Raw genomic sequence first — 922746 nt, 5'->3', positions numbered from 1 at the left:
CTTGCGGTCCAGTTCCAAGTCCACTTCCGGTACGCCGAATACGGTTGGGTAGGGCTGCACCATCACCACTTTGATCTTGTCCAGCACACCTTGTTGCCGCCAGTAGTCGCACGCCAGATACATCGGCTTTTGTGCCGCGCCCGCACAGGAGGCCGGTCCTGACGGCATGGTGAACACCGCCGTGCCTGAGGTGAGCCCGGCAAGCAGCGTCCACGTCTTGTCAACGAGCTCCAACTCGTAGTGTGACGTTCCCTGCGGTGAGTGTACGGCTTCGAGGAGCCCCGGAACGGCGTCCCAGTCGTACTGCATCCCGGGGCAGACCACCAGATGGCTGTAGGCGAGGGAGTCGCCCGAGGCCAGGTTCACGGTGTTGGATACGGTGTCTATACCGGTGGCGGCGTCCTGGATCCAGGTCACCCCTTTGGGAATGACTGATTCCTGAGGCCGTGAAGCCTCTTGGATTGAGGCCCGGCCTCCGGCTATGTGTGAGAACAGCGGCCGGAAGAAGTGCCGGTCCCCGGGTTCCACAAGGCCAATATCCTTGACGCCGTAGCGCCGGAGGCGTGCCGCGAGGGACACCCCGGCATTGCCGCCGCCGATAATGAGGACCTCATACTGGCCAGCCACCACGTTATTTCTTCTTCTCAGTGAGAGCCCGGGCTTTGTGGGCAGCGCGGGCGCCGGTCTTAGCCGATTCCACTACGTATTGGGGGTCTTCCTCGCTGGCACGGTGGGTGAGTCCATCGAGTTCGAAGTCGCTGGTTTTAACCTCCACGATTTCGCCATGCGTCTTGCCTTGCGGCGTGTTCCATTCCACGGCCGTTCCCTTGCTCAATGACATGAACTCTCCTTAGCTGGACGAAACGCTGGCTGGCAAGACGGGAGGCCACGGTTCGGAACCGGGGCTGTGCCCCAGTATCCGCTGTTCATGGCTATGGCTCAATGGGTGAGGATGCGGCTTGCTTTACTTCAAGCCAGCTCCCGGCAGCAGGCCAACAGAATTCAGGGAGTCGGCAATAAACGCGTAGTCCCAGGCCCGTTCGCGCCACTGCACGTACCGGCCTGACGCGCCGCCGTGGCCGCCGTCCATCTCGATCTTCATCACTACAGGTTCAGACCCCGTGGACACGGCACGCAATTGCTGCACCCATTTGGCAGGTTCGACGTACAGCACGCGCGTGTCGTTGAAGGACGTGACGGCCGCGATCTTGGGGTAGGCCACCGCGCGAACGTTTTCATATGGTGTGTAGGACTTCATGTACGTATACACCTCGGGGTCCTGGATCGGGTTGCCCCATTCTTCCCACTCCAGCGCGGACAGCGGCAGTTCGGGATCGAGGATGGTGGTCAGAGCGTCCACAAAAGGCACCTGCGCCAGAATGGCAGCGTATTTTTCCGGTGCCAGATTGGCCACCGCACCCATCAGCAGCCCGCCCGCAGACCCGCCCATCGCGGCAATCCGCGACGGCGAAACCCACCCGGAGGCCGCCAACCAGTCCGTCGCGGCGACGAAGTCGGTAAAGGTGTTTTTCTTCTTGAGTTTCTTGCCGTCCTCGTACCAGTGCCGGCCCAGCTCGCCACCGCCACGGATATGCGCAATGACGAACACTATCCCGCGGTCCAGCAGGGACAGTCTGGCGATTCCGAATCCGGGGTCCATGCTCATCTCGTATGAGCCATAGCCGTAGACGAGTCCGGCAGTCGAAGAGTCGCGCTGCACGCCCGCGTGGCGCAAAACAGACAGCGGAATGCGGGTACCGTCGGCCGCCGTCGCCCATTCCCTGGTGGCCACGTAGTCGCTGGCGGAATAGCCGCCCAGGACCGGACTTTCCTTGCGGAGCAGGAGTTCACCGTCAGGCATTCCAGCGGTCGGCAGCACGAAATCGTACACGCGCGACGGCGTGAAGTAGGACGTGTAGCCCAGGCGGATTACGGGCGCGTTGTAATCGGCACCGCCCACACCTGCCGTGTAGAGCTCCTCGTCGAAGGCAGGTTCCACCGGTGCCTGCTGCGCATCCGTCCCCAGGCCGTCCAGTGTGATCACCTGGACCCGCTCTATGGTGTCCTTGCGGACTGAGACGATCAGGTGGGTGGCAGTAACGCCGGCACCGTTGACGCGGACGTCGTCGGAATGTTCGACGACGGTTGTCCAGGCCTGCTCCGCCGACGGCTTCGCGAGTTCGGCGGGATCAACAATGGACACCATGGAGTTCACGGCGTTGCGGTTGTGGGTGATCAGGATGCGCTCAGTGGTGCCGCCGTTGGGGGTGGGGAGCAGGAAGGGCTCTGCCTCGTAGAGCACGCGTTCGTCGCGGGACAGCACGGTGGTGAGTCCGGCGGAGGGATCGTCGAAGCGCAGCAGCCGGGTCTCGCTGTATTCGGAGCAGCCGATGCTGAGCACCAGGTAGCGGCGGTCCGAGGAGAGCTCGAAACCGAGCCACATGGCGACGTCGTCCTCCTGGTAGATCACCTGGTCCTCGCTGACCGGCGTGCCCAGGACGTGGGCCTTCACCTGGTACGGGCGCCAGGAATCATCCACCACGGTGTAGAAAATACGGCTGCCGTCAGGGTCGAAGGAGACGCCATAGAAGACGTTCTCGATCACGTCCGGCAGGAGTTCGCCGGTCCGGAGGTCCTTGATGCGCAGCGTGAAGCGTTCGTCACCGGCGTTGTCCACCGCGTAGGCGTACAGGTTGCCGTCTTTGGTCACGGCAGAGCCGCCCACCGAGAAGAACGGCTTGCCCTCCGCCTCGATGTTGCCGTCCAGCAGGATCTCTTCGCCGGGAATCTCGACGCCGGCAACAACCGTGGGCGGGGTCCAGTCGGCTATGGGATTCCCGGTGTTCTGCGCGCGGACGCGCGAGGAGATGCCGTACTCCTTGCCCTCCACGGACCGGCTGAAGTACCACCATTCGTCCTTGCGGTGTGGGACTGAGAGGTCAGTTTCCTGGGTGCGGCCCTTGATTTCCTGGAAGATGGCATCGCGGAGCGGTTCCTGGTGGGCCGTGAGGGCCTCCTGGTAGGTGTTTTCCGCTTTGAGCAGATCGACGACGTCGGCAGACTCTTTATCCCGCAGCCATTCGTAGGGATCAACGAAAGTATCTCCGTGGTGCGTCCGTTCCTTCGGCACCTTTCGTGCCACCGGAGGAACGGCGTTTGCGGCGGAAGCGGTCGCCGGGGAGGGCTGCAGGGGAGTCTGGGTCATGCTTCCCAATATATGGGGATGGGCGGACAACCGGGCCCGACGTTCGCTACCGGGGTAGCGGGTACGAGGGCAACGTCCGGCCAGGCACGACCTCTGTTGCCTTCCCACCCGTCCGGCGTATCGTGGGAATGCGTCCAGAAACCCGATCAGCTCGGAAGGATTACTATGACAATCCCACCGGTACATGAGCCTGAGCCGTTTCCGCCGGACCCGGGGCCGGAACCTGGTTCCCCGGATCCCTCAACGCCGCCGAACCCAAATCCTCCGCCAGGTCCTTTTCCTAATCCCGGCCCGCTGCCGGTGCCCGACCCCGGTCCGGCCCCGCTCCGGCCATCCCCGCCGGAACGGTTCGAAAGTGCCCGCGTGGAAACAGGCGGAAGCCTATAGGCCACAACAAGCGACGCCGGCAGCCAGGCGTTCCCCGTAGTTGGAAACGTTGGCAGCCGGCGTCAGTTGGAAGTAGCCAATCGACGGGCAGGGCAGGAGCTACCGTGCTGCTGCTCCCCGTCCGACGTGGTCGCGCTTGCCGGACAGCAGGATGGCGAGGGCAATCATGCCGATGCCCAGGACCAGGTGCAGCCAGTTGTCGGCGCTGTTGAAGGGCACAAAGTTGACCGGTGAATCAAGGTTCACAATGAGGCCATACAGCCACAGAACCAGGTAGATCAGGCCGCCGTACAGCAGGTAGGCCCGGGCCTGGCTTGCCGACCTTGCCATCAAAATACCGGCCACGCCGAAGAGCAGGTGCACGATGTTATGCAGGATGGAAACCTGGAACAGGCCGAGCAGAAGCGCTTCGGATTCCGGTCCGGCAAATCCCATTGTCCCGTAGTTGCTGGTGACGCCCGGGATGAACCCGAGGACGCCTACCAGCAGGAAGACCGCTCCAACCACCTTTGCGGCAGTCTGTAGGCGAGAGTTTGTGGTGTGGGCTGTGGTTGCCATGGAAAACTCCTTTTTATAGACGTTCTTGGTGCCGGCGCCGCCGCCAGAGAATTGCGGCCGAGATCAGCACGATGACAAGGATTGCGGTGATTACCAGTGGTGCCCAATTCAGCCGGTTTGATTCCTGCTCTTCCGTTTCCCCGGTTCCCGGATTAACCGGGTTGGTGGGCGTGTTGTCAGCCGTAGGCGCCACGCTGGTGGCTGTGGGAGCTGGTGTTGACGGCGTCAACCCCACTTCCCCTGGCAAGTTTCGGGCCACTTGGTGTCCGGCGGCCGTAGCCATCGGAGCACCGCCTGAACCTACCGCTAAAACCAATGCGGCGGTGAGGGCTGCGAACATTGCCAGCCAGACTTTCAGCATGCGTACTCCTACCTTTTGATTGGTCCTTCGAAATAATACTAAGCATGCTTATTCTAAAAAAGTAAGCATGCTTTATAAATATTCGATTAATAAAGCTAGGGCTTCATCTCCAGAAGCAGTGCCGGCAGCTCGTCGGCCAATTCGCGGGCGAGGAAACCGAGGGGGCCCATCCGGCTGGCGAGCCGGTCTGCCGCTGCGGCATGGAGATGGCTGGCCCAGCACGTTGCCTGTTCATTGGTGGCGCCGCGCGCCCGCAGGCCAGCTACAGCTCCGGCGAGGACATCCCCACTCCCGGAGGTGCCCAGCCCGCCGCCGCCGGTGCCCAGACGCCAGCGGCGGACGCCGCCGTCGGAGCCGGGTTCCGGGGGAGCTGCGATGATTCCCTGGCAGGTGACCACCGCTTTGAAGCGGTCGGCTATGGCTTCGATGCCGGCGTCGAGGTCCTCTGGTTCTTCGCCCAGCAGGATGCCTGCTTCGCGGGGATTGGGGGTGAGGACAAGGCGGCCGGCCCACTGTTCAAACTCGCGGCGCAAATCAGGAAGGCAGGCCAGCGCGTACGCGTCCAGCACCCAGGCGGGCCCGGAGTCCTCCCGCCCCGAATCGGAGCCATCCCACTCAAGTAACCCGAGCAGCAGCTTTCTGGCCTCGTCCACGTCATCGAGGCCAGGCCCGACCAGCACCACATCCGCATGCTTCAGTTTGCTGCCCAGCCGCTCCAGGGCCTCTGGGGAACCGAGAACCGAACCGCCGCTGTTCTCGGGAAGGCCGACGACGCCGCACTCGGGGAGTGCGACCGCCGCGTTCGGTGCCACGGATTCGGCCATCGCCAAAGTCAGGTGCCCGGCGCCGGCCCGGAGCGCGGACGTCCCGGCGAGGAGCACGGCGCCCGGCGTGGGCCGGGCCCCGCCGATCACCAGTACGGAGCCGCGAGAATATTTGTCCTCGCCAGCGTCCGGCAAAGGCCAATCCCGCAGCAGCAAAGGAGTGACAGTTTGGAAGCCGGGGTTACTGGGGTTGGACACTTGCATCGCTTCCATGTTCGGTGACTGTCACGCCTTCGGTGCTGAGGTGCCCCGTCTGGTTGAAGTCCTGAAGCTTCCAGGGGCCTGCTCCCGAGGGGCGGACGAAGACCGTCGTCGAGGCATTGGCGACTGTACTGGTGGACGCGAGGTCAAGGATTTCCTGTTCGGACATCCCCTCGAGGATGTACCGGACGAGCAGGATGACGGCGTCGTGACACACAAGCATGACCCGATGACCATCACCTAGCGTGTTCAGCTCGCCCATGATCGATCGGAGCCGTAGGGCCACGTCCGCCCAGGACTCGCCACCGGGCGGACGGTGATAGAACTTGCCAAGCCAACGCCGCCGCTCGGCCTCCTCAGGAAAGCGGCGCTGCACGCCCAGTTGGGTCAGCGTGTCCAGGATGCCGAGCTCCCGGTCCCGGAGTCGCTCGTCAGAGAGTACCGGGACTTCCAAGGCCGCGGTTTTTGCGGCAATCTCCGCTGTTTCCCGTGCCCGGGCATAGGGAGAGGAAAAGATCATGGTGGGCAACCGGTCCGGAGCCATATTCGCCAGGGCCCGGCCGAGCGCAGCTGCTTGTTCCCTTCCGGTGGGGGAGAGCAGCACATCCGGATCGCGGGCCGGCACGGCAATGACCTCAAGGCCGCTTGTCCGCGCAGCGGACGCAGCCACATTGCCTTCGCTTTCGCCGTGCCGGACCAGGACCAGTTCAACGGCGCCGGCAGACCGGCCTGAAGGCAATGTTTGATCTGTATCCGTGGCCAACCTCGATCACCCCAGTTTTCGTCAGTGTGCTTAGTATCTGCCTACTGTACTACTGGCGGCGGGTGTGGGGCTGGAGATCAGGACAATACGAAGTCCCAGACCAGGACGGCTATGGTGGCGACAACGAGCAGGCCCAGTGCGATATTTCCGACCAAGCGAAGCTTCTTCTGCCGTTGAGTGTCAGTCTCGTATCTGTTCCCCATAGGCCCCATTGGCCCCATAGTAGGTGCTGAAACCGAACGCTGGCTGGATGGGCTTTAACGCTGAGGGTTCAGTTGCCTTTTTCGAAGTTGTTCGCCGCTATGTACTCGCCCAGCGTGTCATTGGCCAAAGCATCGGAGATCTTGGCGATGGCGTCCGGGTTCGTGAGCACGATTGACTGCCCATCGGAGGAAGTCCCGGTGCCGTTGGTGGGCAGCGTGAACATAGCGATGTCCGCCTGCCGGATATCACGGAGCTCCAAGCCAAGGCCGGCGAGGGCGCCCGCGTCCAAGGTCCTATCGACGCTCACGAAGGGCAACATGGACTGCACCATATTGTTGATGGTGACCGGATTGGTGAGGGTTTCGGCGCTGATGGTCTTGCCTATGAGGGCTTTCAGGAAGGCCTGTTGGTTGCGCACCCGCTGGTAGTCACCGTCCGGAAACGCATAGCGCTCCCGGACGAATGCCAGGGCTTGATCACCATTCAGGATGTTCGGGCCCGCCCTGTAGGCATAACCTGCTTCGTGACCGGAAGTGAAGGCAATACTGGAATTCACTTCCACTCCACCCAATGAGTCGGTCAGGCCTTTAAACCCTTCGAAATCCACCATGGCCACGTGGTCGATCCGCTGATTCAGGAGTGACTCAACGGTCTGCACCATCAGCGGAACTCCGCCGTAGGCCAGGGCGGAGTTGATTTTTGACTTTCCATGGCCTGGGATGTCGACCCAGAGGTCCCGCATGAGCGAGACGCTGTAGACGTTCTTCCGGTCAGCAGGGATGTGGAGGAGCATCAATGTGTCTGCTCGCTGGTCTGTCGCTGCGCCGTTGACGCCATCCAGCTCAGTGGCTCCGCGGCTGTCGCTGCCCATCAGCAGGATGTTCTTAGGAGCTGTGCCGTTCACCGGCTCTACGGCCTTGGGCCGTGTGGATTCTTCAGGAAAAGCCTGTTCTATCTTGTCGGTGTTGGAGTCAAATGTATGGGCAAGGTTGAAAAGGTAGCCGGTGGCCACCAACGCAGCGACCAAGAGCATTGCCGCGATGCCGATGAGGACAATCCGGCCTTTGTGACTCTTGCGCTCTTTCCGGGGCCACTGCTCAGGTGCGGTGGCTTTTTCATCGGTATCGAGCGGGTGCGTCATGAGTTCCTTGAGATTTTTGAGTTTGAGGGCAGCTTTGTGGATACTATCAACAGGTCGCGCTGTTGCCTTTATTGCGCTAAAGAGCCGACCCACGCTGGCGCTGCACGCGCGACAATTTTTTTGGGGGACACAACTGGGCAATAGATCGGGAAGCATGCTTCGTTGGTCGCAGAAGTCAGCACGGAACCAGCGGACAGGGTTGCATTGCTGCCCCTGGATGCCCATCAGCCGATTGTCCTCACGGGCGCTGCCGCGGCAGTTTGGACCCTTATCGACGGTCGCAGAACCCAGACGGCGATCACAGCTGAGTTGAATAAAAAATACGATGACGCTGAGGGCCAGATGAGCACTCACTCGCTTCATTTTTTGACAGTCTTGCCAGCCAGAGGCTCATTGAGCCGGCAGCAGCTGACAGGTGAGCGGGGACACTTGGCTCGGCATTGAGGTTCTGGGGACTAGGTTCAGTGTCCGCTGCGGTTCTCACGTCACAGCGGAGCAGCGGGCGGCCATGCGGCGGGCCTGGAGCCGTTGCATCGTGGAGACAACCCGCCCGTCCTCATCATCGGAACCGGATGTACCCGCTCCGCCCACGGACTCGCTCCCGTTTACTGCGCTGATCACCTTCGATTCAAAACTCCCCGACGGCGGCAGGCGCCATCTCGCTGCTCCCAGTTTCGAGCGCCTGGCCGAGTACCTGACCTCAGAACTCACCTTGGCCGCGATCCTGGAGCAGGCAGGGGAGTTGACCATGCTCCACGCCTGTGGCGTGGCAGATTTGCAGACTGGGGCAGTGGTTGCCCTTGTTGCAAAATCCGGAACCGGGAAGACCACCGCGTCCAGGGTTTTGGCAATATCCCGTGGTTATGTGACGGACGAAACTGTTGCCATCAGGCCCGCCAAGCTGGGCGCGACGTTGGATTCGGGCGGCCACTGGTACTTCACTGAGCGGCTTGGCATGCACCAGACCTTGGATCTGATCTACACTGCGGAATTGATGAACGGGGCGGAAGCTGTGGCGCAGGGACTGTTCAGCCGTGCCATGTCCGCCGGTGAGTTGTTGGAGACGATTCGCGGCATTGTGACCAGGGTGACCGTTGGTGCTACGGGTCCCTTCACCGCCAGCAAGGAGCTGGTGGCCTATATCCGTGACCAGCGCCTGGGGCTGTGGGAATCCACGGAAGAAGAGAACGCCGAACAGGCCCGGCTGTGTTGGATAGACGACTACGCTGAAGGCTTTAAGGCGTTCCAAGAGAAGAGGGCCCGGAGTTCAAGGGGTAAAACTGTTGAAACGGGGCTATTCGAGGGGACAAGCGGCATAACCTGGCATGTGAGCTATTGGTTACTGCACCTCGACATCCTCAAACACCAGGAATGTTTGAGTGTCCACGACGCCCGGCATGGACTGGAGCTGGTCAAAAATGACCCGCCTTAGGTCGATGTTGTCGATGGCGCGTACCAGGAGGATGACGTCGAAGTCACCGCCTACCAGCGCGACGTGATGCACCTCGGGCACCTGCCGCAGCTGCTCCCGCAGTTCCCGCCAGGAGTGCTGCTGCACCTTCAACGTCACATAGGCAGATGACCGCAGGCCCGCCTTGATCGGGTCCACTACCGCCGTGAAGCGAGTGATCACTCCGTCGCCTGTCAGCCGGGCAATGCGTGAATAGGCATGTGCGCGGGAAATGTGGACGTTCTCGGCCAGCTGCGTAACCGACATCCTGCCGTCCTTCTTCAGCTCGGAAATAATTGCGCGGTCCACAGTGTCCAAGGGTGCCGAAGAAGTCTCCAGCGCGGTGTCGTTCATTCGTCCACATCTCCTGCCAGTAACCTGCGTCACTTTTGCGATTTGTCTTTCAGATTAGGCTCTTTTCTGCAGCTCTTCCACGATTGCCGCAACTGCTGGATACGAAAACGCTCCCAGGGCCATACTGAAAGCAACTAGTGGCTTAAGGAAGGTGGACCAATGACGGTCTCCGCACACGAGGTAGTCCAGAAGTTCGGGATCTCCGTTGAGGACTACATGCTCCCGGCCCGCCATCCCATTCAGATGGTGGACCAGGACGGCCGGCTCAATCCGAAGGAACGGCAGGGCACAGAGCCCGGCCATGAATATGCCCTTCCGGATGACGCCGAATTGCTGGCGGCCTACGAGCGCCTGGTTATCGGCCGTCGGGTGAATGACCAGAACTCCTCCCTGGTGCGCCAGGGCCGAATGGCCGTCTATCCCTCCAGCCACGGCCAGGAGGCCTGCCAGGTTGCCGCAGCGCTCTGCCTCAACGAGCAGGATTGGATGTTCCCCACGTACCGCGACTCGGTAGCCGTCATGACCAAGGGCGTTGACCCTGTTCAGGTCATGACCATTTTTCGTGGCGACTGGCATGGCGGTTACGATCCCACCCAACATAAGGTGGCGCCACAGTGCACTCCGCTGACCACCCAACTTCTTCACGCAGTCGGCGTGGCCCACGCAGCCAAGCTCAAAGGCGAGGACACGGTGGTGTTGGCAATGTGCGGTGACGGCGCTACCAGTGAGGGCGACTTTCATGAGGCCCTGAATTTCGCCGCGGTCTTCCACCTGCCCGTCGTCTTTTTTGTCCAGAACAACCAGTACGCCATCTCGGTGCCGCTGGCGCATCAGTCCGTGGCGCCGTCGTTGGCGCATAAAGCGGTTGGTTACGGTATGGCCGGGGAACGTGTTGATGGGAACGACGTGGTGGCCCTGCTTGCCGTCCTGGACCGCGCAGTCACGCTGGCGCGGGAGGGATCCGGACCTCTCCTGGTAGAAGCCCACACCTACCGCATGCAGGCGCACACCAACGCCGACGACGCCACCCGCTACCGGGAGGACAGTGAGGTCGCGCAGTGGCTGGCTAAGGACCCCGTCGCCCGCATGCAAACGTACCTGCGCGAATGCGGCCTGCTCGATGCCGGGGCCGAAGAGGCAATCGCGGCGAAGGCCGAAGACGTTGCCCGTCAGCTCAGGAACGGGTTGAGTGAGGAGGTGTCGGTCGATCCGCAGAACCTGTTCCGGTACGTGTTTGAGAACCCGACGCAGCAACTTCGGGAGCAGTCAGACCTGCTCGCTGATGAACTGGCGCGGGACGCCGCAGCCAAGGAGGACGCACGATGAGCACCACTATCACCACCTCTTCCGAGGCCAACGGCAACGTCAGCGCCGCCACTGCGCGCGCCGCAGCCAAGGCAGCTGCCACCACGGCGGACAAGCAGCCCCAGGCAACTATGGCCAAAGCGCTCAACACCGCCCTCATGGACGCCATGGCCGCCGACGACACCGTTCTGGTCTTTGGCGAGGACGTGGGCAAGCTCGGTGGTGTTTTCCGCATCACCGATGGACTCAACGCAACCTACGGGGAGCAGCGCTGCTTTGACACTCCGCTTGCCGAATCGGGCATCGTCGGCATGGCCGTAGGCATGGCCATGAACGGCATGCGCCCCGTCGTCGAGATGCAGTTTGATGCCTTCGCGTACCCTGCCTTTGAGCAGATCTTCAGCCACGTGGCCAAAATGCACAACCGTACCCGCGGCGCCGTCAAACTGCCCATGGTAATCAGGGTCCCCTACGGCGGCGGCATTGGCGGCGTGGAGCACCACTGCGATTCCTCCGAGGCCTACTATGCCCACACCGCCGGCCTGAAGGTGTTCACACCGGCTACGGTTGCTGACGCTTACCGGATGCTGCGCGAAGCCGTTGATTCGCCTGACCCTGTTGTGTTCATGGAGCCCAAGAAACTGTACTGGTCCAAGGAACCTGTGGACCTGGATCTCCTGCGTTCGCAGTATGAGGCAGACAAGGCCGCAGGGCGCTCCAGCGAAGGGACGGCGGTCGTGGCCCGGGCTGGAACTGATGCCACGCTGATCGCCTACGGACCCTCAGTTCCCACGGCACTGGCCGCGGCGGCAGCGGCTGCCGCTGAAGGCAGGTCGCTTGAGGTGGTGGACGTCCGGACCATCGTCCCCTTCGACGACGAGACCGTGGCCGCCTCCGTCCGCAAGACCGGCCGCGCCGTGGTCATTGCCGAGGCGCATGGCTTCGCGTCCGTGTCCTCCGAGATCGTCGCCCGGGTGCAGGAACGCAGCTTCCATTACCTGGCGGCCCCTATCCGGCGGGTCACCGGCTTTGACGTGCCTTACCCTGCGCCCAAACTCGAGCACTATTACCTGCCCGGCGTCGATCGCATTCTCGACGCCGTTGACGATCTCCAGTGGGAAGACTGACCATGACCACCGAAACAGGCACTGCAAACACCAAAACCTTCCTCCTCCCGGACCTCGGTGAGGGACTCACCGAAGCCGAGCTGGTCAACTGGCTGGTAGCAGTTGGTGATGAGATAACAGTGGACCAGCCCATTGCTGAAGTGGAGACCGCCAAGTCCATGGTTGAGGTGCCGTCACCGTATGCCGGGACCGTGGAGGTGCTGCACGGAGAGCCGGGGGAGATGCTCGACGTCGGCAAACCACTCATCACCGTCCGCGCCGCCGGTGCCGCTCCGGCTGCCGAAAGCCCTACTGAACACATAGCGGAACAGGCGGCTGAAGCTTACCGGGAAGAGGAGAAGGCGGGCTCGGGCAATGTCCTGATCGGTTATGGAACGTCCGGTGAAGGAGCAACAGGCCGTCGGACCCGTGTGCGGAAAACACCACCGCAGGACACCTCAACCCCGGATGACCTCACGCTGCTGCGCACCCGCGTCCCAGGCAAGATCGGCGCGGTGATTTCGCCGCTGGTGCGACGAATGGCACGCGAGAACGGAGTCGACCTTGGGGCTCTTCACGGCTCCGGAGACAGCGGGCTCATCATGCGCCGCGACGTTGAGGCCATCATCGGCGGAACAGGCACCGATGAGAAGCAGCCAGTGCCGGAAGGCAACGCTGCCAGTGCTGCCGATGCCCGTACGGGCTTGGGAATCGTGTCCCGGACGCCGTTCAGCGGGGTGCGGAAGGCTGTGGCCACCAACATGTCCCGCAGCCGTTCTGAGATCCCGGAAGCCACGGTCTGGGTGGACGTCGATGCCACGGCTTTGGTTGACCTGCGCCACTCCCTGAAGAAGTCCCCCGGCGAGGCGCCTGGTCTGCTGGCCTTCATTGCCCGTTTTGTTACCGCAGGCCTGAAGAAGTATCCGGAGCTGAACACCCGTGTTGAAACTACTGCTGACGGCGGCCAGGAACTCGTGGCCTTCGACGGCGTGAATCTCGGCTTTGCGGCGCAGACCGACCGCGGCCTGATGGTGCCTTCGATCCGCTCCGCCGAGAACTTGAGTGCCCGGGAACTGGACACGGAGATCCGCCGCCTGACCGCCGTCGTACGCGATGGGAAAGCAACGCCCGCGGAGCTGGGCAGCGGGACTTTCACGCTGAACAATTACGGGGTGTTCGGTGTGGACGGTTCGGCAGCCATTATTAATCACCCGGAAGTAGCGATCCTGGGAGTCGGCCGGATTATTGACCGTCCCTGGGTGGTAGACGGCGAGCTGGCCGTCCGAAAGGTAACGGAACTGACTCTCGCCTTCGATCACCGGGTCTGTGACGGCGCTACGGCCGGAGGGTTCCTGCGGTTCATTGCGGACGCGATCGAGAACCCGGGGTCGGTGCTGGCGGACGTATGAGTTGGCGACCCATGCTCGGTTGCTGTCCGGAGTCTCTTCGCCCACACGAGTAGAATCGGGCCCAAGCAATCGCGCCACCGAGGATGGAGAATCGAATGTCACGATGGACAGAAGCAGGCCCGAACAACTACGTGTTGGCGACGGAGGGGGCTCTTCTGAATACCGGCCTGGTGGTTGGCCAGGACCGCGCCATGGTGATCGATACCGGCTGTGGGCCGCATCAGGCGAAGGGGATTCTCGCCGCCGTCCGGGAAATCACCACGCTGCCTCTGGTGGTGGTGAACACGCACGCCCACTACGACCACTTCTTTGGCAATGCAGTGTTTGCTGACGACGGAGTCACCGAGTTCTGGGCGCACGCCAACTGTGCGGCTGCTATTGAAGAAGCGGGGGACGCGCAGCGCTTTGAAGTCGCCGCCACGGAACCTGAGATGGCAGCTGGCGTTGGTGACGCCGTCGAGCTCGTGGTTCCGAACGCGCTGGTGCGCGACCAGCCCGTGCTGGTGGACCTGGGTGGACTGACCGCAACCCTCTTCTCCCTTGGCCGCGGTCACACTAACGGAGACCTCCTGGTGGGCACCAGCAGCACATTGTTCGTGGGTGACCTGGTGGAACACGGTGCCTACCCGTCCTTCGAAGACTCATACCCACTGGAGTGGGCAGACGTCCTGCGGCACATCTCGGCGCTTCGTCACCGCTACGAATTCCTGATCCCGGGCCACGGTGGGCCCTGCGACGACGAGTTCGTCCGGACCATGGCGAACACCATGACAACAGCAGCACGCCAGGCGCGACAGTCCCTGCGGGACACGCCAAGCGATGCCACCAAAGCGATTCCGATCCTGCCCTACGGCCCGGAGCAGTCCCGCTGGTTCATTAAGCGGCTGAAGGAAACTGCCTACTAGGAGCGGAAACACGGAGCATTTGGCGGCATATCTTGTAACGGTCCGGCGCGCGGTCTTGTAAAGTCGGTTAGGTGCCGTACACCAATTTGCCGAACGTCCGGGGGGAAAGACATGAACGATCCGGCGGATTACCGAGCACATGCCCTTGCGCCCGATGCATTTGAAGGACAACCGCAGCCGCTCCGACGCCGCGACCTTCGTCGTAGTCCGACCGAATCCGCGGATGCCCGGACAGGAACCATGCCAGCCGTAACCCCCGAACAGTCCGGCCCCTCAGACGCCACCTTGCGCACATCCACGCGGCGCTCCTGGGCTGAACAGTCATCAACACCGCCGATCCCGGAAGCCCCTGCCGAACCGCCCCGTAATTCCCGCCGCCAGCGGCCAACTGTCGCCGATGAAATTGCCAGTATCCCGATGCCGGACTTCACCAGCTCGCCGGCTCTGTTCGTCCGGGAGCAAAAGCCGCGGCCCCTTGGCGGCGTCCGCGGCGCGCTCTACTCCCTCACGGGCGGGGCCCTAAACATGGGTCCCAGTGCCAGGCAGCGCGAGGAAGATGAACTGGGCCGACGCATATCGCGCCAGTTGCAGGGCAGCTTTAACACCGCCGTGTTGAGCCTGAAGGGTGGCATCGGCAAAACCTCAACCACGGTTGGAGTCGGCCTCACTCTCGCCGAATATCGGGGAGATCCGCCCTGCGCCATCGATGCCAACCCCGACTCCGGCGACCTGGTGGAACGCGCCCTGGGCGAGGGCATCTACCAGCAGGCTACCCCCAGGACCATCACGGATCTCCTCAGGAACATTGAATCCGTTGATTCCCTCACTGCGCTGTCCCGCTACATGCACCATGCCGGCCGCCTGCACCTCATCGCCGGCGAGCAGGACCCGGAAGTTTCGGATTCACTGACTGCCGCAGAGTATCTGCGCATCCGCAAACTGATCTCCAACTACTACGCCGTTGCCCTCACCGACTGCGGAACCGGGGTTACTCATAACGCGATGAGCGGCATCCTGCAGTCCGCGGATAATCTCATCATCGCCGCCGGTTATGCGGTCAGCGGCGCCAAGCGGGCACGCAGTACCCTCCACTGGCTGGCCAGCCATGGCTACGAAGACCTGGCCCGCAACGCCATTGTGGTTATCACCGACAAGGACGAGGTCTCCTCACGGGTGGATAAGGATGCCATCGAGGATCACCTCGCTGGCATCTGCCGGGAACTCATCGCTGTGCCGCATGACAGGGGAGTGGCCGACGGTGACCTGGTCACCCTCGACGTCCTCAAGCCCGCCACCCGACGCGCGTACAAGGAGATCGCGGCCGCCATCGTTGACGGCTACCGTTAGGGCCAGCAGTGAAGTGAAGTCATAGGATAAACCCGATGACTTCACCGAATCAGCCCTTCAACCTGTGGAGCATCTCGGTACCCGCTTTTGGTCCGGCCCTGCTGTTCTGTATTGGCGAAGGTGCTGTTCTGCCGGTCATTGCCCTGACAGCCCGGGACCTTGGCGCCTCGGTGTCCGTGGCCGCGCTAATTGTCACGCTGATTGGACTGGGCTCCTGGTTCTTCAACCTGCCGGCTTCATTGATCACCCTCAGGTTTGGCGAACGCTGGTCCATTGTCGGTGCCGCAGGGCTGTCTGCCCTGGCGCTCGCAGCTGCGGCGGTTTCCGGAGCAGTCCCCAACGGGCTGTGGCTGCTGGCGGTGGCGATGGTGGTGGTCGGGATGTCCGCGAGTGTGTTCAGTCTGGCGCGGCAGAAATACCTCACCGAAGCGGTGCCGGTGGAATTCCGCGCCCGGGCGCTGTCCACCCTGGGCGGTGTGAGCCGGATCGGCATCTTCATTGGCCCATTCATCGGCGCGGCCGTGATGCAGTTCGGCGGACTGCACAGCGCGTACTGGGTAGGTGTCGCCGGCATGCTGGCGGCGGCCGTGCTGGGTGCCACGGTCCGCGACCTTGAGGTGCGGTCCGGGCGGGGCGGCGCCTATGACTCCACGCCGGAGCCGACGTTGTGGGGCATCGCCGTCTCTCACGCTCCCGTGTTCCTGAGCGCGGGCTTCGGCATCTTGCTGCTCAGCGCCCTGCGCGCTTCGCGCCAGGTGGTGATCCCGCTGTGGGCGGACCATCTTGGCCTCGACGCCACCCAGGCCTCGCTGATCTATGGGCTGTCCGGCGCCGTGGACATGCTGGTGTTCTATCCGGCAGGTAAGCTCATGGACCGCAAGGGCCGGCAGTTTGTGGCCATCCCGTCCACGCTGCTGATGGGTATTGCCCTGCTCCTGATTCCGTTATCTGCCGGCTTTACCGGATTGCTCCTGGTTTCGCTGCTGATCGGCTTTGGCAACGGCATCAGTTCAGGCCTGGTGATGACGCTGGGCGCAGACTTTTCACCGGACCGGGGGCGCGGGCAGTTCCTGGGCGTCTGGCGGTTTATGGCCGACGCCGGTGCAACCGGCGGACCCGTCCTGCTCTCCGGGGTGACAGCCATATCAACCCTTGCCGCAGGGGTCTCGGCCACCGGCATCCTGGGCTTCACCGCCGCAGCCGTGTTCGCCGTCGTCCTCCCACGGCTGAAGCATCGCCGGAATTACTGAGCGAGGGCGGCGTCGTCCGTCATGGCGGGCGTCCCTGCTTGGGTTTCAAGGCCGACTCCGGCGTCAATGGCACTCCGGTGGTCCCGCCGTCGTAAGTCCTCGGTCCTTGCGGCTTCCTGTTTAGCGGCGGCGGCGGACGGCATAGGAGAACAGGGACGTGGTGGCAACGGTAGCCAGGTACCCCGTGATGACAATCAGCGCTATCCCGGCCCAGAAATAATTGGTGGTGCTCACAACCTGCCCGGCACCCGGGGCGATCCGGGCCAGCGAGTACACCGCCACGATCGCCGATCCCACGCCCAGGACCACGGGAAGCGTCAGCCAGATCCGGGCGGAACCCCAGTGCCGGCCTAGTCCGCCCTCCACGTTCCAAGCGCGCCCGGTGCCCACAATCAGCCATCCTGCCGGAATCATAAAGATGCCCACCAGGAGGAAGGCCGCCACCACGTCCGCCGGCCGGTGCCACTGGTTCAGCACCGTTGAGGCGCCCGAGACGATCGCGAAGGTGCCTCCCAGGAACCCGGCCAACGGACGCCACCGCGGTGATGACATCAGGAACACCGCCGACGCCGCCGACGCCGCCAGCGTGGTATGCCCGGACGGCAGCGAGTTAAGGCCTATGGTGACCACGCCCGTGTCCGGCCGCTCCGGCAGCATGTTCTTCAGCACCTGGGCAGACACATTCGCGCAGATGCAGGCACCGACGGCGATCCCCGCAGCCTTCCAGCGCCGCCGCGCAAGGGACACGAATAGTACGACGGCGGCAGCCACCACCAGCGAAATGGTGGGCATCCAGTCCAGGAACCTGGTGGAGACCTTGCCGGCCGGGCCGTGGATGTCCACGGCTTCCACCAGGGCGGACTCGTCGATGTACTGGCCCGTGGCGGTTTGCACGAAAAAGTAGTACGTGGCGAGCAGGCCGGCGGCGCACGCCAAAGTGGCCGTAAGGAACAGCAGGCCGGAAACGGCCCGCTGCACGGCGGGAGGTCGCACCGCAGCAGCCGGCTGCGCTCCACGTGAAACAGTCATTACGTCAAGGGTGTCACAAAAACATGGGAGGCCGCTGCACGGAAGGTCTTCGCCAGCCTGACGCCGTCGTTCTGCTCGTTCGCTGACGGAATGCGTGACTTTTAGGCCTCGTGCGCAAGCCGGCCCGCGCCAACTCAAGAGCGGACGCCAGGAAGCTGGCTAATAACTACGCATTCCGGTTCGGCAGTGCGCCGTAGCGGGACCGTGCGGCGGGCCGGCGCAGCGGCTTGTACAGTGAACGCATGCCTGTGGAAGCCCAGCCGCCGCTGACCCTGCCGCCCGCCGTCGCGTTCCCCGTGCCGCCGCTGGAGGAGCTCCTGGACTCCGCACACGTGGTGGCCCTGCCCATGCGGGTGAAGTTCCGCGGCATCATGGAACGTGAGGCCCTGCTGTTCCGCGGGCCGGCCGGCTGGGGCGAATTCTGCCCGTTCCCCGAGTACAACGACGCTGAGGCTTCCCGTTGGCTCGCCGCCGGGATCGAAGCCGCCTACCAGGGTTTCCCCGCGCCGCTGAGGACCACCATCCCCATCAACGCCACCGTCCCCGCCGTCCCCGCCGGCCGGGTCGCCGAAATCCTGGCCCGGTTTGGCCGGGTGGACACTGTAAAGGTCAAGGTGGCTGAGCGCGGCCAGGACCTTGCGGACGATCTGGCCCGCGTAGAAGCTGTCCGTGCCGCGCTTCCAGACGCCTACATCCGCGTGGACGCCAATGCCGGCTGGTCCGTCCCGGAGGCGGTGGAGGCACTCAGCCTCCTTGCCGCCGTCGGACTCCAATACGCGGAGCAGCCCGTGCAGGATATAGCCGGACTGGCAGAGGTGCGCCGCCGCCTCCGGGACGCCGGCGTGCCGGTGCCCATCGCCGCTGACGAGAGCGTCCGCAAGGAGGACGATCCCCTCCGCGTCGCGCGGGCAGGCGCCGCTGACCTGATCGTGGTCAAGGTGGCGCCCCTGGGCGGAGTCCGCCGCGCCCTGCAGATCGTGGCAGCTGCCGGACTTCCCGCCGTCGTGAGTTCTGCCCTGGACACCTCGGTGGGCATCCGGGCCGGCCTGGCCCTCGCCGCCGCCCTGCCGGAGTTGCCGTACTCGTGCGGGCTGGGGACGGTCTCGCTGTTCTCCTCTGATATCACCCGGGATCCGCTAATCCCCGACGACGGCGCCATCACCCTCCACGATGTCTCCGCTGACGCCGGACTGCTTGAGCAGTTTGCAGCTTCGGGGGAGCGCCGGGACTGGTGGCTGGAGCGCCTCAGCCGAGTGCACGCCCGCCTCACTGCAAACGTTCCCTCTGGCGTACATCGACCGGCTGCGCCTTGAGTTACTTCTCGCAGACCTGGGAGTTCACTGTTCGTTAACCCGGTTGTCGGGTGAATGTCGGGCCGTGCTGCAAGGCTCGCCTGCGACAGTGTTTGAACCCTGGAAGGCACCCCCATGACTGAAACTCCCAGCCGCATCCGTAACCTCCTGCCTATGCTCGGCCACACCAAGGGAAAGCGCAGTGCAGTAACCTGCGCCCTCAAGTGTGACAACGCGTGCTCCGGCGACGTGTGCAACACCAGCAAGAACAGCTACTTCCGCGACATCGCCTCCGCCACCATGTCCCGCCGTGCCGCCCTCGGGTTCGGCGCCGCCGGTGCGCTCGCCGTCGCACTCGGTGGAAACCTGGCAACCGCAGAAACCGCCACGGCCGGGCCAGGGCTGGCACCTGCTGCGAAGGCAGGCTTCAACAAGTCGAAGCTGAAGTTCACCGCGATCGCGCCGGTTGATGCAGCTGTAGACGCCGTCACGGTTCCCGAGGGCTTCACCTGGCAGCCGGTTATCCGCTGGGGTGATCCCATGTTCAACGGCGCACCGGACCTGGACCTGTACAACCAGACCGTCGCCGCGCAGGAACAGCAGTTCGGTTACAACAACGACTACACCGACATCCTGGAAATCCCGGGCACCAAGGGCCGCCGCGCGGTGCTCTTCGCCAACCACGAGTACACCAATGACGGCATCATGTTCCCGCCCTCCATGCCGGCTGACCAGATGCGCGCCGTGGGGGCAGCAGCACATGGCCTGTCCGTGGTGGAGCTGGAGCGCAAAAACAAGAACAAGCCGTGGACCTACGTCAAGGGTGCGCCGCTGAACCGCCGCTTCCTTAACAACACGGTGTACGAACTGACCGGCCCGGCTGCCGGTTCTGAGCTCGTGAAGACCGTGAAGGACCCCGCCGGCCGCTACATCGAGGGCACCCTGGGCAACTGCGCCGGTGGCACCACGCCATGGGGCACCATCCTCTCCGGCGAGGAAAACTTCCAGGGCTACTTCGTCTCGGAAGGCACCTCCGCTGCGGACAAGCGCTACGGCCTGACCTCCAAGCCCACCGCCCGCCAGTGGGAACTGGACGACCCGCGCTGGGACACCCGCAACCAGGGCTACCGGAACGAAGCCAACCGCTTCGGCTACATTGTTGAAGTTGACCCGTTCGACCCCAACTCCACCCCCAAGAAGCACTCCATGCTGGGTCGCTTCAAGCACGAGGGTGCCAACGTCATCATCGCCGAGTCCGGCCACGTTGTTGCCTACTCGGGCGACGACGAGCGCTTTGACTACCTGTACAAGTTCGTCTCGAAAGACAAGTACCGCGAGGGAGACCGGGCGCACAACATGACGCTGCTGTCCGCCGGCAGCCTCTACGTCGCCAGGTTCACGGGCAACTCGCCGGCCGCGGAAATCACCGGCACCGGCCAGCTCCCCTCCGACGGAGCTTTCGACGGCACCGGCGAATGGCTGCCCCTGGTGGTTGACGGAGCCTCCGCTGTTCCGGGCATGAGCGTCGAAGAAGTGCTGGTCTACACCCGCCTCGCCGCAGACAAGGTTGGCCCCACCAAGATGGACCGCGCCGAGGACGTGGAGCCGAGCCTGCACACCGGCAAGGTTTACGTTGCCTGCACCAACAACTCCAACCGCACCGTGGCTGACGAGGTCAACCCGCGCAACCAGAACCGTGACGGCCACATTGTGGAAATCACCGAAATCGGCGGTCAGGCATCCACGAAGTTCGCCTGGAACCTGCTGATGGTTTGCGGCGATCCGGCCCAGGGCGACGTCACCTACTTCTCCGGCTTCCCGGTTGACCAGGTTTCGCCGATTTCCTGCCCGGACAACCTCGCGTTCGACTCCGTAGGCAACCTGTGGATCTCCACCGACGGCGCCCCGTCCGGCATTGGCAAGGCTGACGGCCTGTTCAAGGTGACCCTGGAGGGGGCCGAGCGTGGACGCGTGGAGCAGTTCCTCGCCGTTCCGCGTGATGGCGAGACCTGCGGCCCCATCATCCACGATGAGGAGCGCACCGTGTTCGTCGCCGTCCAGCACCCGGGTGAGGACGGCACCTTCGAGAAGCAGCTCTCCTTCTTCCCGGACTACGTACCGGCAGGGTCGACGCCGGCCCCGGGCAAGGTGCGCGCACCCCGCCCGTCGGTGGTACAGGTGTTCCGCACGGACGCCTAGCCTTCTCTTCCGCTCCCGCACCGCTCAACCGGCCCGGGGACACCCAATTCAGGGCGTCCCCGGGCCGATTTGCGTCCGGCTGCCGGCGGTACCTTGGGAAGCAGTGGTTGATGGCAAACTGGTTTGGTGACTTCTCCCGACGATTCCGCACCGGACGCCCTGCCCACTGAAGACACCCCTTCCCGGCTTGCCATCAGTTCCCTGGCAGCCGCCCGGATCACCGTTGACGCCCTTATCGACGGCGGCGTCCGGCACGTGGTGGTCTCGCCGGGATCGCGGTCTGCGCCCATGGCTTACGCCCTTGCGGAAGCCGAGGCAGAAGGCCGGGTGGACCTGCTGGTCCGGATAGACGAGCGCAGTGCGGGATTCACCGCCCTGGGCCTGGCGATGTCCACAGGTTCCCCCGCGGCCGTCCTTACGACCTCCGGGACCGCCGTCGGAAATCTTCTTCCCGCGGTGATGGAAGCCAACCACGCAGCCCTTCCGCTGGTGGTGGTGTCCGCGGACCGGCCCGAGGAACTGCGCGGGACGGGCGCCAACCAGACCACCATCCAGCTTGACCTGTTTGGCGACCACGTCCGGTTTGCCACGGATGTCCCCGCGGGCAGCAGTCCACGCCGCGCCGTTGACACGGCGATTTCCGCTGCAACCGGAGCGTTGCAGGGCGTGGCTCCCGGCCCGGTCCACCTCAACCTCGCTTTCCGGGACCCGCTGGTCCCGGCCCCCGAAGAGGAACTCCCGACGGCGGCCGGCAGGCAGCGCTTCCGCATCGGCACGGAGCCGCTCACCATGGACCTCCCGGCGGCTTCGATGGACCTGCCGGAGCGGCGCACGGTGGTGCTGGCCGGGCACGACGCCGGTCCGGTTGCCGAGGCCTTCGCCCGCGCCCACGGCCTGCCGCTGCTGGCCGAACCGTCGTCCAATGCGCGCTTTGGCCCCAACGCAATTGGGCCCTACCGGTTGCTGCTGGAGCATTTTGGGGCCGCTTCCGCGCAGCCGATCGAGCGGGTTGTCCTTTTCGGCAGGCCCACCCTCTCCCGCCCGGTAGCTGCTTTGCTGGCCCGCGCCGACGTTCTGTCCGCGCTCTACCAGCCCGTGCCTGTGGCCTGGTACGAGCCGGGCCGCCGCACCGAGCTGCCGCTGGAAAGCCTCGCCGATCTAGCGGATTTCGCCGGCCGCGGCACCGCCGAATGGCTGGACGCCTGGCTGCTCGCCGGAACTGCTGCCCAGCACGCGCTCGACAACGTCCTGTCGGCCGGGGATGCTCTGACAGGTCCGGCGGTGGGAGCCGTGGTGTGGGAGCATACGCGGGGTCAGCTGCTGCTGGGCTCCTCAAACGGGATCAGGGACGTGGACCTGGCCGGCCTTCCTGCTGCCGGGCCTGCCGCCACGGTGTATGCAAACAGGGGGCTGGCCGGAATCGACGGCACAATCTCCACGGCTACCGGCATCGCACTGGGCGGCCTCCAAGAGACCACAGTTCTGCTGGGTGACGTAACTTTCCTGCATGATGTGGGCGGCCTGCTTCTTGGCGCCGGGGAGGAAGAACCCCGGCTGCGGATTGTGGTGCTTAACGATTCAGGCGGCGCCATCTTCGGGCTCCTCGAACACGGCGCGGTGGAGGAAGCAGGCCGTTATGGAGACGCCGTCGAACGCCTCTTTGGCACCCCCCACAGCGTGGACATCGCAGCCCTCGCTGCAGCGTACGGCGTCGGGCATTCATCGCTAGGCAGCACGGCGGCTCTTGCGGAAGCGTTGGCCCAACCGGTCAAGGGCCGCAGCATCATCGAGGTGCGCACGGACCGGCACAGCCTGCGGCAGCTGCATGCGCAGATCAGGGAAGCGGTAGCGGCCGCAGCCGGGGGAGTGCTGGCACAGTAAGGCATCGGCCGTTGGCAGGGCTATGACCCGTTGTTGCTTTCCTTGATTGCCGCTTCGAACGCGGGCAGGCTTCGTTCGATCATGTCCTCGTTGGCTGTCAGGGAGATCCGGAAGTAGCCTGGCGTTTCAAACAAAGTGCCGGGAAAAACGAGGACGTTGTGGCGGGCGAGCGATTCGGTGAACGCCTCGTCGTCGGGGCCGGGAGTGGTGACAAACAGGTAAAAGGTGCCTTCAGGCGGCTGCATGGTGTAGCCCATGCCGCCAAGGGCATCCACCATGCGGTCCCGCCGGCGCTCCAGCTGGCCAATATCGATGGTGAACTGCTCCAGCTCTGGAAGCGCATGCTGGAGCAGTGCGTTCGGGTACACCCAGCCCATCGCCACCTGCAGGCCACTGATGGCCGGCCGCATGTCCTCCCGCTGCTCCACGGTGGGCGGCAGCGCCAGGTAGCCTACCCGCTGGCCGGGCGAAAGGTGAGTCTTGCCGTAGGAGTAGGCAAGCAGCGTGTAGGGGTAGAACTCCGCCGGGCTGTGGAAGCGTACGCCGTCGAACACGATCCGGTTGTAGGCCTCGTCGGAGATGAGGTAGATCCGCCGGCCGGTCCTGGCCGAAGCCTCCTCCAGCAGATCGGCCAGCCGGCGCAGCAGGTCCGGAGGATAGATCCGTCCGGTGGGGTTGTTGGGCGAGTTGACGATCACCACCCGGGTCCGCTCCGTGATGGCCGCGTCGATTGCGCCGAGGTCAAGATCAAATGTGGCGGGGTTGACCTGCACTTTCGTCGGAACCAGGCCCGCCTCCAAAATGAGCGGCTCGTACAGGAACCATGGCGGCAGGCTGAAAATAACCTCGTCACCGGGATCTGCCACAGTCTTCAGTGCAAGGGCAATCGCGGCGAAACCCCCGGTGGTGAGGAAGATGTCCTCGGCCTTGAAGGGTACCTGCAACAGCCGCTGAAGGGATCGGGCGGCGGCCTCCTGCGCAGTGTCCACGTTGGTCTTATAGGCGAACCACTGGTCATTACGGGGAGTCAGCGCGTCGCGGAGGGTATTGACGTAACGGTCCGACGGCGCCTGGTGCGGATTGCCGAACGTAAAGTCGCAGACGTCGGGCTGGTCCGGTCCCCGTCCGCGGGCAACGTACTTTCGGATGTACGAGTCAACGCGCTGGAAAGAGGGGATTGATGCCAGCCGTGCGGCACGTGCTGATATTGCTGCAGACGGGGAGTGCCTTGACTGGAGATTCATGTCCGCGCTCCTTTGCAGGCCCCCCGCGCGGGACGGCCGTTAGTGGGCAAGCGCGCTGCTGAGCCAGGGCTGTGATGCTACATATTCTCGGCTTCAGGACGGCCGGAAGTAAAGGACTTTTAGGTTCCCGGAATACGCGAAATGCCCTGCCACTACCGGTGCTTTCCGGTAACGGCAGGGCATCGACGCTTCCAACGGGCGTGCGGACGGTCGCTTACTCTTCGATCTCGATGTGCGTCGGATCCAGGACCCGGCGCAGGAACTCCTTGGTGCGGGGCTGTTGCGGCGCGCCAATGACGTTCTCCGCCACGCCTTCCTCAACCACGACGCCACCGTCCATGAACACAACACGGTCGGCGACTTCGCGGGCAAAACCCATCTCGTGCGTGACCACCAGCATGGTCATGCCCTCCTTGGCCAGGTTGCGCATGACGGACAGGACGTCGCCCACGGTTTCCGGGTCAAGCGCCGAGGTTGGCTCATCGAAAAGCATCAGTTCGGGGTCCATGCTCAGCGCGCGGGCAATGGCCACACGCTGCTGCTGGCCGCCGGAAAGCTCGTCCGGGAAACGGTCCGCAAGGTGTCCCAGGCCCACGCGGTCCAGGTTGCGCTGGGCCACCTGCTTCGCTTCCTCCTGGCTTCTCTTGAGCACCTTGGTCTGCGCGATGGTGCAGTTGCCAAGGGCGTTCAGGTGCGGGAACAGGTTGAACTGCTGGAACACCATTCCCACCTTGCGGCGCATCCTGTCGATGTCCACATCCGGGTCCGTGGCATCAAAGCCGCCCACGTGGATGCTGCCCTGGTTGGGCTGCTCCAAGAGGTTGACGCAGCGCAGCAAGGTGGACTTGCCCGAGCCCGACGGCCCGATCAGGCAGACGACTTCGCCCGGAGCGACCTCCAGGCTGATACCCTTGAGGACCTCGTTGGAGCCGTAAGACTTGCGCAGATCCTTGATGGAAACACCGGCAGCGTGGATGGTACCGGTGCCGCCGCGGGAGTTGTTGACGACGTCGTTCATGTTCTGCCTGCCTATCGCTTGGTCCGCGCGGAGCGGCTTTCGAACTTCCGGGCCAGGAGGCTCAGCGGGATGGTGATGACCAGGTAGAAGGCGCCGGCCACCAGCAGCGGAGTCAGCCCCGCGCCCAGGCTGGAGATGCCGTCCCGGCCGAATTTGGTCAACTCGTACTGCGACGCCGCGAGGCCGAGCACGTAGATCAGCGAGGAATCCTTGGTGAGCAGGATGACCTCGTTGGTCAGCGGTGGAAGGACAATCTTGAAGGCCTGCGGAATCACGATGGACACCATGGCGCGCCACTGCGGCATGCCCAAGGAGCGGGCAGCTTCCATCTGGCCCTTCGGCACGGCCTGCAGCCCGGCACGGAGGGTTTCAGCGATGTAGGCTGCCGCGACCATGCCGAGCGACACCATCACAATGACGGTCACGTTCCACTGGACGCCGAACGCCAGCGGAACGCCGTAGCCGAACGCGATGAACACCAGAAGCGCCGGAATGCCGCGGAAGAATTCAATGTAGCCGGTGGCGATCCAGCGGTAGAGGGGAAAGCTGGAGAGCTTCATGAGGGCCAGCAGCAGGCCGCCGGACAGGCCGACGACGAAGCCCAGGAAGGTGTAGATCAGGGTGTTCTTCAGGCCCACCAGGACGATGTCCGGGAAGATCGGACCAAGCTTGCCGAAGTTGAAGACGCTGTTGGCCATCGTCTTCCAGTCCGTGGCCAGGATCATTGCGGCGACGGCCACAAGGAAGATTCCCGCCTGGACATACAGACTGACTCTGGCCCGTTGACGTGCGGTCATTGCCATGGTTGCTCACATTTCGTTGTGCGTGGCGGAGGCCCCGGACGGACTGGGAGTCAGTTCGTGCGGGGCCTCATGCCAGCTGGGTTTAAGGCCACCCGGCTACGTCACCGGGGGAAAGGCGGTTACTTGGTGGTTTCGCCGAACCAGGCGGTCTTGAACTTGTCCATGCTGCCGTCTTCGGTGAGGCGCTGAAGCGTGGCGTTGACCTTCTCCAGCATGGCGGTGTTGCCCTTCTTCACGGCGATGCCCAACTGCTCGCCTGTGGCAAAGTCCTCAACGCGCTTCATATCAGTGGAGTCCTTGATGGCGTAACCCAGGACGGACTGGTTGCCCAGTGCGGCTTCGATGGTGCCGGCTTCGAGGGCCTGGACCAGGAGGCCGGTGTCTTCGAACGTCACTGCGTCCAGGCCCTGCTCCGTGGCGTAATCGGCGCCGGTGGTGGCCTGCTGCACGCCAACCTTCTTGCCCTTGGCGCTGTTGATGTCCGTGATGCCGGAATCGTCACTGGCCACGAGGGTGAGATCGTCATCCATGTACGGGTCAGAGAAGTCCATAACGGACTTGCGGGTTTCGGTGATGGAGACGGAGGAGATCGAAACGTCGCACTGCGTCAGGGCTGTACCGGTTTCGATGGCTTCAAAGGAGCTGTCCACAATGTTCAGCTCGGCGCCGAAGTCCTTGGCGAGTTCGTTGGCGATGTCGATGTCGAAGCCGACGGTCTTGCCGTCCTGCTGGAATTCGAAGGGCTCGTAGGGGACATCGGAGCAGACGGTGAGCTTCCCGGCGTTAATGAGCTGGATTCCGCCCTCGGATGCAGCCGGGGTGCTGCTTCCGCCACATGCGGTGAGGGTCAGGGTGCCGGCGGCCAGGATCGCCAGCGCCTTGGCTGCAATTTTGGCCGTAGCCGGGGACATAAGCTGCATGATTCTTTACCTTTTGTTGCGGGGTATGCGATGGGAGATCGGGAATTAGTGTACCGCTCCGAAGGAGATGTGCATCACAGGAAACTAAGTTTCACTATTGGATAACAAATCTACGGTAAAAAGCAAGGGGAATCACTCGCGTGTTGTCTGATATCCCGGATGGGCCGGACACTGCGGGTCCTTGAGGAGACAGCCTGTCCCTTGGCCGCCTCTTCCGCAGCCTATGCGCTGTCGATACTCTGGGGCGATGGAATCCGCGCTGTCCTCCTGGGGGGAATTCAACGTAGCAATCGCGGGAGCCGGTGCGGCGCTGGGCGGATTGCTCATCGTGGCTCTGTCGGTGAACATCAAACAAATCGCAGAGTCCCGCGGCCTCGCGGCCCGCGCGGGTGCTGCTATTTCTGCGCTGATCCTCGGCGTGGTCCTGGCATGTGCGGCCCTCATCCCGGACCAGCCGCTGTGGGCCTTTGGAATAGAGGTCCTTGCGGGCACCTTCGTCGGAGGATTGATCGCGTTCCTTGCCGCCCGCGCAATCCTGCGGGACGAGACCCCTGGCCATCGGCATGACTGGGACAACCGGCACATCGCGTCGTTCGTGTTTCCGCTTGCCATTTTTGCCGTCGGTGGCCTGATGCTCGTACTTTCAGTGGCTGCGGGGCTGGGTGTAGTGGCCCTCGCGACGATCGTGGCACTGATCGGGGCCGTTGTCTTCTCCTGGGTAGCGCTCGTCGAAATCCTGCGCTGACCCGATGTCCGGGGGCTGTGTCAGCCCTACGGGCAACCGGCTCGAGGTGGCACGGAGCTAGTTTGTGGGAAGGCCCAGCGATTCAAGCATCGGCCGGAACTTGGCCCACGTCTCTGCAAGCTCAGCCTCCGGAACGGAACCTTCAACAATTCCGCAGCCGGCATACAGGCGCACCCGGTCAGGTGCCTCGATCACGGCGCCACGCAGCGCAATGCCCCACTCGCCGTTTCCGGCCGCGTCCAGCCAGCCCACCGGTCCTGCATATGGCCCACGGTCCAGGTGCTCCAGCCGCCGGATCAGCGCGCCGGCTACTTCGGTCGGCGTGCCGCATACCGCCGCCGTCGGATGAAGGGCGTTGATCAGTGCAAGGGAGGTGGGCACGTGGCCTTCGACTTCGGTCAGCTCGGCCTTCACGTCCGACGCCAGATGCCACACGTTGGGCAGTTCCAGAATGAAGGGTTCATCGTGCGCGTTCATGGCGTCGGAGAACGGCGCCAGCTGCGACGTCAGCGACTCGATCGCGATCTGGTGTTCGTGCCGCTGCTTCTCCGAACCCGCCAGCACCCGTTCGGCATAGGCAAGGTGAGCCCCGCGCTCCGCAACGGCGTCACGACGGTCCAACGTTCCCGCCAGCACGCGCGCCTGTGCCGTCCGGCCTTCCACCTGAATGAGCATTTCAGGGGTGGCCCCCACCAGACCATCGACGCCGTAGGTCCAGCATTCGCGGTATCGCAGGGCAAGTTCGCGAAGCACGTTCGCGGCCTTCACGCCCGCCGGGACCGTGGCCACCACGTCGCGCGCCAGCACCAGTTTTTCCAGCGCGCCGGTGCGGATCTCCGCAACACCAGCTCTTACGGCAGCCATCCAGTCCGCTTCGCCGAGCGAGCCGGTTTCCAGCCTGGGAACTTCGGACGAACTGTACGACGCCGGACTGCCGTAGAGCGGTGCCTCTCCGTGCTCAGCAAACCGGCCGTCGGCACCGGACGATTCACCACCCAGCCAGCCCTCCAGGGCGAGGAGGGCGCGCTCCTCGGTGAGGTCGCCGTCGTCGAACAACAGGTGAGTGAGCCATACCTGGCCGTCGCGGACTCCCACTACGAGTTCGGGCACGATCAACCGGGACTCGTGCGCTGACTCTTTGGAAAATGCGAAGGAGCCGAAGGCCACAGGCCCGGAGCCGGGTACGGAGACGGCGTCGTCGATGTCCGCCTCCAGCACCAGATGCCGCCACCAGATGTCCGCCTCGAGGAAACGGTCAGGTCCCGTGGACGTAAAACGCGCGATTTCACCGAAGCCCACCAGGCCGGCCTCGCGGCGCATCCAGCACAGCACGTCGTCCCTAACCAGGAAAGACGGCAGCCCCCCGGGAAATGATTTTCCGTCCAGGGGGATCGTCAGGGCGTGGAGCGTGCTTGTCATAATGTGACAACAGTACTCCGCCGCAGAGTTGGACTTATTTCGAAAACACCTGGCACGTGCCGCCCCAAGAGCACCTGGTTCGTGACCCTGCCCAACATTTGAGACAATGACTGGGTGAACCGAGCATCCTTGGAAAAGCGTCCGGACGAAGTAGCCACGATGTTTGACGATGTCGCCCCTAAATACGACGTCGTCAACGATGTCCTTTCCATGGGACAGAGCCGCCGCTGGCGCAAGGTCGTGGTGGGCGCGGTGGATGTTTCCCCAGGCCAGTGGGTCCTTGACCTTGCCGCCGGAACGGGTACCTCCAGCGAACCGTACGCCGATTCCGGTGTAAACGTGGTGGCCTGCGACTTCTCCCTGGGCATGCTCAAAGTAGGCAAGCGCCGCCGCCCGGACATCGACTTCATCGCCGGGGACGCCACCGCCCTCCCTTTCGCGGACAACACCTTCGACGCCAGCACCATCTCTTTCGGCCTTCGCAACGTCAATGAGCCCAGGAAGGCGCTGGCCGAGATGCTGCGGGTCACCAAGCCCGGCGGCAAGCTGGTCATCGCCGAGTTCTCCCAGCCCGTGGTCCCGCTGTGGCGCACCCTGTACACCGAGTACCTCATGCGCGCCCTGCCGGCCATCGCCACCAAGGTCGCCTCGAACCCGGACGCCTACGTGTACCTGGCCGAGTCCATCCGTGCCTGGCCGGACCAGGACCACCTGGCCGCGTGGCTGCAGGAATCCGGCTGGGAAAACGTCACCTACCGCAACCTCAGCGGCGGAATCGTGGCTGTGCACCGAGCCTTCAAGGCGCCGGCAACCACTCCCGACGGCGCTGCCGCCGCCATCGCCGCGAACAAGGGGCCGGTAGCCAGGCTCCGTCGCACCATCCCGCGCCCCACGCGCTAACGAGTGCGGACGTACTGACACTGTGAATGTACTGATCGTCGGCGCGGGACCAGCCGGTTCCACCGCCGCGTATTACCTTGCCGAGGCAGGCATCGACGTCACTGTCCTGGAGAAAACCAGCTTCCCGCGCGAGAAAGTCTGCGGCGACGGGCTCACTCCGCGCGCCGTCCGCGAGATCCAAAAGCTGGGCCTGCCGCACCCCGAGTCGGACGGCTGGCGTCGCAACAAAGGGCTGCGCCTGATTGCCGGCGGCCGCACGATGGAACTGCCCTGGCCCGAGGTTTCCGACTTTCCAGAGTATGGCCTGATCCGCACCCGCCTGGGCTTCGATGAGGAACTTGCCCGGCATGCCCAGTCCGCCGGTGCCACCGTCCTCGAGCGGCACAGCGTCACTGATGCACTAAGGAACGACGACGGCCGCGTCGTCGGCGTCCGGGCAGCGCTTCTGGACGAGTCCGGACGGAAGACGGGGGAGACGCGCGAGTTTCATGCCGACGTCGTACTGGCTGCGGACGGTAACTCCACGCGAACCGCAGTGTCGCTGGGCATCCGGAAGCGCGACGACCGACCCCTGGGCGTGGCCGTGCGCACGTACTTCGAATCGCCGCGCACCAATGACGATTGGATGGAAGGCTGGCTGGAGCTTCCGGGCCGCGACGGAAAACTGCTGCCCGGCTACGGCTGGGTGTTCGGCGTAGGCGACGGCACGTCCAATGTGGGCCTGGGCATCCTGAACTCCTCCAGGGAATTCGGCAAGCTGGACTACAAGCAGGTGCTCCGCCAATGGACCGCCGGCATGCCGTCCGAATGGGGGTTCACGCCGGAAAACCAGGTGGGCGAGATCCGTGGCGCTGCGTTGCCCATGGGCTTTAACCGCACGCCGCACTACTCGCCGGGCCTGCTGCTGCTGGGCGACGCCGGAGGCATGGTGTCCCCGTTCAATGGCGAGGGCATCTCCTACGCCATGGAATCCGCACGGTTCGCGGCCGAGTTTATTATTGACGCCTCGTCGCGCTCATCCGCTGCAGGAACTCCCGACGCCGACGCGCACTTGTCGCGCTACGCAGATTATGTGCGGGAACAGTGGGGATCGCACTTCACGCTGGGCAGGGCGTTCGCTGCACTGATCGGGAAGCCTGCGGTGATGAAGATCGCACTGCGGACCGGTATGCCGATTCCAGTACTGATGCGCTTTGTGGTCCGGTTCCTTGCCAACCTCACAGATCCGGCGGCGAAGGGCTTCGAAGACAGGGTTATCCGCGTCCTGGAATCCCTGGTGCCTGCCACCTCGAACACATCGCCCGTCCGGGCAGCATCAAACCAGCGGTATCCGCAACAAAAAGTTAGGGTTAACCCGTGACCAACCCCGCAGACCACAGCTGGACGCACGCCGGACACGGCCTGACGGACTCTGACCCCAGCCTGAACACCACCGCCATCGCCACGGGCCTCCAGCTGCCAGCAGGCTTTGCGGCCATTGCGGAGGACGCCGAGCTGGGCCCTGCCATTACCAAGAACCTGGCCCGTGTGGAGAAGAAGCTGCGCGAAGCAATAGCCAACTCGGACCCGCTGGCTGACGCAACGTCGCGTCACCTGGTGGAGGCCGGCGGCAAGCGCATCCGGCCCCTGCTCACCCTGCTGTGCGCGCATCTTGGCGACGCCTCGCTGCCCGCAGTGGTGCAGGCGGCGGTGGTAGTGGAGCTGACGCACCTGGCCACGCTGTACCACGACGACGTCATGGACTCTGCCCCGTTCCGCCGCGGCGCCCCTACTGCCCACGAGGTCTGGGGCAACTCGGTGGCCGTGCTTACCGGCGACCTCATCTTTGCCCGCGCCTCCATTCTGGTGTCCGAGCTTGGCACGCGTGCGTTGGGCATCCAGGCCCGCACGTTCGAGCGGTTGTGCCTGGGCCAGCTGCACGAGACCGTGGGGCCGCGCCCGGACGAGGACCCGGTGGAGCACTACCTGTCCGTCATCGCTGACAAGACGGGTTCGCTGGTGGCCGCTTCCGGCCAGCTCGGCGCGATCTTCTCCGAAGCCGATCCGGCCTTCGAGTCCGTGCTGGTGGAATACGGCGAGAAGGTGGGGGTGGCCTTCCAGTTGGCTGACGACGTCATCGATGTCACCGGGATCAAGGTCAAGTCCGGCAAGTCGCCGGGAACGGACCTCCGCGAGGGCGTCCCAACGCTTCCTGTATTGCTGCTCCGGCGCAATGCCACGGCAGGGGACCAATCCGCCGTCGAACTCCTGAAGCTCATCGACGGTGACCTCAGCTCCGATGAGGCGCTGGCTGCTGCCGTGACCGGGCTCCGCGAGCACGCCGTAACGGCTGAATCCTGGGTGGTGGCCCGCGAGTGGTCTGACGCCGCAATTGCTGCCCTTGCGCCGTTGCCGGAGGGAGTCGTCAAGGACTCGCTGTCCAACTTCGCTGTTGCCGTGGTGGACCGCGCCAGCTGATTTCGCCTTCTGGGCCACGGACGGACGCCCCTCGCCGGCCTTGGCCTGGTTAAGATGCAATGGCCCCGTTTCCTTTGCAACGATACGAGTCATACGTCGCGCGGAACCGGGGCCATTTCTCCGTTCGCATCAGGTCCGCCGGAGGCGTTTAGCGAACCCGGAAACAGTGTATGACAGTTTTGTCACAAGATGCAAGTCCCTTGTACGGCCGCTTGTCACGTCCCGTTGCGCCAGATACTGCGAGCCTTAAGACAAGTAGGTAGCAATAGTTGCCGTTGACAGGGATGTAAAGGGCAACCAATGCTACCTAGTTGGGAAAGCTAACGGTCTTAGTCTTCGTCGTCGTCGTTGAACGCCCAGTCGAACATGTCGAACACGAACTCGGAGAAGGTGCCTTCCTCGCTCTTCCATTGGCCCCGGGCGTTGTTGCGGCGGTACACGATCGGGTCCGGGATGCTGAGGTCGCCAGCGCGGATGCCCCAGGTGAACTGCTCTTCCTCGTCCTCGAGGAACATCAGGAAGCCTTCATCATCAACTTCGAGCTCTTCAGGATCCCAGAAGTAGTGGTAAGCCTCCATGAGGTCCTCGCAGCCGCCAACAGCCAGGTAGAACTCGCGCAGCACCAGCGGGACGGTGAACTGGTGGCCGGACAACGCTTCGTCCAGCTCCTCGACTGAAAGACCGTCCTCTTCCTGCCATTCATCCTCGAGATACTTCGGAACAAGCGCGCGGAACTTCTCGAGGAACATGTCAGTCATGCTTCATATCCTAGCTAATCCCGGCCGGCCCCAGAGCCGCCGGAATGGCCGCCGCCAAAGCCACCGCCGGAGCCGGAACGCCCTTCCAGTCCCAGCCGGTGCCAGCCCCGCACCGCCAGTGGAACATGCCAGGAACGCCGCCAGGCCAGCACGCGGAACGCAAACACCAGGGCCGCCACAGCGCAGGCAGTCAGCGCGTCGAAGGTACCGGTTGTCCACAGCACTGTGGTCAGCGTGGCTCCAAGAAAAGCCGGCAGCGCGTACAGGTCCTTCGGGTTGAACAGCTGAGGCACCTCGTTGGCGGTGATATCGCGGAGCAGCCCGCCGCCCACGGCCGTCGTCACGCCCAGCAGGACCGCTGCTATGGGGTTCATCCCAAGGGACAGGGCCTTCAACGTACCGGTGATGCAGAACAGTGCCAGCCCTCCGGCGTCGAACAGCACCAGGAGTGAGGTGAATCGCTGGACGCTGGAGAACAGGAAGTACACCAGCGCGGTGGCCAGCAGCGGCGGGGCCAGGTACGCCGGGTTGGTGAAGGCGGCCGGTGTGGTGTTGAGGATGATGTCGCGGATGACGCCGCCGCCCAGCGCGACCAGTGAAGCCAGGAGCAGGGATCCCACAATGTCGAACTGTTTCCGGGCAGCCAGAAGGGATCCGGAAACAGCGAAGAAGAACACGCCGGCCAGGTCAAGCCACACCAGGGCGATGTCAAAGGGGAATGTCATGGGGCGTCCCGGCTGTTTCTGGGGTTCGGACAGGGCGGCTCCAACGTTACGCTAGCCCGTATGAACAGCCCCATCCTGATCGCCTGTGCCCACGGAACGTCCAGCAACACCGGCTCCGCCGAGGTCAATGCGCTCCGCGCTGCGATCGCGGCCCTGCGCCCTGGCCTGGATGTCCGGGAGGCCTATGTGGACGTGCAGCAGCCGGACCTGGTGGACGTCGTGGCCGGGTTACCGGAAGGCGAAGCGGCGGTGATCGTGCCGCTGCTGCTGAGCGTCGGGTACCACGTGAAGGTGGACATCGCGAAGGCTGCGAAGAGGCGCCCCGGCTCGTTCGCTGCGGCCCCGCTGGGACCGGATCCGCGCCTGGCCCAGGTACTTGACCGGCGGCTGACAGAAGCAGGTGTCACCGACCGTGACGCCGTCGTACTGGCTGCGGCAGGTTCTTCGAACGCGAACGCCGCGGTCAGCGTGGAGGAACTGCTCACCCAGCTCCAGGCGCTGCGGCCAAACCGGATGGTGGCCGCCTACGGAGCGTCTGCCGCACCTTCTGTACCCGACGCCGTCGCCATGCTGCGCACCGAACTGGAGGGTGGTGCCGGGGCGGGGGAGTCAGCCGGAGCAGTCGACGACGGCGGCAGGGTAGTGATTGCGTCCTACCTGTTGGCGCCGGGGTACTTCCACGACCAGCTTGCAAAGGCTGGCGCGGACCTCGTGACTGCACCGCTGTTGCCGGCGCCCGAGCTCGCGGAGATTGCACTGGAAAGGTACGACGCCGCCGTCGCAAAAGCTCTGTGACGAAATGTGTCCCTAGGTGACCTAGGGTTTCCAGACCTTTGTAACGAAAATCCGGTGGCACTTACAGTCGAGACATGACTGATACAGCTCTAGCCGGAGCAGGCGCGGACTCTGCTGGCACCAAGCGACCCGTCCGGGCCAACCGTCCTGCCGCCAAGCCGCACGGCCAGTGGAAAGTGGACGGCACCACCCCGCTGAACGCCAACGAAACCTGGAAACAGGAAGACGACGGCCTCAACGTGCGCGAGCGTATCGAGTCCATCTACTCTAAAGAGGGCTTCGACTCGATCCCCGGCCAGGACCTTCACGGCCGCTTCCGCTGGTGGGGCCTGTACACGCAGCGCAAGCCCGGGATCGACGGCGGCAAGACCGCAACGCTGGAGCCGCACGAGCTCGAAGACAAGTACTTTATGCTGCGGGTGCGTATTGACGGCGGCGCCCTCACCACCGAGCAGTTGCGGGTCATTGGGCAGATCTCCGTCGACTTCGCCCGCGACTCCGCGGACCTCACGGACCGCCAGAACATCCAGCTGCACTGGATCCGCGTTGAGGACATCCCGGAGATCTGGACGCGTCTGGAAGCTGTGGGCCTGTCCACCACCGAAGCCTGCGGTGACGTCCCGCGCGTCATCCTGGGCTCGCCCGTGGCCGGCATCGCCAAGGACGAGATCATCGATCCCACCCCGCTGATCCGCGAGCTGGGGGAGCGGTTCATCGGCAACCCGCTGCTGTCCAACCTGCCGCGGAAATACAAGACCGCCATCACCGGCCACCCCAGCCAGGACGTGGTCCATGAGATCAACGACTTCGCCCTGGTAGGCGTGCGCCACCCTGAGCTGGGCGTTGGCTACGACCTTTGGGCCGGCGGTGCGCTGTCCACCAACCCGATGCTGGGCAAGCGCCTCGGTGCGTTCGTCCGTCCCGAAGAGGCCGCCGAAGTCTGGCTCGGCGTCACCAGCATTTTCCGCGACTACGGTTACCGCCGCATGCGCACCAAGGCCCGCCTGAAATTCCTGATGGCCGACTGGGGCCCGGAGAAGTTCCGCCAGATCCTCGAGGACGAATACCTGGGTTACAAGCTGGCCGACGGCCCCGCCGCGCCCAAGCCCACCACCCCGGGCGACCACATCGGCGTGCACGAACAGAAGGACGGCAGGTTCTTCATCGGTGCCACCCCGCTGGCCGGCCGGCTCTCCGGTTCGCAGCTGGTGAAGCTCGCGGACACCCTTGAAGCCCGTGGTTCGAACCGCCTGCGCACCACCCCGCATCAGAAGCTGGTGGTGCTGGACGTGGCCAAGGACGAAGTTGAGCCGCTGGTTGCCGAACTGGACGCGCTCGGCCTTTCTGCCCGGCCGTCCGTGTTCCGCCGCGGCACCATCGCCTGCACCGGCATCGAGTACTGCAAGCTGGCAATCGTTGAAACCAAGCACACCGCGGCGAGCGCCGTCGCCGAGTTGGAACGCCGCCTGGCGGACCTCGTGGTGTCCCGCGAGCTCCCCGAAGCACTGTCCCTCCACATCAACGGTTGCCCCAACTCCTGTGCCCGCATCCAGACGGCGGACATCGGGCTCAAGGGCATGATGCTTCCAACGCCCGACGGCGACCCCTCTCCGGGTTTCCAGGTCCATTTGGGCGGCGGGCTGGCGTCCAACGAACGCGAGGAAGCAGGCCTGGGACGGACTGTCCGTGGCCTCAAGGTGTACGTCGAGGACCTGCCGGACTACGTGGAACGCGTCGTCCGCAGCTACGTGGCCCAGCGCGCCGAAGGCCAGACCTTCGCCGAATGGGCCCACGCAGCAGATGAGGAGGCCCTCCAGTGAGCAAGCACGCCCTCGGAACAACCCCCGTTGCGGCTCCGGACGTCGTCGCGGCGCAGGTCGCGACGATCGCGGCAACCGCAGCTCCCGCTAAGCCGGCCCTCCGGACCCACGAAGAACTGAAGGCCATCGCTGAGTCCGGTGCTGCCGAGCTCGGTTGGGACGCCCCGGCCGCCGACGTCATCGCCTGGGTGGCGCGGAACTTCGAGCTGCCCGCGGTAGCCGTGGCGTGCTCCATGGCCGACGCCGTCCTGCCGGCCTTGGTGGCGGACCAGCTTCCCGGCGTCGACGTCCTGTTCCTGGAGACCGGCTACCACTTCCCGGAAACCTACGCCACGCGGAATGAGGTGGCCGCCAACCTTCGGGTCAACGTGGTGGACGTTCTCCCGGAGAACACCGTGGAACAGCAGGACCGGCTCCTGGGCAAGGACCTGTTCGCCCGCGACGCCGCCCAGTGCTGCGCGCTCCGCAAGGTAGCCCCGCTCCGCCGCACTCTGGCCACCTACGAGGTCTGGTTCACGGGAGTTCGCCGCGACGAAGCCCCCACCCGTACCAACACGCCCCTGGTCACGTGGGACGAAACGAACGGCCTGGTCAAGGTCAACCCCGTGGCCGCCTGGACCTTCGATGAGCTGGTGCAGTATTCCGATGACAACCTCCTGCCCGTCAACCCGCTGCTTTCCCAGGGTTATCCCTCGATCGGCTGCCAGCCCTGCACCCGCAAGGTAGCACCCGGCGACGATCCCAGGGCCGGCCGCTGGGCAGGTACCGACAAGACAGAATGCGGACTACACGTATGAGCACACAAACAAGCAACGAGGAACTGGAGCTGTCTGTGCTGGAACTTGACGCTGATTCTCCGAAAGCGGCGCATCGCGCGAGCGAGGAACGAGCGGGTGTGTCTAAGCCGCGTGGAGAAACAGTGCCAAGGCTCTCCAGCCTTGACACCCTCGAGTCCGAGGCCATCCACATCATCCGCGAGGTTGTTGCCGAGTTCGAGAAGCCTGCGCTGCTGTTCTCCGGCGGCAAGGACTCCGTGGTCATGCTGCACCTGGCCACCAAGGCGTTCTGGCCCGGTAAAGTCCCCTTCCCCGTCCTGCACGTGGACACCGGGCACAACTTCCCCGAGGTTATTGACTTCCGCGACCGGACGGTTGAGAGGCTGGGGCTTAAGCTCGTCGTCGGCAGTGTCCAGGAGTTCATCGACAGCGGCGAGCTGGCCGAGCGTGCCGACGGTACGCGCAACCCGCTGCAGACCATTCCGTTGCTGGACGCCATCCAGAAGAACAAGTTCGACGCCGTCTTCGGCGGCGGCCGCCGTGACGAGGACAAGGCCCGGGCCAAGGAACGCATCCTGAGCCTCCGCGACGAGTTCGGCCAATGGGATCCGCGCAACCAGCGTCCCGAGCTGTGGAACCTTTACAACGGCCGGCACACCGTAGGCCAGCACGTCCGCGCGTTCCCCATCAGCAACTGGACCGAACTGGACATCTGGCGCTACATCGAGCGCGAGAACATTGAACTGCCGGGCCTGTACTACGCCCACGAACGCGATGTCTTTGCCCGCGACGGTATGTGGCGTGCGGTGGGTGAGGTTTCGCAGCCGCGCCCCGATGAGGAAGTCATTACCAAGCTCGTCCGCTACCGCACAGTGGGCGACATGTCCTGCACCGGCGCCGTCGAATCGGACGCCCGCGACGTCGCGGCTGTTGTCCTGGAAGTTGCCGCCTCCACCATCACCGAACGTGGCGCCACCCGTGCAGATGACCGCATCTCCGAGGCAGCCATGGAAGACCGCAAGAAGGACGGGTATTTCTAATGAGCACGATTTCGAACACTTCGGTGGTCGAGCCTGCCGAGACCGGGATTTCGACAAGCTCAATCAACGAGAACCTGCCCACCACACTCTTCCGGTTTGCTACCGCAGGGTCCGTCGACGACGGGAAGTCCACCCTGGTGGGCCGCCTCCTGCACGATTCCAAAGCCATCCTGGCGGACCAGCTCGACGCCGTCGCCCGCACCTCAGCAGACCGCGGCTTCGGTGGCGCAGGTGCCACCGGGACGCAAGCGATCGACCTGGCCCTGCTGACCGACGGCCTGCGCGCCGAGCGTGAGCAGGGCATCACCATCGACGTCGCCTACCGCTACTTCGCCACGGACCAGCGCAGCTTCATCCTCGCGGACTGCCCCGGGCACGTGCAGTACACCAAAAACACGGTGACCGGCGCATCCACTGCGGATGCCGTCGTCGTACTCATTGACGCCCGGAAGGGTGTGCTGGAGCAGACGCGTCGGCACCTGTCTGTGCTGCAGCTGCTGCGGGTGCCGCACGTGATCGTTGCCGTGAACAAGATCGACCTGGTGGACTTCAGCGAGTCAGTGTTCCGCCAGATCCAGCAGGACGTGCAGCAGGTGGCTCGTGAACTGGGCATCGGTTCCGCAGAGCTTGGTTCGGCAGAACAGATCGAAGACCTGCTGGTCATTCCGGTGTCCGCGCTGGAGGGCGACAACGTGGTTGACCGCTCGGAGCGTACCCCCTGGTACACGGGACCGGCGCTGCTGGAGGTCCTGGAAACCCTGCCCGCCGCGGACGAAATCGACGCCGAGCTGGAGAGCTTCCGCTTTCCCGTGCAGCTGGTTATCCGGCCGCAGGGAGCGCTGGCTCCGGACGCGGTTGCCGGCGGATTGGACGTGGAGGCCTACCGCGACTACCGCGCCTATGCGGGCCAAATCACCGAGGGCTCCGTGAAGGTTGGTGACTCCGTTTCGGTGTTGACGCCGGGCCAGGAGCCCCGGACCACCACAGTGACCGGGATCGACTTCGCCGGTGCCTCACTGGAGGAAGCAGCCGCCCCGCAGTCTGTGGCCATCCGCCTGGCTCAGGAGTTCGACGTCGCCCGTGGGGACACGATTGCCGCCGCCGGCAGCGTGCGCGAAGCCTCCGCTGATCTTTACGCCGCGCTGTGTTGGCTCTCGCCCAAGCCGCTGCGCGAAGGCGCCAAGGTGCTGGTCAAGCACGGCACCCGCACAGTTCAGGCCATGGTCCGCAACGTCAACGGCAAGCTGGACCTGGCGTCCTTCAAGCTGGAACCGTCCTCCAGCCTTGAGCTGAACGACATTGGTCACGCGCAGCTCCGGCTTGCAGCGCCGTTGCCGCTGGAGAATTACCTGCACCACCGCCGCACGGGCGCGTTCCTGGTGATCGATCCCCAGGACGGCAACACGCTCGCCGCGGGAATGGTCAAGGACCACCCCGGCGACCACGAGGACGAGCGTTACTCGATCTGATCCACGGTAGATGCCCCGCACTGGAGAACTCCGGTGCGGGGCATCTAGTTTCCGGGGTTAACCCGGAACCCGATTAGTGGTACCAACCGACCGCACGGTCGTAGCTGCACTCGAGCGCTCCGGAGCCGGGTTTGGTGCCGCCTCCTGCGGGAAAGTAGATGGCCCCGAACTCGGCACCTTCGGCTTCGATTCGTTCCTGTGCCCAAATCTGGGCTTGCTCAAGGTCCTTTTCCGGAATAGCTTCCCGGGTACTGTGGTCGGCGCTGACATGGATGTCCAGCTGGTATTTCCCCGACTGGGACGTTCCAGCGTGGCGGACGGGGTCCTCTTCATCCCGCCTGCTGATCAGGACCTGGGCGGAGGCATGGAGAACGGACGGCGCACTGGCACGGCCCCCATCCTGTTGCTGCTTGATCCGCAGCTTCGACACGACGCTTTCCACTGTGTCTTCGTCGCTGACTACGAAGTCGGAGCCACTGACGTCAGATTCCGTTCCTCCGACGCTTTTCAGATGTTGGCCGAAGTGCTCGGAGCTGGATTGGCTGGATTCCATGCACCCTCCTTGAGGGTATTCGCGGCAAGGTGCCTGCCCCTTCAGACTAGACCCGAAAGCCTCCTTCAAACCGGTCAAACCCCGAATGGTTTCACTCCTCCGGCCGGCTCTCCGGATGGAAGGGACGGCCGGGCGGGCCCGGGGTTAGCCTAGGAGCCAGGTTAGTCCTCATACGGCGGTGGGAGGCGGGCATGGAGACCATCAACAGCAAGCTCATCAACTGGGCCTCGATCCTGGACGGGAAAACGCGCGAGCAGGCTCTAACTACCGCGCAACTGCCGTTCATCTATCCGCACCTTGCGCTGATGCCGGACGCGCACCTGGGCAAGGGCGCAACAGTGGGTTCGGTGATTCCCACCCTCGAGGCGGTGATCCCGGCTGCTGTGGGCGTGGACATCGGCTGTGGCATGATCGCCGTGCGGACGCAGTACTCCTTGAAGGACCTGCCGCGCGACAGGAGAAAGCTGCGCGAAGGAATTGAACGGGCCGTTCCGCTCTCTGCCGGCCACAACAACCGGACCGTACTGGCCACCGCCGCTCCACGGGTTGCCGAGCTGAAGACGCTTGCCGCCAAAGCCGGTTTTGATCCCGCGCAGTACCTGGCCAAATGGGACCTGCAGCTCGGATCGCTGGGTTCCGGAAACCACTTCATCGAAGTCTGCGCCGATGAGGGCGAAGACGTCTGGCTGTTCCTGCACTCAGGGTCGCGGGGCGTCGGCAACAAGATCGCCCAGCATCACATCGGCGTCGCACAGCGGTACATCCAAAAGAAGGGAATCAGGGTGCCGGACCCGGACCTCGCCTATCTGGAGGAGGGCACGTCCGAGTTCAAAAGATACATCGAGGAGCTGCGCTGGGCCCAGCACTTTGCCCTGCTCAACCGTGAGGAAATGATGGACCGCGTGATCAGCCAGTTCTCGCATTGGGTGGCCGGTCCGGTCCAGGAACGCGAGCGGATCAATTGCCACCACAACTTCACGCAACAGGAAACGCATTACGGCAAGTCGGTGTGGGTATCACGCAAAGGCGCCATCAAGGCCGGGCCCGGCGATCCGGGACTGATTCCGGGCTCCATGGGCACGGCGTCCTACGTTGTGGAAGGCCTCGGAAACCCGGTCTCGCTGAACTCCTCGCCGCACGGGGCCGGCCGCGAGTACTCCCGCAACGCGGCGCGGAAGACCTTTACACTGGCCGAGCTGAAAACAGCCATGCAGGGCATCGAGTTCCGTGCCTCTGAAGCGTTCATTGATGAAATCCCTGCGGCGTACAAGCCGATCGATCAGGTAATGCGCGACGCTGCTGACCTGGTCAGCGTTCGCCATAAACTGCGCCAGCTGGTCAATGTGAAGGGGAACTGACGGGCGCAATGTGACGTTGCATGAACCCGCGTGACCCCCCGTTTCCGCATCATTGAACGCGTTTCGCCGGACTCCCTATGGTGAAACAATGACTAGCTCCAAGCCCGGGATGATCCGCATCGTGGCAGGCGAAGACACCACGCCGAAGCACAAGCGTGCCATCGAGGCTGCCCTGGCGATCGGGTTGGTCCTGCTCATCGCCGTAGGAGCTGTTGTCGCGTCCACTGTTTCCCGCAGCACCACGGAGGCGCAGGCCGCTGAACCCACCCCGGCGGGCGAGCTCAGGCTGGGCTACTTCGGCAACGTTACGCATGCCCCGGCATTGGCGGGTGTGAGCGAGGGATTCTTCGCGGACGAGCTGGGCTCAACGAAGCTCAGCACTGAAACTTTCAACGCCGGGCCGGCAGCGATCGAGGCACTCAACGCCGGTGCCCTGGATGCCGCCTACGTTGGCCCCAATCCGGCAATCAACTCGTTCTCCAAGAGCCAGGGCCTGTCCGTAAACATCGTTGCCGGCGCTGCTGCCGGTGGGGCCCAGCTGGTGGTCAAGCCGGAGATTACTTCCGCTGCTGATCTCAAGGGCAAAGCCATTGCCTCGCCGCAGCTCGGCGGCACCCAGGACGTCGCCCTCCGTGCGTGGCTGTCCTTGCAGGGGTTCAAGACCAACGTGGACGGCAGCGGCGACGTAGCCATTAATCCCACTGAGAATGCCCAGAGCCTGAAGCTCTTCCAGGACGGAAGGCTCGACGGCGCGTGGTTGCCTGAGCCGTGGGCCTCACGATTTGTGCTGGAGGCCGGAGCGAAGGTCTTGGTTGACGAAAAGGACCTATGGGATGGTGCTGAGACCGGCAAACCGGGAGAGTTCCCCACCACGGTCCTGATCGTGAACCAGAAGTTCGCCGCGGAACACCCGGAGACTGTGGAGGCTTTGCTTCGGGGCCACGCCAAGTCCGTGGCCTGGCTCAACAGTGCCGCTGCCACGGACAAGGCCGCAGTCATCAACGACGCCCTGAAGGAATCAGCCGGCGCCGCTCTGCCGGTAAACGTCTTGGAACGCGCACTGGCCAACATCACCTTCACCTTGGACCCTCTGGCCGCTGCCTACCCCCGACTGCTCGAAGACGGCATTAAGGCAGGAACCACCAAGCAGGCTGACCTCAACGGGCTCTTTGACCTTCGTGCACTCAACGGAGTCATTGCGGGTTCCGCCGGCGGGGATCCCGTTTCCGCCGCCGGGCTCGGCCGGGACTGACAACAATCTCCGCCAACGCCAGATCGCACACCAACTCAAGCTAAGGACGGCACCATGCCAGTGGTACTGGAACACCTGGGCAAGCGCTTCGGCGACGGCGCCCCGGTACTGGAGGACGTCAACGCCACCATCGGCCGTGGCGAGTTCGTTGCCCTCCTGGGCGCCTCCGGCTGTGGAAAGTCCACCCTGCTGAATATCATCGCGGGACTGGAGTCCCCGTCGTCGGGCGCTCTTGAAGTCCCCGGCGACGGCGCGGCCTTTATGTTCCAGGACCCTGCGCTGTTTCCGTGGCTGACCGCCCGCGAGAATATCGAACTGGCCCTGAAGCTGCGCGGCGTGGGCAAGGCAGAACGCCGGACCAAAGCCGACGAGCTGCTGGACCTCGTTCACCTTGGCGGCGCAGGGGACAAGCGGCCTCACGAACTCTCCGGCGGCATGCGGCAGCGTGTGGCACTGGCACGTTCCCTGTCGCAGGACCGGCAGCTGTTGCTGATGGATGAGCCCTTCGCTGCCCTGGACGCCATCACCCGCGATCTCCTGCACGACGAACTGGAACGTATCTGGAAGGAAACCGGCCGCACCATTGTGTTCGTCACGCACAACGTCCGCGAGGCCGTGCGGCTGGGCCAGCGCGTCCTGCTGCTGTCTTCCCGCCCCGGCCGCGTGGTCCAGGAATGGGCCGTCTCAGAAGAACACAGAACCGACGCCGGACTTGCCGGCCAGCTGACCGGGGTCATCACCACCCGGCTGCGTGAGGAGATCCGCCGCCATGCCAAGTAACTCTGTATCCGAACCGGTGGTCGACCCCGTCGAGAACCAGATTTCGACAAGCTCAATCACCGCGGCCCTGACCCGAACCTCCTCCGGTCACGAGGACCTGCGCGAGTTGGAGTCGGGTCTGGATTCCTTGCAGTCCGACGCCGTCCGCAAGGCGCGGATCGACTGGAGCCGGGTGCTCCTCCCGGTTGCAGCCCTGGTGTTCCTGATCCTGATCTGGCAGTTCTACGTGTCGCTGGGCCTCAAGCGTCGCGACCAGGTTCCCGGGCCGCTGGACGTCGTAAATCAAATGGGCGTGCTTTGGGGAGAAGGTGCCCTGCAAGAGTCGCTGTGGACTTCCATGCAGCGCGGACTTCTGGGGTTCGTCATCTCCGTCGCTATCGCCACGCCAATCGGTTTGCTGTTGGCCCAGGTTGCGCCCTTGCGTCGTGCCTTCGGGCCGCTGATTTCCGGGCTTCAGGTCCTGCCGTCGGTCGCTTGGGTTCCGGCTGCCATCATCTGGTTCGGGCTCAGCGATGCCACCGTCTACTTTGTGATTTTCATGGGCGCCATCCCCTCCATCATCACTGGCCTGATCTCCGGCGTGGACCAGATCCCGCCGCAATACCGCAGGGTTGGCACTGTCCTTGGAGCGTCTCGGATCCAGTTGACGCTGCAAATTATTCTTCCTGCCGCGTTGCCGGGCTACCTGGCAGGGCTGAAGCAGGGCTGGGCATTCTCCTGGCGTTCCTTGATGGCCGCAGAAATCATCGCAGTCGGCGGCACCATCGGCTTTGGTTTGGGTTCACTGCTGCATCAGGGTCGCGAACTGTCCGATATGTCGGTAGTGATGTCGGCAATCCTGCTGATCCTCGCCGTCGGCATCCTGATTGAACTGCTGGTGTTCGCGCCGATCGAAAAGCGGCTCCTGCGCAGCCGCGGCTTGCTCTCCGGCAGCACCCGTTGACGGAACGGCCGAACCGATTGCGTAACTTTTAGCGGCACTCAGCCGTGGGAGGCCCGACAGTCCAGGGAACAGGGATCCAGCCCGGCCTATAAATCACGCATTTGCGTCATCGGTTCACGCCCGGGCGTCTGAAACACTGGCCCCATGACCGTCAGCTTCGTTTGCCACACTGAAACAGCCTTGCCGCGCGAAGTGCTGTTCGATCTTGCCCGCAGCATTGACGTCCATGTGAAGTCGCAGAAGAAGGCGGGGGAGCGGGCGGTGGGCGGCGTGACGTCCGGGCTGATCGGCGTGGGACAGGACGTCACATGGAGGGCACGGCACTTCGGGATCCCGCTCACCATGACCAGCCGGATCACCTCACTCGAATTCCCGGCCCGCTTTGTGGACGAGCGAGTCAAAGGGCCCTTCAAGAGTTTCCAGCACGTCCACGAGTTCGAGGTAACGCAACACGGCTGCATCATGACGGACAGCGTCGAGTTCAGCGCGCCGCTGGGGATAGCGGGCCTGCTCGCTGAACGCCTGGTGCTCCGCCGGTACCTGGAACGGCTCATCGCGGGGCGGGGGCGCTTCCTCGCGGGACTTGCTGAGGTACGGCAGTAAATAGTATGTGACGCACGGTTACCTTGCGTGAACGGGTGTTGCTGCGGCGTTGTTGGGATATGTGACGCGGCCCTACCGTTGTTCCATGGCAATTCAGGACATTTACCCTATAGCGCTGCGCCTCCTCGGCCGCCCGGTGCTGGTGGTGGGCGGCGGCCCCGTGGCTGCGCGCCGTGCCAAGGGCCTGCTGGACGCAGGCGCCAGGGTCACGGTGGTCTCTCCGGTAGCCTCGCAGCCGCTCCTTGAAATGTCCGACGCCGGCCTCCTCACCTGGGAGCCGCGCACTTACGTAAGTACCGACGTCGACGGCGCTTGGTTCGTCCAGACCGCCACCGGACTTCCCGAGGTGGACACCCAGGTGGCGGCCGACGCCGAAGCCCAGCGCATCTGGTGCGTCAACGCCTCTGATCACGAGTCCTCCGCCGCCTGGACTCCGGCGGTAGCCGTCGTGGACGACGTGCATATTGCTGTCAATGCCGGGGGTGATCCCCGCCGCGCCATGGCCCTCCGAGACGCTGTTGCCACTGCCCTGGACAGTGGCGACCTCCCCCTGCGCCGCCGTCGGGTCTCGACAGGCCCGACCACCGGCACGGTGGCCTTGGTGGGTGGCGGCCCCGGCGATACCGGCCTGATTACCGTTCGAGGCCGCCGCCTCCTGGGGCAGGCAGACGTTGTGGTGGCGGACCGGCTGGGCCCACGTGAGCTGCTCAAGGAACTGGCCCCGGACGTTCAGGTCATCGAGGTCGGCAAGACCCCCGGCCACCACCCGGTGCCGCAGGATGAGATCAACAGGCTCCTGGTGGAGAAGGCTCTTGAGGGCAATCGCGTTGTCCGGCTCAAGGGCGGCGATCCCTATGTCCTGGGACGCGGCGGCGAGGAAGCGGAGTACTGCCGGCAGCACGGCGTCGAGGTTGAGGTTGTAGCGGGCGTGACTTCTGCGATTTCCGTCCCCGCGGCCGCCGGAATTCCTGTCACGCACCGTGGCCTGGCCAAAGGCTTCAGTGTTGTGACAGGCCACGAGGAACTTTCCGAGGTTCCCGCGCGTGCTGACCATACTGTGGTTTTGCTCATGGGAGTGGGCAAATTACGCGAATCCGCGGCAGCACTGGCCGCCGCCGGTTTGCCTCAGGACACTCCGGTTGGCATCGTTGAGAATGGCTATTTGCCGGACCAGCGCGTAACGATCGGCACGCTCGGTTCCATTGCGGACCAGGCGGAAGCAGTCGGCGTCGCAAATCCAGCGGTGATCGTCATTGGTGACGTCGTCCGTGTGAGCCCTTTCGCACCATCGCATTTCAAAACAGCCGATTACAGCACCACCACCCCGAACCACCCGCGTACGTCCAGAACTTACAGCCAGACGAAAACCCGAGTCAGCACCCCGTAGCCCCGACTAAGTAGCAGTTGTTGCCCTTTAGAGCCCTGTAAACGGCAACAACTGCGACCTAGTTGGGGAGAGCCAGAAGAGAAGGAACACAGCCGTGTCACACAGCACCACCGTAGGAACTGCAGAGCGTCCGCTGCGCGTCGCCGTCGTCGGCTCCGGCCCCGCCGGTGTCTACGCGGCAGACATCCTGACCAAGAGCGAGGCCGTCAAGAGCGGCGAGCTCACCGTCAGCATCGACCTCTTCGACCGCTATCCGGCACCCTACGGCCTGATCCGCTACGGTGTTGCCCCGGACCACCCGCGCATCAAGGGCATCGTCAACGCCCTTCACAAGGTCCTGAACCGTGGCGACATCCGCTTCTTCGGCAACGTTGATTACGGCACCGACATCTCCGTCGAAGACCTACGCACCCACTACGACGCTGTAATTTTTGCAACCGGCGCCATCAAGGATGCGGACCTGAACATCCCGGGCGTTGAACTGGAAGGTTCCTTCGGCGGCGCAGACTTCGTCTCCTGGTACGACGGCCACCCTGACGTTCCCCGCGAATGGCCGCTGGACGCCAAAGAGATCGCCGTCATCGGCAACGGCAACGTGGCCCTGGATGTGGCCCGCGTCCTGTCCAAGCACGCCGACGACCTGCTGGTTTCCGAAATTCCGGACAACGTCTACGCCGGGCTCAAGGCTTCCCCGGTCACGGACGTCCACGTCTTCGGCCGGCGCGGTCCCGCCCAGGTGAAGTTCACCCCCTTGGAGCTCCGCGAGCTGTCCCACTCCAAGGACGTGGACATCATCCTGTACCCGGAGGACTTCGAGTTCGACGAGGAATCCGACCGCCAGATCCAGACGAACAACCAGACCAAGACCATGGTGGGCACGCTCACCAACTGGATCGCCGAGCAGCCCGAGGATCTTTCCGAGCTGAAGGCTTCACGCCGCCTGCACCTGCACTTCCTGCACAGCCCGGTGGAGATTTACGACGCGCCGGAGACTCCCGGTCGCGTCGCGGGCATGCGGTTTGAGCGGACCGAGCTGGACGGCACCGGCAACGCCCGCGGCACCGGCGAGATGGTGGACTACCCGGTCCAGGCCGTGTACCGCGCCATCGGCTATTTCGGTTCCGCCTTGCCGGAGATCGAATTCGACCACAAGAAGGGTGTCATCCCGAACGACGGCGGCCGCGTCCTGGATGCCTCCGGCACCCACGTGCCGGGCATCTACGCCACGGGCTGGATCAAGCGCGGACCCGTCGGCCTGATCGGCCACACCAAGGGTGATGCCCTGGAGACGGTGACTTACCTTCTGGAAGACCGCGAAAACCTGCCGGTTGCCGTGGTCCCGGAGGCAAGCGCCGTCGTCGATCTCCTGGAGAGCCGCGGCGTAAAGTACACCAGCTGGGAAGGCTGGCTCGCCCTGGACGCCCACGAACTGGCTCTAGGCGAGGCCGCCACCGAGGCCGGCGGATCGCACGGTGTTGCGGTCAAGCGCGAGCGCATCAAGGTGGTGCCACGCGGGGACATGGTGCAGATCTCCCGCGATGGGGTCTCAGCCGAAGTCTGAGGACCGTCAAGGGCCGGACGGGCTACCGTCCGGCCCCGCCTGCTGCCATCAGTTCCAGGCGCCTCAGGGTTTCATGGTTCCGGAGCGTGATAATAGGGGTCCTCAGGAATTTCGGGATTGCCTTTCCGGGGCCGCGGCTGGCATCTTCTGAAATTGTTACCAGGCACTGCCCGCCCCGGTCTTCCAGCGCGATCACCACTTTGGCTTCGCCGACGGGCCAGCCGCGTGCGATGAGTTCCAAGGATTTTCCAGGATCGACGGCGGTGACTACGGTGCTGTCGTCGATCACCAGGGGCCAACCGCCGACGGAGTGGTGGAGGCGGCTTCCCACCCCCGGCCAGAGGGCGTCCACGGCGCGGATTCTGGACGTTCCCACGACCCACCCTGAGTAGAGCCAACCATCGGCAATTACTTTCCACACATCAGAGGCAGGGGAATTGAATAGTTGGGACACGCTGGGCATTGAAGTCCTTTCTGAGGCGGGCGGGGGCGAAACGTTTCCGGCATTTGGGATTACGACGGCGGCGGCATTGGTTGCTGTGCGACACGGTAGGAGCGTTCCCGCAGCCGGCGGGTCCAAGGATATATTCGCGCTCCGGGCGGCGGGTTTTCCAGCGGATTGAAGCGCAACGGCGTATCGCGGGCATCCTGGAAAGCCCGTAGGCGAAGCTCGCCGCACGGCCGCCATGGTCCGGCCGGTTTAGCCCAGTGCAGTACCAGTTCCCAGTCAGCGTCAGCGAGGGGTCCGGCTGCCAAAGAACCGCCTTCAAAGGCCCCTGGCGGGATGCTTGTGGTCCGCAGGCCCAGCAGTACCGGCCCGTTCAGCCCCTGATAGGGCATGAGAGTGGTGAAGGCGGCGCTGGCGGCATTGTGCTTGAAAACCAGCAGGAATCTGCCTGTTGGCCGCCATCCTGTGGAGGAGAACAATATGTCTGCGAAGCCTCCCGTTTCGGCGGCGCCGTCAAGAAGTGCATCCGATCCCGGGAGCTGTGCGGACGGGGTGACACGCAGCGCCAGGCCCAGGATGTCCGGGAGCTTTTGCGGGAGCCCCGCCGAACGGGAAAACCGGGCGTGGACGGTGTCAGTCCCCGGGATGTCCAGCCATTTCACGCCGCTTGGCTCTGCCGGACTTCCGGTCAGGATCAACCTGCCATGCAGGGCAACGCCGTCCGGATGGATAGGTCGGACCGGACGCGCAGCTTTCATGATGCGAAACAGCCCGCCAAGTGCCCGTCCCGCTGTTTCCGTGGCGACTGCGCCGGCTTTCCCAGGGGCCTCATGCGTCATGGCGTTCCTTTTCTCCATTGGCTCTCTACATCCGCCCGAATCGGGAGCGAATAAGGGCAAAAACTCCGTAAGCAATGAAACCCACGGCAATGGCCATGAGCAGGTACGGGCCATAAGGATGTTCACGCAAAGCCTTAAGGCCGCCATCGAGCCCCGTGGACTCCTGCGGATTGTGCTTCGCGGCAGCGGCGACGAACAGCAGGCCGGTCAGCCCCAGCGCCGCCCCTTTCGCCATATGGCCGACGACGCCCAGTGTATCGATGACTTTCCCTCGCCTTGTGCCTTCGAAATGAAACAGTTCTTCCTTGAATCCCCGGCGGACGCCCTTAATGACGAAATAGATTCCAATGCCCATGATCGTCAGGCCTACAAGCGCCAGCAGCCAAGGACCAGCAGCTGTTGCCATGACTTTGCTGCTCAAGTCGCGGGTGTTTTCGCTGGAGTCACCCCGCCGTCCCAACGCGAAGCCTGCGAAGGTCAGCCCCACACTGGCGTAGGCCACAGCGAGGAAGCCGGAAGATATCAACTTGGACAATCGCTCCTTGCGGGGCAGGTGGCGGGCGCGCAGCGTCGCTTCGCTGGCCTGCCACACGGCGAGTCCCATACAGGAGACCAGGCAGGCCCACATGACTGCCGGCCCCCACGGGTTGGCAGCAAGCTGCTCAATAGCGCCGGTGGCTTCGGCTTCGCCGGGCCGGCCCAGGGCTACGGCGACGGCGATGCCACCCACGATGATGTGCAGCAAAGCCATGACGGCGAAGCCTGCTCGGGCTAATACGTCCAGAGCCTTCTTATCGGTTGCCTGCTCTACGGCATCTGCGGCTGCGGTGATGCCGGAGTCACCGTCTGTCAAGACCGTCAGCCGTTCATCGGACCTTCCGCGCGTTGTTTTTCAGCGCCGGGTCCCGTGACCTTAACGGTGCAGCGAATGATCAGGCCGTCCGGGGCGTTGTCCAACTCCAGCACGGTGTCATGGGCGCTGACCACGGTGTACGCTGCGGAGCGGTCGAGCACTTCCAACCCTCGGGAAGATGCCACGCTTCTGGCGTTTTCCAACGCCTGATCTTTGAGTTCCTGGACGTAGGCGGTGTCCTCCCGCCTCCCCTCGTCACCGAAAGCCCAGCCAAAGATTGTCCCCGTCTCCGTGGAGCCGGGGCTGTCTTCTGCGGTATGTTTCGCCATGGTCTGCCTCCTGTTCTTTCGGAACCATAGTAAGTGTGCTTAGTATGGTTCCACCATATTCCCTGTGGAGCACCGACCGTGATTCGGCGGGATTGCACCACGCACAACTGTAAGGAGCTCAACATGGCAGGTAACCTTTTTGCCCGGTCAGTTCACGATCTCACGGCAGCGGCGTGGTTTGGCGGCACCCTGATGGGTGCAATTGGACTTAACGGCGCAGCGGCTGCGGCCAAGGATCCAAGCGAGCGGACGCGGCTCTCCAGTCTGGGCTGGATGCGTTGGGCGCCGGTCCAGGCAACTGCGCTGATCTCGCATCTCGCCGCAGGCCTTGCTGTCACCCTGGAAAACAAGGGGAGGGTGGCAAAGCAGGAGGGCGTGGCCCGCGATACCGCCATCAAGACGGCCGTGACGTTGGCAGGTGCGTCCCTCTCCCTCTACTCGGGCATTCTGGGCAAGAAGGTGGAGAAGCTTGCAGACGAAGGTGCTCAGGGAGCCACGGAACCCCGTGCGGGTGCTTCCGATGAGCTGAAGGCCGCGCAGAAGCAGCTGCAGATCCTTCAGTGGGTTATCCCTGTCTTTGCTGGCACCGTGGTTGTCCTTGGCGCCAAGCATGGCGAAATGCAGCGGCCCAAGAACGTACTCCACGGTCTTCGCTCCTGAGTAGTTCCCTTCCGGACCTGCCGGGAGTCAGGCCATACGGCCACCTGCTGAGCTGAAGTCCACAACCGCACGATCAATGATGCAAAGATGCCGGGACGCGCATAACGCGACCCGGCATTTTTCCTGCCCTGCGCCCTATGGCTCGTCCGCGGGCGCGTTACGTCGGTTGGGTCTTCGCTGGCGGAAGGTCAGGGTTCATGTCCTGGACCCCGGGGTCTTCAGCGGTCCAGACCTGAATGACCGCCCAGGCCACTGCCGTGAGTGGAACAGCCAAAACTGCGCCCACTATGCCGGCAACAATGGTGCCGGCCGTCAACGCCATCAGGATCACCAGGGCGTGTAACTCGAGGGCCTTGCCCATAACGATTGGTTGCAGCAGATCGCCCTCGAGTTGGTTTACGGCTATCACCACGGCCACCACAATCAGCGCAACTACCGGACCATTGGCTACCAAGGCCACCAGGGCTGCGAGGATGCCGGCAACGGTGGCACCAACCAGCGGGATGAATCCGCCGATGAAAACGATGATGGCCAGGGGAACGGCCAAGGGAACCTGCAGGATCAGCAGTGCGGCGCCGATCGCAACAGCGTCAACGAAGGCCACAACAGCGGTGCCCCGGACATAGCCGCCCAGCACTTCCAGGGTGCGGCTGCCCACCCGGCGCAGCCTGGCCTCCCGGCGGCCGGTGAACGGACGTAGAAGGAAGTTCCAGATTTTGGGGCCGTCCTTGAGGAAAAAGAACAGGATAACCACCATCAATGCGGTTCCGGCAAGGAACTCTGTCACCACGGAAAGCCCGGTTACTGCACCGGACCGTGCCTGGCTGCTGGTAGCGAAGTCAATGACGGATTCCCGGGCCTGGGTGAGCTGATCCTGTTGAACCGGAATTGGGCCGGTCAGCAGGAACTGCTCGAGTTCGTCCAGTCCGGTTGCGGCCTGCTGAATGAGCTCCTCCCACTGGTTCTGTACCGAGATAACGATCAGGTTGTACACGCCGGTAAGCACCACCAGCAGCCCGACGAAGGCTACCGCCGTGGACACTCCTGGACGGAAGCCCCGGCGGCGGAGCATGTTGACGAAGGGCCCGATCGCAGCGGCAAGGATTAGTGCAATAAGCGCCGGGATCACCAGCAGCTTGATCTGGATGAGGACGTAGATGGACACTGCGGCGACCGTCAGGATCAGCAGGACCTGGGCAGCGCGCGTTCCTACCCTGCCCAGTCCGTCGGTCCACATTGCCCGCGCTGTGGCGTTGGGCTTTGTTGCTTCGGCCATGGGTTGCTCCTTGGAAATCGGCTGGCATCATTGGCGCCCTCGGATAGGACTACCTTTGTCAAGTGCTAAGCCTACTGACTAGCTTGAGAGCTCAGCACGTTTTTCAGGTTTATGAACCACTGGCCGGGGTCAACGGCTGCCGTCCAGCGCCGGTTCAGACCCGCCGGCCCGGTTGTCCGGCCGGCCGGGCCGGGGCGCCGGGGAGTACCCCATTGCCGGTGAGCAGGTGTCCCATGACGATCTGGGCCACGGCCAGCACCAGCAGGACAATGAGCGGGGGCGTCCAGCTGCCGGTGGAACCATGCAGCAACCCGACGCCGAACGGACCCATGGACGCCAGGAGGTAGCCGACGGACTGGGCAAGAGTGGACAGCGCCGTGGTTTCGGCTGTGTTCTTGCCGCTGCGGCTGATCAGCACCATGACCAGTGGGAAGATGCCGATGCCAAGGCCCGTCAGGCAGGCCGGAAGGATGGCCAGCTCCACTGGCAGCAGCAGTTGGCAGAGCAGCCCGGCGGCCATGCAGAGCCCTGCGAGGTAAAAGGCGGGCCGCAGCATGCCTCGCCGTGAGCCGATCGCGATCAGCAGCATTCCGGCCGGAACTGAGACGAGTTGCAGCAGGCCGTACATGAGTCCGCTGTCCGCAGCGTCCAGGCCCTTGGTGATCAGCTGGTATGGGAACCAGCTCAGCACCGAATACGCGAGCAGTGCCTGCAGCGTGAAAACAGCGGTGATCAGCAGGCCTTTGCGCGTCTTAAGCAGCGGCCAGGGCCGGATCCGTGCCTCCGTGACCCGGACGCCGTGCCGATGTGAGTGCAGCGCCAGGGGCAAGAAACCAAGGAGCGCGGCCGCGGCCAGGAAACCAACGGAGCCCACAGCTGACGACGGCGAACCCAGAGCCTGTGCCACGGGTACCGCCAGGATGGAGGCCGCGGTAGCCCCGGTAGTCATGGTGAGGGTGTAGACGCCGGTCATCAGCGAGATCCGGCTGGCGAAGTGCTCGCGGATGAAGGAGGGCATAGCCACGTTGCAGATGGCCAGGCCGCACATGCCAACAACCGTTCCGCCCACCAGCATCCCGGTGGCGGGGATGCCCCTTAGCAGCAGGCCGCCGGCAAGCATGGCCAGCGCAAGCACTATCGCCTTCTCCACGCCCAGTTTTCCGGTCAGCCAGGACGTTGCCGCGCCTGCCAGGGCGAAGCACAGCGTGGGGATGGACGGGATCAGCGAGGCGATGAACGGGCCGTAGCCCAGGGTGAGCTGGAGATCGTGCAGGAGGGTGGAGGCGCTGGTGATTCCCGCGCGGAGGTTCAAGCCGATCAGGACCAACGCCATCACACCCATGACCACCACCGCACCGCTGCGCTGCGGTTCCAGCCGCGCTGGCGCAGCGGCAGGCGTGGTGGAGGGGTCCATAGTTACAGCGTAGAGCTTCGCAAAGCCTCTGCTACCCGGGGTGCCGCGCTCCCAGCCGTGATACTGCTAACGCCAGCCACAGCTGCACACGGTCCGCTGTCACCGAGGGGTCATAGCCGGTCATCTCCGTGATCTGTGCCAGTCTGTAGCGGACGGTATTTCGGTGCAGGGTCAGCGCTTCCGCCACGGCTGCCACCGAGCCGTTGTGGTTCAGGTAGCTCTCAAGCGTCAACATCAGTTCTGATCCGTGCGCCGTGTCGAAGGCCCGCAGCGGATTCAGGCATTCCTTGGCCATGTCTGCCAGCGGCACATCCTCGCTGGCCAGCAGCAGCGAGGTCAGGCTGAGCCGTTCGGGTTCGTTGACGGGCAGCCCATGTCCGGCGGCCTCCCGCGCCTCGAAGTAGCTCCAGCGAAGTCCGTTCGGCTTGGTGTAGGCGCCGCCGATGCCGATGTTCGCGTGGATGCCTGCCTCGGCCAGGTGGTCACTGAGCTGGCGGGCCAGGGCAGGCGCTCCCGTGCCGTCGTCGGGAATCACCAGGACCAGGTCCTTACCCACGACGGCGGCAACCGCCTCCGCGAGCGATGGCGGCACGGAGGTGGTTCCGAGCGTTTTGTGATGGGCGGCGGAGACGGCCAACAGGGCGACGTTGCGGCGGGTGCTGTTGACGCCGATGCCGGCGAGCCGGCGCTGGGCTTCGCTGATTTCCAGTGCTCCGTGGAATATGTCTTCCAGCACCTGGCCGGCGAGGGCGCGCTGCGACTGGCGCTGCTTGACCATGTTATTCAGTTCGACGCTGATGAGGTTCTGTGCGTAGCCCACAATTCCGGTGTCCTCGAAGGGCTGCCGGATCCATAATGTGCAGGCGTCGCGCCGGCCGGTGGGGATGGGAAAGGATCCCCATTCAGGGGCCGACGGCGGAAGGTTGCCGGTGTTGTGCAGCAGCGCCGTGAACTGAGTGAGGGCTACGTCCGTTCGCAGCATGCCGCCCAGGTGCTTGAGCAGTTCGCCCAGGCCGCCGCCGGTCAGCAGCGCGCGGGCCAGTACCTGGTGGCCGGCGATCAGGCGTTCCAGTTTGGCGTAGTGGTCCGAGGACTGGGCATCCGCGACGATCTTGGTGATGGCGATGAACGGGGTGTCATAGGGAACCTCCACCACGGGGATGTTCCAGCGGTTGGCCTCGGCAATAAGTGCCGGCGGGACGGTCTCGTGCGTCAGCCCGGTGCCAAAACCGATGCCTACAGCTCCTGCCCGCTGGACCTGCCGCACAAACCGGCGCTGGTCCGGGGCGGACTTGAGACGCAGGCCGGTCGTGAGAATCAGTTCGCCGCCATCCAGGAACCGGTGCGGGTCCTCCAGTTCGGACACGGCGACCCACCGGATGTCGTGGGTCCAGGTGCTCTCGGAAAGCCCGGTTTTCTTCAGTTTCAGCGGGCTGGCAGCCACCAGGGCAGCAAGGGAAATGGCCATCCTCCAACCATAGGACGACCCTGGGCAACCGCACTAAACATGCTGGTGGCAGGTGTGCACATGACTATTCCTTCGTTAGGTGACGTGGCCTACGCTCGGAGCAGTAGCTCATCAGCAGAAAGAGGTTGCACACCGTGGTTCAGACCTTGCAAAACTTCATCAACGGCCAGTTCGTCACGCCGGCCGGTACCGGTCTGCTGGACATCGTTAATCCCACCAACGGGGAGGTTGTGGCTAAGGCGCCCGTCTCCGTCCAGGCTGACGTGGATGCAGCCATGTCCGCTGCCAAGGATGCTTTCAAGAGCTGGAAGCACGTGACGCCAGGCCAGCGCCAGCTGATGCTGCTCAAGCTGGCGGACGCCGTGGAAGCGAACAGCGATGAACTCGTCGAGGCGCAGCACCGCAACACCGGCCAGGTCCGCTCCTTGATTGCTTCGGAGGAGATTGCTGCCGGCGCAGACCAATTGCGCTTCTTTGCAGGTGCCGCCCGGATCCTCGAAGGCAAGTCCGCCGGTGAGTACTTCGAGGGCCACACCTCCTACGTCCGCCGTGAACCCATTGGCGTCGTAGCCCAGGTTGCGCCCTGGAACTACCCGTTCCTGATGGCCATCTGGAAGATCGGCCCGGCGCTCGCCGCCGGAAATACCGTGGTCCTTAAGCCCTCGGACACCACTCCCGAATCCACGCTGGTCCTGGCCCGCCTTGCCGGCGAAATCCTCCCCGCCGGCGTCCTCAACGTGGTGCTGGGAACCGGCGAGACCGGCGCGATGATGGTGGACCACAAGGTCCCCGGGCTGGTCTCCATCACCGGATCTGTCCGCGCCGGAATCGCTGTTGCCAGCGGGGCTGCCAAAAGCCTCAAGCGCGCGCACCTTGAACTGGGCGGCAAAGCGCCCGCCATCGTCTTCAAGGACGCCGACATCAAGAAGAGCGCCGCGGCCATTGCCGAGTTCGCATTCTTCAACGCCGGCCAGGACTGCACGGCCATCACCCGTGTGCTGGTTGAAGACTCCGTGCACGACGACGTTGTCGCCGCAATGGTGGAACACACCAAGACCCTGCACACCGGCTCCCAGAACGATGAAGACAACTACTTCGGTCCGCTGAACAACGTCAACCACTTCAACCAGGTCAAGTCCGTGGTGGACCAGCTCCCGGATTACTGCCGGATTGAAACCGGCGGCCACCAGGCAGGGGAGAAGGGCTACTTCTTCGAGCCCACCATCGTCACCGGCGCCAGGCAGACCGATGCCGTGGTCCAGCAGGAAACGTTTGGCCCGGTCATCACCGTGCAGAAGTTCAGTACAGAAGCCGAGGCGCTTGAACTGGCCAACGACGTCGACTACGCGCTTGCATCCAGCGTCTGGACCACCAACCACGGCACCGCCATGCGGATGTCCCGCGACCTGGACTTCGGAGCAGTCTGGATCAACACGCACATCCTGCTGACCGCTGAAATGCCGCACGGTGGATTCAAGCAGTCCGGCTATGGCAAGGACCTCTCCATGTACGGCGTGGAGGACTACACACGCATCAAGCACGTGATGAGCGCGCTGGACGCCTGACCTGATCATTCACCGGTGGTTGAGCTTGTCGAGATCATCTCGACAAGCTCGATCACCGGAGACAGGCTCGATCACCACATACTGAAAGGCTTCGCCATGACCACCACCGCCCCCGAACTCAGCTACCGGCTGGAGCAGAAGCGCTCGATCACCGGTGCCTTCCCCGGACCCAAGTCCCAGGCTCTGAATGAACGACGTAAGAGCGTCGTCGCCGCCGGAGTCGCTTCCGGCGTACCCGTCTATGTTGAAGACGCCGACGGCGGAATCATCCGCGACGTCGACGGCAACTCCTTCATCGACCTCGGCTCAGGCATCGCCGTTACCAGCGTCGGCGCGTCCGACCCCGCCGTTGTGGCCGCCGTTCAGGACGCTGTCGCTCATTTCACCCACACCTGCTTTATGGTCACCCCCTACGAGGGCTACGTCGCCGTCGCCGAACAGCTGAACCGCCTCACCCCGGGCGACCACAAGAAGCGGACCGTCCTGTTCAACTCAGGCGCCGAGGCAGTGGAGAACGCGGTGAAGGTGGCCCGCCTGGCCACCGGACGTGACGCCGTCGTGGCTTTTGACCATGCCTACCACGGCCGTACCAACCTGACCATGGCGCTGACCGCCAAAGCCATGCCGTACAAGACCGGCTTTGGCCCGTTCGCCTCCGAGGTCTACCGGGTGCCCATGAGCTACCCGTTCCGTGAGGAAAACCCGGAGATCACCGGTGCGGAGGCCGCAAAGCGCGCCATCACCATGATCGAGAAGCAGATCGGCGGCGACCAGGTTGCCGCGATGATCATCGAACCGATCCAGGGCGAAGGTGGCTTCATCGTCCCGGCCGACGGCTTCCTGCCGGCGCTGGCTGCCTGGGCCAAGGAAAAGGGCATCGTCTTCATCGCTGATGAAGTCCAGTCCGGCTTCTGCCGCACCGGCGAATGGTTCGCCGTCGATCATGAAGGCGTCATTCCGGACATCATCACCATGGCCAAGGGTATCGCCGGCGGCATGCCGCTTTCCGCGATCACCGGCCGTGCGGACCTGCTTGACGCCGTCCACCCGGGCGGCCTGGGCGGCACCTACGGCGGCAACCCGGTGGCGTGCGCCGCAGCGCTTGCCTCCATCGGTACCATGGAGCAGTTCGACCTCATTGGCAGGGCCCGGCACATCGAAGAGCTGGCTGTTGGCCGCCTCACCGCACTGCAGGCGGAACTGAACGACGCCGGGACCGGCGTGATCGGCGACGTGCGTGGACGCGGTGCCATGCTGGCAATCGAGCTGGTCCAGGCGGGCTCCAGGGAACCCAATCCGGAACTGACCAAAGCCGTCGCCGCGGCCTGCCTGGCCGAGGGCGTCATCATCCTCACCTGCGGCACCTACGGCAACGTCATCCGCCTGCTGCCTCCGCTGGTCATCAGCGACGAGCTGCTCAATGACGGCCTGGACGTATTGGCGAAGGCCATCAAGGCCGGCGTCTAACCCATAGTTGTCCAGGCGTTCATCAACGCGCCTGGCCTCGCAACAGAGCGGACACGGTGATCCCGTGTCCGCTCGTGGCGTTTAAAGCTCCTTTGCAGCGTCTTGCCGGGCTGCTCGAACTTTGCCTCCCGCGGTTCGCGAGCCCAGCATGTCCACGGTCAGAACCAGGAGCGCCAGCCACACCACGCCGAAGCCGATCCAGCGGTCCAGCGGCATGGTCTCCTGAAAGACTGCCACCGCGACGATGAACTGCAGCACCGGGGCGAGGTATTGCAACAGGCCGATGGTGCTGAGGGGCAGGCGGCGGGCAGCGGCGCCAAAGAACAGCAGCGGAACGGCGGTGATGACACCGGAAGCGGCAAGCAGCCAGAAGTGCCCCGGGCCCTCGGTGGTCAGCGTGGCAGTTCCGCTGGCAGCAAGGAAAACCATGACGATGGCCGCCAGGGGAGCGAGCACGATGGTTTCTACGCTGAGGCTGGTCACGGCGTCGACCTTGGGTCCAACACGTTTTTTCACGAAGCCGTAGAAGCCAAAGCTGAACGCCAGGGTCAACGCGATCCAGGGCAGCTTTCCATAGGAGAACGTCAGGACGCCGACGGCGATGAAGCCGATTCCCACCGCGGCCCACTGCAGCGGACGCAGCTTCTCACGCAGGACAAAGACGCCCAGCAGCACGGAGACCAGCGGGTTGATGAAGTAGCCCAGCGCGGCCTCCACGGCTTGGCCTGTGGTTACGCCATAGGTGTAGGTCAGCCAGTTGACGGCAATGAGGCTTGCGGCCAAGGCCAGCGGACCCAGGACGGAACGGTCCCGAAAGGCGCCGGTCAGCGCGGCCCAGGAACGCGTGACGGCTATCAGCAGCAGGCAGAACAGCAGCGACCACACCACACGGTTGGCCACGATTTCGACGGCGCCCGCGGGCATCAGCGCAAGGAAATACAGGGGCAGCATCCCCCACAGGCCGTAGGCACCAATGCCGAAGATGATTCCCGCCGTCGTTTCCGTATCAACGGCCTTGAGGCCGGAACCTTTGCCCGATCCGCGCCCGGTCTCCGGTGCGGCCTTCCCGGCCCGGGCCACACCAGCGGCGGACGCAGGCGGAAACTGTCCGGGTGGGGATGATGACGAGGGATCGGGAGTAGGCACGCAACCAATAACACCAGTGGGTAGGCTCATATTCCAGTCGGGGAACTCGGCGCCCCCAAAAATAGTCAGTAGGCTTGCCGTTATGACCATTAGCAGTGGCGCGAGGGCGGCCGGATGAGGCTGCGGCGGAGCAAGGCGTCCGGACGCGGTTACCGCCGCGTTCGTGCCGGGACGGGTTTTAGTTACCGGGACCTGGACGGTTCCACGCTGCCTCCCGGGCCGATCAGGGACAGGTTGGAAAGCATTGGCATTCCGCCGGCTTGGGACGACGTCTGGATCGCGCCCTTCGAAAACGGGCACATCCAGGCCACCGGCGTCGACGCGGTGGGCAGGCGGCAGTACATCTACCATCCGGAGTGGCGGGAACGGAAGGACCGGCTGAAGTTTGACCGGTCACTCCAACTCGCAGAGTCGCTTCCAGCTGCCCGCCGGAAGGTCACCATGGAACTGCGAAGTGAAGGCTTCACGCGTGAGCGGGTACTGGCGGCGGCCTTTCGAATGCTGGACAGCGGCTCCTTGCGGGTGGGGTCGGAGCGGTATACGAACGAAAACGGCAGCCATGGCCTGGCAACCCTCCTCTGCGCCCACGTCAAGGTCCGTAACGACCACATATCGTTGAAGTTCCCGGCCAAAAGCGGCAAGGACTGGGAATCCGAAATACGCGACGCGGACCTTGCGGCCCTGCTGCGGCTGCTCAAGCGGCGCGGTCCTAATGCCAGGCTGCTGGCCTACAAAGAGGGCAGGACCTGGCGCCCGGTCACCAGCGCGGACATCAACGCCTATGTGAAGGAGCTGACGGGCGCAGACTTTACGGCGAAGGATTTCCGCACCCTGCACGGGACGGTGGCGGCCGCCGCCAGCCTGGCGCGGACAGGCGTCCAACGCACTGAGGCAAAACGGAAAAGGGCCATCAGCCGCGCCATGATGGACGCCGCCGAGGTCCTGGGAAACACTCCGTCCATAGCCCGCAAAAGCTACGTGGACCCACGGGTACTTGACCATTTTACCGATGGTGAGACCATCGATCTCAAGAGGCTGCAGTCTGCGGAGTCTGAACTCCGTGCACTGCTGTACCGGGAAGGCACCGTGGTGCCGCTGCAGGAAAGCGGCTGAGCAAGCAGCAGAACAACGGCAGCGCCACTTAGAATGGGACACCGGGCTGCCGTTCCGGCTTAGAGAAGCAGCAGAAGGGCTAACGTGTCCACTCCAAGCGAGTCCACAGGTGAAGTTTTTGCACACCGTCCGCTTCGTATCGCCATTATCGGCGCCGGACCGGCCGGAGTGTACGCGGCGGACATCCTGACCAAATCAGGCGCAGTCAAGGACGGTGGCCTGGAGGTGAGTATCGATTTGTTTGATGCCTACCCCGCTCCTTTTGGGCTGATCCGTTACGGCGTGGCACCAGACCATCCCCGGATCAAGGGAATCGTCAACGCCCTGCACAAGGTGCTGGACCGCGGCGACATCAGGTTCCTGGGCAACGTGACGTTTGGCCGCGACCTCACGCTGGCAGACCTGCGCACCTTCTATGACGCCATTATTTTCTCCACCGGCGCCGTGCTGGACGCGGATCTCGATATACCGGGCATCGACCTGCAGGGTTCCTTCGGCGGCGCCGAATTCGTCTCCTGGTACGACGGCCACCCGGATGTCCCGCGTGATTGGCCGCTGGACGCCAGGGAGATCGCGGTGATCGGGAACGGGAACGTGGCCCTGGATGTGGCCCGGATGCTGGTCAAGCACGCCGATGAACTCCTCAGCACCGAGATCCCTGACAACGTGTACCAGGCCTTGAAGAAGTCCCCGGTCACCGACGTCCATGTCTTTGGCCGCCGCGGCCCGGCCCAGGTGAAGTTCACGCCGCTGGAGCTGCGCGAACTCAGTCACATGAACGATGTGGACATTGTGCTGTACCCCGAAGACTTCGAGTTTGATGAAGCCTCTGACGAAGCGATCCGCACCAACAACCAGATCAAGACCATGGTAAATACCCTCACTAACTGGCTGGTGGAGGAGCATGCGGAGTCTGAGCAGCCGTCTTCCCGCCGGTTGCACCTGCATTTCCTGCACAATCCCGTCGGGATTTACGACGCCGGTACGCCCGGCAAGGTGGCAGGTATCCGTTTTGAGCGCACCGAGTTGGACGGCACGGGCAACGTGAAAGGCACCGGAGAGTTTGTGGATTATCCGGTGCAGGCGGTCTACCGGGCGGTCGGCTATCACGGCTCGCCCCTGGAAGGACTCGAATATGATTCCAGGCGCGGGGTGATCCCCAACGACGGCGGCCGGGTGCTTGACGGCGAGGGGCACCACCTTCCGGGGCTTTATGTCACCGGCTGGATCAAGCGCGGGCCGGTGGGCCTGATAGGCCACACCAAAGGCGATGCCCTGGAAACGGTCGGCTTCCTGCTGGAAGACCATTTGCACCTGCCGCAAGCTGAAAATCCTGACCCGCAGGCCGTCATCGATCTCCTGGAGGACCGCGGCATCAGCTTCACCACCTGGGAAGGGTGGAACCGGCTGGATGCGCACGAAGCAGCCCTCGGAGCGGCATGGACCGCGGAGAACCCGGCCTCCGGCGTCGTGCGTGAACGCGTGAAAGTAGTGGACCGCGAACACATGATTGCGATCTCCCGGGAGTAGCGCATCTGCCGTTAAGGTGCCAGCCTTGGCAAGGACCTACAGTAAGCAGGAGTTCAATGGGGAACCTGATCCGCCCGGCGTCCGTTGACGATGCCCAGCTGCGCCAACGCCATGCCCTTGCCGGCCACGAACAGCTCGACGCGTACGCCGGGACCCGTGAGATCCCGGGACTGCGCCGGCTCATCCGCGAATCCTGGCAACGTTCGGCACGCCTGCAGGCCAACCCGGATAAAAGCGAAGCACCACTGGCGCTGGACCAGGACGAACTTGAGGAGTACCGCCGGCAGCACCCGCTCGCCAGCATCATGCCGGTGATCCGGAAACTGCTGGTACGGCCCAGCCATGACAGCGGCCTGCTGATTGCCGTGGGCGACGAGCTGGGACGGCTGCTGTGGGTGGACGGGGATCCTGAGCTTCAGCGCCGCGCCGAAGGGATGATGTTCGTGGCCGGCGCCGACTGGTCCGAGGCCACGGTGGGTACCAGTGCCCCTGGAACCGCGTTGGCACTGGACCGCAGCATCCAGATTGCCGGGGCCGAGCATTACCAGCGGGCAGTCCATCCGTGGAGCTGCACGGCCGTGCCTTTCCACGATCCCGATTCCGGAGCGCTGTTGGGGGTTGTGGACATCACGGGTACCGAGCTGGCCGTCGCCCCACATACGCTCTCCCTGGTGGAAGCGACCGTGGCGGCCGCCCAGGCGCAGCTGCGGGTGGAGCGGTTGCAGGTGGCCGCCTCAAAACCCGCACGGCGCCGCAGCCGGACTTCCGCGGCGGGGACCCCCAGCAGGGACAGCACGCTGTACCGCAACAGCCTCCAGGTGCTGGGCCGGGACCAGGCGCTTCTTAGTATCGCCGGACGGACTGTGCCACTCTCCGGGAGGCACAGCGAGATCCTTACCCTGCTGAGCATGCACCCGGACGGGCTGAGCGCGGAGGAGCTCTGCGCGCTGGTGTACCAGGGAGAGAATGCGTCAATGACGCTGCGGGCGGAAATGGTGCGGTTACGCAAGGTCCTCCACGAGCTTGATCCCGCCGCAGTGCCGCTGTCCCGCCCGTACCGGCTCGCCATCGATGTAGCTCCCGACGCCGGCCAGGTCCTGAATTGCCTGCAGCGCGGTGCGCATCGGATTGCCCTGGAAATCTACCGCGGTGCCGTCCTGCCACGCTCCCAGGCGCCCGGTATCGCTGAACTGCGCAACCGCGTCTCCTCGCTGTTGCGCGAGGCGGTACTGACCGACGGCAGTGCCGAATCCCTGCTGAAGTACGCCGCGCTACCGGAGGCAAGTGACGACGTCGGCGTCCGGATCGCGGCACTGAAGCTGCTGCCGCCGCGCTCACCCAGGCGTGCCGCCGTCGTTGCCGATATTGAACGGCTGGAAGCGGAACTGGGCGCGTAACGGCCGGTGGTTGAGCCTGTCGAAGCCGGCTGGTGGTTGAGCTTGTCGAAACCGGCCGGTGGTTGAGCCTGTCGATACCCGAAGATGTGCTTGCAACCTGACTGCAACCTGCCCGCTCCTACGCTTGCTCCAACGGCGAAAGCCTGAACTGCACAGCAAAGGAGCTAGCAATGACTGTTTACGCGCAGCCTGGTACCGAGGGTTCGAAGGTTACCTTCAAGGACCGGTATGAGAACTGGATCGGCGGCGAGTGGGTTGCCCCGGTCAAGGGCCAGTACTTCGAGAACATCACCCCGGTGACCGGTAAGGCCTTCTGCGAGGTTGCCCGCGGAGCCGCCGAGGATATCGAACTTGCCCTGGACGCAGCCCACAAGGTGGCGCCTTCCTGGGGCAAGACGTCTGTGGCAGAGCGCGCGGCAATCCTGAACAAGATCGCGGATCGTATGGACGAGAACCTTGAGCTGTTGGCCGTCGCGGAGACCTGGGACAACGGCAAGCCCATCCGCGAGACCATGGCCGCGGACATCCCGCTTGCTGCTGACCACTTCCGCTACTTCGCGTCCGCCGTGCGGGCCCAGGAAGGCCGGCTCTCCCAGCTGGACGACGACACCACGGCCTACCACTACCACGAACCGCTCGGCGTGGTGGGCCAGATCATTCCCTGGAACTTCCCCATCCTGATGGCCGTATGGAAGCTCGCCCCCGCGCTCGCGGCCGGCAACGCCGTGGTCCTGAAGCCCGCCGAGCAGACGCCGTCCTCCATCCTGGTGCTGATGGAACTGATCAGCGACCTTCTGCCCGCCGGTGTCATCAACGTGGTGAACGGCTTCGGCGTCGAGGCCGGCAAGCCGCTGGCGTCCAGCCCGCGGATTCGCAAGATCGCGTTCACCGGTGAAACCACCACCGGGCGGCTGATCAGCCAGTACGCCAGCCAGAACCTGATTCCGGTTACCCTCGAGCTGGGCGGCAAGAGCCCGAACATCTTCTTCAACGATGTTGCCGAATCACATGATGCCTTCTACGACAAGGCTCTGGAGGGTTTCACGCTCTTCGCCTTCAACCAGGGCGAAGTCTGCACCTGCCCGTCCCGCGCCCTGGTCCAGGAAGGCATCTACGACTCCTTCATGGCGGACGCGCTGGCCCGTACCCAAAAGATCATCCAGGGCAACCCGCTGGATACCGACACCCAGCTCGGCGCCCAGGCCTCCAACGACCAGCTGGAGAAGATCCTGAGCTACATGGACATCGGGAACCAGGAAGGTGCCAAGGCCCTCACCGGCGGCGCCCGTGCAGAGCTGCCCGGCGACCTGGCCGGCGGCTACTACGTCCAGCCCACCATCTTCGAAGGGCACAACAAGATGCGGATCTTCCAGGAGGAGATCTTCGGCCCGGTGGTATCAGTCACCAGCTTCAGCGACTACCACGATGCCATGGGCCTTGCCAACGACACCCTGTACGGGCTGGGCGCCGGCGTCTGGTCCCGCAACGGGAACGTGGCCTACCGCGCCGGCCGGGAGATCCAGGCCGGCCGTGTGTGGGTCAACAACTATCACGCCTACCCTGCCGGGGCAGCGTTTGGTGGCTACAAGTCCTCCGGCATCGGACGTGAAAACCACTCCATGATGCTGGACCACTACCAGCAGACCAAGAACCTCCTGGTCAGCTACAACGAGAACAAGCTGGGCTTCTTCTAGGTCGATGGGATCCAGGGAGCCAGAGCCAGAGGGGGAGGGCAGATGCCCGACGACCGGCTTCACGCCGCGGTAACGCTGCCTGGGGAAGACTTTTCTCGGGTGGCGCTCACCGCCACCGCCATTGAACTGCTCCACAAACTCTGGGAGCAGCACGGTCCACTGATGTTCCACCAATCCGGGGGTTGCTGCGATGGTTCCTCGCCCATGTGCTACCCGGCCGGTGACTTCATCACTGCCGAGGCCGATGTGCTGCTGGGCAGCTTCGACCTGGGTTCGTCCCTGGAACCTAAGCCGCTGGACTTCTGGATGTCGAGGGAGCAGTTCAATTACTGGAGCCACACCCACCTGACCGTGGACGTGGTGCAGGGCAGGGGGAGTGGCTTCTCCGTGGAGGCGCCCGAAGGCAAGCGCTTCCTGATCAGGTCAACGCTGATGGACTGGCCGGTGTAGACAGTTCGAATATCGCAATTCCGGAAGAGTCCTGACGCCATGGAGCGGCGTCCCGCTAAAAACAACACCGCCCCGCCACGGAAACCGTGGCGGGGCGGTGCGGTAAGAGCACCCTGAAGGGTGAGAGCGAAGAAACTAGCCGATCTTGTTGGCAGCCTCAGCATCGGAGGACGGAGCGCCGAAGGCTACTCCGGCACCCAGGTTGGCCCGCAGCTTGGCGCCGAGTTCGGCATCAACGTTGGTCCAGTACTGGATGGCGCGTTCCTTGATGCCGGGGCTCTTGACGCCACCCACGGCACCGGTGATGGTCTCAAGCAGACGGGCCTTGGCACCGTCGTCGTAAACCTCGCGGTACAAGGTACCGGCCTGGACGAAGTCGCTGTCCTCGGCGTGCAGGGAATGCGCAGCGAGGGTCAGCTCGCCGTCATTCTCCCAGCCGCCGGCCGGGTTCTGCGGCTCAACGGCTGCGGGACCACCCAGCGAGTTCGGTGCGTAAACCGGGACCGAGGGGGCGTTGAACAGGTAACGTCCGGCGCCGTCCTGGCTGTAGTTGTTCACCTGGTTCTTCGGCTGGTTCACCGGGATCTGGGCGTGGTTGGTACCCACGCGGTAGCGGTGCGCGTCTGCGTAGGAGAAGATGCGCGCCTGCAGCATCTTGTCCGGGGACGCAGCGATGCCCGGCACGAAGTTCGACGGCGCGAAGGTGGCCTGTTCGATCTGCGCGAAGTAGTTCTCCGGGTTTCGGTTCAGCTCCATGGTGCCGACCTTGATCAGCGGGTAGTCCCCGTGCGGCCAGACCTTGGTGAGGTCGAACGGGTTGAAGCGGTACGACTTGGCATCCTCGTAAGGCATGACCTGGACGTGCAGGTCCCAGGACGGGAAGTTACCGGCGGCAATGTTTTCCTGGAGGTCGCGGATGTAGAAGTCTGCATCCGCGCCGGCCAGCTCTTCCGCCTGCTCGCTGGTCATGGACTTGACGCCCTGGTTGGACTTGAAGTGGTACTTGACCCAGAAGCGCTCGCCCTCGGCGTTGATCCACTGGTAGGTGTGCGAGCCGTAGCCCTGCATTTCACGCCAGGAAGCCGGCAGGCCGCGGTCGCCCATGAGCCAGGTGACCTGGTGGGCGGACTCGGGGGAGAGGGTCCAGAAGTCCCACTGCATGTCAGCGTCACGCAGGTGGCTGCCCGGAAGGCGCTTCTGCGAGTGGATGAAGTCCGGGAACTTGATGCCGTCACGGATGAAGAAGACAGGGGTGTTGTTGCCTACGAGGTCGTAGTTGCCCTCGGTGGTGTAGAACTTGACCGCGAAGCCGCGCGGATCGCGCCAGGTGTCGGGGGAGCCGTTTTCGCCGGCGACGGAGGAGAACCGGATCAACATTTCGGTGTCGACGCCCGGCTGGAGGAAGGCTGCCTTGGTGTATGCGGAGACATCTTCGGTGATCCTGAAGGTACCGAATGCGCCGCCACCCTTGGCGTGCACTACGCGCTCCGGAACCCGCTCACGGTTGAACTGGGCGAGCTTTTCAATCAGGTAGTGATCCGTCAGGACGATGGCACCGTCGGCACCTACTGACTTCGAGTGTGCGTCGGACGTGACGGGGGCACCTGACTGGGTTGTTGAAATGGCAGTCATTGTTCTCCTATTTCTCTATTACTTGTGAGGGACGTTCAGAAGGAAGTTGTTGTTTGCGCTGGCAGTCGGCGCAGATGCCCTGGTACATCACGTCGGCGATCTGAATAGTCATCGGCGTGGTGTTTTCGTTCCAGTGCGGGGTGAGGCAAGGGGCATGTCCGACGGCGCAATCGACGTCCTCCACGCGTCCGCAGCTGATGCAGATGGCGTGGTGGTGGTTGTCATTGACCCGTGTTTCGTACAGGGCCGGGGAGTGCGGAGGCTCAAACCGGCGCAGCATATGCAAATCCGTCAGGTCGCCCAGGACCACGTAAACGGACTGCGCGGTGAGTTCGGGGAGCTCTTGACGGGCGGCTGCAAGGACGTGCTCAGCCGGTGAATGCGGGTGGCGCTCCACGGCGGCAAGAACAGCCAGCCGCTGCTTGGTGACCCGGCGGCCGTGGGCGCGCAGGGCATTGGCCCATGCTTCCTGGCTCTCCGGGTATTCGCTCATGGATCCATTGAAGCACTTATTATGAGTACTTCACAATAAGGCTTGGCTAACTTTTGGTGTGTCCAACAGCCGGGCCAGTGGATTGAACGCCTCACCAGCCGATCGCGCCACCGCATGGATCTCCAGCTGACCGCCGGACGGCCCTTCTGCCACCAGGCAGCTGAGCCCGTTTACCGAGCCGAGGTCTGCGATCTGTTGCAGCTCAGCCGCCAGGGCCAGCAGTTCCTGTGCCGTCAGGTCATCAACAGAAGAGACCTTGCGGCCGGTGGACAGGATGGCATGGTGCGGGCCCGCTGGCGATTCAGGGCTCAGCCGGGTAATCAAGGGATCCGACGGCGGCACCCCCTTAGGTGCAGCGCCTCGGGCAGCACCTCCGGCAGCGGCGCGCCGCAGCGCAAGCCGCAGCCCGCCGTCGTACTGCTGCAGTTCCCCCGCACTGAGCGGCACCCGGCGGTGGGCCGGCATCGCCAGTTGTTGCCCCGGCGTCGTGGTTTCCCCGGAAAACCGGCCGAAAATGTGGAAGGTGGGCGTGGACGATTCGGCCTCGGGCTCGGCGATGGCGGTGCCGAGCGGATGCCACTGATAGGCGAAGAACAGGCAGAATGTGCGGGTGCCAAAAACTTCGGCGAGCGCGGCGCGGGCTGCCCCGAAGCAGCGGAGCCAATCGGCGGCGGAGGCGGTGTCGAAGGCCACGGCGGGATCGGTGAGCCGGATGGTCAGGTGACCGGGGGTGAGGGTAGTTGCGGGACGCGTGACCTGCCAGAGTGTGGAACCAAAAAGCAGCCGCCGCGACACCCCCATGCCTCAACCCCTTCCCCTCCGCCCTGACCCTACCAACAGAAGCGGGGTGTGTCAGTGTTGAAGGAAGGGCACAGGCCCGGGGACCCGGCGCCGGAACCCGCCGCGCGGCAGATCCGTTCAGCACGGTAGAAGGGCCCAAGGGCTTCGCCCAAACAGCAGAACCAGCAGCAGGAGGCGCAGTGCACCGGCACTACAACGGCTTGAAAACAGCGGCACTTTTCGGGGTCCTTTGGGCCGTGCTGCTGGGGCTGGGTGCTTTGATTGGCGTTGGCACCCGCAGTTCCACACCCATCTGGATCATGGCGGTGGTGGGCGTGGCCACCACCTTCTATGGCTACTGGAACAGCGACAAGATTGCCATCCGGTCCATGCAGGCGTACCCCGTGAGCGAGTTGGAGGCACCACAGCTGCACCAGATGGTCCGTGAGCTGTCCGTCCGGGCCAACCAGCCCATGCCGCGGATCTACATATCGCCCACCATGACGCCCAATGCCTTCGCCACCGGCCGGAATCCGAAGAACGCCGCCGTTTGCTGCACCCAGGGCATCTTCCAGCTCCTGGACGCCCGCGAACTCCGCGGCGTCCTGGGCCATGAGCTGATGCACGTCTACAACCGGGATATCCTCACTTCTTCCGTGGCGGCGGCGGTGGCGGGCGTGACCACTTCGGTGGGCCAGATGCTGCTGTTCTTCGGCGGCGATCGGCGCAACGCCAACCCATTGGCCATGATCGCCATGGCGCTGCTGGCACCTTTTGCAGCGTCCCTGATCCAAATGGCCATCTCCAGGACCAGGGAGTACGACGCCGACGAGGACGGTTCGCAACTCACTGGAGATCCGCTGGCACTCGCCTCAGCCCTGCGCAAGATCGAGCAGGGTGTGCGGATCGTGCCGCTGCCCAGGGAGCAGGACCTGGTCAATTCCTCGCACCTGATGATCGCCAACCCGTTCCGTGGCGGTGCTATGGTCAAGCTCTTCTCCACGCATCCGCCCATGCAGGAACGGATTGCGCGGCTGGAACGGATGGCGGGCCGGCCAGTCGCCCCGCGCAGCTTCGGTACCCGGACACAGAACCGGCCCGGGGATATCCGCTAAGGAATTCCCGGACCGGTCCCAACGGTGTGAGGGCGCAGAAGGCCGCCTTCGCTGAAGGCGGCCTTCTTGTGTCTGCCGGGAAACACCGCAACAGTCCCGCGGGAGAAGCGGTGCTAGCTGCGGAAGTTCACGAACTGAAGGTCCGCCTCGTCGAAGTCCTTCAGCAGGGCCATAGTGGCCTGGAGGTCGTCACGGGACTTGGACGTGACGCGCAGTTCGTCACCCTGGATCTGGGACTTGACTGACTTGGGGGCTTCGTCCCGGATCAGCTTGTTGATCTTCTTGGCAAGATCCTGCGCGATGCCTTCCTTGATGGTGGCTTCCAGCCGGAATTCCTTGCCGGAGGCGTAGGGCTCGCCGGTGTCCAGCGACTTCAAGGAGATACCCCGGCGGATCAGCTTGGACTGCAGCACATCCAGGACAGCCAGAACCCGTTCCTCAGAGTTGGCCTTCATCAGGATTTTCTCGCCGCTGAAGTCCACCTCTGCGCCCACGCCCTTGAAGTCGTACCGCTGAACCAGTTCCTTCTGTGCCTGGTTCAGTGCGTTGGCAACCTCCTGCTTGTCTACCTTGCTTACGACGTCGAACGTTGACTCGCCTGCCATGACTCTCCTTCGTTGGGGTGTCCGGGTGATCCGGCTCGGTTTCTGTGAGCCGGCGCTGGGCCGGCGATTCTGCATTCCAGACTAGTACGGATGCCCGGCGGGTGGGCAGTGGCAGGACGCACAGTTTGCTCACAGCAGAGGCACTGCGGGAATGAAGTTACGCAAGGCAAAGTTGGAGCTGTTGATTCAGTCGCCGGAAAGGGAACAGCATGCACCGCGAGGCAGCCCGATATGTCACAACGACCACAGCAGCGGCCGCCGGTGCGGTGGCTTCCGCAGCCACTGCTGCGATCCTTGCAGCGTCGGTGATTCTTGCGCCTGTGCCGGATGCCACCACCCGGATTCAGGGCATCAGCGAGGACCTCCTCAGGGCCGTGCAGTTGAACCAGATGACGGAAGAGCAAGCCGTCAAGTTCCAGGCCAGGCTTGCGGGACGGATCCTTGGTGAAGGTGGCGCGGGGTCCACCCTTACCTGAGCCGAGCCCCGTCTCCGCCCGGAATACAGGGCATTTTCCGCCGATTCGATTCTTCGGCCTAAGTTCTGTAAAGTTGTCTTGCCCGCGGTTCACGGATGCGGATCGGCCCGGAAACGGACTTATTCCATCACGGCGCAGCGGGTGATCTTCTTTTTGAAGTTCGGCAGATTACCCGAGCGGCCAAAGGGGGCTGACTGTAAATCAGCTGGCAACGCCTACGGGGGTTCGAATCCCTCATCTGCCACCAGCCAGTAATGGCAAGGAATTTAGCCCTTCTGGGACCTCTTATGAGGTTCCGGAAGGGCTTTTTTTATTTTCGGTGATCACACTTGTGAGCACACCTTGACGCTTGCGTGACACGGGCAGCAGCGCGGAGGCTCCTTCAGCGGCGTTCCTGGCGGCGTTACCCACCATATGCGCGTACAGGTCCCGCGTGATCTGACTGTTGCTGTGGCCCATAGTTTTGGACACGATGCCCAAGTCCTGACCTGAGGCCAGCATCAGCGACGCGTGCAGGTGCCGGAGGTCATGGAAGCGCATCGGCGGCAAGCCCAACTTCTCCACCATCAGCTCAAAGAGCTTCGAGGGGTAGCCCGGCCGAAGCTGGCGGCCATCCTCATAGGTGAAGACGCGCCCGGAGTTTCGGTAAGCCTCACCCCATGCTTCCCGTTCACGCGCCTGCTGGAACTGCCACGTCAGGAGAGCGGCAACGGCGCGGTCGGAGAGGGCAACAACCCGGTTCTGTCCGGCCTCTGTTTTGATGGTGCCCTCAAGTATGTCCCTGCCTACCTGCACAAGCTGGACACGGCCGACCAGCCGCCGGCCTGCAAGGTCTACGTCCTGCCAGCGCAGTCCACATAGTTCCCCACGGCGCATACCGGACAGTATTGCAACCTCAAACAACGCCCCTAGTCGGTGCTCAGTGGCGGCATCAAGGAATGTCCCGGCATCGGCGGGCTCCCATACCTCGATCTTGCTCTTCTCCACGCGGGGGAGCCGGGCACCGGCGGCCGGATTCTCCCCGAGAAGACCGTCCTGGACAGCATCGGTTAAAGCGCTGGAGATTGTGGCGTGGATGCGCTTTATGGTGACGGCACCACGGCCAGCCGCCTGAAGGCCAGCTATGAGAATGGCTACGTGCTGGCGGCGGAGTTCCCTGAGGAGGAGCTTCTCTCCGAACGCGGGGGCGATGTCGTTCTCAATGTAAGCCCGATACATGCGGAGCGTGGAGGGCTTGAGCTGGGAGTGTTCCTCCTGGGAGGCCGGCCATGTGCGGAGATACCCGGCTACCTTCGTACGCTTGAAGTCATGGACCTGATTTGTCAGCGACCTCTCCGCCTCCCGCAGGGCTGATTCTGCCTCTTCGGCCGAGGGGTACTTGTAACCGCTGATGTAGCGGCGCTTTCCCGTGGCCGGATCAAAACCGGCGGAAAGCCTGAATCCCCACGTGCCATGGCGGTAGCTCTTGAGCTTGGGGCACTGCGCCCCGTATTGCTTGCCCGTTTCGTCACGGCACCCGCAGCGGCGGCTAACCTTTGCCATTTACATCCTCCGGTTGGTGTCTACGACGGACCTCATCCGTGTAGCGGATGAGCCCATTAACATCCAAGGTGCTGTCACCCTGGGACGGGACACCCCCCGTTTCAGTAGAAAGGCCCGAATTCGTCCTGGAGCCACTGCTGGTAGGCGGCTCTTTGGGTCTCTTGTATCGCTTCCTCTCTCACGTTGTCGATTGTGAGGTCTAGGTGAAGGAGGGGGAATGTCCAATCACGGGCAACGGTCTTGCCGGCCTTTGTGCGGGCAAGCTTGAATTCCTCGTGGGCGGAGGGATCAACGCCTTTCAGATCCTTGCTATAGAGCTCGTTCAAAATCTTGACATTCAGCTTCGTGCAGACGTCCCATCTCGATGATTCGTCGAACTTGACGCCTTTCCACGTGTGGGCGACGACCCTGATTCCTTCTGAGGTCAGCGGCCCTGAGGCCTTCATAGCGAGGACGAGGTCTGTCACGGGTTGATGAGCGCTGAGATATTCGAGGTGTCCGCCGCCCCCTCCAGTTCCATATCAGACCCGGCCGGCCCAAGAAAAATGTGACCAACGGACTCCGGGACAGTCATCTTCGAGCAGCTCCAGGTGTTACGAAATCCACCGGTCAGAGTGTTTAGAGTTGCTTGGCAAGTGTGATTACCCGGGTCAGGAATAGCTTTCTAAGTTCCTCGTTTGGGGCTACTGAGGTAAAAACGACGGCGAGCATCACTGCGGTGTCCAACCGCAGGATCGGCCATGCTGGGGTTTCTGTCGCGACGGTTCCTCCCTCACGTGCGTAGCCTGCACGGAAGGCCTCGTAGTCCAGTCCGTTCTCTGCAATGGCTGCGTACTCTTCGATACGAGCAATCTCCAGTTCGGGTGCGGCTCCCAAAGCATTGCTCCAGTCGAAAATGGACTGCGGCTGGCTGTTCAAGACACGGACGTTCTGGCGTCTAATGTCCAAATGGGTAACCCGCGGGCCGCTCAGGCTCTTGTCCAGATCGCGTAGCATCCGTGTAGTTTTTGGGAGGGTGGGCAGGTCGGCATGTTTGCCCAGTTCGGCGTAGCGCTGTTCCACTCGCTGCACAATGCGTGGATTGACCGGCATACCGTTTTGCGCCACGAATTCCATATCGGGCAGCGGCAGCTGATGCATCCTGGCAACAATACCGCCCAATGCTGCCGCGTCGAGTGCCGATCCGTCATCTTCGATAACGTCGACGATGAGGACTGGGAAACCGTCTTGGTCGATGAGATCCAGGGGTTGGGCGCTGGGTATTCCGTTAGCAGATGCCCACGCTGCCAGGGCCATCTCCTGGCGCTGAAGGCCAAGGGCCGATACTCCTGGATTGTTCGCTGTGTTGAACTCGGGTGTACGCGGGATGCGGTATCCCTCCTGGCGCCCGTCGCGGATGGCAGTGTAGAAGAGAAACTCTGTGCCGGAGCCGGAGAGGGTGAGCTCGTGCGCGTCTCTGCTTGCGGCGATACCTTGCGCCGCTTCGGAAGGTTCGCGCCGGGTTTTGGTGCTCATGCTCCTACCGAAACTGGTGAGGCTGACCATGTTCGGTGCAGCCACCGCTCGTACGATTCGCCGCTTGCCTGGGGAACCGTCAAGTAGAAGGGATGCAGTACTCGAGAGCTGCCGCCTTCCATGCCTGCGTGCATGGAGCCGATGTTGTTTGTGACGAGCAGGTCGAATTGCTCGCTGACAAGGCAGGTTTCGTATTCTGCCTTGAATTCAGAAGCTGACAGGCCCAACCCTTGGTGAACAACGTGGCAGAACAGGCGCAGGGTCTCCCCGACGCAGTTCCCGCATGGGCACTTAGCGATGAGTAGTTCAAGGTCGGGGAAACGCGTGCGGTGCTCGCACGAAATGTCTGCTTCTGCACGGATCAAGGGTGTTCCCCTCAAACTTGCTGTGCCTACGCCCAGCATGCCGGCGAGGGTGGGGTAGTTGCTGCCGTGGATGGAGCGTTCTTGGAAAGCCGATCTCAGGTTGGCCGCGTACCACTGGGCGACGTCCTGGACTCCGGAGCGGCCGTGCCGTGCTGCGGCATCTGTCACCACACGCACCAAGTCAACGTGCGGAGTGACGCTCAGCCCCTGGCCCGGATCGGAGATGAATATCCCTTGGTAAAGCTTATGAGTATGGGTTGTGGTGAATCCTTCTGACGAAAAGACCCTCTCAGTCTCTTGCCAGTCGTTGACCAACTCTCTACTTGGCGTCAGATATGACGAGTGCTGCCCGTCGTGGTGCATAAGCATGTTTCGTGTCGGGGCATCGGTTGGCATGATCGTAGTTTGAGGGCGATCGACTTCCACATATAGCTGTTCCGGTGCCCCGTTTCGAATCATTGTCGAAGCAAGTGCGCGCATGATTTGCTCGGCGATATCGCGGCTTTCATTGTGAGAAAGCCGGAGACGTCCGATGCGGAAAACGGCGTATCCGTTCCTGTCGAGAGCCGTCGCGCCTTGCTCGGCAGCATCAGCAATTGAAGAGGCGCTGACCGACCCACCGTCGGCCGGGTGGATCACGGATTCTGGACTAGCGAACTTCATTGCATTCCCTTTCGATGATTGGACAACTAGACAGTCACGGTGCCGGGGACCGACTGCCACCGGTAGCCCCGCACTGAAGGCGAGAGAAGGAGGATGAGGATCGTAATGACCGTGCCGACAACCGAGGCGGCAAAGACGGACTGGACATTGGTCAGCGATGCGATAATCGGCGCGACGATGAAGGATGCGGGCAGCAGGCTGAACGAGATGAACGCGTTCAGGGATGCCACCCGGGCAAGTGAGCCAGGTGCTACGGCTCTCTGCATGGCTGTCGTTACAGTGACCTGATAGAAGCCCAGGGCGACTCCGGTGGCGGCCTCCGCCGCCACAAACCAGGCCGGGTGCCACTGCATTATCAAGCATATTGGGGGAAGGGCTAAGGCTGCCACGCCATAGGAGGCCCATCTCAGGACGGGGGCTTGGGGCGGGACACGACCTCCAGCGACGGCTCCTAGTATCTGTCCAAGCCCGAAGACGGCCAGCGCGATCGGCCAAAGGGACGGGCTTCCAAGCGCAGCCGCGGCAGCCGGTCCCAAGACCAGGAACGGCCCGGTCACTGCGAAGAGCAAGATGGAGGAGGCGCACATTTCCGAAACCAGCCAAGGGAGCGACGATAAGTCCTTGGCTCCCGATTTGATGGCCTTCCAAGCTGACGTCGCCTTCGTTATGGTGCCCCGTGATGAGGGGAGTCCCAGCAGAAGCAGCGCAGCGGTGAAGAATGAGAGCCCATCTGCTACAAGCGCCCACGGTGATATCCCGAACAGGACAAAGAGAGCACCTATAAGGGGGCCGGCTGTTGAAGCAACACTGGAAGCTGTAGACAGTGCAGCGTTAGCCGACCCGATGCCCTCGGGGGTGGTGATGCTTGGGAGATAAGCCGTACTGGCGGGCCTGGCAACGGCAACGGCAGAACCAAAAATCACTTGGGCAGCCACGAGGAGCAAGACCGAGCCCTGCCCTATGAGCATCACCCCCGAGAAGACTTGAGCCAGACCGGCCACGAAGTAGGAGATCATGAGGAGCGTACGGCGTTCATATCGGTCCCCGGCCACACCTCCCCATATCAATACAACGCACTTGGGCACGGCCGAAGCAGCGAGAATCCATCCAGTCTCGACAGCTGAGTATCCTGCGATACTGGCCGCCAGGGCCATGACAGCGAGGGTGGCGCCATCGCCGATTATTGAGATGGTGCTGCTGGTGAGGAACCGTCGCCGGTGTGCCTTTTGAATAGGCTTCTCGATTTGAAGAGTCGTCAATTGAGGTCCAATGCGGCGGGTAGTTGGTCGAGGCTGGAGAGGATCGTTGCCCCTGAGTAACTCAGGCTTCCTGTTCTATCGATAAGGACCAGCTTGATCCCGGCGGCGTGTGCGGCGCCGCCATCCACGGCTATGGAATCGCCTATAAGCACAGTTTGCCGCGGATCGGCGTTCAGCGCCGATGTTGCGTGATGAATGGCTTGAGGGTCTGGCTTGGCGTACCCCGTTTCACCGCTGATGGATAGATGGTCGAAGTATTGCGTGAGACCAAGGATGTCCAGTATTTCCCGAAGCCAAGGGTCGAAATTTGAGACGAGACCAATCGCTCCGACTCTTTCGTCTTTGCGGAGCTTGTCGAGGCATGGAAGTACGTCGGGGAAGTCTGTGTAGTTTGCAGGGTCGAGAATGGCTTTTGCAGCGGCCAGGCATCTGGTGGGGTCGGGTGTTCCGTCGGACCTAAGGATGGTGGTTTCCAGGAAGCTGTACCAGCCTTTGAGGCGAAGGTCGGGGTCTGGTTCGTCGTCAGGCCAGAGCGCGTCCGTACCCATGCTCGACAGGGCGTGCTGGATGCTGTCCTCTGGGTTTGATTCTGTCCAGGTGCCGCTGGAGAGGAGCAGTTCGTGGAATGTCCGCCGAGGTGTCACGAGAGTGCCGCTAGCGTCGAAGAGCACAGTTAGTCGGGACATTTAGAGCACTCCTAGCGCGATGAGATCGGTCCGGACTTCCAAGTTGCGTTGGGTCCAGTAGGCATGGACTTTTTGATTGTCCGTTGAAATGAAGTTCACCAATGGCTCGATGCGGCAGCCTCGTAGTTGCTTTACTTTCAGGGCTTCGGGTCCGTAGTTAATGGTCTTCACAGCTGTGCCATGCAGATGTTTGATAAGTGCGTAGAACGCCAAGTTGAAATAGAGCCCAGCGCTGCGAGTCTGTTGGGTTTGAATGATCCCTAGATGTCGTGGCTGGGCTGAGGAGTCCCCTCGGATGAAGCTTAGGAAACCAACGGGCGACTCGTCAGGCCCGGTTGCCAGGAGAATCCCGTAGGAATCTCCAAAGTCTTCTATGGCTTTCTCGTGGCTTCTCATGACGTGAGAAGTTGAACCTCCGGCGAAGCCGTGCCGAGAGTACGTGTCCAGCTGCAGTTGAGCCAGATCTTCATTGAATTCGGTCACCTCGATGGCTCTTACGCCGAAGCCGGCGCTTTCGAAGATTCGCATTTCCTTCCGCGCACGTCTTCGGTGGTGTGCTGTTAGGTCATCCTGGTAGCTTGCGGGGCCGTTGGGTAGATCAAGTACGCCTTGTGCGCCGCTGAGGTATTCGACGTACCCGGCCTCGACCAGCAGGTCACGGACTTTTCCTGCTTTGCTCAGCTCGACATGGAGCATTCCGCGCGTTCTGTAGCCATTACGGCCATGATTGATCCAAATTTGCAACGCCTCACTGACGTCTTCGCCGACGAAGCCCGCCATGTATGCGTTTGGGATGGCACAACCTAGTGCTGGATAGTCGGAAGTTTGCCAGTCTTTTCCGGCAGGGTCGAAGGCGCCATAGGGCGACGGTTCCATGAGGTCATAGCTCACAAGTGCTCCGTCATGTCCGGCGACTATTGATTCCGGGCTTCCAATGCGGCTGGACATGCAGCTAAGCCACGTCAGGGTTCTGGTCACGTACTCACCGCGGCTCAGCCTCCCCCACAGCAATTGGGCTGCGGGGTCGTTCAAAGCCAGAAACTCTCTGGGCTGCAGGTTCAGCTCTTGGGGGATTCTAGGGCTTGATTGCAAGGTATCCCTCGAATTGGAGCGACTTGTGGATGATTCCGACGGTTCCAAATCCGGCTGTCCTCAGCCTTGCCAGGTTCTCTGCGCTGGAACTTGGGGCGAGAACGCTCTTGAGGCTGCGGGTTTTGGAAACAATTTGGTGCGGCGAAAAGCCCTGTTCGAGTTTGAAGTCAGTGTGCAGCTGCGTGAGCATGTCCTGAATGACGCTGTTGCTCTCTATTACCTTCTCGAAGAGCATGAATCCGCCGCCCGGACGCAGGGAGTCGAAAATCTGGTTGATTGCTTCGACTCGTCTGCTGGGTTCGAGGAACTGCAGGGTGTAGTGGCTGGCGACGAAATCGCAGCGGTTATAAGGGAAGGCTGTTATGTCCCCCAGTTCGAACGCCAGGTTCAGTTTGGTGTGCGAAGTCGCGGCATGCCTGACCATCTCATCTTCGACGTCGATACCGACAACGTTGAGTCCGAGACTTCGGTGCTCATCTGCCAAACGCGAGCTAAGTGTTCCTGTAGAACACCCGAGTTCGTACATTAGGCCGTTGGGCTTGGCGAAATACTTGGACATGGCAACAGTCAGATCATGGCCCCAGCTATACCCCGGCACGCTGCGGGCAATGTGACTGTCGAAGGTCCCCGCAACACCCTGCCCGAAAGTCCACTGCCCGGCCTTCGCCGCTATATCGTCGCCGACGTCGTTGCCGACGGTATCAATTCCTGATGTCATTACCGCGGCTTCCTCGTTGATTCTTGGAATGATTCGATCTCTATCCTGTGTTGCGCAGCATGGCTTGTGGCCAACTGCAGCGCTTCGGTAGGAGTGGGGGCCGTAGCTACCACATACGCAAGCCGCGATTGTCTCGTAACTGCCATCCGGTGCGGTAAGGGGCGATAAACCACGTCGACACCACCTGGCCACGGGTAGTCTGGTTGTTTCATCGATAGCAGCCGGCCTTCTGTGGTCGGGGAGATAAACCAGATGCTCCCGGCACCGCGGACTGGCTGGAGATCGATATCTGCAGATTGTCCGCAATGAAGAGCGACGTAATGGGCCACGAGGTCGATATTTGTGGAGTGCTGAACTATTCGCGGGATGTCGCCTCCAGCAACACGAGGGTTAATCTCTATCAAGGCCGGGCCATCACGGGTCAACTTAAGCTCCACATGAGCCACGGTGCCCTTCAAGCCGACAACCTCGAGCCACCGCTGAAGGACACCTTCAATCTCCGGTGCAACCGAATTGTCAGGCATGCCTGGGAACACAACCCCCAGTTCTCTGCGGTGAGGTGGCGGACTGATATGCGTTTGAGTCAGCCCGACGAGCTTCCATCGACGGCTGCTGTCCTCCCACGCGAGTTCTGCGCTGTACTCGGGCCCGTCCACCGCTTCTTCGACCATCAGGGAGACGCCGTCTCCTGGCCCGATGACTCTACCTGCGTCGACCAGGGCCGTCTGGAATGTTTCATCGTCGGGACAGAGGTAGACACCTACAGACGAGCTACCTGTGGATGGTTTGACGATCACTGGATATCCAAGGGGGGATTGCCGGGTCTCGGGCGTAACCGCTGCGAACTGGACGTCCCGACCAATTCCGGCCACAGCTAGCCGCGTTTCCCTCTTGTCTTGACACTTGGCGATGGCATGAGAACTTGCTCCTGGCAAGCCCAGGATCTCTCTAACAATGGCAGCCAGACCCTGATTATGGTCATCCAGAGCGAGGACTGCATCGATCCCACGCGCTCGACACGCCGCAGCTATCTCCTCTGCGTGCAACTTGTCAGTGCCAACTTGAACTACTTCGTCAACAACATCCAAGTTGATGTCCGCGGTCTCATACCGGACCTCATCCTCAGTAAAGAGCACGATTCGGCGACCGAGAGCCCGCGCCGCTTCAAGCGCATAAGGTGTAGCACCTGTCAACGTTAGTTCGATAAACGCGATTGCCGGTGAACCTTTGTAGTGGTCATCGTTCCGAAACGTCATTTGTCAATATCCCCCAAAAAAGGCTCCGACCCTTCACAAGGGGCGCCTGTGTTCCACTTCACTAACTAAACCGGATGCAGGCTACCACTTGGATCTGGGGGACGCTTGTCATACCGAACTGGCGTCTGCACTTTCTCCCTGTCTGGTTCCTGTATGGGAATGCCACGGTGGTAGATGGCTTGTGTATCAAGCGAATCGCGCGGCTTCCCGGCTGACGTTCTTGGGCTTCATCCTGCCAACCAGAGGGAAGGTCTCAGCAAACCCAACTTTCCCTTCAACCTGAACTCACGATGCAGAAGCGCCGGACCCTTAAGCTGCACTTTGCTGCGATAACCGCCTTTCGAGATTTCGGCCGCACGGGGCTCTGCAGCGAGAGCTCATCCATGTTCTCGGCCTTATCGTTGGATTTATGAGCAATGAGGTGAGCGAGGCGTACTCACGCCGAGCAGCGGAGTACACCGGTCTCTTTGGGTCGATGAGTGCCGTGCATCCATCAGACAGTCAGATCGTGTCTACCTGGGCCGACGCTATCGAGGGTAGCGTCATCGATGTGGGCTGTGGTCCAGGCCAATGGACGAACTTCCTAACAGAGCACGGGCTTGCTGCCTGCGGACTGGATCTAGTACCCGAGTTCATCGACCGCGCGCGCAACACATATCCTGGCGTACCGTTCGAGGTTGGCAGTCTAAACACCCTTGATTTCGAAACAGGAACGTTAGGCGGGATCCTTTCCTGGTACTCACTCATTCACCATGAGCCCGGCACGATCAGGATTCCACTGTTGGAGTTCAGCCGCGTGCTAAGAACCGGCGGTGCGCTGCTCATCGGGTTCTTCGAGGGCCCCGTGGTCGAAAGGTTCGCTCACGCGGTTGCCCCGGCATATCGCTGGCCGGTGAGCGACCTCAGTGACGAGCTAACCTCGGCCGGCTTTGATGTGGTCGAGACCCACGTCAGAAAGGCCACAGGCCAGCGGCCCCAGGCGGCAATCATCGCTCAACGTTCCTAACCGACAGTTAGAGGATCCTTGGAGGCGTGTCCCACCACCAAAGGCGTCCCAGTTCTAAGGAACTGGGACACTTGTCATTTTCAGGAGCTGATTGCACCGAATGTTCCGAAGGCCCGGAAGACGAAGGGAGAGGGCGTACAAGTTCAAGCCCAGCGCACCGGGCTAGGTCGCCGAAATCGCTGAAAAAGCGCAGTAGGTACCGGCAGTGCTGGGTTTTCCAGATGCCGGTACCTACTAAAGAGGACGATCCGTTTTACTGATTCGTTTCGTGCTGCGTCTTATTGAGCTTCCGACGCTGTGCGCTGCGGCCGACGAAAAATACTGTAAAAAGTGCGACGGACAACACTGCAAGCGCGACGGCACGCCAGGCAAAATCTTGCGCGTTGGTTACGTCTCCTCGGCTCTCAATCTCCTGAAAAAGGATCGAAGTCAGGCCAGCGAGTAGCAGCGCCAAGGCTCCGCTGGCGATGGCACCAATAAGAGATAGTCTCAGCCAGTTTCGCTGTTTGCTCATTCGATATGACTCCTCATGATCATGTTTCAATAGAGATTTGCTGTTTTCCAGTTGCAATGGTGAAAAGCCACGCCGTTGGTCCAGACTGTTGTGCGATCCGGGCGGAACCGTTCGAGATTCCAGGTGCCGGCAAAAGCGTTTCCGAACGCATGGCAGTCGAATTGCTGTCGCAGCGTCGCCTTGCTCCACAAAATTGGGCCAATTGGAACTGGGTCTTACCTGTGTGTACCACTACCAAGGAAATGGGACACCTCGTACTCGTTACTGTGCGCGCTGGCGGTTTCAGGCCGCTAGGGTGAAGCAACTACCAATCTGCGACGGGAGTAGGTTTCAATGGCAGTAGCCCGACAGCACCATACCGTGCCGAACTTTTACCTCAAGGGCTTTGCGACGGAAGCCCAGCAGATAGGGGTTGTGCAGTTGCCTGGAACGCGTCGATTTGTCCAGGCCACTAGTGATGCGACTACCAAAAGGATTTTTACGCTATTCCCGGTCATGTCGACGGCCCTGACGTATTTGAAAAAGGCCTGTCGGATCTCGAAGGTGACGCAGCCAAGGTCTGCAAGAAGATAACGGAAGACGGCGTTTGGCCCTTGGCTCAAGCTGATAGGGAAGTATTGGCTACATTCCTGACCATTCAGTTTCTGCGGGGGCCAGACCAGCGCCGCCACATGGAGCAAACAATGGGGTTGATGACTCGGCTAGAGGTCGGAGTGCGCGGAAGGCAGGTGTAAAAGAGTGGGCGGAGAGGGAACTCGGTTTGTCGGTTTCCTCAGACCAAGCAGAGCAAATCTGGGAAGAGGTAACTCAACCAGGAGGGCCGCCCATCAAAGTTGCACCTGTAGGTCATATTCGGCAGATGCTCGAACTAACCCCGGAACTGATTAGGTACTTCGCGGCAAGGCCGTGGCAGATCTACCAGTTTTCCCGACGTAGCTTGTTGACTTGTGACGCCCCTGTCAGTCTCATCCCACCCCAGCACGCGCATGGGTACGAAGGAACAGGTCTCATGAATGCGTGGGCTATAACTGTGCCGCTTTCAAGGAGAACAGGCCTGCTACTGGGAGACCCTACGGCCTTTTTTGGGGAAGTCAGTGGAGCTGAGGTATCAACTGGACAATTCGACCACCGCGGGGAACCCTCAACAGCCGTAGCCCGAATGTTCAACGGGGCGACCATTGGAAATGCTCGACAGTGGGTTTACCACCATCCGGATGATGCAGCGCTTGTGCCCGAGAAGTTGCCGGAGCCAAGAGCAATGGAGATAGAAACCAGTGGGGTGCCAGAACGTTTTTCAGGTGAGCCCTTTTTCGAGCGTTCGATTGAAACCCCGCCCGACTAGCTGCGCCTTCCCACACCTACCCGACCGGGTCTACGCATGTTCAGGATATGAGTACAGCTAAAGACCCTGAACGTTCGGCCCGCTCGCTTCGCGCCCGTGCCTTGGATGCTTTTGTGATTGCTTTTGTTACGGCATTCGGCGGAGCGGCGCCGGTCTACTTCTTGAACTGGATTGGAGTTACCTCAGGGCTTGCCTACCCTTAGACGGAGAGTGGAGCGCCTTGGAGTAGGTTTGGGCCATGCCAGTACAGGACCCGGATGCGAACTTGCTTGTTCGCCGAATTATCAAACAGCAAGGGCTGTTGGTCGAGAGCGTCGCCAAAGGTGTGCTTGAGGACTTTGCTTCTCCGCCAGTCGGTTCGCCTGCCTTGCAGGATCGCGAATGGGCCGAGCAAGCAAAGCATGCAGACCTAGTACGGGGTACGTATCTCACCGCTGCAGAGTCCGTGGCCACACTACTGCAGACCATGGATGAATACAGGCGGGCAATCCTCGCACTCCTGTCCGACGACCAGATGCTTCTTCATCCCATCATGAGCTGTGTCAGGGCAATCCATGATGCTGCGCTCCGAATCTGTTCGCTAACGGACCCGACGCTTTCACCCCACGAACGGCTGGCCCGGTCAGCTGCTGATTTTTTAGCGAAGGTTCAGGGCGGAGTCCCAGTACTTCACACATTGGAAGGGTTGATGGATGACGGCAGCGGAGACCTGAAACGAGTTACGGAGGCCAGAACGGGAGCCATAGACTTATTCAGGAAGATTGGTTTGGCGGTGCACGTAAAGGAGAGTACGGGCCAGGCCGCTAAATGTCCGTTATCAAGACAAAGTCGCCAATGTCGATGTCAAAAGTACAGACTTGAGCCGAAAATACACACCGACAGTGCACTTCGCATGGACTCTCAACTCAGGTGCCACACATTCAAACATTTGGGTCACCCATGGGCTTTCCGGACCCTGGACCGAGTTACTGGTATCTATGGTGTTCCCGCTGCTCGATATCTCCGATGCCCTGACAACAAACCTTCTGGGCTATGTCGGGCTTCCAACAACCGAGATCCATAAGAAAACACACTTCCGCAGAGTGATGCTTCTGCGGAGGACGGGTGTCCCGGGTCCGTACGCAGATCACAGAGAGTACGCCGATAACCAGATGACTCCGTAGCGGCGCACGATCACTTTCTGATGCAGCGATGGACCCGGCGAGGGTCGCTCGACCGGACGCCTTTACGATGGTGTCAGCCGGTCAGCTGGCCACATGAGCGTGTTCAGGATCAGGGCGGAGGTGGGTTTGAGGAAGCGAAGGCATGACGCGGCTCCGAATGAGGAGTGGGTTCTGATGTACCGGAAGGGCCTTAGCGGCCAGCGCGTGGCGGACCTGGTCGGGCGGCCTGAAAGAACCGTCGCATATCACCTCAGGCTTGCAAGGGCCGCTGACCCCGGACTGCAGCAAGAACATGAGGCAGCCAAAGCAACTCCAGCCGCCGACACGGCCGCGATGCAAGCGCTCATTACATACGTCCAGGACAACGGAACATTTCCCACGGCCGGGGCACCCGCCCCGAAATCCGAAAATTGGGCCGGTGGCTGTCGAGCCGCCGCCGCGAAAACCGGCTGGGGATCCTGCAGGAGAGGTACCGCACAGGGTTGGCAGTCTTACCCGGTTGGGATGCCCCAGGACCAAAGAGAAGCCGCGAGGACGCGCAGTGGGCCAGGAAGCTGGACGCCTTGGCTGCTTACCTGCAGGCCGGTAACGACTGGCCTCGCAACGGCACAGGCGAGGACGATGAAGAGCGCGCCCATGGCCGATGGCTGGGGACCCAACGCCATCTGCGCAGTACCGGGAAGCTAATACCGTCCAGGGCCCAGACCCTTGACGAGCGGGTGCCGGGCTGGGTGCAGGGCAGAGAAGGCGGAACCAGGACTAAGGGGACTGGATCAGAACCGCCGCGGACACCTCGTGGCGTGCTGCCGCGTGGTTCCTTGAACGCACAAAACCGGAACGGCATGGGCCGCGGCAGAACGTAAACCTGGCCGAATCGCCAGGGAGCCCAGTCGAGATTCAAGGGGTCAGCGTCAAGGAACTCGAAGCGAAAATCGCGGAGCTCGCCAAACGGCAAGGCTACTGACGGACGTCCCCCTTGGTAGGAGGTCCTCTCCTCGTAGGAACATCTGCCATTTTGTCCCGATCCACCTGACACCAAGTTCCATATTCTACGCAGGGGCTTGCCCGATGCACTGATGGGTGCGATCCTGCCCAGCTGCCTGCCCGATACCTGTCCTGCTTAGTACCAATCCAGACGCGCCCCTAGGGCTTTCCCTGCTCATCGCCGTCGCTTTCCAGCGGGTCAGCGGCGTTTACAAGCTCCCCTAGTTGCTGCCCGGACAATTCCCCGCCCAGGAGTTCCTCGACCGCGAACGTAGCGAGGCTTTCTCTCAGATGAACGGTTTGGAACGCAGATAACGCCGGACGTGATCACCCCGTGAGCACACAACGCCGATGATATCTGGTTACGGGCAGTGACAGCGGCCTTGGTCGAGCAACCAAAATGGCTTGAACGACGGGCTGAAAGGTCCGGCCAGTTACGACAGGGTAACCATGTCAGATCACTGAAAATCAGCTGGCAACGCCTACGGGGGTTCGAATCCCTCATCTGCCACCCAAGGAAAAGCCTCCGGAACCAACAGGTTCCGGAGGCTTTTTCGTGCCCGGCTTCGGCGCAGCGGCGGTGAAGCGGGCTCTGGTGCCGCTATGTTACTGACGGGTAGCATAAGGGGATGCACCTGATCCTGCGCACCCTCCTGATGCTCTTCACCTCCACCCGGCGCTCGGCGCTCACCGTCTGGGACTCTGCCTCCCTGCCGCTCCGCGTTCTGCCGACGGACATAGACATCGCGATGCACGTGAACAACGGGATGTACTTTTCGTTGATGGACCTTGGCCGCTTCGACCTGATGGTCCGAAGTGGCGTGTGGAAGCGGATGCGCCAGCGCGGCTGGAGCCCGGTAGCCGCGGGGGAGACCATCGCCTTCCGCAAGTCCCTGCAGCTCTGGCAGCGGTACGCCATAGAAACGAAGATCATCGGCCTGGACGCTAAAGCAATTTACTTTGAACAGCGGATGGTGGCCGATGGCGAGATTTACGCACGTGCCTACATCGCCACGCGCCTGGTCAGCAAGGGCAAGCCGGTCAGCCAGGAGGAGATCCTCCGCGAATTCGGTGAACCGCCAGCTGATGTCCAGCTGCCTGAGTGGATCCATGAATGGCGCGAAACGAACTCCCTGCCGGGCAGCCGGCGTCCCGCTCCGCACCTCTGGTAGACCCGCTCTGCCAGTAGGCTCCCGGTCAAAGCAGCAGAAAAAAGGGACTCCGGCACTTATTCCCTATGACGCGGGAAGCGAACATCCGGGGTTTGGCCGCGACATCAGCGGCGGCCTCGCGTACGGTTAAATCATGGCTACCGTAGACATCACAGGTGAACAGTTCGCATCAACCATCCAGAACAACGACATCGTTCTTGTCGACTTCTGGGCAGAATGGTGCGGTCCCTGCAAGCAATTCGGGCCTACTTACGCCGCCGTTTCGGAGAAGCACCCTGACGTCCTCTTCTCCAAGGTGGACACCGAGGCGGAGCAGCAGCTCGCCGCAGAGGCAGGCATCACCTCCATCCCCACGCTGATGGCGTTCCGCGAAAAGGTGCTGGTGTTCTCGCAGCCCGGCGCGCTTAACGCCCAGCAGCTGGAGCAGGTAGTGGACGCCGTGAAGGCACTGGACATGGACGAAGTCCACGCCCACGTTGCCAAGGCGCAGGCCGAAGCCGGCCAGGCAGGTTCAGACCAGGCCTAACCCACAAGGCTTAACCACAGCGCGGGGTCACGTCGCGTCCAACAACTGAGGTTATTGGACGTGATGTGACCCCGCGTTTGTTAAGGGACTTTGGGTTAGAGCCGCTCGAGCTTCACCGGCTCCGCCAGCAGCGCGCTCAGCGATTCGTTGAGATCCTGCACGGCCGTGCCCTTGGAATGCTTGTCCAGATCCTCTTCGGACGCCCACTGTTCGGTCAGCACCAGCTTTTCCTCGGTGGCCTCCGTCAGTTCATAACGGATGCAGCCAGGCTCATTCACCACTTCGTCGATGGCGATTTCCAGGGCCAGCTTCACACGGAAAAACTCGCCTTCGTTGGGGATGAACGTTGCCTGCAGGTCAATGGGTGCACTCATGAATTTCACAATACCGCCGCTGCATGGCAGTGCCCGGCAAATCGATGCGGCACAGCCCCTCGCCGGTTCATTTAGCTTCATTTGAGGCATTCCTGTTGATAGCGTGCCACCATGCGCGCTTATACAGCCGGGAACACTGACGTTCCACTGCTCGAAGAGACCATCGGCCACAACTTTGAACGGGTTGCGGCCCGGTTCCCCTTCCACGACGCGCTGGTGGAGGCCGCTCCGGTGCCGGGCGGTGATGCCCGCCGCTGGAGTTACACCAAAATGAACGACGACGTCGACCGCCTGGCGCGCGGACTCCTCGCCTTGGGCATCGGCAAGGGTGAGAGGGTGGGCATCTGGAGCCCTAACTGCGCGGAGTGGACATTGCTTCAGTACGCCACTGCGAAGGCCGGTGCAGTTCTGGTCAACGTGAACCCCGCCTACCGCAGCCATGAGCTGGAGTTTGTGGTCAAGCAGAACGGCATGCGCCTGCTGGTCGCGGCGCCGTCGGACCGGAGCAGTGACTACGTCGGCATGGCCAGGGATGCCCTGGCAAAATGCCCTGACCTTCAGCAATTGGTCTTCCTGCCGGACGCCGGAGGAGAGGGACTCGACGCCGGAATTCCTTTCAGCGAGGCGGAACTGACGTACGCCGAGCTGCTCAAGCGGGCTGACGCCGTCGGGCATTCCGCCTTGAAGGACCGCATGGCCGAACTGAACCCGCACGATCCCATCAACCTGCAGTACACCTCCGGGACCACCGGCTTCCCTAAAGGCGCCACGCTCACGCACCACAACATCCTGAATAACGGCTTTTCCATCGGCGAGCTGCTGGGTTACACCGAGCACGACCGAGTGGTTCTGCCGGTGCCGTTCTACCACTGCTTTGGCATGGTGATCGGCAACCTTGCCGCCCTGAGCCACGGCGCAGCCACTATCATTCCCGGCCGCGGATTCTCGCCGGCGGCAGCCTTGGAAGCCGTCCAGGACTTCGTCGGGACCTCGCTGTACGGTGTGCCCACCATGTTCATCGCCGAGCTCGCGCTACCGGACTTCGCCTCCTACGATCTATCCACGCTGCACACCGGAGTGATGGCAGGCTCCCTGTGTCCCATTGAGGTGATGAACCGGGTGATTTCGGAGATGAACATGAAAGACGTGGCCATCTGTTACGGGATGACCGAGACCGCCCCGGTATCCACCATGACCCGTGCCGACGACACCATGGCGCAACGCACCCAATCCGTGGGACGGACCATGCCGCACCTGGAGTCCATGATCGTGGACCCGGGCACCGGCGAGCTGCTGGAGCGCGGCCAGATCGGCGAGCTGTGCACGCGGGGCTACGCCGTGATGCAGGGGTACTGGGACCAGGCGGGGAAAACGGCGGAAGCCATCGACGCTGATGGCTGGATGCACACCGGGGACCTCGCGCAAATGGATGAGGACGGCTACGTGGTGATTGAAGGCCGGATTAAGGACATGGTGATCCGCGGCGGCGAAAACATCTATCCGCGTGAGATCGAAGAGTTTCTTTATACCCACCCGGACATCCAGGACGTCCAGGTGATCGGCGTCCCGGACGCCAGGTACGGCGAGGAACTTATGGCCTGCGTGATCCTCAAACCGGGCGCGGAGCCGTTGGAAGCCGGCAGGCTGGCGGAGTTCTGCCGCGGCCGCCTGGCACACTACAAGATCCCGCGCTACGTGGAAATCCGCGACATCTTCCCGATGACGGTCTCCGGGAAGATCCGGAAGGTCCAGCTGCGCGAGGAAGCAATCGCCCGGCTGGGCCTGCAGGGCGTGGGTTAGGCGTCCACGTTTAGTGCCGGCGGTGATCCTGGATGGTCATCCGGGGCCCAAACGTGGGCTTGCGAAAGCCGCTGCTCTGAATCATCCGGACCACCCGCTGCCGCTGGCCCGCCCACGGTTCCAGGAGCTTGAGCATGCCGGCGTCATCAGTCCGGCGTCCGGTCAGTGCAGCACCCACATATGCTGCCAGGTGGTAATCACCCACCGCGATCGAGTCCGGGCAACCGTGGGTGCGCTGCACCACTTCGGCCGCCGTCCAGACTCCGATCCCGGAAAGAGTCTGCATTTTGGCGGCAGCTTCCGCGGCGGGCAACCCGGCCAGGCGTTCAAGCGCGACGGCGGCACGCAGCGTCCTCATGACGGTTGCCGACCGCTGGGGACCCACTCCTGCCTTATGCCATTCCCAGGACGGAACGCGCAGCCACTGCTCCGGCGTGGGCTGGACCAACAGGCCGGTGGGCGCAGTGCCCGCCCCCATTCCGGCGGACGGCGCCGGCGAGCCGAACCGGTACATCAGGTAGCGGTAGCCGCGCCGCGCCTCAATAACGGTGACTTTCTGCTCAAGAATGGTGGGTACCAGGCAATCAGTTATCCGCCCGGTGGAGGGTAGTCGGATGGCTTTGCTCCGGCGTCGTGCTTCCCGGACCAAGTGCGGGAGGGTGGCGTGGAAGGCGGGCTCGTCAAAGCCGCGCCAGTCATCCTCAGCCCCCAGCAGCCGGGGGACCGTGGCAACTGCGCACTCGGCGCCCGGACCCCAGGCCTGCGCATCAACGAAAGCTTCAGTGTCCGAGCCGCCACCCACCCCGGTGAGGCGCAGCGTGACCGGACCTGCCGGCGTCGTAAAGGCGCTCCACACCACGTTCCCCTGCACCGCAAACGAGGGGTCGCCGGCACCACGGAACAGTGGGCCCAGAGTCTGGACCAGACTGTACGGGCCGTCCGGATGCCACCGGAGGGACGCGTCCGCTGCGGCGGCAAGCCGGGCAGGGGCGTCTGCAATGGTCATAGGAATATGGTCCCACGGCGGACTGACAAGCACTGAAAAATCAGCCCTTATCCTATAGCGCGCGGAGGGCTACACTGCCACTTGTGGCGCGGAGCCGCGCGTCTTCCAAATTCAAGGTGACAGGAGAATGCAATGGGTGGAGTAGTGCATTTCGAAATCCCGGCGGACGATCAGGAACGGGCGCGGAAGTTTTACCAGGACGCCCTGGGCTGGCGGATCGAGCCGATCCCAGGCATGGATTACAGCTCGGTCTACACGGTGCCTTCTGACGAGACAACAGGGATGCCCAGCAGCCCCGGCGGCATCAACGGGGGAATGATGGCGCGGACCAGCGATTTGAGCACCCCGGTGATCACCGTGGACGTGGAGGACATCGACGCCGCGCTGCAGACGGTGGAGCAGAACGGGGGAGCGGTGGTGCAGCCCAGGCAAGAGATTCCCGGCATGGGTTTTTATGCCTACTTCAAGGACAGCGAAGGCAACATCATGGGGCTGTGGGAGAACCTTCCGGCGGACGAGGGCGGGCAGCAGGCACAGTAGACCAGCCAGGGGTCCGGGGAGGCGGTAACTTTGTAGCTATGAAGTACGCCCAGTCCGTTGTGGACCTCATCGGCAATACCCCTTTGGTCAAGCTCAACCACGTCACTGACGGCATCAAAGCCACGGTCCTGGTCAAGCTTGAGTACCTCAACCCCGGCGGATCCATCAAGGACCGCATCGCGGCCAAGATGGTCGAAGACGCTGAACGGGACGGCAAGCTCCAGCCCGGCGGCACCATTGTGGAGCCCACCTCGGGGAACACCGGCGTCGGCCTGGCACTGGTGGCCCAGCAAAAGGGCTACAAGTGCATCTTCGTGGTGCCGGACAAGGTAGGCGAGGACAAACGCGCTGTCCTGCAGGCCTACGGCGCGGAAGTTGTAGTGACGCCCACGTCCGTGGCGCCGGACAGCCCGCAAAGCTACTACGGCGTGTCCGACCGGCTGGTCACCGAGATCCCAGGTGCCTACAAGCCTGACCAGTTCTCAAACCCGGCCGCCCCGGGCAGCCACTATGAGAGCACGGGTCCGGAGATCTGGCGGGACACGGACGGTACGGTCACGCACTGCGTGATCGGCGCCGGTACCGGCGGCACCATCACGGGCACCGGACGGTTCCTCAAAGAGGTCTCCGCAGACCGTTCAGAGTCCGACGGCGGACGGGTCAGGATCATCGGGGCAGATCCGGAAGGTTCGGTCTACTCGGGCGGCACCGGCCGCCCGTACTTCGTTGAAGGTGTTGGCGAGGACATGTGGCCGGACAATTACGACAAGACGGTTCCGGACCAGGTCATTGCGGTATCCGATGCCGATTCCTTCGAGATGACCCGCCGCCTGGCCCGCGAAGAAGGACTGCTGGTGGGCGGATCCTCGGGCATGGCTGTTGTGGCCGCGCTGAACGTGGCCCGCGATCTGCCCGAAAGCGCCGTCGTCGTGGTCATTTTGCCCGACTCCGGCCGCGGCTACCTGGCCAAGATCTTCAACGACCAGTGGATGCGTTCCTACGGGTTCCTCTCCGGTGGTGAGGAAGCTTCGGTGGGCGAGGTCATCAAGTCCAAGACCGGGGAACTCCCGGACCTGGTCCACATCCACCCCAATGAGTCCGTCCGCGACGTCATCAACATCATGAACGAGTTCGGTGTAAGCCACATCCCCGTACTGTCGCAGGAGCCGCCCGTGGTGATGGGCGAGGTCCTTGGCGCCGTGTACGAGCGGACCCTGACCTCCAAGCTGTTCCGCGGCGAGGCCAAACTCACGGACAAGATCTCCGAACACATGGGGCCCCTGCTTCCTATCATCGGTTCGCTGGAGACCATCTCCGCGGCCAGGGAACTGCTGTCCGACGTGGATACCGTGATGGTCACCTTCGTGGGCGCCCCGGTGGGCATCCTGACCCGCCACGACCTGCTGGCCTACCTCAGCAACTGACCGGTGGTTGAGCTTGTCGAAACCAGGACCTCGACAGGCTCGATCACCAGCAACTGACCCAAAAGGAGCATCATGTCCGTCTCTGAAAACCACGGTTTCAACACCCGCGCCGTACACGCCGGCCAGGCCTTCGAACCCCGCACCGGTGCAGTGGTTCCGCCGCTGCACTTCAGCTCCACGTACGCGCAGGACGGTATCGGCGGACTCCGGGACGGTTACGAATACGGTCGCGGCGGCAACCCCACCCGCGATGCCCTGCAGGAACAGCTGGCAGCACTGGAACGTGGCACGCACGCTTTCTCGTTCAGCTCGGGCCTCGCCGCGGAGGACTCCCTGATCCGTGCCCTGACCCGACCCGGCGACCACATTGTGCTGGGCAACGATGCCTACGGCGGCACCTACCGGCTGATCAGCCGCGTCCTGGGCGAGTGGGGGATCGGCAATACCCCCGTGGACATGGCAAACCTGGAGGCCGTCCGGGACGCCGTGGCCGCGAACAAGACCCGTTTCGTGTGGGTGGAGACGCCCTCCAACCCGCTGATGAAGATTACCGATATCGCGGCGCTCGCCGAGGTGGCGCACGACGCCGGGGCCATCCTGGTGGTGGATAACACCTTTGCCTCTCCCTACCTGCAGACTCCGCTCGCCCTGGGTGCCGACGTCGTGGTTCACTCCACTACCAAGTACATCGGCGGGCACTCGGACGTGGTGGGCGGCGCCGTTGTGGTCAAGGACGCCGAGCTGGCAGAGAAGATCGGCTTTGTGCAGTTTGCCGTGGGCGCTGTTTCCGGTCCGATGGATGCTTTCCTCACCACGCGCGGGTTGAAGACTCTCGGCGTGCGGATGGACCGGCACAGCGAGAACGGGCAGGCTGTAGCGCAGTGGCTGCTGGAACGGCCCGAGGTGGAGGCCGTGCTGTACCCGGGACTGCCGTCGCACCCGGGCTATGAGCTCGCGAAGAAGCAGATGAAGAGCTTTGGCGGCATGGTGTCCGTGCAGTTCAAGGGCGGCGAGGCAGCCGCCCGCAAGGTGGCCGAGTCAACGTCCGTGTTCACACTGGCCGAATCCCTGGGCGGCATCGAATCACTGATGAACTACCCCTCCGAAATGACCCACGCGTCTGTTAAAGGCACCGAACTGGCGGTTCCCGTGAACCTCCTCCGGCTCTCCTGCGGCATCGAGGACGTGGAGGACCTGATCTCGGACCTGGAGCACGCCTTCACCTTCATCCAGTAGCCCGCCAGCCCAACTGGGTAGCAGTTGTTGCCCTTAACAGGCCTGTAAAGGGCAACAACTGCTACGTAGTTGGGGAGGGGCTGCCCTTCCTGTTCGCGTTGGTGAAGTAGCCCCGGGTTGAGGGCAGGAAACGGCAGACGACGGCGAGCACCACGCCGAGTGCCAGCAGCACCACGCCGCTCATGAACGCGCCGCCGACGCCGAGGATCTGGGTGTCGCCGTAGGCCGGGTCCCACATCTGCACGGCAGAGATGAAGAACGCTGCAGTCAGGAGCAGCGCACCCGCCAGTGGCAGGATGCCGCGGAACCACAGATTCCGGGCCGACTGGCGGAGCGTGTCCCGGAAGAACCAGAAACACGCGAAGCCCGTCAACGCGTAGTAGAAGGCGATGAAGAGACTGATGGCACTGATCGAGTCGGAGAGCAGGTTCTCGCTGACGAGGCTCATCACCACGTAGTAGGCCACGGCGGCGACGCCCATCACCCGCGTGGAGAAGCCGGGGGTCATGTTGCGGGGATGGACCTGGCCAAACCTGGGTGGCAGTGCGCCGTGGACGCCCATGGACAGGGTGCCGCGGGCAGTGGGGAGGATGGTGGTCTGGGTGGAGGACAGGACGGACGCCAGCACGGCGACGATGATCAGCCAGCCCCAGGGCCCCAGGACCACGTCCTTCATGGCCAGGAACACGTCGTCCTGGTTGGCCTCGTTGCCCAGTCCTAGGCCCTCGGTGCCCACGGACGCGTACATCATCACCAGGACGGCAACTAAGACGTAGATGGCCACCAGGACAAAGGCCGAGATGACGGCGCCCCGGCCTGGGGTGGTGGCGGGATTCTCCGTCTCCTCATTGACCGCCAGGCACGTGTCCCAGCCCCAGTAGATGAAGAGTGCCAGCAGCATGCCGTGGACCACGGCGCCAGGATCGGCAAAGGCGCCAACAGGGTTGAACCACTCGAAGCTGAAGGGCTCGTAGCTCGCAGCTCCACCCACGGCGCTCCCTGCCGCGCTGCCTGCAATCCCAATAATTATGGCCACCGCGAAGATGCCCAGAGCGATGTACTGCACGTAGGTCAATACCCTCTGCACCTGTTCGCCCAGCCTGATGCCCCGGTAGTTGATCATGGTCATGAAGGCGATGAAAAGAACACCGGTTGCTGTCACGACCAGCTTGTTCTCCGCCAGGGAGCCATCGCCGATCAAAAGCCACAGGTATTGCCCGGCAACCTGTGCCAGGTTGGCCAGCACCACGATCCCGGCCAGCGCCACTCCCCAGCCGCCCAGCCAGCCGGCCCACGGACCGAAGGCCCGGCGGGACCATGTGAACGTGGTGCCGCAGTCCGGAATGGCGCTGTTCAGCTCACGGAACGCGTAGGCAATGAACAGGACTGGAATAAAGCCGAGCAACAGGATCAGGGGAGTGTAGCTGCCGTTAACCGCAACGATGAACCCCAACGTGGCGGCCAGCGAATACACCGGCGCAGTAGAGGCCAGCCCCAGCATCACCGAGTCTCCGAGATCCAGGATGCCGGCGTGCAATCCCTTGGACGGAACACCGGTTCCCGACGGTCCCGGGCTACCTCCCGCCGTCGTGGTCTCTGTGCTCATAGTGCGATACCTTCCTTGCTGGATGCGGCGTCCGGGGGAAGGGGAGCCGGGGCGTCAATGGTGTTGGGCACGAACCTGCAGAAGTAGTCAGTGATGGGACCGTCCGATTCGCGGATACCGCAGCCCACGGACTCACCGTCCACTACCCAAAGGCCCAGTACGGGACGGTTGCCATCGAAATCGGGCAGCGGATGGAACTGCTGATAGCACCAGCCCTCACGGCCGTAATCGCCCGGCTGTTCGAGATTGATTCCGGCCGCGTGGATCTTGATGTTGTCCCCTTCGCGGCCGTGGAGCGGCTTGGCCACCCACTCCTTGAGCGGACCGGGCTCGTTCAGGTAGGCCGGCAGCAGGTTGGGGTGGTTGGGGTAGAGGTGCCAGAGTGCGGCCAGGAGCGCCTTGTTGGACAGCAGCATCTTCCAGGCCGGCTCCACCCAACGGGGATTGTGGGCGCGTTCCAGCAGGCGCTGCCCGAACGGTTCCTTCATCATCAGTTCCCACGGGTAAAGCTTGAAGATGGTGCTGATCATGAAGTTGTCCAGGTCCACAAAGCGGTTCAGGTTGGGGTCCCAGCCGATGTCGGACATGTTGATGCCGATGGTGGTCCAGCCCGCCTGGCTTGCAACGTCGCGCATGTAAGCGGCCGTCATCCAGTCCTCGCCTGATTCCTCAAGCTCGGAGTGCGCCACGTGGAGCGTGCTCATGCCGGTGCGGTACTGCATCTTCTTCCACTGCCGGATCAGGGCCTCGTGGATACCGTTCCACTGGTCCTTCTCCGGAAAGACGTCCTGCAGCCAGAACCATTGGGCCACGGCAGCTTCGATGAGGCCGGTGGGGGTGTCGGCGTTGTATTCGAGCATCTTGGCAGGACCGCCCTGCCCGTCATAGATGAAGTCGAAGCGCCCGTAGATATCCATGTCGCCGGCCTGCAACGATTCGGCGGCGAGCTCAAGCGCCTGTGGGCCAATGCCGATGTCTCCCATAGCACCGGTAGCCAGGAATTTTGCTGCTTCGAGGCACATCCTGTGCATTTCCTCGGCAGTTTCCTCGAGGGCTTCCACTTCATCCATGGTGAATTCGTAATATGCGGCCTCATGCCAGTACTCGATCTTCTCGCCGCCGGGCATGGTGGTGGTTGAGAAGACCAGGCCCTGCTCTTGGATTTTCTCTTTCCAGTCAGGCCTGGGCGCCGACAATAACCGTTTCACGCCTAGCCCCCCGTGCTTCCGCCCTTGGAGCTGCTGCCGAAGCCACCCCTGCTGACTGTTCCGCCCTTGGTGCTGTACCCGGTGGACGCCTTGGCGCCGGACGGCACGGTCCTTGTGAAGTCAGGAGCGCTGGAGCGGTTCTGGCCGACGGCGGGGACACTGGAGCCGCGCGAGTAGAAGTACCAGGCGTAGAGGGCGCCGCTGCGTCCGGCAGAGCTGTTGCACTGGGTGTCCTCCACGCGCTCGCCGGTTTCATCATTGAAGCAGACCTGGGCGTACTCCGGCTCCTGGTTGCTGGACACCACGGCGGCGAGGGTCCCCGCCAGTAGTGCAGTGACACCCAAGGCAACCACCACGGTCCGCCTTTGGGAACGTTTCCTGACGTGCGCTCTTTCGCGGAGGTCCCCCTCGGATCGCGGTAGATAGGGGCTCGCACCGGGGAGCGGCTGGTTTAAAAGTTCCGGGTGGAGCTCGGGTCGGGGCACCTGCCACGGTGGCGGCTTCGGGCTGCCGGTGCCGGCGTTGCCGCCGCTGCTTCCGGCGTTGCCGCCGTCGTTGCCGCCGTCGTTGCCGTCGCTGCTTCCCGGCGCCGGATCTTTCTCCGGATCATTGCTCGGAGCCATGGCGTCCCCCCTCGGTAGTCCACGAATTTGGGCATAAATCCGTACCACGGTGTGCAATCCTCAGCCCAGCGTAGCCGGTGGCTGCAGCGCCAGCGAGCCGGAACGGGTGCAGAACTGCCCATGGCGGAAAGCTTCTTTTGCAGCCTCCACGCCAGGAGTGCCGGAGCCGGGGCCGGGAACCTACACTGGAGCAATGAAAACCGCATCAGTACTGGCCGTCTGCCGCGTAAGCCAGCTCCTTCCCGATACGGGCAGCGTGGGCGTCACCGCCATTGACAAGCGGCCCGTCGAGGGCCCGGTAAAGGTACACAAGCTGGGCCTGCACGGCGACGTCCAGGCAAATCGGATCCACCACGGTGGTGAGGACCAGGCGATTTACGCGTACTCCCAGGCCGACGCAGACTACTGGGCTGCGGAGCTCAACCGCGACCTCCAGCCCGGGATCTTTGGTGAAAACCTCCGTGTCTCCGGAATTGAGGCAACCGGCGCCGTGATCGGCGAGCGCTGGAAGATAGGGACCGCCGTCGAACTTGAAGTCACGTCGCCGCGCACACCGTGCGCCACTTTCCAGCGCCGGTTGGGCGAACCCCAGTGGGTGAAGCGATTCACGGAGGAAGGCCGGGTTGGCGCCTACCTGAGAGTGGTGCGCACAGGGACCATCCAGGCGGGAGACCATATCCACCGGACCTTCGTACCGAAACATGGCATCACCATTGGCCAGTGGTTCAGTGAGGCGGACCTGGAAATCATCGAGGCACTCCGTGATGCCGAGGCGGACGGCGAAATCCGGCTCCAGCCAGAGTTCCACGACACGTTTGCGGCCATGGAACGCCGGCTTGGTCGGTAGCTGCCGCCAGATCCGTGGCCAAGTGGGACGTGTGGGCAAGCTCACCGCCGCCGATTTTCCTTGCTTGGGGTGTGTGCATTACACTGGAAATATCCCCCACTCCGGAAATCCCTTATTCCTGCCCAATTTTTGAGGCAGGACTGGCAAGTGTTGGGGCCCGCTATTGCGATGCGGGCATTTTCATAGGGAGAGCCGGCTAAAGAAAACGCTGTACAGACTGCTGGGATAGCAGCCAAGAGATGCAGCGGGAAGTCCTGCCACGGGATTGCGAAAGCGCCGGACTTCTATGTGACCGGCCGGTCAAGGATTGCCCGGCAATCCAAACGGCACATGTACTGCGGCTCCGCTCACCTCGGGTAGTGCCGCCTGGCCCCCTATGGATGAGGAAATTTCCCTATGCCCGAAAATCAGAACGACTCCGTCGAGACCGAAAACACCGTGAACGACGCCGAGACTCCCCAGAACGACACCGCAGCCGAAGCAGCTGCTCCCGCCGCTGAAGAAGCCCCCGAGGCTGAAGAGGCTCCCGCCGCCGAAGTAGCCTCCGTCGAGGAAGCGCCCAAGGCTGAAGAGGCTCCCGCCTCTGAAGAAGCCCCGGTCGCCAAGGAAGCCCCCAGGGCTGAAGAAGCGCCCGAAGAGGACGTTATCCGCTTCGTGGACCTGGGTATCGATCCCCGTGTCCTGGCCGCCCTGCAGGACGTCGGCTACGAAAAGCCGTCACCCATCCAGGCAGCAACCATCCCGCTGCTGCTCGAAGGCCGCGACGTCGTGGGCCTCGCCCAGACCGGCACCGGTAAGACTGCAGCATTCGCAGTACCGGCACTGTCCCGCCTGGCCGAGCTCCACGACCTCAACGGTCCGTCCCGCAAGACGCAGGCACTGGTCCTGGCTCCTACCCGTGAACTGGCGCTCCAGGTTGCAGAGGCTTTCACCTCATACGCCAAGCACATCGACGACTTCACCGTTCTTCCGGTCTACGGCGGGTCCGCATACGGCCCTCAGCTGGCCGGACTTCGCCGCGGCGCCCAGGTTGTTGTGGGCACCCCCGGCCGCGTGATCGACCACATTTCCAAGGGTTCCCTGGACCTGTCAGAACTCCAGTACCTGGTGCTGGATGAGGCTGACGAAATGCTCCGCATGGGCTTCGCCGAAGATGTGGAACAGATCTTCCAGCAGACCCCGTCTGACCGTCAGGTCGCGCTGTTCTCCGCCACCATGCCGAGCCAGATCCGCCGGATGTCCAAGCAGTACCTGAACAACCCTGCCGAGATTTCCGTTAAGTCCAAGACCACCACCGGCGCCAACACCCGCCAGCGGTACCTGCAGGTCATGGGCCCGCACAAGCTCGATGCCTTGACCCGCATCCTCGAAGTTGAAGAGTTCGACGGCGTCATTGCCTTCGTGCGCACCAAGATGGCCACCGAGGACCTGGCTGACAAGCTGAAGTCCCGCGGTTTCCAGGCTGCCGCGATCAATGGTGACATCCCGCAGCAGCAGCGCGAGCGCACCGTCGAGGCGCTGAAGGAAGGCCGCATCGATATCCTCGTGGCCACCGACGTCGCCGCCCGTGGCCTTGACGTGGAGCGCATCAGCCACGTCATCAACTACGACATCCCCCACGACACCGAGTCCTACGTCCACCGCATTGGCCGCACCGGCCGTGCAGGCCGTTCGGGTGACGCCATTTTGTTCATGACACCGCGTGAGAAGTACCTGCTGCGTTCGATCGAGAAGGCAACCCGCCAGCCGGTCGAGCAGATGCACCTGCCTACTGCGGAGACGGTGAACACGCTGCGTCTGGGCAAGTTCGCGGAGAAGATCACGGAGACCCTCGCTTCCGAGGACGTCTCCGCGTTCCGTGACCTCATTGCTTCCTACGAGGAAGAGCACAACGTTCCGGCTTCGGAGATCGCTGCAGCCCTCGCCGTGATGGCGCAGGGCGGCCAGCCGCTCCTGGTCAAGGAGCTGCCTGCGGCTCCCGAGTTCCAGAAGCGCGACCGCTCCAAGGATGGCTTCGGTTCCCGTGGCCCCACCCGCACGCTCACCGAAGGCAACGCCACCTACCGGATCGCCGTCGGACGTCGTCAGCGCGTTATGCCGGGTTCCATCGTTGGCGCCATTGCCAACGAGGGCGGCATCTCCTCTGCTCAGATCGGCGGCATCGACATCCGCTCGGACCACTCCCTGGTGGAACTGCCGGCGAACCTGAGCCCGGATCAGCTGCGCGCCCTGTCCCGTACCCGGATCGGCGGTGAGCTGATCCACCTCGAGCTGGACAACGGCCGTAAGCCTTCCGGCGGCGGCGAGCGTAGCAGTTACCAGGGCAACCGCGGCGGAGACCGTGGTGGTTACTCCGGTGGCGGCGACCGCGGTGGCAACTTCAAGGGCGGCGGCGGATTCAAGAAGGATTTCCGCAAGACCGACGGCGAGCGTTCCTCTGCTGACCGTGGCGGGCGCTCCTACAGCGATCGTTCCGAGCGCAGCGTCGGCGGCGACAACGCCGGCCGTGGTGCAGCCGGTGACTCCCGCTCGGCCGGTCACGGCGACGGCGCCCGCAAGCCCCGCGGCGGCAGTGAAGGCGGCCACCGCGACTTCAACCGCAAGGGCAAGTGGTAACCGTCAGCTAGCCTGACGACTACGCGCTCCCTTTAGAAGGGCCCTGTACGGATTATTCCGGACAGGGCCCTTCTGCGTACCGGAGGCTTCGGTCAGAGACCGTTGGAAAACCATGGAGCACGCCCGGGCCCTTCCTCCGGGCTACGGCCGCTTGTAGGCTGTGGACCGTCACGGTTCGAGGGACGGAAGCATCATGAAGGCAGTTACACCTCCAGTCATCGAAACGACCGGGCTGGTGAAGGACTTCGGCCGGACCCGGGCGTTGGATGGCCTGGACCTGAGTGTCGCGGCGGGGGAGGTGCACGGCTTCCTGGGGCCGAACGGGGCCGGGAAATCCACCACGCTGAGGGTGCTCCTAGGGCTCGTCCGTCCCACATCCGGAACTGCCACCGTGTTCGGCCTGGACCCCTGGCGGGAGCCGGTCAAGGCGCACCGGGACATCGCCTATGTCCCAGGCGACGTGAGCCTCTGGCCCAACCTTTCCGGCGGCGAAATCATTGATCTGTTGACTGGACTCCGTGGTGGCGCAGACGAACGCCTACGCAGGGATCTGATCGACGAATTTGAGTTTGATCCGCGGCGCAAAGCGCGGACGTATTCAAAAGGCAACCGGCAGAAGGTGGCCTTGATTGCGGCATTCGCCCGCCCCGCAAGGCTCTACCTCCTTGATGAGCCCAGCTCCGGCCTGGACCCTGTCATGGATTCAGTCTTCCGCAGGCAGGTACGGCGGGTCAGCGATGACGGCGCCACCATCCTGCTGTCCAGCCATATTCTCAGTGAGGTAGAGCAGCTCTGCGACCGCGTCACTATCATCCGCTCCGGCCAGGCTATCGAGTCCGGTTCCCTGTCTGAGCTGCGGGTGCTGTTGCTGACCCGCTTCCGGGTCGAGGGCGCGGCGGACCCCGCCGCCCTGGCTGCGCTGCCTGAGGTGATGCACGCCCACGTCAGTAACGGGACGATTGAATTTGATGTCTACGGCTCTAATCTGGCGCCTGTCCTGGCAGCCGTTGCGGCGTCGGGAGCCTCCGGCCTTACGGTCTCGCCGCCGTCCCTCGAATCGCTTTTTCTTCGCCACTACAGCGACCCGGACGGACAGGCCCGCTGATGCGTGCAGTCATTCGTCTTGCATTGCTGCAGGCGTGGCGGGATCGGTTCCTGCTGCCGGTCTGGATCCTGGGCATTGCTCTCTTGGGATTTGTGACGGCCACGGCGATTGGGCGTGAATTCGGTGCTGAAAGCGACAGAACTGTCCTCATGGCCGTTGCCGCGGCCAACCCCGCCTTTCTCTTCCTGCGCGGGCTGCCCGACGGGCCGGGAGTGGGGGCGGTTACCTTCTTCCAGGGCTATGCGTTCACGGCCGTTCTGGCAGGATTGATGAGCACATTCCTGGTGGTCCGGCACACCCGGGCCGATGAGGAACTCGGCAGGACAGAGCTTGTTGCCTCCAGCCCGCTTCCCCGGGCGGCATCCCTGGTGGCAGCTATCCTTGTGGGCACGGCAGCGAACGTGGCGCTGCTGGTGTTTGCGACAGCAGGATTCGCGGCTGCAGGACTTCCTTGGTCCGGCTCGCTGACCGCCGGGGCCGCGGTGGCCGTTGTGGGCCTCTTCTTCGTTGCAGTAGCAGCGGCAACGGCCCAAGCCATGCCATCTGCACGGGGAGCCAACGGACTGGCAGCCGGCTTGGTCGGCGGAGCTTATCTGCTGCGCGGAATCGGTGACGCTCTCGGCACCCCGAATGCTGACCTGTCCCGGGTTACCAGCGGGTGGGTTTCGGCATTCTCGCCGATAGGCTGGGGCCAGCGGTCCCGGCCCTTTTCCGCCGCGGATCCCGTGCCGCTGCTGGGGGTGGCAGCTGTCGCAGCCGTCCTGGCAATTGCTGTGGTGATCGCTGCGGGCCGAAGGGACCTGGGCGCCAGCCTTCTGGCGGAGCGCAGGGGGCGGTACCGTGGCACCGCCTACGGGTCCAAGCTGCTGGGACTGGCCTGGCGGCTCCAGCGAGCAAGCCTGCTGGGCTGGTGCCTGGGCGCAGCCGTCCTGGGAGGGTTCGCCGGCGCTCTTGGCCCACTGGTTTCCCAAGCCGTGGCAGGCAATGAGTCGCTTGCGGAGCTGATAGGCAACCTCGTACCCGGCGGCTCGGTGCAAATCGTCGATTTGCTGATGGCGGCCATGCTGGGCATAGCGGGAGTCCTTGGGGCCGCCTCCGGTATCCAGGCGGTACTGCGGCTTCGGGCAGAAGAAACGGAAGGCAGGTCCGAGCTTCTCCTGGCTGTGCCCAGGTCCCGCGCACGCTGGTTTGTTGCGAACCTGGCCGTGGCACTTTTCTCGGTTACAGCAGTGTCTGCTGCTGCCGGAACAGCTGCCACTGCCTTCCGTTCCGTCGCAGGCCCGGACGCTGGTTCTGGCCAGCCGGTGGCCGCGGCTCTGGCACACGTTCCTGCGGCGCTGGTGTTCGTTTCGGCAACCGCGCTGGTTTTTGCGGTGCTGCCCAGGGTTGTCATATGGCTGAGCTGGGGGTTGCTTTCCTTGGGCCTGATCCTCGCGCAGTTCGGTGAGCTTTTGGGCCTGCCGGTATGGCTTCGGAACATCAGTCCGTTCAACCATTCCTCCGCCGTTCCTGCTGAAACTTTCGACGCCGGAGCGGCCCTTTGGATGGTCGTCATAGCGATTGCAGGGGCAGGATGTGCTGTGGCGCTCCTCCGTCGGCGTGACCTTGCGGGATGACCAGTTCCCGCCTCGTAGTCCACCGGTTGACTCGCCGTGACGCCGATTTGTTGGGTGCAGAATCATCGGGTAGAGTATTTACTCGTTGCCCCCCTAGCTCAGTGGTAGAGCGCGTTCTTGGTAAGAACGAGGTCACCGGATCGATTCCGGTGGGGGGCTCTGAATGAGAGCCTGTGTCAAGGCGGTTTTTGGCCGGCTTGGTGCGGGTTTTTCTCATTCGTGGCGGTGTAGCTCAGTTGGTTAGAGCGCACGACTCATAATCGTGAGGTCGGGAGATCGAGCCTCCCCACCGCTACAGATAAGACCCCCGGAGCCCGCAAGGATTCCGGGGGTCTTCTTGGTTTTAGACCGAGATTGAGTAGAGAGGGCGTTCTCCTTCTTCCTTAGAAAATTCCGGCTTTTGTCTGGCATGTGGCAAAAATGGCTGCGAGGGCAGGTCTGGGAAATGGCCGACGGGTATTCAGCTCCTCATTGTGCCTCCAAGTGCAGTTGGTAAAGTTTTTTGGAGAAGATGCCAAGTTCACCGAAGTCACTGGCGTCGACGCAGGTCTTGTCTATGCCGGTCCGGTCCTCGCATCCTCCACTGCCGCGCTCGTCGATAGTGGCCTGATCGAGACCACCGGTAGTCGTTATCTCCGACCCCGCTTCGAGGCTCCCTGAAGTTAGTCAACGTTCCCGTCGCGGGCTTCACCGCAGGATTGCCGTGGGCCAGAATGATGCCCGGATTGGAGGCTACCTGTTCCCTCCGTTCTGCTTGCAAGGGCCAAGCCGAACGGCGGGGCCGGCAGAACAGAGCGACGCCTGCTGTATTCCTTGAGCACTATTGCTGCCCATCTTTCCAGTGCTACTATTCCGCCATTCCCTGAGGAGCGGAGACCTAATCATGGGAGCACTGGAGTCATTCAAAAAATCGTTGTTCGGCGACAAAGCAAACGAAACTATCAAATCTGGAACCCTGGTGACGACGCGGGGTACGGGAATTATCGCCGTCGGCCTCATAGGCACATTCCTTCTGATGGATTGGCTAAAGGCAGCCCCTTGGGAAGGGCTACAACCTGACCAGAAACTGAATTTCATCTTGGCTACGGGAGCCATCTGGGCTGTAGTCGCTGCCGCTGATTCAATAGCACGTGGTCTGGCCGCAAGGTCGTCGCTACCAGCCATCGTCAAACTTCCAGCCGGCCTGTTAGCCACCCGGACAATTGGCAGAGATAGCGCAGGATGGTCAGTACTGGCTGTTGAAGTTACTCCGAACGGCAAAACGGAAGCTATGCAGTTTCTGGTTGTCAAGGGCTCAGAAACAGCATGGGTGGGCAGCGATGACCTGGAGTTTCAAGATGACTGACCGATCTTCCGCTAAGCGTGGTCCGCAGTCTCCAGTGGGCTCAACTCCCGGCCTTCTCGTTTATGTTCCCAGCATGACTTTGGACCGTCGAGGCCGAAGGTATAAGCGTTTTCTGAACAGGCTTAGGTCCGAACCGAAGTTAGAAGGTTGGGCCTTTCGTACCTTCGATCATCGGATCAAGCCATGGAGTCATCTGCGAATGAACGCTGTTGCTGGGCAACTTGCGGTACAGATTCGAACGTGGGCCGGGGAGCCTTTCGGGCCTGAAGGACCGAAGGAAATCATCTTGATCGGTCACAGCGTCGGGGGGTTACTTTTACGACAGGCTTTTTTGCTGGAGCTGGAAAAGGCGCTTGAAACAAGAAAACGCGCCAACAGTTGGACAACGAGAGTTACGCGCATTACGCTCTTGGCGACTCCCAATGCGGGATTCCAACGCAACAACCTCCCGTGGCACCTGAAGGGCGTGATGGCCTTAGCGTCGGTAGGACCCTACTTGACAGCTGAAGACATTGAGACCGGATCGGACTTCATCACAGAGTTGCGGCTGCGATGGTTCTCCCTTTGGGCCGAAGAAACCCATACCGACCCAAACAAGGACCATACCCACCCAGAGGATAGCGCTAAACTCCCACTCGTGGTGCAGGTGCTGGGGGATCGGGATGGCCTGATCAGCTCCGAAGACGTCTTGGACGTTAAGTTTCTTCCCGGTACGGCGCAGATAGCTGTTCCAGGGGCGGGACACGGCGACCTCGTTGATCTCTCATTGTGCGCCACTGGTGACCCCAATCTTCGATACGAGCTTTTACGGCACGCAATCCTCGGAACGCTTGATGATGCGGAATTCGCCGCTCAGGCTCTCAAGAAGGAGCCCGTCTACTTCTTGTTGCATGGTATCCGATCGTCACGCTATGGCAATTGGGTGAGAAAGCTGGCGGACGCCCTCTCCAACAGTCCTTCTTCCACCGCCGCGCCCATCGTCTACACACCTTCGTATGGCTATTTCAGCGCCATAGAATTCGCAGTCCCCTGGACTCGAAAGAGGAACATGCGTCATTTCCTGCACTGGTACGGCAACTACTTCGTGACCCATGATTCGGACAACATGTACTTTGCCGGGCACAGTAACGGCACCTATATGCTAGGCCGCGCGCTGCTGCAAGTTCACTCAATCCGCTTCAGGAGAATTTACCTGGCAGCATCAGTCCTCCCACGAAACTTTCCATGGTCCACTGTCGTTGAGCGTGGTCAGGTAGGCCTTGCCAAGGAAACAAACCCCGTAAACGTGATTCATTGTGACCGAGCCAGCAAGGACCGACCTGTTGGTTGGCTATGTTCCGCTCTCAACGGGCTGGGCATGCAGGACATTGGAACCGGTGGATATGATGGATTCGACCAGTCCATGGCGGCCTTATTTGAGCACGACCAGCCTTTCCCTGGCGATCACGGAGCCGCGTTTTCTCCAGAGATCCCACGACTTCGGGGTCTTAGACGACGGAACTCCAGAGCGGTAAAACAACACCGAGAAGAATCCGAACGGATAAGCCGTGCGCGTATTCGCGCCATCTCCGACTTTCTAAAATACGGGGAACTCGAAGCAGAAGGCAGCGATGCCCTTAAAACCGTGCAAAGTGTGCGGTGGTTCGGTCGTGTCAGTCGGCTGCTGGGAGCGGTTTCACGTCCCGCGCTAGTAAGTACGGGCGCTGCCATGGCCTACCTATTAGTTCGTGCACCCTGGAAAACGAAGAACAGGCTCATTTTGGGAGTCATAGCTGCTTGGATAGCAGCCAGGACCTTGTGACAAGGCTGCTACAACCGCACCGTACTACCGCCACGTACCCCCTTCCGGCTCCGTGGGGTTACGGTGAACGGGCCTGATTGTGTGCGTTTGCACGGGCTGGCCCCTCGGCGGTTGCCACGACTGCGGCGCTGTCACGATCGCCCACCGACGCAGGCGCGTCCAGCTTCGTGACATTCCCTGTTTCGGCACGTTCCCCTAAGGCCTGACGCTCGGAACCGAGTTTCCGGCCGTTTTCGGGCTGCCCCGGTGGATGCTGCGGTTCGCATGGATCCGGGTAATCACACCCCCAGCTGGACCCGGGTGTTCTAACGCAGGTCATGTTGCGCGCAGGTCAGAGGGCGTCCGTGGGTGCAGCCCGGTGATCTATCTCGGCTGTGAGCCTGTCGATCCGGTCCAGTGCCTCGTTAAGCCGCTCAACCGTCTCCCACAAGGCAGGGTGCTCGTGACGAATCTGCTCCAAGCTTTCGCCGGCCGAGGTCAGGGTGGAGAGATCGTAGCTGACGTTGGTGCGGGCACCTGTCAGTGCAGCCCTTAGTGCTCCAAAGGCGACGACCACATCGGCGATCAGCGCAGGGTTGCCGTTGACAGCCAGCCATTGCAGGTCCGTTATGGCGTCAATAGCGTGTTCGCCGAGCACGGCCGATGCTTTGGCCGCTTCGACGGAGGCTTTGTGTATTGCGTCGTCGCGCTCGGGTCCGGGTTTGAGGCGGAAAGCGGCTCCGAACGCCTTGGACGCTGAAGCGTCGTCGTCGGCCAGCTGGAGAGCGGATTCCCGGAGGGACCACGCCCGGGCGTGGACATTGTCCAGTTCGCCGCGGTGGTGTTCATCAGCCTTGGTGTACCCTGCCACCATCGATGTCAGTGACGCGGCTATGGCAAGCATCAACCCGGCTCCGGCGCCACCGCCGGGTGAACCCACCGATTCCGCTAATGCCCGGGTCCACTCCTCAACGGTGGAACTCTGGGTGGTCACTGCCTCCGAATCAGCCATGACACCAGTTTGCCCTAAAGGTGTGCCGTCCCGGGGACGGGGTGACAAGCGGCCGGTTTCACCGTAGCTTTGCGGCATCCGGCGAACAGGGGGATGGCGAATGGATTTCTTGGAAACAATCATGTTTCCGTTCCAGTGGGTGGTTTCCGCCATCATGGTGGGCTTTCACCAGGGCTTCAGTGCGTTGGGCATGCCTGCGGCGGATGGCTGGACCTGGACGCTTTCGATCATCGGGCTGGTGTTGGTGATCCGTGCCGCCCTGATCCCCGTGTTCGTCAGGCAGGTCAAAGCGCAACGCCAGATGCGGTTCCTCCAGCCTGACCTGATGAAGCTCCAGGACAAGTACAAGGCTAAGACTGATCCGCTGTCCCGCCAGGCCATGGCTCAGGAGCAAATGGCGCTGTACAAGAGGCACGGTACCAACCCGTTCTCCGCGTGCCTGCCCATGCTGATCCAGGTGCCGTTCTTCTTTGCGCTGTTCCAGGTCCTTTCCGGAATCAGCACCAGCGCCAGGGAGGGGGAGGGGATTGGTGCGATGAGCCCCGGCCAGGTGGAGCAGTTCAACCAGTCCGGCATCTTTGGCGCCCCGCTGACTGCGTCCCTGCTCCAGGGTGGCGGCGGTGACCCGGCCGCGGTCACGGTACTGACCATCGTGATGATCCTGGTCATGACGGTGGCACAGTTCGTCGCGCAGAAGCAGATCATGGCCAGGAACGTCCAGGAGGAGGCAAGCCAGAGCCCGTTCATGCGCCAGCAGAGGGTGATGCTCTACATCCTGCCCGTGGTGTTTGGCGCCGGCGGCATCATCTTCCCCATCGGTGTCCTGATCTACTGGAGCGTCACCAACATTTGGACCATGGTGCAGCAGTTCTTCATCATTGGCCGGAGTCAGCCAGGCCAAGGCCCTGGTGAAGTTCAGGCGCAGCCCTACGCTTGAGGATCCCATCCCAGCCTGCGGCTCAGTTCGCGCGTTGCAGGGCTGAGGGCGGCAAGAATGCTGTCCTGCAGCGCGGCCTTCCCCGCGGGCCCGGCGGGCGTTGCCTGGACACTGTACGCGTGCGTGACGGCGATTGCCGCCACGGTCCTTCCGCTCCTGTCCCGGACTGGTTTCGCGATCGAAGCCAGACCTTCAGTCACCTCACCGAATTCACGGGCGAAGCCCTGCCGCCGAGTCGCGATCAGTTGCAGGTTGAGTTCCGCGAACGTAGCGGGTCCCCGGCCGGTTCGTAGTACGAAAGCGAAATTCGGCGGAAACAGTGCGCGCAGTTGCTCATTCCCCAGGTTTGCCAGAATCACTCGACCGGATGCTGTCAGATGGGCCGGCAGGCGCACGTCCTTTGCGGTCACGAGTGGAGCCCGCGACGGTGCCGGCTGCTCGTGAATGTACAGCGTCTCATGGCCGTGCAGGACCGCCAGGTGCGCTGTTTCGCCAAGCTTGAGGACCAGCCGTTCGAGGACGGGCCGTCCGTACCTTGCCAGCGGTGCCTGGATGGCGAAGGCCTGGCCGATCTCCAAGGCCGCAACCCCCAGGGCGTAGGCCTGTTCTTCGGGAATGTGCGTGACGTAACCGAGCGATTGCATGCCCCGCAGCAGGCGAAACGTCGATGATCGTGGGGCGTCCACGGCCTCGGCGATCCGGGCAGCTGAAACGGGTGTTGCCTGCGTGGCGAGGTAGCTCAGGATGCGCAGTGAACGCAGGGAATTGTCCGTTTCGCTGCCCACCACGCCTCCTGTGACCTGAATCTCATATCTGAGACTGCATCCGCCGGATTTCCATTGTCCCCTTTATCGCGTCGCGGTGTGATTGATCTAGTCGATGAAACCGCCGCACTCCACCCTTGGAACGCAGCAAAAATGTCAGGAGAAAAACCGATGGCCATTACCTCCGAGGCGCCGCGCACAGCCTCGCGCCACATGTGGAAGCTGTTTGTCTATAGCGGGATCGGCGCCTTCATGTTCTTCGTCCCGATCACCATTGCGGGCAAGAACACCATCATGCTGGACCACATCGTCACGTTCCTCCAGGCGAGCATCGGGCCGGTGTTGCCTTTCTACGCATTGGCCGTGATCGTGGCCGGCGCCGTGTATCCCTTCGTGACGGGCACGTGGAAGAAATCCGCTGTGGAGATGGTCTTTTCGCTCCTCAAGGTGGTGGGCATGGCCGTCGGCTTCATGATGGTCTTCCGGATAGGCCCGGCATGGCTGTTCGAGCCGGGCATGGGGCCCTTCCTTTTCGAGAAACTGGTGATCCCGGTGGGCCTCCTGGTGCCCATCGGCGCCGTTTTCCTGGCCCTGCTGGTCAGCTACGGGCTCCTTGAGTTCATCGGGGTGATGGTCCAGCGGGTCATGCGTCCCATCTGGCGCACTCCCGGGCGTTCTGCAATCGACGCAGTCGCCTCGTTCGTGGGCAGCTATTCCCTGGGCCTGCTCATCACCAACCGGGTCTACAAAGAGGGCAAGTACACCGCCCGTGAATCGGCCATCATCGCCACCGGCTTCTCCACCGTTTCCGCGACCTTTATGGTCATTGTGGCCAAGACGCTGGACCTGATGGGCCAGTGGACCGCCTACTTCTGGGTCACCTTCCTGGTGACGTTCCTGGTTACTGCCATCACGGTCCGCATCTGGCCTTTGAACAGCATTCCGGACGACTACCACCCGGATGCCACTGCGCAGCCGGAGGAAGAAATCACCGAACGGCGGCTTTCCGTCGCCTGGCGCGAAGCGCGGGAAACGGTCGCGTCAGCGCCTTCCCTGGCCGTCAACGTCTGGGTCAATGTCCGCGACGGCGTGCTGATGACCATGGCAATCCTGCCGTCGATCCTGTCTATCGGCCTCCTGGGCCTGGTCCTGGCCACCTACACCCCGGTCTTTGACTGGCTGGGCTACGTCTTCTATCCCTTCACCTGGGCCCTCCAGTTGCCCGAACCCATGCTCGTGGCCAAAGCCAGTGCAGTGGGCGTTGCTGAAATGTTCCTTCCAGCGCTCCTCGCAGCGGAAGCTGTTCCGGTAGTGAAGTTCGTGGTGGGCGTGGTCTCGGTCTCCGGCATCATTTTCTTTTCAGCCCTGGTGCCCTGCATCCTGGCGACGGATATCCCGATTTCACTTTGGAAAATGGTGGTCATCTGGTTCCAGCGGGTTGTCCTCACCCTGATCCTGGTGACTCCCATCGCATTCCTTCTCTTCCCTTCCTAGGGGCACAATGGGTCCATGACTCGTATCGCCATTATCGGCGGCCACGGCAAAGTGGCCCTCAAGTTGTCCGGACTCCTCACGGCCCAAGGCCACAGCGTCACGTCGTTCATCCGCAACCCCGACCACAGCGCCGACGTCGCGGAAACCGGTGCAACGCCGTCGTACCTTGACGTTGAACACTCCACGACGGCGGAACTGGCGACGGTCTTCAACGGCCACGACGCCGTGGTGTGGTCAGCGGGAGCCGGGGGAGGCAGCCCCGAGCGCACCTACGCGGTGGACCGGGACGCCGCCATTCGATCCATGGACGCGGCGGCGGAGGCCGGGGTGCAGCGCTACATTATGGTGTCCTATTTGGGTGCCGGACGGGATCACGGCGTACCGGCAGATCACGGCTTCTTCCCCTACGCGGAGGCAAAGGCAGCCGCCGACGAACACCTCCGCGGCACCGGTCTGGACTGGACCATCCTTGGCCCCGGTTCCCTGACCGACGGCCCCGGCACAGGAAACATTGAGATCGATCCCGGGCCGGAGGGTGGGAGCGAGACCTCCCGCGTGAACGTGGCGCTCGTCGCCGCAGCGGTGCTGGCCCTGCCGGAGACCGCGCAGCGGACCATCGCTTTCCGGGACGGGAACACTCCGGTAACTGAAGCGCTGAAGGTGGAACCGCAGTAAGCCGGTGGCATCCGGGCAGCCGGCTGTCCGGACGGCACTTCAGACGGTTGAAGCCATTGATCGCGCCTGCCAGATGTCCAGCGCATGGTCCTTGGCCAGAAGCCCTGCAGCGGTCACGGCGCCCTGTACAACGACGTCGGCTCCAAGTTCCGAGACGATGATTTCCGGTGCCGGCAGATGAAGGTCGCGGGGGAGTGCGTCACGGGCTGCTGCCACTATTGAGCCCACGCCCACCGAAACCGCCCCGCAGATGACCACCCGCTGGGGGTCATACATGCTGCCAAGTACGCTCACTACCCGGGCGAGCACAGCACCGACATGCGCGACGACCCGGGCGGCGTCCGGGTCCCCCTGCGCAGCCAGCTCCAACACCAGGCGCCCGTCAATGGACGCAGGCGGGATCCGGGCCAATGCACCGTCAGGATCCACCTCTCCGGCGGTGACCGCATTGCGGGCCCATTCGGCAGCCCGGTGGCCAAGGCCCTCGGGACCTTCCACCCCGGCAACGTGGTTGAAGGCGATCATTTCACCTACCCCGCCGTGGGCACCGCGGAGAAGGTGACCGTCTATGACCACTCCTGAGCCAAGACGGGTTCCGGCCAGCAGAGCAACATAGTTATCGCATCCGGTTGCTGCGCCAAATTTGCCCTCAGCCACCGCCGCCAGCGATGCGTCGTTGTCTACCCTGACCAAGGGAGCCCACCTGGCCAGCACGTCGGTAAGATCCGGGTTCATACGCTCCCAGAAGCCCTCCGGGTGAACAGGAGACCGCCCGTGGCGGTCAACCGGGGCAGGGACGCCTGCGCAGATGGCTAGGACGTCCCCTGGTGACCGGCCCGCCTGGCTGAGCGCTGCACCAATCGCGGCATCGATCGAAGCCCGGCGCTCTTCAACGGAGTCATGGCCGGGCTCCAGGCCCTGCCGAAGCTGTGCCAGTTCTGTGCCGCCGAGGTCTGAGACCCGGACTGCCAGGTGTTCGCGGCCGGCGTCAAGGCCCACCACGACGCCGGCGGTGCTTCGCAGGCAGAACCGGCGCGATGGCCGCCCCGTCCGGTATTCCCCGGCTATCCGGGCATTGGGGAGTTCCATCAGCAGTCCTAACTCCACCAGCGCGTCAAGAGCCTCGATGGTGGTGGAGCGCGTAAGGCCCACGTCTTCCAGGGCGTCACCTGCTGTGAACTCGCCGGCGTCCCAGGCGTAGGCAAGGACTGTGCCGCGGCTGGTCGGGCGTCCACCGCCATCGTGGGATTTTTTCGACACAGGTATTGCCCTTTCTCGTTCTCTTCTGCCAGTATCTCTTATTGAAAGTTTATTCGAGGTGTAAATTTACTCACCGTATCAACACGGCCGCTAGGCCAACTGTCGGAAGGACAAGGGTGTCTTTGAACTTATTGCGCTCAAAACGCATGACTGGGGTGGGCCTCTGCCTGACCCTCCTCGCCGGCTTCCTCTCGGGGTGCACAGGCGATTCCGGCAAGGAAACCATCCGATTTACGTTCAGCAAGCGCGAAGCCATCCCCTTCATGACGCAGCTGGTTGACGACTACAACTCGTCCCAGGATGCTGCCCAGGTTGTGCTGGATACGTCAGGCGTTGACGTTGTTTCCGCGAGCTTCGTCCGCGGCAACCCACCGGATATTGCGCTGGCGAACTACAACATGGAATCTGCCAGGTTCGTGCAGCGCGGCGCGCTCAGCGACCTGTCCGGTACAGATGCTGCTGCCCGTATCCGCGAGGACCTGCAGCCGCTTATGGATCAGTACGGGACGTATCCGGACCGGACCAGCGCATTGCCGTACTCGATCATGGCGTCCTCGGTGATCTACAACAAGGAAATTTTTGCTGCCCACGGCCTCGAAGTTCCGAGGACCTGGAGTGAACTGATCAGGGTCTGCGAGACCCTGAAGTCCTCAGGCGTAACACCGTTCTACGCTACGTGGAAGGACGACTGGACTGTGGGCCAGGGATGGTTCGATTACTCAGTGGGCGGCCAGCTGGATACGATCGACTTTTTCCATAGGCTCAGCGGACAGGGCGTCGACGTTGGCGCCGGGTCAGAGGTCTCCTTCCAAAAGGACTTCATCCAGCCTGTCGGGAAGATGATGGAGCTCGCAACAAGCTACGTGAACACGGACGCGGCGAGCCGAGGTTACGGCGATGGCAACCTGGCTTTCGCGCAGGGCAGCGCCGCCATGTATTTGCAGGGCCCCTGGGCGTTCAGCGAAATTGCCAAGACGGCTCCAGACCTCGAACTCGGTACCTTTCCGTTGCCCATGACGGATAATCCCGAGGACTCGCGGGTCCGCGTCAACGTTGACCTCGCAGCGTGGATCCCGGAAGCATCCGAGCACAAGGAAGCCGCCCGCAACTTCCTTGAGTACCTCTACCAACCGGAAATCATCAACGCCTACAACAAGTCACAGCTGGGCTTCTCGCCGTTGAAAGATGCGGCAGGAGCCCTGGATCCCCGGGTTGAAGGGATGGTCGATTACGTAGATGCCGGAAAGGTCTATCAGGGGCCATCGGTACTGGTGCCCCGCACCATTCCCGTCTTCAACTACACGCAGGCGCTGGTACTGGGCGAAGATCCTGCATCCACCCTCCGAACACTCGACGCAGACTGGGCGCGGCTGGCGTTCCGCCAGTAACGCAGAATAAGGGAGCCAGCCACATGTCCACCACCACACTCACCAGGTCAGGAAAGGACCGCCTTGCACGCCATAGCGGGCGTCGGGTCGAGCCGATCTACTACCTTTTTCTCCTGCCCAGCCTCGTACTGTTTACGCTCGCCATTGCGGTGCCCGCAATCGTCGGAATCTTCTTCAGCTTCACCGACTCCATAGGAATCGGAGACTGGGACTTCATCGGTTTCACGAATTACATAGCCACCTTCAGCGATCCTGCCATCCTGCAGAGCTACCTGTTCACCTTCGGATTCTCGACAGTCACAGTGGTTGCGGTGAACGTCATCGCCTTCCTCCTCGCCGTCGGGCTTACTTCACGTATCCGGATGAAAACGGCACTGCGCACCATCTTTGTCATCCCGATGGTGGTCTCCGGCATCATCATTGCCTACGTCTTCAACTTCCTCTTCTCGAACTCACTGCCATCAGCCGGTACCGCGGCAAACCTTCCCTGGCTGGAAACAAGTCTGCTGGCCAATCCTGACCTCGCCTGGACAGCCATTGTGCTGGTGACGGCCTGGCAGGCGGTGCCCGGCGCCTTGCTCATCTACATCGCAGGGCTCGTGTCCATACCGTCGGATGTGTACGAAGCCGCCGACATCGATGGTGCCGGCAAAGTCCAGCAGCTCCTGAAGATCACGGCTCCCCTCATGGCGGGCTATGTGGTTATCAACATCATCCTTGGCTTCAAAGGCTTCCTCAACGCCTACGACATCATCGTCGGCCTCACCGGCGGCGGTCCCGGTACTTCAACCAGAAGCATCGCGATGACCGTCATCGCGGGCTTCAACGGCGGCGACTACGCCTACCAGATGGCCAACGCGACGATCTTCTTCGTCGTTGCCATTCTCATCTCCCTCGTACAGCTTTCGGTGACCCGCGGACGGAGCACACTCTGATGTCCAAACAATCCACTCTCGTCGCTGGTCTTGTTCCAGCTGCCCGGGCCACGGGCACCAGGAGCAGCAAAGCTTCCACGAACGTCAAGGCTGAGCGGGTCAACTGGTCCGGCACAACGATCCTCGTCCTGTGTGCAGTCACCGTGCTGTTGCCGCTGTACGTAACGGTTTCGATGGCTTTCAAGAGCCAGGGACAGGCCGTAGACGGCAATGCCTTTTCCTTTCCGTCCCCGCTTAGCTTTGACGGGTTCGTTCAGGCCTGGACACTGACCAACTTCCCTGTTGGTGCCGCCATGTCAATGCTGGTCACAGCAGGCACCGTAGTCGCCACGATCGTCCTGGCCGCATTCGCGTCGTACGCGATCGTGCGGAACTGGGAGCGGAAGCTGTTCCGGTATTCGTTCTTCTACCTGCTCGGGGCAATGTTCATTCCGTTCCCGGTTGTCGCGTTGCCGCAGATCCAGCTCACCGGCCGCCTCGGCCTGGACAATCCCATGGGCGTGATACTGCTCGCCACCATGTTCCAACTGAGTTTCAGCGTGCTGCTGTTCACGGCATTCCTGCGCTCGATTCCCATGGAGCTTGAAGAAAGCGCCCGCATTGACGGCGCCACGACGTGGCAGACATTCTGGAAACTGATCTTCCCTCTGCTGGCACCAATGAGCGCAACGGTTGGTATCTTCGCGTTCCTTTATGCCTGGAATGACTTCATGATGCCTTCGCTGATCATGTCCGACCCGGCCCTGCAAACCCTCCCGGTACGGCAGAACCTCTTCCAGACGCAATTCAGCAACAACTACCATGTGTCCTTCGCGTCCTACCTGATGGCCATGGCACCGGCAATCGTCGCCTATCTGTTCACGCAGCGCTGGGTCATGGAAGGCGTCACCCAGGGAGCAGTCAAAGGCTGACCTCTCATCACCAGGCAACAACCAACACCAAGAAAAGGATCATCCCTTGTCCACTACCGCCACCCTGGCAACTCTGTCCGGCTCCAGCCTTTCCACCGACCCTAACTGGTGGCGCCAGGCCGCCGTCTACCAGATCTATCCGCGCAGTTTCGCCGATTCCAACGCAGACGGCCTGGGGGACCTCAAGGGCATTACCGCGAAGGTCCCGTACCTGAAAACGCTGGGGATCGACGCCGTCTGGCTGAGTCCGTTTTATCCCTCGGCGCTCGCCGACGGAGGGTACGACGTTGACGATTACCGCAACGTCGACCCCAAGCTGGGCACCCTGGACGATTTCGATGAAATGGCATCAGCGCTGCACGGAGCAGGTATCAAGCTGATTGTGGACATTGTGCCCAACCACTCCTCCGACCGCCACGAATGGTTCAAGGAAGCGCTGGCCTCTCCGAAGGGCTCGGCGGCCCGGGACCGCTACATCTTCCGCGACGGCCTGGGGCAGGACGGCGGGTTGCCGCCGTCGGACTGGGATTCGGTCTTCGGCGGCCCGGCGTGGGAGCGCATCACGGAACCGGACGGCACGCCCGGCCAGTGGTACATGCACATCTTCGCCAAGGAACAGCCGGACTTTAACTGGGACAACCCGGAGGTCCGCGAGGACTTCCTGAAGACCCTGCGCTTCTGGTCAGACCGCGGCGTGGACGGCTTCCGGATCGACGTTGCCCATGCATTGACCAAGAACCTCGAGGGCACCCTGCCCACCAAGGCAGACCTTGAGGCAAGGAGCCACGGAACGGATGGCTTCGTCGACGGCTCACACCCCTATTGGGACCGCGACGAGGTCCACGCGATCTATGCCGAGTGGCGCAAAGTTTTCAACGAATACACCCCGCCGCGCACCGCCGTCGCGGAAGCCTGGGTGCATGCGGACCGCCGCGCCCGCTACGCCAGCCCCGAGGGCCTGGGCCAGGCTTTCAACTTCGACCTCCTGCAGGCCGACTTCGACGCCGCCCAGTTCCGGAAGATCATTACCAAGAACCTGGCTGAAGCAGCATCATCCGGGGCATCCTCCACCTGGGTGTTCTCCAATCACGACGTCGTCCGGCACGCCACGCGCTACGGGCTGCCGGCCACGGAAGCTCCGGCCGAGGGCGAAATCATGGCCGGCCAGGCCGGCAAGCAGTGGTTGCTGGACGGCGGCCGCCAGGAGGAAGTCGACGTCGAACTCGGCCTGCGCCGTGCCCGCGCCGCCTCCCTCCTGATCTTGGCCCTGCCGGGCTCCGCATACCTGTACCAGGGCGAGGAACTGGGTCTGCAGGAAGTGGGCAGCGAAATCCCCGACTCCGAGCGCCAGGATCCTGCCTTCTTCCGAAACAAGGGAGTAGACGTCGGGCGCGACGGCTGCCGGGTGCCGCTGCCGTGGAAAGCTGAAGGGACCTCCTTCGGATTTGGCGGCGACGGCGCGCACCTGCCGCAGCCGGAATGGTTCAGCCGGTACGCAGTGGAATCCCAGGACGGTACGGATGGCTCCACCCTGGAGCTGTACCGTGCCGCCCTGAAGCTGCGCCGCGAACTTCAATCTGCCGAAACCCTGGAGTGGCTGGAAAACCCCACTCCGGGAGTCCTGCACTTCACCCGCCCCAATGGCTGGCAAACGGTGACCAACTTCGGGGACACCGCCGTCGAGCTTCCTGAAGGAACGGTGCTGATCAGCAGCTCCCCGCTGGAGGACGGCAGGCTTCCCGGCAACTGCACCGTCTGGCTTCGCTGACAGCCGATTGTGACCGAGCCGGCGAGGCATCCTTCTATTTCCCCTGGAGGCTGCCCGCTGGTCACAATCGGTAAATAGTGACTTTTGTACTTATTGGTCTCTTCGGATCGGCTGCTGGCTTAGCCTTTGCCCAGCGCGGAAAGATACGGTAGTAGCATGACGTCTATTTCCACGGCCGCAACCACCCGGCTTGATCGCAACATCCCCGCTGACATCGCCCGTTCCTGGCTTCTGGTTAATGCCATGAAGACTGAGCTTTTTGACCAGTCGGCGGTCTCGCGTGCGGATTCGATCATCCTGGACATCGAGGATGCCGTGGACCCGTCGCAGAAGGACGAAGCGCGCGCCAACGTCATTGACTGGCTGACTGCCGGCGGCAAGGCCTGGGTCCGCATCAATGACGCCACCAGCCCCTTCTGGGCCGACGACCTCGCAGGCCTGCGCGGCACCCCGGGGCTCCTGGGCATAATGCTGGCCAAGACCGAATCTGCGGACCAGGTCACGGAAAGCTTCCACCGCATGGACGGCAAGACTCCCGTCATCGCACTCGTGGAGTCCGCGCTGGGCATCGAGGAAGCCAACCACATCGCCAAGGCCCAAGGCGTGTTCCGGCTGGCCTTCGGGTCGGGTGACTTCCGCCGCGACACCGGCATGGCAGCCACGCCGGAGGCCATGGCCTACCCACGCGCCAAACTGGTTGTTGCCAGCCGCGTCGGCAACCTGCCCGGCCCCATCGACGGCCCCACGGTCGGCACCAACCACCCGATCCTCCGCGAACAGACCGGCATCACTGTCATGATGGGCATGACCGGCAAGCTGTGCCTCGCCATCGACCAGACCAACGTGATCAACGAGGTCATCAGCCCCACGCCTTCGGACGTCGCGTGGGCCACCGACTTCATGGCAGACTTCGAGGCCAACGGCCGCGTCATCCGTGACGGCTCGGACCTGCCGCGCCTGGGCCGCGCCGAAAAGATCATGAAGCTGGCCGTAGCGTTTGGCGTTCAGCCCGCGCTTTAACGCCCACCGTCAAGAGAAGTGCCGAGGACCCCGTGACCGATACCCGTTATCTGGTCCACGGGGTCTCTTGGGATGGACCGCCTGCACAATCGCCGGAGTACGACGGCGGTACGCCGGCCTTGCGGATCCAGTCACCTGCCGGGGCGGCCCTCAGCAGCGTCAGCCTTCAGCCAGGTTCCCGGCTCGGGTTCCGGCCCGTGGTCCAGGGCAGGTTTTGCCTGGGGCACCACAGGGTGTTCTCCGCCTCCAAACGTGAGCACGTCCTCTGCCCGGGCAACTCGCCGGCCGTCAAAGGCAAACAGTGCGAACCGTGTTTTGCCATGGACCATTCCCGGCTCATCCATGACTTCCACCGTGGCGGCCAGGTCCCGGATGGGCTGCGTAGCTACCTGATGCAGGAACACTGGCTGTATGTCGCCACTTTTGCGAACGGCACCAGCAAGGTAGGTACTGCCTCGAACCTGAGGAAATGGAACCGGCTGGCCGAACAGGGCGCCGTGGTTGCCAGGTACGTCGCACGCGCGCAGGATGGTGGCGTGGTGCGGGTCCTGGAGGACCTGGTCACGCAGGAGGCCGGGCTGACCCAGCAGGTGCGGTCGGCGGCTAAGGCGGAGGCCCTGACGGTGCCGAGGCCAGGTGTTGAGCTGGACTCCCTCAACCGGAGCCATGCGTCTACGGTCCGTGCCCTGCTGGGCGAGGCCGCCGTCGTGGATTTTGAGTTGGTGGACGAGCCCTGGGTGCGCCCGGCTCAGGCGGCATTACTGTGCGGGGCCGGGGAGCGGCACGCCTATCCGCATCCACTGGACGCCGGGCAGCATGGCTTCGGCATAGTGGCGCTCTGCGGGGCGAATGCGCTGGCAACCCTGGAGGGCAGCGAGGCGCAGTTTGTGGTGAACCTCGGCCAGTTGGCAGGCACAGTCATCCAGCTGGGGGACTTCATCTCCGAGGTGCCCGCCGTCCAGGAACCGTTGTTCTAAGGCCGTGCCGCGAAGTCTCGGTAGACTGGCTCGGTGCTGAACGAATTCTGGGCCACCGCGCCCAAGTCCTACAAAATCCTGGTCTTCACGGCTATGGGTCTGATCGCTGGCGGTATCATTCTGAACCTTGCAGGCAACACCAGCGGCAACTCCGCCCTCGCTACGGCTTCCCTGCCGCTGATCGGGTTGGGACTTCTCCTGCACATCATCGGGATAGTTGTCCGCGGCCAGGCCATCCGGAAGAACCTGCGCCGGTAACCTTTCGGGCAAGCCGGAAGCCTGCAGCTAGGCTTGAGACCATGAGTATTAATCCGGACCTGCAGGGCCGCAGCTACCCTGCCGCAGAGGTGTACGACGTCGGACGCGAAAAAATCCGCGAATTCGCCCACGCCGTCAAAGCCACCAACCCAGCACATTTCGACGTCGACGCGGCCACCGCGCTGGGCCATCGCGACCTCGTTGCACCGCCCACCTTCGCCATCATCGTGGCGCAGCGCGCGGATGCGCAACTGATCGCGGATCCGGCATCCGGAATAGACTTTTCGCGAGTGGTCCACGCGGACCAGCGCTTCACCCACCACCGGCCTATCGTCGCCGGCGACCAGCTGGTAGCCGAGCTCCACGTGGACGGGGTCCGTCCCATGGGCGGCGGCGCCATGATCACCACCCGATCGGAGATCCTTGCGCTTGCCGAAGACGGCAATCGCGAGAAGGTCGCCACCACCACCTCATCACTTTTGGTCCGCGGAGAGGGGCAGTAGCCATGAGCTCAAAGATCACCGAACTCAGCGTCGGCCAGGACATCGGCAGCCGCACCATCGATGTCACCCGCCAGGACCTGGTCAAGTACGCCGGTGCCTCCGGAGACTTTAACCCCATCCACTGGAATGAGGCATTCGCCACCTCGGTAGGCCTGCCCGGCGTCATCGCGCACGGTATGTTCACCATGGGTTCCGCCGTGCAGTTGGTCAGCGACTGGGCAGGCGACCCCGCCGCCGTCGTGGATTACCAGACGCGTTTCAGCAAGCCCGTGCCCGTGGCAGACACCACGGGAACTCCCGACGCCGGCACGCAGATAGAGGTCAGCGGTACCGTCGGTGCACTCGATCCTGAGGCCGGAACGGCACGCATCGACCTGACCGCCACTGCCGGTGGAGTGAAGGTGCTGATGAAGGCCCAGGCCGTCGTCAGGCTGTCCTGACCAGGAAGCCTGCCCGCCGGCCGCGGGATGGCGAGGCTGCGTCCGGTTCAGCGTCCACGGCTGCCGCTGACAGGCAGCTCTCACTCTGGCGCACCGGAGTGGTCATTGCCTACGCGGCCAGCGGCCTCGCCTTCTCCTCCTGGGTCTCACGGCTTCCCGCCATCAGGGACAGCCTTGACCTGACGCCGGCCAACATCGGACTCCTGTTGCTGTGCCTGTCGCTGGGTTCGTTCGCCTCGGTGTCAGCATCCGGCCTGATCGTGCTGCACTTTGGATCCAAGGGGACTATCCGCATTGGCAGCCTTATGGTGGGCTCTGGTCTGGTCCTTGCCGGCCTCGGAACCACCGTCCTGGCGCATCCGGTGGCCGTGGCGGCGGGGCTGGCCATCATCGGGCTGGGAACAGGCAGCTGGAACACGGCCTCCAATGTGGAGGGCGCCGCCGTCGAACGCGCCCTTGGCCGGCACATCATGCCCCGGCTGCACGGTGCCTTCAGCCTGGGAACAGTGGCCGGTTCCGGGCTGGGTGCCTGGGCAGCGTGGGCGGGCCTTCCCGTCATGTGGCACCTGGCCGCTGCCGGTGCCGTCGTCGCGCTCTCAGTTTCCACGGCGTCGGCCTGGTTCCGTGCGGACATCGAACCGGTCCCGACGGAACGCGTATATCCGCCGGATACTTTGGAAGATCCGCAGACCGGCCCCATCCCCCTCCTCCCGCTGGCAGATTCCGCGGATGTGCCGCTGGACAACAAGCGCATGATTGCCCAGGCCTGGCACGACAAGCGGACCCTGTTGATCGGCGTGATGGTGCTGGGGCTGGCGCTGGCCGAGGGAGCCGCGGCAGATTGGGTGGCTTTGGCTCTGTCCGACAGTTACCACCAGTCAGACGCCGCCGGAGCGATGGGCTACGGATTGTTCGTGACATTCATGACCGTGGGGCGCTTCGCCGGCACCCATCTGCTGGACCGCTATGGCCGCGTTCCAGTGATGCGGGCCTGCGCCACCCTGGCAGTGGCCGGCCTTGCACTTTTCGTCTTCGCACCCGCCCCCTGGGTGGCGTTCGTTGCCCTGGCGCTGTGGGGGTTGGGTTCCTCGCTCGGCTTCCCGGTGGGCATGTCGGCCGCCGCCGACGATCCCGCCAAGGCTGCCGCCCGCGTTTCGGTGGTCTCCACCATCGGATACGGCGCATTCCTGTGCGGCCCCCCGTTGCTCGGACTATTAGCCGAACACGTTGGCATCCTGCACTCGCTGCTGGCCGTCCTGGCCATGCTGGTGGTCAGCTTCCTGTTGTCACCGGTGGCACGCAAGACGGGCTGACCTGGCGTCGTCCACGGACTAGGCTGGTGGGGTGACCCAGACTTTGCTTTCCCAGCTGACCACTGCCGCCGTCGGAGGCCCCGCAGCTACCTTCATCGAAGCCCGTACGGAGGCGGAAATTATCGATGCGGTCCGCTCGGTGGATAACGCCGGCGGGGAGTTGCTGATCGTCAGCGGGGGCTCCAACCTGTTGATTTCCGACGACGGGTTCCCCGGTACTGTGGTCCGGCTGGCCTCCGAGGGATTTACCGTTAATGCGGAAGACTCGTGCGGCGGTGTTGCGGTGGTGGTCCAGGCGGGCCATGACTGGGATTCGCTGGTGAAGCACGCCGTGCTGCATGCCTGGTCCGGACTGGAAGCACTGTCCGGCATCCCCGGCTCCACCGGCGCCACTCCCGTGCAGAACGTGGGCGCCTATGGCTCGGATGTCTCCCAGACCATCGCGGCAGTCCGGACGTGGGACCGTGAGCAGAACGCCGTCAGAACCTTCACCAATTCTGAGCTGAAGTTTGGGTACCGTGATTCCCTGCTGAAGCAGACCACGGTCAAAGGCTCGCCGCGGTATGTGGTGCTCACCGTGGAATTTCAACTGCCGCTCGGGCGCATGAGCGCGCCCATCCGGTACACCGAATTGGCCCGCTCCCTGGGCGTCGAGCCCGGTAAGCGGGCGTACGCCACCGACGTCCGGCGCGAGGTACTGCGGCTCCGCGCTTCCAAGGGCATGGTGCTGGATCACTCGGACCGGGACACGTACTCCACGGGTTCGTTCTTCACCAATCCCGTGGTGTCCGCTGCTGTTGCCGACGGGCTTCCGGACGATGCGCCACGCTATCCTGGAGGATCCGAGGGCATGGTCAAGTTGTCCGCTGCATGGCTGATTGAGCATGCGGGATTTGCCAAGGGATACGGCCTGGACGCGGACAGCGCATCCGGCGGGCGGGCGTCATTGTCCACCAAGCACACGCTCGCCATCACCAACCGGGGTTCCGCCACCGCCAAGGACATGCTCGCAGTGGCCCGCGAGGTCCGGGACGGCGTTCGTGACGCCTTCGGGATTGCCCTGCACCCCGAACCGCTGCTGATTGGCCTGGAACTCTAGCTCCGTGTGGCGTGCCCTCACCCGACGGTGGCGCCTCAGCGGAGGCGTTCCCGGCAGATCCTAGGATGGGGGCATGGCTAAAAATTCGGGGGATCAGCTGAACGGCAAGGTCATGGGCAGGCTCAGGCTCATCAGCCAGGGCATGCTTGGATCCGGCTTCAGCAGTGTTCCCGATGCTGTCCGGTGGATGACCGCAATGCAGGCCCAGGACCTTGCTGCAGCCATGTGGGCCGTAGGCTGCCGGGTTCCCGGGCCCCGGCTCAGCGACGTCCGGACAGCGATCGACGCCGGCACCATCGTCAGGTCATGGCCCATGCGTGGAACGCTGCACCTGGTGGCGCCGGAAGACCTCCGCTGGATGCTGGACCTGACTGCCGAGCGGCTGCTTCGCTCGGTGGCGTCACGGCACCGCGAACTTGGCATTACCTGGCCGGACATTGAAAAGTGCCGTGATATTGCGCTTGGGCTGATTGCGGCCGGCGGCCCCGCTAGCCGGGCAGGGTTGTTCTCGGCGTTCGAGGCGGCCGGCCAGTCAACCCAAGGCCAGCGGGGCATCCACATCCTGGGGACCCTGTGCCGTCACGCCTGGCTGGTGCTCGGCCCGCTGGCAGGCAACCAGCAAAACTTTGCGGCCTTCGACGACTGGATTCCGGTCTCCCGCAGACTGGAACGGACTGAGGCCCTGGCCGAATGGATGTTCCGTTACTTCAGCAGCCACGGCCCGGCAACCATCCGTGACTTCGTCTGGTGGACACAACTGCCCTTGACCGAGGTGCGGGCGGCCTTCGAAGCCGTGCGGGGCCAGCTGGCACGCCTGGAACTCGAAGGCACCGAATACTGGATGTCACCCCGGGTTGCTGCATTGCTGGAGGAAGGAGTCCCCGGCCAGCGGTCAGTCCTGCTGCTGCCCGGATTTGATGAGTTTGTCCTGGGTTACCAGGACCGGAGTCTGGTCCTGGCATCCGAGCATGCCGGCAAGATTGTGCCCGGCAACAACGGGGTGTTTAAAAAGACGCTCGTTGCCGGGGGAGAGGTCATTGGCACGTGGGCGCTCCAAGGCACGGGCACGAGTGTCGGCGTCGTGCCTGTGCTTTTTGACGGGCGCAAGCCGCCGGTCTTCAGCAAGGCGGCGCGGCAATACCTGGACTTCCTCGCCGGTTAAGCCGCACGAGCGGCCCTCCCTGGCCCGCAAAGGCGGTGCTGGGCAACACCGCTTTTGCGGGCCAAGGCCGCTTGTATCCTCAGGTCCTTGTCCGATCAGTTGTCCACATAAGCTGTTATGCCACTTTCGCTGCCCCTGATCGCCACAGAGCCTAGGAAGATGACTCCTGAGAAGCTCCGGGAATTGGTGAGCGGTCACTGGCCGGGCAACGTGATCGCCTCAACGGCCCAGTTGGTTGCGGCCGGTATGGACGAACGTACTCTGACTTCGGCGGTCCGCAGTGGTGTAATCGTGCGGGTGAGGCGTGGAGCATATGTTCGTAGTTCGGCGTGGAACGGACTCAAACCATGGGAGCGGGACAGAATGCTCGTCTGGGCGCATTACGAGTCCACGTGTGGCGGGTCGCTGTACAGCCATGTCAGCGCAGCCCGGCTGCACAATTGCCAGGTATGGAATGTCGGGCGGCTCATCCACGTCACCACCGGCTACGCCAATTCGTCCAAGAGTTCCGGGCCTGATGTCAGGACGCATCGCCTGCCCCTGGCCGATGCGGATACAGTTGCTTGGCCGTTGAAAGATGGGAGGCAGATCCGGGTAACCAGCCTTGAGCGGGCCGTGTTGGATTGCGCCCGCATCCTGCCGTTGGAACAGGCCGCGGTGATCGGCGATCATGCCCTGCAGAAGGGAGTTGATCCCGATCAACTGGGTCGGCTGCTGGCCGGAAGTTCCATAAAGCGTGGTGCCCGCCGGGCCGCCCTGCTACTGGGTGCCCTCGACGGGCGTTCGGAGTCGGCAGGGGAGACCCGGACCAGGCTCCAACTTCAGTCCTTCGGTATCAGAATTTTGTCCCACAGGTTTCCGTGGACACGCGGAAAGGGCTGTTTCGAGCGGATTTTGCTGATCGGGAGCAACGGATCATCATCGAATTCGATGGGCAGGGCAAATACTCGGACTACCGGCCCACGGCAGACGTACTCCTTGCCGAGCGCAGCCGGGAAAGCGCCCTGATCGAAGCAGGCTGGCTCATCCTACGTCTCGACTGGGACCAGTTGGCCCGCCCGGCCGAGTTCCGTGCACGGCTGCTGGCCATGGTCGAGCGTTCACGACGCCTCGCTGGAAAAAGCGGCCCTGGCCCGCAATAACGGTGCTGGGCAGCAACGCTATTGCGGGCCAGGGCCGCTTATGACGCTGGGCTAGAGGTTGCCGGTGGCGATGTTGAGCATGCGGCGCAACGGCTCGGCAGCGCCCCAGAGGAGCTGGTCGCCGACGGTGAAGGCACTGATGTAATTCGGACCCATTTCCATCTTCCGGATCCGGCCTACGGGAATGTCGAGGGTGCCGGAGGCAGCAACAGGGGTCAGCCCGGCCATGGAATCTTCCTTGGTGTTGGGGATGACCTTGGCCCACTCGTTGTCTTTGGCCACGAGATTCTCGATCTCGGCGACGGACAGGTCCTCGCGGAGCTTCAGGGTCAGTGCCTGGGAGTGCGAGCGCATGGCACCGATCCGGATGCAGAGGCCGTCCATGATGACGTGGTTTTCGGCCGAGGTGCCCAGGATCTTGTTGGTTTCCACACCGGCTTTCCACTCTTCCTTGGACTGGCCGTTGCCCAGGTCTGCATCGATCCAGGGGATCAGCGAGCCGGCCAGCGGCACCCCGAACTGGGTGGCGTCGATGGCAGTGCGCTGGTGGGCAAGGACCTTGCGGTCGATGTCCAAAATGGCCGATGCGGGATCGTCCAGTTCGGTGCTGACCTCTGCGTTCAGCGTGCCGAACTGGCTGAGGAGCTCCCGCATATGCCGGGCGCCACCGCCGGAGGCCGCCTGGTAGGTCATGGAGGTACCCCACTCCACCAGGTTGTTCTTGAAGAGTCCGCCAAGGCCCATCAGCATGCAGGAAACGGTGCAGTTGCCACCGATGAAGTCCCTGGTGCCGTTGACGAGGCCCTTGTCGATGACGTCGCGGTTGATCGGGTCCAGCACGATGATCGAATCGTTGTTCATGCGCAAGGTGGAGGCGGCATCGATCCACAGGCCGTCCCAGCCTCGGCTGCGCAGCTCGCTGTGCACCTGCTTGGTGTAGTCGCCGCCCTGTGCGGTGACAATAATGGGCAGCTTAGCCAGGGTGTCGACGTCGAACGCGTCCTCGAGCTTGCCGGCACCTTCGGCAAAGGAAGGCGCGGCACCTCCCGCGTTGGACGTGGAGAAAAACACCGGGTTGATGTTGGCGAAGTCGCCCTCGTCCTGCATGCGCTGCATGAGGACGGAACCGACCATGCCGCGCCATCCGACCAGGCCGACGGAAGGGGTAGCTGCTGTAGTCATCCGCCCAGTTTAGTCGCCCCATCGGGCACCGCGCAGTCGGTTACGTCACTCATTTGGCTGAAAGGGCGTAACGGCGATGCCGACCCAGTATAGGCGGGCCTTGTGTCCTCGGCCCTGTATTAGTCGAATTGCCGGGAGGTAGGATCCGGAATTCCACGTTCCCGTCGGATGCGCTTGGCCCGCGCCGCGATTGCGGCCAGACGCCCGGCGTAAACCGCGCCGCCCAAACCCACAACGGTCAGGGCCAATGCACCCCATAGCGGTTCTTCGCCGCTGGCGGTGGGGCCGGTGACGAGCAGCAGCGAAAACGCGGCGAGGGCCGCGAAGAACACGGCCATGACCGTAAAGCCGCCGGCCGTACGCACGGTGGGATGCGAGCTCGCCGTGAGGACTCCGATCTCGTCCCGGGCGTAGCTGTGCAGGCCGCCCTCAACCGTGCGGCAGAGGACGCGCTTTTCGCCACGCGCCATTGCCTGCTCATGGTAAGCACGGACGTCATTGTCGTGGTTGGTTGGGTGGGCGCCGTTGTTGCCCGGAATCCGGTTCTGCACTTTTAATCCTGTCGAATGAGCCGGATCTGGTCCAGCACCTGGTCGTCGGAGAGGCCTGAGAGCTCCTCGATGGGTTTCGCAGGAGTGTCCAAGGCTCCATGCCCTACGGTCCATGTATCGCCGGTGCGCTTGATCAGCAGTTGCTGACGCGCGGGATCCTCCAGGAGCCGCACCGTGACCCCGCCGGCGGGGTTGTCCTCGAGGTGCTTGCGGACAATGAAGAAGTTGGCCTCGGCCGGGCTGACATCGGGGCGCTGCGCCATGGCAAACCAGCTCAGGTAAGCCCGGGGTTGTAACAGGATCCGGTACTCCGTGGACTCGACAGAGAGGACGTTGTCCACCGAATCGGCAGTCAGGAGATTGAGCTGGACCCGTTTGGTAGCTTCGGTGAGGGCTGCTGTGACTGCGGCAACCGGCCCCGAAACGGACAGTTCCCCTCCTTCGGCCACTGTTGCCGCGCCACGCGCCACCAGCGATGACGCTCCCGCGGAGAGCAGGCCGGCGTCTTCACGTTCCTGCCCCAGCCTTAGGGCTTCGGCGGACGCTGTGGAGGCCGGACCCGGACGGAGGTTCAGGAGCACCAGAAGTTCGGCGAAGCCAAATCCCAGGGAGTCCGGATATACCTGCCCGGGGGCCTGCGGCACGGAAGTAGTCGATTCAGTCACTGGAGTTTCTCCTCAGTTCTCAGAAGCCAAAAAAGTCGCCGACAGCATCCGCGCCGTCGCTCAGTGCATCACCAACGGCTTCCGCTCCGTCGGCGATCTTATCGCCCACGTAGTTCACCGAATCGTGGATGACGGGGACATTGTCGTAAAGTGCGAGCGCGCCGCTGGCGACCATGCAGACAGTACCGGCAGGCGGCGGCAGGAAGGACCCGGCCCCCAGCAGGGCTTTGGTGGTGGAATAAGCGGCCGAACCGTAATCGCCATCACGGACCGCATTGTAGGCGTCCAGACTGTCCAGGCCCACGCCGAGGACACCCAAACCCTTGCTGGCGACATCCAGGTACTTGAAGGCCTTGGTGGCGTCGTCGAGGCTCAGGACCTCGTGCAGTTTGCCCTCGAAAAGGTTGTTGGACATGTTGAAGAACTTGCTGAACTCGCTCGAGTTCTGGAACGCCCGCCAGGCTGCGGGATCCAGGAAGTCACCCACACGTGACTTGTGGAGCATGGCACCAATGTCGAAGAGTCCCGCCCGAAGGTTGGGGAAGGCTTTCGTGAGGGAGTAGATGTCCCAGCCGTCGCGGAACGGCGAATCCGGGTCTGCCAGCCAATCCGGGCCTACCGGACTGTTGCCGGATCCGCCGGAGCCGTTTCCAGACCCGCCCGAGCCGTTGCCGGACCCGCCGGATCCGCCGAGGTTGCTGGCCCTGTCCTGTTCGTCGGCGTTCTTAAGGAGCAGCTTTGATTCCTGCTTGAGCCGGGTGGCGGCCTTTTGCAGGAGCATCCGATGGTTCTTGTTCCACTCGGACTGGAAGCGCTCCGCATCGGCGCCTTTCCAGGCGCGCGTGTTGTTGATCTGACTGCTCAACTGCGTTGACTGCTGGAGCAGCAAATCAGCGGACTGGCCGAACTGTTGGGCAAGCGTCCGTAATTGGGCGACGTCCGCGCCCCACATGTCTCCAGCCAATAGCCTGCCCCGTAATTCCTGGCGCGGATGAAACGCGCAATCCGTTGTGATTCTGCCTCAGAGTACCCGGCACGGGCGTCTGTCGCGATGGGTACACCTGCCCATCGCACAAAGCCGGAAGAATTACTCTGTGCGGCCTTCCTGCAGCAACGCGGCCTTCCGCGCCCGCAGGGCGAAGAAGGCGCCGAAGGCAAACACCTGGGTGACCACAACGAGAACGATGATGCCCACCATCTTGTTGCCGCCCAGGATGGTGGTCAGGCCGACGATGGCCGACAGCAGGGCAAGCAGGGGCAGCAGCATGTAGCCAAGGAAGAAGAGGGTCTCTGGTTTCTTGAGCATGTCAGCTTTCGGTCCTGGTCCAGTGGGTGAATTTGTAGCGGGTGCCGTTCGCGCCGGTGAGCCAGCCTTCGGCCGGTTCAGTGGCAACCGGGGACCAGTCGGCGTCGAGTTCCGGGGCGTAAGTGTCGCCGTCGGCGTCGACGTCGATGGTGGTCACCACGGCGGTATCGGCGAGAGGCAGGGCCTGGCGGAACACCTCGCCGCCGCCAAGGATCCAGACCGTCCCGTTACCTTCCGCGAAGCGGGACTCGATCAGCGCCTCATCGAGTGAACCGACCACGACGGCGCCATCGGACTCGGGCGCCGTGGCCCAGTCCGGATTGTGGGTAATCACAATATTGGTCCGGTTGGGCAGGGGACGGTACTTTTCCGGGAAGGACAGCCATGTTTTGCGGCCCATCACGACCGGATGCCCTTGGGTGAGCCGGGTGAAGTGCCTAAGGTCCTCGGGGAGGTGCCAGGGCATATCGCCCTCCCTGCCGATGACTCCGGCGGGGGTTTGCGCCCACACCATCGCGACGCCGGTGATGCTGCCGGCCAGGTTCTCCGTGAAATCAGGTGTGGTGTTCATACCGCGATCGGCGCCTTGATCGTGGGGTGGTGCTGGTAGTTGACTACGCTGAAATCGTTCAGTGTGTAGTCGAAGATGGAGCCCGGCTTGCGGGTGATCTCCAACTGAGGGTACTCGTATGGGTCACGTTCCAGTTGTTTGAGCACCTGGTCCACGTGGTTGTCGTAGATATGGACGTCGCCCCCGGTCCACACGAACTCACCCGGCTCCAGCCCGGCCTGCTGTGCCACCATGCGGGTGAGCAGTGCGTACGAGGCGATGTTGAACGGTACGCCCAGGAACATGTCTGCGGAGCGCTGGTACAGCTGGCAGGACAGTTTTCCGTCAGCTACGTAAAACTGGAAGAACGCGTGGCATGGCGGCAGCGCCATGTCCTTGAGCTCAGAGACGTTCCAGGCCGAGACAATGTGCCGGCGGGAGTCCGGATTGGCTTTAAGGTTCTCCACCAGTTCCGCGATCTGGTCGATGTGCCCGCCGTCCGGGGTGGGCCAGCTGCGCCACTGCACACCGTAAACAGGGCCGAGTTCACCCTGGGCGTCAGCCCACTCGTTCCAGATCGTCACGCCCTGATCCTGCATCCACTTCACATTCGATTCACCGCGCAGGAACCACAGGAGTTCTACCGCCACGGACTTGAAGTGGACCCGCTTGGTGGTCATGAGCGGGAAGCTCTGTGCCAGGTCGAACCTCAGCTGCCGGCCAAAGACACTGGTGGTTCCGGTGCCGGTCCGGTCCGACTTGTGCGTGCCGTTGGCCAGGACATCGCGCAACAGATCTTCATACGGGGTTGGGATAGTCACGGCTAAAGTCTACGGCTTTCCGGCCGTACGCGTCCGGCGCAGCTGGCTGCGGAGCAGATCCAGGAGAAGCTCGTCGCTCAGGCGTGCCTCGAGGCCCGCCGAGATCAAAAGGTCGACGGCGTCAGTCACCTTGGACGGCACCGTGACCCCGGGCTTGCCGCCGCTTCCGCCCGCTGTTGGGGCAACCACCGTTCCGGCCCGCCGCCGCGACTGGATCTGCCCGGACGCCTCCAACTCCTTGTAGGCCCGGGCTACGGTTCCGCTGGCCAGGCCGAGGTCGGCCGCCAGAGCGCGCACAGTGGGCAGTCGACTGCCCGGGGACAACGCTCCGGTGGCGATCAGCGCGCTGATCTGTGAGCGGATCTGCTCATAGGGCGGGGTCGCGGAGGTGAGGTCAACAGACAGCAGGGGATCCATCAGCGGTGCTGCACCACTTCGACGGGGGAGTCCTGATGGCGGGGGACGAAGGACCGTACAGGGATCAGCACCAGGACAACCGCCGCTGCACACAGGAGTGCGCCGGCGATCATGGCCGGATCCCATTTCAGGTACGCGTCGGTTGGTGCCAAGGGGTTGCCCAGGCCGAAGAGCCAGCGCCAGGCGAAGCTTTGGCTCGACATCAGAAGACCGCCCTGGGCCAGAAGGAACGCGGCGACGGTGCGTACCAGCCGGTAAATGCTGATGCCACGTAATGCCGTATCGAGCCCGGCAACGTGCCCGCCACAGTTCTGCCGGTGCCGGATGAGCAGCAGCGGCGCAAGTGCCAGCACCATGACCACGGCAGTGGCGATGGCCGGAGCAACCCATCGGTATTCCGGCCCGTACAGCATCGCGCCGGCGGTGAAGTCACCGTGAATGGTAACTGCCAGGACCGTCAGGAAGACGGCCGCAGCCACAACAGCCACCGTGAAAAGCGCCGGGCTGATCGGCTGGCGGGGCATGGCCTTTTCGGTGCCAGGCCGGCCGTAGTTTCGCTGGAGCAGGAGTTCACCGAACGCGATGGTGAGCAGGACTGCCCCTGCCATAACGGCAACCAGGATGGCTGGCTGCGTCAGCACGACCACGCCGAACGGCAGAACCAGAAGAAGCAGGGCTGCCCCGACTGCGGCCATAGGCAGGGCAGCGCCCATGGAAACGATCAGCCGGGTTGCCGGCTGGGCGGCCTCTCCGGGCGCGGTGAGCGAACGGTCCGGACGGGTAGCCAGCAGCGAAGTGAGCCGGGGTGGCCGCCACCCCCACATCACCAGCAGGATGCCCATGGAAATGAAGCCCGGATAGTTGACCCAGACGCTGGGCCGGGGTAGAGCAGGATCCGGGAGGGCGGCGTAACTGCCGGCGATGGCAAGCAACCCGCCGGCAACAGTTGCCACGGTGCGCAGCAGCCGGTTCATGGCGATGGTCCGCAGGAGGTCGTTATCAGCAGGATCGAGGGTCTCCAACTGCCGACGCCGCGCAATGAGCGCCAGGACCGCCCATGTGCCCAGCGCCAGGACAGCGAGGGCGCCGCCGAGGTAAGCGGCCAGCAGGTACCCCGGGATCCGCCCATCCCTCCCGGCGTCCCGATACATAGGACCGGATGAAGGATTCGCGTTCGGGTCAGGGGAAATTTCTGTGGGCGGGATGGCTCCATAACCGGGAAGTGTCGCCGTGTAGCAGATAGCTAAAGCCGTAGCAATAAAGATTCCAGCGGTGATCCATGCAAGATTGCGTGGCAGGAAGTCGGCAATGCGCCTGACGGAAAGGGGTGCTGTCCGGTGGGTCTTCAGCGGCTCCGGATACGTGACTTGACCAACGGCATGAATTGCCAGCACGGTCAGGATCGGCAAGGCCAGGGCGGTGAGTATCTCGGAAGTGCTCGAAGGCGTGTGGCTGTCGTACGGCGTGCTGCGGAGGATGCCGGCGTTCACCGCGCCCTGCAGCGAGCTCCCCATCCAGCCCATGATGCCGATCCAAAGCGCGTGCTGCGAGATGGATTCCGCTGTGGCCCTGCCGCCTGGCGCAACAATCACCCATCGCAGCAAGACGTACACGCCAACTGCCAGGGCCAGGGGCCACAACAGCACCAACGGAGGCACACCGGCAAAGGTGACTCCGAGTTCCGGAAAGCCCACATGTCCCCCAACGCCCGTACCAGGTTTTGTATCAATGTATCAAGTATTTGATACAAAACGGCGGCGGTCAAGCGATCGGTCCCCGGGAAGGGAAAAGGACTCAGTCGTCGAACGGTTTGAACTGCTCCACGGAAACGATCCGCTCCTTCTTTCCGATGGCTATGTGGCAGATGATCATCTCACCCGGAGCAAGGTACGGATCCGAGTGAGGAAGAAGCGACCGGAGCCGTGGCGGCATGTGTTCCCCCAACTGGCTTAGCACTGTAGGCAACGCCGGTCTGTGGGTGCAGAGGACCACGGGCCGCTGCTTGTCGAACAACCACTCGACGACCGCTGCCGTCTTCTTCGGGTTTCGGGCGTGCCGGTGCTCGGTGAGCGCCTCAATCCGTTTGATCTTCGCATCCACCGCTTTGGCATAGGGCGCCACAGTGGCAATGCAGCGCACCCACGGGCTGGTGACCACACGCAGGGGCCGCCACGCCTGAAGCAGGCGTTTGACGGCCTGCGCCTGGCGGACGCCGGTGGCAGCGAGAGGACGTTCGCCTTCTGCCCTGGTCCAGGAAGAACGCGGCTTGGCTTTGGCGTGCCGGAGGATGATCAGCGGCCACGTTAGCAGCTCATCGCGTTCATGGGCTGCTGCGAGATACCGAAGAGGCCCGACGTCGGACGGATTGGACAGCATGGCGGCGGCCGATTCCGGTGAGCACCATTTCACGGCATCCACTTCCTTGCCGTCCGGGCGCAGCAGCGTCCCTTCAACCCGGACAGCCCAGTAGTGGACCACCTTAAGGCCGGATGCCACCCGGTAACGGATGGAGGGCAGGGGGATGCCCAGTGGCGCCCGCAGTCCGATTTCCTCTTCGATTTCCCTGACGGCGCATTCGGGAATGGTCTCGCCCGGGTCCAGCTTGCCCTTTGGCCAGGACCAGTCGTCATAGCGCGGCCGGTGGATCAACAGCACCTCGAGCCGGTCCTTGACGATGCGCCACGGAAGGGCGCCGGCGGCAGTGACTGCCACCGGTTCATCCAGGAGTTCGGCCTGGTCTGTTATCGGTTTGTCGCTGACCAAGTCCACGGTCCTAGCGCCGGGTCAGGGACCGCTGGCGTGAACGGGACCGCAGAAGCCAGGACTGGATGTCAGCCAGCGGGGTTTTGTCCTCGGCAAGGTGATGCCTTGTCCAGTTGCCACCGTTGTCCAGGTGCCAGCTGGACGTGGCCGGGTCAACGTACCGTTCCAGGAGGTCATGCACATACGTGATGTCCTCGGCGTTGGTCAGCTGGACCAGGGCCTCCACGCGACGGTCAAGGTTCCGGTGCATCATGTCCGCCGAGCCGATGTACACCACAGGATCGCCGGCATTGGCGAAGGCAAATACCCGCGAGTGCTCGAGGAACCTGCCCAAGACGGAGCGGACCGTGATGTTGTCGCTCAGGCCCGGCACGCCCGGGCGAAGGGAACAAATGCCGCGGACCACTACATCAACGCGCACGCCGGCCTGGGAGGCACGGTAGAGCGAGTCGATGATGGCTTCATCGACCATCGAATTAACCTTGATCTGCACCCGTGCCGGCAGGCCGGCGCGGGCATTCCTGATCTCGGTTTCAATCCGGTCAATCAAGCCGGAACGGACGGAGCGCGGCGCCACGAGCAGCCGCTTGAAGGTGGATTTGGGCGCGTAGCCTGACAGCTGGTTGAACAGCTTGGAGAGGTCCTCGCCAACCTGTTCGTTAGCAGTCAGGAGACCGAGGTCCTCGTAATATCGTGCTGTCCGTGGGTGGTAGTTACCCGTGCCGATGTGGCAGTAGCGACGGAGGCCGTCAACTTCCTGCCGGACCACCAGGGAAAGTTTGCAGTGGGTTTTGAGGCCCACAATTCCATACACCACGTGGACGCCGGCCTGTTCCAGCTTGCGGGCCCAGGAAATGTTGGCCTGTTCATCAAAGCGCGCTTTGATTTCCACCAGCGCCAGGACCTGCTTACCGGCCTCAGCGGCGTCGATCAGGGCATCAACAATGGGGGAGTCGCCGGAGGTGCGGTACAGCGTCTGCTTAATTGCCTGGACCTTGGGATCGGCTGCTGCCTGCTCAAGGAAAGCCTGGACCGAGGTGGAGAACGAGTCGTAAGGGTGGTGCAGCAGGATGTCCCGGCGGCGCATCGCTGCGAAGACGTTGGCCGCCTTGGACGTCTCGGATTCGTTGAGATAGCGGGAAGTGTGGGGAACCTGCTTAGGGTAGTGCAGGTCCGCGCGGTCGATTCCGGCGATAACCGAGAGCCCGCGCAGGTCGAGGGGCGCCGGAACCGAGTAGACCTCTGACTGTTCAACGCCGAGCTCCCGGATCAGCAGGGCCAGGATGTTCGGGTTGATGTCGTGGGTGACTTCGAGGCGGACGGGCGGGCCGAACCGGCGGCGCAGCAGTTCCTTTTCCAGCGCCTGCAGCAGGTTCTCGGCGTCGTCCTCTTCCACCTCGACATCCTCGTTGCGGGTAACCCGGAAGATGTGGTGCTCCAGGACTTCCATGCCAGCGAACAGCTTGTCCAGGTGGACGGCAATAACCTCTTCGAGGGCAATGAACCGGGCCACCCGGCCGGCCACAGCACCGGCGCGCGGACCATCGATGGAAATGAGCCGGGGCAGCTGGTCCGGGACCTTGAGGCGGGCGAAGAGTTCCTTGTCGCTCACCGGGTTGCGGACTACCACGGCGAGGTTCAGGGAGAGTCCGGAAATATACGGGAACGGGTGTGCGGGATCGACGGCCAGCGGCGTCAGGATGGGGAAGACTTTCTCGGCAAACATCTCGCTCAGCTGCTGCTTGGCTGCGTCATCAAGTTCATCCCAGTGCATCAGGTGGATGTGTTCGTAGGCCAATGCGGGGCGGATTTGTTCGGCGAAAACCTGTGCATGGCGCTGCTGCAGGCGGTGTGCTTCCTCGCTGATCTTCTCGAGGACCTCCACCGGGCTAAGGCCGGCCGGCGACGGGACCGCCAGGCCGGTAGCGATGCGGCGTTTGAGCCCGGCCACCCGGACCATGAAGAACTCGTCGAGGTTGGACGCAAAAATGGAGAGGAAGCTCACCCGCTCCAGCAGGTGGAGCTTAGGGTCTTCGGCAAGCTCCAGCACGCGGGCGTTGAAGGACAGCCAGCTCAGCTCCCGGTCCAGGAACCGGTCCGGGCGGATGTCGCCGTCGGGTTCGAGGTTCGGGGCGAATTCCGGGATATCGATCCGGTCCTGGGTGGCACGTGACGCCGGGACTTCGGAGGAACCAAAGCGCGCCCGGGCAGGAGGTACTGCGACCTCCGTCATCGCTGCATCGGCGGTATCAGGTTGCATGGTGTCTCCTTTTGGTGGCACGGGCTGGTGCGGGACCGGCAGCCGGCGCGAGTCTGCTTCAACCTTACAATCATTCGCTGCGCCCGAGGCCCTGGTATCCGGCAAGCCATGGCGCATTTTGAGGCTAGAGCATTAACCTTTGGCAAACGCTTACTGACGCTCCGCCAACCGCCCATAGAGGACATCCATATCCCAGCGTGTGAAACCCAGCTTGCGGTACAACGAAACGGCGGCGGCATTGTCCGCATCGACGTACAGCATGATCGCCTGGAGTTTCCGTTGTTGGAGGTACCTGATGCCCGCGATGGTCAGGGCCTTGCCCAGGCCCAGGCCCTGGGCCGCCGGGGTGACTCCGACGACGTACACTTCGCCGATCGGCGGGTGACCGCCGTGGGCCGGATGGATCTTGGTCCAGTGGAATCCCACCAACGTGCTAGAGGAGTCCTCGGCAAGGAGGAAGCCTGCCGGATCGAACCAGTCCTCAGCCATCCGGGCTTCCAGGTCCGCGCGGGTCATGGAACCCTGCTCCGGGTGGTGCGCGAAGGCCGCGCTATTGGCGGTCAGCCACGCATCCTCATCCTGTCCGGGCACGAAGCTGCGCAGTGTCACCCCGTCCGGGAGGCCGACGTCGGGCAGCCCCGCAGTGCCGTCCGTCAGCCTCATCTTCCATAGTTCCCGGACCGGGCCGAAGCCGTAACGGGTGGCCAACTCAGCCGCTGCCACATGACTGCCGTGGGCCCATGCCTGCAGGCCGGACAACCCCCTGGTCCTCTGCAGTTCGCCGATCAGGCGGTCTGCTGCGCCCAGATTCCGGTAACTGGGATGGATGGCCACCTCCAGCGTCCCGGTCCCGTCCGGTTCTTCAACCACGACGGCGGTACCGGCCAGATCAGAGCCGCCCGCCTGATGAACGTCCGGGCCGGCGGAACTGCCGGCGCGGGAGCTGTCCTCGGGCGCGTACAGCAACAACGAGCTGACGCCGGCAGAACCGGCTGCCTCGGTACTGAGCGTGATGACTGTTTGTTCGGACAGCGGAGGATTGCCGTCGGATTCCTGGACGGCTGCCAGGAGATCGCGGACGTCGTGAAGCAGTGGAGCATCCAGCCCGCCTTTAATGGACAGGACTGGCCAGGATTCCGGATGTGCGGGACTCATAGCCCAAGGCTATACGCACGCCGGCAGGTCAGGCATGGCAACCGGGCCAGGCAGATCAGGCCTCGGTGAGTTCGTCTTCCTGATGTCGCACCAGCGTCAGCCGGTAGCCGACATTCCTGACAGTGCTGATCAGGTTTTCGTGGTCTGCGCCCAGCTTTGCCCGCAGGCGCCGCACGTGGACGTCGACTGTGCGGGTGCCGCCGTAGTAGTCGTAGCCCCATACTTCAGTGAGCAGCTGCTGGCGGGTGAAGACCCGCCCGGGGTGCTGGGCCAGGTACTTGAGGAGCTCGAATTCCTTGAAGGTCAGGTTCAGCGGCGTGCCGTTGACCCGTGCGGTGTAGCTGGCTTCATCGATGACGACGCCGGCGGCACGGATTTCGGAGGGGGTGTCCTCTGCTTCCGGTACGGCACGGGCTATCGATAGGCGGATTCGGGCCTCAACCTCTGCAGGACCTGCCGAATCGAGCACGATGTCGTCCACGGCCCAGGCAGAGGAGACGGCGGCCATACCGCCTTCGGTGAGGATCAGGACCAGGGGAGCGCTGAGGCCGGTAGCCTTCAGGAGCTGGGTCAGTGAGCGTGCTCCCACCAGATCCTTGCGGGCATCGAGCAGGACGATGTCGCAGGGATCGGTTTCCAGGAGTGCCGTGGGCTCGGCGGCAAGAATGTGGACCCGGTGGTTCAGCAGCTCAAGGGCAGGCAGGATATCAACCGAAGAGCCGGTGCTGTTCGTCAGTAACAGGATGTGCGACATTATTCCTCCAAGGGCCGTCCGCGCATCATTGAGCGTCTGAACCGGGTTTTCACCGGCCGGTACTGGCAGCCTGCACAGGATTGCGGTTTGGGTGATCGGAAGTTGCTGCGACGTTTCCACCGCAACCGTTCACCGTCCGGCACCTGCACAGAATGCTTAGCTGAAGAACGAGTATACCCAGCAAGGTGCCCTGAATCACTGCAGCAGGCCTCACGACAGGCTGGTTTAGGACATATGCAGGTCACATAGGGCAGGATTGGAGGGACAGGGCCCGAACTCCCTTGCGGGGCGCAATTGCATGCAAACTACAGTCAGCGAAGTACAGCCAGGATGGGAATGCAGCGAAAGTGAGTCCAGAAGTGAAAGCGGACGCCGCCAGTTACGATTCCGCCGGAGATGACGGCCCTTCCGGAGGGAACATGCATCACGGCCAAGGTCCGGATGACGATGTACGCGGAATATCCGTGCAACCGTGGTTGATCGGTCTTGCCGGACTGTTGTGCCTGGGCGCCATACTTGCTGGCGTCTACACCTCACCGCAAGTCCTCCTGGGTGTAGCCGTCGCGGCTGCCCTGGTGACGGGCTACGGCTGGCCGCACTTCCTCGAAGTACCTGCGCGGAAAACCCTGGCAGCCGTGATCGCGCTGCCGGGTGTCGGCTCCGCCTGGGCTGCCCATACTCTTCCCGCCCCCGGCTACCTGGACGCCACCCCGGCCTTTATGGCCATGGGTTTCATCGCCGTCTTTGTTGTGCAGCTGCTGCGCGGGACGGGGCAGGCCAAGCGCCTTGAATCCACGTTGGGAAGCTGCGCCGGAGTGCTGCTCTCCTGCCTTGGGGCCGGCTGGATCGCCGGGGCAAGATTTAACGGGGTCCGGGAGATGCTGGCCATTGCTGCCGTCAGCGCCGCCGTCGCACTCCTCGTGTGCCTGATCCGCTGGCCAGACAGGATTGTGGCGCCGCTGGGCATTGTCGTGGCCGGCCTGTCCGGCCCGCTGGCCGGGCTGGTGTTTTCAGATATTGCCGTGCTGCCCACTGCAATATTCGGCGTGGTAGTAGGCGCCGTCCTGGTCAGTTTCCGCAGATTGGCCACCCTGCATACCGGTCCGATAAGCGTTCCGGCGGGGCTCAGTGTAGGGATTGCACCTGTCCTGGCAGTGGGTTCCCTGGCCTACTTCATAGACAAACTTCTTATCTACTAACACGTTAGGATGTCAGCATGTCTGTTCTCGCATTCGAAATTTTCTTCCTTGTCCTGCTTGGCATCGCCGGCATCGCCATGGCCTGGTTCGCCGGTTACGTCGTTTACCGCCTCTTCAAAGGCCAGAAGTAACGCCTGCAGGCGCCCCTGAATTCGCTAGAGGTAATTGCTGTGCCTATTGAGATTCCCACAGACCTGACCCCTGAACTGGTCCCGCTTTCCTGGCTCATCGGTGAGTGGGAAGGCAGCGGGCGGCTTGGCAGCGGCGACGAGGATTCCGAGCACTTCGTCCAGAAGGTTTCCTTCACCCACAACGGCCAGCCCTATCTTCAGTACCGCGCGGAGAGCTGGCTGACGGATGAAGAGGGCACCATCCTGCGTCCGTTGTCAGTGGAGATCGGCTTCTGGGCACTGGAGCGCAAGCAGTTGGACGCGGACGTCGGCCCGGGGCTTACTCCAGCGGACATCGTTCCGGCACTGAAGAGCGCTGACGAGGTGGAAGCACTCCGCAATGCAGAGGGCGGCTTCGACATCTCCGTCTCCATCACTCACCCGGGCGGCATCACCGAGCTGTACTACGGCCAGATCAAGGGCCCGCAGATCCAGCTCGCGACAGACATGGTGATGCGGGGCAGCCACTCCAAGGAGTACTCAGCAGCCACCCGGATTTTCGGCCTGGTGGATGGCAACCTGCTGTGGCGCTGGGATGCAGGAATAGAAGAAGGCAAAGGCCTGGAAGCACACGCTTCCGCCTTCCTTAAACGCGTTGCGGGCTGACCTTGGGAATACTGCCGGCAGGACAGGACGTTCTTTCGGTTATGAACTCTAAAAGCCCTCTGTTGCTGCGCCCCGGCGCCGTCGAAGCCGCCGGCCTGGACACCGGAGTGGCCTCCCACTATGGTGAGCCCCTGCGGGAACAGCGCGCACTGGCTAATGGCAGTGCCGTCGTCGACCTTTCCCACCGCGGTGTGGTCACGGTCAGCGGTCCGGACCGCCTCAGCTGGCTGAACACACTATCCTCACAGCAGCTCACCCAGCTGCCCCCGGGACAGTCCACCGAACTGCTGTTGCTCAGTGTGCAGGGCAGGATCGAATATGACGCCAGGGTAGTGGACGACGGCGGGACCACCTGGCTGCTGGTCGAGGCCGCCGAGGCTGCACCGCTGGCTGAGTGGTTGAACCGGATGAAGTTCATGCTCCGGGTTGATATTGCGGACCTCTCCGGGGACTGGGCAGTGGTTGGTTCAACGCGTCCTGTGGAGGAATGGTCGGGCCTGACGGTCTGGCAGGACCCATGGCCCAATGTCACCACGGGCGGCTATTCGTACTCGATCATCAGCGAGGACCAGCACCCCGGCCTTGAACGCCCCTGGTTCGAGTACCTCGTTCCCGCGGCAGAGCTGGAAACCACGGTGGGAGACCGCCAGTTGGCTGGGGCGTGGGCAGCGGAAGCCCTGCGGATCGCCGCGTGGCGCCCACGCTGGGGTGCCGAAACCGACGATCGCACCATCCCCCACGAACTGGATCTCCTCCGCACCGCCGTGCACCTGTCCAAGGGCTGCTACAAGGGCCAGGAAACTATCGCCCGCGTGCACAACCTGGGCCATCCGCCGCGCCGCCTGGTGTTCCTGCAATTGGACGGTTCCCAGCACACCCTTCCGTCGGCCGGCAGTGAGGTCATGGCCGGCGGCCGCAAGGTCGGCACGGTCACGTCCGTCAGCCAGCATTACGAGATGGGCCCGGTCGCATTGGCTGTTGTTAAGCGTTCCGTTGCCCCGGATGAAACACTGACTGTGATGGACGGCGACGAACCCTACACCGCCGCCCAGGAAGTGATCGTTGCCCCCGACGCCGGCCAGGTAGTCGGGCGCCAGACAGGATTCCTGAGGGGGACCCGATGACCGATTCCCAGCCTGCCCCGGATGCAGACGCCGTCGACCTTGCCCATACGCTCTTCGATGGCGCCCGGGCCGGTGACGCTGCGCTGCTTGCCCGTTACCTCGAAGCCGGGGCGCCGGCGACATTGACCAACGCCGCCGGCGACTCCCTGCTGATGCTTGCGGCCTATCACGGACATGCAGATACGGTTCAGCTGCTCCTGGGCCACGGTGCTGACGCGAACGCCATCAACGACCGTGGCCAGACCCCCTTGGCCGGGGCCGCCTTCAAGGGCTACACCGACGTCGCCCGGGTGCTTCTTGGAGCCGGCGCGGATCCGGATGCCGGAACACCCTCGGCCCGCGCAGCTGCCGGGATGTTTGACCGCAAGGACATCCTGGAGCTGCTGGGCTAGTTTGGATTACATCCGGCGCCGGCCGGCATTGCAGGGGGAGTTGGTTGTGGAAGAAGTGAACAGGCCGTGGGCTGCGCTGTGGGCTCTGGTGATCGGGTTTTTTATGATCCTGATCGACATCAACATTGTCTCGGTGGCCAATCCCCGCATCATGGAAAGCCTTCAGGCAGACATCAACGCGGTGATCTGGGTGACCAGCGCCTACCTTCTGGCGTACGCCGTGCCGCTGCTGGTCAGCGGCCGGCTGGGCGACAGGTTCGGACCCAAGAACCTGTATCTGGGCGGGCTGGTGCTGTTCACCCTGGCCTCACTCTGGTGCGGCCTCTCTACCGATATCGGCATGCTGATCGTAGCCCGCGTTTTCCAGGGACTCGGTGCAGCGCTGATGACACCACAGACCATGGCCGTCATTACGCGCATCTTCCCGCCGGACCGCCGGGGCGCAGCCATGGGGCTCTGGGGTGCCACAGCAGGCGTTGCCACCCTGGTGGGGCCCATCTTGGGCGGAGTCCTGGTGGACAGCCTGGGCTGGGAATGGATCTTCTTCATCAACGTGCCCATTGGGATCGTGGGCTTCGTCCTGGCCTGGCGCTTCGTCCCGTCGCTGTCCACGCATCCCCACCGGTTCGATATCCCCGGCGTGGTGCTCAGCGCCGTCGGGCTCTTCCTGCTGGTGTTCGGCATCCAGGAAGGGGAGTCCTACAACTGGGGCACCATCGTCGGACCCATCTCTGTGTGGTCCCTGATCATTACCGGAGCAGTGGTTCTGATCGCCTTCGTCGCCTGGCAGAAATACAGCAAGGGTGAGCCGCTGCTGCCCCTGGGGCTCTTCAGGGACCGGAACTTTTCGCTGGCGAACATCGGCATCACGGCCGTAGGCTTCGCCGTCACCTCCTTCAGCCTGCCGCTCATTTTTTACTACCAGATGGTCCGCGGACTGACGCCCACCCAGTCGGCGCTGCTGATGGTGCCGATGGCCCTCATCATGGCCGGGCTGGCACCGGTCGTGGGACGCTACCTGGACCGCGTCAACCCCAAGTTCATAAACTGCGCGGGGCTGGTCCTGATGGCCGTCGCGCTGGCCTGGAACTCCCTGTTGATGAGGCCGGACACCCCCATCCTGATGTTCCTGCTGCCCAGCGCGGTCCTCGGCTTTGCCAACCTGGGCATCTGGGCGCCGCTGGGTACCACAGCTACGCGCAACCTCCCGCCACGGCAGGCCGGTGCGGGATCGGGCGTCTACAACACCACCCGGCAGATCGGTTCCGTGCTGGGCAGCGCGGCCATCGCCGTGCTGATCCAGGCGCGCTTGGCCGCCGAGCTGCCGGCAGGGGCAGGCGGCGGGGCGTCCGAGTTCTCCGGGCAGTTGCCTGAGGCACTGCACGCAGGATTTTCGACGGCGATGGGCCAGTCCATCATGCTGCCGGCCGCCGTGGTGCTCCTGGGCGCGGCCGTGGTGCTGTTCTACGAAAAGCCTAAGGCCGCCATCGATTGGGACAAGCCGGAGCTGAGTCGCGCCCGGTCCGCTCAGCAGGGCTGACCAGGTTCCTCCAGACCACTACCTTTTCGAAGCCGGGCTGCCCAGCAGCACGGTTGTATGGATGCCGCCGGTGACGAATCCCAGACTTCGGGCTATAGCCAGCGAACCTGTGTTGCTGACTTCGGCGCGCCACTGCAGGGTGAGTCCCGAGGCCAAAGCCTCATGGGCGGCGATGGAGGCAGCCAGGGAGCCCAGGCCCCGGCGCCGCCAATCGGGGGCCACCAGCACGCCCAGCTGCGCCAGCAGGCCCTCCCATTCGGTATATCCGGCGCTGGCAATGGGCACCTTGCGGCCATCGTCGTCGTGGATCACTGTGTAATGGTGGGTCAGCTCCGCCAGGCCAACTTCATTGACGTCGTCCGGTGGGCACCGCGACTCCAGTTCGATTGCGTCCCGGTCCGCATGCGAGACGGTCAGCTCCCCCGACGGCTGCTGAAGCGGCAGGTCGTCTGCGAAGAAGAGCGCGGTGGCACCCAGGCCGTGCCCGCCATGGCCGCGGGCGAGCGTCATCAGGGTGACATGCTGTGCCAGGTCCTCGTCCGGAATCGTCGCAGCGGCCTCCACCGCCCAAGCCGGGCCTACCAGGGCAGATGCGCCAAAAAGCCGGACAAACTGGACGCTGGAGGCCGAGTCATCAACCCGGACAATGCGTTCGCCGCTGCTGAGCGCTTCACCAAAGGTGTGGTCAGCCAAGCCAAGATGCCGGGCCCAGGCGAGTTGGATGATCTCTGCGCTGCCATGGTCCAAAGTCATGGTCCCAGCCTACCCACGTCCGGGGCCCGGCTTAGCGCCGGCCCGGCGCCCGGTGCGGGCCGCCGTTCAAGGCAGAAGGCCTAGCCGAACAGGACAGCGGCTTCGTCGTACCGGTGCTGTGGCACGCTTTTGAGCTTGCCCAGCGCCTGTTCGAAGCCGACATGGGCGATGTCCGTACCATTGAGCGAGACCATGGTGCCCCAGCGCTCCTCCACAACGGAGTCCACGGCAGCCATGCCCAGCCGGGTAGCAAGGACACGGTCGAAGGCGGAAGGCACGCCGCCGCGCTGGATATGGCCAAGGATGGTGGCACGGGTTTCAATTCCCGTGCGGGCCTCGATCTCCGGCGCCAACTGGTCCGCGATGCCACCAAGACGGGGACGGCCGAAGGTGTCCAGGCCACGCTCCGAGTGCGGGGTCTCCATGGACGCCGTAACGAAACCCTCAGCGACTACCACCAGCGGCGCGCGTCCGCGGTCGTGGGCTTCCTGCACCCATTCGCAGATCTGTTCAATGCTGGTGCTGTTTTCCGGGATGAGGATGGCGTGGGCACCGGCAGCCATGCCGGCGTGCAGGGCAATCCAGCCGACGTGCCGGCCCATGACCTCGGCGATCATGCAGCGGTGGTGGGATTCACCCGTGGTGCGGAGCCGGTCGATGGCCTCGGTGGCGATCTGGACGGCCGTATCGAAGCCGAAGGTGTAGTCCGTCGCGTCAAGATCGTTGTCCACGGTCTTGGGCACGCCAACGATCTTCAGCCCAACGTCCGTGAGCCGCTTGGCTGCGGCAAGGGTTCCTTCGCCGCCGATGGCGATGATGGCGTCAATGCCCATGCGGTCCATGTGGGCCTTAATGGTTTCCGGACCGCCGCCGTTTTCGAACGGGTTGGTGCGGGAGGTACCAAGGATGGTTCCGCCCTGCTTGGCGATGCCGCGCACCATGGTCCTGGGGATGTCGATGACGTCACCTTCGACCACGCCGCGCCAGCCATCGAGGAAGCCCACGAATTCGTGGCCCTGGATGATGCCTTTAAGTACGGCGCCGCGGATGACAGCATTCAGCCCGGGGCAATCGCCGCCGCTGGTGAGGATTCCAATTTTCATTATCTCTGGCTCAATCCTGGTTGGAAGGAATACAGGCAGAGCGCCACGCTGAGCTCACATAGAGTCTAGTGGGGAGTGTGGGGTACGACACAAACCGGTTACACGAGGGCTGCTATGGACGCTCCGGCGGAAGGCTATTTTTAAGGGCGCCCGCTCCCTGCCGTCATGGGGTCTTTGGCGCTGGGCGAGAGGACCCGGGCGAAGATGATTACCAGCAGGCCTGCGACGGGGACCACCAGGAGTCCGAGTCGCAGGGATGAGGCATCAGCAATCGCACCCACCAGCGGCGGCGCGAGGAGGAAGCCGAGGCGAAGCAGCCAGCTGACGATGGTGAGGCCTGCGCCTGGCCGGAACCCCGGAAGTTCGTCGGCGGCGTGCATTGCTGCAGGGATGAGCGTGGCAACTCCGAAACCGGCGAGTCCAAACCCGATAATGCTTCCAATTACGGTCGGGAAAGAAAGGGCCACGCCCATTCCCAGCAGGACAATGAAGCCCCCGGCCTGTGCAACGGCGCGTTGGCCGAAGCGGTCCACCATCCGATCGCCAAGTATCCTGCCCACAAACTGCATCCCCTGGAGAGCGATAAAGCCTGCGCCGGCCAGAAAAGCAGATGTCCCAAGGGAGCCGGAGAGGTAGATGGCCGACCAGGTGCTGCCCGAATCCTCGACGAGGGCTCCGGCCGAGGCAATAATCACCAGGGCCAGAAGCGCCCCGTACTTGGCCATTGACTGGCGAGCTGGATGTTTAGGGTTCCCTCCGGCCACCTTGACTTGGTCTGAGGCGCCCTCGACGTTGGATTCAAGCGGTTCCGGGCCGGCAAGCAGCAAGCGGTGGGAAAACACGGCCATGAGGCTGAAAATCAGCGCCGTCAGACCTAAGTGGAAGGGCCTCGTTATCTCCATCCCGGCAGCGGCAGCGCCCAGGGTGCCTCCCAGGACGGCGCCGACACTCCATACGGCATGGAACGAGTTGAGGATCGACCTTCCGTAAAGCCGCTGTACGCGAAGGCCATGGGAGTTCTGTGCAACGTCGGTGATCGAGTCCATGGCGCCGGCAATAAAAAGGCCGGCAGCAAGGACCGCCCAGACGGGCGCGTTTCCGGCCAGGAGTATCCCCACGGAGGACAAGACTGCGGCTGCGATTGCCACCCTGGAGGACCGAAACCGGCGAACGAGCGGGCCGGCGCTCAGTCCGGCCAGAATGGCACCAACAGGAAAAGCCGCAATGGCGAGCCCGAAAGCGGCATTCGTGAGGCCGAGCTCTGCTTTGATGTCCGGATATCTCGGGAGAAGGCTGGCGAAGATAGCGCCGTTCGTGAAAAACAAAATGTTCACGCCAAGGCGGGCACGTCGTGTGTCGCGCGTGGGCCGCCGGTCCAGGAGTGGCGCAATGGTCATAAGGGTCTCTAGTCTCATCTTGGGAAGGCCGGACGCCTTGGGCGAAGCCTGCGAATTATCGTGAACGTTCACGATTTTAGGTCAACGTTAGGGGACAGTGCAGGTTTTGGCCAGGGCAGACGGCAGAAGGCCGCCGCTCCCTTACGGGTGCGACGGCCTTCCAGATGAGGTCGTGAACTGCGCTCAGTTAATCGACCGCTTGTCCAGGAACGACTCCAGGACGATCCTGTTGTTCTTCGAATCCGGCAGGACCAGCCAGGCTGCCAGGTAGAAGATGATGGCCGGGCCTGGCAGCAGGCAGAACAGCAGGAAGGCGATCCGTACGTAGGCCACTTCCACGTTGAGCTTGGCGGCGATCCCACCCAGGACGCCACCGAACCAACGCTGCGGTCCACGGTTCAGGCCAAGGCCCCTGACAATGCTGAAAAACTTGTCCATGGCTCAAGCCTTCCCTGTTGAGGTGCCATTGTCACGCTTTCGGGCGGAAATGATGCCGCCGATCACCAGAGCGGCTCCGGCGCCGATCATCAGGCCCACCAGGACGTACGTTCCGTTCAGAGTAACGATGCCCAGCTGTGAGATGACGATGAGGACCGCGAGGGCGACGATAATCAGCCCCCACACAATGGTTCCGACTCGGCCGCGGGGAGTGCCGCCGTCGTGATTCTCGGGGGCCCCGGCAGCGGGATCCGGCTCGACTGTAGACATGTCAGTTTCCTTCCTTGATGGTCACGTTGCTGAAGGTGCCATCAATGCTGACCACCAGGGCTGAGCCTGGAAGTTCGGTGTTGTAGCTGCTTTCCCTGGTGGAAATCCCGCCGCGGTCGCCGCCACGTTCCTGGATGTTGCCCATGGTCATGTCTGCGCTGATCCGCACCGGCACGTCGTCGGGGATGATCACGGTGAAGTCGCTGGCTGTGATGTCCAGGGGGACCTCGACGTCGGAACGCAAGGGGGCGTCAAGGTCCAGATCGGTGAGGTTGATGGTTCCCCGTGCTCCCGTAATGTCGTAGCCCTGCCTGGCTTCCTGAACGGTCGCGGGGGTCCAGACCACGCCGTTGGTAGCAAAGCGGTTGTTGTGGTGGGAGACATTGAATGCGGCGCTCACCAGGAGGGCGATGACGGCGAGGAAGCTCAGCAGCCCGGAGGTTTTGCCCCGGGCTCCGGAGAGGACAATCCCGATACCCAGCACAGCGGCCGCTGCGGCCAGAGCCACTGCGGTTACTCCATGGGTTGATCCGTTGGGTGCATCGCCCAGGTTGATCATGTTGGTGGCGTCGAGGAGTTTCAGGCCGCCGGCCACCAGAAGTGCGATCCCTGCAGTGATGGCCACGGCCGGCGCCCCGGGGCCGGACGGGCGGGGCTTGGCAGGTGGTGCCGGGCGCAGCGGCGTTCCTGCCGAACCCGGACCATGAGGTTCTTCGCCATAGGGTGCCTGGTAGGGGGCGCCGCCCGAAGCCACATACGGAGCGGCATAGGGCGCCGTGTAAGGCGTTGGCGTTGTATAGGGTGCCGAACCAGCGGAGTAGTCGGGGGCGCCGTAGCTGGTAGTTCCATAGCTGGTAGTTCCGTAGCTGGTAGTTCCGTAGGAACCGCCGGTGTGGCCGGCAGTTGCGGTATGTCGGCGGCCCCTGTCGACCAACAGATAAACCACCAGGACAACGATGCCCAGCCAGAAGCAGGCCCACAGGAAGCCACCGAGCCCGCGCTCGCCGCCCCAATAACCGCCACCCAGCCCGCCGAAGCCCAGCAGGGTTGTAACGAGGGACCCTGTCATTCCACCTGTCCACCGGCCCGCGGCGGCTTCCTGAACATGGATACGGCCGTCCGGTTCCGGCAGGAAGGCCCAGCCGATGCCGTAAAGAAGGACCCCGATCCCTGCGAACAGGGCAAGCACGATGAAGATTCCGCGAACGATGATCGGGTCGATGCCGAGCCTCGCTGCGACGCCACTGGAAACGCCGCCTACCCAGCGGTTCGATCCGCGCTGGATGCCACGGCTGCGGACCCAGCTGAAGAAGTCCTGGGGAGGCGGTGCCATGGTTGGCGGCGCAGGAGGCGTGGGCCCGGCGGATCCGCCGGCGTCCTGTCCGGTACGGTAGCCGCCACCGGGCTCCCCGCCTGGTTGTCCGTCCGTGGACCGGGGGAGGGGTTCTGTGGGATTGGTTGAGGAACCGGCGCCTGGCTCCGGCGTGTGGCCCGCGCCGGCACCTTCCGGGCCGGCGGGGTCTTCAGGGGTGGGGTGCTGAGTGTTCATGCCTCAATCCTTCCCTGGTAGGGGTATCCGCTCTACTGGGGGACACCCTGAACGCGCCCTGAGTCACCCCCGGTTGGCGGCTGATTCCGCTCCGGGGTGCCCTGATCCGTGTTTGGATTGGATCATGACCGCCGCTCCCCTCCGCCCTCCGTTGACTCGCAGCGGAGACCGCATGATTGCCGGGGTGTGTTCGGGCCTCGCCCAGCACCTTGGCTGGCCGGTGCGGAACATCCGGATCGCCATGGCGCTCGCGGCCGTGTTGGGCGGCTCGGGTGCTGTCTTTTATGCGTGGCTGTGGATTATGGTTCCCACTGCTGATGAAGCGGCCCGGCGCAATGCCCGCCGCCCGGCGTCGCCCATTGCTCCCGCCGTCAGTCAGCCCTTTGATCCCAGCGTTGGTTTGTGGCCGGCCGGGCCCCCAGCACCCGGCGCTGGCCACGAAACTGGTGCCCGGCAGGGCGGCGCGGGCTCTGACGGCCGCAGAGAGCCCAGCAGTCCCACCGACTTCAATGGCCGCACAGTGGATGGCAGCGTCAACGGGAGCCTCCGCGGCTGGTCCACCATTTCCTACGGCAAGGAAATCCTCCTGGGCTCCGGGCTGCTCCTGGTGGCAGGGATCCTGATTGCACAAATGCTCGGTGCCAATGTCCCGTTGGGCACCATCATTCCGGCGGCTGCAGTGCTGGGCGGGGCTGCCATCGCATGGATGCAACTGGACGAAAACCGCCGCACTGGCCTGCTGGAAAAGGCCGGTGCACGCCAGCAGGGCGGCTGGGTGCGGGTGGCTGCGGGGTTGGCCCTGGTAGTGGCCGGCGTGCTGGTAACGGTCTCCGGCTCGGGGTCATGGGAGCAGACCTGGCTGGCACTCCTCGCATCCGTGGCCGTGCTGGGGGGAGTAGCCCTGGTACTGCTGCCCTGGGGCCTGAAGTTCTGGCGCGATCTCGAGATCGAGCGGGCCGGCCGGGTCCGTGAAACCGAGCGGGCAGAGATTGCCGCCCACCTTCACGACTCTGTCCTCCAGACCCTCGCCCTGATCCAGCGGCGGGCAGGCAACGAGCACGACGTCGTCCGGCTGGCCCGTGCCCAGGAACGGGAGCTGCGTGCCTGGCTGTATCGGGACACGGCCGCGGATCCCGCACAGCTATCCGAGCGGATCAAGGCAGCAGCGGCCGAGGTCGAGGATGCCTTGGGTAACGCCGTCGAGGTGGTGACCGTTGGGGACACCCTGGTGACCGAACAGCACGAAGCCCTGGTCCAGGCTTCCCGCGAGGCCATGTTCAACGCCGCCCGCCATGGGGGTGGAACAGTATCCGTCTATGCGGAGATTGCCGGGAACGGCGCCGAAGTCTTTGTCCGCGACCGCGGGCCGGGATTCGATCCGCAGGCCCTGCCGCCTGACCGTTATGGAGTACGGGAATCGATCATCGGCCGCATGAAACGCCATGGCGGAGAAGCGGTTATCACCAGTTCAAGTGAAGGTACCGAGGTCCGCCTGACACTGCCGGCCGGTACGGAAAATGTGGAGGCAAAGCCATGACACAGCAATCTGCACGGGTGGTCATTGTGGACGACCATGCGATCTTCCGGTCCGGGCTCAAGGCAGACCTGGGCGAAGGGATCGACGTCGTGGGCGAGGCCGCAACCGTTGAACAGGCCATCGCCGTCATCGCGCAGATGCGTCCCGACGTCGTGCTTCTCGACGTCCACCTGCCCGGCGGGCTGGGCGGCGGCGGGCGCGAAGTCATCGCCGGTTCCGCTCCGCTGCTGGGCAGTACCAAATTCCTGGCCTTGAGTGTCTCGGACGCCGCGGAGGATGTCGTAGCTGTCATTCGCGCCGGTGCCCGCGGCTACGTCACAAAAACCATATCCGGGGCGGAAATCACCAGCGCGGTGTTCCGGGTGGCCGGAGGCGATGCGGTGTTCTCCCCACGGCTTGCAGGGTTCGTGCTGGACGCCTTCGGCACGGCACCGGCCGATATCGCCGACGACGAACTTGATCGCCTTTCAGCCCGCGAGCTCGAAGTGATGAGGCTGATCGCCCGGGGCTACAGCTACAAGGAAGTAGCCAAGGAACTGTTCATCAGCATCAAGACCGTGGAAACCCACGTCTCGGCAGTGCTTCGCAAGCTGCAGCTGTCCAGCCGGCACGAGCTGACCAAATGGGCAGCAGAACGCCGCCTCCTCTAGCAGCTCGTGAGAACCCTTACTTGGCTTTACCCAGGAAGTCCTGGAGCCGCGCAACGCCGGTGGCCAGGTCCTCGTCACCGAGCGCGTACGACAGGCGCAGGTAGCCGGAGGGGCCGAATGCCTCGCCGGGTACAACAGCCACCTCCACCTCATCAAGGATCAGGGCGGCAAGTTCTGCCGAGGTCGACGGCGTGGCAGAACCGGCCGCCGTCGGGAATTCCTTACCCAGCAGCGCGCGGACGTCCGCGTAGACGTAAAAGGCACCTGTCGGCGTCGGGCATTCGACACCTTCGATCGCGTTGAGTCCGGCAACGATCGCCTTGCGGCGGCGGTCAAAGGCCACCTTCATCTCGTCGACGGCGGTCAGCGGACCGGAGACCGCTGCCAGTGCCGCGACCTGCATGATGTTCGAGACGTTGGATGTTGCGTGCGACTGCAGGTTGGTGGCTGCCTTGATGACGTCGGCCGGACCGATCATCCAGCCAACCCGCCAGCCGGTCATGGCGTAGGTCTTGGCAACACCGTTCAGGATCACAACTTTGTCCCCGAGTTCGGGAGCGGCGGTGGCGATGGAGGTGAACGGGACGCCGTCGTACGTGAGGTGCTCGTAGATTTCATCGGTGACCACCCAAAGGCCCTTGGCCGCGGCCCACTTGCCGATCTCCGCGACCTGCTCCGGCGAGTACACCGAGCCGGTGGGATTGGACGGCGAGACGAACAGCAGGATCTTGCTTCGCTCCGTCAGCGCGGCTTCCAACTGCTCAACGGTGACCAGGTAGTCCTGTTCAGGGCCCGCGAAGACCTCTACGGGTACACCGCCAGCCAGGCGGATCGCCTCCGGGTAGGTGGTCCAGAACGGGGTGGGGACAATGACTTCGTCGCCCGGATCCACCAGGGTGGCGAAGGTGTTGTAGACGGCCTGCTTGCCGCCGTTGGTCACCAGCACCTGGGACGGGTCCACGGCGTAACCGGAATCGCGCAGCGTCTTAGCGGCAATGGCCTTCTTCAGTTCGGGCAGCCCGCCCGCGGGGGAGTAGCGGTGGTACTTCGGCTGGCCGGCCGCCTCAACGGCTGCCTTGACGATGTAGTCCGGCGTGGGGAAGTCCGGCTCGCCGGCGCCGAATCCGATGACAGGCCGGCCAGCGGCCTTCAACGCCTTGGCCTTGGCATCCACGGCGAGGGTGGCGGATTCGGCGATGGCGGAGATTCGGCGGGAAACGCGGGCGGCAGACATGGCAGGTCCGTTCGTCACTGGCAGCACGGGGCTGGTTTGGTGGATTGGTTCGGCTCCTACTCTATGCTGTTCGCCAGATATTCCAGGCTTTGCCGGATCAAATATGAACCCCCGGAAAACGCGCGAACGCCCATCAGGTTCCGCTCCAACATGCCGCAGAAACACGCCCGGGGACGCTGGTTCGACGTAAGGCAAGTTCTTGCGTAGACTGGTTCACCGGTGTTGAAAACACGGACGATGCGTTATGCCTTTCGAATTGTCTCGGTAATTGCCCTGGTAATTGCCTTGGTATCTGCTGGGCCGGCGCACCTCCGGAAGTGTTTTTGATCCATAGGGTAGTGGCGCAATTGGTAGCGCAGCGGTCTCCAAAACCGCAGGTTGCAGGTTCGAGTCCTGTCTGCCCTGCGCAAGCTGTTCCGGCGGGTAGCCGGAGCCAGCGCAGCAACATGGTCCGGCTCCGGACCGGGTAAACCGACATCGCAAAGAAGAGTGAGGCTCTGGTGACCGAAACGGCTGCGGGCAGCTCCAAAGGCAGCCCGGCTAAAAAGGCTGGATTCTTCGCCCGCATTACTCTCTTCGTCCGCCAGGTTATTGGCGAACTGAAGAAAGTGGTGTCTCCCACCCGTAAAGAGCTGATCAACTACACCATTGTGGTGCTGGTGTTTGTGGCCATCATGATGGTCATCGTCAGCCTGCTTGATATCGGGTTTGGAACCGCCGTCGGCTGGGTCTTCGGCAGCTCGGGTTCAACGGACCAGTAGGGCTATAGCTCCGCAGGCTGCGTGAATCTCCGGTAACCGGAGCAATTTCACGGGGTCTGTGGAATTGAGCCATTTAAATAGCATGTTTAGCAATGAGGAAGCAGGAGACCAAGTGTCTGAGCAGGAGCTCGAGGTAACCGGGACTGAGCTGGAAGAGTCCACGGACAACACGGCAGAGGCTACGGCTGGCGCCGGCGATGAGTCCGTGGCTGAGTCTGCTGCGCCCGCCGGCGAGTCCGACGAAGACGTCCTTGCAGGCGAAGACGCCGAGCCCGCGGAAGACGCGGACGACTCCGAAGGTGCTGCCGATACAGAAGGCGCGGAAGGCAGCGAAGCAGATGCCCTCGCTGCTGCCGCGGCAACTGCTGCTGCCGATCCCGCTGAAGAGTTCAAGGCCAAGCTGCGCCGCCAGGAGGGTGACTGGTACGTCATCCACTCCTACGCAGGTTACGAAAACCGCGTGAAGGCAAACCTTGAGACCCGCATCCAGACCCTGGACATGGAAGATTACATCTTCGAAATCCAGGTGCCCATGGAAGAAGTCGTTGAGATCAAGAACGCTCAGCGCAAGGTCATCAACCGCGTCCGCATCCCCGGCTACGTCTTGGTCCGGATGGACCTGACGGATGCTTCCTGGGGCGCCGTCCGCCACACTCCCGGTGTCACCGGCTTCGTGGGCAACGCCCACAACCCGGTCCCGCTGCGCCTTGACGAGGTCTTCTCCATGCTCGCTCCCGTCTTCGAAGAAGAGCAGGCCGAGAAGGGCAAGCCGGTCAACAAGCAGAGCCAGGCTCCCGTGGACATCGACTTTGAAGTTGGCGAATCCGTCATCGTCAAGGAAGGCCCCTTTGAGACCCTTCCCGCCACGATCTCCGAGATCAAGGTCGATTCCCAGACCCTGGTGGTCCTCGTGTCCATCTTCGAACGCGAAACCCCTGTCACCCTGGCGTTCAACCAGGTCAGCAAGATCTAGCACCATCACAGAATTCGTTCCGCAACTGCCCGCTTAGCAGCGGCGGAACGGCCGGCCGCCTCGCCATGGCGGCCAAAAACCTGAGGCACGCTCCTGTGCCCCAGGACGTAATTGAGAGAAGGACCCTACATTGGCTCCCAAGAAGAAGGTCACCGGCCTCATCAAGCTGCAGATCCAGGCAGGTGCCGCTAACCCGGCCCCGCCGATCGGTCCTGCGCTTGGCCAGCACGGTGTCAACATCATGGAATTCTGCAAGGCGTACAACGCTGCGACGGAATCCCAGCGCGGCAACGTCATCCCCGTGGAAATCACGGTCTACGAAGACCGTTCATTCACATTCATCACCAAGACCCCGCCGGCTGCGGAACTCATCAAAAAGGCTGCCGGCGTAGCCAAGGGTTCCCCCACCCCGCACACGGTCAAGGTTGCAAAGCTCACCCAGGCCCAGGTTAACGAGATCGCCACCACCAAGATGGAAGACCTCAACGCCACCAGCCTCGAAGGTGCAGCAAAGATCATCGCCGGTACCGCCCGTTCGATGGGTATCACCGTCGAATAGTCGCGGAATGAACGGACGGTGAGGGCTGAGGAACGAAGCACTCGCCGGAAGTGAGTCCTACAGACTTTCGAGCATTAGGCACCGTGGAAGGCTAAAAGCCTTCCCCGCCGGGAAACCGGCACCACCGAAACATTAAATTGTCGCAAGATCCGGGCTGGATAAAACAGCCGGAACGGCGACTGTGGCAGGGCCCAGCGCGGTCCGCAGACCACAACTGCACAAGGAGAAATAAGCAGCATGGCAAAGCGCAGCAAAGCATATGAGGCAGCAGCCGCCAAGATCGGGACAGACAGCGTCTACACCCCGTTCGAAGCAGTAACGCTCGCCAAGGACACCAACCCGTCCAAGTTCGACGCCACTGTAGAGGTTGCCTTCCGTCTGGGCGTTGACCCCCGCAAGGCTGACCAGATGGTCCGCGGCACGGTTATCCTTCCGCACGGCACGGGCAAGACTGCCCGCGTCCTGGTGTTCGCGAACGGTGACAAGGCAGAAGCAGCAATCGCTGCCGGCGCCGACTTCGTTGGTTCCGATGACCTGATCGAAAAGATCGCAGCCGGCTGGACCGACTTCGACGCAGCCGTGGCTACCCCCGACCTCATGGGCAAGGTTGGCCGCCTCGGTAAGGTACTGGGTCCCCGTAACCTGATGCCGAACCCGAAGACCGGCACCGTTACCGCTGACGTCGCGAAGGCTGTCAACGACATCAAGGGTGGCAAGATCGACTTCCGCGTCGACAAGCACTCCAACCTTCACTTCATCATTGGCAAGGTTTCCTTCGACGCCCTCAAGCTGGCCGAGAACTACGCCGCGGCACTGGAAGAGGTGCTCCGACTGAAGCCGTCCGCTTCCAAGGGCCGCTACATCCAGAAGGCCACCGTGGCCACCACGTTCGGCCCGGGCATCTCCGTGGACCCGAACGTCACGAAGGTCCTGACCGAAGCGTAAGCTTCTTCGAACAAAGCAAAGCCGCCCGGCATCACGGGCGGCTTTGCTGTTTAACTGCCGATTGATCCATCCCTGGTTTTCGTCGCGGCCGGGCGGGCAGAGGCTTAGGCTGGCAGGATGAGCAAGCGGACGGGCAGCCTGGACATCACCGCCGTGGCGGTTCCTCCCCTGCACATCGAACCAGGGGAGCCCGTCGGCACTCCGGCCGACGTGCCGCCGTCGGATGATTTCGTTGCTTGCCAGGCACTGCGCGAGGCGGTGGAGCTGGAGCGCTGGGGTGACCTGGACCGGTGTCCTACCCGCGCGGAGAGCCTGGTGCACTGGCAGGGCACGCCCTACGAGGATCGGCGGCTGTTCCTGGCGCGGATGGACGGTGAGCCTGCCGGGATGTGCTCGGTTGAGCTGCCGCTGCGGGAGAACACGGCGACGGCGGGAATCCAGGTGATCGTGGCGCGGGCCTTCCGCATGCAGGGGCTCGGAACAGCCCTGCTGGAGTTTGCCGAGCACGTGGCCATGCGGGAACGCCGTACTTCGCTGGACGGATATGTGGAGATCCCGGCCGGACTGCTCGACGGCGCCACTGACCTTTTGCCCGCGAATTCCGGCTCCGGGGCCCTGCCGCTGTCCGAGCCGGCCATTGCCTTTGCCTCGGCAGCCGGATATCAGCTGGAGCAGGTGGAACAGTCCAGCCGAGTGGACCTTGAGGAGATTGAACCGAGGCTGGCCGAGCAGGAAGCAGCCATCCTTCCGCAGGCGTCCGGATACGAACTGGTCTGGTGGCGTGGATCCTGTCCGAAGGAGCTGCTGGACGGATTTGCCGCACTCAAGCGTCGCATGAGCACTGACGTCCCTACTGCCGGCCTGGATTGGGAAGAGGAAGACTGGGACGCCGAACGGGTGCGGCGCGCAGAAAGGCAGCTTGCCCTCAGCGGGTATGAGTCGTTACTGACAGCCGCCAAGGACCCCGTCAGCGGGCAGCTTGTGGCCTACACCGAGCTGAATTGGCGGCCCGGCTCGAGGACGGCGTTCCAGCAGGACACCCTCGTCGTTTCCGGCCATCGGGGGCGCAACCTCGGGATGCGCGTCAAAATCGCGAACCTTCGCCGGGCCAATCGGGAATGGCAGGACGCGCGGCATGTCTTGACGTGGAACGCCGTGGAGAACCGGCATATGCTGGCGATTAACATCTCGCTTGGTTTCAGGCCCGCCGGGTATCAAGGTGAGTGGCAAAAACGGCTGAATTGAGTCCCATGGCAGATAACGTACGGATTGAGCAGCTTTGGATTCCTGACTCGCTGGAAGCGGAGGATGCGGTGGACTTCCTCGCCGCGATCGAGGTGGGGCGCAAGGTCAGGATGCAAACGTGGGGGAGCGATGACCTGGCCTATACCCCGCAGGAAAAAATGCTGGAGCTGGCGGACCCGTATGAGCGCCAGATCATTCTGATCGCGCGGGTGGACGGCGAAATCATCGGCACGGCGGACATTGCCTTACCCCTGACCGAGGACCTTGACGTAGCAGAGTTCACGCTGGATATCCTGCCTGAGTTCCAGCGCAGGGGAGTTGGCCGCCGCTTGCTGGAGGCCGCCGAGCACCTGGCCAGGAGCGCGGGCCGCAGCCGCATCCTGGTAGACACCAACCATCCGGGGGCCACCCTGGATGAGTTCTCACGCGGTCAGCTGGTACCCGAATCCGGGCAGGGATTTGTGCCCCTCGAAAGCCGCGAGGTGGACTTCGCACAACGCACCGGATATACCTTGGAGCACATTGAACAGTTCAGCTCCTGCCTGCTGCCATTGGATACCAAGCTCGTTGGGGACCTCACTACTGAGGCCGAGGAAGCCAATGCGGGAAGGTACCGGCTGCACCATTGGACGGACCGCTGCCCTGACGAGTGGCTGGAGGCTGTAGCACTCCTGGAAAACCAGGCCGGAGCGGACCTGGATGAGGACCTTCAAGGCGGCATGGAGCAGGGCTTGGTGTTCGACGGCGACATGTTGCGTGAGGCCGAAGACGTCACCATTGCCCAGGGCCGGCGTACGGTGGTCACCGCCGTTGAGGAGATCGCCAGCGGGGCGCTGGTGGGGCTGACAACAATAACCGTCCTGGCCCACCGCCCGGACATCGTCTTCCAGGACGACACCCTAGTACTGCAGGGGCACCGAGGCCACAAGCTGGGCCTGCTGATCAAGGTGGCCAACATGGTCCGCCTCACCGAACAGTTTCCGGATGCCCGGGTCATCTACACCTGGAACGCTCCCGAGAACAGGTACCTGCTGACAGTCAACCGGCAACTGGGCTTCACGACCGCCGGCGTCACCGGAACGTGGCTGAAGGAACTGCCTGACATGGGGTCCAGCAGCAGCTGAGGGCGGATTTGGTTGTAGCCGGGCTTGTCCCGTAAGCTTGAACTACCAAAGACCGTCGGTTGTTGGAAATCCACTCCCTGAAGATCAACTCACTTCTGCAGTTGCGCGCCAGGGAACCAGTGGGTCTCCGGACGAAGGCCCCTCAACGCAGGGCGGCCGGCGCAGGTGAACGAAGCAAAAACTCCGCAGGTTTGTTCTGCGTTGAGCCAAGCCCCGTGCATCTGCGCGGGGCGTTTTTAGTTTTAGCCCACTTGGGCGGGGACCTCCGAATACCGGCACTATTCCCGGAAGGAGGGTTATGGCAACGCCTACCAAGGTTTCAGCAGTAGCTGAGATCACTAACGATTTCAAGGAATCGAACGCCGCTGTCCTGACCGAATACCGTGGGCTCACCGTTGCACAGCTCAAGCAGCTGCGTGTTTCTCTCGGCCAGGACACCAAGTTCTCGGTCGTCAAGAACACCCTGACCGCAATTGCAGCCAAGGAAGCAGGCGTTGAAGCTTTCAACGACCAGCTCTCCGGCCCTACTGCAATTGCTTTCATCAAGGGTGACGCCGTTGCAGCTGCCAAGAGCCTGACGGATTTTGCCAAGACCAACAAGCAGCTGGTTATTAAGACCGGTTACTTCGAGGGCAAGGCACTGAACGCCAGCGAAGTTGTTGCCCTGGCAGCACTCGAGTCCCGCGAGCTGCAGCTCGCCAAGGTTGCAGGCATCCTCAAGGCTCCTGCTGCCGCCGCTGCACGCACTATTGATGCCCTGCGCCTCAAGCTTGAAGAAGAGAACGGTGCACCGGCAGCTGCCGAGGCTCCCGCCGCTGAAGAAGCCCCCGCAGAAGCTGAAGCTCCGGCTGAAGCTCCTGCAGCCGAAGAGAACTGATTTCTCTTCCACCCAACAGACTCTGGTGTGTGAGGCCCCAGGCCGCATGTCACCACTAAAGGAAGGACGCCAACCATGGCGAAGCTCACCAACGAAGAGCTCATTGAAGCTTTCAAGGAACTGACCATCATCGAGCTCTCTGAGTTCGTAAAGCTCTTCGAAGAGACCTTCGAAGTTACCGCTGCTGCTGTAGCTGTTGCTGGCCCCGCCGGCGGCGGCGCTGCAGAAGAGGTCGAAGAGAAGACCGAATTCGACGTCGTCCTCGAATCTGCCGGCGAAAAGAAGATCGCGGTTATCAAGGAAGTTCGTGCAATCACTTCCCTGGGCCTCAAGGAAGCCAAGGACGTTGTTGACAGCGCTCCCAAGGCCGTCCTCGAAGGCGTCACCAAGGAAGCTGCCGAGAAGGCCAAGGATCAGCTCGAAGCTGCAGGCGCCACCGTTACCGTCAAGTAACACACGCCTCCTGCTGCAAAGCAGGAAACCCCGTCCACTTCGGTGGGCGGGGTTTCCTGCTTTAAATCGCGCGGTGGCAGTGGAACGAAACCTCGGGGCTTAGCCGGGCTCGGAAATATCCGCGACGACCGCATTCAGTGCGGCGATCAAGGCGTCGGAGTCTACAAAAGCGCTCACGCCGTGTTCACCGGCGCCCATGGAAATCCGGTGCCCGGCCACGGCACTGTCCGCGTAAACCGGCCACGCCATGCGGCTGCCCAGCGGCGTGATGGTACCGCGTTCGTAGCCTGTAGCTTCGAACGCGGCATCAGCCGGCGGCAGGGACAGTTTGTTGACGCCCACCAGCGCCCGAAGTTTGGGCCACGAGATCTGCCGGTCACCCGGAATCAGGGCGAAGAGGAACGTGCCGTCCTTGTGCTTGACCACCAGGGACTTCACAATATCCGACGCCGGGATCCCCAGGATCTGCGCCGCTTCCGGCAGGCTGCGGGCGCCCTGTCGCTCCACCAGGTGCACTTCCAGGCCGAGCGCGCGTGCTCCGGCCAGGAACCTGTCCCGTCCGCCGGGGCCGGCGGCGGTTTCCGCTGAAGGCTGACCGGTCATGGGCACAGTCCCATCAGCGGCGTCGCACTGGCGGCGCCCACTAGTCGCGGTACAGCAGGAGGGCTTCGCCCTGGCCGCCGCCGCCACAGAGCGAAACTGCCGCCTTGCCCTGGCCACGCCGCTTCAACTCGAAGGCGGCATGCAGCGCAAGCCTGGCTCCTGACGCGCCAATTGGATGGCCAAGGGCAATGGCGCCGCCGTGGATATTGCATTTGTCCAGCGGCAGCTTCAGGTCCTGCAGCGACTGCACGGCCACGGAACCAAAGGCCTCATTGATCTCCACGAAATCCAGGTCCGCCGGAGTCCAGCCTGCCTTGTCCAGGGCGGCAAAGATGGCATTGGCCGGCTGGGAGTGCAGCGAGTTGTCAGGACCTGCAACCTGGCCTGGTTTACCCACTACAGCCAGGTACTCCAGTCCGTTTGCCTCGGCGTAGGCGCGGGATGTCAGCACAAGTGCGGAGGCGCCGTCGGAAAGCGGTGAAGAGTTGCCCGCCGTGATGGTGCCGTCGGTGGCAAAGGCCGCGCGCAGCCCTGCCAATGTGTCCACTGTGGTCTGGGGACGGATGCCCTCATCCGTAGCCACGAGGATGGGATCGCCCTTGCGCTGCTTGACGCTGATCGGCGTGATCTCTGCCGCGAGCACATCCGCGGCCGCCGCCGCGCGCTGGTGGGAGGCTGCTGCTACTTCGTCCTGCGACGTCCTGTTGATCCTGCGGGAAATGTTGCCGCTCTCGGTGGAGAGGCCCATGGACTGTCCGTCGAACGCGTCCGTCAGGCCATCATGGGCGGCCACATCCAAGGCCTGGATGGCGCCGTAGGTCCAGCCCTGGCGGGATCCGGGCAGCAGGTGGGGCGCCCTGGTCATGGATTCCTGGCCACCGGCCACCACAACCTGGGCATCGCCGCTGTGGATCAATCTGGCGGCGTCGATGACCGCCGTCAGACCGGACAGGCACACCTTGTTGATAGTGACGGCCGGGACGTCCCAACCGATTCCCGCACCGATTGAACTTTGCCGCGCAGGGTTCTGTCCGGCCCCTGCCTGCAGCACCTGGCCCATAATCACGGCGTCAACCTGCCCGGTGCTGATTCCGCCCGCCGCCAGGGCGCCCCTGATGGCGTGGGCCCCGAGTTCGACAGCGGTGAAGCCGGCGAGCTGGCCGTTCAACTTCCCCTGAGGGGTGCGGGCTGCTGAAACGATGACAACGTCAGTGTTGTCTACGGTGTTGGTCATGGCTATCTTCCGTCCGGAGTCAATGTAGGCCTAGGCTACCGTGGCCTTGAACGCCCTGCGCTGAAAACGCCCTGCATTCAAGGCCTCCTTATTAAACGTCCGGCACCCGGCTGTAATTCCTGCAAGGGCACAATTCCAAGTACTGCCGAGGGCGTCACCCTTCGCCTCCAGGGGAGCTGCGCAACAGGTGCTTGCAATACGCCGGGATGTGGGGTAGACAGGACGCGCAGCTTGCCGTATTGTGGATATTTGCGTCTTCCCTGTTTACCTTCAGCCTTCATATAGCGGTGGGCTTAGCCTGGCACCCGGTTAATTAACGCGCCGTCAACACGGCGTTGGACCGGAACCAGGTCTCCGGGTCATATAGCGGAACCGGAAAGGTAGCACTGCGGAGTCACTCCACAGGTGCACAACGGGGGAGATCTGAAAACGCCTGAAGGTCTGTGGAAGGATCCCTCTTGGTCGCCTCGAGCACCTCTAATAACGAAACCGCTAACACCGCCGACAGCACTGATGGTGCCACTCGTCGGCTCTCATTCGCAAAGATTCACGAACCTCTTGACGTTCCGAATCTCCTTGCCCTGCAGACGGACAGCTTTGACTGGCTGGTCGGCAACGAACGCTGGCAGGCACGCGTAGCGAAGGCCGTCGAAGAAAACGATCTCAGCGTCGCCACCACGTCCGGCCTGTCGGACATCTTCGAAGAGATCTCCCCGATCGAGGATTTCCAGGGCACCATGTCCCTGAGCTTCTCCGATCCGGAGTTCGCTGACCCGAAGTACACCATGGCTGAGTGCAAGGACCGGGACGCAACGTACTCGGCACCCCTGTACGTCAAGGCCGAGTTCATGAACAACAACACGGGCGAAATCAAGCAGCAGACCGTGTTCATGGGTGACTTCCCGCTGATGACCGAGAAGGGCACCTTCGTCGTCAACGGCACCGAGCGTGTCGTTGTCTCGCAGCTGGTCCGTTCGCCGGGCGCCTACTTCGAGCGCACCGCTGACAAGACCAGCGACAAGGACATCTTCACTGCCAAGATCATCCCGTCCCGCGGTGCATGGTTTGAACTCGAAATCGACAAGCGCGACCAGGTCGGCGTTCGCCTCGACCGCAAGCGCAAGCAGTCCGTCACGGTACTGCTGAAGGCCCTCGGCTGGACCGAAGGCCAGATCCTCGAGGAATTCGGCCAGTACGACTCCATGCGCGCCACGCTGGAGAAGGACGCCACAGAAACCCGCGAAGACGCCCTCCTTGACATCTACCGCAAGCTTCGTCCAGGCGAGCCGCCCACAGTTGAAGCCGCAGAAGCGCTGCTGCGCAACCTGTACTTCGAACCCAAGCGCTACGATCTGGCCAAGGTCGGCCGTTACAAGATCAACCGCAAGCTGGGCATCGACCGCTCCCTTGGTGACAAGGAAGCTTCGGTCCTGCACGTTGAAGACATCGTTGCGATGATCAAGTTCCTGGTAGCCCTGCACGCCGGCGAGAAGACCCTCACGGGTAAGCGCGACGGCCAGGACCACGAACTGCGCGTCGAAATCGATGACATCGACCACTTCGGCAACCGCCGCATCCGCGCCGTCGGCGAGCTCATCGAGAACCAGGTCCGCACCGGCCTGTCCCGTATGGAGCGCGTCGTCCGTGAGCGTATGACCACCCAGGACGTCGAAGCGATTACGCCGCAGACCCTGATCAACATCCGCCCCGTGGTTGCAGCGATCAAGGAATTCTTCGGAACCTCCCAGCTGTCACAGTTCATGGACCAGAACAACCCGCTGTCGGGTCTGACCCACAAGCGCCGCCTGTCGGCCCTTGGCCCGGGTGGTCTGTCCCGTGACCGCGCAGGCATGGAAGTCCGTGACGTTCACCCGTCCCACTACGGACGTATGTGCCCCATTGAAACCCCTGAAGGCCCGAACATCGGCCTGATCGGTTCCTTGGCCTCCTACGGCCGCATCAACCCGTTCGGCTTCATCGAGACCCCGTACCGGCTGGTCGCCGAAGGCGTTGTCTCCGACGAGGTCCAGTACCTCACGGCAGACGACGAAGCCGAAGTCCTCATCGCGCAGGCAAACGCCCCGCTCGACGAGAACAAGAGGTTCGCCGAAGAGACCGTGCTGGTCCGCGCCCGTGGTGGTGGGGGAGAGCCCGTGCTCGTCCCGGCTGCCGACGTCGAGTTCATGGACGTGTCCCCGCGCCAGATGGTGTCCGTGGCAACCGCCCTGATCCCGTTCCTCGAGCATGACGATGCAAACCGCGCACTCATGGGTGCCAACATGCAGCGCCAGGCCGTGCCGCTGGTCCGTTCCGAGGCCCCTGTTGTGGGAACCGGCATGGAACGCGCAGCAGCCGTCGACGCCGGTGACGTTGTCATCGCGAAGAAGGCAGGCGTTGTCACCGAGGTCTCCGCTGAGCTGGTCATCATGCTTAACGACGACGGCACGGAAACCAACTACCGCATCAACAAGTTCGCGCGCTCCAACCAGGGCAACTGCTACAACCACCGCGTACTGGTCAGCGAAGGCCAGCGCCTGGAGGTTGGCGGCATCATCGCTGACGGCCCGGCAACGGACCAGGGCGAGCTCGCCCTCGGGAAGAACCTGCTCGTGGCATTCATGTCATGGGAAGGTCACAACTTCGAGGACGCCATCATCCTCTCGCAGCGCATTGTTGCTGAGGACGTCCTTTCCTCCATCCACATTGAGGAGCACGAGATCGATGCCCGCGACACCAAGCTTGGTGCCGAGGAAATCACCCGTGACATCCCCAACGTGTCCGAGGAAGTCCTGGCGGGCCTGGACGAGCGCGGCATCATCCACATCGGTGCCGAGGTTGAAGCCGGCGACATCCTGGTTGGAAAGGTCACGCCCAAGGGCGAGACCGAGCTGACCCCGGAAGAGCGCCTGCTCCGTGCCATCTTCGGTGAGAAGTCCCGCGAAGTGCGCGACACCTCCCTGAAGGTTCCCCACGGCGAGTCGGGCACCGTCATCGGAGTCCGCGTCTTTGACCGCGACAACGACGACGAACTGCCGCCGGGCGTGAACCAGTTGGTCCGCGTCTACGTGGCCGCCAAGCGTAAGATCACCGACGGCGACAAGCTCGCCGGCCGTCACGGCAACAAGGGTGTTATCTCCAAGATCCTCCCGATCGAGGACATGCCCTTCCTTGCCGACGGTACCCCCGTTGATATCGTCCTGAACCCGCTGGGTGTTCCGGGCCGTATGAACGTCGGCCAGGTGCTGGAAACGCACCTCGGCTGGGTTGCCAAGACCGGTTGGAAGATCGAAGGCGAGCCTGAATGGATGAAGCAGCTGCCGAACCTGCCCCGCGAGTCCGGTCCCACCACGGTGGCCACCCCGGTCTTCGACGGTGCCCGCGAAGAGGAAATCACCGGTCTGCTCGACTCGACCAACGTGACCCGTGACGGCGATCGCCTGATCAACTCCTCCGGCAAGACCCGCCTGTTTGACGGCCGCTCCGGCGAGCCGTTCCCGGATCCGATCTCGGTCGGCTACATGTACATCCTGAAGCTCCACCACCTGGTGGACGACAAGATCCACGCGCGCTCCACCGGCCCGTACTCCATGATCACGCAGCAGCCGCTGGGTGGTAAGGCGCAGTTCGGTGGCCAGCGCTTCGGTGAAATGGAAGTGTGGGCGCTCGAAGCTTACGGCGCCGCCTACACGCTCCAGGAGCTCCTCACGATCAAGTCGGATGATATCCACGGTCGTGTGAAGGTCTACGAAGCAATCGTCAAGGGCGAGAACATCCCCGAGCCGGGCGTTCCTGAGTCCTTCAAGGTCTTGATCAAGGAAATGCAGTCGCTGTGCCTGAACGTGGAAGTACTTTCCACGGACGGAACCACAATTGAAATGCGTGACTCTGATGACGCAGTCTTCACGGCTGCGGAAGAACTGGGCATCGATCTGTCTCGTGCAGAGCCCAGTTCCGTAGAAGAGGTTTAGTAGAGCGTCCGGGAAAGGCAGACGGTGCCGCCGCGCTGCCTTTCCTGGGCCTCTCCCTCTTCCCGTAACCCAAGACTTCAGAATTTAGAGAACAAGAGAGAACAGGGACCATATGTCCAGCGAATCCTCCTTCGGCCTCATGCAGATCGGCCTCGCCACCGCGGAAGACATCCGTGGTTGGTCGTACGGCGAGGTTAAGAAGCCGGAAACCATCAACTACCGCACGCTCAAGCCCGAGAAGGACGGCCTCTTCTGCGAGAAGATCTTCGGCCCTTCCCGTGACTGGGAATGCTACTGCGGTAAGTACAAGCGCGTCCGCTTCAAGGGCATCATCTGTGAGCGTTGTGGCGTTGAAGTCACCCGCGCCAAGGTACGCCGCGAGCGGATGGGCCACATCGAGCTTGCCGCTCCCGTTACCCACATCTGGTACTTCAAGGGTGTTCCGTCCCGTCTGGGCTACCTCCTTGACCTGGCACCGAAGGACCTCGAAAAGGTCATTTACTTCGCCGCCTACATGATTACCAGTGTTGACGCTGATGCCCGCCACGAAGAACTGCCCAACCTCCAGGTTGAGCACGACATCGAGAAGAAGCAGCTGATCGACAACCGCGACTCCGACATCGCCACGATTGCCCGTGACCTCGAAAACGAGATCGCGCGCCTCGAGGGTGAAGGAGCCAAGGCTGCCGACAAGAAGAAGGCCCGCGACTCCGCCGACCGCCAGATGGCGAACGTGCGTAAGCGTGCTGACGCCGAAATCGAGCGCCTCGAGCAGGTCTGGGACCGCTTCAAGAACCTCAAGGTCGCCGACCTTGAAGGTGACGAAGGCCTGTACCGCGAACTGCGCGACCGCTACGGCATGTACTTCGAAGGCTCCATGGGTGCCGAAGCCATCAAGAAGCGTCTTGAGAACTTCGACATGCAGGCCGAGTCGGACCTGCTCCGCGACATCATCGCCAACGGCAAGGGCCAGCGTAAGACCCGTGCCCTCAAGCGCCTGAAGGTGGTCAACGCGTTCCTGACCACCAACAACAGCCCGCTTGGCATGGTTCTTGACGCCGTCCCGGTGATCCCGCCGGAACTGCGCCCCATGGTCCAGCTGGATGGTGGCCGCTTCGCGACCTCCGACCTCAACGACCTCTACCGTCGTGTGATCAACCGCAACAACCGGCTCAAGCGCCTGCTTGACCTCGGTGCCCCGGAGATCATTGTCAACAATGAGAAGCGCATGCTTCAGGAAGCTGTTGACAGCCTCTTCGACAACGGCCGTCGCGGCCGCCCGGTCACCGGGCCTGGCAACCGTCCGCTGAAGTCCCTGAGCGACATGCTCAAGGGCAAGCAGGGCCGGTTCCGCCAGAACCTCCTCGGCAAGCGCGTTGACTACTCCGGCCGTTCGGTTATCGTCGTCGGCCCGCAGCTGAAGCTGCACCAGTGTGGCCTGCCCAAGCAGATGGCACTGGAGCTCTTCAAGCCGTTCGTGATGAAGCGCCTGGTCGACCTCAACCACGCCCAGAACATCAAGTCGGCAAAGCGTATGGTCGAGCGTTACCGTCCGCAGGTCTGGGACGTGCTGGAAGAGATCATCACCGAACACCCGGTGCTGCTCAACCGTGCACCTACCCTGCACCGCCTTGGTATCCAGGCATTCGAGCCGCAGCTTGTTGAAGGTAAGGCAATCCAGCTCCACCCGCTGGTTTGTGGCGCCTTCAACGCCGACTTCGACGGCGACCAGATGGCAGTCCACTTGCCGCTGAGCCCGGAGGCCCAGGCCGAGGCACGCATCCTGATGCTTTCCTCGAACAACATCCTGAAGCCTTCTGACGGCCGTCCGGTTACCCTGCCTTCGCAGGATATGATCATCGGCCTCTACCACCTGACCACCAAGCGTGTTGGTTCGGCTGGTGAAGGCCGCGTGTTCGGTTCTGTCGCGGAAGCCATCATGGCCTACGACCTGCACGAGCTGCACCTGAACTCCAAGGTCAAGATCCGGCTTGAGGGCTTCGTGCCCTACGCCGGCTGGGAAGCTCCGGAAGGCTGGGAGCCGGGTCAGACCACACTGGTCGAGACCTCTCTCGGGCAGGTTCTGTTCAACCAGACGTTGCCTGAGGACTACCCTTGGGTTGAGAACGTTGCTGACAAGGGCGAACTGTCCACGATCGTCAACGACCTCGCCGAGCGCTACCCGAAGGTGGTCACGGCGGCAACGCTGGACAACCTGAAGGATGCAGGTTTCTACTGGGCAACCCGCTCCGGCGTGACCGTGGCCATCTCTGACATTGAGGTGCCCAAGGACAAGCCGAGGATCCTCGCCGGTTACGAAACCATGGCAGCCAAGATCCAGGGCCAGTACGACAAGGGCCTGATCGACGACGACGAGCGTCGCCAGGAACTGATCGAGATTTGGAACAAGGCAACCAACGAAATCGCCCAGGCGATGCGTGACAGCCTGTCCCCGATGAACACCATTAACCGCATGGTGTCCTCGGGTGCACGTGGTAACTGGATGCAGGTCCGTCAGATCGCGGGTATCCGTGGCTTGGTGGCTAACCCTAAGGGTGAGATCATCCCGCGTCCCATCAAGTCCTCCTACCGCGAGGGCCTGTCGGTGCTGGAATACTTCATCGCCACCCACGGTGCACGTAAGGGCCTGGCCGATACCGCGCTGCGTACCGCCAACTCGGGTTACCTGACCCGTCGTCTGGTGGACGTCTCGCAGGACGTCATCGTTCGTGAAGAGGACTGCGGCACCGAGCGTGGCCTGGTCACGCCGATCGCCATCGCAGACTCCAACGGCGAGCTTGTCCTGGACGAGAACGTCGAGAACAGTGCCTATGCACGTACCCTGGCTGTCGACGTCGTTGATGCCAAGGGCAACGTACTGGCAGCTGCCGGAACCGACTGCGGCGACGTCGTCATTGACCAGCTGTTCGCAGCCGGCATCACCGAAGTCAAGGTCCGCTCTGTCCTCACCTGTGAGTCCAGCGTCGGCACCTGCGCACTGTGCTACGGCCGCTCCCTGGCCACGGGTAAGACCGTGGACATCGGCGAGGCCGTGGGCATCATTGCCGCGCAGTCGATCGGTGAGCCCGGTACCCAGCTGACCATGCGTACGTTCCACACCGGTGGTGCTGTTTCCGCCAGCGGTGGCGACGACATCACCCAGGGTCTGCCTCGTATCCAGGAGCTCTTCGAAGCCCGTACCCCGAAGGGTGTCGCCCCGATTGCAGAAGCAGCCGGCCGCATCACCATCGAGGAGACGGAACGCCAGATGCGTCTGGTGATCACGCCCGACGACGGCTCCGAAGAGATTGCCTACCCGGTCCTGCGCCGTTCACGCCTCCTCATTGAGGATGGCGAGCACGTCAGTGTCGGCCAGAAGCTGATCAACGGTCCGGTCGATCCCAAGCAGGTGCTGCGCATCATGGGTCCCCGGGCCGCGCAGAAGTTCCTGGTTGACGAGGTCCAGGGCGTGTACCGCAGCCAGGGCATCGGTATCCACGACAAGCACGTCGAGGTTATCGTCCGCCAGATGCTGCGCCGCGTCACGGTCATCGAATCCGGTGAATCGGATCTGCTGCCCGGCGAGCTCGCCGAGCGCAGCCGCTTCGAGGACGCCAACCGCCGCGTTGTATCCGAGGGCAAGACGCCGGCTTCCGGCCGTCCGGAGCTCATGGGTATCACCAAGGCGTCGCTGGCGACCGAGTCCTGGCTGTCTGCAGCTTCCTTCCAGGAGACCACCCGCGTCCTGACGCAGGCGGCCATGGAAGGCAAGAGCGATCCGCTGCTCGGCCTCAAGGAGAACGTCATCATCGGTAAGCTGATCCCGGCCGGCACGGGTCTCCCGCGCTACACCGAGGTCACCGTTGAGCCCACTGAGGAAGCAAAGGCCAATCTTTTCACCGGCCCCAGCGCCTTCAGCGACTTCTCCTACGACACGCTGGGCGGCGAGGGAGCTCCTGAGTTCCACGCCATCCCGCTTGACGATTACGATCTCGGCAACGATTTCCGCTAATCGCGGGGAGGGCGGGCCCTTTCGTGTCGCGTTCCGCGCCACGTAGAGGAACCCGGCCGCCCTAACCTTAGAAAGGCCCCGTTTCCCACTGCTGCAGTATGGCGGTGGGGGACGGGGCCTTTCGTATACACCCGATTAAGGTCCGCGAGCAAGCCGTGCTAGAATTTTGGTAATTGTTCTGTGTGGCAGTGGATGAAGGCCGCCGCAGCATCATTTTGGTTTTGTTCTCATGATGCTGGGCGTGAGCTTGTTTCCGGGTTGCGGGTTAGGTGCGCAACGAATGCCACACTTTTGCACGCCCATGCACTTGCTCCAACCCCCATGGCTGCAGGAACAACGCCAAAACCAGTGCAGCGACGGCCGACGCCTGACTGCTCCGGTAGAGATCAAACCAACGGAGAACACGAGAGTGCCTACGATTAACCAGCTGGTCCGCAAGGGCCGCACGCCTAAGGTCTCCAAGACCAAGGCTCCAGCCCTTAAGGGCAGCCCGATGCGCCGCGGTGTTTGCACCCGCGTTTACACCACCACCCCGAAGAAGCCGAACTCGGCACTCCGTAAGGTCGCACGTGTGCGCCTCAACGGTGGCGTTGAAGTGACCGCTTACATCCCCGGTGTGGGACACAACCTGCAGGAGCACTCCATTGTGCTCGTCCGCGGTGGTCGCGTTAAGGACCTCCCCGGTGTGCGCTACAAGATCGTCCGTGGCGCCCTTGATACCCAGGGTGTGAAGAACCGTAAGCAGGCACGCAGCCGCTACGGCGCAAAGATGGAGAAGAAGTAATATGCCTCGCAAGGGTCCGGCCCCGAAGCGGCCGCTAGTAGTAGATCCCGTTTACGGCTCCCCCCTGGTCACACAGTTGATCAACAAGGTGCTGGTCGACGGCAAGAAGTCCACCGCCGAGCGCATCGTTTACGGTGCCCTTGAAGGTGCACGCGCAAAGTCCGGCGGCGACCCCGTCGCAGCCCTCAAGAAGGCCATGGAGAACGTCAAGCCTTCGCTTGAGGTCCGCTCCCGCCGTGTTGGTGGCGCCACATACCAGGTTCCGGTTGAGGTCAAGCCCGGCCGCTCCACTGCCCTCGCACTGCGTTGGCTGGTCGGCTACTCCAAGGCCCGCCGTGAAAAGACGATGACCGAGCGCCTCCAGAACGAAATCCTGGATGCCTCAAACGGTCTCGGTGCCGCTGTGAAGCGTCGCGAAGACACCCACAAGATGGCCGAGTCCAACAAGGCCTTCGCACACTACCGCTGGTAATACTTCCGTGCGCCGCCGGCTTCTGCCGGCGGCGGACGCGTAGTTCATCCGAAAGGGAGACCCCGTGGCACAGGACGTGCTTACCGACCTCAGCAAGGTCCGCAACATCGGCATCATGGCCCACATTGATGCCGGCAAGACCACTACTACCGAGCGCATCCTGTTCTACACGGGTGTGAACCACAAGATTGGTGAGACGCACGACGGCGCCTCCACCACTGACTGGATGGAACAGGAAAAGGAACGCGGCATTACGATCACGTCTGCCGCCGTGACCTGCTTCTGGGAAAACAACCAGATCAACATCATCGACACCCCCGGCCACGTTGACTTCACCGTCGAGGTTGAGCGCTCCCTGCGCGTCCTCGACGGCGCCGTTGCCGTGTTCGATGGCAAGGAAGGCGTTGAGCCCCAGTCTGAGACCGTATGGCGCCAGGCTGACAAGTACAACGTCCCCCGCATCTGCTTCGTCAACAAGATGGACAAGCTGGGCGCTGACTTCTACTTCACCGTAGACACCATCATCAGCCGCCTGGGTGCCAAGCCGCTGGTCATGCAGCTTCCGATCGGTTCCGAAAACGACTTCATTGGCGTTGTGGACCTGCTCGAAATGCGCGCACTGGTCTGGCCTGGCGATGCCAAGGGTGACGTCACCATGGGCGCCAAGTACGAAGTTCAGGAAATTCCGGCTGATCTTCAGGCGAAGGCCGACGAATACCGTGCCGCCCTGGTGGAGACGGTTGCAGAAGCTTCCGAAGAGCTCATGGAGAAGTACCTCGAAGGTGAAGAACTCACCGTTGAGGAACTGAAGGCCGGCATCCGCAAGATGACGATCAACTCCGAGCTGTACCCGATCTTCTGTGGTTCGGCGTTCAAGAACCGTGGCGTGCAGCCCATGCTGGATGCCGTCGTCGATTACCTGCCGAACCCGCTCGACGTCCCCCCGATGATCGGTCACGATCCTCGCGACGAAGAGAAGGAGCTTACCCGTAAGCCTTCTTCCGAAGAGCCGTTCTCAGCACTGGCGTTCAAGATCGCCGCGCACCCCTTCTTCGGCCAGCTCACTTTCATCCGCGTGTACTCCGGTCACGTGGAAGCAGGCGCACAGGTGGTCAACTCCACCAAGGGCAAGAAGGAGCGCATCGGCAAGCTGTTCCAGATGCACGCCAACAAGGAAATGCCTGTTGATGGTGCTACCGCAGGCCACATCTACGCAGCCATCGGCCTGAAAGACACCACCACGGGTGACACCCTGTGTGATTCGGCCAACCAGATCGTTCTTGAGTCCATGAGCTTCCCGGAGCCCGTGATCTCGGTTGCCATCGAGCCGAACACCAAGGGTGACCAGGAGAAGCTCTCCACGGCCATCCAGAAGCTCTCCGCTGAGGACCCGACCTTCCAGGTCTCCCTCAACGAAGACACCGGCCAGACCATCATCGCCGGCATGGGCGAGCTCCACCTGGACATCCTGGTGGACCGCATGCGCCGGGAATTCAAGGTCGAGGCAAACGTCGGCAAGCCGCAGGTTGCGTACCGCGAAACCATCAAGCGCGCTGTCGAACGCCACGACTACACCCACAAGAAGCAGACAGGTGGTTCGGGTCAGTTCGCAAAGATCCAGATCGCCATCGAGCCGATGGACACCGCCGAAGGCGAGCTGTACGCGTTCGAGAACAAGGTCACTGGTGGCCGCGTTCCCCGCGAGTACATTCCTTCCGTTGACGCTGGTATCCAGGATGCGCTGAACGATGGCGTCCTGGCCGGTTACCCGGTTGTCGGTATCAAGGCGACGCTGATTGACGGCGCTTACCACGATGTTGACTCTTCGGAAATGGCGTTCAAGATCGCCGGCCGTATGGCTTTCAAGGAAGCCGCACGCAAGGCGAACCCTGTTCTGCTTGAACCGCTCATGGATGTTGAGGTCCGCACCCCTGAGGAATACATGGGTGAGGTTATCGGTGACCTGAACTCCCGTCGTGGCCAGATGCAGTCCATGGAAGATGCACAGGGTGTCAAGGTCATCCGTGCGCACGTCCCGCTGTCCGGCATGTTCGGCTACATTGGCGACCTGCGTTCGAAGACCCAGGGCCGTGCTGTTTACTCCATGACCTTCAACAGCTATGCCGAGGTCCCGAAGGCCGTTGCCGACGAGATCATCCAGAAGACCCGCGGCGAGTAGTCTTCGGACTTACGCAGCAAACTTGGGTGCGTTTCCGGTTATAGGAAGCTCACCTGGTGCAGATGGCCGGGCCCCGGCCATCTGCACGAACAGGCTCGAGGCACTAGTATTAGTTCCTGAATCTGCAATTTCACCAATCCAAAGCCCCCCAAGTAGACTTACCTGAGTTTCTGCCGCGATAAGCGCGGTTGAAGGGTAAGTCATTTGAAAACGTTCTAGGAGGAACCTGTGGCAAAGGCAAAGTTCGAGCGGACTAAGCCGCACGTTAACATCGGCACCATTGGTCACGTTGACCACGGTAAGACGACGTTGACGGCCGCCATTTCCAAGGTGCTGTACGACAAGTACCCGACTCTCAACGAGAAGCGTGACTTCGCGTCGATCGACTCTGCTCCCGAAGAGCGTCAGCGCGGCATTACCATCAACATCTCCCACGTTGAGTACCAGACCGAGAAGCGCCACTACGCACACGTAGACGCCCCGGGTCACGCTGACTACATCAAGAACATGATCACCGGTGCTGCACAGATGGACGGTGCAATCCTCGTGGTTGCCGCCACTGACGGCCCGATGGCACAGACCCGCGAGCACGTTCTGCTCGCCCGCCAGGTTGGTGTTCCCTACCTGCTGGTCGCGCTGAACAAGGCCGACATGGTTGATGACGAAGAACTGCTGGACCTCGTTGAAATGGAAGTCCGTGAGCTCCTGAGCTCACAGGGCTTCGATGGTGACGAAGCACCCGTCGTTCGCGTTTCCGGCCTGAAGGCTCTGGAAGGCGATCCCGAGTGGGTCAAGTCCGTCGAGGACCTGATGGCTGCCGTAGATGAGTCCGTTCCGGACCCCATCCGCGACCGCGACAAGCCCTTCCTCATGCCGATCGAAGATGTTTTCACCATCACCGGCCGTGGCACCGTTGTTACGGGCCGCGCCGAGCGTGGAACCCTCGCCATCAACTCCGAGGTTGAGATCGTCGGCATCCGCCCGGTCCAGAAGACCACGGTCACTGGTATCGAGATGTTCCACAAGCAGCTCGACGAAGCATGGGCCGGCGAGAACTGTGGCCTCCTGCTCCGCGGTCTGAAGCGTGATGACGTAGAGCGCGGCCAGGTTGTCGTCAAGCCGGGTTCCATCACCCCGCACACCGACTTCGAGGCTAACGTCTACATCCTCTCCAAGGACGAAGGCGGACGTCACAACCCGTTCTACTCCAACTACCGCCCGCAGTTCTACTTCCGCACGACGGACGTTACCGGCGTTATCACCCTGCCTGAGGGCACGGAAATGGTTATGCCCGGCGACAACACTGAGATGACCGTTGCGCTCATCCAGCCCATCGCAATGGAAGAGGGCCTCGGCTTCGCTATCCGCGAAGGCGGCCGCACCGTTGGTTCAGGACGAGTCACCAAGATCAACAAGTAGCATCTGCTGCTTGGGATGACCCGGACGGCGACGGCCGTGGTCTTCCATCGCAACCCCGCTGCATACGCAGCGGGGTTGCTTTTTACTATATTTATCCATTGAATGGATTTAACTACCCCGTCCCTAATTTCTCGACACGGACAGGTCCTCAACCAACGGAAGGCTCTGCCATGAACGATGCCTCGTACGAAGCCGGCTATCGAGCGGGGCACCTGCAGGGTTGGCGTGATGCGCTGACCAAGGTCGAACAGGATGCTATGGAACGTTCGACGCCGGCAGGCGGACCGCCGGAGTACGTAGCGGTGCAAGCGACTGGAACCCAGCTGCCACAACACCTGCACCCGGCTGCGGCGCATCCGTCCGTTCCGGTGGGGTCCAACCCTCGGTTCGCTCCCCAGCTCCCAGCCGCCTCAGCACCTTTTGCCTCGTCAGAACCCACGGCCCCTACCGCGCGGCCGGTCATTGCAACGGCGTCGAAGCCGGCCTTCCCAGGCCGGACCCCCGCTGAGATGCGCGCGCGCAAGGAGAAGCCTGACCGGCAGAACATCAACATCATCTTGTACGTGGCGAGCCTGTTGCTGGTGGCAGCCGCCACCTTGTTCATCGGAACCAGCCTGCCGCCCGGCCTTCGCTTTGCCGGGGTATGTGCAGTAACTGCCGCGTTCTATGGTGCTGGGATGGTGCTCCACGCCCGTTCGCCACAGCTCCGGCCGGCCGCCGTCGCGTTCGCCGGGACCGGGCTCGCGTTGGTGCCAATCGTGGGCCTGGCCATGTATAATTTTGCCCTCCCCAACGGCCCCGTTGCGTGGTTGCTGACCTCGCTGCTGGGTGTGGTTGCCTACATGGCGGCCGCGGTCAGGCTCAACAGCATGGTGTTGGTCTATCTATCGCTGACGTTCGTGATCTCTACTGCCGTATCCGGCGTCTCGGTGCTTGGCGGGGCCTTGGTCTGGCATTTCACCGGGTTGATCGGGGTTGCCGTGTTGCTCACGCTGCTTTCCCTCCGCCGGCCCGGCTGGATCCCGCCGCTGTACATCAGGCCGCTTCGGGACGTCCATCCCTACCTTGTGCCGGCCGTCGCGGGGATTGCCACAGTAGCTCCGCAGCTGGGTGCGGCCGAACATTCCCTGGTCATGGCCATGGCCACTGCGTACTTTACGGTGATGGCCGTCGCCGATGCCAAGCGCCGGACCGCCTATTTCTACGGTGCCCGTGTGACCCTCACGATTGGTGCCGTCAGTCTTGGCTGGCACCTGGGCAGCGGGTTCCAGGACGGTTTCCTGCTGGCTGCCATGGTGCTTGCGGGCCAGGCGATCTTCGTTGCCGTTGGCCGCGAAAGCCTGCAACGCTGGATGCCTGCGCGCCCGGCTGCACCGCAGTCCGGAACGGCGGCCGCCCGATGGCGCACGGATGCGATGGTGACCTTCGGCCTGGAGCTACTGCTTACCGTTGCCTTCGGCATCTCCTTCTGGTTCGTCAATCTGCCCCTGATTGATCAGCCGGACGCCGTAACTCCGCTGCTTGTACCCGTTGTGGCGGCACTGCTCACGGCCATGGTGATTGCCTTCCTGCTAGGCGGCCCGACAGAAGGAGCGCCGCCCGCCGCCATCGCTGCCGCACTCGTGCTTTCCGGGGAACTGGACCGCTGGTTTGTCGCCGGGATGTTCATCACTGTTGCCATCTTCTGGGGAGTCCGCACAATCTATGCGGTGGAAACAGCACGCAGCCGGCTGGTCCTGGCCGCCCGATGGGCCGGCACCGCCGCGGTGCCGTTCGTGGTTCTGGCTGCGGTGGGTCCCCGCCCGGAGCAGGCTTCGCACGCACTGCTGGCCTTGGTTTTAGCAGTGGTGTGCCAGCAACTGGCCACCGCAGTAATGGTCCGTTTCCAGGTTCCGGCCGCCGCTCCGGCCGGTTCTTTGGCATGGTTCACCGGGGCCGGACTCTTCGCCTTTGCGGCTCTCACAACCATGGACCGCAGCGACGGGCAGGGCTTCACCGTAGTGAGTGGCCTGGCCTTGCTGGCTGCGACCCTGGTGTCAGCGTTCCTGCTTCTCATCCACATTCAAAGCGGTATGGAATCCCCGGCAAAGGCTGTCGGCCGGTTATGGCAGCTTCCCGAGGTACTGCCCTTCGTGGCCGCGGGCGTCACGGTGCCGTTGTTGTTCCTCGAGGCAGGCCGCGGCACAGGCAACTCTGCCCTTGCCATGGTGCTGGCTTACTTCGTGGCGTGCGGGGCGAAGGTCAAGCTCCCCGAGCACCGGGCGGCTTACTGGCTGTTGTCCAGGGCCGCCGGGACCGGCTTGGCGCTGTCCCTCTTCCTGCAGTGGAATGCCGGCAGCGGTCCATGGGTTATCGGCGGCCAACCCGTAGGGGCAGCCGCGGTGCTGGTGCTGGTCCTTGCCGTGCAGCTGGTATTCCCGCTTGCCGCGGAACTGCGGACGGGGGCCCCGTCATGGGTGGCTGCTGATGTGGGGGCGTTCCTGGCTCTCCAGCTTATTGCGGCAGCCTCGGTTGTTTTAGCACAGCCGGGTCAGATCCAGCTGCTCAGCGTTGTGGCAGCAGTCTCGCTCAGCTCGGCAGTTTCAGGATATGTTCTTCGCGGCAGGCCTGCGGCCATCTGGTTTGCGCCAGCCACCTTCCTTGTACTACTGGTTACGCTGTGGGGAGACTTGGCCGGTACCGAGACGGTGCTGGCCGTATTTGCCGCCTTCAGTGCGGTGATGGTTGTGGCGGCTGCATCCCGCAAGGCCAAGGGAAGCTACTTCGTTGCCGCCAGGGTGCTCACCGCCGCCCTGACCGTGGTACTGAGTTATGACATCGCGGCTTCCGCTACGGTGGTGACGCTCACGCTCGCCGCCGTGCTCGCCGCCCAGCACGTTATCCGATGGCTGATGCGCCGCCGGCTTGCCGACGTTCCGTTCCAGCAGGCGGCAGTCTGGATCACGCTGGCAGGCCAGGCACTGTTGCCGCTGGGCTATCTGCTGCAGCCATTCGGCGGCAACACCATGGAAGCCGACGGCGGCCGATGGGTGCTGTTCGTATCGCTGGGTCTCCTGGCAGTTTCGGCAATCGTGGCCAGGAAACTGTTCAGTGCGCTTGGCGCCTCCTACTTTGTGCCGTATTCAGTGCTGTTCGGCGTCCTGATGCTCGGGCCGGTCAATGCCATGGGTCAGCTGCGCGGGGTCTTTGGTCAGGAGTTGCTGGACAGCAGGGGAGTGGCCGCCTTGCTGATGGCGTTGGCCCTGGCCACAACAGGATCAGGTATTGTCCGGCGGCATCACAATGCAGCCGGGCCGGAACACTGGCTGTGGGCGGTCAGTGCAACTACCTTCAGCGCTGTTGCGGTCCTGGGGGCATGGGCAACTGCTGACCCGGTAGAGGACTGGCTCGCCGGAATTGCGTTGCTGGTCCTTGCTCTTGTGTTGTTCGCAGTGTCCTGGGTGGAAGCACTTCCCTGGGCCTGCCCGCCCGCAGCCGCTCTGGTCCTGCCCGGCGCCTATGTCCTCGCCGCCGGAGCTGCTGCGGGGAACGCCCTGGATCTCGGCCGTCCATGGGACGGCTACTTTCCCTGGCTCGCCGGGATAGTTCCGGCAGCCGTGGTCCTGTATCTGATAAGACTTCTCCTCCGTCCCTGGTTGACCCATCAGGACGTAGCTCGGTGGAGCCTTGCCGTCACTGCTGGCGCCGGGTTTGCGTTCGCAGCCCTGATGGGCCTGCAGGACGACGGCACCGCCTGGGTCGGTGCCGTGCTGGTGCTGGTCACTGCCGCCATCGCTCAAACTGAGGCGCCACAGGCGCATCGACGGGCTGTGCTGGAACTGGGCGCACTCGCCGTTACGATCTCCGTGCAGCGGGCGGCCCTGCTGCCGCTGACCGGTCCCGGCCCGTGGCCTGACTTTTTCTGGCTCTTGCAGTGGTACGTGATCCTGGCCGCTGTGCTGGGCTCCCTTCGCTTCGTCAGCGGGCAGGACCTGGCAGGCAGGCTGATCCTGGGAACCGGTGCCGGCTTGTTGACCCTGAGCGGGGTGCTGGTGATCTTCGGCGGGACTGGAGGCCAGCAGCTGTGGATGCTGGCTGCCATGGCGGTACTGATGTTGGGCGGCTTCCTCCTGGGAGAGCGGACCTTCGTCTGGTGGGGAGCGGCCGGCGTGGCGTTGTGCGTAATGTGGGCGATGCGGGAGTACACCTTTGCGCTCCTGGCGCTGATCGCCGTCGGACTTATTGCCTTTGCGCTCTGGCGCCTGAACCGCAGCAAACCCGGGACCTGACATGCCGCCGTCGAACAGCAACTTCCGCGGGGACGGGCAATACGGCAACTGATAGGCTGGCACCCGACGAAGGGACTCACCATGACCTGGCTTATATTCCTCCTGGTGGCGGTGGCCGTTGTGGCCGGCGTCTTCTGGGTACGCAAGCACTTCAGCCGTGAGATCGACCGCGCCAAGCGCATCAACCGGTCAAACCGGAAAGAGTAGTCACTCCACACGCTCTACCGAGCCTCCTGCAGGACCTTCAGGCAGGTCCTGCAGGCATCCGCAAAGCCGGGATTCGCTTCTGCCGATAATATCCGGCATACTAGATGAGTTGTTCAAGCGCTTCTTCGCGTCCCGATCCGGATAATGCCGGGTGTCAGGGTCCAAGTTGAAGACCAAACATAACCCAAACCCCTGGAATGCGGATTTGTATGCGTGGAAATCGCGACACGCCCGACCGCGGGGGTCGGTTACGTCGGCAGGTTGAGGAACCCGGATTCTTCCGGATTCAGCTTGTGCGGCGGGTGGTAGTCCAGACTTCAAATGCTTCGGCAGCCACATGCAACATGCAAGTAAACAGGGCAGCCCTATTCAGGGGAAGCAAAGACTGAAAGAGAGTCAGGCGACATGGCGGGACAAAAAATCCGCATCCGGCTGAAGTCATATGACCACGAGGTCATTGATGTTTCAGCGCGGAAGATCGTTGAGACGGTCACGCGCGCAGGCGCAACGGTAGTTGGCCCCGTGCCGCTGCCTACGGAGAAGAACATTTACTGTGTTATCCGCTCTCCGCACAAGTACAAGGACAGCCGCGAGCACTTTGAAATGCGCACGCACAAGCGTCTTATCGACATCATCGATCCCACGCCCAAGGCCGTCGACTCGCTTATGCGCCTCGACCTGCCGGCCGACGTGAACATCGAAATCAAGCTGTAGGGAGGTGCTGAGAGACTATGACCGCAACCCGTAACGTAAAGGGCCTGCTGGGCACGAAGCTCGGCATGACCCAGGTCTGGGACGAGAACAACAAGCTCATCCCCGTCACTGTGGTCCAGGCAGATTCGAACGTCATCACCCAGCTGCGTAACGCAGAGGTAGATGGCTACGTCGCTGTTCAGATCGGCTACGGCCAGATCGATCCCCGCAAGGTCACCAAGCCGCTGGCTGGTCACTTTGAAAAGGCAGGCGTCACGCCTCGCCGTCACGTCGTCGAAATCCGTACCGCAGATGCTGCTGAGTACGCGCTTGGCCAGGAGCTCTCGGTAGAGGTCTTCGAAGCCGGCCAGAAGATCGACGTCATTGGCACCTCCAAGGGCAAGGGCTTCGCCGGTGTTATGAAGCGTCACGGCTTCCACGGCGTTGGAGCTTCCCACGGTGCCCACAAGAACCACCGTAAGCCCGGTTCAATCGGTGGCGCATCCACCCCGAGCCGCGTCTTCAAGGGCATGAAAATGGCCGGCCGCATGGGCGCCGTTCGTCACACCACCATGAACCTCACGGTTCACGCGGTTGACGTCGAGAAGTCGCTGCTCCTTATCAAGGGTGCCGTTCCCGGCGCCCGCGGCCAGGTCGTCCTCGTACGCACTGCCGTGAAGGGAGCCTAGTTCAATGGCTAACACTGTCCAGGTAGACCTGCCTGCAGAGATCTTCGACGTTCAGACCAACGTGCCCCTGCTGCACCAGGTCGTCGTTGCACAGCTCGCTGCTGCCCGTCAGGGTACCCACAAGACCAAGACCCGCGCTGAAGTTTCCGGTGCAGGCCGCAAGCCGTTCAAGCAGAAGGGCACCGGCCGCGCCCGTCAGGGTTCAATCCGTGCTCCTCACATGACCGGTGGTGGCATCGTCCACGGCCCGACTCCTCGTGACTACAGCCAGCGGACCCCCAAGAAGATGATTGCTGCTGCACTGCGCGGCGCACTCTCTGACCGTGCCCGTAACGGCCGCATCCACGTCGTTGCTGACCTGGTAGAAGGCACCAAGCCCTCTTCCAAGGCAGCACTGGCTACGCTGCGCGGCGTCTCGGACCGCAAGAACCTGTTGGTCGTCATCGAGCGCTCCAACGATGTTGCTGCACTGTCCGTGCGCAACCTCGAGGCAGTTCACGTTCTGTATGTAGATCAGCTGAACACCTACGACGTACTCGTGTCCGATGACGTCGTCTTCACCAAGGCTGCTTACGAGGCATTCGTTGCCGCGAAGGCTGCAAACAATGAGGAGGATGCCAAGTGAGTGCAGCCACCATCAAAGATCCTCGCGACGTTGTGCTTGCACCCGTCGTTTCGGAAAAAAGCTACGGCCTGATCGATGAGGGCAAGTACACCTTCCTGGTGGACCCCCGCTCGAACAAGACCGAGATCAAGCTGGCCGTGGAGAAGATTTTCTCCGTCAAGGTCGAATCGATCAACACCATCAACCGTGCCGGTAAGCGCAAGCGGACCAAATTCGGATGGGGTCAGCGCAAGAACACCAAGCGTGCGATTGTCTCCCTCAAAGAAGGCACTATCGACATCTTCGGCGGTCCGCTCGCGTAGCGGAGACCACTTTAACGAGGAAATAAATTATGGGAATCCGTAAATACAAGCCGACTACACCGGGCCGTCGTGGCTCGAGCGTAGCGGACTTCACTGAAATCACGCGTTCGACGCCGGAAAAGTCGTTGGTTCGTCCCCTCCCGAAAAAGGGTGGACGTAACAACTCCGGCAAGATCACGACCCGTCACAAGGGTGGTGGGCACAAGCGCCAGTACCGTCTGATCGACTTCCGTCGTCACGACAAGGACGGCGTCAACGCCCGCGTTGCCGAAATCGAGTACGACCCGAACCGTACGGCTCGCATCGCGCTCCTGCACTACGTTGATGGCACCAAGCGTTACATCATCGCCCCGAACAAGCTCTCACAGGGCGACTTCGTTGAGGCCGGCGCCAATGCCGACATCAAGCCGGGCAACAACCTGCCGCTGCGCAACATCCCCGTGGGTACTGTTATCCACGCTGTTGAGCTGCGTCCAGGTGGCGGTGCCAAGATGGCACGCTCCGCCGGTGCGTCTGTTCAGCTTGTCGCCAAGGAAGGCCGTTTCGCCCAGCTGCGTCTGCCCTCCGGCGAAATCCGCAACGTTGATGTGCGCTGCCGCGCAACCATCGGCGAGGTCGGTAACGCCGAGCAGTCGAACATCAACTGGGGCAAGGCCGGCCGTATGCGCTGGAAGGGTGTCCGTCCGACGGTCCGTGGTGTAGCCATGAACCCGGTCGACCACCCGCACGGTGGTGGCGAGGGTAAGACGTCCGGTGGACGTCACCCCGTCAACCCCAACGGTAAGCGCGAAGGTCGCACCCGCCGTCCCAACAAAGAGAGCGACAAGCTTATTGTTCGTCGCCGTCGTACTGGCAAGAACAAGCGATAGGAGCCTGGACACATGCCACGCAGCCTGAAAAAAGGTCCTTTCGTTGACCAGCACCTCTTTGTAAAGGTCGCCAGGGAAAACGATAAGGGCACTAAGAACGTCATTAAGACCTGGTCCCGCCGGTCGATGATCATCCCCGACATGCTCGGGCACACGATCGCCGTACACGACGGACGCAAGCACATTCCGGTGTTTGTCACTGAGTCGATGGTCGGGCACAAGCTCGGCGAATTCGCTCCTACGCGGACATTCCGCGGCCATGTCAAGGACGACCGTAAGGGCAAGCGCCGCTAGGCGCCTGCACTTACGTCAAAGACGAGAGAAGGAAAGCAATGGAAGCCAAGGCAATTGCGCGTCACATCCGCGTAACGCCTATGAAGGCCCGGCGCGTCGTCAACCTTGTTCGTGGTTTGCAAGCGAATGAGGCTCTGGCAATTCTGAAGTTTGCCCCCCAGGCAGCTTCGGAGCCGGTATTCAAGGTAGTTCAGTCGGCAATCTCCAACGCCCGGGTCCTCGCGGACCGCGATGGCGTTGCGTTTGACGAAGGTGACCTCATCATCAGCGAAGCCTTTGTTGATGAAGGCCCGACCATGAAGCGGTTCCAGCCGCGTGCTCAGGGTCGTGCATTTCAGATCAAGAAGCGCACCAGCCACATCACTGTGGTAGTCGCTTCCCCCGAGAAAGAGGAGGTTCGCTAAGTGGGACAGAAAGTAAACCCGCACGGGTTCCGACTCGGCATCACCACCGATCACGTATCGCACTGGTTCGCTGACAGCACCAAGGCCGGACAGCGGTACAAGGACTTCGTTCGCGAAGACATCCGTATCCGCCAGCTCATGTCCACGGGCATGGAGCGCGCCGGTATCGCCAAGGTCGAAATCGAGCGCACCCGTGACCGTGTCCGCGTGGACATCCACACGGCACGCCCGGGCATCGTCATTGGCCGCCGTGGAGCAGAAGCAGACCGCATTCGCGGTGAGCTCGAAAAGCTCACCGGCAAGCAGGTTCAGCTGAACATCCTCGAGGTCAAGAACCCCGAGATGGAAGCACAGCTTGTTGCCCAGGGCGTTGCTGAGCAGCTCACTTCCCGCGTGGCATTCCGCCGTGCGATGAAGAAGGCCATGCAGTCCGCACAGCGTGCAGGTGCCAAGGGCATCCGTATCGCCTGCTCGGGTCGACTGGGTGGCGCTGAAATGTCCCGCTCGGAGTTCTACCGCGAAGGCCGTGTGCCCCTGCACACCCTCCGTGCGAACATCGACTACGGCTTCTACGAAGCCAAGACCACCTTCGGCCGCATTGGCGTGAAGGTCTGGATCTACAAGGGTGACGTCACGGCGAAGCAGCTGGCCCAGCAGGCCGCCGCTGCTCCGTCCCGCGGCCGTGGTCCCAGCGATCGTCCGGGCCGCCCGGCTGGCGCTGACCGCGGTGACCGCCGTCGTCGCAACGACCGTCCGGCAACCGAGGCAGCTCCGGCTGCTGAGGCTCCGGCAGCTGAGGCAGCAGTCGCCGCTCCGGCGCAGGCTGTAGAAGGAGGACAGGCTTAAATGCTTATCCCACGTCGAGTCAAGCACCGTAAGCAGCACCACCCGGGTCGTTCCGGCGCTGCTACGGGCGGCACCAAGGTCTCCTTCGGTGAGTACGGCATCCAGGCCCTGAGCCCGGCTTACGTTACCAACCGTCAGATCGAGTCTGCCCGTATTGCGATGACCCGCCACATCAAGCGTGGCGGCAAGGTCTGGATCAACATTTACCCGGACCGTCCGTTGACCAAGAAGCCCGCCGAAACCCGCATGGGTTCCGGTAAGGGTTCACCGGAATGGTGGGTCGCGAACGTCAAGCCGGGCCGGGTTCTCTTTGAGATCTCCGGCGTCGAGGAATCGGTAGCCCGCGAGGCCCTGCGCCTTGCAATCCACAAGCTCCCGTTGAAGGCACGCATTCTGCGTCGCGAAGGTGGTGAATAGAAATGGCAGTAGGGTCCAAGGATCTGGCTCCGGCACAGCTGGACGGTTTCGATAACGAGCGTCTGGTAGAGGAGCTCCGCAAGTCCAAGGAAGAGCTGTTCAATCTGCGTTTCCAGTCAGCCACCGGTCAGCTGGAGAACCACGGTCGTCTGCGCGCGGTAAAGAAGGACATCGCACGTATCTACACCGTTCTCCGCGAACGCGAACTGGGCATTCGTGCCGAGGTTGCCGCACCGGTTGTGGAAGCCAAGGAAGAAAAGAAATCCAAGAAGGCTGCAACCAAGAAGGCCGACAAGGCCGAAACGGTTGAAACCGAGGAGGATGCCAAGTGAGTGAAAAGGACGAGAACGTGACGGAAACTGTTTCCGCAGCAGCCGAGGCTGTTGAGCGCGGTTACCGTAAAACGAAGCGCGGTTACGTGGTCTCGGACAAGATGGAAAAGACCATCGTTGTCCAGGTTGAAGACCGCGTAAAGCACGCCCTTTACGGCAAGGTCATCCGCCGCAACACCAAGATCAAGGCTCACGACGAAGAGAACACCGCCGGCATCGGCGACCTCGTTCTCCTCGCCGAGACCCGCCCGCTGTCCGCTACCAAGCGGTGGCGTCTGGTAGAGATCCTCGAAAAGGCCAAGTAGGTCTTTTCCGTGAACGCCCCTGTTCCCTTCTGGGAGCAGGGGCCTTCGCTTTTAAGCCTGGCACGGCTCGGTATTTCTGAAACGTCGCTGTGTGGCAGCGGCCGCCGTGTGATATGGGGGAGAGGCGTAGGTGTGCTAGGATATTGAGTTTGTATGGCGCCTTTCGTGCGCCGTCATCAACTCGTAAACAATCGTGCCACGGCATAATGCCCCCTTGCCTCCGATCCCCTGGGTCCGGGGCTGGGGTGCACATGTTTTTGGCACGGGAGTTTAGGCCTGGTCTGGCAAAATCCAGGCAGGTCAAGAGACACCCCGATCAACCGTTCCGCAAGGCTCATTCCGTAGGAAGATTTTCGGTCTGAGAACCGGCGCGACGCAAGGAGTAGATAGTGATTCAGCAGGAGTCGCGACTCAAGGTCGCCGACAACACGGGTGCTAAGGAAATCCTTACCATTCGCGTTCTCGGTGGATCTGGCCGTCGCTACGCAGGTATTGGTGACGTCATCGTCGCCACCGTCAAGGATGCAATCCCGGGCGGCAACGTAAAGAAGGGCGATGTCGTCAAGGCTGTCATCGTCCGTACCAAGAAGGAACGCCGCCGTGCGGATGGTTCCTACATTAAGTTTGACGAGAACGCAGCTGTGATCCTGAAGGCTGACGGTGACCCCCGTGGTACCCGCATCTTCGGACCGGTTGGTCGTGAACTTCGTGACAAGAAGTTCATGAAGATCGTTTCTCTGGCTCCGGAGGTGCTTTAGTCCATGGCTAAGATCAAGAAGGGTGACCTGGTTCAGGTCATCACTGGCGCCAAGGCTGAGCGCGGCGGCGACCGCGGCAAGCAGGGCAAGGTCCTGCGTGTATTCCCGGACACCAACCGTGTGTTGGTCGAGGGCATCAACCGCGTCACCAAGCACACCAAGGTCGGTCAGTCGCAGCGCGGCACCAAGACCGGTGGCATCGAAGTTGTCGAAGCTCCGATCCACATCTCCAACGTGGCCCTGGTAGACCCGTCCACCAAGAAGCCCACCCGCGTAGGGTTCCGCATCGACACCGTTGAGCGCAATGGCGTGAAGCGTGAAGTGCGTATCCGCGTGGCCAAGAGCTCAGGGAAGGACATCTAATGACTGAGACTCTCGAGACTCCGGCAGCGAAGATTGTTCCTCGTCTGAAGACCAAGTACGCAGAATCCATCAAGAGCACGCTCAGCGATGAATTCAAGTACGAAAACGTCAACCAGGTTCCCCGCCTGGTGAAGGTCGTTGTGAACATGGGTGTTGGAGATGCCGCTAAGGACTCCAAGCTGATCGAGGGCGCTGTCCGCGACCTCACCCTGATCACCGGCCAGAAGCCGCAGGTAACCAAGGCCCGCAAGTCGATCGCACAGTTCAAGCTGCGCGAAGGCATGCCCATCGGTGCGCACGCTACCCTGCGTGGCGACCGCATGTGGGAATTCCTGGACCGCCTGGTCACCCTGGCGCTCCCGCGTATCCGCGACTTCCGTGGCCTCAGCGGTCGCCAGTTCGACGGAAACGGTAACTACACCTTCGGTTTGACCGAGCAGGTTATGTTCCACGAGATCGACCAGGATTCCATCGACCGCGTACGCGGTATGGACATCACGGTTGTTACCACTGCCAAGACCGATGACGAAGGCCGCGCGCTGCTGAAGGCGCTTGGTTTCCCGTTCAAGGCCGAAGACTAATCAACTACGTAAAAGGTCCGGCGGTCCGGCTCCACGCAGTATCCCTGCAGAAGCCAGCCCGCGGAAACCGTTATGAGGAAGGGCAAGAGCCCACATGACAATGACTGATCCAGTCGCAGACATGCTTACGCGTCTGCGCAATGCAAACTCGGCTTACCACGATTCCGTGTCCATGCCGTACAGCAAGCTCAAGGCACGCGTTGCCGACATCCTGAAGGCCGAAGGTTACATCGCCGGCTGGAAGGAAGAGGACGCAGAGGTCGGCAAGAAGCTGACTCTCGACCTGAAGTTTGGTCCGAACCGCGAGCGTTCCATCGCTGGCGTCCGCCGCATCTCCAAGCCTGGCCTGCGCGTTTACGCGAAGTCCACCAACCTGCCGCATGTGCTGGGTGGCCTGGGTATCGCAATCCTGTCCACCTCTTCCGGCCTGTTGACTGACAAGCAAGCCGGCAAGAAGGGCGTGGGCGGCGAAGTCCTCGCCTACGTCTGGTAACGGGAAAGGAAGAGAATAATGTCACGTATTGGACGTCTCCCCATCACCGTTCCTGCCGGCGTTGAGGTCAAGGTTGACGGCTCTGTCGTCAGCGTCAAGGGTGCCAAAGGCGAGCTGAACCACACTGTGGCCAGCCCGATCGAGGTCACTCTGGAAGCAGAAACCCTGACTGTCGCCCGCCCGAACGACGAGCGCGCCTCCCGTTCACTCCACGGCCTTACCCGCACCCTGATCTCCAACATGATCGAGGGCGTAACCAAGGGCTACGAGAAGAAGCTTGAAATCGTTGGTACTGGTTACCGCGTTCAGGCCAAGGGATCAGACCTTGAGTTCGCTCTCGGCTACAGCCACCCGGTCAGCGTTACCGCCCCGGATGGCATCACCTTTGCAGTTGAGTCCCCGACCAAGCTCTCTGTTGCAGGTATCAACAAGCAGCAGGTCGGCGAGGTTGCTGCCAATATTCGCAAGCTGCGTAAGCCTGACCCGTACAAGGGCAAGGGCATTCGCTACGCCGGCGAAGTCATCCGCCGCAAGGTCGGAAAGGCTGGTAAGTAACCATGGCCATCGCAATTAACAAGAAGCGTACGAACAAGAGCAAGGCTGCTTCACGCAGCCGTCGCCAGCTTCGTATCCGCAAGCGCATCTCCGGTACGCCTGCACGCCCCCGTCTGGTTGTAAACCGTTCGGCACGCCACGTATTTGTCCAGGTTGTCGACGACACCATTGGTCAGACCGTAGCGAGCGCTTCCACCCTGGAAGCGGACCTGCGTGCATTCGACGGCGACAAGACCGCCAAGGCCAAGCGCGTTGGTGAGCTGGTTGCCGAGCGTGCGAAGGCTGCCGGTGTTGAAGCCGTAGTCTTCGACCGTGGTGGCAACAAGTACCACGGCCGGATCGCCGCCGTCGCTGACGGTGCACGTGAAGGTGGGCTGTCGCTGTGACGGAAGCAAACAAGGAAAAGGACACTGTGTCTGCAGATCAGAAGGCCCCTGAAGCCGCTGAAGCCACTGCCCCCGCAGCTGCCGCCGACGACCGCCGTGGTGGCGCCCGTCGCGGTGGCGAGCGTGGCGGCGAACGTGGTGGCCGCGACGGCGGCCGTGGTGGCCGTGGTGGCCGCGACGGCGGCCGCGAAGCCGAGAAGAGCCAGTTCGTAGAGCGCGTTGTAACCATCAACCGCGTTTCCAAGGTCGTCAAGGGTGGTCGTCGCTTCAGCTTCACCGCACTCGTCGTCGTTGGTGACGGTAACGGTATGGTCGGCGTCGGCTACGGCAAGGCGAAGGAAGTTCCCGCCGCAATCGCGAAGGGTGTTGAAGAAGCCAAGAAGTCCTTCTTCCGCGTTCCCCGCGTTGGCAGCACCATCCCGCACCGTGTGCAGGGTGAAGCTGCTGCAGGCGTCGTAATGCTGCGTCCGGCTTCTGCCGGTACCGGTGTTATCGCCGGCGGTCCGGTGCGTGCGGTACTGGAATGCGTGGGCATCCACGACATCCTGTCCAAGTCGCTCGGTTCTTCCAACGCCATCAACATCGTTCACGCGACTGTTGATGCCCTGAAGCGCCTCGAAGAGCCGGCAGCCGTGGCAGCACGCCGTGGCCTGCCGCTGGACGAGATCGCTCCTCCGGCTCTGGTTAAGGCACTGATGAACCAGAAGGTAGGTGCCTAGCTCATGGCTAAGAACCTGATTCCCTCCGACGCCCAGTTGGAGATCACTCAGATCAAGTCCGCCATTGGCGGCAAGCTGAACCAGCGCGAAACCCTTCGGTCCCTCGGCCTGAAGCGGATCGGTCACACTGTGGTCCGTACCGCCGATGCCGTAACCGTTGGCATGCTCAACACGGTTCCGCACCTGGTAAAGGTAGAGGAGGCGAAGTAAATGGCAGAGAAGAACACCGCCGAAAAGGCACAGGGCGCCGCTGCTGAGAAGCAGAACGCACTGAAGGTTCACCACCTGCGTCCCGCCCCGGGTGCCAAGACCGCCAAGACCCGTGTTGGTCGTGGTGAAGGTTCCAAGGGTAAGACCGCTGGTCGCGGTACCAAGGGTACGAAGGCCCGCTACCAGATCAAGGCTGGCTTTGCCGGCGGCCAGCTGCCGCTGCACATGCGCCTGCCGAAGCTGCGCGGCTTCAAGAACCCGTTCCGGGTTGAGTTCCAGGTTGTAAACCTGGACAAGCTCAACGAGCTGTTCCCGGAAGGTGGCGACGTCACCGTCGAGAACCTGGTTGCAAAGGGTGCCGTTCGCAAGAACCAGCCCGTCAAGGTGCTGGGCACCGGCGACATCACCGTCAAGGTGAATGTCACGGTCGACGCATTCTCGGCAAGTGCAGCTGAAAAGATTGCAGCAGCAGGCGGCACCACCACCGCCCTCTAGGGAAACCTGGACGACGGCGTTGCTTCTGCACGTTGCAGACTCCCGGTATGCGGGGCTTCGGCCCCGTGTATCGGGAGTTTTTTCTTAACCCGTTTCCAGCCGGGCGGGCCTACGATTGTTCGCATTCCGCATCAACCCGTTAGACTCGGTTGTTGGGATTCTTTGACTCCCATCACTCCACTCTCTTAACACCTCAGGAGGACGCGTGCTTAGCGCATTTGGCCGGGCCTTTCGCACGCCTGATCTGCGACGCAAGTTGCTGTTCACGCTGGGAATTATCACGATCTTCCGCTTGGGTGCCTTCATCCCCTCGCCGGGCGTGGACTACCAGAACGTCCAGCAGTGCTTGGCCGCCGGCCAGACAGCCGGTGGGCTGTACCAGTTGGTCAACCTGTTCAGCGGCGGTGCGCTGCTGCAGGTCTCGGTCTTCGCATTGGGCATCATGCCGTACATCACGGCCAGCATCATCGTTCAACTGCTCCGGGTGGTCATTCCCCGGTTCCAGGAACTGTATGAGGAAGGTGCCGCTGGACAGTCAAAGCTGACCCAGTACACGCGGTACCTCACCATCGCCCTTGGCCTGCTGAACGCCACCACGCTGGTTTCACTGGCCCGCTCCGGACAGTTGCTGCCAGGATGTGCGCTGCCCATCATTCCGGACGACAGTGTCATCGCTACCATCCTCATCATCATCACGCTGACGGCCGGCACCGGCCTGATCATGTGGATGGGCGAACTCGTCACCGAAAAGGGTGTGGGCAACGGCATGTCGCTGCTGATCTTCACCTCGATCGCAGCGTCCTTCCCCACCTCCCTCGGCGCCATCTGGTCCTCGCAGGGTCCGGGCACCTTCTTCATGGTCCTGGTGATCGGCCTGATTACGGTTGCCCTGGTGGTCTTCGTTGAGCAGTCCCAGCGACGCATCCCGGTGCAGTACGCCAAGCGCATGGTTGGCCGGCGGACCGTCGGTGGAACCAGCACGTACATCCCCATCAAGGTGAACATGGCCGGCGTCGTACCCGTCATCTTTGCTTCTTCGATGCTGTACCTGCCGGGACTGATCGCCCAGTTCAATACACCCACCAACGGTGACCCGATTCCGGGCTGGGTTGAGTGGATCAGCAACAACCTGGTCCTGGGCGACCAGCCCATTTACATGGCGCTCTACTTCGGCATGATCGTCTTCTTCACTTACTTCTATGTTGCGATTACCTTCAACCCCGAAGAAGTCTCGAACAACATGAAGAAGTACGGCGGCTTCATTCCGGGTATCCGTGCGGGCAAACCCACGGCGGACTACCTGCAGTACGTACTGGCCAGAATCACCCTCCCCGGCGCCCTTTACCTGGGCTTCGTGGCGTTGATTCCGCTGGTGGCGCTCGTACTGATCAATGCCAACCAGAACTTCCCGTTCGGCGGCACCTCGATCCTGATCATGGTGGGTGTCGGCCTGGAAACGGTAAAGCAGATTGACGCGCAGCTCCAGCAGCGTCACTACGAAGGGCTATTGCGATGACCAAGATGCTGATAATCGGACCTCCCGGTTCCGGCAAGGGAACACAGGCGGAACGGATCTCCGAGCGGCTCGGTGTCGTGGCGATCTCCACGGGCGACATTTTCCGCGCCAACGTCAAGGGCGAGACCCCGCTGGGCCTCGAAGCCAAGAAGTACATGGATGCCGGCGATTTCGTCCCGGACAGCGTTACCAACAAGATGGTTCGCGACCGCCTCAGTGAATCCGACGTCGAAGACGGTTTCCTGCTGGATGGTTACCCACGCACCACAGCCCAGGTTGACTACCTCGATGGAATCCTGGCGGAGGCCAACGACTCGCTCGACGTCGTCCTGCAGCTGACCGCCGATGACGAAGAACTTGTGACCCGCCTGTTGGGCCGTGCCAAGGAGACGGGCCGCAGCGATGACAACGAGACCGTCATCCGCCATCGCCTGGACCTTTACCACGAGCAGACCGAAGCTGTAGTTGCCAAGTATGCCGAACGCGGCATCCTGACCCGCGTTGACGGGATCGGCGGGATCGACGAGGTCACCGATCGCGTCATGCAGGCCATCAAAGAGGCCCAGAGCGCCTGAACAAGGCGCAGGACTGACAAGGCTCCTCCCGGCTACCGGGAGGAGCCTTAGTCATTGAAAGGAAGCACCATGGCATTCGGCCAGCCCCGCATTGAATACAAGAACAACCAGCAGATGCGCACCATGCATGAGGCCGGACTGATCCTCAGCCGCGCCCTTGATGCTGCCGTCGTCGCTGCCGCCCCTGGTGTGACCACCAAGCACCTTGACGACGTCTTCGCCGCCGTCCTGAGCGAAGCCGGCGCAAAGTCCAACTTCCTGGGCTACCACGGTTTCCCGGCCAGCATCTGCACATCCGTGAACGACGAAGTGGTGCACGGCATCCCTGGCGGGCGCCAGTTGGAAGACGGCGACATCATCTCCATCGACGGTGGCGCGATCGTTAACGGCTGGCACTCCGACTCGGCGCGCACCGTCATCGTGGGCAACGCCGATCCTGAAGACCAGAGGCTCTCCGAAGTCACTGAGGAAGCGATGTGGCACGGGATCGCGGCCCTGGCCAAGGGCAAGTTCGTGGGCGACATCGGCGCAGCCATCGACGACTACGTGTCCTCTGTCCCGGGTAAGAAGCTCGGCATCCTCGAAGATTACGTTGGCCACGGTATCGGCTCTGAAATGCACATGGCACCTGATGTTCTGAACTACCGCACCAGCCACCGTGGTCCGAAGATCCGCGCGGGCCTGTGCCTGGCGATCGAGCCCATGTTGGTGCGCGGCAGCATCGAAACCGCAGTATTGGACGATGACTGGACTGTCGTCACCACGGATGGCTCCCGTTCCTGCCAGTGGGAGCACTCGGTGGCCGTGCACGAGGCGGGCATCTGGGTCCTTTCAGCTCCCGACGGCGGTGCCTCCCGCCTGGTTCCGCTGGGCGTTACCCCGGTACCGATTCCGTAAGAGCCGGCCCTGGTTATCGAGCGCCTCTGGTGATCGAGCGCCTTTGGTGATCGAGCTTGTCGAGATCCAGCCACCGGGGTTTCGACAAGCTCAACCACCGGAGTGCGTGCACAATGGGGGCATGGGAGCGATCACGGATGTGGCGGGTATCAGGGTGGGCCACAGCCAGCGGACCGACGATGGCTGGCTGAGCGGCGTCACTGTGGTTCTGCCGCCTGTTGGCACCGTCGGTTCCGTGGACGTCCGCGGCGGCGGACCAGGCACACATGAAACCGACGCACTCGCTCCCTCCACCCTCGTAGCAACCGTTGACGCCGTGGTCCTCACCGGCGGCAGTGCCTACGGTTTAGCCACCGCCCACGGCGCGCAGCGCTGGTGCGAGGAAAACGGTCGCGGCTTCCCCGTCAGCGGGGGAGTAGTGCCGATCGTTCCCGCCGCCGCGATCTTTGACCTGGGCCGCGGGGGTGACTTCAGTGCCCGTCCGACGGCGGAGATGGGCTACGCGGCAACCGTCGCCGCCGCTGCGCAGGAGGAAGGCCACGATGTCGAACGCGGGAATGTGGGTGCCGGCACCGGGGCGCTTATTGACCGCGGGCAGTCCAAGGGCGGCGTCGGGACTGCGTCGATGACGCTCGAGAACGGTGTTGTTGTTGGGGCACTGGCGATCGTGAATGCACTCGGTGCGCCAGTGGATCCCGACAGGCTCGATCACCGGGAGGGGGATCTCGGCAGGCTCGATCACCAGCCACCGCTGAACACGACCTTGGTGGTGGTTGCTACCAATGCCGTACTGGATGTGGCTGAGTGCTACCGGACGGCGTCGGCTTCGCACGCCGGATTGGCACGGGCGTTGAACCCTTCACACACCCTGGCTGACGGCGATACCCTTTTCTGCCTTTCAACCCGAGCGTTGGCACTTGACCGCAGTGACGAAGCCGCCCGGCAGGTCAGCCTTATCACCCTGCAAAGCGCGGCCGCCGACGTCGTACGGCTGGCAATCCTGGACGGGATTCCCGGAACCGACCGCTAGCCATCCTGCCTGTCTATACTGATTAGCTTTCTCCACTGTCATGCAGTAGTGTTGTTTGTTGGTTGTCTGCCCTGCCACGCCCTTTTGGGTCTGGGGGCGGTAATCGATCCAAACAAAAACGTCCGTGGTCCTACCTGTGCAATTCGGTGGGCTGCGGCAAACAACAGTTAGCGGAGGGTATGGCCAAGAAGGACGGGGTCATTGAGATCGAGGGCGTTGTGACGGAGGCTCTGCCCAACGCGATGTTTCGCGTTGAGCTGACCAACAAGCACATCGTTCTGGCGCACATCTCAGGAAAGATGCGTCAGCATTACATCAGGATTCTCCCGGAGGACCGCGTAGTGGTGGAGCTCAGCCCGTACGACCTCACCCGTGGTCGTATCGTCTACCGCTACAAGTAAATTGCTGGGCGGCCCAAGCGCAAGCTGATAGCTGCTCCAGTTGACCAACTGTTACACGCAAAGGAACGCCATGAAGGTCAAGCCGAGCGTCAAGCAGATCTGCGAAAAGTGCAAAGTGATCCGCCGTAATGGCCGGGTCATGGTGATCTGCGAGAACCCGCGCCACAAGCAGCGCCAGGGCTAATTTCCCTCTTCGGGAAACCCTGGGCCGCAACCCACGCAAGTAAATAAAAGGCAGCACAAGCTGTACTGGGACATTGAGCAGTAAAGAGCCCGGACAGCTAACCCCCGGTCGGAGGCTGGGGCCGCACAGTACGTGCGGGTGTACTGCCTACGACCTCCGGTTTATACAAGGAGTACTGCCACTATGGCTCGTCTCGCTGGCGTAGACATTCCCCGCGAAAAGCGGTTGGAAATTGCGCTTACTTACATCTACGGCGTGGGTAAGACCCGTGCACACGAAACCCTGGCCGCCACTGGCATCAGCGCCGACGTTCGCGTCAAGGACCTGACTGATGCCCAGCTGGTAGAGCTGCGTGACTACATTGAAGGCAACTACAAGGTTGAGGGTGACCTTCGCCGCGAAGTAGCAGCAGATATCCGCCGCAAGGTTGAAATCGGCAGCTACGAAGGTATCCGCCATCGCAAGGGCCTGCCAGTACGCGGACAGCGTACGAAGACGAACGCGCGTACCCGTAAGGGCCCGAAGCGTACCGTTGCAGGCAAGAAGAAGGCCCGTTAATCCCTGAGGGATTAACCAGGCCCCCCAATAACTTTCTGTAGGAGAAAAAATGCCCCCGAAGACTCGTGGCGCGGTTCGCAAGCCGCGTAAGAAGGACAAGAAGAATATCGCGCTTGGCCAGGCGCACATCAAGAGCACGTTCAACAACACCATCGTTTCCATCACGGATCCGAACGGTGCTGTCATCTCCTGGGCTTCCTCAGGTGAGGTTGGCTTCAAGGGTTCGCGTAAGTCCACCCCGTTCGCTGCCCAGATGGCTGCTGAAGCCGCTGCAAAGCGCGCGCAGGAGCACGGCATGCGCAAGGTTGACGTATTCGTCAAGGGCCCCGGCTCTGGCCGCGAAACCGCAATCCGCTCGCTGCAGGCCGCTGGCCTCGAGGTTGGCTCCATCCAGGACGTCACCCCCGCAGCCCACAACGGCTGCCGCCCGCCGAAGCGCCGCCGCGTCTAAGGACTTGAGCGTTGGAGGAGCTTGCCCGGACCAGCAATGGTCCGGGCAGGCCCGGCCACGTTAAGGACAACAGACTCGATTTTCCACCACCTGTGTTGCGTCATATAGCGGATGCTCGCCGAAAGGAAACCTAAGTGCTCATTGCACAGCGCCCCACCCTCTCCGAAGAGGTAGTCTCCGAAAACCGTTCACGGTTCATCATTGAACCCCTGGAACCGGGCTTTGGCTACACCCTCGGAAACTCCCTCCGCCGTACCCTGCTCTCCTCCATCCCCGGTGCCGCTGTAACCAGCATCCGGATCGATGGCGTGCTGCACGAGTTCACCACGGTTCCGGGTGTGAAGGAAGATGTCACCGAGATCATCCTGAACATCAAGAGCCTGTCGGTCTCCTCCGAGCACGATGAGCCGGTTGTTGCCTACCTGCGCAAGCAGGGACCCGGAGTCGTCACCGCTGCGGACATTGCTCCGCCGGCCGGCGTCGAATTCCACAACCCGGATCTGCACATTGCCACGCTGAACTCGAAGGGCAAGTTCGAACTCGAACTGACCATCGAGCGCGGCCGCGGCTACGTTTCAGCAGCTCAGAACAAGTCCGGCGACGCAGAGATCGGCCGCATTCCGGTTGACTCCATCTACTCGCCGGTGCTGAAGGTTACTTTCCGCGTGGAAGCAACCCGAGTTGAGCAGCGCACCGACTTCGACAAGCTGATTGTCGACGTCGAGACCAAGCAGGCCATCGCCCCGCGCGATGCGGTTGCTTCCGCAGGCACCACCCTGGTGGAACTGTTCGGTCTGGCCCGCGAGCTGAACACCGCAGCCGAAGGTATCGAGATCGGCCCGTCGCCCACTGACGCTGCTTTGGCAGCTGACATGGCACTGCCGATCGAGGACCTGGACCTCACGGTCCGTTCCTACAACTGCCTCAAGCGTGAGGGCATCCACACCGTGGGTGAACTCGTGGCCCGCTCCGAGGCTGACCTGATGGACATCCGCAACTTTGGTGCGAAGTCCATTGACGAGGTCAAGGCAAAGCTGGTTGAACTGGGCCTGTCCCTCAAGGACTCGCCTCCCGGTTTTGACCTCGCAGCGCGTGCCGCAGCAATTGAAGAGGACGACGCCGCTTACAGCGACGACGAGCTCTAACAAGCAGATCTTGGCCGCCGGGTCCAGTGATGGACCTGACCGGCTTACATAACAGGAGAAACAATTATGCCTACCCCCACTAAGGGTCCGCGCCTCGGTGGCGGCCCGGCTCACGAGCGTTTGATGCTCGCGAACCTGGCAGCCGCACTGTTCGAGCACAAGCGGATCACCACCACGGTGACCAAGGCCAAGCGCCTGAAGCCGTATGCAGAGCGCCTGGTTACCTTTGCCAAGCGTGGCGACCTCGCTTCCCGCCGCCGCGTGCTCGGCCTGATCAGCAACAAGGGCGTCGTCCACGAGCTGTTCACCGACATTGCGCAGGCAGTGGAGAACCGCGACGGCGGGTACACCCGCATCACCAAGATCGGCAACCGCAAGGGCGACAACGCTCCCATGGCTGTCATCGAACTGGTTCTCGAGCCGCTTTCCGCCAAGCAGGCTGTTGTAGCCGAGGCTACTGCTGCCGCTGAGCGGGACGCAGCCAAGGTTGCTCCGGCCGCCGAAGAAGCTCCCGCCGAAGAGGCCGTTGAGACCGAAACTGCTGAGGCTCCTGAGGCTGCAACCGAAGAGGCTCCGGCCGACTCGGTGGTCGAGCCTGTCGAGACCGAAGAAGCTCCGGCCGAGGAGAAGGAAGCGAAGTAATTCGCTGATTTTCTTCGCATAGACTTAAGTCTATGAACGAACAAAAACCCGCGGCCCCCGTTTTAGGGGGCGGCGGGTTTTTGCGTATCCGGCTTGATTTGGCGTACGACGGCGGCCCCTTCAGCGGGTGGGCTGTGCAGCCCGATCAGCGCACGGTTCAGGGAACGCTGGAGAGCGCGCTGGAACTTCTGGTGCGGCGGCTGGTCCGCGTGACCGTTGCCGGCCGCACCGATGCCGGCGTCCATGCACGCGGCCAGGTGGTGCACCTGGACCTCACCGAAGCCGAATGGCTGGGGCTGAACCGTGGAGTGGAACTCGATCCCGCCGTCGCGCTTCTCCGCCGTCTACGGGGGGCCCTCAGCCGCATCCTGGGCGACCTCACCGGGGCCATTGAGGTCCATAAGGTATCCATTGCCCCGCCCGGGTTTGACGCCCGCTTCTCCGCCCTCTGGCGCCGCTACAGCTACCGCATTGCTGATGGCCCTGCACTGTGGGATCCGCTGGGCAGGTACGCCACGCTGTGGCACAAGAACCCGCTGGACGTGGACCTCCTCAATGAGGGCGCCACGCAATTGCTCGGGCTGCAGAACTTCCGCTCCTACTGCAAGCCCCGTGAAGGATCCACCACCATCCGGGAGCTTCAGCGCTTCGAGTTTGCCCGCGGCGAAGACGACATCATCGTAGCCACCGTCCAGGCGGACGCCTTCTGCCACAACATGGTGCGGGCCTTGATTGGGGCTTCACTGTGCGTGGGGGAGGGTGTGGAGCCACCTGGCTGGCTCCACGAGAGGCTGCTGGCCCGGAAGCGGGACGCGAAGTCCGTGCTGGCGCCTCCTCACCCCTTGGTGTTCGAGGAAGTAGCGTATCCGTCCGACGGCGAGATGCTGGCCCGTGCCGAGCTCACCAGGGCGCTGCGGCAGTAGGCCTTAGGAAAGCTGCGGGCGGACCGGCAGCGCCACTGTGAAGGTGCTGCCGTTGCCGGGCGTGCTGGTGCAGCGGATGCTTCCGCCGTGGCGTTCTACGATGGCCTGTGTGATGGACAATCCCAGCCCTGCTCCTGGAATGTCGGCCTCCCGCGCGGATTCCGCCCGGAAGAAACGACGGAAAATTCGGGCGGTGTCCTCGGCGGTCATGCCCATCCCGGTGTCGTGAACGGCCAGCTGAATCCAGTCTGCGGTAGTCTCCGCGCTGATATTCACGACGCCTCCGTGGGGCGAGTACTTGATGGCATTGGACACCAGGTTATCGATCGCCTGCCCGATCCTCAGCGGATCCGCGTGGACCCATAATGGCGAAGGGACCGCCGCTGTCAGGGAGACGCGGGACCTGTCTGCATGGGCCTGGGCGGAGTTAATGCTGGTCTCCACCAGGCTGGCAAGATCCGTTTGCTTGGGATGTACTTTCATTGCTGTAGTTGCTGACACGGTCAGGTCTGAGACCAAGGCCAGCAGCCTCTCTGAATTTCGCTGCACGATCTGGAGCCGCTGTGCGCACTGCGACGAAATATCTTCCATGTCCTCGAGGGCGAGGTCGATATTCCCAAGGATGGAATTCAGGGGCGTTCTGAATTCATGGGAAACATTTGAGACCAGCGCCTCATTTGCAGCCACAGCTTCAACGAGGCTGGTGACGTCGCTATAGACGATTACTGCCCCTGCCAATTCACCATTGTCATTTGCCATAGGCCGTGCTGCCGTGGATAGCGCAAGGCTGCCGGGTCCTTGGCCAACCCATACCAGATAATCTGCGAAAGATTCCCCTTCAATTGCCCGCCGCACGGGGCGCTTTTCCTCAGGCAGTGACGTGACTTTATCCTGCGCGAAGATTAATTGGTCCCTTTCCTGTGGCGCTGGTGCCGCGTAGGCAGGATTGGCGGTCTGCTCAAATAATCTTTGCCTGTTGTTCATCAGGAGGTGCCTGCCCTGGGGATCAACCGCAACGACTCCGACGTCGGTGGCGTCCAGGATGGCAGTCAGCAGCCTTTCACGGTCCCGTGTGGTGCCCAGCGCTTCCCGGAGCTCGGTCTCGATTCTCCGAAGCTGACGCTCTTGAATCCGCATGTTCGCGCTGGCGAAGCGTATGGCTAGTGACACTGCCAGCGTCATAAGCGGCAGGAAAACAACCGGGGCGAGTTCCGATGCGGTGATGGTGGAGAAATCACCGGGCAGGGACGGAAGCATGATCATCAAGGGACCCACCACGCTGAGCACTGTGCTGGTCAATGCGTGAATCCCGGAAGCCGCGAGCCAGATTACAGGAAAAATGGACAGGACACCCAGGCCAGGGAGAATATCGGCAGCCCCGTGGCGTGAGAACCCGATCGCCACGAGGTCCAATACCGGAATGATGAGGTAGGCGCTAGGCCGCAAGCGTTCCCAAGGAATGAGGAGGCAGGCCAGGAACAGCAGGGCCTGGAGGTGGATTCCTGCCATGTAGGCAGGGTTGTGGAGCAGGGCCGGCCACGCAAAGGGGGTGGCTACAGTGATTGCGCAGGCAATCACTGTCAGGGGGAGCTGGCACAGTGCTACCTGCGCCCTTGGGCCTAAACCCTTGAAGTACCTGTTCGCCCTGCGCTGCAGCAGCCGGTCGGTCACAGGCGCTGCCCCTTGAGGCGCGACCAGAATCCGTCCGGTGAATTGCGGGCGAATTGGAACCGCACCATGTCCCACCTTCCGCCGTTCAGCATTTACTTCCGGTGTCATCCTAATTGACTACGCCAAGACAAACGAAAGTGATTCTGTTATCAGGGCATTTTCCTTGTAGCGTAGGGAGCAGTGAGACGGTGATGTCATTGGCGCTGGGCTGGTGGGGGGCATTTCCGTTTGGCCTAAGGATAGTAATGGACGAGCCTGGAGTAGCCGTAGTAATTGAGGATGATGCCGATGTCCGCAACCTCCTGGAGGGAGTGCTGACACAGGCAGGTTTTGAAGTACACACCGCCGTGGACGGGCGTGAGGGAGTTGAAGTCGTACGGCAACAGCAGGCGACTGTTGTGACGCTGGATATTGGTCTTCCCGACGTCGACGGCTTTGAAGTACTCCGTAGGATCAGGCATTTCAGTAATGCCTACGTAGTGATGCTGACAGGCAGGACTGAAGAACCGGACCTGCTCTCGGCGTTGAACGCCGGTGCCGATGATTACATCGCCAAACCTTTCCGGCCACGGGAACTGAGGGCCAGGCTCTCGGCCATGATGCGCAGGCCGCGACACGAGATCTGCCCGCCGCTGCCGCAACGCCAGGAGGCCCCGGCAACGAAGCAGGCCCCGGGGAAGCTGCATCACAATGGCTTGGTCCTGGATGCTCGGACACGTTCCGTTGAACTGCCGGGCGGGCAAGTGGCGCTCACCCGGAGTGAGTTCGGTCTTCTGCACGAGTTGTTGCGGGCCGGCGGGGCGGTGCTCAGCAGGTCGGAACTGGTGCGGGCTGTACGGGGTGATTTTTATGATGAAGACACCTACATCAGCGAAGCCGACGAGCGTGCCGTGGAGGTGCACATTGGAAACCTCCGGCGGAAGCTCAAGGAAGACGCGCAGGCGCCCCTGTGGCTGCAGACAGTGCGGGGAGTCGGCTACCGGCTGGCGCCGCCGCGATCTGACCAGGTGGACCGCTTGGCTTAGCAGCCGCGGGGATCGCCGAAACCTACAATCCCGGCGCCAGGATGTACGTGGCCTGGAGCTCTGACACGGTCCGCTCGCCATCCCTGGCCACTTGGTCCATGAGCGACTGGCACTGGGCAAAATCGTTCCGCCGGATGGCTCTTTCCACCGTCTCTGCAAGCTGCGCAAGGCGAAGGCCGCCCAGCATACTGGACGTGATCTTCAGGCTGATGATGGCGTCCAGGGCAGCCTTGCTGTCCCCGCTCTGTACGGCAGCATCAAGTCGGCCGTACCGCTCCGCCCACATGCTGGCGTAGTCGTGCGCAAAACGAACAGCCAGCAGCGGGCCGCCCAGCTGATCTTCGAGGTCCACTAGGACCCCCGGATCAAGCACGGGAAGCCGTTCTGCGCCGTCCAACGGGGGCCTTTGCATGTCTCAAGGTTACTTCCTGATTTACTGGCCGCTGAACGTCACGACGGCATTAATGACCGCGGGACCCAGAATGGCGATGAAGAGGACAGGGAAGATGAAAAACAGGAGGGGGAACAGAATCATGACCGGAAGCTTCATGGCTTTCTCCTCGGCCCGCTGGCGGCGCTTGACCCGCATCACTTTTGCCTGGACCCGGAGGACCCGGCTGATCGCAATGCCGTAGGTATCGGCCTGCACAATGGCCTGCACAAAACTGCGCAACTCCGGAAGGTTCGTCCGTGCCGCGAGGGCCAGGTACGACTCCCTGCGGCTGCGTCCCACCTGCATGTCCTGCAGGGTGCGCACCAGTTCCTCCGCCAGGGGTCCCTTCCCGTTCGCGCCGGCCCGTGCCATGGCACCTTCGAATCCAAGCCCGGCCTCAACCGAGATGAGCATTTGGTCCAGCGTATTCGCCAGTTCCAGCTGGATTGCCTTCTGGCGTTCCTGGCCCTTGCTGTAAAGCATGAGGTCCGGAATGAAGTATCCCAGGAACAGCACGAACAGGCCGGTCAGTTTCATGAGTGGGGTGGTGCCCACAGAGACGAAGTAGATGCCAACCACTGCGCCGGCCACGCCAAGGGCAAACTTGGAGCCCAGCACCTTGCCCAGCGGCATGGAAACCGGGCGACCGGCAAGGGAGAGCAGGCCGTCCAGGAAGTTCACGTAGGCGGCAGGAGTCAGTCTACGGCCCACGGTTTCAAGCAGGCCGGGTTTGGCGTCAGGGATGGCACCCATATGGACGGTGCCACGGGCCAGCAGCTCCGAGGTGGCCAGCCGGCCTTTCTGGTCGGTGGCCAGCAGGGTCCAGGTAAGGGCTGCCAATGGCACACAGACCAGGAAAACTGCGAGGAGGATCAAGGGGCTCATCATCCCTCAGAACTTCAAGTCGATGATTTTGCGCATCCATAGCGCGCCGATGGTCATGAGGACAACGGAAGCGCCCATCATGGCCCAGCCCAGCGGATGCGTGAACATGCTGTTCATGTAGCTCGGACTGGTGGCGAGCAGCATGCCCACGATGCCGAACGGCATCGCAATCAGGATGTAGGCGGAGAACTTTCCTTCAGCTGCCAACGCCTTGATGTGGCCTTTGATTTCGCTGCGCTCGCGGATGGTTTCACCCACTTGGTCCAACACTTCCGCCAGGTTTCCGCCCACTTCCCGGTTGATCTGGATGGCCTGGGCAATCCAGATGAAGTCCTCGTTTTTCATCCGCGCTGCAGCTTCGTTGAGGGCTGCCAGCAGGTCGCGCCCCAGGCTGGTTTCCGTAATGACCCTGCGCATCTCCTCCGAGGTGGGCTTCTGCGATTCCAGCGCTGCCGCGTCAATGGCCCGCAGGATGCTGTGGCCGGCACGAAGGCCGCCAGAGAGCAGCTGCAGGGTATCGCCCAGCTGCTCATCGAACCGTGCCCGGCGTTTGCCCGCCAGGTTGCCTAGGACGAGATGGCCAATAAAGGGAGAAAGAACGGCGAGGAGGACTCCCACGGCGGGCCCGACGGCGACAGCGCCCACCAGGAAGCCGACGAAGGCGCCTATTGCCACCAGGATGAAGAATTCTGCCTGGGTCAGCCGCAGACCGGCGTTCTCCAGGGTGTTCCGGTCAAAAAGCCTGAGGTTCCGGCCGGCCAGGAGCCGCTCGAAAGAACCTATAGTGGTTCCCGCAAAGCGGGTCAGCGCAGACGGCGGATGGGGCTCGAAGGGACGGCGCCGGTCCATGGGAACGTCAGGGGTGCCGGGCACAAGTATGGCGATGCCCAAGATGCTGACGGCGGCCAGTAGCACGATGATGCCTGCGTAGAATGCCACGGCTGTCACCGTCCGGCCGGGGAGAGCGCGCCGGCAAAAACGGCGGGCGAAACATGGATTCCCAGGTCCTCGAACCTGTCGATGAAACGGGGCCTGATGCCCGTGGCCACCGGCTTGCCCAAGAACCGGCCGTGGGCGTCAACACCAGCGGCATAGTCGAAAACGAAGGCATCCTGCAGGGTCACGATGTCCCCTTCCATGCCCTGGACTTCGGTCACATGGGTGATCCGGCGGGAACCGTCACGCAGCCGCGAGATCTGGACGATGAGGTTCACGGCCGAGGCGATCTGTTCACGGATTGCCCGAAGGGGCAGTTCCATGCCGGCCATCAGCACCAGCGTTTCAAGGCGGGCCACCGCATCCCGGGGGGAGTTGGAGTGGACTGTGGAAAGGGACCCGTCGTGGCCGGTGTTCATGGCCTGCAGCATGTCCAAAGACTCGCCGCCGCGCACCTCGCCCACCACAATGCGGTCCGGCCGCATACGTAGGGAATTGCGCAGGAGTTCGCGGATGGTCACTTCGCCTTTTCCCTCGGTATTGGGTGGCCGGCTTTCGAGCCGGACAACGTGCTGCTGCTGGATCTGGAGTTCCACTGCGTCTTCGATGGTGACGATGCGTTCGTCGGCCGGGAGGAAGGAGGACAGCACGTTCAGCAATGTGGTCTTACCGGTTCCGGTGCCGCCGGAGACGATGATGTTCAGCTTGGCCTTCACGCAGGCATCGAGCAGTTCAGCCATCTCAGGCGTGAGGGTGCCGAAATCGATCAGGTTCCGGACGGTCAGCGGAACCTTGCTGAACTTTCGGATGGTCAGTGATGATCCGCCTACGGCCAGGGGAGGGATCACGGCGTTGACACGCGAGCCATCCTCCAGCCGGGCATCCACCAGCGGCGAGGATTCGTCGATCCGGCGTCCCACCTTGGAGACTATCCGTTCGATCACCTTGCGCAGGTGTTCCTCGGAGCTGAACCGCGATTCGCTGAGGGTCAGTTTGCCCTTCCGCTCCACGTAGATCTGGTCCATCCGGTTCACCATGATTTCAGTGACCTCCGGATCGTCCAGCAGGCGCTGCAGAGGCCCGTAACCCAGTACGTCATCGGCCACGTCGCGGACCAGCCGGGTGCGTTCCTCGGCACTGAGAGGAACCTGTTCGGCGTCGATAATCCGGGTCAGTTCTTCCTTCGCGGTGCTGCGGAGTTCCTGCTCGGTTACCGAGGTGTCATTGAACCTCGCACCCATGCCTTCGAAGAGGGCGGTGGCGGCACGAAGTTTCATCGCGGCAAAAACATCCACGGGTTGTGCTTTGGGAGCCTGCCCCGCCAGATCCAGGGAAGGGGATGGTGGAAGTACGACGGCGGCGGGCGGCTTCCGCACTGTGTCCGCTCGAGTGGTGGCTTCTGCACTTGCAGGCAGCCGCACGTGTGCCGACGGTCCAGCCCCAGGTGTGGTGTTCAGGGCGACGGCCGGGTGGACGCCTTGTTTCCGGTCCTGGACTGCGTTGATCCGTTCATAGAGTTTCACTGGATAACCACCCTTCGGTGCAGTTTTCGCTGGGTATGGGTCCGCCATGCAGGGTTGAAGCGCTCAACCAGCTGCTTAAGGCTCTTGACGGCGGGATCCTTCCTGGATTCCTGGAGCACCGGGATGCCACGGTTCGTGGAGAGTGCCACGGCCCGGGAGCGCGGGATGCTGATATCCACTGGCGCGCCGATAGTGGATTCGACGTCCTGGATGGTCAGGCCCGCTTTGGCGTCCGCCATGTTCAGGACCACGTGCCGGGACTCCGGCCTGATCTCGAGTTGGCGGAGGACCTCCAGCCCGGAGCGCAATCCCCTGAGGCTCGGTACGTCCATGGCGCTGACCCAGACGACGTCGGTGCATTGCTCAAGGGCGGCAATCCCGATATCAGGCAGTCCCGGGGCTGTGTCCAGCACGACGTACTGGAATTCCTGTGCCAGCTGTTCCACCAAGCGGGTGACCTGCGCAGCAGTGATGTGGTCTGCTTCCACCGGGTTCGGCGGCGCGCACAGGGCATAGATTCCGGCCGGGTGCACCGTGAGGAATGCCTTGAGGACCAGGGAGTCCTGGACGGCGGCCAGGGTAACAGCATCGGTGACAGTGTGCTCAGGCGTCAGGTAAAGGCCTGAAGCAACGTCGCCGAACTGCAGGTCCAGGTCAACGATCACGACGCTCATGGGCGCGATCTGGCCCAGCCCAATGGCGATGTTCGTGGCGAGGGTTGTCTTGCCCACACCGCCCTTCGGCGAAAATACACCTACCACTAACCCTTTGCCACTGCTCTGTGCCGGCGGAGCGTCACTGCCGCGGTGACGGCTGGCGAACGACTGGCTGGCACGTTCGAGCAGCACCCGGATCTCCGCTGCATCGGCATTTGGGCTCAGGATGTCGCGGATCCCCACCCGCATGGCATTGAGGATAAAGGCAGGGTCGGCCTCATTCACCAGTACCAGGCTCAGGCCCGGAAGCTGGACGTCAAACACCTTGGCAAAACGCAGCGCCTCATCCTGGGGAACGTTAGGCCCGACGATCAGCACTTCGGGCTGCTCCTGGTTGAGCAGGGCAAAGAGTTCACGGGGACCAGCAGGGAGGATGTCCGAACTGATGGTCTGCACCGTTCCACGGAGGCCATTGGCGACGGCGGCCCGCAGTTTCTGGTCGAAGTCGCCGTTGGGGGAGAGGAGTACAAAGCGGCTCACTTGTACACCACTTCCGTGCGCTCGATGCGCGGGCCGTTATCCTGGGCGTCGACGGGTTCCTTGGTGAGCCAGAGCCTGCCGAATTCGGAGGCGAAAACTATCTTGCCGGCGTCGATATCATTGACCGCGACCGTCAGCAGCAGAGATCCCTCCGGAAGGGTGGTGTCCTGCGGATTTGGTTGTCCTTCTGAAGCCGGCTGGGCCGGAGCGGCCTGCGGCGCCCGCTGGACAGCGGTAACCAGGACCTTACGGAGCGTCATCTGCGTGGTGGCATCTTCCGGCTTAGCCTTGTCCGCGCCGCCATCAAAGGTGAGCAAGATGCCAACGTGGTCTCCGACGGCGACGCGTCCGCCCACCACGCGTTGTGGCTCCAGCTGGAAGGAGACTTCCTGCAGCCCTGGCGGAACCTCAATGGAGCCTTCGGTTTTCGCCTGTTCCGGGGTAACGAGCCGTTCGGCCAGGAGCTGTTCGCCCGGGACCAGGTCCACAGCGCTGACAGTGCCTCCGGAATTTTCAAGGGAACTCAAGGCAGTGGCTGCCACGCCCGCACCCGGCACTTTCTCGATCACCAGCGAGGCGGCCATTTCGTTGACCGGGGTGCCCTTGGGGATCGCCGTTTTGACTACCAGGACATCAACAGGGTTGGTGGTGGCGAGGGCGCGCTGGTCGGCGCCCTGGGCGTACACAACGATGAGGATGGCGCCTACAATCGCCAAGGCAATAGCGGCCGTTCCGGCCAGCAGGCGAGACTTCACGTTAAGCTCCTGGGTTGGGGATTCTTTGTGCGGTAGGACTAGAGACCGAGGCGGACGATGGTGGCGCCGTACTCGTCCACGGGTCCAAGGGTGTAGCCGTCGGCGAGGGAAACGTACTTGATGAAGCTGCCGATGATTCCGCGGCAGTTTTCAGTGCATGCTGTTGCTGCGGTTACCCCGGTAGTGACTGAGGATGTGTTGCGGAAGGCAAACGGGAGGCTGGCGTCACCGCTGAACTTCCACCCTGTTACTTTGAATGCGGCGAAAGAAGCCATGCCGTAGATAGCGCCGGAACCCGTACCGTTTACCTTGTTGAAGACCGGCAGCAGGACCACGATGTCCCGACCGGCCCTTATCTCGCTGGCCCAACGGTTGAGTTCCGTGGAGCAGTTGCCCGGCGCGTTGTTGCCGGGGTCGCTGCCGCCTTCGCTGACAGCCAGGTCGATTGTTCCGCCACAGACTCCCGGATCCTGGGTGAGCCAGCCGAAGCCGCCTTGAACGGCCGCCCCGGAAGGTCCGTAGTTACAGTCGGCGTTGGCATTCTTTCCGTGTTCCTGGAGGAGCTGCAACGAGCCGTCAATCCGGTCCTTGACCTGGCATACCGAGAACGCAAGGGGAAAGGCTGTGCGTCCCTTTATAGGGCTGCCCCAGGCAGCCGAAGCGCGGGCTCCCACCTCTTTGGTGGGAATCCCCAGGATGTCTGCGAAGAACAGCGACACGGAATTGCTGGCGCCGCCGGTCTCCTTGGCCGATGTATAAACCACCGCCGTGCGGGCGGTTTTGTCCAGTTCGATCGCGCGGACGTTGCTCATGCCGTCATGGGCGTTTTGGTTTACTAAGCTCTTGGCAAGTTCCGACGTCGTCGAACATGACGGTCCGGCAGCGTTCCCGGCGCATTTCTGGGCGGTGGCGATGGCGGCGGCGTCTGCGCCGCTCTGCAGCTGCGCGCGCTCGGAGTAGATGACCCCGACGTCGACGGCGATCGCCACCGAACCGAGGAGGACCACCAGCAGGAGTGCGGCGATGACAGTGACGGTTCCGCGCTCGTTGGAGTTCGTTGCCTTCAGCCGCCGCATAGCATTACTCCATTGCCGGTCATGGGGAACGGGCCGGCGATGCCGGTAATGGTGGACAGGTTGTACTTGATGGTGAGGGTTACCTGGCTGCCGATGCTGCATACCTGCGTGCTTAGCGTGATGTCTGATACCGGGATAGTTGCGCTCACGGAAGCTGCCGCGTTTTTCGCCGCAGCCTTGGCGCTCGCGGGGTCGTTGGAAATGGCCATGACACGCACCCCGTCCCGGGCAGCGTTGGTGAGGGTGATCTGGGCGTTGTAGGCCCGGCCGAATTCGATGATCCCGAAAACCAGCATCAGCAGCAGCGGCAGCAGGATCGCGAACTCAACGGCCACTGCACCGCGTTCCGGGTTCTGCATCGCGCTGCACCTTCTTTTCTTGGAGTGGCCTTGGGGCCAGCTCGTGGCTTGGACTGTCTATGAGAGGGCAGAGGGTGGTACCGGCGGACTGCCGGCACCACCCTCTGCGTTGGTGTTAGGTGGTAGCTGCGGGGGGCACTACGACGGCCGGAACCGGAATCTTGCCGCTGACTCCGGTGAACATGCTATTGAGGTTTGTGCCAAGGAGCGTGACCGCCCCAATGATGACGACAGCGATGAGAGCGACCATAATGCCGTATTCAACAGCGGTGGCGCCCTTTTCTTCGTTACGGAGGCGGATCATGAGGTTGGTGTAAAGAGAAAGCATTTCGTACTCCTGAGCGAGTTCGGATGGCTGGCCCTGTACCAGCTCTGAAACGAAGCTAGCAAGCGAAAAAGCCGTATCGGCCGGACCTTGCAGCATCCTTCGGAAAGGCTTGACTGTCTGGGCTCTTCCTGCGCATTTACCGTGCGGATACTGCGGTCAGGCTGGCAATCCGCACATCCGGTACGTCCACACGCTGAGCCAGGGCGAGGTAGGCCTCTTTCGGACCCCGTCCCACCTGAATGTCCTGAAGGGTGCGGATGAGGTCGTCTGCAAGTGGTCCGTTGTTGAATTCGCCAGCCCGGCTCATGGCGGCTTCGAAGCCCAAGCCAGCCTGTACTGAGATCAGCATCTGGTCTAAGGCATTGGGCAACTCAAGCCGAATTTCGGCGTTTCTGGGCCCGGTTCCGGATGGCGTGCTTGGCAAGTATTCCGCATTGAAGTGCTGCAGAGAGCCCGGCATGCCGGCGGCAGCAACACGCGTCCGTTGTTCAAAGGCCTGATCGGGGGTGATTATGATGAAACGGCTCATTTGAATACCCTGCTTCCATTGACGACGCCGGCGTTATCTTCGACTGCGTCTGCCGGTTCCTTTGAGAGGTACACCTTCCCGTACTCGACTGCGTAAATGATCTTTCTGCGTCAATCGAATTCGGGGCCTGCCCTTGAAGTTCTACGCGCACCAAGCGAATGCCGCGCGTATAAGGGCCCTTAAAGAAACAACAGCACGCCAACAGCGGCAGCAATCATTGAGGGTCCGTGAGCTACTCCTTTTGGCGAAATTCCGCGCTTAATTGCAACAAGAGCCACAGTGACGAGGCCGTTGAGGGCCAGGCCCAGGAGTATTCCGTAAAAGAGCTGGGGCCAGCCTGCGTAGCCTAGGTACAGCCCGAGCGGCGCAGCCAGTTTTACATCGCCCATTCCCATGGCTCCGGGCGTAATAAGTGCCAACAAAAAATAGAACATGAAAGCAATTGCTGCTCCGACCACACCGCGGAGGAAATTTCCCCAGTCGTTTTCCAAGAGGGCGGGCAGTAGAAGAAACGTAAAGCCGCCGGCGCCGAGAGCCAGTACCAGCGGATTGGGGAGCAGATGTAGGGCCAGGTCGATCCGGGCCAGCTGCATGCCTAATACGGTGAGGACGGCCATGGCTGGAAGAAGGGGACTGACTCCGAAACTCAGGACAAATGCCGCGCAGAGCGCTCCGGTGAGTACCGCCGTCGTACTTCTGACCGTAAGAGGGGGCAGGGAACCGAGGCGGGGGAGTGCCACCGCTATAAACCGGGCGGCCAGCTCGGACAGGAGCATGCCGGATAAGGCGGCTACAACGGCCGGTACAGTGTCCACATTTTCTCCCTAGAACCGCCGCAGATGGCTGACACGCTAGCCCATTTTGACCCAGCCCCCGGGTTCAGGCTATTCTTGGTAGTCGTTGTGCGTGTCCTATCTCGATGATGCGTGTCCGCTTGAGAATCCGGTTGCAGGATAACTACTCAGCGGTCACATTCGGGACATAAGGATGACTGGTTACATAGAGCCCTCACCTCTGTTCCGGTAGCGCATAGATAGTAGGTGCACGCGATTGAGCGACACCTAAACAAGAACGCCAGAATAAGAACGAGGCAAACACCGTGCGTACGTACACCCCGAAGCCCGGCGATATCAACCGCCAGTGGCACGTCATTGACGCCACAGACGTTGTCCTTGGTCGTCTCGCCAGCCAGACCGCAATCCTGCTGCGCGGCAAGCACAAGGCCACCTTTGCATCCCACATGGACATGGGCGACTTCGTCATCATCATCAACGCCGAGAAGGTAGCCCTGACCGGCGCCAAGCTGGAGCAGAAGCGCGCATACCGCCACTCCGGTTACCCGGGCGGCCTGACTTCCACCACCTATGCGGAACTGTTGGAATCCAACCCGGTCCGCGCCGTGGAAAAGGCCATCCGTGGCATGCTCCCGAAGAACTCCCTCGCTGCGCAGCAGCTGGGCAAGCTGAAGGTGTACCGCGGTGCCGAGCACCCGCACGCCGCCCAGCAGCCCAAGACTTTCGAAATTTCCCAGGTCGCCCAGTAGTCCTGGCCACCAAACAACTTATACAAGGAGAATCGTGGCTCAGAACGAAGAACTGACCACCGAAGCCGTTGAGGCTGAGGAAAACCTGACCAGCTACACCTCTGAGAGCGGTGCTGCTGAAGCAGCTGCTCCCAAGAAGGAGCGCCCGGCCCTTACGGTTGCCGGCGCAGCAGTTGGCCGTCGCAAGGAAGCTGTTGCCCGCGTCCGGATTGTCCCGGGCTCCGGCAAGTGGACCATCAATGGCCGCGACCTTGCCAACTACTTCCCCAACAAGCTGCACCAGCAGGACGTCAACGAGCCCTTCCGGATCCTGGATCTGGATGGCGCCTACGATGTCATCGCCCGTATCCACGGCGGCGGCATCTCCGGCCAGGCCGGTGCACTGCGCCTCGGCATCGCCCGTTCACTGAACGAGATCGATACTGAGAACAACCGCGCCACCCTGAAGAAGGCCGGCTACCTGCGTCGTGACGCCCGCGTCATCGAGCGTAAGAAGGCTGGTCTCAAGAAGGCCCGCAAGGCTCAGCAGTACTCCAAGCGCTAAATCCGCTTGCGGCGCCCAGGCGCTCAACAAAACCCGTTCCGCCTCTGTGGCGGGACGGGTTTTGTGCTTTCCGCCACGTCCTCCTGAGCTGGCAAGCTTCGCCAAGGCAGGGCATCGGGGGAGCATCCCCTAGACTTGACCGGTGTCTAGATTATTTGGAACCGACGGTGTCCGCGGATTGGCCAATGGCCTGCTGACTTCTGAGCTCGCAATGCAACTGGCCCAGGCCGCAGCCGTGGTGCTTGGCCATGACCGAAATACGTCCGGCGCCCGGCCCCGTGCCGTGGTGGCCCGTGACCCACGAGCCAGTGGCGAGTTCATCGCTGCGGCCGTGGAAGCCGGGCTGGCGAGCTCCGGCATCGACGTCTATGACGCCGGTGTACTCCCCACTCCCGCGGCCGCATACCTGGTGGCCGATCTGCAGGCGGATTTTGGCGTGATGATCTCCGCCTCCCACAACCCGGCTCCGGATAACGGCATCAAATTCTTCGCGAAGGGCGGCCAGAAGCTCCCGGACGACGTAGAAGACGCCATCGAGGCGCAGATGACCCAGGAAGCCTTCCGGCCTGTTGGCGGCGATGTGGGACGCATCCAGCGCTTCTCCGACGCCGAGGACCGCTACATCGTGCACTTGCTGGGCACCCTTCCGCACCGCCTCGACGGCCTCAAAGTGGTCCTGGACTGCGCCCACGGCGCTGCCAGCGGCTGCTCACCTCAGGTGTTCAAGGACGCCGGTGCTGACGTGATCGTCATGGGTGCTGAGCCTGACGGTCTAAACATCAACGACGGCGTGGGGTCCACGCACCTGGGCCCGCTCAAGCTCGCGGTGCTGGAGCACGGCGCAGACCTGGGCATTGCGCATGACGGTGACGCCGATCGCTGCCTGGCCGTGGACCACGAGGGCAACGAGGTGGACGGTGACCAGATCATGGCCATCCTGGCCGTGGCGCTGAAGGCTTCCGGCAAGCTCGTCGACGATGTCCTGGTGGCCACCGTCATGAGCAATTTGGGACTGAAGATCGCCCTGCGTGAAGCGGGAATTCACCTCAGAGAGACCGCCGTTGGCGACCGGTACGTTCTCGAGGGAATGCGCGACGGCGGGTTCAACCTGGGCGGGGAGCAGTCCGGCCACGTGATCTTCGCCGATCACGCCACCACTGGCGATGGCGTCCTGACCGGCCTGCAACTGGCCGCACAGGTGGCCCTCACCGGCAAGCCCTTGAAGGAGCTGGCCACTGTTATGACCAAGCTTCCCCAGGTGCTCATCAACGTCCGCGGCGTGGACCGCTCCCGGGTGCACGGCGACGTAAAGCTGGCTGCCGCCGTCGCTGTTGCTGAAGCACGCCTGGGTGACGGCGGACGCGTGCTCCTGCGCCCGTCCGGAACCGAACCTGTGGTTCGTGTCATGGTGGAAGCGCCGGACGAGGCCACAGCGCAGGAAGTGGCTGAGCACCTGGCCCAGGTGGTCCGCACCGAACTGGCCCTGGAACTCGTCACCGACTCGTAAGAGCCTGAAGCCCAGCGCCTGAATAACAACAGCAGCCCGCCTCCTGAGGAGACGGGCTGCTGTTGGTTGTGTGCCGCTGTTAGCTCTGACGGGACCGCAGCGAGTCGCGGATCTCGGTGAGCAGGGCAATGTGGGGATCGACTGCCTCTTCTTTGTCAGTGATGCCAAGGCGGCGGTTGCGGCGCTCGACCATATGGTTCATGGGGACAACAACGATGAAGTAGATCGCTGCGGCCACCAGGACAAAGGAGATGACGGCGGAAATGACGGATCCATACATGAATCCTTCCCACTGCATCTCTTCAATTCCGTTGGCACTGAAGAGCCGGCCGATCAGCGGGGTCAGCAGGCCATCCACGATGGAGGTCACAACCGAGCCGAAAGCGGCACCGATAACGACAGCGACGGCAAGGTCAATGACGTTGCCCTTCATCAGGAAACTCTTAAATCCACTCAGCATGGATCAAAAGTAGCGCACATCTGATCAGGGGTAGCCCGGCGCTGCGCCGGTCCCAAAGTATTCCTCAAGCGTGTGGATGCCTTTGTTGGTCATGTCAGTGGCTGCTTCGACGCCGATGTAGCGCAGGTGCCAGGGCTCGTAGTAGTAGCCTGTGACCGGATGGAACATCCACTGGTACCGCACCACAAACCCGTAGCGGTGGCCGTTGGCCGCCGCCCACACGCCTGCCGGCTGTTCGGCGAAGCAGGGCTGGAAACTGCAGGCCCCGCCGCCGTCCGCGATATCAAAGGCCCAACCGGTCTGGTGCTCCGAATAGCCAGGCCTGGCCGAGGCCGTGTCCGCATCCGGCTGACCGCGGGCAGCGACGTAGTTGTTATACGTGGTGACCTGGGTGCCGTAGGAACGGTAGCCGCTGGCCAGGGTGAGGTAGACGCCGTCGTTGGCTGCCGCCGCGAACATCGCTTCGGCCGCCGCCGCCGTGGTGCTGTTCAGCAGGGCTGACTCACCGAACGTGGCCAGTGCAACGGACGGCTGAACGAGATCCGCCGGAACGTAATCAGCAGGCTGCAGCGGGCAGTTCTTATTCACCACCAGCCAGGGACTGGCCGGATCGGTCAGGGAGAACTGGCCGGGCAGGGCAGCAGACGGCGCAGGTTCCGGAACCACAGGGGCTTCGCTGACCGGCTCCGCTGTCTCGGCGGGGACTGAAGGTGATGAGGACGCAGCTGCAGACGGGGTGCCGGACGCAGTTGCCGCCGTCGATGCCTCCGTCGTCTGTACGGGACCAGCGGGGGCAGGCGGGCTACACGCGGTCAGGACAGTGAGTCCGGCACCGACGGCAAGGAATGTGGCAAAGCTGCGGCGGCTGGCCCCGGACGGAGCAGGTTCACAATCCCGGCACATGGCTAGACCTTCCTGAGCAGCATCCGCCGGATGGAGTGGTCGGCATCCTTGGTGAGCACCAGCTGCGCCCGCCCACGGGTGGGCAGCACGTTTTCCTCAAGGTTAGGCTCGTTAATGCGCTTCCAGATATCCCGGGCAGTTTTCTCCGCCTCTTCGTCAGACAACGTGGCGTAGCGGTGGAAATACGACTCGGGCTGCGCGAAGGCCGTAGTGCGGAGCTTGCGGAACCGGTCCACGTACCACTCCTCTATATAGGCGGTCTTGGCGTCAACGTAGATGGAGAAGTCGAAGAAGTCGCTCAGCGCGAGGCCCTGCCGGCCATCATGCCGCGGACGCGCTGGGGCCAGCACGTTCAGGCCTTCGACAATCAGCACGTCCGGGCGGCGGACCACCACTTCGCGGCCGGGCACAATGTCATAAGTGACGTGTGAATACCAGGGTGCGCGGACTTCCTCCGCGCCGCCCTTGATAGCACTGACAAACCGCAGCAGTGCCCGCCGGTCATAGGATTCCGGAAAGCCCTTGCGGTCCAGGAGCTGGCGGCGCTTCAGCTCGGCAAGCGGGTACAGGAAACCATCGGTAGTGATGAGTTCAACATTCGGCGTCCCGGGCCACCGCCGCAGCATCTCACGCAGTACCCGGGCGATCGTGGACTTGCCAACCGCCACGGAACCGGCCACGCCGATCACAAACGGAGTGCGTTGGGTGCTCTCGCCAAGAAACGTGGTGGTGGCGGCATGCAACTGGCCTGCGGCTTCCACATAGAGGTGCAACAGGCGCGAGAGCGGCAGATAGACATCACGGATTTCCGTCATGTCCAGGGGATCACCGAGGCCGCGAAGGCGCAGGACATCCTCCCAATTGAGGGGTTGCTCCATCTGGGCGGCCAGGCGGGACCACGTGTGGCGGTCCAGCTCCACGAAAGGAGAGGTACCCTCTCCGTTCGCTTCGTTGCGTTGCAAAGTCACTTTAGTGATTCTGCCCCTTCCCGACGCCCAGAGCGAACCGGGACGGCACAAAACTCCCGGGAACAAGCGCCTGCCCCGCTTCGGGGGCCAGCCGATGAGGGCAATGATGTAAAGGCAGCACCCCGGAGACGTTAGGGTTAAGCCTATGTGTGGAATCGTCGGATACGTGGGCCGGGTCAACGGCCAAGAAGCTTCAACCCATGGCGCCCTGGACGTTGTCCTGGAAGGCCTGCGTCGTCTTGAATACCGGGGCTATGACTCCGCCGGAGTGGCAGTGGTAGCGGATGGAGTCATCTCCACCCGTAAGAAATCCGGGAAGCTGGCCAACCTGCTGACCGAACTGGAAGAGCGGCCCTTGCCCGCATCGCTCACCGGAATCGGTCACACCCGCTGGGCCACCCACGGTGGACCCACGGACCGTAATGCCCACCCGCACCTCGCGGACGGCGGCAAACTGGCAGTCATCCACAACGGGATCATTGAAAACTTTGCCGAAATCAAGCAGGAACTGCTGGCCAAGGGTGTGAGCTTCGTCTCAGAGACGGACACTGAGGTGGCGGCGGCCCTGCTAGGAGACATTTTCCGTACCCAGCTCAAGGGGGACGTCAGTGACGGCGCCCTGACCAAAGCCATGCAGCTAGCGTGCCAGCGACTCGAAGGTGCCTTCACCCTGCTGGCCGTCCACGCCGACCAGCCGGACGTTGTCGTTGCCGCCCGCCGCAACTCACCCCTGGTGGTGGGCCTGGGCGAGGGCGAGAACTTCCTCGGCTCCGATGTCTCCGGCTTCATCGACTACACCCGCCGCGCCGTCGAGCTGGGCCAGGACCAGATCGTCACCATCACCGCGGACACCGTGGAGATCACCGACTTCTTCGGCGTCCCCGGTGTCGGCAAGGAATACCACGTTGACTGGGACCCGGAATCTGCCGAAAAGGGCGGCTTCAGCTCCTTTATGGAGAAGGAAATCCACGACCAGCCAGACGCCGTGGCGCAGACCCTGTTGGGCCGCTCGGACCTCAACGGCAAGCTGACACTCGACGAGATCCGCATCGATGTTGAGCTGCTCAAGCAGGTGAACAAGATCATCGTGCTGGCCTGCGGCACTGCCGCCTACGCCGGCATGGTTGCTAAATACGCGATCGAGAACTGGTGCCGGATCCCCACCGAGGTGGAACTGGCCCACGAGTTCCGCTACCGCGACCCCATTCTGGATGAGAACACGCTGGTGGTGTCCATCAGCCAGTCCGGCGAGACCATGGACACCCTGATGGCCGTGCGCTATGCCCGGGAGCAGGGCGCCAAGACCATCTCCATCTGTAACACCAACGGGTCCACGATCCCGCGTGAATCAGACGCCGTGCTGTACACGCACGCCGGGCCGGAAATCGCCGTTGCGTCCACCAAGGCATTCCTGGCCCAGATCACCGCCGCCTACCTGCTGGGCCTGTACCTGGCACAGCTGCGCGGTAACATCTTCAGCGGCCAGATCAAGGACGTCCTGGCGGACCTGTCCAAGATCCCTGAGAAGATTCAGACCATCCTGGACAACGCCGGCCCCCTGCGCGAGCTTGCCCGCAGCATGGCCAATGAAAAGTCGGTGCTTTTCCTTGGCCGCCACGTGGGTTACCCCGTGGCCCTGGAAGGCGCGCTCAAGCTCAAGGAGATCGCTTACATCCACGCGGAGGGCTTTGCGGCCGGCGAACTCAAGCATGGCCCGATCGCCTTGATCGACGATGGCCAGCCGGTGTTCGTGGTAGTACCGTCGCCGCGCGGCCGTGACTCGCTGCACGCCAAGGTGGTCAGCAACATCCAGGAAGTCCGGGCCCGTGGCGCGCGTACCCTGGTCATCGCCGAGGAAGGCGACATGACAGTCCAGGACTACGCCGAGTACGTGTTCTACGTGCCAGGGACTCCCACACTGCTGATGCCGCTCCTGACCACGGTCCCGCTCCAGATCTTCGCCGCCGAGCTGGCCTCCGCCAAGGGTTACGACGTGGACCAGCCGCGCAACCTGGCCAAGAGCGTCACCGTAGAATAGCCGCATGATTGTTGGCATAGGCGTTGACGTTGTGGACATCGAGCGGTTCGGACGGCAGTTGGAGCGCACCCCTGGGCTGCGTGACAGGCTGTTCGTCCCTGCAGAGAGGGAACTGAACACCCGTTCCCTCGCTGCAAGGTTTGCCGCGAAGGAGGCCGTCGCCAAGGTACTGGGCGCCCCGGCCGGCATGAACTGGCAGGACTGCTGGATCGGCCTTGACGAGCACGGCCCAACCATCAAGGTCAAGGGCACCGTCCTGGCTGTAGCCGAGTCCAAGGGAGTCAAGCGCTGGCACCTCTCGATGAGCCATGACGGCGGAATTGCCACCGCGACGGTCCTGGCCGAAGGCTGAGCCCTGACATCACCATGATCAGGGCGTACACCGGAACCAACATTCGAGACGCTGAAAAGCCGCTTCTCAATCAAGGTAGCGGCCGCATCCTGATGGAACGGGCCGCCTACGGCCTGGCCAACGCCACCATCCGTGAGTTGCAGGGGCGGAACCGCCGGCTCTACGGCGGCTCCGCCGTCGTTCTGGTGGGGAAAGGCAACAACGGCGGAGACGGACTTTTCGCCGCTGCCATCCTGCGCCGCCGGGGACTGCACACCACGGCGATCCTCACCTCTGCGGAAGCGCACCCTGCCGGCCTGGCAGCCTTTAAGGCCTCCGGCGGGATCATCCAACAAGTCACCGAACGTTCGACGCCGGAACTCGCTGAGCTGTGCTCCTGCGCCGATGTTGTCATCGACGCCGTCCTGGGTACCGGTGCGCACGGCGGCCTCAGTGGTCCTGTGGCGGCGCTGGTGGCGGCCGTAGCTGCCGCCCCGCCCGGGCTGGTTGTGGCCTGCGACGTCCCGAGCGGCGTGAACGCTGACACCGGGGAAGTGGCGGGGCCAGTCCTCCCGGCAACCTTCACCGTGACGTTCGGGGCCGCAAAGGCCGGGCTGCTGGCCGATCCCGGGGCGGACTATGCCGGCCGGATCGTGGTGGTTCCCATCGGCATCGAATCGTGGCTGGGAGAGCCATCGGTGCTGCGCCTGGAAGCGGCCGAGCTTGCCGGGCTGCTGCCGCAGCCGGCCCGCAGGTCGCATAAGTATTCCCGTGGTGTGCTCGGCATCGTGGCCGGGACCCAGTCCTACCCCGGGGCTGCGGTGCTGGCCTGCCAGGGGGCGCTGGCCGCCGGAGTGGGCATGGTGCGCTACCTGGGGCCACCGGCTGTGGCCGCGTTGGTGCAGCAGGCCTGCCCGGAAGTGGTGTGCTCCACCGGCGAGGTCGCCGATGCACATGTGCAGGCCTGGCTGGTCGGACCCGGGCTGGTGCCGGCGGGATCCGGCTCTGCTGCGGGGGCCGACGCCGGCGGCAATGACCACCAATTGCGGCGCGCCCGGGACGCCGTGGCCTCCGGCTTGCCCGTGGCCGTCGACGCCGGCGCCCTGACCGGGCTGGCGTCATCGCTGGGACCGCAGGCTGTCCTGACACCGCACGCCGGCGAGCTCGCCACGCTGTTAACCCGCCTGGGCTACGAAACCGAGCGGGCCGCCGTCGAACATTCCCCCCTGGAAACCGTTGCTCTCGCCGCTGGGATCACCGGCGCTACCGTGTTGCTCAAAGGCGCCACCACCCTGGTGGCCACCCCCGGCGCTTGCGTATTCAGCCAAGCGGAGGGGACACCGTGGCTGGCCACCGCCGGAAGCGGCGACGTCCTTGCCGGGATCATCGGCGCACTGTTGGCGCAGGCAGATCCCGACGCCGGACGCCACCGGGCACTGGGCATCAGCGATGCCGGACGCTGGGCTGCACTGGCTGCACTGGGAGCCTCACTCCACGGACTCGCGGGGACCTCGGCGTCGGAGGCCCGGGGCGGTGGGCCGATCACCGCTGGCGACGTCAGCGAAGCCTTACCCCAAGTCCTAGGTAAAGTCAGCATGCTTAGTAACTCTGTACCCCGCTCACGTAACAGTCAGGGCCTGCCAATAGGGTAGGCAGTAGTTCGCACCGTCAGCAGGGAGCTTTACTCCTCCCGGCTGGTCAGTCAATACCAATGAGGAGCATCATGGAAGTTTGGCCTGGAAGCGCCTATCCGCTGGGAGCCACGTACAACGGCACCGGCACTAACTTCGCGCTGTTCAGCGAGCGTGCCGACAAAGTGGAACTGTGCCTTTTTGACGACGACGGCAAGGAAACGCGTGTCACCCTCGACGAGGTGGACGGCTACGTCTGGCACTGCTACATCCCCCAGATACAGCCCGGCCAGAAGTACGGCTACCGCGTGCACGGTCCTTACGATCCCGCCTCCGGCAACCGCTTCAACCCCAACAAGCTCCTGTTGGACCCATACGCCAAAGCAGTCCACGGGCAGATTGACTGGGATCCGGCTCTGTTCACCTACAACCTGGGTGAGGGTCCGGAGACCATCAACAACGAGGACTCTGCGCAGCACATGATGATGGGCGTGGTTATCAACCCCTTCTTCGACTGGGACGGTGACCAGAACCTCCGGATCCCGTACCACCAGACGGTGATTTACGAAGCCCACGTCAAGGGCCTCACCCAGTTGCACCCGGAAGTACCGGAAGAGCAGCGCGGTACCTACGCCGGCGTGGCACACCCCTCAGTCATTGCCCACCTGCAGAAGCTCGGCATCACCGCCATCGAATTGATGCCGGTGCACCAGTTCGTCAATGACGGCACTTTGCAGGACAAGGGCCTCAGCAACTACTGGGGCTACAACACCATCGGATTCTTTGCTCCGCAGAACACCTACAGCTCCACCGGTGACACCGGCCAGCAGGTCCAGGACTTCAAGGCAATGGTGCGCGCTCTGCACAAGGCAGGCATCGAAGTCATCCTCGACGTCGTCTACAACCACACAGCCGAGGGCAACCATCTGGGGCCCACCCTGTCCTTCAAAGGCATCGACAATGCCGCCTATTACCGTCTGATGGAAGACGACCAGCAGTACTACAGGGATTACACCGGTACCGGCAACACGCTGAACGTCCGCCAGCCGCACTCGCTGCAGCTGTTGATGGATTCGCTGCGCTACTGGGTCACCGAAATGCACGTGGACGGCTTCCGCTTCGACCTTGCATCCACGCTGGCCCGCGAGTTTTATGACGTGGACAAGCTCTCCACCTTCTTCGAGCTCATCCAGCAGGACCCTGTCGTTTCCCAGGTCAAGCTCATCGCTGAGCCCTGGGACGTTGGCCCGGGTGGTTACCAGGTGGGCAATTTCCCGCCCCTGTGGACGGAATGGAACGGCGCTTACCGCGACACCGTGCGCGATTTCTGGCGCGGCGAGCCGTCCACTTTGGCCGAATTCGCTTCGCGCATCACCGGCTCCGCTGACCTCTACGAGCACTCCGGCCGTCGTCCCGTAGCGTCCATCAACTTCGTCACGGCCCATGACGGCTTCACCTTGGCTGACCTCGTCTCCTACAACGAAAAGCACAATGCGGCCAACGGTGAGGACAATAACGACGGCGAGTCCCACAACAGGTCCTGGAACTGCGGGGTCGAGGGTCCTACCGACGATCCCGTAGTGCTGTCGCTGCGGGCCCGGCAGCAGCGCAACTTCATCGCATCGCTGTTGCTTTCCCAGGGCGTCCCCATGCTCCTGCACGGTGACGAGCTGGGCCGTACCCAGCGGGGCAACAACAACGGCTACTGCCAGGACTCCGAGCTGACCTGGATCAACTGGGATGCCATCGACCAGCCACTGGTGGAGTTCACGGCCGCCGTCAACGCGTTGCGTGCCAAGCATCCCACCTTCCGCCGCAGCCGGTTCTTCGACGGGAGCCCGGTCCTCCGGGGTGAAGGCGAACGGCTGCCGGACATCGTATGGCTGAACCCGGACGGCGAAACCATGAAGCCCGAAGCCTGGCACAGTGGCTTTGGCCGGTCCATCGGTGTGTTCCTGAATGGCTATGGCATCCAGGGCAAGGACGCACGCGGCCGCCGGATCACGGACGTCAACTTCGTGCTGTACTTCAACGCCCACGACGACGTCGTGAACTTCACCTTGCCGTCGGACGAATACGCTCCTGCCTGGGACATCATCATCGACACCGCTGGGAAGAACGCAGACACTGAACCGGTCATGGCCGGGGATTCCCTGCCGGTGGAAGCGAAATCACTGGTTGTCCTGCGTGCACACTCCATGCCTGAAACTGAGCCTGACCACTCAGTAGCCGCCTCGCTTGCCGCGCTGACCCAGGCAACCAGCAGCGAAACTGAGTCGCTCAGCACGCCCGCCGTCCCCGAGCCCGGAAAAACCACCAAGGTGGGGCAGCGGAAGGACGAGGCCAAGTGAAGACTCCTTTATCTACCTACCGTCTGCAGATCCGGTCGGAGTTCACGCTTCATGACGCCGCCGCTACGGTTCCGTACCTCAAGGACCTGGGTGTGGACTGGCTCTACCTGTCTCCCATCCTGACGGCAGAAAAGGGCTCGGATCACGGCTACGACGTCACCGACCCGTCCGCCGTGGACCCTGACCGCGGCGGACCGGAGGGGCTCCTTGCCGTTTCCCGCGCAGCCCGGGCAGCCGGAATGGGCGTGTTGGTGGATATCGTCCCCAACCACGTGGGCGTAGCCTCGCCACCCCAAAATCCCTGGTGGTGGTCGCTGCTCAAGGAGGGCCGCCAGTCACCCTATACGGAAGCGTTCGACGTCGACTGGGACTTCGGCGGCGGCCGCATCCGGATCCCGGTGCTGGGGGATGACGACGAACTGGACCAGCTGGAGATCAAGGACGGCGAACTCCGCTACTACGGGCACCGCTTTCCGCTGGCCGAAGGCAGCTACCAGCCTGGGGACAATCCCCGCGATGTCCATGACCGCCAGCACTACGAGCTTATTGCTTGGCGGCGGGCAGACTCGGAACTGAACTACCGCCGGTTCTTCGCCGTGAATACGCTCGCGGGCATCAAGGTCGAAATTCCGTGGGTGTTTGATGCTGCCCACGCCGAGGTGAAGCGCTGGTTCGACGGAAGCCTCGTGGACGGGCTGCGCGTCGACCACCCGGATGGTTTGGCAGATCCCGCCGGCTACCTGAAGTGGCTCAAGGAGATCAGCGGCGGAGCGTACGTCCTGGTGGAGAAGATCCTGGAGCCAGGCGAGGAGCTGCCCGAGGAGTTCGACTGCGAAGGCACCACCGGTTACGACGCGCTCGCGGACGTGGACCGGCTCTTCGTGGACCCCGCGGGCAAGGCGCCCCTGACCCGTCTGGACTCCCGGCTGCGGGGCCGCGCCGGCGCGGCTGATTATGAGGACATGATCCATGGCACCAAGCGGGACATGGAGGACGGCATCCTCCACTCCGAGATCCTGCGGTTGGTCCGCCTGCTTCCGGACAACAGCGGTCTGACGGAGGACGAGGCAGCTGAAGGGCTGGCCGAAATCATCGCGGCTTTCCCGGTGTACCGGACCTACCTTCCGGAAGGCGCCGGTGTCCTGAAGGATGCCTGTCAGAATGCCAGCGAGTCCCGTCCGGACCTTGCCGGTGCTATTGAAAAGCTATCGGTACTCCTGGCCGACCCGGAAAAGGAACTGGGACGCCGCTTCCAGCAGACCTCGGGGATGGTCATGGCCAAGGGCGTGGAGGACACCGCCTTCTACCGGTACACGCGGCTCGGTACGCTCACCGAGGTAGGCGCCGACCCCACCGAATTCTCGCTGTCCCCGGAAGAGTTCCACCGGCGGATGGAACGGCGGCAGGAGAAGTTGCCGCTGTCCATGACCACGCTGACCACCCACGACACCAAGCGCAGCGAAGACACCCGTGCCCGGATCTCGGTCATCTCCGAGATGGTGCCGGAATGGTCCGCCACGCTGTCCAAGCTGCGCGAACTTGCGCCGCTGCCGGACGGGCCGCTCGCCGCGCTGTTGTGGCAGGCCATTGCAGGTGCTTGGCCGGCAGGCCGCGAACGGCTTCGCAGCTATGCTGAAAAGGCGGCCCGCGAAGCCGGTAACTCCACCACCTGGACCGACCCCGATGAGGACTTCGAGGCCAAGTTGCTGGCCGCCGTCGACGCCGTTTTTGACAACCCGGAAGTCCGGACCGAGCTGACGGCATTCGTTGCCCGGATTGAACCGCACGGAGCGTCCAACTCGCTCTCCGCCAAGCTGATCCAGCTCACCATGCCCGGTGTGCCGGATGTCTACCAGGGCACCGAATTTTGGGACCGCTCCCTGGCGGACCCGGACAACCGGCGCACTGTGGACTTCGACAGGCGCCGTACTGCCCTGGCCGAACTGGACGACGGCGTACTGCCCGCGTCCTACACGGCAGAATCGGCCAAGCTGCTGGTTACCTCCAGGGCACTGCGGCTCAAGCGGAACCGGCCCGAACTGTTCGCCGGCTACCGGCCGCTGACAGCCACGGGATCGGCGGCGCTTCACTTGGTCGCTTTTGACCGCGGCGCAGCAGATGCTGTTGGGGCCGTTGCCTTGGCTACCAGGCTCCCCTACGGACTGGAAGAATCGGGCGGCTGGGCCGATACCGCCGTCGAACTTCCTGTTGCCTTAACTGATGAACTGACCGGCCAGCAGTTCGGTCCCGGAAAGGTGGAGGTTTCAGAGATCCTCCGCGTCTATCCCGTGGCTTTGCTGGTACCTGAAGGAGGCACGGCATGACTCTTCACAGCACAGGACCGGAGCGCTTCGACGTATGGGCGCCCAAGGCCAAACAGGTGACGCTGCAGGTCGATGGCCGGGACATGGCAATGGTCCGCGTGGATCGTGGCCCCGGCGCTGATGGCTGGTGGACGGCGCCAGAGGCTCCGGAGACCGGAGAAGTCGACTACGGCTACAAGCTGGACGGCGAACCGGCGCTACCGGACCCCCGCTCGCGTCGGCTGCCGCAGGGAGTCCATAAGCTTTCGCGGACCTTCGATCCATCCGCTTACACCTGGCAGGATGCTGCCTGGCGGGGACGGGACCTCAAAGGTGCAGTTATCTACGAGATGCACCTGGGCACATTCACCCCCGAAGGCACTCTGGACGCTGCCATCGAAAAGCTGGGTTACCTGGCTGACCTGGGCGTGGACTTCGTTGAGCTGCTGCCGGTTAACGCCTTTAACGGCACGCACAACTGGGGTTATGACGGTGTGCAGTGGTACGCGGTCCACGAAGGGTACGGCGGCCCGGCTGCTTACCAGCGGTTTGTGGACGCAGCACACGCCGCCGGCATCGGGGTTATCCAGGACGTCGTCTACAACCACCTGGGACCCAGCGGCAACTACTTGCCCGGCTTCGGACCGTACCTGAAGCAGGGCGACGCCAACACCTGGGGAGATTCCGTCAACCTGGACGGTCCGGGATCCGACGTCGTCCGCGAGTACATCCTGGACAACGTCGCGATGTGGCTTAGGGATTTTCACGTGGACGGGCTCCGGTTGGATGCGGTCCATGCGCTGCGTGATGAACGGGCAGTGCACCTGCTGGAGGAATTCGGTGCACTGGGTGACGCCATTGCAGCAGAGACCGGCCTTCCGCGCACGCTTATTGCGGAGTCGGACCTGAACAACCCCCGGCTGCTGTACCCACGGAACGAGAACGGGTACGGGCTCACGGGGCAGTGGAGCGACGACTTCCACCATGCCGTGCACGTCGCCGTCAGTGGCGAAACGGAAGGGTACTACGAGGATTTCGAGTCGCTGGAGGTGCTGGCCAAGGTCCTGCAGGACGGGTTCCTGCACGACGGCAGCTACTCAAGCTTCCGCGGCAGGCACCATGGGCGTCCCATCAACACTGCCTTGGTTCATCCGTCCGCGCTGGTGGTCTGCAACCAGAACCACGACCAGATCGGCAACCGGGCGGTGGGCGACCGGTTGTCGCAGTCACTGCCGTACGGCCGCCTTGCGGTAGCAGCCGTGCTCACGTTGACCTCTCCCTACACGCCAATGCTCTTTATGGGCGAGGAATTCGGGGCCACCACGCCTTGGCAGTTCTTCACCTCCCACCCCGAGCCCGAACTGGGGAAGGCTACCGCGGAAGGCCGCATCCGGGAGTTTGAGCGCATGGGCTGGGATCCCGACGTCGTGCCTGATCCCCAGGACCCGGAAACCTTCGAGCGCTCCAAGCTGACGTGGGAGGAAGCTGCTGACGGCGACCAAGCGCGGCTGCTGAACCTGTACCGTTCGCTGATCGCGCTACGACGCGAATATCCTGACCTCGCGGGGCTGGGCTTTACGGACACCAAGGTCATTTTTGACGATGACGCCGGCTGGTTGCGTTTTCAGCGCGGATCGGTGGAGGTGCTGCTCAACGTCTCCGACGAAACGGTCCGGCTGCAGGACGCGGCGGGCGCGCTGGTGCTCGCGACCGAGGACGTCACGGCGCTGGAAGGCGCTGTCCTCTCCCTGGCACCGTGGAGTGCCGCAATCGTGGCGGTCGCTGCACCTTCCTGAGCCCGTTCAAGTGGAAACCGGTCAAAGACGATCCCCGAAGGCCTGCTTGCTGCAGTCCCGGCTGTGCGCCCACGGTGGCTGCAGCCGGGACGTCCGGCAGAAGCGCGTAAGCGTCAGCCGGGGGCTTAATTGTTTGAATTTGTTCTGTTGTGTGGGTCACAGCTGGCAGGATAGTAAATATGACTTATATCGCTGCGGAGAACCGCTACGACACCATGCCTTACCGCCGCGTTGGCCGCAGCGGTCTCAAGCTTCCAGCAATTTCCTTGGGACTCTGGCACAACTTCGGAGACGACAAGAAGTTTGAGGACCAGCGTGCCATCCTGCGCCGTGCCTTCGATCTTGGCGTAAACCACTTTGACCTCGCCAACAATTACGGACCGCCGGATGGTTCCGCCGAGACTAACTTTGGCAGGCACCTCGCCGACGACTTTAAGCCTTACCGGGACGAACTGGTCATTTCCACCAAGGCCGGCTATTACATGTGGCCGGGCCCGTACGGGGAGTGGGGATCCCGCAAGTACCTGCTGTCCAGCCTTGACCAGTCGCTGCAGCGCATGGGCCTGGATTACGTGGACATCTTCTACAGCCACAGGCCGGACCCGGAAACCCCCATGGAGGAAACCATGGGGGCCTTGGACCACGCCGTCCGCTCCGGCAAGGCACTGTACGCGGGGATCTCCTCCTACACCCCCGAGCAGACGCTGGAGGCCGCCCGGATCCTGAAGGAACTGGGCACCCCGCTGCTGATTCACCAGCCCAGCTATTCCATGCTCAACCGCTGGACGGAGAACGGCTCGCCCAACCTTTATGAAGCGCTCGAGCAGGTAGGCGCAGGCTCGATCGCGTTCTCGCCATTGGCCCAGGGTGTGTTGACCGACCGGTACCTCAAGGGCATACCCGAAGACTCCCGGGCAGCGAAGGCCCGGTTCCTCTCCGAAGCGGCCATTACGGAGGACACCCTTGACCGGGTCCGGGGATTGACGGATATTGCCGGTGGCCGCGGCCAGAGCCTGGCGCAAATGGCCATCTCGTGGATCCTGCGGGACCAGCCCAAGGGCACGCCTGTCACATCAGCGCTGGTGGGAGCATCCAGTGTCCGCCAGCTGGAAGACACCCTGGCAGCAATCAACAACCTCGGCTTCACTGTGGAGGAGCTGGCCGCGATAGACAAGTTTGCTGCCGAATCGGACATCAGCGCCCGCTGATCTGCCAGAGATTAAGGCTGTGCCGGGCGGGGAACATCAGCCCGTCCGGCACAGTTGGTAGAATGTAGAGGCGCCGTATGGCGCTGTGATTGCCCGCCGTCCCCTCCGGAGCCTATGGTTCCGCCGCAGGAACGGCTGCACCAGACGTTAGTTCCTAAGGAGTTCCGTGTCTTCGAATCCGATCCGTGTAGCCATTGTTGGAGTGGGCAACTGCGCCGCCTCGCTGGTCCAGGGTGTCCACTACTACCGGGACGCCGATCCCCAGGCCACGATTCCGGGTCTGATGCACGTTGAATTTGGCAAGTACCACGTCAACGATGTCCAGTTCGTCGCAGCATTCGACGTCGACGGTAAAAAGGTGGGTGTTGATCTAGCCGACGCCATCCTCGCCAGCGAGAACAACACCATCAAGATCGCCGATGTGGCACCCACCGGTGTCACCGTGCAGCGCGGCCACACTCTTGACGGCCTGGGCAAGTACTACCTGGAGACCATCGAGCAGTCCGCGGAGGAGCCTGTTGACGTTGTCCAGGCCCTGAAGGATGCCCAGGTAGACGTTATGGTTTGCTACCTTCCGGTCGGATCCCAGGACGCTGCAGAGTTCTACGCCCAGTGCGCCATCGATGCCGGCGTCGGGTTCGTCAACGCCCTCCCCGTCTTCATCGCCGGCACGAAGAAGTGGGCTGACAAGTTCACCGCTGCCGGCGTCCCGATTGTGGGTGACGACATCAAGAGCCAGATCGGCGCCACCATCACCCACCGCGTCATGGCCAAGCTGTTCGAAGACCGCGGTGTCACGCTGGACCGCACGTACCAGCTGAATGTCGGCGGCAACATGGACTTCAAGAACATGCTTGAGCGCGACCGCCTGGAATCGAAGAAGATCTCCAAGACTCAGGCCGTCACCTCCAACGTTGAGGCTGAGCTTGCCGCCAAAGACGTGCACATCGGCCCGTCGGACTACGTCCAGTGGCTTGACGACCGCAAGTGGGCCTTTGTGCGCCTCGAAGGCCGCAACTTCGGTGACGCCCCGGTTTCGCTGGAATACAAGCTTGAGGTCTGGGACTCGCCTAACTCGGCAGGTGTGATCATCGACGCCATCCGCGCCGCCAAGATCGGCCTGGACCGTGGCATCGGTGGTCCGCTGCTCTCTGCATCCAGCTACTTCATGAAGTCCCCGCCGGAGCAGTTTAACGACGATCTCGCCCGTGAAAAGGTTGAAGCCTTCATCCGCGGCGACCTCGAGCGCTAGAGCCACCGCAACGCTCCCTCACCAACTGGTGGGGGAGCGTTGTGCTTTAAGTCCCCTCGAAGCGGCGGATTGCATGGCTTGCCTGCGCCAGTGCGAGCAACTTGAGCAGGAGCTGGGAGTGCATATGCATTCCGACGGCGGCCGTCAGGATCAGTCGGTCGGTGTCTCCCGGGGCAACGGTTTCGCTGATGTCCAGCGCCGCCACGGAGTCCATGGCCCGGCTGTAGACATCCAGCATGGGCATCGGGACCGGAATGGAGAGTTCCTGCATCAGCTTCAGCTGGGCGTTGAGCGCGTTCCGGGCGTCGCTTGGGGCATCGGGCCATTGGCGGAGCCGGACGACGTCGTCAGCCAGGCCAGGGCCGACGTCGCCGTCCTCCACCCGGGAGGCATCCAGTCCCAGGATCACGCGCTGAACCGCTGCCAGGACTTCGAGCCGTGGCGCGCCGCCGTCAGCCAGTTGCAGCAATGCGCCGATAGGCCGGATGCCCAGCTGCGTGATCTGCCGGAGTGCCTGGATGAGTTCCAGGCGGCGCAGGTGCTGTTCGCCGTACCGGGCCCGGGTGGCCGTCACTGCTTCGCCGGACGGCAGTAGCCCTTCACGGAGGTAGTACTTGATGCTAGCGGTACTGACGCCGCTGCGGTTGCTGAGTTCTTTGAGCTGCACGGGCCCTCCCGGGCTTGAACCGCCGGCGTTGGATAGCGGAACGGGGGCTGGCTATCTTGATATACAAGAAAAGATAGTGCACCTATCCTAAGGGCATGGAGCATTGGAACGTACTGCTGGTCAGCCATGTGGTTGCCGCACTGTTTGTGCTGGCGATCGGACCGGTGCAGATTCTCCGGCCGAGCCGCGACCGGGTCCACCGGACCGTCGGCTACCTCTGGATCGCAGCCATGTACTACGTCTGCCTGAGCAGTTTCTGGATCGTTTCGGAAGGCCGTTTTTCCTGGCTTCACGGGCTCTCCGCCTTCACGCTGGTGACTGTGACCCTGGGCCTGGTCAGTGCGGTCCGCGGAAATATCTCCGCGCACCGGGGCAATATGGTTGGCAGCTACGTTGGCACGGCGATTGCCTTCGGTTTCGCGGTTGCCGTACCGGGCCGGGCTATCCCCGGATTGCTGGCATCAGATCCCGGCAGCGCAGTCTTCGCGGCGGTGCTGGTGGCAGCTGCCGTCGCGGTCGTTTATGTGTCACTTGTGCGCGGACAGAAAAACGGAAAGGCTCGACGGCGGCCCGCTGCCGCCGTCGAGCGTTCACCTGCCGGAGGGCCCCGGCCGTCCGAAAGCTAGCGCCGTCCGGCCTGGAGACCAGCGCGGGCCATGGCATCGGCGTAGGAGCGGCCCATGTCGATCAGCAATTCGGTGTGGCGCTCCTTGGAGCCGGCGAACGTGCGGCCGTGCAACGGGCGGGCCTTGTAGACCTTCAGGCCGCGACGCCAGATCATCGGGTTATCCGTCTTGAGGAGCATCTGTGCCAGGCGGTTGGCTTCCGTTCCGTGGGCGACGATGGCCGAGACGCGGGGAACAAGCCTGAGGAAAGAGATCAGCGGCTTGAGGCCGGCATTGACCTGTTCCGGCGTCAGCCTGCCATTGGGCTCTCCCGGGGTGAACCACGGGTGGGTGTTCCACGGCATGATCCATTCGGGACGCAGGCCGAGCTGAAACTGCAGGCCCAGCAGCCGGGTGGCTGCGGCATCGTCGCCGGCCCACACAACACCCCGGGGGGAGGCCTCGCCGGTGTTGGAGAACAGGGACACAATGCGGCATTCGTCCACGGAGTGCATCGGGTCCACGTAGGGAACCTCGAAACCGGGGCGGAGCCTGCGCAGGAACTCCACATGCTGGTTGACCGGTGCTATGTGCGGGGCGAAGAACGGGCTGTCCGGAACCGGGGGGCTGTCCAGGCCAACTGGCGCTTCATCCGCCGGGGCTGTCTCAGCAACCGCAACCGGAGCCGTTTCTGCAGCCGGAGGGGCGGCAACAGCCGCAGCCACCTTCCGTGTGATGACAGGACCGGCCTGAGGCACGGTCCGGGAGGGCGCCTTCTTCGGCGCAGCAGTCTTCGCAGGCGCTGCAGCGGTCGCTGCCTTCCTTGCAGGGGTACTTTTCGCCGCCTTGGCGGGGGCATCGAAGTCATCGTTATCGTCGTCGTCGAAGAATCCGTTGAGCAGCTTGTCGAGTTCGTCAAAGCCGGAGTCGTCATCGTCGTCGAGTTCGGGACCCTGCCCGAAGCCTTCTTCGTACCGGGTGTCAAGGTCGCTGCGGTAGTCCTCGAAATAGTTCGGTTCAGCCACGGTGGTCATGAGGGCAGGGGTCTCCTCGGGTAAGGCAGGTGCCGGCCTCCGGCGCGTGGGGACACGTCGGTAGCGGGCAGGTGTGTGGGGGAGGCTCCCCGGGGTGCCGGTGGAGCCTTTAGATCTTAGCAAGCCGAAGGCGGTCCGGTGTTTTCGGTTGTTCATTTTTTTGGGGTTGCGTCGAAGATCACCACGCGGCGGGGAGCGAGGGCTTAGAAGAGCCCTGTGATATTACCGGCCTCGTCTACGTCCATCCTCATGGCAGCAGGCTCCTTGGGCAGACCGGGCATGGTCATCACTGCGCCGGTGAGCGCCACTATGAAACCGGCGCCGGTGCGTGGCAGCAGGTCCCGTACATGAATGGTGAACCCCTTTGGTGCGCCAACACGCGTGGCATCATCGCTGAACGAATATTGGGTTTTAGCCATGCAGACAGGCAGCCCGGACCAGCCGTTGCGCTCGATCTCATCCAGGCGCCGCAGCGCCGGAACGGAAAAGTCGACGTCGTCAGCACCGTAGATGTCCTGGACAATCGTCCTGATCTTTTCCTCCACGGGCAGCTCCAGCCCATACAAATGCCGGAAGTTATGCGGCGTAGCCAGCGCTTGGTCCACCAGGGCGGCGAGTTCGTCCCCGCCGTCACCGCCTCCGCCGCGGCCCCAGATGTCGGCCACGGCGGCCGGCACACCCTCCGCACGGCACCACGTGAGGAGCCAGTCGAGTTCTGCAGTGCTGTCGGAGGAAAAGCGGTTGATCGCGACCACGGCCGGCACTCCGAACCGCGCCACATTGGTCAGGTGCCGCTTCAGGTTGCAGGCGCCGGCAGCCAGAGCATCCACGTCCGGGGACTGCAGTCGGTCCTTGGCTACCCCGCCGTGCATCTTCAGCGCCCGGACGGTGGCAACAACCACGACGGCGGAAGGCGCCACGTCCGCGACCCTGGCCTTGATGTCCATGTACTTCTCAGCCCCGAGGTCTGCACCGAACCCGGCTTCCGTAACCACAATATCCGCGAGCCTGCGGGCGGTCTGGGTAGCGATGAGGGAATTGCAGCCATGGGCGATGTTGGCGAACGGCCCGCCGTGAACCAGGGCAGGCGTGCCGGCAATGGTCTGCACCAGGTTGGGCTTGATCGCCTCCTTGAGCAGCATGGTCAGTGCGCCCTGGACGCCGAGCTGCGCCACCGTCACGGGCTGGCGATCATGGGTGTAGCCAAAGGTAATCCGGCCGAGGCGATCGCGGAGATCCTCCAGCCCGGTGGCCAGGCAAAAAACTGCCATTACCTCGGAGGCGACGGTGATGTCGAAACCGTCCTGCCGGGGAACCCCCTGCGTCGGCCCGCCTAACCCGATTACCACCTCCCGAAGGGAACGGTCGTTCATGTCCAGGACCCGTTTGAAGGTCATGCGGCGTGGATCGATGGAGAGTTCGTTGCCCTGGAAGATGTGGTTGTCGACAAGGGCCATGAGCGCATTGTTGGCGGAGGTGATGGCGTGGAAGTCGCCGGTGAAATGCAGGTTGATCTCGTCCATCGGCAGCACCTGGGAGTAACCGCCTCCCGTGGCGCCGCCTTTCATTCCCAGGACCGGTCCCAACGAGGGCTCCCGGAGGGCCACCATCACCTTGCGGCCTGCGCGGGCCAGCGAATCGGCCAGGCCTACAGTGACGGTGGACTTGCCCTCGCCGGCGGGGGTGGGGGACATTGCCGAAACCAGCACCACCTTCCCGTGCGGCTCCGGGGCAGTGAGCCGGGCGGGGTTAATCTTCGCCTTATAGTTCCCGTAGCTTTCCAGCGCCGCGGCATCGATTCCCGCAGCCTCCGCCACTTCCGTGATCGGCCGCAGCCGTGCCCCCTGCGCAATGGCAAGATCCGTCAGCATTCCTTCAGACATCGTTGTCCTTTCTGGTGGTGCTTCTTCCGGCGCCGGACAGCCGGATCACGGCTAACCGGCCAGATACCTACCGCATCTGCGTTGTGGGCAGCAGCGACGTTCCGAGGAAGCTGCCCAGCGCGGCGTGGTAGCTTTCCAGCGTAATGGCCGCCGTGCGGTTCCAGCCTGATTCTTCGGCACGGATTGACGCGGCCCGCCCCATGTCGTCGCGGGTGGCGGGGTCGTCAAACAGCGCCTCCAGGGCGTCGGCCCAGTCCTCGGGATGGTGCCCGTCCACCAGCAATCCGGTGCGGCCGTGGCACACGGCCCTGGACAGGCCGCCCACCCGCGTCGCCAGGACCGGGGTACCGCAGGCCTGGGCTTCGAGTGCCACCAGCCCGAACGATTCACTGTAGGAGGGCATCACTACAACGTCGGCAGAGCGGAACCAGCCCGCAAGTTCCTGGGCGTTCACCGGCGCGAGGTGGGTGACGACGTCGTTCATTCCTGCCTCGGACACCAGGGTCTTGAGGTTGAAATCCTTGCTGCCGCTCAGGGCGCCCAAAATGGTCACGCGAAGGTCTATATCCGGACGGCGCCCGCGCAGGATCGCGGCGGCGCGCACCAGGATTTGCGGTCCTTTGAGGCGCTGGATACGGCCGGCGAAGACCAGGTGGAACGCCGTGTGGCTGATATTCCGTTGCATCCTCGACCGCGAGCGGAAAGCGGGGTTGAACACATCGAGGTCAACCCCGGGCGGGGCGATGTCGATGACATCAATGTCCGCGCCATAGTGCGACACCAGTTCCCTGGCCTCCGCCCCCGTGTTCGCGATCAACCGGGACGCGGCGTCGACGATCTGGTGCTCACCCAGCTCGCGCCGCCTTGGCTCGGGAAGTTCGCCCGGGCCAAGGTGCAGGTTCTTCACCCGCGCCATGGTGTGCATGGTGTGCACCAAGGGAACGTTCCACAGCGCGGAAAGCTCCAGGCCGGCAACCCCGGAAACCCAGTAGTGCGAGTGGATGATGTCATACCGGCCATGCGGCTGCCGTTGCCGGATCTGCTCAATTTCGGCAACCATGCTGTGCAGGAGTTCGGGCAGGTGCTCCTTGGGCAGCCGCTTGGGCGGTCCCGCCAGGACGTTGTGGACGCAAACGCCGGGCATGGGATGTTCGACGGCGGCCTGGCCGGCTGAGGTGGAACGCGTAAAGATCTCCACTTCGACGCCGGCTGCCGCCAGTGAGAAGGCAAGCTCGCGAACGTACACGTTCATCCCGCCCGCGTCCCCGGAGCCGGGCTGCTCCAGCGGGGAGGTATGGAGGGACAGCAGCGCTACTCGCCGGATCAACGCTACGGCTCTCCTTCCACGGCCGGTGGCCCGGCCGAACTGCAGATGCATCGGATAAAACTTTACTCCTGCGCCGGCCCTGGGTTTTCGGTGGTGCGGACCGGGAGAGGGTCCGGCGGCACTCCGGCAACATGTCCCCAGTAGAATCGATCAGGTGACTTACCCAGCAACACAGGCAAACGACCCTTCCGCGCCTTCGGCCGGCTACGAACGTTCAGCGACCATCGACCTCGCGGCCATCCGGCACAACGTGGCCCGGCTGGCCGCCATCGCCTCACCCGCCAAAGTAATGGCCGTGGTGAAGGCAGATGCCTACGGGCACGGCGCAGTTCAGGTGGCCCGGGCCGCCCTCGAGGCCGGCGCTGCCTGGCTGGGAGTCGCGCACATCTCCGAAGCACTGACGCTCCGGGCCGCCGGCATCGAAGCCCCGCTCCTGGCCTGGCTTCACACGCGTGAGAGCAACTTCGGCGCTGCCGTCGCGGCCGGCATTGATATCGGCTGCTCAGGCTGGGAGTTGGACAGCATTGTGGCGGCCGCACGGGAACAGCAGCGGCCCGCGAGGGTGCACCTTAAGGTGGACACCGGTTTGGGGCGTAACGGTGTCACGATCGAATCCTGGGACCGTTTCCTGGGCGAGGCGATGGAGCACCAGGACAGCGGCGTGCTGCGTGTTGTTGGAATCTTCTCCCACCTGGCCGTTGCTGACGAACCGGACCGCAAGGAAACCGACGAACAACTGGCCGTCTTCCGCGAAGTCCTGGCTATGGCAGAGGACGCGGGGGTTGACCTTGAGGTGCGGCACCTGGCCAACACGCCCGCAACACTGTCCCGCCCGGACACCCACTTCGACCTGGTCCGCGCAGGCCTGGGAATCTATGGCCTGTCCCCGTTCGAGGGGCAGACCTCGGCGGAACTGGGGCTGCGTCCGGCAATGACACTGCGCACCCTCGTCTCGCACTGCAAGGATGTTCCGGACGGGCAGGGCGTCTCCTACGGCTTGAACTACCACACGGCCGGTGCCAGCACGCTGGGCCTCATCCCGATGGGTTACGCGGACGGCGTTCCCCGGGTTGCCACCGGCGGTCCGGTCCTCGTTGATGGCGTCACCTATCCCGTGGTGGGACGGATCGCGATGGACCAGATGGTGATTGACGTGGGCAACCGGCTGGTCAGCATCGGCGGACCCAGCCTGCTGGGTGCCGAGGCCGAACTCTTCGGAGACGGCCGGAACGGCGGCCCGACGGCGGATGACTGGGCCCGGGCGGCCGGCACCAACAACTACGAAATAGTCACCCGGATCAGCCAACGCGTCCCGCGGATCTACGTCAATGAGGACGCCGCGGTTGACGCCGGGGCGGTCGCTGCCGGCGGACCCGCCGATGAGGCAGGCACCAGGTGACGCCGCACGACATTACCCCGGACGATGCACCCCTGTGGGAGCAGCGGACCGTTGTCTCCTCGGCGGAGGAAACCCAGGAAATCGCTGCGGCCCTCGGCAGCCAGCTTGAAGCCGGCGACCTGCTGGTACTGACTGGCGAACTCGGCGCGGGAAAGACCACTTTTACCCAGGGCCTGGGCCAGGGCCTCGGGGTCCGGCCGGGAATCATCTCGCCCACGTTCGTACTGGTCAGGATCCACCCAAACCTGCCGGACGGTCCCCGTCCCGGTGGTCCTGATCTGGTCCACGTTGACGCCTACCGGCTGGCATCGGCGTCGGAAATTGACGGCATCGACCTTGAAAACACCCTGGACTCTGCAGTCACCGTGGTGGAGTGGGGCCGCGGCCGGGTGGAGCACCTGAGCCCCAGCCGGCTGGACATCGAGCTGCTGCGGGCAACAGGGCTGGCCGGAAACCCCGGCGTACCGGCATCCTTTGACACCCCCGCGTCACCCGCTGGTGCCACACCGGGAGGTGTGCTTGATTTCAGTGGGGAAGAGGACGACGAACCGCGCACCCTGATCCTTCGCGGTTATGGCCCGCGCTGGGCAAGCCAGCCCTCGCTCCGGAACGCGCAGGACGCCGCCGCGGAGTCCCGCAACCCGGAATCCCGCAGCACCAGCGAGGGGAGCAGCTGATGCTGATCCTCGCCATAGACACCTCCGCCACTGCCAGTGCCGCGCTCGTATCTGAAAGCGGCATCATCGGCCGTTTTTCCACGGAAGACACCCGCAGCCATGCAGAGGTGCTGGCACCGGGCATTCACGAACTGCTCACCTCCACCGGTACCCTGGCGGCAGATATCGATGCGGTGGTCACCGGCGTCGGTCCTGGTCCTTTTACCGGCCTGCGATCCGGAATCGCCACGGCCAGGACACTCGCCTTTGTCTGGGACAAGCCCCTTTACGGAGCCGTGAGCCTGGATGCCATTGCGTTGGAAGTCGCCGAATCAGAACATCGGGTTCCCGAGTTTCTGGTGGTTACGGATGCCCGCCGGAAAGAGGTGTACTGGTCCAGGTACTCCCTGAAGGACGACGGCGTTCCGCATCTCACTGACGGACCGCACGTCAGTGCGGCGGAACAACTCCCGGCGCTGCCGGCTTTCGGAGCGGGCGCAGGCATTTACGATCAGGTGCTGGACGCCCACCCCGGGTTCCGTGACCGCCAGCCAGACGCAGCTTCGCTGGGCAGGACTGCCCTGGCAACGCTGGATGCAGGACTGGCCCTGCCTGATTCCACCCCGCTGTACCTGCGCGAATCCGATGCGCAGGTCCCCGGCCCCAGGAAGCGCGCGCTGTGACCGGGGCCGGTCCTCAGGCTGACGGCAGCGGCTTGGCTCCGGGCGTGGAACTGCGGACCATGACCGCTGATGACATTTCCTCAGTGCACGCCATGGAAACGCGGCTGTTCCCTGTGGATGCCTGGCCGGTGTCCATGTTCTTCGACGAGCTCCGCCAGATAGACACCAGGCACTATCTGGTGGCAGAAGCGCACGACAGAATAGTGGGCTATGCGGGCTTGATGTGCGTGCAGCCGATCGCCGACATTCAGACCATCGCGGTGGAACCGGACGCGGAGGGCCACGGAATCGGCTCAGCGCTGCTGACGTCGTTGATCCAGGAAGCCCGGCAGCGGGGGGCGGAAGATGTCCTGCTGGAAGTGCGGGCGGACAACCCCCGGGCTCAGCAGCTGTACCTCAGGTTCGGGTTCGAGCAGATCCACGTCCGCCCGCGCTACTACCGCGACGGCACGGATGCGCTGATTATGCGGCTGCAGCTCGCCGCAGAACAGCCACAAGCTGAAGAGAGTAAGGAAACCCGCCAGCCATGAACACCACACAGCCGTTGGTCCTGGGAATTGAATCCTCCTGTGATGAGACCGGCGTCGGAATTGTCCGCGGGACCACCCTGCTGACCAATACGGTGTCCTCCTCCATGGACGAACATGTCAGGTTTGGCGGTGTGATTCCGGAAATCGCTTCACGCGCGCATCTGGACGCCTTCGTCCCCACTCTCCGGGCGGCGCTCGCGGACGCCGGCGTTGGGTTGGATGACCTGGACGCGGTTGCGGTGACCTCGGGCCCCGGCCTGGCGGGCGCCTTGATGGTAGGAGTCTGCGCGGCCAAGGCGTTGGCCGTGGCAACCGGCAAGCCGTTGTACGCCATCAACCATCTCGTGGCGCATGTGGGCGTGGGGCTGCTGGATACAAAAACGGACGACGGCGGCGCGCTGCCGGATAACCTGGGGGCCCTGCTCGTCTCCGGCGGCCATACCGAGATCCTGAAGGTCAACAGCATCACCGGCGACGTGGAATTGCTGGGTTCCACCATCGACGACGCCGCGGGCGAAGCTTACGACAAAGTTGCCCGGATCCTGGGGCTGGGTTATCCGGGCGGCCCGGTGATCGACAGGCTGGCCCGGCAGGGCAATCCCAAGGCCATCCGGTTCCCGAGGGGTCTCAGCCAGCCCAAGTACATGGGTACGGCGGAACAGCCCGGACCCCACCGGTACGACTGGTCATTCAGCGGACTCAAGACCGCCGTCGCACGTTGCGTTGAACAGTTCGAAGCCGCGGGGCAGCAGGTCCCCGTGGCCGATGTCGCGGCCGCATTCCAGGAAGCGGTGGTGGACATCATCACGTCCAAAGCCATCCTGGCCTGCCGGGAACGCGGTATCACCAGCGTCCTGCTGGGCGGCGGGGTAGCGGCAAACTCACGCCTGCGCGAGCTGACGGCCCAGCGCTGCGCCTCCGCCGGGATCACCCTGAGCGTTCCGTCGCTGGACCTGTGCACGGACAATGGCGCCATGGTAGCTGCACTTGGCGCTCAACTGGTGATGGCCGGCGTCAAGCCCAGCGGCATTGAGTTCACGCCGGATCCGTCTATGCCCGTGACGACAGTGTCAGTACCCGCGTAACCAGGTTGCCCTGCCGGCCTGGTACTGGAAAGCTCTGCAGACGCCTAGTCAGCAGGCCCGTTGCGCATCTGCCGCACCAGGTCCAGCACCACAGCCTGCAGGTTCCCGCCGTTTGCCTCGGCCACCCTGCGTTGGCGCTGGTACCCGGCGCCGCGGCGGATGATGTTTTCGACGTCGGCAAGTTCGTCGCTGCAGCCCAGCCGCTTGGCGATCGGCTCCAGCCGGTTGAGGGTCTCCATGACGTGGTCTGTGACCAGTTGCTCGTTGCCCTTGGCATCGAGGATGATGATGGCGTCCAGGCCGTAGCGGGCGGCCCGCCATTTGTTTTCCTGGACATGCCAGGGCTGCATGGTGGGGATGCTGCCGCCGTCGTCGAGGGTGCTGGAGAAGTCCTCCACCAGGCACTGGGTCAGCGCTGCGATGGCGCCAACTTCCTCCAGGGTTGCCAGGCCGTCACAAATCCGCATCTCGATGGTGCCAAGGTTAGGAACAGGGCGGATATCCCAGCGGATCTCGGACAGGGTGTCGATCACGCCGGTGGTGGTCATGTCCTGAACATAGTCCTCGTACTGCTCCCACGTAGCGAACTGAAATGGCAGGCCCGCGGTGGGCAGCTGTTGGAACATCAGGGCGCGCTGGGAGGCGTAGCCGGTGTCCTCGCCGCCCCAGAACGGGCTGGAGGCGGACAAGGCCTGGAAGTGCGGAAAATAGTTGACCAGGCCGTCGAGGACCGGAAGGGCTTTGTTCTTGTTATCCAGCCCCACGTGCACGTGCACGCCATAAATCACCATCTGCCGGCCCCACCACTGGGTGCGGTCGATCAGTTTGGCGTAGCGTTCCTTGTCCGTGACAGGCTGCAGCTGCGGCGGGCTGAAAGGGTGGCTGCCGGCGGAGAACAACTCCACACCCATGGGATCCGTGATTTCCCGGACTGCCGTCAGTGAGCGGCTTAGGTCTTCCTTGGCCTCAGCCGGGGTGTTGCAGATGCCCGTGACCAGTTCCACGGTATTCAGCAGCAGTTCCTGCTTAATGTGGGGATGTTCGTCGTCTTCAGTCAGGCCGGGATGCCGGGCCGCCACGCCGCGAAGGACCTCGTTGGCCACCGAGGCCAGTTCGCCGCTCCGGCTGTTGACCAAGGCAAGTTCCCATTCCACACCAAGAGTTGATTGCCTGGATGAAGCGAAATCAATCTTCATGCGTACACCTAACTGTTCTGTTGTTCCGCCTCCGTCTTCTGTTCTGAGGCGATCCAAGTCTAGTGCAGGCGTAGCATCGTACTGATGACATTGTTCGAACGGCCAAGGCACGGTAAGCAGCGGTTTCGGGGGCAGCCGCATGCTGCCTGTGCCGCCATACTTCTCCTGCTGACTGCCTGCACCGGGACGCCCGCGTCGCAGCCGGCACCCGAAAGGAGCCCTGTGTCCTCCAGCCCGCCCAGTACGGAGGCAAGGTCCATGGCACCTGCCAGCCAGGAACCTACGGCAGATCCCGGGAGCGCATCTTTGGGCTGGGGCCCGGAACAACGCGATGCCGACGCCGCCGCAGCAGCGCTCGCAGGCATGTCCACTGAGCAGAAGGCCGGCCAGGTCCTGATCGCCTTTTACTCCGGCCCGGACCCTTCTGGCCAGGCGGGCACCATTAAGCGGCTCCACCTCGCGGGCAGCATTGTGATGGGGGACAACGTGCCCAAGGCCGCGGATGGAACTGCTGACACAGGAGCCGTGACCAGGTCCGTCGGCATCCTGCAGGATGCGGTGAAGGCGGACGGCCGAACCTGGCCCGGAATCGTCGCCGTTGACCAGGAAGGCGGTCCGGTGGCCCGGCTGCGCGCTCCCTTGACGGAGTGGCCCGCCGCCATGGCCTACGGTGCGGCAGCCGATCCTGCCCTGGCGCGCGAGGCCGGCCGGGCAATGGGGACGGAACTTGCGGGCCTGGGGTTCACCATGGACTTCGCCCCCGATTCAGACGTCACCATCGGCCCGCAGGACCCGGTGATCCAGTCCCGCTCCTTCTCCGATGACCCGGACACTGTTGCTGCACACGCGGTAGAAATGTCCGGCGGGCTCCTTGATGCCGGTGTGCTCCCGGCCCTGAAACACTTCCCGGGCCACGGATCCGTCACGGTCGACTCACACCATGGCCTTCCGGTCCAGGGGGCGGCAATTGCGGAGCTCGAGTCGCGGGACTGGAAGCCGTTCAGTGCGGCAGCCAAGGCCGGGCTGCCCGTGGTAATGACCGGACACATTGACGTACCCGCGCTGGAACCAGGCGTTCCGGCGTCGTTGTCCAGAGCCACTTACGCGCAGCTGCGAGGCTTGGGCTTTAACGGGGTTGCGGTAACGGACGCCTTAAACATGGGGGCCATTGAACAGAACTATTCACCGGCAGAGGCCACAGTGACGGCGCTGGCGGCCGGCGCGGACCTGTTGCTGATGCCGTCCGACGTCGATGCCGCCCATGCGGCGATCGTCGCCGCCGTCGCGAATGGCTCGCTGCCGGAAGAGCGGTTGAATGAGGCGGCGGGCAGGGTTATCACCCTGATGACATGGCAGGGCCGCAAAGGTGCCACCGTACCGCCGGCAGCTCCGGGGGCAGGGGCGGCCGTTTCAGCAGCTGTCTCGGCCAAAGCCGTGACCGTGTTGGCGGGCCCCTGCAGTGGCGCGCTGGTGGGCGATTCCGTCCAGGTGCAGGGAGGCTCGGAACTTGACCGCGCACGCTTCACGGCCGCGGCAACGGCTGCCGGGGTGTCCGTTGGCAGCGGGCCTGTGATCCGCCTTCTGGGTGCGGGCGCACCCGGAGGCGGAGCTGGGGACATTGATGTTGCCCTTGATGCACCCTGGGCGTTGGCAGGCTCATCAGCCGGGAATCTCATCGCGGTCTACGGCCGTTCCCAGGGTTCCTTCGCCGCCCTGATGGGGGTCCTGACGGGTACGGCCACGGCGCCGGGGAAGCTGCCGGTGGCGGTCGGCAGCTGGCCACGCGGGACTGGTTGCGCATAATTACTAATGAGAATCATTTTCATATAAGCTGACGAGCATGCATCTTTCGCTTGTCAGTTCCCTCGACTCACATTGCCGCCAGGAAGCCACATCCCGCCTGGCCAACAGCCACCCGGACTCGGTGGTGGTTCACCACGACCTGCTGGAGGGCTCCATAGTCCTGCGGAGGATCTTCCGGGACGGACAACTGGTGGAGCGGGCGGAGAACGTCCTGGAGCACGGCTGCCTGAGCTGCACGGTCCGCCTCGATGTGATCCCCACGGTCCAGCGGCTACTCGACGATGGGTCCCGCAACATGGTCCTGGGGCTGCCGCCCGGTGTGGCCACCGGGCAGGTAGCCGCCGGGCTCATGACCGGCGTGGGCAGCGGGGTGCGCGTGGAAAATGCTGTGCTGGCCCTGGACCCGGTGGAGCTGGAAGACCAGATCTGGGACCGGCACACCCTGTTCGAATCCGGCTTCACCTCCATGCCTGGCGATGACCGGACAAGCGGCGAATTCCTGGTAGGCGAGTTCGCCCACGTAGATACCGTGCTGACGCACCAGGGGCTCGGGGCTGAGCTGGCCGGGCGGCACGGGACGGACAGTCCCGACTGGGGTGCCGGCGTCGACCTCTTATCCCAACTGGCGCCGCACGCTGCCGTGATTGGCGCGGAGGAAGAGTTCAAACCCAGTTGCTACGACCCCCGGGAAGCTGCGGCGCGAAGCCGGCCCGGCGATGTCCGGGTGCCGCTGCGCACCCAGGCGGGCGCTTTCCGGACGGTGACGCACGCCGTCGGACGTCCCTTGCATCCTGAAAGGTTCCGGGAGGCGCTGCCTCAGCTGGCGGCAGGATCGCACTGGCTTCGGGGGAGGCTGTGGATGGCTTCTGCTCCCGCGGAACGGATCGGGCTGACGGGGGTGGGGCCGTTGGTCTGGCTGGAGAACACGGGCCGCTGGAGCGGTTCCACTCCTGACGCCGGGACGCTCCAGGGCTGGAACCCGGGCTTTGGCCACCGGTCCAGTGTAGTGGCGGTCACCGGACGGAAAGAGGACGTCCAGGCTCGCGAGGTCCGCGAACTCCTTGACGGCTGCCAGCTGACCTTGAAGGAAATAGAAGAAACGAAAATGACGATGAAAGGACAACCATGAAAGTCAGGAACTCACTTCGGGCACTCAAGAAGATGCCGGGTGCCCAGGTGGTGCGGAGGCGCGGGCGGACGTTTGTGATCAACAAGAAGAATCCGCGGATGAAGGCACGGCAGGGCTGACGCTCTCTCGATGAGAGGCGGTCCGCGGCAGGGAGGTTTAATAGGGACGTGCCTATCCTCAATAAAGACATGACGCTCTGTATCTCCCTGTCGGCCCGCCCCAGCAACAACGGGACCCGCTTCCACAACCACCTTTATGAGCAGCTGGGCCTGAACTGGATCTACAAAGCTTTTGCTCCTACGGATCTGTCCCAGGCTATTGGCGGAGTTCGAGGTCTGGGGATCCGAGGTTGCGCCATATCGATGCCGTACAAAGAGGATGTCATCGCGCTGGTGGATGAAATGGACGCCTCCGCGTCGGCCATCGAATCCGTCAACACCATCGTCAATACGGACGGCACGCTTCGCGCCTACAACACCGATTACACGGCCATCGAACAACTCCTGGTTCGCAACTCGGTGCCAACTGACTACACGGTGACTGTCCAGGGCGCCGGCGGGATGGCCAAGGCCACGGTTGCTGCCCTGCGCGACGCAGGCTTCAGCCGTGTGACGGTGGTTTCCCGGAATGAGGCGGCAGGCCGGTCGCTCGCTGGACAGTACGGATTCAGCTGGATGCCCGAATCCGAAATGCCCGGAGAGGCACCGGCGGACATGATCATTAACGTCACTCCGTTGGGCATGGCAGGAGGTCCGGACGCCAGCACCCTGTCCTTCCCGCAGTCCGTCATCGACGGCGCTCAGGTGGTGTTCGACGTCGTGGCGTTGCCGGCTGAGACTCCGCTCATCGCCGCAGGCCGGGCCGCCGGAAAGACCGTCATTACGGGTGCCGAGGTGGCCACTATCCAGGCGTTGGAACAGTTTGTCCTTTACACCGGCGTAAGGCCCACTGACCAGCAGGTCCACGCCGCGGAAGAGTTCACGCGGGCGCAGTAGCGGTCTTTTTATCCGGTTGCCTGGCCGGTTGTCCTGACCGGTTCCACCGCTATGGCTACCCTGGTTTCGCCGATCCTCGTGAGCACCAGGGTGGCGGAGCGGGCCTTGCCGGCCTTCGCGGCCCCGCCCTGCAGCAGTTGCTTCCTTAACTCCTCGGGTGTCGTGGAGATACCGCGTTTCTTGATGTCCAGTACTCCGATGCCGTGTGCTTTGACCCACTGCTTGAGCACCTTGACGTTGAAGGGCATTACTTCCAGCACCCGGTAGGCGCGGGCAAATGGGGTGTCCCGGAGCTCGGGGGCACAGATGTAGGCGATGTGTTCGTCCAGCAGGTGCCCGTCCAGTCCCAGTGCGACGTCGGCCACCAGGCCTGCGCGGATGACGGCACCATCGGGTTCGTACAGGTATCCGGATGCCGGGCCGATCGGAGCTTCGGGGCCTTCGCTAAAGTCGTGGCCGCTGCTTATTTCTGCGGCACCCTGCGGGCCGATCACGAGCGCTGAGCGGCGGACGCCGGGGCGCTGCAGTGCGTTGAACCAGAGCGCTAGCTCCGTCACATCACCGTTGACCGAAACCCACTGGGCCTCGCAGCCCGCCGGGATGGATTCGTGGGGCATGCCCGGGCCGAACTTCACTCCTACTGCCTTGCCCGTGGCAGCAAGGGACTCCACAAAGGACAGCGGCGGCGAGAACGCCTCCGGGTCCCAGATCCGGGTGGTTCCGGACGTCGAAGTGCTGCGCCGCGCCGGATCCAGCCACACGCCGTCGACCTCATCCAATGGAACGGACATGGCGTCAGCGTGCACCACCGCGGCGTGCGGGAACGGCAGAAGGTTGACCGTCGCGCACGCGGCGGTAACCTCGTCAAGTTCGACGGCGGTCACGGCGATCTCCAGCGACGCCAGCGCCAGGGAATCCGCGCCCAGGCCGCAGCCGAGGTCCGCGACGTGCCGTATTCCGGCCCCGGCAAAGCGCGCAGCGTGGCGGGCCGCAACGTTGAGCCTGGTTGCTTGTTCGAGGCCGGCCTGGGTGAACAGCATCTGGCTGGCAAACTCGCCAAACTTGGCTTCGGCCTTGGTGCGGAGGCGGGACTGGGTCAGGACGGCAGAGACCAGCTCGGGGGAGTGACCGGCCTTGCGGAGGCGCGAATTAAGCTCAAAGGCTTCATCTTCCCGGTACGGTCCGAGGGATGCCAGCAGCTCCCAGCCTGCACTGCTAAGCAGCGGTTCGATCTGTTCACGGGGGGCACCAACCATGCGCTCCACCCTATAGGAGAGGCTGGTTCAGCGTGGCGCGCGGGAGGCGGACCACGCTGAGCGCGGCTAGGGTTTAAGTATGGAAAAGCGACCCCCCCAACTGCCTGCTGGCCATCCCCAAACACCGGCGCAGCGCCTGGCAAAGTTCGCAAAGCCCGCGCTTATTGCCGGTGTCGTGATCGCGCTCATCTGCGGTGCATTGCTGCTGATTATTGCTGGGCTGAATGCCTTCAACGCGACAGTCTATTCAGTGGACGGCAACAGCATCACCGACGAAACGGATGAGGCCCGGCAGATCCGGGGGCTGTATGCGGGCGCGCGGACAGGCGGGATCATCTTCCTGATACTCGGGCTGCTTTCCGCAGTGGCCGGCGGCATCATCGTGTATCTCAACCGCAACGAAACCCGGGAAAATGACGACGGCGACGAGGACGTGGATTTCGAAGACCTGGGCCGATAACGGTCCCTGCTAATCGTCCCGCCCGGCCCGCGCCCGGCTGCCCGTGGTGTTGCTGCGTGCGGGGTCGCCGCCCGCGGCAGCTGCACTGCCCGCGCCAGTGCCCGCGCCCGAGCCCGCGGCGGGTGAGCCCTGGCGTTTCCTGGCGCTCGTCAGCAGGACCCCGGAAATGACCAGGACCCCGCCCAGGATCTGCGGCACGGTAATCGGCTGTCCCATCAGCACAGTGATGATAGCGGTGAACACGGCGATCAGGTTCAGGTAATTGCCGGCGTTGGCAGCGGTGGTGGTCTTCAAAGCCAGGTTCCACAGCAGGTATGAACCGAGTGATGGGAACAGCGCCACAAAGGCGAGCGACCAGCCCTCAGACTGCGTGGTGGGAAATCCAGCCCCCGTGACCAGGGCGAAAGGACTGAGCATCACGGCGGCCATGACCACCTGGATGGCAGTTGACGTAATGGCGGGAACGGACAGCCGCCGGGCAATGATCGTATACAGCCCCCAGACGGAGATGGAGCCCAGCATCAGCAGCTCGCCGACGCCGACGGAGAAAGTGAGCAGCTTGTGCAGTTCGCCACCGGTGAGGACCAGCACCACACCCAAGAGTCCCAGGCCGATTCCCGCCCAGTTCAGGGGGCGCGGCCGGTCCCGCAGCAGGATCACGGCCATGACCACAATCAGCGCGGGGTTCGCTGCAGTAATGAGCGAGGCGTTCAGGGCTGAAGTATGTTGCAGGGCGCTGTACAGAAGCAGCGTATAACCGCTCATGCCCAGGATGCTGAGGAGCAGCAGCGAGGGCCAGTGCCTGAGGGCGGCCCGCCACTTCGGCCGGTCGATGGCATGCGCCAGGAGCAGCAGTGGAACGGCTGCCAGCGTCCAGCGCCAGAAGGTCAACTCAAGGGGCGCCATGGTTTTCAGAACAGCTTCGCCGACGACGAAGTTTCCGGCCCAGAAGAGGGCGGCGAGGGTCAGGTACAGGGCGGCGCGCACTGCTCAAATCTACAGGCGTGATTTCCGCCACAGACGAAATTCTGGCACTCACCTTGACCGAGTGCTAACCACTACATAGAGTCTTCATTAGCACTCTCCCATGGAGGGTGCTAATACATGAGAACTGCCAGCCAGGCTGCTGCCGGCACCGCGACGACGGTTTGCCAGCCATGTGCGGGCGGTTTCTTCAAGTCCATGAATTTGCTGACGAAAAGGAGAGGTCCGAGTGTCGGTCTCTATTAAGCCTCTTGAGGATCGTATTGTTGTCCGCCCGCTCGAAGCCGAGCAGACCACGGCTTCCGGCCTGGTCATCCCGGACTCCGCGCAGGAGAAGCCGCAGGAAGGCGAAGTTGTTGCAGTAGGCCCCGGCCGCTTTGACGACAACGGCAACCGGGTTCCCCTCGACGTCGCTGAAGGCGACGTTGTTATCTACTCCAAGTACGGCGGAACCGAAGTCAAGCACAGCGGTACTGAGTACCTCGTGCTGTCCGCCCGCGACGTTCTGGCGATCGTCGCTAAGTAACACTCCAAGGACCCCGCGCTGCTGATCCACTTCCGTTGTGATCGGCCGCGCGGGGTTTCTGTCTTGAAAGGACAACACCATGGCAAAGCAGCTTGCGTTTAATGACGCTGCCCGCCGGTCTCTTGAAGCCGGCATCGATAAGCTCGCCAACACCGTCAAGGTGACGCTCGGCCCGCGCGGCCGTAACGTCGTCCTGGACAAGAAGTGGGGCGCTCCCACGATCACTAACGACGGCGTCACCATCGCCCGCGAAGTTGAGCTGGACGACCCCTACGAGAACCTTGGCGCACAGCTGGCCAAGGAAGTCGCCACCAAGACGAACGACGTCGCCGGCGACGGCACCACCACTGCTACGGTCCTGGCCCAGGCCCTGGTCAAGGAAGGCCTGCGCAACGTTGCTGCCGGCGCAGCTCCCGGCCAGATCAAGCGCGGCATAGAGGTTTCTGTTGAAGCCGTCGCCGCACGCCTGCTGGAGAACGCCCGCCCCGTTGAAGGCACCCAGGTCGCCAACGTGGCTGCCATTTCGGCACAGAGCGACGAAATCGGCGAGCTCCTGGCCGAGGCATTCGGCAAGGTCGGCAAGGATGGTGTGATCACCATCGAGGAGTCCTCCACCACGCAGACCGAACTGGTCCTGACCGAGGGCATGCAGTTCGACAAGGGCTACCTGTCCCCGTACTTCGTCACCGACGCGGAACGCCAGGAAGCAGTCCTCGAGGATGCCCTCATCCTGATCAACCAGGGCAAGATCTCCTCGGTCCAGGAATTCCTGCCGCTGCTGGAGAAGGCGCTGCAGAGCTCCAAGCCGCTCTTCATCATCGCTGAAGACGTCGACGGCGAGGCTCTGTCCACGCTGATCGTCAACCGCATCCGCGGAACCCTGAACGTTGTTGCAGTCAAGGCTCCCGGCTTCGGCGACCGCCGCAAGGCCATGCTCCAGGACATCGCCACCCTCACCGGTGCCCAGGTTGTCTCCCCTGAGCTGGGCCTGAGCCTGGACTCGGTAGGCCTTGAGGTGCTGGGTACTGCCCGCCGCATCACGGTCACCAAGGACAACACCACCATCGTCGATGGTGCCGGGTCTGCAGAGGACGTCGCAGCACGCGTTGCCCAGCTGCGCGCCGAAGTAACCCGCACCGACTCTGACTGGGACAAGGAAAAGCTCCAGGAGCGCCTGGCCAAGCTGGCCGGCGGCATTGGCGTTATCAAGGTCGGTGCAGCCACCGAAGTTGAGCTCAAGGAAAAGAAGCACCGCATCGAAGATGCAGTGTCCTCCACCCGCGCCGCCCTCGAAGAAGGCATTGTGGCTGGTGGCGGTTCCGCCCTCATCCACGCCCTGAAGGCACTGGATGAGGATCCGGCCGTCAAGGCGCTCGACGGCGACGCTGCAGCTGCCGTGGGCATCGTCCGTCGCGCGCTGGTCCAGCCGCTGCGCTGGATTGCCCAGAACGCCGGTTTCGATGGCTACGTTGTCACCGCCAAGGTTGCCGAGCTGGAAACCAACAACGGTTTCAACGCCAAGTCCGGCGAGTACGAGGACCTGATCGGCGCCGGGGTTATCGACCCGGTCAAGGTCACCCGCGCTGCCCTGCGTAACGCTGCGTCCATCGCTGCCCTGGTTCTCACCACCGAGACCCTGGTGGTTGAGAAGCCGGCTGAGGAAGACGAGCACGCCGGCCACAGCCACTAGTCCCCACCGGGACTGGGCCTACGCCCATCCAAAGACCGGTCCGGCATCTGCCGGGCCGGTCTTTTTTGTGTCCGACGGCGGTCCTCTCCATCTCCGCGGCGCACACCGACCCATGGCAGACTGATGCCATGCTGCTCGACGAGCTCGTGAAAACCGCGGAGACCGTCGCGTCGACCCGCTCCCGGCTTGCGAAGGTCGACGCACTGGCCGATCTGCTGCGCCGTCTCGAACCGCTGGACATTGCGCCGGCCATTGGTTTACTCACCGCCAGGCCGCGGCAGGGCCGTGTGGGGATCGGTTGGCGCGCCATGTCTACGGCCACGGGGGAGCCGGCCGCCGAGCCGAGTCTTACTGTCGCTGACCTTGACGCGGCGCTGGACAGGTTGCTGGGTATGAGTGGGGCGGGATCTGCAGCGGAGCGGACAGCCGCCCTCCGGTCGCTGCTGGCGGCTGCCACCGGTCGCGAGCAGGCGTTCATCAGTGGGGTGCTGCTGGGGGAGCTGCGGACCGGTGCGCTCGAAGGAGTGCTGACAGATGCAGTGGCCCGGGCCGCTGATCGGCCGGTGGACGTTGTACGCCGCGCGGCGATGCTCTCAGGGGATCTCGGCGGGACTGCCCTGCTGGCGATCACGGGCACGCCGGCCCAGCTTGATGCAGTCGGCCTCGTCGTCGGGCGTCCCGTGCAGCCCATGCTCGCTGCAACTGCGGCCACCGTCAGCGAGGCCCTGGCCGTCACCGGGGAGGCCTCCGTGGAGTACAAACTCGACGGCGCGCGGATTCAGGTGCACCGCGTCGGCGACGACGTGCACATCTACACCCGCAACCTGGCCGACGTGACCCATAGGCTGCCCGAGGTGGTGGAGATGGTGCGCGGTCTGCCGGTCCACGACGTGATTCTCGACGGCGAGACCCTCGCCCTCGACGAGGACGGTGGTCCACGGCCATTCCAGCAAACCATGGCGCGGTTCGGCGCGGATGCGGCACGTGACACAGTCCTGCATCCGTGGTTTTTCGACGTGCTGCACGTGGACGGGCGGGATCTGCTTGATGAGCCATTGTCGGCCCGCATCGGCGTCCTAGAGCACATCGCCCCCGGGCATCGCATACCGGGGGAGATCACAGCGGATGCCGCTGTTGCCGAAAGAGTGTCACGCGACGCGCTCGCCGCGGGTCATGAGGGAGTGGTTGTGAAAGCGGTCGGATCCACCTATGCCGCCGGCAGGCGTGGTTCCAACTGGATCAAGGTGAAACCGGTGCTCACCTACGACCTCGTGGTGCTCGCATGCGAGTGGGGGTCGGGACGACGCACCGGGCTGCTGTCCAACCTGCACCTCGGAGCCCTGGATCCTACCGGCGAGTTCGGCGAGCCCGGCGGTTACGTGATGGTGGGTAAGACGTTCAAAGGCCTGACCGACGCGCTGCTGCGCTGGCAGACGGAGAGGTTCCAGGAGTTGGAGGTCCGGCGTACGTCAGGCACCGTCTGGGTAGAGCCAGTCACCCTGGTCGAGATCGCAATCGACGGCGTGCAGCGTTCCTCGCGCTATCCGGGCGGAATCGCCCTTCGGTTCGCGCGGGTCAAGCGCTATCGCGAGGACAAGACGGCGGCAGAGGCCGATACCATCCAGACCTTGCGCGCGCTGCTGCGTCCCTGACCGGCCGTCGTTTTCTGCCTGCCCTGATTGGTCAGGCCGTTACCGCTCGGTAGAATGGATGCTTTAGTTGCCCTGGGAGAGGTTTTTGTGTCGTTTCTGAGAACCGCTGTCCCATCGCAGGAGGCAGGGAAGCCATCTGTCAGCCGTAGCAGGAAGTCATCATTCCGGCCTGAAGTACAGGGCCTCCGGGCGCTCGCAGTCCTGATGGTCATGACCTACCACGTGTGGCTGGGGCGGGTGTCCGGGGGAGTGGATATCTTCCTGCTGATCTCGGCGTTCCTGCTGACTCTTTCATTCGTTCGCAAGGCGGAAGCGGGCCTGCAGTTCAACCTGCTGGGCCACTGGCTGCACCTCTTCAAGCGGTTGCTGCCAGCCGCCGTCGTGGTGATTCTTGCAGTCCTCGCCGGCACCTGGTTAATCCTCCCGGTGGGCCGCTGGGCGGAAATCCTGGACCAGGCGTGGGCGTCACTGTTTTACTACCAGAACTGGCTGCTGGCGGACACTGCCGTTGACTATTACGCGCAGGACCACGCCGGGGCGAGCCCGTTGCAGCACTTCTGGTCGCTGTCCATCCAAGGCCAGGTATTCATTCTCTGGCCACTGATCTTCGCCGGGTCTGCAATGGTGCTGGCCGGTATCCGTCGCTGGTGGCCCACGGGCAGCCTGAAACTGAGCTACCCCGCAGTGCTGGCGCTCGTCTTCGGCACTGTATTTGCGGCGTCGTTGGCGTTTTCGGTGCAGGAGACTTATACGAACCAGGCGTATGCCTACTTCGACACCCGCACCAGGCTGTGGGAGTTCGCCCTTGGCTCGCTGCTGGCACTGGGACTGCCTTACCTGAAACCGGGCAAAATGTTGCGCCTGGTACTTGGCTGGGCCGGCATGGTGGCCATGCTGTCCTGCGGGCTCGTGCTTGTGGTGGACCAGTCGTTCCCCGGATTCATCGCGCTCTGGCCCACCCTCGCGGCAGCAGCCATTATTGTGGCGGGCCAGAGCGGCAGCCGGTATGGAGCGGACCGCCTGCTCAGCTGGAAACCACTGGTGGCGCTAGGGGACAACTCCTACGCCCTGTACCTGTGGCACTGGCCCGTCCTGGTGTTCGCCCTCGCGGCCAAGGACCTTCAAGCACCCAACCTGATGCAGGGACTGGTGATAGTTGCTGCCTCCATTGCGCTGGCCGTCCTCACAACCCGGTTTGTGGAAAAGCCGTTGCGGGACTGGCGTTGGCCGCAGCTGCGGTCCTGGCGTACCGCCGTCGTCATAGCCGCGTGCGTAGCCCTGCTGGCCGGGCCGGCGGCCGTATGGCAGACCACCATGACGTCCGAGGAAGCCGCTACGGCAGCCCAGTCCGCTGAGCTCACACCAGGTGCCGCCCAGCTTAGCCCGGAGCGGGCGGGCATGCCGGTCCCAGAGGCCCGGGTCATCCCCGGACCGGCAGCCCTTCCCAACGACTGGGCCGGCCTGAAGGAGTCCTGTTCCGGCCCTAATGCTCCGTCGGATCCGATCCTGGAGGGTTGCCAGCAGCAGACCCCGGCCGGCGAAGTCACGAAGCGCATCGTGGTCCTGGGCGACTCCCACGCTCAGCAGTACCTCGGTGCCCTGGCGCCGATCGCCGAGTCCCGGGGCTGGGAACTCGTGACGCTGCTGATGCCTGCGTGCCGCTTCGGAGCCGAATCTCCTGAACGGCGCGATGAGTGCAATGCTCACAACCGGGCCAGCGGCGCGTACGTGCTGGAGCGTCGGCCCGACGCGGTATTTACGGTGGCATCGCTCACTCTTGAACATGCCCCGTTCGAGATCGCGGTGCCAGGGTACCTTGAAGGCGTCCGGCCCCTTGCCGATGCCGGGATCGAAATCATCGGAATCCGGGACAACCCCCGGTTCACCACCAACGTCGCCGAATGCGCTCAGCATAAAGGGCCCTCCGCAGCGGAATGCGGCGCCCCACTTAGTGAGTCACTCGCAGAAGTCTCACCGTTGGGCGAGTTTGTGGACCAGGTTCCGGGCCTCTACCTGATGGACCTCAGCGACCTGATATGTGTGGATGACACCTGCCCGGCAGTGGTGGGCAACGTCTACGTCTACAAGGACGACAACCATCTCACCCGGACCTATGTGGAAAGCATGATCCCCATGTTTGAGCAGCGGCTCCTGGCAGCGACGGGCTGGACCTGACCCCTGTCCGGCCGTGGATGGCGCGTGCCATTGCTCACACCCGGCATCCGGAATAGGGGGATTCCCTGCAAGGTTCTAATATTTATAGAACAGCTCCACCGTCCCGGCAGCAGTTCGCCGGACCACTTCTGCACAGGCCAGACCCGTAATGACGGGCTGGTCATCGGCTGCAATCCCTACCCGTGAACCCGGCAACTTAAGGTAAGAGGCGCACTCATGACTCAGCCCGAACACAACCCCTTCGGCTTTATCGGCCTGACCTACGATGACGTCCTGCTCCTTCCCGGACACACTGACGTCATCCCGTCCGACGCCGATACCTCCTCGCGGATCTCAAAGCGGATCACCGTGCAGACTCCGTTGCTGTCGGCCGCCATGGATACCGTCACCGAATCGCGCATGGCAATCGCCATGGCCCGCCAGGGCGGGCTGGGAGTGGTGCACCGCAACCTCTCCATTGCGGACCAGGCCGACCAGGTGGACCGCGTCAAGCGCAGCGAGTCCGGCATGATCACGAACCCGCTTACCATCCGCCCCGAGGCCACGCTCCAGGAACTGGACCATCTGTGTGCCCAGTACCGCGTCTCCGGCCTTCCCGTGGTGGATGCTGAGAACCGCCTGCTCGGCATCGTCACCAACCGGGACACCGTCTTTGTGCCAGAGTCCGACTATCCGTTGCGGCTGGTCAGCGATGTCATGACCAAGATGCCGCTGGTCACAGGCCATGTGGGCATCAGCCGTGAAGAGGCCTCGCACAAGCTGGCCACCAACAAGATCGAAAAGCTTCCACTGGTTGACGAACAGGGCCGCCTCAAGGGCCTCATCACCACCAAGGATTTCACCAAGGCGGAGCAGTACCCCTTGGCCACCAAGGACGACGAAGGCCGGCTGCGGGTCGGGGCGGCGATCGGCTTCTTTGGCGACGGCTGGGAGCGGGCCATGACGCTGGTGGAAGCCGGCGTCGATGCTCTCTTCGTTGACACCGCCAACGGCCACTCGCAGGGCGTGCTGGACATGATTGCCCGGCTCAAGGCCGAGAAGTCAGCCGCGCACGTGGACATCATCGGCGGCCAGGCAGCCACCCGCGAAGGCGCGCAGGCACTAATCGACGCCGGTGCCGACGGCATCAAGGTGGGTGTAGGCCCCGGTTCCATCTGCACCACCCGCGTGGTGGCCGGCGTCGGCGTTCCGCAGATCACCGCCATCTATGAGTCTGCCAAGGCAGCGATTCCGGCCGGCGTTCCGCTCATTGCCGACGGCGGGCTGCAGTACTCGGGTGACATCGGCAAGGCGCTGGTTGCCGGCGCCGACACCGTGATGCTGGGCTCGCTGCTGGCAGGCTGCGACGAATCCCCGGGCGACCTGATCTTCGTCAACGGCAAGCAGTTCAAGTCCTACCGTGGCATGGGCTCGCTGGGGGCGATGCAGTCGCGCGGAAAGAACACGTCCTTCTCCAAGGACCGCTACTTCCAGGCGGACGTCTCCGGTGACGACAAGCTGATTCCCGAAGGCATCGAAGGCCGGGTTGCGTACCGCGGGCCGTTGTCCTCCGTGGCGTACCAGCTGGTGGGTGGCCTGCGCCAGACGATGTTCTATGTTGGCTCGCCGACCATTGCTGAGCTGAAGGCCCGCGGAAAGTTCGTCCGCATCACCTCTGCCGGGCTCAAGGAATCCCACCCTCATGACATCCAGATGACGGTGGAAGCGCCTAACTACGGGTCACGCTGACCCGAATGCCTGAACCCCGCCATCCCGCCGGGCTCAACGGAAAGAAGCCCCAGCGCAAGCTGGCGCTGAAGCCGTACGCCCGTGCGGTGGCGCAGGTGCTTCGGGTCAGTTTCAGAGCGTCGCCGGCCGCCGTCATCATGAAGGTGGTCGGCTCCCTCATCTCCGCTACGCTGCCATTGGTCACCACGTACTTCGCGGCGTTGACCACTACAGCGCTTGCAGCTGCTTATGCGGGGGATGCCGGGGCCGGGCAGCAGGCCATCGTGTACGTCATTGTGACCGCGGCGCTGGGGCTCTTTTGGGGTTCCTTCAGCAGTATCGACCGCTACATCCAGCAGCTGATGAGCTTCCGGGTCGGGGCAATCGTGGGCGACCTGATGTACGAGCGCTTCCTGGCGCTGGAGTTCTGGCGGTATGACGACAAGGACACCGTGGACCTGTACGACAGGGCCAAGCGGTTTTCGGATTCCTATGCCAGGGTCCTGGACCGGATCGCTGCCATCTTCACCCAGCTGGTGTCGGTCATTCTGGCCATTGGCGCGCTGCTGCTGGTGAGCTGGTGGATCGCAGTGATTGTGCTGGTGGCCATTGTGCCCAGCGTGTACCTGCAGTTCAGGCTGTCCCGTGAGCAGATTGCGCACTGGAATACCCAAGTGGATTCCCGGCGCAAACGGCGCATGATTGAGAACAACCTGCTGCGGCCTCAGCATATCGCTGAGATGCGGCTGTACGGGATCGTCAGCTATCTTATGGGCTTGCGTTCCCGGCTGCGGGACGAGGACGAGAAACGGCGCCTGGATTTCCAGAAGCGCTATATTCCCAAACAGCTTGCGGCAGATGCCCTGCAGTACGGCGCCGAGGTAGTGTCGCTGATTTGGGTGGTGGGCCAAATCATCGCCCATGCCCAGCCTGTGGGCCAGTTCCTCTACGTCCAGCAGATTGTCAGCCGGGCGCTGTCCACGGCGAACAACCTGGTGTCCTCGCTGAGTTCCATCGACGAGGACCTCGCCAACCTCAAGGATTATGAGCAGTTCATGGAGCTGCCGGTGCACTCGGACCACGCGCCCGCGCTCCAGGACACGCCGCAGGAAGTGGAGCTGCGTGACATCCGGTTCACGTACACCGGCAGCGAAACCGAAGTGATCAAGGGCATTAATCTGACCATCGCTTCCGGACAACACATTGCGATTGTAGGGGAGAACGGTGCCGGCAAATCCACGCTGATCCGCATCCTCGCCGGACTGTACCGGCCCGATTCAGGGCAGGTAATGCTCGACGGCGTGGATCTCGCCGCCGTCGACGTCACCTCCTGGCACCGCCACCTTGCAGTTCTGAGCCAGGAGTTCCTGAAGTACGAGTTCGCCACCGCTGCCGAAAACATCCGGTTCGGCGACGTCGACGCGCCGCGCGATGATGACCGGATCCGGAAATCCGCAGCCGATGCCGAGGCCCTGGAGTTCATCAACAAGCTGCCCAACGGCCTGGACAACCATGTCAGCAACTGGATGGAGGATCCGCGCGGACGGAAGGGAAGCGGCCTCAGCGGGGGCCAGTGGCAGCGGCTGGCGATGGCCCGGAACTTCTACCGGCGGGCCTCCTTCATGATCATGGACGAGCCCACGTCAGCGATTGACGCGCTGGCTGAACACCGGATCTTCACCCGGCTGTTCGCGGACCGCGGCAGCACCATCATCGCGATCAGCCACCGCCTGGCCACCATCGAAAAAGCCGACATTGTCTACATGCTCGAGGATGGCCGGATCGTGGAGCAGGGCACTCATAAGGAACTCGTGGCCTTGCGCGGCCGTTACTTCAGGATGTTCGAATCGCAGCTCAGCGTCGATGATGCCGGCGTCGCCTGAGGCCTTGGTTCTCTGCAGCGGAGCAGCGCTGTGAGTCAGAGCGGTCCGTAGCCGGCGTTGCCGTACGGGTCGCGCCAGGTGGCAAGGTCCTTTTCCACGGCCATGCGCAGTTCCGGGTTCGCTTGGACCCGCAGCCGGAAGGATTCGCGGGCCCGGCCCATCACCGCGGACGGGACCACAATGCACGCGACCAGGACGGCCAGGATGAGCACGAATGACCCCACTAGCGTTATGGCCGTACCGTCGTCCTTCGCGATGGCCAATGGCAGGTAGATGGACAGGATGCCACCCAAAGCGACCGCCAGCACGGCCACCATGGTGATGCCGCCGCGGACGTTACCGGGGCCTCGGGTGATGAGCAGCTTGTTCGTATCGGGAAGCATGCCGCGAACCCGTTTCCACGAGATCAGGCCGAGTACCATGAGGGCGGCACCCATGGGGCAGAGCACCAACCCCGCGACAGGGTTCCCTGACACGGCTGAGAAGAACACGCCCGCCATGGCAAGGACGGACCCGCCGGCGATCGCGCTGCTCCAGGCTGCCGCTCGGGTGCCTTGGGCATCGGCCAGTTGCCGTAAACGGGACGGCGCGTTTGGCGGACTGATTCTGGCCAGTTCGGGGGAGAGCCAATAGTCCAGGGAATGTGCGGGCTGGGGAGCCCAGCGATCAACAGGAACTGACATCTGCACTACAGTCCAAGGCCTTCACGCAACCGCACATCCAGCTCTTCGGCACGCAAGGGTACGGAGGGAAGATTTTCCCCTTCACCAGTCGCCAACGCCAGGGAGCCATCCGGTTCGGCTTTCACGTGGACGACCCGGAATTGATTGCCGGGAAGATGACGGCGCAGCGTGCCGGCCGCCGGACGCCCGTCCGGGGCCGTGCCAAGGTAGAAGTTGACCATTTCGATGGCAGTCGTGAACATTCCGTCGGCATCGGTGAGCGGCCGTAGTTCGTGTACTCCATACTTGCTCAGGCTCAGGACCAAGGCGCCATCTGCCGAGCCGAAGAGAAAGTAGACATGTTCAGATTTTGGGGTGACGAGGGCGACTTCCAGCCAGGCGTCCGACGTGGCAAGCACGCCTGTTATGGCGACCGCAGGGCCAACCGGAACGAGGGCCTCGTTTTCCACCGTCATGAGGCCCCGCTCCATAAGAGTGGCAATTCCGGCCTGCTCCAGCGGAGCGCCGGCAGCGTGGTCAAGGCGGAACATGGTCTGGCATTTGAGCGCACCGGTAGTTCCGGCCAGTGCGATAAGGGCGATGAGTTCGTGCTCCGTGATCAGGACGGGAGCGTCGTCTTGGGTGGTCATGAAAGCCTTTTTGTAGACGGGTATCGGATTCAGTCTAGGGAAATCGAATCATCAGGTGACCCAGCCCCACACTTTCTTGGCTCCGTCGGCTACAGCATCCACTGCTTCCTTGGCGCCGTCGGCCACACTGCTGGCAACATTCTGTGCCCCCTCCCAGACGTGCTTCGCGCCGTCGGCGACCATTTCAGAAGCTGAGCCATATCCGAGGTGTGTCGCCAGTAGTCCCATGCCGCCCCAGGCGATGCCGGCCACCGCAAAGAATGGGCCCACGCCTGGTATGAAGCTTCCGCCAGCCAGGACTGCTGAAATGCCGCCGTCAATGGCCATCCCCGTGTTTCCGGTGTGAATGCCCTGTGCAATTTGGAAACCTCCGGTGACGACACCCAAGACTCCAGACAACCGGCCGAGCATCGCCGTCCCATTGAGGGTCTGAGTTCCCCGCATGTAACCCATGCCTGGGGTCTGACCGTACTGTGCGTTCAACCAAGGCCAGTTGGTCAGTTTGGTGATGAGCCCGCCCTTGGACATGGTGGCCAACAGATCGTCGGCATAGAGACCCGCACTGGTAACGGCGGCATTCGCTGCCCACCATTCGGGGCTGCCAACCACCGACAGGAGGCCCTCCAACCCACTGGTTGGCGTATCGGATGGGCTTCCCGACGATCCAGGGCCACTGCTGCCGCTGCTGGCACTTTGTTGCTCATCAGCTTGAACCAGGAGCATCTTTGAGGCGTCGCTCAGCGATTGTGATGCGCGGTGAAGCATAGGCCGCAGATTGCCGCTCCATTCGCGACGGAACTGCTCTCCGTCGTTGCCCTTCCAAAGGGCGCTGCCGACGAGGCTGTTGATTTGCTGTTCCGTGGTCCGAAGCCGCGTTCCGGACTGTGCCATTGATTTAGACAACTCCCGAAGCTGCGCGATGTCTGCCCCGTACAAACCTGGCGCCAAGATTTCCCCCATGTGTGTGAACTAAGAATGTTGCAAAGTGAACCGGTTCATCACGCTACCTGCTGCCGGAGCCAGCCGCGATGGGGACATGTTCCCATGTGCGCTGGGATAACCTAGAGCAGTGACTTACGAGATTGAGATCGGCCGTGGCAAGCGTGGGCGTCGTGCCTACTCACTGGATGACATCGCGATTGTCCCCAACCGTCGTACCCGCGACCCCAAAGACGTATCGGTCTCATGGCAGATTGACGCCTACAAATTTGATATGCCGGTGATTGCGGCACCCATGGATTCGGCCATGTCCCCACAGACCGCCATCGCGCTTGGCGGACTAGGTGGCCTGGGTGTGCTGGACCTTGAGGGATTGTGGACCCGTTACGAAGACCCGCAGGCTGTCCTTGATGAACTCGCTGCCCTGTCCGGCGAGTCCAGCAACCCCGCTGTGACGCGGAAAATGCAGGAGCTTTACAACGCACCAATCCAGCCTGAACTCATCACCTCCCGGCTGGCGGAGATCCGCGCCGCAGGGGTCACCGTTGCTGGTTCCCTGACCCCGCAACGCACCCAGGAGCATTACAAGACGGTGCTGGCTGCCGGCGTCGATATTTTTGTGATCCGTGGTACCACGGTGTCGGCCGAGCACGTATCCAAGGACCACGAGCCGCTGAACCTCAAGCAGTTCATCTACGAACTGGACGTTCCGGTGATCGTGGGAGGCGCCGCGGGTTACACCCCTGCGCTGCACCTTATGCGTACGGGCGCAGCCGGCGTCCTGGTGGGCTTCGGCGGCGGCGCCACCACCACAACGCGCCGTGCCCTGGGCATCCATTCGCCCATGGCCTCCGCCATCTCCGACGTCGCCGCCGCACGGCGCGATTACATGGATGAGTCCGGCGGACGGTACGTCCACGTCATTGCCGACGGCGGAATGGGCACCTCCGGGGACATCGTCAAATCGATTGCCATGGGCGCCGACGCCGTGATGCTGGGTACCGCGCTGGCGCGCGCTGAAGAGGCACCGGGCAGGGGCTGGCACTGGGGCCAGGAGGCCCACCACCTGGAACTTCCGCGCGGCGACAGGGTCAACGTGGGAACCGTTGGTCCCCTGGACGAGGTGCTGTTCGGACCGGGCCACCACACCAACGGAACGTCCAACCTGATCGGTGCGCTGCGCCGCTCCATGGCCACTACAGGGTATTCGGACCTGAAGGAGTTCCAGCGGGTGGACGTCGTCGTTTCGCCGTACTCAGGCAATTAGCACGGCGTCGTTTTTCAGAACACTGCAGGAAGGGCAGGGGGATTGGCTGAATAAACGCAGCCGGTCCTCCCTGCCCTTCCCCGTCTCCGCGAAGTAGGGTTAAGGCACCAGACCCCGCGTGATGGAGGCTTTCGATGTCGAACGATCCGAGCAGCAACGGCGCATTGGGGCCCGACGCCCGGGCAGCTTCGCTGGAACGCCTCAAGGCCAGCAGCCAGCCCGGCCAGGAGCTGGATATCCTGATCGTCGGCGGCGGAATCGTCGGAACCGGCTCAGCCCTGGACGCCGTAACGCGTGGCCTCAGCGTCGGCATCGTCGAGGCCAATGACTGGGCCGCCGGCACGTCCTCCAGGTCCTCCAAGCTCATCCACGGGGGCCTGCGTTACCTGGAAATGCTGGATTTCGCCCTGGTTAAGGAGGCCCTGCAGGAACGAGGCCTCCTGCTGTCCGAACTGGCGCCGCATCTGGCCCGTCCGGTCCCCTTCCTGTACCCGTTGACCAAGCCGTTTATCGAGCGCCCGTACGTGGGCGCCGGGATCGCCCTGTATGACATCTTGTCCGTTTCAGGCGGCCACAGCAGGGGGGTACCTTTCCATAAGCACCTCAGCCGCCGCGGCACACTGCGGGCGGCCCCCAGCCTGAAGAAGGATGCCTTCGTTGGCTCCATCCGGTACTACGACGGCCAGGTGGATGACGCCAAATACGTGGCCAACCTCATCCGGACTGCTGCCCACTATGGTGCCCACGCAGTCAACCAGATGTCGGTCGTTAACTTCCTGCGTGAGGGTGAACGCGTGGTGGGCGCCAAGGTGGTCAATCACGAGGACGGGGATACGTTCGACATCCGGGCCAAGCAGGTCATTAACGCCACCGGTGTGTGGACGGATGAAACGCAGGCCATGGTGACTGACCGGGGCCAGCTGAAGGTGCGGGCCTCTAAAGGCATCCACCTGGTGGTGCCGCGCGACCGTTTCCAGTCAACAGTGGGCCTCATTCTTCGCACCGAGAAATCGGTCCTGTTCGTCATTCCGTGGGGGCGGCACTGGATCATCGGCACCACGGATACCGACTGGAACCTGGACAAGGCCCACCCGGCGGCGTCCAGCAAGGACATCGACTATATTCTCGAACACGTCAACACCGTGCTGCAACGGCCTCTCACCCGCGAGGACGTGGAAGGCGTGTATGCGGGGCTGCGCCCGCTGCTGGCCGGCGAAAACGACTCAACGGCCAAGCTCTCCAGGGAACATGTGGTGGCACACCCGGTCCCGGGCCTGGTGGTAGTAGCTGGCGGCAAATGGACCACCTACAGGGTGATGGCAAAGGATGCCGTGGATGAGGCAACCAGGAGCATGGACGAGCGCGTACCACCTAGCTGCACGGAAACCATTCCGCTGCTGGGCGCCACCGGATACAAGGCGGCCTGGAACCGCCGCAGCCGCACGGCCGAGGAATTTGGTGTGCACGTTGCCCGCGTGGAGCACCTGCTTAACCGGTATGGATCTATGGCCAATGAGGTGCTGGCGCTGATCAGGGAAGACCGTTCGCTGGGCGAGCCACTGCCCGGTGCAGACGACTACCTGCAGGCGGAGGCCGTCTATGCTGCCACCCACGAAGGCGCACGCCACGTCAATGACGTCCTCACCCGCCGGACCAGGATTTCCATCGAGGCCTGGGACAGGGGTGTTTCTGCTGTTCCTGTGGTCGCTAAGCTTATGGGGAACATTCTTGGCTGGAGTGATGCACAGCGCGAGAACGAGATCAAGCACTACATCGCACGCGTGGAAGCCGAACGCTTGAGCCAGCAGCAGCCGGACGATGAATCGGCGGACGCCGCGCGGATGGGAGTGGAAGACATCGTCCCGCTGAAGTGACGCCGTCCGGCATGTATGAACACTTCCACTTTGAAGGGACCTGCCTTGGCGGAACCATTTGACCGGTATGACGCGGAACTGACCACCCCGGAAATGGTGGTCCTGGAACTTGTCGCAACGGACAAAGCGGACGCCGCGCGTCAGCTGGCCGAGCGACTCCACGCGGCCGGACGGGTAACCGACCTGCCCAGGTTCCTGGACCACGTCAACGCCCGCGAACACCAACTCGCCACCGGCCTGCCGGGCGGTATCGGCCTCCCGCACGCGCGCAGTGAGTTCGTCAAGCAAACGTCCATTGCCGTGGGAATTACCAAGTACGGGCATGCACTGGACTTTGGTGCCTCGGACGGACCTGCAACTGTAATCCTGCTGATCGCCACACCGGCCAGTTCCTTCTCCGAGCACCTTGAGGTCCTGGCCACCCTGGCCAGGTCTCTATCGAAGGAATCGTTCCGGGAGTCCCTGCGCCGTGCATACGACGCCGAGGTTATTGCCGAGCTCATCAATTCCAGCCTGGTCTTCTTCGATCACTGACCGGATGGCCGGCCGGCTCCACGTTTAGTTGTTCTACAGCGGAACGAAGTACGGTTAAGGGGTGTGGAAAACAGCCCTTAAGCCGCAGTGGATCGCAGGTTTCATTTTTGCGATCGTTGTTTCCGGGGTGTTTGTCCTCCTTAGCCAATGGCAGTTCGGCCGTTCAACCACGCCCGAGATTCCGGTCAACCCTGCTACCGAAGACGTACGCCCGCTGACTGAAACCCTGGAGCCCGGCAGCTTCTTCCCAGGTTCCGTGGCCGACCAGATGGTCACGGCCGGCGGATCCTATGACCCCGCCAGGCAGGTACTGGTGGCGGAGCGGCTCAATGACGGCGTCAAAGGCTATTGGGTGGTTGACGCCTTTAAGGTGGACGGCGCCCCTGTCCTGCAAGGCGTGGCTGCCTCGCCCGATACCTGGATCCCGGTAGCGCGCGGCTGGGTGGCGGATCCTGCCAGCGCCCCGGCACCGCCGTCGGGAACCATCAGCCTTACCGGACGGCTGCTGCCGTCCGAGGCCCCGCTTGCCGATACCGATCCAGGGCCGGGCCGGGCCAGCGCCGTCTCCACCGCGGAACTGATCAACGAATGGAACGTCAGCAGCTACCCGGCGTTTATTTCCGCAACCACTGAACTGGCGGCCGGCGCAGATGTTTCCGCTGCCGCCGTCGAAAGTCCCCTGAAGGCCCTGGAGATCGGTCCGCAGCCGCCCGCGCAAAAGGTCAATTGGCTCAATCTTTTCTACTCTGTGGAGTGGGTTGTCTTCGCCGGGTTCGCACTGTTCATCTGGTGGCGGCTGGTCAAAGACGACTACAACCGGGACCGTGAAGAGGAACTGGACGACGACGAAGACCACGAAGACGGCGGTGACTACCACCGTGACGCTGGCGGTGACCATCCCCCTCTTCCCCCTACACACCACAGCGAGGTAACACAATGATCGACCCCAAACCGGCCGTCCCCGCCGAAGAGTCTGCCAGTGCCCCCCGGCCCAAGAAACGCCGCTTCGGGGGGACGGCAGCGCAGATTCGCTCCGCCCTTACGTTTTACAAGGTGCTCGCGTACCTGACCGGGGCCATGCTGCTGCTGCTGTGCGCCGAGCTGATTGCCCGTTATGGGTTTGGCAGCTACCTGTTCGCCGGCGGAACCGATGCCGTGACCGGCCAATCATTCGGGCTCGGGTTTGCCGACGCTGAACCGCCCGGCGTGATCGGCGGCCTCAACCTCTCCGTAACGGTCCTGATTGTGCACGGCTGGATGTATGTGGTGTACCTGATGGCCACTTTCCGGCTCTGGTCACTGATGCGCTGGTCCTTCGTCAAGATGATCGTGCTGGCACTGGGCGGCGTGGTCCCGTTCCTGTCCTTCATCGTGGAGAAGAAGTTCCATCGCGAGGTGGAAGCCGAACTCGCAGCGAATCCCGCAGCTTCGAAACGGTACTGATTGCCGCTGCGGGGAAGTCTGCTGCGTCACAGCGGAGCCCCTGAAGATGCGCGGGGGCAGCGGCGCCAAGTAGTCTTGATCGGTGACTACTCCCACTGCATCCCAGACTTCCCAGAAGCCGGTGCTGGTTGTTGACTACGGTGCCCAGTACGCGCAGCTGATAGCCCGCCGCGTCAGGGAAGCGAATGTGTATTCGGAAGTGGTTCCGCATACGTACACCACCGAGCAACTCCTGGCCAGGAACCCCGCCGCCATCATCCTTTCCGGCGGTCCGGCAAGCGTATATGCCGACGGCGCCCCCAGCGTTGGTTCCGACCTCTTCGAAGCCGGCGTCCCCGTCTTCGGTATCTGCTATGGCTTCCAGGCCATGGCCAACGCCCTTGGCGGCAAGGTCGACAAGACCGGCCTGCGCGAGTACGGCTCCACAGAGACCACGCTCCTGGGTGAGGGACGCTCCGTTCTCGAAGGAATGCCGCAGCACCAGAAAACCTGGATGAGCCACGGCGATTCCGTGCATGAGGCTCCGGAAGGCTTTGAAGTGCTGGCCACCACCGCCGGTGCCGAAGTTGCGGCCTTCGCCAACGAGGAAAAGTGCCTTTACGGTGTGCAGTGGCACCCGGAGGTCAAGCACTCCGCCTATGGCCAGCAGGTCCTCGAGAACTTCCTGTTCAAGGGCGCCAGACTGGAGCCCAACTGGACTACGGGCAACATCCTCGAAGAGCAGGTTGACCGCATCCGCAAACAGATCGGCGACGCCAGGGTCATATGCGGCCTCTCCGGCGGCGTTGACTCGGCAGTAGCCGCAGCTCTCGTACAGCGCGCTGTCGGCGATCAGCTGACCTGCGTGTTCGTTGACCACGGACTGCTGCGCGAAGGCGAAGCCGAACAGGTGGAGCGCGACTTCGTGGCGGCCACCGGCGTCAAGCTGTACGTTGCCAATGAGCAGGAGCGCTTCCAGGCCGCCCTGGCCGGCGTGAGCGATCCCGAAACCAAGCGCAAAATCATCGGCCGGGAGTTCATCCGCGCCTTTGAGGAAGCCGAGCGCGCCATCATCGCCGAGGCCGCCGCGCATGGCGAGAAGATCAAGTTCCTGGTTCAGGGCACCCTGTACCCGGACGTCGTCGAATCCGGCGGTGGTGAAGGCGCAGCGAACATCAAGAGCCACCACAACGTGGGCGGCCTCCCGGAGGATCTGCAGTTCGAGCTCGTGGAGCCGTTGCGTGCCTTGTTCAAAGACGAGGTCCGTGCCGTTGGCGCACAGCTTGGCCTGCCGCAGGAAATCGTCGGCCGCCAGCCCTTCCCGGGCCCTGGCCTGGGAATCCGCATTGTTGGTGAGGTCACGAAGGAACGCCTGGACCTGCTGCGAAAAGCCGATGCCATTGCCCGCGCGGAACTGACTGCTGCCGGGCTGGACAACGAAGTGTGGCAGATGCCCGTGGTGTTGCTTGCGGACGTGCGCAGTGTGGGTGTTATGGGCGATGGACGTACCTATGGCCACCCGATCGTGCTCCGGCCGGTCTCTTCCGAAGATGCCATGACAGCCGACTGGTCCAGGCTTCCCTATGACCTGCTGGCCCGCATATCCAACCGCATCACCAATGAGGTGGACGGCGTCAACCGCGTGGTGCTGGATGTGACCAGCAAGCCGCCGGGAACCATCGAGTGGGAATAACGATGTGAGCGGCCGGCCCCGGAAGGGGCCGGCCGCTTCGTCTTTCCAAGGTCAATTCGTTCCATACAGTGTTGCGGTCTCTCACTGCCTGCGGATTCCGGCTACTCTCGAATGCATGCCGGTATGGTCCAGGGCGTCACGTGTAAACGCAGAAAAGAAGGCAGTAGTGTCAGTTGGTCAAGGCCAAACAGAGGGTTCTGAGGAGTTCCGGAAATGGCTCTCGGGGCTCAAACCTGTCACCGGGGCAGATACACTGCTGCGTTTCACTAAAACACCCGAAGGCTGCATCGATCTGACATCTGCGCATCCCTCCGGTCTGGCGCAGCTGATGGCAGGGCGACGCACGCGCCTCTCCACACTGATCCGCGACAGGCAGCAGTATGTCGTCGCCGCCAGGGCCTCGCGGAACCTCCGCTCCAAGATCTTCGAACTTGGCAATGACCGTGGCATCGACGCCGGTTACTTTTCCGCAGGCACGGTTGTATGGACGTCCGCGGTCGGGGGGAAGCCGCAACGCGTTTCGGCCCCGGTGATGCTTGCCGGAATCTCACTGACTATCCGCCCGGGCGAGGACGACTACGAACTCCAGCTGACCGAACAGGCCAGCCTGAACCCTGCCCTGGTCCGGCACCTGAAGAACATCCACGGTATCGTCTTCGACGTCAACAACCTGACCCGAATGGCCTACAGCACCGCCCGTTTCGACCCTCAACCCGTTTTGGATCGGCTCGCGGCCATCGTCCAGCCGATCCACGGTTCCGAGGTCCAGCACAATCTCCTGGTTTCGACCTTCGCGGACCTGTCCGGGAACCTGGATGACCCCTGGATCAATGAGCGCAATCCGCTCGTGTCCGCCCTCGCCAAGGCAGCAGCAGGTGAGGCCCCCGCCGTCGAACCAGCGGACCCCAAACGTTTTCCCGGCGTCGATGAACGCCACCCTGCCGATGAGCTCCTGCTTCTGGACGCCGACGCGGACCAGCAGTACGTCCTTGATACCGCACGGGCCGGCGACTCCTTGGTGGTCAGCTCGCCGCCAGGAACCGGGCAGACGCAGACTGTCATCAATACCATCGGCACGCTGGTTGACGCCGGCAAGACCGTCCTGGTGGTAGGGGACCGGCGGGCCAGCCTCAACGAGGTGGCGGCCCAGCTCGAAGGCCGTGGCCTGGATTCCGCGCTCCTCCAGCTGGCCGGCAACAGTTCGCCTCAGCAGCTGAAGGCCCAGTTGGTCCGCGCCATTGTCCGGAACGAAAAGTCTTTGGAACCGCAGCTGGACAACCTGCACAAGACCCTCACCGAACATCGTCACGCCCTTGTGGATCACGTGTCCTCGCTGCACAACGTGCGGGAGCGCTGGGGCTGCTCGCCCTACCAGGCCATGCAGTCCCTGGCCGAGCTGACGTCCATCCAGCCCGCTCCTGCCACCACAGTGCGCCTGAAGAGAAGCGTCCTTGACAGCATCCGCGACCGGAGCGAACTTGCCGGCCGGCTGAAGCGGGCGGCAGAGCTGGGCAGTTTCAGCAAGGCCTCCACCGCCAGCCCCTGGCACGGAGCACGGCTGCTCACACGCAAGGAAACTGAAGAGGCGCAGGAGCTGGCGCGCTCCGTGGAAAAGAACCTCCCGCTGTTGCGCGACCGCATGAAGGCAGTTGCCGACCATGCGGAAATCAGGCTTGGCACCACGTTCGCTGAATGGGGCGAGCAGCTGGATCTGCTCATCGCTGTACGTGAGAGCCTGGACAAGTTCACGCCGGACATTTTCGACAGGCCCGTCAACGATCTCATTTCAGCTACCGCGTCCTCAGCCTGGCGCCGGGAACGCAATATCGAGATGGCGTCCATGCAGCGTTCGCGGCTGCGGCGGGTAGCCAAGGAATATGTTCGTCCGGGCGTCCATATTGCAGATCTGCACAGTTCGCTGGTGCTGGTGCAGGACCAGCGGGCTCTCTGGGCCGGATACGCCACAACCCAGCGGCATCCGGCAGTGCCGTCCGGCTTGGCCGAGATCAACGTTATGTACCGCTCACTGGGCCGCGAGCTGACGGGTCTGGGCGAAGCCCTGAAGCACACAGAAGCCGGGGGCGCCCTGGAATCCACTCCCTATCAGGACTTGATGGCGCGTCTTGAAGCGCTGGCCGCGGACACCCGTTCCTTGAACACCCTGCCGGAACGCACCCTGTTGGTGGAAAACATGCGGGAGCACGGGCTGGGTGAGCTGCTGGCAGACCTTGCCGAACGTGAAGTTCCGGCAGAAGCCGTGGCCGCCGAGTTGGATCTTGCCTGGTGGCAGTCGGTCCTTGAAGCCATGATCAGCGGCGACGACTACCTGGCCATGTCCGACGGCGATGCCCTCCGCAAGCTGGAGGCCGAGTACCGCCTGGCTGACAACGCACACATCGCCAGCGGGGCGGCACGGTTGCGTTGGACTCTGGCCGAGCGCTGGCGCACCGCAATTGGCAGCGAACCCAGGCAGGCCGATCAACTCCGCGGGTTGCTTAAGGATGGCCGTGTAACGCTTGGAGCATTGGGCGCCCTTGCACCGGACATGGTCTCCACGCTGGTGCCGGTCTGGGCGGTCAGCCCGTACCTGATGACCGGCCTACTGCCGGCCAGCCAGGGTTTTGACGCCGTCATCATCCTCGACGCCGAGGCGACCTCCCTGCAGGCGGTGCTGCCGGCCATCGCGCGCGCCAGGCAGGTTATTGCCTTCGGCGACGACCGCATCGCCAGCCCGCGGACCTTTACCGTTGGCGTGGAGAGGCTGGCGGCCGGTGAATCTGCCCATCAGCAGGTGGAAAGCGCCTTCGCAGCCTTGTCCAAAGTGCTGCCGGCTTGGCGGTTGCGGTCTGTGTACCGGGCCATCGACGAAGACCTGGTCCTTCAGCTGAGCAGGAGCTTTTACGACGGCGGGCTCCGTCGCCTTCCGGAGGGCCAGACCGCCACCGGACTGGATCGCTCCCTTGTGGTTGAGTACCTGCCGGACGGCACCGGATTGCCGAGTGCAGACCACGACAGTGTGGAATCCGTGGTGGCCGAAGTCAACCGCGTGGTGGAGCTGGTGTTCGAGCATGCTCGTCTGCGGCCGCGCACGTCGCTGGCCGTTGTTACCGCAAGCCTGCGCCACGCTGCCAGGATCGGTGAGGCCATCCGCCTGCAGCTGCCCAACTATCCCGGCCTTTCCGGTTTCTTCTCGGCCGGCAGCGAATCCTTCCGCGTGGTGGATTTGGAACGGGCCCAGGGAATGGTCCGTGACCACGTCATCTTCTCCCCAGGTTTTGGCCGCACCCCGCATGGCCGCGCCCTGCACGGGTTTGGACCCCTGTCAGCCGAGGGCGGTCGGGCGAAGTTTGCACTGGCCATGACTCGCGCCCGGCGCTCCATGCACGTCCTGAGCTGCTTCCGGCCCGAAGACCTGGACCGGACCCGGCTGAGCCACGGTGCCGTTGATCTGTACGAGCTGCTGGACCGGGAAATTGCCGGAAACTCTGACTTGGGAAGCCCTGTCTCCCGTGCGGCGGCGAGCGAGCAGTCGTTGGGCGCCGATCCTTTGGTCGCCGACCTCGCTGAACGCCTTCGGGCCCGCGGAGCCAGGGTCTGGCACCAGTACGACGGCGTCCTGGACGTTGCCGCTGCAGCGGATCCCCTTAGCACCATGGGCAAGGACGACAGCGAGATCCCGCGGCCGGCTGCTATTGAATCTGATGGCACGGAACGGTACCGGGCCATGAGTGTGCGTGAACGGAGCCGCCTGCGCCCGCAACTGTTGGAGCGACTAGGCTGGCGCTACATGCCACTGTGGACCATTGAAGTCTTTACGGATCCTTCCTCCTGTGCTGACCGCATCGCGGGTTATCTTGGATTGGAGAACGTTCCCGTAACAGCCCGGCATGGCGCTGCGGGCGGGTTCTTCGATGACGACGTTGAGCGCCTGACGCTGGAAAGCGCCGCGAACGACCACGCCGCCGTGCAGTCAGGCAGCCAGCAGGGCGGCCGACGCCAGCGCCAGGGCCATCAGTCGGCGGCCGCCGGACACGGCCATCACGAAAAGCGCGAACCAGCCGGCCAGGATGAAGAGGCCGGCCGGAAGGATCACATCATGAACCAGCAGCACGCGAACGACGCCGATGCTTCCGCCACCGAAGCTTCAGCAGTTCCGGCAAGCACAGGAGCCGCGCAGGAATCAGGCCCCTCCGAAGCTGCCACCTCCGCAGCTTCCTCGTCCGCAGCCTCTGACGGGGAACCGGCAGTCGGGCAGGATTCGGATCGTCAGCCGCTCCACGCCGTGAGCCTGGTTCCGAACAAAGCCGCCGAGGATGATCCTCGGCGTTGGGGTGACACCTCGGACCACGATCACGACGCCTGGCTGCGGGAGCAGAAGCCGCCGCACTGGGGCTAGGCACTGAAGGGGTGCGGTACTTACGGGCCCGCGCCAACCATCACAAAGAACAGCTTTCCCTGGCTGGAGGCTCCGGCCAGCCGCCCGGCCTGGGCGGGGCTGGCAGCTACCACCACCAGTCCTTCGGTCTCACCTGATCCCAGCCATTCGCTGCTTTCGCCGCCCTTGCCTGAGGTCCATAGGACGGCCACGCCTTCTGCAAGAACCTCCGAAGGCACGCCGCTGCCGTAGCCTCCGTCTGAAGATTTGACGATGTTCACCAGCTGGCCGGGGGACAGGAGCTGGATGGACGCAGGGTCCGCCATTCTCAGCGGAACTGCGGCAGAGCCCTCCGGTGCTCCGGCAAGGAGGCCCTGGCCCACTAGCTGGGCCGTGGTAAGGATTTGGCTCTGAAGGACCGGTGAGGCCAGTTGCTTTCCTGTGAGGGCAGGCAGTTCGGTGAACGTCCCGTCCACCAGGAGCTCCGGGGGAACGCTTAACTGCCTCAGATCCGTGGCGCCAAGGGTGGCGCCTGCCGGGAGGTCACGTGCCGCGGCGAGAACCGTGGCTGTACTGATGGGAGCGGGCGTGAGCTGGTGAACTGTCAGCCCGGCAGCCAGGGATAACAACATTGCTATGGCAAGACGGCGCCTGCCCCGAAGCCAACCAAGAATGCCGGCGGGTGAGTGGTGTCGGGTGCCGGCCGCACGATTGCCGGGTCCCCGGAATCGAGACTGCAGGATTTTTAGGGCCTGCGTTCTGGAGGCGCTTGGGAGGGGACGTTGCAATGCTGCCGGGCTATGGGAAGCCCAGGTATCCGAAGGGCGCACCCGGCGACGGGGAGCAGCATCCGGCTGCGGGTCTGCTGGCGTGTACGGGAAGACTGGCATACAGGAACCGTAGGTCCGCGTACCGCACCTGCTGAAGGGGTCCGACGTCGTATGTGGATAACCCGTGGTGTTGTGAATAGCCCGGAAGCAGAAAGCTGCCCCAGGTGAAGGCAGGGCGCCTAGCCCGCCGTTGCCGCCGCTGCAGCAGGGGCAGGGGCAGGGGCAGGTGACGGAGCCGCAGGCGCGCCGGAGGCGCCAGCCGGGGCTGCGGAAACAGTGCTGCCCTTCGAATCGCGCGAATCGGTGCGGTAGAAGCCGCTGCCCTTGAAGACGACGCCGACGCTGTTGAACTTCTTGCGCAGGGAGCCCTGGCATTCAGGGCATTCGGTCAGTGTGCTGTCAGTGAAAGACTGAAAGATGTCGAAGTCGTTACCGCAATCTTTGCAGGCATATGCATACGTGGGCACTGATGATCCTCCTCTGGGGCAAACGTAAGGTCCTGCCTGCCGGCGCCGGGGATCTCTCCACAGCCTTAGCAGTCTCAGGGCCTGAGTGCTAATTCTAGCACTGGACGGGCCGGGCCCGTCTAGAAAAAGGCGACGAGTCCACCGGGGGTCAAGGCTGCCTGAACCTTCACGTCGAACGTTTCGGCGGGGATGGTGCCGGCGGGCAGGACTTCGTCGTCGTAAACAACAGCAATGGTGGGCGGGATATTTCCCTGCTCCCGGAGCGGGGCCAGGAAGGAATCGTAATATCCACCCCCCTGGCCGATCCTGTTGCCGGACCGGTCGACGGCGGTGGCCGGCAGGATAATTCCGGCCAGTCCCGTCACTCCCGGGCGGCCCGACGTGGCAGCCTCCAGATCCAGCCGTTGACCAACCGGTTCCATCACCGGGGCGAAGCGGCTGCGGGCAAACGTGGAGTGCGGGGTCCATTCCACCCAAAGCAGGCGGCGGCCAGGTTCGCAGACGGGCAGCAGCACGGTGTAGCCGTTGGCGTGTAAGGACTCCAGGAGGGCGCCGGTGGCCGGTTCGGTGCCCACGCCGAGGTAGACGGTGAAGGAGGTAAACCCGGGACGGGCAACCGTCCGGGCCCATGCCAGCCCATGCCGTGCAATGCCAGCGCCTTGGGCTTCCCGGTCCTGGCCAGCGTGCAGGGCGCGCGCCAGGCGGTGCCGGGCCCTGATTTCGGCTTTGGCCGCGGCGGCATCGGGAGTCATTGTGCCCTCTTTCCCTGCTGTTGCTGATCTAGTACGTTTACCGGATGTCTGTGCTCTCCGTTAGATTAGTCCAGTGACTACCACTAACGCTCCAGTACGCAAGGCCGTTATCCCTGCCGCGGGACTCGGCACCAGGTTCCTGCCCGCCACCAAGGCGATGCCGAAGGAAATGCTTCCGGTTGTTGATAAGCCGGCCATCCAGTACGTGGTGGAAGAAGCCGTGTCCGTGGGACTCCACGATGTGCTGATGATCACCGGCCGGAACAAGCGGGCCCTGGAGGATCACTTCGACCGCGTGCCCACGCTGGAAGCCGCACTTGAGGCCAAGGGCGACACCGCCAAGCTCGCCTCCATCCAGGCAGCCAGCAACCTCGGTGACATCCACTACGTCCGCCAAGGCGACCCCAAGGGGCTGGGGCATGCAGTGTTGCGTGCCCAGCAGCACGTGGGTGAAGAGCCCTTCGCAGTACTCCTTGGTGATGACCTGATCGATGCCCGCGACGAACTTTTGAGCGTCATGATTGATGTCCAGGCCAAGACCGGTGGTTCGGTCGTGGCCCTGATCGAGGTGGATCCATCTCAGATCAGCGCCTACGGCTGTGCGGACATTGAAGCAATCGACGGCGAGGACTACTTCCGCATCAACAAACTGGTGGAAAAGCCGGACGTGGCAGACGCGCCGTCCAACCTGGCCGTCATTGGCCGTTACGTCCTGCACCACTCGGTGTTTTCCGTTTTGGAGAACACCGCCCCTGGCCGCGGTGATGAAATCCAGCTCACCGACGCCCTCCAGGAACTGGCAGCAGGCGAAGGCGAAGGCTATGGCGTCTACGGCGTGGTCTTCCGCGGCCGTCGTTACGACACCGGAGACAAACTGAGCTACCTGAAGGCATGTATCCAGCTCGGCATCGACAGCGATGACCTGGGACCGGGCCTGCGCGAGTGGCTGCCCGGTTTCGCTGCCGGCTTGTCTGACTAGCCTTCGGTGCGGGGCAGCCCCATCTGGCCGGTAACGCTGGAACACGGTGACCTGGTCCTGCGTCCCATTCGGTACCGGGACCAAAAAGAGTGGATGCATGTTCGGTCACTGAACTCCGAGTGGCTGGCGCCGTGGGAGGCGTCAAACCCGGCGCCTGGAGGGTGGCTGCCAGGCTACCGGCACATGGTCAGGTCGCTTAAAAGCCAGGCTGCCCAGGGGACGGCCCTTCCGTTCCTGATCACCGAGTGGACGCCCGGATACAGCAAGCCGCAGATAGTGGGCCAACTGACCGTGTCCTCCATCGTCTGGGGTTCGGCCATGATGGCCACCCTGGGGTACTGGATTGACCATCGCCGCGCCGGGCACGGAATCGTGCCCACAGCAGTGGCCATGGCTACCGACCACTGCTTCAACACCCTGGGCCTGCACCGCATGGAGATTAACATCAGGCCGGAAAACGGCCCCAGCCTGCGCGTCGTGGAGAAACTCGGCTTCCGTGACGAAGGCCTCCGCGAGCGGTTCCTGCACATTAACGGGCAATGGGCCGATCACCGTTCCTTTGCACTGACCACGGAGGAAGTTCCGGACGGCGTCCTGAAAAGGTGGCTGGACTCGCGGCGTTGAGTGCCGCCGTCGTAGTTCTTTGATCCGTTCACACACGTTCGACGCGACACACCGCTGCTAATGCCGCGGGCAGCCGCCGATTGCTCATACGGTTTTGAGTGTGGACTTTCCCCTTAGCAGCTCAGTGATTCTCGTCATCACTGTTGCGCTGTGGATTTTTTGGGTTGCCCCGCATTTCCTTCGTAACCGTCTACGCCACCAGGCGGCGGGGGAATTAACGGCGGAGAGGTTTTCCGCCCCTTCATCAGACCCGCAAGCCGGGATGGTCATGACAATGGCCTCCCAGCAGGAGACAGTCATGGACAACAGGAAAAGCACCGCACCCGAAGCCGGCGTGCCCGCAACCCGCGGCCCGGGCACGTTCCGGATCCGCTATGGCCGGTGTGCCATCGCTGCAGTAGGGCTTCTTGCGTCGTTGACCGCTGTCGTGACCGTGCTGCTCCTGGCCTTTGGTGTAGTGAGTGGTGCCGTTCCTGCCGTGGCCGCATTGATCGCTGTAGCATCCGTTGCCCTCCTGCGTACCCTCGCCGTCCGTGATCGCCGGACGAAGATGCAAAGGGCATTTGCAGATGCCATGTCCTCCGCTCCGGAAGCCACTCGGGTTTCGGTGCCACAGAAACCCGCTGCATCGCCTGCCTCGTCGGCTGCAAAAGCAGCTGAAACGTCCGCTGCTCCGTTCGACGCCGAGTCGGAACAGGAAACGGTCAAACCGTTCACACCCAACGAGCTGCGGGCCGCAGCGTTGGCTGTTGCCGTTGCTGCAGGCGATCCGTCCGCCGGGTCCAAGCCAGTCGGCCAGCCATCAGGGACACCTTGGGAGCCCGTGGAGGTACCCAAGCCCGTGTACGTGGATGCAGCAAAGGCCGAGCGTCCCGCGCCGGAGCCGCTGGAACTTCCCGAGGCACCAAAGGCCAGCGCCAAGACTCCGCTTAAGCAGTCTGCAGCCGCCGAGCCGCGGATTGCGGCGCCAGCCAAACCTTCGAGCGCGTTAAGCAACCTCGACGACGTCCTCCAGCGCCGCCGCGCCTGATCCCGGGACTCTCATAGTGCATATCTGTGTGGTGGGCGGAACCGGCCAGGTAGGCCGCGAAGTAGTGGCCCAGGCCGCGCAGCAGGGTCACCAGGTAACCGTCATCAGCCGCCACCCGCCGTCGCCCACTGACCCGGGAAGGCTCGACGGCGCCACGTACTTCGCTGCGGATGTCACCACCGGAGAAGGCCTGGAGGCCCCGCTCGCCGGGGCGGACGTCCTGATCGATTGCCTGGAGGGCAGAGCGGGGAGCGCCTTGCGTACCTATGCCGCGGGAGGATCGCGGCTGCTGGCGGCGGCGGCCGCCCAGGGCGTGGCAAGAGCCGCGGTGTTGTCCATCATCAACTGCGACCGAAGCAACAGCGCTTTCTACCGTTCCAAAGCGGCCAAGGAGGCTGTCTATGCGGCGTCCGGGCTGGCGACCGTGGTGGTGCGTGCCACCCAGTTCCACAGCCTGCTGGACATGATCTTCGCCGCTGGCAGGCCCTTGCGCCTGATCCCGGTTTTCAAGGGCACCCGCTTCCAGCCGATCGCCCCGGCGGACGTTGCCTTGGTGCTGCTGACGGAGGCCCTGGCGGATCCCGGCACTGCAACCCCTGGAGCTCATCGTGTAGTAACCGCGGCTGGGCCGGAGGTCGCCGGCATGCGCGATTTTGCGATCGTCTGGCAGGAAACCACAGGCGCGCGGGGGCGCGTCCTGGAGTTTCCGCTGCCCGGCGCAATGGGGGCGTACTTTCGTGCAGGGTTAAACCTTGCGCCGGAGCAGCGCGCAGGGCAACAGACGTTTGAGGCCTGGCTCGGGGCCCGGTTGGCAATGCGCGGAGAAAATTTATAGCCTTAGGGAGCCGGTCCGCTTCCGGTAGCGAAATCTGCGCGGGAAGCGGTCATCCGGGGCTATAGCTCAGTTGGTAGAGCGCTTCGTTCGCATCGAAGAGGTCAGGAGTTCGAATCTCCTTAGCTCCACGCGTTTACAGCCGTTTCGGCCCTGTTTGACCAAAACGCCATACCTGTCAGCCCAAACCTGTCCCGCCAAAGCGCGAGGCAGGTTTCTTGCTGTCTCCGTCTCGTCACTTGGTCTCCCCCCCGGCTGACCGTGTTCACCGGGGGCACATCCGGCCGTGGCCGGGATCGACACCTGCCGATTCCGACCACGGACCTACAGCAGCCGGGGATTCCATCGGCTCAGATGCGGCCGGTGGTACCGCTGAGCGGACATAACCCGATCAACGCTCATCCGCGGTGCCGCTACCCCACGACCCGGATCTCCTGGATCTGCGTGTTGTTCGTTGTCTCCACATAGACCTGATAGGGCCCGAGCTCGTAGGTCTCATCGGCATTGTTGCGGATGCGGAAGGAGGAGCTGTAATCCTTCACGGTGCCGCGGGAGTAGGTTTCCCTTACCGTGACGGTCAGGTCGTTGGAGTTGCCCGGTACCGGTTTTACCACTGCCGTTGGCGCGATGCCCTCCAACGTTTCCCAGCACGCGTACAGTGTGGTGTCAGCGGTGACTGGAGTGTCGAAATCGTACGCCGTCCCGCACCCGGAGTCGGTAAACCAACCGGCGAACAGGTCATCCTCCCTGGTGGGGTCCGTGGGCGTCGCCACGAGGTCTCCCTGTGGAACGGTCACGGCGTCGATTCGCGTTCCGCCGAGGGATTCGAACGACACTATGTGGTCTCGTGGTGCTGATTTATCAACGGCGTCGATCCGCACATCGTGCAGCATCACGGTGTTATTGGTCGTCATGCCGCTGCCGGCGTAGTCGTAGGACGAGTTGCCGGAGTTGTTGATGCGAAAGCCGAAGCCGCCGGCGGTGTTCTCCGCCAGGGATCCGGTGTCGTCGGACCAAGAGATGTCGACTGTATTGGGTAGGTCCTGTTCGACCTGCAGGGGCGTTCTCGAAGACTTGGTCGATGCCTGGACGCGGAGGGTGTCTCCGATCACCGAGACGTTGATCGTGCTCTTAGGCATGAATGCCGCCGTCCGGAGAGGTTTGCTCAGCGGTAACTGAGTGGTGCCGTCGTATTTGTACAGCGTCCAGATCGTGGCATTGGAGCCGCCTTCGGCCTTGCGCTCTACCCGAAGCCCATATCCGGTACGGGTCACGGGATCGTACTTAACGTAGATGTCCATAAAATGACCGTTGCCGCCGAACCCTTGTCCCTCGACCTTGCTCGTCGAATAGTTAAGGTCGAGCGACATATCGGCGACGTTTCCGGTCTGACCGAAGACGAACCTGGTATTGGACCCTCCCGAGTTGTTTTGCAGACCCCAGATTTTGTCCGTTCCGTTGGTGCCGATACCCCACCCCCAGGGAATGGCCGTCCCACTCACTTGGTCGAAGAACCACCTGCCCGTGGTCGTGTTGTGATCCTCAGGAATGACGAAGAGATTCTTGAAGTCTGTGGACAGCGACATGTCCATGACGTCAGCCGCACGGACTGGACGTTCCGAGTACACGGTGATCGGCTCGCCCCTGGAACTGAACTCGTACTTCGGCGTGATGACCGCGCGCAGGTAGTGGCCTATGTCGTACTTACTCAGCGCGTAATCCTTGTATGGGTCATCAACGAAGAATTCCTTGGCGTCGTTGCGCATCGTGCCGATATGTTCGCCGTCCGTGGTGTCGGGGCCGCTCTCGCGGTACCAGTCGATGACAGAGGTTTCCTTGTAATCAGGCTGGTCCAACGTGTAGCCAAGTGCCGCCAGGTTCCCGCCGATGTCGATTGAAGGAGCCGTGACGTTGGGCGCTGGGACGGGAACCGGACGAATGTAAAGGGTAGAACCGGCGGAAATCCCACTGGGGAGGGTGCCCGTCACGATCGTTTTGATGACGGCGCCGGTGTTGTTCGGCTTCGCTGTGAGGGTCATGACGCCGGTCCCGGCATCGACGTCACCGTCCAACAGGTTTGTGTCGTACTCCCACACGGTATCTGCCGGGTTAGCAGAGCTTGCTGGAGCCGGCGCGGGTGTCAAGACGGCTTCGTTGGTGCTGTCCGAATTCTCGGAGTACATGGTCTTGCCCGTGGCGCCGACGACGAATCGATAAGGCAGATTCGCATAGGGCTCCCATGCCGTCCCATACTGGCGCTTAGGGTCCCAGCCGTCGTCTCCCTTGAGCAAGTTATATATGTTGTATTCGTCACCGACCTTGAAGGCTTCAAGGGCCGCTCCCTGCAGTGTGACCGAGGTCTGCGGCTGGGAAGGGCTGATGACCAGAGGGGTATCGTCATCGCCGATCGTATTGCCCGAAACCAGATGCCGGGCATCCTCCCGGACCACGTTCTCCCATTCGACGGACTCGATACGGCCGGTGAACCGGGTGTCGATAACCGCGAAGATGCCGTTCGCGTCGGGACCCACCTCGTTGGACTGCTTGGCGAGATACACATCTGTGCTGGTCATTTGCGGCATGCCGACAACCTGGCTGCCCAGGAGGGCAGTGATGCCGCCGTTTCCCGCACCATTGACGGACGGATGATTTCCGAAGAAGTGGAACGTGCAGTTTTCGTAGACGTTGGTGCCGCCGGAAAAGATCGAGTCGTCGGTCAGCTGGAAGAAACTGTCCAGGAAATAGGCGCGAGTCGGCGCGAGGCCGACCATCATGTTGAGATAGCCGACGAACCGCATGTTCTCGAAATAGAGCTTGTCCGGCGCTCCGGTGCCGTGGGCCCTGGTCAGCACCTCGGCATGGTTCTTGGAGTCAAGACGCTTTTCGATGTTCTGCGACGGGTCACGGGGATAGACCAGATCCTGCTGCGCGTAGTTCGCGATGGTGATGTTATCGCCGCGGAATCCGGAGGAGATTCCGAGCGTGTACCAGCTGCCATTGGCCCCCAGTCCGTTCTCTCCTCCCTCACCGCGGTTGCCGCTGATGATCGTGTCCGTCGCATAGTTGGTCAAGCCCAGGAACGTCACGTCCTCACCCAGGATGCTCAGCCCGATATTCGGTCCCGCAATAACCCCGCCTTCCCGGTAGGTCAGGTCCGTCCAGTACACGCCGGGGGCCACGTAGACAGTCGTGCCCGCTGGTAAAGTCAGTACGCGCTGGTCCGCGGAGAGGTTGCCTAGCGTTTGCAGTGTCGAAGCGACATACGGGCTGGCCAGCTCTTCCTGTGAGGCGTAGGCGTTCAGCAGTAGGTGCGTCTCATCCACCTGGACCCATTTGGCGTATAGCGTCAAGGAGTCTTGCGCCTTGTCGTTGAGGAAGTCCCACATGCGCACACTGACGGTTTCGTCGGTGTACCAGCCCACGAACACCGAGCCGTTTTTGGTGGGACGCGCCGGGACAACCAAGGTGTCACCCTTCCGCGCATGCTGCGGCTCCACGGAGGTTCCACCGGCTGTATCGAACGTCACCAAGACGTCCTCATCGGCATTGTCTGTACTTTCACTGACGGCCCGCGCGGTGCTCATCTCGGGCCCGGCCGGGGGTGTGGCCCAGGCTTTCGGGGCGGCGGAACCGAAGAGGGACAGGCCCACCGCCAGCACCAGCGCCATGACCGTTGGTCTCTGCAGGGTTTTCAACATGCGATATTCCTACCTTTTGATCGACATGAACTGCGCAAGGTGCGGGCCGGGCGAGACCTCGTTGGCCCACACCACTGCCACATCCGAAGCAGGAAAGCGTTTTCTCGCATGATTATGACGTAAATCACAATCGCCGGCAACCGGCGACGCGAGGGCTGCCCTGCGTGAAGCAACGCCACCGTTCGGACCTACGGGGACAACGTGCTGTGCCTGGCGCCTGACCGAGGAATGGTGGACCGGCGGACCGTGAGCAGCGGGGCCAGTTTCCTCAACGCTCCCGCTGGCACCGAAGAGAATACGGGCTAGTGGCAGGGGAGAGGTTCCGGACCTACCCGCTGAGTGACGGTCCAGGGCTGTTCCGGATTCTTGTCCATAGGAACAGCTCCACATTCTTCCGGCGGGCTACAGCCAGCCCTTCTTCTTGAACACCGCGTACATGACCCCCGCCGTCGCCACCATCAGGCCCAGGGCCATGGGGTAGCCAAACGACCAGTGCAACTCAGGCATGTAATCGAAATTCATGCCGTAGATGCCGGCAACGAAGGACGGCGCAAAGATAATGGCTGCCCAGGAGGAGATCTTCTTGACCTGCTCATTCTGCTCCGCGCTGGCAAGGTTCTGCCGGTTGGCCGTCAGGGTGCCGTCCAGCGTCAGGGCGTTCTGCAGCAGTTCGCGGAATGAATCCGCCCTTGAGATGACCCGCTCCACGTGGTCCTCGACGTCCCGCAGCTTGTGCCGCAGCTCACTGCCTACCTGGTATTTTTCGAAGCCCCTGCCCAGTTGCAGCATCATCTCCGGGAGGGGGTGGATGGCGCGCTGGAACAGGATCACTTCCCGGGCCAGTTCGTAGATCCGCCGGGACACCGTGGAGTCGCCGCTGAACAGCTGGTCCTCGATCTCGTCAATGTCGTTCTGTAGGCCTGCGGTGACAGGCTGGTAGTCGTCAACCACCTGGTCCAAAAGGGCATAGAGCACAGCCTCGGGGCCATGCCGGAGTAGCTCGGGGCGGGCTTCCAGCCGCTGCCGGACCTGGCCCACTCCGCTCATTTCCGCGTGCCGGACCGTGACGACGAAGTTGGGCCCGGTGAAGATGTGCAGTTCACCGAACTCGACGATTTCTTCATCGTCCAGGTAGCGGGCAGGCCGCAACACGGTGAAGAGGCTGTCGCCATAGCGTTCAAGCTTGGGCCGTTGGTGGGCGGAGACGGCGTCCTCCACCGCGAGCTCGTGCAAGCCGAACTCACGGGCCACTGCGGCCATTTCCTCCACGGTGGGCCGGTACAGGCCGATCCAGGCCATGCCGCCGTGGTGGGCGAGGGTCTCGATCGTCTGCTCCATGTCCAGCGGTTCGGCCACGCGGACGCCGTCAACGTAGACGGCGTTATCGATGATTGTCACAGTGCTGTTCCTGAAGGTTCCATGCTCAGGACATTGCCCCGATGATTATGCCGGCAACCGTCATGGCTAGGACGTCATGCCCGGAGTCGATGAGCGTGACCGCCACCGGGCGCCCGGCAAAACCGTTGTGGATCACGTGCCCGCCAGCCCTGAAAACGACGGCCAGGATCAATGCGAACAGTCCCCCGGTGACGGCGCTGTCCAGGCCCAGTGCGCCGATCAGCATCGCCAGCAGGATCGCAGTCAACGCCGCGGCAGCCATCATGGGCAACCAGATGCCCGCGCCGCCGCCGATGTTCTTGAGGTCTTCTTCGGTCTTGCCGATGGCCTGCATCCAACGGTTGCCCAGCACGGCGGGCAGGTACCAGACAAAGCCAATCACCATGGTGGCAAGGAAGGCCAGGAGCACTGCGAGCCAATTGATCTGGGAGATGTATGAGAGCCAATCCATAGTGGAATCCTAGCCGCGATGCCCCGGACTCCCGTGGCGGCTCAGCGGGAGGGCGCCGGCAGGTTTGCTGCGTTGGCAGTTGTTGACGGCGCTGTGCCGGACTGAACCAGCCGGCTGATCAACGGTTCGGTCCGGTATGGGATGTGGGTGTGCAGTGCCAGGACGGTTTCCGTACGGATAACGCCCTTGATCCGCAGGACGGACCGCAGCGCCGACTGCAGGTTGTGCGTGTCGGTAGCAACCACCCGGCACCAGACGTCGCCACGGCCGGAGATTTCATGCACCTCCAGAACCTGGGGGATCAGGCGCAAGGCGCCCACGACTCCGTCCAGTTCCCGGTGTGTCACCTCAATCGTCACGAAAGCGACGACGTCGTAACCCACCGCTGCGAGGTCAATTTCCCGGCCGCCGTCGTGCAGTATGCGGGAGCGCAGGAGGCGCCGGACCCTCGACTGTGCGGTATTGCGCGCGATGCCCAGGGCGGTGCCCAGATCACCGATCTGGATGCGCGGATCGCGAATCAGCTCCAGCAGGATGCGCAGGTCAGTGGTGTCCAAATTGCTCAAATTGTCACTCCGGGTCACTTAGCGGGATCAGCATTGGTGGTTTTGCCCAATTTACCCCAAGAATGACGCCGATATGGGGTGCTTTTCCTTCATTCTTTAGGTGATCCCAGTACGCTGGCCGCAACGACCCATAAGGACGCCAAGGCCTGTCCCGCAGAGGCAACCACATGACTGTCTTGAGTGAATTCCGGATGCAGGCCCCCGCTGCCGGCCGTTACGGCTGGGACGCCTCCAACACCACCCGGCTGGTCCTGGCCGGCGCTGTCATCTTTACTCTGCTGGTGGGCGCCAACCTGGCGACGCCGCTGTACCCGCTGCTGCAACTGCAGCTGGGTCTGTCACCGCTGGGCACCACTGCGGCCTTCACGAGTTACGTCGTGGCTCTGATCGTTGCGCTCGTTGCCGCGGGGCACTGGTCCGATCACATCGGACGCCGGGCAGCGCTGCTCCTGGCGGTCCTCGTGGGGCTGGCGGGCGGGGCTGTATTCGCAACTGCAGACAACCTGGCCATGTTGTGCGCCGGCCGCGCACTGCAGGGTATCGCCGTGGCATTGGCTACCGGAGCCAGCTCAGCAGCCCTTCGCGAGCTCTTGCCGTCCCGGCCTGAGTGGGCCTCCCGGTTCACCCTGCTGGCCTCGGCCGGGGGTGTGGCTGCCGGGCCGGTGCTCGGTGGCCTGCTTTCGCTGCTGCCCGGAGCCACGTCGGCGCCATACGTTGTGCATTCACTGGTGCTGCTGGGACTCCTGGTCCCGCTGTACGTCCTCAAGGCCCACCCCGCCATAAATGTTGTGGACCCCAGCGTGATTAACCCACGCCAGCGGATCCGCGCCCTGGCACCGCGGCTGCCGGTAGTATCGCGGGAGGCACGGGGTGCCTTCTGGTTCGCCTCCGCCGTCGGCTTCCTGAGTTTTAGTGTTTTTGGCTTCTTCCTGTCGCTTGCGCCGGGTTACTTCGCCGAATCGTTCGGGCTCGACTCACGCGTGGCAATCGGCGCTTTGGCGGGCCTCGCCCTTGCTGCATCAGCGCTGAGCCAGTTCCTGAACATCAGGGGACGGCTGGCGGTAGGCAGCGGCATGGTGGTACTGGCGGTCTCCGTAGCCCTCCTGCCGGTGGCCGCTGCCAGCGCCAATATGTTCCTTTTGGTGGCCGCCGGGACCGGTGCCGGCCTGGGCCAGGGCATCGCCTTCCGGACGGCGTTCAACAACGTAGCCGGCAAGGTAGAAGCTGCCAACCACGCCCGGATCATCAGCAGCGTCTACGTCATCACGTACCTGGGCAGCGCCCTTCCGGTGCTTGGCCTGGGCTGGGCGGCGGGACTCTTCGGGCTGCCGGCATCGATCAGTGTTTTCGCCGGCCTCTGCGCCGTGTCCGGCCTGGTGCTGGCGGCCATAGCCTGCCGCCGGAGCGCGCCGCGGATGTAGGCTCTGCTCCGGTCCCTACTCCGGCGCGCTATGCTCCGACAGTGGCCCGTGGTTGCCCTGGATGTGCTCGAAGACCAGCGTGGTTTCGGTATGCCCCACCACAGGATCAGTGGCCAGGTTATCCAGTACCCAATCACGCAGGTCTTCCGTGGTGGCCACGGCGATGTGCAGCAGGTAGTCAACGGAACCTGAGGTGTGGAACGTGGACAGCACCGCGGGAAGGTGCGGGACCCGGCCGGTGAAGCGGTCGATCTGGTCACGGTCGTGGGCACGCAGCCGCACGGCGACCAGCGCCTGCACGGACCGGCCGATGGCGGACAGCCTCAGCTTGGCCTCATAGCCCTGGACAATCCCGCGTTCGGTCAGCGCCCGGGTCCGCATCAGCGCGGTGGAGGGGGCTATTCCCACCATTTCCGCGAGTTGCTTGTTGGAAATCCGGGCGTCCGACACCAGGGCAGCCAGCAGCTTTTCGTCGATGGCATCCAGTGGTTCGTGGTTTACGGTCCCCGGTTTGCCAGGCCTCACATTGCCGTTCATGGCGCCTCCTAGCGATCTTCTCTAGTCATCCTAGATGGAAGGGGGACGTGGGGATGGACGACTGGAAAAGCAGGCCAACATCACCGGCCCGGGTTGTGGGTCCCCGATGCTTCGCTTCAGTAGTCTTGGACCGTGAATATCGATCAAATCCCTGACGGCGGCACGCAGCCGGCCGGTTCAGTTGCCGGCGCCGTCATCGGCCTGGACATCGGAGGCACCAAGACCCACGGAGTCCGCTTCGAAGGGGGCGTCGCCGTCGCCGACGAATCGGCGGGCAGCTCCAACGTCCAAAACGTCACTCCGGAACAGGCGGCGGCGAACCTCGCGGACCTGTTCGGCAAGATCGGCGGCGGCAGCGTTGACCGGGTTTATGCCGGGTCAGGGGGAATCGACACCGAAGAAGATGCCGCTGCACTGGCCGGTTTGATCAGGGCGAACGCACCGGATGCCAGCATCACGGTTGTCCATGATTCCCGGCTGCTGCTTGCAGCGGGACGCGCCACCACAGGTGTTGCTGTTATCGCCGGAACAGGATCAGCGGCCTGGGGGAGGAACGCACACGGTGATGAAGCCCGTGCCGGCGGTTGGGGCTACTTGCTGGGTGACGAAGGCAGCGGGTACTGGCTGGGCAGGGAAGCTGTGCGGCACAGCCTGCGCCGGATGAACCGGGGGGCAGCGCCTGATCAACTGACCCAGGCGCTCCTGGCCTCCTGTGGCATTGACGAACCGAACAAGCTCATCGCCTTGTTCCATTCACCGGCTACCGGGCGCCGTTTCTGGGCCCAACAGGCCCGCCATGTGGTTGAGGCGGCCGCCGCAGGACACGAAGACAGCCGGCAGCTTCTGCAGCAGGCCGGCAAGGACCTGGCCGGACTGGCCTATGGCACGCTGTCCCAGCTGGGTATCAGGGGACCGGTGATCCTGGGTGGGGGGCTGGGCATGAACGTTGAACTCCTTCAGGAGGCCTTCCGTGAGGGCCTGGACCACCACGGCATCATCGACGTGCGGATACTGGACCAGGAACCTGTCTTTGGTGTTCTGGACTTGCTTCGGGCGGAACAGGAAGAAAAAGCGGCCGCTGTCGGCCGCCCGTAACCGTTGCGGAGTCCCGGCTGCAGCCCGGTACCTCTTCAGGTCCGCGGACCCCTGGTGCGTGGCGTCAGCCGGACTCCCGGCAGCGGAGGTGCCGGGATGCGCCCGGCTTCCCTGCCGGCGTCGGGCCCGTGTCCTTCCACGTAACCGAACCGCGCAGCGGCAGCGTGCTGCGCATTGAACTCCGCCTGGCCTTCCCAGTCAAGGCGCGCCTGCTCCACCTCGTCGTGGGTACGGCCCACAAAGTTCCACCACATCAGCAATTCTTCTTCGAAGGGTTCACCGCCCAGCAGCAGGAACCTGGTGCCTGGCACGGCCTGCGCCTCCAGCGCGGTACGGCCAAGGCCGAGGTAGGCGAGCGGTCCCGGCTGGACGTCCTGCCCGTCGATAACCAGTGCGCCGTCCAGGACCACCACGGCGTGTTCGAAGTTGTCGGCCAGTCGCAACAAAAAATGACCGTCGGCAACAACGTCCGCGCCCACGATCGGTGAGTACATGGTGGCGGGAGAAGTGACCCCGGCCAGTGTCCCCACCATGACGGTGGCGTGGAACCCGTCCCCGGACGTCTCCGGCAGGTCCTTGTGCTGTTCGAAGGCAGGTTCGCGGTGGCGGTCGGAGTCCGGAAGCGCTACCCACAGCTGCAGGCCGCGCTGCATTGGAAGCAATTTCCCGCCGTCAATGGAACGCTCGGCAACAGGTGGCAGCACCGCGAATTCGGAGTGGGACACGCCGCGTCCGGCAGTCATAATGTTGAGCTCGCCGGGCCGGACCACCACATCGCTGCCCACACTGTCGCGATGCCGTACCTTGCCCTCCAGCGGCCAGGTCACGGTTTGCAGCCCGGTGTGCGGATGCGGCAGGACGGACATGGCCGTCCTGGCAGGGCCGAAGCTGTCCAGGAAGCACCACGCACCCACTGTGGGCAGGCCACGTTGCGGCAAGGTGCGCCGGACGTCCATGGCCCGGACTCCGCCCAACGGAACCTGCCGCTCCGGCCACAGTTCGACGCACGGGCCCGTCACGTGGGTGCTGCCGGGAGGACATACCTGGTGCCGGGGACTGGTTTCCAAATTGGTCATGCCCCAACTCTATGCCGACCCATCCGCCACAGGGCAGGTCTCCGAATAGTTACTGTTGGACTGGCCGCTGCACTTTTGTCCGGGGTTCTGGCTAGGCTGTCTAAAAGCGCTCTGTTGTGTCCCGTCCGATGCAGTCAACAGTTAGGAACGCGGGTAATGGCCCAAGCCATGATTGAGTTCCATGCGGTCACCAAGCAGTACCAGGGTGGCCAGCCTGCCGTCGACGCCTTGACCATTGCTATCGACAAAGGTTCAATCACGGTCTTTGTAGGACCGTCAGGCTGCGGCAAAACCACCTCCTTGCGGATGATCAACAGGATGGTTGAACCGACGTCGGGTTCCATCACCGTGGACGGCAAGGACGTGCTGAGCGTGCCGCCGGCGCAGCTGCGCAGGTCCATGGGCTACGTTATGCAATCCTCCGGCCTGATGCCGCACAGGACGGTGCTGGACAACATAGCCACTGTGCCCAGGCTCAACGGCGTACCCAGGCAGGCGGCGCGGAAACGGGCAGCAGAACTGCTCGACGTCGTCGGGCTGGCGTCCGCGCTCGGCAAGCGTTACCCCTCCCAGCTGTCCGGCGGACAGCAGCAACGGGTCGGGGTGGCCAGGGCGCTCGCCGCCGACCCGCCCGTGCTGCTCATGGACGAGCCGTTCAGTGCCGTGGACCCGGTGGTGCGGGAAGAACTTCAGCAGGAGCTGCTCCGGCTCCAGCGGGAGCTGGCCAAGACCATCGTTTTTGTCACGCACGATATTGATGAAGCCACCATCTTGGGCGATAAGGTGGCAGTCTTCGTCCTGGGCGGGATCCTTGCGCAGTACGCCACCCCGGAGGAGATCCTCCGCGCTCCTGCCAATGATTTTGTCGCCTCCTTCGTGGGACGGGATCGCGGTTTCCGGCGCTTGGGCTTTACCTCCGCGGATGCCGTCACCATTCATCCGGCAGACGTCATCACCCTGCCTGAAAGAGGAAGCTCCGCAGCGGGAGTTCCGCCAACTAAAGTGCCGCCTTCCGGAGCGTGGCGTCTGGCTGTTGATGCTCGACGGCGTCCGCTGGGCTGGGTGCCGCCCGGAACCTCAACGGTCGTGGCGGGCGGTTCTCTTTTCAGCAAGGGGGACTCCCTGCGCCGTGCACTGGACTCGGCGCTTTCTTCCCCTTCCGGGTTGGGTGTCGCAGTGGATCCGGACGGCGCCTTCGCCGGGGTTATCAAGGCTCCCGAGGTGCTGCAGGCGATTGATGCCGAGCGGCAGCGGCGGGAAGCGGCGCTCTGATGGACTGGGCAAGCTGGCTGATCGACAACCGCACATTGGTACTGGACCGGGCCGTGCAACACCTGGTGCTGGCCGTGATCCCGATGATGGCGGGACTGCTGGTTTCCGTGCCGCTGGCCCGGCTCGCCCTGACCTCTGCGCCACTCAGGTCCATCATTCTGACGGTCAGTTCGCTGCTGTACACGATTCCTTCCCTTGCCCTGTTCATCATCCTGCCGTCAGTTCTCGGCACGCGGATCCTGGACCCCTTGAACGTGGTCGTTGCCCTGACCATCTACGCCATTGCTCTCCTGGTGCGGGCCGCCATAGATGCCCTCGACTCCGTGGATGACGGCCTCAGGGAAGCGGCCACAGCCATGGGCTACAGGCCGTTCAGGCGGTTCCTCACGGTAGATCTTCCGCTGTCCCTTCCTGTGCTTTTCGCCGGGCTGCGCGTGGTCTCGGTCAGCAATATCTCGCTGGTCAGCGTCGCCGCCCTTCTGGGGGTCGAGAATTTGGGCCGCCTCTTCACGGACGGTCTTCAGCGGAATTTCCCCGCTGAAGTGATCATTGGAATCGTCGCCATCGTTCTGCTGGCACTGCTCATGGATGGCGTCCTCGTGCTCCTGGACCGGCTGCTGACCCCCTGGGTGCGGGTTTCGGCTGCCAGCAGCAATGCTGCTTCCGGAAAGTCCTCCGCCGCCTACCTTGCCGAAGCCCCTGTCCACAGCGGGGCGGGCTGATGAGCAGCATCTTCACGGATACCGTCGACTGGCTGGCCGACCCGCTGCATTGGACCGGCAGTGGCAGCATTCCAGTCCGGCTGGGAGAGCATCTCCACTACAGCGCACTGGTGCTGCTGATCGCCAGCGCCATTGCCATCCCGCTCGGCCTGTACATCGGCCACACCGGCCGGGGGAGGGTTGCTGCCATAGCTATCGCCGGTGCCCTTCGCGCGCTGCCCACCCTTGGACTGCTGGTCCTGTTTGCGCTGCTGGCCGGTACCGGGCTGATGCCGCCGGTCTGGGCGCTGGTCATCCTCACCGTCCCGCCGCTCCTCGCCGGCACCTACGCGGGAATTTCCAGCGTTGACCCGGCAGTGGTCGATGCTGCCAGGGCTGTGGGCATGACCGAACTGCAGATCCTGGCCACGGTTGAGGTTCCCAACGGACTGCAGGTGATGCTGGGCGGCTTCCGGACTGCCGTGCTGCAGGTCATCGGCACCGTGTCCGTCTTTGCCTACCTGCCCCTGGGCGGCTTGGGCCGCTACCTCTTCGATGGCCTGTTGCTCCAGGACTTTCCGCGCATGCTGGCAGGATCGCTGCTGATTGCCGCCCTGGCCATTGCCCTGGATCTGTTGCTGGCATTGCTGCAGCGGCTGGTCATTTCGCCAGGTCTCAAATCGCCAACCAAAGGCCGCCATCAGGCAGCCAACGTCCCACCGGCCGCCACATCAAAGGCAGCCGCTGTCTCAGGAGGAACCCCATGAAATACCCCCAGACCACAACCATCACGCGCCGGGGCCTCGGCGGACTGGCCGCCGGCTTTGGCGTTGCCCTCGCACTGACCGCCTGCGGCGGCGGGGACCCGCTGTCCACTCCAGCCACCACGGGAGGATCTTCAGCAGCATCTCCCGGAGCCCCGCTGGTAGTTGGTTCGGCAGACTTCCCGGAGAGCCAGATTATCGCGGAGATCTATGCCGGCGCCCTCAACGCTGCCGGCATCACGGCCAGCACCAAGCCAAATATCGGATCCCGGGAGATATACATCAAGGCCGTCCAGGATGGCTCCGTTGACCTGGTCCCCGACTATTCAGGAAACCTCCTCTCGCACGTGGACCCGGAGGCGGCCGAGGTGTCCGCTGAAGACGTGTACAAGGCGCTGCCGGACACACTGCCTGAAGGGCTGGCCGTGCTGGAAGCTGCCAAAGCTGAGTCCAAAGATGCCATGGTGGTGACCAAAGCAACGGCCGAGAAGTACAAGGCCAAGTCCATCGAGGACCTCGCCGAGCACTGCCCGGAGCTCACCATGGCCGCGCCGGCCACCTTCGAAACCCGCGCCTACGGGCTGCCGGGGCTGAAAAAGAACTATGGCTGCGAGCTCAAGGAGCTCAAGCCCTTTTCCGACGGCGGTGGTCCCCTGACGCTGCAGGCATTGCTGACCGATGAGGTTCAGGTTGCAGATATCTACACCACTACGCCGTCCATCGAGGACAACGACCTGGTAGTCCTCGAAGACCCGAAGAACAACTTCAAGGCCCAGCAGGTTCTGCCGCTGTACAACACGGCGAAGATGACTGACGAGGCTAAGGAAGCGCTAAACGCAGTCTCCAGGGTCCTCACCACAGAAGACCTGGTGGATCTCAACCGGGCCGTCAGCGGAAGCCAGAAACAGGATGCCAAGGATGCCGCTGCGGCATGGCTGAAGGAAAAGGGCATCGTGAAGTAATGAGGTGAGGCATCTCTCACGGAAGTACATCACCGGTGTGGCATATTTGATGAATGGCAGAATTCAGGCAGTCCACCAAGCTTAATAATGTTCTATATGACATCCGTGGACCCATTCTTCAGGCCGCCCAGCAAATGGAGGCGGAGGGTCACCGGATCCTCAAGCTGAACATTGGAAACCCGGCCCCGTTCGGGTTCGAAGCGCCCGACGCCATTCTGGTGGACATGATCCGCCACCTGCCGCATGCCCAGGGGTATAGCGATTCCCGCGGTATCTTCTCTGCCCGTACCGCGGTGTCGCAGTACTACCAGACGCGTGGAATCCAGAACATCCACGTCGACGATATCTACCTCGGCAACGGTGTCAGCGAGCTCATCACCATGTCCCTGATGGCGCTGCTCAACGACGGCGATGAAGTCCTGATACCCACTCCGGACTACCCGCTGTGGACGGCGTCGGTGGCCCTCGCCAGCGGCAAGCCGGTGCACTATCTTTGCGACGAGGAATCCGGCTGGCAACCGGACCTTGAAGATATCGAAGCCAAGATCACGCCCCGGACCAAGGGGATCGTGGTCATTAACCCGAACAACCCCACGGGCGCCGTGTACCCGGAGGAGACGCTCCGCAAGATCGTGACGCTGGCCGAGAAGCATGGCCTGATCATCTTCGCGGACGAAATCTACGAGAAGATCCTGTACGAGGACGCTGTTCACATCAACATGGCCGCGCTCACGGGCGACCATGTTCTGTGCCTGACATTCAGCGGGTTGTCCAAGGCCTACCGGGTATGCGGCTACCGGGCCGGCTGGATGGCAATTTCGGGCCCAAAGAAGGATGCCGCAGATTACCTTGAAGGCATCAGCCTCCTGGCGAATATGCGCCTTTGTGCGAACGTTCCGGCCCAGCACGCCATCCAGACCGCTCTGGGCGGGTACCAGAGCATCAAAGACCTGATCCTGCCCGGAGGCCGGCTCCTGGAGCAGCGGAACAAGGCCTACGATCTGCTCAACGCCATTCCGGGCGTCAGCACACAGCAGGCAAGAGGTGCGCTCTATCTTTTCCCGCGGCTGGATCCGGAGGTCTTCCACATCCGGGATGACGAAAAGTTTGTCCTGGACCTTTTGAGGGAACAGAAGATCCTTGTCTCGCACGGCCGCGCCTTCAACTGGGTGCGCCCCGATCACTTCCGCATGGTCACGCTTCCCAACGTGAAAGACATCGAAGAAGCAATCGGCCGCATGGCGGACTTCCTGAGCAGGTATCAGGGGAACTAACCTTTGTGCACGGGCAACGTGCCCTGCAACCAGCTCTGGCTGAAAGTCGAGGAACCCATGACCGAAGTGGTGGAGTTTTTGAAGGACCCGGCCGAAACCCTCCGGGTGGGTGACGGGTTCCAGTTGGCTGCAGTGGATCCGGACTCCACGCCGGGCTACGTGGGAAACAAGGCCGACGGCCATCGTCTTCTCGGTGCACTGGACGGAAGATTGAGCGGGCTTCAGGAACGTCTTTATGCCCGCGGAAAGTTCGGCGGCCCTGAGCGGCTGCTGCTGATCCTCCAGGCCATGGATACAGCGGGTAAAGGCGGAATCGTCAGCCATGTGATGGGTGCCATGGATCCGCAGGGCGTGCAGCTCAAGGCGTTCAAGGCGCCTACGGAGGAAGAAAAGGCCCACGATTTCCTGTGGCGGATTGAAAAGGAAACCCCCGCCGCCGGGATGGTGGGAGTCTTTGACCGCTCGCACTATGAGGATGTCCTGATCCACAAGGTGCGCGGCCTGGCACCCCAAGAGGAAATTGAACGCCGCTACCGTGCCATCAATGAATTCGAAGAGCGGCTGGCGGAGGCCGGAACCAGGATCATCAAGGTCATGCTGTACATCAGCCGCGATGAACAGAAGAAACGCCTCCTTGCCCGCCTGGACGATCCCGCGAAGCACTGGAAATACAGCACCGGAGACCTCAAGGAACGGGCATTTTGGGGCGACTACATGGCCGCATACCAGGCAGCACTCCAGAACACGAACGCCCCGGCCGCACCGTGGTACGTGGTCCCTGCCAATAAGAAATGGTATGCACGCATCGCCGTCCAGCACCTGGTCATGGACGCCTTGGAGGACTTGAAGCTTGAGTGGCCGGTCGCCGAATTCGACGTCGCGGCGGAACGCCAGCTAGTGGAGAAGTCCTGACCTGAAGCCCTAATCCCTCACGTTTGGGTTTACAAGGGCTGGTCGCGGGCGGCCGCCAAGCGCTTCCGGGCACCCTCCAGCCATTCCTCGCAACGCTTGGCCAGCGCTTCGCCGCGCTCCCAGAGGGCCAGCGAGTCCTCAAGGCTGGCGCCGCCGGCTTCGAGCCTGCCCACCACGCTGACCAGTTCCTCCCTGGCCTGTTCGTAGCTCAAATTTCCAATGTCACTGGTCGGTTCAGTCAATGGCCTGTTCCTCGCTTTCGTTGCCGCTTCGCTCGGGCTTGCGGTTGGGTCTGATGGTTAACAATTGCGCTACTGGTCAACGTGCGCCGCAGTGGTGGTCAAGGCTGAGGCGGACGTCCGTGGGACGTTGCCGTAAGGCGTCCCTCAGCCACCCGGATAGCCAGATGGGCACCGCCGGGAGCCTGCTCCGGGTTCCGTACCACGTCCAGGTGCGTGCTGCTGCCCGCAGCAGCTTCCTCGGGCGTCCCTACCAGGACAACCGCGTAGCCCCGGTCCAGGGTCTTCTGCGGTGATAATGCGCGGACCTGCGCCTGGAGGTGCTGCAGTTGGTCGCCGGCCCGGGCAACGAGTGCATTGACGGCCGCGGAAGACCGTCGCAGGAGACGCTCGATGTCCTCGGACCGCGCGGTCACCATGCCTTCCGGACTGGCAAGGACGGGGCGGGAATGGAGCGAATGCAGCCTGTCCCTTTCACGCTCAAGTGTTCGTGCCATGGTCCGGCGGAGCTGGTCCCGGCACTGCCGCACCTTGGCAAGTTCTTCGCTGACGTCCGGCACCACGCGCTTTGCGGCATCGGTGGGCGTGCTGGCACGGAGGTCAGCGACGTCGTCGAGCAGGGGCCGGTCAGCCTCGTGCCCGATGGCGCTCACCACGGGCGTGACCGCCGCCGCTACAGCCCTGATAAGTTCCTCGCTGCTGAACGGCAGCAGGTCCTCCAGTGCACCGCCGCCGCGGGCAATCACGATAACGTCGACATCCTCGCGGGCATCAAGTTCCCGCAGTGCACGGATGACCTGGGCTACGGCAGTGTTTCCCTGGACGGCAACTTCCCGTACCTCGAACTCCACGGCCGGCCAACGCAGGGCAGCGTTACGCAGCACATCCTTCTTGGCATCGGAGTCGCGCCCGGTGATCAGGCCGATGCGGTGCGGGAGAAGGGGAAGCGACTTCTTGCGGGAGTCGGAGAACAACCCCTCCGCACCCAGTGCCTGCCGCAGCCGCTCGATGCGCGCCAGCAGATCACCCAGCCCCACCGGGCGGATGTCGCGGACCTGCATGTTCAGCCGTCCGGTCTTGACCCAGAACTCAGGCTTGAGTAAGGCAACTACGCGGGAACCGCGTTCCAGCGGGAGATCCTGCCGGTCAAGGACGGTTGACCAAACCGAGGCGGGCAGGGAAATCTCGGCATTGATGTCCCGCAACGTCAGGTAGGAGTTGCCGCCGCGTCGATTGAACTCAATGACCTGGCCCTCCACCCAGGCTGCCGGAGTCCTGTCGATGTGCATCTTGAGCTTTTGGGACAGCAACTGCAGCGGCCAGGGATTGTCCGGCGTTGTGTCAGCAGCCATCGCCGGAACCGTGCTGGTTGTTGGGCCTGAGGATGCTGCCCCGGAATCAGCCACGGCGGAATCGTCGCTGGCTGGAGTCTGAGGCATAAAAGGTCCTTTTCGGGCAGGTCTGTTTGGCTCTGTTTGGCGTGATGCTGTTATCTACGTCTACCATGCCACGCCGACATCTTCGGCGGCCAAGCCCTGGACCGGCCCTAAGCCACAACAAGCGAGGGTTTCTCGCATACGCACCGTTGGCATACCCGCTGGCAGTGGACGCCGCAGTAGCCTTCCTGCTGGGCTTACTGGCCGCCCACCGCAGTGGCGGGTGCTGCAGCCCTTCGGGCCCGGGCGCCTGCGGCAGAGCCGGTAGAATGGAGGAATGACTTCCACAGCTGTTTCCCTGTCGATGCCTATGGTTCCCCGCAAACGGCGCTCGCCGGAGGAAGTCCAGGCGGCGGCTCCCGTGGCCGGACCCAAAAAGGTCCTCCTGGCTGCTCCCCGGGGTTACTGTGCCGGCGTGGACCGGGCCGTCATTGCCGTCGAAAAAGCCCTTGAGCACTACGGGGCGCCCGTCTACGTCCGCAAGCAGATTGTGCACAACGTCCATGTAGTGACCTCGCTCGAGGCGCAGGGGGCAATTTTCGTGGAGGAAACGGACGAGGTCCCTGAGGGCGCACTGGTCATCTTCTCTGCACATGGCGTTTCCCCGGCAGTAGTCGAGTCTGCCGAGCAGCGCGGCCTGCGGACCATCGACGCCACCTGCCCGCTGGTCACCAAGGTCCATAAGGAGGCCGTGCGGTTCGCGAAGGACGACTTCGACATCCTGCTGATCGGCCACGACGGCCATGAAGAGGTGGAAGGGACCGCCGGTGAGGCACCCGAGCACATCCAGATCATCAATGGCCCGCACGAGGTGAACAAGGTCACCGTCCGGGATCCCGAAAAGGTCATCTGGCTTTCACAGACCACGCTGAGCGTTGACGAAACCATGGAAACCGTCCGCCTGCTCAAGGAACGTTTCCCCACCCTGCAGGATCCGCCCAGCGACGACATCTGCTACGCCACCACCAACCGCCAGGTGGCGATCAAGAAGATTTCCCCGCAGGCCGATCTCGTTATTGTTGTTGGCTCGGCAAACTCGTCCAACTCGGTCCGCCTGGTTGAGGTCGCCCTCGAATACGGCGCCAAGGCCTCTTACCGCGTGGACTTCGCCAACGAAGTGGACGAGTCCTGGTTTGAAGGCGTAGCCACCGTGGGCGTGACCTCGGGAGCTTCGGTTCCTGAAGTGCTGGTCAAGGACGTCCTGCGGCTGTTGGCTGACTACGGTTATGGTTCGGTCGAGGAAGTGGTCACGGCGGAGGAGGACCTCCTGTTCTCGCTGCCAAAGGAACTTCGCGCCACGCTCAAGCAGGCCGGCGACTCCACCCGCAATCTGGGCGGCCGCCGGTCGCTCAGCGAGGACGCCAAAAAGAACTAAGCGGCGTTCTCCTCGTTCTCAGCGTCTTCCGTATCTTCGGCGGCCGTTGCGGTGGCTGGTGTTTCAGCAGCAAGCTGCAGTTCCGGTGCGCTTAACGAGCGGGGAGTGGTCTCTACCCTTGCGGGAACAGTCAGCCCAACCTCTTCGAGGGCGCTGAGCTTGCGTGCCGTTGGCAGGACCCTGGCCTCCAGCGTACCCACCAGCGAGTTGTAGCGTTCCACTGAGGTTTTAAGCGAGGCCCCCAGCTTGCCCACATTCTCGCCGAGGGTGCCCATGCGTTCGTAGAGTTGCTTTGCCAAGGTGAACAGTTCGCGGGCATTGTCCGTCAGGACGTCCTGGCGCCAGGTAAATGCCACAGATTTCAGGACCGCCAGCAGCGTGGCAGGGGAGGCCAGCACCACGCTCCGCGAGAGGGCATGGTCCAGGAGTCCCGGATCAGCCATCAGCGCCGCGGACAGGATGGACTCCGCCGGAACAAAACAGATCACGAGCTCGGGCGAGTTGCCGGGCACATCCCAGTATTTTTTGGTGCTAAGGGCATCCACGTGTGACTTGAGTGCCTTCGCATGGGCGGCGAGCAGCGCGTTCTGTTCATTGGCCGGTGCCCAGCGCTGACCCTGGCCCCCTGTGGAGCCGGCTTCCTGGGCCTGCAGGTAGGAGGAGAGCGGGACCTTCGCATCCACTACCAGTTGCTTGTCTCCGGGCAACTGAACTACCAGGTCCGGGCGGACGGTTGATTCCGTGCCGGCGCTGTGGAACTGCTCCACGAAATCCACGTGCCGCAGCATTCCGGCAGCTTCCACGACCCGGCGGAGCTGCACCTCGCCCCATTGGCCGCGGGCACTGTTGGAACGGAGGGCTGATTCGAGGGAGTGAGTTGAGCGGAGGAGCTGTTCATCCGAAAGCCTGGCCTCCTGCAGCTGCTGGGCCAGCTGCCCGTACTGCTCCACCCGGTCACGTTCCAGGAGCGAGACCTGCTTCTGGACTGCAGAAAGCTTCTCCGCCACCGGAGCCAACGCCCGCAGTACGTCGGTGTCACCGCGACGGGACTGTTCCAACTCGACGTTGCGCTGGCCCAGGAGCCGCCGTTCGGCGTCCGCGGCGGCCAGTTGGGCGGTTACCTCGGAGAGGCGCGCCGAGACGGCGTCGAAGTCTTCCTCCAGCCCCTGGTGGCGGCGGCGGAAGGTGAAGTATGCGGCGGCGGCGCCCAAAAGAGCCCCGACGATCAGCATCAGCACCGAAAGAATGATTCCTGTTGCGTCCATGACTTCACTCTGGCATGACCCTCAGACAATTCCGGTGACCATGCTCCATCAGCCGCAGTCCGCCGCAGTGCGGCCCCTCTTACGGGTAGAATCAATGCTCGTGGCTCTTACTATTGGCATCGTCGGACTGCCCAACGTCGGCAAATCAACCCTCTTCAACGCACTGACCCGCAACTCGGTGCTCGCGGCGAACTATCCGTTCGCCACGATCGAGCCGAATGTCGGCGTCGTGAACCTGCCCGACCCGCGCCTCCAGAAGCTCGCGGAGATCTTCGGTTCCCAGCGCTTGATGCCGGCGGCCGTGGCGTTCGTGGACATCGCGGGCATCGTCAAGGGCGCCTCTGAGGGCGAAGGGCTGGGCAACCAGTTCCTCGCCAACATCCGCGAGGCCGAGGCAATCGCCCAAGTGGTCCGGGTGTTCGATGACCCGGATGTGATCCACGTTGACGGCAAGGTGGACCCGCTCTCAGACATGGAGACCATCAATACAGAGCTGATCCTCGCGGACCTGCAGACCATTGAGAAGGCCATCCCGCGCATCGAAAAAGAAGTCAAGATCAAGAAGCGTGAGGCCGCCGAGCTGAACGCGATCCTCGCCGCGCAGAAGGTCCTGGAGCGTGGCGACACCATCTTTGCCTCCGTCAAGAGCGACAAACTGGAGATGGAACACCTCAAGGAACTGAGCCTGCTCACCGCCAAGCCGTTTATCTACGTCTTCAATGCGGATGAAGGCATTCTGGGCAGCCCGGAGAAACAGGAAGAACTGCGGGCGCTGGTGGCCCCGGCTGACTCGATTTTCCTGGACGCAAAGCTGGAATCGGACCTCGTGGAACTGGACGAGGAAGAGGCCCGCGAGATGCTGGAAATGAACGGCCAGGATGAATCAGGCCTTGACCAGCTGGCACGCGTCGGTTTCCACACGCTGGGCCTGCAGACTTACCTCACCGCCGGGCCCAAGGAAACGCGTGCCTGGACCATCCACCGCGGCGACACAGCACCGCAGGCCGCCGGTGTCATCCACACGGACTTCCAGCGCGGCTTCATCAAAGCCGAGGTGGTCTCGTTCGACGACCTCATTGACGCCGGCTCCATGGCTGAGGCCAAGGCCCGCGGCAAGGTCAGGATCGAAGGCAAAGAGTACGTGATGTCCGACGGCGACGTGGTGGAGTTCCGCTTCAACGTCTGAGCCACCAACCGCATCACCGTGGATCAATTTCTGAGGGCCTTCGCTTGAGTGCACAACGCCGCAACCCACAAGGTCCCTTGCCTCTTTCTGCGTGCTTCGTCCCTCTTTGCAGTGCTCGTGGAGGGCCGGACTGTGAGGACAGGTTCTGTCCCTGTCGTCGCAGGTGCCGCCGCTCGACCTGGTTGGGTTGGGCCCGGGCTATTTCCAACTCACTGTTTCCAACTGGGGCGGCCAAAGCAGCACGGCACTGGGGATTGTGGATGACCTGTCGAGGACGCCTGCAGCGTCGTTATTCGGGACTACTACCCATCCAGCCATCCACAGTCCCTCCCTGGACCACGCTGCTGCTGCCATTTACGGAAGAGCGATTCCCATCCATACCGACGGTGATGCCGTCTCAGTAGGAATCGGAAGGGTACCCATCCTCCTCCACACACAAGCCGCCGGTGCCATGAGCATCCTTTAGCGTCCCGGCACTATAAGCCGCTCTCCCGTACTCTTGAACCAGGTTCATTGCGTGTTCCCGCTCCTGGAGTGCCGGGGGCGGATGTCGTGCGCCTCTCGATGGGGACGGGAAAGGAGTCAGCATGCGGCTGAGCAGGATCGGGTGGCTGCTGCCGGCGGCCTGCGCCGCGGTGCTTGTAATGGGCGGTTGTTCGCCGGCAGACCTGGGTGCGCCAAGCCATGAGGAAACCAAGTCAGGTGGCAGTGTCACCGTGCTGGAGATGAACGCGCTCTCCTCCTTCAACCCGGCCAGTGCCGCCGGCAACACTGACATCAACGTAAAAGTCGGGCACCTCACGCACACTGGGTTCTTCACAATTGACGATGCCGCCCGGGTGGTCCGAAACGAGCAATTCGGCCGGTTCGAGAGGGTGTCGGAGGACCCGCTGCGGGTTCGGTACACGGTAAACGACGGAGTTCAGTGGTCCGACGGCGATCCCGTCGACGCAGGCGACCTCCTCCTTGCGTGGGCGGCCGGCTCAGGCTATTACGACGACGCGGATGCCGCCGCGGGGACCGGAAGCAGATACTTCACCACTGCAGCAGACACCACCGGCCTTCGTTCGACGTCGTTCCCTGAACTGGGGGAGGACGGCCGCTCCATCACGCTGACGTACGCCTCCGGCTTTGCCGACTGGGAAACGGCTTTCGACGTCGGTGTGCCGGCCCACGTCGTGGCACTCAAGGGCGGCCTCACGGACGAGCCTGCCCTGATTCAACTCCTGGAGGAGCTGCCAAAGGGGGACCCCGTCCGGCCAGTGGTGAGGCCGGACCTTGCACGGCTGGCCAGCTTCTGGAATTCGGGCTTCGAATCCACCACTCTCCCGGAAGACACCTCACTGTATCTTTCCAGCGGCCCTTTTGTGGTCCAGGAAGTCGAACCGGGGGTGTCGGTCCGGTTGGTGCGCAACAGGGCCTTCGCATGGGGGGCAAAGCCCTACCTTGACGAGGTGATAATCCGGTTTGCGGGTTCTGCCGGCGCCGCGGGAGACGCGCTTTCTGCCGGGCAGGCAGATGTGGCTACGGTCCCGTTCTCCGCAGCGGGACAGTTCCGCAACCTTGCTTCGGATTCCATGACCGTGACGGAATTCGACCGCTTCGCCTACGAGCACCTTGATCTCACGTTCCAGGGCGTTTTTGCCGAGGAGAACGTGCGCCGGGCCTTCCTGAAGACGGTACCGCGGCAGGACATTGCGGATGCGGCGTTGGGCGCCGGTGCCAAGCTCCAGGATTCGCATGTGTTCTACCGGTCTTCGGCCAGATATCCGGATACTGTCGCAGTCAACGGCTCTGCTGACTACTCAGAGGTTGATGTCGATGGTGCCCGTACCCTCCTGGGCGGGGCCACTCCCACCGTGCGGATCCTATACAACCGGGACAATCCAGAGCGCTCACGGGCGTTCGGGCTGATCCGGGATTCCGCGGCGCGCGCCGGGTTCAACGTCGTCGACGGCGGACTGGCCGGCGGTGAGTGGGGCGCTGCCCTTGGCCGGGGCAGCCATGATGCCGCCCTGTCGGGATGGATCGGGACCGGTGTGGGCGTCAGCCACCTGCCGCAAGTGTTCCGCAGCGGTTCGGGAAGCAACTTCAACAGTTTCTCCAACCGTGAGGTTGACCGGCTGCTGGAGCAAGCTGTCAGAAGCACTGACCGCGCAGAACAGGATTCCCTGCTGGCGGAGGCCGACGCTGAGATTTGGAAGAGTGCCTACGGCCTACCACTGTTCCAATCGCGGGGCGTAACTGCCCACATGAACAGTCTCGCCGGTGTTGTCCCGGGTCCGGGCCCGTTGGGAATCTGGTGGAATGTTGCGGACTGGCACCTGAACTGACCTGCTGATGTGCCCGACACCGGCCGCCGGAGCCCGGCAAACCTGCAAGCATACCAGCGGGTAACATCCGTTTGGCAAGTCAATTCAGGCCTCGTATGGCTGCCGGACACCTTCTGGTCACGGTTTGGCAACGGCGTACCAGTATTTGGACTTTGTGCGGCTAGGCTACTTGCATATGTAGGCCAAGTCACAGCTAAGCCTGTGACCAGCCTGCGGGGAAGCAAAAGATTTCCCCTGAATATCTCCCACAACTCATAGGAGGCGGAATGCGTTTCACGCGCACTTCCAAAGCTTTGGGCATTATGGCTATTGCGGCCGCCCTTGCTCTTTCAGGCTGCGGCGCCGGCGGTGGCACCGAAACTGATGCGTCGGTTGACCCGGCCAAGATCATTAAGGCGTACAGCAACGAACCGCAGAACCCGCTGCTGCCGGCCAACACCAACGAGGTCTATGGCGGCCGCGTAGTGGAGCTGCTCTTCGAGGGCCTGCGCACGTACGACGCCGACGGCAAGCCGGTCAACTCGCTGGCGGAGTCCATCGAAACCGAGGACTCACAGACCTGGACCATCAAGGTCAAGGACGGCGCAAAGTTCACCAACGGAGAGGCCATCACGGCCAAGACGTTCGTGGACTCCTGGAACTTCGCTGCCCTGAGCACCAACCTCCAGAACAACGGCTTCTTCTTCGAATCGATCGAAGGCTACGCCGACGTCAGCGCTGTCACCACCTCTACGGATGCTGAAGGCAAGTCAGTTGACACTCCGGCTCCTACCGCCGAGACCATGTCTGGCCTGAAGGCAGTCGATGACTCAACCATCGAGGTAAAGCTGTCCCAGCCGGAGGCGGACTGGTCCCTGCGTCTTGGATACTCCGCCTTCTTCCCGCTGCCCTCGGCCGCACTGGCCGATCCCAAGGCGTTCGGCGAGAACCCGATCGGCAACGGCCCGTACAAGATGGCCAAGGAGGGCGCCTGGCAGCACGACAGCCAGATTGAACTCGTCAAGAACGAGGACTACAGCGGCCCCCGCGAAGCCAAGAACGGCGGCGTGACGTTCAAGTTCTACACCGATCCGGGCCCCGCATACACGGATCTCCAGGGCGACAACCTTGACGTTACGGACGTTCTTCCTTCCAACGCCCTGGCCACCTACACCAACGATTTCGACGGCCGAAACGCCACCAAGCCCGTTGCCACCAACTCCACCCTGAACATCCCGGGTTACAACCCGAACTTCCAGGGTGAAGCCGGCAAGCTGCGCCGCCAGGCTTTGTCTCACGCCATCAACCGTGAAGAAATCGCCAAGGTAGTCTTCAGCGGTACCCGTACCCCGGCAAAGGCCTTCGCTCCGCCGGTGATCGAGGGATTCACCGAAGACATCCCGGGTGCCGAAGTCCTTAAGTTTGACGCCGCCAAGGCTAAGGATCTGTGGGCCCAGGCTGACGCAATCCAGCCTTACGACGATTCAAAGCCGCTTCAGATTGCTTCCAACACCGATGGTGGCAACAAGGAATGGATTGAAGCCGTAGCCAACGGTTTCAAGAACAACCTGGGTATCGAGGCCGAGATCCAGCCGTTCGCCAAGTTCGCTGAAGTGCTCAACCTCCGTAAGTCCCAGAGCCTGCCGGGCCTGAGCCGCGCCGGCTGGCAGGGCGACTACCCGTCGCTCTACAACTTCCTCGGACCGGTCTGGGCAACGGGTGCTTCCTCGAACTACGAGAAGTACTCCAACCCTGAGTTTGATGCCCTCCTGAAGGAAGGTCTCGCTGCCAAGACGCCGGAAGAGGCCAACGCCAAATTCAACGAGGCCCAGGCCATCCTCTTCGAGGACCTGCCCGGACTGCCCCTGTGGGATCAGGCACGGCCCATCGTATGGAGCAACAACGTCGTGAACGCCGAGACCGGCTGGAACGGTGGAGTTCTCTACTACAACATCGAAGCCAAGTAACCTCAGTTATCTGGTTTGCCGATAGGCAAGTGGGGGCCCGGCGTGTGCCGGGCCTCCATTCGTCTGCCCTCGGCAGGAAGGCACTCATGAGATTCCACCGTTTAGCCCCCGGAAGCGGGTGGCCCCGTGGTTAGCTACATTCTTCGCAGGCTCTTGCAGGTAATCCCTGTGTTCCTGGGAACCACCCTCCTTGTGTACTACATGGTCTTCGCCCTGCCGGGTGACCCCATCGCTGCCCTCTTTGGTGACCGGCAGCCTCCGCAGGCCGTCATTGACGCATTGCGGGACCAGTACCACCTCAATGAGCCGTTCTGGGTTCAGTACGGGCTCTTCCTGAAGAGCCTCTTTACCTTTGACCTCGGCGTCGATTTCACGCAGCAGCCGATTGCCGACACCCTGGCCCGGGTTTTCCCGGTGACGGCCATGCTGGCTGTCGAAGCACTCGTCATCCAGGCCGTGTTCGGCGTCCTGTTCGGCGTTTTTGCCGGCCTCCGCAAGGGCAAGTGGTTTGACTCCACGGTGCTGGTTGCCTCGCTGGTGGTCATCGCCGTCCCCACTTTCGTCCTGGGCTTTGTTTTCCAGCTGGTCTTCGGCGTCCAGCTTGGCTGGGCCAAGCCAACGGTAGGGGCGAACGCCGGTTGGGGAGATCTGATCCTTCCGGCCGTCGTTTTGGGCCTTGTCTCGTTCGCCTACGTACTGCGCCTTACGCGCGCGTCTGTCATCGAGAACATGAATGCCGACTATGTTCGCACCGCCACCGCCAAGGGATTGTCCCGGCCTCGCGTGGTAGTCGCCCATATCCTCCGCAACTCCATGATCCCGGTGGTAACCTACCTGGGCGCCAACCTGGGCGGGCTGATGGGCGGTGCCATTGTCACTGAGGGCATCTTCAACGTCCCAGGGGTAGGTAATAAGTTGTTTCAGGCAGTGTTGAGAGGTGAAGGGCCCACGGTCGTTGCGATTGTGAGTGTCCTGGTCCTCGTATTCGTCCTGGCCAACCTCCTGGTTGACCTCCTTTACGCCTGGCTTGACCCGAGGATTCGCTATGACCACTAATTCAAACCACTTTGTGGCCCCGGTGGAGGAAACCCCTCTGCAGGCCACGGACTCGGCGATCACAGACCAGGCTCCGTTGAGCCTCTGGGCAGAGGCCTGGAAGAACCTGCGGCGCCGGCCTTTGTTCATCATTTCTTCGATCATGATCCTGATCCTCGTGGTCATCGCCCTGTTCCCGGGCATGTTCACGAACGTGGCCCCGAACGAAAACTGCCAGTTGGCGAACTCTCTGGGGGCCCCGGCACCGGGGCATCCCTTCGGATTCACCTACCAGGGCTGCGATGTCTTTGCGCGCGTGATCTACGGGACGCAGGCCTCCCTGGCCGTGGGTATCCTTTCGGTACTCTGCGTATTGGTCATCGGTGTGACCTTGGGCGCCTTGGCAGGCTTCTACGGTGGCTGGCTGGACGCCGTCCTCGCCCGCTTGGGCGATATTTTCTTCGCATTGCCCCTGATCCTCGGCGCCCTGGTTCTGACCCAGCTGCCCATGTTCCGGGAAAACAAGAGCGTCTGGACCGTGGTCCTGGTGATCTCACTGCTGGCATGGCCGCAGATGGCACGTATTACCCGTGGTGCCGTCATTGAGGTCCGTAATGCCGACTTCGTTACGGCAGCCCGTGCCTTGGGAGTTTCCAAGTTCGGTTCATTGCTGCGGCACGTGCTGCCGAACGCCCTGGCTCCGGTCATCGTGCTCGCAACGCTGGAACTGGGCGTCTTCATCGTCGCCGAAGCAACTCTTTCGTTCCTCGGTATCGGCTTGCCCCCAAGCATCATGTCCTGGGGTAACGACATTGCAGGCGCGCAGGTGGCAATCCGCACCAACGTGGCGATCCTGCTGTATCCCGCCGCTGCATTGTCCATCACCGTGCTGAGCTTCATCATGCTTGGCGATGCGGTACGCGATGCCCTGGATCCGAAGGCCCGTCAGCGATGAGAGACAACACCATGACATCTGATATCCGCATCGAGGAGTCCGGTTCGCGTCAGGCAATGCCGCTCCTTGAAATCCGAGATCTTGCCATCACCTTCAAAACCGGAAGTGGTGAGGTCAAGGCAGTCAAGAACGCACACCTCACCATCATGCCGGGCGAAACCGTCGCCATTGTGGGTGAATCAGGTTCCGGAAAATCGACGACGGCGCTTGCTGCCATCGGTCTTCTGCCCACCAACGGCAGGGTCTCCGGCGGGCAGATCCTGCTCGACGGCGAGGACATCGCCAACGCCTCTGAGAAGCGCATGATCGAGCTCCGCGGCAATACGATCGGCATGGTCCCGCAGGACCCCATGTCGAACCTCAATCCCGTTTGGAAAATCGGGTACCAGGTCAAGGAAACGCTGCGGGCCAACGGTAAGCCGAGCGGACCGGACGACGTCGCGAGGGTGCTGGCCCAAGCCGGCCTGCCGGACGCGCATCGCCGTGCCAAGCAGTATCCGCACGAGTTTTCCGGCGGTATGCGCCAGCGTGCCCTGATTGCCATTGGCCTGTCCTGCCAGCCGCGCCTCCTGATCGCGGATGAGCCCACCTCGGCACTGGATGTGACAGTCCAGCGGCAGATACTGGACCACCTGGAAACCATGACCACGGAACTGGGCACCTCGGTGTTGCTGATCACCCACGATCTGGGTCTCGCGGCCGAGCGTGCGGACAAGGTCGTAGTGATGTACCAGGGCAACGTGGTGGAGGCCGGGCCGTCCCTGGAGCTTCTCCAGAACCCGCAGCACCCCTACACCCAGCGCCTGGTGGCTTCGGCGCCGTCGTTGGCCTCCCGCCGAATCCAGGTGGCCAAGGAACAGGGCATCGAAACCGATGAGCTGCTGGCACCGGCCGACGGCCAGACCGTGGCGGCTGCGGACGAGGTGCTCAAGATCGAGGACCTCACCAAGGTGTTCAAGCTGCGTTCGGGCTTTGGCCGCAGCACCGACTTCACGGCTGTGGACAAGGTGTCCTTCGGCGTCAAGCGGGGAACCACGACGGCGATCGTAGGTGAGTCCGGTTCCGGTAAGTCCACAGTGGCCCAAATGGTGCTGAACCTGCTGAAGCCGACCTCCGGCCGGATCGTCTTCGATGGGGTGGATACGTCCACCCTCGGCAGGAAGGAACTGTTCGCGTTCCGTCGCAGGGTGCAGCCCATCTTCCAGGATCCGTACGGTTCACTTGACCCGATGTACAACATCTTCCGTACCATCGAGGAGCCGCTTCGCACGCACAACGTGGGAAACGCGGCCAGCCGGGAAAAGAAGGTCCGTGAACTCCTGGACCAGGTGGCACTGCCGCAGTCCATGATGCAGCGGTTCCCGAACGAGCTCTCCGGTGGACAGCGGCAGCGGGTGGCCATCGCACGGGCGCTGGCCCTGGACCCGGAAGTCATCATCTGCGATGAGGCCGTGTCCGCGCTGGACGTGCTGGTGCAGGCGCAGGTGCTGAACCTGTTGGCTGAACTCCAGTCCAACCTGGGCCTGACCTACCTGTTCATCACCCACGACCTCGCCGTGGTTCGGCAGATCGCGGACCACGTGTGCGTCATGGAGAAGGGCAAGCTGGTGGAGACCGGTGCCACCGACGATGTTTTCGAGTCCCCGCAGATGGAGTACACGAAGGCCCTGCTCAATGCGATCCCCGGTGCCAGCCTGATGCTGCCGCCTGAGGTTGCCTGACAGTTTTCAGCCAGAGAGCAGTGGAGCCGGTACCCGTCAGGGAGCCGGCTCCACTGCTGTGTCGCTCTACTGCTGCGTTCCCTCCTCCAGGTGCAGCTCACGGAGGCGGGTTTCCAACAACCGTCCCAATGCCTTATGGCCTGCTGGATTCATATGGACGGCATCCGCCAGGTTGGCGGATTGGCCGTGCTTTGTCAGCCAGTCACCTACTGCTACAAAGGGCAGGCTGTGGCTGGCTGCCACTGTTCCCAGAAGCGCGTCCACCTCACTGCGCCGGCCCCCGCCGTCTAGCACTCCACGGCCCAGGGTTCCTATCATGGCCAGCTCCGCCTGTGGATAGCGCTTAGTCAGCTCTGCGATCAGCAAGTGCGCGTTGGCAGCGATCTGCTCGTTGGTGGCTCCGCGTGCGGCATCGTTCCCACCGCCTTGGATGACGATCAGGGAAGGGGCACCGTCAGGCAGTTTCCAGTCTCCTTCACGCAGTGCGTCAAGGTAGTTGCCGGTCTCACCGTTAGCCACCACAAATCCTGTACCGCCCAGCCCGCAGAAGTGCACGCTGTAGCCAATCGCTGCCAGGCCAAGGCGGGGCCAGCCGTTGGCCGGTTCGGATTGGGAATCGCCGATCAGCAGGGCCGTGGGCTTCACGGCAGGGGGCTTGGAATTGGGCGAAACTGAAGGAGACACCGCAGATGTGGGTGCCGACGTCGAAGCAGGGACCGGCGTGGACGGCGCCGTACCGGTTGGCGAAACGCCAGGTGCCATGGCGGCGGGTGGGGTGGCGGGCCCGCAGCCGATCAGGAGGATGCCCACAAGGACCGCTGATGCGACAAAGCGGGGCAGGGCCGAGGATTTTCGCGTCAAGTGGTCTCCGGGCTTGCTCAAGGTCGTAGAGCCATGATGGTGCTATGAATACAAAAAATCCAGTGATCTTAATCACTAACTGACGCAGTGGTGCAGGAAGGACGCGGGGCAGGAAGCCGGCAATCTCTGGTTTTTAGGCCAATAATTGCCTCAGCCGTTAGAATGAAGGAAGGTGCCCTGTGCTAAGGGGCCGATCCGTCGTGCGTTCCAGTTGGAAATGTCGCGATACTTTACCGCTGACCCACGAATCGAGTCATTACGCATGTCTGAAACCACCACCAACACCGCCGCGAACACTGCGTCACGCAGTGATCTGCGCAACGTCGCGATCGTGGCCCACGTTGACCACGGCAAGACCACCCTGGTCGACGCCATGCTCAAGCAGACCAACTCCTTCGCCGAGCACAACCACCTCGAAGACCGCGTTATGGACTCCGGTGACCTCGAGCGTGAAAAGGGCATCACCATCCTGGCGAAGAACACCACCGTTGCCTACAACGGACCTTCGTCCAAGGGTGAGACCATCACCATCAACGTCATCGACACTCCCGGCCACGCCGACTTCGGCGGCGAGGTGGAGCGCGGCCTGTCCATGGTTGACGGCGTCGTCCTGCTCGTTGACGCTTCCGAAGGTCCGCTGCCGCAGACCCGCTTCGTATTGCGTAAGGCCCTGGCTGCGCACCTGCCTGTGATCCTGCTGGTCAACAAGACCGACCGTCCCGATGCCCGCATCGAGGAAGTCGTCCATGAGTCCATGGACCTGCTGCTAGGCCTGGCTTCTGACCTAGCCGACGAAGTTCCGGACCTGGACCTGGACAAGATCCTCGAAGTTCCCGTGGTTTATGCTGCTGCCAAGGTTGGCCGCGCGTCCCTGGAGCAGCCGGCTGACGGCACCGCGCCGGAGAACGAGGACCTGGAACCGCTTTTCCAGACCATCATCGAGCACATCCCTGCGCCCACCTACAACCCGGATGGTGTCCTGCAGGCGCACGTCACCAACCTGGATGCTTCGCCGTTCCTGGGCCGCCTCGCGCTGCTCCGTATCTACAACGGAACCCTGCGTAAGGGCCAGACCGTTGCTTGGGCCCGTGCCAACGGTGAACTCAAGAACGTCAAGATCACCGAACTGCTGGCCACCAAGGCACTGGACCGTGTTCCCACCGACTCCGCCGGCCCGGGTGAGATCGTCGCCGTCGCCGGCATCGAAGAGATCACCATCGGTGAGACCCTGACCGACGCCGAGAACCCGCAGCCGTTGCCGCTGATCACGGTTGACCCGCCGGCAATCTCCATGACCATCGGTATCAACACCTCCCCGATCGCGGGTAAGGTCAAGGGCCACAAGGTCACGGCACGCCAGGTGAAGGACCGCCTGGACAAGGAACTGATTGGTAACGTTTCCTTGAACGTTCTGCCTACCGAGCGTCCCGACGCTTGGGAAGTCCAGGGCCGTGGCGAATTGGCTCTGTCCATCCTCGTTGAGCAGATGCGCCGTGAAGGCTTCGAGCTCACCGTTGGCAAGCCGCAGGTAGTGACCAAGACCGTTGATGGCAAGATCCACGAGCCGATGGAGCACATGACCATCGACGTGCCGGAAGAATACCTCGGCGCTGTCACCCAGCTCATGGCCGCACGCAAGGGCCGCATGACCAATATGGCCAACCACGGTACCGGCTGGTGCCGCATGGAGTTCATCGTTCCGGCCCGTGGCCTGATCGGTTTCCGCACCAAGTTCCTCACGGACACCCGTGGAGCCGGCATCGCTTCCTCGCTGGCTGAAGGATATGAGCCGTGGGCCGGCCCCATCGAATACCGCACCAACGGTTCGATCGTGGCTGACCGCTCAGGCGTTGTCACCCCGTTCGCGATGATCAAGCTCCAGGAACGCATGACCTTCTTCGTGCAGCCCACCTCTGAGGTCTACGAGGGCATGATCGTTGGCGAGAACTCCCGCGCCGATGACATGGACGTGAACATCACTCGCGAGAAGCAGCTCACCAACATGCGTGCAGCTTCCTCGGACACCTTCGAGAACATGACGCCGCCGCGCGACTTGACCCTCGAAGAGTCTCTCGAATTCGCCCGCGAAGACGAGTGCGTCGAGGTCACCCCGGAATCCATCCGCATCCGCAAGGTCATCCTGGACGCCAGCGAGCGCTCCAAGGCCAACCGCCAGCGCGCCAAGGTCTAGCCAGCCACTCAGCAAGCCTGAGTAGCTCCAGCAAAAAGCTGCCGGAACGGCAGGCGGGACGCCCCGCCGTCGTTCCGGCAGTTTTTGCTTAAATCCGGATCTGAATACGGAGTCAGGGTCGCGGAGCCCGCGGCGCCCGACGTTCCGGTGCAGGAGGCACCGCCTTGGCTGCGACAACGTCGGAAAGCGCGATGTCGACGTCGGCCTTCCGGGTCTGCACGGTGCAGGCGCTGGCATCGCATCTCAGCAGCAGGCCCAGGGCGTCCGTGAATCCCTCTCCGTAGCGGTAGCGGACCACCACGCGGGTGCCTGTGGCGGCGGATGCCAGGAAATCACGGGGGCTCGTGGGGGTGGGATTCACGTGTTTATCCTAAGCCGCGTTCATACTAGGACGCAGGGATGGGTTCGTTGGAACAGACTGGGAGATAATAGGCTCAGTAGGCAAGAACGCGGCGGAAACGCTGGACGAGACAACCGGTCGAAGCCGGAAAACAACCTGGAGAGGCAAGGGACGTGACGTACGTAATCGCGCAGCCGTGTGTAGATGTCAAGGACAAGGCCTGTATTGAAGAGTGCCCGGTCGACTGCATCTACGAAGGTGAGCGTTCGCTGTACATCCACCCGGACGAATGCGTTGACTGTGGTGCCTGCGAGCCGGTTTGCCCGGTAGAGGCTATCTACTACGAAGACGATACCCCCGAGGAATGGGCGGATTACTACAAGGCCAACGTGGAGTTCTTCGATGACCTGGGATCGCCCGGTGGCGCGGCCAAGCTTGGCAACACCGGCAAGGACCACCCCATGATTGCCGCCCTTCCGCTGCAGAACCAGGACCACTGAGCCAACATGGCTGAGGCAACCGGGACTGCGTCCTTCGGGCTGAATCTACCGGACTACCCGTGGGAGGCCATGGCACCGTATCTGGCCAAGGCTTCGGATCACCCTGGTGGATTGGTGAACCTGTCCATCGGCACCCCGGTGGATCCGACGCCGGCACTCATCCAGGATGCCCTCCGTGCCGCGACGGATGCACCCGGGTATCCCACGGTGCACGGCACGCCAACGCTTCGCCAGGTCATCTGCGCCTGGTTTGAACGCCGCCGCGGCGTCCCGAATCTGGATCCGCGCGATGTTATGCCCACTGTCGGCTCGAAAGAACTCGTGGCCTGGTTGCCGCTGCTGCTCGGGCTGGGCAAGGGCGACGTCGTGGTTCGTCCCACCGTGGCTTACCCCACGTACGACATTGGCGCCACGCTGGCGGGGGCTACGTCGGTGGCAGCAGATGACCTCGACTCACTCGATGACGCCACCCGCGCCCGGGTGCGGCTTGTTTGGGTCAATTCGCCTGGAAACCCTACGGGCAGCGTCCGCAGTGTCGATTCGCTCAGGGGCCTGGTGGCCGGAGCGCGGCAGCTGGGTGCTGTGGTTGCCTCGGACGAATGCTACGCGGAACTCGGCTGGGGGGAGTGGGACGTCCAGCGCGGCGGCCAGCCTGTTCCCAGCATCCTGGATCCTCGCGTAACCGGTGGTTCCAACGAAGGCCTGCTGGCCGTCTACTCGCTGAGCAAGCAGTCAAACCTGGCAGGTTACCGCGCGTCGTTCGTCGCCGGCGCACCGGATTTGATGGCCAACCTGGTCAACAGCCGCAAACATGCCGGCATGATTGTGCCGTATCCGGTGCAGGAAGCGCTCCGGGTGGCACTCGGCGACGACATCCATGTGCAGGAGCAGAAGGATTTGTACCGCTCGCGGCGTGAACGCCTGGTTCCCGCACTGGAAACCTTCGGCCTGACCATCCATGAGTCCCACGCCGGGCTGTACCTGTGGTGCACCGCCGGCGAGGATACCTGGACCACGGTCGACCGTCTGGCCTCGCTCGGCATCGTCGTCGGGCCGGGGGTGTTTTATGGCCGCGCCGGCGAGGGCTTTATCCGGGTTGCCCTCACCGGAACCGATGAACGCATTGATGAGGCCGTAAGGCGGCTGATATCAGGGCAGTAACGAACGTGTGACTCGTGCCACTTCAGCGCGTAGTTTAGCAGGATCCGGCGGTTTTGAATTAGTGGACACCTGCACTTGCGCTGTAGCTTAACAGTGACTATCAAAGCCTCATGAAGGGGACTCCATGACTGAGAACAACAGCGCTACCCTGCATCACGCAGGCGGGGAGCTCAAGCTCCCGCGCATCCAGGTTGTAGAAGGAAACGAAGGTTATGACGTTTCCAAGCTGCTGAAGCAGACGGGCGCAGTCACTTTCGACCCCGGCTTTATGAACACCGCAGCAACCACTTCTGCCATCACCTACATCGACGGCGATGCCGGGATCCTGCGGTACCGCGGCTACCCCATCGAGCAGCTGGCTGCGAACTCCAGCTTCCTCGAAGTTTCCTACCTGCTGATTTACGGTAACCTGCCCACCCCCACGGAACTGGAAGCGTTCGATCAGCGGATCCGCCACCACACCCTCCTGCACGAAGAGCTCAAGGGCTTCTTTAGCGGCTTCCCCCGGGACGCCCACCCGATGCCGGTGCTGTCGTCGGCAGTATCTGCGCTGTCCACGTTCTACCAGGATTCCCTGGATCCCAACAACGCCGAACAGGTAGAGGTCTCCACCATCCGCCTGATGGCCAAGCTGCCGGTCATCGCCGCCTACGCGCACAAGAAGTCCATCGGGCAGCCCATGCTCTACCCGGACAACTCCATGAACCTGGTGGAGAACTTCCTGCGCCTGAGCTTCGGTCTGCCAGCTGAGCAGTATGAGCTGGATCCGGTCGTCGTGAAGGCCCTGGATCTGCTGCTGATCCTGCATGCAGACCACGAGCAGAACTGTTCCACGTCTACGGTCCGCCTGGTGGGGTCCTCCGACGCCAACCTCTTCGCCTCCGTTTCGGCCGGAATCCACGCTCTTTCCGGGCCGGCCCACGGCGGTGCCAACGAAGCCGTCCTGAAGATGCTCCGCCAGATCCAGGCTGAAGGCACCAAGCCCGAATCCTACATGGAAAAGGTCAAGAACAAGGAGGACGGCGTCCGCCTGATGGGCTTCGGTCACCGCGTCTACAAGAACTACGATCCGCGGGCCAAGATCGTCAAGAACACCGCGCACGAGATCCTGAGCAAATTGGGCGGCAACGACGAGTTGCTGGACATTGCCCTGCGCCTGGAAGAGAAGGCGTTGAACGATGACTACTTCATCGAGCGCAAGCTGTACCCGAACGTGGACTTCTACACCGGCCTGATCTACAAGGCGATGGGCTTCCCGGAGAAGATGTTCACAGTCCTCTTCGCCATCGGCCGGCTTCCCGGTTGGATCGCGCAGTGGCGCGAGATGGCCAGCGACCCCCAGACCAAGATCGGGCGCCCGCGCCAGCTTTACGTGGGAGAGCCGGCCCGGGACTACCCGGCCCGCTGACGCCCCTGGTGATCGAGCTTGTCGAGATCCGGTTTTCGACTAGCTCAACCACCGGTTGTTACAAAACGGCCGCCCACCTCCATGAGGTGGGCGGCCATTTTTTGTGTCCGGGGCTTGAGCGCCTCCGGTGATCGAGCCTGCTGGTGATCGAGCCTGTCGAGATCCGGTTTCACTCCCCACCCGCTCCCTCGCCTCGCAAGCTCGGCGAGGGAACCCGCCGGGCGTGGGCCCGGCTTGACCACCAGTCAGGAGGACGCGTAGCCCATCGGGTTGTTTTTCTGCCAGCGCCAGTGGTCCTCGCACATCTGTTCCACCGTTTTGGTGGTGGCCCAACTGAGGTCGGCAAGGGCGGATGAGGCGTCGGCCCAGAACGCGGGGAGGTCGCCGTCGCGCCGGCCGGTGATCTCGTAGGGGATCGGTCGGCCAACGGCCTTTTCGAACGCGTGCAGCATCTCGAGCACCGAGGTGCCCTTGCCCGAGCCCAGGTTCCAGCGGAAGACGCCACTGCGTTCCGCGACGTGGTTGAGGGCGGCTACGTGACCTTCCGCGAGGTCGACGACGTGGATGTAGTCCCGGAGGCACGTTCCGTCAGGGGTGTCGTAGTCGCCGCCGAAGACCATGAGCTTGTCCCGCCGGCCCACCGCAACCTGGGCGATAAACGGCACGAGGTTGTTGGGGATACCTTGCGGGTCCTCGCCAATCAGGCCGGAAGGGTGGGCGCCTACCGGATTGAAGTAGCGCAGCAGGGCGATGTGCCAGCGGCTGTCAGCGGCTCCAAGATCCGACAGGACATCTTCGATCTGTTCTTTGGTCCGGCCGTAGGGATTGTCCGCGCCGATTTCCATCTTCTCCACGTAAGGGATGGGGTTGTATCCGCCGTAGACGGTGGCGGAGGAGCTGAAGACGATGGACCGGACCTGGTGCCGGTCCATAACGCGGAGCAGGTTCAGCGTACCCACAAGGTTGTTGTAGTAATACTTCAGAGGTTCGCGCACAGACTCACCGACGGCTTTCAGGCCGGCGAAGTGGATGACGGCGTCGATGCCGGCCCCGGCGAAGACCCGCTCCACAGCGGACTCGTCGACGAGATCCACATCGTGGAACTCCGCTGTCTTCCCGGAGAGCTTGGCCACCCGGCGAAGGGATTCCTCGCTTGAGTTCACCAGGTTGTCGAGGACGATGACGTCGTGACCGGCTTGTTGCAGGGACAATACGGTGTGCGAGCCGATGTAGCCTGTGCCTCCGGTAACCAGAATCTTCATATCTCAAAACTATCCCATCCGATGGCTGTGATGCCGCCAGCCAACGGCAGCCGGTGTGGTGTGGCAGCTTGGGAAGCACGTCTGTGCTAAAAAAGGGGGGTGCCCAAAATAGTTGATGCCCAGGCCCGCAGGCAGGACGTAGTGGACGCAGTGTGGCGGATCATTGCCAGCGATGGGCTGGAACGGGCATCGTTGCGTGAAGTTGCAGACGAAGCCGGACTGGCGGTTGGTTCGGTCCGGCACTATTTCACCGGCAGCGAGGAACTGCACCGCTACGCCTTTGCCGCTGTGGTGGACCGTGTCCTGCGTCGGCTCTCCGTCGCCGAAGGGGAAGTCCTGGCACAGAAGCCTGGCAGCCCGGCCCACCGTGAAGCTGTTTTAACACTTTTGGGTGAATTCCTTCCCCTGGATGAGAAACGGGCGATGGATGCCTGCGTCTGGATGGCATTCAAGAACGCCGCCAGGATCAGGCCAGGCCTATCGGCTGAAGCAGACCGCAGCCACCGGTCGGTGGCGGCCGTGGTGGGCAGGGTCATCCAGAGGCTGCTGCCGGGGGCGGGGTTTGGTGAACGGCTGGTTGTGGAAGCCGAACATCTCCTGGCAGCCCTTGATGGCCTTTGCATGCACGCATTGCTGCAGCCGGAGTGGATGTCTGCTGCGATGTGCCGTGATGTCCTGGAATCGCACCTGGCAGGAATTGAAGCACGTTCCAGCGGCTAACCCCTGCCCTGTGGGAATACACTGGGAAGCGCGCGCGGACCGGTGAATCCGTCTGGAGTCCAGGCGGCCTAGGAGGGATGATGCATCAACGGGAGGGTGAGGGCTGGCGGATCACCATGGATACCTCTGGCCCTATGATGATCGCCCTCTACATACGTGATGTTGCCGGGCTGGAAGGAATTGGCCAGCCTGCCTTGTGCTCCGCTTCGCCAAAGATCCGGGCGGCCGACCATTCCCACCTGACATCAGACGTCGGCGGGCAGAGCACCCTGCGGACGGAATGGGAGGCCTGGTGGCATCAACTGCTCAAGGCGTACCCGAAGTGCGATCCTGATCTCTCCCCGCCGGACTTCGCTTCATTTGGCAATTCACCGGCATTGCAGCGGGTCCTTAGAGCCCACTTCGGCGCGGCCCTCAGTTGGACGCGGGACCGCCGCAGCGAGTATGCCGAGCTGGAGGCGGAACGTGAGGCAGCGGGAGCCCAACTGCTCCTGGATGACCTGGTTGAGGACAGGCTGATGGAACTTGGCCGTGGCGCGCGCGACTTTCAGCTGGACATCATAGAGCTGCCGTTAAACGAGCTGCGTGCGTGGTACCTCGAACCTAACCGGATCATCATGAGCCAGGATCTCCTGAACCAGCCTGAACTGTTCCGCAGTTACGTGCAGCCGGTAGTGGAACTGCTCGCTTAGGTGCCTTCGCTGACAGCCAGGCGAAGGGTGACGGTGCCGGCTCCGGCGCCCGCGCCGCTTTCCTGCCAGCCGGTTTTGCTGGCCCGGTCCCAGGTTTGCCCGTCAACGTCCACAGAGGTGATGCCAAGGTGCTTGGCGCTGGCCACGGCCCACTGCGCTACTGACCAGGAATAGGGTGTTTGAATCTGCAGCACACCGCCGGCTTCAGTGGCTGTGACGGTGCCGTAGCTTGCCTCAAGTGCTTGAATAACTGCAGCAGAATTACCGGCGGCCTCGGGGGAGCGGAGCGTGCAGTCAACGGCGGCCGGGGCCTGGCCTGTCAGTCCTGACGCGAAGGCCCGGCCCATGCCCTCGTGCTCTGCGTACGCGCTCGGGTAGGCGGAGCGCTGCACGCGCTGTGCGGCCTCGGTGATTGGCAGGTCTTCGTAACCCGGAATGGTTACGAGGACGTCATAAAAAGCATTGGCCGCGTAGTACGGGTCCATCACCTGGTCTTCGGTGCCCCAGCCCTGCGAAGGACGCTGCTGGAACAACCCCCGGGAGTCGGGACCAACCTTGTCGCCGTAATCGATATTGCGGAGCTTCGATTCCTGCATGGCTGTGGCCAGGGCGATCGCGGCCGCCCTGGGCGGCAGGCCTCTTCTCACGGAGACGGCGGAAATCAACGCGGCATTGTGGGCCTGATCGGTGGCGAGCTCTGCCTGGAGGGATCCGACGACGGCGGTGCAGCGCTCCGAGACCCACGTCTCGGAGCGCTGCAAAAAGTTGATGGCGATGTATACCCCGCCGACTGCAAGGACCAGGACGAGGACTAAGATCAGTGCCCGGCGGATGCTACGTCGTAGGGGCACGTGATCAGTTGGCGTGCAGAGCGTCGTTCAACTCGACGGTCTGGCCCTTGCGCGGCAGTGCCTCGACGGCGCCGTTCGTGGAGTTGCGGCGGAAGAGCAGGTTGGGAACGCCGGACAGTTCCACAGCCTTGACGATCTTGGTGGTGTCCTCGCCCACTTCATCCTTGGGGCCCGGGACGCGGACCCGGGTGCCGGCGGTGACGTAGAGGCCGGCCTCCACAACGCTGTCGTCACCGATGCTGATGCCGACGCCGGAGTTGGCGCCCAGCAGGACGCGCTCACCGATGACAATCTTTTCCTTGCCGCCACCGGACAGGGTGCCCATGATGGAAGCCCCGCCGCCCACATCAGTACCGTCCCCGGCGACAACACCGGCGGAGATCCGGCCCTCAACCATGGAAGTGCCGAGGGTGCCGGCGTTGAAGTTCACGAATCCTTCGTGCATCACGGTGGTGCCTTCGGCCAGGTGGGCACCCAGGCGGACGCGGTCGGCATCGGCAATGCGGACACCGGCCGGGACAACGTAGTCCACCATGCGCGGGAACTTGTCTACGCCGTAGACGGTCACGGCGCCGCGCTTACGCAGCCGGGCACGGGTCAGTTCGAAGCCCTCGACGGCGGCCGGGCCGAAGTTGGTCCATACAACGTTGGGGAGCTTGCCGAAGATGCCATCGAGGTTGATGGTGTTCGGCTTGACCAGGCGGTGGGACAGCAGGTGCAGGCGCAGGTAGGCGTCAGCTGTGTCTGCTGGAGCCTCATCCAGGTTGATCTGGACGAAAACCACTTTCTGCTCTGTGCCGCGGTCGGCGTCGGAGCCGGCGGACGCGATCTCCTCCAGGACACTGTCCGCATTCTCCACGCCCCGCAGGCTCTCCGCCGCGACACCGAGGGCAGGTGCCGGGAACCAGACGTCCAGGACCGTCGATTGGGCGGCAGCACCGGTGCCGGTGGTGGCAATGGTGGCCACGCCAAAACCGTAGGCGGAGCGGGTATTGGCGGCTGCGGTCTGGTTTTCGGGCACGGTGGAAGCGGCAGTCTCAGTCATGGCATCAGTCTATCGAGAGCCGGCGGCAAGACTCGAACTAGACTGGCAGCGTGACTGCCCATGCTGCCTCCCTGAATCCTGTTCCGAACCGCCCGGCCGTTCCGCCCCTTGACCTCAGGCAGGACGTGGCCCTGCTGACGGCGGCCGTGATCGACGTCGAAAGTGTCTCCGGCAACGAAGGTCCGCTGGCAGACGCCGTCGAAGCTGCATTGCGCGCCCTGCCCGGCCTGAACGTCCTCCGGGACGGTGATGCAATCATTGCCCGTACTGAGCTTGGCCGTGCGGAGCGGGTCATTCTGGCCGGGCACCTGGACACCGTGCCGCTGCCCACTACTCCGGGGGCTTTAGGTACTGTTCCCTCCAGCTGGGAGTCCGGCATTCCCGGTGAGGGCGTCCTCTACGGCCGCGGCACCACGGATATGAAAGGCGGTGTTGCTGTCCAGCTGGCCCTTGCGGCACGGTTGTTCGACGGCGGCACGGAGCCGGTCAAGGACGTCACCTTTGTGTTTTATGACCACGAGGAAGTGGAAGCGGTGAAAAGCGGCCTGGGCCGGCTGCTCCGCAATCATCCGGAACTCCTGGGCGCCGATTTTGCCATCCTCCTGGAACCTACGCATGGCACCGTGGAAGGCGGCTGCAACGGGACCAGCCGCTTCGAGGCGACCACCCGCGGTGAGGCTGCCCACTCTGCGCGCGCCTGGATGGGCAGCAACGCCATTCACGCCGCGGCGCCGATCCTGGCGCGGCTGGCTGCCTATGAGCCGTTGACCGTCAACGTGGACGGTCTGGACTACCGCGAGAGCCTGAATGCAGTCAGGATCCACGGCGGCACAGCCGGCAATGTCATCCCGGACAAATGCGTGGTGGAGATTAACTACCGCTTCGCGCCGGACAAAACCCCTGACCAGGCCGAAGCCCACGTCCGCGAACTGCTGGACGGTTTTGACGTGGTCCGCACTGACGCCGCGGCCGGTGCCCGCCCGGGGCTGAACCACCCCGCCGCAGCGTCCTTCGTCGCGGCTGTTGGCGCCGAGCCCAAGCCCAAGTACGGCTGGACGGATGTGGCCCGCTTCAGCGAACTGGGGATTCCTGCCGTCAACTTCGGCCCCGGCGATCCCTTGCTCGCCCACAAGGACAATGAACACGTCGACGCCGATGCCATCCGGAAGTGTCTGGTGGCCCTGCAGACGTGGCTGGCAGGGTAGCAGCCGCGGCAGGAAAACCGTCAACTGAAAAGGTCCGCAGCCGTGTGGCTGCGGACCTTCTCAGTTGGAATGGGAGGACTATTTGGCGGCCAGGGGATCTCCCGCAGGGGCGGCTGCAGCCACTCCGCCAGCGGCCTTCGCGGACCCGCGGCGCTCGATCCAGACGGCCAGCCGTGATACCGCGATGTTGATGGCAATGTAGATGCCCGCGGCCACAAAGAAGATGGGGAACAGGTACTGGCTGCCGAGGAAGTCAGCCATCACCTGGACAGCCCGCAGAAGTTCAGGGTACGCAACGATATAGCCAAGGGAAGTGTCCTTGAGCAGGACCACCAGCTGGGCCACCAACGAGGGCATCATCCGCCGAACAGCCTGCGGCAACTCGATCAGCATCCTGGACTTGAAACTGGTCAGGCCGATAGCAAGTCCCGCTTCGCGCTGGCCCTTGGGCAAGGACTGTATGCCGGCCCGGATGATTTCCGCGAAGACGGCCGAGTTGTAGAGCACCAAACCGGTCACGACAGCAATGAACGGGGACGTTGCAAACACCAGCAGCACAAAGAACATCATCAGGACAACCGGCATGCCACGTAGGAATTCCAGGAGCACGCGGGTGGGGATCCGGATCCACGGGACCAGCGAGATGCGCAGCAGGCTCAGCAGCAGGCCCAGCGGGAACGCGATGACGGCGGCCAGGGCGGCCGCGCTGAGTGTTGCCCCGATTCCATTGGCAATCAGGGTCCAGACGTCACCCCGGGTAAAGATCGCCCAGCGGCGGCCTTCAAAAATGCCCTGCTGGGCAAGGGTGAAGACGATGAAGGCGAGGAGTCCGAGAATCAGGACAGCACCAAGGGCGGAGGCGATGACGGAGAAGCGGCGGGCCTTGGGGCCTGGGGCATCGTAAAGAACAGAAGTCATCGGGCGATCGCCACCTTTCGTTCGACGGTGCTGGCAAGGATGCCCAGCGGAACAGTCAGGAGCAGGTAGAAGAAGGCAACGCCCAGCAGTACCGCAAGCACCTGGTCGCCGTTTGCATTAGCGAGTTGGCGGCCGTAGCCGAACAGCTCCAGCACATAGAAGGCACCTGCCACCGACGAGTTCTTGACCAGCGCGATGAGGATGTTGATCATGGGCGGAATCACCGTCCGGAGTGCCTGCGGCAGGATGATAAGGCTCAGGACCTGACCGAACTTCATGCCGATGCTGCGGGCGGCCTCGGCCTGTCCCACGGGAACGCTGTTCACGCCCGAACGGACAGCCTCGGCAATAAAGGCTGAGGTGTAGGTGCTGAGCGCGATGATGGCCGCGATCTCAAACTGCTCGAACGTCACGCCCAGCCGGGGCAGCACCACCGCGGCAAAGAAGAAGGCGATGGTCAGTGGCGTGTTGCGAAGGATCTCTACATAGACGGTGCTGAAACCGCGGAGGGCCGCGACGGGAGAGACGCGGGCTGCCGCCACGAAGGTGCCGAGCACCAGGGCGATTATGCCGGAGACAACGGAAAGATAAAGAGTGCGGAGAAAGCCATCCCAGTAGGCGGGAAGGTTTTCGATGATGACGTCCATGTGATCCTTCAGCGGTGTCGTGGACTGGAACGGAAATGACAAGCAGGTGCCAGACAGGAATCCCGCCCGGCACCTGCTTTGGGGTCAATCAGTATCGGTTGAGCTCCGGCAGGTCTGGCGCCGTCTTGATGACCGCTCCCGCGGTGGCTTCCCAGGCCTTCTTGTACGATCCGTCTTCCTGGAAGGTTTCGAGCTGGTCGTTGATCCAGTTGCGGAACTCGGTGTCTTCCTTCTTCAGGCCAATTCCGTAAGGCTCCTTGGTGAAGGTTTCGTCCGAGGCGAGCTTGAAGGCGTCCGGCTCCTTGTCCACAAAACCGGCCAGAATGACGTTGTCAGTGGTCACAGCTTCAACTTGCTTGTTGCGCAGGGGCTCCAGGCAAGCGGAGTACGTGGCGACAGGAACGAGTTCTGCTCCGTACTTGTCCACAATGGTGCCGGCGGGGGTAGAGCCCGTCACGGAGCAGACCTTCTTGCCTTTGACGTCTTCCGGCGTCTTGATCGAGTCATTGTCCTTGTTGACCATCAGGGCCTGGCCGGCCTCGTAGTATGGCCCGGCAAAGCTGACAACTTCCTTGCGCTTGTCATTGATGGTGTAGGTGGCGATGACGATGTCCACCTGGCCCTGCTTGATGAACTCTTCACGGTTGGCCGAAACAGTCTCGGACCACTCGATCTTGTCCGCGGGAATCCCCAGCTTGCCGGCAATCAGCTTGCCCATTTCGACGTCGAAGCCGACCGGCTTGCCGTCCAGGCCGACCTGGCCGAACAGCGGCTGGTCGAACTTGGTACCGATCTTGATGGTGCCGGCCTTGGAGAGCTTTTCCATCGTGGTTCCGGGAGCGAACGTCGGAGCTTCTTCGACAGGAGCCGTTTCTGCCGGAGTGCCTCCACCGCCACAGGCGCTGAGCGTCAGGGCCATGGCCGCACCGGCTGCGAGGAGGATGGATTTCCGCCTGGAGATAAATGCCTTCATGACATTCCTTTCATTGGGTGGCCGCTTGTGGCGGCCCGGATGCGATTTGGATGAGTTGGGGAATCAGTGGGTGAGGAGCTTGGACAGGAAGTCCTTGGCGCGGTCGGTCTTCGGGTTGGTGAAGAACTCTTCGGGCGTAGCGTCCTCGATGATTTCTCCGTCGGACATGAAGACGACGCGGTCAGCGGCCTTGCGGGCAAAACCCATCTCATGGGTGACCACGATCATGGTCATGCCTTCCTTCGCCAGTTGGACCATGACGTCCAGGACCTCGTTGATCATCTCGGGGTCCAGTGCGGAGGTGGGCTCGTCGAACAGCATCACCTTCGGTTTCATGGCCAGGGCCCGGGCAATGGCCACTCGCTGCTGCTGGCCGCCGGAAAGCTGCGCCGGAAGCTTCGGAGCCTGGTGGCCCACGCCGACGCGTTCAAGCAGGGTCATGGCATCCTGGTCGGCCTTCGCCTTGGCCGTGCCCTTGACTTTGATCGGGCCCAGGGTCACATTTTCCAGAATGGTCTTGTGCGCAAAGAGGTTGAAGGACTGGAAAACCATCCCGACGTCGGCGCGAAGCCGGGCGAGTTCCTTGCCTTCTTCCGGCAGCACCTTGCCATCGATCTTGATGGTGCCGCTCTCGATGGTTTCGAGGCGGTTGATGGCGCGGCAGAGCGTGGATTTTCCGGAGCCGGACGGCCCGATGACCACTACAACCTCGCCCTTGCGGACGTGGAGATTGATGTCCTTGAGTACGTGCAACTGGCCGTAGTGCTTGTTAACGGCGTTCAGGGAGACGAGGGCATCGCCGGGCACATAAGTAGTCATAGGAAGAATCTAGCGAACAATGTCGCCATATGATGGCAATCACTCCTACTTCCTACCGAATCGTGACTGAAGAGATACCGGCGGGTGCACGGGCGGGCAGCGCGCTAGCCTAGAGCAATGAGCAATATTCCAGACCCTTCCAACCCTTCCCAGCCCCGACGGAAAGGGCCGCTGGAACTTCGGCGAAAACAGGCCGCGGTGGAGATGTCGGATCAGCACCTGCTGGACACCAAGGGGCCAGGCCAGTTTGTACACACGGATCCTTGGCGTGTGCTGAGGATCCAGAGCGAATTCGTTGAAGGGTTTGGCGCGCTCGCGGACCTCGGCCCGGCCGTCAGCGTGTTTGGTTCCGCACGGACCAAGCCTGGCACCACTTATTACGACATGGCCATTGAAGTGGGCCGCCACCTCGCCCAGTCGGGAGTAGCTGTCATCACCGGGGGTGGCCCGGGGTCCATGGAGGCAGCCAACCGGGGCGCAGTGGACGGTAACGGAGTGTCCGTTGGCCTGGGCATCGAACTGCCCTTTGAACAGGGTCTCAATCCCTGGGTAGACCTTGGCGTCAACTTCCGGTACTTCTTCGCCCGCAAGACCATGTTCGTCAAATACGCCCAGGGATTCATAGTCCTCCCCGGCGGACTGGGCACGCTTGACGAGTTGTTTGAAGCAATGGTGCTGGTTCAGACCCGCAAGGTGACGTCCTTTCCGATCATCCTCCTGGGCGTCGATTTTTGGACCCCCATGATCGATTGGCTGCGCGGAACACTCGTCGCTGAGGGCATGGTGTCGGAACAGGACCTCGATCTGATCCAGGTCGTGGATGATCCCGCGGAGGCAGTGCGCCACGTCTTGCAGGGCAGCGTGCGTCCCTCATCGTTGAACGGAGAGAACCCTCCGGAGTGATCAGACCGGCCGATTTCTGGCACGATGGAGCACGTGAGCTACTTTCTGGTTTTCCTCGCCGTTGTGCTGTTGGGTGCCATTGCGTGGCTGGGGCCCGGCATTCGCAGGCAGGGTGCTGTTGGCGACGTCGTTGATGACGCACTCGGCGAACCCGTTGCGGACCTCCCCCCTGTCCTTTTGCCTGCAGAGGTAAGGCCTGCTGACATTGACCGGATCCGGTTCTCACTGGGCCTCCGGGGGTATCGGATGGATCAAGTAGACCAAGTGCTTGACCGGCTGCGCGATCAACTAGCTTCCCGCGATGCAGAAATCGTGCGGCTGCAGCAGTTGCAGGCGGGTCAGCCCACTGCCCCGAAGGACGTCCTTGAGCATTGAGACAGATGACGGCCAGGCGGTGAAGCGGCCTGTCCGCTTATACACCGCCGCACCGCTGCTTGCCGCGGTGAAGCGCTGGCCTTGGTGGGTCCAGGTCCTGGCCATCTACGTTGCCGCCCGCCTGGTCAGCGCCTGCATCTTTTCAGCCGCCACGCTCCAGCAAGGTGCCGGACCTTGGGGGCCGGCGCGCCCGGGTTACTGGGACTTCATCAACATCTGGGACGCCCGCTGGTACGGCAGGATTTTCAGTGACGGCTATCCGTCTGTCCTGCCAACAGACGAGGCAGGAAAGATCCAGGAGAACACCTGGGCGTTTTATCCGCTTTTCCCGCTCCTGGGCCGGGGACTTTCGGCCATTACCGGGTTGCCGGCAGCCGCTTCCCTGACAATTATCGCCATTCTCTGCGGCCTGGGTGCCGCCGTCGTGGTTTACCTGCTGTTCCGGCAGAAGGCCGATCACGGCGATGCGCTGTGGGGAGTCGTTTTCTTCTCCACCTTCCCGGTATCAGCCATTTTCCAGGTGCCCTACGCGGAGTCGTTGAATACCCTGCTCCTGGCCGCGGCGCTGCTTCTGGTCATCCGACGCATGTATCTGGAAGCGGCGCCGGTGGTGGTTTTGATGTGCCTGTCCAGGCCGGTGGGCGTGGCGTTCGCCGCCATGATCGGGATCCTTCTGCTGATCCACCTGTACAGCTGGTGGAAGGCAGGGAAGCCACGGGACGCGGCCGGCGGGCTTTTCCGGCTTGCCGTCCTGGTGCTGGTCAGCGGTGTGTCAGCAGTGCTCTGGCCCATTGTGGCCTGGATGACCACCGGGGATTTCCAGGCCTACACCAAGACCGAAAGTGTTTGGCGCGGTGGTGACCTGGTGCCGTTTATGCCCTGGTTCCACATGGGTGCGGGACTCTTCGGTCCTGCACTCGGAACCCTGGCGCCCTTTGTGCTGGTGGCGGTATTCGCCTGGCTGATGTTCTGCCCTCCGGTGGTCCGGCTCGGCGTCGAACTGCGGCTTTTCTGCGCGGCCTACATGGCGTACCTTCTGGTCTTCCTGCACCCGCAAACCAGTACTTTCCGGTTGCTGATCCCACTGTTTCCTTTGGCGCTCGGTGCTGCCTTCCTTTCCCGTTCGCGCGCTTACCGCGGGCTGCTGACCGTGATGTTTGTGTTACTGCAAATCGTTTGGATCGTATGGCTGTGGGTGTGGGCCCAACTGCCCGGCGGCGGCGATTATCCGCCCTGACCGGCAGTGATACCTGTCCGGGCCGCCCCGGGATGCCGCACCGGGAATGTCCATCGATTAGCCCCTGCTGCGGAATTACGGGATAATAGGTGCAAGCAAGGACACGACATCCAGCAATGTTCGGTGATGGCTGCGGCATGGTCCGCAGCTATGGCCACGCGTCGCTTGAAGTGCGGACACAGCCCGACCGGGCTGGAAAGTCCTGGGACTATTGGAGGGAATTCCTCATGGCGGCTATGAAACCTCGCACCGGCGACGGCCCTATGGAAGTCACTAAGGAGGGCCGCAGTCTCATCATGCGCGTCCCGCTCGAAGGCGGCGGGCGACTCGTGGTGGAACTGAATGCTGCCGAGGCGGCCAACCTCAAGGAATGCCTGGTGGGCGTCACCGAATAGCCAATCAGCAAAAAGCAGGGTCCGTGGCAACTTGCCGCGGACCCTGCTTTTTGCTGATTCTCTGCAGCGACACTACTTCTTTACGGCTACCAGGAGCCCGTCTCCGGTGGGCAGCATGGCCGATGCCAGGCGCTCGTCATCGCGGATAGACCGGCCAACCTGGCGGAGCACTGTAGTGCTGGCATCCCGGGCAGCCGGGTTGGCCACGCGGTCCTTGTCCAAGGCGTCATTAATGATCAGGAGTCCGCTGGCCTTCAGGAGCCGGACGGCCTGGTCCACGTATCCTGGCAGGCCGGGCTTGTCCGCATCGATGAAAACGAGATCGTAGGCGGCGTCGGTCAACCGGGGCAGGACATCGCCGGCCCGCCCGGAAATGGTCCGGGTCCGGTTGGCGGGGCTCCCTGACTCCAGGAAGGCCTCGCGGGCGGCCCGAAGATGTTCAACGTCAACGTCAATGGTGGTCAGTACGGCCTGCGGGCCGAGACCGCGCAGCAGGCAGACTCCCGAAACGCCGGCACCCGTGCCGATTTCGACGGCGGTCTGCGCCTTTGAGGCTGCGGCGAGCACTGTGAGGGCAGCGCCTACGCCACGTCCGATCGGGGTCACGCCAAGCTCAAAAGACCGTTCCCGGGCGCGCATCAGAATCTCATCCTCGGCAGGCAGATCTTCTGCGTAGGACCAGCTGGTGGACTTATCGGCGCTCATGGGTGTTCGCTTTCTGGGCGGGGGGGACATGGTGGTTCCAGCGTACTGTGTCCCGGTGCAGCTGCCCTGCAGCCGCCGCTGCGGCGCGCGTGAAGATACTACGTGGTGACAGAGGTTACTGGATTCAGGAAATTCCCAGCGAAACCTGCCATGATAAATATCCGGTCAGCCAAGTGGTGATCGGCGCCGAATAACAGATGTAACTATCCGGGCGTTAGCAATCCACGAGGGGAGTGGACGATGTCATCATCAGTTGTGGCACCTGTCCCTGCAGCACAAGAGATCACCAGTGAATGGGTCCGCCCCACCTGGGAAGAAGTGGTTACCAACCACTCAGCGAAGGTATACCGCCTCGCCTACCGGCTGACCGGTAACAAATTCGACGCTGAGGACCTGACCCAGGAAGTCTTTGTCCGTGTTTTCCGTTCGCTGGAGAACTTCCGGCCGGGCACCATTGACGGCTGGCTGCACCGGATTACTACCAACCTCTTCCTTGACCAGGCGCGCCGGAAGAGCCGCATCCGGTTCGATGCGTTGGCAGAGGACGCCGAGTCCCGGATCCCCGGCCGCGAGCCCGGGCCAGAGCAAAGCTTTGAGCTGAACAACCTTGACCTGGACGTCCAGGCCGCACTGGAAGAATTGCCGCCGGACTTCCGTGCCGCCGTCGTGCTTTGCGATCTCGAAGGCCTGTCCTATGACGAAGTGGCGGAGGCACTTGGGGTGAAGCTTGGCACCGTGCGCTCAAGGATCCACCGCGGACGCACTATGCTCCGCGAAAAGCTGGCACACCGCGACCCCCGTCCGCTCCATTCCCGCAAGCCCCGGCTTGCGATGCCCCGCATCGCGGGACTTCGCTGATCGGCGCCATGGGCCCATTCAGCAATTCGCTGCGGAAGCACCACCGTGGTGCTGAACACCTGCGCACCTGCACTGAATGCAGGGCGGCGGTGGAGCGTGAGCGGCGGTATCTGGAGCGGCTCCGGTCGGCCGAAATTCCGGCCGCCAGTACCGATTTCACTGCCCGGCTCCTGGAGCGCACCCATGTCCTCGCCGCCGCGCCCGAACCCGCCGGTGCACAGGGCAGCTTAGCAATACGGATTGTTGCCGCCTCTGCCTCGGGCGCCCTCGCCGCAGCAGGGGTTCTCACCGCTACGGCATTGCTCCTGGCCGGGGACCCCTCGCCGCAGGCTGAGCGTCCGACGTCGGCCACTGCCGTTAGTCCCTTGTCATTCGTGTCCGGTGGAGTCGCGGCAGATGTTGGTTCAGAAACCGCTGCGGGCGGACGCGCCGGGGATTCCGTTTCTTCCCCTTCTGACCCGTCCAGGGAACTAACACCAGCGGATCTGGCTGCCCTCCGGGAGACAGGCTGGGCGTGCCCGGAGCTGGCGTCGGCGGGCTTCCGGCTCGTATCCGCGAAGGTGGTGTCGCGGCAGGGAGCGCCGGCTGTTGAGTTCCGTTTTTCCAAAGGCGGACAGGGCGCCACGGTGGTGGAGCAGCACGCTGGTGCCGGCAGCCTCGGGACCGCGGAGCCGATCAATGTCCAGACCGGGCGTCCGGCGTCAGAGGACGGTTTTGTAGCTGCGCCCGGGCTTCTGGGGGGCTCCACAGCGGCACCGGGCGGCGGGTCCGGGGCCTGGGTGCGCGCCAGTAATCCCGTGGCCTTGATCTATCGGTCACGTAACGCCACTTTCAGCTACTTTGCCGATGCCGGACCGGGCTTCCAGCCCGGCCCTGACCATGCCGAAGCTCTGCAGGAGTTGGTCCGGGCCGGCCTGGCCGCAGAGCGGGGCGTTTCTGCGGGAGTCCCTGAGGGGCCCGACACCACAGCAGCTACGGAAGAACCGCCGAATGACTCCCTCAGTGACCGCCTTGGCCGCGGGTTTCGGGTAATGCTGGGCCTTCCGGCCCAGTGAAAGATTGCTTGCAGGCACTGTTTCAGCCCAAATCGTCACTTGCGCCCAAGAGAGGGTAATCTTCCTAGAGTGTTTGGAATCAACGGCGCGGAGTTCTTTCTTCTGCTGATCATTGGCATCCTGGTGATCGGCCCCCAAAGGCTGCCCGAATACACCCAGAAGCTGACCAACCTTGTCAGGGAAGTGCGGCGGATGGCCTCCGGGGCGCGCGAGCAGATCAAGGACGAAGTCGGCATCGACATCGATGACGTCGACTGGAAAAAGTACGATCCCCGCCAGTACGATCCCCGCCGGATTATCAAGGAAGCCCTGTTGGACGATGCTCCGGCGGCAGTTGCCACCCCGGCAGCCGTGTCAGCCGCTGCTGTTATTGCCGCGCAGGATGCCGCCAAGCCGGCCGCTTCTGCGGAGCGTATGATTCCGCGCCTGGCCGAGGGCGAAAGCGCCCCCTTCGACGCCGAAGCGACCTGACACTCTCTTAACGCCCTTGCGGAGCCACGGCCGCCGGTAACTAGCGGGGCTGCAGCCCGAGCTTTATATCTGCAAGCCCGCGTGGTCTGGCAGCCAACTGTTCTGCGATGCCGGCCAATGCCTTTGCCGCTGCTGTCTCCGGTTCAGCCAGGACGATCGGTGTTCCGGCGTCCCCGCCTTCGCGCAGCTTGATGTCAAGGGGGATCTGGCCAAGCAGCGGGACATTTCCGCTGACGGTAGCCGACAGCCGCTCCGCAAGGAGTGTACCGCCACCGCTGCCAAACAGGTCCATGCGGCTTCCGTCCGGCAGGTCCAGGTAGGACATGTTTTCCACTACACCGGCAATCTTCTGTCCTGTCTGGGTGGCGATGGCGCCGGCCCGTTCAGCAACGTCCGCTGCAGCCGACTGCGGAGTGGTTACCACCAGGATTTCGGCCTTTGGCAGCAGTTGCGCGACCGAAATCGCGATGTCGCCGGTGCCTGGCGGCAGGTCCAGGAACAGGGCATCCAGATCGCCGAAGTACACGTCCGTGAGGAACTGTTCCAGCGCCCTGTGAAGCATCGGTCCGCGCCAGGCAACTGGCTGGTTTCCGGTGACGAACATGCCGATTGAGATGACTTTGACGCCATAGGCCACCGGAGGCAGGATCAGGTCGTCCACTCTGGTGGGGGCCTGCGTGATGCCCATCAGCGCCGGGACGGAGAAGCCGTGCACATCGGCGTCCACAATCCCTACCCGGAGACCGCGTGCGGCCAGGGAACAGGCCAGGTTTACGGTCACGGACGATTTGCCGACTCCGCCTTTTCCGCTGGCCACTGCGAATACCTTGGTAAGGGATCCCGGCTGGTTGAAGGGGATGCCGCGCTGGCCGCCCGCACCGCGGAGGAGTTCCTTGAGCGCGTCACGCTGCGCCTGGCTCATCACCTTAAGTTCGACGTCCACACCCGTCACCCCTGGGACGGCCACCAATGCTTCACGTGAATCAGCCGTGATGGTGTCCCTGAGAGGACAACCGGAGATGGTGAGCAGTACCGCCAGGCTCACGTGGCCGCCGTCGGAGATCTCCACTGACTCCACCATGCCCAGCTCGGTGATGGGACGCCGGAGTTCCGGATCGATGACGGTTGCCAGGGCGGCGCTAACGGCCTCCCGCAGGGGGGTGCTCACGGATGAGGTCTCAGCTTTCGGTGGGGTCTGCAGGCGGTGCGGATTCTGCATCTGGTTTGCGGACCCTGGGGATCTGCTGCGTGCGGGGATTGCGCCGGTCCCGTTTGTCCTTGACACGGTCCCGGTGCTTGTCGCGCGGAGCATCCGGTGCGCCACTGCTGTGGGACGGATCGTGGCGCTGCTGTTCCTCCTGAGCTTCCAGCAGGTCCTCCAGGAGGGACCTCAGCTCTGCACGGACATAGTCCCGCGTGGCGACCTCGCGCAGGGCAATCCGCAGTGATGCGAGCTCCCGGGTGAGGTATTCAGTGTCGGCAAGATTCCGTTCAGCGCGCTGGCGGTCCTGTTGGAGGGAGACGCGGTCCCGGTCGTCCTGCCGGTTCTGCGCCAGCAGCAGCAGCGGCGCTGCATAGGAAGCCTGCAGGGAAAGCATCAGCGTCAGCAGCGTGAAACCCAGGTCCCGTGAGTCAAACTGCCAGTCGGTAGGAGCAATCGTGTTCCAAGCCAGCCAGAAGACGCAGAACAGCGTCATGTAGAGGAGGAACTGCGGCGTGCCCATGAACCGGGCGAACCCCTCTGTGTGATGGCCAAAGACATCGGGGTTGGGAGAGAACTTGGGCAGCAGGCGCTGACGTGCGCTGAGTGGGGTGTCCAGGCCCTCGCCACGATTTTTCTGGTGGCGGTGGGAATCGCGTGAACCCTTGGATGAATTCGGTTCAGCCAATGCGTCCTCCGAGTTTCCTTATGGGGGTTTCGCCCTCGTGGGCACGCCAGTCATCGGGCAACAGGTGATCCAGGACGTCATCAACAGTCACCGCCCCCACAAGGTGGCCGTCCTCATCGACGACGGGAAGTGAGTTCAGGTTGTAGGTGGCCAGGCTTCGGGCGACTTCGCTGATATGGGCGTGGTCTGACACCGGTTCCAGGTTCTTATCCAGCAGATTGCCCAGGGGCTCGGGCGGCGGGTAGCGCAGCAGTTGCTGGATATGCACGACGCCAAGGAACCGGCCAGTAGGTGTTTCCAGCGGCGGCCTGGTGATAAAGATCGAAGATGCGAGGGCCGGGGAGAGCTCTTCGCGACGGACGTGGGCCAGAGCCTCGGCTACCGTGGCTTCGGGCGGCAGAATAACGGGTACCGGGGTCATGAGGCCGCCGGCGGTGTCTTCGTCATACTCCAGCAGCCGCCTGACATCTTCGGCGCCTTCGGGTTCCATCAGCTGGAGAAGTTCCTCAGCCTGGGCGGTGGGAAGCTCGGCCAGAAGGTCGGCCGCGTCGTCCGGGTCCATCTCCTCCAGCACATCCGCGGCACGTTCCACGTCCAGGGCGGAAAGGATCTCCACCTGGTCATCTTCCGGGAGTTCCTGCAGGACGTCGGCCAGTCGCTGGTCCTGAAGTTCGCTGGCAACTTCAAAGCGGCGTTTATCGCTCATTTCGTGCAGGGCCTCGGCGAAGTCAGCCGGTTTAAGGTCTTCGTGGGTGGCGACGAACTGTGTGGCCCCCTGCGGTTCGGTGCGTGATCCGTGGACAGCATCCGCCCAGTCGATGATCAGGGTTTCATTGCGGCGCAGCCTGCTGAGCGGCGACAGGCTGTGCCCGCGTCGGACAAATAGCTTGCTGACCATCCAGTCGCGTGAGCGTTGCTGGTCCATGGCGATATCTTCGATGGTGGCGTCACCGCTGCCGTCAGTCAGCGTGACCCGGCGGTCAAAGAGTTCGGCCACAACCAGCATTTCCGCGCCGCGTTGTTCAAAGCGTCGCAGGTTGACCAGGCCTGTGCAGATAATCTGGGTCTGGTCGATCGAGGTGATCCGGGTCATCGGCACGAAGACGCGCTTCTTTCCGGGAACCTCGACGACGATGCCCACCACGTGCGGGGCCCCGCGTGTGCCTCGGGAGAGCACAACAACGTCCCTCAACCGGCCCAGGCGGTCGCCAAGCGGGTCAAAGACGTCCAGGCCGAGGAGGCGTGCAACAAACACACGCGAAACATTGGTGCTCACTTCTACAGGCTACCGAGTCTGCTCTCTTTTAGCTGAATCTGCAGCAGATACCCAGGTGTATGGGCAAGAATGGGTAGTATGTCAAACATTTTTGGTACTCCCAGGGCCGGCGGGCCCGCCGGCCCTGATGAGTCCCGGACCGTTCCCACCGGCGACACCGTAGGCACCTACTCGTCATACCTGGACGCGCAGAAGGCTGTTGATTACCTCGCGGACCAGGCGTTCCCGGTGCAAATGGTCTCCATTGTGGGAAACGACCTCAAAATGGTGGAGCGCGTCACCGGTCGGCTTAGCTACCCTCGGGTGGCGTTGTCCGGGGCCCTGAGCGGCATGTGGTTCGGCCTGTTCGTTGGCGTGCTGCTGTCCTTCTTCTCGACGTCACCGGGATACTTTTCCATCTTGACCTCGGTCCTGATGGGTGCGGCGTTCTTTATGCTGTTCGGTATTGTCACTTACGCCATGCAGCGTGGAAAGCGCGACTTCACCTCCACCAGCCAAGTGGTGGCCACCACCTACAACGTGGTGGTTTCCCCGGAGTCGGCATATGAAGCGCGCCGGCTGTTGCAGCAACTGCCTATGACCACTACTGAGGCCGGAGCAGGCGGGCACGCTTCAATGCAGCCCTGGCAGCCGCCGGTCCAGCACCCAGGGCAAGCCCCGGAACGGCCGTCCGGTTGGACTGACCCCTACGGCCAGCAGCAGGGCCGGAACCAGGGCCAGCAGCCTCCTGTTCCTGGCGCACCACAGTCCGGTGAGCAGCAGCAGCCGCAGCCCGCTCCCGAGCCCCGCCGCGCCGTACGTTATCCCGATCTCCCTGATGGACGTCCCCAGTACGGGGTCCGTATCACCGACGTCAAGAAGCCCGAAGATGACGACCGCGGCGAAGGTGAAGGCCCACGCGAGGGCGGGACTCAGCAACAGCACCAGTAGCACGCACATAAAAAGGGACGGCGGCTGCCGTCCCTTTTTTATGTGCCCGATTCTGCTGGGTTCTTCTCTCTGGTAGAGGTGGGCTACTTCGCGGCGTCGGCCTCGCGTTGGATGCCCGCCATCCAGTCCTCGACGGCGTCGGGCGTCCGGGGCAGGGCGGCGCTGAGGTTAACGGGGCCATCGGCGGTCATCAGCACGTCGTCTTCGATCCGCACACCGATGCCGCGGTACTCCTCGGGGATGGCAAGGTCTTCGTCCTTGAAGTACAGGCCCGGTTCGATGGTGAACACCATTCCCTCGGACAGCACGCCATCGAGGTAAAGTTCCCGCTTGGCCTGCGCGCAGTCGTGGACATCCAGTCCCAGGTGGTGGCTGGTGCCATGTGGCATCCAGCGCCGGTGCTGCTGGCCCTCAGGACTGATTGCTTCCTCGACGGACACGGGCAGCAGGTCCCACTCGGCCAACCGTTCGGCAAGGACGGTGGTTGCAGCAGTGTGGATGTCCCGGAAGAGGGCGCCCGGCCGCGCTGCGGCGAATCCGGCGTCGGCTGCGTCCAGGACGGCCTGGTACACCTTGCGCTGGACGTCACTGAAGGTACCGGTGGCCGGCAGGGTGCGGGTTACATCTGCTGTGTACAGGGAATCCGCTTCAACGCCGGCGTCCAGCAAGAGCAGTTCACCGGCCTTGACCCGGCCCGTGTTGCGGGTCCAGTGCAGGATGGTGGCGTTGTTCCCGGAGGCCGCGATGGTGTCGTAGCCCAACTCATTTCCTTCTTCGCGGGCGCGGGCAAAAAAGGCGCCCTCCACCACACGTTCGCCGCGCGGATGCGTCAGGGCGCGCGGGAGGGCACGGACGACGTCGGCGAATCCTTCCACTGTGGCGGCAACGGCGATCTGCATCTGCTCGATCTCCCAGTCGTCCTTTCGGAGCCGGAGTTCGGAGAGGGCCTCCGGAAGCTTTTCATCGAGGGCATCCAGTGCCTCAAGATCCAGGTTCTCCGGGTCACGGGCGGTGTTGTACCGGGCTGTGTCCACCAGGGCGTCGATGTTCTCGTCCACCTTGCGCACCAGGCGGATAGAAATGCCACCGATTTCCGGGGCGCCCACGTCTTTGGTGATCGCCAGTTCCAGTCCGTCAATGTGGGCGGTGGGCAGCCCAAGGCGAGCCTCGAAATCAGCCAGGGTGGGACGCGGGCCGATCCAGAACTCGCCGGAGCGTGAATCTGCGTAGAACTGCTCCGTGTCCCGGCCGGCCAGCGGACGGAAGTAAAGCGTGGCGTGGTGGTTGCCGCCGTCGTCCCCGGTACCTTCGGCAACCGGCTCCAGGATCAGCACGGCGTCGGGTTCGTGGTCCAGGCCCAGGCCAGTGAGGTGCGCGAAGCCAGAGTGCGGGCGGAAACGGTAATCGCAGTCGTTGGAACGGACCTTGAGTGGTCCGGCCGGGATCACCAGGCGCTCGCCCTCAAACAGTTTGGAGATGCTTAGCCGGCGCCGTGCAGCATGGTCTGCCACTGCGTCACGGGGCGGCAGGGAAGGGTCCGTTGGCGCCCAGTTGCTGGCCATAAAGGCCTTGAAAGCAGGGGAATTTGGCCGCTGGGAGCGGTTGTTGACCCGCTCCTCCAAGGGCTGGGAAGCGGAGAGGGGGATGTTTTCTGCGTCATTCACCGTCCCATCGTCTCACCACGGCTCCGGGTGTGGCCAACAGGGGACCGGCGTGGTCAATTAGGCTTGGCTGGTGAAGATAGACCTGCATGCACACTCGAATGTGTCCGACGGTACGGAAACACCTGCCGACGTCATGGCATCTGCGGCCCGCGCCGGGCTGGATGTTATTGCCTTGACCGATCATGATTCCACCGCTGGTTGGGCGGAGGCGTCACTGGCTGCCGTCCGCGAAGGTATCGTACTGGTGCCCGGGATGGAGATTTCGTGCCGGACTGAACAAGGTATCAGCGTCCATCTGTTGAGCTACCTGCATGATCCCACCCACCCCGGGCTCCTGGAAGAGATCACCAAGTCCAAGGACGCCCGCCTCACCCGTGCTCAGCGTATGGTTTCGCTCCTTGCCGAGGACTATCCGCTGACGTGGGACGATGTCATCCACAACGTGGCGCCGGGCGCCACCATGGGACGCCCGCACATCGCCGACGCCCTGGTCGCCGCCGGGGTGGTGAGTGACCGGACGGAAGCATTCGCTTCGATCCTGACCTCACGTTCGCGCTACTGGGTTCAGCACTACGCTCCGGAGCCGGCCCTCGCCGTCGAACTTGTCCGCGCCGCCGGCGGCGTCCCGGTGTTCGCGCATCCGGTGGCTTCATCCCGCGGCAGGGTGGTGGGGGAGAAGACCTACCAGGAGATGATCGACGCCGGTCTGGCCGGGTTGGAGATCGACCACCGGGACAATCCCGAGGAGGGGCGGGAATTCCTGCGCGGGCTGGCGGCGCGGCATAACCTGCTGATCACCGGCTCTTCGGATTATCACGGGACGGGAAAGACCAACATCCTTGGCGAAAACGCCACGGATCCCGAGGTGTTTGCCCGTATTGAGGCTATGGGCACGGGCACCACGGTGGTTCGCTGATGGAGTGGATCGACCTGCAGCTGCTGGCGTCCGTCGTCGTTACCCTCTTTGTCATCATGGATCCACCGGGAACAGTGCCCATCTTTATGTCGCTGACCGCTCAAATGAGCGCAAAAGACCGCAACCGTTCCGCCCTGCAGGCACTGCTCGTGGCTACCGGAGTGATCGTAGCCTTCGCCATCTTCGGGCAGTCCATCCTGAACTACATGCACATCTCGCTGGCCGCGCTCCAGGGTGCCGGTGGGCTGCTGTTGTTGCTGATTGCGCTGCAGCTCCTGACGGGTTCAACCAGCGGCGAGGAGAATGCGGCCAAATACAAGAACGTGGCGTTCGTCCCCTTGGGCACCCCGTTGATGGCCGGACCGGGCGCAATTGTGGCCGTGATGGTGTTTGTGCAGCAGTCTTCGACCCCTCCCCAATTCCTGGCCGTAGGCCTGGGCATAGCGGCCACCCTGGCCTCGCTGTACCTGGCCATGCGGTTTGCCGGAGTGGTTCAGCGGGTTCTGGGCGAAAACGGCGTGGAGCTGGTGACCAGGATCGCGGGTCTGCTGCTCTCCGCCATTGCCGTTCAGATGATTGCCGACGCCGTCCACGCCTTTATCCAGAGCTGGTCCTGATCCCGGAATCCGGTGACCCATATAGGTCGCATTTAACGTCGTTATCACGGCCGATAACGACGTTAAGTGCGACTCAGTGGGGCGGGAAGGACAGGATCTCAGCGTAGGCACCCAACCGCTTGGACATCACGTCGATGGCCGGCAGGTTCTGGTCCACGCAGATAAAGCGCCGGCCCAGTTTGGCGGCCACCGAGCCCAACGTGCCCGATCCTGCAAAAAAGTCAAGGCACCAGTCGTCAGGGCGGCTTGAGGCGGAGACGATGCGCCGCACCAGGCCCTCGGGCTTCTGGGTGGGATAGCCGGTCTTTTCCTTGCCGGTTGGGGAAACAATGGTGTGCCACCAGACATCGGTGGGCAGTTTGCCCAATTCGCGCTTGGCAGCCGTCACCAGACCTGGCGCCATGTACGGCTCGCGGTCTACCTCGGCGTTGTCGAAGTGGTACCGCGCCGGATTCTTGACGTACACCAGGATGTTGTCGTGCTTGGTGGGCCACCGGTTCTTGGCCCGGGCACCATAGTCGTACGCCCAGATGATTTCGTTGAGGAAGCATTCGCGGCCGAAGATCGCGTCCAGCATGACCTTGGCATAATGAACCTCCCGGTAATCCAGGTGAAGGTACAAGGTGCCGTCATCGGCCAGCAGCCGCCACGCCTCGACCAGTCGCGGTTCCAGGAAAGCCCAGTAGTCGCTAAAGGCGTCGTCGTAGCGGTGCAGGGCGCCCTTGATGGTGCTGTAGGACCGGCCCTTGAAGCCGACCCGGTCGCCGTCGCCATCCTCCGAGTACACCATCTTGGTTTCCTGGCGCCGTTGGACCCTGCCGGTGTTGAATGGCGGATCCACGTAAATGAGTGTGAAGGCGCCGTCCGGCAGCGTCGGGAGGAACGTCGCGTTGTCCGCATGAACCACCAGGTTGCTGCCGTCCGGCGCCCAGACGGATTCGGCCATTCTGACTAGAGTGCCTCGGTGCTGCTCTGTCCGGCACCGTCCGATTCGCCGTTGGTAACCACTTCGCCATTACGGCGACGGGTGCGGGTCCGGCTGCGACGGGCACGGGAGGGCTGTTCGGCGTCTGCCCTGGCAACGGAATCAGCAAATGTCCCCGCAGCAGCAGTGGAGGTGCCCTGGTTGGACGCGCTCGCTGCGGAAGTGCGCTCAGAGGCAATTTCCACGGAGGTGCTTTCAGCTGACGGACGACGCCGGCGCCCAGCGACTTCTCCGTCACGCTCCTGGTTCCTTCCACGTCCGCTGTCACCGCTGTTGCGGCCGCCGCTGCGACCGGCGTCCCGGCCACCCTTGGAGTCCCCGCGGTCGCCACGGCTGTCCCCACGGCGGTCTCCGCCGCGTGTGGTGCCACCGGCACCGGATCCTGCACGGGTGTTCTTCTTGCCGGTTTCACCGAGGTCCTCGAGAACCTCGGCGTTAACGCCGGCCAGAACGCGCTTATCGCGGGGCAGGCGTCCCTTGGTGCCTTCGGGAATGTCCAGTTCTTCGAACAGGTGCGGCGAGGATGAGTACGTTTCCACGGGCTCGGGAACACTGAGCCCCAAAGCCTTGTTGATGAGCCCCCAGCGCGGCATGTCGTCCCAGTCCACGAACGTCACGGCCGTACCCTTGTTTCCCGCACGGCCGGTACGGCCTACGCGGTGCAGGTAGATCTTCTCGTCTTCGACACACTGGTAGTTGATGACGTGCGTTACGTCGTCAACATCGATGCCGCGGGCGGCCACATCGGTGGCCACCAGGACGTCCACCTTGTTGTTGCGGAAGGCCCGCAGTGCCTGTTCGCGGGCACCCTGGCCGAGGTCGCCGTGAATGGCGGCGGCAGCGAAGCCGCGGTCTACCAGTTCCTCGGCAACCTTGGCTGCGGTGCGCTTGGTCTTCGTGAAGATGATGGTGCGGCCGCGGCCGCGGGCCTGCAGGATGCGCGCAACAACTTCGATCTTGTCCATGCTGTGTGCACGATAGATGAGCTGGCGGATGTCCCGCTTGGTCAGGCCTTCATCGTCCGGATCGGCGGCACGGATGTGCGTGGGCTGCGTCATGTAGCGGCGGGCCATGGCGATGACCGGACCAGGCATGGTGGCGGAGAACAGCAGCGTCTGGCGGACCGCGGGAGTACCTGCGATCAGGGTCTCGACGTCCGGCAGGAATCCCAGGTCCAGCATCTCGTCGGCCTCGTCAAGGATGACCATCTTGACGTTCTTCAGATTGAGGTGCTTTTGCTTGTAGAGGTCGATCAGGCGGCCTGGCGTACCCACCACAACCTCGACGCCCTTCTGCAGCGCATCAACCTGGGGCTCGTAGGCACGGCCGCCGTAGATGGTGGCGATACGGGCGTTCCGCTTACGAGACGCAGTCTGCAGATCGTTGGCCACCTGGACGGCGAGCTCACGGGTGGGAACAATAACCAGGGCCTGCGGGGCTCCGGGCACGGGAAGCTTGTCAAAGCCGGCATCGTCACGGCCCACGACGCGCTGCAGGGCCGGGATGCCGAAGCCCAGGGTCTTGCCGGTTCCGGTTTTGGCCTGACCGATGATGTCGTGCCCGGAGAGCGCCACGGGCAGGGTCATGGACTGGATGGGGAACGGATGGGTGATGCCGGCGTCGGCAAGTGACTCAACGATGTCGGCACGGACCTTGAAGTCCGCAAAGGTCAGTGCTTCGATTTCGTGCGGCTTTTCGTCGGAAATGATGGTTTCTTCCGGCTCAAGGATTTCCAGGCCGGACTCATCAGTCAAAAGCTGGTGGGTATGCAATTCACTCACAGTGGAGTTTCCTTATTCATTTGGGCTGCGCGGCCTGCTCAACGGTGCGGCCGGGTGGGCCGTTCCGGAGCACGCTCTGACACGCAGGCAATTCCAGTGGAAGCCGATCGCGGGCTATCTGATGCTGGCACTGGTGACCAACGGGTGTTTCTCAAGATCGCGTAGGGGCGGGCTTGTTGAATTTGTATTTTCTGCAAAATCAACGACCGGGCATCCATTTCTACCCTTCCAGTCTAGCCGTACGGGTAGGGATTACCTGACGACCCGGCATTTCGCCGCTCCGCAAGCTCAGTCCGCCAGTTCGAAGTGAACCTGCCGGGCGGCAATATCAGCGCTGACCAGGCGGACGCGGACCAGGGTGCCGGATTCCATCTCGCCGAAGCAACGCGTAGTGACCGCTGGGTCAGCAATCTGAATAATCCCTGACGGCCTGCCGTTGCCGTTGCCGTTGGACTTGCCGTTGCCGTTTGCGCCGTTGCCATTGCCGCCGTTTGCCTTGGCGGGTTTGGAACCGGAGATGACCGTAGCGTCGAATTCCTGGCCGATGTGGTTGACCAGGAGGGCCGCCTCAACGGTATCCAGGGCCATCCGCTCCATCTTCCCGGCCAGCTGGTCCGAGGATGCCATGATCGACGGGAGCTCCGGGAGGGCCTCGCGGGCCCACTGCGGGACTTCGCGTCCGTTGCTCAGGGCCTCACAGATCACCAGCACAAACCGGTCAACAAGCCGGCGCAGCGGCGCAGTGGTGTGGGCGTAGGGTGCACCGATGGCTGATTGCACGGAATTGTCCGGGACGGCGCCGTCGAAGGTGGTGTAGCCTGCGCCGCGGAACAGCATCCCCGCCGAATGCAGGATGGCCAGCTGCCGGGGATCAGCGGGATCCAGGGTACGCAGGTATTCGCCGTAGCTGAGGGAATCATCCCAGGGCTTGCCCAAGGCCGTGGTCTGCCGCTTAAAGTGCCGCAGTGACCGTTCGTCCGGCGCTGGCATGGTACGCAGTATCCCCACCTTGCCAGCCACCATCAGGGACGCCGCTGCCATACCTGTCATCAGCGAAAGCTGGGCATTCCAGTCCTCCACCGGAAGCTGCGGTGCGGCGGCAATCCGGTAACCGGCGTCGGGCAGTTGCACGATTTCCTGCTCTGGCATGTTCAGGCTGGCTCCGCCGCGGGCCCTTTCCAGTTCAACCCGTTTGAGGCCCACCTCCTTCAGGAGTTCCAGCATGGGACGGGCCGTGCCGGCATCCAGCTCCGCCTGCACTCCCGCGTAGCTCAGCTTGGCCCGGCTGCGCACGGCAGCCCGGCGTACGCTCACCGATTCGACTCCGGCGTCCGCGGCCAACCCGAATTCCCAGACAAAGGCCGCACACAGTTGGTCCGCCAGGAGGCTGCCGGCCTGCTCGCTGATGACCTCCGGATGGAGCGGAATCCGGCCATCCGGCGCGTAGAAGGTCTGTCCGCGGCGGCGGGTTTCGGCGTCGAGCGGTCCACCAGCCGCGACGAAGGAAGGGACGTCCGCAATGGCGTAGAGCACCCGGTAACCCTGGCCCGCGCGCTCGATGTACAGGGCCTGGTCCAGGTCCGTCGAAGAGGCGGGATCGATGGTGATGAATTCAACGTGCGTCAGATCGAACTCCGGAAGCCTGTGGTTTTCCACGGACTCGAGGGCATCCTTGAGCGCATCGTCAGGGAAGGGTCCCGGCAGCTCCAGCTCTGTTCGCAGCCCGCTCAGAGCTTCGGCAAGGGCGTTATTCCGGTCATGGACGCTGGGTCCCAGGCGATGGTGCGACACGAAATTTAGCGTAACCCGGTTTTGCCGTGGCGTCTCGCCGGCACACTGCTAGGCGCTGGCCCGCATCCCGGCGTTGAGCACTGACAGGAGGCCGGCGGCGGCCTCCGCGGGATCCCGGGCTTCGGTGATAGCCCGTACGACCACGATCCTGCCGGCACCCGCCGCCACTACTTCGCGCACATTGCCGTGGTCAATCCCGCCAATGGCGAACCACGGGACATCGGTGCCGCCCGTTCCGGCGGATGCGGCAGCATGCCGCACCAGATCGAGCCCGACGGCGGCGCGTCCGGGCTTGGTGGGGGTGGCCCAGACTGGTCCGACGCAGAAGTAGTCCAGGTTTCCGGTGCGGGCATCGGCGATGGCGGCGTCCACCTGCTCCGGCGTATGTGAGGACAGGCCGACGATGGGTGCTGCGCCAAGCAGGCTCCGCACCTTCGCCGTGGGCAGGTCCTTTTGGCCAACATGGAAAACAGGGGTGCCGGAGAGCAGCGCAATGTCCGCACGGTCATTTACCGCCCACAGCCGTTCATGACGTTCGGCAGCCCGCCTGAGCACCTCCAGGAGTTCCAGCTCCTGGGCGGCCTCAATGGTCTTGTCCCTCAACTGGATAATGTCCACGCCGCCCGCGAAAGCGGCATTAACGAAGGCTTCGAAATCGCCCCGTTCGGTGCGGGCATCGGTGCAGAGGTAGAGGCGGGCAGAGCTGAGGTCCGGGCGGGCTGTCATGGATCCAGCCTAATTCCTCTAAGCTGGGGAGGTACTGCGGGAGCCAATATGACCGTCATGGAGACGGCTTGGCTGAGAGGGCATCAGAGCCGACCGCTTGACCTGATCCGGCTAGTACCGGCGTAGGGAAGGAATCCAAGGATGGACGCTGCAGCCGCCACGGCACAAAGCTTCCGTGCCGATGTCGCCGTGATCGGCGCAGGAGTGATCGGCCACGCCGTGGCCTGGGAGTTCCAGCGCACCGGCCGTTCTGTGGCACTGATCGATGATGCTCCGGGCTCCGGCGCCAGCTGGGCGGCCGCCGGAATGCTCGCCGCGGTCAGCGAATACCACTACCAGGAAGAGGACCTCCTGGAGCTGATGGTGGAATCTTCCGGGCTGTGGCCGTGCTTCGCGGAGGCCCTCGCCCTAAGCTCTGGAACGGCCACCGGATATTTGACGACGCCGACCCTCACCGTAGGTGCCGGCGCCGCGGACCGCACGGCGCTCCTTGACCTGCGCCGGGTCCAGCTGGAGCGCGGCCTCGCCGTGGAGCCATTGACCATCAGGGAAGCCCGCAGCCGCGAGCCGCTGTTGAGCCCCGGTATTTCCTGCGCCCTCCATACCCCCGACGACCACCAGGTGGATCCGCGGTTGCTGATCAAGGCTTTCCGGGACGCCCTGGGCGGGAAACAGGGCGGCAGTGCAGGCGTCGAAAACGCCGCCGGCGGCTTTGCCATCCAGGCGGCGGCCGAAGAACTGATGTACGACGGCGGTAAGGTCACCGGGGTGCGCCTGCGCGGCGGGGGAGAGGTGCTTGCCGGCGAGACGATCGTGGCGAACGGACTGCATGCCGGGCAGTTGGCCGGCCTCCCCGATGGACTGCACTTGCCCCTGCGGCCGGTCCATGGCGACATCCTGCGGCTGCGTGTTCCTGAGCATCTGCTGCCCCTGCTGACCGCCACCATCCGCGGCCTGGTGCACGGCGTTCCCGTATACATCGTGCCGCGCACCGACGGGACGGTGGTGATCGGGGCCACCCAGCGCGAAGACAGGTTGTCCGGCCACGCGTTCGGAGGCGGGTCTAATGCCGTCTCGGCAGGAGGCGTATACCAGTTGCTTCGCGATGCCCAGCAGCTGGTCCCTGCCGTCGCAGAGCTCGAACTGCTGGAAAGCACTGCCCGCGCCAGGCCCGCCACCCCCGACAATGCGCCGTTCCTGGGCAGAGTAGGTTCGGCTGCCGGGCACGTTGAGGGCCTGGTGATTGCCACCGGATTCTTCCGCCATGGAGTTTTGCTCGCCCCGGTGGCGGCCAGAATCTGCCGCGAACTGGCCGACGGGGAGCCGGACCCGCGCTGGAAGGCCTTCCTCCCGGACCGCTTCTCAACAGCCGCGGCACCATCAGGACCAGGCCGCTATCCATTACAGGATCTTCCGTTCGAACAACAGGAAACTCGATGAACATCACCCTCAATGGCGAAAACCTTCCGCTGGACCCCGGTACCTCACTGAGTGCCCTGGTCACCCGGCTGACAGGCCGTCCGCTGGCAGTCAACGGGCAGGCCACGGACGGGCGCAAGCTCGGAGTGGCGGTAGCCCGCAATGCAGCCGTTGTGCCGCGCAGCCAGTGGGCAGCAACGGCGCTCGCGGACGGCGACGACGTGGAAATTGTTACAGCAGTACAAGGAGGCTAGGAATGTCTGAACAGATGACCCGACCAGTGAACGAACTGTCGACGGCGGCACGCACCCCCGCTGAGGCGGCCGTGGCGCCGCTCGTGATTGACGGCGTCGAACTTGGCTCCCGATTGATCATGGGGACCGGCGGCGCGCCGAGCCTGGATGGGCTGGGTGCAGCGCTCGTGGCCTCCGGAACTGAACTCACCACCGTTGCCATGCGGCGGTACTCGCCGGCGGAGACGGGGTCCCTGTTCCAGCTGCTGGAGGACCAGGGCATTCGGGTCCTGCCCAATACCGCCGGCTGCTTCACTGCCAGGGATGCCGTCCTAACCGCAGAACTGGCCCGGGAAGCCCTGGAAACCGATTGGGTGAAGCTGGAGGTGATCGCGGACGAGCACACCTTGCTGCCGGACGCCGTCGAACTTGTAGAGGCCACGGAACAGCTGGTTAGCCGCGGTTTCAAGGTCTTCGCCTACACCAATGATGATCCTGTACTGGCCCTGCGGCTGGAAAACCTGGGGGCGGTGGCAGTTATGCCGCTGGGCTCACCGATCGGGACCGGCCTGGGCATACTCAACCCGCACAACATCGAACTGATCGTCTCGAGGGCGTCTGTGCCGGTGGTCCTGGACGCCGGCATTGGCACGGCATCGGACGCAGCGCTGGCGATGGAGCTGGGCTGTGACGCTGTACTGCTGGCAACAGCCGTAACCCGGGCGCAGGATCCGGTGCTGATGGCCACGGCCTTCAGGCACGCAGTGCAGGCCGGGCGGCTCGCAAGGCTGGCAGGGCGGATTCCTCGCCGGGAGCACGCACTGGCGTCTTCAGCAATGGAGGGCCGGGCGGAGTTCCTGTAGGACGGAATATCTGCCGGGCGTGGCTGGCTTTGTTCTGTAGAGGGCGCCTACTGGCGACGCAGGATCTCGGTGAGCCGATGGATGTCCCGGACGTGGCGGGTGCGTCCCAGATAGACTGCTGCGCCTGCCGCTGCTGCCGAGCCCACCGCCATGGGCAGGACCCAGGGGAGCCAGGTGAGGCCGGGCCGGTAGGAGAAACCTGCCGCCATACAGATGATCCAGGTCAACACGCCGACGGCTACGGCAACTCCTGCAGGGAGCGCCATCCCGTACTTCGTATGGCGCTTGTCGTTCGCCCACACGATGAAGCCGGCGGCCACCAGGACCAGGACCACAATCACCAGCGAAAGCATGAATTCTCCTTGGGTAATGCTGCGAAAACCGGACCGCCCCGACTTTAGTCGGAGCGGTCCACCTACGGGACGGGAACCAGCCCTGTTGGGGCTAGAACTGGCCGAAGCCCACGCGGCGCTGCTCTTCGGCACCAATTTCCACATAGCCCAACACTGCTGCAGGAACAATGACCACCCGGCCCTTGTCGTCCGTGAGGCGCAGTTCGCTGCCTTGGCCGATGGCGTCAGCCACAAGTTTGGCTACGGCATCAGCGTCCTGCGTGGACTCCAGCACAATTTCCCGGCCGACGTTCTGAATGCCGATCTTTACTTCCACAGGAGGCCTCCCAGCCGATCAAAGTTACAGTGTTCCGTCTTTGGACAAATCCGTGTTTTCGCGGATCTCAGTCACTTGCAGTGATTAGCTGCAGACTCCAGTTGTAGTCTAGGTCTCCTTGGGAAAACGAGAGATTCCGCGCCAAGCTAAACGGTAAATCAAGTCACTGGCCACTTCGAGGTCCAGGTCGCCGTCGGTTTCGAGCCAATAGCGGGCGCTGACCTGGGCCATCCCGGTCAGCCCGCGTCCCAGCAGTTGGGCCTCCAGCTCCGGCAGTTTGGTGTCCTCGGCAATAACCCGCGCCACAGCGTCGGCGAAGGTCTTGTTGAAGACTTCCAGTCGGAAACTGACGTCCGGATCGTTGATCAGGTCTGATTCGAAAACCAACCGGTGCGCCTGATCGTCTGCCGCAATGAACTGGAAGTAGGCGCGCATCACTGCCTGGACGCGTTCCTTGTTGTCATGGGTGGAGGCAAGGGCGTTCAGCATCAGCTCCGTTAGCGACGCCAGATGGCTCTCCAGGAGGGCGAGGTACAACTCCCGTTTCGACGGGAAGTGTTGATAGAGGACCGGCTTGCTGACCTGGGCGGTCTCCGCAATTTCGTCCATGGCAGCAGCGTGGTACCCGTTCGCAACGAAGACTTCGAGCGCTGCCGTCAGCAGCTGGGCACGGCGCTCATCGCGGGGGAGCCGTGCCGAGCGCTGGCCGGCTGGCCGCCCCTGGGCGGTGGCCGGCGTACCGGGAGCGGCGGCGACGGATCCATTTTGGCTTCGCGCCCGTTCAACGGGTCCTGGAGTGCCCACTGTGCCCTGCTTTCACTTGCTGTTATGACCACTTTACTTCCCGGTAATATGACCTGCCGGTATCCGGGGGCATACATTGAAGTATGGCTTCAACAATCCCGTCAATTGCCACCACTGCACAGCTGGATCCGCTGGTTGATCCAGCCGCCGCACTGACCACGGATGAGGTGGAGCGATACTCCCGCCACCTCATCATTCCCGAAATCGGAAGCATCGGTCAGCGCCGCTTGAAGAACGCCCGCGTGCTGGTCATCGGTGCCGGCGGGCTGGGCTCGCCTGCCCTGCTCTACCTGGCGGCTGCCGGAGTGGGAACAATCGGCATCGTTGACGACGACACCGTTGACCCCAGCAACCTCCAGCGTCAGGTGATCCACGGGGTGGAGGACGTGGGCCGGCCAAAGACTGAATCGGCCCGGGACGCCATAGCCTCACTGAACCCGCTGGTTACGGTGCGCCTGCACAATATGAGGCTGGACGCCGGCAACGCGCTGGAGCTTTTCTCCGGATACGATCTCATCCTCGACGGTGCGGACAACTTCGCCACCCGTTACCTGGTGAATGATGCTGCCGCCATTCTCGGCAAGCCTTACATCTGGGGCTCAATCTTCCGCTTTGACGGCCAGGTCAGTGTGTTCTGGGAACAGCACGGCCCCACGTACCGGGACCTGTACCCGGAGGCTCCGCCCGCCGGATCGGTGCCGTCCTGCGGCGAAGGTGGCGTGTTTGGCATGCTCTGCGCTGCCGTGGGATCCCTGATGGTGACTGAGGCGGTCAAGCTGATTACCGGCGTCGGCCGTTCCCTGCTGGGCCGGGTGGCCTTGTTCGATGCGCTGGGCGGCAGCTGGCGCGAGATCCGGGTGGAACGCGATCCTGAAGCGGAACGCGTTACCGAACTGACTGACTACGAGGCGTTCTGCGGTATCGAACCCACAACCCCAACGGACAGCAGCCATACGGTCACTGCTACGCAGCTGGCCACGATGCTCGCGGCGCGCAAGGCGGGGCTCAAGGATTTTGAGCTGGTGGACGTCAGGGAGACGGGTGAACACGACATCGTGAGTATCGACGGATCGGTCCTGATCCCGCAGGGACGGATACTTGCCGGCGAAGCCTGGGCCGAACTGCCGCAGGATCGCGACATCGTCTTCCACTGCAAGGCCGGGACACGGTCAGCGAATGTCCTGGCGGCGGCCCGCAATGCCGGATATGAGCGGGTGAGCCACCTGGAGGGCGGCATCCTGGCGTGGGTCAGCGATGTGGAACCGGACAAGCCGGTGTACTGAAGGAACGTGCGTATCCGGTCCCTGGACGGGACCGGAGAGACCTATTGACGTGTATCGATTCGCATGAAACGATAACGACCAGGGTCTGATACCGGTATCAACAAGTATCAGAACCAATCCCATGTCAATGAAAGGACTGCCCGTGCTTGGCTTCAACGAAGAAGAATTTCTCACCCAGACCCGGAGTGCCCTCGCGCTGCAACCGCAGATTGAGCAACTGGTCGATTCCCTTCAGGAGCGTGGGTTTGAGAACCTCTTCCTGATCGGGGCCGGAGGCACCTACGCGGCGATGCTGCCCTACGAGCACTTCATCCGTTCGCGCTCGACACTGCCCGTCCGGACCGCCATCGGCAAGGAACTGATGCTTACCGCCGATCCCGGGTTCGGCCAGGGCTCCGTTGCAGTCTTCGCCTCGGTGTCCGGGACCACGGAGGACATTATCGAGTCGATCGAATTCGCCAAGGCCCAGGGCGCCTACACCGTTGGCTTCACGGGGTTTGGCGAGAGTCCGTTCGCCCGGGCACTGGATCTCGCAATGATCACCGAGCCCAAGACCTGGCCCTTCGATATTCCCCTGCTGCTCCTGTGCACGCGGCTGTTGGCAGCGCGCGGCGACTTTGAAGGCTACGGCGGACTGGTCACGGAACTGCAGGGCATCCCGGAAATCCTCGTGGAGGTGGCCCGCCAGGCCGAGCCCGCGGCGGAGGCCTTCGCGGAACGCAACAAGGATGCGGATTTCCACTTCCTGGTCGGAGCCGGAAACCTTTGGGGCCTGACCTATCTCTACTCCATGTGCATCCTCGAAGAAATGCAGTGGCTCAAAACGACGCGGGTGCACGGCGCGGAGTTCTTCCACGGCTCGCTGGAGCTGATCGAAGAGAGCACCAGCCTCATGCTCCTTCTGGGCGAGGACGAGAGCCGTCCCCTGATGGAGCGTGTGGTGAAGTTTGCGGATAATTACAACAAGAACACCACCCTCTTCGACACCAAGGATTATGAGCTGCCCGGCATCAGTGCCCGCTTCCGCTCCCTGCTGGGGCCGCTGGTCCTGGACACCGTGCTGGACAGGGTGAGCAAGCACCTGGAACGGATGCGCAACCACTCTCTGGACCTGCGGCGCTATTACCGGGTCGTTGAGTACTGAGCGGTACGGCCTCGCACGTCATCACAGGCACCGGATATCCGGTGCCGCGGGGAAGAAAGCCGGGGCCGGCGTCAAGACAGGAACAGCATGAAAGTCATCGGGTTTGGCGACAATATTGTAGACCGCTTCCTTGACCGACAGGTCATGTATCCGGGCGGAAACTGCGTCAATGTTGCAGTGCTGGCCCGCCGGAGCGGCGCCCAGGCAGGCTATCTTGGGGTTTTCGGCTCCGATTCCCTGGGTGGTTTTGTCCGCTCTGCCATCGAAGCGGAAGGCGTGGAGGCCGGCCGTTGTGTTGTCCGGGACGGTCCCAACGGGGTCACCGAAATCAGGGTGGTCGACGGCGACCGCGAGTTCCTGGGGTGGAATGACGGTGGCGTCACCATCAGCCAGCCATTCGTCCTGGAGCCAGATGACCTTGATTACCTGGGCACTGCAGACCTGGTGCATTCAAGCGTCTATTCGGCGTGTGAAACGCAGTTGCCTGCCTTGCGGACAGCGGGCACTCTCGTCAGCTTCGACTACTCCTCCGAGGCAGAAAGCCGCTCGGAGAGATACCTGCGACAGACGGCCCCGTACGTTGACCTCGCGCTGTTTTCCTTTGGAGACCAGGCAGCGTCACTGGCGGAGTGCCAGCTCCGGGGGGCGGTGGCGGCGGGGGCTTCGCTGGCTGTAGGGACCAGGGGAGCGGCCGGCGCGCTGCTGTTCGACGGCAACCGCTTCTTCGTGCAGGACGCGGTGCCGATCGATCCCCGCCGGTTCACGGACACTATGGGCTGCGGGGATGCGTTCCTCACTGGTCTCGTTTTGGCCCTGCTCGACGACGGCTGGACGCGCAGCTCCGTGCCGTCCCCGGCAGCAGTGGAACGGGCGCTGACCGCCGCGGCGGGCCTCGCGGCGGAGCAGTGCTACGTCGAGGGGGCCTTCGGCTATGGACTGCCCGTTGATGCACAAACAGCCCCGTCCGCAGCAACTAGGATCTGATGCAGGGATCGCCGCATGGGGTTCATCACGGGAATGGGCAGGAACCACAGCTCCGGGTTCCAAAAGAGGGGGACTGAATGCAGGAAGACCAGCATCACGCCGGTGCTCCGACTATCACCGAGGTCGCTGCCGCGGCCGGAGTGGGCAGGGCAACGGTAGCGCGGACTCTTGGGAACTACGGTTCTGTCAGTGACGCCACCCGCGCGAAGGTGATGCGTGCGGCCGAACGGTTGGGTTATACGCCCAATACCCTGGCCCGGAGCATGACCACCGGAATCACCAAGACGCTGGGTATCGTGCTGGCAGACGTGGCCAATCCGTTCTTCTCCGGAGTGCTGAAAGGCATTTCGGAAACGGCCAAGCTGTCCGGCTACGATGCCATCATCCTGAGCACGGACGAGAAGCTGGACCTCGAGCGGGATGCCATCAGGCTGCTGTTGGCCAAGCAGGTGGACGGGTTGGTCGTTGCTTCTGCCGCAGGCAGGGGGGACGACGTCTCGCACCTGTCCGACGCAATGGAGCGGGGAATACCGGTGGTCCTGATCGACCGGCTGGTCGATGGCCTGGACACCGATTCCGTGGTGATCGACAACCGTGAGGCGGCCCGCTCCGCGGTGACGTTGCTGATCCGGCAGGGCCACCGCAGGATTGCCTTCGCCTGGGGTCCGGTCACCCTCAGCCCCGCCACCGGGCTTGAGGAGATGCACAGGATCCTCGATGAGGCGCTGTGGAGTGACGGCGAGCGCCTACGTGGTTACCTTGATGCGCTTGAAGAGGCGGGCATCCCGTTCGACACATCGCTGGTGACCCATGTCCTGAAAAACGAGGCGCAGGCCGCCAGGGCGATCAGCGGCATGCTGGCCCTGGTGGATCCGCCCACCGCCATCTTCACTACCGAAGCCGAGGCCACGGTAGGTGCCCTGCATGCGCTCCGCGGACACAGCCTCAAGGTTCTGGAGGATGTATCCCTCATCGGCTTTGACGACAGCTCCTGGGCGGCCGTCATGGAGCCGCCGCTGAGCATGATCCAGCAGCCCATGCGGCAATTGGGGGCGGTGGCAGCACAGCGGCTGCTTGCCCGGATCAACGGCGCGGACCCGGCCCCGGTGAAGCAGGTGCTGCCGTCCGTGCTGGTTGCCCGGTCCTCGGTGGGCCCGGTGCCCGCCACCCGGCGCAGCTAGTACAAATTCCGTAAGAACCCTTCCCACGTTCCAAAAAGCATGATTCACTGTGGTACCGGTATCACAAATTCCAATACTTGGCTGCGAGTGTAGTGCCCACGCCAAAGACGGCGGCGGTCACGAAGCCCCCCGCGAAGCCACGGCCATGCGGCCACCGACCGAAAGTAGAGCAAATGCGCAATCGCACTCACCTGATGGCGGCCATGGCCGCCACCACCCTGGCTCTGGCAGCCTGCGGGAATGGCGGAAGCCCTGCTGCTGCGCCGCTGGACCTGACCAAGGAGCCTGAGTATTCCGGCACCCTGAGTATTCTGACGAAGTTTGGCGGGGACCCCCTGGACAGGTACTTCCTGGACCTGGCAGAGGACTACAAAAAGCTTCATCCTGACGTCTCCGTCGAACTCATCCAGGAGACCGACCAGAGCATCAAGGACAAGACAAAGACTCTCATTGCCTCGCAGGCCCTGCCGGACATCTACTTCACGTGGGCCGGCAACTGGGCAAACAATTTCATTGACAATGGGTTGGCGGCAGATATCTCCTCCATCATTGCGCCGGGAACGCCATGGGGTGACACGTTCGGCGAGTCAGCCCTCAAAGCTTTCGAGCGGGACGGCAAGTACTTCGCGGTCCCGCTATACAACAACGGCAAATTCATGGGATACAACCAAGCCGTTTTCCAAAAGCTGGGCCTCACACCGCCGGAGACCTTCCAGCAGCTGCTCGACACCTGCTCCACCCTGAAGAGTGCCGGTTATGAAGCAATTTCGTTTGGCAACAAGGACGGCTGGCCGGCGCTGCACTACCTCCAGCAACTGTTCGCCTATGAAGTACCCTCACAGGTCCTGAGGGCAGACTTCGCGCCGGAGACCGCCAAGCTCGATGACGCCGGTTACCTCAGGGCCATGGGGCAGTTCACCACCCTGGTCAGCGAATGCACCGGCAGCGGCAAGGATTCCAACGGAGTGCTCTACACCACCGCGCAGCAGGCCTTCGCCGAGGGCAATGCGGGTATGTACTACCAGGAGGTCCTGGAGTTCGACAGCGTGGGGTCCCCGGACACCCGTGCCGGCCAGGACGGCGTAGGGATCTTCAAGCTCCCTGCCTCCTCGGATGCCAAGGGCGACACGCGCGCCATCGAAGGCTCCCCTGAGGGGTACATCATCAACGCCAAGTCCAAGAACGCGGCACTGGCCGCGGATTTCATGAAGTTCGCCACCAGCGAGCAGAACGCGTCCAAGCTCTCGGGCACGCCCTTCGGACAGCCCAGCACCGTAAAGGGAGCTGTCTCGGCGGCAAACTCCACGCCCACCGTCATCGAAGGTATCAAGCAGGTCAACGAAGCCTCCGATGCCATCATCTGGCTGGACTCGGTGACCGTCCCCGACGTCGCTGATGCCTGGCTGGCAGGCGGTGAAGCCCTCGTCTCCGGGACGCAGAGTCCCGAGCAGGTCCTTGCCGCCGTCCGTGCCGCGTCCGACGCCGCCAAATAGCGGTTGACGCCATGACCGTATCCAACACGGCCAGGAGACCGGTGTTGCCGGCAACCCGGCCTGAAACAGCGGCTCCCCATCCGGAACGCCGGCCGGGCACGGCAGGGATCAGGCGCTGGCGCAACCTGGTGTGGGTGCTCCCAGCAGTTGCCCTGCTTTCGGTGTTTGCCTACCTGCCCCTCGCCCAGAATCTCGGGTTCAGCTTCCTCAAGTGGGATATCTACAGCGGGCAGCAGACCTTTGTAGGTGCCGACAACTACGTCAAGATGTTCAACGACCCCATCTTCTGGAAGTCGTTGCTTAACAACTCCCTCTACGCAGGGATATCGATCTGTTTCCAGGTGTTCGGCGCGCTGGTCCTGGCGGCCATGATCGAGGGCCTGCGCAGCGAACGCTGGCGCGGAATCCTCCGGGCAGTCTATTTTGTTCCGTCCGCCATCTCCCTCACGGTCGCCGGCCTGCTGTTCTATTTCATCTATGAGCCGCGCATGGGCATCCTGAACGCAGGGCTCGACGTCGTAGGCCTTGGGCAGTTTGCACAGGCGTGGCTTGGCCAGGAGAACACGGCCATTTTCGCGATCATCGCCATGAGCCAGTGGCAGGGGTTCGGCTATTGCACGCTGCTGTTCGCGGTGGCATTGCAGCGGATTCCAGGTGAGCTGTACGAAGCCGCGGCGATCGACGGAGTAGGGCCGCTGCGGCGCTTCTTCTCCGTCTCCCTGCCGCTGGTCCGGGAAATGAGCGCACTGATGATGATCGTTACGGTTTCCGGCGCCTTCCAGGTGTTCAACGAGGTGATGGTCATGACCAGCGGCGGCCCGAACAATTCCAGCCAGGTCCTGGGAACCTGGCTCTACCGGAGCGGCTTCGTCCGTAACGATTTCGGCTACGCCGCGGCCATCGCCACGGCGGTTTTCATCATCACACTGGTGCTTGCGGTGCTTCAGCTCCGTCTGTCCAACCGTAGGAGGGTCGAATGGTAACCCGCGGGTCTGTGCTCATGGTCCTTGGCAGGGTGTTCGTCCAGGCCTTCCTGGTGGCGCTCGCCGTCGTCGTCATTTATCCGCTGATCTGGATGTTCCTCAATGGAGTGAAGTCCAACCCGGAGCTCTTTGCCAATCCCTTCGCCATGCCGGTGGCCTGGCGCTGGGAGAACTACGCCACGGCCTGGAACCGTGGCGTAAGCGATTACCTCACTACAAGCGTGCTGGTCACGGTGGTATCCACTGTTTCTACGGTGCTCATCAGCGCCTGGGCGGCCTACGGGCTGACGAGGGTGAAGATCCCGTTCAGCCGCACCATCCTCATCATGATCCTGGCGGGCCTGATGCTGGCGCCAACCGTGGCCCTCATTCCGCTGGTAAAGATGTTCCAGGCGATGGGCTTGAACAACAGCTTCTGGGCCCTGGTTATCCTGTATACGGCTTTCCGCATTCCCTTCACCACCTTCCTGATCCGGGCGTACATGATGGACCTTCCCGCAGAGGTGGACGAGGCGGCTGCGGTAGACGGGGCCTCCAAGACCATGGCGTTCTGGCAGGTCATTCTGCCGATGTGCAAGCCGATCATCGTTTCCACGGTGTTGCTGAACATCCTCTTCACCTGGAACGAGTACCTGTTTGCGATGGTATTCACCAGCGGGGGTGCTCTGCAGACCCTGCCCGTGGGACTGGCAAACCTGATGTCCAAACACGGGACAGACTACCCCGTGGTGTTCGCGGCGATGACGATCGCCGCCGTTCCGGTCATTGTGCTGTTCTTCGCAGGTCAGCGCTATTTCATCCGAGGCCTGGCCGACGGTATGGGTAAGTAAGGGCCGGTCAGGCGCTTTGTTCGCCCTGAAGGTTATGGTCGACAGGGCAGGCAGCAGCTGGTTCAGCGGCGGCGGGCTGGTCCACGGTGATGCCGTAAAGGGTTTCCAGGGCAGTGACGTATTCGTCCTGCTGCCCCTTGGCCGCGAGCTCCCGCGCACGGACGGTGGGCACATGGAGCAGCTGCTTGACCATACGGCGCAGCGCGAACTCCACTTCCTCCGCCGCGGCGGTGCAACCGTGGCGGGCGCGGACTTTTTCCATCTCGGTGTCCAGGACGTTCATGGTGTGCCGGCGAAGCGCCACGATCGCGGTGTCGGCGGCCCGGGCGTCCCGTTCCTGCTCAAATGCCTGTGCGGCCTCGGAAACGATGCTGCTGGCCCGGGACAGCGATTCGGCCTGTTCCTCGGGGGCCGCCAGCCGGACAGATTCGAGCGTGAGGAGTTCAACGCCGTCGAGCTCGCCCACAGCGGGATCAAAATCGTGGGTGAGCGCGAGGTCAATGGCGATCAGCGGCTGTGGGGAGTCGGCGCGCACCTGGCCCAGCTCTGCAGCCTCGACCCGGGTATCTGAACCACTGCAGCCGATCATCACGTCGGCCTGGGCGACGGCGGGCCGCAGGGACGCGCTGTCAAGGGCGGTACCGCCGCGGCTGGCGACAAAGCCGGGGGCCCGGCCCGACGAGGAGAACACCGAGATATCCGTGCAGCCGCGTTCGCGCAGCAGTGCCATGGTTGCGCCTGCATAGGCACCGGTACCAAAAAGGACTACCTTCTTGGTACTCCAGTCAGGGTTCTCGGAGAGGTCGGTGGCGAGGTCCAGTGCCACGGACACGATGGAGAGGCCGCGGGAGCCGAGGGCTGTCTGGGCGCCGACGTCCTTGGCGGTTTTGGATGCTGCCTGGAAAAGCCGGACGAGCCCTGCGCTTGCGGTGCCTTCATGCTGCGCGGTGATCAACGCGCGGCGGACCTGGCCGGCGATCTCACGTTCACCGACGACGGCGGAATCGAGGCCGGAGCTAACGGCAAAGAGGTGCTTGCTGACGTCACTGCCCACGCGGGTGTCAAAGGAACGCGAGACAAGGTGCTCGCCGAGACCGCTGACCTCGCTGACCTGGGCCACGAGTGCCGCCCGCGCGGCCTCGACGTCATCCGGGTGGGAAGCCTCGCCGTAGATTTCGTAGCGGTTGCAGGTGGCCAGCACAACGGCACCCGTCACTGCCGGCGATCCGGAGAGGGCGGATGTGGCGATACCAGAGGCACCGTTGCTCAGCTGAGCAACGGTCTCGAGATCGATGTCGGCGTGAGTCGCCACCAATGAAAAAAGAACCACAGCAGACCAATCATAGCTTTTTCGGTGGCGTGTAGAACAACTGGCGGGGCATGCCACAATCGAAGCATGACTTTCAGCCCAGCCGTGACCCCTGCCGGCACCCTCGCCGCCGCCCACCCGCTGATGGATGGCCGTACGGCAAACTCACCGTTGATCACTGCTTACCGTGGCGAACGCCCGTCCCGCAGGCCTGTGTGGTTCATGCGGCAGGCTGGCCGTTCACTGCCGGAGTACCTTAAGGTCCGGGAAGGCATTGGCATGCTTGATTCCTGCCTTCGTCCGGAGCTCGCAGCCGAGATCACCCTGCAGCCCGTGCGCCGCCACGACGTGGACGCCGGCATCTTCTTTTCCGACATCGTCATTCCGCTCAAGCTGGCGGGCGTCGGCGTGGACATCGTTCCCGGGGTCGGACCTGTCCTGGACCACCCGGTGCGGACAGCGGCGGACGTGGCAGCCCTGCCGCAGCTGACCTGGGAGGCGCTGGAGCCCATCCGCGAGGCCGTCCGGCTGACCGTTGCCGAGCTGGGCAGCACCCCGTTGATCGGTTTTGCCGGCGCACCGTTCACCCTGGCGGCCTACATGGTTGAGGGCAAGCCGTCCCGGGATCACCTGGGGCCCCGCACCATGATGCACGCCGATCCTGAAACCTGGCAGGCCCTGGCCACCTGGGCCGCCGACGCTTCGGGCCTGTTCCTCCGCGCCCAACTGGAAGCAGGGGCGTCCGCCGGGCAGCTGTTTGATTCCTGGGCAGGCTCCCTGGGCCTAGCCGACTATTCGAAGTACGTGGCACCGTCCTCCGCCCGCGCGCTGGACCACGTCCGGGGTTTCGGCGCCCCGCTGGTGCACTTCGGCACCGGTACGTCGGAGCTGCTGGTGGCCATGCACGACGTCGGCGTGGACGTTATGGGTGTGGATTACCGGTTGCCGCTGGACGAAGCCAACCGCCGCCTGGGCGGAAAGGTTCCGCTGCAGGGAAACATCGACCCCGCGCTGCTGCCGGCTCCATGGGAGGTGCTGGAGGCGCACGTCCGTGAGGTGATCGCGGCAGGTGCCGCTGCTCCGGGCCACGTCCTCAATCTTGGCCACGGCGTCCCGCCGGAAACGGATCCCGCGGTACTGACCAGGGTTGTGGAACTCATCCACTCCATCTCCCCGGAGTAAGCAATGCGGGCGCTGGTGATCGGTGGCGGAATCTCCGGACTGGTGGCGGCACGGGAGCTGGCGCTGGCGGGCCATGAAACCACTGTCCTGGAAGCCACGCGTCGCTGGGGCGGCTGCGTTGGCAGCCATACGGTGGCCGGCCTGACGCTGGACAGCGGAGCGGAATCCTTCGCCACCCGGAGCAGTGCCGTAGCGGATCTTGCCACCGAACTGGGCTTGGCCGGCAAGATCACCGCGCCGCTGCCCGGAGGTGCCTGGGTGTTGTTGCCAAGCGGGCCGCGGGAGTTGCCCCGGACCGGCGTATTGGGCATCCCCGCCAATCCCTGGGACCCTGAGGTCCGCCGGACCCTAGGGTTCATGGGTGCCCTGAGGGCCTCTGCGGACCGCTTTCTGCCGCGTTCTGTGGGAAACGGCAGCGACGTCACCAGTGTTGCAAACCTGGTCCGGCGGCGGATGGGGAAACGCGTGCTGCAACGCCTTGTGGATCCCGTGGTGGGCGGAGTGCACTCGGCCGATCCGGCGTTGCTGGACGTGGACATGGTGGCGCCGGGACTACGATCCGGGCTCCGTGAGCACGGATCGCTGGCAGCTTCCGTTGCCAACCTGCGCAGTGGCAGCAGTCCCAGCAGTGGCAGCAGGGGCAACAGCGATATCGGCGGCGGTGCCAAGACCGCGAAAGCAGGTTCCGCCGTCGCCGGTCTGACAGGGGGAATGCATACCCTGGTGACCGCGCTGGTCGCCGAACTCGAAAACCTGGGCGTCGCTCTGCTGCCGGGCCGCATGGTCACATCCGTCCGCCGCAACGGCGAAGGCCACTGGATTGCGGCAGCGTCGGACTCCCTCTATGAAGGCGATCAGCTGGTGATGGCACTGGACGGTCCCGCCGCCGTCGGACTTCTCGCCGAGGCCGTCCCGGCGCTCGCGGAATTGCGCCCTGCTGCCGGTCCGGATGTGCGGCTGGTGACACTCGTGGTGGAGAAGCCTGCGCTGGATTCGCGGCCGCGCGGCACCGGCATCCTGGTTGCCCCGGGGGCCGGAGGGGTGCAGGCCAAGGCGCTGACCCATGCCACCGGCAAGTGGCAGTGGCTTCAGGACCAGGCCGGGCCGGGGAAACACGTGGTGCGGCTGTCCTATGGTCGCAGGGATGGCGTTCGGGAGAGCGGAGCCGCAGCCAACGGAAACGCGGTCAACGGAAACGCGGTCGACGCAGCTGCAGCGACCAGTCCGGTGGCCCAGGCCAGGTCCGGCACCCAGGCCGATCACACACTCTATGAGACGGCACTGCGTGATGCTTCCACGCTCCTGGGCGTTCCACTCGGCAAGGCAGATGTCCGGGGCTGGGACGTGGTGCGGTGGCCGGGGGCGCTGCCGTTCGCGGCCGTAGGGCACCGCCAGAGAGTAGCCCAGGTGCGCAGGATCTGCTCCGAAGTGGGCGGCTTGACGGTAGTGGGCGGTTGGGTCGCGGGGAATGGGCTGGCGGCCGTGGTGGCTGATACCAGGCGCCAGGCCGGCCCCGTTAGCCCGGCGAAGTAACTTCCCTGCAGAATCCGGACGCCGGTTTGTGAAATGTGCCACTTCTACGGGCCGTAGAACTGTTCTGTTTCGACTTACCCCCGCAAAAAGGGGCAAACTTGTAATCATGAGCCACACTTCTGCCGAATCTGTCACTAAAACCGGGAATTCAGTCGAGCAGTTCTTCACCCTTTGGACCGTTTTCAAGAGGGACACTGACGTCCTGCGCAGCGGCGAAGCTGCAGAGGACTTCGAAGCCCTGCTGATGCGGCTGGCCGCGGCAGGAGTGGTGCACCGCGGCAGCTACGACGTTTCCGCGATGCGTGCCGACGCCGACGTCATGGTCTGGCTGCACGGTCCGCGCCCCGAAGCACTCCAGCAGGCCATCCGCGATATCCGCCGCAGCAAGCTGTTTTCCGGAACCAGTATCGTCTGGTCGGCCATGGGCGTGCACCGCGAGGCCGAATTCGCCAAAAACCACACGCCGGCCTTCTCCCGTGGCGTGGAGCCGGCGGAATGGCTCTGTGTCTACCCCTTCGTGCGCTCCTATGAGTGGTACCTGCTGCCGGACGCCGAACGCGGCAAGATGCTGCGCGACCACGGCCTGCTGGGCCGGGACTTCCCGCAGGTCATCTCCAACACGGTGTCCTCCTTCGCGCTGGGCGATTGGGAGTGGATTCTTGGCCTGGAGGCACCTGAGCTGGTGGACCTGGTTGACCTGATGCGCCACCTGCGCTCAACTGAGGCACGGAACCATGTACGCGAAGAAATCCCGTTCTACACCGGGCGCCGGATCTCGGCTGCGGAAGTTGCGGAGGTTTTTGCATGAGTCCTTCAATTCCGACGGAATCCGCCGACGGGGCCGCCCCTGCCGGACAGCTTTACCCCGTCAACACAGTCACTGAGCGGGGCAGAATGGCTCCGAAGGCCTACGATGCCATTCTCCTTGCCTCCTTCGGCGGTCCGGAGGGACAGGAGGACGTGATTCCCTTCCTGCGTAATGTGACCCGCGGCCGCGGCATCCCGGACGAGCGGCTGGAAGAGGTCTCGCACCACTACCGGGCCAACGGCGGCATCAGCCCCATCAACCAACAGAACCGGAACCTGAAAGCCGCGCTCGAGTCCAGGCTCGCGGAACGCGGCATCAGCCTGCCGGTGCTGTGGGGAAACAGAAACTGGGCTCCGTACATCGGTGACACTCTGCAGGAAGCGTACGACGCCGGCCATCGCCGGCTCCTGATGGTCACCACCAGTGCCTACTCGTCATACTCCAGCTGCCGACAGTACCGCGAGGACATTGGCATCGCATTGACGGAGTCGGGCCTGGATGGCCGCCTGGAAGTGGACAAGGTCCGGCAGTATTTTGACCACCCCGGCTTCGTGGAGCCATTCATCGAGGGCACCACGGCAGGGCTGGCCGAGGTTTTGGACAAGCTGGCTGCCGAGGGTACCGGGGACGCCCCGGTACAGATCCTTTTTGCCACGCATTCCATTCCCACCCGTGACGCCGAGGCGTCCGGCCGGTCCGAGGACGAGCCGCGCCAGTTCGAGGAGAACTCCGCCTACGCTGCCCAGCACCTCGCTGCTGCCGCGGAAATCATGCAGCGGATTGAGGCTGAGTCCGGCCTTTCCGCCCCATGGTCCCTGGTGTACCAGTCGCGCTCCGGAGCACCGCATGTGCCGTGGCTGGAGCCGGACATTAACCACGCCATCGAGGAACTGGCGGGCCAGGGGATCAAGGGCGTCGTCATCGTCCCGCTTGGCTTTGTCAGTGACCACATGGAAGTTGTCTGGGACCTCGATACAGAAGCCCTGGAGACCTGCGGCCGGCTGGGCTTGACGGCCACCCGCGTTCCCACGCCCGGTACGCACGAGAAGTTCGTCAATGGCCTGGTGGACCTCGTCTGCGAGCGGACCGTAGAACACACCATCACCAACCGCCCGGCCGTGACAGCCCTCGGCCCGTGGTACGACGTCTGCCGCCCGGGCTGTTGTGCCAACTTCCGCGGCGAAAAGCCAACCATTGCCGGTGCCGATACTACAATCGGCACCGGTCACGACCCCTACCCCGGGGCGCCGGGGGCATCCGCCGGAACCACCGGAACCACGGGCACTGCCGGAACCACCGGAACTGCGGGAAAGCAGGATACGTAATGACTGTCAGAATCGGCACCCGGGCCAGCAAGCTTGCCCTCACCCAGACGCAGCAGACTGCAGACCAGCTGTCCGCCGTCGGAGGCTTTGCGGTGGAACTGGTCCATATCCGGACCGACGGCGACGTCCTGACCGGATCGCTCTCCCAAATGGGCGGGACCGGCGTATTTGTGGCCGCACTCCGGGACGCGCTGCTTCGAGGCGACTGCGATGTAGCCGTACACTCCCTTAAAGACCTGCCCACCGGCGCTGCTGCCGGCCTGAGCCTGGCCGCGACGCCGAAGCGCGTGGACGTCCGCGATGTCCTCTGCGCACGGAACGGCCTCAAGCTGGCTGACTTGCCGGAAGGCGCTTCAGTCGGTACGGGATCACCACGCCGGGCAGCGCAGCTGCGGGCGGCAAGGCCCGACCTTCAGGTCATCGATATCCGTGGCAACGTGGATACCCGGCTGGGCAGGGTGGCTGGCCTTGCCGGTAACGCTCCTGCCGACGTCGTGCCTGGCAAGACCGGCGACCTCGACGCTGTGGTCCTCGCAGCGGCCGGCCTGGAACGGATTGGCCGGCTCGATACTATTAGCGAGTACCTCGAGACCGACGTGATGCTCCCGGCCGCAGGCCAGGGAGCGCTGGCGATCGAATGCCGGGCCTCTGAATCCCCGCAGGCAACAGGTGAGGCGCCTGCTGTCCTGGCGCAGGCATTGGCCGCCCTGGACGACCCGGACACACGCCTGGCCGTGACGGCGGAACGGGCCCTGCTGGCCCGGCTTGAAGCAGGCTGCGCAGCTCCCGTGGGCGCCTACGCGTACCGCAAGGGCAGCATGCTGTACCTGGAGGCCGCAGTCTGTGCCGTCGACGGAACCGCCACTGTACGGGACAAGCGGGCCACCGACGGCCTGACCGAAGTGGGCGCTACGCTGCTGGGCATTGAACTGGCTGAGGTCCTCCTGGCGGCCGGTGCCGCCGACATCGCGGACCTGACGGCGTCTTCCTAAACCGTAGAACATGGAGCGCCAGGCGTCTGGAGAGGCTGGAACGGTGGCGGCAGCGCAGCCACCCCTGGCTGGCGTCCGCGTGCTGTTGACCAGGCGTCCGGATCGCTCAACGGCACTGTCGCGGGCTCTTCAGGGTGCCGGCGCGGACATCGCCTTCCTGCCGCTTATTGACTTTGAACGGGCAGCAGATGCCGCGACCTTGTCACAGGATGTCAGCGAGTTGGCCCGCGGCCGTTACGACTGGCTGGTCATCACCAGTGCCACCACTGTTGACGCCCTGGCCGGTGCTGCAGCCCGCTCCGGTACGACGCTGGCTGCAGCCGTCCCGGAAGAGACCCAGGTTGCAGTTGTTGGAGCAGGCACCGCAGCCGCGCTGAAACGGGCCGGAGTTATCGCCGCCCTGATGCCCGCGCAGCAATCGGCGGCAGGGTTGCTGGCGCAGTGGCCGGACGGGTCCGCCTCAGGTGGGAGTGGAGAAGTACTGCTGCCACAGGCGGACATCGCGGCGGGAACCCTGCGCGACGGTTTGCAGGCCAAAGGCCTCGCTGTCCACTGCGTTGTGGCCTACTGCACGGTTCCATACCCTGCCAATCCGGTGCGGGCCCTTTATCCGGCAGTTCTCCCCGCGGAAGGGTTGCTGACGCCCGAGGCGGTACGCCACGAGCTGGCAGAGGGACGGATCGACGCCCTGGTGGCCGCTTCCCCAAGCCAGGTACGTCGGCTGGCAGAGTTGCAGATTCCCTTGGACAGTTGCTCTTTAGTGGTGATCGGACCCGCCACTGATGCGGAAGCCCGGGAACGGGGATTGCGTGTTCGCACTGTGGCGGGAAGCCCTCACCCGCAAAGTGTGGCAGCCGCCGTCGAACGGGCAGTGCACGGTTCCCGCGGGACAATGAGTTGAACTTTGACAGGCCAGGAACCCCGAATGAAGGATAAGGCATGAGTTTCTTGCAGCAGCGGCCCCGCCGGCTCCGTACCACCCCCGCCATGCGCAGGTTGACGGCGGAAACGCGGCTGGCGCCCGCGGAACTGATCCTGCCGGCTTTCATCCGGGAAGGGTTGACCGAGCCCCATCCCATCAGCTCTATGCCCGGTGTTGTCCAGCACACCACAGACACCCTGAAGCGGGCAGCCGCTGAGGCTGTTGAGCTCGGCCTGGGCGGGCTGATGCTGTTCGGCATTCCGGAGGTGCGCGACCCCGAGGGCACGGCGTCACTCGATCCGGACGGCGTGTTGAACAAAGCCATTCGCGATGTCCGGGCCGAGGTTGGCGACGAACTGGTGATCATGAGCGATGTCTGCCTCGACGAATTCACGGACCACGGGCACTGCGGGGTGCTCGACGACGACGGTTATGTGGACAACGACCGCACCGTGGAAATCTACGCCCGCATGGCGGTGGCACAGGCTGACGCCGGTGCCCACATGCTTGGTCCCTCCGGAATGATGGACGGTCAGATCGCAGCCATCCGTGCCGCTCTGGATGCCGCCGGGCACGTCAACACGTCCGTCATTGCCTACGCCGCCAAATACGCTTCCGCGTTCTATGGACCGTTCCGTGAAGCCGTTGATTCCCAGCTGAAAGGCGACCGCCGCACCTACCAGATGGATAGCGGAAACCGCCGGGAAGCGATGCGCGAGGTGGAACTGGACCTGGCTGAAGGTGCGGACATCGTCATGGTTAAACCCGCCATGAGCTACCTGGACATCGTGGCCGACGTTGCTTCGATGAGCCCGGTACCCGTCGCTGCCTACCAGATCTCGGGTGAATACGCGATGATCGAGGCAGCCGCCGCCAACGGCTGGATCGACCGCCGCGCTGCCATTACCGAGTCCGTACTCGGGATCCGTCGGGCCGGGGCGGATATGGTCCTCACGTACTGGGCCGCCGAGCTCGCAACCTGGCTGGAGGAATCATGAACGCCGTAACCGTTCCGCCCACTCCCACCTCACCCGTAGGGCCTGACCAGATTCTGCTTGGCCTGAACACGTTTGGCGACGTCGGCCTCAGCGACGATGGCACCCCGCAACCGCATGCCCGGGTGCTGCGCCAGCTGCTGGAGCAGGCGCAACTGGCTGACGCCGTCGGGTTGCATGCCTTTGGGGTGGGGGAGCACCACCGCAAGGATTATGCTGTCTCGGCGCCGGAGGTGTTCCTGGCAGCGGCAGCGGCAAGCACCACGCGCATCAAGCTGGGATCTGCGGTCACCGTGCTCAGCTCCGACGACCCCATCCGGGTGTTCCAGCGCTTCTCCACCGTGGATGCGCTGTCCAACGGCCGTGCCGAGGTGATGCTGGGGCGCGGCTCCTTCGTGGAGTCTTTCCCGCTGTTCGGCCTGGACCTGGCGGACTACGAAACGTTGTTTGAGGAGAAACTGGAGCTTTTCGACAAGGTAAGAGCCCAAAGGCCCGTGCACTGGGAAGGCACCACCCGTTCAGCTGTCAACGGCTTGATGGTCTACCCTCCGCTGGAGCACCACCTGCTGCCTACCTGGATCGGCGTGGGCGGAACCCCCGAATCGGTACTGCGTTGCGCCCAATACGGTTACCCGATTATCTTCGCGATCATTGGTGGCCAGCCGCGCGGCTTTGCTCCGCTGGCCGAGCTGTACCGCGAAGCCATGACCAAATACGGGCACCCCATGCAGCAGGTGGCCACGCATTCGCCTGGCCATGTGGCCGAAACGGATGAACAGGCCCGCGAGGAGCTCTTCCCCCACTGGCTGGCGCTGCGGAACCGGATAGGGGCAGAGCGTGGCTGGGGTCCTGCAGGGCGTGGCGAGTTCGACGCGCTTTGCTCCATGGAAGGCGCACTGTACGTTGGCTCGCCGGACACGGTGGCCCGCAAGATCGCCCTTTTGAAGCGCAACCTCAACGTGGACCGCTTCGACCTCAAGTACAGTAACGGGCCGCTGCCGCATTCAGCCATGATGCGCTCCATCGAGCTGATGGGCGCGGCGGTGGCGCCCAAGGTGGCTGAGTTGCTGGCCGGGGAACTGGCCGCTAACTGAAAGAATAGGAACCATGACTTCCAGCAATCCTCGCAACGAGGCACTCTTCGACCGCGCCCGCCAACTGATGCCGGGAGGCGTAAACTCACCGGTCCGCGCCTTCGGCTCCGTAGGCGGCACACCGCGGTTTATGGTTTCCGCCAAAGGCCCATACCTGACAGATGCCGACGGTCACGAATACGTTGACCTGGTCTGCTCGTGGGGCCCGGCGCTGCTGGGGCACGCACACCCTGCCGTCCTTGATGCCGTGCATGCAGCGGTGGACCGCGGCCTGTCCTTCGGCGCGTCCACTCCGGATGAGGCTAACCTCGCGGCCATCGTGCAGGAGCGGGTAAGCGTCGTCGAACGGCTCAGGATGGTGTCCACAGGCACCGAGGCGACCATGACCGCCGTCCGCCTGGCACGCGGCTTTACCGGCCGCAACCTCATCATCAAGTTCGCAGGCTGCTACCACGGCCACCTGGACGGGCTCCTGGCCGCCGCCGGCTCCGGACTGGCTACGCTTGCGCTGCCTGGCTCCGCCGGTGTGACAGAAGCAACGGCCGCCGAAACCCTGGTGCTGCCCTATAACGACCTCGCCGCCGTCGAAGCTGCCTTCGCAGTCCACGGCCAGAACATCGCCGCCGTCATCACGGAGGCAGCACCGGCCAATATGGGTGTTGTGACCCCGGCACCCGGCTTCAACCAGGGCCTGTCACAGATCACCCGCCAATATGGCGCTCTCCTGATCCTCGACGAAGTCCTGACCGGTTTCCGCACCGGTTACTCAGGTTACTGGGGCCTGACCGGCGGCGCCCTTGATACCTCTGATCCGTGGAGCCCGGATCTGCTGACCTTCGGCAAAGTTATCGGCGGCGGAATGCCGACGGCGGCACTTGGCGGCCGTGCCGACGTCATGGACTACCTGGCACCGGTGGGTCCTGTGTACCAGGCGGGTACTCTCTCCGGTAACCCGGTGGCTATGGCTGCCGGCGTGGCAACTTTGACCAACGCGACGCGTGGGGTCTACGCCTACATCGACCAGCGCGCGCTGGAACTGTCCGCTGCGCTTTCAGCTGCCTTGGACGCCGCCGGCGTGGACCACTCCATCCAGCATGCGGGCAACCTGTTCTCGGTGGCCTTTGGTACCTCTGCCAGCGGAGTGCACAACTACGACGACGCGCAGAAGCAGGAGTCGTTCCGCTATGCACCCTTCTTCCACTCCATGCTCGAGTCCGGCGTGTACCTGCCGCCTTCGGTCTTCGAGGCCTGGTTCCTGTCCGCGGCGCACGACGACACCGCCATGAACCGGATCTTCGACGCGCTGCCCGCCGCGGCCCGGGCGGCAGCAGCGGCCAGCGCCTGACATTTCCGGCCGCAGCGCTCGACGCAAAAACCCCGGCTTCCGTGTTCTTCCCATTGGGGAGGAACGCGGAAGCCGGGGTTTTGTGTTTGGGTGCTGAAGGATCCCCGAACTTTAGAAAGCGACGGTTACGTCGCCGTTGGGCCATTCCTTCTCGATGAAGGCCTTGACCTCGGGGGTGTGGAGAAGCTCCTCGAGCTTCTGGATCCGGACATCATCGTTGGAGTCCTCGCGCCATGCCAGGAAGTTGGCGTAGGGGTTGTTCTCCGTCGATTCCACGGCCAGGGCGTCCTCGGTGCTGAGGCCAGCTGCGAGGATGAAGTTTCCGTTGATCAGGGCCAGATCCACGGAGGGGTCCTTGAGGTCGTTCACCAGCAGTTCAGGCTGGTTCTCGGAGAACTGGAGCTTTTTGGGGTTCTGCTCGTCGGTCAGGGTCAGGACGGAGGCGTCGTCCTGGATGTCCTCGACCAAACCTGCAACTTCGAGGACCCGCAAAGCCCGGACCTGGTTGGAGGGATCGTTGGTGATGGCAACCTTGGCACCATCTGCGATGTCCTTGATGTCCTCAACCTTTTCGGAGAAAGCGGCGTAGGGCTCAATGTGGATGCCTTCGCCATGACCGAACTTGTAACCCTTGGTGGCAACCTGGTCCTCGAACCACGGCAGGTGCTGGTAGTAGTTGGCGTCGAGAGAACCATCGCTCAGAGCCGTGTTCGGCGTCTGGTAGTCCTCGATTTCCTTGATGTCGAGCTTGAGCCCGGCCTTGGGAGCGAGTTCTTCATTGACGAACTCGAGGATCTTTGCCTGGGGCACCGGGCTGGCTCCGACGGTGAGGGTGACGGGGTTTGCCGGATCCAGGGCCGTAGCTTCTGTGCCGGGCGTCGACGAACCGCCGCAGGCGGACAGTGTCAGCGCGGCGACGATTCCTGTAGCCAATACGGAGAGTGATTTACGCATGGAGTGCGTTCCTTTCAAATGACGAAGAGCTGTATACCGGACAGGCCGGGTAGCTCCTTCGGGGATGCAGCAGGCGTTCGTCCGCTGCGGGCAGGAAGAATGTGAGAAGCGGTTCAGCGGTGGTCAAGCCTGCGGGATATCCGTTCCCCGACAAGTTGAATCACCTGGACCAGGACGATGATCAGCACGATTGTCACGATCATGACCGTGACGTCGAACCGCTGGAAGCCGTAGTTATAGGCGAGCTTGCCCAACCCGCCGCCGCCTACCAGGCCTGCCATCGCCGAGTACCCCACCAGGGTCACAACGGTGGTGGTGGCGGCGGCCACCAGTGCCGGGAGGGATTCGCGCAACATGACCTTGCCGATGACCTGCATCTTGGTGGATCCCATGACCTGGGCGGCATCGATCTTCCCGTGGTGGACGTCCCGAAGGCATACCTCCACCAGCCGGGCAAAGAACGGGATGGTTCCGATGGAAAGGGATACCGACGCCGCGACGGGTCCCAGGCTGGTGCCTGTCAGCAGGCGGGCCAGCGGGATGAGCGCCACCATCAGGATCGCGAAAGGGATGGAACGGGTGATGTTGACGATCACGTCGCTCATGATCCGGTTGGTGATGGTCATGGGACGCAAGCCACCTGGCGCAGTCACGTGCAGGAACACTCCCAGTGGCAGTCCCACGAGCACGGTGAAGAAGGACGAGATTGACACCATTTGCAGTGTCTCCACGATTGCTTCGGGCAGTGCCTTTGCCAGTACGGCGTTGGAGAAGAGATCGTTCATGCGCTGTGCTCCGTCGTGCCGATGGTCCTGGTGATGGGCTGGGACTTATCACCAGCCGCTTCCTCCGGAGAGCCGTAGAACTCCGGCACTTCCGCTGCTGTTGGATCGACCGGCTTTGCCGCGATACCACGATCACCCAGGTAGCCAAGGACGGCTGCCAGGTCCGCGTCGCCGGCCAACTGGACACGGAGATGCCCGAACTGCTGCCCTCCCAGGGTTTCCACGCTGCCCGCCAGGACGTTGAGGTCGATGTCGAAGTGCCGCGCCACGCCGGTCAGAACGGGAGTCTTGGCGCTTTCACCGGCGAACAGGATTTCGACGACGGGACCGGCGGCCATGGCCAGCTGCGGGTCGGCGGGAGGCAACGGAAGGAGGGCTTTTGCCAGGCGGCTGTCCAGGTCTCCTGCCACGTTTTCCAGATCCCCGTGCTCGATGATGCGGCCTTTGGACAGGAGGGAAACGGAGTCGCAGACCCGCTTTACGACATGCATTTCATGCGTGATGATCAGCACTGTCAACTGCAACCGCGTGGTCAGGTCCTTGATCAGGTCCAGGATCTCATCGGTGGTGGCGGGGTCAAGGGCGGAGGTGGGTTCGTCACACAGCAACACATCGGGGCTGGCGGCCAGGGCGCGGGCAATTCCGACGCGCTGACGCTGGCCCCCGGACAGCTGGGACGGATAGGCGTTCTCGAATCCGTCCAGGCCCACAAGAGCCAAAAGTTTAGTGACCTTTTGAGTGATGGCCGCCTTCGGCGTTTTGACCAGTTCCAGGGGGTGGGCCACGTTGCCTGCTGCCGTCCGGGAGTCCATGAGGTTCGCATGCTGGAACACCATGCCAATCCGGCGCCGGGCAGCGCGGATTTCCGAGTCCTTCACAGAGCTCAATTCCGTGCCATCAATGCTCACCGAGCCGGATGTCGGCCGGTCCAGAAGTGTCAGGCAGCGGACCAGGGTCGATTTTCCGGCGCCGGAGTGGCCTATGATGCCGTGGATGGAGCCCTTTGGAACGGAAAGGGTGACCCCGTCCAGGGCTACGACTTCTTTCTTTCCCTGACGGTAGACCTTGCGCAGGTCAGTAACAGTGATCATAAATCCTCAGGAGTTTGGGGCGCGCGGCATAACTAGCACAGGGGCCCGTTTGAAGATAATTATGTCAGGGGAGCCAAGGAGTCGTCATATTGACCATTCGTTCGGTGATTCCGGCGAGTGCTTTACCTATATTCGGAAACGACGTCTTTTCCACTTCGTTCCCCCCGGGAACCCACGTCTCAAGGAATCGTCCAGTCAGCGGGCCAAAGTTGGACTTTCGTATTGGTCCGTGAGTTACATCGCACTTTTGCTACTGAATCGGTTCAGAACGCCCCGCGGCTGGCGTCTTCGGGAGGCAACACAGGCCAGGCCCCCTCGATCACGGCCGCCGGCTTGCTTTTGCGCAGGTAGTCCTGGAAATCAGCTGCCTGGGACTGGGCCCAGTCCACCTGCAGGCTGTGCAGTTTGGTAGCGGGCATCTGCAGGGTAGGGAACTTGCCGGCCATGGCGTCCAGCACCCGGAGCGTAGCCAGGGCGTCTGCCGCTGACGTATGGGCATTGTCCAGGCCTACGCCATACTCTTCGCAAAGTGCTGTCAAGGTGCGCTTGCCTTTGCGGAAGCGGTCCACCTGCTTGTTCATGATGAAAGGGTCCAGGACCGGGAAGCGCGTGAGCTGCCGAACGCCGTGCCGTGCCGATTCCGCCGCGAGCACAGTGAAGTCGTAACTGGCGTTGAAGGCGATGACGGGAGTCCCGGCGTCGAAAAGCGCCTGCAGGGCTCCCGCAATCTCCCGGGTGACCTCCGCCGCCGGGCGGCCGTCCCGCCGGGCCATTTCAGTGGTGACGCCATGGATATCGCTGGCTTCGGTGGGAATTTCCACGCCCGGATCCGCCAGCCATTCGTGTTCGTTGACCACGTTGCCGTCACCGTCCACCACCGTGATGGACGCTGTGACGATCCGCGCCGAACGCGAGTTGCGGCCGGTGGTCTCGAGATCGAAGGCTGCGCGGGGGAGGTTGTTCCAGGTGTTCATGCGCCAACGCTACTGGCGGACACTGACAGTCTTTTGGATTTCGACGGCGGGTTGCCCGGCTGTGAGTAATCCCGCGTCCGAAGACACCTGAAGTGTCAGTGGTGGCGGGGCCCCGCGATTACTCTGGAGGGATGCGGATGGAGTATGTGGAGGCGGTCCTGGAGTTGGTGGGGATGGTTCCTCCGGGTTCCGCCGTCAGCTACGGTGATGTCGCAGAACTCCTTGGCTCCGGCGGTCCGCGGCAGGTAGGTGCGGTGATGAGCCATCATGGCAGCAGCGTGGGCTGGTGGCGGGTGCTCCGCGCCAGCGGGGCAGCGCCGCAAGGTCATGAGGCCGCGGCCCTGCAGCACTACATGAGCGAGGGCACACCGCTCCGGGGGAACCCTGAGCAGTTCCTGCGGACAGGCGACGCCGCCTGGCGCGTGGACCTGCGTGCTGCCCGCTGGCAGCCCTCTGAAGCGCATTTCGACAGGATCGAGGCACTCGCCGGGCAACTCGGGCAGAGCCTCCGGAAAATGTCAGAGGCCGATGATGGAATGACTGAGTGACCACAACAGCCACCGGCAACCCGCTCGCAAGCGTTCGCACTGACTCCGCCCCTTCGGGCCTGCAGCTGCTGCCGCCTCGTGCAGTCGGCCTGCAGGTTCCGGTTCTCACCTCGGACCAGGCAGCCGCCGTCACAGTTCCGCACGGCTCCGGGCCCGTGCTCGTACCGGGTGGGCCGGGAACCGGGAAATCAACGGTGCTGGTTGAAGCAGCCGTGCGCCGGGTGGAACAGGACGGGATTGACCCGGACCGGGTGCTGATCCTCGCGCCGGACCGGAGATCCGCTGACAGTTTGCGGGACAGCTTTACCGGCCGGCTGAACCGGAGTTTGAGCACCACGCCGGCACGCACCTGGGCGTCCTATGCTTTTGATGTGATCCGTAGGGCCAAGGCGGAAGGGGTCATCCAGCTGCCGCGGGCGCCCCGCCTGTTGTCCGGGCCGGAACAGGACCTGATAATCAAGGAGCTGCTGGAAGGCCACGCCCGGCCCGGCCTGGTGTTGGTATGGCCGGAGGATCTCGGAGCGGCACTGGGCACCCGCGGCTTCCGGCAGGAGGTGAGGCAGCTCTTTGACCGGGTTATTGAATCAGGGCTCACGGCGGGGGACCTGGCCGCCCTGGGACGGCGCTGCGGACGGCCCGACTGGGCAGCGGCTGCTGCCCTCTACGCCGAGTACAGGGACGTCCTGGACCTCCGCATGCCGGAGGCCTTTGACCCCGCCGGAATCATCACGGCGGCCAGGCGGATCTTTCAGGATGCCCCGGAGTTCCTTGCGGCTGAACGCGAGCAGCTGCAGCTGATCATGGTTGACGATATCCAGGAGGCTAATCCTGCGGTCTTTGAATTACTCGCGGATATCGCTGCCGGTAAGGACTGCTTCGTCACCAGCTCGCCTGACACGGTGGTGCAGGGCTTCCGTGGCGCCCGGCCGGATCTCGTGGCTGAGCTTCCGTCGTTGCTGGCCGGCGCCACGTCCGTATTGCAGCGGCCGCTGGTTTTTACCCACCGTCATCGGCCCGCAATCGCCAAAGCCTGGCTTGGAGTGGCCGCCCGGATCTCCCAGCGTGCCGGTAGCCGGCAGGCGCGCCGCCTGGAGCCTCCGGAGGGAGAGCCAAGAGCGAAGATAGTCGAGGATCAGGACGGGAGAGTGGAATGCCACCTCGTGGCCTCGCCGGTCCACGAACTGCGGTATGTTGCGCAGCGGATCCTGGAAGAGCATATCCACCACCGGCGGGGACTGGGCGAGATCGCCGTTGTGGTCCGCACAGGCGGCCAGCTCGGCCAGCTCCAACGCTACCTTTCCGGCCAAGGCATCCCCGTCCGCGTTCCGGTAGCTGAATCGGCGGTACGCGACGAAGTTGCGGTGCGGCCCTTGCTGGAGGCCTATGGAATTGCCCTCAACCCTGAATCCCTGACGCCGGAAACCGCGGTGGCGCTCCTGACCTCAAGGATCGGCGGTGCAACGCCACTGGAGCTGCGCAGGCTGCGGCAGGCATTACGGCGCGAAGAGTTACTTGGCGGCGGCGGCCGGTCCAGCGACGCCCTCCTGGTGGAGGCATTGCTGGAGCCGGGTGCCCTGCTCACGCTGGGAATTGATGCCAGGGCCGCACGGAGGACCGCCCGGATGATCCAGGCCGGACGGAAGGCCATAGAACAGCCCGGCGCCAATGCGGAAACAGTACTGTGGGCACTCTGGCATGCCACCGGCCTGGCCGCTTCGTGGACCGAGTCTGCCATGGCCGGGGGAACCAACGGCGCCCGGGCGGACCGCGATCTTGATGCCATGATGGCGCTGTTCCACACCGCCGAGCGCTACGTGGACCAGCTCCCGGGTTCGGGTCCCCGGCAGTTCCTGGACTACCTGCTGAACCAGGAACTGCCCATGGATACCCTTGCCGCCCGGGCACAGCTTGATGATGCCGTGGAGCTCCTGACACCGGCCAGCGCCGCGGGCAGGCAGTGGCCGGTCGTCATCGTGGCGGGCCTGCAGGAAGGTGTCTGGCCAAATACCCGACTCCGTGGCGAACTGCTGGGCAGCACTCTGTATGCAGACGCCGTCGAACATGGTACCGACTACGCCCTGCAGCGTGACCCGCTCAGCCGTGCACGCGATATCCGGTATGACGAACTTCGGAGTTTCTCCACTGCTATCTCCCGGGCACAGGAACTGCTGATCTGCACTGCAGTGTCCTCCGAAGATGAACAGCCCTCGTCCTTCCTTGACTATGTAGTGCCCCTGGAACCCGGGCAGCACAGCCGGCCGCTGACCCACGTCCAACGCCCGCTTACCCTGCGCTCACTGGTAGCTGAGCTGCGCCAGTACGCCCAGCTGGGCGCGGCGGCCCCGGCCGAATCCGCTGAAGCTGTGCGGGTCCTTGCGCATCTGGCGTCGCAGCAGCCGCCGGTCCCCGGAGCGCAGCCGGACAGCTGGTGGGGATTGCTGCCGCTGAGCTCCACGGATCCGGTGGTTGCTCCGGGCGGCACGGTCCATGTATCGCCATCCAAGGTCGAATCGGTGCAGAAATCGCCCCTGGGCTGGTTTGTCCAGGCAGCCGGCGGAGAAGCCGCCACGGACTTTGCGCGAAGCCTGGGCACCTTGGTTCACGCCATTGCCCAGGACCTGCCGGACGCCACGGGAACCCGCTATGTGGAGGAACTGGTGCGGCGCTGGCCCTCACTTGGAATGAAGGACAACTGGGAAGGCAGGCTCGACTTCAAGCGCGCGGAAACCATGGTGCGCAAACTGGCAGAGTACGTCATAACGGCGCGGAGCGAGGGACGCACCCTGCTTGGTGTGGAACAGGATTTTTCGGTGGAACTCCCTGATGTGCCGGTGAAAAGAAGCCCGGCCACGAACCCGCCTGAAGAGACCGCGGAAATGGATGACGGATTCCGTCATGCGGTCCTCCGCGGGCAGGTGGACCGTTTGGAGATCGACGCCGAAGGACGCCTGGTGGTGGTGGACCTGAAGACCGGGAAGAGCCAGCCCGGCAAGGCGGATCTGGCCCGGCATCCGCAGCTGGGCGCGTACCAGGCGGCGGTACTTGCCGGCGGATTCGAGTCTCCAACGTCGGGCCCCCGCTCCGGCGGCGCGGTACTGGCCCAACTCGGCACTACGGCAAAAGGGCTTTCAACCCAGCATCAGGAGCCCGTCCCGGCCGGCGACAACTGGGCTCTGGACATGGTGAACGAGGCTGCCGTGGTGATGGCGGGCAATGAGTTCGAAGCCCGGCACGATCCTGCCAAGGGCAGTTATGGAGGCCACGGCTGCCGGCTTCCCGAAGTGTGTCCGCTGTGCGCCCGTGGACGGCAGGTGACGGAATGACGACGCCGGGCTTCAGTTCAGCGCCGGCAGTGCCGGAAGTCCCGAAACATGTCGAAGCCCCGGAAGCTGGGGAGACGGGTTCTGTGGCCGAAGGTATCCAGGCCCTGCCGGTTCCCCGGTTCACACCGGAGCAGCTGTCCGTCCTGCTGGGCGAAAAGAACATCCCTACTGCCGAGCAGGCAGAAATCATCTCGTCGCCCTTGGAGCCGCGCCTGGTGATTGCGGGGGCGGGTTCGGGCAAAACGGCCACCATGGCAGACCGCGTCGTCTGGCTGGTGGCCAACGGCTGGGTCCGGCCGGAAGAAGTTCTGGGTGTGACCTTCACCCGGAAGGCCGCCGGGGAATTGGCCAGCCGTATCCGCGCCAAGCTGGCCGCTCTGCAGCGGCTCGCGGCCGAGGACACCGGGAATGTGCTGTTTCCTGCGGGCCTTCTGGATCCTGACTGTTTGGAGCCAAAGGTTTCCACGTACCACTCCTATGCGAGCAGCATCGTTTCGGACCATGGTCTTCGCTTGGGCGTGGAACGTGACGTGGTGCTGCTTGGTGCCGCGCAGGCCTGGCAGCTTGCCAGCGAGGTGGTGGAAGCCTATGACGGCGAGTACGAGCACTTTACGTCCGCCAAATCCACCCTGATCAGTGCCGTCATCCAGCTGGCGGGCGAGTGTTCCGAGCACCTGCAGGAGCCGGAGCAGGTGGCGGACTGGATCCAGCAGCGGGTGGCTGAATTTGAGGGCCTGCCCTTCAGCCACAAAGCCAGCAAGAACCCCACCCAGGCGGCCCTGAACATTAGCCGGCGGCTGCGTACCCGTGCCAGCGTCGCAGACATGGTTGGCAGGTACAACCAGGCCAAGCGCAACAGGGGTGCCCTGGACTTCGGCGACCTCGTGGCCTTGGCGGCCCGCGTGGCGCGGGAAGTGCCGCAGGCAGGTGACTTCGAAAGGAAGCGTTACAAGGTGGTGCTCCTGGACGAATTCCAGGACACGTCGCATGCCCAGCTGGTGCTCTTTTCGCGGTTGTTCGGGGGTGGCCACGCCGTTACCGCAGTCGGAGATCCCAACCAGTCCATTTATGGTTTCCGGGGTGCCTCCGCAGGCCAGCTCTTTCACTTTGTGCAGGAATTTCCCCTGCGCCAACCTGAAGGGGGTTTTGCGCCGGCGCCCACGTCCTACCTGACCACCGCCTGGCGGAACGGCCGCAACATCCTGGCAGCAGCAAACATCATTGCGGCTCCGCTCAGTGGCGGTCCCAACGCCGGGGGAGCGGCAGGTCAGCACGGCGCAGCATCCGGCCCCACCGTGCCGCCGCTGCAGCCCAGTCCTGCCGCTGTTCATGGCCAAGTGGTCCTGGGGCGGTTCGGTTCGGATGAAGATGAAGCCGCAGCGCTGGCGGAGGACGTACTCAGGTACAAGGCCACCGACTTCGTTGTGTCCGATGAACCTGTCCCGCCCGCGATCGCCGTGCTCTGCAGACGCCGGGCGCAAATGGAATGCGTCCGGAAGGCGTTTGAAGCGCGCGCAATCGCCTACGAGATCGTTGGCCTAGGCGGTCTGCTGGACACTCCGGAGATCGTGGACCTTGTCTCCACACTGCGGGTCCTGGCAGATCCCGGCCGTTCTGATTCCCTGATGCGGTTGCTGGCCGGGGCACGGTGGCGGATTGGACCCGCGGACCTTATGGCGTTCCGCGACTGGTCATCCTTCCTGGCGCATCGCCGCGAGCAGCAGAGGCGTGGCCCGGAAGGCAGCCATCTGGAGGATGACAATTTCGGCGGAGTTGACCCCGTGGAAAGCGACATCTCGGACGGCTCCAGCCTTGTGGAGGCCCTGGACTGGCTTCCCCAGGAAGGCTGGGTGTCCAGTCAGGGTCGATCGCTGACGGTCCAGGCCCGGGAACGCCTCGGAAGGCTGTCCGCGGAGCTTCGGCAGCTTCGTCGCCACCTCGGCGATGACCTGACCACCTTGCTCGGCGAAGTGGAACGCTCCATGCTGCTTGACATCGAGGTGGCAGCGAAGCCTGGCATCACGATTCATCAGGCACGCCGTAACCTCGATGCCTTCCAGGACGCGGCGGCCGGATTCCTGCAGACCGCACAGCGTGTAGACATCCTGGCGTTCCTGTCCTGGCTGGAGGCGGCGGCGGCTGAGGAAAACGGTCTGGACGGGGCGCCGTCGGAAGTCAACCACGAGGCCGTGCAGCTGCTGACTGTCCACGCCTCCAAGGGCCTGGAATGGGATGTGGTGTTTGTTCCTGGTCTCAACGCCGGGGCGTTCCCGAGTGATCGGGATTCACGCTGGAGCAGCGGCTCGGCGGCCCTGCCCTGGCCGCTGCGTGGCGACCGTGCGGATCTTCCGCAGTGGGATATCGACCAGCCGGACCAAAAGGGCTGGCTCGACTCCGAAACCACGTTCAAGGCGGACGTCCAGGCCCACGGTGAGGCCGAGGAACGCCGGCTCGCCTACGTTGCCTACACCAGGGCCAAGCATGTCATGTGGGTTTCCAGTGCAGCGTGGGTAGGTTCCCGTTCCGGAAGGGCTGAGATGTCCACGTTCCTGGCGGAGCTGGGGCCTCTCGCTGCCGGCAATGTGGCCTCAGTTCACAGGTCTTCAGTTGACGAGGCTTCGTTGCCGGAGGAAAGCCCTCTGACCCGGGAGATCGAATCCGCCCAATGGCCCTACGACCCGCTGGAAGGACCCGTCGACCCCCGCACGGGAGCCAGGCTCCGGCTGTTCCGGGGACGTCGTGATGCCATGGAAGCGGCGGCGGATGCGGTCCGTCGCGGCGCGGCTGCTGCAGAATTTACTACCGGAGCCCCCTTCACCGGAGACCCAGCTGCCGGCGGGCACCCGGACAAAGGACAGCCGGACGGGCTCCGCGGCAATGCTGCCCGCTGGGCGGAGGAAGCTGCCTTGCTCCTGGAAAGGCGTTCGGCCGACGACCGCAGCCGCGCCGTCCACCTTCCGGCGCACATCTCGGCGTCCACCCTGGTGGAACTGGGGGAGGATGCCGACGCAGTGCTGGCGCGGCTGAGGCGGCCGGTGCCCCGGGAGCCAGGAATGTCGGCGCGAAAGGGCACTTCATTCCATTCCTGGGTTGAGGAGCACTTCGGGTCAGCGGGAATGCTGGATCTCGGGGAAGTGCCGTGGGCCGACGGTGACGTCGATGCCGGGCTGGGTCTGGAAGAGTTGCAGGCCGCGTTTTTGAGGTCCGAGTGGGCCGGCCGGATTCCCACACATGTAGAGGTCCCGCTGGAAACCCGGGTGGGTCCTGTCGTCGTGCGGGGCCGTGTGGACGCCGTGTTCCAGGATGCCTCGGGCCGCTGGGAGCTGGTGGACTGGAAGACCGGCCGCAGGCCGTCTCCCGCCCGGTTGAAACACAAGGCCGTCCAACTGGCCGTCTACAGGCTTGCCTGGTCCAGACTCCGCTCAGTGCCGCTGGAAGAGGTAAGCGCAGCATTTTTCTACGTTGCCGACGACGCCGTGGTCAGGCCTCATGACCTTGGTACGGCGGAAGAACTGGAAGCAATCCTGGCGGCTGCATTCAGCTGACCACTGGGCCTCGGACAGGAATCTAGGGCGTTTTTCCCGGCCCGCCCGGGACGATGCTGAGGGCGGCGGTTGACGTGTCTTCGGCGGCGCGTTTCGCCGGTTCTGAGGCCTCGTCGTCCGGGACAGGCATGACCTGGACAGCCGGTTCTGATGCCTCGTCGTCCGGGACAGGCATAACCTGGACAGCCGGAACCCCGGTGAGTGGAATAGGTGTGACAAGCACCGGCGGAACCGGTGCTGCGGCCTGCCCCATGGAGAGGGCTCTCGCCGCAGACCCAGTGGCGGCGTCGACCGTTCCATTATCAGGTGAGGCACCGGAGGCCGCGGACCCAGCGGAGCTTTCCGGGGCCTCAGTGGATGCGGAAGCCGCCGGAACGGCAGGGGCGCGCAGCGGTTCCACGCCGATCGGCTGGCCGCCGTGCCGGGTGATGTCTTCCGCGAGGGTCTTTAGCATGTCTTCGGCTTCAGCGATCATCGCGGTGTCGGCCGCTGCGACGGCCTTGACCAGGTATTGGGCCAACGCGAATTCCGCGGACAGTGCCGCGCGGCGAAGTAGATGCGGATCAGGCACATCACGCCGGGTGTCCGTGTAGCTCCTCAACACCGTGTCAATGAAGTCCTGCTCGTTGGACGCTACCAGCCAGGCAAAGTCGTCGGCGGGGTCGCCGATGCGCAGATCCGTCCAGCCGGTGACCGCCGTGACGCGGTTGTTGTCGACGAGCAGGTTGTCCTCGTGAAGGTCGCCATGGACTACGGAGGGGTTAAAGCGCCACAGGGAAACATCCTCAAGGGCGTGCTCCCAGCGCAGCAGGAGTACACCGGGGATCTTGCCGGTGGTCGCGGCCTGGTCCAGTTCGTTGAGCCGGCGCTGGCGGAATTCGTTTGGGGTATAGCTGGGAAGGTCCGCGCTGTTCACCAGCGGCTGCGGCAGGTCATGGATGGCTGCCAGGGTGGATCCAATTTCCCGTGCCAGTGAACCGTTTCCGGACGTGAGGTCTTCGACCGTCCGGGTAGTGCCGTTGAGGTGGGAGTAGACGAAAGTGCTCAGAGAACCAAGCCGGACTTTTCCGGCTACCGTCGGCATGAGAAACGGGAGCTCGGCGCGGATGGCGGGAGAGAACGCCCGGAGCACCAGGAACTCGGTTTCCAGCCGTGCGCTGGCTTCGGGGTGCCGGGGTGAGCGGACCTTCCAGCGTTTTCCTTCGGAGTCCAGCAGCAGTGCCGAGTCAAAGTCGGCGGCGTCGTCCGGCGCGGAACTTACCGCCGTCGGGGTCAGTCCGGGGACTGCCGCGGTGGCTACAGCCGCAAGTTCCATAGGTTTTCTTCTCACCATTCCACGGTAGATTGACTGGCGGCCAAGTCACTGAGGTGCGACGGCGAGTCTCAAGATCCGCGCCAAATCTCCCCCTTCGAGAGCCGGTGGGCTGACCGATGTGGAATGTGAATTGTCCATGGGAGTCAGTACGGTGGAGGCATGAGTCGATCAGAGCCTGCAGCACCCGGAACCGTGCCAGGGCAGCCGGTTTCGCAACTGTCAGCGCCGCAGCCGGTAAGCGCCAATCATCTGGTGAATACCGTGTTGCCTGTTCGCCCGGCCTTGATCGACCGTGCTTCGGCAGCCAGGATGAAGCCGGGCATGGTGGCCGGGACCGCTGCGCGGCCGGGAACCCTTGCCATGGTGCTGGCTGGGCGCGAGGCCCTGGTAGCGGAATCCGGTCTCGTGCTGATGGACGCACCCGGCCTCCTGTCCCGCCTTGAGGAAGCCCGAACCCCGGTCCGGGAGCTGATCTACCTTGGCTCGGCGTTGGACGGCAGCGATTTGCCGGTGGCCACGGAAATCGTCGTCGTGGTGTTATCCGAGCCGTTATCGGCAGAAGTCAGCGGTGCACCGGAACACGCTCAATGGCTTGGTTTCCGTGCTGTTGCCGGCAGATTGAATGCCACGCACACCGCACTTTTTGTCGAGGCCAGCGCCATTGCCAACTGGCATGCCGGCCACACCCACTGCCCCCGCTGCGGTAAGCGCACCACCGTTGAGGCAGGGGGCTGGGTACGGCGTTGCCCCGGAGATGACTCCGAGCATTATCCGCGCACCGATCCTGCGATTATCGTCACCGTGGTGGGGCCGGACGGACGGCTGTTGCTTGGCGGCGGCGGTCCCATGGACACCAAAATGCACTCTACGCTGGCGGGATTCGTAGAACCGGGGGAGTCCCTGGAGCAGGCGGTCATCCGGGAAATCCAAGAGGAAGTGGGCGTCCGGGTCACCGCCTGCCAGTACCTTGGCTCCCAACCCTGGCCATTTCCGGCATCATTGATGTTGGGCTTTACCGCAACCACGGCAGACACCGAAGCAAGGCCCGACGGCGTTGAGGTCACCCGGGCACGCTGGTTCACCCGCCCGGAACTCCAGGCTGCTGTCCTTGCGGGAGAGATTGTGATCCCTTCCAGGATTTCCATTGCCAGGGCCCTGATAGAGCACTGGTACGGCGGCCGGATCGCCGAACCAGGGCCGGTGGCCTGACCGGGTCCCCGTCGCAGCAGTGCACCATACGACCATCCATGCCCAACCGACAGAGCAGCAGAGTGACCACAGAGAGCATTGACAGCACCACCTCGCTTGAGGACCGCATCCTTGGCGGACTCGACGCTGAACAGCGGGAGGTGGCAACAACGCTGAGGGGCCCGCTCTGTGTCCTGGCCGGGGCGGGAACCGGCAAGACCCGGGCCATCACACACCGCATCGCCTATGGTGTCCACTCCGGTGTCCTGGCTCCCCAACGGCTGCTGGCCGTGACGTTCACAGCACGGGCGGCGGCTGAGATGAGGAGCCGGCTGCGAGACCTTGGCGTCGGCAACGTTCAGGCCCGCACCTTCCATGCGGCGGCTCTCCGGCAGCTCCAGTTCTTCTGGCCCCAAGCGGTGGGTGGCCAACTGCCCAATCTGCTGGACCACAAGGCCAGTGTCATCGCCGAGGCCGCCCGCCGGCTTCGGCTTACCACTGACCGCGCCTCGATCCGCGACCTCGCTTCGGAGATCGAGTGGGCAAAGGTTTCTATGCTCACGCCCGCCAACTACCTCGAAAAAGCGCAGGACCGCGGGACGCCAGGCGGCTTTGACCTTACCGCGGTGGCCCGGGTGTTCCAGGCCTACGAAGACCTGAAAACCGACCGCAACATCATTGACTTCGAGGACGTCCTGCTGATCACCGTTGGCATCCTCCAGGAGGATGCCAAGGTGGCGGCCACAGTGCGGGAACAGTACCGCCACTTCGTAGTGGACGAGTACCAGGATGTCTCGCCACTCCAGCAACGGTTGCTGGATCTCTGGCTTGGGGGTCGCGATGAGCTCTGTGTAGTGGGCGACGCAAGCCAGACGATCTATTCCTTCACAGGTGCTTCACCTCAGCACTTGCTGGGCTTCAAGGCCAAGTACCCTGATGCAGCCGTCGTCAAGCTCATCCGTGACTACCGTTCCACTCCGCAGGTGGTGAAACTGGCCAACAACCTGCTGGCCGGGCGCCGCAGCGGGGGTTCCGTTGCTGACGCCGCGTGGGCCACTCCGCTGCAGCTGGTGGCACAGCGGCCTGCCGGCCCGGAACCCAAGTTCATGGAATGCACGGACGATGAAGCGGAAGCCGCCGCTGTTGCCCAGCAAATCCAAACACTGCTCGACGCCGGTACGCTCGCCAGCGAGACTGCCGTCCTGTTCCGCACCAACGGCCAGTCCGCGGCGTATGAACAGGCTCTGGCTTCCGCCGGAATCGGCTATCAGTTGCGCGGCGGTGAGCGGTTTTTTGCCCGCAAGGAAGTCCGGGACGCTATCCTGCAGCTTCGGGCCGCCACGCGTGCGGTGGCCGAATCAGGGGCTCCTGAACCCCTGGGCCAGATCGTCCGGGACATTGTGGCCTCGCTCGGCTACACCGACGCCGCACCGCACAGCGGCGGCGCCTCCCGGGAGCGGTGGGAGTCACTGGCCGCGCTGGTGGCGCTGGCAGATGAACTTTCGCAGTCCCGCGGGCCGGAGTTTGGCCTTGCAGACTTCGTCAATGAGTTGCAGGAACGCTCGCTGGCCCAGCATGCCCCCACCGTCCAGGGTGTCACCCTGGCGTCGCTGCACGCGGCCAAGGGCCTCGAATGGGACGCAGTCTTCCTGGTAGGGCTGAGCGAAGGCCTGATGCCGATCTCCTTTGCCGACACACCGGAAAGCGTGGACGAGGAACGCAGGCTGCTTTATGTGGGAATCACCAGGGCACGCGAGTTCCTGTCCCTGTCCTGGTCTACGGCAAGGACGCCAGGTGGCCGTGCCAACCGTAAACCCTCACGGTTCCTGGACGGGCTCCGTCCGGATTCAGTTGCGGGAAGTTCTGCCAGGTCGCTGCCCCGGGTTCCGCGGCGGAACGCCGCCGCACCTGCCATGTGCCGGGTGTGCGGAAGCATGCTCGGCAGCGGGGCTGAACGTAAGGTCGGCCGTTGCAATCAGTGCCCGCCCAGCTACGAGGAACAGACTTTCGATGACCTCCGGCAGTGGCGCAAAGCCACGGCCCTGGCAGCAGACGTACCAGCGTTCGTGGTCTTTACCGATGCCACGCTGACGGCCATTGCAGAGGCAAAGCCCACCACCGTTGAGCAGCTGGCCCAACTGCCGGGCGTTGGCCCGTCCAAGCTGGAGAAGTACGGCGAGGCTGTGCTGGAAATCCTGGCTGAAAGCACCAGCGAGTGAGCCCGCGCAGGGTAGCCGTGCCGGCAGGGGATACGCTCCGGAGGCTGCAGGACGGTGCTTCGGTGGTGGTGCGGCGTTCCGCGCGCAGGACCCGTACGGTTGCCGCTTTCTGGGAAGACGGGCAGGCAGTCGTAGCCATTCCCGCGCACTTCAACCTGGCCCAGGAAACCGAGTGGGTCTCCCGGATGGTGGAAAAGCTCCACCGCCAGGGTCGGAAGGCACCAACAGGCAAGGGAGCACGCCGCGCTCCCAGTGACGCCGCCCTCGCCGAACATGCTGCCGAACTGTCACGGCACTATCTGGACGGCCGAGCGGTGCCATCGTCCGTGCGCTGGGTACGGAATCAGAATTCGCGCTGGGGATCAGCCACACCCTCCGAGGGAACCATCCGGCTTTCCCATAAGCTCCAGCCTATGCCGCAGTGGGTGATCGACTACGTGTTGCTCCACGAGTTGGCACACCTTCTGGTGGCAGGCCACAACGCCGCGTTCTGGAAGCTCCTAGAGGCCTACCCACACACGGAAAGGGCTAAGGCCTTCCTGGAAGGCGTGTCGTTCGCCACCGGCCGCGGTCTGGACCGCGACGCCGATGCCGGCGGGCCCCACGAAGGCGCCCTGGAGGGCGGTCCAGGAGCCGACGCGGACTGCGCAGCCGGCTAGTTGTTGCCGGCCTGGCCTTCATCGGCTGAGCCATCGTCTGGGTTGCCGTCCGAATCACCGTTTTCGTTCCCGGACGTGGTGTCCCCGGCGGCATCCGACTGCGAATCAAAGCCCCCGCTGAGCAGTTTCTGCAACGCATCGTCAACTTCGGTCGCGCTGGCTTCGGCCAAGGCACGCCGCGAGCTGAAGCCCTTCGGATCGTCCAGGTCCTGGGCGGTGGGAAGCAGGTCCGGGTGCTGCCAGATAGCGTCCCGGCCTTCTATCCCGCGTTCTTCCTTGAGTGTTGCCCACAGTGTTGCGGCCTCGCGCAGCCGGCGGGGCCGCAGTTCCAGGCCAACCAGGGAGGCAAAGGCATGTTCTGCAGGGCCGCCGGTTGCGCGGCGGCGCCGCACGGTTTCGCGAAGGGCCGCGGAGGAGGGGAGCACGTTCTCAGTGGCCGCTGCCGTGAGTTCGTCCACCCAGCCTTCCACCAGGGCCAGCGCTGTTTCCAGTTTTTCGAGAGCCTGCTCTTGGGCAGGGGTGCGCTGCGGCATGAAGACACCCTGGGACAGGGCCTCCTGGATCCCCTCGGGGTTGCCGGGATCGAGGTCGCGCGCCAGCTCTTCAATGCGGGACATATCGATGTGGATTCCCCGCGCGTACGCCTCGATGGCGCCCAGCAGATGGCCGCGCAGCCACGGAACCTGCACGAACAACCGGGCGTGGGCCGCCTCGCGGACGGCGAGGAACAGCCGGATATCGTTCTCAGGCACGCTCAATCCTGATCCGAACTTGGCCACATTGGACGGAAGCAGTGCCATCTCCAAGTCAGCCAGCGGAACACCGATGTCCGTGGAGCTGACAACTTCAGCGGACAGCGCGCCGATGGCCTGGCCAAGCTGCATGCCGAAGATGGCGCCGCCCATATTCTGCAGCATGGACGAGGCCCCGCCCATCATGGACTTCATTTCCTCGGGCATCTGCTGTGTCATGGCAGAGGACAGTGCGTTGGCAATGCTGTTGGCGACGGGCTCGGTGAGGCGTTTCCAGGTTCCCAGGGTGGCTTCGACCCACTCGGCCCGCGACCAGGCGCGCCCAATGAGGCCGGTGGCGGGCAGCCCGGTCACCGGGTCCAGCCATAGTTCGGCTAACCTAAGCGCCTCGTCCACGTCGCGGGACTGCTGTGTGGTGACGGAAGGGTCGGAGCCCGTGGCGGCAACGCGGCGCGCGTTCTCGTGGGCCAGCTGCCAGTTCACGGGTCCCTCGGAGGGCGCACTCATCATGGCCTGGACCTGGGAGAACATCTGGGCCAGAAGATTGGGATCGTCCGGCAGGCCTGCTGCCCGGGCGATTTCCGCGGCGTCAATGTTTTCCATGCCTTTACCGCCCATCAGGTTCTGCAGCATTTCAGCCAGCGGATCCTTCGGGTTGTCATCACCGTCAGATGGATTGAGGGGGTTGGAGGTCATGGTCCTGCCGATCCTAGAGGTGCCTGTTGATCACTTTCACGGTACCCCGGTGCCGGTGCCGCTGTCTGTGGAAAACGTGCACGTTCGCTCATGGCAAAGAATGCACCGCAAAGAATGCACCCGATCGGCACGTAGGCTTGATTCGGAAGCAAACCGTTGCCGGGCAGCCGCCCGGAGCGCTGCCGCCGTCGGCCGGTCCGGCGGCGAGGAGAGGCACTGGAATGACTATCACACGCGGAGATCATGCCGCTGGGGACGCATCGGATGGGCCCCACGTCGGCGGCGGCGTCAGGGGACGGCGGCGGGCTCTTCCTCCTGGTGCCGGCGGTCCTGGAGGAAGCACTGCAGGACGGGACGCGCGTTTCGGCGCCATGGTGCTGTCCGGTGTGGCAGCTTTGGTCCTTGCCTTAGCCGTCGGGACGCTGCCGGTGCCCTACGTCGTTGAATCACCCGGGCCAACCTTCAATACCCTGGCCACGGACGGCGGCCGCCCCGTCATCAGCGTGAGCGGCAAGGAAGTTTATCCGGCCGAGGGCAGGCTGGACCTCACCACCGTCTATGTCGATGGCGGTCCGAACGGGCCGGTAACCATCCTCGGTGCGTTCTCCGCGTGGCTGGATCCGCGAAAGGGCGTTTATCCCGAGGAACTGATTTATCCCACTGAGGTAACCAGGGAAGAATCAGCAGAACAAAGTGCCGCGGCCATGGCGTCGTCGCAGGAAAATGCGGTAGCCGCCGCCCTCAACGAACTCCGCATTCCTTTTGAACAGGAACTCCAGGCCGCCGGGTTCTCCGACGGTTCACCTTCGGAAGGCAAACTCCAGGCCGATGACGTCTTTCTGAGCATCAACGGCAAAGCCGTCACAGCGCTCTCTGACATCCAGGACGAACTTGCAGCGGGTACCGGGCGGGAGGTGATGCTCGTCGTCGAACGGTCCGGCAGTCCGGTCCCGGTCACGGTAACACCCATGAAGAACGACGCCGGCAATTACGTTTTGGGTGTCATGCTCAAGTACCGCTTTACTTTCCCCGTTGATGTCACCATTTCGCTGGAGCAGGTGGGCGGGCCGAGCGCTGGACTGATGTTCGCACTGGGCATCGTGGACACCCTGACTCCCGGCAGTCTCACCGGGGGGGAGCACATTGCCGGAACAGGCACCATCTCCCCAGAGGGACAGGTGGGCGCGATTGGCGGCATTGGGCAGAAGATGATCGGTGCCCGCTCAAACGGGGCGACGATGTTCCTTGCACCGGCAGGCAACTGCGATGAAGTCGTGGGGCAGGTACCGGACGGCCTCCAGGTGGTCAGGGTGGAGACACTTGAGGATGCCCGGCAGGCTGTGGAATCGGCAGCGTCCGGTGCCGGAACGGCAGACCTGCCCGCCTGCGCCAGCAACTAGACTAAGTCCGGAACTAAGCTGCGCCGCCGCTCGTACCAATGATGACGGCTATTGCCTTCCCTGATACACCGCCACAGTAGTTGTTCCGCCGCACGCTCAACTGTAAATAGACAACCAGCTATGAGGTATCGAGTTTGTCCCGTCCTGCTGCAACACCCCCGCCCGGAAGATCCCCTGCCAGACGCGGCGCGCTGACGCCCACGCTGACCGTTGTAGCCGCCATCGTGATCGGCTTCATTTTCTTCGCCAACGTCTGGACAGACGTTTTGTGGTACCGCCAGTTGGGGTTCGTGGAAGTCTTCCTGACCCAGAACCTGGCCCGGATTGGCATTTTTGTTGCCGGCTTCGCCCTGATGTTCACGGCAGTCTTCTTTGCCGTCCGGATTGCCTACCGCGCCCGTCCCATCTATGCCCCCGATTCCGAGGTGCGGGACAGCCTCAACCGTTACCAGGCGCAGCTCGAGCCGGTCCGTCGGGTTGTGATGATCGGTGTGCCCGTCGTCTTCGGGCTGTTCGCCGGCAGTGCTGCGGCCAGTCAGTGGCAGAGGGTGCTGTTGTTCTTCAACCAGGAACCCTTCGGTAAGGCCGATCCTGAATTCAACATGGACATCAGCTTCTACCTCATGACGCTCCCGTTCCTGGGCTTTATCACGGGATTCCTGATCAGCGTGGTAGTAGTAGCCGGCATCGCCGGATTGCTCACGCATTACCTCTACGGCAGCATCCGCCTGATGGAGCGCGGCATTTTCACCAGCCGTGCTGCGCAGATCCACATCGCGGTTGCCGGCGCCGCCTTCCTCCTGCTGCTGGGCGCCAACTTCTGGTTGGACCGCTTCGCCACCGTGCAGGGCGACAACGGTAAGTGGGCCGGTGCGCTGTATACCGACGTTCACGCCGTGATTCCCACCAAGTCCATCCTGGCCGTGGCGGCCATCCTGGTGGCGGTGCTGTTCATCGCCGCAGCTGTCATCGGCAAGTGGCGCCTCCCCATCATTGGCACGGCCATGCTGATCATCACATCCATCCTGGCGGGCGGGGTCTACCCGTGGGTTATCCAGCAGTTCCAGGTGACACCGTCAGAGCAGACCCTGGAAGAGAAGTACATCGGGCGGAACATCGAACTCACCCGCGCCGCCTACGGCCTTGACCAGATAGAAATGCAGCGTTACAACGCCACCACTACGGCGGAATCCGGAGCCCTGGCTCAAGATGCGCAGACTACCGCCAACATCCGGCTCCTGGACCCCAACCTGATCTCCGATGCGTTCAGTCAGTTGGAGCAATACCGGCCGTACTACCAGTTCCCGGAGGCACTGAACGTTGACCGCTATGAGGTTGACGGTAAGGTGCAGGACACTGTTATCGCTGTGCGGGAACTTAATACAGACGGTCTGGGGACTACGTCGTGGCTGAACGAGCATGCCGTGTACACGCACGGCTACGGCGTAGTTGCCGCGAAGGGGAACAAGTTTACCGCGGACGGAAAGCCTGACTTCCTGCAGTCCGGCATCCCCACCAGTGGCGTCCTGGGTGATGAGGGCAGTTATCAACCACGCGTCTACTTTGGCGAAAACACCGTGGATTACTCCGTGGTTGGCGCTCCGGAGGGCGCGCCCAAACGTGAGCAGGACCGCCCGTCAGGTGAAGAGGGCCAGCAGGACACCCAGTACACTTTCGAGGGCGACGGCGGGCCCGAGGTGGGCAGCTTCTTCAACAAGGTGCTCTACGCCATCAAGTTCCAGTCCACGGACCTGCTGTTGTCCGATGCGGTTAACTCCGAATCCCAGATCCTTTATGACCGCACGCCGCGCGAACGCGTTCAAAAGGTTGCCCCTTATCTGACGGTGGACGGCAATGCGTACCCGGCAATCGTGGACGACCGCATCAAGTGGATCGTTGACGGTTACACCACCAGCCAGTACTTCCCGTACTCAGAGCAGGCGCAGCTGTCCGCCGCCACCGCCGATTCCCAGACAACTTCCGGCCGCAGTGCGGCACTGCCGAACAGCACGGTGAACTACATCAGGAACTCCGTGAAGGCCACAGTTGATGCGTACGACGGCAGCGTTGAACTCTTTGCCTGGGACGACCAGGATCCTATTCTCAAGGCCTGGCAGAAGGTCTTTCCCGCCAATATCAAGCCTTACTCGGAGATGACTGCCGACGTCATGAGCCACGTCCGGTACCCGGAGGACCTCTTCAAGGTGCAGCGCGAGTTGCTCGGCAGGTACCACGTGACAGATCCCGTCAGCCTGTTCAAGGGCGACGACGTCTGGAGCGTTCCTGCCGACCCCACCGTGGAGAGCACTCCGCAAAATCCGATCAAGCAGCCGCCGTTCTATATGTCGCTGCAGATGCCGGATCAGGAAGCCCCCGCTTTCCAGCTCACGTCCGGGTTCATCCCGCAGAACGCGGGAGAGGGGAACGCACGCAACATCCTGTACGGCTTCCTCGCCGCTGACTCCGACGCCGGAAACCAGGCGGGCGTCAAGGCCGAGGGGTATGGCAAGCTGCGGTTGCTGCAGATCCCGCCGGAAACGCAGGTGCCGGGTCCGGGCCAGGCGCAGAACAAATTCAACTCGGATCCCACGGTGTCCCAGGCGTTGAACCTGTTGCGCCAAGGCGCTTCGGAGGTGCTGAACGGCAACCTGCTGACCCTTCCGGTTGGCGGCGGTTTCCTCTACGTACAGCCCGTGTATCTCCAGTCCACCGGTGAAACGTCCTACCCGACGTTGCAGCGGGTGCTTGTTGCCTTTGGCGACAAGATCGGCTTCGCGCCGACGCTGGATCAAGCCCTCGACCAGCTGTTCGGTGGCGATTCAGGTGCCGCCGCCGGCGACTCGGACAACACCGGCCAGACTCCCGCTGATCCGACAGCACCGGGCGCGGCTACGGACGACGCCCGTGCTGACCTGAAGGCGGCGCTGGAAGAGGCCAATGCGGCTATCCAGGCCGGACAGACGGCATTGGCGGGCGGTGACTTCGCAGGCTACGGCGAGCAGCAGAAGCGGCTCTCAGAGGCGCTCGAGAGGGCTTTGGACGCGGAGGCCAGACTGGAAGCGGCCGCGGCTGATCCCGCGGCTGCAGCCACACCTACTGCCACACCGACGCCCACGGAGAGTGCGGCTCCCGGCAGCTGATTACACAGCTGACCAGTAGAAAGCATCACGGCGGCCCCGCCGGTCTTTGAGAGACCGGCGGGGCCGCGGTCGTTTCGCCCGGGGCGGGGGTGGAGACGCACATCACGGCGCCTCGATTTGGCTCAATGTTTACCTGTTGGTAGAGTTATAAGTGCGACGCGGGGTGGAGCAGTTCGGTAGCTCGCTGGGCTCATAACCCAGAGGTCACAGGTTCAAATCCTGTCCCCGCAACTGAAAACAAGAGGTCCGGAAGTTGGAAACAGCTTCCGGACCTCTTGCGTTTAAGCACGGTGTTCATGGTGTTTCCGGTGCGGGTTGGTGGCGGCACCAGCAAGTGGTCGGGTGTGTCCCGAAACTAGGGTAGTGTTGTTCGAGCGACGCGGGGTGGAGCAGTTCGGTAGCTCGCTGGGCTCATAACCCAGAGGTCGCAGGTTCAAATCCTGCCCCCGCAACAAGAATGAATGGTCCTGTCAGGCATTACGCCGGCGGGGCCATTCTTTTAGAGCTTCCCCTGGTTCCTAGTATTCTCGTTGGCAGGGACCCGCCGGATTGGTAGCTTCGGTGGGCCGTTCTCGAGAGGAATGCTTCAATGTCCACACCCGCGAAGAAGCCGGGCACCCTGAGCAGCAGATCCACCCAGAGCCGCAGGTCCAAGCTCTATTGGGGCGTGCCGGGGGCGCTGGTGGCACTGGTCCTGCTGGTGCTGCTGGCCAGGTGGCTGGTAACCCTGGACCCGGTAGCGGCGTTCCTGCAGGAGTATCCCGGGCACAGCAGCCTCCCTGAGGGCGCTCCCGTAGGATTTCCGGCTTGGCTGGGGTGGCAGCATTTCCTGAACGGGTTCTTCCTGCTGCTGATTATCCGCTCAGGTTGGCAGGTCCGGACCACCACGCGGCCCAGCGGCCGCTGGACCCGGAACAATAAGGGTCTCCTGCGCACCAAGAGGCCGCCCACCACCATCACGCTCGAATTGTGGTTCCACCTGCTGTTGGATGTGTTGTGGATCATCAATGGCGTCGTATTTGCCATTTTGCTCTTTGCCACAGGCCAGTGGATGAGGATCGTTCCCACCAGTTGGGATGTGTTCCCCAATGCCCTTTCAGCGGCGCTGCAATACGCTTCGCTGAACTGGCCCACCGAGAACGGTTGGATCAACTACAACGCCCTGCAACTCCTGGCCTACTTCGCCACTGTGTTTATCGCGGCCCCGCTGGCGTTCATCACCGGCCTTCGGATGTCCGCAGCCTGGCCGGCCAAGGCCAAAGGCCTCAACCGCGCCTATCCGATCGAAGTGGCCCGTGCGGTGCATTTCCCGGTCATGATCTACTTCGTGGCGTTTATCGTTGTCCACGTCTTCCTGGTCCTTGCCACAGGGGCACTGCGCAACCTCAACCACATGTACGCGGGTACGGACGGCGAGGGCTGGCTGGGCCTCTGGTTGTTCCTCGCGTCGGTAGCAGTCATGGCAGCCGCGTGGTTCCTGGCGAAGCCCATTTTCCTTCGGCCCATCGCTTCGCTGATGGGCAAGGTCAGCCGCTAGGCCCCTGCAGCCAGCAAAGAAGAGGACCGGGATTCTTACGAATTCCGGTCCTCTTCTTGTGAGGCGTCGTGCTGCCTACAGCTTGTCGAAATCTGCTTCGTCAACGGTGCTGCCGCTGGCCTGGGCTGCCCCTGACGCGCCTGCTGCGCCAATGGCGGGTTTGGCGCCGCCGTTCTTCAGAGCGGCCAGGCGGGCCTCAATTTCGACCTGCTCGCCGAGGTCCTCCAGCTGGTTGAACTGGGCGTCGAGGCTGGACGAGGCAAGCTCCTGCTGTCCCCGCACCTTGGCTTCTTCGCGGCGGATCTTTTCTTCGAAGCGGCCGACCTCGCTGGTGGGGTCCAGGATGTCGATGCTCTTGATGGCATCGTGGACCTGGGACTGCGCGGCGGCTGTCTTGGAACGCGCCACCAGTTCGTTGCGCTTGCTGGTGAGCTGGTTCAGCTTGCCCTTCATCTGGTCCAGGCCGGTCTTGAGCTTCTCCACTACCTCTTCCTGCGAAGCGATGCTGGGCTCTGCGCCTTTCGCTTCGTTCTCGGCGGCCATCTGACGCTGCAGGGCGACCTTTGCGAGGTTGTCGAACTTCTGCGCGTCCGCTGCATTGCCGCTGCCGCGGAGCTCATCTGCCTTCCGTGAAGCGGCCAGCGCTTTGTTGCCCCAATCCTGTGCGTTCTTGACGTCCTCGCGGTAGTCGTCCTGCAGCATTCGAAGGTTGCCAATGGTCTGAGCTACGGCCGATTCAGCCTCGGCAATGTTATTGGTGTAGTCGCGGACCATCTGGTCCAGCATTTTCTGGGGATCCTCGGCGTTGTCCAGCAGCGAATTGATGTTCGCTTTTGCCAGCTGTGAAATTCGGCCGAAGATGGACTGCTTAACCATGATGTTGCCTTTCGTCCCGCTCAGTGGTGGCCACTGAAATCAGTGATCAGTTGTTGTACCGCTTCTACACGTTGCGCAGCCGGGGCCACCCAACGCTGGTTCTGTTAAGCCCGGGGGCTAGAAATCACCGCCGCCGCCGGAGTCCCCGCCCCAGCCGCCGCCGCCATCTCCGCCCCAATCGCCGCCTCCGCCGCCGTCGCTGTGTCCGCCGCCCCAGCCACCGCCGCCGCCAAGAATGGAGTTAATGAGGATGCCGCCAAGAATGGCTCCACCGAGCCCGCCACCGCCACCGCCGCCGAACATGCCGCCGCCGTAGCCTTGGTTGGCATAGCCCTGATTGCCGTAACCGAAATTGTCGACGTCCGCTTGCGCCAAATGGGCCGCCTGCACAGCAAGGGCGTGCGCCTGCTGGGCGTAGGTGAGTGCCGTCACCGGATCAGTGCGGGAGATGGACAGCGCATAGTCGAGATTTCGCTGCGATTCCGCCAAACGCGTCCTGGCCTCTGTACCAACGCCGCCACGGCGTGCGGTGATGTAATCCGAGGTGGCGCTGATCTGGGCCTGCGCTGCCATGATGGCCTGCTGCAGGGAGGCCTGAGCGCGCCGTGCCTGCTCCTGCTTGTCACGGATGCCTGTCAGCGCCTGGTCCAGTGACTGATGGGCGGTTTCGACGCGCTGCAGGGTGGCGATCGGATCGATCTTGCCGCCGTCGATTTCCGATTTCACCTGGCCCAGAACGGCTTCTACTCCAGCCACAGGTCCTGCAAGCTCCGGATGAGCGCCCGACTGGACCATGGCCCGTGCCTGTGCGAGGTCCTGGGACGTGTCCACTACGGCTGCTTCGAGTCCCCGGTGTGCCTCGTCCAGGCTGCCGGACACCTTGGTGATGGCATCAAGCAGGATGTTGGTCTGGTGGAGTCCTTCCTCAGCTGCACGGACGGCCACTGCAGCCAGTCCGGCCTCTCCGGCGTCGAGCTTTTCCCTGCCCGAGCCAACCGCGGTGCGCACGAATTCGATGCGTTCCTTGGCCTGGCTGATGTTGTCCGATACCTGGACCAGGGCGCTTTCGGCGTACTTGGTACGCAGGATTTCGAGCGATTGCTCAGCGCCGGAGATCTTGGACGCTGCCTTCTGCAGTCCATCCTCAACGTTGGCGAGTGCCCGGGGAGCGTTCTTTTCCAGTTCGCGGAGGGAATCGAAGTCCGCCTTCTGCTCCTCGAGGGATGCCATTGCTGCCTCTGAACGGCGAATAATTTCGCCTAGCCAGCTGCGCTGCTGTTCTTCGGTATCCGGGATGTGATCGTCCAGCTGCTGCTGCAGCTTGAAGGACTCGCTCATATGCGCCTTGGCATCCTTCAACGCCTTGGTGAAGTTTCCGACGGCGGCATCCCCGTATTGTGCCTGCGCGAAGCCGAGTTCCTGCTCACTGGAGGTGATGGCGTTGTCTGCTTCGATCAGCAGGGAACCACTCTTCTTGCGAAGGTCCTCGATGCTGAGACCGGCCAGCGGGTCAGCCTTCTGCCCCTGCGCGACATGTCCGGTGCCGGCGCTCTGGTTGGCCTGGCCGGCCTTCTTCCGCCGGTTGCGCAGGTAGAGGTAGGTTCCTACGCCGCCGGCTGCAACCACACCGGTTCCGACCAGGACTGCGGCGCCGTTACCCGATTCGTCCAAAGTGCCCTTGCCGCCCCCTGCAGCGTTACCGACGCCGGCGGCGGCATCGATAGCGGCCTGGGCGTAGTCCTGGTTGTTAAGCTGCGGGAAGATCACCTCAGACTCGATAGTGCGGCGCTTTTCGGGGGTGATCTTACTGTTGTTGGGCGCATCAAGGATGTACTGGCGGCCCTCAGTTGCGACAGCCAGAATCAGGGCGTTGGAGCCGAGACTGGCGTCGGTAGCAACTTTCTCCGTCCACTGCTCAGGGTCATTGGGATTCTCAAAGGTGTCCACGAACACAACATTGAGAATCAGCGAGTGGTCGGTACCCAGCTTCTTGATGGCCTCTTCGACCTCACCCGCGCGACCACCCAGGACTCCCGCGGAGTCCACGATCTTGGTGTCCTTATTCAGGGTGACGGGGTCCTCAGCCCAGGCTGCAGCGGCCGGAACCGTCAGCAAACCGGCAAGGCCGAGGACGGCGAGAATACCTTTGAACTTTGACCGCATGTGCAACCCTTCAGCACGCCAGACACCGATCCGGGACGAATCGGTCGTCGCAGAATCCAGCAGCGCCCCCGCGCAGGTGTGTAGCCGCAGGTCGCTGTGGCATTCCATTTGATTCTATGGTGCCCCGGATATCCCGTCCACAGCGCCGAATATGCCACCAGCGAAACCCTTCAGGACGAGGCTTGAAAGCGGCGCCGGGCCTGAAAAGCTCTCAGGAAGCTTCCAGCAAATGCTCGCCCGGATCCCAGCAGGAGGGTCCATAGTTAATGGCAGACGAGCACGAGAGGAATTCCAATGACTGAGAACCCGAGGCAAGACGAACGACCGGAAAACGACGGTCCGGTGAACGACGTTCCTGAAAAGGCAGCACCGGCCCGCGACGGTCAAAACCACGCGGCAGCAGAGAACCCGACAGCGCCGATTGACAGTTCCGCAGTACCGAACCCCACCGTCCCCATCGAGCGGCGCGATGAAGCGACGGGCTCATGGTCCCAGCCGCAGCCCCAGTACCCGGCCCGGGAGCCTTTCGGAGCTCCGGAGCACGCAGCTGCCCGGGGCGCGACGCCTGGGCACTCAAACCAGCAGTACTTCAACCAGCAATACTCCCACCAGCAATATCCCGGGCAGCAGCATTCAACTCCGGGAAGCAGCTTTGGCCCCGCGTACACCCAGCCCAAGCGCAAGGCAGCCTTCGGGGTCGGTACCCTGGTGGCCAGCATCCTGGCGGCCGGCCTGGTGGGTGGCGGCGTCGCGGCGGTGGGCCTCGGGAACGGTTTCGACAACACCAGTGCACCCCTCAGCGGCAGCTCGCGGCAGGAAACCGTGATCGTCAACAACACGGACAGCGTCAACGAGATCACAGCGGCGGCCCTGAAGGCAACGCCGAGCGTGGTAACCATCAGCGCCAGTAGCGGAGGTCAAGGCGGCACGGGCTCCGGCATCGTCCTGGATGATGAAGGCCATATCCTGACCAACACCCACGTGGTCACGCTGGATGGCGCTACGGCGAACGCGAATCTTGAAATCCGCACCTCGGACGGCCGCGTTATCGCGGCTACCTTGGTGGGAACAGACCCGTTGTCCGATTTGGCTGTGATCAAGGCCAAGGATCCTTCCGGCCTGACCCCTGCCACTTTGGGTGATTCAAGCGCCCTCAACGTCGGTGATACTGCCATTGCCATTGGTTCCCCGTTGGGCCTCACTGGCACCGTTACCGACGGCATCGTATCCACGTTGAACCGGACCATCAGTGTTGCCTCTGCCGCTGCCCCGGAAAACGGCGATGAGACCGAAGGTGAGGACGGCGAAGGCTTCCAGTTCGCCCCGCCCGGGGGAGGTACACCGAACGCGGCCAGCAGTTCGATCGCCATCAACGTCATCCAGACGGACGCGGCGATCAACCCCGGCAACTCAGGCGGCGCGCTCGTGAACAGCAAGGGCGAGGTCATCGGCGTCAATGTTGCGATCGCTTCTGCGGGCTCCGAGGCTTCCTCGAGCACGGGCAACATCGGAGTCGGCTTCAGCATCCCGATCAACCATGCCAAGCGCATTGCCCAGGAAATTGTGGACAATGGCGAGGCCAGTCACGGCCAGCTTGGCGTCAGCGTGAAGGGAAAGACTGCTTCCTCGACCCCCTCGGAGTTCTCAGTAGGCGCCGAAGTAGCCACTGTGGAAAGGGGGTCAGCTGCGGACAAGGCCGGCATCAAAGTCGGCGACGTCATCACCCGGCTGAACGACCGGGCGGTCGGTGAGCCGAACCAGCTCACCGCGGCAGTCCGGGAACAAGCGGGCGGTGCGGAGGTCAAGGTGACGGTGTTACGGAACGGCCAGGAACAGACCCTGGACGTCACTCTCGGAACTGCCGAAAACTGACAGGTCAGGCGGCCCCCGGGCCGACCTGAAAAGCAAGGCCCGACGGCGGCGACTTCCTTCCAGAAGGGGGTTGCCGCCGTCGGGCGTTGCCTGGAGACCTGCCGGCGAGACATGGGCGTTAACGCGGGCGGGAACATGTCCGGGCTTTGTGGTTAGCTAGGAGCTACCCGTGACCCGGGCAGTCCATGGCTACGCCCCCCAACGGGGCTGGCTACCGCAAACATGGAAGGCTGCTGTAGAAACAGTGGGAGACACATTGAAGATCATCGTCCTGGTCAAGCATGTACCGGACGCCCAGTTCGACCGACACCTCACTGGCGGGGGCCACACGATGGACCGCGCGGAGAGCATTCTTTCGGAACTGGACGAGTACGCCCTGGAAACGGCCCTGCAGTTGACTGAGGCGCGGGGCGGCAGCAAGGCAGGCAACCAGGTCATCGCCCTCAGTATGGGGCCTTCCGGTGCAGTGAATGCCGTCAAGAAGTCCCTGCAGATGGGTGCCACCGAGGGCTTCCACGTCATCGATGATGCGCTGGCGGGCTCCGATGCCGCAGCCACCTCGCTGGCGCTGGCGGCAGCCATCCGGCACCTCGCGGCCAGCGGGCAGGTGGACCTGGTCATTACCGGGATGGCCTCCACCGATGGCGAGACTTCGTTGGTTCCGGCGCAGCTGGCGGAGCGGCTGGGGTTGCCCCAGGTCACCTTTGCCTCATCGGTCGATGTGCAGGGAAACACCCTGGTGGCGCGTCGCGACGGCGACTTCTCCACCGACTCCATCGAAGCCTCACTGCCTGCCGTGGTTTCCGTCACGGACCAGATCAATGAACCCAGGTACCCCAACTTCAAGGGAATCATTGCCGCCAAGCGCAAGACCATCACGACGCTGACGCTTGCGGACATCGGGGTGGATCCTGCCCAGGTGGGCCACGCCGGGTCCTGGACCACCGTGGAATCCGCCGATTCGCGGCCGCCCCGCACCGCGGGAACCATCATCACTGACGAGGGCGACGCCGGCATCAAGCTGGTGGACTACCTGGCCGCCCAGAAGCTGCTCTAAGGGGAACCCACAGACATGGCAAAAGTACTTGTATTCATCGACAACCCCGGCGATGCCCTGAAAAAGGGGAGCCTGGAGCTGCTGACCATCGCGCGCGGGCTGGGGGAGACGGCAGTCGCGGTCAACGGCAGCACAACGTCCGACATCGAATCCGAGCTGGGCAGCTACGGCGCCACCACGATCTACCGTCCGGCCGCTACCGGACTTGATGACTTCCTGGTGGGGCCGAAGGCTGGCTTCCTGTCCGCAGCGGTGGAGGCAGCTGGAGCAGACACAGTCCTCCTGGAGAACTCCGCCGAGGGCAGGGAGATCGCAGCACGGACGGGCATCCGGCTCAGCGCCGGCGTCATCACCGACGTCGTGGCCGTGGACCCGGACCGTTCCGCCCATAAATCGGTACTGGCCGGTTCCTACACCACTGTCTGCCGGGCCACGACGCCGGTCGCCGTCCTCACTGTGAAGGCAAATACCGTCACGCCGGCACCGGCACCGGCCCCTGCACAGCCGGCCAGCCTCACGGTTCAGATACCGCAGGATACGTTGTCCTCAGCAGCCAGGGTGACGTCACGCACGCCTAAAACGGCCAGCGGCCGTCCGGACCTCGTTGATGCACGGATCGTGGTTGCCGGCGGGCGCGGAGTCGACGGCGACTTCGGTCCGGTTGAGGAGCTTGCTGACGCGCTGGGTGCCGCGGTTGGGGCTTCCCGTGCTGCCACAGACGCAGGCTGGATCAGCCACGATGCCCAGGTTGGCCAAACCGGCAAGACCGTCTCGCCGGAGCTCTACATTTCGGCAGGTATTTCGGGCGCCATCCAGCAGAAGGCCGGAATGCAGACCGCCAAAGTGATTGTGGCCGTCAACAAGGATGCCGAATCGCCGGTCTTCGAAATTGCTGATTTCGGAATCATCGGCGACCTCCACACTGTGCTTCCCCAGGCTGCACAGGAGATCCGGAAACGACAGGGTTCGTAGTTGTCCCCTGAACCGAACTCCGCTCAACCGGCGCAGAGCCCGTTCAACCCGGCCGTAAACCGGGTTGAACGGGTGCTTTGTTTTGCCGCCCATCCTGACGACATCGACTTCGGTGCTGCCGGCACGGTCGCGGCCTGGACCGCTGCCGGGGTCAAGGTCAGCTACTGCATCATGACCGACGGCGACGCCGGTGGCTTCGACCCGGAAAACCGGGACGGTATCACTGCATTACGGGTTGCGGAACAGCAGGAAGCGGCAGGCCTGGCCGGGGTCTCCGATATTCACTACCTCCACCAACGTGACGGGTACCTGGAACCCTCGCACGAGGTGATCCGCGCCGTGGTGAAGCTGATCAGGGAGGTGCGGCCCGACGTCGTGCTTTCCCTGCACCCTGAACGGAACTGGAACCGCCTGCAGAAGAGCCACCCGGACCACCTGGCGGCAGGAGAGGCCGTAACCCGGGCCATCTACCCGGCCGTGGAGAATCCCTTTGCTTATCCTGAGCTTGCGGCTGCCGGGCTGGAAGCGTACAAAGTTCCGTGGCTCTGGCTGTTCGCCGGTCCTGAGGAACGCGAGAACCACTTTGTGGATGTGTCGGCCTTCATGGACACCAAGCTCAAGGCCATCCATGTCCACGTCTCCCAGCATCCCGATGCCGAAGCAATGGAAGAAGTAGTCCGGGCCACGCTGCTGCGCAATGGCCGGCGGGCGGGGCTGCCCGAAAGGGCAGGCGCGGAGGCCTTCCACGTGGTGCAGGTCAACGGACCGGACACGATCGCGGGGTTCTAATACTTTGCGGGGAAGTTACATCCTCGCCCCGGCGAATCCGTGCTGGCGCCACGCTTCATACACCGCTATCGACGCTGCATTGGCGAGGTTCAGCGAGCGCAGCGCCGGAAGCATGGGCAGCCGGAGCGTTTTGGTGACGTGTGGATCCCGCTTGATGTCTTCCGGAAGGCCTGTTGATTCCTGCCCGAACATCAGGACGTCCCCGGGAAGGTAACTGATCTCGGTGTAGGGGGCTTCGCCGTCGGCCGTGAAAGCGTAGACGCGTTCGGGTTGCAGGTGAGCCCAGGCGTCCTCGATTTTCTTGTGGACGGTCACCACGGCGAGGTCGTGATAGTCCAGGCCGGCGCGGCGCAGCTTGGCATCGGAGAAATCAAAACCGAGCGGCTCCACCAGGTGCAGTTCGGCACCCGTGATGGCAGCGAGGCGGATGGCATTTCCGGTGTTGCCGGGAATTTCGGGGGCGTGGAAAAGGATGCGGAACACCGTCCAATCCTAAACTGCCTAGTGCATGCCCCTCAGCAGCCGGGCCAGGACCGGCACGTTGACCGTGTTGGGCGTCGGGCCGGAAGAAAGGAACTCCTTCAGCCCGCGGCCCAGCCCGGCCGCGTTGACGACTTTGATGGGGGACGCGGCCGATGTGCTTCGCCGGTGTTGGTCGATGATGGGCTCGTGCGGGTTCCCGCCAGGGCTCAGCACCACAGTCCAACCGGTCACGTTCAATTCCGGGAACACTTCCTGCATTGCGCGGACCGTTTGGGTCAGCTGCGGCGGGGCCACCGAGCGTCCACCATGCCTGAGGGTCTGGCCGTCCCAGGCGTATGCGCCTTTGGGAAGCAACATGGAACCAACCAGTGCCAGGCGGTAGCCGGACAGTACGGCATGGTCGATGTGGCTGTTGTCGGCTGGGGATTGCAGGCCATTAACCAGCCGGGCTGCGGGAATGGCGGACAGCACCTGCCGGTCAATGAGCTGGACGGTCTGCAATTCACGCTGGATGCGTGCTTCGGCTCCGAAGATTCCGCGCTTCCGCGGCATGCCGTGGACCTGCCGGCTGGCCTCCGCCAACGGAATCAGCGGCACCTCGGCAACGGCCGAACCCGGCTCAGGGTAGGGCGGCCAGTACACGGGCGGCTCGCCGGCAGTGTTGCGTGACGCTGTGGGCCGGTGGATGGTTGCCGAGGCGTGGCTGCCTGCGGCCGGAGCATCAAAATGGGCTTCCTGGGACTCCTGCTCGGCGGCAGGGCCGGTGCCGCGGGCATAGGAGCGGTCGTAGGCACGCCTGCGCGCGGGGTCGATCAGGGTTTCGTAGGCCTGCGTTATCCGCCGGAATGCCGCGGCATCGCCGCCATGGTCCGGGTGGGCCAGCCTGGCGGCCTTACGGTATGCCACCTTGACCTCCTTGTCCGTTGCGGTAACGGCAATACGGAGGACCTGGTAGTGCGAGATGGTGCTCTCAGTCAAGCAAGTATCCTTCGGTTCCGGTGGCCCTGCCCCGTCGCCGGGGAGGGCACGCCCATAGTAACGGGCCTGCTAGCTCAACGATTGCACGGATGCCCGGGGTTCCCTGTAGGCACTGATCCGCTACGCCCGCGGCATAATCCGCAGCTGTGGTTTCAGGTTGGCCTTGCCGAAACCGGCCGCGGCCCCGTCTAGAATCTTTCAGGGACGGCAGACCGGACCCGCCATGACTTAGTGGGGTAGATGTGGACGAGACGAACAAGAGGCCCGGGCAGCGGAACCGGCTGCGGCGCCGCCGGGTGTTCAGGCCCTTTCTGCTTGGTGTTGTTGTCCTGGCCGCCTCCGGCTGCTCCGTTGACATTCCGGACCCCACCGCACCTGTGTCCGTGGCTGCCACTCCCGGGCTTGCCACGCCGACCATCACTCCAGGACACGACGCTGCGGCAGTCGCGGCCGCAGACATGCCGTTTGCTGCCGGCGGGACGCTGGCCAGGGGGGTACCGGTAGGTATCTCGGATGGGCTGAAGGAGGCGCCGGGCTGGACACTGGTCAAGGAGAACGTGGCAGGGGAATCCCAGTATCAGCGGGGCGATGGCTGCCTGGTGGCAGCTAAAGTGCGCACCAACCAGTGGCCGCTCGTGTCCACGGATGACCACGCCTCAACCGTTGCGCTCTTCAAATACCTGGACGCCACCATCCTGCCGGAGTACCTCACCACCCAGACCTTGCGGTGGGGCGGCGACCTGGACAAGCCGGGACCCGCCGTCGAAGTTCTCCAGCTTGGGCGGCCTGCCGCCGGTGGCGCCAAACCTACGGCAGTACTGGCGCGGCTCTTCGGCACCGCTGGTTCCAGTGTCTATATCTCGATTACCTGTAACGACGCCGCAGCTGTCGCCAGCGCCCGTACAGATGTTCAGGAACGCCTCCTGGTGGTTCCGCCCTCGAGCTGATGGGGAGGTGCAGCCTCCCCACTGCCGATTCAGCGCCCGGGTGCCAGCATCCTACGCCAGGAACGCGGCTAGAATTGGGGGGTGCCTGTTTACCTTGACCACGCCGCCACCACGCCTCTGTCTGCTGGGGCGCTGGCCGCTCTGACGAGGGAACTAACCCGCACAGGCAACCCCTCTTCCCTACACGGGGCAGGCCGCCGCGCCCGCCGTTCGGTGGAAGACGCCCGCGAAACCATTGCCGCGGCAGCCGGAGCCCATCCCTCGGAAGTGATCTTCACCTCCGGAGGCACCGAATCTGACAACCTCGCAGTGAAGGGGCTGTACTGGTCGCGGACCGCTGAAAACCCGTCACGACGGCGCATCCTCTGCTCCGCCGTCGAACATCACGCGGTGCTGGACACCGTGGAGTGGCTGGAGCGGCATGAGCACGCGCAGGTCACCTGGCTGCCGGTGGACAGCGAAGGGGTGGTGGACCTGGACGTCCTTGAGTCTGAACTCGCTAACGACCCCCAAAGCATCGCTCTCGTTTCGGTGATGTGGGCCAACAACGAGGTGGGAACCATCCAGCCGATCAGCCACATCGTGGAACTGGCGCACGCGGCAGGAGTTCCGGTCCATTCCGACGCCGTGCAGGCCTTCGGCTCGGTGCCGGTTGACTTCAGGGCCTCCGGGCTGGACGCCATGTCCATTTCCGGCCACAAAATCGGCGGCCCGGTGGGCGTTGGCGCGCTGCTGCTGGGGCGTGCCGTGAAGCTCACACCCGTCCAGCATGGCGGCGGGCAGGAACGGGACGTGCGGTCAGGGACCCTGGACACCGCGTCCATTGCCGCCTTTGCCGCGGCGGCCCAGGCCGCCACAGACGCCCTTTCCGCGGAGTCTGCCCGGATCAAGGCCCTGCGGGCTGAATTAATCGACGGCGTCCTGTCGGCAGTACCCGAGGCTGTCTTGCGCGGTGCTCCGGGAGATGGCCGGCTTCCCGGAAACGCCCATTTCACGTTTCCCGGCTGCGAAGGCGATTCGCTCTTGTTCCTGCTGGACCTGGCCGGTGTGGAGTCCTCCACCGGATCTGCCTGCACGGCGGGAGTGCCGCGGCCCTCACATGTGTTGTTGGCCATGGGACTTGACGAGGAAACCGCCCGCGGAGCCCAGCGGTTTACGTTGGGCCACAGCTCGACAAAGGCCGATGTCCAGGCCCTGCTCGCCGCGCTGCCCAACGCGTACGCCCGGGCCCGGCAAGCCGGAATGGCGGGGCACGAATCGTCGATCCAGACGGCCGGCACCGTGGGGCGCAGCGGGCTCTGACAGTTTCTTTCCGGCTGCCTGGATGCCGGCCAGGCGGTCCGATAATCGCGGCTTGTGCGTTGAGGCCCTAGAATGTTAAGGCAGGTTGAGGCCTGCGATGACCTCCCCACCTTCCCACCAGAAAGCCAGCATGCGAGTCTTAGCAGCCATGAGCGGCGGAGTCGACTCCGCCGTAGCCGCAGCACGAGCCGTGGAGGCGGGTCACGACGTGGTCGGGGTCCATCTGGCGCTGTCCCGCATGCCCGGGACGTTGCGCACCGGCAGCCGGGGCTGCTGCACCATCGAAGATTCCCGCGATGCCTGGCGGGCCTGCGATGTGCTGGGTATCCCGTACTACGTGTGGGACTTCTCGGAGCGCTTCAAGGAAGACGTGGTCCAGGACTTCATTGATGAGTACGCCGCCGGTCGAACTCCCAACCCCTGCATGCGCTGCAATGAGCGCATCAAATTCGCTGCCCTGCTGGAAAAGGCCATTGCCCTCGGTTTTGACGCCGTCTGCACCGGGCACTATGCCAAGGTCATCAAGGATGTTGACGGAAATCCGGAACTCCATCGCGCCGCAGACTGGGCCAAGGACCAAAGCTACGTGCTGGGTGTGCTGACCCACGAGCAGTTACAGCACTCCATGTTTCCGCTCGCGGACACCCCGTCCAAGGCAGAGGTACGTGCAGAAGCCGAGCGCCGGGGGCTTTCTGTCGCCAACAAGCCCGACAGCCACGACATCTGCTTCATTCCCGACGGCGACACCGCCGGCTGGCTCGCGGAAAAGATCGACATGACCACCGGTGACATCGTGGATGAGACCGGGGCCAAGGTGGGCGAGCACCCTGGAGCCAACGCCTTCACCGTGGGCCAGCGGCGCGGCCTGAAGCTGGGTACTCCAGCTGCCGATGGCAAGCCACGCTTTGTTCTGGAGATCCGCCCCAAGGAGAACAAGGTAGTGGTTGGCCCCGAGGCACTCCTCGCCATTGATGAGATCCGGGGCATCAAGGTTTCCTGGGCAGGGCTTCCCATTGCAGAGATCGGTACCGGTGCGGAATTCGACTGCTTCGCCCAGGTGCGCGCGCACGGCGATCCTGTTCCAGCCACCGCTTGGATGGAACGCACTGGCGATCATGACCCGGAAGCGTCGGCCAAACTGGTCGTCCGGTTGACCAATCCACTCCGCGGCGTGGCACCCGGGCAGACGGTGGTCCTTTACCAGGGCAGCCGGGTGCTGGGCCAGGCGACCATCGACACCGCACGGTCATTGCAGCGCGCCGAGCTCGGCTGATTTGCCCAACTACCGGGTACGGGAAATAACCCAAGGATCCGGTACTGAGAGCCGACTCGTGTAAATTTTGTGTCTCGAGTCACAGGAATCGCGCAGATTTGCCGTTTCATATGAAAACTTTCTGGTTGAATCAGGGAATCAGATCCGCTTGCCGCCCCCGGGTCCACAGATTCCCGGGCGGACGGCTGGCGTCTATTCATCGAACAGAAAGTTCAAGGATGACTACGCTCAACAAATCCCTGCACAGTGCCATCGCGCTGGCAGGCGTTTCCGCGCTCGCGCTGACTGCCTGCACGGGCCCCACCGGCGGTGGCGGAGACGCTACCGACGCTGCCGGGGGTGCCATTACCTTCGGTACCACCGACAAGGTGGTCACCCTCGATCCCGCCGGTTCCTACGACGGCGGCTCCTTTATGGTGATGAACCAGATTTATCCCTTCCTGCTGAACTATGCTCCCGGAACGGCCGATGCCACCCCGGACATCGCCGAGTCAGCGTCGTTCACCAGCCCCACCGAGTACACGGTCAAGCTCAAACCGGACCTCAAGTTCGCCAATGGCAACACCCTTGATTCCTCCGATGTCGTGTTCTCCTTCGAGCGCGTTGTAGCCATCAACGATCCCAACGGCCCGGCATCGCTGTTGGCCAACATGGAAAAGGTGGAAGCCCAGGATCCCACCACGGTGGTATTCACCCTCAAAGCGGCAGATGACCAGGTTTTCCCCGGCGTCCTTGCTTCCAACCCGGGACCGATCGTCGATGAAGATGTCTTCCCGGCTGACAAGATCATGGACGATGACGCGATCATCGAAGCGAAGCCATTCGCCGGCCAGTACACGATCGACAGCTACCAGAAGAACGAGCTGGTGAGCTTCAAACCCAACGCTGAGTACAAGGGCCTGCTCGGTCCTGCAGCCAACAGCGGCGCCACGCTGAAGCACTACGCTGATCCGAACAACCTCAAGCTTGATGTCCAGCAGGGGAACATCGACGTCGCCGGCCGGATCCTCACTGCCACGGACGTCGCCGATCTCGAGAAGGATTCCAAGGTCAAGGTGCACAAGGGACCGGGCGGCGAGCTTCGCTACATGGTCTTCAACTTCGACACCATGCCGTTCGGTGCAAAGACGCCCGAGGCTGACCCCGCCAAGGCCCTGGCCGTGCGCCAGGCCGTGGCACACCTCGTGGACCGCGACGTCATCGCATCGCAGGTGTTCAAAGACACTTACACTCCCGTCTACTCCTACGTGCCGCAGGGCTTTGAAGGAGCAACCGAACCACTCAAGAGCCTGTACGGGGACGGTAACGGCAAGCCCAGCCTCGACAAGGCAAAGCAGGTGCTGGCGGATGCCGGTGTGACGTCGGCGGTGGACCTTAAGCTGCAGTACACGGACCGTTATGGAACCTCTGCGGCTGACGAGTACGCCCTGGTCAAGGAGCAGCTGGAAAAGTCAGGCCTCTTCACCGTTGACTTGAAGTCCACTGAATGGACCACCTACACCAAGGAACGCCGCGCAGACGCCTATCCCGTCTACCAGCTCGGCTGGTTCCCGGACTACTCGGATGCGGACAACTACCTCACCCCGTTCTTCATCCCGGGCAATTTCCTTGGCAATCACTATGAGAATCCGGACGTCACCGAGGTCATCAACAAGCAGCTGGTCACCACTGACAAGGCAGAGCGCGCCACACTGATCGGCGAAGCCCAGGAAGCCATCGCCGAAGACCTCTCCACGCTGCCGCTGCTGCAGGGTGCCCAGGTCATGGTGGCAGGTACAGATGTGTTGGGCGTCGAAAAGACGCTGGACGCATCGTTCAAGACCCGTCTTGGCGTGATGTCCAAGTAAGGGTTCCAACCATCCTGTTCTGACCGCACGCGGGGCGGGACGCCCGTAGGCGTCCCGCCCTTCGTGTGGCCGAGGTGCCCGCCCCCTACAGGGAGAAGCGGGTGCCGGCCATGACAATCCGAGGTAAGAATGACAACACTGATAGAGGCGCCGCCAAACGATGCGGACGGACTACTTCCAGCCTCCAAGAAATCATCAGGCGGGGGACTGGGGCAGTACATCCTGGTCCGGTTCCTGCTGATCTTTCCCACCATCTTCATCCTGGTCACCATGGTGTTTTTCCTGATGCGCATCACCGGAGACCCCATCACCGCGGCCATGGGCGGGCGGCTGCCCCAGGAGCAGCTCGAGGAGCGGATCCACAGCGCCGGCTATGACAGGCCCGTGCTCATTCAGTACTTCGAGTACCTGGGCCAGCTCGCTACCGGCAATTTCGGCCGCACCATCACTGACAACCGTGCCGTCTCGGAAATGCTGACCACGTACGGCGCGGCAACCCTGGAACTTACCATCAATGCCCTGCTGGTAGCCCTGCTTGTAGGTATTCCGCTGGGCATGGTTGCGGCCCATCGGCGCGACAAGGCCCCTGACGCTGTGCTCCGGGTATTCGCCATCCTCTGCTATGCCACCCCGGTGTTCTTCGCCGGCATGCTGCTGAAACTGACGTTCTCAGTCTGGCTGGGCTGGCTGCCCGTGGCCGGCCGGGCCAGAACCTCCAGTGAACTGGCCCTGACCTCACTCGCATCCCCCACCGGCATTTATTGGCTGGATGCCCTGCGCAGCGGCAACATGGCGGCCTTCGCCGATGTTGTCTCGCACGCCATACTGCCGGCCGTGGCACTGGGCTTGCTGACGGCGGGGATCTTCCTGCGGCTGGTGCGCACCAACGTGATCGGCACGCTGGGCAAGGACTACATCGAAGCCGGCCGTTCACGTGGCGTGAGCGAGTTCCGGCTGGTGACTAAGCATGCGTATAAGCCGGCCCTGATCCCCATCATCACCGTGATGGGCCTTCAGATAGCAGTGATGCTGGGCGGTGCCGTCCTGACCGAAAAGACCTTTGAATGGAAGGGCCTGGGCTTTCAGCTGGCAAACTACCTGACGGCCCGGGATTTCGTGGCCGTCCAGGGAATCGTAGTGCTGCTCGCCATCATTGTGGCTCTGACCAACTTCATCGTGGACATCATCGCCGCGCTGATCGACCCCCGGGTGAGGTACTGATGACAACGACGCCAAGCCTTGAACCGGTAGTGAATCCGCGGGCTCCCCTTTACCGCCGGCTACTCGTGGTCTCGCACTTTAATAAGAGCGTTGGCCTGCAGCGCGGCATGCTCGTAGCCGGCCTGATCATTACGGCAGGATTTCTCCTGACGGCCATCTTCGCACCGCTGCTGGCACCCTTCGGCTTCGCCCAGCTCTCCGACGCCGACGGCAATTTCCCCACGCAGCAGGCGCCGGGCGGCAAGCACCTCCTCGGCACCACGGTAGGCGGCTACGACGTCCTGTCCCGCGTTGTCTGGGGTTCACAGACGGCCGTGTTCGTGATTGTTGTTGCCGTCACGATGTCGATCATCCTCGGAGTGGTGCTGGGCCTGGTCAGCGGCTACCTCGGCGGTTGGCTGGACCGGATCCTGGTGGTCATTGCGGACGCCGTTTATGCTTTCCCGTCCTTGTTGGTGGCTATCGTGATGGCCATCGTGATCAGCGGCGGGCAGTCCAGCCTGATTGGCGGCATTTTCGCGGCCGGAACAGCTATCACCCTCGTGTTTATCCCGCAGTACTTCCGGGTGATCCGCGCGGAGACCATCAGGCTCAAAGCTGAACCCTTCGTGGAATCGGCCAAAGTGGTGGGGGCATCAAACATCCGCATCATGGCCCGGCACATCTACCGCAATGCCACCCGGACGCTGCCCTTGATATTCACGCTTAACGCGTCCGAGGCTATCCTCACGCTCGCGGGCCTGGGGTTCCTGGGCTTCGGCATCGAACCCAGTTCCGCAGCCGAGTGGGGCTTTGACCTGAACAAGGCGCTCGCCGACACCACGTCCGGTATCTGGTGGACGGGACTGTTTCCTGGTCTTGCCATCGTGCTGACGGTGGTGGGGCTGACCCTGGTGGGCGAAAGCATCAACGACCTCAACGATCCACGGCTCCGTGGCCGCAAGCGGGCGGCAGCGGGTGGCGTACAGCCAACAACACAAGCCGCGCAGCCGGCAACAGAACCCGAAGGCGGACAGTCATGAGCGTCAACATCGACCAGCCTGTCGTGGACCCGACAGACAAGGTACTGAGCCTGAGCCACCTCAAGGTCACGTTCGCTACCGACGGCGGTGACGTCCACGCAGTCAAGGACGTAAGCCTGGACGTAGGGGCCGGTGAAGTCGTGGCCATCGTGGGGGAGTCCGGTTCCGGTAAGACCGTGACCGCCAAGACCATTCTTGGCCTGCTGCCGGAGACCGCAATCAGCAGCGGCGCAGTCCTTATCAACGGAAACAACGTGATCAGCGTCAGCGCAGCAAAGCTGCGGCAGATCCGCGGCCGCGACGTTGCCATGGTATTCCAGGAGCCCTCCACGGCACTGAACCCGGTGTTCACAGTCGGCTGGCAGATCGCCGAGGGCATCCGTGCCCATGCAGGCGGCACGGGAGGGCGCGTCTCGGCCAAGGACGCCAAGGCCAGGGCGGTCGATGCCTTGCGGAAGGTAGGCATTCCGGATCCGGAGCATCGCGTCAACTACTACCCGCACCAGTTCTCCGGCGGCCAGAAGCAGCGCGTCATTATCGCCGCCGCCCTGGCCCTGAATCCGGGACTGATCGTGGCGGACGAGCCAACCACAGCGTTGGACGTCACCGTCCAGGCGGAAATCCTGGAGCTGCTGCGTGACCTCCGGGACCAGTACGGCACCTCCATTGTGCTGATCACGCACAACATGGGAGTGGTGGCCGACCTCGCGGACCGGGTAGTGGTGATGTACCAGGGCGACGTCGTGGAGGAGGCTCCTTCGCGGGCGCTCTTCGCGGAGCCGCAGCAGGAGTACACCAAACGGTTGCTGGCGGCCGTGCCTCACCTGGGACGCAACTCCGCCTCCGAAGGGCTGACCGAACGTGCGCACCAGGGTTCCAAAGTGCTGGTGGAGGCCAGGGACCTCACCATCGAGTATCCAGGCCGCCTGGGAACCCCCGCGTTCAAGGCAGTGGACAGGGTCAGCTTCACATTGTCCGAGGGAGAAGTGTTCGGGTTGGTGGGCGAATCCGGATCAGGAAAAACCACCATCGGCCGCGCCATCGCCGGGCTGAACAAGACCACCGGCGGCAGCCTCAAGGTGCTGGGCTACGAGATGCTGAACCTCAAGGAGCGTACTTTCAAACCGCTCCGGAAGGACATCGGCTTCGTCTTCCAGGATCCGGCGGCGTCCTTCAACCCGCAGCTGACCATCGGTGATTGCGTAGCGGAACCAATGATCATCCATACCAACCCGAGCCCGGCGCAGGCGCGCAAACGCGTGGGTGAGCTGCTTGAGTCAGTCCAGTTGCCGGCGTCGTACGCGGACCGGTACCCGCATGAGTTATCCGGCGGGCAGCGCCAGCGTGCGTCACTGGCTCGGGCACTGATCCTGAACCCGAAGCTGCTGATCGCGGATGAGCCGACGTCTGCCCTGGACGTATCAGTCCAGGCCAAGGTGCTCGAGCTCTTCAAGGAGATACAGCAGGAGTTCGGCTTCGCCGCGTTGTTCATCAGCCACGACCTCGCGGTGGTGGACATCCTTTCGCAATGGGTGGGTGTGCTTTACAAGGGCCGGCTGGTGGAGCAGGGAATCGGCAACCAGGTCATGGGTGATCCCCAGCACGAGTACACGAAGCGGCTGATCGCATCGCTGCCGGTTCCGGACCCGGACGAGCAGGCCAGGCGGCGCGAACAGCACCGCGCGCTGCTGGGCATCTAGGCTGTGGGCGCAGGGCAGGTTTTTCCTGCCCCGCGCCCTAGACTTGGAGCATGACGCAGCAGAATCCCAATGTTCCGGACACCGAACCATACGACGCCACAGCCAGTTCCCTGGCCGGTCAAGTAGACGATTCGGTAATGGCAGAGCTGCTCTCCATCCGCTCCAGCATCGACAACATTGATGCCACGCTGGTCTATCTCTTGGCAGAGCGTTTCAAAGCTACCCAAAAGGTGGGATTCCTCAAGGCCAAGCACCGGCTTCCAGCTGGCGATCCGGGGCGCGAAGCAGCACAGATCGCACGGCTGCGGCATCTCGCCGAAGATGCCCACCTGGATCCGGCCTTCGCCGAGAAGTTCCTGAATTTCATCATCGGTGAGGTCATCCGCCACCATGACGCCATTGCCGAAGACCACGAGTCCAGCCTGCGATGACATCGACCCTCAACGGTAAAGCAGCAGATAGTCCGGTCATAGAGCCCCGCCAGGTCACTGCCACAGCCCTGGGTCCGTGGCCAGGGGAGGATCCGGTAGAGGCCATCAGGATTGTCCGCGGCGAACTGGGCGGTCCCCACCTGCCGTTCCTGCCCGAGCTGCCTGACCGCGGAGTCGGTTCGGATGCGCTGGGCCGCACGGCCTCGCTCCTGGTGGAGCTGGCCGTGGACGTCCAGCCGCACGGCTGGCGGATTGTTGACCGGCCGGGCCAGGACATGCGCCGCGCCCTCTCCGCACTGTCCACCGACATCAACGTGCTCGCCGACGTGGCAGGCGCGGAAGGTGTCCAGGCGCCGGCCTTCAAAATTCAGTTGATGGGGCCGTTAAGCCTCGCGACGGGGCTGCACCTGCACAACGGGGAGCGCGCACTCCTTGACTACGGCGCACGGCGGGACATCGCCGCGTCGCTGGCTGCCGGCGTCGAAAGCCACCTGCGCAAGGTAGCCGCGGCGGTACCTTCGGCCCGACTGGTGGTGCAGGTGGATGAACCGGACATCGCTGCTGTCCTCGCCGGCACCATTCCCACCGCGAGCGGTTACCAGACGCTGCGTTCTTTGGGCAGGCAGGAAGTCACCGAGTCGCTCCGGCTGGTGGTTAAGGCACTGCATGACGCCGGAGCCGCCGAAGTGGTGGTGGCAGTGCCTGAGGTGGAGGCGCCGATCGACATCGTTTTGGCTGCGGGTGCGGACGGTGTGTCCGTCTCCCTCAGGGCACTTACCAGCCGGCAGTGGGAGCAGTTGGCCGCTGCCGTGGAATCGGGAAAACGGCTGTGGGCCGGTGCCGCTGACGTCAGCGGCACCGGACTCCCCGCCCCGGCAGACATTCTGGACGGCGTCTGGCGTCCCTGGCGCCAGGTTGGCCTGACGCCAGACTCCGTTACCGCTGTCCGGCTTACCCCCTCTGCAGGTTTGGCAGGACTGTCGCCCCGGGCGGCAACGGCGGTACTGACCAGCCTGACCCAGGCTGCCGACGAACTCAACCAGCTGGCCCTGGGCTGATCAGCTCCGGCCTTCCCAACGGTCAGGCCGGGCATAGCCGGGAAGGTATCGAGGGTCTGTGGTTGCGGCCGAGCGGCCGCGGTAAGGCCGTAACGAGTAGTCAAAACTGCCGGCATAAACCAGCACCAGCCCCACCTGTGGCTGGATGACTTTCACCTGGATCCGGTGCCTGCCCGAGTCGCCCAGCGAAGGATCCCACCACTGCTCCGCGTAGGCCTTCGCATCCAGGGCAGCCGGCAACGGAATGCGCAGGGGACCAAGGAAGAGCCGGGATGCCGCCGACACCCCGCGCAACCGGCCCGCCATCGATACACCCAGCGAAAGGTCGGTGACCAGGCTGCGGCTCCTGCCCAGGTAGTCCACCAGCCGCGGCCGGGCCGCCGGGCTGCCGGGGTTCCCTTCCAAAAGGCTGGTGGTGTCCTGGAAGAGACGGGTGCGTTCGGGAAACCTGATCTCCCGCCGTGCCGTAAGACTCGAACGCCCGAAAGGATCAAGGTGGGCGTGGTTCTCGATCCGGAAGGCGATGTTCTCACCGTATTCGGGAAACAGCGCTTCCTCCCGGCCAGCCAACCTGAGCAGGGGCCGCAGCCATGCCTGCCGGCAGCCCACCACCTCGAACGTTCCTTCACCCACTCCGTACTGCCCCTGGCCGGGCGCCAGCCTGAAATACTCCTGTACTTCAGGCTGGAGCCGCTGGAATTCTGTGCCCAGCACAGCAGGGTAAATGGCCGGGCTGCCCTCTGGTTCCACGCTCGCGCTCATTGCTGAACCCGTCATTGTCCTGACCTCACAATCGTCCCGCGGCCTTCAACCGGATGTACATATCAGAGAGCTGCGGCGGCAGTCCGTCCGGACCGGCGTCCACTACTTCAACTCCGGCATGCCGCAACTGGACGGCCACGGACTCCCGCTCCAGCAGGGCCCGTTCCGCAGCGGCAGCGCGGAAGACGTCAGCAGCGGTTGCGCGCTGGCCGCGAAGCTCCTCGAACAGCGGATCACGCACCGAGGCAACCACGACTGTGTGGTCGCGGGCGAGCCGTACCGCCGTCGGAATCAGTCCTTCTTCCGGAACTCCGCCGTCAAGCGCGGTTAGCAACACCACAAGCGCCCGGTGAGCGGACAGTGCCCGGACCTGTCCGGGTACGGACGGCCAGTCGAGCTCGATCAGTTCCGGCTGCAGCGGCGCCATGGACTGCACCAGCCCGGCCAGGAGGTTACCTCTGCCGGCTGATCCTGCCTGGGCGCGTGTCCGGCGGTCAAAGGCGAAGAACTCCACCCGGTCTCCGCCGCGTTCCGCCAGCACCGCCAGCAGCAGCGCCGCTTCCAACCCGGTGTCCAACCGTGGCTCGTCGCCGATCCGCACGGCGGAGGTGCGTGAAGTATCCAGCATGATGATCACCCGGCGGTCCCGCTCCGGCCGCCAGGTACGGACGACGACGGCGGAACGGCGGGCGGTGGCGCGCCAGTCGATGGAGCGAACGTCATCACCGCGCACGTAGTCCCGCAGCGAATCGAACTCCGTCCCGGCGCCACGGATTTGCACGGCCGCCTTGCCATCCAGTTCGCGAAGCCTCCGAAGCTTGGACGGCAGGTGCCGGCGGGAGCGGAACGGCGGCAGTACCCGTAAGGTCCCGGGGCAGGGGTAGCTGCGCTGCCGGGCGGCCAGCCGGAGGGGGCCGTAGGCCCGGATGGTGACATGGGGTGCGTGCAGGTCATCGCGCCGGGTGGGCTTCAACAGGACGGTGACCCTGCGGGTGGCCTGCCCCGGTACGTCGAGGTCCTGCACCGGATTAACGGCACCGGCGGAGGGCTGCCAGGCATCTTTGATGGTGCCGCGTATCCGTCGCCGGCCATCATTCCGGATGCGCAGCACGCTTTCCGCTGTACCGTCCAGGACTACGTTTCCGGGGTCCAGCCGTTCCAAGTGCACGGCTTTAAGCTTCGCGGCGAGCAGGAGATCTGCCGCCAGCAGGGCAACGAGGAGCAACACCAGCCACATCGCTGTCAGCCACGACGGAAACATCACCAGCACCACCGTCGCCAGCACCGCCAACATGACGGCACGCCCAGAGATCGCCACGGCTCAGCGCGGAACGGGAACGGCGGCCAGGATGCTGCCCAGGACATCGTCGATCTGGACACCGTCCATTTCGGCTTCCGCGCGCAGAGCCACCCGGTGCCTCAGGCAGGGGAGCGCCAGGGCCTTGACGTCGTCCGGTGTCACGAATCCCCGCCCGGACAGCCACGCCCACGCTCGGGAGGTGTTCAACAGCGCCGTAGCTCCGCGTGGCGAGACACCCAGCTGGAACGACGGCGCCGCCCGGGTGGCGCGCGCGAGGTCCACGATGTAGCCGAGCACTTCCGGGGCAACCTCGACTGCGGCAACCGCCTCGCGTGCCCGCGCCAACTCGGCGGGACCGGCCACTGGCCGGACACCTGCGGCGGCGAGATCGCGGGGATCGAAGCCCGACGCGTGCCGCCGGATAACCTCAATTTCATCATTGCGGCCAGGCAGCGGCATGGTCAGCTTGAGCAGGAAACGGTCCAGCTGGGCCTCCGGAAGCGGATATGTGCCCTCGTACTCCACCGGGTTCTGGGTTGCCGCCACCATGAACGGGGCAGGCAGCGTCCGCGACTCACCGTCCACGGAGACTTGCAGCTCTTCCATCGCTTCCAGCAGGGAAGCCTGGGTTTTGGGCGGCGTGCGGTTGATTTCGTCAGCCAGCAGGATATTGGTGAACACGGGTCCTTCGCGGAAGCTGAACTCTGCGGTGTGGGAGTCATAGACCAGCGACCCCGTCACATCGCCCGGCATCAGGTCCGGAGTGAACTGGATACGTTTGGTGTCCAGGTCCAGCGCCGCGGACAGGGTGCGGACCAGCAGGGTCTTGGCGACGCCCGGCACGCCCTCGAGCAGGACATGGCCGCGACACAGCAGGGCGATAAGCATCCCCGTGACAGTGGCATCCTGGCCCACCACAGCCTTGGCCACCTCCTTGCGGACATCGTGAAGCGCCTGCATGACAGGGTCGTGTCCATGGTTCGGCGGAGTGGTAGGGACGCCCTGCGCCCGGATCAGCTCTTCGGTCAATGTTCTGCCACCTCTTGCTCGAGTTTGTTCAAGTCCTGTGCCCATTGAACCAGCCGCGCTTCGTCGGCCGGCATCTCGTCCAGTAACTCCAGTACAGCGGCCTCCGGCCGGTCCAGGAAAGCTGCCGTCCGTCGCGCCACATCATCCACCGAAGCGTCGGGGCCCAGCCTGAAGTGCCTGGCCAGGCGCACCAGTGCTCCAGCCCTCAGGTTGTCCCGGGCCAGGTCCACGGCGCGGGCATCGTGATAAAGGCGGGCGCGGCCGTAGGCGGTTTCGCCCGCTTTGACGGTCACAGGAAGCGGCTCGAAGACCAGCGGCCCCAACCGTCGACCGCGCCACACCATGGCCAGGGCGGCGACCAGGATCAGCCAGGGGCCGAGGAAGCCTGTCCAGGCAGGGGCCAGTTCATTGAGGGTCTGCGGTGAATCGGGGGAGTCGAAGTCGCTGATTCCCGGCAGGTACCAGACCACGGTGTCTGTTTCGCCCAGGATCCGGATGGCCAGCGCGGCATTGCCCTCCTGGGCCAGTTCCCTGTTGCTCATCAGCTGTGCGCTGCCGAGGACGGTGACGCTTTCAGTACTGCTGTGGGCCACCACGCCTGGCGCGCTGGCGGTGTTGTTGCTGGTGCCGGTGCCGCCGTTGCCGGCGGCATAGCAGGCGGTCCCGCCACCGTACAAATAGGCCGAGGGCGCCAGGATTGGGCCGGCGGCCATCGCATCACCATCGTTGCAGCCGGGCTCAAGGACGCTGGTCGCGTCCGGAACCACTCCGGCCTGGTGCAGTCCGGAGTCCAGGCCCTGGAGGGTTGTGAACGCCGGCGTCACCGCAACTGTCCTGCCGGCCAGGTCGCTGAGCCGTTGGAGCTGGTCCCGGTCCAGGTAGGAGCCTTCGTCGTACAACAGCAAGGTGGCATCCGGATTGTCGCCAAGAGCGCCGACGGCGGAAGTAAAGTCGTCCACGGGACGCACGGTGACGCCGTGGTTTCCAAGGATCCGGGCCACCGCCTGGCCTCCGGCGGGCCCCGGATTGTTGGCGGACAGTGCCCGGCCATCCTTCGGGGCCGCCAGAGTGTTGGCCACCGTAATTCCCGCGGCCAGCAGCAGGACAATGATCCCTACTGCCATTGCACGGTGCTTCTGCGCCCATGCCATGAGGCGGGTGACACGCCGCGGCTGCTTATCCCGGCCGGGGACGGGCCCACCTGCAGTGTCAGCAGTAGTGGCTGCAGGGCCGGTTGCAGGATCAGCGCCGGCCACAGCGGAGTGACTCATCGCGGCACCTGTATCTCCTGCAGCACGGAGTACTCTGTGTTGCCAGGGTTCCGGGCTTCCGCCTGCAGGGCCTCGTCCAATGCGGTCATTGCAGCGTAATCATCCCGGTCGGCGGCGGAATGCCCATAAAGTACGGCGTCGAAAATCCCTGCCGCGATGCCCAGCGGAAGTGCATGGCCCGGATAAACGTGGGCTAACTGGGTTGCCGCTTCATCGGCGGTACGTCCTGCGTGGGCGGCAATAATTTCATCCTCTTCGCCAGCCCTCACCAGTGCACGGTAGCGATCAATGACGGCGGCACGCAGGTCCCCTGCCGCGGCTGCGGCGTGCGCACGCGCCCGGTACGCGTCGGCAGTAACTGATGTACCGGCGTCGTACATTTCCTTCTGTACCTTCCGCCGGGCATTCAGCCTGGGCCTCACCAGGACGATCGCGGCCACAATAATAACGACGGCGGCACCTGCAATCAGCGGACCGGCCACTGAAGTGGGTGGTCCTGAGGGTCCGCCGAGCTGGCCCAGCCAGTCCAGGACCCACTGCCAGCTGTCCTCCAGCCAGGCTGGAGCGGGCCTCTGGTAGCCGGGCCTGGCGAGCTCCTCAGCCGCCCAGCGGCGGCCTTCCTCGCCGTCCGGCAGCACCGGAGGTTCAGAAGCCATACCTGGCCGTCCCGGGTCCACCGTGTTCCGGGCCGGATCCGGGGCCTTCGCCCGAAGCCGCCGGGCGGCCGGGAACGCCGTCCGGGTCCGCTCCGCTTTCCAGCTGGCGGTGAAGGACAAGGTCAAGTCCTTCGCGGCGCATCCGCAAATCCAGGTAGAGCAGGGCCATCGCCGCGGTCTGGTAGGCGTAGGCCACGGCGCCCACCGCTGCCGTGACGATTGCCAGCAGCACAGCGGTGGCGATCGCGCCGATTGCCAGCTGTGAGGGGTCACTGTGCGGCATGGCCACGCCGGCGGCGAGCCCGGACAACATTCCCACGGGGAGGGTGACAATCTGGGTAATCACGGAAACCATAATGGCCACCACCAAGGTGATGCCCAAGAGCCGCCACCAGTGAGAGGTGGTCAGCGCCCATGAACGCCGAATGCCTGCGAACGCGCCAATCTGTTCCACCACGATCGCCGCTGGCGCAACCATGACCTTAACGCCAACCCAAACAGCCAGGACAAAAGCCCCCAGCCACAGCGGCAGGAGCAGGAGGAAGCCCGGGCCGTCCATGGCCTCGACCACGAGGTAGCTCAGGAGCAGCATCAGGCCCATCCCGATCACCACCGCGGCCAGGTACACGGCGGCGAGCCGGACCAGTGCCCAGGCATGAGAGCGAGACAGGTTCCACATCTGCCCGAATGTGGTGCGTCTATTGAGGACGGACCGGGCCACCGGAACAACCATGGCACCCTGGAGGACCGCACCGATGAAGATGCTGAGCAGCACCATCACGACGCTGCCGCCGGCAAGCCCCAGCACCAGGCCGGCCACGGCGGATTCGTCAACCCGGCCCAACTGGTCTTCGATCGAGAACGCGGACGTAGCGGAGAGCGCGGTAAACACCGCGACCACGATCGCCATCAGGGCCTGCGCCAGGAATGCAGCGCCGAGCATGGCTTTCGGATTGCGCCTGATGGTCTGGAAAGAGCCGTCGATTACCTCGCCGAAGAGCAGAGGCCGCAGTGGCACGGTGCCGGGCTTGGGCGGGGCGACATAGAGAGGCTGCCGGTAGCCGGGCATCGGGCCGTAGCTGCCGTATGGCGAAGGACCCCACTGCGGCTGGCCATTCGGCGGCTGGCCGTAGGGCTGCTGGCCATACTGTTGCTGGCCATGAGGCGGGCCCCACTGGGGCTGCCCATAAGGTGGCTGCTGCGGTCCCCACTGTGGTTGGCCTTGGGCACCCGGAGGGCCCTGCTGACCTTGCGGGCCCTGCGGCCGCTGTTGCCCGGGTTGGCTCTGGCCACTTCCGTCCTGCTCTGACACCTTTTCTCCCCACAAGATATGCCTGCCGGCGGACAGATGATGCTGCCGGGTCATGTGGCATCTGCCACGGCATTCCTGAGCTTGTCACAGCAGTTGGTGCAGGCAGGGGCCCGGCAGAGCCGCTCCCAGCCTATAGTCCCGGGAGCGGCGTTCCTAGCCCGGCGCCATGCCGCGCAAGGCACTGATGGGACAAAGGCACCCCAATAAGGGAATATATAGCTATGAAGGCACGCATCCTGGTAGTGGACGATGACGAAGCGCTGGCGGAAATGATCGGCATCGTCCTGCGCAATGACGGCTTTGAGCCGGTGTTTTGCGCTGACGGCGCCCAGGCGTTGGAAGTTTTCCGTGCCTCCAAGCCCGACCTCGTGCTCCTGGACCTGATGCTGCCGGGAGCGGACGGCATCGAAGTATGCCGCCAGATCCGTTCGGAGTCCGACGTTCCCATCGTCATGCTCACCGCCAAGTCAGATACCTCCGACGTCGTCCGCGGCCTTGAATCCGGCGCTGATGACTATGTGCCGAAGCCGTTCAAACCCGCTGAACTGGTGGCGCGCGTTCGCGCCCGTCTGCGCCCGGGGGACCAGAAGGCACCGGAGACTCTGCGGATCGCTGACGTCACCATTGACGTCGCGGGCCACCTCGTCACGCGGGGCAACGAACGTATCTCGCTGACGCCCCTCGAGTTCGACCTGCTCGTGGCGCTCGCCCGCAAGCCGTGGCAGGTATTCACCAGGGAACTGTTGCTGGAGCAGGTATGGGGCTACCGCCATGCGGCTGATACCCGACTGGTCAATGTGCATGTCCAGCGGTTGCGCTCCAAGATCGAGCGCGATCCCGAAGCTCCCGAAGTCGTTTTGACGGTCCGTGGTGTCGGCTATAAAGCAGGTTCCTGAGCCCTCCCGCTCCGAGGAAAGCGTTCCGGAAACGCCCCCGGCACTTTCCCGCATTGATCGCGCCCGGCTTTGGCGCCGTCGTGCACTGATCGTGGCTGCCCGCGTCCTGCGGTTGCTGAGGATCGCCGTCGGCCGTATTTTCCCGGGACTGCGGTTCCTGGCCAGTACTTTGCGGCGCAGGTGGCGCAGGTCCCTGCAGTTCCGCACGGTGCTCACCACGTTGCTTCTCTCGGTTGCGTCGTTCGCGGTTGTCGGGGCGTACCTTTCCAACCAGATAGCCCATAACCTCTTCCAGGAACGGTTAACGCAGGCCGAGTCGGAGACGCGTTACAACGTCAAGCAGGTGCAGGACACCTTCAGCGGTGCCCAGGTCAGTGATCAGTCCAGTGTTATCACCCTGGTCTATGACACCCTGAGCGCCGTCGAGGGCAGGGGCTCGGTGATCCAGCGCCGTTACGTCTTCGAGGCGATGCCCGATCAGACCAGACCCCGCAACCGCTGGGTTGAATCCAGGGCATCCGATCAGCTCACCATCAGTGTTATTCCGCCGGAGCTCCGCAAGGCGGTACAGCAATCGGGCCCGGACCAGTACTGGGCGCCCACGGAAATACCGGTGGGCACCGAGGACAGGCCAGCCATTGCTGTAGGCAACAAGGTCACCTTCAACGGCACTGTCTACGAGCTTTACCTGATCTACGACGTCAATACGGCCCAGGAGACCCTGGACGAGATCCAGAGAGTTTTGTGGACTGGCTTTGCCGTGCTGGTGTTGATAATCGGCGGAATCGCCTGGTACGTAACCCGGAACGTAGTGAGTCCGGTCAGCCACGCAGCCCTCGTTTCCGAGAAACTGGCTGCTGGCCAGCTGCAGGAACGCATGGTTGTCAGGGGCGAAGACGAGGTCGCCAGGCTTGGCGCGTCCTTCAACCACATGGCCGCCAGCTTGCAGGAGCAGATTACCCAGCTGGCCACCCTCTCCCAGATGCAGCAGCGGTTCGTCTCCGACGTTTCGCACGAGTTGCGGACGCCGCTGACCACCGTGCGGATGGCCGCGGAAGTCCTTTATGACGCCCGTGATGATTTTGACCCCATCAACAAGCGCTCCGCGGAACTTCTGTACCACCAGGTGGAGCGATTCCAGTCGCTGCTCGCCGATCTCCTGGAAATCTCCCGGTTCGACGCCGGCGTCGCCACACTCGACGCTGAGCCCGTGGACATCCTGCAGGTGGTTGGCAACGTTGTTGACGACGCAGCCCCCGTTGCAGAGGAATATGGTTCGCCCATTGTCGTGCACTCGACAGCCGATGAGATTATCGCTGAGGCAGATGACAGGCGGATCGAACGGATCCTGCGCAACCTGGTGCTTAACGCGGTGGAGCACGGCGAAGGGCGGCCCGTCACAATCTCGGTGGCGGCCAATGAAACTGCCGTTGCCATAACCGTTCGGGACAAGGGGATCGGTATGGAGCCTGCCGAGGCAGCGCGCGTTTTTGACCGGTTCTGGCGGGCTGATCCCGCCCGGGCGCGGACTACCGGAGGCAGCGGCCTGGGCCTTTCCATCGCCATGGAGGACACCAAGCTGCACAACGGCTGGCTTCAGGCCTGGGGGAAAAAGGGCGCGGGCGCCAATTTCAGGCTCACCATCCCGCTGAAACGCGGCGGCGCCATCGAGCGTTCGCCACTGCAGTTGGACGCCGACGACGCCGCCCTGCCACCCGGAGATAGCCAGGGACCAACGGTGAACGTCTACGTGAACCGTGATGGCGAAGGGGCCACCAGCTTGCAGCGACGTCTGCAATCACGCCCGGAGCATGACCTACAAGCCGCCGGGGAGCCCGCGGCGGTACGGGAATCGGAGCCGGCGACGGCACCCGGCAGTGTGAAGGACCAGTCATGAGCAAGGATTATCCGCGGAGTAAACCTGCAGTGGCAGCGCCGTTGATGGCGGCCCTCCTGGTGTTCCTGATGTTGCTGATGGTGGCAGGCTGCGCTCGAATCCCAACCTCCGGCCCGGTCGGCAAGAGTACGGACGAAAGCGTTGGTAACGCCAACGCGCCGGCGTTCTTTCCTGATGCGCCACAGCCTGGCGCCGCCCCGGAATCCATTATTGAGGGCTTCTATACAGCAGGCAGCGGCTTCGTGGACGACTACGCGGTGGCCCGCGAATACCTCACCCAGGCCAAATCAGTGAATTGGAAGCCCGATTCCCGGGCGCTCGTGTATCGAGGCGCCCAGGTGGTGCGCACCGATGTCGAGAACGTCTTCAACTATGTGTTGGACGTCGCCTACTCTGTGGACTCCTACGGAATCACCACTTTTGCGCCTGAAGGCACCAAGGAGAACATCCCGGTAACCGTCACCGAGGTGGACGGCCAATGGCGGATAGCCGACGTGCCGGATGGGACGGCCATTTCCGAGTCAACGTTCAAGAGCATCTACGGCTCTTTCCCCATCTATTTCTATGACCCCACGTACACCTACGCCGTACCGGATGTCCGCTGGTTCATCAGAAATAAGACAGTCAAGGCAATGACCAGCGCATTGTTGGCCGGGCCGGCACCGTATCTTCAGGGCGCCGCCGTCAGTGCGTTTCCGGCAGGAATGAAATTGGCCAGGGAATCCGTTCCTGTTGTATCCGGGGCTGCACAGGTGGATCTCAGTGCCAGGGAACTCACGGAATCCTCCACGCAGGACCGGCTCCGGATGCAGACTCAACTGGCGCTGACCTTCCGTGACCAGCCTGATGTGGTCAGCGTGGAGTTGCGCGCAGACCAGGATCTGGTACGGGTGGAAGACGACGGATCGGTGCTGCCGCCCGTCGTGGACAAGCAAGTCCCTGGGCGGCAGATCGCTGTGGCCGGTAATGAACTGGTGCGCCTGGAAAGCAACCAGATAACCCCGTTACCGGAGATGGGGTCCGTCGCCGAGTTCAAGCCCGCTTTCCCGGCAGAGTCCCCGGTTTCCCAGTCCGTGGCGTTCCTGAATGAAAGCCGGAGCACTCTCTACACGATGGTGCCCGGCCAGCCCGCCCGTGCGGTTACCACCCGCAGCACGTTGACCCGGCCTTCCTTTGACACTAATGACTGGGTCTGGACAGCCGGACCCAATGCAACAGGCGCTGCGGAGATCGTGGCCTTCAAACCTACCGGAACAGCCGAAGGGGCCGAGCTCCCTTCCGTCTCCCTGACTCCTGACTGGTTGTCCGGCCGGACGGTCAAGGAAATCCGGATCTCCCGCGAAGGCGTTAGGGCACTGGTGATCTCGGAACAAAATGGACAAACCAAAGTGGAGGTTGCGGGCATCATCAGGGCCGCCGACGGAACTCCCCGGGAGCTGACCACGCCCGTCATTTTGGATGCCGCATCAACCGCAGACCAGGGCGTCTGGGTTGATGACACCACTGTTGCCGTCATGAAGCCGGCGCCGTCGGCTAATGTCACCCCGGAACTGCTTTCACTCACTCTCGCCGAACAACAGCCGCTGGCGCCGTGGCCGGGGCTGCTCTCGCTCAGCGCAGGCAATGGTACTGACCAGATCTATGTACAGTCTGCGGAAGGCATCTTCCAACGGCTTGGAAACGGCTGGTCGCTCCAGCTGAGCGGGCCCACGCACCCGTCCTTCCCGGGCTAGGCATTCCCGGCAGGCCCCAAGCGCTGCAGCGGGTTTGTCCACATAGGAACGACCGGTGTTGTGGGGCTGCCCTGTGCGGCGGAGGATGCAAAAGTGGACATTCACTCCGATCCGGGCCCCGGTGCCGATCCTGACCTTTCACCCCGGCCCGGAAGTGGCGCCCAACACAGAGGTGAGGTTCGGGAACGTTCATTCCGGATCCTTGATGCTGCAGCAGCAGCATGGACTGAGCTGGCCGCGCTGGCACTGCCGGTGGAATGCGTGGTGTGCGGGGCGGAGGATGAAGCCTTGTGCGGCCGGTGCAGGCAACGGATCAGGAAGCTGACCTGGCTGCCCTTCCGGGCGGAGGGGAATGCTGCGGCACTCGTGGGGTTCGACGGCGCCGTCCTCCTTCCGGTCTCGGCCGCCGGGGTGTACCGGGATGAACTGGCCCGGTCCATCCTGGCGTTCAAGACGCTGGGGCAACGCCAGCTTCGCGGAGAGCTGGGCAGTGCGCTGGGCCGTGCGATCGTGGCCGGCATCCCGCCAGGCATACCGGTCTCCCTGGTCCCGGTGCCCAGCAGTCCGGCGGCCTATCGCAGGCGCGGATTCAGTCCCGTCCATCTCTTGCTGTCCGGACTCCGAGGCCGTCTGGGGCCCCTCATCACCGTCCAGGACTTGCTGCGCGTGCGGAGAAAAGGCAGGGCTTTCGCATCAAGCGGACAGAAAGGGTTGGGCAGGGGAGATCGGGCCAGCCGGGTGAGGGACTCAATGAGCGCCAGGCTGCTCCGTCGTTCTGCCGTAGCTGGGCGGCATATCGTGCTGGTGGACGACGTGCTCACCACAGGGGCAACCCTTGGCGAAGCCGCACGGGCTTTGAACGCGGCCGGCGGACTCGTCCATGGTGCCGTGGTGTTGGCATCTGCCCGGCCGCCGAAGAGTGGACCCGAGGACCTTCAACGCTTGAACAGCGCCGAAATATCCCGGAGAACGGAAGGGGATGACTTAGAAAAAAATAAACCACGAAAGCGTGAATAACCGGTGCACATGAACTAACGTCGAATGTGGGTACAGGAGAAGATGTACCTGTCGATGGCGGCTCGAAAGGGGCTTGACTGTCACCAGACCGGCCCCTGGAAGTGCCGTTGTCGTGTCACCGAAGGCATTTGGAGGGCACCATGGAGTTTCTGATCAGCGGACGCAATCTCACGGTCTCGGATCGCTTCCGCGAGTACGCTGGCGAGAAGATTTCGAAGATTGAATCGCTTGGCGACAAGGTCCAGCGTGTGGACGCAAAGGTTTCCAAGGAAACCAACGGTCGCCAGGCGGGGGACCAGCTCACGGTGGAAGTCACCGTATTGGGCAGGGGACCCGTGATTCGCGCCGAAGCAAGTGCACCGGACAAGTTTGCTGCGTTCGACCTTGCATACAACAAGCTCCTGGAACGCCTGCGCAGGGCGAAAGACAGGAAGAAAGTTCATCATGGCCGGCACACGCCAAAGGCGGTGCGGGAGGCCACCGCCACACTCGAACCGGCCAGCTCCAGTGAGCCCATCTACGTCGAGGCCAGCCACCGCAACGGCCAGCTGCCTGAGGTCCCTGCAGAAAAGACCCCCTACGATGTCGACAACGATATCCCGGCTGGCGACTCACCCGTCCTGATCCGCAGGAAGGTCTTCCCGGCGGCGTCAATGACTCTCGATGACGCCGTAGACAATATGGAACTTGTTGGGCACGACTTCTACCTGTTCGTGGACAAGGTCACCAACACTCCCTCGGTGGTTTACCGTCGGAGGGGTTGGACGTATGGCGTGATCGCCCTTGACCATGAGTGCGAACCGGGGGAAACTGCCGTGGAGGAAAAGGTCCTTGCCTACCGTTCTGATGACGAAGCGGCAAACGCCTAGCAATTGACCTGCTAAACACCAGGAAGGAGCCACGTGGGAGCATCGCTGAGCCTCTTGCAGGCGCGGCGGATCGCACTGGCAGCACAAGGACTGGATAAGGAACGGCCCATCGGCCCGGTTAGTCCCCGGGCGGTGGGCCGCACCTTTGCCCGGCTCCAACTTGTCCAGATCGATTCTGTCAACGTTCTCGCCCGCAGTCATTACCTGCCCTTCTTCTCCAGGCTTGGCAATTACGACCGCGGGATCCTGGAGCGGATGGCAGGAACACACCCTCGGCGGATGATGGAGTACTGGGCCCACGAGGCATGTTTCATTCGCCCGGAGCACTTCTATGACCTCTTGCTTTGGCAGCGCCGGAAATGGGTAGGTGCTGCCGGGATGGACCCGGAGGTCCGCTCCGGTATCGAAGCCCGGATCGTGGCTCTGCTGGCGTCCGGGCCACCATTGACTGCTGCGCAGTTGACGTCAGCAATCGGGCACCTCGAGGAACGCAAACGGGACCATTGGGGCTGGAACTGGAACGCGGTGAAGCGGGTTCTGGAGCATCTGTTCGAAGAGGGCACCGTCTCCGCGGCATCCCGGACTGCGCAGTTCGAACGCCGGTACACCCTGACCTCCCGCGTCCTTCCCGGCCCGGCCAGGATCACGGCAGGAAGGATGGATGGGCAGGATACTGCTGCGGCAATGGTGAGGCTCATCGACGCGGCCGCCCAGGCCCATGGAATAGGGACCATCCGATGCTTCGCCGACTACTTCCGGACACCTGCCAAGGCAGCAGACACCGCTGTCCGGCACCTGGTGGAGCAGGGCAGGCTTGAACCGGTCACGGTGGCTGGCTGGAACCGGAAACTCTTCCGGCACGTTGGGTCCCGGTTGCCGCGGAAGGCCACCGGACGGGCTCTGCTGAGCCCTTTTGACTCATTGGTTTTCGAGCGCCGGCGCCTGGAGGAACTTTTTGGGTTCCATTACCGGATCGAGATCTACACTCCCCAGGAAAAGCGGCAGTTCGGATACTATGTCCTGCCGTTCCTGCTCCGGGACGCCATTGTTGCCAGGGTGGACCTGAAGGCAGATCGCATCGGGAGCCGGTTGTTGGTCCGCGCAGCCTATGCCGAGCCTGACGCGCCGGCGGATACCGCCGTCGAGCTTGCTGCCGAGCTTCAACTGCTCGCTGAGTGGCTGGAACTCGACGCCGTGGTGGTTGAACCGGCCGGCGACTTGTCACCGGCCCTTGCTGTTGCACTTAATGCCGGTTCTGTCCGTATGCTCTCAGGGAACAGCGTCGGCGCCTCGCAGTCTCTCCCGTAGACTAAAAACGCCAGAATTCGGCAGCAGCAGACTGGGAGCACTTCACGTGGCATCACTTATCGAAAAACTTCTCCGCACAGGCGATAAGAAGACCTTGCGCCAACTGCGGAATTATGCTGATTCCATCAATGCCCTTGAAGATTCGTTCAAGACCTTCACTGATGCCGAGCTCAAGGAAGAAACAGGCCGCCTGAAGGCCCGCCACCAGGATGGCGAGACACTTGACGACCTTCTGCCGGAAGCATTTGCCGCCGTCCGTGAAGCATCATCGCGCACCCTTGGCATGCGGCACTTCGACGTTCAGCTGATGGGTGGTGCAGCACTGCACCTGGGCAACATAGCCGAAATGAAGACCGGTGAGGGTAAAACCCTTGTCGCCACCGCTCCCGCTTACCTGAATGCGCTGACCGGCAAGGGCGTCCACGTCATCACCGTCAACGACTACCTGGCGGAATACCAGTCAGACCTCATGGGCCGTGTTTACCGCTTCCTCGGCCTGACCAGCGGTTGTATCCTCGCCAATCAGGATCCGGCCCACCGCCGTGAGCAGTACAGCGCCGACATCACGTACGGCACCAATAACGAATTCGGCTTCGATTACCTGCGCGATAATATGGCCTGGGACAAGGCGGAACTGGTCCAGCGGGGCCACAACTTTGCGATTGTTGACGAAGTTGACTCCATCCTCATCGACGAGGCCCGCACACCGCTGATCATTTCCGGCCCCGCCCAGGGCGACACCAACCGCTGGTACAGCGAGTTTGCCAAAGTCGTCACCCGCCTCAAGGCCGATGAAGACTACGAGGTGGATGAAAAAAAGCGCACTGTCGGTGTCCTCGAGGCAGGCATCGAAAAGGTCGAGGACTACCTTGGCATCCAGAACCTCTACGAATCCGCCAACACGCCGCTCATCGGCTTCCTTAACAACGCCATCAAGGCCAAAGAACTCTTCAAACGGGACAAGGACTACGTCATCCTCGACGGCGAGGTCCTGATCGTGGATGAGCACACCGGCCGCATTCTGGCTGGCCGCCGTTACAACGAAGGCATGCACCAGGCTATCGAGGCCAAAGAAGGCGTCCAGATCAAGGCCGAGAATCAGACTCTGGCCACGGTGACGCTGCAGAACTACTTCCGCATGTACGGCAAGCTTTCCGGCATGACCGGCACGGCGGAGACCGAAGCCGCGGAGTTCATGAGCACGTACAAGCTGGGCGTCGTTGCCATCCCCACCAACCGGGACATGCAGCGGATCGACCAGGCGGACCTCGTGTTCAAGAACGAGGTCGTCAAGTTTGAGGCAGTAGTCAAGGACATCGCTGAGCGCCACGAGAAGGGCCAGCCGGTGCTGGTGGGTACCACCAGCGTCGAGAAGAGTGAATACCTTTCCAAGCTCCTGGCCAAGGAAGGCATCCGGCACGAGGTCCTGAACGCCAAGAACCACGCGCGTGAGGCTGCCATCGTGGCCCAGGCCGGACGCAAGGGCGCCGTCACTGTGGCCACCAACATGGCCGGCCGTGGTACCGACATCATGCTCGGCGGCAACGCTGAATTCACGGCCATCGCGGAGCTGGCGCGGCAGGGGCTGGACCCTGAAGAGAACTCGGAAGAGTACGAGGCCGCATGGCCTGCTGCCCTCGCCGCGGCCCAGCAGTCGGTCAAGGACGAGCACGAGGAAGTGCTGGATCTGGGCGGCCTGTACGTCCTGGGTACCGAGCGTCACGAGTCACGGCGCATCGACAACCAGCTTCGCGGCCGGTCCGGGCGCCAGGGTGACCCCGGTGAGTCGCGATTCTACCTATCCCTGACTGATGACTTGATGCGCCTGTTCAACTCTGGTGCAGCCGAACGCCTGATGAACAGCTCTGTTCCGGACGATGTTCCGCTGGAATCCAAGCTGGTATCCAAGGCCATCGCTTCGGCTCAGGGCCAGGTGGAAGGACGGAACGCTGAGCAGCGCAAGAATGTTCTGAAGTACGACGACGTCCTGAACCGCCAGCGCGAAGCCATCTATGGCGACCGCCGCCGCATCCTTGAGGGTGACGACCTTCACGAGAAGGTCCAGTTCTTCCTTGAGGACACCATCAATGCACTGATCGACGCCGCAACGGCTGAAGGCAATGGCGACGACTGGGACTTCGAGCAGCTTTGGACCAACCTGAAGACTCTCTACCCGGTCAGTGTCACCCCGGAAGAAATTATCGACGAAGCCGGCGGCAAGTCGAAGCTGACGGTGCAGTTCCTCCGGGAAGAGCTTCTCTCCGATGCCAAGCTCGTGTACCAGGCCCGCGAAGAAGCTATTGGTTCGGCTGCTATGCGCGAGCTGGAGCGGCGGGTTGTACTGTCCGTTATTGGCCGTAAGTGGCAGGAACATCTCTATGAGATGGATTACCTGAAGGAAGGCATCGGCCTCCGGGCCATGGCCCAGCGCGATCCCCTGGTGGAGTACCAGCGCGAAGGCTACGTGATGTTCCAAAGCATGATGGAAGCCATCCGTGAGGAAAGCGTCGGATTCCTGTTCAACCTCGAGGTGGAAGTCACGCCGGCCCAGGATGTTGTTGTAGCAGATGCAGCAGGGAGCCACACGGAGCACGTGGAGCCCCAGATCAAGGCCGCTGGCCTGGCTGCACCGGAACGTCCCGCACAGCTTCAGTACACGGCTCCTGCCGAGGGTGGCGGCACCGAGATCCGTGTCGAAAGCAAGGGGACAGGCCGGTCGGGGAACCCGGCCAAAGCTGCTGCCCAGGACGCCGCCAAGCGTCCGGCCAAAAAGAAGCGCAGGTAGCGCCGCCTAGCCGATCACAAGCTCGGTAACCCGCCACACCTGGCGGCTGCGCTCCAGCCTTACAGCGACTGCCCTGACCCGCAGTTCGTCTACTACGACCGCGCTGCCTTCGTAGATGCCGTCAGCCACATCACAAATCCGCACCGATCTGACGGCTGAATTGCGGTGCAGGCGGGCGATTCCCGGCGAAGCAGTCCGTGCGGCTTCACGCCTGATCAGCGCCACGCGGTGCTGGAGGGCAGCCAGGCACTTTTGGTCCAGCCGCCGGGCCAGTTGATGGAGTGGGCGGGTACCCGCCAGGACCTCAATCGCTGCCTGGACCGTGCCATGGACAATGGCCCGGACCACGGAGGGGTCGTCGACGGCCCGAAGCTGTGAAGCGTTGTGGACACGGGTTGATACGGCTGACGCTGGCCGGAATGGTGTGACGGTGTTCATCGGATTCCCCTGGTGTGATGGAGTTGGGCGAGTATTGCCGGGTATTGCCATCTAGTGACGGGTAGAGATACCGCGATCAGGCGGCGGATGGAATTTGCAGGATTTGCCCTGGAAGCAGCACGTCAGGGTTATCCCCGATGGCTGCCCTGTTCGCCTCATACCAGCGCGGCCAGTCCAGTGCGATGTCGAGATCTGATGCCTGGGGTCCGAGGGCCCGGGCCGCGATGGTCCAGAGGGTGTCCCCGGCCAGAACCGTCACGTGGGTCGACAGCGACGGCGGAACTCCCGCCGGTTCAGCCCGAAGCGGCGGTGCAGAGAAAAGCCGCGGGTCGACGGACGGCGCCGTGGGCTTCCACTGCGGCTGAACGGGAATTTCCGCCTCAACCGAGTCCTGCGACGCTGCCCACTGCGGAGAGTTGAATGCGCCGACGTCTGTGCTTTGCCGGGCGGAGGATGCCCATTCAGCCGAGACGCCGGCCGTTTCAGAGACCAGCGGTGCAGCGTTGGCCATCACAGGTCCGGCCACGAGCTGGAGCCCCAACGTGGCCAGAGCCAGTCGACGCATAAATGCCGGGCTTGCCTTTCCCATGGCGGCGGCTGCCCGGCTATGTCCTGCCTTGTGAAGTCCGGCGCAGGTTACCGCAAGCAGCATGCTGGCAAACCACCACGCCACGATAAGGCCTCCGATTCCCGCTGACACGCCGCCCAGCACGTCCTCCAGCTCGAGTGATTGCATGCGTGCAGACGACTGGCGCCAGCGTTCCAGCATGGCTAAGCCGATGAATACCAAAAAGACCCCCAGGGCGAGGATGACTACCGCCATCGCCGCATCGGTTGCCCGGCCCGGCGAAGCTTCGGTGTGGTGCTTCATCTTGCTGTCCCCTCGGGAGTGGTTATCGGTATTCATCGGCAGTCGGTGCTTTGACGCAGTTTGATGTTGTTTGATGCTTTTAAGTACCAACAAGTACAGCTTGCTGCATGTTGTAGGGGTTTGTCTAGAGCGCGCCGAGTTTGACCGCTCCTGAGGCACCCCCTACGCTGGCGCAATGCGATGGGAAGCACTTTTCGGCGATCTGGAAGCACAACTGTGGGCGGACGAGAGGCTGAGCCTGGAGGCTGAGATCTCGGAGCGTGCGCGGGTGGAGGGTGCCGCCGTCGGCCTTTCTGACCGTTTGAGGGGGTCCACGGGCCAGCACATCACGGTGGGCCTGGTAACCGGTGCAGTGATCGAGGGCACCCTGGTGCATACCGGGGCAGAGGCGCTGGTGATTAACGAGGGGCGTCACCAGGTGCTGGTGCCGTACGCGGCCGCCTGCCGGTATGAAGGCCTGGGCAGGCTGGCGCAGGCCGAGCGTTCCGTCGTCCAGAAGACCCTGGGCATGGCGGGCTCATTACGGGCAATGGCCCGCGACCGGGCCGAATTAACTGTCAGCCTTCTGCGGCAAGACGGCCAAGCAGTAGTCCACGGGGTTATGGACAGGGTTGGGAAGGACTATTTCGACCTTGCGATTGTGCCCAGGGGCGAGGTTCGCCGCCGCGACAGCGTGTCCGGGTTGTGGACAATCCCGTTCGCCTCATTGGCCGCGATCAGTTCGCTGCGCGACCTCGGCTAGCTACACGGACTTCGACTTTGATTCCTCGATCATCCGGCTTGCTTCCGCGTACCGTTCTTCGATGTACTGCTCGAGCATTTTTTCCTCGACACGCCACTGTCCACGGCCACCGACCTGGATAGCCTTGAGTTCACCGCTGCGGACCAGGGCATAGGCAGCGGGCGAATTGATCTGCAGCTGTTCTGCAACATCAGCAAGTGTGAGGAATCGGGGCATGTCACCATTTTGCCACCTATGACGCCCCTATGAAGCGGTTATCCACAGTTTGCGTCTCCGGCTGCATATGACTTTTCAGTTCAGGGGCGCATGCCGTAACAATAGGGGAGTCCGGAAGACAATGGGGGAGTCCGGAACGCGGTCCAACCGCTGAGGTAAACCAGGGGGAATCACAATGAGTCTTGCCGCATCACCAGGCGCAGCCCGGCTGAAGAAGCCGTCATGGAAGGACCCCCGGTTGCTGGTGGGCTTCCTGCTGGTGTTGGCGTCAGTTGGCGGAGTGGTGGCTTTGGTGGGCAGTGCCGACCGCACCACGGAGGTATACGCCGCAAAGGATCCGATCGACGTCGGCGAGGCGCTGACTGAGGACAGCCTCAACAGAGTCAAGGTCCGGCTGGGTGATGTCCAGGGGTTCTACATCTCGGTGGAGTCCGGGTTGCCGGAGAACCTCGTGGCGCTGCAGCGGGTGGGCAAGGACCAACTGGTGCCCCGGGAGAGCCTTGGCCATGCCGATGCATTGGACCGAAAACCTGTTTCCCTCACCATTGAGGAAGCGCTCCCGGAGCAGGCAGTTGCCGGCACCCGGGTGGATGTCTGGGTTTCGCTTCCGGATGCGGGTAACGGCTTCAGTGAACCAGACCTCCTCCTGTCCGGCGCTGAAATTGCCCAGGTGACTCCCGGATCCACCGCCCTTGGGGCGACCAGGTCCACCGAGTTGATGGTGCTGGTTGCCGACGCGCAGATGCCAGCCCTGCTGGGTGCGCAGGCCAACGATGCCAGGATCGCCGTTGTCTGGAATCCGGGTGGTGGATCGTGAACATCCCTGTGGTCACTGTTGGCCAGTCCCGCGATGACCTGGTGGGCGGACTGGAAAGACTTCACGGTCCGGTGACAGTGGTCCGGCGGTGTGCTGAGTTGGCTGAACTCATGGCAGCCTGCCAGAGCGGCCTGGCCCGGGCGGCAGTGGTGGCCGAAGGCAGCGAGGAACTGACTGCCTCGCTGGTGGATCGGCTGGGCGCAGTAGGCGTCGCCATCATTGCCCTGACGGACAATCCCGAGGAAGCGTCGAGGCTCCGTGGGCTGGGGGTGGCGTCAGCGCTGTCAGGGGTGGAGGCGTCAGTCCTGGCGGGAAAAATTTCCGACGCCGTGGCACGCCACACCCAGCCTGCCAGCGGCGGCTTTTACGGTTCCAGCGGACTCGCGGATCCGGGCGCCGCGGTTGTGGTGGTGCCGGGAATGGTGGATCAGGACCCCGCTCCGGCCGGGGCGGGACGCATCATCGCTGTCTGGGGGCCCGCCGGTGCGCCCGGCCGGACCTTCGTAGCTGCCAACATGGCAGGTGAGCTGGCAGCAGATGGCCAGAAGGTGCTGCTTATAGACGCGGACAGCTATGGCGCCAGCGTCGCAGCGGTCCTGGGACTGCTTGATGAATCAGCGGGATTTGCCCAGGCCTGCCGCCTGGCCGACCAAGGAGTCCTTGATGCAGAGGCCATGGACAGGCTCGCCGTCGCCGTGGCCACCAAATCCGGAACTTTCCGTGTCCTCACCGGCATCACCAGGGCAGACCGCTGGACCGAATTGCGGGCCGCAGCACTCAGTATCGTCCTTCAGCGGGCCCGCGAATTTGCCGACGTCGTTGTAGTGGACGCCGGTTTCTGCCTGGAAAGTGACGAAGAGCTGAGCTTTGACACGATGGCGCCGCGCAGGAATGGCGCCACGCTGCGGTGCCTCGAACTGGCCGACATGATTTATGCGGTGGGCTCCGCCGATCCAGTAGGCGTGCCCCGGCTTGTCCGGGGGCTGGCCGAGCTGGCACAGGCAGTTCCGGGTGCGGCTCCGCGGGTGATCTTCAACAAGGTGAGGTCCGGCGCTGTGGGGCGCGACCCGGAGCGGCAATTGCGTGAAGCGTGGGAACGGTACGGGCCGTCGTCGGGTATTGAGGGATATCTCCCGTGGGACCAATCGGCTGCAGACGCCGCGCTGCTGGGAGGCTCGCTTCTCCTTGAAGTCAGCCCGGAAGCGCTACTCCGCCACGCGATTGCGAAGCTCGTTTGTGCACCCAAACAGCAAACCAGGCGATCCTCTGTTCCAATATCTACAGCAGGCAGGCGAGTAAAGGAATAGGCTCGGCTCAAGAGCTGCAAAGAAGCAGCACCAAAAGAGCTTTTGGAGGCGTTTGTCGATGTCGTCTGGATCCAATGTTGCGGATCACCCGGTCCTGGACAGTTCCGAGGGAGGCTTCCTGACGGACTACTACCAGCACCTGTCCGCCGAGGATGCCAGCGCCTATCCGCCCGGCATCCTCGAGGAACGCGCTTACGCCCACCGTCGCCTTGCTGAGGTACGGAATGAAGGCCAGGCCATTGTTTCGATCGTCGATGAAGCCGAGCACAGCGTCGTCTATGTTGCCACCGACGACATGCCCTTCCTCGTTGACTCCGTCAACGCGGAGCTGGTCCGCCAGGGGCTGGCAATTCACCTGGTGATCCACCCGTTGTTTGTGGTCCGGCGCAACCGTGAGACCGGCAAGCTCGTGGGCACGGACCGGGTACCCACTCATATGGGGATCTCCAGCGGAGATACTGCCACGATGCCTAATCTCTCCCATCTCATAGCAGTGGGGGACAACGTCTCGCACATGGAGTCCTGGATCGCTGTTGAGATCGGCCGGCCGCCTGTACAGGGACGGGATGAGCTCGTTGCAGGCTTGGGGAAGGTCCTCGCGGACGTTCGGGCCGCCGTCGAAGACTGGCCCCTGATGCGTGCCAAGGCCCGTGAAATCGCCGAGAGCCTTGGGAACGTCGCCCACCCTGAGCACATCACGGAACTCCGCCAGGCAGAAGATCTGCTGCGCTGGCTTGACGACGGGAATTTCACCTTCCTCGGCTACCGTGAGTACGATCTCGTGACAGTCGACGGCGAGGATGTCCTTGAACTCCGCGAAGGCAGCGGGTTGGGATTGTTGCGGTCCCGCGTGGACACCCCGCATGTACAGCACTTGACCGAAACGGGACGACGCAAAGCCCGTGAAAAACGGGCCTTGGTGATTACCAAGGCAAATTCCCGGTCCACCGTCCACCGCTCGGCGTATCTGGACTACATCGGCGTCAAGAGCTTCGATGCCGCGGGCAATGTCATCGGTGAACGTCGTTTTATTGGGCTCTTTGCCACCAGTGCGTACGCAGGGTCGGTCCGCGAAATCCCCATTGTCCGGGAGAAGGTCAAGGCTGTCCTGGATAGTTCCGGCTTCCCGCCGGATTCGCATTCCGGTAAGGATCTCCTGGGGATCATGGAGACATACCCTCGGGACGAACTGTTCCAGATGGACGTTCCGGAGCTGGCCGAAACAGCGGCCGGCATCCAGCGGTTGCAGGAGCGGCGCCGTACCCGCCTGTTTCTGCGGCCCGACATTTACGGCCGGTTCATCTCAGCCTTGGTTTACCTTCCCCGTGATCGTTACACCACCAATGTACGGCTGCGCATCGAGGAGGAACTTCGGGATACCTTCAACGCCGAGTCGATCGATTACGAGGCCCGTATGACGGAGTCGGCGCTTGCCCGTCTGTTCTTCCGGATCCGCCTGCCCAAAAACGCCGACGTAAAAGACGTCAATGCCGAGGAACTGGAGAAGCGGCTTGTCCGGGCCGCGCGTTCGTGGAGCGAGGGTATCTCAGAAGTCCTCCGGGACCGGCGCGGCGACGACCATGGCAAGGAACTGGCGGCGCTGTGGGCAGAAGCCTTCCCTGCCGGCTACCGCGTCGACTACGAGGTTGAAGATGCCCTCGAGGACATCGAACGCTTCGAGCAGTACGGTGCCCGTGCTGAAGCCGAAGGCGGGCTGGTACCGGAGAAGCCCGGTGTGCACGTCTACCTGCCGGCCGGGGCGGGTGAGTCGCTGGAAGAGGATGCTCGGGTCAAGCTCTACATGCTTGAGCCGCGCAGCCTCAGCCGGATCCTGCCGTTTTTCCACCATCTGGGCCTGGAAGTACTCGATGAACGCCCCTTCGAAATCGAAACAGCTGATCACCGTGACTTCTTCCTCTATGACCTCGGGCTGAAGTACCCGGCGGGTGTGGATCCAATGGAAACGGACCGGCTCCTGGCCGACTTCTTTGGCGCGGCAGTGACCGGGGAGCTGGAATCCGACAGTTTCGACAGGCTGGTATTGCGGGAGGGGATGTCCTGGCGCGGGATCACCGTTCTGCGGGCCTACGCGAAGTACATGCGCCAGATGGGAAACACCAACTCCTTTGAGTTCATGGCGGACACTCTGCTGGCAAACCCGAAGGTCACGCAGGGGCTGAGTGACCTGTTTGCGGCCCGCTTCGCACCCGGACTGGATGATTCGGAGCGGGCGCAGAGGCAGGAAGTAGTCCGGAGTGAGCTCATTGCAGCAATTGACGAGGTGGCCACCCTCGACGCTGACAGGGTGCTGCGTACCTTCCTCAATCTCATCGAATCGACGTTGCGCACCAACTTCTATCAGGACAAGGGCTACCTGAGCTTCAAACTTGATCCGGCGAATATCGAGGGCCTGCCCTTCCCCCGTCCGATGTTCGAGATCTGGGTGTACTCGCCACGGGTGGAAGGCGTTCACCTTCGGTTCGGCAAAGTCGCGCGTGGTGGTTTGCGCTGGTCCGACCGCCGTGAAGACTTCCGTACTGAGGTCCTCGGCCTGGTTAAGGCGCAGACTGTCAAGAATGCAGTGATTGTGCCTACAGGCGCCAAGGGCGGTTTCTTTGCCAAACGGCTGCCGGACCCCGGAGTTGACCGGGCCGCATGGATGGCCGAAGGCGTGGAGAGCTACAAGACCTTCATCAGAGGTCTTCTGGACGTGACCGACAACCTCGTTACCGGGGCCGACGGCGAGAAGTTGGTGCCGCCGTCGTCGGTTGTCCGCCACGACGGTGACGACTCCTACCTGGTGGTCGCGGCGGACAAGGGAACCGCCACCTTCTCGGACATTGCCAACGGGCTCGCAGCGGAATACGGCTTCTGGCTGGGTGATGCGTTCGCCTCCGGCGGCTCTGTCGGCTACGACCACAAGGCGATGGGTATCACGGCCCGGGGGGCCTGGGAATCAGTCAAGCGGCACTTTAGCGAGCTGGACGTGGATACCCAGTCGGAGCCGTTCACGGTAGTTGGCGTGGGCGACATGTCCGGTGACGTCTTCGGCAACGGCATGCTGCTCTCGGAACACATCAGGCTTATTGCCGCTTTCGATCACCGGCACATTTTCCTGGACCCGAATCCTGACGAGTCGGTTTCTTTCGCCGAACGGCGCAGGCTGTTCGAACTGCCGAGGTCTTCCTGGGAAGACTACGACAAGTCCCTGATCAGTGAGGGCGGCGGTGTGTACCCGCGGCAGGCTAAATCGATCCCCATCAGCCAGCCGGTCCGGGCCGCTCTGGGCCTCCCCGAAGGAACCGTGCGGCTGAGCCCGCCAGAGCTGCTGAGGGCTATCCTGCTGGCCCCGGCCGATCTGCTGTATAACGGCGGCATCGGCACTTACGTCAAGGCCAGCACGGAATCCAATGCTTCCGTGGGAGACAAAACCAACGACGGCATCCGCGTTGATGGCCGGGACCTGCGTGTCAAGGTTGTTGGTGAGGGCGGAAACCTCGGCATGACCCAGCACGGGCGTATCGAGGCCGCCCTGCAGGGAGTCATCCTGAACACCGACGCCATTGACAACTCGGCGGGCGTGGACTGCTCCGACCATGAGGTGAACATCAAGATTTTTGTGGACCGCATGGTTGCCGCCGGGAAGTTGTCCAGCGAGGAACGAGCCGGGTTCCTTGCATCCATGACGGATGACGTGGCACGCCTGGTTCTGCAGGACAACATTGACCAGAACATCCTGCTGCTCAACGACCGCATGCGCGTGGCCGAATGGAGCCCCAGCTATGAGCGCTTGATGGATTGGCTGGAGGCCAAAGCCGACCTGAAACGGGATCTGGAGGCGTTGCCCACAACCGCCACCTTGCGTGCCCGCCTGGAACAGGGCCAAGGCCTGACCTCGCCGGAACTGTCCGTGCTGGCTGCCTACGCCAAGATCGAACTGACGACCGCCCTGCGCGAAAGCAATTTGGCCGATGATCCGTGGTTCCGGAGTACCCTTCGGTCCTATTTCCCGCGCCAACTGCAGGAACGGTTCGACGCCGAACTGGACTCGCACCCTTTGCGGAGGGAGATCATCGCCACAGTCGTAGCCAATGACATGATCAACATGGGTGGAATCACGTTTGTTTTCCGGGCCATGGAGGAGACGTCAGCCAGCGAGGTGGCTGTTGCCAAGGCGTTCGTCGCCTTGCGGGAAATTTTCGAACTCGATGCGATGACTGAACAGCTGATCAGCCTGCCGGCGTCGTTCCCCACTGAGCACTGGAGCACTGTCCACCTGGACATTCGGCGCCTTCTGGACAGGGCAGTGCGCTGGCTCATTTCCGAGGGCGGCACGTCGAGGCCTGTCAACGGGATCGTCGAAGAATTCAAGCCCGTCACCGATCCGCTGCGCTCCAGACTGCTGGACTACCTTCAAGGCGATGACCGCGACAGACTGCTGTCCTGGCTGGAAACCGGAAGGAACTGGAACCTCCCGGAGGTGCTGAACCAACGCTGGGCTGAACTGTTCGAGAGCTTCGTCCTGCTGGACATCGCCAAGATCGCGCACAGTCGCAGCGAGCCGCTGGGTGAGATCACCTCGGTGTACTTCACCGTGTTCAACCGTTTCCATGCCGATGCCCTGCTCGAACGCATCAGTTCCCTGCCGCGCCGTGACCGGTGGGAAGCCCTGGCGCGTGCGGCACTCCGGGACGATCTCTACTCAACAGTCACGGATATGACGACGGCGGTGCTGGACTCAACGGAATCCGGAACCGACGCAGTCTCCCGGCTGCAGTCCTGGGAACTCTTGAACGCCGAGCAGTTGGGGCGGGCGAAGATCATGTTTGACGAGGTCAACGCGCTTGAATCAGATGATATGGCATCCCTGTCGGTAGCATTGAGGCTCTTGAGGTCAATCGTCCGGCGGTAACAGCAGTATCCGCCGTTTATGGAGGTGCAGTGGCAATCTTTACGGACCCCATCAGGGAGCACGCCGATTTCGGCCCCGGGGACGCAGAATGGCTGCACCTCCTCGTGGGCGACTGGCAGATGGTGGCGGACCTTGCGTTCGCGGACCTGGCGCTGTGGTTTCCGCATCCGGAGCTGGGTTACATTGCATTGGCCCATGTCCGCCCCTCCACCACGCACACCGCGTTCCACGGCGACTTTGTGGGGGAGGGGATCCGTTCGGACCTGAAACCCCTGGTGGACAAGGCGTGGGAAAGCCAGTCCATTGAGCGTTCCAGTGAGACCAACTGGAGCAGCGAAATGGCGCTCCGCGTTGAGGCGGTACCCATGGTTCGCAACGGCCGGACGCTTGCGGTGGTTACCACGCACATGGATCTGTCCAGCTCGCGGATGCCCTCGCGGCTTGAACTCACATACCGCCAGTGCGCGCATGACCTTTTGCGCATGGGCACGCTGGGCCTGTGGCCGGACTTCGCTTCGCCTACCGGTTCACGGCGCGGTGCGCCCCGCGTGGGTGACGGGTTGATCCGCCTCGATGCTGACGGGATTGTGCAGTATGCCAGCCCCAACGGGGTGTCCGCCTTCCGTCGGTTAGGTGACGGGGAGTCCCTGGAAGGACGTTCGCTGGCCGAGGTCACCGCCGGCCTGCTGAAAGACCGGCGAATGGTCGATGAGACCCTGCCCCTCGTGGTGACCGGACGGATGCCGTGGCGCAGCGAGATTGAATCAAAGGGCGTGAGCCTGTCCCTGCGCGCCATTCCGCTTCGCGACGAACAGCAGCGGTTCGGCGCGCTGGTGCTGTGCCGCGACGTCTCGGAACTGCGTCGCCGCGAACTGGAGCTGGTTACTAAGGACGCAACCATTCGCGAGATTCATCACCGGGTCAAGAACAACCTGCAGACGGTGGCGGCCCTGCTGCGTATGCAGTCCCGCCGGATGGTCAGCGACGAAGCAAAGCAGGGGCTGGAGCAGGCAATGCGTCGCGTCGCCACCATTGCCCTGGTGCACGAGACCCTATCCCAGGGCCTGACCCAAAGTGTCGATTTCGACGAGCTGATTGGCCGTCAGTTCCGCCTCTCTGCCGAAGTCGCGTCGCCATCCCAGCAGATCAAAACCGAACGTTCCGGGATGTTCGGCGAGCTTCCAAGTGACTTTGCCACGCCGCTGGCGTTGGTGATTAATGAACTGGTGACCAACGCCGTCGAACACGGACTGGAAGGGCGGGCCGGAACCGTATGGCTCCTCGCAGATCGGTTTGAGGACGAGGACGGTGAGGAAATGCTTTCAGTCACCGTCGCCGATGATGGTGTCGGGCTGCCTGCAACTCCGCATACTGAAGGACTCGGACTGCAGATCGTCCGCACGCTGGTGACCAGCGAGTTGGGCGGTTCCATTGAGTGGCGTCCTCGCGAAGGTGGCGGCACGGCTGTGGAGATCACGCTGAGCCTTGCACCGAGGTAGTACTGGCGGCTCTCAAAGTCGAAGCCAGACAACGCCAAGGGCCCGCCGCGATCTGCATCGCGACGGGCCCTTGGCCGTTGGAAACTAAAACTTGTCTCTGTTAAGACGCACGGCGGGCACGGGCGGCGCGGCGCTTAAGGGCCCGGCGCTCGTCTTCACTCATACCGCCCCACACCCCGGCATCCTGACCGGACTCAAGAGCCCACTGCAGGCACGTGTCTACAACTGGGCAGCGGCGGCAGACGCTCTTGGCTTCTTCGATTTGCAGGAGTGCAGGCCCGGTGTTTCCTACAGGGAAGAAAAGTTCGGGATCCTTGTCGAGGCACGCTGCGCGGTTACGCCAATCCATCTGATCAGTTGCTCCATTTCTGGGAAGTGCTGTTTGTGAAATTATTCACTAACAGCAACAAAGGATAAGGGGCCCGGCGGGGCCCCTTGGGTCATCTGAATTAAGCGTTTCATGTTAACGCTGTGTAAACAAGGGGTAATCCTGCCAGAAATCCAAATCCGCTATGAGCGATGCGTCACATGTGACGCGCGCTGCATCGCCGCAATCTGACTATGTCCGGTATGGTGCCAATGTGTCAAGACCCCCCAATAGGCCCGATTCACCCTCCGATTTCCCGCCGGAACCCCCCGGCCGCGACGACCGTGGAGTGCCCGGCGCTGGCGCCGCCGGCGCCAGGGCAGCCCGCCCGCCGGCGGTCATCGTTATCGCCCTGATCGTTGCGGCGGAAGCAGTTACCCTCCTTCTTGCCGCGGGCTGGTACGGCCTTCAACTGGTCAGCGGGGCGCCGGTGCTTTCCTTCTGGGGAGCTGTATTTACGCTGGGGCTGCTGCTGGCCTTTTCGGCATGGCTCTTCGCGGTGGGGCACTTCCTCTTCCACGGCTATCGATGGACGCGGGCGGCTGCACTGGTGGCCCAGCTGTTCCTCCTGACGATCGGGGTTCCTACTATCATGGCCGGGCTGGTCGTCGCCGGGCTGGCGATGGTGTTGCCTGCCGGGTTGGGAATCGTGCTGCTGTTTACTCCGCGGGTGATTGCCTTCGCGTCCCGTGTTGGTGGTACGCAACCCACTCTCTAGGGGCAACCAGCTCTTATAGCAGTACTGCCGCCCAATTCCCTGCCGATGGTCCGGTTGCACTCCTGCTACGCGGCTAACCACGTTACGGCACTGTTCCCGCCGGTTTCCGGCAGGAAAGGCAACTGGAGAGCCGAAGCCTGACCATCAGCGATCAGGACCGCGCGGCCCGCCGGCGGAGCTGCTTCGACGTCGAACCTGGTGCCGAAAACGTCCCCGTCCGATAATGCCCGCGGAGCGAGCAGTAGCCCGGCACCGCCGCTCCGGGCGGCCATGCCAACGGGGACGCGTTGCAAAAATGCGGGGCTGTATGCGGCGGTCACCACCACCGAAAGGCCCTTGGCATTCAGGTCCAGGAGGAGCTGGTTTGTCGAAGCGGGCAGGCGGTCGGCGTCATCAGCGAGGCAGACTCCTGCCGGATTGATGCTGCCGCCGGTGGCTGATGCGTGAACGGAGGCCCAGAACGATGCGGGATCGTCATGGGGGCCAGGGGCGATCCAATCGAGCTCCGGATTCGTGAGAGGGAGGGAGCGCGCCACGCTGCTCCGGCCCGAACCCGGCCTGCCGAGCACCGCCAGCACACTGCCTGGCGGGAAGCGCATACTGACTGGCTCCAATTCGTCCCCGCCGACACCGAGGGTCAGCCGGCGTTGGTGCCTACCCGGGCTACGCCCTGAGCGCTCGGCATTGAGAGTGCCTGTTTGTGGGCTTGGAGCATCCCGTCCTGCTGTTCCCTTCGCCTTGGCTGCTTCGGCAGTGATATTTACCTTCACCAGCCGGGACAGGAATTCCGCGCCCAGGGTTACCGGTAGGGGTTCAACCCGGAACGGCTGCGTACATGGCTCCGGGTAATCGGATGTGCCTGAGTCGGTTCCGGGCCCCGACGTGTAGAGCTGGCATACGCTGGGACCGCCCAGCGACACGGGTCCAAAGGCAACGGCGCGGCCAGGGATCTGGGCAGTGCGCGGCATCGCCGGCCACGCCAGACGGCTTTCCTCGGTGGAGCCGACCGGACAATAGATCCTGTTCTGTATGGCAGGGAAGAACCTTGAAGTGACCAGCTCGCGTTCGCCGGAGACGATAACTGTGATGTTGGCATTTGAGCCATCCCGCACGATGTCCTGCACCAGGTCCTCTGCCCACATGAGCGGACCGGAGCGAAGCGCAGAAACCCAGGCGCCCCAGCCAGCGATCACCAGGACAAGCTGCTTCCCTCGTTCGCCGGCAGGGCGGGAGAGCCTGCTGGTCATCTCCTCATGGATTCTCTCCATCACACGGACGCCCCGACGAAGTTCGTGGACACTCGCTTTGGCGCCAATACGTCCGCCGGCGGTGATGCGGTCAAAGGAGCCCTGGCCGTCCAGGAGATAAAGGTGGGACTCGGTCGGTTGCCGTAGCAACTGTTCAGTGGCAAGAATCAGCAGGGTGCCTTGCCCGCCAAGGGCCGGACTACCTACCAGTGCGAGATGTCCCTGCGTTCGTGGCCACCATTGCAGGGGTGCCAGCCGCTGCTCATCGGGTTTGTCGAGGATCCCCAGGGAGATGGATAGGGTATCCGCATCGGAAACCGCATCTGCTTCCGACGGGTATGGCGGGTTTAGTACATCCAGGCTTTCCTCCCGCCGCTGTCCTGCGAAGTTCAACTCCGCCGGCAGGGCCGTCGCGACAGGCCGACGGGGCAGTCTTCCGTTATGTTCTGACCAAAGGAGTGAAACAGCCTTGACCAGCGGAGCCGCAGCCACCGATGGCGTGCTCCCGCTGCCAATGGCCAGGGGATCCGCCAGCCCACCCCGCTGCGCAATGGCCTCCTGCGCCAGCCGGACTGAAGCGCCGGATCTCTCGTTGGTGTGTGCTTGTGCGATGGACGCTGCCTGGAATTGCTCGGGCGCTTCTGCCCCACGGGACAGAAAGGCCCGGCCAGGTGTTGAAAGATCAATGCCAGCGGCCAGCTTGCTGTTGATGACATCGAAGGACTCCATCTCCGACTGGACCCGGAGGGCAATGCTCGTGGTCACATTGGCGCGGATATCTGCGGTGATGGCGCCCTGGGGTCGCTGCGTGGCCATGATCAGATGAAGGCCCAGGGAACGGCCGATGGTTGCAATCCTCATGAGCTCGCCCAGGGCCGCAGGGGCGTCCTCAACCAGCATGCGGAACTCGTCAATGACCACTATGAGCTGCGGAATAGGGTTGTCGACCGCCTGCGGTGACTGCCGGTAGCTCCCCAGGTCCGGTGCCGTTGCGGCCGCCAACAGTCGTTCCCGCCTGCGGATTTCTGACCTGAGCGATGCCAGGAACCTGTCGAGCTCGTCAGGAGACAGATCGGTGAGGAGCCCTACGCAGTGTGGCAGGCCGGTTAACGGAGCCAGGCCGGAACCGCCCTTAAAGTCCACGAAGAGGAAATTGACCCGTTCCGGGGGATAACAAAGAGCCAAGGCTGCAGTCAGGCTGCGGAGCAGTTCGGACTTTCCGGATCCTGTGGTGCCGGCGACCAGCACGTGGGGCCCATCAGCCTCCAGGTCCAGGAAGCGGATGCCGTCCATCGCGATTCCCAGCGGTACCCGCAGGCCAGGGGCGGACCTTCCGTTGACCCAGCGCTCGCTGATGGCTGCGGGGGCGGTTGAAAGAACCTGGTTCAGGGAGCAAGATGCCGGGATGCCTGCGGTTTCACGGGAGGGCGCCATAGCCGCCTTTCGTGCGCGGGCTGCCCGGTCAAAGACCGGCGCAGCAACGAGATCGGGAATCATCTGGCAGCTGCGAACCATGTCCGTGAACAACGAACCATGTTCACTGAGCTCGATATCACTCACTGCCCCTTCGGCACCGGCTGGCAAAAAGTGAAGCACCTGCCATCCGAGCGCCATAGCGTAGTCAACCAGCCCTGTCTGTGCTTGGGCGTCTTCAATCAAGAGCAGGATGCCATGGCACATGCCGGCGGCCGTCCCGGAGTCGAGAAGGGTACGGGTCCGCTCCGCGTCAGAGGATAGCTGGACATTCCCCAGGAACCGGGCCGCCAGCGGAAGTTGTCCGGCATTTCCGTGGACAACAACGCTGGTGCAGGCAGCCCTGGGCACATAAGCGAGTTGAAGAAGCAAGGAGCGGATGAGGCCGCCGCGGAGCGGGGCCGGGCCTCGTACTGTGGTTAACGGCACGCCGGGGTCCAGGGTCATAGGAAGCAGCCCGGCCGATGGTGGGGCCTGGTTTCCGCCTGATGGCTCAAACCTTATATTTGCAGCCTGTTCGCCCTGCCCCATCCGCAACCATGTGCCGTTGCAGCCCGCGGGATGCCATGGCCGCTCCAGTTGCTCGCCGGGGTCCGCGAAAAGGAGTTCGGCCACGGAAGGCGCCGCCCGGCGACGCCGGGTCTGGTCCTGCTGTACCACCTTATTAAGCGACTCCCGGAAGTCCCTTCGCTGCCGGCGGCCGGAGAATGCCGGTACCAGAACCGCGATCCCGGACATTGCGGAAAATGCCAGGAACATCCACATGCCCGTCAGCACGGCCAGTCCAACGCCGATGGCAAGTGGCACAACAGCCGTAATGAGGAGTGTGGTCCGGTTGTTTTGCTGCTGGCTGGCCGCTACCGGGAGTTCTTCGGCCACTGATGCCCCCGCTTCCTCCAGGTGCTGACGCGACATGGCAGGTACTCCGGAGGAGATTGTCATGAAGGAATCGCCACAGCGGACTGTGGAGTGGGTTGAGATCACGGCCTCTCTCCTGCGGCGGCCGTCAACCACTGTTCCGTTTGCGCTGCCCAGGTCGAAGATGGCGACTGACGTGTCAGTGACCTCAAGCCGGGCGTGTTCCCGGGACATCTCCGGATCGGCGATGACAATGTCGGCCCCACTCCGGCCGATCCGATAAGTTCCGCGCTTGAGCGGGAAAACCGTGCCGGCTCCGGCTCCGGTATGCACCACGAGGGAGAGAATCGGGTGGTCAGGTTCCTGACGTCGTCGTACTGTACTGTGCCGGCGGGTTGCCGCGGAGGAATCAACCAGGACAACGCCCTGGGTCAGGGCGTCCGCGACCACGCCGATAGTTGCCAGAGGAACGCCGGCCACCGACAGGCCGGTTGTACCGAAGCGACGGGAGACCGCTGCCTCGACATCTGACCCAGTGGCGTCCTCGGGAATGTCGAGGGAGAGCTCAACGGGAAGGCTGTCTCCGCCGGGGCGCGGGCCTCGGACGAGTGTGCAGTGAAGCAGCATGTTGATCCACTCTTAGGGGATTCTGGGTGAGGCCTACGCTAGCTCCGTTTGCCGCACAAGCTCTGGGCCGCCGTCGACTATGTGGATAACTTCCCGTATGTGTGCGCCGCCACTCGATCACGGAGCCCGAGGCTACTCGGGTACGCTAGAGCAGCAGACCTTGCGCAACATTGCGCTGCCCGCATTCGAATCAGGAGATTTTGTGACCGCTGACCTCGTCATCGTTGGGTCCGGCTTTTTTGGCCTGACAATTGCAGAACAGGCCGCCACGGAGCTGGGCTTGAAAGTGGTCGTCCTCGACCGTCGCCACCACATTGGTGGTAATGCCTACAGCGAAAAAGAAGAACAGACGGGAATCGAGGTCCATCGTTATGGTGCGCACCTCTTCCATACCTCCAACGAGCGCGTATGGGAGTACGTCAACCGCTTCACGACCTTCACGAATTATGTTCACAAGGTGTACGGCGTCCACAAAGGCGAGGTTTACTCCCTGCCCATCAACCTTGCCACGATCAACCAGTTCTTCCGGGCAAACATGACGCCGGGCCAGGCGAAAGACCTCATCCAGGAGCAGGCCGGCGAGCTCGCGGGGACCGATCCTCAGAACCTGAACGACAAAGGCATCCAGCTGATCGGCCGTCCACTGTACGAGGCGTTCATCAAGCACTACACCGGCAAGCAGTGGCAGACAGACCCGAAGGACCTGCCCGCAGGAATCATTTCCCGCCTGCCCGTGCGTTACAACTATGACAACCGGTACTTCAACGACAAGTACGAGGGCCTGCCGACCAACGGTTACACAGCCTGGATCGAGAAGATGGCGGAGCACCCGAACATCGAAGTCCGGCTCAACACGGACTTCTTCGACGAGTCCCATGAGTACAGCAAGAACAAGGTCGTCGGTAACATCCCTGTTATTTACACCGGACCCGTAGACCGCTACTTCGACTTTGCCGAGGGTGACCTTTCCTGGCGCACCATCGACTTCGAAGAAGAAGTCCTCGAAGTAGGCGACTTCCAGGGAACGTCAGTGGTCAACTACAACGATGCCGACGTGGCCTACACCCGCATCATCGAACCGCGCCACTTCCACCCGGAACGTGAATATCAGACCGAGAAGACCGTCATCATGCGCGAATTCTCACGCGCCGCAGAAAAGGGCGACGAGCCCTACTACCCGATCAACACCTCGGCGGACCGCGAGCGGCTCCTGAAGTACCGCGACCTGGCGGCTGCAGAGAAGGACGTTCTCTTCGGCGGGCGCCTGGGCACCTACAAGTACCTTGACATGCACATGGCCATTGGTTCGGCTCTGACCATGTTCGACAACAAAATCAAGCCGCACTTCAACGGCGGAGCGAAGCTTGAAAGCGGAGGCGTGGACGCGTGAGCGGAAGCGAAGCATCTGAACTTCAGAGGGTAATATTCCCCCCTCCCACAGAGCTGGATGCTATTGAGCTGTACGTTGACGCCGCCAGCGCGGTCGGGCTCCACCTGGTTGAGGACGACTCCCTCTACCGCTCCACCAAGCTCCCGGAAGATAAACTCCGGGTAATTGGGTCCAACCCCGTCGAAGCCCACCACGAGGACTTCCTGTCACGCACCTCCATGAAGATCCGCGCGGGACAACACGTGTCCTTCGGCACGTACTTCAACGCTTTCCCTGCCAGCTACTGGCGCAGGTGGACCACTGTGCGGTCCGTTCGTCTGAGCGTCGCCACTGAGGGCCGCGGAAGTGTATTGGTTTTCCGCTCCAACGCAAGGGGTGTTCCGCAGCGTCTTCAGTCCATCGCCGTCTCGGGTTCGGACCAGGTAGCACTGGAATTGCCCCTGGACACTTTCGGCGACGGCGGTTGGTACTGGTTTGAAATGGTGGCCGGTTCCTCTGAGCTGAAGCTGCTCGAAGCGTCGTGGAGCACCATGGACGCGCCGGTTATGCCGGCCGGCGAAGTGGCAACCGTGCAGATCACCACCATGAACAAGCGCGGCTTTTGCATCGACAACGCCAGGATTCTCGGATCGAGCTCCCACGCGTTGAAGAGCGTCAAGGAAGTCCTGATCGTGGACCAGGGCACGGACAAGGTGGCAGCAGCCGAAGGATTCGACGGCGTCGCCGAGCTGCTGGCGGGTAAGCTGCGGCTGGTGGAGCAGGCCAACCTCGGTGGGTCCGGAGGGTTCTCCAGGGGCATGGCGGAGTCCGTGAACAACGGCAGCGACTATGTCCTCCTTTTGGATGACGACGTCGTCGTCGAGCCTGACAGCATCGAGCGACTCATTACCTTCGGCCGGTTCTGCAGGAAGCCGACCATTGTTGGCGGGCACATGTTCGACCTTTACAGCCGGACGACGCTGCATACCTTCGGGGAAGTTGTCGATCCGTACCGGCTCAGCTGGGTCAGTCCCGACAACGACATCGAATACCGGCACGATTTCCGGCAACGGAACCTGCGGCAGACGCCGTGGATGCACCGTCGTGTGGACGTGGACTTCAACGGCTGGTGGATGTGCCTCATTCCCACCGCCGTCATCCGCGAGATCGGGTTGTCCCTTCCGGTCTTCATCAAATGGGACGACGCCGAATATTGCCTCCGGGCCAAGGAAGCGGGATTCGCGACTGTGTCCCTTCCCGGCGCCGCTCTCTGGCATGTTTCCTGGATCGACAAAGACGATTCCCTGGGCTGGCAGTCGTACTTCCACGAACGCAACAGGCTGATCGCGGCTCTTATTCACAGCCCGTTTCCGCATGGCGGACGGATCCTGCGCGAATCGCTTCAGAACAACGTCAAGCACCTGGTGTCGATGCAGTACTTCGCCCAGGAAGCACGCATCATGGCATTGCGGGACGTCCTTAATGGTCCGGGCAAGCTGCACGCTGACCTAGTTACCAAGCTGGCTGAAGTCAACGAATTGCGGTCCCGGCACCCTGAGGCGCAAATCCGGTCGGACATCGATGAGTTTCCGACGCCGGGGCTCAGCCGCGGCGGCAGGGGAGCGGCGGCTGAAGGAATGCCCGCAAAGAAGGATCTGATCAAGTGGGCTGCCAAAACAGTTTTCCGCCAGGTGGTAAACAAACCTGATCCGCGGGTTTTGGAGCGGCCGCAGACGCATTTGGCCCACCGGGAAAACAAGTGGTGGACCCTCGCCAGCTATGACAGCGTGCTGGTATCTAACGCCGAAGGTACCGGTATCTCCTGGTACCGGCGGAATCCGGAGCTGTTGAAAAGCAAAATGCTGGAGGCATCCCGCCTGCAGGCCCAGCTGTACCGGCAATGGCGGGAACTCTCCGCGCAGTATCGCAAGGCGCTGCCGGACATTACCTCCATGGAATCGTGGGAAGCCACTTTCTCGGCTGCCTCATCCGTAAAGGAACACCAATAAATGGTTCCGTCACAGGACCTCATTAAACCGGGCCATGGCCGTGGGTTACTGGATGTCTATGCCAACCGGTTTCTCCTGAAGCTGCTGGTCCGTAAGGAAATCAAGATCCGTTACCGCGGATCGGCGCTGGGCCTGCTGTGGTCTTATGTGAAGCCGCTGATGCAGTTCCTCATCTACTTTGTGGCCTTGGGAATCTTTCTGAACTTGCAGCGCGGAACTCCCAACTACGCCATCTACCTGTTTTCCGGGATTGTATTCATCAACTTCTTCACCGAAGCCCTGGGGAATGCCACCCGTTCCATCGTGGACAACCGCGACCTGATCCGAAAGATCTACCTGCCCCGGGAGCTTTTCCCGGTGGCAACAGTATGGGTATCGGCAGCGCACTTCCTGCCGCAAGCAGCAGTGTTGATCGGGGCATGTCTGCTAACCGGCTGGGCGCCTTCGGTACTGCAACTGGCCATGGTCCTGCTCGCATTCATCATGGTGTCCATCCTGGCGACTGGTCTGGGACTGCTGTTCGGCGCGGCCAATGTGTACTTCCGGGACTCTGAAAACCTGGTGGACATGATCTTGATGATCGTCACCTGGGCCTCTCCGGTGCTATATCTGTGGACCATGGTGGAAAGTGTCATGGGTCCTTGGTACTGGATTTACCAACTTAATCCGATAACGGTAGGAGTCGAGATCTTCCACTGGGCCTTTTGGTACCCGACGTTGGAACCGGATCAAATCCAGCTGGCGTCGTTGCCCCCGGACCTAATTACTGTGTGGCTGCCCATTGCCTTTGCTATCTCCATACTGGTTCTTTTTGTGGGCCAGGCAGTGTTTCGCAAGCTCGCCGTTCACTTCGCCCAGGAGCTGTAGATGACTGCTGTCGATAATCTGGCCATCAACTGCACTGGTCTCCGCAAGCAGTTTGTGCTGCGCCACACCCGGTCGATGAAGGAGGCCCTGGTATGGCTCATGCGTGGCCGCAAAGGGGACCTTTCCAAAAAGTTCGATGCCCTTAAAGACATCTCATTGGAGGTTCAGCACGGTGAAACGGTTGCCCTCCTGGGGTTGAATGGCTCAGGAAAGTCGACGCTCCTCAAACTCATATCAGGGGTACTGCAGCCGGACAGCGGTACGGTTCTCACCAGAGGCCGGGTGGCCGGGCTGATTGAAGTGGGAGCCGGGTTCCATCACGATCTAAGCGGGCGGGACAACGTCTACCTCAACGGCGCCATCCTCGGCATGACCGAGGCTGAGATCGATGAGAAGTTCGCCTCGATAGTGGAATTCTCCGAGATCGGTGAGTTTATCGATACAGAGGTCAAGTTCTACTCATCAGGGATGTACCTGAGGCTGGCTTTTTCCATTGCGGTGCATACGGATCCGGAGGTTTTCCTCATCGACGAGATTCTGGCAGTAGGGGATGAGCCCTTCCAGCGCAAATGCATTGCCAAGATCAAAGAACTGGCAGCCAGGGGAAAGACCCTCTTTGTAGTGAGCCACGACCTTGACCTGGTCGCTACCATTTGTGAGCGCGGGGTGCTGCTGGAACATGGTGAAGTGGTTATGGACGGTGCAGTGCACGATGTCGTAGCGGAACTGCGGCAACGTTCTGCTGATTTCACATGATTTCGGCGTAGCAGGCGCAAGCAGCAGCCGGTGGGCAGTCAGTCTATGGGCGTCGTCCGGACTGTGAGCAGCTCGAAAACCTTGAAGAATTTCAGGATTGTCGCGAAACTGGCGCAGGACGGCGACACTGGGCTTTTCGCACTCGACTCCTGCGTCCGAAGCACGTACCCGGACCGGCAGTGTCAAAAAGGGATCCCCGTGCTGGGTAAACTGGGTAAGCCCACTTTCAACGGTTGATACGTCAAACCGCGTTGTCGAGCTCGGGTGCTCGACAGCTGCGGCCAGCACAGCAGATTGGACTTATACGATGGCCGATACCGAACACGAACGCCGTTCGCTGATACCACGGCGTATGTTCCTGTATGGCCTGTCCACCCTTCCTCTAGGTCTCGCCGGCTGCCAGTTCGCGAACTCGGCGGCCACGCCCGCCACCACCCCCGAGGCTGCTGCGTATCCTGTGACGGTTCGGCACGTGTATGGCGAGACCGTTATAAAGTCGGAGCCTCTGCGCATCGCGACCCTGGGTCCGGCCAGCAACGACGTCTGCCTCGCTCTTGGTGTCGTCCCTTTAGCAATGCCACTCTCGGATGCCCAGCCTAATGGGGCAACACCCTGGTTTGATGCGCTTTGGCGCAAATTCGGCGTCGACATGCCGCTGCTTTTGGACGAGTCGAACGGCCGCATCCTTGAGGAACTTAAAGGCATGGGACCGGACCTGATCCTGGCGGCTGGTGGTGAACTGACGCGTGCCCAATACGATGAGCTCTCCGAGATCGCGCCGGTGATTGCCCCGTCCGAGAACCTGGCTACCCTGGGCTGGCGTTCTTCTCTGACTCTTATCGGCCAAGCCCTCGGGCGCCCGGAGGAAGCTGCGCAGGTTCTGTCAAGAACGGAGGCCAGCATCAAAGGAGAACTGAGTAATTACGCGGATCTGAAGGGGACGTCGTTTGTGGTGGTTGGCGCCTTCTCGCCGGCTGGTGCCCATTACAACGTGATGGACTCTGGCTCCCACCCGGTGCGCATGCTTGAGGACTGGGGTCTGAGCCTTGCTCCCTCCGTCAGCGTCCTGAACGGAGAAATTTCCGCTGAGGAATCCTCGGCCTTCGGGCTTGCGAGTTTCTCGCTTCCCCCGGACCGCGTGAACGAACTCGACAGTGACATCGCCCTGGTTATGGCTCTGCATCGTGAGATCGCTGATCTGCAGCCCGCCATTCTCGACGGTATTCCAGCCTACGGGCGCGGTGCAGGGTTGTTGGCAGATTCCAGGGACGCCGCTGCTGCACTCGAAACAGGTTCATGTTTGTCCGCCCAGTGGTTGTCCCGCACACTGCTGCCGCAGGTCGCAAAGCTCGCCTATCGGGCAAGCCGGAATGCCTGAAAGCGCCCAGCAGACCCTGACACCAGAAGGGGTTACAGTACGTTCTCCCTTGGCAACCAGAGCCGCCCTGAAACTGGCGGCCGCCGCTAAAGGAACGCGCAAGGATATCCAGGCTCTGCGCGCTATCGCGGTTTTGCTGGTGGTTGTCAACCACCTATGGCCAACCGCTCTTCCGGGCGGATATGTTGGCGTGGACGTTTTCTTTGTCATCTCTGGCTACCTCATCTCGAAACACCTCCTCGGTGAGCTGGAGCGCTCGGGGCGGATCCGGCTTGCACAGTTTTACGCGCGGCGGATAAAGCGTCTTCTGCCGGCGGCAACGGTCGTGGCCGTTGTCTCCTTGGTGGCATCGTATTTTCTGCTTCCCTTTTCGCGGTGGCTGAGCATAGCCCAGGAAACTATGGCCTCCGTCCTGTACGTAGAGAATTGGGTGCTCGCGGCGAAATCAGTTGATTATTCGGCCCACAATGACGCCGCGTCTACGGTCCAGCACTATTGGTCGCTCTCGGTTGAGGAACAGTTTTATTTGGTATGGCCGCTTTTGCTTCTTGGTCTATTCGGTTTCGCCGCAAAACGTCAAATCAGCAACCGGATGGTTGTGGGCTGGGGCGTAGCAGTCCTGAGCCTCTCGTCATTTCTGTTTAGCATCTGGCTCACGCAGACCAGCCGCAGCGAGGCCTACTTCGTCACGCCTGTCCGGGTCTGGGAGTTCGGAGTCGGCGCCATGATAGCTGTCCTCGCCGTAGGTGGACTCGGGATGCTGCCGCGGTCTGTTGCTGCGAAGCGACTGCACTTGGGCGGCGTCTGTCAGTGGACCGGGTACGCCCTGATAGTTGCCTCCGCATTTGCCTATGACGAGCAGACACTCTTTCCGGGATATGCGGCTGCACTGCCAGTGGTCGGTACGCTACTGGTGATCGCGGCAGGACCGGAAAGCCCTTCATGGTCGCCCAACGTGCTGATGAAAGTGCGACCGGTCCAGTTCACGGGGGACGTTTCCAATTCCCTGTACCTTTGGCATTGGCCCTTGATAGTCCTGGCGCCCGCTGCATTAGGCCGAAGCATCAATGACGTAGACAAGTGTGGCATCCTGGTCCTCGCGCTGGGCCTGGCATACCTGTCCAAGAAGCTCATCGAAGACCCTGGCAGGGCCCGGCTACTCAAAGGTGCGAAACCGCCCCGGGTGTTCGCCGCAATGGCGGTCTCTGCAGCTGTGGTGTGCGTATTGTCTGCAGGCCTTCTGGTCGGCCTGCAGCAGGCTCAGCACGCCGAGATAGAAAAACTGAATGCTCTGACGGGCCAGCCGTGTTATGGAGCAAGGAGTCTCGATCCGAGAAGCGATTGTGCGGATCCATATGGCGCAGCAAAGGTGGCCAATGTCGGAGTTGATGAAGCCCCGTGGTTCGATGCGCCCGAGTGCAAACCGGCAAATGACCCGATCGTCGTACAGAACCGTAAACTTCTGCATGATTGTGACTTCTCTGGCGGTGCACCAAATTCGCTTGAGGTATGGCTGGTGGGGGACTCGCACGCGGAGCAATGGAAGGCAGCCGTCTATGAGCTTGCAAAACTAAACAAGTGGAAGCTCAAGGAGTCCCTACTCGGGGGCTGCCCCTTCGTGGATGTCAAACGCAGCGCCTTCATGGGTGAGCCCACTACCGATCGCGGCCTCCAGGAGCGCTGTCTTGACTGGTCTGATCAGCTGAACCAACGGATAGTCGACAGTGAGCCGGACATTGTCTTCGTGTCATCTTTCGGTGCAGGCGAAGTTATTGACGACGGCTCGAAGCGAAACCAGTCAGCGCAGTATCGTGACGCTGTCACAGCCCGGTTCTCAGCGTGGACGGCCTCCGGCACCACGGTGTACGTACTGCGCGACACCCCGTTGACTCTGGATCGAAGCGGACCTGAATGTGTTGCACTGCATGCTTCTGATCCGCTCAGTTGTGCCAACAAACGCGGGGAAGCTTTGGTGGCAGACCCTGTGGCGGACGCCGCCCAGTCGATGCAATCCCCACGGGTAAAGGTGCTGGATCTCTCGGACCAGTTCTGCGACGAGCAGATGTGTCCTGCCGTAATAGGTGGGTTACTTGTTTACTACGACACAGACCACGTTTCACGCAGCTACATACGCTCGACTGTCCCTGTGCTGGCCCAGCGGTTCAACGAGGTCAGGGGATAGGTGCAAATCGTCGGAGAGGAGCTGTCGCTGCCCTCTGAGTCGCTGCCCCTTGAGGGGTCCGAAGCCTTGCGGCCGTAGCTGCCTCTGTCAATGACCAACTGGTCGGCCCTCATGTGGTGTCTCCTGATGTGCCCGCTGGCAGCCAGGAAAACACTTCGCATCCGAATTCAGGACCTGTCCGGGGGCTGACCCGTGGCGCTGCGCGAGATTCTCAGGAGCCTCCCGGTGGTGCTCGACGCTAAACCAGCGGTCGGCGCAGGTCCGGGAGCTACCCAATTCCTTGGCAAGGTGCGCCACAGGTTGGCCGGACAGAACAAGCTCGATGGTGTTCCGTCTACCGGTGGCGTCAGACGGGCATTGCGGTGGGTCGTGAACCCTCTTAGTAGTTGGCTGTGGTGTGGGTGGTAACCACCACGCTAAAAGGTGTCCACCTACTTCACGACGTAGCCAGCGTCTTGGCTGAGTACGCCTAGCCGCAGGCGTTAACCCGGTACAACTTGACCTTGCCGATTGATTTTTCAAGGGTCATCATCGGTGCGCTGTCATCAGAAAGATCGCGAAGGCCAACAAAGGGCTCGTCGCCGGGGACTACCTCAAAGTCGCCGAAGTCCAGTGCCCAATAGGCATTGAGATCCTTGATAATAGGGCAGACCTTGGTGTTGTAGGCCGCCTCGGCCCAATGGTCCAGAAGATACTGTTCGTCCGGTGTCCTGTCCCCGAATATGTGGGGAGCTAAGGTTTGGCGATCAGCTACCGCATAGGCCAAGGAGCCTCCGGTCCGTGGATTGGCGACTACCAAGCCGTCTTCCGGGACAATGTCCGCTAGGACATTGAGCATTTCAGTCTCATCCGTGGTCAGCAGGAACGAATCCGACCGCGTCTCAAAAATGCTGTTCAGGCGCTGCTGCACGTTCGACAACGTTCCACCCTGAGCCGCCGCGCCCAGTACCAGAACGGCGGCGACCGCAGCCGCGACGCCGGTGAACGATGGAAGCCGACTGGCGACCGGCTTGAATACCTGCGGCAGCCTCCCGGAATCGGATTGCCCCTCTTGTACGAAGAAATCGCACGCTGCCCGGATTCTCCAAATTAACCACTGCGCGCCGATGACGGCCACGGGCAACGTGACGGCCGGCAGCAGGGCCGCCAGGCGAAAACTATCGTTGTACCAAACGCCAGTCCAGAAGGTCCGGAAGTCGCCCAACGTCCACGATGAAACGATCAGGTAGAGAACTCCACCGATCGCATACATGCCCAGCACCCACCAGAACTGATTAAGCCGGCGGGCAACGACGTAGATTCCAATGATGGTCAAAACCATCATTGCCCAGGCAGCAGTGGTGCCCATGGGTGCGCTTGCGATGACTTCGCCAATGGCGCGCGCGTTGGACTGGAAGGGCGTCCAGGGTGCGGCCGCAAGGCTGGGCCGAATTTTCACCCAGAGGAAAACTGCCATCACCAGGTATGCCACGACGAAGCCTGCCCACAGGAGAGCCGGCCGGGCAGATGTACCGTTGCGTCGAACCGCGGCCCAGGAGCGGATACCCGCAGCAATAACAGGGGCGGCCCCGAATCCGACCAGGGCAACGACGGCGCTTGGATGGGCAAAAGCAAGGCCTGGCCCGACTGCAAACAGGGTAAGGAGCGGGGGCCAGGCCGATGACGGCTTACTGCGGGATAACCCCAATGCTTCGATGCCAAGGCCGAGGGCTACCGGAAGTATGGCGATGGCTGCATGGTTGGGGTAAAGGACACCGAATGCAACCATCAGGTACGGAAAAGCGCTGAAACCCGCCGAAAGCACCCCTGCGCAAAGAATGGGCACCGCCCGGTTGCCGACAATACGGGTGACCAGGAAAATGCATGACAGGGGCCAGATAACGGCGCCGATGATAATGGTGCCAACATTGACGACTTCCATCACGGATGAACCACCAAGCATCAAAACGAGTGCCATCAGGTCATGCATGGCGGCAGGATAAAATCCGGCCGAGGCATCTGTGAGGTTGCCCAGTGTCAGGGACGAGCCATTCTGCGTCTCAGCGATGTGACGAACTGCGTTCAGGTGGTACACATTGTCGAAAGTCTGGGACAGGTTGTCTGGATGGCCGAAGCCGCGCGCATAACGGTAGGTAATGATCAGAGCCGGAATACTCACAGCGAAGAGAACCAGGAGGGACCAATAGGGCTGCAGTCCCGCCCCCAGTGGAACACGTTCGTTGCCTGCCAGGACACCTCGTGTTCCCTTTGCCGACGAAGGTGAGGGCTGACGGCGTGCCCAGAGGATCCGCAATGCGAGTACGCCGGCAGCGGCGAATACTGAGGCCGCGAGGTAGCTGAACGGGTTATAGGGAACCTTCAAGAAGGCGAGGAGGACAGCCAACACTGCGGCCAGGGAGAAAGACACTGGCGCTGCCAGGGCCAAAAGGTTGATGCGCCGAACTCCGGCGGCACTCAGGATGGCTAACCCTGGGGCAAAAAAGATGAGAATCGTCTCCAGAAAAGTAGGGACGGTTTGCCACCAAGTCATTGCCAAGTCTCCTCATAAGCCATTCGAACGGTTCAAGTATGCCTTGTTTTCTTAGGCCGGGGAGACGCGAGTGCAGCCGGGCCGTGCAGTTAAGCAGCCCTTCGCTGTTGATATAGTTTGGCATCATGGTCACTTCGAATACTTCCAGCGTCCTCATCATCATGCCAGCTTGGAACGAAGCAGAGGTCATTGGAGATACCGTCCGGGAAGTCCTGAGGACGGTCAAGCACGATGTTCTGGTTGTTGACGATGGTTCCAAGGATGAGACAGCGCGTGAGGCGCACGAAGCAGGGGCCACGGTGCTCAAGCTCCCCTTCAACCTGGGTGTCGGCGGTGCCATGCGCACCGGCTTCAAGTACGCCATACGGCATGGGTACAAGGCAGCAATTCAGGTCGACTCCGATGGTCAGCATGATCCGCTCGATATTGATCGCGTTATCGCCGGCCTTCAAAGTGCCGACATATCGATTGGCGCCCGGTTTGCGGGGCGGGGGAGTTATGACGTTAAGGGTCCGCGGCGATGGGCCATGTCGGTACTCGCTAAGGTCATTTCCAGGGTGGCGGGAACTGAGCTGACTGATGTGACATCAGGCTTCAGGGCGGCTAACGAACGGGCGCTACATCAGTATATTGACCATTTTCCCGCGGAGTACCTTGGTGATACGATCGACTCTCTTGTGGTGGCCATCAAATCAGGGTGCACAGTGACTCAGGTGCCGGTCGAGATGAAAGTTCGCCAGGCGGGAACGCCTAGCACGGGTCCCGTGAAGTCCGCCATCTACCTGGCCCGTTCCGGGCTTGTTCTCTGCTTCGCGTTGGCGCGGCGGAAGACGCCCCATCCCCATACCATTGTCAGCCCCGAGCAGGGCTCCATAGCAGGCGAAGGCAGTATCCAATCATGAGCGTTGCGTCGGCACTGGTAATAGCCGTTGTCATGGTCGTCGCAGTCTTGCAGATGCTGCGACAGGGGAGACTTCGGGAGAAGTACACGGTCCTCTGGCTCGTGGTCGGTGGATTGACCATCGTACTGGGCCTCTTTCCTGGTCTCCTCGACTGGGCAGCCTCTGTAGTTGGCATCCGGGTGCCTGCCAACCTGCTTTTCGCCCTCGCTATCGTGCTGCTGGTCGGCGTTGGACTTCACGTATCACGTGAGCTGACCATCCTCGAAGATGAGACCCGAATCCTTGCCGAAGAAGTTTCCATACTCCGCGGAGCGGTGGAGGCCCTTGAGCGGTCCGCTGCTGGAGCCAACACCCCACATGTAGACGATCAGGCCGTAGAGAGCCGGTCCACACCGAAAGAAGACAATGACCATTGATGTGATGCTGCCCTACTACGGCGATGTGGCAATGATGAAAATCGCTGTCGATTCTGTTCTGCGCCAGTCCGACCGCGACTTCCGTTTGACCATCGTTGATGACGGCTACCCCGACGAGAATCTGCCTGCCTATTTCGCTGAACTCGTGGCCGGTGACGATCGTGTCCGATACCTTCGGAACGAAGTCAACCTCGGGGCAAACGGCAACTACCGAAAGTGTCTCGGCCTGGTTGAGCACGAGTTCACGGTCATTATGGGCGCCGATGATGTGATGCTGCCCAATTACATCGAGACTATTCGCCGGGGTTTCCGCGTCGAGGACGTGGACATCGTGCAGCCAGGCGTCGAGGTCATCGACGAAACCGGGGTTGTCTATTCTCCTCTCGGGGACAAGGTCAAGGACTTCCTGCGGCGCCGCATTGTGGGACAGAGTTCTGACGCTGTCCTTTCCGGGGAACCTGTGGCGCGCAGCCTGATTACTGGCGACTGGCTGTACTTCCCGTCCGTGGCCTGGCGTTCCGACGCCATCAAGAAGCACAGTTTTCGCGAGCAGTACAACGTGGTTCAAGATCTCGCGCTGGCGATGGACATCATCATGGATGGGGGGAAGATGATGGTCATGGACACAGTCTGCTTTCAGTACCGCCGTCACCGCGAATCCGACTCGTCCGTCCAGGCGCTGGACGGACGCCGGTTTGCGGAGGAACGGGCGTTCTTCGATGAATCCGCACGCGATTTCGGCCGTCTGGGTTGGGACAAGGCCACCTCAGCGGCCAAGCTCCATGTCTCATCTAGATTGCATGCGATGAGCCTCGCTCCGAAGGTGGTTCAGAAGCGCATGTGGCCCGGCCTCCGTAAGCTCGCTGCACACGTAGTCCGGCCGTAGCGCCACCACATGACCGCTGAGCCAACTGAGGGCGTATCCGGCACCACGAGGTTCCGGGCTACGATGCTCTACCTGGTCGGGTCCCTCGTTCAGGGCCTTGGCTTATTGCTGATCCAGCCGTTTGCCATCCGCGTACTAAACGCTGAGGAGTGGGGACTCGTTTCCACGTCTGTGGTTACAGTCCAGGTGGTGGTTGTCCTGATCTCTGCAGGACTCCCGCTGGCCATTACCCGGCTGTGGTTCGATCCCATGAACGGGCGTTCACGCTCAAAGGGCATGTACGGCTTCCTGGCGTTGGCGGCCCTGTCCCTAGGCGTCCTGATGGGCGGCGGGGTGATTTTGGGAACCACCGCCTCGGGATCGCGAGTGTCGTGGCCAATGGTGTTGGCGATGCTGGCAATCGGTCTTTTGGGATCGGTCCTCGGTGCACAGGCTGTTCTTCGCGCCCAGAACAGGCCCCTGGCTTTCGTTGCCCTCAGTCTCATTTCATCGGTCGCGGCAAACCTTGCCGGTCTATGCGTCGTCCTGCTGACCACGCCGACAGCTACGGCATACCTCGCGGCGTACGTGGTCGTCGTAGCGGTGGCCGCTGCAGGTGCCGTTGTCCTCGTCCGACCAGTCCTGCCTTGGCGTGACGCCGGCACACTTCGTGAGTCGGTCAGCATCGCTCTTCCCTTGCTTCCGCACACCGGCGCACTGATGCTGCTGACCCAAGGGTCAGTGCTACTCCTTGCAGCAATTTCGGGAGCAATCCCTGCTGGACAATTCGGGGCGGTCCTGATCTTCGTACTCGGACCCATGACGGTTCTTAATGCACTGAATAATGCATGGTCGACACAGCTGATGGAAGCCGGCGCGGACAGGCTGCAAACCGTACTCCGTTCGGTTGCAACAGAAGTGTTCCTTGCCTCTGCCGCGATCGGACTGCTTGCGTCCGCCGCTGCACCTGCGGGCAGCATTGTCCTTACCGTGGACCCGGACAGTCTAGCGCCCGTTGCCAGGATTCTGCCTCTGGTTTCCATCGGCTATGGCCTGTTCCTGGTCGCCACCAACGTGGTTTATGTGCTGCAAAAGACCAAGTTGATGGCACTGGCAACGCCGGTAGTTTTGCTGGCGTCCACGGCTGCTGCCGTACCCTTCGCGATTGCAAGGGACCTTGTCGGAATAGCCCTGGTCCAGGGTGCGGGCTTCCTGCTGCTCGGCGTCGTATATTGGCTGTTGGTACGGCGCGAAACGGCAGGCCTATGGCCTCTGAGGCTGTTCGGACTCCTATTCGCCCTTCACACCGCTACCGTTGTCCTGTTTGGCTTGCTCCCTGTCAACTTGATTTCAGGATTTTTGCAGATTGCCGCCGCAAGTGTCGTCCTCGCGTGTGTAGTTCTCTTGCTCCGCGCGAAGACACGACACCGCGTCCCGACTGCCTGACCATCCTGCCTGGCCAGGCATGCTGGATAAGCTGCAGGGGCTTGCGCGGTTGAAACGTGTGAGTCTGATGCCCGTGGGTAGACCACGGCTGCAGCGTCGTCACGTCATTGTCCAATAACCGCGATGATAAGGCAGGCTAAGCGATGCTGGCTCCGCGGCTGGCGGTCCATATGATTTTGCCCCTCGCAAACATCTGGAAGCACTCGCCGTTGGCACAGGTTTCGGCGCTGGTGGGGTAGCCCAGGACGCCGTTTTCGGCTCCTGTTTTGCGGTAGAGGTCCCGGATGCCGCCGTTGCGGCTGATGTGCGCTCCAGTTGCTGCGCTCCAGAGGATTTCGCCCCGCTGGAAGGCCTGGTAGCAGCCGCCGTCGCGGAGTCCGCAGACTTTTCCGCTGGTGGGGTAGCCCAGGATGCCGTTCTCGGCGCCTGACTGGCGGTACGCGGTTCGGATGGGGCCGGCATCGGTCAGTTGTGCCCCTGTGGCAACGGACCACATGATTTCGCCCCGCTGGTAGGCCTGGTAGCAGCCGCCGTTGACCAGGCCACAGGTTTCGGCGCTGGTGGGGTAGCCCAGGACGCCGTTTTCGGCTCCTGTTTTGCGGTAGAGGTCCCGGATGCCGCCGTTGCGGCTGATGTGCGCTCCAGTTGCTGCGGACCACAGGATTTCGCCCCGCTGGAAGGCCTGGTAGCAGCCGCCGTCGCGGAGTCCGCAGACTTTTCCGCTGGTGGGGTAGCCCAGGATGCCGTTCTCGGCGCCTGACTGGCGGTACGCGGTTCGGATGGGGCCGGCATCGGTCAGTTGTGCCCCTGTGGCAACGGACCACATGATTTCGCCCCGCTGGTAGGCCTGGTAGCAGCCGCCGTTGACCAGGCCACAGGTTTCGGCGCTGGTGGGGTAGCCCAGGACGCCGTTTTCGGCTCCTGTTTTGCGGTAGAGGTCCCGGATGCCGCCGTTGCGGCTGATGTGCGCTCCAGTTGCTGCGGACCAGAGGATTTCGCCCCGCTGGAAAGCCTGGTAGCAGCCGCCGTCGCGGATTCCGCAGACTTTTCCGCTGGTGGGGTAGCCCAGGATGCCGTTCTCGGCGCCTGACTGGCGGTACGCGGTTCGGATGGGGCCGGCATCGGTCAGTTGTGCCCCTGTGGCAACGGACCACATGATTTCGCCCCGCTGGTAGGCCTGGTAGCAGCCGCCGTTGACCAGGCCACAGGTTTCGGCGCTGGTGGGGTAGCCCAGGACGCCGTTTTCGGCTCCTGTTTTGCGGTAGAGGTCCCGGATGCCGCCGTTGCCGCTGACGTGCGCTCCAGTTGCTGCGGACCAGAGGATTTCGCCCCGCTGGAAGGCCTGGTAGCAGCCGCCGTCGCGGATTCCGCAAATTATTCCGCTGGTGGGGTAACCGAGCTTTCCACTCTCAAACCCGGTCGAACCCCAGGCGTCCCGAATAGGGCCACTTAGGCTGGCATGGGCGCCGGTATCAGGGTGCCAGATCACAGCTCCGCCAGCGTACCCCTGATAGCAACCACCACCGGGCAATCCGCAGATGATCCCCGATGTTGGCTGCCCGAGGGCCGGCGTAGCAGTCCGGACGTCCGCAATGGCCCTGGTGGCTGCCGGAGGGGTGCCGCTCGCAGCGAAAGCAGTTAGTGCGGCGTGGTCGCCGTTCCAGATATTGGAATCACCGGCAAACGGACCTTTACTGCTGTATTGCCACATGCTGAACTGGCCCCAGCTTGCAGGAAGAGTCCCTGGGGAGTTGCTCGGTGAAAAGGGGTATGCGGCAATCCAAAGTGGGTAGTCACCGTAGCCGGAGGCGTTACCCGTGCAACGTGTCCACCAGTCCGTGGTGGTGTAAACGACGGGCAGCCTGCCGGTGAGCGATCGTACAGTGTTGCCAAACTCCGAAATCCAGGACCGCATCTGTTCGTGGGAGAGGTTGTAGCACGTGTTGCCCGTTTCATAGCCGAGGTCAGTCCTGCCCTCATAGGGGTTGTACTCAATATCGAGGACCGGTGGCAGGGTCCAGCCATCGGCGCGCCAGCCGCCGCCGTTGGCTACGAAGAACCGGGCCTGGTCAGCGCCGGATGACCAGTTGGGGATGGCGAAGTGATAAGCGCCGCGGATCATGCCGACATTGCGGGAGCCGTTGTATTGCTGCGCGAAATTTGGGTTGACGTGGTAGTTTCCCTCCGTCGCCTTAACGTAGGCCCACCGTGACCCGTGGTTCCATTGAGCCTGCCAGTCAACGTTTCCCTGGTGGCCGCTGACGTCCTGTCCAGCGATACCAATACTGGGACGCCAATGGTTAGGATCGGTAGCCGGGGCAAGCGGCCGGGGTACAGCCCTGCTTGCCGAACCGGGGCCCATAGAGCCGGAGCCGGAAGAGCGCTTGGCGTCCAGGACGCGGGGCGAGCGCTGGCCCATTTCTGCACCTCCGGCCGGGATGGCCCGGCGCATGACTTCTTTCATGTGCTCGGCAGTAGGGGAGTTCTCCCCAGGCATCGTCAATGTCCGCGGCTCGGGTCTAGTCGTACCTGAGGGTGGAGGCTCTGTGGCCTCTCGAGCGGGCTGTGAAACTACCGGTGCCGGTTCGGTGCCTTGCGTTGGCACCGATGAGGCGCTGCTGGCCGGTGAGGGAGCAGGCGCGTCAGGACCGAAACCTGGTGGCACGGTAGCCGCCGTTGTCAGCAGCGCTGTCAACGTCAGTGCGAGCAGGGCCCTGGTTCGAGGAATGCGAGACGGATATTCGGCTTTTGACTTTTTCATTATCCCATTCCGGTCCATACCGCCTTAGTTGCGGCGATTGGAGGTTGGAGAGGAACACGTCTCCCAACCTTCGCTGTCTGTGACGCCCCCAAAAGCCAACTTCGTCCGGCCCACCATAACACTGCTGTGACTGGAGTTACCTATGGTACGCAAGATACTTTTAATGTAGATGCAACATTGTTATCCATGGGGTGCTTCGAGGGGTCGACGTACGTATCTTCTTGCCGCAGACGTCCCCAGGGGAGCTACTTGCCGCGGACGTCATCAGGGGAGCATTCAGAAACAACCACGCTTTTTGACGCGCGGGTCAAGCATCGAGGAGTGAGAATAAATCGCTGCACCCGCGGTAAACCGCAGTACTCATGGGTTCCTGCCCGGTGACCACCGTGGGAGGCGGTGGTTCATCTGGTCTGCCGCTCGAGATGATCCCGCCTATCATAGGCTGGTGCGTCGATTCTCGAGATGGTCTTGGTTAGTGGGTTTGCTGGCGCTTATCTATTCGGGGCTTGGGATAACGCGGCCAAGCTTATGGACGGACGAGGCTGCCACCGTCAGCGCGGTAAACCGTGATCTTCCTGAACTAAGTTCCATGCTCGGAACAGTCGATGCTGTCCACGGCGCATATTACTACTTCATGTTCGCCTGGACGGGTCTGTTTGGACACTCGGAACTGTCCCTGCGCTTGCCCAGCCTTTTAGCCATAGCGGCGTCTGCCGTGTTGCTGGTCGAATTGGGGCGGAAGGTCGGATCGACTCGGTTCGGTGTGCTGGCCGCCACTTTCCTTGTCCTGCTGCCCAGAACGCAGTACGTCGCGACCGATGCCCGGTCATACGCCCTGACCGTCCTGGGCGCCGTGGCAGCGACGTACGTTTTGGTCTCGCTTCGTCAGGGAGGACGTGCACGGCTGTGGGTAGCGTACGCAGCCATCGGCTGCATTCTGGTGAGCTTGTCCTTCTACTGCATCCTGCTACTTGCCGTGCACGCTGTTGCAGCTGTCTGGGACCTGACGCTGCGCACGCGGCTGAAGGCGATGGCCTTGGCCTCGATCGCCTGGCTGGTGCCGGCGGGATACATCGCGTCAGTTGCTAGCCAACAGCAGTTTCAAATCGCCTGGATCAGGGACGTAGGGCCCTCGTTTCCCTTCGAACTGGCGTTTCTTCAGTTCTTTGCAGACGGCTACTTCAGTGTGGAAGGGCACGTTGTACCGATACCGACGCCGGGGGAAGACTTTTCGATGGTCGTGCTGAGTGGCCTGTTATGGATTGCAGCCGGACTAGGTGCGCTATTGGGGAGACGCCACTTCATAACAAAGGTGGCGCTTCTGTGGTTAGTGATACCCGTATCTGCAGTCATTGGAGGGTCGCTTCTGACGGGGGGAAATTACTATCTTCCCCGCTACTTGTCATTCGAGCTTCCGGCGCTGGCTCTTTTGGCAGCAGCCCCGGCCTTAGCGCCGCCTGGATCAATGGGCAAAGCCCGGGCAGTGAGACTGGCTCCTCCTGTTTTGGCGGCCGTTTGTCTCATGGTCGGCCTTCCCTCGTATATAGGACAACGCACCGAATACGGACGCGATCCCGAGGATGATTTTCGGGCCATTGCCAGCTCTGTAGAGTGGCTCGGTGAACCTGGAGATGGATTGGTAATGGGCGTGGAAACCGATCTGGCCTATCAGGCTTATCCTGAACGGTTCGAGGGGCTTGAGGACATCACCCGAATTCAAACAGCAGCCCAATGGAACCGGATTTTCAACCAGCGTGGTGACGTGGCCGATTTCAAGGAGCGGATTCTGGTCCATTCCACGGTCATCCTGGTCGAGAAGTCTGATACAACGGAGATGGCTGATTCACTTGGTGCGCTTGGTTATACGCCCGTGGACAGCGCGCAAGGTCCTTCAACCCGGGTTACAAAATTCGCCAAGGAATAGAAGAGCGGGGGGACGAGCAGTGTTTCAGTATTTTAAGCGCAGCATTGCCATGGGGTTGCTTGTTCTAGCCGCTGCTGGATGTTCGGCCCCGGGGCCTGAGTGGTTCATGGAAACTTCTCCGGCGGTCCCGACGTCCCAATCACAACCGTCCGGGGAAATTGTGAAGCCCCGGACTCTCAGCGAGTCGGTGGCATTGCTGGTCGACGGGAGCAGGCCATGGAACGCACTTGTGCTGGGAGATTCCACCGGCGATGAGGTCGGCGAATTTCCGTACGTTGCTGCTGAAAAACTCGGCCCCAAGTTCAGCCGCCCGGTAGCTGTACACCAGTGGATGGACGGCCGGGGGTACGCAGAAATTGTGGACGTCGCGGGGCCGGAAAACGCTCCCATCAATATCTGGAACGCCTCGGTTGCGGGCAGCGTGGGAAGTTACGCGGCCGCGAACCTGGAGGCAATGGCGCCGGCTGGCCTGGATCTCGTAATTGTCAACTACGGCCACAACTACTCTGGACCGGAGCAGGCAGAAGCGGGCTTTTCCAGTCTGCTGACGCTAATCGATGACAAGCTGGGGACCCCTCCGGTACTCATTGTGCTTCAGAATCCGCACCACCCGGAGACGGAGTCCAGCCGCGTTATCGGCGACAGGATCAGAAGTATGGCCAAGGCGGGCGGCTACGAAGTTGTAGATGTTTACCAAGCGTTCAAGGACGCCGGCGGATATGCCGCGTTGTTGAGCGATACTCTTCATCCGAACAAGGAAGGCAGCGATGTGTGGGGCAAGGCGCTGGTGGAGAAGTTGTCCTCGCCTTAGGTGCCCGATCCGTGATGAGTCTTGACGGTTGCTCATATTCTGCGGCAGCAGGCAAACACTTATCCACATCGTGCTACTTGCGACTTTGCCGTTCGCCTGCCGATCCCTAAGCTGTTGCCCAGTTGCCTTGTAAGAAGGCACCACGTATTGGGGAAAACATGGATGCGGTACGCATTGTTGAGGACGAAGTCCGTGAGCTGATCCGGCGTCGCGGGCTGGATCCTTCCAGGCAACACGGTGAGGTACGGCGCCTGGTTGAGGACGCCATCCACGACTACGACGAACGCGCGTTGCTGGGACCGCTGCCTCCGCTCGGTCCATTGGACGCGGCCCGTCGACTCGTGTTCGATTCTGTGGCCGGGTACGGGCCTCTCCAACCGCTGCTCGACGATCCGAGCATCGAAGAAATCTGGATCAACGCCCCCAACGAGATTTTTGTGGCCAGGAATGGTGAATCCGAGCTCACCTCACTGAACCTGACGGATCAGCAGGTCCGGGACCTCATCGAGCGCATGCTGAAGAGTTCGGGTCGCCGCCTGGACATGTCGTCACCTTTTGTAGACGCCGCGCTCCCGGACGGCTCCAGGCTCCACGTCGTCATCCCGGATGTGACCCGCAAGCACTGGGCCGTGAACATACGGAAGTTCGTGGTGAAGGCCAGTCGCCTGGAGCACCTGGTGGAGCTCGGGACGCTGACGCCGCAATCCGCGCGTTTTCTCGGCGCCGCCGTCGCCAGCGGTCTCAATATCCTCGTCTCCGGAGCCACCCAGGCTGGTAAGACCACCATGCTTAATTGCCTGGCGGCGAGCATAGGCAGCCGCGAGCGGGTCGTGACCGTCGAAGAGATCTTTGAGCTGCAGTTCCCACTCAGGGACGTGGTGGGACTCCAGTGCCGTCAGCCGAACCTTGAAGGTGAAGGCGAGATTCCGCTGCGCCGACTGGTCAAGGAAGCCCTTCGCATGCGGCCGGACCGCCTCGTCGTGGGAGAGGTCCGCGAAGCCGAAAGCCTGGACATGCTGATTGCCCTTAACAGTGGCCTTCCGGGAATGTGTACCGTCCACGCAAACTCCGCCCATGACGCGGTAACCAAGATCTGTACCCTTCCGCTGCTGGCCGGCGAGAACATTTCCAGTGCTTTCGTAGTTCCCACCGTCGCTTCTTGCATCGACCTCGTCGTTCACTGCAGCCGTTCAGCCAACGGGCGACGCCAGGTGACCGAGATCCTGTCACTGGGAAGGCGAGTGGAGAACGGCATTATTGAGTCTTCCATGGTGTTCGCCGTCGAAGACGGTCAGTTGGCCGCGAAGCCCAATTCCATGCCGTCGTCGGAGAAGTTCGCCCGCGCCGGTTATGACGTAGCCGCCCTCTTGGAACGCCACTGATGGCGCCGCTCCTGGGCATCCTCGCCGGGACCGGGTTGTTCCTGATCTGGTGGTCGTTCTGGGAAAGCCCGGCCAAGACCAAGCGCGCTCCACGGAACAGCAGAATTCAGGACCTGCTCCTGTCGGCTGGAATCGACCGTGTCAGCCCAGCCGGCCTGGTGGTGTCCTGCCTCGGCCTGGGCATCTTCGTTGCCTTGATCTTTTTCGCCTTCAGCCGGTCCTGGCCAATGTCCGGCTGCTTCGGACTGTTTGGCGGCTACCTCCCCATCGCCGTCATCCGCTGGCGTGCCCGCAAACGTGCCGCCGTGCTCCGGGAGCTATGGCCCGACGTCGTCGATCACCTTCGATCTGCGATCCGCGCCGGCCTGGCCCTTCCGGAAGCGCTGATCCAGTTAGGAGATAACGGGCCGGAGGAACTGCGTCCGGTGTTCCGGGACTTCGGGGCGGACTACCGGTCTGGCGGGCGCTTTGACGCAGCATTGGACGCCCTCAAGCAGCGACTGGCCGATCCGGTCGCTGACCGTATTGTCGAAGCGCTGCGCCTTACCCGGGAAGTCGGGGGCTCGGACCTTGGCAAGCTTCTGGGAATGCTCGGGGAGTTCCTGCGCGAGAGCTCCCGCACCAGAAGCGAACTGGAAGCAAGGCAGTCCTGGACGATCAACGCTGCGCGCCTGGCAGTGGCCGCACCGTGGATTGTGATGCTGCTGCTCGCCACCAGGCCCGAGGCGGTGGCCGCCTACAACACAGCGCTCGGGGCAGTGGTGCTGCTTGGTGGCCTTGCTGTTTCCCTTGTCTGCTATGCGATCATGCTCCGCATCGGCGCCCTGCCCCAGGAAGAAAGGGTCCTGCGTTGACAGCAATGACGGCCGCGGCCCTTGCCTGCGGCGTTGTCCTCGGTATCGGACTGTGGCTGATCCTCGCCCGACTGCCTTTTATGCGGCCTGTCAGCCTGACGGAGCGGATCGAACCGCAGCTCAAATCCCAGAATCTTGAGTCCCGGCTCCTCCGTCCCGGCGTGCAGAACGTAACGCCCTTCGGGCCCCTGGAACGAATCATGCGTCCGCTCATCAGAGACGCCGTCGCCGCACTGGGCAAATTCAATCTTGGTTCGCGGGCGCTGTCCCGGCGCCTCGCGCAGGCAGGCATCAACAAGTCCTCCTTTGATTTCCGGGCCGAGCAACTTCTCTGGGGTGTTGCAGGTTTTGTCATCACCATGGCCATGGTCATTCTCGGCGCCGTTGCCGGCAGATTCAGCCTGCTCCTGGCCGTGACGGTGGTCTTGGGTGGCGCGTTGGGCGGATTCCTGGGCCGCGACTACTGGCTTGGAATGCAAGTCCGCCGGCGCGAGGAGCGGATGATGGCTGAATTTCCCAGCCTGGCCGAGCTGATGGCCTTGGCTGTTGGCGCGGGGGAGAGCGCTGCCGGTGCCATGGAGCGGGTTTGCCGCAGCGCCCACGGCGAACTCTCGAAGGAGTTCGGCAAGGTACTCGCCGAAACCCGGGCCGGTAAACCCTTGGTTGAAGCACTGCAGGGGTTTTCTGCACGGACGGACCTGGGCCCGTTGATCCGCTTCGTCGACGGAATGGTGGTGGCAGTCGAACGAGGCACACCGTTGGCTGATGTCCTTCGCGCGCAGGCCCAGGACGTACGTGACATCGCGAAACGGGACCTCATGGAATCCGCAGGCAAGAAAGAGATTGCCATGATGGTTCCGCTGGTCTTTGGCGTACTGCCGCTCACCGTCATTTTTGCTGTTTTCCCCGGACTCGCTGCCATAAGCGTAGGGCTGTAATTTGGGCCCCGCCGCTGGCTGCTCTTCAACCATGAACACAAGAATCAAAGGAAGGTACTGACATGAAAATTGGAATACAGCTGATGGCATTCGTCCTCACCTCACAGGACACGGCTTCTTCTGCCGCGGCCGGCGTTGCCAACCGCCTGCGTGCGCGAAAAGGGGAGCACCCGGAACGCGGAGATGTACCGGGCTGGGTCATGATCACCCTGATGTCTGCGGTCCTGGTTGCCGGACTGCTCGCCATTGCAGGCCCTGCCCTTGAAACCATGTTCACCGACGCCATGGGCAGGGTAGGCAAGTAGAACATGATGCGCGACGCCGGTGGGGCGCCTGGCGGTCCTGTCTGCAGCGGACAGGAACGCGGATCTGCAGTGGTGGACTTTGTGATGGTCGGTGCCCTATTGACTGCGTTCTTTCTCGCCATCATCCAGCTGACGCTGGTACTCCATGTCCGCAACACCCTCATCGACGCCGCGTCGTCCGGTGCGCGATACGGAACCTTGGCCGACCGTACCGCCGGTGATGCGGAAGAACGCGCGGCTATGCTGATCAGTACAGCGCTGAACCCTGATTTTGCCCAGGACATCTCCACCTCCGAAGTGACCTTTGAAGGCTTCAGGACTCTGGAGGTTACGGTCCGGGCACCGCTTCCGGTCATTGGTTTCATTGGCCCCCAGGACATGCTGGAGGTGACTGGCCATGCTGCGATCCAGCCCTAAGGCACTCGCGCTCGTGCGGCGCCTTCAGGGTGCAGCCAGCCCGGACATCGACGGGCGGAACGGGAACTTCAACGGCAGCGGAGAACAGGGGAGTGCCGTCGTCGAATTTACTTTCCTGGCCTTGCTCCTGATGGTCCCCCTGGTCTATTTCATCGTCACCATGGGCCAGATCCAAGGCGGCGCCTTCGCGGTGGTCGGGGCAGCAGACCAGGCGGCGAAGGTCTTTGTGGCTCATGAGGATCCGGCTGCAGGGACACTCGCGGCCGAGCAGGCGGCCGTTCTCGCGCTCGCGGACTTCGGCCATGAAGCTGGGCGCGCCCAGGTAGTGGCGAGCTGTGACTCCGGTGATTGCACCACGGCCGGCTCCGCCGTGACCGTTACTGTCCGGCTCGACATCGACCTGCCGTTCCTCCCGTTTGGCGACTTGGGCATCCACGCCACCGAGGTGGATGCTTCCGCCACCCAGCTGATTGGCCGCTACCGATGAGCGAGGACAAGGGAAACAAGGCCGATGCAAGAATCCCCGGCGAGGACGGCCAGATCATGGTGATGATCATCGGCTACGTAACTCTCGCCTTGTTGGTGGCCACCGTGGTGATCGGGATCTCCAGTGTCTACATCGAACACAAGCGGTTGCTGTCAATGGCCGACGGCGCCTCGCTGGCTGCAGCGGACAGTTACACTCTGGGGCAACTGGACTCAGCCGGGGGAGCCCCCACGGCAGTCCTGCATAGCGAACGGGTCAAGAACGTCGCTGCCGACTACCTCGCCAGGAACCCGGCCTCGCAGCGTTTTGACAGGCTTTCCATCGTCACCTCCACCGGCAGTCCGGACGGTTCAACGGCCGTAGTTGTGCTGGCCGCAGCTGTCCACCCGCCCATCGTTAACTTCCTGGTGCCCGACGGGATCATTATCGAAGCAACCTCCACCGCCCGGTCCCGGCTCCTGCAATAAGCCCGGGCTGTGAACGTCAACAACGGGTTGGTGATCGGAGCCAGGTATTGCTGCAGTTGTACCTGTCTCGTACTGCGCTAAACCTACGTCGAAGGTCTCTAGGCCGGGCACGTTCACCGAAAAGGCACACGACCTTCCGATGGGAGCCGCCGGAAGGGGCTAATGTTGCCTCTGAATACCAGGCGCCGGACGGTCTCCCGGAACGCCCAACTACAGCTGGGGAAACGTGAAAAAATTTGCTGCACCGTCATTCGTCGGCATTCTCTGCGCTTTCGCGCTGGTCTCCTCATCTGCATCTGCGGGCGGTCTTCCTCTGCAACTGCCGGCCGGCAAGCCGCAAACCATCAGCCAGTTGAGTGCCGCGTCTGCTTCGCCAGCATTGACGTCTGCTTCGCCAGCATTCAACGATGCCGGAGCAACGGCTACCGCGGAGGCCGGCGATGAAGGAGTTCCTGCTCCATCCGTGGAGCCGGACATCGTGCAAGCGGAGAAAGCCCCGCAACCTTCCAGCGCACCCGTGACTGAACCCGTGGACAGCACACCGCCGGGAGCAGGAACCTTGCCATCCACTGATTCGGCCGGCACGGCGGTAGCTGAGGTTCTTTCGATTCCCCCGCTGCAGGCTCCCGACGCGGAACTGGAACCCGCGCCGGGCAGCCTCGCGGCACCGGAACCGGAACCGAAACCCGAGCCGACGGCGTTGCGCACCGAGGCGCTGGTCCGGGACAGCAACGCGGCAGCCATCCTCACCGTTTTCAACTCGATAAACGAGTACCGTGTTTCCCGCGGCTTGGCCAAGGTGAAGTACAACGCTACGGTGGCCGGCATGGCGCAGGAGTGGTCCGACAGCATCGCCAGTCGCGAGGTGATCGAGCACCGTGCAAATTTCTGGCAGGACCCCCGCGCGCTCAGTCCAAACAACGGCGCCGGTGAAGTCATCGCTATCCGCACGGACCGTGATGCCGCAATGCTCGTGGAGTGGTGGAAGGGATCGCCGGGTCACAACGCCATGCTGCTGGATCCGCGGTTCAACGTCATGGGTGCAGGCATCACCTACACAGACCGTCTTTACCAGATCTGGGGTGTGGTTAACTTCTTCGGTTACACCACGCTTCCTTCCGGCACTACCGATTCACCCGGCGGCAGCTCCACCGGCGGCGGTGCCTTGCCGGCTCCGCCGCCGACCATGTGCGACGCCTCCGCCAAGCACATGCCTCCTACGCTGGACCTGTCCTCAGCAGCCATTACAGGTCCAGGCGACCTGGTCATGGTGGACTCCTCCGGACAGGTCATTAACCGTCCGTCTGCGGGTGGGCGCACCTACGGCGCCCCAAGAATTATCGGCTCCGGCTTTTCCGGAGCCAAGGAAGTCTTCACGCTCGACTGGGACCGGGACGGTGCCTATGATCTCCTGACCCAGTGGACCAACGGCAATCTGACCCTCCACCGCGGCATCGCCGCAGGCGGATTCCACGCACCTGTCAGGTTGGGCACCGGCGGTTGGAACACGCTGACTTTGGCGGCGGGCACCTGGTGTGCCAACAACCGAATGCCGCAGATCCTCGCCCTTGACGCCAACGGAAACCTCTTCCTGTACCCCAACAAGGGCCTGGGCGACCTCGCGGCCAGGGTAACAGTTGCCACCGGGCTCACTGCTGCCAGGGTGTCCATGGTTGACTACGACGCGGACGGCTTCCAAGATCTCCTGGGCCTGCGCGCCGACGGGTCGGTACAGTTTTACCGCGGCCGGGGAACCACGGCGTTGCACGTCGCATCGCCACCTACTGTCGGTACTGGCTGGGGTGATGTCACGGGCATCAAGCCGTTGCGGGACGTCACGGGACTGAACTCCACCGGGCTGGCGCTCCGCCGGGCAGGGAACACCGTCCAGTACTGGGACCTTACCAGCGGCTGGCTGGCCGCGCCGTCGGACATTGCGGGGTCCTGGGCCGGGTCAAGACTGGCCCAGTAAACGGGATGATCCGCCCGGTCCCGGCTCCTGCAATAAGCATTGGTAATGTCCGCCGTCAGGGTCTCCTGACATGATGACGTAGGCTTAAACGACCATGGCCACTATTGATTTTTCTGCACAAATACGCGCCCTCCGCGCCACCTACACGTCGATTGAAAACGTCACCAACGTTGAAGCACTGAAGGAAGACATCGCTGAGCTCAGCGAACGGGCGGGTGAGCCGGACCTGTGGGATGACCCTGCAGCGGCGCAGATCATCACCTCCCGGCTGTCCCACCGCCAGTCCGAACTGGAGCGGCTCACCACTCTGGCCTCGCGGATTGACGATCTTGAAGTGCTCGTGGAACTGGGCCAGGACGAAGATGACGCCGACTCCATGGGGGAGGCCGCCGTCGAGCTTGAATCTATCCGCAAGTCACTCAAGGAACTTGAAGTGGTTACCCTGCTGTCCGGTGAATTCGATGAGCGCGAGGCAGTGGTGTCCATCCGTGCCGGCGCCGGGGGCGTTGACGCGGCGGACTTCGCCGAGATGCTGATGCGGATGTACTTGCGCTGGGCCGAACGCCATGGGTATCCCACTACGGTCATGGACACGTCCTATGCCGAAGAAGCCGGGCTGAAGTCTGCCACCTTCGAAGTCAAGGCGCCTTACGCCTATGGAACGCTGAGTGTTGAAGCCGGCACCCACCGGTTGGTCCGCATCAGCCCCTTTGACAACCAGGGCCGACGCCAGACCTCCTTCGCCGCCGTCGAAGTCATCCCGCTGATCGCGCAGACGGATCACATCGACATCCCTGACAATGAAATCCGCGTTGACGTGTTCCGGTCCTCCGGCCCAGGCGGCCAGTCAGTTAACACCACGGACTCTGCCGTCCGCCTCACGCACATCCCCACCGGGACGGTGGTGTCCATGCAGAACGAGAAATCCCAGTTGCAGAACCGTGCGGCCGCACTGCGTGTCCTTCAGTCCCGCCTCCTGATCCTGAAAAAGGAGGAGGAAGACGCGCAGAAGAAGGCTCTGGCCGGAGACGTAAAGGCGTCCTGGGGCGACCAAATGCGCTCCTACGTCCTGAACCCGTACCAGATGGTCAAGGACCTGCGCACCGAACACGAGGTTGGCAACACTTCCGCAGTGTTCGACGGCGAAATCGACGACTTCATTGACGCCGGCATCCGCTGGCGTACTGACAACCGCAACGCCACGGAGTAGTACGGAAACAGGTACCTACCCGGTAGGTACAATCCGCGACACGCGGTCCCCGGCCCATGGTTTCGGCAGGGCCGCTGCGTATAGTCGAGGTGCCGGAGCCCTACTTCCCCCCAAACGAAAGCCCGCGCACCGGTTGCAGGTATGGGCTGAATCAGCTTGCCTGCAGGGTCTATAGGGCCATGATCCGATTCGAAAATGTCACCAAGGTGTACGACCAGAAAGCGCGCCCCGCGCTGGACGCTGTCACCCTTGAAATCGACCGCGGCGAATTCGCGTTCCTCGTGGGCGCGTCCGGCTCCGGCAAGTCCACCTTCCTGCGCCTCGTTCTGAAAGAGGACCGTGCCTCCTCCGGTGCCGTTTACGTCGCCGGCCAGAACGTTGCCAAGATTTCCAGCTGGCGGGTGCCGCGCCTTCGCCGCGGAATCGGCGTCGTCTTCCAGGACTTCAGGCTCCTTCCGCAGAAAAACGTCTTTGCCAACGTCGCTTTCGCCATGCAGGTTATCGGCAAAAGCCGAAGCGTCATTCGGGACACCGTGCCGGAAGTGCTCAAGACCGTAGGCCTCGAGGGCAAGGAACACCGCATGCCGCACGAGCTCTCCGGCGGTGAGCAACAGCGCGTGGCCATTGCCCGCGCCATCGTTAACCGGCCGGGCATCCTGCTCGCTGATGAGCCCACCGGAAACCTGGACCCCACCACGTCGCTGGGAATCATGAAAGTTTTGGACAAGATCAACCAAAACGGCACCACCGTGGTGATGGCCACCCACGATGACGACATCGTCAACACCATGCGCAAGCGCGTGGTGGAACTGCAGAACGGCCAGATCATCCGCGACGAGGCCCGGGCTCTCTACACCTCGATGATTCCTGTTGTGCAGCCGGTTGCCGCCGGGGAGGCCAGGCCATGAGGCTCGCGTTCATCCTTGGTGAGATCGGCAGCGGGCTTCGCCGCAACCTCTCCATGGTGGTTTCCGTCATTCTGGTCACCTTTGTATCCCTGACGTTCGTCGGGGCCGCGGGGATGCTGCAGCTGCAGATCAATCAGATGAAGGGCTACTGGTACGACAAGGTCCAGGTAGCTATTTTTCTCTGCAGTGACGGTTCGACGGCGGCGGGTTGCGCCACCGGGCCGGTCACCGACGAACAGCGGGACAATCTGCAGGCCCTGCTGGAGTCGCCGGCGGTCAGCCAGTACGTCAACAACTTCGCGTTCGAGTCCCAGGACGACGCCTACAAGCACTTCAAGGAACAGTTCTCCAATTCGCCGATTGTGGATTCGGTGACTCCTGACCAGTTGCCGTCATCTTTCAGGATCAACATGCAGGACCCTGAGAAGTACCAAATCATCAGCGAGACCTTTTCGTCGCAGCCGGGCGTCGAGACTGTCATCGACCAGCGCCAGCTCCTGGAACGGCTGTTCTCAGCTATGAATGCTGCTTCGCTCGTCGCAGTCATCATTGCCGGTGTCATGATCGTCTGTGCCATCCTCCTGATCGCCACCACCATCCGGCTTTCTGCCTTCAGCCGCCGCCGTGAAACCGGGATTATGCGGCTGGTGGGTGCCTCAAAGACCGTGATCCAGCTGCCGTTCATCCTCGAAGGTGTCATTGCGGCTGTCATCGGCGCCGCTTTGGCCTCCGTTACGCTGTGGGCTGTCGCGCACTTCTTCCTGGGGGAGTTCCTGTCAAGGCAGTACCCGGATACCGCCTTTATTTCACCGGCCCAGACATTGATTCTGACCCCGGCTCTGCTGATCCTGGGAGCAGGGCTGGCCGGCATTTCGTCCCTGCTGACGCTCCGCAAGTACCTGAGGGTGTAGCCCGTGCGCACCAGCGAAGGATTTTTCATGACCCCCAAACCCCCAAAGCAAACACGTCTGCGCACTTCACGCCGTGGGACGGCAATCACCAGTGGCTTGCTCGCGCTACTTCTGACAGCCAGTCTGGGGGCGGCGGCGCCCATGGCCTCCGCAGATGAACTGGACAACCGTAAGGCTGCGCTGGAGGCAGAGGCCACGCGTGTGCAGCAATCCCTTGAGTTTGTTGACGCGAACATTGCCAAGGCCGCCGGCGAGCTGGTGCTGTACCAGGGACAGCTGCCGGGCGCGCAGCAGGCACTGCTGGACGCCCAGGGCCGGGTTGCCTCGGCAGTCAAGGAATCCGAAGCGCTGGCCGCCCGGGTGAACCTTGCACAGCAGAACCGTGCCAAGATCGCCGGGCAGCTGGAATCCGACAACCAGAAGATCGCGGAAACCAAAAAGCTGATCGGCCAGATCGCCACCCAGGCTTATAAGTCCGGCGGCGTTCCATCGAACCTGGCCCTCTTCTTCGGCTCCGAAGACGGCGGCAGCCTCACGGACACGATTGACCTCGCAGACCAGGCCATGCGCAGCCAGAATGCGGCAATGGACAAGCTGACCCAGCAGAGTGCCACCAACGTCAACTCCCAGGCAAGGCTGGAGGCCGTTGAGGCCGAGATCAAGGACTTGAAGGCGAAGGCAGATGAAGCTCTGGTCCGGGAAAAGGCAGCGCGTGACGAAGCTGCGGCACAAAAGGCCCATGTAGACCAGCTCATTGCAGATACCACCCGGCTGAACAGCGAACTCCAGGCGGCCAAGCCTGTGATTCAGGGCCAGCTGGCTGCTGTCGAGGCGAGCCAGAACGCGCTGGCGGCAGAAATCGCTGAACGGGACCGTAAGCTGCGCGAGGCCTGGGAAGCTGAGCAGCGCCGGATTGCCGAAGCCGCAGCGGCTGCGGCACGGGCCCAGGCGGAACAACAGGGTCGACCGGCACCACCGGCACAGGCCTATGTCCCCCCCGTTCAAGGTTCGCCATCAGCCTTTGGCCTGCAGCATCCCTTTGCCAGCAATGTCCCGATCACTTCCGGTTTCGGCTGGCGCGCCACGCCGCCGGGCAGCATCGATTTCTACGGTACCGGCGGCTATGTCCACACCGGCATCGACTTTGGGGCACCCTGCGGTACCCCCGTGTATGCGGCGGCTGCCGGTGAGGTGTTCTCCTCCGGCTGGAGCTCCGCCGATGGTGGCGGCTGGCGGGTGAAGCTGTCCCACGGAGTGGTGCAAGGGAACTCGCTCACCACCATCACTTATCACAACTCAAGCATTGTGGTGTCCAACGGCCAGCGGGTAGCCCAAGGCCAGCTGATCGCCTACTCGGGGAACACCGGCAACTCCACCGGCTGCCACGCCCACTTCGAAACCTGGCTGAACGGGGCAGCGGTGGACCCGATGCGGCTGCTTTAGGCCAGCGCGCCGGCTGCCGTACACTGGTATGATCCTTCGCCAATCGGCGAAGCCGACGTAATTTTCGGATTGAGGAGTTTCACCGTGCCCAAAGAAAGTGGCCGGAAAGTTGTGGCCACCAACCGCAAGGCCCGGCACGACTACCATGTGATGGACACCTACGAGGCCGGCATTGCCTTGATGGGGACCGAGGTGAAGTCGCTCCGTGAGGGACACGCCTCGATGGTCGATGGCTTCTGCACCTTCTACAACGATGAGTTGTGGATGGAAGGCATCCATATTCCCGAATACAACCAGGGGAGCTGGACCAACCATGCCGCGCGCCGCCGTCGCAAGCTCCTGCTCCACCGGGACGAACTGACCAAGATCTCGCACAAAACCCGGGAATCAGGCTTCACCATCGTTCCGTTGCAGCTGTACTTCGTCGATGGCCGCGCCAAGGTGGAAATCGGCGTGGCCCGCGGTAAGCGCGAATACGACAAGCGCCAGACGCTGCGCGAGCAGCAGGACAAGCGCGAGGCGCTTCGCGTGATGCGTGAGCGGAACCGCGGCTAAGCGCAGCATCGCAGGGGGCATGCTTTTCGCCGAATGAATTTCGGAAAGCATGCGCTACACTAAGTAGTCCGGAAGGGAACCGGAGGAGCTTGCTCCACCTGACCCGCCGGGAGATGCCTGGCAACAGGCTGATTGATAACAAAATACGGGGATGATCGGTTTCGACGATGTTAGTCGCGACAGGTGAAGCGGGCCGAGGATGCAGAATTATCTCGTAAACGCTGTCTGCAAAAAAATAATCGCCAATTCAAAACGCGATGACTTTGCTCTTGCTGCCTAAGCAGTAAGACAGTCCGTCAGCCCGAGGTTGCTATTGCCCCGGATGCTGGCGTCATTTAGATAGCCACTGCTGTTTACCCCCGTCATCGGGGTGAACGGGACTCTTAGATGACTGGGCCCGGATCAGCCAATTGTTCGCAAGATGGCTGGGGCCGAGAAAATCCAACGCGAACTGCGCCCGGAGAAGCCCTGACAACACGACATCGGACGGGGGTTCAATTCCCCCCATCTCCACAAAGCTACCCCTGGATCCCAGTGATCCAGGGGTTTCTTTTTGCGAAGACCCCGCGCTCCTTACTTGGGAACCTCGACGTCCACGATTCCCACAAAACGGCTGCCCACGCCGTCAAACTCACTGCGCACAAAGCCTGGCTGCAGGGCCGGAAGGTCCTGCGGCGAGTGGTGCTCACAGATGACATAAGTGAACTCCGGCCACCACTTCTTGGGCCGGGCCGCCTCCGAGTAGCCGCAAACAGTACAGGTCAGGTGGACCCAGACAGGGCGTTTGCCGGTACGGTTTGCCCGCGACTGGACCAGCCACGCCGGGGGATTGTTGAACAATTCATCCAGTTCCTCACGGCTCACGCGCGGGGGGACTCCATGGCGATGCGCCATTTCCAGGGGAATATCAAGGGCAATAGCCACGTCACGTCTGCTGATCATCACCATCAACCATACGGGAGTCCGGGCTGTGCGCGGGCCGTGGGCTGCATTGCGCTGAACGGCGAGGCTTAACCCACCAGTGCCATGCCGGCTGCCGCTGCACATAAACCCAAGACGAGGTTGGCGGTTACGTTCATGACAGCCGCACCGTATCTGCACTCGCCGAACAGCCTGACCGTGGCGGTGGTCCAGGAACTGAAAGTGGTCAAACCGCCGGCAAGCCCCACAGCCAGCCCTGACTGCCACTCGCCGGCGGGCAGCGCGGCAGTACCTCCCAGAGCCATCCCTATCACCACACAGCCCGTCACATTCACAACAAGAGTTGCCCATGGCCAGTGCCGCCGGACGGTCCTACCGTCCGGACGCTGAATCTGGGCAGCTCCTGGCGCACGGTTTGCAAACCAACTGTCGACGGCGAAGCGCAGTAATGCGCCCAGCATGCCCAGGGCGCCCACCAGGACAGCCGCCGTCATCTTTTGCTTCCGTCCGTCCGCAGCATGCCGACGGGTACTGCATGGCCGATCCGCCACCCGGCCGCAGCCGCACCGAGGCCCAAAACCAGGGACAGCACCAGGTACCCGAGCATGGGCAGGTAGGCCCCGCTCAATGCGAGCGAGTTAAGGGTGTAGGCGACTGCGGAGAACGTGGTGAAGGATCCCAAAAGCCCGGGGCCGAGCCCGGCCCGAAGCCAGAACGAGGTGTGTGGCCGGGCCATCCATAGGGTGGTGAGGAACGCCAGGACAAAGCTGCCCGCCACATTTACCACCAGCGTTGTCCATGGGATGGTGCCCGCCTGCTCTGGAAACAGCAGGCTCAGTCCATAGCGGAGTTCGGTGCCTGCGATACCGCCGGCCGCTACCGCAAGCCATGCCTTGGGCGTTGGCCAGCGGGCGGGCATCACCCTGCCGTCCCCACCAGGCAGCCCTGATGGGGTGCATCACTGTGTACCCAGAGCGCAGAGGCAACTTCCTCGGGGAGGTCGAAATCGCGGTATTCCCCGCGGCTGCCAATTCGGACTATCAAGGCCCCGCCGAACGGTTTCCGGCCCACCACCTCAACATCGGAATCGAGGTTGATGTTTTCGGCTGCCAGATAGCGGAGCAACTCAGGGTTGTCGTCGCTGATCCGGGTGATCCGGCCGCTATGACCGGCATCGAGCTCGTTCATCAAAAGAGCCTTGGGCATCCTGACAAGTCCGTCGGCGCCGGGAATGGGATCGCCATGGGGATCCCGGTCCGGGTTGCCCAGTTTGGCCGCCATGCGCTCAATGAAAGTGTCAGAGACAGCGTGCTCCAGCTGCTCAGCTTCGTCGTGCACCTCGTCCCAGCTGTAGCCCAGCTCGCGGACCAGGTAGGTTTCGATCAGCCGGTGCCGCCGGACCATGGACAAAGCCAGCCGCAACCCTTCCCCGGTGAGGGTGATGGCGCTGTAAGGCTGGTGGTCCACCAGGCCCTGGTCCTTGAGTTTGCGGACCATCTCGGAAACCGAGGAGTTGGCTACGCCCAGCCGCTGTGCCAGCTGGGAGGACGTGATGGGCTTGTCCTGCCATTCGGTAAAGGAGTAGATAACCTTGACGTAGTCCTCGATGGACGATGACGGCGCGGTGGGTTTCACGGGATCAAGCCTACTCTTCCGGGCCTGCCATCAGGCCTTGATGGCACGCCAGGCCTGCGTTACATAGGGAAGGCCCAGCACGTCGTCGCGGGAATGTCCCAGGTGTTCGTGCAGGTACCAGTCCAGGTTGGCCAGCACTTTGGTGCGGGTGGCATCGGCAGCGGCGAGGTAGTAGCTCCTGGACTTGGTCAGCTCAACGATGTCCTGCGTGGTCAGGGCATCCTCCCAGCGGACCTGCCGGCCCTCAAGGTCCCGGAACTCGCGGCCCACGGCCGGCCGGAAATCCGGCTTGAGGACGTCGCCGGCGTGCATGATGCGGGAAAGCCGATGGACCCAGGGGACAGTGGTATCCAGCTGATTCCAGATCAGGGCAAGTGTTCCCCCCGGCCGCAGGATGCGGGCGGCCTCCGTGCTTGCCGCCACGGCATCCACCCAATGCCAGGCCTGCGCCGCACTCACGACGTCGAAAGCCAGGTCCGGCAGGCCGGTGGCTTCTGCCGGTCCAAGGCACGCCAATGCTCCCCGGCAGGACCGGTGCAGTTGGGCCAGCATGTCGGCGGAAGGATCAACAGCGGTGACCTGTAGTCCCCGTTCCAGCAGCAGGGCCGTGAATTTTCCCGTTCCTGCGCCAATGTCAACGACGTCCCGCGCCGCCGCCGGAATCAGCCAGTCAACGGCCGCCGATGGATAACCGGGCCGGACGCGGTGGTAGTGCTCGCCGCCGTCCCGGAAGCTTTGGCCAAGTTCCCGGCGTCGGCCTTGCTCCAGCTTGGGTCCGCCCCGTGCCAACGGATGTCTCCTTCGTGCTTGACTAAACTGCCAGTCCTACGAATTTACCGCAGGCCGGTGCTGCAGTTCAGTCAACGGAGCAGGGCGCTGCTCCCGCTGTGCCGGGGGTGTTGGGTGCCCAGTGCGGATAGGTGCGGGAGTCGTTAGCGGGAACCCAGCGGCCCGAATCCACCACATAGTCCCAGCCCAGCCCCGTGCTGCGGAGCGCATCAATACCGGCAACAAGGCGTTCGGCGTCCTCCAGCCGGGAACCGAGCCCGAAGCTGGCCCTCAACGAGCCCGAGGGCAGGCCAAGGCGCTTGAGCAGGGGGTGGGCGCAGAACCGGCCGTCGCGCAGCCCAACGCCATGCTCTGCGGACAGGTATGCAGCCACCAGTCCGGCGTCGTAGCCTTCCACGGAGAAATTCACGACGCCGATTGTGTCAGCGCTGTCCTCGAAGATGTGGTGAACGGTGACACCGTCGATCGCCTTCAGGCCCTGAACAAGGTGCTCCCGGATGGCAGCCTCGTGCGAGCTCACCAGCGCAGGGTCGATGGCAGCCAACACCTGGGTGGCGCGGGCAAGGGTGGCAGCGCCAAGGACGTTGGGGGAGCCGCCCTCATGCCGGGCAGGTCCTGTGGTCCAGCTGACACCATCGAGCCGGGCCTCGCTGACTGCTCCGCCGCCGGCGAGGTGAGGGGTGCCCGCGTCGAGCCAGTCCGGCCGGCCGATCAGGACGCCCGAACCGAACGGTGCGTACAGTTTGTGGCCGGAGAAGGCGAGGTAATCGACGTCGGACGTTTCAATGTCGATCCGGCGGTGCGGCGCCAGTTGCGCAGCGTCCACCACGATCCTGGCACCGTATTCGTGCGCCAGCGCGGCGAGTTCGGTGATAGGCAGGACTTCACCGGTGACGTTGGAGGCGCCGGTGACGGCAAGAAGGCTGACGTCGCCCTGGGCCAGTTCGTGCCGGAGCGCTTCGATGGTGCCGGCAATGGTGTGCCCGGCCACCACGCTGCGGTGCGGGACACCCTGCCAGGGAAGGAGGTTGGCATGGTGCTCGATGTCCAGGTACAGGACTTCGCCTACGGTCCGGCCATCCACTACCGGCAGGCAGCCAGCCAGCAGGTTCAGGGAGTCAGTAGTGTTCCGGGTAAAGATGACGGCGTCGTCGGACCGCCCTCCCAGGAAGTCGCGGACGATGTTGCGGGCATTCTCGTAGACCGAGGTGCTGATCTGCGAGGCATAGCCGGCACCCCGATGGACACTCGCGTAGTACGGCAGGATCTCGTTCAGGTAGGCCGAAACCACCGACAAGGCGGGGGCAGAGGCGCCATAGTCGAGGTTGGCATAGCGTACGTGACCGCCCTGGATCAGCGGAGCCTGGATCTCGGCGCCGGTGACGGCGGCCAGCGGGCGCGCAGCCAGGGAGTTGCTAACGGGGGAAAAGGTGACAGCAGTCATGGGTCCTCACAAACTCAGGATGCCCAATGCAGGGAATCCGCGCTTGCCGTGTCCGCTCCGGACCGGCCCGGTCGTCACCCGGGGCACCCCACCGCGAATGGAGGGTTGCCGGCCAGCAAACCGGGGTTTAGCGCTGGCACTCGTGACCTGTAAGAAGACTAGAACAACGGCCAGCCGGGTAAAAACCCCGGCTGGCCGTTGGCCGCTTTATTACCGTGTTTGTTACGGGATTTTACGAGCGCCAAGTGCCTCAGAGGAGGTCGTCGACGTCGGGATTCAGACGCTTGAGGACTTCAGAGTGCAGGATCGAGTTGGTGGCCAGCGCATTTCCACCGAACGGACCGTCTTCACCCTCCAAGGAGGTGAACCGGCCACCCGCCTCGACGACGAGCGGGACCAGAGCGGCCATGTCGTAGAGATTAAGTTCGGGTTCGCACGCGATGTCCACAGCGCCCTCGGCAACCATGCAGTAGGACCAGAAGTCACCAAAGGCCCGCGTCCTCCAGACATCCTCGGTCAGTGCCAGGAACTCGTTCAGGTTGCCGCGCTCCTTCCAGCCGCCCAGGCTCGAGTAGGACAGCGAGGCGTCCGCGAGCGTGGAAACGTTGGAGACGCGCAGCCGCGTTGCGGAAGCGAGGGAGCGGCCCATGTACGCGCCCGCTCCCTTGGCGGCCCACCAGCGCTTGCCCAGGGCCGGAGCACTAACAAGGCCTACAACGGGCTCACCATCATCAACCAGGGCAATAAGCGTGGCCCAGACCGGGACGCCACGGACAAAGTTCTTCGTCCCGTCAATGGGATCAATGATCCAGCGCCGGGAGCCGTGCCCACTGCTGCCGAACTCCTCACCCAGTACAGCGTCACGGGGCCGGGAGCGCGAAAGCTGTCCCCGGATGGCTTCTTCAGCCGCTTTGTCCGCATCCGTAACGGGTGTCAGGTCCGGCTTGGTCTCGACCTTAAGGTCCAGGGCCTTGAACCTGCTCATCGTCTGGTCATCGACCGAATCGGCCAGTACGTGGGCAAGGCGCAGGTCATCGTTGTAGCTCGAAGAGGGTTGGATCATGGTTACAAGCTACCGGCAAAATGAGGGCGAACCCGGGAGATTGCGATCGGCGGCATCAGCCGACGCTCCCCAGCTCCTTGGATTCCTGGCCCTCCAGGCGTGGGTCGACGCCCAGCAGGCGCCGTAGGGACGCCAACCGGGCGGGCCCGGATGGTCCGGCCAGGCCGGCTGCAACATAGGGGTCCAGGCCGCAATCAGTGGTGTCCCTGTGTTTGCAGCCACGGCCACACCCTTCGGTGCCGGGTTCAAGATCGGGGAAAGCGGTGAGGATGCGGTCCGGATCAACGTGGGCGAGCCCAAAGGAACGGATACCAGGAGTGTCAATGATCCAGCTCCCGGGCGGGGCGTCGGCGAGCTTTAGCGCCAACGCCGAGGACGATGTATGGCGTCCGCGGCCCGTGACCGCGTTTACGCCGCCGGTGGCGCGCTCAGCGCCCGTGAGGGCGTTGACCATGGTGGATTTGCCGACTCCGGAGTGCCCCAGCATTACCGTCACTTTGCCGTCCAGATGGGCGCGGAGTTCAGCGACTGCCCTTTTATCCAGTTTGGCTGAGAGCCCGTCATCGGATCGGGCATCGATTCCGGAGGCATCGGTGTCGGCTGTGCGGCTGATGATCACCGGGAAGTCCAGGTGCTCGTAGTTGGAGAGCAGCCCGGCAGGATCCTTGACGTCGGCTTTGGTGACCAGCAGAAGGGGGTCGATTCCGGCGTCGTAGGCGGCCACGAGGGCGCGGTCGATGAACCCGGTCCGTGGTTCTGGATTGGCGGAAGCAACCACCACTACCAGCTGGTCCGCGTTGGCCACCACGGCGCGTTCAATGGGGTCGGTATCGTCAGCGCTGCGACGCAGCAACGTGTGGCGGTCCTGGATCCTGACCAGCCGGGCCAGGGTATCCGGGAGGCCTGACACGTCGCCGACCAGCGACACGAAGTCCCCGGCCACTACGGGTGAGCGTCGGAGTTCGCGGGCGCGGGCGGCGATCACCACCCGTTCCGCGGGTAAGCCCTCCTCAACGACCGCTGTGTACCGGCCGCGGTCCACTGTGATGATCCTGCCCGTAACTGCGTCATCATAGCTGGGGCGGTCCTTGGTGCGCGGCCTGGACCCCTTCTTGCTGGGACGGATCCGTACGTCGGACTCGTCCCAGGAGTCAGTCCTTCGGGGCACCGGTGCGCCCTCCCGGGTGGCTGCTGCCGCCTTGCTGCCCGGCAGACTTGCCCAGCATATCGGCCCAAAGTTCCGGGAAGTCCGGCATGGTCTTGGCGGTGGTGCCGATGTCCTGGACTTGTACACCCTCGACAGCCAGGCCCAGGATGGCGCCTGCAGTCGCCATCCGATGGTCCGCGTAGCTTTGGACCAGTCCGCCGTGCAAGGCGGCCGGCCGGAGGACAAGTCCGTCGCTGGTTTCCTCGGCGTCGCCGCCCAGCCGGTTGATTTCCGTGACCAGGGCCTTCAGCCGGTCTGTTTCGTGACCTCGCAGGTGCGCGATGCCCGTCAGCCGCGAAGGGCTGGCTGCCAGCGCGCACAGAGCTGCCACAGTGGGTGCAAGCTCGCTGGTTTCGTCGAAGGTGCCGCCCTTGATCTCCGACCCGCCGGTCACCGTCAGGACTCCTGACTCGTACGTGACGTCCGCGCCCATGGCTGTGAGGATGCTCCGCCACATATCGCCGACCTGCGTGGTGTGTGCAGGCCAGTCCGGGATGCGGACCGTGCCACCGGTGGCCAGTGCTGCCGCCAGGAAGGGGCCTGCATTGGAAAGGTCCTGCTCAATGCGTTGGTCGAAGGCGCGGATAGGTCCCGGCGCGACGATCCAGTGGTTGGGTACTGAATCATCGACGGAAACACCTACGCTGCGCAGGGCCGTTACCGTCATGGTGATGTGGTCAAGGCTGGGCACCGGCTTGCCCACATGCTCCAGGTGAAGCCCCTCAGTAAACCTGGCGCCAACCAGGAGCAGGGCAGAAACGAACTGCGAGGACGCGCTGGCGTCAATGACAAGGTGCCCGCCACGCACCTCTCCGTCGCCCTCTACAACAAATGGCAACGACGACGGCGTTCCCCCATCAGGTGCCCCGACGGCAACTCCGAGCGCGGACAGTGCCTTGATGATCGTTCCCATGGGCCGTTCACGGGCGTGGGGATCGCCGTCGAACAGGGTTGTTCCATGACGGAGGGCAGCAAGCGGCGGAACAAACCGCATGACCGTTCCGGCCAAGCCGCAATCGATGGTGGAGGCTAGGGCGGGGGCGGAAGGGCTGAACGGTGTGATTTCCAGGTCAGGCCCAAATACGCCTTCGCCGGGGATCTCGGTGACTGTAGCGCCGAGCTGCCGTAAGGCTTCCACCATTAGCGCGGAATCCCGGGAGTGCAGCGGAGCGCGGAGACGGGATGGCCCGTCAGCCAGAGCGGCCAGGACCAGGAACCGGTTGGTCAGGGACTTGGAGCCGGGAACCTGCACCGTGGCGTCCACGGGGGCCGTTGCGAACGGCGCGGGCCAGTGGCCCTGAAGGGCAGTAGTGCTGGAAACTGAGGCAGAGCCGGACATGCGGTGTTATGCCCCCGCGACCTGGGTTGCAGCCCGGCGAACGACCTTGTCGGCCTTGCTCCACTGCTTCCCGGTGGTCTTCTTGACATCGGCGCTCAAGTGGCCTGCCGCCTTCTTCGCGTCTGCGGCCAAGTGCTCTGCGCGCCACGCAAGGCTGGGCTTGCCGTTGGTGTCTACGGCAGCCAGCAGCACGCCACCGCTCAGGGAGAGATTCTTGAGCAGCTGACGGCGCCGTGCGTTGCGGCCGTCCTTATTGCTGATGTCGGCGCTGCGCCACTCGACGAAGGTGTTGAGTGCGGAGACCAAAACAAGGATTCCGGCGGAAAGGCGTGAAAACTTGCCCAACCCGAAGAGGACGCCCGCGCCCACCTGCGTGCCGCCGATAACACGGGCAAGCGTTTTATCGCTGGTGGCGAAAGGCAGCGAATCGGAGGCCCGGCGCAGGAGCGGAGACAACTGCTGCGCGGTGTCGTCGGCGTTCTTGAGCTTATCCATGCCGGCAGCGACAAAGCTGGAGGCGAGCATGGGCCGGGCGAGAAAGCGGATTACGGACATGTTGTTCCTCCTGGCTGAACGAACCGCATCGATCGCGGCGGAATCCTTCCTAGTCTTACACTTTTGGGGAATATTTGCCCACGGCGCGGGGTTGTGGAGTTCGAAGCCGGGAACCGAAGCCGGCGGCCAAGAGACTGTGGAGCGGAGTTGGACTTTTTGACGTTGTTGAAGCCGACGGGGACGGAAGTATCAGGACCCTTGCACCTCACCACTGCGGATTTCGATCCTGGCACAGCCGCACCGGAGTACGGCCTGCGGCCCTCAAGCCGTGCCGCAGTAGACTTGGATGCGATGAGTACCTTGGATCCGGCCTCAACGGCCATGTACGAAGCTGCGGGCAGCGATGCCGGCAGCAAAGCGAGCCCGGCACCTGCCGCTCCGGACCTTCAGGAGCCCACACCGCAGGGGGAGGACGCCGTAGGGCAGGGCGAAGAAGCCGCGATTTACGGCGATTCCGGTCCGGACGTCGACGTTGCCTCCGAAACCGCCGAGGACCGTCGTGCCCGGTTTGAACGGGACGCCATGCAGTACGTGGATCAGCTCTATTCGGCTGCTATGCGGATGGCGCGGAATCCTGCGGATGCCGAAGACCTGGTGCAGGAGGCCTACACGAAGGCTTTTTCTGCGTTCCACCAGTACAAGCCCGGCACAAACCTGAAAGCCTGGCTGTACCGGATCCTCACCAATACGTACATCAACCTCTACCGCAAGCGGCAACGCGAGCCACTGCAGTCCAACTCGGACACCATTGAGGACTGGCAGTTGGCGCGTGCCGGCTCGCACACCTCCGCTGGGCTGCGGTCGGCTGAAGCGGAGGCGTTGGACCACCTTCCGGACTCTGACGTCAAGCGGGCGCTGCAGGCGATCCCCGAGGAATTCCGCCTGGCGGTCTACTTCGCGGATGTTGAGGGCTTTGCCTACAAGGAAATATCGGACATCATGAACACCCCCATCGGCACCGTCATGTCCCGGCTGCACCGCGGCCGGAAAATGCTTCGCGACATGCTCGCCGACTACGCCGCGGAACGCGGATTCAAATCAGCAGGCGGGCCCAGCAATGAGGCCGCAGGGACACAACAGGAGAATAAGAAATGAGCGACTGCCAGGGATTGGGCGATTGCGACGACACCCGGATGCAACGCATCTATGAGTACCTTGACGGGGCGCTGACCCATGAGGACTTGGGTGAGATCAAGCAGCATCTGGACGATTGCCCGGAATGCGCGGAGCAATACGACCTCGAATGCGTCATCCGCAACCTGGTCAAGAGGTCTTGCACCGAAGCTGCGCCGGAGAACCTCAAAAACGCCATCCTGGACCGTATCCACTCGATCCGCCCCGTGGAAGCCTGACCAGGCTGCCGGCCTAAAACCAAGCGCCCCGGAACCGAAGAGGTTCCAGGGCGCTTTGCTTTAAGCCGTTATCCCAAGCGTTAGCTTAGGTGTTGGGGCGCTTCCCGTGGTTCGCGCCGCCACGCTTACGGTCACGACGCTTGCGTGCTCGCTTGCTCATAGCTGGCCTCCTTAATGTTGTACTCAAAAGAGCTGCCCTCAAGTCTCCCACATCAAGCGGCGGGCTGCGAACCGCGACACCGGTGTCAGTCCCGCAATGACCAGCGGCTCTACGATGCTGGTCCCGGTGCGTGCAGGAACGAAACGGTGCCTGATACGGAGTTGGTCCGGGCCAGCAGCAGTTGGGCGTCCGGGCCGGCAATGGTCTGGAGTTTGCCACCTGCGGGGTCGTACGTCGCGTCGTCGATGACGACGTTGCCGCCGGGGGAGTTCGCCACAAGGTCGACGCCGAGGTCAGCCGGGAGCCGGACGGTCAGGTCACCGGATACCGAATTTGCGCCAAAATCCTCAGTGAAACCGAGAAGCTCGAACGTCATGTTTCCGCTGACTGTGTTGGCCCGGATATGGCTGAAATGTCCGGAGGCGGCCACTTCACCGGAAATGCTTTTGGCGGTCAGGACTCCGTCGTGGTTCCTTATGGTGATACCACCGCTGACTGTATTGACGTGTAAGTCGCCGCCGGTTTCTTCAATAGTGAGGCTCCCGGAGACTGTGTTGAGCTTCGTATGGGCCCGGGTACCACGGACATGGCCCACGCCGCTAACAGTCCCGGCTTCAATTTCGGCAGATTCCGGGATAACAACGCTGATGATGGCCGAATTCGAGCTACTGGTATTGACGCTCTGCATCAGGCTGCGAAGCCAGCCGTGCGGACCATGCGGCTGTTGCCGGATCTCCAACTTGCCGCCGCTGAGCGTGACAGTGAGCGGATCCCCATGAATGTCGCTGACCTCGATCCGGGCCCGTTCGTCTGATCCAGGGGCGACCTCGAACCGGCCGCCGAACATACCCAGCTTAAGGCTGTTGACCTCGTCAATGTCGATTGTCTGCGGATCTGTAACAGTCCAGGTCTGCTCGGTCATGCTTCCTCCGGTTATCGCGATAGATCGTGACAGTTACTTCACGCTACTCCGTGGCTTCAAGGCCCAGCCACTGGAACCAGCCCCTGTGCAGGACAAGCCACGCCATGAGGCCATATCCGGCCTGTCCCGGGCTGCCGCTGTTGGCTGCGAGGTCCTGGCGCCACTGTTCATGATTCACCAGCGGTGAGAAAGTATCCACGTAAAGATGTTTCCGGCGGGTGGTGACATCAGCGAAAGCGGTGTTCAGATCGTCCAGCCTGCGGTTCTGCGCCGGATCCAGCGTGGGCGGCGGACCTACGACAAATACCTCGATGCGGTTTTGGGAAGCGGAGTCCAGGATGTTGGCGAGGTTGAGACGGCTCCGCGCCGTCGACAGGCCGAACTCGATGTCACGGCCGGATAACCCGATAACCAGACGGTTCTCGTGGTTGTCGCCGAACCGCCTCCCGGCCTCTTTCAGCCAGCGTTCGGCCAGACCCTCTGTGCCCTCCTCAGGGCAGGGGAGGGAATAGGTTTCCAGCGTCATGTTCTCTTGTGGAGTGCGGGCCAGGACACGGCCCAGCCAGCCGAGCGCCCTGGGATCACCCAGTCCGGCCAGCAGTTCATCTCCTACAGCTGCAATACGCAGCTTCCTGTCTTCCACAAGTGCCTCTTAACTTCGGTGTTTTGCTTCTCTGCCTGCCGGTAAATACCTGAGGTGCTGTCCGCATGCGGTACCGGCCTTTATTGGACCTTCCACCCATTAAACAGAACTGCCCGGCCGGAGTCGGGGATTTCGACGTCCGGCCGGGCAGTTACTGGATTACTTCCGTGCGAATGCCTGCTTCAGCAGGGCATCCTGCTCGGCGGCATGGCGCTTCATGGAACCGGCCGCGGTTGACGCAGACGCAGGCCGTGAGATGAGGCGGATCCTGCGGTCCAGCTCCAGCGGAAGGTTGAGGCCCATAAACGGCCACGGACCCTGGTTGGCCGGCTCGTCCTGTGCCCAGACAACCTCAGCGTTCGGGTACTTGGCAAGCTCCGCTTCAATTTCTTCCTTGGGCAGCGGGTACAACTGCTCCACCCGGATGATCGCCGTTGTCTTGTCTTCTGTCTTCTGCCGCGTGGACAGGAGATCGTAGTAAAGGCGGCCGGATACCAGCAGAACTCGTTCGATGGCGTCGCCCGCTACTGCCTCGTGGTCGGGGATGACCGGAAGGAAGCTGCCAGTGGTGAAGTCCTCGACAGACGACGCCGCCGCCTTGAGGCGCAGCAGCTGCTTCGGTGTGAAGATGATCAGCGGCTTGCGCGGACGGCTGTAGGCCTGCCGGCGGAGGAGGTGGAAATGCGATGCCGCCGTCGTGGGGTTTGCCACGATCATGTTCTGCTCGGCACACATCTGCAGGAACCGTTCGATGCGGGCTGAGGAGTGGTCCGGTCCCTGCCCCTCGTAACCGTGCGGAAGCATCAGCACCAGCGAGGACCGCTGGCCCCACTTCTGCTCGGCGGAGGAGATGAATTCATCGATGATGGTCTGGGCGCCGTTGACGAAGTCACCGAACTGGGCTTCCCACAGCACCAGGGCATCCGGGCGCTCCACGGAGTAGCCGTATTCGAAGCCCATGGCAGCGTATTCCGACAACAACGAATCGTAAATCCACAGCTTTGCCTGGTCATCGCTGAGGTGGGCAAGCGGGGTCCATTCGTTGCCGTTGGCACGGTCGTGGAAGACTGCGTGGCGCTGCACGAAGGTGCCGCGCCGCGAATCCTGACCGGCGAGCCTGACCGGCACGCCTTCCATGATCAGCGAACCGAACGCCGCGATCTCGCCGAAGCCCCAGTCGATTCCGCCCTCACGGGACATCTGTTCGCGCTTCTCCAGCAGCTGCTTGAGCTTCGCGTGGACAGTAAAGCCTTCCGGGATCTCCAGGTGGACCTGGCCGATGCGGGCCAGCGTGTCCGAGGAGATGGCTGTGGACTTCGGAGCGTTGCTCGCGGAATCCGCGCGCTGGGAGATAGGTCGCTCAATATCCGCTATCGCGGCGGAGTCCGCGGTGATGATCGGAATCGGCGACGTCTGCGCAGCGTGGGTTTCCGCGAAGACCCGCTCGAGGCGTTCCTGGTAGTCGCGGAGCAGCTGCTCGGCTTCTTCCTCTGTGATGTCACCGCGGCCTATCAGGGATTCGGTGTACAGCTTGCGGACGGAGCGCTTGGCTTCGATCAGGTTGTACATCATAGGCTGGGTCATCGAGGGGTCATCGCCCTCGTTGTGACCACGACGGCGGTAGCAGACCATGTCGATGACTACGTCCTTGTGGAACCGCTGGCGGAACTCGTAGGCGAGCTGCCCGACGCGGACGACAGCCTCAGGATCGTCGCCGTTCACGTGGAACACGGGCGCCTGGATCATCTTGGCGACGTCGGTGGAGTAGGTGGACGAACGCGACGATGAAGGTGCGGTGGTGAAGCCGACCTGGTTGTTGACCACAACGTGGATGGTTCCGCCGGTGCGGTATCCGCGCAGCTGGGAGAGGTTGAGCGTTTCCGCCACTACACCCTGGCCTGCGAAGGCCGCGTCGCCGTGCACCATGATGGGCAGGACCGGGAATCCTTCGCCCTGGTCGAGGCGGTCCTGCTTGGCGCGGACGATGCCTTCGAGCACGGAATCCACGGCTTCGAGGTGGGACGGGTTCGCGGCCAGGTACACCTTGGTCTGATTGCCGAGGTCGGAGGTGAAAGTACCTTCGGTGCCCAGGTGGTACTTGACGTCACCGGAGCCCTGCACGGAGCGGGGATCCTGGGTACCTTCGAATTCGCGGAACACCTGTGCGTAGGTCTTGCCGGCGATGTTTGTGAGCACATTCAGGCGGCCGCGGTGGGCCATGCCGATAGCGACTTCGTCGAGCCCGTCGTCGGCGGCGTCCGACATGATCGAGTCCAGCAGCGGGATCAGGGACTCGCCGCCTTCGAGGGAGAAGCGTTTCTGGCCGACGAACTTGGTCTGCAGGAAGGTCTCAAAGGCCTCGGCAGCATTCAGCTTGGAAACGACGCGCAGCTGCTCTTCGCGGCTGGGCTTGGAGTACGGATGCTCCAGCTGATCCTGGAACCACTTGCGTTCATCGGGTTCCTGGATGTGCATGTACTCGATGCCGGTGGTACGGCAGTAGGCATCGCGGAGCACGCCGAGGATGTCGCGGAACTTCAGCATCGGCTTGCCGCCAAAGCCACCCGTGGGCCACTCCCGGTCCAGGTCCCACAGTGTGAGGCCATAGGTGAGGACGTCAAGATCGGGGTGCTTGCGCTGGACGTACTCGAGCGGGTTGGTGTCCGCCATGAGGTGGCCGCGCACGCGGTAGGAGTGGATCAGCTGCTGGATACGGGCAACCTTGTTGATTTCGTCCGCGGGATCAATCTGCAGGTCCGGACTCCAGCGAACGGGCTCATAAGGGATGCGCAGGGACTCGAAGATGTCGTCGTAGAAGTTCTGCGCGCCCAGCAGGAGCTGGTGGACCAGTTTGAGGAATTCGCCGCTGCCGGCACCCTGGATGACCCGGTGGTCATAGGTGGAGGTGAGCGTGAGGACCTTGCTGATGGCGTTGTGGGCCAGGATCTTCTCGCTGGCACCCTGGAATTCTGCAGGGTAGTCCAGTGCGCCTACGCCGATGATGGCTGCCTGGCCCTTGGAAAGCCGTGGGACCGAGTGGACCGTGCCGATACCGCCCGGGTTAGTGAGCGATACCGTGGTTCCGGAGTGGTCGTCAGCAGTCAGCTTGCCGTTGCGGGCACGCTTGATGAGGTCCTCATAGGTGTGCCAGAACTCCGAGAAGTTGAGGGTCTCGGCCTTCTTGATGTTCGGCACCATCAACAGGCGGCTGCCGTCCGGCTTGGGCATGTCGATGGCGATGCCGAAGTTGACGTGCGCCGGCTGGACCGCCACGGGTTTGCCGTCCACGACGTCGTAGTACACGTTCATGGAGGGGAACTGGGCCAGCGCCCGGATGACGGCATAGCCGATCAGGTGCGTGAAGGAGACCTTGCCACCGCGTGCGCGGGCAAGGTTGGAGTTGATGACGACGCGGTTGTCGATCAGCAGCTTGGCGGGGATGGCCCTGACGCTCGTAGCGGTGGGGACTTCCAGGCTGGTCACCATGTTGGCCGCGATGGCCTTGGCTGGCCCTTTCAGGACAGAGACGGCGTCCTGCTCCGGCGCCGAGGGGGCGTTGACGTTCTTGGGGAGCTGCGCGGGGATGGGCTGCGTGGTGGTGCCTGCCTTGGGTTTGCTCGCTCCATCGCGGGCCACAATGGCAGGATCTTTCTTGGCGGCTGCCGGAGCGGCCGGCGAATCTGCCGGGGCGGCAGGAGTTTCGGTAGCAGGCTTGGCCGGCGTCGCTGCCGGGGCGGCCTGGGGCTTCTGTACTACCGGGAGTTCACGCGTAGCGGGATGCCGGGCCGGCGCACCCTTCCCGTTGGCGGATGAATCAGTGCCCGAGTCGAAGGATTCGAACAGGGGCCACCATTTGGCGTCCACCGCGTTCTTGTCCTTTTGGTACTGCTCGTAAAGTTCGTCAACGAGCCACTCGTTTCCGCCAAATTCCTCTGGTAGACGATGGCTAGGCTGCTCTGGCACTTGAAATACGCCTCTTCCATGAGATTGATTTCCCTCTGGTTTCCACGGTGCAACGGCACTACGAAGAACCAGCATCTGCATTCTCTGAACCCAGACCATTGCCAGTCTAGTGAGCGCGGCGGGTAATCCCCAATAAGGGTGACCCAAATCATGACACGACCTGGGGATTGTCGTAACGGGACGGCGGGCCCGGCCTGTAGAGACGGTTTTCGCTGGTGACCGCCATGAAAATGCCGCAGGCCCGGGGCGCGTGGTGCGTTCCGGGCCTGCAGCATTTTGCTGTGAAGAATGGAGCCTAGCGGGAAGCCTGTTCCTGCTCGCTGGCGTTCCTGGTGGCCTTCTGGCCGGCCTCTTCGAGGGCCTGGGCAACCTTAGCGAGTGAGGCAACGTGCTGGCCATTCCACTCACTGCGGAACTTATCAGCGTCCGGGCCCTTCCAGTCGGTGCCCTCGAGGACCTTGGTCAGCGTGGACTTCTGCTTCTCGATCTCAGACGAACCAGCCTTGAGCTTGGTGCCCAGAGCCTTCAGCTGAGCAATATCTGCACCCCAAATAGCCATGACGTATCTCCTTTTCGTAGATCCAGTGTGTAAAGCGGTAGGTGAACAACTGATTGGATCGAAACGTTCGCCGCCTGCTTGGCGGGAGCGGATCCATTGCTCCTAAGCTATCCTGCCCCGGACGGGCGGTCGATGGGCACTGGTCCCCATCCAGGGGGGGGCTTTACCGGGGGAAGGCAGGCAGCGCTCCTGTAGACTGGGATTCTTATGGACAGTAAATCTAGGTGCCGGCCTGGGGACTGTCAGCGGGGAATGATTTCCAGCTCCGCCGCAGTCACCCATAGAGCCGGCAAACCCCGAACACGCGCCCATCATTCTCCGGCCAGCCACTGGTCCGCAGACCTACAGGAAACAGGGTCGGCTTCCGCTGACCATCCTCCACCAGGCAGTTTCCCCTGCAATCCGCAGCCTTCTAATCTCCAGCGTTCCCCGCGCTGCGTCCGCTCCCATGACAGGAGCGGATCCTAATGGAATGGCTCCTCCTCCTGGCCGGCCTGCTGTTGATCGCAGGCACCGGCTTTTTCGTTGCTGTTGAATTCTCCCTGATCGCCCTTGACCAGTCCACTGTGCAACGTGCCATCGACGGGGGCGATAAAGCAGCAATTCCGCTGCTGAAATGCCTAAAGTCTCTATCCACCCAGCTGTCCAGCTGCCAGCTGGGCATCACCATGACGACGCTGCTCACCGGCTACGTGATGGAACCGTCGGTGGGTAAGCTCCTGGAACCACTGCTGCATGCGGCAGGGTTGCCGGCGGTTGCCGTAGCTTCGGTTTCGCTGATCATCGCCATGGCATTGGCCACTCTGTTGTCCATGCTGCTGGGCGAACTGGTCCCCAAGAACATGGCTATTGCGCTGGCTTTTCGGGTAGGCCGGTTCGTGGCCCGTCCCCAGCTGGTTTTCACAGCCATTTTCAGGCCTGCCATCGTGGTACTGAACGGGTTTTCCAACCGGGTGCTTCATCTTTTTGGTCTTGAGGCCAAAGAAGAGATCTCCGGCGCCAGGACACCTGCAGAGCTATCCTCGCTGGTCCGCCGCTCGGCCGAAATGGGAACCCTCGACGCCGGCACCGCCAACTTCTTGGCACGCACCCTCAGTTTCTCCGCACGTACAGCAGCGGACGTGATGACTCCCCGCATCCGCGTGGAGACCATTGACGCCGACCAGCCCGTCTCGGACATCGTTGATGCCGCGCGGCGGACAGGCTACTCACGGTTCCCGGTGATCGGCGACTCCTCTGACGACATCCGTGGTGTGGTCCACGTCAAGAAGGCCATCGCCGTTCCCTCCGAGCGACGCCGAAACCTCGAGGTCGGAGCCATCATGACGGACGTCCTCCGGGTACCCGAAACCATCCACCTTGATTCCCTCCTGGCGGAACTGCGCGAAGGAAACCTGCAGCTCGCCGTCGTTCTTGATGAATACGGCGGAACCGCCGGCATCGCTACCCTGGAGGACCTGGTGGAGGAAATTGTGGGTGAGGTGGCAGATGAGCACGACAAGGTCCGCCCCGGCCTGCTCCAGAGCGCCTCTGGCGACTGGTACTTTCCCGGCCTGCTGCGGCCCGACGAGTTGTCCGAACAGATTCCTGGGCTGATAGTGCCGGATGAGGCCGCGTATGAAACGGTTGGCGGCTTCGTGATGAGCCAACTCGGCAGGATTGCAGCGGTGGGGGACACCGTGCAGGTAACTGGCGGGACCCTGAACGTAACCAGGATGGATGGACGCCGCATCGACCGGATCTGTTTCAGCCCCGCGAGGAGCCTGGAACCAGAAGGACCGGCAACAGGAGCTGAAGGCCTCGAAGGCGTCCGCGGCATTCAACAGGAGGCCGGACGATGAACGACTGGGCCGGAATTGCCTGGCTTGTTGTCCTGCTGTTAGGCAATGCCTTCTTCGTAGGGGCCGAGTTCGCCATCATGTCAGCACGGCGAAGCCAGATCGAACCCTTGGCGGACGCCGGATCCAAGCGCGCCAAAACCACGCTCCAGGCCATGGAGAACGTCTCGCTCATGCTGGCGTGTGCGCAACTGGGCATTACTGTATGTTCGCTTCTGATCCTTCAGGTCGCTGAACCTGCCATCCATCATCTGCTCGCGGAGCCGCTTCATGCAGTGGGTATCCCGCTGGAGGCTGCCGACGTTGCCGCTTTCGCCATCGCGCTGCTGCTGGTGACTTTCCTGCATGTGACGTTCGGCGAGATGGTGCCGAAAAACATCTCGGTATCCGTCGCTGACAAGGCTGCGCTGCTGCTGGCACCACCGTTGGTTTTCATTGCCAGGCTGGTAAACCCGGTAATCTCAGCCCTGAACTGGGCGGCAAACCACATTCTCCGGATGATGCGGATCGAACCGAAGGACGAAGTCACATCAACCTTCACCCTGGAGGAAGTCCAGTCGATCGTGCAGGAATCGACCCGGCACGGCCTGGTGGATGATGAAGCCGGGCTCATTACCGGTGCGCTTGAATTTTCCGAGCACACGGCGCAGAGCATCATGGTGCCCGTTGAGGATCTGGTAATGATGAAGTCCACCACCACGCCTGTCCAGTTTGAAAAAGCGGTGAGCCGTACGGGCTTTTCGCGGTTCCCCATGCTGGATGACGACGGGATGCTGGCCGGTTATCTGCACGTGAAGGACGTACTCTCCATTCCCCAGGAGAACTACGACAAACCGATCGCTGAGAGCCGGATCCGTTCGTTGGCCAACCTGGGGCTGGACGACGAAATCGAAAAGGCCATGTCAGTGATGCAGCGGACCGGCTCACACCTTGCCCGCGTGATTGGCCCGGATGGGCAGACCAGGGGAGTGCTTTTCCTGGAGGATGTCATAGAACAGCTGGTGGGGGAGATCCGGGATGCAACGCAGGCTACCGGCATTCGTCGTCTGGGCCAGGAGGACCAACCGCTCCGCGATCGCTGACGGCACCGGGATCTAAGTGGGGTCTCCTCCGCCCTCGAATTCTAAATAGGAATCATTCCTAATTGGGATTACACTGGTGGGTATCCAAGCATCCCCTTCCTGATCTGAGGTATTTTCCGTGCGCCAGTTCCACCCTGTTGCCCGCCCCGTGTTGGCTGCCGTCGCCGGCCTGAGCCTGCTCCTGACAGGCTGTGGAACCACACCGGAACCGGCCGCGACCGGAAGCGATGCCACTATCCAGGTGGTTGCTTCCACGAACGTTTACGGCGATATTGTGCAGGAGATCGGGGGCGATGCCGTGAGCGTTACGTCCATCATTTCCAGGACCAGCCAAGACCCGCATTCCTATGAGGTCACAGCGCAGGACAAGCTGGCAGTGTCCAAGGCTGCGCTAGTGGTGGGTAACGGCGGCGGCTATGACGAATTCCTGCACGCCCTGGCGGACGAGGCCGGCCTCGCAGAGGACCGCTTTATCGAGGCCGTCGAGGTCTCCGGGCTGGCCCCGGAGGAGGAAGCAGGAGCAGAAACGGAAGAAGCCGCCGGAGAGCACCACCACGATCACGGAGACTTCAACGAACATGTCTGGTACAGCTTCACGGCGATGTCCGCCGTCGCTGATGCTGTGGCCACGCAGCTTGGCGGGATCAGGCCAGAAGACGCTGCTACCTTCAGCGCCAATGCAGCGTCCTTCAAGGAAAGCCTCACCGGGCTGAGCAATGACCTTGAAGGCCTCCCCGCAGGAGCCGCGGGCAAGGGCGTCCTGATGACCGAACCCGTACCCTTCTACCTGCTGGAAGCTGCGGGACTGGAGAACGTCACGCCGGCCGACTACAGTGCAGCGATAGAGGAAGGCAACGACGTGCCCCCCGCTGTACTCCAGGAAGCAACCCGGTTGGCTGGTTCAGCGGACATTGCCTTCCTGGCGTACAACCAGCAGACCGAGGGCCCGCAGACCCAGGCCGTGAAGAATGCTGCAGAAGCTGCGGGAGTCCCGGTTGTCAATTTCAGCGAAACCCTGCCGGAAGGCGCCGGCTACCTGTCCTGGATGACGGACAATGTTGAGAACGTCAAGGAAGTCTTGGAGAGCAAATAGTTGAAACCAGTGGTCAGCCTTCGCGGCGCGTCCCTGAAGTTCGGAAATCGGGCGCTCTGGGAAGACCTGGACCTGGATATCAGGCCCGGCGAGTTCTTCGCCGTGCTCGGTCCCAACGGCAGCGGCAAGACCAGCTTCCTTAAGGTCCTTCTGGGCCTGCAGGAACTCCACGCCGGTGAAGTAAGCCTTGGCGGTGCCCCCGTTGAACGCGGCAGCAGCCTGATCGGCTATATCCCGCAGCAGAAATCCTTTGCCCCGGACACCCCGCTGCGTGCCCGTGACCTCGTGGGGCTGGGAGTGGACGGCCATCGCTGGGGTATCAGACTCAAGCCTGGTCCCGCCGGTCGCAGGATTGACGCCCTCCTGGCGGAAGTCGGCGCCACGGAATACGGCAACGTGCCCGTGGGCCAGCTTTCCGGTGGCGAACAGCAGCGGCTCCGGGTTGCCCAGGCCCTGGCCACGCGGCCCAAGGTGCTTCTGTGCGATGAACCCCTGCTCTCTCTGGATCTGCGACATCAGCAGGCCGTCAGTTCATTGATCAACAAGCAATGCCGCGAACAGGACAGCGCCGTGGTCTTCGTGACCCATGAAATCAACCCCGTGATCGAGTACGTGGACAGGGTGCTCTATCTCGCCGGTGGAAAGTTCCGCGTGGGAAAGCCCGAGGAGGTCATGACCACTGAGGTTTTGTCCGAGCTGTACGGCAGCCACGTTGACGTGATCCATGCCAACGGCAGGATCGTCGTCGTCGGGCTTCCGGACGCCACCACCCACCACCACGCGGACGAGCACTCCGTGGCCGGGGAGGTGCTCTAGATGGAGCTCCAGGAAATTCTGCGGTCGATTTTCAACTTCGATAACTACGGGGAGCTGCTGGTCCTGGTCCAGAATTCGATCTGGGCGGGCGCTGTCCTTGGCCTGTTGGGCGGCCTTGTCGGTACGTTCGTGATGAAGCGGGACCTGGCTTTCGCCGTTCACGGCATTTCTGAACTTTCCTTTGCCGGTGCGGCCTTCGCGTTGCTGATCGGCGCAGACATCATTCTAGGCTCGCTCCTGGGCTCTGTGGCGGCTGCTCTGACTCTTGGTTTCATGGGAGTTCGTGCACGGGACAAAAACTCCATCATCGGTGTCATCATGCCGTTTGGCCTGGGCCTGGGAATCCTGTTCCTCGCGCTGTATGAGGGAAGGGCCGCGAACAAGTTCGGCCTCCTGACGGGCCAGATCGTCTCCGTGGACACTGTACAGCTGCAGGCACTGGCGGGTACCGCCGTCGTAGTAATGCTGGTGCTGGTGGCCATCTGGCGGCCGCTAAGCTTCGCCAGCGTGGACCCCGAGGTTGCCGAAGCCCGCGGGGTTCCGGTTCGGGCGCTGTCCATCGGCTTTATGCTTCTGCTCGGCGTGAGCGTGGCGCTGTCCATCCAGGTGGTGGGGGCACTGCTGGTGCTGGCGCTGCTGATCACACCAGCAGCTGCAGCCCTGCGGGTCTCGTCGGCACCGTGGGCCGTGGTGCTGCTCAGCGTCACTTTCGCCGTCACCGCTACAGTGGGCGGAATCCTGCTGGCCCTGGGCGGACGACTCCCCATCAGCCCCTATGTCACCACGCTGTCATTCCTGATCTATGTGGTGTGCAGGGTGATCGGCAATGTCCGCGTCAGGCGGGGTGTGAACGGCAGAAGCGCCACCGCGTCCGTACGCCGGGAAACCACGACGCCGGAACGGCAGCGGTCAGGGCAGCCAGCCTAAAGCTGTCCGCCGGCTTTGAGGGCGGTGCAGTCGGGGCACAAGCCGAAAATTTCGACGGTGTGCGCTACCTCCGTATAGCCGTTCTCCCTGGCTACCCGGGCAGCCCAGGTTTCCACGGCGGGCGCTTCGATTTCCACTGCCTTTCCACAGTTCCGGCACAAAAGATGGTGGTGGTGGCTGGCTACCGCACAGCGGCGGTAGACCGCTTCGCCATCGCCGGTGCGAAGCACGTCCACGAGACCTTCGTCGGCCAATGACTGGAGGATTCGGTAAGCGGTGGCCAGGGATACGGAAACACCCTGGTTCTGCAGCAGCCGGTACAGCTCCTGGGTGCTGACGAAGTCGTCCAGCTCATCAAGGGCGGCGCTGACGGCAAGACGCTGCTTGGTGACGCGCTGCTCTTTGCCCGCGGGTGCAGGAGTTGCTGCGCTGGCGTCGGCGTGGCTGCCGTGAGGCATGGCTGGGCTCGCTTCCTGATGGGGTTGGCAATGTCCAAGATTACCAGCCGGGGCGGAACTGAACCGTGGACACTGTCCCCAGGCCCCTCCTAGTCTGGGGTACATGAAGCTCACCAAATTCACGCACTCCTGTGTCCGCCTGCAGAAGGACAGCCAGGTGCTGGTGATCGACCCGGGCAGTTGGTCCGAGGCAGCTGAGGCGCTGGAAGGCGCCCACGCGGTGCTCGTGACCCACGAGCACCCGGACCACATTGATGTCCCGGCTGTACTGGACGCTATGCGAAGCAATCCGGTGCTGGAAGTCCACGCTCCTGCGCGGGTCGCCGCCGACCTCGCCGAAAAAGCCGGCGGTGACCACGAAAGGGTGCACGCCGTCGAGGCCGGGAGTTCCTTTAACGCGGGAGGATTTTCGGTGCGGTCCTTCGGCGGCCAGCATGCGCTCATCCACCCATTGATCCCCGTAGTGGCGAACATCGGTTACCTCGTGGAGGACAACGTCTTCCATCCGGGGGACTCCTTTGTGGTTCCCGACGGCATCGAGGTCAAGACCCTGCTGGTTCCCTTACACGCGCCGTGGTCCAAAGTGTCAGAGGTGCTGGACTTCGTGGTGGCAATCCGTGCTCCCCGGGCGTACCCGGTGCATGATGCGCTGCTCAACCGTCGTGGACGCGGGCTGGTTGAAGGGCACGTCAGCCGGATTGGCGGCAAGTATGGAACCACGTACAGCAGCCTCGAAGCACAGCAGTCCGTGGAGGTCTAGGGAAATGGTGTGGACAGCCCCTCCAAAGCAGGAAACAGGTTCAATGGGACCCCTGATGGATACCGGCACTCTCAAGAGACGCCTGGACGCCGGCGAAAGGACTGTGCTGCTGGACGTCCGTTGGGTGCTCGGTGACTCTCAAGGGCACGCACATTATCTGGCCGGCCACATACCCGGCGCCGTCTATGTGGACCTGCACCATGAGCTCGCGGATCCTACTGTTTCGGGCGCGGGCCGGCACCCGTTGCCTTCGGTGGAAGCGCTGCAGCAGCGCGCCCGTGACTGGGGTATCAACGACGGCGACACAGTGGTGGCGTACGACGATAACGGCAATACCGCGGCCGCCCGGGCGTGGTGGCTGCTGCGGGACGCGGGACTGACGGCCGTTTTCCTGCTCGACGGCGGACTGGCTGCGTGGCGGGCAGCCGGACATCCGGTAGAGAAAGGGGAGCAGCGGCCTGTGCCGGGAAATGTTGCGCTCCGGCGGGGACAACTGTCCGTCACGGACATGACCGGGGCGGGCGGCTGGCATGGCCACGGCGTCCTTCTCGACGCACGGGCCGGGGAGCGTTACCGGGGCGAGGTGGAGCCCGTTGATCCCCGGGCCGGTCACATTCCAGGCGCTGTGAGTGCTCCGACCGGACAAAACCTCACTCCGAACGGCCGCTTCCTGCCTGCACATGAGCTTCGCGCGCGGTTCGAAAGCCTCGGCATCGACGACAGTACGGAGGTGGCGGTGTACTGCGGCTCAGGCGTTACTGCTGCACACCAGATCGCAGCCTTGGAGATTGCCGGTTTTCGTGCGGCGTTGTATCCGGGTTCGTTCTCGCAGTGGTCCTCGGACGAGGCAAATCCTGTTGCCATAGGCGCCGAACCCAGTGGTAGCGTCGGGGTATGACTCCAGGACGACCCGTACCGCCGCCCCTTGCGAAGCCCGTTCCGGATGTTGCAGTTCACAGTTCCGCTGCCGCTGCACGCGCTGAACCATCCCTCGCCGCCGCGTACGGAGCGCTCAGTCCCGGCAGCGGCCTGGTCCCGCTGACCGTAGCGCGCCGCGCTCCCGGTCCCGACGACGTCGAGATCGCCATCGACTATTGCGGGCTGTGCCATTCGGATGTTCACGCTACCCGGGGCGAGTGGTTAGCACCGACGTATCCGCTGGTTCCGGGCCACGAGATTGTGGGCACGGTCAGCCGGGTCGGTTCCGGCGTTGATGATTTTGCTGTTGGCCAACTGGTGGGGGTCGGTTGCATGGTCGATTCCTGCCGGGAGTGCGCCAGCTGTCTGGACGGCCTTGAACAGCACTGCGAACGCGGCATGACCGGAACATACGGTGCCTCCGACGCCCGGCACGGCGGCGTCATCACCCAGGGCGGCTATTCGGCGTCGATCGTGGTGGACCGCCGCTACGTACTGCGGGTGCCTGAAGCCCTGGATCCGGCAGCCGCTGCTCCGCTGCTGTGCGCAGGCATCACCACGTACTCGCCCCTGCGGCGCTTCGGCGTGAAACCCGGGCACGTCGTCGGGGTTGTGGGACTTGGCGGACTGGGCCATATGGCGGTCAAACTGGCCAAGGCCATGGGGGCCGGCGTGAAGGTCTTCACCACCTCCGAAGCGAAGGTATCCGCAGCAATGGAACTGGGGGCCGACGCCGTCATCCTGTCCTCGGATCCGTCCGCCATGGCGGATGCGGTGCGCACGCTTGACGTCATCATCGACACCGTTGCCGCTCCCCACGACCTCAACCCCTACCTGAACACGCTCCGTCGCGACGGCGCCTTGTTCCAGCTGGGCCTGCCGTCAGGAGACATGCCTCCGGTTGAACCCCGGTTCCTGATCCGCCGCCGCCTCAGCTACACCGGCTCGCTGATCGGGGGGATCGCAGAAACGCAGGAGATGCTGGACTTCTGCGCCGCCCACGGTGTCACCTCCGACATCGAGATGGTAGATGCAGGTGCGCTCAATGAGGCTTACGACCGAATGGTGGCCGGTGATGTGAAATACCGCTTCGTTCTTGACACCAGTACCCTGCAGGCCGCGACCGAAAAGGCGGACGTATGAGCACCCTGTTTACCAAAATCATCAACGGAGAGATCCCGGGACGTTTCGTCTGGAAAGATGACGACGTCGTGGCCTTCCTGACTGTCGCGCCGCTCGCGGACGGCCACACCCTGGTGGTGCCGGTCCAAGAGGTTGACCGCTGGACTGACGCCAGTGACGAAACAGTGGCCAAGGTCATGGAAGTGGCGCGCAGGGTGGGCGCGGTGCAGGTGGAAGCGTTCGGAGCGCCCAGGGCGGGGCTGATTGTGGCCGGTTACGAAATCAACCACATGCATGTCCACGTCTGGCCATCCCGGTCCATGGCCGATTTCGACTTCAGTAACGCGGACAGCAACCCTGACCCGGCGGTGCTGGATGCCAACGCGGTGAAGATCCGCGAAGGGCTCCGCCAGGCCGGCTATGGGAGCTCGGTGCCCGAGGCATAGCCGGAGGGCGTAGACCTCAGGCCGGGGCGAGGGCCTTGTTCAGTGCTACCCGGATCCGCTTCTCGGACACCGGGTAGGCCGTACCGAGTTCGACGGCGAAGAGGCTCACCCGCAGCTCCTCGATCATCCACCGCACGTGCTCCAGCCCGGTGGCTGCCCGGCGTGCCGGGGGGAGCGCGGACACGGCGTCGTCGTAATCGTCTTCGAGACGCTGGATCACCGCCATGTTGTTGGCATCGCGCTGGACGTTGCCCGGAAGTTTTTCCAGCCGCTTCTCGATTGCAGCAAGGTACCGCGGCAACTGGCTCAGCTGGGCATAGCCGGTTTTGGCCACGAAGCCGGGATACACCAGCTGCTCCAGCTGGCTCCGGATGTCGTTCAGCGCGCTGATCAGCGCCAGGCTGGTGGTTCCCTTGAGCTGCTGCTGGATCCGCCGCGTGCTGGCAAGGATGCGCTCCACGACAGCCGTGACGCTAAAAACGGTGTCGATTAGTTCGGCACGCACCTGCTCGTACAGGGCATCAAAGGCAGCGCGGTCCCAAGGCAGCTCAGCCGGCGTCAATTTATCGATCGCCGCGAGCGCGCAATCAGCAATCAGCGCTGTCACCGAGCCATGCGGATTCTGGCTGAAGGTTAGCTTCTCCGCGTTGTTCAGGTGTTCCAGGACGTAGCGGTCGGGTGCCGGGACCCGCAGGGCCAGCAAACGGATTACGCCGCCCCGCATGGACGCCTGCTGTTCGGCAGCGGTCTGGAAAACACGCAGGCTTACGGAAGCGCCCTCGTCCACCAGACCTGGATATCCCGTGATGGTATGGCCGGCTACCAGGTTGCTCACCTGGCGGGGCACGGTGCCCAAAGACCACTCCACCAGGCCGGACTGCTCTGCAAACCCTGGCCCGGCAGCTCCCGGGGAAGCACCGGACGCGGAGTTATAGCCGGCCCCGGCGGAGCCCGGTGCGACTCCTGCTGCTGGAGCAGAGCGCGACGCCGGGCCTGCCGCACCCTTTGTCCGTGCGGCTGGGGCCGTGGTAGCGGGGGTGGCGCCCAGGGACTCGGCGATGGCCCGCCGGGTGGCCGGGGCCAGACGTTCCTGGAGCTCTGCGAGGTCCTTGCTTTCGTCCAGCACCTTGCCCTTGCTGTCCACCACCTTGAAACTGACCCGCAGGTGTGCAGGAACGGCATCCCAGTTCCAGGATCCCGGCGGTATGACGACGCCCTTGATCCGTCGGAGGGCCAGTTCCAGCGAAGGCTCGAGCTCGTCGGTGGCGGGGTCGAAGTCGGATTCGAGGACTGCAACTGCCTGCCGGGCAACATCCGGGGCCGGGACAAAGTTTTTGCGGACTTGTTTGGGCAGCGACTTGATCAACGCGGTGACGAGTTCCACCCGCTGACCGGGGATCAGCCAGCGGAAGGCGGCGTCCTCGAGCTGGTTGAGGAAGAGCACCGGCACTTCTGCCGTGACGCCGTCGGACGGATTGGGGGGCGCGCCCGGCGCCACCGGGTGGAACTCGTAGCTGAGCGGCAGGTCAAAGCCTTTGTGGTGCCACACCTTTGGAAACGCCGATTCGTCCAGCTCTTCGGCACCCTCGCTCAGGATCAGCGATTGGTCAAAGTCCAGCAGGTCCGGCTGGTGGTGGCGGGCATCCTTCCACCACTTGTCAAAGTGCCGGGCCGAAACTACTTCCTTGCCGATCCGGGAGTCGTAGAACTCAAACAGTGTCTCGTCGTCGACCAAAAGGTCACGGCGGCGCATGCGGGCTTCCAGTTCTTCCACCTCATGCAGGAGCGCCTGGTTGCGGTGGAAGAACTTGTGGTGCGTTTTCCAGTCCCCCTCCACCAGCGCATTGCGGATGAACAGCTCGCGGGAAAGCTCCGGATCCACCCGGCTGTAGTTGATCCGCCGCTGCGGAATAATGGGCACGCCGTAGAGGGTGACCTTCTCGTAGGCCATCACGGCGCCTTGCCTGCTGGACCAGTGCGGCTCGCTGTAGTTGCGCTTTACCAGCCCCGGTGCCACCTGCTCCGCCCAGACCGGGTCAAAAGATGCAGCCACCCTCGCCCAGAGGCGGCTGGTCTCCACAAGTTCCGCGGCCATGACGAACGTGGGGGACTTCTTGAACAGCGCTGAACCAGGGAAAATGGCGAAGCGGCTGCCGCGGGCTCCGGCATATTCCCGCTTCCGCTCATCCAGGATGCCGATGTGGCTCAACAGCCCGGAGAGCAGGCTGATGTGGATGGCGTCGTGGTTGCCCACCGGATCCACGGTCCGGGTGTTGTCCAGGCTGATGCCCAAGGGCCTCGCAAGCTGGCGCAACTGGGCGAAAAGGTCCTGCCATTCCCGGACGCGCAGGTAGTTGATGAACTCGTTGCGGCAGAGCCGGCGGAATGCCGACGAGGACAGTTCGGCCTGCTTCTCCTGCAGATAGTTCCAGAGGTTCAGGAAGCCGGTGAAGTCCGATTTCTCGTCGCGGAACCGGTTGTGCTTCTCCGCCGCCAACTGTTGCTTGTCCTGCGGGCGTTCCCGCGGATCCTGGATGGTGAGGGCAGCCGCCAGGATCATTACTTCCCGGACGCAGCCGCGCTGCCCGGCCTCCACGATCATCCGGCCCAGACGCGGGTCAACGGGGAGCTGGGCAAGCTTCTGGCCGACGGCGGTCAGGCCGCTTCCCCGGCCGCCGCCCTGTTCGTCTCCTGGAGCGGCCGCCGCCAGGGCGCCGAGTTCGCGCAGGAGCGTCACGCCGTCGTTAATGGCCCTGGTTTCGGGCGGCTCCACGAACGGGAAGTTCTCGACATCCTTGGGCCCGCGGGCTACCCCCATGGCGGTCATCTGGAGGATGACGGCAGCAAGGTTGGTCCGCAGGATTTCCGGATCAGTGTACTGAGGCCTGGACTCGAAGTCCTCTTCCGAATACAGGCGGATGGCAATGCCGTCCGACACGCGTCCGCAACGGCCGGAGCGCTGGTTTGCCGACGCCTGGGAAACGCGTTCAATGGGCAGCCGCTGCACCTTGGTGCGGTGCGAATACCTGGAGATGCGGGCAGTTCCGGTATCAATCACGTACTTGATGCCGGGCACCGTCAGCGAGGTCTCCGCAACGTTGGTGGCCAGGACAATCCGCCGCTTATTGCCCGGGTGGAACACCTGGTGCTGCTCCTGGAGGCTCAACCGGGCGAACAAGGGAAGTACCTCGGTGCCTGCCAGTCTGCGGTTGGACTGGATTCTGGCCTTCAGGGCGTCGGCGGCGTCGCGGATTTCACGCTCACCGGAGAAGAACACGAGGATGTCTCCCGGTGCTTCCAGCGCGAGTTCGTCGACGGCGTCACACACGGCATCGAGCGGGTCGCGGTCCTCCTCAAGGGCGTCGTCAGAGGCGTTCTCAGCATCTTCGGCGGTAGCGGGCTGGGACAGCGGCCGGTAACGGATTTCCACAGGGAACGTGCGGCCCGATACTTCGATGATGGGCGAAGGCTCGTCGTCGGAGCCGAAATGTTTGGCGAACCGTTCGGGATCGATCGTGGCTGAGGTAATGATGATCTTCAGGTCCGGCCGTTGCGGCAGGATCCTTTTGAGGTAGCCCAGGATGAAGTCAATGTTGAGGCTGCGCTCGTGGGCCTCGTCAATAATGATGGCCTTGTACTTGCGCAGCAGCTTGTCGCGCTGGATTTCGGCCAGCAGGATGCCGTCCGTCATCAGCTTTACCTTGGTTTTGGGGCCGGTTTCTCCGGTAAAGCGGACCTGGTAGCCCACTTCCTGACCAAGCTCGACACCCAGTTCCTCCGCGATCCGTTCAGCCACGGTGCGTGCGGCGAGGCGGCGCGGCTGCGTGTGGCCGATCAGCCCGTTGTCCCCGAGTCCCAGTTCGAGGCACATCTTAGGAATCTGGGTGGTCTTACCCGAGCCTGTTTCGCCCGCGATGATGGTTACCTGATTGGCCGCGATGGCTGCCATCAGATCCGCGCGGCGCTCGGAGACCGGCAGCTCGGCGGGATAGGAGATATGAAATGTCATGGCTGCAGACAGTCTACTGGGGTGTGACTGCGCAGTGGTGCGGCGGCTGATGCTGGTTAAGGACGGGGACCCGTGCGGTTCTCACCGCACGGGTCCCGCTTTTGTCCGCAGCGCGCCCGGCACGCGGGACTTTTAGAAGATGCGCGTAGTGTGGCTGGTGCTGGGAAGGTCCAGGGCAGACCATTCGTGGTCCGAGGTGACCGGAGGAGTGTGCCCGCGACCGTCCTTGAGGAGTGCTGCCACGGTAGCTGCGGCAACGATGAGAAGCAGTACGACGATGATGACTCCGAAGATTTCCATGACTCAATGCTGCTCCGGTGTTCCCCGAACAAACAGTGGCAGAAATGACCAAAAGAGTAAAATTTCTGCCACACTGGAAACATGCTGAAAAAAGTGGCACTGATAGTGGTTCCCAACTTCTCCATCTTCGAATTCGGCACTGCTTGTGAGGTGTTCGGAATCGATAGATCCGGCCGGAATGGTACGGTGCCGGCGTTCGATTTCCGCGTCTGTACGCCGGAACCGGGCAATGTCAGGCTCAAGTTGGGCCTGTCCATGAACGTCGGCCTGGGGCTGGAGGCAACCACGGACGCGGACCTGGTGATCATGGCCCCCTATGGCAGGGAAGACGACCTGCCCGAATCCGTCCTTGACGCGCTGCGTGCCGCCGACGCCCGTGGTGCCTGGGTGATGTCCATCTGCTCCGGCGCCTTCGCACTGGCCAGGGCCGGCCTGTTGGACGGCCGGCGCTGCACCACGCACTGGCACTATGCCGGAGAACTCGCCGCGGCCTATCCTGCCGTCCAGGTGGACGAAAACGTGCTTTACGTCCAGGACGAAAACATTATTACCTCAGCCGGCACTGCGGCGGGAATTGATGCCTGCCTGCACCTGGTGAGGGTGGAGCTGGGTGCGAACGTTGCTGCCTCTATCGCCCGCGACATGGTGGTCCCACCGCACCGTGACGGCGGCCAGGCCCAGTACATCGACAGGCCCATGCCCACCTGCGGTTCCGCACCCATGGAGGCGCTGCTGCGGCTGATGGTGTCCGAACTGGATAAAGAGCATTCGGTTAACGACCTCGCAGCAAGGCTGCATATGTCTCCTCGGACCTTTGCGCGGAAGTTCCGGGCAGAGACCGGGACCACTCCTGCGGCGTGGTTGAATTCCCAGCGGGTGCTGCGCGCCCAGGAGCTCCTGGAGACTACCGACCTGACTATCGACGAGGTGGCACGGCAGGCAGGTTTTGGCCATCCCGTGCTGCTGCGGCACCACTTTGCGAAGGTGCTGGATACCAGCCCGCAGTCCTACCGGCGTGCGTTCCGTGGTCAGCTGGCGGAAGCGGTCTGATCGCCTTCAGCCGCTTCGCGGGCGCAATCGACCAGCGTCCGCCAAGGACCGGTGACCGCCCTTTCAGGCAGTGCTGCGCGGCGCTGGCCGGCACGGATGGCATACATAAAACGGTCCGGCGGTCCGTCCTCGAAAGCCTTTGACGCATCCCGAAGGGTGTTGGGAACTGCATCCCACGGGCATGCCTCGACTAGCGGCTCCCAGCGGCTCGCGGCACTGGAAGACCGTACCTGCACCGTCCAGACGCGGGGAATGGCGGCAATGCCGCCGTGACGCTCAACAGTTATTTTCATGGGTCGTCCCTGGTTTTCCGGCGCGGGACACAGCGCCCCGGCAACCGGTTAGAGCTTTACCTTGACAGTGTCCCACGCCTTGCGGACGGCGTCATGCTCTGCCGAACCAGTTCCGAACAATTCAACTGCAGAGGCTGCCGTTGCCTTGGCAAACACCGTGAACGTGGCATTCGTGGGCAGTGATCCTCCGGTCAGGGCGTCGTACCAGATCTGTCCCGGCGCTTCCCAGGAGTGGCCTCCGATATCTGTCGCGACCAGATAGAAGGCCTTGTTGGGAATCCCGGAGTTGATGTGCACGCCGCCGTTGTCCGCGCTGGTCCGGACATAGGAGTCCATCGAATCCGGCTGCGGATCCTTGCCCAAAACGTCGTCGTCGTAAGCGGTGCCGGGTGCCTTCATGGAGCGCAGGGCCGTCCCCTGGACCTTGTCCGTGAAGAGTCCCTCGCCGATCAGCCAGCTGGCTTGGGCAGCGGTCTGCTGTTTGGTGTATTGCTCCACCAGCGCCCCGAAAATGTCCGACAAGGATTCGTTGATGGCGCCGGCCTGGTTGCGGTAGGCGAGGTTGGCCGTGTACTGCGTGACCCCGTGGGCCAGTTCGTGACCAATGACCGTAAGCGACTTGGTAAAGCGCCGGAACACCTCTCCATCGCCGTCGCCGAATACCATCTGGTTGCCGTCCCAGAACGCGTTGTCGTACTTGTTCCCAAAATGAACGGTAGCCAGGAGCGGGTTCCCGACGCCATCAATGGAACTCCGGCCAAACACCTCGGCGTAAAACTTGTGGGTGTGGCCCAGGCCGTCATAGGCCTCGTTCACAGAAACGTCCTTGACTGCCGGTTCGCCTTCCTTGCGCACAATTTTTCCGGGTAGAGCCTCGGTGTGTTCTGCATCAAAGATGGACCGCTCGGGTTCTGCCGGCGTGCCTTCGCGTGCACCGGAACGCGGGGCCGGGCCGGGGGTAAGCCGGCCCGCCTGGACACTCCGGACGTGCGCCAGGGCCTCCTTCGCCCCCCGGGCAACTTCCGAGAGTTGGGGTCCATGCTGGCTGGCCAGCCGTCGCAACAGGTACGGCGGGACTATGGAGCAGCGGACGTACCCCTGCTGTGATGGACGACCGGCTGGAATGATTACTGGTTTCACGGCTTACCCCTTTGCTGCTGACGTTGGAATCAGCCTATGCGGAGGGCATGACAATCGACGTGAAGCGGCGTGACAAACCGTCTCCGCCAGCCGGGGAGGAGGCAAACAAAAACCGCGGATCCGTTCGGATCCGCGGTTTTAGCTGTGGTGCCCTCGATAGGATTCGAACCTACGACCTTCTGCTCCGGAGGCAGACGCTCTATCCCCTGAGCTACGAGGGCAATTCAGGAATCCTGCCGTTGCGGGCGGGACGTCCTAGAGCTTAGCAGGAGAGTGCCCCGCAATGAAAAACGCATGCGGTCAGTAGCCGGAAAACACGTCCTTATGGATACGCCGGGCGCCCGCGGCACGGGCCGCGGCCTGCAAGGAGGAGACGCTCCGGGGGGATCCGGAAATGTAGACGTGGCGATCTCCGATGTCCGGAAACAGCTTCTTGAGCGCAGCGCTGTCCAGCCGGCCATTCGCGGGTGCCGCAAGGACCCGGGCATCTTCCATGAATGACGGCGGCGTCGAACCGTCAGCAGTCAGCGCTACCACGCGGATCCCCAGCGCGCCCAGCTCGCTCGCGTAGGCCAGTTCCGACGCGTTCCTGGCCAGGTACAGCAGTGCGGTGTCGCCGTCCGACTCCTGCCGCGCGGCCAGGTGCGACATAAAGGGTGTCACGCCGATGCCGGCAGCGATCAGCAGCACCGGTGCCGAGGCGTCCCGCGGCGGCACGAAGTCTCCGCCCACGGCAGTGGCGGTCACCACTTGGCCCGGTTCCAGTGACAGCAGAGCCTGCTTGGCCGCCGACACCGGCGTTGCCGTCTCCACGCCGAAGGTGACTTTGTCACTTCCGGGAGGACTGCTCAGACTGAACATCCGGCGTCGGCCTTTACGATCGCGTCCCTTGTGCGGCAGGTCCAGCTCGGCATATTGCCCGGGCTTGAATCGGAGGTCCCGGAGAGGGCGGAAGGAGAACTCGGTGGCGCTGGGAGTCAGCTGCCGTGAACCGGTGAAGCGCAACCGCACCCTACCGCGCTGGCCCACCAGGAAAGCCAACAGGTTGCCCAGCAGGAGGGCGGCTTCGGGAGAGTTGGCGATGAAGCCGAAGTTGTACGGGACAACAAAGACCACGGCCACGACGGCGGCCAGCGTCACCTGCTGCCAGCGGCGGGGCGGGAGTGTGAGCGGCTCGGTCAGCATGAAACCGACAAAAAACAGCACGGGACGTTGCGCCAGGGCCTGCCAAACACCTTCACCAGCGGTGAGTCCGGCGGCCACCAGCTGCAGGGTAATCAACGCGACGGCCAGCACTGTGAAGGTACCCGCCAGGAGCCATCTACCGGTGCGGTAGACCACCAGGAGAACGCCGGGGACCAGCAGCCACAACATGGCTGGCGTTGCGGTCCACCACGTGGCGATGTTAAGCCCCGTCAGGCCCACCAGGAAGGCTCCGGCAGCGGCGGGATTGAAGATGTGCCGGCCCCGCCAGGCCAGCACATACTTGGAAACCGTGGCAACTACGCACGCCAGCGCCACGCCCGTCACTTCGAGCGGCACCAGGGTAGGCCAGAACAGGAAATACAGCAGCAGACCGGTAATCAGCGAAGATTCGGTATGCGGATTGACGCGGAAGACCGGTGCAATGATGCGGTTGCTGAGATAACAAAGGCCTACGCACAGGAGGAGGTGGGCCAGCATTGCCGGCAAAGCGAAAGTCAGCCAGCCGAGGACGCTGAGGACAAGGCTGTAACCGGCCAGGACCGCCAGGACCAGCAGGACCAGGCGATATTGGGTGATCTTTCCCAGCGCAGTGTCCAGCCGTGCTTTCAGTGAAGGACGGCGGAGAGTTGCGCGCGCTTCCGTTTCGCTCATGAGAACAGTGTCCCTTCAAAACCATGGGAAAAGGCGGCGGTCCCGTCGGCGAAAACCACCAGCCAGGAGAAGTCGTATTCTGTTTCGAGGCGGGCCCCGGGAACAAAAAACAGGGCAGTAGCCAAAGCATCCGCCAGCATGGCTGACCCGGCGGCGGCCCAGGTGGCAATCACCGTTCGGACCGGGGCTCCTGTGGTCCCATCAAGGACATGATGGAATCCGTCACCCCATGCCCGGCGGTTTGAGGCCGAGGCACATAGGGCCCCTGACTCCAGGGGAAAAGTGCCGATCGCCTGGGAAGCATCGTAGGGATGCTCGAGGCCAACTCGGACACCGCCTGTTCCGTGCGCCAGGAGGTCACCGCTGGCATCGATCAGGAATTCGGTGACGCCAGCTTCCCGCAGTTGGCCGGACAGGACATCAACCAGCAGGCCCTTGCCGGCAGCGCCGATGTCCAGCACCACAGGAGCCGTGGTGCTGATGGTGGTGCCTTTCCATTGCAGTACGTCATCCCAGGGAACAGCCGGCAGCGGTGCACCTGAGGGCATCAGCGAGTAGCCGGCGTCGTACCCCAACCGCTCAAGGCTGGCACCGATCAGCGGGGTCACGGCACCATTGCTGATCCGGTGGAGGTCCCGGTACAGCAGGCCCAGCGGTTCGGCCTCCGGCGGAAAGCTGTAGGAGCCAGCCCGGCGGGACATGTCCCACACCAGGGAATCGTCCCGGAACCGGGACCAGGTGGCGTCGAATTCCTCCACTCGCCCCAGCAGACTGGAGCGCATGGACTGTGGCAGGGGTTCTGCCGTGCTGATGCTCCACTTCGTTCCGATCCCATCGAAACGAAAGTCCTGAGTGGCCGGGGCGGCCGGGGTGTCCTGCGCCGTGCTCTCCATGAGAAGTGCGATTCTGCTCTGGTTGCTTATTTGGCTTCGGTCTTGATTTCCTCAAGGGCCTTATTGAAGCCGCCGCTGGTCAATGATGAGCCGGCAACCTTGGTCACGTTGAGTTCGTCGATGTTTTTGCCCACGATCTGTCCTGCGATACCGCCGGCAAACTCACCCTGGTACTTCTTGGTGTTCGGGTTGCTGGGGTGCGTGATGATATTCACGCCCTTGACGCTGTCTGACTCGATGGTCAGTTCCACCCCTACCTTCTCGTTTCCGTTGGGAGAGACGTACGCGCCCTCGGCGTCGTAGGTCCCGTCCTTGTAGACGGAAGCTCCTGCTCCCGAAGCTGCCGGCGCGGATGAGGCCGCAGACGCGGCAGAAGCAGGGGTGGAGGCGTCCTGCGCCGCGGGTTCGGACTGCTGGGTGGCGGACGGCGCGCAACCGGCGACGGCTCCAATGAGGGACAGGCCGGCCATCCCGGCGAAAACGCTTTTGCGGACTGAAGGGTTCATAGCGGGCTCATTTCAATAAGTATCGGCAGGCTCATGGTGAGGTCAACGCTGTACTAAGCGTATTGGTTCTGAAGGGTATTCGTTGCGCCCGGCGCTTTGGATTCCTCCTACATCAAAGAGGCCCAATTCTCTGCTGTCAGCCGCCCCCGGTAGGCTAGGAACGTGACTCCCGAAGAACTCTCCCTCGCCATATCCGCCTGCCTGAAAGAAGCCGTTGCCGCCGGCGAGATTGCCCTTGACGCTACGGCGCTGCCGGATGAGGTCCGTGTGGAGCGTCCCAAGAACCGCGAGCATGGAGACTGGGCCACCAATATCGCCTTACAGATGGCCAAGCAGGCGGGAACCAACCCCCGGCAGCTCGCCACTGTGCTCAGTGAGCGGCTGGGACAGATTGACGGCGTTGAGCAGGTGGAGATCGCCGGTCCAGGCTTCCTGAACATCACCGTTGATGCTGCCACGGCCGGTGCACTCGCCAAGGCGATTGTCGAGGCAGGCGCCGCCTACGGCAGCAACTCAGCGCTCGCCGGCCATGTCATCAACATGGAATTTGTCTCCGCCAACCCCACTGGTCCGCTGCACATCGGCCACACGCGGTGGGCCGCCCTGGGTGATGCAATCGCCCGCGTGCTGCGCGCTTCCGGCGCGGATGTCACCGCCGAGTACTACATTAACGACGCCGGCTCGCAGATGAATGTGTTCGCCAACTCTGTGCTGTCCCGCCTTCACGGACGGCCTGTGCCCGAGGGCGGGTACCCCGGCGAATACATCGCGGAACTGGGGCATGAGGTGCTTTCCCGGCATCCCGGTATCCGCGAGTTGACGGAAGCTGCTGCGCTGCCTGTCATCCGCGCCGCGGCCTACGAAGCCCAGATGGATGAAATCAAGCGCACCCTGGCGGAGTTCGGCGTCGTGTTCGATGTCTACTTCTCCGAAAAGGAGCTGCACGAGGCCGGTGCCATCGAATCTGCCGTGGAGCGCCTCCGCGAGCAGGGCCACGTGTACGACGACGGCGGCGCTGTGTGGCTGCGCACCACGGATTTTGGCGATGACAAAGACCGCGTGATGATCCGGGCCAACGGCGAGCCCACGTATTTTGCTGCCGATGCCGCGTACTACCTCTCCAAAAAGGACCGTGGCTTCATCGAGAAGATCTACCTCCTCGGTGCCGACCACCATGGATACATCAACCGGCTCAAAGCCATTGCGGCCTGCGCTGGCGATGATCCGGAGGTCAACATCGAGGTGCTGATTGGCCAGCTGGTGTCCGTCAATGGTGCCAAGTTGTCCAAGCGCGCAGGAAACATCATCGAGCTCAAGGACTTGATTTCCTGGCTTGGCAAGGATGCCGTCCGGTATTCGCTGGCCCGCTTCCCGGCCGATTCGCCGCTGACGCTGGATCCTGAACTGCTGAAGAAGCACAGTAACGAGAACCCGGTGTTCTACGTGCAGTACGCGCACGCCCGGTCCCGCGGCACGGCCCGGAATGCAGTGGCCGCAGGTGTGGAGCGCGTTGTTGACGGAAAAGATGCGTTCGACGCCGCACTTCTGGACCATGCGACCGAGAACGAACTGCTTTCCTACCTGGGCAGTTACCCCTCCATCGTGGCCAAGGCTGCGGAGCTGCGCGAGCCGCACCGGATTGCCCGGCACCTGGAAATCATCGCAGGTGCCTACCACCGCTGGTACGACGCCTGCCGGGTAGCGCCGATGGGCGAGGAGCCTGTGACCGACCTCAACCGCACCCGCCTGTGGCTCAATGACGCCACCAGCCAGGTGTTGGCCAACGGACTGGACCTGCTGGGCGTTTCGGCGCCGGAACGGATGTGATTCCCGTGAACCCTGAGGGCGCTGCAAACACAGGACACCCTGCCGCCGGGGCATCGCCGCTGGCGCCGGAATGGCTGGACCTTCCCGCAGACCTGAACGCGCTGCATTCACCCATGTGGGCCGCTGGGGTCGAAAGGAACAGCGCCGGTGTCCTGACGGTGGACGGCGTGTCCGTGGACGCCTTGAAGCAGCAGTTTGGTACGCCGCTGTTCGTGATGAGCGAATCCGATTTCCGCGCCCGGGCCCGGTCCTTCAAGGATGCTTTTGATGAGGCATTCGCAGACATCTGCGGGGGAGTGGACGTCTACTATGCGGGCAAATCGTTCCTCTGCACCGCCGTCGCGGCTTGGGTTGCCGAGGAAGGTCTCCGCCTGGACACCTGCTCCGGCGGCGAGCTTGCAGTGGCCGAACGCGCCGGCATTCCGGGCGAAAACCTGGGCCTGCACGGCAACAACAAATCAGACGCCGAGATCAACCGCGCCCTGGACCTGTTGCTGGGCCGGATTGTGGTCGATAGCCTGGACGAACTGGATCGGGTGGCAAAGATTGCCTCCAGCCGGGGCGACAAAGCCAAAGTGATGCTGCGGCTGACTCCTGGAGTCCACGCCCACACGCACGAATTCATCGCCACTGCCCATGAGGACCAGAAGTTCGGGCTCTCCATGGCAGAAGACTCCACCGAGGAAGCAGGCCTGTCCGCGGCTGAGGAAGCGGTAGCGGCCGCCACGTCCTATGACAGCGTGGAACTGCTGGGCCTGCACTGCCATATCGGGTCGCAGATATTCGAGCCCGACGGGTTCGCCGTAGCCGCCGACAAGCTGCTGCGCTTCCTGGCCCGCATGCAGGAGCAGTACGGCATCATCCTGCCTGAACTGGACCTGGGCGGCGGCTATGGCATCGCCTACACCCCCGTAGACACCCCGCGCCCGCCAGCGGAGATTGCACAGGCGATGGCCGCCGTCGTGCGTTCCACCTGCGCCGAACTGGGGCTGGTGCCGCCGCGGATCTCGATCGAACCCGGCCGGGCGATCGTGGGCAGCACCACCTTCACCCTTTACGAGGCGGGAACCCGTAAGACGGTCCGCGTGGACGTGGACGCCCCTGAGGGCGCAGACGCCGGAAACAACGTTACGTATCCGCGCCGGTATGTGTCGGTGGACGGCGGTATGAGCGATAACGCCCGCCCGGTGCTCTATGACGCCGATTATTCGGCCGTCCTGGCCTCCCGGGCGTCAGATGCCGACGCCGTGCTGTCCCGAGTAGTGGGCAAACATTGCGAGAGCGGCGACATAGTTGTTAGAGATGTATATCTGCCCGAGGACGTGGCAGCCGGTGATCTGCTTGCTGTACCGGGTACCGGCGCCTACTGCTGGGCCCTGTCAAGCAACTACAACTATCTGGCCCGGCCGGGCGTCGTCGCTGTGCGCGACGGTGCCGCCCGGCTGATTGTCCGCGGCGAAACCGAACAAGACCTGCTCAACCGCGACATGGGAGTCTGAATGACTGGAATGCGAACCCTTAAGGTGGCCCTGTTGGGCTGTGGCAATGTAGGGGCCCAGGTTGCGCGGATTCTGATTGACGACGCTGAAGCCCTCGCTTCCAGGACCGGTGCACGCCTGGAACTGAGCGGCATTGCCGTGCGCAACGTTGAGGCCCCCCGCGACGTCGAACTTCCCAGGGAACTCTTTACTACCGACGCAGACACCCTGGTCAAGGATGCCGACCTGGTGATCGAACTGATGGGCGGCATCGAGCCTGCCCGCTCGCTGATCCTGGCCGCCTTCGAAAGCGGCGCCTGCGTGGTCACGGGCAACAAGGCGCTGCTGGCCCAGGACGGCCCCTCGCTGTATGAAGCTGCAGACAAAGCCGGCGTCCAACTGTCCTACGAGGCTGCTGTTGCAGGTGCCATTCCCATCCTTCGGCCTATCCGTGACAGCCTCGCCGGTGACCACATCACGCGTGTGCTGGGCATCGTCAACGGAACCACTAACTTCATCCTGGACCAGATGGACTCAACGGGGGCCCAGTTCGCGGACGCCCTCGCTGAAGCCCAGCGTCTCGGGTATGCGGAGGCGGATCCCACTGCCGACGTCGAAGGCCACGACGCCGCTGCCAAGGCCGCCATCCTGGCATCCCTGTCCTTCCACACGCGGTTCGCGCTCGAGAACGTCCACTGCGAAGGCATCAGCTCCGTCAGCGCGGCGGACATTGCCGCCGCCAAGGACGCCGGCTTTGTCATCAAGCTGCTGGCCATCGCCGAAAAGCTCAAGGACGCTGACGGCACCGAGGGCGTCTCCGTCCGCGTGCACCCCACGCTTCTGCCGCGTGAGCATCCCCTGGCAGCTGTTCGTGGCGCCTTCAACGCAGTGTTCGTCGAAGCGGAAAACGCCGGTGAGCTGATGTTCTACGGCCAGGGTGCCGGTGGCACGCCCACGGCGTCGGCCGTCCTGGGTGACCTTGTCTCCGCCGCGCGCCGTCTGGTCCTGGGCGGCCCTGGCCGGACCGAGACCACCACTGGCCAGGTCCCGGCCCTCAGCATCGACTCCGTGAACACCAGCTACTACATCGGTCTGGACGTGGCCGACCAGCCCGGCGTCCTGGCCCGGATTGCCCAGCTCTTCGCCGAGCACGGGGTGTCCATCGAGATCATGCGGCAAACCATCCACCGGGAAGCTGATTCCACTGTGGAATCTGCGGAACTGCGGATTGTTACGCACCGCGCCACCGAGGCTGCACTCGCAGCCACCGTCCAGGCCGTGAAGCGCCTGGATGTCATTAATTCAGTTACATCCGTTCTGCGGGTAGAAGGAGTCTAAGTGGCTCACCAATGGCGCGGCGTCGTCCGCGAATACGCCGACCGCCTGCCTGTCACCGAATCCACCGAGATCATTACGTTGGGCGAGGGCGGGACACCGCTGGTGCATGCCCAGAAGCTGTCAGAACTGACTGGGTCCACCGTGTATCTCAAGGTGGAAGGCATGAACCCCACAGGTTCCTTCAAGGACCGCGGCATGACCATGGCAATGACGGCGGCAGTAGCCGCCGGGGCCAAGGCCGTGGTCTGCGCGTCCACCGGCAACACGTCCGCGTCAGCGGCTGCCTACGCAACCGCTGCCGGCCTTAAATGTGCGGTGCTGGTTCCGGAAGGCAAGATCTCCATGGGCAAGCTCAGCCAGGCAATCGCCCACGGCGCCACGCTGCTGCAGGTGGACGGCAACTTTGACAACTGCCTGGACATCGCCCGCAAGCTGGGCGAGTCCTACCCGGTATTCCTGGTGAACTCCGTGAACCCCGCCCGCATCGAAGGCCAGAAGACCGGCGCCTTTGAAGTGGTCGATTCCCTGGGCGATGCGCCGGACATTCACGTCCTTCCGGTGGGTAACGCCGGAAACATCACGGCTTACTGGAAGGGCTACAAAGAGTACGCCGCGCCATTTGAGTCCCTTACCGCAGGCACGCTCCCGGCCGTTTCCACCAAGACTCCGGTCATGTGGGGATTCCAGGCCGCTGGTGCCGCCCCGTTCGTGGCCGGCCATCCCATCACGGACCCGGACACCATTGCCACTGCCATCCGCATCGGCAACCCGGCGTCCTGGGACGGTGCCGTTGGCGCGCGGGATGAATCCGGCGGGTTGATAGAAGCCGTGACGGATGACGAAATCCTTGCTGCGCACCGTTGGCTGTCCGCCCGTGAAGGTGTGTTTGTGGAACCTGGGTCGGCTGCCGGCGTTGCCGGCCTGATCAAAAAGCACGCGGCCGGCGACGTCCCCGCAGGCAAGACCATCGTCATCACGGTGACCGGTCACGGCCTCAAGGACCCGCAATGGGCGCTGCGCACCGAGGACGGCTCGGATGTCCAGCCGGTCAAGGTCTCCAACGACGTCGTCACTGTCGCTGCCGAATTGGGACTGGAAGACAACTGACATTGGAAACCACCACGTCCACGTCGGTCGAGCTTCCCGTTGTTGCTGCCGGTCAGCGGGTCACCGTCAGGGTGCCGGCCACCAGCGCCAACCTCGGCCCGGGCTATGACAGCCTTGGCCTTGCTTTGGCAATGCATGACGTCTTGACCATCGAAACCCTCGCCGGCGGGGAGCTTGAGTTCGAGCTTTCCGGCGAGGGCGCTGATACGTTGCCCCGCGACGCCGGGCACCTGGTGGTCCGCGCGATGGAGGCTGCCTTCGAACGGTTGGGTTACCGGCGGTCCGGGCTGAAGATCATTGCGGAAAACGTCAACCCGCATGGCCGCGGCCTGGGGTCGTCGGCATCGGCTGTTGTTGCTGCCGTATCCGCCGCCAACGCGCTGGTTCCGGAAGAGTCACGACGCGGCAGGGACTGGATCCTGCAGGTCACCAGTGAGATGGAAGGCCACCCGGATAACGTGGCACCGGCCATTTTCGGCGGGCTGGCGTTGTCCTGGCAGGACGGTGACCACTACAGCAGCACGGCAGTGTCTGTTGCTTCCGAAGTTATTCCGGTCGTTGCCGTTCCCGACTACGAACTTGCCACCGAGGCGGCCCGGGCGCTGCTTCCGGCGTCGGTGGGCCATCACGCTGCCGCAATGAACTCCGGCAGGGCGGCCCTGCTGATCCACGCATTGACGGCGCAGCCGCAGTTCCTGCTGCCAGGCACCGAAGACTACCTGCACCAGAGCTACCGGGCCGCCGCCATGAGACCCAGTGCCAACCTCATTGCGGCGCTGCGGAACGCCGGCCATGCCGCTGTGGTTTCCGGCGCCGGTCCCACCGTGCTGGTCCTTGCCAATGGGGCAGAAGCAGCAGACCGCGCGGTGCAATTCATCACCACTTTTGCGGCCGCCAACACGCCGGGAGCCGGGTGGCGGGTGATGAAGCTGGCAGTCGACGTCGAAGGTGCTAAAGTGGAAGTGCACCGGCGGTAATTCCGTACTGGATGTTGGCCATTGTTGCCTCTCAATTCTCCTACTGCGCAATAGTTACCGGTGCCGCCTGCTTGGTCTGACGCAGGAACCCGCAGAAAATTATTCCCTGCCCGTGAACCGTCAGCCTTCGCTCCGCTCATTTACGGGGTGAGGTGTATCAGTATCAGGCTGTCCTGGCCCTGGCCGTCAGTTCCGCCGAAATGTGGCCGCAGATCTGAACTGCGGCCCAGATCAAATCATCGCGTCCAGCTCCCAGTCTGGACGCCGTCGAGGGGGAAGGATCCTTCGTGACCGAAACCACTGAGCTGTCGCCAGCTGTGGAAACACTATCTTCTGCCGCCGTTGCAACGGCTGCGCCCGCAAAGAGCAGCGGCCTTGCCGGCCTGAAGCTCGCCCAACTGCAGGCTCTTGCCAGCCAGCTGGGAATTTCGGGCGGATCCCGCATGCGGAAGGGCGATTTGGTCTCGGCCATCTCCGCCCACCGTGCCGGTACGCCTGCCACCAAGGCCACTGCACCTGCCAAGGTCCAGCCTGCCGTGGCACCTGCCAAGGCCGAGGCTGCTGTTTCTGTGGCGGCACCTGAAAAGGCTGCTCCGGAAAAGGACGAAGCGCCTGCCGCCGACACCTCCCGGGCACGTACCCGTGGACGCAGCCGCCGCGCCGGAAGCGACGGAGTCGTCTCCATGGCCGCCGCAGCGCCAACCGGCACCGGGAGTGCTGAGGCAACTGCCCCCGCTCCCGCCGTCGAAACCGCTCCTGCGGCCGCTGAAGCTCCGGCCGAAGCTGCTTCGGATCGCCGCCAGCCCCGCACCCGCAATCGTCGCCGGGGCGAAGCGGCGGCCGCATCGCAGGAAGAAACTTCTGCTCCTGAAGCGGCAGCAGAACAGCGCGTTGCCGAACCGCGTACCGTTGAGACGCGCACTGATGAGGCCGATCAGGGCCAGCGGAACGAGCGCCGCGACAACAGCCGCACCCGTAACGCTGACCGCGCTGCCGGTAACGCAGGTGCTGTGGATACAGAACGCCGCGACGATTCCCGTAGCGCCGGCAATACCCAGGACGACACCGACGGCGGCAACCGTCGCAACCGTCGCAACCGCCGTGACCGGAACGACCGCAATGACCGTTCGGGCGGCCAGGACAACCGCGACAGCAGGGACGGCCGGGACAACAACTCCCGCAACGACCGCTTCCGTGATCGCAACGACCGTCGCCGCGGACGCAACCAGGGCCCTGACGTCGACGATGTCGAGGTTACAGACGACGACGTACTGCTGCCCGTGGCCGGAATCCTGGACGTCCTGGAGAACTACGCGTTCATCCGTACGTCGGGCTACCTGCCCGGACCGAACGACGTCTACGTTTCGCTCGCCCAGGTCAAGAAGTACAACCTGCGCAAGGGCGACGCCGTTGTTGGAGCCATCCGTGCACCCCGCGAGGGAGAGGACCGCAGCCAGCAGTCGGCCCGCCAGAAGTTCAACGCCCTGGTTCGTGTCACCTCGGTGAACGGTAAGACGCCTGAAGAGCTCAAGGACCGCGTCGAATTCGCCAAGCTGGTCCCGCTGTACCCCTCGGAGCGCCTGCGCCTCGAAACGGATCCGAAGAAGATCGGCCCCCGCGTCATCGACCTGGTTGCCCCGATCGGCAAGGGCCAGCGTGGCCTGATCGTCTCCCCGCCCAAGGCCGGCAAGACGCTCATCCTGCAGTCCATCGCCAACGCCATCACCACCAACAATCCTGAGGTCCACCTCATGATGGTGCTCGTTGACGAACGTCCTGAAGAAGTCACGGACATGCAGCGCACCGTCAAGGGCGAGGTTATTGCCTCTACCTTCGACCGCCCCGCCGACGACCACACGACCGTGGCCGAGCTTTCCATCGAACGCGCCAAGCGTCTCGTGGAAATGGGCATGGACGTGGTGGTCCTCCTGGACTCCATGACCCGCCTGGGCCGTGCCTACAACCTGGCAGCACCGGCTTCCGGCCGCATCCTGTCCGGTGGTGTTGACTCCGCAGCGCTGTACCCGCCGAAGCGCTTCTTCGGTGCAGCCCGCAACATCGAAAACGGTGGGTCGCTCACCATCCTGGCAACCGCCCTTGTGGAGACGGGTTCCAAGATGGACGAGGTCATCTTCGAGGAATTCAAGGGCACCGGCAACATGGAACTGCGCCTGTCCCGCCAGCTGGCGGATAAGCGCATCTTCCCGGCCGTGGACGTCAACGCGTCCGGTACCCGCCGCGAAGAGAACCTGCTTTCCCCTGAGGAAGTCAAGATCATGTGGAAGCTGCGCCGCGTCCTCTCCGGACTCGAGACCCAGCAGAGCCTGGAACTGCTCACCAACAAGATCCGGGAAACCCAAAGCAACGTCGAGTTCCTCATGCAGGTCCAGAAGACGACGCTGGGTGCAAAGTCGGATAACGACAAGTAGCTGCGCTTACCGCTCAAAATATGCCGGCCCCGCCTACGGGTGGTGCCGGCATATTTTGAGCGGTTTGTCGTTAAGTCCCTTTCGCGCATAACTAGACTTGGAAAAGTCGAAAGAGGTTTTAGATGTTTGATTCCGTACAGGGCCTGCTTGATGAGCACGATGCGATTCAGGCGCAGCTGGGGGATCCTGCTGTTTACGCCGACCAGCGCCTGGCCCGGAAATTGGGGCGGCGATCTGCCCAGTTGAATGGCATTGTTGAGGCCTATCACCGGTGGGAAGCCATTCGCGACGACCTCGCTGCTGCCAGGGAGATGGCAGCCGAGGATCCTGAGTTTGCGGCGGAAGTCCCTGAACTCGAAGCGTCCATGGAAGCGGCAGCTGCGAAGCTGCGCCGCTTGCTGATCCCGCGCGACCCTGACGATGCCCGCAACGTGATCCTGGAGGTCAAAGGCGGCGAAGGTGGCGATGAAGCTGCCCTTTTTGCCGCCGACCTGCTGCGGATGTACACCCGCTACGCGGAATCCCGCGGCTGGAAAACAGAGATCATCTCCGCCACCGAGTCCGACCTCGGCGGCTACAAGGACGTGCAGGTGGCCGTCAAGGGCAACTCCAATGATCCTGCAGAAGGAGTGTACGCCCGCCTCAAGTTCGAGGGCGGCGTCCACCGCGTGCAGCGTGTTCCCGTGACTGAGTCCCAGGGCCGCATCCATACCTCTGCTGCGGGCGTACTGGTACTTCCGGAGGTGGACGAGCCCGAGGAACTGGAAATCAACCAGAACGATCTTAAGATCGACGTCTACCGCTCGTCCGGACCCGGCGGTCAGTCTGTGAACACCACCGACTCGGCAGTCCGCATTACCCACCTGCCCACCGGCATTGTCGTAGCCATGCAGAATGAAAAGTCCCAGTTGCAAAACCGGGAGGCCGGCATGCGCGTCCTGCGGGCCCGTATCCTGGCACACCAGCAGGAGCAGATTGACGCCGAAAACTCGGCCCAGCGTAAGTCGCAGATCCGCACAATGGACCGTTCCGAGCGTATCCGCACCTACAACTACCCGGAGAACCGCATCGCGGATCACCGCACCGGGTACAAGGCGTACAACCTGGATCAGGTGATGAACGGCGACCTGGAACCTGTCATCCAGTCAGCCATCGAACTGGACGAACAGTCCCGACTCGACGCCATCGGCGAGTAGTCCCATGGCTGGCCGGACACTGGGGGAGGCTGTGCAGGCGGCTGCCGCTTTGCTGTTGGAAGCCGGGGTGCCCAGCCCCAAGGTCGACGCCGAAATCCTCGCCGCCCATCTCCTCGGCATCGGTCTGGGGGAACTCCGGGCCCGGATGCTCGGAACTGCCGAGGCACCTGACGGTTACGATGAACTCGTTGCCGAGCGCGCGCAACGTATCCCTCTTCAGCACATCACCGGCGTGGCCCATTTCCGGTACTTGGAACTCGCCGTCGGACCCGGTGTTTTCATTCCGCGGCCCGAGACTGAATCAGTGGCCCAACTCGTGATCGACCACGTCAATGGGATGGCCCGTCCGCGGATCGTGGATCTCGGCACCGGATCGGGGGCTATTGCAGGCTCGATTGCCCACGAAGTCCCCGGAGCTGAAGTCCACGCCGTCGAATACAGTCCCTTCGCCCACGCCTGGGCGGAGAGGAATCTGGCGCCGCTGGGCGTCACACTGGTACTGGGGGACCTGCGGAACGCGTTGCCAGAACACAACGGAACCTTCGACGTCGTGGTTTCCAATCCGCCCTACATACCTGCAGAAGCCATCCCGCAGGAACCTGAAGTGGCGCTTCACGATCCGCCGGAGGCTCTATACGGCGGGGGAGCGGACGGCATGGAACTTCCGACGGCGGCCGCTGCCTCCGCAGCTCGGCTGTTGGTGGCCGGGGGCTACTTCGTAATGGAGCATGCCGAAGTCCAGGCAGGCTGGATTGCAGCCATGCTTAAACGGTCAGACTGCTGGACCAGAGTCACGACCCACCAGGACCTCAACGGCCGGGACCGCGCCACGAGCGCCGTGTTTACGCCCGGCCTTGCCAAAGCATCCTCGAAAGTGATGAAAGGATAGGGCAGTGACCACGAGCTACGACTGTACTTCCGAAGATCAACGGGCCAAAGCGCTTGAGCATGCACAGCGCGCCATAGCCGAAAAGAAATGCATAGTTTTCCCGACCGACACGGTCTACGGGATAGCGGCTGACGCTTTTTCCCCGCAGGCGGTCACTATGCTCCTCGTCTCCAAGGGCCGCGGCCGGCAGATGCCACCGCCGGTCCTTATTCCACGGCTGAATGCCCTGGACGGACTGGCTACCGACATTCCCGCGGAAGCCCGCGCGCTTGCCGAGGCTTTCTGGCCGGGCGGGCTGACCTTGATCCTGCACACCCAGCCATCGCTGGACTGGGACCTCGGGGATACAAAGGGCACTGTGGCGTTGCGGATGCCGGACGACGAGATCGCCCAGGAAATCCTGACCCTCACCGGGCCGTTGGCCGTTTCCTCCGCCAACCGCACCGGACAACCCGCAGCGCGCACAGCCGCGGAGGCTTATGGGCAACTCGCCGAATCGGTGGAGGTCTACCTTGAAGGCGGGGAGCGGCCACTTGGCGGCGGAGAGGCGCTGGCCTCAACCATCGTGGATGCCACCACCACACCGTTGCGTGTTGTCCGCGACGGTGCCATCAGCCTGGAGAAGCTCCGCGGCATCGTCCCCGGCATTTTGGGTATAGGCGAGGTCCCGGGAGCCGAAGATGAAGCCGAATCCGGCGAACCTGTTGCTGAGCCGACTAAGGCCGACGCCCACGCTGCGGCCGAACCGGAAACGGCGCAAGCGGCTCCCGAACAGGTCCCGGCCGGCACGAATCCGGGCGACGGGAGCCACGGCGCCGTGGACGCCGGCGAGGCGCCCGCGGACACCGAAACCGCCGCTGATTCGGAACCCCGCAACACATGAGCCTGCAGCGGCAGGCAATCCCCGTGCTTGACGTTGATGCCACGCCGTTGGACGTCGACGGCCTGATGGAGGTACTGCAGGGCTTCGTTGACGGCGGCGCTGCACCTGGTGGGGTCAACGGCAGCGGGGCGCGGCATCTGGTGCTGGGCCACAATCTGCACAGCGTGACTCTGTGCCACTCAGACGAACGGTTCCGTGCGCTCTACGACGATGCCGACGTCGTACTCATCGACGGCGCTCCGGTGCTGTGGCTCTGGAGCCGCGGGCGGGAGCTGGAACGGCCGGCGATGGACTACCGCCTGGGCTCAACCGACTGGATTCCGGCACTGGGCAGGCTCGTTGGGCTGAACCGCATTGCAGTGATCGGAGCAGGCCCGGAAGCCAACACTGGAGCAGTCCGCCGGCTGCGGGAAATCGTTCCAGGAGCCGAAATAGTTGGAATCGCCGGCGAAGGTTGGGACAGCGCCGTGGAATCGGCCGCCCTCACACGCCTGCACAGCCTGCGGCCCCAGATGGTGTTCCTGGGCCTTGGAATGCCGTTACAGGAAGAAGTGCTTCAGCGCTGGCTGCCCACCCTGCCGCCTGCAACGTACTGCACTGTGGGCGGAGCCATTGAGCAATTGGCCGGGGTGCAGAAGCTGGCGCCGCGCTGGTTAGGCCGGCTGGGCCTTGAATGGGCCTGGCGGCTACTGCTTCACCCGCGGCGTGTGGCCTATCGGGTCTTCGGCGAGCCTTGGGTCCTGCTTGGGCTTCTGGCAAAGCGGCGCCTGCGCAGAGGCTGATACGTCCGGTCCCGGATCCTCTAGAACTTCTGGTCCTCCAGCGGGGCAAAGCCCTTGCCGCGCAGGCCCTTGCTGAAGGCACTGGCCCATTCGGACAGTCCCTTGACGTCACCCCGGCGCAGGAAATATCCAAGGTAGCCTCCGACGTCGGCCACGAGGGACTTCAACCGGAAGTAGCGGCGGATCATGTAGCCGCGGTTCCGGTAGTAGTAGAAGCGCTTGAAGGCCGACTCCGGAACGATCACGTGCCAGCGGGCGCCGAACACGTGTTGGGTCTCGGTGAACGCATGCGGGTGCGTAATTGCCGTGGTGGTGACCGTGCCAAAGCGGATTCCCGCCTGCCGCAGCCGGAGGGTGAAATCAACCTCGTCACCGCGGATGAACAACCGCATGTCCGGCAGGCCCACCTTGAAGAACACGTCCGAACGGATCAGGGCACCGTTAAAGAAGTGCCCGTCGTTGGGCAGGAAACCGAGGCGCTCGACGGCGGCACGGTCGTGGGTCACTTTTCCGTCCAACCGGAAGAAAAAGGACAACTTCTCAGGATGTCCGGGAGCTACTACCAGCGGCAGCACAGCTTCAAGGTCCCGTGCCTCCGCCTCCCGCAGCAGGGTGGCCAGGCATTCCGGATCCGCTGGTTCAGCGTCATCGTCCATCATCCAGATCCAGCGGGCGCCGCTGGCCAGTGCCTTTAGGGTGGCCAGAGCAAAGCCGCCGGCACCACCCAGATTCGCTTCCGACCGGACATAGTCCACATTGCCGTGCCCGGCCGCCACGTCCTGTGCAGGCCTGGTGCCGCTGTCTACCAGGCAGATGGTGTCCACCACGGCAGTCTGCGCATTGATGGCGTCCAGCAGGGTTGCCAACTCGACGGGCCGGTCAAAAGTGACGGCGGCGACTGCAACCGGGTTCTGCATGGATTTCCCTTCAGAGACCGCCGGCAGATTCCCGGACGGCAGTGTGGCGCGGAGGGTGAAGGCCCATGGGCGCTAGTATCTTGACTAGAGTCCACTGTAATACAGCCCTGTTTGGCACCTCGCACTGCCTGCTGTGAGCCCGGCGACGGAGATCTTTCATCCAACCTTCCACACGAACACCCAGGCCAAGCACATGATCATGTACTTGCTGATGGCGCTCACTGCTGCCATCGTTTCCTACGCTGCAACGTGGGGGGCGAGGCTGGTAGGTAACCGCCTTGAGTTGTTCCTGCCGATCCGCAGCCGGGACATGCATGCCGTCCCGGTCTCCCGGCTCGGCGGAGTAGGCATCTTCCTCGGCGTGGTGGTGGCTTTGATTGTGGCCAGCCAGTCATTTTTTGTGCAGGACATCTACCGCAACAACGACGCGCCATGGGGCGTGCTGGCAGGAGCAGCGGTCATCGTCCTGGTGGGCGTAGTGGACGACCTGGTGGACCTGCGGTGGTGGATCAAGCTCATCGGCCAGGTTGCGGCTGCCATGGTGGTGGCCGTCTGGGGTGTGCGGATGACCATAGTTCCATCATTCTTTTCGGAGCCAATCGTCCTCGAAAATGAGACGGTCAGCGTCCTGTTGACGGCCTTTCTCATTGTCACCACCATGAACGCCTTCAACTTCATTGATGGTCTCGACGGGTTGGCCGCCGGCGTGGCAATCATCGGCGGCACAGCCTTCTTCCTGACGGCGTACTGGGTGCACCGAACCGCCACCATTCTTGACAAGTCGGACCTGGCCACGCTGTTGACGGCTGTCCTGGTAGGCAGCTGCGTCGGCTTCCTGCCGCACAACTGGTTCCCGTCCAAGATTTTCATGGGCGACTCCGGAGCCATGCTGATCGGCCTGATTATGGCCGCCGCCGGCATCGTTTCCACTGGCCAGATCACATCAGGGTTGTATGACCGCGCCAACGGTATCCCCACGATCATCCCCATCCTCCTGCCCTTCGCTGTGGTGTTCCTGCCACTCCTGGACTTCGGCCTCGCAGTGATCCGCCGGACAGCCAAGGGCCGATCACCCTGGTCCGCAGACCGGGGACACCTGCACCACAAACTGCTGGACATTGGCTACTCGCACCGTGCTGCTGTGATCCTCTTATACCTGTGGACTGCTGTACTGTCCTTCGGAGGGCTGGCACTGGCAATCTTCCCGTGGCAGATCGTGCTTCCTGTGGACATCCTGGCCGCGGTGGCAATGACGGTTGTCACCGCATGGCCCTATCTCCGCCGTGGCAGTGACGACGTCGTGACGTAGCTTTCTGAATTATTTCTATCTCGTGTAGAATTCAGGTGCGGCCCTTCGCTGCGTGATCTTCCCCGCCTGCACACCCCGACGATTGGGATCTCCATGACCTCCAACGCCGATTCCGGACGCACGTCCGGCAACGGATCCGTTGGAGTTGCCGGCCCCACTCCATCGCTGTGGCTGAGGCTCCTCAAGATGAGCGCGCTGGCCGCTGCGGCCGGACTGTCGGTGGCCGCGGTGCCTGCGGTGCTCCTGAATGGGGCTACGGGCGCTTTATCCAGCACTTTCGCGGGTCTGCTCGTAATGCTGTTCTTTGGCATCAGCCTGCTGGTAGGCCACTTTGTGGGACGACGGAATCCATCGGGAGCCATCGGGCTGTTTGTCGCCACCTACTTCGTCAAGGTTGTCGGATTTGCCGTGGTGCTGTTTGTCCTCGGCAGGCCGGACTGGCTCCACGCCAGGTGGTTCCTGATTGGAGCTGTCACAACCGTCGTTCTATGGCAGGCTGCTGAGCTGTACGGCTTCAGCAAGGCCCGCCTGCAGATCTTTAATGACCCCACTCCGGACCAGGGGAGCCAGAATGTCTGAACGTAACTCCGACCCCAAAAACTCCAGCCCTGACACCGGAAATGGTGGCGCCGGATACAACGATGGCATGGCCGTCTTCAGCTACATCATTGGCGGAATCCTCGTCTGGAGTTTGATAGGGTGGGGTCTGGATAATCTGTGGGATACCCGCTGGATTGTGCTCGCAGGCGCTCTGCTTGGAGCTCTCGGAGGATTTTACCTGTCCTACATGCACGGCCTCACCAGTAGCAAAAAACGAACTGGTGGCCGCAGTGCTGCCAGCGGACCGTCTAAGGACGGACCCAACAATGCCAAATAATTTTACAAGGGGACCAGCAGGCCAGACTGCTGCAGGAACCCGACCAACGCCCAACGATGGACACTGCAGAGAGGAAACGCGTTGATCGCGCTTGCGCTCCCGGCCCAAGATTCAGGAGAGTTCACTCCTCCTGGTATTAACGAAATGCATCTGCCGGCGGTCCTGCCGTGGGGTGCCGCAGATGGCTTCTCCAAGCAGATGCTTTTGGTGATCCTTTCGGTCGTCATTATTGCCACGTTCTTCGTGCTTGCTGCCCGTAAGCAGCAGCTCGTTCCCGGCAAGCTGCAGTTTGCAGGCGAGATGGCCTACGGTTTTGTCCGTAACGGCATCGCCAAGGACATCATCGGCGGCAGGGACTTCATGAAGTACGTCCCGCTGTTGTTCAGCCTGTTCTTCTTCATCCTGGTGAACAACATCTACGGCGCAATCCCGTTGATCCAGCTTCCCAGCTTCTCCCACGTCGGCGGCGCCTACGTCCTCGCGGGCATCGTCTACATCACCTGGATCGTCATCGGCATCAAGAAGAACGGGCTTCGCTACTTCAAGCTGGCCACCGTTCCTTCCGGAGTGCCGGTCTACATCCTGCCGCTGATCATTCCGATCGAAATAATCTCCAACTTCCTGGTCCGCCCGGTTACGCACAGCCTCCGTTTGTTTGCGACCATGCTGGCCGGCCACCTGATTGTGATGATCGCCGGGTCCGGGATTGAATTCCTCGTCATGCAGGAGAACATCCTGCTCCAGGGCACGTCCCTCCTCGTCCTGGTGGGTTCGATCGCCATGTACATGCTGGAAGCCCTGATCATGGCACTGCAGGCATACGTCTTCACCCTCCTGACGGCTATCTATATTGAAGGCGCACTCCACGCCGACAGCCACTAGGCTCCCTAAAACTTCCCCCATAGCGGGGATGAAGCAACCCAAACAACCTGCCACAGAGTTGGCATCTTGAAAGGAAGAAAAATGGAAGGCTCCATCAACGGCTCTCTGAACCTCATCGGCTACGGTCTCTCCGCAATCGGCGGTGGTATCGGTGTTGGTCTCGTGTTCGCTGCTTACATCAACGGCGTAGCACGTCAGCCGGAAGCCCAGCGCGTCCTGCAGCCGATCGCATTCCTGGGCCTCGCCCTGACTGAAGCCCTCGCCATCCTCGGCCTGGTCTTCGCCTTCGTTCTTGGCTGATCTCAGAACAAGCGAATATCCAGAACCGAGTAGAAAAGGACGGGTGAAATATGAATCAGCTGATCATCTCAGCCGCCACTGAGGGCGAAGTTAATCCTCTCGTTCCCAACGTCTGGGAAATGGGCGTTGTCCTCATCAGCTTTGCCGTGCTCATGTACATCGTGGTCAAGTATGTTGTCCCGATGTTCGAGAAGACGTTTGCGGAGCGTGCCGAAGCCATCGAAGGCGGCATTGCCAAAGCTGAGAAGGCCCAGGCTGAGGCATCTGCTGCACTCGAAGAGTACAAGCAGCAGCTGACGGACGCCCGCGCCGAAGCCAACCGCATCCGTGAGGAAGCGCGCGCCGAAGGTGCACAGATCCTGGCGGACCTGAAGGAGAAGGCGGGCGCAGAATCGGCCCGTATCACCGCTCAGGCCTACACCCAGATCGAAGCCGAGCGTCAGGCGGCAGTTGTATCCCTGCGCTCGGAGGTGGGCACCCTCGCCACCACCCTGGCAGGACGCATTGTTGGTGAAGCACTTACCGATGATGAGCGTGCAGCACGTGTTGTTGACCGCTTCCTGGCAGATCTGGAGAGCCAGAACGCAGGTGCAGCTAAGTAATGGCAGGTGTATCGAGCGAATCGCTGACCACAGCGCTGACAGAACTGGAAGCCAAGCTTTCAGATGCGTCGCTGCAGTTGGCTACGGAACTCTTCGGAATCCTGGGAACGCTGGACAGCTCGGCCGGCTTGCGCCGTGCCCTGACTGACCCGTCCCGCAGCGGTGAGGAAAAGTCTGCGCTTGTCAGGCAGCTCGTTGGCGGAAAGGTTTCCGCCGATGCTGCGGATATCGCAGCCGGATTGGCCAGCCTGCGCTGGGCTTCGGCACGCGATATTGGCGATGCACTCGAGACGCTTGGGGTAACGGTTGCAATAGCCGTTGCTGAAAACAAGTCGGCCGTTTCTGCCTCCGGAATCACCGGCCTGGAAGAGCTGGAGAATGATTTGTTCTCCTTCAACCAGGTTGTGGCTTCCAGCCACGAGGCACAACGTGCTCTGTCTGAGCCGCAGGCCAGTGCAGCTGCAAAGATCACTTTGGCGCACAAGCTTGTGCCGGGTGCCTCCGAGGAAGCAAAGGTCCTCATCGCGCAGGCCGTATCGAACCCGCGTGGGCTCAAACCCGGCCGCCTCGTGAACCGTTTTGCAGAGCTTGCAGCCAAACGGCAGCAGCGCTGGATTGCGACCGTCACTGTGACGCGTTCCCTGACAGACACCCAGCTGGGCCGGCTTCAGTCGGCACTCAACGCCCTGTACCGCCGTGAGCTGAAGATCAACGTCACCGTTGATCCCGCGCTTATCGGAGGTATCCGGGTGCAGGTGGGCGACGAAGTACTGGACGCCTCCGTGGTGGCCCGGCTGGGTGAACTTAACCGCCAGCTGGCCGGCTAGCCGGACAAGCACAACTTAACTGATAGAAACCCCGGTCATCGTGAGCAACGATGATCACGAAAACAGGAGAGCAGGGACTGCAGATGGCCGAATTGACCATCAACGCCGACGACGTCCGTAATGCGCTGAACGAGTTCGCGGCGTCCTACGAACCCGGAAACGCAGAACGCGTAGAGGTCGGCCGCGTAACCACCGCAAGTGACGGCATCGCCCGTGTTGAGGGCCTTCCCTCGGTCATGGCGAACGAGCTGCTTCGCTTCGAGGACGGCACCCTGGGCCTGGCCCAGAACCTCGACGTCCGCGAGATCGGCGTCATCGTACTCGGTGACTTCACCGGCATCGAAGAAGGCCAGGAAGTGCACCGCACCGGGCAGGTTCTGTCCGTACCCGTGGGCGACGCTTTCCTCGGCCGTGTTGTCGACCCGCTGGGCGTGCCCATCGACGACCTCGGCGAGATCAAGGCCGAGACCACCCGTGCACTGGAACTCCAGGCTCCGGGCGTAACCCAGCGTAAGTCGGTCCACGAGCCGATGCAGACCGGCCTGAAGGCCATCGACGCGATGATTCCGATTGGCCGTGGCCAGCGTCAGCTGATTATCGGTGACCGCCAGACCGGCAAATCCGCCATCGCGATCGACACCATCATCAACCAGAAGGCCAACTGGGCTTCGGGCGATGTGACCAAGCAGGTTCGCTGCATCTATGTGGCTATCGGCCAGAAGGCGTCCACCATCGCCGCTGTCCGCCAGACCCTCGAGGACAACGGCGCGCTGGAATACACCACCATCGTGGCTTCCCCTGCGTCGGACCCCGCCGGCTTCAAGTACCTTGCACCGTACGCCGGTTCGGCCATCGGCCAGCACTGGATGTACGGCGGCAAGCACGTCCTCATCGTGTTTGATGACCTCTCCAAGCAGGCCGAGGCTTACCGTGCAGTATCACTGCTGCTGCGCCGTCCGCCGGGACGCGAAGCCTACCCCGGCGACGTCTTCTACCTGCACTCCCGCCTCCTGGAGCGTTGTGCCAAGCTCTCTGATGAGCTCGGTGCCGGCTCCATGACCGGGCTGCCGTTGATCGAGACCAAGGCGAACGACGTTTCCGCCTACATCCCGACCAACGTAATCTCCATTACTGATGGCCAGATCTTCCTGCAGTCTGACCTCTTCAACGCCAACCAGCGCCCCGCTGTTGACGTGGGTGTTTCTGTCTCCCGCGTTGGCGGTTCGGCGCAGGTGAAGTCCATGAAGAAGGTCTCCGGTACGTTGAAGCTGGAGCTTGCCCAGTACCGGGACATGCAGGCATTCGCCATGTTCGCCTCGGACCTGGATGCGGCTTCCCGCCAGCAGCTGACCCGTGGGGCGCGCCTGATGGAACTGCTCAAGCAGGGCCAGTACTCGCCGTTCCCGGTCGAGAACCAGGTCGTTTCCATCTGGGCCGGTACCAACGGCTACCTGGACGACGTTCCGGTTGAAGACGTCAACCGCTTCGAGACTGAGTTCCTGGAGCACCTGACCCACAAGTCCTCGATCCTCACCACGCTGGCACAGACCAACGTAATGGACGACGACACCGCAGAAGCACTGAAGACCGCGATCGTGGACTTCAAAAAGGGCTTCTTCGGTGAGGGTGACAACCACCTGGTAGGAGCCGGCCACGAGGAGCACAACGCTATCTCTGACGCCGAGGTCGACCAGGAAAAAATCGTCAAGCAGAAGCGCTAGTTCCGCTGACCTGATGTGCCGGGCCGCCCAGGTCCGGCACATCGGGTTTACGGAATCTTAGGAAAGGATAAGTATGGGAGCCCAGATTCGGGTCTACCGCCAGAAGATCAGCTCGACCACGTCGATGCGCAAGATCTTCAAGGCGATGGAACTGATCGCTACCTCGCGCATCGGCAAGGCCCGTGCGCGCGTAGCAGCTTCACTGCCTTACGCGAACGCGATCACGCGTGCCGTTTCTGCTGTCGCAAGCCAAAGCGAAATCGACCACCCTCTGACCACTGAGCCGGAGCAGATCCGCCGCGCCGCCGTCCTGGTAATCACCTCGGACCGTGGCCTGGCAGGTTCCTACTCGGCAAGTGTGCTCAAGCAGGTGGAAGGTCTCAATGAGCTGCTCCACGCCGAAGGCAAGGAAGTTAAGACCTACCTCGTCGGCCGCAAGGCGCAGGCGTACTTCGACTTCCGCAACCGTCCGTCCGAGCAGGTCTGGACCGGCGGAACGGATGCTCCGGAGTTTGCTACCGCCCGCGAAATCGGCGAAGTGCTGCTGGCCGAATTCGCCAAGGACTACGAGGACGGGGGAGTGGACGAGATCCACGTCGTCTACACCCGCTTCAAGTCAATGGTGACGCAGGAACCGACAGTCATCCGCTTGTTGCCGCTTGAGGTCGTGGAGGAGGAGGCCGCTTCGGACACGGACCTGCTGCCCCTCTATGAGTTCGAGCCGGAATCCGAGCGGGTTCTTGATGCCCTGCTTCCGCGGTACATCGAGTCCCGACTCTTCGCAGCCATGTTGCAGGCAGCAGCTTCGGAGCTTGCCGCACGCCAGCGGGCCATGAAGTCCGCGGGCGACAACGCTACGGACCTCATCAAGAAGTACACGCGTCTGCGCAACACGGCCCGCCAGGCTGAAATTACGCAGGAGCTTTCCGAGATTGTGGCCGGTGCCGACGCCCTCGCGTCGTAGCCCCCGCTTCGGGCACAGCTAGTCCTGCATCAAAGATAGAACTTAACCCCACGCCATCTACTGAGTGAAGTGAGAGAGATGACTGCCACTGCTACCGAACACGTAGCCGCCACGTCCGGTGCTACCGGCCGTATCGCCCGTGTTATCGGCCCGGTTGTCGACGTCGAATTCCCGGCTGACGCAATCCCGTCGATTTACAACGCCCTCACCACCGAGATTACTCTCAACGGTGAGACCAAAACCATCACGTTCGAGACCTCCCAGCACCTGGGTGACAACCTCATCCGCGCCATCTCGCTTCAGGCAACCGACGGACTCGTCCGCGGCACGTCGGTCGTCGACTCCGGCGCTCCGATCTCCGTGCCTGTTGGCGACGGCGTCAAGGGCCACATCTTCAACGTCCTGGGCCAGCCCCTGGACGTTGCAGAGTCGGAACTGGACATCAGCGAACGCTGGCCCATCCACCGCAAGGCTCCTGCCTTCGCGACGCTCGAAGGTTCCACCGAGATGCTGGAAACCGGCATCAAGGTCATCGACCTTCTCACCCCGTACATCAAGGGTGGAAAGATCGGCCTCTTCGGCGGCGCCGGCGTGGGCAAGACCGTTCTGATCCAGGAAATGATCACCCGCGTTGCGCGCAACTTCGGTGGTACTTCCGTCTTCGCCGGTGTTGGCGAGCGTACCCGTGAGGGCAACGACCTCTGGGTTGAAATGGAGGAGGCAGGCGTTCTCAAGGACACTGCCCTTGTGTTCGGCCAGATGGATGAGCCGCCGGGAACGCGTCTGCGTGTTGCACTGTCCGCTCTGACCATGGCGGAGTACTTCCGCGATGTGCAGAACCAGGACGTGCTGCTCTTCATCGACAACATTTTCCGCTTCACGCAGGCAGGTTCTGAGGTTTCCACCCTCCTCGGCCGTATGCCGTCAGCTGTGGGCTACCAGCCGAACCTGGCAGACGAGATGGGTCTCCTCCAGGAGCGCATTACGTCCACCAAGGGCCACTCCATCACCTCGATGCAGGCCATCTACGTTCCCGCAGATGACTACACCGACCCGGCCCCGGCAACGACCTTCGCACACCTCGACGCAACCACGGAACTTTCCCGTGAAATCGCCTCCCGTGGTCTGTACCCGGCCGTTGACCCGCTGACGTCGACCTCCCGCATCCTGGATCCCCAGTACATCGGCAAGGACCACTACAACACCGCTGTGCGCGTGAAGCAGATCCTGCAGAAGAACAAGGAACTCCAGGACATCATCGCCATCCTCGGCGTTGACGAACTCTCCGAAGAGGACAAGATCGTCGTGTCGCGTGCACGCCGCATCCAGCAGTTCCTCTCGCAGAACACCTACACCGCCAAGCAGTTCACCGGCGTCGAAGGCTCCACCGTGTCCATCAAGGACACTGTTGAAGGCTTCACGGCGATCTGTGACGGCGATCTCGACCACGTGGCAGAGCAGGCGTTCTTCAACGTTGGTGGCCTCGATGACGTCGAGCGCCAGTGGGCCAAGATCCAGGAACAGACCAAGTAATATGGCTGAGCTTGAGGTTGAGATTGTCGCGGCGGACCACTTTGTGTGGTCCGGAGCGGCCAAGATGGTGAAGGCCCGTACCAGCGATGGTGAAATTGGGATCCTCCCCGGCCACTCGCCACTGCTGGCGATCCTGGCCGAGGGTGAACTGGCCATTGAGCCGGTTTCCGGTGACCGCCTGTCGGTAGCTGTAGACGGAGGATTTTTTTCCGTAGACAACGACCGGGTGGTTATTGTTGCCGACAACGCCCAGTTGGGTGAAGCGGCTACTGCAGGGATCCGCTAGTACCACCTTGATGGACGCACTGAGTTTTCCGTTCATCGCCATAGCAGTCGCTCTGGGACTGTTGATTATTGCACTGTGCCTCTCCGGGGTGCGCCGCATAACATTGCGGCGCGCCCTGGGCACCGTGGACGCCTCCATTTGCCTGTCGGGAAACCGCTGGCAGATGGGGGTTTGTCGTTACCAGGACAACGAGCTGGAATGGTTCAAGCTGCTGTCATTGAATGTGCGGCCCCGGTATTCATTCAAACGCAGCTCCTTGGAGCTGCTGGGACGCCGAGCCCCCACTGAGGGTGAACTGGTGAAGGTTCAGCCCGGCGTAGTGATCGTGGATCTTCGCTATGAAGGCCGCGACGTACGGCTCGCCATGAAGTTCGATGCCTACACCGGACTGTCGTCCTGGTTGGAGGCAGGGCCGGTTATCGGAGTAGGTACCTGGCGTTAGGGGCCGGTAACGGACCCAGGCGACGCTACCGCAACGGCCACTACCAAATGATCCCCGGTATATATACCGAGGATCATTTGGTAGTGGCTGCCGGCGAACTGCCGGAAACCGCCGAGGCTAGACCAGCGTTACACCGGTGGCCTGCGGACCCTTGGCGCCCTGACCGATCTCGAACTGAACCCGCTGGTTCTCATCGAGGGTCTTGAAGCCGCCCGTCTGGATTTCGGAGTAGTGAACGAAGACGTCTCCATCGGAGTCATCCGGGGTGATGAAGCCGAAACCCTTTTCAGCGTTGAACCACTTGACGGTTCCCAGTGCCATTTATTTCTCCTCATTGTGGAACTAATTTCAGTCCAGCACACTGCGTGCTGGCCTGGTTACTCCGCGAGAAGAATCCTGACCTGCTGTCCCCAAAAGGTTCCGGCGTTGCAGGAGCTTCGCGCTCGCAACATGTCTTGCGAGCATGAAAAACACCTACACAAAGACTGCTCTAAGAATTCCACGGCAGTCGCTTCTGGTCAACGGTTTGGGTGGCCGTACGGACAAATTTCGCGTAAAAAACAGGTAAACCCCGTGGTCAGAGGCTTAATGGGCTAACTGTGCGCCCCCGCCGGAGGGCTGAGGCTGCGGATGCATAAGCCACTTGCCCTTCCGGAGGACGCCGCAAAGCTCCAACCCCTCGCGAACCACCACTGCGTCGGCGCGAAGGCCGCGGCGCAGCCCGCCTGCTTCATCCGAGAGCCCCAGGACAGCGGCCGGGACCGCGGTGGCGGAAAAGACCGCATCGGGCAAAGGGATTCCGGCTGCCACCGTGCGTCGGACCACATCGAGGAGGGTCGCCGTACCCCCCGCGATCGAGCCCGTGGCATCCAGGGTGGCAACACCGTCAGTCACGGTCACGGGAGACGGTCCCAGCATGTACTTTCCGTCAGAAAGCCCGGCAGCCGCCATCGAATCCGTCACCAGGGCGATGTTGGCACGCCCTACCAGCCCAAAAACTGTTGCCACCGTCTCCGGAGCAAGATGGGTGTCATCGGCAATAAGTTCCACAACGGCGTGGCCGGCGGCAGCGATGCGAAGGCACGCAGCGACGGGACCGGGTGAGCGGTGATGGAGCGGAGGCATGCCGTTGAAGAGATGGGTGACGGTGGGCAGGGGACTGCTGCCGTCAAAACCCTCGGAGGCGAGTCCGTCCCGTGCCGCGGCCAGCGATGCGGCGGTTGTCGGGTCATCCGCATCGGTATGTCCCAGTGAGGGGACAACACCGTGGGACGTCAGTAGATCCACTAGCTCGCCTGCCCCGGGCAATTCGGGGGCATAGGTCATGGTGGCCAGCTTGCCGCGGGCGGCTGCCAGCAGGTCCGCGGTTAGCTCAAGGTCCGGATTCAGGAGGTAGTCAGGATTCTGGGCGCCGCAGCGCGCACGCGACAGAAATGGGCCCTCGAGGTGGATTCCGGCAAGGAGGCCCTCTTCCGTGAGCCTGCTGAGAAGCTCGACTCCCCGCAGCAGCGCCGCTGGCGGCGCAGTGACCATGCTGGCGAGCAGGGTGGTCGTTCCGGCGCGGTGCAGGAAGTCGATCGCGTGCCGGGCGGATGATTCGTCACCGGCCGGGAAATCGCCGCCATTGCCGCCGTGGCAGTGGATATCAATCAGCCCGGGGAGAATCTGGCTGCCGTCGGGCAGGAACGTCGTTTCCACGCCCGCAAATCCATTGGCTTCCGCCGGGAATCCGTCCCTTGGGCCGGCATAGGCAATCCGGTCACCGTCCACAGCCAGCAGGGCGTCCGGGATGGACTGACCGTCCGTGATGATGTTCCCCGCCAGAATGAAGCGTGAAGACGCGGGTGGGACAAAGAACGCCGGGCTGTAAGTCATGGACTGATTCTAGAGGTGCCGTACCTCAGAACAGCCGGGACCCGCTGTCGTCAACACCCCGCATGGCGTCGTAGTCCAGGGTGATGCAGTCGATGCCGCGGTCGGCTGCCAGGACTTTCGCCTGCGGTTTGATTTGCTGGGCTGCAAAAATGCCGCGGACCGGTGCCAGCAGAGGGTCGCGGTTGAGCAGTTCCAGATACCGGGTGAGCTGTTCGACGCCGTCAATGTCGCCCCTGCGCTTGAGCTCGATGGCTACGGTGGAACCGTCGGCGTCCCGGGCCAGGATGTCCACAGGCCCGATCGCCGTGAAGTACTCGCGGCGGATGAGGGAGAACCCGGTACCCAGGGTTTCAATCTGTTCGGCCAGCAGACGCTGGAGATCTGCCTCCACACCGTCCTTGATAAGCCCGGGATCAACGCCAAGATCGTGCGAGGAATCGTGCAGCTGTTCATGGATATTGATGATCAGCCGGTCGTCGGTTTTGGTGGACTGAACCGTCCACTGCTCCATTACGCCGGTTTCCAGCTCCACGTCGTCGGGGGAGGCCACGCGGAGCGTGGCAGGCGGGCTCATCCAGTTCAGCGGCTTGTAGGAGCCGCCGTCGGAATGGACCAGGACGGAGCCGTCGGCCTTGACCACCAGCAGCCGGGTGGCAAGCGGGAGGTGGGCCTTCAGGCGGCCGACGTAATCAACTGAGCAACGGGCAATGACTAGACGCACGCGGACAAGACTACCGGGTTGTACCGTAGAGGAATGCCACGTTCCAACCGACCACGCCGGCCCGGTGTACGGAAGGGAAACCCCCTGAACGCCGTGCCCGAGCTGGATCTGGAGCGCGCGCGTTCCGGCATCGCCCGGCGTGAGAGCGCCCCGGACGGCGACTGGATTGTCCGCACCATGACCGCACGCAACGCCGAGAAAACTTACATCTGCCCCGGTTGCTCCCGTCAGGTCCCGCCCGGAATCGCCCACCTGGTGGTGTGGAAGGACGACCACATTTTTGGCAGTTCCGTCGGCCTGGCCGAGAGGCGGCACTGGCATGCGAACTGCTGGCAGGGCCGCACCTACCGCTACCGCTAAACCCTGCCGCTGAGCCATGCGGCGCCCGGCTAAGCTGTAAGGCATGACTTTTGACCCGTCGTCGTACGTTTTCCACCAGCCTTCCGCCCCTGCCCCCATCCGGGCGGCCACGGTCCTTCCGGCCAAACGGGAGAATGTAGAGCTGCATACGGAAGACGGCCTCACCCTGGTGGGGGAGCTGGCGATGCCTGAGTCGGGGGCCGTGACGGCCACCTTGATCGCTCTTCATCCGTTGCCCACCCATGGCGGCTTCATGGATTCGCACGTGTACCGCAAGGCGTCCTACCGACTGCCTGCGTTGGCCGGAGTGGCGATACTCCGGTTCAACACGCGTGGCACCTCCTCGCCGCGTGGAACCAGCCAGGGTGAGTTCCAGGACGGCAAAGGCGAGAGGTATGACGTCGAAGCTGCAGTGCAGTTTGCCGTCGACCACGGGCTGCCGAACCGCTGGCTGGTGGGCTGGAGCTTCGGCACGGAGCTGGCGCTGATGTACGGGGCTGTGGAGCCGGTGGCCTCGCAGACGGAAGGCGCTGTGCTGCTTTCCCCGCCGCTGCACCGGGCCGGCGACGGGGACCTGGATGCCTGGGGCGTTTCAGGGAAGCCGTTGACCGTGCTGGTGCCGGAGCACGACGACTACCTCAAACCGGACGAAGCGCAGGCACGCTTCAGCAAGGTGCCGCAGGCCCGGATCCTGGGCGTCAACGGTGCCAAGCACCTGTGGGTAGGGGAGAAGTATGCGGCGCGGGTCCTCAACGAGATAGTCGACGACGTCACGCCCGCCGGTGCCGGCCCCACAGGCCTTCCCCAGGAGTGGTCCGGACCGATGGCCACCGCACCAGCCTGAGTCGCTCCAACGTTCGAGCCGGCGCCGATCAGCGGATGGAGCGGCTGTCCGCTAGTGGCTGTCCTGGCGGACGATGAAGACTTCCTTGACCAGCAGCAGGACGGCCGCTGCGGTGGGGATGGCGATGAGGGCACCGAGGATTCCCAGGAGGGACCCGCCGGCAATGACGGAGATCACGGCAACGGCGCCCGGGACGGCCACCGCCTTCTGCATGATGCGCGGCGAGATGAAGTAGGCCTCAAACTGCAGGTAGGCGAAGTAGCAGACGGCGTAGATGGCCGTGGTTTGCCAGCCGACGGTCAGTGAAATCAGGAGGACGACTACGGCTGCAATCAATCCGCCCACCAGGGGAATGAAGGCCAGCAGGGCAACCACAAACGCCAGCAGAACGGCGAACGGTATGCCCAGGATGGACATCACGATGAAGGCGAAGGTGGCGTTAAGTACGGCAACGCATGCCTGACCGATGACGTAATTGCCCACCGAGCGGGTGATCTGCTCCGATAGTACTTCCACCCGGGCACGGCGGGACCGCGGCGCGAGCCGGTAGCCCCACCGTTTCATGGAGGGCATGGCCGCCAGGAAGTACAGGCTCAGGACCAGCACGATCAAGGTTCCGAAAAGGCCGTTTGCCACCGTTGATCCGAAACCCACCACGCCGCCAAAAATCCCGCTCATCGCCTGGGGATCATTGGCGAACTTTTCGAGTTCCTCATTGATCCGGTCGCGGATGCCGAACTGGTCGTCAGCACTGCGGAAGAGATCGGAGTTGATAAAGTCCCGGATCCAGGTTGGTGCCTGCTCCACGACTTCCGTGACCTGTTCCACGATGGTGGGAATCAGGATGGCGATAAAACCGGCCACCGATGCCGCCAGGACACCAACGGACACCAGGATGCCGGCCGGCCGGGGAATCCTGCGCCCTTCCAGCCAGCGGACGACCGGATCCAGGCCAAGCGCGATGAACAGAGCGGTGACGATCCACAGCAGCAACTGTGTGATGTTGCTCCCGATCCAGAAGAACAGGAGCGCGCAGCCCACGCCCACCGTCCCCATAAAGCCGAAATACAACGGGTGTTGGAACGGCGTCCGTGCGCCGGCCTGCGCGAGAGCGGCGTCCGGGCCTTCAGCAGCCGGATGGCTCCCGGAGGACGGGTCTGCCATGCGCTGTTCCGGCGGCATTTCGAAGCGCCGCCGCGGCTGGGCGCCGGGGAGGGGCTGCCGGAGCTTTTGCACCAGGGCCCCGAACGCCGCCTGCGGGAATGGACGCCTCCCGGCGGCCTGCACAGCGGCCGGAACGGCAGGTTCGGGTTGTTGGGTGGGCTCGGTGGCTGTTGGGCCTGCCATGGAGTCGACTGAAGAGTCGGCCGAGGAGTCGGCTTGCGGGTTCCCGGCGGGCGATTCCTGATGTTCAGTCACTGGAGTTTGGTGCCCTTACCGTGCATGGCACCGCTGCCGCGGGCCTGATGTGATGATCATCGCAAACACTATCAGCAGCCTTGCCAGCGGCGGGATGGAACGTTTTAGCGGGCCCTGCCACGAGCCGTGATTGACTCGCCGACTGAGGTATTAGTAATAAAACCGTTACCATTGAAGATAAACCCCGCTGATGATAGGTGATTCCTTGCGTTTCAAGACTGCAGCCGCACTCGTGCTGCTCGGCCTCCTTACTCTCCTGGCCGGCATCGGACAGAAGACCATCTGGGCTCCTTCGGAGACTTTCACCGCCTCGGTGGCAGGTGAACCGGCCGCCGCTCCGCTGACAGTGATCGATGAGAAACTCCGCACAATCCATGGTGGAACCGTCAAGATCGACGTCAAGGGTGACGGCGGCTTCTTCCTCGCTGTAGGCCGTCCGGGAGACGTTGATGCCTGGGTTGGCGGGACAAGCCATAACACCGTTAGTGGTGTCTCCGAGGATCAGAAGTCACTGCAGGTGGAACACACCGACGGCGAGGCCACAGCGCCGACGCCCACCGGATCCGATCTGTGGGTTTCCAGCGAGAACGCCAACGGGCAGCTTGACTACACCTGGACGGCTCCGGCCGACGGCGAGTGGTCCCTGCTCCTGGCCGGCGATGGTACTGCCGCCGCACCCACGGAGATTTCCATGACGTTCCCTAATGACACCTCTACCCCGTGGGCAGTTCCACTGATTGTTGCAGGCTCGCTGATCCTCTTCGCAGGGATCGTTCTCCTGGCCCTCGGCTTGTTCCGTGGCAAGGACGGCGGCCGGGGCAGGAAGAACGCCGGGAAGAACGGCGACGGCGGCAACAAAACCCGCAGTACTGCCAAGTCGCCCTTCGTTCCCCACGATCCATCCGCTGCGGGTACCGACGTCCCGGCCGCTGGTGGCACCGAAAACCCTGACGCCGGGAAGCCCGGCGCCCGCCTTCGGTTGGTCGTCGCTGCCGCGACGGCCGCCGTCGTGGTTGGAACCGGCGCTCCGGCGCTTGCCGCTACTCCGGCGCCCACGGACTCCACCGGCGCGCCATCAACGGAAGTGGCAGGGGCGCCCGTTGCCCCGGTTCTGCTCGAAGCGCAGCTGCGCCGCGTTCTGGAACAAGTAGCCAGCACCGTTGACGCAGCCGATGCCGCGAAAGACGCCAGCAAGCTCCAACCGCGGGTGGCGGAAACGGAACTTGAAGTACGTACCCAGAACTACAAGATCAGTGCAGCCGTTGGCTCCTATGCCGCCCGGACGCCCGTCCGCTCCACCAAACTGCTGACCAGCGTCGTGACGGAGCAGCCGCAGTGGCCACGTTCCGTGCTGGCAGTGACCCAGGGCGAAGGAAATGCTGTCCCCCAGCTTCTGACATTGGTCCAGAACTCTCCGCGTGAGAACTACAAGCTGACCAAGACCACGTTGCTCCAGCCAGGCGTCACCCTGCCGGCCCTTGACCGTGACGGTGCTGCGCAGACGTTGGCTCCTGCCGACAAGTCCGGACTGCTGTACAGCGGCGATGAAGCCCTTGCCGGCCTGGCCGACCGCCTGACCACTGCCGAATCGGCATTCAAAGACAAGCTGGTAGACGGAGCCGCCTCGCCGTACATCGCGGACACGCTGTCCTACCAGGATGAGGTTGTCACCGCCGGGACCAACGGTACGTTCGCCTTCACCCACAAGGTTGATCCGGCGAGCACCACAGTGTTCCGGACCGGCGACGGCGGCGCGCTGGTGCTCGGCAGGCTCACTTTTGCCTTTGATGGCACGCCCAAGGCCGAAGGTGACAAGCTGACCATCGGTGAAGACGCTGCCGTCCTGGCCGGCGGCACCGAAACTGCTACAGGTATGGTGCTGAACTTCGCGGAGTCCGTAGCCGTCTACGTTCCGCCGGCAGGTTCCGCGGATCCCATGCAGCTCATTGCCGCGAACCGTGGACTGGTGGGGGCCAGCTTCAAGTAGCGGCAGTTGTGCGCGTCATGCGGCGCAGCGCCCAATGGCGCCGGCGGGGCATCGAGTGGCTAAAGTGGGAGGCATGAGTTCGCCTGCTTCCCGTCCAGTCCAGCCCGCCGGCGCCAGCCAGCTTAACCTGCGTGGCGCCGTCGACCTTTCCTCCCTGAAACAGCGGCCTCCGGCTGCACCGCCCGGTGCATCTGCTGTCCAGAGCGGTGGTGGAGCACCTGGAGCTGAAACTTCAGCAGGTGCCGCCGCCGAGCGCGCGCCCGGCGCGCAGGCATCGCTAAGGGTTGAGGTCACCGAACAGAACTTCCAGGGCCTGGTGGAACTGTCTGCCCAGGTTCCTGTCGTCTTTGTCCTGTGGTCGACACTTGCGCTTGAGTCCGCAGGCCTGCGTGACACCTTGGGAAGGATCGTGGACAGCTACGCCGGCAGGCTCGTGCTGGGCGCAGCCGACATCGATTCCTTCCCGCAGCTGGCTCAGGCCTTCCAGGTCCAATCCGTGCCAACCGCCGTGGCAGTGCTCAAGGGCCAGCCCGTCCCGCTGTTCCAGGGTTCCGCGGATGAGAGCCAGATCCGGAGCCTGCTGGACGAACTCCTCAAGGTCGCCGCGGCCAACGGCGTCGCCGGCAACGTGGGCGGGGGAGCTGCCGAAGCCGACCAGCCTGCACCACTGCCGCCGCTGCATCAGGAAGCCTACGACGCCATCGAGGCCGGGGATTTCGCCGCCGCAGCGGCTGCCTACCGCCAGGCCCTCCGGGAGGCCCCGGCGGACACCCAGGCGAAGGAAGGCCTGGCCCAGGTGGAACTGATGGCCAGGCTGCAGCCCCTGTCCGCCGAGGACAGCGAGGCTCTGCGCACCCTTGCAGCCAACGAACCGGATAACCTTGATGCCCAGCTTGGCGTGGCAGACCTGGACATCGCCGGCGGGCACGTCGAGGACGGGCTCAACCGGGTGGTTGCATTCATTGGCCGGAACTTCGGGCCGGAACGTGAGGCCGCCCGGGTCCGCCTGCTTGAGCTCTTCGACGTTGTGGGGGTGTCCGACCCGCGGGTGGTCGCGGCCCGCCAGGCCCTGGCACGCGTGCTGTTCTAGTGGCAGACCCGCTGCTCTTTACACCGCTGTCATTGCGCTCGCTGGAACTGCCCCACCGGGGCTGGGTTTCGCCGATGTGCCAGTACAGCTGTGAGCCCGGCGAAGCGGAGGGAGTTCCCACAGACTGGCATCTGGTGCACCTCGGATCCTTCGCGATCGGCGGCGCTGCCCTGATCCTTACAGAGGCGGCCGCGGTTAACCCAGCGGGCAGGATCAGCCCCAGGGACGCCGGCATCTACAACGACGCCCAAGTGCAGTCGTGGCGCCGGATCACCGATTTCATCCACAACAACAGCAATGCCAAAATCGGTGTCCAACTGGCGCACGCGGGGCGAAAGGCCTCCACCTATTGGCCGTTCTCAGGCAGTACTGGCAGCGTCGAAGCTGCCGACGGCGGCTGGGAGACAGTAGGCCCGTCGCCGGTGGCATTCGACGGCTACGCAACGCCCAGGGAAATGACCGAGGAGGACATCCTGGCCGTTATTGCCGACTTCAGGTCGGCAGCCCTGCGCGCGGTGGAAGCCGGGTTCGACACCGTGGAGATCCATGGCGCCCACGGCTACCTGCTGCATCAGTTCCAGAGTCCCCTCATTAACCAGCGCAGCGACTCCTGGGGCGGTCACGAGGCCGGCCGCAACCGGTTGATGCTGGCCGTGGTGGACACCGTCCGCGAGGCCATTCCGGACGGCATGCCGTTGCTGCTCCGGATTTCCGCAACGGACTGGGCTGACGGCGGTGTGGACATTGACGCCTCCGTGCGCCTTGCGGCTAAGGCAGCTGAGCGCGGCGTTGATTTGATTGACGTTTCCAGTGGCGGCGCCGTTGCCCACCAGAACATCCGCCCGGGGCCTGGCTACCAGACCGCGTTTGCGGCGACAATCCGGGAACAGGCCGGCGTCGCTACCGGAACTGTCGGCATGATTACCACAGCCGAACAGGCAGAACACATCCTTGTCAGCGGCCAGGCGGACGCCGTGTTCCTGGCTCGCGCTGCCCTGCGTGATCCGCACTGGTGGCTGCGTGCCGGCGTCGAGCTCGGCTTCCGGCAGGACTGGCTTCCGCAATACCAGCGGGCTTATCCCCGGCGTTCGTATTAGGCGTTTGTTGTTGCGCTGAATTTACTGCCCATGTACTGCCGATGTACCTCCGGAACCGCAGCCTGATCATCCTCCGTACGCCTGGAGCCCTACTCCTCCGGGAGGACTCTCCCAAGGGATGGAGCGGACTAGGCTGGCACCATGACTGCTCAATACCCGCTGCCGGACCTGCCCACGCCGCCGCCGGACGGTGGCTCCGTACCCGCGCTCGCCATCCGTGGACTGGCCAAGAGGTTCGGCGAGAAGATCGCCGTCAACGGCATCAGCCTTGATGTTCCCGCCGGTTCATTTTTCGGCGTGGTCGGCCCTAACGGCGCCGGCAAGACCACCACACTGTCGATGGCCACCGGGCTCCTGCGTCCGGACCTCGGATCCGCGGCTGTCCACGGAGTCGACGTCTGGCAGCGTCCGCTTGAGGCCAAAAAGCTGCTGGGCATCCTCCCCGACGGTGTCCGCCTGTTTGACAGGCTCACCGGCGAACAGCTGGTCACTTACGCCGGCCTGCTGCACGGCATGGACGGGGATACCGTGGCCGCCCGCGTTGCGGACCTGATGGCTGCCATGGATCTGGTCAAGGACGCCGGAACCCTGGTGGTTGATTATTCTGCAGGCATGACAAAGAAGATCGCCCTGGCTTCTGCACTGATCCATGCGCCGCGCGTGCTGGTCCTCGATGAACCTTTCGAATCGGTGGATCCTGTGTCCGCCGCGAATATCCGCTCAATCCTTGATGGCTACGTGGCGTCCGGCGGCACCGTCATTGTCTCCAGCCACGTGATGGATCTGGTTCAGCGGATGTGTGACCGGGTTGCCGTCGTGGCCGGCGGCCGGCTTCTTGCGGCAGGGACCATTGATGAGGTCAGGGACGGTGCATCGCTGGAAGACCGGTTTGTGCAGCTGGTAGGCGGCCGCCACACCACGGAAGGGCTGGAATGGTTGCGCACCTCCTAAGGCTCAAGCTGACCCTGCTGCGCAACGGACTGCGGCGCAGCCCATGGCAGCTGGTGGGCATCGTCATCGGCGCCCTGTACGCAGTGGGGATTGTCGTCACGCTGGTGGTTGGCCTGGTGATGCTGCGCCAGGCAGACATCGCCCTTGCACAGACAATCATCGTGCTCAGCGGTTCCGCTGCAGTGCTGGGCTGGGCCCTGATTCCGGTGGTCCTTTCCTCCGTGGACCTCACCCTCGACCCATCACGCTTCACCACCTACGCCATCCCCATGCCCCAGATGCTGGTTGGACTTGCGCTGGGCGGGCTGATCGGGATTCCCGGGGCCGTCACCGCTCTGACCTCACTGGGCACAGTGGCCACATGGTCCCATGGTGTGTTGCCGGCTGCAGGAGCCCTTGTTGGGGCGGTACTCGGAACCATGACGTGCATCGTCATCGCCCGGGTGACCACCACTGCCACCGCAGGCCTGGCGTCTTCACGGAAGTTCAAGGACGTCAGCGGCATCATTGCGTTCATCCCATTGATGCTGCTTGGCCCCATCGGCGTCGGCGTGACACAGGGGATCAGCAGCTCGGCAGGGTTCCTGCCGGTCCTGGCACAGGCTCTTTCCTGGAGCCCACTGGGGGCGGCATGGTCCGTCGGGGGCGATCTCGCGGCCGGGAATGCCGGCGCGGCCGCGCTCAAATTCCTACTGGCCTGTGCATACCTTGCCGTGCTTGCCTGGGCCTGGAAAGGCCTGCTGGCCCGAGCCCTGGTGACCCCCGCTTACTCGGGAGGATCTACTAAACGTGGTCGGAAACTCGGTTTCTTTAGCTTGATGCCGGCCACACCGGCCGGAGCTGTGACAGCCCGGGCACTGACATATTGGTTTCGCGACCCGCGGTACGGCGGCTCCCTGGTGGTTATCCCTCTGCTGGCCGTTGTGCTGTTCTTCCAGTCGGCGCAGAACGGTGGCGCCGGAAGCCTGGTGATCATGGGTCCGCTCACGGCATTCCTGATGGCCTGGTCCATTTCCGCCGATATCTCCTACGACAACACCGCTTTTGCCCTGCACCTGTCCACAGGCGTGGCCGGCCGGGCAGACCGGCTGGGCCGCGCACTTGCCTGCCTTATTCTGTCGATTCCCCTGGTGGCTTTCTTTGTCGTCTTCCCGTTCGTCATGAGCGGCGACTGGAGCTGGCTGCCCGGCATCCTGGGCTTGTCCTGCGGCCTGCTGTTGACCGGCCTGGGGCTGTCTTCAGTGGTGTCGGCCCGCTACAACATCGCCGTCCCGCTGCCGGGTGACAGCCCGTTCAAGAAACCTCCGGGCAATGCTGCCCAGACCATGTTGGTGCAATTTGGCGGCATGTTGGTCCTGGTGGTGCTGGCGCTGCCTGAGATCGGGTTGATTATTGCGCAGAGCGTTACGGGCGATGCCGTGTTCGGATGGATCAATCTGGCCGTGGGACCGATACTTGGACTGGCGCTCTTTGTGGCGGGCATCAGGCTCGGTGGCCGCTGGCTGGATGCCCGCGGCCCCGAACTGCTGGCCGAGCTCAGCGTGAACCGTTAGCCCAAACGCAACAGTACAGAAGGAAAGTGAATCGTGGAGGTTGTCATCCTGCCCGGCAGCAAACAGATCGGGCGGCTTGCCGCCGATGCCATTGAAGCATTGGTCCGCCGCAAGCCCGATGCTGTCCTGGGGCTGGCCACGGGATCCTCCCCGCTGCCTGTTTACGATGAGCTGGCCCTGCGGCATGAGCGGGACGGCCTGGATTTCAGCCGTGCCCACGGCTTCGCGTTGGATGAGTATGTCGGACTTCCCGGCGGGCACCCGCAGTCCTACCGCGAGGTGATCCGCCGGGAGTTCACCAACCGGGTGAACATTGCGCCGGAGAACGTCCATGGTCCAGACGGTGCCGCAGCCGATATTCCCGCGGCATGCCAGGCCTACGAGGACGCTATCAAGGAGTTGGGCGGGGTCGACCTGCAGATCCTGGGTGTTGGAACTGACGGCCACATCGGGTTCAACGAACCCGGGTCATCTTTGGCATCGCGCACCCGGATCAAGACCCTTATCGAACAGACCCGGCGCGACAACGCACGCTTCTTCGACAGCATTGCGGAGGTCCCACACCACGTCATAACACAAGGGCTGGGGACCATTATGGATGCGAAGCACGTAGTCCTGGTGGCTACCGGCGCGCAGAAGGCGCAGGCCGTGCGGGACTTCGTGGAAGGGCCGGTAGCTGCCATTTGCGCAGCGTCCATCCTGCAGTTCCACCCCCACGCAACCATCCTGATCGACGAGGCCGCTGCGTCCTCCCTGCGGCTGGCCGACTACTACCGGCATGCTTACGACGACAAGCCCGACTGGCAGGGGCTCTGAGTCAAGCGGCTAAGATGGAAGGCATGACCAGCATGACGGACCCCCTTGAAAACGATCCCATGCGCGAGCTTTCCGGAGCCGGCACGTCCACGGCAACCATTGAGCGCGAGGAACTGCGCCAGGAAGTCGAACCCGGCGACCGTGAACGCTTCGCGCACTATGTCCGCAAGGAAAAGATCATGGAATCGGCCATGACCGGAGATCCTGTGATCGCACTTTGCGGCAAGGTCTGGACACCGGGAAGGGACCCGAAGAAGTTTCCGGTATGCCCGGAGTGCAAAGAGGTCTATGAAGGCCTCCGCCCCGGCAAGGACGGCGGCAGTGGTTCAGGAGATTCGGGCAACAAGAACTAGTGGCTGACACTCTCTTTGGCGGTCCCAGTCTTCCCCCTGCTTATCCGGAGCGGGCAGCGTGGGGCACCGCCCAGAAGCTGCGTGCCTGGCAGCAGGAAGCACTCGACCACTATTTCAGCCGCAATGCGCGTGACTTTCTTGCGGTGGCTACTCCCGGAGCAGGCAAGACCACCTTCGCGCTCCGGGTGGCTTCCATGCTCATCGAGTCCGGCGTCGTTAACCGCATTACGATCGTGGCACCCACCGACCACCTCAAGCGGCAGTGGGCTGACGCTGCAGCCAGGGTTGGCATTGCCATCGATCCCAACTTCAAGAATGCGGACGGCCAGCATGGCCGTGGTTTCATTGGCGTCGCGGTGACTTACGCCCAGGTTGCCAGCAAGCCGTTGTTGCACAGGGCCAAAACCGAGGCAGCGCGGACCCTGGTGATCCTGGATGAGATCCACCATGGCGGCGAAGCCCTGTCCTGGGGTGACGGTCTGCGTGAAGCATTCGATCCTGCCATCCGTCGGCTTGCCCTCACCGGGACGCCGTTCCGGTCTGATACGTCACCCATTCCGTTCGTTGACTACGTGGAGGACCGGGACGGCATCAGGCGCTCCAAGTCCGATTACACCTACGGTTACGGCAATGCGCTGCGGGACCATGTGGTCCGCCCGGTGATGTTCATGGCCTACTCGGGGCAGATGCGCTGGCGCACAAGCGCGGGTGAGGAAATGGCCGCCTCGCTGGGCGAAGCGGCAGTCACCAAAGACATCACCTCGCAGGCCTGGCGCACAGCACTCAATCCTGCGGGCGAGTGGATCCCGGCGGTGCTGGCGGGAGCAGACAGGCGGCTGAGCGAAGTACGCCGGACGGTTCCCGACGCCGGCGGACTGGTCATTGCCACGGACCACGAGGACGCGCGGGCCTATGCGGGGCAGCTGAAACGCATCACGGGCGAATCACCAACAGTGATCCTGTCCGACGACGCCAAGGCTTCCAGCAAGATCGAAGAGTTTACTGCCAGCGACAAACGCTGGATGGTAGCCGTTCGCATGGTGTCAGAAGGCGTTGACGTGCCTCGCCTGTCCGTAGGTGTCTACGCCACATCCACATCGACGCCGCTGTTCTTCGCCCAGGCCGTAGGTCGCTTTGTGCGTGCCCGTAAGCGCGGTGAGACCGCGTCGGTGTTCCTTCCGTCCGTGCCCCAGCTGATGGCACTGGCGAACTCCATGGAAGCCGAACGCGACCATGCCCTGGATCGGCCGGAGAAGGACGACGACGGCCTGTTTACTCCAGAGGATTCGTTGATGGCGGAGGCCAACAGTGAGGACAAGGCCTCGGATTCGTTGACCAAGGGCAAATTCGAGGCCCTCGATTCGCAGGCGTCCTTTGACCGGGTACTGTTCGACGGCGGCGAGTTCGGCACCGGGGGAGAAGTGGGCTCGGAAGAGGAACTGGATTTCCTGGGCATCCCAGGCCTGCTGGACGCCGAACAGGTGGGCACCCTGCTGCGGCAGCGCCAGCATGAACAGCTGAACCGCAGGAAGGGCAGGCAGCCTGCACAGGAGCCAGCGGCGGCCGTACCGGATCACCGCATGCTCATGGACCTGCGCAGTGAACTGGCCAAGAACGTTGCCGCCTGGTCTGCCCGCACAGGCACCCCCCACGGAGTAATCCATACCAAGTTGCGGACCATCTGCGGGGGCCCTCCCGTGGCCCAGGCAAACGAGGAACAGCTGCAGAAGCGCTTGCGGAAGCTGCAGGACTGGTTTATCGGCCGGACCTAAGTGTCCGGCGGCGCAGGCCACACAGCTCCGGCGTCAGATCAGTTCGACTCCGCCCAGCTCCAACTCGGCATAGGCGTCAGAGCTGTCTTCAGCAATGCTGGCCGTGAGTTTCCGGACCACGGCAACACCATAGCCGGCCTGCACGGCATCCAACGCAGTGGACATCACACAGTAATCAGTAGCCAGGCCCACCACTACAACATCCTCGACGTCATGGCTCTGGAGCCAGTCATCCAGCCCGATAGCGTCTTCCAGGTCCTCGGCGGACACCGCGGCCGGCGAGGAGCCGGATAGCGAACCGGCAGGCCGCTCGCCAACCGGAACCTCGTCCTCGGGTGCCATGAGTCCTTCGAAGCCGGAGTATGCGGCGGCGTACTGGCCCTTGCGGAAGTACGCCTGGATGTATTCGGTGTCCAGGTCCGGATGGAGATCGGCGCCCTTCGTGCCTGCTACGCAGTGCGGCGGCCAGCTGTCCACGAAGTCCGGTGTGTCCGAGAAATGTGCTCCCGGATCGATGTGCCAGTCCTGGGTGGCCACGACGTGGTCGAATTCGATGCGGTGACGGTCAAGGTATTCGCTGATGGCTCCCGCGACTGCGGCGCCGCCGGAAACCGGCAGGCTGCCGCCTTCGCAGAAATCATTTTGGACATCAACGATGATCAGTGCCTTGGACATCAGTCCTCCTCGTAGCTGGTGGGGATGGCGGCTTCGCCACGCTGCAGCCGGTTGACGACGGCGGGAAGTTCCCGCATCGAATCCGCATGGCGCCGGCGGGCACGTTCAACGCCCTCCGGACCGGTCCAGCCCGGAACCACCTCACCGTTTTTGACAAAGTGCTGCAAGAGCACACGGTCGTTGCCGTCGTTGTCCGGCCGCTGGCCAATGCCCACGATCTCGTGGGAGGCCACGCCGCGCTCATTCAGCCGGCGCAGAGCATACTTTCGCCCGCCGACGCTCGCCTTGTTCTTGGCTGACTTCGCCACTGAGACGAAAGTGCCGGCGTCGTCCTGGCGGCTTACCAGCTTGTAAACCATGCTGGCTGTGGGGGCGCCCGAGCCGGTCACCAGCGAGGTGCCCACGCCGTATGCATCAACCGGTGCCGATGCGAGCGAGGCGATGGCGAATTCGTCGAGGTCGGAGGTCACCACAATTTTCGTGTTCTCGTTGCCCAGGCTGTCCAGCAGTTGCCGCACCCATTGGGCCTGTGCCACGAGGTCGCCGGAGTCAAGCCGGACCGCACCCAGCTTGTCGCCGGCCAGTTCGACGGCGGTACGCACCGCTGTTTCGACGTCGTACGTATCCACCAGCAGCGAGGTTCCGGCGCCCATTGATGCGATCTGTGCCTCGAATGCGTCACGTTCGGTGTCGTGCAGCAGCGTGAACGAGTGCGCCGCGGTCCCGACAGTCTTGATGCCGTAGCGGAGGCCTGCCTCCAGGTTGGACGTGCTTGCGAAACCGGCAATGACGGCCGCGCGGGCGGCGGCGACGGCAGCTTCCTCATGGGTACGGCGGGAGCCCATCTCGATGCACGGCCGGTTGCCGGCGGCGCTGATCATCCGGGATGCCGCGGAGGCGATGGCGCTGTCGTGGTTCAGGATGGAGAGGATGAACGTCTCCAGGATGCAAGCCTCGGCGAAGGTGGACTCAACAATCAGGATGGGGGAGTTGGGGAAGTAGGCCTCGCCCTCCGCGTAGCCCCAGATATCACCGGAGAACCGGAAGTCAGCCAGGAACTCAAGGGTTTCCTTGTTGACCACCTTCGTGGCCTCCAGGAATTCAAGTTCCGGCTTGCTGAACCGGAAATGCGCGAGGCCTTCGAGCAGTCGTCCCGTTCCACCAACAATCCCGTAGCGGCGGCCGTCTGGAAGGCGACGCGCGAAAGCTTCGAAGACCGACTTGCGGTGCGCGGCTCCGGAGTGGAGGGCCGCCTGCAGCATGGTCAGCTCGTAATGGTCGGTATACAAGGACGCGCGTGGGTGGTCCCAGCCGGCTGATGTACTCACAAATTCACTCTAGTCCCCACCGGCTCCCACGTCTCGCTGCGCTCCACGCGGGGCCCTCGCCGGCGCGGGCACAGCGTCACCATAGAATGGACAGATGAGCTTAAGCGTTGCGATCGACCCTCAGACCCGGGAGGGGACCCGGGCCGGAACTGAAGAGTCCACCTCCTCCCTGACGGCTCCGGACATCCCTTGGAACCTCGTGGTCTGGAATGATCCCGTGAACCTGATGAGCTATGTCAGCTTCGTCTTCCAGAGCTACTTCGGCTACCCGGAAGGCAAAGCGAACAAGCTCATGATGGAAGTCCATAAGAAGGGCCGGTCCATTGTTGCCCACGGCAGCAAGGAACAAGTGGAACGGCACGCCGTGGCAATGCATGGCTTTGGCCTCTGGGCAACGGTGGAGAAGGCCGGCGGCGGATCAGGCAAAGGCAAGAGCGGTTCCGGAGATGATGCCGGAAGCAATTCCGGGAAGGGCAAGGGAAACCGTGGCTAAGGCGTTCAAATATGGAGTCAAAGGCATTTCCGGATATTTGGAACCAGCCGAACGCGAGCTGCTCCGCGGCCTGATCGGTGATGTCATCTCCATGCTGGAGCCGCACGATGCAGCGCACGAAGACCCGCTGGCCGCCATGATCGGGCTGGATATGCAGGTGCGTGAACCCACTGATTCCGCCTTGCGAAGGCTGCTCCCCAATGTCAGCAGGGATGACGGTGCTGCCTCCCTGGAGTTCCGTCAGCTCACTGAGCGGTCGCTGCGGGAAACAAAGATCGGAGCACTCAAGGCTGCCGCCCTTGACCTGGACAAGGATGAGATCCTGTTGAGTGATACCGGTGCCCGGCACTGGTCCATGGCGCTCAACGATATCCGGCTGGTCCTGGCCGAGCGGCTCGATATCCGGGATGAGGAAGATGCCGAGCACGTCCACCTGATGCAGGACTGGTCCCAGGCTGAAGATGTGGGAAGCTACCTTGCCCTCGTCTATAACTTCACTACATGGCTGCAGGAATCATTGGTCCAGGCGATGCTCCAATCGCTGGGCACATCACGCTGACCGGGCCTGCTCCGGCGTTGGTTATCCTCCCGCAATGTGACAAACGAGACAGAAGTAGCGACGCAATGTGATGGCCGCACCCGCAGCGAAGACCTATCCTCGAATAACAATGACTACAGCCTCGAATACGGATCTGTCAGCCGCACCCGCAGCGAAGACCGAGTCCACAGCCAGCAACACCGCCGGCGCCCGGATGGCGTCCCGTCCCATTGGCGTGTTCGATTCAGGTGTGGGAGGGCTGACTGTAGCGAGGTCAATCATTGACCAGCTGCCCCACGAATCCATCCTCTATGTAGGAGATACCGCCCACGGGCCTTATGGTCCTCTGCCCATAGCGGAAGTCCGTGCGAACGCGCTGGGCGTGATGGACGAACTGGTGGATTCCGGGGTGAAGCTGCTCACCATTGCCTGCAATTCGGCGTCGGCGGCTGTTTTGCGGGACGCCCGGGAGCGCTACACCGCGCAGTACGGCATCCCCGTGATCGAGGTCATCCAGCCGGCAGTGCGCCGTGCTGTGGCAGCAACCCGGCGCGGCCGCATAGGCGTCATCGGCACTTCGGCAACGGTGGGGTCCCGGGCCTACGAAGATACCTTTGCCGCAGCGCCTGACCTTCGCATCACCTCGGTGGCTTGTCCTGAATTCGTGAACTACGTCGAGGCAGGCATTACCACCGGGCCCGAACTCCTGGCGGTGGCACAGGAATACCTGGCCCCGCTCAAGGACGCCGGCGTGGATACCGTCGTGCTGGGCTGTACGCACTATCCGCTGCTGACCGGCGTCATTTCCTACGTCATGGGCGAGGACGTCACGCTCGTGTCCAGTGCGGAGGAGACCGCCAAGGATGTGTACCGCGCCCTGGTCAACAATGGACTCCAGCGCACGAATCCCGCCGCTCCGGAACACCACTTCATAGCAACCGGCGACGCCGGCCAGTTTGAAGCCCTGGCGCGCCGGTTCCTCGGCCCCGAAGTCTTGTCCGTCCAGCACGTGGACCACGTCTCGGCCCAGTACCCCACCGGCAGCCTGGCCCGAATTACCCCGGAGATGATCGCCGCCGCGCAGGATGCCTCACCACGCCGGCGCACGTCGAACTTTGTGCGGAGCTCCGGGTTCGCCGCTGACCCGGGCGGGGGGATCCGGCGGTGAAACTCACTATTGTTGGCTGCACAGGATCGTTTCCGGGGCCCGGATCGCCGGCGTCTTGTTACCTCCTGACCGCGACGGATGGCGAACGTACATGGAAGATCGTCCTTGACCTGGGCAGCGGGTCCTTGGGGGCGATCCAGCGCTACACAGACCTCGAGGACATCGATGCCATCCTGTTGACCCACCTGCATCCGGACCACTGCATGGACCTGTGCGGGCTGCACGTGGCCGTCCGCTGGAAGCCCGGAGGCTGGGATGCCGGCCGGATTCCCGTGTGGGGACCGGCGGCGACGGCAGACCGGATGGCCACGGCCTACGGGTTGGAGCTGGACCCCGGGATGCACGACGAATTCGACTTCACCAACTGGGCCGAGCGTAAACCCGTAGTGGTGGGCCCGTTCACCGTCACGCCTTATGCCGTAAACCATCCCATCGAAGAGGCTTACGCCCTGCGAGTGGAGGTCACCGAACCTGGGAAGGACGGCGTTCCCGTCTCGAGGATCCTCACCTACTCCGGGGACACGGATTCCTGCCAAGGGTTGGAGGATGCCGCGCGCGGTGCAGACCTTTTCCTCTGCGAAGCAGCCTTCGAAGAGGGACGCGACGACGCCGTGAAGGACGTGCACCTGACCGGAAAGCGCGCCGCGGAGGCCGCAACCGCAGCGGGCGCCAAGCGATTGCTCCTGACCCACCTTCCGGTATGGACCTCCGCAACCACGGTGATGGCCGAGGCCCGGCCGGCATTTGCCGGAGATGTGGCCATCGCTGTCGCCGGTGTCCACTACACCGTCTGAGCCGGCTGGACGCTCCACTGCGGGCCGTGGCGACCGGGCAGGTCCGCCGCATGGATATGCTGGAGCCATGACTTCTGAAGCAACAACCGCTCCGGTGACGCGCGCCGACGGCCGTACCCCTGACCAGCTCCGTCCCATCAGCATCACCCGCGGCTGGTCAAAACAAGCCGAAGGTTCGGCCCTGATCGAGTTCGGCAACACCAGGGTGCTGTGCACAGCTTCATTGACGGCGGGCGTCCCGCGGTGGCTCAAGGGCGAAGGCCGCGGCTGGGTCACCGCAGAGTACGCCATGCTTCCCCGGGCCACGAATACCCGCTCCGACCGTGAATCAGTAAGGGGCAAGATCGGCGGCCGCACCCATGAGATTTCCCGGCTGATCGGCCGTTCCCTCCGGTCCATCATCGACACCAAGGCGTTGGGGGAGAACACCATCGTCCTGGACTGCGACGTTTTGCAGGCGGACGGCGGCACCCGCACCGCCGCGATCACCGGCGCCTACGTGGCACTTGCCGACGCCATCCGCTTTGCACGCGACAACAAGCTGATCGCCAAGAACGCCCAGCCGTTGATCGACACCATCGCCGCCGTCTCCGTGGGCATCATCGACGGTGTTCCCATGCTGGACCTGCCCTATGTGGAGGACGTCCGGGCAGAAACCGACATGAACGTTGTTGTCACCGGCTCAGGCAAGTTTGTCGAGGTGCAGGGAACTGCCGAAGGCGCACCCTTTGACCGCGACGAACTTAATAAGCTGTTGGATCTCGCCCTGCTGGGCACCAGCCAGCTTGCTGCCATCCAGCGCGAGACGCTCGCGGATTCGCTGTGACCGGCACGGGTCCACGCCTGGTCCTTGCCACCCACAATCAGGGCAAGTTGCGCGAACTGCGTGAAATCCTCCGCGGCCAGGTTCCGGGGCTCGACGTCGACACCCAGGTGGTGGACGCTGCTGCGGCAGGTGCCCCGGACGTCGTCGAAACAGGTACCACCTTCGCCGAGAATTCACTGCTGAAGGCCCGGGCCGTCGCCGAGGCCACCGGACTGCCCGCCATCGCGGATGACTCCGGCCTGGCCGTCGATGTGCTGGGCGGAGCTCCGGGAATCTTTTCGGCCCGCTGGTCCGGCCGCCACGGTGACGACCACGCAAACCTGCACCTACTGCTGGCGCAGCTGGCCGACATTCCCGACCCCCACCGGCATGCGGCCTTCGTGTGTGCTGCCGCGCTCGCAGTGCCGGGCGTTGGGGGTGGCCGCGAAGTAGTGGAGTACGGCCAGCTGGAAGGCCTGCTGTTGCGGGAACCCCGCGGGAAGCGCGGCTTCGGCTACGATCCCATCCTGCAGCCGGCCGGCGAGTCGCGCAGTTGCGCGGAGCTCAGTGCTGAAGAGAAGAACGCCATCAGCCACCGCGGCAAGGCCTTCCGGGCGCTCCTGCCGGCCATAGCCAACGCGCTCGCAGCGCAACGATAAACCGCCGGCTGGAGACCCCGGCTGGTGGTCAGGCCGGACGAAGCTGGACAGTTCCACGCCGGCGCCGCCGTCTGGCGGCCGCAGCATCACGATTTCGCTGCGGGACCCGGGGATTCCGATGACGGTGTCCACGAACCCGCCCTCCATGAACGTCCGGCCCTCCATTTCGAGGCCCAGGGCGACGAAGAACGCCGTCGCCCTGTCGATGTCGGCGACGGTGATACCGACGTGGTCGAATCGTCGCACATAGGCCATGGGTAGAGTTTCCAGTTCTGGTTGACTGCCTCTGCGTAGGGACCGGCCTTGGAGGCCACCCGTCCTCAGCGGACTATGTCGCATTTCCCTGGATCCGGGACACCCCTGCTGGCGGCAGGTGCAGACCAGCAGCAAAAGAGGCTCCCTGCGCCATCACCTGGCGCGGGGAACCTCTTCGTTGTTCTGTAAGGCTGTGCGGGCCGCTACACGTCCCGCGGCGTCTTGTGCTCGTCTTCTGGCCTGTGCTCTTCGATGAATTCGTGGACTGGGTCCGTGCCGTAAGCCCTGGCCTGGCGCTTGGCGGACATACCGCGAAGTACCTCGACGCCGATGGGCATCACCGAGACGAGCACGATGGCGATGAAGATGATGTCAATGTTGTCCCCGACCCAGGCAAACTGGCCAAGCCAAGCACCCAGCAGCGTGACGCCGCCACCCCAGAGGAGCGCACCGATGACGTTATAGAGAAAGAACTTCCGCTTATCCATCTGGGCTACGCCCACAATGACCGGCACGAAGGTGCGGATGATGGGCACAAACCGGGCCAGGATCAGGGCCTTGCCACCGTGCTTTTCAAAGAAGGCGTGTGCGCTCTCCACGTTTTCACGCTTAAACAGCCGGGATTCGGGTTTATTGAAGATGGCAGGACCGGCTTTGGAACCAATGAGGTAGCCGGTCTGGTTACCCAGGATGGCAGCGACAATGATGAACCCGCACATGGCCCAGAGATTGAACTGGATGGCTCCGGTGGCAACCAGCAGCCCCGCCGTGAACAGCATGGAATCGCCCGGAAGGAAAAACCCCACCAGCAGGCCCGTTTCGGCGAAGACGATGGCGCAGACCAACAGCACGACCCACGGCCCCAGCGGTGAATCACGGAGGAAAACATCCGGGTTGAGCCAGTCAGGCAAAAACGAGGCCATTTGCGGCTGGATAGGTCCGGCACCGCCGATCATGGCTACGGCAAGGTCAGTCATCACAGGAAAGTTCACCTTCCTAGGGTACTTGACCTGCTTTGGCCCGTTAGTCGTTCGGCCGTCCGGTGAACCGGTCGAAGTGCGGCGTCGGCCCCGTGGAAACTGCTCAATAGCAGTGTTGGAGGTGGAGACGGCCATGTCGAAGGCAGCACGTATTGACAGCGCCTGAGGGTGGGAGCAACCTGAGAACCTAAGTTGCAGGTTCTGCCAGGCTCCCCAGCGGCACGTCGTACGGGCCCTGCAGGACACGCATACCCCGGAGCACCATGCGTGCTTTCGGAAGAAACAGTTGTACACCGCTCCCTATTGAGGAGTACTGGAAATGTCTGCAGTAACTGTCACAACCCTCGAGTCAAAGTCGTTTGATGAACCGGATGAAAAGCGCCGTCCACCGAAGACAGAAGTCGATGTCGTCAATATTGGTGGTACCACCCTGGGCCGGTTCACGTTCGAGCCCGGCTGGCGCTGGTCGGAGACGGTCAAGACGGTGGTCCACACAGACAGCTGCCAGAACAGCCATCTGGGTTTTTGCACCGCCGGCACACTGACGGTGGAGCTGGAGGACGGGACGCGAACCACAATCCACGCCGGTGACGCGTACACCATCCCTCCGGGCCATGACGCCTGGGTTGAGAACGACGCGACGTTCGTGGGCTACGAAATTATGAGCGCGGCCTCGTATGCGAAATCTGACTAGATGACTAAGCCTGTTTAGAGATCGAGTGGACGGCGTTTCGAGCCGTAGGTGGACCGGGGGCCGTTGGGCCGACGGTAAGGTTGAGCCGTGGCTTTGGACTTTACGGCGATCGACTTTGAGACTGCGAACGGATTCCGGGGCTCGCCGTGTGCCGTTGGGCTGACCAAGGTCCGTGGCGGCAAGGTAGTGCAGGAAGCTTCCTGGCTGATGCGCCCGCCCGTGGGCCACGACCAATTCGATCGGCAGAATGTCGCCATCCACGGCATCGAGCCCGAAGCCGTAGCGGGGATGCCACGGTTCGGTGAACTTTTCGGTGAGATTGCACGGTTTATCGGCACTGACATTCTGGCTGCCCATAATGCAGCGTTTGACCTCGGCGTCATCAGGTCCGGGCTGGAGGTCTCCGGAATGCCGGGTCCGGGTTATGAATATGTCTGCACCGTGATGCTTTCCAGGCGCTGCTATTCGCTGGTCTCGAATTCGCTTCCGTTTGCCGCTGAGGAAGCCGGCGTTCCGCTGGTCAACCACCATGATCCAGCAGAGGATGCGCGCGCCTGCGCGGGGATCCTCGTGGACATCGCCACCCGCAACGGGGCGAACAGCATCGCTGAGCTGTACTTGTCGCTGGGGCTGGACATCCCTCGCCAGCCGGCCTTCCACCCCGCAATGGACAAGCTGTCCAAGGCAACCCTCGCAACACTGCGCGCAGGCAGCCGGGCGGGTTCCGGCGTCGTACGCGCCGGCGGCGGTTGGCCTGAGGAAGGCGCCAACCCGGCACCCAACCTGGCGGCAGATCCTGGCCACCCGCTGTTCGGGCAGACAGTAGTGTTCACCGGCCAGTTGAAAGAGCTTGGCCGCCCGGAGGCAAAACTGCTGTCCGCGGAGGCGGGGGCAACTACCGAAAGCCGGGTGACCGGCCGCACGACGGTGCTGGTGGTCGGGGATGGTTTTGTGGCCTCTGATCTGCGGTCCGGACGGATCACCGGCAAGGCACGCAGGGTCCTGGAGCTACATGAGCGGGGCCAGCACGTCGAGGTCCTGTCCGAGGGAGAGTTCCTGCAGATGGCGTCAAGGGCCCCCGGAACACTGGAACCAGCGTCCTAGAGTTCACGCGGCGCAATAAAACTGTTCCTTCACCGCCTGCGCTCCTACCCTGACTGGATGGGAACACAGCAAGCACCGGAACCGCTGCAAACACTGGAACGCACGGACACGACATCCGGACTGCGCACCCTCTTCGCGTTTCCCAACCCGGTCAACGAGTACGCGGCGCGCATCACTGCGGGGCTGGTGGTCCTCGTGGCCCTGCTGGCCCTGGCCACCGGGTCCGGCTGGCTCGTGGGCCTGATCGCTGCCGGGTTCTGGTTGCGTGTTCTGTTCGGTCCCAGGATCTCGCCGCTGGCGCTGTTGTCCGTTAAAGTCCTGGCGCCGCGGCTGGGCAGGACGAAGTTGGTTCCCGGACCGCCCAAGCGTTTTGCCCAGGGGATCGGTGCCGCGCTGTCCACTGTTGCGGCAGTCCTGCTGGCGTTGGGAGCCGCTCCGGCGGCCTGGATCCTGCTTGCTGTGCTGGTGGTTGCCGCGTCGTTGGAGGCGTTTGCCGGCTTCTGCCTGGGTTGCCGGATTTTCGCCCTGCTCCAGGACCGGGGCCTGATTCCGGACGATGTCTGCGAGGCCTGCAACAACATCAATCTGCCGCGACGGTAACCTTCAGCAACTGATCCACCATGGTGCGGATGACATCCTGTCCTTCCAGCACCTCAAGCCACTCGCCTGGAAGGCACTGCTCGCCGTAGCGGGCCCCCAGCATGGAACCTGCGATGCAGCCGATGGCCGGGCCGGCCATTCCATGACTGGCAGCAATGGACAGGGAAGCGCGGAAATGCTCCTGGGGAGTATGTGGCCCGTCAGCACCTTCTGCGCTCGTCAGCACGGCATAGAGCCCGACGGCGAGGGCTTCTTCGGCGCTATCGCCTTCACCCAGTTCCTTCAGCACCTTTGCCCGCGGCAGCTGCGGCGATTCCGCCAGGCGCCGGGCGGACTCCAGGCGCTCGACCAGTTCCGGCATCGGCGGGTCCGCTTTCCCGGCAGCGTCAAGGACCCGGGCGGCTGCCTCCGCCACCTCCGTGCCCGCGCACAGGTGATGGATGAGGCTGCTGAACAGCCCAGCGGACTGGCGCGCCAAAGGATGCCCGTGGGTCAGCGATGCGGCGTCTGTGCTGATTTTGAACACCATGGATGACTCGATGTGCGGAACCAGCCCGAACGGGGCTGAACGGCTGACCGTCGCGGAGCCCTTAGCTTCCGGGTTGACCGGGCGGAAGGACGTGCCCATGTCGCCGGTGGCCAATCCACTAAGGGATGTCCTGTCCGGGTCGCGGCGCCGCTGCAAGAGCTCCTGGCCGTCGATCCACCGGGGCTGCGGCGATGGAGCTGACGGCGGCAGCGAACCTTCCTGCGCGAGGTACCAGCGGAGATAGGCAAGCCAGATGCAGGCGTTGACGTCCGCCCCTGTTCCCGCATTGGCCCATTCAAGGGCGTCCAGCAGCCCGTCCAGCGAATACAGCGCCAGCTGGGTTGTCCCGGAAAAATGGAGCTGGCCGGCTCCGGCAGGGGCGGGGGCAGAGCCGAGCGCATCACCCAGCGCCCCACCCAGGAGACAGCCATAGGCGCGGGAGGATTGGGTAGGGGCGGAGTGTTGGGGCTCAAAGCTCATGCGCTTTAACTTACCGCGCCCCGAATGAGGCCCGTGGCATCGCCGGGAAGCAAGAATGTCGGTGGCAGCCGATACCGTAAGAGCATGCGGTTGCTCCATACATCTGACTGGCACCTTGGCCGGTCCTTCCACGGCGTCGGGATGCTTGCTGCCCAGAAGACCTTCGTGGACCAGCTCATTGCCACCGTTCGCGACAAGGCGGTAGACGTTGTCCTGATTGCCGGTGATGTGTATGATCGCGCGCTGCCAGGTGTCGACGTCGTCAATCTCCTGGACGACGCCCTGGTGCGGCTCACTCAGGCGGGAGCCAGAGTGGTCCTGACCAGTGGAAACCATGATTCGGCCATCCGGCTGGGGTTCGCTTCCCGGCTCCTGGAGCATGGCGGCGTGCACGTCCGCACCCGGGTAGCGGAACTGGACCAGCCGCTGGTCCTGCCGCTTGGCGGTTCCGGGACCTCCGCCGCAGATGACGCGCCTGTGCTCGCCATCTACGGAACACCCTGGCTGGAGCCGCGTCTTGTTGCCCCTGCGCTGGGAGTGGAAACCGCAAGCCACTTTGAGGTGACCCGGGCGGCCATGGAGCTGATCCGCGCCGATCTGGCCCGTCGGAGTGCCGGCCGGAGCGTGCATTCAGTGGTGCTTGCTCACACCTTTGCCAGCGGCGGCATCACCTCGGACAGTGAACGGGACCTCAGCATCGGCGGCGTTGGTGCTGTTCCCCTGGACCTCTTCGATGGTTTCACTTACACAGCACTGGGCCACCTTCACGGACGCCAGGCATTGTCGCCTTCCGTCCGGTACTCAGGCTCACCACTGGCCTATTCCTTTTCCGAAGCTTCTCATCGCAAAGGCGCGTGGCTGGTGGATATCGGCGTGGACGGCCTCGAAACCGTCGAAGAAGTCTCTTGGGAAGCGCCACGCAAGCTGGCAGTGCTTCGCGGACTGCTGCCTGAGCTGCTGGAGTCCGAATCCCATGCCTGGGCAGAGGATGCCTACTGCCAAATTACCCTGACGGATGCGCAGCGCCCGGCCCAAGCCATGGAGCGGCTGCGGGCCCGTTTCCCGGACACGTTGGTGCTCGGCTTCGATCCGGTGGGCGTGGCCGCCGCCGAATCAAAAAGCTATAGCAGCCGTCTTGCCGAGGCCGTTGATGATTTATCGCTTTGCTGCGGCTTCCTGGAACATGTCCGTGGCCGTGCAGCCGATGGGGCTGAGCGCAAGGCGCTGGCCCTGGCCCTGGACAACGTCCGTCTCCAGGAGGCATCGCTGTGAGGATCCATCGGCTCCGGATGTCCGCTTTCGGCCCCTTTGCCGGAACAGAGGAAGTGGACTTTGAAAGGCTCGGTGCGCACGGGCTTTTCCTGCTGAACGGTGCAACCGGCGCCGGGAAAACCAGCGTGCTGGATGCCATCTGCTTCGCACTCTACGGTTCCGTCCCGGGCGCACGCCAGGAAAGCAGGCGGCTGCGCAGCGACCATGCCGAGGCTGCCACTGAACCGGCCGTGAGCTGTGAATTCACGGCTCAGGGGCGGCATTTCGAGGTAACGCGGTCTCCGGCCTGGGAGAAGCCCAGCGCCCGCGGCAAGAATGGCTTCACCACCCAACAGGCCAAGACACTGCTGCGCGAGCGGGTGGACGGTGCCTGGGTGGAAAAGTCCTCGCGCAACGATGAGGCCGGAGCCGAAATCACCGCGTTGCTGGGTATGGACCGGGAACAGTTCACCAGGGTGGTCATGCTGCCGCAAGGTGATTTTGCCGCCTTCCTGCGATCCAAGGCGACGGAGCGGTCGGAGCTGCTGCAGAAGCTGTTCGGCACCCATCGGTTTGAAGCAGTGGAAAAGGAGTTGGCTGTCCAGGCGCAGGCAGCCAGGGCCGCCGTCGAACGCTATGCCGACCGCACGGCGATGCTCGTGGCACAGGCCCATTCGGAAGCCGCATCCCTCGCCGTGGACGGTGGGCCTGCCCATCACGGCACAGACGGCGATGTCGATCCGGACGCCGGCAGTGCGAACCTGCAAGAAACAGCCGCTTCCCTGGTCGGGGGACTGCACGTTGTTGCCCTCGAGGCTTACGCCGCCGCTAAAGAGCAGGCTGCTGAAGCCGAGGCGGGGCGGGCCGGCAAAGCCGCCCTGCTGGCTGACATCACCGCCCGGGCCGAGCGCCAGAGAAGGCTGTTGTCCGTCCTCGAACGGCAGGCGCTCGCCGCCGCAGCGGCTCCTGAATTGGAAGCGGCCGCACAACGCCTGGCGCAACATCGGATGGCTGAGGTCCTGGCCGGGCAGTTGGCAGCGCTTGAGGCAGCAAGGACGGGAGATCACCATGCCGCCATGTCGCTCGCGGAAGCCATGGGAATGCTCAGGATGGATATCGCCGATGATCCTGAGCTTGCCGGGATGGACGAGGAAGTGCCCGACGTCGAAGCTGAACTGGAGCGGTTGAAGTCACAGCAGGTGGTGATTGAGGCCCGGCTCCCGGATGAACAACGGCTGGACGACCTCAGGTTGCGGGAACAGGAACTGGACCGCAAGAAGGTCGGGCTCCGGGAATCAGTTGCAGGACTGAAAGAGCAGGCTGCGGTGCTGACGGCAGAACTGGCCGTGCTGGTCACAGACCTGGCCTCGCTCGAGGAGCCGGCAGCGGAGGTTCCCTTGCGGCTCAAGGAAGCGGCGGCTGCCCGGGACCTGGTGGCGGTGGTGCGCAGGCATGAAGCCGCGGCGGTTCAGCTGACGAAGGTCGAAGAGCGGCACCGGGCTGCCCTGGACCATCATCTGTCCTGCCGTAAGGACTGGCTGGACCTGCGGGAGCAGCGGCTTGCCAATGCCGCTGCCGAGCTCGCCGGGCAGTTGCATTCGGGGGAGCCATGCCCGGTGTGCGGCAGTGAAGATCACCCGGCCCCGCCGCCTGCAGCGCGGGCGGCGTTGGAACTTGCCCGTGAGGAACAGCAGGCACAACAGCTTGCCGACACCGCCGAACGCGCCCTGGAAACGGTGGCCGCTGAGCTCATGCATGCCCGGCAGCAGCTCGCGGTACTTGCCGGACAGGGCGGCGATACTCCGTTGGCAGTTGCCACTGAGGCGGAAGCCGGCGCTGCAGCGGCCGCCCAACGGGCCGAAGAGGCAGGGGATCAGCTCACCGTCCTTCGCCGGCGCAAGCAGGACCGCGAGGAATCGCTTGCCGGTATTGCCGCCGCTTCAAACGAGGCGGCAGCAAAGTTCGCCGAGACGGACGCCGCTCTGGCGGAAGTCACCCGGCAGATTGCCGAGATCGACCCCGCTCTGGCGGAGTTGAGGGGAGTCCACTCCGGGCTGGCGCAGCGCCTCCGGGCGTTGCGTAAATCCCTGTCCACCCTGGACGCAGCCCATCGCGCCCGGGTGCAGGCTGAGACTGCCGCTGCACGGCTGGCCGAAGCCGAACAACAACTCGAAGCGGCCTTGCCCGGTTCCGGCTTTACCAGTGCGGGGGAAGCTGCAGAGGCCCTGCTGCCGGCTCCTGAAGCCGCGGCTCTCCAGGCCAGGATCCGCGCGGGCCAGGACGAGGAGGCCCGGCTGGCTGAACTGCTGGACAGCGCGGACCTAGTCCTCGCACGTACGGAAGTGGACAGTGGCCAAGTGGTTGATGCTTCAGACCTTGAACAGGCTGAAACACTGGCCGGGGAAGCCGAGGAAGCAGCCCGGGAGGCCGGGCTCGCGGCAGCTGTAGCAGCCCGCAGTGTGTCCTCCCTGGAGCGAATCCGGACCGAGCTTGAATCCTTGCTGGAAGAATCCCTGGAGCCCCAGGAGAAGGCCCGTACCCTCACGGCGCTGGCGGATGCAGCGGCAGGGCGGGGCGAGAACTCCTACCGGATGAGCCTCAACAGCTACGTTCTGGCAGCACGGCTGGAACAGGTGGCCGCTGCCGCTTCGGAGCGGCTCGTGGCCATGAGTGACGGACGCTACCTCCTGAAATACACCGACGCGAAAGCTGCGCGGGGAGCCAAATCAGGCCTTGGCCTGGAAGTTGTGGATCAGTGGACGGGCCATCGGCGCGATACTTCCACACTGTCCGGCGGTGAATCCTTTATGGCTGCCCTGGCGCTGGCCCTGGGCCTCGCGGACGTCGTCCAGCAGGAGGCAGGCGGGGTGGACATCGAGACCCTGTTTGTGGACGAAGGCTTCGGCAGCCTGGATGAGCAGTCACTGGAACAAGTGATGGACGCACTTGAAGGGCTGCGGGACGGCGGCCGGGTTGTGGGGCTGGTGAGCCATGTGGCGGAGATGAAGCAGCGGATTGGCGTTCAGCTGCAGGTGGTGAAGGGAAGGACCGGCTCCACGCTCCACATTTCCGACACCGTTGCCGCCTAGCGCCGTGCACGGCTGCCGCCTGGCGCCGTGCATGACTGCCAGCGTAGAATAGTGCAGTTACCGGGTCGCGCGCATCGGGAGGAGGGACGATGCGCTGAATGAAGCGAGCCCGGAACCTTGATTTCTCCAGCAACACCTACTCCACATACGCCAGACCCTGCACATACGCCAGGCCTTGTAGCGGACCCCCCGGCCGGGCCGGACGTTGAGCGCTCCGTCGTTCAGGCCAAAGGCAGCGGGCGTCCCCGCAGCGACCGCCCAGGTGGCCGGTTCGGCCGCCTGAACGAACTGGCGGGTCGCAGCTTCATCCCCATCGGACTGGTAGCCCGGCTTCCATTGGCCATGCTGACAGTCGGCACCCTGACCCTGGTCACTTCAGCCACGTCCTCCTATGCCCTGGGTGGTGCGGCAGCCGGAGCCGTGGGCATCGGCTCCGCCATCGGCGCTCCTGTCGTAGGGGTCATGGCTGACCGCTGGGGGCAGCGCCCGGTACTGCTGCTGGCCGCCGCATTGAATGCTTTCGCCGTGCTGGTCCTCATCTTTGGTGTGCAGCTGGTGGCAGCGGCTGAAGGCCCTGCGGCCGCCGTTCCCATCCTGGCAGCTGCCTTCGCCGCCGGCGCGTCGTGCCCGCAGGTGGGACCGCTGGCCAGGGTCCGTTGGATGGTCCTGACCGCGGGAAAGCAGCCGCAGGGCTCTGGCAGCCAGGTGCAGAACAGGGACCTGGACACGGCGTTGTCGTATGAGAGCACCGCCGACGAACTGACCTTTGTCCTGGGGCCCGCCCTGGTGGGAATACTGGCCAGCCTCCTGGCACCTTGGCTTCCTTTGGCGCTGGCCGCACTGCTGACCGTGGCGTTCGTCCCCGCGTTTGCGCTCCATCGGACCGTGCGCCAGGTTCCACGCCGTCAGCCCGTCCGCCGCGATCCGGGGAATTCCCGCACCGCTGGCAAGAGTGAAACGGGAGGGCGAAGCCGGTTGTTGGCGGCGCTGGTCCTTCCGGTCACCGGCATGGCATTGATGGGGGCCTTTTTTGGCGGGACGCAGGCCTCGCTGGCTTCCTTCGCGGCCGATTTTGGGGGCTCTGAGCTGGCAGGCCTGCTGTACTCGGTGATGGGTGTCAGTTCAGCCGTTACGGCCCTTTCGGTGGCATACTGGCCGCCGTCGTTCCCCCTGCGGTTCCGCTGGCCGGCGTGTGCTGCAGCAATGGTGGGCCTGTCACTGCTGCTGCCGGCCGCCAGCGACGTTGGTTTGATGGTGCTGATCCTGCTCGCGCTCGGCCTGCCTGTGGGTCCCGTAATGGTCACGGTATTTGCCATTGGCGGACGACTGGCGCCGATTGGCCGCCTTGGCACAGTCATGACCGCCTTGGCCAGCGGCCTGGTGGCCGGGTCTGCCGCGGGCGCGGCCACCGCCGGCATCCTCGCCCAGGACCACGGCAGTACCGTCGCATTCCTCGTACCGATCGTGGCGGCCGCTGCCTTGGCAGGTGCCGGCCTGCTGTGTGCGCTGCTCCTCGGAAAGTACCGGCGCGGAAAGGTCTAACGACGGCGGTCAGCCCAGCTGGCTCTCAATCCGTGCGGCACTGGCCGCGACCGTTGACCCTACTGTCCCCGCGTCCTGCGTTGTTGAGCCGATGTATACCACTGCGAGGGCGGCAGGGCGTCCGGACGGCACGCGGATGGGTGCGGCCAGCGACGAAAGGCCGGGGATCACTTCATCGTGGCTGGCAGCATAGCCGCGGGAGCGGGCTTCCGTTGCTTCACGGCGGTAAGGGACGGCGGGAGCCAGCCGGTGCCATTCCTCTTCGGTGAGGGCTGACTGGATGGCGATGCCCGGCGCTCCGGTATGGATCGGGTGACGGGTACCGGGGTGCTGGGCGACGGCCCCACCGGTGTGCCGGGGTTCCACAGTTACCAGGGTGATGCAGTCCTGGTGGTCCCATACTGCGATGAAGGCCGTCATGTTTAAGACGTTTGCCAGTTGCGTCAGTTCCGGAAGTGCCGCCTGCTGGAGGTTGCGGGAAACGCCGCGGGCAAGCACCGCCAGGCCAGGGCCAGGCTGCACGCGCCCGGCATCGTCGCGGACCAGCAGCGAATGGTCTTCCAGGGTGCGCAGGATCCGGTACGCCACGGAGCGGTGGACGCCCAAGGCTGCGGACAGTTCGGCAATGGTCAGCGGATGCCCTGCCGCTGCGAGGATTTCGAGGGCGCGGATTCCCCGGGAGAGGGTCTGTGAGGGGGATACGGTACTTCCGGCTGCCGGCGTCGTTCCCGTGGCGGATGGCTTCATGGCTCCATCGTAGGCCGGACGAAGGCAGGGACAGATACTGAAAGAAAAGTGCAAGGAGACGTATTGGGTGCGCTGCATCACATCCCGTAGTACAGTTTCATCCGACTGACCGTTCTGTCGGTAATGTCCAGCCGGTCGCACTTCGGTTGAGGCACTGTGGATGGACGGGAAGGCTCCCGGCCGCACGTAAACAATGGAGTTTAAATGACCGCGTCAACAGTTGACTCAGAAGCAGGGCCAAGCACCAGGCGGGAAGAACGCCGGGTCCTGGCAGGCACGCTCGTCGGCACCACCATTGAGTGGTACGACTTCTTCATCTTTGCCCAGCTCACGGCGACGCTCCTGTCGCCGCTGTTCCTGACCCCGCTCCAGGAGTCTTCTCCGGGCCTGGCGCAGATCCTTTCCTTCGCACTGATCGGCATCAGTTTCCTGTTCCGGCCGCTCGGCGCCATTGTTGCCGGACACCTGGGCGACCGGCTTGGACGCAAGTCCATGCTGGTCTTCACGTTGGTCATGATGGGGACGGCCACATCACTGATCGGCATGCTGCCCACTTACGCCACGATTGGTGTCTGGGCGCCAATCCTGTTGATCACCCTGCGGATTATCCAGGGATTCTCCGCCGGCGGCGAGTGGGGCGGAGCTGCCCTGATGGCTGTTGAGCACGCACCCCGGAGCAAGCGCGGCTTCTTTGGAGCATACCCGCAGATCGGCGTTCCCATCGGCATGATCCTGGCTACCGGCCTGCTGTACTTCCTCAACAGCAGCATGTCCAGAGAAGACTTCGCCGCCTGGGGCTGGCGCGTGCCTTTCCTGCTCTCCGTCGTGCTGATCGTGGTTGGGTACCTGATCCGTCGTGCAGTGGATGAAAGCCCTGTCTTCAAAGAGCTTGCCCTGCGCAAGGCGGAAAGCAAGGCGCCCCTTGGTGAACTGTTCCGCCACAACACCAAGGAAGTCGTCTTCTCGGCCATGATCTTCATCGCCAACAATGCCGCGGGTTACCTTCTGATTGCCTTCTTCATCTCCTACGCCACCAGGACCCTGAAGATGGAGACCCCTCAGGTATTGCTGGCCACCACCCTGGCATCATTCGGCTGGCTCATCTTTACCCTGTTCGGCGGCTGGTTGTCGGACCGGATCGGCCGTGTCAAAACCTTCCTGACGGGCTACGGCATCATTTTTGTCTGGATGATTCCCCTGTTTGCCCTGATCGACACCGCTAATATCTGGCTCTACGGGCTGGCCCTCTTTGTCCTGACTATCGGTCTTGGCCTGTCCTATGGCCCGATGTCCGCCATGTATGCCGAGATGTTCCCGGCCAACGTCAGGTACTCAGGAATTTCGATCGGCTACGCCTTGGGCGCCATCCTGGGCGGAGCATTTGCCGCCACCATCGCCGAATGGCTGCTGCAGAGCACCAAATGGTCCGGTTCAGTCGGTATCTACATCATGGTGCTGTGCGTCATTTCCTCCGTTGGAGTCCTGCTGGCGAAGGAAACGAAGGGGCGGCCGTTGGGCGTGAAGGCACCGGCGTCAACGGCTAAGTAGGCTGATGGCCTCGTCGTCGCCAACCTGGTCGAAGTGGTGGTAGAAGCTGCCCACCGCGCGGAACTTTCCGGGCAAGTGCAGGCAGAGGACGGCGTCACTTACCCTGGCCAGGGAAGCTTCGGCTTCGACTGACCCCACCGGGGCGGCGACGACGACGGCGGCAGCGCCTGCGGAGCGCACGGCCTCGACGGCTGCCCGCATGGTCGCTCCGGTGGCCAGTCCGTCGTCCACCAGCAGGACGGTTTTGCTCTGGACATCGCTGCTGATTCCGGGGTAGCTGCCCGCGCGCCGGGCAAGTTCCGCCCGCTCGCGTTCCTCCACCTGATCCAGCCATTCCGGCCGGACGCCGTGTTCCAGGACCCGGTCCACGAGTGGCTTATTGAGCAGTTTGACCACGCGACCTTCCCACCAGGCAAGGGCGCCGTAGGCTGTTTCGTCGTGTCCGGGGATGCCGAGCTTACGGACCAGGACCGCGCCAAAGGGCAGATACAGGTCGCGGGCAACGGCGGCTGCAACGGGAATTCCGCCACGTGCCAGCCCCAGGACAACGGCGTCCGGGCGTTCCCGGAACTGGGTCAGGACGGCGGCCAGTCTGCGGCCGGCATCGTCACGGTCCTCGAAGCGCGTGCTCATGGCTGCCTCGTTACGTGGTTGTACACGTTATCCAGCCTACCCGCAGGCCGCCGCCAGGACAGGGCGGAACCCGGCTATCGCCAATAACCGCGGACAGCGGAATTACGCCGCCGGGATCTGTGGGGCTGCCAGGAAGTCGATTGCCGCCTGTTTGAAGGCCCGGCTGGTGATCGTGTTGTTGTGGTTGCGGCCCGGAATCATCAGCTGCTCCACCAGGGAGCCGGCGCCCCTGGCGAGTTCAGCCAGTTGCGGCATGCTGACCGCGCGTTCGTCCTTTTCCCCGGCCACCAGCAGCATGGGCATGTGCGGCACCGCTTCGGCGGGGTCGTAGGGTTCTGCCTTGATGGCTTCAACAAGGGAGAGCATGGCAAAGGTGTTGTTCCCGGGAACCATTTGGACCATCCGGAAAAGGCTGGCCGTGGACTCATCTGCAATAGGCGTCCCGTCTGCCAGGTAGCGCTGCGCTGCGGAGAGGTCGAAGGCAGCCAGCGGATCGGCGACGTTCGGTCCACCCAGGACCAGGCGATGCACCAACTCCGGCTGGGTGGCACCAAATTCCCAGGCGAGCCGGGACCCCAAGGAATAGCCGATCACGTCCAGGCCGCTTTCGGGATGTCCATCGAGCAGGGGCCGCGCTCCGGCATCGAAAGCTATCTGCAGGAGATCCGCGCGGATCCGGCTGGGCGAGTAGGAGTCCAGGTCTTCGGGCACGCTGCTGCGGCCATGGCCCGGCAGGTCGACGGTTATGACGGTGCGTCCGGCCTCGCGGAGTGCGCCCAGCCAGCCCGTATTCTCCCAGTTGAGTTTGCTGGAGGAGGAGAAGCCGTGGATCAGCAGTACCGGCCTGGTTCCGGCGTCAGTTTCCGGCGTGTGGACTTCGAAGTAGAGCTGGGGGTCTGTGCCTTCCACCGTGTGGGAATGCTGCCCGACGCTGTGCCTGCCGCTCATGATGCTATACCTCCGGTTGCCGCTTGGAGCGCTGTGGTTCCGTCCCCAACGCTGGGGTACCGCTCACTTTACCTGCCGGCCGTCATACTGGCCGCGGGATTTTGCCCCGTGCCGCGCCGCGCGTAGCATTAGTTCAGGTCAAGATGACTATAACTAGTGGTATGCTGGGCCGACAGGCGGGAACACGGATGGACCTCCCCGCGACGCATTGCCAAGGACCGGATGGACGGAAGGCAGGTGATCCTGTGTATACGAGTTCTGCGAACGTTTCTGAACGCCTTGCCGCCCCGCCGTCATTAGCTATTTCCACAGTGATTTTTGCCTTGCGTCCCAGCGCGGCCTCCGGCCGCCCCACCCTCTGGATGCCGTTGGTCCGGCGTATCCGAGAGCCCTTCAAAGGGCAATGGGCACTCCCGGGCGGCCCGTTGAGCCACACCGAGTCCCTGCAGGACGCCGCCTCCCGGAACCTGCGCGACACCACCGGCCTGGCGCCCAGCTACCTTGAACAGCTCTACGCCTTCGGCGGCCTGCACCGCTCTCCCACCCAGCGGGTCGTGTCCATCGTCTACTGGGCACTGGTCCAGCCCACTGAGGCCGCGCTCGCTGCGGAATCAGAAAACGTGAAGTGGTTCCGCGCCGACCGCCTGGGCGAGCTGGCCTTCGACCACAACGACATCGTGGACTACGCACTGGGCAGGCTGCGCAGCAAGGTGGCCTACGGATCGGTGGCCTACCACCTGCTCGGCGAGTACTTCACCCTGGCTCAACTCCGCGAAGTCTACGAGGCGGTCCTTGACCGTGAACTGGACCCCGCCAACTTTCGTCGCCAGGTCAAAGCCACCCCGGAAATCCAGGAAACCGACAGATACCTCCAAGGCGGCAAGCACCGCCCTCCCCGTTTGTACCGCTTCACCGGCCGTCCCGGCCTTGACCAAGACAACAGGAGCACACCATGAGCAGCGTCAACACAGCGATCCAGCTGATCACGCGCGAACAGGCTGAAAATGCCGTGACTGCAGGGAAGAGCGCCGGGGGCACCTGCAGCCCGGACCTTTCCCGTGGTCCCTGGGACTACGACCTCGCCGAGGCGCTCGCCGGGACACCCGCTTACGGGCCCGGCGCCTCCAGCTCCGATGTGGCTCCCGCCACAACACCGAGGCAGGGCCAGCTGCCGGAAAAATACAAGGCAGCCAGCGACGCCGAACTGGACACCTTGATCCGCGCGGCCAAGGAACGCCTGGGGGACCGGGCCGTCATTCTGGGCCACTTCTATCAGCGGGACGAGGTGATCCAGTACGCGGACTTCGTGGGCGACTCCTTCCAACTGGCCAACGCTGCGCTGACCAGGCCTGACGCCGAGGCCATCATCTTCTGCGGTGTGCACTTCATGGCCGAAACCGCTGACATCCTCTCCACCCCTGAGCAGGCCGTGATCCTGCCCAACCTGGCTGCCGGTTGCTCCATGGCGGACATGGCGGATGAAGATTCAGTGGAGGACTGCTGGGAACAGCTCACCGAAATCTTCGGGACAGAGCCCGACGCCGCGGGCCGGGTTCCGGTCATCCCCGTCACCTACATGAACTCCTCCGCAGCACTGAAGGCCTTTTGCGGCCGTCACGGCGGTGTGGTGTGCACGTCCTCCAATGCGCGGACAGTGCTGGAAGAGGCCTTCGAACGCGGACAGCGGGTCCTGTTTTTCCCGGACCAGCACCTGGGGCGCAACACTGCCAAGGCCCTGGGGGTGCCGCTGGAGCAGATGCCTATGTGGAATCCCCGCAAGGAGTTGGGCGGCAACGATGAGCGGGCGATCCTGGACTCGCGGGTGATCCTTTGGCACGGCTTCTGCTCGGTGCACAAGCGCTTCAACGTGGCCCAGATCGACAAGGCACGGGCCGACTTCCCCGGCGTCAACGTCATCGTCCACCCGGAATGCCCCATGGAGGTGGTGGACGCCGCGGACTCCGCCGGTTCCACCGACTTCATCAAGAAGGCCATCGCAGCGGCAACTGAACCCACCACGTTCGCCATCGGAACCGAGATCAACATGGTCAACCGGCTGGCCGCTGAATACCCGCAGCACACCATCTTCTGCCTCGACCCGGTCATCTGCCCCTGCTCCACCATGTACCGCATCCATCCCGGTTACCTTGCCTGGGTGCTGGAGGAACTGGTGGCGGGACACATTGTCAACCGGATCACTGTGGACGCAGCGGTGCAGGCCGATGCAAAGGTGGCCCTGGAACGCATGCTGGCGGCGAAGCCGAAATGAGTGGCAGGCAGAACTGGAAGGCGGCCCACGGGGAGGCGGCAGGAGCCATGGCTCCACGGCTCATCGTCGTAGGCAGCGGCGTGGCGGGACTTTACGCCGCCCTGCTCGCAGCTGACGCCGGCGTGGAGACCGTGTTGCTGAGCAAGGCCGCCCTGGCTGACAGCAACACCTCCCATGCCCAGGGCGGGATTTCCGCCGTGCTGGAGCAGCCGGCCCCGGGCGATACCGTGGCGGCCCATATTGCTGACACGCTGCGGGCCGGAGCCGGGCACTGCAACGAGGAAGCCGTACGGATCATGTGCACGGAAGCGCGCCATGACATTGCCGGCCTGCGGCGTTTTGGCGTGTCCTTCGACCTGGAGCCCGACGGAGATCCTTCCCTTGGCCTTGAGGGAGCCCACTCTGCCCCCCGCATCCTGCACTCCGGCGGTGATGCCACCGGCGCAGGCGTGTCCTCGGCCCTCATCGCCAGCCTGCTGGACGCCCAGACCCGGGGCAGCCTCCGCGTGATTGCCCACGCCCAGGTCACTTCGCTCCTGCTCGACGGCGGCAGGGTCACCGGGGTGAACTACCTCTTCGGCGGCCGGATGGCATCACTGGAAGCCGATGCCGTCCTGCTCGCCACAGGTGGCGCGGGCCGGCTGTTTGCCCAGACCACCAATCCTGCGGTGGCCACTGCGGACGGGTTGGCGCTCGCCTGGCGGGCCGGTGCAGCCGTTACGGACCTCGAGTTCTTCCAGTTCCACCCGACGTGCCTGGTCCGCCCGCAGGAAGCATCCGCCGGTGTTAACCGCGGCGGCAACGAGCCCCTCCTCATTTCCGAGGCCGTCCGCGGCGAGGGCGCCATCCTTGTCGACGCCAACGGAACGCGGTTCCTCCCCGACTACCATCCGGATGCCGAACTGGCGCCCCGCGACGTGGTGTCCCGCAGCATTGCCCTGCACCTTGCCGCCCTGGGCGACCCCACCGGCCATGTATTCCTCGACGCCCGCGTCATCGAGGAAACCCGCGGCGCCGGCTTCCTGGAACGGCGCTTCCCCACCCTCAGCCGGCGCACCCGCGAAGCCGGCGTCGACTGGACCCGCGAACCCGTTCCCGTCGCCCCGGCCGCCCACTACTGGATGGGCGGCGTCGCCACCGATCTCAACGCCCGCACCAGCCTTCCCGGGCTGTACGCCGCCGGCGAAGCAGCCTGCACTGGCGTCCAGGGCGCAAACCGGCTTGCCAGCAACTCGCTTCTTGAGGGGCTTGTCTTCGGGCGCCGGGCAGTCGCCGACTTTCTTAATGCCTCTTCCGGCGCTTCCTCCGTGGTCGGGTCCGGCCCGGCGGAACCTTTGACGCCTGCGCCCGGCCCCCGTGCCGACGTCCAATCCGGACGAACACCAGTTTGGAAGTTCGATGCTGTGCCTGCTCCAGGACCGATCGAGGCCTCCTTTGCGGCCCCGGGTGCGTTCTCCCGCAATGCCCTGCGCTTGCTGATGACTGCCAAGGCCGGGGTGATCCGCGATAGCCGGTTGCTGCGGGAGGCGGCCGCCGAACTTGCGGCGTGGGCCGGCGTCGTTGTTCCTGGAGCCGTTCCTGACTCTGACGATCCCCAGGTGCACGAGGACGCCAACCTGCTCCTGGCTGCGCAGCTGCTGGTGGAAGCTGCCCGGCAGCGACGCACCTCCTTGGGTGCGCACTACCGGAGCGCCTTCCGGCCCGGACCTGCTGCCGCCGCCGTCGAAGAATATGACCAGCGCTATACCCTAAGCCGGAAGTGAGCCTGCGATGACCAACCCGATGACCAGACTGACCCTGCCCGCGGCACCCGTCCGCGAGATACTGGAACGCGCCTTCGCGGAGGATGCGCCCAGCGGAGACATCACCTCGCAGCTGCTGATCCCTGCCGACGCGAAGGCCAGTGCGGTGCTCAACGCCCGGGTGCCCGGCGTCTTCAGCGGCGGGACCGTCTTCCGGGACGCCATGGTACTGATTGATCCGCACACCGTCGTGGACCTCCTGGTCCCCGACGGAGCCACGTTCGACGCCGGGACGCACCTCGCCAGGGTCAGCGGCAACGCCCGCTCGGTGCTCCTGGCCGAGCGCGTGGCGTTGAACCTGGTCCAGCGGATGAGTGCGATTGCCACCAGGACCGCTGAATTCGTCAGGCTCGTGGAAGGGACTGCCTCCCGTATCACCGATACCCGCAAGACCACGCCCGGGCTGCGCGTGCTGGAACGTTATGCGGTGCGCTGTGGCGGGGGAGCGAACCACCGCTACAGCCTGTCCGACGCCGTCCTGGCCAAAGACAACCACCTGGCAGTGATGACCGGCGGGGATTCCGCCAAACTTACCGGACTCCTGGCTGCCGCAAAGGCGCAGTTGGGCCACACCACGCACTTCGAAGTCGAGGTCGACCGCGCGGAACAGATCGAACCCGTGCTGGCCGCCGGCGTGGACACGATCATGCTGGACAACTTCTCCCTGGCCGCGCTCCGGGCGGGTGTGCAGCAGGTGGCCGGCCGTGCAGTAGTGGAAGCCAGCGGGAACGTTAGCCTGGAGACTGTGGCGGCAATTGCCGCGACCGGCGTCGACGTCATCTCGATCGGTGGCCTGACCCATAGTGTGGCCGCGCTGGACCTGGGGCTGGACGTGGAGCTCGTTGTCGACGACGCCGAACCGATGGTGGCAGTCGCAGGGGCAATTGCCGGCACGGGGGACTGAGCACCGTGATTTTCCTGGACGCCGCTGCCACCACCCCCGTTCGCCGCGAGGTGATTGAAGCCATGTGGCCTTACTTCACCGGCGAGTTCGGCAATCCATCCAGCCATCACACACTGGGCGAGGCCGCGGCCGCCGCGCTCGGAGACGCCCGGAAAACCACGGCAGACTTCCTGGGCTGCCGGAGCAGCGATATTACGTTCACCTCCGGCGGGACGGAGGCGGACAACCTGGCCGTCAAGGGCATCGCGCTGGCCAGGCAGGCTGCCGATCCCACCCTGAACAGGGTGGTCATCAGCGCGGTGGAACATCCCGCCGTGGAGGAATCCGCCCGCTACCTGGAGAGGTTCCACGGTTTCCACGTGGACGTGGTGGGCGTGGACCGGCACGGCCTGGTGACTATCGAAGCCCTGGAGCAGGTTCTCCGGCCGGAGACGGCGCTGGTGAGCATTATGTACGCCAACAACGAGGTGGGCAGTGTCCAGCCCATCCGGGAGCTCGCCGGCATTGCACGCGGGCACGGGGTTCCGTTCCACACGGATGCTGTGCAGGCAGCGGGCTCGGTCCCACTCGACGTCAAGGACCTGGGTGTTGATGCCTTGAGTCTGTCCGGTCATAAGCTGGGTGCGCCCAAAGGCTGCGGCGTACTGTTTGTCCGCGGCCGGCTGGGCCTGGAGCCGCTGATTCACGGCGGCGGCCAGGAACGCGGCAGGCGCTCGGGTACGGAGAATGTTGCCGGGGCGGTAGGCGTTGCCGCGGCGTTGAGCCTGGCTGGTACCGGCGTGGACATCGCAGCCAGGGCGGCCGGACTCGCTGAACGGCGGGATGGTTTTATTGCCCAGGTGCAGGCCGGGTTGCCGGAAGCCCTGCTCACCGGCCACCCCGTCAGCCGCCTGCCCGGGCTCGCCTCTTTCTGTTTCCCGGGCACCAGCGGGGAGTCCCTGCTGCTGGAACTGGAACGGGCCGGGGTGGTGTGCTCCAGCGGTTCCGCTTGCGCCGCGGGTTCCGATGCGCCGTCACCGGTCCTGCTTGCCATGGGTATCAGTCCTGAGGTGGCGCAGACGGCCGTGCGCTTCAGCTTCGATGCCACCACAACAACAGTGGAACTTTCGACGGCGGCACGGGAGGTAATTGCCGCCGTCGGACGTGTCCGGGGACTGGGTGTCCCCACCTGACGTCAGGCCGTGGCCACCAGCTCGCCAGCGGGGATTTCGACTGCCAACCGGTTCTCAGGGCCAGGCAATGGGCACGCCCACGCTTCGTTGTATGCGCAGGACGGGTTGTATGCAAAGTTGAAGTCCAGCACGAAGGAAGCGTCCGGCCCTGAACCGCGGACGCCGTGGAAGGCGCCCTTGATGGTGTCGATGAGGTACCTGCCCCCGCCGTAGCTGCCGCCCGCCTGGCCTGCGGTGGCGTCACGGAACGGGACAAAGATCCCGCCGCCGTAGCCCCGGACCTTCCAGACGGCCAGCTGGCCCATTTCCGGGAGATCGAAGGTACCCAACCGGACGAAGGGGACAGTACCGTCTGTTCCTGTCTCCACGGTCATCTCCCGCCCGGCGCCTTCCAGCGTCAGTGGCACATGGAATCGGTAGATGGGATCGTAGTGGGCGGTCCTGAGGCCGGAAAACTCCGTCTTGTCTTTGGCCGACAGTGCCGAGGCCGGGTGGGTGGCGAACATACGGTCGCGTTCGTGCCGCCAGTAGCTGTGCGCTTCTGCGGGATCCGCGGCGGCCAGCGTGCGCACCCTGTCGTACAGGGCAAAGGTCCGCAGCCGCCAGTCGGCAATATCCAGGGCAGACATATCCGGAACTGTCTCGTCGCCCGCGACGCCGTGCTCTTCCGTCATGCTTCCACCCTAGCGCCGCAAGGACCAAAGAATGTCCCCGGCGGACGGTCCGGCACGATTAGGCTGAATCCATGAACGGGACAGTATCCACCAGCTCGGCCACCTTCCGGAGGGCACCTGCCTCGCGATCTGCTGCCGCATTTGCCGCCGTCGCCGTCCTCGTACTTCTTTCAGGATGCAGTAACGATGGCGGCGGGCAGCCTTCGTGGACCGCGCAGCCCGATGCCACCGGCTCCGCCTCAAGCCGGCCGACGTCGTCGGCTTCTGAAGGTCCAACGGGCACGACGGAGACACCCGGACCTTCAGAAAGTACCGGAACCTCTGACTCTCGTACGGCAGCGGTATGGAAGACATATACCGATCCCGGGCGCAAGGTGAGCTTCGATCTGCCGGATGACTGGATCGCGCAGTCGGTGCCGCCGGATGCCGGCACGCTACCGGGTGCCTTGAAGGTGGAGGTCAAGACAGGGGACGGTACGGTACTGGCCACCTTGAAAACCGGCCTGCCGGAAACTCCTGTTCCGGAATGCCCCGACCCGGAGCGGAAACCCTACATTGTGCTCAGCAGCGACCCGGTGGAACTCCCGTCCAGCGATGCGGCAGCCATCGACCCGCGGGTGGTGTTCCGGGTCATCCAGGGGTACCGGTACTTCGGCTCCTACGGGATAACGAACATGGCAGGCGGAGCGGATGGAAGCGCCTGCACCCTGGTAAACGTGGTCAGCGGCCCGGCGGGGACGGGCAATTACTCCTTCGGCGACATGGACACGTTCAAGGCCTTTGCCCCGGACGAAAAGGTTGCTCCCGCAAAGGCGTTCGACACCTTGGACCAGGCCGAAAAGTACGTCAGCCAGGGGAGCGAATTTGCCAACGTACAGCGGATGCTAATGTCGCTGGTGATCAACACCTAGCCCCCTTCGGAGATTCATGGAACGCTCTGTTTCAACAAGCCTTGTTTTCAGTACCATCGCAGACACGAAGATTGCCCTGGCAGTCGCTGCTGCCCGGAACCCGGGCTATACCTCGTTTTCGGAAGTGCTTACAGTCAGGGCGAATGAAACAGAGGTGCCGGTCCGGGAAATTACGGATGACCATGGTGGCAGGATCCATTATCTCGAAATAGCGGAACCAGCTGAGGTGACTGTTGACTACTCAGCAACTCTTGCCGGTCAGGCAATTCCGGCGGACGTTATGGCGGTGGACCTCATCCGCTACGTCCGGCCCAGCCGGTATGCGGAGTCGGACCGGATTCTGCCCACCGCCTACGCCGAACTCGGCGCCCTCACGGGCAGGGACCTCATCCTGGGCGTCCGTGACTGGGTGGCGAACGAACTGGCATACGTCAGCGGTTCATCACGAGTGACGGACGGCGCAGTGGAAACCCTGCTGCACCGAAGGGGCGTATGCCGTGACTTCGCCCATCTGGCTATCGCGCTGCTGCGGGCACGGGACGTTCCGGCCAGGCTGACGGCCGTATACGCCCCGGGGCTGACGCCCATGGACTTCCACGCCGTGGCCGAGGCCCATGTGGACGGGCAATGGCACGTCATAGACCCAACCGGCCTTGCTCCCCGGGCTTCCATGGTCCGGATTTCTGTTGGCCGTGACGCCGCTGACACCGCCTTCCTCTCCACGGTGGGCGGACGGCTCACCCTGAAGAAGATGCAGGTGACAGCGGTGGTCAACGGCGACCTGCCCGTGGAGGACTACTCCCGGCTGGAGGTCTTGGGCTAACGCCTAGCGGGCCGTGATGGAGTCCCGCAGCTTGTCCGTCAGGCGTTTGAGCTCGCGCTGCTCCGCCGTAGTCAGGGCCGGTTTCACAATTCCCGCGATGTCCCGCACGTGGCTGAGGCCGACTTCCCTCTGCAACGCCCTGCCGGCCTCGGTCAGCGACAGGAGGACACCGCGGCCGTCTTCCGGGGCGGTGGTCCGCTCCACCAGCCCGCGCTTCTCCAGCCGCTCCACCATCCTGCTGAGACTGGACTGGCTCAGCAGGACGTGATGGTTGAGCTCATTGAGCCGAAGCCAGCCGGACGGACACTGCGAGAGCGTGAACAGCACGTCGTATTCGTTCACCGGTATGGTCTTGAAAGCCGCCCCGGCCTGCAGTTTGCGCATGACCGCCACCTGGGCCCGGAACAGCGATTCCCATGTCTCGGCAGCCAGCCGGGTAGCCGATTCCTGAGGTCCGGTGCCCACTAGGACTCCGTTCCGGCTGCCTGGGTTGCGGGTGCAGTTTCCTGCGCCTGGTCCTGGCGCGCCAGCAGCGCTGCCACGCGTCCGGCATGGGTCGGCGGGTCCGGCACATGTGCCGGCTTCTTTGCGGCGTATTCCTTGCGGAGGACCGGCAGCACTTCCTCGCCAAACAGGTCCAGTTGCTCCAGCACCGTCTTCAGCGGAAGTCCGGCATGGTCAATCAGGAACAGCTGGCGCTGGTAGTCACCGAAGAACTCGCGGAAGGTAAGGGTCTTTTCTATGACTTCCTGCGGGCTTCCGACTGTCAGCGGCGTCTGCGAGGTGAAATCCTCCAACGACGGTCCGTGGCCATACACCGGCGCGTTGTCGAAGTAGGGCCGGAACTCGTTGACGGCGTCCTGGGAATTCTTGCGCATGAAGAACTGGCCGCCCAGGCCCACAATCGCCTGGTCTGCCTTGCCGTGGCCGTAGTGCTCATAGCGCTCGCGGTAAAGGCCGATCAGCTGCTGGTAGTGCTCCTTGGGCCAGAAAATGTTGTTCGCGAAGAAGCCGTCCCCGTAGTAGGCAGCCACTTCGGCGATCTGTGGCGTCCGGATGGAGCCGTGCCACACAAAGGGGGCGACGCCGTCCAGCGGCCGGGGTGTGGAGGTGAAGTTCTGCAGCGGGGTGCGGAACTTGCCGGACCAGCTGACGGTGTCTTCGTCCCAGAGGCGGCGGAGCAGGCTGTAGTTTTCGATGGCCAGTTCGATACCGTCCTGGATGTTCTTGCCGAACCAGGGGTAGACGGGGGCCGTGTTGCCGCGGCCCAGGACCAGGTCAACCCGGCCGTCAGCAAGGTGCTGCAGCATGACGAAGTCCTCGGCAATCTTCACAGGATCATTGGTGGTGATCAGCGTGGTCGCCGTGGAGAGGGTGATGCGCTCGGTCTGGGCTGCAATGTAAGCAAGGGTTGTGGTGGGTGAGGAGGAGAAGAACGGCCGGTTGTGGTGCTCACCGATTGCGTAGACATCCATGCCGATCTCTTCGACCTTTTTGGCGATTGCCACGGAGGCCTTGATGCGTTCGTTCTCCGTGGGGGTGCGGCCCGTGGTGGGGTCCGTGGTGATGTCGCTGACACTGAATACGCCGATTTGCATGATCTGCCTCCCGTTATGTGGCTGTGGCTTACTTCCACTCTACATCAATATAGATGCATTTGCATCTATCGCCAGATGTAACGCTCCTGGACGAAAGATATTCCCTGTCAGTGCTGGGCGCGCCGGCCGGTGGTCTTGGGGATCATGCCGGTGGTCCAGTCCGCGGATTCGGTGCTTTCCCGTGAACCGGTGGACGGTATCCGCTGCAGGTCGGCCAGGAGCTCACGGCGTTCCCTGCGGCCCTCCACCAGCCGGTACAGCACGGGCACCAGCACCAGGGTCAGGGCAGTGGAGGACACCAGTCCACCGATTACGACGACGGCCAGCGGCTGGGAGATGAAGCCGCCACCGCCCGTCAGGCCCAAGGCCATTGGGGTCAGGGCAAACACCGTTGCCAGGGCTGTCATGAGGATAGGCCGAAGCCGCTGTCGTGCACCGTGGCGAATCGCCTCGGCGACGTTCATGCCCGCCCGGCCTTCGTTTGGCCGGCGATACTGGTTGATCAGGTCGATCAGGACGATCGCATTAGTCACCACGATCCCCACCAGCATCAACATGCCGATCAGGGACGGCAGGCCCAGCGGCACTCCGCTGATCAGAAGCATCGCCACGGCACCGGTGGCGGCAAACGGGACGGAGACAAGCAGGATGAGCGGCTGGATCAGCGATTTGAACGTCGCCACCATAATCACGTAGACAATTGCGATAGCTGCCAGCAACGCGAGTCCCAGTTGCTGGAAGGACTCCGCCTGCGCGGTGGTGGCGCCGCCGATTTCCGCGGTCACTCCCGCCGGGAGCCTGACGCCGTCAAGCCGTTCCTGGACGGAGGCACTCACGGCGCCAAGATTGGAGCCCGACGGCGTCAATGACACTTTGGCGGTGCGCTGGCCGTTGGTGGAGGTAACGGAGACGGGCACTGCCACCTGCTCCACTGCGGCGATGGATGCGAGAGTCCCTGCCCCGCCAGGCAGCGGCAGGTTGCGGACCCCGTCGATGCTGGTGAAGTCGGTGCCCCGGCCAATGCGCACCGGGAAATCGGTGGTATTAAAACGGACGGTTCCTGCCGGAAGCGGGCTGATGGTGGAGGCCAGTATCCCGGCTACCTGCTCCTCGTTCAGCCCGGCGGCAGTGGCTTTGGCCCGGTCGATCCGGACCTGGACCACGTCCTGGCTTGCCGCCAGGTTGCTGGCCACCTCGGTGGTTCCGGGCACCCCGGTCATGGCGCTGACCATTGCGTCACTGGCCTGCTGCAGGTCCGCGGACGTGGCAGCCTTGAGCGTGATGTCGACGGTGTTGGAGGCGCCGAAGCCACCCTGCTGGGTGCCCACGGTGATCTTGCCTGCCCCGGGCAGCGCGGTCAGCTGGTTCCGCACAGTGTCCTGGAGCTCCGCCTGATCGGCCTGCTCGTCGGTGACCACGGTGAACGTGGAGTTGGACGCTCCGGTGGACGTGAGTGCGGCAAAGCCGGTCTGCGCATTGCCCGAGGTCACTTGTACGGTTTCTACACCGTCGATCCCGCGCAGTACCTCCTCCACCCGGACCGCCTGGGCATTGGTGTCGGCCAAACTGGTGCCGCCAGGAAGCACCTGGCGGACGGTGAGGCTGTTCTGGCCGGACTGGCCCAACAGGTCGGTGGGCAGCAGCGGCGTCATGGCTGCCGTGGCACCCAGCACCAGGCCGGCCGCCACCAGTGTCCAGACAGGATGCTTCTGCGTCTTGGCCAGGATGGGAAGGTAGCCGCGCTGAAGGAAGCTCTTCTCCTCCGCGGCCTCCGCCCGCTGGCGCGCCTCCGCGGCCGCCTCACGGACTTCAGCCGCCGTAAGCCCGGCCTGCACAGGTGTCTTCAGGAACCAGTAGGCCAGCACCGGCACGATCGTGAGTGAGACCAGGAGCGAGGCCAGCAGTGCCATGGTTACGGTCAGGGCGAAAGGCCGGAACAGTTCACCAGCCAGCTCGCCCACGAAGGCAATAGGAAGGAAAACGGCCACGGTTGTCAGGGTGGACGCGGTGATGGCGCCGGCCACCTCGCGGATTGCCGTCAGGATCGCCGGGACTTTGTCTTCGCCGTAGTTCAGGTGTCGCTTGATGTTCTCAATCACCACGATTGAATCGTCCACCACCCGTCCGATGGCAATGGTCAGGGCTCCGAGGGTGAGGATGTTCAGTGAGTAGCCGGTAGCGGCCAGGCCGATGAAGGTGATGAGCAGGGACAGCGGGATGGAAACCGCCGTAACCAGCGTGGAGCGTGCAGACATCAGGAAAACCAGGATGACGGCCACGGCGAAGCCCAGCCCCAGCAGCCCTTCGGTAGTGAGGTCCTTGATGGACTTCTCAATGAACGGCGCCTGGTCGAACACGGCAGTGAACCTGGCATTGGAACCGAGCTCTGCCTCCAGCTCCGGCAGGATGCCGTTGACCGCATGCGAGATCCCTACGGTGTCGCCGTCTGGCTTTTTGGTCACTGACACAGCGAGCGTTTCTTCGCCGTTCGTGCGGGTAATTGAAGTGCGTTCGTCGTCCTTGACGGCGACGTCGGCAACGGAACCGATAGTGGTGGGCTGCTTGGCGCCGGCCAGCGGCAGGGCCTGGATTGCCTCGAGCGAATCGATCGGGCTGCCGATCTGCAGGGAGAGCGTCCTGCCCTGGTCCTCGATGGTGCCGGCAGGAATCAGGTCGCCGTTGTTGGCCAGGGCATCGTTGATGGCGGTCAGGGTGGCACCGCGGGCCGCCATGGCATCGGCGCGGGGAAGGATCTCCACGTGTTGGGTGGCTCCGCCCGTCACATCGGCGCTGCGGACGCCGTCGAGCTTCTGGAGGCGCGGAACGCTCAGCCGCTGCAGGTCAGCGTTAAGCTCGCTGAGCGGCTTGTCCGAGGAGACGGCCAGGAACACAATGGGGAAGTCGCTGATGCTGCCGGCTACCGCCTGCGGTTCCACGTCCTCCGGCAGGATCCGTTTTGCATTGGAGATGGCGCGGTCGATCTGGTTTCGGGCGCGGTCCAGGTTGGTCCCGTACCGGAAGACGAGGCTGACCTGGGAGACGCCGCTCCTTGAGGTTGACGCCGTCGATTCAAGTCCCTCAACGCTGTTAAGCGCCGTCTCCAGCGGGGTGCTGACCTGTTTGTCCACCACTTCGGGCGACGCGCCGGGCATGGAGGACAGCACGGTCACCTGCGGGAACTCGATGGAAGGAATGAGTTCCTGTTTCAGCGATGACATGGTGATCACGCCGAAAACCGACGCGAAGACAGTAACCAGTGCGATCAGTGCCCGGTTGGCCAGTGAAAGTTGTGCCAGGCGGAACATCCCGCGACTCCTGGGGTTTTGCGATGCGTGGAGGGTTACCCCCGCCGGGCGGCCAGCGGATCAGCGGGCCGCTGAAGTGCTTTTCAGCTCGAGGGTGTCAGCAGTGTACTTCTCAATCTTTGCGGCGAGCTCAGGGTTTTCATCGAGCTTCACGCCGTAACCGGGCATCATGTCCTTCAGCTTGCCCTGCCAGCCCTTGAAGTTCTTGGGGAAGGACTTTTGCAGCAGCTCGATCATGATGGGAACAGCCGTGGATGCTCCGGGGGAGGCGCCCAGCAGTGCACCGATGCTGCCGTCCCGGCCCGCGATGACCTCTGTGCCGAACTGCAGCACACCGCCCTTTTTGGGATCCTTCTTGATGATCTGGACCCGCTGGCCGGCGGTGATGAGCTCCCAGTCCGTTTCCTTGGCCTCCGGGTAGTACTCGCGGAGGGACTCCACTTTGTCCGAATGGCTCTTCGCCACCTCCTTGATGAGGTACGTGGTCAGGTCCATGTTGTCTTTGCCCACCGCCAGCATGGGAATGATGTTGTGGGGACGGATGGACAATGGGAGGTCAAGGTAGGAGCCGCGCTTGAGGAAGTTGGTGGAGAATCCGGCGTAGGGGCCAAACAGGAGTGACCGCTTACCCTTCACATAGCGGGTGTCCAGGTGCGGAACGGACATGGGCGGTGCGCCCACTGAGGCCTGGCCGTAAACTTTGGCGCTGTGCTGGGCGGCAAGTGACTCATCCGTGCAGCGGAAGAACTGGCCGGAAACCGGGAACCCGCCAAAGCCCTTGCCTTCCGGAATTCCGGAAGCCTGCAGGAGGTGGAGCGCACCGCCGCCGGCGCCGACAAAAACAAATTTGGCATGAATGGAGCCGCGTTCGCCTGAAGCGGGGTGCTTCAGTGAGAGGTCCCAGCCGCCGTCGGAGGCTTTGCGGATCCCGGTGACCGTGTGTCCGTAGTTGACCTCAACACCGTTGGCGCCGAGGTATCCAGTGAGTTCGCGGGTCAACGCGCCGAAGTCGACGTCGGTGCCTTCCGGAGCATACGTGGCGGCCACGCTCTGCTTGGGGTCGCGGCCCTTGACGATCAGCGGAGCCCATTTCCCGATCTGGCCCTGGTCCTCGGAGTACTCCATGCTACGGAACAGCGTGTGCGGCTTCAGGGCTTCATGGCGCCGCTTCAGGAACGCGCTGTGTTCATCGCCGATGACAAAGCTCATGTGCGGAACGGTGTTGATGAAGCCTTTGGGGGAGCCGATCAGGGAGTTCTTCACCAAGTGTGACCAGAACTGGCGGGAGAGCTGGAACTGTTCGTTGATGAGCAGCGCCTTGGTAGGGTCCACCGAGCCGTCTTTGGCTGCGGGGGAGTAGTTCAGCTCGCAAAGTGCCGCGTGGCCGGTACCTGCGTTGTTCCAGGGATCCGAGCTCTCCAGTCCGGCCTGGTCCAGCTTTTCGAAGAGGGAAATGTTCCAGTCCGGCTCCAGCTGCTTGATAAACGCACCGAGGGTGGCACTCATGATTCCGCCGCCGATCAGGACGACGTCGGTGCGTTTGGTCTTGGAAATGAAAGTCACAATCAGTCTCCGATAGCGGCGGCGGCTCTGGCTGTCACAGAATATCCCCGCCACGCCTACATACTGAAATTGGTCAGCTCCGTCAAGGCTTCAGGCGAACCATTGTGAAAACTTCATTCAACACCGGTGAGGCGGGGTATTGGAGCACCCGGTCGGACAATGCCAGAGCGGAGATGGGGAACGCAATGGGGACGGCCGGGATGGCGGCAGCGACTTCCTTATTTATGGTGTGATAAAGCTCATCCCGCTCGTCGCTCTCCGGAAGCCCGCGGGCCCGGTTGATCTTGGCAATCACCTGTGGGTCCTGGAAGCCGAATTCACCGGTCTTCGAACCAAACAGCGGGCCAACAAAATTGTCAGCGTCCGAATAGGAGCCGTTCCACCCCAACAGGTGCAACGCGTGATCGCCCGGTGTGGTGATTTTCTGGAGGTAACCGTCCGCCCAGTCGACCGGCACCGGTCTGATATTGAACCCGACGGCGGTCAGTTGGCGGCTCAGCTCCGCGTACACCTTTTCCGGGGTGGGAAGGTAGGTGCGGGTGGCATTGAGGGGGTAGTAGAACTTGAGCTCTTCCCCCTGGTAACCGGCCTCGGCCAGCAGTTTGCGCGCGTCCTCCGGGTTATAGCCCAGCGAAGGCGCGTTGTTGTTGAAGCCACTGATCTTGGGCGGCACGAACTGCGTGGCCGGGGCGGTGTTGTCGATGAAGAACTCCCGGATGAGGGTTTCCTTGTCGATTGCCATTTCCACGGCCTGGCGGATCTTGATGTCCTTCAGCAGCGGCACTTCCTGGTTCATCCCCAGGTACATGACGGAGAAGGGATCGCGCTGGACAATCTGCATGCCGCGCCTGATCAGCTGGTCGAAGTTCCCTACGGTGACGCCGTCAAAACCGTCAATCTTTCCGTCCAGCAAGGCTTGCAGCCGGGTCTCGGGGTGGTCGTATGTGACAAACCGGATGGTCCCGATTTCGCCCCTGTCCGCCCAGTAACCGGGGTTGCTGAGAAGGGTTATCCCGGTGTCATCCCATGTGGACAGCGTAAAGGGGCCGGTCCCGATTGGCTTGGCTGCGTACACGGAAAGTGGCTGCCCTGCGCGCATTTGATCAAGGACGTCGGCCCGGCCTGCTTCGAGCGCGGTGGGGGAGGATATGGCGAAGGCGGGCAGGGTCAGGGCCTGAAGGAAGCCCGTGAAGCGTTGGGTGAGCTCGATCCGGACGATGTTCGCCGCCACCGCTGTGCAGGCCTTAAAGATCGAAAGCTCCGGCTGGTCGGCATGGGCCTTGAAAACACTTTTGAAGGAACTGCCAGGTGTTTGGGAGCGAAGTTCCTCAGGGAAATTGAACCAGCGGTTGAAGTTGGCGCACACAGCGTCGGCGTTGAAGGGAGTTCCGTCATGGAAAGTGACACCGTCCCGCAGCGTGAAGGTGTAGGCACGGCCGCCATCGGATTCTTCCCACTCCGTGGCGAGCAGCGGGGTGGGATTGCCGGTGGTCTGGTCTACGCCCACCAGTCCCTCCAGGATCTGCCGGGATACACGGTAGGACTCGAGATCGCTGTTCAGGGCCGGGTCAAGGCCCAGGGGCCGTGAGGCAGTACCGAAAGTAAAAAGTGCCTGAGGCTCCACGGGGGTACTGGGGCTGCCCGTGGCCGTGGACGTCGATGGTGATGGTGCCGGGGTTCCGATGCAGGATGTGACTGCGAAGGCCAGCAACGCGGTGCCGGAAGCAATTACTGCTCGTCGGGAAGGACTGCTGGGCACTCGTTTTTCACCTCTGGCTGCTGGCCGGCGCCACTGACTGCGGACTCGGAACAGTCTAATTGACAGCCCGGCTGATTTTTTTGCGAAAAGGAACACCCCCGGCCCGCCGGACCGGGGGTGTGGAAGTGCGCAAGGGGGGACTTGAACCCCCACGCCCGAAGGCACAGGAACCTAAATCCTGCGTGTCTGCCAATTTCACCACTCGCGCCTGCACCGCTCCGAGGCCATGAAGGCCCGGGCGCTGATGCCAGCATTCATTGTACCTGTCGCTGTGTCCACCGAGTCGTGTCGGTGAAAGAGTCAGTCCAGCTTCAAGTCCCGCCGGAGTTTGGCAACGTGGCCAGTGGCGCGCACGTTGTACTGGGCCAGGACGATTTGGCCGTCCGGGTCAATGACGAAAGTGGAACGGATGAGTCCGTGGTAAGTCTTTCCGTAGTTCTTCTTCTCGCCCCATGCTCCGTAGGCTTCCGCCACCGCATGGTCGGCGTCGGAGAGGAGTGGAAAGGTCAGGCTTTCTTTATCGGCGAATTTGGCCAGTTTGGGCACCGGATCCGGTGATATTCCCAGCACGTTGTAGCCGGCGGCCTGCAGGGATGCCAGGGAATCACGGAAGTCGCACGCCTGCTTGGTGCAGCCGGGTGTAGACGCCGCGGGGTAGAAGTACAGCACGGTGCTGCGGCCTGTTTCGCCGGGCTGGGACTGCAGTGAGACGATGGCGCCAGTGGAATCGGGGAGGGTGAAGTCCGGTGCCGCAGTTCCAGGCGAGAGTCTGTTAACCAAATCTGTACTCCTTGTTGGTTTGTTGAACAGCTCAGCTTAGTAAGATCGCCCGCACCGAAACGAATCTCGGCTTGGTTATACTGGATACTATGCCTGATATGGAACGCTGGCCCACGGGACGTCTCTTGTCCACGGCGGCCCGCCTCGTCGAACACTCCTGGAATGAAAAGCTGGGAGCCATCGGCCTGACCCATGCCGGTGTGATTGCTATTGAGGTCCTGGCTGCCAACGGGCCCATGACCCAGGCCCAGCTGGCCCAATTGGTGCGTGTCCAGGCCCAGACCATGGGGAAGACCCTCAGCCGTCTTGAGAGCCATGGCCACATTGCCCGTGTCCGCAGCAGCACAGATCGCCGCAGCCACGTGGTCTCCCTCACCGAACAGGGGAGGGAAGCCGTTGCTGCCGCCGTCGATATGGAACGTGCCGTATTGGCCGCCGCGTCGATTGACCCGGATCTCCTCCGGCAGGAGCTGCAGTCAGTGGTCCGCGAGCTGGCAAACCGGTATTCCTCGCCGATGACTAAAGCAATGGTTGAAAACAACAACTAACAACTGCTGAAGAGGCCGCTGATGATCAGCGGCCTCTTTTTTGCGTGGTTTCAAGGCACAAACTACCTCAGGACAAAAACCAAAAGCCGGCCCAGGCTCAGCATTTCTGCTGTTCCTGGACCGGCTTTCTGATGGGTGCACCCCCCGGGACTTGAACCCGGAACCCATTGATTAAGAGTCAATTGCTCTGCCAATTGAGCTAGAGGTGCAGGTGTTGGCGAACCGCCGTGGGCTTTTTCTTTCCCTCGGCGATCTCCGCAACGACATGTAACTCTACACGAAGTTCCGGTCCAAGTGAAATCCGCATTCCTTGGCAGTTGAAGCCTAACCGGCAGGACGAATAATCAGCGCGAAATCGGGGTTCTGACCGTTACTGAGCACCCAGATTTCACCGCTTGGAGCCCTCGCAACGTCGCGCAGCCTGCCGTACTCCCGGGTGAAGTGGCTCACAGGGTCCCCTGCCGATTCGCCGTCCAGCCGGACCGTCCATAGCCTTTGGCCGCGAAGGGCGCCCAGGTAAGCGGTAGTTCCGATGATCTCCAGCCCGCTCGGCGAGGATTCCGCGGTCTCAGGCCAGACAACCTTGGCGTCCGTGTAAGGGCTGCGGCCGGGCGCCCCCGTGACATCCGGCCAGCCGTAGTTTCCACCGGGCACAATGAGGTTCAGCTCGTCATCCACAGTGGGGCCAAACTCGCTGGCCCACAGGCGTCCCCCGTTGTCCCACGCCAGGCCCTGCACGTTCCGGTGACCAAGGCTGTAAACGGGGTTGTTGCCGAAGGGATTTCCCGGTGCCGGTGTTCCATCCGGGGTGAGGCGCAGGATCTTGCCGCCCAGCGCTTCACGATTCTGGGGCTGCTCCCGGCGCTGGGAATCGCCCGTGGCCACATAAAGCATTCCATCAGGGCCGAAGCGGATCCTGCCGCCATTGTGGGTGGTCGCCTTGGGAATGCCGCTGAAAATCACCTCCGGGGCTCCGGCAGTCAATCGTCCGGTGTCATCGGCCTCCAAGGCCAGCCGGGCGATCCGGTTATCGCTGCGGGAGGTGAAATAGGCGTAGAGGTAGCGGTCCGTGGCGAAGTCGGGGGAGACCGCCAGGCCCAGCAGCCCGCCTTCGCCGCCGGGAACGACGCCGGGCACCTCGCCGACGGTGCTTGTCCGGTCGTCCTTCACGGATTTGAGGAGGGCCGTGTCCCGCTCCGAAATAACGGCGGTACCGTCCGGCAGGAAAACCACCGCCCAGGGAGTGTCCAGCCCAAGGTCCAGGCGGCGCAGCAGCTGCGGTTCCCCTGCCGTCGTCGGAAGCGGTTGTTGCTGGCCTGCAGTGGGATTTGCGGCAAGAGTGGAGGTTGGGGCAATGGGAGAGGAAGAAGCCGGGAGCGGTGAGTTGCCGGTGCACGCCGCCAGGGCCGTTGCCGAGGCTACGCCGAGTGCCGCGATGGCGATGCACTTGCGGAAATTCATGGTGAGACGGTGGACAGGGCGGCACTGTACTTGCTGAAGAGCCGGAGGCCGGCACCCATCCCGCCCGGCGTGCTCATCGCCGCATGCGCCTCGGCTCGCGGAAGCCCGCTGCCTCAGCATGCGCGGGCGAAAGGAACCACACGTTGCAGGCTGCTTCCTCATAGCCGGGGTCGGTTTCGTCGTAGTAGACCATGGCGGATGCATCACCCTTAACCGAGTAGCCGGAGGGCGGTCCGCCATCGGGTCCCGGTGACGCCGATCCCTCACCATACGGCTGTTCGGCGGCCAGGTGCCCGAGGGGCTCCGCTGACTCCGGCGAATTCTGGCCCGGCGAGTCCTGGGTAGGCTCTGCAGCACCCGTTTCCACGCCAGAAAGTGTTGGGGCGTGCGGCGTTGTGTGTTCACTATGCCGACCGGACGGTGGTTGGGTGGGATTTCCCTCGGCATCAGACCACTGCGCTTCCCATTCGGCCTGGTCCTGGGCCGCGCGCTCCTCGGCCGCCCGCCGCTCAGACTCGCGGTTCTCCGGCGGTGCCGCTTCGAGCGAGCTGGCACCCGCGGCGTCGGGCACTGAACCGGGTTGCTGGTCAGGTACTGCCGTCGAACCTGTTGCCGACGAGGTGGCCGCTGGAGTCTCGGCTTCCGGTCCGGCGCCAGTGCCGGTCGTCCAGTCGTCAACGTCGCCTTCGCCTTCGGAACTGTCGACGCCGGGGTCCCCGGTATGTGACGACGCCGCTTCCACATTCCCGGCAGGAGCCTTGCCCGCTCCTGCGCTGTAGGCAACCGCGGCATCGTGTTCGTCTTCCGGGGTGACGGGCGGTGTGGCGGTCGAGGTTGAGCCGTATCCTGCCGCGCCGGGGATACCCGCTGTGGCGGCTGCTTCTGCTGAGGGGCCTGCCAGGCTGCCATGGGACAGTGCTCCTCCGGAGGACTCGCGCTCTGTACCGGGCCGGACGTCCGAAGCCGTGGGTTGATTGGCTGTGCCGCCGTCGCCCGATCCTCTGCGGTTGACCAGCCACCAGATAATGGCCACTGCCAAGACAATGGCAATAATCCCGATAACAATCTCCATGGCAGAGCCCTCTCTTCGCCAGGCATGGTTGCCGTGCAATGACCGTACGTCGGTGTGATCTGGCCTGTCCAGCATGCGGGCCTCACCGGACGCGCCGGCCGTTCCCGCCTTGTCTCATATTGTGAGACATCCGTCCATGATCTGATCGAAATATTCCCTTAATTGAGCTTCCATGGCCGGTTAAGGTCGTTCCCCGCCGCCACGGAGCCATAGACTTTGACCCATGAGTCAGGACACCCAGATCTCCACCGCCACCTCGCCAGACATCAAGCCACGCAGCCGTGTTGTCACCGACGGAATCCACGCAGCCCCCGCGCGCGGCATGTTCCGCGCGGTCGGCATGGGCGATGACGACTTCGCCAAGCCGCAGATCGGCGTCGCCAGTTCTTGGAACGAAATCACCCCCTGCAACCTTTCGCTCAACCGCCTTGCCCAGGGCGCCAAAGAAGGCGTCCACGCGGGCGGCGGGTTCCCCATGCAGTTCGGCACCATTTCCGTTTCGGACGGCATCTCCATGGGCCACGAGGGCATGCACTTCTCGCTCGTCTCCCGCGAAGTCATTGCAGACTCCGTGGAGACCGTGATGCAGGCTGAGCGCATCGACGGCTCGGTGCTGCTGGCCGGCTGTGACAAGTCACTTCCCGGCATGCTGATGGCTGCTGCCCGCCTGGACCTGGCCAGTGTGTTCCTCTACGCTGGCTCGATCATGCCCGGCTGGGTCAAGCTGGAGGATGGTTCCGAGAAGGAAGTCACCCTGATTGACGCCTTCGAAGCCGTCGGAGCCTGCGCCGCCGGCAAGATGAGCCTGGAAGACCTCACCCGCATCGAAAAGGCCATTTGCCCGGGTGAAGGCGCCTGCGGCGGCATGTACACGGCCAACACCATGGCCTGCATCGGCGAGGCGCTGGGCATGTCCCTGCCGGGTTCGGCAGCTCCGCCTTCGGCAGACCGCCGTCGTGATGAGTTTGCCCGCAAGTCCGGTGAAGCGGTGGTAAACCTGCTCCGCCTCGGCATCACCGCCCGCGACATCATGACCAAGAAGGCGTTCGAGAATGCCATCGCGGTCACCATGGCTTTCGGCGGTTCCACCAACGCCGTGCTGCACCTGCTGGCCATTGCCCGCGAAGCTGAAGTTGAACTGACGCTGGACGACTTCAACCGCATCGGCGACCGCATCCCGCACCTGGGTGACCTCAAGCCGTTCGGTCGTTACGTGATGACCGACGTCGACAAAATCGGCGGTGTGCCCGTGATCATGCGTGCACTGCTCGACGCCGGCCTGCTGCACGGCGACTGCCTCACCGTCACCGGTAAGACCGTTGCGGAGAACCTCGCCGCCATCAACCCGCCGGACCTCGACGGCAAGATTCTCCGGGCGATGGACAACCCCATCCACAAGACCGGCGGCATCACCATCCTGCACGGCAGCATGGCTCCTGAAGGCGCCGTGGTGAAGAGCGCAGGGTTCGACGCGGACGTTTTCGAGGGCACAGCCAAGGTCTTCGAACGCGAGCAGGGCGCCCTGGAGGCCCTCGATAACGGTGAGATCCACAAGGGCGATGTTGTGGTGATCCGTTACGAAGGACCCAAGGGTGGTCCCGGCATGCGCGAGATGCTGGCCATCACCGGCGCCATCAAGGGTGCGGGGCTGGGCAAGGACGTCCTGCTGCTGACCGACGGACGGTTCTCCGGAGGTACTACCGGCCTCTGCATCGGACACGTTGCCCCGGAAGCGGTCGACGGCGGTCCTATTGCTTTCGTCAGGAACGGCGACCGGATCCGTGTGGACATCGCAGCCCGCAGCTTCGATCTCCTGGTGGATGAAGCCGAGCTCGAATCCCGCAAAATCGGCTGGGAGCCGCTGCCGGCCAAGTTCACCAAGGGCGTGCTGGCCAAATACGCCAAGCTGGTGCACAGCGCATCCACGGGCGCATACTGCGGGTAGCGCTTGGTTTCGACTGGCTCAACCACCGGGTCTTGTTGGTTGAGCTTGTCGGGACCCGGGTTTCGATAGGCTCAACCAGCAGGGTCTTGGGGACCAGTAGGTGGACAATGGCGTCCACATGGTGAGACGTTGAAGGGGTCGCGTTGACACGTTTCCCACCAGAGGGAAAACTGATCGCATGATCAGTTTCGTTACCGTTGGCGTCGTCCTTACCAGGCGCGTGGCTCAATAGCCCGACTGGTAACGAACCGTCACGCGCAACCCCTCGCAGAGCCTTCGGCTGAGGGGTTTTTTTATTTTCCGCAGTTTCCAGGCACCACCCATGATCCACAAGGAAGAGTCCGATGAGCAAAGGATCGCCGATCAGCCCCTCGCTGATGGCTACAAAGTCCGCAGGAGCCCCCAAGGCTCCGGAACGTGCCGATAGAGCGGCTGGCACCGCCGTCGTCGTCACCGATCTTGCCGCTGTCTCTCCTGTACTTGGGCCGAACAACGTTGTACCCCCGACGGTGATGACCGGCTCACAAGCAATCGTCCGCTCGCTCGAAGAACTCGGCGTCGACGACATCTTTGGTTTGCCCGGTGGCGCGATCCTGCCCACCTATGACCCCTTGATGGCATCCAGCATGAATCACGTGCTGGTGCGTCACGAACAGGGAGCCGGCCACGCCGCGCAAGGCTACGCCATGGTTACCGGCCGGGTAGGCGTCTGCATCGCCACCTCCGGCCCCGGAGCCACCAACCTCGTCACCGCCATCATGGATGCCCACATGGACTCCGTGCCGATGGTCGCCATCACCGGCCAGGTCTCCAGCGGGGTGATTGGCACTGACGCCTTCCAGGAAGCAGACATCGTGGGCATCACCATGCCCATCACCAAGCATTCCTTCCTGGTGACCGATCCCAATGACATTCCGCACGTGATGGCGGAGGCCTTCCACCTTGCGTCGACAGGCCGCCCGGGCCCGGTGCTGGTTGACGTTGCCAAGGACGCACAGCAAGGCCAGATGACCTTCTCCTGGCCGCCGCGGATTGACCTGCCCGGCTACCGTCCGGTCACGCGTGGCCACAACAAGCAGGTCCGCGAAGCCGCCAAACTGATTGCTGCGGCCAAGAAGCCGGTCCTCTACGTGGGTGGCGGTGTTGTCAAGGCCCATGCCTCCGCAGAGTTGCTGGAACTGGCCGAAGCAACCGGAGCGCCCGTGGTCACAACCCTGATGGCCAAGGGAGTGTTCCCGGATTCGCACCCGCAACACATGGGGATGCCCGGTATGCACGGCACTGTCTCCGCCGTAACGGCGCTCCAGCAGTCCGACCTCCTGATCACGCTGGGCGCCCGCTTTGATGACCGGGTCACCGGCGTGCTGAAGACCTTTGCGCCGCTGGCCAAGGTCATCCACGCTGACATCGACCCTGCGGAAATCTCCAAGAACCGGACGGCTGACGTTCCTATTGTCGGCTCGGTCAAGGAAATCATTCCGGAACTGACCGAGGCCGTAAAAGCCCAGTTCGGAGCTACCGGAACTCCGGACCTGGGGCACTGGTGGACCTTCCTGAACAACCTGAAGGAAACCTACCCGCTGGGCTGGACCGAACCGGACGACGGCCTGACCGCTCCGCAGAAGGTCATCGAGCGCATTGGTGCGCTGACCGGACCGGAAGGCATTTACGTTGCCGGAGTGGGACAGCATCAGATGTGGGCAGCCCAGTTCATCAAGTACGAGCGCCCGCACGCCTGGCTCAATTCCGGCGGCGCCGGGACCATGGGGTATGCCGTGCCGGCAGCAATGGGTGCGAAGGTGGGGGAGCCGGACCGTGTGGTCTGGGCCATCGACGGCGACGGATGCTTCCAGATGACCAACCAGGAACTTGCTACCTGTGCCATCAACAAGATCCCCATCAAGGTCGCCGTCATCAACAACTCATCGCTGGGTATGGTGCGGCAGTGGCAGACCCTCTTCTACGAGGGCCGCTACTCCAACACCGACCTCAACACCGGTCATGACACCGTCCGGATCCCGGACTTCGTCAAGCTGGCAGATGCCTACGGCTGCGCATCCTTCCGGTGTGAGCGCGACGAAGACATCGACGCAACCATCCAGAAGGCGCTGGAAATCAATGACCGTCCCGTGGTTATCGACTTCGTGGTCAGCCCCAACTCCATGGTGTGGCCAATGGTGCCCGCCGGCGTCAGCAACGACCAGATCCAGGTTGCCCGCAACCTGACCCCGGATTGGGAAGAGGAAGACTGAACATGCCCCGCCACACACTCTCCGTCCTGGTTGAAGACAAACCCGGCGTACTGACCCGCGTAGCCAGCCTCTTCGCCCGCCGCGCCTTCAACATCAACTCGCTGGCCGTGGGCCCCACCGAAGTCCCGGGCATGTCCCGGATGACAGTAGTGGTCGACGCCGACGGGGACCTGATTGAACAGGTCACCAAACAGTTGAACAAGTTGGTCAACGTCATCAAGATCGTTGAGCTGACATCCGAATCTTCCGTGCAGCGAGACCACATCCTGGTCAAGGTGCGTGCGGATGCCGGAACACGCCTGCAAGTGACCCAGGCTGCAGACCTGTTCCGCGCTTCAGTAGTCGACGTCTCCACCGATTCCGTTGTCATTGAAGCCACCGGCCACCCGGATAAAATCAATGCACTCCTTTCGGTGCTTGAACCGTTCGGTATCCGCGAAATTGTGCAGTCCGGCACCTTGGCTGTTGGACGGGGATCCCGCTCCATGAGTGACAGGGCCTTGCGCAGCGCTTAGTACCGCTTCATACACAGGGAAGGGCCGTGGCCCTCCGGTGGCGCAAATCCCGCGTAGTACCAAGAAACCCGCAACACCACAGAACTAATTACCAAAGAATCCACTCAAGAGGAGAAACCCCAAGTGACTGAAATGTTCTATGACGATGACGCCGACCTGTCGATCATCCAGGGTCGCAAGGTCGCAATCGTCGGCTATGGCTCACAGGGTCATGCCCACGCCTTGAACCTCCGCGACTCCGGTGTCGAGGTTGCCATCGCCCTCAAGGAGGGATCCACGTCGATCGCCAAGGCCGAAGAGGCGGGCTTTACGGTTAAGAACGTTGCCGACGCCGCTGAATGGGCCGATGTCATCATGATCCTGGCGCCGGACCAGCACCAGCGCTCGATCTACAATGACTCCATCAAGGACAAGCTCACCCCGGGCAAGGCATTGGCCTTCGCACACGGCTTCAACATCCGCTTCGGCTACATCGAGGCGCCGGAGGGCGTCGACGTCATCCTCATCGCACCGAAGGCCCCTGGCCACACCGTGCGCCGCGAATTCGAAGCCGGCCGTGGCATCCCGGACATCATCGCCGTCGAGCAGGACGCCTCAGGTTCCGCCTGGGAACTGGCCAAGTCCTACGCCAAGGCAATCGGTGGCACCCGCGCCGGCGTCATCAAGACCACCTTCACCGAAGAGACCGAAACGGACCTCTTCGGCGAGCAGGCTGTCCTGTGTGGCGGCGTCTCCCAGCTGGTCCAGTACGGTTTCGAGACCCTGACCGAGGCCGGTTACCAGCCGCAGATCGCCTACTTCGAGGTACTCCACGAGCTCAAGCTCATTGTTGACCTCATGTGGGAAGGCGGCATTGCCAAGCAGCGCTGGAGCGTTTCTGACACCGCAGAGTACGGCGACTACGTCTCCGGCCCGCGCGTCATCACCCCCGAGGTGAAAGAAAACATGGAGGCCGTCCTCGCCGACATTCAGTCCGGTGCATTCGCCAAGCGCTTCATCGAGGACCAGGACAACGGCGGCGCTGAGTTCAAGGAGCTGCGCGCCAAGGCAGAGCAGCACCCGATCGAGGCCGTTGGCCGCGAACTGCGCTCCCTGTTCTCCTGGCAGCAGCAGGACGTGGACTACGTGGAAGGTTCAGCAGCCCGCTAAGCTGCGTCCCATCACCTTCGCGACCCTTACGCGCGACTGAGGCCGGGTTCACACTTAACAATGTGGGCCCGGCCTTCGTGTAAGCCTAGACTTTGTTTTATCCCCCGGACTGCAACGCAGAGGATCACCGTGTCAAAACCTGTAGTACTTCTCGCTGAAGAACTTTCGCCCGCCACCATTGAGGCCCTTGGCCCGGATTTCGAGATCCGCCAGACCGACGGCGCGGATCGTTCCCAGCTGCTGGCGGCCATCGTCGACGTCGACGCCATCCTGGTCCGCTCCGCCACACAGGTTGATGCCGAAGCCATTGCAGCAGCCAGGAACCTCAAAGTCATCGCCCGCGCCGGCGTCGGCCTGGACAATGTGGACATCAAGGCGGCCACCCAGGCGGGTGTCATGGTGGTCAACGCCCCGACGTCGAACATCGTGTCGGCGGCAGAACTGACCGTGGGCCACATCCTGAGCCTGGCCCGCCACATCCCGCAGGCCAGTGCAGCGCTCAAGGGCGGCGAATGGAAACGCTCCAAGTACACAGGCATTGAGCTCTTTGAGAAGAAGATCGGCATCATCGGCCTGGGGCGGATCGGCGCGCTCGTTGCCGCACGCCTTCAGGGGTTCGACACCGAGATCCTTGCCTACGACCCCTACATCACATCGGCCCGCGCCGCTCAGCTGGGCGTCAGGCTGGTCACGCTCGATGAACTCCTGAGCCAGGCCGACTTCGTCACCATCCACATGCCCAAGACCCCGGAGACCGTCGGGATGCTGGGAGCCGATGCCTTCACCAAGATGAAGCCCAGCGCCTACGTCGTCAACGTCGCGCGCGGCGGCCTGGTGGACGAAGCCGCACTGTTCGATGCCCTGCAGGACCGCCAGATCGCAGGTGCCGCCGTAGACGTCTTCGTCAAGGAACCCAGCACCGACCTGCCGTTCATGAAGCTGGACAACGTGATTGTCACCCCGCACCTGGGTGCATCCACTGACGAGGCGCAGGAGAAAGCCGGCGTTTCGGTGGCCAAGTCTGTCCGCCTGGCCCTGGCCGGTGAGCTGGTCCCGGATGCCGTCAACGTCGCCGGTGGCGTCATTGCTCCCGACGTCCGCCCCGGCATTCCGCTGATCGAAAAACTGGGCCGCATCTTCACCGCCATGACCCACGCCTCGCTCACGCAGGTGGACGTTGAGGTGGCCGGAGAGATCTCCACCCTCGACGTCAAGGTCCTGGAACTGGCAGCGCTCAAGGGCATCTTTGCCGACGTCGTGACCGAGCAGGTCTCCTACGTCAACGCGCCGGTGATCGCGGAGCAGCGCGGAATCAACGTCCGGCTCATCACCACACCGGACACCGAGTCGTACCGCAACGTCCTGACCCTGCGCGGCGCCCTCAGCGACGGCAGCCAGATCTCGGTTGCCGGTACCTTGACCGGCCCCAAGCAGATCCAGAAGCTGGTGGGAATCAACGGTTTCGAGATGGAAATCCCCATCAGCGAGCACCTTGTGGTGGTGGCGTACTCGGACCGCCCCGGCGTCATCGGCACGATCGGCCACATCCTGGGCATGAACAACATCAACATTGCAAGCATGCAGGTTGCCCGCCAGGCAGAAGGTGGCCAGGTTCTTGCGCTGCTGACCATCGACAGTTCTGTGCCGCAGCAGGTCCTTGACGCGATCAAGGCCGGCATCGGTGCTGACATGGTTCGTGAAGTGGACCTCGAAGACTAGATTCACGACGCGTGTCCCTCTGCTTCGCGACGCGCCAATGCGACGCGCCAGAGCGAGGCACGTATGATTGGCCGGTCTGCTTACAATGGCATGGTCCCTTTGCGGGACCATGCCGGGCAGGCCGGCCGATACCTTTTGCACCCCCGCCAGGGACACAACCCTTCACTTCTCCCGGAGGGTTGTGGCGTGCGTACGCAATCCAGCTTTCAGGAGCCCAATGAACGCCGTCCAGAGGTTCATCAGAAGCCGTGTGCTGCTGTTGACCGCGGCCATTTTGATCATCGCCATGGGACTCTCCGTCCTGGTCCAGGGGCAGTCGCAGGCCGCGCTGGACCGGACAGTGGATGAGAATTCCCGCGGACTCTACGACATCCTCGTGCAGCCGAAAGCAGATTCCGGAGTGCTGCTGCAGCCGGATATCGCCAACGGTTCCGGGGGCATCAGTTTTGAACAGCTGGAAAGCATCCGTGAGCTCGGCGGCACCTCCGTTGCGGCACCCATCAGCCTTGTCTCCCGGGTCACACAGAACGTGCAGGCACCGCGGCTGGACGCCATGGACTACCTGGGTTACAACCCCGGCCTGGTGGGCACAGCCACAGTTGAGCAGCCCGGCGGGACGAGCCCGTCGTCGTGGCCGGCCGCCGAGTCCGTACTGACGGACGAAGCCAAAACGTACCGGCTGACGGCCTCTGCCGTCAGCTCCGACGGATCCAGCCAGCAGACCCTGTTTGAGACGTCGGCTGAGGGCTCGCTGGGCAAGGCCCGCATCGTGGAGACCACCACCCCCGGCGGCACCAGCATCCAGATTGCTCCCGCCGAAGGCGAGACTGGCATCAAGTTCCCGTCTCCGGCCGGCGGCTCCGTCCACAACCTGTTCAATCTTTCAGTTTCGTTGCCCACGGCGCCGGAAATCACCGAATCCGTTGTGGCCGTCGACCCCATTGCCGAGCGGGCACTGCTTGGTACGGCCGGCGATTTCCTGGCTCCGCTGGAAAAAGCGCCTCCCGCCGATGCCCGTAACGCCGGTGCGATCGGCCGCCACTTCGAAAGCCTCTTCACCAGTGGCATCACGCCCAAGGAACTGGAAGAGGGCCCTGACTTCCTGGGCGTCAAGCTCAAGCACTGGGCCCCCCTGATGTCCCAGTACCAGCAGGCCAAAGCCAAGGGCCACATCACCGCAGACTCTCAGGCCATCCCGTTGATTGTCCGCTCCGGGACCACCCTTGACCTGACCTACAACGTCAAGATCGAGGAACTCGACGCGGCCGGAAACGTGGTCAAGGACATCGGCACCGCGACCAAATCGCTCGGCGAAGGCTACCTGCCGTTCGTGTCCGATGATCCCTTCGCCTTGTCCTGGCCTGGATCCGAGGACCACTCCGGCCTCTTGGGCGCCGGCGGAAACTTCAACCAGGGCCTGTACGAGCCAGCCAAGTGGAGCACCGACTTCGCCGCCGCTCCCGACTACACCGATTCCGGGACTGCGCCCAACGGGGCAGTAGCGAAAACCGCGGTTCCCCGTGATTGGGTCACCGTCAACCGGCTCCCGAGCACGGGAGTTGATGGTTCACCCGTGGATCAGACCCAGCGCGATCCGGTGGACGAGCGCGCCTATCGTGAGGACCTTGAAACGGGAGGGAAGCTGGCGGCACCGCTGCCCATGGTCTATGGCACTTTTGATCCTGCTGCCGTCCAGGAAGCCGCCGGCGACGTCAACCGCCTGCCGTTGGGCGGCTACGATCCCACGCCGCTGACTCTGACCCGCGATGCGGATGGCAACACTGTAGAGGCCACCACCCTGAAGCCGTCGCTGAGTGCGACGGGTCTGGCCAGCCAGTCGGCGGGCGCCATCACCGACTACTACGGCCTCGCTGCTGCCCGCGGCTACGCCGAGAACGCTGACGTCATCGACGCCATCCGGGTACGATCCTCCGCAGGCGGCAGCTGGAAGCAGGCACAGCCCGAGGTCGAGGAGCTGGCGGACCAGATCCGCGGTCTCGGCCTGGAGGCCACCGTCGTGGCCGGTTCAGCCCGCGAGGATGTGAGCATCTTCGTCCCGGGGTACTCCAAGGACGACGCCGGCAAGGAGTCCGCGCTGGGCACAGTCCAGCAGTCGTGGGTCAGGCAGAATGCCGCAGACGCGGTGTCCGGTTCGTTGACCAGCACAAACATCACCTTGCTGTTCCTCACTCTCTGCGGCGCAGCGTTGCTGACCGGCGCCTCCACCGTCAGCTATGTCCGGAAGCGTCGGACAGAAGCGGGCATCCTGCGTGCCATGGGCTGGACCCAGGCCAGGATCCGTTCCTGGGTCCTCGCAGAGTTCGGCGTGGGGGCAGGCATGCTCGCCGTGTCAGGTCTGATCCTGAGCCTGGCCAGTTGGAGCCTGGTGACCGCCGTCGTCTCCCTGTCCGTCCTGGTCCTGTACGCCGCCGCGGCCTTCTTCGCCGCCCAGCAGCTGCGCCATCGCGACATCATCGACCAGGAGCCGCAGCATGATGAGCGGCTTATTCCCGTCGACTCCGCGCTGACGTTTGCCAACCGGCAGTTGAGTACCAACAAGTTCAACACCGTGGCGCTTGCCGTGGCCGTTGGCGTCTTTGGAGCGGCAGTCGGGGGTCTGATTGCTCTGCTTATCGATATTCCCAGGGCGGCCGGTGCCAGCGCCCTGAGCGGCCTGGCGGCGGCGAGCATCGCCGCTCCAAGCGTTATCCTGGCCCTCGCCGGGGTCCTGGTGGGACTGGTCCTGACGCTGGTCACGGGGCGGTTTGAACTCCAGGCCAAACGCCAGTACCTTTCCATCCTGGAAGCGATGGGCTGGAACCCTGACATGCTCAGTCAGGTGCGCCTCTTCGAAAATGCCCTGGTGGGAACCGTGGCGGTTCCGCTGGGCGTTCTGGGAGCGCTGGGGATCGGCCTGCTGGTGGCCCCTTACGCTGTCCTGTGGGCGGGCCTGGCCGGCCTGGTCGCCGTACTTTGCTGGATTCCAATTGCAACGAAAGTGGTCCAATGACACACGAGCCCAATCTTCAACGGACCCGTCGGGACGCCAACGGCGATGTCGCCCTCCAGACCAGGGCCAACACCATCGTCAAGGCCGCCGATCACGCGACCCCGATGGAATTGGACGGCATCACCATCCGCTACGGCGGCGGCAAGGGCGGCTCCGAAGCCGTCTCGGTGGTCGAGAACTTCAACCTGACACTCCACGCCGGTGAGATGCACTGCGTTGCCGGCCGCAGTGGCTCCGGCAAGACCAGTATCCTGACGGTCGGCGCCGGACTGTCCCTGCCGACGTCGGGCAGGGTTTTCTGGGAAGGCGATTCCCTTGAAACAATGGGCGACGACGAAATTGCCGACCGCCGTCGTGCCCTGATCGGGTATGTGGACCAGGGCGGTGCGCTGATCGACGGCATGAGCGCGCTGGAGAACGTACTGCTGCCCGCGGTTCCCGATGGGCAGGTCAAGCAGCGCCACGACATGGCAAAGGACCTGCTGGACCTGGTGGGGCTGGGCCGCCGCATGCGGCACCGCCCGGCGCAGCTGTCCGGTGGCGAACGGCAGCGGGTGGCCATTGCCCGCGCGCTGATTCTTGGCACCCGCGTCCTGGTGGTGGATGAGCCCACAGCCAGCCTGGACCGCGCGTCTGCCAACCGCATCATCAGCATCCTGAAGGACACCACCAATGACGGCATCGCCGTCCTGGTGGCCTCCCACGACCACGAACTGGTCCGCCAGAGCGACACCCTCACCGAACTGATCTAGTTCTTCCCTCCGCACTAAAGGTAATCTCCACCTGTGACTTCCCCCGCGAAAACGCCCTTCTACATCACTACTGCCATTACCTACCCCAATGGCGTGCCGCACATTGGCCATGCCTACGAGTACATCGCCACGGACGCCATGGCCAGGTTCAAGCGCCTGGACGGCTACGATGTCATGTTCCTCACTGGTACCGATGAGCACGGGATGAAGATCGCCCAGGCCGCGGAGAAGGAGGGCATTACCCCCAAGGAGCTGGTGGACCGTAACGCTGAGGTGTACAAGGCTGCGCATGCCGCCCTGGGAATCACGTACGACCGCTTCATCCGCACTACGGACGCCGACCACTACGCGGCGTCCCAGGCCATCTGGAAGAAGATGGAGGAGAACGGCGATATCTACCTTGATAAATACGAGGGCTGGTACTCGGTCCGCGATGAGGCGTACTACGTCGAGGACGAGACCGTGGTCAAGGACGACGGCGTGCGCTACTCGAAGGAAACGGACACCGAGGTGACGTGGACGGCTGAGGAGAGTTACTTCTTCCGGTTGTCCTCCTACCAGGACCGGCTCCTGGGTCTCTACGAGGAGCACGCGGAGTTCGGTGCCCCGCAGTCCCGTTTCAACGAGGTGATCAGCTTCGTCAAGCGCGGCCTGGATGACCTCTCGATCAGCCGCACCACCTTTGACTGGGGTGTCCCGGTGCCCGGCAACGACAAACACGTCATGTACGTCTGGGTCGATGCTTTGACCAACTACCTGACCGGCGTCGGCTACCCGGATGTTGAGTCGGAATCATTCCGGAAGTACTGGCCCGCAGATGTCCACGTGATCGGCAAGGACATTTCCCGCTTCCATGCCATTTACTGGCCTGCGTTCCTGATGAGCGCCGGGCTGCAGATGCCCAGGCGCGTGATGATCCACGGTTTCCTGCACAACGCCGGTGTCAAGATGTCCAAGTCGCTGGGCAACGTGGTGGCACCGGCCGACTTTGTTGAGCAGTATGGCCTGGACCAGGTCCGTTACTTCTTCCTGCGTGAAGTTCCGTTCGGAGCGGACGGCAGCTACCACCATGACGCCATTGTAGGCCGGATGAACGCAGATCTGGCCAACAACTTCGGCAACCTTGCGCAGCGGTCGCTGTCCATGGTCGCCAAGAACTGCGGTGGAAAGGTGCCTGCCCCGGGTGCTTTCAGCGCCGCGGATGAGGCGCTGCTGGCACAGGCCAACGGGCTGCTCGAGACTGCTCGGGCGGCCTTCGAAAAGCAGGAGTTCAGCCGCGCCCTCGAAGCCATCTGGACTGTCCTCGGCGACACCAACGCCTACTTTGCTGAGCAGGCGCCCTGGGTGCTGCGCAAGACCGACGTCGAACGCATGAACACGGTCCTGTACGTCACGCTGGAAGTTCTGCGGATCGTTGCCATCCTGGTCCAGCCCGTGATGCCCGGCGCAACCGGAGCCGTATTGGATGCGCTGGGCCAGCCGGAGGGCGATGCCCGTCAGTTCACCGCGCTGGGCACGCCGATTGTTCCGGATACTGCCCTGCCGGCTCCCACGCCGGTGTTCCCGAAATACGAAGAGCCTGCCGAGGCCTAAGGTAAAACGAAAGTCGGGTGGCGGCAGGTGCTCGGAAGAGCCCTGCCGCCACCCGGCTTTGTCGGTTAAGCTGTCGCGAGTCCCTCCACCGGGGACAGCCGTGCGGCACGCCTGGCCGGAACCACGGAGGCCAGCAGTCCTGCCACCACTGCCACAGCCAGAACGGCCAGGAGCTGCAGCCAGGGGATCGACGGCGCCACGGTGGTCACGCTGCCCAGAGCGGACATGGCGCCCAGCCAGCCGTAGATGCTGCCAAGTGTTGCGCCGATCAACGCCGCAACTCCGGCAACCAGGACAGCCTCCAGTGCCAGCATGGCGCGCAGCTGGCCGCGGGTCAGTCCAAGGGCACGCAGCAGCGAGTTTTCCCGCGTCCGTTCAAGGACCGACAGGGACAAGGTGTTGGCCACGCCGATCAGCGCGATGACCACGGCCACTGCCAGCAGCGCGGTGACCACCAGCAGCAGGACGTCGATGATCTCGTTGAAGGTGACCCGCTCCAGGGCGGCACCATTCACAGCACTCTCCGGCATGCCCAGAGCCTGGGCTACAGACGCCTGGATGTTCCGGATGTCGTCGCCGGACAGCTTTTTGTCCGATTCCCCGAGGCTGATCCAGATTGCTTCTCCGGAGGTGGGCGAGGCGCCTGCCAGCAGCGGCTGGGCCGTCTCCGTGCTGATGAACGGCGGCAGGCCGCGGGCTTTGAGGACAACGGCGTCGAGGTCCAGTGTGGCCGTGCTTCCCTTCACGGTTGCTGGCCCGGCGGCGGAATCTTCCGGAAGGTAGATCTTGCCGGCCTCAACTGCCAGCGACTGGTCGAGGAACAGGGCGGCTGCGCTGTCCGCGGGAATGGCGTAGACCGGCGTGCTGGCGCCATCCACGTCGAGCTGACCCACAATGGGCAGCAGTTCCGCTTTGGAGACACCGGAGATGGCACGGACCGCGTCGCGCTGCGCCACCGTCAGCGCCGGGGCGGCGGGCTCTGTGCCTTCCGATGTGGCCGGGGAGGAGAGCGATACGGCGAGGTCCACCGGGTAGTTCTTGGCCAGCATCTGGTCAAAAGCGGTCCGTGATGAAGCCGCTCCGGTCATCATCAGCGTCACCAGGGTGACGCCGATCAGCAGTGCGGCAGCGGTCACGGAGGTCCGCCCGGGGTTACGGACGGAGTTCAACGCTGCCAGCCTTCCGGGAACTCCGGCCGGGGCAGCCAGTTTGCCCACCAGGAAAACCAGGCGCGGAATGAACAGGGTGGAACACATCAGGACTCCGAGGAAGGACAGCAGGCCCCCGCCAAAGCCGATCACCAGCTGGCCCAGCAGGGCGCCGATCACCAGCAGCGGAACGCCCAGAACAATGGCCACCAGCCCCAAGACCAGCCGCAGCTTGCCCTTCGTATTGCCCAGGCTGGCATCGTCGGCTGGCCGGAGCGCGGCCAGGGGTGCCACGGCAGTCGCCGCCCGTGCAGGGACATAGGCTGCTGCCACCGTCAGCAGGACGCCTGCCAGAAGGCCCACGATGATGGCCGACGGCGGGACGGCCAGCGTGGCAAACTGCCGGTCCGGCTGGGCTGCGGCCCATGACACCAGGCCGGCCATTAGCCCTGTTCCGGCGAGCACACCCAGCACGGAGGCCACGAAGCCAACCACCAGGGCTTCGGCCAGGACGGAGTTGCGCACCTGGTTCCGGCCGGCGCCGAGGCAGCGGAGCAGGGCAAGCTCCCGGGTCCGCTGTGCTACCAGGACGGCGAAGGTGTTGCTGACAACCAATCCGGAGACCACCAGGGCGACGGCTGCGAAGGCCAGCAGGATGCCCGTCAACTGGTCCTGGCCGCCGGTCATGGAAGCCACTTGGTAGGTGACCTGCTCGTCGCCGGTCCTGACGGTGGCGCCGGACTGCCCGGTGGCGCCTATGGAAGAAGTGATTGCCTCTTTGAGCTGGCCGGCATCGGTGTCTGGGAGTGCCGTGAGTTGGATGCTGTCCAGGGAAGTTTCACCGGCCGCGAGCGTCCCCACAGTGGGGGACAGTGCCAGAAGCTGGGGCAGCGCGGCACTGAACGGATCGGCGCTGGGCCGCAGCAATCCCGTGACCTGTAAAGAAACGGTGGTTGGACCGTCCAGGGCCTGGAGCGCCAGGGTGTCGCCGGTCTTGATCTCCAGCCGTTGCGCGGTGGTTGCGTCGACGGCGATGTCCGACGGCGTACCCGGATAGGTGCCTTCGGTCAGGACGGCAGTCTCAAGGTCTTCCGGGGCAAGGTTCCGGACCATTCCGACCACTTCCTCACCCTTGGCGGTGAAGGCGGCGGGAATGCGCTGGCTGCCATAGGTGGAGTCCACGCCCGCGGTGCCGGTTACGGCATCTAGAGCATCCTGGTCCAGGCTGTCGCCGTTGGGAACAATAACGAGGTCGGCTTTTTTGTAGGCCTCGCCAAGACTGGCGCCAAGCGAGGCGCTGGTGCTGGCGTTGACCATCAGTGTGGTGGAGAGGAATGCCACGGCAAGCATGACCGCGAGCCCGACGGCTACGAACCGCCGGCTGTGCGCGGTGAACTGGGAAAGTGCAACGCGAAGCATTGGTTATGCCCCCAGCTTGCCGAGGGCGGTCAGGACCGAGGCAGCGGTGGGCTCCAGTACCTCGCCCACCAGTTTTCCGTCACTCATCAGGACCACGCGGTCGGCGTAGCTGGCTGCCACCGGATCATGGGTCACCATGATGATGGTCTGGCCCAGCTCCCTGCTGCTGCGGCGCAAAAGAGCCAGTACTTCGCCGCCGACTGTTGAATCGAGGTTTCCAGTGGGTTCGTCTCCGAAGATGACGTCCGGCCGGGTCAGCAGGGCACGGGCCACGGCCACCCGCTGCTGCTGGCCGCCGGAAAGCTCGTGCGGACGGTGCTTGAGGCGGTCCTGGAGGCCCAGGGTGGTGACTACGTAGTCCAGCCACTCAGTGTCGGTGCGGCTGCCGGCCAGAGCCAGCGGCAACGTGATGTTTTGTTCGGCAGTGAGGGTGGGGACCAGGTTGAATGCCTGGAAGACAAAGCCGATGCGTTCACGCCTCAGTGCAGTTAGTTCCTTGTCCTTGAGTCCGGTGATGTCTGTTCCACCTACCAGGATGTTGCCCGAATCGGCTGTGTCCAGGCCGGCGAGGCAATGCATGAGGGTGGACTTCCCGGAACCGGAGGGCCCCATGATGGCCGTGAAGCGGCCTGTATCGAAGCTAACGGAGACATCGCGGAGGGCGGTGACCCGCGTTTCGTTGCGGCCGTAGGTCTTGGAAACGGAAATGGCTTGGACGGCCGGTCCGGCGGCTGGTGCCGGGACGGGCCCGCCGTGGTTTGTGGGGGACTGTTGAACATTCGCGGAAGTGGTCATGATTCCACGCTATGTACCGCCGCCCGCACGGGAATCCTTCCGGGGGCCTGCTTTCGCGGCCGCCGCCTCATACCGGGGTCTGAGTCTGTAAGCGGCTCGGGGTGTAAACGCTCGAGGCGGCACTGTTGGGTTTAGTGCCGCGTCGCAGAACTACGCCGTCCCTGGCCCGGTGTACGTCTTCGACGTTTTTTGGGTGCTGTCTTTCGGATTGTACGTGTCCGCTCCGGCCCGTCTAGCCCCTCCTTCGTCGGGGCCTGCGGTGCAGGAAATGTCCCTGCGGCGCTTTTGACCTGCCGACTCGGTCGCCCTGTACGGGGCGCTCCCGGGCGTCGAGAGTCGCGAGCGAATCTCCGCTTCTCGTCTGGGTTCGACCGTTGGCTTCTGACCCTGGGTAGAACTTGGTCGGCTGCCACGCTTGGTGCACCTCCGAGTGTCACTAGCGAGGTAACAATGTTTACCCGAGTATCCGTTCGCTTGAGGAAAGCGCGAACGAATTCGTGGTGGGGGGCGATCTATGCGGCGGGACGGATGTGACAGCTGTCTGGTTCACGCGTTGCTGCGGACCGGTCGACCTACTGATTCCTTGCAGACGGTAGGCCTTCATATTTGTCTGTTGCTCTTGACAACCGGTCAGGGGCAGAAGCACGATGAAACGGTTCAAAGAAAGCGTTTTCCCGCGCGGGGGCTATGACTTGCTTCTGCATGAGGACATCAAGGGAGATGGTTATGGTTTCGTTCGTCCATCCACGAAGGTCACGACGAGCGCTAGGAGCGGCGGCAGTAGCAGCTGTCGCTGCGGCAACGCTTGTGAGTATGCCGGCAGTCGCGGCGCCCGAGAACACGCCGATCCGGCAGGTGGAATACCTCGACCGAGCCCCGGTCGCTGTGACAACCGGGGGCGGAGTCTACGTTGGCTGGCGCATGCTTGGCCTCGACGCCGATTCGATCGGTTTCCACGTCTACCGTGACGGTGTTCGCATCACTGAAACTCCGATCACCGGCAGCACCAACCTACTCGATGCGGAGGGGACCGAAGCTTCGGTCTACCGCGTGACCGCGTTGATCGACCAACGGGAAGTGACGGTTACTGACGAGTTCACGCCGTGGGGGGATCAGTCCCTGGACGTCCCGCTCCAGCGACCGGCAGGCGGCACGACTCCGACGGGCGAGGCCTACGAGTACGAAGCCAACGATGCGTCGGTCGGCGATCTCGACGGTGACGGAGAGTACGAGATCGTCCTCAAGTGGAATCCGACGAACGCGAAGGACAACTCACGTTCCGGCTATACCGGGAACGTCTACCTCGACGCCTACAAGCTTGACGGCACCCGGCTGTGGCAGATTGACCTTGGCCGCAACATTCGCGCGGGAGCGCACTACACACAGTTCCAGGTGTTTGACTACGACGGTGACGGCCGAGCCGAAGTTGCGATGAAGACCGCGGACGCTACGGTCGATGGTGCCGGCACGGTCATCGGCGACGCGGCGGCGGACCACCGCAACACGAGCGGCCGTATCCTGACCGGCCCCGAGTACCTGACCGTCTTCGAAGGCGCGACCGGTGTGGCGCTCGACAGTATCGACTACGTACCGACGCGCGGTGAGCTCTCATCGTGGGGTGACACCAGCGGCAACCGGATGGACCGATTCCTCGCTGGCACCGCCTATCTCGACGGCGAAAAACCCAGCATGATCTTCAGCCGTGGGTACTACACAAAGACCTACATCGCCGCGTTTGACTTCGTTGACGGCAAGATCGAAGAACGCTGGTTGTTCGACTCGACCAAGGCCGGCAACCAGTACGCAGGACAAGGCAACCACAACCTCTCGATCGCGGATGTCGACGCGGACGGCGCCGACGAGATTGTCTTCGGGTCGATGACGATCGATAGTGACGGCACGCCGCTCTATAACACCGGCCTCGGGCACGGTGACGCGATGCACGTCACCGACCACGTCCCCTCCCGTGAGGGGCTGGAGGTCTACTCAGTGCACGAAAGCATGCCAAGCAGTGGCCAGCGTGCGGCGACGATGCGCGACGCTGCTACGGGCGAGATTCTCTGGTCGATACCCGGTGAGCGTGACACCGGCCGTGGCGCGGCGGGCGATATCGACCCGACGCATGAGGGCAATGAGGCGTGGGCGATCGGAGGAACGTACAAGTTCTATTCGAAGGTCGGATCGCTTCGCGCAGCAGATGGTACCGACCTCGGTACAAGCATCCCCGCGGCGAACTTCCTCACTTGGTGGGACGGGGACCTGCTGCGTGAGATCACTGACCACGACTACACCGACCCGGCCGAACTCGCGACCGGCGCGACGCCGACCATATCGAAGTGGAACTGGGAGTCGAAGTCCGAAGATCGGCTGCTCACACTCGACGGCACCCTGACCGGTAACGGCACCAAGGGAAACCCGGCACTCCAGGCCGACCTGTTCGGCGACTGGCGCGAGGAACTCGTCTACCGCAGCGCCGACCACTCGTCGCTGAAAATCTTCACCACCACCGATGTCACCGAGCACCGCATCCGCACCCTGATGCACGACCCGGTGTATCGGCTCGGCGTAGCGTGGCAGAACACCGCCTACAACCAGCCCCCTCACACGAGCTTCTTCCTCGGCGAGGGAATGACGACGCCTCCCGCTCCGAGCATCGCCTACGTGAACGCCCCGGTACCCGACGAGACAGCACCAGTCGTGACCGAGGTCAAGGACACCAAAGTAGGTGCCAAGCACGGCCTCGTCGTCGATGTTCGAGCAGAAGATCCTGAGTCGGGCGTCCGCTCACTCACCGTCACCTTCAACGGACAAGAGCTCACTGGAGTGAACGGCCGCTACGAGCTCCCCATCGAAGGCCTCAAGGGCAGCTTCGAACTTAGCGTCACCGCGATCAACCACGCCGGTATCGAAACAACCGCTACGGCCGAGATCACCGTGCGCCCAGGCAACGGCAAGCCCGAGTAACACGACAAGAAGGATAGACGGATAACCGCAGCTTCGGGCGGTGGGGATAAGGCCCCCGCCGCCCGATCCGCTCGCTGTAGCGAGACAGCTTTGCTTTCTAAGACGGACTCTTCCGTCGTTCCGGGAATCCGGCAGTCTGGAGATGACCGACCTCGCGCACCAGCCGGCCGGCCAGCGCGACGAGGTAGCCCGCCGACAGGTGGTCGTTATTGGCGTCCGGATCAGCCGCGGACGCGCTGATAGCCGCCGGTGACACGACGTACGACGCCGCCGAGGCCTGCAGCACCCGCTCGGTGATGCCACTGTGCCGGTGCTCCTCGTGCAGCTCCACGAGGCCGTGTGTCTCGAGTGCCTTGAGGTGGTAGTTGACCTTCTGGCGTGTGATACCGAGGCCCGGACCGGAACCAGCACGGTGGCGGCTGCCTCGGCGTTTTCGATAACTTCAACGTCCTGCATGCCACCATCATGGTATTGACAATAAAAGTTGTCAAGAGTTTTGGCCCCCTTGGTAGAGCGACCGGGACGTAGGGAAGAAGCGCCGACAAGGGCACCGAAGGAACTTGAGCGATGCCGAACCCATCGCCGCCTCACACTGTCCAATCAAAGGATCCATCAATGGGACAGTGATGCCAGGGCAGTGCAGTCCTCGTGTCAGGTTCTCTGGGAAGCTGAGTTAGGCTCGCAGCATGGAGCCTCGGGGGATACTTTTGTCAGCTGATTCAACTCATTTACCTCCGGATGGTCTCCATCCCAACAGGGGTGTCACTTTCAAACAGGCCTGTTGGGCCCTTGTGTTTGTGGTTCTGTACATTGCTGTCTTCGCCGGTGGAGTCCTGGCCGTAGGGCTTTTGGGGGTAGTTGATTTCACCGCCGAGGCCGTCATTTTACTGATCTTCTGCGGGGCGACCGTGGCGGCCTTTTCGGCCCTTTACATCCATTTGATTCGAAAAAATCACTTGACCCTTAGCAGCCTTGGGTTCAGGCGCGTGCGTCTTCGGATGCTGCACCTACTGTGGCAAATTCCGACGGCCATCATCGCTTGCGCTTGCCTGCAAGGGCTTTTCCTCGCTGTTCTTGCATTGGTAGGGATAGGCGGTACGTCCGCAAGCTCCTCAAGTGAGACTTTGGCCAGGATTGGGGCCCTACCGACTCCGTTCATCGTGTTGACCTTCCTTATCGTCGCTGTGCTCACACCGCTGTGGGAAGAGGCGCTATTCAGGGGCGCCATCCTCAACGGACTGTCCCAGCACGTCAATCCCTACGCGGCGATCGTGTTGTCGGCAGCACTCTTTGCCGTCGTTCACTTGGTGTTTCTGACCTTTGCTTACCTCTTCGCCTTGGGTATCGCGTTGGCACTTCTCCGCCGGTTCCATCAAAACCTCTGGGCCCCAGTGCTATTGCACTCGGTCAACAATGCCCTCGTGGTGTTCATTGTCTTAGCAGCGCGGTAGCAGCCGACGGTCGCCGCGGTAGGAAAAGGTCGATCGTCGACCTGATGTAACCCGCGGTGAATCCTTCTGAGTAACATCAGCCAGCGGACGCGGGCTGCCTCAGGCTCCGGACGTGCATGGCCATGTCCCTAATTGGCATCACGACAGCTGCTGATATCTCCTGCTACAGGAGCAATCAGTACTGCCGTCGAGGGAGACGCCCGTACTGTCAGAACTCGTTGTCTTTTATCGAAGTCAGTTATGGCGGGAGGGACCGTTTGCGATCATCCGCAAGCTGGTTGCACAGCGGGCTAGGGTAACCGCGAAAATTGATCGCCACTACGAAATCAAAGGCATCTAAGTCGGCGCGACTCATCTCATCGCAACTCACCGATCTCCAGCTTTTCGGAGTCGCACGATGCTGCTGGGCGCTGAGAGTCAGGCCGGGACGGTGAGCCCCTGTAGCCAGCTTTGCCATGCTGGTTCTTCACGCTGTGGACTGAGCCTTGATGGAGCCGTCTGTTTGTAGACTCGAGTCATCTGCAGGCACTTCTTGGGGGGCAGCGAGGAACTTCAGGATTGCCTCCGCGAGACGGTCTGGGGCTTCCAGGGCAACGTAGTGACCGACTCCATCAATAAGAACACTCTCAACTGGACCCTGCACGATTTGCTTCATTGTCGCTTCGGTGAAGGTCCCACCGAAACCACCGATGGTAAGCGCGGGGATAGGAAGCTTTGTTGTGGCTCGGGTTTGGAAGTCGACTCCTTCGGTCAGCATCGATTGATACAGGCCGACGGCCCCGTTCCAACCGCCTTCACGGGAGTAGGTGCGTGTGAATTCGTCGATGTCAGCGGTGGTGATCGAGTCCTGGTTCGCGGTCATGGACGGGAAGGCCCACGACCCGAGTAGCTCTTGCTCACGGCCGGCGAAGAGCATGTCTGCGATACCGGGTGCTGCCAGCACGCCGATGTGCCAGGAACCTCCATGCGTGATGTCGCCGAAGCCTTCCAGACCGAACCCCGCAAGGCCCATTTCGGTTCCGATGAGGCTGAGCACGTCCTCCGGGTACTCACAGGCGAGGCGGTACGCGGTACCACCGGAGATGTCCTGTGCCGCGAGATGCACCGGGCCGACGCCGAGTTCGGCAATGAGAGAGTGCAGATCCTTCGCCGCGTCGCTGCTTGTGAAGCCGTCGCCCGCGGCCGCGGAGTCTCCGAAGCCCCGAAGGTCGACCGCGAACACGCGGTGCCGAGCGGCGAGCAGAGGGATGAGGTGATGAAATGCCCACCACGTCTCCGGGAAGCCGTGCACGAGCAGGATCGGCGAACCGGTCGAACCGGCGGAAACGTAGTGCAGCGTCGTTCCGTTAACATCAGCGGTGGAGTGCTGGACTTCGGGGATTGTGGCACCAGTGGGTACGAAAGTGTTCGCCATGTCTGCTCCTCGATTATGACAACCAGGTTGCCTACTCAACCAGTAAGCAACCTAGTTGTCAATATCCGTTAGCTCGGCTAGGCTCGCCGGATGGGAGTCGACAGTGGGACGCAGTTCGCTCAGCTCCTGATAAGGGCGTTCGACGTTATGGTCGATGAGGTTCGAGTGGAGCTCGAACGTGCCGGGCACCCGGGTTTGACCGTCGTCAATGAACTTGCAATGCAGGCGATTGATGCCGGGGCAACCAGCGCGGCGGGCCTCGCTCGTGCAACGGGAGTGAGTCGCCAGGCGGCCGCGAAAACCATTGCGGCGCTCGAGGCGTTGGGCTATGTGACCCGCGAACCCGACGCGGTGGATGCGCGGAAAAAGAGTCTGACCGTCACGCCGAAGGGGCGCGACGCCATCCGCGTCGGAGCAGCGGCCTTCGACAGGATCTTCATCAGATGGCGCGAAAAAGCCGGGATGGCATCATCAGCTCAAGTAGTCAAAGCTCTCGAACACCTAGCCAAACCCTTCTAAATCACAACCGAGCAGCCAAAAATATTCTCATCGCCGGACATCCGCTCCACCGCTGAAGACCGCCCGCAAGCCGGTCGCTTACCGTGCTTCCAAGGCCGCAGATCGACCTGAGTGGTCGTCGGCAGGGCTGATGTAGGTTTAGCCCGGACGCTGAAGGTGCACGCACGGGTGCACCACGCACAACTGTCGCATCTATGGATCCTTTATCAAGACTGTCTGATCGCGCCCGTAGCTAAGAGATCGACGTTGAAGGGGTATTGGAATTTGGTCGGAAGTGCCAATGAGCCACCCCTAATACGACTCATGCATCCCTGAAATTTTCAGCGATAGCCGTCGCACCTAGCGCAGACTCCCTTCTCCATGGGCGCGAGGAATGATCACCCGCCTGAAAACCAAAAGTCACCAGGCTTGAGTGGGGTCAGTTTGTGCGGGTGAGTTCGGCTTCCGTCGATGCCTTGTTGGAGACGCGCTTGCCGAGGGTAATGAACAGAAGGGTCAGACCGACGGTGAGGCAGATGTGGCCCAGCCCGGAGATGCCTGCGACCGCGGCTGACGGGGTGGTGCCCTGGACGGTGAGGAGGCCGCTGAGGACCATCATGGCTGTGGTGAGGGCAAGGCCGGCGTTGTAGGTCCAGAAGAAGATGCTGAACATGCGCAGGCCGGAGAGGTCGAAGAGCTTGTCCAGTGCCAGGACGGCGAGGAAGAACAGCATGCCCAGAGCCAGGAGGTGAGTATGGAGCACGGCAAGCTGGCTGTCGCCGGTGAAGTTGTTGGCTTTTGTGTATTCACGGTAAAAGAGCCCGGATGCCAGTCCGGCGATCAGGTAGGAAAGGGCGGCGTAGTAGATCTTTTTCATGAGGGGTCCTTGGCTTGATGGGGCTTGATGCGGGAAGTTCCGGGATGGTTTCGCGGGTAGTGAGCGAGGTCGAGGTGGATGTTGGGTGTCAGACCTTCGTCAGCACGGGGGCGGAGAGTTTTCCGTCGCGCATGGTGGCGACCGAATCGGTCAGGGGGACGAATTCGGTGTCGTGGGTGACCATGACGGTGGCGACCATGAAGTCGTCGGTGACGCGGCGCAGGAGCCGGATGATGGAGTCGCTGCGTTCGTGGTCCAGGGCCGCGGTTGGTTCGTCCACGAGTAGAACCTTGGGGTCGCCCATGAGAGCGCGGGCGATGTTCACGCGCTGGCGCTGGCCGCCGGAGAGCTGGTGCGGGCGCTTGTCCGAGCTGGAGCTGAGTCCGACGATGTCGAGCAGGTCCTGAGCTTTGGCGCGCGCAGCCTTGATGGATTTTCCGCGCAGATGGTCGCCGATGATGAGTTGTTCGGCTGCGGTCAGGGACGCGAGCAGGTTGGGCTGCTGGAAAATGATGCCGATCTTTTCCCGACGTAGGGTGGTGAGATCTTTGTCGCCGAGCCCGGTGGTGTCGGTGCCGTCGATGATCACCAGGCCGTGGGTAGGGCGGACAAGGGTGGCGGCGGCAGCCAGCAGGCTGGATTTTCCGGACCCTGATGGTCCGACGAGGGAGATCATCTGGCCGGCCTGAACTGTGAGGTTCGCGGAGTCCAGAGCTTTGATGATTCCGTCCCCGTCCGGGTATTCGAGGGTGACGTTGACGAGGTTCAGCGGGCTGGGGGTGGAGGACATGGTGGTACTTCCTTTGAGGATGTGCTCGGGGTGGAATCGGGCCGCGGGCGGGACAAGGCGGGGCCGCGGAAGGGGCTAGTTTCCGCCGAGGGCGATGAGGGCGTCGACCTTGGTGACGCGCCGGACGGCCAGGGCCGCGCCGGCCAGACCGAGGGCGATGATCCCGACGACAGGCAGCAGTGTTGTTGCGGGGGTGACCAGGAAGGGCGCGGCCTGGGCTGCGAAGAAGCCGCCGAGGACGCCGATCACACCTCCTATCCCGGCTCCGGCCAGCAGCACGATTGCTGCCTGGGTGATGGCGTCACGCAAGATATAGGCGCTCGATCCGCCCATGGCTTTCAGGACGGCGATGTCGCTGGTCCGCTGGACCGTCCAGACGGTCAGGAAGGCTACGATGACCAGGGCGGAGATCCCGTAGAGGAATGCCTGCATCAGGGTCAGGGATCCGTTCTCGCTCTTGTAGGAGCCCAGGGCGTCGAAGGATCCGGTGCGTGAAGTGCTGACGGTGTGGGCCGCGATGTTGGCGGCGGCCTCGTCAACCTGGGCACCGTCCTTGTAGGTGACGGCGGCGACGGTTCCGAGTTGTTCCGGGTCGCTCAGGTGGGCGAGCTTCGACCAGGCCGGAAGGGCGGTCCAGACGACGCTGGTGTGGGAGTACCACTGGTCCTCGACGACGGCGCTGACGGTCAATTCGGTGCCTCCGACGCTGGCTTTGTCTCCGGTGTTCAGGGAGAGGGCCTTGGCGACGGTTTTGCCGATCACGACGGTGTCGGCGCTGACACGGGATGGTGCGAGCCGGCCCTCGGGTGCGACACCGAAGACGGCGACATTGGTGGTTCCGGTACCGGTTCCGGTGTCTGCGGCCACGGCCTGGAAGCGGGTCTGGCTGATGCCGAGGGCTTCTGCGTCCTGTACGCCGGGCCGGTTCTTCCAGCTGTCGAGCTGCGCTGCGGTGACTTCGCTTTCAGTGAAGGAAGCCTTGGGCTCGTTGGTGCCCGGGGCACCAAAGACAATGCTGTCCACTGCCTGGGACGCGACGCCATTGCCGTTGACGGCGCCGAGTTTGTCAATGGCTGAGGTTGACTGGTCCCCGAGGCCGGCTGTGAGTCCCGAGAGCATGACGAGCAGCAGGGTGATCAGGGCGACGACGCCGCCCATCAGGGCAAACCTGCCCTTGGCAAAGCGGATATCGCGGATAGCAAGAAACACGTTTCTCTTCTTTCAATGTGGGTGACGCATTGGCCGGAAAAGCTCCTATATCCACTCTCCTGCGGGCATAAGCTCGCGCCATCGCGCACTTGGTTGATACGCGGGGGACGAACGGTTGATTTCCCTGTCAATCATTCGGTTGATCCGCGCCAAGCCAGGGGCGCATAAGCTGATTCAATGCCCGCTACCGACCCACTCGCCGCGCCGGACGGCGATGATCCTCTAGGACGGGGCAAGGGCCTGCTCGACGACCTCGATACATCGCCCTCCGTTGCGGTCCTGCGCGTCTTGAGAGTGACGTTTCACGTCGGTTTCGCGGCCCTGCTGGGTGTGGCTGTCCTGAGGCTGATGATATTCGGCGGTGGGGATCCCCTGCGTTATGTCTGGGCAGGGACCGCGCTTGTTCTGGCCGGGGTTTACCTGACGGGTACCATTTTCGAGAAGCGCTTTGCCGTCGGCGGCACGGGATTTGACCCCCGCCGCTACGGGGTCCTGTGGCTGGGAATCGTCACCGCTCTGTGGGGCATCCTGCTGGCCGGGAGCGCGGATTTCGCCTGGCTGGCATTCCCTCTCTTCTTTCTGCACCTGCACTTGCTCCCACGATGGATTGCGCTGCTGACGATCGCTATGATGACGGCGGCGGTGATTGCCGCCCAATGGACCGCCAGCGGGCTGACCGTCCCGCATCTGGCAGTCGTTCTGGGTCCCATATTCGGTGCGGCATTTTCTGTCGTTACCGGGCTGGCCTACCGCGCGCTCTACCGTGAAGCGGAGAACCAGCGCCGTGCAGCCGATGAGCTCCGCCGGACCCGCGCGGAGCTGGCGGCATCCCAACATGACGCCGGCGTCCTGGCCGAGCGCGGGCGGCTGGCCAGGGAAATCCACGACACCCTCGCCCAAGGGCTCTCCAGCATCGTGCTGGTGGCCCGGGTGGCGGAAAAATCGCTTGCCGACGGAGATACAGTCACCGCTGCAGCACGCTTGGCGTTGATTCAGCAGACCGCGTCGGAGAACCTGGCCGAAGCCCGAAATTTTGTCCGCGGGCTCTCCTCCCCACATCTGCACGAGACGTCCCTAGTGGAGAGCCTGCGCCGGCTTTGCGAGAGTACCGAAACCAGCGCGGCCGCCCGGGGTTCAGGGTTGCGGTGCCGGTTTGAACTTGATGGTCACCCTGTGGAGCTGCAGCAACCGTTCCGGGTAACCCTGCTCCGGGCCGCCCAGGCAAGTCTCGCCAACGTCAGCGACCACGCCAGGGCCAGCAACGCCGTCGTGACCCTCGCATTTCTTAGCAGTGAAGTCACCTTGGACATTTATGATGACGGTATCGGCTTCGACCCTGCCGGGTTGGCCGCCTACCGGAGTGCCAGGAGGGACGGGCGCGGTTTCGGGTTGCGGTCCGTACAGGAACGGGTGAGGGCTCTCAACGGTTCTTTGGACCTCGAATCAGCACCGGGGGAGGGGACCGTGGTGGCTATCCGCTTGCCCCTGGATGACGTGGCTGGAAGGGAAGAACGATGAACGACATTCACATTCTGCTGGTCGATGACCACCCCGTGGTCAGGGCCGGGCTGCGGGCGATGCTCACCGAATTCGAGGGCATCTCGGTAGCAGCCGAAGCCGCCGACGGCGACGCGGCACTCAAGGAACTGAAGCGGCTGCAGACCCTGGGCGACCCGGTTGACGTCGTGCTGATGGACCTGCAAATGGGCGCCGGCATGGACGGCGTCACCGCGACCGCACAGATCAAGCTGCTGGACGCCCCTCCGCCGGTCCTGATCCTGACCACCTACGACACGGATGCGGACATCCTGGCGGCCGTGGAGGCAGGGGCCAGCGGCTACATGCTCAAGGACGCACCGCCCGAACAGATCCGGCAGGCGGTTTTATCGGCCGCCGCCGGCCAGACTGCCCTGGCTCCCCACATAGCGGCCCTGCTCATGGACCGGATCGCGAATCCTGCTCCTGCCCTCACCCCACGGGAAATCCAATTACTCGAATTGCTCGCGACCGGACTGTCCAACCGGGCCATCGCCAAACAGACCTTCATCTCCGAAGCAACCGTGAAAACCCACCTGGTGCACATTTACGGGAAACTTGGCGTGGATAACCGCACCGCCGCCATATCCGCTGCAACCAAACGACGCATTATCCGACCCTCTGGTCAGTAGCTCCATACGCTGAACCGGGCCGCTTCCCAACCCGTGATGCTGTCTTGAGAAATGCAAAGAACTACCAAAAGTCAGGCGCACGGTCGTCAACCCTGCTATCCAAGAACCAGGCACCGCAAGGCTGGCAGTAGTGGGACATTGTCGCCTGTGGTCTGACTGCGGAGGTGGGGGACAACCATCGTGCAAAAAACGCGAGAGCTGTCCCGGCAAAGGTGTCCCACTTCTAAGGAAGTGGGACACCGCCTGGCATCCCGGAAGCCGGGGTTGGGACTATTCTCTCGGCGGAGGAGTTTCGGGCATGGACGCGTTGGGCAGAAGCGCAAATGTAGCAAGGAACACCGACGTTCCGAGCAAACCCGCTGCCGCACCGAATATTCCGACGAAGATCGCGAAGACAGGGGGCGCTCTGTCAACGATCAGCTCATAGAGAGCAAAGGGTACGCTCATGGCGCCTCCGGCACCGGACATTACCAAGATCTGGGGAACGGCGTGTTTGGTCAGTTCAGAAACTTTTTTCCATAGAGGCCACCACACGAAAGCCGTCCAAGCTAAAGCCGAGACGAGAACCAAACATATTAGTAGAAGTAACGGAATCAACTCCGCGCCTGGCGGGGTCAGGAAAGCGGCAAGGACTAGGGACAGGAGCAGGCATGCGCCAGGCAGCGCCCAAAAAAACCTCGACTTTTCCAAATCTTTCGCAGCCCGCGGCATGGTCCTCCTACTGGTTATCGTGCCTGTCGTGCATTGATTGTCTCCGTTGCGCAGCTGTGCTCAAAAAGACAGTTGAATGAGGAGTTCGGGAGTCTGAACATGGGCACCCAGAACTCGGCTCCGGTGTTGTTGAAGCGCGCATATCCTTCGTGTGCTGGGGCTTGCTGACGATAGCCTACTGACTCAACGACGCCGCTGCGGTAAAAGCGGTTGACGACGTTGTATCGGATATTGCCTATCGAGCAGAAGGGGTTTCCTGCAGCGTGGTCGAATCTAACCTGGGCGTAGGATCCGCCCTTTTGGATCTCTTTGAAGTACATCTGTGATGCGGAGGCAGTCTTTGTTTCAACTAAGCTGCCGTTCTTGTATTTTTTCGTCGGCGCTACGTGTTTGAGATTGATCACGTCGTAGGGTGCAGCGTTATCCCAGTTGATATTGGTGAACATCATGGTCCGATAGTCGGGTGTGTCATACGGTGAGCCGATTCCGGGTGTGCGGTACGAACGGTTGTCACCGCCGAAGGTGATGCCCGACTGGCCAACCGCGTTGCATGAGGTGACGGCTGCAAGATTCAACGACACCTGCGCCTCGGGAATGAATGTTTCGTATACGAAGGCAGTGGTGTAAGGCTGATATGTGAAAGGTATCACTTTGACAGCACCATCCTCCGGAAGTGTCTGAACAGGGATGGTCCGCTCCGACGTGGCCTGCGCGGCGTCCACTCTACTATCCCTCACTTCGAATAAGTATCTGGTGTCGGGAGCAAGGTCGTGTGCCGTGTAGCTATTCGTGGTCGATGCCCGGACTTTCTGTCCGTCCTTGTAAATGTCGTACGTAATAGAAGGACTGCTGGCTGCCCATGTGATGCTCACTTTGGAATCGGTAGCTGCCGTTACGATCGATGGCTTCATCGCTCCCGTTGGTTTCGGAGCAGTCCCTCGAAGGACTAGTTCTTCCTGGATTGGTAGCGATCCCTGCTCAGCACCTTGTGTCCCGTCAACCGAAACAGGTGCATCGACAGGAGTCATTGCAGGTTCTTTCGCTGGCTTTTCGAAGAGAACAACGCGCACAGCATCCCCGTCGTTCGAAGCACCGGAAAAATGCTTTTCCCCTATATCCGAGGAGACCTCGCCAAGCGCTACCTTTTCTGCTCCAATCCGTACCGAAGGCTTTGATTGGAGCGACACCGAGAACGTGTCTTCTGACCGATTCTCGGCGTAGGCCATTGGGGCCGCACCGAATAACGAGAGTCCGCAGACCACGGCTGCGGACAACAATTTAATCTTCAATTCCACTCCTTGATGTTGAGTGGGAGTTGTTCCCCCTGAAGAAGTGTTGTGTAAGGGAGTTTTTGCTGCCAATACGAAATTGGGCAAATAAAAAGTTGAAATCATATCGTTAGCGGATATGACAAGCCTGCTTAGTAAGGGTCTTAGCGGCCAGCGCGTGCTGACCTGGTCGGCCGGCCTGGAAGAACCGTCGCCTATCACCTGAGGCTTGCCCGGGCGCTGACCCCGGACTGCAGCAAGAACATGATGAAGCCGTTGGGATGCATCCGGCCGGTGCAGCTGCAATGGACGCCCTCCTCAGGTTCGTCCAGGACAACGGAACATTTCCCACTGCCGGGGCACCCGACCCGGAAGTCCGAAAGATGGGCAGATGGTTGTCCAGCCGCCGCCGTGAAAACCGTCTGGGGATTCTGCAGGAGAGGTACCACGACGGTTTGGCACTCTTACCGGGATGGGACTCGCCAGGACCAAAGAAAGGCAGAGAGGACGACCATTGGGCCAGGAAGCTGGACGCCCTCGTTGCTTACCTGCAGGAAGGTAACGACTGGCCGGGCAATGGCACAGGCGAGAACGATGAAGAGCGTGCCCACGGCCGATGGCTTGGAACTCAACGGCATCTGCGCAGTACCGGCAAGCTGATACCGTCCAGAGCCCAAATCCTGGATGACAGGGTGCCGGGCTGGGGGCAGGGCTGAAGGCGTAATTAGGACCAGGTCACAAGCCGGGGCTGGCGGCCGTTCCTAACCAACAGCCAGGAAGTCTGGTCTGCGGGGAGAGCGTCCCACCAAACGGCGTCCCAGTTCTAAGGAAACGGAACAGCTAGCGGTGGCGCAGCCGAAATGAGTTTCCTCTGTGGTGGACTGTGAGGGTGACTCATCTAGGCCCGGAAAGTGGCCCCTCATCCGCTGCGACTTACCCCGGATCTGAAAGTGGGGCCTTGTTCTATGACCGTCCCGGTGTGGCTGAGCGGTACGGGGCTCATCGGCACGGCGGGGTGTCCAGTCCGAACTTTGTTATGGAGGAGCCGGCGCTGCTTGCTGAGCTTGGAGACGTGACAGGGCTGGATGTCCTGGATCTTGGCTGTGGGGACGCAGCACTGGGGGCGATGCTTTTGCAAAGGGGATGCGCCAGTTACCTGGGTATTGATGGTTCACAGGAGATGGTCACACGGGCAAGGACAGCGATCCAGAACCATCGGGGGTCAGTAACCCTTCAGAATATGGAGGAGCTGTCGCTTCCTGCCGGGAGCGTTGATCTCGTGGTCTCGCGGATGGCACTGCACTATGTTGAGGACCTGGACGCCGTTCTGCGCGCCTGCCGTGCCGCACTCCGTCCCGGGGGGGAAGCTGTGCTTCTCGGTCCTTCACCCAGTCATCACGTCAGCTGATGTGCAGTCTTCTCCGGGACCGCGGGGGAGTTGGACCGTTGATGACTATTTCCTTGGCGGAGCCCGAGAGCGCTTGTGGATGGGCGACACCGTGACCTGGTTCCACCGGACCATTGAAAAGTATGTGGGGGCCGTTACGGGTGCAGGATTCAACCTGACGGTTCTGCGCGAGTGCGAACCGGAACCCGACAGGTTCGGCGGAGACGAAGCCGAGTTGGCCCGCAGAAGGCGGGTTCCGTTGTTCCTAATGCTGTCGGCCCAAGCAACCTGATGCTCGCTCGGTCGTGCGCTCATCGCCTCTCCGAACACAGCGGACAGCTCCGTGGAACGGCACCTTCCGAGTCTTGCACGTCGTCCCAGCATCGAACCGTCCCGATTCCAAGGAAGTGGGACACGCCTGGTGGCTTGTGGGGCTATGGCAGTTGTCCACTATCTGTGTTCGGTAACTACCCCTTGTGCTGCCCGCCCCCTAACCGGGATGGTGGTGGTCACTGTAACTTTCACACCGATGCTAGGAGTTCCCGTGAACGACGCTTTCACAAACGTTTCGGAGTCTGAGTTCGAAGTCGTGGCGACGGAGTTTGACGACGATGGCCTCTGGACTGCTGACGGTGAGCTTGCGCCGGATGAAGCGGAGTGGTCATACCCCCGTTGCCCAAACCCGACAAAGTGGCGGCTCTCCAAAACTCCGGCGAAGTTCAAAGGGACCATGCGCCCGGTGTCGTCTGCGGTCACAGCAAAGCTGGCGCCCATCACGTTTCACTTTCCGGGTGCAGCGCGCGATAACGTGTTCGGCGTCCGTGACTGCGGGGGTCAAGGTCGGGCTACCGGTCCTGGAGGCTGAGACTGGGATAGAACTGTCGACCAGCGTCACCATCTCAGTAGGGGAGAGTGTTAGCTATGTGATCCCAAAGGGAAAAACGGTGGCGTTGTATGGCGGTTGTGGGTTCTACATCAGAGAGTTCACCCGCACGGTTTACGGTTCAGCAATGTGTAACCCCGTATTACACACGACTCAGGTAGCGTCTCCCTACATGAAATTCCTTGAGCCGCGATACGTCTGATCCGTCAGCCTGCCGGCAGTTGCCCGGTGGTCCCGGGACTGAAAACTACTGCTTGAGCCTCCGCATCGGTTTCTAGCGACGCGTAGATGAGCGCTGGACCGCCGCAGTTTCCCATCGGGTAGAAGGAACGGCACCATTGCCACGGCTCGTGAGGCATCCGCCACAACCAGGCTGACCAGTTGATTCCTGCGCCCCACCGAATTTTCTGGTTGCCGGTGGGATCCCAGAGCAAATGAAGCATGCGGATCGTGGCGTCGTGCCGGTAGTCCGTGTGTAACGGCGTCCACTGCCCGGCAAACTCGGGAGTGATGCGCACACCGTCCGTTGCATACCAGAGAATGGTAGTACGGATTTCCGTGCTCACCTTGAGTGTCTTCAGGAACTTCGAGACGAAGTTCAAGCCCATTAGGAGGTAGTCGAAGGGGTTCAGGCTCGATTCCTCGAACAAGGGTGAATCTGCGGGTGGGTAGCCGCCCTCAGCGAACCCGATTGGAAGGTTTAGTTTCGTCGGCGGTCTGAGGTCATCGTTGACGTCTTTGGCCTTCTCGATCGCGGTGTCCAGAACTTCGAACCAGGCAGGATCGATAACGTGTCTGTTTCCAGAGAACTCTTTGAGGGAAGTAGCAAGCGTTGTCTGATAAGACTGCGCCCACCTGTGAGCGTGGGCAGGGCTTGGCGCGGAATTCGCCGCCTTGAAGATTGCCACGTTGAGTGTGCCCGACTGGAAGCCGACGCCGGCCATGTAGCAACCCCATGGAGCGCGGTGCAGAACCGACATTGTTCGATAAATTTCAGCCCAGCCGGTGCCGCGGCAATTCGACCCAAGCCGTCACGAACGTACGAGGGGTACTGCACCAGGTCTGGTACTTTGACTCGTCCCGCAGCGTCGAAAACCTCGAACGGGAAGACGTCATAGCCGAGCGTAAGCATTGCAGATGCAACGCGTGGGTCCATTCCCATGATGCCTCTAAATTCGTCAGTGAACTCGTCCCTGAATAGTGGGGTATGTCGAGAAGAAAGGCAAGGGACAGGCTCGCGGGGCTCTTAAAGGTTCCCTCATACAGTGGCCCGGCATACCGGTGGCTCGTGAGCGACCTCAGTGACGAGTTAATCTCGGCCGTCTTGACCTGGTCGAGACCCACGCCATAAAGGTCACCGGCCACCGGCCCCAGTCGGCAATCAGCGCTCAACGTTCTAACCGACAGACACAGAATCCTCGGAGGCGTGTCCCACCACCAGAGGCGTCCCAGTTCTAAGGAAGTGGGACAGCGCTGCGGACAATCGGGTTCCCAATACAAGCAGCCCGAGTCGCGGATGCGCTGGCACAGTGAAAGTGCTTCTCCTTTGAAGCAACTTCGGGAGCCTGTGCGGGTATGACTTTCAAAGGCCGTCTTTTGTGAACCAAAAGAAGGCCTTCGCGCTTTTCGGGGACGTTCTGTGCGTGGAACCTTCACCGGGACATCGGGGAGCCCGAAACTCAATACCATTTACAGGCACCCTCGTGTGGCTCATAGTCGGGGTATGAAAGTGGCTGGAATTCTCCCCTCAGACGCTCCTGACCCCCGTGCCGAATGGGCCGAGCGCCTGAAATTCATGCCCATTCCGGTGATGGGGCTCACCCCCCAACCGTCATTGGAGGACACCGACAGCGTCGGCGTGACCTACGGCCTAGATGATCGTGGGTACAACGAAATGACGGCGAGCATCACCTATACGCTCTGGCGAAACCCGGATGACCGCTCAGACCCAATAAACCTCGCAGACCTGGACGAGAAAACACGCAGATCGATCGAGGAAGTTCCGCCATGGCCTCGGCCCCCTTGGCTGATCGAGTACGTGGAGCGACTGCGTTACCCGCAACTTGTGGAGGCCGTGCGAACCACCTGGCACCGCGCTCCATCCGAGCGCTCTTCGGTCCGAAGCCTACTGGCTGACCATGTCAACCACATCCTGATGAACCAATTTCGGCAAGAGCTCTGGCCGGGCAGCAAACCATGGGACCAACACGCCCCCACAGTAACCGGCCGGATGATCAACAGTCAGGCTAGGACCGTCGTCGACGGAGTCGATATGCCCGGTGCGGAGGTCGATACGGACCCGTACGTCTACGGTATCGGAGCCCAACTGGCAGACGGCGGCGTGGTGACCGCAGTGCTTCCACGCACTGAGCTCAAGCACATCCAAGTCCAATTCACGCGCCGGAGCTAACGGCCCATCCAAGCACAGCACACCGAGTTTGACGGCCCCTAGGGGAACCGTTTGAGGGAGCACGACAGTGGGGCTGAATCGATCGAATCAGCCCCACTGTCTTTACTTTTTATCCAAAGGTAAAAGTGGGTCCATTTGACCAGCACACTGAGCCATCAACGAGTACGACTGAAGCAGAGTTAGAGCCCCATGGCAAGCAGCTGGCTTTTCTTGCTGGCTTGAATGAATCGAGTGAAGAGTTCCTGATGTATATCTCAGGTGTGACACCCCGCCCTATGGCAACCCTCAGTGGAGGCCAAGCGAAGATCCCCGGGCTCAAAGAGCTCCATGCGAGCCGCGCGCCGGCTGAGTTGCCTGCTCCACGTAGACCTAAAGGTCTACGTCCGGTGGGTGTCGTGGCCATGGAAGATCTCATCAGATACGTCCAGGAAAACAAGACGTTCCCGGTTGTAGGATCCCCCTCACTGGACGGTTGCGAGTCGCTCTGTAGCGGCCTCGGCCCTCCTGCCGCTTGGGTGCCTACAGGGTAGGTCCGAGTCGACCGCATAAGGCCACCTAGCTCAACGCCCAAACGCGAGTTGACGAAATTTCAGATAGTAGCTATATTTTTTTCTCGTAAGAAAAAGAGAACGGAAGTTCCCCCGCTTGAGTTACCTGTTTAGGGGGAAGCATCGTTGCAGTAACACCTGGTCGTCGGACAGCTTGAGACGGCCAGAGCAACACCAGTAACACCTGGTCGTCGGACAGCTTGAGACGGCCAGAGCAACACCAGTAACGCGGGGCGGGCAAGTTGAGAGCATCCTTATGCATTCCTTGCCCGCCCCTATCGTTCGGGGTCTGCTGCCCGTCACAAGGGTCCATTCGTTAGTTGGAGGGCCCAAATAGACAGCTCGTAGTTCACGCGGACATCAAATCCTCCCGGAGCGCTAGCGTGGCCATCAGCAGCCGCCGGGCGGAGCTAGACGACGATAAGAATTCGCCGGCAGAACACGCGTAGGACCGGGTGCGGTAGCGGATCCTCACCGGGCGCTGGACAGCTGTCTCGAGGCAGGCGCATCCAACCACGAAAACATGAGGGTGCTTGGTGCTCTGTTGAGTGAGCTTACGAGTTGATTGGGGCCTTGTCGTGGCGGTCTGCCGGGCACAGACAGCCGTGGGCGACAATGACACCTATGAATGTTGAGCTGCAGGCCGTTTACCAGATAGGCCAAATGGTCTCCAAATGCCCACACTTGGAACCAGTAATTGATTCAAACGACAAGACTTTGCTCACTGATGGACATATTGATATTCATTCTTCTGGCGAGCACAGTAAGGCAACCTTTGAGGGACGTGTAAATGTACAAGTTAAGGGAAGGACGATAGCAGGAAGTGCAAAGCCTCCACGCACATTTTCGATCTCAAAGACCGACCTTACCGGCTACTTGAAGAATCATGGTGTTCTTTATTTCGCGGTGTTCCTCAATCCTAGAACCGATAAGATGGCACCGACATATGTACTGTTGAGCCCGTTCAAAATTCAGCATCTCCTTCACTCAATGGGCCGGCAGAAGCAGATTGGAGTGAGGATACGTCCGCTACCCACCGATCCTTCAGCTATAGAGGGAATAGTGAAGCTGGCCTTACAATCTATGGACGAAAAACCCTCCATGCGGATTGATTCAAGGCAGCTGAAGGATCTGACTAGTATCACCCTCTACACAGATGGAACGCTGAACCTGGATGCTCCAGTAAGACTGACACGTCTCGATCACGACTACACGCTCGTCTTCGAGACCTCCGGGGGCATGGTCCTAGCCGTCGATGAGGAGCTCGTCATCACACCGCCTGAGTATGTTGGTGAAGTGATGACGCTGACCGTCAGTTGCGGAGCTTTTATATTTCACAACCCAACTAGACGGCGAGTGGACAAAGACACTGTTGAACTTGAACTCAGCGAAGGTCTGAAAATACAAAAATCGGGCACCGGACAGAGCTCCACCGGCTCTCTATCGCTGACGATGCGTGAAACTTTGAGGGAGCGGTTTGCTGACCTTGGCTTCTATCTCACCTGTGCAGACAACCAGGTTTTCAGTATTGACGGCGTTGAAAACACAGTTGAGGTAGCCCTAGCCGACGACCAGCAGGAGCTACGCGGCCACTTCGAATACCTGACGACCTTGATGTCCTTGTGCGACCACTTGGGAGTCGATTCAAGTCTTGTTGAGCTGGGACCCTTAGAAGGTAAGAGAGGTGACCGGCTTGTCGGTTTACACGGAGTCATGCTTGAGGGAGAGGAAATTACTGTCCAACATGATGGGCCTGCTGGAAGAATTTTGCAGCCCGTGGGGCGTTGGAGCCTTCAACTGCTTGTTACGCAAGATAGCATCGAAGGCAAGTGGTTGTGCCGCGATCTATTCCATCCACAGCTGCAGCAGCAATTCGTCGCGAGTGGAAAAGATGAAGCAGGAGGGCTTCGAATAGACAGAGTGACACCATACGAATTTTTGGAGGCCGAACATCTGCCGTTCACTCTAAATTTGCATTTGGATAATCTAGTTAATGCCTACAATAACATATTTGAGTACCCGAACGCTGCAGATTATGCCAATCTAACCGTTCTTAAGTTGATTTCGGCGGCAGATATCGTCGATGTTCGAAGGTCGGAGTTCTTGGAGGCCGCATTAGGCCTTAACAACTGGTTGTTATCGAAGCAAGGCAACCTTCCGAATCACCAAATCAACCAGTGGCAGATTATTGCCAGAAAAGGTCAACTCTCAGAGGATCAGCGACTCGAAGTTCGTTCATTAAAGGGCCAAGCAAGCAGACAGGAAATTGACAATTCGGTCCTTGTAGAGACTGCTTGCGCAATTCTGCTTGGCGATGAGGAAGAAGTTGCCTACTGCCTGAGCCGCCTCGGTGAAGCTCAGCGGATCGACTTTCAGAGCTGGCCTATCTGGAATCTGCGTAGTGCATCAATAGCCTGAGCACGGATAACGGCACGTTGATGATGTGCCCTCCCCAGGAAACGCGCCTTCGGCCATGCGCCCGTTAGCCGGTCGATCAGCGTGCGGCGCAAAGTCGCTGGACGCGGTCAACGTGACCGCGGGTCTTAGCTAGGTACGCATGACCCGCACGATGAAATGCGCGATGAGAGGGCCCTAACAGCAACTGCAGGCCGGACTATAGGCATGCCCCTAGTTCGTCGAAGGCACGTTTCATCGCGAACGCTGCCGTCGTCAAAAACGACCGTTTCTGGGTAGCTCCGGTCCAGCTCCCGATCTCGACGCTGACTGCCCTGTTTTGTTAGTCAGAACTGGTTTTCGGAAAGTAGTTTGGTCAGAACTTTGGCGATGAGGTTTTTGAAGTGTCTTTTCATGGGGGCTAAAAGCCCGGCGACCCACTTCTTATCGGCCTTCCGGCGGTGGGATCGCTGCTGCCTTCGCGGGGAGACCGGCTCTGGAGGCAGGCAGGGCAACCGCCGTTAAAGATTGGAGGGTACGGGCGCATGGGAAAGCCCGCCAGATGGGGGATTGGCGGGCTTTCCTGTCTGACACACTAGCGATCCGCGGTGTAAACGTCGAATGTACTGTCTGGTTTGCGTCGGGGATGGGTGAGCTTCGATATGACCGTAACGGCATGTCGGGTTCTGCAGGCGGGGCAATGCGCATCTGCCTCTTCTTGCGGGACACCCTCGGGCTCTCTCAGCGTCCGGGGACGCAGCCCGAGGCCGCGCCCCGGCAGGTGTAGGTTCCGCGGGGGTCCAGTTCTATGCCGGCGAAGAGTTGTGGCAGGGTCACCAGGTGGTAGCCCTTGTTTCTAAGTGCGGTGATGAGCTCGTCCTGGCCGTCCACGGTGGCGGCATGGATGTCGTGTTGAAGAATGATTGATCCGGGTTTCACCAGGTTCATGATTTTGGGGATGAAGACGGCCTTGTTGCGGGACTGCCAGTCCAGGGAATCGACATCCCACATGATCTGCGGTAGTCCGGCGGAGGCGGCAACGCTGGGGTTTGTGGCCCCGTACGGGGGACGCAGGTAAGCCGGCACGACACCGGCAGCGTTCTGAATAGCTGCCTGTGCGTCCTGAACTTCTCGGACAACCCCTGGGGGTTGGAGCTTGGTGAGGTACGGGTGGTTCATGGTGTGGTTCGCGAGTGTGTGGCCAGCCGCCGCTGCCGACTGGGCTATTTGAGGGTAGGAGTTGACGTACTGGCCCTGTTGGAAGAACGTGGCTTTTACCTGGTGCTTTTCAAGGATTTCCAGGAGCTTGGCCGTTTGGGGGTTTGGCCCGTCATCGTAGGTCAGCGCGGCGCAGGCAACGATGTTGCAGTTGATAGGTTCGGCACTTCCGGGTGCGGACGCCGGGGCAATGAAGGGTGTACTGGCGATGACGTCGTCGTGAAGTGCCTGGCCAGTGGGGGCGAGGACTTTGGTAGTTGCGTCGGGGTTGAGGGTAACCGTCAGGGGCGCAGTAAGTGCCGCGCCGGTATCGAGATGCTTACTGAAGGTGACGCTGATTTCTCCGGCCGGTGTGAACGCTACTGCGGAGAGCAGTTCGGCATCCGCGACGGACCCGGTCCCTGCTGGTTGGTGTGTCGAGGGGGTGTTGACCTGCCCCGTCGCCGTGGGCGGCGTCGGTTCCTGCCCTTGCGTCAGGGGCGGGTGGATGGGCACCTCGCGGAGCAACTTCCGCAGCGTGCCGATCTTGTCCGGGTTGATCAGGGCGGCGCTGCCGAAGGCGACACCTGTGCTGAGGTCCTCGTAGGTGATTTCTTCCACGTATCCGGTTGTGACGCCCTGGTCCAGTGCTGTCTGCACGAACCGTGTTCCGACAATGTTTCCTGCGGCAAAAATCACTTCGTGAGTGACCGAAAGGCCATCGCTGACAGGGGCAGCAGCGGTCTCTTGCGCTGACGGTTTATGACGGCCGCCGGCTTGAGCATCCAGGATGTCCAGGAGGCGTGTGTCCAGCCTGGCATTGAAGGCTCCTGCACCGCGGATGTACTGCCAGCTGGCCACCGTAGGGGCCCCGCTTGACGCGCGCACACTCATGTCCACAAATACCGGCATACCCGGATCAAGCTTTCCTGGAGCCGTTCCGGCAACAGCAGTGACAGGCGGGGGAGGCAGCAGAGGCAGTGGAGGTTGGACGGGGTCCGCGGCGGAAGCGGCCAGAACCAGACAGCCAAGAACCGTCATCGAAATCCCGAGGGGCAGGCGCACACCGCTGGACGGTGCCACATGTTTTGCAGCCAAAAAAGTGCACCCTTGCATCGAGACCGCGACGGATTATGGCACCACGATAAGCTACGGCGTAGTCAGATCCCGGCACGAAACCCTGCCGGATCCGTGTCGCGCCGGACGGCTAGGCCTGCAACCCGTGTGCAATAACTTCCATTGCGTGATCGTCAGCCGGCGTCACTGGATCCGGCCAGTACTGTCAGACTGCCCGCGGCTGACCTCAATCCTCGCCGTATCGGCTCTGTGCCCACCAGGCGAAGGCCAGGCCTGCCAGGCCTACCAGGAGGACGCCCCACATGATCGCGGTCAGCCTGCCCAGACCCTGGCCCTCGCCAGCGGAGGCAACCACAGCCACCTCTTTACCGGGGTTCGCGGGATTCGGGATCGGTTTGTTCCAGTTCGATTCCGTGCTGGCTCGCGGTCGAGGCGTCCAGGCGCTCGGTGAGGGAACCGGTGAGTCCGGCGCTGTTATCTTCGGTTCGATGGGTGGAACTGGTCGGTTTTGCGGAGCCGGTGGAGGCGGGAGCGGCACGGGTACCTGCACGGGCGGTGCCGGAGCAGGAGGAGCAGGGGCTGGTGGAGGAGGTGGCGCCGGTGCAGGGGGTGGTGGCGGTGCAGGGGGTGGTGGCGGCGGCGGATCGGGGGCTGGAGCAGGAGGTGCAGGAGCTGGTGCCGGTGGCGGATCGGGCGCTGGTGCCGGCGCAGGAGGTGGCGCCCGTCCGGGTGTCTTGGGCCCCTTTTCCCGTTTTTTCTCGTCCGGAGGCTCCATCGCCACTGCACACAGGGCCAAGCAGGAATCCGCCGAGACCACGGGCGCTGTTACCGCAGCGCCGGCCGACACGGCAAAAACAGCGGCAACCAGCCCGGATAAGGCTGTTCTCCTGACGGCGAGGGAATCCATGGGACCCTTTTTCAGCGTCATGCGGCCCCCTCCGCAACCGACATTGCTTTTGTGTATTCTCCTACATCCCGCCGCTGCAGGGCAACGGCGCAGCAAGGGACCAGGTCCCACAAACACGTCCCATGCGGTTTTCCGGCGGCATGGCAATCTGTAATTTCCGTACTTTCCACCGCCGTGCCCGGCTTAGACATCGCCTGCGCAGACGGTCGCAATTACGACAGGGACACCTGGACAAGGCAGGGCTGGGCTGTGGATGTCATCGACAAGGTGTGGTTGTGGGTGAGTTTGCTGGGGCAGCTGAGCATTTACGTTAGGAGAATCCAATGTTGTACTGATGAGACTTGTGTTTCTCTGCTGGTCCCTGTGGTGGCCGTTGTGGAAGGTTTGATGGTGGAAGATTACGGAACGCTGCGCGGCCCTCTTCCCCTTCGGTGCAAGGAAACTAAGGACTTACTGCTGCCTGGTGCCATCACAGATGAGATGGGTGGATAGATGAAGCGTCGTAAGTCCGTTGCTGGCCGGCGGTTGTTCTCTGTTGCTGCTGCCTTGGTTTTTGCTGGTGGTGTGGTCACTGCTGGTGTGGGTCTGCAAGGTGACGCCTTCGCCGGGCCTGGCGTTTCCCAGTCTGCTGCGGTGCCGTCTGGGTCTCCTGCTGTTACACCGAGTGCGGCAGTGTCGGCATCAGCGGTGCCCCTGCCGCCGCCTGTAGCAGCCCCGGCCGTTCCGGATGCTCCGGTGGGGCCGGTCCTTCCCGCCTCCGAACCGGTGGGCATAGCGGTCGAAGCTATCGGGGTGAATTCTGCGTTGATGGCACTGGGTAAGGAGGAAGACGGGACAGTGGAGGTACCGCCGGGTGATGCGGGCTCCCCGGCGGGGTGGTACAAAAACTCCCCTACCCCGGGAGAGGTCGGTTCCGCTGTCATACTCGGCCACGTCAACTCAACGCAGACCGGCGTTGGGGTGTTTTACAGGCTGCATGAGTCGAAGGCTGCCGACCAGGTTTCCGTTACCCGTGCCGACGGTACAGTCGCCGTTTTCGAGGTTTACCGGGTGGACACCTACGAAAAAGAAAAGTTTCCTACCGTGGAGGTTTACGGGTACGTTGACCGGGCCGAGTTACGGGTCATTACCTGTGGGGGCTACGACCCTTCCAACGGGGAGTTCAACCAAAATATTGTCGTCTACGCGTTTTTGGTCTCAAGTCATCCCGCCTGAGCAGAAATACCGTTTAGATAATTACATCGCTGTAAATATTTTTTTTGCTGAGCACCCTTGTATTTACAGCGGCTGTCCACAATGATCATGACCATACGGGAACATGCTGGGGACGCTGACGGATAGTCTTCGGGCATCTTCCGAAGTCTGTCTCTCATGATCGGTAGGTACTGGGCAATGTTTGATCAGAACTTTATTACCAAAGCTATTTCCAGAAGCGCAGAAAACAGTCTTGACCGCCGGCGCTTTTTCCGAACCGCCGGTCTGGCTGGTCTCGGTGTCGGTTCGGCGGCGATGTTGGCAACAACGGCCGGGGCCGCGCACGCGCAGGACACGGAAGGTCCGAGCGATTCGGCGATTCTGAATTTCGCCCTGAACCTGGAATACCTCGAAGCCGAATTCTATTTGCGCGCCGTATATGGTGAGGGTCTTTCCTCGGATTTGATCGGGGGAACGGGTACTCCGGGTGAAGTAAGCGGCGGACACGCGGTGCCCTTCAAAACCAAGAACATACAACAGTTCGCAACGGAAATCGCGGAAGATGAAAGGGCGCACGTTGCTTTCCTCCGCACAGCATTGGGGGGTGCGGCGGTGTCCCGCCCTGCCATTGATATCGGTGCCAGCTTCACCGCTGCCGCTGTAGCGGCAGGACTGATCAAAGAGGGGGAACCCTTTGATGTGTATGAGAGCGAAGAGAACTTCCTGCTGGGCGCGTTCATCTTCGAAGATGTTGGAGTCACCGCGTACAAGGGTGCGGCGCCCCTGATCGACAGCAAGGTCTTCCTGGAAGCGGCCGCCGGAATCCTTGCCGCCGAGGCATATCACTCAGGGATCATCAGAACCACGCTTCTCGGGCTCGACCTGTCCGCCCCGACAATGAACATCTCGGATCTTCGCGACGCCGTCGATGGCCCCGAGGACGTCGATCAGCCCATCGTCCTCAACGGCACGGCCAACCTGGTACCACTGGATGCCAATGGAATCGCCTTCAGCCGCACCCCGGGCCAGGTGTTGAACATTGTCTACCTGACCCCGGAGTCCGTACGCTCCGGCGGGTTCTTCCCCAACGGAGTCAACGGCGCCCTCAACGGCAGCGGAAACCTCGGTCCCGCACCGGAAGGGGACTTCCCCGCCGGCGCACCTGGCACCGGAGTTACTGGGCCAAGTGCCGGGCAGGGCAGCCAGCCAGACATGGGGCTCGTCGGACTCGGCGCTGGAGCGGTACTCGCTGCCGGGGCAGCCCTGGCAATGCAGCACAAAGCAGGAACCAAAACAGCGGCGGAAAGCACTCCGGCAGCCTCCGAGTAACGCGCTGGTTCAAAGAGCGTCAGGGTAAAAAACTTCCCTGCGCACCGAGCTCCACAGATGGCCCTCATGCCGCAAGACCGGACATGAGGGCCATCTGCTTTATTGTCACTCCTAAGCTGCAGCTGCAAGGGGCAGCTTCCACGCCGACGGTAGGGGCAACGGCGGAAAGGGGTGAGCACTTGCAGCCAGGCAACTTTGTTGGGCCATTGGGCCGGGGACGTGTTCAGGGAGGGTCTGTAGGGCTGGCCCCACTGGCGTCCACTTGGGGATAAGCGCAAGCACTGGAGGAAGAGTTGTGACAAAAGTTACTGCACATCACGGATTGTTCAAGGACATCAACCTGCACGCGGACGACACCGGGGGTTCTGGTCGTCCGGTGGTTCTGATTCACGGGTGGCCGCTGTCCGGGGAAGCGTTCTCGGCCCAGGTCCCGGCTCTGCAGGAGTCCGGGTATAGGGTCATCACTTATGACCGGCGGGGTTTTGGCCGCAGCGACAAGCCCATGGCCGGGTACACGTACGAGACCCTGACTAAAGACCTACATATGGTTTTGGAGCAACTGGACCTCCACGATGTCACCCTGGTTGGTTTCTCCATGGGCGGGGGAGAAGTCGCCCGATACTTCAGCCTCCACGGGGCGGAGCGGCTGCGCAGTGTCGTCTTCGCGTCCGCGGTTCCGCCCTTCATGATGCAGGGTGAGGACAACCCTGACGGGCCACTGACCAAGGAAGCCGCGGCGAAGATGACCGCGGACCTGACCAAGGACGAGGACGAGTTCTACGACGGGTTCACCCGCGAGTTTTTCTCCGTCAACGGTGAGCTGAAGGTCAGCGAAGACCAACGCCAGGACGCGTTGGCGTTGTGCAGGCAGGCCGACAAGAAAGCTGCACTGGCGTGTATGGAGGCGTTCGGCGGGACGGACTTCCGTGATGACCTGCTCACAGTAACCGTCCCGGCACTCATTCTCCATGGTGACGGGGACGCCACCGTGCCTTTCCCCGGCTCAGGCCAACGAACCCACCAAGCCCTGCCCGGCAGCGACCTGCACGTCATCGCCGGCGCCCCGCACGGATGCAACGTCAGTCACCCCGAGGAATGGAACGAAGCGCTGATCCGGTTCCTGGCCAAATAATCCCACCAGCAACACAACAAAAACAGCCGCGGGTCCGGCGAAACGGGAAGGGGCTGGGGATACTGACCGTCCATGGTCAGAGACGGCGGGGCGACATGGGCAACCTCTGTATACCGCAGCAGTCTCTAATCGTATGGATCTCACCAATACTTCCGGCACCCTCACTCCACTGTGAGGGTGCCTTTCATATTGGCGTGGAAGATGCAGTGGTAGGGGTAGGTTCCTGGTTCGGTGGGGGCTGTGAAGGTGGTGGTGCCGACTTTGGTAATGACGTCGAAAGCGCCCGCGGTGTCTGCGGTGATGGAGTGCGCTTCGACGTCTTCGTTCGTGACGGTGATTTCCGCTCCGGGGGCCACGGTTTCCGTGCCCTCGTACTTGAATCCCTTGATCAGTATTTCCGCCGGAGCCGCTTCCGCAGAGCCCGTGGCTGTGGTTGAGGGAGTTTCTTCTGCGGTGGCGGTGGCAGTGACGGCGGGGGCTGATGGGGATTGTTGTGTGAGTGTGGGTGCTGCTGTGCTGTCGGACCCGGACATGCCCGAGCTTGTGCAGCCGGACAGAACCAGTGCCACTGCTGCTGCGGTGAGACCGAGTGCGCTGCCGGTTCTGATGTTCTTTTTCATGAGTGGGCCTTTCGTGGGAACTGCTGTAACGTGCTGGTGCCGACGCAGCCGCTGAGGGCCAGGGCCAACAGAAGCCCGGCTGCCGCGGAGGCTTTCAGGCTTCCACGGCGGCCGGGCTTCTTGTGTGTCACTGGGTCGAACCGGTCAGTTCGTGCTTAGGCTGCTGCGCCGGCGGTGCGGCGGCGGACAACGTATGCTCCGCCGGCCAGGGCGGCGAGGACCATTCCACCACCGAGTGCCAGGGCGCCGGTGTCGGTGCCGGTCTCGGTGACACCGGTGTCAGCGCCACCTGCGGGCATCTTCATCTGTCCGGCCGTCAACGTTCCGCAAAGCGCCGGTGAGGTTGCTGCCAGGGGCAGTTCGGGAACGAGGTCGGACTTAGCTGCCGCGCCGGCCGGGCTGAGGGTCGCCGGGTCAAGACCGTGCACAACGACGACGGCGGTGCCGGCTTCGAGGGCGGCCTTGGTCTCGGGGTTCAGTTCGAACGTACGGTCGATGGTGTAAGCGGCGCCCTGTCCGGCGACCTTAAGGTCAAGGCCGGCTGCGGCGCTGGTGTCGCCACTGGTGGAAAGGGTGGTGACGATGCCGCCGTAGTTGGGTGCACCTTCGGTGGTGGAGATGACCTGATCACCGTCCTTATCAGCCGAGGGATCCGGACAGGTACCCTGTGCGCCGCCGTGGATGTGCTGGACGTGCGGGTATGGTGCGTCCATGAAGGTCGCGGGCATACCCGAAACGTTCAGCAGAACGTGGGCCTGGTTGCCCGTGACATGAACTTCGATGGTGCCTGACCCGGAACTGCCGTTGAGCTGGCCCAGGGTGGACTGGTAGGACTGGTCAGCGGCCATGGCCGGCGATCCAGACAGGGCAAGTGCGCCCAAAGCGAGGGTAGGTACTGCCATAAAGCGGAGTGTCTTGTTCATTGGAATATCTCCTCATACACGCGCGTGTGATGGTGGACGCCCCAAGGTAGGGGACACCGGTACTTCGAAGCAGACCCACCCCCCGGATGGGTGAGAATGTGTCCCGAACCACAATCCAGGGACCTCATGCGGGGTAAACCCGTCAGAGCGCTAATGGATGCAGGCCCCGGGGATATATCCACGGTCCACGGTGGGTCTTTCGCTGCAGCAAAGCGAGGCCTGTCAGTGCCATTGCGCCGGCTATGGCTTCTGCGACGGCGGTGATGACCTTAGCGGAGTACCAGACCGGTTCATACATAGACGGCAACGGACCCACTGCCGGGATCTGCATGTAGCGGTAGAAAATGACAGCTGCCAGAGAAGACAGGGCAACTACAGCGGCGACTGCGAAAGCGGTCCGCGTTTTTTTCAGCAGCACAAATATCGCGGCGAGAATCGCGGCGCCCGCCTGGACCAAAAACAGGGTCCCTTGGCCGATGCCCCCTGGCGCGGCCTGCCGGTAGCCGGCTGCGAGCTGGATGTGGATGATGGCACTGAGGACCAGTGCCGCGGCGGTGCAGGTCCGGACTCCCCACAGGTGACCGGAGCCGGGTACGGGGATATGTTCGCGTTTCACTTCACGACCAGCATCGCGGTCATTTGTGGGTGAAAGGTGCAATTGATGCCATAGTCACCGGCACCAGCCGGGGCCTGAAAAATAACCGTCCCGCCTGCCGGGACTTCGACGTCGAAACCGCCGTCGTCTTCAGCGGTCAGGGTATGCGGGGCACTGTCCTCATTGGTCACCACCACCATGGACCCGGGCTTCACGGACGCCGGAACGTCATAGGCGAAGTCCTTGATCGTGATGATGTTCCTGACGGTGCTTTCCGAAGCCGCCGGGGAGGATAATGTGGCGGACGGGCCCGAAGACGTGCCACCCTGAGCTCCGCAGCCCGTGAGAGCTGACAGAGACACAGTCGCAACAACGGCCAAAACATGGTTGCTGAACTTCATGACAAACCCTTCACTGAAAGGGATGTCCTCCACGCACCCAGACGGCGCGTCCATCAGGAACCTGCCCCTACACCATATTCGTCTCGCGCACCGTCAGGGATGGCCCGCCCGGCCCGCCTTTCCGTCGCGGGCATCTTCAAGGTGGCTTAGTTTCAGAGCGGTGTAGCCGCTTTATCGGGCCGGGTATTGGCTGGTTTTCAGTGCCCGTGCAAGATGTGCAGCGTTGCGGGCGAGCCCGGCGTGGGTGGAGGCCACAGGGTCAGGGACTTTTTCGAGGTCTTTGTAGTCCACGGTCTGCATTGCTTCCCCTACCCAGTAGGTGCCTCCCTGTGCGGGAATGGTGAAGCCGATGTCGTTCAACGCCTGCATCATGTCCGCGATGGTTTTGTGGGCGCCGTCTTCATTGCCGACGACCGCGACGGTTGCTATCTTTCCGTACATGATGGGCCGGCCCTGATCGTCGGTTTCGGACAGGTCAGCGTCGAGGCGTTCCATGACCTGCTGGGCGATGCTGCAGGGGTGGCCCATCCAGATCGGTGTGGACAAAATGATGATGTCGGCGGCAAGGATGCGTTCGCGGATGGCGGGCCATTGGTCGCCGTTGCCCATGTCGACCTGCACTCCTCGTTTCACGTCGTGGTCCACGATGCGAATCGATGAGGTGGTGACGTTTTGCTGTTCGAGTTCCTCCAGGATATGTCTGGCCATGAGTTCGCTGCTTGAGGGTTCCGGGGAAGGTGTGAGGCTGCAGACCAGGGCGATGGCAGTCAGATCAGGCATCGGTTGTGCTCCATATCAGAGTAGTTGCGGTCGCCGGAACTGCGCCGATCCGGCACGAGCAGTGGTACGGGCCGCGGGAAGGCCTTTGGCCGAGAAAAGCTGGCCTGCTTAGCAGTAGACCATGAGGAACAACTCTGGTCCACAGCTGGGGAATCCGTCACCAGGTCCCGGTTCTGGCTGACGGTGTTGACGAAGGCGGAAGGGGGGAGCCCTGCAAACCGGACCAACTTTGCCGGGTCATCGGCCAGGGACCTGATCAGGAAGAGTCTGTAGGCTGGCCCCACTGGGGTCCACTCGGGAGAGAAGCGCACGCACTGGAGGAAGAGTCATGACGGAAGTTGGCACCCATCAATAACAGCTGCAACGCAATCACCGTCATCGGTGACAGCACAATAAAGGGATGCAACTCGTCCGTAGTGATCCCGAAGGGCCCGGTCGTTATCGTGATCGACCACGGTGGTAAGAACGTCATCAACCACCACACGAAGACCGTGATCCACAACAACGCTGCTCCGACCCACTCCAAGGTCGTCACGGCCCGCAACACGGCCGGCAACACGGCCGGCAAAACGGGCGCTGCCAAGGGCGCTACCTCTGCTGCTTCCGCCACTGGAGTTGGCGGAGCCCTCGCAAAGACCGGCACTGATTCGTCGCTGTTGCTCATGCTTGGCGGCCTGCTCTTGGGAAGCGATCTCTTCCTGGTAGCACGCCGGACCCGCACCGCGCGTAACTAACTAAGAGGAGTGCTGGCCGGAGCCCGAAACGGTGCTCCGGCCAGCACTACCAAGGAATGCGAGCAAGAGCGCTGCTCCCAAGAGCTTGCGACGCTCTTGTTTTCCTGCGTCTTGCCTAGACTCCCCTCCTACCTTGGCGCAAGCAAGGCCAGTGACTGAGGCAGGGGATTTATGACTACATGGATGGTTTAGCAGTGGCGGCCAATCTCTGGAACGAGCATGAAGCCGAGCAGCAGGACCCGCGTCGGGAATGGAGGCTGTAGATGGACGATCCGAGACAAGCAGCGCTCAAGCTGATTGAAAAGGACCACTTGTACCTTCAGAAGCTATGGCTGAGGTACTGGGCTAATGGTGGAGAAGCACAGCAGTTAGAGTTCGAAGCCTACTTGCATGGGACGCACGAGCTGGACCCCTTCGATTTGAAAATCCTCAAGTGGGCGCTAGAAGAAATCAACGCCTAGGTCATTTGCGTTGGCATATTGCTATGCAAGTCCTACCTATAAACGCTTCGCGCTGAGCAGCACTGGATCCTGTCTCATCTATGGATCCTTTGCCCGGACAGACACACTCAGGCCTTACAAGGGAGGTGCGGGAGTCGAGTATCTGCGGTGCGGGGCGAGAAAACCGCGGTTTTTTGCGGCGCTGAATGTCATCGCGGTGCCCGTACTAGAACTGGGAGTGTCTGAGTGACGGAGCTTGGCTGCCCAACCGGCAAAAGCCAATACCGTAGAAGAGAAGGTCAGCACATCGACCGAAGCTCGCTGACCGTGCCCACCGTCATCCTCGCGGAAAAGCCAGGCACGCCCCCCTCGTTCGCGGATGCCGGCAACAAAGCCAACAGCGGCACTGTTGTCCACGCGTTCATCGTGCCTTAACAAGCAGCAAAGCAAAGGCGGTAACCCGGCCGCGGAAGAGTTGAGCTTAGCGAGCAAATGGATCGGTGAGTAGCCAGCGCGGACGTTTTCGGTACATTCTCCGTCGGCGCCGAACTCGTGCAGCCATTGCTTGCCCAGCCCGTGGCGGCGAAGGTTCACAGTGTCCACCAAGGGTGCCACGGCCACGACTCCGCCGAACGAGGCGGGGGAAAGGAGTGCCGCAGCCGTGACCACCAAGCCACCGTGGGAGGCACCGAAAGCCACGGTCAGTAGGGGCGTGGTCCAGCCTTCATTTGCCAAGTAGCCGGCGGTGTCGATGAGGTCCTGAATGGTCCGCATCTTCCGTGGCCCGCGTCCGGCGTCATGCCATGCGGCGCCCAGCTCGCCGCCACCGCGTAACTGCGCCGCTACGTAAACACCGCCGCTCTCCAACCAGGCCGGCACGCTCGGTTCGGCCTCTGTCCTGTGTTTGAATCCGAATCCTCCGTAGCAGGTGATGATGAGCGGCAGTGGCCGCAAGGGTCTTCCGTCGGGTCCAAGATCCGCTGCTCGAACGGAGATGATGAGCGGGATTTCGACGCCGTCACTTGCAACGGCTTTTTTTGACCGGTGAACGATGGTGTGGGGCGGCCCTTCGGGCTGCTCGATCGTGTGGGCCGGCACCTCTACACAGAAGACACCCGACGGACGTTCCGGAGAGGCCGTGTGGACCCACAGAACCGTTGCGTTGCCGTCGTCGTGCACGGCGAAAGACTTCACGTACTCCGCTGGAGAAAGTCGGTGTACCGGGTGATTGTCGAGTGTGAGGGTGCTGCCTTCGTTGTTCTCCACTATGGCGAAGCGGGTGGCCGTAGTTGGGGCAGTTGAGGTGCAGGGGGAGACCGCCCGCCACGTGCCACCAGCCAGCTTCCACAATCTTGTCCCGGCCCCCGGGCTCTTTGCCGCGAGCTGAAGGACATCATCTACGTGGCTCAGCGAGAACCGGCATCCGGTGGGGTCACCCAGGTCCGGTGGAAGCTGGAGCTCCTCGCTGTGCCCTGAAGCGAGGGAGCAGCGTCTGATCTTCTGATGCGGGGGAATACCGGTCAATACGCACACGCCGCCACCGTCCGGTTCCCAGGTTGGGGCGGCATACCACACTTGTACGCCAAAGATCCGGGCCGGATCGGCCCCCACAGCGAGAACCCAAAGGTCCGCCAGCTCACTTTGGGGCGTGCTGAGCAAAGCCGCGACTAGTGTTCCGTCAGGGGAAATAGTGAATCCGCGTACAACGGTGCCAGGAGGCGCTGGAAGCCGGACACCCGGCGGGGGAGTAATGTCCACGGGGCCACGGCGGGCGTTCCAGGCTTCACGGAGATCCGCTTCCGGAGCCATGTACAGGGACGCGAATGCTTCGCCTGGCCCTCGCCAGAGAAAGGCCGCCTGTCCGCCGGCGAGCTGTGGGAGTCCCTGGCGGGGGGTGGCGTCCCATCGCTCCAGGAGGGAACGGTAATGCGGCCGGAGTTCCGTGCCCGGAATCTCTTCCGTCCCAGGATTCATTGTTCCCATGAAGCTCACCGGCCCACTGTCTCGCCCGGCACCGTTTCCAGGGCCGAGAGCCAGGCGAGGTGGCCGCCGTCATGCAGGGGACTGTCCAGTGTGATGGTGCGCAGAGGCCGTCCGGGCGCTGAGGTGTCTACTAGATGCAGTTCACCGTGGCCGCCACGGGTCACGGCAACGAGTTCCGATGACGGCGAGGCGGCGACGGCGCGCCGCTCGGCGTTGTCCCACGGCTCATGACCAGGCTGCGGGGCTCCATTCATGCCGGGCAGTTCCCAGGTACCACGCAGTACCGGAGCGCCCGTCTCCAACGGGTCGAGGTGGTGCACCGAAAGCTCGTCACCGTCCGGATGAACGCGGGCGGTCGCGATGCCGGTGGCTGTCAGCGCGAACCGGAAGACCAATCCGTGACCCAGCGGTGCGGTCCGCGTCAGCCCGGTATCGACGTGGTGGACCCACAGCGTGTTAGCCCAGCCGGCCCAACTGCGGGGCTCCCCGCCGCCGTCTCGAAGGACGCCCACCAGGACACGTCTACGTGGGCAGAACCGCAGGAAGTAGGCGCGGCCGGGCGCATTCCATTCGATGATTTGAAGGGCCTCCGGCTGTGGATTACGGATGTCAAAGCGCTCCAGACCCTGGCCGGTGGCAACGAACATGGTGCCCGTGAGGGAATCGAAGGCATCGCCGTGACCGTCAGGGGAGGCATCGGCCCGTAGCCCCTGCATGGGTGCGCAGTGCACGCCTTCGGCCAGGATCCGCTCGATGCTGAAGGATTCGATTCCGCCGGGTTCACGGTGGCGAACGACGGCGACTGGCCCCTCGGGCGTTTGGCCTACCACAACGCCCGGCTCCCCCGCCCGGGTCCGGATACGGCGCGAGGTGGGGCCGCCCTCGGAGCCTACATCCACAACCGTAAGGAGGTCGCTCCAAGGTTCCCATGACAAGCCAAGCCCGGTGGTGACGGCGATGAAGCGACCAGAGGGGTCGCATGCCAGATGCTCTCCAGGGATGGCTACGGGGATGATGCAGGGCGGCGTGTTTGTGAACGCATCGGCGATGACCAGGGCCCCCCCAGCGTCGTCAATGAACGCGCACTTTCCACCACCCAAAGGCAGGAAGCCGGCGTGCTCCGCCAAAACGATGGAGTCAAGGCGGTGCTGTACCGCCCCAGAATCCGGGTTCAGGAACTGGATGTTCCCGGCCTTTTGGTCCGCGACGACCAGGATTTCGGAGGTCATTGACTCCTCTTTCGCTTGAGTTGAGAATGGTTCTCATTAATTATAGTGTGACGGTGTCGCCGCAGATGCGGTGACGTCCAACACCACCGAAAGGAGACCAACCATGGAAAAGACCACGGTTTTGGTTGAAGTTGAAGAGACCGAGCAGCTGGCACACCTGTCGGCAACGCACTCGAACGCACTGGTCGAGAACCCGTTCGACTAGTCACTAGGCCAGGGGGCGGGCGCGCCGGCGTGTCCGCCCCCTTAGCTGTACCGACATCCGCGCAAACTTCCGGAAGGAACCATGGGCACCGCAGTAGAATCCTTTGAGGTCGCGGGAAGAACAACAATCCGCAGTGGTGACGGCGCCTTTTTTCATGTCCCGCCTGAGGCTGGTGTCGGCCAGTTGACGGCGTCACATGTTGGCGATGAACTGCTTGCCGATGAACTGCGCCGGCGCCGCCGCGCAGGTGCGCGTCCCCTTGCCGGACGGGATCGAGTCGGGCTCGTGGCGACCGATGGCGTTGCTGCCGCACTCCTGCCGGTACTTCAGGAGGCAGGGGTGGCCGCAGCCGGCACTGACGGCGGAGAGCCCGGATCCGTAGGACTGGTCCTTCATCTGGCGGCCACACCCGCTGAGCGGAATCGCTTTGACGATCTGCCAAGGAGTGGGGCGGCCGTGCTCCGCTTCTACGGCGAAGGTGAAGTGGTCTTTGTAGATCCGCTGTGTCTTGAGCCGGGAGACCCGACAGGGTGGCAGGTACTTCGGCGCAGGCTCGCTGCCTCACCTGCGCCCGCAGAGCTGAGAGCCTGGCTGGACACTCCCGCTGCCTCCGCAGATTTCACTCCGCGGGACTCCGCGATGGACCTTCTTGCGGCCAGACTGCTTACGGTTGTGACCGCCTGGCAACAGGATTTACCGTCACTTGACACATATCGGCGCACCCTCTGGCGGCTGGACACCCTGACGTTGGCAATCAGCGAACACCCCGTTCTGCCCTTTCCGGAGCCCGCGAGCTTGGGCGCCAGCGTGCAGAACCCGCCGCGATGAAGCCCGCCAACGCGCCGGATGACCTGGAGATCACCGCTGACGACGGCGTTCGGCTCACCGCAGACCATTATCGCGTCTCGACGGGAAGGGAAGTCCCTGGGACGGTCCTGATCCGGACACCCTATGGCCGGACCCAGTATGCGGACCAAGCCTCCGCATGGGGCCGCGCCGGATATGACGTAGTAGTCCAGGACGTCCGTGGGCGCTACGGCTCAGCCGGCGAATGGAAGCCCTATGACAGTGAAGGATCGGACGGTGCCGCAACCGCCCTTTACCTGGCCGGGAACAGGCTACTCAGGGGCGAACTCATTCTGGCTGGAGCCTCCTACGATGCACACTGCGCCCTTGAAACGGCGCGGGTCCTGGAAGCCAGGGCCGCACTCAAGCCATTGGCAGTGGTGGCAATGGTGCCGGCACTGGGCCTCTATGAAACGGCTCGAGAACCTGATGGCACACCGCGGTTGCGGGACAGAATCGGCTGGTGGCACCAACACGGTTTCGGTCGGGAATCCCGCCAGCCTTTGCACACCGCAGAGCTCCAGCGGATGCACCGGGAGGCTGAGGAGCTGGGGATGGACTGGGTGCTTCACGGCCTCATGGACGACGCTCGGTATGGTTCGGGTACCACCGCGGCATGGAGGCGGCTCTGGGACGCCCCGCCAGCCGATCTTCACGGCCTCTACGCACAGCTTTCCACCCCGCTCCTGATGATTTCCGGACAGCGGGACTTCTTTGTTGCCGAGGCCCTGGAGCTGACCCGGGCCTGGGGGAGCGGGGCGCCGGGGACCATCGTGGAGACCCTGTGGGGGCCCTGGGGACACGGACTGGTCAACGACCTGGACGCGGTAACTGCCGCCGTGCTCGGCGAGCAGGGCGGCCTGATGGCCCGGATCAAGGAATTCCTGGACGCCGCCAGCGGAAAGAATTCAGCTGATGCCCTGACCCCGGCCACAACGGCTGGAGGGACCCGCCCGCCAGTCCTTCGCTGGGAGCCCGGCGGCCATCCAAGCACTTGGCGTTGGATGCCCACCACCGCGGCTACGCTGCAGCGCCAACTGAACAACCTCGGAGAATCATGACCACAACAGCTGAAGCCCTCGGCCTGCTCCCCTTGCACACTCTGGTGGATGAGCAGACCGGAATCATCCGCAGGGTTCGTCCCGTTCTCACCCCGGAGAACGCCCCACCCGCGTACACCTCCATGACCGCGGAAGTTTCGAACGCGCGCTGGCTGGGTGACTGGCCCGCCGACCGCGTCTCACTGGGCACCACGTTTGGTGACAGCCGGCAAGCCTGGATTGCGGCCGTCGCCGAAGGCATGGAACGGTACTGCGGCAACTTCATCCCCGCAGACCTGCCGGACCACCACTACTTCACCGGGACGGTCCGTGACCTGACAGCATCAGGCCGTGCCGCCGTCAACACTGAAGAACTGCCGCAATTCGCGGACTGGCAGTTGGAGCGTGACGCCTTCCCCTACCGCAATCTCGACGACCACACTCCCGCGCTGTGGACAGCCTGCAGGCGGGAATCGGACCAGTCGGACGTGTGGCTTCCGGCGAGCCTCACCCTCCTGAATTGGCGGCAGCGGCGTTTCCGTGACCTCCCACGGATCCATCATTTGAACTACGCCGGGATTGCCACCGGTCAGGGCCGGGCGGACGCCACGGACAGGGCTGTGCTGGAAACCATCGAACGCGACGCCCTGGAAATCTGGTGGCACCTGGACGGTCCCGCCCGCGGCATCAGGCCCGAAAGTGTTCCCGGGCTGGTGGATGCAATGGCCGGTTGCCGTTTGCAGCATTGGTTGGTGGAAATGCCCAGTGAGTTCGCCCCGTGCATAGCGGCCTTGGTCTTCGATCCGGACACGGGCGTGTATGCCGCCGGATTCTCATGCAAGAACGATCCCGCTGAGGCCGCACGCAAGGCAGTCCTGGAAGCTGTCCACACCTGGATCTACTCCCAGGGGGCCACCGACGCCGATGGCTGGGTTTTTCAAGCAGTCAAGGCTGGGCTCATGGCCAAAGGATTGTATCTGGAGCACCGGGAAGACCGCCGGTATCTCGATGATGTTGGGCCCCAGTTCGGGGCGGTCCGTGACCTTGGTGCACATGTTCAGGTATGGCTGGATCCCCGGACGCACGGCCTCGCCGAACGCTTCACCAGGCCCCAGGGAGGGTTGGTGGATATTGCTGCCGTGGATGACGTGTCCATGCCGGAGCTGTACAGGCGGCTGGAATCGGCCGGCCACACTGTATATACCCGCGACCTGACCACTCCGGACGTCGCAGTGACCGGCCTGAGTGTGGTCCGGGCCGTGGTGGGCGGGCTGGTTCCCAACGCGCCGGCCGCCTTCGCCTACTTCGGCTGCCCACGGTTCAGTACAGCTGCCCTCAAACGAGGTTGGCGTCAAATGGCGCCGACCATGCCGGAGGACTTCACACTCACGCCGCCTCCCCACATGTAATGGGCATCCCGCACGTGCTCCTTCCCTCAGGATTTGCCCACGCCTGGAGCCACGAGGTTCCCGGTCCCGTGCAGCCTCCGGGCCCCCAGTGTGTCCCGGTGTCAGGCGTTGTCGAGCACCCGCAGCGGTATGGACTCCCGGTAACCGACATGTTGCGGGCTATCTGGTGGAGCGAGGAATTCCATCTCAGTGCCGCCACCGGCAAGCCCGGTAAGGTGCGCAAACGCGCCGTGCCCTCGGGCGGCGGGTGCTACCCGGTTCAACTGCGGGTCTTGTGCGGGGAGGGCTGCGACGTGCCTCCCGGTGCGTACGTTTTCAACGGCAACGGCGGTGAGCTGCTCCGCCTACGGGATCCCGACATCGTTCCCCCAACTCAAGGGGGGCCGCAGTCACCCCCACGGGGGGCCATCGTCGTGCTGACCGTACTGCCGCAACGCACCGTTGCGAAGTACCACCACCGTGCGGGTCCACTGCTGATCGCGGACACTGCGTACGCGTCGGTTGCCCTGGTTCATCATGCCGCGGCCCGAGACGTTGATGCTTGGTGGCATGCCGTGGCGTCCTACCGTTGGCCCGGTTCTGCCCCGGAGATCGCGCTGGCCACGGTCTCACTGGCGGCGCCGCAGGAGCGCCGCCCCCACGAGCGGATCCTTGGGGTTTCGGAAGCGCAGCTCGCCACCCGCAGGAGCCTGGACCCCTCCCGTTCGCGTCCCAATGTACCGGCCGCAGAAATGGGGTCTGCGGTTGAGAAGCTTCTTGAGCGCGCGCTGCTCGCGTTCCCGCAGGCACGTCCTGTATCCTGCCGTGCCCGCATCCTTACAGCGGACTCACTACGTGATCCCCTTCTCGCGGAACGATGCGCCTGTCAACACTGGGTAAGGAATCTGGACGCGCTGTTGGTCTTCGAAACCATGGGCACACCCACCCCGGCGACCATGTGGTGGGCCTCTACGCTGGCCGCCCATATCCTCTACACCGCGCTCGGCACGGACGCGCACTTCGAATTTCGGCCGGTCGGCGGCTGGACCGGTGAGCGCGGGGGCTGGACAACGCTCCATGGACTCGGCTTAGTCCGCCGAACGGCACTCGATGCAAACCACGAAAGGGCATCCCATGCTTGTCAATAAGAGGCTCCTTCAGATGACAGCTGGTCACCGCGACCGGCTGGCTGGCGTGACAGCACTGCTCTGCATCACCACAGCGAGCTACTGGTTGCAGGCGTGGTTCCTGGCCCAGGCCCTGGCGGCGCTGGTGGTTCTGGTGCGGTCCTCCGGAAACCCCGCCGGCGGCATGTACGGACCACTAGTTCCCTACCTTGCCGGGGTTCTCGCCTGTGGCCTGGGGCGCCTGGTGCTCCAGCAGTTCCATTCCCGGCTGGCCAGTTCCTTGGGCTCCGGGGTGCGATTGGAAGTACGCCGGAAGCTTGCTGACCGTCTGCTTCAACCCGAAAGGCTGAGGGATACTTCGGACCGCAGTGGAGCCCGGCGGCTGGCCCTGAGTGAAGGTGTGGACGGAGTGGACAGCTACATCAGCCAGTACATCCCCCACGCTTTCCAGCTGCAGATCGTGGTGCCCGCCCTTCTGGTCTGGATCGCGTGGCTGAATCCTTTGCTGGCCGCTGCCCTGGCGCTTGCCGTGGCCGTAGCCGTTGGTGCGCCGAAACTCTGGGGAAAAGCCTTAAAGAAGCATGGACATCATCATTGGGACAGTTACGAAGCACTCAGTGCCGACTTCCTGGAGGCCCTCCAAGGCATGCGCACCCTCAAGATTCTCAACGCCGTTCCTAGGACGAGGGCACGGCTTGATCACAGGTCGCAGCAGCTCCACAGGGCAACCGTATCCACCATGCGTACGTCCCTGGTGGACACCGCGTTGGCGGATTTTGGGATTCAGGCGGGCATGCTGGCGGCTGCCGTATTGGCAGCATTCGCTGTGTTGGGGCAGGGGCCATTGCCCGGACCCGAGACTGCGGCGATCACGTACTTCCTGCTGATGCTCTCGTCCGAAGTGTTCAGGCCGGTGCGGGATCTCGCGCGCCAATGGCATGCCGCGTATCTTGGGCTCTCGGCTTTGGGCAGTATTGATGCCGCCGGAGGGACGGACAGCGGCAGTAGTGACCGTACGCTGACGGGTGAACGACAGGCGTTTTCCGCGTGCGGGGTGCGTTCCGCCGTGCCTGCAGATCGGCTCACGCTGGACAACGTGAGTTTCCGGTACTCGGCTGTCGACCCCTGGGTTCTGCAGGACGCGTCGGCAGAAATCCAGCGCGGCGCCCTCACCGCGTTGGCGGGAGTGTCCGGGGCAGGGAAGAGCACACTATTTGATCTGTTGCTGGGATTCCTGCACGTAGGAGAGGGCCGCATCCAATTGGACGGCCGGCCTCTAAGGCCCAGCGACGTCAGTGTGGTCTCACAACGCAGCTACCTCTTCCCTGGGACTATCCGTGAGAACCTTCGCGTTGTGGCGCCTGATGCTACTAAAGAGCAGATCCAGCGCGTCCTTGAGATTTCAGGCCTGACTGAAGAACTGCGGCACTGGCCCGATGGTCTGGATACCGTGCTGTCCGAAGGGGGTGCATCCGTGTCCGGAGGCCAGCTCCAGCGGCTTTCGATTGCACGGGCACTGCTGGTGGATCGTCCCGTTCTCCTCTTGGACGAGCCAACGTCCGCTCTCAACACCGAGCTCGCTGGACTGGTGTTGAAGGGGCTTCGCCTCGAGGCCGGACGGCGGATTGTCCTGATGATCGCGCACCGCCCCGAGGCCCTCGCCGCCGCGGACACCGTCCTCCACCTGGGCCACGGCCAACTCCGCACACACCAACAAGAAGCAGCCACGCTATGAGTCTCACCACACGCAATCACCGAAATCCGCTTCTGGGCCTGGTTCCGCACATGTCCGGAGAATGGGCCGGGATAGCGTGGACAGCGGTTGTGGGCATCTTAAATAACCTGGTCCTCGTTGTCCTGGCTGTTGTTACTTCCTACGTTGTGGCGCTGGCTGTGATGCGACACGAGTCCGCAGCCCCCGAATGGTGGATCGTCGGGGTCGCCGCGGTGGTCGTTCGGGCCGTGCTGACGTGGCACGAGATGGACATCTCCCACAGCATTGCGTACCGAATTCTGGCCGCGTTGCGCATAGCACTCTTCGATGGTTTCACCCGTGGCGTTCCTTCCCGAAAGACGGATCAGCACACAGGCAAACTCGCCGCCACGGCTATGGGCGATGTTGAAAAGCTCGAGTTCTTCTACGCCCACACGGTTGCCCAGCTGGCTGGTTCCGCGGTGTTGTTCGTGGCCGGGGTTGCCGCGTTGTTGCAGCTGGGTCCGGACCTTGCCGCGGTGTTGCTGCTGGGGTCCGCAGCATTGGTGGTGGTGACGCTTCCGGGGTTGCGCCGGGGCGCCGTGTTGGGTGCCCGGGTACAGGAGGCGCGGTCTGCGGTGTCAGTTCTTGCCGTAGACCTTTTGTCGGGCACCCGAGAGATTCTTGGCTTCGGGCTGCGGGAGCATGCACAACGTCAGCTTGAGGAACAGAGCCTGGCAGTAGATGCCAGCCAACGAAAATTAAACTCCTTCCTTGCCATGGCGGCGTCCCTTCGCGAACTGTGTGTCCTGGCAACTGTGGTGGCAGTCTTCCTTGCTGCAATTTCACAACCCGGGCTGGAACCCGTGTGGGTGCCCGCGCTGGTGGCAGGCACGCTGACCCTCTTGGCTCCGGTTGCAGAAGGCATGGCCACCGTAACCCAACTACAGCCCCACCGCGCCAGTGCCCAGCGAGTCATGGAGGGCATCAGCCTTCCCTCGGTCGCAACGGTTTCGCGGCCCCTCGTGGAGTTCGACCCCGAGGGGCCGCTGGGCTTGGAGGTCCGGAACCTGCAATTCACATACGACAGCGGTGCGCCTGCCTTGCGCCCGACTTCCCTGTCCGTGGCGCCCGGCGAGCATGTCGGGATCAGTGGCCGATCCGGGGCAGGCAAGACCACGCTGGCCCGGCTGCTACTGCGCTTGTGGGTGCCGGATTCAGGGAGCATGTCGCTGGTGCCGCGCGCCGGGCAGTCCGTGGACGCCTGGGCCGTGGACGAGTCTTCTTTTCGGCGGATGGTCACGATGGTGGAGCAGGACGCGCCGGTTTTCCATGGTTCCGTCCTGGACAACATGCGCCTAGCCCACCCCGCCGCAACGGAAGTGGACGTGCTGGCTGCACTGGACCGGGCAGGGCTTCCGCTCACTGGAGAACGATGGTCGGACGGGGTAGATAGCATGATCGGGGAGCAAGGAGTGAGCTTGTCCGGCGGTGAACGTGCCCGCTTCTGTTTGGCGAGGGCCCTGCTGATCAAGCCGAAGATCTTGGTGCTGGATGAAACCACAGCCAGCTTGGATCCTGCTTCGGAACGTTCCTTGGTGGAGGCTGTTGCCGCGGTTTCCGGTGAAACAACGGTGATCACCGTTTCGCACAGGGAATCGACGCTGGCCGCATGCCACCGGCGGGTGCAGCTGGGCGCTTAGCCGGGGCATCCAAAAAACTCTGCCCACTTTCCGCAGAAACGGCATTTGATGACTAGTGCCTCGGCCGCATCAAATGCCGATTCGCGGGAGCTTTGAGGGCTTAGAATGCGTCCGGGTGTAGTCCCTTGGCGATCTGTTCCACAGCGCGGAGGTTTCCCCACGTTCCCGGCATGACGTCATCGGAGTTGATGGCCACCAGCCGGTCGTTCTTCACCGCTGCTACTTCCGGGAACGTTTCCTTCAGGAACGTGCGGGTAGCGTCCTCGTGGGCTTTGTCCAGCGTGGTGAACACAATGACCTCCGGGTTCTTCTGGACCAGTGTCTCCGGGGAGATCACGGCGGAGAAGAACTTAGCGAAGGCCTCATCGGAGGGGCTGAACAGATTATTCCCGCCGGCGGTCTTGATCATGTCGTACTCGATTCCGGCGCCGATGGCCGCGATGGAGTTCCCCTCGACAAACAATTCCACCACGGTGGGCTTGTTTTTGCCTTCCACGGCCTTTTCTACGGAAGACAGCACATCAGCGGCTTCCGTCCGCACGGTTGAGGTACGCTCACCGGCACCGAGTACAGCACCGATGTTCTCTATATCGGTGAGAAGGTCCTTGACCTCGGCCTTGCTCCGGCGCTCCATGCATCCCGCCGTGGCGATGTAGGACTCGGCTCCTGCTGCTTTGAGCTGTTCGAGGCTCGCGAACCCTTGTTCGGCCGTGAACTCGTAAGCCGTGGGCGAGTAGACGAAGTCCGGGCTGGCACCCAACAGGACTTCTCGCGACGGCGGCATCTGATCACTCAACTGCTGCACATCACCGCGGTCCTTCAGCTCAGGCAGCAGCTCGTGACCCTTCGTTTGAGCCTCAGCCACCACCTTGTCCGCAGCACCAAGTTTCACCAGCAGTTCGGACTGTCCCGGTGTCATGGCAACCACGCGCTCAGGGACGGAGGTGAACGTCAAGGTCCGGCCGCAGTTCTCGATGGATCCGGCGGGCTCGGCAGCCAGGCCGACCTTGTCCGTTGCCGGTGTTTGGCTCACTGCTTGTCCGCAGCCGGACAACAACATTCCGCTGAGTGTCATAACGGCTAAAACAGCAGCTGCCTTGGTAACGGTGGATTTGGCCATGGATGTGCCTCCGGTGAGTCGTGTTCGGTGATGGGTGATGGGTAAATTCAGGGGCGCGCTGTTGCGAGCTCCGGGTTTTGAGAGGGCGCTGGCGCCGGTGGCTGTTCATTCGTCCTGGCGGCGATGGCAATCAATGCCCGGCCGGTGAGCGGGTGCTCGAGCTTCCGGGACTCCACACCAAAGCAGTGCAGGATGAGTTCGTGGTCCAGCAGCGTTGCCGGCGGCCCGAAAGCCTGCAGCCGACCGGACTGCAGCACCGCCACCTGATCACAGAACTCTGCAGCCAGGTTCATGTCGTGTAGGGCGGCCAGAACTGTCCTTCCCCGGGAGGTGACCAAGTGCATGAGCTCCAGTTGGAAGGCGACATCCAGGTGGTTCGTCGGTTCGTCGAGTACCAGAACGGGTGCGTCCTGCACGAGGGCCCGTGCCAGCAGCACACGTTGTTTCTCCCCACCCGACAACCCGGAAAAGTAGCGGTCCGTCAGGGAGGAAGCCCCGACGTCGAGCATTGCTTCGTGGACGAGGTGGTGGTCCAGTTCAGAATCGGCACCAAAGCCGCGCTGATGTGGTGCGCGTCCCAGCATGACGACTTCCCGCGCCGTCACAGGAAAGTCCTGGCTGGATTCCTGTGCCATCACGGCCACTCGGAGTGCGGCCTGCCGGGAGTTGAGGCCGCGGACGTCATCGCCGCCCACTGTCACGGTCCCCGAACTGGGTTTGTTCACCCGGTACAAGGTGCGGAGAAGCGTGGATTTGCCGCAGCCGTTGGGGCCCAAGATGCCTACCACGGAGCCGCTGGGCGCAGTGAAAGTGACGTCGTTGACCACGGTGGTACTGCCAAGGACTATGCTGACGTTCCGGAAATCTACTTTCATCGCTTGATGCCGCCCCGAACAGCGCCATTGCCGCGCATGAGCCAAAGGAAAAAAGGGGCTCCGACGGTAGCGGTGAGGATGCCCAGCGGAATCTCCGCTGGTTGGGCCACCGTGCGGGCCAGCAAGTCAGTAAGCATGAGGAAAAATGCGCCACCGAAGATAGTCACGGGCAGCATACGTCGGTGATCCGAGCCCACCAACATGCGTGCGGCGTGCGGCACTACCAAACCCACAAACCCAATTCCACCGCAAACTGCAACCGTAGTCGCAGTCAACAAAGCCGTAGCGAGAAGGAGCATTTGACGCATACGTTCCACGTTCACGCCCAGAGCGGTGGCCGTTTCGTCGCCGGCCAGGAAGGCATTGAGAGCGCGGGAACGCAGCATCGCAAAGATACTGATAAACCCAAGTGCCAGGCCGGGCAACAGCAGTTGGGGGTAAGTCGCCGCCGAGACGCTGCCCAACAGAAAGAACAACACGCTGTAGACGTTCTGGGCGTCGGTAGTAATGGTGAGGAAGTTGGTGATGGCGGAGAGCAGCGACCCGAGTGCCACACCTGCGAGGATGAGCCGCGAGGGCGCAATCACTCCATCCTGTTTTGCGAGCAAGTACACCAAGGCCGTCGCCGCAGCCGCCCCGGCGAACGCGGACGCATTCAGGCCAAGCCCGCCAACTGCCGTCGAACCTGCCACGATGGCTAGAACGGCACCCACTCCTGCCCCGGCCGAAACGCCCAAAATGTAGGGCTCAGCCAGAGGATTGCGGACGTTCGCCTGCAGAAGGGCACCTGCCAACGCGAGGCTGGCTCCGGCGATACCAGCCAGCAGCGCGCGGGGAACTCGGAAGCTCCACACGGCTTGATCCTGGGACACGGTCAATGAACCGTCCGACATCCACGGCAGGCCGGGTATTAGGTGACCGGCCATAATTTGCAGGGACTCCAGAAACGTTGTTTGCAAGGGACCTGTGCTACCCGCAACCCCAAGGATGGCCACGATTCCAAGCACCAGCGAAGGCACTAACAACCGTTCCAGCGCTGACCTGCGCGGGCGGCTGTCGGGAGGAATGGAGCTGCCTAAGGGGCTCGGACGGCTGACCCTGGCTGGGCGCGCAAGGTCAGCGGTCATGAAGGAATCCGATCACGCCCCGATATTACCCTAATTGAGAATCGTTCTCATACCCCAGGCAAGCTGAGTTGCACTGCATGCTTGATTGGATCCGGCAAAGGGCTACCGCCGGCGCCGTCGTGAGGTGATGTTGATCGATTGGCAGAGCTAGGAATACCTCGTACTCGTCGTAGTGATCGTTGTGTTCTGCGTGGCGGTGGCCGTCGTGGAGGTAGTCAGTGTGGTCACCGTATGCAAAGAGCAAAGCTTCTTTGCATGCAGAACTCCATCTAAAGCTTCGGACGATAAGCTCCTGCTGTCTTAGCAAAGGATCCTTTGTCCGGACGTGAGGCTGTCCCGCTGCTTACGGTTCCTAGCTCCTTAGTTGTGCAGGGCTTTAGTGGTCATGCGGTAGGTAAGCGCTCCTTCGAGCTGTCTGGGCTCAACCCAGACTTGGAAGCCTTGGGAGGCTTCGTACAGGGTCCGGCTGTGTTGCTCGTCAGCGGCAACCCAGATCATGGAGGAGTCGGGCATCGCGGCGTCGACGATGCCAGTGCGGATGACTTCCCAGTGCTGTCGGATCTCGACCGGGACGCCGACGAGCCGAGCCCATTCGTGATGGCGGTATTTGGTCATTTTTTGTCTCCCCAAGTGTCGATGGGCATGGGCGGAGCCGTCGGAGGGCCGACACCGAGTGGCTCTGTCGCTGTTGCTGCAGGCACTCGGTAAAGACCTGACTGGTGGTCCCGGCATTCGCGGGTCGGGAGGGCGGGGTGATCTACAGGGTTGTTTGGCGGTTTAGTAGGTGGTGCTGGCCAAGGCTGACGCGGAGTTCCGGATTCTTACCCGGAGGTCTTCTTCGAACTTGTCGATGTCCGCGAGTCTGCGCAGCACGCTTTCGGCGCGTTGTGCTGGTATGACGGCGACTCCATCGTCGTCGGCGGTGATGAGGTCCCCTGGGTTGACGACGGTACCGCCGCAGGCGACCGGCACGGAGACTGCTCCGGGACCGTATTTTGCGGGTCCGGCCGGTGATACGCCGCGGGCCCAGATGGGCAATCCGAGTTCCTTGATGACGGCACGGTCCCGTGTTAGTCCGTCGATGACGACACCGACGATGCCGGCGGCGAGGCAGATTTCTGCGAGGAGGTCACCGAATACGGCCCGTGTTGTTCCTCCGAGTGCGTTGATGACCAGGACATCGCCGGGTCGGGCGTCGTCGAGGGCGCGGTGGATGGCGAGGTTGTCACCTTCGCGGGTCAGTACCGTCAGGGCAGGGCCAACACAGCGGCCGGTCGTCCATTGGGACACGATGCCTGTGTCCATGAGGTTGAGCCTGTCCATGGCATCCCCGACGTTGGCGGTGGGGTACGGCTTCAGGGCTTCGAGGAACTCTGTGGCGGTGTTGGTGGGGCGGGGGCTGACAGTGAGTGAGGTAGTTGGTGCGTCAATAAACATGTCGTCTCTCAGTGCTTTCGTATGGTCGATGCTGGCGGTTTTCAACCTGCGGTAGGCGTTTGTTTTGTTGCTTAGGCGGAAGCGGGGGCTGGAATGTTGTTCACTGCGTGTTCGGGCCGTTGACTGGCAAGCGCTTCCTGGATGGCCTGCAAAGCGCCTGTTCCGGCGGCCAGGAAGGCTTCCTTGCTTTGCCCGGCGACGTGCGGGGTGACGATCAGGTTCGGCACCTCAGCGATCTGGATCTTGGAGTGTGCAATGGGGTCTCTCATATCCACGGACTCTCCTTCAAGGACGTCCAGCCCTGCCCCGCCAAGGTGGCCGTTTTGGAGTGCCCGGGCCAGAGCGGGTTCGTCCACCAGTCCTCCGCGGGATGTGTTGATGAGCACCGCTCCTGGTTTCATCTTGGTTAGGGCTTCTGAGTCGATGATTCGTGCTGTCTGGTCAGTCAGCGGCATGTGCAGGCTCAGGACGTCCGAGCCGGCAATAACTTCGTTGAGTGTTGCCGGAGCAGCACCTGAGGCCGTGATGGCGGTGTCCTGCACGAACGGGTCATGAACGAGGACGTGCATGCCGAATCCTTGGGCGATGGTGGCGACCATGTGGGCGATGTTGCCGAAGCCGAGCAGTCCTAAGGTGCGGCCGTGCAGTTCAAAGCCGTTCATATGGGGTTTTGCTGCTGCCCATTGCCCTGATGTCGTTTGAGCTGAGCCGTAGGGCACTTTCCTGGCCAGTGAGAGCAGGAGGGCGAAGACGTGTTCGGCGACCGCGCGGCTGTTGCTGCCCGGAGTCGTGGTGACCCAGACACCGGCGTCTGTGGCCGCCTTGATGTCGACGTTGTCGGTTCCTACTCCATGCCGGGCGATGATGCGCAGTCTTGGCGAAGACTCAATTTTTTCCCGGTCGAAGCGTTCTGCCCGGAGCAGGACGGCGTCGACCTCGGTTTGGACGGTCTCGTAGCGGACAGCGTCCGGGCCGTAGCCCAGGTGTACCTGTCCTAAGGTGTTCAGTTCTGCCAGGACATCGGGATGGATATCGTCGGAGACGTAGAAGGTGGGCATGGTGTTCCTAGCGGTAAAGGTGGGAAGCGGAGGTCAGGGTGTTGCTGCGTACTGTGCCCAGCAGCACGGCCAGGCCCAGAGCGCCGAAGATCATCAGCATGTAGGCGGGAATCATGGTGTTGCCGGTGTTGCCGATCAGCCAGGTGGCCACATACGGGGCGCCGGCTCCGCCGAGCACGGCCCCGACGCTGTGACCGAAGGCGACGCCGCTGTGCCGGACTTCGACGGGGAAGAACTCGGGCATGGCGGCGTAGGTGCCTGCCTGGCAAAGGGCGTAGGGCACCATTCCCAGGAGCAGGCCGAAGATCGCCAGTGACAGTGACCCGGCGTTCATGAGCATGAACGAGGGGAACGTGAGCACGATGTAGGCGATGTAGGAAGCTGTCAGCAGGCGCTTGCTGCCGATGCGGCTGCCCAGTTGGCCGGCCAAGGGGATCAGCAGAGCCGCGGTGGCGACGGCGATAAGGACGATGGTCGCGGCCTCAGCCTTGGTGAAGTCCAGGACGGTGCTGAAGTAAACAGCAACATAAACGGTGCCGATGTAGGTGCCGATGTTCTGGACCAGAGCGATGAAGAAGACCTTGGTCAGGCGTGAGCGGTGGTTGCGGAACAGTTCAACGATCGGGGAGGTGGTCGTCTGGCCCTTGTTTGCGCTCTGGGTAAATTCCGGGCTGTCTTCGATCTTCAGTCGCATGACCAGGCACAGGATGCCCAGTGGAATCGCGAGGAGGAACGGGATCCGCCAGCCCCAGGACTCCATTTCTGTAACCGGCACAAAGGAGGCCGCCAGTGCAGCAACTCCCGCAGCGCCGGCCTTGCCCAGCACACCGACGCTGGGAATGAAGGAGATGTAAAGGCTTCGACGCTCCACCGGTGCCCATTCGCGGATATAGGTAGCAGCGCCGCCGATCTCACCGCCTGCAGAGAGGCCCTGCAGCATCCGGAGCAGGCCCAGCAGGATGGGAGCCCAGATGCCGATCTGTGCGTACGTGGGCAGCAGTGCCGTGAGCCCGGCCGCTCCACTCATGAGGATTACTGAACCGATCAGGCTGGCACGGCGTCCGTAACGGTCTCCGATGCGCCCGAAAAAGATTGCGCCCAGCGGCCGGACCAGGAACGCCGTACCAAAGACCAGGAACGTGTTGAGCAGGCCCGCCACGGGATCACCGCTGGGAAAGAACACCACGGCAAGCGTTGCGGCAACATAGCCGAAAACACTGAAGTCGTAGTACTCGATAAAGGTGCCGAAGGCGGCAACACCGGTAGCCTTCTTGGCCTTCTTCAGGTGGAGGGCATCCGCGGCCGGTGGGGCGGACTGACTAACAGGGGGCATCTTTGCTCCTATAAAAAGTGGGACACTGTCCTAATTTGTAGTTAAAGTGTGATGTAGACCATTCCTGCTGTCAAGCAGGAGCGTCGAGCTGTAGAAGAAGCGCGTGGGAACGGCGCCCTGACGGTAGCGTGGTGACAGCAGTCGGCAGGCTCGGTAAGGAGCCGGAAATCGGGAAGATGGTGGGACCGGAGTGAGCTCGAGCGAGAGTGCCGTGGCAGGGAACGAGCGCATCGTCGAAGTCCTGCATGCCCTGGTGACCCGGGTTGAGCCAACCGGCGTCCGGGAACTTGCACAAGCTCTTGGCGCCAGCCGGAGCACTGTTAACCGTGTCCTGCTGTCCCTGGAAGAACACGGGCTGGCCTCATCTGTTGGTGCCAGCGGAAGTTACCGGGTTGGACCGCGGCTGCGCGTCCTGGCAGCGGCACTGCACTCCCGACACCCGCTGCTGCGGCATGCCGGAACGGTTCTAGAACGCCTTGGCGAGCAATCGGACGCAACCGTTTTGATCGCCCTCCATGACGCACCCCGGGCACGGGCCGTTGTCGTCAGTTGCCGCCGGCGGCCCGGCCCCATCAAGTACCTTCTGGAGCCAGGCACTGTCCTGCCCCTGCACGCAGGAGCGACAGGCCGATCAATACTGGGCCGGCTGGGAATCACTGCTTTGGGAGATGATTCGCTGGAGGCGCACACCCCGGACACCGTGACTGAACGGGCTGAGCTGGAAAGACTGCTCGCCGAGGACTCCCGCGCCGGGTACACGATCAGCGTAGGGCAGCAATTCCCTCTGGCCGCAGGCGCGGCAGCGTCGTTCCACTGTCACGGTCTCACCGGGTCCGTCTCCATCACCCGGCCCCGCTTCCTTACAGCCGACGAGGACCTTGTCCGTTTCGGCCCGCTGGCCAGACAAGCAGCCCAAGCCATCGAAACCGTCTGCGGAAAACACCCAGAGCCCCGGGACTTGGACCCCATCACTTTCCCGGCCGGGTCCACTGCCGTGGAACGCACCGCCCGGCTGGTCACCGCGTTGACAGCCAATCCGGACGGTTTGCCCACCGGCAATGATCTTGCCCACGCCATCGGAGCAAACATCGCCACCACAAACCGTCTGGTTTCCACCGCCCTGGCTACAGGCCTGGCTCTGCAACGCCACGGCGGTTTACACCCCGGCCCCCGGATGTTTCACTGGGCAGCCCTTCTGGGTCCTGAAATCGACCCCGCTGCTATCGCCCGTCCGATTCTTCGGGAACTCGCCGAACAATCAGGTGAAACCGTCGGCCTCATTCAATTCCACGCCGACACCAAAGAGGCCGTGATGACGACAGTAGTGGACGGGGTCAGGCCGTTGCACTACGGACTTGCTTCCGGGGTACCAATCCCGCTGTACGCCGGAGCCGGTGGTAAAGCTATCCTCGCTCACTGTCCCCCCAGCGCTGTGACAGCACTAAGGCTCGAGCCCCTCACCGAACGCACGCAAACAGATTCTGAAGCCCTCAAAAAGGACCTCGACGAAATTCGGGAGCGTGGTTGGGCCATCGGTGACGGTGAACGCATCCCAGACGCTTTCGGTGTCAGCGCCCCCTACTTTAAAGACGGCACCATCGCAGGATCCATCACAGCAACCGTCACCAGGCTCCGCATGCCCGAAATTGATGTCCCAGCACTTGCCCGCCTGGTCCAACAGGCTGCCCAAAAGCTGTCACGAACCCTTTCAACCCCTTGATTGATGCTGCATAACGCAGCACTTCGGTTTCCTACAGAGTGCGGCCTTGTGCGGCCGAGGTGACGAGGTCGCTCTTGGTTAGCGGCTCGCCCCTTCCCAGTGCTGTGGTTCAGGTCAAAGTGTCGGCGACGGCGACCCAGTTCGAGTGCAGCAGCGCCATGAGGGTCTCGTGAACCTGGCGTGCGGGTGCGGTGCCGGCGTCGTTGGTGAGGTCGATTGCTCCGGTGGCGTCTGAGAGGACTTCGACGGTGACGCCGGGGGCTCAGCGGCCTCGGTTGATGCGATGACGCAGTTGTTGGGCGCCTCTCGACTCTGAAGACGAGCCCGCCGGTTGAACGAGCGCTGGCGTCTCATTAAAGGATCCTTTGTCCAGACGGACCTGATATTGGCGGAAGCCGGAGGAGCTTAGCATCTGCGGCGGTTCCTGCCCTTGAGAGTGTCTTAGTAACGTGTCCCACTTGCATGTGTCTCAATATTGAAAAGTAGTGCCTTTAGTGAGATGGATGAGAGGTACTGGGGCTTGAGTCGTTTGCACCAAAATCACTCGTCCTCGTCCATTAGCAAGGGAGACTGCATGGACACCAGCTAAGTGATTTCACTGCGTCGGATGACCAGCATTTCGGAAGGTTTGCAGACAAGAAAAGTCGGCCCAGTAGTGTTCCACATCCATGTTCGCCAAGGCGAAGGCGAAGGTCTGCGCCTCTCGGAGAGCAAGGCCCAGGCGGGCGGGTTCAACAAATTCCACCAAGATTCGGAGAGTGAGAACCCAGCGCCCAGAGATACTCGCGATGTGGTATTGAGTCACTTCTGCGTCATAGAAGCGGTCGAGCAACTGGTGACTTTGATCGTTGCGGATGCTCTTCATGGCCTTGACCCACGTGTCCAGGTCGGGGCCGCACAGGCCGGGCGCTATGTCTACTACTGGGGCTGCAAGCTCTGCCACGCGTTGCTGGTAGCTAGGCTGATCGATATGGTTCAAGGCTTCGCTGAATATCTTGCCAGCAAGGGCTTTATCCTCGAATCCGCTTTCGACCAGATTATTGACACCCGCTTCACGCGCGGCCCGCGAGGCGCGCTTTACGGCAGTATTACTGAGTGTGGCGAATGGCCGGCGGTCCACAAGCAAGCGCCGGTGAAGTCCCTCAAGAGCGGTAGCTACTGCCTGGGCGTCGACCTGAAGTACGCCCGCTTTTGCAGAGGCGATGTAGGGCAGCGGGTCAAGCTTGAACGCCATCGGTAGCCAGCGAGCCAATGAATGGAGGGTGACCTCGTTGAGCGGAAGAAGTTTAGTCCTCGAAAATCTTCCCTTGTCCGGCTCCGGTGGGGAGCAGTCATACCATTTCCCGTCCTCCAGCTGAATCTGCACGTGAGACATGTCAATGCCGCACCCGGTCCAAAGCACCAAGAATTGAGTAATCGCTGCAACCACTCCTTGCTGAGCCATGCGTAGTTCAGTGGCGTCTGCCAGTTCGAATTCCACACCGGGCCTGTTGTCACATGCCCAAGGATTCAGGGTGCCGGGCAGCGGTCCGTCGGTGACGTTAACCGTTGCATCGCTAAGCCATCCAGCTTGGTCGGACGGGAGGTTCCAAGCCCATCGAATGCCATGAATGAGAGATTCATTGCCATCAAGGTGAGCGCCGAGGACATAGAACGATCCGGTGAATCTTTGAGTTAGAGGGTCAAAAAGAGGAGGCACAGTGTCCATGTGGGCGCCCAGAAGCGTTACGCCGTCCTGGCCATCGAGCTCACCAAAAATGGTGCGCGGCGCGAAATCCTCAGTAATTGCTGCAGGGTCGTCGCTAAAAGAGACGTACCCCGGCTGTATGTCGATACTTAGGGGGGTGACGCAGAAACCATCAAGCTTCAGCGCAAATACGCCCGAATCAAGCTTTACTCTTCCGGGGATCCGAGGGCCGTTCTTAACCCAAAATGTTCCTGCTGCTTCTTCGCTCACGCGGCAACCCTACCGAACGTTTTGGTTGCCGAGACTTTTATCAACAGACTGCCTCTACGCCCGGCGATTGCGCCAGCAGGAGGAACGCCGTTGAACCTAAGGCCCTGTCGTCGAGCCCGAAGGTTGCCCTCCGTCGCGGGCTTCCAAATTTCTCAGCTCCTTAGTCAGCTCGCGACGGGCTCCAATGTTCCAAGGCCACATCAGAAATGATCCGTTCAGTACGAGGTTTGCTTCGATGGTGCTTCGGTGGACTTCTTTGTAGAGCTTTTCCAGGGTGCTCTCGAAGTCATCTATTGAGGCTTGGACTTTGTTGTGATTGAAGGAGTCGTTCAGGGCCTCGGTTACTTGTGCTCTGACGTCATCGAGTTCCGCCAGAACGGAGTGCATGGCAGGGCCGGCATAGACGACGCTCTTTGCAAAAGTGGAGCGCCATTGGTTCGTGGCGGATCGTAGACGGCTGAGATGTTCTTCATCGTGGAGATAGCGCATGTCCACCTCTGACAGCGTTTCCCCATCTGCTAGCCGTTTTCGGGCATCTAATACCCGCTCTTTCACTCTGTTCGCGATATTCGAGAACAGTATGAGTTGTGCATGTGCTACGCCAATAACTTCCACATGAAAGTTCCTCCTGGTACGAATTTCTTCCGTATTCCAAGTCCGTCTCGAAGCGGCCATAGCCCCGAGTTGGGTTGCGGCAGCTCCGATCATGACTCCGACGAGCCCGCTTATTGGGGCAATGAATTCAACTGTCATGGTCTACTTTCAACGGCGGAGGAAGATATCTTGCATCCTAGGCCGGATTTTCAGCGTGGGCCGTGCCCTCAACCCAAAGAAGCCTCGCAACGGTCTGTTTCTGCAGGTAGACAGAGAGACTCGTGCCGAGTCGGCGTCGAAAGGCCATTAAAGGGCTCGGCGGGATCGACCAGAGGCATTTCCCCGCGACGTGGCCACCGAGACTTATCTGAAGGGATTTGTAATGCCGCAATTGTCCTTGCTGGCCATTACGCTAACCTTCCTCTCACGGATGCGTGGGCTTGTTGGTGCCGGTAGAGCGTGGCGCGGCTCCATCCGACGAGGCGGGCGGCGTCTTCTGCGGTACGTCCCCGCAGTCGAGCATCGGTGGCGATCGCGAGTTTGTCTGCGATTACTGCCGGGTCCGAGAGCGGCCGCCCGAACCTGGTGCCGGTTAGCCGTGCTGCGGCGATGCCGGCATTGACTCGTTCAACGATCAGCTCGCGCTCGTACTCTGCCAAGGTGGCCAGCATGTTGAGCATGAGCCGACCCGTGGAGGTCGCCGGGTCAATACCGTCCGATATGGACCGGACGTGAACCCCGCGTTCACGGAGAAGATTAACCGTATTGAGGACATCGACCAAGGACCGCCCTAGGCGGTCAACGCGCCACACCACCACCGTGTCACCGGACTCGGCGTACTCAAGGAGCTTCTTCATTCCGGGCCGCTCGATTGCGGTTCTACCCCCAGAGGTCACGTCGGCGAACACGTCCCGCTTTTGCACTCCCACTTTCACCAGGGCATCTAGCTGCAGCTGCGCGTCCTGGCTCGCTGTACTGACTCGCGTGTACCCAAGTTGCCTCATCGCCCCAGTTTGCCTCAAAAACTCGTTGCGTCGGTGAACGTAAGACAAAACACGGCGAGACATCTTTTCGAGGCAGTTCGTTTCCCGGCTTTCCGCTCATCGAAGTGTCATAAAAAATCAGACGACCAGCGTCTCAAGAAGCTGTTGGCTATCAAGACAAGCAGGTCTGTCCGCCCAGAGGCATCAGGAGCCGGGCGTGACAACCCCGGTCTCGTAGGCGATCACCACCGCCTGCACCCGGTCCCGCGCGCCCAGTTTGGCCAGGATGTGCCCCACATGGGTTTTGACCGTTGCCTCTGAGACAAACAGCCTGGCCGCAATCTCGGGGTTGGACTGGCCCAGTGCGATGAGTTCGAAGACTTCCCGCTCGCGGGCGGTCAGGCGTGCGACGGCGGCATGGTGTTCCGGGCTCTGCGAACCCTGGGTGCGGAGCAGGGGAGCAACGTGGTCCAGCAGCCGCCGGGTTGTTGACGGCGCAATTACGGCATCGCCGCGGTGGACCGTCCGGATGGCCTCCAAAAGTTCCTCCGGGGGCGCGTCTTTGAGCAGGAAGCCGCTGGCGCCGGCCTGGATGGCGGCCAAAGCGTACTCATCCAGATCGAACGTGGTCAGGACCACCACCTTGAGTTCACTTCGGCGGGACCCTGCCGGAGCCGCGGTTGCCTGCTCCATCAACTGCCGCGTGGCCTCGATGCCGTCCATGCCCGGCATGCGTACGTCCATGAGCACGACGTCAACGGCCGTAGCTGCCAGGGACTGGACCGCTTCGATCCCGTTTCCGGCTTCCACGACCACGGAGAGGTCTGGCTGGGAGTTGATCAGCATGCCCAGCCCGGACCGCACCAATTGCTGGTCGTCCACGAGGGCCACCCTGATTTTTCCGTTTTCTGGACCGTTGGCTGCTTCTGGGGCCATCATCACGCTTCCGTGTAGGGGATAAAAGCGGAAACCCGGAAGCCGCCGCCAGGGGCCGGTCCGGCCGCCAGTGTCCCATCGTAGAGGGCCACGCGTTCGGCCATGCCGCGCAGGCCGTTACCGGTTGCTTCCGGAGCGTCGGCAGACGCTCCGCGACCGTCGTCGTGGATGTCCAGCTGCAGCCCCCTGGCCGTCCACACCATGGTTGCGTCAGCCTGCGCGCCGGGGCCGGCATGTCTGAGGACGTTGGTCAGGCCTTCCTGGAAGAAACGGTAGGCAGTGAGTTCCGCTCCGGCAGGAAGGGGCCGGCGCGCCTGGCCTTGCTGGCTGAAGCGCAGCGGCAGGCCTGCGGCGCGCAGTCCCAGGAACAACTCGTCGAGGTCGCCCAGCCCGGGCAGTGGCCTGGTTGTGGCCGGGTCGTCGTTGCGAAGCACTCCCAGCAGGCGCCGCATTTCCGCCAGGGATGTCCTGCCGGTGGCGGCAATCGTCGCAAGTGCGTTGGTGGCAGCGGCAGGCTCGACGGCGGCAGCGTACCGTGCGCCGTCGGCCTGGGTGATGATGACGGACAGGGAGTGGGCGACGATGTCATGCATTTCCCGGGCAATGTGGGAGCGTTCGTCGGCCGCCGCAAGCGCGCGCTCCTGCCGGTGTTCGATTTCCAGTCGCCTGGCGCGGTCCTCGAGAGCCTGCAGTTGGAGGCGGCGGACCCGGGTGAGGTCGCCAAGGGTCCAGCTGAACAGCACCAGCATCCAGATCAGGACTGTGTACAACGAGCCAATCGTCAGCCCCAGAACTCCCGTCTCTGCAGTGTTGGAAAAGGTGCGGGTGGTCAGGAGGACGCCACCGACGAGACCGAGCACGAGAACCGTCCGGCTGGCCCAGGCGGGGCCGTACGCCGACACGGCGTAGATAATCATCGGCACGGCGATCTGGCCTGCAACCGCCTCAATGCCCAGAGCCCATTGGATGAGGCAGACCACGGTCATGACAGCTGCGGCAGCAACAGGATTGGTGCGCCGCCATGCGAGCGGAACCACGAGGCTGCAGGAGACCAGGAAAAGTTCTGGGCGGTCAGCCAGCAGGTAAACAGGGCCCAGGAACAGCAGCAGGACGATCATCACTGCGGTATCTACCTTGAACGGGTTGTCCCTGAGCCACTGATACATGCTGTGCCGTCTGTCCACGCAGGAAACTCTAGTTCCCGGCCGGCAGGCGCACATCATGCCACGGGTGGAGCCAGGGTTGAACACACCCCCCGACCATATTCTGAGACGAATTGCCCAGCATGTGGATGCCATTACTAATCTAGGAGTATGAGCGCATCCACGATTAATCTTGCCGTCATTCCCGGCGACGGCATTGGCCCGGAGGTCATCGCCGAGGCACTGAAGGTGTTGGACAAGGCTGCGGCCGCAGAAGGCATCACTGTCGAGCCCACGCATTACAAACTGGGCGCAGAGCACTGGCTGGATAGCGGCGAGACACTGCCCGAGGAGGTCCTTGCGGACCTGCGCACCCGGGATGCAATCCTCTTTGGCGCCGTAGGTGCGGCCCCGGGCGACACGCGGATCCCGTCCGGGATCATCGAGCGTGAGATGCTCCTGAAGCTGCGGTTCAGCCTGGACCACTACGTGAACCTGCGCCCTTCCCGCCTGTACGGTTCGGTGGGCAGCCCGCTGGCAAACCCCGGAACCATTGATTTCATTGTTGTCCGCGAGGGCACGGAGGGCCCCTATGTCGGCAACGGCGGCAGCCTCCGAACCGGTACGCCGCACGAGGTGGCCACCGAGGTTTCGCTCAACACGGCCTACGGCGTGGAACGTGTGGTGCGTGACGCTTTCCGTCGCGCGGCAGCACGGGAGCGCAAGCACGTGACACTGGTCCACAAGCACAACGTCCTGGTCTACGCCGGCCACCTGTGGAAGCGGACCGTGGAGGCCGTCTCTGTCGAGTTCCCGGAAGTCACCCACGACTACCTGCACGTGGATGCAGCCACCATCTTCATGGTCACCGACCCGTCCCGCTTTGACGTCATTGTCACTGACAACCTTTTTGGTGACATCCTGACGGACCTCGCCGCGGCTGTCACGGGCGGCATTGGCCTGGCGGCATCCGGCAATGTCAATATGGACCGCACCGCGCCGTCCATGTTTGAACCCGTGCACGGCTCAGCCCCGGATATTGCCGGCAAGCAGAAGGCCGATCCCACCGCTGCCATCCTTTCAGCAGCTATGCTCCTCGATCACCTCGGCTACACCAGCGCCGCCCGGAGGATTGAGGCCGCAGTGGCAGCCGACGTCGAAAACCGCGACGGCGGAAGCCGTACCACCAGTGCCATTGGCGACGCCATCGCGGCGGCGCTGTAGCGCATCCCAGCAGGCGTAAGCTTGTGTCGAATCACCAAATGCTGCCGGCGGATTTCAGCGTCGATACCCGGTAAACGGCAGCCGATTGTGGAGGAACCATGACTCAGACTGCGCACGGCGTCGAATTCAACCGGCAGCTTTCGGCCACCCCGAAATCTGCTGAAGAACGTGTAGCCATCCTGGCAAACCCGGGGTTTGGCAACCATTTCACCGACCACACGGCGATCGTCGATTACAGCGTCGACGCGAACGGTGTTGGCGGTTGGCACCACCCGCGGTTGGAAGCTTATGGTCCAATTGCCCTGGACCCTTCCGCGGCAGTATTCCATTACGGCCAGGAAATTTTTGAAGGACTGAAGGCCTACCGCCACGCAGACGGTTCCATCTGGACTTTCCGTCCGGAAGCAAACGCGGCACGGCTGAACAGCTCGGCTCGCAGGATCGCCTTGCCGGAACTTCCGGCCGAGTACTTCCTGGGCGCCCTGCGCGAACTCGTCACCGCTGACAAGGACTGGGTTCCAACAGGTGACGGCGAAGCCCTGTATCTGCGGCCGTTCATGATTGCCACTGAAGCGTTCCTGGGCGTGCGCGCTGCCAGGGAAGTTTCGTTCCGGGTGATTGCGTCGCCTGCCGGCAACTACTTTGGCGGGGAACTGAAGCCGGTGTCCATCTGGATATCCCGCGACTATGCACGCGCCGGGCGTGGCGGTACCGGTGCCGCGAAATGCGGCGGCAACTACGCCGCGTCCCTGATCGCGCAGCAGGAGGCCGAAGCGCACGGCTGCAAGCAGGTGCTTTTCCTGGATTATTTCAATGACGACGCCGTGGAGGAACTGGGCGGCATGAACGTGTTCTTCGTGATGAAGGACGGTTCCCTTGCCACTCCTGCTTTGACGGGGACCATCCTCGAAGGCATCACCCGATCTTCGGTCATCCAGGTGGCCAAGGACATGGGACGTGACGTGACGGAACGCAAGATCACCCTCGACGAATGGCGTGAAGGCGTAGCATCCGGGGACATCGCTGAAGTTTTCGCGTGCGGTACTGCCGCCGTCATCACCCCGATCGGGCTCCTTAAAGACGCCACCGAACATATCGGTTCCGAAGATGCCACCGCGGGGGAGACAACCATGGCCATCCGCGAACAGCTGCTGGGGATCCAGACAGGTGCCCTGGAGGATGTGCACGGCTGGCTGACCCGGCTCGCCTGACCCGGCCTCAAGCCCGCACGCAAGGAAGAGGACGCATAGCTGCTGCCTGCCGCAGCAACGTTAATTCCCTCTTCCTCCGTGCGGGTTTGCCCGTGGCTGCGCGCGGCGGACGCGCGGCGTGCTGCTCCTGAGCAACCGCCCGGCGGCGTCCCGGGCTACGGCGAACGGACGCTCGAACGTCCCCATTCCCAGAGTCGCGAGCCCGCCATCGTGCAGCAACATCAATGTGTCGGCCATCGCCTCGGGGCCGGCCACTCCGGCTTCACGGCACAGCTCGGCAAACAACTCACGCATCCACTTCTTCTGCCGGACTGCTTCCCCTGCAATCGGATGCGATACCGACTCGAATTCGGCCCGGGCGTTGATCGCACCGCAGCCCTTGGGGTTGTTCTCGCGTGCCCAGGCCTCTGTCAGATCGAACACGGCCAACACGCGGTCAATGCTGCCTTTCTCCACGTCTTGCAGCCCGTCCATAAGATATGCCCGCCACAGTTCATCACGACCCTGCAGGTAGGCCAAGGCCAAGGCCTCCTTCGAGCCGAACCGGTCGTACAGCGTCTTCTTGGTTGTTCCAGCGGCAGCGGCAATCGCGTCTACTCCCACCGCATGAATTCCCTCGCGATAGAAGAGCCCGCTTGCCGCGGCTAATACCTTCGCAGCGCCGGCCGTCAGCGCAGGCAGGGCCTCCGGTTCGTAATCTTTTCGCATCCCTCTAGTATACCGTCCTGTATAGTCGAAACATGAGTAAACAGATCGGTATACCGAAGTCACTCGTCTTAGCCGTCGCGACAACTGCTTTCATCGTGAGCTGGAGTTCCGGGTTCCTCATCGCAAAAGTTGGAACGGCCAATGCAAACCCTCTCACCCTCATCTTCTGGCGCTTTGTCGTCGTGGTGGGACTGTTGGCAGCGGCATCTTTCGTCGTCACCTTGCGCGGCCGGTTCGTCATGCCATCGTGGCGTGACATTCGACCGCACCTCGCCATCGGCTTTTTCGCCCAGTTCGGCTACGTCGTGCCGATCTACCTCGCTATCGCGGCAGGTGTCTCTTCGGGCACCACGGCACTCATCGATGCCATCCAGCCCCTCGTGGCGGCAACCCTCGTCGGCCCGCTCCTCGGCCTCCGCGTCCGTGCCCTGCAATGGGTTGGCCTGGCCCTGGGGGCGGTCGGGGTGTTCTTCATCGTGTGGGCGGATGCCTCGGCCGTAACATCCTCGCCCACCGCGGCATACCTGCTTCCGTTGCTCTCGCTCGCCAGCCTCGTCACTGCGACCTTCCTCGAGCGCCGAACGCCGTCAAACCTGGCGGTTTTCCCGACTCTCGCAGTTCACGCCGTCGTCACCCTCGCGGCTGTAGCCATCCTTGCCGCCTGCACCAACACCTTGATTCCGCCCAGCTCCGCTACCTTCTGGCTCTCCACCGTCACCATCGCCCTCATTCCCACGCTCACCGCATACGCGCTCTACTGGTACCTCCTCCGCCGCCTGGGGATAACCGGCCTCAACGCGCTCCTGTTCCTCGTGGCCCCCGTCACCGCGCTCCTTGGCGCCCTTCTTTTCGGCGAACCCTTTACCGCTGCAACGGCTGCCGGTCTCGCCCTCGGCGCCGCGGCGATTACCCTCGTTCTCTTCGCTCCCCGGCGACGTACCTGCGCTGCGCCGGGCGGCCGAACTGAAAAACCGTCCGAGGTTCGAGTGCCGGTTAGGACACCGGGCGAGGAATCCCCGTGCATGCAAAGCGTCCCGCATTCTTCCTCCGAAGACAGCAGCTGAAGCCGGGGCTTAGATCGTGCGGGATGTCCTGGCTCCGGGGGACCCCGGGCAGATCCTCAACGTCAGCGGCGGGCTGCCTTCCGGGCGGCGTTCTTCAGGGCTTTGCGGGACACCGGCTTAAGGGCCTTCCGGGCAGCTTCGTCCGCGAGGGCGCGATTCCGGCGCGCATCGATGATGTCGTTCCAGAGCGCAGTGGCGAAGGTGCCGCCGTCTTGGGCATAGATCTGGTAGGGGTAGTTGGCAAAGGCTGGCGGCGGCGTTCCGGCGGGGAGACCGGTGCCGGCGATTCGGGCCACGGCATCGGCGATGGCCCAGGTTTCCGTCAGGTGTGCCGTGAGGTTGTCCTGCACAAAGACATGTGCATCGGCTGAGCCGGCGGCCCGTTCCAGCAGGGCGTCGAGGCGTTCTGCCAGCAGTGCCGAGGCCGCATCCTGGAGTGCAGTCCCTCCTGATCTGGCGGATTCCAGCGCCGCTTCCTGTTGCGCGACGGCGTCTGTCCAGTCGCTGGTCTGGCGGAACTTCTGCCAGGTGGGGAACCAGACGATGGCACCGGTGGCGTGGTTGTGGATGTGCTGGAGGCCACTGTTCTTCTCGGTGACGGAGTGGTCGTGCCCGGCGGCCTCGGCGTCCGCCAGGAGGCCGGACAAGGTAGTGGTGGGTGAATCGCTCATGACGGTGCCGGTGCTTCCTGTAGTGGTGATGGATCCAACTGCCACAACCTCCGCCCCGTACCGGCTTATTCCACCCCGCCGTACTCCATGGTGCCCTGCAGTGCGAAGATTGAGCCGTGACTGTTGCCAATGACGCCGTGATCCACCGCAGTTCAGCGCTGACGGAACACCTCCTCGCGCCCAACCCCGGCCCCATGAGCCTGGAAGGGACCAACTCCTACCTGGTCTCGGCAGCTGAATCCACAGGTGTGGTGGTGGTTGACCCCGGGCCCTTGGACGAGGGTCACCTGCAGGCGCTGGCTGACGCCGGCCAGGTGGAGCTGATCCTGATCACCCACCGCCATCACGACCACACTGAGGGCGCCGCCAGGCTGTCCCGACTTACCGGAGCACCGGTGCGGGCCGCCGATCCTGCCCACTGCCACGGCGGCGGCAGTCCCTTGGTGGACGGGGAAGCCATCAGGGCCGCCGGTGTCCGGATTCACGTCCTCAGCACACCCGGCCATACGTCCGATTCACTCTGTTTCCACCTTCCGGACGACGGCCCGGCAGGCTCCGTCCTCACCGGAGATACCATCCTCGGCCGCGGCACTACGGTGCTTGACTACCCGGACGGCACCCTGCGGGACTACCTTGCCAGCTTGGACACCTTGGAGACGCTGGGGGCGGCCACCGTGCTGCCCGCCCATGGACCGGTGCCTGCCTCTCCAGATATTGGCACCTTGGTGCGCGCCTACCGCGACCACCGGCTGCAGCGGCTGGAACAGGTCCGCCAGGCGCTAACCGGGCTCGGTCCGGAGGCGTCAGCGCGGGAGGTGGCCGCAGTGGTGTATCATGACGTCGACCCTTCCGTCCGCGGGGCAGCGGAACTGTCCGTAGCCGCCCAACTGGACTACCTCCGGAGCTGAGCTCCCGAGCGGGACGGTAGGGCAGTGAGGAAATCGCTGTCCTCAACGGCGGCCCCTTCGTCTACGGCGCGGAGCCCACCGTCGTCCGACACTAGCTCGAGGACCTGCGCCTGCTAGGGTGGTGCATTCCGTAGGCTCCGGCAAGCGAGTAAAACGTGGGGGAAAATGGCTTTAAGATCAAAGGTTCTGAGTCGCCGTAACTTCCTTTATGCTGGGGCTATCGCAGTGGGTGCCAATTCTTGGTCCCGCGGCATCGCAGAAGCCGCCGAATCATATCCATTTACACCAAACCGCGAGCTGGTAGATGCATTCGCGGCCCGACGTGGCGGCCCGATCGGAACCGACAACAAAGTAGCCGTCGCGTTCCGTTGCGACCATCACCTTAATAAATTTGAGTCGCAGCTTCTTCCGCTTCATCAGAAGTACGGTATACCGGTTACAATTGCTGCCCTGTCGCAGATGTTCCGCGTGGAAGTTGGGCCCAACGGCAGCAACAACTTGTCATTTCCCCGCCTACAAACGCTGGCTTTGGCGAACGGTTTAGAGATCGCCAACCACGGTGCCACTCACAAAGATGCGGACACACCCCAGCGGTTGCGCGAGGAAATTGTACATGCGCGCAATGCCCTGGCGTCAGCCCTGCCGAAACTGCCGCTGGACTTCTTTGTTCCCCCTGGTGTCGGGGGCACACAATACATGGGTTTCGCAGGCGGAAAAACTAAGTCTGCATTCCAGCAGTACCTTGCGGGGCGACTTATTACCCAACAGCATGCTGTATCTTCCGGAAATATCCCTGGCTACTGGCCTATGACGGGAAACCCTCTGGACAGCATGGGAAATGGCCACGTTACTATCGAAAACGCGGACGTTGCGCGTCGTGGACCTGATTTCGTTGCTGCGGCCCGAAAGCAAGGACGCGGCGTGTGCTTCATGTACCACCCGAATCTCGTAGACGACATGGATTTGCAGGCCATCGAAGGCTTTTTTGCTTGGTGCGCGCGTGAACGCGATGTCGGCCGACTGGAAGTGCTTTCTACTACAGGACTCATGATGGCCAGCTTTTCAACATCCGAGCGCCATGATCTTATGTCCGCCCCAGCGAGTTTCATTGCCGGATGGAATGGCTGGAACGGGCTGACCGCAAAATGGGTTCGACGGACAGAATCAGGAGTCTCGTACGCCCGGCGCGGATCAACGTCACTGCCGCTGTACAAGGACGTGTCCACCGGCATGCATGCAGGCTCTGTCCGGCAGCTTCGCGTTTCCATGCGTTCCACCACCGGAGTGCGCGTCAAGATCGAGGTACTGGACCCAGCTGCGCCTGAATCGTTAACTGCGGCAAAGACAATCACGCTCGCACCCGGGGCAGGATTCCTGCAGGCTCACCAATATTTGGTCCTGCCGCTTACTGGAAGTCCGCGGGTGCGAGTGCGCATCACCCCCATTTCTGGCGGGGAGCTACACGTACAGGAACCGAGGTTGCTGGCGGCCTAGTGGTGGGTAGTGCCTCGGCCACCCTAAAGCGCCGCAAGTCCCGCGTCCGGGACCACCGGCTGCAGCGCCTCGAGCAGGTCCGGAAGGCCCTGGTCGGACCTGGCGCGGATGCGTCAGCACCGGACGTCGCCGCCGTGGTGTACTCCGACGCCGACTCCGACGCCGACCCTTCCGTCCGCGGGGCAGCGGAACTCTCCGTAGCCGCCCAACTGGATTACCTCCGGAGCTGAACTCCCGGGCGGGACGGTAGGCTGAGGCGCATGCGTATTGCCCGGTTTGTAGTCGATTCTGATCCCCTCTACGGAATTGTTGAAGGACAGCCAGGCAGTGAGGAAATCACTGTCATCAACGGCGACCCTTTTTTCAACGGCGTAGAGCCCACCGGCGTCCGCCACAAGCTGGAGGACGTCCGTCTGCTGGCTCCGATCATCCCGCGCAGCAAGGTCATCGGTGTGGGCAGGAACTTCGTGGAGCATGCCAAGGAACTGGGCAATGAGGTGCCTGCCCAGCCGCTGCTGTTCCTCAAGCCGAACACCGCCGTCGTTGGTCCGAACGATCCCGTCGTGCTGCCGGACTTCTCCGAGGAGGTGTCCTTCGAAGCCGAACTTTGCGTGGTCATCGGCCGCATCTGCAAGGACGTCCCCGAAGACCGTGTGGATGACGTCGTCTTTGGTTACACCTGTGGCAACGACCTCACCGCCCGCGATGTCCAAAAGTCAGACCTGCAGTGGGCCCGCGCAAAGGGCTTCGATACGTCGGCACCGCTGGGCCCGTGGATCGAAACGGAACTGGACACCGAGGATCTGCAGATTCAGTCCCGGCTCAATGGAGAGTTGCGCCAGGATGGCAACACCAGCCAGATGATCCGCGGCGTCCGCGAACTGGTGTCCATCGTCTCGCACGCCTTTACCCTGCTGCCCGGCGATGTCATCATGACCGGCACTCCGGCGGGTGTGGGCGTAGTGGAGGCCGGCGACCGCATTGAGGTTGAAGTCGAAGGCATCGGCAGGCTGTCCAACCCCATCGTGCGCCGGTAGCAGGAGCCTCCGTTGCGACGGGTGTCTTCCGATCCCCGCATGTGGTCCGGTAGCCGCGCAGGCGCGGGCCGGCGTCGAAACGTCCGGGCGTTCGTGATTTTCGCACTCGGATCCTTCGGGACGTTCCTGATGGCCGCCCGCGCTGTCATGTGGTTTGACGGCCCGCTCTGGTTGGCCCTCACTTTCGCCGGCGTGGGCGTGGTGCTGGCGGTCTACTGCATCGTGCGGATGCTTAAGTCTGGCCGTTGAGCCGTTCCTTCAGGCGGTAAAGTTGGAGTCACTATGACTACTGCTCCCGTGCCTGCTCCTGCCTCGATTCCCGCTGTCACCGCTGATACCCCGGTACGCGTCCGGTTCTGCCCTTCGCCTACCGGAACGCCGCACGTTGGACTGATCCGCACCGCGCTGTTCAACTGGGCCTACGCCAAGCACACCAAGGGCACCTTTGTGTTCCGCATCGAGGACACCGACGCCGCCCGCGACTCGGAGGAGAGCTACCAGCAGCTGCTGGAAGCGCTGAAGTGGCTTGGCATCACGTGGGAAGAGGGCGTTGAGGTTGGCGGCCCGCACGAGCCGTACAGGCAGTCGCGGCGCCTGGACATCTACAAGGACGTGGTCGCAAGGCTGCTGGAGGCCGGCTACGCGTACGAGTGCTATTCATCGCCGGAAGAAGTGGAAGCCAGGCACCGGGCTGCCGGCCGCGATCCCAAGCTGGGCTACGACAACTTCGACCGCGAGCTCAGTGTCGAACAGCTTGCGGCATTCAAAGCCGAAGGCCGCAAGCCCGTCCTGCGGATGCGGATGCCGGACGAAGATGTCACCTTCACTGACGTAGTCCGCGGCGAAATCACTTTCAAGGCCGGAAGCATCCCGGACTACGTTATTGTCCGTGCCGATGGCTCACCCCTGTACACCCTGGTCAATCCGGTGGACGACGCCCTGATGGGCATCACCCACGTGCTCCGCGGCGAGGACCTGCTTTCATCCACACCGCGTCAGGTTGTCCTGATCCGTGCACTCATGGAGCTCGGGGTCGCCAGCTATATGCCGGTTTTCGGCCATCTTCCGTACGTGATGGGTGAGGGAAACAAGAAGCTCTCCAAGCGCGACCCGCAGTCCAACCTCTTCCTGCTCCGCGACCGTGGCTTTATTCCGGAAGGACTGCTGAACTATCTCTCGCTGCTCGGCTGGAGCCTGTCCGCGGACGAGGATATCTTCACGGTGGACCAGCTGATTGAAAACTTCGATGTCCAGGACGTGCTGGCCAATCCGGCCCGCTTCGACATCAAAAAGGCCGAAGCAATCAACGGCACGCACGTCCGCTTGCTGGCGCCGGAGGACTTCCTGGAACGCCTCGTACCGTACCTGCGTGCCGCGGACCTCGTGGGGGAGATCCTGACGGACCGGCAGGAAGAGATCCTGGCCGAGGCTGCGCCGCTGGTCCAGGAGCGCATCACGCTGCTGGGCGAGGCCCCGGAGATGCTGGCCTTCCTGTTCAAGGATGATGATGCGGTCGACGTCGCCGATGATGCCCGGAAGGGCCTCCCGGAAAACCTCACCGACGTCCTCGACGCCGCGCTGGCCGCCCTGGAGCCGATCACGGACTGGACGCCGGAGAACATCCAGCTGGCGCTGAAGGAAGCACTGGTGGAAGGGCTTGGCATCAAGCCACGGCTTGCCTTCGGTCCCGTCCGCACCGCCATTTCGGGCCGCCGGATTTCACCGCCGCTGTTCGAGTCCATGGTGATACTGGGCAAGGATTCCTCGCTCCGCCGGCTCCGTAACTTCGGAGGCTGATCCGTACCGATGGAAGTACGCGCAGCCCGGAGTGTCCTGCATAGCCGTTTTGGTGTGATCAGTGGTGTCCTCTTCGACATTGATGACACCCTGGTGGACCTTGAGTCCTCCATGAACCTCGCGCTGCGTGAAGCCAGTGAGCACCTCCTGCCGGGCCTGGAACACGCTGACTGGACCAGGTTCGGCAGGATCTTCACGCACGAGACCACCCACTTCTACGACCGCTACCTGGCCGGCGAGCTGACGTTCAACGATCAGCGCCTGCTGCGCGGCCGGGCAGCACTGGGGCACTTCGGCGTAGCGCTGGAAGATGGCGTTCCGGAGCAGCAGTGGCTGGCCACCTATGCGACCGCGCAGCAGGGCTATGTCCGGGCGTTTGACGACGTCGCTCCCGTGCTGGATGTGCTCGACGCCGCAGGGATACCGTACGGTGCCGTCAGTAACAATGTCCACGACTACCAGCGGGCAAAGCTGGACAGCGCAGGCCTGCAGCGCATCCGCCACCTCGTGGGCACCGATACCGTGGGCGCAGTCAAGCCGGACCCTGCGGTGTTCCTTGAGGGCGTCCGGCTGCTGGGCAGCCGGCCGGAACAGACGCTCTATGTGGGCGACAACAGGCTTGTTGATGCGGAAGGCTCGACGGCGGCAGGCCTGGTGGGCGTATGGCTGAACCGTACGGGGGAGCAGGTGCCCGGATACATGGGCATGCAGGTAGCCGGCCTCGACGAGCTGCTGGAGTAGGGCGGCCGATTTGTGCCAGGCTCAAGACTCGGGTAAAGTAATTTCTCGTGCTGAGGCGCTCAGAGCGCGGGTTTAGACCCGCGGACGGCGCCCGGAAATGCCATTGGGATATGGTGTAATTGGCAACACTACGGTTTCTGGTACCGTCATTCTAGGTTCGAGTCCTGGTATCCCAGCTCTGCATTTTTCGCCTGTTTCAGGTGGAAGATGCAGTCGTTTCAAGCGGTTCACCGATTTGGAACAACGGCCTGGATTGTGAAACAATCACTGAGCCTGATTGGCGGAAGCCAGTCAAAACGCAGTACCGGCAACAAACAGTGCAAGGCCCCATCGTATAGCGGCCTAGTACGCTGCCCTCTCACGGCGGTAACGCGGGTTCGAATCCCGCTGGGGTCACCATCGAAAAGGTCCCGGACATATGTCCGGGGCCTTTCGTGTGTGCGGTCCCAGCACTCTGTTTCAAGTTATAGGTCAAAACGGCTGTAAACCCCGGGCGCGTCTTGAGCGTCCTGCCCAGCCTCGGGTGCCAGACGCCTTCGTCGGTGCTTTGGCGCTGTAGAGCTCGGGGCCGGCCGATAGCGGGTCGCTTCATCGCCGCATTGCCAGCTCGCGTCCGGTCAGCCAGATGCCTTGCCCGGCAATTTTGGGCTCCGCGCCCGATGCTCACCGCACCCCTCGGCCCAACATGAAGCAGTGCACCGCCACTAACTATTCATTCCAGAGAGGTGCAAGCACCCCAACCGTTCATAATTCCAAACTCTTAGCTATGGTTGGTTGCCTGTACGCGGACGCTGCGAAAGATGCCATCGCCGCAACCCCATGTGTCCTATAACCCATGCTTGTTTGTTCCGACTCTTTTGTGGTTGGCTGCCTCGTACTTCGGGTGTGCCTTCTACGGGTTGAACCGGTAAGCTGGCAGTCGAACGCCGGGGCCTTGCTTGTGGGTTCAGGGCAGACTTCAACAAGACGATCGGCTCCCAAGACATGTGTGCACCATACCGCTTTTGGAAATACATCCCTGGGGCGGACTGTAAACACCAGTAAGGATCTCCACTAAATGTCGATTAACGAAGCGCCTACGGCCGTGGACCAGCAAATTCAAGAGCTGAAAGAGGAATTGAAGACACGCGTCTTCGACCAAGGATTCCACTGGAAAGTATTATTCCTGGGAAGGTCCATTAACGGCTCTACGGATATCGTTTCGTCAATGTCGAGAAGTCTTCGTAATCTTGGCCACCACGTCCTGGACATCGACACGGCCAAGCATCGCATCACTAACAATCCTTCACGTGCAACCGGGGGACATGGGCCTATATATGTGGACTTCGACAAGATTGAATCAATTGTCCGGAGTTTTCAACCGCAGATCATTATCTGCTGCGCCGGTGGCCTCACGTTTACGGAAGAGCACGCAGCCAAGCTGAAGGACCTCGGCATCGTCTTAGTCGGTATTACTCTCAGTGATCCTGATGTCTTTCCTTCAGTGGCTGATCACGCCCACGTGTTCGATTTCCATACCACCAATGCTGCCCTCGCCCTTGAGATGTACAAAGAACAAGGCGTCGACAACACGATTTACTTCCCTTTTGGCATCGACCGCGGTTTTGTGACGCAAGAGGTGTCGGAGGCACCCGAGTTCTCCGCTGATGTCATCTGTTTAGGCCATGCGAACAACCGGCCGGACCGCAACACCGCCATGACTCATCTTGCCAAGACCTTGGACGTTAAAGTTTACGGCCGCGGCTGGGAGTTGCCAGAAAGTGAAGTCGTCAGCGGCGACAGGGCGCTGCAAGCACTCAAGATGGGCAAAGTCCACGTCAACTTTCCGCTGACCCGGGCTGGCTACATCAACATCAAATGCGGGGTCTTCGAGTCCATTGGCGTGGGCGCGATCGTAGCAACGGGCCGCTTCGAGGAGATGGCCCATTTCTTTGACTACGGCGAAGAAATTCTTGGGTACGACGATGAGGCCGACCTTGAGCGTAATATTCGTGAACTTCTGGCTGATCCGTCGCGCGCCGGGCGAATGAGGGTGGCTGGATTCAAGAGACTCATTAGTTCGCACCTTTACGAGCACCGTTGGATGAGTCTTTTTGAAGAGATTCGTACGGCCAGCCCGGATAAGGCTACTTGGCTCTCAGATGAGCGGGCGGCGGAGATTCGGGTAACGCTGCGGAAAAGCCTCCCAAGGGCGAGGAAGGTGATTCTATCCGGCTTCTATGGAGCTAACAACCTCGGTGATGAAATGATACTGCGCTCCATCAGCCAGCACCTGCATGAGGCCGATCCGTCTGTTCAAGTCTACGTAGGATCGGAACGCCCAATTCGCGTCGAGCAGGATCATGGCCTGCAGTCTTTTCAGCGATCAGACCACCACGAAGCGTCAGAGGTCCTCAGGACGGCATCGGCCGTTGTGGTAGGAGGTGGCGGGCTCTGGCACGATTACACCATCCAGAAGGCGGGGGGTATCGCAAGTCTCTTCGTAGGGGCTCCCATGTCAATCGCAGGTTTTGGCATTCTGCCGCTCATGGGCAATCTGCTTGACATACCTTTCTTCACTGTTGGCATTGGTGCCGGACCGCTTGTCAACGACGATGCGAGACGGCAAGTACGGTACGTCGCTTCCACTGCGCGTCATTTGAACGTCCGGGATCACGATTCGCGAAGGATTCTGGAAGGCTTGGGAATTGAACCTGACGCCATCTCCGTCAGCCCTGACACGGTGTACGCCGTCGATATCTCGGGTACTGCAGTAACGGCCCCGAAAGCGCTGGAAGAACTTCGCGCACTCGGGTACCGTCTCATAGGTCTTAACCTGCGGCATTGGAGGAAAGCCGAACAGGGTGCTTGGCTCGAGCGACTTCGGGGAGCAATGGAGGACATTGCGGCATCCGAGAAGATAGCTATCGTTGGCCTGCCGATGCAGTTGGGTGGCGTGCACGACGAAGATATCCTTGACAAGTTCGGGGCATCTCTTCCGCAGCAGATACCGTTCGTGCCTCTTGGCGGAGATTTCGGGCTCGATGACTACCTTTCGGCCTTGCGGATGGTCGACGGAGTCATCGCCATGCGTCTCCACGCAGCTCTCCTGGCGCACCGCGCAGGACGGCCGACCGTAGGACTTGCATATGATCCGAAAGTGGCGCGACATTTCGATGAGGTCGGGGCTGCAGAGTTGTGTTTGGAAATAACAGACCCCGCCGCAGATTTTTTCAGCGTCATCAGGCACATGCTTGCCTTGGAAGGCGTGCCCCTTCGGGCCACCCAAGAGAAGGTTTCGGAATTGGAACAGCATGCGGCCGAATCCCTCAAAGCTATCTGCACGGAGATTGCTGCCAGCCCTGACAACGCCAATGTCTATCGGATACCAAGTGAGAAACCCGCGTACCTGAGTAAACCTGTTTCCAGCAAGAAAGTCCCTCCTACTGTAACTGCCACGTTCGAACCAATGGTTAGCAGGGCCAATAAGTTCCGCAATGTCCCGGAACGGCGGCTCAATGTGCTTTTCGACTCCCCGCGTGCAATTCACGTGTCCTTGCCGACGGCAAAGCCGTGGAGGGGACAGACGGTTGAACAGCACGGCCACATTCGCATCAAAGCAGAGGGTTCGGTGGAAATCGCTTTGCAGATTGAAAACCGATACCAGAACCAGAAGGCACTGGGAAATATTGCCTACTTCATCCGGATCGGAAACTCTGTTCTACGGGAGGATCTTTGTGGCAGTAAGGACACAATTCACATTCGCTATCTAACGGCTGGGGAGAGCCGTGTTCCCTTTTCTGTAGCCGTCGTCGTGCTGAATAACTGTCGGGAGGCTGAAGGCTGGCGTCGCTTCTCCAAGGTGTCCGTGAGGATTTCCCATGTCTACGCCGTCAGCGAGCAGAAGGAAGCTTTGATGTTCGCTTCCGGTCGGTCCATATTCACGCTGGACGAAGCTGCCCGGTCCGAGGGTGGAGACCACTTGATGGCTGAAAGTGCTTCGCCTGCCGAAGCAGCTCTCGGGTCGGCAGTTGTGTAGCTCTGCATTCGGTCGGATAGGGCTAATAGGGTATTTCGGCTGGGGAAACTTCGGTGACGAGGTTTTCCTGAGCCAATGGCGCGACCTGCTTGGCAGAGGTCGTACATTCCGCGTCAACGATATCCTGCACAAGCCGTACACGAGCCGTCCCGCCGCGTCCGTGGCCGCGGACGCGGACGCGTTCGTGATCGGCGGTGGCGACTTGATCCGCACCGAGTCTATCTCGAGTCTTTACTGGAACAGAGCATGGACCGAAAAGCCGCTTGTCATCTCCGGAGTCGGTGTTGCGCAAGAGAGTGGGCACCGCAGCGACGTTATCCCACGTCTCAAGAGTTTCATGGCGGATGCACATATACTTTCGTTCAGTGCACGGGACCCCGCCAGCCAGCGCTGGATCCAGGAGAACCTTGACCCCTCCGTGGAGGTTAGATTGGTCCCGGATCTCGCCTACGCAACCCTTCATCGCACGCTGCCACGGCAGCCGCGGGATCTGAGGACGGTCGGCGTAGTACTGAATAAGTCGGTCACGCCCCACGACGTGAAAGTGCTCACTGCGCTCTTGGATGCCGAAGAAGTGGGTACGCTGCGGCTAAGATTGCTGGTTCTGGCGACAGGAATCCAGCGCGAGAAAGAGATTGCGCAACTTAAAACTCATGGCTTGGAAAGTCGGGCGGAAGCTTTCAGCACCGTCGCAGAGATGGTGCACGCCCTCGGCCAGATTGACTTTCTCTATTCTGCGAAATTCCATGGTCTGGTTGCCGCATCAGCCCAAGGAATCCCGTCGCGGTCATTGAGGCAGACATCCAAAGCCGAGAGTCTTTCGTTGCGTCTAGGTATGCCTCACATGACGGAGACAATTATTCCGGGGTCGCTGCCAGCGGTGGTCGATGTTTACACGGAGTCTGAGGCGTTGACCCGTCACGGAAGTAGCCTCAGCGGGCTTGCCAGGGCTGAGTTGTCGGACGTCAGGGAAGCACTGCAGACCGTCTCAAGATAAACGAACTAACGCCACAGCTTGGCCAAGACTTCGACGGACCGGACTGACTATCCAAGCGTGATGACACGCCAGTGCTCCCTCTCGCTCGTTCTCCTGGTCGCTTTTGCCGTCTGCGTGCCGTCTTGTTGGTCAGACCTGTATTTTTCTAACGCTAGAATAATTGACAATTGCCATTGTGGGACCCGCCGGGCGTCGATTTCTGCGGGCGGAGCGCACTACGGAGTCATCTTCATGTCCAATTACCTACTGATCATTGCGGCCTCGTCCAGGGCAAATGCAGTCAAGACATGGATGCAACGCCTCGGTGCCACGCAGAAAAATTTTTCCGCGGATGTCGTTGACATTACTTTGAATGACCGCCAGCGTCTGCTCTACGTAGCACGCAACGGTCGGTCGGATGTTGATGCTGAGGGTCAGATATTCAGAGGTTATGCTCTTGACTTCGATCGGCAACATCTCGTCTTTGGCCTTCAGGGCGTCATCGAGGCCGGCACGCACCTTGGTGCCCTGTACGCCAGAGAGCCAGTTGAAGGCTGCTATTTCTCCGCGGAATGGAATGGGGACCGGGCCCTGATCTCCAATGACCTCTTCGGCATGTGTTCGCTGTTTAGCTTCGCTGACGCTGACTGTGTAGCCTTCTCCGACTCTGTCTTCCTACTGTCCCGCGTCCGTAAAGCACTGAATCTCCCCCTCACGGTTAACGTTGCGGCGGCGAACGCCCGGGCGTGGGGGAACGCTATGGCCGGACAAATGCTCAGTCCCCACAGTGTTGTTGAGGAAATCACGTTTCTGCCTCCAGGGGTTACTGCCGAGGTTTTGCTCGGGGAGGTGCTGCGAGTTGACAGGCGAGTGAGGCCGCTCCCCGAATTGTTTTCCGGTACTGACTCCGAGCCCTATGGCGAGGTGCTGAAAGACTCGGCCCGGCGTTTCGTTTCCCTGATCGATGCCTTGGCGGGTACAGGTTTGGAAGCCCTTAAGCTGTCGGTGAGTGGTGGCCTGGACTCCAGGGTATGTATTGCCGCCGCACTTTTGTCACCGACCGCACGCCAAGCTTCCGTCCTCAGTTGCATTAATAAATCACAACAGCACGCTAACGATTACCAAGTGGTTTCAGAGATGTCCGAACGCTTTGATTTCACCCTCGGGAGTCGATTTGGAGATGTGCCTCAAAAGCCCCGAACGCGTTCTATTAAGGACAATCTTGGTTTCTGGTTCCTCGCATCAAGCGGCGCCTACGACTTTATGGTGGCACCGGCCTACTACTCGGTCGTATCGGATGGCTTTACTCTGGGGGGTCACGGTGCCGAAACAATCAAGGGCAACTACGGTTGGCGCTCAGTGGGCACCATAGCAGACAAAATTGCGGACCCTATGGTGGCGAAGGCCTTCCGCGAGCAGGCGGAGTACGGAATTTCTACCTTAGGCGTCGATCCCAATTCGGCGATCGGCTCCGAATGGCACTACTTGGCCTATCGCAACGCGATTCATTCCGGGAGAATATCGAGTGTTTCAATGCTTGGATTCCGACCCTTCCAGATGAGGCGATTGGTCGCTTTGGCACATTCCCGACTAAGTCCCTTTCCGAGCCCGGCAAAGGGAACTCCAAGCATTGTGAACGACCTCGTGATCGCCCTGCACCCCGAAGTCGCCGGGCACCGTTACGACGACCCTCACAAAAACATGGATCACGATTTCATCCAAGAACGGCTCAAAGCGATGGGCGGTCCTCTATCTGCGACGGACATTACGCCATTTACCGTGCTGGGGGACCAGACTAAGGTTTCCAGCGGCTTCTCTGGCATCTTCAAGTGCATGGCTGAGGTAGACGGTCTGTGGACCAGTGCGGCTCGAGGACGCATCGCAGATCTAGCCACCGCTGGCTATTCAAGGGCCACTGATTTGGGACTGGGGGCAGTTTACGGCCCAGTTCACGCCGAGGCGATGACGAAGCTGGGGGATGAATCGATTCCATTGAATTTCACCCGAGGAGCTGCCGGAAAACTCCTTGCCTTTCACTTGCTAGGCTGAACGATGGCAGTTGGCTAGCCTATTCAACCCCGCTTCGTTCGAGCTGGCCAAGCCCAGCACTGGACCTGCAGTCAGGGGCTGCGGTCCAACCAAAGGAAGATCAATGACATGTCACTGGAACCCGCTGTGAAACATGCGACTCTCGCCCGTGGGAACTTTGTGGACTACAAGCCGCCAGCCCTCGAGACGGACGCGAGTAACTTCCTATCGTCTACGGAACTGCTTCCCGCGGCGGACGTCGTCCGATGGCTGCAGGAACTTGTCGCAGCGCGCCGCTATGATGTCGCCCGCGCCATAGGCGAGGCGAACTATGCCAGGCTCTCGGAGTTACCAGCGTTTCTGACAGCTCTCCGCGCAGTTTATAGCAAGGCCGGAGCCGTCTCACCGGCACTGCGTGTCAGCTTCGATCTGGCAATGCTCGGTAAGACGTCACCGGCGTCGATGCGAGTGGCATCCGGAAGGCTGCGGGAGCTCAGTGGCTGGATTCCGCAAATCAGTGGCCCGGTAGATGAGGTAATTCCTATGAACAGCAGGCGCATCATGCACCTGGTCAAGGAGTCGCGTCCTTTTCTTTCCAACGGATTCGTTGCCCGAAGCCACGCGAATTTTCTGGCAGAAATAGCGGCTGGACTGGAGCCGCATGTAGTTACTGAGCCCGGCTTTGCTCGACGCCATGCCGGAGACGACTTCCGGTCCTCTGCGCCTCTGGATTCTGTCCCTCATCATCATTTGGATCTCGGAGATATCGACTATTCGGCACTGCCCGTCGATCGTTACCTTGAGGTGTTTGCCGAGTTGGCGTATCAGAGGCTCAGGATAATTAGACCTTCCGTTATTCACGTCAGTTCAGGCCGGCGAGGCTTCGACACGGCTCTGGTGGGATTGGCGCTCCAACAGAAAACCGGACTTCCACTCGTTTACGAAGTCCGGTCGTTCTTTGAGGCTAACTGGACGAGTGAAACAGAGCAGGAATCCCAGGGAGAAGTTTTCCAGCGGCGTATGGCGATCGAGGAAATGTGTATGCATGCGGCTGACCTCGTCCTCACACTAGGTTCGTCAATGCGTGACGAACTGGTGGGGCGAGGGATTCCTGCGGAGAAGATCGGCCTTATCCCGAATGGAGTCGATGTAAACAACTTCACTCCCGGTCCCAAAGCGGAGAGGCTCGTAAAAAGCATTGCTCTGGAGGATACGTTTGTGTTTGGCTACATCTCCAACATGGACCACCACCGCGAGTCCCAAGAGACTCTCGTCGAAGCTCTAGCAATCGCCCGATCCCGAGGCATCGAAGCGACACTTCTGCTGGTCGGAAGTGGTCCCAGAGCACAAATCGTCCGGCAATGCGCTGAGGACTTGGGTGTGGCCGAACACCTGAGAATTGTCGGTCACGTCGATCACCAGGAAATTGTGGATTACTACCGGCTAATCGATCTCTTTTGCGTTCCGCGAATCCCGGAGAGGGCAGGCAAATACGTCACACCCTTGAAACCTTTTGAAGCCATGGCTTGCGGCGTGCCTGTCGCGGTGTCGAATCTTCCAGCTTTGCGCGAGATTGTCGGCGAATCCCGCGGCTTCATCTTTGAGCCCGAGGATGCGCAGGCCATTGTGGCCTTGGTGGAAAATGCCATGGCGCGGCCGGACCTTTTCCGAAGCGTTGCCGACGAGGCTAGGGCCTGGGTTGTCGCCCAACGCCAGTGGAAATTCAACGGGCCACGGTATGCTGCCGCCTTCGAAAGGGCCCGAAATCGAGAGGAAATGTCTCAGTGCTAGTTGATTGGCAAGGATACAAGCCGAGCCCGAACAGTCCCGTGACAGAGGGTTTTCAGGCTCTTCGCTCGACCGCCGGACGCGACGGGACGGCGCCTTTCCTTTTGGGCTTTGGCTCGGTGGCACGTGTTAACCCATATCAGGCGCTCCTCTACCGTTCGTTCGAACGACATGGCTTCGCTGTGACACCCGTCTTTGATGTAACTCGACTCCGTGAGCTGTTACACCTGAAGCCTATGACCTCGGGCGTCGGACTGCATCTCCATTGGACAAGCAGCGTTATTGGCGGTGCACATGACGAGCGCGAGGCGGTGGTGAAATGCAGTGGGTTCCTTGGACGTATAGACCGATTCAAGGATTCGGGCGGAAAATTGGTGTGGACAGCGCACAACCTCTACCCTCACGATTCGCGGTTCGTCGACGTGGACCTAGCGCTTCAACAAGGAATTGCAGACAGAGCAGACGTTGTGCACGTCATGGCGAACGCGACGGCTTCGGCTCTTGGTGATCATTTGCAGCTCGACGAAAGCAAAGTCATTGTGGCTCCACATCCCAGCTACGAAGGTGCATACGAGAACTATCTCTCCCGCTCAGAATCCAGACAGTCGCTTGGACTCGATGCGGACGAACTGGTTTTTGTCCTCTTCGGCGCGCTGAAGTCGTACAAGGGACTCAAGGAACTGGCGGCGGGTTTTGACGAACTGTGCCGGCGGTCCAGTCCCTTCCGCTTTAGGCTGTTGATTGCAGGAGCGTCCGATGAGTCACCTGTCGTTAAGGAATTTGTGAAGTGGGCCGTAGCACACCCCTTGGTGATGATTGATACAAAGACCGTTCCTCAACACCGTGTACAGAACTTCCTCAACGCTGCTGACGCCGCATTGTTGGGCTATAGCAGGAGCCTCAATTCCGGTGCCGCCCTGTTGTATCAAACATTCGGACTGCCTGTCTTGGCCACGGACACTCCGGTGTTGCGGGAAACGTTGGACCCCGCGTCCACACGCTACTTCGACCCTCAAACCGGAGCGTCGTCGTATGCGACGAATCTACAAGAGCTGGCGTCGATGTCCAAGAACGTTGAGACTGCTGCCTTACAGACTTCGCTGAAGAAAGTCGCGCCTGATCTGGTTAGCACCCGATTCGCGAAAGCGCTGGCCGCCAAACTCGGCCTAAACCCCTTGGGCTGATAATCCGGATCGTGGCCGAAGCGCCGGACGGCTTTGGGAGTGCTGGTGGACATCTTGAGTCAGGCGGTACATACGTTTTTTTTAGAGTTTACGGAGGGTGAAAAAGGTAATGGCGAGAATTGGACTTGTGGGATTTTTTGGATGGGGAAATTATGGTGATGAGCTGTTCTACCGAATTTGGACAAATTCGATTGGAACAGTCCATGAGACCAAGCTTGTCCATGACAAGCTTGAGCACCCCTACTTCAGTAGGCCCGCCGAATTAATTATTGATGAGTTTGATGGGGTGGTTATTGGTGGTGGGGACCTGGTGATTCCCAACAAGATTTCGCCGCTCTATTGGAATCGGGCATGGTTGAAGAAGCCTGTCTACATTTCAGGGGTCGGTGTTCCTACGTGGATCAAGACGGAAGCCCCGGATGTCATGGAACGATTGCAGTACTTCTTCCAACACCCCAACGTCCGCTACATCTCCGCCCGCGACGTCGAAAGCGCCGAGTGGATCCGTAAGAAGCTAAACCCAAGTGTGGAGGTCCGGAGCCACGCCGACCTTGCTTTCAGCGGATTTTATCCACCAGCGAGAAAGTTTCAGAAGCCCACGGTTGGAATCTCGCTAAGGACGCACCGCGCTGACTCGGATCCCACTGTTCTCGTGAACGTTTGCCGCCAGTTGCAGTCCGAGGGATACGACATCCTAAACATTGTGATGGCCACGGGAAAAACCCGGCTGGCGGATCTCAAAGTAGCGCAGGAATTTCCGCTAGAAAATCAAATAATCTTTGAGAGTGAGACACTGGATGAGATTAGCTCCGCCATTGGTGGTTTGGACGTTTTGATTTCAAATAAATTCCATGGCACGGTGGTTGCTTCGACATACGGGGTGTCCTCAGTGGTCCTGTCATCCACTTCGAAATCACGAAACCTGTATCGGCGTCTTGGCCGCACGCCTCTTCTCTCAAGTTCCTCAGATAAGGAACTCCTGAACAAGGTAAGGCTCGCAAGGATGCCGATTTCCGAGGACGCACTGCTTGCACTCCGCCAGGAAGCATATGAAGGCGTGCATGCCGTGGTGCGTTGCATCAACAAGGACTTTCCTCAGCTGAATGACGTGCGAGGGAGGTAGCACTACTGTTTACAGCCTGACCAAGGAATCGACACACTAAACAACAGCGGGGAGTAATGGAAGCAGCGATGAACGGGAAATCGGAGGCTGACAGGCGCGCTCCTTCGCGGCCAACAGCGGGACTACCTACACTCGTAAGTTTCTACGCTGGTGATGCCTATTATTCGGCGGCAGCAGAACGACTGAAAGCAGATTGTGAACGGTTGGGGATGCCCTACTTCATTGAAGAGCTCGACGCAGCAGGATTGGAATGGGACCAGATCTGTCGATTGAAAATCGATTTCTACAGACGTATGCATGCTAAATTTGGGGCCATTCTCTGGGTCGACGTGGACTCCAGGCTGCTGGCTATCCCGGAAGTACTTGAGAGCTGCAACTTCGACATTGCCGGGTTCTGCGGGCGGTTCCGATATATCCGAGATTACGATCCGTACGAAACCACCAGATTTTGGATTCCCGCTGTTTTGTACTTTGGCGGGACAAACAAGGCGTCACGTTTCATCGAACTGATGAACGATGTGGAACGGTCCGCTACGACCCGCGTCACCGATGATTGGGTGTTGCACGAAACGTGGACGACGCACGGAGATCCGCTTTCCGTGGGGTTGCTGTCTCCGGAGCTGATAGTCCGGGATTCCGCAGTGGCGACAGAGACCAGTGTTTTTGTCATCGGTGAAAGCGGCAACGTGCCGTCCTTCCGCAGGCAGGTTGAGCAGCATCAGCGACGTATCGATATTCCCTCTTTGCGCTCCAGGGTTCTGGGCGCCGAGGCCATGGACGCTATGAAAGCCGGCGATAATGTAGTGGCTTTGCGCTTGGCGGAGCGGTCCGCAACAGCCTTGCCCAGCGACCCCGAGGCTGTGGTCAGGCTGTCCCGATATCTTAAGCTGAACAAACAGGGGGCAGAGTCCCAAACAGTGCTCACTGCCTACTTGGAGCGAACTCCAGACGAATCGGCCGTGCGCGAGGAACTGCTCAGACGCCTACAAGAGCAGAAGGACTTTACGGGGTGTAAGGCCCAAATAGAACATCTGCTCCTCGATGAAGACGTTTCCGTGCGAGCCAGGGCGGAGTCTGCAGCCTACGAGGTCAGCCTTGACGAGCGGGCCGCTGCAGCGGGAATACCGGATTCGTCACGGGTCTCGATGTGGTGGATGAAGACGCCCTATCCAGGCAACTTCGGCGATATTCTTAGCCCTTGGATCGTAGAAAAAGTTTCGGGCGCGCCGGTTAAATTTGGTCGGCGTGACAGCGGCCTCCTGGCAATCGGGAGCATCATAAAATTCGCCACGGAAAAATCGACGGTTTGGGGTTCAGGATCACCGCGGATGTCTGACTGTCTATCCTCCGAGGCGCGATATAAGGCTGTTCGGGGTCCCCTAACGAGGGATCTTGTGCTTGAAAGCGGAGGCAGATGTCCCCCGATTTACGGCGATCCTGGGCTCTTGTTGCCCCGATACTTGCCGCGTACGAAGCGCCAGCCCACCTATAAGCTTGGGTTTGTCCGGCACGTGAGCCAAAACGCCCTGGATTTGAAGTTCGATGGAGTCAAAGACATTTGCTTGGCCGGAGTGGGGGAGTCCGCCATAGAGCGGGTGGTTGATGATGTTCTCGACTGCGAGATGATTCTGTCCACCTCACTTCACGGAATCATCATTGCCAACGCATACGGAATTCCAGCACGCTGGTGCACCTTCGCTGATGACGGCTCGAGTATCGCAGGAGATGGATTGAAGTTCGCGGATTATTTCCTGTCAGTGGGCCTTCCAGTGCAGACAGTGCATGCTTTGAAGGTTACTGATGTCCTTGGCGAGCACCTGGCACGTCTCTGTCCCAGTTCAGTAGCCATTGACTTCGATGAACAGCGCTTGCTGGATGCATTCCACAGTTGATTTAACCGGCGTTCCCTCGCGTGCCATTCTAGGGTCTGGCAGTGGAGCTCTGAGCTGCTGATGCTGGCATGATGGGACAGTGACCTCGCAAAGTGATGCAGATGATATGCAGCCCCGCGCTGAGCAGTCCATAGCGGTGGGAGCAGCCAGTGCTGTGGGCGCGTTGGAAGCAGTCCGCAGCGACCTGGCGGCAACTACCCTGCCCTTGGCGCTGGCCGACTCAGACAGGGCGCGGCAAGACATCCGTGCCGCCGTAGCCCAGCTGGATGACTATATCCTGCCGCGTTATCGCAGCCTGGACGCCCCGCTCCTTGCCGTCGTCGGAGGTTCCACGGGCGCCGGCAAGTCAACACTGGTCAACGGGCTCGTCGGCCATCCCGTAACGCGGTCCGGCGCTCTCCGCCCCACCACCCGCCAGCCGGTCCTCCTGCACCACCCCGCTGAAGCCACTTGGTTCGAAGGCCAGCGCGTCCTGCCCAGCCTCAGCCGGATCCGCGGTTCGGTCAGCAATAGTCTCCTCCCCGCCAGCAATGCCGGAGCCGTCTATGATTCGGGCACCATGACTTCCCTTGTTCTCGTGGCCGACCCGGCAGTGCCTCAGGGGATTGCGGTCCTGGATGCACCCGACGTCGACTCGATCTCGGACGACAATCGCAAGCTGGCGACACAGCTCCTCGCTGCTGCCGATCTTTGGATTTTCGTCACCACCGCCAACCGTTATGCAGATGCCGTCCCTTGGAATCTCCTCCTGGATGCGGCTTCACGCGACATTATGGTGGCCGTGGTGCTGGATCGGGTACCACCAGGGGCGGAAACAGAAGTCAGTGAGGACCTGCGAAGCCTCCTGGACCGCGAGGGCCTGAGCTCGGCACAGCTGTTCATCATCCCGGAGACCCCCCTGGATCCACTGGGCATGCTGCCTCCCGAGGCGGCCCTCCCGCTGCGTAGTTGGCTGGCGGAGCTGGCCTCCGATGCGGCGGGCCGTTCAGAAATCGTCCGCCGCACTTTGAACGGGTCCGTCAGAGCACTGGCCGGGCGTGTTGCGGCCGTGGCCCAAGCGGTTCAGGAGCAACAGCTGGCTGCGGCCAACCTCGAAGCCGTTGCCGTAGCGGCCTACCGTGATGCCGCCGGCCGCATCCTTGATTCCACGAAGGACGGAGCCCTTCTGCGTGGAGAAGTGCTTGCCCGTTGGCAGGATTTTGTGGGCACGGGGGAGTTTTTCCGGAACCTGGAGCAGAACGTCGGCCGGTTTAGGGACAGGATGGGTGCCTTTTTCCGCGGTGAACCCGCCCCGGCGGTGCGGGTTGAAGTCGCCATCGAAACAGGATTGCAGGCCGTCATTGTCGACGAAGCTGTAAACGCGGCAGAGGAAACAGACCGGCGCTGGCGGACCGACCCGGCAGGACGCCAACTGCTGGGAACGGATGACCTTTCCGGAACGACTTCGGGCTTTGAGGACAGGGCTGCCACTGAAATCAGGGCGTGGCAGGAAGCCCTGATGGAACTCATCCGCATCGAGGGCCAGGGAAAGCGGACACAGGCACGCTGGTTGTCCTTCGGAATTAACGGCTTGGGCGCTGCCTTGATGATCGTGGTGTTTTCCATGACAGCGGGGCTGACGGGACTGGAGATTGGGGTTGCGGGCGGCACCGCCGTCGTGGGCCAGAAGCTCCTGGAAGCGGTGTTTGGCGAGGAAGCCGTCCGCCGTCTGGCGCGCACCGCCCGGGAGGACCTCAACCGGCGCTGCCGGACCCTGCTGGAGGTCGAACGCCAACGCTTCCTGGATCGGCTGCCGGCGGATACCGCTGGGGAAGCCGAGGTACTGGCAGGCCATGCCCGCGCACTGGCAGGCCTGGCGGCGAACAAATGAGCCGGCACAGCATCGCCCGTGAGGTATCCCTGCTCCAGCAGCGCCTGGAGGCGTTGAACGAGGCCAGGGAACTGGCTGAAGGCGTACTCCCTGACGAGGCACTCCAAGATGTCCTGGAGATACTGGAGCGGTCGAGCTCACGCCGGTCGCTGTCTTCCGGGCATACAGTCGTGGGATTTTTCGGTGCCACGGGCAGCGGGAAGTCTTCCTTATTCAATGCGGTGAATGGAGCAGAGATTGCGACGGCGGCCGCCCGCCGACCCACCACTTCCGAACCCTTGGCCAGCGTCTGGGGAGTCGCAGGCAGTGAACCCCTCCTGGACTGGCTGGAGGTGCCAGCCCGCCATCATGCGCCGCCGGTCAGCGGCTTTGCGGACGATGACACCGGCTTGATCCTGTTGGACCTGCCCGACTTTGACTCCACCCGGCTTGCCAACCGCAAGATCGTCCAGCGGATGGTGGGCATGGTCGACGTGCTGGTCTGGGTGCTGGACCCGCAAAAGTACGCAGACGCTGCTGTGCATCACGACTTCCTGAAGCCACTTTCCGCCCACGGCGCCGTAACCCTGGTGGTACTGAACCAGGTGGACAAACTGGCCCCCACGGACGTGGACCCGGTGCTTGAGTCGCTCAAGGCCATCCTGGCAGGAGAGGGCCTGGGTAAGGTGCGGGTCCTCGCCGCGTCTGCGCTGACAGGGGCGGGAGTCGACTCGGTGCGCTCTGCCATCCGGCAGGTGGCCATCCAGCGCCAGGCAGCATCACAGCGGATGGCGGCGGACGTTGTGAATGCCGCACGCACGCTGACGGAGGCATCCGGCTCAGGCCAGGCCGCCGGAGTCAAAGGCGGTACGGCGTCCAGGCTTTCGGAAGAACTGGCAGTGGCAGCGAATGTACCGCTGGTAGTGGAAGCCGTTGCGCGCTCCTACAAGCTGGAAGCCACCCGCCGCACCGGTTGGCCGGCCACCCGGTGGCTGTCCCGGTTCCGTCCGGATCCGCTCCGGCGGCTGAACCTTCGCCGGGAAAGCGGGAATGCGGACGTCCATCGGACGTCGCTGCCCCGGGCAGGTGCGCCGGAACGCGCCCGTACCGATGCTGCTGTCCGGAATTTTGCCGACGGGGCCAGCGCCGGAGCGCCAGGCCCGTGGCGTTCGGCCATCCGCAGCGCGGCACGCGAAGGCCGGGAACAGCTTCCGGATGCCCTTGACCGGGCGATTGCCGGCACCGAGCTGCAAGCCGGACGCACATCCTGGTGGTGGGGGGTTTTCAACGTGGTCCAGTGGCTCGCGCTGCTGACAGCACTGGGCGGCCTGGGCTGGCTAGGTGTGCTGGCCGTGCTTGGCTACCTGCAGCTTCCCGTTCCGGAGGTGCCGCGGGTGGAGGACTGGCCAGTACCAACGCTGATGATCGCCGGCGGCGGCTTGCTGGGCATCGTGCTGGCGCTTGCCGGACGTTTCTTTGCGTCTTTGACGGCCAGGTCCCGGGCCAGGGCTGCCCAGCGTAAGCTTCGGGCAGCGGTAGCGGCCGTTGCGGAGCGGCTGCTTGTGGAGCCCGTCCAGGTGGAGCTCACGCGCTTCACCGCCTTCCAGGAAGCCCTGCGTCGGGCTTCCTGAGGCGGCATCTGCCGTTACATACCGAACACGGACGTCCGCGGTACAAACCGTATGGCTGATCTTTATGACTTACGCGTTTGAAGACTTTCGTGATAGGAAGGGGACGTCAGCGCGTCTAAGACCGGCTGAACGAGCTTGACGCAAATGTCCCGCCGGGCTTCTTCGCTGCGACACGAACTACTTGTGGCGCAAATTTGACGAGGACGGGAATCTTGTGGCCTTCAACTCAAGGTTAGTAAAACGAAGAAGCGTCTTGTCGATGGCTGTTACTTTCGGGGCCGGAGTCGCTGTTGCTTCACGTGCCGCGGCCGCCCCAACGAGCGTCCGGGCCGCTTCTTTGGATGCTATGACAAGCACATTTGTAGCTCTGACTACTGTCGGTGTGGAGCCCCTCACCGTATTGCGGCGTTACGAGAATGTTTTCACCAGCGTCCCGGAACCGAGTGCTGTTTTCTATCGCAACAATGCGAATGTCCTGAAGCTGGCAGCTGGATGCCACGGGCTTTCCGCCCAGGTACAGGTATTCGACGCGGCCACCGGAAAGCGCGAGGTCTCCGCTACTCCTTTTCCAGAAAGCGGAGGAGGAGCCGGTAACGTCGGTTATGAGCCCGTTTCCGGTTCCTTTCTTGCATTTGGCTCCACGGTTAAAAGGGTTGCTCCCACGGGCACTATTACTAACGGGTTTGCCACCGCGCCCGGTGTAACAAACGTTTCATTCGCATGGGCAGCGGATTCCAAAAACAGCGTTTGGTGCGGCAACTACCCAACCGGTAGCGCCACTCGTTTTGATCCGGCAACCGGAGCCACCGTCCATACTGCCCGCCTGCATGCTGAGGCACAGTACGTTCGGTGCTTGGCCGTCGACGCCAATGACAACGTCTATGCAGGTACAGGAGCGCTACATCCACGCATTGTTACTTGGCACACTGACACCCCCGCGATTTCAAGAGAGATCCCTCTTCCGGATGGCGCCGTAAAAGGCTTCGTTAGGCGCATTTCGGCGCACTCCGGTTGGCTCTTCGTGTTCTTCGATGGTGCCGGAGGTGGAGCGAGCTTCAGGGCCTACAACCTCAAAACCGGGGCATGGGCTGCGCTTCCTTGGGCATGGTCGCCGGCCGGAAGCGTCTCGGCGGCAGTGCCGGGCGCCGGTGGAGATATCTATGCCGTTTGGAACACCGTGGGAACGCACAAGCTGATGCGCATCAACGCCGCGACTATGGCGGCCGAAACGGTTTGCCTCGTGCCTGGTACCCCCCGCGCACTGAACGTTGAGATCTTCGGGGGAGCGACCTTCGTGAATCTCTTGTGTGGAGAAGGACACAACTTTAATTATGTCAAGGTAGATGTAGCCGCAAAGGCTGTTGTTCAAACTGTTCCCATTGCGTTTGCCACAAGTCCTTACAAAGTTCAAACCCTCCTGCCGGACGCTACTGGAACGAACATGTATCTGGGCGCGTACATGGGTGACGGTATTGCATCCCTTGCACTCGCTTCCGGGGCGACTTGGCGTTCAACCACTGAAACAGGCATTGCCCAGATCGAGGGGATGTTTGAGTACGACGGGTCCCGTCTCTACGTGGGATCTTACGGGGGCGGGCGCATTTATAGGTTCAACCCGCAGTCGAAAAGCGTCACCCCGATCATCGAACTTGGCGAGAAGTACCTGCAGTCTAGGCCGTTCGCCTGGGCGCAGGCCGGAGGGCGCGTGATCGCTGGAACCGTGGCGGAGTACGGTCACAATACAGGCGCGCTCGTCAGTATCAATCCCCTCAACGATTCCGATGTCAGCGTCATCAGTGGTCCCGTCGAGGGACAGTCCGTTCTCGGTCTTGTCGGCGAGGAAGACATCGTCTACGGCACAACCGGAATCATGGGCGGCTACGGGTCTGTGAACGACAGCAAGCCCGCGCACGTTTTTGCCTGGAATGCCCGTACGAAGGGGCTCCTCTGGAAAAGGCCGATGACCGGTGAAATCGAGATCAATTCTCCCATTTTGATTGGAGGCCTTCTCTACGTCAGCACCAATAACGGTGTAATCCGCCTCAATAAAGCCAGTGGCAGTCCTGTGTTTACGTACAAGCTTCTGAACCGCGCAGCGCCTGCCGGTTATAAGACCAGTAGCATCAGGTACCTTCCGAAGGTCAATGCCATCATTCATGAGTGTGGCGGCACTGTGACCATGTTGGACACAGTGTCCCGGACGAAGAAGGAGATTCTGCGCGGGAGCTACTCCAATATGGTGATTTCAACCACGGGCCGGCTGTACCTGTCTGAGAACGCAACAGCCGTCGTTGAGATGAATGTGGTCCAAGGACCGTCCATTCGGTCAACGGCAGACCTCGTCACTGTTGGAATTGACGGGTGGCTATATGTGACCAGGTCTCTCGGAAATGGGAACTTCGCCCAGCCGTTTCGTGCCGACTCCGGCTTTGGCACACAGGTCCGTTCGTGCCACGTCGTCGACTGGAACGGGGATGGAATTTTCGATGTGGTGACTAATCATGGCGACGGGACCCTTCAGTTGCACAAGGGTCTACCAGGGGGAGGATTCGCTGCCGGTCTTGTCATCGGCAAGAGCGGCTGGTTGGATCGGAAGCTCACGATCGGTATGTGGGGTTCCACTCTGACCGTGGTGGCATCAGAGAATTTGACAGGGGCTTTGCAGGCATGGCCGGTGCTGTCGACAGGGGTGTTAGGGGCTCCAGTGTCGATAGGATCAGGATGGAAACGAAAGCAGATGGTGATGCTGGTACCCTCGCGCTCCGCTGCTGCTGCTCTGGTTGTGAACGAAGCCGGATCCTTGTTCCGGTATGCACGGACCTCCACCGGCAGGGTTTCGGCTGCGCCCGTACGTTTGAGCATGGGCGGATTCACCGACATGACCGCGATGAGCGGGGTGGTCAACCATAACACCGGCCTGAACGGAATTGTGGGGTTGGATGCGGCAGGGGCAGTCAAATATGTAGATGTCGCTCCCAATTCCATTGGCACCCCCAAACCGTACCCGTTTCTGATGATGGCCTATAAGTTTGCCAGCAGTTAGCCCCTTATGGATCCGCTAGACGACAGGCCGGTCGGGATCGTCAGCGGCGCTGTTTGCTGTATGCCGTTAAGTCAGTCGTTGTTCTTGCGCAGGGCTTCGGTGAGGATCCGGGCGGCATTGCATACAACTTCGGCATGCAGCCTGCCCGGCTGGCGGGTGAGCCGCTCAATCGGTCCGGAAATGGAGACGGCGGCAATAACGCGACCTGAGGGCCCGCGGACCGGAGCAGAGACAGAGGCTACCCCGGGCTCACGTTCGCCAAGGCTTTGACCCCACCCCCGGCGTCGTACTCCTGCCAGGACGGTTGGCGTAAACCTCGCGGACTGCAGTCCTTCCAGGAGGCGGTCGTGGTCTTCCCAGGCCAGCAGCACCTGCGCTGCGGAACCGGCCTTCATGGACAGCTGGGTGCCTACGGGGATCGTGTCCCGCAGGCCGATGGGGCGCTCGGCTGAGGCGACGCACACGCGCCAGTCTCCCTGACGCCTGAAAATCTGGGCGCTTTCACCCGTGGCATCGCGCAGCTGCATCAGGACGGGTCCCGCGGAAGCGATCAGGCGGTCCTCACCGGCTGCAGACGCCAGCTCAACGAGGCGGCTGCCCAGCACAAACCTGCCCTGGATGTCTCGGCTCACCAATCGGTGGTGAACCAGGGCAAGAGCCAGCCTGTGGACGGTCGGACGCGCCAGCCCGGTGGCAGCCACAAGCTGCGCCAGGGTGGTAGGCCCGGCCTCCAGGGCATCAAGCACCTGGGCCGCTTTATCGATGACGCCGACGCCACTAGAATTGTCCATGTAATGATATTGCCGTCTCAATATCTGAGATGCAAATGTTTCGGCTGGCTTATGACCGCGGTCTGCTGCTTCAGTTGAGGGATACCACCAATACGTAGTGAAGGGAGCTGGCCATGGCTAACACATTGGCCGAGAAAGTCTGGGACGCACACGTGGTGCGCAAAGGCGATGGCGAAGGAGCCAACGCCCAGCCCGACCTTCTCTACATCGATCTTCACCTCGTCCATGAAGTCACCTCCCCGCAGGCCTTCGAAGGTCTGAGGCTGGCGGGACGGCAACTCCGCCGCCCCGATCTGACCATCGCCACCGAGGACCACAACACCCCGACGCTTGACATCGACAAGCCCATCGCGGACCTCACCAGCCGTACCCAGATCCAGACGCTCCGGAACAACTGCGCAGAGTTCGGTGTGCGGCTGCACTCACTGGGCGATGCCGAGCAGGGCATTGTCCACGTGGTGGGCCCGCAGCTGGGCCTGACCCAGCCCGGCATGACGGTGGTCTGCGGTGACTCCCACACCTCCACCCACGGAGCCTTCGGGGCGCTCGCCATGGGAATCGGCACCTCCGAGGTGGAGCACGTCATGGCTACCCAGACCCTGTCGCTGAAGCCGTTTAAAACCATGGCCATCAACGTCGAAGGCACCTTGCGCCCTGGCGTGAGCGCCAAGGACATCATCCTTGCTGTCATCGCGAAGATCGGCACCGGCGGCGGGCAGGGCTACGTGCTTGAGTACCGCGGCTCGGCCATCCAGGCGCTGTCCATGGAAGCGCGGATGACCATCTGCAACATGTCCATTGAAGCTGGTGCCCGTGCCGGACTCGTGGCTCCGGACCAGACCACCTACGACTACATGTTCGGCCGCCCGCACGCTCCCGAGGGCGCGGACTGGGATGCCGCCGTCGAATACTGGAACACCCTGCGCAGTGACGACGAGGCAATCTTCGACGCTGAGGTGGATCTCGACGCCGACACGTTGGAGCCCTTCGTGACCTGGGGAACCAACCCGGGACAGGGTGTGTCACTCTCCGCCAAGGTCCCGTCTCCAGAGGAATTCGGCGACGAAAACGCCAAGGCAGCCGCGGAGCGCGCCCTGCAGTACATGGGGCTGGAAGCGGGCACTCCCATGAAGGACATCCGGGTAGACACCGTCTTCCTCGGTTCGTGCACCAACTCCCGCATGGAGGACCTCCGGGCCGCGGCGGACATCATCCGCGGACGGCAGAAAGATCCCAACGTACGGATGCTCGTGGTGCCCGGCTCGGCCCGCGTGCGGCTCGAAGCCGAAGCCGAGGGCCTGGACAGGGTGTTCAAGGACTTCGGTGCGGAGTGGCGCTTTGCCGGTTGCTCCATGTGCCTGGGTATGAACCCTGACCAGCTCGAGGTGGGGGAGCGCTGCGCGTCCACCTCGAACCGCAACTTTGAGGGCCGGCAGGGAAAGGGCGGCAGGACCCACCTGGTCTCGCCGGTAGTGGCAGCCGCCACCGCTGTCCGCGGAACGCTCAGTTCGCCGTCGGACCTCGATCCTGCCCCGGTGGTTGAGCCTGCCGAAACCGCCGCCGTCCGCACCGCCGTAGCCTAGGAAGACACTATGGAAAAGTTCACCAAGCACACCGGCATCGGCGTACCGCTGCGCCAGAGCAACGTCGACACTGACCAGATCATCCCCGCGGTGTACCTCAAGCGCATCACCCGCACCGGCTTTGAGGACGCACTGTTCTCTGCTTGGCGCAAAGACCCGTCCTTCATTCTTAACCAGGAGCCGTTCAGTTCCGGTTCTGTCCTGGTCGCCGGACCGGACTTCGGCACGGGTTCCTCACGCGAGCACGCCGTGTGGGCACTGAAGGATTACGGCTTTAAGGCTGTCCTGTCCTCCCGGTTCGCCGACATTTTCCGGGGCAACTCGGGAAAGCAGGGTCTGCTGGCCGCTGAAGTCGCGCAGGATGACATTGAGCTCATCTGGAAAACGCTGGAGAATGCGCCGGGCACCGAGGTGACGGTAGACCTCGAGTCCAAGACTGTGGTTTGCGGCAACGTCGTGGCCCCGCTGGCCATTGACGACTACACCCGCTGGCGCCTCCTCGAAGGCCTTGACGACATTGGACTGACCCTCAAGCACGAGGAAGACATCACCGTCTACGAGGCAACCCGTCCGTCGTTCAAGCCGAAAACGCTGCCGGCACGGTTGTCCTAGCCTGCGGCTTAGACTAATCCGGAAAGAGGCCGCCGCGATTCTGTTAAGGTTCTTCAATGCAAAAAAACGTGATGATCTATGGCAGTTGTGTGTCCAGGGACGCATTTGAAGAACTTGGACCCGGCTACTCACTGCTCGGTTATGTCGCCCGGCAGTCCATGATTAGCGCGTTGTCCAAGCCCACGGAACTTCTAAACGGGGATGCACTCGGATCAGCTTTCCAAAACCGGTCACTGTCCGGCGATGTGAAGTCAAATTTGCTGCCTACGCTTCGGCGCTTCGCAGAGGACATCGACCTGTTTGTCATAGACCTGACGGATGAACGGCTAGGTGTTATCCGACTGCCCGACGGCAGTTACGTGACCCGATCTGCTGAACTGGCGAGTTCTGGAAGGCTCGGGAACGTCAGGGGAACCCGTCGCAACATTGACGCTGCGACAGAAGAGCACTGGAACCTTTGGGAGTCTGCCGCAACCAGGCTGTTTGGGGCACTGACCACCATGGGGCTCCGTGAGAAGACCCTGATCCTGAACACGCCATGGGCGGAAGTGACTGACGCAGGACAGAAGGTAGATTCCTTCCGTGGTTTGAACCAGGATGCAGAACTGACCGCCTACCTGGCCGAATGCTGTGCCCACATCAGGTCGCTTGGTTTTAACGTGGCTACCCTCCCTGGGGAGTTGAGGGTCGCTAGCTCGGATCATAAATGGGGCCCGGCGCCGTACCATTTCGGCTCACGCGCCAACTCTTGGATTGCGGCGCAAATGAGATCTGCCGAGCAAGGGATTCTAAGTCTTCAACTATCTTCCGCCTCAACGCTCAAGTCTTAGCCCTGTAGGGCGTGGTATTTCGGTTCGGTAACGCAACCTCCTATGCTTGGGTGGAGTCTTTGCAAGGCTTGGGGGCGAAGTAAGCGTAAGGAAACCGGTAAATGAGCAGTAGTATCCTGACAATCAGTGGCGGAGTTCCCTTGGCTGGGCGCGTCAGCGTCCGTGGGGCCAAGAACCTCGTACCCAAGGCGATGGTGGCGGCGTTGCTTGGCAACGAGCCTTCCGTTTTGCGGAACGTGCCGGAGATCAAGGATGTTGAGGTCGTCACGTCGCTGTTGCAACTCCACGGCGTCACGGTAGTCAAGGACCCGGTAACCGGCGATCTCACCCTGGACCCCAAGGCTGCGAAGACTGCGCCAAGTGCTGCCATTGACGCGCACGCCGGTGATTCACGGATCCCGATACTGCTCTGCGGACCCCTGATCCACGCCATTGGCGAGGCTTTTATTCCGGACCTGGGTGGCTGCAAAATCGGTGACCGGCCCATCGACTACCACCTGAACGTGCTGCGGCAGTTCGGTGCCGTCGTGGAAAAGCGGCCGGGCGGCATTCATATTTCCGCGCCCAAGGGACTGCATGGTGCCAAGATTTCGCTGCCCTACCCGTCTGTTGGCGCCACCGAACAGGTCCTGCTCAGTGCCACCCGTGCTGAGGGAATCACCGAACTGTCCGGAGCAGCCACTGAGCCGGAGATTATCGACCTCATCGCTGTCCTGCAGAAGATGGGCGCCATTATCAGTGTGCAGACGGATCGGACCATCCGGATCGAAGGCGTCAGGGCCCTGGGAGGCTATAACCACAAGGCGCTCTCGGACCGTAATGAATCGGCGTCGTGGGCTTCTGCCGCGCTGGTTACCCGGGGCGACATCTTCGTTGAGGGTGCCTCCCAGCGGGACATGATGACGTTCCTCAATACCTACCGGAAGGTGGGCGGCGGAATGGACATCGGCGACGACGGCATCCGTTTCTACCACAAGGGCGGCAAGCTCAACCCGCTGGTCCTGGAAACAGATGTCCACCCTGGTTTTATGACTGACTGGCAGCAGCCCCTGGTCGTTGCCCTGACCCAGGCCGACGGCGTGTCGATCGTACACGAGACGGTCTACGAGAACCGCTTCGGGTTCACCGACGCACTGATCCGCATGGGAGCCAGCATCCAGGTGCACCGGGAATGCCTGGGCAGTGTCCCGTGCCGCTTCGGCCAGCGGAACTTCCTGCACTCAGCCGTCATTTCCGGGCCTACGCACCTCACCGGAACGGACATCAATATTCCAGACCTTCGCGGTGGCTTCAGCCATCTCATCGCCGCCCTCGCGGCAACGGGAACGTCCAGGGTCACCGGCATCGACATCATTAATCGTGGTTACGAACGGTTTACCGAGAAGCTGGCCGGCCTGGGCGCCGACTTCGACATCGCCACTGCAAAGCAGCGGTGACCCGGTGAAGGAATCGAAAAAGAGCGCCGCCACTTTTGTCGTCATCGCCGCTGTAGTGCGTACGGTTCTCAACGCCATGATGAACCGGAAATGGGAGGGCACCGAAAGGCTGCCCGCTGGAGGATTCATCGCGGCTCCCAATCACTGCACCGAGATAGATCCCCTGGTAGTGGGGCATATGCTCTACAACCAGAAACGTGCGCCGCATTTCCTTGCCAAGGGCTCACTGTTCAAAGTGCCCGTGCTGCGCTGGGTCCTGAAGGCCACCAAACAAATTCCTGTGGAACGCTCGACGGCGGGAGCCAACCGTTCGCTGCAACTGGCGCTTGAGATTGTGGAAGAGGGCGGGGCAATCATCATCTACCCCGAAGGCACGCTGACGCGGGATCCGGCCATGTGGCCGATGAAGGGCCACACCGGCGCCGCGAGGCTTGCCCTCGAAGCAGGTATTCCCGTTGTGCCCATTGCGCACTGGGGTGCGCACGAACTTTTCCCGCGCTATGCAAAGAGCTTCAACCTGTTTCCCCGGAAGACTTCCAGAATCCTGGTCGGCGAGCCGGTGGACCTCAGCGCTTTTTCCGGCCGCCCGCTGGACAAGGCCACGCTGACTGAAGCCACTGACGTCATTATGGATGCCATCACCGCTCTGCTGGCCGAGCTGCGCCAGGAGGAACCGCCGGCTGAGCGGTGGGATCCCGCCAAGAACAAGCAGGCAGCACACGGCCGGTTCGTTGAACGCGGCGAAGATACACGCTTCCCTGAAGGAACTGCTGATGGAGCAGGCCGGCCGTGAGTGGTGCAGTGGTGAGTGCCGGACTGGCCGCGCGCCTGGCTGTTCCGGCTTCTTCGATCGCAGTCCTGGGGGCGGGGTCGTGGGGAACAACGTTCGCGAAGGTCCTGGCCGATGCGGCCACGGCTTCCGGCAACGAAACCGCCATCCGGCTCTGGGGGAGGCGCCCGGAGGTCGTAGATGAAATCAACATCAAGAGGCGCAATTCGCAGTACCTCAAGGACGTTGAACTGCCGCCGAGCATCACAGCTTCCATGGACGTGGCCCAGGTACTGGACGGGGCCGGGCTCGTGGTCCTGGCGGTACCGGCACAGTCGCTCCGGCTCCAGCTCCGGGAGTGGAAACCGCTGATCGCTGCCGATGCCGTAGTTGTATCCCTGATGAAGGGCCTGGAGCTGACTTCGGACGCCCGGATGAGCGAGGTCATCAGCGAAGAACTGGGGATCGACTCCAGGCGAATTGCCGTCGTTTCCGGACCCAACCTGGCCATGGAGATCGCCCGCGAGGAACCCACCGCCTCAGTGGTTGCCAGTGCTGATGCCGAGATCGCCGCCTGGATGGCCAGGGCCTGCACGGCCCCCTATTTCCGCCCATACACGAGCACCGACGTCGTGGGTGTTGAAATTGGCGGGATCGTGAAGAACGTGATCGCCCTGGCTGTGGGCATCTGCGAGGGCAAGCAGATGGGCGACAACACCAAGGCATCAGTGATCACCCGCGGACTGGCCGAAACCACCAGACTTGCCCTGGCACTGGGCGGCACGGCCCACACCCTGTCGGGACTCGCCGGCCTGGGGGACCTGGTAGCCACCTGCTCGTCCGCCCTGTCCCGGAACCATACGGCCGGCCGGCTGTTGGGGAAGGGACTCACGCTGGACGAGGTGACGGCCGAAATGAACCAGACAGCCGAGGGCATCAAGTCCAGCCAGGCCGTGCATGAACTCGCGGGCAAGCTCGGAGTCGACATGCCGATTACCGCTGCTGTGGTGGCTGTGCTGGCCGGAAAAGTGTCCGTAGACCAACTCGGGCAACTGCTGCTGGCCCGGGAACTGAAATCCGAAGGCGATTACTGAGAATGACCTCAAACCAGATACAGGACCCCAGGGATGGAACGGCCAAGCCGCGCGTGGCGATACTCTTTGGCGGCCGCTCCAGCGAGCATGCCGTCAGTTGTGTCACAGCTGCGGGAGTACTGGGTGCCATCAACCGGGACAAGTATGAGGTCATTCCCATAGGGATCGCCAAGTCGGGGCAGTGGGTCCTCGCAACCGGGGACCTCAGCGGGTGGTCATTGGCCGGTTCTTCGCTGCCTGAGGTTCCGGCCTCGTCCCAGACGGTGACGCTGGCCGAAATCGGCGGGGCGCAGCAGTTGATCGTTGCTGCTCCCAATGAAATTCCCCAGGAACTCGGCACCGTTGACGTCGTCTTTCCGCTGCTGCACGGGCCGTTCGGCGAGGACGGAACTATCCAGGGACTGTTGGAGCTTTCGGATACGCGCTACGTCGGCGCCGGAGTCCTGGCATCCGCAGTGGGCATGGACAAGCACTACATGAAGGTGGTGTTTGAGGCGGCAGGGCTGCGGGTCGGGCCCTATGTGGTGGTGACCGACCGGCAGTGGGCCACCGAACCGGAAAAGGTCAGGAAGCGTGTTGACCGGCTCGGGTACCCCGTCTTCGTCAAGCCCGCCCGGGCCGGTTCGTCCATGGGCATCTCCAAGGTTGACTCGCTGGACGGGCTGGACGCGGCCATCGAGGAGGCCCGCCGGCACGATCCCAAGCTTGTGATTGAAGCCGGAATCACCGGGCGTGAAATCGAATGTGCCGTGTTGGAGGGCCGTGGCAACAGCGGTCCGCGGACGTCGCTGCCGGGTGAAATCGCAGTAGCCGGTGAAGGCCACGACTTTTACGACTTCAACGCCAAGTACGTGGACGACGCCGCTGCACTGAGTTGCCCGGCGGATATTCCTGAGGACGCCATTGACCGGGTGCGGGAACTTGCTGCGACAGCTTTTGACGCCGTCGGCGCCGAGGGACTCAGCCGAGTCGATTTCTTCTACACGCCAAAGGGGGAGCTGATCATCAACGAAATCAACACGATGCCCGGCTTCACTCCCAAGAGCATGTACCCGCAGATGTGGGCCGCCTCGGGGCTGGAGTACGCCGATCTCATTGACGAACTGATCCATCTCGCGCTGGCCCGGAAAACCGGGCTGCGCTAGTCCGGTGTTGAGCGTGTCGAAACCTACTGACCGGTTGGCACGTCCTGGAGTTCCTCCTGGCCCACACAATTCCTCGCGGCGGGGATTTTCGCGGCTGCGCCGGAAAGGTCTGCCAGCACTGTAGCGGAGCTGATGGAGTTCGGATCGAACAGGATCTCGGTGGCAGGTTCCCGGCCGTAAGTGGTGAGGGTCCAGGCAGGATCTCCCTCCTTGATGACCCAATCGACGTCGTTCACGGTGACACAGCGGTCCGTGGTGGGCCCGGGGACGTTCACCCCGCAGCGAAGGATCACCTGCGAGGGATCGCCCCACGCCGCCGTCGCCTGGCCGTTGGTCTTGCGAAGTCCGGCGTCGCCGATGGAGTCCGGGAGGGCAACCATCATGGGTGCGCAGGCGGGGTTGGCTGCATCCTGGGCGGCGGTAACGTCAACCACCGGGGAGCAGGCGCTGAGGGCCAGGCTTCCGGCAAGGAGCAGGAGGCCTGGGACTGTGAAACGGCAAAGGAGACTAGGAAATGGCACCGCACCAGCCTACTCGGCAGGCAAGAGTGAGATCGAACCCGGATAGCGCTGCTGAACCATCGCGCTGAAGCCAGGAGACGGCTTCGATGATGACTATGACCTATGATGAAATCCGGAACATCGGAGGACAAATGTGCAACTCTTGATTCCGATATCGCCGCCCAGACCTGCATGCACAGAGTCGATGGCGGAAGCAATTGGTTTGGGGACGGTTAGAAATGAAGATCAGTCATGCAGCGCGCCGGTGTACGGCTACTTTCACCTGCGCCGTGATGCTGACCATTGTTGTGCCAGCCGCTGCCCTGGCTGATGACCAGACGTCTCCGGCCGTAGTTCTGCCATTGCCAGGGCCCATTACCGATCCGGGTGGTCAGGATCCCGCGCCCACAACGGGACCCGGAAGCGAGGATCCTGGGCCTGTTACGGAACCCCCTGGGGAGGATGCTGATCCTGTTACGGAGCCTGGCGGCGAAGTGCCAGGTCCTGGCGGAGAGCCCGCCTTCGAGCCAGTGATACCTCCAGTAGAAGGGCAACCGCCATCAGAGGTCCAACTGCCTGCTCTACCTGCTCAGGTTCCTGTACCGGTGCAGCCATTCATTCCCGAAATACCAGCAGCCGAGGTTGATGAACCGGTTTTTATCACCGAAACCGCTACGCCGAGCCCTACTCCGACCACTGCACCGGAGACTTCCGCCGCTGCAGCTCCGGCATCCCTTCCCGCGCCTATGAGCAAGGCCATTGACTCCGTTGTTGCTACGGCATCCGGCAGCCCCTTACATGTCCAAGTTCTTACCATTGCTGCCCTGCTCGGTGCCGGATTCCTGTACTTTCGAGTACTGGGGTCCAAAGGCCGTCGTTCGCCGATTGCACCGGGCAAGTAGGGGCGTGACTGATCTGGAACGTAAGACCATTGGACGCAGTTCCCAACACCCTCGTCTGACGCTACTCACGCATTCGTACTGGCCCGAAAGCAGTCCGCCCCAACGCCGTTGGTCTGCCCTGGTCCGCGAATTGGATGCGGCGGGCTGGCAGATTGACGTAGTAACTCCAGTGGCACATACGCCGCACGGCCGCCGGGAGCTTCCGCCGAGCGTGGCAGGCCAGCCGTTTTGCAGGCAGCTCGGAAAGTATTCCGAACTGATCCGGCGTGTTCCGTACCTGCGCCATGGAAATTCGCACGTGGCGAAGTTTATTGACCAATGCTTTTCCGCCCTTATGTCCATTCCCGCAGGTCTGCTCAGCAGGCGTTCCGACCTGCTGTTGGTCACGGCGCCCAGCCTTCCAATGCTTGGGGCGGGCTACGTTCTGTCGCGGCTGCGCAAGGTTCCGCTCATTGTTGAGATGCGTGACGCCTGGCCGGACCTGGCCCGTGACGCCCGCTTGGTGTCCGGGAACGTGAAGAGTTTAGCCGAACGGGCAGTCGACTTTGTCCAACGCAGGGCGGACCTAGTGGTGACAGTTACCGAAGGATTCGCGGATACTTTACGCGCCAGAGGCCTGAAAAACGTGGCCACCGTCAGCAACGGTGTACTGCTCGATTCGCTACCCGTACTGGAACCGCCGGCGCTTGAAAGGCCGAATTTTGAGGCTCTCTACCTGGGCAACCACGGGAAGAGTCAACGGCTCGAGGTAGCCATTCAGGCGAGTGCCCTGGTTGGGGATTCGATGCATTTGCACATGGTGGGACACGGCGTTCAGCGGCCCGCCCTGGAGCGGCTCGCCGAAGAGCTGGATGCTCCCGTAACCTTCCACGACTCACTGCACGGACGCGAAGTGATGGAGCGCTACGCTGCGGCGGACACCTGCATTGTGTCCCTGCGTGATGACTGGAAATCGTTTGAAACCACAGTCCCGTCCAAGACCTATGAAGTCCTGGCCATCGGCCGCCACGTCACGGGCATCGTCCTGGGCGAAGCTGCCCGGATACTGGAAGATGCTGGCGCTGGGCACATCGTCCCCAGCAATCCGGAGGCCGTTGCTGCATTGTGGCGTCAACTGGCAGCCGACCGGGGACAACTGGTGCGTAATTCTGACAGCCGGCAGTGGGTCAAGCAACACGCCGACTATCCCTTGCTGGCTGCACAGTACATGGAACTGCTGAGCGATCTCCTGGCCTCAAAAAAGGCTGCCTCCAGAAGATGAATCAGCAACTGACAAATCTTCGCCTCGCGGCCGGAACTGCCAGCCAGCATCTGGTTGATGACCCGGCTTTGTTGTTCCTCCAGGTTTCCCGACGTCTTCCCGCCCGGGTTATCCAGCCATTGGCCACGCTGGCATCCCGCGGTTATGGAGCCAACAGCACCGCTGTTCCTGCGCTGCTTGCCGGTCTGATCAAGGGGGAAGAAGCCCGCGTCGTTCGGCTACTGGAGAAGTCTGTTCAGAGCGCACAGCTGACCCCGGACCACGCCCGGGCTATGGCTGATATCGCCCTCGTGGCCAATCGGCCGGATATCGCCGACGCCCTGTTGTCCCACTCCGTTGGTGCCTCCCGTTTGAATCCCCTCAAAGCCCGAAGGTCTTGGTACAGCGGCGACGCAAGTGCCGCCGTCGCGCATTTGGAAAACGCCAACACCGGCGCTGAACGCCGGCAGGGGGCGCGTCTCGCTGCGGAACTCCGAATCCTCGAGGGATGGCGCCCACACCTCCCACCTGTGGACTTCACTCCCCTTCCAAAGCGGGTGTTGCATCTGCTGACAAACTCGCTGCCTCACACAGCCAGCGGTTACGCGCAGCGTTCACATTCCATCCTGAGTGCTCAGCGTGACGCTGGTTGGGACGTCCTGGCGGTGACCCGCATCGGGTACCCGGTTCAGGTGGGTAAGCTCTTGGCCAGTGCCGAAGACGTTGTGGATGGCGTCACCTACCGGCGGCTGTTGCCGCCCCGGTTGGCCGCCACCATGGACGGTCGCTTGCAGCAGCAGGCTGAGGCACTGTTGGCAGTTGCAATGGAATTCCGGCCCACCGTGCTGCACACAACCACGCATTACGTCAATGCCCTAGTGGTGCGGGCCGTTGCGGAGGCGCTGGGCATTCCTTGGGTCTACGAGGTCCGCGGACAACTTGCGGACACCTGGGCCGCGACTCGCGGGCCTGAAGCAGTGTTGAGTGAACGCTACCGGCTGTTCAGTGAACGCGAGGCAGAGTCTATGCGGTCGGCAAACCTGGTGGTGACGCTTGGGCGGGCGATGAAGGAGAACATCATTTCCTCAGGAGTTCCCGAGGAAAACGTTCTGGTGGCACCGAACGCCGTGGGTGGAGAGTTCCTTAAGGAACCGTTAGCTCCGGCCGACGCCCGGCGGGCACTTGGACTGGATCCCGGCACGCAACTCATCGGCACGGTGAGCAGTCTGGTGGGGTATGAGGGGCTGGACGATCTTATTACCGCCTTCGGCCTACTGGCGTCGAAGCAACCTGATCTGAATCTTCTGATTGTGGGTGACGGTGTTGTGCTGCCCGAACTCAAGGAACAGGCGCGGGTTGCCGCTTTGTCAGAGCGAGTAATTTTCACCGGACGGGTGCCGCGAAGCCAGGCTCATCTGTATCACCAAGCTTTGGACGTTTTTGTTGTTCCGCGTAAAGATCTCGCCGTGACGCGGGATGTGACACCATTGAAACCGGTAGAGGCGATGGCTGCTGCTCGCCCTGTGGTGGCCAGTCGGCTGCCGGCCTTGGCCGAAATCGTGAATGACGGCGATACCGGCTTGTTGTGCAGCAGCCAAGGCCCGGCAGATATGGCTGCAAAGCTGGAGACATTGCTGGCGGATGACCAGAAGCGCATCCGCATGGGCCGCAAGGGGCGGCAAACAGTGCTGGATTCCAGGACATGGACAGCAAACGCACAGTCCGTCAGCGCGGCCTACGAGAGAATTTTGGAGCAGTACCGGTGACAATTCAGACGCCCACCGTGCCGGAAGGCCCAAAGCCGACTGTGGTGGAAACCTCGGTCAATCTTCGTGGCCTTAGGCGCGTCGGCCAGCGGCCGCCGTTCCTTGATTACCTGGTCGCGCTTTGGGACTACCGACACTTCATCTTCTATGACGCCCAGGCCCGTATCCAGACGGGGAATGAACAGGATCATCTTGGACGGTTGTGGCTGATCCTGGGGCCGTTGCTCAACGGTCTAATGTTTTATCTCATCATGGGTGTGTTGCTCAATTCAGGGCGGGGGATCGAGAACTTTGTATCCTTTCTTATCATCGGTGTTTTCCTTTTCCAGATGTCGACACGCGCAGTCAGTAGGTCGTCGAAGATTATCACGAGCAATAAAAATGTGATTCATGCCTTTCAGTTTCCCCGCGCAAGTTTAGTCCTGGCTTCCAACGTCAGGGAGTTATTAGCCAACATTCCGGTGCTTATTACGATGCTTGTTCTGGTGATAGTACTTCCACCCAGTGAAGAGATTAGTTGGCGGTGGCTCCTCCTGTTGCCCATTGTGAGCCTGCAATTCCTCTTCAACTTGGGTCTTGGTTTGATTCTGGCTAGGGTCGTTTCCGGCTTCAACGACGCCAGCCAGATCATCTCGTACGCGATGCGTCTCTGGATGTACGCGTCATGTTTGTTCTTTTCCATCGAGCGCTTTAACGAATTTCCCGTGATGAAGACGATTATGGAGTTTAACCCGCTCTACAACGTGTTGCATTTGGCCCGCGAATGCTTGCTCTATAGCAGTGTCGGGGATTGGCGGGCCTGGTCGATTCTTGCCCTCTGGGCGCTCGGTACCCTCGCCGTCGGCATGGTTTTCTTCTGGAAGGGGGAGGAAAGCTATGGACGGGAACTCTGAACTTGATTTTGTGCAGGGAGCGCCTGCCGTTGTAGTGGACAAGGTCACCATGACCTACCGCACCACCAGCCGGTCACACAGTTCGATCTCAGCTGATGCCAAGAAGACTTTTGGCATTCGACGACTCGGGGGCCTCACTAAAACCGTTGACGTGCCTGCACTCAAGGAACTATCCTTGGTGGTCCAACACGGCGAATCCGTGGGGATTATTGGCCGGAACGGTTCAGGAAAAAGCACCCTTCTCAAGCTGATCGGCGGTCAGGTCCCGCCCACAACGGGCGCCGTGTACGCCACCTCCACACCTGTGATGCTCGGCGTGAATGCTGCGTTGATTCCCGGGCTGTCTGGGGATCAGAACATCGTCCTGGGGTGCCTGGCAATGGGTATGAGCCACGCCCAGATCAACGCGAAGTATGACGAAATCGTGGAGCTTTCCGGTTTGGAAGAAGCAATCCATATGCCGATGAAATCCTATTCGGCCGGAATGGGTTCCCGCCTTCGGTTCGCGATCGCCGCAGCCATCGATCCCGAGATTCTTATTATTGACGAGGCTTTGAATACCGGCGATGCGCAGTTCAAGGACCGAACCCGTAAGAAGATGCTGGAACTCCTGGACCAGGCTGGAACCGTTTTTTTGGTCAGTCACAGCATGCCCACCATCACAGATCTCTGTAACAGGGTCATCTGGATTGACCAAGGCGAATTGCTTGCAGACGGCGAGCCGGCCCAAGTGATTAAGTGGTACCGGATGTTCACACAGAAACTTGCTGAAAGCGATCGTATAGGCGCTATGAAATTGCGCCGCCGAATGATCAACACCCTGATTGTGGCAGATGTCAGCGATCGAAACTTTACTCGGAGAACGCGGGCGTGAAGAAGAGCATCGCCAACGCCCGCAAGTTTATCTGGCACCTGCGCGCCGGGGGGCCAAAGCAAGTTCGCACCTGGTTGGAGCGAGAGTCTTACGAGGCAGGGCACCGCAAACTAGAAACCATCAGGGGTGCTGAAGGGGCGTGGACGGGGCGCGGAAAAAAGAAGCGCTTGCAGTTCAAGCCAACGGATCCAAGCGGCGTTCGCGGCAGGGATCGTCCGAAACCCCGAGTGGCCGTCATCCTCGATGAATTCTCTGCTCTCGGCTTCGACTTCGAGTGGGACTGCATCGCCCTGTCGCCAAAGACATGGCGGGAGGATCTTGCCGGGCGGGAAATTGACTTCCTCTTCGTCGAATCGGTGTGGCATGGACGAAGTGGTCGTTGGTCCGGAAAGATCGCCCGGACTGAACACCCGGGCGCTTTGGCCGAGATTGTCGAATGGTGCAACCAGCGAGCCACTCCCACTGTTTTCTGGAACAAGGAAGATCCTCCGCACTACCTGGACTTCCTGCCTGCGGCCAGGCTGTTTGATTTTGTCTTCACCAGTGATGCCGGACGCATACCTGCTTACCGCAACGATCTGGGCCACGAAAACGTCGCAGTACTCCCGTTTGCTGCCCAGCCAGCAGTTCACAATCCAGTACGGCCCAAGTTTGGGTGGCACAGCCGGGACGTCGCGTTCGGTGGCATGTACTTCACCGAGAAGTATCCCGAACGCCGTCAGCAACTCGACATGCTTCTTGGCGCCGCCTCGGCGGCTTCGGATTCCATGCCGATCGGTCTGGAGATTTTTTCCCGACAAGCAGGCGGCGATGCCCGCTACGCGTTTCCGGCCGAGTATGCAGCCCGTGTTGTGGGCTCTTTGGACTATCCGCAAATGCTCACGGCTTACAAGGCCTATAAGACATTCCTGAATGTAAACTCCGTGGTTGATTCCACGACGATGTGTTCGCGCCGCGTCTTTGAAATTGTTGCGGCGGGTTCAGCCGTTGTTACCACCCCCAGTCCCGCCATCGAAACCTATTTCCGGCCGGATGAAATATTTACAGTCTCCTCGGAAGCGGAAGCTGAACAGCTGCTAAGGGCATTGCAGCGGAATCCAGGCATCGCTGAACGCCAGCTACATAGGGGTCAACGACGGATCTGGAAAGAGCACACCTACCAGACCCGCAGCAACCAGATCATCGAGTTGGCTGTCCCGGGAATGGCTGTGGAGAAACAAGGTCGGCCCGTATCTGCTTTGGTCTCAACAATTCGCCCCTGGCAGCTGGAACACGTTTTTAGGACTGTGGGAAGCCAACGCGACGTCGATGTCGAACTGGTGCTGCTGACACACGGCTTCACCGCGGACGGTAACCAGATACGGAAGCTCCAGGACGAGTTCGGTGTATCCAACGCAAAGATTTTGACCGCGGACCGTTCTGAATCCTTGGGTCGTTGTCTCAACCTTTGCGTTGATGCGGCGTCCGGCGACGTCCTGACGAAAATGGACGACGACGACTTCTACGCTCCGGATTACTTGAGTGATCAGCTGTACGCGCTGGAGTACTCCCGGGCGGATGTCGTCGGAAAACAAGCACATTACATGCACCTCGAACAGCGTAACGCCACCATTCTTCGGTTCCCGGAGTGGGAGCATCGGTATACTCGGACCGTGATGGGGCCGACGATCATGGGCTCCGCGGGAACCTTCCGGGCCAACCCCTTTGATGATGTCGGGAGTGGGGAGGACAGTCTTTTCCTCAAACTGGTGGTTCAGGCTGGTGGATCCATCTATGCGGCTGACAGGTTCAACTACTGCCAGCTGCGATCCGGAGAGGGACACACCTGGCAAGTCAGTGAAGAAGCATTGCTCGCCACTGGTGACGTCAGATTTTTTGGTAACTACAGGGATGAAGTCTCTGTCTGACAAAGGGGGGTTTCCCGCATGAACAAAATTGAAAACGTAGCAGTCATCGGATTGGGTTACATAGGATTGCCAACTGCTGCAATACTCGCGGCCAACGGCATTGTGGTTATTGGTGTGGACGTCAATGACAACACGATCGACGCCGTCAACAGGGGTGAGGTGCCCTTCGTAGAGCCCGACCTTGCCTTGTATGTGGCTGGGGCTGTAACCCAGCATAAGTTGAGCGCTTCGCGTGATACTCCGGCTGTGCAGGCTTACATCGTTGCTGTTCCCACACCCTTTAACCCGGACCGCACCGGCGACGTGACGTACATCAAGGCAGCAGCACGCAACATTGCTCCGCAGCTTGTGGGTGGAGAGCTGATCATCCTCGAGTCCACGTCCCCTCCCGGCACCACCCAGCTCCTGGGTGATTACCTGATCAGCCTGCGCCCGGATCTCAGCCTTGATGGTGCTGCTGGCAAGCCCGCCATCCATGTAGCCCACTGCCCGGAGCGAGTGCTGCCCGGCCGCATCATGATTGAACTTGTGACAAACGACAGGATTGTGGGCGGTCTGACTCCTGAGGCAGCTGAGCTGGCCAAGGCCCTGTACGCAGTTTTCTGCCAGGGCGAAATCCTTGTCACCGACGCGATCACCGCCGAGATGGCCAAGTTGGTCGAGAACTCCTACCGCGACGTCAACATTGCCTTTGCAAACGAGCTGTCCGTGATCAGCGACAAGCTTGGCATCAACGTCTGGGAACTGATCAAGCTCGCCAACCACCACCCGCGTGTGAACATCCTGCAACCGGGCCCCGGCGTGGGCGGCCACTGCATCGCGGTTGACCCTTGGTTCATTGTTGCTGCGGCTCCAGAAGATGCCCAGCTGATCCGACAAGCCCGCGAGACGAACGACCAGAAGCCGGATTGGGTAGTCGACAGGACCATCCGAGCTGTGAACGGAATGATCAATCCCAAGGTTGCGGTTCTTGGACTCGCCTTCAAGGCGAATATCGACGACCTGCGGGAATCGCCATCTGTTGCCATTGTTGAGCGACTCAGTGCCAAGCTCGATGGCGCGGAACTGCTGGTAGTTGAACCGCATGTGACCCAGCTGCCCCGCCAGCTGAGCGGGCTCACCAATGTGCAGCTCGGTGATTTGGATGAGTCCATTGCGTCAGCCGACGCCGTGCTGCTGTTGGTAGATCATGATGACTTCAAGGAATTCGACCACTCAGTTCTGGCAGGAAAGCCGTTGGTAGATACCCGCGGAATCTGGCAGTAGAAATGTGCGGAGCTGACGGGAACCTGTGAAACATCCTGACGAGAGTGTGCAGACGTCGGCAGTGCAGCTGGCAAAACGTCGGCTCTACGCTGCGGACATCGACAAGCTGATTGCTGACTACGAGAACTTGCGCCGGAAAGAGAGCGAGGCGTCTCGCAAGGCTGAGGACCTGGCCAAGGATCTCGCCGCCATGCGACGGGCCCGGGATTCTTTCAAGGCCAAGCACGATGTCCTGAAGACTGATAATCAACGCCTCAAGGAAACATTGAGTGCACTGCGCAGGTCGCAGAGCCTCAAGGTAGGCAGGATGATTACGAGGCCCGCCAGTGCTGTCCGTTCATTGCCCGGCAGGATTGCTTCAGCACTCGGTTCCAGCCAAGCGATGCCGTTGAAAGCGCCGGCCGCTCTTGAGCCGAGTCTGGCGCATCAGTCCCGGAACCCTGGACAAGCTACTACAGGGCCCAAGAAGAAGGTGGCAAACCAGCAAGATTATTCAGCCCTGGTCCAGGACTTTGCGTCCAACCCTTCCAAGAGCGCGCTGTATATGCTGATAACGCACGAGTATTTCGTCCGTGGCGAAGTCGCCTTACCTGCCGAACGTATCGCTGCCAACCGGGATCTGGTCAAGGAAATGTCCGTGGCGGAGGCACAGATTGCCGGCAACATTCTGGGGCAGGCTGCCATATTCAAAACGCCACCGTTCATCTCACCACGCCAACCCAACTACGGATACCTACCCGAGCATGGCCGGGTGATGTACTGCGCCCACAGCACCGGCCAGTTCAACAGCAACGGTTATTCCACCCGGACAGCAGGACTCGTGGCAGGGCTGAAAGAGCGGGGCGAAGACGTCTTCGTCGTTGCCCGCCCGGGATATCCGTGGGATGTGAAAACCGACGTGTCCGCTGTGGGAAAGCGAAGGTTTGAAGAGAACGTATCGGGCGTGCGCCACATCTATAATCCGGGCCCCAGCTGGACCCAGGAACCCTTGGACCGATACGTCGGGCGTTCCGTGGATGTGTTCGTCAGGGAGGCCCAGCGCAGCAGGGCTTCAGTAATTCATGCAGCGTCCAACTACGTCACTGCACTTCCGGCTTTGATGGCAGCGCGGAGGCTTGGAGTTCCCTTCGTCTACGAAGTTAGAGGACTTTGGGAGATCACGGAACTGTCAGATAAGCCCGGTTGGTCAGAATCGGACCGCTTTCAGTTGGCCGCCGGACTGGAGGCACTCGTCGCCCGGGAGGCGGATGAGGTTCTCGCCATCACGGCGCAAGTCAAAGCGGAGCTGGTTCGTCGAGGCGTTGATCCGCAGAGGATCACGTTGCTGCCGAATTCTGTGGACACAGTGAAGTTTTCACCAATGCCGCCTCTGCCGGGATTCCGCAAGAAGCTCGGAATCCCAGAAACGTCGGTGCTGGTCGGATATGCGGGAAGCCTAGTTGCCTATGAAGGGCTTCCGGACCTCTTAGCTTCGATGAAGATTGTGGCTCAGCAGGGAATCGATGCACACCTGCTGGTGGTAGGCGATGGAAAGCAGCTCCCGGAGCTGAAAGATCTCGCCAAGGACCTGCAAATTGAGCATCTGGTTACTTTCACGGGCCGCGTACCGGCCAAGTCCATCCCCGGTTACCTGAGCCTCTTTGACATCGCACCTTGCCCCCGGCGCCGGCTGCCCGTTACCGAGATGGTCTCTCCCCTGAAACCGCTTGAAGCAATGGCAAGTGGTAAAGCCGTGGTGCTCACCGACCTGGCACCGTTGCGTGACATCGCAGGCTCGGAACGGCAGCGTGCACTCTTGTGTGAACCGGAGAACCCGGTGTCACTTGCAGAGGCAATTGTTCGTTTGGCTCTGGACCCAGAGTTGCGGGCTGCCCAAGGGAGGCGCGGCAGGTTATGGACGCTTGAGCACCGCACTTGGGCGCGCACCGGAGAAGTTGCCACGGCTGTGCATCAGAGATTGCGGGAGAGCAGGAACGACAGAACGGTAATTCCGGCGGCCCGGGTCAGGGATCTCAAGATCGGGATCATTTCAGACGAGTTCACCTTCCAGGGCCTTGCGCCGGAGGCACAGTTTGTCGCGCTGAAGCCAGCTACGTGGCGTACTCAGTTGCAGGACGAACCGATAGACGCCCTCTTTGTGGAGTCTGCCTGGGAGGGCGTGGACGGGCTTTGGAACCACAAGGTTGGTTTCTACGACGACGAAAAGTTCGGGACTCTCCGGGCGCTTTTAGGCCATTGCAATGGGTCGCGCATACCCACCATCTTCTGGAACAAGGAAGATCCTGTGCATTTCAACAGGTTCCGGGTAACTGCCAAGTATTTTGACCATGTGTTCACAACCGACGCGGACTGCATCCCGAAGTATTGGGAGAACGCCGGCATCCGGCTCAAAACTGTCTCATCCCTGCCCTTCTATGCGCAGCCCCGTTTGCACAACATACTTCCTTCAACGAGGGACTACGAACATTCTGTTAGTTATGGGGGTTCCTTTTACGGCCAGAAGTATCCGAAGCGTTCCGGGGAGCTGGCCGGGATCCTCAACGCGGGGAAAACACATGGCCTGGCGATCTACGATCGCCAGCATCTCAATCCCGAGAGCCCGTACCACTTTCCCCCCGAGCTGGCCCCCTTCGTGAGGGGCGGGTTGGCCTACCCAGACATGGTTGAGGCATACAAAGCTCATCCGGTTCATATCAACGTCAACTCTGTAGATGACTCGCCCACCATGTTTTCCCGACGGGTAATGGAAGTTGCCGCGTCCGGCGGGGCAGTGGTGAGCGGAACAGGAAGAGGCGTTGACGAGGTATTGAATGGCCTCGTTCCCGTGGTTTCGTCGCAGGGCGAGGCTGAGCTGCTGATCAGCGAATGGATGTCCAACGAGGACGTCAGAATGAGGGATGCCTGGTTGGCCTACCGCCACATCCACCGCGGGCACACCGCCGGGCATCGCCTCGCGTATGTCCTGCGCACCGCCGGTCTGGTGGTGGAGGCGCCCGAACCGCCGAGCTATGCAGTTTTCACGGATAACCCCAGCCCGGAATTCTTGGCAGGACTTGGGCGCCAGACAGTACGACCGTCGATGGTCTTCGCGTCGACTGAAACAGTGGATGGTGTCGCTCCGGCTGAAGACGTCGCCGCTGCCAAGGACCAGGCAGCAGCTGCCGGCCTCGCGTTCATTGGGACGTGGTCGGATAGCTTCGACGATCGGACCATTTTCGAGGACTTGCTGACCGCAACCACCTTCGGAAACTGGCGAAGCATTGGATTCGCTGATCGTGACTCTGCCCAAAAGGGCCTGGGCCTCGCGCAGTATGGACCGTCGGAAAAGGGAATGCCGGCGCTCCAAACTACGGCAACCGAATTCGAAGGAGTCGATCTCAGCCTTAGGCGATCCCTGCTTCGTGTCCCAGCGGAGGCACATGTGGCCGACGTCCAGCCGGTAGCAAAGACCATTCTTGTCGCCGGACACGACCTTAAGTTTGCCACGGCGATTGTCGATGAGCTGTCGCGCCAGGGACACAAGCTCATGCTTGACAAATGGAGCGACCATAACAAACACGACGAGGAGTTGAGCCGACGCCTGTTGCTGGAAGCTGACGTGGTGTTCTGTGAGTGGGGTCTAGGAAATGCGCTCTGGTACTCACACAATAAGTTGCCCCACCAGCGGATGGTGACGCGGGTGCATTCGCAGGAAATTTTCCGGCCTTACCTCAAAGACGTGTCCTTCCACGACGTCGACAAGGTCATCTTCGTTGGTCAGCACATCGCCGATATCGCAGTCCGGGACCACAATGTCCCTCGCACCAAACTGCAGGTAATCCCGAACCCTGTCGACACGGATCGCAAGCCCGAGAGCAAGGCAGACGAGACGCGCTTCCATCTGGGACTGGTGGGAATTGTTCCAGCACAGAAGCATCTCGACCGGGCGCTGGATGTTTTGAAAGGGCTTCGGGCCACTGATGACCGGTACCGGTTGTTCGTTAAGGGCAAACGTCCGGAGGAATTCCCCTGGATGGCAAACAGGCCCGAGGAAATGGCGTACTACCAGGAGCAGTACTCCCGGATTTCCAACGATCCCGACCTTGCAGGGGCAGTGCTCTTCGATCCGCACGGCGACGACATGGCGGATTGGTACCGAAAGATCGGCGTCGTTCTTTCAGTCAGTGATTTTGAGTCCTTTCACCTGACCCTCGCCGATGGCGCCGTTGCAGGGGCCTTTCCAGTCAGCCTTGCCTGGCCCGGCGCCGACCAGATCTATCCCACGGCGTGGCTGGCCGAGGATGTCCTGGAGATGATCCGGAAAATTGGGGCCGCGAATGCCAGCCCGGAAACGTGGCGCCACGGTGCTGCAAATGCAAGATCCTTTGTGGAGGAACACTTTGCCAAACACGAAGTGGTGACCGAACTCTGCGACGTCATTGTGGGTTCCCCTGAGCTGGACGGTGACGGCCGCTAGGATGGAATCAAGTTTTTCAGCCGTCCAACAATCTCTGTGGGCGGCGGTTTCGACCGCCGCAACAGCGGCAGGATTCAGTACTGTGCCCGCGGCGTCATTGCCCCTGGCAGAAGACCGGGACGTTACAGAATTCGTCTTCTCAGCGGAGTGGCCCGCCACAGCTGACGAGTGGAATTTCAGGATTGCCATACCCTCAGGGATTCGCGTCGTCGCCCACGGACACAGTGCTGCATTGTGGCTTGACGACGAACAGCTGGCCGAACTCGACATCGAGTCGACGCGTGCAGCGTCCATGGACTTTCGCGAGGAAGATCCCTTTGCCCGGCACCTTGGGTTGCAGGGAGCAGGGGGTTCTGTTCGGATCCGGTTAAGGTTGGACGGTTTCCTGCTCAGGGACAGAGGTATTGGCCAAGGAGACTTGAATTGGTGCAGACACAACTCTGCACGCTCCCTGAATTACCTGTTGGACAATCAGAACCCGGATTCCTCGGGTAACAAGCTGCTGGTGGTCTTTTCCGCCATTGGCGCCGAGCATGACTTCACCTTCAACTACCGGTCCACTGTGAAGGATAACAAGCTGGCAAAGGCGTTCATTCTGGATGACTTTGGACGACAGGGTTCCTACTACTGGGTCGATCACGGTGATGACTCGATATTCCAAGAAACTCAGCGATTGTTGAAGCTCCTTGTTGCAGACCTGGGGGTTGATTGGAACGACGTAATGTTCGCTGGCTCGTCGAAGGGTGGTACAGCGGCCCTGCTGCACGGGGTTACGCTCGGAGTCGGACGCATCCTGCTTGGCGCCCCCCAGTACAGAGTGGGGGACTATCTTTTTTCGGCGGCGCCACGAATCCTGGAATTTATGACGGGAGGGGCAACCGACGATCACAGGGTGGGCCTTAACCAACGGGCCCAAGCGATATTGCAAGCTGGCCAACGCCGTTCGTCAATCCGGGTTGCTGTGGGAACCGCAGATCACCATCTACGTTCCCATGTGATGCCGCTCCTGGAAGACGCGGATTCGGCAGGCTATACCGTGGATATCCTTACCCTTGCCGGAGTCCCGCACAGCGAAATCGGTAGCGTCTTCAGGCACTTGTTGTCTGCAGAAGTGCTTGATTTCGAGCTTGACGACAATCAATCACCACTGCCGTACACCTTGACCCGTGATGGGGACGCAGTTGTACTTCGGTGTTGGCCAGCCCAGGACGAGAGCTTGGCGGTGCGCAGATATGGAAAAGCAGGAATCCGGGAGCGGCTGCCCTATTCCACAGACACTGAGTTCACATTCCAATCACCCCGCAAGGATGGTCCAATTAGACTGCGGGTCTTCCGCCGGAATGACGCTGACTCATCGATCCGCGCGTTCACCACTGTGTGGGTCTAGCCGGGCCTTTCGTGATGGGTCAAGGAGAGACGCTCCGAACCGGGAACCTAGGCATCCGTTCCAAGCCACGCGACGAGACCGTACAAGGAGTACAAGTCTCGAATTTCTGCTCGCTGAGTCAGCCTGCCCTTCCCCAAATGCCATGCGTACTCGGTGTTCACTAAGCCATCTATTGTGGTTAAGCCGAACTCGTTCAAGGCTGTGCGGAGTGATTTCTGCGCGGACTTCATCGTAGCGATTTGCCAGTAATTTAGACCGATCTTATTGGCCTTCTCAATCACAGCCTGGCGCTCGTCGCCGGTCAATCTTGGGGTTGTGACAGCAAGAGCGTCCAGCGCCGCCGGCAGCGGCGACTTGCCAGTGAAGGCAGCTCGATGTTCGTCATCGAAGTTGATGGGACCGGAGCCCGTAAAATCCAGTTTCCATGGCTCCCGTCGGAGAGTCTTGTAGGCAGTCGTGAACCTGTTTCTGTCGAAGGGGTATTTTTCAAGGTCGACCCCGAAGCTCGTCATTACATCGAATCCCAAAACATTGGTTTGACGTGAGTAAAGGGGCAAACGCGAAGCTGCAGAGGCCGCCGAAACGGAATATAGGGGATCGAACCGCCGGCCCACCCGACTCCACAGCATGGAGTTCTGACCAAAATGATAGCGATTTCGTACCGCCAGGTAGAGGGCGTCGCCCACCGAATCGTGGGGGTGGCCTTGCCCCAGGAGTCGTTGCCATTCTTGCCACAACTTATGCCCTAAGCCGGACAAGGCTTTCTGGGCACAAACTTGAGCGTTGCCGGCAGGACGGGGGGCCAGTTTCTCCATCAGACTGGTCGGAGAAACGTCCTCGGGTGAGAGCGAAGTAAATCGTGACGAAAACGTGCTCCGTAAAATTCCACCGTAACCACCACCGACGACGACAACATCGCTTCGTTTTTCTCCGCCATTAGGCCCTGAAGACGTGAGCCCGCCAGAGTGATAGAGGGGAGCAAGGAGTTGTTCATGTACATGGGATACGTGAGACCCAACCAGCCCTCCCCCCGCACTTCTAGGCAGGCCCAGGGTGAGCGTCAGCCCATCGGCAATGGTTCTGTCCGTGCTCCCAGCGGGTCCGGAACAAAAATACAAAAACTCCTTCTCGCAGCCACTGGCCATGGCTGCCGCAAGTACAAGCCGTGAGTCGAAGCCTCCAGTAATGTGGGCGATTCGCCGTTCGGTTGGGAGCTTTGATACTGCCAAAACAGATTCAATGAGTTCGTCTCGGATCAACTCGACTGACTGTACATAGGTTGGTTCGAAGTCATCCCGGCTATAGCGTTTCCGCTTCACGCCGTCACCGAAAGCGTGCCAGTACTCAAAAGGATCCAGGCGGTCTACGTCTTGATAACTGGACGGCACTAGCCCCCCGTTGCCGAGGACCAGCCGCTCCAGCTGGAAGTCAGCTGACTTATGTAGCGGGAGGTTCATAGCCCTTACGACAGCCGCGAGGGAAACCGTGTCGGTGGAAATTACTTGGATGGAGCCGGAGAGATACCGAAAGGCAAGCGCCCCACCTAAGGGATCCGGCAAGCATAAGACGTCTCGCCTTGCCAGATCTATCACGAAAGCCGCGCAGGGATTCTTTATTCCATTGCCCCATCGGTCGGCGACACTTTTAGGTGACTCTTGCTCATGCCGGGGACTCAGTAAATCTGCAACCCCTGCACTGTCAATGACCGCTGTGCTGCCTGCAATACCGACGCCGTCGAGCAAGTAAATTCTGTTGCCCCGACGGGTGGCAGCTGACTCAGGATGCAGAACCGCCAAGGTGTCCGAGACCTTGATGCTTACAGGAAGATCTTGAAAGCGGCCAGACACGATTACTGGAGCACGCAATGACTCGAAAAGTTGTTGTTCGAATGAAATCATTGCTGGACTGCAGCCGCGCAAAACCCCGTGGCATCAGTGCCAGCGTTTTTCACGATTAATGCCCTTACACGGTCAGGGCGACGGCGGCAGGACCGAACTCGGGGAGCCGGTGACCGGACCCCAGCATGTGAGCAATGGCCGCAACGGTTCGCTCTGAAGCCTTGCCATCGCCATAGGGGTTGACTGCGTTAGCCATGGAATCGAAGTGGTCCTGATCGTGCAGCAGACGATCCACTTCCTTGACGATCCGCTCTTCGTCGGTTCCGATCAGGGTCACGGTGCCGGCATCGAGGGCTTCGGGGCGTTCGGTGTTGTCGCGCATGACGAGGACCGGCTTGCCCAGGCTGGGGGCTTCTTCCTGGACTCCGCCGGAATCAGTCAACACAACGTGCGCCAGGGAGAGCATCCTGGTGAATTCGCCATAGGCCAGGGGCTCGGTAACCAGTACGTTGGGCTTGCCTTCAAGGGCGGGCAGTACGGCTTGACGGACCACCGGGTTCTTGTGGGCGGGAAGGACAATGGTCAGGTCCGGTTCGGCGTCCGCAATCCGGGCCAAGGCACGTCCAACGCCGCGCATGGCGTCACCTTGGTTCTCCCTTCGGTGCGTGGTGACCAGGAGGATCTTCCGGCCGCTGGCAGCGAGAGCCTCAAGCTGGGGATCGGTGAACGGGATTTCCTTGCCCACGGTGGTCAGGAGGGCGTCGATGACGGAGTTGCCTGTAACCACGATGTCGTCCTCGTTGATACCCTCCGCCAGGAGGTTTGCCTTGCTGACGCTCGTGGGTGCAAGGTGCAGGCTCGCGATCTGGCTGGTGAGCTTGCGGTTGGCCTCTTCGGGGAACGGGGAAAAGAGGTCACCGCTGCGCAGGCCGGCTTCAACGTGGACCACAGGGATGCCGTGGTAGAAGGCAGCGATGGCGCCGGCGGTGGAAGTGGTGGTGTCGCCCTGGACGATTACTACGTCCGGCTTGTTGGTGGCGAACAATGCATCCAGACCGTCGATGGTCCGCGTCATGATGGCGGAGAGTGACTGGCCCTGCTTGAGGATGTTCAGGTCATGATCGGGGACGATCCCAAAAATTTCGTTGACCTGGTCCAGCATGGCCCGGTGCTGGCCGGTTACCGTAACGAAGCAATCGAAGTGCGGGGACTCCTGCAAAGCGGTCACAATGGGGGCCATTTTAATGGCCTCGGGGCGGGTACCGAAAATTGGCATGACAACGGGCATTTGTTTCCCCCAGTGGGTTTTGGTCGATGGCAACGCCTTGAACTTTACGGGACTTGGCAATGTTCCACTAAAACGGGTGATGTTCTCGACGCCGGGTCAGGCCCAGAAAACGAGTGCCATAACAAGCCCGGCGATGGCCAAGCAGGTCAGAATTACCGCGATGAGCGCAACCAGCCGCCGGCGCTGTTGGCGGTCGGCGGGACGCCTGACATTGAATGTGCTTGTCCGGGCCTGCGGCGTACGGACTTCAGGTGCGGGCGGCTCCTCCGGCTGGGCCTGCTGAACCTTCAGCGGCTCCTGCAGCCGAGCGGGAAAAGCCTCAGCCGATGCCGATTGCCAGAAGCGTCGCCGTTTGAGGTGACGCGGTGCTGGTGGCAGGGTACTGCGTCGCGATTCCACGGCGGACTCCTTTCTGGCTACCGTAATGTACTCGCAAAAGCCTAACCGTGGAGAGCAAGACCCACTATTCGGGCCGGCACGTCACTCACCAGCCGCACTGCATTCCGGCCGCAGGTTTACGTCCATGAGCCCGCCCGTTTCAATAACGAACCGCCGCAGCCACTGCAGCGAGTCAAGGTCAGGTTTGGAGGCCACCATGGACACGGCTACGTCTGTACATTGCTCCATTAATGTCCCCGCGCGGGCCACATGGTAGGACGACGTGACCACCGCGATGGAGCTCCAGCCGTTGGCCTTCGCCAGCTCGCCAACAGCCACCGCCTCACCGCGGGTATCCATCCCCACCGGCCGGAAACACGCCATCGACGAATTGGGGTATACAGCGTCCCGGCAGAGGGCGTCCGCCGAGGCGTTGCCAGGGGTGTCCGTCCGGGAGAGCACCAGCACCGGCGCCCGGCCGCCATCGGACATCTGTTGTGCAACCGGAAGCCGTTCCGCACTGCTGCCGCCCAGGACCACCACCGCGTCTACCGGCTTAGCTGGCGGCGCGGGGGTGTTCAGGTAGAACACAAAGATGGAGGCCATGAACCATATGGCGAAGAGCCCCGAGAAACCGCAGGCCAGCGCCTTGGCCGCGGCCGTCCTCTTCTGATGCACCCTGCAAGTCTAGGTGCCCGTTGCACCCCGCATTGTCGGCCCCGCGCGGTAGCGTAGTTCCGTGCCCCAAAACGCCCTTACCGTCGCCAGCCTTTCCGAATCACAGCTCCTGGCCCGGATCTTTCCGCGCCTTGAACTGGACGGCGGCCACCAGTCGGCAACACTCCTCGGCCCTGGCGATGATGCCGCTATTGTCGCTGCCCCGGATGGCCGCTCCATCATCAGCATCGATACCCAGGTACAGGACCAGGACTTCCGTCTTCTCTGGCCCAATGGTTACGCCACCACAGGTGCTGACGTCGGCTGGAAGGCCGCGGCGCAGAACCTCAGCGATATCAACGCGATGGGCGGCACCGCCGTTTCCCTCGTGGTGAGCCTTACACTGCCGCCGGATGTCGCCGTCTCCTGGGTGGAGGATTTCGCGGATGGCCTGGTCCACGCCATCCGTGAACTGGGCGCCTCGCGCTGCTCGGTGGCCGGTGGAGACCTGGGCCGCGGGCGGGAGATATCGGTGACGGTCGCGGTTCTTGGAACGCTCGACGGCGGCACTCCGGTTCTCCGCCCTGGCGCCCGTCCGGGGGACGTTGTGGCCCTCGCGGGAGCGGTTGGGAAGGCGGCCGCCGGATTGGCACTCCTGGAGTCGAACGCGGCAATCAGTGCCCTGACGCGGGAGCAGCTGGACCTGATCAGGAGCCAGTGCCGCCCCGTTCCGCCCCTTGCTGCAGGCCCGGCGGCGAGGGATGCCGGGGCCACTGCCATGCTGGACATCTCAGACGGCCTGGTGCGGGACGGCAGCCGGCTGGCAGCCGCCGGCAACGTCGTCCTGGACCTCGATCCTGAGGCGCTCCGGCCCCTCGCTGGCGCGTTACGCCCGGCCGCGGACCTCCTCCATGCCGATCCCATGGCCTGGGTACTGGGCGGGGGAGAGGACCACGGATTGTTGGCCACATTCCCGCCGGATATACAGCTACCTCCCGGATTCACTGCGATAGGCTCAGTACAGGCGTTTGCTGCCCAACTTCCTGAAGGACAAGACAGCACACGCGTCACCATTGCGGGGCAACCCGCTGACTCCGTGGGATGGGATCACTTTGCACACTAAGATTGCCGCCAACGCGCAAGCGATGAAGCGGTGGTTGAGCAAGGCCGAAACAGCCCTGGGAAACCACAGTGACCGCCTCAATGCCATCAACATCTTCCCGGTGGCTGATGGCGATACCGGCACCAACCTCTACCTCACGGTAAGGGCGGCATCTGAATCGCTGGTTGACCTTGATCCCGCAACTACGGACGTCGGCGCCGTCCTCGCCACCGCGGGGCAAGCCGCCATGGAGCAGGCCCGCGGCAACTCCGGAACCCTCTTCGCAGTCTTCCTCTGTGCAGCAGCCGAGCCGCTGTCCGGACGCGGCCGGCTTACCTCCGGACTGCTTGCCGCTGCGCTGCAACGGGCCCAGATCCGGGCCTGGTCCGCACTGAGCGATCCCGTCCCCGGCACCATGTTGTCCGTGATGGAGGCGGCCGCCGGCGCTGCGGCAGCAGTGGACGACGAACATCCTGCTGATGACAGCAACCACGCACTGGGACTCGCCCTCGATGCCGCAGTCGAAGGCGCGCTTACGGCTGTGATCAGGACCGAGCAGCAGCTGGACACCCTGCACGCCGCGCGGGTGGTTGACTCCGGCGGCGTCGGAATGCTGTTGATCCTTGACTGCCTGCGCTCGGCAGTACTGGGCGAGGAACTGCAGAGCGAACTGTTGGATGGCCTCCACGGCTACGACGTTCAGGATCCACACATCCACGAGGACATGCCGGCGGACGACGGCGTGGAGGTAATGTGCACTATTACCCTTTCGCCCCTGGACGCCGCAACACTTCGACAGCGGCTGGATGAGATCGGTGATTCGGTGATCATGAGCCGGGTCGGGGGAACATCAGACGACGAATCGGCCTACCGTTGGCGCGTTCACGTCCACGTTCCCCGGGCTGACGCTGCCGTAGCCATCATCAGGTCCCTTGGTGTGCCCAGCCACATCTCCATCAGTGATCTTGCAGCGCCCAGGCTCCCGGAACCAGCGGACTCCGGCGGGCATGAACGCTGAGCTCGATCTGGCCCTGGAACGCAGGATAGGGAAGCGTTCCGCCGGCGTCATAGAGAAGCACCTGGGCATTAGCACGGTGGGCGGATTGTTGAACTACTTTCCGCGGCGCTACCTGGACCGTGGCGAACTGACCCTGATCAGCGAGATTCCGCATGATGAGGAGGTGACGCTGATTGCCCGCGTCGTCTCCAACAGCACCCGGCCGATGCGTGAACGTCGTGGCAGCATTACGGACGTCATTATCTCCGATGACACCGGAAGCAGCCTTCGGACGGTGGGGGGCGCAGATTTCCGCGGCACCGTACCCGGCACGCTCAAGGTCAGCTTCTTCAACGGATTCCGGGCAAAGTCTGAGCTGCAGCCTGGCCGCCGGGCCTTGTTTTCCGGCAAGGTCAGCAGCTTTAAGGGGAGCCTTGGCCTCACCAATCCGGACTTCCAGCTGTTGGACGAGGACCCTGACGTTCCCGGGGTTGACCCCGAAACGCTGGCCGCCAGGCCCATTCCCATCTACCCGGCTACCGCCAAGCTGACCAGCTGGTCCATCCAAAAGGTCATTGAGACCCTGCTGGAAACCATGGACCTGGACGCCGTGCCGGATCCCTTGCCGGCTGCCATCGCCGAACGGGAGAAGTTCCTTCCGGTGGCTGAGGCCTACCGCCAGATCCACGTTCCGGCCACGGCCGGCGACTGGCAGCGCGCACAGGAGCGCTTCCGGTACCAGGAGGCTTTGGTGCTGCAGGCCGCGCTGGCCCGGCGCCGGGCGCAGCTGGCCGCCGAGGAGGCCACGGCCAGGCGTCCGGAGCCTCATGGCCTGCTGACCGCCTTCGACCAGCAGTTGCCCTTCACGCTGACGGCAGGGCAGACCGCCGTCGGAAAAACACTCACCGAAGAACTGTCCCGTGATTCCCCCATGAACCGGCTCCTCCAGGGAGAGGTGGGTTCGGGCAAGACGATCGTCGCCCTTCGGGCCATGCTGCAGGTGGTGGATGCAGGCGGCCAGGCCGCGCTGCTGGCTCCCACCGAGGTCCTGGCGGCCCAGCACTTCGAATCGATCCGGCGCACCTTGGGCCCGTTAGCCAGAGACGGGCTGCTGGGAGGGCTGGGCGCTGACAGCGTCCAGGTGAGCCTGTTGACCGGCTCCATGAGCACTGCAGCGCGCAAGCAGGCACTGCTGGATGCTGCGTCGGGGACTGCCGGCATCCTGATCGGCACTCATGCCCTGCTCAGCGAGAATGTGCGTTTTTATGACCTGGGCCTGATTGTGGTGGATGAGCAGCACCGTTTCGGCGTAGAGCAGCGCGATGCCCTGCGCGCGAAGGCGAACAAGCCCCCGCATCTGCTGGTCATGACGGCCACCCCCATTCCCCGGACAGTGGCCATGACCGTTTTCGGCGACCTCGAAACGTCGGTGCTGGACGAACTGCCGGCCGGCCGCGCCCCCATTACCACCCACCTGGTGGGGCTGGCGGAACATCCGGCCTGGGCAGACCGCATCTGGAGCCGCGCCCGGGAAGAGATCGATCGCGGCCACCAGGTTTACGTGGTGTGCCCCAAAATCGGAACGGACGACGACGGCGACTTCAGCCCCGGCGAAGCGGAACCTTCGGGACCGGACAGCGACGCCGGTGCCCAGGAGCTTGCGTCCGTCACCGGGGTGCTTGAATACCTGCAGCAGGAGCCCGCGCTGGCCGGCGCCAGCATCGCCGCGCTCCACGGTAAGCAGGATCCCGCGCTCAAATCGGCCACCATGGCGGGCTTTGCCGCAAACACCACCCACGTGCTGGTCTCTACCACTGTCATCGAGGTGGGCGTGGACGTGCACAATGCCACGATGATGGTGATCCTGGATGCCGATCGCTTCGGCATTTCCCAGCTGCACCAGCTCCGCGGCCGGGTGGGCCGCGGAGGCCTGCCAGGGACCTGCCTGCTGGTCACGAACCTGGAACCCGGCCATCCCAGCCGTCGCCGGCTGGATGCCGTTGCCGCCACCACCGATGGTTTTGCGCTATCCCAGGAGGACCTTAAGCTGCGGCGCGAAGGCGATATCCTCGGCGCTTCCCAGTCCGGCGGCCGGTCCACCCTGAAGCTGCTTCGTGTGCTGGAACACGAGGACCTGATCGCCCAGGCAAGGCAGGACGCCCAGCAGCTGGTCGGTAAGGATCCGGCGCTCGCCGGGCAGCCGGCACTGGCGGATGCCATTGACGAATACCTGAACCCGGAGAAAGAGGCCTTCCTTGAACGCGGTTAGCAGGCGGCCATGAGCCGCATTATTGCCGGTGCCGCTGGCGGCACGCCCTTGAACAGCGTCCCAGGATCCCTGACCCGTCCCACCACGGACCGCGTTAAGGAAGCGCTCTTCTCCCGCCTGGACGCCTTTGATGTTGTGGCCGATGCCCGTGTCCTGGATCTGTATGCCGGTTCCGGTTCCCTGGGCGTGGAGAGTGCCAGCCGGGGCGCACAGTCGGTGGACCTGGTGGAGTTCGACGCCAAAGCCAGCGCGGTCTGCCAGCGTAACGCGGATCTGGTCAATGGCGTGCTGGGCCGGAAAACCGTCACGATGCACCGCTCGCGGGTGGAATCCTTCCTCGAGCGCACCACTGGGGGTGCTCTCTGGGACCTCGTGTTCCTGGATCCGCCGTATCCCCTGGACGAGCCCGGCCTGGCAACGGTCCTGGCCATGCTGCAGCCATTCCTGGATGAAGGGGCCGTGGTGGTGGTCGAACGCTCTGCGCGCACCCCGGAGCCTGCTTGGCCCGATGGCATGGAGCGGTTTGCCGAGCGGAAGTACGGCGAGACCCGGCTCTGGTTTGCTGAACCCGTACCAGCGGACTCTGCTGAGTTGCCTGAAGGACTCGAGTCCGAGGATGGCCCGGAGCCTCCAAGCGGTAGGGAACCTGCGAGCGGTACAGGGCTCTAGTCAGCCGGCCAGCACGTCCAGTTCCACGCCGGTGAGTACCCGGGCGGGGTGCGGCCCGCGGGCAGTGAGTTCAGCGCTCCATTCCTTCGGCCACGGAAACTGTGTTCCTGCCAGGATGATGTTGCCCGGGTAGCGTCCGGTGAACATGCCAGCTTCAGCAAAGGCCGCCACGTCGGTAAGGACGGAGCGCATCGCAACCACCTGGCTGCGCACCAGGGTGAGACCGGGTTCATCACCCACGTTGATGACCAGGACGCCCCGGGGTGCCAGCCGTCCGGCGGCCTCACGGTAGAAGTCCGCACTGGCAATGTGGGCCGGAGCCTCAGGTCCGGAGAAAATATCCAGGATCACGACGTCGAAGCGGAGGCCGGGATCAAGCTGTTCCAGTGCTTCCCGGGCATCGCCGATCCAGGTTTCCAGCTGCGTTCCATCGGGCAGTGGAAGGTGCTGCAGCACGAAGTCCAGGAGTTCCCGAACGCGCTCGACGGCGTGCTGCCGCGACCCCGGCCGAACGGCCTGGATGTAGCGGGCAAGGGTCAGTGCACCGGCCCCGAGGTGCAAGGCGCGGATCGGCTCACCGGCTGGCGCGCAGAGATCCACGACATGGGCGATCCGGCGTAGGTATTCGTAAAACACCTCATCGGGGTGCTCGAGGTTTACGTGCGATTGTTCCGCGCCGCCAATGCTCAGCACGTAGGCGCCTTCGGTGAACTGATCCGGCTCAATGGACGCGTGGGATCCGATGGAGCGAAGGTACCTGCCCGGCGCTGCACCTGCTCCTGCCATCAGAGCTTGCTGCCCAGTGTGGCCAGCCGGGCGGAGGCTTCTTCCAGCAGTTCAACCTTCTTGCAGAACGCGAAGCGAAGCAGGCTGCGGACGCGTTGGGCACCTTCAGGATGGCAGAAGACCGGAACGGGAATCGCGGCGACGCCCACCAGGCCGGGAAGCCTGCGGGCAAGGTCCACCGAATCGGTGATCCCCAGAGGTGCCGTGTCCACATTAACGAAGTAGGTGCCCTGCGGGGTGAAAACATCAAAGCCTGCGGCGCGTAGGCCCTCGCTGAGGATGTCACGTTTTTGTTGCAGGGCACCTGCCGCTCCGGCATAAAACTCGTCGGGAAGTGCCAGCCCGGCGGCCACAGCGCCTTGGAACGGGGTGCCTGAACTATAGCTGAGGAACTGCTTGACCGTACGTACTGCGGCCACGAGGTGCTCCGGCCCACTCAGCCAGCCGATTTTCCAGCCGGTAAAAGAGAAGGTCTTGCCCGCCGAGGAAATGGTGATGGTGCGCTCCGCTGCACCGGGCAGGGTTGCTACTGGAATGTGCCGGACGCCGAAGGTCAGGTGTTCATACACTTCGTCGCAGATGATCAGCACATCGTGCTTGACTGCCAGGTCCACGATGCCCTGCAGGAGGTCTGCCGGGAATACTGCCCCGGTGGGATTATGCGGATTGTTCAGCAGGATGGCGCGTGTCCTGGTGCTGAACGCCGCCTCCAGCGAAGTCAGGTCCGGGAGGAAATCCGGTGCCGAGAGGGGAGCGGTCACATGCGTTGCACCAGCCAGTGAAATGATTGCCCCGTAGGCGTCGTAGAAGGGCTCGAAGGTCAGGACCTCGTCGCCCGGCTGCACGAAGGCCAGCAGTGAGGCGGCCAATGCCTCCGTGGCGCCGGTGGTGATGACCACCTCGGTTTCCGGGTCCACTTTCAGCCCATAGAAGCGGTCCTGGTGCAGGGCCACCGCCTCGCGCAGGGCCGGGATGCCTTTGCCGGGCGCATACTGGTTGGCGCCTGCCGCGATGGCCTCCCGGGCGGCGTCTTTCATGCTTTGCGGGCCGTCCTCATCGGGAAAGCCCTGACCAAGGTTGATGGCCCCGGTGGTGGTGGCCAGGGTAGTCATCTCTTCGAAGATGGTGACGCCCAGGCCGCCGTCAGCGGACAGTAGGTTGGCGCCATAGGCCGTGCGCTGCCAGGGCGCGGCAACTGACGGGGGAGTGGCGGGTGGCTGCATTCAGACATGGTATCCCGTACCAATGCGTCCACGACTGTGGCATGCGGTAGGTTCGGACCATGCGACGCGCAGTGTGCCCCGGCTCTTTCGACCCCATCCACAATGGCCACCTTGAGGTCATCGCCCGGGCTTCGGGTTTGTTTGACGAAGTCATCGTGGCCGTGTCCACAAACTATGCAAAGAAGTACCGCTTCAGCCTCGATGAGCGGATCGGGATGGCCCGCGAGACGCTGGCTTCCCTGCGAGGCATCATCGTCGAGCCTGTGGGCGAAGGGCTGCTGGCGGAGTACTGCAAACGTCGTGGCGCCTCCGCCATCGTCAAGGGCCTGCGGTCATCGTCGGACTTCGACTACGAGCTGCCCATGGCCACTATGAACCGGCAACTGACCGGCGTGGAGACCGTATTCCTGCCGGCGGAGTCCCACTACATCCACTTGTCTTCTACTCTTATCAAGGAAGTAGCGGATCTGGGCGGGGAGGTGTCGGGGTTTGTGCCACGATCTGTACTTAAGCGCCTGCTCACCGGTGGGACGTCCGGCGGGCCAGCGAATGGAACTGCCACCCCGGTTTGAGTCCGCTCGGAAAATCAGGCTAAGATAATACGTCGGTCATATGTTCAACAGGAGTTCTCATTAAAAGAGATGCTAGTTCGCGCTTGGTGTTTGACGTCAAGGATCTTGGGCGCAGCCCGGGAAGTATGCGAACGCTGAACGAGCATGTACCCGCACCAGGTGATCTTGGTGTGGCGCTGATCGGTGTTCAGGAAGGCTCGGATGTCGGGCTGGACCTGAGGCTGGAGGCCGTACACGAAGGAATTTTGGTATCAGGTACCGCGGACGTCGAAGTTTCCGGCGAATGCGGCCGATGCCTGGATCCCCTTGCGTATGAACTCCAGGTCAATGTGCAGGAACTTTTCTTCTACGAAGGCATGCTGCCGTCGGACGAAGAAGACGATGAAGAGCAACGTCGAGTTGAGCACGATCTGATCGATCTTGAACCGGTGTTGCGGGACGCTGTAGTAACTACGCTGCCGTTCCAGCCGGTGTGCCGGGAAGACTGCCAGGGCCTTTGTTCCGAATGTGGAGCACGCCTGGAAGACGAGCCGGGGCACCACCACGAGGTCCTGGATCCTCGCTGGGCTGCCCTAGCCGATATGGCTAAGCCTGACCGGCAAAATTGATGTGTAAGTGTTTGTCTAGAGAGAAATGAGTTAGCCGTGGCTGTTCCGAAGCGGAAAATGTCTCGCGCGAATACCCGCGCCCGCCGCTCCCAGTGGAAGGCAACTGCCCCCCACCTGGTGAAGACCGTTGAAAACGGTCAGGTATCCTACAGCCTGCCGCACCAGGCTAAGGTCGTTACTGACTCGGCCGGCACCGCGCTGTTCCTTGAATACAAGGGCCGCAAGGTCGCTGACGTCTAATCGGCCACACGGCTGATGATGTCTTCAACTGAAGAGCTTTTGAAGCGTCTCGGTGTCTCCATTGACGCCGGGACGCTTCGTCTTGCTCTGACGCACAGGTCTTACGCCTACGAAAACGGCGGCATACCCACCAACGAACGCCTCGAGTTTCTGGGGGATTCCATCCTGGGCTTTTCCGTCACGGATGCGTTGTACCGGGACAACCCGACGCTTCCGGAGGGCGAGCTAGCCAAGCGGCGCTCTGCCGTGGTTAGCACGCGCGCCCTTGCCGGCATTGGCAGGAGTCTTGGCGTTGGCGATTACATCTACCTTGGGCAGGGCGAAAAACTCACCGACGGCAAGAATAAGGCCTCGATCCTGGCTGACACCATGGAAGCGCTGATCGGCGCCACCTACGTCTCCAACGACATCGAGACCGCCCGCCAGTTGGTGATGCGCCTGGTAGGTCCGCTGCTGAAAGACGCCGCGGCCCTGGGGGCCGGCACTGACTGGAAGACCAGCATCCAGGAACTCGCAGCCAGCCGGCAGCTCGGTTCGATCCAGTACGTGGTTGACGGTTCCGGACCGGACCATGCCCGCACCTTCAACGCGGTCCTGCATATCGGCGGCACTCCACGTGGCAAGGGCTCCGGGCATTCCAAGAAGGAAGCCGAACAGGAAGCTGCGGCGGACGCCTGGCGCGTACTGTCGGCTGCCATCGGTGGCAAGGCCGCTTCTGCTGAACCTGCCATGCAGGAAATGACGCCGGGTAGCTAAGACGTGCCGGAACTCCCCGAAGTCGAGGTAGTCCGCCGGGGCCTGGTCAACTGGGTGGCAGGACGGACCATCACAGGGGTCGACGTCGTAGACCCGCGATCCATCCGCCGCCACGCGCTGGGCGCGGAGGACTTTAGGGGAAACCTTGAAGGGGCGGTAGTCCTGGATGCAGTCCGACGCGGCAAGTTCCTGTGGTTGCCTCTCGCTGAAGCGGCGCATCATCAGGAGACACAGCAGCATCAGGAGGCACAGAAGGTGCAGCCGGAAGCCGCAAGTTCGCTGTCCGGGGCCGCCCCTGGAACCGCTCCACGGATTGCCTTGATGGCACACCTGGGCATGAGCGGTCAGCTCCTGATGCAGGGCCCGGACGTCTCTGACGAAAAGCACCTGAAGGTAAGGCTGCGGCTCAGTCCCGCCGAGGGCAAGCCTGAGCAGCTGAGGTTTGTGGACCAGCGCATTTTTGGCGGACTCTTCGTCACCGGCCTGGTTCCCACTGACGACGGCGGCCCCGGTGGCCTTGGTGAAATCCCGGAACGGCTCATCCCTGTGGAGGCCTCGCACATCGCCAGGGATCCACTGGATCCGGCGTTTTCCTTCGAAGCGTTCTATGCCAGGCTCCGCAAGCGCAGGAGCGGGCTAAAACGGGCACTGCTGGACCAGGGCATGATCTCCGGCATCGGCAACATTTATGCCGACGAAGCCTTATGGCGTGCCCGGCTCCATTACGCCCGTCCCACCGATACTCTGCGCAGGGCCGAGGCCGCCAAGCTGATCGGCCACGTACAGGACGTTATGGGAGACGCGCTGGCGGCGGGCGGAACAAGCTTCGATTCCCTGTACGTGAACGTCAACGGGGCATCGGGATACTTTGATCGCTTCCTCAATGCCTACGGACGCGAAGGCGGGCTGTGCAGTCGCTGTGCCGAGGCCGGACTGTCAACGCGGATCCGCCGGGAACAATTCATGAACCGCTCCTCATTCAGCTGTCCTGTGTGCCAACCGCGGCCACGCAACGGCCGTTGGTAGCAGCGGACTTCGCCAGGTGCCCGTGTCCAGGGACATAGCCTTCGGACATCCGCCGCACTGACACCCAAACGCAGTAGATTTGACGCCATACCAAGCCGCACCCGGCCGCACCCAGGAGAACCTGTTCCCTTGCACCTCAAGAGCCTCACCGTCCGCGGATTCAAGTCGTTTGCGTCGGCCACGACGTTCGACTTTGAACCCGGCGTGACTGCGGTGGTAGGCCCGAATGGTTCCGGCAAATCCAACGTGGTGGACGCGCTGTCCTGGGTCATGGGGGAGCAGGGTGCCAAGACCCTGCGCGGCGGCAAGATGGAGGACGTCATCTTTGCCGGAACGTCCGGCCGCCCGCCCTTGGGCCGCGCCCACGTTTCGCTGACCATCGACAATTCCGATGGCGCCCTGCCGATCGAATACAGCGAAGTCACCATATCCCGGACGCTGTTCCGGACCGGCGGCTCCGAGTATGCCATCAATGGGGCCAGTTGCCGGCTCCTGGATATTCAGGAACTGCTGTCCGATTCGGGCCTGGGCCGCGAAATGCACATCATTGTGGGGCAGGGCCAGCTGGACAAGGTCCTGCACGCCACTCCTGAGGACCGTCGCGGCTTCATCGAGGAGGCGGCGGGCATCCTCAAGCACCGGCGGCGCAAGGAAAAAACCGTCCGCAAGCTTGAGGCCATGCAGGCCAACCTGCAGCGCCTTAGCGACCTCACGGGGGAAATCCGGCGGCAGTTGACTCCGCTGGGCAAGCAGGCCGAAGTGGCCCGCCGTGCGCAGACAGTGCAGTTCGATGTCCGGGATGCCCGCGCCCGGCTCCTGGCCCACGACCTGGTCACCCTCCAGGAATCCCTGCAGAAGGACGTGGCGGACGAATCGGCGCTTAAGGAGCGTCGTGCCGCCGTCGAAAGCGGCCTGCAAACGGGACGGCAGCGCCAAGCCATACTGGAGCAGCTGGCCGCCGAGGCCACTCCCCGGCTCAACGTCGCACGCGACACCTGGTACCAGCTGTCAGCCGTCCGCGAGCGGCTCCGGTCCCTGGGAAACCTGGCGCGGGAACGCAGCAGCCTGCTCGGCTCCAGCGACGCCGTTCCCGATTCCGGAAGGGACCCTGATCAGCTGGACCGGCAGGCCGCCCGGGTGCGCGGTGAGCAGGAACAGTTGGAACGCGAAATCCTGGGCAAACAGAGTGCCCTGGACGCAGCCACCAGCACAAAGACTGCCGCGGAAGCCGCCCTGGCTGCCGAGGACAAGCGGCTTACCGCCTTGCTGCGGGCAGTGGCCGACCGCCGGGAAGGCCTGGCGCGGCTGGCCGGACAAGTGGGGGCGGCCAGGTCACGGGTCGAATCCGCGCAATCGGAGCTGGGCCGGCTTCGGGACTCCGCCGCCGCCGGACTGGAGCGCCGACGGAAGGCGCAGGCAGAGTTCACCGCCCTGGAGGCGCAGGTTGCCGGTGTCGAGGAAGGCGAAGAAAGCCTTGACGCCGAATACGAAGCTGCCAGCGACGCCCTCGACGCAGTCACCGCTGAGATCGACGCCCTGAAAGCGAAGGAAGCCACCGCCCTGCGGGAGCGCGACGCCGTAACGGCCAGGCACGAGGCGCTGCTGCTGGGACTGGAACGCAAAGACGGTTCGGCCCACGTTGAGTCCTCCGGACTTCCCGGCGTTGGCGCAGCCCTGGCTTCCCGGCTCGCGGTGGAACCTGGCTACGAAACCGCCATCGCGGCTGCCCTGGGTGATGCTGCCGGCGCCGTGATCGTTGCCGATGTGGAGGCCGCTGCGGCCGCCATTTCGCTCCTGAAAGAGGACGACGCCGGGCGGGCTTTCCTACTGCTCGAATCGGCACCCGCCCCTGACCTTCAAGATTCTGCCCTTGCGGCATCGGCCCGCCCGCTTCCGGCAGGAGCCCGCTGGGCAGCTGACCTGGCCACGGCGGACGGAACCCACCGGGGAGCTGTTGCATCACTGCTTGCCGGGACTGCCGTCGTCGATGATCTTGGCACTGCGGCAGATCTCCTGGCTGAGTATCCGCAGCTCACCGCGGTTACCCTCGAGGGGGATGTATGCAGCGCCGTGATGGCTGGGGGCGGTTCCGCAAACGCGCCCTCCATGCTGGAAGTGCAGGCTGCCGTGGACGATGCTGCCGCCCGGCTGGCGGCGTTGACTGCTGACCTGGAACGGACCCGCTTTGCCCTCGCCGGCGCCAAGGCACGAAAGGACGAAGCGCAGGAGCGGGCGGACGCCGCACTTGGCCGGCTGCATGACTCCGACGCCCGGCTCGCCGCTGTCGCGGAACGGCTGGGCCACCTCAACTCCGTCCTGCGCAGCGCGGCCGGTGAAAGCGAACGGCTGACTGCTTCGCTGGCAGCTGCCGAGGCCAATATCGCCCGCGAGCAGCAGTCGCTGGCGGATATCAGCGCCCGTCTCGCCGCGGCCCAGGAGGCGCCGGCGGAAGAAGAGCCGGACAGCGACCACCGCGACGCCCTTGCACTGGCCGCTTCCCAGGCGCGGTCTGCGGAGATGGAAGCCCGGCTTGCCCTCCGCAGCGCCGAGGAACAGCTGGCTGCCACACGCAACAGGGCGGCCTCCCTGGAAAGGGCCGCCGCCACTGAACGAAGGGCCCGGCAGGAAGCCGCGGAGCGGGCCCGGCGCCGCCAGATGCAGGCGCGCAGGGCAGCTGCGGTGTCTGTCGGCGTCGAACAGGTCCTGGCCTTCAACGATGTGTCCCTGGAACGGGCAAAAACCGGACTCGAACAGGTCGAAGAGGAACGGGAACAGCGTGAGCGGGAGTTGTTGGAACTGCGTGGCTCCAACGAACTCCTGGCCCGTGAGCTGGCCGAACTGACCGATACAGTGCACCGCGACGAACTGGCCCGTGCCCAGCACCAGCTGCGTATCGAGGCGCTGGAAACCCGGTCCATCGATGAACTCGGCATGACTCCGGATGTGCTGGTTGCCGATTACGGCCCCGACGTTCCTGTGCCGGCGTCCGCAGTGGACGGCGTTGATAAGTGGGCAGCATTGCGGGTAGCCGTTGACGACGACGGGCGGGAAGTACCCGAGGGCAGGCCATTTGTCCGTGCCGAGCAGGAAAAGCGGCTCCGCAAAGCCGAGCGCGACCTCGCCGCCCTGGGCAAAGTCAACCCGCTGGCGCTGGAGGAGTTTGCGGCGCTGGAGGAACGCCACCAGTTCCTCAGCAGCCAGCTGGAGGACTTGCGCTCCAGCCGGAAGGACCTCCTGGACATCATCAAGGAAGTCGATGAGCGGGTGCAGAAGGTGTTCGCGGAAGCGTTCGAGGATACGGCCGCCCAGTTTGTCCGGGTCTTCGAGCGGCTGTTTCCGGGCGGTGAAGGCCGCCTGGTGCTCACTGACCCCGATGACATGCTCACCACCGGCATCGAAGTTGAGGCGCGTCCAGCAGGCAAGAAGATCAAGCGGCTATCACTGCTCTCAGGCGGCGAGCGCTCGCTGACAGCCGTGGCGCTGCTCGTGGCGATCTTCAAGGCCCGGCCGTCACCCTTCTACGTGATGGATGAAGTGGAAGCTGCCCTCGATGACACCAACCTGGGCAGGCTGATCACTATCTTCGAAGAATTGCGCGAGTCCAGCCAGCTGATTGTCATCACCCACCAGAAGCGGACCATGGAGGTGGCGGACGCTCTCTATGGGGTAACGATGCGCGGGGATGGGGTCTCCACGGTGATCAGCCAGCGGATCGGCCGTGACTGCCCTTAGCCGCTGTCGCCAGGGCGATTCTTCGTTTGTGAGAAGCTAGGGGAGTGAATGAAATCCTCCCCATTATTGTGTCCATTGTTGCCGCCCTGGTGGTTATCGGCGGGCTGATACCGGTCCTGGTCAAGACCCGGAAAAACATCAACCAGTACCCCGGGACCCGGGATGAAAACGATCCCGCAGCTCCCGCCGCCCACTCAACCGGCACCCTCGTCGAGGATCGTCCTGACGCCTCCAGCACCATGGCGCCGCCGCTTGAACCGGGACCCGCCGTCGACGTCCCGGATGACGTTGCAGGGCTTGAGTATGTTCCCGTTGAGACCCCGCTGCCGGTTGCCGGCAGGCTGGTCCGGCTGCGCGAGCGGCTGGTTCGCTCCAACAATGTACTGGGCAAGGGACTCCTCGCGCTGCTGTCCGCGGACCGCATCGACGAAAACGTCTGGGACGAGGTGGAGGAAACCCTCCTGATGGCCGACCTCGGCACCGAGCCAACCATGGAGCTGGTGGATGCCCTGCGGGAACGGGTTAAAGTGCTGGGCACCCGCACCCCCGATCAGGTCCGGGAACTGCTCCGCGAAGAACTCATCAAACTCGTGGATCCCACCATGGACCGCAGCCTCAGCACCACCCGCCACGCTGACAAGCCGGCGGTCATGATGGTGGTCGGCGTGAACGGCGTGGGTAAGACCACCACGGTGGGCAAGCTGGCCCGCGTGCTGGTGGCCGAGGACAAAGATGTGCTGCTGGGCGCTGCGGATACGTTCCGTGCAGCCGCGGCTGAGCAGCTCGCCACCTGGGGACAGCGCGTTGGCGTGCCCACCGTAAAATCCGACATTGACGGCGCCGATCCCGCGTCCGTCGCCTATGAAGCGGTGAAGGCCGGCATTGAGCAGGAAGTCGATGTCGTCATGATCGACACCGCGGGGCGACTGCAGAACAAAATTGGCCTCATGGACGAGCTCGGCAAGGTCAAGCGCGTCATCGAGAAGCTGGCGGAAGTGGACGAGGTCCTGCTGGTCCTTGACGCCACCACCGGGCAGAACGGCCTGAACCAGGCACGCGTGTTCTCGGAGGTCGTGAACATTACCGGAATCGTTTTGACCAAACTGGACGGGACCGCCAAGGGCGGCATCGTCGTTGCCATCCAGAAGTCGCTTGGCGTTCCGGTGAAGCTGATCGGACTGGGTGAAGGTGCCGACGACCTGGCCCCGTTCGAGGCCGAATCTTTTGTGGACGCCCTGCTGAACTAGGAACCCTCCCTCAGGCCCACACGCAAGCGCTCCCTCAGTTCCTAGGAGGGGCGCTTGCCGGTTCCCGGCCCAGAGGTTCACGGGCCACTGCCCAGGCGGCTCCCGCAAGGACAAGGACCAGGCCGGTAACACCGAAGGCCCATCCGTATCCCCACTGGTCAGCAATCAGCCCCACCAGGATTGGACCGGCGATAGCGCCGACGTCGGACATCATCTGGTAAACGGCCAGCACCCGCCCGCCGGAGCGCTCGCGACCGATGACGTCCGCTACGGCCGCCTGCTGCGCCGGGCCCAACATGCCTGCGCCTATGCCAGCGACGGCTGATGCGGCAAGGAACCACCACAGGTCCTGGGTCAGGCCGATCAGCCCGGTGGATACTCCCGTGACCAGCAGCCCGGCCAGCATCATGGGTTTTCGGCCCCAGGTGTCCGCGAGCCTCCCGGAGAAGGTCAGTGCGGCGGCATTCCCACCTGCGAAGACCGCCAGCGCGGTGCCGGCGGCTGCGGGCCCGGCACCGAGGGCTGCTGCCGCAAACAGCGGCACGGTCGCCATGCGGACGCCGAAAGTGGCCCAGCCGTTGGCAAAGCTGGACGCCAGAACCGCACGGTAGGTGCTGCTGGCCAGGCCTTCGGACAACAGCATCTCTGCGGGGGCGGCATCCTTGGCCCGATGTGCGGCGGGCACGTGGCTCAGCATGGTCTGGACAACGATGGCTGCCAGCACCAGCGCGGCGGCGTAGGCCAGGAACGGCACCCTAAGCCCGAAACCGGCGAGAAAGCCGCCCAGGACGGGGCCGCACACGTTGCCGATCAGGAAGGCACCGGCGTAGGCGCCGGAGACCCGCCCGCGGCTTTGCGGCGGCGCCAGCCTGATGACCAGCGCCATGGAAGCCACCGTGAACATCACCGAACCGATTCCGCCGAGGCCGCGGAAGACCAGCAGCTGCCAGTAATTCTGCGCAAAAGCGCAGGCGGCCGTGGACACGGCAACGATGAGCACGCCGCTGACGTAAACAGGCCGTTCCCCCAACTTCCCGATCAGCGCGCCGCCGGCAGGGGCGAACAGCAGGCGCATGAACGCAAAGATGCTCACGATCACGGCTGCAGCGGTGGCACCGACGTCGAAAGTTGTGGCGAATTGTGGCAATACAGGCGCAACAAGCCCGAATCCAAGGGCGATCAGGAAGGCCGCGACCAGCATCACCTTGATATCGGAGGACAGCGGTTCACCCTTGCCCTTAAACAGTTGCCGGAACCGCGGATTTGAGCCGTTGGGGCGGACGTTGGCCTTCATTCGTCAATGGTCCTAGGGGTGCGTTGTGATGCCGGGATAAGGGAGGTGAAACACAACCGTAACAAGCCGGAGACCCACCATTTACTTCGAAGAGGTTCTTGTAACAAGCCGGCAATGCAATTCCTCCGCAGGCGAAACACAGGACATCCAGAATCGAACGTAGAAAACGCACCACGGCGTTTGGCAGGGCGGTAACTCCGCAGCATTCAAATTACAGGGAGGACGTGCACCATGGAACTTACTGCAGGTCACGTATGGGTTATGGTGTCGGCAGCACTCGTGTTGTTCATGACGCCGGGCCTGGCATTTTTCTACGGCGGCATGACACGCGCCAAGGCAGCACTGAACATGATGATGATGAGCTTCATCTCCATCGGCATGGTAGGTGTTATCTGGGTCCTTTGGGGGTATTCGATGTCCTCAGGGGACGGCTTCCTCCAGATGGTGGGCAACCCGTTCGCTCACTTCGGTCTTGAAGGCATCGACAGCCCTGACGGACTCATCATGGTCGGCTACGGAGCAACCTTTGCAATCATCACCGTCGCCCTGATCAGCGGCGCCATTGCTGACCGGGCGAAGTTCGGCGCTTGGTCCGTCTTCGTCCCCGTCTGGGTCACCCTGGTCTACTGCCCGCTGGCTTACATGGTGTGGGGTGGCGGCCTGTTCAGCGAAGAGGGCGCAGTTGGCGCTGCGCTTGGTGAGGCCATTGACTTCGCCGGCGGCACCGTTGTCCACATCAACGCCGGTGTGGCAGCACTGATCCTCGTCTTTATCGTTGGCAACCGTCGCGGCTTCGGCAAGGACCCGAACCACCGCCCGCACAACATCCCGTTCGTCATGCTCGGAGCCGCCATCCTCTGGTTCGGCTGGTTCGGCTTCAACGGCGGCGCAGCAGCCACCGCTGAACAGGGCGGCCTCATCTGGGTGAACACCCTCGCCGCTCCCGCCGCCGCCATGCTCGGCTGGCTGGTGACGGAGCGCATCCGTGACGGACACCCCACGTCGCTGGGCGCAGCCTCCGGTGTTGTGGCAGGCCTGGTAGCCATCACCCCTGCCTGTGCCAACGTCAGCCCGGTCGGCGCCCTGGGCCTTGGTGTCGTAGCCGGTGTGGCTTCCGCCCTGGCCGTGGGACTCAAGTTCCGCTGGGGTTTCGATGATTCCCTCGACGTCGTCGGAGTCCACCTTGTGTCAGGCATCATCGGCACGGTTGCCCTCGGCTTCATCGCACTCCCGGAGGAAGGCGTGGGCGGTGGCCTGTTCTACGGCGGCGGCGCGGCCCAGCTCTGGGCGCAGCTCGCTGCAGCAGGCATCGCGATCGCCTACTCGGCCATCCTGACCACCATCATTGCCCTCGCCATCCACAAGACCATGGGCTTCCGGGTCTCGCAGGAACAGGAAACGGTGGGCGTAGATCTCAGCCTGCACGCCGAGACCGCTTACGAGTTCGGTGTCACCGGACATGGCGGAAGCTTCCAGCCGCTCCACGATTTGATCACCGGCAAGAAGAACACTGAGACGGGCAAGGAGAGCATCGACGCATGAAACTGATCACTGCAATCGTCAGGCCGGAGAAGCTTGACGCCATCCGTGAAGGCCTGGAGGCCTACGGGGTCCAGGGCCTGACGGTCAGCGCGGCCAGCGGCTATGGCCGGCAGCGCGGCTACACCGAGGTGTACCGCGGCGCCGAGTACAACGTGGACCTGCTGCCCAAGATCCGGGTCGAGGTCCTTGCCACTGATGAGCAGGCGGACGACATCCTGGACGTCATCATCGCCAGCTCCAATACCGGACGTGCCGGCGACGGCAAGGTCTGGACAGTGGAAGTCTTTGAGGCGGTGCGGGTGAGGACCGGCGAACGCGGCGTTGCCGCGATCTAGTTGAACCGTGCAACTGCTCAAAAGGGAGGGTCCATGAGGACCCTCCCTTTTTGGTGCCTGATCCGGGCTGCAGGGTGGTTAGACTCGTTTCCGAACCACATAATTGCAGGCAGGTCTGTCACCTGCCATTTTTGAAAATACCCGGCTGCAGCGCGGGCCTTAAATCTGGAGAAGAATGTCGCAAAGCCGCCCTGAAAGACAACGGCGTGATGACGAACGTAGCCTTGACATTGGGCCCGCTGGAGGCTCTTGGGCCAGTACACGGGGCAAGCAGCGCCGGCTCGTACTCGGTGGCGGGATTGTCGGCGTCCTTGCAGCTGCTGCCTTGGTTGGCACGATGGTTTTCAGCGGGTCGCCGCAGGAGGATGCACCCGTCGGTGTTGCGGGAACACAATCCATCGCCCCGGTTTCGCCGACTCCGACCACGGCGGCTCCCCGGGCGTTCGAGCCATTTGACCGTGCAGAATATGTTCAGGTTCCCGGACTTGCTGAAGCCACCGGTCTGGTTGAACAGACGACCGTGACAGTCTCTGCGGAGCTGTCCGGAACCGTACTGCCCGAAGGAATGATGGGCTTTTCATTCGAAACCGACGTCATGACCGACCTGCGGTTCGAACCGGGTGCATCGACCTTTGTAGATGAACTAAAAAAGCTTCACAAACCCATCATCCGTTTCGGCGGTCAAGCCGTAGACCGAAGGTTCTTCTGGACCTCACGGGACGAACCAGTGCCCAACTGGACCCTGATTCCCGGATACGAGGGAGATGTCCGCCCTATCCGTAAGGTCACTCCGGCGGATCTCGAACGACTCAACCGGATGGCCGAGGCAGTCGATGCGCGCATCCTTCTGACTGCCGACTTGGGCCATTTCGACCCGGAACGGGCAGGTGACCTCGCCAAACATGCCGGTGCTATCTTTGGGGATCGCCTCCTGGGAATAACCGTTGGGAACGAACCTAATGGTTTCTACTCTGCGGGCCGCGCGTACCATATCCTGCGCCCGGCAGATTGGGCCAGCGATAAGTACCTGGAAGAATACAAGCAGTACTCCGCCGCGATCACAGCAAATGCTCCCGGCGTGAAAATTGTCGGTCCTGGAGTGTACGCGGAGAACTGGCTGCAGGCTTTCGTAGCACACGGTGACCCTGCGGTGGGTGCGTTGTCCTATCATCACTATCCGTCCTCGGACTGCAGCACCGGAGGCGAGGGTTCGCCGACTATCGGCCGGGCCATGTCCAGGGAGCGGGCAGAGCATAGCCGCGCCTACTCCCGGAGCATGGTAGCCACGGCCAAGCCCGTCGGGCTGCCCGTTTGGATTACGGAGGCTGGAGTGTCAGCCTGTTCCGGCTCAAACGAGATGACGCGCACGCACGCCTCCGCACTCTGGACGATCAACTACGCTCTTGGCGCCGCCCAGGAAGGTGTCACCATGGTGAGCATTCACGGCGCCATAGATGCCTGCAAGGGTGGACCGCCCTCCTCGCCCATCTGTGACACAGGCGCCTATAAAAAGCCCAATGGGATTTTTGCCAGCCAGGCCAACAACTACGGGATGATGCTCATCAACTCCCTTCAGCCCGGGAACTTTGTGGCTGTAAATCAGTCCGGCAGTGCTGGAATCTACAGCTACGCTGTCAGCCACAGCGACGGCTCAATGACCGTGATAGTGGTCAACCAGAACGATCCCCGGTTGCACGGCCAGGCGCCGGTGACAATCAAGTTGCCTTCGGACGCTGGCACGGGGACCATGAGCCAGATGACGGCACCGTCGTTTGACGCGCAGGCTCAAACGCGGATTGACGGAAGAGAAGATTCGGGGGTTCCTCTGGAAGAACGTGCCAGGATTCCTGGCTTTGTTGCTGGCCAAGATACCGTCAATGTGCCACTGACGTCGGGGACTGTCACAGTTTTCAACTTCACCTTCTAGCCCGTGTTTTCTTTGCCGCCAACGCCGACATACTGCCGACAGTCGCGGCTCAGAACTGCCAGGGCCTTTTTATCGCACAGAGGTAAGCCAGCTTGCAGGACCGGGGCCGCCGGCGTCGTATTTTTCCAGTGGAACATCGGCGCCGGACCAGGCGCGCAGCACAGGTTCGACAATCCGCCAGCAGTCCTCCGCAGTATCGCCGCGGACGGAGAGCAGGGGATCACCGTGCAATACGCCTTCAAGGACTTCGCCGTAGGGCAGCAGCTCCGACGCGTTCAGTTCAGCGCTCAAGGTGATCCTGTCCAGGGTGAGGATGTTGCCGGGACCGTTGACATCCATATCCAGCTGAAGGGTGTCGGGGCCAAAGCCGATCCTCAGCTGGTTGGGGGAGTCGACGCCGAAGAAGCCGACGGGCAGGTGCGGGACCGGCCGGAAGGTGATCACAGCTTCCTTCCGCTTCACCCCCAGGGCCTTGCCGGAGCGCAGGATGAACGGCACGCCCTTCCACCGCCAGTTGTCGATCTCCACGCGGACCTCCGCCAGGGTCTCGGTATCCCTGGCAGGATCAACGCCTTCCTCCCGCACGTAGTCCGGAATGGTCCTGCCGGCAATGCTGCCCGCCGTGTATCGCGCCCGGCGGGTGGACTCGGCGTACGGGGCCTTGATACTGCTGGCCCGGAGGACGGTGCTGACGGCGTCCCGCAACTCGCGTTCATGAATGGTGGCCGGAGGTTCCATCGCGACCAGCGCCATGATCTGCAGCAGATGGCTCTGGATCATGTCGCGCAAGGCGCCGGCGCTGTCGTAATAGCGCGCACGGCCCTCCAGCGCGAGGTCTTCGTCGAAGATAATCTCCACGCGCTCAATGTGGTCGCGGTTCCAGACCGGCTCCAGGAAATTATTGGCGAATCGGAGCCCCAGGATATTGAGAACCGTCGCCTTGCCCAGGAAATGGTCCACCCGGTGGATATGGTCCTCTGGAACAAGCCGTACCAGTGTCTCATTCAAAGACCTGGCCGATTCCGCACCGGAGCCGAACGGTTTTTCCATCACCAAGCGCGTCCCGGCCGGGACCTGGTCCGGCTGCAGTACCTCGCAGGCCCTCTGGCTAACGTGCGGCGGGAGCGCGAAATATACAGCCACCGGTCCCGGAAGGCTGCCCAGCAGCCCGGCCAGGGAGCCCTCAGCGGTGACGTCAAGCTGGTGGTAGGCGGCGGACTCGGCCATGTCCTTCAGAGCCGCCTTGCCGTCTTCATCGGCGGCTTCCTCCGCGGCAGCAAAGGCTTCAGTAACCCGGTTCCGCCATTGGTCTGCGGTCCAGGCATCGGAACCGACACCTGCCAGCGTCAGCCCGGCCGCCCTGCCCCTGGCCACCAGCCGGGCCAGTCCCGGAAGCAACAGCCGGCCGGTGAGATCGCCCGAAGCGCCGAGGATAAGCAGGGTTTTTACCGTCGTTTCACTGGTCACCCTGCCAGCATGCCATCTTGGAGGCCGGTCTTGGTACCCTAGATAGTCGAGTCCGATGTCGCGGCGGTTGTTCCGGTTGGTTCCGGCCAGCAGCTACCGACACTGGCGAGCCGCACCGGCCGCCAATTGTAGATCCACTGAAAGAAGTGCACGGCGCGTGTTCAATTCACTCTCTGACCGGTTGACAGCAACATTCAAGAACCTCCGCGGCAAGGGCCGTCTCACAGAGGCGGACGTTGATGCCACAGTCCGGGAGATCCGCCGCGCCCTTCTGGACGCGGACGTCGCCGTCGCCGTCGTCCGCGATTTCACCGGCCGGGTGCGCGAGCGTGCCCTGGGCGCCGAAGTTTCCGGCGCATTGAACCCGAGCCAGCAAATCGTGAAGATTGTCAACGAGGAGCTCGTCGAAATCCTCGGTGGCGAGACGCGCCGCATCCGCCTCGCCAAGACGGGGCCCACCATCATCATGCTTGCCGGCCTGCAGGGTGCCGGTAAGACCACCCTCGCCGGAAAGCTCTCGAAGTGGCTGAAGGGGCAGGGCCACAGCCCGCTCCTGGTGGCCTGCGACCTTCAGCGCCCCAACGCAGTCACCCAGCTGCAGGTAGTGGGCAAGCGTGCCGGCGTTCCGGTTTTCGCACCGCACCCCGGCGCCACGTCCGAGCTTGAGCACCCGGCGGGGGACCCCGTTGCCGTTGCCCGTGCGGGCGTCGAGGAAGCGCGCCAGAAGCTGTACGACGTCGTGATCGTCGACACCGCGGGCCGTCTTGGCGTCGATGCCGAGATGATGGAGCAGGCGCGGCAGATCCGCAAGGCTATCGTGCCCAACGAAGTGCTGTTCGTCATCGATGCGATGATCGGCCAGGATGCCGTTAACACCGCGATGGCATTTGATGAAGGGGTTAACTTCACCGGCGTTGTGCTGTCGAAGCTCGACGGCGATGCACGCGGTGGTGCCGCACTTTCGGTCGCATCTGTCACCGGTAAGCCGGTGATGTTTGCGTCTACAGGTGAAGGCGTGGACGACTTCGAGCTCTTCCATCCGGACCGCATGGCGTCCCGCATCCTGGACATGGGCGACGTCCTGACCCTTATTGAGCAGGCCGAAAAGTCCTGGGACAAGGATGAAGCGGCCAGGATGGCGAAGAAATTCGCCGACCAGGAAGACTTCACCCTGGATGACTTCCTGGCCCAGATGCAGCAGATCCGCAACATGGGTTCCATGAAGAAGATGCTGATGATGATGCCGGGTGCGCAGAACATCCGCCAGCAGCTGGAGCAGTTCGATGAGCGCGAGATCGATCGTGTCGAGGCGATTGTCCGGTCCATGACCCCGCACGAACGGGTTGCCCCGAAGATCATCAACGGCTCACGACGGGCCCGTATTGCCCGTGGTTCTGGTGTACACGTCTCCGAGGTCAACGGCCTGCTGGAGCGCTTTGCCCAGGCTCAGAAGATGATGAAAAAGATGGCGCAGGGCGGCGGCATGCCGGGAATGCCCGGGATGCCCGGCATGGGTGGTGGCGGCGGAGGGGCCCGCAAGAACGCGAAGAACGCGCCGAAGAAGAAGGCCCGATCCGGTAACCCGGCCAAGGCCGCCCAGGAACTGCGCGATGCCGAGGCCAGGCGCGCGGGCGCCGCGAAGGCCCTTCCCACTGGTGCCGCCTTCGGCCAGCAGGGCGGGGACTTTGACCCCTCGCAGCTGAACCTTCCCAAGGGCTTTGATAAGTTCCTCGGCGGCAAGTAGCCGGTCCTCCCTTGGTTGTCAGTGGCCAATGATGTCAGTGGCGTCGAATAGGGTGAGGTCATGTTCAAGCAGCGGGTAGTTTTTGTCCACGGTGCGGGGAGCTTTGGCTCCGCGGCCTGGCCCCGGCAGCACGGCATGGCCCTGGATTATGATGCCTTGTTCCTGCGGCGCCATGGCTTTGACCCCATTGCTGAGCCTCTGGAATCTTCGTTCGTCGAGGACGCCGCCATTGTGTTGCGTTCCCTGGCCGACTCCGGCCGGGGTGCGGCTGGAGGCCATGTGGTGGCTCATTCCCAGGGTGCCATCGCAGCGATCATGGCTGCCGTGGAGCGTCCGGACCTGGTCCGCTCCTTGACCCTGGTTGAGCCGGCTTGCCTGTCCCTGACAGCCGAACTGCCGGCCACGGCTGCCCATATCGAGTTGATGAAGCCTTTGTTTGATGTGCGCCACCAGCTCAGCGACCAGGATTTCCAACGGGAATTTGTGCGCCGGATGTTCGCTGCGGATTCAGGGGAATTCGCCACGCCGGAGGAGCAGCGGCAGGCCCGGCGGCTGCGCCTGCAGGCGCCACCCTGGGAAGCTCCGCTCCAGATCGTCCCCGGCGTGCCAACACTGGTGCTCACCGGCGGATGGGAACCGTTGTACGAAGAGATCGCCGGGTACCTGCGTGAGACCGGTGCCGTGCATCGAATTGCAGCAGGCGGGCACCGGCCCCACGATTCTCCCGAAGGCGACCGGTATATCCGGTCCTTTATTGCTGAGGCGAGCCGGAGCCGGCAGCCCCGGGCGTCGTGAGAAGCCTAGCCGTCAGCAGGAAGCCGGAGCTCGGGCAGGTACACCTTGCCGCCGGCGGCCAGGAACTCCTCGCTCTTCGCCTTCATGCCGCTGTACATCCCGGCAATGGCGGCCTGGGAATCGGCTGAACCGTATTCGTTCCGGATGTCCTGGCTGATCTTCATGGAGCAGAACTTGGGGCCGCACATGGAACAGAAGTGTGCCGTCTTGGCCGGCTCGGCGGGCAATGTTTCGTCGTGGAAGGCCTCGGCTGTCACCGGGTCAAGGGACAGTGCGAACTGGTCGCGCCAACGGAACTCGAACCGGGCTTTGGACAACGCGTCGTCCCGTTCATGGGCACCTGGATGTCCCTTTGCCAGGTCGGCCGCGTGGGCGGCGATCTTGTAGGTGATCACGCCGGTCTTGACGTCGTCCTTGTTGGGCAGTCCCAGGTGTTCCTTGGGGGTGACGTAGCAGAGCATGGCCGTGCCGTAGCGGGCGATTTCAGTGGCGCCGATAGCCGAGGTGATGTGGTCATAGCCCGGCGCAATGTCCGTCACCAACGGACCAAGAGTGTAAAACGGAGCTCCCTTGCACAGCTCCTGCTGCCGTTCCACGTTCTCCCGCACCAGGTGGAACGGCACGTGGCCCGGCCCCTCCACCATGACCTGCACGTCGTACTCCCAGGCGCGCTGCGTCAGTTCAGCCAGGGTATCCAGCTCGGCGAACTGCGCGGCGTCGTTGGCGTCCGCCGTCGAACCCGGACGCAGCCCGTCGCCCAGCGAAAAGGCGACGTCGTACCGGGCGAAGATTTCGCACAGCTCGTCAAAGTGCGTGTAGAGGAAGTTCTCCTGGTGGTGCGCCAGGCACCAGCCGGCCATGATGGAACCGCCACGGGACACGATTCCGGTGACCCGGTTGGCCGTGAGCGGCACGTAGCGCAGCAGGACGCCGGCGTGGATGGTCATGTAATCCACACCCTGCTCGCATTGCTCGATGACGGTGTCCCTGAAAATCTCCCACGTCAGGGCATTGGCCTCGCCGTTCACTTTTTCCAGTGCCTGGTAGATGGGCACGGTACCGATCGGAACGGGCGAGTTACGGATAAGCCACTCGCGGGTGGTGTGGATGTCGTCGCCGGTGGAGAGGTCCATCACGGTGTCGGCGCCCCATTGCGTGGCCCACTGCAGCTTGTCAACCTCTTCGGCGATGGAACTGGTGACGGCCGAGTTGCCGATGTTCGCGTTGATCTTTACCAGGAAGGCCTTGCCGATGATCATCGGTTCGGACTCCGGGTGGTTGATGTTGTTGGGGATGATCGCCCTGCCTGCCGCCACCTCTGAGCGCACCAGCTCCACATCGCAGTTCTCCCGCAGTGCGACGAACTGCATCTCCGGCGTGATGATTCCCTGCCGGGCATAGTGCATTTGGGTCACCGTCTTGACGCCGACGGCGCGGCGGGGCACCGGCCGCGCCCCCTTCCACTCAGCAGAAGCGGCGCCCCGTCGCACTGCGGACTTCCCGTCGTCGAGCAAATTCCGTTCCCGGCCGGTATAGGGCTCCGTGTCACCGCGCCCCTCAATCCATTCCGAGCGGAAGGCCGGCAGGCCCACCACTGGGTCGCTTCCCGGCCCCGCGGTCCGGTAGACCCGGAACGGCTCATTTGCCCGGCCATTGGGTGAGGGTTCCAGCGAAATCTCTGTGACGGGGACTCGGATTCCGGCGGCTTCATCGCTGATATATGCCAGCGAATGGGACTTCAACGACTGGGTTTCAGAGGTGGCAGCTTCATTTTGGACAGGGCTTTGCTGTGTTACTGGGGTACTCATTGAATACTCACTTCCTTCGCCGGCATTACCCGGACAGGTTCAACGGTCGCAGGCTGCGTCAGCCCGATCTCAGCCCCTGCAAGGGCACCCGTGTGGTCAAGAGGAAAGCTATCACAGCTGCTGCGGAGGGCCCTGTCACATTTGCATCCGGCCATAGGGTGGTGGAATGGCCAGCATCATCGAATTCAGCGGAACTGTGCTCACTGGACCTGCAACGGAACGGCGGGGCCTCTGGTCAGTTGACGGCAGGCTGACGTTCAACCGCCCGGAAGGCGTCCCGGATCTGGTCCTCGATGGTTGGGTGCTACCCGGGTTTGTTGATGCCCACTGCCATATCGGACTCGGTCCCGGCGGAGCAGTGGAGGCTGCTGCTGCCGAAGAACAGGCCAGGACGGACCTGGCAGCCGGAACTCTGCTGATCCGGGATGCCGGGTCTCCCGCGGACACCCGCTGGCTGCAGGGACGCGCAGACATGCCGTTGATTATCCGGGCTGGACGCCACATCGCCAGGACCCGCAGGTACCTTCGTGGTTTCGCCCAGGAAACTGAGCCGGATGGTCTGGTTGAGGCTGTGCGGAAGCAGTCCCGGTCCGGTGACGGTTGGATCAAACTGGTGGGGGACTGGATCGACCGCGACGCCGGTGACCTGGCGCCGTCCTTTCCTGCCGCCGTCGTCAAGGATGCGGTCCGCGCTGCACATGACGAAGGGGCGCGGGTGACCGCCCATTGTTTTGGGGAGCAAAGCCTTGATGACATGCTCGACGCCGGAATTGACTGTGTTGAGCACGCCACCGGCCTGCTTCCCAGGCAGGTCCCGCGCTTCGTTGAGCAGGGCGTGCCGATCGTGCCCACCCTGATCAATATCGCCACGTTCCCCGACATTGCCGCCCAGGCGGGGCCGAAGTTCCCCCGCTATGCCGCGCACATGCTCGCCCTGTGGGGGAGAGGCGCAACGAACGCGTCCTGGAAGCGTTCGAGGCTGGCGTCCGGATCTTCGCCGGCACGGATGCGGGCAGCGTCATCCGGCACGGCAGGATCGGCGATGAGATTCTGGCCCTCCACCGTGCCGGTCTGCCCATGGCCGCCGCGCTGGATGCCGCCGGCTGGGCGGCGCGGGACTGGCTGGGCGCACAGGGCCTTTCGGAGGGTGCGAGGGCGGACGTCGTCGTCTGCCGTGAGGATCCCCGGGCAGTGCCGGAGACCATCAACCGGCTGGCTCATGTGGTGCTGGGCGGGCAGGTGCACGGAAACGGGACTGTGGGAGCCAAAAACCCTTGATTTAGATTGAAGCTTCAAGTAAATTGGTAGTAGCGGCCCTCCAAACCCGAGGGCCATGCGACCGGGAGAATTCAATGAATGCAGAAGCCGTCAGCCAGGACCTCCTTCCTGCCGGGCTCACCATGGGCACCGTAATGCTAAAGGTGGGAAACATGAAGGCCATGACCGACTACTACCAGCGTGCCCTCGGCCTGGTGGTAGTAGCAGAGCAGGATGGCGGCGTCTACCTTGGCAGACTGGGCCGTCCGCTAATTCACCTGGCACCGGCGTCGGGTCTGCAGTTGCCGTCCCAGGAGGAAGCCGGCCTCTTCCACACGGCCCTCCTGTTTGAAGACCAGGCCTCCCTGGCGGCCACCGTGGCAACTGCCGCGCAGTTCGAGCCGGCGCTCTACGTTGGCAGCGCCGACCACCTGGTGAGCGAGGCGTTCTACTTCACTGATCCGGAAGGAAACGGCATCGAGCTGTACCGGGACCGTCCGCGCGAGGACTGGAGCTGGGAAGGCGGGAGGGTGGTGATGGACAGCCTGGCGCTGCCCCCGCAGCGTTTCCTCGAGGCGCACCTGACGGAACAGTCCCTCGCGTCCCAGCAGGACACCGGCGCCGGCGTAGGCCACGTCCACTTGCAGGTGGGCGACGTGCAGACTGCCCAGGACTTCTATGTAGGCATCCTGGGCTTCGAAGAGACCGCCGGCTGGCACGGCCAGGCGTTGTTCGTTTCCGCCGGCGGCTACCACCACCACATGGCCATGAATATCTGGAACAGCAGGGGAACCGGACCGCGCCGCGACACGCTGGGCCTCGGCGAAGTTCTGATCCAGGTGCCGGGAACTGACGACGTCGGGGCGCTGGCCGATCGCTTGAAGGTCGGTGGAGTAACGTCCCGCCACACCGGCGCAGAGTTGCGCTTCGAGGACCCGTGGCGGAACCGGATCCGCGTCGCCGCCGGCTGACTGCGAGGGCCGGGAGCTGTGGGTTAGGCTGAGTCCGAACGCCGGCGCGGCCATCTTTGGCAACTCGCGCCGGCCGGCAACAGTAACGAAAATGAGGACAGTCCCATGGGCTTTACCGAGATCTTTGTTTCCACCCACAAGGGTGCCCTGGCACGGGCGGCGGAACTCGACGACGGCGCCGGGCAGGCAGCCGAAGGCGTCCGCATTCCGGAGATCAGCGACTTCGAAATCGAACAGCTCGGCGCCCTGGCCGGCGCTGCCGTCCATACCTCGGGAGCGGATACGGAGCTGTCCATGGTGGACATCGCCAGCGACTCATTGCTCGGCGTGCCGGAGCCGATGGTACGGGCGTTGGCTGAACTGCTGACCTACGAACGCGAAGATGCCGAAGGTGTTGGTGACGTCCTGGTGGACGTCGCGGCCAAGTGGGCGGCTCAGGAAGACATGCCGTTCGACGCAGGCCAGGCTGCCGGATATGTACGTCGCGTGGCCGAACTTGCCGCCCTGGTGGAGGAATCCGAACGCACCGGACTCTACGTCTGGTCAAGCTAAAGCACCGGCTGTGAGGCCGGGGGATGCCCCGGCTCGAATTTGAGCCGCGCATCTGGCACAATAGACAGGTACTCGATCTGCACGGCCCCTCTCTCCGTGTCCGGATCCTGTCCTTTGAATCCCCAAGTATGGCCCGCCCCACGGGTGCAGAACGTCGGATTCGCCCCCTTTCTGAAACAGGAGTGACCACAAAAGTGGCCGTAAAGATTCGCCTTAAGCGCTTTGGTAAGATGCGCGCCCCGTACTACCGCATCGTCGTCATGGATGCCCGCTCCAAGCGGGATGGCCGTGCCATCGAGGAGATCGGCAAGTACCACCCCACCGAAGAGCCTTCATACATCGAGGTCGACACCGACCGCGCCCAGTACTGGCTCGGAGTCGGCGCACAGCCGTCCGAGCAGGTTGCTGCGATCCTGAAGATCACCGGTGACTGGCAGAAGTTCAAGGGCCTGCCGGGCCAGGAGGGCACCCTCCGGACGAAGGCGCCCAAGGAAGCTTTCGTCACCCCGGAAAAGGGTTCCGTGATCATCCCGGAAGCCATCACCAAGAAGGCAAAGGCTGAAGCTCCGGCCGACGCCGAAGCAGAGTCCACCGAGGCTGAGTAAGTTGCTGGCTGACGCGCTCGAGCACCTCGTCCGGGGAATCGTTGATTCTCCGGAGGACGTCAAGGTCAGTTCCAAGAACAACCGCCGCGGGGATACCCTCGAGGTCCGCGTTCACCAGGACGATCTTGGCCGCGTGATTGGCCGGCAGGGCCGCACGGCACGCGCTTTGCGTACCGTCGTCGCCGCCTTGGCCGACGGCGAGCAGGTCAGGGTCGACGTCGTCGACACAGACCGCCGCCGCTAGCGTCCAGCACTTCAGTATTTTGTCCGGCCCCTCCACCTGAACGGTGGAGGGGCCGGACTGTTTTGAACGACAATTGTCTTCCGGGCCGCAAATCACGCGGCCTCCATGACCACAGGTATTGAACGGAAAAGGAATCAGATGCAGCTCCAGGTGGCACGAATCGGCAAACCGCACGGTATCCGCGGCGAAGTAACCGTTCAGGTACTGACGGACGCGCCTGAAGACCGTTTCGTGCCAGGGACGGAACTCACTGTTGAACCCGCCTCGGCCGGCCCGCTGACCATCCTGAATGCCCGCTGGAACAAGGACATCCTGCTGCTTGCCTTCGAAGAGGTGGAGACCCGGAATGAGGCAGAAGCGCTTCGTGGCGCCAAGCTGTACATCGAGACCGAGGAACTGGACGAGGACGACGACGAAGGCTGGTACGAGCACGAACTGGTGGGCCTCGAAGCCAGGGTTGGCTCCCAGGTGGTCGGCACAGTGGCGGCACTGAACACCATGCCCGTCCAGGACCTGCTGATGGTCAAGACGCCGGAGGGGGAAGAAATTCTTGTCCCCTTTGTTGAGCAGATTGTGCCCGAGGTGAATATCGAGGAGGGCTTTATCCTCCTCACACCGCCGCCTGGGCTTTTTGAAATCAACGCAGAGAACAGCACCAGCTCCGAAAACGAGGAAAACGCTTAAGATGCGGATCGACGTCGTCAGTATCTTCCCGGAGTACCTCGCCCCGCTGGAGTTATCCCTTATTGGCAAGGCCCGGCAGGAGGGATTGCTGGAACTGAACGTCCACGACCTGCGGACGTTCACTACTGACAGGCACCGCACCGTGGACGACACGCCATATGGGGGTGGCGCCGGCATGGTTATGAAGGCCGAACCCTGGGCGCAGGCGCTGTCCGCCATCGCGCATGCCAATCCCACTCAGAACGCGGAAAGTGATTTCGGAGATCACAAGCCTGTCCTGATCGTGCCCTCGCCGGCGGGGGAGCGCTTTACCCAGGCGCTGGCCCACGAACTTGCCGGGGAACCGCAGCTCGCTTTCGCCTGCGGCCGCTACGAAGGCATTGACGAGCGCGTATTGGAATGGGCGGCAGACCACTTCACGGTGCGGCCGGTCAGCCTGGGTGACTACGTGCTCAACGGCGGCGAAGTTGCCGTCCTGGCCATGGTCGAGGCCATCGGCCGGTTGCTTCCGGGGGTAGTGGGAAACCCGGAATCCCTCGTGGAGGAATCCCACTCAGACGGCCTGCTCGAGTACCCGGTGTACACCAAGCCCTCAACATGGCGTGACCGCGAGGTGCCGCCCGTCCTGCTCAGTGGAAACCACGGCAAAATCGCCCAGTGGCGCCGCCATCAGCAGTTCCGGCGCACTGCGGAGCGGCGTCCGGACCTGATGGAGTATCTCGATCCCGGCATGCTAAGCCGTGCGGACCGGAACGCGCTATGGGAACTCGGATACACCATCGCTGACGGACGGCTGAAGTCCCGGGTTCCCGCCACCGACGACAATTAGCCGTAACAGGTGCGGATGTGGCAAAATTAGTCCTTGTGTCTACTGGGCGCGCGCCTGCCACAGGGGGAGCGTTGCCAACAGCCAAGACACCACGGCCCAATCAATCAGTGACTGAGCCGGACAAACACTTTCGACGGTAATTTCCAGCCGGTACATTCCGGCAGGGCTTCGCCGCCGTGACCCAAAGTGAATGACCTGTGGCGTTCACCAGGAGTGGAATTATGCATATTCTCGATTCCCTGGACGCAGCCTCGCTGCGCAGCGATGTTCCCGAGTTCCGCGCGGGCGACACCCTCAAGGTGCACGTGAACATCATCGAAGGCAAGAACTCCCGTGTCCAGGTATTCCAGGGCTTCGTCCTGGGCCGCCAGGGCGACGGCCTCCGCGAAACCTTCACCATCCGTAAGGTCTCCTTCGGCGTCGGCGTGGAGCGTACCTTCCCGGTGCACTCCCCGATCATCGACAAGATCGAGGTCGTCACCAAGGGTGACGTCCGCCGCGCCAAGCTGTACTACATGCGTGCACTGCGCGGCAAGGCAGCGAAGATCAAGGAAAAGCGCGACTTCAACACCGCCAAGTAGTCCTTCCCGGACTTCAACGGCCAAGTCCGCGGCCAAAACCGCCGCGCCGGAGCCATCAGCAACAGCGCGCAGGATTTGGACCATGGAAAACACAAAACGCCAGCCCCGGAAACCGGGCTGGCGTTTTGTGTTGCTGGCCGGGGCCCTGGCATTCCTGGTCAGTGGCCTGGTTCGCTCATTATGGCTGGACATTTATTTCATTCCTTCTGCCTCGATGGAGCCACTTTTCCAAACAGGTGACAGGATCCTCGTCTCCAAGACGGATTTCGCTGCCGAGCCCATCCGCCGGGGCGACATCGTGGTCTTCGACGGCCGGGGATCCTTCGCCTCGCTCAACAGCGGGAAGGGACTTCTCTCCGACACCTCAGCTGCCGCATCGGAGCTGGGGCAGTGGCTGGGGCTGACGGGCAGTGAAACCACCTACGTGAAGCGTGTCATCGGCCTGCCTGGCGACGAAGTACAGTGCTGCGCCCCTGATGGGCGGCTCACCGTCAACGGCCAACCTGTTGACGAACCCTACATTTTTCCAGGGGACGTGCCCAGCCTTCAGAAGTTCAGCGTGATTGTCCCTGCCGGACGGTTGTGGCTGATGGGTGACCACCGCGCCGAATCGGCTGATTCGAGGAGCCTCCTCGGTGCGCCCGGTGGCGGAATGGTCCCTGAAGACCGTGTCATCGGCCGCCCGGTCCAGATCATCTGGCCGCTTGATAGATTGGCAACGGTGCCGCGGCCCGCTACGGAACCAACGACAGTAAAGGACGGACAGTAGATGCCCGAGAACCATCCAGGGACACCTGATCCGCAGCCCGCGAGCGCATCGGATGACGCCCCGGAAACACCTGGCCACCAGGGCGCATCCGGCACACGGGCGAGACGCCGCCGCAAGGGCGGCACGGGAAACCCCCTTGTCAGCTGGTTGAAGGAGATTGCCACGGTGGTGGTGATCGCCGTCGTTCTGTCATTCCTCATCAAGACTTTCCTGTTCCGGGCCTTTTGGATCCCGTCTGAGTCCATGGTTAACACCTTGGAGAAAGACGACCGGATATTCGTGAACCTGCTGGTTCCGGAACCCTTTGGCCTGTCCCGCGGTGACGTTGTGGTCTTCCGCGACACCAAAGGATGGTTGCCCGCAACCCCTGAATCCGGCGCTGAGAACGGATCCTTCTCCGTCGTGCGGGAGGGGCTGACGTTCGTCGGGCTGTTGCCCGATACCTCCGAGCAGCACCTGGTCAAACGGGTCATCGGGCTTCCTGGAGACCACGTGATTTGCTGCGATGCCGCCGGTAAACTCACTATTAACGGGCGTGCCATCGACGAGAGCTACATTAACGGCGCCGAGGTTCCCCAAGTCCAGGAATTTGATGTTGTTGTCCCGGAAGGCAAGGTCTGGGTCATGGGTGACAACCGGAATCATTCTGCGGATTCACGAGCCCACATGGGCACGAATGGTGGCTTCGTGGACATAGCGGACATCGAGGGCAAAGCCTCAGTCATCGCCTGGCCGTTGAACCGGTGGTCGGTGCTGGATAACTACCCCGCTGTTTACCGGAACGTTCCCGCGGCAGGCTGACCCGTGTCCGTTGCACCAACCCTCAGGCATGAAAAGTCTTTCCGGGCGGGCGGAGCCCGGTACCTTGCCGGCGTCGACGAAGTAGGACGCGGAGCACTGGCGGGGCCTGTGAGCGTCGGCATCGCCGTCGTGGACCTGCAGCGGCAGAAACTGCTGAAAGAAGTCAGGGACAGCAAGCTTCTTAAGCCCGCGGACCGTGAACGGCTGGCGCCGGTTGTCCGGAAATGGAGTGTCGCGTCGGCCGTGGGCCATGCGTCCTCGGCGGAGATTGACAGCATCGGCATCATTGCTGCCCTGCGGCTCGCCGGCACCCGAGCCTGGCGGGAGATCATCGAATCGGGTGTAGTCCCTGACGTAGTCCTCCTCGACGGCAGTCACAACTGGTTGTCGCCGGCGGCGCAGGCTTCCTTGTTTGACGAGGCAGCCGGCCTGGTGGCAGAGGACGCCGGCTGTGAGGCTCCCGTGCATACCAAGGTCAAAGCGGACATGCAGTGCCTGAGCGTCGCGGCCGCCAGCGTTATCGCGAAGGTTGAGCGGGACGCCATGATGGTGGACCTGCACACCGAGTATCCGGACTACGGCTGGGACCTTAACAAGGGCTACGCCACGACCGGTCACCGGGACGTTCTGCGCGCTGCCGGTCCCACCCCGCACCACCGCGTCAGCTGGCGCCTTCTCGGGGAGGACCCGTTGCTGGAGTCGGTCGTTTGATGCAGCGCCAACAAGGCAGATGGGGCAAGATGGAAGCATGAGTGCCGAGGATCTTGAGAACTACGAAACCGACATGGAGCTCCAGCTCTACCGCGAGTACCGCGACGTTGCTGGCCTGTTCAGCTATGTGGTTGAGACCGAGCGGCGCTTCTACCTGGCGAACCATGTTGATCTGCAGGCGCGCAGTGCGGACGGCGAAGTCTATTTTGATCTCACCCTGCAGGATGCCTGGGTCTGGGATGTGTACCGTTCAGCGAGGTTCGTGAAGAACGTGCGGGTCCTGACGTTCAAGGACGTCAATGTCGAGGAACTGCCCCGCAACGAGGAACTGACCATGCCAAAGGACTCCGACCTGGGCAACTGACCCTCCGGTAGGCCCACCTTCACCCTTCCTCCACACGCCCGCGTACGGGACTGTTACCCACATAGCGCAAGTTGGCGCTGTTGCTCCTTCCTCCCGCCCATCAGGCTGATGGTGGAGGTGGTTATGAGAGCCAAAGACGTATTGGGCCGGCGGGGCGAGCAACTCGCCGCCGGCTATTTGGAAGCCCTTGGCATGCTGGTGGTGGAACGCAACTGGCGGTGCCGTGAGGGCGAAATAGACATTGTGGCCCTGGACGGGGATGCGCTGGTCATCGCGGAGGTCAAAACGCGGCGAAGCCTGGACTACGGCCATCCTTTTGAAGCGGTGGGCAGGGCCAAGCTTGCCAGGCTGCAACGGCTTGCGGCGGCATGGTGCCGGGACAAGGAACTCCGGATGCCGTTGCGGCGGATCGACGTTCTGGCTGTCCTGGACGACGGCATCAGCGAACCCCAGGTGGAACATCTCAAGGGGGTCGGCTGATGGCCCTGGGAAGAACCTATTCCGTCGCGTTGGTGGGGCTGAACGGTTACATCGTTGAGGTCGAGGCGGACATCGGCCAGACCTTGCCAAGCTTCCTGATCCTGGGGCTTCCTGACGCCAGCTTGAATGAGGCACGGGAGCGAATACGTTCGGCCGCCAAGAACTCCGGAATCCCCCTGAGCAGGCGCAAGATTACCGCTAATCTCATCCCGGCGTCCCTGCCTAAGAGCGGCTCTGGATTCGACCTGGCCATCACCATGTCCGTGCTCCGCGCTGCCAATGACATCCGGGCTACCGAGCGGACAGTTTTCATCGCCGAACTTGGACTGGACGGCAGGTTACGTCCGGTCCGGGGGATCCTTCCGGCGGTCATGGCAGCCGTTCAGGCCGGGTATCCGGATATTGTGGTCGCCCATGTCAACGCGGCGGAGGCAGCGCTGGTTCCCGGAGCCAACGTCCGCGGTTACCGGACCCTGGCCCGGCTGGTCTTCGACTTCGGGGCGGATCCCCAGGAACTGGCCCTGGACTTCGATCCTGAGGATTCCGAAGAGCCGGACCAAGACGCCGGCCCCGATTTGCCGGAACCGGACATGCGGGACGTTTCGGGGCAGGGCGAGGCCAGGCGGGCCCTGGAAGTTGCGGCGGCCGGTGCCCACCACGTGCTCCTGACCGGTCCGCCGGGTGCCGGTAAAACCATGCTGGCTGAACGGCTTCCAGGGCTGCTGCCTGAGCTGGACGACGCCGCGGCCATGGAAGTGACCGCAATCCACTCTTTGTGTGGTCTGCCTTCCGCTTCCCGTCAGCTGCTGCGGCGTCCGCCCTTCGAAAGCCCGCACCACACGGCCACCTCGGCAGCCATCATCGGCGGCGGGTCCGGGCTGCCCAGACCCGGTGCCGCGTCCCGGGCACACCGCGGCGTCCTGTTCCTGGACGAGGCGCCGGAATATGAGCGGAGGGTACTGGATGCGCTGAGGCAGCCCTTGGAGAGCGGCGAACTGGTGATCCACCGCTCCGCAGGCACTGCCGCTTACCCGGCGCGCTTCCAGCTGGTGCTGGCGGCCAATCCATGCCCCTGCGGCAAGGCCTCAGGGAAAGGGCTGGACTGCACCTGCACACCCATGATGCGGAGACGCTATGCGGCCCGGATGTCAGGGCCGCTTCTGGACCGTGTGGACATTCAACTGCAGGTAGAGCGGGTTTCGCTGGCAGATTTCGGCCAGGCAGGAAAGGAGGAGGACACGTCGGCAATCGCCGCACGTGTCAGGGAAGCCCGGCAGATTCAACGGGAACGGCTGCTGCCGTTCGGGCTGGAAAGCAATTCACAGGTTCCGGGCCGGGTGTTGCGGGGACAGTTGCGGCTGGCGCCTGCGGTAACCCGGATCCTCGATCAGTCCCTGGAACGCGGCGTCCTTACCGCCCGTGGATACGACCGCGTACTGCGGTTGGCATGGACACTTGCGGACCTGAGCGGACGGGCCCGACCAGACATCAATGATATCGGCCAGGCGCTGAACCTGCGCCAGGCCTCGGCCGCGGCCGCTTGAGAGGAACCCATGAATAACGAACGCCGCTCCCGGGCCGCCCTGGCCCGGCTTATGGAACCGCAGGATGCCGCAGGCCTCGCCCTGATCCAACTGGCAGGAGCTGTTGATGCGCTCAGAATCGCCTCTGGGGACATCGCCCCTGGTCCCGGGCTTGAACGGGACATTTCAGAGGTCCTTGCCGAGGCCGGAGGCAGTGGCAAGTGGCCTGGCCTGACGGAGGCATTCCGACGCTGGAGACCACGCGTCCCGGACCTGGCACCGGAACGGGACCTTGCCACTATGGCCCGCATTGGCGGCCGGCTGATTATTCCCGGAGACGAACTGTGGCCTGCCCAGCTGGCAGACCTTGGCCTGCATCAACCTGTCTGTCTTTGGTGGCGGGGCGTGGAGCAGCCTCTCCCGGTGGCTGGGAGATCCATCGCTTTGGTGGGATCGAGGGACAGTACCAGCTACGGGGCCGCGGTGACCGGTGACCTGGCTTATTCACTGGCCCAGCGTGGTTTCACGGTGGTCTCGGGCGGTGCTTACGGGATCGATGCCCACGCCCATCGGGCAGCGCTTGCGGGAGGCTCGGAGGCAATGCCCACAATCGCTGTGATGGCCGGGGGAGTGGACCGCTTCTACCCGGCAGGTAATGAGGACCTGCTGCGTGCCGTGGCCAATCAGGGTGCCGTGCTGGCGGAAGTCCCTCCGGGGTCAGCGCCGACGCGCTACAGGTTCCTTCAGCGCAACAGGTTAATCGCGGCGTTGTCCGCCGTAACGGTGGTGGTCGAGGCGAGATGGCGTTCAGGTGCCCTGAATACCGCTCATCACGCAGAAGCCCTGGGCCGTGCGGTGGGGGCAGTGCCCGGCTCCGTGCACAGCGCCAACTCGGCAGGCTGCCACCGTCTCCTGCGTGAAGGTGGGGCGGTGTGCGTCACGGATGCAGGCGAAATTGCGGAGCTCGCATCACCTGCCGGTGATGCCCTCCCGGACGAGAGGAAAGGGAAGCCGGCAGAACACGATGGGCTTACCCTGGAGGACCTCATTCTGCTCGATGCCCTGCCACTGCGAACCACCAGCTCCGTGGAGAAGCTGTCCACTGTGGCCGGGCTGGGACCCGAAACAGTTCGGGCAGGACTGGGAAGGCTGGGCTTGTTGGGACTCGCCGCATCAGAACGCGGCGGTTGGAAGAGGCTCAAGACGGCGGGATAGCGAAATTGTAAGGCCGATTTGTCCCTCCCGGGCAAAGCTTTATGACTGCCACACGGCCGGAAGCCTTGACCGGAGGGTGATGTCGGTCATACGCTGATTTCACTATTCAAGAACTTGATTCCGCAATGTGGAATAACAGAACGGATTGTTTAGATCCAGACTCACCACTGCGGATCCCACGAACTGGAGATCCATGCATACGACACCCACAGTCGGCATCGAACCCGTTGACCCTACGCCGTTGTCCGGTCAGCCGGTTCACCCCGCCACAGGCATTGACGGGCTTTGCGCGGCAGCCAGCGCCGCCTCAGGCCAGACGATCAGCCCCACCCTCTATAACATCGACCTCGCACCCACCAAACGGGAAGGCCGCCGCTGGTCCGGCTACAGCATCTTCACCCTCTGGGCCAATGACGTCCACAGCCTCGGCAATTATGCTTTCGCCGTGGGGCTTTTCGCCCTTGGCCTGGGCGCCTGGCAGATTCTCCTCGCACTCGGCATTGGAGCAGCGTTGCTCTTTGGCCTCCTGAACCTCTCCGGGTTCATGGGGGTGAAGACCGGAGTCCCGTTCCCGGTCATGAGCCGGATCTCCTTTGGCATCCGCGGCGCCCAGATCGCCAGCCTGCTTCGCGGTGCCGTGGCGATTGCGTGGTTCGGCATCCAGACCTATCTCGCATCAGTGGTCTTTCGCGTAATGCTCATTGCAATGATGCCGTCATTAAGCGCCTTTGATACCAACTCGATCCTGGGGCTGTCTTCGCTGGGATGGGTCTCCTTCGGGATTCTCTGGATCGTCCAGTTGGTGATCGTAAGTTTCGGCATGGAGATGATCCGCAAATACGAGGCCTTTGCCGGTCCCGTCATCCTTGTCACTATGGCAGCCGTAGCCATCTGGATCTTCACCGAGGCGGGAGGTGCCATTGCCTGGTCCTCGGACAACGCCCTTGAAGGACCGGAAATGTGGCTCACCATATTTGCAGGCGGCGCCCTTTGGGTCTCCATTTACGGCACCTTCGTCCTGAACTTTTGCGACTTCACCCGCTCGGCTGTGTCCAAGAAGGCTGTAGTTCGCGGCAACTTCTGGGGTATCCCCATTAACATGCTGGTCTTCGGCGCCATCGTTGTCGTGATGGCAGGTGGCCAGTTCAAGATCAATGGCGCCATCATCGAAAGCCCGTCGGACATCGTCCAGACCATTCCGAACACACTCCTGCTAGTCCTGGCCTGCCTGGCACTGCTGATCCTGACCATCGCCGTCAACCTCATGGCCAACTTCGTCGCCCCGGTCTATGCCCTGACCAACCTGTTCCCCAAGCGCCTCAATTTCCGCCGCGCCGCAGCGGTCAGCGCGCTGATCGGCCTGGTCATCCTTCCGTGGAACCTCTACAACAATCCGCTGGTCATCCTCTACTTCCTTGGCGGACTGGGTGCCCTGCTCGGCCCGCTCTTCGGTGTGGTCATGGCAGACTACTGGCTCATCCGCCGAGGCAAGGTCAACGTCCCGGAGCTTTATACGGCGTCGCCCGGTGGGGTCTACTTCTACAAAAACGGCGTCAATCCAAAGGCCATCATTGCCATGGTGCCCGCAGCCACGGTGGCGCTGGCGATCGCCTTTGTGCCGGCGCTGGGGGCCGCAGCACCGTTCGCGTGGTTCTTCGCAGCCGGGATTGCCGCTGTTGTCTACTACTTCATCTCGGACCGCAAACAGCAGCTAGAGGACGTCGACGGCGAAGCCATCGCCGTCGCCAGCAACCACTAGCTCCCGTTCGGACCCGGCTCCGGACAGCCACCACCTAAGGAATATTCAGTGCGCATACTTGTTGCCAACGTCAACACCACCCAGTCCATGACGGATTCGATTGCGGGCCAGGCCCGCAGCATAGCCGCACCCGGGACCCAGATCATCGGAGTGACGCCCAGGTTCGGCGCCGACTCATGTGAAGGGAACTTTGAGAGCTATCTGGCTGCGATCGCCGTGATGGATGCCGTGGTCAACTACCCGGAACCGTTTGATGCCGTCATACAGGCCGGCTATGGCGAGCACGGCAGGGAGGGCCTGCAGGAACTCCTGGACGTGCCCGTCGTGGACATCACGGAGGCCGCGGCCAGCACCGCAATGTTCCTCGGGCATAAGTACTCTGTGGTGACCACGCTTGACCGTGCCGTTCCTTTGATCGAGGACCGACTGAAGCTGGCAGGCCTGGATGCGCGCTGCGCGTCAGTGCGTGCAAGCGGCATGGCTGTATTGGAACTTGAAGAAGAGCCCGAGCGGGCCGTGGAAGCCATCATTGAACAGGCGCTGCTGGCTGTCAGTGAGGACAAGGCAGAGGTTATCGTGTTGGGCTGTGGTGGCATGGCCGGCCTCGACGAACAGATTCGGCAACGCGCCGGGGTTCCCGTGGTAGACGGTGTCGCGGCCGCAGTCACGATCGCGGAGTCGCTCGTCCGAATGCGCCTGTCGACATCCAAAGTCCGCACTTACGCCACCCCGCGGCCCAAAACCGTCATCGGCTGGCCCATCACCCGCGCTGATGCCGCTGTCCCCACGGCGGGGTAAAGGTACTTCACGAACTCACCGTGCTTGAATAGACGGGGAGATTGAGGGAGGGAACGTGGACTCACGCCGTGGGCCATCGGCTTTGCCGGCCGCGCTGCAGGAGGCGCTCGCGGGATTCTCCCGGTACCTCACTGCAGAGCGTGCCCGTTCGCAGCATACTGTCCGTGCCTACGAGGCGGATGTCCGCAGTCTCCTGGAATACGCGGCTGCTGACGGGGTAGTCGCTGTTTCGGGGATAGGGCTGGCCACCTTGCGCCGCTGGCTTGGGGCGCAGAGCGAATCAGGGATGTCACGTGCCACCCTCGCCCGGAGGGCTGCCACAGTGCGTTCTTTTGCCGCCTGGGCCGTCAGGGAGGAACTGGTGGAAGAGAACCCGGCGCTCCGGCTCAAGGCACCCAAACGCGAGAAATCCCTGCCGGGCGTGCTCCAGCAGCAGCAGGTCAAGAGAATGCTGGGCGCCCTTGACTACGATGCCCGGGAAGGCGAGCCAATTGCACTGCGGAACAAGGCCATGGTGGAGTTGCTGTATGCCACCGGTCTACGCGTGGGGGAACTGGTGGGGATCGACGTTGACGATCTGGATCCGGACCGCCGCACCGTCAGGGTACTGGGCAAGGGCAACAAGGAACGGACGGTTCCGTACGGCGTCCCCGCCGCGCTCGCCGTGGATGACTGGCTCCGGCGTGGCCGGCCTCTGTTGGCCAAGCCTGCGAGCGGTCCTGCGGCTTTCCTCGGAATCCGGGGCGGGCGTGTGGACCAGCGACAGGTGCGATCGATGGTACAGGGCGCACTTGAACAGCTGGGGGATACGTCGGCAACGGGACCGCACGCGCTGCGCCATTCGGCCGCGACGCATCTGCTGGACGGCGGGGCGGACTTGCGGGCCGTGCAGGAAATCCTTGGCCACAGCAGTCTCGCCACAACGCAGATCTACACACACGTCTCGGTCGAACGTCTTCGCCAGAGCTATCAGCAGGCGCACCCGCGGGCCTGATCCAGGTTACGGCGGTGGCGCTTACCGGAATCGCCAGGAGTGCAACGTGGAATGTACCGGTGGTCACGCTGGCGGAATCACGGGTCATGCGGCACAATGAAAGGCAAGTACGGGCAGCTTTCGGCTTGCGCTTGAACTTTAAAAGCCGGGCAGGGCCTGAAGGCCGCCGTCAAAATCGAATAGTCCGGGAGGAACATACCGGCAAATCGCTCGCAATCCATCCGAGCACAGGTCGTTGGGGAAGACGTACCTAGCTATGGAGGATGGAATGTCTGTTGTAATGACCCGCGGTTTGTTGTTCGTACACTCGGCACCAACTGCTTTGTGCCCTCACATTGAGTGGGCCATCGGATCGGTCGTGGATAAGCGCACCGATCTTGAGTGGACCCCTCAGCCTGCTGCGCCTGGAATGTTCAGGGCTGAGCTGTCCTGGACCGGACCCCAGGGTACCGGTTCGCAAATAGCGTCTGCCCTCCGGGGTTGGGCGCACCTTCGCTATGAGGTCACGGAGGATCCGAGCCAGGGAGTGGACGGCAGCCGCTGGTCTCACACCCCTGAGCTGGGGATCTTCCACGCCACGACCGACGTCCATGGCAACATCATGGTCTCTGAAGACCGCATACGCTACGCCTACGAATCAGGTGCCGGCGACCCTTCGGCCGTCTACCACGAACTCTCCCTCGCCCTGGGCGAAGCGTGGGACGAAGAATTGGAGCCGTTCCGGCACGCAGCCGAGGGCGCACCGGTGCGCTGGCTGCACCAGGTCGGCTAGGCCGCCCACACCATCCTTCACAACAGCTGAGGGGCCCTGCAGACTGCAGGGCCCCTCAGCTGTTGACGGATAGAAAGCTAAAAGGCAGTGTAACCAGCGGTCTTAGACGCTGCGGACAGCGATGACGGCGTTGTGTCCGCCGAAGCCGAAGGAGTTGCTCAATGCCACGATGTTCCCGTCCGGAAGGTCTCTCACGGAGGTGACGACATCCAGCGGGATCTCCGGATCCTGGTTTTCCAGGTTGATCGTGACCGGTGTCTTGCGTTCGTACACGGCAAGTACGGTCAGGACTGCCTCGACGGCACCGGACGCCCCGAGCAAGTGACCCATCTGCGACTTCGTGGCGGAAACGGCGACGTGGTCCAGCTGCGAACCGAGAGCTGCTTTCAGCGCCGTGTATTCGGGCTTGTCACCAACGGGCGTGGAGGTGGCATGGGCATTGACGTGCACCACGTCGCCGGGCTGGATGCGGCCGTCGAACATGGCAGCTTTCAACGCCCGCGTGGCGCCCAGGCCCTCCGGGTCAGGGGCGGTGATGTGGTAAGCGTCAGCGGTTACGGATGTACCGGCGAGTTCGCCATAAATCCGGGCGCCGCGGGCCAGGGCGTGTTCCTCGGCCTCAAGGACCAGGGCTCCGGCACCTTCACCCATGACAAAGCCGTCACGGTCGATGTCGTAGGGGCGTGATGCACGCTCGGGTTCATCGTTGCGGCGGGACAGCGCCTGCATAGAGGAGAACGCGGCCAGCGGCATCGGGTGGATCGCGGCTTCGGCGCCACCGCACATCACGACGTCGGCCTTGCCTGAACGGATCATTTCGAGTCCGAGATGAAGTGCTTCGGTTCCCGAGGCGCAGGCGGAGACTGGCGTGTGGGCGCCGGCGCGGGCGCCGAGGTCGAGGCTGACGGCCGCTGCAACACCGTTGGGCATCAGCATCGGCACGGTCATGGGGAGGACACGGCGCGGGCCCTTTTCCTTCAGGGTGTCCCAGGCGTCCAGCAGGGTCCAGACCCCGCCGATGCCGGTGGCGAATGCCACGGCCAGGCGGTCCGGATCAATTTCGGTGATGCCTGAATCGGCCCAGGCCTCACGGGAGGCGATGACGCCGAACTGGGTGGACGGGTCCATCCGCTTGGCTTCGACACGCCCCAGGACGTCCAGGGCCGGGGTGCTGCAGCGGGCGGCGAAGTGAACAGGCAGCTCGAACTTGGCAACCCAGTCGTCTTCGAGGGTGCGTGCGCCGGAGACCCCCTTCAGTGAGTTGGCCCACATGGTGGGGACGTCGCCGCCGATGGGCGTTGTGGCACCCAGACCGGTTATGACTACTTTGCGTGTCATGGGATCACTCTCTGTCGGTGGGCAGTCCGGGCGTGGATCCTGCCGGTGCGGCGGTCCGGAAATCCGAATCTGCGGAAATATCCATATGATGCAACGGCCGGCCAGGAAGCTTTGCTCCGCCGGCCGGCCGTGTGGCCCTGGGGCCGGGTGCTGCTAGGCCTGAGCGCCGGAGATGAAGCTCACGGCGTCGCCAACGGTCTTGAGGTTCTTGACCTCTTCGTCCGGGATGCGAACGCCGAACTTCTCTTCGGCGTTGACTACGATCGTCATCATCGAGATGGAGTCGATGTCCAGGTCCTCGGTGAAGGACTTGTCCAGCTCGACTGCCTCGGGGGAGAGGCCCGTCTCCTCGTTGACGATTTCAGCCAGGCCGGCCAGGATTTCTTCGTTGCTAGCCATGTAAGGCTCCTTTTCTTGTTATTGCCGGCAGCGCCGGAAATGGATCAACCCGCGGTCGCGGTTTGGTGTGCGGATGTTACGGAAGGACGACTACTTGAGCGCCAAAGACCAGACCGGCGCCAAAGCCAATCTGAAGCGCAAGCCCGCCGCTAAGCGAGGGGTTCTCCTGGAGGAGCCTGTGGGTGGCCAGCGGAATGGAAGCTGCTGACGTGTTGCCGGCATCAGCGATATCGCGTCCAACCGCAACGTGCTCAGGCAGCTGCAGCTTTTTGACCATCTCATCGATGATGCGCATGTTCGCCTGGTGCGGGATGAAGGCTACGAGGTCTTCGGCTTTGATACCTGCAGCGTCCAGGGCCTGCTGCGCTACCTTGGCCATCTCCCACACCGCCCAGCGGAACACAGTCTGACCATCCTGCCGCAGTGTGGGGTACAGCTCCTGTGCCTCTTCCAACAGGGCGAGGTCACCGGTGGAATCGGACTGGCGGGCGGCCAGGCCGAGGTCCCGGACATCCAGCATGGATCGCGTCATGCCGATTGCATCCCATTTGCTGCCGTCCGAACCCCACACGGACGGCGCGATGCCGGGTGTTTCGGACGGGCCGATCACCACGGCTCCGGCACCGTCGCCCAGGAGGAAGGAGATGGTCCGTTCCCGGTTGTCGATGACATCGGTGAGCTTTTCCGCGCCAACCACCAGTACATACTTGGCGGCACCGGAGCGCACCAGAGCGTCACCCTGGGCAATTCCGTAGCAGTAGCCGGCACATGCAGCGGAGATGTCGAAGGCCGGTGCCGGCGTGGCGCCGATGCGGTCGGCCAGGGCTGCAGCTGCGGAGGGAGTCGCGTAGGGGTGCGTGACGGTGGCGACGATGACGGCACCTACCTCCGATCCGTCAATGCCGGCCTGCGCCATGGCGTCGCGGGCGGCGCCTTCGGCCATATCGATGACGCTGACGTCGGCGGCTGCGCGGTGACGGGTCACGATGCCGGTGCGTTGCCGGATCCATTCATCCGAAGAATCAATCCACTGGCAGACGTCTTCGTTGGTGACGATGACATCCGGGCGGTACGCTCCCAGACCGACGATGCGGGAGTGCTGGTTGACGGGGGACTGGTTCAATGTGGGAACGCTCATGCGTTTCCCTCCAATTCTGCAAAGAGTGCCAGGGCGGCAGAGAGATCGTCGGGAGTTTTGACGGCGACGGTCTTGACGCCGGGCATGCCGCGCTTGGCGAGGCCGGCAAGTGTCCCTGCCGGGGACAGCTCGATCAGGCCGGTCACACCGCGCCGGACCATGGTTTCCATGCAAAGATCCCAACGGACCGGCCGCGATACCTGGGCAATCAGGCTGTCGACGGCGGCACCTCCGTCGGTTACTTCGCCGCCGTCGTAGTTTGAAAGCAGGGGGACAGCCGGTGCCTGCGGTGACAGCCTGGGCTTTAGGGCTTCCAGCGCGCTGACTGCCGGGGACATATGGCTGGTGTGGAAAGCGCCGGCGACCTTGAGTGGAATAACCCGGGCCCTGGCCGGCGGGTTTTCCGCGAGGGCTTTGAGCTGATCGAACGTTCCGGCGGCGACGGTCTGGCCCGCACCGTTGACGTTGGCGGGCGTGGCGCCGGATGCTTCAATCGCGGCAAGCACCTCAGCAGGGTCACCGCCAACAACCGCACTCATTCCGGTGGGCGTGACGGCTGCCGCGGCGGCCATGCTGTTGGCGCGTTCGCGGACGAACGTCATGGCCTCGTCTTCGGTGAGTACGCCGGCCAGGGCAGATGCGGTGATCTCGCCGACTGAATGGCCTGCGAGGATGACCGGGAGGGTGCCAAGTTCGACGTCGAACAGCTGCTTGGCTGCGATCAGGCCCGCGGCAACAATAAGCGGCTGGGCGACCGCGGTGTCCTTGATGGTCTCCTCGTCAGAGGTGGTGCCATGAGCAGCCAGGTCGATGCCTGCGATCTCGCTGAGGGAGGCCAGCTGGCCTGCTACCGAGGGCAGCTCCAGCCAGGGGGCCAGGAAGCCGGGGGTTTGTGAGCCCTGTCCAGGGCAGACGATTGCAAGCACGTATCCAGCTTTCCAAATATTGGCAAGATAAACGGTGTTTGCATGCACCAAGCTCGCCGGGTCGGTTTGTAGGAAGTCTACAACGGATTAGTTCTGGTTCCGCGTGGGCTGCCGTTCGGCAGGGGCCCTCGGCGGAGCCGCGAGCCGTCCAACAACCAGCGCTGCCTGCAGGACAAACGCCTCCCGCGGCAGGAGCGGATCCCAGCCCGTAACGTCACAAACACGCTTCAGGCGGTAACGGACCGTGTTGGCATGGACGAATAGTTCACGTGCTGTTGCTTCCAAAGAATGGCCCAGTTCCAGGTAGGTACCCAGTGTCTCGACCAATCCGTTCGAAGCCGCGAGCAACGGCCGGTAGATGTTCTTGATCAGTGAGCGGCGCGCGGCGTCGTCGCCGGAGATAACGCGTTCGGGAAGCAGATCGTCGGCCGCTACCGGACGTGGTGCTGAAGGCCAGGCCTTCGCTGCGGTGAGGCCGGCGAATGCCGACTGCGCCGACGCGCTGGCATCCAGCAGGGTGCCAGCTTCCGGTCCATAGACGACGGGGCCGGGGGCAAACATTTCGCTCAGTTTCACGAAGGCGGTGTCCCGGTCGTGCACACCGCCCAGGATCAGGATGAGGCGGTCTCCCTGGATTCCCACCAGCGCGTCTTCTGCATAACGGCCGGCGGTCCGGCGCAGTTCGCTGACATAGCTGGCGCTGGGCTCGGAGGGGGAGTTGCCCACCATCACGGTAAACCGTTCCTGGGCCTTCCAGCCCAGCGCGGCAATCCGGGAGCGCAGGGCGTCCGTGTTCTCTCCGCGCAGGATGGCGTCGACAATCAGGGCTTCCAGCCGCGTGTCCCAGGAACCGCGCGATTCGGCAGCGCGGGCGTAAACGTCCGCGGCTGCGAAGGCAACTTCACGTGAGTACCTCAGTACGGCTTCCCGGAGCGACGGCTGATCAGCCTCCGGTGCGATGACCGGCACCTGGTCCTCCACTACTTCAACGACGATCCGGATGAGTTGCAGTGCTTTCTGGAGGCTGATGGAGCGCGTCAGCTCTGTGGGGGCCGTCCCGAAGACATCGGAGAGGATCCAGGACGGCGAGCTGGGCCTTTCGTACCACGTCACGAAGGCGGCGATACCGTTCTGGGCCACCAGGCCAAGCGCGGAGCGTTCATCCGAACTGAGCCGGCTGTACCAGGGGAGGGACGTCTCCAGCTTCCGCATGGTGGTGGTGGACAGCAGGCCGACATTGCTCCGCAGCTTCTTAAGGGTTTCCTTCTTCTCCGGGGTCAGGCCACGGGAACCCGTTGTGGGTTTTGTGGAAGGAACGGTTTGCTCTGGCATTCATTGAGCATACGGTGCGGAGCTTCGAAGCTCCATTTGTGCAAAGGCTACAACTGCGTTTGCCTTCCGTCACAACGGGAAATGCCGACGGCGGGGTCCCCACCCGGTGGTGGGGACCCCGCCGTCGTGCCCTAACGAGTGCGTCCGGGACTAGGACTCGCCGCCCGCGCCTCCGGTGGTACCGGCATTGACGTCGTGCAGGCGGTACTTCTCGATGGCCTGGGCCGGGGCCTGGGTGTCAACCTCGCCACGGCGGGCCAGCATCTCCAGGGCACGGACCACAATCGAGTGGGTGTCGTTCTTGAAGAACCGGCGTGCAGCGGCGCGGGTGTCTGAGAAGCCGAATCCGTCGGCGCCCAGGGTGGCGAATTCATTCGGGACGAATTGGCGGATCTGATCCGGCACGGCCTTCATGTAGTCGGACACCGCAACAACAGGGCCGGTGGCTCCGGCCAGCTGCTGGGCAACAAACGGTACACGGGCAGGCTGGCCCGGGTTCAGGAAGGCTTCCTCCTCGGCGGCGAGGCCGTCGCGGCGGAGTTCGTTCCATGACGTCACGGACCAGACATCTGCGGAGACGCCCCAGTCCTCGGCGAGGATCCGTTGTGCCTCGATGGCCCACGGAACAGAGACGCCGGACGCCAGGAGCTGGGTGCGGGGGCCGTCGATCTTGGCAGGTGCCAGCAGGTAGATGCCCTTCAGGACGCCCTCGACATCCAGTTCCTCAGGCTCGGCTGGCTGGACAATCGGCTCGTTGTACACCGTGATGTAGTACATCAGGTTCTTGTCCGTGCTGTCTTCGCCGTACATCCGCTCCAGGCCGTCGCGAACAATGTGGCCCATTTCGTAGCCATACGCGGGGTCGTAGGTGACTACTGCCGGGTTGGTTGACGCCAGCAGCGGCGAGTGGCCGTCCGCGTGCTGGAGGCCTTCACCGGTGAGGGTGGTGCGGCCGGCCGTGGCACCGATGATGAACCCTCGGGCCATCTGGTCGCCGGCTGCCCAGAAGGCATCGCCGGTCCGCTGGAATCCGAACATGGAGTAGAACACGTAGATCGGAACCAGCGGCACACCGTGGGTGGCGTAGGCGGTGCCGGCGGCGGTGAAGGCTGCCACAGCGCCGGCCTCGTTGATGCCGGGGTGGATCAACTGGCCCTGGGCCGACTCCTTGTAGGCAAGAACCAGGTCGCGGTCCACGGACAGGTAGTTCTGGCCCTTCGGGTTGTAGATCTTCGCAGTCGGGAAGAACGCATCCATACCGAAGGTGCGGGCCTCATCCGGAATGATCGGCGCGATGTGCTGGCCGAAATTCTTGTCCCGCATCAGGTCCTTGAGGAGCCTGACGAAAGCCATGGTGGTGGCAGCCTGCTGCTTGCCCGAGCCACGCTTGGCAACCTCGTAGGACTTGGCCTCCGGAAGGCTGATGGAATCGTGCTTGGACCGGCGCTCAGGGACAAAGCCACCCAGCGCAGCGCGGCGTTCCATCATGTACTTGATTTCCGGGGCATCCTGGCCCGGGTGGTAGTACGGCGGCTGGTAGAGGTCATTTTCCAGCTGCTCGTCGGTGATCGGAATCCGGAGGTGGTCCCGGAACTTCTTCAGGTCATCGAGGGTGAGCTTCTTCATCTGGTGGGTCGCGTTGCGTCCCTCGAAGTGCGGCCCGAGGCCATAGCCCTTGACGGTCTTGGCCAGAATGACGGTGGGCTTGCCCTTGAATTCGGTGGCTGCCTTGTACGCCGCGTAGACCTTGCGGTAGTCGTGGCCACCACGCTTAAGGTTCCAGATCTGGTCGTCCGTGAGGTCCGAAACCATGTCCTTGGTTTCGGGGGACTTGCCAAAGAAGTGCTCCCGGACGAACCCGCCGGACTCGGCCTTGAAAGTCTGGTAATCGCCGTCGGGGGTTTCGTTCATGATCTTCACCAGGGCGCCATTGGTGTCCTTGGTGAGAAGTTCATCCCATTCGCGGCCCCAGACCACCTTGATGACGTTCCAGCCTGCGCCGCGGAAGAACGCTTCGAGTTCCTGCATGATCTTGCCGTTACCGCGAACCGGGCCGTCGAGGCGCTGGAGGTTGCAGTTGATGACGAAGTTCAGGTTGTCCAGGTTCTCATTCGCGGCCAGCTGGAGCAGGCCACGCGACTCGGGCTCGTCCATTTCGCCATCGCCCAGAAACGCCCAGACCTGCTGGTCCGAGGTGTCCTTGAGCCCGCGGTTGTGAAGGTAGCGGTTGGACTGTGCCTGGTAGATCGCATTCATGGGACCGATGCCCATGGAAACCGTGGGGAACTCCCAGAACTCCGGCATCAGGCGCGGGTGCGGGTACGAAGACAGGGCATGTCCCTCGCGGGACTTCTCCTGGCGGAACCCGTCAAGGTCCTCTTCGGTGAGGCGCCCTTCCATGAATGCCCGGGCATACATGCCCGGGGAGGCGTGGCCCTGGAAGAACACCTGGTCTCCGCCGCCCGGGTGGTCCTTGCCGCGGAAGAAGTGGTTGAAGCCGACCTCATACAAGGTTGCAGCGCCGGCGTAGGTAGAGATGTGGCCACCAACGCCGATGTTGGCCCGCTGGGCACGGTGGACCATGACTGCTGCATTCCAGCGCATGTACGCGCGGTAGCGGCGTTCGTAGTCCTCGTTGCCGGGGAACGGTGCTTCCTGGTCAACCGGAATGGTGTTCACGTAGTCCGTGGTGGTCACCATGGGTACGCCCACGCTTTGGGCTCCGGCGCGCTGCAACAGGCTGCGCATGATGTACTGGGCACGTTCTGTGCCCTGTTCCCTGATCAGTGAATCCAGGGACTCGACCCATTCGGCGGTCTCTTCCGGATCACGATCGGGCAGCTGGTTAGTCAACCCGCTGAGGATATGGGAGGTATCTTCTCCTGCAGCCACGTCCAACCTCTCTTTGCGCGCAGTCATCGGCGCACTTAGGCCGGGCAGGGTGGCTGCCAAGCGAAAACGCGACGTGTGCGACGTATCGGTTACAACAGCCCGGTCATGTGTGCCGGGCAGGGTCCTTGGACAGCTACTCCTGCATGTCATAGCGAAAGCTCACGACTGGGCGGTTGCCCCGCAGGAATTGCTGCCTCAGCCCACTCTAGCTCTGACGCAACCGCGATGCGTAGCCGGGGAACGGTGCCGGCAGGTAATTGTTGGTCATACTCTTATGTATGACGGAAAGCCGTTGACGGGAGCGGAAGGCGCCCCGCTGTGACGCAGAATGTAGCGGATCGCAGTGCGGGCAGCTTGAAGACCTGGCTCAAAGGGTGTTGGCTTGTGGTAATGGATATCACTCTGCAGCAAGACACGCACTTAGAAATACCGTCAGATACACCGCAAGATGTACAGCAGGAACCCGCAACGGGAACAAACAAGGCATTGGAGGAACACGTGAGCGAGGCCGACGCCGCCACTTCGGTAAATGTGGCGGAAAAATTGGGTTTCAAAAATGGGGATCTGATTCAGGAGTTCGGCTACGACGACGACGTCGATTTCGACTTGCGTGACGACATCGAGGACCTCACAGGTTCAGAGCTGCTCGACGAAGATGACCATGAAGTTGTTGACGCAGTCATCTTCTGGTGGCGGGATGGCGACGGCGACCTCGTGGACAACCTCGTTGATTCGTTGACCACGCTGACCGAAGGCGGCATCGTCTGGGTCCTCACCCCGAAGCAGGGGCGTGAGGGTTACGTCTCGCCGTCGGACATCCAGGACGCAGCACCTACCGCAGGTCTGCACCTCACCTCTTCTGTTGGCGTCTCCAAGGACTGGAGCGCGACGCGGTTGGTGACCAGGAAGAACAAGTGAGCACTGCGGACTCTTCCGTACCGCAGGCCGGGTCTGTTGCCCCGGACTTTGAGCTTTCCAACCAGCACGGTGAGCCCATCAGGCTTTCGTCGTTGCGGGGACAGAACGTCGTCATTGTGTTTTATCCCTTTGCCTTCTCAGGCATCTGCACGGGTGAACTGCGTGAGATCCGGGACAACCTCCCGGATTTCACAGCGGCGAATGCCACTGTGCTCGCCATTTCAGTAGACAGCAAGTTCACCCTCCGGGCCTACGCGGACAAGGAAGGCTACGACTTCGACCTCCTGGCCGACTTTTGGCCGCACGGCGGGGTGGCATCCCTTTACGGTGTCTTTGATCCGGTCAGCGGGATGGCGGGACGGGGCACGTTCATCATTGATGCAGGCGGCATCATCCGTCATGTCGTGCTCAATCCCCGGGGCCGTGCGCGGGATCCGGAGGAGTACCGGCGGGCGCTGGAAAGATTAGCGACGGCGGCGGCGGGCCAATCCGCCCCGGTGTCCGTCGGATCGGCGCGGGGCTGACCTCATGGCGGCGCCGGGAGCAGGAACCGGACTGACGGGTTTTGCCCGTCTGCCGGCGAAGGCGCCCGCCTCTGTTGATGCTGCTGTGCTGCCGGGCCTGATCGCGATCCGCCACCTGCTGGCTGGCAAGCGCTTTACTCTCCTGACGGGTGCCGGGCTTAGTACGGATTCCGGCATCCCTGATTACCGGGGCCCTGACTCAGCGCCGCGCTCGCCTATGACGTACCAGCAGTTCGTAGGCGATCCGGCTAACCGGCAGCGGTATTGGGCCAGGAACCACATTGGCTGGTCCCACTTGCGCCATGCAGATCCCAACGAAGGACACCGGGCTGTGGCCACGATGGAGGAACGCGGGCTCCTGACCGGGCTCATCACCCAGAATGTGGACCGCCTCCATGAGGACGCAGGCAGCGTCAATGTGGTGGACCTGCATGGCCGCTTCGACCAGGTGGTTTGCCTTGCTTGCCAGCGCAGGTACTCGCGTCAGATGCTTGCCGAGGTCCTTGAAGAGCTGAATCCGGACTTCCTGCAGGCAGCCCTGGATGCAGGGCTTGTCGAGGCCGCACCGGATGCCGACGCCACCGTGGAAGACGAATCGCTGATCAGTAGCTTTGTCGTTGCGATGTGTCCTGCCTGTGGTGGAACGCTCAAGCCCGACTTCGTCTTTTTCGGCGAGAACGTGCCGAAAGACCGTGTGGAACAGTGTTACGCGATGGTCGATGAGGGCGGTGCTCTGCTGGTGGCGGGATCGTCTTTGACAGTGATGAGCGGACTCCGCTTTGTCAGGCATGCGGCCAAACACGGCAAGCCCGTCGTGATCATCAACAGGGGTGCCACCCGGGGTGATGCCCTGGCCACCATGACGCTTGCAGCGGGCGTGTCCGAGTCCCTGGCCTGGCTTGCACGGGAATTGCCGGCGCCTTGAGCTGCGTCGATTGGCTTTTGCTCCGGGATGTCGGGTAGAGTTGCTGTTCGTTGGTTGACGCGGCAAGCCGTTCAGACCGGCAGATTGGGTCTTTAGCTCAGCTGGTAGAGCGCCACGTTTACACCGTGGATGTCATCGGTTCGATCCCGGTAGGACCCACCACAGAAAACAGCCCCCGAGCGCGTAAAAGCGTGTCGGGGGCTGTTTCGTTTCTTCGCCTGGTCCTTGGGCTGCTCCCGGGTTGTCCTCGTTGCCGGCGGGAGCGCGGGTACGTTCAACGGCGGGAGGCGGAATCAATGGAGAAGCCGGATGAAGGCGATCATGTGCCGTCGTGGTCCTTACGGGCGGGAAAAGACGCAGACTTCCTGCAGTGCGCCGAGCTTTGGATGCGGGCGGTATCGCTCCGTGACGGCACACCTAGCGATCCTGAGATGAAACGGAGAGCACTTGCCAAGCTCACGGTACCGGGAAGCATACTTTCCATCGCGGAGAAGGGAACCAGGACCATCGGATTCGTAGCGGCCGTTGAGAAGACGCCGCAGGAAATAGCCGGCAGAGCGCACCTGGCTTTGCTCGCGGTGGATCCTGCTTGCCAATCCCAGGGGCTGGGGCGCTCCCTGCTCGCCAATATCACCGACACCCTCATGGCGCAGGGATTCACTGAAATTACGCTCGGCGTCCTTGAGGAGAACCTGGCGGCGCGCAGGATCTACGAGACCGCGGGCTGGCAGGCGACCGGGCGGGGGGTCTTCAAGGATTCAGGGCGGCCCTGCATCCACTACCTGCTGAGACCGAAAGCAATGACTGCATAAGCACTTTCCTTCGTGCAGGCGACGCATGCTGCAGCATCACGAGTGTCCAAGGCATTGTCAGTGCCTTCCCTTACCGTGGCGGCATGGAACACGTGGTACTCAAAACTTCCCCTGACGGTTCACCTCTGGCGGTCGTGCGAGACGGGAATGAATGGCTTGTCGGCGCCGAGCCGGTCCGGTGGTACGAGCGGGTCAACTGGTGGGAGTCCGAGCGGCGAATGCCGCGGGGAGCCGGCCGGGTTGATATTGAAATCCTTCAAGTGCAGGCGCGGCTGGGCCGGACCAGCGGTTCCGAGTTGGTCACCATGGAACTGGTTCGGGACGGTCAGGGCGGCGGCTGGCAGGTGCGGGCAATGCCGGCAGCCGCTGCCTGACCGGGGGACAGGGACGCCCGGTTAAAGTGGAGGGCCTTCCACCGCGACTATTGGGGGATGCCGCGGTGGAAGGCTTGAAATGAATATACAGTGAACAATCCGCAAACAAAAAATCCAATCGATGGCTAAGTTCTCATCCCCACGGAACCAGTAGTTCACCGGCCGCTGGGCCGCACGGGAATGAAGATTCTGGGCTGATCAACCCAGGTGTCGGACATCCGGGACATGGTGCGGCCCATGATCCTGGCCGAGGCGTCCCGGGCCGCAGCAGCGTCTGCGGCGCTGACGGCCTCGGCCAGGTCCACATGCCACTGCAGGGCGGCCTCGTGCGGATGGTCCGGCATGAGGCCATGCATGGTGCGGCCGGTCAGAGTCTCCGCCACCTGGCCCATCAGGTTGGCGAACATTTCGTTCCCCGAACCGGAGAGCAGTAGTGAGTGGAAGGCGATATCCAGCTCCAGGAACCGGGGCACGTCACCGGCGTGGCCGGCGTCGCGCATTGCGTGGGCGACGTCCACCAGCTCACTTCGGAGGGCAGCCGGTGCGTTGAGAGCGGCCAGTTCCGCGGCGGCTGGTTCGACGGCGGAACGCAACTCGGCCAATGAGCGCAACTGTGCGCCGCGGCCTTCACTGGCGAGCCGCCAGCGGATGACCTGCTGGTCAAAAGGGTTCCAGCTGCTGACCGGAAGCACCCGGATGCCGACGCGCTTGATGGTCTCCACCAGGCCCAGGGACTGCAACACCCGGACGGCCTCCCTGATGACAGACCGGGAAACCTGCAGTTCCTCTTCGAGCTGTTCTGCCAGCATCACGTGGCCGGCGGACAGTTCCCCATTGATGATGCGGGTGCCCAGGTTCTCAATGGCACGGTGGTGCAGGCTGGTTGACATGAGACAAGCCTAATGCGCGGCAGGCCCCGTTATTGGTCCGCATCCTAGACTGGGAGGACAGCCAGCATTCCAAAAGATGGGCAGCGGTTTTCCGGGGTCCACTGAATATATATGCTTTATTACGAGCACACCACGTATTCACACCACGTACCCGCCTCACAGACCTGAATTGGAGTTTTGATGTCTGCACACATCGGTGTCACCGGCCTCGCGGTAATGGGCGCCAACCTGGCCCGCAACCTGGCTCGGAACGGCTTTACCGTTGCCTTGCACAACCGCTCGGTCGAAAAGACCGACGTCCTGCTGGAAAAGTACGGAACTGAAGGCGACTTCATCCGCACCGAAACCCTCCAGGAACTGGTGGACTCCCTGGAGAAGCCCCGCCGCGTCCTGATCATGGTCAAGGCCGGCAAGCCGGTTGACTCCGTTATCGAACAGCTTGAGCCCCTCCTGGAAGCGGGCGACATCATCATCGACGCCGGCAACTCCCACTACGAGGACACCCGCCGCCGGGAAGCCGCGCTGGCCAAGAAGGACCTGCACTTCGTGGGCATCGGTGTTTCCGGTGGCGAAGAAGGCGCCCTTAACGGGCCCTCCATCATGCCGGGCGGCTCCAAGGAGTCCTACGACGCCCTGGGCCCGCTGCTGGAGAAGATTGCGGCCCACGTCGACGGCCAGCCCTGCTGCGCCTGGATCGGCACTGACGGCGCCGGCCACTTCGTCAAGATGGTGCACAACGGCATCGAATACGCCGATATGCAGGTCATTGGTGAAGCCTTCGACCTGCTGCGTTCCGGTGCCGGGATCGAACCTGCAGAGCAGTCCAAGATTTTCGCCGAGTGGAACAAGGGCGATCTGGCCTCCTTCCTGATCGAAATCTCCGCCGAAGTCCTCGGTCACGTCGACGCCCGCTCCGGAAAGCCGTTCGTAGACGTCGTCGTCGATGCTGCCGGCCAGAAGGGCACAGGCCGCTGGACCGTTATCTCCGCGCTGGAACTCGGCTCGCCGACGTCAGGCATTGCCGAATCCGTGTTCGCCCGCGCACTGTCCTCACAGACGGAGCAGCGCAAGCTGGCGCAGGAACTGCTGGCCGGCGAAGAAATCCCCGTCGAAATCCCGGACACCTTCGTCGAAGACGTCCGGCAGGCGCTGTACGCCTCCAAGCTGGTCTCCTACGCCCAGGGCCTGGACATGCTGACTTCCGCTGCCAAGGAATACGGCTGGGACCTCAAGCTGGATGAAATCGCCTCGCTGTGGCGCGGCGGCTGCATCATCCGCGCCGAGCTGCTCAAGGAAATCACCAAGGCCTACGCTGCCGAGGACAAGCCGGCCAACCTGCTGTTCGCCCCGGCGTTCACCAAGGCGATCGCCGAGGTCCTGCCCGCCTGGCGCCGCGTGGTCTCCACCGCCGTCCAGCTGGGCATCCCGGTTCCGGTCTTCTCGTCCTCACTGGCTTACTACGACGGCCTGCGCCGTAAGCGACTGCCCGCTGCCGTAATCCAGGGCCAGCGCGACCTTTTCGGCGCCCACACCTACGGCCGGGTCGACGTCGAGGGCACGTTCCACACCCTGTGGGGCGAGGACAAGTCCGAGATCGAAGCTGTGGACACACACTGATTCCACCTCTGCCGGCACCAAGCCGGTGAAAATAGAAATGGCCGGCAACCCTTGGGGCTGCCGGCCACTTCTGTTTACAGGGATTCTTTAATGTTGCAGGGATTCTCTGATGCCTAGATGACGTAGTACTCTGCCGGATCCACCGCAGGCTTGGTCTCGCTGCGGGCATCGCGGTGCCGCCAGGTGGCAGGAACGCCAGTCAGGATGGACGCCGGCGGAGCGTCTTTCACAACCACGGCGTTGGCGCCTACGGCGCTGTCGCTGCCGATGGTAATAGGCCCCAGGATTTTCGCCCCGGCTCCAATGGTGACGCGGTCTCCGATGGTGGGATGCCGCTTGACCCTCGCCAGTGAGCGTCCACCGAGCGTGACGCCGTGGTACATCATGACGTCCTCGCCGATTTCAGCTGTTTCACCGATCACTACACCCATGCCGTGGTCGATGAAGAACCGGCGCCCGATCGTGGCGCCGGGATGGATCTCGATGCCGGTCAGGAACCGGCCAAACTGCGATATCAGCCGTGCCGGGAAACGAAGGGCAGGATTCTGCCAGAGCAGATGCGTCAGCCGGTGGATCCAGATGGCATGCAAGCCGGAGTACGCAAAAATGTTCTCGAAAGAACCTCGAGCCGCCGGGTCATGTGACCGGGCGGCTTCAAGGTCTTCTTTTAGTCGTGCAAAAAAGCCCAAGGGGTTCTTTCTGCCGGAGGGGACCTTGCGGGCTGGTTAGCCGCGGATGTCGTCGTAAAGGACTGTGGAGATGTAACGCTCACCGAAGTCACAGACAACTGCAACAATCAGCTTGCCGGCGTTTTCCGGCCGCTTGGCCAACTCCAGGGCGCCCCAGACGATTGCTCCGGAGGAAATACCGCCCAGGATGCCTTCCTTGACGCCCAGTTCGCGGGCAACCGCGACGGAGTCTTCGAGGGTGGCATCCAGAACTTCGTCGTAGACATTGGTGTCCAAAAGTTCCGGGATAAAGTTGGCGCCAATGCCCTGGATCTTGTGGGGTCCGGGGCTGCCACCGTTGAGGATGGGGGAGTCCTTGGGCTCCACGGCCACAATCTGCACGCCGGGCTTGCGCTCCTTCAGGAACTGGCCGACGCCGGTGATGGTACCGCCGGTGCCTACGCCGGAGACGAAGATGTCCACCTCGCCGTCGGTGTCAGCCCAGATTTCCTCGGCCGTGGTGGCCCGGTGGATGGCCGGGTTGGCCTCGTTGGCGAACTGCTGGGCCCAGACGGAGTTCTCCGTGTTGGCGACGATCTCCTGGGCCTTCTCCACAGCACCGCGCATGCCCTCGGAACCGGGGGTCAGGACGATCTCAGCACCGTAGGCGCGGAGCATAACGCGGCGCTCGGTGGACATGGTCTCCGGCATGGTCAGGATGACCTTGTAACCGCGGGCCGCGCCCACCATGGCCAGGGCGATGCCCGTGTTGCCCGAGGTGCCTTCCACGATGGTTCCACCCGGCTTAAGTGCGCCGGACTTCTCCGCGGCATCAATGATGGCTACGCCGATGCGGTCCTTAACGCTGTTGGCAGGGTTGTAGAACTCCAGTTTGACGGCCACTGTGGCGTCAAGGCCTTCAGCGATCCGGTTGAGGCGGACCAGCGGGGTACCGCCGATCAGCTGCGTTACATCGTCGTAGATCCGTGCCATGTGCAAACGCCTATCTCTAAGGAGTGAATACTGGGGTCAGCCTAACCAGCCACGTGACGGCGTTGCTAAGCATTAAGCCATGCAGAGTAATATTTCCTTGCCTTCGCCAGCTTGGGGTTGATGATGACCTGGCAGTATCCCTGTTCCGGATACTTGGCGTAGTAGTTCTGGTGGATTTCCTCAGCCACATGGAAGCGCGGCAGCCTGACCAACTCAGTGACAATCGGATCACGCCACAGCGACTGGTTGCGTTCGATGGCTTCCTCAAAGAGGATCTTCTGTTCGGTGGTCTCATAGAACATCACCGAACGGTACTGGGTGCCAACGTCGTAGCCCTGCCGGTTGAGCGTGGTGGGATCGTGGAGGGCGAAGAACATGTCCAGGATCACTTCCTCCGGGATCACCGATTCGTCGAAGGTGACGGCGACAACCTCAGCGTGGCCGGTCGTTCCGTCGCACACGGAGTAGTAATCAGGATTCGGGTCATGGCCACCGGTGTAGCCGGACACCACCGACTTCACGCCGCGGGTTCGCTGGTAGACCGCATCGAGGCACCAGAAGCAGCCTCCGCCAAGAACAAAAGTTTTCATGCCCTCTTCAATGCTTGACGGCGCCGGAGAATTCCCGCTGGCTTCCAGCCTAGGCGATCGCGCACGGTTCAAAGTCGCCGCAAGGTTCGCGGCGGGCCGTGCGCATAGGGTAAAACGGTGGGATGGAAGCTGTAGAACCTGACTCTCCCGATGGCGCCGAGGTCGCCGGCAATGACGGTGGGGGAGGCGACGGCGGGACCTCGTCCGAGGCGCCTACGCTCGCTGAAGTGCTCCTCGCCGTTGAGGAGCTCTGGCCGGAGTCCCTGGCCGAGAGCTGGGATGAAGTGGGCCTGGTTGCCGGCCGTCCGGCACGGAAGGTCAACCGGATCATGTTGGCCGTTGATCCCACGCTGGAAGTCATCGAGGAAGCCGTCGAATGGGGTGCGGAACTGCTGCTCACCCACCATCCTTTGCTGCTCCGCGGGGTCACCTCCGTTGCGGCCACCACCGCCAAGGGCGAGGCCGTGCATCGCCTGATCGAGTCCGGAACAGCGCTGCTGACCGTTCACACCAATGGTGATTCCGCCATCGGAGGTGTTTCCGATGTCCTGGCCGATGCATTGGGGATCCAGGACGCACACCCCCTCACTCCATCCGCCCAGGGATTGCCGGAGGAAGGTATAGGCCGGGTGGGCGAGTTGTCCGAAGCAGTAACGCTGGGCGACTTTGCCGCGCGTGTCTTCGGCATCCTGCCTTCCGTTGCCGGGGGAGTCCGGGTGGCAGGTGACCGATCCGGGGTGGTGCGTCGCGTGGCTGTCTGCGGTGGCGCGGGGGATTCCCTGTTCGAGGAGGTACGGGCCAGCGGGGCGGATGTCTACGTGACCGCTGATCTTCGGCACCATCCAGCTTCGGAAGCCCGGGAATCCGCCGTCGACGGCCGGCCCTACCTGATCGACGTCTCACACTTTGCCAGCGAATGGCTGTGGCTTCCGGCCGCTGCCGCGGCACTGGGCAACGTGCTCTCCGACCAGGGCCACGATGTCGAGATCCAGGTGAGCGGAACCAACAGTGACCCTTGGGACTTCATACTCACTCCGGGCTAAGCCTGGTGTTCGAGGGCCCCGGGTGAGCGAAGCGAACCGGGGGAGCAGGCCAGGCGCTAGAGTCTATACAGCGCCGCGAGGCGCGCCGGCGGGTGCCGGCGTAAACTTATGGAGGTAAATAGTGGCCAAGGCAGCACCGGCGGAACAGTTGAAGTTGCTTGAATTGCAGGCGTTGGATGCCAAATTGACTTCGCTTGCCAGCCGCCGCCGCGTCCTGGAATCAGATCCGCGCATCATCGACTTGCAGGCGGCGCTGTCCGTGGCCAACGGCCAGCTCGGAGCGGCGAAGGTGGCCGTCCACGATGCCGAGGCCGAGCTCAAGAAGGCGGAGGCCGACGTCGAACAGGTTGCCTCACGCATTGAGCGCGACGAAGCACGGCTGAACAGCGGCACGGGACTCTCGAAGGACCTCGTCGCCCTGCAGAAGGACATTGTCTCCCTGAACAAGCGCCGCTCGGACCTCGAAGACGTTGAGCTGGAGGTCTTGGAGCGCCTGGACACACTGCGTGCCACACAGGCCCAGCAACAGGAGATCGTTGACGGCATTCAGGGCTCCTTCGCGGGAATCCGGGCCGAACTGGACGAGGCATTGGCCGAGGTTGAAGCAGAAGCTACCGTGGTCCGCGGCCAGCGCGCCGAATTTGCCGCAGGACTGGATGCCGGAATGCTGGCCATTTACGAGAAGACGCTGGCCAAGCGCGGGGTAGGCGCGGCACGCCTGTTCCACGGCAAGTCCGAGGGCTCCGGGATGCAGCTGAGCCCGGGCGACCTCGCGGAGATCAAGTCCGCTGCAGAGGACGCCATCGTCTTCTGCCCCGACTCAGGCTGCATCCTGGTGCGCTCATCTGAGTGGGCCTGACCCCGCTAAGACCCGGTGGGGAGGATGATGTTCAGCGCATGGGCCTTCCCTGCCGAACCGGCAACCAGCTCCGCTGCCCATTTCTCCCGGGTGGCCTTCAGTAGTTCCGACGGCGTTGCGGCCGGTTTGCCGCGCCGGCTCAGCAGATGCCGGGCCAGCTCGCCCCGGGTGTGCTTGGCGAAGTGGCTCACCACTTTCCGGACGCCATTAACCTCGGTGAAGACGTTCACGGCCACAGTCCGCCCTGCAGGCGGGGCCCAGGCAGCGGCATAAGTGCTGGAGCGGCAGTCCACCAGGAGATGTCCCTCGGTGTGTTCGGCCAGTGCCGCCGCAAGCTGCGGCTTCCAGAATGAGGCGAGCCGCCCAACGCCGGGCAGCGCGGTCCCCATGGACAGCCGGTAGGCGGGCACGCTGTCGCCAAAACGGATGGCACCCCACAGCGCTGACACAATCAAGACGTCGCGGTCGGCTTTGCGCCGTTGGGTGGAGGTAAGGGTCCGGTAACCCAGGGCGTCGTACAGCACGCCCGAATAAATGCTGTGCGCGGGTGCGGCAGGTTCGGCGTGAAGCCGGGTATTACGTTCGACGTCGCCACTGAGTGATGCGCCGACGCCCAGTAGCGCGAGGGCATCCTGGTGCGCACTGACCGTCCCGAGCGTTTCCAGCACCTGTGCCCTGGAATTGTTAAGTTCAGGGAAACTCAACTCGGACCAGTCCACGGCTGTGCCTTTGACTGCCGGGGTTTTGCCTTCGGACGGGGGGAGGAGAATCAGCACCCGTAGATCCTACCGGGAAGGAACTGCCGGGCCTGCCCGGTAGACTGGTGGACGGATGGGTTGACCAGGCGGCCGCGCGTCACGCAAGTGGCTCGAGGAACGTCCGGGCTCCATAGAGCAGGGTGGTGGGTAACGCCCACTCGGGGTAACCCGCAGGACAGTGCCACAGAGAACAGACCGCCTGCTGTCCCGTCCTTGACGGGGAGGCAGGTAAGGGTGAAACGGTGGTGTAAGAGACCACCAGCTCCCCGGGTGACCGGGGAGGCTAGGTAAACCCCACCCGGAGCAAGGCCAGACAGGGCATGATTGAGGGCTGCTCGCCCGAGTGCCCGGGTAGGCCGCTGGAGGACGTCGGCAACGGCGTTCGTAGATGGATGGCCGCCACCCCCTGACGGCAACGGCAGGGGAGGACAGAACCCGGCGTATCGGTCAACCCATCCACCTTCCATACACACGTAATGCGCCCGGTCATGTGAGTGACTTCACGGCCTTGAGGGCGTTGAGCGCATGCCCCGGACTCTAGAATGGGTACCGGACGTAGAAGTTCCTCCGCCGGATATGCGTTCACAGCCGGCGGTTTTTCTTTGCGCTGATCCAGATACCAGGGCTGGACCGAAGCCCCGGAGCTGCGCCATCGGATAACCTCCGGCGGCGGACTTCCGCACACAGGGACGTGGGCGGTTGAACCGAGGAAGGTAGTTGAGTGAGCCAGACTTCAGACTCTTGTCTTGATACGTGGATGGGCCGGGAGGCTCTTGCCGAGGCCATGATTCCCGTGATTGGCCGGTTGTACCGCGAAAACAACGTGGTCACCAGCATTCACGGACGAAGCTTGATTAACAAGTCCACCATGAACATCCTCAAGGCACACCGTTTCGCCCGCCGGATGAGCAAGGACGAACTGCGCCTGGAGGAGACCGCCCCGCTGCTGGACACCCTCGCCGGACTGGACCTGGGTGCGGCAGCCATCGACATCGCCCGCCTGAACCAGAAGTTCAAGGCCGAGGGCAACGGCGCCACCCTGGAAGAGTTCCTTCGCGCCGAACTGGCCGACGTTGTGGGTAAGCGCGGCGCAGACGACCGCACCAGCACCGACGTCGTACTCTACGGCTTTGGCCGCATCGGCCGCCTGCTGGCCCGCCTCCTGATCGAAAAGGCCGGTGGCGGCCACGGCCTGCGCCTCCGCGCCATCGTGGTCCGCCGGGGCTCCGACAAGGACCTCTCCAAGCGCGCCAGCCTGCTGCGCCGCGACTCGGTGCACGGTTCCTTCGAAGGCACCATCCGCATTGACGAGGAAGCCAACACCATCACTGCCAACGGTGTACAGGTCCAGGTCATCTACTCGGACAACCCGGCCACCATTGACTACACCGTCTACGGGATCAGGGATGCCCTGGTGGTGGACAACACCGGCCGGTGGCGTGATGCCGAGGGTCTGTCCCAGCACCTGCAGAGCAAGGGCGTGGCCCGGGTCCTGCTGACTGCGCCCGGCAAGGGCGCCCTGAAGAACATCGTGCACGGCATCAACCACGGCAGCATCGAAGACACGGACCAGATCGTGTCCGCAGCGTCCTGCACCACGAACGCCATCACACCGGTGCTGAAAGCGATCAACGACAAATTTGGTGTAATCCATGGCCACGTGGAAACGGTGCACTCTTTCACCAACGACCAGAACCTGATCGACAACTTCCACAAGGGCGACCGCCGCGGGCGTTCGGCCGCGTTGAACATGGTCATCACCGAGACCGGTGCGGCCACCGCCGTCGCGAAGGCGCTCCCCGAACTCCAGGGCAAGCTTTCCGGCAGCTCCATCCGCGTTCCCACGCCGGACGTTTCGCTGGCCATCCTTAACCTGAGCCTGGAAAACGGCACCACCAAGGATGAAGTGAACGACTACCTGCGCCAGATGTCCCTGCATTCGGATCTGCGCAAGCAGATCGACTACATCGATTCCCCCGAGGTTGTGTCCACTGATTTCGTTGGTTCACGCCGTGCCGGCATCGTCGATGGTCTGGCGACGATTTCCAACGGCAAGAACGTTATTCTTTACGTCTGGTACGACAATGAATTTGGCTACAGCTGCCAGGTTGTCCGGGTGATGGAAGAGATGGCGGGCGTGAACCCGCCCTCGTTCCCTGCTAAGGAACCGGCTGCGGCGCTCGAGGCAATCGCCACCGCGTAGCACGGCAGCAGAAGTATCAGAGAATCCCGGCTGCTCCTCTGGAATCAGCCGGGATTCGGGCTCACACTGGTGGCATGGACACTGAATCAGCCGTGGAGCACGACACCGCCCTGGAACACGCCCTGGACGTGGCAAAGGCAAACCTCAAACAGGCAACAAAGCTGCTGAGCAACGCCAAGGCAGGCCATGCTGCCGGTGACGTTACAGCCGAGCGGGTCAGCCAGCTTGAAGACCTGTTCAAGCTGGCTGAGGAGGATTTGCGCAGGGTCATGCGGGAACAGTAGGGAAATCTGGCGTCCTCTGCTCCTCCACATTGTGGATATTGGCGAGACCGTCTGCGGTGTGCCCTAAGCTCTGTGGGTGCATGATTTAACCCCTGTAACGAACCAACCCGCGGAGGCCACCGCCTTACCACTGACAGGCCTGCCGACATGAGCCTCAACTGGCAGGCCTACCGGCGTACCCGGAGGCGATCCCGCCAGGCGTGGCTGGTGCTCGCTGTTGCGGGCACAGGGGTGATTCTTGGCACCGGCTGGTTCTTTGCCGAAGGACAGTTCGCCCTGGCCGAACCCTCCGTCGCCGGGCCCAGTGAAGTCCGGGTCTACGATGCCGAGTGGATGAAGCCCGTCATTGCTGTCCACGTTGTCCCGGACGTCAGGGCCGCGGAGGCCCTGGACTTTCTGGAAGTCAAAGGACGGGCGCCGAAGGACCAGTACTCCCGCGAGCAGTTCGGCCAGGCCTGGTCCGACGTTGACCGCAACGGATGCGACACACGCAACGACATCCTCCGGCGCGACCTCAGCGGGATCGAATTCTCCAAAAACTCTCAATGTGCCGTGGCGGCCGGAACCCTGGCCGAACCGTATACCGGCAAAGTGGTGGTCTTCCAGCGTGGAGCCCAAACCAGCCGGGAAGTCCAGATCGACCACGTGGTGGCGCTGGCGGATGCCTGGCAAAAGGGAGCCCAGGGGCTGACGCCTGCGCAGCGCCAAAGCCTGGCCAACGACCCCCTGAACCTGATCGCAGCGGACGGCGACGCTAATCAACAGAAGGGGGCGGGCGATACCGCCACCTGGCTGCCCAAGAACAAATCCATCCGCTGCCACTACGTCGCCCGGCAGGTTTCGGTCAAAGTGGCCTACCGTCTGTGGATAACCCAGGCCGAGAAGGACGCGATGAAACGCGTCCTGGATTCCTGCCCGGACCAACGAACCATCCGGGCCGACTAGGCGTCCTGGAGGCTTCCGATGTCCGGCAGTTGCAGGTGGCCATGGCCCAATTGCCAGGTGCCGCCGTCGTCAATTCTTTCCAGGACCGCCCGCTGGAGCGACGTTTCCCGTGGAAGACGGTCAAGGTCCTGCAGACCGCGCTTCCGGAAGGTGAAGTAGACCGCATCTTCGGGAGCATCAGTGCAATGCCCCACGACGAAGCGCCGGGCAAACGCGGCAATATTGCCGTGGGGGAGCACCCGGCTGAGGTAGGGATCAAGCATCCACGACGAGCACGTCGCCGCGCTGACCGGCTTGTCCGGAAAATGGGCAGCGAAGAAAGTCCGGGCAAGGGCCAGGCTGGCATCCACTGCGCCCGGTGTCAGTCCGGCCTCCCGTCCGGTCAGTTCCGGGATATGGATGTCCAAAACCCAGCCGCCATGGCCTTGGTTGGGCACCAGATGGTATTGAAGCCGGCCCAGCTGGAACATGCTGCCCGTCAGCTGCAGGGTCAGCCAGGACCAGGTTTCCAGGCCGAAGCTGCCATGGACCCGGCGGTGGATGGCCATTTGCCGTCCGATATCGGCAAGGATCAGGGCTGAGTCCTCCGCGGAAATGCCTTGTTGCCCATGCCACCGGACCACGCGGGGCGCGAAGCGCAGGATGGCCTCGATCCAGGTCTCTTCGGAGAGTCCGCCGTCCTCCGCAGGTTTTACGGCAAAAGACCCTAACCGGCGTTCCAGCTGTTCCATGGCCTGACGAACTCCGGATGAGGCAGCACGGGACAGCAGCGCAGCGCAGCTTGCCTTGTCAGCCTCATCGATACCAAGCAGCTCCAACCGCCGGGCAATGGCGTCGCTGTCCAGGGGCCCGGGATCCAGTGGCCGACTGTCTGTGGCTTCGGAACGCATCAGTGTCCGAACGGGTCGGGATCGACGCCGGGCATCCAGGTCAGGCCCGGCACGCCCCAGCCGTTGCGCTTGGCCTGCTTCATGGCCTTCCGCGCATACTTGTCGATCAGCCGGTTGACGTACAGCTTGCCGTCAAGGTGGTCGTATTCGTGCTGGATTACCCGCGCGAACCAGCCTGTGGCTTCAAAGTCCACGGGATTACCTTCGCCGTCGAAACCCTGCACACGGGCCCACTCGGCACGTTTCAGCGGATAGGCGCCGTCGGGGAAGGACAAGCAGCCTTCCTCTTCCTCATCCGGATCCGGCAGCGCTCCGGAGACTTTGGACAGCGTCAGCACCGGGTTGACCACCACGCCGGAGGGAGGGACGCCATCCTCGTTGGCGTACTTGTAGACGAAGATCCGTTTGCCCACTCCAACTTGCGGCGCCGCGAGTCCCACACCATTGGCGGCGTCGTTGGTTTCGAACATGTCCGCGATCAGGGTGCGGAGTTCGTCGTCGAAAACCTCCACCTCGGAAGCCCGCCGGTGGAGCACCGGTTCGCCCCAGATGGTGATTGGCAGAATGGTCATATCAAGGTCCTTCTCGCGAAGCCGGATAAAACAACAAAGGCTGCACCGGATAACCGGTGCAGCCTTTGTGGGGAACGGATCTGTACCGTCCTGAGCGGGTGAGCTACGGGGGTTGAACCCGCGACCTCCTGGACCACAACCAGGCGCTCTGCCAACTGAGCTAAGCCCACCATGTGCCATGCAGGACAGTCGAAGATCGGCTGTCCGGGAAGGCAACGTCAAATAGTTTACCTGCTGTTTGGGGGCACTTTGACCACTTTGGTGCTTTTGCTGCAAATTTCCCGCGAACTTCCCCCAAAAGTGCGGCAGATCACTCCCGGCCGCCCTGCTGGGTGCATTCTGCTACTCGTGGGCGGCACTGGCGAGACGCCGTGAAATTGCCTGCGCGGTTGCGGAATCCGGTCCCGGCGCCGGCACAAACACCGCCTCGCGGTAGTAGCGCAGTTCATTGATGGAGTCCCGGATATCTCCCAGCGCGCGGTGGCCGCCATGCTTGGGCGGCGACTGGAAGTACGCGCGGGCGAACCAGCGGCGGGACAGTTCCTTGATGGTGCTGACGTCAATCACCCGGTAGTGGAGATGCTCGACGACGGCAGGCATGTCCCGTGCCAGGAACACCCGGTCAGTGCCAACGGAGTTACCGCCCAGGGGAGCGCGCCGAGGATCCGGCACCCACTTTTCGATGTATTCGAGGACAGCCGCTTCGGCTTCCGCCATGGTCTTGCCGTGGGGGAGTTCCTCCAACAGGCCGGACGTGGTGTGCATCTCCCGCACAAAGTCGCTCATCTGGGCCAGGGCTGCGTCGGTGGGCTTGATGACGACGTCCACGCCGTCCCCCAGAATGTTCAGTTCGGAGTCCGTCACCAGGGCGGCAACTTCGATCAGGGCGTCGTTGCGGGCATCAAGCCCGGTCATTTCGCAGTCAATCCAGACGATGCGTTCGTTAGTTATAGGCACTCCGTCAGCCTACCGGCAACGGCTGTCACAACGCCTCCGGGGTTGCCCACCCAGCAGCCTGAATTGCACCGGCTGATATAATCACCAAGTCCGTTGAACCACTCCTCGAGTCTGTTCCGGCGCCGCTTCGACTACGTACCAGAAGGACTCAACCCATCATGAAGGCACGCGGTTCAAGCTCCGACGAGTCTGCCATCGCGCCTTCCAAAGCCTATGTGGCCACCCTCCAGGGTTTTATTGGTTCCCTGATGATGCTGGTTGGTTCAGTCGGCGCTGGCTGGATTGCCAACGGCTCTCCCATGATCCGGCACTGGCTTGTCATTGCGCTGCGCACAGAGGGCTGGGGCGTCACCGTCTCCACTGTCCTGCTGACAGTGGGCGCCATGCTCCTGACCCGCTCATGGCTGCGGCTCGGCCAGCGCCTGAAGGACTGGGGTGAAGGCTCCCTGCGCTCCGTGGTGGCAGCCGTGGCGGCATGGTCCGCTCCCATGATGTTCGCGGTGCCCATCTACTCCCGCGATGTTTACGCGTACACAGGCCAGGGGCGGCTGGTGCTTGAGGGCCAGGATCCCTACAACACCGGAATCAGCACCCTCAGCAACTGGTTCTCGCTCGGTGCTGATCCGGCATGGGCGGAATCCAAAACCCCTTACGGCCCCTACTTCCTCTGGCTCGCGCGCCTGGTTGTCCAGGTGACCGGGGCGCAGCCGGATTATTCGGTGCTGCTGTTCCGCGTCCTGGCGGGGATCGGCGTCGTACTTTGCGTAATTTACGTCCCCAAGCTCGCCGAACTTCACGGCGTCAGCGGCGCACGGGCACTGTGGATCGCTGTAGCCAATCCGCTGTTCCTGATCAGCTTCGTGGCCAGCGCGCACAACGACGGCCTGATGGTGGGCCTCGCCGTTGCCGGTGTTTACGCCGCAGCCACGGGCAGGCACGTCCTGGGCATCCTGCTGGTGACTGCCTCGATCGGGATCAAGCCCATCACCATCTTGCTGCTGCCGTTCCTTGGCTTGATGTGGGCAGGGCCCGGGGCCTCACTGCTGCGCCGGTTCCTCTTCTGGGGAGCCACCGCCGGGATCAGCTTCGTGGTGCTGGTGCTGAGCGGCATTCCGTACGGCCTGGGACTGGGCTGGACATGGGCCATCCTGGATCCCACGCCCGGCTATACGGGGTATTCGCCCTCCGGGCTGATCGGGCAGCAGGTGGAATGGCTGGCCAACGGCCTGGGATTGCCGGGACGTGACATCGCCAGTGTGCTTCGCAGCGGCCTGAAGCTGCTGAGCATCGTCGTGGTGCTGGTCCTGATGTTCCGCGGCTCGTACCCGCTGCTGGTGCGGCGCCTGGCGCTGGCATTTGCTGCTGTGGTGATGTTCGCGCCGATCATCCAGCCCTGGTATGTGCTCTGGTTCATTCCGTTCCTGGCCGTTACCGGCATCCGCAATGACTGGCAGATCAAGTCCCTGTACATCGTCATTACGTTCTTCGTGGTGTTCGGCGCCCAGGACCAGCTGTCCGTCTGGTCCTTTGTGGAACTGAACGTGTCGGCGTCGTCCCTTGCCTCGGTGATCACACTGGCCTTCACCGTTTACCTGCTGGTCTTTGACCCGCACACCCGCAAGCTGCTGGTGGAAGGCAAGCCCCAAACATGGCTTCAGGCGCGGAGCAAGGTAACCCTGCCCTAGCGTCTGCATTGGCCGAGTCAGCATGGTGACCGATACGGTCAGGCCGTTGCCAGGCGCCCGGCGCGTGCCCTTCTGCCCAGTTCCAGGGTGCGCTGTACGGACCACCAGAGCAGCACCACCAGAAGCACGTTCCGCGCGGTCAGGACGGCTGCCATCAGCGGATTGGCGTGGATAAGAGGCGTGTAGAACAACGGGTAAATGATGAACGTGGCCATCGCTATGCCCATCAGCAAAGCCGCAGGGACCTTCCATCGGTGCCAGTCATGGGTGAGCCCGGCAATAACCACAGGCGCCAGCCAGATAATGAACTGGGGCGAGCCAACCTTGTTGAAGACCACGAAGGCAGTGGTCATCAGCAGCGCTCCTTCGAGGAACAGTTCCTCGCGTTCGGCGCCGTTCTGAAGCGCCCAGGCCAGCAGGACAGCTCCACCAATGGCTGCGAGAATCAGCAACGGCTGCATCAGCGTCGCCGCTACCGCGGCACCCGGGCCGTAGACCTCCGTGGAGTTGATGGCAACGTTGTCAGCGATGCGGGAATCTGAAATTCCCAGGACGCTGAGCCATACCCACGGAGTGGAGAATGTGGCTTCCAGTTGCATGCCGCGCTCGCCCTGGTTGGTCAGGAAGTCCATAAGGTGCGCGACGCCGCCGGAAAGCCAGGTGCCGGCCGCTACCACTGCCGTCACCGCCACGCCGGATAGGAAGATCTGCACCCGCCTGCGGCTGGCGATCATGATAGGTACAAGGACCGCCGCGGGCCATACCTTGATCCAGGTGGCGATACTCAGGAGCACACCGGCCACCACCGGCCTGTGCGCCGCCACCAGCAGGGCCACCAGGACAATGGGTCCGGTGATTCCCTCAACGCGCGCAAAGCTCAGGTAGCCCATAAATACTGTGAAGAACAGCCACCACCATGCCGGAGCTATACCGGCCACCCGGCGTGTTCCGGACGTAAGGAACGCAAGGGCCGCGCCATTCAGTGCTGTGATGATCAGCGTCCAGACCAGCAGGTAAGCGTCCGGGCCGGCAATGTTGGCCAGGAAGATGGGCAGTTGGGCAAGGACGGGGTAAACCCAGGGGCTGATCTTGCCGTCAAGATCTTCAGGGTTGTATCCGGCGGTAGCCCACTGGCGGTACTGCTCAGTATCAGAGAAAGTCCCGCCGCTGAGGAAGAAACTGGCCATCCAGCCAAGGAAGTACACGTGGACGACGGCGAATCCCCACCAGACGCTGGAGCGTCGGGTGAACCATTGGACTGCTGCCGGCGGCAGAACGGCGTCACGGGCGCGTACCAGCCGGTCGAAAAATGAGACAGGAATTTCAGGACTCCTTGAGTGCGGGGTGTGCTGTTTCTGCGGCGGGTTGTTTCCGGCCCAGCAGGTACAACCGCCGCAGTGACCAGCCGAAGAGCACAATCAGCAGGACGTTGCGCAAAGTAAGGACCAGTGCCATGACCGGGTTGTTGTGGCTCAGGGCATCGTAGAACAACGGATAGATGCAAAACGTCGCCAGCCCGATGACGACCAGCATGGCCGCCGGTACTCGCCATTCCCTGAAGGAGTGTGCCAGCCCGACAGCAACGGCAGGCGCAAGCCACACCATGAACTGCGGGGACCCTACTTTGTTGAAGACCACGAATGCTGTGGCCATGGTCAGCGATCCGGCGAGCAGGAGTTCGGTGCGGTCCACGCCGCCGGACCGGTTGCCGTTGTGCAGTGCCCAAAAGGTCAGACCGGCTACCAGCAGGGCCGCGACGATCAGCAGCGGCTGCATCAGCGCGGCCATCAGGGTGGTGCCCGGGCCGTCAACCTGCATCGAATTGATGTCCGTGTTCATGTACATACGGGAATCGCCAATGCGAAGGACGGAAAGCCACAGCCAGGGCGTGGTGAAAGTTGCCTCGAGCTGCATCCCGCGTTCACCCTGCTGGGTGAGGAAGTTCAGCAGTTTGGGCAGTGAACCGATCGACGCCGCCAGACCCACTACCAGGGCTGAAACCACAACTCCGGCGAGCACGATCTGCAGCCGGGTTTTCACCACGGTAAACAGCGAAAGCATCACGGCGGCGGGCCAGACTTTTACCCACGTTCCGATGGCAAGGAGCACGCCGGCCACGAACGGGCGCTTAACGCCGTAAGCCAGGGCGATCAGCACCAGGGGAGCGGTCAGTCCGTCCACGCGTGCGAAGCCCAACCAGCCCAGGAGGAGGACGAAGGACAACCACCACCAGCCGGCAGCAAGGGAGGCGGCATGTCGTCCCCAGTCAGTGAGCTTGCCCAGCGCGATCCCGTTCAGGACGGTCGTCATCAGTACCCACAGGAGAAAGTAGGGCCCGGAACCTGCCACGCCCGCGAGGTAGAGCGGGATCAGCGCCAGGATCGGATAAACCCAGGGGCTGGGGCCGCCCGACAACCGGTCATCGTCAAATCCGGCTGCTGCCCACTCCCGGTAGATGAAAGTATCGCTGAACGCCTCTCCCCTGAGGGAGAGAATCAGTGCGAAGGTGAGGAACCCGGTGTGAATGAGGATAAATCCCCAGAGAAGGCCCCGCGGGGTCAGCAGGGCGCGTTCCCAACTGTCCGGGAGGACCCTCCGCCGGAACCGGGTGAGTGCACTGAAGAAAGAATCGGCAGAGATGGGAGGCGTCCTTCTCGGTTGGCGACGGCAGCCCGCAGGCGCAGTCTGTTTTATGACAGCAAAGATTGCGGCCGGCTGCCGGAAGGCGCCGGGACGTGTCCATGGTATCCCGGCATCGTGCAGTGCCCCGGTGCTAGAGTGGCATTATTCCCCAGCAGGCGGCGGATCCACAGGTGTTTCCCGGCCACGGACAAAACTCGGACAGGGCAAATCATTCATGGTGTCGTCGGATGTGCGCGATCCGGGAGCAGGAGGTTCGGTGATTTCTACTGAACGCAAAAGCACCCGGGACCCCTTCACTCAATCGCTGATGGCGGAATCCCGGTCCACCATCCTCCAAGGCCTTCTCGGCTCGGTTCTGATGGCACTGGCCTCCGTAGGACTGGGATGGCTGGCAGGCAGCAGCGGGCTGATCCGGACACCGTTGTTCATCTTCGCCCGCACATCGCCATTCGCCGTCATCGTTTCCACCATCATGTTGTGCGTAGGCGCCCTCCTCCTGCTGCGCGCTTGGCTTCGACTGGCACAGCGGGTCGGGGACTGGGACCCGCGCTGCACTCCGGTGCTGATGCGTGCATTCTGGATGTGGACGCTGCCCCTGATGGTGTGCCTGCCCTTGTTCAGCCGTGACGTGTACGCCTACATCGGCCAGGGACGGCTGATGACTCACGGCCTGAATCCCTACACCGATGGCATCTCGGCCCTTCCCAACTACTACAACCTGGGCCCTGACACCTTGTGGACCGAGGCGCCCACTCCTTACGGACCGCTGTGGCTCTGGATCGAACAGGCATCAGTGGCCATCAGCTTCGAAATTCCCGAGATAGCCATCATCCCCTTCCGGCTCGCCGTGCTCGCGGGCCTGGTCCTGCTGGCGGTATACGTGCCCAAGCTGGCGGCCCTCAACGGTTTCAATCCGCAGCGGACGTTGTGGCTGGTGGCGTTGAACCCAGTCGTCCTGATCAACTTCATCGCCAGCGCCCACAACGACTCCCTCATGCTGGGCCTGTGCATGGCCGGCATCTATTTCACTGCGGTCAAACGGCCCATCCTCGGCATAGTCCTGGTGACGGCATCGATCGCCATCAAGCCGATCACGCTGATCGCCCTGCCGTTCGTTGGCCTGCTCTGGGCAGGCCATAAGGCCGGCTGGTCCCGGCGCTTCCTCTGCTGGACGGGAACCTTGGCGGTTTCGATGGGCCTCCTGGCCGTAGCCGGCCTGGTGAACGGCCTCGGCTTCGGCTGGATCGGGGCCCTGCAGACTTCCAGCTCCGTGTGGATCTGGTACGCCCCGGTGGGCCTGCTGTCCCATCTCCTGGGCCTGATCACCAGTTTCCTGGGCATCCCGGGAGAGGGCGTCATCGACGCCGTGCAGATGGTGGGGACGGTGGCGTCCATCCTGATTGTTATCTGGCTTGCACTCCGCCCGGCGAAAACGGGCCCGCTGGGCGTCCGCCGTTGGTCCGCCGGTTTCTCTGCGGGCCTGTCCAACAGCTTGCCCAACGGCCTGTCCAGCAGCGTCTCCGAGGCTGATTACCGCCTGCTCATGGTGCGCCGCGCCGCCTGGGCGTTTACCGCCGTCGTACTCCTGGCGCCCATGATTCAGCCGTGGTACATGATCTGGCTGCTGGCACTGTTTGCGGTGACCGGCATTGATGACGGCTGGCAACTGCGGGTCGTTTTCTACTTGACCACTTTCTTCGTGTTGATCGCGCTGACGGACCAGCTCAGCGTTTTCCGATGGATTCCGATCGGGCTGGTACGCGCCGTAGCGATCGCGGTCGGCGTGTCCATGGCCGCCTACCTGATGTTCTTTGATGCAAAAACACACGTGCTGTTCCGGCAGCAGCGGAAGGCTTGAGGGATTCGATTCATGAATGTACCGGCAGGACTGTCCGAGTGGAACCGCGCCCACCTTGTCCCTGGGCTCTGCTCGGTTACGCTGCGCGGGTCATCCGTGCGTGAGGTCGCCGCAGTCACCGCCGACGCCGGCCTGGCAGGCATCGAATGGGGAACAGACGTGCATGTGGTTGATGAAGCCACTGCCGAGGAAGCAGCCCAGGCGTCAGCGGATGCCGGGCTGGCGGTGTTGTCCCTGGGGTCTTACTACCGGCTGGGGTCCGGGGAGGACTTTTCCGCGCTCGCCGGACTGGCTGGCCGTGCGACGGCGCCGCGGATCCGGGTGTGGGCAGGCGCACTGGCCAGCGCTGACTCCGATGAAGCGCACCGGCGCAATGTCGTAGCGGACGGGAAGCGGATTGCGGGGATGGCAGGGGAGCGCGGGCTGTCCATTGCTTTGGAGTACCACGGCGGCACCCTGACGGATACTCCGGAAGGAACAGTCAGGCTCCTGGAGGCCATCGACGAGGAAAACGTGGGGACTTACTGGCAGCCCGCCGTCGGACTATCCGACCAGGATGCGCTGGCCTCGCTGCGCCAGGTGCTGCCATTCCTGTTGGGCGTCCACTGCTTCTCCTGGTGGCCGGGGACTGAGCGGCTGCCGCTGGAAGCGCGCGAAGAACTGTGGGAGTCCGTGGCGGCGGTACTTCACGAGGACAGTATGCAACTGGACCTGATGCTGGAGTTTGTCCAGGATGACCTGCCCGCGAACCTGTTGCGCGATGCGGACTTCCTGAACCAGGTCGTGCTGCGGGAGGACTAAGCGGTCCAGGCCATCCGTCGAAGCCAGTCAGCGCAGAGGCCGGTCCACTGTTCTGTGCCGGCTTCGGCCTTTGCGAGTCCGAGGCCATGCCTGCCCTGCGGAAAGACGTGAAGTTCGACAGGAACTCCTGCCGCGGCCAGTGCCGCCGCATAACCCAGGCTGTTGGATACCGGTACTGCGGCGTCATCCGCGGTGTGCCAGAGGAAGGCAGGTGGCGTGCCGGGGTTGACGTTGCGCTCCGCGGACAACGCCGCTGCCAGTTCGTTCCGGGCAGGGGTAGACGACCCGGTTGCCGGCCCCAGCAGATTGTCGATGGATCCCTGGTGGCTGTTGTGCAGCAATGAAATGACCGGATAGCAAAGGATGCTCAGATTCGGTGCTGTAGCGGGAACATCCAGTATGGCGTCGCCCGTCTGCACCCCGGTGGACAGCGTGGCAGCCAGATGGCCGCCGGCTGAAAAACCCAGGACGCCAACCCTCGCAGGGTCCACGGCCAGCCCATGGGAGCCCTGCCGGATCCAGAGCATGGCCGACTTGGCATCTTCCAGCGGAGCAGGGTGCCGGTCCGGGGCAACCCGGTACCGCAGCACAAAAGCATGAATGCCGAGCGAGGCCAGCCAGTGCGCCACCGGCTCCGCTTCGTGGTCCGCCTGGTGGCCGTAGCCTCCGCCGGGCAGGATCAGTATGGCCGGCGCGGGTGTCGGCGTAGAGGCGGCGCCCGGGGTGCTGGTCCCTGCGAGGGGGCCTGCTGCCGGGATGACAGTCAGCCCGGCGGGCTGTGCTTGTGTCCGGGATGCGGCGTCAATGGCCATGAAGGATCCTTACAGGATGGGAGGTTCGGTGCTGTGGCGCAAGGTGACTTCGCCCTGAACAGAGAGGGTTGCCTGCCCATTGAGCGTGGAGCCGGAACCCCTGGTGGCAGCCCTGCCGATTTCTTCGAGCGGCAGGTGCACCGTGGATAGTTCCGGGCGGAAATCACGCAGCGTTTCAATGTCGTCGAAGCCGGCAATTGCTGCGTCCTGGGGGATCCGCAGGCCTGCCGAGCGTAGGGCGCCGGCCATCCCGATGGCCATCACATCGTTGACGGCAAAAATGCAAAGCCGGGCCGCGGCACCTGAGGATGCCTCCTGTCTTTCCCGGCTCTCCCTGATACGGCCGGCAAGGGCTACTCCAGCGTCGTAACCACCGGAGCGGTTGAATGCCCGGCGCAGGACCTCTGCTGCCGGCCGTCCGGCAGCCGCCAGGCCACGTTGGAAACCCCGGATGCGGTCATCGGAGGTGAACAGCCCTTCCGGGCCGCCAATGATCAGGAATTCACCCTTGTGCTTGCTGGCCAGTTCTGACGCCAGGGCTGCGGCCAGGTCCTCATTCGGAACGCTGACCACGTGGTAACCCTCGGCCGTCGATGCTCCCACCACGGGATGACCGACGACGGCGACCTGTCCGCCGTTGCGGCAGTAACGGTCCAGTTCCGCGGCAAGTTCGTTGTTGGCTTCCTCCTCACCGGCCTTGGCGGAGCGGGAACCGGCGATCACTATCGAGTCGGCCCTGCGCGCGGCGAAGGCCGCCACGGCCTCCTTTTCCTCGTGAGGACCGCCGGCCGTGGTGGCCAGGAGCACCATGCGGCCCTGTAGCCGGGCTTCTTCCTGGACGCCGCGGGCAATAGCAGCGAAGTAGGGATCGGCAATGTCATGGACGATCAGGCCGATCAGGCCTGAGCTGGACTTGGCCAGTCCCTGAGCCTGCGCATTGGGGACATAGCCGAGGGAGTCCGCGGCCTTGCGCACGCGTTCGGCAATGTCGGGTCCGGGCTTGCGCGCGGACCCGTTGAGGACGCGGGAGGCGGTGGCAGGCGAAACCCCGGCCAGTCGCGCTACCTCTGTGAGGGTGCTTGCTGCCACCGGAGTCTCCTTTGCCCACTGGATTGGTTCGAGCAACAGTATGGCAGTTGTGGAATGTTTTCGGAAAGCGCTTGCCAAAGTCCGGATCGACAAGGCATGATGAAACCCAATGGGAATGCGCTTTCCCATCAGACCTAGCCTTATAGCTTGAGTAACACTGCTCAACTCACCGTGGAGGACCCATGAGCCTGGAAACAAAGACCATCCGTATCGCCATGAACGGCATCACCGGACGAATGGGTTACCGCCAGCACCTGTTGCGCTCAATCCTGCCCATCCGCGACGCCGGCGGCTTCACCCTGGCGGACGGCACACGGGTACAGGTTGAACCGATCCTGGTAGGCCGCAACGAGGCGAAGATTCGTGAGCTTGCGGAACTCCACAAGGTCTCCGAATGGACCACTGACCTTGATTCAGTCATCAACGATCCGTCCGTTGACGTCATCTTCGATGCCTCAATGACCAGCCTCCGCGCCGCCACCCTCAAGAAGGCCATGCTGGCGGGCAAGCACATCTTCACCGAGAAGCCCACGGCCGAGACCCTCGAAGAGGCTATCGAACTGGCCCGTATCGGCAAGGAAGCCGGTGTGACGGCAGGCGTTGTGCACGACAAGCTGTACCTGCCGGGCCTGGTCAAGCTCCGCCGCCTGGTTGATGAAGGCTTCTTCGGCCGCATCCTTTCCATCCGCGGCGAGTTCGGCTACTGGGTCTTCGAAGGCGATATCCAGGCCGCCCAGCGTCCGTCCTGGAACTACCGCAAGGAAGATGGCGGTGGAATGACCACCGACATGTTCTGCCACTGGAACTACGTCCTCGAAGGCATCATCGGCAAGGTCAAGAGCGTCAGCGCCAAGACCGCCACCCACATCCCCGCCCGCTGGGACGAGGCAGGCAAGGAATACAAGGCCACGGCCGACGACGCCTCCTACGGCATCTTCGAGCTGGAGACCCCCGGCGGCGACCAGGTTGTTGGCCAGATCAACTCCTCCTGGGCCGTCCGCGTCTACCGTGACGAACTGGTGGAGTTCCAGATCGACGGCACCCACGGTTCCGCCGTAGCCGGCCTTAACAAGTGCGTCGCGCAGCAGCGTGCCCACACCCCCAAGCCGGTGTGGAACCCGGACCTTCCCGTCACGGAGTCCTTCCGTGACCAGTGGCAGGAAGTCCCGGCGAATGCCGAACTGGACAACGGCTTCAAGTTGCAGTGGGAAGAATTCCTGCGCGACGTCGTGGCCGGCCGCGAACACCGCTTCGGCCTGCTCTCCGCAGCCCGTGGTGTGCAGCTCGCCGAGCTGGGCCTGCAGTCCAATGACGAGCGCCGCACCATCGACATCCCGGAGATCACGCTCTGATGACTTCCCTGATCCTTCCTTCAAACGACGGCGGCACCCGCGAGTACCGTCTGCAGGGCGGCGTCTCGTGGGCCCGTCCCACTGCTCCGCTGGCTGCCCGCCGCGCCTATGCCGCAGCACACGTCATCCCGGAGGTTCTGGCGGACAACACCCCCGGCGCTCCTGCCCGGCTGGACTGGGATGCCACCATGGCGTACCGGCACGAGCTCTGGTCCTATGGCCTGGGCGTTGCTGATGCAATGGACACGGCCCAGCGCGGCATGGGCCTGGATTGGGCCGCCACCCAGCAGCTCATCAAGCGCACCGGCGTGGAGGCTGCCTCGGTAGTGGCTTCCGGCAACGCTGCCACGGCAGGAAAGAGTGTCCGGGACCTCGTTTCCTGCGGGGCCGGCACGGACCAGCTCGACATCGCCACGCTTCCGGAAGGCGAAGCCGGCATCAAGGCAGTCATCGAGGCCTACCGCGAGCAGATCGCGGTGGTCAGTGAAGCCGGTCCCAAGGTCATCCTCATGGCCTCCCGTGCGCTGGCCAAGGTGGCACGCGGCCCGGAGGATTACCTGCAGGTCTACTCAACCCTGTTGCAGGAAGTGGACCAGCCGGTGATTCTGCACTGGTTGGGAACCATGTTCGATCCTGCCCTGGCCGGCTACTGGGGATCCGATGATGTTGCAACCGCCACCGAGACCTTCCTGGGCCTGATCAGGGACAACGCGGGCAAGGTGGACGGTGTTAAGGTTTCGCTGCTCGACGCCAGCCACGAGGTGGCGCTGCGCGCGGTCCTCCCGGAGAGCGTCCGCCTCTACACCGGGGACGACTTCAACTATCCGGAACTGATCGACGGCGACGGCAATCACCACTCGGATGCCTTGCTGGGTATCTTCGCGGCCATCTACCCTGCGGCTTCGGTCGCCTTGCAGAACTACGATAACGGCAACGCTGCCAAGGCCCGGGAGATCCTGGATTCCACCCGGGAGCTGGGCAAGCACATCTTCAGCGCGCCAACGTTCTACTACAAGACCGGGATCGCCTTTATGTCCTGGTTGAACGGTCAGCAGCCGGGCTTCCAAATGGTGGGCGGCCTGCACTCCGGCCGTTCCGTCTGCCACCTGGCCACCACGTTCGAACTCGCGGACCGGGCAGGCCTGCTGAAGGACCCGGCCCTGGCGGCGTTCCGGATGTCTGATTACCTGCGCATCAACGGGGTGGGCGTATGACAATCAATTCAGAATCCGCCGACTTCTCCCGGCTGGCGATCAACAGCGCCACCACCAAGAAATGGACCCTCGCGCAGGTCGTTGACGGTTGCGTCAGGGCCGGCATCCCTTCGATCGGACCTTGGCGGGACCGCGTTGAGGAAGCCGGCCTGGACAAGGCAGCCCGCCTGATCAAGGATGCCGGCCTGCGCGTCTCGTCCCTGTGCCGTGGCGGGTTCCTTACTGCAGCTGACGCCGAAGGGCAGGCCGCAGCGCTCGCGGACAACCGGGCTGCGATCCTGGAAGCCGTGGCACTGGACACCAGGGAGCTTTTCCTGGTGGTCGGCGGCCTGGCGCCGGGGGAGAAGGACGTTGTGGCGGCGCGTCAGCGCGTCGCGGACCGCCTCGCCGACCTGGTTCCTTTCGCCGAAGAGAACGGCGTCCGACTGGTGCTGGAGCCGCTGCACCCGATGTACGCGGCGGACAGGGCCTTGATCTCCACCCTCGGCCAGGCACTGGACCTCGCAGCACCGTTCGATGCTGCCACCGTCGGCGTCGCAGTGGATACTTTCCACGTCTGGTGGGATCCGGAACTGAAGGCACAGATTGAACGGGCAGGCCGCGAGCAGCGGATTGCTTCGTACCAGGTCTGTGACTTCAACATGCCCATCGCGGCAGATCCCCTGCTGTCGCGCGGCTACATGGGTGACGGCGTCGTGGACTTCGCAACGATCGGCTCCTGGGTACGCGATGCCGGTTACACCGGTGACATCGAGGTGGAAATCTTCAACCAGGAAATCTGGGATACAGACGGCGATACTGTGCTGGCCACGGTGAAGGAACGTTACGCGGAGCTGGTTCTCCCGTACGCCTGAGTCTGCCGCTGGCCTTCCTGCGGGGTACGTAAATGGCCCGCACCGCCTTGTTTTTCCAAGGGGTGCGAGCCATTTTCGCGTTCAGCATCTGGTGTCCGGCTTACGCTGTGTGGATGGCTGCCCATCTGCGGTAGCGTGCCAGGACCTCAGGAGCAGGGTTCGACGGCGGCAATGTCACCGCGTCCAGCTGCCAGTCCGGGAACTTCCCGTCCAGGATTCCGGCTGCCTGCCGCGCTGCACCATCCGCCACATATTCACCGGGCGAGGGCACCACCATGGGGAGTCCCAGCAATTCGGACACCGACTGCTGGACGGCTGCGGACTGTGCCCCGCCGCCCACCAGGATGATCCTTTCAGCCTCGACGCCCTGGTCCTGCAGGGCGCGCAGGCCGTCCGCCAGGGAACAAACAACACCCTCGACGGCGGCCCGCGCCAGGTTTTCCGGCGTGTAGTTTTCCCGGGTCATGCCATGCAACGAACCCGTGGCGTCGGGCAGGTTTGGGGTGCGCTCGCCGTCGAAGTACGGCACCAGTGTCAGTCCACCCGCTCCAGTACCGGCAGCCAGCGCCAGTTCGGTGAAGCCGGCAAGGTCGACGCCCAACAGCGCCGCAGTAGCATCGAACACCCGGGTGGCGTTCAGAGTGCAGGCCAAGGGCAGATAGTGGCCTGACGCGTCAGCGAAACCTGCCACCAGTCCCGAGGCGTCGGCGGACGGATGATCAGATACGGCAAAAACCGTGCCCGAGGTTCCCAGCGACATGACGACATCACCCACCCTGGCGCCGACACCCAGGGCGGCCGCCGCATTGTCACCGGCGCCGGCAGCGATCAGGCTGCCGCCAGCAGTTTTACCCGCGACCGCCAGCGGATCAAGGACCTGCGGCAATTGCGGCACATGGCCCAGTGATGCTTCCAGGAGTTCGGGCAGATAGTGTCCGGCCGCCGTCGAATAGTAGCCGGTACCTGAGGCGTCAGAACGGTCAGTGGCCAGGGCCGCGAAACCTTCAGGACCGCTGCCCGGGCCATAACCGGCCAGTCGCCAGGACAACCAGTCATGGGGCAGGCATACGGCAGCGACCCGTGCAGCATGATCCGGTTCGTTGTCCGCCAGCCACTGCAGTTTGGTCAGGGTCAGCGAGGCCACCGGAACCGTTCCAGTAGTGTCGGCCCAGTAGCGGGCCCCCCGGTCTGCATCCCCGTTACCGGCTGCGCGCACGAGGTCTGCCGCCGCCTGGGCACTCCTGGTGTCATTCCACAAAAGCGCCGGCCTGATGACCTCACCTGAGCTGTCCAGCACCACCATGCCGTGCTGCTGGCCACCGACTGAAACGGCCGCTACGTCATCGAGCCCGCCTGCCTGGCGGACCGCTTCCTGGAGGGCGGTCCACCAGTGGTCCGGATGGACCTCTGTTCCTTCAGGATGCGATGCGCGTCCCTGGCGGACGAGCGTGCCCGAGTCAGCGTCCCGGATCACTACCTTGCAGGACTGGGTGGAACTGTCGATACCGGCTACAAGGGGCATGGTTTTGACCTCAGCGGGCGTTGAGCAGGTGCTCGATGGCCAGCTGGTTGAGCTGGATGAAGGCGAAGCTGCGCTCTGCAGCCGCGTTGGCATCGAACGTTTCGAATGCTGCCGGATCAGCCAGCAGGTCCGCGGCAGTTTCGCCTGTTGCCAGGGTGGACTCGCCGAGCTCGAACACACCGGAGGCGGCCAGAGCTGCCTGGACTTCCGGATCCGCCCGGAAGGCAAGGGCGCGTTCTTTCAGGAGCAGGTACATGGACATGTTCGCCTTGGCAGAGTCCCATACGCCGTCGTAGCCATCGGTGCGGGACGGCTTGTAGTCGAAGTGGCGGGGTCCTTCGTAGCGGGGTCCGCCGTTGGGGAAGCCGTTTTCGAGGAGGTCCACGGTGAAGAACGCGCTGGTCAGGTCGCCGTGGCCGAACACCAGGTCCTGGTCGTACTTGATGCCGCGCTGGCCGTTGAGGTCGATGTGGAAGAGCTTGCCGGCCCACAGTGCCTGGGCGATGCCGTGGGTGAAGTTCAGGCCTGCCATCTGTTCGTGGCCGGTTTCGGGGTTGAGGCCCACAATGTCGCCGTGTTCAAGCTGGGCAATGAAAGCCAGGCCATGGCCAACCGTTGGAAGGAAGATGTCGCCGCGGGGCTCGTTCGGCTTGGGCTCCAGGGCAATACGCATCCCGTAGCCCTTCTCCTTGATGTAGGCAGCGGCGGTGTCCACGCCTTCCTTCATCCGGTCCAGGGCTGCGGACAGGTCCTTCGAGCCGTCGTATTCGCTGCCTTCCCGGCCGCCCCACATAACGAATGTCTCAGCGCCGAACTCGGCGGCCGAGTCGATGTTGCGCAACACCTTGCTGAGGGCAAAGCGGCGGACGGAGCGGTCGTTGGACGTGAACCCGCCGTCTTTGAAGACAGGATGGCTGAAGAGGTTGGTGGTGACCATCGGTACCTTCAGGCCGGTCTCGGCGAGGGCAGCTTTGAAGTTCTTGAGGATGAGCTCACGTTCGGAGGCCGTGGCATCGAAGGGAACCAGGTCGTTGTCATGGAACGTGATGCCGTAGGCGCCAAGTTCGCTCAGCTTATGCACTGCCTCCACGGGGTCCAGGGCTGCGCGGGTGGCTACGCCGAACGGGTCGGCTCCGGTCCAGCCGACGGTCCAGAGTCCGAAGGTGAAGCGGTCCTGGGGGGTAGGCGTCGTTGTCATGTGTCCTCCATGGTTCGGATTAGTTGTTTCGTACAACTTATTGTCCAGGTCCGTGCCTGTCAAGGGTTTTTCACCTCACCCCTTGCTCATTTGCTGACATCGCGTAGGGGCAGCGGTGGTGGTCTGGGTGCAGCCGTGATTGAGTTGGGCGTCCATGGCTAGTAAGTTGTATTCACCAACAAAATTTCTTCGAAAGGCAGGCTGTGACGGCTTCCCCGGTCATCCGCTCCGCCGCGAAGGTGCTGCAGGGCGCAGAGGCGGTCAGGCGCAATAACCTGTCGCTGATCCTTGGCATGCTCCACCGGAGGGGACCGCTCTCCCGCGCGCAGCTGACCAGGGAGACGGGTCTGAACCGCTCCACCGTCAGCGCCCTTGTTGGTGAACTCGGCGATCTTGGACTTGCCTACGAAACGGAACCTCCCGCCGTCGGACGTGCGGGCCGGCCCAGCCCGCTGGTCCACCCCAACGAGAAAGTCGCCGCCCTGGCGATTAACCCGGACGTCGACGCCGTGACCGTCGGGCTGGTGGGCCTCGGCGGCCACCTGCACCGCAGGATCCGTTATGAGGCAGCGAGCAGGCCATCGGTGACAGATATGGTGAACATCAGCCGCGCCATTCTGGACGGGATGAAGGCCGATCTGGACGCCATGGACCGGATCACCGGAATCGGAGTAGCGGTCCCAGGGCTGGTGCGCTCATCGGACGGGCAGATACTGCTGGCACCGCACCTGCAGTGGGCGGACGAACCGCTGGCTGTTTCGCTCGAGCAGGCGCTGGACCGTCCGGTCCGGGCAGGAAATGACGCCGCGCTGGGCTCGCTGGCGGAAAGCATCTACGGTGCCGCCGTCGGCGTTTCCGATGTGATCTACCTGAACGGCAGCGCCAGCGGCATCGGCGGCGGGGTCATTTCAGGGGCCAGGCCGCTGCGTGGCGCTGCAGGGTTTGCCGGCGAGCTGGGGCACACCCTCGTGAAGTCCGACGGCGGCGCCTGCCACTGCGGCAGGCTCGGCTGCCTGGACGCTGAAGTCCGCCTGGAGCGGCTCCTCGAACCGCTGGGCCTTCAGCGCGCGGACCAGGACGAGCTTGAACGAGCCATGGCCGGGAACGCGTCCCGCGTGCTGCAGGAAGAAGTTGAGCGACAGATCGACCTGCTGGCCGTGGCCTTGACCAATTTTGTGAATATTTTCAACCCGGAATTGATCGTCCTGGGCGGGTTCCTGGGCAGCATTTTCTCTCGCGACCCAGACCGGCTGACTGCTGCCGTAGCCGGGAAAACCATCGGCGGGCTGGGATCCGAAGTTCAGATCAAGCGGGCGCTGCTGGGATCTGAGCTGCTGCTGGTGGGTGCTGCTGAGCTCGCGTTTGCGGAGTTGCTGGCCAACCCTGCCGGGAGCTAACGACACGTCCGTAGCAGGCAGGGTAAACTTCTTGAGGCGCCGGCCGGGTCCGGCGTCGACGCCCCAGTAGCTCAGGGGATAGAGCAGCGGCCTTCTAATCCGCCGGTCGGGGGTTCGATTCCCTCCTGGGGCACCACCAAAAGCGGCTCTGACCTGCGGAAACGTAGATCAGGGCCGCTTTTCACGGAAGCCCAAAATTTCTGAATCCACCACTTACCCACCGCTTTACTTGCGCTTGGCCTCTTTCTCAGCTTGCTTTTCTTCCTTCGTCTTAGCAGGGGCACGGTACTTCTCCTGAGCGGAATCAAAAACGCCATACACGAAGACCAAGGTAAGAACGCCGGCGACGACAGCAAGCGGATAGGCCCACCACTGATTCAACTGCCAAAGTGCAAAAGTTGCCCAGCCAAGAAGCGGCGCAGTGATCAATGAGAACACCAACATAGGGATCTCGCGACGGATAAGCCGTTCGGAGTTGAGCATCGTAATTTGCGTGGTCAGGTGCTGGAGCATGAGGGCTCGAGGAGAGCTGTCTTCAGGCAGCTTTTCGAGAATTTCAACGTCATGGAGGATGTTGTCCCGAAGAGACTTTCCGCCTCTCATGGATCCCAGGAGCGCCGCTAAGGCGGTGGCAGCGGCGGGGATGATTTTTGACAGTACATCCCAATTTAGATCAAAAGGCATTAAATGGAACCTTCCTTCGCTGCTGACCCGAAGGCTTGCAGCAGCGCTGTCATGTCCGGTGCCTCGTGGGTCTTTTGGACGTAGTGCCGGCTGGTGATCTGCTCGCTGGAGTGGCCCAGTTGGGCGGACGCTGACGCCATACCCTCGGCCTTGGCCAGGAGGGTGCCCACCGACTTCCGGAACGTGTGCGGGGTGACCCACTGGAAGCCGATCTCGTCCCGTGCGGAGCGCCATTGCTTCCGGAAGTTTCCCGGGTCCCTGAGTGTGCCTGTGGAGGAGGGGAAGACCACGTCCCAAGGGTTGGCCTCCAGTTGCTGCACCTGCCGCCGCAGGAGCATCTCCACGGCGAATGGCGGCAGGAAGTAACGTTGCCGTGAGTTTGTCGACTTGGGGTGTTCCTGGATCGTCATGCCCTGCCCCTGGACGTAGATGACAGTCCCCGTAACAGTTAGCGTCGGACGCTCCGACTTCAGATCGATGTCCTTCCAACGCAACGCGAGGGCTTCGCCGATGCGGGCGCCTGTGGCCAGCATGACGTCGACGACGTCCAAGAGGTCGTCGGGGCGTTTACGGCCGTGAGACCGGGCTTCCAGCTGCCATTGCCGGAGGCCGGCGCGCAGGGCTGCTGCCTCCTCCACTGTGAGGGCCCGGACTTCCTTCCGACTCATGGGCACCTTGGCGACGTCCCGCAATGGGTTCGCCCCGATGGCCCCGTGCCGGGCAGCAAGGCCGAGCATGGCCGACAGGACAGTCTTGGCCAGCTTGGCAGTGGCGTTGCCGTGCTTGGCTGTCGTGGCCTTCAGGAAACAGTCCAGGCGGGAGACGGTAGCCTCGCGAATAGTGAGACCCCCGACGCCCGGGATGACGTAGGAGTCCTTGACTTCCCGGTAGCGTCGCTGCGTGTTGATGGCCCTGTCCTGGTCCATGAACTCCAGCCACCAGATCTCCGCCAGCTTGTTCAGGCGAGTGTCCGGTGTGATGTCGTCTCCGGCGGGCATGGCGCGGTCTCTAAGCGCCGCAATTAGTGCCTGCTCGGCCCGGGACCCCCGGTCATTCCGGGAGGTCGCCACGGCCCGGGCCTCGACCTTCCGCGTGATGCCGTCAAAGTCCCGGAAGCGGGCCATTGCCCGCCAGACACCGGGCGTTACCTCGTCCCTGCTGATCTTCCCCCACGTACCGATCTGCATCGGCGGCCTAGGCATCTCAGGCCCCCTCCACATCGTCAACGCCGGGCCGGAGCTCCAGCAAGAAACCCGCGTGACGGGTCAAGTCCTCAATCTTCGCCAGGTCCTCTTTCAAGGCTGCCGTTAAATGGGGCAGGCCTCTAAGGGTGAGCTGGAGCTTGGAATAGACATGACGGAGCTGCTCGTCATCCACTCCGCTCCCGTCCAGTTTTGCTCCAAAGTCCGGAGCGTAAGTGAACGCGTCGCTAACTCGGATGGATGAAGAATCTTCGGACTCGAATAGGTACTGGACGCGGCAGCCCAAAACGTCCGCCAGAACCAGAAGCTCGGCGGCGATGAACTGGCGCTTACCCCTTTCGGCGGCTGAGACGGTCTGGGGCACCCACTTGCTGCCTAGGAGCATGCCGACTTCCTCGCCAAGTTCTGCTTGGGACAGGCCCCGCCTTTCTCTGAGCCTCTTCACATTTTCGCCTACGACCTGCTCGATCGTTTTAGTCACGCTTCTCCTCACTTTGTAGTTCTACAGCTTTAGTAAGTATGCGGAAAAAGATGGAGCTTGACAAGCGGTGAAGAAGCGGGCAAGCTAAAGCCACAACTTGATAAGTATGGTCAAACAAGCTGCATCGTTACTTAGGAGAGAAAGCCATGAAGCCAGCCACCGCTGCATCTCGACCGTCCATGGAATGGCTCTCGCCGGCCCAACTCGCGGAAGAGCTACACATTCCACTGTCGACTATTTACATTTGGCGGTCTCGTCACAAGGGGCCTCGCGGTCACAAAATTGGTGCCCACGTCCGCTACTCCAGGGAAAGCATCAACGAGTGGCTAGCGACGGTAGAAGACCCACAGCGAGTCGCATGAGGACGCCGACTGACGGACAGAAAAGCGGCTCGGGTCTCATCCTGCAAGAAGCTACCCGAACCGCTGGATACCTCATCACCAAGATCGAACTAGGAGATTCAGCTATGTCACACAGTAACTCGAACCAGGTCGAAACGTCACCTACCCAGCTACTCCGCGACCTCATCGAGGACACCACCTGCGGGATGGCGACGGCCGACGAACTGCACGACGCTCTCAGCCTGCTTGAGCAGGTCCTGCACCTCGCCCCAACCGCACCCCAGCTCGAAGCTGAGGTAGCAGCGTGAGCACCCAGGCGCTGCCGGCACCGACGGCGAAAAGCCGGACATCCCACAACTTCAACCCGGTTGTCCACCACTACTACAAAGAAAGCGACTTGGCGTGGTCCGCATACTCCGGACACTCAGTAACTGCTCTCTGCGGTGATTCCGGAGTCCCCAGTGCAAGCGCCACCGGCCAGACGAGCAACGGCGCCCTGATTGTCTGCCCGATGTGCGCCACCACCTACGCCGAGATCCCCCGCCGGAGGCCGAACGCATGAAGACAACAGCCCGAATCAAAAAACTCATTGCCGCCAAGGCAAAGGCGATACCCATCCTCGACCGCGGCGGTGTGCCTGTTGGCTTCGCAGAAACCCCAGCATTTCTGACGGAGGGGCTGCGCCTTGCGGCACGCATTTCCCTTGCAGCCGACAACCGGCAACCAGTCAAGGACCATGTCCAGGAGCTGGTGAGGCGCCGGGGCGGTGACGACTACGCCAAGGCCTACGCCCGCACAGTCCACCAGATGCAGGCCGAGTTCTTCGCCCCGGCGCTTCGGATGGTCATGCACAAAGCCGGCGACATTCGACAAGGCTACGTTGACGGGTTCGACAACGAGCCCCCGGAAGCCGAGCCGTGCTTGTAGCACGCCAGCGCAAAAGCAGAAGGGAGGGAAGGCAGTGGAGGAACCAGCTGAAGGATTCGTCCGTCACCCGATCGGCAGATTCGAATGGGAACGCATCTTGCGCCGCATCCAAGTCAGTGCGCCGAGCGTGAAGCTAGTGGGCTTCACAATGGCCACTTATGCAAGCGCCGACGGCAGCAGGGTGCGACCAGGTCAGGCAAGGCTGGCTGCCGTTATCGGGACCAGCATCAGCACGGTACGCCGCGGGCAGACCGAGCTGGAATCCATCGGCATGCTGGATCTCATAGCGAAGGGCAGGGCCTACGGGCGAGGCCACGCCGGGGCATTCGCCAGTGAGTACAGACTGAGCGTTCCTTCAGACCTTCTTGAGCGGGTGCCGATGCTGGACCCGGAAGAAGAGAACTACCCCGCACCAGTGACCGGTAGTTACGAGAACAACAGTGCACCCATGACCGGTGGTTCAGAGAAAGAACCGGTCATATCGCAGGAACTACCGGTCACCAGTGAAGAACTACCGGTCATATCGCAGGAACTACCGGTCACCCATGAACACCCACCACAACATCAACACCACAACAAAGACCAATACAAAAAACATCAATCAACCATCGTCACCTTAGGTGACGCGCACGAGAGCATCGATTTGAATGATGGATTTGAAAATTTCTACCAGGCCTTCCCCAAACGCCAAGCAAGGGGATCAGCCGAACGAGCCTACGCGAACGCAGTCAAAACGGGCGCCAAGCCGGCGGACATCCTCGAAGGCAGCAAACGCTACGCACAGGAACGCCAAGGACAGAACCACCAATTCACCAAAATGCCCGCCACCTGGCTGAACCAAAAATGCTGGCTCGACGAACCAACGACTACGGACCCCGGCTCCGTCGTTCCGGCACAATACGCGAGGGCTAACCGGCCATACGCATCTCTGACCGGGGCACAGCGACGACTCCAAACCGGATTCGAACTCCTCCAACAAACCCGGCAAGAAAACCGGCAGTTCCTCACTGCAGCCGAGAAACGCATGGAACAAGGCCGCGCCAACCACGACCTGCTCGCCCAAATGGACGCCGAACGCGAAGCAGCAGCAGCCACCCAACGAGCCGTCGCCGGCGAACTCATTGACGAAGGCGACGAAGACAAGCGGGAGGTGTCATGACAGCAACGAGCCAGCACGCCATCGTCATCGAGGAATACACCACACCGGAGCAGATGGAAGCAGCTCTCACAGACCTCACAAAGCGCTGCTACGCACTCCCGGACCACAAGCAGGCCTTCCTCGCCAACAACATCGCCAACAACCCACAACTCGATATCGAAGTGATCGCCCTCATCGTCCTCATGCTCGAAAACAGCGACGACGACTTCAACATCACCAGCCCCGAACTCAACCAACTCATCACCGAAGCAACAGAAGTCCACGACAACCTGGAGGCCACATGACACCGACCGTCCCCCGAAGGGGGCAAGCAAAGAACCGCAAAGCGGACCCTGCCCGCAACTCCGGCCGCCGGGTGAGCCCTGAAGCAAAGCAACGCATCATCGACGCCTACGAAGCTGGCGTCGGAATCAACGGCATCGCCGCCACCTTCGGCCACGCCAGGACCACCGTAAGGAGCGTGCTGAGGACCTCCGACGTCCAGATACGTGAAGATGCCTGCAAGCCCAAGATCAGCCGGGACGAGCTACTCCAGCGTCACGCGGAGGGCTGGACGCCGAGGATGATTGCTGACGCTCATGGGATGCATATCGCTACTGTCCATCAGAAACTGGTGGATCTTGGGTTGAGGGTGGAACCCAAGATCCCCGAACTTCCCTTGGCCGACATCGCGAAATCGCATAAGGCCGGCGAGTCCATGGCGGCCATAGCACGGAAGTACGGGGTGGCGCGGGAAACGATAGCCAGGCGGCTGGCACGGGCGGGCCGGAGGCCCGCGAAGCCTGACCCGGTAATCAGCCCGTTCAAGTTAGCGGACTTATGTAGGAGGGGTATGACGGCCGCAGAAATGAGAAACGCTACGGGCCTCGGGGTCAAGACGATCAACAAGCACCTTGCTGCTGCAGGGATGCGGGCGGCGGATAAGCGACCAGGCCTGGAGCGGCCCGCTGTCGTACCGGACGAGTTCCGGGGGGCGAAGGGTTGAGCGGGTACAGGCCGCTCCGGTTCAGCGGACTCGGCGCCCACGTCTCCGGTGTTAGCGCCTGGGTCCTCGTTTCCATACTCGAACGCAACAAGGCGCTGGACAGCATCCAGAAGATGCCAGCGCCTGCCAGGGACGAAGTTCTGGCCACGTATGACTCCCTCCGCGCAGCAGGCGTGTACTGGAGTCAGCAACAGGGCAGGCCTCAAGCCGCAGAGGTAGCACCGCTGGAAGGTGCCGCAGCAAATGAACAGGCCGAGGACGTCCAGGAGCTCACGGCCGCCGACGCTTCACGCCTTCTGGATTGCACCGATCGGCGGGTGCGGCAACTGATCACCGAGGGTAGGTTGACGGGCCGATTGAAGGCTGGCCGGTGGATGATCGATGCCAGCAGCGTGGAGGACTACCGGATGGCAAAGGACGTGGCGTAGCTGACCTAGAAGAGGCCCTTCTCAGGTCAGAGGCCAGCACCGTCCTTGCACTGAAAGCGAAGGGAGCACCCTAACCGGGTGCTCCCTTCGCTGCATCCACCGCTTACCCACCGCCAAAGCAGGTTTCCGCCTGCGGAAATGCGGAAGCTGTCGAAGCTGTATCGGGCAGAAGCTGTTCATGGACAGTTCCTCAGGGAACCCCAGCCGGGTTGCATGGAACGCCCGGTCCCGCTTGTGGAAGGCGAGGCCGGGCGCGACCCGCTACATACTTCACAGCCCAAGGAGGGCCACAGTGACAACTGACGACGACATCCTCGCCGCTCTCAACGGGCGGCCTAACGCCAAAGAGACAGCACTCAACGAATCCATCACCGAAGCTCTCAACGGCGCCCCCACTCCTCGGGAACGCGTTCACAACACCGCCGTACTCGAAGCTCTCGGCCACGATTGCCAACGGACACCGTCCACTGGTGAAATGCCGCTGCAAAGCCGCGGGGACGACCTTGAGGCCGTCAGTATCTGGGCCACGAAGGAAGCGGCCACGGTGGCGATCAAGGCGCTTGCAGAGTCGATCATGAGGGCTGACGGGGACAAGGGCATCTACGCTGCCGAGACGGAAGCCAGGGCCATCGCGGAAGAGCAGTACGCTGCCGCCGCCAAGACCACCCCTTACGAAGATCGCCGGCAGGAAGCCGTGGCCGCAGCACTCGAATCCATCCGCAGCGCAACCGGCACGGCAGGCGGGCAGACCACCTTCATCACCAGCAACGGGCAAACTACGGTCACCAAGAACGGCCAGACCACCGTCACTCGGAACGGCCAAGCCAATGAGTAGCGCAGTCCTGGACGGGGCGCTACTCCTCGCCGATCGCATCCATCCGCTCATGGGCCCAATCTTCAAGGGCCGGCCCTCGGCTGAAGCCGTAGGCGAGCAATGCACTATGTGCCTCGACCCCTTCCCGAGCGATACCGCAATCATCGACCGCCAGGGCCGAACCCGCCACGTGTGCCTCACTCACGAGATCATGCTCCAGGCCGCCTACTCAACCGACAAGAACGGGCTGATAGGCACGGACCATTACCAGGCGTACGTGATGGAACACATCATGCGGGACGCAGCCAAGCCGTGGTGGATGCCGGCCTTCGCGTACACGAAACTCACAAAGCGGGCCTCGGCCAAGGCCCGACTCCTCGCCCTCGTAATGTTCCTCGGCATGGCGTCCCCACTGCGTTATGCCAAGACAACTCCTGACCAGAAAGAAGAGCATGGCAATCTTTAGCAAAAGCATCGAATCGACGCAGAACGCAGTGACCAAAGCCGAAGCCGTAGTCAGTGAATGGGAAACCAAAGCGGCTGCGGCACGAGCGGAAGCCACCCGCCTCGACTCCGAATCAGGCGCCGCAATCCTTCTGGACGAATCTGCAGCAGAACGCATCACGCTCACCATCCAGGCCCAGGAGCGCAAAGCCCGGGCATTCGATGGTGCAGCGGCAGAGGCCCGTCAGAAGCTGCGTCAGGCGCAGGGGGAAGCCCTGGAAGTTGAGGCTCGGGATGAGGACAGGCTAGCCACCGCGGACCGGAAAGACTCAGCTGCCCACGCCGGCAAAGTCAACGAGCTGAAGCGGAAGCTTGAAGAACTCGATGATTGCGAATGGGACCGCGCCGCTTCCACGTCCCCGATCACTGGACGCCCCGAGGGGCAGCAGACCGGCAAGTGCGGATGGCTTGACTACACCGCCCACCGTCACGAGACCCGATCGGCAGTCATCCGGTACTTCTTGGCAACGGGCAAGATCGCTCACGACTTCTATCTACTGGACAATGAGCTCGGCACGAAGCTCAACACCATCGCGCTGAGCTTCGTCGAGGGTGACTACATCCCAGCTTCCCTCTACGCCGCCCGAGACGCCGGCCTGAACTTTACTGAGTAGGGGAGCGGCCGGTGTCCCTGGATGATGACATTCACCGCCTCAGTAGGACGCACAAGACCCGCGTCGAGCGGGACAACGGCCAGGTCATGTTGGCTGACGTATCCGGGCTCTTCCACCAACTGCGGCTGGCCAAAACCAGCGACCACAGGGCCGTGAAGGGCCCTTCGGGAGGCGGTGGGCGGATCCCTGTCGCCCTACCAGCCTTGATGCTCATGGGCGAAGTAGAGGTCACGCTGGGGGACTGGTGCGCCAGGCTCGGCATCTCCCCGGGTACGTCCGTAGAGGCGCAGCTCCTGGCCTGCCAGCAGTGGGCCCGGGAGAGCGGGACCCCGGAAGCGCTAGCTTCACTAAGCGAACAATGCGCCGCCTGGGTCAACGCCATCACCTCAATGCTGCACCCGGTGCCCAAGGTCGAGATAAAGGGCAGATGCCCCGCCTGCCAGGAGTCGCACGTCACGGACATCAACGAGGACGGCGAACGAGTCCGGAACATGGCACTCTTGGCCGCCGGCATGGTAGTCACCTGTCGGCACTGCGCGAGCAGCTGGGAAGGCCAAGAACTCCATCAATTGGCAGGAGCAATCGCATGAAGCAGACAGAAAACGGTGGGTATCCGGTGGATCAGACCGGCCACCACAGTTCAAATGACCGCCCAGCCCAGCGGGACCAAGGCACCGACAGCGGCCGACCCGCGAATTCAGACTTAGCAGACGTCAAACAAGACAATAGTCACGAGCACCGGACCGCCGGGCCCAACGAGGTACCGTAACAGTAAGCTTGCTGACATGTTCCGCCTGACATGCCGCCGCTATCGTCAGATTCAGAAGAGCCCCGCCGTGCGCCCCCGCGCTGCCGTGCGCCCCCGCGCTGCGGGGCTCTTCCGTGCTCGCTGGTGCCCACCTAGTACTCACGCGGGAAAGCGGCCCCTGGTTCGAAGGTTCTGAGCCCGTCCGCTGATACCGAATCAGATGGCGTTGGCCAGCTTTGCCAGCGTTTCGCACGGAAACCAGAGATTGTCGGTCCAGGTCGCTAGGATTAGTAAGTGTCCTATCAACGTCTGCCCTCACGTTGCTCATCGTCATGCGCCGTCCAGTTTCATTGGTTCGACGGCACCCTGAGCGAAAAAGAAGCGCTGGATAGGGCCACGGAGGCGTTCATGGCGGTGCTACGGCAGCCTAACCGCCTATGGAGTCCCTACGCAGAGATTATGGCGAAGACGGAGTTCAAGAAGCGCATACAAAAGGCATCCGCTGGACTTCTCAAGCCGGTAGATGAAGTCAAGGGTGTCGATATGGAACACATCCAGCCGCTATACGAAATCCGGTGGCAGGACATCCCTGTAACGGAGCGCGAGGGTCCAGAGGCGGCAACGGTGCACAAATCGATACTGCTACGGCTGTATCACTCGGAGCCAGGATCTGAGCCTGGCTACTTCATTGGGCACCACCTTCATCAGAAGGTGGTCGGTCCGGGGATAGATGCCTTCGCTCAGCAGACCGCTGAGATCGTAGTAGCAAGGCGTCTTTACGATGCCGGTGAAGGTGTCCGGTGGCATCTTCCGTAACCCGCATGGACTCATGAGCTTTGGGGATATAGACTAAAATCTATGTTTGAAGATACTTCTCGCATTGAAGCACGTGCAGATTCCCTTGTGGACGCACATGAAGAACTGATGCGTTCCCTTATTACCATGCGCAAAACACACAAAATTTCCCAGGAAACCGTAGCTGAGCGAATGAGCGTCAGCCAGCCCACCGTCGCCGCATTTGAGCGATACGACAGCAACCCCACACTCTCAACCATCCGCCGGTACGCGCTTGCAGTGGGAGCCCGTATTCAGAACAGCGTCATCGACGACTGCGCCGAGCATGCCGTCGTTTTCGAAACCCTAGTCGAAGCTACTCGCTTGGAGATGAAAGTACAGAATCCCCGCAAGAGTATTTGGCGTGCCCCGCAGGCCCTTATAGCGGCCGGAAGCTAAGTACATGGACATCCATGGACTTTTGGAAGTTTCTTCCCTTGAGACTGTTAGCTTCCTAGAGCTGTCAGCGAAGCGGGCAGACGAAGAGGCTAGCCACGATTCGCTCTTCAAAGAAGACGCTTACGACATAGAGCCGCAGTTCACTCTCCAGTTCGCCAAAGACTTGGAGGAGGGAAAGTTTAGGGTTCGAATCAAGACTAAGATCGTGTCCGAGCCGGGAACGATCATCGTTGATGCTGCTGCCGAGTATGCCGTTTCCGGCGTGGACATTGCAGTAGTGCAGGACGAGCTCATGCTCGAATTCGCCAATCGCGTTGCGCTATTCACCATAATTCCCTATTTGAGACAAGGGGTGGCGGATATGACGCAGCGCGTGTTTGGTGTTCCGCTCACGATGCCGATGTACAGGCAAGGGGAACTGGTCTTTACTAACACCTAGTCCTTCGTCGCCTATATCCGGTGGGTAAGCGGTGGATGCACTGCGGGAGAGGAGGCACTCCAGGCACTAGGAAGGGGCACGTTTGAAGCTGACCTCCGAACCAACGGTTAGCAGGAGGGCCTAGGTGACGATTGTGACGATTAGAGCAGCAACCCCTACCAGGACGCCGACAATGGTAGCCGCGAGGATTGCCCAGTTGAATCGCGTCTGCAGCTTGCCGGCTGTCTTTGTTCCTTCAGCCATTGCTTCGAGGGCGGATGTCTGCCGTCTTTGCAGCTCGCGCTCTTCCTTTTCGATCCGCGCCCTTTCAATCCTCGCGGCCTCGACGGAAGCAGCCAAGGCTGAGTAGTCCGGAGAAGAAAAGACTGGTGGCGCAGTCGGACGGATCATGTCGACTTTCGCCTGTTGCTCGGTGACAGCTCGAACAGACTGGCCAAAATCGACTGACTTGAACAGGGATGCCTTTAGACGCTGTGCGATTGGCTCCGTTATTCGGCCAGCAGCCCGTTGGGCTGCGTCACTTACGCCCTTCATTGCCAGCTCAGCTTCCGCGTACGATGCCGTCTCGTCGTATGTGAGATCAAGCGGTTTCCCGGACGCTTCGGCGTCCTTGATCGCCCGGAAGCGGCGCAGCGACATCCCGGGGGCGGAGTTGGACGCCTTGGCCGCCGCCGTCAGGTCGCTCAGCTTTACGGGGGCTTTACTTGGCGTCTCGGGGTTGTCCATTGTGCAATTATGCATTAGCGGGCCATGACACCTAGCCAGGCTTACAGATATGGCTTCCAAGCATCCAGCACGCTCGTGACCGGCCGGATGTCGCCGTTGGCCTTAGTGATGGCAGCATCGCAGGCCGCGCTCTCCGCGTCGTCGCAAACCTGGACCGCATCACTGATCGCCAGCGGGTCCAGCACTCTCAACGTCCGTTCGACCAGCGAGGTCAGTTCGGCCGGCGCCGACGGCAGTGCCCGCATATTTCTGGCAGCGGTCTTGGCCGTGATCGTAGCCGTTTGCACCGTAAAGCTGCAGGTCATCCTGGTTACGCTGTCCATCGCCGTTGTTCCGATGCCGGCGAACGCACACTCCGAGATCTCGTCTTCGTAGTCTCGCCAACCCTGCTCGTGCTCGGCGATGATGCTGGCGTACTGCGAAACGGTGGCTGTAGGGGTCGGCGTGGGCGTTGGTGCGGCGCTTGTCGAGGCAGTCCCGGTGGCGGCCATCCCTGACCCGCAAGCCGAGAGCAGTAGTGCAGCGGCGACGACGGCGGGCAGTGCGAGTGACTTGTTCAATTGTTCCCCCAAGGAGTGCGGCGGACCACCTGTCCGGCGTAGTTTCCTGAGTATAGGACGCATGGGCAGCCGAGGCGCGACCTGACAAGGGGCCAGGAGATTCTGACGCTTCTACTTGTCATGCGGCCCGCGCTTCTCCCGCGTCACCACGGGGAAAACAAGGTTTAGCTTGTATCTCATGGGTCGCGGCCCAGGAAAACAACTAAAACACTCGGCTTCCGGTGGGCGGAAGCGCGGAAATGGGGAACGAGCCGCTCCTCATAGCGTGCCAGTATGAGCAGATTTGAAATCGATGCCAGTGAGCTAAACGCCTTCGCGGAGGGGCTGGAGCGCAAGTCGGAAGCCACAACAGTCCTGATCCGGGGAGCTGTTCGCAAAGCGACATTCGATATCGCTGCTGACGCCAAGGCTAACGTGCCAGTCGACACAGGTTTCCTACGCAGCAGCATCCAGACTTCGGCCGCCGGCTCCAACGCTGATGTGGCACAGGGCATAGTGCAGGCGCAGTCCAACTACTCGAAGTTCGTTGAGTTCGGAACGTCCACATCCGCCCCGCAACCATTCATGGGGCCAGCAGCGGACAAACACGAACCCGTACTTCACGAAGCTGTCTCGCAGATCCTAGGAAAGTTGCGTGACGGGCTGTGAGTGACAAATTCCTGACCATCCGGCTTCGAGCCGAAGTCTCCGAGTACAAGCGACGTCTGGCCGAAGCTGCAGTAGCTGCCCATGACTTAGCTAAGGCTGCCGAAGACGGGGCCAAAAAGTCAGCCAAGGCCTCCGAACAAAGCGCGAAGGCATCCCAAACCGATGCTGCAGCCAAGGCCAAGCAGGCCGAAGCGGTCCAGACCGTTGGCACCACTCTGACTACCTTCGGGACCGCTACTGTCGCGGCCCTGGGTGCGTCTGCTAAGGCTGCGATGGATTGGGAGTCCGCGTGGGCTGGCGTCACCAAGACGGTTGATGGTTCACCGGAGCAGATGCGGGAGCTTGAAGGCGGGCTCCGCCAGCTTGCCAAGACCCTGCCGTCAACGCACACGGAGATCGCCGCTGTCGCTGAGGCTGCGGGCCAGCTCGGCGTCAAGCGCAAGGACATCCTGGCGTTCACCAAGACGATGGTGGACCTGGGAGAGACGACGAACCTGACCGCTGAGGAAGCGGCTACGGACATCGCCCAGATTGCCAACGTCATGGGTACCAGCGGTGACGAGATCGACAACTTCGGTGCGGCACTGGTGGCACTCGGTAACGATGGTGCGTCCACGGAGAAGGACATCCTGTCCATGGCCCAGCGGATCGCTGGTGCGGGCAAGCTTGTTGGTGCTTCCGAGGCTGACGTGCTGGCCCTGTCGAACACGCTGGCGTCCATGGGTGTGAAGGCAGAGCTCGGCGGCGGTGTCGCTACCCGCGTACTCCTGAAAATGTATGCAGCCGTGCAGGACGGTGGGCCCACGCTCGAAGCCTTCGCAAAAACCGCAGGCGTATCCGCACAGGACTTTGCGACAGCATTCGCGAACAGCCCCGTCGAAGCGCTCAGCATGGTCACGGCAGGTATGGAGCGGGTCAAGTCCGAAGGCGGAAACGTCGTCGCCGTCATGAAGTCCATGGGCATGAAGGGCACCGAGGAAATGCAGGTCATGCTGTCCCTCGCCGGGGCAGGTGACCTCCTCACGGAATCCCTCGCACTAGGTAGCAAAGCCTGGGAAGAGAACACCGCCCTCATCGACGAAGCGTCCAAGCGTTACGAAACGACCGAGTCCAAGGTCAAGGTCGCGTGGAACAACATCAAGGACGCGGCCATCGACGCCGGCGCCGTGATGCTCCCCGTAATCCAGGGGATCGCGGAGAACGTCACCGGCCTCGCACAGGGGTTCGGTGACCTCCCAGCACCGCTGCAGGGCGCCATCACTGGCCTTGGCGGTGTGGTGGGTGCTGCTGCCCTCGCCGGCGGCGGCCTGATGCTCCTCCTGCCCAAGGCGCGGGACACGATCACGGCGTTCAAGGACCTGGACACCCGGGCTGACGGTAGCAGCCGTGGCCTGGGGAAGTTCGGCAAGGCCGCGGGTATCGCTGCTGCCTCTTTTATCGGGTTCGAGATCTTGAAGTCTGTGCACAACAGCATGCAGAAGGGCACCGCTACCACTGAAGAGTGGACGCAGTCGCTGCTGAAGCTGGCTAAACAACCGGACAGCATCGACAAGGCGTTCGCCGACATCGAGTTCGGTTCCTTCGAGAACGACGTCAACAATGCTGGCGACGCCATGAAGCGGCTCGTTGATCAGGACTTCAACACAGCAATGTCGTCCTTCGGTGCGACGGTGCTGGGTATCGACAACGACATGGCGAAGATCGCGTCCTCGTTCGAGCGGGCCGATGTTGCTATCGCCGGCGCGGTGCAAAGCGGGAACTTGGAGCTCGCGTCCAAGGGCTTCAAGGCTGTAGCGGAGAGTGCCAAGGAACAAGGCGTCAGTGTTGAGGAGACCGCCAAACGGTTCCCCAACTACCTCAACGCCCTCAGGGAGCTATCCAACCAGCACAAGGTCGAAGTTTCTGACGCGCAACTGCTGGCATGGGCTATGGGTGAAATCCCGCCCGAAATGGAGGAAGTCGCTGGCGGGGCCGCGAAGGCAGCGGCCGGGATCATGGATGTCAAGGGCGCCTCCGGGCAGACGATCCCCATCAGCAAGGAAGTCGCAGAAGCCCTGGCCGAGATTGGCCTGAGCGCGGAGGGGTCGATCGTCGGCATCGACAAGTTCGCGGCGGTGCTGCTCAACACCGGGCTGCTGCAGCTTTCCGCCCGGGACGCGTCACGTGGCTGGTACCAGGCACTCCTGGACCTCGGCTTGCAGGCTGATGGTACCGGCGGCCAGATTGGTGCTCTCGGTACGGCGTTCGACAACACCACTGAGCAGGGCATGAAGAACCAGGCCATGTTCGACGGCGTCGCGCAGGCAGGTATCCGCAACGTCCAGGCGATGTCGCAGGCCCGGGACGCTAATGGCGAACTGTCAGCTAGCAACGAGGAAGTCCAAGGCGCCCTGAGGGGAACCTACGACGGACTTCTCGCCGCGGCTGGTCAGTTCGGCATCACCGGCGACGCAGCGGTCAATCTTGCCCGCGACGTTTTGGGTGTTCCGGACGGCGTCACGATTGATTCGTGGATGTCCAGCGAGGCTATCCGCATGGCACAGGCAACCACCGGTGAACTGAACTTCCTCGACGGCCGGGTCGTGACGGTCACGGAGGTCTACAACAAGCGGATCAACGAGATCCACCAACGCTCACAGTTGCCGGACCTGAATGGTGACGCTTCGGGTGGTGGCCGGCCAGGCCTTTTCGAGGGTGGAGCGGTCAAGAAGCTCGCGGGCGGTGGTCAAGTCCGGGGCCCGGGCACCAGCACTTCTGACGATGTCCCCATCTGGGGCTCCGATGGTGAACACATGCTCGACCGCGGCGACGTCATCAAGATGGGTGGCCATGCCGGGGTGTACCGCTTCCGCAAGCAGTTGCGGGCCGGTTCGTTCAATGGGCTGGCTGAGGGCGGCGGCGTCGGCGGGTTCGTGCCGTCGGTCAACATTGCCAGCGTCACGCGCAGCGCTTCCGCCCCGGCTCCGGCAGAGATTGATTACCAGGCGCTGGCTGCGGCAATGGTTACCGCCGTTGCGGCGGCCCCTGTTCAAGCATCCTTCCGGATAGACCAACGAGAGTTTGCTTCTGCCGTCAGTCAGGCAAACCAGTTTGGAGCAAGGAAGTGATGTTCCGTGTACCCTGCCGACATGGACAAGGAACCATCGAACGAAAGCAACATCGATAAGCGCCTCCCGCGTCTCGCCTACACACTGGAGGAGGTAGCGGCGATGCTCGCAGAACCTGTCGCGACGATCTCCAAGCACTGCCGGACACAAGCCCTGAGGGGCGCGTACAAGACGGGGAGCGGCGGCCGGACGGCACCCTGGCGGATCCCGCCTGAGGCAATCGAGTACTACCAGGCGACTCGACCTAATCAGTAGAGCGGTTTGCCCACCGTTTACCCACCGGAAACACTGAAAAATGGGGACAAGGGGCGAGTATCACACAGGGGAGCATCGGCCCGTTTGCCGCAGAAACTCAACAAAGCTGACGCCTACCGGAAACTGGTGAAAAACGGGAATTGCTAATCCGCCGGTCGGGGGTTCGATTCCCTCCTGGGGCACACCGAAAAGCGGCTCTGACTTGCGGAAACGTAGATCAGGGCCGCTTTTCTCCTGCTATCAGCCCAGCAGTTGAACGGCCCCGGGACCTTGTATTCCGTCATTCATCACTTTCCGCCCGGCCATGGCAAGGAGCAGGTTCAAAGCCGTTCCGCGGGCTTCCCGGCCGGAGCCAACGGTAAAGTCCACATCTGTGGCAATGAGCCGCAAACCTTCGGCCCGTTCCTTGGAGCCCCCCATTTTTATGCTGGTGCCCAGTTGGTAACGCATGGCTGTCACCGCCGCCGCCGGCGGGTAGCTGTGGTCTATGCCAAGAGGACGACGGATATCCTCTCCATGGACCAGGGCTTCGACCAGACGCGTGGCCAGCGGGGCGGGCGCCGCGGTGGTACGTGAGGATACCGCCGCGAATGCTTCCAGGGTGGACCAGGGATCTGTGCGGCGTTCGCGGGCAACGCCCCGTTCATTGCTGCGGTCGAAGTCAAATCCGGCTCTGGCGAAGCGCCGGATGAATCCGAACGTTGTGGTCTTGGCGTCGTCGACCAGATGCGCCAGCACATCATGGACACTCCAGCCCGGGCAGAGCGAAGGTGTATCCCAGTCGACGCTTTCCAGCTTCTGCAGGTCTTCCACTAACGCTTTCCGTTCGAGGTGCACCACGGTCCAGGTCTCCTTCGTGACGGCTGAACCCTTAGTTATCCACATAGCGCCATTGTCCCCTGTCACTGTTTCCGGCGTGCCGCCAAGCTGAAGAAACCAGCCGCTACCACCCAAAGTAAGGAAACGATCATGACGGACATCATCACTATCAGGGGCTTCGTCGCAACCGACCCCAAGCCTTCGATCACAAAAACAGGGGTGCAGGCGGTCAGCTTCCGCATCGGGTCACCCCTGCAACGCTGGGACACCAGCAGGAGCGCCATGGGTATGGACCACATGAACTGGTTCACTGTCCAGGCTTACCGTCAGTTGGCAGGGAATCTGGCGTGCAGCCTCAAGAAGGGCCAGAAGATCATCATTGTGGGCAAGATCAAGAACAGGACCTGGGAGCGGGACGGCCAGAGCCACCTGGAAGCGGAGATCGAAGCGGTCACTGTGGGACACGACCTCAAGCACGGCTCCGCCAACTACATCAGGACGTCAGATACCCAACCGGGCCACGCCGGTGGCGGTCAGCAGGGCAGCAGCCAGGGACTCGGCGGTTCAGTCCCTCCGGACGGCTATGACGGTCCCGAAGGCGCGGACGACGATCCTTACGGCAGTGGTCCCGGGGACGACTCGCAGACAAGTGGCAGCCTTCTCATGCAGGACGAGGAAGGCAACGACATGGCTGTGGACAGGAGCACAGGGGAGGTGTCCGCACCGGCGTGATACCGGCCCACGGGATGGCAGAATGGGCCCATGAATCATTGGGGCGGACGGACAGTACTGCGATCCCGTGTGGCCGTGCCGGCGATGCTGGCAGCATCAGTGCTTTTGATGGCGGGCTGCACGGCGGCCGGGACCATTTCGGCGGAACCGCCTTCGCGGTCACCGGGTCCCGTCCCGTCCGTGGCGCCGATCGCGGTGGACCAACCAGCCAGTTCCGTTCCTGTACCGCAGGCCGCCGCTGAAACGGCGGCCACCGTGCAGGCTGCCCTTAACGCGCTCGCAGGACAGTCCGGGAGACCCAGCACCGAACAGGTTCTTAACGCGCTTGCTGCCGCTGGTTTCTCGGGCCCGGGTGTAGAGGTCACCGCCACCCGGACGCCCACCGGTCTGGAGGCCGATGCCGTCGAAGCGGCAGTGCTGGATGGCGCTGACTGCGTCATGGGTCACATCCGTGAGGGCAGCGTCACGGTCACCGTGCTTCCGGTCCTCGCCTCCGGCAGGTGTTTTGTGGGGTCCGTGGTCCAGTGACCGAATGTGAGATATAACCGCTGACCCACTAGATTTGGAAGCATGGCGGAATTTATCTACACAATGACCAATGCCCGTAAGGCTGTTGGCGAAAAACTCATTCTCGATGACGTAAGCATGTCCTTTTACCCGGGCGCCAAAATCGGCGTTGTGGGCCCCAATGGTGCCGGTAAGTCCACCATCCTCAAGATCATGGCCGGCCTGGACCAACCCTCCAACGGCGAAGCCCGGCTCAGTCCCGGCTACTCAGTGGGCATCCTGCTCCAGGAACCGCCGCTGAATGAGGAGAAAACCGTCCTGGGCAACGTCCAGGAGGGCGTCGGCGAGATCTACGGCAAGATCCAGCGCTTCAATGAGATCTCAGAAGAAATGGCGAACCCTGACGCCGACTACGACTCCCTCCTTGAAGAGATGGGCCAGCTGCAGGAGGCCATTGACGCCGCCGACGCCTGGGACCTCGACTCACAGTTGGAGCAGGCTATGGATGCGCTCCGCTGCCCGCCGGCCGATGCCGATGTCACCAACCTTTCCGGTGGTGAGCGCCGCCGCGTCGCTCTCTGCAAGCTCCTGCTCCAGAAGCCGGACCTCCTGCTCCTTGACGAGCCCACCAACCACCTCGACGCCGAAAGCGTCCTGTGGCTTGAGCAGCACCTTTCCAACTACGCCGGCGCCGTCCTGGCCGTCACCCACGATCGCTACTTCCTGGATCACGTGGCCCAATGGATCGCCGAAGTCGACCGCGGCCACCTCTACCCGTACGAAGGCAACTACTCCACATACCTGGAGAAGAAGCGCGCCCGCCTTGAAGTCCAGGGCAAAAAGGACGCCAAGCAGGCCAAACGCCTGACCGAGGAACTCGAGTGGGTCCGCTCCAACGCGAAGGGCCGGCAGACCAAGTCCAAGGCGCGTCTGGCACGCTACGAGGAAATGGCAGCCGAGGCGGATCGCACCAGGAAACTGGACTTCGAGGAAATCCAGATTCCGCCGGGCCCCCGCCTGGGCGGTGTGGTGCTCGAGGCCAGGAACCTGCAGAAGGGCTACGATGGCCGTACGCTGATCGACGGGCTGACCTTCACCCTTCCGCGGAACGGCATCGTCGGCGTCATCGGCCCCAACGGCGTGGGCAAGACCACCCTGTTCAAGACCATCGTGGGTCTCGAGCCGCTGGACGGCGGCGAGCTGAAGATCGGCGAGTCCGTCAAGATCTCCTACGCTGACCAGAGCCGCGGCGGCATCGACCCCAACAAGACCCTGTGGGAAGTCGTGTCCGATGGCAATGACTTCATTCAAGTTGGTCAGGTCGAAATGCCGTCCCGCGCCTACGTGGCCGCCTTCGGCTTCAAGGGACCGGATCAGCAGAAGAAGGCCGGTGTGCTCTCCGGTGGTGAGCGCAACCGGCTGAACCTGGCATTGACCCTGAAGCAGGGTGGCAACCTCCTGTTGCTCGATGAGCCCACCAACGACCTCGACGTCGAGACCCTCTCCAGCCTGGAGAACGCGCTGCTGGAATTCCCCGGCTGTGCCGTGGTGGTATCGCACGACCGCTGGTTCCTGGACCGGGTGGCCACCCACATCCTGGCCTATGAAGGTGATGATGCCAACCCCTCCAAGTGGTACTGGTTCGAAGGAAACTTCGAGTCCTACGAGGAGAACAAGGTGGAGCGCCTTGGCCCGGATGCAGCGAAGCCGCACCGTGTCACCCACCGCCGCCTGACCCGCGACTGATAAGGCAGCGAAGACCAGAAACAACGGCAACGGCCGGCATCCTCAGAACGAGGGTGCCGGCCGTTGCCGTACGAGGACCAGGTTCAGCGCGGAACGCGGACCATGCCCTCCTGTGCTACGGACGCTACATGCTGGCCCGCCTGGTTGAAGATTCGGCCGGTGGCAAGGCCGCGGGCACCCTGGGCGGTGGGGGATTCCTGGACGTACAGCAGCCATTCGTCGGCCCGGGCGTCGCGGTGCCACCACATGGCATGGTCCAGGCTGGCCACGCTCATGCCCGGCGTCACCCAGCTCAGGGAGTGGCGGCGGAGGATGGATTCGAGGATTGTGTAGTCGCTGGCGTAGGCCAGTGCGGCACGGTGGAGGTTGGCGTCGTCGGGCAGGGGGCCGAAGGTCTTCATCCATACGGCGTTCTGCGCCGACCTTTGTCCATTGGCGCTCATGTACAGGGCAGGATCCACGTGCCGGATGTCAAAGGGCCGCTCGTAGGCCCAGTGCTTGGCAACCGGGTGATCGATCGAGCCCAGCAGTTCGGCGGTGGTGGGCAGTGACTCAGGATCCGGGATCCCCTCCGGGATGTCCGACTGGTGGTCAACGCCTTCGTCTTGCGTCTGGAAGGAGGCGATCATCGATAGGATCGGGGAGCCGTCCTGGTAGGCGTGGACCCGCCGAGCGGAAAAGGAGCGGCCGTCGCGGAGCCGCTCGACACCGAAGGTGATGGGCTTGTTCGCGTCCCCGGGTCGGAGGAAGTAGCCGTGCATGGAATGCACCGCCCGGTCCGGGTCGACAGTCCGGGTAGAAGCGACCAGCGACTGCGCCAGGACCTGTCCGCCAAATACACGCTGAAGCGGTTGGCGCTGTGACGGGCCAAGGAAGATATCCTCGTTGGTCCGCGCCCCCTCGAGCTCTCCGAGCGTCAGCAGCTCGATCAGGGCCATAGTGGGATCGCTGCCGGGAACCGGAGGCAGTGGGGCGTTTACTTCAGTCATGGTTTGACTCTAGACGGCGGCCGGGGGCTGCTCAAACGCGCACTCCCGGTAGGGTTCATAGTGTGCCTGACCTCCTGACTCCCTCCCTGACGTTCCCGGATCCGAGCGATCTCGCTGACCTGCGCACTTTTGCCACGCGCGCCAAATCGATAGACGACGGCGCCATCCGGCTTCAGGCCTCGGGCTCCGTTCTCGCCGCTTATGTCTGCGTGCTGCGCCCGCGCATCCTGGGCGAAGCGACGCCCACTGTCCTGGGGCTGCGGACCATTGCTTTGGCCCGCCCTGCGGACACCGACGTCACGGTGCCGATCGGTGCCGTCCTGGACCGCCTGGCCCGCGCAGGACTGGGCGACGTCGATCTGCCGGTACCGCCGTCGACGGTCACGGAACCGTGGACCGGGGTGAGCGCTCCGCGATCGGGCTGGGCCCGGGTGGGCACACTCCCTGACCAGGTGCTGCGGACCGCTGCGGAAGCCGGGATAGTCGAAGTCGCCTCGATGGTTCCGGAAAACCCGGGCGCACTGATCGTTAACAACGTCCGGGCAACGGTTTGGGGCAGGCAGCTTACCCTTCCCGGGAACGCCCCTGAAGGTACGGACATTGAGGAAGCCTCCGGAGGGCTCCCGGCCGGGGCCGCCTTCGCCGCGCTCACACTGGGCTTCCTGGCCAACGGCGAACAGACGGTTTACCGCGCCGGCCGGTGGTTCAGGCTGAGCGGCGACCGCGGCCATGTACTGGTGCGGACGGGCGCCGGGCTTTAGGAACCGCCGGTTCCACCCGGGCTAGGAGCCTGACGGCCTGTTGACCATGGACAGCGCGGCGCGCTCCATGTAGTCCCACAGCGTCCCCTCATAGAGCGGCGGCAGCTCCAGGGCGTCGACGGCGGCGCGCATGTGAAAGAGCCAGCGGTCCTTTGCTTCCGGCGTCACAGTGAATGGCATGTGCCGCATCCGGAGACGGGGATGCCCGCGTTCCTCACCGTAGGTAGTGGGACCGCCCCAGTACTGCTCCAGGAACATCAGGAAGCGTCGCTTGGCGGGTCCCAGGTCCACTTCCGGATACATGGGACGCAGCAGCGGATCTTTTGCGACGCCGTCGTAAAACACGTCAATGAGTTTGACGAAAGTTTCATGACCACCGACGGCGTCGTAGAAGTTGTCTGTATACCCCGGCTTGCTGAAGGGATCGTTCTGCATCAGCTGCCGGGGCTGTTCAGGCTGGGCGGGTGTGCTCATCTTGCTATTCTCCGGCCTTCTGGTCAGTCTTTTTGTCGTCCCCGCCATGGTCAAAGCCGTAGCCGGCCGCCTGCTCGGGGCCGGAAGGCTCCGTGACGGGTACGTAGTTCCCCTGCGAACGGTTGCCCACCCTCAGGATTTCGCCATTGCGCAGGTACCAGATAGCGCCGTCCTTGGCACGGACACGGGTGATGCGCAGGCCCATGGACTCCACAACACCCACCACTTCGCTGGTCTCGATGACGTCGCCAATTCCGTACTGGTCTTCAATGGTAATAAAAATCCCGGCCAGGAAGTCGCGGATCAGCTGCTGGGCGCCAAAACCTATGGCAATACCGAGGATGCCGACGCTGGTCAGCAGCGGGGCAATGTTGACGTCAAGATTCTGCAGCACGTACATGATGGTGATTACCGCGACCAGGACACCCACGATGCTCTTGAGAAGCGCGCCAATGGTTTCTGCCCTCTGGACCCGGCGTTCGTGGTCCAGTGCCCTCAACGCCGGGGCAACCCATCTGAAGTGGGGTTTCTTGAAGAAGTTGCTGCCCGAGGCCACCCGTTTGGTAATGCGCGAAATCACGAAGGTTGCCACCAGCCAGACGACAACACCTACGCCAAGGCTGATCACGATGCCGGGGATGCTGACACCGTCCGGGTCGGCGGCGAGTGGGGTGATCGACAACATGCTCAACATCTGTGGGGCTGCTCCTTGGGGTTCACCGGCGGCCGCCGGTAGCTGGTGCCTTACGCGGGCTACGCCCAGCGCATAAGGCTCTGTCCTCCTTCAACCCTAGCGCCGTAGCGTTGAGTCATGCGCATCCTGATCCTTGGCGGAACTGCTTTCCTGTCGGCAGAAATAGCCACGCAAGCCGTGGCAGGAGGCCACCAGGTCACCTGCCTTGCCCGCGGTTCCGCGGCAGAGCCCCCTCCGGGCGCCAGATGGTTAAAGGAAGACCGTTCACTGGGCGCGAACAGTTATGCCGGAGCCTCCGGTGAATGGGACTCGGTGATCGAAGTGGCCCGCGATCCGGCGCTGGCAAGGGATGCGCTCAGCGTCCTTGCCGGCCGTGCACGCCACTGGACCTTCGTTTCCAGCTGTTCTGTCTACGCCGACCACTCGATGCCCCATGCCAAGGAGGAAGCGGACCTCCTGCCGCCACTTCCCACCGGAATGCCGTCCACCCCGGGGAATTACGGGGAATCGAAGTCGGCCATTGAGCAGGCCACCCTTGAAGCGGCCGCCGGCAAAGCCCATCTCTGCCGGGCGGGGCTGATCAGCGGGCCGGGGGACAGCTCAGACAGGTACGGGTACTGGCCCGCCCGGTTTGCCCGGGACAGCAGGCCCTTGGTCGTCCCGGACATTGCCCGCAGCGCAACCCAGGTGATCGACGTCCGGGATCTTGCAGCCTGGATCCTGGACGCGGCAGAGCGCGCCGTCACCGGGCCCTTGAACGCAGTAGGCGGGCAGGTGCCGTTCGGAGAGTACATCGAAGCAGCGGAAAATGCTGCGGGCTTCCTGGGGACCATCCTGCCGGCGGCCGAAGACTGGCTGGTGGAAAAAGGCATCGGGTACTGGTCAGGCAGGGATTCCCTGCCGCTGTGGCTCCCGCACGGGAACGACGGATTCAGCAGTCGCAGCAACGAAGCTGCGAAGGCGCGGGGACTTGTCCTGCGGCCTTGGCAGGACACGCTTCAGGACACACTCGATGACGAACGCCGCCGCGGTCTCTCCCGCGAACGGAAGGCCGGCCTCAGCCCGGATACTGAGGCCCGCCTCGCCCGTGAGCTGCTGTCCGCGAAGTAAGCGAAGTGGGCGCCGAACGCCCCGGAAGGCGCTATGAGCCAACCATAGTGACGGGTGAATGCTGCACCGGGAAGTTGACGCTCCGGGCAATAAAGCACAGCCGGTTCGCTTCATGGTGGAGCTCGGGGACCAGGTCCACGTGCGCAGCATCCGCCACCGTCACCCGGGGATTCAGCGTCACCGATTCAAACTGCCCGCTGCCGTCCCTGTTCATCCTCATGATCCCCGTAGCAGCATCCTCGTAGTCCGTGACTACCACGCCGTGGCGTACGGCGACATGGAGGAAGGACAGCATGTGGCACTGCGCCAGGGCCGTCAGGAGCAGCTGCTCAGGGTTGTAGCGTTCCTTGTCGCCGTGGAATGCAGGGTCCGCGGACCCCGGGAGGGCCGGCAGGCCGGGGATCAGCACATCGTGATTGCGCGAGTAGCCACGGTAGCTGGACGTCCCTTCGCCGAGGTTGCCTGTCCAGCGGACGGTCAGTGAATACGTGTGCTCACCCAGCGTCATAACGGCCTAGACGTCCGCAGCCCGGGCACGCAGGGCGCGTGCCACGCCGTCGCGATTTTCCAGCATCATCCGCCGCAGGGCTGCGTTGTCTTCGCCCAGGCCGGCCAGCAACTGGTCGGTCCGGTCGATCGTTGACTGCCGGGTCAGCTGGGCGGGGTACAGTCCGATGACGATTTGCTGGGCCAGCGCGTGGGTGCGGTTTGCCACAATCCCGGGAACGGCGTCGAAATACTTCTCCACATAGGGTTCCAGCAGCGAGCGGTCCAGCACACGGGTGAAACCGGCTACGGCTGATCCCTGGATGGCGTTGGAAAGTTCGCCCTTCACCACGATTGACTCCCAGGCCGCGGCTTTGGCTTCGGCTGTGGGAATAGCGGCTCCGGCGAGCGCTGCCGCATTCTGGCCGCTGGCGGTGGTGTCCCGGGCGAGTTCGGCATCTATCTCAGGCTGGCCGGCGCGCCCGCCCACCACAAGGGAGGTCAGCAGTTCCCAGCGCAGGTCCTGGTCCACGGCCAGGCCGTCAAGGGTCAAGGAGCCGTCCAGCAGGCCGCCAATGGTGTCCAGCTGGCCGCCGGTCCGGGCATGCAACGCAAACGCCTTCACAAACTGCAGCTGTACATCGGAGCCGGCCGGAACGGACCGGGCCAGTTTCCAGAGCGTGTCTGCAGCGGCGGCTGCCGTGGTTTCACGGTGTTCTTCGGCCACGTAGAAGTTCAAGGTGGTGGCCAGCTGGCGCAGCTGCACCAGGATGACGGACGAATCGCTCTCAGCGGCAACGTTCGCCAGGATCAGCTGAACGTAACGCCGGGCGGGCGTCTCACCATCGCGGGCGGCATCCCAGGCCGAGCTCCAGACCAAGGTACGGGGCAGGCTGAGGCTGATGTCTTTCAGGTGTGCCGTGGCGGTGGCCAGCGATTGCTCGTCCAGCCGGACCTTCGCGTAGGCAAGGTCGTCGTCATTGACCAGGATCAGGGCAGGCCGGGGCCGGCCTGTCAGGGCCGGCACCTCTGTGCGGGCTCCGTCGACGTCCAGTTCCTCGCGGTGCAACCGTTCCAGCTTGCCGGCGGCGTTGAAGTCGTAAAAGCCGACTGCCAACCGGTGCGGCCGGAGGGTAGGCCATTCCGGCACCGCGGACTGCAGGATGGCGAACGACTCGATAATGCCATCGGGGCTGACGCTGAGCTCGGGCCTGAGCGTGTTGACTCCTGCCGTTTCCAGCCACAGGGTGGCCCACTGGTCCAGTTGGCGTCCGCTGGCCTTTTCCAGCTCCACCAACAGGTCTGACAGTTCTGTGTTCTGCCAGGAATGCTTGGCGAAGTATTCGCGCACGCCGGCCATAAACTGCTCAGGCCCGACCCAGGCCACCAGCTGCCGCAGCACGGAAGCGCCCTTGGCGTAGGTGATGCCATCGAAGTTCACCTCAACGTCCTGGAGGTCGTTGATTTCGGCGAAGACCGGGTGGGTGGTGGGCAGCTGGTCCTGCCGGTAGGCCCAGGACTTTTCCACGGAGGCGAAAGTGGTCCAGGCGCTGGTGAAGGCCGTGTTCTCGACGGCGGCCAGGTGGGACATGTACTCGGCGAAGGACTCGTTGAGCCAGAGGTCGTTCCACCAGCGCATGGTGACGAGGTCGCCGAACCACATGTGCGCCAGCTCGTGGAGCACAGTGATGGCCCGGCGCTCAACCTGCGCGTCGGTGACCTTGCTGCGGAAAACGTAGCCTTCGAGGATGGTCACGGCCCCGGCGTTCTCCATGGCCCCGGCGTTGAACTCGGGAACGAAGAGCTGATCGTACTTCTCAAACGGGTAGGGGCAGCCAAACTGTGCCTCATAAAACTCGAATCCCTGCCGGGTGAGTTCGAAGATGTTGTCTGCGTCGAGGTACTGCATCAGGGATTTTCTGGCGAACACTCCCAGCGGCACAACGCGTCCGTCCGAACTGGTCACCTCGCTGCGCACGGCCTCGTACGGGCCGGCGATGAGCGCGGTGATGTACGAGGAAATCCGGGGGGTGGGGGAGAAGGTCCAGGTTGCGGCCGCATCTGAAACGGCAACCGGGTCAGGCGTGGGGGAATTGGAAATAACGTCCCAGTACGCCGGCGCCGTCACGGTGAAGGCGAAGGTGGCCTTCAGGTCAGGCTGCTCGAACACGGCAAACATCCGGCGGGAGTCCGGAACCTCGAATTGTGTGTACAGGTACACCTCGTTATCGACAGGGTCCACAAAGCGGTGCAGGCCCTCGCCGGTGTTCATATAGGGAGCATCCGCGACGACGGTCAGCACGTTGTCCGCGGCAAGGTCCGGCAACTGGATCCGGATGCCGTCGGCAACTTGTGCCGGATCCAGTTCCCTGCCGTTGAGGCTGACGCTATGTACCTTGGCCGTGACGGCGTCAATAAAAGAGGACGAACCGGGCACGGCGCTGAACTTTACGGTGGTGGTGGAGCCGAAGACCTTTTCGCCCCGGGTGAGGTCAAGGGCGACTTCGTAGGATTGCACGGTGATCAGGTCGGCGCGTTCGCGGGCTTCCGCACGCGTGAGGTTCATACCGGGCAAAGTGGGGCCTCCAGAGAGTTTATGGCTGCCGTCGGGCCCTTCGCCTGCGCCGGCACTGTCAGTTCTTACGCTGTTTGGTCATTCTTCCACTTGCGCCCCCGATGGCAAGCTGCGGAGCCTCCGGGCGTGGCTCCCACGGGGGTAGCTTTAAGGCATGCGTAAGTTCGGTGATGCTGTGGACGGCAAGGCGCTGCGGTTTGCGGCGGGGTTCCCGGTGGCCCTGGCGGCGGCATTCGTGGCGTGTGCGCTCCTGCTGAGGCCGGACCTTCCGGATCCGCTGGCCATTGCCTGGACTCCCGACGGCGGCACCTCCTTTGCGCCCTTCGGCGCCTACGTGGGCGTGGGCTCTGCCGTGGTGGTGCTGGTGGGCTGGCTGGTGATGTTCCAGGGCAGCTGGCTCCCACGCCCGGCCATGATCCGGCGTGTCATGATGGGCGGCGGGCTGTTCCTCTGCCTGTTCCTGACCAGTGTCCTGGCCGCCGGACTGGTGGGCCAGGCGGGCCTTGCGGATGCCCGTGAATCGCATGTGGACCTCACCGTACTGGCCCTCGGCAGCGGTGCCGCACTGGCATCGGGCCTGGTGATGGTCTTTGTGTTCAAGGCCGACCGGCAGTGGTCTCAGGAGGACGATAAGGCCTTTGAAGAGGCCGTCACGGACATCCTGGATCCGGATCTGAAGCGGGAGACGCTCCGCTTTTGGGTCCACGCCCGGAGCTCGGTGTTCATCATGATCGCCATCGCCACGCTGTTACCGGCCGCGCTGATCTCCATCGCTGTCCCGTGGCTGGGCCTGGTCCTGGTGGTAGTTGCGATCGTGGGTGCCTTCCTGCTGGTGGCCCGGGTGAGGGCGGACAGGCACGGCCTGCGGGTGTTCATCGGCGGACTCGTGCCGGTGGTTGACCTTCCGGCCGCAGATATTTCCGCTGCCAGCGCATCGGATGTCAAAGCCGCAGACTATGGCGGGTGGGGCTACCGGCACCACAGCGGAACCGCAGCGGTTCTGGTCAGCAGCGGCCCCGCCGTCGTCGTCCGGAAATCCGATGGCGGAAGGCTGGCCGTGAGCGGCGGCAGCGTTACACGAGCGGCCCGGCTGGCCGACGTCCTTACCCGCGTGGCCGCACGCGCACGTGCCGAACGGCCACCGGGACCAGACGCCGCCGGCGCCTAGTATTCTGGTCCGTGGCGATCTGACCCCTGACCGTCTCCAACCCAGCCCGGCGATGCTCCGGTGCTCTTTCAAACGAACGGACACTGCCGTGACCCAGAACCCCACGTTCCCCCGCGTGCACATCGCCACCGACCACGCCGGCATGGAATTGAGCGCCCACCTGGTCAACCACCTCACCGCCAAGGGCTACGAAGTGGTTGACCACGGGCCCAAGGAATATGACGCACTGGATGACTACCCGTCGTTCTGCATCAACGCCGCCAAGGCAGTGGTCGTGGACCAGCAGGCCGGCGTTTTCGCGCTGGGAATCGTCCTGGGCGGCTCCGGCAACGGCGAGCAGATTGCCGCCAACAAGGTCAAGGGCGTCCGCGCGGCGCTGGCCTGGAACCATTCCACTGCCACCCTGGCCCGCGAGCACAACGACGCCAACGTTGTGGCGGTCGGCGGCCGCCAGCATACGGTGGAAGAAGCCACCGCAATTATCGAGGCGTTCCTGACCGAAGCGTTCAGCAACGATGAACGGCACGTCCGCAGGATCAGCAAAATCGCTGCCTATGAGAACACCGGCGAGGTCATCGACTAGTGCCTGAAGGGCATTCCATCCACCGGCTGGCCCGGCAGTTCGCCGAAGTTTTCGTCGGCGAACAACTGGCGGTGAGCAGCCCGCAGGGAAAGTTTGCAGCTGGTGCCGCCCTGTTGGACGGACACACGCTGGAGGCCTCCGCCGCGCACGGCAAACACCTGTTCCTGGCGTTTCAGCACGGACTGGTGTTGCACGTACACCTTGGGCTCTATGGGGCCTGGAGTTTCGGCGGGGACAGTACGTTCGTGGGTTCTTCCAGCATTGGCGCGCCCCGGCGGGTGGGGGAGCGGGAAACGTTTGACGACGGTCCGGTACCGGAGTACGAAGGGCCGCCGCCGCCCGTAGGCGCTGTCCGGGTACGCCTGGTGTCGCACCACGGCTGGGCCGACCTTCGGGGCGCAACCACCTGTGAGGTGCTGGATGTGGCGCAGGTGCAGGCGGTCCTGGACCGGTTGGGTCCGGATCCGCTGCATGACCAGCCGGGCAACCGCGAAGACTTTGTGGAACGGCTGCTCAGCCGTCGCACTCCTGTTGCGCAGCTGCTCATGGACCAGACCGTCCTTGCTGGCGTGGGCAATGTTTACCGCGCTGAAGTGTTGTTCCGCCAGGGCATTGACCCGTGGCTGCCCGGGAGCAGTATTTCCCCTCAGCTTGCTGCCGCGTTGTGGGACGACACTGTGCTGTTGATGAACGACGGCGTGCGGCATGGGCGGATTATCACCACGCCGGCGGAGTTCTGGGACCTGGCAGCAGGAAACGGCCGCCGTCTTCCGGAAGACGGCAACGCGCACTATGTGTACAAGCGGCATGGCCAGCCGTGCCGCGTATGCGGAGCTGGCATCGGTGTGGCCGACCTGGCGGGGCGGAAACTTTATTGGTGCCCGGGCTGTCAGTCCTCGCGCTAACAAGAACAGCAGGGCCCCTCAAGGAGGAGCCCTGCTGTCATGTGGAGGGGACGACGGGAATCGAACCCGCGTAATCAGTTTGGAAGACTGAGGCTTTACCATTAAGCTACGTCCCCGGGAACCGCTGGCAACCATTGTACTTGCCTGATATCAAGTACTTGATCACGACTGCCTGATGATTTCCGGTCGGCTGTTCAAGCCGGGTACAACTAAACCTAATTCATCCCCCACGTGTCAAATGTGCAAAGTGGGCCCGGATGACCGTAGACTTGCCTGTGCACTTACGGGGTGTAGCTCAGCTTGGCTAGAGCACCTGCTTTGGGAGCAGGAAGTCGCAGGTTCAAATCCTGTCACCCCGACTCTGCGGCCCGGTCCACACGGCCTGGCCAGGACGTTTCAGTACAGGGCGTTTGCAGAACCCACCCCCACAAAACCAGGAGTACTTAGACTGTGAAGAGCGCTGTCGAGAACCTCACCCCCACGCGGGTCAAGCTCAATGTTGAGGTCCCCTTTGAGGAATTGAAGCCCAGCATCGACGAGGCATACAAGACTGTTGCTTCGCAGATCCAGGTCCCCGGTTTCCGCAAGGGCAAGGTCCCGTCCAAGCTGATCGACCAGCGGGTTGGTCGCGGTTACGTGCTGGAGACGGCCATCAACGAGGGCCTCAACGGCTGGTACCAGGCCGCTGTCCAGGAATCCGGCATCCGCCCCCTGAGCCGTCCCGAGGTCGAAATCACCGAGGTTCCGGACCCGTCCTCCACCGATGGTGAGCTGAAGTTCCACGCCGAGGTTGATGTCCGTCCCGAGGTTGAACTTCCGGACTATGCCGGCATCAAGGTCGAGGTCGCAGCCGCTGAGTCCTCCGAGGCCGACGTCGACAAGGCCCTTGATGAACTTCGTGGCCGCTTCGGCACGCTGAAGTCCGTTGACCGCCCTGCTGCCAACGATGACTTCCTGACCATCGACATCACCGCCACCATTGACGGTGAAGAGGTTGATTCCGCTTCCGGCCTGTCCTACCAGGTAGGTGCAGCCACCATGCTCGAAGGCATGGACGAGGCCGTTACCGGCCTGTCCGCCGACGAAGAAGCCATCTTCGACACCACCTTGGTAGGCGGCGAGCACGCCGGCGAAGCCGCCCAGGTGAAGGTCGTCGTCAAGTCCGTGAAGATCCGCGAACTCCCCGAAGCCAACGATGACTTCGCCCAGCTGGCTTCCGAGTTCGACACTCTCGAAGAGCTTCGCGCGGACCTCGCCAAGCAGGCTGCCGAGTCCAAGGTCGTCGAGCAGGGCGTAGAAGCCCGCGACAAGGTCCTGGACAAGCTGGTTGAAATGATCGAGGTTCCGGTTCCGGACTCCGTCGTTGAAGAGCAGCTCGAAGCGCACTTCAAGGAAGGCGGCGGCCACGGCGAGGGCGAGCACGACACTGAAGAGCACCGCGAAGAGGTCAAGGCCAACACTGCCCGGGCCTTCCAGAACGAAATCATCCTGGACGCCATTGCTGAAAAGGAAGAAGTCAATGTCAGCCAGAACGAGCTGATCGACTACATCGTCAGCACGGCCAGCCAGTACGGCATGGACCCGAACCAGTTCGCCCAGATCATCGATCAGAGCGGCCAGGTTCCGATGATGGTTTCCGAGGTCCGCCGCCGCAAGGCCCTTGCAGTAGTGCTGGGCCAGGCAACGGTGACCGATTCCGAGGGCAACGCTGTTGACCTGAGCGACTTTGTGCGTCCCGGTGGCGAAGAAGCTCCCGCCGTCGAGGCTGAAGACGTAAACGCTGAGGTCTCCGAAGAAGCAGTTGCAGCGGATGAGACCGTCGCCAGCGACGATCCGGCAGCAGCCAAGTTCTAACAGTCCGGCAGCTTCGCAGCTGACGCTTCCGGCAATCGCACGGCCCCTGGATCCCGGATCCGGGGGCCGTGCTTTTTTGCGTCCTTATGCCTGCGGCGCAATCGTGCGCCGTCAGCGAACAGCCCAACATGTGCGAACAAAACCATCCTCAAACCGGTTAGTGTCCAAGTAGTGAAGTTACGTGATGTCACCGTCACCAGCGAGAGGTAAGAACACATGTCAGAGCACGCACAGTCACCCCGGATGGCTACGGTTGATCCCGCCAGCCAGGACAACTACATCTACAACCGCCTGTTGAAAGAGCGCATTATCTGGCTCGGCTCCGAAGTGCGCGATGACAACGCCAACGCCATCTGCTCGCAGCTGCTGCTCCTCTCGGCCGAAAACCCGGACAAGGACATTTACCTCTACATCAACTCGCCCGGCGGCTCCGTCACGGCCGGCATGGCCATTTATGACACCATGCAGTTCATCCCGAACGACGTCGTTACCGTGGCTACCGGCCTGGCCGCATCGATGGGCCAGTTCCTGCTGTCCTCCGGCACCAAGGGCAAGCGCTACGCCACCCCCAATGCCCGGGTGCTGATGCACCAGCCCTCCGGTGGCATCGGTGGCACTGCCTCGGACATCAAGATCCAGGCCGAACTCATCCTGCACATGAAGAAGGTCATGGCTGAGCTCACCGCAGAACAGACCGGCCAGTCCGTGGAAACCATCCTCAGGGACAACGACCGCGACAAATGGTTCACCGCCACGCAGGCGCTTGAGTACGGCTTCTTCGACAAGATCGCAGGTCATGCAAGCTCGGTGTCAGGCGGCGGCGGTACCTCGAACGGCTCAAACAGCTCGTCTGACGCGCAGCAGTCGTCCGAGCAGTAATCCGGCATTCAGAATCCAAGATCAGGAGCAACCACACATGAACTACAACTTCGGATCGTCTGCCGGCAACCTGCCTACCAGCCGCTACGTCCTGCCCCAGTTCGAAGAGCGCACGCCATATGGCTTCAAGCGCCAGGACCCTTACACGAAGCTCTTCGAGGACCGCATCATCTTCCTCGGTGTGCAGGTGGACGACGCCTCTGCCGATGACGTGATGGCGCAGTTGCTGGTTTTGGAGTCCACGGACCCGGACCGCGACATCACGCTGTACATCAACTCGCCGGGCGGTTCCTTCACGGCCATGACGGCCATCTACGACACCATGCAGTACATTCGGCCGGAGATTCAGACCGTTTGCCTTGGTCAGGCCGCCAGTGCAGCGGCCGTCCTGCTCGCCGCCGGTACCCCCGGAAAGCGGCTCGCGCTGCCAAACGCACGCGTGCTCATCCACCAGCCGGCTCTGTCCGGCGGCCAGGGCGGTCAGGCCTCTGACCTCGAAATCCAGGCCGCCGAAGTCATGCGGATGCGTTCCTGGCTGGAAGACACCTTGGCCCACCACTCGGGCAGGACGTCCGAACAGGTCAACAACGACATCGAGCGCGACAAGATCCTGACCGCGGCCGAGGCCTTGAACTACGGCCTGATCGACCAGGTGCTCGACTCGCGCAAGATCAAGCCACAGGCAATCACCCGTTAGGATGAGCGCCCCGGACGCCGGTGCAGCCCTGATTTTTTGGGCCGCACCGGCGTTCTCTTTCCACCCAAGACGTCCATTGTGACCTAGAGTGGATGTTGTCACTGTCGGGCAACCCGGCAGGACGGAACTACAAGCAAACGGTGCATTGCTGCATCGGCGGCAAAAAACTAAGGGGTTCCCACATGGCTCGGATTGGCGAGAGCACCGATCTGTTGAAGTGCTCTTTCTGTGGCAAGAGCCAGAAGCAGGTCCGCAAGCTGATTGCCGGTCCCGGCGTCTACATCTGCGACGAATGCATCGAGCTCTGCAACGAGATCATCGAAGAGGAGCTTGCAGAGGTAGCAGACCTGGGCAGCTTCGAACTTCCCAAGCCGCGCGAGATTTTCGACTTCCTGCAGGAATACGTCATTGGCCAGGAACCCGCCAAGCGCTCACTTGCCGTCGCCGTTTATAACCACTACAAGCGGATCCAGGCCGGCCACGCCCCCAAGAGCAGCAGCCTCGCCGACGGCGGACATCACGACGACGTCGAGATCGCCAAGTCCAATATCCTCCTCATCGGTCCCACCGGCTGCGGGAAAACCTACCTGGCACAGACTCTTGCCCGCAGGCTCAATGTTCCCTTTGCCGTAGCGGATGCCACTGCCCTCACGGAGGCCGGCTACGTTGGGGAAGACGTGGAAAACATCCTCCTGAAACTCATCCAGGCCGCTGACTACGACGTCAAAAAGGCCGAACAGGGAATCATCTACATCGATGAGATCGACAAAATTTCCCGCAAGAGCGAGAACCCGTCCATTACCCGCGATGTCTCCGGCGAAGGCGTCCAGCAGGCACTCCTGAAAATCCTCGAGGGGACAGTCGCTTCGGTCCCGCCCCAGGGTGGCCGGAAGCACCCGCACCAGGAATTCATCCAGATCGACACCACCAACGTGCTGTTCATCGTGGCAGGTGCTTTCGCCGGCCTGGAAGAGATCATCGGCTCGCGCTCCGGCCGGAAGGGCATCGGGTTTGGCGCCCCCCTGAATGACGTCAGCAAAAACGCCGATTCCTACGGCGAGGTGATGCCGGAGGACCTCCTGAAGTTCGGTCTGATCCCGGAGTTCATTGGCCGCCTGCCGGTCATCACCACAGTCTCCAATCTGGACCGCGACGCCCTGATGCAGATTCTGTCCACACCCAAGAACGCCCTGGTCAAGCAGTACCAGAAGATGTTCCAGATAGACGGCGTCGAACTCGTCATTGATGATGGCGCGTTGGAAGCAATCGCCGACCAGGCACTCGAACGGGGCACGGGCGCACGCGGCCTCAGGGCCATCATGGAGGAAGTCCTCCTCCCCGTAATGTTCGACCTCCCCAGCCGGCAGGACATCGCCACCGTTGTCATCAACGCGGACGTCGTCCTCAACGGTGCCGAACCTGCGCTTATTGAACACGAACCTCCTGCAAAGCGGCGTAAGTCCGCCTGAGAGTACCCGCTCCCGTTGAAACGTGAAGAGGACCCCATGACTGAAACATCACTGGACCGCGCCGATTTCTGGTTCGATCCACTGTGCCCGTTCGCCTGGATCACCTCCCGCTGGATCGGCGAGGTGGAACAGGTCCGTAACATCAAGACCGAATGGCACGTGATGAGCCTGTCCGTCCTCAATGAAGGACGCGAGCTGGAGCCGGCATACCGCGAATCCATGGATAACGGCTGGGGGATGGTCCGGGTCATCATCGCAGCCAGGGAGCAGCACGGCGATACTGTGATCAAGCCGCTGTACGACGCCATGGGCAGCCTGATCCACGAACGCGGCGAGAAGGACCGCGGCCTGGTCATCAGCAAGGCCCTGGCAGACTGCGGATTACCGGCCTCCTTGGCAGAAGCTGCCGGCACGGACGAGTACGACGCCCGGTTGCGGGCCAGCCATGAGGAAGGCATCTCCCTGGTGGGCCAGGATGTCGGCACGCCTGTGGTGGCATTCAACGGCACCGCTTTCTTCGGCCCGGTGCTGACGCGCATCCCGCGCGGTGAGGAAGCCGGCCGTCTCTGGGACGCCACCGTTACGCTGGCTTCTTACCCGCATTTCTTTGAGATTAAGCGCAGCCGCACCGAGCGGCCCGCCTTCGACTGAACGCAAAAGAGCCCCGGAAGAACTACTTGGTTGTAGTTCTTCCGGGGCTCTTGCGTACCCTGTCGGGCAGGACCACAATGGTTCTTACCCACTTCGAAAGAAGAGGGACGCAGGAACCAAAGATTCAGTGATATGTATCCGACGCAGCCATCGGCAAAGTCAGATACAAGCTACCAGTGACGTGGTAGGAAGACCTGGAACTCTGAGGATCCTGCCAGACCATCAAGTCGTCACCAGATGGCCGAAAGTCGAAGCCCCACCAACGGCAAAACGCTGATGGGGCTTCCCCTTTGCCCAAAAACAGGCGGTCGGCAGCGGGCTGCCTATGCCTGGGAAGGCTCCTCGGCCGGAGCCAGCTGCACGTCACTGACGGTCAGCTCCGCATCGCCGGCAACCAGGGTGATGTCGCGGGCATTGGAGGCCGCTTTGAGGTCACCAAGGCCTGCCTTCAGCTGCGTCGTCAGCAACTCGGATGCAGTGATGGTTGCGGACAACACCTCGGTACGCTGCTTGACCTTGGCTTCAGACTTCGCCTTGCGCACGCCGCTGAGGGCTTGTCCCACCGTGGCCAGCATGGTGGTGTCGCCGCCTGTTACGTCCAGGGCAGCCGGCCAGTTGGCCTGGTGGACGGAGCCGTTCCGCCACCAACTCCATACCTCTTCCGTGGCAAACGGCAGGAACGGGGCAAAGAGCCGCAACAGGGTGTCCAGGGTAGTAGCCAGTGCAGCTAGCACCGAGGCCTGTTCCTGCTCACCCGCGGCACCGTAAGCGCGGTCCTTGATGAGTTCCACATAGTCGTCCGTGAACTGCCAGAAGAAGCTCTCTGTAATCTGCAGGGCCCGGGCGTAGTCATAGTTCTCGAATGCCTTGGTTGACTGCGCCACAACCTCTGAGAGCTGCGCCAGGACGGCCCGGTCCAGGGGGTTGGTCACGACTGCCAGGTCATGGGAAACCACCGAGTTCTCCGTGGCACCCAGGTTCAGGACGAACTTGGAGGCGTTCAGGAGCTTAATGGCCAGGCGGCGGCCAATCTTCATCTGGGCAATTTCGTAAGCCGTGTCAGCCCCGAGCTTTGCCGAGGCTGCCCAATAGCGCACAGCATCCGAGCCGTATTCCTCCAGCACGTCGGTGGGTACCACCACGTTGCCCTTGGACTTGGACATCTTCTTGCGGTCCGGGTCCAGAATCCAGCCTGAAATGGCGGCGTGCTTCCACGGTGCGCAGTTCTCCAGGGCATCCGCGCGCACCACCGAGGAGAACAGCCAGGTCCGGATGATGTCGTGGCCCTGGGGGCGGAGGTCAAACGGGTAAACCTTGGCGAAGAGCTGCTCGTCACGCTTCCAGCCGCCCACGATCTTGGGTGTCAGGGAGGACGTGGCCCAGGTGTCGAGGATGTCGGCGTCTCCGGTGAAGCCGCCGGGCACGTCACGATGGGCCTCATCGAAGCCGGGAGCAGCATCAGCTGCCGGATCCACGGGCAGTTGCTCGTCCGACGGAACGATGGGGGCGTCGTAGTCGGGATTGCCGTCCGCGTCCAGGGGGTACCAGACCGGAATCGGCACGCCGAAGAAGCGCTGACGGGATACCAGCCAGTCCCCGTTCAGCCCTGAAATCCAATTCTCATAGCGCGATCGCATGAATGCCGGGTGGAAGTTGATTTCGTGCCCACGCGCGATCAGCCTCTCCCGGCGTTCCTCGTCCCTTCCGCCGTTGCGGATGTACCACTGGCGCGAGGTAACAACTTCGAGTGGCTTGTCGCCTTTTTCGTAGAAGTTCACGGGGTGCATGATCTTCTTGGGCTCGCCATCGAGCAGCCCGGAAGCACCGAGAAGTTTCACCACTTCTTCCTTGGCACTGAAAACGGTCTTGCCGGCGATGGCGGCGAAGGCCTCGCGGCCGGCGTCGGTGGTGATCCACTCAGGAGCTTCACCGATGATCCGGCCGTCCCGGCCCACGATGGCACGCGTGGGCAGTTGCAGTTCCCGCCACCAGGTGACGTCGGTCAGGTCGCCGAAGGTACAGACCATGGCGATGCCGGAGCCCTTGTCTGCCTTGGCCAGCGGGTGGGCCCTGACCTCAACCTCAACACCGAATACCGGAGACGTGACCTTCTTGCCGAACAGCGGCTGGTACCGTTCGTCGTCGGGGTTGGCCACCAGCGCGGCACAGGCGGCCAGCAGTTCCGGACGGGTGGTCTCGATGTAGATCTTTTCGCCGTCTTCGGTGAAGAAGGGATAGCGGTAGTAGGCGCCTGCTACTTCGCGGTCTTCAAGCTCGGCCTGGGCAACGGCCGTGCGGAAGGTTACGTCCCACAGAGTAGGCGCTTCTGCCATATAGGCGTCCCCGGCAGCCAGATTGGCCAGGAAGGCGCGCTGCGAGACTGCCCGCGAGTTATCGTCGATGGTGCGGTAGGTGAGCTCCCAGTCCACGGACAGGCCAAGCGTCTGGAAGAGATTTTCGAAGACCTTCTCGTCCTCCACGGCAAGCTCTTCACAGAGCTCGATGAAGTTCCTGCGGGAGACGACGTCAAAGTCCCGCTGGTTCTTCGCAGGCTGCGCCGGCGCGCGGTAGTCAGGGTCGTACGGGATGGACGGGTCGCAACGGACGCCGTAGTAATTCTGCACGCGGCGTTCGGTGGGCAGCCCGTTGTCGTCCCAGCCCATGGGGTAGAAGACGTTCTTGCCGTTCATGCGCTGGTAGCGGGCCAGGACGTCTGTCTGTGTGTAGGAGAACATGTGCCCCACATGCAGCGAACCCGATGCGGTGGGCGGGGGAGTGTCGATCGAGTAGACCTGCTCCCGTGTGGTGTCCGGGTTGAACTTGTAGGTGCCTTCGCTAAGCCAGCGCCGCGTGAGGGCAGCTTCGAGCCCCTCAAGGGCAGGCTTGTCGGGGACGTTGATAGGGGCGGTTTCGGGCGTGTCTATGCCCTGCGTGGATTCAGCCATTCCCCAATTGTTTCATGGCCGGCACCTGCTCGATGCCGTTAGGGTGGTGCCATGACTGACGTTTCGCAGGACAGGACAGCATCGGAAAAGGCCGCATCGGAAAAGGCGGCAGTCGTCACCGGGGCCAGCACCGGAATCGGCGAGGCCACGGTGCGCGCCCTGCGGGCGGACGGCTGGACGGTCTTCGCGGTCGCCCGGCGGGCAGACCGGCTCGAGGAGCTGGAAAAGGAGACCGGCGCGGTAGCCGTACCGGCGGATATTACTGACGACGCCGACGTCGAACGCGTCCTGCAGACCGTCTCCGACGCAGGTGGTGCGGGAACGCTCATCAACATTGCCGGCGGCGCCCGCGGGGCGGACCGGATTGGCGAAGCGAAGGCTGAGGACTGGGATTGGATGTACCAGGTCAACGTGCTGGGCACCATGAAACTCATCCGTGCTTTCCTGCCGCAACTGCGGGCAAACGGTGAAGGAACCGTGTTGAACCTGACGTCGACGGCGGGACTTGCAGCCTACGAAGGCGGGGCCGGTTATAACGCAGCCAAGTTCGCCCAGCATGCGATGACCGGAGCCCTCCGGCTGGAAGAAGCAGAGCACAACGTCCGCGTTATTGAGGTGGCACCTGGCCTGGTCCAGACCGAGGAATTCGCGCTGAAGCGGCTGGGCAGCCAGGCTGCCGCGGAAAAGGTGTACCAGGGCGTTGAGAAGCCCCTTACTGCCGGAGATGTTGCCGACGTCGTCAGGTACGCCGTGAGTGCACCGCACCACGTGAACCTGGACCAGATTGTGATCCGTCCGGTTGCGCAGGCGGCCAACCATAAGCTGATCCGCAAACCCAGCTAAGTGCCACCGGGAGGGCCGGTCAGGCCGCCGGGATGGTGAGGGTGGCCATGATGGCGGCGTGATCCGTACCTGGCACGGTATGGACGGCATAACCGGAACTGCCCACGCCTTCGCTGGTCACCAGATGGTCGATCGCGATGCCCGGCAGTAACTGTCCTTCCATGGGCCAGGTGGGGGCCAGCCGCGAACCGGTCGCTGCTGCCACGTCAGCCATGCCGGCCCTCTTTGCACTATCGGAAGGGCCAGGAGACAGGATCCTGCGGAACTCGGCGTGGTCCAGCGTGGCATTGAAATCACCAGCCAGGAGCCGGTGGCCCGGCCGCTGGCCGACTCTTCCGATGGCGGCAAGGTCGCTGCGCCACTGGGCTACCCGCACATCCACCGGCGGCAGGGCATGGACATTTGTCACTTCCAGAACGGCAACCGATCCGCCGGATTCTGCCGTCAACCGCACCGTCGGCATCTGGAAGGGCGTATCCGGGATCAGGCCGGCGTGCTCCAGTGGATAGCGTGAGTAGGTCCCGCTCCCGGCGCCGTCGTCAGTAGGATCACTGATCCTGAAGGGGAGTATCCGCTCCAATCCCTCCCTGGAGAGCCCTTCCTGCAAGCCCAAAGTATGTTCCTGGATAGTCAGGAGCCCAATGCCGTTGTCCCGGACCAATTGGACGATGCTGCCCGCATCCGCCTGGCCGAACTCCGCATTGATGTTCATGACGTTCACCTCAACGGCCGGCCGGCCGGCGGCGTCAGCCTGGGCAGGACGTCCGGCATCAAGCGGGAACAGCCAGAACAGCTGGCAGGCCACCAGGGCGCCCGTGGCTACCTGCATCCAGCGGCGCCGGGACAGGAGTGCAAAGGCCAGGGCGGACACGGCCGGAACAGCAAGCCACGGAGTGAACGCCAGCAGCTGTACCACCAGGACAGGCCATTCGGCCGGGATGGCACGGAATACCGACAGCGCCAGCACCGGCACGGCCGCCAGGACGGCGAGCCAGCCAAAGATCACGGCCGTGCGCGTCCGGTGGACTGTGTCGTTGCCGGTGCCGGTGGAAGCGGTCATGGGAACGAGTCTAGGCAACAGATGCACCACCTTTTTCCAAGAGATGAGACGCCTGTGTGGCTGAAGCGGCGGAACCGCTGGCCCCTGGCAGCGAATGGCGGGATAAGCTGCGGCGATAGTAGACTGAAAAGACAGCTACGACCCGGCTATCACCGGTGAGCTTCCGGAAGAACGCGCGGTCCGCCAGGGAACTGGCAGATTGCGTCAGTAGAACCGGACGGGTAAGCCCGTCACAGCAGTAATGAGCGGCCGACGCCGGAGCGGACTTTCGTCAATGAGTCCCGTTCGGGAGTGGGCAAGTGAGGTGGTACCGCGGCAGGTGCAACGCCCAAGGGCGCGGCATGAACCGTCCTCGCATCCTGAACGGAGCCTGGCAGCAATCCTGCCCGGTTCACCAGCTCAACCCAGGATGATGAGAATGACGTACTACCCCAAGGCTTCAGCCACTACCGTCGGCACCCCCTCGAAAAGAAGTGCAGCGGGCGTATCCACCTCCGTGAAGTTCCCGGAGATCGAGGAACGGATCCTCAAGTACTGGGATAAAGACGGTACGTTCCAGGCCAGCATCGACCAGCGCCCGGCCGAGCTCCCCGGCGGAGCTCCCGGAAGCAATGAGTTTGTTTTCTACGACGGCCCGCCCTTCGCCAACGGCCTGCCGCACTACGGCCACCTGCTGACCGGCTACGTCAAGGACCTCGTCGCCCGCTACCAGACACAGCGCGGCAAGCGTGTGGAGCGCCGCTTTGGCTGGGACACCCACGGCCTGCCCGCCGAGCTGGAAGCCATGAAGCAGCTGGGCATGACCGACAAGACCCAGATCGAGGCCATGGGCATCGACAAGTTCAACGACGCCTGCCGTGCTTCCGTGATGAAGTACGCCGGCGAGTGGAAGGACTACGTCAGCCGCCAGGCCCGGTGGGTGGACTTCGAGAACGACTACAAGACGCTCAACGTCGAGTACATGGAGTCCGTGCTCTGGGCCTTCAAGCAGCTGCACGAGAAGGGCCTGACCTACAACGGCTACCGCGTGCTGCCGTACTGCTGGAAGGACGAGACCCCGCTGTCCAACCATGAGCTGCGCATGGACGACGACGTCTACAAGAACCGCCAGGACCAGACTGTCACCGTGACTTTCCCCATCAAGGCGGGCGAACCGGAACTGTCCAGGACGCTGGAAGGCGTGCAGGCGCTGGCCTGGACCACCACGCCCTGGACGCTGCCAACCAACGCCGCGCTCGCCGTCGGCCCTTCCATCTCCTATGCCGTCCTGCCGGTTGGTCCGAACGGTATCAAGACAGCATCAGCTGACGCTGCCTTGAATGGCAGCTTCCTGCTGGCCGCGGACCTGGTGGGAAGCTATGCCAAGGATCTGGGCTATGACGACGCTGCGGCCGCGCAGGCCGCCGTTGTCTCCACCCACACCGGCACCGAGCTCGAGGGCCTGGAGTACCAGCCGCTGTGGCACGACTTCGCCGACACCGAAAAGTACGGCACCCAGAACGCCTGGCGCATCCTTGTGGCGGACTACGTCACCACCACCGACGGCACCGGCCTTGTCCACCAGGCGCCGGCCTACGGTGAAGAGGACCAGAAGATCTGCGAGGAAGCAGGAATCCCCGTGGTGCTCTCCGTGGACGAGGGCGCAAAGTTCCTGCCCTTGTTTGCCGGCGGCGACCTCCACGACATCGTCGGCCTGCAGGTGTTCGAGGCCAACAAGCCCATCACCCAGGTGCTGCGCGCCCAGGGCCGGCTGGTGCGCCAGGCGAGCTACGAACACAGCTACCCGCACTGCTGGCGCTGCCGCAACCCGCTGATCTACCGTGCTGTCTCCTCCTGGTACGTGGAGGTGACCAAGTTCAAGGACCGGATGTCCGAGCTCAACCAGGACATCAACTGGATCCCCGGCAACGTCAAGGACGGCCAGTTCGGCAAGTGGCTGGCCAACGCCCGCGACTGGTCCATCAGCCGCAACCGCTACTGGGGAAGCCCCATCCCGGTGTGGGAGTCCAGCGACCCGGAGTACCCGCGCACCGATGTGTACGGCTCGCTCGCGGAGATCGAGGCAGACTTTGGCAGGCTGCCGCTGAACAACGACGGCCAGGTGGACCTGCACCGGCCGTTCATCGACGAGCTCACCCGCCCCAACCCGGACGATCCGCGGACTCCCGAAGAGGGCCAGTCCGTGATGCGCCGCGTAGAAGACGTGCTGGACGTCTGGTTTGACTCCGGTTCCATGCCCTACGGCCAGGTGCACTACCCGTTCCAGAACGAGGCCTGGTTCGACACGCACAACCCGGCCGACTTCATTGTGGAGTACATCGGACAGACCCGCGGCTGGTTCTACATGCTGCACATCCTGTCTACGGCGCTGTTTGACCGCCCGGCCTTCCGCAACGTCATCAGCCACGGGATCGTGCTGGGCTCAGACGGCCAGAAGATGTCCAAGAGCCTGCGCAACTACCCCGACGTCACCGAGGTCCTGGACCGCGACGGTTCCGATGCGATGCGGTGGTTCCTGATGGCCAGCCCGATCCTCCGCGGTGGAAACCTGGTTGTCACCGAACAGGGCATCCGCGACGGCGTACGCCAGGTGATCCTGCCGCTCTGGAACGTGTACAGCTTCTTCACGCTGTACACGAACGCCTCGAATGGCGGCACTGGGTACGAGGCAAAGCTCCGCTACGACGGCTACACGGACACCCTGGACCAGTACCTGATGGCCAACACGGGAGACCTGGTGCGCACCATCACCGCCCGGATGGACGAGTACGACATCTCCGGAGCCTGCGATGCTGTGCGCAGCTACCTGGATATGCTCACCAACTGGTACGTCCGTCGCAGCCGCCAGCGTTTCTTCGACGAAAGCACTGACGCGTTCGACGCCCTGTTCACGGCACTGGAGACAGTGTGCCGGGTGTCAGCGTCCTTGCTGCCGCTGGTGTCCGAGGAGATCTGGCGCGGCCTCACCGGCGGCCGATCAGTGCACCTGGCCGACTGGCCTGATGCTTCGCTGTTCCCGGCCAACCCGGTCCTGGTGGAGGCGATGGACCGGGTGCAGCAGATCTGCTCAACCGGATCGTCACTCCGCAAGGCTGCCAACCTGCGGGTACGCCTCCCGCTGCAGGAACTGACTGTGGTGGCACCCGGCGCGGATTCGCTGCAAGGCTTTGCCGCCGTCGTCGCGGATGAACTGAACCTCCGCTCGGTCCGGTTGCTGGACGCCGCAACCGCCTCTCCGGAGGAGTTCGGGATTCAGCAGAAGCTGGTGGTCAACGCACGCGCCGCAGGCCCGCGCCTGGGCAAGAACGTCCAGCAGGCCATCAAAGGCTCCAAGTCCGGCGATTGGACTGTGGACGAACAGGGTTTGGTGACGGCGGGGGGGCTTGCGCTGGAACCCCATGAATACAGCCTGGAAACCGTTGTGGCAGAGTCCGACGGCGGCGCTGGGGCATCTTCTGCGGTAGCAGTTTTGCCCGGCGGCGGCTTCGTTGTGCTCAACACCGAGGTCACCCCCGAACTTGAAGCCGAAGGGACGGCGCGCGACATGGTCCGTGCCATCCAGCAGGCCCGCAAGGACGCAGGGTTGAACGTCAGTGACCGGATCCGCACCACGGTCAAGGCACGGCAGAACGTGGTGGAGGCACTGGCGGCCAACGCCGAACTGGTCAAGGTGGAGACCCTGACCCTGGTGCTCGAAACGGAAGCGGCAGACCTTGCCGATCCCGACGTCGTTGTAGAAAAAGTTGCAGAAAAAGTGGAGGCCTAAGCCTATGAGTGACGAATTCTCCGTGGAGAGCGTCTACGCCGAGCTCCTGGGCCGCGCACCGGAAAACAAAATGGAACCCCGGCTTGCGCCGCTGTTCCGCGCTATGGACGTGCTGGGGGAGCCGAACAAGGCCTTCCCGATCATCCACGTGACGGGCACCAACGGCAAGACCTCCACCGCCCGGATGATCGAGGCCGGGCTGCGCGCCCATGGCCTGAGCACCGGCCGGTACACCAGTCCGCACCTGAGCAAGGTGACGGAGCGGATCAGCATCGACGGGCACCCGGTGCCGGACGAGACGTTTGTCCGGATCTGGGACGAGATCCGCCCCTACCTGCAGATCGTGGACGCCGAACTTGAGGCCGACGGCGAACCCCGGCTGACCTACTTCGAATGCCTCACCATCCTGGGCTTCGCTGTCTTCGCCGACCAGCCAGTCAACGTGGCCGTCATCGAGGTAGGCCTTGGTGGAATCACCGATGCCACCAACGTGGGGGACGGCCTCGTTTCCGTCGTCACGCCCATCTCGCTGGACCACACGGACCTGTTGGGCGATACCACCGAGGACATCGCCTATGAGAAGGCGGGCATCATCAAACCCGGCGGCTATCTGGTCAGTGCCGCCCAGCCGGTAGACGCCGCCCAGGTTCTGCTGGAGAAGGCCCGCGAGGTAGAGGTTCCCTTCCGCTTCGAAGGCGTCGAGTTCGGCGTCGAATCCCGCACGGTCGCCGTGGGCGGGCAGGTGGTGACCATCCAGGGCATTGCAGGCCGGTACCCGGAGGTCCTGATTCCCCTGCACGGCGCGCACCAGGCCCAAAATGCCGCCGTCGCCGTTGCCGCCCTTGAGGCGTTCTTTGGCGGCGAAAAGGAGCTCGACGCCGAGGTGCTCCAGGAAGCCTTCGCCAGCGTCACGTCGCCCGGCCGTCTCGAGGTGGTCCGGACCGCGCCCACCATCATTGTGGACGCCGCCCACAACCCGGATGGCATCAGGGCGTCAGCGGAAGCGATCGAGGAGGCTTTCAGCTTCACCCGACTGGTGCCGGTGGTTGGTGTCCTCAAAGAAAAGGACGCCGAAGAGATCCTGCGCCAGCTCAAGGAATCCCTCGGTGGGCTGGCCGAGGAATACTGCTTCACGCAGTCAAACTCGCCACGCGCCGTACCTGCCGCCGAACTGGCCGAACTTGCCGTTGAAATGGGTTTCGGCGAGGACAACATCCACATCGCGGAGAAGCTGGACGACGCCTTGGAATGGGCTGTGGAACGGGCAGAAGCCAATGAGGACCTCTCCGGCGGTGTCCTGGTGACGGGTTCCATCACGCTCGTTGCCGAAGCACGGATCCTGCTGGGAAAGACGGAGGCCTAGGCCATGGCGAAGCTGACCAAAGCCCAGCGCGAATGGCGCCCCGGCATGCCGAAGAAGCGACGGTCCACCAAGATCATGTTCGCCTCCACGGTGCTGCTGCTGGAGGCCTTCGTGGCCTTCTTCGCAACCCTGGCCGTGTTTGGACTACGGCGCGGCGAATTCCCGCCGGCCATCATCCTGTCGGTGGGTATCCTGCTGAGCCTGGTGCTGGTGTTCGCCTGCGCCGTTCTTTCCCGGCCCTGGGGGATGACGGTGGGCTGGGCCTTGCAGGCGGTCCTGATCCTGACAGGCATTGTTGAGCCCACCATGTTCGTTGTGGGAATCCTGTTCGCGCTCGCGTGGTGGTACGGCCTCCGGGCCGGCGGCCGGATTGACCGGGAGTCCGCCGAGCGGGCCCGCGAACAGGCCGAATGGGAGGCCAGCCACCCGGAGCCCCCGCCGCCGGCCACCCCGTAGAATAACGAGCAAAACCACCCGATGCATTGGAGCAGCTGTGACCACTGAACGCACCCTGGTACTGATCAAGCCCGACGGCGTAGCCCGGAACCTCACCGGCGCCATCCTTGGCCGGATCGAAGCCAAGGGCTACACCCTGGCCGAACTGAAAAAGGTGGACGCCAGCCGTGAGCTCCTGGAGCAGCACTACGAGGAACATGTAGGCAAGCCGTTCTACGAGCCCTTGGTGGAGTTCATGCTCAGCGGCCCCGTCGTGGCCGCGATTTTTGAAGGCCACCGGGTGATCGAGGGCTTCCGCTCCCTGGCCGGGACCACTGATCCCACCACCGCCGCTCCCGGCACCATTCGTGGCGACTTCGGCCGCGATTGGGGCGGGAATGTGCAGCAGAACCTGGTACACGGTTCGGATTCCCCGGAATCGGCAGAGCGCGAGATCAAGATCTGGTTCTGAGCCTCATCGAAGTGACAGGAAAGGCCAATGTTCATCCCGAACATTGGCCTTTTCTGTTTCTGTTGGGGAAGCAGTACTAGTAGCCGGATGTTCCAGCGAAGACGTGCAGGAAGGCGAAGAAGATCGAGGCGATGACGGCGACGTAGAGCAGGGCCACAATGATCCAGCCGGAATCTCCCACAAGCTTGGTTGCCCTGGCAGGCAGCGGGATCACGCCCGCACTGATATTGCGGATGGTCACCCAGACAAAGAGCGGGATCATCGCCGCCCACACCACCATGCAGAACGGGCAGAGCACGCCGATGTCGTAGAGCGCCTGGGACCACAGCCAGACCACAAAGGCGAAGCCCAGGGTGACACCGGCCTGGAGTCCAAGCCAGTACCAGCGGGCGAATGTGGCACCAGCCAGGAGCGCCATGCCGATGGTGATGACCACGGCGAAGGCCACAATGCCCATGAACATGTTGGGGAACCCGAACACCGAACTCTGCCAGGTCTGCATCACCTGCCCGCAGGATATAAAGGGATTCACGTCGCAGACGGTCACGTAGTTGGGGTCCTTGAGAGTTTCCAGTTTCTCCAGGACCAGCGCGCCGGAGGCAAGCCAACCCACGACGCCGGTAATCACCAGCAACCAGCCGAAGTTTTTGTTCCGGGCCGGGGCAGGCAGGGCCGGGGAAGTGCCGCCCGTCGACGTGACGGGGGCGGCTGCTGCTGCGTTGTCCGCTGGCCCACCGGCAGGAATGGTCTTAGACATGGAAATTCGGCGTCCTTAGGTTGGGGTGCTCCTTGGCCGATTGTAGCGCCGCCTGCTGGATATGTGTCCCAGTTTGGGCTCACGCCTACCTCCTGAACCTGTGACGGTGTGAGAGAATAAACGTGGCTGGAGGCCGATCCACATTCGGGCTCCGGTCCGGTGACTTGTCTCCAAGACCGCCAATGATGGGCAGGCAGCCCGCGGATCATTCAATCCCGGCGCCATGCAATGCCATTGGAAGGCACCTGTTGTGGCTGGTTGTAGATACCGGTTGAACAACAGGTTCAACGGCAAAGTCGCCGGCTCTCACGGGCTGCCGCACCCCACTGCCGGTGCGAACCTGGGAGCATCCAATTGACTTCTGTCAACGCCTGCGGGTTTTGACAATATGTGCCCCAATGGGTGCCGGATGTGGCGGTACGTCAGGGGCAGGAGTGTTGCCACATATGGATAATGACCAGGTATTAGCCGTGAACGAAGCATCGGCCGCAGTGGACGCAGGGGAAACTGCCAAGAAGGCACCCCGTACGCGGAAGAAGGCAGCGCCCAAGGCCGAAGCCGCTGCCGTTGTTTCCACTGAAGCCAATGGCGTCGAAACTGCCGACGAGGCAGTCGCCCCGGTTGCCATCGCCGAACCTTCCGGCCAGGCAGCCGCCCCCGCTGAAGCTCCGGTCAAGGCAGTCCGCCGCACCCGCGCCACGCGCGCCAAAGCAGTTGCCGAAGAGGCCGTTGCACAGGAAGCCAGTCAGGAGCCGGCTGTGGAAACAGCAGCGGATGCGCCGGTTGAAGAAGCAGCCGCACCTGTAGTGGACGTCCTGGAGAAGCCGGTACGACGCCGTCGTGCAGCAACGCGCAAGGCTGCCTCACCCGCTGTCGCCGAGGAAGCCGTGGCCGCCGAAGTGCCCGGAGCTCCGGTGTCTGCCCAGGAAGAACCTGCCGTGCAGGAAGCTCCGGTCCAGGCCCTGCCTGCCGCCGGGGTCGAAACCCCTGCAGCTGCCGCGGAAGCGCCTGCCAACCCGTTTACTTCACTGTTCCTGGAACCTGCCCCGGCATCGGTGCTTTTCCAGGCTCCCGACCTCACCGCAGTTGTGCGCCCCGCACCTGTCGAGGACGAGACCGAAGCCGAAGAGCAGGACGAGGACGACGACGAGGCCGGTGAGGATTCCAGCAGCCGTCGTCGCCGGCGCAGCCGTGGGCGCCGTAGCCGGGGACGTGCCGACCGTGATGAAGAAGGTGAATCGGCAGGCGAGGGCACCGAGGATGAGGCCGAAGGTGAAAGCGCTACAGCTGAAGACGGTGTGACCTCACGCCGTCGACGGCGTCGCCGCCGTGGCGACCAGGACCTCGAACTGACCGGTGGCGAGGATGATGATCCGCCCAACACGGTGACCCGGGTCCGTGCGCCCCGCGCCGCCAGCGAGGCACCTGTGAACAACCGCGTCACCAGCGTCAAGGGTTCTACCCGCCTGGAAGCCAAGAAGCAGCGCCGCCGCGAATCTCGGGACACCGGCCGCCGCCGCACCGTCATCACCGAGGCCGAGTTCCTGGCCCGCCGTGAATCTGTGGACCGCCAGATGATCGTCCGCCAGCGCGACGACAGAATCCAGATCGGCGTCCTTGAGGACGGCGTGCTGGCCGAGCACTTCGTATCCAAGACCCAGCAGGATTCCCTGATCGGCAACGTTTACCTGGGCAAGGTCCAGAACGTCCTTCCGTCCATGGAAGCTGCTTTCGTGGACATCGGACGCGGCCGCAATGCCGTGCTGTATGCCGGTGAAGTCAACTGGGAAGCCGTCAACCTTGAGGGCAAGCAGCGCCGGATCGAGAACGCGCTGAAGTCCGGCGACACCGTCCTGGTCCAGGTGACCAAGGATCCGGTAGGCCACAAGGGTGCCCGCCTGACCAGCCAGATTTCGCTTCCGGGCCGTTACCTCGTGTACGTACCCGGTGGATCCATGACGGGCATCTCACGCAAGCTGCCCGACGTCGAACGCAACCGCCTCAAGCGGATCCTCAAGGACCGCCTTCCCGAAAATGCCGGGGTGATTGTCCGGACTGCTGCCGAGGGTGCCTCGGAAGAGGAACTGACTCATGACATCAACCGCCTCCGTGCGCAGTGGGAGGGCATTGAAGGGCAGGCCAAGTCCACCAAGGTCCTGGCCCCGGAGCTGCTGTATGGAGAACCTGACCTCACCATCAAGGTTGTCCGCGATGTCTTCAACGAGGACTTCTCAAAGCTGATCGTGTCCGGCGAGGAGGCCTGGGACACCATCGAGGCCTACGTGACCTACGTGGCGCCGGACCTGGTGGGCCGCCTTGAGAAGTGGACCCAGGACCAGGACATCTTCGCTGCCTGGCGGATCGACGAGCAGATTGCCAAGGCACTGGACCGCAAGGTCTTCCTGCCCTCGGGCGGTTCGCTGGTGATTGACCGCACCGAAGCCATGACCGTGGTGGACGTCAACACCGGCAAGTTCACCGGCAGCGGCGGCAACCTGGAAGAGACAGTCACCAAGAACAACCTCGAAGCTGCCGAGGAAGTGGTCCGCCAGCTGCGCCTGCGCGACATTGGTGGAATCATCGTGATCGACTTCATCGACATGGTGCTGGAATCCAACAGGGACCTGGTGCTCCGCCGCATGGTGGAATGCCTGGGCCGCGACCGCACCAAGCACCAGGTCGCTGAGGTGACATCACTGGGCCTGGTCCAGATGACGCGCAAGCGCATGGGCACCGGTCTGCTGGAAGTCTTTGGCGAGCAGTGTGAGGTCTGCGCAGGGCGCGGTATAGTCACGCACGACGAACCTGTGGAGCACCGCCGCGCCAATGTAGTGGCCGCTGACCACCACGCGTTCCGCAGCGACAACCAGCGCACCGAGGCACCCCGCACTGAGGCGCAGCCTGCACGGGGCGAACGTAAGCGCCGTCGCGGACGCGGCGGCCAGCAGCTTGACGTTGCAGCACCGGCGGCCGTGGTGCACACCGTTCAATCCGAACCGATCGACGCCGAGCGCCACGCCAAAGCCGAGGCAACCCGCGCAGCACTTGCCAACATCGCCGCCGCCGCACATGCTGCCCACCAGCATGACCAAGAACACGCTGCTCCGGCAGTTGCTCCGGTTGCTGTTGAAACGGTGCGCGAAACACGGGCACCTGAAACCACCGCTCCCCAGCCTCCGGCCGCGGCTCCCGCTGCTGTTTTGACGTTCGGCGGCGAGCAGGTTGCGCTGCCTTCGGTCGCCCACGCGGAGGAGGAACAGCCGCAGCCCAAGCTCACGCTGGACAGCCTCGCCGAAGCGTTCGCCCACCTGGGTGAACCTGCGGCCGAAAAGGTGACCGAGACAACTGGCGCCCGTAGGGTGTCCGTTGCTCCGGCAGTGGCTGCCGCTCCCGAAGCAGCAGACCCGTCACGCTCACGCCGTCCGCGCCGCAACCGCAGCGCCAGCCGTGCGCAGGGTGCAGCGAACGAGACCAGTGTTGAGCAGCACACGCCGGCTCCCGCTGCCACAGGTTCACACAGCCATGAAGCGAAGGCTCCGGTCTCCGCGGCGGTTGCGCAGGCCAGCAAGCCTGATGCTTCCCAGCCGATCATCCTGGGCGTGGGCGTGCCGGCATCTGAGCTCTAGCGCTTATTGAGTAAAGGGTCCGGTCCCGGAAGTTGCAGTCCGCGGGACCGGGCCCTTTTTCGTCTGCGTTAGGCTGTAGTACTGACACGGGGTGCCAGGCATCGGAGCCGGCTGAGATAAGACCCGTTGAACCTGTCCGGTTAGCACCGGCGAAGGGATGTCCACGTGACTTCGTCATTCGTACTGCCTGCAACGTCAACCAGCACAGCCAGCAATGGCACGTTCATCCAGCCCTCAAAGCATTCGATTCCCCGGGTGTTGTCCATCGCGGGTTCGGATCCATCCGGCGGCGCCGGGATCCAGGCTGACCTGAAGAGCATCGCGGCCAGTGGCGGTTACGGCATGGCCGTCATCACGGCACTCACGGCACAGAACACGCGCGGCGTCCGGGGCATCCACGTTCCGCCGGCCTCCTTCCTGGCGCAGCAGTTGGACGCCATCAGCGAGGACATCACTGTTGATGCCGTCAAGATCGGCATGCTGGGTGAGGAAGAAGTGATCACGGTGGTCGGGGACTGGTTGCGGAAGGTGCGTCCCGCCGTCGTGGTCCTGGATCCTGTCATGGTCGCCACCAGCGGGGACCGGCTGCTCAAGGAACAGGCCGAGCAAGCGCTGATCAGGCTGCTGCCGCTTGCGGACCTCATCACGCCCAACCTTCCGGAACTGGCAATTCTCCTGGGGGAGGAGCCCGCACCGGACTGGGCGGGCGCACTGGAGCAGGGTAAACGCCTATCCAAGGTCAGCGGTGCCACGGTCCTGGTCAAGGGCGGACACCTCGACGGCGGTACCTGCCCGGATGCCCTCGTCAGCAGTGCGGGGCTGCTGTCCTCGGAGGTCGTGGAGTTTCAGGGGCGCCGCATTGCCACCAATAACAGCCACGGCACGGGTTGCTCGCTGTCCTCCGCCATGGCCACCGTGATGGCGAGGCTCGGCAACTGGGAGGAAGCGCTGGCGGTGGTCAAGCCCTGGCTGGAAGGCGCGTTGGCAGGGGGCGGCAGCCTCGCCGTCGGAAGTGGAAAGGGCCCCGTCCATCACTTCCACCACCTTGTCCCTGCGGGTACGGACGGCACGGGGACTGACCTGCCTGGCAGTTTCTTAGACCTGCTCCGGCGTGAAGCGGAGCCTTACCTGGACGATATCTACGCACTGGACTTCATCCGGGAACTGGCGTCCGGTGGCCTGACCGAGAAGCACTTCGCGTATTACCTGAGCCAGGACTCCTTGTACCTGAACGGCTACTCGAGGGTGTTGGCGCGGGCAAGCGCATTGGCACCCACCGAGGCGGAGCAAATGTTCTGGGCGCGCTCGGCGTTGAGCTGCCTTGAGGTCGAATCGGAGCTGCACAGGACCTGGCTGGCTGGCCGCCCGTCACCCACGGGCCAGGGACCGGTGACCAAAAGCTACGTCGATCATCTTTTGGCGGCCTCCTCCGAGGGCAGCTACGGGGTCCTGGTTGCAGCGGTACTGCCGTGCTTCTGGTTGTATGCGGAAGTGGGGGAGCGACTCCACGGTCAGTTCCTGGCGGCCGATTCACCGGTGGGGCATCCGTACGCAGACTGGCTCCGTACCTACGCGGACGAAGCTTTCGCCGAAGCCACCCGGCAGGCGATCGCCATCGCCGACGCTGCGGGAAGGAACGGATCTGCGGCCGACCGCTCGGCCATGCTGGCTGCCTTTACCCAGTCCTGCCGGTTCGAGGTGGATTTCTTCGACGCGCCGCGCCGGTTTGCCTGAGCCTGGCGGACATTGTCCTGTGCGTACGGGTAAGATAGTTAGGTTCCGAATGTTCGTCCAGTATTGCTCAGTGATTGCTTAGCGACTTGTACGGTATAGCCCGGAACCAGCCTCATTTGCGGCCGGAGCCAGATTTAGCGTAAACTGGATCTTCGGTGCTTACGCCAACACTTGGGTTATGACTCCCCGGACCAGCCAATCGGCAAGTCCAGGTAATAGCTCACGGGTCCCCCCGGGGAATCCACGGCGTTGAGGCACAGCGGGAACCGACCATTTTGAGTCCAGGTTCCGCACGCAAATTTAGTAATGACGTCGAGAGAAGTGAGTTCCCCAGTGTACGCGATTGTCCGCGCAGGTGGCCGCCAAGAGAAGGTTTCCGTTGGAGACTTCGTTACCATGAACCGCGTCCCCGGTGGAGCCGGCAGCACTATTTCGCTGCCCGCGCTGCTTCTGGTGGACGGTGACAAGGTCACTTCCGCTGCCGCGGACCTGGCCAAGGTGACTGTTACGGCTGAGATCCTGGAAGACCTCCGTGGTCCCAAGATCGTCATCCAGAAGTTCAAGAACAAGACCGGTTACAAGAAGCGCCAGGGTCACCGTCAGGAACTGACCAAGGTCAAGATCACCGGCATCAAGTAACTTCGGTTACTCGTTCAGGTTTCCCCTCAGATTCCCAGAATTCCTAAGGCAGGCATATCAAATGGCACATAAAAAAGGCGCGAGCTCCACTCGCAACGGTCGTGACTCCAACGCCCAGTACCTCGGCGTGAAGCGCTTCGGCGGCCAGGTCGTTTCCGCAGGCGAGATCATCGTCCGCCAGCGCGGCACCCACTTCCACCCGGGTGCAGGCGTAGGCCGTGGCGGCGACGACACCCTGTTCGCACTGACCCCGGGAGCCGTTGAATTCGGTACCCGCCGCGGTCGCCGCGTTGTTAACATCGTTGCTGCTGCAGCTGCAGAGTAACAACCAGATCTGTTGCGGTGGAGCGGACCATTGGTCCGCTCCACTGTTCTTTTAACCGCATTACAATCATCTTGACGTTCCTGACGTCCGGAAACAGCAAGAGGAGATCCACGTGGCCAGCTTTGTAGACCGGGTAGTACTGCACGTATCCGGCGGTACCGGCGGCCATGGGTGCGTCTCTGTACACCGTGAAAAGTTCAAGCCGCTGGGCGGTCCCGACGGCGGCAATGGGGGCAACGGCGGCGATGTCATCCTGCGCGTGGACCCCCAGACCACCACGCTGCTTGACTACCACCACGCACCCCACCGTCACGCCACCAACGGCGGGCCGGGCATGGGCGACTGGCGCGGCGGCAAGAACGGTGAAACCCTCATCCTCCCCGTCCCCGAAGGCACTGTGGTCAAGGCCAAGGACGGCACCGTTTTGGCGGACCTGGTCAGCCCCGGCATGGAGTATGTTGCTGCTGCCGGCGGCATCGGCGGACTGGGCAACGCTGCCCTGTCTTCCCAGAAGCGTCGTGCTCCCGGCTTCGCGCTGCTGGGCATCGAAGGCGAGTCCAGTGACATCATCCTGGAACTGAAGTCCATTGCGGACATCGCCCTGGTGGGCTTCCCGTCGGCCGGAAAGTCCAGCCTGGTCGCTGCCATGTCTGCAGCCCGCCCCAAGATTGCCGACTACCCGTTCACCACGCTCATCCCCAACCTCGGTGTTGTGCAGGCCGGCGAGGTCCGCTTCACCATCGCGGACGTTCCCGGACTGATTGAGGGCGCAAGCGAAGGCAAGGGACTGGGGCACAACTTCCTCCGTCACGTTGAGCGCTGCGCCGCCTTGGTGCACGTCCTTGACTGCGGCACGCTGGAATCTGACCGCGATCCGCTTGCGGACCTCGCCATCATCGAAGCAGAGCTTGAGAAGTACGCCGTTGACATGAGCTACGCCGGCACGGACGGCGAAGTGGTTCCCCTGAACCAGCGCCCCCGGCTGGTAGCCCTGAACAAGGTGGATCTTCCGGACGGCCGCGACATGGCCGGATTTGTCCGCCCGGACCTGGAAGCGCGCGGCTACCGCGTCTTTGAAGTCTCGGCCACCAGCCATGAGGGCCTCCGCCAGCTCGGCTTCGCGATGGCAGAGATTGTCAAGGCGGCCCGCGAGAACCTGGCAGCCGCACCGCCCAAGGTCCAGCCGCAGGTGCTGCGTCCGCGTGCCGTCAATGCTGCGGGATTCCGCATCCGCCGCGAAGAGCAGAACCTGGAACCGCTGTTCCGCGTGATCGGTGAAAAGCCTGTCCGCTGGGTTAAGCAGACCGACTTCACCAATGAGGAAGCCATTGGCTACCTCGCTGACAGGCTGGCCAAGCTCGGCGTCGAAAACGAACTCTTCAAGCAGGGTGCCAAGCCAGGCGATGCCGTGGTCATCGGTGAGGATGACGGCGTCGTCTTCGACTGGGAGCCGACCATGATGGGCGGTGCGGAACTCCTTGCCGCCTCGCCTCGGGGCACGGACATCCGCTTCGCCGACATCGGCGATCGCCCCACGCGTGGCCAGAAGCGCGAGGAACAGCAGGAGCGTAAGGACGCGAAGGCCGCCGCGCGCGCCGAACTCGAGACCGAACGCAAAGCGGGCATTTGGACCGAATCGGTCAGTAAGCGCCGGTCCGCCAATCAGCCGCTCCGAGAGAGCGGACTGGCCTCGGAAGACGATGCCTAGCCCCGCCCTGGCCAGCCAGCCCGCAGCAATTGACCGCAGTGTGCTGGCCAGTGCGCGCCGGATTGTGGTCAAGGTCGGTTCGTCGTCCCTGACCAGCATCAAGGGCGGCATCTCCGAAGAAGCGCTCACGGCGCTGGCCGATGCCCTCGCCGCCAAGCGGAACAGCGGCACCGAGATCATCCTGGTGTCCTCGGGCGCCATCGCCGCGGGACTGGCCCCGTTGGGCCTTGCCAAGCGGCCGCGCGACCTTGCCACGCAGCAGGCCGCGGCCAGCGTGGGGCAGGGGCTTCTGATGGCGCGCTACACGCACGCCTTCGGGGCGCATGGCGTGACAGTCAGCCAGGTCCTGCTGACGGCAGATGACCTGATGCGCCGCAGCCAGCACACCAACGCGCTCCGCGCCCTGGACCGGCTCCTGAACCTTGGCGTGGTTCCAGTGGTTAACGAGAACGACACCGTCGCCACCCACGAGATCCGTTTCGGCGACAACGACCGCCTTGCTGCCCTCGTAGCCCACCTGGTACGCGCTGATGCCCTGGTGCTGCTCTCCGACGTCGATGCCCTGTACGACGGTCCGCCGTCAAAGGGTGCCAGCAGGATCCCGCTGGTTGCCGGACCCCAGCACCTGGAAGGTGTCTCCATTGGCGCGGCCGGAAGGGCAGGAGTCGGGACCGGCGGCATGATGACCAAGGTCGAGGCCGCCACGATCGCCGCCGGCTCGGGTATTCACGCGTTGGTGACCTCCACGGCCAACGCCGCCAAGGCGCTGGCAGGGGAGGACGTCGGCACCTGGTTCACCGTGAATGGCGCCAGGAAGCCTGTGCGGCTTCTCTGGCTGGCCCACCTGGCGTCGATCCATGGGCGCCTGCTGCTCGACGCCGGCGCCGTCAGGGCCGTGCGGGACCGCCACACTTCGTTGCTGCCGGCTGGCATTTCCGGGGTAACCGGGGACTTTGAAGCCGGGGACGCCGTGGAGATGGCGGGACCGGACGGTACTGTCATAGCCCGGGGCCTGGTGAACTACTCTGCCGGCGAACTCCCGCAGATGCTGGGCCGGTCCACGAGGGATCTGGGCAAGACCCTGGGGCGTGGTTACGATCGCGAAGTTGTTCATGTTGACGACCTGGTGCTCCTCTAGGCGTGAGGCTCGCTAAACTTGAACCATGACTGAGGCATTGACCGACCACAACGCTGCCAAATCCGATGCTGCCGATTCCAAGGCTGCCATTGCCGACGCCTCCATTGCTGATGGTGCCGTCGCGAACGCCGCAGCTGCCCCGGAAAGCACGCCGATGGATGCTGCCGGCGTTGAGGCGGCAGTCCATGCCGTGGCGGATCGTGCCCGTAAGGCATCGCGTCCCATGTCCCGTGCCAACCGGGCGTGGAAGGACCGTGCACTCCGGGCCATAGGCAAGGCGCTCGTGGAGAACAAGGCGTCCATCCTCGCTGCAAATGCCCAGGACGTCCGTGCCGGCAAGGCCAACGGCACGTCCGTGGCCTTGCTGGACCGCCTGACCCTGAGTGATGCACGGATTGACGGGCTCGTCGCTGCCCTGGAGAACCTTGCCAACCTGCCCGATCCCGTAGGCAATGTGGTGCGCGGCCAGACCCTTCCCAATGGCCTTCGCCTGCGCCAGGTCAACGTGCCCATGGGTGTGGTGGCAGCCATCTATGAGGCCCGCCCCAACGTAACCGTGGATATCGCCGGCTTGGCACTCAAGAGCGGCAACGCCGTGATATTGCGGGGCGGCAGCGCTGCCGCCGCCACAAATGAAGCCCTTGTCCATGTGCTCCGTGGCGCGCTGGATTCCGTTGGCCTTCCTGCCGATGCTGTGCAGACCATCGACCAGTATGGCCGCGACGGCGCCAACGTCCTCATGCGGGCCCGCGGCAGGGTCGATGTCCTGATTCCCCGCGGTGGCCGCGAACTGATCCAGACCGTCGTCACCAATTCCGCTGTCCCCGTCATCGAGACCGGCGAAGGCAACGTCCATATCTTCCTGGACGAGTCCGCGAACGAGGACATGGCTGTTGACATCCTTCTGAACGCCAAGACCCAGCGGCCCAGCGTCTGCAACACCGTGGAGACGCTGCTGGTGCACTCCGGGTCAACGGTGCTTCCCGCCGTCGCAAAGGCGCTTGCCAGGGCCGGCGTCAGGCTGCACGTTGACCAGAGGATCCGTGAGAACCTACCCGACGGCGTGACTGCAGAGGACGCCACGGACACCGACTGGGGCACCGAGTACATGGACCTGGACCTTGCCGTAGCCATGGTGGACAGCCTTGACGATGCCGTGAAGCACATTCGCACGTGGTCCACTGGCCACACGGAAGCCATTGTGACGAACAATCTCGCCAACGCCGAGCGCTTTATTGCCGAAGTTGATTCCGCTGCTGTCATCGTCAACGCCTCCACGCGTTTTACCGACGGCGGCGAACTTGGCCTGGGTGCCGAGGTGGGCATCTCGACCCAGAAGCTTCACGCCCGTGGTCCCATGGGCCTGACCGAGTTGACCACCACCAAGTGGATCGTGCAGGGCGAAGGCCAGGTCCGCGGGTAGCAGCGGGAGCCGGTTGGGAGCCGGTTGGGGGCCCACGCCGGCGAGGGGCCCGACCTGAGCGGAGCGAGGGTTGGGAGCCGGTGGGGAGTAACATAGTACAGAAGTCCGGAACGGCTGAATCATCCGCCGTCAAAATTCCTTGAACATTAGGGGAGAACATGCTGCTCGAGCAGATCGCCATGACCGTTGCCGCCGCAAGCGAGGCCGAACACGAGGAATTGGCGCCGTTGTGGGCGGATCCGCTGGTCTTTGGTCTGGTCATGTTCGCCTTCCTGCTGGTCCTCCTGTTCATCACCTGGTCCTATTCCAACCTCGGGAACCGTCACGCAGCCGTTGAGGAGCACGCGGACCCGCACCGCCAGCACCCCAACAAGCACGATCACGGCCAGGGACACTGAACGTTCCCATAGTGCTTCCCAAAGGCAATGGAACGGGCCGGCTGAGGCTGGGCGTGATGGGTGGGACCTTCGATCCCATCCACCACGGGCACCTCGTTGCCGCCAGTGAGGTGGCGGCAAAGTTCGGCCTGGATGAGGTAGTTTTCGTTCCCACAGGGCAGCCCTGGCAGAAGTCGCACAAACGGGTTAGCTCCGTTGAGCACCGGTACCTCATGACGGTGATCGCCACGGCATCGAATCCCCGCTTCACGGTGAGTCGGGTCGATGTCGACCGTCCGGGTCCGACATACACCATCGATACCCTGCGGGACCTCAGGAGCCAGCGCCCGGATGCGGACCTCTTCTTCATCACCGGTGCCGATGCTTTGGCGCAGATCCTGTCCTGGAAGGACATCGACGAGCTGTGGTCGCTGGCGCACTTTGTGGGAGTGACCCGTCCCGGCCACGTGTTGGACGGGATGGGACGCAAGGACGTCAGTCTCCTGGAGGTCCCGGCCATGGCCATCTCCTCCTCGGACTGCCGGGCACGCGTCGCAGAGAACAACCCTGTCTGGTATCTGGTACCGGACGGGGTGGTGCAGTACATCGCAAAGTATGGGCTGTATGCGGGTGGGAAATCCGCGATTGACCAGCAGCCAGAAACGTCCGCCGAATCCGCCAGTACTGAATGAGTTTGTTATGAGTCAGGAACAGCCACCACTGCGGAGCCGTCGCGAACTGCGGCAGGCCCGTGCCGAGGCCGCGCCGGAATCCGGCCTGACAGCAAGGCAGCAGCAAGCGCCGCCGCCGCGTACGGATCGGGTCCGCCGGGTTTCCGCCAACCCCGCGGACTCCGTTCCGGAGCGTGGAGGGGAGCGCTCCTCGCAGGTCCGTGCGCGCGACAGGGCTGCCCTTCGCGCCATGAAGGAACAGCAGGACAGGGAAGACCTGGAGCTCAGCACCGGGCCGCCTACGCGCCGTCAGATGCGTCTGCGCCAGTTGCAGGAACAAAGTTCGACGTCGGCAATACCGGTAGTGCGTGCTCCCGGCCGGGAGCCACAGCCAGACGCCAGCGGAATGACCGTGGAGCAAGCCCTCGCCGCCCGTTCAGACCTTGCGGAGCAGGCAAAAAGCCACCTGGCGCGGCTGGAACAGTCTTCCGCGGCGGGTCCGGAAACTGTGGATCCGGAGATCCTGAAGGAGCAGTTGGCCCTGGCTGAGCGGGCTGCTGTCATCAACCGCAGGAAGGTTGACCAGCAGCCCCTGGCGGATCCGAATTCCGCAACCCCGGGCCGTTCCGATCCTGCTGAAGCCAGCAATCTCGGAATGGTTACGCCGCTGGAGTTTGTCCAGGTTCCTGGCGTGGAGCGGCCAGTGATGAAGCCTCCGGCTACCTCGTTCGTTCCGGTGGTGACCCAATCCCGGCCCAAGCTGGCGCCGTCGGATGTCAGCAGGGCGGAAACTTCCAGCGGACGTTCCTGGGTTATTGCCCGTGCGGAGGCTGCCGCACGGGCCGCGGATCGCCGCCCCGCAGCCCAGGCCCCGTCAGCTTCCCGTCCCGAGCCTGAACTGCCTGCCGCGCAATTCTTCGAGGAGCAGGCGCCCATCGCTGCCAGTAGCGCCTACGGGCTGGAGCCGCTGGACGCCGCCACGGCTGGACTGGCCCGCGCACAGCGGATGAAGTACATCCAATACGGAGTCCTTGCGTTTGGTGCCCTGGCACTTGTTGCAGGACTCGTTCTCATCATCAGCGGTATGACGCGCTAAAGCGTCGTTTCTGCACATTCTTAGCTTTAGAAAACCAACAAGGAGTCCCGTGACTGCAATCGATTCATCCGTAGAATTAGCCCGCCACGCAGCCAGGGCGGCAGCAGACAAAATCGCCCAGGACATCGTGGCGCTGGATGTCAGCGAGCGGATGGCCCTGACCGATATCTTCGTGATCGCCTCTGCCCCCAGTGAGCGCCAGGTCAATGCCATCGTTGACGGCATCGAGGAGGAGCTTAGCAAGCTGAACCGCCAGCCGGTCCGCCGTGAGGGCAGGTCGGGCGGGCGCTGGGTCCTGCTCGATTACTCAGACATCATCATCCACGTCCAGCATGAGGAAGATCGCGTCTTCTACGCGCTGGAGCGGCTCTGGAAGGACTGCCCCGTGGTGGACCTGCAGCTTGCTGGCGATGCATCCGCCAGGCCTGCAACGTCCGGGGACTCCCTCTAAACAGGCCGCTAACCGGGCAATATTCCGGATTTGGAATTTTCGGAAATGCTGTTCTAAGATATTCGAGTTGCTCCGGAGGAATCCGGTTCAATATCCGGCATTTTCCGGGGCTGTGGCGCAGCTGGTAGCGCACCTGCATGGCATGCAGGGGGTCAGGGGTTCGAGTCCCCTCAGCTCCACCAGAATAGCTCTTATGCAAGAATGCCCCGCCTGATGGCGGGGCATTTTTCGTTCCCGTCAGGGCCGCTTCGACCTGATCCCTTCAAGAACCTCGGGCAACGAAGTGACGCCATCAGAGGCAAGGAAATGGCCCGCTCCCGGGACTACCAGGGCGGGTATTCCGAGGAGGTCGGCAAGGTGCTCGGTATGGCCAGCCGGTACATAGGGGTCCTCGTCTGACCGGATAATTGTGAGACGACTGATGTGGGTACTGAGTCCCTTCGTGTCACAGCCCTGTCCGATGTAGCCGTTTAGCTCCGGGAGTGCAGGCAGGGGGTCGACGAAGCCGGCGACCAGTACCAGGGTTCCAAGGCGCCACTGGCCCGGCAAGGAGCGCAAACAGCGCAGCACGGTAAGGCAGCCCAGGCTGTGCGCGACAATTATTGAGTGCTCGTCCGGCGTACCCAGGTTGCGGCGCATGGCGTCCATCCACTGCCCGGTGTCCGGGTTTTGCGGGTTTGGAAGGGCCGGAACTGTGCTCGGGATGCCATCGGCTCGAAGTTGCCGGGCCAGCCAGCCGAACCAGTGGTCTTCGGGGGTTGCGGCATAGCCATGGATGATTGAAGCGCGCTGCCGCGTTGTGTCGGTTGCCATGCACAGGACAATATGGCTTCACGGTAGCGTGAAGGTCAATAAACGAGGAGGAATCAACGGTGCTGATCAGCGAACTCGCCACGTTGACCGGGTTAAGCGCCCGCGCGCTGCGTCACTACGAGGAGCAAGGACTATTGGCCCCGGTCCGTAACAGCAGCGGGTACCGGGTCTACTCCGAGCCGGACGTCACCCGCGTAGCGCAGATCAGGGCGATGATCTCCGCCGGTTTGGGAACCGCAACGATTCAGCGGTACCTCGACTGTGCGCGCTCCGGCGATCACGGCGTTTTGCTGGAGATGTGCCCGGCACTGCGTGCAGAGCTGGATTCCATTGCCAGGCGCCTCAAAGCCAGGCACGTCGAACTCCTCGAGACACAGCAGCGATTGAGCGAGCTGGCGTCAGCCAGGTGAGTCGTTATGCAGGGGCCGTAGCCTGCCGCACCCGCCGCAGTGACGGCCGGTCGGTGAGCGGCAACCTGGCGAGACTTGGTAGATTTCGGGGTATTTCCGTTGGGCCATTGCATGGCGGCGCCCCGCCGATGGACCATGGGGCATGACCTTAGTCCGCATCCGTCGCAGTTCCCTGGCCGTTGCCGTGACTGCGCTGGCGCTTGCCGCTGGCGGCTGCTCCAACACTTTCGGGAAAGAGCCGCCCTGCATGCCGCCGGACTATTCGGTCAGCCCGGAGAGCGCCATGCCGGGGGAGACGGTGACTGTTGCCGCCGTTGATGTGGACTGCAATCCCCGCTACGGTAAGGACGCCCTGATCCAGATCAGCGTCATTGACCAGGCGGGCACTGAAGTGAATACTGCCACCACGGACATGAATGATGGCGGCGGATTCAGCTACTCCTTTGAAGTGGCCGCACAGGCGGCCCCCGGGTTGGCACAAGTGACGGCCATGCCCTATGGAATCGACTGGTGCGACGACACCGGCACCAACAACAGGGTGGCGGGAGCGGCAGCGAACTTTGAGAGGGTTTCATGTGCGATACCGGTGAAGCCACTGACCATCACTACCGGCGCCCGGTAGTCCGACGAAGCGGGCCGCCAATTAGGTCCCGCCGGGATTCTGCACTAAGCTAAACGGGTTGCTTCCGGTGCCGAAGATTGGCTTGGGAGCACGTGTTCGGGGCTGTGGCGCAGCTGGTAGCGCACCTGCATGGCATGCAGGGGGTCAGGGGTTCGAGTCCCCTCAGCTCCACCGATCACACCCCGGTCCGCGGACCGGGGTGTTTTTTGTTGCCTCCCCGGAGATGGGAAATCTACCGGTGCCCCTTGGCCGCAACGGCGCTGTAACCAGCACCGCTATTGCTAACCTGAGCCGCGAAGCCGCAGGATGCCCCGACTATCATTGTCAGGTGACTTAAGCCCTCGCGCCCACAAGCTGGCCGGCGGTGGCCCCATGCAACGCAAATTACCAGTAGCGAAGAAGGTCCAGCTGAACACCGAACCGCAGCAGGCCGGCGTCGTCGTCATCGGCGCCGGCCAGGCCGGCCTTTCTGCCGCCTACCACCTGCAGCGCCGCGGTCTTGTCCCGGCGGGTACTGACGCGGCCCGGGACGCCGCCAACACCGGAAGTTATGTGGTGTTCGACGCCGAGGAAGGACCCGGAGGTGCATGGCGGCACCGCTGGAAGAGTCTGCTCATGGTTACGGTCAATGGCATCAGCGACTTGCCGGGGATTCCCAAGCCCGACATCGATCCCTGCGAACCCAGTTCCGAATTCCTCACGCGCTACTTCGGCGGCTACGAACAGGAGCTGAGATTGGCGGTGCAGCGGCCGGTAAAGGTGGCAAAAGTCAGCAGAGCCGATGAAGATCCTTCCGGCCAGCTGCTGCTCGAGACTTCTGCAGGGTTATGGTCAGCCGCTGCCGTCATTAATGCCACCGGCACCTGGACCCGGCCGTTCTGGCCAATCTACCCCGGCCAATCAAGCTTCCAAGGACGCCAGCTCCACGTTGCCGATTACGTCTCCGCTGAGGAGTTCCGTGGCCGGCACGTCATCGTGGTGGGCGGCGGCATTTCCGCAGTCGGCCTCCTCGAAGAAATTTCCAAGGTGACCACCACGAGCTGGTTCACCCGCCGCCCGCCGGTATGGCGCGATGGCGAATTTGATTCCCAGGCGGGCCACGACGCAGTTGCCCTGGTGGAAGAACGCGTACGGCAGGGACTTCCGCCGCAAAGCGTCGTCTCCGTGACCGGCCTGATATGGACTCCTGCACTGCGGGCAGCAGCAGAGCGCGGTGCCTTGGACAGGCAGCCAATGTTCACTGCCATCGAGCCCGACGGCGTCAGGCTGGCGGACGGCAGCCTGCTCAAGGCCGACGTGATTTTGTGGGCCACCGGGTTCCGGGCCGAACTGGAGCACCTCGCCCCACTGCATCTCCGGGGACCGGGCGGCGGCATCGCCATGAACGGAACCCAGGTGGCTGCGGAGCCACGCGTGCACCTGGTGGGCTACGGTCCGTCGTCGTCCACGATCGGAGCCAACCGGGCAGGCCGGGCCGCGGTCAGCGCGATCCTCCGGCTGCCCGCACTGGCAGGCACGTCGAAAGGGACCAGGACATGACTTCCCATTCCATAGAGGCGCTGTTTGAGCAACTGCGCCGTTTCCCGGACATCGAAGCGGAGAACCTGCAGTCCTGGGATGCCACCGACCGGCTCCTGCTCGAGGCAGCCTTTGAGCTGCCTGCCGTGCAGGGAGCTTCAAAGCGTCCTGTTCTTGCCGTCATCGGCGACCGTTACGGCGCGCTCACCCTCGGTGCGCTTGGACATCCCGAACATCAGGCCTTCAGCGAAGTCCGAGTCCACCAGGACCTCACCACCGGAATCCGCGCGCTTGAGCATAACGCGGCGGCAGCGGGGTTGACCGGCTGGCGGCAGCTGCCGCTGGGGGAGGAGCTGCTGGCTGGCGCCGGCGTCGTACTTCTTCAGTTGCCCAAGACGCTGGCTGAACTTGAGGAAATTGCGGAAGCCGTAGCGCGCTGGGCACTGCCGGATGTCACGCTGTTGGCGGGCGGCCGCGTGAAGCATATGAGCCTGGGTATGAACGCTGTCCTGGAGCGGTACTTCGGCCGCGTCCAGCCACAACTGGCGCGTCAGAAGTCGCGGTTGATCGTTGCAGACCGGCCATTGCGGCCGGAGGGCCAACCCAGGTTTCCGGTGCGCGAGTACAACCAGGAACTGGACCTGACAATAGCTGCCAGGGGAGCGGTTTTTGCCGGCACCCGGCTGGACATCGGCACCCGCTTCCTACTCACCTTCCTCCCGCAGATGGCCGCGGCAGACCATGCCGTGGACCTGGGCTGCGGCACCGGAATCCTGGCCGCCATGTATGCCCGGCACAATCCAGCCGCGCAGGTCACCGCCACGGACCAGTCCGCTGCCGCTGTGGACTCCGCGCGCGCCACCGCTGAGGCGAACGGGCTGGCAGGCCGGATCAACGGCCTGCAGGACGACGCTCTGTCCACCCTGGCGGACGCCAGCGTGGGCCTGGTGCTGCTGAACCCGCCTTTCCACCTGGGCAACTCGGTGCATTCCGGTGCAGGGCTCAAACTGATCGAGGCGGCGGGCCGGGTACTCAAGCCCGGGGGCGAGTTGTGGACGGTGTTCAACAGCCACCTGGGCTATTTGCCCGCCCTGCAACGCACGGTGGGCCAAACGAGTGTGGCAGGCCGGAACCCGAAATTCACAGTGGCGCTCAGCGTCCGGACAGAACGGTGACGTACCATTTCAAACACTAACCGAACCGCTTAGGGGATAACGTGAGAGAGACCCGCCAGCCATCGCCAAGGCGCGGCACCAACCTGCCGCGGATGGGCGACTTCAACCTCACCGTCATCCTCGATGCGATCCGCCGCTCCACCGGGGGGCTCAGCCGCGTGGAACTGGCCCAGATCGTCGGGCTGTCACCCCAGACCATTTCCAATATTTCCCGGCGCCTCCTGGACCAGCACCTTATTGTCGAGGCCGGCAAGGAAGGCAACGGACCGGGCAAGCCCCGCACCATCCTGCGGCTAAACCCTGGCGGCCAGTACGCGATCGGCGTCCACCTGGATCCCGCCGTGACCACCTTCGTTGTCCTGGACTTGGTGGGCGAGGTGGTCCAGCATGCAAGGATTACGACGCCGGGTGGCACCAATCCGACGGCGGTGATCGCCACGATCGCCAGCACCATCGAGACCCTGATCACCGATTCCGGGGTGGACCGCAGCCGGATCGCAGGTGTTGGCGTTGCAGCACCGGGACCCATCGACTTGAACCAGGGCACTTTGGTGAACCCCCCGCTGCTGCCGGGATGGGACCGGGTGGAACTGCGCGATGCGCTCCGCGACGCCACCGGCTACCCGGTGCTGGTGGACAAGGACGTCACCAGTGCCGCCGTGGCAGAGACCTGGGCCGGCGGACCAAGCGGGGCCGGCAGCTTCATCTTTATGTATATGGGAACAGGCATCGGCTGCGGCCTGGTCCTCAACGACGAGGTAGTCCGGGGCACGTCCGGGAACGCCGGTGAAATCGGCCACATCATGGTTGACCCGGACGGCCCGGAGTGCGACTGCGGCCTCCGGGGTTGCGTCAAGTCCTCCTGCATACCCCAGGCATTGGTGGCAGAAGCTGCCGCTGCCGGGATTCTCGACGGGCCGTTGGACGGCCTCAGCGCGGCAGAGATCCAGGACAACTTTGCCCGGCTGTGCCAGCTGGCCGATGACGGCAATAGTGCAGCGGCAGCTATTTTGGACCGTTCAGCCGTCCTGGTGGCGCGGGCCGCTTCCGTAGTGGCGAATGCCCTGGATGTGGAGCGCGTGGTGTTCGGCGGGCCGTTCTGGGCACACATTTCCGCACGCTACCTGGCCGCAATCGCGGACGCCATCAATGACGCCAGCGCCGCCGCCGTGATCCATGACGTCGAGGTGGTGAGCTCCGGCGTCGGCGAAGACGTAGGCGCTGTAGGCGCCGCTTGCCTGGTGCTGGAGCACACGCTGGCCCCGCGGGCCCAGCGGCTTCTGCTGGAAACCTGACACGCTCCGCTGCGACTCGCGGCAACCCTGCGTCAGTCGATGTCTTCGAAAACAACCCCGTAGGGGAGTGTCTCGTCAATGCGGGCCTGGTGGCCCGTGGTGCCGATGTTGTAGGTGACCCGGACGCCGTGCAGCTGGTCCGCTGTCGACTGTTGCAGGACCGGTCGGATGGCCGCCTGGACCCTCTCGCTCTGGTTGGCGAGGTATTCGCTGTAACTTGCGGGAAGCTCTTTCATGGCATCAGGGTAGTCCTCAAAGGCCGCAATGGGGAGGCCTCCCCATTGCGGCCTTGGAGGCCGGGCCGCTTGGATAGGATGGCCGGTGGCGAACCTCATCTCACCCAGACAGCAGCAAGGGGCTAATTCAGTGCAACTGACCAGCGAGACAGCCAGAATAGATGCCGTTGAAATGGCCCGGGCTGTGCAGGTGGTTGCTAACATCTCCCGGAGCTTCGAAGCCAAGGTGGTAGGGCAGGCCAGGCTTCGCGAGACCTTGTTGATCGGCCTTCTGACCGGTGGCCACATCCTGCTGGAAAGCGTTCCCGGGCTGGCCAAGACCACCGCCGCGCAGACCATCGCGGATGCGGTGAGCGCTGACTTCCGCCGTATCCAGTGCACGCCCGACCTCCTTCCCAGCGACATTGTGGGCACGCAGATTTACGACGCCGGCAAGGGGACTTTTGTCACCCGGCTGGGCCCGGTGCACGCCAACATAGTCCTGCTGGACGAAATCAACAGGTCCAGCGCCAAGACGCAGAGCGCCATGCTGGAGGCCATGCAGGAAAGGCAGACCTCCATCGGCGGCCAGGAGTACAAACTCCCGTCACCGTTCCTGGTGCTCGCTACGCAAAACCCCATCGAGCAGGAAGGCACCTACCAGCTGCCTGAAGCCCAGATGGACCGCTTTATGCTCAAGGACGTGCTGGATTACCCCAGCCCCGTCGAGGAAATGGAAATTATCCGTCGCCTCGATGCCGGCGTCTTCAGCCAAGACCAAAAGCCTGCGGCCGCGGCATCGCTCGACAGCGTGATCGGCGTCCAGCAGCTGGTGGGCCGGATCTACCTGGACCCGGCCATCCTCAACTTCATTGTCGGACTGGTGTATGTCACCCGCAATGCCGGCAGCTACATCGACCAGCGGCTCGCGGGTTTCATCGAGTTCGGTGCCAGTCCGCGTGCCAGCATCGCCTTCAGCCAGGCGGCCCGTGCTCGGGCGCTGCTGCACGGCAGGGACCACGTGATCCCCGAAGACGTCAAGGCGCTGGCACACCGCGTCCTCCGGCACCGGCTGATCCTGGGGTTCGAGGCCGTGGCCGAGGGCGTCCCGGTGGAATCGGTGATCGACGCCATCGTCGCCGCCGTCCAGACCCCCTGACGCATGGCAGCCCTCCTGCAGCGCGTTAAGTCGAAGATGTTTATCTTTGCCCATAGAAAGGTCCGTGGACTGCTCGACGGCGAATACGGTTCAGTGTTCAAGGGCAGCAGCCTGGACTTCGACGATCTCCGCGCCTACGTGCCGGGGGACGATGTCCGGGCCATCGACTGGAAAGCCACCGCGCGGCATGGCTCGCCCCTGATCCGGCGCTATGTGGCGGTGCGGAAACAGAACGTCCTGCTGGTCACGGATACCGGACGCAACATGGCGGCTGCCTCGCGCGGCGGGGAAACCAAAAAAGACCTTGCCGTCCTGGCCCTCGGCGTGATCGGCCTTTTGGCCCACAACCATGGCGATGCCGTGGGGCTGGTATCCGGAGACTCCCAAGGATCCAGGCACCTTCCGCCCAAGTCCGGGGAAGCGCACCTGGAACGGTTGTTGCGTGACGTGGACACCGCCTCGCTGACCTCGTCGCGGAGCAGGCTTCAGAACCAACTCGAATACATCGCTTCCACCTTCGGCCGGCGGATGCTGCTGTTTGTTGTGGCGGACGAGGTCGCCGCGGATGCAGGCCTGGAGAAAGTGCTCCGGCGCCTGCGGGCACAGCATGAAATCCTGTGGCTGACCATCCGGGACGCAGAACTGGTTTCCGCAGCCGGGGACGCCATGTTCAGCGTGGATGGCCTCGCCCCGCTGCTCCGCCGCCTGGCCCAATCCCACGAGGTGGCAGAGGCCTACTCGGACTCGACAATCCGTAGGGACGCGGACCGGAGCGCCATGCTCCGCAGGGTGGGGATTTCCGAAGGGGAATTTGGCAGCAGCGGCGAGGTCATCCCTGCCCTGTTCGCCCTTTTGGAAAGGCACCGGCGTGCAGGATAACGACGGCTTTTACGGTCCACTGGCCTATGGTTCCTGGTGGGGCGTGTCAGGTGTGGTGGTGCTGGCCCTCGTTGCCGCATGGTTTGCCTATGTGCTCATGTCCACGCGCAGGCCCACCACTGGAAAAACCGCCCGCTTGACGCCGCAGGCCGATGGCGCCATGCTCCGCGACACGTACCTGGAGCGGATGGACGCCGTGGTCGAAGATGCAAGGTGCGGAAGGATCCCCTTGCGTACGGCGCACCAAGAGCTCAGCCTGCTCGTTCGTAAGTACGTCAGGGATGCCTCCGGGGTTGATGCGCCGCGAATGACCCTGGAGGAGATCGCCCGCCATCCGCTGCCCGGGCTTGCCGACGCCTTGGGACAGTTGTATCCGGGGGAGTTCGGATTGGAGCCGCTGCCGTCCATCGACGCCTCGGCGGCGGCCGCGAAGGCAGTGGTGGCCTCGTGGAACTGATCAACTGGTGGCTGTTGCCGCCTGCCGCCCTGCTCCTTGCAACAGCTGCGTGGTGGGCACTGAAGCGCCGGGCCCGCGCCCCCCGCGGAACGCCCGCAGCCCACACCCAACGACTGACCGCCCTTCCCGCCTACCAGAGCGCGGTCCGCCGCTACCGGATGCTTCTGGCGCTGCTGACAGTGGCCGGCGTCATGGTGCTGGTGGCCGCCGCCGTCGCCGCTGCCCGGCCGGTCCAGAGCGTGACGGACCGCCCGGAGCAACGCAACCGGGACATCATGCTGTGCCTGGACGCCTCCGGGTCAATGAGCGACGCCGACGCCGCCGTGCTCGGAGTCTTCCGGGAGTTGGCGGCTGAGTTCGATGGCGAACGGATCGGCCTGACGGTTTTCGACAGTTCAGCGGCCCAATTGTTTCCGCTCACCGATGACTATGAACTGGTGCTGGACCAGCTGGAGCAGGCGCAGGCCGCCTTCGAGGGGACGGCGGACAGTACTGCCATCCTCTCCGGGACGTGGTTGGGACCCGGCTCGTCCCTGATCGGCGACGGCCTGGCATCATGCGTGCAGGGCCTGCCGGGGCCCAAAGACGGATCCCGGCCGCGGTCGGTGGTGTTCGCAACAGACAATATGCTGGCGGGCGAACCGATTTTCACGCTGGAGGAAGCGGCGGGACTCGCATTGGACAAGGAAGCCCGCATCTACGCGTTGAACCCCGGCGATTTTGATTACGGCGATGCGGCAGACCAGCCCGGAAAGCAACTGCGCGCCGTGGCCGAGGGGAGTGGCGGCGCCTACTACAGCCTGGAGAGCAGTGAAGCGGTACCGGAGATCGTGCGGCAGGTCCAGGAAAGGGAGGCCGCAGCTGTCCAGGGTTCGCCCCGCCGCATCGTCCATGACCAGGCCGGTTGGCCGTTGGGAATCGCGCTGTTCGGCGGCGTGTTGCTGGTGGGCCTCGCGTGGAGGGCCGAGCGGTGACCTTCCTTCCGGTATTTCCTTGGTGGCTACTGGCTGCCGTTACGCTTGCGGCACTGTTTCCCGCCGTCGTAATTCTTGTACGCGCGTCCGCCTCCGGTGACAGGAGGATGCAGCTGCGCACGTGGCTGTTCCGCGGTGCCATGCTGATCCTGCTGGCAGTAGCGGCCGCCAGGCCGGGCACAGGCGGAGGAACGGTCCAGGCTACGGCAGTGGACGTGGACGTCTACCTTGTGGTGGACACGTCCAGCAGCATTGCCGCAGAAGACTTTGGAGACGGGACAAGGCTCGACGGCGTCCGACAGGACATCGCCGCGCTCGCCACGGAACTGGCTGGTTCCCGCTTTTCCATGATCACCTTTGATTCGGCCGCTGCCGTCAGGATGCCGCTGACCACGGATACCGGGGCAGTGGAAACGCTGGCGGCCGTGCTGGCGCCCCAGGTTACTGATTATTCGAACGGCAGCAGCATCACTGCGGCCGGACCCATCCTGGAGGAGCGGTTGAAGGCCGGCCGGGACAGCCATCCCGAGCGGCTGCGCTTCGTCTTTTACCTCGGCGATGGCGAACAGACCAGCGCGGACAAACCCGGCCCGCTGAAGGTGGATTCCTCTCTGGTGGATGGTGGAGCAGTGTTGGGCTACGGGACTGAAGACGGTGGCCGGATGCTGGAATACGCTGGCTTGCCGCTTTACGACGACGACACCGCAGGGGAGCCTCGAGGCTACATCCAGGACCGCTCGGGTGAAGTCGCCATGGACGCAATATCCCGGGTTGATCTGCCTGCCCTGCAGGAAATCGCCACCCAACTGGGGGTGCCGGTGGTGCACCGGCAGGCGGGGAGCCCGGCGTCGGAGATGCTGGTTGCGGCGCGCCCGGACCAGCTGCAGCGGGTGGCTGCGGCACCCGGAACGCAACACGAAGAATCGGTTCCCGGACGCGTGGAACTGTACTGGATTCCTGCCTTCGGCGCTTTCGTCCTCGCCGTCAGGGAAACCGCGCTGACAGCGAGGAAGCTGAAGGAGCTCGGGGGGAACACGATATGACACAGGAGACCGAGACCCGGGACGGGGCAGAGCCGGACCGGCGTCGGCTGGACCGGCGACGGAGGTTGCTGTTGTGGTCGGCCCTGCCGGTCCTGCTCGCGTTGCTGCTGGCGGCGAAGCTGCTCAGCGTGGCCCTGCTCAGTGCGCAGTCCGTCAACGCGTTTGAAAACCGGGACGCAGCGGCTGTGGCCGGGGCCGCAGCAGGATTAGACGTGGTGAACTTCCTGGAGACGCACAAGCAGGCCTTCGCGGAAGGGGATGCGCTGGTCCTGGCCGGGGACTTCGCCGGAGCCAGGCTATGGTTCGAGGAGTCGCTGGCGGCCGGTCCCGGCGCTGACGAATGCCGCGTCCGCGTGAACCTTACCCTCAGCATCGAGCGGCTGGGGGATGCCGCCGCAGAAGCGGGGGAGACTGCTGCGGCCACTCTGTTCCAGGAGGGCCTTGACGTTACCCAGGGAGCTCCGGAAGGTTGCTTTGCCGAAGGCGCCGACGCCACACCGGGCTTTAATGACGCAGGGGAAGGCAAACACCTGGCAGCGGCGCAGGAGCGGCTGCAGGAGAAGCTTGACGACGCCGGCAGCCGGGCAGGTGCCGAAGCCGAAGAGCCCCCGGGCACCGATCCGGAAGAAGAGCCTGAACCCGCCGATGCCGGACGGCAGAGCCAGCTGGAACGGCTCACGGAGATGGCAGGGCGCGCCCTTCAGGACCGGACTGAAAGCGAAGACCGCCAGAAGTATCTGGAAGACACAGGCCCCCCTGTCGATAAACCGTGGTGACGCATGAGGAGGAGCGTCAGGCCTCCGGATGAAAAACTCTGCCACCTACGTTATGACTGGCATGCAGCTGCCTTCGATTCCCGTCTCCATCCTGGACCGTGCCAATGTCCGGGAGGGGGCTACGGCAGATGCTCTTGCTGCCACGCTGCGGCGGGCAAAACAAGCCGAGCAGCTGGGCTATCACCGGTTCTGGGTCGCTGAGCACCACGGTGTGCCAGGGATCGCCGGTTCGGCGCCGACGGTGCTGATGGCTGTGGTGGCTGCACAAACCGAACGAATCCGTGTTGGTTCGGGCGGAGTTATGCTCCCGAACCATCAGCCGTTGGTCGTAGCCGAGCAAATCGCCACCCTGCAGGCACTCTTTCCGGGTCGGATCGACCTCGGAATCGGACGCTCGGTGGGCTTCACGTCGGCGGTTCGGGCTGCGCTCCGACAGGACCGGGACGCCGCTGACCGGTTCGAAGCGGACCTGGCGGAATTGCTGGCTTACCTCAGCGGGACCTCCATCATGACTGCACGGCCCTACGACGACGGTGCAACCCCTCCTTTTGTTCTGGCTACCGGCAAAGGTGCTGACATCGCCGCCGACGCCGGTCTCGCCATTGTTGTTGGTGGCCCGATTTTCTCCGCCCGTAACGCGGAACGCGCCCGCGGCGTGCTGGAGCGTTACCGCAGGAGCTTCCGTCCCTCCACGTATTACCCGGAACCGTACGTGATACTTTCCACGAACGTGGCCGTGGCGGAGTCTTTCGAGCAAGCGCAGGATTTGCTGCTGCCTGAGGCCTGGGCGATGGCTGAATCGCGCACCCGTGGGCAGTTTCCGCCGCTTGTACCGGCGGAGTCCATCAGGGAACGGTCGATGACTTCCCGGCAACGGGACATCGTCGCCGAGACGCTGAGCGCGGCCGTGTATGGAACCGCCGAACAAGTGTCGCAGGGACTCAGCTCGTTGCTGGCGGCGACCGGCGCCGACGAACTTATGGTCACCACCAACACCTTCGACACGGCAGCCCTGGCAGATACGGACCGGGAGTTGGCCGGCCTTTTCGCGCTGCCAACCCTTGCCGTCATGAAGGGCAGGTCTGGTTAGTCCTTGACTACGTCTGATCGATCAGGAGCGTTCTACCGGGAGCCACAACTCACAGTTGGCTGTGCTGAAGTCCGCGGCACGGTCAAGTACCGCCACGATCGAGGGCCCGGGGCGCAGCCGCCAGGGGCTTGATGGAAACCAGTCGGCAGCTGTGGCTGCCCACGCCGCCTGGAGAACTGCAGGGTACTCACCCTCAGTGTGGAACACCGCCCAGGTGCCGGCCGGAACTTCGATCGCGTCAAGTCCCTCAGGCGTCGGAGTCGATGCTTCTACGGCGACGCCGTGGAGGTAGGTCAGCTCGCTGCCTTCGGTATAGTCCGGGTCGACGTCGGCACTGACCTGGAGCAGTCCCGCCGGGACAGTGTTGCTCAATTCCTTGAGCCGCGCGTGCGCGGCGGCCGGCAGTGCGGCGATGTGTGCTTGGATGTGGGGGCTGATTCCGCGATGGATGAGCGGCACACGGGCCGAGTGGCCGATGAGCCGGAATGCCGGTCGATCTGCGATTCGAGTGTCCAATGTGGTGTTCCCTTCGACTGTCAGGCTGAATCTGAGCTGTGGTTGCGTACGAAGGGGGCTCCGATGCCGGCGCATGTCGCTGGGGCCGACCCCATGCACTGATCGGAACGCCCGTGCGAATGCCTCGGTCGAGCCGTAGCCGTACCGCACCGAAATACTCAACAAGTCACCGTCTCCGAGAACGTCTGCCGCGGCGACGGCCATACGACGCCGCCGGATGTACTCGGAGAGAGGCATGCCGGCCAGCGATGAGAACATCCGCCGGAGGTGATATTCCGTAGTACCAAGGCCGATTGCCAACCTGGTTACGTCAATCTCGTCGGTCAGATGATCCTCCACGAACTCGACAAGTTGATTCAGGGCTGCGATCACGGTTCCCCCTTCGATGTCTATACTGCTTGGCATACCCGGCCGTCACCCGACTATCGCGGTCCGATCGAGTCGCTCCCACATCGCAGCGAGGCCGTGTTGCTGCTGCCGAATGACGCCAGTACCGGCAAAGGCCGCACCTGACCCAGATGCCGTTCCTGGGATCCTATGCATCCCCATCACGGCCGTCATCACCTTTCACCGTGTCATCCGGCGAACAATGTTCAGCTTTGGAGCTTCATTTGCCGTAAAAGTGCGTCTTAATTCGACAACTGACTTGTTCGCACCGGACGCCTCTCCTAGAGTTCAATACAAGTTACCGACGTAACGTGTCAGCGATCCTCCGATCAGGAGGGTGTGGGTGCCCCCATGTGGGCCTGACATTTGCTCACGGACCAACTTCATTTCAGGCGTACTCGTCGCGACTGCGCTCTGTTGGAGTTCCTTCCGTGCATCCCAAACTCAACACATTGAAACTCCCGCGACGTCCGCCTTTTGACGGTGGCCGTTACAGACGATCAGTGCCCCAGCCAAGGACGCAAATGTCACCACCAAGCCTTATTGACGCACATCCCGACCTCAGCGGTACAGCCCCCGTTGCGCTCTCCTACGAACTCTTCCCGCCGCGCTCGCCTGCAGCAGCAGAAAATCTTTGGAACACCATCCGGGAGCTCGAAAGCACCGACCCGGATTACGTCTCCGTGACGTATGGGGCCAGCGGCTCCAACCGGGACACAGCCGTCGAGCTTATTAACCGGTTGCTCCTTGAGACCACCCTGCGGCCGTTGGCTCACCTGACCTGTGTCGGCAACACGCCGCAGGAACTCGCAGAAATCATCGGCGAACTGTTGGACCATGGCGTTCGTGGCATCCTGGCTCTTCGTGGCGACCTTCCCCGGGACGGCGCGAAGCCGGTTGCCGGTTCGCTGCGGTACGCCCAGGACCTGATCGAGCTGATCCGCCGGGTGGAGCAGCGCCGTTCAGCATTGTTGTGCGCCGGCAAGATCGCCATCGGCGTGGCGGCGTACCCTACCCGGCATCCGGAGTCACCCACAGAGGCACACGACGTCGAGGTGCTGCTGGCGAAGCAGCGTTCCGGAGCGGACTTTGCCATCACCCAGGTGTTCTTCCGTACAGAGCAGTACGCCGACCTCGTCAGCCGGGCACGGCGTGCCGGGGTCACCATTCCGATCATTCCGGGTGTGATGCCGCTGACCAGCCTTCGCAGGGTCACCCGCCTTGGCGAGTTGACCGGCGTCGAACCTGCCCCGGAACTGTTGGAGCGCCTGGCCGCTGCGGACAGCGACGCCGAACGCCAGCGTATTGGCGTCCGCGCCACCGTGGATCTGGCTAACGCTGCACTCGACGCCGGTGCCCCCGGCCTGCACCTCTATACCTTCAACGAGCACCAGAGTGCCCTTGAGGTGCTGGACCAGCTTGCCCTGCCACGCAACCCGCGTAGTGCCGGGCGACGCCTGGCCGCCAGCCGCCAGCTCGCCAGCTGAGCTACCCCAAGTACCTTCCCCCTTTTTTGCCCGTCATCCATTGACGCAACAACCCCAAGGAATTTCTCATGACTGAACAGCGCACACCGTTCCCCGCAGCCTCCCTCCTGGGCTACCCCCGCATCGGCCGCCGCCGCGAATTGAAGAAGGCCGTCGAAGCCTATTGGGCCGGCAAGATCGACGCCACCGCCCTGGAAGCAACCGCGCTGGACATCCAGCTTGGCACCGCCCGGCGGCTGCAGGAACTCGGCCTGACCGAAGCGGCTGCCGTGCCCGGCACCTTCTCCTTCTACGACCAGGTACTGGACACCACCGCACACCTGGGCGCCGTACCGGCCCGTTTCGGAAAGCTCCTGGACGCCGAGGGCCAGCTGGACCTGGACGGCTACTTCACCCTGGCCCGCGGCAACGCGGAGCAGCAGCCGCTGGAAATGACCAAGTGGTTCGATACCAACTACCACTACCTGGTGCCCGAAATCGGCCCGGAGACCGAGTTTAAGCTCGCCTCCATCCGTAAGGTTGACGAGTTCGCAGCGGCCTTGGACAACGGCGTCGAAACCCGCCCCTACATCGTTGGTCCGGTCACGTACCTGCTGCTGTCCAAGGCATCCGACGACGCCCCTGCCGGCTTCGAGCCGTTGTCCCGACTTGAGGACATCCTGCCCGTCTACGTTGAACTGCTGGGCAAGCTGGCTGCTGCCGGCGCCAGCTGGGTGCAGCTGGACGAACCCGCGCTGGTGGTTGACCAGGACATCCCCGCTGCGCAGGTCCAGGCCGCCGTGGCCCGCGCCTACGAGGTGTTGACCGCTGCAGCTACCCGCCCCCAGATCCTGGTCTCCAGCCCGTACGGTTCCCTCGACGGCCAGCTCGGTACGCTTGCAGCCACCAACATCGACGCCCTGCACCTGGACGTCTTCAAGGGCGGCGTACCCTCGGCCGCCGCACTGGCCAGCCTGGGCAACAAGACCCTGGTTGCAGGAGTCGTGGACGGCCACAACATCTGGCGCAATGACCTCGCTGCTTCCGCCGCAAAGTTGGATACCCTGAAGGCCGCGGCCAACCGCGTTACCGTGAGCACTTCCACATCCACGCAGCACGTCCCGCACGATGTTGCCGAGGAAACCCAGCTGTCCGAGCAACTGCGCAGCTGGCTGGCGTTCTCGGACCAGAAGGCCGTTGAGGTCCGCACCCTGGCTGACTACCTCGCCGATCCCGCAGCCGCAGAGGCAGCCATCGAAGAGGCGTCTGCCGTCATCGCTTCCCGGGCAACTGCAGAGGGAGTCCGTCGCGACGACGTCCGCGCCCGTACCGCCGCGCTGACAGCCGCTGACTTCAGCCGCTCCGAGTATGGTGTCCGCGAAGCCGCCCAGACGGAGGCGCTGGCACTGCCGCCGCTGCCCACCACCACCATCGGCTCCTTTCCGCAGACGTCGGAAATCCGCTCCGCCCGTGCCCGCAACAACAAGGGCGATCTGACCAACGAGCAGTACGAGCAGCTGATGAAGGATGAGATCAAGCGTGTGGTCCAGCTGCAGGAAGAGCTTGGCTACGACGTCCTGGTGCACGGTGAGCCTGAGCGCAACGACATGGTCCAGTACTTCGCCGAGAACCTGGAAGGCTTCGACGTGACGGTCCATGGCTGGGTCCAGTCCTATGGCTCACGCTGCACGCGTCCTTCCATCCTGTGGGGCGACGTCACCCGCTCGGCGCCGATCACGGTTGCCTGGGCCGAGTACGCGCAGTCCCTGACCAGCAAGCCCATGAAGGGCATGCTCACCGGTCCGGTCACCATCCTGGCGTGGTCCTTCGTCCGGGATGACCAGCCGCTGGGCGAGACCGCTAATCAGGTTGGCCTGGCCCTCCGGGACGAGATCGCTGACCTCGAAGCCGCCGGCATCAAGGTTATCCAGGTGGACGAGCCTGCCCTGCGCGAACTCCTGCCGCTGCGCAAAGCCGACCACGCCGATTACCTCAAGTGGTCCGTTGACTCCTTCCGCCTGGCCACTGCCGGTGCCGCCGATGCCACCCAGATCCACACCCACCTCTGCTACTCGGAGTTCGGCGTGATCATCGACGCGATCGACGGCCTGGATGCCGATGTGACCTCGATCGAAGCAGCCCGTTCCCGTATGGAGGTTGTCCATGACCTGGAGAGCCACGGCTTCGGCCGCGGCGTTGGCCCGGGCGTCTACGACATCCACTCGCCGCGTGTCCCGGGCGAGGGCGAAGTTACCGAACTGCTGTCCACGGCTGTCAAGCACGTACCGTCGCGCCAGCTTTGGGTCAACCCGGACTGCGGCCTGAAGACCCGCGGCTACGCCGAGACTGAGGAGTCCCTGCGCAACCTGGTGAAGGCTGCCAAAACGGTCCGCGCCGGGCTGCTTGAAGCAGCCAGGTAGAGATCCGGTGATCGGGCTCGTCGAGATCCAGGTTTCCCCAAGCTCAACCACCGATTAGACAACGACCTCGGCCGGTCACCTTGCGAAAGGCGACCGGCCGGCGTCGTGCTTTAAGCATTTCTTCTGCCGTCATTGGGGATGTCAGGATTCCCAGAGGATTTCGTCGTCCACCACGCCGTCCTGGTCAGCCGAAGCCACGAGTACTTCATCGGTGAAGTGTTCGCCCAGGGTGAAATCCAACACGAAGTAGCGTTCAGGCGAGCCGGGGAAAATCCCCACGTGGCCGAGCCTGAGTGCCTTGAGGAAGACCTCGTTGGTCAGCTGACGCTTGTCAGTGACGCCGAAGACTTTCTGCAGGTGTTCGTCCTTGATGGCGTTGCAGTGGAAGTGGAGGTACTCCTGGGGGCTGGTGCCCTCCTGTTCGAGTTCCTCCGCGATCATCTGCAGTACCTCGTCCACCAGTTCCGGAAGGTACCGGAGCCGGTAGTCCACCTTATGCATCGCAGCTTCGTCAAAGTGGTCGTGCGACGTGATATTCAGATCCAGTTCCAGTGGTTGGCCGGCCAGCTCATGTTGGGCTACGAAGTAATGATCGCGGCCATGATTGAACTCAATTTCACCAAAATGACGGCTGGCTACCTTGTTCATGTCCTCAACATAGTCCCCGAACGCCGCTCATTCCAGCATTCTCGGCTAATTTGCCGAGCTGCCCAGGGTGCTGAACGTCTCGGCCAGCAGGTCCACGAACAATTGCACCCGGGCGGTCTTCTTGTCGTTGATCAGGAGGGCGAAGACGTTCCGGGCCAGTCGGATCTCCGGCACATCAAGGACCACGACGCCGGCCGGACGGTGCTGCAGTGCGAGCTCCGGAACCAGGGCCGCACCCAAGCCCGCTGCCGCCATTTCAAGGCTGGCGTGAAAGTCGTCACTGTGAGCCACCACCCGTGGGTGCAGGTTGCAGCTGACGAATAGCCTTTCGATGACCGTGGCGTCCGCGCTGCCGGGATGGTGCATAATCCAGGGCATTTCGGAGAGATGGACCGCGGCAACTTCAGCCTCCGCCCGAAAGCCCCAGGCAGCCGGGAGCACTACCCGGTAGTTGTCGTCGCCAATCCACTGGCGGTTGATCGTGTGCGGCCAGGCAAGTCCGGTCTGGCCCACCTGGAACACCAAGGCGAGGTCCAGTCCGCCACCGTTCCGCAGGCCCTGGATGGTCTGGCCCGGCTCGCCCACTGACACGGTCAGGTCAATTCCCAAATCCTTCCATGCCGGGTTCTGCAGGATGCGGGGGAGGACATAGGTAGCCAGGCTGGGAAAGATGCCGACCCGCAGGTCTTGCCTGGCCATGTCCCCGCTGCGCGAAGCGGCTGCCAACAGGGCGTCGATATCGGTCAGGACTTTGCTGGCGTGCCGGATCATCACCGCGGCTGCTTCCGTGGGAACCACGCTCCGGGCGGAACGTTTGAAAAGTTCGACGCCGGTATCGCGTTCCAGGGCGGACATCTGCTGGGAGACCGCTGACGAGGTATAGCCAAGCCGCGCGGCAGCCGCGGCGAAAGAGCCGAGCCGTACCACTTCGGTGAGGGTCTTCAGGTGAACAGGGTTGACCATCAGCGGTCCTTTCGTATGACACTACCTACCATAAGCGGTGCTGGTGGAGGCTCCTGTCATATTAGAGCAACGCGGATGCTGCCTCTGCCCGCCATGGGTAGGACTGTTGCGCCCCGTACCCCTTCACCGAAAGTGCCGCGACCGCAACAGCCAGCCCGGCTGCTCCCTCCAGCGTCATACCCTCTGCCAGTCCTGCAGCGACGGCACCCACAAAGGCGTCGCCGGCGCCCGTGGTGTCTACCGCTTCTACTGGCACAGGCGGTATATGGCTGGCACCTTCCGGCGTGGCCACCACCGCCCCCCGTGCACCAAGGGTGACCACGGCAGCGGCCACGCCGGCAGCGACCAGCGACTTCGCGACGGACAGTCCGCTGTGTACCGCGTCAACGTCATGAAGCGGTGGTGCCGCATCTTCTGCAGCGCCGCCGGTCAGGATTTGCAGGGCACCGACGGCTTCGTGTTCATTGACAATCAGGACGTCGGCTGCCCGGATCCGCGCTGCGCTGAGCGGGATTACGGGCGCGAGGTTCAGGACAACCCGGGCTTTCCCTTCTTGCAGTTGTGCGAGGGCGGATTCAACCGTGGCAATCGGCAGTTCGCCCTGAAGGACCACAACATCGCAGGAGTGCAGGCCGGGAAGTGCGGCTGCAACTGCTGCAGCGTCCACGTGCCTGTTGGCTCCGGGGATTACGACAATGCTGTTTTCGGCCTGCTGGTCAACACTGACCACGGCCAGACCGGTGGGGCCCTCAACGGTGGCCACCATGTCCAGGTTCACCCCGCTGTCCCGAAGCAGAGCGGTGGCCGGGCCGGCATTGGCGTCATCGCCCACCGCGCCAACCATGGTTACCTCCGCTCCCTGGCGGGCGGCAGCAACAGCCTGGTTGGCGCCCTTACCTCCGGGAGACAATGTTCCGCCGGTGCCGAGGACCGTTTCGCCGGCGCCGGGGAGGTGTTCAACCATCAGGAGCAGGTCCGCATTAATGGATCCGACGACGGCAACCGTGCCCTTCCGGGGCGTCATACGGTACTTCCCTCCACGGCGTCGCCGTCGTTTGTGCTGTTCTGCAGTGCTCCGGACAAACGGTGTTGCCGCCCGGCTAACGCATGCTGGAGCCGTCGGGTGGCCGGGTACAGCTCACGGTAGAGCTCATACAGCTCGTCATAGTTGTTCTGCAGGGCCGCCCGCGGGCGCACGCTGTGCGAGGGCTGGTTCCACTCGGTGATCGACACTGCATCATTGCCCCTGACCGCCTGGGCGGCGAGGAACGCGGCACCGTAACTGGCGCCGATCGTTTTGGCAGGAACCACCTGTTCGCGTCCGGTTACGTCAGAGACAATCTGGGTCCACAATCCGCCCTGTGTTCCACCACCAACTGCTATGACCCGCTCAATGCCAGCTCCGGCCTCTTCCATCCTGTCGATGTTGTGGCGTACGCCCAGGGCCGTGGCCTCCAACGCAGCCCGGTAAAGATCACCGCGGCCGTGGGAAAGCGTCAGCCCGGCGATTACGCCCCGCGCGTCCGGATCTGCAATGGGAGTCCGCTCACCGGCGAAATACGGCAACATGAGCAGGCCCCGGGCGCCGGGCCCTGACTCTTCCGCTTCCGCCAGCAGGAGAGGGTAGTCCGCCGCTCCGAAGAGCTCCTTCAACCAGCTGGTGACCGCTCCCGAGGTGGCCATTCCGCCGGCGAGGGACCTCGTGCCCTTGTAGGCGCCCATGGTGCCCCACAGCTCGGGCACTGCGATGCGCCTGGAAGTGGTGTGGACCAGGAACATGGTTGTTCCGTACATCAGCATGAGGTCGCCAGGCTTTTGCGCCCCCACACTCACGGCCTCGGTCCAGGCATCAATGGTCCCGATGACAACAGGGGTCCCCTGGGACAACCCCGTTAGGGCGGCCGCTTCCGACGCCACCCTTCCGGTGATCTCCGAGGGCCAGCGCAGGGGTGGCAAACTCAACCCGGGTGCAACCTCCTCCACCCAGGGCTGGTACCACTGCAGGGCGTCGGCGTCGTACAAGGGGGTGCACTGGCTGGCCGAATGATGGTCCAGCGCGTAGTTTCCCGTCAGCTGGTAGGCCAGCCAGGACGCCGGCATGAACAGCCTTCGGGCCCTGGCTGCCACCTCGGGCTCGTGTTCGGCAATCCACGCAATCTTCGGCCCCACCGCCTGGGTCGACAGCACAGACCCGCACCGGTCCAGGATGGCGTCGCTGCCGCCGAGGCGGGCCGTGAGTTCCTCGATCTGCTTAGTGGCCCTGGTGTCCACGCCGTAGAGAATGGCGGGACGCAGGGGAGTGCCGGCATCGTCGGTGAGAAGGACGCAGGGGCCCATGCCGCTGACGCCGACCGCGATCACTGCCTCCTCCGGGGTGAGGAGCGAGCGCGTGAGGGTGACAAATTCGTCCCACCACACTCGCGCGTCCATCTCCACCCAACCCGGGTGCGGCCGCTGGACGCTGTGTTCCACACTCTCGCTGCGCAGCACGTTTCCGGCCAGGTCAACCACTACGCCCTTGCTGCTGGACGTACCGATATCTACGCCCAGCACTACCTCCGGCACAGCAGGGCCCTACAGCTTGACGTCGCCGCAGAGGTGCACGTGAACGCCGAGTTCCTCAAACAAAGCAGCCTTGGCCGTCAGTGCCCTGTCTGCGGTTTCCTCATCCGGGGCATAGACCACCTGGACATGGTTTGCCTTATGCCGGGCCATCAGTTGGTTCCGCGAGACCCCGTGCAGTACTGCGTGCATGATGGGCCACTGCTTGTCCGTGGCATTGAGGCGGCGCTGGGTCTCTTCCTCGGGCAGCTCAACCACGTGGCCGCGCCCCAGGTCCAGGTGGAGTGCTCCGTCCATGATGAACACCCTGGACCAGACGATCTCGCCGGGCTTGGAAGTACCGGACAGGGTGGAACCGCCCTTGGGAAAGAACACGGCGGGCTGGCGCAGGCCAAAGGACTTGTCGTAGCCGCCGTTGTGTGAAGCCGGCACCGCTCCGGAAATTTCGAAGACCCAGACAAATTCGCCGTCGTACTCTTCGCCCCAACGGATGTCATGCAGCGTGTTGGCCGGGTCCAGGCCCATGGCAGTCCAGATCCGGTTGGTGATCAGCGCATCCACGGCCACGCCTTCGTCCACCTCGTTGAAGTGCGGCAGGGCGGCCCCCTGGTACAGCTCACGGGAGCCGTCGCGGGACAGTACCGGCGGGCGGGACACGTTGTTGAGCAGTCCTTCCACCAGGTCCGACGCGGGAGTCATGTCCTTGAGGCCCTGCTGGTACTGGATGCCGATGGCATCGGCACCGAAATCGTCAGCAATGCGTACGGCAGCGATGTACATTTTCAGCTGTTCGTGGACCTGGGCTTCGGTAAGTTCCGTGGCATCGTCGGTGCCGAAATGGAATTTGAACCCGGCCTCGTTCAGCCAGGTCCGCACCTTCTGCGCCTCGTCATCGGCGACGTTGCGCATCTCCGCCACCAGGGCCGACTGGGACAGGCGCTCCTTGTAGATGCCGAGCGGATTCAGCAGCTCATCGTCGATGATGGCGTTGTACATGCCCATGCATCCTTCATCGAAGACGCCAATGATGGCTTTCTCCTGCTGCAACTGCCCAGCCAACGCTTTACCCAGTCGTGTCTCTTCCGTATCCGGAAGCTGCGGCAGGTCGCGCACGTGGCTGAGGTCGTGGCGGATGGTTCCGGTCTTGAGCCATTCGCCCACCTTTTCCAGCGCCCATTCGTCAGTGAAGTCCTTACTCCACAATGAGGAGTACTCGATGCCGGCTTTGGTCATGGAGCCGGTGAGGTTCAGCAGACCCACTAAGCCCGGGAAGTCACCGGCCCAGTTCGCTACGACCAGAATGGGACCCTGATGCGAACGCAGTCCGGCCAGCACGTGGTGGCTGTACTGCCACACGGCATCCACCACCACCAGCGGCGCCTCGGACGGGATGTTCCTGAACACTTCCAGCCCGGCCCGCTGGCTGTCGATGAAGCCGTGGCCTGTCGCCGGGTTCACGTCATGTGCCCGTTGTACCTGGAAGCCAAAGCGCTCGACGGCGGAAGCAAAGTCTGCCTCCAGCTTCTGTTGGGTGGACCATCCGGCCGTATTGGCGCTGAGGCGAAGATCACCGCTGGCCACGGTGTACACGGTCTTCTCCTGCAGGAAAGGAACCTGTAGCTCCTCGGGGAATGCATAACTGGTCACGAAAGTCTCCTAGTGTCTCAAGCGCCTTTTGTCATGCGCTCGCGGTGGGTTCAGGAATTGGTGGCGGCGGCAGAGCGCAGGTCGTTGCGCAATGATTCGTCTATTGCGGCCATGGGCATCCGGGAGGCCCATTCGCCATCGACGTTGACCGATACTGCTTCTTTCAATCGAATGATGGATGGGCCGGCAATGCGGACCAGTTCCATGACGGTTTCCTGCAGTGCCTGTGCTTCGTCGCTGAGGCCGTCGCTGTCCTGGGGTGAGGCATCAAGGGCTGCTGCGAGGCGGCCGAACGTCTGGGGGAATGCCGCTGAAACGCCTGAGACGACGCCGGTCCCGCCATTTTTGAGTACCTGCGGCAACGTGGAATCATCACCGGAGTAGACTTCCTGGCCGGGGCCGATTTCGGCTGAGTAGGCCACCAGGTCCTGGGTGGCAGCGCCGGAAAGCTTGACGCCACGCACGCCGGGCAGGGCCATAATCTCGCGGAAGGCGCCGGTGGAAACGGTGATGCCGGTGCGTTCCGGAAAAAGGTACACATAGTGGTCGATCCCGGGCAGGGCGGCAGTAACTCCGCGGAAGAACTCCACCACTGCAGCATCGTCGGCGGGCAGGTAGTAGGGGCTTAGGGTTGCCATGCGGGTGATGCCCAGTGCGGCGGCCGCCTTGCCCACCCGGACCACCTGGCGAAGACTTGGATGCCCGATGTGGGCGATGACCCGTTCCGTACCGAGCACCAGGCAGGCGCGGCGGAAAGCCTCGATCCGTTCCTCGTCGTCCAGTGCGGGGAATTCTCCGGTGGTTCCGGCAACCAGCGCACCGTGCACATGGGGTGCGATGTGCTGCAGCAACGCGTCGTAGGAGTCCCACTCAATGGCGCCTTCGGCGGTGAAGGGAACGGGGATGGCGCTGATGATCTGCGCGGTCATAGGGAAACCTCTCGGTGGTCTTCAGGGTTGATGAGCAGATTTAGGGGTAGGGAAGCGCAGGCGATGGCGGTGCGCTGCCAGGTATAGGTGATGATCAGGTCGTTCCCGAGCGCAACAGCCGCCGGGTAGGAGTATTCCCCGGTTCCGTCGGTCCGGACGCCTTGATCGCGGGGCTGGAAACCGGTCCCGGATCCGCCGGGCAGGCTTGGTTCAAACCCGTCCAGGGGAGTCCGGCCGTCCTCGACGACGGCTGCCTGGTGCCAGGAGCGTCCGTCGGCGGATACGGCAACGGCCAGCGGACACCGGGAGCCCCAATTCCCGCTGGTGGGGTTGTACACGCAGGCCAGCGGGCCGTTGGGCAGGCGGACCACCGTGAGTCCGCTGTTGTTATTGGGCAGGTTGCTGGGCTGGGCCGGCGTGAAAGTCCGTCCGTCGTCGCTGGAGAAGGACACGAAGGCGCGGCCCTCGGAGGACCTCATCAGCGCCCCTATAGAGCCTCCTCTGGCCCATAGCGCCGGCTGGATGACGCCTGCGCCGGTCACTTCCTCCCGCCGCAGGGGAATAGGGGACTTTGTCCAGGTGCGGCCGCCGTCCAACGAGCGGTCAACGAAGCTCTCCCAGACGGCGCCGGCTGGATTCCAGTCCTCCGAGGATCCCGGGGCCAGCCAGGTTCCATCGTCAAGCAGGACTGGAGGATTTTTGACGGGACCGCGCCCGCCTGCATCGCCCGGAACCAGCTCGCGTGGCTCGCTCCAGGTTGAGCCGCCGTCCGCACTGGTGCAAACCCATGTGGCCCAGGACGATATCCGGTTACCCCGCTTATAAAAGAGCCAGATGTCGCCGTCGGGAGCATAGGCAAGGACCGGATTCCAGTGCGCTTTGTCCGCCGTCCCCGTGATGATGCCGGGTTCGCTCCAGATTCCGCTTTCGTTCCGGACGGCGCCCCAGATCCGGTTGTCCGCTGTGCCTTCTTCTGTCCCGGCGAACCAGGCGCATAACAGGCGGTTCCCGACGGGGAGGACAGTGGATGCATGGCACTGCTTCCACAGCCGGCCGTTTCCGTGGTCGGGTGAAGCTACCCACTCACGGGTGACTTCCGCTGTGACGGTGGATATACTCACCGGCGTTCCTTCACCGGGCCGGCAGCCTCGCGCCGGGTCCGCTCCGCGAGGCGGTCCTCAAGGGAACCTGCGCCCTCGCCTTTACGGGCTCCACGGACCTTGGCCACGATGGGAACTATCAGTGACACTGCAGCGAGCAGCAACAGCACCAGGGAAATGGGGTGGGTCACAAGGATGCCAGGACCGTCAATGAGAAGTGCGCGTCGCAGGTTTGATTCAGCCAAAGGACCCAGGAGGAGCCCCAGCACCACGGGCCCGGCGGGGAACCCGGTGCGCTTCATCACCAGCCCAACGGCGCCGGCGATAAGCATGACGATCACCGTGTACATGTTGTTGGTCACGGTGTAGGTGCCCACGAGGCAGAAAATGAGAATGGCTGACCAGATGTAGTGATTGGGCAGGTCCATGAGCTTGACCATTCCGCGCATTCGCACCAGGCTCACCACCAGCGAGACGACGGTGGCGATGATCATGATGGTGGCGATTGAGACCACGAGGTCCGGATTGTTGGTGAACAGCTGGGGTCCGGGCTGCAGGCCCCAGATCACCATCGAACCGATCATGACTGCCATCACGGAGTCGCCCGGAATACCCAGCGCCATCGTGGTGGTAAGGGACCCTCCCAAAGTTCCGCTCGAAGCGCTGTCCGCGGCCGTGATGCCCTCGATGGAGCCCTTGCCGAACTTGTCCTTATCCTTCGATATGGCTCGTGCCCGGTCCCAGCCGATCAAACCGGCGATGTCGCCGCCCGCAGCCGGAACGATACCCGTGAAGATACCAATACCGGTGCCTACTGCCATGGGCTTGCCCATCTGCCGGTATTCGGTCTTGTTGGGCCACCAGCGTCCCAGCGAGGAGATCGGCTTGATCTTGTGCTGGTGGTGGGTCAGCATCTGGTCGAAGAGTTCCGCGATTCCGAACAGGCCGATGATTACGGCGATGAAGTCCAGACCGCCGGAAAGGTCGTTGAGGCCGAACGTGAACCGGCGGTCCCCGGTAATCGGGTCCCGTCCGATCGTGCCCAAAGTCAGGCCGACCAAGCCGGCGAGCAGTCCCTTCACAATCGACTTGGAGGAGATGGAGATCATGATGGTCAGGCCAAACACCACCAGGGCAAACATTTCCGGCGGTCCGAAGTTCAGGGCCAGGGCCGCCACGGGCTGCGCCGCAACGATGAAGACAAGGATCGAGGCGAGGATGGCGATGGTTGACGCGATCGAGGAGACCACCAGCGCCAGGCCGGCGCGCCCGTCCTTCGCCATGGGGTAACCGTCAAAGGTGGTGGCGATGGCTGCGGGAGTACCGGGCGTGTTGACCAGGATGGCGGGGACCCGGTCCCCATAGTTGGCGCCAACGTAAATGCTGAGGAGGACGGCAAGGCCCTGCACGGGTTCCAGGGTCAGCGTGAATCCGGAGGCAAGCGCTACAGCCATGGATCCGGTAACACCCGGAAAGACACCCACCAGCGTTCCCACCGCGAGCCCGACCGCCAGGCACAGCAGAGTAATCGGATCGGTGACGGCGCTGAGTCCGGTTTCCAGGGCATTCATAGCGGCACTCTCAGGAATAGGTTGAACAGGGCGTAGATCAGTGCTGCCATGACCACGGGATAGATCACCAGCGCACGGATGCCCCGGCCCCCGCCAATTGCTGTCACGGCTGCGATCAGCACCGGGGCCGTAAAGACAAAACCAAGGAGCGGCCAGACCACAAGGAACACAACGGTGGCTCCGATGGTCAGGAGCAGCCGCAGCCAGCCGCTCCTCGTGGCGCTTTCAAGATCGGACCGGGGCTGCGGCGGACGGGTAACAGCGGTGATGAGCAGGATGATGGACAGTCCCAGGCCCAGGCCGCCAAGCAGCCGGGGCCAGGACCGCGGAGTCATTCCGGGCTGTTCCGCGCGGAGTTCGATGGCACCTGCAAGCAGGAAAACTGCTGCCGTAAGGCCGACGGCGGTTGCGGCCACTGCAATCTCCAGCAGCCGTGAGGGGCGGGCGGAGGCAGAGGCATCAGATGTCTCCGCCTCCGCGCCCACGTTGGGGAGGCCAGTTTGCCCCGCGTCTGAGGGCGGCTGAACGGCGGCCTTGCTGCCCCGGCGGCGTTTGAGGGGACTGGCGCTCATGATCAGCTCTTCTTCAGGAGCTTGCCGAAGCGCTCGTACTCGCTGTCGATAAAGGACGTGAATTCCTCAGGGGACTTGTAGACCGGAAGCGCTCCGCCCTTGGAGATGGTGCTGACGAAGCCCTCGGACTGGGCCGACTTCTCGATGGCGGCAGCAAGGGTTTCGCGGACGTCATCCGGAAGGTCCTTGGGAGCGTAGACGCCGCCCCAACCGCCGAATGTGAGGTCGTAGCCCAGTTCCTTGGCGGTGGGAACATCCTTGATCAGCGGGTGGCGCTCGTCGTGGAGTACGGCGAGGGCGCGGAGTTGACCGGCGTTGTGTGCCGCTGAGGTTTCGGAGGTTCCGCCGACGGCGCCGTCCACCTGGTTGCCGATTACTGCTGCAACAGCGGGAGCACCGCCATCGAACGGTACCGGCACCACCTGAGCGCCGGTGGCATCAGCGAGGCCGAGTTCTGCTGCTTCCCAGATTGAACCCGGGCCGGAGTTGGCCATCTTCACCGGGGTGTTCTTGGCGGCATCCACCAGTTCACCCAGGGTCTTGTAAGGGCTGTCGTTGGGAACGGAAACAACTCCGGGGGCGAGCATGATCTGGCCGAGGAAGTTGTAGTTGGCAGGATCCACATCGAAGCCCTGGTGGCCGAGCATGGAAATCTCCACAGGAACGAAGCCGATGGTGTAGCCGTCGGGCTTGGAGTCGGCAACGTACTGCATGGCCGTTGAACCGGAGGCTCCGGGACGGTTTTCGACGATCACCGAGACGCCGAGTTCTTTTTCGAGCTCCGCGGCGAGGGCCCGGGAGGCGAGGTCGGAGCCGCCACCCGCAGCGGCCTGGACGATGAAGGTGATGTCTTTTTCGGGGTAATTGCTCTCGCTGGTGGCACCGCCACCTGCGGTTCCGCCCCCTCCGCCTCCACTACACGCTGTCAGCGCGAGGGCTGCCGCGGAGAGGACACTGGCCAGGGTGAGACTACGGGATGCTTTCATGATCCAACTTCCTTGTTGTATGCAATGAGGGGTTGTGTGATGGCTTTCAGCCGGTGGTTCAGCTTTCGTTGTGGCGCCTGCTGAAGGCCTTGGTCAATCGGTCGCGGGATCCCTGCAGATGGAGGCGGAGCAGGTCCTCCGTCTTTTGCAGCTCTCCTTCGCGAAGAGTGGTGTAGAGGTCAAGATGGTCCTGGTAGGTGGGTTCGAGGTCGCGGTCTTCAGCGTTGGTGAGCTGCAGCATCACGGAAAAGGTGGGTTCATATTGCTTCCACATGCTCTCCAGCCGCCGGCTCCCACCCACGGTGTAGAACGCTGAGTGAAAGTTGAGGTCGGCCCGCGCAAAGCCCAGGGAGTCTTTGGCTTGTGCCCGGTCTTTCATTTCCCGCAGGCTCTGCTCCACTGGTTCCCAGAGCACGTCCTCAGAGTTTGTGTGCGCCAGTTCGATGGCCTTCACCTCCAGAAGTTCCCGCAGTTCGTAGAGTTCCTCGACGTCGTCGGGGCCCAGTCCTACAGCGAAGACACCCCGACGCCGGCTCTCAACGAGGCCTTCAGCCTCGAGCTGGCGGAAGGCGTCACGAACGGGTCCGCGGCTAACACCGAAGCTGGCCGAGACCTGGGCCTCCACCAGGTGTGTGCCCCGGGGAATTTCACCGGCAACAATTGCATGGCGCATCTGCGAGACGACCTGGGCGCCAAGACCCTGGGCCTGGGAGATGGGGCTTCCCCCTGTAGTGAAAAGCAGGTTCGTCATCGTTGACTACTTCCCTCGATTGTTGCGGCCTGCGCCTCGGCTCGGAGGTGCCCGCGAAACTTGGTTTACGGTAAACCGTTTACTGTTTACCAAATTAGAACGTGATCTGCGTTACGTCAAGGGTTGGCCGGAAAGGAGGCTGCGGCGTCTCCCACGACACGCCGCAGGGCGGCGACACGCGCAGGGAAAAACTGTGTCTAACTACTCCACAGGGTGTGGACGGCGGGGGCTGGATTGCCGGAAATACGGGCAATTTGCCCGCGCCTGCCTGTGGATTAAAAGTGCATAAAATGACATACTTGTAATACATCATCTAGGGGTTCCATCCGTCGGTCTGCACAAGATGTAGTATCAACTTACGGATTGGGCGGAGCGGAAGTTAGCTCCTCCTGGAAGAGAAGAAGACGTCGAAAAAGGGGAATGGAATCATGACCGTCACGGTTTACACGAAGCCGGCTTGTGTTCAGTGCAATGCAACGTACCGCGCGCTGGATAAGAAGGGCATCGCCTACCAGAGCGTTGATATTTCGCAGGACGCTGAGGCCCTGGACCGCCTTAAGGCTCTCGGCTACATGCAGGCTCCGGTTGTTGTGACCGATCAGGACCACTGGTCCGGATTCCGCCCGGACAAGATCGAGGAACTGGCCCTTGCTTCAGTTTCCTCCGTCGCCTAAAGCCTTCCCCAACTTAATCGTCGGGCACCATAACAAGCAGCTGAGGTGACTCTTGTGGCAGCACTGGCAATGACCGGAGCGCCGGCAGGATCTCAGCTTTCCGCAGGCCCGCAGGTCACGGAAAGCCAGCTCATCTTTTTCACTTCGTCGTCCGGGAACACCGGCCGGTTTGTTAGCAAACTGGGCCGAGACGCGGCACAGATCCCCCTTTATTCCAAGGACGCACCGCTCCTTGCCAGCAGGCCCTTCGTTCTGGTGGTGCCTACATATGGCGGAACCGGGGGAGAGGGATCGGTACCCAGGCAGGTCATCCGGTTCCTGAACAACCCGCGGAACAGGCAGCTGATCCGCGGTGTCATCGGAGCCGGAAACACCAATTTCGGGGACAACTACTGCATGGCCGCGGACATCATCGCCGCAAAATGCCGGGTTCCCCGCCTCTACCGCTTTGAACTAATGGGCACGCCAGAAGACGTGGCCCGCGTAAACCAAGGATTGGATACGTTTTGGACACGACTGTCTCAGACACAGAAGTAACCAGGGCCCACGGCACTGTCTCAACTGCCGCCGTCGAAAAGCCGGAGATGCCCGCCGCCTACAAGGGCCTGGGTTATCACGAGCTGAACGCGATGCTGAATCTGTACGGCCCCAACGGCGAGATCCAGTTTGAGGCTGACCGCGAGGCCGCCCATCAGTACTTCCTGCAGCACGTTAACAACAACACCGTGTTCTTCCACGACCTGGAAGAGAAGCTCGATTACCTGGTGAAGAACCAGTACTACGAGCGCGAAACCCTCGACCAGTACACGATGAACTTCATCCGCGAGCTCTATAACCGCGCGTACAAGAAGAAGTTCCGCTTCGAAACGTTCCTGGGCGCGTTTAAGTTCTACACGTCCTACACGCTGAAGACGTTTGACGGCAAGCGTTTCCTGGAGCGCTACGAGGACCGCGTGTGCATGGTTGCCCTGCACCTGGCCCGTGGTGACGAGCAGCTGGCGCTGCAGATGGTGGACGAAATCATCGAAGGCCGCTTCCAGCCGGCTACCCCCACGTTCCTGAACGCCGGCAAGAAACAGCGCGGCGAGCTGGTTTCCTGCTTCCTGCTCCGGATCGAAGACAACATGGAGTCGATCGGCCGCTCCATCAACTCCGCCCTGCAGCTCTCCAAGCGCGGCGGCGGCGTGGCCTTTGCTCTCACCAACATCCGTGAAGTGGGCGCGCCCATCAAGCAGATCGAAAACCAGTCCTCCGGCGTCATCCCCGTGATGAAGCTCCTCGAGGACAGCTTCTCCTACGCCAACCAGCTTGGTGCCCGCCAGGGCGCCGGTGCGGTGTACCTGCACGCACACCACCCGGACATCTACCGGTTCCTGGACACCAAGCGCGAGAACGCCGACGAGAAGATCCGCATCAAGACCCTCTCCCTCGGCGTCGTCATCCCGGACATCACCTTCGAGCTGGCCAAGCGGGATGAGGACATGTACCTGTTCTCGCCGTACGACGTCGAAAAGGTCTATGGCATGCCGTTCTCTGACGTCTCGGTCACCGAGAAGTACTACGAAATGGTGGACGATTCCCGGATCAAGAAGACCAAGATCAAGGCGCGCGAGTTCTTCCAGACCCTCGCCGAGATCCAGTTCGAATCCGGCTACCCGTACATCATGTTCGAGGACACCGTGAACCGGGAAAACCCGATTGACGGCAAGATCATCATGTCCAACCTGTGCTCGGAGATCCTCCAGGTTTCCCAGCCCACCACGTACAACGATGACCTGTCCTACGCGGACACCGGCAAGGACATCTCCTGCAACCTGGGTTCGCTGAACATCGCCAAGACCATGGACAGCCCGGACTTCGGACTGACCATCGAGACGGCCATCCGGTCCCTCTCTGCAGTGTCTGACATGTCCAACATCACCTCGGTGCCGTCCATCGCCAAGGGCAACGACCAGAGCCACGCCATCGGCCTGGGCCAGATGAACCTGCACGGCTACCTGGCGCGTGAGCGGGTCCACTACGGCTCCGAAGAGGGCCTGGACTTCACCAACATCTACTTCTACTCGGTGGTGTACCACGCCATCCGCGCCTCCAATAAGCTGTCCATCCAGACCGGGCAGACCTTCGGCGGGTTCGAGAAGTCCAAGTACGCCTCGGGTGAGTTCTTCGACAAGTACACGGAGCAGGAATGGGTTCCGCAGACCGAGAAGGTCAAGGAGCTGTTCAGCCACATCCACATCCCCACCCAGGATGACTGGCGTGAGCTGAAGGCTTCGGTCATGAAGTACGGCATCTACAACCAGAACCTGCAGGCCGTGCCGCCCACCGGTTCGATCTCCTACATCAACAACTCCACCTCCTCGATCCACCCGGTGGCGTCCAAGATTGAGATCCGCAAGGAAGGCAAGCTGGGCCGCGTGTACTACCCGGCTCCGTACCTCACCAACGACAACCTGGAGTACTACCAGGACGCGTACGAGATCGGCTACGAGAAGGTCATCGACACCTACGCTGCTGCCACCCAGCACGTGGACCAGGGCCTGTCCCTGACGCTCTTCTTCAAGGACACCGCCACCACGCGCGACATCAACCGGGCCCAGATCTACGCCTGGAAGAAGGGCATCAAGACCATCTACTACATCCGTCTCCGCCAGCTCGCGCTGGAAGGGACCGAGGTAGAGGGCTGCGTTTCCTGCATGCTCTAGTCCCGTTGGTCGAGCTTGTCGAGACCGTGTGAAGTACGACGGCGGGTTGCCGCCCGCCGTCGTACGCTTAACTAAGAGAAACCCACCCAACTTTTTAGGGGAAGACATGACCGAGAAGGTCAAGCTGCTCAGCCACGTCGAGGCAATCAACTGGAACCGCATCCAGGACGACAAGGACGTGGACGTCTGGAACCGTCTGGTCAACAACTTCTGGCTGCCGGAGAAGGTGCCGCTGTCCAACGACATCCAGTCCTGGGCCACGCTCACTCCGGATGAACAGCAGCTCACCATGCGCGTGTTCACCGGTCTGACCCTGTTGGACACCGTGCAGGCAACTGTCGGCGCCGTTTCGCTCATTCCTGACGCGTTGACCCCGCACGAGGAAGCCGTCTACACGAACATCGCGTTCATGGAGTCGGTGCACGCCAAGAGCTACTCGTCGATCTTCTCCACGCTGGCTTCCACCAAGGAAATCGACGAGGCCTTCCGCTGGTCCACCGAGAACGCGAACCTTCAGAAGAAGGCGCAGATCGTCATGGATTACTACCAGGGCGATGACCCCCTGAAGCGCAAGGTGGCCTCCACCCTGCTGGAAAGCTTCCTGTTCTACTCGGGCTTCTACCTGCCCATGTACTGGTCCTCACGCGCCAAGCTGACGAACACGGCCGACCTGATCCGCCTGATCATCCGCGACGAGGCCGTGCACGGCTACTACATCGGCTACAAGTTCCAGAAGGGTTTGGAAGGCCTGTCCGAGGAACGCAAGCAGGAGATCAAGGACTACACCTTCGAGCTGCTCTTCGAGCTGTACGAAAACGAAGTCCAGTACACCCACGATCTCTACGACTCCGTTGGCCTGGCCGAGGACGTCAAGAAGTTCCTGCACTACAACGCCAACAAGGCCCTGATGAACCTGGGCTACGAGGCGATGTTCCCGGCTTCCGTCACCGACGTGAACCCGGCCATCCTCTCCGCGCTGTCCCCGAACGCTGACGAGAACCACGACTTCTTCTCGGGGTCTGGTTCGTCGTACGTGATTGGCAAGGCTGTCAACACCGAAGACGAGGACTGGGACTTCTAGTCTTCTCGTTTTTGTGCAACTTAGAGCGGCCCCTGAGAAGTATGCGGGGGCCGCTCTTGCTGTTGGGCAGGGTTTTCCTCGTCCGCTAAGGGTCGTCAATGCACTAATTCGTCATCTTCGTCATCTGGGGCGTCGCCAGCAAGGTGCGGTCGTGGACGTTGAGCCAGTTGCCGACAGGAGCTGTCGTATGCACCCTTCCGCCCGGGATAGGTGGCCTCCGCTACCTAGCATGTGGAATTCCGGGGGAATCTTAGTTCTCTCACTCGTTAACCGACTTGGGCGAAGGTCTGGGTTACTACAATGGCCTTGCTGTGCGGCCCCAACTTTCTGGTGTCGGGTTAGACCTGGGCGGCCACAACAACCACGTTGCACTGCCTTGCGACGAGCACCGTCACCCGTGAACACGTTCTAAGGAGAACTTTCGATCTGCAGGTTCAGCTTCGCAACGTGGAGCGGGCAGCAGCAGGCTGGTCGAGGAGGGATGAGGGAGAACTACTGCTGCGCCGCCGACGCGCCGCGACTGGCTCGCAGTGGGTGAGACTAGGTTCCGGAAGCTCCGGACATCCTGATTGCACTGAAGTCCGGCCTCCCCGAGATGCGCAGTCCAAGCGAAGTTGTTTTGGCCGACAAGGCGCCCGCTGCGGGGTTGCTGACCAAACCTGCTCCCACTGGCAGAGTACCTATACCTTGTTGTGCGACGGAACTGCGTCGCCCGCCTTCGTCAGCGTGAATATCCCGTAGCGCATTGCACCGATGCGGTAGGCCAGGATCAGGCGGGGGAGGCTCAGCATGAAGACGCGATTGCGTGCGCGGAGGGTGAGGCGGCGGGTCTCGCGATCGAGGACCAAGGATTTCAACAGTCGCAGCGCGCAGATCGTCCACGTCAGCGCGACGCGGTGGCTTACATCCTCATAGCCGGTAATGGCAAAGCCCGCTGCCCTTGCCATCGCCTCGTATTCCTCGCGCGTGCCCATCGAGGGCAGGCGTCCTTCACGGCAGATCGGCTCGAGCAGGTGGCGGACCTTCCAGCCACTGGCATCAGATCCGGCGAGCCACGCGCAGATGACGAAGCGGCCGCCGGGCGTCAGGACCCGATGCGCCTCAGTGAAGAACCGAGGCTTGTCCACCATGTGCTCACTGGACTCGATTGCCCATGCGGCATCGGCCGAGGCATCGGGCAGCCCGTTGGTGAGCCAGTCGCGGAGTTGGATGTCCACGTCGGGTACAGGATGCTCGGCGGCGTAGCGGACCTGCTCAGCGGAGAGCGTGAAACCTGTAACGCGGACCCCGTGTGTCACTGCGAGCTGCCTTGCCGTGGAGCCATAGCCGCAGCCGATATCGACGCACGACTCGCCGTGCCTAAGGCCCAGCCGGTCACCGACAGCGTCAACGAGTGCCTCAACGGCCTCGACAGGCGTCTCGCGACCCGTTGCCCACAGCCCGTGATGGACATGATCGCCCCACAGACGACGATAGACGGAATCGAGCTCGTCGTAGTGATCCGCGACGGCGATGGCGTCCTGCGAAGTATTGGGAACGATCACGCCCTCACCCTACAAGGCTGATGCATGCCATCGGAAGGCTGTGGCACGGAATCAGCGGCAGTGCCGGGCTCTTTGTCTGCACCTCCTTCGGGCCACTTGGGGGTCCAGCTGTCATGGTTCAAGAATGCAGAGTTTGCCGGCACGTACTTGCAAACTAGCCCGCCAAAAAGTGATACACCGACCCCGTAGGTGACAGTTTGGATACGCCTGTAGCCAAGGGGATGCCTGGAGGCGGAAACTTATGCCACCAGGACAGCCTGGGGGCGGCACGCCGACGTGTGAGCACCAAAGGGGACACCATGAGTACACCCGCTTCTGATCCATCCGGCTCCCGCCCGCACGCATTCCGCTGGTTGCCGCATGGCCGGCGCCGCTGGATCGCCGGGTTGCTGGCACTGGCACTCGTGGTGGTGGCCGTCGTCGCGATCTTCAACCTCAATGCCAATCTCAACCGCACCGGCACTGAAGCGGTGCCGGTTGCCACGCAGGACCCGTCACCGACGGCCACGCCGTCCGAGACTCCCTCCGAAACGCCGCCGGCGCCCCCGCCCCCGCCGCCTCCGCCGCCGCCCATTCCGGAGCTTCCGGCCGAGGCGATGAACATCCTGGTGGTTGGCAGCGACAGCCGCGGAAACGCACGCGACGAGGCTGCGCACACGGCAAACACCGGTCAAGCGTCGGACCATCGCTCGGACACACTGATGGTGGTCCACGTACCGGCCGACCGGCGGAGCCTTTCCGTCGTATCCATCAACCGCGATTTGTGGGTGGATATCCCCGGCTATGGCGGAGCCAAGATCAACGCAGCACTGCAGCTCGGCGGCCTGGATCTGGCGCGCCGCACCGTGGAGCAGTTGTTTGGTGTTCAGGTCAACCACACCCTGATGATGGACTTCAATGGCTTCCGCGCGCTGATCGACGGCCTGGGTGGACTCGACGTCGACGTGACGGTGCCGTTCCAGTCCACACACGATACCCAGCAGTACTTCCCACCGGGAGTGAACCATTTGTCCGGTCAGGCCGCCCTGGAGTTCGCCCGCGAGCGGTACGCGTTCTCGGACGGCGACTTCCAGCGGGTCCGTAACCAGCAGACGCTGCTGAAGGCCATCCTCTCCCGCTTCACCTCCAGCGGCGGCTTGCACGATGTTACGGTGGTGCGGTCACTGGTCGATTTTGCAGCCTGCTGCCTCACTGTCGACGGCGGCTTCGACCCCGTTCAGGCGGCCATCCTCGCTTACAGCCTGCGGAACCTTGATCCCAACGCGATCGGCACCATGACACTTCCGACGGCGGGAAGCGGCTTCATCGCCGGCCAGTCGGTTCTGCTTCCGGACTACGGCTCCATCAACGCGGTAGGCGCGGCGCTGCGGGAAGGCCGGATCGGCGAGCTTGCCCGACCATAGGAGCGGGATGTTCACGCCTCTTGTGGAGATGCAGGAAGTCAAAAGGTTCGCTGGATCAGGGGGAGTGCAGACTATCGAGCAGCTGTTGCACCCGCTCCGGCTGTTCGACGTGCGCGAAGTGGCCGCAACGTTCAATGGTGGCGGTCTGGAGGTGCGGAATCATGCTGCTTAGCCGGCTGAGGTCAGACGGCGGGGTAAACACGTCGCTGTCTCCCCGGATGGCGAGCGCCGGGCAACGGATGTCGTGCCAAAGGCTGAAGTCGTAGCAGGCTGCGGCCCGGGCAGCAGCTGAGAAGCTGGCCGGCCTGGCGTCATGGCCGAGCCTGCGGATCACGTCCGGGGAAGCGACGGTGGGGTCAGCGAAGAACGGTGACATCAGCGGTCCCATGACGGGGGTGGCACTCACGGCCCGTACCAGCGCTGACCCTGCCGGGCCAAGGGCGGCCAGGGCACGCATCAGCAACAGCATGCCAACAAATGGCGGATTCTTGAACAAAGTGCGCAGCGGGATTTGGGCCGCCTCCGCAACAGCGAATGTTGTTGCCGAAATGGTCGCTACGCTGGCCGTTCGGTCAGGCGATGCCGCGGCCATATGCAGCGCCAGGAATCCGCCCATCGAGTGGCCCACCAGGTTCCATCGCGGGTAGTTGAGCGAGCTCAGTATCCCGGAAACAGCCTGTGACGTCGCGTCAAGGCTGAGATTTTTCAACCGGGCGCCTTGGGTGGAGTCGCCCCAGCCCGGCAGGTCAATCAGCACCCGGTCCCGCACCGGCGTCCCGGAAAGCAACGGGCGGAAGGTGGCCCAGGTTCCCGCAGCACCATGCAGGTAGACGTCCGCCACGCTGGAGGGAAGTGACCGGTTACCGCTGCCTCGCTGCACACGCACCATGCAGGGACCCAGATCGGTGGGAAACACCTGCTGCGTCATAACGGCCGCTTCCGGGACGGCAACTTCCTGCTCAACGATGCTGATCAACTCCTGCGCCTCGGGCTTCACCTTTTATTCGTAGCCGCATGCCTAAGGGACGGTGTCCGTTCGTTAATGGCCCTTATTCGCCTGAGGACGTCATTCCTCAGAACAGCGGCCAGGGCACCGCGGGCATCTCACCGCTCGGGGCCGGAAATTGCCCTGCCATACGCAACGTTTCACAGCGCGCCGAGAGCGAATCGATTTCTTCGGCGCTGAGCAGGTCCGCCAGGTTTCGGCCCAGCTCGCCGTGCAGTCCTTCGCCGACACGATCGATGCCGTCGAGTTCCTCAGCCGTCAGTGCCTCTCCCAGCCATCCCCACAGCACCGTGCGCAGCTTGGGGTCGCTGTGGAAGGCAAGCCCATGGTCCACACCGTGCCGGTGACCGTCGGCCATGGCAAGGATGTGATCGCCTTTGCGGTCGGCGTTGTTCACGACGACGTCGAACACTGCCATGCGTCTGAGAGCCGGCGTGTCCTCGTGAATGAGGGCGACCATCCGTCCCTTCTCATCCTGACCCTCGAGGACGTGTTTCCAGCCGGTCTCCGGTACGTCTCCCATCGCTACGAGGTCCACCGCGTTCTGGTCGGGGTCTGTCACCTGCCAGAGCTGCACCATTCCTTCGCCGAACGGACCGTCGCGCAGCCAGGTGCGTGGCACGACGTTCCAGCCGAGGACCTCCGAGACCAGAAAGGCGGCAACCTCCCGGTGGGCAAGGAAACCGTCGGGAAAATCCCACAGCGGTTTCTCGCCCCGTATCGGCTTGTAGACGACCGTCGTGCCGCCGATGCTGCCGACGAAGGTGGCGTTTGACGCCGTCGTGATGCGGCCGGTGAGAGTCAGCTCGGCAGTCAGCAGGTCGGGCGCCGGCATCAGGCCTCGGGAAGGGTGCAGATGTGCCCGTCGGCGTCGATGGGCTGCCCACAGATGGCGCACATCGGACGCCCGGCGCCCACGACCTCACGGGTGCGCTTGGCGAAGGCCCGGGCGGTGCCAACCGGCATGCGCACCCGCAACACTTCGGAGGCGTCATCGTCGTCATCAGGGAAGGCGTCGTCGGGCTCGAGAGCGGTGATCGGGTAGGCCTCGATGACGATTTGCGCCGTCGTCGGATCCCATCCCAGGGACATGACCCCGGCTCGGAACTGTTCCTCGACTGCCTCGAGCTGGTCATTGTCGACAAGCTCAATGGGAGTACCGGTGGGAACGCTGAAGGGGTTGCCGTCGAGGGTGATGAGCTGATCGAGAACTTCGTCGATCTTTTCGGCGAGCTGGGCCGACTGCTGCTTTTCCAGGGCGATGCTGACAATCTGCTTCCCTGTGCGCACCTGCAGGTAGAACGTGCGCTGTCCGGGAATGCCGATGGTCCCAACGACGACCCGGTCAGGCCAGGCGAACTCGTGAACAGTTGTAGGCATGGGAACTATTTTAGGCTCATCGTGCTGGGTGGCGCCGTGTGCCCTGCGCCACCGCCGACCGGCGCATCGGCGGAGCCGGTGCTGTTGGACAGCCATGAGAGGTCGCCGGCGTCGGTATTGGTGGCGTAGACGCTCGGCCGGCTGCCACCGTAGCGCACGATCGATGCGGAGGCGGGGCCCACGTTGATTCGCTGGAACAGGTCAAGGTGCATGCCGAGCGCGTCGGCGAGGATGGACTTGATGATGTCACCGTGACTTACCGCCACCCACACGGCTCCTGGCCCGTACTCGGCTTCAAAGGCCGCATCGTGGCGTCGGATCGCAGCCACCGCACGAGCCTGCATCGCTGCCATGGATTCACCGCCGGGAAAGACGACGGCGGACGGCTGCGCCTGCACAGCCGACCACAAATCCTCGGTCGCGAGATCACTGAGCGTGCGGCCCTGCCACTGACCGTAATCACACTCGGTGAGATCGGGATCGACAGTGATATCGACCGGCGTGCCGGCCTGACGGTGGAGGATGAGCTGGGCGGTCTGCTGACAACGCTCCAGGGGGCTCGAGACCACCCCGACAACAGGCACGGCCGCAAGCCGGTCACCGGTCACGGCCGCCTGCTCACAGCCAACCTGATCGAGGCCGACGCCAGGGGTCCTGCCAGCCAGCAGTCCGGTAGCGTTCGCTGTGGTGCGGCCATGCCGCACGAGGATAACTGTCGCCATCCACCCAGCCTAACCACCAAGCTAGCCCGAACCCGCCTGCTGAGTAACAGGCGTCGGGAGTGTGCCAGAAGTGATGGAGCACCGGTTCGGGTGACAGTTGGATACGCCCACTTTTCCAGTCACGCGAACAGCGGCTACGGCCCCGTTCAGTGCATGAAGCCACTCGTATCCCTGCCGCGCTGGTATTTACCGCACCGCGTGCAGTGCCTGTAGCGGCCACCATCCTCGGTAGTTTCTATGCGCCAATGGTGATTAAAGTTCAGTTTGCAAAGCAGAATCTTGAGCATGGCGTTCTCCCGTTCTGAAGCATGCCTGCAGGTAGAACTTAGCGGCCTGCTTCACAAGTTTAAGCCCACCCCTTATCGCCCGCCCGAAGTTTTGTTACCCGGATGGGTCGCTACCTGCGTTGCTCACGATTTTGTGCCGCTATATTGATGACTGTCTCTGAGCATAATTTCAGGGGAGTGCGTGGCCACAATGGCTCACAAAGTATGGGCCAGGGATTTATGAGGCTGCGCTGCGTGATCATACGGCTTCCACCCATAAGCCGTTTCAGCAGAAGGCAACCGCATGAAGATGGGTCTTTCCTACGCCAAGGCCGTTAGCTCGGCTTTACTTGCTTCCACAGCTCTGTTTCTGTTCCCGGCTGTTGCTCATGCTGAGCCCGCGACTGAGGCCCCAGCGGCCCCGGACGCTACGTCTTCCGCTGCTTCTCCGGAGGGAGAGCGAAGGTACATCGTCCAATATGGCGAGCACGCGAATTCCGAGGCTGAGTCTGCTTCGCTGGAGCAGAAGGGAATTGAGGTCAAAGAAACTCTTTCCCACGCAATAAAAGCTTCAGTAGTCGTAGCTACCCCGGGGGAAATAGAGAATCTGAAGAACTCCGACGTCGTAGCCTCCGTGGAGTTCGACACTCCCGTTTCGGTTTTTGGCGCTACGTCCCTTTGGGGCCTTGACCGGATAGATCAACGATCAGGACGGGACGGTCAATACTCCATCGGCGACGAAGGAGCCGGGGTTCATATTTACGTCATTGATACAGGCGTCAACACCTACCATACGGACTTCTCCGGCAGGGTTCCCACCGGCTGGACCGGAGTTCACGACGGCAGGGGATACCAGGATTGCGGAGGTCATGGCACGCACGTGGCAGGAACCGCGGCCGGAACGACGTACGGCGTGGCCAAGAAAGCGCAGATCATTCCCGTGCGGGTGCTGCAGTGCGACGGAAGCGGTTGGTCCTCGGAAGTTATGGCAGGAATCGACTGGGCAATCTCCCATCACGTCGCCGGTCAGCCTGCCGTCATGAACCTCAGCGTGGGTGGTTTTACCAACAGTTCATTCGACGAAACCGTGCAAAGTGCCGTCAATGACGGAATTACGGTCGTGGCAGCGGCCGGCAACGACGGATTGGATGCCTGTGGTGCATCTCCTGCCAGGGTCCCATCGGCTATCACTGTGGCGGCCACGAACATTTATGACGCGCAGGCACCGTGGTCCAACTACGGCGCCTGCGTAGATGTGCAGGCGCCCGGAACCTTCATCAGGTCGGCCTGGATCAACTCGTCCACCGGATACAACACGCTGGACGGTACTTCCATGGCTGCTCCGCATGTTTCCGGCGCAACTGCCATCCTGCTGTCCCGCGACCCTGGGCTGAGCCCCTCGCAGGTCCACCGGACTATCATCACCAACGCGACGACGGGGCTGATCACGGCCAACAAAGGTGCAACTCCCAACCGGTTGCTGTTCATCCCCGCTCCCACTCCCGCACTTCCCTCTTGTTCGGATCTGCGACCCGGTGATGCGTGGGCCGGCGTGAGCCTTCATTGCGGACTTCAGGGCACAGCCGGTTCCGCCGCTTCTCCTCCTGAAGAGTTGATAACGCCCACTGAAGATCCGGCGGCAACTGCCGTCGAAGCGCCTGTCGAAGCGCCTGTCGAAGTGCCTGTTGAAGTGCCGGGCCAGGCTCCCGAAACCGCTCCTGCGTCCCCTCCGGAAGTTGCAGCTCCCATTGAGATGCCCGCCCCCGCTCACGAACTTGAAGAGCACGCCTCAGTTCCACACCCTGAACCTGCGCACATTCCGTTGTCCGCCGAGCAGGTTCAAGCCGCTTCCCCCCGTAGCATCGCTGGAGCCGACACCGGGATGCAGGACGCAGCGGTTGCCCCCGACGTTATAGCCCCTGATGCTGTGGAGGATGAGGAGCCCCGGCTACGCGCGGCGGCGAACCAGTCGGGAAGCACAGCCGTGAGCTCATCTTCCGTCCCGGCGGCCGGTGGCGCCGATGCTATCGTCGCCAATGGAGCCGCGGTCGAAGACGCCACGGAGCTCAAGACCGTCGCCGGAACAGACAATGTCGCCTGGACTGTTATTGCCGCGCTGGTTCTTGCGGCACTCCTGATTGCATTCGCTATCATGAGTCGCCGAGCGAAGTTAGGGTAAGCCTGGATCTGGACGAGGGCCGACGTGCAGCGGTGCTGGGCCACGCCCGGCAGGTCTTCGCCTACAACGGCGCCCTCTGGATCGGCCGCCGCGCGGCCGCGGGTGTGGAGCGGACCCGCCTTTCAGGAGGGTGTGGCGAAGGCCTGGTCATGCTCGCCGTCCTCGAAAATGCGTGATGCAGGCCCAACTATGAGGCCGTCAGGCGCACCGACGAGCTCTGTGTCCTTGTCCCCATAATCGAACAGGTGCAGGACGTGCCGCATCGCTTCGACCCTTGCCCGCTTTTTGTCATTGCTCTTGACCACTGTCCATGGCGCCCAGTCCGTGTCCGTCGCCAGGAACATCGATTCCTTGGCCGCGGTATAGGAATCCCACTTATCCAGCGAGGCCAGGTCCATGGGGGAGAGCTTCCATTGCCGGACGGGATCCACCTGGCGGATCGCGAACCGGGTCAGCTGTTCGGTCCGCGAAACGGAGAACCAGAATTTAACGACGTCGATGCCATCGTTGGTGAGGACCTGTTCGAAGGCGGGGGCCTGGCGAAGGAAGCTGTGGTATTGGTCGTCGCTGCAGAACCCCATAACGCGTTCAACTCCTGAACGGTTGTACCAGGAGCGGTCGAACATGGTGATTTCACCTGCCGCCGGCAGATGGGCCACATAGCGCTGGAAGTACCACTGCGACTGTTCACGCTCGCTGGGCTTTTCCAGCGCCACAACGTGCGCGCCGCGCGGGTTCAGGTGCTCAGTGAAACGCTTAATTGTTCCGCCTTTGCCGGCCGCGTCCCGTCCTTCAAAGAGGATGACGACGCGGCGGCCCGTGGATTTGATCCACTTCTGGAGTTTGAGCAGCTCGATCTGCAGCAGCCGCTTCTCCATTTCGTACTGGTCCCTGGTCATCCGCTCGGCGTATGGGTAGCCCTCGCGCCATGTGTCCACCGGCGTGCCGTCCGGCGAGATGAGGACGGGGTCATCGTCGTCAGTGTCGAGCACGGTAAAGCCATGGCGGGAGAGGTCCAGTACGTTCACGACGGTGACGTTACGTCCCTGCGATGATTGGACGGTTAACGTGAAAGCCACGAATAGTCCACGGCCACCGGAGCGGCAGCGTCCACCTATGGTCGCAAGTCCATGCCCGAAGTCACCCTCTTGACCAGGCATGGCTCCCTTTCGCCATATAGCGGGCGCCCGTTCGGGAAGGCTCCGTCGGGGTATTACCATGGCTTCAGCTGAACCGCCCAAGCCACACGGCGGACCCATACCGTGGGTGCTTCTACAGACGTTAGGTTTGCCGCGTGACAGATCGGTCCCAACTCCGCACCACGGATAAGCAGTCACCGCGAAGCCTGAAGTACATCCTCATGCTTGGTGCCCTGGCCGCGCTCCCGGCCGTCACCACGGACATGTACCTGCCCACCCTGCCCGCCGTGGAGGCTGATCTCCGAACGTCACAGACCGCCGTCCAGCTGACGTTGTCCGGAACCCTCGTCGGGGCCGGCATCGGCCAGCTGGTGATCGGCCCGTTCTCGGACCGGTTCGGACGCCGCCTGCCGTTGTTCATTGGCATATCGCTGCACGTGGTTATCTCGTTGTTGTGCTCCATAACGCCGAACATCGAAACGCTGACAGGGTTGCGCGTGCTGCAGGGATTCTTCAACGCGGCAGCTGCCGTCGTGGCGCTCGCCGTGATCCGTGACCGCTTCGTTGGTTCGGCTGCAGCACGGCTGATGTCCCGGCTGATGCTGGTGATCGGCGTCGCACCGCTCCTGGCTCCCACCGTGGGCCAAGCCATCGCCGGGCTATGGAACTGGCGTGCCATTTTCTACGCTTTGGCGATCATCGGAGTGGTCCTGGTGGTGATCGTCTGGAAGTTTATGCCGGAGACGCTGCCGCAGGACCGACGCAGTCCTGGCCACCCCAGACATGTCGCTGGAGCCTACTGGGCGCTGCTACGGGACAAGCACTTCATGGCGTTGGCGGTCATCCCCGGGCTTGGGCTTGCGATGATCATGAGCTACGTGGTGGGTTCCCCTTTCGTCTTCCAGAATGAATACGGCCTCACCGCCCAGCAATTCGCCCTCGTCTTCGCGTTTAACGGCGCCGCGCTGGTCCTTTCGGCTCAGCTGAATGCCGCCCTGGTTCGGAAATTCGCTCCCGTCAACCTCCTGCGCACCGCCCTCCTGGTGCAGTTGGGCTTCGCCCTGCTGCTGCTCGTAGTGGTAGCGACTGGGGCCGGCGGCCCGTTCGGCCTGATCGCAGGTCTGTGGCTGGTCCTGTCAGCCCAGGGCATGATTCCGGCAAATGCCTCCGTGCTTGCCCTGCACAACTACGGCCACATGGCGGGCACAGCGGCAGCGGTTATCGGGGCCCTGCAATCCGGTGTCGCCGGGCTCGTCAGTCCCCTGGTGGGGGTTCTGGGCGGAAATGCGCTGTCAATGATCACTGTCATGATTGGCTGCTGTCTCCTGGCCGTGATTGTGCTTGCGGCAGGGACTCCTGCCTACCGGAAAGGCGGCTGGCCGGAGCACACGGGACGGCATGATGACCGGCAAGTTAGTTCCGGCGATTAGTGAGATCAGCCTTTGGCGGTTCTGCCCGACGCTGGTACCCGGTTGAGACGGCCGTGACTGTTGGGCCTGCCTGGCAGAATCCTCAGGCAGGTTCCCGACCGGCTGGACGGAAATTCCTCTTCGGCGAGTGCCGTGAGCGTTACGCTCCGGCGCCGCCGAGTGCGGTCAAGGTCCTGGTGCTGCTGTCCCACAGCCTGGCTCCTGAACATTGCCCGCCGGTCCTGGCGTCCAGGGCATCAAGGGCCGCGCCCAGCCGGTGGCCGGGGACGCGTCGCGCCAACGTAACGTGCGGGGTCCAGGCATCTGGCTCCGTATGAGCGAAGGCGCCGGTGCAGTGCCCGTGCAGAGCAGCATGCAGCGCCAGCAGAGTCCGCGACATTACCACCGCCCGTGCCAGCACATACTTGCCCCGTCCCGCATCAAAAACAACAACCCCGGCAAAACGGACGTCAAGCGGCAGGCCGTTGTCCCACAACTCCAGTACACCGGGTCCAAGTCTCAGCTCGGCTCCCGCGGCTAAGGTGATGTGGGGGCTGTTGCCGGGGGAGGTATGGGCAGCCAGGCTGGGCAGGTTCAACTGCGCCAGCCGTGCCCAATCAGCCCTGATCTGGTCATCAAGGGCCGCCTCGAAGGTCAACTCAACGCTGCGCATCCATCACCAGGACTCTTTCCCGGCTCCCCGGACCAGCTTCCGTGCCGCGTGGCCGATGATGGAGCTGTACGTGGGGTAGGCGAACTTCACTCGGGCAAGGGTGGCTACGTCCGTGCCGGCCGCCATTGCCGACGCCACCGCCTGGATGACCTCCACCGCATTCTCACCTACCGCATGGGCGCCGAGGATCAGCTCCCCGCGCCGGTCCGTGACCAGCTTCAGGAAACCCTCTTCCCGGTCGTCGATGATGGGCCGTTCCACCGATCCATAGGGCACGACGACGACGCCGCACTCAGCGTCGCGTTCCTTCGCCTTCGCTTCGGTGAGGCCAACGCCGGCGTAGTCGGGATCGGTAAAGCCGCCCTCTGGCAGCAGGTGGTGTGGGCTGGTCCGGTGCGCGCCCAGGACAGCGTTTTCAGCGGCCGTTTCACCTTCAAACACCGCGGCCTGCACCAGCATGGAGGTCCCGTTCGCGTCGCCGGCGACAAAGATGTGCGGCACGTTGGAGCGAAGGTAGTTGTCCACGGGAATGGCGCCCCTGCCGGTGGTGACACCTGCCGCCTTGAGGCCGAGACTTTCCATGTTTGCCGGCCACCCTGCAGCCATAACGACGGCGTCCACCTGTGCCGACTGCGCGCCGTCCTCCCGCTGCCAGCGGACCTCGAGGCCGCCGTCGTCGTGTTTTTCAATGCCGTCCACCCCGCCGATGCCGACGTCGACACGCACTCCCCGGGAACGGAAACCGTCCGTAACTGCGGCGGAGACGTCGTCATCCTCTGTGGTGAGGATGCGCGGTGCGAGGTCCAGCAGGGTGACGTGGGACCCAAGGGCATCGAAGATGGTGGCCAACTGTGCGCCCGTATGGCCGCCGCCAATAATCGCGAGGGAGCGCGGCAGGTCAGGAAGATCCAGGATTTCGTGGGGGAGTACGGCAAGCTCAGCGCCGGGAATGGGCAACCGGCGGGCACTGCCACCCACACAGAGGATGATTGACGAGGCGGTGACCACGCGTCCGTCGATTGAGACTTCCTGCGGGCCTGTGAATGCCGCATCCCCTTCCAGAAGCGTGATTTTCAGCCGCTGCATGGTGTCGCCATACGCTTTCGCTTCCAGGACGCGGTCCACGGTGGCGCGGACCCGGCGCACCAGTTGCGGCCAGTCCACGGAAGGCTCGTGCAGCACAATCCCGTAGTCCCGGGCGGTACGCACCTCCCGGTACAGGCGTGCGGTCTTGGCCAGCACCCTGGTCGGCACGCAACCGGAGTTCACGCAGGTGCCACCCAGGCGTGCACGCTCCACGACGGCGGTCCTTGCTCCCAGCTCCGCTGCCCGCGTTGCCGCGGCCATACCTGCCGGTCCCGCTCCGATCACCAGCACGTCAAAATCCATATCGGCCTCCTTGGCTTCCATCCTGCCCCAATCAACGGCCTTTGGTCAGGTGTGCAGAGCGCGTAGCCCGGCCTCAGAAGGCGTAGCGGATCCGGCAGTACGGTGCGATGTCGTTGATCAGCGCGGTCAGTTGCCGTACGTAAGCGCCCTTGGTTCCGGTGCGGTACCGGACGTTGGTGAAGCCGTTGGAGGAAACTTTTGCTTCCTGCAGTTCCGGGCGCCACAACACTTCCTCGGCCTTCGGATGCCAGCCCAGGTTCACTTCGTGGAGCCGCTCGTTGTGGGTCAGAAAGATTACCTCGGCCGCGAGTTGGGCTTTAGCGGCGGGTGTCAGGGTCGCATCGAGCTGCCGCAGCAACTGCTCCCAGTCGCTGAGCCAGGTGTCGGTGATTATGACGGGGGAGAAGTTCACGTGCACCTCATAGCCCGCCTCGACGAAGTCGTTGATGGCGGCCATGCGTTCGGCCACCGGCGAGGTCCGCACATCAATCGACTTGGCAAGGTCCGCGGGCATCAGTGAGAAGCGGATCCTCGTGTGGCCACCGTGATCCCAGCTGAGCATGGCCGGGTTCACGTACTTGGTGGCGAAGGACAGTTTGGCGGTAGGGAGGTCGCGGAAGAGGGTGACCAGGTCCTCGACGTTGTCGCTGATCAGCGCGTCAACGGAACAGTCGCTGTTTTCGCCGATGTCATAAACCCAGAGTTCGGGATCGCACTGGTTGGGTTCGAGCTTGAGGCCTTGGCGGTTGACATGCCGCTCAAGCGCTTTACCAATCTGGTCGATGTTCGCAAACACGGTTACCGGATTGCTGTACCCCTTGTGCCGGGGAACGTAGCAGTACGCGCAGGCCATGGCGCAGCCGTTCGCAGTCGACGGCGCAATAAAGTCCGCGGACCGGCCGTTCGGCTTGACGGTCAGCGCCTTTTTGACGCCGAGGATCAGCGCTTCAGTCTTGATTCGGGACCAGCGTGGCACGTTCGTTTCGTCGCCGTGCACTTCCGGGATGTTCCAGTGGTTTTCGACGAGCACCACCTCCGCGTCCGGCCAACGCGCGACAATCTCACGACCCCGGGGCAGTTCCAGTGCGGCGCTCTGCGCGTAGATGCGCCGGATCTGCAGCAGCCGGTTGAATTCCATGCTTCGATTCTCCCCAAAAGCCGGTCTCCGTAACGGAAATTAAGCCGACGGCGGCATGCGTAAAGTTCCCGGCAAGTGCCCCTGCTCCACTACGATGGAGGGTGAGCTGCATAACACTCCGAACCCGGCCGGACGACGTCGTCCCGAGGGCGGTTGTGGCAGGGCCGGGTACACGTGAGGAAGCATGATTGTGGGATCGGTACAGATTGGGCACCTCCTCAGCGGACGGTACCGGGTCGAAAAGTTAATTGGCATCGGAGCGCAATCAAGCGTCTACCGTGCTGCTGATGAGTTGCTCCGCCGCGACGTGGCAGTCAAGGTATTCCGTCATCATGACGGGGATGTCGAGCAGGTCCGCCGGCAGGAAGAGGAGGTGCGCATCCTGGCAGGCATGAGCCATCCCGCGCTTGTCACCCTTTTCGACGCCGGTGCGGATCTGAGCGATCCGGATAATCCCCTCAGCTACCTGGTCATGGAACTGGTCCGCGGCCCGGACCTTCGCAGCCAGGGTGCCGCCGGTCCCATGCCGGCCGCACGGATGGCCCATATCGGGCATGATCTTGCCGACGGATTGGCTTACATCCATCACCACGGAATAGTGCACCGGGACGTCAAACCCGCCAATGTTTTGCTGGTGGAGGAGGACGGCAGCGACAGCAGATTGAAGGCAAAGCTCAGTGATTTCGGCGTCGCACTGCTGCTGAGCGATGGCCACCCTGCGTCGGCGCGAGCCTCGTCCGGAACACCGCAATACCTCAGCCCGGAACAGGCTGTTGGAGGGCCGTCAGGGCCCGCCAGCGACGTCTACTCCCTGGGACTGGTCCTGCTGGAGGGACTGACAGGAGAGATTACCTATCCCGGTGCTCCCATCGAATCAGCGGTGGCTCGTCTGCTGCGGGATCCCCACATACCTGAAGCAATAGCTCCCAGATGGGTCAAGTTGCTGACATTCATGCTCGCCCGGGACCCCGCGGACAGGCCCACGGCGCTGGAGGTGTCGCTGTCCCTGCGCAAGGAAATCGCCATCAATATGGGCCGCCGCAGTATCGAGTCCATTGGGGCGGTACAGGACGAGGAGGCGAGAATGCGCGCCGTCCACCGCTACCGCATCCTGGACACTCTCCCGGATGGGACTTTTGACCGCGTGGTGGCAGTTGCTGCCCGGATGTTCGCGGTACCCGTGGCGATTGTCAGCATCGTTGACCATGACCGCATCTGGTTTAAGGCCCATCACGGCACCGATTTGGAGGAAACCGGAAGGGATCCCGGCTTGTGTGCCTCGGCCATCCTTCAGGACAAGCCCTGGGTGGTGGAAAACGCTACAATCGATCCGCGCGCCCTGGCTAATCCGCTGGTGGCCGGCGAGGCGAACATGAAGTTCTATGCGGGAGTGCCGCTGCGGACGCCTGACGGATACAACCTGGGAACCCTGTGCGTCCTGGACCGGGAGCCAAGGGAATTCAGTGCTGACGATGCCGAAACCCTGGAGAACCTGGCCGCGATCGTTATGAATGATCTGGAACTCAGGCTCCAGACGATGCACATGGTCGCCACGACTGAGACAGCGGAAGCGGGCAGATAGAAGGTGCGGTGACCACCTGGTTGGGCATGGCAGACTCAAACTGCCGCTCAAGCCGTTGCGGCGCAAACGAAAGAAGCGCGGATGCCGCTGTCGTCCGTGCCTGTCCAGCAAAGGAATGACCTTGATCTTCATCACCGCAAAATTCCCCGTCAAGCCCGAGCATGCGGATGCCTGGCCGGAAATCTCCAGGGCCTTCACCCAGGCGACCAACGCCGAAGAGGGCTGCCTGTTCTTCGAATGGTCCCGGTCGCTGGATGAGCCAAACACCTACGTGCTGATTGAGGCGTTCCGGGACGACGAGGCTGGCGGCGTCCACGTCCAGTCGGCACACTTCCAGGAAGCTACCCGCACCCTGCCACAGTATCTGGCGGCGACTCCGGACATCATCAATGTCAAGGTGGACGGGTGGTCCAAGCTGGGCGAGCTGGCCGTCGGCTGAACCAACCGCGAGAAGATTCAAAAGGGAACAGAGTGGTCTCCCGTATGAGTTCCCGCACTGATTGCTTCGGAACGGTAGGCTCCTGCTATGGAATACGATCACCCATTTACGCCAGCATGAGCTCGGTTGTCGCCGCCAGGTCGATCCGCGTAGTAATGGTGTGCTTGGGTGCGGTAGCCACGGTAACCGGCACGATGGTGGCGTTGCGTGGAACTGCATCCATACCGGGCGGCGCTCCGACAGTTGCAAGCAACGATAGTGTCATGCGCTTTTACGCGATCTGGTGGGCTGCCCAAGGTCCTGCCGCCTGGAACCTTGCCCGTGACCCTGATTTAGATCCAAGACAGCTGCGTGCCCTGTGCGTCACCACTTTCCTCGGTGGAATAGCTCGTCTGGCTGCCGCCCGGGCCAGTGGCCGGCCTCACCCATTGTTCCAAGGCTTGACCGTCATGGAACTGCTCCTGCCTCCGGTACTGCTCGCCCTTCGTCGAACGATAGAAAAGAGTACCCGCTAACGGTCTGCGCCAAGAGCTGCTGCAGCGACCAGTGCAGCGTCCACGACCTAGAGCAACGTCGAGCTACTGCAGTGCTTTCCGGAGCACGACACCTTCTTTAGCAGAGGGAGGGCAGCGCAGCGACTGGGGGTGAGCGGCTGTTAGCCAGGAACCTCCACATTGGGGGCGCGCCTCGAGGGGCGCAGCTTGTTCAGGAAGGCTGGCTGGTGAGAAAGAGCTCTATGACCGGCACCAACGTGCCCGGGCGCTGCACGGGAAGTTCAAGGGTGAGCGTACCCTCGGACAGGCCGCCCATCTGGGTGTTGTGCGCGGGGCGGTTGGGATCGTTGTCCAGGATGGCTACTTCCGAGGCGTCAAGCATGAGTTGGGCGTAGTCCACCTGTCCCGCCAGGCCGGAGAGGTGGATATGCCGGTACGGCCAGTCGAAGACGTGAAGGTACAGGCGGTCGCGCCGCTGGGTCAGACGGGTTCCGGTAGGTGCCTCGAATCCGGACGGCCCGGCGTGCCGGATGGACCGCTCATGGTCTGCCATCCAAGCTCCCAGGGAATGAAGGAGCTCACGTGCGCCCGGTTCGATCTCGCCACGCCCTGTGGGCCCGACATTGAGGATCAGGTTGCCGTTCTTTGAGACGCCGTCCACGAGCATCTTGACCACTGTCTCGGCGGACTTAAAGTCGTGGTTATCCCGGTCATAACCCCAGCTGCCGTTCAGCGTCTGGCAGGCTTCCCACACGGCAGGTTTGCCGTCCCGTTCCAGGGGTTTGAGCGGCTGATATTGCTCGGGCGTGATGTAGTCGCCGGGAATCCCGAGCCTGTCGTTGACGAACGCTCCGGGCGACAACCGCCGCACAATCCTCAGCAGCTCTTCCGAACCCCAGTCGTCGGCACCCTTGCCGCCCCAATACTGGCGTTCATAGGAAAAGTCGAAGAACAGCAGGTCCACTGGTCCGTGCAGGGTGAGCAGCTCCTCGACCTGGGCGTGGAGGTACTCACGGTAGCGTGCGATGTCCCGGCCGGCCTCACGGGCTTTGAACTCCTCGTCGTCGCGCTGCGGATGGACTCCGTCCACCGGGAATTCCGGATGATGCCAGTCGATGAGTGAGTAATACAAACCAACCCGGAGGCCTTCGGCACGTACGGCATCCATGAAGGGTCCGATTGCGTCAACACCAAACGGCGTCCGGGTGATCTTATAGTCGGTCAGGGCGGTATCCCATAGGCAGAAGCCGTCGTGATGCTTAGCGGTGAGCACCACGTACTTCATGCCCGCCAGCCGGGCCTGCCTGGCCCACTCCCTGGGGTCGTAGCGATCCGGGTCAAAGTGCGTGAAGTACTTCCGGTACTGCTCGTCGCTCAGGCGTTCGCGGTTCTTGAGCCACTCGTGCCTGGCTCCCAGAGAGTACAGTCCCCAGTGCACGAACATCCCTAACCGGTCCTGCACAAACCATGCGGGATCGGGGGAGACAGTAACTTCGGCGGTCATGAATCTCCTCGCGTTGTGCTGATGCAGGGTTCGGTCAGGGCGCGCGCACAGCCGCAGCGTCACTTTGAACGGTAGGGGAGGTGCTGTCAGGGGTCAAGCATTGATCAGATGAATCTGCAGGAAGCGTCATCCCGTATGTGAATCGGTGGCAGCACCGCGGTGAAACAGCCCGGTCAGAGGTCAGATGTAGTGGTTGACTGCCCAAATGGGGTGCAGACTCGGTTGCATGCGCGAACTCATTGTCCTCGGCACTGCCTCCCAGGTGCCCACCCGGACCCGCAACCACAACGGCTACCTGCTTCGCTGGGACGGCGAAGGCCTGCTGTTTGATCCTGGGGAGGGCACGCAGCGGCAAATGATCCACGCCGGCGTTTCGGCATCCCGGGTAACGCGGATCTGCCTCACGCATGTTCACGGTGATCATTGTTATGGCCTGCCGGGCGTACTCTCGCGCATGGTGCTCGACGGCGTCACGCACCCCGTGCACCTGCACTATCCGGCGTCGGGCGAAGACGTAGTCCGTGCGCTGGTGTCGGTCGCGACCCCGGGCCTTGACCTGAGGTTCCACCCGCATGGGGGCGCCGGGGCCATTGCCGATGACCTCGAGGTCCGGCCGCTGAAGCACCGTATCGAGACCTACGGCTACCGGCTTACGGAACCTGACGGCCGGACCCTGCTGCCCGAACGGCTTGCTGCTGCAGGAATCAGGGGACACGACGTCGGACGCCTGCAGCGTGAAGGCCGCGTTGCCGGCGTGCTGCTGGAGGATGTCAGCATTCCGCGTCCCGGTCAAAGCTTCGCCTTCGTGATGGATACAGCCGAATGTCAGGGAGCCGAAGAACTGGCACAAGGCGCTGACCTGCTGGTAGCCGAATCGACTTTCAGTGACGAGGATGTGGCGCTCGCCGACGAGTACCGCCATCTCACCGCCGGGCAAGCGGGCAAGCTGGCGAACGCAGGTGGCGTCCGGACCCTCGCCCTCACCCACTTCTCCTCGCGCTACGGCGACGACACCGCCCTGCTGGCAGGGCAGGCCGCTGCCCGCGCCGGATCCGCCGAGGTGATCGCGGCGAAGGACCTGGACAGAATCAGGTTTCCAAAGCGCCGTAGCCTGCGATGACGGAAGCGCTGCCTGCAGCCGGAGGGAGCGGGCACTAAAAAACTCCGGCCCCACGCTTTCTTTCAAAAGCGTGGGGCCGGAGCCGGTAGCGCTAGAAGATACTGCGCAGGATGTTACGGAACGCGTACGAAGGAAGCTCCGCTGAGCCAGCTGATGGAGTGAACCTCGGTACGGTTGCCGTCAACGCCGCCGCTGACAACCTGGCCATCGCCGGCGTAGATTCCCACGTGACCGGCAGTGATGACCAAGTCACCGGGAGCCGGGGTGGAAACAACGCTGCCGAAGGCGAAGAAGTGGGAGGGAGCGATGTCACCGACGCTGATGCCTACGGAACGGAGGGCTTTTTCAACCATCGCGGTGCAGTCCTGGTAGGTGCCGATCTGGCCGTATGCATGTGCCAGCAGGGCAGCTCCGGTACCGGTACCGGTGGAAGCAGCCGTGGAGGACATGGCGGTCAGGTTGACCGGTGAGGCGGCAGGTGCCGGGGCAGGTGCGGGAGCGGTGGTTGCAGCCACGGTTACCGCGGGCGCCGGCGCTGCTGCTACGGTGCCTGCGCCGGGGATCTGGATTTGGTCGCCGGGGTAGATGACCGAAGCCATTCCCAGGTTGTTGACAGCCAGAACATCGGCAAGGCTAACGCCGTAGGCTGCGGAAATTGCGCCGAGGGTGTCGCCGGAAACAACCGTGTGCACGTTGGCGGTTGCTGCGGCCGGTGCCACGGTCACGGGTGCCGGGGCGGCAGTTGCCGTCGTCTGGACGGTGCCTGCGGACTCAGAGCTGTTAACGCTGGCCTGGGCAGGGGCGCCTACGCCGAAGACCAGACCGGAAGCCGCGGCAACTGCCAGGGCAGGACGGCCGACGGTCAGGGCGTGTGATTTTGCCGTGTAGCTGAGGCCTGCAAGGGCGACAGAACCGGCGGGGGTTGCCCGGTGACGGGCGGTGGTTGCGTTTTTAGACACGGTTGATTGCCTCTCCTATGCCTGCGGGGTGAGCTGTCGGGTTCGGGTTGGAGATACCCGGCCGGTGCTCTATGCGAACTAGAGCGTTACCGGCTTAACCCCAAGGCTTCATTGTGAAGCCGTGAAAACTTGGTTCCCCCGTCCCTGCCATCATCAAGCGAAGGGGTCCCGGATCCAGCGGCAGGGCTCGGCATGCTGGAGGGAATGTCCCGAGTTGGGCGGGACACCCATCGACAATACCTTCTTCTCGTCTGAAAGTCACAATCTGGTAACAAGCTGGGAGTGTTCAGTGAGTCGCATGGGTAAGCTGAGGAAACTATGTGCCTTTTCGTTACCACAGCCAGTGCCTACAGGCAGGACTCGTGGCACTTGCCCTCGTGGGTGCCGAGCGATGCCGTCAGCGGTCCTGAGGGCTGATTGGGAGGTTGACGTGCAGGGCCTAATAGAGCAGGCTGCAGGATTCATAGACCGCACCCTGCATAACGAGGGCGCCTCGTACAGGGTGGATGACGTCGAATCCCGGCTGGGTGGCGTCCTGGCCTCTTATGGTTCCTCTATTGGCGCAGTCCGTGGCACTGTTCGCGACGCGCTGAACAAGTTCAGGGAGTTGGACCACGACGGCGTCACCATGCTGGCATCCGCCCTCTGGGGACGTCCCCGGCCGGGAAGCAAGCCAGTATTTGAAAGGCGTCTCGCCGCCGTGGTTCTCCTGCAATCGCGGGTGGGTCTTCTTCGGCATTCGGACTTGACCAGGATCGAAGGCCTCCTGCGTTCTGCCGAAACTCAGGAGCTTGCCGGGCCGCTGGTCAACGACGTCACCCTGCCGCTGCTGGCCGCGCTGAGCGGGCGGAACCGGCGGAAGGCCGACGTCGTTATTGCCCGCTGGGGCCAGGATGCAGACCCGCGACTGCGCCAGGCTGCCCTGCTGGCGAAATCGTCGGATCCACCCTAAGTCCTTTATGGTGTCGGGTTGCCACCGTTGACGTTTAGTGTTTCGCCCACCACATAGCTTGATTCGGCCGACGCCAGAAACACGTAGGCCGGCGCCAGCTCTGCCGGCTGTCCGGCGCGGCCCAGCGGCGTGGACTGGCCAAACTCAGGCAGCTTTTCCTTGGGCTGGCCGCTGCTGACCTGCAGCGGCGTCCAGATGGGTCCGGGAGCCACCGCGTTGACCCGGATGCCCTTCGGTGCCAGCTGCTGCGCGAGGCCCTTGGTGAAGTTGTTGATGCTGGCCTTGGTGGTGGCGTAGTCAATCAACGTAGGTGACGGGTTGTAGGCCTGGATCGACGTGGTGTTGATGATGGTGGAACCGGCCGGCATGTGCTTGACGGCCTCCTTGGTCAGCCAGAACATCGCGTAGACGTTGGTCTTCATGGTGTGGTCGAACTGCTCGTCGGTGATGCCACCAATCTCCTCCTGAGCGACCTGCTTTCCCGCATTGTTGACCAGGATGTCCACGCCGCCGAGGACCGCAATTGCGGTGTCCACCAGTTCGCGGCAGGTGGCCTGGTCCTTCAGGTCACCGGGTACCTTGACTGCTTTCCGGCCAGCGGCCTCGATGATGCCCGCGATCCGTGCCGCGTCCTCTTCTTCCTCCGGAAGGTAGGACAGTACGACGTCGGCACCCTCCCTTGCGAATGCGATGGCAGTGGCCGCGCCGATTCCCGAGTCAGCTCCGGTCACTATCGCTTTCCGGCCGTCAAGCCTGCCGGTGCCGCGGTACGTTTCCTCACCCAGATCAGCTTTGGGCGTCAGTTCCGCATCAAGGCCGGGCTCCGGCTGGTGCTGTTTGGGCGGGGAAATCTCCGGGTAGGCGGTCACGGGGTTCCGGAAGGTGTACTGGTCCGTCATGGTCGCTCCTCTTGAGTGGCTGGACTCTGCACCTGCAGACAATGGCAACTGCAGACATTGGCAACTGCAAACAATGCTAAGCATGCTTACGTTCCTAGCCTAGGGGTGGCCGGGCGTTTATGCCAAGCCGGACCCACGTACGGATGCGGCCTGTCAGACTTGGAGGATGAACCAGGACACAGCAGCCACTTCTGAAGCGCGGTCTGCCAGGGCGCTGCATGCCCAGGCGCTGTCTTCAGAGGCTCCGCACAGTATCAGGAGCAAGCCCCGGGACGCGGGCGACGCCTGGGTGGAGGGTGACCGCGGCAGGTTCTGGGGGCGCTTCGGGGCTGCTGGAGTGCTGGCGTACGATCCTGCCAAGGGCGTGCTGCTGCAGCATCGCGCGGTCTGGAGCCACAATGGCGGAACCTGGGGACTGCCAGGCGGTGCCCTGCATCAGGACGAGGATGCTGTGACCGGCGCGCTGCGGGAGGCCTCTGAGGAAGCGGCTGTGCCTTCGGACGGCGTCGAAGTCCTTTTCACGTCGGCCCTGGACCTGGGCTACTGGTCCTACAGCACGGTGGTGGTGAAGGTGACCAAACCCTTCGATCCGGTGATCAGCGATCCGGAAAGCATTGAGCTGCGGTGGGTTCCGGTGGCGGAGGTCGCCGCCCTGGACCTGCATCCGGGCTTCGCCGCGGCCTGGAACGGACTGAGCGCCAGGATGCTGGCACTGGCCGGTCAGTAGCCGTATTCGGCGGTGACCAGGATAGGGAGGTGGTCTGACTTCCCCCGCGGCATCGTCTGCACGCTGGTGATGTTCAGCCCCACGGAAGTCGCGAAGTCAAAGTGACCTTTGAAGACCTTGTAGCGGGTGTAGGTCCGCTTGTCACTCAGTGACAAGGCATAGCCCGAGTTCTTCATGTGGGTGTCCAGCTTTTTGGTGAAGAAGGGGTAGTTGAAGTCGCCCACCATCAGCGTCATCAGGCCGCTTCCCATGGTGAGCAGTTCCGCATGCGCGGCGTGGATCTGCTTGCGGCGGAGCGAGTTTGACGCCGTCAGCGGGGCGGCGTGGAATGAGCCAATCACCAGATGGTGGTCTGTTTCGTTGTCCACCACGCGGGTGCCGATCAGCCGCTCGTGGGCGGGGGCCAGGATCCTGTCATGAAAGGACTTATGCAGGGCAAAGGACTGGGTGCTGACAGCCGTGAAGCGGTCTTCGCGGTAGTAGATGGCCAGTCCCAGGCGGTTGGTCTTCGTGGTGTCCGCGAGCTTCAACGGCCCAAGGGTTGGGGGCAGGTCTTTGGAATCGCACTCCTGCAGGCACATGGCATCCACGCCGAATTCGGTGGCCAGATGCAACAGTTCGCTGCTGGCCGCGTGCTTGCGGAGGTTGTAGCTGATGACGCGCATAAGGAACCACTTCCTCCAAAGGTTGATGTCACGAACAGGCAACGAGTCTAACCATAACGGCTGTCCGCAAGCTTTCTGGCGGGAGTGCCGGTACAAGGCGATAAAGTGAATTCCAGACTTGCTTGACGCCATTGAAAGGGCTTTTTCCGTTGACTGCTGATCTATCGGGCCTTGCTGAAGGCGATCACTACTACAAGTCGCTGGGCGAGGGCCGCTACCGGTCAACGATCCACGCCCAAGGTGCCTGGAACGACCACGAGCAGCATATGGCCCCCGCCTCGGGAATCATGGCGCACGCCTTGGAGAACTTTCAGCCCCGGCCGGAATTGCGCATGGCCAGGCTCAGCTACGAGATCCTGGGCCTGATTCCGGGCGGTGAATTCCAAGTCACCACCACACTGCTGCGTCCGGGAAAGACCATCGAACTGGTGCAGGCGGAGCTCACAGCCAACGGCCGCACGGCTATCCGTGCCACCGCCTGGCGGATGCTGACTTCGGATACGTCGGAAGTGGCCGCCGTCGAGGATCGCCCCATCCCCGGCCCCCACGACTGCAAACCCTATGACGCCGCGACCATCTGGCCCGGCGGCTACATCCGTTCGCTGGAATTCCGGGTGGCGGACGGACACCGCCCCGGCGCGGGCACCGTCTGGCTGACTACGCCATACCCGTTGACCGACGACGGTACGCCCAGCGATCTCGCCCGGCTGGTCGGGCTCGTGGACACTGCCAACGGCATTGCCACCCGGGTGCCGCCAGGCAAGGGCAGCTATGCGTTCCCTAATCTGGACCTGCAGATCCACATGTACCGCAAGCCCGCGGGCGAGTGGCTGGGGCTGGAAAACAAAGTGTCGTTCGGCTCGGACGGAATCGGGCTTACTTCCAGCGTGCTGCACGATCTCCAGGGACCCTTCGGGCGCGCCGAACAGATCCTGACGTTGCGGAAGAGCTGAAACGCCAATGACCGTGACAGAGCCTGCAGGATTTCCCCACACCGGCGCCCGCCCGGTTCTGGCTGTTGTGAAGCAGCAGGAAACGCTCGGCGCCGCCGGAGACCTTGACCATGCCCTGGAGCTGCTTGCGCAGGCGAAAAGAGGCCTGATCGGCCCCACCCTGAGGCTCTACCGCCCTGAGCCAACGGTCGCATTCGGCCAGCGGGATGCCAAACTGCCGGGATTCGAGGCAGCGACGCAGGCCTGCCGGCGGCTGGGGTTCGAACCGCTGGTCCGCAAGGCGGGAGGCCGCGCCGCCGCCTACCATCGCGGCAGCCTGGTGGTGGACCATATTGAGCCCGCCGCGGACGCGATCTCCGCAGTAAAAGCCCGCTTTGGCCTGTTCGGCGACCTGCTGGCCGGCGCTCTGCAGAACGCCGGCGTGGATGCTGCTGTAGGCGAAATTCCCGGCGAATACTGCCCGGGGGAATTTACTGTCCACGGCGTGGACCCGGCGGACCCGGCACACCGGATCAAGCTGATAGGCACCGCGCAGCGCGTTGTTGCCGGAGCTTGGCTTTTCAGCTCGGTGATAGTGGTGGAGGACTCCGGCCCCATCCGGGAAGTCCTGACCGAAAGCTACGCCGCGCTGGGCCTTGACTGGGACCCGGCCACGGCAGGGGCAGCCAACGACCTGGTACCGGACATCGACGTAGGCATCGTTGAACAGGCCGTAATCGATGCCTACGCCCTACACTCCCGGCTGGAGTTCGCCTGAGCCCCATCTCGCGGGCACTTCCAGGAATTGTTGATGGCTGCCCAGGCCGGCCATCAGGCCACAGCGGAAACAGATCAGGGCCGGGGGATACCCGGCCCTGATCTGTCTGTCACACTGTTCCCACTGCGGGAGCTGCCACTGCTAAGCGGCCAGCCGGCTCTTGACCTCGGCGGCTGACGGGTTGGTCGCGGCGGTGCCGTCCGGGAACAGGACGGTGGGTACCGTGCGGTTGCCGCCGTTGAGCTGTTCGACGAGGTCCGCGGTACCTTCGACTTCCTCGATGTTGATCTCCGTGTAACCGATGCCCTGGGCATCCAACTGCTTCTTCAGGCGGTTGCAGTAACCGCACCAGGTGGTGGAAAACATGGTGATGGTGCCGGTCTCGGGGGTGAAATCCACGAAATTCTCCTAAACGATGGGGTTCTCGATTGTCTCAACGGTAACCCGCACCGGAAGTATTCCCGCTGCCGTGGCCGTCGGATGCGTCCGGATGTCAGCGGCTGCCACGGTCCCGGATGACACTCGTCGGTGACGGTGGCATGCTGGTGCCATGTGTGGACGCTACGTGATGGCCAGGGCGGTCGGAGACCTGCTGGCCCAGTTTGACGCCCGGTTGGAGGAAGAACTGGAGGTTCCGCCGTCGTGGAATGTGGCGCCGACGGATCCGGTGCCCATCGTCCTTGAGCGGAACCTGGACGGCGAAACCGTGCGGCAGCTGCATATGGCACGGTGGGGACTGGTGCCCTCGTGGGCTAAAGACCCGAAGATCGGTGCAAGCATGATCAACGCCCGCAGCGAGACGGTGTTGGAAAAGCCGGCCTTCCGTAAGGCGATCAAGTCCCGCCGCTGCGCTGTTCCGGCCGATGGATACTACGAGTGGAAAAAAGGCGCCGGAAAGGCAAAGCAGCCGTACTACGTACATCCCGGCGACAGCCACGGCCTGGCCTTTGCCGGATTGTACGAATGGTGGAGGAACCCGGCCGTCCCCGACGGCGAGCCGGGGCAGTGGTTGTTGTCGACGTCGATCCTCACCACCGACACTCCACCGCCGGGGGCTGAGTCGATGGTCTTCGGCAAGCTCACTGAACTCCATGACAGGGTCCCGCTGCCCATGAGCAGGGAAGCTATGGAGGCCTGGCTGGATCCTGAGGCCGACGACGCCGCCGGCTTAGTCGATCTGGTCAGGTCCGGGGTTAAAGATGCAGCGGCAGACTGGCATGTCGATTCGGTGGGTCCCGCCGTCGGAAATGTGCGCAATAACGGGCCGGAACTCATCCAGCCGGTGGAGGCGCTCTTTTAGCCGCCATGTTCCAGTACCCTGCATAATGCCGCCGGAAAGGCAAACGCCGCCATGTCGGCGTCGTAAAGTGTTCGACTACTGCCAGCCGGCTCGCTAGTGTCGAGGAATGGCCGCTATTTACGAGAATGATAAAAACGACAGAGACGCTTTGGCCGACAAGGAACAGCTCGCCGCAGTCCGTGTTGCTGTTGATGAAGTGGATGAGCAGATCGTCACGCTGATCGCCCGGCGGGAGCGGCTCATCCGCATTGCCGGAACGCTCAAGGGCGACGACGCCGAGGTGCGTGCGCCCGGACGCGTGGAGCGGATCATTGAGCACGTCAGGGACGCCGCCGAGAAGAAGGACATCGATCCGGACATCGTGGAGCGGACCTACCGGGAAATGATCTCCGGATTCATCGAACTGGAGATGAAGGTCCACAAGCAGAGCAGTTGAAGCTAGAGCGCTTCCTCAACGGGAACGCCTGACTGGAACTCCCTGCCGTCAGCTTCGCTGAAGGCCGATATCACATGCCCCTTGCCCAATCCATGGATGGCGTCGATGGGGAAGTGCCCGGTAATCGTGTTGCCTGAGTGGGTCACCCCGCCCAGGTCGTAGTTTTCTTCCGTACCTTGTTCATGGTTGAACGAGTAGAAGGCAATGGCCTCCCCGTTCATAAATTCGATCCCCAGCCGTCTCTGTGACGAGTAGTCCGGGCTGGCAGCGACCAGCCCAACAACATAGGCGCCCGATCCCGGGATGTTGCCGTCGACGTCGAAGCGGGCAATGAGGTCGGAGCCGTTGGCCTCGATGTTGACCTTTTTGAGGAGTGCGTCATGGGTACTCATGCCACCATCCTGCTCCCCGCGGTGGTGTCCGTCCACCCCATGTAGTTTTTGTCCTGGGCCGGGCGTAGACTTTGGTTATTCGAATATGTGTTCGAGTGTTCTTGAATAATCCGTTTGAGTAGCCAGTTTTAAGTGGCCAGTTCCAGGAGGTGCCATGGGCATGTTCAGCGAGTCGGTAGACGTCGTCTGTACCACTGCCGGGCAGCCGTTGCGGCTCCGGTGGGCCGGCAGGGAGTACACCCTTTGCGCCGATCCCGTGCGCTGGTATGAACGGCGCCAGTGGTGGGCGGAGGAAAGCCGGGCTCCGCTGGGCTCCGGCCCAGGACTGGTTGACCACGAAATCTGGCGGGTCCAGGTCCGGGAGGACACCCCGGGAAGGAAACCGGCCCCCGGGCCTTCATCTGAATTACCGGACAGCCTCACGCTTGACCTGGTACGGCACGCGGCCAGTGGCCGTTGGCGGCTGCTGCGTATCCACGATGCCCTTCGACCCCAAAGCGCATGACCTTTACCCACCTCCACGTCTCCACCGCCTTCAGCGCACACTATGGCGTGTCCTGGCCGGATGAACTGGCCCAGGCCGCCGCTTCGGAAGGGGCAACCGCGCTCGCCTGCACTGACCGGGACGGCCTCTACGGCACCGTCAAACACCTCAAAGCCTGTATGACCGCAGGAATCGATCCCATCGTCGGGGTGGACCTCGCGATCTTCGACGACGAGGGCGATCTCCGCAGCCAGACCTCCGGCAGGGTGGTGGTACTCGCCCACGGGCACAACAACGGAGCAGGTTACCGGGCGCTGTGCCGGCTTATCTCTGACGCCCACGCCCGCACCTCCGGCAAAGCCGGCGGCGCTGTCCCGGTTGCGGTCACCCGCGCGGAGCTCGCTTCCCGCGTGCTTGATCCCGCTACCTTGAAGCCGGTCCTGACGGTGCTGTTGGGACCCGATTCCGACGTCGGACGTGCCATGGGCGGCCGCCGGTACCTCCGCCCCCGCACCCTTTTCAAACGGTGGATCGACGCCATGCCGCCGCGCTCGCTGGTTGCCGAGGTGGTCTCCCAGTTGAGCGCTCCTGGCCAGCCCATGAGTACCGCACAGGCCGTCCGCATGCTCCGGCTGGCGGAAGAGCACCACGTCCCCGCAATTTTGAGCAACGCGGTCCGCTACTGCGCCGAAGACGGTGCGGCTACGGCCGACGTCCTGGATTCGGCCCGGACCCTCAAATCCCTGCCCGAGCTTCTCTCCGCCGAACCCGTCCTCGCCCCTAATGGCCAGGCCTGGCTCAAACCGCCGGTACTGATGCGTGAACTCGGCAAGGAAATCATTTCCGCCGCCGGGTACGGAGGTGCAGACCTCAAACAGATCCTGGCCCAGACTGAGTCGCTCGCGGACCGTTGCCGGATGGATCCGGTAACGGACATGGGCTGGAAACAACCGGTGGTGCCGGAGGCTTCTGTCATCGGCATTGACCAGGAGCCCTATCTGGAGCTGAGCCAGCGGTGCGAGGCCGGAATCGGCAGGAGGTTTCAGGGGATTTCGGGCAAGGCGGAGGCCCGGATGCGCCACCGGCTTGACCATGAGCTGACGATCATCCAGAACCTTGGCTTTTCCTCCTACTTCCTCACAGTGGCCGAGGTGTCCCGGATGATCCAGGACATGGGCGTCCGGGCGGCCGCCCGTGGCTCGGGAGCTTCCAGCCTGGTCAACTACCTGATCGATGTCAGCCAGGTGAACCCGTTGCAGCATGACCTCATCTTTGAGCGGTTCCTCTCACGGGACCGGGCCACCCTGCCGGACATCGACATCGACGTCGAAAGCGCCGAACGGCACAACGTGTACCGGCGGATCTTTGACCGGTTCGGTTCGGAACGGGTCACCCTGATGAGCATGCAGAACGGCTACCGGGCCCGTGGCGCCGTCCGGGACGCCGGCATGGCACTGGGGATGGACAATGACGATGTCGGCCAGATCGCCAAGCAGCTGTGGCGGTTTTCGGCGCGGAACTTCCGTGAAGCGCTGGTGGAGAAGCCTGAGTTGAGGGAGTTCGCTGGGCGGGTGGAGCAGCGGGACTACAGCGAAAACCAGCAGCTGGACATGCTGGTGGACCTGACGGAGCGGCTGGATCGGCTGCCACGGCATATTTCCATGCACCCTTGCGGAGTAATCCTGGGGGACGCCACGCTGCTGGATCGGACGCCCGTCCAGCCAAGCGGCCTTGGCCTGCCCATGAGCCAGTTTGATAAGCACGACATGGATCCCATGGGCATGCTCAAGCTGGATGTCCTGGGTGTCAGGATGCAAA

838 protein-coding genes, 19 tRNA genes, 2 other RNA genes, 5 pseudogenes and 5 riboswitches (2 of these 869 only partly in view) are annotated in these 922746 nt (G+C 62.9%); of the genes and pseudogenes, 554 read left to right on the top strand and 310 right to left on the bottom strand.

Annotated features, from left to right (window positions below):
- From ACWA13_RS14130 to ACWA13_RS14090, 9 genes are all read right to left on the bottom strand, one after another.
- Positions 1-627: the 5' portion of an NAD(P)/FAD-dependent oxidoreductase gene (locus ACWA13_RS14130; RefSeq protein ID WP_463937939.1), read on the bottom strand. Its footprint begins 570 nt before the window's first position; only the first 627 of its 1197 coding nucleotides appear in the window; its start codon is at positions 625-627; its stop codon lies beyond the left edge, outside the window.
- Positions 628-631: 4 nt separating this feature from the next.
- Positions 632-841: a hypervirulence associated TUDOR domain-containing protein gene (locus ACWA13_RS14125; RefSeq protein ID WP_463934808.1), complete on the bottom strand. Its 210-nt coding sequence runs from the start codon at positions 839-841 to the stop codon at positions 632-634.
- Between the two features lie 123 nt (positions 842-964).
- Positions 965-3205 carry a S9 family peptidase gene (locus ACWA13_RS14120; protein WP_463934807.1) on the bottom strand — a complete coding sequence of 747 codons (2241 nt, stop codon included), beginning with the start codon at positions 3203-3205 and terminating at the stop codon, positions 965-967.
- A 486-nt stretch (positions 3206-3691) separates the two neighbouring features.
- A complete protein-coding gene (locus ACWA13_RS14115) occupies positions 3692-4150 on the bottom strand; it encodes a DUF4383 domain-containing protein (protein ID WP_463934806.1) in 459 nt (152 codons plus the stop codon).
- 13 nt (positions 4151-4163) lie between these two features.
- Complete coding sequence (locus ACWA13_RS14110) at positions 4164-4511, bottom strand: LuxR family transcriptional regulator (protein WP_463934805.1); 348 nt, start codon at positions 4509-4511, stop codon at positions 4164-4166.
- A 95-nt stretch (positions 4512-4606) separates the two neighbouring features.
- Positions 4607-5539 carry an ADP-dependent NAD(P)H-hydrate dehydratase gene (locus ACWA13_RS14105; RefSeq protein WP_463937938.1) on the bottom strand — a complete coding sequence of 311 codons (933 nt, stop codon included), beginning with the start codon at positions 5537-5539 and terminating at the stop codon, positions 4607-4609.
- The gene (locus ACWA13_RS14100) at positions 5517-6275 is read right to left on the bottom strand and encodes a histidine phosphatase family protein (protein ID WP_463934804.1); all 759 of its coding nucleotides are present in this window, start codon (positions 6273-6275) and stop codon (positions 5517-5519) included. Before ACWA13_RS14100 ends, ACWA13_RS14105 begins: the two co-directional genes overlap by 23 nt.
- Before the next feature lie 101 nt (positions 6276-6376).
- Positions 6377-6502, bottom strand: a complete 126-nt coding sequence (locus tag ACWA13_RS14095) for a hypothetical protein (protein ID WP_463934803.1) — start codon at positions 6500-6502, stop codon at positions 6377-6379.
- 68 nt (positions 6503-6570) lie between these two features.
- Positions 6571-7644, bottom strand: a complete 1074-nt coding sequence (locus ACWA13_RS14090; protein WP_463934802.1) for an LCP family protein — start codon at positions 7642-7644, stop codon at positions 6571-6573.
- A 162-nt stretch (positions 7645-7806) separates the two neighbouring features.
- Here ACWA13_RS14090 and ACWA13_RS14085 point away from each other — a divergent pair, with 162 nt between their 5' ends.
- Together ACWA13_RS14085 and ACWA13_RS14080 are read left to right on the top strand one after the other, a co-directional pair.
- On the top strand, positions 7807-8088 hold the full coding sequence (locus tag ACWA13_RS14085) for a PqqD family peptide modification chaperone (RefSeq protein WP_463934801.1): 282 nt from the start codon (positions 7807-7809) through the stop codon (positions 8086-8088).
- Between the two features lie 91 nt (positions 8089-8179).
- Entirely contained in the window at positions 8180-9076 is an 897-nt protein-coding gene (locus ACWA13_RS14080; protein WP_463934800.1) for an enoyl-CoA hydratase/isomerase family protein, read from the top strand.
- Here the strand turns inward: ACWA13_RS14080 and ACWA13_RS14075 are convergent.
- Positions 8984-9448 carry an Lrp/AsnC family transcriptional regulator gene (locus ACWA13_RS14075; protein ID WP_463934799.1) on the bottom strand — a complete coding sequence of 155 codons (465 nt, stop codon included), beginning with the start codon at positions 9446-9448 and terminating at the stop codon, positions 8984-8986. The genes ACWA13_RS14080 and ACWA13_RS14075 overlap by 93 nt on opposite strands.
- A gap of 159 nt (positions 9449-9607) precedes the next feature.
- On the opposite strand from ACWA13_RS14075, the gene pdhA reads away from it, so the two are divergent.
- The 6 genes from pdhA to ACWA13_RS14045 all read left to right on the top strand — a co-directional run bounded on the left by pdhA (position 9608) and on the right by ACWA13_RS14045 (position 16770).
- Positions 9608-10774, top strand: a complete 1167-nt coding sequence (gene pdhA, locus ACWA13_RS14070) for a pyruvate dehydrogenase (acetyl-transferring) E1 component subunit alpha (protein WP_463934798.1) — start codon at positions 9608-9610, stop codon at positions 10772-10774.
- On the top strand, positions 10771-11880 hold the full coding sequence (locus ACWA13_RS14065; protein WP_463934797.1) for an alpha-ketoacid dehydrogenase subunit beta: 1110 nt from the start codon (positions 10771-10773) through the stop codon (positions 11878-11880). The genes pdhA and ACWA13_RS14065 overlap by 4 nt, the downstream gene beginning before the upstream one ends.
- A gap of 2 nt (positions 11881-11882) precedes the next feature.
- Complete coding sequence (locus ACWA13_RS14060) at positions 11883-13268, top strand: dihydrolipoamide acetyltransferase family protein (RefSeq protein ID WP_463934796.1); 1386 nt, start codon at positions 11883-11885, stop codon at positions 13266-13268.
- A gap of 95 nt (positions 13269-13363) precedes the next feature.
- On the top strand, positions 13364-14173 hold the full coding sequence (locus ACWA13_RS14055; protein WP_463934795.1) for an MBL fold metallo-hydrolase: 810 nt from the start codon (positions 13364-13366) through the stop codon (positions 14171-14173).
- 240 nt (positions 14174-14413) lie between these two features.
- Positions 14414-15520, top strand: a complete 1107-nt coding sequence (locus ACWA13_RS14050) for a MinD/ParA family ATP-binding protein (protein ID WP_463934794.1) — start codon at positions 14414-14416, stop codon at positions 15518-15520.
- Between the two features lie 35 nt (positions 15521-15555).
- Positions 15556-16770, top strand: a complete 1215-nt coding sequence (locus ACWA13_RS14045; protein WP_463934793.1) for an MFS transporter — start codon at positions 15556-15558, stop codon at positions 16768-16770.
- A gap of 120 nt (positions 16771-16890) precedes the next feature.
- Here the strand turns inward: ACWA13_RS14045 and ACWA13_RS14040 are convergent, their stop codons facing one another.
- Positions 16891-17799, bottom strand: coding sequence for a phosphatase PAP2 family protein (locus ACWA13_RS14040; protein WP_463934792.1), 909 nt, complete (start codon positions 17797-17799; stop codon positions 16891-16893).
- A 242-nt stretch (positions 17800-18041) separates the two neighbouring features.
- On the opposite strand from ACWA13_RS14040, the gene ACWA13_RS14035 reads away from it, so the two are divergent.
- The 3 genes from ACWA13_RS14035 to menD all read left to right on the top strand — a co-directional run bounded on the left by ACWA13_RS14035 (position 18042) and on the right by menD (position 23171).
- Positions 18042-19112, top strand: coding sequence for an o-succinylbenzoate synthase (locus ACWA13_RS14035; RefSeq protein ID WP_463934791.1), 1071 nt, complete (start codon positions 18042-18044; stop codon positions 19110-19112).
- Between the two features lie 114 nt (positions 19113-19226).
- The gene (locus tag ACWA13_RS14030) at positions 19227-21290 is read left to right on the top strand and encodes a PhoX family protein (RefSeq protein WP_463934790.1); all 2064 of its coding nucleotides are present in this window, start codon (positions 19227-19229) and stop codon (positions 21288-21290) included.
- 126 nt (positions 21291-21416) lie between these two features.
- Positions 21417-23171, top strand: a complete 1755-nt coding sequence (menD, locus tag ACWA13_RS14025) for a 2-succinyl-5-enolpyruvyl-6-hydroxy-3-cyclohexene-1-carboxylic-acid synthase (protein WP_463934789.1) — start codon at positions 21417-21419, stop codon at positions 23169-23171.
- Between the two features lie 20 nt (positions 23172-23191).
- Here the strand turns inward: menD and ACWA13_RS14020 are convergent, their stop codons facing one another.
- The 4 genes from ACWA13_RS14020 to ACWA13_RS14005 all read right to left on the bottom strand — a co-directional run bounded on the left by ACWA13_RS14020 (position 23192) and on the right by ACWA13_RS14005 (position 27156).
- Positions 23192-24415, bottom strand: a complete 1224-nt coding sequence (locus ACWA13_RS14020; RefSeq protein WP_463934788.1) for an aminotransferase class I/II-fold pyridoxal phosphate-dependent enzyme — start codon at positions 24413-24415, stop codon at positions 23192-23194.
- A 214-nt stretch (positions 24416-24629) separates the two neighbouring features.
- Positions 24630-25433, bottom strand: a complete 804-nt coding sequence (locus ACWA13_RS14015; RefSeq protein ID WP_463934787.1) for an amino acid ABC transporter ATP-binding protein — start codon at positions 25431-25433, stop codon at positions 24630-24632.
- Positions 25434-25444: 11 nt separating this feature from the next.
- Entirely contained in the window at positions 25445-26236 is a 792-nt protein-coding gene (locus ACWA13_RS14010) for an amino acid ABC transporter permease (protein WP_463934786.1), read from the bottom strand.
- A gap of 119 nt (positions 26237-26355) precedes the next feature.
- Positions 26356-27156 (bottom strand): ABC transporter substrate-binding protein, encoded by an 801-nt coding sequence (locus ACWA13_RS14005; protein ID WP_463934785.1) that lies wholly within the window; start codon positions 27154-27156, stop codon positions 26356-26358.
- A gap of 247 nt (positions 27157-27403) precedes the next feature.
- Between ACWA13_RS14005 and ACWA13_RS14000 the strand changes: the two genes are divergently transcribed.
- Positions 27404-27901: a hypothetical protein gene (locus ACWA13_RS14000; RefSeq protein WP_463934784.1), complete on the top strand. Its 498-nt coding sequence runs from the start codon at positions 27404-27406 to the stop codon at positions 27899-27901.
- A 57-nt stretch (positions 27902-27958) separates the two neighbouring features.
- Here ACWA13_RS14000 and ACWA13_RS13995 read toward each other — a convergent pair whose 3' ends face one another.
- Positions 27959-29320, bottom strand: coding sequence for an isochorismate synthase (locus ACWA13_RS13995; RefSeq protein ID WP_463934783.1), 1362 nt, complete (start codon positions 29318-29320; stop codon positions 27959-27961).
- Between the two features lie 114 nt (positions 29321-29434).
- Between ACWA13_RS13995 and ACWA13_RS13990 the strand changes: the two genes are divergently transcribed.
- The 3 genes from ACWA13_RS13990 to ACWA13_RS13980 are packed head-to-tail and all read left to right on the top strand — an operon-like array spanning position 29435 to position 32677.
- Positions 29435-30220: a demethylmenaquinone methyltransferase gene (locus tag ACWA13_RS13990; RefSeq protein ID WP_463934782.1), complete on the top strand. Its 786-nt coding sequence runs from the start codon at positions 29435-29437 to the stop codon at positions 30218-30220.
- 22 nt (positions 30221-30242) lie between these two features.
- Positions 30243-31580, top strand: coding sequence for a geranylgeranyl reductase family protein (locus tag ACWA13_RS13985; protein ID WP_463934781.1), 1338 nt, complete (start codon positions 30243-30245; stop codon positions 31578-31580).
- On the top strand, positions 31577-32677 hold the full coding sequence (locus tag ACWA13_RS13980; RefSeq protein ID WP_463934780.1) for a polyprenyl synthetase family protein: 1101 nt from the start codon (positions 31577-31579) through the stop codon (positions 32675-32677). Before ACWA13_RS13985 ends, ACWA13_RS13980 begins: the two co-directional genes overlap by 4 nt.
- A gap of 329 nt (positions 32678-33006) precedes the next feature.
- Here ACWA13_RS13980 and ACWA13_RS13975 read toward each other — a convergent pair whose 3' ends face one another.
- Entirely contained in the window at positions 33007-33435 is a 429-nt protein-coding gene (locus tag ACWA13_RS13975) for a hypothetical protein (RefSeq protein ID WP_463934779.1), read from the bottom strand.
- A 14-nt stretch (positions 33436-33449) separates the two neighbouring features.
- A complete protein-coding gene (locus ACWA13_RS13970) occupies positions 33450-34160 on the bottom strand; it encodes a trimeric intracellular cation channel family protein (RefSeq protein WP_463934778.1) in 711 nt (236 codons plus the stop codon).
- A 60-nt stretch (positions 34161-34220) separates the two neighbouring features.
- Between ACWA13_RS13970 and ACWA13_RS13965 the strand changes: the two genes are divergently transcribed.
- From ACWA13_RS13965 to ACWA13_RS13945, 5 genes are all read left to right on the top strand, one after another.
- Complete coding sequence (locus ACWA13_RS13965; RefSeq protein ID WP_463934777.1) at positions 34221-34955, top strand: sirohydrochlorin chelatase; 735 nt, start codon at positions 34221-34223, stop codon at positions 34953-34955.
- 74 nt (positions 34956-35029) lie between these two features.
- Positions 35030-36775 (top strand): nitrite/sulfite reductase, encoded by a 1746-nt coding sequence (locus ACWA13_RS13960; protein ID WP_463934776.1) that lies wholly within the window; start codon positions 35030-35032, stop codon positions 36773-36775.
- 65 nt (positions 36776-36840) lie between these two features.
- Positions 36841-37572, top strand: a complete 732-nt coding sequence (locus ACWA13_RS13955; protein WP_463937937.1) for a phosphoadenylyl-sulfate reductase — start codon at positions 36841-36843, stop codon at positions 37570-37572.
- A complete protein-coding gene (gene cysD, locus ACWA13_RS13950) occupies positions 37569-38591 on the top strand; it encodes a sulfate adenylyltransferase subunit CysD (protein WP_463934775.1) in 1023 nt (340 codons plus the stop codon). Before ACWA13_RS13955 ends, cysD begins: the two co-directional genes overlap by 4 nt.
- Entirely contained in the window at positions 38591-40060 is a 1470-nt protein-coding gene (locus ACWA13_RS13945; RefSeq protein WP_463934774.1) for a sulfate adenylyltransferase subunit 1, read from the top strand. Before cysD ends, ACWA13_RS13945 begins: the two co-directional genes overlap by 1 nt.
- 73 nt (positions 40061-40133) lie before the next feature.
- Here ACWA13_RS13945 and ACWA13_RS13940 read toward each other — a convergent pair whose 3' ends face one another.
- Complete coding sequence (locus tag ACWA13_RS13940; protein ID WP_463934773.1) at positions 40134-40613, bottom strand: hypothetical protein; 480 nt, start codon at positions 40611-40613, stop codon at positions 40134-40136.
- A gap of 191 nt (positions 40614-40804) precedes the next feature.
- Between ACWA13_RS13940 and ACWA13_RS13935 the strand changes: the two genes are divergently transcribed.
- The 7 genes from ACWA13_RS13935 to ACWA13_RS13905 all read left to right on the top strand — a co-directional run bounded on the left by ACWA13_RS13935 (position 40805) and on the right by ACWA13_RS13905 (position 48497).
- On the top strand, positions 40805-41971 hold the full coding sequence (locus tag ACWA13_RS13935; protein ID WP_463934772.1) for an RtcB family protein: 1167 nt from the start codon (positions 40805-40807) through the stop codon (positions 41969-41971).
- A gap of 109 nt (positions 41972-42080) precedes the next feature.
- On the top strand, positions 42081-43223 hold the full coding sequence (locus ACWA13_RS13930) for an ABC transporter substrate-binding protein (RefSeq protein WP_463937936.1): 1143 nt from the start codon (positions 42081-42083) through the stop codon (positions 43221-43223).
- A gap of 54 nt (positions 43224-43277) precedes the next feature.
- Positions 43278-44003, top strand: a complete 726-nt coding sequence (locus ACWA13_RS13925) for an ABC transporter ATP-binding protein (RefSeq protein ID WP_463934771.1) — start codon at positions 43278-43280, stop codon at positions 44001-44003.
- Positions 43993-44946, top strand: coding sequence for an ABC transporter permease (locus ACWA13_RS13920; protein ID WP_463934770.1), 954 nt, complete (start codon positions 43993-43995; stop codon positions 44944-44946). The genes ACWA13_RS13925 and ACWA13_RS13920 overlap by 11 nt, the downstream gene beginning before the upstream one ends.
- Positions 44947-45090: 144 nt before the next feature.
- Positions 45091-45549, top strand: a complete 459-nt coding sequence (locus tag ACWA13_RS13915; protein WP_463934769.1) for an SRPBCC family protein — start codon at positions 45091-45093, stop codon at positions 45547-45549.
- An 85-nt stretch (positions 45550-45634) separates the two neighbouring features.
- Positions 45635-46936, top strand: a complete 1302-nt coding sequence (cobA, locus tag ACWA13_RS13910) for a uroporphyrinogen-III C-methyltransferase (protein WP_463934768.1) — start codon at positions 45635-45637, stop codon at positions 46934-46936.
- A gap of 94 nt (positions 46937-47030) precedes the next feature.
- Entirely contained in the window at positions 47031-48497 is a 1467-nt protein-coding gene (locus tag ACWA13_RS13905) for an FAD-dependent oxidoreductase (RefSeq protein ID WP_463934767.1), read from the top strand.
- Between the two features lie 22 nt (positions 48498-48519).
- Here ACWA13_RS13905 and ACWA13_RS13900 read toward each other — a convergent pair whose 3' ends face one another.
- The 4 genes from ACWA13_RS13900 to ACWA13_RS13885 are packed head-to-tail and all read right to left on the bottom strand — an operon-like array spanning position 48520 to position 50966.
- The gene (locus ACWA13_RS13900) at positions 48520-48960 is read right to left on the bottom strand and encodes an SRPBCC family protein (protein ID WP_463934766.1); all 441 of its coding nucleotides are present in this window, start codon (positions 48958-48960) and stop codon (positions 48520-48522) included.
- Between the two features lie 50 nt (positions 48961-49010).
- Entirely contained in the window at positions 49011-49784 is a 774-nt protein-coding gene (locus ACWA13_RS13895) for a hypothetical protein (protein ID WP_463934765.1), read from the bottom strand.
- Between the two features lie 25 nt (positions 49785-49809).
- Positions 49810-50637, bottom strand: a complete 828-nt coding sequence (locus ACWA13_RS13890; RefSeq protein ID WP_463934764.1) for a DUF1206 domain-containing protein — start codon at positions 50635-50637, stop codon at positions 49810-49812.
- 5 nt (positions 50638-50642) lie between these two features.
- Positions 50643-50966 (bottom strand): hypothetical protein, encoded by a 324-nt coding sequence (locus tag ACWA13_RS13885; RefSeq protein WP_463934763.1) that lies wholly within the window; start codon positions 50964-50966, stop codon positions 50643-50645.
- Positions 50967-51089: 123 nt separating this feature from the next.
- On the opposite strand from ACWA13_RS13885, the gene ACWA13_RS13880 reads away from it, so the two are divergent.
- Positions 51090-51626, top strand: coding sequence for a hypothetical protein (locus ACWA13_RS13880; RefSeq protein WP_463934762.1), 537 nt, complete (start codon positions 51090-51092; stop codon positions 51624-51626).
- A 157-nt stretch (positions 51627-51783) separates the two neighbouring features.
- Here the strand turns inward: ACWA13_RS13880 and ACWA13_RS13875 are convergent, their stop codons facing one another.
- From ACWA13_RS13875 to ACWA13_RS13865, 3 genes are all read right to left on the bottom strand, one after another.
- Positions 51784-52902: an AI-2E family transporter gene (locus ACWA13_RS13875; protein WP_463934761.1), complete on the bottom strand. Its 1119-nt coding sequence runs from the start codon at positions 52900-52902 to the stop codon at positions 51784-51786.
- 154 nt (positions 52903-53056) lie between these two features.
- On the bottom strand, positions 53057-54316 hold the full coding sequence (locus tag ACWA13_RS13870; RefSeq protein WP_463934760.1) for an MFS transporter: 1260 nt from the start codon (positions 54314-54316) through the stop codon (positions 53057-53059).
- A 31-nt stretch (positions 54317-54347) separates the two neighbouring features.
- Positions 54348-55784 carry a PucR family transcriptional regulator gene (locus tag ACWA13_RS13865; protein WP_463934759.1) on the bottom strand — a complete coding sequence of 479 codons (1437 nt, stop codon included), beginning with the start codon at positions 55782-55784 and terminating at the stop codon, positions 54348-54350.
- A gap of 134 nt (positions 55785-55918) precedes the next feature.
- Here ACWA13_RS13865 and ACWA13_RS13860 point away from each other — a divergent pair, with 134 nt between their 5' ends.
- A complete protein-coding gene (locus ACWA13_RS13860; protein ID WP_463934758.1) occupies positions 55919-57349 on the top strand; it encodes a gamma-aminobutyraldehyde dehydrogenase in 1431 nt (476 codons plus the stop codon).
- A gap of 96 nt (positions 57350-57445) precedes the next feature.
- Positions 57446-58816, top strand: coding sequence for a 4-aminobutyrate--2-oxoglutarate transaminase (gene gabT, locus ACWA13_RS13855; protein ID WP_463937935.1), 1371 nt, complete (start codon positions 57446-57448; stop codon positions 58814-58816).
- An 81-nt stretch (positions 58817-58897) separates the two neighbouring features.
- Here the strand turns inward: gabT and rarD are convergent, their stop codons facing one another.
- Complete coding sequence (gene rarD, locus ACWA13_RS13850; protein WP_463934757.1) at positions 58898-59992, bottom strand: EamA family transporter RarD; 1095 nt, start codon at positions 59990-59992, stop codon at positions 58898-58900.
- 84 nt (positions 59993-60076) lie between these two features.
- Here rarD and ACWA13_RS13845 point away from each other — a divergent pair, with 84 nt between their 5' ends.
- The 5 genes from ACWA13_RS13845 (at position 60077) to ACWA13_RS13825 (ending at position 66146) form a co-directional block, all read left to right on the top strand.
- Positions 60077-61075: a DNA topoisomerase IB gene (locus ACWA13_RS13845; protein WP_463934756.1), complete on the top strand. Its 999-nt coding sequence runs from the start codon at positions 60077-60079 to the stop codon at positions 61073-61075.
- Positions 61076-61159: 84 nt separating this feature from the next.
- Entirely contained in the window at positions 61160-62605 is a 1446-nt protein-coding gene (locus tag ACWA13_RS13840; protein ID WP_463934755.1) for an FAD-dependent oxidoreductase, read from the top strand.
- Between the two features lie 56 nt (positions 62606-62661).
- Positions 62662-64002: a helix-turn-helix domain-containing protein gene (locus ACWA13_RS13835; protein WP_463934754.1), complete on the top strand. Its 1341-nt coding sequence runs from the start codon at positions 62662-62664 to the stop codon at positions 64000-64002.
- Positions 64003-64172: 170 nt separating this feature from the next.
- Positions 64173-65696 carry an acetaldehyde dehydrogenase ExaC gene (exaC, locus tag ACWA13_RS13830; RefSeq protein WP_463934753.1) on the top strand — a complete coding sequence of 508 codons (1524 nt, stop codon included), beginning with the start codon at positions 64173-64175 and terminating at the stop codon, positions 65694-65696.
- A gap of 42 nt (positions 65697-65738) precedes the next feature.
- Positions 65739-66146, top strand: coding sequence for a DUF779 domain-containing protein (locus tag ACWA13_RS13825; RefSeq protein WP_463934752.1), 408 nt, complete (start codon positions 65739-65741; stop codon positions 66144-66146).
- A gap of 135 nt (positions 66147-66281) precedes the next feature.
- Here ACWA13_RS13825 and ACWA13_RS13820 read toward each other — a convergent pair whose 3' ends face one another.
- The 3 genes from ACWA13_RS13820 to ACWA13_RS13810 are packed head-to-tail and all read right to left on the bottom strand — an operon-like array spanning position 66282 to position 69072.
- Complete coding sequence (locus tag ACWA13_RS13820; RefSeq protein WP_463934751.1) at positions 66282-67778, bottom strand: catalase; 1497 nt, start codon at positions 67776-67778, stop codon at positions 66282-66284.
- A 7-nt stretch (positions 67779-67785) separates the two neighbouring features.
- Entirely contained in the window at positions 67786-68271 is a 486-nt protein-coding gene (locus ACWA13_RS13815; RefSeq protein WP_463934750.1) for a Fur family transcriptional regulator, read from the bottom strand.
- Between the two features lie 30 nt (positions 68272-68301).
- The gene (locus ACWA13_RS13810; protein WP_463934749.1) at positions 68302-69072 is read right to left on the bottom strand and encodes a hypothetical protein; all 771 of its coding nucleotides are present in this window, start codon (positions 69070-69072) and stop codon (positions 68302-68304) included.
- A 179-nt stretch (positions 69073-69251) separates the two neighbouring features.
- Here ACWA13_RS13810 and htpX point away from each other — a divergent pair, with 179 nt between their 5' ends.
- Positions 69252-70166 (top strand): zinc metalloprotease HtpX, encoded by a 915-nt coding sequence (gene htpX / locus ACWA13_RS13805; RefSeq protein WP_463934748.1) that lies wholly within the window; start codon positions 69252-69254, stop codon positions 70164-70166.
- Between the two features lie 113 nt (positions 70167-70279).
- Here htpX and ACWA13_RS13800 read toward each other — a convergent pair whose 3' ends face one another.
- Positions 70280-70771: a YajQ family cyclic di-GMP-binding protein gene (locus ACWA13_RS13800; RefSeq protein ID WP_463934747.1), complete on the bottom strand. Its 492-nt coding sequence runs from the start codon at positions 70769-70771 to the stop codon at positions 70280-70282.
- 209 nt (positions 70772-70980) lie between these two features.
- Between ACWA13_RS13800 and ACWA13_RS13795 the strand changes: the two genes are divergently transcribed.
- Together ACWA13_RS13795 and ACWA13_RS13790 are read left to right on the top strand one after the other, a co-directional pair.
- The gene (locus ACWA13_RS13795; protein ID WP_463934746.1) at positions 70981-71247 is read left to right on the top strand and encodes a hypothetical protein; all 267 of its coding nucleotides are present in this window, start codon (positions 70981-70983) and stop codon (positions 71245-71247) included.
- Between the two features lie 162 nt (positions 71248-71409).
- Positions 71410-71494, top strand: a tRNA-Tyr gene (locus tag ACWA13_RS13790).
- Between the two features lie 38 nt (positions 71495-71532).
- Here ACWA13_RS13790 and ACWA13_RS13785 read toward each other — a convergent pair.
- From ACWA13_RS13785 to ACWA13_RS13745, 9 genes are all read right to left on the bottom strand, one after another.
- Positions 71533-72789, bottom strand: a complete 1257-nt coding sequence (locus ACWA13_RS13785; RefSeq protein WP_463934745.1) for a site-specific integrase — start codon at positions 72787-72789, stop codon at positions 71533-71535.
- 101 nt (positions 72790-72890) lie between these two features.
- Complete coding sequence (locus ACWA13_RS13780; RefSeq protein WP_463934744.1) at positions 72891-73256, bottom strand: hypothetical protein; 366 nt, start codon at positions 73254-73256, stop codon at positions 72891-72893.
- A gap of 151 nt (positions 73257-73407) precedes the next feature.
- Entirely contained in the window at positions 73408-74304 is an 897-nt protein-coding gene (locus ACWA13_RS13775) for a phosphotransferase family protein (RefSeq protein WP_463934743.1), read from the bottom strand.
- Positions 74301-75332 (bottom strand): hypothetical protein, encoded by a 1032-nt coding sequence (locus ACWA13_RS13770; RefSeq protein ID WP_463934742.1) that lies wholly within the window; start codon positions 75330-75332, stop codon positions 74301-74303. Before ACWA13_RS13770 ends, ACWA13_RS13775 begins: the two co-directional genes overlap by 4 nt.
- 26 nt (positions 75333-75358) lie before the next feature.
- Positions 75359-76591 carry an MFS transporter gene (locus tag ACWA13_RS13765; protein ID WP_463934741.1) on the bottom strand — a complete coding sequence of 411 codons (1233 nt, stop codon included), beginning with the start codon at positions 76589-76591 and terminating at the stop codon, positions 75359-75361.
- Positions 76588-77277 (bottom strand): HAD family hydrolase, encoded by a 690-nt coding sequence (locus ACWA13_RS13760; RefSeq protein WP_463934740.1) that lies wholly within the window; start codon positions 77275-77277, stop codon positions 76588-76590. The genes ACWA13_RS13765 and ACWA13_RS13760 overlap by 4 nt, the downstream gene beginning before the upstream one ends.
- Positions 77278-78168 carry a hypothetical protein gene (locus ACWA13_RS13755; protein WP_463934739.1) on the bottom strand — a complete coding sequence of 297 codons (891 nt, stop codon included), beginning with the start codon at positions 78166-78168 and terminating at the stop codon, positions 77278-77280.
- A 184-nt stretch (positions 78169-78352) separates the two neighbouring features.
- Entirely contained in the window at positions 78353-79087 is a 735-nt protein-coding gene (locus ACWA13_RS13750) for a methyltransferase domain-containing protein (protein ID WP_463934738.1), read from the bottom strand.
- Complete coding sequence (locus ACWA13_RS13745) at positions 79087-80343, bottom strand: ATP-grasp domain-containing protein (RefSeq protein ID WP_463934737.1); 1257 nt, start codon at positions 80341-80343, stop codon at positions 79087-79089. Before ACWA13_RS13745 ends, ACWA13_RS13750 begins: the two co-directional genes overlap by 1 nt.
- A gap of 409 nt (positions 80344-80752) precedes the next feature.
- On the opposite strand from ACWA13_RS13745, the gene ACWA13_RS13740 reads away from it, so the two are divergent.
- The gene (locus ACWA13_RS13740; protein WP_463934736.1) at positions 80753-81349 is read left to right on the top strand and encodes a class I SAM-dependent methyltransferase; all 597 of its coding nucleotides are present in this window, start codon (positions 80753-80755) and stop codon (positions 81347-81349) included.
- A 253-nt stretch (positions 81350-81602) separates the two neighbouring features.
- Here the strand turns inward: ACWA13_RS13740 and ACWA13_RS13735 are convergent, their stop codons facing one another.
- Positions 81603-81863: a hypothetical protein gene (locus tag ACWA13_RS13735; protein ID WP_104189968.1), complete on the bottom strand. Its 261-nt coding sequence runs from the start codon at positions 81861-81863 to the stop codon at positions 81603-81605.
- Between the two features lie 479 nt (positions 81864-82342).
- Between ACWA13_RS13735 and ACWA13_RS13730 the strand changes: the two are divergent.
- The 5 genes and pseudogenes from ACWA13_RS13730 to trxA form a co-directional block, all read left to right on the top strand.
- A pseudogene (locus tag ACWA13_RS13730) lies at positions 82343-82597 on the top strand (DUF4238 domain-containing protein); the annotation flags it as partial.
- Between the two features lie 26 nt (positions 82598-82623).
- Complete coding sequence (locus ACWA13_RS13725) at positions 82624-83205, top strand: DUF4238 domain-containing protein (protein WP_463934735.1); 582 nt, start codon at positions 82624-82626, stop codon at positions 83203-83205.
- 47 nt (positions 83206-83252) lie between these two features.
- The gene (locus ACWA13_RS13720) at positions 83253-83408 is read left to right on the top strand and encodes a hypothetical protein (RefSeq protein WP_463934734.1); all 156 of its coding nucleotides are present in this window, start codon (positions 83253-83255) and stop codon (positions 83406-83408) included.
- Between the two features lie 2573 nt (positions 83409-85981).
- The gene (locus ACWA13_RS13715) at positions 85982-86524 is read left to right on the top strand and encodes an acyl-CoA thioesterase (RefSeq protein WP_463934733.1); all 543 of its coding nucleotides are present in this window, start codon (positions 85982-85984) and stop codon (positions 86522-86524) included.
- 133 nt (positions 86525-86657) lie between these two features.
- Complete coding sequence (trxA, locus tag ACWA13_RS13710) at positions 86658-87050, top strand: thioredoxin (protein ID WP_463934732.1); 393 nt, start codon at positions 86658-86660, stop codon at positions 87048-87050.
- A 95-nt stretch (positions 87051-87145) separates the two neighbouring features.
- On the opposite strand, the gene ACWA13_RS13705 is transcribed toward trxA, so the two are convergent.
- On the bottom strand, positions 87146-87424 hold the full coding sequence (locus tag ACWA13_RS13705) for a putative quinol monooxygenase (protein ID WP_463934731.1): 279 nt from the start codon (positions 87422-87424) through the stop codon (positions 87146-87148).
- 111 nt (positions 87425-87535) lie between these two features.
- Between ACWA13_RS13705 and ACWA13_RS13700 the strand changes: the two genes are divergently transcribed.
- The gene (locus tag ACWA13_RS13700) at positions 87536-89224 is read left to right on the top strand and encodes an AMP-binding protein (RefSeq protein ID WP_463934730.1); all 1689 of its coding nucleotides are present in this window, start codon (positions 87536-87538) and stop codon (positions 89222-89224) included.
- Between the two features lie 10 nt (positions 89225-89234).
- Here the strand turns inward: ACWA13_RS13700 and ACWA13_RS13695 are convergent, their stop codons facing one another.
- Entirely contained in the window at positions 89235-90230 is a 996-nt protein-coding gene (locus ACWA13_RS13695) for a DNA-3-methyladenine glycosylase family protein (protein ID WP_463934729.1), read from the bottom strand.
- Positions 90231-90362: 132 nt separating this feature from the next.
- Between ACWA13_RS13695 and ACWA13_RS13690 the strand changes: the two genes are divergently transcribed.
- The 3 genes from ACWA13_RS13690 (at position 90363) to ACWA13_RS13680 (ending at position 93430) form a co-directional block, all read left to right on the top strand.
- The gene (locus tag ACWA13_RS13690) at positions 90363-90770 is read left to right on the top strand and encodes a VOC family protein (RefSeq protein ID WP_463934728.1); all 408 of its coding nucleotides are present in this window, start codon (positions 90363-90365) and stop codon (positions 90768-90770) included.
- Positions 90771-90808: 38 nt separating this feature from the next.
- Positions 90809-92194: a cystathionine beta-synthase gene (locus tag ACWA13_RS13685; RefSeq protein WP_463934727.1), complete on the top strand. Its 1386-nt coding sequence runs from the start codon at positions 90809-90811 to the stop codon at positions 92192-92194.
- A 72-nt stretch (positions 92195-92266) separates the two neighbouring features.
- Positions 92267-93430, top strand: coding sequence for a cystathionine gamma-synthase (locus ACWA13_RS13680; RefSeq protein WP_463934726.1), 1164 nt, complete (start codon positions 92267-92269; stop codon positions 93428-93430).
- Between the two features lie 61 nt (positions 93431-93491).
- Here ACWA13_RS13680 and ACWA13_RS13675 read toward each other — a convergent pair whose 3' ends face one another.
- Genes ACWA13_RS13675 through ACWA13_RS13665 form a run of 3 tightly spaced genes read right to left on the bottom strand, consistent with a single transcriptional unit; the run spans position 93492 to position 96867 of the window.
- Positions 93492-95036, bottom strand: coding sequence for an APC family permease (locus tag ACWA13_RS13675; RefSeq protein WP_463934725.1), 1545 nt, complete (start codon positions 95034-95036; stop codon positions 93492-93494).
- A complete protein-coding gene (locus ACWA13_RS13670) occupies positions 95033-96244 on the bottom strand; it encodes a glutathionylspermidine synthase family protein (RefSeq protein ID WP_463934724.1) in 1212 nt (403 codons plus the stop codon). The genes ACWA13_RS13675 and ACWA13_RS13670 overlap by 4 nt, the downstream gene beginning before the upstream one ends.
- A 2-nt stretch (positions 96245-96246) precedes the next feature.
- Positions 96247-96867 carry a Tat pathway signal protein gene (locus ACWA13_RS13665; protein ID WP_463934723.1) on the bottom strand — a complete coding sequence of 207 codons (621 nt, stop codon included), beginning with the start codon at positions 96865-96867 and terminating at the stop codon, positions 96247-96249.
- Between the two features lie 193 nt (positions 96868-97060).
- Between ACWA13_RS13665 and ACWA13_RS13660 the strand changes: the two genes are divergently transcribed.
- From ACWA13_RS13660 to ACWA13_RS13625, 8 genes are all read left to right on the top strand, one after another.
- The gene (locus ACWA13_RS13660) at positions 97061-97714 is read left to right on the top strand and encodes an MOSC domain-containing protein (protein ID WP_463934722.1); all 654 of its coding nucleotides are present in this window, start codon (positions 97061-97063) and stop codon (positions 97712-97714) included.
- A 396-nt stretch (positions 97715-98110) separates the two neighbouring features.
- Positions 98111-100330 (top strand): DEAD/DEAH box helicase, encoded by a 2220-nt coding sequence (locus ACWA13_RS13655; RefSeq protein ID WP_463934721.1) that lies wholly within the window; start codon positions 98111-98113, stop codon positions 100328-100330.
- A 193-nt stretch (positions 100331-100523) separates the two neighbouring features.
- Positions 100524-101435, top strand: a complete 912-nt coding sequence (locus tag ACWA13_RS13650; protein WP_463934720.1) for an ABC transporter ATP-binding protein — start codon at positions 100524-100526, stop codon at positions 101433-101435.
- Positions 101435-103051, top strand: a complete 1617-nt coding sequence (locus ACWA13_RS13645; RefSeq protein WP_463934719.1) for an ABC transporter permease — start codon at positions 101435-101437, stop codon at positions 103049-103051. Before ACWA13_RS13650 ends, ACWA13_RS13645 begins: the two co-directional genes overlap by 1 nt.
- A gap of 87 nt (positions 103052-103138) precedes the next feature.
- Positions 103139-103210 (top strand) — tRNA-Thr (locus tag ACWA13_RS13640).
- 62 nt (positions 103211-103272) lie between these two features.
- A tRNA-Met gene (locus ACWA13_RS13635) sits at positions 103273-103346 on the top strand.
- 588 nt (positions 103347-103934) lie between these two features.
- A complete protein-coding gene (locus ACWA13_RS13630) occupies positions 103935-104396 on the top strand; it encodes a hypothetical protein (protein ID WP_463934718.1) in 462 nt (153 codons plus the stop codon).
- A gap of 199 nt (positions 104397-104595) precedes the next feature.
- Positions 104596-106197, top strand: coding sequence for a hypothetical protein (locus tag ACWA13_RS13625; protein ID WP_463934717.1), 1602 nt, complete (start codon positions 104596-104598; stop codon positions 106195-106197).
- 331 nt (positions 106198-106528) lie between these two features.
- On the opposite strand, the gene ACWA13_RS13620 is transcribed toward ACWA13_RS13625, so the two are convergent.
- Positions 106529-107188, bottom strand: a complete 660-nt coding sequence (locus ACWA13_RS13620; protein WP_463934716.1) for a cyclodeaminase/cyclohydrolase family protein — start codon at positions 107186-107188, stop codon at positions 106529-106531.
- A gap of 100 nt (positions 107189-107288) precedes the next feature.
- Here ACWA13_RS13620 and yidC point away from each other — a divergent pair, with 100 nt between their 5' ends.
- Positions 107289-108125 carry a membrane protein insertase YidC gene (gene yidC, locus ACWA13_RS13615; RefSeq protein WP_463934715.1) on the top strand — a complete coding sequence of 279 codons (837 nt, stop codon included), beginning with the start codon at positions 107289-107291 and terminating at the stop codon, positions 108123-108125.
- Here yidC and ACWA13_RS13610 read toward each other — a convergent pair.
- The gene (locus ACWA13_RS13610; protein WP_463934714.1) at positions 108116-108910 is read right to left on the bottom strand and encodes an IclR family transcriptional regulator; all 795 of its coding nucleotides are present in this window, start codon (positions 108908-108910) and stop codon (positions 108116-108118) included. The genes yidC and ACWA13_RS13610 overlap by 10 nt on opposite strands.
- Before the next feature lie 150 nt (positions 108911-109060).
- Between ACWA13_RS13610 and ACWA13_RS13605 the strand changes: the two genes are divergently transcribed.
- On the top strand, positions 109061-110383 hold the full coding sequence (locus tag ACWA13_RS13605) for a YjiH family protein (protein WP_463934713.1): 1323 nt from the start codon (positions 109061-109063) through the stop codon (positions 110381-110383).
- Positions 110384-110398: 15 nt separating this feature from the next.
- A complete protein-coding gene (locus ACWA13_RS13600; protein ID WP_463934712.1) occupies positions 110399-111058 on the top strand; it encodes an SDR family oxidoreductase in 660 nt (219 codons plus the stop codon).
- A gap of 39 nt (positions 111059-111097) precedes the next feature.
- Here the strand turns inward: ACWA13_RS13600 and ACWA13_RS13595 are convergent, their stop codons facing one another.
- Positions 111098-112318, bottom strand: a complete 1221-nt coding sequence (locus ACWA13_RS13595; protein WP_463934711.1) for an ROK family protein — start codon at positions 112316-112318, stop codon at positions 111098-111100.
- Positions 112319-112464: 146 nt separating this feature from the next.
- Here ACWA13_RS13595 and ACWA13_RS13590 point away from each other — a divergent pair, with 146 nt between their 5' ends.
- The 14 genes and pseudogenes from ACWA13_RS13590 (at position 112465) to ACWA13_RS13525 (ending at position 125234) form a co-directional block, all read left to right on the top strand.
- A complete protein-coding gene (locus ACWA13_RS13590) occupies positions 112465-113706 on the top strand; it encodes an ABC transporter substrate-binding protein (protein WP_463937934.1) in 1242 nt (413 codons plus the stop codon).
- A gap of 23 nt (positions 113707-113729) precedes the next feature.
- Positions 113730-114641, top strand: a complete 912-nt coding sequence (locus ACWA13_RS13585) for a carbohydrate ABC transporter permease (RefSeq protein WP_463934710.1) — start codon at positions 113730-113732, stop codon at positions 114639-114641.
- Entirely contained in the window at positions 114641-115552 is a 912-nt protein-coding gene (locus ACWA13_RS13580) for a carbohydrate ABC transporter permease (RefSeq protein ID WP_463934709.1), read from the top strand. The genes ACWA13_RS13585 and ACWA13_RS13580 overlap by 1 nt, the downstream gene beginning before the upstream one ends.
- Before the next feature lie 46 nt (positions 115553-115598).
- The gene (locus ACWA13_RS13575; protein WP_463934708.1) at positions 115599-117320 is read left to right on the top strand and encodes a glycoside hydrolase family 13 protein; all 1722 of its coding nucleotides are present in this window, start codon (positions 115599-115601) and stop codon (positions 117318-117320) included.
- Positions 117321-117476: 156 nt separating this feature from the next.
- Complete coding sequence (locus tag ACWA13_RS13570; protein WP_463934707.1) at positions 117477-118340, top strand: HpcH/HpaI aldolase/citrate lyase family protein; 864 nt, start codon at positions 117477-117479, stop codon at positions 118338-118340.
- 32 nt (positions 118341-118372) lie between these two features.
- Entirely contained in the window at positions 118373-119317 is a 945-nt protein-coding gene (locus ACWA13_RS13565; protein WP_463934706.1) for a DUF2797 domain-containing protein, read from the top strand.
- 33 nt (positions 119318-119350) lie between these two features.
- The gene (locus tag ACWA13_RS13560) at positions 119351-119575 is read left to right on the top strand and encodes a DUF3188 domain-containing protein (protein WP_463934705.1); all 225 of its coding nucleotides are present in this window, start codon (positions 119351-119353) and stop codon (positions 119573-119575) included.
- 41 nt (positions 119576-119616) lie between these two features.
- Positions 119617-120078 carry an FAS1-like dehydratase domain-containing protein gene (locus tag ACWA13_RS13555; RefSeq protein ID WP_463934704.1) on the top strand — a complete coding sequence of 154 codons (462 nt, stop codon included), beginning with the start codon at positions 119617-119619 and terminating at the stop codon, positions 120076-120078.
- 2 nt (positions 120079-120080) lie between these two features.
- Positions 120081-120518, top strand: coding sequence for a MaoC family dehydratase (locus tag ACWA13_RS13550; protein WP_463934703.1), 438 nt, complete (start codon positions 120081-120083; stop codon positions 120516-120518).
- 98 nt (positions 120519-120616) lie between these two features.
- Complete coding sequence (locus ACWA13_RS13545; protein ID WP_463934702.1) at positions 120617-121831, top strand: MFS transporter; 1215 nt, start codon at positions 120617-120619, stop codon at positions 121829-121831.
- Between the two features lie 31 nt (positions 121832-121862).
- A complete protein-coding gene (locus ACWA13_RS13540) occupies positions 121863-122930 on the top strand; it encodes a UDP-N-acetylmuramate dehydrogenase (RefSeq protein ID WP_463934701.1) in 1068 nt (355 codons plus the stop codon).
- A 73-nt stretch (positions 122931-123003) separates the two neighbouring features.
- Positions 123004-124092 carry a winged helix DNA-binding domain-containing protein gene (locus ACWA13_RS13535; RefSeq protein ID WP_463934700.1) on the top strand — a complete coding sequence of 363 codons (1089 nt, stop codon included), beginning with the start codon at positions 123004-123006 and terminating at the stop codon, positions 124090-124092.
- A 117-nt stretch (positions 124093-124209) separates the two neighbouring features.
- Positions 124210-124398, top strand: a pseudogene (locus tag ACWA13_RS13530) (type IV toxin-antitoxin system AbiEi family antitoxin domain-containing protein); the annotation flags it as partial.
- 554 nt (positions 124399-124952) lie between these two features.
- Positions 124953-125234, top strand: a complete 282-nt coding sequence (locus ACWA13_RS13525; protein WP_463938009.1) for a hypothetical protein — start codon at positions 124953-124955, stop codon at positions 125232-125234.
- 51 nt (positions 125235-125285) lie between these two features.
- Here the strand turns inward: ACWA13_RS13525 and asd are convergent, their stop codons facing one another.
- The 13 genes from asd to ACWA13_RS13460 all read right to left on the bottom strand — a co-directional run bounded on the left by asd (position 125286) and on the right by ACWA13_RS13460 (position 137658).
- Positions 125286-126416, bottom strand: coding sequence for an aspartate-semialdehyde dehydrogenase (asd, locus tag ACWA13_RS13520; protein ID WP_463934699.1), 1131 nt, complete (start codon positions 126414-126416; stop codon positions 125286-125288).
- A gap of 119 nt (positions 126417-126535) precedes the next feature.
- A complete protein-coding gene (locus ACWA13_RS13515; protein WP_463934698.1) occupies positions 126536-126967 on the bottom strand; it encodes a hypothetical protein in 432 nt (143 codons plus the stop codon).
- A 2-nt stretch (positions 126968-126969) separates the two neighbouring features.
- Positions 126970-127632, bottom strand: coding sequence for a hypothetical protein (locus tag ACWA13_RS13510; protein ID WP_463934697.1), 663 nt, complete (start codon positions 127630-127632; stop codon positions 126970-126972).
- 19 nt (positions 127633-127651) lie between these two features.
- A complete protein-coding gene (locus tag ACWA13_RS13505) occupies positions 127652-128584 on the bottom strand; it encodes a WXG100 family type VII secretion target (RefSeq protein ID WP_463934696.1) in 933 nt (310 codons plus the stop codon).
- Between the two features lie 135 nt (positions 128585-128719).
- Positions 128720-128938 (bottom strand): NF038396 family protein, encoded by a 219-nt coding sequence (locus ACWA13_RS13500; RefSeq protein ID WP_463934695.1) that lies wholly within the window; start codon positions 128936-128938, stop codon positions 128720-128722.
- Between the two features lies 1 nt (position 128939).
- Positions 128940-129509: a dihydrofolate reductase gene (locus tag ACWA13_RS13495; protein ID WP_463934694.1), complete on the bottom strand. Its 570-nt coding sequence runs from the start codon at positions 129507-129509 to the stop codon at positions 128940-128942.
- Entirely contained in the window at positions 129506-130309 is an 804-nt protein-coding gene (locus tag ACWA13_RS13490) for a thymidylate synthase (protein ID WP_463934693.1), read from the bottom strand. Before ACWA13_RS13490 ends, ACWA13_RS13495 begins: the two co-directional genes overlap by 4 nt.
- Before the next feature lie 9 nt (positions 130310-130318).
- On the bottom strand, positions 130319-130726 hold the full coding sequence (locus ACWA13_RS13485; protein ID WP_463934692.1) for a GntR family transcriptional regulator: 408 nt from the start codon (positions 130724-130726) through the stop codon (positions 130319-130321).
- A complete protein-coding gene (locus ACWA13_RS13480; protein ID WP_463934691.1) occupies positions 130726-132420 on the bottom strand; it encodes a hypothetical protein in 1695 nt (564 codons plus the stop codon). Before ACWA13_RS13480 ends, ACWA13_RS13485 begins: the two co-directional genes overlap by 1 nt.
- Positions 132421-132520: 100 nt before the next feature.
- Positions 132521-133489 (bottom strand): NUDIX hydrolase, encoded by a 969-nt coding sequence (locus ACWA13_RS13475; RefSeq protein WP_463934690.1) that lies wholly within the window; start codon positions 133487-133489, stop codon positions 132521-132523.
- A gap of 10 nt (positions 133490-133499) precedes the next feature.
- Positions 133500-135749: an RNA degradosome polyphosphate kinase gene (locus tag ACWA13_RS13470; protein WP_463934689.1), complete on the bottom strand. Its 2250-nt coding sequence runs from the start codon at positions 135747-135749 to the stop codon at positions 133500-133502.
- A gap of 150 nt (positions 135750-135899) precedes the next feature.
- Entirely contained in the window at positions 135900-136904 is a 1005-nt protein-coding gene (gene mshD, locus ACWA13_RS13465) for a mycothiol synthase (protein ID WP_463934688.1), read from the bottom strand.
- Positions 136905-136959: 55 nt separating this feature from the next.
- Positions 136960-137658, bottom strand: coding sequence for a winged helix-turn-helix transcriptional regulator (locus ACWA13_RS13460; protein WP_463934687.1), 699 nt, complete (start codon positions 137656-137658; stop codon positions 136960-136962).
- 464 nt (positions 137659-138122) lie between these two features.
- Between ACWA13_RS13460 and ACWA13_RS13455 the strand changes: the two genes are divergently transcribed.
- The 5 genes from ACWA13_RS13455 (at position 138123) to ACWA13_RS13435 (ending at position 142689) form a co-directional block, all read left to right on the top strand.
- Complete coding sequence (locus ACWA13_RS13455) at positions 138123-138857, top strand: permease (RefSeq protein ID WP_463937933.1); 735 nt, start codon at positions 138123-138125, stop codon at positions 138855-138857.
- 170 nt (positions 138858-139027) lie between these two features.
- On the top strand, positions 139028-139633 hold the full coding sequence (locus tag ACWA13_RS13450; RefSeq protein ID WP_463934686.1) for a nitrobindin family protein: 606 nt from the start codon (positions 139028-139030) through the stop codon (positions 139631-139633).
- A 41-nt stretch (positions 139634-139674) separates the two neighbouring features.
- Positions 139675-140757, top strand: a complete 1083-nt coding sequence (gene ygfZ / locus ACWA13_RS13445) for a CAF17-like 4Fe-4S cluster assembly/insertion protein YgfZ (protein ID WP_463934685.1) — start codon at positions 139675-139677, stop codon at positions 140755-140757.
- Complete coding sequence (locus ACWA13_RS13440) at positions 140754-141149, top strand: ankyrin repeat domain-containing protein (protein ID WP_463934684.1); 396 nt, start codon at positions 140754-140756, stop codon at positions 141147-141149. Before ygfZ ends, ACWA13_RS13440 begins: the two co-directional genes overlap by 4 nt.
- Before the next feature lie 46 nt (positions 141150-141195).
- Positions 141196-142689 carry a DHA2 family efflux MFS transporter permease subunit gene (locus tag ACWA13_RS13435; protein ID WP_463934683.1) on the top strand — a complete coding sequence of 498 codons (1494 nt, stop codon included), beginning with the start codon at positions 141196-141198 and terminating at the stop codon, positions 142687-142689.
- Between the two features lie 18 nt (positions 142690-142707).
- Here the strand turns inward: ACWA13_RS13435 and ACWA13_RS13430 are convergent, their stop codons facing one another.
- From ACWA13_RS13430 to ACWA13_RS13405, 6 genes are all read right to left on the bottom strand, one after another.
- Positions 142708-143442 carry a GNAT family N-acetyltransferase gene (locus ACWA13_RS13430; protein ID WP_463934682.1) on the bottom strand — a complete coding sequence of 245 codons (735 nt, stop codon included), beginning with the start codon at positions 143440-143442 and terminating at the stop codon, positions 142708-142710.
- 80 nt (positions 143443-143522) lie between these two features.
- The gene (locus ACWA13_RS13425) at positions 143523-144545 is read right to left on the bottom strand and encodes an ATP-dependent 6-phosphofructokinase (RefSeq protein ID WP_463934681.1); all 1023 of its coding nucleotides are present in this window, start codon (positions 144543-144545) and stop codon (positions 143523-143525) included.
- 140 nt (positions 144546-144685) lie between these two features.
- Positions 144686-145942 (bottom strand): MFS transporter, encoded by a 1257-nt coding sequence (locus tag ACWA13_RS13420; RefSeq protein ID WP_463934680.1) that lies wholly within the window; start codon positions 145940-145942, stop codon positions 144686-144688.
- 183 nt (positions 145943-146125) lie between these two features.
- Positions 146126-146380, bottom strand: coding sequence for a PspC domain-containing protein (locus ACWA13_RS13415; RefSeq protein WP_463934679.1), 255 nt, complete (start codon positions 146378-146380; stop codon positions 146126-146128).
- A gap of 3 nt (positions 146381-146383) precedes the next feature.
- A complete protein-coding gene (locus ACWA13_RS13410) occupies positions 146384-146650 on the bottom strand; it encodes a hypothetical protein (RefSeq protein WP_463934678.1) in 267 nt (88 codons plus the stop codon).
- A 1-nt stretch (position 146651) separates the two neighbouring features.
- Positions 146652-148199, bottom strand: coding sequence for a PspC domain-containing protein (locus tag ACWA13_RS13405; RefSeq protein ID WP_463934677.1), 1548 nt, complete (start codon positions 148197-148199; stop codon positions 146652-146654).
- Between the two features lie 124 nt (positions 148200-148323).
- Between ACWA13_RS13405 and ACWA13_RS13400 the strand changes: the two genes are divergently transcribed.
- Both ACWA13_RS13400 and ACWA13_RS13395 read left to right on the top strand, forming a co-directional pair.
- The gene (locus ACWA13_RS13400) at positions 148324-149736 is read left to right on the top strand and encodes an ATP-binding protein (RefSeq protein ID WP_463934676.1); all 1413 of its coding nucleotides are present in this window, start codon (positions 148324-148326) and stop codon (positions 149734-149736) included.
- Positions 149733-150386 (top strand): LuxR C-terminal-related transcriptional regulator, encoded by a 654-nt coding sequence (locus ACWA13_RS13395; protein ID WP_463934675.1) that lies wholly within the window; start codon positions 149733-149735, stop codon positions 150384-150386. Before ACWA13_RS13400 ends, ACWA13_RS13395 begins: the two co-directional genes overlap by 4 nt.
- Positions 150387-150402: 16 nt before the next feature.
- On the opposite strand, the gene ACWA13_RS13390 is transcribed toward ACWA13_RS13395, so the two are convergent.
- Positions 150403-151620, bottom strand: a complete 1218-nt coding sequence (locus ACWA13_RS13390) for a pyridoxal phosphate-dependent aminotransferase (RefSeq protein ID WP_463934674.1) — start codon at positions 151618-151620, stop codon at positions 150403-150405.
- A 332-nt stretch (positions 151621-151952) separates the two neighbouring features.
- On the opposite strand from ACWA13_RS13390, the gene ACWA13_RS13385 reads away from it, so the two are divergent.
- From ACWA13_RS13385 to rplL, 9 genes are all read left to right on the top strand, one after another.
- Positions 151953-152025: transfer RNA gene (locus tag ACWA13_RS13385), tRNA-Trp, on the top strand.
- Positions 152026-152120: 95 nt separating this feature from the next.
- Positions 152121-152381 carry a preprotein translocase subunit SecE gene (gene secE, locus ACWA13_RS13380; RefSeq protein ID WP_463934673.1) on the top strand — a complete coding sequence of 87 codons (261 nt, stop codon included), beginning with the start codon at positions 152121-152123 and terminating at the stop codon, positions 152379-152381.
- Between the two features lie 112 nt (positions 152382-152493).
- Positions 152494-153354: a transcription termination/antitermination protein NusG gene (nusG, locus tag ACWA13_RS13375; RefSeq protein WP_463934672.1), complete on the top strand. Its 861-nt coding sequence runs from the start codon at positions 152494-152496 to the stop codon at positions 153352-153354.
- Positions 153355-153484: 130 nt separating this feature from the next.
- Entirely contained in the window at positions 153485-153913 is a 429-nt protein-coding gene (gene rplK / locus ACWA13_RS13370) for a 50S ribosomal protein L11 (RefSeq protein WP_463934671.1), read from the top strand.
- A gap of 237 nt (positions 153914-154150) precedes the next feature.
- Complete coding sequence (rplA, locus tag ACWA13_RS13365; protein ID WP_463934670.1) at positions 154151-154858, top strand: 50S ribosomal protein L1; 708 nt, start codon at positions 154151-154153, stop codon at positions 154856-154858.
- 117 nt (positions 154859-154975) lie between these two features.
- On the top strand, positions 154976-156103 hold the full coding sequence (locus ACWA13_RS13360; protein WP_463934669.1) for a GNAT family N-acetyltransferase: 1128 nt from the start codon (positions 154976-154978) through the stop codon (positions 156101-156103).
- A gap of 5 nt (positions 156104-156108) precedes the next feature.
- The gene (locus ACWA13_RS13355) at positions 156109-157227 is read left to right on the top strand and encodes a GNAT family N-acetyltransferase (protein WP_463934668.1); all 1119 of its coding nucleotides are present in this window, start codon (positions 156109-156111) and stop codon (positions 157225-157227) included.
- Positions 157228-157525: 298 nt separating this feature from the next.
- A complete protein-coding gene (rplJ, locus tag ACWA13_RS13350) occupies positions 157526-158104 on the top strand; it encodes a 50S ribosomal protein L10 (RefSeq protein ID WP_463934667.1) in 579 nt (192 codons plus the stop codon).
- Between the two features lie 75 nt (positions 158105-158179).
- Positions 158180-158557, top strand: coding sequence for a 50S ribosomal protein L7/L12 (gene rplL, locus ACWA13_RS13345; protein ID WP_463934666.1), 378 nt, complete (start codon positions 158180-158182; stop codon positions 158555-158557).
- Positions 158558-158656: 99 nt separating this feature from the next.
- On the opposite strand, the gene ACWA13_RS13340 is transcribed toward rplL, so the two are convergent.
- Both ACWA13_RS13340 and ACWA13_RS13335 read right to left on the bottom strand, forming a co-directional pair.
- The gene (locus tag ACWA13_RS13340; protein WP_463934665.1) at positions 158657-159160 is read right to left on the bottom strand and encodes an aminoacyl-tRNA deacylase; all 504 of its coding nucleotides are present in this window, start codon (positions 159158-159160) and stop codon (positions 158657-158659) included.
- A 40-nt stretch (positions 159161-159200) separates the two neighbouring features.
- On the bottom strand, positions 159201-160394 hold the full coding sequence (locus ACWA13_RS13335; protein WP_463934664.1) for an acetyl-CoA C-acetyltransferase: 1194 nt from the start codon (positions 160392-160394) through the stop codon (positions 159201-159203).
- Between the two features lie 458 nt (positions 160395-160852).
- Between ACWA13_RS13335 and rpoB the strand changes: the two genes are divergently transcribed.
- The 39 genes from rpoB (at position 160853) to truA (ending at position 196361) form a co-directional block, all read left to right on the top strand.
- Positions 160853-164362: a DNA-directed RNA polymerase subunit beta gene (gene rpoB / locus ACWA13_RS13330; protein WP_463934663.1), complete on the top strand. Its 3510-nt coding sequence runs from the start codon at positions 160853-160855 to the stop codon at positions 164360-164362.
- Positions 164363-164474: 112 nt separating this feature from the next.
- Entirely contained in the window at positions 164475-168374 is a 3900-nt protein-coding gene (locus tag ACWA13_RS13325; RefSeq protein WP_463934662.1) for a DNA-directed RNA polymerase subunit beta', read from the top strand.
- Positions 168375-168783: 409 nt separating this feature from the next.
- Complete coding sequence (rpsL, locus tag ACWA13_RS13320) at positions 168784-169158, top strand: 30S ribosomal protein S12 (RefSeq protein WP_009358312.1); 375 nt, start codon at positions 168784-168786, stop codon at positions 169156-169158.
- 1 nt (position 169159) lies between these two features.
- Positions 169160-169630 carry a 30S ribosomal protein S7 gene (rpsG, locus tag ACWA13_RS13315; protein ID WP_056543994.1) on the top strand — a complete coding sequence of 157 codons (471 nt, stop codon included), beginning with the start codon at positions 169160-169162 and terminating at the stop codon, positions 169628-169630.
- Between the two features lie 64 nt (positions 169631-169694).
- A complete protein-coding gene (gene fusA / locus ACWA13_RS13310) occupies positions 169695-171809 on the top strand; it encodes an elongation factor G (protein WP_463934661.1) in 2115 nt (704 codons plus the stop codon).
- A 228-nt stretch (positions 171810-172037) separates the two neighbouring features.
- Positions 172038-173228, top strand: coding sequence for an elongation factor Tu (gene tuf, locus ACWA13_RS13305; RefSeq protein ID WP_463934660.1), 1191 nt, complete (start codon positions 172038-172040; stop codon positions 173226-173228).
- Between the two features lie 170 nt (positions 173229-173398).
- Positions 173399-177496, top strand: coding sequence for a hypothetical protein (locus ACWA13_RS13300; RefSeq protein WP_463934659.1), 4098 nt, complete (start codon positions 173399-173401; stop codon positions 177494-177496).
- An 81-nt stretch (positions 177497-177577) separates the two neighbouring features.
- On the top strand, positions 177578-177703 hold the full coding sequence (locus ACWA13_RS13295; protein ID WP_463934658.1) for a hypothetical protein: 126 nt from the start codon (positions 177578-177580) through the stop codon (positions 177701-177703).
- A 405-nt stretch (positions 177704-178108) separates the two neighbouring features.
- Positions 178109-178417, top strand: coding sequence for a 30S ribosomal protein S10 (gene rpsJ / locus ACWA13_RS13290; RefSeq protein WP_038464699.1), 309 nt, complete (start codon positions 178109-178111; stop codon positions 178415-178417).
- Positions 178418-178434: 17 nt separating this feature from the next.
- Positions 178435-179085 (top strand): 50S ribosomal protein L3, encoded by a 651-nt coding sequence (gene rplC / locus ACWA13_RS13285; RefSeq protein WP_330187432.1) that lies wholly within the window; start codon positions 178435-178437, stop codon positions 179083-179085.
- A gap of 4 nt (positions 179086-179089) precedes the next feature.
- Positions 179090-179710: a 50S ribosomal protein L4 gene (gene rplD, locus ACWA13_RS13280; protein ID WP_463934657.1), complete on the top strand. Its 621-nt coding sequence runs from the start codon at positions 179090-179092 to the stop codon at positions 179708-179710.
- Positions 179707-180012 carry a 50S ribosomal protein L23 gene (gene rplW, locus ACWA13_RS13275; RefSeq protein ID WP_463934656.1) on the top strand — a complete coding sequence of 102 codons (306 nt, stop codon included), beginning with the start codon at positions 179707-179709 and terminating at the stop codon, positions 180010-180012. Before rplD ends, rplW begins: the two co-directional genes overlap by 4 nt.
- 29 nt (positions 180013-180041) lie before the next feature.
- Positions 180042-180881 (top strand): 50S ribosomal protein L2, encoded by an 840-nt coding sequence (gene rplB, locus ACWA13_RS13270; protein WP_463934655.1) that lies wholly within the window; start codon positions 180042-180044, stop codon positions 180879-180881.
- 12 nt (positions 180882-180893) lie between these two features.
- Positions 180894-181175, top strand: coding sequence for a 30S ribosomal protein S19 (gene rpsS / locus ACWA13_RS13265; RefSeq protein ID WP_011775591.1), 282 nt, complete (start codon positions 180894-180896; stop codon positions 181173-181175).
- A 38-nt stretch (positions 181176-181213) separates the two neighbouring features.
- Positions 181214-181579, top strand: a complete 366-nt coding sequence (gene rplV / locus ACWA13_RS13260) for a 50S ribosomal protein L22 (protein WP_463934654.1) — start codon at positions 181214-181216, stop codon at positions 181577-181579.
- Positions 181580-182425 (top strand): 30S ribosomal protein S3, encoded by an 846-nt coding sequence (gene rpsC / locus ACWA13_RS13255; RefSeq protein WP_463934653.1) that lies wholly within the window; start codon positions 181580-181582, stop codon positions 182423-182425.
- Entirely contained in the window at positions 182426-182842 is a 417-nt protein-coding gene (rplP, locus tag ACWA13_RS13250; RefSeq protein ID WP_013601829.1) for a 50S ribosomal protein L16, read from the top strand.
- Positions 182843-182844: 2 nt separating this feature from the next.
- Entirely contained in the window at positions 182845-183174 is a 330-nt protein-coding gene (gene rpmC, locus ACWA13_RS13245) for a 50S ribosomal protein L29 (protein WP_056737810.1), read from the top strand.
- Positions 183171-183479 (top strand): 30S ribosomal protein S17, encoded by a 309-nt coding sequence (gene rpsQ / locus ACWA13_RS13240; protein WP_330187437.1) that lies wholly within the window; start codon positions 183171-183173, stop codon positions 183477-183479. Before rpmC ends, rpsQ begins: the two co-directional genes overlap by 4 nt.
- Positions 183480-183868: 389 nt before the next feature.
- On the top strand, positions 183869-184237 hold the full coding sequence (gene rplN / locus ACWA13_RS13235) for a 50S ribosomal protein L14 (protein ID WP_024366126.1): 369 nt from the start codon (positions 183869-183871) through the stop codon (positions 184235-184237).
- 3 nt (positions 184238-184240) lie between these two features.
- Positions 184241-184600 carry a 50S ribosomal protein L24 gene (rplX, locus tag ACWA13_RS13230; RefSeq protein WP_330187438.1) on the top strand — a complete coding sequence of 120 codons (360 nt, stop codon included), beginning with the start codon at positions 184241-184243 and terminating at the stop codon, positions 184598-184600.
- Positions 184600-185181, top strand: a complete 582-nt coding sequence (gene rplE, locus ACWA13_RS13225; RefSeq protein ID WP_463934652.1) for a 50S ribosomal protein L5 — start codon at positions 184600-184602, stop codon at positions 185179-185181. The genes rplX and rplE overlap by 1 nt, the downstream gene beginning before the upstream one ends.
- A 94-nt stretch (positions 185182-185275) precedes the next feature.
- The gene (gene rpsH, locus ACWA13_RS13220; RefSeq protein WP_284976373.1) at positions 185276-185674 is read left to right on the top strand and encodes a 30S ribosomal protein S8; all 399 of its coding nucleotides are present in this window, start codon (positions 185276-185278) and stop codon (positions 185672-185674) included.
- 18 nt (positions 185675-185692) lie between these two features.
- Positions 185693-186229, top strand: a complete 537-nt coding sequence (gene rplF / locus ACWA13_RS13215) for a 50S ribosomal protein L6 (protein ID WP_330187440.1) — start codon at positions 185693-185695, stop codon at positions 186227-186229.
- A gap of 2 nt (positions 186230-186231) precedes the next feature.
- Positions 186232-186615, top strand: coding sequence for a 50S ribosomal protein L18 (gene rplR / locus ACWA13_RS13210; RefSeq protein ID WP_463934651.1), 384 nt, complete (start codon positions 186232-186234; stop codon positions 186613-186615).
- Complete coding sequence (rpsE, locus tag ACWA13_RS13205) at positions 186612-187334, top strand: 30S ribosomal protein S5 (RefSeq protein WP_425256349.1); 723 nt, start codon at positions 186612-186614, stop codon at positions 187332-187334. Before rplR ends, rpsE begins: the two co-directional genes overlap by 4 nt.
- Before the next feature lie 3 nt (positions 187335-187337).
- Positions 187338-187544, top strand: a complete 207-nt coding sequence (rpmD, locus tag ACWA13_RS13200; RefSeq protein WP_330187443.1) for a 50S ribosomal protein L30 — start codon at positions 187338-187340, stop codon at positions 187542-187544.
- The gene (gene rplO / locus ACWA13_RS13195; RefSeq protein ID WP_463934650.1) at positions 187545-188039 is read left to right on the top strand and encodes a 50S ribosomal protein L15; all 495 of its coding nucleotides are present in this window, start codon (positions 187545-187547) and stop codon (positions 188037-188039) included.
- 205 nt (positions 188040-188244) lie between these two features.
- On the top strand, positions 188245-189555 hold the full coding sequence (gene secY, locus ACWA13_RS13190; RefSeq protein WP_463934649.1) for a preprotein translocase subunit SecY: 1311 nt from the start codon (positions 188245-188247) through the stop codon (positions 189553-189555).
- A gap of 5 nt (positions 189556-189560) precedes the next feature.
- On the top strand, positions 189561-190130 hold the full coding sequence (locus ACWA13_RS13185; RefSeq protein ID WP_463937932.1) for an adenylate kinase: 570 nt from the start codon (positions 189561-189563) through the stop codon (positions 190128-190130).
- Between the two features lie 69 nt (positions 190131-190199).
- Entirely contained in the window at positions 190200-191027 is an 828-nt protein-coding gene (gene map / locus ACWA13_RS13180) for a type I methionyl aminopeptidase (RefSeq protein WP_463934648.1), read from the top strand.
- Positions 191028-191148: 121 nt separating this feature from the next.
- Positions 191149-192057, top strand: a complete 909-nt coding sequence (locus tag ACWA13_RS13175; protein ID WP_463934647.1) for a P1 family peptidase — start codon at positions 191149-191151, stop codon at positions 192055-192057.
- 179 nt (positions 192058-192236) lie between these two features.
- Positions 192237-192458, top strand: coding sequence for a translation initiation factor IF-1 (gene infA / locus ACWA13_RS13170; protein ID WP_009358723.1), 222 nt, complete (start codon positions 192237-192239; stop codon positions 192456-192458).
- Positions 192459-192528: 70 nt separating this feature from the next.
- On the top strand, positions 192529-192642 hold the full coding sequence (gene rpmJ, locus ACWA13_RS13165) for a 50S ribosomal protein L36 (protein ID WP_009358722.1): 114 nt from the start codon (positions 192529-192531) through the stop codon (positions 192640-192642).
- Between the two features lie 183 nt (positions 192643-192825).
- Positions 192826-193200, top strand: a complete 375-nt coding sequence (gene rpsM, locus ACWA13_RS13160) for a 30S ribosomal protein S13 (RefSeq protein ID WP_028275004.1) — start codon at positions 192826-192828, stop codon at positions 193198-193200.
- A gap of 49 nt (positions 193201-193249) precedes the next feature.
- Entirely contained in the window at positions 193250-193651 is a 402-nt protein-coding gene (rpsK, locus tag ACWA13_RS13155; protein ID WP_018769149.1) for a 30S ribosomal protein S11, read from the top strand.
- 134 nt (positions 193652-193785) lie between these two features.
- Entirely contained in the window at positions 193786-194796 is a 1011-nt protein-coding gene (locus ACWA13_RS13150; protein ID WP_463934646.1) for a DNA-directed RNA polymerase subunit alpha, read from the top strand.
- 66 nt (positions 194797-194862) lie between these two features.
- Positions 194863-195438: a 50S ribosomal protein L17 gene (gene rplQ, locus ACWA13_RS13145; protein ID WP_463934645.1), complete on the top strand. Its 576-nt coding sequence runs from the start codon at positions 194863-194865 to the stop codon at positions 195436-195438.
- Positions 195439-195470: 32 nt separating this feature from the next.
- Complete coding sequence (gene truA / locus ACWA13_RS13140; protein WP_463934644.1) at positions 195471-196361, top strand: tRNA pseudouridine(38-40) synthase TruA; 891 nt, start codon at positions 195471-195473, stop codon at positions 196359-196361.
- A gap of 3 nt (positions 196362-196364) precedes the next feature.
- Here truA and ACWA13_RS13135 read toward each other — a convergent pair whose 3' ends face one another.
- Complete coding sequence (locus tag ACWA13_RS13135; protein ID WP_463934643.1) at positions 196365-197870, bottom strand: sensor histidine kinase; 1506 nt, start codon at positions 197868-197870, stop codon at positions 196365-196367.
- Positions 197871-198277: 407 nt separating this feature from the next.
- On the opposite strand from ACWA13_RS13135, the gene ACWA13_RS13130 reads away from it, so the two are divergent.
- Entirely contained in the window at positions 198278-199057 is a 780-nt protein-coding gene (locus ACWA13_RS13130) for a response regulator transcription factor (protein ID WP_463934642.1), read from the top strand.
- 22 nt (positions 199058-199079) lie between these two features.
- Here ACWA13_RS13130 and ACWA13_RS13125 read toward each other — a convergent pair whose 3' ends face one another.
- From ACWA13_RS13125 to ACWA13_RS13075, 11 genes and pseudogenes are all read right to left on the bottom strand, one after another.
- On the bottom strand, positions 199080-199469 hold the full coding sequence (locus tag ACWA13_RS13125; RefSeq protein ID WP_463934641.1) for an Hpt domain-containing protein: 390 nt from the start codon (positions 199467-199469) through the stop codon (positions 199080-199082).
- A gap of 21 nt (positions 199470-199490) precedes the next feature.
- Positions 199491-200375 (bottom strand): type II secretion system F family protein, encoded by an 885-nt coding sequence (locus tag ACWA13_RS13120; RefSeq protein WP_463937931.1) that lies wholly within the window; start codon positions 200373-200375, stop codon positions 199491-199493.
- 6 nt (positions 200376-200381) lie between these two features.
- Positions 200382-201314, bottom strand: coding sequence for a type II secretion system F family protein (locus ACWA13_RS13115; protein WP_463934640.1), 933 nt, complete (start codon positions 201312-201314; stop codon positions 200382-200384).
- Between the two features lie 5 nt (positions 201315-201319).
- The gene (locus ACWA13_RS13110; RefSeq protein ID WP_463934639.1) at positions 201320-202834 is read right to left on the bottom strand and encodes a CpaF family protein; all 1515 of its coding nucleotides are present in this window, start codon (positions 202832-202834) and stop codon (positions 201320-201322) included.
- Positions 202831-204030 (bottom strand): AAA family ATPase, encoded by a 1200-nt coding sequence (locus ACWA13_RS13105; protein ID WP_463934638.1) that lies wholly within the window; start codon positions 204028-204030, stop codon positions 202831-202833. Before ACWA13_RS13105 ends, ACWA13_RS13110 begins: the two co-directional genes overlap by 4 nt.
- The gene (gene cpaB / locus ACWA13_RS13100; RefSeq protein WP_463934637.1) at positions 204027-204785 is read right to left on the bottom strand and encodes a Flp pilus assembly protein CpaB; all 759 of its coding nucleotides are present in this window, start codon (positions 204783-204785) and stop codon (positions 204027-204029) included. Before cpaB ends, ACWA13_RS13105 begins: the two co-directional genes overlap by 4 nt.
- A 38-nt stretch (positions 204786-204823) precedes the next feature.
- A complete protein-coding gene (locus ACWA13_RS13095; protein ID WP_463934636.1) occupies positions 204824-205861 on the bottom strand; it encodes a pilus assembly protein TadG-related protein in 1038 nt (345 codons plus the stop codon).
- Positions 205849-206220: a TadE/TadG family type IV pilus assembly protein gene (locus tag ACWA13_RS13090; protein WP_463934635.1), complete on the bottom strand. Its 372-nt coding sequence runs from the start codon at positions 206218-206220 to the stop codon at positions 205849-205851. Before ACWA13_RS13090 ends, ACWA13_RS13095 begins: the two co-directional genes overlap by 13 nt.
- Positions 206221-206335: 115 nt before the next feature.
- Positions 206336-206548 (bottom strand): Flp family type IVb pilin, encoded by a 213-nt coding sequence (locus ACWA13_RS13085; protein WP_463934634.1) that lies wholly within the window; start codon positions 206546-206548, stop codon positions 206336-206338.
- Between the two features lie 169 nt (positions 206549-206717).
- Positions 206718-206930, bottom strand: a pseudogene (locus ACWA13_RS13080) (type II secretion system F family protein); the annotation flags it as partial.
- 326 nt (positions 206931-207256) lie between these two features.
- A complete protein-coding gene (locus ACWA13_RS13075) occupies positions 207257-207892 on the bottom strand; it encodes a prepilin peptidase (RefSeq protein ID WP_463934633.1) in 636 nt (211 codons plus the stop codon).
- Between the two features lie 284 nt (positions 207893-208176).
- Here ACWA13_RS13075 and rplM point away from each other — a divergent pair, with 284 nt between their 5' ends.
- The 3 genes from rplM to glmM all read left to right on the top strand — a co-directional run bounded on the left by rplM (position 208177) and on the right by glmM (position 210671).
- Complete coding sequence (rplM, locus tag ACWA13_RS13070; RefSeq protein ID WP_463934632.1) at positions 208177-208620, top strand: 50S ribosomal protein L13; 444 nt, start codon at positions 208177-208179, stop codon at positions 208618-208620.
- A 34-nt stretch (positions 208621-208654) separates the two neighbouring features.
- Entirely contained in the window at positions 208655-209164 is a 510-nt protein-coding gene (rpsI, locus tag ACWA13_RS13065) for a 30S ribosomal protein S9 (protein ID WP_463934631.1), read from the top strand.
- A gap of 142 nt (positions 209165-209306) precedes the next feature.
- Positions 209307-210671 (top strand): phosphoglucosamine mutase, encoded by a 1365-nt coding sequence (gene glmM, locus ACWA13_RS13060; protein WP_463934630.1) that lies wholly within the window; start codon positions 209307-209309, stop codon positions 210669-210671.
- A 79-nt stretch (positions 210672-210750) separates the two neighbouring features.
- On the opposite strand, the gene mscL is transcribed toward glmM, so the two are convergent.
- The 3 genes from mscL to coaA are packed head-to-tail and all read right to left on the bottom strand — an operon-like array spanning position 210751 to position 213002.
- The gene (gene mscL / locus ACWA13_RS13055) at positions 210751-211131 is read right to left on the bottom strand and encodes a large conductance mechanosensitive channel protein MscL (protein ID WP_463934629.1); all 381 of its coding nucleotides are present in this window, start codon (positions 211129-211131) and stop codon (positions 210751-210753) included.
- Positions 211132-211155: 24 nt separating this feature from the next.
- Positions 211156-212034, bottom strand: coding sequence for a M15 family metallopeptidase (locus tag ACWA13_RS13050; RefSeq protein ID WP_463934628.1), 879 nt, complete (start codon positions 212032-212034; stop codon positions 211156-211158).
- A gap of 2 nt (positions 212035-212036) precedes the next feature.
- Positions 212037-213002, bottom strand: a complete 966-nt coding sequence (gene coaA, locus ACWA13_RS13045; protein WP_463934627.1) for a type I pantothenate kinase — start codon at positions 213000-213002, stop codon at positions 212037-212039.
- A 145-nt stretch (positions 213003-213147) separates the two neighbouring features.
- Here coaA and glmS point away from each other — a divergent pair, with 145 nt between their 5' ends.
- The 8 genes from glmS to ACWA13_RS13005 all read left to right on the top strand — a co-directional run bounded on the left by glmS (position 213148) and on the right by ACWA13_RS13005 (position 225912).
- Entirely contained in the window at positions 213148-215040 is a 1893-nt protein-coding gene (gene glmS / locus ACWA13_RS13040) for a glutamine--fructose-6-phosphate transaminase (isomerizing) (RefSeq protein ID WP_463934626.1), read from the top strand.
- Between the two features lie 4 nt (positions 215041-215044).
- Entirely contained in the window at positions 215045-215392 is a 348-nt protein-coding gene (locus ACWA13_RS13035) for a holo-ACP synthase (RefSeq protein ID WP_463934625.1), read from the top strand.
- A gap of 14 nt (positions 215393-215406) precedes the next feature.
- Complete coding sequence (locus ACWA13_RS13030) at positions 215407-217023, top strand: NAD(P)H-hydrate epimerase (protein ID WP_463934624.1); 1617 nt, start codon at positions 215407-215409, stop codon at positions 217021-217023.
- A gap of 71 nt (positions 217024-217094) precedes the next feature.
- Positions 217095-219353 (top strand): glycogen debranching protein GlgX, encoded by a 2259-nt coding sequence (glgX, locus tag ACWA13_RS13025; protein WP_463934623.1) that lies wholly within the window; start codon positions 217095-217097, stop codon positions 219351-219353.
- Entirely contained in the window at positions 219350-221677 is a 2328-nt protein-coding gene (treY, locus tag ACWA13_RS13020; RefSeq protein ID WP_463934622.1) for a malto-oligosyltrehalose synthase, read from the top strand. The genes glgX and treY overlap by 4 nt, the downstream gene beginning before the upstream one ends.
- Positions 221674-223452, top strand: a complete 1779-nt coding sequence (gene treZ / locus ACWA13_RS13015) for a malto-oligosyltrehalose trehalohydrolase (RefSeq protein ID WP_463934621.1) — start codon at positions 221674-221676, stop codon at positions 223450-223452. The genes treY and treZ overlap by 4 nt, the downstream gene beginning before the upstream one ends.
- A gap of 179 nt (positions 223453-223631) precedes the next feature.
- Positions 223632-224660, top strand: coding sequence for an L-glyceraldehyde 3-phosphate reductase (mgrA, locus tag ACWA13_RS13010; protein WP_463934620.1), 1029 nt, complete (start codon positions 223632-223634; stop codon positions 224658-224660).
- Between the two features lie 166 nt (positions 224661-224826).
- A complete protein-coding gene (locus ACWA13_RS13005; RefSeq protein WP_463934619.1) occupies positions 224827-225912 on the top strand; it encodes an inositol-3-phosphate synthase in 1086 nt (361 codons plus the stop codon).
- A 46-nt stretch (positions 225913-225958) separates the two neighbouring features.
- Here the strand turns inward: ACWA13_RS13005 and ACWA13_RS13000 are convergent, their stop codons facing one another.
- A complete protein-coding gene (locus tag ACWA13_RS13000; protein ID WP_463934618.1) occupies positions 225959-226579 on the bottom strand; it encodes a MerR family transcriptional regulator in 621 nt (206 codons plus the stop codon).
- A 95-nt stretch (positions 226580-226674) separates the two neighbouring features.
- On the opposite strand from ACWA13_RS13000, the gene ACWA13_RS12995 reads away from it, so the two are divergent.
- Positions 226675-227205: a DUF2306 domain-containing protein gene (locus tag ACWA13_RS12995; protein ID WP_463934617.1), complete on the top strand. Its 531-nt coding sequence runs from the start codon at positions 226675-226677 to the stop codon at positions 227203-227205.
- Here ACWA13_RS12995 and ACWA13_RS12990 read toward each other — a convergent pair.
- The 3 genes from ACWA13_RS12990 to mshA all read right to left on the bottom strand — a co-directional run bounded on the left by ACWA13_RS12990 (position 227202) and on the right by mshA (position 231479).
- Complete coding sequence (locus ACWA13_RS12990; protein ID WP_463937930.1) at positions 227202-227699, bottom strand: uracil-DNA glycosylase family protein; 498 nt, start codon at positions 227697-227699, stop codon at positions 227202-227204. The genes ACWA13_RS12995 and ACWA13_RS12990 overlap by 4 nt on opposite strands.
- Positions 227700-228421: 722 nt before the next feature.
- Positions 228422-230101, bottom strand: a complete 1680-nt coding sequence (locus ACWA13_RS12985) for a formate--tetrahydrofolate ligase (RefSeq protein WP_463934616.1) — start codon at positions 230099-230101, stop codon at positions 228422-228424.
- Between the two features lie 67 nt (positions 230102-230168).
- Complete coding sequence (gene mshA, locus ACWA13_RS12980) at positions 230169-231479, bottom strand: D-inositol-3-phosphate glycosyltransferase (protein ID WP_463934615.1); 1311 nt, start codon at positions 231477-231479, stop codon at positions 230169-230171.
- 103 nt (positions 231480-231582) lie between these two features.
- Between mshA and alr the strand changes: the two genes are divergently transcribed.
- The 5 genes from alr to tsaD are packed head-to-tail and all read left to right on the top strand — an operon-like array spanning position 231583 to position 235781.
- Complete coding sequence (gene alr, locus ACWA13_RS12975) at positions 231583-232827, top strand: alanine racemase (protein WP_463934614.1); 1245 nt, start codon at positions 231583-231585, stop codon at positions 232825-232827.
- Complete coding sequence (gene tsaE, locus ACWA13_RS12970; protein WP_463934613.1) at positions 232824-233504, top strand: tRNA (adenosine(37)-N6)-threonylcarbamoyltransferase complex ATPase subunit type 1 TsaE; 681 nt, start codon at positions 232824-232826, stop codon at positions 233502-233504. The genes alr and tsaE overlap by 4 nt, the downstream gene beginning before the upstream one ends.
- Entirely contained in the window at positions 233504-234166 is a 663-nt protein-coding gene (tsaB, locus tag ACWA13_RS12965) for a tRNA (adenosine(37)-N6)-threonylcarbamoyltransferase complex dimerization subunit type 1 TsaB (protein ID WP_463934612.1), read from the top strand. Before tsaE ends, tsaB begins: the two co-directional genes overlap by 1 nt.
- A 59-nt stretch (positions 234167-234225) precedes the next feature.
- Positions 234226-234696 carry a ribosomal protein S18-alanine N-acetyltransferase gene (gene rimI / locus ACWA13_RS12960; RefSeq protein ID WP_463937929.1) on the top strand — a complete coding sequence of 157 codons (471 nt, stop codon included), beginning with the start codon at positions 234226-234228 and terminating at the stop codon, positions 234694-234696.
- Positions 234693-235781 carry a tRNA (adenosine(37)-N6)-threonylcarbamoyltransferase complex transferase subunit TsaD gene (tsaD, locus tag ACWA13_RS12955; RefSeq protein WP_463934611.1) on the top strand — a complete coding sequence of 363 codons (1089 nt, stop codon included), beginning with the start codon at positions 234693-234695 and terminating at the stop codon, positions 235779-235781. The genes rimI and tsaD overlap by 4 nt, the downstream gene beginning before the upstream one ends.
- Before the next feature lie 44 nt (positions 235782-235825).
- Here tsaD and ACWA13_RS12950 read toward each other — a convergent pair whose 3' ends face one another.
- Positions 235826-236977, bottom strand: a complete 1152-nt coding sequence (locus tag ACWA13_RS12950; protein ID WP_463934610.1) for a glutamate--cysteine ligase — start codon at positions 236975-236977, stop codon at positions 235826-235828.
- A 258-nt stretch (positions 236978-237235) separates the two neighbouring features.
- Between ACWA13_RS12950 and ACWA13_RS12945 the strand changes: the two genes are divergently transcribed.
- Genes ACWA13_RS12945 through ACWA13_RS12930 form a run of 4 tightly spaced genes read left to right on the top strand, consistent with a single transcriptional unit; the run spans position 237236 to position 240904 of the window.
- Positions 237236-238780 (top strand): glycoside hydrolase family 3 N-terminal domain-containing protein, encoded by a 1545-nt coding sequence (locus ACWA13_RS12945; RefSeq protein ID WP_463934609.1) that lies wholly within the window; start codon positions 237236-237238, stop codon positions 238778-238780.
- A 37-nt stretch (positions 238781-238817) separates the two neighbouring features.
- Positions 238818-239909: a GTP-binding protein gene (locus tag ACWA13_RS12940; protein ID WP_463934608.1), complete on the top strand. Its 1092-nt coding sequence runs from the start codon at positions 238818-238820 to the stop codon at positions 239907-239909.
- On the top strand, positions 239906-240028 hold the full coding sequence (gene ykgO / locus ACWA13_RS12935) for a type B 50S ribosomal protein L36 (protein WP_056624948.1): 123 nt from the start codon (positions 239906-239908) through the stop codon (positions 240026-240028). Before ACWA13_RS12940 ends, ykgO begins: the two co-directional genes overlap by 4 nt.
- A gap of 48 nt (positions 240029-240076) precedes the next feature.
- Entirely contained in the window at positions 240077-240904 is an 828-nt protein-coding gene (locus ACWA13_RS12930; protein ID WP_463934607.1) for a shikimate 5-dehydrogenase, read from the top strand.
- A gap of 8 nt (positions 240905-240912) precedes the next feature.
- On the opposite strand, the gene ACWA13_RS12925 is transcribed toward ACWA13_RS12930, so the two are convergent.
- On the bottom strand, positions 240913-242160 hold the full coding sequence (locus ACWA13_RS12925) for a THUMP-like domain-containing protein (protein WP_463934606.1): 1248 nt from the start codon (positions 242158-242160) through the stop codon (positions 240913-240915).
- 79 nt (positions 242161-242239) lie between these two features.
- On the opposite strand from ACWA13_RS12925, the gene ACWA13_RS12920 reads away from it, so the two are divergent.
- A complete protein-coding gene (locus ACWA13_RS12920; protein WP_463934605.1) occupies positions 242240-242620 on the top strand; it encodes a hypothetical protein in 381 nt (126 codons plus the stop codon).
- Positions 242621-242629: 9 nt separating this feature from the next.
- Here the strand turns inward: ACWA13_RS12920 and ACWA13_RS12915 are convergent, their stop codons facing one another.
- Positions 242630-243607 (bottom strand): DMT family transporter, encoded by a 978-nt coding sequence (locus tag ACWA13_RS12915; protein WP_463934604.1) that lies wholly within the window; start codon positions 243605-243607, stop codon positions 242630-242632.
- Between the two features lie 226 nt (positions 243608-243833).
- On the opposite strand from ACWA13_RS12915, the gene groES reads away from it, so the two are divergent.
- The 6 genes from groES (at position 243834) to ACWA13_RS12885 (ending at position 253237) form a co-directional block, all read left to right on the top strand.
- Positions 243834-244130, top strand: a complete 297-nt coding sequence (gene groES / locus ACWA13_RS12910) for a co-chaperone GroES (RefSeq protein WP_463934603.1) — start codon at positions 243834-243836, stop codon at positions 244128-244130.
- A gap of 79 nt (positions 244131-244209) precedes the next feature.
- Positions 244210-245820, top strand: a complete 1611-nt coding sequence (groL, locus tag ACWA13_RS12905; RefSeq protein WP_463934602.1) for a chaperonin GroEL — start codon at positions 244210-244212, stop codon at positions 245818-245820.
- 128 nt (positions 245821-245948) lie between these two features.
- Positions 245949-247472, top strand: a complete 1524-nt coding sequence (locus tag ACWA13_RS12900; RefSeq protein ID WP_463937928.1) for an ATP-dependent DNA ligase — start codon at positions 245949-245951, stop codon at positions 247470-247472.
- Between the two features lie 210 nt (positions 247473-247682).
- The gene (locus tag ACWA13_RS12895; protein ID WP_463934601.1) at positions 247683-249647 is read left to right on the top strand and encodes an acyltransferase family protein; all 1965 of its coding nucleotides are present in this window, start codon (positions 247683-247685) and stop codon (positions 249645-249647) included.
- Positions 249648-249863: 216 nt separating this feature from the next.
- A complete protein-coding gene (gene guaB, locus ACWA13_RS12890) occupies positions 249864-251375 on the top strand; it encodes an IMP dehydrogenase (RefSeq protein ID WP_463934600.1) in 1512 nt (503 codons plus the stop codon).
- A gap of 5 nt (positions 251376-251380) precedes the next feature.
- On the top strand, positions 251381-253237 hold the full coding sequence (locus ACWA13_RS12885; protein ID WP_463934599.1) for an ABC transporter ATP-binding protein: 1857 nt from the start codon (positions 251381-251383) through the stop codon (positions 253235-253237).
- 35 nt (positions 253238-253272) lie between these two features.
- On the opposite strand, the gene ACWA13_RS12880 is transcribed toward ACWA13_RS12885, so the two are convergent.
- Genes ACWA13_RS12880 through ACWA13_RS12870 form a run of 3 tightly spaced genes read right to left on the bottom strand, consistent with a single transcriptional unit; the run spans position 253273 to position 255452 of the window.
- Entirely contained in the window at positions 253273-253920 is a 648-nt protein-coding gene (locus ACWA13_RS12880) for a hypothetical protein (protein WP_463934598.1), read from the bottom strand.
- 5 nt (positions 253921-253925) lie between these two features.
- The gene (locus ACWA13_RS12875; protein ID WP_463934597.1) at positions 253926-254549 is read right to left on the bottom strand and encodes a hypothetical protein; all 624 of its coding nucleotides are present in this window, start codon (positions 254547-254549) and stop codon (positions 253926-253928) included.
- Positions 254550-254600: 51 nt separating this feature from the next.
- Positions 254601-255452 (bottom strand): WXG100 family type VII secretion target, encoded by an 852-nt coding sequence (locus ACWA13_RS12870; RefSeq protein ID WP_463934596.1) that lies wholly within the window; start codon positions 255450-255452, stop codon positions 254601-254603.
- A gap of 166 nt (positions 255453-255618) precedes the next feature.
- Here ACWA13_RS12870 and ACWA13_RS12865 point away from each other — a divergent pair, with 166 nt between their 5' ends.
- The 7 genes from ACWA13_RS12865 to ACWA13_RS12835 all read left to right on the top strand — a co-directional run bounded on the left by ACWA13_RS12865 (position 255619) and on the right by ACWA13_RS12835 (position 266674).
- Entirely contained in the window at positions 255619-256755 is a 1137-nt protein-coding gene (locus ACWA13_RS12865) for a GuaB3 family IMP dehydrogenase-related protein (RefSeq protein ID WP_463934595.1), read from the top strand.
- Positions 256756-256889: 134 nt separating this feature from the next.
- Entirely contained in the window at positions 256890-258629 is a 1740-nt protein-coding gene (locus tag ACWA13_RS12860) for a glycerol-3-phosphate dehydrogenase/oxidase (protein ID WP_463934594.1), read from the top strand.
- Positions 258630-258674: 45 nt separating this feature from the next.
- Positions 258675-259163, top strand: coding sequence for a PTS sugar transporter subunit IIA (locus ACWA13_RS12855; protein ID WP_463934593.1), 489 nt, complete (start codon positions 258675-258677; stop codon positions 259161-259163).
- 61 nt (positions 259164-259224) lie between these two features.
- A complete protein-coding gene (locus tag ACWA13_RS12850) occupies positions 259225-260103 on the top strand; it encodes an SURF1 family protein (RefSeq protein WP_463934592.1) in 879 nt (292 codons plus the stop codon).
- Positions 260100-260606 (top strand): DUF3817 domain-containing protein, encoded by a 507-nt coding sequence (locus ACWA13_RS12845; RefSeq protein ID WP_463934591.1) that lies wholly within the window; start codon positions 260100-260102, stop codon positions 260604-260606. The genes ACWA13_RS12850 and ACWA13_RS12845 overlap by 4 nt, the downstream gene beginning before the upstream one ends.
- Positions 260607-260688: 82 nt before the next feature.
- Positions 260689-262278: a glutamine-hydrolyzing GMP synthase gene (gene guaA / locus ACWA13_RS12840; protein WP_463934590.1), complete on the top strand. Its 1590-nt coding sequence runs from the start codon at positions 260689-260691 to the stop codon at positions 262276-262278.
- Positions 262279-262393: 115 nt separating this feature from the next.
- Positions 262394-266674 (top strand): AAA family ATPase, encoded by a 4281-nt coding sequence (locus ACWA13_RS12835; protein WP_463934589.1) that lies wholly within the window; start codon positions 262394-262396, stop codon positions 266672-266674.
- 20 nt (positions 266675-266694) lie between these two features.
- Here the strand turns inward: ACWA13_RS12835 and ACWA13_RS12830 are convergent, their stop codons facing one another.
- The 3 genes from ACWA13_RS12830 to ACWA13_RS12820 all read right to left on the bottom strand — a co-directional run bounded on the left by ACWA13_RS12830 (position 266695) and on the right by ACWA13_RS12820 (position 268702).
- Positions 266695-267285 (bottom strand): RcpC/CpaB family pilus assembly protein, encoded by a 591-nt coding sequence (locus tag ACWA13_RS12830; protein WP_463934588.1) that lies wholly within the window; start codon positions 267283-267285, stop codon positions 266695-266697.
- Positions 267286-267662: 377 nt separating this feature from the next.
- Positions 267663-267950: an FmdB family zinc ribbon protein gene (locus tag ACWA13_RS12825; protein WP_463934587.1), complete on the bottom strand. Its 288-nt coding sequence runs from the start codon at positions 267948-267950 to the stop codon at positions 267663-267665.
- A gap of 119 nt (positions 267951-268069) precedes the next feature.
- Positions 268070-268702 carry a 5-formyltetrahydrofolate cyclo-ligase gene (locus ACWA13_RS12820; protein WP_463934586.1) on the bottom strand — a complete coding sequence of 211 codons (633 nt, stop codon included), beginning with the start codon at positions 268700-268702 and terminating at the stop codon, positions 268070-268072.
- A gap of 73 nt (positions 268703-268775) precedes the next feature.
- Here ACWA13_RS12820 and galU point away from each other — a divergent pair, with 73 nt between their 5' ends.
- The 5 genes from galU (at position 268776) to ACWA13_RS12795 (ending at position 272298) form a co-directional block, all read left to right on the top strand.
- A complete protein-coding gene (gene galU / locus ACWA13_RS12815) occupies positions 268776-269681 on the top strand; it encodes a UTP--glucose-1-phosphate uridylyltransferase GalU (protein ID WP_463934585.1) in 906 nt (301 codons plus the stop codon).
- Positions 269682-269687: 6 nt separating this feature from the next.
- Positions 269688-270305: a GNAT family N-acetyltransferase gene (locus ACWA13_RS12810; protein ID WP_463934584.1), complete on the top strand. Its 618-nt coding sequence runs from the start codon at positions 269688-269690 to the stop codon at positions 270303-270305.
- 298 nt (positions 270306-270603) lie between these two features.
- Positions 270604-271335: a hypothetical protein gene (locus ACWA13_RS12805; protein ID WP_463934583.1), complete on the top strand. Its 732-nt coding sequence runs from the start codon at positions 270604-270606 to the stop codon at positions 271333-271335.
- Between the two features lie 16 nt (positions 271336-271351).
- Positions 271352-272170, top strand: coding sequence for an SDR family oxidoreductase (locus ACWA13_RS12800; protein WP_463934582.1), 819 nt, complete (start codon positions 271352-271354; stop codon positions 272168-272170).
- 55 nt (positions 272171-272225) lie between these two features.
- Positions 272226-272298, top strand: a tRNA-Ala gene (locus ACWA13_RS12795).
- A gap of 282 nt (positions 272299-272580) precedes the next feature.
- On the opposite strand, the gene ACWA13_RS12790 is transcribed toward ACWA13_RS12795, so the two are convergent.
- From ACWA13_RS12790 to ACWA13_RS12775, 4 genes are all read right to left on the bottom strand, one after another.
- Positions 272581-275865 carry an InlB B-repeat-containing protein gene (locus tag ACWA13_RS12790; RefSeq protein WP_463934581.1) on the bottom strand — a complete coding sequence of 1095 codons (3285 nt, stop codon included), beginning with the start codon at positions 275863-275865 and terminating at the stop codon, positions 272581-272583.
- A gap of 402 nt (positions 275866-276267) precedes the next feature.
- Positions 276268-277263 (bottom strand): magnesium/cobalt transporter CorA, encoded by a 996-nt coding sequence (corA, locus tag ACWA13_RS12785; RefSeq protein WP_463934580.1) that lies wholly within the window; start codon positions 277261-277263, stop codon positions 276268-276270.
- Positions 277264-277288: 25 nt separating this feature from the next.
- Positions 277289-277714, bottom strand: coding sequence for a DUF1761 domain-containing protein (locus ACWA13_RS12780; RefSeq protein ID WP_463934579.1), 426 nt, complete (start codon positions 277712-277714; stop codon positions 277289-277291).
- 41 nt (positions 277715-277755) lie between these two features.
- On the bottom strand, positions 277756-278280 hold the full coding sequence (locus tag ACWA13_RS12775) for an Lrp/AsnC family transcriptional regulator (protein WP_463934578.1): 525 nt from the start codon (positions 278278-278280) through the stop codon (positions 277756-277758).
- Positions 278281-278447: 167 nt separating this feature from the next.
- On the opposite strand from ACWA13_RS12775, the gene ACWA13_RS12770 reads away from it, so the two are divergent.
- Positions 278448-279701 (top strand): MFS transporter, encoded by a 1254-nt coding sequence (locus ACWA13_RS12770; RefSeq protein WP_463934577.1) that lies wholly within the window; start codon positions 278448-278450, stop codon positions 279699-279701.
- A 15-nt stretch (positions 279702-279716) separates the two neighbouring features.
- On the opposite strand, the gene ACWA13_RS12765 is transcribed toward ACWA13_RS12770, so the two are convergent.
- Entirely contained in the window at positions 279717-280238 is a 522-nt protein-coding gene (locus ACWA13_RS12765; RefSeq protein WP_463934576.1) for an Lrp/AsnC family transcriptional regulator, read from the bottom strand.
- A gap of 132 nt (positions 280239-280370) precedes the next feature.
- Here ACWA13_RS12765 and ACWA13_RS12760 point away from each other — a divergent pair, with 132 nt between their 5' ends.
- A complete protein-coding gene (locus tag ACWA13_RS12760; RefSeq protein ID WP_463934575.1) occupies positions 280371-281333 on the top strand; it encodes an N-acetylglucosamine kinase in 963 nt (320 codons plus the stop codon).
- 35 nt (positions 281334-281368) lie between these two features.
- Here ACWA13_RS12760 and ACWA13_RS12755 read toward each other — a convergent pair whose 3' ends face one another.
- A complete protein-coding gene (locus tag ACWA13_RS12755; RefSeq protein WP_463934574.1) occupies positions 281369-282409 on the bottom strand; it encodes a pirin family protein in 1041 nt (346 codons plus the stop codon).
- A 156-nt stretch (positions 282410-282565) separates the two neighbouring features.
- On the opposite strand from ACWA13_RS12755, the gene ACWA13_RS12750 reads away from it, so the two are divergent.
- The 6 genes from ACWA13_RS12750 to ACWA13_RS12725 are packed head-to-tail and all read left to right on the top strand — an operon-like array spanning position 282566 to position 288294.
- A complete protein-coding gene (locus ACWA13_RS12750; protein ID WP_463934573.1) occupies positions 282566-283681 on the top strand; it encodes an ABC transporter ATP-binding protein in 1116 nt (371 codons plus the stop codon).
- Positions 283681-284403: an ABC transporter permease gene (locus ACWA13_RS12745; protein WP_463934572.1), complete on the top strand. Its 723-nt coding sequence runs from the start codon at positions 283681-283683 to the stop codon at positions 284401-284403. Before ACWA13_RS12750 ends, ACWA13_RS12745 begins: the two co-directional genes overlap by 1 nt.
- Entirely contained in the window at positions 284403-285149 is a 747-nt protein-coding gene (locus tag ACWA13_RS12740) for an ABC transporter permease (RefSeq protein WP_463934571.1), read from the top strand. Before ACWA13_RS12745 ends, ACWA13_RS12740 begins: the two co-directional genes overlap by 1 nt.
- On the top strand, positions 285146-286108 hold the full coding sequence (locus ACWA13_RS12735; protein WP_463934570.1) for an ABC transporter substrate-binding protein: 963 nt from the start codon (positions 285146-285148) through the stop codon (positions 286106-286108). Before ACWA13_RS12740 ends, ACWA13_RS12735 begins: the two co-directional genes overlap by 4 nt.
- Before the next feature lie 53 nt (positions 286109-286161).
- Positions 286162-287382 carry a pyridoxal phosphate-dependent aminotransferase gene (locus ACWA13_RS12730; protein WP_463934569.1) on the top strand — a complete coding sequence of 407 codons (1221 nt, stop codon included), beginning with the start codon at positions 286162-286164 and terminating at the stop codon, positions 287380-287382.
- Positions 287383-287439: 57 nt separating this feature from the next.
- Positions 287440-288294 (top strand): polyphosphate kinase 2 family protein, encoded by an 855-nt coding sequence (locus ACWA13_RS12725; RefSeq protein WP_463934568.1) that lies wholly within the window; start codon positions 287440-287442, stop codon positions 288292-288294.
- Positions 288295-288323: 29 nt separating this feature from the next.
- Here ACWA13_RS12725 and ACWA13_RS12720 read toward each other — a convergent pair whose 3' ends face one another.
- Together ACWA13_RS12720 and xseA are read right to left on the bottom strand one after the other, a co-directional pair.
- A complete protein-coding gene (locus ACWA13_RS12720) occupies positions 288324-288536 on the bottom strand; it encodes an exodeoxyribonuclease VII small subunit (protein WP_463934567.1) in 213 nt (70 codons plus the stop codon).
- A gap of 98 nt (positions 288537-288634) precedes the next feature.
- The gene (gene xseA, locus ACWA13_RS12715) at positions 288635-289885 is read right to left on the bottom strand and encodes an exodeoxyribonuclease VII large subunit (protein WP_463937927.1); all 1251 of its coding nucleotides are present in this window, start codon (positions 289883-289885) and stop codon (positions 288635-288637) included.
- A gap of 361 nt (positions 289886-290246) precedes the next feature.
- Between xseA and ACWA13_RS12710 the strand changes: the two genes are divergently transcribed.
- Complete coding sequence (locus ACWA13_RS12710) at positions 290247-291344, top strand: 4-hydroxy-3-methylbut-2-enyl diphosphate reductase (protein WP_463934566.1); 1098 nt, start codon at positions 290247-290249, stop codon at positions 291342-291344.
- Here the strand turns inward: ACWA13_RS12710 and ACWA13_RS12705 are convergent.
- Positions 291341-292609, bottom strand: a complete 1269-nt coding sequence (locus ACWA13_RS12705) for a DNA recombination protein RmuC (protein ID WP_463934565.1) — start codon at positions 292607-292609, stop codon at positions 291341-291343. The two genes, ACWA13_RS12710 and ACWA13_RS12705, sit on opposite strands and share 4 nt — an antisense overlap.
- Positions 292610-292709: 100 nt before the next feature.
- On the opposite strand from ACWA13_RS12705, the gene ychF reads away from it, so the two are divergent.
- From ychF to ACWA13_RS12675, 6 genes are all read left to right on the top strand, one after another.
- Positions 292710-293795 (top strand): redox-regulated ATPase YchF, encoded by a 1086-nt coding sequence (ychF, locus tag ACWA13_RS12700; RefSeq protein WP_463934564.1) that lies wholly within the window; start codon positions 292710-292712, stop codon positions 293793-293795.
- A gap of 587 nt (positions 293796-294382) precedes the next feature.
- Positions 294383-296128 (top strand): ABC transporter family substrate-binding protein, encoded by a 1746-nt coding sequence (locus tag ACWA13_RS12695; RefSeq protein WP_463934563.1) that lies wholly within the window; start codon positions 294383-294385, stop codon positions 296126-296128.
- Between the two features lie 266 nt (positions 296129-296394).
- Positions 296395-298074 carry a peptide ABC transporter substrate-binding protein gene (locus tag ACWA13_RS12690; RefSeq protein WP_463934562.1) on the top strand — a complete coding sequence of 560 codons (1680 nt, stop codon included), beginning with the start codon at positions 296395-296397 and terminating at the stop codon, positions 298072-298074.
- A gap of 126 nt (positions 298075-298200) precedes the next feature.
- Positions 298201-299130 carry an ABC transporter permease gene (locus tag ACWA13_RS12685; protein ID WP_463934561.1) on the top strand — a complete coding sequence of 310 codons (930 nt, stop codon included), beginning with the start codon at positions 298201-298203 and terminating at the stop codon, positions 299128-299130.
- Positions 299120-300064 carry an ABC transporter permease gene (locus ACWA13_RS12680; RefSeq protein WP_463934560.1) on the top strand — a complete coding sequence of 315 codons (945 nt, stop codon included), beginning with the start codon at positions 299120-299122 and terminating at the stop codon, positions 300062-300064. Before ACWA13_RS12685 ends, ACWA13_RS12680 begins: the two co-directional genes overlap by 11 nt.
- A gap of 11 nt (positions 300065-300075) precedes the next feature.
- Positions 300076-301785: a dipeptide ABC transporter ATP-binding protein gene (locus ACWA13_RS12675; RefSeq protein WP_463934559.1), complete on the top strand. Its 1710-nt coding sequence runs from the start codon at positions 300076-300078 to the stop codon at positions 301783-301785.
- Positions 301786-301851: 66 nt separating this feature from the next.
- Here ACWA13_RS12675 and ACWA13_RS12670 read toward each other — a convergent pair whose 3' ends face one another.
- Positions 301852-302667: an SGNH/GDSL hydrolase family protein gene (locus tag ACWA13_RS12670; protein ID WP_463934558.1), complete on the bottom strand. Its 816-nt coding sequence runs from the start codon at positions 302665-302667 to the stop codon at positions 301852-301854.
- 241 nt (positions 302668-302908) lie between these two features.
- On the opposite strand from ACWA13_RS12670, the gene typA reads away from it, so the two are divergent.
- Positions 302909-304837 (top strand): translational GTPase TypA, encoded by a 1929-nt coding sequence (typA, locus tag ACWA13_RS12665; protein ID WP_463934557.1) that lies wholly within the window; start codon positions 302909-302911, stop codon positions 304835-304837.
- A 112-nt stretch (positions 304838-304949) separates the two neighbouring features.
- On the opposite strand, the gene ACWA13_RS12660 is transcribed toward typA, so the two are convergent.
- On the bottom strand, positions 304950-305198 hold the full coding sequence (locus ACWA13_RS12660) for a putative acetyltransferase (protein ID WP_463934556.1): 249 nt from the start codon (positions 305196-305198) through the stop codon (positions 304950-304952).
- A gap of 152 nt (positions 305199-305350) precedes the next feature.
- Between ACWA13_RS12660 and fdxA the strand changes: the two genes are divergently transcribed.
- The 3 genes from fdxA to ACWA13_RS12645 all read left to right on the top strand — a co-directional run bounded on the left by fdxA (position 305351) and on the right by ACWA13_RS12645 (position 308246).
- Positions 305351-305677 carry a ferredoxin gene (gene fdxA, locus ACWA13_RS12655; RefSeq protein WP_463934555.1) on the top strand — a complete coding sequence of 109 codons (327 nt, stop codon included), beginning with the start codon at positions 305351-305353 and terminating at the stop codon, positions 305675-305677.
- A gap of 6 nt (positions 305678-305683) precedes the next feature.
- Positions 305684-306838: a succinyldiaminopimelate transaminase gene (gene dapC, locus ACWA13_RS12650; protein WP_463934554.1), complete on the top strand. Its 1155-nt coding sequence runs from the start codon at positions 305684-305686 to the stop codon at positions 306836-306838.
- Between the two features lie 124 nt (positions 306839-306962).
- Positions 306963-308246 (top strand): citrate synthase, encoded by a 1284-nt coding sequence (locus ACWA13_RS12645; protein ID WP_463934553.1) that lies wholly within the window; start codon positions 306963-306965, stop codon positions 308244-308246.
- Positions 308247-308491: 245 nt separating this feature from the next.
- On the opposite strand, the gene galE is transcribed toward ACWA13_RS12645, so the two are convergent.
- Positions 308492-309508: a UDP-glucose 4-epimerase GalE gene (galE, locus tag ACWA13_RS12640; RefSeq protein ID WP_463934552.1), complete on the bottom strand. Its 1017-nt coding sequence runs from the start codon at positions 309506-309508 to the stop codon at positions 308492-308494.
- Between the two features lie 99 nt (positions 309509-309607).
- On the opposite strand from galE, the gene ACWA13_RS12635 reads away from it, so the two are divergent.
- Both ACWA13_RS12635 and ACWA13_RS12630 read left to right on the top strand, forming a co-directional pair.
- Positions 309608-310228, top strand: coding sequence for a TetR/AcrR family transcriptional regulator (locus tag ACWA13_RS12635; protein ID WP_463934551.1), 621 nt, complete (start codon positions 309608-309610; stop codon positions 310226-310228).
- Between the two features lie 80 nt (positions 310229-310308).
- Positions 310309-310920 carry a hypothetical protein gene (locus ACWA13_RS12630; protein WP_463937926.1) on the top strand — a complete coding sequence of 204 codons (612 nt, stop codon included), beginning with the start codon at positions 310309-310311 and terminating at the stop codon, positions 310918-310920.
- Here ACWA13_RS12630 and ACWA13_RS12625 read toward each other — a convergent pair.
- Both ACWA13_RS12625 and dapD read right to left on the bottom strand, forming a co-directional pair.
- Positions 310917-311771 carry a hypothetical protein gene (locus ACWA13_RS12625; RefSeq protein WP_463934550.1) on the bottom strand — a complete coding sequence of 285 codons (855 nt, stop codon included), beginning with the start codon at positions 311769-311771 and terminating at the stop codon, positions 310917-310919. The two genes, ACWA13_RS12630 and ACWA13_RS12625, sit on opposite strands and share 4 nt — an antisense overlap.
- Before the next feature lie 4 nt (positions 311772-311775).
- The gene (gene dapD / locus ACWA13_RS12620; protein ID WP_463934549.1) at positions 311776-312816 is read right to left on the bottom strand and encodes a 2,3,4,5-tetrahydropyridine-2,6-dicarboxylate N-succinyltransferase; all 1041 of its coding nucleotides are present in this window, start codon (positions 312814-312816) and stop codon (positions 311776-311778) included.
- A 50-nt stretch (positions 312817-312866) separates the two neighbouring features.
- On the opposite strand from dapD, the gene dapE reads away from it, so the two are divergent.
- A complete protein-coding gene (gene dapE / locus ACWA13_RS12615) occupies positions 312867-314021 on the top strand; it encodes a succinyl-diaminopimelate desuccinylase (RefSeq protein ID WP_463934548.1) in 1155 nt (384 codons plus the stop codon).
- A gap of 78 nt (positions 314022-314099) precedes the next feature.
- Here dapE and ACWA13_RS12610 read toward each other — a convergent pair whose 3' ends face one another.
- The 4 genes from ACWA13_RS12610 to ACWA13_RS12595 form a co-directional block, all read right to left on the bottom strand.
- The gene (locus ACWA13_RS12610; protein WP_463934547.1) at positions 314100-314939 is read right to left on the bottom strand and encodes an amino acid ABC transporter permease; all 840 of its coding nucleotides are present in this window, start codon (positions 314937-314939) and stop codon (positions 314100-314102) included.
- Entirely contained in the window at positions 314936-315586 is a 651-nt protein-coding gene (locus ACWA13_RS12605; protein ID WP_463934546.1) for an amino acid ABC transporter permease, read from the bottom strand. The genes ACWA13_RS12610 and ACWA13_RS12605 overlap by 4 nt, the downstream gene beginning before the upstream one ends.
- Positions 315587-315674: 88 nt before the next feature.
- A complete protein-coding gene (locus tag ACWA13_RS12600; RefSeq protein ID WP_463934545.1) occupies positions 315675-316559 on the bottom strand; it encodes a glutamate ABC transporter substrate-binding protein in 885 nt (294 codons plus the stop codon).
- A 63-nt stretch (positions 316560-316622) separates the two neighbouring features.
- Positions 316623-317378 carry an amino acid ABC transporter ATP-binding protein gene (locus ACWA13_RS12595; protein WP_463934544.1) on the bottom strand — a complete coding sequence of 252 codons (756 nt, stop codon included), beginning with the start codon at positions 317376-317378 and terminating at the stop codon, positions 316623-316625.
- Positions 317379-317495: 117 nt separating this feature from the next.
- Between ACWA13_RS12595 and ACWA13_RS12590 the strand changes: the two genes are divergently transcribed.
- The 4 genes from ACWA13_RS12590 (at position 317496) to ACWA13_RS12575 (ending at position 320288) form a co-directional block, all read left to right on the top strand.
- Positions 317496-318281, top strand: a complete 786-nt coding sequence (locus ACWA13_RS12590) for an LOG family protein (RefSeq protein WP_463934543.1) — start codon at positions 317496-317498, stop codon at positions 318279-318281.
- 24 nt (positions 318282-318305) lie between these two features.
- Complete coding sequence (locus ACWA13_RS12585) at positions 318306-318656, top strand: DivIVA domain-containing protein (protein WP_463934542.1); 351 nt, start codon at positions 318306-318308, stop codon at positions 318654-318656.
- A 19-nt stretch (positions 318657-318675) separates the two neighbouring features.
- Positions 318676-319893, top strand: a complete 1218-nt coding sequence (locus tag ACWA13_RS12580; protein ID WP_463937925.1) for a hypothetical protein — start codon at positions 318676-318678, stop codon at positions 319891-319893.
- A 227-nt stretch (positions 319894-320120) separates the two neighbouring features.
- Positions 320121-320288, top strand: coding sequence for a DUF3117 domain-containing protein (locus ACWA13_RS12575; RefSeq protein WP_009357720.1), 168 nt, complete (start codon positions 320121-320123; stop codon positions 320286-320288).
- 72 nt (positions 320289-320360) lie between these two features.
- Here ACWA13_RS12575 and ACWA13_RS12570 read toward each other — a convergent pair whose 3' ends face one another.
- A complete protein-coding gene (locus ACWA13_RS12570) occupies positions 320361-320993 on the bottom strand; it encodes an O-methyltransferase (RefSeq protein WP_463934541.1) in 633 nt (210 codons plus the stop codon).
- Between the two features lie 240 nt (positions 320994-321233).
- Here ACWA13_RS12570 and sigE point away from each other — a divergent pair, with 240 nt between their 5' ends.
- From sigE to ACWA13_RS12555, 3 genes are all read left to right on the top strand, one after another.
- Positions 321234-321851, top strand: coding sequence for an RNA polymerase sigma factor SigE (gene sigE, locus ACWA13_RS12565; RefSeq protein WP_463934540.1), 618 nt, complete (start codon positions 321234-321236; stop codon positions 321849-321851).
- A gap of 8 nt (positions 321852-321859) precedes the next feature.
- On the top strand, positions 321860-322906 hold the full coding sequence (locus ACWA13_RS12560; RefSeq protein ID WP_463934539.1) for a hypothetical protein: 1047 nt from the start codon (positions 321860-321862) through the stop codon (positions 322904-322906).
- Positions 322907-322975: 69 nt separating this feature from the next.
- The gene (locus ACWA13_RS12555) at positions 322976-323377 is read left to right on the top strand and encodes a twin-arginine translocase TatA/TatE family subunit (protein WP_463934538.1); all 402 of its coding nucleotides are present in this window, start codon (positions 322976-322978) and stop codon (positions 323375-323377) included.
- Between the two features lie 40 nt (positions 323378-323417).
- Here the strand turns inward: ACWA13_RS12555 and ACWA13_RS12550 are convergent, their stop codons facing one another.
- From ACWA13_RS12550 to ACWA13_RS12540, 3 genes are read right to left on the bottom strand one after another with little or no spacing between them, the layout of a single operon-like run.
- Positions 323418-324545: an Mrp/NBP35 family ATP-binding protein gene (locus tag ACWA13_RS12550; protein WP_463934537.1), complete on the bottom strand. Its 1128-nt coding sequence runs from the start codon at positions 324543-324545 to the stop codon at positions 323418-323420.
- A gap of 10 nt (positions 324546-324555) precedes the next feature.
- Positions 324556-325266, bottom strand: coding sequence for a DUF1003 domain-containing protein (locus ACWA13_RS12545; RefSeq protein ID WP_463934536.1), 711 nt, complete (start codon positions 325264-325266; stop codon positions 324556-324558).
- Entirely contained in the window at positions 325259-326542 is a 1284-nt protein-coding gene (locus tag ACWA13_RS12540) for a magnesium transporter MgtE N-terminal domain-containing protein (protein ID WP_463934535.1), read from the bottom strand. The genes ACWA13_RS12545 and ACWA13_RS12540 overlap by 8 nt, the downstream gene beginning before the upstream one ends.
- A gap of 78 nt (positions 326543-326620) precedes the next feature.
- On the opposite strand from ACWA13_RS12540, the gene ACWA13_RS12535 reads away from it, so the two are divergent.
- Entirely contained in the window at positions 326621-327472 is an 852-nt protein-coding gene (locus ACWA13_RS12535; RefSeq protein WP_463934534.1) for a YflT domain-containing protein, read from the top strand.
- Between the two features lie 83 nt (positions 327473-327555).
- On the opposite strand, the gene ACWA13_RS12530 is transcribed toward ACWA13_RS12535, so the two are convergent.
- Entirely contained in the window at positions 327556-329136 is a 1581-nt protein-coding gene (locus ACWA13_RS12530; RefSeq protein WP_463934533.1) for an aminopeptidase P family protein, read from the bottom strand.
- 70 nt (positions 329137-329206) lie between these two features.
- Between ACWA13_RS12530 and ACWA13_RS12525 the strand changes: the two genes are divergently transcribed.
- A complete protein-coding gene (locus tag ACWA13_RS12525) occupies positions 329207-330052 on the top strand; it encodes a PHP domain-containing protein (protein ID WP_463934532.1) in 846 nt (281 codons plus the stop codon).
- Between the two features lie 8 nt (positions 330053-330060).
- Positions 330061-330669, top strand: coding sequence for a MarC family protein (locus ACWA13_RS12520; RefSeq protein WP_463937924.1), 609 nt, complete (start codon positions 330061-330063; stop codon positions 330667-330669).
- 73 nt (positions 330670-330742) lie between these two features.
- Here the strand turns inward: ACWA13_RS12520 and ACWA13_RS12515 are convergent, their stop codons facing one another.
- The 4 genes from ACWA13_RS12515 to thiE form a co-directional block, all read right to left on the bottom strand.
- Positions 330743-331615: a DNA-methyltransferase gene (locus tag ACWA13_RS12515; protein WP_463934531.1), complete on the bottom strand. Its 873-nt coding sequence runs from the start codon at positions 331613-331615 to the stop codon at positions 330743-330745.
- A gap of 5 nt (positions 331616-331620) precedes the next feature.
- A complete protein-coding gene (locus ACWA13_RS12510; RefSeq protein WP_463934530.1) occupies positions 331621-333435 on the bottom strand; it encodes a DEAD/DEAH box helicase in 1815 nt (604 codons plus the stop codon).
- 288 nt (positions 333436-333723) lie between these two features.
- Entirely contained in the window at positions 333724-335226 is a 1503-nt protein-coding gene (locus ACWA13_RS12505) for an RNB domain-containing ribonuclease (RefSeq protein ID WP_463934529.1), read from the bottom strand.
- Between the two features lie 48 nt (positions 335227-335274).
- Positions 335275-335952 (bottom strand): thiamine phosphate synthase, encoded by a 678-nt coding sequence (thiE, locus tag ACWA13_RS12500; RefSeq protein ID WP_463934528.1) that lies wholly within the window; start codon positions 335950-335952, stop codon positions 335275-335277.
- A 26-nt stretch (positions 335953-335978) separates the two neighbouring features.
- Positions 335979-336098: riboswitch (TPP riboswitch) on the top strand.
- Here thiE and thiO point away from each other — a divergent pair.
- The 3 genes from thiO (at position 336094) to ACWA13_RS12485 (ending at position 338467) form a co-directional block, all read left to right on the top strand.
- On the top strand, positions 336094-337392 hold the full coding sequence (thiO, locus tag ACWA13_RS12495; protein WP_463934527.1) for a glycine oxidase ThiO: 1299 nt from the start codon (positions 336094-336096) through the stop codon (positions 337390-337392). (Overlaps the previous riboswitch by 5 nt.)
- Positions 337389-337625: a sulfur carrier protein ThiS gene (gene thiS, locus ACWA13_RS12490; RefSeq protein ID WP_463934526.1), complete on the top strand. Its 237-nt coding sequence runs from the start codon at positions 337389-337391 to the stop codon at positions 337623-337625. Before thiO ends, thiS begins: the two co-directional genes overlap by 4 nt.
- Before the next feature lie 2 nt (positions 337626-337627).
- Positions 337628-338467, top strand: coding sequence for a thiazole synthase (locus ACWA13_RS12485; protein WP_463934525.1), 840 nt, complete (start codon positions 337628-337630; stop codon positions 338465-338467).
- A gap of 47 nt (positions 338468-338514) precedes the next feature.
- Here ACWA13_RS12485 and ACWA13_RS12480 read toward each other — a convergent pair whose 3' ends face one another.
- The 3 genes from ACWA13_RS12480 to ACWA13_RS12470 all read right to left on the bottom strand — a co-directional run bounded on the left by ACWA13_RS12480 (position 338515) and on the right by ACWA13_RS12470 (position 339940).
- A complete protein-coding gene (locus ACWA13_RS12480; RefSeq protein WP_463934524.1) occupies positions 338515-338820 on the bottom strand; it encodes a hypothetical protein in 306 nt (101 codons plus the stop codon).
- Positions 338821-338911: 91 nt separating this feature from the next.
- On the bottom strand, positions 338912-339136 hold the full coding sequence (locus ACWA13_RS12475) for a DUF3107 domain-containing protein (RefSeq protein ID WP_463934523.1): 225 nt from the start codon (positions 339134-339136) through the stop codon (positions 338912-338914).
- A gap of 108 nt (positions 339137-339244) precedes the next feature.
- The gene (locus ACWA13_RS12470) at positions 339245-339940 is read right to left on the bottom strand and encodes a TetR/AcrR family transcriptional regulator (RefSeq protein ID WP_463934522.1); all 696 of its coding nucleotides are present in this window, start codon (positions 339938-339940) and stop codon (positions 339245-339247) included.
- Positions 339941-340023: 83 nt separating this feature from the next.
- Between ACWA13_RS12470 and moeB the strand changes: the two genes are divergently transcribed.
- The 7 genes from moeB (at position 340024) to ACWA13_RS12435 (ending at position 347838) form a co-directional block, all read left to right on the top strand.
- Positions 340024-341223, top strand: coding sequence for a molybdopterin-synthase adenylyltransferase MoeB (gene moeB / locus ACWA13_RS12465; RefSeq protein WP_463934521.1), 1200 nt, complete (start codon positions 340024-340026; stop codon positions 341221-341223).
- 121 nt (positions 341224-341344) lie between these two features.
- Positions 341345-342367: an SIS domain-containing protein gene (locus ACWA13_RS12460; protein WP_463934520.1), complete on the top strand. Its 1023-nt coding sequence runs from the start codon at positions 341345-341347 to the stop codon at positions 342365-342367.
- 87 nt (positions 342368-342454) lie between these two features.
- Positions 342455-343351, top strand: coding sequence for a PfkB family carbohydrate kinase (locus ACWA13_RS12455; RefSeq protein WP_463934518.1), 897 nt, complete (start codon positions 342455-342457; stop codon positions 343349-343351).
- A 77-nt stretch (positions 343352-343428) separates the two neighbouring features.
- A complete protein-coding gene (locus ACWA13_RS12450) occupies positions 343429-344532 on the top strand; it encodes a LacI family DNA-binding transcriptional regulator (protein ID WP_463934516.1) in 1104 nt (367 codons plus the stop codon).
- Between the two features lie 173 nt (positions 344533-344705).
- Positions 344706-346025 carry an ABC transporter substrate-binding protein gene (locus tag ACWA13_RS12445; RefSeq protein ID WP_463934515.1) on the top strand — a complete coding sequence of 440 codons (1320 nt, stop codon included), beginning with the start codon at positions 344706-344708 and terminating at the stop codon, positions 346023-346025.
- A gap of 11 nt (positions 346026-346036) precedes the next feature.
- Positions 346037-347008 (top strand): carbohydrate ABC transporter permease, encoded by a 972-nt coding sequence (locus tag ACWA13_RS12440; RefSeq protein WP_463934513.1) that lies wholly within the window; start codon positions 346037-346039, stop codon positions 347006-347008.
- Complete coding sequence (locus tag ACWA13_RS12435; RefSeq protein WP_463934511.1) at positions 347002-347838, top strand: carbohydrate ABC transporter permease; 837 nt, start codon at positions 347002-347004, stop codon at positions 347836-347838. The genes ACWA13_RS12440 and ACWA13_RS12435 overlap by 7 nt, the downstream gene beginning before the upstream one ends.
- Before the next feature lie 7 nt (positions 347839-347845).
- Here ACWA13_RS12435 and ACWA13_RS12430 read toward each other — a convergent pair whose 3' ends face one another.
- Positions 347846-349168 carry a glutamyl-tRNA reductase gene (locus ACWA13_RS12430; RefSeq protein ID WP_463934509.1) on the bottom strand — a complete coding sequence of 441 codons (1323 nt, stop codon included), beginning with the start codon at positions 349166-349168 and terminating at the stop codon, positions 347846-347848.
- Between the two features lie 66 nt (positions 349169-349234).
- On the opposite strand from ACWA13_RS12430, the gene hemE reads away from it, so the two are divergent.
- The 9 genes from hemE (at position 349235) to hemL (ending at position 359343) form a co-directional block, all read left to right on the top strand.
- The gene (gene hemE, locus ACWA13_RS12425) at positions 349235-350329 is read left to right on the top strand and encodes a uroporphyrinogen decarboxylase (protein ID WP_463934507.1); all 1095 of its coding nucleotides are present in this window, start codon (positions 349235-349237) and stop codon (positions 350327-350329) included.
- Between the two features lie 3 nt (positions 350330-350332).
- Complete coding sequence (gene hemG / locus ACWA13_RS12420) at positions 350333-351862, top strand: protoporphyrinogen oxidase (protein ID WP_463934505.1); 1530 nt, start codon at positions 350333-350335, stop codon at positions 351860-351862.
- 106 nt (positions 351863-351968) lie between these two features.
- Entirely contained in the window at positions 351969-352670 is a 702-nt protein-coding gene (hemQ, locus tag ACWA13_RS12415; protein WP_463934503.1) for a hydrogen peroxide-dependent heme synthase, read from the top strand.
- A gap of 86 nt (positions 352671-352756) precedes the next feature.
- The gene (locus ACWA13_RS12410; protein WP_463937923.1) at positions 352757-353995 is read left to right on the top strand and encodes a ferrochelatase; all 1239 of its coding nucleotides are present in this window, start codon (positions 352757-352759) and stop codon (positions 353993-353995) included.
- Positions 353995-354987: a hydroxymethylbilane synthase gene (gene hemC, locus ACWA13_RS12405; RefSeq protein ID WP_463934502.1), complete on the top strand. Its 993-nt coding sequence runs from the start codon at positions 353995-353997 to the stop codon at positions 354985-354987. The genes ACWA13_RS12410 and hemC overlap by 1 nt, the downstream gene beginning before the upstream one ends.
- Positions 354988-355030: 43 nt before the next feature.
- On the top strand, positions 355031-355888 hold the full coding sequence (locus tag ACWA13_RS12400) for a uroporphyrinogen-III synthase (RefSeq protein ID WP_463934500.1): 858 nt from the start codon (positions 355031-355033) through the stop codon (positions 355886-355888).
- 38 nt (positions 355889-355926) lie between these two features.
- Positions 355927-356907: a porphobilinogen synthase gene (gene hemB, locus ACWA13_RS12395; protein WP_463934498.1), complete on the top strand. Its 981-nt coding sequence runs from the start codon at positions 355927-355929 to the stop codon at positions 356905-356907.
- Entirely contained in the window at positions 356904-357998 is a 1095-nt protein-coding gene (locus ACWA13_RS12390; protein ID WP_463934497.1) for an LLM class flavin-dependent oxidoreductase, read from the top strand. Before hemB ends, ACWA13_RS12390 begins: the two co-directional genes overlap by 4 nt.
- Before the next feature lie 13 nt (positions 357999-358011).
- Complete coding sequence (hemL, locus tag ACWA13_RS12385; RefSeq protein WP_463934495.1) at positions 358012-359343, top strand: glutamate-1-semialdehyde 2,1-aminomutase; 1332 nt, start codon at positions 358012-358014, stop codon at positions 359341-359343.
- Between the two features lie 111 nt (positions 359344-359454).
- On the opposite strand, the gene ACWA13_RS12380 is transcribed toward hemL, so the two are convergent.
- From ACWA13_RS12380 to ACWA13_RS12365, 4 genes are all read right to left on the bottom strand, one after another.
- The gene (locus tag ACWA13_RS12380) at positions 359455-360297 is read right to left on the bottom strand and encodes a MetQ/NlpA family ABC transporter substrate-binding protein (protein ID WP_463934493.1); all 843 of its coding nucleotides are present in this window, start codon (positions 360295-360297) and stop codon (positions 359455-359457) included.
- Positions 360298-360410: 113 nt separating this feature from the next.
- Positions 360411-361082, bottom strand: coding sequence for a methionine ABC transporter permease (locus tag ACWA13_RS12375; RefSeq protein ID WP_463934491.1), 672 nt, complete (start codon positions 361080-361082; stop codon positions 360411-360413).
- Positions 361079-362173 (bottom strand): methionine ABC transporter ATP-binding protein, encoded by a 1095-nt coding sequence (locus tag ACWA13_RS12370; RefSeq protein ID WP_463934489.1) that lies wholly within the window; start codon positions 362171-362173, stop codon positions 361079-361081. Before ACWA13_RS12370 ends, ACWA13_RS12375 begins: the two co-directional genes overlap by 4 nt.
- Positions 362174-362436: 263 nt before the next feature.
- Complete coding sequence (locus tag ACWA13_RS12365; protein ID WP_463934487.1) at positions 362437-363147, bottom strand: exonuclease domain-containing protein; 711 nt, start codon at positions 363145-363147, stop codon at positions 362437-362439.
- Between the two features lie 131 nt (positions 363148-363278).
- Between ACWA13_RS12365 and ACWA13_RS12360 the strand changes: the two genes are divergently transcribed.
- From ACWA13_RS12360 to ACWA13_RS12350, 3 genes are read left to right on the top strand one after another with little or no spacing between them, the layout of a single operon-like run.
- A complete protein-coding gene (locus ACWA13_RS12360) occupies positions 363279-363695 on the top strand; it encodes an MGMT family protein (RefSeq protein ID WP_463934485.1) in 417 nt (138 codons plus the stop codon).
- Complete coding sequence (locus ACWA13_RS12355; RefSeq protein WP_463934483.1) at positions 363692-367018, top strand: ATP-dependent helicase; 3327 nt, start codon at positions 363692-363694, stop codon at positions 367016-367018. The genes ACWA13_RS12360 and ACWA13_RS12355 overlap by 4 nt, the downstream gene beginning before the upstream one ends.
- Positions 367015-370563, top strand: coding sequence for a UvrD-helicase domain-containing protein (locus tag ACWA13_RS12350; RefSeq protein ID WP_463934481.1), 3549 nt, complete (start codon positions 367015-367017; stop codon positions 370561-370563). The genes ACWA13_RS12355 and ACWA13_RS12350 overlap by 4 nt, the downstream gene beginning before the upstream one ends.
- Positions 370564-370585: 22 nt before the next feature.
- Here the strand turns inward: ACWA13_RS12350 and ACWA13_RS12345 are convergent, their stop codons facing one another.
- Complete coding sequence (locus ACWA13_RS12345) at positions 370586-371893, bottom strand: macrolide 2'-phosphotransferase (protein ID WP_463934479.1); 1308 nt, start codon at positions 371891-371893, stop codon at positions 370586-370588.
- Positions 371894-372037: 144 nt separating this feature from the next.
- Between ACWA13_RS12345 and nudC the strand changes: the two genes are divergently transcribed.
- From nudC to ACWA13_RS12330, 3 genes are read left to right on the top strand one after another with little or no spacing between them, the layout of a single operon-like run.
- Positions 372038-373087: an NAD(+) diphosphatase gene (nudC, locus tag ACWA13_RS12340; RefSeq protein WP_463934477.1), complete on the top strand. Its 1050-nt coding sequence runs from the start codon at positions 372038-372040 to the stop codon at positions 373085-373087.
- Positions 373088-373125: 38 nt separating this feature from the next.
- Positions 373126-375285 carry an ATP-dependent DNA helicase UvrD2 gene (locus tag ACWA13_RS12335; protein ID WP_463934475.1) on the top strand — a complete coding sequence of 720 codons (2160 nt, stop codon included), beginning with the start codon at positions 373126-373128 and terminating at the stop codon, positions 375283-375285.
- Positions 375282-375944, top strand: coding sequence for a M48 metallopeptidase family protein (locus ACWA13_RS12330; protein ID WP_463934474.1), 663 nt, complete (start codon positions 375282-375284; stop codon positions 375942-375944). The genes ACWA13_RS12335 and ACWA13_RS12330 overlap by 4 nt, the downstream gene beginning before the upstream one ends.
- On the opposite strand, the gene ACWA13_RS12325 is transcribed toward ACWA13_RS12330, so the two are convergent.
- Positions 375941-377392, bottom strand: coding sequence for a zinc-dependent metalloprotease (locus tag ACWA13_RS12325; protein WP_463934473.1), 1452 nt, complete (start codon positions 377390-377392; stop codon positions 375941-375943). The two genes, ACWA13_RS12330 and ACWA13_RS12325, sit on opposite strands and share 4 nt — an antisense overlap.
- Before the next feature lie 221 nt (positions 377393-377613).
- Here ACWA13_RS12325 and ACWA13_RS12320 point away from each other — a divergent pair, with 221 nt between their 5' ends.
- From ACWA13_RS12320 to ACWA13_RS12300, 5 genes are all read left to right on the top strand, one after another.
- Positions 377614-378792 (top strand): YlbL family protein, encoded by a 1179-nt coding sequence (locus tag ACWA13_RS12320; RefSeq protein WP_463934471.1) that lies wholly within the window; start codon positions 377614-377616, stop codon positions 378790-378792.
- A 134-nt stretch (positions 378793-378926) separates the two neighbouring features.
- On the top strand, positions 378927-381932 hold the full coding sequence (locus ACWA13_RS12315) for a UPF0182 family membrane protein (protein ID WP_463934469.1): 3006 nt from the start codon (positions 378927-378929) through the stop codon (positions 381930-381932).
- A gap of 157 nt (positions 381933-382089) precedes the next feature.
- A tRNA-Met gene (locus tag ACWA13_RS12310) sits at positions 382090-382163 on the top strand.
- 147 nt (positions 382164-382310) lie between these two features.
- Positions 382311-382384 (top strand) — tRNA-Met (locus ACWA13_RS12305).
- A gap of 137 nt (positions 382385-382521) precedes the next feature.
- Entirely contained in the window at positions 382522-383469 is a 948-nt protein-coding gene (locus ACWA13_RS12300) for a cytochrome b/b6 domain-containing protein (RefSeq protein WP_463934467.1), read from the top strand.
- Between the two features lie 75 nt (positions 383470-383544).
- Here the strand turns inward: ACWA13_RS12300 and ACWA13_RS12295 are convergent, their stop codons facing one another.
- Together ACWA13_RS12295 and ACWA13_RS12290 are read right to left on the bottom strand one after the other, a co-directional pair.
- Positions 383545-384345, bottom strand: coding sequence for a PspA/IM30 family protein (locus ACWA13_RS12295; protein ID WP_463934465.1), 801 nt, complete (start codon positions 384343-384345; stop codon positions 383545-383547).
- 117 nt (positions 384346-384462) lie between these two features.
- Entirely contained in the window at positions 384463-386508 is a 2046-nt protein-coding gene (locus ACWA13_RS12290) for a TPM domain-containing protein (RefSeq protein WP_463934463.1), read from the bottom strand.
- Between the two features lie 294 nt (positions 386509-386802).
- Between ACWA13_RS12290 and ACWA13_RS12285 the strand changes: the two genes are divergently transcribed.
- From ACWA13_RS12285 to ACWA13_RS12270, 4 genes are all read left to right on the top strand, one after another.
- Positions 386803-388380, top strand: a complete 1578-nt coding sequence (locus ACWA13_RS12285) for a S1C family serine protease (protein ID WP_463934461.1) — start codon at positions 386803-386805, stop codon at positions 388378-388380.
- 256 nt (positions 388381-388636) lie between these two features.
- The gene (locus ACWA13_RS12280; protein ID WP_463937922.1) at positions 388637-389437 is read left to right on the top strand and encodes an electron transfer flavoprotein subunit beta/FixA family protein; all 801 of its coding nucleotides are present in this window, start codon (positions 388637-388639) and stop codon (positions 389435-389437) included.
- A 15-nt stretch (positions 389438-389452) separates the two neighbouring features.
- A complete protein-coding gene (locus tag ACWA13_RS12275) occupies positions 389453-390409 on the top strand; it encodes an electron transfer flavoprotein subunit alpha/FixB family protein (protein WP_463934459.1) in 957 nt (318 codons plus the stop codon).
- Positions 390410-391198, top strand: a complete 789-nt coding sequence (locus tag ACWA13_RS12270) for a PIG-L deacetylase family protein (protein WP_463934457.1) — start codon at positions 390410-390412, stop codon at positions 391196-391198. It begins immediately after the preceding gene.
- A 15-nt stretch (positions 391199-391213) separates the two neighbouring features.
- On the opposite strand, the gene ACWA13_RS12265 is transcribed toward ACWA13_RS12270, so the two are convergent.
- Entirely contained in the window at positions 391214-391681 is a 468-nt protein-coding gene (locus ACWA13_RS12265; protein ID WP_463934455.1) for a tRNA (cytidine(34)-2'-O)-methyltransferase, read from the bottom strand.
- 18 nt (positions 391682-391699) lie between these two features.
- Entirely contained in the window at positions 391700-392659 is a 960-nt protein-coding gene (locus ACWA13_RS12260) for a J domain-containing protein (protein ID WP_463934453.1), read from the bottom strand.
- A 242-nt stretch (positions 392660-392901) separates the two neighbouring features.
- On the opposite strand from ACWA13_RS12260, the gene ACWA13_RS12255 reads away from it, so the two are divergent.
- From ACWA13_RS12255 to ACWA13_RS12215, 9 genes are all read left to right on the top strand, one after another.
- The gene (locus tag ACWA13_RS12255) at positions 392902-393606 is read left to right on the top strand and encodes a hypothetical protein (protein ID WP_463934451.1); all 705 of its coding nucleotides are present in this window, start codon (positions 392902-392904) and stop codon (positions 393604-393606) included.
- An 81-nt stretch (positions 393607-393687) separates the two neighbouring features.
- Positions 393688-394908: a cysteine desulfurase family protein gene (locus ACWA13_RS12250; protein ID WP_463934449.1), complete on the top strand. Its 1221-nt coding sequence runs from the start codon at positions 393688-393690 to the stop codon at positions 394906-394908.
- A 130-nt stretch (positions 394909-395038) separates the two neighbouring features.
- Complete coding sequence (mnmA, locus tag ACWA13_RS12245; protein ID WP_463934447.1) at positions 395039-396181, top strand: tRNA 2-thiouridine(34) synthase MnmA; 1143 nt, start codon at positions 395039-395041, stop codon at positions 396179-396181.
- A 218-nt stretch (positions 396182-396399) separates the two neighbouring features.
- Positions 396400-398028, top strand: a complete 1629-nt coding sequence (locus ACWA13_RS12240; protein ID WP_463934446.1) for an ABC transporter substrate-binding protein — start codon at positions 396400-396402, stop codon at positions 398026-398028.
- Positions 398029-398157: 129 nt separating this feature from the next.
- Positions 398158-399249: an ABC transporter permease gene (locus tag ACWA13_RS12235; protein ID WP_463934444.1), complete on the top strand. Its 1092-nt coding sequence runs from the start codon at positions 398158-398160 to the stop codon at positions 399247-399249.
- A complete protein-coding gene (locus ACWA13_RS12230; RefSeq protein ID WP_463934442.1) occupies positions 399249-400271 on the top strand; it encodes an ABC transporter permease in 1023 nt (340 codons plus the stop codon). Before ACWA13_RS12235 ends, ACWA13_RS12230 begins: the two co-directional genes overlap by 1 nt.
- Entirely contained in the window at positions 400268-401971 is a 1704-nt protein-coding gene (locus tag ACWA13_RS12225) for an ABC transporter ATP-binding protein (protein WP_463934440.1), read from the top strand. Before ACWA13_RS12230 ends, ACWA13_RS12225 begins: the two co-directional genes overlap by 4 nt.
- A gap of 50 nt (positions 401972-402021) precedes the next feature.
- Positions 402022-402402 carry a chorismate mutase gene (locus ACWA13_RS12220; RefSeq protein ID WP_463934438.1) on the top strand — a complete coding sequence of 127 codons (381 nt, stop codon included), beginning with the start codon at positions 402022-402024 and terminating at the stop codon, positions 402400-402402.
- Positions 402399-403460: a uroporphyrinogen decarboxylase/cobalamine-independent methonine synthase family protein gene (locus ACWA13_RS12215; protein WP_463934436.1), complete on the top strand. Its 1062-nt coding sequence runs from the start codon at positions 402399-402401 to the stop codon at positions 403458-403460. Before ACWA13_RS12220 ends, ACWA13_RS12215 begins: the two co-directional genes overlap by 4 nt.
- Here the strand turns inward: ACWA13_RS12215 and ACWA13_RS12210 are convergent, their stop codons facing one another.
- From ACWA13_RS12210 to ACWA13_RS12185, 6 genes are all read right to left on the bottom strand, one after another.
- Positions 403461-404237 carry a DUF4166 domain-containing protein gene (locus ACWA13_RS12210; protein ID WP_463934434.1) on the bottom strand — a complete coding sequence of 259 codons (777 nt, stop codon included), beginning with the start codon at positions 404235-404237 and terminating at the stop codon, positions 403461-403463. It abuts the gene before it with no gap.
- Positions 404238-404247: 10 nt separating this feature from the next.
- Positions 404248-405540 (bottom strand): DUF58 domain-containing protein, encoded by a 1293-nt coding sequence (locus ACWA13_RS12205; protein WP_463934432.1) that lies wholly within the window; start codon positions 405538-405540, stop codon positions 404248-404250.
- 3 nt (positions 405541-405543) lie between these two features.
- Positions 405544-406482 (bottom strand): AAA family ATPase, encoded by a 939-nt coding sequence (locus ACWA13_RS12200; protein ID WP_463937921.1) that lies wholly within the window; start codon positions 406480-406482, stop codon positions 405544-405546.
- Between the two features lie 65 nt (positions 406483-406547).
- Positions 406548-407822, bottom strand: coding sequence for a DUF4350 domain-containing protein (locus tag ACWA13_RS12195; RefSeq protein ID WP_463934430.1), 1275 nt, complete (start codon positions 407820-407822; stop codon positions 406548-406550).
- On the bottom strand, positions 407819-408478 hold the full coding sequence (locus ACWA13_RS12190) for a DUF4129 domain-containing protein (RefSeq protein ID WP_463934428.1): 660 nt from the start codon (positions 408476-408478) through the stop codon (positions 407819-407821). The genes ACWA13_RS12195 and ACWA13_RS12190 overlap by 4 nt, the downstream gene beginning before the upstream one ends.
- On the bottom strand, positions 408468-409496 hold the full coding sequence (locus ACWA13_RS12185) for a DUF7847 domain-containing protein (protein WP_463934426.1): 1029 nt from the start codon (positions 409494-409496) through the stop codon (positions 408468-408470). The genes ACWA13_RS12190 and ACWA13_RS12185 overlap by 11 nt, the downstream gene beginning before the upstream one ends.
- 515 nt (positions 409497-410011) lie before the next feature.
- Here ACWA13_RS12185 and mtrA point away from each other — a divergent pair.
- The 7 genes from mtrA to secA all read left to right on the top strand — a co-directional run bounded on the left by mtrA (position 410012) and on the right by secA (position 420295).
- Complete coding sequence (gene mtrA / locus ACWA13_RS12180; protein ID WP_463934425.1) at positions 410012-410686, top strand: MtrAB system response regulator MtrA; 675 nt, start codon at positions 410012-410014, stop codon at positions 410684-410686.
- Positions 410687-410738: 52 nt separating this feature from the next.
- Positions 410739-412583 (top strand): MtrAB system histidine kinase MtrB, encoded by a 1845-nt coding sequence (gene mtrB / locus ACWA13_RS12175; RefSeq protein ID WP_463937920.1) that lies wholly within the window; start codon positions 410739-410741, stop codon positions 412581-412583.
- A gap of 44 nt (positions 412584-412627) precedes the next feature.
- A complete protein-coding gene (locus ACWA13_RS12170) occupies positions 412628-414316 on the top strand; it encodes an LpqB family beta-propeller domain-containing protein (RefSeq protein ID WP_463937919.1) in 1689 nt (562 codons plus the stop codon).
- Positions 414317-414409: 93 nt separating this feature from the next.
- A complete protein-coding gene (locus ACWA13_RS12165; protein WP_463934424.1) occupies positions 414410-415333 on the top strand; it encodes a ComF family protein in 924 nt (307 codons plus the stop codon).
- Between the two features lie 140 nt (positions 415334-415473).
- The gene (gene hpf, locus ACWA13_RS12160) at positions 415474-416202 is read left to right on the top strand and encodes a ribosome hibernation-promoting factor, HPF/YfiA family (RefSeq protein ID WP_463934423.1); all 729 of its coding nucleotides are present in this window, start codon (positions 415474-415476) and stop codon (positions 416200-416202) included.
- A 33-nt stretch (positions 416203-416235) separates the two neighbouring features.
- On the top strand, positions 416236-417510 hold the full coding sequence (locus ACWA13_RS12155) for a winged helix-turn-helix domain-containing protein (protein ID WP_463934422.1): 1275 nt from the start codon (positions 416236-416238) through the stop codon (positions 417508-417510).
- A gap of 46 nt (positions 417511-417556) precedes the next feature.
- A complete protein-coding gene (gene secA, locus ACWA13_RS12150) occupies positions 417557-420295 on the top strand; it encodes a preprotein translocase subunit SecA (protein WP_463934421.1) in 2739 nt (912 codons plus the stop codon).
- A 6-nt stretch (positions 420296-420301) separates the two neighbouring features.
- Here the strand turns inward: secA and ACWA13_RS12145 are convergent, their stop codons facing one another.
- Positions 420302-420733 carry an Rv3235 family protein gene (locus ACWA13_RS12145; protein WP_463934420.1) on the bottom strand — a complete coding sequence of 144 codons (432 nt, stop codon included), beginning with the start codon at positions 420731-420733 and terminating at the stop codon, positions 420302-420304.
- Positions 420734-420809: 76 nt separating this feature from the next.
- Positions 420810-421604: a LysM peptidoglycan-binding domain-containing protein gene (locus ACWA13_RS12140; protein ID WP_463934419.1), complete on the bottom strand. Its 795-nt coding sequence runs from the start codon at positions 421602-421604 to the stop codon at positions 420810-420812.
- Positions 421605-421779: 175 nt separating this feature from the next.
- Here ACWA13_RS12140 and ACWA13_RS12135 point away from each other — a divergent pair, with 175 nt between their 5' ends.
- Positions 421780-422346 carry a hypothetical protein gene (locus ACWA13_RS12135; protein ID WP_463934418.1) on the top strand — a complete coding sequence of 189 codons (567 nt, stop codon included), beginning with the start codon at positions 421780-421782 and terminating at the stop codon, positions 422344-422346.
- Here ACWA13_RS12135 and ACWA13_RS12130 read toward each other — a convergent pair whose 3' ends face one another.
- Positions 422347-422562: a helix-turn-helix domain-containing protein gene (locus tag ACWA13_RS12130; RefSeq protein WP_463934417.1), complete on the bottom strand. Its 216-nt coding sequence runs from the start codon at positions 422560-422562 to the stop codon at positions 422347-422349.
- Positions 422563-422737: 175 nt separating this feature from the next.
- On the opposite strand from ACWA13_RS12130, the gene ACWA13_RS12125 reads away from it, so the two are divergent.
- From ACWA13_RS12125 to ACWA13_RS12110, 4 genes are read left to right on the top strand one after another with little or no spacing between them, the layout of a single operon-like run.
- On the top strand, positions 422738-423379 hold the full coding sequence (locus ACWA13_RS12125) for a hypothetical protein (RefSeq protein ID WP_463934416.1): 642 nt from the start codon (positions 422738-422740) through the stop codon (positions 423377-423379).
- Positions 423376-424686, top strand: a complete 1311-nt coding sequence (locus ACWA13_RS12120; RefSeq protein ID WP_463934414.1) for an AAA family ATPase — start codon at positions 423376-423378, stop codon at positions 424684-424686. Before ACWA13_RS12125 ends, ACWA13_RS12120 begins: the two co-directional genes overlap by 4 nt.
- Before the next feature lie 58 nt (positions 424687-424744).
- Complete coding sequence (locus ACWA13_RS12115; RefSeq protein WP_463934413.1) at positions 424745-429598, top strand: NAD-glutamate dehydrogenase; 4854 nt, start codon at positions 424745-424747, stop codon at positions 429596-429598.
- Between the two features lie 29 nt (positions 429599-429627).
- On the top strand, positions 429628-431097 hold the full coding sequence (locus tag ACWA13_RS12110) for a sensor histidine kinase (protein WP_463934412.1): 1470 nt from the start codon (positions 429628-429630) through the stop codon (positions 431095-431097).
- A gap of 100 nt (positions 431098-431197) precedes the next feature.
- Here the strand turns inward: ACWA13_RS12110 and ACWA13_RS12105 are convergent, their stop codons facing one another.
- On the bottom strand, positions 431198-431446 hold the full coding sequence (locus ACWA13_RS12105; protein WP_003804966.1) for a WhiB family transcriptional regulator: 249 nt from the start codon (positions 431444-431446) through the stop codon (positions 431198-431200).
- Positions 431447-431678: 232 nt separating this feature from the next.
- On the opposite strand from ACWA13_RS12105, the gene ACWA13_RS12100 reads away from it, so the two are divergent.
- Complete coding sequence (locus ACWA13_RS12100) at positions 431679-432182, top strand: hypothetical protein (RefSeq protein WP_463934411.1); 504 nt, start codon at positions 431679-431681, stop codon at positions 432180-432182.
- A 65-nt stretch (positions 432183-432247) separates the two neighbouring features.
- Here ACWA13_RS12100 and ACWA13_RS12095 read toward each other — a convergent pair whose 3' ends face one another.
- The gene (locus ACWA13_RS12095; protein ID WP_463934410.1) at positions 432248-436387 is read right to left on the bottom strand and encodes an FtsK/SpoIIIE domain-containing protein; all 4140 of its coding nucleotides are present in this window, start codon (positions 436385-436387) and stop codon (positions 432248-432250) included.
- A 202-nt stretch (positions 436388-436589) separates the two neighbouring features.
- Between ACWA13_RS12095 and glf the strand changes: the two genes are divergently transcribed.
- The 6 genes from glf (at position 436590) to ACWA13_RS12065 (ending at position 444948) form a co-directional block, all read left to right on the top strand.
- Positions 436590-437777 carry a UDP-galactopyranose mutase gene (glf, locus tag ACWA13_RS12090; RefSeq protein WP_463934409.1) on the top strand — a complete coding sequence of 396 codons (1188 nt, stop codon included), beginning with the start codon at positions 436590-436592 and terminating at the stop codon, positions 437775-437777.
- Positions 437774-439765, top strand: coding sequence for a glycosyltransferase (locus tag ACWA13_RS12085; RefSeq protein WP_463934407.1), 1992 nt, complete (start codon positions 437774-437776; stop codon positions 439763-439765). The genes glf and ACWA13_RS12085 overlap by 4 nt, the downstream gene beginning before the upstream one ends.
- Complete coding sequence (locus ACWA13_RS12080; protein ID WP_463934405.1) at positions 439766-440632, top strand: ABC transporter permease; 867 nt, start codon at positions 439766-439768, stop codon at positions 440630-440632. It begins immediately after the preceding gene.
- Positions 440633-441388 (top strand): ABC transporter ATP-binding protein, encoded by a 756-nt coding sequence (locus ACWA13_RS12075; RefSeq protein WP_463934403.1) that lies wholly within the window; start codon positions 440633-440635, stop codon positions 441386-441388.
- Positions 441389-441695: 307 nt separating this feature from the next.
- Complete coding sequence (locus ACWA13_RS12070) at positions 441696-442766, top strand: ABC transporter substrate-binding protein (protein WP_463934401.1); 1071 nt, start codon at positions 441696-441698, stop codon at positions 442764-442766.
- Positions 442759-444948, top strand: a complete 2190-nt coding sequence (locus ACWA13_RS12065; RefSeq protein WP_463934399.1) for an acyltransferase family protein — start codon at positions 442759-442761, stop codon at positions 444946-444948. The genes ACWA13_RS12070 and ACWA13_RS12065 overlap by 8 nt, the downstream gene beginning before the upstream one ends.
- 469 nt (positions 444949-445417) lie before the next feature.
- Here ACWA13_RS12065 and ACWA13_RS12060 read toward each other — a convergent pair whose 3' ends face one another.
- Positions 445418-447478 carry a DUF6541 family protein gene (locus ACWA13_RS12060; protein ID WP_463934398.1) on the bottom strand — a complete coding sequence of 687 codons (2061 nt, stop codon included), beginning with the start codon at positions 447476-447478 and terminating at the stop codon, positions 445418-445420.
- Between the two features lie 125 nt (positions 447479-447603).
- On the opposite strand from ACWA13_RS12060, the gene ACWA13_RS12055 reads away from it, so the two are divergent.
- The 4 genes from ACWA13_RS12055 to ACWA13_RS12040 are packed head-to-tail and all read left to right on the top strand — an operon-like array spanning position 447604 to position 451107.
- Positions 447604-448380, top strand: coding sequence for a glycosyltransferase family 2 protein (locus tag ACWA13_RS12055; protein ID WP_463934396.1), 777 nt, complete (start codon positions 447604-447606; stop codon positions 448378-448380).
- On the top strand, positions 448377-448796 hold the full coding sequence (locus tag ACWA13_RS12050; protein ID WP_463934392.1) for a DUF2304 domain-containing protein: 420 nt from the start codon (positions 448377-448379) through the stop codon (positions 448794-448796). Before ACWA13_RS12055 ends, ACWA13_RS12050 begins: the two co-directional genes overlap by 4 nt.
- On the top strand, positions 448786-449682 hold the full coding sequence (locus ACWA13_RS12045; RefSeq protein ID WP_463934391.1) for a glycosyltransferase family 2 protein: 897 nt from the start codon (positions 448786-448788) through the stop codon (positions 449680-449682). Before ACWA13_RS12050 ends, ACWA13_RS12045 begins: the two co-directional genes overlap by 11 nt.
- Before the next feature lie 9 nt (positions 449683-449691).
- Positions 449692-451107 (top strand): lipopolysaccharide biosynthesis protein, encoded by a 1416-nt coding sequence (locus tag ACWA13_RS12040; RefSeq protein WP_463934389.1) that lies wholly within the window; start codon positions 449692-449694, stop codon positions 451105-451107.
- 136 nt (positions 451108-451243) lie between these two features.
- Here the strand turns inward: ACWA13_RS12040 and ACWA13_RS12035 are convergent, their stop codons facing one another.
- On the bottom strand, positions 451244-453604 hold the full coding sequence (locus ACWA13_RS12035; protein WP_463934387.1) for a GH25 family lysozyme: 2361 nt from the start codon (positions 453602-453604) through the stop codon (positions 451244-451246).
- Between the two features lie 853 nt (positions 453605-454457).
- Here ACWA13_RS12035 and ACWA13_RS12030 point away from each other — a divergent pair.
- The 16 genes from ACWA13_RS12030 to ssrA all read left to right on the top strand — a co-directional run bounded on the left by ACWA13_RS12030 (position 454458) and on the right by ssrA (position 468968).
- Complete coding sequence (locus ACWA13_RS12030; RefSeq protein WP_463934385.1) at positions 454458-455792, top strand: glycosyltransferase family 39 protein; 1335 nt, start codon at positions 454458-454460, stop codon at positions 455790-455792.
- Positions 455793-455952: 160 nt separating this feature from the next.
- Complete coding sequence (locus tag ACWA13_RS12025) at positions 455953-456603, top strand: SGNH/GDSL hydrolase family protein (protein WP_463934383.1); 651 nt, start codon at positions 455953-455955, stop codon at positions 456601-456603.
- 158 nt (positions 456604-456761) lie between these two features.
- Positions 456762-457985 (top strand): CpaF family protein, encoded by a 1224-nt coding sequence (locus ACWA13_RS12020; protein ID WP_463934382.1) that lies wholly within the window; start codon positions 456762-456764, stop codon positions 457983-457985.
- The gene (locus ACWA13_RS12015) at positions 457985-458839 is read left to right on the top strand and encodes a type II secretion system F family protein (protein WP_463934380.1); all 855 of its coding nucleotides are present in this window, start codon (positions 457985-457987) and stop codon (positions 458837-458839) included. Before ACWA13_RS12020 ends, ACWA13_RS12015 begins: the two co-directional genes overlap by 1 nt.
- Positions 458836-459777, top strand: coding sequence for a type II secretion system F family protein (locus ACWA13_RS12010; RefSeq protein ID WP_463934378.1), 942 nt, complete (start codon positions 458836-458838; stop codon positions 459775-459777). Before ACWA13_RS12015 ends, ACWA13_RS12010 begins: the two co-directional genes overlap by 4 nt.
- A gap of 62 nt (positions 459778-459839) precedes the next feature.
- Positions 459840-460082, top strand: coding sequence for a hypothetical protein (locus ACWA13_RS12005; protein WP_463934377.1), 243 nt, complete (start codon positions 459840-459842; stop codon positions 460080-460082).
- Between the two features lie 3 nt (positions 460083-460085).
- On the top strand, positions 460086-460499 hold the full coding sequence (locus tag ACWA13_RS12000) for a TadE/TadG family type IV pilus assembly protein (RefSeq protein WP_463934375.1): 414 nt from the start codon (positions 460086-460088) through the stop codon (positions 460497-460499).
- Entirely contained in the window at positions 460480-460986 is a 507-nt protein-coding gene (locus ACWA13_RS11995) for a hypothetical protein (protein WP_463934374.1), read from the top strand. The genes ACWA13_RS12000 and ACWA13_RS11995 overlap by 20 nt, the downstream gene beginning before the upstream one ends.
- Positions 460983-461453 (top strand): Tad domain-containing protein, encoded by a 471-nt coding sequence (locus ACWA13_RS11990; protein WP_463934373.1) that lies wholly within the window; start codon positions 460983-460985, stop codon positions 461451-461453. Before ACWA13_RS11995 ends, ACWA13_RS11990 begins: the two co-directional genes overlap by 4 nt.
- Before the next feature lie 226 nt (positions 461454-461679).
- The gene (locus ACWA13_RS11985; protein ID WP_463934371.1) at positions 461680-463425 is read left to right on the top strand and encodes a CAP domain-containing protein; all 1746 of its coding nucleotides are present in this window, start codon (positions 461680-461682) and stop codon (positions 463423-463425) included.
- A 94-nt stretch (positions 463426-463519) separates the two neighbouring features.
- The gene (gene prfB / locus ACWA13_RS11980) at positions 463520-464635 is read left to right on the top strand and encodes a peptide chain release factor 2 (RefSeq protein WP_463934369.1); all 1116 of its coding nucleotides are present in this window, start codon (positions 463520-463522) and stop codon (positions 464633-464635) included.
- A gap of 179 nt (positions 464636-464814) precedes the next feature.
- A complete protein-coding gene (ftsE, locus tag ACWA13_RS11975; RefSeq protein ID WP_463934367.1) occupies positions 464815-465543 on the top strand; it encodes a cell division ATP-binding protein FtsE in 729 nt (242 codons plus the stop codon).
- Positions 465540-466454, top strand: a complete 915-nt coding sequence (gene ftsX, locus ACWA13_RS11970) for a permease-like cell division protein FtsX (RefSeq protein ID WP_463934365.1) — start codon at positions 465540-465542, stop codon at positions 466452-466454. Before ftsE ends, ftsX begins: the two co-directional genes overlap by 4 nt.
- A gap of 27 nt (positions 466455-466481) precedes the next feature.
- On the top strand, positions 466482-467897 hold the full coding sequence (locus ACWA13_RS11965) for a peptidoglycan DD-metalloendopeptidase family protein (protein ID WP_463934363.1): 1416 nt from the start codon (positions 466482-466484) through the stop codon (positions 467895-467897).
- Between the two features lie 84 nt (positions 467898-467981).
- Positions 467982-468452, top strand: coding sequence for an SsrA-binding protein SmpB (gene smpB / locus ACWA13_RS11960; RefSeq protein ID WP_463934361.1), 471 nt, complete (start codon positions 467982-467984; stop codon positions 468450-468452).
- A 147-nt stretch (positions 468453-468599) separates the two neighbouring features.
- Positions 468600-468968, top strand: a transfer-messenger RNA (tmRNA) gene (gene ssrA, locus ACWA13_RS11955).
- Between the two features lie 57 nt (positions 468969-469025).
- Here the strand turns inward: ssrA and ACWA13_RS11950 are convergent.
- From ACWA13_RS11950 to ACWA13_RS11905, 10 genes are all read right to left on the bottom strand, one after another.
- Positions 469026-469394 (bottom strand): hypothetical protein, encoded by a 369-nt coding sequence (locus ACWA13_RS11950; RefSeq protein ID WP_463934359.1) that lies wholly within the window; start codon positions 469392-469394, stop codon positions 469026-469028.
- 68 nt (positions 469395-469462) lie between these two features.
- The gene (locus ACWA13_RS11945; protein WP_463934357.1) at positions 469463-469867 is read right to left on the bottom strand and encodes a fluoride efflux transporter FluC; all 405 of its coding nucleotides are present in this window, start codon (positions 469865-469867) and stop codon (positions 469463-469465) included.
- The gene (locus ACWA13_RS11940; protein WP_463937918.1) at positions 469864-470292 is read right to left on the bottom strand and encodes a fluoride efflux transporter FluC; all 429 of its coding nucleotides are present in this window, start codon (positions 470290-470292) and stop codon (positions 469864-469866) included. The genes ACWA13_RS11945 and ACWA13_RS11940 overlap by 4 nt, the downstream gene beginning before the upstream one ends.
- On the bottom strand, positions 470292-471008 hold the full coding sequence (locus ACWA13_RS11935; protein ID WP_463934355.1) for a metal-dependent transcriptional regulator: 717 nt from the start codon (positions 471006-471008) through the stop codon (positions 470292-470294). The genes ACWA13_RS11940 and ACWA13_RS11935 overlap by 1 nt, the downstream gene beginning before the upstream one ends.
- Positions 471009-471038: 30 nt before the next feature.
- A complete protein-coding gene (locus tag ACWA13_RS11930; protein WP_463934353.1) occupies positions 471039-471797 on the bottom strand; it encodes a class I SAM-dependent methyltransferase in 759 nt (252 codons plus the stop codon).
- A gap of 67 nt (positions 471798-471864) precedes the next feature.
- Complete coding sequence (locus ACWA13_RS11925; protein ID WP_463934351.1) at positions 471865-473241, bottom strand: aminotransferase class V-fold PLP-dependent enzyme; 1377 nt, start codon at positions 473239-473241, stop codon at positions 471865-471867.
- Between the two features lie 34 nt (positions 473242-473275).
- Positions 473276-473389, bottom strand: a riboswitch (SAM riboswitch).
- A 102-nt stretch (positions 473390-473491) separates the two neighbouring features.
- Positions 473492-474304, bottom strand: a complete 813-nt coding sequence (hisN, locus tag ACWA13_RS11920; protein WP_463934349.1) for a histidinol-phosphatase — start codon at positions 474302-474304, stop codon at positions 473492-473494.
- A gap of 55 nt (positions 474305-474359) precedes the next feature.
- The gene (rsgA, locus tag ACWA13_RS11915; protein WP_463934347.1) at positions 474360-475472 is read right to left on the bottom strand and encodes a ribosome small subunit-dependent GTPase A; all 1113 of its coding nucleotides are present in this window, start codon (positions 475470-475472) and stop codon (positions 474360-474362) included.
- Positions 475456-476850 carry a 3-phosphoshikimate 1-carboxyvinyltransferase gene (aroA, locus tag ACWA13_RS11910; RefSeq protein WP_463934345.1) on the bottom strand — a complete coding sequence of 465 codons (1395 nt, stop codon included), beginning with the start codon at positions 476848-476850 and terminating at the stop codon, positions 475456-475458. The genes rsgA and aroA overlap by 17 nt, the downstream gene beginning before the upstream one ends.
- Positions 476851-476856: 6 nt before the next feature.
- Positions 476857-477405: a DoxX family protein gene (locus ACWA13_RS11905; protein WP_463934343.1), complete on the bottom strand. Its 549-nt coding sequence runs from the start codon at positions 477403-477405 to the stop codon at positions 476857-476859.
- A 291-nt stretch (positions 477406-477696) separates the two neighbouring features.
- On the opposite strand from ACWA13_RS11905, the gene ACWA13_RS11900 reads away from it, so the two are divergent.
- A complete protein-coding gene (locus ACWA13_RS11900; RefSeq protein ID WP_463934341.1) occupies positions 477697-478500 on the top strand; it encodes a sigma-70 family RNA polymerase sigma factor in 804 nt (267 codons plus the stop codon).
- Entirely contained in the window at positions 478497-478757 is a 261-nt protein-coding gene (gene rsrA / locus ACWA13_RS11895) for a mycothiol system anti-sigma-R factor (RefSeq protein ID WP_463934340.1), read from the top strand. The genes ACWA13_RS11900 and rsrA overlap by 4 nt, the downstream gene beginning before the upstream one ends.
- A gap of 85 nt (positions 478758-478842) precedes the next feature.
- Here the strand turns inward: rsrA and ACWA13_RS11890 are convergent, their stop codons facing one another.
- The 5 genes from ACWA13_RS11890 to ACWA13_RS11870 form a co-directional block, all read right to left on the bottom strand.
- Positions 478843-478917: a 50S ribosomal protein bL37 gene (locus tag ACWA13_RS11890; protein WP_369299106.1), complete on the bottom strand. Its 75-nt coding sequence runs from the start codon at positions 478915-478917 to the stop codon at positions 478843-478845.
- Between the two features lie 109 nt (positions 478918-479026).
- Positions 479027-479839 (bottom strand): DUF4097 family beta strand repeat-containing protein, encoded by an 813-nt coding sequence (locus ACWA13_RS11885; protein WP_463934339.1) that lies wholly within the window; start codon positions 479837-479839, stop codon positions 479027-479029.
- A gap of 43 nt (positions 479840-479882) precedes the next feature.
- On the bottom strand, positions 479883-480482 hold the full coding sequence (locus ACWA13_RS11880) for a GDSL-type esterase/lipase family protein (RefSeq protein ID WP_463934337.1): 600 nt from the start codon (positions 480480-480482) through the stop codon (positions 479883-479885).
- Positions 480483-480641: 159 nt separating this feature from the next.
- Positions 480642-484445 carry a multifunctional oxoglutarate decarboxylase/oxoglutarate dehydrogenase thiamine pyrophosphate-binding subunit/dihydrolipoyllysine-residue succinyltransferase subunit gene (locus ACWA13_RS11875; RefSeq protein ID WP_463934335.1) on the bottom strand — a complete coding sequence of 1268 codons (3804 nt, stop codon included), beginning with the start codon at positions 484443-484445 and terminating at the stop codon, positions 480642-480644.
- Positions 484446-484740: 295 nt separating this feature from the next.
- Complete coding sequence (locus ACWA13_RS11870; RefSeq protein ID WP_463934333.1) at positions 484741-485004, bottom strand: WXG100 family type VII secretion target; 264 nt, start codon at positions 485002-485004, stop codon at positions 484741-484743.
- A gap of 467 nt (positions 485005-485471) precedes the next feature.
- On the opposite strand from ACWA13_RS11870, the gene ACWA13_RS11865 reads away from it, so the two are divergent.
- From ACWA13_RS11865 to ACWA13_RS11845, 5 genes are all read left to right on the top strand, one after another.
- The gene (locus ACWA13_RS11865; RefSeq protein WP_463934331.1) at positions 485472-486845 is read left to right on the top strand and encodes a hemolysin family protein; all 1374 of its coding nucleotides are present in this window, start codon (positions 485472-485474) and stop codon (positions 486843-486845) included.
- Complete coding sequence (locus ACWA13_RS11860; RefSeq protein ID WP_463934329.1) at positions 486842-487924, top strand: hemolysin family protein; 1083 nt, start codon at positions 486842-486844, stop codon at positions 487922-487924. The genes ACWA13_RS11865 and ACWA13_RS11860 overlap by 4 nt, the downstream gene beginning before the upstream one ends.
- Before the next feature lie 118 nt (positions 487925-488042).
- Positions 488043-489017 carry a metal ABC transporter solute-binding protein, Zn/Mn family gene (locus tag ACWA13_RS11855; protein WP_463934327.1) on the top strand — a complete coding sequence of 325 codons (975 nt, stop codon included), beginning with the start codon at positions 488043-488045 and terminating at the stop codon, positions 489015-489017.
- Complete coding sequence (locus ACWA13_RS11850; protein WP_463934325.1) at positions 489018-489833, top strand: metal ABC transporter ATP-binding protein; 816 nt, start codon at positions 489018-489020, stop codon at positions 489831-489833. It begins immediately after the preceding gene.
- Positions 489834-490760 carry a metal ABC transporter permease gene (locus ACWA13_RS11845; RefSeq protein ID WP_463934323.1) on the top strand — a complete coding sequence of 309 codons (927 nt, stop codon included), beginning with the start codon at positions 489834-489836 and terminating at the stop codon, positions 490758-490760.
- Here ACWA13_RS11845 and ACWA13_RS11840 read toward each other — a convergent pair.
- A complete protein-coding gene (locus ACWA13_RS11840) occupies positions 490757-491218 on the bottom strand; it encodes a Fur family transcriptional regulator (RefSeq protein ID WP_463934321.1) in 462 nt (153 codons plus the stop codon). The two genes, ACWA13_RS11845 and ACWA13_RS11840, sit on opposite strands and share 4 nt — an antisense overlap.
- A 103-nt stretch (positions 491219-491321) precedes the next feature.
- Between ACWA13_RS11840 and ACWA13_RS11835 the strand changes: the two genes are divergently transcribed.
- Genes ACWA13_RS11835 through ACWA13_RS11820 form a run of 4 tightly spaced genes read left to right on the top strand, consistent with a single transcriptional unit; the run spans position 491322 to position 494464 of the window.
- Positions 491322-491978 (top strand): MBL fold metallo-hydrolase, encoded by a 657-nt coding sequence (locus tag ACWA13_RS11835; RefSeq protein ID WP_463934319.1) that lies wholly within the window; start codon positions 491322-491324, stop codon positions 491976-491978.
- A gap of 43 nt (positions 491979-492021) precedes the next feature.
- Positions 492022-492876 (top strand): sulfurtransferase, encoded by an 855-nt coding sequence (locus ACWA13_RS11830; protein WP_463934317.1) that lies wholly within the window; start codon positions 492022-492024, stop codon positions 492874-492876.
- Positions 492873-494039 carry an NAD(P)-dependent alcohol dehydrogenase gene (locus tag ACWA13_RS11825; RefSeq protein ID WP_463934316.1) on the top strand — a complete coding sequence of 389 codons (1167 nt, stop codon included), beginning with the start codon at positions 492873-492875 and terminating at the stop codon, positions 494037-494039. The genes ACWA13_RS11830 and ACWA13_RS11825 overlap by 4 nt, the downstream gene beginning before the upstream one ends.
- A complete protein-coding gene (locus ACWA13_RS11820; RefSeq protein WP_463934314.1) occupies positions 494036-494464 on the top strand; it encodes an HIT family protein in 429 nt (142 codons plus the stop codon). Before ACWA13_RS11825 ends, ACWA13_RS11820 begins: the two co-directional genes overlap by 4 nt.
- A gap of 16 nt (positions 494465-494480) precedes the next feature.
- Here the strand turns inward: ACWA13_RS11820 and hrpA are convergent, their stop codons facing one another.
- The gene (hrpA, locus tag ACWA13_RS11815) at positions 494481-498473 is read right to left on the bottom strand and encodes an ATP-dependent RNA helicase HrpA (RefSeq protein WP_463934312.1); all 3993 of its coding nucleotides are present in this window, start codon (positions 498471-498473) and stop codon (positions 494481-494483) included.
- A gap of 132 nt (positions 498474-498605) precedes the next feature.
- Positions 498606-498773: a hypothetical protein gene (locus tag ACWA13_RS11810; RefSeq protein WP_463934311.1), complete on the bottom strand. Its 168-nt coding sequence runs from the start codon at positions 498771-498773 to the stop codon at positions 498606-498608.
- A gap of 81 nt (positions 498774-498854) precedes the next feature.
- On the opposite strand from ACWA13_RS11810, the gene ACWA13_RS11805 reads away from it, so the two are divergent.
- Positions 498855-499823, top strand: coding sequence for a GlxA family transcriptional regulator (locus ACWA13_RS11805; protein WP_463934309.1), 969 nt, complete (start codon positions 498855-498857; stop codon positions 499821-499823).
- Here the strand turns inward: ACWA13_RS11805 and ACWA13_RS11800 are convergent.
- The 6 genes from ACWA13_RS11800 to ACWA13_RS11775 all read right to left on the bottom strand — a co-directional run bounded on the left by ACWA13_RS11800 (position 499802) and on the right by ACWA13_RS11775 (position 504512).
- The gene (locus ACWA13_RS11800) at positions 499802-500116 is read right to left on the bottom strand and encodes a protealysin inhibitor emfourin (protein ID WP_463934307.1); all 315 of its coding nucleotides are present in this window, start codon (positions 500114-500116) and stop codon (positions 499802-499804) included. The two genes, ACWA13_RS11805 and ACWA13_RS11800, sit on opposite strands and share 22 nt — an antisense overlap.
- A gap of 48 nt (positions 500117-500164) precedes the next feature.
- Positions 500165-501256, bottom strand: coding sequence for a M4 family metallopeptidase (locus tag ACWA13_RS11795; RefSeq protein WP_463934305.1), 1092 nt, complete (start codon positions 501254-501256; stop codon positions 500165-500167).
- Positions 501257-501401: 145 nt separating this feature from the next.
- Positions 501402-501477: transfer RNA gene (locus ACWA13_RS11790), tRNA-Arg, on the bottom strand.
- 79 nt (positions 501478-501556) lie between these two features.
- A complete protein-coding gene (locus ACWA13_RS11785) occupies positions 501557-503113 on the bottom strand; it encodes a ferredoxin--NADP reductase (RefSeq protein ID WP_463934303.1) in 1557 nt (518 codons plus the stop codon).
- On the bottom strand, positions 503110-504006 hold the full coding sequence (locus tag ACWA13_RS11780) for an FAD:protein FMN transferase (RefSeq protein ID WP_463934301.1): 897 nt from the start codon (positions 504004-504006) through the stop codon (positions 503110-503112). Before ACWA13_RS11780 ends, ACWA13_RS11785 begins: the two co-directional genes overlap by 4 nt.
- A 26-nt stretch (positions 504007-504032) precedes the next feature.
- Entirely contained in the window at positions 504033-504512 is a 480-nt protein-coding gene (locus tag ACWA13_RS11775; protein WP_463934299.1) for an FMN-binding protein, read from the bottom strand.
- A gap of 162 nt (positions 504513-504674) precedes the next feature.
- On the opposite strand from ACWA13_RS11775, the gene argS reads away from it, so the two are divergent.
- The 10 genes from argS (at position 504675) to ACWA13_RS11725 (ending at position 517418) form a co-directional block, all read left to right on the top strand.
- Complete coding sequence (argS, locus tag ACWA13_RS11770) at positions 504675-506339, top strand: arginine--tRNA ligase (RefSeq protein WP_463934297.1); 1665 nt, start codon at positions 504675-504677, stop codon at positions 506337-506339.
- A 5-nt stretch (positions 506340-506344) separates the two neighbouring features.
- Positions 506345-507838, top strand: coding sequence for a diaminopimelate decarboxylase (gene lysA, locus ACWA13_RS11765; protein ID WP_463934295.1), 1494 nt, complete (start codon positions 506345-506347; stop codon positions 507836-507838).
- Positions 507839-509155, top strand: a complete 1317-nt coding sequence (locus ACWA13_RS11760) for a homoserine dehydrogenase (RefSeq protein ID WP_463934293.1) — start codon at positions 507839-507841, stop codon at positions 509153-509155. It abuts the gene before it with no gap.
- Positions 509156-510262, top strand: a complete 1107-nt coding sequence (gene thrC / locus ACWA13_RS11755) for a threonine synthase (protein ID WP_463934292.1) — start codon at positions 509156-509158, stop codon at positions 510260-510262.
- Positions 510263-510264: 2 nt separating this feature from the next.
- Positions 510265-511239: a homoserine kinase gene (thrB, locus tag ACWA13_RS11750; RefSeq protein ID WP_463934290.1), complete on the top strand. Its 975-nt coding sequence runs from the start codon at positions 510265-510267 to the stop codon at positions 511237-511239.
- Between the two features lie 287 nt (positions 511240-511526).
- On the top strand, positions 511527-513668 hold the full coding sequence (gene rho / locus ACWA13_RS11745) for a transcription termination factor Rho (protein WP_463934288.1): 2142 nt from the start codon (positions 511527-511529) through the stop codon (positions 513666-513668).
- A gap of 122 nt (positions 513669-513790) precedes the next feature.
- On the top strand, positions 513791-514864 hold the full coding sequence (prfA, locus tag ACWA13_RS11740; RefSeq protein ID WP_463934286.1) for a peptide chain release factor 1: 1074 nt from the start codon (positions 513791-513793) through the stop codon (positions 514862-514864).
- 4 nt (positions 514865-514868) lie between these two features.
- Positions 514869-515753 (top strand): peptide chain release factor N(5)-glutamine methyltransferase, encoded by an 885-nt coding sequence (prmC, locus tag ACWA13_RS11735; protein WP_463934284.1) that lies wholly within the window; start codon positions 514869-514871, stop codon positions 515751-515753.
- Positions 515754-515757: 4 nt separating this feature from the next.
- Entirely contained in the window at positions 515758-516636 is an 879-nt protein-coding gene (locus ACWA13_RS11730; protein WP_463934282.1) for an L-threonylcarbamoyladenylate synthase, read from the top strand.
- The gene (locus tag ACWA13_RS11725; RefSeq protein WP_463934281.1) at positions 516633-517418 is read left to right on the top strand and encodes a WecB/TagA/CpsF family glycosyltransferase; all 786 of its coding nucleotides are present in this window, start codon (positions 516633-516635) and stop codon (positions 517416-517418) included. Before ACWA13_RS11730 ends, ACWA13_RS11725 begins: the two co-directional genes overlap by 4 nt.
- 20 nt (positions 517419-517438) lie before the next feature.
- Here ACWA13_RS11725 and ACWA13_RS11720 read toward each other — a convergent pair whose 3' ends face one another.
- Positions 517439-518335: a glycosyltransferase gene (locus tag ACWA13_RS11720; RefSeq protein WP_463934279.1), complete on the bottom strand. Its 897-nt coding sequence runs from the start codon at positions 518333-518335 to the stop codon at positions 517439-517441.
- A gap of 193 nt (positions 518336-518528) precedes the next feature.
- On the opposite strand from ACWA13_RS11720, the gene ACWA13_RS11715 reads away from it, so the two are divergent.
- The 12 genes from ACWA13_RS11715 (at position 518529) to ACWA13_RS11660 (ending at position 528078) form a co-directional block, all read left to right on the top strand.
- Positions 518529-519644, top strand: coding sequence for an MraY family glycosyltransferase (locus tag ACWA13_RS11715; protein ID WP_463934277.1), 1116 nt, complete (start codon positions 518529-518531; stop codon positions 519642-519644).
- A 93-nt stretch (positions 519645-519737) separates the two neighbouring features.
- On the top strand, positions 519738-520223 hold the full coding sequence (locus ACWA13_RS11710; RefSeq protein ID WP_463934275.1) for a hypothetical protein: 486 nt from the start codon (positions 519738-519740) through the stop codon (positions 520221-520223).
- Positions 520216-520521, top strand: coding sequence for a hypothetical protein (locus tag ACWA13_RS11705; RefSeq protein ID WP_463934273.1), 306 nt, complete (start codon positions 520216-520218; stop codon positions 520519-520521). The genes ACWA13_RS11710 and ACWA13_RS11705 overlap by 8 nt, the downstream gene beginning before the upstream one ends.
- A gap of 81 nt (positions 520522-520602) precedes the next feature.
- Entirely contained in the window at positions 520603-521403 is an 801-nt protein-coding gene (gene atpB / locus ACWA13_RS11700; protein WP_463934271.1) for a F0F1 ATP synthase subunit A, read from the top strand.
- An 81-nt stretch (positions 521404-521484) separates the two neighbouring features.
- Entirely contained in the window at positions 521485-521703 is a 219-nt protein-coding gene (locus ACWA13_RS11695; RefSeq protein ID WP_463934270.1) for a F0F1 ATP synthase subunit C, read from the top strand.
- 50 nt (positions 521704-521753) lie between these two features.
- Entirely contained in the window at positions 521754-522305 is a 552-nt protein-coding gene (locus ACWA13_RS11690; protein WP_463934268.1) for a F0F1 ATP synthase subunit B, read from the top strand.
- Complete coding sequence (locus tag ACWA13_RS11685) at positions 522305-523132, top strand: F0F1 ATP synthase subunit delta (protein ID WP_463934266.1); 828 nt, start codon at positions 522305-522307, stop codon at positions 523130-523132. Before ACWA13_RS11690 ends, ACWA13_RS11685 begins: the two co-directional genes overlap by 1 nt.
- Before the next feature lie 83 nt (positions 523133-523215).
- The gene (atpA, locus tag ACWA13_RS11680; RefSeq protein WP_463937917.1) at positions 523216-524853 is read left to right on the top strand and encodes a F0F1 ATP synthase subunit alpha; all 1638 of its coding nucleotides are present in this window, start codon (positions 523216-523218) and stop codon (positions 524851-524853) included.
- Between the two features lie 73 nt (positions 524854-524926).
- Entirely contained in the window at positions 524927-525817 is an 891-nt protein-coding gene (locus ACWA13_RS11675; RefSeq protein ID WP_463934264.1) for a F0F1 ATP synthase subunit gamma, read from the top strand.
- Between the two features lie 78 nt (positions 525818-525895).
- Positions 525896-527350, top strand: a complete 1455-nt coding sequence (gene atpD / locus ACWA13_RS11670) for a F0F1 ATP synthase subunit beta (RefSeq protein ID WP_463934262.1) — start codon at positions 525896-525898, stop codon at positions 527348-527350.
- Position 527351: 1 nt separating this feature from the next.
- Entirely contained in the window at positions 527352-527636 is a 285-nt protein-coding gene (locus ACWA13_RS11665) for a F0F1 ATP synthase subunit epsilon (RefSeq protein ID WP_463934260.1), read from the top strand.
- Positions 527637-527646: 10 nt separating this feature from the next.
- A complete protein-coding gene (locus tag ACWA13_RS11660) occupies positions 527647-528078 on the top strand; it encodes a DUF2550 domain-containing protein (protein WP_463934258.1) in 432 nt (143 codons plus the stop codon).
- Positions 528079-528195: 117 nt separating this feature from the next.
- Here ACWA13_RS11660 and ACWA13_RS11655 read toward each other — a convergent pair whose 3' ends face one another.
- The 3 genes from ACWA13_RS11655 to nucS form a co-directional block, all read right to left on the bottom strand.
- Positions 528196-528399, bottom strand: coding sequence for a cold-shock protein (locus tag ACWA13_RS11655; RefSeq protein ID WP_330187749.1), 204 nt, complete (start codon positions 528397-528399; stop codon positions 528196-528198).
- Positions 528400-528663: 264 nt separating this feature from the next.
- Entirely contained in the window at positions 528664-529953 is a 1290-nt protein-coding gene (locus ACWA13_RS11650; protein WP_463934256.1) for an N-acetylglucosamine-6-phosphate deacetylase, read from the bottom strand.
- Positions 529954-529978: 25 nt separating this feature from the next.
- Positions 529979-530674: an endonuclease NucS gene (nucS, locus tag ACWA13_RS11645; RefSeq protein WP_463934254.1), complete on the bottom strand. Its 696-nt coding sequence runs from the start codon at positions 530672-530674 to the stop codon at positions 529979-529981.
- Between the two features lie 33 nt (positions 530675-530707).
- Here nucS and ACWA13_RS11640 point away from each other — a divergent pair, with 33 nt between their 5' ends.
- Entirely contained in the window at positions 530708-531034 is a 327-nt protein-coding gene (locus ACWA13_RS11640) for an ATP/GTP-binding protein (RefSeq protein ID WP_463934252.1), read from the top strand.
- A 43-nt stretch (positions 531035-531077) separates the two neighbouring features.
- The gene (locus ACWA13_RS11635) at positions 531078-531878 is read left to right on the top strand and encodes an alpha/beta hydrolase (RefSeq protein ID WP_463934251.1); all 801 of its coding nucleotides are present in this window, start codon (positions 531078-531080) and stop codon (positions 531876-531878) included.
- Positions 531879-531929: 51 nt separating this feature from the next.
- Here the strand turns inward: ACWA13_RS11635 and ACWA13_RS11630 are convergent, their stop codons facing one another.
- On the bottom strand, positions 531930-533297 hold the full coding sequence (locus ACWA13_RS11630; RefSeq protein ID WP_463934249.1) for an AI-2E family transporter: 1368 nt from the start codon (positions 533295-533297) through the stop codon (positions 531930-531932).
- 190 nt (positions 533298-533487) lie between these two features.
- Here ACWA13_RS11630 and ACWA13_RS11625 point away from each other — a divergent pair, with 190 nt between their 5' ends.
- The 8 genes from ACWA13_RS11625 to ACWA13_RS11590 all read left to right on the top strand — a co-directional run bounded on the left by ACWA13_RS11625 (position 533488) and on the right by ACWA13_RS11590 (position 542916).
- Complete coding sequence (locus ACWA13_RS11625; protein WP_463934247.1) at positions 533488-535284, top strand: DUF8094 domain-containing protein; 1797 nt, start codon at positions 533488-533490, stop codon at positions 535282-535284.
- A gap of 73 nt (positions 535285-535357) precedes the next feature.
- Positions 535358-536374 (top strand): co-chaperone YbbN, encoded by a 1017-nt coding sequence (locus ACWA13_RS11620; protein ID WP_463934245.1) that lies wholly within the window; start codon positions 535358-535360, stop codon positions 536372-536374.
- Positions 536374-537471, top strand: coding sequence for an NADH:flavin oxidoreductase/NADH oxidase (locus ACWA13_RS11615; RefSeq protein WP_463934244.1), 1098 nt, complete (start codon positions 536374-536376; stop codon positions 537469-537471). Before ACWA13_RS11620 ends, ACWA13_RS11615 begins: the two co-directional genes overlap by 1 nt.
- A gap of 141 nt (positions 537472-537612) precedes the next feature.
- Positions 537613-538422: an ABC transporter ATP-binding protein gene (locus ACWA13_RS11610; protein WP_463934242.1), complete on the top strand. Its 810-nt coding sequence runs from the start codon at positions 537613-537615 to the stop codon at positions 538420-538422.
- On the top strand, positions 538404-539975 hold the full coding sequence (locus ACWA13_RS11605) for a transporter (protein WP_463934240.1): 1572 nt from the start codon (positions 538404-538406) through the stop codon (positions 539973-539975). The genes ACWA13_RS11610 and ACWA13_RS11605 overlap by 19 nt, the downstream gene beginning before the upstream one ends.
- Positions 539976-540008: 33 nt before the next feature.
- Entirely contained in the window at positions 540009-540791 is a 783-nt protein-coding gene (gene nagB / locus ACWA13_RS11600; protein WP_463934238.1) for a glucosamine-6-phosphate deaminase, read from the top strand.
- A gap of 14 nt (positions 540792-540805) precedes the next feature.
- A complete protein-coding gene (locus ACWA13_RS11595) occupies positions 540806-541144 on the top strand; it encodes a DUF3039 domain-containing protein (protein WP_463934236.1) in 339 nt (112 codons plus the stop codon).
- A complete protein-coding gene (locus ACWA13_RS11590; RefSeq protein WP_463934234.1) occupies positions 541144-542916 on the top strand; it encodes a DEAD/DEAH box helicase in 1773 nt (590 codons plus the stop codon). The genes ACWA13_RS11595 and ACWA13_RS11590 overlap by 1 nt, the downstream gene beginning before the upstream one ends.
- Before the next feature lie 33 nt (positions 542917-542949).
- Here ACWA13_RS11590 and ACWA13_RS11585 read toward each other — a convergent pair whose 3' ends face one another.
- Both ACWA13_RS11585 and ACWA13_RS11580 read right to left on the bottom strand, forming a co-directional pair.
- A complete protein-coding gene (locus ACWA13_RS11585) occupies positions 542950-543591 on the bottom strand; it encodes an isochorismatase family protein (RefSeq protein WP_463934232.1) in 642 nt (213 codons plus the stop codon).
- Positions 543591-544919, bottom strand: a complete 1329-nt coding sequence (locus ACWA13_RS11580) for a nicotinate phosphoribosyltransferase (protein WP_463934230.1) — start codon at positions 544917-544919, stop codon at positions 543591-543593. The genes ACWA13_RS11585 and ACWA13_RS11580 overlap by 1 nt, the downstream gene beginning before the upstream one ends.
- A 94-nt stretch (positions 544920-545013) precedes the next feature.
- Between ACWA13_RS11580 and clpS the strand changes: the two genes are divergently transcribed.
- From clpS to rdgB, 6 genes are all read left to right on the top strand, one after another.
- Positions 545014-545412: an ATP-dependent Clp protease adapter ClpS gene (gene clpS / locus ACWA13_RS11575; RefSeq protein WP_463934228.1), complete on the top strand. Its 399-nt coding sequence runs from the start codon at positions 545014-545016 to the stop codon at positions 545410-545412.
- The gene (locus ACWA13_RS11570) at positions 545405-545971 is read left to right on the top strand and encodes a DUF2017 domain-containing protein (RefSeq protein WP_463934226.1); all 567 of its coding nucleotides are present in this window, start codon (positions 545405-545407) and stop codon (positions 545969-545971) included. The genes clpS and ACWA13_RS11570 overlap by 8 nt, the downstream gene beginning before the upstream one ends.
- A gap of 109 nt (positions 545972-546080) precedes the next feature.
- Positions 546081-547118, top strand: a complete 1038-nt coding sequence (murI, locus tag ACWA13_RS11565; RefSeq protein WP_463934224.1) for a glutamate racemase — start codon at positions 546081-546083, stop codon at positions 547116-547118.
- Positions 547115-547912, top strand: coding sequence for an MBL fold metallo-hydrolase (locus tag ACWA13_RS11560; RefSeq protein WP_463934222.1), 798 nt, complete (start codon positions 547115-547117; stop codon positions 547910-547912). Before murI ends, ACWA13_RS11560 begins: the two co-directional genes overlap by 4 nt.
- Positions 547913-547979: 67 nt before the next feature.
- Entirely contained in the window at positions 547980-548738 is a 759-nt protein-coding gene (rph, locus tag ACWA13_RS11555) for a ribonuclease PH (protein ID WP_463934220.1), read from the top strand.
- Positions 548735-549376 (top strand): RdgB/HAM1 family non-canonical purine NTP pyrophosphatase, encoded by a 642-nt coding sequence (gene rdgB, locus ACWA13_RS11550; protein WP_463934218.1) that lies wholly within the window; start codon positions 548735-548737, stop codon positions 549374-549376. Before rph ends, rdgB begins: the two co-directional genes overlap by 4 nt.
- 42 nt (positions 549377-549418) lie before the next feature.
- Here the strand turns inward: rdgB and ACWA13_RS11545 are convergent.
- A pseudogene (locus ACWA13_RS11545) lies at positions 549419-549631 on the bottom strand (VOC family protein); the annotation flags it as partial.
- A 203-nt stretch (positions 549632-549834) separates the two neighbouring features.
- Entirely contained in the window at positions 549835-550608 is a 774-nt protein-coding gene (locus ACWA13_RS11540; RefSeq protein WP_463934216.1) for a DedA family protein, read from the bottom strand.
- Between the two features lie 322 nt (positions 550609-550930).
- Here ACWA13_RS11540 and ACWA13_RS11535 point away from each other — a divergent pair, with 322 nt between their 5' ends.
- From ACWA13_RS11535 to ACWA13_RS11525, 3 genes are all read left to right on the top strand, one after another.
- Positions 550931-551305 (top strand): cupin domain-containing protein, encoded by a 375-nt coding sequence (locus tag ACWA13_RS11535; RefSeq protein ID WP_463934214.1) that lies wholly within the window; start codon positions 550931-550933, stop codon positions 551303-551305.
- 87 nt (positions 551306-551392) lie between these two features.
- On the top strand, positions 551393-552409 hold the full coding sequence (locus tag ACWA13_RS11530; RefSeq protein WP_463934213.1) for a 3'-5' exonuclease: 1017 nt from the start codon (positions 551393-551395) through the stop codon (positions 552407-552409).
- Positions 552410-552529: 120 nt separating this feature from the next.
- On the top strand, positions 552530-553009 hold the full coding sequence (locus ACWA13_RS11525; protein WP_463937916.1) for a DUF4395 domain-containing protein: 480 nt from the start codon (positions 552530-552532) through the stop codon (positions 553007-553009).
- On the opposite strand, the gene ACWA13_RS11520 is transcribed toward ACWA13_RS11525, so the two are convergent.
- Positions 552990-554018 (bottom strand): ADP-ribosylglycohydrolase family protein, encoded by a 1029-nt coding sequence (locus tag ACWA13_RS11520; RefSeq protein ID WP_463934212.1) that lies wholly within the window; start codon positions 554016-554018, stop codon positions 552990-552992. The genes ACWA13_RS11525 and ACWA13_RS11520 overlap by 20 nt on opposite strands.
- Positions 554019-554102: 84 nt before the next feature.
- Between ACWA13_RS11520 and ACWA13_RS11515 the strand changes: the two genes are divergently transcribed.
- From ACWA13_RS11515 to ACWA13_RS11505, 3 genes are all read left to right on the top strand, one after another.
- Positions 554103-555290: an exonuclease SbcCD subunit D gene (locus ACWA13_RS11515; RefSeq protein WP_463934211.1), complete on the top strand. Its 1188-nt coding sequence runs from the start codon at positions 554103-554105 to the stop codon at positions 555288-555290.
- Positions 555287-558358 carry an AAA family ATPase gene (locus tag ACWA13_RS11510; protein ID WP_463934209.1) on the top strand — a complete coding sequence of 1024 codons (3072 nt, stop codon included), beginning with the start codon at positions 555287-555289 and terminating at the stop codon, positions 558356-558358. Before ACWA13_RS11515 ends, ACWA13_RS11510 begins: the two co-directional genes overlap by 4 nt.
- Positions 558359-558478: 120 nt before the next feature.
- A complete protein-coding gene (locus ACWA13_RS11505) occupies positions 558479-559900 on the top strand; it encodes an MFS transporter (protein ID WP_463937915.1) in 1422 nt (473 codons plus the stop codon).
- A 9-nt stretch (positions 559901-559909) separates the two neighbouring features.
- Here ACWA13_RS11505 and ACWA13_RS11500 read toward each other — a convergent pair whose 3' ends face one another.
- Positions 559910-560647, bottom strand: a complete 738-nt coding sequence (locus ACWA13_RS11500; protein WP_463934207.1) for an IclR family transcriptional regulator — start codon at positions 560645-560647, stop codon at positions 559910-559912.
- A gap of 204 nt (positions 560648-560851) precedes the next feature.
- Here ACWA13_RS11500 and ACWA13_RS11495 point away from each other — a divergent pair, with 204 nt between their 5' ends.
- Positions 560852-562195, top strand: coding sequence for an MFS transporter (locus ACWA13_RS11495; protein ID WP_463934205.1), 1344 nt, complete (start codon positions 560852-560854; stop codon positions 562193-562195).
- On the opposite strand, the gene ACWA13_RS11490 is transcribed toward ACWA13_RS11495, so the two are convergent.
- On the bottom strand, positions 562181-562828 hold the full coding sequence (locus ACWA13_RS11490) for a phosphoribosyltransferase (RefSeq protein WP_463934203.1): 648 nt from the start codon (positions 562826-562828) through the stop codon (positions 562181-562183). The genes ACWA13_RS11495 and ACWA13_RS11490 overlap by 15 nt on opposite strands.
- A gap of 102 nt (positions 562829-562930) precedes the next feature.
- Entirely contained in the window at positions 562931-563776 is an 846-nt protein-coding gene (locus ACWA13_RS11485) for an alpha/beta fold hydrolase (protein ID WP_463934201.1), read from the bottom strand.
- 188 nt (positions 563777-563964) lie between these two features.
- On the opposite strand from ACWA13_RS11485, the gene ACWA13_RS11480 reads away from it, so the two are divergent.
- The 5 genes from ACWA13_RS11480 to ACWA13_RS11460 are packed head-to-tail and all read left to right on the top strand — an operon-like array spanning position 563965 to position 569923.
- Positions 563965-564732, top strand: coding sequence for an NUDIX hydrolase (locus tag ACWA13_RS11480; protein ID WP_463934200.1), 768 nt, complete (start codon positions 563965-563967; stop codon positions 564730-564732).
- A complete protein-coding gene (nadA, locus tag ACWA13_RS11475; protein WP_463934198.1) occupies positions 564729-566045 on the top strand; it encodes a quinolinate synthase NadA in 1317 nt (438 codons plus the stop codon). The genes ACWA13_RS11480 and nadA overlap by 4 nt, the downstream gene beginning before the upstream one ends.
- A 47-nt stretch (positions 566046-566092) precedes the next feature.
- Positions 566093-567808: an L-aspartate oxidase gene (nadB, locus tag ACWA13_RS11470; protein ID WP_463934196.1), complete on the top strand. Its 1716-nt coding sequence runs from the start codon at positions 566093-566095 to the stop codon at positions 567806-567808.
- Between the two features lie 19 nt (positions 567809-567827).
- Positions 567828-568751: a carboxylating nicotinate-nucleotide diphosphorylase gene (gene nadC, locus ACWA13_RS11465; RefSeq protein ID WP_463937914.1), complete on the top strand. Its 924-nt coding sequence runs from the start codon at positions 567828-567830 to the stop codon at positions 568749-568751.
- Between the two features lie 5 nt (positions 568752-568756).
- Entirely contained in the window at positions 568757-569923 is a 1167-nt protein-coding gene (locus tag ACWA13_RS11460; protein WP_463934194.1) for a cysteine desulfurase family protein, read from the top strand.
- Between the two features lie 2 nt (positions 569924-569925).
- Here the strand turns inward: ACWA13_RS11460 and ACWA13_RS11455 are convergent, their stop codons facing one another.
- On the bottom strand, positions 569926-570597 hold the full coding sequence (locus tag ACWA13_RS11455) for a DUF1684 domain-containing protein (protein WP_463934193.1): 672 nt from the start codon (positions 570595-570597) through the stop codon (positions 569926-569928).
- A gap of 71 nt (positions 570598-570668) precedes the next feature.
- On the opposite strand from ACWA13_RS11455, the gene ACWA13_RS11450 reads away from it, so the two are divergent.
- Both ACWA13_RS11450 and ACWA13_RS11445 read left to right on the top strand, forming a co-directional pair.
- On the top strand, positions 570669-571508 hold the full coding sequence (locus ACWA13_RS11450) for a hypothetical protein (protein ID WP_463934191.1): 840 nt from the start codon (positions 570669-570671) through the stop codon (positions 571506-571508).
- A 16-nt stretch (positions 571509-571524) separates the two neighbouring features.
- The gene (locus ACWA13_RS11445; RefSeq protein ID WP_463934189.1) at positions 571525-572331 is read left to right on the top strand and encodes a transglutaminase-like domain-containing protein; all 807 of its coding nucleotides are present in this window, start codon (positions 571525-571527) and stop codon (positions 572329-572331) included.
- A 3-nt stretch (positions 572332-572334) separates the two neighbouring features.
- Here ACWA13_RS11445 and ACWA13_RS11440 read toward each other — a convergent pair whose 3' ends face one another.
- From ACWA13_RS11440 to bcp, 7 genes are all read right to left on the bottom strand, one after another.
- Positions 572335-572796, bottom strand: coding sequence for a MarR family winged helix-turn-helix transcriptional regulator (locus ACWA13_RS11440; RefSeq protein WP_463934187.1), 462 nt, complete (start codon positions 572794-572796; stop codon positions 572335-572337).
- Positions 572796-573929, bottom strand: a complete 1134-nt coding sequence (locus ACWA13_RS11435) for an LLM class flavin-dependent oxidoreductase (protein WP_463934185.1) — start codon at positions 573927-573929, stop codon at positions 572796-572798. Before ACWA13_RS11435 ends, ACWA13_RS11440 begins: the two co-directional genes overlap by 1 nt.
- 107 nt (positions 573930-574036) lie before the next feature.
- The gene (locus ACWA13_RS11430; RefSeq protein ID WP_463934183.1) at positions 574037-577234 is read right to left on the bottom strand and encodes an efflux RND transporter permease subunit; all 3198 of its coding nucleotides are present in this window, start codon (positions 577232-577234) and stop codon (positions 574037-574039) included.
- A gap of 60 nt (positions 577235-577294) precedes the next feature.
- A complete protein-coding gene (locus ACWA13_RS11425; protein WP_463934181.1) occupies positions 577295-578797 on the bottom strand; it encodes a malate:quinone oxidoreductase in 1503 nt (500 codons plus the stop codon).
- Positions 578798-578879: 82 nt separating this feature from the next.
- Positions 578880-580556: an ABC transporter substrate-binding protein gene (locus ACWA13_RS11420; RefSeq protein ID WP_463934180.1), complete on the bottom strand. Its 1677-nt coding sequence runs from the start codon at positions 580554-580556 to the stop codon at positions 578880-578882.
- A gap of 126 nt (positions 580557-580682) precedes the next feature.
- A tRNA-Leu gene (locus ACWA13_RS11415) sits at positions 580683-580764 on the bottom strand.
- Positions 580765-580856: 92 nt separating this feature from the next.
- On the bottom strand, positions 580857-581336 hold the full coding sequence (gene bcp / locus ACWA13_RS11410; protein ID WP_463934178.1) for a thioredoxin-dependent thiol peroxidase: 480 nt from the start codon (positions 581334-581336) through the stop codon (positions 580857-580859).
- 98 nt (positions 581337-581434) lie between these two features.
- Here bcp and ACWA13_RS11405 point away from each other — a divergent pair, with 98 nt between their 5' ends.
- Entirely contained in the window at positions 581435-581884 is a 450-nt protein-coding gene (locus ACWA13_RS11405) for a MarR family winged helix-turn-helix transcriptional regulator (RefSeq protein WP_463937913.1), read from the top strand.
- A gap of 136 nt (positions 581885-582020) precedes the next feature.
- On the opposite strand, the gene ACWA13_RS11400 is transcribed toward ACWA13_RS11405, so the two are convergent.
- The 3 genes from ACWA13_RS11400 to ACWA13_RS11390 all read right to left on the bottom strand — a co-directional run bounded on the left by ACWA13_RS11400 (position 582021) and on the right by ACWA13_RS11390 (position 584417).
- Positions 582021-582093 (bottom strand) — tRNA-Lys (locus ACWA13_RS11400).
- 115 nt (positions 582094-582208) lie between these two features.
- On the bottom strand, positions 582209-583345 hold the full coding sequence (locus ACWA13_RS11395) for a PQQ-dependent sugar dehydrogenase (protein ID WP_463934176.1): 1137 nt from the start codon (positions 583343-583345) through the stop codon (positions 582209-582211).
- A 73-nt stretch (positions 583346-583418) separates the two neighbouring features.
- Positions 583419-584417: a sunset domain-containing protein gene (locus ACWA13_RS11390; protein ID WP_463934174.1), complete on the bottom strand. Its 999-nt coding sequence runs from the start codon at positions 584415-584417 to the stop codon at positions 583419-583421.
- A 223-nt stretch (positions 584418-584640) separates the two neighbouring features.
- Here ACWA13_RS11390 and ilvD point away from each other — a divergent pair, with 223 nt between their 5' ends.
- The 8 genes from ilvD (at position 584641) to metG (ending at position 597352) form a co-directional block, all read left to right on the top strand.
- Positions 584641-586362, top strand: a complete 1722-nt coding sequence (gene ilvD / locus ACWA13_RS11385) for a dihydroxy-acid dehydratase (protein ID WP_463934172.1) — start codon at positions 584641-584643, stop codon at positions 586360-586362.
- A 344-nt stretch (positions 586363-586706) separates the two neighbouring features.
- Entirely contained in the window at positions 586707-588614 is a 1908-nt protein-coding gene (locus ACWA13_RS11380) for an acetolactate synthase large subunit (RefSeq protein WP_463934170.1), read from the top strand.
- Positions 588615-588616: 2 nt separating this feature from the next.
- On the top strand, positions 588617-589129 hold the full coding sequence (gene ilvN / locus ACWA13_RS11375; RefSeq protein WP_463934168.1) for an acetolactate synthase small subunit: 513 nt from the start codon (positions 588617-588619) through the stop codon (positions 589127-589129).
- A 123-nt stretch (positions 589130-589252) separates the two neighbouring features.
- Positions 589253-590278, top strand: a complete 1026-nt coding sequence (gene ilvC / locus ACWA13_RS11370; RefSeq protein ID WP_463934166.1) for a ketol-acid reductoisomerase — start codon at positions 589253-589255, stop codon at positions 590276-590278.
- Between the two features lie 129 nt (positions 590279-590407).
- Positions 590408-591997: a phosphoglycerate dehydrogenase gene (gene serA, locus ACWA13_RS11365; RefSeq protein WP_463934164.1), complete on the top strand. Its 1590-nt coding sequence runs from the start codon at positions 590408-590410 to the stop codon at positions 591995-591997.
- A gap of 217 nt (positions 591998-592214) precedes the next feature.
- The gene (locus tag ACWA13_RS11360; RefSeq protein WP_463934163.1) at positions 592215-595007 is read left to right on the top strand and encodes an ABC transporter permease; all 2793 of its coding nucleotides are present in this window, start codon (positions 592215-592217) and stop codon (positions 595005-595007) included.
- Positions 595004-595759: an ABC transporter ATP-binding protein gene (locus ACWA13_RS11355; RefSeq protein ID WP_463934161.1), complete on the top strand. Its 756-nt coding sequence runs from the start codon at positions 595004-595006 to the stop codon at positions 595757-595759. Before ACWA13_RS11360 ends, ACWA13_RS11355 begins: the two co-directional genes overlap by 4 nt.
- A gap of 33 nt (positions 595760-595792) precedes the next feature.
- Positions 595793-597352, top strand: a complete 1560-nt coding sequence (metG, locus tag ACWA13_RS11350) for a methionine--tRNA ligase (protein ID WP_463934159.1) — start codon at positions 595793-595795, stop codon at positions 597350-597352.
- A 65-nt stretch (positions 597353-597417) separates the two neighbouring features.
- Here the strand turns inward: metG and ACWA13_RS11345 are convergent, their stop codons facing one another.
- Complete coding sequence (locus ACWA13_RS11345) at positions 597418-599919, bottom strand: ABC transporter permease (protein WP_463934157.1); 2502 nt, start codon at positions 599917-599919, stop codon at positions 597418-597420.
- A 3-nt stretch (positions 599920-599922) separates the two neighbouring features.
- On the bottom strand, positions 599923-600714 hold the full coding sequence (locus tag ACWA13_RS11340; RefSeq protein WP_463934155.1) for an ABC transporter ATP-binding protein: 792 nt from the start codon (positions 600712-600714) through the stop codon (positions 599923-599925).
- 720 nt (positions 600715-601434) lie between these two features.
- Here ACWA13_RS11340 and ACWA13_RS11335 point away from each other — a divergent pair.
- Entirely contained in the window at positions 601435-603678 is a 2244-nt protein-coding gene (locus tag ACWA13_RS11335; RefSeq protein WP_463934153.1) for a rhamnogalacturonan lyase, read from the top strand.
- 97 nt (positions 603679-603775) lie between these two features.
- On the opposite strand, the gene ACWA13_RS11330 is transcribed toward ACWA13_RS11335, so the two are convergent.
- Positions 603776-604009, bottom strand: a complete 234-nt coding sequence (locus ACWA13_RS11330) for a hypothetical protein (RefSeq protein WP_463934152.1) — start codon at positions 604007-604009, stop codon at positions 603776-603778.
- A 466-nt stretch (positions 604010-604475) separates the two neighbouring features.
- On the opposite strand from ACWA13_RS11330, the gene ACWA13_RS11325 reads away from it, so the two are divergent.
- Positions 604476-605129, top strand: coding sequence for a lysostaphin resistance A-like protein (locus tag ACWA13_RS11325; RefSeq protein WP_463934150.1), 654 nt, complete (start codon positions 604476-604478; stop codon positions 605127-605129).
- A gap of 466 nt (positions 605130-605595) precedes the next feature.
- Here ACWA13_RS11325 and ACWA13_RS11320 read toward each other — a convergent pair whose 3' ends face one another.
- Entirely contained in the window at positions 605596-606543 is a 948-nt protein-coding gene (locus ACWA13_RS11320; protein WP_463934148.1) for an alpha/beta fold hydrolase, read from the bottom strand.
- A gap of 90 nt (positions 606544-606633) precedes the next feature.
- On the opposite strand from ACWA13_RS11320, the gene ACWA13_RS11315 reads away from it, so the two are divergent.
- Positions 606634-607062, top strand: a complete 429-nt coding sequence (locus tag ACWA13_RS11315) for a MarR family winged helix-turn-helix transcriptional regulator (protein WP_463934146.1) — start codon at positions 606634-606636, stop codon at positions 607060-607062.
- Positions 607063-607480: 418 nt separating this feature from the next.
- Here the strand turns inward: ACWA13_RS11315 and ACWA13_RS11310 are convergent, their stop codons facing one another.
- The 3 genes from ACWA13_RS11310 to ACWA13_RS11300 form a co-directional block, all read right to left on the bottom strand.
- Complete coding sequence (locus ACWA13_RS11310; protein WP_463934144.1) at positions 607481-607918, bottom strand: DUF2871 domain-containing protein; 438 nt, start codon at positions 607916-607918, stop codon at positions 607481-607483.
- An 88-nt stretch (positions 607919-608006) separates the two neighbouring features.
- Positions 608007-608708, bottom strand: a complete 702-nt coding sequence (locus ACWA13_RS11305) for an ABC transporter ATP-binding protein (protein WP_463934142.1) — start codon at positions 608706-608708, stop codon at positions 608007-608009.
- A gap of 75 nt (positions 608709-608783) precedes the next feature.
- The gene (locus tag ACWA13_RS11300; protein WP_463934140.1) at positions 608784-609917 is read right to left on the bottom strand and encodes an ABC transporter permease; all 1134 of its coding nucleotides are present in this window, start codon (positions 609915-609917) and stop codon (positions 608784-608786) included.
- Between the two features lie 177 nt (positions 609918-610094).
- Between ACWA13_RS11300 and ACWA13_RS11295 the strand changes: the two genes are divergently transcribed.
- Positions 610095-611435 carry a sensor histidine kinase gene (locus ACWA13_RS11295; protein WP_463934138.1) on the top strand — a complete coding sequence of 447 codons (1341 nt, stop codon included), beginning with the start codon at positions 610095-610097 and terminating at the stop codon, positions 611433-611435.
- Positions 611432-612085, top strand: a complete 654-nt coding sequence (locus tag ACWA13_RS11290; RefSeq protein ID WP_463934136.1) for a response regulator — start codon at positions 611432-611434, stop codon at positions 612083-612085. Before ACWA13_RS11295 ends, ACWA13_RS11290 begins: the two co-directional genes overlap by 4 nt.
- A 725-nt stretch (positions 612086-612810) precedes the next feature.
- On the opposite strand, the gene ACWA13_RS11285 is transcribed toward ACWA13_RS11290, so the two are convergent.
- On the bottom strand, positions 612811-614085 hold the full coding sequence (locus ACWA13_RS11285; protein ID WP_463934134.1) for a fibronectin type III domain-containing protein: 1275 nt from the start codon (positions 614083-614085) through the stop codon (positions 612811-612813).
- Between the two features lie 284 nt (positions 614086-614369).
- Between ACWA13_RS11285 and ACWA13_RS11280 the strand changes: the two genes are divergently transcribed.
- Both ACWA13_RS11280 and ACWA13_RS11275 read left to right on the top strand, forming a co-directional pair.
- A complete protein-coding gene (locus ACWA13_RS11280) occupies positions 614370-614780 on the top strand; it encodes a helicase associated domain-containing protein (protein ID WP_463934133.1) in 411 nt (136 codons plus the stop codon).
- 263 nt (positions 614781-615043) lie between these two features.
- The gene (locus tag ACWA13_RS11275) at positions 615044-615472 is read left to right on the top strand and encodes a class I SAM-dependent methyltransferase (protein ID WP_463934131.1); all 429 of its coding nucleotides are present in this window, start codon (positions 615044-615046) and stop codon (positions 615470-615472) included.
- Positions 615473-616540: 1068 nt separating this feature from the next.
- On the opposite strand, the gene ACWA13_RS11270 is transcribed toward ACWA13_RS11275, so the two are convergent.
- Positions 616541-617314 (bottom strand): hypothetical protein, encoded by a 774-nt coding sequence (locus ACWA13_RS11270; RefSeq protein WP_463934129.1) that lies wholly within the window; start codon positions 617312-617314, stop codon positions 616541-616543.
- Between the two features lie 743 nt (positions 617315-618057).
- Here ACWA13_RS11270 and ACWA13_RS11265 point away from each other — a divergent pair.
- Together ACWA13_RS11265 and ACWA13_RS11260 are read left to right on the top strand one after the other, a co-directional pair.
- Complete coding sequence (locus ACWA13_RS11265; protein WP_463934127.1) at positions 618058-618744, top strand: hypothetical protein; 687 nt, start codon at positions 618058-618060, stop codon at positions 618742-618744.
- Positions 618745-619916: 1172 nt separating this feature from the next.
- Entirely contained in the window at positions 619917-621710 is a 1794-nt protein-coding gene (locus tag ACWA13_RS11260) for a hypothetical protein (RefSeq protein ID WP_463934125.1), read from the top strand.
- A gap of 717 nt (positions 621711-622427) precedes the next feature.
- On the opposite strand, the gene ACWA13_RS11255 is transcribed toward ACWA13_RS11260, so the two are convergent.
- The 3 genes from ACWA13_RS11255 to ACWA13_RS11245 form a co-directional block, all read right to left on the bottom strand.
- Positions 622428-623981 (bottom strand): polysaccharide deacetylase family protein, encoded by a 1554-nt coding sequence (locus ACWA13_RS11255; protein WP_463934123.1) that lies wholly within the window; start codon positions 623979-623981, stop codon positions 622428-622430.
- Positions 623982-624186: 205 nt separating this feature from the next.
- Positions 624187-624315 (bottom strand): hypothetical protein, encoded by a 129-nt coding sequence (locus ACWA13_RS11250; protein WP_463934121.1) that lies wholly within the window; start codon positions 624313-624315, stop codon positions 624187-624189.
- A gap of 10 nt (positions 624316-624325) precedes the next feature.
- Complete coding sequence (locus ACWA13_RS11245; protein WP_463934119.1) at positions 624326-624748, bottom strand: hypothetical protein; 423 nt, start codon at positions 624746-624748, stop codon at positions 624326-624328.
- Between the two features lie 791 nt (positions 624749-625539).
- On the opposite strand from ACWA13_RS11245, the gene ACWA13_RS11240 reads away from it, so the two are divergent.
- From ACWA13_RS11240 to ACWA13_RS11230, 3 genes are all read left to right on the top strand, one after another.
- Positions 625540-626082, top strand: a complete 543-nt coding sequence (locus ACWA13_RS11240; protein WP_463934117.1) for a class F sortase — start codon at positions 625540-625542, stop codon at positions 626080-626082.
- A gap of 156 nt (positions 626083-626238) precedes the next feature.
- Complete coding sequence (locus tag ACWA13_RS11235) at positions 626239-627390, top strand: ferritin-like domain-containing protein (protein ID WP_463934115.1); 1152 nt, start codon at positions 626239-626241, stop codon at positions 627388-627390.
- 295 nt (positions 627391-627685) lie between these two features.
- Positions 627686-628522, top strand: coding sequence for an alpha/beta fold hydrolase (locus ACWA13_RS11230; RefSeq protein WP_463934113.1), 837 nt, complete (start codon positions 627686-627688; stop codon positions 628520-628522).
- A gap of 161 nt (positions 628523-628683) precedes the next feature.
- Here ACWA13_RS11230 and ACWA13_RS11225 read toward each other — a convergent pair whose 3' ends face one another.
- The 5 genes from ACWA13_RS11225 to ACWA13_RS11205 all read right to left on the bottom strand — a co-directional run bounded on the left by ACWA13_RS11225 (position 628684) and on the right by ACWA13_RS11205 (position 631841).
- Positions 628684-629142: a cupredoxin domain-containing protein gene (locus ACWA13_RS11225; protein WP_463934111.1), complete on the bottom strand. Its 459-nt coding sequence runs from the start codon at positions 629140-629142 to the stop codon at positions 628684-628686.
- Between the two features lie 155 nt (positions 629143-629297).
- Positions 629298-630065, bottom strand: coding sequence for a hypothetical protein (locus ACWA13_RS11220; RefSeq protein ID WP_463934109.1), 768 nt, complete (start codon positions 630063-630065; stop codon positions 629298-629300).
- Positions 630066-630207: 142 nt separating this feature from the next.
- Positions 630208-630681: a hypothetical protein gene (locus ACWA13_RS11215; RefSeq protein ID WP_463934107.1), complete on the bottom strand. Its 474-nt coding sequence runs from the start codon at positions 630679-630681 to the stop codon at positions 630208-630210.
- Positions 630678-631061 (bottom strand): cupredoxin domain-containing protein, encoded by a 384-nt coding sequence (locus ACWA13_RS11210; RefSeq protein ID WP_463934106.1) that lies wholly within the window; start codon positions 631059-631061, stop codon positions 630678-630680. The genes ACWA13_RS11215 and ACWA13_RS11210 overlap by 4 nt, the downstream gene beginning before the upstream one ends.
- A 171-nt stretch (positions 631062-631232) precedes the next feature.
- The gene (locus ACWA13_RS11205; protein WP_463934105.1) at positions 631233-631841 is read right to left on the bottom strand and encodes a flavodoxin family protein; all 609 of its coding nucleotides are present in this window, start codon (positions 631839-631841) and stop codon (positions 631233-631235) included.
- 338 nt (positions 631842-632179) lie between these two features.
- Here ACWA13_RS11205 and ACWA13_RS11200 point away from each other — a divergent pair, with 338 nt between their 5' ends.
- Positions 632180-632575 (top strand): LPXTG cell wall anchor domain-containing protein, encoded by a 396-nt coding sequence (locus ACWA13_RS11200; RefSeq protein ID WP_463934103.1) that lies wholly within the window; start codon positions 632180-632182, stop codon positions 632573-632575.
- Between the two features lie 263 nt (positions 632576-632838).
- Positions 632839-633036 carry a hypothetical protein gene (locus ACWA13_RS11195; RefSeq protein ID WP_463934101.1) on the top strand — a complete coding sequence of 66 codons (198 nt, stop codon included), beginning with the start codon at positions 632839-632841 and terminating at the stop codon, positions 633034-633036.
- Between the two features lie 114 nt (positions 633037-633150).
- Here ACWA13_RS11195 and ACWA13_RS11190 read toward each other — a convergent pair whose 3' ends face one another.
- On the bottom strand, positions 633151-634989 hold the full coding sequence (locus tag ACWA13_RS11190; protein ID WP_463934099.1) for a prolyl oligopeptidase family serine peptidase: 1839 nt from the start codon (positions 634987-634989) through the stop codon (positions 633151-633153).
- A gap of 14 nt (positions 634990-635003) precedes the next feature.
- A complete protein-coding gene (locus ACWA13_RS11185) occupies positions 635004-636227 on the bottom strand; it encodes a hypothetical protein (protein ID WP_463934097.1) in 1224 nt (407 codons plus the stop codon).
- Positions 636228-636330: 103 nt separating this feature from the next.
- Here ACWA13_RS11185 and amiA point away from each other — a divergent pair, with 103 nt between their 5' ends.
- The 7 genes from amiA to ACWA13_RS11150 all read left to right on the top strand — a co-directional run bounded on the left by amiA (position 636331) and on the right by ACWA13_RS11150 (position 644229).
- Positions 636331-636432 (top strand): streptamidine family RiPP, encoded by a 102-nt coding sequence (amiA, locus tag ACWA13_RS11180; protein WP_242703463.1) that lies wholly within the window; start codon positions 636331-636333, stop codon positions 636430-636432.
- Between the two features lie 81 nt (positions 636433-636513).
- A complete protein-coding gene (locus ACWA13_RS11175; RefSeq protein WP_463934095.1) occupies positions 636514-637260 on the top strand; it encodes a hypothetical protein in 747 nt (248 codons plus the stop codon).
- Complete coding sequence (locus ACWA13_RS11170; RefSeq protein WP_463934093.1) at positions 637257-638339, top strand: CocE/NonD family hydrolase; 1083 nt, start codon at positions 637257-637259, stop codon at positions 638337-638339. The genes ACWA13_RS11175 and ACWA13_RS11170 overlap by 4 nt, the downstream gene beginning before the upstream one ends.
- Positions 638336-639727 (top strand): YcaO-like family protein, encoded by a 1392-nt coding sequence (locus tag ACWA13_RS11165; RefSeq protein ID WP_463934091.1) that lies wholly within the window; start codon positions 638336-638338, stop codon positions 639725-639727. The genes ACWA13_RS11170 and ACWA13_RS11165 overlap by 4 nt, the downstream gene beginning before the upstream one ends.
- A 98-nt stretch (positions 639728-639825) precedes the next feature.
- Positions 639826-640854: a nitroreductase family protein gene (locus ACWA13_RS11160; protein WP_463934090.1), complete on the top strand. Its 1029-nt coding sequence runs from the start codon at positions 639826-639828 to the stop codon at positions 640852-640854.
- Between the two features lie 13 nt (positions 640855-640867).
- Complete coding sequence (locus tag ACWA13_RS11155) at positions 640868-642568, top strand: ABC transporter ATP-binding protein/permease (protein WP_463934088.1); 1701 nt, start codon at positions 640868-640870, stop codon at positions 642566-642568.
- Positions 642565-644229 (top strand): amino acid ABC transporter ATP-binding/permease protein, encoded by a 1665-nt coding sequence (locus ACWA13_RS11150; RefSeq protein ID WP_463934086.1) that lies wholly within the window; start codon positions 642565-642567, stop codon positions 644227-644229. Before ACWA13_RS11155 ends, ACWA13_RS11150 begins: the two co-directional genes overlap by 4 nt.
- A gap of 100 nt (positions 644230-644329) precedes the next feature.
- Here the strand turns inward: ACWA13_RS11150 and ACWA13_RS11145 are convergent, their stop codons facing one another.
- The 7 genes from ACWA13_RS11145 to ACWA13_RS11115 all read right to left on the bottom strand — a co-directional run bounded on the left by ACWA13_RS11145 (position 644330) and on the right by ACWA13_RS11115 (position 651179).
- Positions 644330-645349 carry an ABC transporter substrate-binding protein gene (locus ACWA13_RS11145; RefSeq protein ID WP_463934084.1) on the bottom strand — a complete coding sequence of 340 codons (1020 nt, stop codon included), beginning with the start codon at positions 645347-645349 and terminating at the stop codon, positions 644330-644332.
- Between the two features lie 47 nt (positions 645350-645396).
- Positions 645397-646224: an ABC transporter ATP-binding protein gene (locus ACWA13_RS11140; protein WP_463934082.1), complete on the bottom strand. Its 828-nt coding sequence runs from the start codon at positions 646222-646224 to the stop codon at positions 645397-645399.
- Complete coding sequence (locus ACWA13_RS11135; protein ID WP_463937912.1) at positions 646221-647231, bottom strand: FecCD family ABC transporter permease; 1011 nt, start codon at positions 647229-647231, stop codon at positions 646221-646223. The genes ACWA13_RS11140 and ACWA13_RS11135 overlap by 4 nt, the downstream gene beginning before the upstream one ends.
- 480 nt (positions 647232-647711) lie before the next feature.
- Entirely contained in the window at positions 647712-647966 is a 255-nt protein-coding gene (locus ACWA13_RS11130; protein WP_463934081.1) for a hypothetical protein, read from the bottom strand.
- Positions 647967-648128: 162 nt separating this feature from the next.
- Complete coding sequence (locus ACWA13_RS11125; protein ID WP_463934079.1) at positions 648129-648788, bottom strand: RraA family protein; 660 nt, start codon at positions 648786-648788, stop codon at positions 648129-648131.
- Positions 648789-648859: 71 nt separating this feature from the next.
- Entirely contained in the window at positions 648860-649846 is a 987-nt protein-coding gene (locus tag ACWA13_RS11120; protein WP_463934078.1) for a hydroxyacid dehydrogenase, read from the bottom strand.
- 7 nt (positions 649847-649853) lie between these two features.
- The gene (locus ACWA13_RS11115; protein WP_463934076.1) at positions 649854-651179 is read right to left on the bottom strand and encodes an MFS transporter; all 1326 of its coding nucleotides are present in this window, start codon (positions 651177-651179) and stop codon (positions 649854-649856) included.
- Positions 651180-651369: 190 nt separating this feature from the next.
- Between ACWA13_RS11115 and ACWA13_RS11110 the strand changes: the two genes are divergently transcribed.
- Positions 651370-652899 (top strand): IclR family transcriptional regulator, encoded by a 1530-nt coding sequence (locus tag ACWA13_RS11110; protein ID WP_463934074.1) that lies wholly within the window; start codon positions 651370-651372, stop codon positions 652897-652899.
- A gap of 595 nt (positions 652900-653494) precedes the next feature.
- Here the strand turns inward: ACWA13_RS11110 and ACWA13_RS11105 are convergent.
- The 5 genes from ACWA13_RS11105 to ACWA13_RS11085 form a co-directional block, all read right to left on the bottom strand.
- Entirely contained in the window at positions 653495-654856 is a 1362-nt protein-coding gene (locus ACWA13_RS11105) for a HEPN domain-containing protein (RefSeq protein ID WP_463934073.1), read from the bottom strand.
- 96 nt (positions 654857-654952) lie between these two features.
- Positions 654953-655609 carry a hypothetical protein gene (locus tag ACWA13_RS11100; protein ID WP_463934071.1) on the bottom strand — a complete coding sequence of 219 codons (657 nt, stop codon included), beginning with the start codon at positions 655607-655609 and terminating at the stop codon, positions 654953-654955.
- Between the two features lie 248 nt (positions 655610-655857).
- On the bottom strand, positions 655858-656454 hold the full coding sequence (locus ACWA13_RS11095) for a recombinase family protein (protein ID WP_463934070.1): 597 nt from the start codon (positions 656452-656454) through the stop codon (positions 655858-655860).
- A gap of 183 nt (positions 656455-656637) precedes the next feature.
- On the bottom strand, positions 656638-657372 hold the full coding sequence (locus ACWA13_RS11090; RefSeq protein WP_463934068.1) for a response regulator: 735 nt from the start codon (positions 657370-657372) through the stop codon (positions 656638-656640).
- A complete protein-coding gene (locus ACWA13_RS11085) occupies positions 657372-658553 on the bottom strand; it encodes a sensor histidine kinase (RefSeq protein WP_463934066.1) in 1182 nt (393 codons plus the stop codon). The genes ACWA13_RS11090 and ACWA13_RS11085 overlap by 1 nt, the downstream gene beginning before the upstream one ends.
- 129 nt (positions 658554-658682) lie before the next feature.
- Here ACWA13_RS11085 and ACWA13_RS11080 point away from each other — a divergent pair, with 129 nt between their 5' ends.
- Both ACWA13_RS11080 and ACWA13_RS11075 read left to right on the top strand, forming a co-directional pair.
- Complete coding sequence (locus ACWA13_RS11080; protein ID WP_463934064.1) at positions 658683-659735, top strand: 3-isopropylmalate dehydrogenase; 1053 nt, start codon at positions 658683-658685, stop codon at positions 659733-659735.
- Positions 659736-659833: 98 nt separating this feature from the next.
- Complete coding sequence (locus ACWA13_RS11075) at positions 659834-660946, top strand: branched-chain amino acid aminotransferase (protein ID WP_463934062.1); 1113 nt, start codon at positions 659834-659836, stop codon at positions 660944-660946.
- A gap of 60 nt (positions 660947-661006) precedes the next feature.
- On the opposite strand, the gene ACWA13_RS11070 is transcribed toward ACWA13_RS11075, so the two are convergent.
- Positions 661007-661654, bottom strand: a complete 648-nt coding sequence (locus tag ACWA13_RS11070) for a TetR/AcrR family transcriptional regulator (RefSeq protein ID WP_463934060.1) — start codon at positions 661652-661654, stop codon at positions 661007-661009.
- Between the two features lie 32 nt (positions 661655-661686).
- Here ACWA13_RS11070 and ACWA13_RS11065 point away from each other — a divergent pair, with 32 nt between their 5' ends.
- Positions 661687-662718: a DMT family transporter gene (locus ACWA13_RS11065; RefSeq protein WP_463934058.1), complete on the top strand. Its 1032-nt coding sequence runs from the start codon at positions 661687-661689 to the stop codon at positions 662716-662718.
- A 62-nt stretch (positions 662719-662780) separates the two neighbouring features.
- Here the strand turns inward: ACWA13_RS11065 and ACWA13_RS11060 are convergent, their stop codons facing one another.
- On the bottom strand, positions 662781-663434 hold the full coding sequence (locus ACWA13_RS11060) for a hypothetical protein (protein ID WP_463934056.1): 654 nt from the start codon (positions 663432-663434) through the stop codon (positions 662781-662783).
- A gap of 71 nt (positions 663435-663505) precedes the next feature.
- Between ACWA13_RS11060 and ACWA13_RS11055 the strand changes: the two genes are divergently transcribed.
- The 19 genes from ACWA13_RS11055 to ACWA13_RS10965 all read left to right on the top strand — a co-directional run bounded on the left by ACWA13_RS11055 (position 663506) and on the right by ACWA13_RS10965 (position 688898).
- On the top strand, positions 663506-664297 hold the full coding sequence (locus ACWA13_RS11055; protein ID WP_463934054.1) for an MBL fold metallo-hydrolase: 792 nt from the start codon (positions 663506-663508) through the stop codon (positions 664295-664297).
- Positions 664298-664522: 225 nt separating this feature from the next.
- Entirely contained in the window at positions 664523-665791 is a 1269-nt protein-coding gene (locus ACWA13_RS11050; RefSeq protein WP_463934053.1) for a polysaccharide deacetylase family protein, read from the top strand.
- Positions 665791-666021 carry a hypothetical protein gene (locus ACWA13_RS11045; protein ID WP_463934052.1) on the top strand — a complete coding sequence of 77 codons (231 nt, stop codon included), beginning with the start codon at positions 665791-665793 and terminating at the stop codon, positions 666019-666021. Before ACWA13_RS11050 ends, ACWA13_RS11045 begins: the two co-directional genes overlap by 1 nt.
- A 30-nt stretch (positions 666022-666051) precedes the next feature.
- Positions 666052-666828 carry a fumarylacetoacetate hydrolase family protein gene (locus ACWA13_RS11040; protein ID WP_463934050.1) on the top strand — a complete coding sequence of 259 codons (777 nt, stop codon included), beginning with the start codon at positions 666052-666054 and terminating at the stop codon, positions 666826-666828.
- A 93-nt stretch (positions 666829-666921) separates the two neighbouring features.
- Positions 666922-667077 carry a hypothetical protein gene (locus ACWA13_RS11035; RefSeq protein ID WP_463934048.1) on the top strand — a complete coding sequence of 52 codons (156 nt, stop codon included), beginning with the start codon at positions 666922-666924 and terminating at the stop codon, positions 667075-667077.
- A gap of 33 nt (positions 667078-667110) precedes the next feature.
- Complete coding sequence (gltX, locus tag ACWA13_RS11030; protein WP_463934046.1) at positions 667111-668625, top strand: glutamate--tRNA ligase; 1515 nt, start codon at positions 667111-667113, stop codon at positions 668623-668625.
- 9 nt (positions 668626-668634) lie between these two features.
- Complete coding sequence (locus ACWA13_RS11025; protein WP_463934044.1) at positions 668635-669366, top strand: HAD family hydrolase; 732 nt, start codon at positions 668635-668637, stop codon at positions 669364-669366.
- 104 nt (positions 669367-669470) lie between these two features.
- Positions 669471-669542: transfer RNA gene (locus ACWA13_RS11020), tRNA-Gln, on the top strand.
- Between the two features lie 147 nt (positions 669543-669689).
- Positions 669690-669765: transfer RNA gene (locus tag ACWA13_RS11015), tRNA-Glu, on the top strand.
- 658 nt (positions 669766-670423) lie between these two features.
- On the top strand, positions 670424-673384 hold the full coding sequence (locus ACWA13_RS11010; RefSeq protein ID WP_463934042.1) for a polysaccharide pyruvyl transferase family protein: 2961 nt from the start codon (positions 670424-670426) through the stop codon (positions 673382-673384).
- Positions 673341-674381 (top strand): polysaccharide pyruvyl transferase family protein, encoded by a 1041-nt coding sequence (locus ACWA13_RS11005; protein ID WP_463934040.1) that lies wholly within the window; start codon positions 673341-673343, stop codon positions 674379-674381. The genes ACWA13_RS11010 and ACWA13_RS11005 overlap by 44 nt, the downstream gene beginning before the upstream one ends.
- Positions 674382-674612: 231 nt before the next feature.
- Positions 674613-676409, top strand: a complete 1797-nt coding sequence (locus ACWA13_RS11000; protein WP_463934039.1) for a hypothetical protein — start codon at positions 674613-674615, stop codon at positions 676407-676409.
- 108 nt (positions 676410-676517) lie between these two features.
- Positions 676518-678179, top strand: coding sequence for a glycosyltransferase (locus tag ACWA13_RS10995; protein WP_463934037.1), 1662 nt, complete (start codon positions 676518-676520; stop codon positions 678177-678179).
- A gap of 38 nt (positions 678180-678217) precedes the next feature.
- Positions 678218-679360: a glycosyltransferase gene (locus ACWA13_RS10990; protein ID WP_463934036.1), complete on the top strand. Its 1143-nt coding sequence runs from the start codon at positions 678218-678220 to the stop codon at positions 679358-679360.
- 97 nt (positions 679361-679457) lie between these two features.
- Positions 679458-680483: a polysaccharide pyruvyl transferase family protein gene (locus ACWA13_RS10985; RefSeq protein ID WP_463934034.1), complete on the top strand. Its 1026-nt coding sequence runs from the start codon at positions 679458-679460 to the stop codon at positions 680481-680483.
- Positions 680484-680692: 209 nt separating this feature from the next.
- Complete coding sequence (locus tag ACWA13_RS10980; RefSeq protein ID WP_463934032.1) at positions 680693-682375, top strand: hypothetical protein; 1683 nt, start codon at positions 680693-680695, stop codon at positions 682373-682375.
- A 106-nt stretch (positions 682376-682481) separates the two neighbouring features.
- On the top strand, positions 682482-684245 hold the full coding sequence (locus ACWA13_RS10975) for a dynamin family protein (RefSeq protein ID WP_463934030.1): 1764 nt from the start codon (positions 682482-682484) through the stop codon (positions 684243-684245).
- A complete protein-coding gene (locus ACWA13_RS10970; protein ID WP_463934028.1) occupies positions 684242-685855 on the top strand; it encodes a GTPase in 1614 nt (537 codons plus the stop codon). The genes ACWA13_RS10975 and ACWA13_RS10970 overlap by 4 nt, the downstream gene beginning before the upstream one ends.
- Before the next feature lie 382 nt (positions 685856-686237).
- Complete coding sequence (locus tag ACWA13_RS10965) at positions 686238-688898, top strand: outer membrane protein assembly factor BamB family protein (RefSeq protein ID WP_463934026.1); 2661 nt, start codon at positions 686238-686240, stop codon at positions 688896-688898.
- A gap of 71 nt (positions 688899-688969) precedes the next feature.
- Here the strand turns inward: ACWA13_RS10965 and ACWA13_RS10960 are convergent, their stop codons facing one another.
- Positions 688970-689689, bottom strand: coding sequence for an IclR family transcriptional regulator (locus tag ACWA13_RS10960; RefSeq protein WP_463934024.1), 720 nt, complete (start codon positions 689687-689689; stop codon positions 688970-688972).
- A 113-nt stretch (positions 689690-689802) separates the two neighbouring features.
- On the opposite strand from ACWA13_RS10960, the gene leuC reads away from it, so the two are divergent.
- The 7 genes from leuC (at position 689803) to ACWA13_RS10925 (ending at position 697158) form a co-directional block, all read left to right on the top strand.
- Complete coding sequence (gene leuC / locus ACWA13_RS10955; RefSeq protein WP_463934023.1) at positions 689803-691272, top strand: 3-isopropylmalate dehydratase large subunit; 1470 nt, start codon at positions 689803-689805, stop codon at positions 691270-691272.
- A 9-nt stretch (positions 691273-691281) separates the two neighbouring features.
- Positions 691282-691884 (top strand): 3-isopropylmalate dehydratase small subunit, encoded by a 603-nt coding sequence (gene leuD / locus ACWA13_RS10950; protein ID WP_463934021.1) that lies wholly within the window; start codon positions 691282-691284, stop codon positions 691882-691884.
- 56 nt (positions 691885-691940) lie between these two features.
- Positions 691941-692714: a DUF6270 domain-containing protein gene (locus ACWA13_RS10945; RefSeq protein ID WP_463934019.1), complete on the top strand. Its 774-nt coding sequence runs from the start codon at positions 691941-691943 to the stop codon at positions 692712-692714.
- A gap of 101 nt (positions 692715-692815) precedes the next feature.
- Entirely contained in the window at positions 692816-694150 is a 1335-nt protein-coding gene (gene murA / locus ACWA13_RS10940; protein ID WP_463934018.1) for a UDP-N-acetylglucosamine 1-carboxyvinyltransferase, read from the top strand.
- 4 nt (positions 694151-694154) lie between these two features.
- A complete protein-coding gene (locus ACWA13_RS10935) occupies positions 694155-694943 on the top strand; it encodes a lysophospholipid acyltransferase family protein (RefSeq protein ID WP_463934016.1) in 789 nt (262 codons plus the stop codon).
- Positions 694940-696013 (top strand): NAD(P)H-dependent glycerol-3-phosphate dehydrogenase, encoded by a 1074-nt coding sequence (locus tag ACWA13_RS10930; RefSeq protein ID WP_463934014.1) that lies wholly within the window; start codon positions 694940-694942, stop codon positions 696011-696013. The genes ACWA13_RS10935 and ACWA13_RS10930 overlap by 4 nt, the downstream gene beginning before the upstream one ends.
- A 2-nt stretch (positions 696014-696015) precedes the next feature.
- Positions 696016-697158, top strand: a complete 1143-nt coding sequence (locus ACWA13_RS10925; RefSeq protein WP_463934012.1) for a D-alanine--D-alanine ligase family protein — start codon at positions 696016-696018, stop codon at positions 697156-697158.
- Between the two features lie 23 nt (positions 697159-697181).
- Here the strand turns inward: ACWA13_RS10925 and ACWA13_RS10920 are convergent, their stop codons facing one another.
- Positions 697182-697634 carry a DUF3515 domain-containing protein gene (locus ACWA13_RS10920; RefSeq protein ID WP_463937911.1) on the bottom strand — a complete coding sequence of 151 codons (453 nt, stop codon included), beginning with the start codon at positions 697632-697634 and terminating at the stop codon, positions 697182-697184.
- A gap of 822 nt (positions 697635-698456) precedes the next feature.
- Between ACWA13_RS10920 and ACWA13_RS10915 the strand changes: the two genes are divergently transcribed.
- The 8 genes from ACWA13_RS10915 (at position 698457) to ACWA13_RS10880 (ending at position 712349) form a co-directional block, all read left to right on the top strand.
- Entirely contained in the window at positions 698457-699821 is a 1365-nt protein-coding gene (locus tag ACWA13_RS10915; protein ID WP_463934010.1) for a glycosyltransferase family 4 protein, read from the top strand.
- Entirely contained in the window at positions 699818-701566 is a 1749-nt protein-coding gene (locus ACWA13_RS10910; RefSeq protein ID WP_463934008.1) for a glycosyltransferase family 4 protein, read from the top strand. Before ACWA13_RS10915 ends, ACWA13_RS10910 begins: the two co-directional genes overlap by 4 nt.
- Complete coding sequence (locus ACWA13_RS10905) at positions 701563-702459, top strand: ABC transporter permease (RefSeq protein ID WP_463934006.1); 897 nt, start codon at positions 701563-701565, stop codon at positions 702457-702459. Before ACWA13_RS10910 ends, ACWA13_RS10905 begins: the two co-directional genes overlap by 4 nt.
- Positions 702443-703333 carry an ABC transporter ATP-binding protein gene (locus ACWA13_RS10900; RefSeq protein ID WP_463934004.1) on the top strand — a complete coding sequence of 297 codons (891 nt, stop codon included), beginning with the start codon at positions 702443-702445 and terminating at the stop codon, positions 703331-703333. The genes ACWA13_RS10905 and ACWA13_RS10900 overlap by 17 nt, the downstream gene beginning before the upstream one ends.
- Positions 703330-705240 carry a glycosyltransferase family protein gene (locus ACWA13_RS10895; protein ID WP_463934002.1) on the top strand — a complete coding sequence of 637 codons (1911 nt, stop codon included), beginning with the start codon at positions 703330-703332 and terminating at the stop codon, positions 705238-705240. The genes ACWA13_RS10900 and ACWA13_RS10895 overlap by 4 nt, the downstream gene beginning before the upstream one ends.
- Before the next feature lie 18 nt (positions 705241-705258).
- Positions 705259-706506: a UDP-N-acetyl-D-mannosamine dehydrogenase gene (gene wecC, locus ACWA13_RS10890; RefSeq protein WP_463933999.1), complete on the top strand. Its 1248-nt coding sequence runs from the start codon at positions 705259-705261 to the stop codon at positions 706504-706506.
- A gap of 61 nt (positions 706507-706567) precedes the next feature.
- A complete protein-coding gene (locus tag ACWA13_RS10885) occupies positions 706568-710962 on the top strand; it encodes a glycosyltransferase (RefSeq protein ID WP_463933997.1) in 4395 nt (1464 codons plus the stop codon).
- Between the two features lie 232 nt (positions 710963-711194).
- A complete protein-coding gene (locus ACWA13_RS10880; protein WP_463933995.1) occupies positions 711195-712349 on the top strand; it encodes a hypothetical protein in 1155 nt (384 codons plus the stop codon).
- A 47-nt stretch (positions 712350-712396) separates the two neighbouring features.
- Here the strand turns inward: ACWA13_RS10880 and ACWA13_RS10875 are convergent, their stop codons facing one another.
- The 4 genes from ACWA13_RS10875 to ACWA13_RS10860 form a co-directional block, all read right to left on the bottom strand.
- On the bottom strand, positions 712397-714247 hold the full coding sequence (locus ACWA13_RS10875; RefSeq protein ID WP_463933994.1) for a hypothetical protein: 1851 nt from the start codon (positions 714245-714247) through the stop codon (positions 712397-712399).
- Between the two features lie 64 nt (positions 714248-714311).
- On the bottom strand, positions 714312-715475 hold the full coding sequence (wecB, locus tag ACWA13_RS10870; RefSeq protein WP_463933992.1) for a non-hydrolyzing UDP-N-acetylglucosamine 2-epimerase: 1164 nt from the start codon (positions 715473-715475) through the stop codon (positions 714312-714314).
- A 96-nt stretch (positions 715476-715571) separates the two neighbouring features.
- Positions 715572-715874 carry a hypothetical protein gene (locus ACWA13_RS10865; protein WP_463933990.1) on the bottom strand — a complete coding sequence of 101 codons (303 nt, stop codon included), beginning with the start codon at positions 715872-715874 and terminating at the stop codon, positions 715572-715574.
- Positions 715875-715955: 81 nt separating this feature from the next.
- Positions 715956-716531, bottom strand: a complete 576-nt coding sequence (locus tag ACWA13_RS10860) for a YdcF family protein (protein WP_463933988.1) — start codon at positions 716529-716531, stop codon at positions 715956-715958.
- 61 nt (positions 716532-716592) lie between these two features.
- On the opposite strand from ACWA13_RS10860, the gene thiL reads away from it, so the two are divergent.
- Genes thiL through rsmD form a run of 4 tightly spaced genes read left to right on the top strand, consistent with a single transcriptional unit; the run spans position 716593 to position 721547 of the window.
- Positions 716593-717633 carry a thiamine-phosphate kinase gene (gene thiL, locus ACWA13_RS10855; RefSeq protein WP_463933986.1) on the top strand — a complete coding sequence of 347 codons (1041 nt, stop codon included), beginning with the start codon at positions 716593-716595 and terminating at the stop codon, positions 717631-717633.
- A gap of 22 nt (positions 717634-717655) precedes the next feature.
- A complete protein-coding gene (locus ACWA13_RS10850; protein ID WP_463937910.1) occupies positions 717656-718630 on the top strand; it encodes a DAK2 domain-containing protein in 975 nt (324 codons plus the stop codon).
- A complete protein-coding gene (locus ACWA13_RS10845; RefSeq protein WP_463933984.1) occupies positions 718620-720878 on the top strand; it encodes an ATP-dependent DNA helicase RecG in 2259 nt (752 codons plus the stop codon). Before ACWA13_RS10850 ends, ACWA13_RS10845 begins: the two co-directional genes overlap by 11 nt.
- Positions 720879-720887: 9 nt before the next feature.
- Entirely contained in the window at positions 720888-721547 is a 660-nt protein-coding gene (gene rsmD / locus ACWA13_RS10840) for a 16S rRNA (guanine(966)-N(2))-methyltransferase RsmD (protein WP_463933982.1), read from the top strand.
- On the opposite strand, the gene ACWA13_RS10835 is transcribed toward rsmD, so the two are convergent.
- Positions 721548-722333, bottom strand: a complete 786-nt coding sequence (locus ACWA13_RS10835) for a spermidine synthase (RefSeq protein WP_463933980.1) — start codon at positions 722331-722333, stop codon at positions 721548-721550.
- The gene (locus tag ACWA13_RS10830) at positions 722333-723556 is read right to left on the bottom strand and encodes an aminotransferase class I/II-fold pyridoxal phosphate-dependent enzyme (protein WP_463933978.1); all 1224 of its coding nucleotides are present in this window, start codon (positions 723554-723556) and stop codon (positions 722333-722335) included. The genes ACWA13_RS10835 and ACWA13_RS10830 overlap by 1 nt, the downstream gene beginning before the upstream one ends.
- A gap of 59 nt (positions 723557-723615) precedes the next feature.
- Here ACWA13_RS10830 and coaD point away from each other — a divergent pair, with 59 nt between their 5' ends.
- The 7 genes from coaD to ftsY all read left to right on the top strand — a co-directional run bounded on the left by coaD (position 723616) and on the right by ftsY (position 731737).
- Complete coding sequence (gene coaD, locus ACWA13_RS10825; RefSeq protein WP_463933976.1) at positions 723616-724128, top strand: pantetheine-phosphate adenylyltransferase; 513 nt, start codon at positions 723616-723618, stop codon at positions 724126-724128.
- A gap of 83 nt (positions 724129-724211) precedes the next feature.
- Positions 724212-724736, top strand: a complete 525-nt coding sequence (locus ACWA13_RS10820) for a YceD family protein (RefSeq protein WP_463933974.1) — start codon at positions 724212-724214, stop codon at positions 724734-724736.
- Positions 724737-724772: 36 nt separating this feature from the next.
- Complete coding sequence (gene rpmF, locus ACWA13_RS10815) at positions 724773-724976, top strand: 50S ribosomal protein L32 (RefSeq protein WP_330192337.1); 204 nt, start codon at positions 724773-724775, stop codon at positions 724974-724976.
- An 18-nt stretch (positions 724977-724994) separates the two neighbouring features.
- A complete protein-coding gene (rnc, locus tag ACWA13_RS10810; RefSeq protein WP_463937909.1) occupies positions 724995-725732 on the top strand; it encodes a ribonuclease III in 738 nt (245 codons plus the stop codon).
- A gap of 3 nt (positions 725733-725735) precedes the next feature.
- On the top strand, positions 725736-726758 hold the full coding sequence (gene mutM, locus ACWA13_RS10805; RefSeq protein WP_463933972.1) for a bifunctional DNA-formamidopyrimidine glycosylase/DNA-(apurinic or apyrimidinic site) lyase: 1023 nt from the start codon (positions 725736-725738) through the stop codon (positions 726756-726758).
- Positions 726759-726887: 129 nt separating this feature from the next.
- Positions 726888-730490, top strand: a complete 3603-nt coding sequence (gene smc / locus ACWA13_RS10800; RefSeq protein WP_463933970.1) for a chromosome segregation protein SMC — start codon at positions 726888-726890, stop codon at positions 730488-730490.
- 44 nt (positions 730491-730534) lie between these two features.
- A complete protein-coding gene (gene ftsY / locus ACWA13_RS10795) occupies positions 730535-731737 on the top strand; it encodes a signal recognition particle-docking protein FtsY (RefSeq protein WP_463933969.1) in 1203 nt (400 codons plus the stop codon).
- A gap of 34 nt (positions 731738-731771) precedes the next feature.
- Here the strand turns inward: ftsY and ACWA13_RS10790 are convergent, their stop codons facing one another.
- Complete coding sequence (locus ACWA13_RS10790; protein WP_463937908.1) at positions 731772-732938, bottom strand: MFS transporter; 1167 nt, start codon at positions 732936-732938, stop codon at positions 731772-731774.
- 324 nt (positions 732939-733262) lie between these two features.
- Between ACWA13_RS10790 and ACWA13_RS10785 the strand changes: the two genes are divergently transcribed.
- The 3 genes from ACWA13_RS10785 to ACWA13_RS10775 all read left to right on the top strand — a co-directional run bounded on the left by ACWA13_RS10785 (position 733263) and on the right by ACWA13_RS10775 (position 736835).
- Positions 733263-734573 (top strand): ammonium transporter, encoded by a 1311-nt coding sequence (locus ACWA13_RS10785; protein WP_463933967.1) that lies wholly within the window; start codon positions 733263-733265, stop codon positions 734571-734573.
- Positions 734570-734908: a P-II family nitrogen regulator gene (locus ACWA13_RS10780; protein WP_463933965.1), complete on the top strand. Its 339-nt coding sequence runs from the start codon at positions 734570-734572 to the stop codon at positions 734906-734908. The genes ACWA13_RS10785 and ACWA13_RS10780 overlap by 4 nt, the downstream gene beginning before the upstream one ends.
- 337 nt (positions 734909-735245) lie before the next feature.
- A complete protein-coding gene (locus ACWA13_RS10775) occupies positions 735246-736835 on the top strand; it encodes a hypothetical protein (RefSeq protein WP_463933963.1) in 1590 nt (529 codons plus the stop codon).
- A 69-nt stretch (positions 736836-736904) separates the two neighbouring features.
- Here ACWA13_RS10775 and ACWA13_RS10770 read toward each other — a convergent pair whose 3' ends face one another.
- Positions 736905-738302: a glucose-6-phosphate dehydrogenase gene (locus ACWA13_RS10770; RefSeq protein ID WP_463933961.1), complete on the bottom strand. Its 1398-nt coding sequence runs from the start codon at positions 738300-738302 to the stop codon at positions 736905-736907.
- Between the two features lie 157 nt (positions 738303-738459).
- Between ACWA13_RS10770 and ffh the strand changes: the two genes are divergently transcribed.
- Positions 738460-740046 carry a signal recognition particle protein gene (gene ffh / locus ACWA13_RS10765; protein WP_463933959.1) on the top strand — a complete coding sequence of 529 codons (1587 nt, stop codon included), beginning with the start codon at positions 738460-738462 and terminating at the stop codon, positions 740044-740046.
- 60 nt (positions 740047-740106) lie between these two features.
- A complete protein-coding gene (locus ACWA13_RS10760; protein WP_463933957.1) occupies positions 740107-740841 on the top strand; it encodes an alpha/beta fold hydrolase in 735 nt (244 codons plus the stop codon).
- A gap of 5 nt (positions 740842-740846) precedes the next feature.
- On the opposite strand, the gene thiC is transcribed toward ACWA13_RS10760, so the two are convergent.
- A complete protein-coding gene (thiC, locus tag ACWA13_RS10755) occupies positions 740847-742649 on the bottom strand; it encodes a phosphomethylpyrimidine synthase ThiC (protein ID WP_463933955.1) in 1803 nt (600 codons plus the stop codon).
- A riboswitch (TPP riboswitch) is annotated at positions 742644-742751 on the bottom strand. (Overlaps the previous gene by 6 nt.)
- A gap of 64 nt (positions 742752-742815) precedes the next feature.
- Between thiC and ACWA13_RS10750 the strand changes: the two are divergent.
- The 19 genes and pseudogenes from ACWA13_RS10750 (at position 742816) to ACWA13_RS10660 (ending at position 758558) form a co-directional block, all read left to right on the top strand.
- Positions 742816-743927 (top strand): annotated as a pseudogene (locus ACWA13_RS10750) (amidohydrolase family protein).
- Between the two features lie 74 nt (positions 743928-744001).
- Positions 744002-744877, top strand: coding sequence for a VOC family protein (locus tag ACWA13_RS10745; protein ID WP_463933953.1), 876 nt, complete (start codon positions 744002-744004; stop codon positions 744875-744877).
- 105 nt (positions 744878-744982) lie between these two features.
- Positions 744983-745429, top strand: a complete 447-nt coding sequence (locus ACWA13_RS10740) for a hypothetical protein (protein ID WP_463933951.1) — start codon at positions 744983-744985, stop codon at positions 745427-745429.
- A 194-nt stretch (positions 745430-745623) separates the two neighbouring features.
- Positions 745624-746034: a 30S ribosomal protein S16 gene (rpsP, locus tag ACWA13_RS10735; RefSeq protein WP_463933949.1), complete on the top strand. Its 411-nt coding sequence runs from the start codon at positions 745624-745626 to the stop codon at positions 746032-746034.
- Position 746035: 1 nt separating this feature from the next.
- Entirely contained in the window at positions 746036-746278 is a 243-nt protein-coding gene (locus ACWA13_RS10730) for an RNA-binding protein (protein WP_330189546.1), read from the top strand.
- Between the two features lie 138 nt (positions 746279-746416).
- Positions 746417-746962 carry a ribosome maturation factor RimM gene (rimM, locus tag ACWA13_RS10725; protein WP_463933947.1) on the top strand — a complete coding sequence of 182 codons (546 nt, stop codon included), beginning with the start codon at positions 746417-746419 and terminating at the stop codon, positions 746960-746962.
- A 1-nt stretch (position 746963) separates the two neighbouring features.
- Positions 746964-747791, top strand: a complete 828-nt coding sequence (gene trmD / locus ACWA13_RS10720) for a tRNA (guanosine(37)-N1)-methyltransferase TrmD (protein WP_463933945.1) — start codon at positions 746964-746966, stop codon at positions 747789-747791.
- Between the two features lie 221 nt (positions 747792-748012).
- Positions 748013-748372 carry a 50S ribosomal protein L19 gene (gene rplS / locus ACWA13_RS10715; RefSeq protein ID WP_463933943.1) on the top strand — a complete coding sequence of 120 codons (360 nt, stop codon included), beginning with the start codon at positions 748013-748015 and terminating at the stop codon, positions 748370-748372.
- Positions 748373-748454: 82 nt separating this feature from the next.
- The gene (lepB, locus tag ACWA13_RS10710) at positions 748455-749141 is read left to right on the top strand and encodes a signal peptidase I (RefSeq protein ID WP_463933941.1); all 687 of its coding nucleotides are present in this window, start codon (positions 748455-748457) and stop codon (positions 749139-749141) included.
- Positions 749142-749942 carry a signal peptidase I gene (gene lepB / locus ACWA13_RS10705; RefSeq protein WP_463933940.1) on the top strand — a complete coding sequence of 267 codons (801 nt, stop codon included), beginning with the start codon at positions 749142-749144 and terminating at the stop codon, positions 749940-749942.
- Positions 749943-749945: 3 nt separating this feature from the next.
- A complete protein-coding gene (locus ACWA13_RS10700) occupies positions 749946-750653 on the top strand; it encodes a ribonuclease HII (RefSeq protein WP_463933939.1) in 708 nt (235 codons plus the stop codon).
- Between the two features lie 37 nt (positions 750654-750690).
- Complete coding sequence (locus ACWA13_RS10695) at positions 750691-751017, top strand: DUF2469 domain-containing protein (protein WP_463933937.1); 327 nt, start codon at positions 750691-750693, stop codon at positions 751015-751017.
- A gap of 123 nt (positions 751018-751140) precedes the next feature.
- On the top strand, positions 751141-751497 hold the full coding sequence (locus ACWA13_RS10690; RefSeq protein WP_463933936.1) for a YraN family protein: 357 nt from the start codon (positions 751141-751143) through the stop codon (positions 751495-751497).
- Complete coding sequence (locus ACWA13_RS10685; RefSeq protein ID WP_463933934.1) at positions 751497-753041, top strand: YifB family Mg chelatase-like AAA ATPase; 1545 nt, start codon at positions 751497-751499, stop codon at positions 753039-753041. The genes ACWA13_RS10690 and ACWA13_RS10685 overlap by 1 nt, the downstream gene beginning before the upstream one ends.
- A gap of 9 nt (positions 753042-753050) precedes the next feature.
- Entirely contained in the window at positions 753051-754235 is a 1185-nt protein-coding gene (gene dprA / locus ACWA13_RS10680) for a DNA-processing protein DprA (RefSeq protein ID WP_463933932.1), read from the top strand.
- A 193-nt stretch (positions 754236-754428) separates the two neighbouring features.
- A complete protein-coding gene (locus ACWA13_RS10675) occupies positions 754429-755994 on the top strand; it encodes an NCS1 family nucleobase:cation symporter-1 (protein ID WP_463933930.1) in 1566 nt (521 codons plus the stop codon).
- A gap of 48 nt (positions 755995-756042) precedes the next feature.
- Complete coding sequence (locus tag ACWA13_RS10670; RefSeq protein WP_463933928.1) at positions 756043-756792, top strand: aspartate/glutamate racemase family protein; 750 nt, start codon at positions 756043-756045, stop codon at positions 756790-756792.
- A gap of 55 nt (positions 756793-756847) precedes the next feature.
- The gene (locus tag ACWA13_RS10665) at positions 756848-757786 is read left to right on the top strand and encodes a tyrosine recombinase XerC (RefSeq protein WP_463933926.1); all 939 of its coding nucleotides are present in this window, start codon (positions 756848-756850) and stop codon (positions 757784-757786) included.
- Between the two features lie 268 nt (positions 757787-758054).
- A complete protein-coding gene (locus ACWA13_RS10660; RefSeq protein WP_463933925.1) occupies positions 758055-758558 on the top strand; it encodes a DUF3145 domain-containing protein in 504 nt (167 codons plus the stop codon).
- Between the two features lie 102 nt (positions 758559-758660).
- On the opposite strand, the gene ACWA13_RS10655 is transcribed toward ACWA13_RS10660, so the two are convergent.
- From ACWA13_RS10655 to aceE, 6 genes are all read right to left on the bottom strand, one after another.
- Complete coding sequence (locus ACWA13_RS10655; protein WP_463933923.1) at positions 758661-759896, bottom strand: beta-ketoacyl-[acyl-carrier-protein] synthase family protein; 1236 nt, start codon at positions 759894-759896, stop codon at positions 758661-758663.
- A 153-nt stretch (positions 759897-760049) separates the two neighbouring features.
- Positions 760050-760295: an acyl carrier protein gene (locus ACWA13_RS10650; RefSeq protein WP_330189560.1), complete on the bottom strand. Its 246-nt coding sequence runs from the start codon at positions 760293-760295 to the stop codon at positions 760050-760052.
- Positions 760296-760371: 76 nt separating this feature from the next.
- Positions 760372-761433, bottom strand: coding sequence for a beta-ketoacyl-ACP synthase III (locus tag ACWA13_RS10645; protein ID WP_463933921.1), 1062 nt, complete (start codon positions 761431-761433; stop codon positions 760372-760374).
- On the bottom strand, positions 761430-762359 hold the full coding sequence (locus tag ACWA13_RS10640) for an ACP S-malonyltransferase (RefSeq protein ID WP_463933920.1): 930 nt from the start codon (positions 762357-762359) through the stop codon (positions 761430-761432). Before ACWA13_RS10640 ends, ACWA13_RS10645 begins: the two co-directional genes overlap by 4 nt.
- 87 nt (positions 762360-762446) lie before the next feature.
- Positions 762447-763691, bottom strand: coding sequence for a PucR family transcriptional regulator (locus tag ACWA13_RS10635; protein ID WP_463933918.1), 1245 nt, complete (start codon positions 763689-763691; stop codon positions 762447-762449).
- A gap of 150 nt (positions 763692-763841) precedes the next feature.
- Positions 763842-766610 carry a pyruvate dehydrogenase (acetyl-transferring), homodimeric type gene (aceE, locus tag ACWA13_RS10630; RefSeq protein ID WP_463933916.1) on the bottom strand — a complete coding sequence of 923 codons (2769 nt, stop codon included), beginning with the start codon at positions 766608-766610 and terminating at the stop codon, positions 763842-763844.
- A gap of 471 nt (positions 766611-767081) precedes the next feature.
- Here aceE and ACWA13_RS10625 point away from each other — a divergent pair, with 471 nt between their 5' ends.
- The 6 genes from ACWA13_RS10625 to ACWA13_RS10600 all read left to right on the top strand — a co-directional run bounded on the left by ACWA13_RS10625 (position 767082) and on the right by ACWA13_RS10600 (position 770136).
- The gene (locus ACWA13_RS10625; protein ID WP_463933914.1) at positions 767082-767501 is read left to right on the top strand and encodes a DUF3052 domain-containing protein; all 420 of its coding nucleotides are present in this window, start codon (positions 767082-767084) and stop codon (positions 767499-767501) included.
- Positions 767498-768025, top strand: coding sequence for a peroxiredoxin (locus tag ACWA13_RS10620; protein WP_463933912.1), 528 nt, complete (start codon positions 767498-767500; stop codon positions 768023-768025). Before ACWA13_RS10625 ends, ACWA13_RS10620 begins: the two co-directional genes overlap by 4 nt.
- A gap of 4 nt (positions 768026-768029) precedes the next feature.
- Positions 768030-768950, top strand: a complete 921-nt coding sequence (locus tag ACWA13_RS10615) for an NAD-dependent protein deacetylase (RefSeq protein WP_463933910.1) — start codon at positions 768030-768032, stop codon at positions 768948-768950.
- 86 nt (positions 768951-769036) lie between these two features.
- Positions 769037-769112 (top strand) — tRNA-Val (locus ACWA13_RS10610).
- Positions 769113-769246: 134 nt separating this feature from the next.
- A complete protein-coding gene (locus ACWA13_RS10605; protein ID WP_463933908.1) occupies positions 769247-769762 on the top strand; it encodes an N-acetyltransferase family protein in 516 nt (171 codons plus the stop codon).
- Between the two features lie 83 nt (positions 769763-769845).
- Positions 769846-770136: a hypothetical protein gene (locus tag ACWA13_RS10600; RefSeq protein ID WP_463933906.1), complete on the top strand. Its 291-nt coding sequence runs from the start codon at positions 769846-769848 to the stop codon at positions 770134-770136.
- Positions 770137-770291: 155 nt separating this feature from the next.
- Here the strand turns inward: ACWA13_RS10600 and ACWA13_RS10595 are convergent, their stop codons facing one another.
- Positions 770292-771026, bottom strand: a complete 735-nt coding sequence (locus tag ACWA13_RS10595) for a FadR/GntR family transcriptional regulator (RefSeq protein WP_463933905.1) — start codon at positions 771024-771026, stop codon at positions 770292-770294.
- A 180-nt stretch (positions 771027-771206) separates the two neighbouring features.
- On the opposite strand from ACWA13_RS10595, the gene gndA reads away from it, so the two are divergent.
- Positions 771207-772643, top strand: a complete 1437-nt coding sequence (gene gndA, locus ACWA13_RS10590) for an NADP-dependent phosphogluconate dehydrogenase (RefSeq protein WP_463933903.1) — start codon at positions 771207-771209, stop codon at positions 772641-772643.
- A 113-nt stretch (positions 772644-772756) separates the two neighbouring features.
- Here the strand turns inward: gndA and epsC are convergent, their stop codons facing one another.
- The 3 genes from epsC to msrA form a co-directional block, all read right to left on the bottom strand.
- Positions 772757-773332: a serine O-acetyltransferase EpsC gene (gene epsC / locus ACWA13_RS10585; protein WP_463933901.1), complete on the bottom strand. Its 576-nt coding sequence runs from the start codon at positions 773330-773332 to the stop codon at positions 772757-772759.
- Positions 773333-773368: 36 nt separating this feature from the next.
- Positions 773369-774304: a cysteine synthase A gene (gene cysK, locus ACWA13_RS10580; RefSeq protein WP_463933899.1), complete on the bottom strand. Its 936-nt coding sequence runs from the start codon at positions 774302-774304 to the stop codon at positions 773369-773371.
- A 65-nt stretch (positions 774305-774369) separates the two neighbouring features.
- On the bottom strand, positions 774370-774894 hold the full coding sequence (gene msrA / locus ACWA13_RS10575; protein WP_463933897.1) for a peptide-methionine (S)-S-oxide reductase MsrA: 525 nt from the start codon (positions 774892-774894) through the stop codon (positions 774370-774372).
- Between the two features lie 122 nt (positions 774895-775016).
- On the opposite strand from msrA, the gene ACWA13_RS10570 reads away from it, so the two are divergent.
- Together ACWA13_RS10570 and ACWA13_RS10565 are read left to right on the top strand one after the other, a co-directional pair.
- Positions 775017-775937, top strand: a complete 921-nt coding sequence (locus ACWA13_RS10570) for a Nif3-like dinuclear metal center hexameric protein (RefSeq protein ID WP_463933895.1) — start codon at positions 775017-775019, stop codon at positions 775935-775937.
- Positions 775938-776058: 121 nt separating this feature from the next.
- Positions 776059-776796 carry a zinc ribbon domain-containing protein gene (locus ACWA13_RS10565; RefSeq protein WP_463933893.1) on the top strand — a complete coding sequence of 246 codons (738 nt, stop codon included), beginning with the start codon at positions 776059-776061 and terminating at the stop codon, positions 776794-776796.
- Between the two features lie 5 nt (positions 776797-776801).
- On the opposite strand, the gene ACWA13_RS10560 is transcribed toward ACWA13_RS10565, so the two are convergent.
- Positions 776802-777572: a YaaA family protein gene (locus tag ACWA13_RS10560; protein WP_463933892.1), complete on the bottom strand. Its 771-nt coding sequence runs from the start codon at positions 777570-777572 to the stop codon at positions 776802-776804.
- Between the two features lie 56 nt (positions 777573-777628).
- Here ACWA13_RS10560 and rnpB point away from each other — a divergent pair.
- The 4 genes from rnpB to ACWA13_RS10540 all read left to right on the top strand — a co-directional run bounded on the left by rnpB (position 777629) and on the right by ACWA13_RS10540 (position 780986).
- Positions 777629-778013, top strand: an RNA gene (gene rnpB / locus ACWA13_RS10555) — RNase P RNA component class A.
- 262 nt (positions 778014-778275) lie between these two features.
- Entirely contained in the window at positions 778276-779757 is a 1482-nt protein-coding gene (locus tag ACWA13_RS10550) for a glyceraldehyde-3-phosphate dehydrogenase (protein ID WP_463933890.1), read from the top strand.
- 74 nt (positions 779758-779831) lie between these two features.
- Positions 779832-780041 carry a hypothetical protein gene (locus ACWA13_RS10545; protein ID WP_463933888.1) on the top strand — a complete coding sequence of 70 codons (210 nt, stop codon included), beginning with the start codon at positions 779832-779834 and terminating at the stop codon, positions 780039-780041.
- Between the two features lie 147 nt (positions 780042-780188).
- Complete coding sequence (locus tag ACWA13_RS10540) at positions 780189-780986, top strand: HNH endonuclease family protein (RefSeq protein ID WP_463933886.1); 798 nt, start codon at positions 780189-780191, stop codon at positions 780984-780986.
- Here ACWA13_RS10540 and ACWA13_RS10535 read toward each other — a convergent pair.
- The 4 genes from ACWA13_RS10535 to orn all read right to left on the bottom strand — a co-directional run bounded on the left by ACWA13_RS10535 (position 780983) and on the right by orn (position 783405).
- A complete protein-coding gene (locus tag ACWA13_RS10535) occupies positions 780983-781876 on the bottom strand; it encodes an acyltransferase domain-containing protein (RefSeq protein WP_463933884.1) in 894 nt (297 codons plus the stop codon). The two genes, ACWA13_RS10540 and ACWA13_RS10535, sit on opposite strands and share 4 nt — an antisense overlap.
- The gene (gene def / locus ACWA13_RS10530) at positions 781876-782448 is read right to left on the bottom strand and encodes a peptide deformylase (protein ID WP_463933882.1); all 573 of its coding nucleotides are present in this window, start codon (positions 782446-782448) and stop codon (positions 781876-781878) included. Before def ends, ACWA13_RS10535 begins: the two co-directional genes overlap by 1 nt.
- A gap of 97 nt (positions 782449-782545) precedes the next feature.
- Positions 782546-782618, bottom strand: a tRNA-His gene (locus ACWA13_RS10525).
- Positions 782619-782790: 172 nt separating this feature from the next.
- Positions 782791-783405, bottom strand: coding sequence for an oligoribonuclease (orn, locus tag ACWA13_RS10520; protein WP_463933881.1), 615 nt, complete (start codon positions 783403-783405; stop codon positions 782791-782793).
- A 158-nt stretch (positions 783406-783563) separates the two neighbouring features.
- Here orn and mptB (ACWA13_RS10515) point away from each other — a divergent pair, with 158 nt between their 5' ends.
- The gene (gene mptB / locus ACWA13_RS10515) at positions 783564-785090 is read left to right on the top strand and encodes a polyprenol phosphomannose-dependent alpha 1,6 mannosyltransferase MptB (RefSeq protein WP_463933879.1); all 1527 of its coding nucleotides are present in this window, start codon (positions 783564-783566) and stop codon (positions 785088-785090) included.
- Positions 785091-785128: 38 nt separating this feature from the next.
- Here the strand turns inward: mptB (ACWA13_RS10515) and ACWA13_RS10510 are convergent, their stop codons facing one another.
- Both ACWA13_RS10510 and ACWA13_RS10505 read right to left on the bottom strand, forming a co-directional pair.
- Entirely contained in the window at positions 785129-786277 is a 1149-nt protein-coding gene (locus ACWA13_RS10510) for a glycosyltransferase 87 family protein (protein WP_463933877.1), read from the bottom strand.
- A 136-nt stretch (positions 786278-786413) separates the two neighbouring features.
- On the bottom strand, positions 786414-787730 hold the full coding sequence (locus ACWA13_RS10505) for a glycosyltransferase 87 family protein (RefSeq protein ID WP_463937907.1): 1317 nt from the start codon (positions 787728-787730) through the stop codon (positions 786414-786416).
- A 259-nt stretch (positions 787731-787989) separates the two neighbouring features.
- Here ACWA13_RS10505 and mptB (ACWA13_RS10500) point away from each other — a divergent pair, with 259 nt between their 5' ends.
- Positions 787990-789591 carry a polyprenol phosphomannose-dependent alpha 1,6 mannosyltransferase MptB gene (mptB, locus tag ACWA13_RS10500; protein WP_463933875.1) on the top strand — a complete coding sequence of 534 codons (1602 nt, stop codon included), beginning with the start codon at positions 787990-787992 and terminating at the stop codon, positions 789589-789591.
- A 12-nt stretch (positions 789592-789603) separates the two neighbouring features.
- Positions 789604-790392 (top strand): sugar phosphate isomerase/epimerase family protein, encoded by a 789-nt coding sequence (locus ACWA13_RS10495; RefSeq protein ID WP_463933873.1) that lies wholly within the window; start codon positions 789604-789606, stop codon positions 790390-790392.
- Here the strand turns inward: ACWA13_RS10495 and ACWA13_RS10490 are convergent.
- The gene (locus ACWA13_RS10490) at positions 790389-791204 is read right to left on the bottom strand and encodes an alpha/beta hydrolase (RefSeq protein WP_463933871.1); all 816 of its coding nucleotides are present in this window, start codon (positions 791202-791204) and stop codon (positions 790389-790391) included. The genes ACWA13_RS10495 and ACWA13_RS10490 overlap by 4 nt on opposite strands.
- Before the next feature lie 9 nt (positions 791205-791213).
- The gene (locus ACWA13_RS10485) at positions 791214-792293 is read right to left on the bottom strand and encodes a LacI family DNA-binding transcriptional regulator (RefSeq protein ID WP_463933869.1); all 1080 of its coding nucleotides are present in this window, start codon (positions 792291-792293) and stop codon (positions 791214-791216) included.
- 182 nt (positions 792294-792475) lie between these two features.
- Between ACWA13_RS10485 and ACWA13_RS10480 the strand changes: the two genes are divergently transcribed.
- Genes ACWA13_RS10480 through ACWA13_RS10470 form a run of 3 tightly spaced genes read left to right on the top strand, consistent with a single transcriptional unit; the run spans position 792476 to position 795713 of the window.
- Entirely contained in the window at positions 792476-793645 is a 1170-nt protein-coding gene (locus tag ACWA13_RS10480; RefSeq protein WP_463933868.1) for a Gfo/Idh/MocA family protein, read from the top strand.
- Positions 793645-794859, top strand: coding sequence for a dihydrodipicolinate synthase family protein (locus tag ACWA13_RS10475; protein ID WP_463933866.1), 1215 nt, complete (start codon positions 793645-793647; stop codon positions 794857-794859). The genes ACWA13_RS10480 and ACWA13_RS10475 overlap by 1 nt, the downstream gene beginning before the upstream one ends.
- Positions 794856-795713 (top strand): sugar phosphate isomerase/epimerase family protein, encoded by an 858-nt coding sequence (locus tag ACWA13_RS10470; protein WP_463933864.1) that lies wholly within the window; start codon positions 794856-794858, stop codon positions 795711-795713. The genes ACWA13_RS10475 and ACWA13_RS10470 overlap by 4 nt, the downstream gene beginning before the upstream one ends.
- Before the next feature lie 100 nt (positions 795714-795813).
- On the opposite strand, the gene xylB is transcribed toward ACWA13_RS10470, so the two are convergent.
- Together xylB and xylA are read right to left on the bottom strand one after the other, a co-directional pair.
- On the bottom strand, positions 795814-797235 hold the full coding sequence (xylB, locus tag ACWA13_RS10465; RefSeq protein ID WP_463933862.1) for a xylulokinase: 1422 nt from the start codon (positions 797233-797235) through the stop codon (positions 795814-795816).
- Positions 797236-797245: 10 nt separating this feature from the next.
- The gene (xylA, locus tag ACWA13_RS10460) at positions 797246-798433 is read right to left on the bottom strand and encodes a xylose isomerase (protein WP_463933860.1); all 1188 of its coding nucleotides are present in this window, start codon (positions 798431-798433) and stop codon (positions 797246-797248) included.
- Positions 798434-798636: 203 nt separating this feature from the next.
- Here xylA and ACWA13_RS10455 point away from each other — a divergent pair, with 203 nt between their 5' ends.
- Together ACWA13_RS10455 and ACWA13_RS10450 are read left to right on the top strand one after the other, a co-directional pair.
- Positions 798637-799830, top strand: a complete 1194-nt coding sequence (locus tag ACWA13_RS10455; RefSeq protein WP_463933859.1) for an ROK family transcriptional regulator — start codon at positions 798637-798639, stop codon at positions 799828-799830.
- Positions 799831-799890: 60 nt separating this feature from the next.
- A tRNA-Arg gene (locus tag ACWA13_RS10450) sits at positions 799891-799966 on the top strand.
- A gap of 89 nt (positions 799967-800055) precedes the next feature.
- Here the strand turns inward: ACWA13_RS10450 and ACWA13_RS10445 are convergent.
- The 3 genes from ACWA13_RS10445 to ACWA13_RS10435 are packed head-to-tail and all read right to left on the bottom strand — an operon-like array spanning position 800056 to position 802197.
- Positions 800056-800514, bottom strand: a complete 459-nt coding sequence (locus tag ACWA13_RS10445) for a hypothetical protein (RefSeq protein WP_463933857.1) — start codon at positions 800512-800514, stop codon at positions 800056-800058.
- Positions 800514-801716 (bottom strand): tyrosine-type recombinase/integrase, encoded by a 1203-nt coding sequence (locus tag ACWA13_RS10440; RefSeq protein ID WP_463933855.1) that lies wholly within the window; start codon positions 801714-801716, stop codon positions 800514-800516. Before ACWA13_RS10440 ends, ACWA13_RS10445 begins: the two co-directional genes overlap by 1 nt.
- A gap of 1 nt (position 801717) precedes the next feature.
- Complete coding sequence (locus tag ACWA13_RS10435; protein WP_463933853.1) at positions 801718-802197, bottom strand: helix-turn-helix transcriptional regulator; 480 nt, start codon at positions 802195-802197, stop codon at positions 801718-801720.
- Positions 802198-802343: 146 nt separating this feature from the next.
- On the opposite strand from ACWA13_RS10435, the gene ACWA13_RS10430 reads away from it, so the two are divergent.
- The 15 genes from ACWA13_RS10430 (at position 802344) to ACWA13_RS10360 (ending at position 810389) form a co-directional block, all read left to right on the top strand.
- Positions 802344-802559: a helix-turn-helix domain-containing protein gene (locus tag ACWA13_RS10430; RefSeq protein WP_463933851.1), complete on the top strand. Its 216-nt coding sequence runs from the start codon at positions 802344-802346 to the stop codon at positions 802557-802559.
- A gap of 104 nt (positions 802560-802663) precedes the next feature.
- Positions 802664-802846 (top strand): hypothetical protein, encoded by a 183-nt coding sequence (locus ACWA13_RS10425; protein WP_463933849.1) that lies wholly within the window; start codon positions 802664-802666, stop codon positions 802844-802846.
- Positions 802843-803100, top strand: coding sequence for a DUF3039 domain-containing protein (locus tag ACWA13_RS10420; protein WP_463933847.1), 258 nt, complete (start codon positions 802843-802845; stop codon positions 803098-803100). Before ACWA13_RS10425 ends, ACWA13_RS10420 begins: the two co-directional genes overlap by 4 nt.
- Entirely contained in the window at positions 803097-803465 is a 369-nt protein-coding gene (locus ACWA13_RS10415; RefSeq protein WP_463933845.1) for a hypothetical protein, read from the top strand. Before ACWA13_RS10420 ends, ACWA13_RS10415 begins: the two co-directional genes overlap by 4 nt.
- Positions 803466-803499: 34 nt before the next feature.
- Positions 803500-804624 carry a hypothetical protein gene (locus tag ACWA13_RS10410; protein WP_463933844.1) on the top strand — a complete coding sequence of 375 codons (1125 nt, stop codon included), beginning with the start codon at positions 803500-803502 and terminating at the stop codon, positions 804622-804624.
- A complete protein-coding gene (locus ACWA13_RS10405) occupies positions 804621-804908 on the top strand; it encodes a hypothetical protein (RefSeq protein ID WP_463933842.1) in 288 nt (95 codons plus the stop codon). The genes ACWA13_RS10410 and ACWA13_RS10405 overlap by 4 nt, the downstream gene beginning before the upstream one ends.
- The gene (locus ACWA13_RS10400; RefSeq protein WP_463933840.1) at positions 804905-805609 is read left to right on the top strand and encodes a hypothetical protein; all 705 of its coding nucleotides are present in this window, start codon (positions 804905-804907) and stop codon (positions 805607-805609) included. Before ACWA13_RS10405 ends, ACWA13_RS10400 begins: the two co-directional genes overlap by 4 nt.
- Positions 805606-806037: a helix-turn-helix domain-containing protein gene (locus tag ACWA13_RS10395; RefSeq protein WP_463933838.1), complete on the top strand. Its 432-nt coding sequence runs from the start codon at positions 805606-805608 to the stop codon at positions 806035-806037. The genes ACWA13_RS10400 and ACWA13_RS10395 overlap by 4 nt, the downstream gene beginning before the upstream one ends.
- 292 nt (positions 806038-806329) lie before the next feature.
- Positions 806330-806872 carry a hypothetical protein gene (locus ACWA13_RS10390; RefSeq protein WP_463933836.1) on the top strand — a complete coding sequence of 181 codons (543 nt, stop codon included), beginning with the start codon at positions 806330-806332 and terminating at the stop codon, positions 806870-806872.
- A complete protein-coding gene (locus tag ACWA13_RS10385) occupies positions 806865-807317 on the top strand; it encodes a hypothetical protein (protein WP_463933834.1) in 453 nt (150 codons plus the stop codon). Before ACWA13_RS10390 ends, ACWA13_RS10385 begins: the two co-directional genes overlap by 8 nt.
- Positions 807304-807969 carry a hypothetical protein gene (locus ACWA13_RS10380; protein WP_463933832.1) on the top strand — a complete coding sequence of 222 codons (666 nt, stop codon included), beginning with the start codon at positions 807304-807306 and terminating at the stop codon, positions 807967-807969. The genes ACWA13_RS10385 and ACWA13_RS10380 overlap by 14 nt, the downstream gene beginning before the upstream one ends.
- Before the next feature lie 11 nt (positions 807970-807980).
- Complete coding sequence (locus ACWA13_RS10375; RefSeq protein WP_463933830.1) at positions 807981-808559, top strand: DUF7341 domain-containing protein; 579 nt, start codon at positions 807981-807983, stop codon at positions 808557-808559.
- A 617-nt stretch (positions 808560-809176) separates the two neighbouring features.
- Positions 809177-809533, top strand: coding sequence for a hypothetical protein (locus ACWA13_RS10370; RefSeq protein ID WP_463933828.1), 357 nt, complete (start codon positions 809177-809179; stop codon positions 809531-809533).
- A 42-nt stretch (positions 809534-809575) separates the two neighbouring features.
- Positions 809576-809950 carry a helix-turn-helix domain-containing protein gene (locus ACWA13_RS10365; RefSeq protein WP_463933826.1) on the top strand — a complete coding sequence of 125 codons (375 nt, stop codon included), beginning with the start codon at positions 809576-809578 and terminating at the stop codon, positions 809948-809950.
- A gap of 4 nt (positions 809951-809954) precedes the next feature.
- Entirely contained in the window at positions 809955-810389 is a 435-nt protein-coding gene (locus ACWA13_RS10360) for a hypothetical protein (RefSeq protein WP_463933824.1), read from the top strand.
- A 120-nt stretch (positions 810390-810509) separates the two neighbouring features.
- On the opposite strand, the gene ACWA13_RS10355 is transcribed toward ACWA13_RS10360, so the two are convergent.
- On the bottom strand, positions 810510-811115 hold the full coding sequence (locus ACWA13_RS10355) for a hypothetical protein (RefSeq protein ID WP_463933822.1): 606 nt from the start codon (positions 811113-811115) through the stop codon (positions 810510-810512).
- 41 nt (positions 811116-811156) lie between these two features.
- The gene (locus tag ACWA13_RS10350; protein WP_463933820.1) at positions 811157-811675 is read right to left on the bottom strand and encodes a hypothetical protein; all 519 of its coding nucleotides are present in this window, start codon (positions 811673-811675) and stop codon (positions 811157-811159) included.
- Between the two features lie 273 nt (positions 811676-811948).
- On the opposite strand from ACWA13_RS10350, the gene ACWA13_RS10345 reads away from it, so the two are divergent.
- Genes ACWA13_RS10345 through ACWA13_RS10335 form a run of 3 tightly spaced genes read left to right on the top strand, consistent with a single transcriptional unit; the run spans position 811949 to position 815685 of the window.
- Complete coding sequence (locus ACWA13_RS10345) at positions 811949-812323, top strand: HK97-gp10 family putative phage morphogenesis protein (RefSeq protein ID WP_463933818.1); 375 nt, start codon at positions 811949-811951, stop codon at positions 812321-812323.
- Positions 812320-815430, top strand: a complete 3111-nt coding sequence (locus ACWA13_RS10340) for a phage tail tape measure protein (RefSeq protein ID WP_463933817.1) — start codon at positions 812320-812322, stop codon at positions 815428-815430. Before ACWA13_RS10345 ends, ACWA13_RS10340 begins: the two co-directional genes overlap by 4 nt.
- 21 nt (positions 815431-815451) lie before the next feature.
- Positions 815452-815685, top strand: coding sequence for a helix-turn-helix domain-containing protein (locus ACWA13_RS10335; protein WP_463933816.1), 234 nt, complete (start codon positions 815452-815454; stop codon positions 815683-815685).
- A 240-nt stretch (positions 815686-815925) separates the two neighbouring features.
- Here ACWA13_RS10335 and ACWA13_RS10330 read toward each other — a convergent pair whose 3' ends face one another.
- Positions 815926-816570 (bottom strand): maleylpyruvate isomerase family mycothiol-dependent enzyme, encoded by a 645-nt coding sequence (locus tag ACWA13_RS10330; protein WP_463933815.1) that lies wholly within the window; start codon positions 816568-816570, stop codon positions 815926-815928.
- Positions 816571-816654: 84 nt separating this feature from the next.
- Between ACWA13_RS10330 and ACWA13_RS10325 the strand changes: the two genes are divergently transcribed.
- The 3 genes from ACWA13_RS10325 to ettA are packed head-to-tail and all read left to right on the top strand — an operon-like array spanning position 816655 to position 819489.
- A complete protein-coding gene (locus tag ACWA13_RS10325; RefSeq protein WP_463933814.1) occupies positions 816655-817236 on the top strand; it encodes a single-stranded DNA-binding protein in 582 nt (193 codons plus the stop codon).
- Positions 817237-817266: 30 nt separating this feature from the next.
- Entirely contained in the window at positions 817267-817764 is a 498-nt protein-coding gene (locus tag ACWA13_RS10320; protein WP_463933812.1) for a DUF6993 domain-containing protein, read from the top strand.
- Between the two features lie 42 nt (positions 817765-817806).
- Positions 817807-819489, top strand: a complete 1683-nt coding sequence (ettA, locus tag ACWA13_RS10315; protein ID WP_463933810.1) for an energy-dependent translational throttle protein EttA — start codon at positions 817807-817809, stop codon at positions 819487-819489.
- Positions 819490-819572: 83 nt separating this feature from the next.
- On the opposite strand, the gene ACWA13_RS10310 is transcribed toward ettA, so the two are convergent.
- Positions 819573-820478 (bottom strand): acyl-CoA thioesterase, encoded by a 906-nt coding sequence (locus ACWA13_RS10310; protein WP_463933808.1) that lies wholly within the window; start codon positions 820476-820478, stop codon positions 819573-819575.
- Positions 820479-820540: 62 nt separating this feature from the next.
- On the opposite strand from ACWA13_RS10310, the gene ACWA13_RS10305 reads away from it, so the two are divergent.
- Positions 820541-821239 carry a DUF8185 domain-containing protein gene (locus ACWA13_RS10305; RefSeq protein WP_463933806.1) on the top strand — a complete coding sequence of 233 codons (699 nt, stop codon included), beginning with the start codon at positions 820541-820543 and terminating at the stop codon, positions 821237-821239.
- 21 nt (positions 821240-821260) lie between these two features.
- Here the strand turns inward: ACWA13_RS10305 and ACWA13_RS10300 are convergent, their stop codons facing one another.
- Both ACWA13_RS10300 and ACWA13_RS10295 read right to left on the bottom strand, forming a co-directional pair.
- On the bottom strand, positions 821261-821713 hold the full coding sequence (locus ACWA13_RS10300; RefSeq protein WP_463933804.1) for a globin: 453 nt from the start codon (positions 821711-821713) through the stop codon (positions 821261-821263).
- A 4-nt stretch (positions 821714-821717) separates the two neighbouring features.
- Complete coding sequence (locus tag ACWA13_RS10295) at positions 821718-822407, bottom strand: mechanosensitive ion channel family protein (protein WP_463933803.1); 690 nt, start codon at positions 822405-822407, stop codon at positions 821718-821720.
- A gap of 117 nt (positions 822408-822524) precedes the next feature.
- On the opposite strand from ACWA13_RS10295, the gene ACWA13_RS10290 reads away from it, so the two are divergent.
- Positions 822525-823517, top strand: coding sequence for a Rossmann-fold NAD(P)-binding domain-containing protein (locus ACWA13_RS10290; protein WP_463933802.1), 993 nt, complete (start codon positions 822525-822527; stop codon positions 823515-823517).
- Positions 823518-823548: 31 nt separating this feature from the next.
- On the opposite strand, the gene ACWA13_RS10285 is transcribed toward ACWA13_RS10290, so the two are convergent.
- Positions 823549-824025, bottom strand: coding sequence for an OsmC family protein (locus ACWA13_RS10285; protein ID WP_463933800.1), 477 nt, complete (start codon positions 824023-824025; stop codon positions 823549-823551).
- A 6-nt stretch (positions 824026-824031) separates the two neighbouring features.
- Positions 824032-826569, bottom strand: a complete 2538-nt coding sequence (gene pepN, locus ACWA13_RS10280) for an aminopeptidase N (protein ID WP_463933798.1) — start codon at positions 826567-826569, stop codon at positions 824032-824034.
- A 163-nt stretch (positions 826570-826732) separates the two neighbouring features.
- Here pepN and ACWA13_RS10275 point away from each other — a divergent pair, with 163 nt between their 5' ends.
- From ACWA13_RS10275 to ACWA13_RS10265, 3 genes are all read left to right on the top strand, one after another.
- Positions 826733-827746 carry a hypothetical protein gene (locus ACWA13_RS10275; RefSeq protein WP_463933796.1) on the top strand — a complete coding sequence of 338 codons (1014 nt, stop codon included), beginning with the start codon at positions 826733-826735 and terminating at the stop codon, positions 827744-827746.
- An 88-nt stretch (positions 827747-827834) separates the two neighbouring features.
- Entirely contained in the window at positions 827835-828329 is a 495-nt protein-coding gene (locus tag ACWA13_RS10270; protein ID WP_463933794.1) for a ribose-5-phosphate isomerase, read from the top strand.
- Positions 828329-829234 carry an Fpg/Nei family DNA glycosylase gene (locus ACWA13_RS10265; RefSeq protein ID WP_463933792.1) on the top strand — a complete coding sequence of 302 codons (906 nt, stop codon included), beginning with the start codon at positions 828329-828331 and terminating at the stop codon, positions 829232-829234. The genes ACWA13_RS10270 and ACWA13_RS10265 overlap by 1 nt, the downstream gene beginning before the upstream one ends.
- Positions 829235-829276: 42 nt before the next feature.
- Here the strand turns inward: ACWA13_RS10265 and ACWA13_RS10260 are convergent.
- Positions 829277-829350: transfer RNA gene (locus tag ACWA13_RS10260), tRNA-Gly, on the bottom strand.
- A 168-nt stretch (positions 829351-829518) separates the two neighbouring features.
- Between ACWA13_RS10260 and ACWA13_RS10255 the strand changes: the two genes are divergently transcribed.
- The 6 genes from ACWA13_RS10255 (at position 829519) to ACWA13_RS10230 (ending at position 834784) form a co-directional block, all read left to right on the top strand.
- Positions 829519-829593 (top strand) — tRNA-Pro (locus tag ACWA13_RS10255).
- 91 nt (positions 829594-829684) lie between these two features.
- Entirely contained in the window at positions 829685-831088 is a 1404-nt protein-coding gene (gene tig / locus ACWA13_RS10250; protein WP_463933790.1) for a trigger factor, read from the top strand.
- Positions 831089-831331: 243 nt separating this feature from the next.
- The gene (locus ACWA13_RS10245; protein ID WP_463937906.1) at positions 831332-831967 is read left to right on the top strand and encodes an ATP-dependent Clp protease proteolytic subunit; all 636 of its coding nucleotides are present in this window, start codon (positions 831332-831334) and stop codon (positions 831965-831967) included.
- A gap of 37 nt (positions 831968-832004) precedes the next feature.
- Positions 832005-832664, top strand: coding sequence for an ATP-dependent Clp protease proteolytic subunit (locus ACWA13_RS10240; RefSeq protein WP_463933788.1), 660 nt, complete (start codon positions 832005-832007; stop codon positions 832662-832664).
- A 182-nt stretch (positions 832665-832846) separates the two neighbouring features.
- Positions 832847-834133, top strand: a complete 1287-nt coding sequence (clpX, locus tag ACWA13_RS10235; RefSeq protein ID WP_463933786.1) for an ATP-dependent Clp protease ATP-binding subunit ClpX — start codon at positions 832847-832849, stop codon at positions 834131-834133.
- Between the two features lie 36 nt (positions 834134-834169).
- On the top strand, positions 834170-834784 hold the full coding sequence (locus tag ACWA13_RS10230; RefSeq protein ID WP_463933784.1) for a mycothiol-dependent nitroreductase Rv2466c family protein: 615 nt from the start codon (positions 834170-834172) through the stop codon (positions 834782-834784).
- A 323-nt stretch (positions 834785-835107) separates the two neighbouring features.
- Here ACWA13_RS10230 and valS read toward each other — a convergent pair whose 3' ends face one another.
- Complete coding sequence (gene valS, locus ACWA13_RS10225) at positions 835108-837729, bottom strand: valine--tRNA ligase (RefSeq protein WP_463933782.1); 2622 nt, start codon at positions 837727-837729, stop codon at positions 835108-835110.
- A gap of 51 nt (positions 837730-837780) precedes the next feature.
- Between valS and ACWA13_RS10220 the strand changes: the two genes are divergently transcribed.
- A complete protein-coding gene (locus tag ACWA13_RS10220; protein ID WP_463933780.1) occupies positions 837781-838572 on the top strand; it encodes an SDR family oxidoreductase in 792 nt (263 codons plus the stop codon).
- Positions 838573-838591: 19 nt separating this feature from the next.
- Here ACWA13_RS10220 and ACWA13_RS10215 read toward each other — a convergent pair whose 3' ends face one another.
- Positions 838592-839632: an endonuclease/exonuclease/phosphatase family protein gene (locus tag ACWA13_RS10215; RefSeq protein WP_463933778.1), complete on the bottom strand. Its 1041-nt coding sequence runs from the start codon at positions 839630-839632 to the stop codon at positions 838592-838594.
- A 418-nt stretch (positions 839633-840050) separates the two neighbouring features.
- Between ACWA13_RS10215 and ileS the strand changes: the two genes are divergently transcribed.
- Genes ileS through ndk form a run of 4 tightly spaced genes read left to right on the top strand, consistent with a single transcriptional unit; the run spans position 840051 to position 845668 of the window.
- The gene (gene ileS, locus ACWA13_RS10210) at positions 840051-843398 is read left to right on the top strand and encodes an isoleucine--tRNA ligase (RefSeq protein WP_463933776.1); all 3348 of its coding nucleotides are present in this window, start codon (positions 840051-840053) and stop codon (positions 843396-843398) included.
- 4 nt (positions 843399-843402) lie between these two features.
- Positions 843403-844761, top strand: coding sequence for a bifunctional folylpolyglutamate synthase/dihydrofolate synthase (locus ACWA13_RS10205; RefSeq protein WP_463933774.1), 1359 nt, complete (start codon positions 843403-843405; stop codon positions 844759-844761).
- Between the two features lie 3 nt (positions 844762-844764).
- Positions 844765-845217, top strand: a complete 453-nt coding sequence (locus tag ACWA13_RS10200; RefSeq protein WP_463933773.1) for a DUF4233 domain-containing protein — start codon at positions 844765-844767, stop codon at positions 845215-845217.
- A gap of 37 nt (positions 845218-845254) precedes the next feature.
- Complete coding sequence (gene ndk, locus ACWA13_RS10195; RefSeq protein ID WP_463933771.1) at positions 845255-845668, top strand: nucleoside-diphosphate kinase; 414 nt, start codon at positions 845255-845257, stop codon at positions 845666-845668.
- A 76-nt stretch (positions 845669-845744) separates the two neighbouring features.
- On the opposite strand, the gene ACWA13_RS10190 is transcribed toward ndk, so the two are convergent.
- Complete coding sequence (locus ACWA13_RS10190) at positions 845745-846425, bottom strand: vitamin K epoxide reductase family protein (RefSeq protein WP_463933769.1); 681 nt, start codon at positions 846423-846425, stop codon at positions 845745-845747.
- Between the two features lie 446 nt (positions 846426-846871).
- On the opposite strand from ACWA13_RS10190, the gene ACWA13_RS10185 reads away from it, so the two are divergent.
- The 12 genes from ACWA13_RS10185 to ACWA13_RS10130 all read left to right on the top strand — a co-directional run bounded on the left by ACWA13_RS10185 (position 846872) and on the right by ACWA13_RS10130 (position 859795).
- Positions 846872-850051 (top strand): Rne/Rng family ribonuclease, encoded by a 3180-nt coding sequence (locus ACWA13_RS10185; protein WP_463933767.1) that lies wholly within the window; start codon positions 846872-846874, stop codon positions 850049-850051.
- A 77-nt stretch (positions 850052-850128) separates the two neighbouring features.
- Positions 850129-850226, top strand: a riboswitch (TPP riboswitch).
- Positions 850217-851785 carry a bifunctional hydroxymethylpyrimidine kinase/phosphomethylpyrimidine kinase gene (locus ACWA13_RS10180; RefSeq protein WP_463933765.1) on the top strand — a complete coding sequence of 523 codons (1569 nt, stop codon included), beginning with the start codon at positions 850217-850219 and terminating at the stop codon, positions 851783-851785. Its footprint overlaps the riboswitch before it by 10 nt.
- A 333-nt stretch (positions 851786-852118) precedes the next feature.
- Positions 852119-852424: a 50S ribosomal protein L21 gene (rplU, locus tag ACWA13_RS10175; protein ID WP_463937905.1), complete on the top strand. Its 306-nt coding sequence runs from the start codon at positions 852119-852121 to the stop codon at positions 852422-852424.
- A 61-nt stretch (positions 852425-852485) separates the two neighbouring features.
- A complete protein-coding gene (gene rpmA / locus ACWA13_RS10170) occupies positions 852486-852749 on the top strand; it encodes a 50S ribosomal protein L27 (protein WP_009372867.1) in 264 nt (87 codons plus the stop codon).
- Positions 852750-852861: 112 nt separating this feature from the next.
- Positions 852862-854457 (top strand): GTPase ObgE, encoded by a 1596-nt coding sequence (obgE, locus tag ACWA13_RS10165; RefSeq protein WP_463933763.1) that lies wholly within the window; start codon positions 852862-852864, stop codon positions 854455-854457.
- Positions 854450-855595: a glutamate 5-kinase gene (gene proB, locus ACWA13_RS10160; protein WP_463933761.1), complete on the top strand. Its 1146-nt coding sequence runs from the start codon at positions 854450-854452 to the stop codon at positions 855593-855595. The genes obgE and proB overlap by 8 nt, the downstream gene beginning before the upstream one ends.
- 25 nt (positions 855596-855620) lie before the next feature.
- Positions 855621-857018: a glutamate-5-semialdehyde dehydrogenase gene (locus ACWA13_RS10155; RefSeq protein WP_463933759.1), complete on the top strand. Its 1398-nt coding sequence runs from the start codon at positions 855621-855623 to the stop codon at positions 857016-857018.
- 158 nt (positions 857019-857176) lie between these two features.
- A complete protein-coding gene (locus tag ACWA13_RS10150; protein WP_463933758.1) occupies positions 857177-857416 on the top strand; it encodes a hypothetical protein in 240 nt (79 codons plus the stop codon).
- 11 nt (positions 857417-857427) lie between these two features.
- Positions 857428-858087, top strand: a complete 660-nt coding sequence (nadD, locus tag ACWA13_RS10145; RefSeq protein WP_463933756.1) for a nicotinate-nucleotide adenylyltransferase — start codon at positions 857428-857430, stop codon at positions 858085-858087.
- A gap of 7 nt (positions 858088-858094) precedes the next feature.
- Positions 858095-859162 (top strand): hypothetical protein, encoded by a 1068-nt coding sequence (locus ACWA13_RS10140; RefSeq protein WP_463933755.1) that lies wholly within the window; start codon positions 858095-858097, stop codon positions 859160-859162.
- A 49-nt stretch (positions 859163-859211) separates the two neighbouring features.
- Positions 859212-859613, top strand: a complete 402-nt coding sequence (rsfS, locus tag ACWA13_RS10135; protein ID WP_463933753.1) for a ribosome silencing factor — start codon at positions 859212-859214, stop codon at positions 859611-859613.
- Between the two features lie 106 nt (positions 859614-859719).
- Positions 859720-859795 (top strand) — tRNA-Ala (locus ACWA13_RS10130).
- A gap of 55 nt (positions 859796-859850) precedes the next feature.
- Here ACWA13_RS10130 and ACWA13_RS10125 read toward each other — a convergent pair.
- The gene (locus ACWA13_RS10125) at positions 859851-860426 is read right to left on the bottom strand and encodes an RBBP9/YdeN family alpha/beta hydrolase (RefSeq protein ID WP_463933751.1); all 576 of its coding nucleotides are present in this window, start codon (positions 860424-860426) and stop codon (positions 859851-859853) included.
- 59 nt (positions 860427-860485) lie between these two features.
- On the opposite strand from ACWA13_RS10125, the gene ACWA13_RS10120 reads away from it, so the two are divergent.
- From ACWA13_RS10120 to ACWA13_RS10095, 6 genes are all read left to right on the top strand, one after another.
- Positions 860486-860836 carry a MerR family transcriptional regulator gene (locus tag ACWA13_RS10120; protein WP_463933749.1) on the top strand — a complete coding sequence of 117 codons (351 nt, stop codon included), beginning with the start codon at positions 860486-860488 and terminating at the stop codon, positions 860834-860836.
- Between the two features lie 142 nt (positions 860837-860978).
- Positions 860979-861458: a hypothetical protein gene (locus ACWA13_RS10115; RefSeq protein WP_463933747.1), complete on the top strand. Its 480-nt coding sequence runs from the start codon at positions 860979-860981 to the stop codon at positions 861456-861458.
- A gap of 98 nt (positions 861459-861556) precedes the next feature.
- A tRNA-Ala gene (locus ACWA13_RS10110) sits at positions 861557-861629 on the top strand.
- A 201-nt stretch (positions 861630-861830) separates the two neighbouring features.
- Positions 861831-862997, top strand: a complete 1167-nt coding sequence (locus tag ACWA13_RS10105; RefSeq protein WP_463933745.1) for an NAD(P)-binding domain-containing protein — start codon at positions 861831-861833, stop codon at positions 862995-862997.
- A complete protein-coding gene (locus tag ACWA13_RS10100; protein WP_463933743.1) occupies positions 862994-864151 on the top strand; it encodes a class I SAM-dependent methyltransferase in 1158 nt (385 codons plus the stop codon). The genes ACWA13_RS10105 and ACWA13_RS10100 overlap by 4 nt, the downstream gene beginning before the upstream one ends.
- Before the next feature lie 92 nt (positions 864152-864243).
- Positions 864244-865446, top strand: coding sequence for an ROK family transcriptional regulator (locus ACWA13_RS10095; protein ID WP_463937904.1), 1203 nt, complete (start codon positions 864244-864246; stop codon positions 865444-865446).
- Between the two features lie 32 nt (positions 865447-865478).
- On the opposite strand, the gene ACWA13_RS10090 is transcribed toward ACWA13_RS10095, so the two are convergent.
- Positions 865479-865682 (bottom strand): hypothetical protein, encoded by a 204-nt coding sequence (locus ACWA13_RS10090; protein ID WP_463933741.1) that lies wholly within the window; start codon positions 865680-865682, stop codon positions 865479-865481.
- A 172-nt stretch (positions 865683-865854) separates the two neighbouring features.
- Between ACWA13_RS10090 and ACWA13_RS10085 the strand changes: the two genes are divergently transcribed.
- From ACWA13_RS10085 to ACWA13_RS10055, 7 genes are all read left to right on the top strand, one after another.
- Positions 865855-866820: an AAA family ATPase gene (locus tag ACWA13_RS10085; RefSeq protein ID WP_463937903.1), complete on the top strand. Its 966-nt coding sequence runs from the start codon at positions 865855-865857 to the stop codon at positions 866818-866820.
- 3 nt (positions 866821-866823) lie between these two features.
- Positions 866824-867699 (top strand): DUF58 domain-containing protein, encoded by an 876-nt coding sequence (locus ACWA13_RS10080; protein ID WP_463933739.1) that lies wholly within the window; start codon positions 866824-866826, stop codon positions 867697-867699.
- Positions 867689-868156 carry a hypothetical protein gene (locus ACWA13_RS10075; protein WP_463933737.1) on the top strand — a complete coding sequence of 156 codons (468 nt, stop codon included), beginning with the start codon at positions 867689-867691 and terminating at the stop codon, positions 868154-868156. Before ACWA13_RS10080 ends, ACWA13_RS10075 begins: the two co-directional genes overlap by 11 nt.
- The gene (locus tag ACWA13_RS10070; RefSeq protein WP_463933735.1) at positions 868147-869130 is read left to right on the top strand and encodes a vWA domain-containing protein; all 984 of its coding nucleotides are present in this window, start codon (positions 868147-868149) and stop codon (positions 869128-869130) included. Before ACWA13_RS10075 ends, ACWA13_RS10070 begins: the two co-directional genes overlap by 10 nt.
- 107 nt (positions 869131-869237) lie before the next feature.
- Positions 869238-870173 carry a vWA domain-containing protein gene (locus ACWA13_RS10065; protein WP_463933733.1) on the top strand — a complete coding sequence of 312 codons (936 nt, stop codon included), beginning with the start codon at positions 869238-869240 and terminating at the stop codon, positions 870171-870173.
- On the top strand, positions 870170-870949 hold the full coding sequence (locus ACWA13_RS10060) for a hypothetical protein (protein WP_463933731.1): 780 nt from the start codon (positions 870170-870172) through the stop codon (positions 870947-870949). Before ACWA13_RS10065 ends, ACWA13_RS10060 begins: the two co-directional genes overlap by 4 nt.
- 28 nt (positions 870950-870977) lie before the next feature.
- Positions 870978-872039, top strand: a complete 1062-nt coding sequence (locus tag ACWA13_RS10055; protein ID WP_463933729.1) for an MsnO8 family LLM class oxidoreductase — start codon at positions 870978-870980, stop codon at positions 872037-872039.
- A gap of 21 nt (positions 872040-872060) precedes the next feature.
- On the opposite strand, the gene ACWA13_RS10050 is transcribed toward ACWA13_RS10055, so the two are convergent.
- Positions 872061-872960 carry a GyrI-like domain-containing protein gene (locus tag ACWA13_RS10050; protein WP_463933727.1) on the bottom strand — a complete coding sequence of 300 codons (900 nt, stop codon included), beginning with the start codon at positions 872958-872960 and terminating at the stop codon, positions 872061-872063.
- A 506-nt stretch (positions 872961-873466) separates the two neighbouring features.
- On the opposite strand from ACWA13_RS10050, the gene ACWA13_RS10045 reads away from it, so the two are divergent.
- Positions 873467-874429 (top strand): methylenetetrahydrofolate reductase, encoded by a 963-nt coding sequence (locus tag ACWA13_RS10045; protein ID WP_463933725.1) that lies wholly within the window; start codon positions 873467-873469, stop codon positions 874427-874429.
- A 68-nt stretch (positions 874430-874497) separates the two neighbouring features.
- Positions 874498-876828, top strand: coding sequence for a 5-methyltetrahydropteroyltriglutamate--homocysteine S-methyltransferase (gene metE / locus ACWA13_RS10040; RefSeq protein ID WP_463933723.1), 2331 nt, complete (start codon positions 874498-874500; stop codon positions 876826-876828).
- A 141-nt stretch (positions 876829-876969) separates the two neighbouring features.
- Here metE and ACWA13_RS10035 read toward each other — a convergent pair whose 3' ends face one another.
- The 11 genes from ACWA13_RS10035 to ACWA13_RS09985 form a co-directional block, all read right to left on the bottom strand.
- Positions 876970-877476 (bottom strand): DUF2004 domain-containing protein, encoded by a 507-nt coding sequence (locus tag ACWA13_RS10035; RefSeq protein ID WP_463933721.1) that lies wholly within the window; start codon positions 877474-877476, stop codon positions 876970-876972.
- A gap of 45 nt (positions 877477-877521) precedes the next feature.
- Positions 877522-878439, bottom strand: a complete 918-nt coding sequence (locus ACWA13_RS10030) for a LysR family transcriptional regulator (RefSeq protein ID WP_463933719.1) — start codon at positions 878437-878439, stop codon at positions 877522-877524.
- 61 nt (positions 878440-878500) lie between these two features.
- Positions 878501-879463 (bottom strand): ribokinase, encoded by a 963-nt coding sequence (locus tag ACWA13_RS10025; RefSeq protein WP_463933717.1) that lies wholly within the window; start codon positions 879461-879463, stop codon positions 878501-878503.
- Entirely contained in the window at positions 879460-881004 is a 1545-nt protein-coding gene (locus ACWA13_RS10020) for an FGGY-family carbohydrate kinase (RefSeq protein WP_463933715.1), read from the bottom strand. Before ACWA13_RS10020 ends, ACWA13_RS10025 begins: the two co-directional genes overlap by 4 nt.
- A gap of 9 nt (positions 881005-881013) precedes the next feature.
- Positions 881014-882648 (bottom strand): fucose isomerase, encoded by a 1635-nt coding sequence (locus ACWA13_RS10015; protein ID WP_463933713.1) that lies wholly within the window; start codon positions 882646-882648, stop codon positions 881014-881016.
- A 50-nt stretch (positions 882649-882698) separates the two neighbouring features.
- On the bottom strand, positions 882699-883577 hold the full coding sequence (locus ACWA13_RS10010) for a dihydrodipicolinate synthase family protein (RefSeq protein WP_463933712.1): 879 nt from the start codon (positions 883575-883577) through the stop codon (positions 882699-882701).
- Positions 883574-884698: a sialidase family protein gene (locus ACWA13_RS10005; RefSeq protein ID WP_463933710.1), complete on the bottom strand. Its 1125-nt coding sequence runs from the start codon at positions 884696-884698 to the stop codon at positions 883574-883576. Before ACWA13_RS10005 ends, ACWA13_RS10010 begins: the two co-directional genes overlap by 4 nt.
- On the bottom strand, positions 884695-886248 hold the full coding sequence (locus ACWA13_RS10000; protein ID WP_463933708.1) for a tripartite tricarboxylate transporter permease: 1554 nt from the start codon (positions 886246-886248) through the stop codon (positions 884695-884697). The genes ACWA13_RS10005 and ACWA13_RS10000 overlap by 4 nt, the downstream gene beginning before the upstream one ends.
- Entirely contained in the window at positions 886245-886820 is a 576-nt protein-coding gene (locus ACWA13_RS09995) for a tripartite tricarboxylate transporter TctB family protein (RefSeq protein ID WP_463933706.1), read from the bottom strand. Before ACWA13_RS09995 ends, ACWA13_RS10000 begins: the two co-directional genes overlap by 4 nt.
- A 2-nt stretch (positions 886821-886822) precedes the next feature.
- Complete coding sequence (locus tag ACWA13_RS09990; RefSeq protein WP_463933704.1) at positions 886823-887806, bottom strand: tripartite tricarboxylate transporter substrate binding protein; 984 nt, start codon at positions 887804-887806, stop codon at positions 886823-886825.
- A gap of 58 nt (positions 887807-887864) precedes the next feature.
- Positions 887865-888557 carry a GntR family transcriptional regulator gene (locus ACWA13_RS09985; RefSeq protein ID WP_463933702.1) on the bottom strand — a complete coding sequence of 231 codons (693 nt, stop codon included), beginning with the start codon at positions 888555-888557 and terminating at the stop codon, positions 887865-887867.
- Between the two features lie 428 nt (positions 888558-888985).
- Here ACWA13_RS09985 and nrdH point away from each other — a divergent pair, with 428 nt between their 5' ends.
- The 4 genes from nrdH (at position 888986) to nrdF (ending at position 893017) form a co-directional block, all read left to right on the top strand.
- On the top strand, positions 888986-889231 hold the full coding sequence (gene nrdH / locus ACWA13_RS09980; protein WP_463933700.1) for a glutaredoxin-like protein NrdH: 246 nt from the start codon (positions 888986-888988) through the stop codon (positions 889229-889231).
- Positions 889232-889300: 69 nt separating this feature from the next.
- Positions 889301-889768 (top strand): class Ib ribonucleoside-diphosphate reductase assembly flavoprotein NrdI, encoded by a 468-nt coding sequence (gene nrdI / locus ACWA13_RS09975; protein ID WP_463937902.1) that lies wholly within the window; start codon positions 889301-889303, stop codon positions 889766-889768.
- Between the two features lie 47 nt (positions 889769-889815).
- Positions 889816-891936: a class 1b ribonucleoside-diphosphate reductase subunit alpha gene (nrdE, locus tag ACWA13_RS09970; RefSeq protein WP_463937901.1), complete on the top strand. Its 2121-nt coding sequence runs from the start codon at positions 889816-889818 to the stop codon at positions 891934-891936.
- A gap of 106 nt (positions 891937-892042) precedes the next feature.
- Entirely contained in the window at positions 892043-893017 is a 975-nt protein-coding gene (gene nrdF, locus ACWA13_RS09965; RefSeq protein ID WP_463933698.1) for a class 1b ribonucleoside-diphosphate reductase subunit beta, read from the top strand.
- Positions 893018-893697: 680 nt separating this feature from the next.
- Here nrdF and ACWA13_RS09960 read toward each other — a convergent pair.
- Entirely contained in the window at positions 893698-894561 is an 864-nt protein-coding gene (locus ACWA13_RS09960; protein ID WP_463933696.1) for an SAM-dependent methyltransferase, read from the bottom strand.
- Between the two features lie 299 nt (positions 894562-894860).
- Here ACWA13_RS09960 and ACWA13_RS09955 point away from each other — a divergent pair, with 299 nt between their 5' ends.
- Positions 894861-895964, top strand: a complete 1104-nt coding sequence (locus ACWA13_RS09955) for an LCP family protein (RefSeq protein WP_463933694.1) — start codon at positions 894861-894863, stop codon at positions 895962-895964.
- Between the two features lie 55 nt (positions 895965-896019).
- Here the strand turns inward: ACWA13_RS09955 and ACWA13_RS09950 are convergent, their stop codons facing one another.
- The 4 genes from ACWA13_RS09950 to ACWA13_RS09935 form a co-directional block, all read right to left on the bottom strand.
- Positions 896020-896961, bottom strand: coding sequence for an alpha/beta fold hydrolase (locus tag ACWA13_RS09950; RefSeq protein ID WP_463933692.1), 942 nt, complete (start codon positions 896959-896961; stop codon positions 896020-896022).
- Positions 896962-897037: 76 nt separating this feature from the next.
- Positions 897038-897805: an SCO1664 family protein gene (locus tag ACWA13_RS09945; RefSeq protein ID WP_463933691.1), complete on the bottom strand. Its 768-nt coding sequence runs from the start codon at positions 897803-897805 to the stop codon at positions 897038-897040.
- Positions 897805-898350, bottom strand: a complete 546-nt coding sequence (locus ACWA13_RS09940; RefSeq protein WP_463933690.1) for a DUF3090 domain-containing protein — start codon at positions 898348-898350, stop codon at positions 897805-897807. Before ACWA13_RS09940 ends, ACWA13_RS09945 begins: the two co-directional genes overlap by 1 nt.
- 5 nt (positions 898351-898355) lie before the next feature.
- Positions 898356-899072, bottom strand: a complete 717-nt coding sequence (locus ACWA13_RS09935; protein ID WP_463933689.1) for an MSMEG_4193 family putative phosphomutase — start codon at positions 899070-899072, stop codon at positions 898356-898358.
- 570 nt (positions 899073-899642) lie between these two features.
- On the opposite strand from ACWA13_RS09935, the gene ACWA13_RS09930 reads away from it, so the two are divergent.
- A complete protein-coding gene (locus ACWA13_RS09930) occupies positions 899643-901517 on the top strand; it encodes a S8 family serine peptidase (RefSeq protein ID WP_463933688.1) in 1875 nt (624 codons plus the stop codon).
- A 122-nt stretch (positions 901518-901639) separates the two neighbouring features.
- On the opposite strand, the gene ppk2 is transcribed toward ACWA13_RS09930, so the two are convergent.
- Positions 901640-902545: a polyphosphate kinase 2 gene (gene ppk2 / locus ACWA13_RS09925; RefSeq protein WP_463937900.1), complete on the bottom strand. Its 906-nt coding sequence runs from the start codon at positions 902543-902545 to the stop codon at positions 901640-901642.
- A 266-nt stretch (positions 902546-902811) separates the two neighbouring features.
- Here ppk2 and ACWA13_RS09920 point away from each other — a divergent pair, with 266 nt between their 5' ends.
- Complete coding sequence (locus ACWA13_RS09920) at positions 902812-904086, top strand: multidrug effflux MFS transporter (RefSeq protein WP_463933687.1); 1275 nt, start codon at positions 902812-902814, stop codon at positions 904084-904086.
- A gap of 139 nt (positions 904087-904225) precedes the next feature.
- On the opposite strand, the gene ACWA13_RS09915 is transcribed toward ACWA13_RS09920, so the two are convergent.
- The 3 genes from ACWA13_RS09915 to ACWA13_RS09905 all read right to left on the bottom strand — a co-directional run bounded on the left by ACWA13_RS09915 (position 904226) and on the right by ACWA13_RS09905 (position 907265).
- Positions 904226-904738 (bottom strand): 2'-5' RNA ligase family protein, encoded by a 513-nt coding sequence (locus ACWA13_RS09915; protein WP_463933685.1) that lies wholly within the window; start codon positions 904736-904738, stop codon positions 904226-904228.
- A 3-nt stretch (positions 904739-904741) separates the two neighbouring features.
- The gene (locus tag ACWA13_RS09910; RefSeq protein WP_463933684.1) at positions 904742-906127 is read right to left on the bottom strand and encodes a dihydrolipoyl dehydrogenase family protein; all 1386 of its coding nucleotides are present in this window, start codon (positions 906125-906127) and stop codon (positions 904742-904744) included.
- Between the two features lie 73 nt (positions 906128-906200).
- Positions 906201-907265 carry a spore photoproduct lyase family protein gene (locus tag ACWA13_RS09905; RefSeq protein WP_463933682.1) on the bottom strand — a complete coding sequence of 355 codons (1065 nt, stop codon included), beginning with the start codon at positions 907263-907265 and terminating at the stop codon, positions 906201-906203.
- A 184-nt stretch (positions 907266-907449) separates the two neighbouring features.
- Here ACWA13_RS09905 and ACWA13_RS09900 point away from each other — a divergent pair, with 184 nt between their 5' ends.
- The 3 genes from ACWA13_RS09900 to ACWA13_RS09890 all read left to right on the top strand — a co-directional run bounded on the left by ACWA13_RS09900 (position 907450) and on the right by ACWA13_RS09890 (position 909801).
- Positions 907450-908847: a GAF domain-containing serine/threonine-protein kinase gene (locus tag ACWA13_RS09900; RefSeq protein WP_463933680.1), complete on the top strand. Its 1398-nt coding sequence runs from the start codon at positions 907450-907452 to the stop codon at positions 908845-908847.
- A 121-nt stretch (positions 908848-908968) separates the two neighbouring features.
- Positions 908969-909286 (top strand): putative quinol monooxygenase, encoded by a 318-nt coding sequence (locus ACWA13_RS09895; protein ID WP_463933679.1) that lies wholly within the window; start codon positions 908969-908971, stop codon positions 909284-909286.
- 194 nt (positions 909287-909480) lie between these two features.
- The gene (locus ACWA13_RS09890) at positions 909481-909801 is read left to right on the top strand and encodes a DUF4345 domain-containing protein (RefSeq protein ID WP_463937899.1); all 321 of its coding nucleotides are present in this window, start codon (positions 909481-909483) and stop codon (positions 909799-909801) included.
- Between the two features lie 190 nt (positions 909802-909991).
- On the opposite strand, the gene ACWA13_RS09885 is transcribed toward ACWA13_RS09890, so the two are convergent.
- Positions 909992-911284, bottom strand: a complete 1293-nt coding sequence (locus ACWA13_RS09885) for an alpha-L-fucosidase (protein ID WP_463933677.1) — start codon at positions 911282-911284, stop codon at positions 909992-909994.
- Positions 911285-911510: 226 nt separating this feature from the next.
- On the opposite strand from ACWA13_RS09885, the gene ACWA13_RS09880 reads away from it, so the two are divergent.
- A complete protein-coding gene (locus tag ACWA13_RS09880) occupies positions 911511-912404 on the top strand; it encodes a ribonuclease Z (protein WP_463933675.1) in 894 nt (297 codons plus the stop codon).
- 113 nt (positions 912405-912517) lie between these two features.
- Here ACWA13_RS09880 and ACWA13_RS09875 read toward each other — a convergent pair whose 3' ends face one another.
- A complete protein-coding gene (locus tag ACWA13_RS09875; RefSeq protein ID WP_463933673.1) occupies positions 912518-913363 on the bottom strand; it encodes a C40 family peptidase in 846 nt (281 codons plus the stop codon).
- 3 nt (positions 913364-913366) lie between these two features.
- Positions 913367-913533, bottom strand: a riboswitch (cyclic di-AMP (ydaO/yuaA leader).
- 260 nt (positions 913534-913793) lie between these two features.
- On the opposite strand from ACWA13_RS09875, the gene ACWA13_RS09870 reads away from it, so the two are divergent.
- Positions 913794-914315 (top strand): DNA alkylation repair protein, encoded by a 522-nt coding sequence (locus ACWA13_RS09870; protein WP_463933672.1) that lies wholly within the window; start codon positions 913794-913796, stop codon positions 914313-914315.
- Between the two features lie 5 nt (positions 914316-914320).
- Here the strand turns inward: ACWA13_RS09870 and ACWA13_RS09865 are convergent, their stop codons facing one another.
- Positions 914321-915214: a glucose 1-dehydrogenase gene (locus tag ACWA13_RS09865; RefSeq protein WP_463933670.1), complete on the bottom strand. Its 894-nt coding sequence runs from the start codon at positions 915212-915214 to the stop codon at positions 914321-914323.
- Positions 915215-915380: 166 nt separating this feature from the next.
- Here ACWA13_RS09865 and ACWA13_RS09860 point away from each other — a divergent pair, with 166 nt between their 5' ends.
- A complete protein-coding gene (locus ACWA13_RS09860; RefSeq protein ID WP_463933668.1) occupies positions 915381-915941 on the top strand; it encodes an NUDIX domain-containing protein in 561 nt (186 codons plus the stop codon).
- On the opposite strand, the gene ACWA13_RS09855 is transcribed toward ACWA13_RS09860, so the two are convergent.
- Positions 915935-916606 carry an endonuclease/exonuclease/phosphatase family protein gene (locus ACWA13_RS09855; protein ID WP_463933667.1) on the bottom strand — a complete coding sequence of 224 codons (672 nt, stop codon included), beginning with the start codon at positions 916604-916606 and terminating at the stop codon, positions 915935-915937. The genes ACWA13_RS09860 and ACWA13_RS09855 overlap by 7 nt on opposite strands.
- A 149-nt stretch (positions 916607-916755) precedes the next feature.
- Here ACWA13_RS09855 and ACWA13_RS09850 point away from each other — a divergent pair, with 149 nt between their 5' ends.
- Together ACWA13_RS09850 and ACWA13_RS09845 are read left to right on the top strand one after the other, a co-directional pair.
- Positions 916756-917559, top strand: coding sequence for a thioesterase family protein (locus ACWA13_RS09850; protein ID WP_463933665.1), 804 nt, complete (start codon positions 916756-916758; stop codon positions 917557-917559).
- 7 nt (positions 917560-917566) lie between these two features.
- Positions 917567-918316 carry a lipoate--protein ligase family protein gene (locus ACWA13_RS09845; protein WP_463933663.1) on the top strand — a complete coding sequence of 250 codons (750 nt, stop codon included), beginning with the start codon at positions 917567-917569 and terminating at the stop codon, positions 918314-918316.
- Positions 918317-918457: 141 nt separating this feature from the next.
- On the opposite strand, the gene ACWA13_RS09840 is transcribed toward ACWA13_RS09845, so the two are convergent.
- Positions 918458-918715: a mycoredoxin gene (locus ACWA13_RS09840; protein WP_463933662.1), complete on the bottom strand. Its 258-nt coding sequence runs from the start codon at positions 918713-918715 to the stop codon at positions 918458-918460.
- A gap of 151 nt (positions 918716-918866) precedes the next feature.
- Here ACWA13_RS09840 and ACWA13_RS09835 point away from each other — a divergent pair, with 151 nt between their 5' ends.
- Positions 918867-919616: an SOS response-associated peptidase gene (locus ACWA13_RS09835; protein WP_463933660.1), complete on the top strand. Its 750-nt coding sequence runs from the start codon at positions 918867-918869 to the stop codon at positions 919614-919616.
- Between the two features lie 106 nt (positions 919617-919722).
- A complete protein-coding gene (locus ACWA13_RS09830) occupies positions 919723-920052 on the top strand; it encodes a chorismate mutase (protein WP_463933658.1) in 330 nt (109 codons plus the stop codon).
- A gap of 2 nt (positions 920053-920054) precedes the next feature.
- On the opposite strand, the gene ACWA13_RS09825 is transcribed toward ACWA13_RS09830, so the two are convergent.
- Positions 920055-920444 (bottom strand): hypothetical protein, encoded by a 390-nt coding sequence (locus ACWA13_RS09825; RefSeq protein ID WP_463933656.1) that lies wholly within the window; start codon positions 920442-920444, stop codon positions 920055-920057.
- 154 nt (positions 920445-920598) lie between these two features.
- Here ACWA13_RS09825 and ACWA13_RS09820 point away from each other — a divergent pair, with 154 nt between their 5' ends.
- Both ACWA13_RS09820 and ACWA13_RS09815 read left to right on the top strand, forming a co-directional pair.
- On the top strand, positions 920599-920949 hold the full coding sequence (locus tag ACWA13_RS09820; protein WP_463933654.1) for a hypothetical protein: 351 nt from the start codon (positions 920599-920601) through the stop codon (positions 920947-920949).
- A protein-coding gene (locus ACWA13_RS09815; protein WP_463933653.1) for a DNA polymerase III subunit alpha crosses the window boundary here: on the top strand, positions 920946-922746 show its 5' portion. The gene runs 1700 nt beyond the window's last position; the window shows 1801 of its 3501 coding nt (coding positions 1-1801); the start codon lies at positions 920946-920948; its stop codon lies beyond the right edge, outside the window. Before ACWA13_RS09820 ends, ACWA13_RS09815 begins: the two co-directional genes overlap by 4 nt.

The organism is Pseudarthrobacter sp. TRD_SC_9, assembly GCF_055361265.1.
Note: the sequence above shows the minus strand (reverse complement) of the source record. Positions and strands in the feature narration are given on the sequence as shown.

Coding starts and splice junctions, on each gene's coding strand:
- ACWA13_RS14125 (WP_463934808.1), bottom strand. CDS start 841: ATGTCATTGAGCAAGGGAACGGCCGTGGAATGGAACACGCCGCAAGGC.
- ACWA13_RS14120 (WP_463934807.1), bottom strand. CDS start 3,205: ATGACCCAGACTCCCCTGCAGCCCTCCCCGGCGACCGCTTCCGCCGCA.
- ACWA13_RS14115 (WP_463934806.1), bottom strand. CDS start 4,150: ATGGCAACCACAGCCCACACCACAAACTCTCGCCTACAGACTGCCGCA.
- ACWA13_RS14110 (WP_463934805.1), bottom strand. CDS start 4,511: ATGCTGAAAGTCTGGCTGGCAATGTTCGCAGCCCTCACCGCCGCATTG.
- ACWA13_RS14105 (WP_463937938.1), bottom strand. CDS start 5,539: ATGCAAGTGTCCAACCCCAGTAACCCCGGCTTCCAAACTGTCACTCCT.
- ACWA13_RS14095 (WP_463934803.1), bottom strand. CDS start 6,502: ATGGGGAACAGATACGAGACTGACACTCAACGGCAGAAGAAGCTTCGC.
- ACWA13_RS14090 (WP_463934802.1), bottom strand. CDS start 7,644: ATGACGCACCCGCTCGATACCGATGAAAAAGCCACCGCACCTGAGCAG.
- ACWA13_RS14075 (WP_463934799.1), bottom strand. CDS start 9,448: ATGAACGACACCGCGCTGGAGACTTCTTCGGCACCCTTGGACACTGTG.
- pdhA (WP_463934798.1), top strand. CDS start 9,608: ATGACGGTCTCCGCACACGAGGTAGTCCAGAAGTTCGGGATCTCCGTT.
- ACWA13_RS14065 (WP_463934797.1), top strand. CDS start 10,771: ATGAGCACCACTATCACCACCTCTTCCGAGGCCAACGGCAACGTCAGC.
- ACWA13_RS14060 (WP_463934796.1), top strand. CDS start 11,883: ATGACCACCGAAACAGGCACTGCAAACACCAAAACCTTCCTCCTCCCG.
- ACWA13_RS14055 (WP_463934795.1), top strand. CDS start 13,364: ATGTCACGATGGACAGAAGCAGGCCCGAACAACTACGTGTTGGCGACG.
- ACWA13_RS14050 (WP_463934794.1), top strand. CDS start 14,414: ATGCCAGCCGTAACCCCCGAACAGTCCGGCCCCTCAGACGCCACCTTG.
- ACWA13_RS14045 (WP_463934793.1), top strand. CDS start 15,556: ATGACTTCACCGAATCAGCCCTTCAACCTGTGGAGCATCTCGGTACCC.
- ACWA13_RS14040 (WP_463934792.1), bottom strand. CDS start 17,799: ATGACTGTTTCACGTGGAGCGCAGCCGGCTGCTGCGGTGCGACCTCCC.
- ACWA13_RS14035 (WP_463934791.1), top strand. CDS start 18,042: ATGCCTGTGGAAGCCCAGCCGCCGCTGACCCTGCCGCCCGCCGTCGCG.
- ACWA13_RS14030 (WP_463934790.1), top strand. CDS start 19,227: ATGACTGAAACTCCCAGCCGCATCCGTAACCTCCTGCCTATGCTCGGC.
- ACWA13_RS14020 (WP_463934788.1), bottom strand. CDS start 24,415: ATGAATCTCCAGTCAAGGCACTCCCCGTCTGCAGCAATATCAGCACGT.
- ACWA13_RS14015 (WP_463934787.1), bottom strand. CDS start 25,433: ATGAACGACGTCGTCAACAACTCCCGCGGCGGCACCGGTACCATCCAC.
- ACWA13_RS14010 (WP_463934786.1), bottom strand. CDS start 26,236: ATGGCAATGACCGCACGTCAACGGGCCAGAGTCAGTCTGTATGTCCAG.
- ACWA13_RS14005 (WP_463934785.1), bottom strand. CDS start 27,156: ATGCAGCTTATGTCCCCGGCTACGGCCAAAATTGCAGCCAAGGCGCTG.
- ACWA13_RS14000 (WP_463934784.1), top strand. CDS start 27,404: ATGGAATCCGCGCTGTCCTCCTGGGGGGAATTCAACGTAGCAATCGCG.
- ACWA13_RS13995 (WP_463934783.1), bottom strand. CDS start 29,320: ATGACAAGCACGCTCCACGCCCTGACGATCCCCCTGGACGGAAAATCA.
- ACWA13_RS13975 (WP_463934779.1), bottom strand. CDS start 33,435: ATGACTGACATGTTCCTCGAGAAGTTCCGCGCGCTTGTTCCGAAGTAT.
- ACWA13_RS13970 (WP_463934778.1), bottom strand. CDS start 34,160: ATGACATTCCCCTTTGACATCGCCCTGGTGTGGCTTGACCTGGCCGGC.
- ACWA13_RS13965 (WP_463934777.1), top strand. CDS start 34,221: ATGAACAGCCCCATCCTGATCGCCTGTGCCCACGGAACGTCCAGCAAC.
- ACWA13_RS13960 (WP_463934776.1), top strand. CDS start 35,030: ATGACTGATACAGCTCTAGCCGGAGCAGGCGCGGACTCTGCTGGCACC.
- cysD (WP_463934775.1), top strand. CDS start 37,569: ATGAGCACACAAACAAGCAACGAGGAACTGGAGCTGTCTGTGCTGGAA.
- ACWA13_RS13945 (WP_463934774.1), top strand. CDS start 38,591: ATGAGCACGATTTCGAACACTTCGGTGGTCGAGCCTGCCGAGACCGGG.
- ACWA13_RS13940 (WP_463934773.1), bottom strand. CDS start 40,613: ATGGAATCCAGCCAATCCAGCTCCGAGCACTTCGGCCAACATCTGAAA.
- ACWA13_RS13935 (WP_463934772.1), top strand. CDS start 40,805: ATGGAGACCATCAACAGCAAGCTCATCAACTGGGCCTCGATCCTGGAC.
- ACWA13_RS13930 (WP_463937936.1), top strand. CDS start 42,081: ATGATCCGCATCGTGGCAGGCGAAGACACCACGCCGAAGCACAAGCGT.
- ACWA13_RS13925 (WP_463934771.1), top strand. CDS start 43,278: ATGCCAGTGGTACTGGAACACCTGGGCAAGCGCTTCGGCGACGGCGCC.
- ACWA13_RS13920 (WP_463934770.1), top strand. CDS start 43,993: ATGCCAAGTAACTCTGTATCCGAACCGGTGGTCGACCCCGTCGAGAAC.
- ACWA13_RS13915 (WP_463934769.1), top strand. CDS start 45,091: ATGACCGTCAGCTTCGTTTGCCACACTGAAACAGCCTTGCCGCGCGAA.
- cobA (WP_463934768.1), top strand. CDS start 45,635: ATGGCAATTCAGGACATTTACCCTATAGCGCTGCGCCTCCTCGGCCGC.
- ACWA13_RS13900 (WP_463934766.1), bottom strand. CDS start 48,960: ATGCCCAGCGTGTCCCAACTATTCAATTCCCCTGCCTCTGATGTGTGG.
- ACWA13_RS13895 (WP_463934765.1), bottom strand. CDS start 49,784: ATGACGCATGAGGCCCCTGGGAAAGCCGGCGCAGTCGCCACGGAAACA.
- ACWA13_RS13885 (WP_463934763.1), bottom strand. CDS start 50,966: ATGGCGAAACATACCGCAGAAGACAGCCCCGGCTCCACGGAGACGGGG.
- ACWA13_RS13880 (WP_463934762.1), top strand. CDS start 51,090: ATGGCAGGTAACCTTTTTGCCCGGTCAGTTCACGATCTCACGGCAGCG.
- ACWA13_RS13875 (WP_463934761.1), bottom strand. CDS start 52,902: ATGGCCGAAGCAACAAAGCCCAACGCCACAGCGCGGGCAATGTGGACC.
- ACWA13_RS13870 (WP_463934760.1), bottom strand. CDS start 54,316: ATGGACCCCTCCACCACGCCTGCCGCTGCGCCAGCGCGGCTGGAACCG.
- ACWA13_RS13865 (WP_463934759.1), bottom strand. CDS start 55,784: ATGGCCATTTCCCTTGCTGCCCTGGTGGCTGCCAGCCCGCTGAAACTG.
- gabT (WP_463937935.1), top strand. CDS start 57,446: ATGACCACCACCGCCCCCGAACTCAGCTACCGGCTGGAGCAGAAGCGC.
- rarD (WP_463934757.1), bottom strand. CDS start 59,992: ATGAGCCTACCCACTGGTGTTATTGGTTGCGTGCCTACTCCCGATCCC.
- ACWA13_RS13845 (WP_463934756.1), top strand. CDS start 60,077: ATGAGGCTGCGGCGGAGCAAGGCGTCCGGACGCGGTTACCGCCGCGTT.
- ACWA13_RS13835 (WP_463934754.1), top strand. CDS start 62,662: ATGGGGAACCTGATCCGCCCGGCGTCCGTTGACGATGCCCAGCTGCGC.
- exaC (WP_463934753.1), top strand. CDS start 64,173: ATGACTGTTTACGCGCAGCCTGGTACCGAGGGTTCGAAGGTTACCTTC.
- ACWA13_RS13825 (WP_463934752.1), top strand. CDS start 65,739: ATGCCCGACGACCGGCTTCACGCCGCGGTAACGCTGCCTGGGGAAGAC.
- ACWA13_RS13820 (WP_463934751.1), bottom strand. CDS start 67,778: ATGACTGCCATTTCAACAACCCAGTCAGGTGCCCCCGTCACGTCCGAC.
- ACWA13_RS13815 (WP_463934750.1), bottom strand. CDS start 68,271: ATGAGCGAATACCCGGAGAGCCAGGAAGCATGGGCCAATGCCCTGCGC.
- ACWA13_RS13810 (WP_463934749.1), bottom strand. CDS start 69,072: ATGGGGGTGTCGCGGCGGCTGCTTTTTGGTTCCACACTCTGGCAGGTC.
- ACWA13_RS13800 (WP_463934747.1), bottom strand. CDS start 70,771: ATGGCAGGCGAGTCAACGTTCGACGTCGTAAGCAAGGTAGACAAGCAG.
- ACWA13_RS13795 (WP_463934746.1), top strand. CDS start 70,981: ATGCACCGCGAGGCAGCCCGATATGTCACAACGACCACAGCAGCGGCC.
- ACWA13_RS13785 (WP_463934745.1), bottom strand. CDS start 72,789: ATGGCAAAGGTTAGCCGCCGCTGCGGGTGCCGTGACGAAACGGGCAAG.
- ACWA13_RS13775 (WP_463934743.1), bottom strand. CDS start 74,304: ATGAGCACCAAAACCCGGCGCGAACCTTCCGAAGCGGCGCAAGGTATC.
- ACWA13_RS13770 (WP_463934742.1), bottom strand. CDS start 75,332: ATGAAGTTCGCTAGTCCAGAATCCGTGATCCACCCGGCCGACGGTGGG.
- ACWA13_RS13760 (WP_463934740.1), bottom strand. CDS start 77,277: ATGTCCCGACTAACTGTGCTCTTCGACGCTAGCGGCACTCTCGTGACA.
- ACWA13_RS13750 (WP_463934738.1), bottom strand. CDS start 79,087: ATGACATCAGGAATTGATACCGTCGGCAACGACGTCGGCGACGATATA.
- ACWA13_RS13745 (WP_463934737.1), bottom strand. CDS start 80,343: ATGACGTTTCGGAACGATGACCACTACAAAGGTTCACCGGCAATCGCG.
- ACWA13_RS13740 (WP_463934736.1), top strand. CDS start 80,753: ATGAGCAATGAGGTGAGCGAGGCGTACTCACGCCGAGCAGCGGAGTAC.
- ACWA13_RS13735 (WP_104189968.1), bottom strand. CDS start 81,863: ATGAGCAAACAGCGAAACTGGCTGAGACTATCTCTTATTGGTGCCATC.
- ACWA13_RS13720 (WP_463934734.1), top strand. CDS start 83,253: ATGAGTACAGCTAAAGACCCTGAACGTTCGGCCCGCTCGCTTCGCGCC.
- ACWA13_RS13715 (WP_463934733.1), top strand. CDS start 85,982: ATGCACCTGATCCTGCGCACCCTCCTGATGCTCTTCACCTCCACCCGG.
- trxA (WP_463934732.1), top strand. CDS start 86,658: ATGGCTACCGTAGACATCACAGGTGAACAGTTCGCATCAACCATCCAG.
- ACWA13_RS13705 (WP_463934731.1), bottom strand. CDS start 87,424: ATGAGTGCACCCATTGACCTGCAGGCAACGTTCATCCCCAACGAAGGC.
- ACWA13_RS13700 (WP_463934730.1), top strand. CDS start 87,536: ATGCGCGCTTATACAGCCGGGAACACTGACGTTCCACTGCTCGAAGAG.
- ACWA13_RS13695 (WP_463934729.1), bottom strand. CDS start 90,230: ATGACCATTGCAGACGCCCCTGCCCGGCTTGCCGCCGCAGCGGACGCG.
- ACWA13_RS13690 (WP_463934728.1), top strand. CDS start 90,363: ATGGGTGGAGTAGTGCATTTCGAAATCCCGGCGGACGATCAGGAACGG.
- ACWA13_RS13685 (WP_463934727.1), top strand. CDS start 90,809: ATGAAGTACGCCCAGTCCGTTGTGGACCTCATCGGCAATACCCCTTTG.
- ACWA13_RS13680 (WP_463934726.1), top strand. CDS start 92,267: ATGTCCGTCTCTGAAAACCACGGTTTCAACACCCGCGCCGTACACGCC.
- ACWA13_RS13675 (WP_463934725.1), bottom strand. CDS start 95,036: ATGAGCACAGAGACCACGACGGCGGGAGGTAGCCCGGGACCGTCGGGA.
- ACWA13_RS13665 (WP_463934723.1), bottom strand. CDS start 96,867: ATGGCTCCGAGCAATGATCCGGAGAAAGATCCGGCGCCGGGAAGCAGC.
- ACWA13_RS13660 (WP_463934722.1), top strand. CDS start 97,061: ATGAAAACCGCATCAGTACTGGCCGTCTGCCGCGTAAGCCAGCTCCTT.
- ACWA13_RS13655 (WP_463934721.1), top strand. CDS start 98,111: ATGCCCGAAAATCAGAACGACTCCGTCGAGACCGAAAACACCGTGAAC.
- ACWA13_RS13650 (WP_463934720.1), top strand. CDS start 100,524: ATGAAGGCAGTTACACCTCCAGTCATCGAAACGACCGGGCTGGTGAAG.
- ACWA13_RS13645 (WP_463934719.1), top strand. CDS start 101,435: ATGCGTGCAGTCATTCGTCTTGCATTGCTGCAGGCGTGGCGGGATCGG.
- ACWA13_RS13630 (WP_463934718.1), top strand. CDS start 103,935: ATGGGAGCACTGGAGTCATTCAAAAAATCGTTGTTCGGCGACAAAGCA.
- ACWA13_RS13625 (WP_463934717.1), top strand. CDS start 104,596: ATGAACGCTGTTGCTGGGCAACTTGCGGTACAGATTCGAACGTGGGCC.
- ACWA13_RS13620 (WP_463934716.1), bottom strand. CDS start 107,188: ATGGCTGATTCGGAGGCAGTGACCACCCAGAGTTCCACCGTTGAGGAG.
- yidC (WP_463934715.1), top strand. CDS start 107,289: ATGGATTTCTTGGAAACAATCATGTTTCCGTTCCAGTGGGTGGTTTCC.
- ACWA13_RS13605 (WP_463934713.1), top strand. CDS start 109,061: ATGGCCATTACCTCCGAGGCGCCGCGCACAGCCTCGCGCCACATGTGG.
- ACWA13_RS13600 (WP_463934712.1), top strand. CDS start 110,399: ATGACTCGTATCGCCATTATCGGCGGCCACGGCAAAGTGGCCCTCAAG.
- ACWA13_RS13590 (WP_463937934.1), top strand. CDS start 112,465: ATGACTGGGGTGGGCCTCTGCCTGACCCTCCTCGCCGGCTTCCTCTCG.
- ACWA13_RS13585 (WP_463934710.1), top strand. CDS start 113,730: ATGTCCACCACCACACTCACCAGGTCAGGAAAGGACCGCCTTGCACGC.
- ACWA13_RS13580 (WP_463934709.1), top strand. CDS start 114,641: ATGTCCAAACAATCCACTCTCGTCGCTGGTCTTGTTCCAGCTGCCCGG.
- ACWA13_RS13570 (WP_463934707.1), top strand. CDS start 117,477: ATGACGTCTATTTCCACGGCCGCAACCACCCGGCTTGATCGCAACATC.
- ACWA13_RS13555 (WP_463934704.1), top strand. CDS start 119,617: ATGAGTATTAATCCGGACCTGCAGGGCCGCAGCTACCCTGCCGCAGAG.
- ACWA13_RS13550 (WP_463934703.1), top strand. CDS start 120,081: ATGAGCTCAAAGATCACCGAACTCAGCGTCGGCCAGGACATCGGCAGC.
- ACWA13_RS13535 (WP_463934700.1), top strand. CDS start 123,004: ATGGCTAAAAATTCGGGGGATCAGCTGAACGGCAAGGTCATGGGCAGG.
- asd (WP_463934699.1), bottom strand. CDS start 126,416: ATGACTACAGCAGCTACCCCTTCCGTCGGCCTGGTCGGATGGCGCGGC.
- ACWA13_RS13505 (WP_463934696.1), bottom strand. CDS start 128,584: ATGTGGGGCGCGGACGTCGCCCAATTACGGACGCTTGCCCAACAGTTC.
- ACWA13_RS13500 (WP_463934695.1), bottom strand. CDS start 128,938: ATGCTCAAGAAACCAGAGACCCTCTTCTTCCTTGGCTACATGCTGCTG.
- ACWA13_RS13495 (WP_463934694.1), bottom strand. CDS start 129,509: ATGAACACCACACCTGATTTCACGGAGAACCTGGCCGGCAGCATCACC.
- ACWA13_RS13485 (WP_463934692.1), bottom strand. CDS start 130,726: ATGGATCCCCTGCTGTCTGTTGACCTCACCTCCGCGACCCCGCCCTAT.
- ACWA13_RS13470 (WP_463934689.1), bottom strand. CDS start 135,749: ATGCAACCTGATACCGCCGATGCAGCGATGACGGAGGTCGCAGTACCT.
- mshD (WP_463934688.1), bottom strand. CDS start 136,904: ATGAGTCCCGCACATCCGGAATCCTGGCCAGTCCTGTCCATTAAAGGC.
- ACWA13_RS13460 (WP_463934687.1), bottom strand. CDS start 137,658: ATGTCGCACATCCTGTTACTGACGAACAGCACCGGCTCTTCGGTTGAT.
- ygfZ (WP_463934685.1), top strand. CDS start 139,675: ATGAACTCTAAAAGCCCTCTGTTGCTGCGCCCCGGCGCCGTCGAAGCC.
- ACWA13_RS13440 (WP_463934684.1), top strand. CDS start 140,754: ATGACCGATTCCCAGCCTGCCCCGGATGCAGACGCCGTCGACCTTGCC.
- ACWA13_RS13430 (WP_463934682.1), bottom strand. CDS start 143,442: ATGACTTTGGACCATGGCAGCGCAGAGATCATCCAACTCGCCTGGGCC.
- ACWA13_RS13425 (WP_463934681.1), bottom strand. CDS start 144,545: ATGAAAATTGGAATCCTCACCAGCGGCGGCGATTGCCCCGGGCTGAAT.
- ACWA13_RS13420 (WP_463934680.1), bottom strand. CDS start 145,942: ATGACCATTGCGCCACTCCTGGACCGGCGGCCCACGCGCGACACACGA.
- ACWA13_RS13415 (WP_463934679.1), bottom strand. CDS start 146,380: ATGGACAAGTTTTTCAGCATTGTCAGGGGCCTTGGCCTGAACCGTGGA.
- ACWA13_RS13410 (WP_463934678.1), bottom strand. CDS start 146,650: ATGTCTACAGTCGAGCCGGATCCCGCTGCCGGGGCCCCCGAGAATCAC.
- ACWA13_RS13405 (WP_463934677.1), bottom strand. CDS start 148,199: ATGAACACTCAGCACCCCACCCCTGAAGACCCCGCCGGCCCGGAAGGT.
- ACWA13_RS13400 (WP_463934676.1), top strand. CDS start 148,324: ATGACCGCCGCTCCCCTCCGCCCTCCGTTGACTCGCAGCGGAGACCGC.
- ACWA13_RS13395 (WP_463934675.1), top strand. CDS start 149,733: ATGACACAGCAATCTGCACGGGTGGTCATTGTGGACGACCATGCGATC.
- ACWA13_RS13390 (WP_463934674.1), bottom strand. CDS start 151,620: ATGTCTGCCGCCCGCGTTTCCCGCCGAATCTCCGCCATCGCCGAATCC.
- rplA (WP_463934670.1), top strand. CDS start 154,151: ATGGCAAAGCGCAGCAAAGCATATGAGGCAGCAGCCGCCAAGATCGGG.
- ACWA13_RS13360 (WP_463934669.1), top strand. CDS start 154,976: ATGAGCAAGCGGACGGGCAGCCTGGACATCACCGCCGTGGCGGTTCCT.
- ACWA13_RS13355 (WP_463934668.1), top strand. CDS start 156,109: ATGGCAGATAACGTACGGATTGAGCAGCTTTGGATTCCTGACTCGCTG.
- rplJ (WP_463934667.1), top strand. CDS start 157,526: ATGGCAACGCCTACCAAGGTTTCAGCAGTAGCTGAGATCACTAACGAT.
- rplL (WP_463934666.1), top strand. CDS start 158,180: ATGGCGAAGCTCACCAACGAAGAGCTCATTGAAGCTTTCAAGGAACTG.
- ACWA13_RS13340 (WP_463934665.1), bottom strand. CDS start 159,160: ATGACCGGTCAGCCTTCAGCGGAAACCGCCGCCGGCCCCGGCGGACGG.
- ACWA13_RS13335 (WP_463934664.1), bottom strand. CDS start 160,394: ATGACCAACACCGTAGACAACACTGACGTTGTCATCGTTTCAGCAGCC.
- ACWA13_RS13325 (WP_463934662.1), top strand. CDS start 164,475: ATGTCCAGCGAATCCTCCTTCGGCCTCATGCAGATCGGCCTCGCCACC.
- rpsG (WP_056543994.1), top strand. CDS start 169,160: ATGCCTCGCAAGGGTCCGGCCCCGAAGCGGCCGCTAGTAGTAGATCCC.
- ACWA13_RS13300 (WP_463934659.1), top strand. CDS start 173,399: ATGAACGATGCCTCGTACGAAGCCGGCTATCGAGCGGGGCACCTGCAG.
- ACWA13_RS13295 (WP_463934658.1), top strand. CDS start 177,578: ATGACCTGGCTTATATTCCTCCTGGTGGCGGTGGCCGTTGTGGCCGGC.
- rpsJ (WP_038464699.1), top strand. CDS start 178,109: ATGGCGGGACAAAAAATCCGCATCCGGCTGAAGTCATATGACCACGAG.
- rplC (WP_330187432.1), top strand. CDS start 178,435: ATGACCGCAACCCGTAACGTAAAGGGCCTGCTGGGCACGAAGCTCGGC.
- rplD (WP_463934657.1), top strand. CDS start 179,090: ATGGCTAACACTGTCCAGGTAGACCTGCCTGCAGAGATCTTCGACGTT.
- rplB (WP_463934655.1), top strand. CDS start 180,042: ATGGGAATCCGTAAATACAAGCCGACTACACCGGGCCGTCGTGGCTCG.
- rpsS (WP_011775591.1), top strand. CDS start 180,894: ATGCCACGCAGCCTGAAAAAAGGTCCTTTCGTTGACCAGCACCTCTTT.
- rplV (WP_463934654.1), top strand. CDS start 181,214: ATGGAAGCCAAGGCAATTGCGCGTCACATCCGCGTAACGCCTATGAAG.
- rplP (WP_013601829.1), top strand. CDS start 182,426: ATGCTTATCCCACGTCGAGTCAAGCACCGTAAGCAGCACCACCCGGGT.
- rpmC (WP_056737810.1), top strand. CDS start 182,845: ATGGCAGTAGGGTCCAAGGATCTGGCTCCGGCACAGCTGGACGGTTTC.
- rplX (WP_330187438.1), top strand. CDS start 184,241: ATGGCTAAGATCAAGAAGGGTGACCTGGTTCAGGTCATCACTGGCGCC.
- rplE (WP_463934652.1), top strand. CDS start 184,600: ATGACTGAGACTCTCGAGACTCCGGCAGCGAAGATTGTTCCTCGTCTG.
- rpsH (WP_284976373.1), top strand. CDS start 185,276: ATGACAATGACTGATCCAGTCGCAGACATGCTTACGCGTCTGCGCAAT.
- rplF (WP_330187440.1), top strand. CDS start 185,693: ATGTCACGTATTGGACGTCTCCCCATCACCGTTCCTGCCGGCGTTGAG.
- rplR (WP_463934651.1), top strand. CDS start 186,232: ATGGCCATCGCAATTAACAAGAAGCGTACGAACAAGAGCAAGGCTGCT.
- rpmD (WP_330187443.1), top strand. CDS start 187,338: ATGGCTAAGAACCTGATTCCCTCCGACGCCCAGTTGGAGATCACTCAG.
- rplO (WP_463934650.1), top strand. CDS start 187,545: ATGGCAGAGAAGAACACCGCCGAAAAGGCACAGGGCGCCGCTGCTGAG.
- ACWA13_RS13185 (WP_463937932.1), top strand. CDS start 189,561: ATGCTGATAATCGGACCTCCCGGTTCCGGCAAGGGAACACAGGCGGAA.
- map (WP_463934648.1), top strand. CDS start 190,200: ATGGCATTCGGCCAGCCCCGCATTGAATACAAGAACAACCAGCAGATG.
- ACWA13_RS13175 (WP_463934647.1), top strand. CDS start 191,149: ATGGGAGCGATCACGGATGTGGCGGGTATCAGGGTGGGCCACAGCCAG.
- infA (WP_009358723.1), top strand. CDS start 192,237: ATGGCCAAGAAGGACGGGGTCATTGAGATCGAGGGCGTTGTGACGGAG.
- rpmJ (WP_009358722.1), top strand. CDS start 192,529: ATGAAGGTCAAGCCGAGCGTCAAGCAGATCTGCGAAAAGTGCAAAGTG.
- rpsM (WP_028275004.1), top strand. CDS start 192,826: ATGGCTCGTCTCGCTGGCGTAGACATTCCCCGCGAAAAGCGGTTGGAA.
- rpsK (WP_018769149.1), top strand. CDS start 193,250: ATGCCCCCGAAGACTCGTGGCGCGGTTCGCAAGCCGCGTAAGAAGGAC.
- rplQ (WP_463934645.1), top strand. CDS start 194,863: ATGCCTACCCCCACTAAGGGTCCGCGCCTCGGTGGCGGCCCGGCTCAC.
- truA (WP_463934644.1), top strand. CDS start 195,471: ATGAACGAACAAAAACCCGCGGCCCCCGTTTTAGGGGGCGGCGGGTTT.
- ACWA13_RS13135 (WP_463934643.1), bottom strand. CDS start 197,870: ATGGCAGGAATCCACCTCCAGGCCCTGCTGTTCCTGGCCTGCCTCCTC.
- ACWA13_RS13130 (WP_463934642.1), top strand. CDS start 198,278: ATGGACGAGCCTGGAGTAGCCGTAGTAATTGAGGATGATGCCGATGTC.
- ACWA13_RS13125 (WP_463934641.1), bottom strand. CDS start 199,469: ATGCAAAGGCCCCCGTTGGACGGCGCAGAACGGCTTCCCGTGCTTGAT.
- ACWA13_RS13120 (WP_463937931.1), bottom strand. CDS start 200,375: ATGAGCCCCTTGATCCTCCTCGCAGTTTTCCTGGTCTGTGTGCCATTG.
- ACWA13_RS13095 (WP_463934636.1), bottom strand. CDS start 205,861: ATGCGGCGGCTGAAGGCAACGAACTCCAACGAGCGCGGAACCGTCACT.
- ACWA13_RS13090 (WP_463934635.1), bottom strand. CDS start 206,220: ATGCAGAACCCGGAACGCGGTGCAGTGGCCGTTGAGTTCGCGATCCTG.
- ACWA13_RS13085 (WP_463934634.1), bottom strand. CDS start 206,548: ATGCTTTCTCTTTACACCAACCTCATGATCCGCCTCCGTAACGAAGAA.
- mscL (WP_463934629.1), bottom strand. CDS start 211,131: ATGCTGAGTGGATTTAAGAGTTTCCTGATGAAGGGCAACGTCATTGAC.
- ACWA13_RS13050 (WP_463934628.1), bottom strand. CDS start 212,034: ATGTGCCGGGATTGTGAACCTGCTCCGTCCGGGGCCAGCCGCCGCAGC.
- glmS (WP_463934626.1), top strand. CDS start 213,148: ATGTGTGGAATCGTCGGATACGTGGGCCGGGTCAACGGCCAAGAAGCT.
- ACWA13_RS13035 (WP_463934625.1), top strand. CDS start 215,045: ATGATTGTTGGCATAGGCGTTGACGTTGTGGACATCGAGCGGTTCGGA.
- ACWA13_RS13030 (WP_463934624.1), top strand. CDS start 215,407: ATGATCAGGGCGTACACCGGAACCAACATTCGAGACGCTGAAAAGCCG.
- glgX (WP_463934623.1), top strand. CDS start 217,095: ATGGAAGTTTGGCCTGGAAGCGCCTATCCGCTGGGAGCCACGTACAAC.
- treZ (WP_463934621.1), top strand. CDS start 221,674: ATGACTCTTCACAGCACAGGACCGGAGCGCTTCGACGTATGGGCGCCC.
- mgrA (WP_463934620.1), top strand. CDS start 223,632: ATGACTTATATCGCTGCGGAGAACCGCTACGACACCATGCCTTACCGC.
- ACWA13_RS12995 (WP_463934617.1), top strand. CDS start 226,675: ATGGAGCATTGGAACGTACTGCTGGTCAGCCATGTGGTTGCCGCACTG.
- ACWA13_RS12990 (WP_463937930.1), bottom strand. CDS start 227,699: ATGCACTCCGTGGACGAATGCCGCATTGTGTCCCTGTTCTCCAACACC.
- ACWA13_RS12985 (WP_463934616.1), bottom strand. CDS start 230,101: ATGTCTGAAGGAATGCTGACGGATCTTGCCATTGCGCAGGGGGCACGG.
- mshA (WP_463934615.1), bottom strand. CDS start 231,479: ATGCATCTGCAGTTCGGCCGGGCCACCGGCCGTGGAAGGAGAGCCGTA.
- tsaB (WP_463934612.1), top strand. CDS start 233,504: ATGCTGATCCTCGCCATAGACACCTCCGCCACTGCCAGTGCCGCGCTC.
- rimI (WP_463937929.1), top strand. CDS start 234,226: ATGACCGCTGATGACATTTCCTCAGTGCACGCCATGGAAACGCGGCTG.
- tsaD (WP_463934611.1), top strand. CDS start 234,693: ATGAACACCACACAGCCGTTGGTCCTGGGAATTGAATCCTCCTGTGAT.
- ACWA13_RS12950 (WP_463934610.1), bottom strand. CDS start 236,977: ATGAAGATTGATTTCGCTTCATCCAGGCAATCAACTCTTGGTGTGGAA.
- ACWA13_RS12945 (WP_463934609.1), top strand. CDS start 237,236: ATGGCACCTGCCAGCCAGGAACCTACGGCAGATCCCGGGAGCGCATCT.
- ACWA13_RS12940 (WP_463934608.1), top strand. CDS start 238,818: ATGCATCTTTCGCTTGTCAGTTCCCTCGACTCACATTGCCGCCAGGAA.
- ykgO (WP_056624948.1), top strand. CDS start 239,906: ATGAAAGTCAGGAACTCACTTCGGGCACTCAAGAAGATGCCGGGTGCC.
- ACWA13_RS12925 (WP_463934606.1), bottom strand. CDS start 242,160: ATGGTTGGTGCCCCCCGTGAACAGATCGAACCGCTGCTTAGCAGTGCA.
- ACWA13_RS12920 (WP_463934605.1), top strand. CDS start 242,240: ATGGAAAAGCGACCCCCCCAACTGCCTGCTGGCCATCCCCAAACACCG.
- groL (WP_463934602.1), top strand. CDS start 244,210: ATGGCAAAGCAGCTTGCGTTTAATGACGCTGCCCGCCGGTCTCTTGAA.
- ACWA13_RS12900 (WP_463937928.1), top strand. CDS start 245,949: ATGCTGCTCGACGAGCTCGTGAAAACCGCGGAGACCGTCGCGTCGACC.
- ACWA13_RS12895 (WP_463934601.1), top strand. CDS start 247,683: ATGACCTACCACGTGTGGCTGGGGCGGGTGTCCGGGGGAGTGGATATC.
- guaB (WP_463934600.1), top strand. CDS start 249,864: ATGACTCAGCCCGAACACAACCCCTTCGGCTTTATCGGCCTGACCTAC.
- ACWA13_RS12885 (WP_463934599.1), top strand. CDS start 251,381: ATGCCTGAACCCCGCCATCCCGCCGGGCTCAACGGAAAGAAGCCCCAG.
- ACWA13_RS12880 (WP_463934598.1), bottom strand. CDS start 253,920: ATGTCAGTTCCTGTTGATCGCTGGGCTCCCCAGCCCGCACATTCCCTG.
- ACWA13_RS12875 (WP_463934597.1), bottom strand. CDS start 254,549: ATGACCACCCAAGACGACGCTCCCGTCCTGATCACGGAGCACGAACTC.
- ACWA13_RS12860 (WP_463934594.1), top strand. CDS start 256,890: ATGTCGAACGATCCGAGCAGCAACGGCGCATTGGGGCCCGACGCCCGG.
- ACWA13_RS12845 (WP_463934591.1), top strand. CDS start 260,100: ATGATCGACCCCAAACCGGCCGTCCCCGCCGAAGAGTCTGCCAGTGCC.
- ACWA13_RS12835 (WP_463934589.1), top strand. CDS start 262,394: ATGCCGGTATGGTCCAGGGCGTCACGTGTAAACGCAGAAAAGAAGGCA.
- ACWA13_RS12830 (WP_463934588.1), bottom strand. CDS start 267,285: ATGTTGTTATCCCTGGCTGCCGGGCTGACAGTTCACCAGCTCACGCCC.
- ACWA13_RS12820 (WP_463934586.1), bottom strand. CDS start 268,702: ATGACTCCCGATGCCGCCGCGGCCAAAGCCGAAATCAGGGCCCGGCAC.
- ACWA13_RS12805 (WP_463934583.1), top strand. CDS start 270,604: ATGGACAACAGGAAAAGCACCGCACCCGAAGCCGGCGTGCCCGCAACC.
- ACWA13_RS12790 (WP_463934581.1), bottom strand. CDS start 275,865: ATGTTGAAAACCCTGCAGAGACCAACGGTCATGGCGCTGGTGCTGGCG.
- ACWA13_RS12780 (WP_463934579.1), bottom strand. CDS start 277,714: ATGGATTGGCTCTCATACATCTCCCAGATCAATTGGCTCGCAGTGCTC.
- ACWA13_RS12770 (WP_463934577.1), top strand. CDS start 278,448: ATGACTGTCTTGAGTGAATTCCGGATGCAGGCCCCCGCTGCCGGCCGT.
- ACWA13_RS12765 (WP_463934576.1), bottom strand. CDS start 280,238: ATGAACGGCAATGTGAGGCCTGGCAAACCGGGGACCGTAAACCACGAA.
- ACWA13_RS12755 (WP_463934574.1), bottom strand. CDS start 282,409: ATGACCAATTTGGAAACCAGTCCCCGGCACCAGGTATGTCCTCCCGGC.
- ACWA13_RS12750 (WP_463934573.1), top strand. CDS start 282,566: ATGGCCCAAGCCATGATTGAGTTCCATGCGGTCACCAAGCAGTACCAG.
- ACWA13_RS12745 (WP_463934572.1), top strand. CDS start 283,681: ATGGACTGGGCAAGCTGGCTGATCGACAACCGCACATTGGTACTGGAC.
- ACWA13_RS12740 (WP_463934571.1), top strand. CDS start 284,403: ATGAGCAGCATCTTCACGGATACCGTCGACTGGCTGGCCGACCCGCTG.
- ACWA13_RS12735 (WP_463934570.1), top strand. CDS start 285,146: ATGAAATACCCCCAGACCACAACCATCACGCGCCGGGGCCTCGGCGGA.
- ACWA13_RS12730 (WP_463934569.1), top strand. CDS start 286,162: ATGGCAGAATTCAGGCAGTCCACCAAGCTTAATAATGTTCTATATGAC.
- ACWA13_RS12725 (WP_463934568.1), top strand. CDS start 287,440: ATGACCGAAGTGGTGGAGTTTTTGAAGGACCCGGCCGAAACCCTCCGG.
- xseA (WP_463937927.1), bottom strand. CDS start 289,885: ATGGCTGCTGACACAACGCCGGACAATCCCTGGCCGCTGCAGTTGCTG.
- ACWA13_RS12710 (WP_463934566.1), top strand. CDS start 290,247: ATGACTTCCACAGCTGTTTCCCTGTCGATGCCTATGGTTCCCCGCAAA.
- ACWA13_RS12705 (WP_463934565.1), bottom strand. CDS start 292,609: ATGGACGCAACAGGAATCATTCTTTCGGTGCTGATGCTGATCGTCGGG.
- ACWA13_RS12695 (WP_463934563.1), top strand. CDS start 294,383: ATGCGGCTGAGCAGGATCGGGTGGCTGCTGCCGGCGGCCTGCGCCGCG.
- ACWA13_RS12690 (WP_463934562.1), top strand. CDS start 296,395: ATGCGTTTCACGCGCACTTCCAAAGCTTTGGGCATTATGGCTATTGCG.
- ACWA13_RS12680 (WP_463934560.1), top strand. CDS start 299,120: ATGACCACTAATTCAAACCACTTTGTGGCCCCGGTGGAGGAAACCCCT.
- ACWA13_RS12675 (WP_463934559.1), top strand. CDS start 300,076: ATGACATCTGATATCCGCATCGAGGAGTCCGGTTCGCGTCAGGCAATG.
- typA (WP_463934557.1), top strand. CDS start 302,909: ATGTCTGAAACCACCACCAACACCGCCGCGAACACTGCGTCACGCAGT.
- dapC (WP_463934554.1), top strand. CDS start 305,684: ATGGCTGAGGCAACCGGGACTGCGTCCTTCGGGCTGAATCTACCGGAC.
- ACWA13_RS12645 (WP_463934553.1), top strand. CDS start 306,963: ATGACTGAGAACAACAGCGCTACCCTGCATCACGCAGGCGGGGAGCTC.
- galE (WP_463934552.1), bottom strand. CDS start 309,508: ATGAAGATTCTGGTTACCGGAGGCACAGGCTACATCGGCTCGCACACC.
- ACWA13_RS12630 (WP_463937926.1), top strand. CDS start 310,309: ATGCATCAACGGGAGGGTGAGGGCTGGCGGATCACCATGGATACCTCT.
- dapD (WP_463934549.1), bottom strand. CDS start 312,816: ATGACTGAGACTGCCGCTTCCACCGTGCCCGAAAACCAGACCGCAGCC.
- ACWA13_RS12610 (WP_463934547.1), bottom strand. CDS start 314,939: ATGACTTCTGTTCTTTACGATGCCCCAGGCCCCAAGGCCCGCCGCTTC.
- ACWA13_RS12605 (WP_463934546.1), bottom strand. CDS start 315,586: ATGGACGTCATCATCGAAAACCTTCCCGCCTACTGGGATGGCTTTCTC.
- ACWA13_RS12600 (WP_463934545.1), bottom strand. CDS start 316,559: ATGAAGGCATTTATCTCCAGGCGGAAATCCATCCTCCTCGCAGCCGGT.
- ACWA13_RS12595 (WP_463934544.1), bottom strand. CDS start 317,378: ATGACTACTTATGTGCCCGGCGATGCCCTCGTCTCCCTGAACGCCGTT.
- ACWA13_RS12590 (WP_463934543.1), top strand. CDS start 317,496: ATGAGCAATATTCCAGACCCTTCCAACCCTTCCCAGCCCCGACGGAAA.
- ACWA13_RS12585 (WP_463934542.1), top strand. CDS start 318,306: ATGGAGCACGTGAGCTACTTTCTGGTTTTCCTCGCCGTTGTGCTGTTG.
- ACWA13_RS12575 (WP_009357720.1), top strand. CDS start 320,121: ATGGCGGCTATGAAACCTCGCACCGGCGACGGCCCTATGGAAGTCACT.
- ACWA13_RS12570 (WP_463934541.1), bottom strand. CDS start 320,993: ATGAGCGCCGATAAGTCCACCAGCTGGTCCTACGCAGAAGATCTGCCT.
- sigE (WP_463934540.1), top strand. CDS start 321,234: ATGTCATCATCAGTTGTGGCACCTGTCCCTGCAGCACAAGAGATCACC.
- ACWA13_RS12560 (WP_463934539.1), top strand. CDS start 321,860: ATGGGCCCATTCAGCAATTCGCTGCGGAAGCACCACCGTGGTGCTGAA.
- ACWA13_RS12535 (WP_463934534.1), top strand. CDS start 326,621: ATGTCAAACATTTTTGGTACTCCCAGGGCCGGCGGGCCCGCCGGCCCT.
- ACWA13_RS12515 (WP_463934531.1), bottom strand. CDS start 331,615: ATGGCCGAATCCGTCTGGGCGCCGGACGGCAGCAACCTGGTGGTTCAT.
- thiE (WP_463934528.1), bottom strand. CDS start 335,952: ATGACAGCCCGCCCGGACCTCAGCTCTGCCCGCCTCTACCTCTGCACC.
- thiO (WP_463934527.1), top strand. CDS start 336,094: ATGGACGCTGCAGCCGCCACGGCACAAAGCTTCCGTGCCGATGTCGCC.
- thiS (WP_463934526.1), top strand. CDS start 337,389: ATGAACATCACCCTCAATGGCGAAAACCTTCCGCTGGACCCCGGTACC.
- ACWA13_RS12485 (WP_463934525.1), top strand. CDS start 337,628: ATGTCTGAACAGATGACCCGACCAGTGAACGAACTGTCGACGGCGGCA.
- ACWA13_RS12480 (WP_463934524.1), bottom strand. CDS start 338,820: ATGCTTTCGCTGGTGATTGTGGTCCTGGTCCTGGTGGCCGCCGGCTTC.
- moeB (WP_463934521.1), top strand. CDS start 340,024: ATGGCTTCAACAATCCCGTCAATTGCCACCACTGCACAGCTGGATCCG.
- ACWA13_RS12460 (WP_463934520.1), top strand. CDS start 341,345: ATGTCAATGAAAGGACTGCCCGTGCTTGGCTTCAACGAAGAAGAATTT.
- ACWA13_RS12455 (WP_463934518.1), top strand. CDS start 342,455: ATGAAAGTCATCGGGTTTGGCGACAATATTGTAGACCGCTTCCTTGAC.
- ACWA13_RS12450 (WP_463934516.1), top strand. CDS start 343,429: ATGCAGGAAGACCAGCATCACGCCGGTGCTCCGACTATCACCGAGGTC.
- ACWA13_RS12445 (WP_463934515.1), top strand. CDS start 344,706: ATGCGCAATCGCACTCACCTGATGGCGGCCATGGCCGCCACCACCCTG.
- ACWA13_RS12440 (WP_463934513.1), top strand. CDS start 346,037: ATGACCGTATCCAACACGGCCAGGAGACCGGTGTTGCCGGCAACCCGG.
- ACWA13_RS12435 (WP_463934511.1), top strand. CDS start 347,002: ATGGTAACCCGCGGGTCTGTGCTCATGGTCCTTGGCAGGGTGTTCGTC.
- hemE (WP_463934507.1), top strand. CDS start 349,235: ATGACTTTCAGCCCAGCCGTGACCCCTGCCGGCACCCTCGCCGCCGCC.
- hemG (WP_463934505.1), top strand. CDS start 350,333: ATGCGGGCGCTGGTGATCGGTGGCGGAATCTCCGGACTGGTGGCGGCA.
- hemQ (WP_463934503.1), top strand. CDS start 351,969: ATGAGCCACACTTCTGCCGAATCTGTCACTAAAACCGGGAATTCAGTC.
- ACWA13_RS12410 (WP_463937923.1), top strand. CDS start 352,757: ATGGCTCCGAAGGCCTACGATGCCATTCTCCTTGCCTCCTTCGGCGGT.
- hemC (WP_463934502.1), top strand. CDS start 353,995: ATGACTGTCAGAATCGGCACCCGGGCCAGCAAGCTTGCCCTCACCCAG.
- hemB (WP_463934498.1), top strand. CDS start 355,927: ATGAGTTTCTTGCAGCAGCGGCCCCGCCGGCTCCGTACCACCCCCGCC.
- ACWA13_RS12390 (WP_463934497.1), top strand. CDS start 356,904: ATGAACGCCGTAACCGTTCCGCCCACTCCCACCTCACCCGTAGGGCCT.
- hemL (WP_463934495.1), top strand. CDS start 358,012: ATGACTTCCAGCAATCCTCGCAACGAGGCACTCTTCGACCGCGCCCGC.
- ACWA13_RS12380 (WP_463934493.1), bottom strand. CDS start 360,297: ATGCGTAAATCACTCTCCGTATTGGCTACAGGAATCGTCGCCGCGCTG.
- ACWA13_RS12375 (WP_463934491.1), bottom strand. CDS start 361,082: ATGAACGATCTCTTCTCCAACGCCGTACTGGCAAAGGCACTGCCCGAA.
- ACWA13_RS12370 (WP_463934489.1), bottom strand. CDS start 362,173: ATGATCACTGTTACTGACCTGCGCAAGGTCTACCGTCAGGGAAAGAAA.
- ACWA13_RS12365 (WP_463934487.1), bottom strand. CDS start 363,147: ATGAACACCTGGAACAACCTCCCCCGCGCAGCCTTCGATCTCGAGACC.
- ACWA13_RS12360 (WP_463934485.1), top strand. CDS start 363,279: ATGCGGATGGAGTATGTGGAGGCGGTCCTGGAGTTGGTGGGGATGGTT.
- ACWA13_RS12350 (WP_463934481.1), top strand. CDS start 367,015: ATGACGACGCCGGGCTTCAGTTCAGCGCCGGCAGTGCCGGAAGTCCCG.
- nudC (WP_463934477.1), top strand. CDS start 372,038: ATGAGTCGATCAGAGCCTGCAGCACCCGGAACCGTGCCAGGGCAGCCG.
- ACWA13_RS12335 (WP_463934475.1), top strand. CDS start 373,126: ATGCCCAACCGACAGAGCAGCAGAGTGACCACAGAGAGCATTGACAGC.
- ACWA13_RS12325 (WP_463934473.1), bottom strand. CDS start 377,392: ATGACCTCCAACCCCCTCAATCCATCTGACGGTGATGACAACCCGAAG.
- ACWA13_RS12320 (WP_463934471.1), top strand. CDS start 377,614: ATGACTATCACACGCGGAGATCATGCCGCTGGGGACGCATCGGATGGG.
- ACWA13_RS12300 (WP_463934467.1), top strand. CDS start 382,522: ATGTCCACACCCGCGAAGAAGCCGGGCACCCTGAGCAGCAGATCCACC.
- ACWA13_RS12295 (WP_463934465.1), bottom strand. CDS start 384,345: ATGGTTAAGCAGTCCATCTTCGGCCGAATTTCACAGCTGGCAAAAGCG.
- ACWA13_RS12290 (WP_463934463.1), bottom strand. CDS start 386,508: ATGCGGTCAAAGTTCAAAGGTATTCTCGCCGTCCTCGGCCTTGCCGGT.
- ACWA13_RS12285 (WP_463934461.1), top strand. CDS start 386,803: ATGACTGAGAACCCGAGGCAAGACGAACGACCGGAAAACGACGGTCCG.
- ACWA13_RS12275 (WP_463934459.1), top strand. CDS start 389,453: ATGGCAAAAGTACTTGTATTCATCGACAACCCCGGCGATGCCCTGAAA.
- mnmA (WP_463934447.1), top strand. CDS start 395,039: ATGCGAGTCTTAGCAGCCATGAGCGGCGGAGTCGACTCCGCCGTAGCC.
- ACWA13_RS12240 (WP_463934446.1), top strand. CDS start 396,400: ATGACTACGCTCAACAAATCCCTGCACAGTGCCATCGCGCTGGCAGGC.
- ACWA13_RS12235 (WP_463934444.1), top strand. CDS start 398,158: ATGACAACACTGATAGAGGCGCCGCCAAACGATGCGGACGGACTACTT.
- ACWA13_RS12230 (WP_463934442.1), top strand. CDS start 399,249: ATGACAACGACGCCAAGCCTTGAACCGGTAGTGAATCCGCGGGCTCCC.
- ACWA13_RS12225 (WP_463934440.1), top strand. CDS start 400,268: ATGAGCGTCAACATCGACCAGCCTGTCGTGGACCCGACAGACAAGGTA.
- ACWA13_RS12220 (WP_463934438.1), top strand. CDS start 402,022: ATGACGCAGCAGAATCCCAATGTTCCGGACACCGAACCATACGACGCC.
- ACWA13_RS12215 (WP_463934436.1), top strand. CDS start 402,399: ATGACATCGACCCTCAACGGTAAAGCAGCAGATAGTCCGGTCATAGAG.
- ACWA13_RS12210 (WP_463934434.1), bottom strand. CDS start 404,237: ATGACGGGTTCAGCAATGAGCGCGAGCGTGGAACCAGAGGGCAGCCCG.
- ACWA13_RS12200 (WP_463937921.1), bottom strand. CDS start 406,482: ATGCAGGCGCTTCACGATGTCCGCAAGGAGGTGGCCAAGGCTGTGGTG.
- ACWA13_RS12195 (WP_463934430.1), bottom strand. CDS start 407,822: ATGAGTCACTCCGCTGTGGCCGGCGCTGATCCTGCAACCGGCCCTGCA.
- ACWA13_RS12190 (WP_463934428.1), bottom strand. CDS start 408,478: ATGGCTTCTGAACCTCCGGTGCTGCCGGACGGCGAGGAAGGCCGCCGC.
- mtrA (WP_463934425.1), top strand. CDS start 410,012: ATGAAGGCACGCATCCTGGTAGTGGACGATGACGAAGCGCTGGCGGAA.
- ACWA13_RS12170 (WP_463937919.1), top strand. CDS start 412,628: ATGGCGGCCCTCCTGGTGTTCCTGATGTTGCTGATGGTGGCAGGCTGC.
- hpf (WP_463934423.1), top strand. CDS start 415,474: ATGGAGTTTCTGATCAGCGGACGCAATCTCACGGTCTCGGATCGCTTC.
- ACWA13_RS12145 (WP_463934420.1), bottom strand. CDS start 420,733: ATGAACACCGTCACACCATTCCGGCCAGCGTCAGCCGTATCAACCCGT.
- ACWA13_RS12140 (WP_463934419.1), bottom strand. CDS start 421,604: ATGAAGCACCACACCGAAGCTTCGCCGGGCCGGGCAACCGATGCGGCG.
- ACWA13_RS12135 (WP_463934418.1), top strand. CDS start 421,780: ATGCGATGGGAAGCACTTTTCGGCGATCTGGAAGCACAACTGTGGGCG.
- ACWA13_RS12130 (WP_463934417.1), bottom strand. CDS start 422,562: ATGCCCCGATTCCTCACACTTGCTGATGTTGCAGAACAGCTGCAGATC.
- ACWA13_RS12125 (WP_463934416.1), top strand. CDS start 422,738: ATGAGTCTTGCCGCATCACCAGGCGCAGCCCGGCTGAAGAAGCCGTCA.
- ACWA13_RS12115 (WP_463934413.1), top strand. CDS start 424,745: ATGTCGTCTGGATCCAATGTTGCGGATCACCCGGTCCTGGACAGTTCC.
- ACWA13_RS12105 (WP_003804966.1), bottom strand. CDS start 431,446: ATGGATTGGCGTAACCGCGCAGCGTGCCTCGACAAGGATCCCGAACTT.
- ACWA13_RS12095 (WP_463934410.1), bottom strand. CDS start 436,387: ATGCTGCTTCACTGCACACTCGTCCGAGGCCCGCGCCCCGGCGGAGAC.
- ACWA13_RS12080 (WP_463934405.1), top strand. CDS start 439,766: ATGGTTCCGTCACAGGACCTCATTAAACCGGGCCATGGCCGTGGGTTA.
- ACWA13_RS12075 (WP_463934403.1), top strand. CDS start 440,633: ATGACTGCTGTCGATAATCTGGCCATCAACTGCACTGGTCTCCGCAAG.
- ACWA13_RS12070 (WP_463934401.1), top strand. CDS start 441,696: ATGGCCGATACCGAACACGAACGCCGTTCGCTGATACCACGGCGTATG.
- ACWA13_RS12065 (WP_463934399.1), top strand. CDS start 442,759: ATGCCTGAAAGCGCCCAGCAGACCCTGACACCAGAAGGGGTTACAGTA.
- ACWA13_RS12060 (WP_463934398.1), bottom strand. CDS start 447,478: ATGACTTGGTGGCAAACCGTCCCTACTTTTCTGGAGACGATTCTCATC.
- ACWA13_RS12055 (WP_463934396.1), top strand. CDS start 447,604: ATGGTCACTTCGAATACTTCCAGCGTCCTCATCATCATGCCAGCTTGG.
- ACWA13_RS12050 (WP_463934392.1), top strand. CDS start 448,377: ATGAGCGTTGCGTCGGCACTGGTAATAGCCGTTGTCATGGTCGTCGCA.
- ACWA13_RS12045 (WP_463934391.1), top strand. CDS start 448,786: ATGACCATTGATGTGATGCTGCCCTACTACGGCGATGTGGCAATGATG.
- ACWA13_RS12040 (WP_463934389.1), top strand. CDS start 449,692: ATGACCGCTGAGCCAACTGAGGGCGTATCCGGCACCACGAGGTTCCGG.
- ACWA13_RS12035 (WP_463934387.1), bottom strand. CDS start 453,604: ATGCCTGGGGAGAACTCCCCTACTGCCGAGCACATGAAAGAAGTCATG.
- ACWA13_RS12030 (WP_463934385.1), top strand. CDS start 454,458: ATGCTCGGAACAGTCGATGCTGTCCACGGCGCATATTACTACTTCATG.
- ACWA13_RS12020 (WP_463934382.1), top strand. CDS start 456,762: ATGGATGCGGTACGCATTGTTGAGGACGAAGTCCGTGAGCTGATCCGG.
- ACWA13_RS12015 (WP_463934380.1), top strand. CDS start 457,985: ATGGCGCCGCTCCTGGGCATCCTCGCCGGGACCGGGTTGTTCCTGATC.
- ACWA13_RS12005 (WP_463934377.1), top strand. CDS start 459,840: ATGAAAATTGGAATACAGCTGATGGCATTCGTCCTCACCTCACAGGAC.
- ACWA13_RS12000 (WP_463934375.1), top strand. CDS start 460,086: ATGATGCGCGACGCCGGTGGGGCGCCTGGCGGTCCTGTCTGCAGCGGA.
- ACWA13_RS11995 (WP_463934374.1), top strand. CDS start 460,480: ATGCTGCGATCCAGCCCTAAGGCACTCGCGCTCGTGCGGCGCCTTCAG.
- ACWA13_RS11990 (WP_463934373.1), top strand. CDS start 460,983: ATGAGCGAGGACAAGGGAAACAAGGCCGATGCAAGAATCCCCGGCGAG.
- prfB (WP_463934369.1), top strand. CDS start 463,520: ATGGCCACTATTGATTTTTCTGCACAAATACGCGCCCTCCGCGCCACC.
- ftsE (WP_463934367.1), top strand. CDS start 464,815: ATGATCCGATTCGAAAATGTCACCAAGGTGTACGACCAGAAAGCGCGC.
- ftsX (WP_463934365.1), top strand. CDS start 465,540: ATGAGGCTCGCGTTCATCCTTGGTGAGATCGGCAGCGGGCTTCGCCGC.
- ACWA13_RS11965 (WP_463934363.1), top strand. CDS start 466,482: ATGACCCCCAAACCCCCAAAGCAAACACGTCTGCGCACTTCACGCCGT.
- ACWA13_RS11950 (WP_463934359.1), bottom strand. CDS start 469,394: ATGATCAGCAGACGTGACGTGGCTATTGCCCTTGATATTCCCCTGGAA.
- ACWA13_RS11945 (WP_463934357.1), bottom strand. CDS start 469,867: ATGACGGCGGCTGTCCTGGTGGGCGCCCTGGGCATGCTGGGCGCATTA.
- ACWA13_RS11940 (WP_463937918.1), bottom strand. CDS start 470,292: ATGCCCGCCCGCTGGCCAACGCCCAAGGCATGGCTTGCGGTAGCGGCC.
- ACWA13_RS11925 (WP_463934351.1), bottom strand. CDS start 473,241: ATGACTGCTGTCACCTTTTCCCCCGTTAGCAACTCCCTGGCTGCGCGC.
- hisN (WP_463934349.1), bottom strand. CDS start 474,304: ATGATCCAACCCTCTTCGAGCTACAACGATGACCTGCGCCTTGCCCAC.
- aroA (WP_463934345.1), bottom strand. CDS start 476,850: ATGTCCGGCTCTGCCTCAGTTTCCAGCACTACTGCCCTTCAGGGCCAC.
- ACWA13_RS11905 (WP_463934343.1), bottom strand. CDS start 477,405: ATGTCCGTAATCCGCTTTCTCGCCCGGCCCATGCTCGCCTCCAGCTTT.
- ACWA13_RS11900 (WP_463934341.1), top strand. CDS start 477,697: ATGAGTACCTTGGATCCGGCCTCAACGGCCATGTACGAAGCTGCGGGC.
- rsrA (WP_463934340.1), top strand. CDS start 478,497: ATGAGCGACTGCCAGGGATTGGGCGATTGCGACGACACCCGGATGCAA.
- ACWA13_RS11885 (WP_463934339.1), bottom strand. CDS start 479,839: ATGACCGAGCAGACCTGGACTGTTACAGATCCGCAGACAATCGACATT.
- ACWA13_RS11870 (WP_463934333.1), bottom strand. CDS start 485,004: ATGGCTATTTGGGGTGCAGATATTGCTCAGCTGAAGGCTCTGGGCACC.
- ACWA13_RS11865 (WP_463934331.1), top strand. CDS start 485,472: ATGGAATGGCTCCTCCTCCTGGCCGGCCTGCTGTTGATCGCAGGCACC.
- ACWA13_RS11860 (WP_463934329.1), top strand. CDS start 486,842: ATGAACGACTGGGCCGGAATTGCCTGGCTTGTTGTCCTGCTGTTAGGC.
- ACWA13_RS11845 (WP_463934323.1), top strand. CDS start 489,834: ATGGAGCTCCAGGAAATTCTGCGGTCGATTTTCAACTTCGATAACTAC.
- ACWA13_RS11840 (WP_463934321.1), bottom strand. CDS start 491,218: ATGCCTCACGGCAGCCACGCCGACGCCAGCGCAGCAACTCCTGCACCC.
- ACWA13_RS11835 (WP_463934319.1), top strand. CDS start 491,322: ATGAAGCTCACCAAATTCACGCACTCCTGTGTCCGCCTGCAGAAGGAC.
- ACWA13_RS11830 (WP_463934317.1), top strand. CDS start 492,022: ATGGGACCCCTGATGGATACCGGCACTCTCAAGAGACGCCTGGACGCC.
- ACWA13_RS11825 (WP_463934316.1), top strand. CDS start 492,873: ATGACTCCAGGACGACCCGTACCGCCGCCCCTTGCGAAGCCCGTTCCG.
- ACWA13_RS11820 (WP_463934314.1), top strand. CDS start 494,036: ATGAGCACCCTGTTTACCAAAATCATCAACGGAGAGATCCCGGGACGT.
- hrpA (WP_463934312.1), bottom strand. CDS start 498,473: ATGACATTTCATATCTCCTATCCCGCCGAGCTGCCGGTCTCCGAGCGC.
- ACWA13_RS11810 (WP_463934311.1), bottom strand. CDS start 498,773: ATGGAAATCTTCGGAGTCATCATCGTCGTACTGCTTCTCATCGTTGCC.
- ACWA13_RS11805 (WP_463934309.1), top strand. CDS start 498,855: ATGCTGAAAAAAGTGGCACTGATAGTGGTTCCCAACTTCTCCATCTTC.
- ACWA13_RS11800 (WP_463934307.1), bottom strand. CDS start 500,116: ATGAAAATAACTGTTGAGCGTCACGGCGGCATTGCCGCCATTCCCCGC.
- ACWA13_RS11785 (WP_463934303.1), bottom strand. CDS start 503,113: ATGAGCGAAACGGAAGCGCGCGCAACTCTCCGCCGTCCTTCACTGAAA.
- ACWA13_RS11780 (WP_463934301.1), bottom strand. CDS start 504,006: ATGGAGAGCACGGCGCAGGACACCCCGGCCGCCCCGGCCACTCAGGAC.
- ACWA13_RS11775 (WP_463934299.1), bottom strand. CDS start 504,512: ATGAACCCTTCAGTCCGCAAAAGCGTTTTCGCCGGGATGGCCGGCCTG.
- ACWA13_RS11760 (WP_463934293.1), top strand. CDS start 507,839: ATGACTGGAATGCGAACCCTTAAGGTGGCCCTGTTGGGCTGTGGCAAT.
- prfA (WP_463934286.1), top strand. CDS start 513,791: ATGTTTGATTCCGTACAGGGCCTGCTTGATGAGCACGATGCGATTCAG.
- prmC (WP_463934284.1), top strand. CDS start 514,869: ATGGCTGGCCGGACACTGGGGGAGGCTGTGCAGGCGGCTGCCGCTTTG.
- ACWA13_RS11725 (WP_463934281.1), top strand. CDS start 516,633: ATGAGCCTGCAGCGGCAGGCAATCCCCGTGCTTGACGTTGATGCCACG.
- ACWA13_RS11720 (WP_463934279.1), bottom strand. CDS start 518,335: ATGCAGAACCCGGTTGCAGTCGCCGCCGTCACTTTTGACCGGCCCGTC.
- ACWA13_RS11715 (WP_463934277.1), top strand. CDS start 518,529: ATGATCATGTACTTGCTGATGGCGCTCACTGCTGCCATCGTTTCCTAC.
- ACWA13_RS11710 (WP_463934275.1), top strand. CDS start 519,738: ATGACCTCCAACGCCGATTCCGGACGCACGTCCGGCAACGGATCCGTT.
- ACWA13_RS11705 (WP_463934273.1), top strand. CDS start 520,216: ATGTCTGAACGTAACTCCGACCCCAAAAACTCCAGCCCTGACACCGGA.
- ACWA13_RS11695 (WP_463934270.1), top strand. CDS start 521,485: ATGGAAGGCTCCATCAACGGCTCTCTGAACCTCATCGGCTACGGTCTC.
- ACWA13_RS11690 (WP_463934268.1), top strand. CDS start 521,754: ATGAATCAGCTGATCATCTCAGCCGCCACTGAGGGCGAAGTTAATCCT.
- ACWA13_RS11685 (WP_463934266.1), top strand. CDS start 522,305: ATGGCAGGTGTATCGAGCGAATCGCTGACCACAGCGCTGACAGAACTG.
- atpA (WP_463937917.1), top strand. CDS start 523,216: ATGGCCGAATTGACCATCAACGCCGACGACGTCCGTAATGCGCTGAAC.
- ACWA13_RS11675 (WP_463934264.1), top strand. CDS start 524,927: ATGGGAGCCCAGATTCGGGTCTACCGCCAGAAGATCAGCTCGACCACG.
- atpD (WP_463934262.1), top strand. CDS start 525,896: ATGACTGCCACTGCTACCGAACACGTAGCCGCCACGTCCGGTGCTACC.
- ACWA13_RS11665 (WP_463934260.1), top strand. CDS start 527,352: ATGGCTGAGCTTGAGGTTGAGATTGTCGCGGCGGACCACTTTGTGTGG.
- ACWA13_RS11660 (WP_463934258.1), top strand. CDS start 527,647: ATGGACGCACTGAGTTTTCCGTTCATCGCCATAGCAGTCGCTCTGGGA.
- ACWA13_RS11655 (WP_330187749.1), bottom strand. CDS start 528,399: ATGGCACTGGGAACCGTCAAGTGGTTCAACGCTGAAAAGGGTTTCGGC.
- ACWA13_RS11650 (WP_463934256.1), bottom strand. CDS start 529,953: ATGACTTACAGCCCGGCGTTCTTTGTCCCACCCGCGTCTTCACGCTTC.
- ACWA13_RS11640 (WP_463934252.1), top strand. CDS start 530,708: ATGCCACGTTCCAACCGACCACGCCGGCCCGGTGTACGGAAGGGAAAC.
- ACWA13_RS11635 (WP_463934251.1), top strand. CDS start 531,078: ATGACTTTTGACCCGTCGTCGTACGTTTTCCACCAGCCTTCCGCCCCT.
- ACWA13_RS11625 (WP_463934247.1), top strand. CDS start 533,488: ATGATAGGTGATTCCTTGCGTTTCAAGACTGCAGCCGCACTCGTGCTG.
- ACWA13_RS11620 (WP_463934245.1), top strand. CDS start 535,358: ATGAGTTCGCCTGCTTCCCGTCCAGTCCAGCCCGCCGGCGCCAGCCAG.
- ACWA13_RS11610 (WP_463934242.1), top strand. CDS start 537,613: ATGACTGCTCAATACCCGCTGCCGGACCTGCCCACGCCGCCGCCGGAC.
- ACWA13_RS11605 (WP_463934240.1), top strand. CDS start 538,404: ATGGTTGCGCACCTCCTAAGGCTCAAGCTGACCCTGCTGCGCAACGGA.
- ACWA13_RS11595 (WP_463934236.1), top strand. CDS start 540,806: ATGGAAGGCATGACCAGCATGACGGACCCCCTTGAAAACGATCCCATG.
- ACWA13_RS11585 (WP_463934232.1), bottom strand. CDS start 543,591: ATGTCCAAGGCACTGATCATCGTTGATGTCCAAAATGATTTCTGCGAA.
- clpS (WP_463934228.1), top strand. CDS start 545,014: ATGAGCTTAAGCGTTGCGATCGACCCTCAGACCCGGGAGGGGACCCGG.
- murI (WP_463934224.1), top strand. CDS start 546,081: ATGACTACAGCCTCGAATACGGATCTGTCAGCCGCACCCGCAGCGAAG.
- rph (WP_463934220.1), top strand. CDS start 547,980: ATGACTTCTGAAGCAACAACCGCTCCGGTGACGCGCGCCGACGGCCGT.
- ACWA13_RS11540 (WP_463934216.1), bottom strand. CDS start 550,608: ATGACTGACCTTGCCGTAGCCATGATCGGCGGTGCCGGACCTATCCAG.
- ACWA13_RS11535 (WP_463934214.1), top strand. CDS start 550,931: ATGTCTGCAGTAACTGTCACAACCCTCGAGTCAAAGTCGTTTGATGAA.
- ACWA13_RS11520 (WP_463934212.1), bottom strand. CDS start 554,018: ATGAGCTTTGAGCCCCAACACTCCGCCCCTACCCAATCCTCCCGCGCC.
- ACWA13_RS11515 (WP_463934211.1), top strand. CDS start 554,103: ATGCGGTTGCTCCATACATCTGACTGGCACCTTGGCCGGTCCTTCCAC.
- ACWA13_RS11500 (WP_463934207.1), bottom strand. CDS start 560,647: ATGAAGCCATCCGCCACGGGAACGACGCCGGCAGCCGGAAGTACCGTA.
- ACWA13_RS11495 (WP_463934205.1), top strand. CDS start 560,852: ATGACCGCGTCAACAGTTGACTCAGAAGCAGGGCCAAGCACCAGGCGG.
- ACWA13_RS11490 (WP_463934203.1), bottom strand. CDS start 562,828: ATGAGCACGCGCTTCGAGGACCGTGACGATGCCGGCCGCAGACTGGCC.
- ACWA13_RS11485 (WP_463934201.1), bottom strand. CDS start 563,776: ATGAGCGGCAGGCACAGCGTCGGGCAGCATTCCCACACGGTGGAAGGC.
- ACWA13_RS11480 (WP_463934200.1), top strand. CDS start 563,965: ATGGACCTCCCCGCGACGCATTGCCAAGGACCGGATGGACGGAAGGCA.
- nadA (WP_463934198.1), top strand. CDS start 564,729: ATGAGCAGCGTCAACACAGCGATCCAGCTGATCACGCGCGAACAGGCT.
- nadB (WP_463934196.1), top strand. CDS start 566,093: ATGGCTCCACGGCTCATCGTCGTAGGCAGCGGCGTGGCGGGACTTTAC.
- nadC (WP_463937914.1), top strand. CDS start 567,828: ATGACCAGACTGACCCTGCCCGCGGCACCCGTCCGCGAGATACTGGAA.
- ACWA13_RS11455 (WP_463934193.1), bottom strand. CDS start 570,597: ATGACGGAAGAGCACGGCGTCGCGGGCGACGAGACAGTTCCGGATATG.
- ACWA13_RS11450 (WP_463934191.1), top strand. CDS start 570,669: ATGAACGGGACAGTATCCACCAGCTCGGCCACCTTCCGGAGGGCACCT.
- ACWA13_RS11445 (WP_463934189.1), top strand. CDS start 571,525: ATGGAACGCTCTGTTTCAACAAGCCTTGTTTTCAGTACCATCGCAGAC.
- ACWA13_RS11435 (WP_463934185.1), bottom strand. CDS start 573,929: ATGCAAATCGGCGTATTCAGTGTCAGCGACATCACCACGGACCCCACC.
- ACWA13_RS11430 (WP_463934183.1), bottom strand. CDS start 577,234: ATGTTCCGCCTGGCACAACTTTCACTGGCCAACCGGGCACTGATCGCA.
- ACWA13_RS11405 (WP_463937913.1), top strand. CDS start 581,435: ATGGAACGCTGGCCCACGGGACGTCTCTTGTCCACGGCGGCCCGCCTC.
- ACWA13_RS11395 (WP_463934176.1), bottom strand. CDS start 583,345: ATGAATTTCCGCAAGTGCATCGCCATCGCGGCACTCGGCGTAGCCTCG.
- ACWA13_RS11390 (WP_463934174.1), bottom strand. CDS start 584,417: ATGGAGATTGTTATCGGGATTATTGCCATTGTCTTGGCAGTGGCCATT.
- ilvD (WP_463934172.1), top strand. CDS start 584,641: ATGAGTCAGGACACCCAGATCTCCACCGCCACCTCGCCAGACATCAAG.
- ACWA13_RS11380 (WP_463934170.1), top strand. CDS start 586,707: ATGAGCAAAGGATCGCCGATCAGCCCCTCGCTGATGGCTACAAAGTCC.
- ilvN (WP_463934168.1), top strand. CDS start 588,617: ATGCCCCGCCACACACTCTCCGTCCTGGTTGAAGACAAACCCGGCGTA.
- ACWA13_RS11360 (WP_463934163.1), top strand. CDS start 592,215: ATGAACGCCGTCCAGAGGTTCATCAGAAGCCGTGTGCTGCTGTTGACC.
- ACWA13_RS11355 (WP_463934161.1), top strand. CDS start 595,004: ATGACACACGAGCCCAATCTTCAACGGACCCGTCGGGACGCCAACGGC.
- ACWA13_RS11345 (WP_463934157.1), bottom strand. CDS start 599,919: ATGCTTCGCGTTGCACTTTCCCAGTTCACCGCGCACAGCCGGCGGTTC.
- ACWA13_RS11340 (WP_463934155.1), bottom strand. CDS start 600,714: ATGACCACTTCCGCGAATGTTCAACAGTCCCCCACAAACCACGGCGGG.
- ACWA13_RS11335 (WP_463934153.1), top strand. CDS start 601,435: ATGGTTATGGTTTCGTTCGTCCATCCACGAAGGTCACGACGAGCGCTA.
- ACWA13_RS11320 (WP_463934148.1), bottom strand. CDS start 606,543: ATGGCGAACACTTTCGTACCCACTGGTGCCACAATCCCCGAAGTCCAG.
- ACWA13_RS11315 (WP_463934146.1), top strand. CDS start 606,634: ATGGGAGTCGACAGTGGGACGCAGTTCGCTCAGCTCCTGATAAGGGCG.
- ACWA13_RS11310 (WP_463934144.1), bottom strand. CDS start 607,918: ATGAAAAAGATCTACTACGCCGCCCTTTCCTACCTGATCGCCGGACTG.
- ACWA13_RS11305 (WP_463934142.1), bottom strand. CDS start 608,708: ATGTCCTCCACCCCCAGCCCGCTGAACCTCGTCAACGTCACCCTCGAA.
- ACWA13_RS11295 (WP_463934138.1), top strand. CDS start 610,095: ATGCCCGCTACCGACCCACTCGCCGCGCCGGACGGCGATGATCCTCTA.
- ACWA13_RS11290 (WP_463934136.1), top strand. CDS start 611,432: ATGAACGACATTCACATTCTGCTGGTCGATGACCACCCCGTGGTCAGG.
- ACWA13_RS11280 (WP_463934133.1), top strand. CDS start 614,370: ATGGACGCCCTCCTCAGGTTCGTCCAGGACAACGGAACATTTCCCACT.
- ACWA13_RS11270 (WP_463934129.1), bottom strand. CDS start 617,314: ATGTCGGTTCTGCACCGCGCTCCATGGGGTTGCTACATGGCCGGCGTC.
- ACWA13_RS11265 (WP_463934127.1), top strand. CDS start 618,058: ATGAAAGTGGCTGGAATTCTCCCCTCAGACGCTCCTGACCCCCGTGCC.
- ACWA13_RS11260 (WP_463934125.1), top strand. CDS start 619,917: ATGAATGTTGAGCTGCAGGCCGTTTACCAGATAGGCCAAATGGTCTCC.
- ACWA13_RS11235 (WP_463934115.1), top strand. CDS start 626,239: ATGATCGGTAGGTACTGGGCAATGTTTGATCAGAACTTTATTACCAAA.
- ACWA13_RS11225 (WP_463934111.1), bottom strand. CDS start 629,142: ATGAAAAAGAACATCAGAACCGGCAGCGCACTCGGTCTCACCGCAGCA.
- ACWA13_RS11220 (WP_463934109.1), bottom strand. CDS start 630,065: ATGAACAAGACACTCCGCTTTATGGCAGTACCTACCCTCGCTTTGGGC.
- ACWA13_RS11210 (WP_463934106.1), bottom strand. CDS start 631,061: ATGAAGTTCAGCAACCATGTTTTGGCCGTTGTTGCGACTGTGTCTCTG.
- ACWA13_RS11205 (WP_463934105.1), bottom strand. CDS start 631,841: ATGCCTGATCTGACTGCCATCGCCCTGGTCTGCAGCCTCACACCTTCC.
- ACWA13_RS11195 (WP_463934101.1), top strand. CDS start 632,839: ATGGACGATCCGAGACAAGCAGCGCTCAAGCTGATTGAAAAGGACCAC.
- ACWA13_RS11190 (WP_463934099.1), bottom strand. CDS start 634,989: ATGAATCCTGGGACGGAAGAGATTCCGGGCACGGAACTCCGGCCGCAT.
- ACWA13_RS11185 (WP_463934097.1), bottom strand. CDS start 636,227: ATGACCTCCGAAATCCTGGTCGTCGCGGACCAAAAGGCCGGGAACATC.
- amiA (WP_242703463.1), top strand. CDS start 636,331: ATGGAAAAGACCACGGTTTTGGTTGAAGTTGAAGAGACCGAGCAGCTG.
- ACWA13_RS11175 (WP_463934095.1), top strand. CDS start 636,514: ATGGGCACCGCAGTAGAATCCTTTGAGGTCGCGGGAAGAACAACAATC.
- ACWA13_RS11170 (WP_463934093.1), top strand. CDS start 637,257: ATGAAGCCCGCCAACGCGCCGGATGACCTGGAGATCACCGCTGACGAC.
- ACWA13_RS11165 (WP_463934091.1), top strand. CDS start 638,336: ATGACCACAACAGCTGAAGCCCTCGGCCTGCTCCCCTTGCACACTCTG.
- ACWA13_RS11155 (WP_463934088.1), top strand. CDS start 640,868: ATGACAGCTGGTCACCGCGACCGGCTGGCTGGCGTGACAGCACTGCTC.
- ACWA13_RS11150 (WP_463934086.1), top strand. CDS start 642,565: ATGAGTCTCACCACACGCAATCACCGAAATCCGCTTCTGGGCCTGGTT.
- ACWA13_RS11145 (WP_463934084.1), bottom strand. CDS start 645,349: ATGGCCAAATCCACCGTTACCAAGGCAGCTGCTGTTTTAGCCGTTATG.
- ACWA13_RS11140 (WP_463934082.1), bottom strand. CDS start 646,224: ATGAAAGTAGATTTCCGGAACGTCAGCATAGTCCTTGGCAGTACCACC.
- ACWA13_RS11130 (WP_463934081.1), bottom strand. CDS start 647,966: ATGACCAAATACCGCCATCACGAATGGGCTCGGCTCGTCGGCGTCCCG.
- ACWA13_RS11125 (WP_463934079.1), bottom strand. CDS start 648,788: ATGTTTATTGACGCACCAACTACCTCACTCACTGTCAGCCCCCGCCCC.
- ACWA13_RS11120 (WP_463934078.1), bottom strand. CDS start 649,846: ATGCCCACCTTCTACGTCTCCGACGATATCCATCCCGATGTCCTGGCA.
- ACWA13_RS11115 (WP_463934076.1), bottom strand. CDS start 651,179: ATGCCCCCTGTTAGTCAGTCCGCCCCACCGGCCGCGGATGCCCTCCAC.
- ACWA13_RS11100 (WP_463934071.1), bottom strand. CDS start 655,609: ATGACAGTTGAATTCATTGCCCCAATAAGCGGGCTCGTCGGAGTCATG.
- ACWA13_RS11095 (WP_463934070.1), bottom strand. CDS start 656,454: ATGAGGCAACTTGGGTACACGCGAGTCAGTACAGCGAGCCAGGACGCG.
- ACWA13_RS11090 (WP_463934068.1), bottom strand. CDS start 657,372: ATGATGGCCCCAGAAGCAGCCAACGGTCCAGAAAACGGAAAAATCAGG.
- ACWA13_RS11080 (WP_463934064.1), top strand. CDS start 658,683: ATGAGCGCATCCACGATTAATCTTGCCGTCATTCCCGGCGACGGCATT.
- ACWA13_RS11075 (WP_463934062.1), top strand. CDS start 659,834: ATGACTCAGACTGCGCACGGCGTCGAATTCAACCGGCAGCTTTCGGCC.
- ACWA13_RS11070 (WP_463934060.1), bottom strand. CDS start 661,654: ATGCGAAAAGATTACGAACCGGAGGCCCTGCCTGCGCTGACGGCCGGC.
- ACWA13_RS11065 (WP_463934058.1), top strand. CDS start 661,687: ATGAGTAAACAGATCGGTATACCGAAGTCACTCGTCTTAGCCGTCGCG.
- ACWA13_RS11040 (WP_463934050.1), top strand. CDS start 666,052: ATGCGTATTGCCCGGTTTGTAGTCGATTCTGATCCCCTCTACGGAATT.
- gltX (WP_463934046.1), top strand. CDS start 667,111: ATGACTACTGCTCCCGTGCCTGCTCCTGCCTCGATTCCCGCTGTCACC.
- ACWA13_RS11025 (WP_463934044.1), top strand. CDS start 668,635: ATGGAAGTACGCGCAGCCCGGAGTGTCCTGCATAGCCGTTTTGGTGTG.
- ACWA13_RS11010 (WP_463934042.1), top strand. CDS start 670,424: ATGTCGATTAACGAAGCGCCTACGGCCGTGGACCAGCAAATTCAAGAG.
- ACWA13_RS11000 (WP_463934039.1), top strand. CDS start 674,613: ATGTCCAATTACCTACTGATCATTGCGGCCTCGTCCAGGGCAAATGCA.
- ACWA13_RS10995 (WP_463934037.1), top strand. CDS start 676,518: ATGTCACTGGAACCCGCTGTGAAACATGCGACTCTCGCCCGTGGGAAC.
- ACWA13_RS10980 (WP_463934032.1), top strand. CDS start 680,693: ATGCCCTACTTCATTGAAGAGCTCGACGCAGCAGGATTGGAATGGGAC.
- ACWA13_RS10975 (WP_463934030.1), top strand. CDS start 682,482: ATGCAGCCCCGCGCTGAGCAGTCCATAGCGGTGGGAGCAGCCAGTGCT.
- ACWA13_RS10970 (WP_463934028.1), top strand. CDS start 684,242: ATGAGCCGGCACAGCATCGCCCGTGAGGTATCCCTGCTCCAGCAGCGC.
- ACWA13_RS10960 (WP_463934024.1), bottom strand. CDS start 689,689: ATGGACAATTCTAGTGGCGTCGGCGTCATCGATAAAGCGGCCCAGGTG.
- leuC (WP_463934023.1), top strand. CDS start 689,803: ATGGCTAACACATTGGCCGAGAAAGTCTGGGACGCACACGTGGTGCGC.
- leuD (WP_463934021.1), top strand. CDS start 691,282: ATGGAAAAGTTCACCAAGCACACCGGCATCGGCGTACCGCTGCGCCAG.
- ACWA13_RS10945 (WP_463934019.1), top strand. CDS start 691,941: ATGCAAAAAAACGTGATGATCTATGGCAGTTGTGTGTCCAGGGACGCA.
- murA (WP_463934018.1), top strand. CDS start 692,816: ATGAGCAGTAGTATCCTGACAATCAGTGGCGGAGTTCCCTTGGCTGGG.
- ACWA13_RS10925 (WP_463934012.1), top strand. CDS start 696,016: ATGACCTCAAACCAGATACAGGACCCCAGGGATGGAACGGCCAAGCCG.
- ACWA13_RS10915 (WP_463934010.1), top strand. CDS start 698,457: ATGTCCAAGTTCTTACCATTGCTGCCCTGCTCGGTGCCGGATTCCTGT.
- ACWA13_RS10910 (WP_463934008.1), top strand. CDS start 699,818: ATGAATCAGCAACTGACAAATCTTCGCCTCGCGGCCGGAACTGCCAGC.
- ACWA13_RS10900 (WP_463934004.1), top strand. CDS start 702,443: ATGGACGGGAACTCTGAACTTGATTTTGTGCAGGGAGCGCCTGCCGTT.
- wecC (WP_463933999.1), top strand. CDS start 705,259: ATGAACAAAATTGAAAACGTAGCAGTCATCGGATTGGGTTACATAGGA.
- ACWA13_RS10875 (WP_463933994.1), bottom strand. CDS start 714,247: ATGATTTCATTCGAACAACAACTTTTCGAGTCATTGCGTGCTCCAGTA.
- wecB (WP_463933992.1), bottom strand. CDS start 715,475: ATGCCCGTTGTCATGCCAATTTTCGGTACCCGCCCCGAGGCCATTAAA.
- ACWA13_RS10850 (WP_463937910.1), top strand. CDS start 717,656: ATGAAGCGGTGGTTGAGCAAGGCCGAAACAGCCCTGGGAAACCACAGT.
- ACWA13_RS10845 (WP_463933984.1), top strand. CDS start 718,620: ATGAACGCTGAGCTCGATCTGGCCCTGGAACGCAGGATAGGGAAGCGT.
- rsmD (WP_463933982.1), top strand. CDS start 720,888: ATGAGCCGCATTATTGCCGGTGCCGCTGGCGGCACGCCCTTGAACAGC.
- ACWA13_RS10835 (WP_463933980.1), bottom strand. CDS start 722,333: ATGGCAGGAGCAGGTGCAGCGCCGGGCAGGTACCTTCGCTCCATCGGA.
- ACWA13_RS10830 (WP_463933978.1), bottom strand. CDS start 723,556: ATGCAGCCACCCGCCACTCCCCCGTCAGTTGCCGCGCCCTGGCAGCGC.
- coaD (WP_463933976.1), top strand. CDS start 723,616: ATGCGACGCGCAGTGTGCCCCGGCTCTTTCGACCCCATCCACAATGGC.
- rnc (WP_463937909.1), top strand. CDS start 724,995: ATGTCTTCAACTGAAGAGCTTTTGAAGCGTCTCGGTGTCTCCATTGAC.
- ACWA13_RS10790 (WP_463937908.1), bottom strand. CDS start 732,938: ATGCTGGTCGCGGCCTTCCTGATCGCCCTTGGATTCGGGCTTGTTGCG.
- ACWA13_RS10785 (WP_463933967.1), top strand. CDS start 733,263: ATGGAACTTACTGCAGGTCACGTATGGGTTATGGTGTCGGCAGCACTC.
- ACWA13_RS10780 (WP_463933965.1), top strand. CDS start 734,570: ATGAAACTGATCACTGCAATCGTCAGGCCGGAGAAGCTTGACGCCATC.
- ACWA13_RS10775 (WP_463933963.1), top strand. CDS start 735,246: ATGGTTTTCAGCGGGTCGCCGCAGGAGGATGCACCCGTCGGTGTTGCG.
- ACWA13_RS10760 (WP_463933957.1), top strand. CDS start 740,107: ATGTTCAAGCAGCGGGTAGTTTTTGTCCACGGTGCGGGGAGCTTTGGC.
- thiC (WP_463933955.1), bottom strand. CDS start 742,649: ATGAGTACCCCAGTAACACAGCAAAGCCCTGTCCAAAATGAAGCTGCC.
- ACWA13_RS10745 (WP_463933953.1), top strand. CDS start 744,002: ATGAATGCAGAAGCCGTCAGCCAGGACCTCCTTCCTGCCGGGCTCACC.
- ACWA13_RS10740 (WP_463933951.1), top strand. CDS start 744,983: ATGGGCTTTACCGAGATCTTTGTTTCCACCCACAAGGGTGCCCTGGCA.
- rimM (WP_463933947.1), top strand. CDS start 746,417: ATGCAGCTCCAGGTGGCACGAATCGGCAAACCGCACGGTATCCGCGGC.
- trmD (WP_463933945.1), top strand. CDS start 746,964: ATGCGGATCGACGTCGTCAGTATCTTCCCGGAGTACCTCGCCCCGCTG.
- rplS (WP_463933943.1), top strand. CDS start 748,013: ATGCATATTCTCGATTCCCTGGACGCAGCCTCGCTGCGCAGCGATGTT.
- lepB (WP_463933941.1), top strand. CDS start 748,455: ATGGAAAACACAAAACGCCAGCCCCGGAAACCGGGCTGGCGTTTTGTG.
- lepB (WP_463933940.1), top strand. CDS start 749,142: ATGCCCGAGAACCATCCAGGGACACCTGATCCGCAGCCCGCGAGCGCA.
- ACWA13_RS10695 (WP_463933937.1), top strand. CDS start 750,691: ATGAGTGCCGAGGATCTTGAGAACTACGAAACCGACATGGAGCTCCAG.
- ACWA13_RS10690 (WP_463933936.1), top strand. CDS start 751,141: ATGAGAGCCAAAGACGTATTGGGCCGGCGGGGCGAGCAACTCGCCGCC.
- ACWA13_RS10685 (WP_463933934.1), top strand. CDS start 751,497: ATGGCCCTGGGAAGAACCTATTCCGTCGCGTTGGTGGGGCTGAACGGT.
- dprA (WP_463933932.1), top strand. CDS start 753,051: ATGAATAACGAACGCCGCTCCCGGGCCGCCCTGGCCCGGCTTATGGAA.
- ACWA13_RS10675 (WP_463933930.1), top strand. CDS start 754,429: ATGCATACGACACCCACAGTCGGCATCGAACCCGTTGACCCTACGCCG.
- ACWA13_RS10660 (WP_463933925.1), top strand. CDS start 758,055: ATGTCTGTTGTAATGACCCGCGGTTTGTTGTTCGTACACTCGGCACCA.
- ACWA13_RS10655 (WP_463933923.1), bottom strand. CDS start 759,896: ATGACACGCAAAGTAGTCATAACCGGTCTGGGTGCCACAACGCCCATC.
- ACWA13_RS10650 (WP_330189560.1), bottom strand. CDS start 760,295: ATGGCTAGCAACGAAGAAATCCTGGCCGGCCTGGCTGAAATCGTCAAC.
- ACWA13_RS10645 (WP_463933921.1), bottom strand. CDS start 761,433: ATGAGCGTTCCCACATTGAACCAGTCCCCCGTCAACCAGCACTCCCGC.
- ACWA13_RS10635 (WP_463933918.1), bottom strand. CDS start 763,691: ATGCCAGAGCAAACCGTTCCTTCCACAAAACCCACAACGGGTTCCCGT.
- aceE (WP_463933916.1), bottom strand. CDS start 766,610: ATGACTGCGCGCAAAGAGAGGTTGGACGTGGCTGCAGGAGAAGATACC.
- ACWA13_RS10615 (WP_463933910.1), top strand. CDS start 768,030: ATGGCGGCGCCGGGAGCAGGAACCGGACTGACGGGTTTTGCCCGTCTG.
- ACWA13_RS10605 (WP_463933908.1), top strand. CDS start 769,247: ATGGAGAAGCCGGATGAAGGCGATCATGTGCCGTCGTGGTCCTTACGG.
- ACWA13_RS10600 (WP_463933906.1), top strand. CDS start 769,846: ATGGAACACGTGGTACTCAAAACTTCCCCTGACGGTTCACCTCTGGCG.
- ACWA13_RS10595 (WP_463933905.1), bottom strand. CDS start 771,026: ATGTCAACCAGCCTGCACCACCGTGCCATTGAGAACCTGGGCACCCGC.
- gndA (WP_463933903.1), top strand. CDS start 771,207: ATGTCTGCACACATCGGTGTCACCGGCCTCGCGGTAATGGGCGCCAAC.
- cysK (WP_463933899.1), bottom strand. CDS start 774,304: ATGGCACGGATCTACGACGATGTAACGCAGCTGATCGGCGGTACCCCG.
- msrA (WP_463933897.1), bottom strand. CDS start 774,894: ATGAAAACTTTTGTTCTTGGCGGAGGCTGCTTCTGGTGCCTCGATGCG.
- ACWA13_RS10570 (WP_463933895.1), top strand. CDS start 775,017: ATGGAAGCTGTAGAACCTGACTCTCCCGATGGCGCCGAGGTCGCCGGC.
- ACWA13_RS10545 (WP_463933888.1), top strand. CDS start 779,832: ATGGACACTGAATCAGCCGTGGAGCACGACACCGCCCTGGAACACGCC.
- ACWA13_RS10540 (WP_463933886.1), top strand. CDS start 780,189: ATGAGCCTCAACTGGCAGGCCTACCGGCGTACCCGGAGGCGATCCCGC.
- ACWA13_RS10535 (WP_463933884.1), bottom strand. CDS start 781,876: ATGCGTTCCGAAGCCACAGACAGTCGGCCACTGGATCCCGGGCCCCTG.
- def (WP_463933882.1), bottom strand. CDS start 782,448: ATGACCATTCTGCCAATCACCATCTGGGGCGAACCGGTGCTCCACCGG.
- mptB (WP_463933879.1), top strand. CDS start 783,564: ATGAAGGCACGCGGTTCAAGCTCCGACGAGTCTGCCATCGCGCCTTCC.
- ACWA13_RS10510 (WP_463933877.1), bottom strand. CDS start 786,277: ATGGCCAGTTTCTTCCTCAGCGGCGGGACTTTCTCTGATACTGAGCAG.
- ACWA13_RS10495 (WP_463933873.1), top strand. CDS start 789,604: ATGAATGTACCGGCAGGACTGTCCGAGTGGAACCGCGCCCACCTTGTC.
- ACWA13_RS10490 (WP_463933871.1), bottom strand. CDS start 791,204: ATGGCCATTGACGCCGCATCCCGGACACAAGCACAGCCCGCCGGGCTG.
- ACWA13_RS10480 (WP_463933868.1), top strand. CDS start 792,476: ATGAGCCTGGAAACAAAGACCATCCGTATCGCCATGAACGGCATCACC.
- ACWA13_RS10475 (WP_463933866.1), top strand. CDS start 793,645: ATGACTTCCCTGATCCTTCCTTCAAACGACGGCGGCACCCGCGAGTAC.
- ACWA13_RS10470 (WP_463933864.1), top strand. CDS start 794,856: ATGACAATCAATTCAGAATCCGCCGACTTCTCCCGGCTGGCGATCAAC.
- xylB (WP_463933862.1), bottom strand. CDS start 797,235: ATGCCCCTTGTAGCCGGTATCGACAGTTCCACCCAGTCCTGCAAGGTA.
- xylA (WP_463933860.1), bottom strand. CDS start 798,433: ATGACAACGACGCCTACCCCCCAGGACCGCTTCACCTTCGGACTCTGG.
- ACWA13_RS10445 (WP_463933857.1), bottom strand. CDS start 800,514: ATGCCTTTTGATCTAAATTGGGATGTACTGTCAAAAATCATCCCCGCC.
- ACWA13_RS10440 (WP_463933855.1), bottom strand. CDS start 801,716: ATGCCTAGGCCGCCGATGCAGATCGGTACGTGGGGGAAGATCAGCAGG.
- ACWA13_RS10430 (WP_463933851.1), top strand. CDS start 802,344: ATGAAGCCAGCCACCGCTGCATCTCGACCGTCCATGGAATGGCTCTCG.
- ACWA13_RS10425 (WP_463933849.1), top strand. CDS start 802,664: ATGTCACACAGTAACTCGAACCAGGTCGAAACGTCACCTACCCAGCTA.
- ACWA13_RS10415 (WP_463933845.1), top strand. CDS start 803,097: ATGAAGACAACAGCCCGAATCAAAAAACTCATTGCCGCCAAGGCAAAG.
- ACWA13_RS10405 (WP_463933842.1), top strand. CDS start 804,621: ATGACAGCAACGAGCCAGCACGCCATCGTCATCGAGGAATACACCACA.
- ACWA13_RS10400 (WP_463933840.1), top strand. CDS start 804,905: ATGACACCGACCGTCCCCCGAAGGGGGCAAGCAAAGAACCGCAAAGCG.
- ACWA13_RS10385 (WP_463933834.1), top strand. CDS start 806,865: ATGAGTAGCGCAGTCCTGGACGGGGCGCTACTCCTCGCCGATCGCATC.
- ACWA13_RS10380 (WP_463933832.1), top strand. CDS start 807,304: ATGGCAATCTTTAGCAAAAGCATCGAATCGACGCAGAACGCAGTGACC.
- ACWA13_RS10370 (WP_463933828.1), top strand. CDS start 809,177: ATGGCGAAGACGGAGTTCAAGAAGCGCATACAAAAGGCATCCGCTGGA.
- ACWA13_RS10365 (WP_463933826.1), top strand. CDS start 809,576: ATGTTTGAAGATACTTCTCGCATTGAAGCACGTGCAGATTCCCTTGTG.
- ACWA13_RS10360 (WP_463933824.1), top strand. CDS start 809,955: ATGGACATCCATGGACTTTTGGAAGTTTCTTCCCTTGAGACTGTTAGC.
- ACWA13_RS10355 (WP_463933822.1), bottom strand. CDS start 811,115: ATGGACAACCCCGAGACGCCAAGTAAAGCCCCCGTAAAGCTGAGCGAC.
- ACWA13_RS10345 (WP_463933818.1), top strand. CDS start 811,949: ATGAGCAGATTTGAAATCGATGCCAGTGAGCTAAACGCCTTCGCGGAG.
- ACWA13_RS10335 (WP_463933816.1), top strand. CDS start 815,452: ATGGACAAGGAACCATCGAACGAAAGCAACATCGATAAGCGCCTCCCG.
- ACWA13_RS10330 (WP_463933815.1), bottom strand. CDS start 816,570: ATGTGGATAACTAAGGGTTCAGCCGTCACGAAGGAGACCTGGACCGTG.
- ACWA13_RS10325 (WP_463933814.1), top strand. CDS start 816,655: ATGACGGACATCATCACTATCAGGGGCTTCGTCGCAACCGACCCCAAG.
- ACWA13_RS10320 (WP_463933812.1), top strand. CDS start 817,267: ATGAATCATTGGGGCGGACGGACAGTACTGCGATCCCGTGTGGCCGTG.
- ettA (WP_463933810.1), top strand. CDS start 817,807: ATGGCGGAATTTATCTACACAATGACCAATGCCCGTAAGGCTGTTGGC.
- ACWA13_RS10310 (WP_463933808.1), bottom strand. CDS start 820,478: ATGACTGAAGTAAACGCCCCACTGCCTCCGGTTCCCGGCAGCGATCCC.
- ACWA13_RS10300 (WP_463933804.1), bottom strand. CDS start 821,713: ATGAGCACACCCGCCCAGCCTGAACAGCCCCGGCAGCTGATGCAGAAC.
- ACWA13_RS10295 (WP_463933803.1), bottom strand. CDS start 822,407: ATGTTGAGCATGTTGTCGATCACCCCACTCGCCGCCGACCCGGACGGT.
- ACWA13_RS10290 (WP_463933802.1), top strand. CDS start 822,525: ATGCGCATCCTGATCCTTGGCGGAACTGCTTTCCTGTCGGCAGAAATA.
- ACWA13_RS10285 (WP_463933800.1), bottom strand. CDS start 824,025: ATGACGCTGGGTGAGCACACGTATTCACTGACCGTCCGCTGGACAGGC.
- pepN (WP_463933798.1), bottom strand. CDS start 826,569: ATGAACCTCACGCGTGCGGAAGCCCGCGAACGCGCCGACCTGATCACC.
- ACWA13_RS10275 (WP_463933796.1), top strand. CDS start 826,733: ATGCGTAAGTTCGGTGATGCTGTGGACGGCAAGGCGCTGCGGTTTGCG.
- ACWA13_RS10245 (WP_463937906.1), top strand. CDS start 831,332: ATGGCTACGGTTGATCCCGCCAGCCAGGACAACTACATCTACAACCGC.
- ACWA13_RS10240 (WP_463933788.1), top strand. CDS start 832,005: ATGAACTACAACTTCGGATCGTCTGCCGGCAACCTGCCTACCAGCCGC.
- clpX (WP_463933786.1), top strand. CDS start 832,847: ATGGCTCGGATTGGCGAGAGCACCGATCTGTTGAAGTGCTCTTTCTGT.
- ACWA13_RS10230 (WP_463933784.1), top strand. CDS start 834,170: ATGACTGAAACATCACTGGACCGCGCCGATTTCTGGTTCGATCCACTG.
- valS (WP_463933782.1), bottom strand. CDS start 837,729: ATGGCTGAATCCACGCAGGGCATAGACACGCCCGAAACCGCCCCTATC.
- ACWA13_RS10220 (WP_463933780.1), top strand. CDS start 837,781: ATGACTGACGTTTCGCAGGACAGGACAGCATCGGAAAAGGCCGCATCG.
- ACWA13_RS10215 (WP_463933778.1), bottom strand. CDS start 839,632: ATGACCGCTTCCACCGGCACCGGCAACGACACAGTCCACCGGACGCGC.
- ileS (WP_463933776.1), top strand. CDS start 840,051: ATGACGTACTACCCCAAGGCTTCAGCCACTACCGTCGGCACCCCCTCG.
- ACWA13_RS10205 (WP_463933774.1), top strand. CDS start 843,403: ATGAGTGACGAATTCTCCGTGGAGAGCGTCTACGCCGAGCTCCTGGGC.
- ACWA13_RS10200 (WP_463933773.1), top strand. CDS start 844,765: ATGGCGAAGCTGACCAAAGCCCAGCGCGAATGGCGCCCCGGCATGCCG.
- ACWA13_RS10190 (WP_463933769.1), bottom strand. CDS start 846,425: ATGTCTAAGACCATTCCTGCCGGTGGGCCAGCGGACAACGCAGCAGCA.
- ACWA13_RS10185 (WP_463933767.1), top strand. CDS start 846,872: ATGGATAATGACCAGGTATTAGCCGTGAACGAAGCATCGGCCGCAGTG.
- rpmA (WP_009372867.1), top strand. CDS start 852,486: ATGGCACATAAAAAAGGCGCGAGCTCCACTCGCAACGGTCGTGACTCC.
- proB (WP_463933761.1), top strand. CDS start 854,450: ATGCCTAGCCCCGCCCTGGCCAGCCAGCCCGCAGCAATTGACCGCAGT.
- ACWA13_RS10155 (WP_463933759.1), top strand. CDS start 855,621: ATGACTGAGGCATTGACCGACCACAACGCTGCCAAATCCGATGCTGCC.
- ACWA13_RS10150 (WP_463933758.1), top strand. CDS start 857,177: ATGCTGCTCGAGCAGATCGCCATGACCGTTGCCGCCGCAAGCGAGGCC.
- ACWA13_RS10140 (WP_463933755.1), top strand. CDS start 858,095: ATGAGTCAGGAACAGCCACCACTGCGGAGCCGTCGCGAACTGCGGCAG.
- ACWA13_RS10125 (WP_463933751.1), bottom strand. CDS start 860,426: ATGGCAACCGACACAACGCGGCAGCGCGCTTCAATCATCCATGGCTAT.
- ACWA13_RS10115 (WP_463933747.1), top strand. CDS start 860,979: ATGACCTTAGTCCGCATCCGTCGCAGTTCCCTGGCCGTTGCCGTGACT.
- ACWA13_RS10105 (WP_463933745.1), top strand. CDS start 861,831: ATGCAACGCAAATTACCAGTAGCGAAGAAGGTCCAGCTGAACACCGAA.
- ACWA13_RS10100 (WP_463933743.1), top strand. CDS start 862,994: ATGACTTCCCATTCCATAGAGGCGCTGTTTGAGCAACTGCGCCGTTTC.
- ACWA13_RS10095 (WP_463937904.1), top strand. CDS start 864,244: ATGGGCGACTTCAACCTCACCGTCATCCTCGATGCGATCCGCCGCTCC.
- ACWA13_RS10090 (WP_463933741.1), bottom strand. CDS start 865,682: ATGAAAGAGCTTCCCGCAAGTTACAGCGAATACCTCGCCAACCAGAGC.
- ACWA13_RS10085 (WP_463937903.1), top strand. CDS start 865,855: ATGGCCCGGGCTGTGCAGGTGGTTGCTAACATCTCCCGGAGCTTCGAA.
- ACWA13_RS10080 (WP_463933739.1), top strand. CDS start 866,824: ATGGCAGCCCTCCTGCAGCGCGTTAAGTCGAAGATGTTTATCTTTGCC.
- ACWA13_RS10065 (WP_463933733.1), top strand. CDS start 869,238: ATGCAGCTGCGCACGTGGCTGTTCCGCGGTGCCATGCTGATCCTGCTG.
- ACWA13_RS10060 (WP_463933731.1), top strand. CDS start 870,170: ATGACACAGGAGACCGAGACCCGGGACGGGGCAGAGCCGGACCGGCGT.
- ACWA13_RS10055 (WP_463933729.1), top strand. CDS start 870,978: ATGAAAAACTCTGCCACCTACGTTATGACTGGCATGCAGCTGCCTTCG.
- ACWA13_RS10050 (WP_463933727.1), bottom strand. CDS start 872,960: ATGCCAAGCAGTATAGACATCGAAGGGGGAACCGTGATCGCAGCCCTG.
- ACWA13_RS10045 (WP_463933725.1), top strand. CDS start 873,467: ATGTCACCACCAAGCCTTATTGACGCACATCCCGACCTCAGCGGTACA.
- metE (WP_463933723.1), top strand. CDS start 874,498: ATGACTGAACAGCGCACACCGTTCCCCGCAGCCTCCCTCCTGGGCTAC.
- ACWA13_RS10035 (WP_463933721.1), bottom strand. CDS start 877,476: ATGAACAAGGTAGCCAGCCGTCATTTTGGTGAAATTGAGTTCAATCAT.
- ACWA13_RS10030 (WP_463933719.1), bottom strand. CDS start 878,439: ATGGTCAACCCTGTTCACCTGAAGACCCTCACCGAAGTGGTACGGCTC.
- ACWA13_RS10025 (WP_463933717.1), bottom strand. CDS start 879,463: ATGACGCCCCGGAAGGGCACGGTTGCCGTCGTCGGATCCATTAATGCG.
- ACWA13_RS10010 (WP_463933712.1), bottom strand. CDS start 883,577: ATGACCGCGCAGATCATCAGCGCCATCCCCGTTCCCTTCACCGCCGAA.
- ACWA13_RS10000 (WP_463933708.1), bottom strand. CDS start 886,248: ATGAATGCCCTGGAAACCGGACTCAGCGCCGTCACCGATCCGATTACT.
- ACWA13_RS09995 (WP_463933706.1), bottom strand. CDS start 886,820: ATGAGCGCCAGTCCCCTCAAACGCCGCCGGGGCAGCAAGGCCGCCGTT.
- ACWA13_RS09990 (WP_463933704.1), bottom strand. CDS start 887,806: ATGAAAGCATCCCGTAGTCTCACCCTGGCCAGTGTCCTCTCCGCGGCA.
- ACWA13_RS09985 (WP_463933702.1), bottom strand. CDS start 888,557: ATGACGAACCTGCTTTTCACTACAGGGGGAAGCCCCATCTCCCAGGCC.
- nrdH (WP_463933700.1), top strand. CDS start 888,986: ATGACCGTCACGGTTTACACGAAGCCGGCTTGTGTTCAGTGCAATGCA.
- nrdI (WP_463937902.1), top strand. CDS start 889,301: ATGACCGGAGCGCCGGCAGGATCTCAGCTTTCCGCAGGCCCGCAGGTC.
- nrdE (WP_463937901.1), top strand. CDS start 889,816: ATGCCCGCCGCCTACAAGGGCCTGGGTTATCACGAGCTGAACGCGATG.
- nrdF (WP_463933698.1), top strand. CDS start 892,043: ATGACCGAGAAGGTCAAGCTGCTCAGCCACGTCGAGGCAATCAACTGG.
- ACWA13_RS09955 (WP_463933694.1), top strand. CDS start 894,861: ATGAGTACACCCGCTTCTGATCCATCCGGCTCCCGCCCGCACGCATTC.
- ACWA13_RS09945 (WP_463933691.1), bottom strand. CDS start 897,805: ATGCCGGCGCCCGACCTGCTGACTGCCGAGCTGACTCTCACCGGCCGC.
- ACWA13_RS09940 (WP_463933690.1), bottom strand. CDS start 898,350: ATGCCTACAACTGTTCACGAGTTCGCCTGGCCTGACCGGGTCGTCGTT.
- ACWA13_RS09935 (WP_463933689.1), bottom strand. CDS start 899,072: ATGGCGACAGTTATCCTCGTGCGGCATGGCCGCACCACAGCGAACGCT.
- ACWA13_RS09930 (WP_463933688.1), top strand. CDS start 899,643: ATGAAGATGGGTCTTTCCTACGCCAAGGCCGTTAGCTCGGCTTTACTT.
- ACWA13_RS09915 (WP_463933685.1), bottom strand. CDS start 904,738: ATGCGCAGCGTTGAGTTGACCTTCGAGGCGGCCCTTGATGACCAGATC.
- ACWA13_RS09910 (WP_463933684.1), bottom strand. CDS start 906,127: ATGGATTTTGACGTGCTGGTGATCGGAGCGGGACCGGCAGGTATGGCC.
- ACWA13_RS09905 (WP_463933682.1), bottom strand. CDS start 907,265: ATGGAATTCAACCGGCTGCTGCAGATCCGGCGCATCTACGCGCAGAGC.
- ACWA13_RS09900 (WP_463933680.1), top strand. CDS start 907,450: ATGATTGTGGGATCGGTACAGATTGGGCACCTCCTCAGCGGACGGTAC.
- ACWA13_RS09890 (WP_463937899.1), top strand. CDS start 909,481: ATGGTGGCGTTGCGTGGAACTGCATCCATACCGGGCGGCGCTCCGACA.
- ACWA13_RS09885 (WP_463933677.1), bottom strand. CDS start 911,284: ATGACCGCCGAAGTTACTGTCTCCCCCGATCCCGCATGGTTTGTGCAG.
- ACWA13_RS09880 (WP_463933675.1), top strand. CDS start 911,511: ATGCGCGAACTCATTGTCCTCGGCACTGCCTCCCAGGTGCCCACCCGG.
- ACWA13_RS09865 (WP_463933670.1), bottom strand. CDS start 915,214: ATGACGGACCAGTACACCTTCCGGAACCCCGTGACCGCCTACCCGGAG.
- ACWA13_RS09860 (WP_463933668.1), top strand. CDS start 915,381: ATGAACCAGGACACAGCAGCCACTTCTGAAGCGCGGTCTGCCAGGGCG.
- ACWA13_RS09855 (WP_463933667.1), bottom strand. CDS start 916,606: ATGCGCGTCATCAGCTACAACCTCCGCAAGCACGCGGCCAGCAGCGAA.
- ACWA13_RS09845 (WP_463933663.1), top strand. CDS start 917,567: ATGACCGTGACAGAGCCTGCAGGATTTCCCCACACCGGCGCCCGCCCG.
- ACWA13_RS09835 (WP_463933660.1), top strand. CDS start 918,867: ATGTGTGGACGCTACGTGATGGCCAGGGCGGTCGGAGACCTGCTGGCC.
- ACWA13_RS09830 (WP_463933658.1), top strand. CDS start 919,723: ATGGCCGCTATTTACGAGAATGATAAAAACGACAGAGACGCTTTGGCC.
- ACWA13_RS09825 (WP_463933656.1), bottom strand. CDS start 920,444: ATGAGTACCCATGACGCACTCCTCAAAAAGGTCAACATCGAGGCCAAC.
- ACWA13_RS09820 (WP_463933654.1), top strand. CDS start 920,599: ATGGGCATGTTCAGCGAGTCGGTAGACGTCGTCTGTACCACTGCCGGG.